This is a genomic window from Actinoplanes sp. NBC_00393 (assembly GCF_036053395.1).
Taxonomy (GTDB): domain Bacteria; phylum Actinomycetota; class Actinomycetes; order Mycobacteriales; family Micromonosporaceae; genus Actinoplanes.
The window spans coordinates 3,285,617-4,192,448 of the sequence record NZ_CP107942.1 but is presented as its reverse complement, the minus strand read 5'-3'; the positions used below and the strand labels follow the sequence as shown (position 1 = coordinate 4,192,448).

The following is a 906,832-nucleotide window of genomic DNA, read 5'->3' as shown; positions in this document are numbered from 1 at the left end:
GCACTGCCCAGGCCAGCGGGACGGCCAGCAGGAAGGCCCGGCGCATGCTCAGTACTCCCAGCTCGCGTACTCGGGGTGGCGGGTCTTCATGTCCTCGTACAGCAGCACCTGACGGTCGATGTACCAGGCCTTGGCGGTCTGCAGGATGATCAGGCCGGTGAGGGTGACGAGCAGGTCGTAGCGGACCAGCCCGTAGGTGAGTGCGGCCGCGCCGGCCAGCTGGATCGCATAGGTCACGGTGAAGACCTTGGCGTTGAATTGGGCGGGCACCGGGACCTTGAGACGCTCGGACCAGACACGCTCACCGAAGACGCCCTTGGACGCCCAGTTGCGGGTGGACCGCGGTTTCGGGAACAGCAGCGGGTTGACCATCATGAAGATCAGCGACGCGACGATCGGCACGAGGCTCCACCAGCCGATCCAGTCGCGGCTCCAGATGGAGATCGCGAGCAGGGGGAGTACGGCGAACCGGGTGATGACGCTGACCGGGCTGGCGTGCCGGGACCAGTTGTCGCCGGTGAGGCCGAAGACCTTGGCGACCCGTTGTTCGCCGGTGACCTGGGTGGGAGTGCTCATTGTGGACCTCCTGGCAAGCGATGCGATGTGATTGCCCTGAGGTTGCGCGCCCCCGCTTGACGCTCACTTGGCGCGAGCACCGGGCCGGCGTCAAGCCACCGCCAAGGCGCGACGAGCAGGATCACGCCGTGGTGATGGACATCGTGTTCCGCCGGCTCGGCGCCGCCGACGCCCGCGAGTTGTCGCTGGTCTACCGTTCGCCGCGGCTGTCCGGCGACGAACAGTGGTCCGGACTGTGGAACCTGACCGCCGCCAACGGCTCGGCGCTCACCGCGGCCGCCGCCACGGAACAGCTGTCGGCGCGGACGCTGGAGGTCCGCGCCCTGGCCGTCCGGCCGGGGCAGCCCGCTCCGGACCGATTGGTCCGCGAACTGGCCGATCTGTGCCGTGCCCGCGGCGTCGAACGGCTGGTGGCCGCCGTTGCCGACGGTGACGCCGTGCTGCGCCGGGCGGGTTTCGCACCCTCGGACGCCGCGTGGCTGGCCCGCGAGATCTAGGAAAGCGCGCGTAGGTCCGCGGTGGCCCGGCGGACGATCAGCTCGGCGCCCTGCCGCCCGGCGACCTCGAGTGCCAGGTGCAGGGCAGTGCGGGCGTCCGCGGTCCGGTCCGCTGCGAGCAGCGCCCGGCCGTGCAGCCGGTGCAGTTCCGCCTCGTGCAGCCGCTCACCGGTCTGCGTGACCAGCGACTGTGCCTCCGCCAACAGCCGCAGCGCCTCCTCGGCGTCCCCGGCCAGCGTCTCCGCCTCGGCGAGCATGCCGAGCACCCAGGCCACCAGGTGCCGGGCGCCGCGGGACCGGATCTCGTCGAGATTCTCCCGCAGCGCACGGGCGCCGCCGGCCGCATCATTCTCGACCGCCTGCGCCCACGACCGTACCGCCGCCGCATAGGCGAACCAGGCCGGCAGCGGGCCGGCAAGCTCGAGGGCCTGGCGCGCATGCGCGCCGGCCGCCGGCACATCCCGGCGCAGCGCGCTGATCAGCGCGGCACTGGTCAGCACACCCGCACGCACGAGCGGAGCCATGGTACGGGTACGCGCGACCGCCGTCTCCACATGATCAGCCGCCGCGCCCTCGTGCCCGAGCAGGTCCAGAACCGGCGCCAGCTGCAGCCGCGCCGTGATGTCGACGGGCAGGAACTCGTGCGGCCCGTCCGGCAGACCCGTGGCCAGCTCCAGGCTGCGTTCCAGGTGCTCGCGGGCCGGTCCCGGCTCTCCGAGGCACCACAGGGTGCGGCCCATCGCGAGGTGGGCCTGCGCGCTGTTCGTCCCGCGGCTGACCTCGAGCAGCCGTTCCGCCAGCTCCCGGGCCTGCGCGTGTTCGGCGCGGGCGACCGCCACCTCGTAGAGGCTGCGATAGGCGGCGATCGTGGCCGGCCGGTCGGCGAGCTGTTCGGCGAGTTCCCGGGCGCGGGTGACGGCGGCGCGACCGGACGCCGACTGGGCGCCGTGCAGCTGGGCGGACAGCGTGCCGAGGCGCATCTGCACATCGAGTTCGGCACGGGTGCGCTCGTCCGACAACGGTTCGGCGGCGAGCAGGTCCAGCGCGTTCGCCAGATGCTGTTCGGCCTGCTCGTGGGCCAGAGTGGCGAGCGCCTGGTCGGCGGCGGTCAGCAGGTGCGGCAGTGCGGCCCGGGCGCCGACGACCGGCGCGGCCAGCCACCAGTGCACGCCGGCCCGGTCGCCGGCGCCGGGCCGGCCGTCGAGCGCTTCGGCCACCCGGGCGTGCAGCCGGGCCCGGCGTACCCGGCTCACCTCGTGGTAGATCGTCTCCCGCATCAGGTCGTGCGCGAACCGGAACCGGCCCACCGTCTCGTCCTCGACCACCAGCCCGGACAGCAGCGCCGCCTCGATCGCGTCGAGGACGGTGTCGTCCTCCAGGCCGGAGACGTCGCGCAGCACGTCGAGGTCGAACTCGCGGCCGGTGACGGCGGCGACGAGCAGGACCGCCTGGGTCTGTTCCGGCAGGCCGGCTAGGCGGTGGCGCAGCACGTCGCGTACGCCCGCCGGCACTTGACCTGCTCTTCTACTGCTGAGCAGGCGGGCCAGCTCGAGGACGAAGAACGGGTTGCCGGCGCTGCGGTCGTGCACCTCGGTGACCAGGTGCCCGGCGGGTACGGCGCCGAGCCGCCCGGCCATCAGCTGCCGCACCTCGCCCTCGGTGAGGCCGTGCAGAGCGATCCGGTCGACCGTGGACAGCCGGGCCAGCGCGGCCAGGGTGCCGTCCAGCTGGGCTTCGCCGGGGTCGCGGTAGGTGGCGACGACCAGGATCCGGGCGGCGCCGAGCTGCTGGGCCAGCACCGGCAGCAGCCGCAGCGATCCGGTGTCCGCCCAGTGCAGGTCGTCGATCACAACCAGCAGCGGCCGGTCGGCAGCGAGCCGGAGCAACTGCGCGACCACGGCCTGGCACACCCGGAACCGGACCGCTTCGACATCCACGACCGGCGGTCCGGCCGGCTGTGGGCCGGTCAGCTCCGGCAGGTTCGGGGCGAGCTCGCGGAGCACCTGCGCCCACGGCCAGAACGGCGGCGCGCCCGGCTCCTCGTTGCAGCGGCCCCAGGCAACCGCGACGTCCTGTGCGCTCGCGCCGAGCTCCTCCGCGAGTCTGGTCTTGCCGACGCCTGGCTCCCCGCCCAGCAGCACCAGCCGGCCGTGCCCGTCGACAGCGGCGGCGAGCGCCCGCCGCAGGTCGCCCAGCTGCTCGGTGCGGCCGACGAGCGTGTGATCCGGCGCGGGCGGCTCGGGTCGCCCGGCCGGTGCCGGCCCGGACCGGATCGGCGCGGCCAGGTCGAGTTGCGGCGCGTGTTCCAGGATCTGCCGGTGCAGCAGCTCCAGTTGCGGTCCCGGTTCGACGCCGAGATCGTCGTCGAGCATCCGCCGGATCTGCCGGTAGGCGTCCAGTGCCTCGGCCTGCCGCCCGGCGCGGTAGAGCGCGAGCATCCGCAGACCGTGCAGCCCTTCCCGGTACGGGTGGGCCTTGACCAGCTGATCCAGCTCGGTGACGACGTTCGCGTGCCGGCCCAGCGTCAGGTTCGCCGCGATCCGGTCCTCGACGGCGCCCAACCGCACCTCGTCGAGGCGGGTTCGTTCGGTACGCGCGAACCCCGCGTCCGGGAAGTCGGCCAGCACCGGCCCGCGCCACAGCCCGAGCGCCCGCTCCAGGACGTCGCTGCCCTGGTCGGGCCGGCCGGCGTCGAGCAGCCGCCTTCCCTCGATCGTGAGCGTCTCGAAGCGGGCCGCGTCCAGATCGTCGGTGCTGACCTGCATCCGGTAGCCGGGCGCCTGGCTGACCAGCACCCGGGCCGGGTCGCGCGCCTCCCGGTCCGGTTCGAGCAGCCTGCGCAGATGCGACACGTACGCCTGCAGCGACGCGATGGCCTGCGCGGGTGGTTCCTCACCCCACAGCTCGTCGACCAGGTGCTCCAGCGAGACCGTCCGATTCGCGTGCACCAGCAGGATCGCCAGGACCGCGCGCTGCTTGGGGCGGCCCAGCTCCAGCAGCCGCCCATCCGCCGCGACCTCGAGAGGTCCGAGGATCCTGAACTCCACCTGTCCGTTCCCGTCGCCGGCGGGGGCCGCACGGCCACCCTACAAAGCGCAGCGCCGATGGAGAAGCCCGCCCGGACCGGGCCCGGCCCACCGCCACCGCATACGTTGGCGGCCGGCCGAAACGGAGGGTGGCACGGTGAGCGAGGCGTTGGAGGAGATCCGCAGCGTAGTCGCGGACGAGATCCGCCTCGGCCTGCCCGGCGATCGCGTCCAGCAGGGCCGGCAGCAGCGAGAAACCGCGCCAGCTGGCGTTGCCGTTGCGCTTGTCGACCGACAGGCGCGGGGCGGCGAGCAGGGCGCGGACGTCCGGGTAGCGGGTGACGAGCCAGACCGGCGATCCGTCCGGCAGGTCCACGCGGCAGGCCGGGGCCGTGTCACGCAGCTGCCGGTAGGCCGGGTACGGGTCGCTGGAGAACGCGGCGGCCTCCTCGCTGATGCCCGCACAAACAGAGGGCCGGGCATCCACGGGGGAGGATGCCCGGCTCTCTGACCAGATCGAATCACATTTATGGGTGGATGCGCTAGCCGAACGGCGGAGGTTGCTCAGAATTCGGTCAGGCGACGAGCTGCCACCAGGCGTCGACCGTGGGTGGAGCGTCCACATCGACGCGTTCGCCGGGCCGGGGGATGGCCAGCGCGACGTCGTGGTCCTTCGCGGCCCGCCAGGTGCGGTCGGCGGGCTCGGCCCAGTCGTGCAGGGCCAGGTCGAAGGTGGCCCAGTGCACCGGCACGAGTAGACCGCCGCGTACGTCGAGGTGGGCGCGCACGCCGTCCTCGGGCAGCATGTGGATGTCCGGCCAGGCCTCGTCGTACGCCCCGACCTGCACCAGCGTGACGTCGAACGGCCCGTGCCGCTCGCCGATCTCGGCGAACCCGGGGAAGTAGCCGGTGTCGCCGGAGTAGAACGCGCTGCGCGACGGCCCCTTGATCACCCAACTGGCCCACAGGGTCTCGTCGCGGTGCAGCCCGCGGCCGGAGAAGTGACGCGCCGGGGTGGCGATCAGCTCCAGCCCCCCGACCCGGGTGCCCTCGTGCCAGTCCAGCTCGACGATCCGGGCGGCCGGCACACCCCAGTGCTGCAGGTGGGCGCCGATACCGAGCGGGACCACGAAGAGTACGGGCTGACGCGCGCTCAGCTCCTGAACGGTGGCCATGTCCAGATGGTCGTAGTGGTCGTGGGAGATCACCACGGCGTCCAGCGCCGGCAGGTCCCGCAGCGCCACGGGCGGTTCGTGCAGCCGCTTCGGCCCGGCCAGCCGCGACGGGGAGCACCGCTGGCTCCACACCGGGTCGAGCAGCACCCGGTGTCCCTCGATCTCGATCAGCGTGGAGGAGTGGCCGTACCAGGTGACGTGCAGTCCGGCGGCGTCACCGGCCTCGGCCAGCATCGGCACCGGCTGGTGCGGGCGGCGGGCGTCGCGCCCGGTCATCGTCGCCAGGGCCATCCGCGGCGCCGAGGTCAGCGGCAGGCTCGAGGTCGGCAGCGTGTTGCGGAACCGGCCGTCCGCGAACTGGGGCGACGCCTCCATCCGGGTCCGGCGGCCGCCCGTCGCCCGCGCGCCGAGCTGGGCCGACAACTCGGCGAGGGGCCACACGTTCTTGTCACTCACGTTCGGTGTCCGTTCTGCAGGCGCTGGCCGGATGACGACGGGACGTCCCATCGGCACCGCGGCCGCCCACCTGAGCGGCCCACCACGACCGCCGGCCGTCAGGCCGAGCAGGTGCCCGGCGGCAGGGCCGGTCCGCTGAGCTGCGCCAACGACTGATTGACCTCGGTACGCGTGGCGAGCTGCTGATATTGGTCGCCGATGACGACGTCGATCACGTCGTCGGCCCGCGCCGCGCTGAACTGCGGCTCCGCCGCACCGAGGAAGTGCGCCCGGATCCACTGCGCGGCGCCGACCGCCTTCGGCCCGTAGTGGATGACGGCGACCCGGGTGAGCTTGTTCTTGCTCTTCGCGGGCGGCTGCACCTGGAAGCCGCGGTTCTTGAACTCCTCGGTGACCCGCTCGGCCGTGCCCTTGGCCTTGCTGCCGTTCAGCACGCGGATCTTCACCAGGGCCGGGTCGTTCGGCAGGGTCAGGTCCACCTTCGGTACGCCCGGCGGGCAGTCCCCAGTCGCCGCGTCGGCCTGGCTGTCCCGGACCATCGCCACCACGACGGCGACGATCGCCGTCACGACGAGAAGGCTGACGACGCTGAATGCTCGCATGCGTACAAAGCTCACCGAGCCTTGACGCACGCCGACCCGGATTTGTGTACTCCCAGTCGGCAGGTATGACGAAGACGGCCGGGAGGGATCGTGGCGAGCGGGGAGACGAGGACAGCCGTCGGCGCCGCCGTGATGCGGGCGATCGAGGGACGCGCCCGGCAGCCACTGTTCGACGACCCGCTCGCCGAGCGGCTCCTCACCGGCTGGACCGCCGTCATGGTGCGGAACCGGGCGCTGCGGTCGGCCTTCCTGCGCCTGCTGAACCGGGTCGGGCCCGGCTTCTACGGCGCGGTCGTGTGCCGTACCCGGGTGATCGACGACGCGTGCCGGGACGCGCTTGCCGCCGGCCTGCGGCAGGTGGTGATCCTCGGGGCGGGGATGGACACCCGGCCGTACCGGATGCCGGCGATGTCGCAGGCCCGGGTCTGGGAGCTGGACCTGCCGGCGGTACAGGCTGAGAAGAAGGCGGCGCTGGCACGCGTGCTGCCCGAGGCGGCGACGCACGTACGATATGCGCCGATCGATCTCACCGTGCAGACCGTCGGCGACGTGCTGGCGCAGGCCGGCGCGGACCTGTCCGTGCCCACGCTCCTGCTCTGCGAAGCGGTCACGATGTATGTGCCGGACAGCGCCGTCGACCGCCTGTTCAGCTTCACCGGAACGCTGGCGCGGGGCAGCCGGGTCGTGCTGACCTACCTGCCGGCCGCGGTCAGGGACGATCCGCACCATGCCGGCTGGGCGCAGCGGCTGAGCTGGCGGAGCGCCTTCGACCCGCCGGAAGTGGCCCGGCGACTGGCCGAACAGGGCCTGCGGGTCCGCGCTGACCTGGGCGCCGAGGAGTACCAGGTGCGCTTGCTGCGGCCGCTCGGCCGGACCCTGGACGTCTTCGCGGGGGAGCGCGTCGTGATCGCCGGCTGAGTCCAAACAGGGTGCCATTCGTGGTTTCGGCCGGCCGGGCGGTGGGAATACGCGGCCGGTGGCGAGGAGCGATGGTTGATGGCGCGACGTGACCTGATCGTGATCGGGGGCTCGGCCGGGGCCCATGCGGCGCTGCGGACGCTGCTGGCCCGGCTGCCGGCGGACCTGCCGGCCGCCGTTCTGGTGGTCACCCACATGGCGCCGGGGGCGCGCAGCGCGCTCGCGGAAATGCTGGCCAAGGAATCCGCGCTGCCCGTGATCACGGCGGCCGACGGGGAGAAGGTACGGCCGGGTCACGTTCATGTGGCGGTTCCGGATCGGCATCTGGTCATCGGCGCGGGGGACGTGCTGCGGCTCAGTGCCGGGCCGCGGGAGAACCGGGCACGCCCGGCCGTGGACGCGTTGTTCCGGGCGGCCGCACGTTGGTGCGGTTCCCGGGTTGCCGGTGTGGTGCTGTCCGGCAGCCTGGACGACGGGGCGGCGGGTCTGGCCGCGGTGGTTCAGCACGGGGGAATGGCGTTCGTGCAGGAGCCGCGGGAGGCACGGTTCCCCGGTATGCCGACGGCTGCGCTGGCCGCGGTGCCCTCGGCAACGGCGGCTCCGGCCGCGGAACTCGCGCGACTCATCGGAAAGGTCGCCGGGCAGCCGGTCGAGGACGTGGGAGCGGCGGACGAAGTACTGATCTGGGAGACGGACATGATCGCCGATGGCCGGACGGAGGCTGACCGTCCCGGGGACCCGGTGGCGCTGGGCTGCCCCGAATGCGGTGGTGGCATGTATCGGGTTCGCACCGGACGGGCCGTGCACTATGTGTGTCACGTCGGCCATTCCTGGTCGCCCGGGGCATTCGTCGCGGCCAGTGACGACGGCATCGAGACGGCGCTGTGGACCGCGGTCAGCGCCATGCAGGAGAAGGTCACGATCCTGCTGGAGCTGGCGATGCAGGCCGAGCGGTCCGGTGATCAGAAGGGCCGGCAGGTGTACCGGGCCGAGGCGGACCGGGTCGGCCGGGATGCGGAGCTGGTGCGCACCCGGGTGCTCGGCGACAAGCCGCAGAGCGGGCAGCCGCCCGTCGATGTCGCCGGGTAGGGCGTCAGCCGCCCGTGACGTCGGATTCCGAGGTGACCGCGAGTATCCCGAGGACACCGCTGAGCCGCAGCACCAGGTGCACCACTCCGGTCGCGTTGACCACCCGGAAGGCGCGGCCCGCCGAGTCGGCGGCATGGCGTCCCCGTAGGAGGGCACGGACGCCGGCGGCGGCCAGGAACGTGGTGTCCCGCAGGTCGACGACCACCTCTTGTACACCGTGCTGGTGTGCCGCTGCGATGAGCAGGTCGGCGACGTCGGCACACGTGTCGCTGTCGAGATCGCCGGTGATCGTAAGGCGCGACACGCCCGCGTTGTCGTGTCTGCTCATGGCGAAGGGCGTCATCGGGAGCCTCCCGGGCGAAACTGGCGGAAGTGGTTCAGTCAGGGGCCTCACGTCGTCGGAGCGTCGCCCAGACGACCTTGCCGCCGTACGCCGGCAGGGTGCCCCACCGATGGGCGATGGAGTTGATCAGTAGCAGGCCGCGCAGGTCGGCCGGGTCCGCCGAGGCAGCCGGCGGCAGGACCGGCGCGTCCTGGTTGCCGTCGCGGACGGCGACGACGAGATACCGGCGGCCCAGGGTGAGCCGGAAGTCGATCATCGTGCCGGCGTGCACGGCCGCGTTGGTGACCAGTTCGCCCGCGACGACGGCAGCCGCACCGGACATCGGGATCAGCCTCCATCGGGCGCACGCCTCGGCGACCAGTTCGCGCGCACGGCGCGCCGCACCGCCGACCGGCAGCAGAGTTTCCTGGACGATCGGGGTCCGTTGCCGCGGCTGGGCGGCGAAAGCGTCCTCCACCGAGGGATGCACCGACAGCCGGCCGTAGCCGTGGGTGAGCAGTTCAGCCAGTGCCGGATCGGGCGCGGCGAGGAGCAGCGGCGTGCCCGGCCACAGCGCGGCGTGGCGGGCGGCGGCCAGGAACACCGATGCCGCGGCCGGCTCGGCGACGACTGTCCCGCTGAGGTCGACCACCACCGCGTCGGGCTGCTCCACCAGGCATTTCAGCAGAGCTGTCCGCACCGTGGGTGCCGAGACCAGGGAGAGCTCACCGTGGACGCGGACCAACAGGCGGGTCCCCACGGGCTCGATGTCGCATCGCACAGTGGCCACCCCGCTATTGTGCGCGCGGTGACCGGGTATCACGCCGGCGGAGTTCACCCGATTTTCAGCTCTTGACCTCGCTGTGCAGGAAATCGACCAGCCCCTGCAGCTCCGGAGTCGCGGTGGCCTCCTGCAACGAGCGCTCCAGCGCCTGGTCGTGGGTGGGCCGGGCCTGCTCCAGCAGTTGCTGGCCGGCCTTCGTCAGTTCGGTGTAGATGCCGCGCCGGTCGTCGGCGCAGAGGATGCGGGTGAGCAGGCCGCGTTCCTCGAGGCGGGTGACCAGGCGGGTGGTGGCGCTGCTGGACAGGGCGGCGGCGCGGGCGAGCTGGCGCATGCGCATGTGCCAGCCGTCCTGCCGGCTGAGGGCGTCGAGAACCGTGTATTCCACCACGGAGAGCCGGTGCTCGGTCTGCAGGCAGCGCTCGAGCTCGGTCTCGATCAGGCCGTGCAGCGCGGCGAGCCGGCGCCAGCCCTGAGCCCGCACCTCGACCGCGTCGTCGGTGATTCCCACGTGGTCGACGATACACCTCCTTGCGCCGATATAGCGCGCGTGCAACTATCGGAGAACGTTGCGTCTGCAACTAGTGCAGGCGCTGCCTATCCTCGTACGCATGATTGGAAGGGCCGTTCCATGCCCCTCGCGCTCTACGCCCTCGCTCTCGGCGGGTTCGGCATCGGGCTGACCGAGTTCGTCATCGCGGGCCTGTTGCCGCAGGTCGCCGCGGACTTCGCGGTCACCGAGGCGGTCGCCGGATACCTCATCTCCGGGTACGCGCTGTCCGTCGCGGTCGGGGCCATAGCGATCACCGCCGCCCTCGGCCGGGTCGACCGGAAGAAAGCGCTGCTCGGCCTGATGATCCTGTTCATCGCGGGGAACCTGCTGTCCGCCGTCGCCGCGAGCTACGAGGTGATGCTGCTCGGCCGGATCCTCGCCGCGCTGTGCCACGGCGCGTTCTTCGGCATCGGCTCGGTCGTGGCCGCCGACCTCGTCCCGGCCAACCGCAAGGCCGCCGCCATCTCGATGATGTTCGCCGGCCTGACCATCGCGAACGTGCTCGGCGTCCCGCTCGGCACCTTCCTCGGCCAGGCAGCGGGCTGGCGGGCCACCTTCTGGGCGATCGCCGTGATCGGCGTGATCGCCTTCGCCGGCATCACGCTGCTGGTCAAGCCGACGCCGGCGGCGAGCACGACGACCAGTCTGCTCGGCGAGTTCCGGATCTTCCGCAACCGCCAGGTCTGGCTGTCGATGATCGTCACCGTGCTCGGCTTCGGCGGCATGTTCGGCGCGTTCTCGTTCATCGCGTACACGCTCACCGGCGTCAGCGGGTTCAGCGCGTCCGCCGTACCGTGGCTGCTTGTCCTCTTCGGGGTGGGCCTTTTCGCGGGCAACATCGCCGGCGGCCGCGCCGCCGATCACAATCTGGGGCGTACGCTCGCCGCGTTGCTCGCCGGACTGGCCATCGTCCTGGCCGTCTTCGCCATGGTCGCCACCAGCCAGATCGCCACCGTCGCGGCCTTGTTGCTGATGGGCGGATTCGGCTTCGCCACCGTCCCCGGCCTGCAGATGCGCATCCTCGCGCACGCCGCCGACGCGCCCACCCTGGCCTCCGGCGCGAACATCGCGGCCTTCAACGTCGGCAACGCCTTCGGCGCCTGGATCGGTGGGCTCACCCTCGCCGCCGGCCTCGGCTACACCGCCCCGCTCTGGGCCGGCGCCGCCGTCACCCTGGCCGGTCTGGTCGTCTTCCTCGTCGCCGCGTCCCTGCCGCACGGTGAGTTCCACCGCCCTCTCGCCCAACGGCTGAGCGGGACCGCCCGGTCCGTTACGGTGGGGCGTGGCCCACGATGACGGAGAGCGGCCGGCGCGGGTCGAGGATGTGCATGAGCTGGCGTCCGGCATGCCGCATGTGACGGTTGAGTACGGCAGCGACGACAACCCGGTCTACCAGGTGGGCCGCAAGTCGTTCGTCTTCTTCCGCACCCCGCGGCCGGACGCGGTCGACCCGGAGACCGGGGAGCGCTGGACCGATGTGATCGTCTTCTGGGTGGAGTCGGAGGCGGACAAACAGGCCCTGGTCCAGGACGGGACGACGCCGTTCTTCACGACGGCGCATTTCGACGGGCACCTGTCGGTGTTGCTGCGGGCGGGGCGGATCGGCGAGCTCACGCGTACCGAAGTGGCGGAGTTGATCCAGGATGCCTGGCTTGCGCGCGCATCTGCGCGCCGGGCCGCCGCATGGTTGAAGGACCGCGGGGGTACGGCGTGACGGCCGCACCCCCGCGTGCGATCAGCAGGACAGGTTGCCGCCCGGGCTGACGCCCAGGATCTGTGTGAACCGGTTGTACGCGTTGATCCGGCTCTGCACCTGGGCGGGGTTGCCGCCGTTGCACTCGAGCGAGCCGTTGATGCTGCGGATGGTCTCGCCGAAGCCGCGGCCGTTGACGATGGCGTCGTGCGGGGTCATCGTGCCCGGGCCGCGCTGGGTCATCCAGTACCAGACGGCGGTCTGGTAGGCGACCGACGTCTCGTTCTTGACCCGGTCCGGGTTGTTCAGCAGGTCGATGCCGAGCGCGTCACCGGCCGCCTTGTAGTTGAAGTTCCAGCTCAGCTGGATCGGGCCGCGACCGTGGTAGGCGCTCTGCCCGGCCGGGCATCCGTAGGACTGGCTGCGGTCGCAGTAGAGCGGCCAGTTCGCCTGGTTGATCTCCTCGACGTAGACCAGGCCGCCGGACTCGTGGTTGACGTTCGCCAGGAAGGCCGCGGCCTCCTGCTTGCGGACCGTGTCGCTGCCGGTGGTGGTGAACGCCGGGAACTTCTTGATCGCGTCGAGCAGGCCGGCGTACGAGTAGAAGGCGATCCGGTTCGGGAACATCTGGTTGAACTGGGCCTCACTGACCGGGAAGTTCCCCGATCCGGTGGGCGGCGGCGTGGTGGTGCCACCGCCGGTGCAGGTGTACGGCGACCAGTACCAGGTGCTGATGACCGGGTCGTAGCCCGGGTTCGCGTTCGTCGCCCGGTAGTACTGCCCGTTGGTGTAGCGCACGATCGAGCCGGCCGCGTAGTACTGACCCGCCACCCAGTTCGGGTGGTTGCAGTTGCCGGTGGCCGGCGGCGGGTTCGTGGTGCCGCCACCGCAGGCGCCGTTGTCGGCCCACACGCCGGACCCGCCGGTGCTGGGCGTCTCGCCCTGGGTCCACCACTTGGCGGTCCAGTTCCGGCCGTTGTGGGAGGCCCGCTGGCCGCCGGTGTAGACGGCCGAGTTGTTGTACGCGGCGACGCAGGCCTCCGCCGCGTTCGACGCGGTCATCGGCAGGATCGCGGCGGCAGCGCCCGCCACGGCGACGCTGACCGCGGCCAGGATCGACAGAAGCCGTTTTCTGGGCATGACTCACCTTCCGTACGTCGGGGGACGCACTGGTGCGAGGGGGATGAGGAGTACATCGACTCAACTAGATCCCGCACGGTGAAGTCAAGGAATCTGTAAAGAAACTTCAAGAATCAGCGTTACTGGTACGGGTTCCCGCCGATCAACCGGATCGTGAAGCCCCCGGCATGCCGGTACTGGGCGACGTGGTTGCACGACTGATGGGCGATCCACAGGCCGAGACCGCCGTTGGTGCCGTCACCGATCGGCAGGAGCCCGGCGAACGGGTCCTTGGGACCGGCGCCCGCGTCGGTGACGGTCACGACGATGCGATCGGGGCCTGCCCACAGCCGCACGCGGACCGGGCCGCGGCCGTGCCGGTACGCGTTGGTCACCGCCTCGCTGACGGCCACTAGCAGGTCGTCGACGTCGGGCGCCGAAAGGTGGCCCGGATCGGCGGTCCGGACCGCTTGGCGGGCCTCGGCCGCCGGGCAGTCGGTCAGGTCGACGGCCGGCTCGGTGTGCTGCAGCGGGTCCAGGACCGGCAGGCGCGGCTCGCTGAGGTAGGTGACCGGGTCGAGATAGGTGTCGTTGAGCTGGTGGCGGCCGTCCGGCAGGGCGGTGCGCGGATGCGTACGCAGCACGTCGACCATCACCGGCGCCGGGGTGCTCCGGGTGTCGTACGCGCACATGCTCCAGAGCGGGAATTCGTCGTACGCGTGGTTGATCGCCGATTCATAGCGGCCCCACCAGTCCCACGTCACGCCGAACGACTCCGGCGGCAGCTCGCCGATGATCCGGATCTGGGCCGCCCCGCCCGCGACGTGGTCGGCGAGCAACTTGCGGTACGACCGGATCGCGGCGGCGGGCCGGGCATACAGCGCGGCACCGGCCTGGAAGGTGATCGGCAGATCGGCCGGCAGCTCGGCGCGCAGCAGCTCGGTGTTGCGCCGGCCCATCGAGACCATGGTGGGCTCGCCGGCGGCGACGCCGCCCAGCAGGAACGGCACCGCCACGGCGAGGAAGTCGTCGTCCGACGAGTAGCAGACGGCCTCGTGGTAATAGCCGAGGTGCCCGGCGGCGGCTCCGGTCCTCATCCAGCGACCGGCGGGGCAGTGGTCATGCCCGCAACATTAGCGACCCCGTCAGGATTCGGCCGCTCAGGAGTCGAACGAGAAGCCGAGCAGGCCTGCCGCCCTCAGGATCAGCCCGTCCCGGCCGCCGTTGCGGTCCGAATCGGCGATCGCCCGCCGGATGACCTGCACCGCCGGATAGGCGAACGGTTCCGGCGGGATCGGCCGGGGCCGGCGGGTCGCCATCCGCAGCCGGGTCCGGGGGGTGTCCGCGCCGGCCAGCAGGTCGAGCATCACCGTCGCGGCGAACCGGGTGGCGGCCACGCCGAGGCCGGTGAACCCGCTGCTGTACGCCACCTTGCCGGACATCGCCACGCCCTGGAACGCGGCCAGCTGCGCCGACATGTCGATCATGCCGCCCCAGGCGTGGGTGAAACGGACGTCGCCGAGCTGCGGGAACGTACGCAGGAAGTGGTCGGCCAGCCGGGCGAAGGTTTCCGGGCGCTGGTCGTACTCGGCCCTGATGGCGCCGCCGCGGTGATAGACCGCGTCATAACCGCCCCAGAGAATCCGGTTATCGACGGTTTTGCGGTAGTAGTGGAACTGCCGTGAGGTGTCGGAGATGCCGAACGGCTCGTGCCAGCCGATCTCGTCGAGCTGGGCGGCGGTGAGCGGCTCGGTCATCAGCACGTAGTCGTAGATCGGGATGGTGAGCAGCCGGTTGCGGCGCAGCAATGACGGGAAGCCGTTCGTGGCGAGCACCACCTGTTTCGCCCGGATCGTCGCGGCGCTGGTGGCTGCCCGGACCGTGCTGCCCTCGTCGGTCAGCCGGGTGATCGGGGTGTGCTCGGCGATGCGTACGCCGAGCCGCAGGCAGGCGGCTTTCAGGCCCCAGGCGAGCTTGGCGGGATGGACGAGCGCCGCGCCCGACTTGGTGAACAACCCGGCCCGGTAGAGCGGGGAGCGGACCAGGGCGGTCAGCTCGTCACGCTCGTAGAAGGTCGCGTCGCCGCCGGCCTCGGCGCGCAGCCAGTCGATCTGGTGCGGCTCGGTGGCGACCGCCAGGGCGCCGCCGACGGTGAGTTCGGCGTCGATGCCGTGCCGGTCGAGGGATTGCTGGAAACCGGCGAAGTTCTCCTCGGCGAGCGCGTCGAGGACCGGCAGGTCACGGGCGAAGTGCCGGCGGCCGTTCTCCGGGCCGTGCGTCAGGCTGGCCTCGACGAAACCGCCGTTGCGGCCGCTGGCCGCCCAGCCGATCTCCTCGCTCTCGACGAGCAGCACCTCGCGGCCCGGATCGGCCTCTTTCGCGAGCAGGGCGGTCCAGAGCCCGCAGTACCCGCCGCCGATGATCAGCAGGTCCGTCTCGGCGCTGCCGGTGAGCGGCGCCTCCGGGGCGGGGCGGCCGGGGTCCTCGAGCCAGAACGGGGTGTGCGCCGCGTCGGCAAGCGCCGCGCGGATGCGCCGTTCGTCGGTCCGGATGTCGAGGTCGTAGGCCGGTGCTTCCGCCCGCATGCTGATCCTCCCTGGTCAGAACACCAGCAAACCGGGCCGCTAGGCTTACGTCAATGCGTTGACATAAGGAGGCAGGAGGATGGCGCGAGCCGGCTCCCCGCGTGTCCGGCGCCGCCCGACCCGTACCGGGGTGGTGCTGAACCCGGATCTGATCATCGAGGCCGCGCTGCGGCTGATCGAGGCGCCCGGCGGCAACGCGCTGACCGTGCGCCGCCTCGGCGTGGAACTCGGCGCCGACCCGACCGCGATCTACCGGTACTTCCGGGACCTGGACGCCCTGCTGATCGCCATCGCCGACCGGCTGATCGGCGAGACCACCGTCGGTTTCGTGCCGGGCCCGGACTGGGCGGCGTCCCTGCGGGAGCTGGGCGAGCGGGTGTACCGCTCGATGCTGAAGCACCCGCGGCTGGCGCAACTGCGGGCCGTACGGTTCACGGCCGGCCCCAACGAGCTGCGCACCGCCGACCTCGGTGTGGGGCTGCTGCTCGGTGCGGGGTTCAGTCCCGAGCAGGCGCTGCTGCACTACCGGGACTTCATCGACACCGTGCTGGCGCTGGCCGCGATCGACGCCGCCGAGCTCACCCCGAGTCAGCAGCAGGCCGAGGACCGGGCGCTGGCGCGGGTGTATGTTTCGCTTTCGGCCGACGAGTATCCGCATCTGGACGCGGTGCGCGAACACCTGCCGGCGGCCGTGCGCTCCGCGTTCCCCGGCGTGCTGGACAAGCTGATCTACGCGCTGTCAGCGGCAGGTGGCCAGCAGAGTGGCGCCCAGGCAGCAGGCGGCCACCAGGGTCAGTGACACGGCGGCCACGGCCCGGCCGGCGACGGCGGTCCGGGTGCGGCCCCACCAGGCCGCCGGGTGCGCCTGCTCGGCGACGACCAGGACCAGCCAGCCGAGCAGGACCAGCGGAAGGTAGAAGTCCCAGGCCGAGTTCGCGAACACGCTGGCATTCCCGGCGGCGCCGTAGTTGGGGCAGTCCTTCGGGTCGGTGACCGGCTGAAGGACCACGAGCAGCAGCGCCACGGCCGCGCCGCCCACCAGGAACCCCCAGAAGCCGCCGAGCCGAGACGGACGTTGCTGGTGCTCCGGTCGCGTCACGCCCGCCATTCTTGATCGACATCCGCATGGCGTCCACAGCCGGCGCCGGCCCGGTTGGCCGCTCGCGCCGTCAGCGATTGTCGCCGCAGCATTGATCTGCGCAGGTGGTGGCCGGTCCGGCGGTGGGAATCGGGGCGCAGCAGGCGTCGCCGTGCCAGGCGTCGCGGCCCTCCTTGATGGCGACGGCGGCGATGATCAGGGCGGCGACCGGATCGGCCCAGCTCCAGCCGAACAGGCTGTTGAGGGCCAGACCGACGAGAAGGACCGCGGAAAGGTACGTGCAGAGCAGCGTCTGCTTCGAGTCGGCGACCGCGGTGCGCGAGCCGAGTTCGCGTCCCGCCCTGCGCTGGGCGTAGGACAGGCCGGGCATGATTGCCAGCGACACCGCCGCCAGGACGAGCCCGACCGTGGAGTGCTCCGCGCCGGTGCTGTCGAGCAGCGTCCGCACGGACTCGACGGTGACATAGGCGGCCAGCGCGAAGAACGACACGGCGATGATCCGCAGTGCGGTCCTTTCCCGGCGTTGCGGATCGCGACCGGCGAACTGCCACGCGACCGCGGCGGCCGACGACACCTCGATGACCGAGTCGAGCCCGAACCCGATCAGCGCGGTGGACCCGGCCGCGTGCCCGGCGCTGACGGCGACCACCGCCTCGACCACGTTGTAACCGATCGTGACGGCGACCAGCAGCCGGATCCGCCGGGCCAGCACCGCGCTGCGCTGCGCCGGGCTGCGGGACATGACGGACGGCATCAGCAGCAGCCGTTCTCCGCGGAGTCGGGACAGGCTGCCGGATCGACGGCCAGCACCAGGCCGAGCAGGTCGTCGAGGGCGTGCCGGATCCGGTTGTCAGCCAGTTCGTACCGCGTGCGGCGGCCCTCGGGAACGGCGACGACCAGGCCGCAGCCGCGCAGGCAGGTCAGATGGTTGGACAGGTTCTGCCGGGTCACGTCGAGCTGGTCGGCGAGCTCGGACGGGTAGCCGGGGGAGTCGCGCAGGGCCAGCAGCAGCCGCGCGCGGGTCGCATCCGACAGGGCGTGACCGAATCGGGCGAGAGCTGCGCCGTGCACGACTGCTTCCACGCCCTGATAGTACAGCCGACGCTGTACTCACAGCAGCCGCCGCAGCCGGAGTTCCAGCCCGGCGGCGACGAGTGGATCGTGCTCACCGACCCGGAAGGCCACCCGTTCTGCCTGATGCTCTGAACGGCCAATGCCCCGACGATCGACGCTGACCTATTCTGCCTGGTATGGCTGCGGAACGCGGTGCCTACCAGGTGGGTGGGCGGTTGGCGGCCACGTCGCGGGCGGTGGGGTTCGCGGTCGTGGTGCTGGTCTATGTGGCGGCCGGGCTGGCCGCCTGGGCGGTGCTGGCTCTGCTCCGGGGGCAGCACCTGTTGGCGGTGACCTTCTACGCCGACCTGGTCGCCACCGTGGTGGTGTTCGGGGCGAGCGTGCTGGTCGCCAACGCGAGCGTCTACGACCCGTACTGGAGTGTGGCGCCGGCGGTGATCGTGGCCGGATGGGTGCTGTGGCAGGCCGGCGGTGACCTGGCCGCGGTCACCGGGCGGCAGGTGGCGGTGCTGCTGCTGGTGCTGGCCTGGTCGATCCGGTTGACGGCCAACTGGGCGTCCTCGTGGCGCGGGCTGAGTCACGAGGACTGGCGGTATGTGCAGCTGCGCGAGCAGCGGCCCGCCGGGGTGCCGTGGTGGCTGATCAATCTGACCGGCATTCAGCTGATGCCGACTCTCGTGGTCTTCGCCGGCCTGCTGGCGGTCTGGCCCGCGGTGACCGTGACCGGCCGGCCGTGGGGCCTGCTCGACATCGTGGCCGTGGTGGTGACCGCGGCCGCGGTGCTGATCGAGGCGACCGCGGACCGGCAGCTGCACCGGTTCGCCGGTGATCCCGCCAACCGGGGCCGGATCATCGATCGCGGACTGTGGCGGTACTCGCGGCATCCGAACTATCTGGGCGAGATCACGTTCTGGTGGGGGATGTGGCTGTTCGCGATGGCGGCGGCGCCCAGCTGGTGGTGGACGGTGATCGGGCCGGTCAGCATGGTGCTGCTGTTCGCGTTCGTCAGCGTGCCGATGATGGACCGCAGGTCTCTGGTCCGCCGTCCGGCATACGCCGAGCACATGCGCCAGGTTCCGGCGCTGCTGCCCAGACCGGCCATGCTGAGACCGCGCCGCGGCTGAAAGGCGCGTCAGCCGTACTTGGCGGCGGCCGCCTTCGCGGTCGGGCAGTGTCCCTCGTCGCGGCCACAGGCGGGCAGGTCGCACAGGCGGCAGATCCAGGCGCCGCCCTCCTTGTCCCGGACCACGCCCGCCATCACCTGCCCGAGCAGCTCGTGCAAAGTGGCTCGCTGCTCAGGCGCCAGGTCCCGCAACGCGCGTTCCAGCACGGCGGCGCGGGCTCCGGCCACCCGGGCCGCGGCCTGCCGGCCGGCCGGGGTCAGCGTCACCGACCGCGACCGGCCGTCCGCACCCGGGCCGCGCTCCACCAGACCGTCGGCGGCCAGGCGGTTCACCAATCGCACCGCGCCGGAATGGGTCAGGCCGAGAACGCGGCGCAACCGGTCGAGGGTGGCCCCGTCCAGGAACTCGTGGAGCGCGGAGAGCGCCGCGGCGGCCGCGCCGGACTCGCCGGCTCCGGTAGCCGCGCCGGCCGCCATCTGGTCGGTGAGCACCAGCGCGAGCGCGCCGAGCACGTTGCCCTCGGAGCTGAGCGGATCAGCCAAGATCGTACGTCAGCGTGAGAGGCATGTACGGATAGTCGGCGTGGGTGGAACTGCTGGTGGCCGTGCCGGTGATCCCCGAGAGCCCGCCGGTCGCCTCGATCACCCGGAACTCGCTGCGCGCCGTCGTCCCGTCGAAGGTGCCCTGGCCGGCCAGGATCACGGTGCCGTGCCGGCCGTCGAGCGTGCCGGTGAGCGACATCAGGCTGACGTAGGTGCTGGTCCCGTCACCGCGGTAATACATCAGCGCCTCGAAGGAACCCTCGGTCAGCTGGTCGCTCGTCCCGGCCAGCACGACCTCGGCCCGGGTCCACCTGGTGCCGTCCGGCATCTCCCGATACGGCTTCTCGTCCCATGACTTGATCTCGAGCTTGGTCTCCAGTGTCGTCGTCATCTCCCCACGATATATGACTGAGTCACATATTGCATGATCATCGGGTGCCGAGCGAGGGAGCGCAGATGACGCATCGGGCCGGCGGACAGCGTGCGCTGATCGCTGTCGTTCAGGTTCTCGGCATGGCGGTGTGGTTCTCCGCATCCGCCGTGGTGCCGGCGTTGCGCGAACAGTGGCACATCAGCGCCACGGCGGCGGTGTGGCTGACCGCCTCGGTGCAGCTCGGCTTCGTGGTCGGCGCGGTCACCTCGACCGCGCTGAACCTGGCCGACCGGGTGCGGGCTCATCTGCTGATGGCGCTCTGCGCGGCACTGGCGGCTGCGTGCACCGGAGTGTTCGCCGTCGCGGTGGACGGCCTCGCCGCCGCCGTCCCGTTGCGGTTCCTCACCGGTGTCTTCCTGGCCGGGGTCTACCCGGTCGGCATGAAACTGACCGCGTCCTGGGCGCCGCCGGCCCGGCGCGGTCTGGCGTTCGGCGTCATGATCGGCGCGCTCACCCTCGGCTCGGCCCTGCCGCACTTGATCGGCGGACTGGGCGACCTGCCGTGGCGGGCCGTGATGGCCGCCGCAGCCGGCTGCACGGCGGCCGGCGCGCTGGTGTCGGTCGCACTGGTCCGCGAGGGCCCGCAGTTCGCCCACGCGGCGCCGGCGGCGCCGCATCCGGGGTACGCCCTGACGATGTTCGGCCAGCGCGGTCCCCGGCTGGTCAACCTGGGCTACTTCGGGCACATGTGGGAGCTGTACGCGTTGTGGACGTGGCTGCCCAGCTTCCTGATCGCGGGAGCCGCGGCCCGCACCGGCCGCGAGGACGCCGACGTCAGCCTGGTCGCGTTCCTGGCGATCGGCGTCGCCGGGCTGGCCGGGTGCCTGGGTGGCGGCTGGGCGGCGGACCGGTTCGGGCGGTCCCGGGCCGGGGTCGCCGCCCTGGTGGTCAGCGGCGCCTGCTGCCTGCTGTCCCCGTTGTTCTTCACCGCCCCGCCGGCCGCCGTGGTGGCGCTCGGCGTGATCTGGGGCGCCGCGGCGGTCGCTGACTCCGGCGTCTTCTCCACGTCGCTGAGCGAGGTCGCCGACGAACGCTACGTCGGAACCGCCCTGACCGCGCAGACGGCCATCGGCTTCGCGCTGACCGTGATCACCATCCAGTTGGTTCCGGTGGTGGCCGGGGCGGTCGGCTGGCGCTGGGCGTTCTGGCTGCTCGTGCCGGGCCCGCTGGTCGGTGCGACGGCGATGCGGGCGTTCGGCCGCCGTCCGGTCCGCGCCTGATTGCTGCGCTGTCGGGTATGTGCGCCGGCGCAGAGCCGCGGCCACCGCCCTCCACCCGTAGCCACACCCTCGCCCCGCGCGAGCCCGGACGCCTCGCCCGGCGCCACGGTGGGCCGGCTGGTCGCGGCATGCTGCGGGACCGCCCCGCCGGCACCGAGCAGGTGATGACGAACTCGGCGCGATGGTGGCAGGCCCGGCTGGGGCGACCGTAGGTTCAGCCCGGCGGCCGCCGGACGGCCTCGAGCCGTGCGGCGGCCGCGGGACGCTCGGGGAAGAGCGCGTAGCCCGTATCGAAACGGGTCTAAATGAGGCGCCAGAGGTTGTCGGCGCTGCCGTTGTCTGCCTCCTGGACCACCTGCGTGCCTCGGGCGGTGCCGCCGCCCAGGACGGCCAGGAGTTTGCCGCTGTGCACGTTGCGGATCTTGAAGAGGCCGCCGCCCTGGTCGAGGAGGGTCCAGCGGTGGTCGGCAGTGCCGTTGTCGTCCCATTGCAGGACGCGGGCGTTGTCGGCGGTGGACATGTTCTCGACGCCGAGGACCTTGCCGCTGTTGAGGTTGCGGAAGCGCACGGCGGTGCCGTCGGTGATGCGCACCCAGCGGTGGTCGAGGGTGCCGGTGTCGTCCCAGGTCAGGGCCAGGCCACCGTTGACGAGCGACATGTCCTTGATGCCGAGGACCAGGCCGGTGGCGTTGTTGACCAGTTTCACGGTGGGGGTGGTCTGCCAGTAGACGGTGTAGTTGAAGCCGTGCGCGTCGTAGAACGGGACCAGGTTGACGGTCGCCCCGTTCGCGGTGGCGGTGGTCCGGGTGACCGAGGAGACGGTCAACGTGGGCGGGGCGCTGAGCGTGGTGTTGCCGTAGTTGCCGGCCAGGACCGCCGGGCCGTAGGTGATGGCCTGGATGTCGGGGTTGTCGTTGGCGGGCCGCATGACCACCCGCATCGGCAGGCGCACGGTGATGGTGTCGCCGGCGGCCCAGGTGCGAGTCACGGTGGCGTAGCTTCCCGGCGTGACCGCGACGCTCTGCACGGCGCCGTTGACGGCGATGGTGGCGCCGCTGGTCCAGGCCGGGATGCGGACGCGGATGCTCCAGGAGCCGCTCATCGTGCCGGACAGGGTCAGCGTGGTGGTGTCGCTCGCCGGGAAGGTGGTGGCCTGGGTGACCGTGATGCCGCGCTGCGACCAGGTGAGCACGGACGGGGTGAACAGGTTCACGGTCAGCGTGGTGCCGTTGTAGAAGTAGATCGACTCCATCAGCCGGGTGTTGACCTCGACGCCGGTGCCCTGGCAGCACCAGAAGGTGGTGTAGTCGGTGCTCCAGGTGCCGCCGCCCCAGGCCGGGCCGACGCCGCGCCGCCCGCCCGGCTTCAGCGGGGTGAAGTAGGTGACGTGCCCGTTCGCCGACGCCGGGTTCTGCGCGCCGATCACGTGGTTGAGCAGGGCCTGCTCGTAGAAGTCGAAGTAGGCGGCCCGGTTCGGGTCGGTCACCCACAGTTCCCGGGTCAGGCGCAGCATGTTGACCGTGTTGCAGTGTTCACAGGTGTCGTCGGTGAGGTAGCCGGCGATCGCGTTCGGGGCGCGGAAGTGCTCGGCCTGGCTGTTGCCGCCGATGGCATAGGTGTGCGCGCCGACCGTGATGTTCCAGGCGTTGCGGGCGATGTCGAGGTAGCGGCCGGTGCCGGTGGCCTTGTACTCGCGGGCCGCGCCGATCCACTTGGGCACCTGCGTGTTGGCGTGCAGGCCGTTCAGCTGATCCGTGTTCGCAGCCAGCGGGTTGAAGACCGCGGCGTGGTCGAAGCGCTGCGCGACGGTCAGCCAGCGGGCGTCGCCGGTCTGCTGGTAGATATCGGTGAGCACGGCGTTCATGCCGCCGAACTCGGTGCCCAGCATGGCCTGCATCTGGGCGCTGGTCAGCCGGGCCGTGCGGGTGTCGACCCAGCCGGCGAGCGCCAGCAGCACGGTACGGGCCTGGGTGTTGCCGATGTAGCGCCACACGTCCAGCAGGCCCACGAGGGTCTTGTGGATGCAGTAGTAGGGCACGTTGCCGTTGGTCAGCGTGCGGTTCTCGACCGCGGTGATGTCCGACTCGGGGAACCCGGACAGGTAACCGTTCGAAGCCTGGCATTTGGCCAGCTCAGCGACCATGTAGTTGGCCTTGTCCCGGCAGGTCGTGTCGCCCAGCACGGCCCACGCCTGCGCCCACGCGGTGAGGAAGTGCCCCTGCACGTGGCTGCGGAACGGGAAGGTCGGCGCGTCCCAGCCGCCGTTCGCGGCCGCACCGCCGGTGGACACGCCGTGGTTGGCGCGGAACACGTAGAGCAGCCGGTTCGCGTCGACGGACCGCAGATAGTTCAGGGTGCGGTTCTGGTTGTCCATCAGCCGCCCGGCGGTCAGGCGCACCTGGCCGAGCGGGAACGCAAACGCCGAGACGCCGAGGTCGGCACGGGCGGGTGGCAGCTCGGCGGCCGCGGCCGGGGCGCCGCGGAGGAGAGTGGAGCCGGCTGCCGAGGCGAGAGCGACGCCCAGCAGGCTGCGGCGGGTGGGGGACATGCGGTCTCCTTCGGGGAAAGGATCAGAGGGTGGGGACGACCGGTGCGATCGTGCCGTCGGCGTTGAACCGCAGGGGATCGACGGTGACCTCGCGGTTGGTGCCGTCACCGGCGGGGATGGCGAAGCGGTGGTAGGCGATGTGCCAGTCGCCGCCCGGCGCCTGGACGATGGAGTGGTGGCCGGGTCCCTTGACGCCGAGGGCGAGGTTCTTCGACAGGATCGTGCCGCGATGCGTCCACGGGCCGAGCGGTGAGGTGCTGGTGGCGTACTCGACGTGGTAGTTCTCCGAGCGGGTGTCGTCCACCGAGTAGGACAGGTAGTAGACGCCGTTGCGCTTGACGACGAACGGGGCCTCCCGGAAGTTCGGCAGGCCGAACGTGGAGACCCGGGCAGGATCGAACGAGGACATGTCGGCATTGAGGGGTACGGCGTACGCGGACCCGTTGCCCCAGTAGAGATAGGACTGCCCGTCGTCGTCGGTGAACACCGCCGGGTCGATCATCTGGCCGCTGCGGAATCCTGCGGCGACCAGCGGCTTGCCGAGCGGATCGGTGAACGGGCCGGTCGGGCTGGTGGACGTCACCACGCCGATGTTGGTGTCGGCGCAGAAGTAGAAGTAGTACCGCCCGTTGCGGTAGGCGATCGTCGGCGCCCAGGCCCGGCCGGACGCCCAGCTGATCTGCGGCCCGACGTCGAGGATCGTGCCGTGGTCGGTCCAGTTCACCAGGTCGGCCGAGGAGAACGCCTTGAACCGGGTGCCACTCCAGCTGGCGTAACCGTCGGTGGTCGGATACAGGTAGTACCGGCCGTTGAAGTAGGCGATGTTCGGGTCGGCGTACAGGCCCTTGAGGACCGGGCTGCGGCGGCCGGGCGTCCACGGGGCGGTGACACGGAACGAGCTGTCGGCGGCGAACGTGCCCGGGTTGGTGGTCGACGGGTCGAGCCACACCTGGTGGTCGCGGTGGCGCAGGAACCGGCCGGGGTAGTTGACCGACTCCAGGCGTACCGATCCGGCCACCGAGCCGTCGCGCACGCAGAACGTGGCGTCGGCGAGGAAGGTGGCGGTCCCGTTGTTGGCTTCGAGGCGCAGCCGGTAGTCGCGGTGGCGCAGCCACATGCCGTTCGCGGCCTGGAACGACACGCAGCCGGTCCCACCGGCGAGACCCGGGGTGACGGTGAAGGTGGCGTCGCTCTTGGCCTGCGCGGAACTGGCCGAGGTCACTGCGGCCACGCCGGCCAGGTAGTCGGCGTGGCGCAGGTACTGCCCGGTGAGGTTGACGGATTGCAGGGATCGGGCGCCGGAGGGGATCTCCGCGGCGTGCGCGGGCTGCCCGGCGACGACGGTCAGCAGGGCGGCGGTCAAAAGGACGGCGAGGGCGCGGCTCGGTGCGGGGTGGGGCATGGGGAACCTCCGCCTGCGGCGACGTTAAGCCATTGTTAACGGCCGATGTTATCGATAACAAAGTCAGAGTCAAGACTTGATACCGCAGGCGTTCGGTGCTGAATGTGATCGCTCCCGTTACGACATGGTGCAGGCCGTGCCGTTGAGCGTGAACGAGGTGGGACGCGGGTTGCTGCCCGAGGATGCGCCGTTGAATCCGAAGCTCAGCGACGCGCCGGCCGCCAGCGTGGCGTTCCACGGCTCGCCGACCGCGGTGACCGTGGCGCCGGACTGGGTGACCCGCGCCGACCAGGCCTGGGTCACGGTCTGCCCGGCGGTGAACGTCCACCGCAGCGTCCACGGGTTCAGCGCGGCCGCGCCGGTGTTGGCCACCGTGACCGTGCCGGTGAAGCCGGTGCTCCAGTCGTTGGTGGTCCAGGTGACCCGGCATCCGCCGTTTTCGCCCGGTCCGGCCGGGGTGGTCACGGTCAGCGGACCGGACGCGGCGGAGCGGTTGCCGGCCTTGTCCCGGGCGCGCACGGTGAAGACGTAGCTGGTGGCTGCGGTCAGCCCGGACACCGTGTAGCCGGCGCCGGCGGTGGAGGCGATCAGCGTCCCGTCGCGGTAGACGTCGTAACCGTCCAGCCCGCTGCCGCCGGTGTCGGTCGAGGCGGCCCAGCTCAGCGTGGCGCCGGTCGCGGTCACCGCGGACGCGACCGGGGTGCCGGGCACGCTGGGCGCGGCGGTGTCGGCCGGCTGGTCGGCATAGGACAGGCCATATCCGTACGCGAAAAGCCCGGTCTTCCCGTCGCCCTGGTTGATCGGCTCCTGGCCGGCCGACGCGGGCCAGGTCACCGGCAGCCGCCCGGTCGGCGCGTAGTCGCCGAACAGCACATCGGCGACGCCGGCCCCCTCGGAACCGGGCAGCCAGGCGGCGAGCAGCGCGTCCCAGTTCCCGATCTGCCCGGCGATGTCGAGCGGGCGGCCGGAGACCAGCACCACGATCACCGGCACCCCGGCCGCGCGCAGACGGGTCAGCACGGCCTGGTCGGCGCTGTCCAGCCCGAACCCGTTCGGCCGGTCGCCCTCGCCCTCGGCGTACGGGGTCTCGCCGATCACCGCGACCGCCGCCCGGTAGGTGCCGTCGATGCCGCTGCCGTCCCGGCTGTAGGTGACGGTGCTGCCGCTGCCGGCCGCGGCGCGGATGCCCTGCAGGATCGTCGTGCCGGGGACGGTGTTGCCGCTGGCGCCCTGCCAGCTCAGCGTCCAGCCGCCGCTCTGGTTGCCGATGTCGTCGGCGTTCTTACCGGCCACGAAGATCTTGCCGCCGGTCTTGGCAAGGGGCAGCACGTTGCCGCTGTTCTTGAGCAGGACCTGCGACTTGCGTACCGCCTCGCGGGCCAGGGCGCGGTGGGTGGTGCTGCCGACGGTGGTGGCGTACGAGCGATCGGCGTACGGGTTCTCGAAGAGCCCGTACTCGAACTTCTTGGTCAGGATGCGCCGGTTCGCGTCGTCGATGCGCGAGATCGGGATCTGGCCGGCGCTCGCCGCCGCGCGCAGGTGACCGAGGAAGGTCTGCCAGTCCTCGGGGACCATCAGCATGTCCAGGCCGGCGTTGACCGCGGTGACCACCTCGGCCTGGGTGAAGCCGGGCCGCCCGTCGATCTGGTCGACCGCGGCCCAGTCCGACACGGTGAACCCGGTGAAGCCCAGCTCGCCCTTGAGCACGTCGGTGATCAGGTACTGGTGGGCGTGCAGCTTGAGCCCGTTCCAGCTGCTGAACGAGATCATCACCGAGCCGACACCACGCTCGACCGCGGCCCGGAACGGCGGCAGGTGGATCGCCCGCAGCTCGGCCTCGCTGAGCTGGGTGTTGCCCTGGTCCACCCCGCCGGTGGTGCCGCCGTCGCCGAGGTAGTGCTTGGCGGTGGCGAGCACCGGGGCCGGACCGTCCTGCAGCCCGTCGATCACGCTGGTCATCGTGGTGACCAGCGCCGGGTCCTCGCCGAACGACTCGTAGGTGCGGCCCCAGCGGTCGTCGCGGGCGACGCAGACGCAGGGCGCGAAGGTCCAGTCCAGACCGGAGCCGGTGACCTCGTCGGCGGTGGCTCGGCCGATTCGTTCTGCGAGCCCGGCATCGCGGGTGGCGCCCAGGCCGATGTTGTGCGGAAAGATCGTCGAGCCGTACACGTTGTTGTTGCCGTGCACCGCGTCGATGCCGTAGATCATCGGGATCTGTAGCGGGGTGGCGAGGGCGGCGCGCTGGTACGCGTCGTACATGTCGGCCCAGCCGGCCGGGGTGTTCGGGGAGGGCGCCGAGCCGCCGCCGGAGAGCACCGAACCCAGCCGGGACTGGGTGAGCTGGGCGGGGGAGACCTTGGCCCGCTCCGCCTGGAGCATCTGGCCGAGCTTGTCGTCGAGCGTCATCCGGCCGAGCAGGTCGGTGACCCGGTCGGCGACCGGGAGCGACGGGTCCTGGTAGGGCAGGACGGCGGCGGCCGACGGCGCGGGGGCTGCGACGGCGCCGGCCGCGACGGCGACGATGAGGGCGGCGATCACGCGCATCTTTCGCATGTGGCCATCGTCACATGGGAGCGCTCCCATGGCAATGCAGGTATTCCGCCAGTGCCGGCACGGTGTCCACGATGGCGTCGTCGTCCGGCTCCACGACGACGCCGTAGCGGCGCTCGACCGCCTGGATCAGCCGCACGTAGCCCAGCGACGTGAGACCGAGCTGGCCCAGCGACTCCTGCTCGGCCAGGGCCTCCGATGGGCTGATCTGGCCGTCGCTGGCCTCGGCGACCAGGTCGGCGAGGTCCCGGTGAAGGTCGGTCATGCGGATTCCTCCTGCAGCAGCTCCTCGACCGAGCTGACCACCCCGTCGATGGTCGGCGTGTCGAAGAAGACGTCGAACGGCACCTCCACGCCGAGGGCGTTCCGGATCCGGGCGGTGATCTGCATGATCGTCAGCGAGTGCCCGCCCAGGTCGAAGAGCGTGTCGTGCGGGGCGATCCGGTCGACCCGCAGCACCTCGCGCCAGATGCCGGTGACGGTGTGCGTCAGGTCCGTGGTCACTGGCTCGATCGCGGGTTCCGGCGCCGCAGTGGGTTCCGGCAGGGCCGCCCGGTCGAGCTTGCCGTTGGGTGTGTGCGTGAGCCGGTCCAGCCGGACGTAGCCGCTGGGGAGCATGTAGCGCGGCAGGCCGGCCGCGAGGTGCGCCCGGATCGGCGCGATCTCACCGGCCCCGACCAGGTACGCCACCAGCTCCCCGCCCCGGACCGCCACCGCGGCCTGCGCCACCCCGGGCGCGCCCAGCAGCGCCTGCTCGATCTCGCCGAGTTCGATCCGGTGCCCGCGCAGCTTGATCTGGTCGTCGGCGCGGCCCAGGAACTCGATCTGCCCGTCCGCGCCGAGCCGCACCCGGTCACCGGTCCGGTAGAGCCGCTCGCCGCCCGGCCCGGTCACGAACCGTTCCGCGGTGAGCTCCGGCCGACCCCGATAGGCGCGGGCCAGCCCGGCGCCGCCGATGCACAGCTCGCCGGGCACGTCGACGGGTACCGCACGCAGCCGGCCGTCGAGCACGTGCAGCGTGGTGTTGGCGATCGGGCCGCCGATGGTGACCCGGCCGGGATCCTCCGGGATCTCGGCGGCGGTCGACCAGATGGTGGTCTCGGTCGGGCCGTAGACGTTGAACAGCCGGTCGACGAGCGGGCGCAACCGCTGGGCGAGCGGCAACGGGAGCGCTTCACCGCCGCACAGCGCGATGATCGGGGCGCCGGTCCAGCCGGCGTCGAGCAGCATCTGCCAGCTCGTCGGCGTGGCCTGCACGTGGGTGATCCCGGCGTCGCGGATGAGCCGGCCCAGCGCGCCGCCCTCACGGACTGCCGTGTCGCCGGCCACCACTACCCGGCCGCCGGTGGTGAGCGGCGCGAACAGTTCGAGTCCGCTGATGTCGAAGGACAGGGTGGTCAGGTTGAGCCAGCGGTCGGCCGGGTCGGCGCCGATCAGCTCGTGCATCGCGGTGACCAGGTTCAGCAGGGCGGCGTGGCCGATCTCCACACCCTTGGGGCGTCCGGTCGAGCCGGAGGTGTAGATGACGTACGCGAGTCCGTCCGGGTCGACGGCGACCGGTGGGGTGTCCGGTCCGTCTCTCTCGGAGAGCGAAGCGTCCAGGATCACCTTGGCTCCGGCGTCGGCGGTGATGAACTCCAGCCGGTCCGCCGGGTAGGTGGGGTCCAGCGGCAGGTAGGCGGCCCCGGAGGCGAGGATGCCGAGTACGCCGGTGACCAGACTGACGCCGCGGTGGGCGTGGAGCCCGACCAGGTCGCCGGAGGACACGCCGCGGCGGCGCAGCGCGTGGCCGATGCGGTGGGCGGCGGTGACCAGTTCGGCGTAGGTCAGGGTGCCGTCGTCGCCGGACACCGCGACCGCATCCGGGTTGACTTGCGTGGCTGCCCGGACCAGGTCCAGCACGGTGGTGGCGGGCCGGGACCGGGTCGTTGCGTTCATCCGCTCGATCAAGGCGAGCTCCGCGGGGGCCAGCAGATCCAGGTCGCCTACCGGCCGATGGGGGTCGGCCAGGGCAGCGGCGAGCAGCGTACGCAAGTGGCCGGCAACGCGTTCGGCGGAGGGCCGGCGGCGGGCCGGCACCTGCAGCCGGCCGATCAGGCCTTCCGGGGTGTCGACGAGCCGCAGGTGCAGCGCGCCGCGGATGGTCGCGGGCAACAGCAGCCAGTCCACGTCGGCCGACGTTCCGGTCAGCCGCCGGTAGCTGACCGACACCGGGGCCAGGGCCGGTCGCGGTGGGAGGCCCGGTAGGGCGCGGCCGAGCGGGACGTCGCGGTGCTGGTAGACGGCTCGGGCCTCGGTGCGCACCTGACGCACCAGCTCGGCGAAGGAGGCCTCCGGATCGACGTCGACGGTCACGGGCAGTTCGTTGACCCACATGCCGATCTCGCCGGCGGCTTCCGGTGGCCGGGTGGACAGGTCGACCGCGACCGAGGTGGTGGCGTTGCCGTAGCGGGCGAGCAGCGCGTGCACGGCGGCGAGCAGCACCTCGAAGCGGGTCGCCCCGAGCGACGCAGCCTGGGCCGTCAGCGCGGCGTCCAGGTCGGCGGTGCCGTTGACGGCCACCTCGGCGGCGGGTTCAACGCTCGTGGAGGCGTCCGCAGACCCGGGCAGGGTCACCTGGTCGGCCGGTGCCGTGCGGCCGGACCAGAAGGCCCTGGCTGCGGCGATGCGGTCCGCACGATCCGGTGCGGGCTCGCCTGGCACGGATTCGCCTGGCACGGATTCGCCTGGCACGGGCTCGTTCCGAACGGGCTCGCTCGATGCGGTGCGCGACCGGACGCCGAGCGGCTGGCCGGCGATCGCCTTGGCCAGGTCGGCGACCAGGACATCCTTGCTGCCGCCGTCGAAGACCAGGTGGTGGGCGACCACCAGCACGACGGTGCGGCCGTCGTCGGCGCGCAGCGCCACACACCGGGCGAGCGGCCCGGCGGTCAGGTCGAAGCCGACGGTGAGTTCAGCGGCCACAGCATCCTGCAGAGCCTCCGCCGCAACGGTCCGGTGAGCGACCGGCCGCGGTTCGGCCGGCACCAGCGCCGGCACACCGTCCGCCTCCCGCACCGCCACAGCGAGCAGCGGATGCCGCCCGGTGACCGCGGCCCACGCCGCATCCAGCACCGCCGGTGCCACCGGGTCCGGGACCGTCAACGTCACCGCCAGCAGGTACGCCGTCGAGGCGTCCCCGGCCCGCTCGGTGAACCAGACGCCCTGCTGGGCGAGGGACATCGGCCGGCTCATCGGTCTCCCCTTTCGTCGGGCTGGTCGAACAGCGCTCGCAGCCGGTGTTTGACGACCTTGCCGCCCGCGTTGCGGGGCAGCTCCTCGACGAGGACGATCCGGCTGGGCTGCCCGTGCCCGGCCACCCGGTCGGCGAGGAACCGGCGCACCTCGCCGAGGCGCAGTTCGCGGGTGGCCACGAGCGCGGCCGCCGGCGCCATGCCGAGCACCGGGTCGGGCAGGCCGAACACGGCGGCCTCGATGATGTCGGGATGTTCGTGCAGGGCTGCCTCGACCGCGACCGTGGACACCTTGTCCGCGCCGCTCTTGATCACGTCGCTCTCCCGGTCGACGAGGTAGAGGTAGCCGTCGGCGTCCAGGTAGCCGAGGTCGCCCATCCGGGTCCAGCCGTCGCGGAACACCTGCCCGGTCGCGTCCGGGTCACCGTGGTAGGACCGGGCGGCGCCGGCGCTGCGCAACCACACCTCCCCGGTCACCCCGGCGGGGCAGGCCCGGCCGTGTTCGTCGGTCACCCGCAGTGCGCCACCGGCGACCACCTTGCCGAGCGCGGCGGGGCGGCGCGGATCGAAGACCACGCTGGACTGGGCCGGCGCGGCCTCGGTCGAGGTGTAGTAGTTGACGATCGTGGCGCCGGGCAGCGCGGACGCCAGCCCGGCCGCCACCGCGGGCGGCAGGACCGCGGCGGTCGAACCGAGCAGCTGCACACTCGTGGTGTCGTGGCGCCGTAGCGCGTCGGAGCGCAGCAGTTCGATCGCCATCGCCGGCACCACGAAGACGCTGCCCACCGCGTGGGTCTCGATCAGCCGGGCGAACCGGTCGGGGACGAAGCGGGCGGTCACGAGCATGCCGGCGTGCGCGTACACCGCGTTGAACAGCATGGTCTGCGCAGCGTTGGTGCCGATCGGGAAGGCGTGCAGGAACTGCCGCGAGTGGGCCAGCGGCCGCAGCGGCGGGTGCAGCCGCATGCCGTGCGCCAGGTTGGCGTGCGCCGCGGCGACGCCCTTGGGCCGTCCGGTCGTGCCGGAGGTGTAGAGGATCTGCGCCGGATCGCCCGGCCGTGGTCCGGGCACCGGGTCGGCGTCGGGCAGGTCCGCGACGGCCGCCGGATCCCAGACCAATCGCATCGGTACGCCCGGCAGCGTCGCGGACGGCCCGTGCAGCACCGCCGTCGCGCCGCTGTGCTCGAGCATGTATCCCAACTCGGCCGCGGCGTTGCGGGTGGACAGCGGCACCGCGACGGCACCGGCGGCGAGCACCCCGGTGTACGCGACGACATAGGCGATCCAGTCCTGAGCGCCGTAGAGAAGCCCGACCCGGTCGCCGGGGCGTACCCCCGCGGCCCGCAACCCGGCGGCGATCGCCCTGGTCCGCGCCTGCCATGTGCCCAGATCCAGGCTCCCCATGCCCTGACTGACCGCGACGTGCCCCGGCTCGGCGGCAGCCCGCGCGGCGAGCACCTGCGGCACAGTGACGGCCGCGACCGGGCTCATCGCGGCGCCTCCACCGGCGTGCCGCGGCGGCGCAGGGTCTCCAGCCCGACCTGATCGTCCGGTGGCGCGTCGGGCACCTCGTCGTCGAAGCGGGCGATCCGCGGCCGCCGCATCGCCACCAGCACCACGGCCGCGATGGCGACCGCGAGCAGCAGGTAGAGCAGGCCGATCCCACGGCCCTGACCCACTCCGATGACCCGCCCGACCGTCCCGGCGAGCGGCCCGCCGTCGGCCATCAGCGGTTCGAGCAGGCGGGACCCGGCCGGGCCGATCAGCGTCCAGCCGAGCGGCAGCGTCGACCAGGCGATGACGGTGTTGATGGCGAACACCCGGCCGTGGAACCGCTGCGGCACCTTGACCTGCACGATCGTGGTGTAGACGCCGTTGAGCAGCACCAGCCACATGGAGATGCCGAACGCGCCGATCCCGATCAGCCACAGCTCCGGCCGCAACCCGATGACCAGGCAGAACCCGGCGAGGACCAGCGTGCAGCAGAGGACCGTGAACAGCCGCCGGTGCCGCGGCCCGCCCCAGATGCTCATCGCCAGGCCGCCGAGGAACGCCCCGGCGCCGCCGGCCACCGAGACCTGGGCGACCTGGTCGAGCCCGGCGAACGCCAGCACCAGCGCGGTCAGCATCAGGAACAGCGGCGACAGGAACACGTTGAGACTCATGAAGAACAGCAGCATCGACCGCAGGCCGCGGTGCCCCCAGGCGAACCGGAAGCCCTCGCGGATCTCGGCGGTCAGACTCTCCTTGCGGCGCCAGGCGAGGGTCGGCGGGAACTTCACCAGCAGCACGATGAGGATGGCGACGGCGTAGCTGAGCACGTCGATGACGAGGATGCCGCCGAGGTCGATGACGGCGAGCAGGGCGACCGACAGCAGCGGCATCATGATCGTGGCGACCCCGCCGATCATCTGGACGACACCGTTGGCGTGGCCCAGGTACTGCTTGGGCACCAGCTGCGGGACCGCCGAGCTGTAGGCGAGGCGCTGGAACGTCAGCGACACCGACAGCAGCATGATCAGTGGGTAGATGTGCCAGGTCTGCAGCGAGCCGGTCCACAGCAGGACGCCGAGCAACAGCTGGGTGCCGCCCGCGCCGACGTCGCCGCCGAGCATGACGGCACGTCTGCTGTGCCGGTCGACGATCGCACCGGCCACCGGCATCACCAGCAGGCCGGGGACCAGTCCGGCGACGGCGAGCAGCGCGAAGTTGAGCAGCGAGCCGGTCTCCTTGAGCACCCACAGCGGCAGTGCCACGTCGGTGAGCGTGGACCCGAGCACCGAGATCAGCTGGGCGATCGCGATGGCCAGGAAGCGGCCCATGCTGGGCCGGGGCCCGGTGGACGTGGCAGGGTCACCGGCGCGTGCGGTGTCGTGCAGCCACCAGGTCGCCCGTTTCAAGGATTCGGTCTGTTCAGAGACCACTGCCCGGTCGACCGTGGTGACGATCTCGGCGAGTTCGGCGGCCCGCCACTTGAGGTAGAAGTGGCCGGCCTCGTCGAGCACCACGACGGCCGTACGGTCGGTGAGGAAGTGCCATTCGGTGAAGCGCTCGGCGTAGAACTCGGTCGCCGGGTCACGCGTGCCCGCCACCGAGATGACCGGCGCCCGCAGACGTTCGGTGCCGGTGTGCATGAGCTGCGTGAAGTACGCCTCGGCACTGTCCGAGTCGTGGCGCATGTTGCGGATGATCTGCCGCGCCTGGCCGGGCTCGATGTCGCTCATGTCGACGCCCATCGAGGTGAGCCAGTTGGCGTACGTCTTGTCGGAGCGCAGCGACTCCATCCGGGTCAGCCGGGACAGCGCGCTCCACACCGCGCTGCGCGGCCGGGCGAACGGGAAGATCGCCCCGATGTAGACGGCGTCCAGCTCGCGTCCGTGCCGCTCCAGCCGCCGGGCGATCTCGACGGTGAGCGCGGAGCCGACGCCGCAGTGGCCGTAGAGCGCGATCGGCCCCTCGACCTTCTCCAGGATCTCGGCGGTGCAGCGGGCGGCCAGCTCGTCCAGGGGCAGCGCCGCCTCGTCCAGCCCGATGTCGTGGCCGGGGATGGCGACGGAGAACAGCCGGTGCCCGGCCGGCAGGGCGTCGGCGAGCGGCTGGTACACCACCGCGCTGCCACCGCCGTACGGCACGCACACCAGGCTGCGCACCCGCTGCCCGGCCGGTACGGGCCGGGTCAGCTCGTGCAGCAGCCCCCGCGGACCGCGCTCGGCGAGTGGCACGTCGATCAGCCCGGCCAGCTCCCGGACCGTGCGGTTCTGGAACAGGTCCATGACTGACACGCCCGCACCGGCCGCCTGGCGCAGTTTCGCGACCACTTGCAGGGCCAGCAGCGAGTGCCCGCCGAGGTCGAAGAAGTCGTCGTCGAGGCCGACCCGGGGCAGCTGCAGCACGTCCGCCCACACCCCGGCGACCATGACCTCGGTTTCGGTGCCGGGTGCCTCGTACGATGCCGCGGTGTCCCGGACCCGCTGCGGCGCCGGCAGCCGCCGCCTGTCGAGTTTGCCGCTCGGGCTCAGCGGCAGTTCGGTGATCTCGGTGAAGCTGGCCGGCACCATGTAGTCCGGCAGCCGCCGCTTGAGGGCGGCCCGCAGCCCGGCGGCGTCCGTCGCCCCGGCCCCGACCAGGTACGCCGCCAGCCGCTTGTCGCCCGGCGAGTCCTCGCGAACGACCACCGCGGCCTCGCGTATCCCGGGCTGTTCGCGCAGCACCACCTCGATCTCGCCCAGCTCGATCCGCAGGCCGCGCAGCTTCACCTGGCTGTCGATGCGGCCGAGGAAGTCGAGCGTGCCGTCGGGCCGCCAGCGGGCCAGGTCGCCGGTGCGGTAGAGGCGCTGCCCGTCACGGCCGGTGACGAACCTCTCGGCGGTCAGCTCGGGCCGGTTGAGGTAGCCGAGCGCCAGACCCACTCCGGCCAGGTGCAGCTCGCCGGGCACGCCAACCGGCAGCGGTTCGCCGTGCTCGTCCAGGACGTGCACCCGCATGTTGTCGATCGGGGCGCCGATCGGCACCCGGGCGGCGCCGGTCAGCCGGTCGGCGGTGCAGTGGTACGCGGTCACGTCGATGGCGGCCTCGGTCGGCCCGTACAGGTTGTGCAGTTCGGCGTGGGGGAACGCGGCGAGCGTACGCAATGCCAGGTCCACCGGCAGTTCCTCGCCGCTGCAGATGATCCGCCGCAGCGGCGACGGGCCTGGATCGGAGAGGAACATGCCCAGCATCGACGGGACGAAGTGCACGGTGGTGACACCCTCGGCCGCGATGAGGTCGCGCAGATAGGCGGCGTCGCGATGCCCGTCCGGGCGGGCGAGGACCAGCCGGGCGCCGGTGAGCAGCGGCCAGAAGAACTCCCAGACCGAGACGTCGAAGCCGGCCGGTGTCTTCTGCAGCACGGTGTCCGCGCTGGTCAGCCGGTAGCGGCGCTGCATCCAGTGCAGCCGGTTGACGATGCCGCGGTGCCCGTTGAGCACGCCCTTCGGCTGCCCGGTCGACCCGGACGTGTAGATCGCATAGGCCGGGTCGTCGGGCCCCGCGAGTGGCTCGGGCGCGGTCGTGGCGGCGCTCGCCCAGACGGCCGGGTCGTCCAGGGCCAGCACGGGACGACCGGTCGGCGGCGGTGTCGTCCCGGCGGTCAGCACGGCGACCGGGTCGGCGTCGGCCAGCATGAACTCGAGCCGCTCCGCCGGGTAGTCCGGGTCGAGCGGCACGTAAGCCGCACCGGAGAGCAGCACACCGAGCAGCGCGGGGACCAGCTCCGGGCCGCGGTGCGCGCGCACCGCGACGAGCCGCCCGGGCCCGGCGCCGTGCTCGCGCAGCCGGTGGGCGATCCGGTTCGCCCGGGCGGACAGTTCGGCGTAGCTGAGCGTCACCCCGTCGAAGGTAACCGCGGGCGCGCCCGGGGTGGCCGCGACCGTCGCCTGGATGAGTTCGTGCAGCGTCGCGTCGGCCGGGAAGTCGGCGTCGGTGTCGTTCCATGACGGGTCCGGGCCGGTGGTGCTGAGCAGGCGGCTGAGCGGGCGGTCCGGGTCGCGCACCGCCTCACGGACCAAGTCGGTGAAGGCGGCGGCGATCCGTTCCACGGTCTCGGCGGCGAACAGATCGCGGTTGTAGATGAATGCGCCGGATATCTCGTCGCCGGCCACTAGATCGAGTTCCAGGTCGAAGCGGGTCGCGACTGCCTCGACGACGAAGGGCTCCAGCGCAGGCCCGGTGTAGGTTCGCATCGACAGCGCCACCTGGAAGATCGCCGAGCGGCCCACGTCGCGGGGCAGGTCCAGCTCGGTGACCAGCTGCTCGAACGGCAATTCCTGGTGGGCGTACCCGTCGAGGACGGTTTCGCGGATCCGCCCGAGCAGTTCGGTGAAGGTGGGGTCGCCGGCGGTGTCAACGCGGGTGATCAGCATGTTGACGAACATGCCGATCATCGGTTCGAGCTCGGCGTGGGTGCGTCCGGCCTGCGGTGAGCCGACGGCGAAGTCGTCCTGCCGGGCGTAGCGGGCCAGCACCGCCGCGTACGCGGCCAGCACCACCATGTAGGCGGTCGCGCCGTGCTGGTTCGCCAGGCGGCGCAGCGCCGCGGTGGTCGCAGCGTCCAGGCGGACGCCGGCCGGTGCGCCGCGGAAGGTCAGCTGCGGCGGTCGCGGTCGGTCCGTGGGCAGATCAAGCGGGGGTACGCCGGACAGCCGCTGCCGCCAGAAGGCGATGTCCTGGTCCTGTGTCCCGTCGGCGAGCCGCTGTTGCCGGCGTTCCCGCTGCCAGAGCGCGTAGTCGCCGTATTGGCGCGGCAGCGGTCCCGCCGCACCGCCGAGCAGTTCGCCGACCAGCAGATCAGCCGACCAGCCGTCGCAGACGAGATGGTGGGCGGTGAGCGCGAGCACGTGGTCGTCGGGCGCGAGGGTGTACAGGGCGGCGCGCAGCAGCGGGCCGCCGGCCAGGTCGAACGGTTCGGCCAACCGGGTGCGGATCGCCGCGCGCACCGCGTCCTCGTCGGCCGCTTCGACGACGTCGAGGTGGATCTGGACCGTGTCGTCGACGTGCACCACGGGCCGGCCGTCGGCGGTGGCCTCGAAACGCATCCGCAGACTCTCGTGCCGCGCCACGACCGCATTCAGCGCGGCCTGCAGCGCGGCGACGTCGACCGCGCGGCGCAGCCGGAGCACGACCGGAACCGTGTACGCCGTCGTGCCCGGCGCGAACTGCTCCATGAACCACAGCCGCTCCTGGGCGAGCGACAGCGGAACCGGCGTGCCGGGCTGGCGGGCCGGGATGACCTCGGGCGGGGGAGTGGCCGCCCTGAGCCGAGCGGCAAGCAACAACCGCTTGGTGGCGGACAGCTCCGGGACGGCGGTCACGGCGCTCCTGTCCGGGCGGCGGCCAGTTGCGCCGCCGCCTCGTCCTCGGTGAGCCGGTCGATCTCCTCGATCAGCGCGGATTCCACCGCCTGCGCGAACCCGGCGACGGTCGGATGTTCGAACAGCAACCGGACCGGCAGGTCGAGGCTGACGGCCGCGCGCAGCCGGGCGATCACCCGGATGGCGAGCAGCGAGTGCCCGCCGATCAGGAAGAAGTCGTCGTTCGCACCCACCTGCTCGACCGGCAGCAGGTCGGCGAAGATCCCGGCGACCAGCTCCTCCGCGTCGGTGCGGGGCGCCTCGAAGGCTGCCGTGCCACCGGCCGAGGGCACCGGCAGCGCGGCCGTGTCGACCTTGCCGTGCCGGGTCAGCGGCAGCGCGGCCAGCGGCACGACAACGCTCGGCACCAGCAGCGGAGGAAGGCGATCCGCGGCGTAGGCACGGATTTCGTCGGCGGGTGCGCTGCCGGTCACGTACGCGATCAGGGTCTGCCCGTGCACGGTGACCGCGGCCTGGCCCACGCCGGGGTGCCCGGTCAGCACCGCCTCGATCTCACCCGGTTCGATCCGGACGCCGCGCACCTTGAGCTGCCGGTCGAGGCGGCCGAGGAACTCCAGCACCGGCTCGTCGCGGCGCCAGCGGGCCCGGTCCCCGGTGCGGTAGAGGCGGCCACCGCCGTACGGATCCGGTTGAAATCTCGTAGTAGTGAGCCCCGGATAGCCGTCGGCGAGGCCGGCGCCCGCGAGGCACAGCTCGCCCACCGCACCGCGCGGCACCAGCCGCCCGGCCTGGTCCAGCAGATAGGCCCGGACTCCGCCGATCGGACGTCCGATCGGCGGCCGGCGGCCGGCGTCAGCGGCCCCGAGGTCGATCGCGGTGGCGATGATCGTCGCCTCGGTCGGCCCGTACGTGTTGACCAGCCGAATCCGATCGCCGTGCCGCTCCCGCCAGCGGGCGACCGCGGCAGCGTCGACCTGCTCACCGCCCAGGATGACCAGCCGAAGCGCGGGCGGCCAGGCCGGCGCCAGGTCCAGCAGGGCCTGCCAGTACGCCGTCGGCAGGTCGAGCACGGTGATCGCCGGGTCGGCGGCGAGCACCTCGGGCAGCGACTGCGGCCCGTCCGGCAGCAGCACCAGCGTGCCCCCGCTCGCCAGCGCCGGCCAGATCTCCTCGGCGTGCGTGTCGAAGCTGGTCTCGGCGAACTGCACGACCCGATCCGCCCTGGTCAGCTGGTAGGCGCCGGCCATCCAGCTGACGCGTGCGCCCAGGGCGGCCCGCCCGACGAGCACCGGTTTCGGCGTACCGGTCGAGCCCGAGGTGAACAGGACATAGGCCGGCTCGGCCGCCGACGACGGCCCGCTGCTGCCGGGCTCGATGCCGCCGGTGGTGATGACGGCGGCGACGCCGGCCTGTGCGATGAGCGTGGCCCGGCGTTGCGCCGGCAGCTGCGGGTCGATCGGGACGTAGCCGGCGCCGGCCCGCCAGGCCGCCAGCAGCGCGACGACCAGATCCGGGCCGCGCGGAACGCTCACCCCGGCCAGCTGCCCCGGTACGACTCCGGCGGCGCGCAGGCCATCAGCGAGTCCACCGGCCCGAGCCCACAGTTCGCCGTAGCTGACCTGCTCATCACCGCTGACCAGCGCGATCGCCTCCGGCGCCGCGGTGACCGCCCGCTCGATGCGGTCGAGCAGCGGCGGCCCGTCGGCCAAATCCGGGCCCGTGCCGATCCGCAGCAGTTCGGCCCGGGCGACCTCGTCGACCAGCGGCAGCGCCCGCACCGGCTGTTCCACGTCGGCGAGCAGCGCGTGCAGCACACCGGCGAACCGGTCGGCGAGCTGTTCGGCGGTGGGCCGGTCGAACAGGTCGGCGCTGCAGGTGAGCAGGACGTCCATCCGGCCCGCCCCGGACTGTCTGATCGCGGTGGAGCTGACGAACACGTCCATCGCCACGTCGGTGATGGTGCGGCCGGTGCCCTCGCCGAACGGTTCGACCGTCACGCCGGGGAAGCCGTCGCTGCCGTCGAAACCGGTCGCCGACACGTCCATCGTCGAGTGCAGCGTGAAGGTGGCCTGGAACAGCGGGTTGCGGCTCGGGTCGCGCGGCCGGTCGAGGTCGGCGATGAGCTGCTCGAACGGGATCTCCGGGTGGGCGAAGGCGCCCAGGCAGGCGGCCCGGGTCCGCAGGACCAGGTCGCGCAGGGTGGGGTCCCCGGACAGGTCGGCACGCAGCAGCAGCATCCGGGTGAAGTAGCCGAACACCGACTCGGCGGCCACGTCGTCGCGGCCGGCGACCGGCGTGCCGACGCAGATGTCGTCCTGCCCGCCGGCCTGCGCCAGCGTCACCTGGAAGGCGGTCATCAGCAGCATGAACGGGGTGCATCGCAGCTGCCGCGCGGCACCCTGCACCGACGCCCACAGGTCACCGTCGAACTCCCGCAGCGCCGACACACCCACCGAGGTACGCGCCGCGGGCCGCGCCCGGTCCAGCGGCAGCTCGAGCACCGGCGGCTCGGCCAAGGTCTCCCGCCAGTACGCCAGCGCCGCCTCGTCGGTGCACTGAGCAGCCCGGGCGTGATCGAGGTAGCGCATCCCGGGAGCAGCCGGTTCCACACCCCGGTACGCCTCCGCGACCTGCCGGTACAGCAGGTTCATCGACCAGCCGTCGCCGACGATGTGGTGCACGACGGTGCACAGCACGTGCTCGCGCGGCCCCAGCCGCCACAGCCCGACCCGGATCAGGTGCCCGGCGGCCAGGTCGAACGGCCGCCCGATCAGCTCGTCGACGGCCTGCCGTGCCTCCCGTTCCCCCGGGAGGTCGGCGCGCTGCACCAGCGTCGGGCGCGCGGCCAGAACCTCCTGCACCGGTTCGCCACCGATCTCCACGAACCGGGTGCGCAGACTCTCCTGCCGGGCGATGACCGTGTCGAGGGCCCGGACGAGCCGTTCGGCGTCGAGGTCGCCGCTGAGCCGCACAACCGTCGAGATGTGGTACGCGGGATCGCCCGGTTGCAGCCGGTCGAGGAACCAGAGACGCCGTTGTGCCGGTGCGAGTGGGCCGTCATCCATGGTGGACGCCTCCTCCGAGAAGCAGCGTCGCCAGCCGTGGGTCGTGCCAGCTGTGGAAGACCGCTTCCGGCCCGGCTGCGCCGATCGCGGTCAGGAAGTCCGGGTCGGTCACGGTGGGCATCGCCACGACCGGGCTGCCGGCCGACCGGGCGGCGGTGATGCCGGTGATCGAGTCCTCGAAGACCAGCTGGCGCGCCGGCGGCACGCCGAGCCGTCGCGCGGTCTCCCGGTAGACGTGCGGCGCCGGTTTGAGCTGCGGCACGTCCTGGGCGGTCACGACCCGGCTCTCGCCGAAGAACCCGAGCAGGCCGGCGCGGCGCAGGATGCCCAGCGCGGTGGCGCCCTCGGTCACGGTGCCCACGGCCACCGGCACGCCCCGGCTGGTCAACCGGTCGAGTAACTCGACGGCCCCGGCCCGGGCGGCGATGTCATCGACGGACGCGATCAACGCTGCGAAGTAGCGCTGCTTGGCCGCCAGCACCCGGGCCGGCGGGACCCGGTCCGGCGACAGCGCCGCGACCTCCGCGGCCACCCGCGCGTCCGGCCCGCCGATGAAGTGGGGCAGCGTCTGGAACGCCTGCTCCCAGGTGAGCTCGACGCCGGCCTCCCGGGCGGCCCGCAGCAGCGCGCCGTGGTGGAACCGTTCGAGGTCGACCAGGGTGCCGTCGAGGTCGAAGGCGACAGCCTGCCTCAGCATGGGTTGCCGTACCGGGCGAGGCGGACCACCGCGAGTTCGTCGTCGGTGTAGGTGATCGTGGCGTCGTAGCGGGGCCCGACCATGGACAGGAAGTAGTCGAGGTCGTCGATCATGCCGATCCCGTCGCCCGGCTCGCGGCGCAGGTTCTTCGACAGCACCAGCAGCGCCACGTCGGCGATCCGCAGGCTGTCCATGAGCAGGGCGGAGAGGTCGATCGGGGTGAGCATCCGCCACAGGTCGAGGTGCACCACCTGGTCGAAGGCGCGGTCCGGGTAGGGCGTACGCACACCGAACAGGTGCGGGTTGCCCGGACCGAACGGCCGCGCATGGTCGATGGTCGTCGCCGCCGAGTCCACGTCGAACCCGATCCACAGGCTGCCGGCCGCGTCCGGCAGGCCGAGCGCCTTGCGCACCGTGTCGCCGCCGACCCGGCCCGGATGCTCCCGGATGAACTCGCGGCAGTCCTCGTAGAACGGCAGGGTGCGGGCGACCCGGCGGTGATCGCCCGACGGGTGCGTGAAGAACTCGATGTCGTAGTGCCGGTACTTGTCGACCAGGTAGGGCAGGACCGGCTTGGTGTTCTCCCACTCCGTCGCCCAGTCCCGGAAGTGCGGGGTGTGGTAGCAGACCGAGTCCGGGTCGTAGCGGAAGCGCCGGTTGTCGCGGCCGAAGTGGCGGTAGATCCGGTAGGTGAAGTCGGTGTCCTCGTACCCCCACTGGACGAACGCCTCGTCGAACCCGCCGACGTCCAGGTAGAGCTGCCGGGGCAGCGAGAGGTTGTGGGTGAAACCGAACATCCACGCGGTACGCCGGTAGACGTCGAAGTCGCCGCTGCCGCCGGGTCGGGGCAGGTCGCGGTGGTCGCCCTCCATCGGGAGCAGGTCCGCCTCGGTGGGCAGCGCCTGCTGCAGCGCGGTGAAGGTTCCCCAGCTGGGCTCGACCCGTCTGCCGTAGACGACCTCGGGACTCGTGTCGGTGTGCCGTTCGACCAGGTCCGGTGCGGCGTACGAGTCGGCGTCCATCAGCAGCAGCCGGTCGCCGCGGGCGTGCTGTGTCCCGAGGTTGCGGGCGGCCGACCGGCCCCGGTTGACGGTCTGCCGGACGTACTGCACCTGCAGCTGATCTTCGTAGCGGCGGACCACGGACCGCACGTCCTGCACGGAGGCGTCGTCGACCACGACGACCTCGAACCCGTCCCGGCCGATCGTCTGGCCGGCCAGCGACCGCAGGGTCAGCTCCAGGCACTTGACCTGGTTGTACGTGGGCATGATGACGGACAGCACGTCAAACCTCCGGGAGAGTGCGGCCGAGGACGTACCGGTGCGGAGCCATGGTCAGGTGCCCGTCGAGCCGGCTCAGCACGGCGGTGTGCAGCTGTTCGGGCGTCGTCGACGGCGCGGCCACGACGTACGCGACGAGCTCGGCCCGGCCACCCTCCGTGGTCTCGACGACCACCTGCGCGGCGCTGACCTGCGGCAGGCCGGCGAGCAGCTCGTTCACCGCGGGCACGTCGACCCAGCAGTTGTCGACGAGGACGGAGCCGGGCGGGCGGGGGAGCGGCGCGATCCCGACCATGCCGGCCACCCGGTCGACGTCGAGGTCGCCCGCCTCCAGCATCTCGATCAGGACGAGCTCCAGGCCGGTCAACAGCTTCCGTGCGTCGGCGGCGGCGAGCAGGCGGCTGTCACCGAACAATTCGAGTACGGCACGCGAGCGCAGCGCCTTCACGTGCACGTACAGCTTCAGCTTTTCCTCGTCGCGCCCGTCCAGGTCGGACACCTCGGTGGACGCGGTCATCGCCCGCAGTTCGGCGACGGTACGCACGACCGGCGGCAGTGCCGGCCCGCCGGGCTCGGGCACCACGTTCACGGTGCTGGACAGGTCGAAGGCGACGCCCCGCCGGGTCTGCACGGCGTCGATCAGCCGCGCGACGTCCCGCGGGTCGCTCTGCCCGCGCAGGTAGGCGCGCGTCGACGCCTGGTGCGCGTTGCGGATGGTGCCGGCCAGCGAGCCCGGATCCAGCCGGATCAGCGCCGGCGCGCCCTGGTAGAAGCTGCCCACCGAGACGTTGTCCTCCGGGCTGAACCGGTTCGCCGCGGCCAGGAACAGCGGCACGACCTGCGTGCCGGTGCGGATGCTGAGGACGGTCGCGAGGGCCGCCAGCAGGACGGCGGCCGGTCCGGTCCGGTGCCGCGCCGCGAGGGTCTGCGCCGCCGCAGCCAGCGCCACCGAGTGCAGGCCGACACCGGGGAACAGCGGGTTCTCCCCGGCTGTGCGGACGGTGGGGAACGCGGTCTGCGGCGCCGCCTCCAGCACCCGGCGCCAATAGGCCAGGGAGACGTCGTTGGCCCGGCGCCCCGGCTCGGAACTCTCGAACAGGGCACGGGCCCGTGGCTGCCAGCCCGCGACGACCGGCTCGGCGTGCTCGTCGCGCAGCAGGGCGAGGAACTCGCCGCGCAGCACCGAACAGGCCCAGGCGTCGACCGCCAGGTGCGAGAAGACGAACACGACCTGCCGGGGACGCCCACCGGCGACGATGACGCTCACCCGCATCGGCCACTCGTCGTCGTGCCGGAACGGCGTACGCCAGAGCCGCTCCTCGGTTTGTTCGGCGGCTCGGCGTACCCCTCCCGGGTCGGTCTTGCAGATCTCCACCTGGAGCCCGCCGCCCTCGTCGCAGTGCTGCCGGGGTTCGCCGTCCGGGCCGGTGGGAAACCGGGTCCGGAGTGCCTCGTGGCGGTTGACCAGGGTGTTCAGCGCGCCCAGCACCTGCTCGGTGGTGGCGTCGCCCGGGACGTGCACCCGGAACCGGATGTTGAGGTAGTGGTTGGCCGGCGCCAGCGACTCGAGGATGTTCCAGACGAACCGCTGACCCCAGGTGAGCTCGCCGCCGCCCGCCGCCATCACGGCGCCGCCCGCCTGAAAAGCATGAACCAGTCGCCGATGCCGGCCAGCTCCCGCACGTCCGGGTCGGCGATGGTCGGCTCGCGCGCGGCCTCGACATAGCCGTGCCGCTCCAGCACCGGCGTGTAGTCGAACCGCAGGTAGTCGTCCTCCAGGCTGAGCAGCTTGTCGCCCTCGTTGGGCACGATCATGAGCGCGGGCACGCCGGACCGGGCCAGCAGCGCGACCCAGGCCTCGATCGCCGCGATCGGCATCTCGGAGAAGCTGTGGATGTTCACCGCGAGGTCGGGTCGCTCGGCACCGAGCCGGTCGGTCACCTCGTCGAGCCGCAGCACAGCCGTCTTGTGGTCGACCTTGCGGTAGCGCAGGTAGTGCTCGCTGAGGAACGTCGACTCCGGGATGGCGTCGGCGCAGAGATACCGCTTCAGGCCGGGGACCGCCTCCACCATGCGGTGGGCGAGACGGCCGTACCCGGCGCCGATGTCGACGACCGTGAAGTCGACCCGGGAGAGCAGGTCCCAGTGCCGGTCCAGGAAGTAGATCTCGTTGATCGAGTCGAGCAGGTCCCGGCTCGACGTCGGCAGGTTGTGGAAGTCGAACGTCCAGCAGCCGAACGCGCCGTCCTCACCGGTCCGTTCCAGCAGCTTGTGCGTGTCGAGCGCGCTGATGTAGCGGGCGAACAGGAAGAACTTGAGCCGCGCCTGGTCGCCGAGCTGGCGCAGCTGCCAGACGTAGGCGTTGTCGCCGCGGAAGTACCCCAGGTCGAGGTCGCGCAGGCGCCGGCTGCGCCGCCAGAAGCTGCCCGGCTGGAACGGCGAATCGAGGCGGCGGTAGCGTTCGCGCAGCTCGACGAGGCCGGGATTGCGGTCGTCGAGCACCTCCGCCAGGCCGGCCGGCAGCGGCCGCGAGTCGTCGTAGCGGCCGTTGCCCAGGTGGATCCGGTAGCTGGTGAGCTCGGTCGAGGTCCGGGTCAGGGTGAGACCGAACAGGCCGATCAGGTAGCGGATCGACAGGAAGATCCGGGAGCTGTAGTGGTTCACCGGCGATCGCCCATCTGGTCGCGGCCGGCCGGATACCGGCAGGCGTCGCCGCCGCGCAGCACCCGTACGGCCATGTGCCCGAGCGCCACGTGCAGGTCCTCGGTGAGTCCGTAGTCGGCCTGCCCGAAGACGACCGGCCGGTCGGCGAGCAGCGCCAGCTCGCCGGGGTTGCCGAGGGCGGCCAGCACGGTCATCCCCAGCTCACGGCCGGTCCGGGCAGCCCGGACCAGGTTCGCGGAGTGGCCGCTGACACTCAACACCAGCAGCACGTCTCCCGGGCGGGCCCAGCCGCTCAGCTGGCGGGAGAAGATCTCGTCGTACGAGTGGTCGTTGGCGATCGCGGTGACCCGGGCGATGTTCTCGGTCAGGGCCACGACCTGGGGTGCGCTCCCGAGCGTGCCGGAGGCGGCCATCAGGTCGCTCGCGATGTGGATGGCCGCGGTGCTGCTGCCCCCGTTGCCGGCCACGAAGATCCGCCGGCCGTGGTGCAGCGCGTCGACCAGGCTGTCCAGCACGCCGGTCAGCGAACCGGTCTCGATCCGGGCGAGGGCCTCGATCAGGTCGTCGACGTACTGCTTCACCACGGTCTCGGTGCCGGTCGCGGCCCGGCCTGGCTCGGCCTCCGGGCCACCCGGATTTCTGGACCGGTTCATGGGCATGGGATCGAGCGCAGGGGGATCAACACGGCACCTCCTGGACACGTGGCCGAGCACGAGGACATGCCGCTGCGCTGTATCAAACCAGTGAGCCGCCCCCGCGCACTTGACCGGTTAAGCTATGGGCATACATCGACGTTCGCAAGCCCCTTGCTGGGAATCGGCACGAAACACGTTCCACATGAGACGGTCTGTAGCACTTGACCGGTTTTTGCAGTGGGAGCGACGTACGGCGGGCGGGCTCGGCAGCGCGCCGAACCCGCCCGGAAGTGTTTCGTCAGCGCTGCAGGGTAAGCAGGCCCGGCCGGTACGGCAGCAGGCCGTAGTCGCCGCCGGAGCTGGGGGAGCGGCCCTGGTAGAGCAGCCGCAGGTTGCAGGGATCGATGGTCATCGTCTGGTCGGCGTTGCTGCGGATCAGCTCGCCGTGGCTGATGTCGTTGGTCCAGGTGGCGCCGCTGTTGGCCTTGCCGGCGAAGGGGTTGCTCTCGCTGGCGGCCTGCGGGGTCCACGAACTGTTCAGGCTGGTGGCGGTGAACGAGCGGAAGTAGCGGCCGTTCGCGCCGATCGCCTCGACGATCATGAGGTACTGGTTCTGGCCCTGCACCTTGTAGACCTGAACCGCCTCGAACAGGTTGTTCGTGGTGTCACTCATGATCGTGGTGTACGACGAGCCGAAGTTGCCGGGGAAGTTACCGATCGGCATGCTGGCCCGGTAGATCTTGCCGTTGTCGCCGGCGAAGAACAGGTACATGTTCGTGGCGTCACCGATGATCGCCTGGTCGATCGGCCCGGTGCCGGATCCGGTGATGCTGCCGGTGAACAGAGTCTGCGCCGCGGACCAGCCGTTCGGGTTGGTCGGGTCGCTGGACGTGCGGTAGGAGAACGCCGGCCCGCCCCACTGGTAGGTGAGCACCCAGATGTTCTTCGGGGCGAAATAGAACAGCGACGGCGCGACCGCCGAGAAGTTCATCGCGTTCTGGCTCGCCGAACCCATCTCCGACCAGTTGGTGAACAGCCCGAAGTTCATCGAGCCCCAGGAGGTGCCGGTGTCGTGGGTCGTCGCGTAGACCAGTTGCCGCCCGTTGTACGGCGCGTGGGTGAAGTCCTTCAGCGACACCCATCCCGACCGCGGGTTCGCCAGCACACCGGTCGAACTCCACCGGTACGACGACGGCAGAGAACAGGTTCCGCCGCTGGTCGGTGAACTCGTGGGCGTGCCGCCGCCCACCCGGACCAGCTGCCACTGCTGGTTGGCGCCGTTCCAGTCGCTGTACTGCACGATGTTGGCGCCGTCGTTCGTCGCGGCGCCCTGCACCTCGAGGGCCTTGCCGCTGTTGCGATTGATCAGCTGGACGTAGCCGTCGATGTCCTGAATGCTGAACTGCTGGTTGGTCGCATTACGGTCGGTCCACTGCACGACCGACCCGCCGTCCGCGGTCGACCAGTTGTAGACGTCGAGAACCTTGCCGGAATGCCGCGACTTGAGCCGGTAGTAGCCGCCACCGGAGTCGACGAACTGCCACTGTTGCTGCGCCTGGTCGTTGCGCGTCCACTGGGTGATCCGGGCGCCGTCGCTGGTGGCCAGGTTGTAGACGTCCAGGGCTTTGCCGCTGTTGCGGTTGACCAGCACATAAGAGGCGCTGGTGTCGATGGTGGCCGCGGAGGCAGCCGTGGCGGTCGCCGCGACGACTCCGCCGCCGGCCAGCAGGATCAGCGCGGCCAGGCCGCTGCGCAATTTCATGTGGGGCTCCTCGGGGGATGCGCTGGGGCACGCAGAATGAGAACGCTCACATTCTTGGCGCGATATTGCCAGACGGTTATTGCTGTTCACAAGACGGAAATAGCGCGACTCGGGCAGGGTGGCGGGCATAACAATTCCTCGAAAATTCGCGCCCATTAAATGGGTCGAGGATTTCTGTTATACAGCGGCGCGCGGCGAAGTCAGCGGTGCGAGCTCAGCGCCAGGTGGGTCTGTTCGCCCTGCGGGCCGAACAGGCTGAGCAACTCCGCGGGCCGGTTGTCGGCGCTACCGATCCAGTGCGGCACGCGGGTGTCGAACTCGGCGGCCTCACCGGGGCCGAGCCGCAGATCCTGCTCGCCGAGCACGAACCTGATGGTGCCGTTCAGCACGTAGAACCATTCGTACCCCTCATGGGTCTGCATCTTTCTCGTGGTTGCCCGCCCGGCCGGCGGATAGATCACCTTGTAGGCCTGAATGCCGCCGGCTCGTCTGGTCAGCGGCACCACGGTCAACCCGAAACGGCGCAGGGGTTTCATATGAATGCGCGGATCGCCGGTGGGCGGTGCCGCCACAAGATCATCAAGCGGTACGCCGTGCGCCCGCGCCAGCGGCAGCAGCTGCTCCAGCGTCGGGCGCAGCTTGCCGTTCTCCAGGCGCGACAGGGTGCTCGCGGTGAGCCCGGTCTCGGCGGCCAGCTCCGCCAGCGTGGTGCCGCGGGCCCGGCGCAGTGCCCGCAGTCGCGGCCCGACCCCGGCAAGAACGTCTTCCTCGGTGCTGCTGCTCATCCGGCCATGATGCGGATCCGCAATTTTTCTTGCAAGCATGGCGCGGCCCGGACGATCCTGGGCCGCATGCGCACCTTCTGGGAGAACCACTACCGCACGCAGCGCGCTCCGGCCGGGCGGCCCAACCCGCTGCTGGTCGAGATTGCCGAGCCGCTGCCGGCGGGCACCGCGCTGGACCTGGGCTGCGGCCCCGGCGGCGACACCATCTGGCTCGCCCAGCACGGCTGGCAGGTCACCGCCGTGGACATCGCCACCACCGCAATCGAGCGGGTCCGGGCCCGCGCCCACGAACTGGGCATCGGGGAACGGGTGACCGCCGAGCAGCATGATCTGGCCCGTACGTTTCCGGCCGGATCGTTCGACCTGATCTCGGCGCAGTACTTCCACTCCCCGTTCCCGCTGGACCGCAGTCGTGCTCTGCGTGCCGCCGCGCACGCGCTGCGTCCCGGTGGCCTGCTTCTGATCGTCGACCACGGCTCCACCGCCCCCTGGTCCTGGAACCAGGATGCCGACGCGCACTTCGCGACGCCCGGCGAGGTCGCCGCCGAACTCGACCTCGATCCGCAGCGCTGGCCGATCCGGCGCGCCGACATGCCCCGCCGCCGGGCCACCGGCCCCGGCGGCCAGACCGCCACGGTCACCGACAACGTCCTGCTCTTCCAGCGGAGCGCGGCGTGAAGCGCCGCGGTGACGTCGGGCCCCCGCAGACCGGCGCCGACGAGAAGGCCACCCTGCTGGGGATGCTGGACTACCTGCGCCGATCGATCGCGGACAAGTCACCGGTGTGCCGGAGCCACAGGTCCGAGCGGCCGGCGTGCCGTCCGGCACCAACCTGCTGGGGCTGATCAAACATCTGACGTACGTCGAGCGGTTCTACTTCCTCGGCGAACCGATCACCAACCTGCGCCGCACCCTGCGCCCGGCCGCCGCTGAGACGGTCGACGGCCTGCTCGCCGCCTACCGGGAGACGGGCGAGCAGGTGAACCGGGTCGTCGAGGCCTGCACGGACCTGAGCCTGCCCGCCCCGCGCCCGCCCGGCCGCGGACTGGGACCGTCGATGCGGTGGGCGCTGGTGCACATGATCGAGGAGACCGGCCGGCACGCCGGGCACGCCGACATCCTGCGGGAACAGATCGACGGCGCGACCGGCCGCTGAGCCTCAGGCGACCTGCGGGCAGGTCACCATCTCGTACTGCTGGCGTTCCCAATCGTCGAACGGCACGTCGGCGATCGCACCGAAGAGGGTGGCCAGCCCGGATTGCATGGCCTCCGCCGACGACCAGACCGAGATGGCGATGAGCCGGCCACCCTCGGCGTCCTCGAAGCCGCCGAGCTCGTCCAGTCCGGCGACACCGGCGGAGGCGGCGCGCAGCCGACCCATCGCGGCGATCATGTCGTCGCGGTGCTCAGGCTTCGGGTAATGCACCACCTGCGCGAGAACACGCATGTCAAGCTCCTTCAACAGACTTGGCGAAGATGTCGAGAATGTGTTTCCAGCCGGCGGAGTATCCGCCCGGCACGGAGGTCGCGGCGGCGAGCTGCTCCTCGGTGAGGCGCTCCCAGCCGCGGTGTTCCAGGGCGACCCGGGTCAGGGCCGGGGCGAGCACGGTGAACTGCAGTTCGACCTCGGTGACCGCGGGCAGCACGGTCCAGGTCATGGCGAACCGCTCGTGCGGCTGCCAGGTGATGACCTCGCCCCAGTCGACCGTGCTGCCGTCGGCCCAGGTCTCGTAGACGCGCCCGCCGAGCCGGCGCTCGAAGGTCACGTCGACCACCTTGTCGTCGCCCTGGGAGAACGGCCGGGTCGGCCACCAGGCGCCGATGTCGCGGACGAACACTTCGAAGGTGTGCTCCCGGTCGCTGCGGACCAGGGTCGACTGCCGGATCGGGGGACGCTGCAACGGGCGTACGTTGTCGGACACGGGCACGATCATGGCAGGTGGACGGCCAGGCCGGCCGCCGCCGTCAGGCCACGTTCGGAGAATCCTGGGGTACGCCGTCCGCCCGCTCCGCCTCGACCAGGCGCCGCCCGGCGTCCAGCGCGTCACTCCACATCGAGTCGAGGAACTCGCGCAGCCCGGCGAGCCCTTCCGGCCGCGCCCGGTAGAAGCGCCGGGTGCCGGCGCGCCGTTCGCTGACCAGCCCGGCGTCCTTCAGGACGGTCAGATGCTGGCTGATCGCGGTGCGAGTCACGTCGAACGCGGCGGCGATCTCGCCGGCCGCCAGCTCGTCGGTGGCGACCAGGCGCAGGATCGCCCGGCGGCGTGGCTCCGCCAGCGCCCGGAAGGCGTCGTCGACCTCGGACTCGCCCTCGACCATCGCTCACCCCCAGAGGCCCACCGGGTTGCCGTCCGGATCGGCGAACACCGCGAACCGACCGTAGTCGCCGGGCAGGGGAGTCGGTGCGACCAGGGTGGTGCCGCCCAGTTCGCCGGCCCGCTGCAGCGACTGCTCCAGGTCCTCCACCTGCACGTAGATCTTCACACCCGCCTCGCCGGGCGCCTGCGCCGGGCCGATGCCGCCGCCGATCGCGGTCTCGCCGGCGCCGGTGTCGACCAGGGCGTAGCCGTCGTCGGGGTCGGCCGGGGCGGACCAGCCGAACAGGTCGCAGTAGAAGCTCCGCGCCCGATCGGCGTCGTTGCTGGTGATCTCGAAGAACGCTACCGGACGGCCCATGACCGTCTCCCTCCCTCTGAGGTCGTCCGGCCGGTCGACCGGACACCGCATACGTTAGCGTTGGCTAACGTTAGTGTCAACTGACAAAGGGAAACCTGGAAGACTGACGGACGTGCGCACGGTGTGACCGAACCGGGCGCCCACCCAGTCATTACCGGCAGAGGCCCGAAACGGCGTAGTGAGGAGAGCGTTCAGTGCAACGGGATCTGCGGGAACACTTCGAGTTGGCGGTCAGTGACGACCCGGGCGTACCTCCCGGCGAGATGGCGCGTGCAGCCATCAGCGACGGTGGCCGGATGCGCCGCCGTCGCCACCAGTTGGCCGCGGCCGGCATGGTCGCGGTGGTGGGTGCGGTGGCCGGTCTCGGCCTGGCGACCGCGGACCGCGCATCGGAACCGCCGGTGACGATCGCCGCGGCGATGGCGCCGGTGTCGGCTCCGTCCTGCACCGAGCGGCCGGTGGAGAGCGACGCCACCGACGTGATGATCTTCCTGGACAGCGGGCACCGCCAGGTGCTTCAGAACGCGCTCGAGGCTGATGCGCGGGTGGACGCTCTGAGTTTCGAGAGCCGCGAGCAGGCGTACGAGAAATTCCGCTCTCGTTGGGCGCACGAGCCCGACCTGATCGCCGCGGTCTCCGCTGACAGGTTCCCGGAAGCTTTCCGCCTGCGGCTGGTGTCGCCCGCGCAGTACACCGCGTTCCGCGCCGACTTCGCGACGGCGGACGGCGTCGAGCAGATCATCGGCCGCCGGTGCACACCGGACGCCCCGGTCGGAGGGGTTCTGTGACCGACGCCCACGTCAGGGCACCGGCCTTGGCCCGCTGGGGTGCGGCCCGCCGTCGCGCGAAAGCGGCCCGCGACGAGGAGTTCACCGCGTTCGTCGAGTCCGTCAGCACCGGGCTGCGCCGCAGCGCGTACCTGATGTGCCGTGACTGGCATCTCGCCCAGGACCTGACCCAGCAAACGCTCGCCAAGATGTACTCGGTCTGGGGCCGGATCCGCACCGGGACGAACCTCGAGGCGTACAGCAGGCGGGTCCTGATGAACGCCGTGTTCGACCACCATCGGCGCCGCAGCGGATCCGAGGTGGTGCTGGCCGAACTGCCGGACCGGCCGGACCGGGCCGCGGCCGGGGCGCCGGAGCTGCGGCTGGCCCTGACGGATGCGCTGGCCCAGCTGTCGGTGGAGGACCGGGCGGTCCTGGTGCTGCGGCACGCCGAGGATCAGAGCGTCGAGGCGGTGGCCAAGATCCTCGGGCTGTCCGTGTCCGCGGTCAAGATGCGCAACGCCCGCGCCCTGAGCCGGCTGAGGGAGTTGCTCGGCGAGGATTGGTAGTGCTGGGTCTACTACGGACACTCCATCGCGGGGGAATGTGCCCGGTCCATTGCCGCGGTTGGCTGGACGCATGACGACAACGTTCGATATCGCCATGCGGGCCGCTGCCGCTGTTGCTCTTTCCGTCGCATTCGTGGCGCCGGCGCCTGCGATGGCGTCGGCGCCCGCCGCGGTCACTGCCGTGGCCGGGTACGCGACTTCACCGCACTTCGCACTCCCGCAGTCCAGCGGACCGTTCGCCGTCGGCCGTGATGTCCTGCACCTGGTCGACCGGTCCCGCCGCGACCAGTGGGTGCCGGCTAACCACCGCGAGCTCATGGTCTCGATGTTCTACCCGGCGGTCGCCCGTCCCGGCCGGGCCGCGCCCTACCTCACCACCACCGAGGCCCGGCTGTTCCTCGAGGACCGTCAGCTCGCCGGGGTCATCGCGCCGGAAGCGCTCAGCGCCACGCGTACCGATGCGCTCCTGCATGCCCGGCCCCGTGCCGGCCGCTACCCGCTCGTGGTGCTCTCGCCCGGCTTCACCCTGCACCGGCACACCCTCACCCACCTGGCCGAGGAGCTGGCGAGCCGCGGGTACCTCGTCGCCGTCATCGACCACGCCTACGAATCGTCCGGCACGGCCTTTCCCGGCGGCCGGGTTCTAACCTGCACCGCCTGCGAGGCGGCCGAGGTGTACGCCGATGTCGCCACCGGCCGCGCCGACGACGTCACCTTCGTCCTCGACCGTCTGACCGGCGCCCGGCCGGCCTGGCGGCACGCCCGCCTGATCGACCGCACCCGGATCGGCATGGCCGGCCACTCCATCGGCGGCAACGCGGCCGCCGCCGCCATGGCCGCGGACTCCCGCGTCCGGGCCGGGATCAACATGGACGGCACCTTCTTCGCGCCCGTCCCCGAAGACGGCCTCGCGGGTCGCCCGTTCCTCATGCTCGGCGCCCCCTCGCACGTCCCCGGCGCGACCGACGAGAGCTGGGACCGCGACTGGCAGCGCCTGAACGGCTGGAAGCGCTGGCTGACCGTCACCGGCACCGGCCACCTCGACTTCAGCGACACCGCGGTCCTGGCCGACCAGGCCGGCCTGCCCGACGACGGCTCACCGCTACCCGGCGACCGCACCGCGCAGCTGGTCCGGGAGTACGTGAACGCGTTCTTCGACCTGCATCTGCGCGGCATCCCGCAGCCGCTGCTGCACGGCCCGGCCGCCGACAATCCCGAGGTCGTCTTCCACCAGCCCGGAAACGGCTCGCTCCCGGGGTAAGCGGATCGCGGGGCTCGTGCGTAATACCAGGGTGGGACATCAACCGGCGGAGTTCGCCGCCTTCTACGAGAGCGCCCGGGACGACTGCCTGCGGGCGGTCGCCGCCGCCATCGGCAACCGCCAGGCGGCCGAGGACGTCGTCGCCGAGGCATTCGCCCGGGCCTGGGCGTCCTGGCACACGGTTGCGCACCACCCGTCGCCGCGGGCATGGGTGGTGCGTACCGCTCTCAACGCCCACACCTCGTGGTGGCGGCGATGGCGGCGGGAGGTGCCGGCGCCCAGCCGGCACGACCACGAGCGGCCGGGCCACGACGACATGGACGCGACCCTGCCCGACCCGCGGATGATGGCGGCGCTGAAAGCCCTGCCCACCCGGCAGCGTCAGGTGGTCGCCCTGCGCATCTTCCTCGACCTCGACAGCGAGACCACCGCGCGCACGCTCGGCATCGCCGCCGGCACGGTCACCGCCCACCTCGCCCGGGCAACGCGGGCCCTGCGGGCCACCCTGACACCCGTCGCCGAACAGGAGCCGAAGCCGTGATCAAGGACGATGATCTGTACGCGCGGATGCGCTCGGAATTCGAGCCGATGCGATTGGGTGACTCCGTCGCGGACATCACCGCCCGAGGCAGGCGACTGCGCCGGCGGCGGCACACCGTCGGGGCTCTCGGCCTCGCCGCTGCCGCTGCCGCGACCACGCTCGGTCTGGCCCTGGGCTCTCCGGCCCCCGACCGGCCGGCCCCGGCACCGGTGGCGGCTTGGTCCGTCGACACGCAACCGGACGGCAGCGTCCGGCTCACCATCCGCCAGCTGACCGACGCTGATCAGCTGAGTGCGGCGCTGAACCGGGCCGGGGTACCCGCGAAGGTCGAGTTCAAGCAGCTGCGTCCCGGTCAGACGGCCGGCTGCGCCGAGGACGATCAGGCCGAATCGCCCCTGCTCCTGCGCGTCATGCCGATGCAGCCCAGCCCGCCGGACGGCGACGAACAGGTCTTCACCATTCGGCGTGACCGCATGCCGGCCGGAACCAGCCTGCACTTCGTCATCATGGAACAGCCCGGCGACAGCGGCGCACGAAGCCGGTCGGTCCATAGTCGTCTGGTCATCGGCACGCCCCGGCCCTGCAAACTCTACGAGAACTAGCGGGCTTCGAGGTCTCGCTGCCGGTCCGAAGTGGGCGGCCGTCGGTTGCTCGCCTTGATCGCGCCGGCCGATCCTTCGACCCAGCCGGTCCGGCACGGCTGGTGTCGGCGCCGTAGGGCCTGGCTCGCTAGCCGAGTTGGTCGCGGCGGCGGGTCAGGTAGGCGATCTCGGCGGTGTTGCCGGCCAGCTCGATGGCCCTGTCGTAGGCCGCTCGCGAATCCCCACTGCGGCCCAGCCGGCGCAGCAGGACGGCGCGGGTGGCGTGGTAGGCGTGGTAACCGTCCAGCTTGTCGGCGAGGCGGTCGATGGTGGCGAGAGCTACCGCGGGGCCGTCGAGTTCGGCGACGGCTACCGCGCGGTTGAGGGTGACGATCGGGGACGGGTCGAGGTGGGCCAGCTGGTTGTAGAGGGCTACCACCTGCGACCAGTCGGTGTCGCGGGCGTCGCGGGCCGAGGTGTGCACGGCGTTGATCGCGGCGAGGATCTGGTAGCGGCCGGGAGCGACGCCGGCGGCCAGGCGTTCGCGGACCAGCTGGTGGCCCTCGGCGATCAGGGCCGTGTCCCAGGAGCCGCGGTCCTGTTCGTCCATGGTGACCAGTTCACCGGTGGTGGAGACGCGGGCGGTGCGGCGGGCCTCGGTGAGCAGCATCAGCGCGAGCAGGCCGGCCACCTCGCCGTCGTCGGGGAGCAGGGCGCGGATCAGGCGGGTCAGCCGGATCGCCTCGGTGGTCAGGTCGTGGCGGACCGGGTCGGTGCCGGGGCCGGTGGCCAGGTAGCCCTCGTTGAAGACCAGGTAGAGGACGGCGAGCACACCGGAGACCCGGGCGGGGAGGTCTTCCGCGGACGGAACCCGGTACGGGATACGCGCCGCCTTGATCTTGGCTTTGGCGCGGGTGATCCGCTGGCCCATGGCGGTCTCCTGCACCAGGAAGGCGCGGGCGATCTCGGCCGCGGTCAGGCCGCCGACCATGCGCAGGGTGAGCGCCACGCGGGTCTCCATCGCGAGCGCCGGGTGACAGCAGATGAAGATCAGGCGGAGCCGCTCGTCGTCGATGGCGCCGAGAGGCTGCGGTGGGTCGTCGTCGTACAAGATCTGGGCCTCCCTCTGCTTGTCGTCGCGCTTGCTCTCCCGCCGGATGCGGTCGATGGCCTTGCGGTTGGCGGTCATGGTCAGCCAGGCGCCGGGATTGGGGGGTACGCCATCCGCCGGCCACCGCTCGACAGCAGCAGCGAACGCCTCGGCCGCCGCCTCCTCGGCAACGTCGAGGTCACCGAAACGCCTGGTCAGCGAGGCGACTACCCGAGCCCACTCCTCGTGGTGGGCCCGGGTGACCGCGTCGCGCACGTCGATCACGCTCACAGGAACGGCCGCACCTCGACCCTGCGGTTGCAGGCCTTCGACCCCTCCGCGGCGATCTTGAGCGCCACGTCGAGGTCGGGGGCCTCGAAGACCCAGAAGCCGGCCATGTACTCCTTCGTCTCGACGAACGGCCCGTCGGTGAACAGCGCCTGCCCGTCGCGGTTGTCGATGACGGTGGCCGTGCTGGGCGACGCGAGGCCACCGGCGAAGACCCAGTGGCCGTCGGCCTGGACGCGGGCGTTGAACGCGTCGATCGCCAGCATCTCCTCGGCGGTGCCGGAGTTGGACTTGTCGTCGATCACGGAAACCAGGTACTGCATCTCGGATCATCTCCCGTCTGCTCGTGGGAAGCCTTTCACCATTGCTACGAACAGCGCGGCCCCGATCCGACAGTGGCGTAGATCACATAGATGAGAGCTCATGGGCGAACCGTGGTGGGCCCATCGCGCCGTCCATCGGCTTGCTGCCGGGAGAACGCCCCCGCAAGTCCGCAAGACCGAGCATCTGCCCTGGTGGCGAACGCTGCGGCGGCGAGGCCGGTGCGCCGCAGCCATCGGCTGGTTGTGCGCCGGAGCGAAGTGCCGGTGAGATCAACTCATGACTGACACGCTGCAGGCTCGGGCGATCGCGACCGCGGTTCTCGGCCGCGACCCGGGTCCGATGACCGTCGCGGAGAGCATCTCGCATCAGGTCCACGTCGCCGCGGACATCGTCGTGAAGGTCATCGGAGCGGGGGACCACCCGCGCCTGAGCCGCGAGATCGCCCTGGCCCCGGACCTGCCGGCCGGTATCACCGCCGCCCTTCTCGACAGCGGGGTCCATGTCGTCGACGGGCGCCAGGTGCGGTACGCCTGCTACGCCCGGGTGCCCGGCGCGGCCCCCGGCATGGGCCTGCCGGGTGCCGACCGGAAGACCGCGTGCGCACTGGCGAAACAGTCGGTCCAGCGGCTCGGAGCGCTGCACGCCTGGTCGCCGTCCACCCGGGCCGCACAGATCCTGCGGGAGCCGCTGGACCACGGCGGATTCGTCACCCGGGAGGCGTTGCTCGCCGAGATCGACGGCCTGCAAGTGCCGGCCGCCCTGCTGAAGGGACTCCGGGTCATCGCGGTGAACGCACCGGAGCGGGCGAGGGTGAACGTCCCGGTCCACGCGGACTGCCACTGGGGCAACTGGCTCGCGTCGAACGGGACCCTGACCGCGCTCCTCGACTTCGAATGGGCCCGGTTCGGCGAGCCGATGGACGACTGGTTCTTCGTGATCGCGGACAGCGGCCCGCACGCCCCGGCCGTCCTGGACGTGATCACCGCCGAGACAGCGATCCCGCCGGACGTCCTGCGCGCCGAGTGCGAGGTCCGGGAGGCGAACTACCTCGCCTCCGACATCAGGCTCGCGCACGCGAATCCGCGTACCCATGCCCGGTTGCTGGCCCAGCGCATGACCAGATTGACCGAACTGATCACCGAGCGCCCATGGTGGCGCCCGGCGCCCTGCCGAGCGTGCGGATCGGCCGGGCGAGGAGCAGCGCGGCCGCGGTGAGCAGGGCGACCACGGCGCCCACGAGCAGCACGCGGTCGGTGCCGAACGCCGCGACGGCCGGGCCGGCGAGGGCGCTGCCGATCGGGTACATGCCGACCGAGCCGGCGACCTCGTACGCGTGGACGCGGTTGAGCACCTCGCCGGGCACCTGGGTCTGCACGCTGGTGGCCCACATGACGCCCCAGACGCCGATGCCGGCCCCGACCGCGACCTGGGCGACCGCGAGCGCCCAGACCGGCCAGCCCAGCACGATGCCGAGCGGATAGAGCGGGTAGGCCAGGATCGCCACGGCTCCGGCGGCGAGCGGCCGGGCGGGCTTGTAGCGGATCGCCAGCAGGCCGCCGGCCACCGTGCCCGCGCCGAGTGCCGCGTTGAGCAGGCCGAAGGCGGACGCGCCATGCTCGGGGACGATGACGCCGGCGGCCACCGTCAGCTGCGGTCCCCACGACAGCACCGCGAAGACCATCCAGATCACGATCACACCCCAGAGCCAGCTCCGTACGCGGAACTCGTGCCAGCCGACCGCCAGGTTGTGCCACAGGCTCTTGCCCGCCGGCGGGGCGGGGACCGCGCCGAGGCGGAGCGCGAACAGGCAGATCGCACTGGTCCCGTAGGCGACGGCGGCGATCACCATGACCCAGCCGGTGGCGCCTAGGCCGACCAGGACGCCGGCCAGGGCGGGGCCGCCCAGCCCGGTCAACGCCTCGGAGGTGCGCAGTACGCCGTTGGCGCCCTGCACGTCCCGGGACACCAGCGGGACGGTCGAGGAGGCGCCCGGCTGGAACATCGCGTTGGCGGTGCCGGCGATCACGAGCAACGCGTACAGCTGCCAGAGGTGGTCGATGCCGTGCAGGAACAGCAGGGCGAGCAGGACGTGGGCGACGAGGTTGGCCAGGTCGGCGGCGATCATCATGCGCCGGGCGGTGAACCGGTCGGCGAGCACCCCGCCGAACAGCACCAGCCCGGCGAACGGGCCGACCAGGAAGGCCATGGCATAGCCGGCGGTGTGCAGACCGTACCCACCGCTGAGCAGGCCGGCAGCGACCGCGACCGGCAGCATGGCCCAGCTGAGCAGGCCCGCGCTGCGGGCCGTGAAGTAGTAGCGGAAGTTCCGGGACCAGATGGCCGGATCTGCTGGCTGGTGTGGGGCGAGGGCATCGAGGGTCACGATGGCGAATCTATGTGCACATGCATCTAATGCACAAGCATTTAATGTACGCGCATCTAGTGCATCGGCATGTGATAGGTTGCGGAGTCATGGACAGCGCGCAGGCCCTCGTCGACCAGTGGCGTGAGCTGACCGCCCGCCGGGTCCGCATCGGCAACGCCCTGGAGCAGGCCCTCGAGCAGCAGCACGGCCTGAGCTGTCACGAGTTCGAGGTGCTGGACCAGCTGGCCGAGGTGTCCGCGCACGGCAAGCCCCGGGTCCAGGACATCGCGGACGTCGTCCCGATCACGCAGAGCGCCCTGTCCCGGCTGATCGGCCGGCTGGAGAAGCAGGGGCTGATCGAACGCCGGCTCTGCGAGGTCGATCGCCGCGGCATCAACGTCTTCCTGACCGACGCCGGCCGCGCCCGGCATGCCGAGGCGCGGCCGACGTACTGCGAAGTGCTGGCCCGGCAGTTCGCTGCCTGCGACGCGACCGAGGCCGCCGAGCTCAAGCTAGGTCTCGGCGACCTCGTCGAGGAGCGCGGGAAGACAGACCGCGGGCCCGTTATGTGAGTGGCGCCGTCAGCGCGCTGCTGAGCTCGCCGCGGACCATCATGCGGAAGTGGCTGATGTCGTACCCGAGGTCCCTGCGGAAGCAGTCGCCGCTGACGTTGTCCGGGTAGTCGATGTAGCCGCCCGAGCGCGGGTACACCCGCATGAAGACGGTGCTCTGGCTGTCGTTGTCGCAGACGGTGATCTTGCGGATCGATCGGCTGTCGCTCGTGGTGCCGTACATGATGCCGCGGGCGATCACGTTCACGCCGGTCCAGGCCCACATCTGCTGGGAGTACTCCGGGCCGGTGTAGTCCGGCTGCGGGTCCCAATCGAAGGAAGCGGCCTGTGCGGGCGCGGCGGCCAGGAGAACTCCGGCAATGCCGGAGGCGACGACCAGGGCCGGGGACAGAGTACGCATGTGCATCAACTCCTTTGAAAGTCGGCCGGCCCGGTCAGCAGCCGTAGGTCCAGCGGTGCGATCGGCCGCGGTCGCTGGAGGCCGGTTTGCGGGGGAATCCGGTGCCGGCGCGCAGGCAGATTGTCATGGCCCCGACGTGATCCTCCCGGTCGTGGACCTGCACGTAGGTCGGGATGCCGGGGGCGACGATGCCGTTGTTGAACCACGACGAGTCGTTCTCGAGCACGGGCGTCTGGTCCTGGAACTCGTCGTTGGTCCAGCTCCGATCGCGACCGGACGCGTAGTAGACGTAATTGGGGTTGTAGTTGATGTGCTTGTAGATGCAGAAGTAGCCGGGCCGGCAGCCCGCCGGCGCGGCCTGGGCGGGTGATGCGACGGCAACCCCCGCGCCGGCCATGACCGTGGCGATGCCCAGGGCCAGGATTCGATTCATGACACTCTCCTTCGAGGGGTTCATTCGCAGTTGTAGGCCCAGTAGTGCTTTTCGCCGCGATCACTCGAGGCCGGTTTGCGCGGGAATCCGGTGCCGGCGCGCAGGCAGATCGTCATCGACCCACCGCCGAAGACCTGCACGTAGGACGGGATGCCCGGCCCCTCGGCGCCGTTGTTGAACCACGACGAGTCGTTGCGCCGGACCCGCGACCCGTCCTGGAACGTGTTGTTCCCCCAGTTGGCGTCCTGGCCGTACGCGGTGTAGATGCCGCCGTAGTAGTCGTAGTTGATGTGCTTGTAGACGCAGAACGAACCGAACGGACAGCCGGTCGGGGCGGCCTGCGCGGGCGAAGCGACGGCGGCAGTTCCCGCGGTGGCCGCGACGATGGCCACGCCCAGCGCCGCAACGCGTTTCCGGATGCTGTTCCTTCGCGTGTTCATGAGTGCCTGGCTCCATTCGTGAGGTGACGAGGCGACGACCCGGTCAGCAGCCGTAGGTCCAGCGGTGCGACACACCGCGGTCGCTGGAGGCCGGTTTGCGCGGGAATCCGGTGCCGGCACGCAGGCAGATCGTCATCGATCCGAGGCCGAGGACCGCGTCGTAGACCTTGACGTAGGACGGGATGCCCGGGCCGGTGACGCCGTTGTTGAACCACGACGAGTCCTCCCGCGCCACCTTCGACCCGTCCTGCCAGGTGTTGTTGGTCCAGTCGTCGTCGCGGCCGGACGCGGTGTAGACGCCGCCGGGGTAGTCGTAGCCGATGTTCTTGTAGACGCAGAAGTAGCCGGATCGGCAACCGGCCGGGGCGGCCTGCGCCGGAGCCGCGGCGACGACGGCTCCCGTGGTGGCCGCGGCGGCGGCCACAGCCAGCATCAGGATTCGTTTCATGGGTGCTCCTTTCGAGGAGGGGCCGGGACGTGCGTCAGCAGCCGAAGGCCCAGAGGTGTGACCCACCGCGGTCGCTGGAGGCGGGCTTGCGGGGGAATCCGGTGCCGGCGCGCAGGCAAATCGTCATCGCGCCGACGTGCTCCTTGCCTTCGAAAACCTTGGTGTACGAAGGGATGCCGGGCCCGGTGATGCCATTGTTGAACCAGGACGAATCGTGCCGGGCGACGAGCTTCCCGTTCGGGAACCGGTTGTCGTACCAGTCGACGTCCGAGCCGGCCGTCCGGTAGAGCCCGCTGTTGTAGCTGTAGTTGATGTCGTTGTAGACGCAGAAGTAGCCGGATCCGCAGCCGACCGGGGCGGCCTGCGCCGGAGCCGCGGCGACGACGGCTCCCGTGGTGGCCGCGACGGCGGCCACAGCCAGCATCAGGATTCGTTTCATGGGTCTCCTTCGAATCGAGTTCCGGGGTTCCCGGCGTCAGGGTGCGGCGTCGGCGACCAGTTGCCGGGCGTGCGGGAGTGCGGCCTGCTCGCGGCGGCTCAGGTCGTCGAGCAGGGATCCGAGCTCGGCCCGGACCGCACGGACGGCTGTTTCGGTGAGCCGGCGGCCGGCCGCGGAGAGGCCGCCCTGCCGGTTGCACCGGGCGGCGAGCACGGCGGCCCTGCGTTCGAGCCGGCGGCGCTCGCCGGCCACCAGTTCGGCGCCGGCGTCGGCCACCCGGGCGGACAGCTCGGCCTGATCCCCGACCGTCCAGCCGTGACCGGAAATGCAGGCCCGCCATCGGCGTTCAGCGCTGATGAACGCCGGATCGGCGGTCACCCGGGCCCGCGCGATGGTGTTGACGTTGTCGGCGGTGATCCGGCCGCGCAGATAGCCTTCGAGATCGCCGTAGAGGTCCTGCAGCGCCTCTGCGTTGCAGCTCTCCCGGCTCTGCTGGACCTGCTGGCCGTCCGGCAACGTTACGGTGATCAGCGAACCGCCCCGCGGGTCCCCGTTCAGGGCGAGCGAGAACGCCTGCTGGCGTCCCGCGGAAAGCCCGCGGACGTAGGTCTCGAGAGCGGTGGACGGCCGGCTAGCGGGCTCAGCCGGAGCGAGCCCGGCCCGGGCCGCCTTCGCCTCGTCGTCCTCTGGCCAGGAAACGGCCGACGTGCCTGCCGTGGGTGTGGACAGGTCGGCCCGGGCCGCGTTCGCGTCCAGCGGGTAGGAGAAGCCCCGCCGGTTCATGCACTGTGCGATGAGGACGCTCTGGGCCAGCTCGAGCACGGCGCCCGCGTCAGCGGTGCTCGCCATGGCCCGCACGTCCGCGGGCAACAGCGGGCCGGCCGCGGAATGGTCCTGGCCACCGCACGAGGTCACCAGCAACGCGGCGCTCACCAGGCAGAGTCGGGCTTTCATCGTCAGGAGGTGTGCAGGGTGTTGTTCCACCACAGGTACGCCGAGCACCTGCCGGGCTCACCGGACTGGCAGATCCGCACCCGATGGATCGCCACCAGGCCACCCCAGATGCTCGGGTTGTTGGGGCGGGCGACATGGGCCTCGTAGTTGGTGCTGTTCGAGTGGTAGAAGACCTGCAGCGTGCAGCCGAATCTCGTGCTGGTGGTCTTGGTGGTGAACGTCTTGAAACCGCCCAGATTGAAGGTTCCCGGGCTGTCGATCGTCAGGGTGCATTTTCCGTTCGAGCCCTGGGCGGAGAGGGGCTGGTAGCGGTACGCCGCGTGGGCGGCGGATCCCGTCGTCAGTGGTCCGCCCAGACAGACCAGGGCGACGGTGAGCAGTTGAGCGATCCGGCGTCTGTTCATGACGTTCTCCTTCGATGAGAGGTGTGGATCGAGCGTCAGGTGGCGCCAAAGATCGAACAAGCTCTATGTGTCCCTGAGCTGGGAGCGGGGGACAGTTACCACCCGGCCGGGACAGATCAGGGTTTCCTGCGATGCGTGCGCGGCGGTGGGCGAGTAGTCCAGAGCTTGGAGGCCGGCGCCGGCCGGCGGCCCGGTGCAGGGCCGGATTTCGCCGGTGGGGGAGGCGGCGAGCGCCTCGACCCGGCCGGGCCGCAGCCGGTCGAGCAGCCAGCCGGCCTCCTCGCGGTTCAGCCGCCGATCCGGTCGGTCACGGCGGTGTTGCGTACGGCGAACACCACCGCCACCGCGTCGGCAGCGAGACGGCGGGCGGTGCACAGCAGCGCGGTGGTCGGCGGCCGGTGCGACATCAGCGGCAACGAGATCCTGCTCAGCGAGACCGTCGAGCAGGACGGACCGCTGAAGAACCGGACGCCCGGCGTGCTGGCCCAGGTCGGCTTCGGGGACGTTTCATCCCGATCTGCTGGTCTCCGGCAACTGCTGCACCGACCTCGCGCCGTTTTCACTCGGTCCGATAGTCGACCTTTTCGGTTCGGCGCCGACAGTCACCGGTAACCGTATGAGGTGCGGCCTGCTTCCGGCGTTGCAGATCCGGGCGCCGCGCGACACCAGCCCGGTCACCGCGGTGAGCAACGTCAGCAGCAACGGTGCCCTCATCTTCGGAGCGCCGATTCCGCAGCCCTACGACAACTTCAACATCAGGCAGTGATCTGAGGAGGACCCATGGCAGTCAGCGCGTACCAGCGCTTCGTGGATGCGCGCGACGAGCTGCGCAAGCAGCTCGACGTCGCGTTGCCCGAGCAACTCACCCAGGACCGCGAGCCCGCCGCGGCGTCCCGTTCGCGCCGCGCAGCCGTCCCGCCGCAGGTCCGGAATGCTCGCCGCCGGCTCGACACCGCAACAGCCCGCCTCGCCCCTGGGCGGACGCCATGATCGAGCCGGTGCAGGTCTTCTGGGCGCCGGCCGGCGCGAGCATGCCGACGCTCGGCGCACGCGACCTCGTCGACATCACCGACGGCGACACCCCCAACGTGCGGATGCCGATCCGCATGCTCTCGGTCGACACCCCGGAGGTGACCGCCCGGAGCGAGCAGCGGGCCGCCGCGATCGACAAGGAGTTCCTGCAGCTGGCGGAGTGGATCCGGCAGGGCCGGGCACCGATCGACGCCGGCTTGGCCGAGTTCGTGCTGCCGAGACTGGAGACCGGCCACGCCGGCAGCCTGCATTACGAGCAGGGCAAGAAGGCGTCCGCGTTCGGCAAGGACAACGTCGCCAAGCGGCTGAAACGGCCCAACGGCACAAGCCGGAAGATCTTCATCCGGGTGGCGGACAGCCCGTTCGACACGAACCACCGGCTGCTCGCGTACATCGCTCCCGACTACAGCGAGAGGGAACGCCAGGAGATCCCGAAGCGCGACCGTCCCACGTTCAACCTGGACCTGGTGACCGCCGGCTGGGCCACGCCGTTCGTGATCTACCCGTCCATCCCGAGCGCCGAGGACCTCGCCCTGCTGATCCAGGCCGCAGCGAACGCCCGCGCCGCCCAGCTCGGGATCTGGGCCGACCAGCACACCTTGCTCGCCTACGAGTACCGGGCCATGGAGAAGCTGTTCGACATCACTCACAAGAAGGTGAACAACTTGCCGCTGAAGGTCCACGAACGCTCCTGGCGCGAACGCTACTGCGTGGACCTGCGTACCCGCGTCCTGCACGGCCCGGAGGACTATTCCGGCATCAACCCGGAATACCGCCTGTGGCTCTGGCCCCAGGACCTGCGCGACGCGGTCGCCCGGCTCAACCTAACGCCCGCACCCCAGCTGGTAGCCGCCGAATAGCGCCGCCATGGATCCGCTGAGCGTATGTTTCCCGTCCGGCCGGTGTCGGGTATCGCCTGCTTGATCGTCAAACCAGGGGAGAGACATGCGGCAGCAGGAAGTCCGGCAGCGCTGGCTGCCGCCCTTCTTCTTCGGGCTGGCGGTGGCGATGGTCGCCGGTCTCTTCTGGACCGGCGCGACCGGCGGCGACGCCGTGACGCTGGTGATTCTGGCGGTGGCTTCGATCGGGATGGGCGGCTACGTCTGGCGGCGCCAGCGCCGGATCGCCAGATAGCCGCCCGCGGCGGCGTGGTCAGCTCAGTTCGGCGAGCGTACGCGTGAGCCAGTCCCGTTCCGCCTGCGCGGTGGCCCGGGCGATCTCGAACATGCCCTGGCGGAACGGGTCGTCCATGTCAGCGGCGCGGAGCCGTTTCCCGGCGGCCGAGAAGAATGTCGCCGGCGCCTGCAGGAAGTCCAGCCGCCGCTGGAGCACCGCGGCCTGTTCGGCGCGGTCCGGCAGGTGCCGCAGTAAGGCGAGCACGGTGAAGTACCGGTTCCGGTCGCTGATCTCGACGTCCGAGGGTGCGCGGAGCCGCCGGAGCAGTTCGGCCCCGCCGGCGTCGGTGAGGGAGAGGACCTGCCGGGGCGCCGCGGACGTGCCGGGTTCGGTCCGGCGTTCCAGCATTCCGGCAGCTCGGGCTGGCCCTGTGGGCGGCCGGGCTGCGGAAATCTTCTCCGGACCTCAGCACAGGCTCCGGGCGAGTGCCTCAGCCCAGCCCTGCTCCTCGATCGGCGGGATCGCGACGGTCGTCTGCGCCCCGTTGACCAGGATGGTCATCTCGCTGGGAGGCCGTGGACGTCTGCCCGCGCCGGCCCTTGGCACCGAAGCAGGGGTGACAGCGCGGTGTCGCTGTCAGCGGCCGCCAAACCACCTGGACACCGCAACTCCGCAGGAAAGGGGATCGCTGCACAGCCTCGCCCTGTTCCGGCCTTTCGGTCATCCGGCCGGCAGCTTCGTACCCTTCGAAGGACGTTTGGGGCAGCAGCGGCTCCCAGCCGGCCCTCGGGAACCGCCGGTGGGGACCACCCGGCTGGCAGTCGCGGCTGACCCCGTGATCCGTCTGGTTCCGAAAATGCGAGCACATCCGCAGTGGATGTGGGCACACCCATTGCGGATGTGGCCGTCTACCCGGGAGGTCTCGCCGGACGGCGCCAGCCGCCGCACGCAATCGCTTGCCGGCTGCGCGAGGCCGGCGGGATCGAAGTGGCGTCGAGGTGGGCAGCTGTCAATCGCCGGTTTTCGAGAGAGACGGACGACAGCGAGACCCCCGATGCCGGAAGCCCTTCAGCAGTGCCGGTGATCAGAGTCCGGCCGCGTCGTCGTAGCGGCGGCGCAGGTCGGCCATCTCCGAGTCTGACAAGGCCTCCTTCTGGGCCACCTGCGCGTACTTCGGCGGGAACATCTGCTGCAGCCGGTCGACGTACATGACGTCGGCGGTCGCCTCGACCACCTGGATGCCCGGCGGATCGGTGGCCATGTCCAGGATCACCGGGCCGGCCAGCTTGACCGCCACGTCCCACGGGCGCTGCGGTTCGGCGACCCCGCAGAGGTGGAAGCCGTACACCGTCTTCACCTCGGCGAGCGTGGTGACCTGGAAGGGTTCGTAGCCGTACACGCGTACCCCGCAGATGACTGCCGGCTCGCCGGCCGTCGGCTGAACCTGGTGGCCGGCATGGTTGTGCTGGCCCGGGTCAGATCGCTCGAGCGTGGTGCGCATGTGGGCCTGGAGCTGGCCCTGTAGGTCCGCTGGATCCGCCTCGGAGTCGGCCGGATTGTGCAGGACGACCACCGCGGCCGCGGCCAGCAGCAGGATCGCCGCCACCCACACGTAGCGGGCTCGACTCGTACTCATGATCGTTTCTCACCTCGGCGGACTGGAGGGGACGGGGTCTCCGGCCCGGGACGTTTGCCGACGTCCTGGGCCGGAGCGGCCGATCAGGTGAAGTTCACATCGCTGCACCACATGTAGGCCTGGTCGAGGTGCGAGGCCTGCCAGATGACGAACAGGATGTGATGCCCGGTGTATCCCGAGGTGGAGATGTCGAACGAGATGTTCTGCGCCGGCGCGTACCTACCGGTCTGCGTGATGAAGTCGAGGTTCCCCCAGCCGAGACTCTGCGTGGCCGGGTTGAACCCCTGCTTGCTGACGTAGACGCGGAAGTAGTCGGCGCCGTGACTGGCCTGGTCGTACAGCCGGACGGTGAAGCTGCGGCTGACGTTTGTCGTCTTCCAGGCTCCGGGCTGGTTCAGGCTGTTGTTCCTGGTCAGACCGTTGCTGCACAGCTGCCCGTCCGGGGTGCGGGCCTGGAACTGGGCGCCCAGGCCGTCGCGCAGCGCGCTCATCCAGTTCCACATGGTGTCCGGGTTGGCCTGGAAGGCGTTCCAGCACATCGGATCCTGCTGCTGCATGGCCGGGTTCATGTGCTGACTGCCCCAGGTCTGCCAGCACTGGTAGGCGCGGCTGGCCGGGCTGACGATGGTGCCGTGGGCCTGGGCTGCGCCGGTCCACGGCAGCAGGCTCACCATGGTGGCGAGCACGACGACGACCACCTGGAGAGGCCGGCGGAACCGGTGGGATTCGCGTGGGGGCACGGTTTCTCCTCCGTTCTTCGGCGTACGGGGATTGGGAGCGCTCCCAGGCGAATCATTGCACCATTGTTTCCAGATATCAACCGACATCTATCGAAGACTCAGTCGGCGGCCTTGATCGAGACGGCCCAGGAGGCGAGAAGTCGCAGCGCGTCCTCGGTCGGGGAGCCGGGCTCGGCTGCGTACACGGTCATGGTGAGACCGGGGTCGGCGCGCAGGTCCATGCTTTCGTAGGCGAGGGTCAGACCGCCGACGATGTGGTGGTGGAAATTCTTCGACCCGGTGCCGTGGGTGCGGACGTTGTGGGCGCCCCAGCGGTGACGGAATTCGTCGCTGCGGGTCGACAGTTCGCCGACGAGGTCGTGCAGCCCCTTGTCGTGCGGATCCTTGCCGGCCGCGGTGCGCAGATTGGCCACGCACATGTCGGCGGCGAGATCCCACTCGGGATAGAAGCGGTGGGCCGCGCTGTCGAGGAAGATGTACCTCGCGAAGTTCGGCGGGCCGGCCGGATCGGTGTAGTGGTCGGCGTACATGGCCCGGCCGAGCGCGTTGGCGGCCAGCAGATCCATCCGGTTGTTGCCGACGATCGCCGGTGCGGCGGTGATGGCGTCGAGCGACCACTGCAGGCTGGGCCGGACCTGCCACTGCTTCGGCCGGCGCCGCCGCAGGACGGCGTTGCTGCCGTCCGCTTCATGGGCGAGATGTACGAGGTGAGCCCGCTCGGCGTCGTCCAGTTGCAGGGCGCGGGCCAGCGAGTCGAGAACACCGGCCGAGACACCGGCGAGGGTGCCGCGTTCGAGCTTGGCGTAGTACTCCACGCTCATCCCCGCCAGCGCGGCCACCTCACTGCGCCGCAGCCCGGGGACGCGGCGCTGCCCTATGGCCGGCAGGCCGGCCCGCTCCGGCGAGATCTTGGCACGGCGCGAGGTGAGAAACTCGCGCACCGCGGCCCGGTTGTCCATGCCATCGACGGTACGGCGTACGCCCGCCCGCAGCGATGCACTACAAGTACACCCATCGCCAGTGACTTCCTGAGCGTGCCGCCGGGCGAGTTGGCTGAACGCCATGACCAGCCGGATGACTGCCCTTCTGACACCCGTACTCGCCGTGCTCCTCGCCGGATGCTCTGTCACCGCGGGCGGCGGGCATGATCCGGTGCCGAGTACCTTTGCGGGCAAGCCGGTGACGCTGCAGTTCGACGGCGGCGCGGCGACCGCGACGCTGGCGGATACGCCGGAGGCCCGGCAGCTCGCCGCCATGCTGCCGGCGACCCTGGACTTCAAGGACGTGTGGGGACAGGCGAAGTCCGGGCGCCTGCCGAACGCCCTCACCGTCGACGGCGCCGTCCCGGTGCATGATCCAGTCGTGGGCGATATCTACTTCTGGCCGCAGACCGAGGTGATCGCGGTCTACTACGACGACCTCGGCCAATCCGTTCCCGCTCCGGGTCTGATCCGCCTGGGCGCCATCGATGCCGGCTTGGACGATCTTGCCGCGGCGGGCAGGCGCGTCACGATCCGCTGGGATCTGGCGGATGCGGGCTAACGTCAGTCGTCGTGGGGGATTCGTATGACGTGCTGGCCGGTGTGTACGACTGGCTCGTACCCGATCAGCTGCTGACGCCGCAGGGATCGGTCGCCGCGTTCGCCGAGGTCGTCGACACGCTCGGCAGCGGAGCGCGGGTGCTGGACTGCGCGTGCGGGACCGGGCAGTTCGCGGTCGGCCTGGCGCTGTGCGGCTTCGAGGTGGTCGCGTGTGACGCCAGCGAGGCGATGGTGGAGCGGACCCGGCAACTTGCCGGGCAGCACGGCGTCGACCTGGTCGCGTTGCAGTGCGAGTGGGAGCAACTCACCGCGCGGGAGCCGTTCGATGCGGTCTTCTGCATCGGCAACTCGCTCACCCATGCCGCCGGAACCGAGCGCCGGCGCGCCGCGTTGCAGGCGATGGCCGGCGTGCTGCGCCCAGGTGGGCTGCTTGTGGTGACCTCCCGCAACTGGGAGCGCGTCCGGGCGGCCGGCTCCGGCCTGCAGGTCGCCGACCGTCTGGTCGAACGCGGCGGCGAACGCTCACTGGTGATCTACTCGTGGACGCTCGCCGAGGACTGGGACGATCCGCACTTCCTCGACGTCGCGGTGGCGCAGTGGGACAGCGCTGGCGGCGTGACGAGCCAGGGCGAACGCTTGACGTTCTGGCCGTTCCGGGCCGGCCAGCTGGACGAGGATCTGCGCGCCGCCGGCCTCCAGCCGGAATCCACGACGTACGCCGACGAGGCCGACCGCTATCGCGTCACCGCCCGCCGCCGTCCGGGCTAGCCTTCATCTCGATCTCGGCGCTGAGTCCCGGGAACTCAGCCTGGGCCCTGTCGTCCGGTTCGTAGCCGGATGACGATGCCGAGGGCTTCCCTCGTCGGCCCAGCCGCAGATCACCGAGCCGCCTTCCGGGTCGACGAACGTGCCGCACTCGGCGAGACCGCCCAGCGTGCCGGTGCCCGCCGGGGCCAGGCGCGTGAGCTGGGAGCCCGCGCTGAACGCGGCGAACGCAGCTGTCAACTCCTCGCGCGGGTTGAAGATCGTTGCCTCGGTGGACGAGGCGGCAATCATGTTGTCGTCAGTGAGGTCGCCGTACAGGGCGCCGAACGAGTTCTCCGCGCCCAGATGACTGGCCAGACTCTCCTCGATCTCGGTGATGACGGCGCCCACCTCCGCGTCGTCGTCCACCACCAGCTTGAGCCGGCCGCCGAGTGTCTCCGGCTCGACGATGGTCACCGTCGGCTTGGCGTCACCGAGGTACCGACCAATCACGAATTGCGCGACGGTGCCACCGATGCACAGCGTCAAGACAACCGCCACCACGGTCACACCGATCGCCACCGCGGTCGATTCCTTCCGCGGCGGGTAGCCCGGCGCCCATATGCGGGAACGCCATGCTGGGTGAAGCCGTACTGCGGAGGCGGTTGAGTCTGCGAACCGGCCTGAAGCTGTCCGTACGGCTGCGATGCGACGGATGTTCACCCGGGTGTCGCGGGTAGCCCATGCACGGTCCAGGACTTGGATTCCGGTGGATACTATCGATGCCGAGAATCCTGGTCGGCGGTGCACCCTCATGACTCGAGGCTTCGTCACAAGCTCCTGTTGCTACGCATGGTGGACAACGGTGAACTCAAGTTATGACTACGCCTGTCTTCTATGGCTGCCCCGATGCAGTAGGCAGCACGCTTGGCATCGCGCCCGCCCTTGCTAGCTGGGACAAGAGCGGTACACCGGGTCAGGTACGTTTCGCCGCCTTCGTCGCCCAGGTCCGCTTGGCCATCGCAGAGCCGGTGTGTCATACGCCTGACCCGCTCGCGTTGCGCCTTGACGTCGCGCTGCCCGATACCGTGCCGCTACTTGCGTTCAATGACCTTGATAACTACCTCTTTCCACTGGTCCCGCAGTTGGCGAAGGAAACTGGCCGACAGTTCACCTCTGTGTGGGCAACCAAGCGTCATGCGGCGGTATCGTCGGTGGCGATTTGCCAGGCTTCCAGAGTCAACGATCCGGGTGGAACGTACTCATTCGATGTTCGGACCACGGCGTCGGCCACCAGCACCGCCTACAAGCAACAGATTCGCGATCAAATCACGGACGGCTCCTCGCCGTATGGCGGCGTCGCCCTTCAGCTGGCGTTCGTGGTCGGGCCTCGGCGGGCTTGGGCGAATCTCTGGAAAGCCACCATCGACTCTCTCGGCTCGATACTCGGACGTGACCCGGGCGCCCGCGAGTGGAACGTTCGAGACGGTCGCATTACCGACCTCGGACTCCACTGCGTCGTCGACCCGGCTGTGGGGAACGATGTGGTCGTCGCGATCCGAGCCACTCCGCAGGCGGACCAGCGGAGCCGCGAAGGTTGAGCGAGATCGGTTCTGACCTGGCTGCACGGCCTCCGGTTCGCTCGAGTGAGCAGGAATGGGATCCGCTTCTAGAACCCGGTGGGAGTGATCCAGACCTGATTTCTCGGGTCTGTGTTGACCCAGCGGAGCATGTCGTCGGCCAGACGGCGCAGCCGGTGGGGGTCGAACTCGTCGGTGGGCGTGTCGAAGTCGGCGTGGACGATGGCGAGCACCCGCCACAGCAGGCCGGTTCCGGCGGTGCGGACCAGCGCCAGTTCGCCGTCCTCGCCGATGGCCCAGACCGTGCCCGGCGCCTGGGCGATCACCACCTCGCCGACGTACGCGGTGACATGCTCGACCGTGACCCGGTACCACGGATCCCGGGGCGCGGCAGCAGCATTGGTGCCGCCGGCCAGCACGCCGTAGTACGGCATCGCGAGCGTCGGCGCCGCATCGGTGAACTCGGCCTGGAGACGGTCCCGTGACACCCGCAGCCACGCCCAGAGCTCGTCGAGGGACTCGCGCGTCCCGTCCAGGCTCAGGCCGGTGAGGTCGCGCAGCCGGTCGGTGAGCGGCAACGTGCTCGTGTGCCACGCCGTCAGGGTCGCCTCCTGGACGACGCTCAGCCGGGGATCGGTCGCCGTGGTCAGCGCCGGCACGCCGAGCTCGGCGAGGTTCAGCAGCAGGTAGGGGCGGTGCCGCGGCGGGGTCCGGTCGAAGTCGATCTGGTATAGGTCGCGAGCTTCGGCGAGACGGCCACGCGCCACCAGGACGCGGGCGTGCAGCTGGATCTCTGGAAGCCGGTACGTGCCGCGCTCCTCGATCGATCCCTGGTTCTGCCACCGCTCCAGCAGGGCGTCCACCGACGTCAACGGATGCAGCGTGGGCAGCAGCCGGCCGGTGACCACCTCGCGGAGCGACGTGGTGTCGCCGAGGGGACCGTTGTGACGGAGGACGTCGTGGTGGCGGATGTCCGGCAGGTCGAGCCGGACGTACGCCGCGATCGTGACGGAATGATCGCCCGGTTCCCGGCCGGACCAGTGGTCGAGGGTGATGATGTGGCTCAATTCGCTGTCGACGGTCCGGGTCAGCTGCCAGCCGTCCCGCTGGAAGCCGGTGAGCTCCGCCACCATCCGGGCCGCGCGGTCCATCGCGGCCATCCACGGCGGCCGCTGCTTCTTCGCCTTCTCCCACCGGCGCCGCACCGCCGCCGACAGGCGCCCGGTCGGCATGGCCGCAGCCGCGATCACCACGGCCTCCCGGTCCACGTGCTCCACCGCGGTCACGCCCGGCACCGTCCGGAGGAACTCGGCCATCCCGGCCACCAGGTCCTCGCGCTCCCAGGCGACCTCCTCAGCGAAGATCAGCTCGTGCGACCAGTCCTCCCCGAACCCGGTCGCGCTGAGCCGCCACTCATCATCCACGGCGGTCAGTATGGAGGCCGGCGACAGCCATCAGATCACCGACGGGCATCTCCAGCGCTGCAGCCAGGCTGGCCAGACGATCCGGTTGCTCGGGCACCAGGTAGCCGGCCCGCATCTTCGCCACGGTCGACAGGGCGAGGCCGCAGCGGCGAGCCATTTCCTCGCGCGAGATGCCTCGCCGATCCATGAGGGCACTGAAGATCGACCCGAACGGGTGCGGATCGCTGTCCCTGACCGGCGGCCCGATCAGGACATCCCCCACCCGCACCTCGAACCGGTCGAGCCGCGACCCCGCGACGCGCGTGAAGACCGACAACGGCAGCGTCGCCCCCTCGTCGCGGCCGAGCATGCCGACAATGGTTACGGTATGTAGCCGCTCGGCGATCTGCCGGGGGTGAACCTCCTGGATTTCGATGATCCGCCAGGCGCCGTCCCACCACGGCCATTGGCTGATCCGCTCGTGCAGGAGCGCGATCAACACATTACGATCGCCGGTCTCCCGGTTCAGCAGCGCATCGAGCTGCGCCGGAGTCACCGCTTCTCGATGGCGGCGATGTTGCCGGCCTCGTCGGGGTCCGGCTCGGTGGTGTCCAGAAATGCCTGCAGCACTTCGACCGCCACGTCCGGGGCGAGCCGTTTCAGGCTCATGGCCAGCACGTTTGCGTCGTTCCAGAGGCGGGCGCCGCGGGCGATCCACGGGTCCCAGGCGAGGGCAGCCCGCACGCCGGGGACCTTGTTGGCGGCTATCGCTGTGCCGGTGCCGGTCCAGCACATCACCACGCCGTAGTCGGCTCGGCCGTCGACGACGGACTGGCCGACGAAGCGTCCGAGGTCGGGCCAGCTCTCCGGCGCATCCGGGCGGATGATCTCGTGGCCGGCCTCGGTCAGCGACGCGACCACCGCCCGAGTCGTGTCGTTCTCGTCGTCGCTGGCGAACGCTACGCGCATCCCCGTACCCTAAGCGGTTCTCTGCTCGGCGGTATATCTGCCCAGCTCAGGGTAGGCAGAGAGGATGACCGACCTGAGCCTGCCGCTGGCGCCTGCCGCGCCGGCGGCGCCGCACAGCGCCAGCGGCGAAGCGGTGCCGATCCGCGATCTTGATGGGGTGGCGCCGCCGGCACGGCCGTCGCGGCGGTGGGTGCCGAAGCGGGTGGTGGCAACCCCGGCGGCGTACGACCACGCGCACGGAAACCGGATCATGGCGCTGGTCGAGGCGCAGGGCATCGAGGTGGAGCGGCTGCGCGGCAATCGGCTCACCGGCCTGCGTGGGGAGTCGGAGCGGGAGACGTACGCCCGGGCGAAGTCCACCCTGGCGATCGTGGTGAGCCCGCCGTCGCGCCGCAGGCTGCAGCCGATCGCGCCGAGTGCGGATTGGCGGTTCGACCTGGCCGAGGGCTGCCCGGCGCACTGCCAGTACTGCTATCTGGCCGGCTCACTGTCCGGACCGCCGGTGACCAGGGTGTACGCCGATCTCGACGACATCCTTGCCGGGCTGGCCGACTATGTGGGCCGAGGCACGATCACCAGCCGGCGCCAGGCCCGGCGGGACGAGGGCACCACGTTCGAGGCGTCCTGCTACACCGATCCGCTGGCGCTCGAGCATCTGACCGGCAGCTGGCGTCGGGCGGTGGAGCACTTCGGCGCCTGGGACGCCCCGGTGCAGTTGCGCTGGACGACGAAGTTCGACGACGTCGGCGGGTTCGTCGGGCTGGCGCATCACGGGCGTACCCGGGTGCGGTTGAGCGTCAACTGCCACCCGGTGGCCGACCGGGTGGAGGGCGGCACCAGCCGCCTGCCGGACCGGATCGCGGCGCTGCGCCGCCTTGCCCGGGACGGCTATCCGGTGGGTCTGACGATCGCCCCGATCATCGCGGTCCCGGATTGGCGGACCCATTACGGCGAGTTGCTGGACAGTGTCGCGGAGGCGGTTCGTGACGTTCCCGGCCTCGATCTGACGGCCGAGCTGATCACCCACCGGTTCACTCCGGGCAGCAAGGAGGTGCTGCTCGGCTGGTACCCGCGCACGAAGCTGGAGATGGACGAGTCCACTCGCAGCCGCAAGCACGGGAAGTTCGGCGCGGTGAAGTACGTCTACCCGCCGGAGACCATGGCTGAGCTGCGCACCTGGTTCCACGACGAGATCGCCGACCGGCTGCCGGCCTGCCGGGTTCTGTATTGGACCTGACAAAACTGAGCACATGCGCAACATTGCATGGAGTAGTCAGGCGATCACTTTCGGGTCATGATCCTCTTGGTCCCGGCGGGCTCATCGATTACGTTGGGGGAGCCGGGTCGTGGTGGACACGGGAGTGTGATGGCGTCTTACCTGCAACCGCGCGTCGAGGGTGATCTGCGGTCCATCCTGGAGAATCGAGCGCTGCTGCACCAGGTCGCTGATGCGTTGGGCTCCCCGCTGAATGTGGTGCTCCCGGACCAGCTGGCCCGTAACGTCCAGGGTTTCCGCGACGTCTACCGGGCTCACCGTCTCAGCGGCGGCATCTTCTTCGCGCACAAGGCGAACAGATCCCGGGCCCTGGTCCGCGCTCTGGCCGCGACCGACGCGGGCATCGACGTGGCGTCGCTCGGCGAGTTGCAGCACGCCCTCGGGGCCGGGTTCACCCCCGGCCGGATCATGGCCACCGGGCCCAAGAGCCGTGCGTACCTGTGGCTGGCCGCCCGCACCGGGGTGACCGTCAACGCCGACTCCACATCGGAGTTGATCGAGCTCGCGGGCATCGTCTCGGCGTACGGCCTGCCCCGCGTGCCGGTGATGGCCCGGCTGTCCGGGTTCGCCTCGGCCGGCACCAACGTGATGACCCGGACCAGCCGGTTCGGCATCCCGGTGTCGCGTCTGGACACTCTCTGGGCGGTTCTGGACAAGCATCAGGACCAGCTGGACTTCCTCGGCGTCGCCTATCACCTCGACACCGTCGGGCTGCCGGAGAAGGCGACCGCGCTGGACGGCTGCCTGCACGCGATGGACGAGGCCCACCAGCACGGGCTGCGGCCGCGGGCGATCGACCTGGGCGGCGGCTTCGGCGTCAACTATCTGGCCGACGGCAGCCAGTGGGAGGCGTGGACGAGCGAGCTGACCGGGGCGGTGCTCGGCAAGCGGTCCGCGGTGACCTGGAACGGTCACGGGTACGGGCTGCGCAACGAGGGCGGCACGGTGCGCGGGACGCTCGGTGTCTATCCGGCGCACCGGACGACAGCCGGGCCGGCCTATCTGGACAGGCTGCTCAGCACCGAGTCGGTGACCCAGCGCCGCGGTCTCGGGAGCCTGCTGCTCGACAGCCTGTACGACCTGCACGTCGAACCCGGCCGGGCGCTGCTCGACCAGTGCGGCGCGGTGCTGCTGCGGGTCGAGGAGGTGCGCGACGACCTGGTGCGGGTGGCCGGCAACAGCGGGGACGTCGCTCTGGAGCAGCACGGCGTACTGATGGATCCGATCCTCGTCCCGCGCAGTGCGCGAGTGGCGGACGAGCCGGCGGAGGCGTACCTGATGGGCAATCTCTGCCTGGAGGCCGATCTGATCACCCGGCGCAAGGTGCTGCTGCCGGGCGTGCCGCGCCCGGGCGACCTGCTGGCCTTCGCCAACACCGGCGGCTACCTCATGGATTTCAGCGCCGGCCACGCGCTGATGCAGCCCACCGCCCGCACCGTCGCGGCCTACCGCGGCGGCGACGGCTGGCGGTGGTGTCTGGACGAGCAGTACTGGCCCGTGGCGGGCCGGGAGGAGACCGGGTGAGGTACGACAGCGTCACCGACGTCATCGGCGACACGCCCCTGGTGCGCATCGACGCGGCTGTGCACGGCCTTCGCAACATCGACCTGTACGCCAAGATGGAGCTGTTCAACCCGTTCGGATCGGTCAAGGACCGGGCCGCCTGGACCATGGTGCGCCACCGGCTGGCCGGTGCGGCCGAGCGCGGAGAGACCGTGGTGGAGCTGTCCAGCGGCAACACCGCCAAGGCCCTCGCGGTGATCGCCGGCATGCACGGCCTGCCGTTCCGCAGCGTCACCAACCGGATGAAGGTGCCCGAGATCAAGGATCTGTTGCTGCTGCTCGGCGCGCAGATCGACGAGTTGCCCGGGCGGTCGGAGTGCCTGGACCCGACCGACACCGACGACCCGCTGACCCGGATGTATCACACCGTGTCCGCGGACGGCGGCGGCTACCTGCACACCGACCAGTACTTCAACGACCTCAACGTGCAGGCGCACCGGCACGGCACCGGCCCGGAGATCATCGCTGATCTGGACGGCCGGGCGCCGGACTACTTCATCGCCTGCGTCGGCACCGCCGGCTCGTCGACCGGCGTGGCCCGGGTGCTGCGCGAGCATGATCCGGCGGTGACCGTGGTCGGTCTGGTGGCCGGCAAGTCCGACTTCATCCCCGGCATCCGCGACATCGACGAGGTGCACGAGGTCGGGCTGTTCGACCCGGGCGTCTACGACACGATCGAGGCGGTCAGCTCGGACGAGGCGATCGACGGCCTGCTGACCCTGGTGCGCCGCTGCGGCACTCTGGCCGGGCCGACCGGCGGCGGCGCCTATCAGGGGGCGGTGCGCTACCTGCGGCGGCTCGACGCCGGGCTGACCGAGCGGCGTACGGCGGTGTTCATCGTCTGCGACCGGGTCGAGAGTTACATGAGCTACCTGCGCGAACGCCGCCCCGAACTGTTCCAGCAGCCGGCCCGCGCCCACTCGTTGCGCACGCTCACCGGCGGCGACCTCGCCGCGGCGCGCACGCTCGACGTGGCCGACGCCCAGGAGTGGATCGCCAAGGAGAATCCGCTGGTGGTGGACCTGCGCAGCCCGTTCGCGTACCGGGCGCTGCACATCGACCGGTCGATCAACATCGTCGACGACCTGTTCGGCGAGATGCTGCACGGCGGCCTGCCGTTCGGCCGCAGCCAGCCGGTGCTGCTGGTCTGCCCGGTCGGGGAGAAGTCGGCCCGCTACGCCGCGCTGCTGACCCGGATGGGACACCCGGACGTGCGGTCGCTGGACGGCGGAGTGATCGCCTGGCGCGATGCCGGAGCCGACCTGGTGAGGGACTGAGATGTCCTGGCAGAGCCGGCTGCGTGCACAGTTCCCGATCATCACCGGCAACCCCGGCCAGGCGTACCTGGACAGCGCGGCCACCGCGCAGAAGCCGCAGGCCGTGCTGGACGCCGTCACCGAATACCTGACCACGGGCAACGCCAATGCGGGTCGCGGCACCTACCCGTGGGCGAACCGGACGACCGCCCGGATCGAGGCCGCCGAGCAGCGGGTGCGCGCCTTCCTCGGCGACCCGGAACCGGACCGCTCCGGCGTCCATTTCGTCAGCGGCACCACCGAAGGGCTGCGGCTGATCGCCCGGGACTGGCTGACCGATCACCTTCGTGACGGTGACGAGATCATCGTTCCGTACGCCGATCACACCGCGAACACCCTGCCCTGGCAGGAAGCCGTGGACGTGCTGGCCCGGCAGGGGGTCAAGGTGGGCGTGCGGGCGATGCCGTACGACCCGGCCCGCGACTACGACCACCGGGCGCTGCCGGACCTGGTCAGCGAGCGGACCCGGTTCATCGCCACCACCCACGTGCACCACGTCTACGGCGGCGACATGAACATCGACCGGATCCGCGCGGCGGCCGGGCCCGACGTGGTCATCTGCCTGGACGCGGCGCAGAGCGTCGGGCACATGCCGGTCTCGGTGGCCGCGCTGGACGTCGACTTCGTGGTCTTCTCCGGGCACAAGGCGATGGCCCTGCCGGGCATCGGGGCGGTCTGGGCGGCCAACCGGCGCGGCGCCCGGTTCACTCCCGGTGGCTGGAGCGGCACCCCGAACACCAGTGGCATCGTCAGCCTGGTCGCGGCGCTGGACTGGCTGGAGGAGGCCGGTCTGGACCGGATCGAGCGATGGACGGTGGGGCTGGGCGCACGTCTCACCGACGGTTTGCGGCGGCTTCCCGCGTACGAAATCCTGGGTTGTCAGCGCAGCCTGGCCGCGGACTCGCCGGTGCAGCAGCGGCACGGCATCGTGACCTTCCGCCACCGCGGCATCGGCTCCAACGATCTGGGTTTCATCCTGGCCGCGGAGGGCTTCATGGTCCGGGCCGATGGCCACTGCCAGGCCGCAGGCGGAGAAAACACCACATCGGTACGGGTGAGCACGCACGTCTACAACACGATGGACGAGATCGACCGGCTGATGGACCTGCTGGCCGGTCTCCCCGACTATTGAAAACGGTTCCCGTTAAACTGCGCTCGTGATCTCCCATCAGACTGTCGTCGACCGGTGGCGCCGTACCTGGGACGAGGTGATGTCCGGCTTCCTGCCCGGCGCCGACAGCTGCGAAGCGGCGATGCTGGCGGTGGCCGAGGCGGTCTGCGGCGGCGCGCCCACCCGCGTGCTGGATCTCGGCGGCGGCCCCGGCGTCCTCGCCGAACGGATGGCCACCCGCTGGCCCGGCGCCGACGTCGGCGTCGTCGACCTCGACCCGGTGCTGCTGGCGCTCGCCGCGGCCGGCGCCGGCCCCCGGCTCAGCCTGCACCGCGCCGACCTGGCGGGAGACTGGTCCGCGGCGATCGGCGCCGGCTCGTGCGACCTGGTCACCGCTGTCATGACCATCCACTACCTGGAGGCCGGCCAGGCCCGCGGTCTCTACCGGGCCGCCAGGGCCGTCCTGCGCCCTGGCGGCCTGCTGATCGTCGCCGACCTGATGCCCGAGACCGGCCTGGCCGGCGTCATGGGCCGGCTGCACCCGGACGCCGGCGAGGCGGTCGCCGGCCTGGCCTGGACCCGCTGGTGGGACGACGTGCAAGCCGACGCGTCGTGGCAGCCGATCCTGCGGGAACGGCAGGCGGCCTTCGACGGCCGCGTCCCCGCCGAGTTCAGCCCACCGGTGGACTGGCACCGCGAGGCGGCCCGGCAGGCCGGCTTCACCGAGGCCGGCACGATCTGGCGCTGGGGCGCCCATGCTGCCCTCGCCGCGGTGGCTTGACGAGCGCGTCAGGGGATGAACTCGACTTCCGGGAAGGCCCGGCTCGGGCCCTCCAGCAGCGGCTGACGGCGGTGGCGCAGGTGCAGGTCGAAGAAGGCCAACGGGTACGCCTGCTGAATGCGCACCGCTCGAGCCGGGCTGAGGGTGCCGATCCAGTCGGTCAGCTCCTCGTCGCTCATCCCGGTGATGCGTGCCAGCTGGGGGATCAGCCACTGATGATCGATGTAGGCCGTGTGGGCCGCGCCGGTGGCGTGCAGGTTCAGGTGCCAGCCGTGCAGGTGGTAGTGCCAATAGTCTTCGACGCTCGGCTCGGCGGCCCGGCTGAACTCCGCGGTCATCAGCAGGAACGGGCGGTCGAGGGGCTCGGGCGGCGGATTCGACTGCAGCGGGCCGTCCAGGCTCAGGCCGGCCCGGACGCGCCGGTCGAGGTTCATCACCAGGGCGGTCGCGGTGGCACCCTTCGACCAGCCGGCCATGCCCATGCGGCGGAAGTCGAGGGCTGAGCCCAGGCCCGCCGGCAGAGGGCGGCGCCGGGAGTCCTCCAGGCGGTCCAGGACGGACAGCACGTCGTGGGCGTGGTCCCACGGGGTGAAGCCCTCCACCTCCGACGGAACGGTCACCCGGCCGTCGTGGAACTGGCAGTACGTGTCGTACGTGGAGTCCACGGTGACCACGGCGTACCCGTGGCTGGCCAGCTCCTGGACCATGATGGTGGCCTCGGCCCGGTAACCGTCGTTGCCGTGCGAGTACAGGATCAGCGGCAGCCGGTCGCGGGTCCGCAGCACCGGCGCGCCCTGACGGCCGGCGGTCAGGGGTGAGGTCGCCGAGTCGGCGCCGAAACCGACCGAGTCGAGCAGCGCCCGCAGCGGTGCGGCGGGCATCATCGGGGCGAGCGGATGGCGTACGGCGTCGCGGCCGGCCGGGTACCAGACGCTGGCCATCAGCTCCCGGTGGCCGCCGGTGACCGGGTCCACGCGGGAACGGTCGACCACGTGCAGGTCGACGGTGCCGATCCGGTGCGGCCCGGTCGGGCGGGGCAACGTCAGACGCGGCGGGGCCGCCGCGGCGGGGCGGCCGGGGGTGGCGCCGGCCAGGGGCACGGCTGCCCCGGTGGCGAGGGCGGCGGCGAGCAGGCTGCGGCGGGAGAGTGCGGCGGTCATCGGTCCTCCGGTGTGTCGGTGGTTTCGACCCGTGCGATGAGCAGCTTCAACCGCCCGATCTCCGCGGCGAGCGCGGCGCTGCCGGCGGCGGTGAGCGTGATCCAGGTACGGCCGCGCTTGCCGGCGTACCCCTTCTCGACCTCGACCAGGCCGGCCGTCTCCAGCACGGTGACGTGCTGGGAGAGGTTGCCGGCGGTCAGCTGGAGCTGGCTGCGCAGATATCCGAACTCGACCCGGCGGGCCTCGTGCGCGATGGTCAGGATGCCGAGCCGGACCCGCTGGTGCACCACGTCGTCCAGGCCGGTGACCGGGTGCAGGACCGGGTCGGAGTCGTTGCCTGCCTCGGCGGTCATCGCCGCCGCCGGCGGGCCAGCGCGAAACCGATCGCGCCGAGCAGCAGCAGGGTGCCGTTGATGACCTGTTGCGGCAGGAAGGCCGTTTTGATTCCCCAGTGCGCGCCCCAGCCGAAGTCGATCGGGATCAGCACCACGGCCAGGTAGACGAGGGTGAACGCGAGCAGGGCGAGGTTGCGTTCCAGCCGGGCCAGGACCAGCAGCGCGACGCCGATCGTGCCGGCCGGGGTGATCAGGCGGTCGATCACCATCACCCACTCCGGGAAGGAGACCGGGTTGTCGATCAGGTAGACGCGTGCCAGCAGCCAGGCGACGGTGAACAGGCCGGTCAGGGCGGCGCCGGTGATCGCGTACGGCATCACGCGGGCGCCCAGCCCCCGCGTCCGGGCGACCCGCACGTAGATGTAGGTGATTGCCGCGTATGCCAGCAGCAGGGCGGGCGGCCAGTAGAACATCACGCCCTGCCGGATGAAGTAGCAGGTCTCGCCGTCCGGCGCGGGCTCGCAGCGCTGGACGAGGAAGAAGTAGTCGAAGGGGATGGCCACGAACGTTGCCACGGCCAGCACCAGCAGCGCGACCCAGGTCACCCGCTGGTCGACCCGCACCTGCTGGGCGAGGCCGCGCACGTCCGACAGCAGCCGCCGGGGATCCCCGTCGGCGGACACCGACTCAGTTGTCATGCCAATAGGTTTCCAGAACAAACCTATTGGCGCTAGTGCAGTCCGATACCTAGTTGGCCGATATATAGCGATGATCTATATTGCTGGTCATGACGATGCAGGAACCGACGTTCTTCATCCTGACCGCGTTGGTGCGCGCGCCTCTGCACGGCTACGGGATCATGCAGGCGGTCGCCGAGCTGTCCGGCGGGCGGGTCGAGCTCAAGGCCGGCACGCTCTACACGGCGCTGGACCGGCTCACCGCCGACGGCCTGATCGCCGTCGACCGGGAGGAAGCGGTCGGGGGCCGGTTGCGCCGCTACTACCTGCTGTCCGAGGACGGCCGCGCGGCCCTGGCGGCCGCAGCGGAACGCATGCAGGCCAACGCCACGGTCGCCACGGCCCGGCTGCGAGAAGGATTCGGTACGACGGGAGTGCGGCATGCCTGAGCTGGAGCGCATCTACCGGCGACTGCTGTGGGCGTACCCGCGGTTCTATCGCCGCTCGCGCGGACTGGAGATGCTCACCACCCTCATGGACGCCGCGGAACCCGGGCAGACCCGGCCGTCCCGCAGCGACGTGATCCATCTGCTGCTGATGGGGCTGCGCTACCGCCTCGTGCCGCCGGGGTGGATCGCCGGCGTCGCGGCCGCGATCGTGACGCTCTGGGCCGCGGTCGTGTTCAGCGGCGCCGGCGCCCTGGTCGCCTGGGCTGCCGCCGACCTCTCCGCGCCCGCCCTCGACGACAGTCTGGTCGGGCGGCCGGCCACCTTCACCTCGGAGCTCGGTGGGCGAGGGATCGTCGACGCGGACTACACCTATCAGGTGTCGGGCGAGTTCCAGACCTTCGGCGCGGAGAACTGGGGCAGCCCACGGCCGGCGCCGATCGGGCAGAGCCGGTTCTACGAGGCGGTTCCCGGGGCGGAGGCGGTGCTGGCCGACGCGCACCGGTCGTTGCGGAGCGCGGGATGGGACACCGGCGCGGTGTCGGCCGAGGGCGTGTTCTGGGCGGAGCGTGACGGCGTCCTCGTGCGGATGTCGCAGCAGGAGGGGCACCTGACCGTCAGCGCGTACCCGGTTGAGCCCGGCGGCGTGCTCCCCGCCGCGATCACCGGCTTCGTCGCCGGTCTGATCCTGACCTGGATGGCGACGACCTGGCTGGCGCACCGGACCGTCCGCGCGGACCGGCCGGTCCGTCGCTGGATCATGCTGCTCGGACTGCCGGCCGTGATCGCCGCTGCGGTGAACACCTTCGACAACGTGATGAGCGTGCTCCCCGACCCGGACTCCGCGAGTGTCATGCTCGCCACCGACTGGATCTATCCGTTCGTCAGCCAGATCGCCAATCCGCAGGCCGTCGCGGTCATCGGCGTTGCGCTGGCGGGGAGCCTGATGCTGCTCAGGCGATCGGACCGCGTGCCCGCGCCGGTCGTCGGGCCCGCCGAAGGGTGACGGACTGCTCAAGCCCGGCGGCCGCGCTGCGGCCCGGACGGTGCACTCGGGCCGCGCGGGAAAGCGGGGACCCTGTGTCACTCGTACTGAAAAAGGGTTTCTAAATGAGCGTCCAACTCGGTGATCATCTCGTCGGCGGTGAGATGGCCGGCCAGGACGTGCACGGAGAGGCCGTCGACCACCGCGTGCAGGCGGCGGGCCAGGCTGTGCTGCTGGGCCGCGGTGGCGTGCGGGGCCAGGTGCGGGACCAGGCCGGCGCAGAGCTCGGCCATGCTGGTCAGGTGCAGACGCTGCACGCGGGCCAGCGCCGGGTCACCGAGGCCGAGGGCCAGGAAGGAGAAGGCGATCGATGCCTCGGTACGCCGTTGCTCGTCGGCCGGCATGGTCTCCAGCAGCAGCCGGCGGACCGCCTCACGTGCGCTGCCCTCCGGGCGGATGCGGCTGATCCGGTCGGTGACCTGCTCGATCACCCGCTCACAGGCGAAGGCCAGCAGCTCGTCGCGGGTCGCGAAGTAGTGCCGTAGCGCGCCGGAGGACCACCCGGACTCGGCGGCGACGGTGCGGATCGAGACGTTCGCGACGCCGTCGCGGGCGATCACCCGCCAGACCGCGCCGGCCAGCTCCCTGCGGCGCTCGTCATGGTCGACAACTTTCGGCATGGCGCCATTCTCGCACAGTCGTGTTATAAAAGTTAGCAACACGACTGTGCGAAATAAGGGGGCGTCATGATCGCCGTGATCATCGCGTGCGAGATCGGATTCTGGGTGCTGCTGCTGGCGGGCCTGCTCACCCGCTACGTGCTGCGCCGGCCCGGGCTGGGCGCGGCGCTGCTGATCGCGGTGCCGCTGGTCGACGTGCTGCTGCTCGCGGTCTCCGCGATCGACCTGCGCGGCGGGGGAGAGGCGGGGTTCGCTCATGGCCTCGCCGCGGTCTACCTGGGCGTTTCCGTGGTGTTCGGCCACTCGATGATGCGGTGGGCCGACGAGCGCGTCGCCCACCGCTTCGCCGGCGGGCCGGCGCCCACACCCAAACCCCGCACGGGGCGCGCGCACGCTTCCCTCGAGCGCCGCGGCTGGGTCCGGCATTTTCTTGCGTACGCTCTCGCAGCCGCTTTCCTGGCGCTGTTCACCGTGATCGCGGGCGGGCTGGAACGGGCTCTGCCGATCTGGCACGTGATGGCGCCGTGGGGCATCGTCCTGGTGATCGACTTCGTGATCTCGTTCAGCTACACGGTCGCGCCTCGCCGTTCGGTGTCGCCTTCCCGCTCGGCCTAGCCCTTTCTGCTCGGTCTCGTCTTCCCGCTCGGTCTTCCCCTTCCGCTCGGTCTCGCCTTTCCGCTCGGTGATCGGCTGGGGCAGGATCGGGGCATGAACGAATTGGGGCGGTATGGGGTCTGGGCGCCCGAGCGGATCTGGCCGGACGACCCGAATGCGATCGCGTCGGCCGCTCGGGAGATCGAGGAACTCGGGTTCGGGGCGATGTGGATCGGCGGCAGCCCGGGTGACGATCTGGGGCTTGCCGAGGCGATCCTGGCGGCGACCAGCACACTCGTGGTGGGCACCAGCATTGTGGACATCTGGACCAGCGACGGCAAACGGCTGGCGGCCTCGGATGCGCGGATCCGGCACGATTTCCCGGGGCGGTTCTATCTCGGGGTCGGTTCGGGGCACGCGCCGACGGCCGAGTCCCGCGGTCAGGCCTACACCCGGCCGTTGAGCCGACTGCGGGAGTTCCTCACCGGGCCGCTGGCCGAGGTGCCGGTGCGGGAGCGGATGATCGCCGCCCTCGGGCCGAGGACCCTGCAGGCGGCCGGGGAGCTGACCGCCGGCGCGCTGCCGTATCTGATGCCGCCGGCGCACACCGCAGCGGCCCGCCGGATTCTGGGTGACGGGCCGCTGCTGGTTCCGGAGCAGAAGGTCTTCCTCGGCACTGACGCGGTGGCGGCGCGCCAGGCTGCCCGCCGCGCGTTGCGGCTGTATCTGGCGTTGCCGAACTACACCCGGCAGCTGGTTCAGTACGGTCTCGAGGAGGCGGACCTGGCCGGCGGCGGCAGCGACCGGTTCCTCGATTCAGCGGTGGTCTGGGGCGATGACGAGCGGGTTCGTGCCGGGGTCGACGCCCATCTGACGGCCGGTGCGGATCATGTGGCCGTGCAGGTGCTGACCGAGGGCGGCATGCCCCGGGAGCTGCCGCTCAGCCAGTGGCGGCAGCTGGCCGGTGTGCTCGGGATCTGACCGCGTTCAGCACTGGCCGTCGGCGAGGACGTAGTGGTTGGGGCCGGTCTGGCGCAGCGTGTGCACGGTGAACGTGTTCCACAGGCCCATCGCCTGGCCGGAGCCGTTCGCGTACGTGTATCCGCCGGACCGGGTCGCCCGGCCCGCGGTGGTGTGCGCGTAGTTGCTCGCGGTGAAGCACGGCTGCGCTGTGGAGGTCGGCGACGGGGACGGGGACGGGGAGGGCGGCGGCGTCGTGGTGCCGCCGGCCAGGCCCCAGGAGCGGGCGATGTGGTACGACGAGCAGATGGTGTTCAGGTAGTACGCGCCGGTCGTACCGCACTGGTTCTCGGCGCTGCCGGGCGCGACCGGCGTGCCGTGGCCCATGCCGCTCACCTGGTAGAGCTCGACCGCGCCGCTGTAGTAGGCCACCGTGGTCGAGCCGGGCAAAGTCGCGGTTGAGGACGGCGTCTGCGGGACGCCCCAGACGTTGGTCCACTGGTCGCGCAGCTCGGTGGCGTTGGCGGGCACCACGGTGGAGTCCGCGGTGCCGTGCCAGATGCTGACCCGCGGCCACGGGCCGGTGTACCCGGGATTGGCGGCGCGGACCAGGTCGCCCCACTGCTTCGGGGTCTTGGACTGAGCCTGGTACTGGCAGATGGTGCCGCAGTTGTAGGGCAGGCCGGCGATCACGGCCCCGGCGGCGAAGACGTCCGGGTAGGCGGCGAGCATGACGGCGGTCATCGCGCCGCCCGCGGAGAGCCCGGTGACGTAGACGCGTTGCGGGTTCGACCCGTACGCCCGGATGGCATGATCGACCATCTGCTTGATCGACAGCGCCTCGCCCTGGCCGCGGCCGATGTCGCCCGCGGTGAACCAGTTGAAGCAGGAGAGCGCGTTGTTCGCCGGCGTCTGCTCGGGGAAGACGACCGCGGCCTGGTACAGGTCGGCGTACTTGGGCCAGCCGGAGTGGCTGTAGTAGTCGGTGGCGCTCTGGGTGCAGCCGTGCAGGGCCACGATCAGCGGGCGGCCGGTGGGCATGCCGGCCGGGACGTAGGAGTACATGCGCAGCGCGCCGGGATTGCTGCCGAACGAGCCGACCTGGGTCAGGGTGGCGGCGGCGTTCGCGGGGGAGAGCGGGGACGTAGCGAGACCGGCGACAGCCAGCACCACAGCCAGCAGAGCCGGCCACAACCGTCGGGGATTCATGCCGCAGAACGTTACGGCGACGTTAACGGTGAACCTATGTGGACGACCGCCACAAAGCGGCAGTCATCTATTGCTGAGCAGGGCGCTCAGGACACGCTCGCAGCGGGCCGGGTCGATGGTGAGGCCGCGTTCCAGGCCCCACAGCCAGTAGTCGACGCAGCGGGTGATCACCCAGCCGTGCGCGAGCTCGGCGTCGAGCCGGCCCGCCTGGACGATCAGCTGGAGCAGGCGGTGCACGTCGGTCGCGCTTTGCAGGTCGTCGGCGCGGTTCCAGATCAGTTCGGGTACGGCGTACTCGGGCGCCCCGAGCAGCGGGCGTGGGTCGACGGCCAGCCAGGGTAGCCGGGTCCCGGCCAGCACGTTGCCGTAGTGCAGGTCAGCGTGGATCATCCGCTGCTCGCCGGCGCCGGCGAGTTCGCGGGCGTTCCGGGTCGCGGCGTCGACCCAGGCGGCGGGGACCGGGTCGCCGAGGGCGCGCTGCCGGCGGGTGAGCCCATCCCGGATCCCGTCGGCGACCTCGCGCAGCGTGGCCAGACCGGGCGGCGGGTCGACGGCCAGGGTGCGGATCAGCCTCCCGGCGATCTCCGCGGCCTCCCACAGCGGCAGCGTGTGCAGCGAGCGGGTGTGGTCGAGGCGTTCCAGCAGCAGGGCGCCGCTGCCGGGTTCGGCGTCGATCAGGGAGACCACGCCGCGGCCCTGCCAGGCCCGCAGCGCGAAGGCCTCCTGCGCGTTCGTCGACTCGGGCCAGGCCAGGCGCAGCACCAGCGGCTGGGTGCCGCGGTGCACCAGGACGACCAGGCTGAGGCCGCCGTGCAGCGGCGCCGCGTCGTCGACCGTGAGGTCCCAGCGGCGGGTGAGCTGCTGGACCTGCGCGGGCAGCGAGCGCACCCATAGCCGGCCGGCTTCGCCGTCGACCCGGCTGCGCCACTGCGCGAACGCCTCGGGCACGGTGATCACCGGGTCCACGATACGGGCGGCCGGCCGGCTGATCAGCGAGCTCGCTCGATCTCCGGCGCCGGAAACGCTGGTCCGCGCGTACGGCAATCCTTCTCTTGCCGATCCCGCCGAGCACAGCTATGTTAACGGGAAATCACACATCGATTACCGTCAAAACAGGTGCTCAAGGCGACGTATGACTGGTCAGAAGTGAGGTAAGCAAATGCAGAATCTCAGCAGGAGACGCGTCCTGACGCTCGGCGCCGCATTGGGTCTGGCGGGGGCTGCGGCGCCCTCCGCGGCGTGGGGATGGTCGTCGGCCGGTTCGATCGCCGGCACCGACACGGTCACCGATCCCTGGGGCGTCTGGGACGACGCGACCGACCCGCTGGTCGCCTCGATGCTGCAGAACGGTCAAATCCCGGCCGTCAACACCGCGTTCGCCAAGTGGATCAAGAACGGTGACCCGCTGCCCAGCGGCATCCCGGCCGGCCTCACCGCCTACCTGCAGGAGCACAACAGGCTGCCGGCCTGGGCCGACCAGGCCAAACTCGACCGAGCCGCCCAGTTCAACAAGCGGATGAGCATGTACCTGTTCCTGCTCTACGGCCTGGGCAGCGGGATCATGAGCACGGTGATCCCGCGCGAGGCCCGCAACGTCTACTGGTCGCAGGGCGGCGCCGACATGAAGGACCGGGCGGCCAAGACCTTCACGTACGGCTACGACCTCAGCGCCGTCGACGCCTTCAAGCCGTCCGGCATGTTCATCACCACCTCCAACAAGACGCGGCTGACCCACGCCGCGGTGCGGCACCTGCTCCCGCAGTCGGCGAAGTGGCGGGCCGTCACCGACGACCAGGACTTCATCCCGATCAGCAACGGCGACATCCTGATCACCTTCCACAGCCTCGGCACCTTCGTGCACGGCAAGCTGAAGTCCTGGGGCATCCGGATGTCGGCCGCGGAGGAGGACGCCTTCCTGCACCAGTGGCAGGTCGCGCTGCACCTGCTGGGCGTGCGCGACGACTTCATCCCGGCGAGCTGGGCGGCCGCGAAACAGCAGTCGAACTATGCGCTGACCCCGCTGCTCGGCTCCACGCCGGAGGGCGTCGACCTGGCCGCCATCCTGCTCAACCTCACCTCGCAGATCGACCTGGGCGTCACGAAGGGCTTCCAGCGGGAGTTTGCGCGCTATCTGCTCAGCGACCAGATCGGCAACTGGCTGAAGCTGCCGCGCGACTACGCGGCCCGGACGCTGATCGAGGTCGGCTGGCCGGCGTACGTCGCGTTCCGCGAGGGCCTGTCGCCGATCATGCCGACCGGGTTCTCGATGTTCGACCGGTTCGTCCGCGGCCTGGCGATGCTGTTCCTCAACAACGGCACCTCGGCGACCCACACGCCGATCACCATCCCGACCGGCAACCGGCCGGGCGCCTGAGCCCTAGAGAGTCAGGGCGCCGATGACCAGTGCGGTCACGGCGTCGCGATGACCGGGCGTGTCCTGCCAGCGCAGGGCACGCCCGGCTTCGACCACCACACCGAACCCGGCGTGCACCAGCAGCCGGGCCTGTCGTGCGTCCAGGTCCGGGCGGGCGCCGCGCAACTGCTGCTCCCAGACGGCGATGTGCTCGCGCTGCGCCAGGATCAACGGCCGCTGCAGGTCGGCCGGCAGCCCGCGGATCTCGGCTTCCGCGACGCTGTTGAGCGCGTTGTGCTCGAAGCTGTAGGCCACGTACGCGGCGGTCAGCGCGATCACGGCCCCGCGCGGGTCGGCCGCCCGGTGCAGGCTGCGGTCCACCGCCTGGGCCAGCAGTCCCGCCGCCTGCAGGCACGCGGCCACCAGGATGTCGAGCTTGCCGGGGTAGTGACGGTAGATCGCGGACGGGGCGAGCCCCACCGCCTGCGCGATCTGGGCGTTGGTCACGTTGGCGAAGCCGTCACGGGCGAACAGCGGGACCGCCGCCGCCAGGATCTCGGCCCGCCGGGTACGCGGAACCGGCTGGGCGGGCAGCTCCACCGAATTCGCGCTGCCCGCAGTCGCCGCCGGATCCGTGGCGGCCACTCCCATGGCGGAGGCCAGCAGCAGGTCCTCGACCCGGCGCTGCGCGATCGAGGTGTGATGCATCGTGATCGATCCGATCGCGCCGAGGGCTGCCACGGCCCGCAGGCGCTCATCGGGCATCGGGTACTCGCGCCGCACCATCTCGGTCAACCGGGCCACCACGTGCTCGAACTTCGTTCGCAGCTGCCGGCGGTCCGCCCGGTCGAGGTAGCGGGCCTCCCAGCGGTACAGCCCGCCTGACGCGCGGTGCGCGACCGTGACGCGGGTGATGGCGGCGAGCACGTCCGGCAGGGGCGCGTCGGGCGGCGCTTCACCGAGCGCGCCGACGAGCCGGTCCGCCATCACGTTGGCGCACTCGGCGAACAGCGCGTACTTGTTCGGGAAGTGCCGGTACAGCGCGGCGGCGCTGATGCCCACCCCGGCGGCGATCTCCTCCATCGAGGCCGCGTGGTATCCGCGCTCGCTGAACACCTGGCCGGCCGCCTCGACGATCAGCTGCTTGCGGTTGCGTGGCCGGGTCCCCGCAGCCGGCCCAGCCGTCACCGGACGACTCGGGCGCAGGTGGGCGGACACGTGACCATACGCGCTAGTCAATCACAGCGCGATCAATGCGATCGCTCGGTGCACCCGGGCGGCTGACGCCGCGGCCTGCCGCTCAGCCGTGCTTGCGGGCCTGCGCCAGCAGGATCGCGGCGCCGCTCGGCCAGCGGCGCATCATCCGGTCGAACGGGCGTAGCGATCGGGGCACGTCGTGGTAGCCGGCGCCGGTCAGCGTGACGTCGGTGAAGCCGCTGCCGGCGAGGAACTGGGCGAGGGCGCGGGCGGTGTAGAGGCGCAGGTGGCCGGCGACGTGGTTGCCGGGCCGGCCGTAGACGTTGCGGAGGCTGACTTCGGAGAAGACCGGCTGGACGCCGACGGCGAGTAGTGCCCGGTTGAACCAGGCGGCGAGGTTGGGGGTGGAGAGCAGCAGGTGGCCGCCGGGGCGCAGCACCCGCAGCGCCTCGGAAACCGCGAGGTCGGGGTCGACGAGGTGTTCGATGACTTCGCTCATCACGACGACGTCGACGGTGGCGTCGGCGATCGGCAGGCCCGGGGCTTCGAGGCCGCCGCGGATCAGGGTGAGTCCGTGCCGGCGGGCCTGCTGCATGGCCTGGTCGGACCAGTCCATCCCGATGACCTGGTGGCCGGGTGCGCGGGCCGCGGCCTGGCTGGTGGCTGCGCCGTCGCCGCACCCGACGTCGAGGATGCGCAGCTGCCGTGGGGCGGCCCGGACGATCCCGTCGAGCAGGAACAGCATCTGATCGGTGCGGTCCAGACCGCCGCCGGCTAGGGGCACCCGTGGATCGTCGTAGAAGTCCCGCAGCCCGGCCACCGGCAGGCCACCTGTGCCGCTGCCGACGACCGTTCTCGTCTTCTCGCTGGCTGTCATGACTCCTCCCAGCGCATCAGCATAGGTCGTAGTATTTACCGCTGCGAATCTCTTGTGGCTCGCCTACAACGATGAAGGCGCCCACCCGGGCCGGGCGGGCCCGATGGCCGAACCGCGTTGTCGGACCCGGCCAACGCCGCGTGCCGGGCTCGGCGCCCGGCCGGTGTTCGTAAGGTGAGTCCATGGGTATCGACTTCGCCCCATCGATCAGGTCGCGTCTAGGGATCGAGTGGGAGATCGCCTGTGTCGACCGGCGCAGCGGCGAACTCGCCCCCGCCGCCCCCGACCTGCTCGCCAAGCTCGGCACGGCGGACACGTTCCCGCACGTGACGAACGAGTTGCTCACCAACACCGTGGAGATCGTCAGCGCGCCGCACCACCGGGCCCGGGACGCCGTCGCGGACCTCACCCGCCTCGCCGAGCAGGTCAGCACGATCGCCGAGCCGATGGGCGTCGACCTCATCTCGGCCGGCACCCACCCGTTCAGCCAGTGGTTCCAGCAGGGGGTGACGCCGAACAAGCCGCGGTACGACACGCTGATCGACCGGACCCGCTGGTGGGGCCGGCAGATGATGATCTGGGGCGTCCACGTGCACGTGGCGGTCGAGGACCGGCGCAAGGTGCTGCCGATCATCGACGGCCTGCTCACCTATCTGCCGCACTTCCAGGCGCTCAGCGCGTCCAGCCCGTTCTGGGCGGGGGAGAACACCGGGTACGCCTCCAACCGGGCGCTGATGTTCCAGCAACTGCCGACCGCGGGGCTGCCGCCGCAGTTCACCGAGTGGTCGCAGTACGAGCGGATGGTGGCCGACCTGATGCACACCGGCGTCATCGAGGAGCTGAACGAGCTGCGCTGGGACATCCGGCCGTCGCCGAGATGGGGCACGATCGAGGCGCGTACGTTCGACGGCATCTCCACCGTGCAGGAGATCGGCGCGATCGCCGCCCTGACCCAGTGCCTGATCGAGCACTTCTCCCGCGAGCTGGACGCCGGCCGCGAGGTGCCCACCCTGCAGCCGTGGTTCGTCCGCGAGAACAAATGGCGGGCGGCGCGCTACGGCATGGAGGCGATCATCATTCAGAACGCGGCCGGCGACGAACGGCTCGTCACCGAGGACCTCGGGGAGTTGCTGCCGTTCCTGCTGCCGATCGCCGAGTCGCTCGGCTGTGCGGCGGAGCTGAGCGACCTGCACATGATCGTGACGGGTGGAGCGAGCTATCAGCGCCAGCTGCGGGTGGCGGCGGCGCACGGCGGGAGTCTCAAGGCCGTCGTGTCGTCGCTGGTGCGGGAACTGCGCGACGGCCGCCCGGGCTGAGACGTGGCCGTGATCACGGGAGGGTGAAGGAGTAGCCAGCGAGGCCGGGGCCCACCATGATCGACGGCATGGTGGACACCGGCCTTAGGGTCAGCGGGGTGCAGGACGTCGGAGCCGTACCCCGGATGCTCAACGATCTGGCCGGCAGCGACCCTGCTGCCCGGGCCACCGCCCTGCGGAATCTGTGCCGGATCGCCCCCGACGGGGAGGACGTCCGGCCGTGGGTGGTGGACGCCCTGCCGGTCCTGCTGGAGCTGGTGGCCGATCCCGAGACGGCCGACCGGGACCGCATCCTGCGGCTGGTCGGCGACCTGGCCGGCGCCGACCGGACCTGGTACATGGCCGGCGAGACGCTGCGCGCGAAGCGGATCCTGGCCGGGTATGCCGGCTTCGCCGAGTTCCTGACCGACGACGACCCGCTGGTGCGGGACGCGGCGGCGTACACGTTGCGGGCCGTCTCCCGGCTTTTGCCCGAACTGACCGGGGTGCTGTGGGAGCGCTACATCGACGAACCGGACCCGGCGGTGCGGGTCACCCTGCTCGGCAGCGGCGTGATCACCGGGGCGGTCGGCAGCAACTACGAGCCGATCAAGGCGTGGCTGGCGTGGGCCGCCGACAGCGACGGCGACCTGCTGGTACGCATCACCGCGCTGACCGAGCTGATGGCGCTCTACGACCCGCCGCCGTTCGACGCCGAGACCGCCCGCGACACGCTGCTGGCCGCGTACCGGGAGGGCCTGAACCGGGAGCCGGCGCCGCTGGACGACGCGGTCGCGCCGCTGCTGGCCGGCCAGCGGATGGCGGCGCGGCGGTGGACGCCCGGCTATCCGCAGGTGCTGAGCGCGGTACGGGCGGCGTTCCGCACCGACGTCGGCCCGCAGCTCGACCTGCTCGAGCAGATGCTCGACCTGCCGGCCTCGGACGCCCGGCAGGACGCCCTGCACGAGGCGCAGTCGATGATGCAGCGGTTGCGCGCGCCCTACCTGCCGCTGGTGCAGCGCGCCGCCGAACTGCTGGCCGACGGCGACCTGCAGGTGCGGACGGCGGCGCTGCGGCTGTTGCACGGCATCGGTGAGATCGGCCGCCCGGCCGCCGACGCGGTGTGGGCCGTGCTGGCGAAGGCGGACCAGCGGATCCGGCCCGGGCAGTCCGCCTGGATCAGCAACGGTACGCACGGACCCGTGCTCAGCCCGGCCGTGCAGATTCTCGCCGGCTTCGGCGACGACCGGGTGCTGCCGATGCTGGAGCGCCTGCTCGACGAGGCGCCGGACGTGGGCGAACTGCACCGGTGCATCGCCGGCTACGGGTTGCGGGCGCGCGGGCTGAGCCGCACGCTGCGACGGCGACTGCGCGGCCTGCGACCATCCGAGCAGGCGCAGCGGCTGGGGCTGCTGCAGGCGCTGACGGCCGTCGCCCCCAACGAGACCGGTGACCACCTGGCGCACGAGCCGATCGACGTGGTCACGCTGGGCCTGCTGGCGCGCGCCGGGCGTACCGCCGCCGCCCGGATCCCGGACATCCGCAAGGCGCTGACCAGCGCCAAGCCGGCGGTCCAGCTGGCCGCGGCGTACGCGATCTGGCATGTCGCCGGGGACGCGACCGCGGCCGCCGCGGTCTACGACCGTTTCCTCGACAACCGCAGCGCCGCCACCGGGCACGTGGTCACCGCCATCGACGGGCTCGGCGAACTGGGGATCCGCGTCGCCGACCGCCGCCGGCGGCTGGCCGCGCGGATGGACGCCCGTTCCGACGGCGTGATCGTGGTCGCCGCCGCGGACGCGCTGTGGCGGGTGGCGGGGGACCGCGACGCCGTGCGCCGGCTGGGCCGGGTCTGGGAGGCGGCGCCGGGGACACGGCCGAGGATCGCCCGGTTGTGGGTGGAGACCGGGGACGCCCGGTACGGCGCCCGGTACGCGCGGGCCGAGGCAGACACGGCGATCCGGCACAACGCGAGCAACCGCGGGCTGTCGGCGGAGGAGATCAGCGATGACGAACGGCTGCTCGGGCTCTGCGTGAGGTTGCTCGCGTAGGACCTTTCCGTCACGCGGAAAGGCCGTGTCGGTCCGGCAGTGACCGCCGTCACGCTGAAACGCATGACGTCGATCGTTCGGAACCAGTGGTATGTGGCGGCGTACGGCCGGGAGATCGGCCGCGAGCTGTTCAGCCGGACCGTGTGCGGGGAGTCGATCCTGTTCTGGCGCACCGAGGCGGGACAGGTCACGGCGATGAGCGACCGGTGCGTGCACCGCCGGTTCCCGCTGTCCGAGCCGCCGAGCCGGTTGGCCGGGGACACCGTGGTCTGCGGGTATCACGGGTTCACGTACGGCGCTGACGGGGTGTGCGTGGCGGTGCCGGGGCAGACGCGGATTCCGCGTACCGCCCGGCTCAAGCAGTACCCGGTCGTCGAGCAGGACTCCTTCGTCTGGGTGTTCATCGGGGAGGCGGAGCGGGCTCCGGGCGTACCGATCCCGCGGGCGCCCTGGCTGGACCTGCCCGGCTGGACCACCGTGTCCGGGATGGAGCCGCTGGCCGCGCGGGCCAGCCTGCTGGTCGACAACCTGATGGACCTGTCGCACGAGACCTACCTGCACGGCGGCTACATCGGCACCCCGGAGGTGGCCGAGACCCCGATCACCACGAAGGTGGACGAGAAGGCCGGCATCGTCTACGTGTTCCGGCGGATGGCCGACGCCGCCTGCCCGCCGTTCTACGCGAAGAGCACCGGGATCACCGGGCGGATCACCCGCTGGCAGGACATCGAGTTCACCCCGCCCTGCCTGTACAAGCTGCACAGCCGGATCGCGCCGGCCGGGGTGCTGCCGAACGCCGACGGCAGCGACCCGGACGCCTTCCACGTCGAGGTGGTGTACGCGATCACCCCGGAGACCGAGTCGTCGACGCACGACTTCTGGGCCGTCGCCCGGGACTTCGCCCTCGACGACGAGTCGGTGTCGGACTTCCTGCGGGAGAGCAACCGGACCGTGGTGCTGCAGGACGTGGCGGCGCTGGACGTGCTGGAACGGGTGCTCACCGGCGAACCCGACGGCTACCAGGAGCTGTCCATCAACATCGACACCGGCGGGCTGGCCGCCCGCCGGATGATCGCCGCCCTCGCCGACGAGTCCCGGTGAACCGGCTGACCCGGGTCGGCTGGCTGCCCGGCTCGGACCGGCTCAGCGGCCGGTGCCACTGCGGCGCGCAGGCCGAGGCGGACGACCCGGTGCTGCTGTGGGAGTGGCTGTCCGCCCATCCGGAACACCCGGCCGGCGGTCCGGTCCCGCCGGAACCACCGCCGGTGCTGCCACCCGCCCCGCCGCACCTGGTCACCGACCCCGCCCTGATCCGCCGCCGGACCACCTCGCCCGCCTGAACCGGAGGACTCCTGTGCAGCTTCGCATCATCCGCCGGGCGCCCGCTGCCGAGGGCGTCGTGGTGCTGGACCTGGCCGACGCGTCCGGGCGCGACCTGCCGCACTGGTCGCCGGGCGCCCACGTCGACCTGCGCCTGGGCGGCGGTCTGGTCCGGCAGTACTCGCTGTGCGGGGACCCGGCGGACCGCTCGACCTGGCGCATCGGCGTGCTGCGCGAGCCGGCCGGCCGGGGCGGATCCGCGCGCGTGCACGAGACGCTGCACGAGGGCGCCGAGGTCGAGGCGGGGGAGCCGCGCAACCACTTCGCCCTGGAACCCGCGCCGCGGTACCTGTTCATCGCCGGCGGGATCGGCATCACCCCGATCCTGCCGATGGTCCGGGCCGCCGAGGCGGCCGGCGCCGACTGGGAGCTGCACTACGGCGGCCGCAGCCGGCGCTCGATGGCGTTCCTGGAGGCGCTCGGCGGCCCGCGCACCACGCTGTACCCGCAGGACGAGGTCGGCCTGCTCGCCCTCGACCGCATCCTCGGGCAGCCCCGGCCGGACACCGCGGTGTACTGCTGCGGACCGGAACCGCTGCTCGCGGCGGTCGAGGCGCACTGCGCCACCTGGCCGGCCGGTGCGCTGCACGTCGAGCGCTTCACACCCCGGGCAGGCGGCTCGTCCTCCGCCGAAGAGTTCGAGGTCGAACTGGCCGTGAGCGGGTTGACCCTGACCGTGCCCGCCGACAAGTCTGTGCTGCAAGTCGTCGAGGAGGCCGGGATCGGTGTGCTCTCGTCATGCCGGGAGGGGACGTGCGGAACCTGCGAGACACCGGTGCTGGCGGGCCGGATCGAACACCGGGACTCACTGCTGACCCCGCAGGAGCGGGCCGCGAACGACACGATGTTCGTCTGCGTGTCCCGGGCGGCGGATCCGAGACTGGTGCTGGAGCTCTGAGGCGTACGCCGAGCGCCGGCGGCAAACTGCTCGCGGTGCTGGGCTGCTTCAGCCGGGAGCGGCCCGCGCTCACGCTGTCCCAGATCGCCCGGGCGGTCGGCCTGCCGGTGTCGACGGCGCACCGGCTGGTCGCCGAACTGGTCGCCTGGGGTGGGCTGGAACGCGATCCGGACGGCAGCTACCGGATCGGGCTGCGCGTCTTCGAGCTGGGCGCGCTCGCTCCGCGCGGGCTCGCGCTGCGCGAGGCCGCACTGCCGTTCATGGAAGATCTGTACGAGGTGACCCACGAGAACGTCCAGCTGGCCGTCCGCGACCAGGACGAACTGGTGTTCGTCGAGCGGTTCGCCGCGCGCGACGCGGTGACCGTGCTGACCCGGGTGGGCGGCCGGTTCGCGATGCCACCGACCGGCGTCGGCCTGGTGCTGCTCGCGCACGCGCCGCTCGACATCCAGGAGCGCGTGCTGGCCGGCCCGCTGACGCGCTACACCGCGCACACCATCACCGAGCCGCGCCGGTTGCGGCAGGCGCTGGCCGAGGTACGGCGTACCGGTTTCGCCGTCAGCGACCGCCAGGTCACCGGCGACGCGGTGTCGGTCGCCGCCCCGATCCTGGCCGGCGACACGGTCGTCGCCGCGCTGTCCGTGGTGGTCCGCGGCAGCAGCGCCGCAGCCGTCCACCACCTGACGCCGATGGTGCGCGCCGCCGCCCGCGGCATCTCCCGGCAGCTGTCGCGGGCCTGACCCGAACTTCAACCCTCGCCCGGCACCACCAGGCCGGACTCGTACGCCACGACGACCGCCTGGGTGCGATCGCGCAGACCGAGCTTGGCCAGCACCCGGCTCACGTGCGACTTCACCGTCTCCTCGCCGACCACCAGCCGGGCGGCGATCTCCGGGTTCGACAGGCCCTCGGCGAGCAGCCGCAGCACCTGCGTCTCCCGGCCGGTGAGCGTGCGCAGCGCTGCGTCCGGCTCGCGGCGCCGGGTGCGCAGCCGGGCGAACTCGGCGACCAGCCGCCGGGTCACGCCGGGGTCGAGCAGCGCATCCCCGGCGGCGACGATCCGGACGGCGTCGAAGAGGCGCTCGGCGGTGGCGTCCTTCAGCAGGAAGCCGCTCGCGCCCGCGTCGAGAGCGTCGTACACGTGCTCGTCCAGGTCGAACGTGGTCAGGATCAGCACGCGGGGCGGCTCGGGGCCGGTCAGGATGCGGCGGGTCGCGGTGATCCCGTCGGTGCCGGGCATCCGGATGTCCATCAGGACGACGTCGGGCTGCAGGTGGCGGCAGACCCGGACGGCCTGGTCACCGTCGGCGGCCGAGCCGACGACGGTGAAGTCCGGCTGGGTGGCCAGCAGCACCTCGAAGGCGGTACGCACCACGTCCTGGTCGTCGACCACGACGATGCGGGTGGCCCTCACGGGACCTCTCCCTTGATCGGCAGAACGGCTTCGACGAGGAACCCGGCGCCCGGCGCGACCCCGGCGGTGACCGAGCCGCCGACCATGGCCGCCCGCTCGCGCATGCCGACCAGCCCGTGCCCGCCGTCCGCGCCGCCGGCCGGGCCGGGACCGTTGTCGTAGACGCGGACCACCAGGTCGTCACCGCCGTACCGCAACTCGACGTCCACGGCGGCGCCGGGCGCGTGCCGGCGCGCGTTGGTCAGGGCCTCCTGCACGATCCGGTACGCGGTCAGCTCCACCCCCGGGTCGAGCGGTTCGACCGGGCCGCTGACGATCAGGCGTACCCCACTGCCGGCGGCGGTGTCGCGCACGTCGTCGAGCAGCGTGTTGAGCTGGTCGAGCGCGGGCTGCGGGTCGCGGCGCGCCTCGTCGCCGGTGTCCTCGCGCAGGACGCCGAGCAGCCGCCGCATCTCGGTCAGCGCGATCCGGGCGGTGTCGCCGATCGCGGTCAGCCGGCGCGCCCCCTCCGGCGGCAGGCCGGGCGTCGCCAGCCGGGCCGCGTCGGCCTGCAGCGCGATCGTCGTGATGTGGTGGGCCACCACGTCGTGCAGTTCCCGGGCGATGCGGGCGCGTTCGCCGCGGGCGGCGTACTCCATCAGAGACGCCGCAGCCGACTCCTCGCCGGCCCGTCGGCGGCGGTGCCGGTCCCGCAGCCGCAGGGTGAGCCCGGAGGCGCTCGCCAGGGTCACCACGACGGCGAGCGGCCAGGCAACCATCGCGGTGTACAGACCGAACGGCAGGACCAGCAGCGCGCTGATCCAGATCGGACGCCGGTATCCGGCGATGCCGTAGAGCGCGCCGACGGCGACGACCGCGGCGACGGTCACCGGGTAGGCGATCAGCGACGTGGAGAGGACCGCCGCGGCGGACAGGGCCGCCGCGGTCGCGGGCCAGAGCCGGGACAGGGCGACCGGGGCGACTGCCAGGAGCGCCAGCAGGGCCGCGATGCCGGAGAACGATTGATCGTACGCACGAGCCAGCGCCTCGGTCACCGCGATGGCGCCGAGCGTGGCCGTCGCCGCGACCAGCCCCCTCACGTCAGTCATTGTGACCGGCGTGGACACCGCAGTCCTCCCCCACGGGAGGGAGGACGGCACCGGCCCAAGACCCCTCTGCGCCGGGACGCGCCGCGGGGCCCGCACTGCATAGCGTGCCCTCATGGAACCCACCATCGAGGTACGCGAGCTGAGCAAGCGCTACCGCACGACTGTGGCCGTGGACGAGCTCTCGTTCACGGTCCGGGCCGGTGAGGTGACCGGCTTCGTCGGGCCCAACGGCGCCGGCAAATCGACGACGATGCGGCTGATCCTCGGGCTGGACGCCCCGGACGCCGGACAGGCCCTGGTCAGCGGCCGGCCCTACTGGACGTTGCGGACGCCGCTGACCCAGGTCGGTGCGGCGCTCGACGCGTCCGCCGTACATCCGGCCCGTCGCGCCCGCGACCATCTGCTGTGGATGGCGCACAGCAACGGCCTCGGCAAACGCCGGGTGGCCGAGGTCCTCGACCTGGTCGGCCTGGCCTCAGCCGGCCGCCGCCGGGCCGGGGCGTTCTCGCTGGGCATGCAGCAGCGGCTGGGGATCGCCGCCGCGCTGCTCGGCGATCCGCCGGTGCTGATGTTCGACGAGCCGGTCAACGGGCTCGACCCGGACGGCATCGTCTGGATCCGCGGCCTGATGCGGTCGCTGGCCGCCGAGGGCCGCGCGATCCTGATCTCCAGCCACCTGATGAGCGAGCTGGAGGGCACCGCCGATCATCTGATCGTGGTCGGCCGGGGGCGGCTGATCGCCGACACCGGGGTGGCCGAACTGCTGGCGGCCGCGTCGAGGGACCACGTCGAGCTCACCACCGGGCACCGGACGGAGGCGACGACCGTGCTCGCCAACGCGGGCGCGACGGTCACCGTGACCGGCCCGGACACCGTCGTCGTCGAAGGTCTGGCCGGCGAGCGGGTGTCGGCGCTGCTCACCGGGGCGGACATCCCGTTCACCGAGATGCGCCGGCACCGGGCCTCCCTCGAGGAGGCGTACATGGACCTGACCCGCGGTGCGCTGGAGTTCGTGCCCGGCGCCGGCGGGAGCGACCGATGAACGCCCGCGCGTCGTTCCGGGGGCTGCTGCTGGCCGAATGGACGAAGCTGCGGTCGGTGAACCGCTGGGTGGTGACACTCGTCGGCGCGGTCGCGCTCACCATCGGCCTTAGCTACCTGGCCGCGTCCGGCAACCAGACGGACATGAACGAGGTTCCCCGGTACGTGACCGGGCCGCTCGACGAGCCGGTGGTGGACGGGTTCGTCTTCGTGCACCAGCCGGTCACCGGCGACACGACGCTCACCGTGCGGGTGGCGTCGCTGACCCCGCCACGGCAGGGCGACAGCCCGGACGACTTCACCAGGCTGGCGGATCCGAGCCCGTTCGCCCAGCCTGCGGCCGGTCTCATGATCAAGGACGGGACGCGGGCCGGGTCGTCGTACGCCTCCGTGATGGTGACCACGACGCAGGGCGTACGCATGCAGTGGGACTTCGATGGTGATCGGGAGGGAAGCGCCGCAGGCGCGGGCCGTTGGCTGCGGCTGGTTCGTTCCGGCGCCACCATCACCGGGTACGAGTCTGCGGACGGAACCGTGTGGCAACAGATCGGGACGGCCCGGCCGAAGAGCCTGCCGGCCACGGCGGAGATCGGCTTCTACGTCTCGTCGCCGGAGGCGGTGTTCATGACCCGCGGCGGTGGCAGCTCCTCGGTGGGCGTCACGCCGACGGTCACCCGGGCCACCTTCGACAACATCGGCCTCGACGGCGGCGGCGCCTGGCGTGCCGAGCCGGTCGGCGCCGCGGCCCAGGTCGGCGAGAAGGGCGAAATGCTCGACGGTGTCCAGGTCACCGAGACGGACGGCGGCTACACCGTGGCCGGCACCGGCAAGGTGGGCCCGGAAGCGCCGGACGACGACATGGTGGGACTGGCGCTGGTCGGCGTGATCGCCGGGCTGATGGCGCTGATCGCGGTCGGCGTCCTCTACGCCACCTCGGAGTACCGGCGCGGCATGATCCGCACGACGTTCGCCGCCACCCCGCATCGCGGCCGGGTGCTGGCCGCCAAGACCGTCGTGCTCGGCGGCGCCGCGTTCCTCGTCGCCGCGGCCGGGGTGCTCGGCTCGTTCCTGCTGGCCGTCCCGGTCCTGCGCCGCCAGGGTTTCACGCCGCCGAGCTTCCCGGAACCGTCGCTCGGCGACGGCCCGGTGGTGCGCGCCCTCGTGCTGAGCGCCGCGTTCATGGCCGGGGTGGCCGTCGTCGGGCTCGCGATCGGCATGCTCGTGCGGCACAGCGCGGCCGCCATCACGATCACCGTCGTGCTGGTCCTGCTGCCGCTGATCGTGGGCATGATCCTGCCGGGCACCGCGCCGCGATGGCTGATGTACACCACCCTGGCCGGCGGGCTGGCCACCCAGCGGGCGAAACCGCCGACGGTCACGCTGGCCGAACCGTGGGCCATGATCGGGCCGTGGGCGGGGATCGGTGTGGTGGCCGCCTGGGCGCTCCTCACCCTCGGCCTCGCCTGGTGGCAGCTGCGCAAGCGGGACGCATGATGCCGCCGCGCGCTGTCCGGGCCGAGTGGACGAAACTGCGGACCCTGCCGAGCACGGCCTGCCTGGTCCTGCTCGCCGTCCTCGGCACGGCCGGCGTCGCCCTGGCGGTGACCGGATCGCTCGACAGCCGCCACTGCGAACCGGCCTGCGCCCTCGACGTCACCGAGATCTCGCTGGCCGGGGTACGCCTCGGCCAGGTCGGCATCGTCATCCTCGCGGTCCTGGCGGTGACGGCGGAGTACAGCACCCGCACGATCCACCCGACGCTGACCGCAGTGCCGAGCCGGGTTCGGGTGGTGCTCGCCAAACTGACCGTCGTCACCGCGCTCACGACGGTTGCCGGCGCCCTCGCGGTGACCGGATCGCTGGCGGCCGGCCGGGCCCTGCTGCCCGGCAACGGTTTCCCCGCCCTGTCGCTGGCCGACCACCTCACCCGCCGCGCCGCCGCCGGCACGGTCCTCTACCTGGGACTCGTGGGCCTGCTCGCCGCCGGGCTGGGCCTGCTGCTGCGCGACACCGCCGCCGCGGTCACGGCGGCGCTGGCCCTGTTGTACGGGGCGCCGGTCGTCGCCATGTTCCTGCACGACCCGGTCTGGCAGGTCCGCGTGCACCGGCTCTCGCCCATGGACGCGGGCCTGGCCATCCAAGCGACCCGTGATTTCGCGGCCGCACCGATCGGAGCGTGGGCCGGCCTCGGCGTCCTGTCCCTGTACGCGGCCGCCGCCGTGGCCGCCGGGCTGATCGTGTTCCAGCGCCGCGACGCCGGCTGACCGACAATGGGTCCATGGCCAACAGCGATGTCGTCCGTACGGCGTTCGACGCCTACCTGCGCGGGGACGAGGCCACGGCCCGCCCGCTGTACGCCGACGAGTTCACCTTCACCAGCCCGCAGGACGACCACATCGACCGCGAGGCGTTCTTCGACCGGTGCTTCCCGACCGCTTCAAGGGTGAAGCGGCAGGAGATCCGATATCTGCTCGACCTCGACGAGGACAACGTCTTCGTCCTCTACGAGTACGAGCTGGCGGCGGGCGGCCGCTTCCACAACACCGAGGTGATCACGGTGCGGCACGGCCGGATCACCGAGACGCAGGTGTTCTTCGGCGGTCCACCGAGCTCGTGATTACGGCGGTGGATGCGGGGTATCCCGGACGCATCGACGGACAGTGATCCAGGTCACATCGTCCCGACGCCGGCGAGGACCTCGGCGTGTTCAACATGGCGGCCCTGGTCGGCGCGCTGGTGGTCCTTCCGATCAAGAAGGTGAGGTGACCGCGGTGACCGACCCGGTCGAGGAGCTGCTCGCCGAGATGTCGCCGGCCGAGAAGGCGGCACAGCTCACCCAGTACTTCTACTTCCGGCTGCCGGCCACCGCGCATCCGGAGCCGGCGCTGAACCTGGACGTCGACGAGCAACCGCGTACGGTCGAGGCCGCGCTGAACCGCGGTGCGGTCGGATCGCTGCTGTTCGTGACCGATCCCGCGGAGATCAACCGGCTGCAGCGGCTCACCGTCGAGGGCAACCGCCTCGCCATCCCGGCGCTGTTCGGTTACGACGTCATCCACGGGTTGCGCACCATCTTCCCGGTGCCGATCGCGATGGCGGCGTCCTGGGACGTCGAGACCATCGAGCGGGGACAGGCGGTCGCCGGGCGCGAGGCCCGCGCGGTCGGCATCCGGTGGACGTTCGCGCCGATGGTGGACATCGCCCGCGACCCGCGCTGGGGCCGCATCGTCGAGGGCGCGGGGGAGGACCCGTACCTCGGCGCCGCGGTGGCCGCCGCGCAGGTGCGCGGCTTCCAGGGCGCCGGGATCATCGCCGGGCCGAAGCACTTCGCCGGCTACGGCGCCGCCCTCGGCGGGCGCGACTACGACGAGGTGAACCTGTCCGAGTACGAGCTGTGGAACGTCTACCTCCCGCCGTTCCAGGCGGCGGTCGAGGCCGGCGCCGGCAACGTCATGACCGCGTACATGGACCTCAACGGGGTGCCTGCGTCGGCGAGCCGATGGCTGTTCACCGAGGTGCTACGTGAGGCGTGGGGATTCGACGGTTTCGTGGTGAGCGACGCCAACGCGGTACGCAACCTGCTCACCCACGGGTTCGCCGCCGACCTGACCGATGCGGGTGCGCGGGCGGTCGCCGCGGGTGTCGACATGGAGATGGCGATCTCGGACCCCGCGTACGAGCGGCTGCCGGAGGCGCTCGAGGCGCAGGCCGTGAGCGAGGACGTGATCGACACGGCCGTGCGACGCATCCTTCAGGCGAAACTGCGACTGGGGCTGTTCGATGACCCGTACGTCGACGAGGACCGCGCCCGGGAAGTGCTCGCCGACCCGCAGCATCGCGCGCTGGCACGGGTGGCCGCGCAGCGGTCCGCCGTGCTGTTGCGCAACGAGGGTGATCTGCTTCCGCTCGCCGCCGCCGAGCTGGGGACGGTGGCCGTGATCGGCCCGCTCGCCGACTCGAAGCGCGACACCATCGGCCCCTGGGTCTTCGACTACGACCTCGCGGAGACCGTCACCGTGCTCGACGGCCTCCGCGAACGGGTGCGCGTGGAGTACGCGCCGGGCATCCCGGTCGTGCAGCGCGTCTTCCCGTCGATGTTCGACATGTTCGGCGGCAACACCCCGGCCGACCCGGAAGGCTTCGACGAGCAGGCCGAGTTCGAGCGGGCGGTGCAGGTCGCCGGCGCGGCCGACGTCGCCGTGGTGGTGCTCGGCGAGTGGCAGAACATGATCGGCGAGGCGGCGTCCCGGTCCTCACTCGAACTGCCCGGACGCCAGCTGGAGCTGCTGCAGGCAGTGGTGGCGACGGGCACGCCGACGGTGCTGCTGGTGATGAACGGGCGCCCGCTCGACCTGCGCTGGGCCGCCGGGAACGTGCCGGCGATCCTGGACATCTGGTACCCCGGCACGCAGGGCGGGGCCGCGGTCGCCGACCTGCTGTTCGGCGACGTCCCGCCGGGCGGGAAGCTGCCGTTCACCTGGCCGCGCACGGTCGGTCAGATCCCGATGATCTACGCGCACACGCGCTCGCACGAGCCGGAGAACCAGGTCCGCCGGTACTGGGACGAGGAGAGCACGCCGCTGTTCCCGTTCGGCCATGGGCTGAGCTACGGCCGTTTCACCTACTCGGATCTGTCCGTGGATCGCCCGTCTGTCCCGCGCGACGGTGAGGTCACCGTGTCGGTCCAGGTCACCAATGATGCGGACCGCGAGGCGGTGGAGGTCGTGCAGCTCTACCTGCACCAGCGTCACGGCAGCGCGTCGCGCCCGGTGCGGGAACTGAAGGGCTTCCAGCGGGTGACCGTGCCCGGCAACACGACGCGCGAGGTCACCTTCACGGTCGGCCCCCAGCAGCGGCGTTACTGGAGCACCACCACCCGCGACTGGACCCTCGACGCCACCACCTTCGACGTCTACGTCGGCGGCGACTCGACCGCCTCGCTGACCACGACGTTCCGCGTCAGCGATCAGTGACCGGTGGCGAACCACCCGGTCCGGACCGGGCGGTCCGCCACGGGCTTAGTCCAGAGCCTCGAGGGAGGTTCGGGTCGACAGGTCGGCCTCGGTGATCGGGCGCAGGACCCGGCAGGGTGTGCCCACGGCGACCACCATCGGTGGAATGTCGCGGCTGACCACACTGCCCGCGCCGATCACCGAGCCGTAACCGATGCGTACGCCGGGCAGGACGACGGCGTTGCTGCCGAAGCCGGCGTGGAACGGCGGGAGCAGCACCGGGCGTTCGCCGATCGAACCGAGGATCGCGGTGAGCAGCGCCGCCCGTCGTTCGGCCTCGCGCGGCGGGGTGTGGTTGTGCTCGAAGATCAGATCGGTACGCCGCTGCGGCGACTGGAACGCCGCCTCGGACTCGGTGTAGATCAGACCCGTACGGATCCTGGCCAAGACCTCGTCGCGATGTGGCATACCGGTTCCCCCCACCTGTCCGGGCCGCGCCGCGCGGCCCGGACAGCGTATGCGGTCATTGTGGTCATAGCTGCTGTGTACGCGAGAACGTTGTCAGCAAGGTCAAGTGATGTCCGTGTCAGAATCCTGTAGTGGATCATGACCTGACCCCCGCCGCGTACGCCATGGTGCAGCACCTGCGCCGGCTCTTCCCGGGACGCGGCGTCTCCGTCCTGCCGCCGGCTCCCGGCCCGGTGCACAATCTGGTACCCGACCTGCACATCCTGAGCGTCGACCCGCCGGAGGGCGGCCGGCTGTACGCCACCGCCGGCCTGTGGGACGCGACCCGGGAAAACGGCCACGGGCTGGAGTTCGTCCTGCACGCCCGGACTCCCGACACCGTCCTGCACGTCGAGACCCTGACCATGGTCGCCTACTACCACGCTTCCGGCGGCGACTACACCCTCGGCCATGGGCACACCGTCGACATCGGACGTCCCTGGACGCCCGGTTCGAGCTGCGACCATCTCCTGATCAGCCTGCCGTACCCGTGGGGGCCACAGCTGGAGATGTGCGACCTTCCCGGCGGCCACGCCCGCGTCCTGTGGCTGCTGCCGATCACCCGGGCCGAGAAGACGTTCCGGCACACCCACGACCTCGAGGCGCTGGAGCAGCGCTTCGAGGATGCGGAGATCGACCCCACCGACCCGTACCGTCTTTCGGTGGTCGACTGACTTCCGGGCATCATGGCGAGGTGACGGGTTTCGCTCTGCCGCGCAACCTGGTGGACAGCGTGCGGGCCGACCGCTCGCCGGATCGCGATGCGTGGCTGGCCCGCCTGCCGGGCCTCGTCCAGGCCTTCGCCGAGCAGTGGGCACTGCAGATCGGTCCGCCCTATCAGCCGGGCGGCCGGTGCGCCTGGGCGGCGCCGGCCCGCGACCGCGCCGGCCGCGAGGTAGTGCTCAAGGTCGCCTGGCAGCACGACGAGGCACTTCACGAAACCCAGGGACTGTACGCGTGGGACGGCGCCGGAATGGTGGGGCTGCACCGGCACGCGACCGCGGAGCAGAGCTCGATCCTGCTGCTGGAACGCTGCCGCCCCGGCACCGCGCTGGGGCAGGTGCTGCCGGAACCGGAGCAGGACCTGGTCGTCGCCGGCCTGCTGACCCGGCTGTGGCAGGCCCCGCTGTCCCCGGCCGGCGCCGCGGTGTTCCGGCCGCTGCAGGTCATGTGCGACGCGTGGGCGGCCGAGTTCGAGCAGCGACTGGCCGGCACGCGCGAGCCGCACGATCCCGGCCTGACCCGGGCCTGCCTCGAACTGCTGCGCCTGCTGCCGTCCACAGCGGATCGGCAGGTGCTGCTCTGCACGGACCTGCACGCCGGCAACATCCTGGCCGCGGAACGGGAGCCGTGGCTGGCGATCGACCCCAAGCCGTACGTCGGTGATCCCACCTACGACGCGGTGCAGCACCTGCTCAACTGCGAGCAGCGCCTGCACGCGGATCCGGCCGGTCTCGCCCACCGGATGGCCGGCCTGCTCGATCTGGACGCCGGCCGGCTCGTCCGGTGGCTGTTCGCCCGGTGCGTCCAGGAGTCACTGGACGCACCGGAACTCGGGAGGCTCGCCATCCGGCTGGCCGCGGCGATATGACGATCGGCCGTCAGCGGACCGGCTGCAGGGAATGGTTCACTGTCCAGTTGCCGACCTTGTTGCCGTGGGCGATGCCCTCCTTGACGGCTTTCCGGAAATGGAACCCGACGAGAATGCGCGACCGACCGTTCTCCGCGGCCGCCTGGCTGAACGAGTGGAACCGGCGCAGAACCGGTGACGCATCGGTGCACGTCTGCCCGGCCGGAAGTGTGTAGCTGCACATTTCGAATCGGGCCCGGTCGCGGCCGAAGAATCGCGTCAGCACCTGTGCCGCGGTGCCACCCTCGACGCTGTGGCCGGAGTCGTAATCGGGAATGGGCGGTGTCGGCACCAAAGGTGTCCAGGTCGGGTCGGCAGCGGTTCCCGGGTTTCCGTCGCCGGCCGCGTTGCGGATCGCGGTGACCGGGCGCCAGTAGTTGTATCCCCGGTATTTGGTATCGAAGGTCGCCACGTAACCGTCCGCGAGCGCCATGTTCAGCAGGCCGAAGAGGCGGGCGTTCTCCCACAGGTCCAGCCGGTCGGCGGTGGCGACGGAGCGGGCGATGCGGTTCCACATGAGCGGGGAGCTCTCCACCCAGAACCGGGCCATCTCGGTCTGGTCGGCGGTGCGGGCGCTGGGCGTGGTGGTCCCGTCGCCGCCCAGGCGCTTGACCTCGTTCAAGTCCTCGGCATAGCGCTTCGACGTCAGCGCGTACGGCGGACCCGGCCGGAACTGCGTGGCCGTGCGCAGAACGAACGGGGTGACGCGGGCCCAGCCGGGTGCGAACGCGAAGTCGAAGCCGGGCGTGAACCGGTATTCGCCCGGCCGGGTGCCCTGCGGATAGGCCGTGTCGAACAGCGGCGTGTCGGAACCGTCGCCGGCCCGCGCGGCAAGGATGGCCGCCGCGGCCGTCTGCCCGACGGCGATCCCGCGGGTCTTGGCCCGGCCGCCGGGAATGGTGGCGAGCGCGGCCGCATAGCGCGCCTCCACCCCATCGACGACCTTCGCCCCGGTGACGCAGTCCGCGAACGGCGCCGGCAGTTGCCGCAGCACCGGCACGAGCACGTCGCGGGCCGCGGCGGCCGCTGCCGCTTCCGGCGAGGCGCCGCGCGCTTCACCGCGGAAGGCGTAGGGGCGGGAACGCCGGTCGATGGCATTCAGGGCGTCATGAATGGCGATGTGCGTCATCGCGTACATGCGTGATTCGTGCAGCGGATTGTCGGTGGGGGCGAGGCAGGCGCCGAGGGCTGCCGTCGCGGCATGGAGATTCCACGCGAGGACCGCATTTCCGTTCGCCGATCCCGGCTTCTGCCCGGCCTGGGCGGCGCCGCCGAGAGCGATCAGGAAAAGCGGCACGGACGCGACAGCCGTCCATCGCCGGAAAGTGGAATTCATGATTGCTCCTTTCTGGAGCCGCCGAGCCGAAAGATCGTATTCACGGTGAGTGCGCTCGTCGCAAAGCCCTTTGATACGCCCGAGCCGGTTCGGGGTCAAGGGACGCGCTTTGATCTGTCTTTCCGCAACCCGTTCGGGTGGCCGCCGGGACGGCATTAGAAATATGCCGAAAAGGCGGCGTAAACGCGGCCGGGCCGGTCCGCCGGTTTTTCGCTTGACAACCTGTCCGATCAAAGCGAGCCTGACTTCACCGCACAGGTTGTACTGCGAAAATGAGGTTGACGAGTTGAGAACCCTGGTACGACCGCTCACCCTGCCGGAGGCCCGTCTGCTCCGGGACGACGGCCCCGGCTTCGCCTCGGCCACCGGACTCGCCGTGGCCGAGCGCTACCTGGACTTCCCGGGAGCACTCGACCGGATGGTGGCCGCCCTCGAGTCCGGGTCCCCGCCGCACTGGGGGAGTCACCTGGTCATCGACCCGGACATCGCGACGCTGGTCGGCATCGGCGGCTTCAAAGGCGAGCCGTCCGGCGGCGGCGTCGAGATCGGCTACAGCGTGGCGCCGGACCACCGCGGCCGCGGCCACGCCACCCGGGCGACCACCCACTGGCTGCGCGCCGCGGCCGGCGCCGGTGCCGACCATGCCGTCGCCCACACCAGGGCGGAGCCGAGCGCCTCCACGCGCGTTCTCGAGCGCAGCGGCTTCCGCCGGACCGCGACGCTTCCGGACGCCGCGCTGGGCCAGATCTGGCGGTGGCATCGGCCGCTGCTTCACCGACGAGGAGTACACCGTTGACATCATCGATCGTGCGACAGCGTGTCGCCCCGCCGAGCGCTGCGCGCCTGCCCGTTGTGGACGGGCTGCGCGGGCTCGCCCTGCTGGGAATCCTGCTGGTCAACATGACTCTGTACAAGACCGCGCCGTCCATCGAGCACCTCGCTCCCACCACGATCGACCGGCCGTGGGACGCGGCCTTCGCCGTGCTGATCAAGGTGCTCGCCGAGGGCAAGTTCATCGGGCTGTTCTCGCTGCTGTTCGGGTTCGGCGTCGCGGTCCAGTTCACCCGTCCGAGGCGTACGACGTACCTCCGGCGCCTTGCCGCTCTTGGTCTTATCGGCGCGGCCCATCTGGTGTTCGTGTGGTTCGGTGACATCCTCACCACGTACGCGATGGTCGGTCTGGTCCTGCTCGCTTTTGCCAACCGTTCCCCGCGCATCCTGCTGGCGTGGGCACTCGGCATCCTGGCCACGGTGGCGACTGCCGGCGCGCTGCTCCTCGGTGCGGCCAGGTCCTCCGCCCTGGCTGAGGTGGAACGGGCGGCCGCCTCCGCCGACGCCGCCGAGGCCGCCCGGCTCACCGCGCTCTACCGCTCCGGCGGCTACCTCGACCTGGTCCAGGAGCGTGCCGCCACGCCCGGCGGGCTGCTCTTCGGGCTCGCGTTCTCGCTGGTGGTCCTGGCGATGATGCTGCTGGGGATGTACGCCGCCCGGGTCAGCCTGTTCGCCGACGTGGCCGCACACCGGACCCGGCTGACGTGGCTCGCCAAGGTCGGCCTCGGGGTGGGACTGCCACTCAACATCCTGGTCGTGGTGGTGCAGAGCTCCGGCGGCTTCTTCGTGATCCTCGCCGGGCAGGTGCTGCTCATGTCGCTCGCGGCTCCGGTGCTCACCGTCGGTATCGCGGCCGGCGGCGTTCTCCTGTACGAGCGCGGCCCCTGGCCGTGGCTGGAGTCCGCCGGGCGTCTGGCCCTGAGCAACTACCTGCTTCAGTCGATGGTCTTCAGTACCGTCTTCTACGCGTACGGCGGTGGACTGTTCGGCCGGGTCGGAGCCGCGACCGGTGTCTGCCTGTCGGTGGCGCTGTTCGTGTTGCAGCTGATCGTGAGCCGTTGGTGGCTGGGCCGGTTCGGAACCGGGCCGGTCGAGCGCGGTTTGCGCTGGATGACGTACGGAGGCAGGTCATGACGCGTCCGGCTGTGCGGGTCGTGGAGCCGGGCGGGGGTCGCCTGGCCGACCTCGGCGCCATCACCGTGGACTTCAAGCTGTGGGGCGCCGACACCGGCGGCGCCCTGGCGATCGTCGAGCACGAGTTCCCGCCCGGGGCCCTCGTGCCGCCCCACATCCACACCCTGGAGGACGAGTACTCGATCGTGACCAGCGGCCGGATCGGCTTCCGTTCCGGTGACAAGGAGGCTGTCCTCGGAGCGGGCGGCTACATCACCAAGCCGCGCGGGGAGGCCCACGCCATGTGGAACGCCGGCGCCGAGCCGGCCCGCATGATCGAGGTGATCAGCCCCGCCGGGTTCGAACTGTTCTTCCGTGCCGTCGCCGACATGCTGGAGGCCGATGACCCGGACCCGGAGCGCGGTGCGGCCCTCGCGGCCGAGCACGGGCTCCAGTTCGTCGACACACCCTGGCTCGCCGACGTCGTACGCCGCTTCGGACTGAAAGTGTCCTGAGGGTTCAGGCCGGGCGGCAGATGCTGCGCTCGGCCGTCGTCGTCAGCGTCCCGATCGCCTCGTCGACCGTGAGACCCCGGCCGGTGACCAGCAGGTCGAGGCTCTCGAAGCTGGTCAGCACCCACAGCGCGTCGGCGGCCTGCTCGACGGTGAGGTCCTCGCGCAGCACACCCTGCTCTCCCAGGTGTGCGGCGAGGTCCTCCACACCCGCCCGCCGGTCCTTCTCCATGTGCTGCACTGCGCCGCCGGCCGACTCGGGATCGAGACGGTCCATGGCGTGCAGCACCCGGTAGATCGCGAGGTCCTGCGCCTTCATCCGGCTCGCGGCGGCGATACTCTCCCGCAGGCGCTGCCGGGCGTCGTCCGACGCGACGGCCCGGCTGAGCTCACCGAGGCCGGTGCGCTCCCAGAGGTCGACCACGAAGGCGTCGAACAGACCGGCCCGCGAGCCGAAATCCGCGTAGATGGTCGAGCGGGACACCTTCGCCAGCCGGGCCACCTGGTCGAGGCTCGGCTGCTCGGTCGGCACTTCGCGCAGGCGCTGCCCGACCGCCTCGAGAATGCGCCGCCGCGTCTCCTGGGCGGCTTCCGCGCGAACCACCTGGTCGTATTTGCGGGTCGCCACAGCACGCATCGTATGCCGGACTCAGCCCAGGTGGGCGCGCACCTGGCCGACCGCATCGCCCACCCTCGATGCGTTCGAGGTCGGTGACGTGAAGCCAACAGTTCTCCGGCGTCCGAATTCGTCCGAACTCCGCCGTCGCCGCGGATCGGCGTCCAACACTCGACGGCAACGTTCGCCGTTCGGGGAGCGGCGACGATCACCAAAACGGGGGAAACATGAAACATCGATCTTCGGTACGCGCGGGCGCCGTCCTCGCGGCCGCCTCGCTGGCCTGCGCGGGCATCGCCGCGCCGGCGCAGGCGGGGCCGGGAGGGCGGGTCAGCGCGACCGTCGTCGACAGCGCCACCGGTCAGCCGGTCGCCGGGGCGTGCATCGCGCTGGTGGTCCCGGGGCGGGGCGGCCTGCCGGACCACTGCGGGGACGACTCCGACGAGCAGGGCCGGGTCACCATCAGCGCGGTTCCGGCCGGCACCTACCAGATCTTCGTCTTCACGCCGGAGGGCTACGGCTACCAGTGGGCCGGTCCTCGCGGCGGCACCGGCGACCAGCAGGAAGCGGCCAAAATCCGGGTTCGGGCCGGCCGGACGGTCCAGGCGCCGACCGTACGGCTCAACCCGCCCGGCTCGATCAGCGGCGTGGTGCGCGACCCTGACGGCGCGCCGACGCGCTGGGCGAACGTCGCAATCACCGCCTGGGACTTCGGGGTGGGCCCGTCACGGGGCTCGGTGGACGCCGATGTACAGGGCCGGTACACACTCGACCACCTCGGGCCGTACGCGTGGCCGCTCTCCTTCACCACCGGCGACCTGGCGCGGCAGTGGTCGGGTGGCGTGGGCAACCGGTTCCGGGCCGAGAAGATCCAGGTCGAGGCGGGCCAGGACACCCGGTACGACAACACGCTGACACGGGGCAGCGTGCTGCGTGGCGCGGTGACTTTGCGCGACGGCGCGGAGGCCGATTTCTGGCGGATCACCGCGGTGAACGCGACGACCGGCGACCCGATCGGCGTGGCGGACTCCACCGAGGCCGGAGATCCGGCGTACGAGATGCGGCTCGCCGGCCCGCAGCAGGTCCGGATCAGTTGGTATGTGCGGGTCGGCGAGGAGAGCCGGTCCGGCTCGTGGCAGAACGGGGCGCGGGTACGGGTGCCGGCCTCCGGTGTCCGCACGCTCGACCTGACGATCTGACGGATCGAGCCTGCACCCGCCGCCGCCGGCCGCTTCGGGTCCGGCGGCGGCGCGGCGGCCGTCTAGTTGCCGGTGCGGGGCAGGCACTGCTCGGGCACGGTCGCCGGGCCGGCCTGCACCAGGGCCTGGTTGACCTCGGTGCTCGCCGCCAGCCGGCGGAATCCGGGACCGACGATCACGTCGACGGCGCTGTCCTCGCGAGCCGGGTCGAACTGTTCGGCGACCGGCCCGGGGAAGTACGCCGCCAGGAGCCCGGCCGGACCGACCGCGCGGGGCCCGTACCGAAGAACGGCGATCTCGGGGCCGGGCACGGCGGCAGCGGTGCCCGCGCTGCGAGCTTGAGCGAAGGAGCGCTCGCGCAGGCTCTGCGTCACCTGTTCGTCCACGCCGGCCTGGGTGGTGCCGTTGAAGATGCGGAGCGCGACGGTCTCCGGTCCGTCCGGCATCTCCAGGTTCACCGGCACGGTGCCGCAGTGCGGGTCACCTCCGGTCGCGGCGTCCGTAGTGGCCGAGGGCACGCTGCCGGGCGTTGCGATGGTCAGCGCGAAGCCGGCCACGCCCGCCACGAGGGCCAGCGACGTGCCGGCGAACGCGTACCGGCGACGGCGGCGCTGCTGTCCGCGGCGCCGGACGGCCTCGGCCGGTGCCAGGCGCACCTGCTCGACGTCGGCCTGCAGATCGAGGATCGCCTCACGAACGGACTGCGACATCGGGCACCTCCGGAGAGTCGTCGAGCAGGGTGGCGAGGGCGGTGCGCGCCCGCGAGAGCCGGGCCTTGACCGTCCCGGCGGGGGTGCCGGTACTGGCGGCGATCTCGTCCACCGACATGTCCAGCAGGTAGTGCGCCACCACGGTGCGCCGCTGCGCGTCCGGCAGCTCCTGCAGGGCGGCGAGGACGGCGACCCGGTCCGGTGACGGGCTGGCCACGACGTCCGGACGGCCGAGACGGGACCGCGCCGACATCCAGCGGCGAAAGCCACGCCACCGGTTGGCGGCCAGCCGCCACGCCACGGTACGCACCCACTGCTCCGGGTCGTCGTAGGCGGAGACCTTCGACCACCGTTGCCAGGCGCGCGCGTACGCCTCCTGGGTGATGTCCTGGGCATCGCCCAGATCACCGCAGACGGCGTACACGTGCAGCAACACCCGCCGTGCCGTGGCCGAGTAGAACGAATCGAAGTCCTCGGTCATACCTCTACACACACCGCAGGACGGTGCCCGGTTGCATGGTCGGCGTCAGGATTTCGCGAAGCAGGCGTCGATCAGGCCGGCGGGCACGTCGGCGAGGGTGGCCGGGTTCCAGCGGGGGCGGCGGTCCTTGTCGATGATCTGGGCCCGGATGCCTTCGGCCAGGTCGGGCAGCCGCAGCATCGCCGCCGACAGGCGGTACTCCTGTTCGAGGGCGGCGTTCAGGTCGGGCAGGGCGGCCGCGGTGCGTACCGATCGCAGGGTGATGGTCAACGCGGTGGGCGAGCGGGTGGCGATCTCCTTGGCGGCGGCCTGCGCGCCGGGCTCGGCGTGCCGGGCCAGGCGGTCGATGATGGCGCTGACCGAGTCGCCGGTGTAGCACTCGTCGATCCAGGCCCGCGCCGTGGCGAACTCGCCCGGCGGCGCGGTCTCGGCGACAGCGGCGACCGCCTCCTCGGCCGGGAGGGTGGCCAGGCGGTCGGTCAGCGCCGGCAGAAGCGCAGCCGGCACGTAGTGGTCGGCCAGCCCGGCGGCGATGCCGTCCGCGGCGCCGACCGGCGACCCGGTCAGCGCCAGGTGGGTGCCCAGCTCGCCGGGGGCGTGCGAGAGCAGCCAGGATCCGCCGACGTCCGGATGCATGCCGATGCCGACCTCGGGCATGGCCAGCCGGGACCGTTCGGTCACCACCCGCACCGGCGCGTGCGCGGAGATGCCGATGCCGCCGCCCATCACCAGGCCGTCCATCAGGGCGACGACCGGTTTGGGGTACGCCGCGATGCTCGCGTTCAACCGGTACTCATCAGCCCAGAAGTCCAGTGTCCCGGTGCCGCCGGAGACCGCGTCCGCGTGAATGGCCCGGATGTCGCCGCCCGCGCACAGGCCGCGCTCACCGGCCCCGCTGATCAGCACGGTCCGTACCTGAGGGGAGGTCGCCCACTCGGCCAGCGCCTGCCGCATGATCGCGACCATCTCCGGGGTGAGCGCGTTGATGGCGGCCGGCCGGTTCAGCACCAGGTGCCCGAGATGCCCGGTGACCTGGGTGATGACGACGCTCATGCGGCGGTCCCTTCGACGATCCGGCGGTCACCTCTGATCATCCGGGTCGGTGAGGGCGGCCAGGCCCCGGGGGTCGAGGATGACGATCCGGCGGTAGGCGGTGCTGATCAGCTTGCGAGCGCGCAGCTCGTGCAGGGCCTTCTGCACCGTGGCCCGCGCGATCGCGATCATGGCGGCCAGCTCCGGCTGACTCAGCGGGACGGCGATCTCGATGCTGTCGTCGGCGCGGGGCCGGCCGCAGACCTGGGCGATCTCCACCAGCAGGCGGGCCAGGCGGACGTGCGCGGGGAAGGCGGCGAAGTCGCTGCGCCGGCGGTTGGCCCAGCTCAACTGGCCGGCGATGGTGGCCATCACCAGCGTGGAGGCCCCGGGGTGGCAGCTCAGGAAGTCCTCGAACCCGGCCCGGGCGAGGACACCCACGTGCACGGTGCCGCAGGCGGTCACGGTCGCGCTGCGCGGGCTGCCGGTCAGGGCGCCGATCTCGCCGAGCAGTTCGCCGGGCAGCCGGATGCCGAGCAGGGTCTCCTGACCCTCGACCGCGGTGGTCACCTTGACGAAGCCGCTCTCCAGCACCACGACGTGCGATCCTTGGGCGCCCTCGCGGAGGATGGCCTGCCCGGTCGGGTAGCGGCGCCGGGCGCACCGGCTGAGCAGATCAGCGGCGGCGGACGGGGTGAGGCCACCCAGGAAGGTGCCGGGCGCCCAATCGGATGACGGCCACGGGATTCTCGACCCCATGGCTACCATCATGCCCGGGAAGCATCTTCGACCGAGGAGTCCATTGGCGACGCGCAAACCGCCGCCTCCGGCGACCGATGACGCCTGGCGAGCCCTGCAACTCCAGTTCGATCTGGTCAAGCACGCGGAGACGAAGGCGGCCGCGACCCTGGCGTCGTGCGGCGTGCTCGGCGGTCTGCTCTACAGCCTGGTCTCGCAGAACAAGACCGGTGGCGTGCTGTTCGCGGTCCTGGCGTCGGTCACCGCGGTCGCGATCGTGACCGCCGCGACCGCCGCCGGTCTCGCCCTGCGGCCCCGGTTGTTCCGGCGGGAGACCGGCCAGAACCTGCTGTTCTACAGCGCCATCGCACACCGGTTCGGTCACGACGCCGAGGCGTTCGGCCGGGAGTTCTCGGTGCTTCTGGCTGACCGGCCCGCGATGCTCGCCGCGCTCTCCGGCCAGGTCCTGTCGAACGCCAATGTGGCCACCCGCAAGTACCGGGCCACCAACGTCGCGATCATCACCCTGCTGGTGGCGCTCGGCCTCATGGCGGCCACCGCGACGATCGGCCTGACCGGCTGGTGAGGGCCGCTGTTCGGGCGTACCCGGAACGGTTAGGCCGATCATCGCTGGTCCGGAACGATCATTTCGGTCCGATGTGCACCTCGGACCGATACGCTCCGTGAGCTCCCGTTCCGAGAATTGGTCCGTGCCGGAGATCAAGCTCCGGGCGGACGGGAGCACAGCGTGTCCCAAGATCCTCTGTTCCACACCATTCTCGCCACCGACGTGGCGAAGTCGAGCAGCCGCAACGACGATCTGCTGCTGCGCATGCGCGCCGACCTGCGGAAGATCCTCATCGGTACGCTGTCCGCCCAGCAGATCGACGCCGGCGCGCTGACCGTCCTCGATGACGGGGACGGCTTCCGCTTCCTGCTGCCGGCGACCGTGGCGGCGCCGCACGCCCTCATCGATCCGTTCCTCAGCCGGCTCGGTATCGAGCTGCGCCGGCACCGGCTGGCGAGCAGCACGGCGAACCGGTTGCGGCTGCGCGTGGCGCTGCACATGGGCCTGCTGTTCGGCGAGGACGGCGGTTCGTACACGGGCGTGCCGCTGAAGGACTGCGCCCGGCTGCTCGACGCGCCGGCCGGCCGTGAGCTGCTCGACGACCATCCGGACGCGGACATGGTGGTGCTGCTCACCGACTCCTTCCACCGGGACGTCATCACCGGCGGCACCTCGCTGGATCCGGCCTGGTTCCGGCGCATCCCGATCCGCGTCAAGGAGACCGATTCCTGCGGCTGGGCGTACCTGCCGGCGGCGATTCCGGTGCCGAAGAACGAGCCGGCCAAGAGGCCCCGGCCCACCGGCGAGACGTCGAGATCCAGCACGGTCAACATCCAGAGCCAGGGCAACACCAGCATCGGTACGGTGATCGGCGGCGACGATGTCCGATACTGAGGACCGCCCGCCCGCCGAGGAGACGACTCCGAAGCCGTCCACCCGGTCGCACTTCGACGAGCAGACCGGCGGGGACAACCACGACGACGCCGCGGCCGGCGGGGAACGCAGCCGCGCCCTCGACGACGCCCTGTCGATGTACGGCAGCCGCACCTCCGGGGTGAGCGTGGTCGGCGCCACCGTGCAGATCGGCACCGTGATCGGCGGGGACAGCCTCGCCGTGATCGACGACGTGGACCGCCCGATCCTCAAGGTGATCACCGAGCGTACGGTCACCGAGCTGCACCGGGTCTACGTGGAGCCGGCCGGTTTCGCCGCGCTGGGGGAGCCGGTGAGCCGCAACGGTTTCGTGCTGCTCGGCACCCGGCCGCGCTGGGGCAACACCGCCACCGCGACCCGGCTGCTGGACGGCGCCAAGACCATCTACGAGCTGCGGTTCGCCGGCGCGCTGGCCGACCTGCCGGTGGACAAGCTGCCGCCCGGCTCCGGTTTCGTGCTGGAGGCGAGCGAACCCGGGGTGCTGGTCGCGCTGAATCCGCAGAACCTGGCCGACCTGGAGGAACGCCTGCAGGCCGCCGGGTCGCGGCTGGTGGTGGTCACCGACGCGCAGCACGCCGCCGAGCACGGCGCCCGGCCGGTGTGGCGGGCGCTGGGCGAGCCGCCGGACGCGTACGAGCTGACCCTGCGCCATCTCGACGACCGCCTCACCTCCCGCGAACAGGGCGTCGAGTTGCTGGACCAGGCCGGTATCGCGGACGAGCTGAGGGCGATGACCGCCGGCACGTTCGACGTGCACCGCCTGGTCGAGCTGGCCGCCGACCTGGCCGAGACCACGCGCGGCCGGGTGACACTCGCGGACGCCGTCGAGAGGTTCCAGGCACGGGCGGCGCAGGCCGTCGAGCAGTGGTTCGACAGCGACGAGCTGGCCGCGCCGGACCGCAGGGCGCTGGTGCTCGCGCTGGCGGTGCTCAACGGCATGTCGTTCGACGCGGTGTCGCGCGCCGCCCGGCTGCTCGAACAGCGCTGGCGGGCGCAGGAGCCGGCCCCGGCGCCGGGAACCACGCGGCGCCGCGAGCCGCGCCGCGAGCGGATGAAGGCGGCGCGCGCCCGCCTCACCCACGAGGTCCGGGGTACGCGTTTCGGTGCCGCCACCCTCGAGATCGCCTCGTTCTGGGATCCCCGTTACCCGGAACGCCTGCTGCGGCACTACTGGCACGAGCACGACTACGACCGGGATCTGCTGCTGGACTGGCTGCGCGAGGTCGCCGACGACGTGGAGATCCCGGTCGGCATCCGGGCGGCCGGCGCGGTCGGTTTCCTGGCCACCTTCGCCTTCGACACCGTCCGGCGCGACGTGATCGTGCCGTGGGTGGGCAGCGGCCGGGGCGATCAGCGGGAACTGGCGGTGGCCGCCCTAGCGATGCCGGCCCGCACGGCCGGGACAGCGGCGCGGACTATGCGGCTGGTCGCCGACTGGGCGAAACGGGAGGCGCCGGCGCAGCGTACGGCGGCGGTGCGGGCCCTCGGCGACAGCGTCGGCGCGGTGCTCGACCCGGGCCCGGACGCGCTGCTGGCCCAGCTGGCCGTCGGGGCGGACGGCCGGCTGGCCACCGCGATCGGCGCCAGCATCGGCGAGCTGCTCGCCGCCGCCGAGCCGGAGAGGCAGCTGGCCCTGCTGACTCTGCTGCACGAGTGGGCGGGTGAACTGCGGCGCGGCCGGCAGGCGGCCGGGGTGCTCGCCTTCCTGCAAGCCTCCTGGTCGCAGTGGGTCCGGGAGGGCGACGGCCCGGCGTGGCCGCTGACTTTGTGGCTCGCGGATCGGGACACCGCGATGGCGGCGCTGGTCGCGCAGCTGTGGGGTGCGGCGCTGATCGCCCGCGGCGCCGACAACGGCGTACGCGTGGTGATGCGTGCCTGGGCACTGGCCGCCGAGCGCGACGAGGGGATCCGGCGCGCCTTCGTCGAGCTGTTCGCCGCGGTGCCGACGACTCAGCGGCAGGCGGATCTGCTGATGAACCACGCCGAGAACCTGCGCACCGCCAAACCGTCCTCTCCGGACACGGCACGAAACCTCCTGGACGCTCTCACGAAGGGGCTCTGATCATGGTCGGTCCGATTCTCACCACGATGGAGCTCAAGCGGATGCCGTTCGCGCGGCGGCCGATCGCGATGCCGGGCACGATCCTGGTCTTCCAGATGCCGGACAACCAGCTGGTCGCGCCACAGCCGCCGTACACCACCGGGGAGACCTGGTGGAAGGGCCCGAAGCTGGCGTACGTGGTGGACAACCGCCCGCACGGCGGCGTGTTCGACTGCAAGCTGCCGGCCCAGGGCGACTCGCTGTTCTTCGAGGCGACCGTGCGGTTCATCTGGCGGGTCACCGATCCGGTCCAGGTGGTCCACGAGCAGGTCGAGGATCCGGAGGCGGAGTGCCGCACCTATCTGGAGCAGAACCTGCCGATGATCACCCGCCGGCACCGGTACAACCGGCCCGACGAGGCGGAGGCGGACGTGGTGAACCGGATCGGCCGGCGCCTGCTGCCGTTGCAGGGCCGGGGCATCGGCATCGAGGCGGCGCACGCGCAGCTGCTGATGCCCGAGGCGAAGCGGGCCACCTTCGAGGAGCTGCACTCGGCCGAGGACGACCACGAGCTGGCGATGCTGAAGGCCCGGCACGCGGACGAGCTGGAGGCCCTCAAGCGCAAGCGGATGCACGAGGTCGTCCAGGGCGGCCCGGAGGCGTTGTACGCCTTCGTCCTGAAGGAGGACCCGGGCCGGGGCATGGAGATCGTCACGCAGATGCAGGCCATGGCCGACCGGGACAAGCAGCGCGCGATCGAGGCGATCAAGGTGCTGATCGACGGCGAGGAGATCCGGCTCGGCGAGCTTGACGGCGCGGTGGCGGCCGCGGTCGAGGGCTTCCGCAACATCCTCGGCTCCGGTACGGCCAAGCCGGCCCTGTCCGCCGGCGACGATGACGACGGGGCCGGGCCGGCATGATCCTGGACAAGCTCGCCGGCTGGGTCTACCAGTTGCTCGGCATGGTTTCCGAGAACGCCGCGAAGTACCTGTTCGTGCCGGTGTTCCTGGCCACCGTGATCGTCGGCTTCGTGCTGCTGGTGCACCGGGCTGCCGCGCCGCTGACCAGGTTCGCCACCGCCGTGCTGACCGGGGTGATCGCCGGGGCGGGCGCGTTCCTGCTGCTCGGCGAGATGGTGGTGGCCGACGGCTACCGCCGGCGCGGCAACCAGCCACCGGCGGCCGTCTACAACCTCGGTGACATGGTCGCGTCCACCGCGGTGGGGCTGTCGGCGGGTATCCGCAAGGCGATGACCGCGGTCGCCGGAGTCCTGTCCAAGGCGAAGGTCTGGCTACTGGTCCTGCTCTGTGGAGTGTGGATCGTGATCTGGAACCACCAGCACTGCCCGGACGGCGCGACCGGGTGCAGCCGCCCGCTCTCCGGGTGGGGAACGCAGCAGGTCAGCGGCGGGCAGCCGTAGGCGTTCACCCGGACGAGGGCATCCATTCGTCCGCCGCCGGCCGCGTAACAGCAGCCAGGCCGATCCGTTGACGCGATTCTGCCCGGCTTCGAATCATGCGAAGTTCATGACGTTTCGTAGTTGTTTGAAGGGAGGCGTCCGATGCGTACCACGAGACTGCTCGCGACTGTGGCACTGGTGGTCCTGGGCGGCCCACTGGCCGTCGCCGCGGGGCCCGGACCGGCCGCGGCCCGCGAGGATCCGCCGACCCTGCCCCCGATGCAGGTCGTGGTGCTGGTCGACGAGTCCGGAAGCCTCAGCGACGACGACGTGAAACGCGAGCGGGAGGCCGCGCGCACCATCGCGTTCAGCGTGCTCGCCCCGCGTTCCGAGGTCTCGGTCGTCGGGTTCGGCAGCTCCAACGGCCCCGGCCAGAGCGCCGTCAACGTGGTCTGCAAGCCGACCGTCCTGGACGGCGAGCAGGCCCGCAACTTGCTCGCCGGCTGCGTGTCCAAGCTGCACCGGCGTACCAGCGACGAGGGCGACGACACCGACCACGCCGCCGCGCTGCAGCAGGCGCTGTCCGTCGTCGAGGCCGGCGACGCCGGCCACAAGAAGATCGTCTTCCTGCTCACCGACGGCCGGCTCGACGTCTCGAACAGTTCCTCGTACGGCGACACCGCGGAACGCCGCAACGACGCTGCCCGGGCCGACGCGACCCGGACCCTCGACGAGCTGGCCCAGAAGAAGGCGCAGGTGTGGCCGCTCGGCTTCGGCTCGGTCGACGTGGCCGCCCTGCAGGGTTTCGCCCGCGGCCGCAGCTGCACCCCGGCGGCCGGGGATCCGCGCGAGCGGGTGGTCTCCGACTCGTCGAAACTGACCGCGGCGGTCGCCGAGGCGTTCAGCTCGGCGGCGTGCGTGAAGTACGAACCGATCCCGCCCGTGAAACTGCCCCGCAACGGCAGCGCGGAACTGCGCGGGACGATCCCGGCGATCGCCAGCGAAGCCTCGATCCTGGTCTACAAGCGGGACGAGCGGGTCCAGGTCGAGTACTGGGCGCCCGGCGCGACCAAACCGGCGCCGGAGGCCGGCGGGACGAACTTCGAGTTCGCCGGACAGTCCACCGACCTGGAGACCGTCAAGATCTCCGACCCGGTGCCCGGCGAGTGGACGATCCGGCTCTCCTCGGCCGACGTGCCCGCCGACGAGGTGATGGCCACCGTGGTCTACCAGGCGGCGGTGCGCACCTACCTGACCGTCAACCCGCCGCAGCCCGAGCCGGGCCAGCAGGTCGACGTCGAGATGCAGGTCTGGGCCCGCAAGCGGGCGATCACCGACCGGGCGGCGCTGAGCGGCCTGAACTTCAGCGCGTCGATGGCCGGCGCCGGCTTCGAACCCGGCCGGATCGCGCTGGCCGACGGCGACGGCGACGGCACGTTCACCGGGAAGGTGACGGTGCCCGCCGCCGCGACCGGCGATCTCGCCTTCACCGGGCAGGTCACCGGCATCGGCATCGGCGGTGACACCCGGGTGCTGAACACGACGGTCCAGGCCGGCGGCAACGCGGTGCAGGGCTCGATCCGGTTCGACGTCAACCGGGCGGCCGGCCACCCGGGCTCGGAGATCACCGGGCAGGTCGCTGTGAGCAACGACTCCGGTGCGCCGGTCCGGCTGCGGCTCATCGTCGCCGACCCGTCGCCGGGCACGGTGCTCACCGTGGACCCGCCGCTGCTGGAGGCCGCCGCCGGTGACAGCCAGATGCCGTTCACCCTGCGGGTCGGCGCGGACACGGCGGAGGACACCATTTCGGCCACGCTGCGGCTGGTGCGGGACGACGACCCCTCGGTCGTGATCGCCGAGCGGCTGTTCGCCGCCGAGATCACGCCGGTGCCGTCGTGGCCGTACCGCAACCGCTGGTGGCTGCTGGGCGCGGCCGTGCTGCTGGTGATCGGCCTGGCGGTGCTCGCGGTCCGGTGGCGGGCGCGCAACGAGGCCCTGAAGGTGCAGGGCCTGACGGTGCGGCTGTTCGCCGCCGGCACGCTGCGCGACGAACTGCCGGCGCCCGACGGCAACCGCCGGGCGCTGCGGTTCACGGTGCACGAGGACTTCAGCGGGCCGAGTCTGCAGCCGGCCGAGGCACGGGACGCGGAGGCGTACGAGGTGCGGCGGGCGGGCTCCGGCATCGTGTTCGCCGCGCCCGGCAAGCCACGCGGTCCGCTCGGCCTGGGCGTGTCCAAGCCGGTCCGCGACCAGCTCAGCGTCGTGGTCACCGACGGCGGCGACACCGACGAGTCGGTGCCGCAGGCCTTCGATTCCCCGTTCGTCGGCTCCCCGGCGTCCGTCCCGATTCCGGGCCCGCGCAGCGAGAGCGAGCCCGAGTCGTACCCGCCGCCGCAGGACCCGTACGCCTCCGATCCGTTCGGTGCGCCCACCACGCCGTTCGGGAACGGATCCGCGCCGGCTGACGCCTCGCCCGCCGGCGGCAGCGGCTTCGAGGACCTCAACAACCCCTTCCGCTGACCCGTCGACCGGAGGACCACCCATGAAGAAGATCCACCAGCCGATGTTGTTCCTCGGTCTCGGCGGCACCGGCTGCAAGGTCGGCGCCGAACTGGAGAAGCGCCTGCGTGAGGGACTGTGCGGCCCGGACGGGACCGCGCTGCAGACCCTGATGCGGGACCGGAACCTGCTGCCGTACCAGCTGCCGTCCTGCACCCAGTTCGTCTACGCCGACCTGAGCGCGGCCGAGCTGCAGCGGGTGCGCCGCGAGGTGGTGCCCGGCCGCGAGCACGAGCAGGCCGCCCAGAAGACGATGCGGCTGATCACCGACCTGGTGCCGGCCGGTTTGGCGAACTCCGCCGAGGTGGCGCAGAGCCTGCGTATCAACCTGGACGACGACACGATCGGCTGGCTGCCGGCGCGGGAGACCGATCCGCGGGTCGGTCCGCTGACGCACGGCGCCGGTCAGCTGCCGACGGTCGGGCGGGCGGTGCTGTTCGAGACGTTGCGCCGCAACCGGGACACCGCGATGGCCGGACTGCGCGAGGCCCTGGCCGACATCAACCAGTCCGCCGGTGACCTGTCCGTGCTCAGCGGCAGCGCCCAGCAGCTCGACACCATCCTGGTGTTCGTCGTCTTCTCGGTGGCCGGCGGCACCGGCAGCGGCATCTTCTACGACTACCTGCACCTGATCGGCGAGATGATGGTGCGCGGCGGCCGGCAGGCGGAGATCTACCCGCTGGTGCTGATGCCGTCGGCGTTCGACGAGGTGCAGGGCGGCGGGCGGCCGGCCGAGCTGAACGCCGGTTCCGCGCTGATCGAACTCTTCCGGCTGATCGACGACCAGAACGCGCAGGGCTCCGCGGACACCTTCAAGGTCGGCAGCGCACACCGTACGGTCTCGGTGCGCTACCCGGGTGCGGAGGACGTGCAACTGCCGCCCGGCATGATCCAGACGGCGTTCCTGTTCGGCCGCCCGGTCGGCGGGGTGCACCGCGACGACCTGCACCGCTCGATGGTGTCGCTGATGGACTCGCTGATCAGCGCCGAGCCGCCGAACGCGCAGAGCACGCCCGGCATGAACTCCAGCCATCCGACCTTCGCGGACGTCTTCATCAACTCCGCGAGCCAGCGCAACCAGATGTCGGACACCGGTGTCGGCCGGCGTAGCGTGACCACCAGCGCGGTGGCCGCCCTGACCACACCGTTGCTGGAGATCACCGACATCGTCGCCGGTCATCTGCTGGCCAACGCCGTCGACGAGCTGCTCAAACCGCCGGGCGCCGCGGAGAGCAACAAGGCGTACATCCGCAACTTCATCGCGGCCGCCGGGCTGGACACCATCCTGGAGGCCAAGCCGACCCGGATCCCACCGCACCAGAATCCGGTCGGCTACCAGGCGGTGCTGGCCACGCTCACCGACCGGGCCAACGCGATGGCAGCCAACATCGAACGCGGCCAGGACAGCTTGGCCGGGCCGATCGCCGAGATGGCCCAGAAGATCCAGCCGGTCACCGCCACGAAGGTGCTGCTGCGCGAGATGGATCTGTTCCGGGCCCGGCGGGTGCTGTTCGGGCATCCGGAGATGACCGATTCGCTGGAGCGCGGCGGGTTCCGATCGATGCTGGAGACCTGGGCGTCGCCGCCGGTGGGGCCGAGCGGGCTCAGTGCGGCCTCCCCGCCGTTGCCGGAGAACCTGCGCCGCAAGGTCACCCAGCGGCTGCGGATCGCCGATCCGGCCGTGCAGCAGGTCATCCGCAAGCAGGACACCTGGTACAACTGGCAGACCCGGCGGCTCTACAACGCCGCCTGGAACAACAGCCGCCGCCAGTGGGAGCGTCCCTGGCAGGGTTTCGTCGACGAGCTGAACGCGGTGCACGAACAGTTCCTCGCGCACGCCGTGGAGGACCGGCAGCAGTTCGACGCGCGCAGCAAGGACCTGTACAAGGCCTGCGTCGGTGTCGCGTACCTGCTGCCCGCGGAGAACCGCGGCCTGGAGGGCTTCTACCGCACGGTGTTCGAGCGGATGAAGCAGGAGTACGCCCAGCTGCTGGCACCCAACGCCACCGAGGGTCACCTGCTCAACGCGATCCTCGGCCCGGACGGCTGGCTCGAGGCGTACGAACAGGGCCGCAGCGATCCGCTGGCCGCGGTCGGCTACGTGCGCCAGCGCATCAAGCAGGTGGTGACCGAGCAGCTGCGGCCGCCGGGCGGGGACCGTCCGGCGCTGATCCCGAAGATGGAGGATCTGCTCGCCAGCGCCGCCGGGAGCCGGGTCCGGTCGGTGACCGACGACGATCTGAGCCGGTTCCGGCAGAAGCTCGCCGAGCTGGTGCCCGGCGGGTTCGCCCCGGACGGGCGGGCGCCGGTCAAGACGCTGTTCATCTACCCGGCCGCGCAGGCCAGCACCGACATCGAGCGCTACCTGCGGCAGAACGTGCGGCTGCCGGCCGACATGCAGGCCGAGCCGGAGTTCCGGGCGATCCGCGGCGACTCCATGATGGTCGTGTTGCTGCGCGGCTCGATGGGCGTCACCGAGGTGCCCGAGGTGCGCCGGGTCGTCAAACAGTTCACCGAGGCGCAGCGCATGCCCCGCCCGCACGACTACCTGACCTGGCGGCGCCGGCTGCGGCCGGACAGCGGCTACCGCCTGATGGCCCGGGAGGACCGCGGTTACGTGCTGCACCACCTGCTCTGCCTGGCCTGGGACGGGCGGATCGACGTCAGGGCCGGCGAGATGGGCAGCCCCGAGCGGATCGAGATCCACGTCGGCGCCCGGCAGGCCGCGACGATGACCCTGGACCTGTCCGCGCTCGGCGCCCTCTCCTCGTGGCCGAGCATGCTGCAGGCGTACGAGCAGTGGATCCTCAACGACGACGACAGTGGACGGCGCGACCTCGCGGCCAAGCTGACGTCCTACAGCCCGTTCGACGCCGGCACCGCGCCGCAGCGTCCGCATCAGCTGTTCGCCACCCTCGTCGACCTCATCGACACCGAGACCAAGAAGCTCAAGGAGGCCGAGCAGACCCGGGTGCTCAGCCGTGACCCGCAGCTCGGCGTGATCCGCGAGTTCTGGCTGGAGACGATGCCGGCGGCGCTGAGCATGCCGGTCGGCACCTCCACCCGCAACCTGCTGGATCTGCGCGAGCAGGTCGAGGCCGCGTACGGGCTGGGGCAGTGAGATGACGGTGACCCTGGTCGTCCTGCGGGACCGGTTCACCGAGCCACCGGAGCGGCCGGACGGCCGGATCGTGGTCCTGGACCGGGCCGAGACGCTGCTCAAACACAACGACGTCTACCAGGATCTGATGGGTCATCCGACGGTCACCGGGCTGATCTGTGTGGCGGTCGGTGACGCCGGGCCGGAGGCCCAGGTCGACGGTGTGGTGCTGGCGGCGCCGACGTCGCTGCGCCCGGACGGTGAGCGGCGCAGCGCGATCCTGTGGGCCGGTGACCCGGTCGGCCTGGACTGGGCGCCGCACTCGGCGCCGAGCTTTCCGCAGCCGGGCGGGACCCCGTTCGACGATCTGCTCGCCGCCCTGCAGATTCCGGAGATCTTCGACCGGGTGCTGGCCGCCGTGGCCGACCTGCCGCAGGCGGTGGGCAGTCCGGCCGCGCGGCTGGCCTTCGGCCCGCCGGGCGACGCGGCGCTGAGCGACGCGGCCACGGCCGCCGTCCGGTCCCTGGTCGACCCGGGCGACCTGGCCTCGCGGGGCCTGGCGCAGGCGGCCCGTCGGCTGGACGACGACTATGACCCGGCCGGCGCGGTGCTGGAACCGCCGATCAGCGACCGGGCCCGCGACGCGCGGCGGAAACTGGCTCGCGTCGTCGCGGCGGCCGACACTGTCGGGGCCTGCTGGCGGCTGTTCGGCGCGGACCGCCCGACGGCCACCGCGGGCGCCGCGATGCTGGCGGCGACGCGGGCCGCCGAGGCGTACCGGGCCGATGTGGACCGGCTGCTCGGCGACATGGACCGGCACCTGGAGGAGCAGCGGCCACCGCTGGCCGAGGTGGTCGACCTCGGTGTCGCCGAGCCCCGGCCGCCGCGGATCCCGCGGATCGTGGCTGGCTTGCGCGAGCTGGTCGGCGAGCGGCTGGCCGACGGGGTGACCCTGCCGGACCTGGTCCACGAACTGCAGGCGGCGTCGGCGTTCAGCGCGCCGCAGGGCGTCGGTGGGCTGCACGAGCGGATGGGCCGCGTGCCGATCCCGGACGGTACGCTGCCGGCTTTCCCGCGTTGGCCGCTGAGTCTGTGGAGCCTCCCGCTGATCCTGCTGAGCTGCCTGGCCTGCGTGCTGGTGGCCGGGCCCGGTCCGGACGGGCCGGTGATGGGTCTGCTGCTGGCGCTGACCTGGGCCGGCACCGGCTGGCTGCTGCTGGCCCGGCGTCCCGGCTCGTCCGGCGAGCAGGGTTTCGGGCCGTCGCTGCCGGCGGCGCTGCTCACCTACGGCGTGGCCGGAGCGCTCGGCGTCGCCGGGGGCTACCTGCTGCGGCAACTGCTCACCGAAGCGCCTGTTCTCCCGTACGCGATGGTGGTCTTCGGTGTCTTGATCCTGGTCGCGGTCGCGACCGGATGGCGCGGCTGGCAGACCGCGGCCCGTCGGTGGCGGCGTGAGATGCCGCTGGCGGAGCTGAGCGCGACGGTGGCCACGCTGGACGAGGGCACCGCGCAGGCCTGCGTCACCGAATGGCAGCCGATGCGCCGGCGTCGTGCCGTGTCCGCGGTTGCTGACGCGGCTGCCGGTGGCGTCGAGGCGATCCGCCGGAGCCTGGACGAGGCCGGCGAGACCGTGCTGCCCGCGCCGCGGCACCGGGCGGCGGACGGCGCGGAACGGATCCCGGAGGTGGCGCTGCCCGAGTTGTTCCAGGTGATCCGGGGCGATCTGGCGGACCTGTGCCGTACCGCGCTCGGCCCGGTGTGGGCGGCGGCGGGGGCGCCGCACGGTTCCGCGGACGCCGAGGTGGTCCGCGAGTTCCACGGTCTGCTCTCGCGGTACCGCGAGCATGTCGGGCGCAACGGGCTGATGAGCCCGTTCGGCCCGATCTCCGGCACCGGCACCCGTAACGCGCTGATGGTCCGGGCCTGGGACGCCACGCCCGCGGCCCGGCAGGCGCTGGCCGGCCGGACCGGCGACCGCATGACGCAGCTCTGCGCCACCGACCAGCTCGGGTTCCTGAGCACCCGGAACGAGCCGACCCTGATCCGGTTCGCGCCGCGGCGGCTCGCCGAGGTGCTCCAGCGCGACCCGGGTGATCAGCGGATCGCCGAGGACCCGCAGATCCTGTGGACCGAGGGCGGCGAGTTCGTCGGCGCGATCCGGCTGGTGCCGTTGCGGCCCGAGTCGGTGCGGTACGGCTGGGCGGACGGTGGCGCGCAGTGATCGACGACGAGGAGGTGGTCTGCCGGGACCTGCACGGAAACCTGCACCGGGTCCGGCTCGCCACCCGCGACGGATTCGCCACGCCCGCCTCGATGCTGGTGCAGCAGATCGTCACCGGGCCGAACGACGTCCCGTTCCTGCGCAAGTACGTGCCCGCCGAGGCCGGCCGCCGCGATCCGCGCCTCTACGACCTGTTGGACAACGAGATCCGGATGATCGCCCAGCTGACCCGGGTGCTCGGCGGCCGGGCCGGTGAGGTGCCGGTCCTGGCGGGCTACAACGTGGACGTCGAGGAGCCGTTCGTGCTGCTGCGCCCGTACGCCGGCCAGCCCGCCGCGGACGGCCTGCGGCTGCTCGACCAGGACGGCAAACGCCGGTTCCAGGTCGGCGTGCTGCGCGCCCTGCACCTGATCGGGGCGGCCGGCGTGGTGCACGGCGCGCTGAGCCTGGACGTGCTGCGCTGGAACGGCTCGATCGTGCAGCTGGTCGACTTCGAGTGGGCGCAGGGCGCCGGCGAACCGCGGCGTGCGGGCACCGGACCCCGGCAGTCGCCGGAGCGGCTGCAGGGCACCGGTGTGGCCGACCCGCGCGACGACGTGTGGTCGGCCGGGGTGCTGATCCGGGAGCTGGTCCTGGGCCGGCAGGCGCTGGCCGCGCCCGCGGACCAGAGCGCCGATCCGGTACGCCTGCGCGAACGCCTGGACGGGGTCTTCCGGCCCGTCGAGCAGCGGCCGACGGCGGCGGACCTGCTGCGCCGGATGCACGTGACCGCGCCCGACGTGCGGCCGGTGGACGTCCTCGCCGGCTTCGGCGACGGCTACCGGATGTTCGAGACGATGTGCCGCCGCAAGGGCGGAGCCCCGCCCGGAGCGCCGGCCCCGAAAGCCGAGCCGGTGCCCGGCCGCCGCGGCTGGCGGCGCCTGTTCGCCGGCGGCCGAGGTGGCCGCGACGGTGGGCGCACCGCGCGGGCGGAGGCGTGATGACCACGGAACCGCGCCGGGTGCGCTGCCCGGTCTGCGCCGACGAGTTCGGCTGGCCGCAGGACGGCCGGGTGCTCGTGTTCAACCAGGGCACCCGCAAGCACGACATCATCGACGTGAACGGGCTGTCGCCGGCCAAACGGGCCGGTGTCCGGCGCGACGGCTACATCCAGTGCCCGAACCCGGCCGGTGACATGGGCGCGCCGCACTACCTGCCGGCCACCTACGCCGACTATCCGGACCCGCTGACCGTCGGCCTCGTCGGTGCGCCGATGGCGGGCAAGACGCACCTGCTCACCGCCATGATCCGCGAGGCGTACCGGGGTGGGTTGTCGCCCTACGGGGTGACCACGTCGGCGCTGGACTTCCGCCGCCACGACCACTTCCACGAGCAGTTCGTCCAGCCGTTCGAGCGGGGCGCCGCGCTGGGCGGCACCGACAGCGGTGTCACCGAGGCGGCCGACATCCTGCTGGTCCGCGGCCCGGCCGGGCCCCGGCCGGTGACGTTCTTCGACGTGGCCGGTGAGGACCTGGAGAGCACCGAGGCGATGAACCGGTCCACGCGCTTCATGCTGGGCGCCGACGCGGTCATCTTCGTGCACGCGCTGGAGGACGAGGACCCGGGCAGCACCGGTTCGGTGAACCCGAGCTGGTCGTTCGAGCTGGCCGTCGAGCGACTGCTGGGGGTGCCGGAGAACGCCACCCGGGTCCCGGTGGCGATCGCGGTCACCAAGGCCGACCGGATGCGGTACGTGCCGCCGGTGCAGCGGTGGCTGCGGGCGCCGGCGGCCGGCCTCGACGCGGCGCGGATCCGGGCGGAGAGCCGTGACGTGTACGCCTTCCTGCACCGCCGCGGCGCGGTCGGCTCACTGCGCCCGTTCGACGCGTTCCAGCGCTGCACCCTGCACTTCGTGTCGGCGAGCGGCGGCGACGCCAGCCCGGCCGACGCGGGGCAGCAGCATCGTTTCGCCCGTGGCGTCCGGCCCGCGAACGTCCTGGCGCCGCTGGTCGCGCTCCTGGCGATGACCGGCGTGATCGGCGGGCCGGAGGCTCAGAAGGTGGGAATGCCGTGACCGAGGGCCGTTTCGACCAGCTGTTCTTCGGCTGGAACCAGCAGACCGGCAAACATTCGGTGCTGGCCGACTCGTTCGGCGACGGGGAGGACGCGCGGCGCTGCTTCTACCACCTCAAGTCGCATCTGCGGTTGCAGCGGATGAGGGAGGAGGACGTTCCGGAGGCCGCGCTGTCGTACCTGGTGCTGCCCGACGGGGTGGCTGCGGTGCTGCGGCGGGTGAGCGCCGGGGTGAACGCCGGGCGCAACAACTCGCACGCCCTGGTCGGGCCCACCGGGCTGCTCACCCCGCGGGTCGCGCTCGGCCTGTCGGCGTCGCCGGGCTGGCTCATCGAACCGCCGTCGGGGTCGCTCAAGTCCTACGGACCGGAGCTGGCCGCTGATGCGGCCCGCCGTGCGGACGAGCAGTTCCGTCCGGCGGTCTCCGCGGGCGCCGCCACGCTGGTGCCGATCGTGGCCGGAGTGCTGGGCGATCCACGGGCCCCGATCAGCGTGATCGGCTGCCCGGAGCACTTGAAGACGACGATGCTGTGGGCGCTGCTGGAGATCGCCGAGAAGACCCGGACCGGGCTGCCCGAGTTCAGCTTCTCGACGTACGAGATCCAGCACGACGGGAGTGTCCCGCACATCGTGTTCCTGCCGGCCCGGCCGTACGAGCGGGTGGAGGTCGCCCGCACCGTCGTGGACCTCTCGCACCCCGATGCGGGCGGCTCGCAGACGGATGCGGCGCAGGTGTTGTGCCAGCAGCTCGTGGCCGGAAAGCTGCCCGCTGCCGTCGGGACGCGATCGCGCCCGATCCCGGTGACGGCCCCATCGGCCCCGCCGGTCCCACCCGCGTCGCCCGTCTCCCTGGAGGGGCAGATGGTGGCCGCCCTGCGCCAGGCCGAGGACCTGCCCCACTTCGACCGGGTGCTGTCCGACCTGGAGGCCCGGCCCCGCCATCTGGTGCGCGCGGCGCTGGACGCCGCAGCGCTCGACGACGTCGCGCTACGGGTCGAGGTCGACTTCCGCGAGGAGTTGCTGCACCGGCTGCTGACCGCGGTGTACGGGCCGGACCTCGAGGATCTCGCCGACTCCCGGGTGCAGGCGCACGCCATCGCGGCGGTGCGCGACGGCCGCTCCGAGCAGCTGGCGCTGATGATCGGCAAGGCCGGCGGATCGGTCGGCAAGGCGGCGTACAAGCGGTGGGCCGCCGACGCCCGCGGCCGGCGATCCGACCCGGGCGCCCGCATCGTGCGGCGGCTGCGCGCCCAGCAGCGCGCCCGGTACCTGCCGGTGGCCGCGCTGGTCGCGGTGGCCGCGGTGCTCGGGGTGGCGTTCCTGAGCGGACTGCTGCTGGGCCGTTCCGAACAGGGTCCCGCCGCGGCCGCCGGCGCGCCGCAGGCCCCACCGGCCGCGCGGATCGCCGGTGGTTTCGCCAGCATCGGTGAGGTGAACCCGAATCAGGCCACGGTGGTCGCGTTCGCCAAGGTCGCCGGCGGCCGGCTGGTCCCGCAGGGGCCGTGCGTGTTCGCCACCGAAGGCTTCTGGTTCTGCCCGAGCCGCGCCGACCTGCCCCCGGACCAGTACGCCGACCTTGTGGCCTACGTCGTGCCGAAGGGACAGGCCGCCACCGTGCTCGAAGCCGCCGGGCCGCAGGTGCGCGCGGCGGACTGGGGGCTGGAGCATCCGGTCAGGTGAGTGCGCCGCGCAGTACCTCGGTGAGGCGGCTCTCCGCGCGGGTCGCGGCGAGCCGTCCCCGGTGCAGCACGGTCAGGTCCTCCACCGCGCAGGCCGGCGGCCGGTACGCGTTCGCGGCCGCCAGCGCCGGATAGCGTGTGGCCCAGGCGAGCAGGGCGTCGCGCAGGTCGGCGGGGACCGCGTCGAGGCCCGGCTCGGCCGCGTGCTCGGCGAACTGTTGGCGGTATGGCCAGAATGCCCAGATCTTTGTTTCGTCGATCAGCTGCCCGACCGGGCTGGTCCGCCGGTACCGCAGGGCGATCTCGAAGGAGACGACGCTGCCGTCGGCGATCAGCTCGCCGATCATGCCGTGCCGGGCGCGCTGGCCGGCCATCTCGTAGAAGGTGCTGCGGCAGCCCCGCGGCCGGGCCGCACCGACGATCGTCTTCCAGGTCAGCGGGCGATCCGGGCGGGCGGCGAGGAGCTCGCTGACGGCCTGGTAGTACATGATCTTCGTCTGCCAGTGGTTGCGCTGTGTGCCGGTGTGGTCGGCGAGCCGGAGATACCAGCCCGCGATCGTCGTCCGCGCCAGATCTTCGGTGATCTTCGTTGACATCGTCCCTCTGTCCATTCCCGAGCGGCTGGGAGATGTCGAGCGTGGCCGTAATCACGGAACGGGCGCTATCACGTGTTTTCGTATAACCGGTGACGAACGCCGATGACCTTGTCCAGGACCTCGTCGCAGTCCGCCGGCGGCTCGTCCGCCGACCAGGCGACCTGCTGGTCCGGGCGGATCAGCACGAGCCGGCCGGGCCAGGCGGCCGGCACCGGCGAGCCGGCGACCGACAAGTGCCGGATCGGTACGCCACGCGCGCGCGCAGCCGTGACGAGCTGCCATCCGTACTGGCCAGGGGTGTCGTCGGCGAGCGTGAACTGCGGTCCCAGCCGGTCGAGCAGTTCCTCGCCGCCGGTGAGCCGGAACGACGGGACGCGATGCCCGGCGGTGCCGGCCGGGTCGTACCGGTCGGCGTCCGTGCGGGTGTCCGACTCGTGGTCGAGCACGGCCTGCCGCCGGCGTTCGGTGGCGTAGCCGTCCAGCAGCCGGTCGTCGCCCCACCCGTGGATCGCCGCGGCCAGCCGCCAGCCCAGGGCGATCGCGTCCCCGACGCTGGTGTCCACGTCGTCGCGGGGCGCCTCCGGCTGGTGCGCGGCGCGACCGGCCAGGAAGACCCGGTCCCGGCGGTAGGACCGGGCGATCGACGGCGCGCCGGCCCGCTGCACCACGGCGACGATCTGCGGCGGGTCGGCGGACAGGCCCAGCCGTGAGCTCAGCAGGCCCGCCGGATCGCCGATGCCGGCCTGATCGTCAGCGGACAACGGCAGGTGGGCGACGCACATGTCGGTGTCGTGGCCGGTGATCACGGTCGCGTCCTCGGTGATCAGCACGGTGGGGTTGGCCCGCCCACCGGCCAGGGCCGCGCTGCGGAAGTAGACGGTGAAATGCGCCTCGGGCGGGCCGAACGGTTCCAGGCCGAGGCCGGCGCAGCGGCGCACCGTGCTGTCCGTCCCGTCGCAGCCGGCCAGGTACGCGCTCTCGACGAGATGCCGTCGCCCGGTGTCGGCGTCGATCACGGTGGCGGCCACACCGTCCGGTTCGCTGCGCATGTCGGTCAGCGTCCAGCGCAGGCGCAGATCGATCAGCGGATGCGCGTGCAGGGCCTGCCGCAGCCGGGCGATCAGATCCGGTCCTTTGATCAACAGGTAGGGCTCCAGCGGCGCGGTGCCGTCGGCGCTCTGCGCGTACGACATCTCCAGCTCGGTGGCGGGCGGCAGCAACCGCACCGTCGTCTTCTCCCGGCCCAGCACGACGTCGACCGGGCGGTGCGGGTCCACCTCGTCCGATCGCAGCCGGCGGGCCAGGTTCAGCCGGCGCAGCAGCTCCATGCTGCGGCCGTTGACCAGCTGCAGGTCGGGGAACCGGGAGGGGCCGCCGGAGCGTTCCACCACGGTGCTCGGCACGCCGTGGTGCGCGAGCTCCAGCGCGGTGAGCGCGCCGGTCACGCCGGCCCCGGCCACGAGCACGGGCGTACGCACGGCGGCGGTCGATCGTATATGCGTGGTCACCCTGCCATGCTCGATCCCGGCGCGTCACCCGTACATCCCGTGTTCACGTGGTTGGCGGGCACTCCCGGGCGACGATGGCCGCGAGTTCGGCCCGCCGGCGCACGCCGAGTTTGGTGAAGATGTTGCGCAGGTGGGCGTCCACAGTGTGCTTGGAGATGAACAGGGCGTCCGCGATCTCGATGTTGGTGCGGCCCTGCCCGACCTGCAGCGCCACCTTGCGTTCGGCCGGGGACAACTGCGGCAGGCAGATCGCGGCGGTGGCGGCCCGGTCGGCTGCGGCTGCGGCCCGGTCGGGTGCGGCGGAGCCCCAGCCGGCCCGCAGGCTCTGCAGCCGGGCGCAGGCGCCGGTGGCACCGGCCGCGGACAGGATGGACAGCGCCTCGTCGCTCCAGGCCAGCGCCTCGCCGCCGGTGGCGCGGCCGAGTTCCGCGGCGTCCTGCAGCGCGGTGGCCACGGCGAGCGGCCGGCCGGCCCGGCGGAACTCGGCGACGGCGCGCTGCACCTGGGTCAGGTCGCCGCGGTGCAGGCCGTCGGCGTGGGCGGCGGCGCCGGCGGCGGAGTGCGAGCCGGGGTTGCGCCCGGCGAACTCGCGGGCGGCGCGGACCACCAATGCCGCCGCGTCCGGGTGGCCGGTGCCGTGAGCGAGGCGGGTCAGGCCGGCGGCGGCGACGGGGTCGGTGGCGAGCAGGGCGGGGCGGGCGGGCAGTCCGGCGTACAGGTCGCGGAGCAGGATGAACGCGTCCTGCTGGGCGTCGGTGGCGTCGAGCAGGACGGCTTCGGGCCAGAGCACGTCCTCGGGCACCGGGGTCACGCCGTCGGCGGCCAGTCGGCGTACGTGATCGAGGCGTTCCTGCGCGGCGATGAGGTCGCCGCGCAGCACGGCGACGCGCATCAGCATGCCCAGCAGCGGCATGGCCAGCGCGTGCGCGCCGTGCTGCTCGGCGACGGCCAGACCGGATTCGGCCTCCACCGCGGCCTCGTCGAGGCGGCCGGTGGCGTGCAGCAGGGTGCTCTGGAAGTGGTGCCAGAGCGGTTCGGTCCAGGCCGCGCCGGTCCGGTCGGACGCCCGCCGGCCGTCCCGGATGACCTGCTGGGCGCCGTCGAAGTCGTCCAGGGCGATCAGCGCGGCGGCGAGCCAGATCCGGGGATGGCGGTGCACCGCCTCGCCGCCGGCCTCGTCGGCCAGATCGGTCGCGGTGCGGGCGTGGGTCAGCGAGTCGTACAGCCGGCCCTGGGTGAAGGCGACCAGGCTGCGCGCGGACAGGCCGAAGACGGCCGCGCCCGGTTCCTCGCCGGAGCGGCCGAGTGTGTCGGCGCGGGCTCCGGACTCGTCGGCGGCGGTCAGGTCGCCCAGGTAGCACAGGGCGTGGGCGCGGACCGCGTGCAGCCGGGCCCGGACGGCGGGCGGGATCTCGGTGTGCCGCAGCGCCTGGTCGGCGTACCCGGCGCTCTTCTCGTTGAGCCCGCCGTGCTTGCACGCCTCGGCGAGCCCGAGCAGCAGTAGCGCCTCGGTCTGCGGGTCCAGGCCGGCGCCGAGCGCCTCGCCGCCGAGCTCGCGGGCCTCGCCGAGGCGGGCGGCCGCGGCGAGCAGGCCGACCGTGTCGGCGATCAGCGCGGGGCGTTCCGGGTCGTCGGCGGCGGTGCTGTCCAGGCCGCGCAGCATCACGTCGGCGGCGGCGCTGGGCGCGTACCGGGCGATCTCGCGGGCCATCGACCGGACCATCCGGACCGCGTCGGCCGCCCCGGCGGGACCGCTGTGCAACTGGTGCTCGGCGATCTCGAGGGCCGGGCGGCCGGTGTCGCGGGCGATCGCCGCCGTCGCGCGGTGCAGCTGTTCGCGCATGCTGTGCGGCAACGTGCTGTAGACCGCCTGCCGGACCAGGTCGTGCGCGAACGTGAGCCCGCCGAGGGTGTCCTCCACCAGGAAGTCGGTCATCGCCTCGGCGACCTGCGGATAGACGTCCAGCGCGGGCCGGCCGGTGAGCCGGGCGATCTCCTCGATGTCGAACGGGCGCCGGAACACCGAGGCGGCCCGCAGCAGGCGGCCGGCCGCCGGGGTCAGCGTGTCGAGCAGCTCGCGGACCGAGTCGACGAAGCTGGACGGCAGATCGTCCCCGACGACCGAGCCGATCCCGTTGTTGAGTTTCAGCTGGCCGGTGGCGACCAGCGCCTTGAGCAGCTGCTCGGTGCGCAGCGGGTTGCCGCCGCAGGACAGCGCGAGCGCCACCACGGTGTTGTCCACCTCGGCGCCGACGACCTCGGTGCAGAGCTGGACGATGGCCGGCTCGTCCAGCGGGCCGACCTTGATGGCCCGGTCGCCGTCCCGGTTCAGCCACCGCAGCACCTGGTGACCCGGCGTCTCCCGGTCACCGGTGGTCGGCGGGCGGTGGGCGAGCAGCCAGCGCACCGGGGAGGAGGCGAGCGCCGGGACCAGATCGCGGATGGCGAGGGCGCTCAGCTCGTCCATCCACTGGGCGTCGTCGATCACGATCAGCAGCGGGCGTTCCCGGGCGGCCCGCTCCAGCGACGTCCGCAGCCGTTGCAGGGTGCCGAACGGGTCGGAGCGCTCCGGCTCGTGCCGGGCGAGCCAGTCGAGCGCCGCGGATTCCGGTGCGCAGTCGCGCAGCGCGCCGGCCAGGGTGACCAGCGGCGCGGCCTGGTCGAGCTGGAAGGCTTCGCGGGCCGCGACGGCGATCTTCCGGTCGGCGGCGTGCTGGAGCGTCACCTGGACGAGCCGCGACTTGCCGATGCCGGCGGCGCCGACCAGGGTGTGCCAGCCGCCCGCGCCGGCGGCGGTGTCGTCCACGATCCGGGTGAGCGCATCGATCTCGGCCGTGCGGCCGAAAGGCTGCCAGACCATGCCGACCTCCCGTCGATAGTGGCGGACGCCGTCGATGCATACCTATCACAGCGCGCAGCTTCCGCAACTACTCGTTCGGTGAGGACAATCCGCCCCGCTTCTCCGATGGCGGGTCTGACCTGCGGATATGTCGGAGCCTTCGGAGTGGGCCACTCGTCTGAGCAGTGGGACGGCCGCAGAGCCGTCGCTAGCGTCCATCACTGTCAGTGATGACCACCCGGAAAGGACAGTGCCATGTACGCGAACGAATCCTTCGGGCGGCGGCTGCGCCTGGGGCACCTGAGCCGGCACGGTGGCTCGGGTCTGCTCCTCGTACCGCTCGACCACGCGGTGGGCGCCGGCCCGCTGCGCTCCGACGGCGACCTGGACGTCCTGGTCGCCCAGCTCGCCGAGCACGGCGCGGACGGCGTGGTGCTGCACAAGGGGGCCGCGCGCCGGGTCCGCCCGGCCCGGTTCCGCGACCTGTCGCTGATCGTGCAGCTCAACGCGAGCACGCGGATGTCGGCCGACCCGGACGCCAAGTACCCGGTCGCGACCGTCGAGGAGGCGCTGCGGCTGGGCGCGCACGCGGTCAGCGTCCACGTCAACGCGGGCTCGCGGACCGAGGCCGCGCAGATCGCCCACCTGGCCGAGGTGGCCCGGGCCTGCGACCGCTGGTCGGTGCCGCTGCTGGCGATGATGTACGTGCGCGGCCCCGCGGTCCGCGACGACCGTTCGCCCGGCCTGGTGGCGCACGCCGTCGCGGTGGCCGCGGAGATGGGCGCCGACCTGGTCAAGACGGCGCTGCCGGAGGACCCGGCGGCGACCGCCCGGATCATCGCGGGCGCGGCCGTCCCGGTGCTGGCCGCCGGCGGCTCCCCGCAGGCCGGCGCGGAAGCGGTGCTCGCGCGGATGGCGGCGGCGATGCGGGCCGGCGCCGCCGGGGTGGCGGCCGGGCGGGTCGTGTTCACCGACGACGATCCGGCGGCGGTGCTGCGCCGGCTGTCCGCGGTGGTGCACGACCGGACGCCGGCGGGTGTGCGATGAGGCGCCGGGAGTGCTGGCTCGACCTGCGGGCCGCGGATCAGTGGCGGCGCGAGGTCGCCGAGGAGGCCGTCCACCAGGGGTTCGAGGCGATCGTGGCGGACGATCCGGCCGACCTGGCCGGCCTGCCGCTCAGCGTGACACGGGTGCTGGTCGTGCGCGACGAGATGCCCGCCGAGCTGGGCGACTGCGGAGTCGTGCTCGTCGACCCGGTCCGGCACGGCGAACCGGCCCGTTTCGCCGGACAGTACCTGGGGGTGCGGTTCGGCAGCCGGGTGGACGTGGTCGACGCCGCGAGCCTGGATCTGGCCTGCGAACGCGTCCGTCGCGACGAGCTGACCGTGCTGCGGTTCCACGACCCGACCCACATCCCGCTGGAGATCGTGCTGGCCGCCGCGGACGGCGCGACCGGGCGCATCATCACCGAGGTGGACAGCATCGAGGAGGCGTCGGTCCACCTGAACGTGCTGGAGCGTGGTCCGGACGGGGTGCTGCTGCGGCCGGGCGGGCCGGGCGACGCCACCAAGCTGATCGAGGTGGTCCGGCGCCGCTCGCCCGACCTGGAGCTGGTCACGCTGACCGTCACCGGGGTGCGGCACAGCGGCTCGGGGGAGCGGGCCTGCGTGGACACCTGCTCCTATCTCGGGCAGGACGAGGGGATCCTGGTCGGGTCGCGGTCACGGGGACTGCTGCTCTGCGTGAGCGAGACCCACCCGTTGCCGTACATGCCGATGCGGCCGTTCCGGGTCAACGCCGGGGCGATCATGTCGTACACGCTGACCGACACCGAGCGGACCCGCTATCTGTGCGAGCTGCAGGCGGGCGCCACGGTCCTCGCGGTCCGCGCCGACGGGCGGACCCGGCCGGTCACGGTCGGCCGGGTCAAGATCGAGACCCGGCCGCTGCTGGCGATCGACGCGGTCGCGCCCACCGGCGAGCAGCTCAACCTGATCGTGCAGGACGACTGGCACGTCCGGGTGCTCGGCCCCGGCGGCGTGGTGCACAACTCGACCGAGCTCAGACCCGGCGACGAGGTGCTCGGATACCTGCCCGGACGGGAACGCCACGTCGGCTACCCGATCGACGAACTGTGTCACGAGCTGTGAACGCGCGGCTGCCCCGGATCGGGGACTGGGCGGACTTCGCCGGCCTGGCGAAACTGCAGGAGTCGGTGCTGCCGCAGACGCTGGCGGCGGCGTCCGCGTCGCCGTTCTACCGCGGGCGGCTCGGTGAGACGCTCGCCGAGTGCCCGCTGACGAGCAAGGCGGATCTGCGGGACGCGTATCCGTTCGGGATGCTGGCGGTGGACCGGTCGCGGCTCGCGACCTATCACGAGTCCAGCGGCACTACCGGGACGCCGACGGCGTCGTACTACACCGAGGGTGACTGGGTGGATCTGGTCGACCGGTACGCGCGGATGCACGTCGGGATCGGGCCGGGCGACACGTTTCTGGTGCGGACACCGTACGCGCTGATGCTTACCGGTCACGTGGCCCATGCGGCGGCGCGGGCGTGCGGGGCGACGGTGGTGCCGGCGGACAATCGGTCGCTGGCCACCCCGTACGCCAAAGTGGTCCGTCTCCTGCACGACCTGGACGTCACGCTGACCTGGTCGCTGCCGACGGACGCCCTGGTGTGGGCGGCTGCGGCGCGGCACGCCGGGCTGCAGCCGGGCCGTGACTTCCCGGCGTTGCGCGCGCTGCTGGTGGCCGGTGAGCCGCTGAGCCCGGCCCGCCGGGACCGGATCGCGCACCTGTGGCAGGTCCCGGTGGTGCAGGAATACGGCGCCAGCGAGACCGGCGGGCTGGCCGGCGAGTGTCCGCACGGCAGCCTGCACCTGTGGGCCGACCGGGCGATCTTCGAGGTGTACGACCCGCAGACCGGGCGGATCAGCGCCGAGGGATCGGGGGAGCTGGTCGTGACGCCGCTGTTCCGGGAGGCGATGCCGCTGGTGCGCTACCACATCGGCGACCGGGTCGAGGTGACCAACGAGGACTGCCGGTGTGGATGGGCATTACCGGTCGTGCGGGTGCTGGGCCGGTTCGCCGCCGGTGCGGGTCTGACCCAGCTCGGCCTCGAGGAGATCGTTTTCGGACTGCCCGCCGAGTACGGCGTGCTGTTCTGGCGGGCCCGGCACAGTGCCGGCGGGCTGCACGTCCAGATCGAGGTGGACGCCGGGCACGCCGAGCAGGCGGTGCGCGATCTGGACGCGGCGATCGGTACGGCGTACCCGATCGAAGTCCGTGCCGAGGCCCTGCCGCCGGGCGCGCTGGTGCCGGAGCACGTGCTGACCGCGGCGCCGGAGGTGATGAAGCCTCGCGGCCTGTTCACCGACGGCGAGGACTGGAACCGGGCCCTGCGCTACTACTGAGAGGAAGCCGATGATCGCCATCGTCGGCGCGGGGATCGCCGGCCTGACCGCGGCGCTCGCGCTCGCCCGCCGCAACGTCGGCTGCGTGGTCTTCGAACGCGGCGACCGGATCCCGGACGAGGGGGCCGGGATCCAGCTCTCCCCGAACGCGGCGGCCGAACTGCTGGACCTCGGGGTGCGGCTGGACGACGCGATCCAAGTCGGTCAGCGCGAGTTGCGGCGCTGGCAGGACGACACGGTGCTCACCCGCACCGGCCTCGACCGCTATCCGGTTCCCTATTTCACGATGCGGCGCGGCGCGCTGGTCGCCGCGCTGCGACAGGCGCCGGTACGGCTCGATCACCGCTGCACGGCCGTCCACGAGGACGGCACCATCGAGCTCGCGGGCGGCGCAACCGAGCGGTTCGACGCGGTGATCGGCGCGGACGGCCTGCACTCGGCGACACGCGCCCTGTTCCGGGCGCAGCCGCCGCGGGACAGTGGTTTCGTCGCCCACCGGGCGGTGCTGCCCCTCGCGCAGGCGAGCGCGTTCACCGCACCGGATCGGGTCGTGGTGTGGCTCGGGCCCGGGCGCAACTGCGTGGCGTACCCGATCGGTGCGGACCGGCTCAACCTGGTCGTGGTCACGCCCGGTGACGACCCGCGGTCCTCGTTCACCGGATGGAACCCCGCGGTGCGCGGCCTGATCAGCCTGGCCGCCGGTTTCGACCGCCGGACACTGTACGACCGTGCGCCGTTGCCGGCCTGGCATCAGGGCCGGGTCGTGCTGGCCGGCGACGCCGCGCACCCGATGCTGCCGTTCATCGCCCAGGGCGCCGCCCAGGCCATCGAGGACGCGGTCACCCTGGCCGGATGCCTCGGCGGGCCGGACGCGTTCGCCCGGTACCACGCGGCGCGCCGGGACCGGGTGCAGCGCGTTTTCGAGCTGTCGCGGGCCGGGTCGCGCGTACACCTGCTGCCGGACGGCCCCGAGCAGCGCGACCGGGACCGGGCCCTGGCCGCGGCCTCGCCGGGCTCCCACGACTGGCTCTACGGTCACCGCGCTTGACCACCTCTAACGGGAGTCGTCGCGTTGCTGGGCGACCCATGCCGCGATCTGGGCGCGCGACGTGAAGTCCAGCTTGGTCAGGATGTGTTCGACGTGGGTGTTCGCGGTGCGCCGGCCGATCACCAGCCGGTCGGCGATCTGCTGGTTGGTCATGCCGTCGGCGACCAGCACCGCGACTTCGCGCTCACGCCGGGTCAGCGGCGCCCAGCCGGCTCGCTGCGCCGGGTCACCGGCCGCGTTCGGTGACGACTCGCCGAGCGCGTAGTCGACGGCCGCGGTCAGGTCCAGGGCGAGCCCGTCGGCGTGGGCGGTTTCGAAGCCTTTGTCGCCGGTCTTCTGCCGGGCCTGTTGTTCGACCTGTGCGCCCGCCGCGACCAGGTCGGGGGAGCCGAGCCGCGAGCGGCCGACGGATTGCCACAGGCGGTCGGCGATGCCCAGCAGCCGGGCGGCTCGTTCCCCCTCACCGAGAGCCGCGGTGGCGCCGGCGAGCACATCCATGGCCATCGCACAGCCGGTGCTGTCGCCCAGTTGCCGTTTGAAGCGCAGGGCGGCGCGGCTGTAGCCGACCGCCGCCGGCGGATCGCCGCGACCCAGTTCAGCCAGGGCGCGCATGTAGTCGGCGTACGAGCGCAACCAGAGCTCGTGGTACTCGTCGCACAGCGCCCAGGTCTGCTCGGTGACGGCGATGTCGCGGTCGAACTGCCCGGCGAAAGCAAACGCGATGCACTGCATCGTGAGCGCGATGATCAGGCCGGTCGCCGGGTCGCCGCCGTTGCGGTGCAGGGTGGCCGACTCCTCCGCGTACGCCAGCGCGGCGCCCGGATCTCCCCGGAGAAGGGCGCACAGACCGTCGATGTACGCGATCCAGCCGGCGGCCACGATGTCGCCCTGCGCCGCAGCGTGCGGCCGGCACTGCGCGAGCCGCGCCTGGGCGGCGTCCAGGTCGCCCTGCATCGCGGTCACCATGCCGGCGACCCACAGCGCCCTGGTCAGCGCTTCACTCGGCGGATGCTCCGGCGCGAGCAGCCGATCGAGGTAGTGCCGGCCCTCGCGCGGGTGCCCGCAGGCCATCCAGAAGTACAGCAGCGCCGCAGCCAGCTCGAGACCGGCCCGGTGCTCGGCCGGGTCGGCGAGGCAGTGGTCCAGCGCGGCCATCAGGTTCGCCTGTTCCCGGCTGAGCCGCTCGTACCAGGTGACCTGGCCGGGCCCGCACCACTCGGCGTCGAACCGCTCGGCCAGCCGCAGGTAGTAGTCCCGGTGCCGGCGCCGGAGCCACTGCTCCTCGCCGCCGGCCCGGTACAGATCGCGGCCGTACTCGCGCAGGGTGTCGAGCAGGCGGTAGCGCGTGCCGGAAGGGTGCTCCTCGCCGAGCAGGATCGACTTGTCGACCAGGCCGGCCACCAGGTGCAGCATGTCGGCGCCGGGCAGCAGATCGTCGGCGCACACCTCCTGCGCGGCGGCCAGGTCGAAGTCGCCGGCGAACACCGACACCCGGGACCAGAGCAGACCCTCGGCCCGCGTGCACAGCTCGTGACTCCAGTCGATCGCGGTGCGCAGCGACTCGTGCCGGCCGGCCACCGAGCTGCCGCTGAGCAGGGTGAACCGGTCGGCGAAACGGCCCTCGAGCAAACCCGCGATCTGCTGTACGGAGAACGCCCGGCTGCGTACCGCGGCCAGCTCGATCGCGAGCGGAATGCCGTCCAGCTCCCGGCACAGCCGGACCACCGCGACCTGGTTGTCCCCGGTCAGCGTGAACGTCGGCGAGGCCGCCCGCGCCCGCTCCGCGAACAGCACCACGGCTGCGTCCGGCTCGCGGGCCGCGGCGCCACCGGCGTACCGCTCGGGGTCGGGCACGGTCAACGGGGACAGCGGGAAGACGTGCTCGCCCTGTACCGCGAGGGGCTGCCGGCTGGTCACCAGGATCTGCAGGGTCGGGGCCGCGCGCAGCAGCTCCTCGACCAACTGCGCGCACGCGTCGGCGAGGTGCTCGCAGTTGTCCAGCACCAGCAGCAGCCGCCGGGGGGCCAGGTACTCCGCCAGCGACTCGGCCTGCGGGCGGGTCGACTGATCACGCAGCCCCAGCGCGTGGGCCACGGTCTCGGCCAACAGATCGGCCTGGGCGAGCGAGGACAGGTCGACCAGCCACACGCCGTCCGGGAACGCCCGCTGCACTTCCGCCGCGACTCGCAGCACCGTACGCGTCTTGCCCACCCCGCCGACTCCGGTCACCGTGACCAGCCGCGAGGCTGTCAGTAGCCGTTTGACAGCCGCCCGCTCGTCGACCCGGTCCACAAAGCTCGACAACTCGGCCGGCAGATTGCCCCGCCGCCGCTGCCCTCGCGCTGTCTCGCCCACGCAGCCCTCCCCGCGACACTCGCAGCATAGATGCGGACCGTCCGGCAGGCCTGTGCCATCAGCCGGGCAGGGGATACTCCCCGAGGTGCGGCCGGCGCCGCAGCAGCGCGACCAGTTCCACCCGGGAGACCACCCCGAGTTTGCGGAAGATCTGCCGCAGGTGGTAGTTGACCGTGTGCGGCGACCGGCCGACCCGCGCGGCGATCTGCTGGTTGGTCAGCGCCTGCGCCACCAGTTCGGCGATCTCCCGCTCGCGTCCGCTGAGCACGCCCAGGTCGACGTCGTGGTCGAGGAACGGACGCGGAGCACGGTGAGCCGACGGGGGCCGCGTCCGGGCGGTGCGTTCGCGGTGCAGCGCGGTGAGCACCGGGCGGGGCATCGACGCCTCGACGATCGGGCGGACGAGTTCGTGGCTGAAGGCGAGGGTGTCTCCGGCGGCGACGATCAGGCCGGAGTCCAGCGCCTCCTCGATCGCCGGCAACAGGGTGACGACGGTGCCGCCGAGCAGGCCGGTGAGGCGGGCGGGGACGAACGGCGAGGGCAGCGCGGTCGCAGCCTGCAACAGGTGGCGGCCGGCCGGGGAGAGCCCGGCCAGGCGGTCGGCCAGCCGGGCGCGGGTGCTCTCCGGAAGCCGGGCCGGCACCGGTACGACAATGCCGTCACTGATCCGCAACAGCCCTTCGGCACGCAGCGCGGCGATCAGCCGGACCACCGCGCCGGGCCGGCCCGCCGCCACCCGGGCCAGGTCGAGCAGCCGGTCGCCGGGGCGCATCCGGGGCAGCATGGCGGTGATCAGACGCCGGACGTCATCGGCGGCCAGCGGTGCCAGCCGCAGCCGGTGGACCTCGGCCGTCTCAGTCACCGGCCCTAACACGATCCGGTCCGGCCCGGTGGTGAAGGTCAGATTCCGCCGGCGGGCCTGTGCGGCGAACTCGTGCAGCAGCCGGGCCCGCCCGCTGTCCGCCGGGCCGTCGACCAGCACCACGGCGGGCCGGTCCGGGCCGAGCCGGTCGAGCAGCGCGGCGAAGCACCGCATCTCCCGATCCCGCCCGATCAGGGGAAGTGACTGTGCCATCGGTCCTCCTCGTGGGGTCGGACTCCGATGGTGCGGGTGATTGCGCGGCCGGATGCGCTACAAGTAGCGCATTCGCCGAAGTTCACAGTCGTACACCCGGCAGTATCACCACCAGCCCAGCAGGGTGATCGCGCTGACCAGGAGCAGGGCGGCGGCGAGGGCGAAGCCGGCCCACTGGATCGGGGAGAGGGCAGCGTGGGCCTGAACGCGGCGCACCGGCGCGCCGTTCAGGGTGTGCAGGACCTCGACAGCGCGGACCGAACCGCGACGGCCCTTGTCGAGCCGGACCAGATCGCCGGTCCGGAGCGCGTCGCGGGGTGCGTCGGTGCGCAGCGAGACCGGGACGGTGGCGCCGTCAGCGGTGCGGATCCCGAAGCTCCAGACGGCGTCGTGGCCGCCGGTGGACCGGGTGTAGCGGTGTCCGGCGGCGACCGCGGCGACGCAGAGGAGCGGCAGCAGCAGTCCTACCAGGAAGGCGACGGCGCTCATGCCGCCGATCAGCGCGCGGCCGGCCAGGGCGGCGATGCTGATCAGGGCGGCCGCGGAGACGGCGAGCAGGCCGGGGACCGACTTCCGGGAGTACGTCGGCCGGTTGATCTTGATCGGTCCGGTGATGACACCGGCGTGCGGGTCGGCGGCAGCCGGTTCCGCAGCGCGGTCAGCGGAAGCCGGTGCGGGCGGGGGCGGGGGCCGCCGGCCCGGCGGTGGACCAGGCCGGCCGGGCGTCGCGCCGGTCAGTGGGCTCCGGCGGCCCGCCGACGGGCCGGGGCTGCCGGGCGGTGGATTCGGCCTGTCGGAGGCGCGGGGCCGCGCCCACGGTGGCTGGTCGTTGCTCATGGCCGTAGCCGACCGACGACGCACTGGTTCCCCCGTTCCGCCGTGGACAGATCAGCGAACTGCTCGGCACACCAGTCCAGCACGGCCTGCCGGTCCGCGAAGTCACCCACAGCGAAGGTCACCCAGAGGAAGTTGCCGTTGATCGACTGCCGTTTTCCGTAGTCGGTGCTCTTGAGCAGGATCACCGGATGCTCGAGGCTGTCGTGCTGCTCGCGCAGCCGCTGGTGCTCGGCGAGGATGTCGGCGGCCTCGAAGACGTGCGATCCGTCCTCGGTGGTCTGCAGCGGATCCTCGATGCCCGGATACTTCGAGGCGATCTGCGCGGCCGGCTGACCGTCGAACGAGACCTTGCCCTGGTCTCGCAGGTAGAGCTCCTCCAGCGTGGCCAGCGCCGCGTCGTTCGGGTCGGGCTCCTCGGTGAAGTTCTCGGTGGCCGGCTCGGTGTAGGGCTGCGCGGTTTCCGGCTCCGGGTCGTAGGTGGTCTGCGTCCCGGCGTCGTTCGCCTGACCGCTGGTGCCGTTCGGCGCCGCGGGGTCCGCACTCGGCCGTAGAGCGACGAACAGCACGACCGCCACCGCAAGCACGACTGCCACCGCCACCCCGGCCATGATCGGCAGCCGGCCGAGGCCGCCGGAAGACGGTGCGACCGGGGCCGATTCCGGTGGCGCGCTGTGCGGCGGCGGGGGTGGCGGCATGCTCGGCGGCGGAGGCATGCCTTGTGGTGGCATTCCTTGTGGCGGCCGCGGCGGGGGCATGCCTTGCGGTGGCCGGGGTGGCGGCGGGCCGGCCGGTGGTTGCGGTTCGGGCCTGTGGGGTACGCCGCTCGGCTCCTCGTCAGGCCGCAGGAAGGCGGTCGGGTCCCAGAGTCCGCGCGGCTCATCACGGTCGGACATGGTGATCAGTCCCCGAAGACCACGACGCGCCGGCGGCTGGGGCTGGTGTCCGAGGTAGCGGGTGTCGGCGCCTTGCCGGCCGGGACGGCCCGCTCCCGGCCCCACGCCCGGATCTCCTCGATCTGCTCCGGATTGGTCCGGCTCAGCGGGAACGTGTTCGCGAACGTGTCGATCACGAACTCGCTGCGCAGCGACTCCGGCCCGTTCAGATAGATCTGCTCACCGACCTCGTGCAGCGCCGCCTCCAGATCGGAGCCGGCGAAGCCCTCGGAGAGCCCGACCAGCTTGTCCAGCAGCTCGCCGGGCAGGTCCTGCTTCACGTACCGCCGGTAGTACATGCCGATGATCTCCTGCCGGTCCGGCGCCTCCGGCAGGTCGACGAAGAACAGCTCGTCGAAGCGGCCCTTGCGCAGCAGCTCCGGCGGCAGCGAGCGGACGTCGTTGCTGGTGGCGACCACGAACACCCGGTGCCGCGACTCCTGCAACCAGAACAGGAACTGCCCGACGAGGCGGCGGTTCACGCCGGTGCTGTCGTTCTGCCCGGCCAGGCCCTTCTCGATCTCGTCGATCCACAGGATGCAGGGAGCGAGCCGGTCCGCGGTGTCCAGCGCCTCCCGCAGGCGGGCCTCGGACTGGCCCACGTACTGGCCGAGGATCGCGCCGAGGTCGAGGCGGTAGAGCGGGAGCTGCCACTCGGCGGAGATCGCCTTGGCCGACAGTGACTTGCCGCAGCCGGGCACCCCGACCAGCAGCACGCCACGCGGTGGCCGCAGCTCGGTGCCGCGCAGGTCGGACACCATGATCTTCTGTTTGCGGCGCAGCCAGGCGCGCAGGCTGGTGAGCCCGCCGACCTCGGTGTCCGACTGCTTGAGCCGCACCCGTTCCAGGCCGGCCAGGGCGCCGAAGTGCTTGTCCTTGAACTCGGCGAGGTGCTGCACGTCGCTCTTCTCGACCGTGCCGCGGGCCACCAGGGTGGCCATCACGTTTATGGCGGTGCCCTCCGGGACGCCGACCAGGAACTCGGCGGCCCGCCGGGCGTCCTCTTCGGTCCAGGCGATCGGGACGACGCCGTGGTGGTCGCGGAGGAAATCGACGATCACCTCGTACATCTCATTGGCGTCGGGCAGATCCAGGGTGACGCTCATGCCGAGCCGTTCCAGGCCGCCCCACAGCGGGGTGTCGGTGAGGATGATCAGGCTGCCCGAGTTGGCGTCAGCCAACCGGGCCAGTTCGGCGACGTGCCGGCTGGCGGTGTTGTCGTCGCTGAGGTCCTCGGGGTCCACGAAGATCACGGTGGCCTGCCCGCGGCTGGCGAACTGCTGGGCCGCGAAGTCCATCGCGCCGGTGAGCGAGCGGTCCTCCTGCGCCGGGCTGTTGGTCCGCAGATCCCGCAGCCCGGTAGCCCGGGTGTAGATCCAGAACGGCAGACCGGCCCGGCGCGGGCTGGACGCCACCTGTTTGATCAGGCGCAACGCCCGGGTCTGCTCCATGCTGCGGACCCCGATGATCGGTACCCGGGCGGAGATGTAGCTGTCGAGATCCTTGAGGGCCTCGTCGTAGTTCGACATACCTACCTCTGGGTCAGTCGATGATCACCCGGCGCCGGGGCGCCGTGGTCGGGTCGGCGGCCCAGCCGCCCCCGGTGACGTGCGGTCCGCTGGTCACCGCGGTCAGCGGGTTGTCCCGGATGGTGCGCAGCCGCGCCTCGACGGCCCGGTTCGGCACCCCGGCGCGGCGCAGCCGCTGCACGTGCTCGTCGAGTTGCTGCTGGATGGAGGCGACCTGGCTGTCGACGATCCCGGTCAGCCGGGTACGCGCCTCCTCCGGCAGAGCGGGCGCGGCGGCGAGCTCCCGGATCGGCGGCAGCCCCCAGCGGGCGTGGTTGAGCGCCCGCGCCGCGGCGAACTCGTCGGGTGCCGCGGACAGCTCCCGCGACAGGGTCTCCGACCAGGTGACGAGGCGTTTGTTGAGGGCCTCGGTGATCCGGTTCATCAGCCGTGCCCACCCGTCCCCGGCGAAGTCGCCGGGGGCGAGCACGGGCAGCGTGGAGACGTCACCCGGCTCGCCGGCCGCCCACCGCTCCAGGAACGACGCCCAGATCTGGAACGCTCCTCCGGTCACCCACATCGTCAGTCCCGCCGGTGCCGGTGGACGAGGATCTCGCCGGGCGGCAGCGGGTCCCAGTCCGGCAGGCTGCGTACCATCCGGCGGTTGCGGGCGGTCGCCCGTTCCTGGTGGCTGCCCTGCCGGGCCCAGGGGACGCTGTCGTCGGCGGCCGCCCGGGCCGGGAAGGCCACCGGCGCCTTGGCCTGTGCCGGGATGTGCCCGTTGGTCGGGTAGGTCATCGGAGGCTCCCCTGTTCGGTGACGCGCCGCTCGTACGGGGTGGCCCCGGCGCCGGCGGTGGCCAGATCGGCGATCATCGTGCGGACCTCGGTCTCGCGCCGGTCGGCCTGCTGGAACGCGGTGGTCCAGTCGACGAGCTCGGCGCCGGCCCCGCGCAGTTGCTGCAGCGAGTCCTGTTTGGCCCGCTCCACCTGCTCGTAGGCCTGCCGCTGGCGTTCCTCGGCCTTCTGCGCCTGGGTCCACAGGACCAGGCCCCACACCCCGCCCACGAGCAGGGCGATGAGGACCGCGGCCGGATTGATGTTGCCGAGGCAGATCGCCAGGACCACGGTGACCGCGATCGGCGCGATCGCGTTGCGGCGCCAGTTGTAGGCGAAACTCTCGATGAACGGCTGCGCCGCCCGGTCCCAGTGCTCGGTCAGCGAGCGTTCCAGCTCCTCCATCGGCTGGGTGAACGACCCGACCCAGCGGGGCAGCCCGAAGACCGCGCCCAGCACCTGGTGCGACTGCTCGAAGACCGCCTCGACGTTGGACGGCAGCTCCGTCCGGTAATCCCGGCTGTAGGCGGCGTGTGCCCGGGCGAACCACTCGTGGCAGGAGGAGATCGCCATCCGCTGGGTGGCCCGGCTGACACCGAGCTTCGCCGGGTTGAGCGCCGATTCGCTCTGGATGGTGAGGAAGTCGAGCTTGGTCTCCAGGGCGAGCAGGTCGGTGTCCAGGTCGTGCCGGGCCGCCGCCAGGTCGCCGTGGTGCCGGACCACGGCGACGTTCTCGGCGTGCTCGCGGCGCAGCGGCAGTTCCTCGTCGTCGAAGCCGGTGACGAGCAGGTCGAGCAGGTCGTCGACCTGGTCCTCGATGCGGTCCGGTGAGGTGATCTCCTCGGCCGCCATCGCCGAGTAGGTGGTGATCAGCGCCGCGTGCACGGCCGCGCGGGACAGCACCCGGTCCATCTGCGGCCACTGCGGGGAGACCGCGGCCAGCCGGGGGAACCGGGCCTGCGCCGACGGTGCGGCGTAGCGTTCCACCTCGGCGCGCCACCGGGCCACCTGCGCCTGCTGCTTGCTCTCGTCGCTGAGCAGTGTGGCCCGCCACTCGTCCAGGCGTTCCTGCACGAGCGCGACCCCGGCCGGGCCGAACGCGCCCTGCGAGACGCTCTCCAGGATCATCGCGAACTCGCGGCCCAGCTGGTTCGGGTCGAGCGCGGCGAGGAAGTGCCGCAGCCAGCGCAGCGAACTCTCCGGGCGGCCCTGGCGGCGCAGCACGAGGGCCATGAACAGCGAGGTCTTGCTGGGGGAGCGGCGGAACGCCTCCTGAACGGCGCGTTCGCAGTCCTCGGGCTCGTCGGCCAGCCAGTGCCGCATGGCCAGCAGCACGGGCGCCAGCCAGTAGCGGGGTGTCTCCATCATCAGCTGCTCGCCGACGTCGCGCATCGTGTCGTCGGAGACCAGGCCGAGGTCGAAGCCCTGGAGCATGCCGGTGGCGACGCGGCGGACCACCTTGTAGTGGCCGTACTGGTGCTCGATCTGGGACTCGACCACGCCGATGCGGGTCTCGGCGCGTTGCAGGTGGGCGGCGCGTTCGGCCTGCGCCACGTACGCCTCGAACGCCTGCGTCAGTTGCACGAGGCGGCCGTCGACCTGCTCGGTGCGCTGCTCGACGCCGGCGACCTGGGTGCTGACCAGGCCGACTCCCTGCTCCAGCCGCAGCACGAGTCCTTCGACCCGGTCCACCTTGTTGTGCAGGGCGCTGTCTCTGTCACTCACGTCTTCTCGACCCTTCAGGTGACGACGGAGCCGTCTTTGAGGACTGGTCTGAGCTCGCCGCTGGCGTAGACCTCGACGAACTCGTAGGCGCCCGAACGGACCAGCATCCGGGCCTGGGAGAACGGGTGTGGCACGGCGTCGGCGGGGGCGTAGTGCTCGACGATCGACTGCCAGAGGTCGAGCCGATGGTCGATGTACGGCGGGCCGAGGTGGCACAGGGCGAACATGCCGAGCGGGACGTCGCCGAACTCGCTCTCGTACTCCGCCTTGATCCAGTCGGCGAGCTGGCTGCGGGTCGCCGGGTCCAGGCCGGCGTCGAGGCGGTGGACGGCCTCGAAAATGCCGGCGTGGCGTGCCTTACGGATCTTCCGTTGATCCGGGCGGAACAATTGTTGATCTTTCGCGGTGCTCTTCGGGCCGGTATCGACGCGCGATTCAACCCTCCGCCGATGTGCGAATTCCATTTCACTCCAGGGGGCGGGATGCTAATCCGGCGGTGAGCGTAACAGCGCATTTATGGCGAGCACCAGAGCACTTTGGAGGATGGGATCCGGCGACGCTCGAGATCATCCGGAAGGGGATATCCGTCAGCGTGCTCCAGGTCGCCGATCGGCCGCCCGGGTCGGCCGAAAGTACCAGTCCACGGTGGTCGTCCGGTACGGGTAAGCGTGTTGATCAAAATCATCGGCACCGATCCCGAATTGTTTCTTGTTCGGGTTCGAAGCGCGTGCGAGGATGCTGCCGATCCCGGCGTCCAGATATGAAGAGGGAATTGATGCTCGCCGACGTTGCCCCGCAGCTGGACGAATTAATACGAACGGATGAGGTGCTCTCCGACGCACGACTGATCGATTCCGGCAGCCGGGGTGACGACGAGTTGTCGCTGGCGTTGCGGTGCGGCCGTCCGCTGCTCTATCCGCTGCCCGCCGCCGACCTGCCGCCGGTGCTGCGGGGCCGGGCCGCGGCGACCGGCGCCCGCTACGCCGGCGCGCTGTTCGCCTTCGACCTCGACGTGCCGCCCGCCGGTCACCGGTACGCGGCCGCCCGGTTCACCGTCGACCTGGCCGGCTCCGGTGTGGTGGCGGTGCAGGTGCACTCCTGCGGCGACGCGTTCGGTCTGCTGCCCGACGGCGCGGCCACCGCCGTCGCCGACCGCGCGGCCGGCAGCGTCCGGGCCGCCCTGTTGCGCCGCCTCGGTGTGCGCACCGACCGTCCGGCCGCCCGGACCAGCGGGACGCTCAGTTCCCGGTTCGGCTGGCACTACACCGATCGCCGGGCCACCCCGCTGCTGCCGCGCACCTACGGCGGCTCCGCGCTGATCGAGTTGCCGCCCGGTGCCGCCGAACTGCACGGCAGCATCGAGGCCGAGGTGGAGTTGACCGGCCCGGCGCGGCGGCGTGCCACGAGCGCCGAGCGGATCCCGTTCACCGTCGCGGCCCCGGGTGCCCCGGCCGGCCGGTCCGCCGCCGTGCGGCTCTGCATGGCCGCCGACATCTCCGGCTACAGCAGGCTCGGGCCCGACGCCGCGGTGCAGGCCCAGCAGGACCTGGTCCGGATCCTCGCCACCGCCCGGACCGCGGCGGGCGTGGACCCGTCGGCGGTAGCCCCGCAGCCGCAGGGCGACGGGCAGTTCACCGTGCTGCCGGTGGGCCTGGACGAGGCGGCGGCGCTGCCCCGGCTGATGCGCTCGGTCGCGGAGCAACTGGCCGCCCACAACGCCACCCGCTCCGGTGACCGGCTGCGGCTGCGGGTGGCGCTGCACCGTGGGCTGGTCCGGGAGGCGGACAACGGCTGGGTGGGCCGGGCCGCGATCGCCGTGCACCGGATCCTGGACTGCGCGCCGGTCCGGACCGCGCTCAGTGAGCATCGGTACGCCGATTACGTGCTCGGCGTACCCGATGTGCTCTACAGCGACGTGCTGACCACCGGCGAGTTCCCACCGCCCGCGGCCTTCCGCCCGGTCCTGGTCGATCTTCCGGCGAAGGGTTTCCGCGAGCAGGCCTGGGTCTACGTGGCCGGGAGCGGCGCATGACGGCCGTGTACGCGCTGGTCGTCGGCATCGACACCTACCGTGCCGTGTCCGGGCTGCGCGGCTGCCGCGGTGACGCCGCCGCGGCGCTGGCCTACCTGCGCTCGCGCACCGCCGAGGACGACCTGCACGCCGTCGAGCTGCACGACGACAAGGCCACCCGCGAGGCCGTCATCGACAGCATCCGGCACCACCTGGGCCGGGCCGGCGCCGGCGACACCGCGGTGTTCTTCTACGCCGGGCACGGTTCGCAGGCGCCGGTGCCGCCGCAGCTGTGGCACACCGAGTCGACGGGCATGATGCAGACCCTGGTCTGCACCGACTCCCGCGACGGCGACACCCCTGATCTGTACGACAAGGAGCTCGCCGTCCTGCTGGGCGCGGTGGCCGCCCGGGGCTGCCACGTGGTCGCGATCCTGGACAGCTGTCATTCCGCCGGCGGCGTCCGCGAGGTGCCCGAACCGGCCGCCCGGGCCCGCCGGATCCCCCCGGCGACCAGGGCCCCGCTACCCGAGGCGCTCATCCCGGAGCTGCGGCACGGCTGGCAGGCGCTGCCCGAGCACAGCCACCTGGTCGAACTCGCCGCCTGCCACAGCGACCAGCTGGCCCACGAGATGCCGGTCGACTCGGGTGAGCCGCGCGGCGTGTTCACCTGGGCCCTGTTGCGCGCGCTCGACCAGCTCGGGCCGTCCGCCACCTACCGGGAGGTGCTGGCCGCGGCCCGCTGCGCGGTCGAGGACCGGGTGCAGATGCAGGCGCCGCAGCTGTCCGGCGACGAACCGGCCGACCAGCCGTTCCTCGGCGGCGCGCTGAGGCCGCCGGCTTCCGGGATCACGCTGCGCCACCTCGCCGGGCGTTGGGAGATCGACGCGGGCAGCTGCCACGGCCTGCCGCCGGTGGCCGCCGGGCCGATGCGGGTCACGGTCGCGGGCGATGGCCCGGTACGCGCCGCGGACGTGGTGTCGGTGCTGGCCGACCGGTCGATCGTGGCACCGGACGGGTGGACGCCGGACCCGGACCGGCAGTACCCGGTGATCTTCACCCGTCTCGCCCAGCCACCGCTGACCGTCGCGGCCGGCCCCGACGTCGCCGACCTGATCAGCGGCTCCCCGTACCTGCTGGCGGCCGGCGAGCAGTCCGTGCCGGACCTGCGCATCGACGTGACAAGGTCGGGCCGGATCCTGCTTGCCGGCACCGACGGGCAACCCTTGGCGCCGGAAGTGGACGGTCCTGCCCAGGCGGTCCGCGCGGCCGAGCACATCGCCCGGTGGCGGCACGCTCGGGCGCTGGGCAACCCGGTGTCGCCGCTGGCCGGCGCGGTACGCCTGGAGATCGTTCCCGCGTATCCCGGTGAACGGGCCGCGCCGCTGCACCGGCCGCCCCGCACCGTGGACGCCGACGGCCGGATCCGGTTGGAGTACCGCCCGCAGGCCGGCGGGTGGGCCGCGCCGACCGTGTTCGTGCGGCTGCACAACACCAGCGACCGCAACCTGTGGTGTGTGCTGCTGGATCTGACCAGCGGCTACCGGATCCACACCGCCCTGTTCCCCGGCGCGTTCGTCAGCGCCGGGCTCAGCGGCACCGCCCTGAACGGCCGTCCGGTGCAGTTCAGCCTGCCCCGCGGGCAGGAGCCGCGGCCCGGCCGGCACACCACCGACTGGCTCAAGCTGATCGTCGCGGAGTGCGAGTTCAGCGGGCGCCCGTTCGAGCAGCCGCCGCTGGACGAGGCCGGGCGGCGGGGCGTGCTGGAACGGATCCGGATGACCCGGGACGCCGGTTCCGCGGACCTGGACGACGCGTACGACTGGGCGGCCACGACGGTTGCGGTGCACACCGTGGTGCCGGGATGATCGCGGCCGATGGGGAACAGGGCGAGTTCTGGCTGAACCGCTACGACGAGGACCCGGACCTGGCCCACCTGGGCCGGGCCATCGATCACTTCCGGGCGGCGCTCGACACGGCGCCCGGGCATGCGGACAGCCTCTGGTGGCTGCGGTGCCTGGCGCTGGCGTACCAGGAACGGGCCCGTCGCGGCGGTGACCCGGACGACTGGACCGGCGCGATCGTGCACGCCCGGTGGGCGGCCGGCGAACTGGCTCCCGGTGAGGCCCGCGACGAGATCCTGCTGATCCTGGCCGAGGCGTACCGGGATCAGGCGATCGTGGCGACCGCGACCGAGGAGGACGCCCGTGCGGCGGCCGCCGAGATCGACCGGATCGCCGCGGAGATCACCGGCCGGGAGGCGTCCGGGATCGTCCGGTTGCTGCACGGGCTGGCCCTGACCTGGGTGTTCGCGGTGAACGCGGACGACGACTGCCTGCGGGCCGCGATCGGGGTGCTGGAGCCGGCCCTGGACAGCCTGGGACCGGAGTCGCCGTATCACGACGAGGCGTGCGTGGATCTGTGCCGGGCCCACGTGGAGCTGGCGGAGGGCGACGACGACCTGGACCGGGCGATCCGGGCCGGTCTGCGGGCGACCGACCAGCAGCATCCCGAGGTGCGGTCGGCGCTCGCTTGCGCGTACCAGGAAAGGTGGGACTCGCGGGACGAACCGGACGACCTGGATGCGGCGATCGGGCATTGGCAGGCGGCCCTGGCCGCCGTGACCGACCCGGCCGGCCAGGCCGCCTGCGGCCGGTTGCTCGCCGAACGCGCCGAGCTTCAGCAGGACCGGGACGGCGCCGGCGCCGCGATCGAGCTGCTCGAACAGGCGGTGGCCGGCGGCGAGCCGGTCTGGTGGGAGCTGGGCCTGGCCTACCAGCTGCGCCGGGAACTCGGCGGCGACGAGGACGACCTGCGCCGTGCCGGCAAGTGGATGGACCGGGCGATCGCGGAGACGGCGTCACCGGAGTGGCTGATCTACGCCTATGCGCAGCGGCTCGGCGTGACCCGCGAGCTCATCGAGATCGAGGCCGAACGGGACCAGCAGAACGCGCCGCCGAGCGCGAGCGACATGGTGGACCAAGTCGCCGCGGCCCGGGCGGTCTGGGAGAGCGGGGTGGGTGCGGAGGAGGCGCGCGTCCGGCTGGCCGTCATCATGGGGCTGAGTGCCACGTTCGGCTGGTGGTCGCATCCCGAGACGATAGACACCGGCTGGCTGGTGCGGATGGTTGCCGTCGGGCGCAGCATGCCGAACAAACCGCCCGGCTGGGACGAGCACCTGGACGGGCTCGACGCGGTCGCCCAGCACGCGGACGCGACCCAGCGCGGCGTAGCGGTGCCGGAAGAGTCAATGACGAAGCTGCTGCGCGGCCTGCAGCTGTACGAGCCGAAATCCGAGGCCCACCAGTCGGTGCGTAACGTCGCGCCGATGTTCCTGCTGTCCACTGCGGTGCGCAGCGGCGACCGGCGGATGCTGCGGGCCGCCGTCGACCAGTTGCGGGCCCGCGACGATCCGGACGGTCGCGAGATCGGCGACACGATGGAGCTGATCGACCGGGCCCGGCACGGCGATCTGAGCGCGGTCGAGCAACTGCGCCCGAGACTCCAGCGGCTGCGGGACACCAACCCGTCGTACCTGACGCGGCACACGGTGATGCCGCTGCTCGCGGCCCTGGAGTCGGTGATCGACGGCCGCGACGGGGCGTACCGGCCGGTTGATCACTCACCGGTCGCGGAGGGCGGCCGGGCGGTGCTGGATCGCGCATTCCTGGCCCTGTTCGGCCCGGTGCACGCGGCCGTCGTGCGGCACGACGTCGACACGATGCGCGAGTGCATCGGCCGGATCAACGAGCTGCTCGACGTCCTGCCGGCCGAGCATGCGATCCGTCCGGTGCTGCTCGAGCTGGGCGGGCTGACCGGGGCGGCGCTGCTGCGTGACGAACCGGGCGACCAGCACGCCGCCGATCAGCTTCTGGCGTGGGCCGACGCGGGCCTGGCCCTGGTCGGCGGTCCGCAGCACCCGCAGTGGGCGTCGTTCGCCCTGAACCGGGCCGAGGCGCTGCGCCAACTGGCCGGTGGGGACCGGGCCGACTCCCGCCGGTGGGGTCTGTCCGCGCTGCAGAGTTTCGCCTGGCAGGTGCTGCTGCAGTCGGGCACCGACGACGCGGTCCTGGCCGCCGCCGACGCCGGTGACAAGGCCCGGCGGGTGGCCGGCTGGTGCCTGCAGGACGCCGCGACCGAGGACCTGGTCGCCGCCCTCGACGCCGGGCGCGCGCTGGTTCTGCAGGCCGCGACCGCTTCCCGCACGATCGCCGACCAGCTGACCGCGGCCGGTCATCCGGAGCTCGCCGAGCAGTGGCGGGAATCCGCCGGTTACGGCCGCGACCTGGTCACCGGTAACCCGCTGCGGTCGGCGGGCACCGCCTTCGAGGTTCCGGATCATCTGCGTACGCGTGTGCTGCGCGCCCTCGACCTGCACGCCCCGCAGCCCGCCTCGACCGCCGACATCCGTGCCGCACTCGCCACGACCGGCCACGATGCGCTGGTCTACCTGATGCCGGCGACCGCCGAGTCACCCGGCGCGGTGGTGATCGTGCCGGCCGACGGGGAGGCGGCCACCCTGATCCTGCCCGGCCTGATCGTCGGCCCCCGGTCGATGCTGGCCCGGCACACCGCGGTCCGGGCCGCCCGCGACGCTGGCGAGGTCACCGGCGAGCAGCCGCCCGCCGCCGAGGACCCGGACGGCCTGTTCAGCTGGGCGTGGTCGGCGGCGATGGCGGCCCTGCTGCGGCACACCGGCACCGGCACCCCGGAGCGCCCGATCCGGCTCGTGCTCGTGCCCACCGGCGCGCTGTCCGCGGTCCCGTGGCACGCCGCCTACCGGCAGCAGGACGGCCGGCGCCGCTATGTCGTCGAGGATGCCGTCGTGTCGTACGCGATCTCCGCCCGTGCCTTCATCGACAGCGCCCGGGAACCGGCGCGGGCCGTCAAGTCCGTGCTGATCGTCGGCGACCCGACCGGCGACCTGCCGTACGCCGGTGTCGAGGCCCGGGCCATCGGCCGGGCCTTCTACCCCGACGGGCTGTTCCTCGGCCGCTCCGCCGGCTCCGGCACCCCGAAGCAGGTGCTGGACTGGATCGCCGAGGCCGCCCCCGGACCGTCGCTGCTGCACCTGGCCTGTCACGGCCACGCCGACCCGGACCATCCGACCGCGGCCCGGCTGCGGCTGGCCGGCGGCGACCTGACCGCGCAGGAGCTGATCGAGGCGTCCCGCACCGCCGAACTGGAGATCGAGCAGGTGTTCCTGGCCGGCTGCTCCACCGGCGCCGCCGGCCGCCAGCACGACGAGGCGTTCAGCCTGGCCACCGCGTTCCTGGCGGCCGGGGCCCGGACCGCGTTCGGCACGCTGTGGAAGGTGCCGGACGCGGAGACCTCGGTGCTGATGTTCCTCGTCCACCATCACCTCAACACGGGTGGTTGCACCCCGGCGGAGGCGTTGCGACGCGCGCAGCTCTGGATGCTCGACACCCGGCGGGAGCCGCCCGGCGCGATGCCCGCCGAACTGCGCGGCCACGTCATCGGCCCGGCGCTGGCCGCGCCCGCGTCCTGGGCGGCCTTCACCCATCAGGGCCGCTAATGCCCGTGGTGCGTGAACCCGGCCCACGCGGCCACGTCGTCGCCGTCGAGCCGCCCGACCTGCGCACTGAGCGCTGCGGGCATGGTCGCCGGGATCGCGCGGTCCGGGTCGAGCATCCACCGCTGGGCGTGGTTGAGCGCGTCCATCGGCCGTTTGCCCGCGGACCGCAGGTAGTGGTGGGTCATGAACATCAGCAGTGAGGTGGCGTCGTCGGGCACCGGCCACAGTGAGCCGACGACGCTGCGGGCGCCGGTCGCCAGGAACGCGGTGGCCAGGCTGAACGCTTCGTCGTAGGCGCCGCTGGGCACGCCGGTCGTGCAGGCCGCGAGGGTGACCAGGCCGATCGTGGTCGAGCGGCGGGCGGTCAGGATGTCGCGGGCGGTGAGCCGCTGCCCGCCGGCCAGCCGCAGGTGTGAGCCGTCCACGCCGGCGCCGGTCGCGCCGTGGCAGGCCAGGTGCAGCACCGCGCCGCCGCCGGCGAGCATCCAGCCGCGGACCGCTTCCGGGGTGGCGGCGCCGGCGTCGAGCAGGGCGGCGTCCGGGTAGAAGGCGGACCGTACCGCCGCCGCCTCGGCGAGCGCGGCCGGCAGGTCGCCGGTCGGGTCGCCGACGATCAGCGCGGGCGCCCGGTCCGCGGTGGGCGCCCGTTCGGCGACCTGGCACAGCAGGCGGGCCGAGGCGGCGTACGTGAACGTGGCGATCTGCACCACCCGTGTGCCGTCGCGGTCCCGTGCCGCATGCCAGGGCACCGCCGCGAGATCGCCCATCGGGATCAGCGCGATCCGCGGCGCCCGGCCGATCGCCCAGCGGTCCAGGGTGTCCAGCAGCGGGCCGATCGCGGACCGCCAGGCCCAGTCGCAGAGCCGGTTCAGCTCGTCGCGCCAGCCGGGTTCGACCGGCTCGTCGACCGCGCCCGCGTCGCGGATCGCCAGCCCGTCGAGGTGCCGGCCGACCAGCCCGGTCGCGGTCAGCGAGGGCAGCGGCAGGTAGGCCGGCCGGCGCCCGGTCACGCTGCCGGCCGGAACCAGCACCGCGCAGCCCGCGCCCTGGTCGTCGGCGGGCAGCAGGTAGACCAGCACGTCGGCGTGCAGGGCGGTGAGCGCGGCGCCGATCTCGTCCACGGCCGGCGGGTCCAGCACGTCGGGCACCGCGGTCTCGGTGACCGGTCCGCCGGTGAGCGCGGCGAGCACCTCGCCGCGCACGTCGGCGTCGGTCGCGTCGCCCTGCCACCGGGCGAGCAGGTCGGTGCGGCCGAGTTTGCGCAGCCGGGCCGGGATGTCCATGGTGACCGTCGCGGCGTAGAGCATCAGGCAGCGCCCGGAGTCCAGCGCGGCGGCCGCCCCGGCCGGGTCGCCGTCGGTCAGGCACCAGCGGGCCACCTGCTTCGCGTCGTCGGCGGCGTCGCGGGCCGCGGCGGCCGCGTTGGCGGTCCCGGCCTGCAGCAGCACCGACCAGGCGTGCCCGCGCAGCGCCCGGTGCCCCTCCGCTCGGCTGTTCGCCAGCCGGCCGGCCAGGCGGTGCGCCATGCCCAAGGCGAGCGCGGTCGGCGCCCACACCGGGTGCCCGGGATGCCCGGCGAGCTGCTGCGCGCCGGTCAGCCGCCGCACCGCCTCGTCCAGGGCGGCCGGGGCGCCGGTGAGCTGGTACTGCATGCACAGCAGTTGGCCGAGCATGCCGAGGATCATCGGCCGGTGCACGTAGCCCGGCGGCGCCACCTCGTCGGCCTCGCGCAGCATGCGCACCCCCCGGGCGATGCCCTGCGGGTCCTTGCGTTGCACGGCCGGCTGCAGGATGCCGGAGGCGGCGGTCAGCAGCCGCCAGGCCCGTTCGGCGCCGGCCACACCCGGCTGGTCGGCGTCCTCCGGCGACGCGGTACCGGTGGCGCCGGTCATCAGCCGGCGCATCGCCCTGGTCGCCGGGTCGTCGGGCGGCAGCTCGTCGACCATGTCGGTCATGGCGGTCAGCGCGCTGGTGGCCTTGTCCATCTCGCCGTGCTGGACGGCGGTCAGCGCCTCCGCGCCGACCAGCATCGTCTCGGCGAGCTTGCGCTGCCGCGGGTCCAGGTCGTCGCGCTCGAGCATCGCGCGGGCATGCTCGGCGGCCGCCTGCGCGTCGGCGAGGTTGCCGGCCTCGGCGCCGCGTTTCACCGACAGCGCGGTGCGGAAGGTGGGCAGCATCCGCGCGTACACGGTCTCCGGCGGCACGGTGCGTTCCAGCTCGTCGAGCCGGCGCAGCGCCGCCGCCCGGTCGAAGCCGGGGTCGTCGGCGTACCCGGTGAACACGTCGACCATGCTGTGCAGCACGGCCGTGGTGCCGGGCACCGCCGGGTCGTCGCCGGCGTCGTCGATCAGCTGCCGCACCTGCGCCGCGTCGACCGGGCTGCCGAGCAGCCCGCCCTGCAGCAGCAGGATCACGAGCTGCCGGCCCACCAGACCGCGGGCCTGCCCCCGATAGGAGCAGGCCCGGTACGCCTGGAGCGCGGCCGCCAGAGTCGCCGGATCGTGGTCGCGGCTGAACCGGGCACCGAGTGACTGCGCCCGGGCCAGCTGGTGCGCCGGAGTGGGCCGCAGCGCCGGATCGGCCAGCTCCACGATCATCCGGTCGAGGTCCTCGGTGGCCGCGAACGGAATCTCCGGCAGGGCGGCGATCGGATCAGTGATGCGCACCCATCGACCGTAGGCGGGGGTCCGCCGGGAGAAAAGGCCTCGTTCAGGCCGGGACGGTCACCCGATCCGGTGTCGGCCGCCGGGTGGTGGTGCCGTCACCCAGCTGCCCGCTGCCGTTGTAGCCCCAGCACCACACGCTGTCGTCGGTACGCAGCCCGCAGCCGTGGTAGCCGATCGCGACGTCCGTGGAGTAGGCGCCGTCACCGACGCGGGCCGGGGTGCTGCGGCTGGTCGTGGTGCCGTCGCCGAGCTGGCCCTCCATGTTGTTGCCCCAGCACCACAGGCCGCCGTCGGTGCGGACCGCGCAGGCGGAGATGTCGCCGGCCGTGACGCTGCTCCAGGTGCTCGCAGTGCCGACCCGGACCGGGGAGGTCTGGTACGGGCCACTCATGCCGAGCTGGCCGTAGCCGTTGTCGCCCCAGCACCACAGCGTCCCGTCGGTACGCGTCGCGCAGCTGAACAGATACCCGGAGGTCACGCCGGCCCAGGTGGTCTCGGTGCCGACCTGCGCCGGCGTGGTCCGGTAGCTGAGGATGCCCAGGCCGAGCTGGCCGGTGCGGCTGTCGCCCCAGCACCACAGGGTGCCGTCGGTGCGGGTGGCGCAGGTGTGCGCGAAGCCGGTCGCCGCGCTCGCCCAGTTGGTCGCGGTGCCGACCCGCACCGGGCGGGTCTCGTAGTACTCGATGGGGTCGGTGCCGAGCTGCCCGAAGCGGTTGAAGCCCCAGCACCACAGGGTGCCGTCGGTGCGTACCGCGCAGGTGTGGCTGTCGCCGGCGCTGACCGTGGCCCAGCTGGTCTCGGTGCCGACCTGCACCGGGGTGGTGCGGTTGGTGGTGCTGCCGTCGCCGAGCTGGCCGTTGCGGTTGCTGCCCCAGCACCACAGGGTGCCGTCGGTGCGCACCCCACAGGTGTACGTGGTGCCGGCGTCGACGCTCGCCCAGGTGGCGTCGCCGACCTGCACCGGCGTGGTCCGGTTGGTGGTGCTGCCGTCACCGAGCGCGCCGCTGAAGTTGCCGCCCCAGCACCACAGGGTGCCGTCGGCCGGGATGGTGCAGGTGTGTTCGTACCCGGTGGTGAGGGCACCGCCGGCCGGCGCCGCCTGGGCCGCGGCCGGGACGGCGGTGACGCCCAGGGCCAGCACCACCAGGGCGGCTATCCGTACCGCACGTGACCATTGGACCCGCAGCCATCCACCCATGCGTCGACTCTCCCTACCGCGCTCCTGGGAGCGCTCCCACAGTCTGTTGCAAGAGTTGTAACAGTTCTGAGCGGGATTGACTAGAGCCGATGGCTGCGGCGCGGCGCCGGCGCCCACGACGGCAGCCAGACCGAGTCCAGCAGCGGGGAGACCCCGGCAAAGTATTCGATGATCGCCCGGAGACCCGGGTGCGGACTGGCCCTGGGCAGCAGCAGGTGCAGGGGATAGGCGATCACCGGGTTCACGATCGGGATGCGCCGCAGATCGTGGCCCGCCGGCCAGAGGTAGCGGTCGCGCACGCCGACGAGGGTGGCCACGTCAGCGGAGTCCGCCAGGGCGTCGAGCAGCACCTCGTTGCCGAAGTTCGGTCCGGTCGCGTCGATGCGCAGGTCGAAGGCGCCGGCGAGCTCGTCGTAGAACTCGCCCCACTCGCTGCGGGGCACGATGCCCGGCACCCAGATCCGCAGTCTGCGCAGCTGGGACGGGGTCAGGGTGCGTGCGGCGGCGAGCGGGTGCCGGGGCCCGACGAGCAGCTCCGCGGGGGAGTCGAAGGCGTGGATCATCTGTACGTCCGGCGGCAGCGTGCCCGGATCGGTGACGGTGCGGAACGAGGCGTCGACGTCGCCGGCCTGGACGGCGGCGGCCGCCACGTGCGGATCGTCGACGCGCAGGGTCACCACGTCCAGGTCGGTTCCGGGATGCGAGCGCCAGTACTCGTGCAGGACGACGGCCTGTGCGCTGCGCAGGCCCAGGACGTCGATCCGCAGAGCCCGCGAGCCCGGCTTGACCGCGGTCACGGCGCGGTCGGCGCCGGCGACGATGCTGCGGGCGTGGGGCAGGAACGCCTGCCCGTCGAGCGTCAACTCGACCCCGCGGGCGGTACGGGTGAACAGGCGGACCTCCAGTTCCCGCTCCAGGGCGGCGATGCGCTTGGAGACCGCCTGCTGGGTCACGCCGAGCTCGTCGGCCGCCTGTTGCAGTTGTCCGAGCTCGGCTGCCCGTACGAAAGAACGCACTGCCTCGGTATCCACCCGCCCACCGTAAGCCCGCACAACCGACAGTTGTGGCTCGCCGGCCCGCGGTTGTTTGATCCTGCGCCCGTCCGGGCGGTCTGATGCAGCGGGTCAAACATCGGTTGTCGCTGGGGGTTCAGGTGCGCGGTTTCACGTGGCTGTGGACGGCCTACGCGGTCAGCGCGTACGGAACCTGGGTCGCCTTCGGGGCGATCCCGCTGCTCGCCATCGAGGTGCTGCACGCGTCGGCACTCGCGGTGTCGGTGCTGGAGGCCGCCGCGCTCGCCGTGGCGGCGGTCGTGGTGCTGCCGCTCGGGCCGTGGATCGACCACCGGGCCAAGCGTCCGGTGATGATCGGGATGGACCTGGTCCGGTTCCTCGCGACGGCCAGTGTGCCGCTCGCGTACCTCCTCGGTCTGCTCTCCTATGGCCAGCTGCTGGTGGTCTCGGTCGTCTCGGCGAGCGCGGGCATCGCCTTCACCGCCGCCTCCGGCGCCTTCCTGCAACACCTGGTCCGCGGTGACCGGCTGCTGGCCGCCAACGGCAGATTCGAGAGCACGAGCTGGGTGGCGACCGCGGTCGGGCCGCCACTCGGCGGCGCGCTGATCGGGCTGCTCGGCCCGGTCACCACCATCCTGGCCAACGCGCTCAGCTACCTGCTGTCCGCGCTCGCCATCCGGCGGATCCGCGGCAGCGACGTCGCCGCCCGTCGCGACCCGGCCACCCGGCTGCGCGCCGCCGATCTGCTCACCGGCTGGCGGATCATCCGGCACGAGCGCGTGCTGCGCCGCCTGTTCCTCAACGCGCTCTCGGTCAACGGCCTGATCATGGCCTGCGCTCCGTTGATGGCCGTCCTGCTGCTCGGCGAGTACCACTTCCCGGCCTGGCAGTACGGCCTCGCCTTCGGCGTCCCCGCACTCGGCGGCTTCCTCGGCGCCCGGCTGTGCCCGCACCTCGTGCGGCGCTACGGCCGGCACCGCGTCATGATCGTCTCCGGCTGGCTGCGCTCGCTGTTCCCGCTCGGGCTCGCCTTCGTCCACCCCGGCGTGACCGGCCTGCTCACCGTGATCGTGGTCGAGGCCCTGCTGATCACCAGCATGGGCGTCTTCAACCCGATCTCCGCCACCGAGCGTCTGCAGCGCACGCCCGCCGACCACGCCGCCCGGGTCCTCACCGCGTGGACGGTCAGCAACCGGCTCGTCCAGGCCGCCCTCATGGTGATCTGGGGTCTGCTGGCCACCCTCACCAGCCCGCTCGCCGCCATCACCTTTTCCGGCATCTGCCTGCTCGCCACCCCGTTGCTGCTGCCCTCCTTTGCCGATCAGAAGGTGTAGCCGGTGATGGTGTAGCAGGACTCGTCGTCGATCGCGTTGGCCTGCGGGTCGATGTTGATCTCGGTCGGGTGGCCGTCGGCCGGGTCCGTGGTGACCTCGGCGACGTCGGCGCCCTGCTCCCGGGCCCGGTTCGCCTGGTCGAGGAGCTGGCCCAGCGTCGGCGCCGGTTCGCTGCGGGCGTCCTCCACGAACCACCGGCCGGATTCGTCGAGGCCCTCGGCCGCGGTGACCTTGCCCTGCTCGACGGTGATCCGGAAATGCCCGATCAGGGCACGCTCCCCGCAGGAGGATTTGAGCTCGTAGGTGTACCTGGCGGGCTCCTGCCACTCTGCGGCGGCCGCCGGCTCGGGGGACCCGCCGCATCCGGAAAGCGCGGCCGCAGCCGCTGCCAGAACCACCCAGCGGCGTTTCTCAGTCGTCATTCCGCTTCGACGGGATCGATCCGCGCCGGGTTCCCCGCGGGCATGTTCAGCCGATGATCTTGCCGGGGTTGAACAGATTCAGCGGGTCCAGCGTCTGCTTCACCGCGACCTGCATCGCCAGCACGCCCGGCGACAGCTCCTGCCGCATCCCGGCCCGCTTGAGCAGGCCCACCCCGTGCTCGCCGGTCACCGTGCCGCCCACCGCGACGGCCGCGCTCAGCATCTGCTCGAACGCGGCCTGCGCCGCCCGTTTCGCGGTCTCGTCGCCGGCGGGCGCCAGGATCATCGGGTGCAGGTTGCCGTCACCGGCATGCGCGATCGTCGCGATGGTCACCCCCTGCCGCGCCGCGATCTCCTCGATCTGCAGAAGCATTTCCGGTACGCGTGAGCGCGGCACACAGACGTCCTCGGTGAGCACCGGCCCCAGCCGCTCCAGAGCCGGGTAGGCGAGCCGTCGCGCCGCGAACAGGGCCTCGGCCTCGAGCTCGTCGGTGGACTGCTCGGCCCACAGCGCGCCCGCCGACCGGAACACCTCGGCGACCGCGCCGGCCTCCTCGTCGCCGGCCAGGCCCGGCGTGTCCAGCTGGGCGAGCAGCAGCGCCGCCGCGTCCGCCTCCAGGCCCAGGTGCTTCCACTCCTCGACGGCCCGCAGACAGGTCCGGTCGAGCAGTTCGAGGGCGGCCGGCAGCAGCCCGGCTCGGGTGATCGCGGCGACCGCCTCACCCGCGGCGACGACGCTGCCGAACGCGCCGACCACGGTCCGCGGCGCCTCCCGGCGGGCCGGGCGCAGCCGCAGCGTCACCTCGGTGATCACCCCGAAGGTGCCTTCCGAGCCGGTGAACAGGCCGGCCAGATCGTACCCGCTCACGCCCTTGGTGGTGCGCCGGCCGAGCCGGACCACGGTGCCGTACTCGCCGGCCGGCCCGCCGACGACGGCTTCCATCCCGAGCACGTAGTCGCGGGTCACGCCGTACTTCAGGCAGCACAGCCCGCCGGCGTTGGTGGCCACGTTGCCGCCGATCGTCGACCAGGGCGCGCTGGCCGGGTCGGGCGGGTACCACAGGCCGTGCTCGGCGACCGCCTTCTTCAGCACGTCGTTAATCACGCCGGGCTGCACGGTCGCGGTCATGTTGTCCGCGTCGATCTCGACGATCCGGGTCATCTTCGACAGGTCGAGGATGACCGCGCCGTCGACCGCGTTGGCCCCGCCGGACAGCCCGGTCCCGGCGCCGCGCGTCACGATCGGGATCCGCCGTTGCGCGCAGACCCGGACCACCTGCTGCACGTCCCCGGTGGTGCGCGGCCGCACCGCCGCCAGAGCCCGGCCGTAGGGCGCCCACTCGGCGTCGTCGTGGCTGAGCCCTTCGAGAACGTCCGGGTCGTCGATGACGTCCAGGCCGCCGAGGATATCCATGCCGCGACCCTACGTGGGGACGCAGCGATGCCCCAGCCGCAGAGGGATCGGCTGGGGCATCGCTGTTTCCTGCGGGGTCCGGGTCGGTCAGAAACCGAAGTTCTGGGTGTAGTACGGGGTGCCGTTCGCGGCGTACACGGCGCCGACGCCGACGGTCTTGGACTTGCAGTTGAGGATGTTGGTGCGGTGACCCGGGCTCTTCATCCAGCCGCTCACCACCTGCTCGGCGGACCGGTAACCCCACGCGATGTTCTCGGCGGACGGCCGGGCGTACCCGGCGGCCTTCGAGCGGACCGCGAAGTTCGAGCCGCCGCGGCCGGCGTGCGAGAACTTGCCGGTCTGCGCCATCCAGGCGCTGTGGCCGCGGGCAGCCGTGGTCAGCTTGGCGTCGACCTTCAGCGCCGCGCAGCCGTGCGAGGTGCGCTGCACGTTGATCAGGCGGTTGATCTCGGTCTGCAGGACGGTCTCGCTGACCTTCGCCGGGGCTGCTTCGGCGGGGCTGGCGATCATCGTGGCGGCGCCGACGGCGGCCGGAGCGAGGAGAACGGCCAGGGCGAAGCGGCGAAGAGCGTTGCGCAAGAAAGTCCCTTTCGTAGGTCTGCCGTGCTTGCACCCTTCAGTTCGGCCCGCCGCCGGGCGCGCGGATTATCGACTCGGTGCGTGATCGTCGCGGGACGGTTGCGGGGTCGAGGCGTGGCTCGCGGCGGGTCTGCCGGTCACTGCCGGGCCGGCGGACGTGCGTGACTGAACCGCAGCTCGCGGCGGGTGCTCACACCGAGCTTGCTGAAGATCCGCCGCAGGTGCCATTCGACGGTGCGCGGGCTGATGTACAGCGCGGCGCCGATCTCGGGATTGGTCAGGCCCTCGGCGGCCAGGCGGGCGATGTGGGCTTCCTGAGCGGTGAGTTCCCAGGGGGTCTCGGCGCTCCGCTTGCGTACGGTCTGTCCGGTGGCGAGCAGTTCGTGCCGGGCACGCTCGGCGAACCCGTCGAGGCCCATCAGGACCAGTGATTCGTACGCGGCGCGCAGCTGCTCCCGGGCGTCGAGTCGGCGGCCCGCCCGGCGCAGCCATTCGCCGTAGAGCAGCTGCGCCCGCGCGAGATCCACCCGGATGCGGGTGCTGCCGAGCCGCTCGATCGCCTCCCGGTACAGCTCCTCGGCCGCGCTGTCGTCGCGCAGCAGCGCCCGCCGGCTCGCTTCCACGCCGAGGGCCCACTCGGTGCCGCTCGCCCGGGTCTGCACCGCGAGCTGCTCGAAGGTTGCTGCCGCCCCCTTGGTGTCGCCGCTGCGGACCTGCGCCTCGACGAGTTCGGCGAGCGCCCACTTCGGCGGGCCCAGTTCGAGCGGGTCGGTGCTCGCCTCCCGGGCTGCGTCCACGGCCTCCGGATAGCGGCCGGCGCCGTTGAACAGCACCGCGCGGGCCCACTGCATCATGTTCACCCCGACGCCCTCCCCGCGGGCGGCGAGGGCGTCGAGGGTCTGCCGGATCATCGGCTCGGCCCGGTCCACCTGCCCCCGGACGGCAGCCAGGCTCACTTCGCCGTACGGTGCGAGGCCGGCCATCCCGTGGGTGATCTCGGCGATCGCCTGGATCTCGTCGACCAGGGACGCGGCTGCGGCCAGATCACCGGTGAACAGGTGCACGAAGACGCGGCTGGTCAGCGCCAGGGGCAGCGCCCCGAGCGCCCCGCCGGCCCGGGCCACCTCGAGGTGCCGGCGGGTGAGGGTGTCCCAGCCGTCGTCGTCCCACAGCGACACCGCGGCCGACGCGGCCAGCCAGGAGAACCGCAGCCCCTCGTCGATGCTGAGCTCCTCGCCGGCGAACGACTGCACGGCGCGATGTGACAGTGGCGCGGCGGCCGGGTACCCCTCGGTGAACAGGACGGCGAGCCCGTCCAGCAGCACATCGCCCTTGCGGGCCGCCGCCGGCGCGGGCGGCCCGGCCTGAACCGCCTCGGCCACCTGCCGGGCGCCGGGCCCCTGTGCCAGGCGCCCGGCGAACAGGGCGGCGGACAACGCGTCCAGGTAGGTGTCGCGGGCCAGGCCCGGGTCGAGCGGCTCGAGCCGGCGCGCAGCGGCCAGCAGCAGCGGCAGGGCCTCGTTGCCGCGGTTGGTGGCGAAGGAGATCTGCGCCCGGATGAGGTCGACGCGGGCCTGCTCGGCCTCGTGCAGCGGCGCGACGTGGGCGGCCGCCAGCAGGGCCAGGGCGTCGTCGAACGCGCCGGCGTGCACCTTGGCCTGCGCGGCGTCGAGGCATCGCCGGATCCGCTGCGCCGGGTCGGGCGTCAGCGTGGCCGCCTGCGCGTGGAAGGCGGCCGCTGCGGCCAGGCCACCGCGCGCGAGGGCGCGGCCGGCCGAGCGTTCGAGTTCGGCAGCCACGGACTCGTCGGGGTTCACCGCGGCCCGGGCACGATGCCAGGCCTGCCGGTCGGGGTCGGTACGGGCGTCGGTGACGTCGGCGATCGCCCGGTGGGCCTCCCGGCGCTGGGCGGGCGCCGCCGAGCGGTAGACGGCCGAGCGGATCAGCGGATGCCGGAACCGGAAGCGGTCGTGGCCCGGGAACTCGATCAGGCCGGCCGCCTCGGCCGCGCCGGCCGCGTCCGGATCGACCCCGAGCTGCTCGGCGGCACGCCACAGCAGCGCGACGTCCCCGACCGGTTCGGCGGCCGCGACCAGCAGCAGGCGCCGGGACGGCTCGGGCAGCGGCGCGGCCTGGCGCAGGAAGCCGTCCTCCAGGCGGTGGGCGAGCCGGCCCGGCACCTCGGCGGCGCCGCCGAAGGCCAGCTCGGCTGCCGACAGCACGCGCGGGAACTCCAGCAGCGCGAGCGGGTTGCCGTGGCTGTCGGCCAGGATGCGGTCGCGCACGCGCGGGTCGAGCGGCCCGGTGACCGCGGTGTCCAGCAGCCGTACGGCGTCGGCGTCGTCCAGTCCCCGCAGCCGGATTCCAGGCAGGCCGGCCAGGGCGCGGTCGTCGCGGGTCGCGAACACCATGGCCACCGGCTCGGCGCCGAGCCGGCCCGCGACGAACTCCAGGGTCTGCGCCGACGCCTGGTCCAGCCACTGGGCGTCGTCCACCACGCAGACCAGGGGCTGCTCGTCGGCGACCTCGCTGAGCAGGGTGAGCACGGCCAGACCCAGCAGGAAGCGGTCCGGCGGGTGGCCCGGCTGCAGGCCGAACGCCGTGCAGAGCGCGGTGCGCTGCGCCTCCGGCAGCCGGTCGAGGCGGTCCAGGAAGGGCGCGCAGAGCTGGTGCAGGCCCGCATGGGCGAGCTCGATCAGCGACTCGACGCCCGCGGCGCGCCGGACCCGGCAGCCCGCGGCACGGTCGACGAGGAACTCGATCAGCGCGGTCTTGCCGATCCCGGCTTCGCCGCGCAGGATCAGCACCTGGCTGCGGCCGGCCCGGGTGGCCGTGATCATGCTGCTCAACGTCTCGCACTCGGCCCGGCGCCCGAGCAGGCGCGGCGCCGATCCGGAAGGGGCCATCAGCCGAACGTGCCCCCGCCGCCGCGCCAGGTCAATGCGGCTGTCAGGTGTTTTGCGCGAACACCTCCTTGAAGCCCAATCGCCACGACGGATACGCGAGGGTGAGCGCCAGCTGCGCCTTGGCCCTGGCGTTGCCGGCCGCGCGCAACTGGTTGCCGTAGTACACGGCCTGGACGCCGAACCGCTCCTCGATCTGCTCCTCCGGCAGGCGCCGGGGCGCGGGCGCGCCGAGAAGCTCCGCGAGGTACGGCAGCCAGTCGGCTTGGGCTGCGGGTTCGTCGTCCACGACGTTGTAGATGCCGGCCGCACCCCGGCTGACGGCCTGCACAGTCGCCGACACCGCGTCGTCGACGTGCAGGAACGGATACCGGCCGGCGCCGTCGCCGGCGATCGGCATCTCACCGGCCTGCACGGCGGTCGCGATGTCGCCGCCCGGCCCGATGGCGGTGCCGGCGCCGTAGAGGAAGCCGTAGCGAAGCACGACGCCCTCGATGCCCGGCATGCCGGTCACCTGTTCCTCGGCGGCGTGGTTGGCGCGGGCGTGGCTGCGCAGCGGCTCGGGACCGTCCAGGTAGAGCGGCGACGACTCGTCGGTGGGCCCGGCGCCGACCGGCTCGGTCATGAAACTGGCGCTCTGCGCGATCACCCGCCGGGCGCCGGCGTCGCGGGCCGCGCTCATCAGGATGGCGGTGCCCTCGCGGCGCAGCCGGTTGGTCAGCGCGATCCAGGACCGGTAGTCGTGCGCCGGCGCGGCCAGCGACGTGACCTGGTTGATGATCACTTCGGGGGCGCTGTCCAGGACGGCCCTGCGGACGGCGTCGTCGTCGAGCCCGTTCATCACGACGGGCTGCGCGCCGAGGTCCGCGACGACCGGCATGCTGTCGGCCCGGTGGGTGCTGGCGGTGACCTGGTGGCCGTGGCTGACCAGCGCTCGCACGAGCGGGCGGCCCACGACCCCGGTGCCGCCGGCGACGAAGATTCGCATGGCTGCTCCTCAGACGGGGTGATCGACGGATGACTTGAGGTGGACGAGCAGGTCGTGGTCGAGCCGGGCGATGCGTACGGCGATCGACTCGACCTCGTCGTCGAGGCGGTCGTCGGCGAACAGCCGGTTGACGTAGCCGTACTGCTCGGCGCGAGCGGCGTCCAGGTCCTCGGCGAGCAGCGCGATCTCCAGCGCCCGCGCGCGGCCGACCAGCCGGGCGAGCCGGGCCGTCACCGGGCCGCACGGCAGCAGGCCGAGCACGGTGTTCTCCCGGGCGGCGAACCGCAGATCGCAGGCGAGCACGAACTCGCCGGCGGCGCCGACCGCGCGTCCGCGGATCGACGCGATGCTGACGGCCGGGGCGCGCGACACCCGGACCAGCACGTCGGACCAGCCGGCCGGTACGTCCGGATGGCTCAGGTAGAAGCCCGGGGCGGCGCTGTCGAAGACGACCACGTTCAGGTCCGGGTCGGCCTCGATCAGCCCGGCCAGCTCGGTGAGCTCGCCGACGGTCGTCGCGGTGATCGTGTTGACCGGCGGGTGGTGGAACGTGACCCGGCAGTAGCCCGGGCTGGTGCGGTCGACGCGCAGGTGGGTCCACGCCGACGGCGGATGCCGCCCGTTCGGCGACGGGGCGGGCCAGGCATCGCTGGTCATGATGGGCTCCCACCGCGCCGGCTCAGTCGCCCCAATGGCGTTGCTCCTGCCACGGGTCGCCGTAGTTGTGGTAGCCGAGCTGCTCCCAGAACCCCGGTTCGTCGTGGTCCTGCAGGCGCAGGGCGCGCAGCCACTTGGCGCTCTTCCAGAAGTAGAGGTGCGGCACCAGCAGGCGGGCCGGGCCGCCGTGCTCGGCGGGCAGCGGCCGGCCGTCGTACTCGAAGGCGACCCAGGCCTTGCCGTCGAGCACGTCGGCGATCGGAAGGTTGGTGGTGTAGCCGCCGTAGCAGCTCGCGACCAGGAAGTCGCCGGTCACGCCGGCGCCGGTCAGCAGCGCCTCCACCGGCACGCCTTTCCAGCTGGTGCCGAGCTTGCTCCACCGGGTCACGCAGTGGATGTCGACGGTGATCTGCTCGGCGTCGAGGGCCCGGAACTCGTCCCAGCTCCAGCCGCGTACGGCGCCGTCCGTCCCGCTGATCTCCAGGCGCCACCTGTCGAGCGGCACCCGCGGGGTCGCCCCGGCGGAGAGCACCGGGAAGCCGTCGGTGGCGTACTGGCCCGGTGGCAGGGAAACGCGAGGTCGCTGTCGGCCGGTGAAACCCGGCGAGAAGGTGGCCATGCCTGCAGCATCACGGCTGCGCCGCCCGGCTCGCGCCCGTGGAACTCCCTGGTGTGCTGCCCTGGTCCCGCAGACCCCTGCGGGAGGCCCGCAGCTCGCGGCGGGAGCTGATGCCCAGCTTGGCGAAGACTTTGCGCAGATGCCATTCCACCGTGCGCGGGCTCAGGAACAGCTGCGCGCCGATCTGCGGATTGGACAGACCGTCGCGGGCCAGCCGGGCGATCTGCTCCTCCTGCGGCGTGAGCTGGTCCCCGGCCTCCTCAGTGTGCCGGCGCACGTTCTCCCCGGTGGCGATCAACTCGCGGCGGGCACGTTCGGCGAACGCCTGCATCCCGATGGCGGTCAGCATGTCGTGCGCCGCGCGCAGCTGCGCACGCGCGTCGCGGCGGCGCCGCTCGCTGCGCAACCATTCCCCATACAGCAGGTGGGCCCGGGCAAGTTCAGGAACCATTCCGGTACGCCCCAAGCGCTCGATCCCCTCCCGGTAGAGATCGTCGGCGGCACCACCGGCACTCACCAGCGCCCGCGACCGCGCCTCGACACCCAGCGCCCACTCGGTGCCGCAGGGCCGGGTCGTCTCCGCGAGCCGGTTCACCGCCGCGCGGGCCAGCTCGCCCTGATCGCTGCGCGCGGCCGCCTCGACCAGCTCGGGCAGCGCCCACATCGAGACGAACGGCTCGAAGGTGTTCGCGGTGGCCTGCCCGGCCGCGATGCCGGCCTCCGCGAACCGGCCGAAGCCGTTGTGCAGGACCGCTTCCGCCCAGTACGCGTTGATCGCCGCCAGCTGCTGCCCCTCGGCGGCGGCGTACTCGATCGTGCCCGTGATCAGCGCCCACGCTTCCGTCTCGCTGCCCTGCAGGGCGAGCAGCCGCAGCGCCGCGTACGGTGCGATGCGGCTGCCGGTTGCGGCCGCCACGCTGTCCGCCTCGGCGACGAGCGCGGCCGCGCCGGCGAGGTCACCGTTGGAGGCGCTGGCGGTGCCCAGCGCGGCCAGCGCCACCGGCAGCTGGGCCAGCGCGCCGGCGTCGCGGACGATCTGGACCGTGCGCCGCGCGATCGTGTCGGTGCTCTCGTTGTCCCAGACGGCGTTACTCGCCGCGGTGGCCAGCCAGGCCCAGCGCAGGGTGTCCTCGACCGCCATGGCGCCGTCGGCGATCGCCCGGCCGGCTCGCAGCAGCACCGGGGCCGCGGCAGCGCGTCCCTCGGTCTGCAACAGCACCAGCCCGTCCAGGAGCAGGTCGACCGGCCGGGCCGCACCCGACGGCGGCGCGAGGGCCCGGACCGCGCGGCAGACCGCCAGCAGATCCTCGGCGGTGTCCGGGCGCCCGGCGAAGACGGCCGCGGCCCAGGCGGTCAGATAGGTCTCGCGCGCGGCGCCCGCGTCGAGGGGTTCGAGGGCCTTGGCGGCCCGCAGCAGCAGCGGGGACGCGTCGCCGCCCCGGCCGGAGGTGAACGCGATCTGGCCGCGCAGCAGGTCGACGCGGATGCGCTGCAGGTCGTCGGGCGGCCCGGTCTCGGCCTCGGCCAGCAGTCCGAGGGCGGCGTCGAACGCGCCGGCGTGCAGGCTGGCCTGCGCCCCGGCCAGCGCCCGTTCGGCGCGGCGTGCCGGTTCGGGGGTCAGCGCGACCGAGCGCTGCAGGAACGCGGCCGCCGCGGCGAGGCCGCCGCGCGCCTGCGCCCGGCCCGCCGACGCCTCGAGATCGGCGGCGAGGTGCTCGTCGAGGCCGGGGGCCGCGCGGGCCCGATGCCAGACCCGGCGATCCGGGTCGGTGCCGGGGTCGGTCGCCTGCGCCAGCGCATGATGGACGCGGCGGCGGTCCTCGGCGGCCGCGGCCTGGTAGACGGCGGAACGCACCAGCGGATGGGCGAACTCCACCCGCCCGCGCAACTGCAGCAGGCCCGCGTCGACCGCCGGGTCGGCCGCGGCCATGTCGATGTGCAGCAGCTCGGCGGCGCGATGCAGCAGCAACGGGTTGCCGAGCGGCTCCGCGGCGGCCGCGAGCACGAGCAGCCGCGTGTCCGGTGGAAGTGCGAGGACGCGCGTACGGTAGCTCTGCTCGATCTTTCCGGTGATGTGCTCCCCGCCGGGGAAGCCGAAGCCGCCGGCCAGTGCCGTGACGCTCCACGTGCGCGGCAGTTCCACCAGCGCGAGCGGGTTGCCGTGGCTCTCGGCGACGATCTGGTCGTAGACCGCGGCGTCCACCGGGCCGTGCACACCGGCCATCAGCAGCTCGCGGGCGTGCCCGTCGTCGAGCCCCTCGATCGGCAACGCGGCCAGCCCGGCGAGAACGTCGTCCCCGGCGCCGGTGCGCGCCGCGCAGACGAGGGCGACGCGCTCGGCGAGCAGGCGGCGGGCGGTGAACTCGATGACCTGCGCCGATGCCTGGTCGAGCCACTGCGCGTCGTCGACGACGCAGATCAGCGGGTGCTGCTCGGCGACGTCGGCGAACAGGCTCAGGACGGCCAGCCCGACCAGGAACCGCTCCGGGGCGGGACCGGATCGCAGGCCGAAGACGGTCTGCAGCGCGTCGCGCTGCGGCGCCGGCAGCCGGTCCAGATGATCCAGCAGGGGCGCGCAGATCTGGTGCAGGCCGCTGTAGGCCAGCTCCATCTCCGACTCGACCCCGACCGCCCGCGTGACCCGCCAGCCGGTCACCCGCTCCGCCAGGTAGCCGAGCAGCACGGTCTTGCCGACCCCGGCGGGCCCGCGCAGCACGAGACACCGGCTCTGCCCGGCGACCACCTCGGCGATGAGCCGGTCGAGCGCGGCGCACTCGGCGCGGCGGTCGACCAGCGTCCCGGCGCCGGCCGGGGCGTCAGCGGGCAAACCGGGCCCCGCAGCGTCGGCAGTGCCAGCTCATGCGCGCAGGATCCGCCACTCCACCCGGGCGCACATCATCCCGGGGGAGTGAAAGACCTGCGGATCGTGCTCGTCAGCGCAGCGGGCTGAAGGCGGCCCGGACCTCGGCGGAGAACAGCTCCGGCTCCTCCCAGGCCGGGAAGTGGCCGCCGCGGTCGACCTCGCTGTAGGAGGCGAGGTTCGGGTAGGCGGTCTCCACCCAGCTGCGCGGTGCCGGGAAGATCTCGCCGGCGAACGCGGTGAAGGCGACCCGCGACGGGATCGGCGGGGGCGGTCCGGCCGCGGCGTTCGCGGCCTGCGCCCGCCCGGTCTCCCAGTACCACCGGGCCGCGGAGGTGGCCGTGCCGGTCAGCCAGTACAGGGTGATGTTGTCGACGACGTTCTGCACGGTCAGGTTGCCGGACGGCTTGCCGTCGGCGAACGCGCCGGCGATCTTGTAGTAGCTGTCCGTGTCGTGGTCGAGCATCCACGCGGCCAGGCCCACCGGGGAGTCCAGCAGGGAGTATCCGACCGTCTGCGGCCGGGTGGACTGCTCCAGGAAGTAGCCGAACCCGTCGTGCTGGAACAGCGCGAGCGCCGCATGGGCCGCCTTCTCCTCCTCGGTGTTCGCCGGCAGGTGATCGACGATGAACGGCGCCGCGCCCAGCAGGTTGACGTGGATCCCGGCCAGCTCCTCCGGCGCCTGGCGGCCCATCGTGTCGGTGACCAGCGCGCCCACGTCGCCGCCCTGCGCCACGTACCGGGTGTAGCCGAGACTGGTCATCAGCTGAGCCCACGCCCGGGCGATGCGCCCGGAGTCCCAGCCCAGCTCGGTCGGCTCACCGGAGAAGCCGTATCCCGGCAGCGACGGCAGCACCAGGTGGAACGCGTCCTCGGGGCGGCCGCCGTGCCGGGTCGGGTCGGTCAGCGGGCCGACGGTGTCGAGCAGTTCGATGACCGAGCCGGGCCAGCCGTGCGTCATGATCAGCGGCAGGGCGTTCTCGTGCGGTGACCGGACGTGGACGAAGTGGATGTCGATGCCGTCGATCTGCGTGGTGAACTGCGGAAGCGCGTTGAGGCGCTCCTCGCACCTGCGCCAGTCGTACTCGGTCGTCCAGTAGCGCGCCAGCTCCTGCATGGTCGCCAGCTGCACCCCCTGCGAACGGTCGGTGACCAGCTCCCTGCTGGGCCAGCGGGTCGCCGACACCCGCCGCCGCAGGTCCTCGATCTGCTCGTCGGGCACGCTGATCCGAAATGGCCGGATGTCGCTCATGACTCCTCCAGGACGCTCGTGGTGACGCCCCGAAGCCTGATCGCCCGGCCCACCCGTCGCACCCGTCGAAGACCCTGGTGTGCTGCCCTGGCCCGACCGGGTGAGTTTCGCCCGGGCCAGCCTGGGAACTCCAGCGCGTAACCAAGGAGGTGGATGTAGTGACGGCAAGCACATCGGCCGGTGGCGGGTCCACCGGCGCGTCGACGGCCGAGCTGGTGAACCAGGCCGCCGCGCAGATCTCGACGCTGGTACGTGACGAACTGACGCTGGCGAAACTCGAACTGACCGAAAAGGGCAAGCGCGCCGGAGTCGGCGGCGGCCTGTTCGGTGCGGCCGGCGTCCTGGCCCTGTACGGCGTGGGCCTGCTGCTGACCCTGGTGGTGGTGGCCCTCGACCTGGTCTGGCCGTTGTGGGTCGCGGTGCTCGTCGTGATGGTCGTGGTCTTCGCCGCGGCCGGGATCGCCGCGCTGCTGGGCCGCAACAAGCTGAAGGCCGCGGCGCCGCCGCTGCCCAGTGACGCGATCGCCGGCGTGGAAGCCGATGTCATGACCGTCAAGAACGCCGCTCGGGAAGGACGCCGCTGATGAGCACTTCGGACACCCCGGTCGACCCGGAGCAGCTGCGCGCCGAGATCGAGCAGACCCGGGCCGACCTGGGTGACACGGTCGAGGCCCTGGCCGCGAAGACCGACGTCAAGGCACGCGCGAAGCAAGCCGCTGCGGAGGCGAAGACCCGTACCAAAGAGGCCGCTTCGGAGGCGAAGACCCGTACCAAAGAGGCTGCTTCGGAGGCGAAGACCCGTACCAGAGTGGCTGCGGTAGAAGCGAAGGACCGCGCGACCGAGGCTGCGGCCGAGGCGAAGCAGCGCGCGGCGGTGGCCGCGGCCGACGTCAAGGACCGCACCCAGCAGACGGTGGCCGAGGTGCGGGAGGACCCGCGCCGCGCGGCGCCGCCCGCCCTGATCGCCGCCGCTGTGGTGGCCCTCGTCGTCGCCGTGATCGTGGTGCGCCGCCGGCGAGCCTGACGTCGTACCCTCCGGGCCGGGCCTGCGGTGACACCACCGCCGGGACCCGGCCCGTCGCCGTATCCGGATCGCGCGCAGAATTCGGTGCATCCACGGCGCCCGCGCGGAGCGAACACCCGGGAGAACCTGTGCGCGGAAAGGAGGTCGATGAGCACCGACGACGAGCTCGCCGAGCGGTTACGCGACGGCGACGAGAAAGCTCTGCGTACGGCCTACGACCGGCACGGCGCCGCCGTGCTGTATCTGGCCCAGCGGCTGCTGGGCAACCGGGCGGACGCCGAGGACGTCACCCAGGTGACGTTCGTGGCGGCGTGGACCGGCCGGGACTCGTTCGACCCGCAGCGCGGCACGATGCTGGGCTGGCTGCTCGGCATCGCGCGGCGCAAGGCCGTCGACCGCCTGCGGTCGGCAGCGCGAGACGATCGGGCAACCGATTCGGTACGCGCCCAGCTGGGCCCACCCGACGACCGGGAGACCCCGGAACGGATCGTCGACCGTCTGGTCGTCGCCGACGAGCTGGGCCGGCTCCCCGAGGAGCAGCGGCGCACGCTCGAACTGGCCTTCTTCGACGATCTCACCCATCCCCAGATAGCCGCCGTCACCGGGCTGCCGCTCGGTACGGTCAAGAGCCATATCCGGCGTGGAATGGCCAACCTGCGACGTCGTTGGGAGGTGGACGGTGCAGCATTTGGAACCCGATCGGCTGGTCCTTCTCGCGCTCTCTGAGGAGCAGCAGGAGCTGACCGAAACCGACCACCTGGCGCAGTGTGCCGGCTGCCGGCACGACCTGGAGAGCCTGCGGGAGGTCGCCGACCTGGGCGCTGACGCGCAGGAACTGCGGGACCTGCCGCCACCCCCGGAGCGGATCTGGCAGGCGATCTCGGCGGAGGTCGCGCGTACCCCGGAGGTCGTCGCACCCCCGGTGCCGCTGCGGCGCCGCGCCGAACGTCGCCGCCCCCGCTGGCTGATGCCCGTGCTGGCCGCCGCGGCGGCAGCGGTGGTCGCGGTGGCCGGCACGGTAGCCGTGGACCGGTTCACCGCACGGCCCACGGTCGAGCCGGTGACCGCCCGGGCGACGCTGACCCCGCTGGACACGGTGCCGCAGACCGCCGGCGGCGATGTCCGGGTGCTGTCCGGCGGGCAGATGCAGATCGACGTACGCAATCTGCCGTTGACCACCGGTTTCCACGAGGTGTGGCTGATCGACCCGGACGACCTCACGAAGATGGTGGCCCTGGGCAGCCTGTCCGACCAGGCCGACGCGGTGCTGCCGGTGCCACCCGGCACCGACCTGAACCGCTACCGCCTGGTCGACGTCAGCGACGAACCGCACGACGGCGACGCCTCCCACTCGGGCCGCAGCCTGCTACGCGGAACCCTGACGTCGTAGGCGCGAGCGAGTACAGGGTGGTGGCTCGGCTGCCACCACCCTGTAGCCGCGAACAACTGACCTGAATCGCCAAGACCGACCCCGCGCTGCACCGGGCCTGGGCGCTGGAAGAGGGCCTGCGCACCGTGTTCGCCATCGCCGACCGCGACACAACCGACGCGATCGAGGCCCTCGACCGGGTGATTGACTGGGCCCTCCGCTGCTCAGCCCAAGCCGTCATCGCCCTGGCCATGCACAGCCTCGGCGGCCATCAACCCGAACTGAGAGCCGGATTGTCGTACAGCAGCGGCATACTCGCCCCATGCCCAGACGGAAGCGGCGATCACGGCGTGTGCAGGTGGCCTGCAGCGTGTGCGGGGAGATCCGCGACGTGCGGCCGGAGCTCGTGGAAGGTTTCGATGTCCTCGCCTGTGCCCGGCACCCATCGGGCGATGTCGTTCTGGAGGTGCCGCCCGGCCACCATTCGACGGTGACCCTCAACGTCGCCGGCTACCTCAACGGCTACACGGTGCAGAAGTCCACGTCGGCGGACCTGCGCGCCGCCCACCGTGCCGCGTCGAACCTGGCCGCGGCACAGGGACGGCCCGCGCCCGAGCCGCCGTTCGATCCGGCGGATCACCGCGGCATCGACCGGCGGCTCGTCGAAGCGTTCACCAAGGCTCTCGGCCCGACCGGCTGGGAGATCGCCGACTGGGATCGTGAGGGCCGCGCATACGTAGTGAAGGTCTACACCGACTTCGGCTGGGCCGGGTTCCTCGAGGGCCGGCTCGACGAGATCACCGATGAGCTGCGCGCCCTGCGTTCCCGGGCGGCCGCTGTCGCGGAGACACTGCGCTGCCCCACGTGCGATGCGCGGCTCGATCCGTTCGGGGAGGGTTCGCCGTGTGGTTGCGGGACCGTCGTGTGGAGGCCGGCGTTCTGGACGACCGCCTGGGACTCGATGAGCAGCGCGTTGGCGTACCTTGATGGCGCCCCGGACCCGGAAACCGCGGCGGCGCTCGCCCGGATCACCTCCGCGATGGCCGGCCCCGGGCAGGCGTGGGACCTGTCCGAGGACGACTTCAACAGCGCGGTGGAGGCGTTCCAGCAGTTGGCGCCGGCCGCCCGATGGGAATTGATCAACGACCGGCCGGTCGCGGTGATCCCGGTGGGAGCCACCTTCGAGCCCGGCCCGGCGGGGGAGCTGCTCGCCGCGGCCGACGCGCTCGGCTATCACCTGGCCTTGACCACCGACCGGCGGATCTGCTTTCAACGTACCGGCCCGGCCGCTGACCTACCGACCTGGTTCCTCTGCACCAGCACAGGTGACGACGGCTATCAGGTCACCGCCGCGCAGCCCGGGTGGACCGTCGTGGACGACGACTCCAGCGAGCACTGGCGCGCCCAGGAGGAGACCGACGACTGGTGGATCACCCGATCCGGCGACCTGCGGCAGGAGGACTGGGAGGTGGATCACCCCAATCTGGACTTCGACGGCGGTTCCCCGGCGCTGGCCGCTGTCGGCAGGATCGCCGGGCTCTCGCCCGCCACCCTGCGCGTGGCTCTCACCGATGCCGACCGTGCGATTCAGCAGGCCCGGGCCCTGCTGGACGCGCACTACGCCCGGCTCAGGGCGTCTGGCTGACCGCCGCGCCCAGGTGGGTTGCGACGGCGTCGCGGACCTCGGCGTCGGACGGGGTACGGATGCCGCGCTCGGTGGCCAGCTCGTCGAGTGAGGTCATCGCGACGTCGTCCAGGCTGCAGGCCACGAAGCGGTCGAAGACCGTCAGGTCGGTGTCGACGTTCAGGGCGAAGCCGTGCGTGGTGACGCCGCCGCGGATGCGCATGCCGATCGAGGCCAGCTTGCGGCCGTCGGGTGTCCACACGCCGACCAGGCTGGGGGAGCCGGGCGGGGTGTCGCGGCGCAGCGTGGGGAAGCCCAGCGCGGCCATGGCGTCGATCAGGCCGGTTTCCAGCCAGCGCACCACGTCGACCGGGCCCCATCGGCGCAGGTCCATCACCAGGTATCCGACCAGCTGGCCGGGGCCGTGGTAGGTGGCGTTGCCGCCGCGGTCGACCGCCACCGTGGGGATCGCCGACAGATCGTCCGGCAGGTCCGCCGGGGGAGTCCGTGCGCCGTAGGTGATCACCGGCGGATGGCTGAGCAGGAACAGCCGGTCGGGGGCGAGGCCGGCGCGGCGCTGATCGGCCCAGCCGGTCATCCGTTGAACGGCTGTGTCGTAGTCGACCTCGCTCAGGTCGACGCGTACCAGCTCCGGGGCCTCAAGCCGCATCGAGATCGCCACTCCTCGATACTGGTACGCCACCCGGCCGATCGCCATGTGACCGGCCCCACGGGCGGGTCAGACGGCCGAGGGCAGGGCGGCCCGCATCCCGGCCTCGAAGACGTCCGCGGTCATCGGGCGCCCGAAATGGTAGCCCTGGGCGAGCCGGTAGCCGGCCTGGTGCAGGCGTGCGGCCTGGTCGGCGGTCTCGACGCCCTCGGCGACGGCCTCGATGCCGAAGTCGGTGGTGAAACCGATGATGTTCTTGACGATGATGGCGCCGGCCCGGTCCGCGGTGTCGCCGCTGACGAACGACTTGTCGACCTTGAGGACGTCGACCGGGCAGGTCAGCAGCAGGCTCAGCGACGAGTGGCCGGTGCCGAAGTCGTCCAGCGCGATGCGCAACCCGAGCGCCTTGAGCCGGTGCAGCTGCTCGACGGCGGTCTCCGCGTTGAGCACCGCGGTCTCGGTGACCTCGATCAGCAGGCGGCTGGTGTCGGCGCCGGTGGCCTGCACGGTCGCGGCGACGGCGTCGACGAAGCCGGGATCGGCCAGCTGGCGCGCGGAGACGTTGACGCTGATCCGCATCGGTGCGGCGTCGCCGTGGCGGCGGGACCAGTCGGCGCTCTGCCGGCAAGCCTGTTCGAAGACCCACGCCCCGATGTCGTTGATCACGCCGATGCGTTCGGCGACCGGGATGAACACGTCCGGCGGCACCAGGCCGCGTTCCGGGTGCTGCCAGCGCAGCAGCACCTCGGCGCCGGCCGGCGCGCCGTCGGGAAGCCGGACGATCGGCTGGTAGACCAGGAAGAGCTGGTCGCTGCCGACGGCGCGGCGCAGGTCGGCGGCGAGCCGTGCGGTGTCGTCGGCGGCCCGGTCCAGGTCGGCGTCGAACCACTGCCAGCGGCTGCCGCCGGCGGCCTTCGCCGCGTACATGGCGATGTCCGCGCGGCGCAGCAGCTCGGCCGGGTCGTCGCCGGTCTGGGCGCTGGTGACGCCCAGGCTGGCCCCGGTGACCACGATGTTGCCGTCCAGGTCGGCGGGCTGCCCGACCGCCTCGATCAGCCGCTCCACCAGCGTCACCAGATCGTCGGTGGGCTGCAGGATGATCGCGAACTCGTCGCCGCCGAGGCGGGTGAGCAGGCCGTTGTCGCCGACCACCGCGGCCAGGCGCCGGCTGGTCTCCTGGATGAGCAGGTCACCGACGCGGTGGCCGAGCCGGTCGTTGACCACCTTGAAGTCGTCGAGGTCGAGCAGGGCGACGTGGAACGCGCCGCGGTCCGCGAGAAGTCGGCGGGTGCGCTGCTCGTACAGGGCACGGTTTCCGGCGCCGGTCAGGCTGTCGTGGGTGGCCTGGTGGGTGAGCCGGTCCTGGTATTCGCGCAGTTGGCTGAGGTGCCCGTCGACGGTGGTGAGCAGCCGCTGGTTGTCGCGCAGCACGATGATCTGCCGGATCACGACGAGCGCGGTCAGCGCCACGGCGATGATCTCCATGGTGCGGGTCTGGGTGGCGTCGCCGGGATTGGTGGTCAGCAGCAGGGCGTCGGTGACGGCAACAGCCAGGTAGGGCACGACGCTGATCCGCCGCCGCCGGGCCCGCGGGCGGGGCTCGCGGCTGCCGGCCCGCTGCTGGCTGACGGCGGCGAGGTGGATGCTGAACGCCGCCAGCGGAACGGCGAGCAGACTGCTGGACAGATAGGGGCGGTCGATCAGATAGGGCGACAGGCTGCCGACACTGGCGCTGAGCGCGCTGCCGACCGCCAGCACGTAGGTGGCCCGGCGGTCGAGGCGCCCGGCGCCGGCGAAGGCGACCTTGACGAAGGTGGCCATCGACAGACCCGCCACCACCGTGATCACCAGCATGACGCCGGCGCCGCCGGTCTGCGCGATCCACTGCTGGTGGTTGCGCAGCGAGAAATGCCAGACCAGGGCGCCGACGGTCAGCAGGACGATGCCGGCGTCCAGGCCGAAACGCAGCCAGTCAGCGCCGCTGCGCTGCCAGGACGGCAGGCGCAGCAGCGCCCAGAGCACCACACCGAGGACCGAGAGGTACGCGAAAAGCGTGAAAACACCGATCCGCTGAGACGGTTCCGGGCCGCCGACCGCGTCGTACATGTTGCCGAGGATGCCGGCGGTGAACAGCGCGCAGGCCACGGCGAGGTGCCGCCAGAAGCGGCGGGTGCCCGCGTCCAGGTCGGTGAGCCGGCTCGCCGACCAGCAGGCCTGCCCGGCCAGCACCGCGGTGACCGGCAGCGGCAGCCAGCCCAGCAGCGGCATCGCCCAGACGTGCACCATGCCGAAGCCCAGCCAGACGCCGCAGAACAGCACGAGGACCGCCGCGGTCAGCAGCAGCCCACGGTCGCGGAACGTCTCTCCCCTCGTCACGAGGCAATATGTCGGCTGTTTTACGCCGTTGCTGAGGGTCCGCCGGGGCCATCCGGGGTATGTCACACCCATGGCGAAGTACGCGGTCAACGATGCGGCGGTGCAGCGGGCCCGGGAACTGATCAAGGCCCGCCAATACGTGCTGGACAGCGACTGGGGCAGCGTCCAGCCGCGCGCCGACGCCGAGAACACCTACCTCGACAGGCATTCCTGGGACGAGTACGCCGCGTGGCACCTCGCCCTCACCGACGGCGCCACCGACGAGACCAAGGCCCGGTACGCCTTCGTCTACGGCGATTTCCGCCGCGTGCACCGCTCGGCCCTGATCGCCTGCGTGTACCGGGCCGCGGAGTGGAAGCACAAGGACGTCGAACTGGCCGCCCACAACCTGCTCCAGGAGCTGGACGCGACCGCCCTCTGATGTGGAGATCCGGCGCGATATCGTGCACGCTGTGGATCACACGAGCGCAGCCCTCCGCGGGATCGACCCGAATCAGGCGCACCCGGCCCGGCGCTACAACTACTGGCTGGGCGGCAAGGACAACTTCGCCGCCGACCGGGCGTCCGGCGACGAGCTGGAGCGGCTGTTCCCGAAGGTCCGGCTGGGCGCGCTGGCGAACCGGGCGCTGCTGCAGCGGGCCACCCGTTTCCTGGCCGCGGAGGCCGGGATCCGGCAGTTCCTCGACATCGGCACCGGGCTGCCGACTGCCGACAACACGCACGAGGTGGCCCAGCGGCACGCCCCGGAAAGCCGGATCGTGTACGTCGACAACGACCCGCTCGTCATGGTCCACGCCCGCGCCCTGCTCAACAGCAGCGACGCCGGGCGTACCGCGTACATCGAAGCCGATCTCAACGACCCGGCGGCGATCCTGGCCAACCCGGTGCTGCACGAGACCCTCGACCTGAAGCAGCCGGTCGGCCTGATGCTGATCGCCGTCCTGCACTTCATCCACGGCCACGGGGCCGCGAAGCCGATCGTGCGCCGGCTGCTCGACGCGCTGCCGGCCGGCAGCTACCTGGTCGCCACCCACGCCACCTCCGATTTCGGTACGCCCGAACAGCAGGCGCTCTACCAGCAGTTGATCGAGCAGGGCAAATCAGACGTGTGGACCCGCACCCGCGAGGAATTCACCGACCTGTTCGACGGCCTCGACCTGGTCGACCCCGGCGTCGTCCCGGCCAGCGAGTGGCGCCCCGACCCGGGCGCCGACATCCCACTGCGCTCCGACATCAACGTCTGGACGGCCGTGGGTCGCAAACCCTGACACCTCAGCGTGCGGCCGGCGCGGGCCGGCGGGCCTCGGCCTGCGCTGCCGTGGCGCTCCGGGGGCGGTGCCGCAGGTTCACCAGCAGGGACCTGAGCAGCACCGCGGGGGTGGCCAGGGTGCTCGGGTGGGCGCGCATGTAGGCGACGTCGCCGAACTTCGTGCCGATCGGCAGGTCGACGGTCGAAGCCCGGATGACCTGGGTGATCAGTGCGCGCTTCAGGCGTACCGAAAATGCGGGTCTGGTGGTCTCCAAGCGCTGGGCGTCGCCGGACGTGGAGAGCTCCCATGCGGCATCCACCACGACCTTCTGCAACTGGAAGAAGGCGGTAGCCGGCCGGGCGAGATCGGGCGCCTCGGCGAGGTATTCGGCGAGGCAGGAGGCGTGCAGCGCGGCGGATGACATGCCCTGGCCGTAGACCGGGTTGAACGAGGCCACCGCGTCGCCGACGCTGACCAGGCGGCCGGGCAGCCGGCCCAGCCGGTCGAAGTGGCGGCGGCGGGCGTCCGCCTGCCGGTACGTGCGGACCTCGCTGACCGGCTCCTCCCCAGCGATCTCCCGGAAGACCGGGGGCAGGTCGGCGCACCGGGCGAGGAAGTCGTCCAGCTCCGGCAACGGGCGGTCATCACCGTACGTGGTCAGCATCAGCATCCACTGCATGTCTTCAATGGCGGTGGCCGCTGCCTGGGTCTTCTTCCGGTACCGCGGGGAGAAGCGCGAGATCGCGGCGCCGATGGGCGGGTCCTCCTGGGCCCGCCGAAAATACGCCGTCGCATAGTTGACGTCGATGCGCATCCGTTCGAGCTCCGGGCGTTCCCAGCCGTCGTCGGCCAGCCAGTCCGACAGCTTGCTGGCCCGGCCCATGGCGTCGACCACGAAATCGGTGGCCAGTTCCCGGCCGTCGACCCGGACGGAGGTTACTTGACCGTCGCGGTACCCCAGCCCGGTTGCGGCGCCGCGGAGCGTCCGGACGTTGCCCAGCGCCAGGGTGCGGTGGCGCAGCAGGGTCTCGAGGAAGGTCCGGCTCTCGCTCAGCAGGACAGCGTTCGGGGTCTGCACCGAGGGCACGTCGTCCGCCCAGGCCTGGACCTGATGCCCCTGCGACAGCACCGCCCCGAGCTCGACCGCCTCCCGGGTGAACCCGGGGAACAAGCGCTCGATCTGCGCGCGCCCGCCGGGCAACAGCGTGTGCACCTGGAACTGCTGCGGCACTCCGCGCCGCCCGCCCGCACTGTCTCTCCCGACGTCGTCGCGTTCCACCACGACGACCTCATCGGCGTGGTCGGCCAGTACGCGTGCCGCGAGCAACCCGGCGACACTGCCGCCGAGCACGATCGCGCGCCGCAGCGGCCTGGTCGTGACCACCGGCTGGCGGGTACTGCTCAGCCTCGCGAACACCTCGGCTGGACGTTGCCTCACTTCGTCTCCTTCCCTGATCGCAGTGTCTTGGGAAGGAGCCATGCAGCAACCGCCAAACACCTGGATCTGAGAGTTGTTTCGGATTTTGTCGCCCGGCGCCGAATGCCGGCCCCGGCCCGGACAGCGCTGAGCGCTCGAACGACGGACCGGCTGCACGCGCTGGCCCGGCGGGCGGGGTAGCTCCATGGTGGCCGCTCGTCGGGGAGCCGCGGCCGGACTGTCCGAAGTCCGATTGGGGTGATGCGCCACAAAGATCCGGATGATCACGGTGCCGGACGGGCGGGGCGCTGTGCGATCGTCTGGCGGAAGATCCGTGACGCCGGCCGCCGGCGTGCGGCGCGACGAAAGGTGACACCGTGCAGCTCGACGTGATCATGTGGCCGGATCTGCCGTGGCCCGGGATGCGGCAGGAGTGGCTGCACGCCGAGCGACTGGGCATCGGCCGGGGCTGGCTCTACGACCACCTGAATCTGAACGGGCGGCCGGTGTGGCACGAGGCGTACACCGCTCTGGCCGCGGCTGCTGCCGCCACCACGCGCATCGGCCTGGGGACCATGGTGACCGCGCCGAACTTCCGGCATCCGGTCACCGCGGCGAAGGCTGCCCTGAGCCTGGATGCCCTGGCCGAGGGCCGCTTCGTGATGGGGATCGGCGCCGGCGGGCCGGGTGGTGACTCGGACGCCTTCGGCGGCGAGCCGTTGAGCCGGGCCGAGCGCACTGCACGGTTCGCCGAGTTCACCGAGCTCACCGACCTGCTGCTCAGCCGGGAACGCGCCGACTACACCGGCCGGTACTTCAGTGCCCGGGACGTGGCGATCGGTGGCGGGGAGCCGCGCCGGCCGGGGCTGGCGGTGGCGGCCACGGCCGCGCGGGGCATGGAGCTGGCGGCGCGGTTCGCCGATCTGTGGATCACCCAGGACGTGAGCCAGAACCCGGCGGTCTATGCGGGGTCACCGTACGCCGAGGTCCGGCGGCAGATCGCCGAGCTGGATGAGGTCTGCGCCAAGCAGGACCGGGATCCGGCGGGCCTGGCCCGGCTGGCGGTTCTGGGGTACGGCGGTGAGCGTCCCCTGGCGTCGATCGAAGCTTTCCGTGACTGCGCCGGCCGGTACGCCGCTCTCGACATCACCACCCTGGCCGTGCTGTGGCCGCGCGGCGATCAGGCTCGTGCCCAGCTCGCCGTCCTGGAGGAAGCGGCCGGCAGCCTCGGGCGGGCCGGTTAGTCCTGGCCGAAGGCGGCGCCGAGCCCGGTGAGGTCGATCGGCTGGCGCACGTGCTCCGGGACGTGGTCGATCAGCGGGCGCATCGCCTCCAGGGCGGTGAGGATCTGCCGGGCCACCCGGTCCACCGGCCGGACGGCGTCCACCGACACCAGGATGCCGCGCGACGCGTACCAGTCCACGATCGGATGGGTGACCTCGTGGTAGATGGCGAGCCGGCGGCGGATGACCTCCTCGGTGTCGTCGGACCGGCCCTCCAGGGTGGCCCGGGCGAGCAGCCGCCGGGTCAGCTCCTCGTCGTCGGCCTTGAGGTGCAGGGCGACGTTGGCGGTCATCTCCAGCGTGAGGGCGATCTCGTACAGCGCCCGCGCCTGCGTGATGTTGCGCGGCATGCCGTCCAGGACGTACCCGCCGCCCTCGGCCTTCGCGGCGATGAACTCGGTCCGCACCATCTCCAGCACGATCTCGTCCGGCACGAGCTCGCCGCGGCTGAGGTGATCCTGCACCGCGCGGCCGAGCGGAGTACGCCGGGCCACGTGATCGCGCAGCAGGTCCCCGGTCGCGATGTGGGGGATGCCGAAGTGGTTGGCGATCAGCGCGCCCTGGGTACCTTTGCCGGCACCCGGAGGGGCGACCAACAGGATCCGCATGACGCGTCCTCTCACCGCTGGGACAGGGAACGGTCACGATCGTAAGGGGTTTCCCTCCGTCAACCGTGGTACCAGTTCTCCCTCGGAGATCGTGCCGCCGTGTTCCTCGATCCGGGTGACCAACGCGCGAGCCCAGGCCACCAGCTCGGACACGGCGATGTGATGTGGGGCGGCCGCGGCGTACGGTTCGATCCGGTCGGCGGCCCGCGTCAGCAGCCGCACTGCGCCGACGTCGTTGCCGCGCCTACGGTGGGTGATGCCGACTGCCAGCTGTGCCAGGCCCTTCCACAGTTCCCGGGTCTCGGCGTCGCTGGTCTTCCACGCGCCTTCGAGCACTTCGTGGGCGTGGAACGGGCGGCCGGCCGTCAGGAGACGCTGCGCCTCCTCGAGCGTTTCCGCGGGGGAGAGCACGAGATCCTCGGGGGTGGTCGGCTCCCCGGACATGCCGCGCGGCAGTGGGCGCCCGAGGCCGTCACGCGGGCGGGCGTTGCGGGCGCGCCCGGCGTCGTCACGATCGCGAGAGACAGAGTCCATGATCCCATCGTGCCGCGCGGGCCGGAGGCGGCACCAGCCGGACTGTCGGGCCGGTGACGGGTGCTGGTCCATTTCGGCTGAGGGGTCGAGACTGAGGTGGTGGTGACCACCGTCCTGCGGGACGTCATCGAGCGGGCGCGGCGGCGCAACTTCGTCGGCCGCCGCGAGGAGCTGCGGGCGTTCGGCGAAGCGCTGGCCGGGCGGTCGCCGCGGCGGGTGCTGTTCGTGCACGGCCCCGGTGGCATCGGCAAGACCACGCTGCTGCTGGAGATGTCCGCCCGGGCCCGGGCCGCCGGCCGGGATCCGGTGCTGCTGGACGGCCGGGAGATCGACCCGTCGGCGGAGGGCTTCCTGCAGGCCGTCGGGCAGAGCGGGACGCTGCTGGTCGACTCGTACGAGCATCTGGGCGCCATCGACGGCTGGCTGCGCCGCGAATTCCTCCCGGGACTGCCGGAGAACGGCCTGGTGGTCCTCGCCGGCCGGGAACCCCCGTCGGCGGCCTGGCGGGTCGACCCGGGCTGGCGGCAACTGGTCGCCATCCATCGCGTCGACCACCTCGACGAGGCCGACAGCGCGGATCTGCTGTCCCGGGCCGGTGTCACCGAGCCGGTGCAGCAGCGGCTGCTCGGGCTGGGCCGCGGCCACCCGCTGACCCTCGCGCTGCTGGCCGACGTGGCCGGCGACGGCGCCGTTCCGGAGAGCCTCGCCGAGGTGCCCGATCTGATCTCGGTGCTGCTCGAGTCGCTGCTGCGCGACGCGCCTTCGGAGGCGCACATGACCGGCCTGGCGACGTGCGCGCGGGCCTGGCTGACGACCGAGGACCTGCTCCGCAAGACGGTCGGCGCGGACGCGCCCGAGGTGTGGGGCTGGCTGCAGCGCCGCCCGTTCGTGCAATGCCGGCCCGGTGGGCTGACCCCGCATGATCTGACCCGCGAGGTCCTGGAGGCGGAGTTCGAGCGCCGTTCCCCGGACCGGTACCGGTCGCTGCACCGGATCATCCACGACCACGTGGTCGCGGGCATCCGGGCCACGACCGGGCTGGACCGGCAACTGCTCGCCCAGCAGTTGGCGTACCTGCACCGGCGCAGCCCGCTCACCGACGCCTACTTCAGCCTGCGCAGCCAGGGTACGGCCGCGGTCGTGCCGGCCCGGCCCGAGGAGTACGCGCCGGTCCTGGCGCTGATCGAGAGGAACGAGGGCCGGGACAGCGCGGCCCTGGCCGAAGGGTGGTTCGCCGACGAGCCGGACCAGCTGAACGTCGTGCGCACCGGGAAGGGCGTGGTCGGTTTCGCGTACGGAATGTTCTGCCCTTGTGGTTCTCCGATGGAGGACCGTGATCCCGTCGTCAAGGCGATCCTCGAGCACGTCGCCCGGACCGCGCCGACGCGTCCCGGCGAGCGCGTCGAGATCAGCCGGTTCTGTGCCGGGGTCCGTGACGCGCATCGGGACAAGTACGCCTTGCTGGCCGGATCGGTCACCTCGATCATGAACTGGTGCACCGAGCCGCTCGCGTGGTCGTTCGTGGTGTCGTTCGACCCGGAGTACTGGGGGCCGTTCTTCGAGTATCTCGGCTTCCGGCCGCTCGTCGAGGTCACCGTCGCGGGCCACTTGCACGTCGCGTACGGGATGGACTGGCGCCGTTTACCGGTTGAGGACTGGCTCGATCTGATGAACGAACGCGAACATCAGGGCGGTACGGGGCCACCTCCGGCATCGGCGCTGCGCCCACCGCCGTTGTCCCGTGCGGCGTTCGGCGACGCCGTACGGTCCGCGCTGCAGAACCTGAATCGCCCGGACCGGCTCGCCGGTTGCGCGCTCGTCGGCAGCCGGCTCGGCGCCGACGCCGGCGAGGTGCGCGCGAGCGTCGTGACCGCGATCGGCCGGCTCGCCGGCACGCCGAAGGGTGACCAGCTCCGGGCCGTGCTGAACCGGACGTTCGTCCGGGCCGCCCCGAACCAGGAGGCCGCCGCCGAGGTCCTCGGCCTGCCGTTCAGCACCTACCGCCGGCACCTGGGGCGTGCGGTGGAACAGGTGACCGAGCTGCTGTGGGCGATGGAGATCGGCACGCAGGAGATCGGTGAGCAGGAACTGAGCACGGACTGACCTGGAGAACAGGCAGGCCCCGGCGACACCATGCCGCCATCGGTTCATCGATGGAGGTGTGACATGGCACGGATCCTGGTTCTCGGCGCGGGCCTCGCCGGTCTGGGCACGGCGATGCTGCTCGCTCGCGACCAGCACGAGGTGATCGTCGTCGAGCGCGACCCCGCCGGGCCGCCGCCGGACGCCGGCACGGCGTGGAGCGACTGGCAGCGGCGCGGGGTCAATCAGTTCCGGCTGCCGCACTTCATGCTGCCGCGCTGGTGGCAGCAGGTGCGGGAGCAGCTCCCGGAGCTCGGTGACGCGCTGCGGGCGGCCGGGGCCCGCGAGCTGAACCTGATCGACATGCTGCCGGTGGAGCGGCGCGGCCCGATCCGACCCGGCGACGAGCGGTTCGACACCGTCACCGCCCGCCGGCCGGTGCTCGAGGCGGCTCTGTCGGCCGCCGCCGGGGCCGCCGGAGTGACGATCCGGCGGGGCGTCACGGTCACCGGCCTCGCCACGGACGGGCACACGCGGGTGCCCCGGGTAACCGGTGTGCTGACCGCCGACGGCACGGCGATCCTCGCCGACCTCGTGGTGGACTGCGGCGGCCGGCGCTCGCCGCTGGGCTCCTGGCTGCAGGCGGCCGGTTCGCGGGCGCCGGTCGAGGAGCGGGCGGACTCCGGCTTCGTCTACTACTCCCGGCACTTCCGGTCCCGTACCGGTGAACAGCCGGCGGCGCTGGCCAACCTGTTGCAGAGTTACGACTCGCTGTCGACCATCACGTTGCCGGGGGACAACGGTACGTGGAGCGTGGTGCTGACCACCGCGAGCCGGGACACGGCGCTGCGGGGCCTGCGGGAACCGGCCCGCTGGCACGCGGCCGCCGCGCGCTATCCGATGATCGCCCAGTGGGCGGACGGCGAGCCGATCTCCGGTGTCGACGTCATGGCCGGCATCGAGGACCGGTACCGGCGTCTGGTCGCCGACGGCGAGCCGGTCGCCACCGGCGTGGTCGCGGTCGGCGACGCCTGGGCGTGCACCAGCCCGTCGGTCGGCCGGGGCGCCTCGATGGCGATGATCCAGGCCGGGCTGCTGCGGGATCTGCTGCGCGAGACCGAGCCGGGCGACCACGACAAGTTCGCCCGGCGGTTCGACGAGGTGTGTACGCAGGTCGTCGAGCCGCTGTACCGGGCGACGGTGTGGCTCGACCGGCACCGGCTCGCGGAGATGGCCGCGGATGCCGCCGGTACGCCGTACCGCTCCGACGATCCGCGGTGGCCGATGAGCAAGGCGTTGTTCGCAGCCGGTCTGGCCGATCCGGATCTGGCCCGCGGCTACGCGTCGATCGCGGCCTTCATCGCCACGCCCGACGAGGTGTTCGCCGGCGCCGGGGTCGTCGACCGGGTCGTTGCGCTCGGCATGGGCGCCCCGCAGTATCCGCTACCCGGTGCGACCCGTGCCGAGCTGCTCGCCGCGATCGCCTGACCGCGGGTTACGGCACGAGGACGATGCGGTCGCCGGTCCCGCCGGTCCAGGCCCGGGTGACGTCGGTCAGCGGCACCGCCTCGGCCCGCACGTCGAGCGATCCGTCGGTGACCGCGGCGGCAAGCTCCGGCAGTTCCGCGAGGAAGTCGCGGGCGGGGACGGATCCGATGCCGCTGCCGACGATCTGCAGCCGCGCCGAGCGCAGCGCGATCGACGGGACCGGCGCGGTCGCGCCGCCCATGGACCCGATCTGGATCCAGGTCAGCGGTGCGGCGCGGTCGGCGCGGGCGGTGAGCATCGGGATCATCGCGGCGGCGGCGGGCTCACCCCACACGTAGTCGAGGACGACGTCGACGTCAGCCGCGCGCTCGATCTCGTCGAAGGTGCACGTCTCGTCAGCACCCAGGGCGGGCAGCGCGGCCAGACGTGCCGCGTCCCGTCCGGCGGCGATCACGTGCGCGGCGCCGAACAGCTTCGCGACCTGCACCGCCATCCGCCCGGCGTTGCCGGTGGCGCCGATGACCAGCACCCGCTGCCCGGTGGTGAACTCGGCGCGGCGTCGCAGCGCGACCCAGGAGGACATCCCGGGGTTCATCGCGGCGGCGATCCGGACCGGGTCGGTGCCCTCCGGCAGCACGACACTGCGACGTACGTCGATCACCGTGCGCTCGGCGAACGTACCGAACGTCGTGTCGTCGAGGACCGCGTAGCGCAACCGGCCGGCCGGGTCGCGCACGACGCCGTCGGCGCCCGGCACCAGCGGGAACGCGCCGGTGCTGCTGTAGTGCGAGCCGTTGGCCTTCGCCCGGGTCAGATGGTGCAGGCCGGCGGCGAGTACCTGCACGACCATCTCGTTGTCGCCGGTCGCGGCCGGCTCGGGGTGGTCGGTGTAGACGGGCGGGGTGTCGGACGCGGACAGGACTGCGGCGCGCATGGCGAACCTCCTGGAGAGATGGTTTGTATTACCAACGACCTCCAGAATGGTTCGTAATCCCAACCATGTCAACTAGGATGGGGGCATGACCTCCGAGGACTCCGTGGACGCGCTGGTCGACGCTCTCGTGCGCTGCACGTTCCAGGTGACGGGCGTGCTCACCAGCATCGGCGCCGCCAACGACCTGTCCCTCACCCAGCTGCGGGTGTTCGGCATCCTGCGCGACCGGCGTCCCCGCGTCACCGAGTTGGCCGCCTACCTGGGCCTCGACAAGTCGTCGATGTCCGGTCTGATCGACCGCGCCGAGCGTCGCGGCCTGCTCGGCCGGGCCAAGGACCCGGCCGACGGCCGCGCCGTCGTGGTGTTCCTGACCCCGGCCGGCCACGAGCTCACCCGGACGCTGTACGTCCAGGTTCGCGACGCGCTCGCGCCGGCACTGGGCCGCCTGCGGCCTGAGCAGCGCGAACAGCTTCTCCAGTCGCTGGGGCCGCTGCTCGGTGACTGACCGCCGGAGACAGCAAAGCCGGGGCCGAGCGGTTTGCTCGACCCCGGCGATGATGCTCGGCTCTACTGCGAGCGGCGCGGCAGCTTCCAGTTCGGGCGGGGGAAGTGGCAGGTGTAGCCGTTCGGGATGCGCTCCAGGTAGTCCTGGTGCTCCGGCTCGGCCTCCCAGAACGGGCCGGCCGCGGTCACCTCGGTGACGACCTTGCCGGGCCACAGGCCGGACGCGTCGACGTCGGCGATGGTGTCCTCGGCGACCTGCTTCTGCTCGTCGCTCTCGTAGAAGATCGCCGAGCGGTAGCTCGTACCGATGTCGTTGCCCTGGCGGTTGACCGTGCTCGGGTCGTGGATCTGGAAGAAGAACTCGAGCAGATCCCGGTACGAGGTGACCGCCGGGTCGTAGACGATCTCGATGGCCTCGGCGTGGCCCGCGTGGTTGCGGTACGTCGCGTTCTCCACCTGGCCGCCGGTGTAGCCGACCCGGGTGGAGACCACGCCGGGGCGCTTGCGGATCAGGTCCTGCATGCCCCAGAAACAGCCACCGGCCAGGATGGCCTTCTGCGTGCTCATAGTGCCGCACCTTCTTTCGTTGTCGACAGGCACAACGTTTTCACGCCCCCGCGCATGCCCGGTCAGTGCCGGCGCCACTGCAGCATCGCGGCGGTCGCGTCGTCGCGCAGTTCACCCTGTTCGTAGGAGACGATCGTCTGGATGAGCCGGCGCATCGTCTCCGGCGCCGGAATGCCGGCGCCCAGGGTGCGCAGCATGAATTCGCTGAGCTGTTCCACGCCGAACAGCGTGCCGGAGGCGTCCCGGGCCTCGGTGATGCCGTCGGTGTAGAGGACCAGCGCGTCCCCCGGTTCCAGTTGCACCTCGATCACCTGCGGGACGCGGCGCAGCATGTGGCCGAGGCCGAGCGGCAGCGCGTTGGGCGTGGGCAGCATGGGCAGGGCCCGGCCGTCACGCAGGAACAGCTCGGCCGGGTGACCGGCGCTGATCCGCCGGTACGCGCCGGTCGCGATGTCGAGTTCGGCCACCAGTGCGGTGACGAAGGCGCCCGGATACTGGGCGCGGATCCACTTGTCGATCGACCGGCAGGTGTCGAGCAGGGAGAGCCCGGACCGGCGGGCGTTACGGTATGTGTTCAACGTCAGGGTGGTCAGCGCGCTCGCGCTGATCCCGTGCCCGACCGTGTCGAAGAGCGCCACGTGCAGGACGTCACCGTTGGCCGCGTAGTCGAAGGCGTCGCCGCCGACCTCGTAGCAGGGTTCGAGCACGGCGGTGACCATGGTGCCGTCGACCGCGAAGGTGAGCGGCGGCAGCTGATTCCAGATGATCTCCGCGGCCAGCTGCATCGGCATCCGCCGCCGGGTGTGCTCGACCGCGTCGCCGTAGAATCGCCGGCTGGCGATCAGCTCGGCGACCAGGGCGGCGATCACCTCGAGGTCGTGCTGCACGGGAAGCGGGGGAGGAGCCTTGACCCGGAACTCCAGCACGCCGAGCCGTTCGGCGCCGTGCAGCAGCGGCAGCCACAGCATCCCGTCGTCGTTCCACTGGTGCCGCGCGGTGGTGAAGGCCCGCCCGGCGAGGGTGTCCTCCACCGCCAGCGTGGTGGCGGTGTCGAGCACGGTCCCGCGCAACGGGTGCAGCGCCTCCTGCCCGTAGTCGACGAGCAGGACGGTGACGGCTTCCGCGTCGAGCAGCGGCGCGGCCTCGGCCAGCACCTGCGGCAGATCCTCGGCCCGCCCGCGGTGCCGCAGATCCATGAGCCGTCGCACGGCCTCCATCGACGCGGACATCGCCCTCATCTTCCCCAATGGAGGGCCGGCTCATGCGCCCGGCGGGGAACCGGCTGCTCGGGTAAGGTGCCCTACGTGCTACCGGTCCTGACGCGATACCTGTCGGCCGCGATCGGTGCCCGCCTCGCCGACGAGGGCGCCCGGGTGTCGATCGTGCTGCTCGCCATCGAGCAGACCGGCCATGCCGGGGTCGGCGGGCTGCTGGTCGCGGCGTTGATGGTCCCGCACGTGGCCGCCGCCCCGCTGGCCGGCGCCGCCGCCGACCGGGCCCGCCGCCGCAAACCGCTCTATCTGGCCGCCTTCGTCGCCTACGCGCTGGCACTGACCGGCTCCGCGCTGCTGATCGGCCCCGCGACCTGGGCGGCCGCCATCCTGCTGTTCGCCGGCGGATGCCTCGCGCCGCTGCTGTTCGGCGGCCTGAGCAGCCTGTTGCGCGAGCTGGTCCCCGGCAACCTGGGACGCGCGTTCGGCTTCGACGCCACCACCTACTCGGTGGCGGGCATCGCCGGCCCGGCGCTCGCCGCGCTGGTCGCCGGCTTCGCCGGAGCGGCCTGGTCACTGGTCACCCTGGGCGGGTTCGCCCTGCTGGGTGCCGCGGCGTTTCTCACCCTGCCCTTGGGGGCACGCCCCTCCGAGGTACGCGCGACGCGCCCGAAACGGCCACTGGCCGCCTTCGCGGTGATGGTCAGCAGGCCACGGCTGGGCGCGGCGACCGCGGCCACCGGGCTCAGCCAGTTCGGTTTCGGGGCGCTGCCCCTGGCCGCCGCCGCGATCGCCACCGCCCGCCACGACCCGCCCCTGACCGGCCTGATCATGGCAGTGGGCGCCGCCGGCAGCCTGGTCGGTTCGCTGCTGACCACCCGGATCACGGTCGTGCACCGCCGTCCGGTCCGCACCCTGCTGATCTGCATCGCGGCGATGGCCGTACCGTTCCTGCTCGTCGCGTTCCTGCCCGGCCTGTGGCCGCTGATCGCCGTGGCCGGGCTGCTGATGGGACCGACCACGGTGGCCCTGTTCTCGATCCGCGACCGCGAGTCCCCACCCGAGATCCGCACCCAGGTCTTCACCCTCGGCGCCGGCATCAAGGTCACCTCAGCCGCCGCCGGCGCCGCCGTGGGCGGCCTGCTCTCCACCGCCGGCCCGGCCCTGCTGCTGGGCGTGATCGCCGCCGGCCAGCTGCTGGCCGCCCTGACCGGCGCCCTCCTCCTGCGCCGCGCCGGCCGCCCGGCCGGGCCGCAGACCGAGGAAGCCGATGCGCCCGCCCTGCGCCCGGAGAACTGAGCAGGAGCAGCGTTCCGCTCGAAGCGTGGCCCGGCCCGGAGCCGTGATCATCCTGTCGTTGCGCGCCTCACGCCTTCGAAAGTCTTCGTGCCAGGGCGCGGCAGGCGTCGCGCAGTTCAGCCGGTTCGATGACGTCGATGTCGGCGTCGAAGGTGGCGAGGATGCCCGCGATGCCGGCCCACGACCAGGCGCCCAGCGTGATCCGCGCCTGAGCGGGACCGACGTACTCGACCACTGATCCGCCGGGAGCCCAGCGGGCCACGATCTCCGGCGGCAGGTCCATCCGCGCGGTGCCGACGCACTGCCAGTCGGGCCGGGTGTCGCCGCGGTCGTAGCTGTTCATGACGTGGTTGGCGACACTGCCGCCGGGCAGGTCCCGGCGGGTGAAGGGCCGGCCGGTCGGCGTGTGGGCGTGGATGCGGTCGACGCGGTAGATCGGCCAGGAGCCGCTGGCCGGCTCGTAGGCGACCAGATACCACCGGCCCGCCCACAACACCAGGTGGTGCGGTTCGACCCGGAGCGGCGGCACGAAATCAGCGTCGCGCGGTTCGGGTCGCGTGCCGTCGGGCCGCAGGTAGTCGAAGAGCAGCAGATGACCTTTGCGTACGGCGTTGCCGACCGCCTTGAGGGCGCCCGCGTCGATCGGCGGGGCGGCGAACTCCCACCAGTTGCGCAGCCGGGTGATGCGCAGCGCGTCGATCTCGGCCCGCAGCCGGGCGGGCATGACCTGCTGGATGGTCTCCAGCGCCCGGGCCGCGGCGTCGCTGAGGCCGAACACGGTGGCCGGCGCCGTCTGCAACGCCAGCGCGACGGCGACCGCCTGGTCGTCGTCGAACATCAACGGCGGCAGCGTGGTGCCGGCGCCGAGCCGGTACCCGCCGTCCGGACCCTTGGTCGTCAGCACCGGGTAGCCGAGTTCGCGCAGCGCCTCGATGTCGCGCCGGATGGTGCGCGTGCTCACCCCGGCGCGGGCGGCGAGTTCGTCGCCGCTCCACTCGCGGCGCGACGCCAGCAGGGACAGCAGCTTCAGGATGCGCTCCGATGTCGTGGCCACGGCACCATGCTGCCGTCGGTACCGGACATCCGGTGTCCGGTACCGGTGTCAGCGTGCCCGGTATGACGACATCACCAGCACCGCTGCAACGGGCGGGACGCTCCGCCGGCATCGCCTTGGCGGTGGTCCTGTTCGCCGACTTCATGGATCTGCTCGACGCGACGATCGTGGTCGTCGCCGCACCCGCGCTGGCCGCCGACCTCGGCGCGAGCGAGGCGCAGCTGCAGTGGACGCTGGCCGCTTACACCCTCGCGCTGGGCTCGGCCCTGATCACCGGCGGCCGCATCGGCGACAGCTACGGCCGGCGCCGCATCTTCCTGGCCGGCCTGGCCGGTTTCGTGGCCGCGTCGGCGCTGTGCGCGCTGGCGACCGGTCCGGCCATGCTGATCGCCACCCGGGCGCTGCAGGGCCTGGCGGCCGGGGTGATGGTTCCGCAGGTGTTCGGCATCATCCGCTCGTCGTTCGACGCCGCCGGCCGGGCCCGGGCGTTCGGCGCGTACGGCGCGGTGCTGAGCCTGGCCTCGGTGGCCGGCCCGCTGCTCGGTGGATTCCTGGTGGACGCGGACCTGTTCGGCCTGGGCTGGCGGACCATCTTTTGGATCAACGTGCCGATCGGGCTGATCGCGCTCGCCCTGGGCGCCCGGGTGCTGCCCGAGTCGACCGGCGGCGAGCGGACCAGACTGGACCTGCGGGGCGCGGTCACCGTGACCGGGGCGGTCCTGCTGATCCTTCTCCCGCTCGTCCAGGGCCGGGTCTGGGGCTGGCCGTGGTGGGGGTTCGCGCTGATCGCGGCCGGTGTCGTGGTGCTGCTCGCCTTCCTGGCTGCCGAGGCCCGCCTCGCCGCCCGCGGCGGGCAGCCGCTGCTGGACCCCGCGCTGCTTCAAATCCGCAGCTTCGCCGCCGGCCTCGCCGCCGCGTTGTTCTTCTTCGGCGCCATCGCGGCGTTCTTCCTCACCCTGTCGATCTACCTGCAGGCCGGCACCGGCCGCAGCGCCTGGCAGACCGGTCTGGTGATCCTGCCGTACGCCATCGGCTCCGTCCTCACCTCCGGCCTCGGTGTCGCGCTGGCTGCCCGGGCCGGGCGGGCCCTCGCGGTGACCGGCTCGCTCCTGCTCGCCGCTTCCCAGGCGATGCTGTCGTGGCTGGTCCGCGACGGACAGGACCCCGGGTACGCCATGCTGGCGCTCGCCCTGTTCGCCGGCGGGCTCGGGCTGGGGCTGACCGCGCCGATCCTGGTCAATGTCATCCTCGCCGGTGTGCCGGGCCGTGACGCGGGCGCCGCCGGCGGGGTGCTCTCCACCGTCACGCAGATCGGCGGCGCCGCCGGCGTCGCCGTCCTGGGCACCGTGTTCTTCCTCGCGGTCGACAGCGCGCCGGACCGCCTTCAGGTGTTCAGCGACGCGTTCGGCAGCGTGCTGAGCTGGCAGGTCGTGCTCTACGTCGTGGCGGCCGGCCTGATGCTGTTGCTGCCCCGGGCGGCCGCGCCGGACTCCGGCCACTGACGACCGGCCCTACCGGGACGGCTGCTGGTCCGGGGCGTCGTGGTCGTCGCGCAGGTACATGTACCAGTACGAGGTGGCGACGAACACGACCGCCCCGACCAGGTTGCCGGCGAAGGCCAGCGCCGGCCCCTTGGTGGCCATCGCGGGACTCCTGTCTGCGGACGGCATCGTTGCCCGCGGATACCCGCCGCCCGCCCGGCTATGCCCTGGACCGGCCCGTGTCGCAGACTGTGGCGCTCAATGCTGGGCGGCCTCGGCCGGCGCGCTGCGGGCGGGGCCGCTCACCGCGTACGCGATCAGTCCGCTCACCGCGAGCAGTCCCGCGGTGATCGCGGCAGCGGTGCTGGCCGGCTCCTGTGCCTGCCAGGTCAGGATCCGGCCCAGCAGAGGTTCGCCCCGGGGGAACAGGACCGCCGCCAGTGTCCAGCCCAGCGGCAGGAACCAGGCCTTGGCGGTGCCGAACATCGCGGCGCCCAGCGCGGTCAGCCCGAGCAGCCCGGCCGCGTCGCGCACCACCAGCCCGGCCGGCCCGAACCGTGCGCCGGTGACCAGCGTGGCCAGCAGCAGCGCCACCACGACCAGCAGGGCCACCAGCAGGTGCGCGGCCCGGCGCCGCGGCCAGGCGATCGCCGCGGTGCGCTCCAGGGCGTCGTCGGGCCCGCCCAGGGTCGCGGTCAGCGCCGCGACCAGCAGCAGGACTGTCAGCACGACCATCGGCATGCCGGCGTCGCGGCTGTCGGAGAACACCGACCACAGCGTCCACATCAGGACCGTGCCGCCGCCGGCTGCGGCCAGCGCGACCGGGATGCGCCGGGAGCGCAGGTACAGCGTCAGCCACCTCACCGGGCGCTCCCGGCGAACAGGCTTGCTCCGTCCGCGCAGCTCACCGCGGCCTCGCGCAGCGCGGCAACCCGGGCCTGCGCTTCGGCTGCGGGCATCGCCTGCAGGGTGTGCCACTGCTCCACGGCCGAGGCCTGCTCGTCCGATTCGTAGAAGGTGCCTGCCGCCGGTTCCTGGCCGATCAACCAGTAGGCGGCGGCGTACTGGTCGGCCGGGCGGGGGAAGTTCTGGCATTCGGGTGACCCGGTGAAGGCTCCGGCCACCACCTTCGCCTGGACGCGGTCCGGCTCTTCCAGGTGACCGTCCTGGCCGGTGGCGACGCGGAGCAGGACCAGGTCGGGGCGCCACGGCGCGTAGCGGTCCGGGACGTAGGTGCTGGTGTCCTCGTGCACCCGGGTCGGCGCGCCGGGCAGCTTGGCGAGCGCGGTGAGGCCGTCGCGGGCGGAGGCGGTCAGCTCGGGCAGCAGGCCGGAGTGCACCCGGCTCAGGCAGACCCGCGGCTCGTCGTCGGCGCACACCAGTTCCTGGGCGACCGGGTCGACGGAGCCGACGACGTACCGGTTCTGGTGCGGCATGACGGTGATCGCCAGCGCGGCGCCCAGGGCGACCGGCAGCAGCGCCGCGACACGGGTTCGCCACCCGCCGGAGGCGAACAGCAGCACCGCTGCGCCGGCCAGCGCGGCGAGCCAGAGAGCCTGGGCAGCGCTGGCCCGGCCGGGCACGGTGGTGAAGGCGTCCGGCATGTTCATCTCGTAGATCGGGGAGAACACCAGGGCCAGCCAGCCGTGCGGCCGGGTGGCGCCGGGGATGGCCAGCAGCAGCCCCAGGCCGGCGATGCCCAGTACCGGCGCGGTCGCCCGCCACGGCAGCAGCCGGCCGATCGCCAGTCCCAGCCAGACCGCCGCGATCAGCGCCAGCACGCCGACGGCGGTGACGACGAGGGCCTGCACGGGCAGGTACGCCGCGGTGTCGAAGATCCACAGGCCGCCGGCGAGGCCCATCGCCAGGTAGGCGGCGGTGACCGCGGCGGCCATCGCGAGCAGGATCGGCAGGATGCGGGACGCGCGCGGGCGCGGGGTGCTGGCGAACAGTTCGGTCACCTTCGACCGGTTCTCCCGGCTGGCCTGCCAGGCGCCGGCGGCCAGCGCCAGCGGCCACAGCAGGGCCAGGTAGAGCCGCTGCGACATGGCCAGCTGCATCCAGCCGGTCGCGAACCCGATCCCTTCGGCGAAGTACAGCGCGAGCACGCCGACCACCAGCAGGATCAGCGCGGATCCGGCCGCCGCGGAGCGGCGCAGTTCGATGCCGAGTACGCGTCTCACCGGCCCGCCTCCGTCCGGTGCCGGCGCAGCAGCGCCGAGTAGCCGCGTTCGGCCGGGCTGTCGCCGGGATCGCTGTCGCTGCCCTGTGCGACCAGTCCGTCCGGGGTGCCCTGGAACAGCAGCCGGCCCTCGTTGATCATGACGACGTCGCTGCAGGCGGCGACCACGTCCTCGACGAGGTGGGTGGAGACCAGCACACAGCAGTCGACGCCGATGTCGCGGAGCAGCTCGCGGAACTCCAGCCGCTGCTCCGGGTCGAGGCCGACGGTCGGCTCGTCGAGCAGCAGGATCGCCGGGTCGTTGACGATCGCCTGGGCGATGCCGGCACGGCGCAGCATGCCGCCGGACAGCGTCTTCATCCGGGCGCCGGCCTTGTCCGCGAGCCCGACCCGTTCGATCGCCCGCTGCGTCGCGCCGGGGATCGCGGTCTTCGGCATCTCCTTGAGCCACGCCATGTACTCGACGAATTCGCGCACCGTGAACCTCGGGTAGAACCCGAACTGCTGGGGCAGGTAGCCCAGCCCGCGGCGCACCCGGCGCAGGTCGGCGCGGCTGTCCACCGACTCGCCGAGCAGGGTGAGCCGGCCGCCGGCCGGTTTCAGCACCGTCGCCAGCGCCCGCATCAGGGTGGTCTTGCCGGCGCCGTTGGGCCCGAGCAGGCCGTGCACCCCGGTGTTCAGGCTCAGGTCGAGCCCGTCCACGGCCAGGTGGCGGCCGGCCCGGACCTGCAGGCCTTCGGCGTGCACCGCCCAGGGATAGGTGGTGGGGGCTGTTTCAGCCGCGCTCACCGTACGCATCTTCGGTCCCTTTCAGTTGTGGCTTTTCAGTTGTGGCTGGAGAGCCGGCGGAAGTTGTCGGACCGGGCGGCGACGAAGCCGGCCAGCACCAAAGTCAGCAGTGCCCAGATCAGTGAGCTGCCCGGTTGCAGCACCAGCGGCAGTTGCGCCGAGGCCAGGGCGGGCACCACCACGGCCAGCGACCAGGCGGTGCCGAGGCCGAGCGCGGCCCGCCGCACGCCGACGAAGCCACCCAGGGCGATGGTCGCGGCGGTGAAGGCCAGGCACGGCAGCAGCGTCAGGGCCAGAGACACGCCGGTACGGCTACTCGCCAGCGCCAGTGCGGGCACCACCACGGCCAGAACCGCAGCGGTACGCCGGAGCAGCATGGCCAGTCCGGCCGCCGGTGTGCCCGCGATCAGCTCCCACGCCGGGTCGTGCCGGCGGCTCCACGCGATCGCCACGCCGGGCAGCGGCGCGATCGGGGCCAGCAGGGCCACCATCGACGGCAGGCTGGGCTGGATGGAATGCAGTGCGACGGCACAGGCGAGCACCGCCACCGTCATGGTCAGCCACGGCACGAGGTGCCAGACGAGCAACCGGTTGCGCACCGCTGACCAGCGCCGCCGGGCGGCCGGAGCCGGTCCGGCAGCGATGGCGTCGCCCATGCCGGCGGCGACGCGGGCGAGCAGGGCCCGCGAGTCGTCGTTGGTGCGGTCGGCCAGCAGGGCCCGGCAGTCCGGGCAGTCCTCCAGATGCACCTCGACCGACCAGACCGTGACCTCGTCGAGGGTCGCCGCCGGGTCGGCGTAGCGGGCGATCACCGTGGGATTCGGATGTGCGGTCACGACAGTGCCTCCCGAAGGGCGATCCGGGCCCGGCGGGCCCGCGACTTCACGGTGTTCTCGGGCAGGCCGAGCAGCAGGGACGTCTCCCGGACGGACAGGCCGTCGAGCACCATGGCCCGCAGCACCTGCCGCGCCTCCGGGGGCAGTTCCAGCAGGGCCTGTTCCAGTTCCTGGCCGACCCGGACGGCCATCACCTCGTCCTCGGCGGCCGGGGCGACCGTCTCGGCCATCGGCACCGCGGGCACCTGGTTCTGCCGGGCCCGGCGGCGGAACGCGTCGACCAGGCGGTGCGCGGCGATGGTCCACAGCCAGCCGACCGCGCTGCCTGACGTGGTGGCGCCGGCGAAGCTGCCCGCGGCCCGCCAGACGGCCAGGTAGGTCTCCTGCATCACGTCGGCGACCACGTCGTCGTCGGAGCAGCGGCGGCGCAGCCGGCTGAGCAGCCACGGCGACGTGCGCCGGTACAGCTCGTCGAACGCGCGCCGGTCCCCGGCGGCGGTGCGGCGGACGAGTTCTGCCTCGTCAGCCACGTTCAGGCTTCGTTTCACACCCAGCAAGACGAAGCGATGATCGCATACGGTGCGTCGGTGACTGTGACCTGGACCACAAATCAATCCCGGCCGTCGTCATCGCGACAGACAGTGACGAGGCGTCGGTGTTCATCAGGCTGATACTGCGCCTGGTGTACCGGGCCGGCCGGCTGAACGGCGGCGAAGCAGCGTAATCGACGGCGTCCAGCCGGCCATTGATCAGGGTTGACCCCGTGGCGGACGGTGTCTGGGCATGGGGGAAATCACTCGAGCCGAAGTGCTCAAACGCGCTCAGTACTGGGTCGACCGCAAGTTCATCTACTCGCAGGTGCAGCACAGGCCCGATCCGCAGGGCCGCACCTACCGGACGGACTGCTCCGGACTGATCAGCATGGCGTGGCGCCTGTCCATCCAGCCGGACACGACGGCGCTCTTCCGGTGGAGCGGCAAGATGAACGTGCGGTTGGAGGACCTCCGGCCGGGCGACGCCTTCGTCCGGCCCAAGAGCAGCCCGCACGGAGGCCACGCCGAACTGTTCGCCCGCTGGGTCGACCCGAAGGATCCGAAGAAGGGGTGCTACGTCTACTCGTTCAACAACGATCGGGAGACGGTCAACAATCCGAGCACCGAGAGCAACCTCGGAAACCGGGGTAAGCGATCCTGGAACGACATGAACAAGGGCTTCCAGGGCATCCGCTACCTGAAGATCACCGAGGACGCGCCGAAGCCGCCGCCGCCCAAGCCGCAGCCGCAGGCCCAGAAGCACATCCTGCGGGAGCCCGACTTCCGGATCTCCATCGTCGTCGGCGGCGCGCCGTTCCTGCTCACGCTCGACGAGTACAAGGCCATGGGCAGCCCGATGTACACCAGCGTCCCGGCCGGCACCTTCGCCTCGATGCCCGGCGTGATCGCGGACGGCACCGTGATCCGCACCTACACCGACGGCGTGATCTCGATCGTGGCCGGCGGCGCCCGCTACCGCTTCACCCCGGCCGAGTACGCCGCGATGAAGAACCCGGCGTTCGTCAACCTGCCGCCCCGGCTGCTGTCCGTCCTGGACACTTCGCCCAATGACGGCACGATGCTGCGCGACCACACCAACGGCGACATCTACCAGATCACCGGCAACGCGAAGTACTACCTGAAGGACGGTGGCTGGGACGACCTGGGCCGGCCCGGCTTCACCAACGTGCCGCCCGGCTTCATCGCCTCGATCACCGCGACCGTCCCGGTGGAGCCCACCTTCCTGCGCCACGTCAAGACCGGCGCGATCCACCAGGTCGTCGGTGGTTACGGCTACCACCTGACCCCGGAGGAGTACGAGCTGCTGCACCGGCCCGCGTTCACCGACGTGCCGGTCGGACGGCTCAACTCGCTGTCGGTCCGCCCGGCGGAGGGCACCCTGCTGCGCGACGTCTCCGACGGCGTGATCTGGCGGGTGGACGGTGTGGGCCGCAGCCAGGTCGACCCGTCCGCGTTCGCCGCCGCCCGCGAGGGTCCCGCAGCCGTCGACGTGCCGCCGGGCCTGCTGGCCAAGCTGGACTGACGCCGCACCACCACGATGCCGGGGCGTGGAGATCGTCGAGGCGGCACGGCTGCTGATGTCCCCGGCAGGGCGCTCAGATCCGTACGCGGTGTATACCGCGCTGCGCCGGCACGGCCCGCTGGTCGAGGTGCGTGCCGGCGTGGACGCCGCGGCTATGGCGAGCTCGCCGAGGCGCTCGAGACCGGCGATCCGGCGCGGCTGTGCGGAGCAGGTGACGGCGATGCGCCGGCAGCAGGCAGGTACTACCCAGGAGCAACAGTCTGACATCTGAGTCACAACCGGGCGCTCCGACTCTGGACCCGTATGACACACGGGGGAGAGGGAACGTTCTTGATGAAGGCTCAGATCCGTAAGTACGCCGTCGGCGCTGTCGCTGTCGGTGCGTTCGCCGCTGTCGGCGCTTTCGCTCTGCCGACCGGCACGGTGGGCTGGGAGCCTGTCACCTACGGTTTGACCGCCAGCCCGGCGGAGTTGGTGCCGGCGACGGTGTCGGTGGAGAAGCCGGCGCGGATCGTGACGACCACGGTCGGCAAGGACGGCCGTCCGGTGATCACGGTGCGTGAGGCCACCGACCGGGATACCGCGGCCGAGATGGTCGCGGAGGGGCAGGGCGCCGAGGACGCGGTCAGTGTCGAGGTGGACGCCCCGATGTACACGATGGGTGTCCCGACCGGTTCGGACCCGAGCCGTAGCAAGCAGTGGGATTTCGCGAAGCTGAAGATCGCGGAGGCGTGGAAGAAGTCGACCGGTGCGGGTGTCACCGTCGCGGTGATCGACACCGGCGTGGACGTCAAGCACCCGGATCTGGCCGGCAACGTGCTGCCCGGCTACGACGCGATCGCGAACAAGGCCGGCGCCAGCAGTGACGGCAACGGGCACGGCACCCACGTGGCCGGCACCATCGCCGCGGTCACCGGCAACAACGTCGGGATCTCCGCGGTCGCGCCGGACACCAAGATCCTGCCGGTCAAGGCGCTCGGCGCGAACGGCAGCGGCAACATGTCGGACGCCGCCGAAGGCATCATCTGGGCCGCCGACCACGGCGCGCAGGTGATCAACATGTCGCTCGGGTCCACCACGAAGGTCACCGCGGTGACCAACGCGATCAACTACGCCCGCAGCAAGGGTGTCACCGTGGTCGCCGCGGCCGGCAACAGCCGCAGCTCCGGCAGCCCGACCTCGTACCCGGCCGCGGACGCCGGGGTGATCGCGGTCGCCGCGACCGACAGCAACGACAAGTACGGCTCCTACTCCAACGCCGGCAGCTACGTCGACGTCGCCGCGCCGGGTAGCAGCATCATGAGCACCTATCCGACCGCGCTGGGCTCGTACAAGTCCATGAACGGCACCTCGATGGCGTCGCCGCACATCGCGGCGGTCGCCGCGCTGCTCAAGGCCGCCAACCCGGCGCTGACGCCGGACCAGATCGAGGCCGCGATGGAGCAGACCGCGGTCGACCTGGGCACCAAGGGCTTCGACAAGGACTACGGCAACGGTCGCGTCGACCCGGTCGCCGCCCTGGCCAAGGTCGCCCCGGCCCCGACCACCGCCCCGACCACGGCACCCACCACCGCACCGACCACGGCACCGACCACCGCCCCGACCACCGCTCCGGTGACCAAGGCGCCGACGACCGCGCCGACCACGAGCGCCCCGACCACCGCGCCGACCACCAAGGCACCGACCACCAAGGCACCGACCACCGCGCCGACCACCAGCGCTCCGGTGACCAAGGCGCCGACCACCGCGCCCACCACGAGCGCGCCCAGCAACACCGTGACCAGCTACGAGGCGCAGGTCATCACCCTGACCAACGCGCAGCGCACCGCCAAGGGCTGCGCCGCGCTGCGCACCGACGACCGGCTGACCACGGCGGCCCGCGCGCACAGCGCCGACATGGCGGCGCAGGGCTTCTTCAGCCACACCGGCTCCGACGGCAGCAACTTCGTCACCCGGGTGTCCCGGACCGGCTACACGGGTGCGTCCGCCGAGAACATCGCTTACGGCTACCGCACCCCGCAGGACGTCGTGACCGGCTGGATGAACAGTTCCGGGCACCGCACCAACATCCTCAACTGCAACAGCGTCGCCATCGGTGTCGGCCTGGTGATCAAGGCGGACGGCACGACGTACTGGACCCAGGACTTCGGCCGCTCCTGATCGCAACGGTGACCCGCGGGACGACAGTCCTGCGGGTCACCGCCGTACGACCCTTGTCCAGCGCCGCCCGGCGGCGCTGGACTACCGGCATGTCCATCACCGTCGAGACACTCGCCGCGCAGCCGTTCCTCGCCGGACTGACCGAGCATCAGCTGAGTCTGCTGGCGCCCCTCACCGGCCGGTCGATGTTCCACGCCGGGAACCGGATCTTCCGGGAGGGCACTCCCGCCGAGCAGTTCTGGCTGCTCACCGACGGCCGGGTGTTCCTCGACAGCGAGGTCCGCGGCCACGACAACTTCGTGCTGGAGACCCTGCGGTCGCCGGCGGTGCTGGGCTGCTCGTGGCTGTTCCCGCCGTACCGGTGGCAGTTCGGCGCGGTCGCGGTGAGCACCGCGCAGGCGCTGACGTTCCACGGCCCGCTGGTCCGGGCCCTGTTCCAGAGCGACCCGGCGCTCGGTCACGAGCTCACCACCCGCTTCCTGCAGGTCATGGCCGGGCGCCTGAACGCGGCCCGGCGCCGGCTGGGGGACTGCCAGCGGGCCAGCGGCCATCGCTTCGACGAGTGAGCGTCACCGTCCCAGCACGGTCCGCGCGATGCGGGCGCAGTCGAGGTCGCTCGGCGGGCTTTCGTGGGTCGGCTCCCACATGACGACACCGTGGAAGGCCAGATAGGCGATCATCCGTACGTCGGTGGCCGCACTCATCTCGCCCCTGGCCACCGCCCGCTCGAGCGCCCGGTGGAACGGCGCCATGGCCCGGTCGATGGTGGTCCGCATCAGGTCGTGTAGTTCGCCGCCGCTGGCGACCACGGCCTCGGTGAGCGCGAGACCCTCGGGCAGGGCGGTGTTGTCCCTGATCATCAGCAGCAGGGCGAGCAGGTCCTGCTGGACCGACCCGGTGTCCGGATCGGTGTCGTAGCGCTCGAGAACCGGCTCCACCATCGCGGCGAGCAGCGCCGCCTTCGACGGCCAGCGTCGGTAGATGGTCGTGCGGTTGACGCCGGCCGCCTTGGCGACCCCGTCGATGGTGAGGCCGGCGAAACCGGCGCGGGCCAGCTCCGCCAGGGTGGCCGCCCGGACCTTCTCGACCACCTGAGCGCCGCGCGGTCCGTGTCGCAGACCGCGGGTACGCCGCGTCGAGTCCGTCATCGACCCCGACCCTAGCCCATCTACTAAGGCGACAAGCCGTTGCCTTTTGCGGGGTGCCGTCCTACTGTCGATCATCCGGTCGTCACCCGTCGAAGGTGGTTGTGACATGGGCGAGCAAAGCTTTGACTTCGTGGTCGTCGGCTCGGGAACGGGGATGCTCGCGGCGCTGACCGCAGCCGAAGCCGGCCTGTCCGTCCTGATCGTCGAGAAGTCCCGCTACTTCGGCGGCTCCACCGCGCTGTCCGGTGGCGGCTTCTGGATCCCGAACAACGCCCTGCTGCAGCAGGCGGGCGTGACCGACAGCCCGGAGCGCGTCCGCGAATATCTGCGCAACGTCACCGCCGGCGAGTCACCGGAGTCCCGCTGGGAGACCCACGTCCTGCACGGCCCGGCCGCCGTCGAGGTGATGCGCCGCCGGACGCCGTTGAAGTACCAGTGGATGACCGGCTACGCCGACTACTTCCCGGAGCTGCCCGGCGGGTCAGCAGTGGGCCGCGCGATCGAACCGAAGCCGTTCGACGTACGCCGCCTCGGTGCCGACCGTGCCCGGCTGCGGCCGCCGGCGCTCTCGGCGCCGTTCCCCATGCCGGTCTCCGGCCGCACCTACAAGTGGCTCAACCTGGTCGCGCGGCATCCGCGCGGCATCGTGACCGGCGCCAAGCTGCTCGGACTCGGGGTCGGCGGCCTGGCGATCCGCCGCGAATATCAGGCCGGCGGCGCCGCCCTGGCGGCCGGGCTCTTCGCCGGGGTGCGCAAGTCGGGCATCCCGGTCTGGTTCGAGACGCCGCTGACCGACCTGCTGATCGAGGACGGCAAGGTCACCGGAGTCGTGGTCCAGAAAGACGGAAAGAGCGTCACGGTACGCGCGGAGCGTGGCGTCCTGCTCTCGGCCGGCGGCTTCGATCGCAACCGGGCGCTGCGCCACGAGCACCAGTCCGACCAGCTCGACACCGACTGGTGCCTGGGCAACCCGGAGAACACCGGCGACGCCATCGAGATCGCCAAGGCGGCCGGCGCCGACCTGGCGTTCATGAACGAGGCGTGGTGGTTCCCGGCGCTCCCGATTCCCGGCCCGATGCCCGGCCCGCTGCTGGCCGAACGCTCGCTGCCCGGCCAGATCATCGTCGACCAGCAGGGCCGGCGGTTCATGAACGAGGCCGTCAACTACATGACCGCCGGGCAGATCCTGATCAAGGAGCAGCTGCCGGTGTGGATGGTCTTCGACCAGCGCTACCGCAACCGTTACGTGTTCGGCGGCGGCGTCTTCCCGCGCCAGCAGCTGCCGAAGGCCTGGTACGAGGCCGGCGTTGCGGTCAAGGCCGGCACGGTGGCCGAACTGGCCGGCAAGACCGGCCTGGCCGAGCTGCCCGCGACCCTCGAACGGTTCAATCTGCTCGCCGCCTCCGGCCGCGACGACGACTTCCACCGTGGTGACAGCGCCTACGACCGCTACTACGGCGACCCGAGCATCACCCCGAACCCGTGCCTCGGACCGATCGACGAAGGCCCGTTCTACGCCATCAAGGTCGTTCCCGGCGACCTCGGCACCTGCGGCGGCGTCCGCGCGGACGCGCTCGGCCGGGCGCTGCGCCCCGACGGCACCGTGATCGAGGGCCTCTATGCCACCGGCAACGCCGCGGGCAACGCCTTCGGCCGCGTCTACCCCGGCCCGGGCGCCACCATCGGCCAAGGTCTGAGCTTCGGCTACGCGGCGGCCCAGCACGCGGCGGGCAAGCTGGCGCCGGCCTGAGGTTGGCGCCGTGACGCGCCGGGTAAACCGGTGCGGTGCACGCCGTTACGGATGTCGTGAAGAGCGGGCGGACCCTGGCCGCCCTGGTGATTCTCCTGCTCGCCGGCCTGCTCGCGGCGCCGGGCGCCGCGTACGCCGACGCGCCGGGCCGTCTCGCCGCCCAGGTGACCGACCCGGCCGGGGTGCTCAGCGACCGGGCCGGCATGGACGCGGCGCTGCGGCAACTGCAGCAGGAGACCGGCATCCAGCTGTTCGTGGTGTTCGTCGGCTCCTTCGACGGGCTGCCGGCGCAGCAGTGGACCGACGAGACCGCCCGGCTCAGCGACCTCGGCGACCGCGACGCGCTGCTGGCGGTCGCCACCACCGACCGGGCGTACGCCTACTCGTTCCCCGACGACTCCCGGCTCAGCGACAGCGACCTCGCCGACGTGGCCGCCGACGACATCGAACCGGCGCTGGCCCGGCAGGACTGGTCCGGCGCCGTGATCGCCGCGGCGGGCGGTTACGAGGATGCCGTCGGAGGCGGCGGGGGCGCGGGGCTCACCGGAGCGCTGTTGGTGATTGCCGCTGTGCTGATCGGGGCCCTGGTCTGGGTCTGGCTGCGCCGGCGCCGGGCCGGGGCGAAGGTGGCACAGCCGGCCGCCGTCGCCGGCCCGAGCCTGGAGGAATTGACGAACCAGGCGAACGCCCTGCTCATCGAACTGGACGACGATCTGCGGGCCAGCGAACGCGAGGGCGAGCTGGCGACCGCCCAGTACGGTGCGGCAGCGACCGAACGCTTCCAGGCCGCGCTCACGGCCGCACGCGGCAACGTCGCCGAGGCGTTCCGGCTCAGAATGACCCTCGAGGAGGTGCCGGCGCCCGACGAGCCCACCCGCCGCAGCACCCTCACCCGGATCATCGAACTGTGCTGCGACGCCGACGCCCGGCTGGACGCGGAGTCGGAGGCGTTCGACCGGCTGCGCGACCTGGAGGGCCGGGCCGCCGAGGTGGCCGCCGACCTGGACCGGCAGCGGGCCGCCGTCGAGGCGGCGCTGCCCGCCGCGGCCGCCCGCATCGAGGACATGCGCGCCACCTACAGCGGTTCGACGGTGACCGCGATCGCCGGCAACGTCGACCAGGCGCGCGAGCGTCTCGCCTTCGCGGCCACCGCCCTGGACCGGGCCCGAGCCGCGTTGTCCGGCGCCGCACAGGGCAGCGTCGACACGGCAGCGCCCCTCGCCCCGGACACCGACTCCGCGACGGCCGCCCGTGCCCAGGGCCCAGCGACCGGCGCCGAGGCCGGGCCGGGTGCAGGCGCCGGGCTGGGCGCTGAGGTCGGGCCGGGTGCAGGCGCCGGGCTGGGCGCAGGCGCCGGGCTGGGCGCAGGCGCCGGGCTGGGTGCAGGCGCCGGGCTGGGCGCTGAGGTCGGCCCGAGTGCTGGAGCCGTGCCGCCTCCTGAGGCCGCGCCGGGTGGCGGGGCCGTGCCGGATGCTGGGGGCGTGGTGACCGGCCGTGCCGAGGCGGCGCTCGCGGTGCGGGCGGCGGAGCAGGCGATCGACCAGGCCGGTCAGCTGGTGACGGCGGTCGACAAGGCCGCCAGTGAGCTGCCGGCCGCCCGGGCCGCCGCGGACGCGCTGATGTCCGAGATCGCCGCTGAGCTGTCGGCCGGCCACGCCGCCCTGGCAGGCAACACCCCGGCGCCGGCCGGGCTGGCCGCCGCGGTGGCGACCGCTGAGCAGACCCTGACCGGGGCGCGCGCCGCGCTCGGCACCTCCCGGCCGGACCCGGTGGAGATCGTCGCGCGATTGCAGGCCGCCGACGCCGCCCTGGACAGCGCCCTCGCCGCAGTGCAGGAACAGACCGAACGGGACACCCACGCCCGTACCCTGCTGGCGCAGACCCTGCCGGTGGCCCGCGCCGAGGTGGCCGCGACCGACGATTTCATCGCGACCCGCCGCGGTGCGATCGGCCAGGAGGCCCGGGTCCGCCTCTCCGAAGCGCATCGCCATCTGGCCCTGGCGGAGCAGGCGGCCACCAGCGACCCGGCCACCGCCCTGCGCGAGGCCGAACAGGCACGGCAGTTGGCCGCTGCCGCAGGGCACGCCGCGCAGGCAGATGTGCACGCTTGGACCACGACTGATCCGTACGGGCGTCGCACCGGCGGCATCGACGCGGGCTCTTTCGCCGGCGCGGTCCTCGGCGGCATCCTGGCCGGCGGCATGCGCTCCGGCGGCGGGCACGGCGGCTGGGGCGGCGGTGGCGGCAGCTGGGGTGGCGGCGGCTTCGGCGGCAGTGGCTCACGGGCCCGCCGCACCGGCGGAGGCGGAGGCGGCCGCCGAGGTGGTGGCGGCCGGTTCTGACCCCGGCGTGACGGGGAGCCGCGGTGGCGGTCGGTCCGGAACACCGCCGCGGCGAGGTGCGCACCGCCGAGACGTGACGGGAATGATCGGCGCTCGCCCGGGTAGTGCGGGAGTGTGCTGGACAAGCGGAAGACCTTTCCTGACGCCGTCGTGCTGGTCACCGGCGCGTCGAGCGGCATCGGCCGTGCCACCGCGCTGGCGTTCGCTGCCGAGGGAGCCAGACTGGTGCTGGCCGCCCGCAGCCCCGGAGCGCTCGCCGAGGTGGAGCGGGACTGCCGGGCACGCGGTGCACAGGTCCTCGTGGTGCCGACCGACATCGGCGATCCGGCAGCGGTCGAGCGGCTGGCCCACTCGGCGGTGCAGCGGTACGGGCGGATCGACGTCTGGGTCGAAGCCGCGGCCGTCGGTATCGCCGGGCCGCTCGGCTCGGAATCGGTCGACGAGATCCGCCGGCTCGTCGACACCAACGTGTTCGGCAGTGTGCTGTGCTCCCGGGCCGCGCTGACGACTTTCCGCCGGCAGGGCGACGGCACCCTCGTGCTGGTCGGATCGTTGTTGTCGGTGTTCCCGAACCCGACGATCCCGCTCTATTCGATGAGCAAGTTCGCCATCCGCGGGCTGGCCCTGAGCCTGCAGCAGGCGGTCGCCCGTCATCCCCGGATCCGGGTGAGCCTGGTGCTGCCCGGGCCGGTCGACACCCCCTTCTTCCGGCGGGCCGCCAACCACTCGGGTCGTCAACTGCGGGCCATCCCGCCCGCGTACGCCCCGGAGCGGATCGCCGCCAAAATCGTCAGCTGCGCCCGCCGGCCCCGCCGGCAGGCCACTGCGGGAGTGGTCTCGCACCTGGCGCTGGTCGCACACCGGCTGGCGCCGCGGGTCACCGAGACGGTGGTGGGCCAGTGGGGCGGGGCCCTCGTGACCAGGGCGGCCGGCGCGGCGCCCGGCCCGGGAGCGCTGTTCGACCCGCCGCCGACCGGCACGGTGCACGGCGGCTACCGGCGCGGCCGGCTGCGCCGCCGGCTCGGCGAATGGCTCGGCGCCGCCCAGGTGCGCGGGCATCGGGCGTCTCCGGGCTGAGCAGGGCCGCGGTGGCGTCGATCGGCTTCGTGATCCATGCTGGTCCCAGCGGCTGCGGCCGGTCGTGCCACCGGGGAAGGGACCTGGCGTTGGATGCTTCGCAGAGGCAGGCCGACAACATGCTGCTCGCCCGGGCGGCCCGCAACCTGTCCCGGCAGGCCGACATTCCGCTGATCTTCGGGGGTGTCGGCACGACTGACGTACCGGTGACGGTCTGTCTGGGTGCGCAGACCTCCGCGCTGAAATCCCTGGTGATCCGGCCCGACCGGGGCCTGGGCGGCAAGGCGCTGGTGCAGAAGCGGTTGCTGGCGCTGCCGCGCTACGACCGGGCGCCGGAGATCACCCACGACTACGACGAGCCGGTGCTGGGCGAGGGTGTGGTCGGCCTGGCCGTGGTGCCGTTGATGAGCGGCAGCCAGGTGCGCGGGCTGCTCTACGCCGGCACCCGGCAGCACGCGGCGCTGACCTCGGAGATCGTGTCGGCGCTGGCCGCCGAGGGGCACTCGATGTCGCTGGAGCTGTCGGTGCGCGACGAGGTCGAACGCCGGATGCGGGCCACCGAGGCGCAGCGGACGAAGGCGGTCGGCCGGCTGCGTGAGATCGCCCGGAGCACCCGGGACCCGCAGACGCGCAGTGCCCTGCACGAGGTCCTGGAGGGGTTCCGGCCGGTGCCCGACGGCGCCGAGGCCCTGACGCCGCGCCAGCGTGAGGTGCTGGAACTGGCCGAGCTGGGCCTGCGCAACGCGGAGATCGGCGCGCGGCTCGGGCTCAGTGAGCAGACCGTGAAGACCTACATGCGCGCGCTGATGACGCGGCTCGGTGCGCGCTCCCGCCTGGAGGCCGTGCACCGGTACCGCGCCATCCGACAGTCCTGAGCTCAGCAGCTGGCGGCCGGCAGCGTGGCCAGCGCCTCGTCGATGCGCCGGGCCACCGCGTGCAACTCGCCGGCGCCGTCCAGGTCGCGCAGCAGCCCGCGGTCCCGGTACGCCGCCAGCACCGGTTCGCTCTCCACCGCGTACAGGGCGAGCCGTTCCCGGACCACCTCCGCCGCGTCGTCGCTGCGGCCGCCGACCGTGGCGCGGTGTTCCAGCCGGCGCAGCAGCTCGGCCGGCTCGACGACCAGGTTGAGGACCACGACATCGGTCAGCAGCGTGTCGAGGAAGTCGACCTGCGCACGCGTACGCGGAAAGCCGTCCAGGATGATCCGGCCGTCCGGGGCGGTCCGCTCGATGTGGTCGCGGACCATCGCGTTCGTCACCTCGTCCGGCACGTAGTGGCCCGCGTCGATGTGCCGCTGGGCGGCGCGCCCGAGTTCGGTGCCGCGCGCGATGTGACTGCGGAACAGATCGCCGGTGGACAGGTGCGGCAGGCTGCGGCGCCGGGCGAGGATCGAGGCCTGGGTGCCTTTGCCGGAGCCGGGCGCGCCGGTCAGGATGATGCTCGCGGCGAGCGGGCCGGTGGTCAGGTTCGGCGAATTTCCCAACGGAGACTCCAACGCATCCGGCGACGGGAATCTGGAGTCTAGAAATGCGCCGGAAACACGAATAGCCACCAAAGTGGGTAACCGTCGCCCGGTACGGTCGACCGAGCAATGATCCTCAGCCTGGTCGTGATCGCGGCGGTGACCGGTGTGTGGGCGCTCGTCGCCGGGCGGCTGCGGCGCTGGCACGTTCAGCTTCCGCTGGTGATGGTGCTGGCCGGGATCGTGGTCGGGCTGCACCCGGGCAACACGGTCGTCGAGACGCTGAACTCGGAGGTCGCCCAGCACGCGGCCGAGGTGATCCTCGCGGTGCTGCTGTTCGTCGACGCCACGAAGATCGGCGGGGGACGGCTGCTCGGGGACGAGCCGGGTCTGGCCGTACGGATGCTGGTCCTCGCCCTGCCGTTGAGCATCGCGGTGGCGTTCCTGCTCGGCGCGGTGCTGCTGCCCGCCACGTTCGGCTGGCCGGCCCTGCTACTGATCGCCTGCATGCTCGTACCCATCGATCTGAATCCGGCCGAGTCCCTGCTGGCCGGCGGTTTCGTGCCGGCCCGGGTGCGTGGGGTGCTGAGCGTGGAGAGTGGCTACAACGACGGTTTCGTCTCCCCGGTGTTCGCGTTCGCGCTGATCCTGGCCGGGACCTCGTCGCAGGCCGACACCCCGATGGAGGCCCTGGGCACGGCGGTGCCCAGCGCGGTGACGGCGATCGTGTCGGGTCTGCTGTTCGGCGCGGCGATCGCCTCGCTGATGAACGTGACGCAGCGGGCCGGCTGGATGACCGGGCAGTCGCGGCGCATCGCCGTGGTGGTCGCGCCGCTGTTGAGCTACACGGCCACCGTCGCGGTCGGCGGGAACGGGTTCGTGGCGTCGTTCGTCTGCGGCATCACCTTCCGCTACCTGCGCGAGGTCGTTCCCCGGCGGCGGATCAAGGAAGTGCACACCACGGACGATCTGCAGCTGCTGGAGGACGTGACCGCGCTGCTCACCATCGGCATGTGGCTCTACCTGGGCAATGCCACGGTGCTGGCGGTGCGCGACGGGGTGAGCTGGCGGATCGTGTTGTTCTGCGTGGCCGTGCTGACCGTGGTCCGGTTCGTGCCGGTGCAGCTGGCGGCGATCGGCTCGGCGCTGAGCAGACGCGAGCGGCTGGCGCTGGCCGCGATCGGGCCGCGCGGCACGTCGTCGGTGGTGTTCGGGTTGCTGGCGTTCAACGATCTGCCGGCCGGTGAGCTGGCGGACACCGCGCTGACGGCCATGACGATCACGGTGGTCGGTGGTGTGCTGCTGTTCGGCGGCCTTCCGGTTGGGCTGGTTGACAGGGCTGTTTCGCGGGTCCGGAAGCAGCCCTGTTGACCAGCCGTGCTCAGCGCAGCATCGCGCAGGTGGAGAGGGCCGGCAGGCCGGCGAGCCGGAGCGTCAGCCAGTCGACGGCGGTGCCCTGGTCGGTGAGCAGCGGGCCGAAGTGGTTGATCAGCGGGCTGCCGGTGCGGGGCAGGCTGACCGGGGCGTACACGACGTCGCCGCCACGGCGGCACCAGTCGGCGGCCATCGTGCGGGCTTGGGCGTGTGGCACCAGGTTGTCGTTGACGCCGGTGGCCACCCGCACCACCCCGGCGGGCTTGCGGGTGCCGAGGAGCTGCCGATCGATGTACGCCCGCAGCCGCGGTTCCGCCTCGATGATCTGACTGACCGTCTGCCCGTTCTTTGTCCACCCCGAACTGCGCTTGCCGGCGTACCCGAAGATCGCGTCCCCGACGCACATGGTGGACAGGTCCTTGAGCGCGGCCCGGCCGGCGTCGCTGACGTACTCGTCGAGCAGCGGCTGCAGGCCGGGCTCGGATTGGGCGAACCCGTTGACCGACCAGCCGAGCGCGCCGAGCAGTTCGCTGCCGTCGATCGCCGCCGTGACCTCGTGCAGGTCAGCCGGTGGGGCGCCCGCGTAGGTGGCCTTCAGCCGCACGTCGGGGGCGTACGACGACTGCAGTTCCGCCGCCGAGGCGACCGCGCCGCCGCCCTGCGAGTAGCCGTACAGGCCGACGGCCGACCTGGCGGTGAGCGACGTGCCGGGCAGCGCCTTGGCGGCGCGGGCGGCGTCGAGCACCGCATGCCCGGAATCGACCCGGTTGACGTAGGTGTGCAGCCGGTCGGTGGCGCCGAGCCCGGGGTAGTCGGTCTGCACGACCGCGACGCCCCTGGCGAGCAGCCGGTACATGGCCAGGACCTCGTAGCCGATCGACACCGTGGTCTGGCCCTGGTCCACGCCGAGGACGAGTCCGCGTTGCAGGGCCAGCGAGGTGCTGCACTGGTCGCCCTGGCCCATCGTGCCGGGGGCGAGCACGACCAGCGGACGCGGTCCGGCGCCCCGCCAGGCGGCGGCCGGCTCCAGGTAGGCGCCGGTCACGGCGACCGGGTTGCCGGTCGAGTCGGTGGACTTGTACATGATCCGGGTCGCGCGGCCGGGCAGCGTGCCGGTGATCCCGGGCAGCGACAGCGCGAGCGGAAGCGGTTCGGTGCGGATCAGGGCGCCGTCGGCGCCGGGCAGGGTCGCGGGCGGGGTGTAGAAGGCGGGGATCGTGACGCCGCGGGACGTGACGGCGGCCTGTGCGGGCGGCGGGGCGACGGCGGCGCCGACGATGGTTGCGGTGAGCGTTGCGGCGAGGATGCGGGTGCGTACGGACATGTCCGGCCTCCGGTGACTCGGCGTCGAACGTGGTTACCGGACGGTAACTAGGCGTAATGAGACATTCCAGAGCCGCGAATTCTCAGAACCGGCCGCTGTGCAGCTGAAAGACTGCGGGGATGGACGGCTTTCGCACGGATCGCCCGCTGGTGCTGGCCGGCACCACCGGAGTGCTGGCGATCGTGGTGTGGGCCGTGCTGGCGCCCGACGCGGTCGCCCGGGCCGGTGACGCCGGGCTCAGCTGGACGATCAGCACCTTCGGCTGGTTCTTCGTGCTGGCCGCCGACGCGTTCCTGGTGCTCGCGGTGGTGCTCGCCGCCGGCCGGTTCGGGCGGATCCGGCTCGGCGCCGACGAGGACGAGCCGGAGTTCACCGCGCTGGCCTGGGTGGCGATGATGTTCAGCGCCGGAATGGGGATCGGCCTGCTGTTCTACGCCGTCGCCGAGCCGATTCAACATTTCGCGTCGCCGCCGCCGGCGTCCGGGGCGGTGCCGCAGACCGGTCACGCGGCGTCGGTCGCGATGCAGTACACCCTGTTCCACTGGACCCTGCACCCGTGGGCGATCTACGCGATCGCCGGGCTGGCGCTGGCCTACTCGACGTTTCGCAAAGGGCGCGGCACTCAGCTCTCGGCGGCGTTCCGGCCGCTGCTCGGCGCGCGTGCCGACGGCCTGCCGGGCCGGGTGGTCGACCTGCTGGCGATCTTCGCAACCGTGTTCGGGAGCGCCACGAGTCTGGGCCTGGGCGCCCTGCAGGTGGCGGCCGGCCTCGGCATCGTCGCCGGGGTCCCGGACACCCGGACCGTCGAGCTGATCATCATCGGCGGGCTGACCGCGGCGTTCTGCGCGTCGGCCTTCTCCGGTCTGCAGCGCGGCGTCAAATGGCTGTCGACGATCAACGTGTGTCTGGCCGTACTGCTGATGGTCTTCGTGTTCGTGATCGGGCCGACGGTCTACACCCTGGAGGTGCTGCCGGCGGCGGTCGGGGACTATTTGAACAATCTGCTGGTCATGTCGACGCGCACCGGAGCGTTCTCCGACCCGGACTGGATGGGCGCGTGGACGCTGTTCTACTGGGCGTGGTGGATCTCGTGGGCGCCGTTCGTGGGCACGTTCATCGCCCGGATCTCGCGGGGCCGCACCGTGCGGCAGTTCGTCGTCGGTGTGCTGCTGGTGCCCAGCGGCGCGAGCGCGGTCTGGTTCTCGATCATGGGCGGCAGCGCGTTGCGTACCCAGGCTTCCGGCTCCGCCGACCTGGTCGCGGACCTGCGTGACGGCGCCGAGTACGCGCTGTTCGGCCTCTTCGAGGCGCTGCCGCTGGCCGCGGTGACCACCACCTTGGCCATGGTGCTGGTCGGTGCCTTCTTCATCACCAGCGCCGATTCGGCGTCGCTGGTGCTCGCCTCACTGTCCTCGCGCGGCGCGCTGCGCCCGCACCGGCTGCTGGTGGTGATGTGGGGTGTGCTGATGGGCGCGGTCGCCGCGGGTCTGCTGCTCGCCGGCGGTCTGCAGGCGCTGCAGCAGGCCACCATCGTCATCGCCCTGCCGTTCGTCGTGGTGCTGCTCGCTCTCGCGGCGTCGTTGGTGAAGGAGATGGCCGGTGATCCGGCGGCCGGTGCCCGGCCGCGTCGGGCACGCCCGCACGGACTCGGTGACGCGGTCCGCACGGTACGCCCGGAGCGTGCCACCGACTAGTCGGGCTCGGTGAGCAGGTGGCCGGCCCCGACCTGCTGAAGCAACCACCGGATGTGCGGCCGCGCGTCACGCATCCCGAAGCTGGCCCTGCGGTCGGTGGCCTCCGCGGCGAGACGGCTGAGGGCCCGCACGGCGGCGGCGTCGCTGAAGGTGACCTCGGTCAGGTCCACATCGACGTGGCGTACCGTGCCGGAGGCGACGATCTTGTGTGCCTGCTCCAGCAGGGTGGGCGCGGTGAAGGCGTCGATGTCGCCGGTGAGTTGCAGGGTCAGGGTGTCGCCGTGCACGGTCGCGACGGCGTCCGGCATCACCGGATCGTTGCCGGCCGGGCCCTCGGCGTGTGTTCTCATCGCCGCACCTCGGGACGGATGGCGGCCCACACCGCCTTGCCCTCGAGCGTCGGCATCGCGCCCCAGACGGTCGCGGCCGCATGCACCGCGGCCAGGCCCAGCCCGCGTGGCGGCAGGTCCGGGCCGGGCCACGTGGCCGGCAGTTCGGGTCGTCGGGGCAGGACCGCCACGCCGTCACGCACGATCACCTGCAGAGCATCGCCGCGATGAGCGACGACCAGGGCGAGCGGAGTGCCGGCGTGGGTGATCGCGTTCGTCACGAGCTCGGAGGCCACCAGCCGGGCCCGGTCGTGCAGATTCGGCAGCTGCCAGGAGGCGCAGGCATCGGTGACGGCGGCGCGGGCCCGCGCCGCCGAGCCGGGCACCGCGTCGAGCGGCAGGTAGATGCGGTCGGGCAACGGTGTGTCGACGACGGCGGCGCGGGCCTGAGCGAGGTCGGGGAAGATCCGCAGGAACCGGTTGGCGCCGGTACGGAACAGCCGGGCGGTGAGTGCGGTGTCGGCAGCTGTGCAGAGGGTCACCAGAACTCCCGGGTTCAGCCCCGCGCACCTCCGGCGGGCCGCGAGCCAGGTGCCGACGCTGGCCGCGTGCGGATCCTGCAGGTCCTGCAGGTCGATGAAGAGGTGATGGGGGTGCTCGCTCAGGCTCTTGCGCAGCGCGGTGTGCACGTCGCGGCGCAAATCGTTGCCCCAGCGGCCGTGGACGGCCAGCGTGACCGTCGACGACTCCACGTCCAGGGTGACGCCGACGCCCTCACCGCGTTCCTGATCGAAGGGGTCGAGCAGGTGCGGCGCAGCGACGGAGGGCCGAACTGATCTCACCCATCGGAACAACCGGCTATCAGCATCAGGGTCCACAACGGCCATGCCCGCACTCGAAAGGGGTGCCGCGGAACGCGCGGCACGGTTACCTCAGCCTCGCCCTCGGGCTCCATGGTCGCAACCGTGTCACCGTGAGGGTGTCCCTGCTGTCACGATCCGTAACAGGTCGGCCGTGGTGAACGGCTTCTTCAGCAGCGGGACCGCCGAGTCGGTCGGCGCGGTGTCGAGCAGCGGTTCGGCGTAGCCGGACATGAAGATCACCCGGACACCGGGGATCAGATCGGCGACGCGGCGGGCCAGCTCACCGCCGTGCATCTTCGGCATCACGAGGTCGGTGAGCAGCACGTCGATCTGATCGCGGTGCTGCTGCGCGAGGCGCAGGGCGTCCAGGCCGTCGTGGGCGGTCAGCACCTGGTAGCCGTGGTGGGTCAGCAGCCGTGCGGTCGACTCGCGGACGCCCTCCTCGTCGTCGACCAGCAACACGACGCGCGGTGGCGGCTCCGCCGGTCCGGTGCCGGTCCGTGCCGGGCTGGACGGCGTCCGGTCGGTGGCCGGGAGCAGGACCGTCATGGTGGTTCCGGCGCCCGGCCGGGACTCGATGGCCAGACAGCCGCCGGCCTGCCCGACGATGCCGTGCACGGCGGCCAGCCCGAGTCCCGCTCCGGAGTTCTTCGCCTTGGTGGTGAAGAACGGTTCGAAGGCGCGGGCGGCGACCTCGGAGGTCATGCCGGTTCCGTCGTCGATCACCCGCAGCCGCAGGTAGCGCTGCTCCGGCTCCGGCGGCGGTTGGTAGGCCGGGTCGCCCGGTGCGGCCCGGAAGTTGTCGACGGCGATGCGGATCGGGCCGCCGTCCGGCAGCGCGTCACGGGCGTTGGCGGTCAGCGTGACCAGGATCTGTTCGAGTTGGCCGGGGTCGAGCAGGATCGGCCACAACTCGGCGGCGGTGTCCGTGGTAATCGCGTGGAGCTCCCCGGCGGCGGTCCGGAGCGCGGGCAGCAACCGTTCCAGCGCTGCGGCGGGCGCCAGCACCTGGGGCCGATTGAGGTCGCGACCGCTGAAGGTCAGCAGCTGCTGGGTCAGTGCGGCGCCGCGCTGGGCCGCCTGCTGGATCCGGGCCAGATCTTCGCCGAAGGGTCTCCAGCGCTGCGGGTCGGCGCCGGCCAGCTCGGTGACCTCCTCGTGAAGCAGGTCGGCGTAGTTGGCGATGACCGCGAGCAGGTTGTTGAAGTCGTGGGCCACGCCGCCGGCGAGCCGGCCGAGCGTCTCCAGCCGCTGGGCCCGCAGGATGGCCTGCTCGGCGCGCTGCCGCTGCACCTGCTCGATCAGGCGGACCCGCTCCCGTTCCGCCGCGACCCGGTCGGTGATGTCGCGCCCGAGAATGAGCAGGATGGACTCGCCGCCGGTGTCGAAGCGGGTGAGGATGTTCTCGGTGGACACCAGGCTGCCGTCGGCGCGGATCACGTCGGCGTACGCCACCGTCCGTTGCTCCCGCGCCGCGAACGCAGCGGCGACGGCCTGAGCGGCGCGCTCCCGCTCGCTGTCGGGAAGAAGCGGGGTGTACGGCCGGCCGAGCAACTGGCTGCGCGGATAGCCGAGCAACTGTTCGGCGCATTGGTTCACCATCACGATCCGGCCGTCCGCGTCGATGCCGGTGATGGCATCCGGCACCGCCTCCAGCAGGGCCCGCAGGCGCGACTCCGCCCGGTGCAGCTCCGACAGGTCCCGCATCGCGGCGATCATCAGTGGCTCGCCCGGCTCGTCGTGCCAGCTGAGCGTGGTCTCGCTGGGCAGCACCATGCCGTCCTTGCGCAGGATCCGGGTCGGCACGGTGTGGGTCTGCGCGCGCAGCTCCGCGTCCGCGAACAGGCGCTCCCGCAGATCGATCATGGCGGCGCGGACGTCCTCGGGGAACAGCATCCGGGCCTGCCGGCCGATCAGCTCGTCCGGGCGGTAGCCGAGCAGCTTCTCGCAGGACCGGTTCGCGAACGCGATCCGCCCGTCGCGGTGCAGGCCGACGATCGCGTCGGGTGTCGCCTGCAGCAGCGCCGCCATCCGCGCCTCGGACTTGATCTCGTCGGTCAGCTCGTGCCCGACGCTGACGACGCCGCGCACCGACCCGTCCACGCCCTCCAGTGGAGCGAACGACATCCGGACCGGGATGCGGGTCCCGTCCTTGTGCAGCCGGTCCGTGCGCAGCTGGCTGGTGGTGACACCGCGCAGCGCCGCCTGGAACATCTGCCAGTCCCGGTCGGCGACGTCGGCGGGGAACATCATCGTCACCGGCCGGCGGCGCACCTCGGCACAGCGGTAGCCGTAGATCCGCTCGGCCGCCCGGTTCCAGGCGGTGATCCGGCCCTCGGTGTCGCAGCCGACGATGGCGTCGGTGGCCGATCTCTTGTGGCTGTTCTGTTGCGCGACCACGACGATCACCATCCCCGTACCGCATGTCGCAGGTTCCATTCTCTGCCTGCCGGCGCCGCTGTCGGCCGGGTTCGACGGGAATAGACCCTTCAGGGCAAATGCCGCCGTACGGCACCGCGCGCGACCCCCTAGGATCGGATCATGCTTCTTCCCGTGGCCGTCACCGGCGTCACCGGGCAGCTCGGTGGACGTGTCGCACGGCGGCTGGCAGCCGTCGGCGTGCCGCAGCGGCTGCTCGTCCGCGACCAGGCCCGCGCCCCGCGCCTGCCGGACAGCACCAGCGTGCTCGCGCCGTACCACGACGGCGCCGCGGTGCGCGACGCCCTCGACGGCATCGAGACCGTGCTGATGGTGTCGGCCGCCGAGACACCCGACCGGGTGCAGCAGCACCTCACCTTCGTCGACGCCGCCGTGGCCGCCGGTGTCCGGCACCTGGTCTACATCTCGTTCTACGGCGCCGCGCCGGACGCGACCTTCACCCTGGCGCGCGACCACTGGGCCACCGAGCAGCACATCCGCGAGTCCGGTCTGGCCGCGACGTTCCTGCGCGACAACCTGTACGCCGACTTCCTGCCCGCCCTGGCCGGCGCCGACGGCGTGATCCGCGGCCCGGCCGCAGACGGCCGGGTCGCCGCGGTCGCCCAGGACGACATCGCCGACGCGGCGAGCATCGTGCTGCGCGATCCTGCGCCGCACGCCGGGCAGACCTACTCGCTGACCGGCCCGCAGGCGCTCACCCTCGCCGAGGTCGCGGCGTTGCTGAGCGAGGCGACCGGCCGCGAGATCAGCTATCACGCGGAGACGGTGCCGGAGGCGTACGCGTCCCGCGAGGCGTACGGCGCACCGCGCTGGCAGGTCGACGCCTGGGTCTCCACGTACACCGCCATCGCCGCCGGCGAACTGGCCGGCGTGACCACCCACGTCACCGACCTCACCGGCTGTCCCGCCACCAGCCTGGAACGCCTGCTGAGCGCGGCGGTGCGGGCCGGCTGACCCGGCCCGCCACGGCAGGACATTTGTCACCGCGCACGGCGTATCCACGGCTCTGCCGGCCGCCGCGGCACGTTCCTAACGTGATCGGCATGGGTGACATCGCTGTACGACTCACTGGCATCGCCCGCCGGTTCGGATCCGTTCGGGCCGCCGCCGGCCTCGACCTGACGATCGAGCAGGGCACCGTCGTCGCCCTGCTCGGGCCCAACGGCGCGGGCAAGACGACCGCGATCTCGATCATGCTGGGTCTGACCCCGCCGGACACCGGCGCTGTGGCGGTGTTCGGCCGGCCACCCGCCGAGGCGGTCCGGGCCGGTCGGGTCGGCGCGATGCTGCAGGATGCCGGACTGGCGCCTGCCGCCACCGTCCGGGAACTCATCGAACTGGCCCGGGCGCTGTACCCGCGTCCGCTCGCCACCGACCGGCTACTGGAAACGTCCGGGCTGACCGAACTGGCCGGCCGGCGGCTGGAGCGGCTCTCCGCCGGCGAGGCGCAACGGGCCCGGTTCGCGTTCGCGCTGGCCGGCGACCCGGACCTGCTGGTTCTCGACGAGCCGACCGCGGCCATGGACGTCGCCGCCCGCCAGGCGTTCTGGAGCGCGGTGCGCCGGTACGCGGAGACCGGGCACACCGTCCTGTTCAGCACCCACCACCTGCATGAGGCTGACGAGTTCGCCGACCGGGTCGTGGTGCTCGCCGCCGGCCGGGTGGTGGCCGACGGCTCACCGGCGCAGATCCGGGCTCTCGCCGGCGGCCGGACTGTCGCCGTCGACCTGGCCGGCACCCCCGTCGACGGGTTGGAGTCGTTGCCCGGCGTCCGGTCGGTGCGGATCCGCGGGGACCGGGTGGTGCTCACCACCGAAGACGCCGACGCCACCGTCACCGCGCTGGCCGGCCGCGGCTTCCGCGGGCTGGAGGTCACCGCCGGACTGGACACCGCCTTCCTCACCCTGACCGCCGGAACGGAGCACTGAGATGCGTGCCTACCTGCGATTCGAGTTGCGCCGCCTGGTCCGGGACCCCCGCCTCACGCTGTTCGCCGTGCTCGGCCCGGTCGCCACCTACCTGATCTTCTCGAGTTGGGCGGGCGGCGACCAGCTCGAGGGCCTGGACGCCCCGGCCGCGATCATGGTGGGGCTGGCCGGGTACGGCGCCGTGGCCGGGGTGCTGATGGTGGGGGCGTCGGTCTCCCAGGAACGTGCGGTCGGCTGGCTGCGGCAGCTGCGCGTCACCCCGCTGCCCTCCTCGCGGGTGGTCGCCGTCAAGGCGCTGCTGAGCTCGCTGTGCGCGGTCCCGCCGGTGGTGGCCGTGGGGATCGCCGGGCGCCTTCAGCACCACGTCGAGTTGAGCGCCGGCCGGTGGGTCGCCCTGGTGCTGCTGATGTGGGCCGGCACGGTCCCGTTCGCCCTGCTCGGCCTGGCCATCGGGTACGGGCTCACCCCGCAGGTCGCCCAGCCGGCGAACTTCCTGGTCTTCCTCGCCCTGGCGGTCCTCGGTGGACTGCTGGTTCCCGCGACGTACTTCCCGGAGGCGCTGCAGCACCTGGCGCACGCACTGCCCACCTACCGCTACGCCGAGCTCGGCTGGCACGCGGCCGCCGGCGAGCCGCCCGCGGCGCCCGGCCTGGGTGTGCTCGCCGTCTGGACGGTGGTCTTCGCCGCCGCGGCGGCCCGGGCCTACCGCCATTCGACCGTACGCCGCTGAGCGCCACTACCGTGTCGACCATGCCCGGTGCACCCGCCGTCCCGACCGCCGCCGACCGTGGTGCGCGCCGCGGGCTGACCCTGCTGGCGGCGCACACCCTGTGGCTGTGGTTCCTCGTGCCGCCGGCCGCGGCGATCGCGCGGGGACAGGTCGCCCGGGCGCCGGTGGCAGCGGTGGGACTGGTCGTCTTCGCCCTGCTCAACCTCGCGCTGGTAGCCGTACCCGTGATGGATCTGACGGTTCGGCCCGCCGTGCACCGCGTCGGGCTCGCCCTGCTCGCGGTGCTGGGGGTCGGGCTGGCCGGCGCGTACGCCGGCGGCCCGCAGGACTGGCTGATCCTGCTGATGTTCGTCTGCTCGGCCGGCGCCGTGGGGCTGGCCCGCGCCGGCTGGGCGTTCGCCTGGGTCGGCGGCAGCGTGGTCGCGGTGCTGGTGATCGGCGCCGCGCACCGGCTGCCCGGCGACGACACGATGACGACGGCATTGATCACGCTGCTGGCCGGCGCGGTGACGGTGGCCTTCGCGCGGGTGGCTCGGCTGGTCGAGGAGCTGCGCCGCACGCAGCAGGAACTGGCCCACAGCATGGTCGAGCGGGAACGGCTGCGCTTCGCCCAGGACCTGCACGACCTGCTCGGCCACACGTTGTCGCTGGTGGTGGTGAAGGCCGAGGTGGTGCGCCGGCTCGTCCCGGCCGATCCCGGCCGGGCCGCGGTGGAGGCGGCCGACATCGAACGGATCGGTCGCACGGCGCTGGCCGAGGTTCGGGAGGCGGTCAACGGCTACCGTGAGCAGGATTTCGGCCGGGAACTGGCCCATGCCCGAGCCATCCTGGCCGACGTCGGCATCGCGGTGACGGTGCGGGAGAGCGGACAGCCGCTCGGCGCCGAGGCCGGCGACGCGTTCCGGTGGGTGCTGCGGGAAGGGGTGACCAATGTGCTGCGGCACAGCGGGGCCGCACGGTGTGACATCGCGGTCGAGGTCGACGCCGCGGGAGCGACGTTGACCGTCCGCGACGACGGCGCCGGTGGCCGGCCGGAGCCGGGGAACGGTCTGCGCGGCCTTGCCGAACGGATGGAGCGGGTGGGCGGCACGCTGCGGTTCGCCTCGGCCCGCGACGGCGGCCTGCTGCTCACCGCCCACGTCCCCGGGCGGGTGACCGGATGATCCGGCTGCTGCTCGCCGAGGACCAGGGCATGATGCGTGGCGCCCTGGCCCTGCTGCTGGGCCTGGAACCCGACATCGAGGTGGTGGCCCAGGCCGCAACCACCGCGGAAGCCGTGGAGCAAGCCCTGACCACGCGGCCGGACGTCGCCCTGCTGGACATCGAGATGCCCGACGGAAGCGGCCTGGACGCAGCGGCGGTGCTGCGTGACCGGCTACCCGGCTGCCGGGTTCTGATCCTGACCACGTTCGGCCGGCCCGGCTACCTGCGGCGGGCGATGGAGGCCGGCGCGGCCGGCTTCCTGGTCAAGGACGGCCCGGTCGAGGACCTCGCGGCCGCTGTCCGGCGGGTGCTGGCCGGGGACCGGGTGATCGACCCCGCCCTCGCCGCCGCGGCCCTCTCGACCGGCCCGAACCCGCTCACCGACCGGGAGCGCGACGTTCTGGCCGCCGCGGTGGACGGCGCGACCGTCGCCGACATCGCCGGCCGCCTGCACCTGTCCGAGAGCACCGTCCGCAACTACCTGTCCGCCGCGATCGGTAAGACCGGCACCCGCAACCGTATCGAGGCCGCCATCAGCGCCCGTGCCAACGGCTGGATCTGAGCGCCGTATCGTCACGTCGTGATCAGAAGGCTGGCATGGGTGACCACGCAGGAGGCTCGCGGCCGGGACGAGGACGAGGAACTCGCCGTGACCGCGTTGCGGGCTGCCGGGGTCACCGTCGATGTCGTCGACTGGGATGACCCGGCGGTGCGGTGGGCCGGCTACGAGCGGGTGGTGCTGCGCTCGACCTGGGACTATCCGCAGCGTCTGGGGGCGTTCCTGGCCTGGCTGGAGGCCGTCGGCCAGGTCACGGACCTGCGCAATCCGTTGGCGATGGTGCGCTGGAACCTGGACAAGCATTATCTCGCGGATCTGGAGCGGTCCGGCGTACCGATCACTCCGACGTTGTTCCTGGAACCGGGCGACTCCCCGGCCTTTCCTGCGGGCGAGTTCGTGGTGAAGCCGGCGATCGGCGCGGGCAGCCGGGACGCCGCCTCCTACGGCCCGGACCAGCACGATTCGGCGGCCGGCCACGTGCGGCGCCTGCATGCCGCCGGGGCGAGCGTGCTCGTGCAGCCGCTGCTGGCGTCGGTGGCGGTGGACGGCGAGTGGCCGCTGGTGTTCTTCGGCGGCCGCTACAGCCATGCCGCCAGCAAGCGGGTGGCGCTGCCGCGCGCCGGGGTGATCGACGACCTGTTCGCCGAGGAGACCAACGCTCCGCATGTCGCCGAGGCCGAACAGATCGCGGTGGCCCAGCATGCCGTGGACGTCGTGGCGCAGCGTTTCGGCGTCCCGCTCTACGCCCGCGTCGATCTGGTCCGCGACGACCGGGGCGAACCGTGCGTCCTGGAGGTGGAGCTGGTCGAGCCGTCGCTGTTCCTGCCGCAGGCGCCCGGGGCCGTGGCGGCGCTGGTCGCCGCCCTGCAGGGGACGCAGGGCGGCGACCAGGCTTGAGGTCAGGCCCGGGTGCAGGCCGTGCCGTTGAGGGTGAAGGTGGACGGTGCGGCGAAGCTGCCGCTGTAGGTGCCCTGGAATCCGAAGGTGGCGCTGCTGCCCGCGGCGATGCTGCCGTTGTAGCCGACGTTGCGGGCCGAGATCGCGCCGGAGCTGCCGGTCAGCGTGGCGCCCCACGAGTTGGTGACCGACTGGCCGGACGGCAGCGTGAACCCGAGGGTCCACCCGTTGATCGCTGCGCTGCCGGTGTTGGCGACGGTGACGTTGGCGGTGAAGCCGGAGTTCCACACGTTCGTCGCGTAGGTGACCCGGCAGGAGCTGTTGCCGGGCGGGTTGGACGGCGGCGGGCTGGACGGCGGCGGGCTGGTGGTGCCACCGCCGTTGACGGATGCGCTGAAGCTGTTCACCGCGAGCCCGGCGCCACCGATCCACGGTTCGAAGCCGGCCTGGATGCTGGTCAGGTACCAGGAATCGGTGATCGCGCCGCGGCTCTTCACGTCGTTGATGAAGTCCAGGACGCTGAAGCTCCAGCTGGTGATCGGGGACGGCGCGACGTAGGAGATCACCGCGTTCGAGCCGTTGCTGCCGCGCCAGACCTGCCAGGTCCGGCCGCCGATGGTGGCGGTGCCGACCTGCGAGCCGATCGGCTGGATCGAACCCTGCCGGTTGAACCAGATCATGATCTCCTGCGCGTTGACGCCGTCGGTGCGCGGCGTCGGGTCGAGCCAGATGTCGAAGGAGGCGTTGTAGGTGGCGCCGGAGACGTACGTGTAGCTGACGTTGCTGGTCGCGCTGGAGATGGACCCGACGCGTATCGGCAGGTTGGTGCCGGGGGAGCAGCGGGTGTAGTGGCAGCCGAAGTAGACCGCCGGGTAGGACACCGGAGCGCCGCTGGTGTTGCCGACGCTCTGCTGGCTGGTGATGGTGAAACCGGTGTTGGTGACGTTGATGCACTGCTCGGCGGTGCCACCCCAGCGGTTGTTCATCACCACGTAGCGGCCGCCGATCGTGGTGGCGCCGTACTGCTCGCAGATCAGGGTGTCGGCTTGCGCCGGTGGGGCCACCACGAACGCGGTCACGGCAGCGACGGCGAACACGGTGGCGGCGATGAGGGAACGGAAGGCTTTTCTCATGGACAGCTCCTGGGGACGTGGGAGCGCTCCCAGGCGACGTTACAACACATCGACAGTCATGAAAAGAAGGGTTGCGTACGGTAGACGCCGTGACCCTGCATCTGCTGCACCTCAGCGACATCCACTTCGCCGCGGGCGGGATCGCAGTCAACGGCCGCGACCCGGCCGCCCGGCTCACCACCGTGCTGAACGCGGTCTCTGACAGGGCCGTCGACGCCCTGGTGCTCACCGGTGACCTGACCGACGACGGCACCCACGCCGCCGCCGCCGACCTGGTCGCGATGCTCGCCCCGCTCGGCCTGCCGACACTGGCGGTGCCCGGCAACCACGACGACCCGCAGGTGATCCGCGATCTCTTCGGCCCCGACGTCCTCGAACTCGGACCGTGGCGGATCATCGGCATGGACTCGTCGCGGCCCGGCCAGATCCACGGCAGTGTCGACGTCGGTACCGAAATGGCCCGGATCGACCGCTACGACGAGCGCCCCACCCTGCTGACCCTGCACCATCCGCCGGTGTCCCCGTCGACCCACGAGTGGTTCCAGCTGGACGGCGCCGCCGAGCTGACCGCAGCCGTCGCGCGGCGGCCCCACCTGCGCGCACTGCTGACCGGCCACCTGCACGACCCGTTCGAGGCCGGCGCGGTGATCGGCGCCCCGTCGACGCTGATCGCCTTCCAGCACGACGGCGACCGGATCGTCATCGGCGGCACCGGCCGCACCGGCGCCCGCCTCTGCGCTCTGCACGAGGACGGCACGGTGGCCTCCCGCTTCGTCCAGGCGTAACCAGGCGCTCCCCGTCCCCTTCACTTTTCTGCCGGAAGGGCGACGCTCGAACCGGCGACTGCGGAAGGGGCGATCTCCTCGGTTGGGTGTAATGGCCTTCCGGCATAAGCCCTCGGACGGGTGACCGGGATTTCCCCGGTCTTCGCCGATGAAGTCCGCGAAGGTTTGATGACCAGCAGGGACAAGGCGAAATGGTCGGCCGGAACAGTCGGCGGGCGCGCCCACATGGGCGCAGTGCAGCATTTCCGACTTATGCGCCTGGTTCGCACTCTTCGTAGACTTCATACTGATGTGTAGTTCTGAGGGTGTTTCGCGAAACGTCGGAGGAGCCGGAGGGCTTGGCGATGCTGGAGAAGCTCGCGGGTCGCAGCGTCAGGCCACGGCCCGATGACCGATGGGCATGCCGGCAAGCGCCGGCGGTCCGCCCTGCGCCGATTCGTGATCCTCATCGGTCCGTCGTTCGCGGCCGTCGGCGGGCTGGCCGCCACGGTCATCCAGATCGCCACCCTGGACCGGTTCACGCCGGCGGGCATGGTGGCTCTTGGTTTCGTGGTGGCGGTGAGTCTGCTTCCGGTCGGCTACCAGCTCGCTCTGAACGGGAGCGACGGTGGGCCCGCCGTGGTCGCCGCTGAGCTGGACCGCACCAAGAACGCTCTGGACAGCACCTTCGCCGGATACCGGCCTTACCACGACGACCGCACGATTGTGTTCAATATCGGCGAACGTCCGGACGACGACACCATCGAGGAATATCACGTCACGCGGGCCGCTCCCGGTTCGATCGTGCACTGGTTCCACCTCGAAGCGCTCAACCGCGAGGCGAGCCATAAGCTGACCTGGGCGGACATCAAATTGGTGCTGAACCGGCAGCCGGAGCCGCCGGGTGAACCGCAGGCAGCCGTCGAGATCAGGCTGCCGGGCAACCCGCCCCGGGCGCTGGTCCTTTTCGCGCCCCCACGGGACCGGGTCCAATGGTCGGCCAGCTACCGCTCACCCGGTTACTGGGACCTGTTGCGGCGAGGGGGACTCCAGGAGTTCGAATGGATACCGCCGGCGATCGGTCTCGAGGAGGAGTCCAAGCGGCGCAGCCCCGTGCGGTCACTCACCTTCGTCTTCCGGGTGCCGGCGTCGCTGGGCTGGCTGTCCGACCCGCAGACTCAGATGCTGCCGTCCGGCGTCACCTTCGAACGTGACGACGCCGGTCAGCACCGGTACACCGTCCAGGATGTCGCCGGCCTGCCGGGTGTGGCGGGCCGGGCCGCGGTCAATCCGATCAGCTGGTCGTTGAAGCTCATCAAGCGGGAGGGTGCGACGTGATGGCGAACCCTGGTGTGCCGAGGGATGCGGGTCGCCGGCTGTCGAGGGTGGGGATGATCGCGTCGTGGGTGGTGCCCATCGTGGTCACCATGCTCAACGTCCTGCTGGTGGTCGGAGTCAGTGCCGGTCCCCGGGCAGCCCTGCTCGTCCTGTGCCTGATGCTGGTGGGTGCCGGGGTCTTCCTCGCGCGGCGGCTCCGGGCTCATCCGTCGCGTCCCGTCGCCGAACCCGCCAACCAGGACGGGCCTTTCACCGAGGACCTGGACCTGACGCTCTGGGTCGGTGGAACGGCCGAGGGTGACCGCGTCCTCGAGCGCCGTTCGACCCGATCCGCCCGCGTCGTCGAGCAGCGGGCGCTGACGCTGATCTCCCCGTTCGCCGGTTCCGACGCGGAGAAGATCTCGATCACCCCGCGGGTGCAGGCGCTGAACGCCGGCGCCGAAGCGAGCTGGATGCCCCTCGACGACACCGGGCGCGGCGTCGTTCATTTCATGCCCGTGGCCGAACACGACGAGCTGCAGTGGGAGATCTCCTATACCGTCAACGGACTCTGGGACCCTTTGAGAACCATCGGCCTCGATACGTTTCGCTACGATGTCCGGGCCTTTTCGATAGGGGAATTCACCATTCGGTTCATATTCGATGCCAAGGCGGCGGCAGTTTCCCTCCAGGAGCGTAATCGTCGCGGCACGGTCGGTGAAGCCGAAATGGATTCGGATGGTAACTGGCTGATCCTGTGGCGTGCCGACAAGCCGGCGACCGCGGCCCGGTACGAGTTCGGATTGCGAGTGGATTGGGGAGGTGACGCCCATTCGGCTGGTTCCGCCTCATCGAGTCGTCCGAACCGGAATGAGTGTTAGTCCCGCAATCCCTCCATTGCTGCGCTAGGCTTCCCGGTGGCAAAGGGCCGGTGGCGGTCCATAATTCGGGCGATCGACGCGAAAGGCCTCACGGGGCGATTGCGGGCCGAGGTCACCCTCTGCGGTGTGGGGGCAAAGATGACGACTACGTCGAAGCACTATGGGGAGCGCGGCGGCGAAGGCTCCGCCGGCTGATCGTGCACCTGCTCGGCGAGTGTCGGAAGACTTGATCGGCGGCGAGGTCATCCTCGCCGCCGATGTGCTGTCAGGGGTCAGCGTCCCGCGCGAGTCAGACGCGGTGGGTGGACGCACCGGTCGCGTCAGGGTGCTCGGCGTGCAGGTCGAGGCGTGAGGTCTCCGGGGCGAACCAGAGGGCGACCAGCGTGATCAGCAGGGCCACCAGGACGTACGCGGAGACCGCGAACGCCGTGCCGGTGGCCCGGACCAGCTGGATCGAGATGATCGGGGCCAGGGCGCCGCCGAGGATGCCGGCGATCTGGTAGCCCATCGACGCGCCGGAGTAGCGCAGGCGGGTGCTGAACAGTTCGACGATGAAGGCGGCCTGCGGCCCGTACATCGCGGCGTGGGTGGCCAGGGCGATCACCGTGGCCAGCACGATCACCGCCCGGTTGCCGGTGTCCAGCAGCGGGAAGAACGCGAACGCCCAGATCGCGGCACTGGCCGCGCCGATGGCGTACACCGGCCGGCGCCCGACCCGGTCGGACAGCGCGCCGAATGCCGGTATCAGGGCGAGCTGGAACGCCGAGCCGATCAGGACGGCGGCCAGGCCGACGCTGCGCGGCAGGCCCAGGGTCCCGGTGATGTAGGTCAGGATGTACAGCGAGAAGGTGTAGAACGCGACGTCGGTGCCGATCCGGGCGGCCATCGCGACCAGCAGTCCCCGCGGGTGCCGGCGCAGCACCTCCACGAGCGGCAGTTTCGCCTTCGCCCCGGACTGCTCGACCTCGGCGAACAGCGGTGACTCGGTGATCGTCAGCCGGATCCACAGGCCGACCACGACGAGGACGCCGGAGAGCAGGAACGGGATCCGCCAGCCCCACGACAGGAACGCCGACTCCGACAGCATCGCGTTCAGGATCCACAGCACGCCGGCGGCGAGCAGGTTCCCGGCGGGCACGCCGACCTGCGGCCAGCTGGCGTTGAGGCCGCGCCGGTGGCTGTCGCCGTGCTCGACCGACATGATCACCGCGCCGCCCCACTCACCGCCCAGCCCCAGGCCCTGCAGGAACCGCAGGAGCACCAGCAGGATCGGCGCGGCCACCCCGATCGCGGCATAGGTCGGCACCAGCCCGATCGCGAATGTCGCGGCGCCCATCAGCAGCAGCGTGACGACCAGGACGTTGCGCCGGCCCACCCGGTCACCGAAGTGCCCGAAGATCACTCCGCCCAGAGGGCGGGCCACGAACCCGACGGCGTACGTGGTGAAGGCCAGCAACGTCCCGGTGAGCGACTCGAACTGCGGGAAGAACAGCTTGCCGAAGACCAGCGCCGCGGCCGACCCGTAGAGGAAGAAGTCGTACCACTCCAGGGACGTGCCGATCAGGCTGGCGACGATGACCCGGCGTGCCGAGGACGGGGTGGACATGGTGACCGGATACCCGCGGGACCGCGCCGATACGCCCATCGGCTGATGTCGATCAAAGCAGGTAGCGGCTCACCATGGCCGTGAGGGTCCGCCGGAAGTCATCCTCGCTGTCCGCGGGGGTGGCGAAGGCGGGGCCGTAGGCGTTGCGCAGCACCAGCGAGGAGAAGACGGCGTTGAACGCGGCCCGGACCGCGGCCCGCGGATCGGGCTCACCGGCGCCCGCCCCCACGCTGAGCAGTCGCGCGGTGAACCGGTCGCCGAGCTCCTGGGTGTAGCGCACGCCGCGGCGGTAGACCTCGGGGTGCGCTCCGGAGATCAGCACGATGGCGCGCAGGAAGGCGGTGTGCCGGGCGAACATGCCGGCCACCTCGGCGACGGCGACGGCGACGACCCGGTCGGCGGTCAGCCCCTGCCATCGCTCGCCGTCGTCGAACACCGCGTGCTCGGCCAGCACCCGGGCCATGCCGTGCTCGTAGACGGCCAGGAACAGGGCGTCCTTGTTGTCGACCCGGGCGTAGAGCGCACGCGGCGGCACCTGGGCGCGCTCGCACACGGCGGCGATGGTGAACGCCTCGTAGCCGCCCTCCTCGACCAGGGCGACCCCGGCATCGAGGACCCGCTGCCACGCCTCGCGGCTGCGTTGCTGCAGCGGAGGCCGGACCTCCAGCGAGCCGGGATCGGGGGAAGCGGTCATGGTCGTCATCCTCGCGGATTCGGGGGTTGTGGCAAAAGCGTAGTGAACGCTACGTTCTGCTGCACGAGAAGCACGTCGAGGGAGACTTCCATGAGCAGCACTGCACGCCCCGGCCGCGTCGCGGTCATCGGAGCGGGACCGGCCGGCATGGCCACCGCGCTCTCCGTCCACCAGGCCGGACACGAGGCCCTGCTCCTGGAGCGCTACCCGCAGGCCCGCCCGGCCGGCAACATCCTCAACCTGTGGCCGCCGCCCATCAAGGCACTCGGCCTGCTCGGCGTCGACATCGAGGACCTGGGCGCGCCCTGCTACTCGGAGTTCCGGACCGCCGCGGGACGGACCCGGGTCCGGGTCAACCTGCCCGACGAGGTCGTGACCGATTACGGCGGCGGGTTCATCGGGCTGCTACGCCCCGATCTGTACGCGCGACTGCTCGCCGCCCTCCCGCCGGGCGTCCTGCAGGTCAACCGGGCGGTGGACAGCTTCGAGCAGGACGAGAGCGGCGTACGGCTGCATCTGTCCGACGGCGACACGATCGAGGTGGACGTGCTGGTCGGCGCCGACGGCATCGACTCTCTGGTGCGCCGGACCCTGTGGGGCGAGGCGCCGAAACGCGAGCACAACCTGCACATCTTCGGCGGCTACACCTTCGACGAGAGCGTGAGCGCCGACCGCGGCCTGTGCATCGTCTCGCACAGCCGCACCGTGCAGGGCAGCTGGACCTCGATCCGCGCCAAGGGCCGCGACGGTTTCCAGTGGTGGGTGCTGGGCGCCCACGACGCCGGCCGCGAGTTCACCGGCGACCTGCACGCCACCGCCACCACGATGGGCGCCGGGTTCGCCGCCCCGCTGCCGCAGCTGATCGCCGCCACCGACCCGGCCCACGTCCAGCGGTGGGTGCTGCGCGACCGCAAACCGCTCGCCCAGTGGTCGAAGGGCCGGGTCACGCTGGTCGGCGACGCCGCGCACCCCACCTCGCCGTACGCCGCGTACGGCGCCGGCATGGCCACCGAGGACGGCTACTTCCTCGGCCGCCGGCTCGCCGGTGTGGATCTGTCCGACCAGGCCGCTGTGCGCGCCGCCCTGGGCGCGTTCGAGGCGCCGCGCAAGCCGCACACCGCCCGTCAGGTCCAGCAGGCGTACCTGCTCGGCCAGGTCTTCCACCACGCCCCGGCGCCGCTGCGCCCGGTCCGCGACCTGATCCTGGACCACACGCCGTTCCTGCAGAAGGTGGTCGGTGACTCGTCGCCCGGCGAGATCGTCGCCCAGCTCGCCGCCATCGACGAGGCCGAGGCCCGCTTCCGGCGGCGGTGACCGGAACTCAGTTGATCCGGCCGTGCAGCGCGTCGGTCAGCCGGGCCACCGCGTCACCGGGCAGTTCGCCGCCGTTGTTCAGCGCCTGCGTCACGATCTCCTGGAAAGTGCTGCTGAACAGCGCGTAGTGCGTCGTCTCCGGGCGTGGCCGGGCGTTCTCCAGGGCCTGTTTCAGCGTCGGGGCGAACGGGCGCTTCGCCAGCACCTGCGGATCGTCGTAGACGGCGGTCCGGGTGGCCGCCAGACCGCCGTCACGGAACAGGCGCTGTTCGCTCTCCTCGCTGGTCAGGAACTCGATCAGCTCCTGGGCGGCCTGCGGATCGCGGGTGCTGCTTGCCACGGCCAGGTTCTGCCCGCCGAGCACGCTCGGCCCGGGCAGCGGCCCGACGTCGAAATCGGACATCGGCTTGTCGCCCGCGCGCAGTTGCCCGTACGCCACCGGCCAATTGCGCATCAGCGCGGCCTTGCCGCTCTGGAAGGCCGCGCGGCTGGTGTCCTCGCGGAAGTTGACCGACTCCGGGTGGACGGCCGGCGGGATGTCGCCGACCGGCTGCAATGCCGCCGCCAGTTTGCGCAGCCCAGCCCGCGCCTCGTCGCTGTCGATCACGACCAGGTCCTTCTCGGCGTCGTACACGTCGCCGCCCTCGGCCCAGATGGCCTCCAGCGCGCTCACGGTCAGACCCTCGTAGCGGGCGAGCGGCGTGACGAGCCCGGCCTCGACGCCCGGCACCGCATCGGCCAGCACCTGCACGTCGTTGCGGTCCGGCAGCAACGTCTCCGGCAGGGCCTCCGGCTGCACACCCTTGCGGTAGTAGAGCAGCCCGGCGTCGGTGTTGAACGGCAGCGCCCACAACTTGTCGTCGAACCGGCAGGTGGCGAGCGGGGCGGCGAGAAAACCGCCGGTGTCGGTCTTCTCGTTGAGCGGCAGGATGAAGCCGGCCGAGGCGAACTGGGCGGTCCACGTGACGTCCAGGTTGTAGACGTCGACGTTCGGCACGTCGGACTGGGCCCGCGCCCGCATCTCGCTGAGCTGCGCGTCAGCGCTGCGCGACAGGCTCACCAGGGTGACCGGGGTGTCCTCGTGCTCCTCGTTCCACTGCTCGATCAGCTTCTGCCGCTGCCCGCCGGTGCTCTCGTCCTCGCCGGACAGCAGGACCAGCCCGGCCGGCGCCGGCTCCGGCTCCGGTTCATTCACCAGATCGAGCACGGCCATGCCGGCGGCCATCAGCAGAACGCCCAAAACGAACCACGCCAGCGATCCCGTTTTCATCAACGCCCGCTCCACAGGGTCTCGAAAAGCCTGGCCATGGTCTCCGGCACCTGTCCCTGCCCGGCCACGACGCACTCGCCGCGACCGGCGGCGGCCAGCAGATACAGTCCCGGTCCGGCCGTGCCGGTGCGGTCCTCGCACCGGGCCTCACCGGTGGCGATCACGTACAGCCGCACGTCGGACCCGGCGGCCCGGCGACCGACCTCGCCGAGCACCGTCTGCCGCACGCGCGCGCTGCTGCCGGTGTCCTCGCCGTCGGTCAGCACGACCAGCGCCCGGATCCGCTCGTCGTCGGCATCCGCGGACAGCTCCCGCATGCCCGCCAGAATCGTCGCGTACAGCGGCGTCCCACCGGCCGGCTTGACGGCCCGCAGCCTGTCGACCACCGCCTTGCGGTGCTGCGGCGAACCCGTCGCGACCCCGACCAGCTCGTACGAGCGGCGGCCGCGGGGCACCGGGAACGACCACAGGCCGAACTCGTCGCGGGCGCCGAGCTGCCCGAGCGCCGCGCCGACGCCCTGGGCGGCGACGGTGAACCGGGCGCCCTCGGCCATCGACCCCGAGCTGTCCACCGCCAGCAGCACCCGGCCAGGCCGCTTGGCGTTCTCGTAGCGGTCCAGCGTCGCCCCCAGATCGGCCGGCAGGCACGCGTTGACGTCCAGTTCGGAGCAGGCCTCCAGCGGATCGTCCAGGCCTGCCGCCGCGCGGTGCGGCTCGGCGTTCTCGCTGCGCAGCCAGTCGCGGAAGTGTTCGGCCGCCTCCCGGTGCCGGGCGCTGGTCCAGCTGAACTGCACGAACGGGTGATCGAGCGCCGGACCGGACTTGAACACCGCCGGCTCCGGCAGGTTCGGCGCGGCCGGGCCCGGGGCCGGGCAACCGGCGCCGAGCGCCCGGCCCTCCACGAAACGCTGCCAGGTCCGCAGACTGACCAGTACGGCAGCCGGCGCCTTGCGCTCACGCCGGTAGGAACACAGCAGGCTGACCTCATCGGTGCCGGCGGTCGTGGAATCGAACACGATCCGGGCGCGCCGGCGGGCCACCTCCGGCTGCACCATCACGCCCTGCGCGTCGTGCAGGTAGACGGCGGCGGCGAGCAGCCCGGCCGCCGAAGCCTCGGGATCGGCGGCCGACAGCGACAGCCCGGGCGCGGGCCGCTCCAGCAGCGACGACACCAGCTCCGGCAGCGACGTGGCGTCGACGTCGGACACGGCGCTGCCGGCCAGCACGATCGGCGACGAACCGATCGACGTCACCGGCAGCAGCAGGGACTGCAGCGAACCCTTCGCGACGATGTCGCGGACCCGGCGTACGTCCAGCATCGAATCGGGCAGCCAGAGGTCCGGCAGCGGGCCCAGCTGATCGAGCGGGCGTTCCGTGCCCGCGGCGGTCCAGCCGCGGGCCAGGGCGCCGCTCACCGCCGAGGTTGCGGCGGCATAGACGTACGGATACACCGCCGGGCATCCGTCGTTGTCGCGGGCGGTGGCCCTCGCGTACTCCTGGGCCAGCTCACGCGTGGCCTGCAGACCCTCCGGCGAGGTGAGGATGCGCAGCCCGAACGCCTGCGGGCAGTCGTCGTCACCGGACCAGGCGACCGCCGCCACCGTCGCGGCGACGAGCACCACGAGCGCCAGCGCACCGGCCGCACCCGCCTTGGCCCACCCGGGCATCGAGGTGATCTTCTCGAACAGCCAGGCGAGGGAATCGGGGAACTTCAGCGTCCCGAGCGTCACCGCGGCGATCACCATCGCGCCGCCCAGCACCGACCAGGGATTCTGCGCCCACTCCACGACGAACTGGGCGGCGCCCACGATCAGCACGGCGATCAGACCGACCACGATGTTGTGCCGCCGGCTGCTGCCCCCGGGCCGGCCCGTGTCGTCTGGCACTCGGAATCCGCCTTTCACCGCGCCGCCCAGTCTAGGCGGAACAGGCAAGGTGATCTATTCGTACTGCCACAAAACCGGGCCGGGTCACCCCTGGCGGATGGTGTCTGTCCGATTGCGTACGCGCAGAGTGGAGCGGACCCCGCAACCAGACAAGGGAGCTTGCGATGGGTGAGGCGTACGCGTACCCGCCGGCCGGGATTGCCGTCCGCGACCACAGCCGTACCCTGTTCGCGCAGACGATGGGCTACGTCGCGGTGACCACCGGACTGTTCGCCATGGGCGCGTACCTCGGCCGCAACCTGCCCGTCGGCGTGGCCTTCCTGGCCTACCTCGCCTCGTTCGCCGCCCTGATCGCCATGCAGTTCACCGTGCGCCGCTCGCGGCAGACAACCGTCGCGCTGCTGCTCGGCTTCGGGCTGCTGATGGGCGTGGCGGTCGCGCCGACGCTGGTCTACTACGCCAGCACCGACCCGCAGGCACTCTGGCAGGCAGGGGGAGCGACGGCTCTGTTCGTGGCCGCCTTCGGCGCCGCGGGGTACGCCACCCGCCGCGACCTGTCAGCCCTGGCCCGGATCTGTTTCTGGGCGCTGGTCGCCCTGCTCGTCTTCGGCATCGTGCTGATCTTCGTCAACATCCCGTACGGCTCGCTGATCTACTCCGTACTCGGCTTGGTGATCTTCGCAGGCTTCATCATGTTCGATTTCCAGCGGCTGCGGCGCTCCAAGGACATCGACGCCGCCCCGCTGCTAGCGGCGTCGATCTTCCTCGACATCCTCAACGTCTTCCTGTTCTTCCTGCGCATCTTCCGCGGCGGCAGCCGCTGACGTCGACCGGTCCGGCCGCTGCGGTGCCGCGCCGTCAGCGTGGGTGACGACCTCGATACGGTGCCAGCTCCACCACAGGGCGAGGGCGGTCGCGCCGGACCCGGCCGCTGCGAGCGACTGAAGCGCCAGATACACGTTGTACTCGATCACCGGGTCGGCGCCGAGCACGTCGTCCGACGCGACCAGCAGGAGCACGCCGAGCGCAGCCGAGACGACGGTCCCGATCGCGAGTGGCGCCGCTACGAGCACGATCCGCGCGCGGTGGCCCCCGGTGGTGACCGTGCGTACCAGCCCGCGCCGGTGCAGCCACAGTGACGCGAGCGACGCCACGATGAGAGTCACCGCCGCTGAGCCGAGCGTGTCGCTGAGCCGGTGCCACTTGGACTGCAGCGTGTAACCGGCGATCGCGACTGCCGAGCTCGCCACGAAGAACAGCGCGACTCCGCGTACGCGCCACGTCGCGAGCATGAGCGTGGCGGCGAGCACCGTGAGCGCGATCGCCGTGTGCCCGCTCGGGAAGCTGTTGCCGGTGTACGCCTCGGACGCCTCCACCAGAGCCGGCCGCGGAAGGATGAACGTCTTGAGGCCCTGCGTCACGACCTGACCGGCGACGACCGTTCCCACCGCGGCCACGGCGAGCGGCACGGATCGCCGCAGCAGACCCACCACCGCGATCACCGTGCATGCCACCGCGAGGGAGGCGACCGTGATGTGCGCCAGCGCTTCGTCCGACTCGGCGAGATTCCAGTCGGCGACCTGGTCGGCGCCTCGTAGCGCGGCGTTCTCCAGCGCCTGTCCGGTCGCCGTGAGAACAAATCCGGCATACGCCCCTACCAGCCCGGTCACGCCGACCGCGACAAGGATCCACCACCGGCGCCGCGGGTCCCGTCCCGGCACTGTGCCTGTCATCGGAAGGTGGACCGGGCGGTCGGGGTCAGTCGCAACCGCTCGGTCTTCACGACGCCGAAGTGGTCGGGTGGTGTCACCTCGCCGGGGGAACGGGTGAACCAGGCGAACGCGTGCTCGCCCTCGCGCACCGGCAGGGCCGGGAAGTTGTTCTCGGCGTACTCGCTCGACAGCACGGCGACGGCGCCGGTGTCCTGGCCGGTGAACCACTGCGCGAACGCGTCGTCGAAGGGCCGGTCGCGATACCAGATCGTGGCCCGGATGATCGACTCCGCAGGCCGGCCGTCGCGCGGATGCGCCGGCGGCGGCACGATCGCCTGTAGCAGCAGCACGTCGTCGGAGTCGATCATCGTGGCGTTCGCCGCGTCGCGGTGCTGCTTCCACACCGGGCCGCCGTAGAACTCGCGCAGCCCGCGGCCGCGGGCGGCCATGTCGGGGAAGCCGCGCAGCCAGACGAACACGTCGGGCCGGTCCAGGTCGCGGAACTGGCCGAGCACGGCCATGCCGAGGGCCTCCTGGGACTCGACGAACTGCGCGTCGAACAGCTCGATCAGCTCGTCGCGGCGGCCGGGGTGCAGTGTGTACTGCCGAAGCTCGACGATCACGTCGGGATCCTCTCGAGGATGTCGGCGATCGTGCGGTGGGCCAGGGCCTGGCCGAACGCGGTGGTCGCCTCGTCGTACATCTCGCTGAGCACGGGCCGGATGCCGCGGCCCACCGGGCACTGCTGGTTGGGTTCGGAGTGGTGCAGGGCGAGCAGTGGCTCGGCCTCGACGGCTGCCCACACGTCGTAGAGGGTGATCTCCTCGGCGGGGCGGGCCAGCGCGAATCCGGCCCCGGTGCCGCGCCGCGCGGTGACCAGGCCGGCGCGCCGCAGGTCGCCGAGGCTGCGCCGCAGGATCACCGGGTTCGTGTTGACGCTCGCGGCCACCTCGTCGGAGGTGAGCCAGGGGCGGCCGCGCCGGCGGGCGAGCTCCAGCCACGCGAGCGCGTGCGCCGCGATCGTCACTCTGCTGTTCGAAGCCATCGTAACAATTTCTATTACAACCAGCGGTCCGGGCGCAACCAACGGTCCGGCGCAACCTGCTTAGGGCAGCTCGCGGCGGGTACAGCGGGGGGCGTGCGCGCGAACTCGGTAGTCGTGATCACCGGTGCCTCCAGCGGCGTCGGGCGGGCCGCTGCGCTCGCCTTCGCCCGCGACGGCGCCCGCCTGGTGCTGGCCGCCCGCTCCCGGCCCGGGCTGGAGATGGTCGCCGCGCTGTGCCGGGCGGCCGGCGCCGAGGTGCGGGTGGTCGTCGCCGACATCACCCGGCCGGAGACGGTCGAGCAGGTGGCGGTGACTGCCACCAGCGCGTTCGGCCGCCTCGACGTGTGGGTGCACACGGCGGCCGTGATGGCGTACGGCCGGTTCGAGGACGTGCCCGCCGAGGTTTTCGAGCAGGTGGTGACCACCGATCTGCTGGGCGCCGCCACCGTGGCCCGGGTCGCGCTGACACGGTTCCGGGAACAGGACAGCGGCGTGCTGATCTTCTGCGGTTCGCTGCTCGGCACCGTGGTCACCCCGTACACGAGTTCTTACGTCACCAGCAAGTGGGGGCTGCGCGCCCTGGTCCGGTCGCTGCGACAGGAGACCCGCGACGCCGCCGACATCCACGTCTGCCTGGTCTCACCGGGCGCGGTGAACACCCCGATCTACCGCAACGCGGCGAACTACGCGGGCCGTTACGGGCAGCCTCCGCCGCCGGTCGACTCGCCGGCCAAGGTGGCGCGCGCCATCGTGCGCTGCGCCCGGCGGCCGCGGGCCACCGTGCCGGTCGGCGCCGCGAACCGGCTGATCAGCTTCGGTTTCGTGGCAACCCCGGCCCTGTACGACGCGCTGGTCGGCCCGTTGATGCGGGCCGGCGGCCTGTCCCGGGAGGCGGTCGCGCCGCACCCCGGCAACGTCTTCACACCGGCGCCGCAGGCGGCACTGCACGGCGAGTACCGCCGGTCCTGGCTGCGGCCGCTCGCGACGGGCGCGGTGCTGACCGGTGCGCTGCTGATCGGGGTCAGGGCCGGCTACGAACGTCTCGCCCGTGAACGGCCAGCGCGTAGATGATGATGACGTTCATGGTGATCAGGATGGTGCACCAGAACGGCGCCGCGGCCAGGAAGGAGAAGTGCACCAGGGCAGCGCCGGCGGTGATGATGATGCCGACGACCCGTGCCCACGTCTGCCCGAGCAGGACGCCGACGCCGGTGCCGACGGTGAGCAGGCCGAGGATCAGATGCGTCCAGCCCCAGGCCGTGTAGTTCACCTCGATCATCAGGCGGTCCAGCGCGATCGGGTGCGCCTGCTGGCGGTAGAGGGCGACCACACCCTCCATCACCTGGAACGAGCCCAGCGCCAGCATCATGATCCCGGCGAAGACCACGACTCCGATCCAGGTCGTGGCGGCCGGCGCTGTTCCGGCGCCGGTGGGACGCTCACTCGCGTAACTGCTCTGCATCCTCGATCCCTTCCCGGCTAGGTCGCCTCGGCCGCCTTGACGTCCTGCGCGATCGCGGTGGCGTCGGCCTTGATCTCGCGGGCGGCCACGTTCTGCGCGCTCTGCCGCATCACGCGTTCCACCTGCGGGCCCATCTCGGCGGCCGCGACCACCACCAGGCCCGCCTCGCCGGAGTCCAGCAGCTCGCCGAGCTCCTGAAGATCGTCGCGGCTCATCCCGGCGGCGGCGTGTCCCGCCACCGCGCCGATCACCGCGCCACCGGCCGTCGTGGCGGCCAGCAGCCCGCCGCCGAGCGCTGCGAACGGGAAGATCACCGCGGACAGCCCGACGGCCAGCCCGATCCCGCCGCCCAGCAACCCGCCGGCGCGCGTGGGCGTCTCGTGCTTCCTGATCACCTTCGTCTTGCCGTCCGCGTGTCGCTCCAGCACGGCGGCGTCGTACGCGTCGATCAGCCCGGCGTCGCGGTGCAGCGATTTCACCAGTTCGTAGTCCTGCTGGGCCGCGGCCACGCTGGGGTACGCGCCGACGTAGGCCATGAATGTGTCGACTGCCATCTCCGGCCCCTCCCTGTCCTCCTACGACGGTGCCGTGCCGGCCGGCCCACCGCATCCTCCGCGGCGGGTGAGCCTGGTGTCCTCGACGAAGTTGCGGATCAACGCGGCGGTGCGGTCCGGCTGGTCGATCATCAGCCAGGTGCGGGAGTCCGCGACGAGTTCGACCTGTGCGGCGTTCAGGAGCCGGCCGAGCCGCCCGGCGTGGGCGGGCGGGAACAGTTTGTCGTCGGCCGCCCACACGATCAGCGACGGATGCGGGAAGTCGGCCAGCTTGTCGGCGAGGCGGGTCAACAGGCGCCGGTCGCCGAGTGAGGCGACGAAGCGGCGGGTGTCGCGGCGGACGTCCGGCGAACGGTAGTAGGCCGCGATCCAGTCGTCGATCAGATCATGGGGGAGCGGGTTGCGGGTCAGCCAGCCGTACCCCGTCGGCAGCGCCCGCAGCGGGCGCACGCGCAGGGCCGACAGCAGCGCCGGAAGCAGCCCGAGCCGGGCGGCCACCGGCAGGGTCCGGAATACCGCAGGCGGCACGTTGTCGAACGCCTCGCAGCTGGTCAGCACCAGCCGGCCCAGGCGGTCGGGCCGGTGGGCGGCGAGGACCTGGGCGATCACACCGCCGGTGTCGTTGCCGACGATGGTCACGTCCCGTAGGTCGAGGTGGTCGAGCAGATCGGCCACAGTGCCGGCGACACCGGAGGCGCTCAGGTCGGCGCCGGGGCGCATCGCGACCCGGTGCGCGCCGAGCGGCAGATCGGGTGTGATGCAGCGCAGGTGGCCGGCGAGCCGGTCGGCGACCGGGTTCCACAGCCGCCCGTCCTGCAGGAGTCCGTGCAGCAGGACCACTGGACGGCCGTGTCCGGTGTCGCGGTAGTGGATGGTGCCCGCGGGCAGTGCGGCGTGCGGCATACGATGCCCTCCTCACATGCGTACAGCCTGTACGCACAATTGCATACAGCCTGTATGCATTCAAGGGTGGGATGTCGATGGAGCCCAGGACGACCAAGCACGCCCAGCGGTCCGCCGCGACCCGGGAGCGGTTGATCACCGCCGCCCGGACGTTGTTCGAGCAGCGCGGATACGCCGATGTCGGCACCGAGGAGATCGTCCACACGGCGGGTGTCACCCGGGGCGCCCTCTACCATCAGTTCCGTGACAAGGCCGAGTTGTTCGGCGCGGTCGTGGAACTCGTCGAGACGGAGATCGTCGCCCAGGTGACCTCGGCCCTGGCCGAACCCGCGGCCGACCCGGTCGCCGGACTGCTGCGGGGCGCCCGGGTCTTCCTCACCGCGTACGCCGACCCGCGCATCGACCAGGTCGTGCTCCGCGACGCCCCGGCGGTCCTCGGCGCCGCCGGCTGGCAGCAGCTCAACGAACAGTACGGCCTGGGACTCGTGCAGAGCGCCGTGCAGAACCTGATCGACGCCGGCGTGCTGACTCCGCAACCGGCCGCACCCCTGGCCCAGCTGCTGCTCGGCGCCCTCAACGAGGCGGCCCGCTACGTGGCCGCCTCCGGCGACGCGGGCGCGGCCACCGACGAATGCGTCCACGTGCTCGGCCAGTTGCTCGACGGGATCAGGGCACGCGCCTAGTGGCGGGCCGGCGCCGGCCGGTAGCGCACGTTGACCTCCTCGAGCGGGTCCCCGGCGCCGACCCGGTGCAGGGCGACCGGCTTGCCGCCCGGGTTGTCGAACAGGCGGATGCCGTCGCCGAGCAGCACCGGTGAGATGTGGATGTCGATCTCGTCGATCAGGCCCAGGGCGAGCAGTTGCCGGCCGATCGTCGGCGAGAACACCTCCAGGTTCTTGCCACCTGCCGCGTCCAGCCCGATCCGGACGGCCTCGGCCACGTCGCAGCTGAGGAACGTGATGCCCGGCGTCGGCGGCGCGTCCTGCGGGTGGTGGGTGAGGATGAAGATCGGTCCCTGCCAGTCGTCGCCGTACGGGCGGGCGCCCGGCATCGCGTCGAACCCGTTGCGCCCGGCCAGCACCGCGCCGGTGGTGGTGGTGTACTCGGCGATCAGGCCGGGCCGCGTCGGCGTGCCGACCAGCCAGTCCATCGCGTGGTGCGGCCCGGCGACGAATCCGTCCAGCGACATGCTGAAGTGCCAGAGAACCTTGCCGTCGGCGGTCTGCGGTTGCGTGTCATGTGCGCTCATGCATATTGAGACGGCGCTGGGCGGCAGGACTCATCACGGGCGGATGACCACGGCGGTCGCCGTGAGGTAGGTGCGATCGTCGTAGCCGCCGGTGATGAGGACCCGGCCGTCCGGGAGCGCGGCCGCCGCGGGGAACTGGCGCTCCGGCCCCGGAACGGTTCCCAGCGCGCGCAGCGCGCCGTCGGCGTAGGTCTCGGCGCCGTACCCGCCCGCGATGACGACCCGGCCGTCGGCCAGGGTGACCACCGCGTCGGAGATCTTGTATCGCGGCTCCGACATGGTCGGGCCCGGCCGGAACGTACCCGAGCGGGGATCGAAGAGTTCGGTGCGGGACAGCCGGGCCTGCCGGTCGTCGGCGGTCTGGCCGCCCACGACCAGGGCGCCGCCGTCCGGCAGTGCGGCGACGGCCAGTTTGTACTTCGGCGCGTCGAGCCGGCCGGCCGCGCGCCAGGAGCCGGCTGCCGGGTCGTACACCGCTGCGGTGTCGACCAGCCGGTCGCGCGCGGACCGGCCGCCCGCGACGAGCACCTGACCGTTCGCGAGCAGCGTCGCGCCGTGCATCGACCGTCGGCCGGGCAGCTCCGCGGCGGCGCTGAACCGGCCGGTCGCCGGGTCGTAGATCTCGGCGCCGGCGAGAGTGTCCATGCCGTTCGTGCCGCCGGCGATGAGCACCCTCCCGTCCTGCAGGCGGGTGGCGGTGTGCTCCGCGCGGCGCTGCGACATCGCGCCGGCCGGCTCGAACCGGCCGGCCGCCGGGTCGTACACCTCGGCGCCGGCGAGTGGTGGCTGCCGCTCGCCGGAGAACCCGCCGGCCACGAGGACACGGCCGTCGGCCAGGGCGGTCGCGGTGTGCCCGGCCCGCGGCACCGACAGCGGGGCGCCGGGAGTGAACCGGCCCGTCACCGGGTCGAACAGCTCGCTGTCGGCGCCGGCAGCGCCGTCGCAGTGGTCCACCACGCAACCACCGACGATCAGTACGCGACCGCCGGGCAACGGCGTCGCGGTGTGTGATGCCCGCGGCACCGCCATCGTCAGCCCGGAGGCCGGTGGTGGCGGCGGATCACCGGCCGCGCAGCCGGCGGCGAGCGTCACGGCGGCCAGGATCAGCCACACCGCTGACGAGCGGTGTGCATCCCGCAGCCGACCGGACAACGGACTTCCTCCCCGTCACCCACATTAGACCCGGACGGCTTTCCCCCGGTGGGGCTAGCCCGATCGGATGGGCCTGCACGATCCCGGCTGCGGAGTCGATCAGGAATCGTCGATCGAACATGGGGCGCGAGCTGCACCTTTCCACCCTCATCGTCCGAATGGCGGTGAACCAGATGGTCCCGATGGAGGCGAATATGGCGATCCGTCCGGATGTGGCCGATCCGTCAAGCGCCGATACTTCCGGTAGCCATCACGGTTCGCTCGGTGACTCCACCGGCTGGCGGAAAGGAAGTCCGGAAATGGCCGGTGAAGAGCCGCTCGGATGCGGTTACCTGTTGCACGAGGAGATCGGCCGGGGCGCGTGGGCGGTGATGCGGCGCGCCACCAACCGGTGGGGCGGGCCACCGCTCGCGGCCAAACTGCTGCATGCCCGGTACGCCGGTGACCGCCGTGTCCGCGACGTGATCCTGCAGGAGGAGGCCGTCCTGCGCGGGCTGCGCCACGAGTCCGTCGTGGCCCTGCACGACCTGGTGGTCGAGGGCGGGCAGATCGCGTTCCTGACGGAGTATGTGGACGGGGTGAACCTGCGGCAGCACCTGGCGGCCCGCGGTGGCCGGCTCAGCACCGGCGAGGCCGGGGCGATCGGGCTTCAGGTGGCGTCCGCGCTGGCGGCCGCGCACGCGCAGGGCATCCTCCACCTGGACCTCAAGCCGGAGAACGTGCTGGTGACCGGCGCGCTTGCCGTCAAGGTCAGTGACTTCGGCGTGTCGGCGCTGTGTTCGGTCGCCGGGGCGCCGGGCTACGTCGCCCCTGAAGTGCTCGGCGGCGGTACGGCGACGGCCGCCGCCGACGTGTACGCCCTCGGCGTGCTGCTCGCCGAGATGATCACGGGTTTGCCTCCGGCTGAGGCTGTGCGGGCCGACCTGCCGTTGCTGGCCCGCAACTGTCTGGCAGCGGAGCCACGCGACCGCCCGGCGGCGCGGAATGTCGCCGCTCACCTGCGTGCGGCGACCGCCGGCACGGACACCGGCGGCACCCGGACGTCGCCGACCAGGCCGCTGCAGACCGCGCCCATCCCGGCCACCCGGTTCGACGATGCGGAACCCACCTGGCGGGCAACCGTGCCGGTGCCGCCCGTCGCCCGCCCGCGAGACGCCGCGCCGGAACCCGCCGCGGCGCCGCCCCACCGGATCCGGGTCAGCCTCAAGGTCACGGTCGGCTTCACCGTCGGGGTCTCGGTCGCCCTCGGTCTGGCGGTGAACCAGGCGACGGACGGCTCCGCGGACGGCTCGATGCCCGCGGTCAGCGCACCGGCGTCGGCAGCCGCCCCGATGGCTTCGATCAGGGTGGCCACGGTGGCGGCGACCGCAGCCGAGAGGACCCGGGCGACGTACGCCGCACGACTGCCCGGCGGCGCCGGAACCCTCTTCCTGGCCCTGCGTGACGGCGTGGCCATCGCCTACCTGTGTGACGGGAACCGGGTCGAGGCCTGGTTCCGCGGCACCGTGGCCGGTGGCGCGTACCACCTGACCGGCAAACAGGGGACCCTCGACGGCGTCTTCACCTCCGCGAAGGCGACCGGCCGGATCACCCTCGGTGACCGCGACATCGTTTTCGCCGTCCCCGCCGTTCGCAAACCGTCCGCACTCTTCCGGGCCGCGGCGGACGTACGCGGCGCCCGGGTGAAGGGCGGTTGGATCGTCCTGCCCGACGGCACCCAGGTCGGCGTTCTCACCGTCGGTGACGAACCACGGCCCGCGCCATCACTGGACACCGTGGGCCGCACCGCGACCCTCGACGGAGCGGCCGTCGCGGCCACCGCGATCGACACCGAGGACGGCTCCGGCTTCTGACCGCGGTTCAGCGCAGGTCGCGGAAGAAGTCGCGGACGTCGGCGACGAGCAGGTCCGGCTCCTCCAGCGCTGCGAAGTGCCCGCCGTGGTCGACGTCCGTCCAGCGGACGATGGTGTTCTGGGTCTCGGCGTACCGGCGGATCCCGATGTCCTGGGCGAAGACGATGACCCCGGTGGGCACGCCGGAGTTCTCGTCGACCGCGCCCCAGTTCGACTGGCCGTATCCCACGTACGCCGCGCTGCCCGCCGTGGCGGTGAACCAGTAGATGCTGGCGTTGGTGAGCAGCCAGTCCCGGCTGATGATCTCCTCGGGCAGCGTCGGCCGCGGATGCGTCCACTCCCGGAACTTGTCCATGATCCAGGCCAGCTGCCCGGCCGGCGAGTCGGTCAGCCCGTATGCGAGGGTCTGCGGCCGGGTCGACTGGATGGCGATGTAGCCGAACTGCTCCTGCATGAACTCCTGGATCCGGGCGATCCGGTCGCGCTCCACCTCGCTGAGCGACGCCAGCTCTTCATCAGAGAGCTCCATCGGCGGCATCGGGCCGGGATCGCCGTTGACGTGTACGCCGACCACGTTCTTCGGCGCAGTCCGGGCCACCCGCGGGCTGACCGCCGCGCCGATGTCGCCACCCTGCACGCCGTACCTCTCGTAGCCGAGCCGGCGCATCAGTTCCGCCCAGGCGCGGGCGATCCGGTCGGTGTCCCAGCCGCCGTCGGCGGTCGGCCCGGAGAAGCCGAAGCCGGGCAGTGACGGGATGACCAGGTGAAAGGCGTCGGCCGGGTCGTCCGGCTCGGTCAGCGGCCCGATCAGGTCGAGGAACTCGGCGACCGAGCCCGGCCAGCCGTGGGTCAGCACGAGCGGCAGCGCGTCCGGGTGCGGGGAGCGCACGTGCAGGAAGTGGATGCGCTGCCCGTCGATGGCGGTGGTGAACTGCGGGAACGAGTTGAGCCGCCGCTCCGCCGCCCGCCAGTCGAATTCGGTGCGCCAGTACTCGGCGAGCTTGCGCAGCCAACCGGTCGGCACCCCGGTCGTCCAGTCGTCGCCGGGCAGCGGCTCCGGCCAGCGGGTGGCTTGCAGGCGGCGGCGCAGGTCGTCCAGGCGCTCGTCGGCGATGTCGATCCGGAAGGGTGTGATCTGTTCGCTCATACCGACAACGCTACGGACCGCCTAGGACAGCTTCGGTCCTAGCTCTGTGCGAATATCGGCGGCATGGCAGAAACCTCGGCGCGGCTGCTGCGACTGCTCGCCCTGTTGCAGACCCCGCGCGAGTGGAGCGGCACCGAACTCGCCCGCAACCTCGACGTCGACGTGCGTACCGTGCGGCGCGACATCCAGAAACTGCGTGACCTGGGTTATCCGGTGCACGCCACAGCGGGCGCTGCCGGATACCGGCTCGGCGCCGGCACGCGGCTGCCGCCGCTGCTGCTCGACGACGAGGAGGCGGTGGCCGTCGCGGTGGGCCTGCGGACCGCCGCGAGCGGCTCGATCACCGGCATCGAGGAGATCTCGCTGCGGGCGCTGGCCAAGCTGGAGCAGGTGCTGCCGTCGCGGGTACGCCAACGCGTCGACCTGCTGCGCTCGGTGACCGTCGCCGTCCCCGGCGGCATCACTGTGGATCCGGACGTGCTCACCGCCGTCGCCGCCGCCTGTCGCGACCAGCACCGCCTGCGGTTCGACTACACCCGGCAGGATGCGGTGTCCACGCTGCGGGTCGCGGAGCCGTACCGGCTGGTGCACACCGGGCGCCGCTGGTATCTGGTCGGCTGGGACGTCGACCGGCAGGACTGGCGCACCTACCGGGTGGACCGGATGCGCCCGCGGGTGCCGACCGGCCCCCGGTTCAGCCCGCGCCCGCTGCCCGACGAGGACCTCGCGGCCTATGTGACCCGGGGTGTCTCCACCGCCCCCTACCGGTGCCGGGCGCGGATCACCCTGCACGTGCCGCCCGCCGAGGCCGCCGAGCGCATCCCACCGACGATCGGCGCTCTGGAAGCCGTCGATGAGACGAGCTGCGTCCTGCACACCGGCTCGAACTCGCTGGACGAACTGGCTCTGTACGTCGGGCGGTTCGGATTCCGCTTCCGCGTCCACGAGCCGCCGGAACTGATCGCCCACCTGCGCGAGCTGGCCGGCCGCCTGGCCGCGGCGGCCGAGTGAACGGGCTCAGCTCAGGCGGCGGCGTATCCCGCTGAAGTGCTCGTTGAGGGCGGCGACCGACTCGTCGATGTCGCCGGCGCAGACCGCGTCGTAGACCCGGCGGTGGCGGGCGGCGATCTCGACCGGGGTCTCGTCGGCCTCGTCGAGTTCGGTGTGCAGGGCGTGGTAGACGTCCCAGAACGCCGCCAGCAGCTGCGTGACGAGCGGGTTGCCGAGTGGCTCGTACAGAAGCTCGTGGAACCGCTTGTCGGTCTCCGGGGTCACGCTGCCGGCGCGGGCCTCGGCCTCCATCTGCTCCATCACCTCGGCCAGCTCGGCGGCGGCCGGAGTGCCGGCCTCCCGGCCACGGATGACCTGCTGGATCAGCCCGGACTCGAGGACCTCGCGGATCTGCACCAGGTGGCGCAGGTCGTTGCGGCCGGCCTGCAGCGACATCCGGCCGTGGAAGGTGAGCTCGTCGACGAGCGAGACCAGCGACATCGTGCCGACGTACATCCCGAAGCCGTGGCGGATCTCCACGATGCCGACGGCCTGCAGCGCCTTGAGCGCCTCACGCAGCGAGTTGCGGCTGACGTTGATCTCGTCGAGCAACTCGAGCTCGGTGGGCATCGGGTCCCCGGCGGTCAGGCCACGTTCGAGGATGAGCTGCTTGATCTGCTGTTGCACCTCATCGGTACGGCTGGGCCGGCGCGTGGCGCCGGCGGCCGGCGCGACTCGCCGCCTCATCGGGGTTCCCGCATCTGAAAAGTCCCTCGTGGGTGCCGGATGTGCCTGTTGTGCCTCCGGCCGCGAGCCGGGTTGCTGATCCTGACTTCTTGACCTGGTGGAGGCGCGCTCCTAAGGTACCGCATACGCAGTACGTCGGACGTAGGACGTCCTACATAACGAAGACTTGGGGATGACGATGGATGACAAGGGCCTGTCGCGCCGGAACCTGCTCCGATATGCGGGCCTCCTGGGCGCCGCCACCACGATCACCGCCGGCCTGGGCGCCTGCGGGGACGGCGGCGACTCCGCCGGCCCCGGCGGCAAGACCATCGAGGCGACCCTCGCGTTCACCCTGTCCAGCGGCTTCGACCCGATGAACGCCTCCAGCGCGGTCGCGACCACCGTCAACCAGCACGTCTTCGAAGCCCTGGTCGACCTCGACCCGATCACGCGTGAGCCGTACCCCGCACTGGCTTCTGCTTTGCCCGCAGCCGGCGCGGACGAGCTGACCTGGACCGTCACTCTGCGCGAAGGCGCGAAGTTCTCCGACGGCACACCGGTCACCGCGGACGATGTGGTGTGGTCGTTCCAGCGTGCGCTGGACCCGGCCAACAAGGCGCTGATGGCCGGCTTCATCACCTTCGTCGACACGGTGACCGCCAAGGACCCGAAGACCGTCGAGTTCAGGCTCAAGACGCCGTTCAGCCTGTTCCCGCAGCGCATCGCCGTCATCAAGATCGTCCCTAAGGCGAAGACCGGCGACGCCGCGGCCGCCAAGGCGTTCGACACCGCGCCGATCGGCTCCGGCCCGTTCACCGTGGTCAGCGCCAACGCCACCGCCGGCGTGGTGATGGGCGTCAACAGCCACTACAACGGACCCCGGCCGGCGAAGGCGAAGAAGGTCACGCTGCGGACCACCCCGGACAACACCGCCCGCCTCAACGATCTGCAGGGCGGGTCGTCGCAGGCGATCGAGGCGGTGCCCTACCTGGACGTGACCGCGGTGTCCGGCGGCAAGACGGTGGACGAGAAGCAGGCCTTCAACCAGCTGTTCCTGATGTTCAACTGCACCGCCGCGCCGTTCGACGACAAGCGGGTGCGCCAGGCGCTGCACTACGCGATCGACACGGACAAGCTGATCACCACGGCGCTACAGGGCCACGCCACCGCCGCCACCAGCTACCTCGACGAGGGCAACAGCGGCTACCAGAAGGCCGCGACCGTGTACGGCTACGACCCGGACAAGGCCAAGGCGCTGCTGGCCGAGGCCGGGGTCACCAACCTGTCGTTCGAGCTGGTCACCACGGACACCGCGTTCGTGAAGGACAGCGCCCCGGTGATCATCGACGCCTGGAAGGCGATCGGCGTCACCGCCACTCTCAACACCAACCCGTCGTCGGCGGTCTACGGCACCATCGTGCCCGGCGACGGCTTCCGGGTGCTGGCGGCCAGCGGCGACCCCACCGTCTTCGGTCCCGACACCGACCTGCTGCTGCGCTGGTTCTACACCAACGAGACCTGGACCAGGAGCCGGCACCGCTGGGCGGGCACGCCGCAGGCGAGCAAGTGCGCGCAGATCATCGACGACGCCGCGAAGAGCTCCGGCTCGGCGCAGAGCGCGCTGTGGAAGCAGGCGCTCGACCTGATCGCCGACGAGGCGCCGCTCTACCCGGTCTTCCACGCCAAGATGATCACGGCGTTCGATCCGGCCAAGCTCAAGGACTTCGCCGGCGCCGCCACCACCGGCCTCTACTTCCTCGGCGCCTCCCGCGGGTGACGTTCCGTGCGGCCGCTTCCCGGGCGGCCGCACCCGACAAGGAAAGGAGCGGCCGTGGACGCGTTCCTCGGCATCATCCTTCGCCGGCTGTCGGCGCTGATCCCGCTCATGCTCGGCATCATCCTGTTCATCTTCCTGGTCATGGCGCTCTCGCCGAACGACGCCGCGCTCTCGGTCCTCGGCGATCAGGCCACCGCCGAGCAGATCGCGGCGTTCAACCAGGCCAACGGCCTGGACCAGCCGCTGCTGGTCCGCTACCTGGACTACCTGTGGGCGCTGCTGCACGGCGACCTGGGCCAGACGTTCTCGCTGAGCGCCCCGATCAGCGGCATCATCGGCGACGCGCTGCCGGTCACCCTGCAGCTCACCGCCCTCGGTGTCGGGCTGGCCGTGGTGCTGGCCCTGGTCCTGGGCATCACCGGCGCGCTCTACCGCGACCGGTGGCCGGACCAGGTGACCCGGCTGGTGTCCATGGCCGGCATCTCGATCCCGTCGTTCTGGCTGGCCATCCTGCTGATCCAGCAGTTGTCCACGATCGGCGGCGGCTCGCTGCCCAGCGGTCACTACGTCGCGCCGTCGGAGTCGGTGAGCGGCTGGTTCCAGCACCTGATCCTGCCGGCGGTCGCGCTCGCCGTACCGACCGGCTGTGCCCTGGCCCGCGTCGTGCGTACCTCGATGGTGGAGGAACTGGACCGCGACTACGTGCGGACCGCGGTCGGCGCCGGGCTGCCCCCGGTGGTCGTGGTCGGGCGCAACGTGCTGCGCAACGCCCTGCTGACCCCGCTGACCGTGCTCGGCCTGCAGGTCGGCTACCTGATCGGCGGCGCGGTGATCATCGAAACGATCTTCACGCTGCCCGGCATGGGCACCCAGATCATGAGCGCGGTCCAGCAGAACGACATCGGCCTGGCCCGCGGACTCGTCATCACCATCGCGCTCGGCTTCGTCGTGGTGAACCTCGTCGTCGACCTGCTGTACCTGGCGGCCAACCCCCGCATGCGAGGAGCACACTGATGATCGCCGCATTCCGGCGGCTGCCGTTGACCGCCCGATTCTGTCTCGGTTTCCTCCTTCTCGTCGTCGCGGTCGGCATCGCCGCGCCGTGGCTGATCCGCCACGATCCTACCCAGGTCGCGCTCGCCGCGCCGTCGACCGGCCCGAGCGGCGAGTTCTGGTTCGGTGTGGACCGGCTCGGCCGTGACGTCTACTCCCGGCTGATCGCCGGAACCCCACGCTCGCTGATCGTCGGGTTCGGCTCCGCCGGCCTGGCGCTGCTGGTCGGCGCCCTGCTCGGGGCGGTCGCGGCGACCAGCCGCCGGGCCGTCGACGAGACGGTCATGCGGCTGCTGGACGTCGTGATGGCGTTCCCGACGATCGTGCTCGCCGCGATCCTGGTCGTCGCGTACGGCAGCGACAGCGTGCCGGTGCTGGTCGGCGCGATCGGGTTCGTCATGATCCCGCAGATCGCCCGGCTGGTCCGGGCCAACGTCGCCGCGCAGTATCAAGAGGACTACGTCGCCGCGGAACGGGTGATCGGCGCCGGGCGCCGGCACATCCTGATCCGGCACGTGACCCGCAACTGCGCCGCGCCGATCCTGGTCTACGCCACGATCATGGTGGCGAACGCGATCGTCTTCGAGGCCTCGCTGTCGTTCATCGGCGGCGGCCTGCAGCCCGAGGCCGGCGCGTCGTCGTGGGGCAGCGTCATCGCGTACGGCCAGCAGATGCTCGCCAGCCGCGGCTGGTGGGCGACGTTCTTCCCGGGCCTGCTGATCCTGATCACCGTGCTCTGCCTGAACATTCTGGCCGAAGGCATCTCGGACGCCTGGGCGGCGCCGGCCGCCCGGCGGCGCGCCGGCAGCGGACCGGTGGAACACGAGATCGTCGCCGCCGAGCGGGAGTCCGGTGTCGAGCTTCCCGGCCTGGCGCAGGCCGCCGCGCGACTGGCGGCCACCGCGCGCCCGCCGGTCACCGCGCCGCCGATCCTGTCCGTGCGCGACCTGCGGATCGGTTTCGCCGGCAGCCACCGCGGCGTCGACATCGTCGAGGACGTCAGCTTCGACGTGCGGCCCGGCGAGGTGCTCGGCCTGATCGGCGAATCCGGCTGCGGCAAGTCGCTGACCGCGCTGACCGTGATGGGCCTGCACCCGCGCGGCGCCCGCACCGGCGGGCGCATCGAGTTCGCCGGCACCGACCTGCTCACCCTCAGCGGCGCGCAGCGGCGTCAGATCATGGGCCGGCGGATCGCGATGATCTATCAGGACGCGCTGTCCGCGCTGAACCCCTCGATGACCGTACGGGCACAGCTCAAGCAGGTCATCCGGCGCGGCGGCACGCGTACGGCCGGCGAGCTGATGGATCTGGTCGGCCTCGACCCCCGCCGGACCCTGTCGTCGTACCCGCACGAGCTGTCCGGTGGGCAGCGTCAGCGGGTGGTGATCGCGATGGCCCTGGCCCGGGACCCGCAACTCGTGGTCGCCGACGAGCCCACCACGGCGCTCGACGTCACCGTGCAGGCCCAGGTCATCCAACTGCTGCTGCGGCTGCGCGCCGAGCTCGGCTTCGCCCTGATCCTGGTTTCGCACGACCTGGCCCTGGTCAGCGACGTCTGCGACCGGATCGCGGTGATGTACGGCGGCCGCATCGTCGAGGAGGGCCGTACCCCCGAGGTGCTGGCCGCGCCGACCCACCACTACACCCGCGGGCTGCTCGGCTCGGTGCTCTCGCTGGAGGCGCAGGCGCCCCGGCTGGTCCAGATCCGCGGAACCGTGCCGTCCCCGGCGGACTTCCCGGCCGGCTGCCGGTTCGCCGACCGCTGCCCGCACGCCACCGCGGTCTGCGCCACCGAGCGCCCGCCGCTCGCCGAGGTCAACGACCACCTGGCGGCCTGTCATCACCCCGCGCAGATCGAGGCCGGAAAGGTGGCCGTCCATGACTGAACAACGCCGCGAGCCGCTGGCCGAACTCAGCGGCGTCAGCGTCGAGCACCGCGCGCCCGGCGGCTCGGTGTTCAACCGGGCCCGCGTGCACGCCCTCACGAAAGCCGACATGAGCGTCGCGCCCGGGGAGACGCTCGGGGTGGTCGGCGAGTCCGGCTGCGGCAAGTCGACCCTGGTCAAGGTCCTCGTCGGATTACAACGGCCGACCCATGGCACGGTACGCGTCGCTGGCGCGGACATCTGGTCGCTGAGCACGTCCCGGCGCCGGCAGCACATCGGCAGCCGGATCGGCATGGTGTTCCAGGACCCGGCCACCTCACTGAACCGGCGGCTCAGTGTGGAACGCATCATCGCGGACCCGCTCGACGTACAGCGCTGGCGCAGCCCGCGTGACCGGCAGCTGCGGGTGACCGAACTGATGGACCTGGTCGGCCTGCCGGCCTCGGCCCGCGACGCCCTGCCCAGTCAGATGTCCGGCGGCCAGCGGCAACGCGTCGCGATCGCCCGGGCGCTGGCCCTGGAACCGGCGCTGGTCGTCGCCGACGAGCCCACCTCGGCGCTGGACGTGTCGGTGCGCGCGCAGATCCTCAACCTGCTGCTCGACCTGCGCACCCGGCTCGGCCTGGCCATGGTGTTCGTCTCGCACGACCTGCAGACCGTGCGGCGCGTCGCCGACCGGATCCTGACCATGTACCTGGGCCGGGTCGTCGAGGAACTGCCGGCCGGGCGCATCGAGCACGGGCGTCACCCGTACACCCAAGCCCTGTTCTCGGCCGCGCCCGGCCTGCTGCATCCCATGCGGCCGGTCCCGCTGACCGGCCCGGTCCCCTCCGCCGTGCATCCGCCGTCGGGCTGCCCGTTCCGCACCCGGTGCTGGCGCTCGACCGAGGTCTGCGCGACCGAGATGCCGCCGTACGCCACCGACGCCGACGGCCGTTTCCGCTGCTACCACCCGATCACCGACCCCTCGGATCTGCCCCGCCTTCAGGAGCTCTCATGACTGCCACCGCCACCGCCCACCCCTCGCCCGCCGGCGCCGTCGCGCCGCCGCTGACCGGTGTGGTCCCTCCGGTGTGCACCCCGCTGACCCCGGACTTCGAGGTCGACGTCGACTCGCTGCTGCGGCTCGTCGACTTCCAGCTCGCCGGTGGCGTCGACGGACTGTTCATCCTCGGCTCCTCCAGCGAGGTGGCCTTCCTGCCGGACGGTCACCGCGCGGTCGTGGTCGACGCGGTCCTGCGCCACGTCGCCGGGCAGGTGCCGGTGCTGATCGGCGCGATCGACATGACCACGATGCGGGTGCTGGATCACGCCCGGCGGGCGGCCCGCGCCGGCTGCGCCGGCATCGTGGTCACCGCGCCGTTCTACACCCGCACGCACCCGGCCGAGGTGGAGCGGCATCTGCGGCTGATCGCCGAGAAGTGCGAAGCTCCCGTGTACGCCTACGACCTGCCGGTCTCGGTGCACACCAAGCTGGAGCAGGACATGCTGCTGCGGCTGGCCGCCGATGGGGTGCTGGCCGGGCTGAAGGACTCCACCGGCGACGACGCCGGAATGCGCGACCTGCTGGCCGCCCGCAACGACGCCGGGCTCACCGGGTTCAGCGTGCTGACCGGTTCGGAGCTGACCGTCGACAGCGCCCTGCGCGCCGGCGCCGACGGGGTGGTGCCCGGCCTCGGCAACGTCGACCCGCACGGCTACGCGGCCCTCTACCGGCACGCCCGCGCCGGCGACTGGGACCAGGCCGCCCGCGAGCAGGACCGGCTGCTGCGCCTGATGCGCATCGTCCGGGCGGCGGCGCCGGCCCGGATGGGCCGGGGATCCTCCGCGCTGGGCGCCTTCAAGACGGCGCTGCAGCTGCGCGGCGTGATCAGGCACGCGGTCACCGCCCCGCCGCAGATCCCGCTCGACGAGGCGGAGACCGACTACGTGCGGCGGCTGCTGGTCGCGGCCGGGTTGCTGTGAGCACGTCTTCGCTGGTCGCGGCCGTCGACATCGGCGGCACGAAGATCGCTGCGGCGCTGGTCGACGAGGCCGGCGTGATCCGGGACCGGGTGCAGGTGAGCACGCCGTCCGGTGCCTCCGCGATCCTGTGCGTGATCGCCGAACTCGTCGACGGCCTGCGTGCGCACGCCGCGCCGCTGGCGCTCGGAGTGGGGGCGCCCGGCGTAATCGACAGCTCGGCGGGAGAGGTGCGGTCCGCGACCGAGATCGTGCCCGGCTGGGCCGGCACGCCGATCCGCGCCGAACTCGCCGGCCGGCTGGGCCTGCCGGTCGCGGTCGTCAACGACGTGCGGGCCGCCGCACTGGGTGCGGTCCGTGACCCGGCGCTGCGTGACTGCCCGGACGTGCTGCACGTCTCGGTCGGCACCGGCGTCGGGGGAGCGCTGATCCGAAACGGTCGTCTGGTGGCGGGCCCGCACGGCTCGGCCGGGGAGATCGCGCACCTGCTCGTGCCGCAGCGGGGCGCCCTCGCCTGCGGATGCGGCCGCGACGACCACCTCGAGGCGGTCGCCGCGGGACCGGCCATCGCCGCCTTTCATTCTCGGGCCACCGGTTCCGCGGCGCTGCCGCTCACCGAGGTGGCCGCCCGGATGCGGGCCGGTGACGAGGACGCCGGCGTGGCCATCCGGTCCGCGGGTCGCACGCTGGGCCGGGCGCTGGCCGGGCTGGTCGCCGCCGTCGACGTGGACGCGGTGACGCTGGGCGGCGGCGTGGTCCACGGCATTCCCGAGTTCGCCGTGACCGTCGGTGAGGCATACCGCGCCGAGGCGCTTCCGCCCCTGCGATCCGTGCCGGTCCTGGTATCCCAGGCTGGGCCCGACGCACCCTTGCTCGGCGCCGCACAGTTGGCCCGCACCCTCGTGCCGGAGGCGGCCTCATGAAGCACGCCCGGGCCCCTCGGTTCGGGGGCCGGCCGCATGAAGCACGCCCGCGTTCCCTCGGTTCGGAGGTGGCCGTATGAACCGCGCACACGCCCGTATGAATCCCGGACCGGAGGCCACCGCATGAACGCCATGAACCGCGCCCGGTTCGCCGAGACAATCCGTGGCAGCCTGATCGTTTCCTGCCAGGCCGGCCCCGACCATCCGTTGCGGGACTCGCCGACCATCGCCCGCCTCGCCCGGGCCGCGGTGCTCGGCGGGGCCACCGCCGTGCGGTGCGGGGGAGTGGGCGGCATCGCCGACGTCCAAGCCGTCGCCGACGCGGTGCCGGTGCCCGTCATCGGTCTCACCAAGCGCGGCACCTCCGGCGTGTTCATCACCCCGACGGCAGAGGACGCGCTGACAGTGCTCGCGGCGGGCGCCACGGTCGTCGCCACCGACGGCACCGGCCGCCCGCGGCCGGACGGCGCGCCACTACAGGTCACGATCGACGCCGTACACGCCGCCGGCGGCCTGGTGATGGCCGACGTCTCCACCACCGCCGAGGGGATCGCCGCAGCGGCGGCCGGCGCCGACCTGATCGCCACCACGCTGTCCGGCTACACCCCGTACACCCCGGCCCCCGAAGGCCCCGACCTCGCCCTGGTCAAGGCGCTCACCGCGGCGCTGCCGGAGGCGCTGGTCGTGGCCGAGGGCCGCTACCACCGGCCGGGACACGTCCGGGCCGCGCTGGACGCCGGGGCGGCGGCCGTGGTGGTGGGTACCGCCATCACCGACCCGGCGTGGATCACCGGCACGTTCGCCGCGGCGACCGATCGTTGAAACCCGGGACGAGCCGGCCGGCCAGTGGCTCCTGCTGCGTCCAGCCGGTGCTGGGCAACGGATGCGCGATCCGCTGAGCTGATGGTCAGGCCCAGCGGCCATCACCTGGATTCCGGCGAGCCCGGCGGTGACGCACGGTAGCGTCAAGTCCGGGGGAATCTGTGATCGGTGGGGGGCGGTGGCCGTGGACCCCGAAAGCAGCGCGGGACGCTCAGAAGAGGGTTCGGTACGCCGGGGTCTGTGGGTCTACGCGATCACGGTGCTAGCGGTCACCCTGGCCCTGGCGCCGATGGCTGACACCCGTCTCACCGTGCACCCGAACCTGATCAACGCGTTCTTCGTCCTCATGGCGTCGGCCGATCTTCTGACCGCGCACCTGCTGATGCAGCAGTTCCTGGCCGGCGCCCGGCTGGCGACGCTGGGCCTGTCCTCGGCGTATCTCTACTCAACGCTGCTGATGGTGCCGTACGGCATCGTCTTCGCCCAGATACAGCGATCGGGGAGCGGTTCACGGTGGGCCGAGGTCAGCGGGCCGTGGCTCTTCCTGCTGCTCATCGGCGGTTTTCCGGTTCTCGTCGCGGCGCAACAGTACGTCGTCGCAAAGCTGCCGCCCCGATTGAGCGGGCTTGCCCTGACCCGGCGGCGGGCCGCCGCCGCGGTCGCGTTCGCCACGGCGCTCGCTCTGGTGGCCGCCGTGACCGGAATGGTCGTCGGCGCGGACTGGCTGCCCCGGATCTATCAGAGCGGTACCCCGACCGTGGCCGGTCGATGGGCGGTGGGTGCGGCGCTGTCGGCCGCGGCGATCAGCCTGCTGGCCGTGGTCAGAAGTCTGCGCCATCGACCACCGGTGGAACAGTGGGTGGTGGTGGCGATCAGCGCGTCCATGGCGACCGGAATCCTGTTCCTGGCCGCCCCGTACCGTTACACGGTGGGCTACTACGTGGCCCGGATCACCCTGCTGATCTCCTCCGGGGTGGTGCTGTGGGCGCTGCTCGCCGAGACCGCGGGTCTCCATCGCCGGCTTTCCGCGGCCCACCAGGACCTTGACCGGGCGCACCGCGAGCTGAGCCGCCGGGCCGAGCATCTGGCCGCCGTCAACCGGGAACTGGAGGCGGCGGGCGCCTGGAAGAGCGACATCATCGCCACACTCACCCACGAGATCAACCAGCCTTTGACCGTGATCTCGGCCTACTCCGAGGAACTGACCCAGGAATGGGCCACTCTCAGCGACGACGAACGCCGCGCTGCCGTGCAGGCGCTGGGCAGCCGGGTCGACCAGTTGCTCGACATGGCCGCGCACCTGCTGGCACTTTGCCGCGCCGAGCCGGGCGCGATCCATACCCAGCCCGTCGCACTGCCGGTGGAGCGGGTGCTGGCCCGCGTCGCCGACAACCTGACCAAGCAGGCCCGTGCCCGGGTCAGCGTCGACTACGGCCCGCCCGGCACAGCCGTGTTCGCCGACCCGGTGCACACCCACGAGGTGCTGACCAACTTCATCACGAACGCGGTCAAGTACAGCCCCGGCGACATCCACGTGTCGGCGGGCCTCGACGGGGTGGGCAACGACGTCCTGTTCACCGTCACCGACGAGGGCAACGGGGTGCCACCGGACTTCGTCGAGCACCTGTTCGATCGCTTCACCCAGGCCGACCAGTCCGGAGCGCGAACCGGCGCCGGGTTCGGGCTGTACCTGTCGAGGTTGCTCGCCGAGGCGAATCACGGCCGGGTCTGGTACGAAGACGTCGTCCCCCACGGCAGCCGGTTCGTGCTGTGCCTGCCCTGCGTGCCCCGGAAGCCGGAGACAGCGCCTTCGCTGAACCTGGTGGACCGCGAGCTGCCCTCGCTCTGATGCCGGCGCGGCTTGGTAGGGCTGGCCCTACCAGAATCACGGGGTTCTGCCGCAATGCCCCGGAGGCATCGCCGTTGATGTACTCGGACTCATGCCATCTTCCATTGTCGCCACGGCAGGCGCGGCGCTTCCCGCCGATGTCAACGAGAACATGCACCTGCTCGGCGCATTGTTCGTCTTCGCGTGCGGTAACGCGGGATTGGTGGTCCTGGGATGCGCCCGCAAAAGCACGCTGCCGGCTCGGTTACGGCCGGCGACGCTGACTCTCGGATTGCTCGGAGTGGCCGGCAGCATCCTTTTCCTCGCGTAACAGGGGGCAGGCCTGGGCATCGGCGGAATGGAACGCGTCGCTGTCTTCCCCCTGCCGGTATGGGCTTGCTACGCCGGGTGCCTCCGCTACCTGACAGCGCGCCGGATCGCCGGAGACGCGAGCAGCAGAAGATAGCGCCGGGCGCCTACGATCTTGCGGACTGGCGGTGCGGACAGGAGGAGCCTTCGTGAGAGACCCGGCGACGTTCCTCCTCGACCGCCTGCATCGGGCCGGGATGGGCGATGCTGTCACGGTCGAGCCGGTGACGGGAGGGCTGGCGGCGGTCGCGGGCATCGCGACCCGCCGGGACGCGCCGCCGGTGTTCGTCAAGGCCTTCGCCGAGACGCCGGACAGTGACGTCTTCGCCGCGGAGGCCGACGGGCTGACGGCTCTGCGGGAGCTCGGCGGCCTGGCGACGCCCGAGGTGATCCGGGCGGACCGGGAGCTGCTCGTGTTGTCGGTGCTGCGGCCGCGGCCGCGCAGTGAGAGCTTCTGGGAGCAGTTCGCGCATGCGCTGGCCGGCCTGCATCTGAGTACGGTCCACCCGCGCTTCGGATGGCACCGCGACAACTGGCTGGGCCGCCGGCGGCAGATCAACACCTGGAGCGAGGACGGTTTCGCGTTCTTCGCCGAGCATCGGCTGCTGCGCTGGCTCGGGCAACCTCGCGTCGAGGCAGCCCTTGACGCCGGCTTCCGGGCGGCGCTGGAGCGGCTGTGCAGGCGTCTGCCCGAGCTGCTGCCGGACCGCCCGGCCTGCCTGACGCACGGCGACCTGTGGACCCAGAACCTCCTGGCCACCCCGGGCGGCCGGCCGGCGCTGATCGACCCGGCGGTGTCCTACATGTGGGCGGAGGTCGACCTCGCCCACGTGTGGTCCACCTCGCCGCCGCCCGAGGCGCAACGATTCTTCGCCTGCTACGCCGAGCTGACCTCGCTCGACGCCGGCTGGCAGGCCCGGATGCCGATCATTCAGCTGCGCCAGCACCTGGCCGTGCTGGCCCAGTTCGACGACGACTGGGGCGCGGCCGATCTGATCCGTGCGACGCTCGCCCCGTTCCGGACGCTGAGCTGACCGACGGCGAAGCCGAGCAGCGAGCGGTGCCGCTTCTGCATGCCATCGGAAGAAGTTGGCTAGTATGCGGCAATGGGTCGAATGGTGCCGCCGGGCAAGTCCGCCGAGCGATTGGACGGTCTGGCGGCCGTCGTGGACGCGATCCGCTCCGGTGACGGGGTGACGCAACCGCAGCTGGTGCAGCAGATCGGGCTCGGCCGCAGCGTCGTCTCGCAGCGGGTGGCGGAGCTGGAGGCGGCCGGTCTGGTCGCCGCCGCGGGTCTCGGGCCCTCCACGGGAGGCCGGGCGCCGCGCCGGTTGCGGCTGCGGGCGGAGGCCGGTCTGGTCGCCGGGGTGGCCTGCGGGGCCACCGGCATGGTCGTCGGCATCGCCGACCTGACCGGCCGGATCCTGGCCCGTGCCGAGGAGCGCATCGACATCGCCGACGGCCCGGAAGTCGTGCTGGCGCGCAGCGAGGAGCTGATCGACCAGCTGCTGGAGAAGCAGACCGACCCGCCGCCGCTGTGGGGGATCGGTGTCGGGGTGCCCGGCCCGGTGGAGTTCGCGACCGGGTTCCCGGTGTCCCCACCGATCATGCCGGGCTGGGACGGCTACCCGATCCGGGAACGGCTGTCGCGGCGCTTCGCGGCCCCGGTCTGGGTGGACAACGACGTGAACCTGCTGGCACTGGGCGAGCTGCGCTCGGATCCGGTGTACGCGGCGATCGACGACATGCTGTTCGTGAAGATCGGTACGGGCATCGGCGCCGGCCTGGTCTCCGGGCGCCGGCTGCACCGCGGCACCAACGGCTGCGCCGGCGACATCGGGCACATCGCGGTGGCACAGGCCGCCGAGATCGTCTGCCGGTGCGGCAACGTCGGCTGCCTGGAGGCGGTGGCCAGCGGCGCCGCCATGGCACGCGACGCCCGCCGGCTGGCCGAGACCGGGGAGAGCGCCCTGCTGGCCGGGATCCTGGCGGCGCAGGGCGACATCACCGCCGCGGATGTCACGGCGGCGGCAGACCGCGGCGACCCGGCGTCGCGGGCGCTGCTGGCGCGCACCGGACGGCTGGTCGGCGACACCCTGGCCACGCTGGTCAGCTTCTACAACCCGGGCCTGGTGGTGCTCGGCGGTGGCGTCGCGCAGGCGGGGGACTTCGTGCTCGCCGCGATCCGCGAGTCGGTCTATCGCCGGAGTCTGCCGCTCGCCACCCGTACGCTGCGGATCGAACTGTCGAATCTGGGCGAGGCGACCGGCCTCGCCGGCGCCGTGCATCTGGTGCTGGACGAGCTCTTCACGCCGGAACGCATGTCCGAATGGCTGCCGTTCTCGTCACCGGCCGGACGGCCGGAATTGGCCGGCGGCTGATCCACCGCGTCACCCCACCGCCGGCCGGCTCTCCCGCTGTCCGGCTCTTTCTGCTGCGCTGAGCAGGCACAACCCGGTCGGCAATCGCGCCAAGTGGCTCTCGTGAGGTCCCGATCATCGGTCAGAATTATGCCTGGCATCAGCGGTCTTTAGTCTTCATTTCGTTGACTTCTTCCGCTTGTCTGCAGAAGCTGGTGACAGCCGTCACGGCGGTGTCACAGCTCTGAAACAGAGCGTGGCTTCAGCGGCGAATCCCCTCGCGCCGCTCACGGAAGTCCGTCACGAAAGGCTCCGATATGACAAAGCAGAACTCCGGGATACGCCGCCGCCTCAGCGCCCTCGTGGCGGTACCCCTCGCCGGCGCTCTGTCGCTTTCCGCCTGCAGCACCAGCGGCGACGCCGGCGGCGACTCCGGCAGCGGGGACAAGCAGGGCTTCAGCTTCCTGTTCCCCACCTCGACGACCACCGAGAGCCCGTACGAGGCGCTCGCCAAGAAGTACACCGCGGAGACCGGCGTCGCGATCGACGCCCGCAAGCTCCCCAACGACAGCTACGGCACCTCGCTGCGCACCCAGTTGCAGGGCGGCAACGCCGCGGACCTGATGGTCGTCGCGCCCGGCCGGGGCCAGGACTACGCGGTTCTCCCGCTCGCCGAGGCCGGCCTGCTCGAGCCGTTGAGCGCCGGCTCCACCGCCGTCGTGCCGGATGCCTACAAGGCTCTGCTCGAGCAGGACGGCAAGACCTACGCGCAGCCGACCGACATCGTCCCGGTCGGCATCGTGTGGAACAGCGGCGCGGCCACCGAGGCCGGCGCCCAGTTCCCGGCCGACGCGACCGCGATGCTGAGCCTCTGCCAGGACCTGACGGGCAAGGGCAAGTCGCTGGTCGCCCTGGCCGGTTCGGCCCCGCCGAACGTCGGCCTGATGGCGATGTCGCTGTCGGCCAGCCGGGTGTACGCCCAGACGCCGGACTGGAACCAGCAGCGTGCCGACGGCAAGGTCAGCTTCGCGCAGGACGCGGGCTGGAAGGACGTCGTCGCCACCATCGAGCAGATGAACAAGGGCGGCTGCTTCCAGAAGGGCGCCGCCGGCGGTGGCTTCGACGCCATCACCCAGGGTCTGGCCCGCGGCACGTCGCTCAGCGCCTTCGCGCCGGGCGGCTCGGCCACCGAGATCATGAACAACGCCGAGGGTGTCACCCTGGAGATCCGGGCCTTCCCGCCGGCCGCCGGTGGTAAGCAGTACCTGCTGGCCAGCCCGAACTACGCCATGTCGATCAACGCCAAGGCGGACGCCGAGCAGAAGAAGGCCGCGCAGACCTTCCTGGAGTGGCTCGCCAAGCCGGAGAACGCGGCCGAGTTCACCAAGATCGAGGGCCAGGTGCCGATCAGCGGGGTCGAGGGCGCCGAACTCGCCCCGCAGTACGCCACGGTGAAGGACCTGCTGGCCGGCGGCGACTACGCCCCGCTGCCGAACCTGTCGTGGCCGAACCCGTCGGTCTACGACCAGCTGTCGAAGGGCCTGCAGGGCTTGATCGCGGGCCGCGGCGACGCCGCGTCCGTCCTCGCGGCCGTGGACAAGGCATGGGACAGCAAGTAGTCATGCCGGCGAGCACCGAGACTGAGACCGTGCGCGAAGTCTCTCCCGAACAGGGAGCCGGGGGCGGCGACATCCGCCCCCGGCGGGTCCGGCCCCTGATCTCGTACGGCCACTGGTGGTGGGCCCTTCCCGCGGTCCTCATGGTCGTCCTGGTCCACTACGTGGCCACGGCCGGCGGCGCGTTCTACGCCTTCACCAACTGGACCGGGGTCGGCGCGTTCGACTTCATCGGCCTGGAGAACTTCCGGAAGATCATCGACGATCCGACGCTGCTCGGCTCGCTGAAGAACACGCTGTTCCTGGCGTTCGGCTTCCTCGTCCTGACCAACGTGTTCGGACTGATGCTGGCGCTGGCGCTCAACCGGACCCTGAAGTCGCGGTACCTGCTCCGGGTGCTGATCTTCATGCCGGTGGTGCTCAGCCCGCTCGCGGTCTCGTACATCTGGAAGTTCATCTTCGACTTCAACGGCCCGATCAACCAGTTCCTCGGCTGGCTCGGCCGCGAGGACTGGCAGCGGCCCTGGCTGGCCGAGCCCGGCCTGGCGCTCTGGGCGGTCCTGATCGTGATGGTCTGGCAGACCACCGGCCTCGTCATGGTCATCTACCTGGCCGGCCTGGCCACCGTGCCGCCGGAGATCGAGGAGGCGGGCGCGCTCGACGGCGCCGGCACCTGGGGGCGGTTCTGGCACATCACGCTTCCCTCGATCCGCGCTTCCACGGCGATCGCCGGGACGCTCATGCTGGTCCAGGGTCTGCGGGTCTTCGACCAGGTGATGGCGCTGACCGGCGGCGGGCCCGGCGGAGCGACCGAGACGCTGGCGACCCAGGTCTACAAGGAGACCTTCGCGCTGAGCAACTTCGGATTCGGTGCGGCGCTCGCGCTGATGCTGACCGCCATCATCCTCGTCTTCTCGGCGCTGCAGCAGGCCGCCACCCGAGACCGCACGTAGGGAGGGGTTCACTTGTTCCGCTACACCAAGGCCACGTTCCTGCGTGAGGTGCTCGTCTGGATCGCCGCGCTGATCGGCCTGATGCCCTTCTACTTCCTGCTCGCCACCGCCCTCAAGCCCGACGAGGAGCTGCTGACCACGACGTCCTCGGCGCTGCCGAGCCGGCCGACGGTCGCCAACTTCACCGACGTGCTGACCACCAGCGGTGACAACAACATCCTGTTCAGCCTGGTCAACAGCGTGATGATCACGGTCGGGAGCATTCTCGGCCTGGTCGCGTTCGGCTCGTTGGCCGCGTACGTCCTGGCCCGCAGCACCCGCCGCTGGAGCTCGATCGCGTTCTACCTGTTCCTCATCGCGATCATCCTGCCCGCCCAGTTGGGCATCATCCCGCTCTACATCGGCGCCCGCACGATGGGCCTGGTCGGCACCCCCTGGGGCATGATCGTCCTGTACGCCGGCACGCTGATGCCGCTCGCGGTGTTCCTCTACGCCGGGTTCTTCCGGGCGCTGCCGCGTGACTACGAGGAGGCGGCCGCCATCGACGGCGCCGGCCCCGGCCGGGTCTTCCTGCGCATCGTGCTGCCGCTGATGGCCCCGGCCACCGGCACCGTGGCGATCCTGACCGGCCTGATCGTCTGGAACGACTTCTTCACCGCCCTGATCTTCCTGGGCGGCTCCGACTACCAGACCCTGACCGTGTCGATGTACTACTACGTCGGCTCCCTGGTCTCGGCCTGGAACAAGATCTTCGCCATCGTGATCATCTCGATGATCCCGATCCTCGGCTTCTACCTGTTCGCCCAGAAGAAGTTCATCCAGGGGTTCGCCGGCGGCGTGAAGTAGCTCTTCCCCCTCATTCCGGCCCACCTGCGACGTGGGCCTGGTCGAATGCACCCTGAAGGAGGCCGCAAGTGGCCGATCGCGTCCGTGCCGGCATCGTCGGCACCGGGTTCATGGGCGCTGTGCACGCACGCGCCATTCGCCGGGCAGGCGGCACCGTCGCCCGGGTCCTGGGATCGTCGCCCGAGTCCTCGCGGGCCGGAGCCGAGCGCCTGGACGCCGAGGCGTCGGTGGCCACGGTCGACGAGCTGATGAACGCCGACGACATCGACGTCGTCCACATCTGCACCCCGAACGCCACCCACGCCCCGCTGGTGCGGGCCGCCATCGACGCCGGCAAGTCGGTCGTCTGCGAGAAGCCCCTCGCGGTCGACCCGGCCGAGGCCGAGGACCTGGTCGAACGGGCCCGGGCCGCCGGGGTGACCGCGACCGTGCCGTTCGTCTACCGCTTCTACCCGACCGTGCGCACCGCACGCGCCAGGGTGGCCGGCGGGCAGACCGGCCCGGTACGCCTACTGCACGGCTCCTACCTGCAGGACTGGCTCGCCGAGGAGAACGACGACAACTGGCGCGTCGACGCGGCCGCCGGCGGCCCGTCGCGGGCGTTCGCCGACATCGGCGTGCACTGGTGCGACCTGGTCGAGTTCGTCACCGGCCACCGCATCGCCCGGCTCGCGGCCCGCACCGTGGTCGCCGTCCCGGAACGCAACGGCCGGGCCGTGACCACCGAGGACGCCGCCGTCGTGCTCTTCGAGACCGACCGCGGCGCCACCGGCACGCTGACCGTCAGCCAGGTCAGCCCCGGCCGCAAGAACCGGCTGTGGTTCTCCGTCGACGCGGCGGCCGAGTCGCTCAGCTTCGACCAGGAGAACCCGGAGTCGCTGTGGATCGGCGGCCGCGACGTCAACCAGGTGCACCTGCGCGGCGCGACCACCGAGTTCCCCGGCGTGCTGCCGGCCGGGCACCCGCAGGGCTACCAGGACTGCTTCGACGCGTTCGTCGCCGACACCTACGCGGCGCTGGCCGGCGGTCAGCCGGACGGGCTGCCCACCTTCGCCGACGGGCTGCGCGCGGCCCGGATCACCGCGGCCGTCCTGGAGTCGTCGCGGACCGCGCAGTGGGTGGAGGTCGTCTCGTGATCTTCGGGACGACGCTGTTCTCGCTGACGCCGCTGTGGCGCTTCGGCGCCACCCCGGTCGAGCTGCTGGAACAGGTCGCCAAGTGCGGTCCGGCGATCGAGGTGATCGGGCACCAGAGTTGGCGGGGCTTCCCGCAGCTGGACCCGGCGGACGAACGGGACTGGCGTGACGCGGTGGACCGGCTCGGGCTGCGGCCGGCGGCGCTGGGCGTCTATACCGATCTGTACCGGCACGCCGGCCGGGTGCTGAGCGAGGACGAGGCGTTCGACGAGCTCCTGCCGCAGATCGAGGCGGCCGCCCGGCTCGGCTTCCCGGTGGTCCGCGCAACCCTGGGCATGGCGCCCGGGCTGCTGCGGCGGGCTCTGGTAGCGGCCGAGGCCAACGGTGTCGTGCTCACGTTCGAGATCCAGGGCACCACCGCGCCCGACGCGCCGGCGGTCCTGGAGGTCCTCGCCCTGCGGGCGGAGACCGGCAGCCCGTACCTGGGATTCACGCTGGACTTCAGCCTGACCACGCCGGAGCTGCCGGGCGGGCTGCGCACCGCGCTGCTGCGGCTGGGCCTGCCGGGCGAGGCGGTCGACGCGGTGTACCGGGCCCGCGGGAGGATGGGCGAGGCGCTCGGCATCGTCGCGGGCAACCCGATGCAGACGATGCTGGTGGCCGGCGTCCTCGGCCGGTGCGGCACCACGCAGCCGGCCGACTGGGCGCATGTGCTGCCCGCTGTGGTCCACGCGCACGCCAAGTTCTGGGACACCGACCTCGAGACGGTCCGCGAACCGCACGGCGCCTGGATCGCCGCGCTCGCCGGGGCGGGATACGACGGCGCGGTGGTCAGCGAGTGGGGCGGCCACGAACTGCTCGAACTAGCCGACGCCGACCCGATCGCACTGACCCGCGCGCACCTCGACCTGCTGGAGGCTGTCGCATGACCATGCACGAAGGCATGCTGCGCCCCGGATGCGCCACCGTCCGCGACGGTCGTCTGGTCGTCGCCGTCCACCTGCCGTGGTACCGGTCGCTGCCGCTGTCCTGTGTCGAGTCCGTCGAGGTCAACGGCGTGCCCGGCGTGATCCCCGACGGCGGGACGTGGGACCTGCGCGATCCGATCGAGGTCAGCGCGCCGGCCGCCGGCGGCGAGATCGAGGTCAGCGTCGCGGTCCGCATCCCCTACATCCAGCAGGCCCCCGGCGTGCCGCTCGTGCAGCGCGCCACCGCCCGAACGGAGGTGACCGTCCGATGAGGCTCACTGTCGGTGACAAGGCGCCCGCTTTCACCCTTCCGGACACCGATGGCACGCTGGTCAGCCTCGCGCCCGCCGAGCAGGCGGCCACGGTGGTGGTCTTCACCGCCAACGGCTGCCCGTACGCCCGCGCCTGGCACGACCGGATCCAGGACGTGGCCCGCGACTACGCGGACCGGGGCGTCGTCGTCCTGCAGATCATCAGCAACGACGAGACCGGCGCGCCGCAGGACACCGCCGCCGTGATGGCCGCCCGGGTGGCCGGCGGCGAACTGGCCGGCCCGTTCCTGCGGGACGCCGCCCAGTCCACGGCCCGTGCCTACGGCGCCACCGCGACGCCCGAGGTGTTCGTGATCGACCGGGCCGGGTCCGTCCGCTACCACGGCGCCCCGGACGCGGACTACGACGACCCGGCGCAGAACGCGTCGTACGTACGCCAAGCGTTGGAAAGCGTGCTGACCGGAAGCGACGTGACCAGGCCGATCACCTCACCGGCCGGTTGCTCGATCAAGTGGCGGGTGGAGCTGCTCTGGTGGGCCGGCTGCCCCAGCCACGAGCAGGCCGCCGAGTTGCTGCGTGCGGTGCTCGCCGAGGCCGGGCGCACCGAGGTGCACGTCGCCGAACGCGAGGTGCACACCCCTGAGCCGGGTTTCCCGGGCTCGCCGACCTTCCACGTCGGCGGCGCCGACCTGTACGCCGACGACAGCCCGCCCGCCCTGGGCTGCCGCGTCTACACCCGGCCCGACGGCCGTTTCTCGCCCCTGCCCGACCGCGACGACCTGGCCGCCCGCCTGCGCGAGGCGCTCGCCCGCCCCTGGGACCTGCCGCACTGGGTCGACCACCGTAAAGAAAGGAAGACAGCGTGAGCATCAAGCGTGGCGTGAGCCTCTACTCGTTCCAGGAGGAGTACTTCCTGCGGACGCTGTCGCTGGAGGACTGCATCCGGGTGGCCGGGGAGATCGGCGCCAAGGGCATCGAGATCATCCCCGAGCAGTCGATCCCCGGCTACCCGAAGCTGACCGACGAGTTCGTGACCGACTGGTTCGGCTGGATGGACAAGTACGGCACGCACCCGGTGGCGACCGACCTGTTCCTGGACACCAAGCGCTACCCGAACCGCTGGCTGACCCTCGAGGAGCAGGTCGCCTCGGTGCACCAGGACATCGACATCGCGGTGAAGCTCGGCGCCACCATCATCCGGGCGATCATCAACACCCCGCCGGAGGTGATGGCGGCGGCCGCGCCGTACGCCGAGGAGAAGGGCGTACGCCTGCTGCTCGAGGTGCACGCGCCGTTCCACTACGAGCACCCGTGGATCCTGCAGCACCTGGAGGTCATGCACCGCACCGGCTCGCCGGCGCTGGGCCTGATGCCGGACATGGGCACCTACGTGAAGCGGTTCCCGCGGGTGGTCAGCGAGCGGGCCCTGCGCGACGGCGCGAAGCCGGAACTGGTCGACCTGATCGTCAAGACCTACGACGACCACGGCGACTCGCACGCGCTGATGGACATCGTGAACTACCGCGGCGGCGGCCCGGTCGACTTCGGTCTGGCCCGGCAGGCCACCCACTACATCTGGTCGGACCCGAAGGCGATGCTGCCGCACATGGGCCTGATCGGGCACATCCAGGCCAAGTTCTACGAGATGACCGAGGACCTCACCGAGTACTCGATCCCGTACGACGAGATCGTGCCGGTGCTCGCCGCGGGCGGCTTCGACGGCTACCTGTCCAGCGAGTACGAGGGCAACCGCCACATCCAGGACGTCTACCCGGTGGACAGCGTCGAGCAGGTCCGCCGCCAGCACGCCATGTTCGCCCGCCTTCTGGGAGAGGAAGCCTGATGTTCGACAAGTACATCGTCTGCGAGGAGGGCTTCACCGCCCGCGAGGACGGCGGGGTGGTCGAGGTGCGGATGCCGTACTACCGCGGCCTGACCCTGTCCATGGTCGAGGCTGTCGACCTGGTGCTCGACGGCAAGCCGGTGCCGTCCTCGCGCACCACGTTCACCGTGCACGGCAACACGTACACCTTCGACCAGCTGCCGCAGGTCACCGACGACCGCTGGGAGATGGGCGAACGCGCCCAGCTCGGCTTCACCACCGACGAACCGCTCGCCGCCGGCGAGCACGACGTCACCGTAGTCGTCCGGCTGCGGATCTCCTACATGCCCGTGCCGGGCGGTGGCCGCGACAGCAAGCGGCTCACCCTGGCGGGCTGATCCTCTCAAGGAGCGACATGAGCGCGTACGACGTGGTGGTTGTCGGATCGGGTCCGGTCGGCACCGCCGCCGCCCGGGAACTGGCCGACCGGGCCCCCGACCTGCGCATCCTCGTGCTGGAGGCCGGGCAGGTGCTCGGCGACGTGCCCGGCGGGCACGTGAAGAACATCGCCGATCCGGGCGCGGCGCTGGCCGGGCTGCCGGCGGGTGCGGCGCCGCCGCCGGGTGCCACCCCGGCCCGGCCGGGAACCGCGCTGATCGGCACACCGGACATGCCCAACGCCGCGATCTCCACGAACGTCGGTGGGATGGGCGCGCACTGGACCGCGGCCTGCCCGCGGCCCGGCGACGACGAGGTGCCCGGCTTCCTCGACCCGGCCGTCCTGGACGAGGCGCTGGACCGGGCCGAGGAACTGCTGGCCGTGACGACGCACGCGTTCGACGGCGCGCCGCTGCGGGACGCGGTGCAGCAGGTGCTGGGGGAGGTGTTCGACCAGCCCGAGCGGCGGCCGGTCGGGCCGATGCCGGTCGCGGTCGCCGCCTCCGGTGACGGCAGCCTGCACTGGACCGGCCCGGCGGTGATCGCCGGTGACCTGTGGGAGCGCGGCAACGTCACCCTTCGGGCGGGCACGCGGGCCACGCGGATCGTCACCGAGGGCGACCGGGCCACCGGTGTCGAGGTCGTCGACGTGGCCACCGGTGAGCGTGAAGTCGTCGAGAGCCGCGCTGTCGTGGTGGCGGCGGACGCGTTCCGTACCCCGCAGCTGTTGTGGGTCTCCGGGATCCGGTCGGCCGCGCTCGGCCGGTATCTGAACGACCAGCCGCAGATCATGACGGCGTCGTTGCTGGACGACCGGTACGTCACCGACGAGGCCCCGGCGAAGGTGAGCGTGTCGGCGGCCAGCACACCGGGTGGCGGCGCGATCATTCCGCTCTCCGGCGTGTCCTGGGTGCCGTACGCCGCCGGCCGCCCCTTCCACGGCCAGGTCATGCAGATGGACGCTTCCCCGGTCAAGCTCGACCCCGGCATCACCGTGCGCCCCGGCCAGGTCGTCGGGCTCGGCTGGTTCTGCCGCAAGGAGGTGTCCGCCGCCGACCGGGTCTGGTTCGACGAGGACACCCCCGACGAGCACGGCATGCCGGCGATCCGGGTCGACTACACGCTGACCGACGCCGACCAGGCCGCGATCGCCGCGGCCGTCGAGGAGCTGCGCACCGCCGCGAAAGCCCTCGGCCGCCCGCTCGGCGAGCCGTTCGTGCTGCCCGCCGGCAGTTCCCTGCACTACCAGGGCACCACCCGGATGGGCCCGGCCGACGACGGCACCAGCGTCTGCGACCCGGCCGGCCGGGTCTGGGGCACCGCGAACGTCTTCGTCGGCGGCAACAACGTCATCCCGACCGCGACCGCCTGCAACCCGACGCTGACCGCGGTGGCCCTCGCCGTGATCACCGCCCGCGCTCTCGCCGACCTTCTGGAGGTGTCCCCGTGACCTCGACCGTTCTGATCGTCGGCAGCGGCCCGACCGGCGCCACGTACGCCCGCAAGCTCCTGGAATCCGTCCCCGGCGTCACCGTCCTGATGGTGGAGGGTGGGCCGGTCGTCTCCGACCCGCCCGGCATGAACGTCAAGAACATCGCCGACCCGGCCGAACAGGCCGCCGCCCGGCTCGCCTCGCAGGGCCGGGCCACCGACAGCGGCGTCTCCGGCATCCCCGGAGGTGTCGTCGTCGAAGGCACCGTCACCGCACGTCAGGGCACCTTCCTGATCGGCAGCGCCGCCGAGGGCTCGCCGGGGATGCCGGCCGCCGCCGCGGCGTCCTGCGTCGGCGGGCAGGGCGTGCACTGGACGTGCGCCACCCCGCGCCCGGTCGGCAGCGAGCGGATCGACTTCCTCGACCCGCGGGAGTGGGACGAGCACATCACCGAGGCGGAGAAGCTGCTGCACACCACGCGGGCGGCGTTCGGTGACTCGCCGCAGGCGTCGGCGATCCTGGAACTGCTCGGCAAGGAGTTCGCGCCGGACGGCATCACCGTGCGGCCGCTGCCGGTCGCCGCCGACCCGCGCGAGGACGGCACGCTGCGCTGGAGCGGCACCGACGTGGTGCTGGCCCCGGTGCTCAGCGACCCCCGGTTCACGCTGCGGTCCGAGACGCTGTGCGTGCGGCTGCTGCGCGACGGCGACCGGGTGACCGGGGCGGTGCTGCGCGACCAGCGCACCGGGGCCGAGGAGGAGGTGCGAGCGGATGCGGTCGTGGTCGCGGCGGACGCCATCCGTACGCCGCAGCTGCTCTGGGCCTCCGGGATCCGCCCCGACGCGCTCGGCCGATACCTGACCGAGCACCCGTTGCTGTTCGGTGTCGTCGCCCTGCGCGACGGGGCGGTGCCGCCGCGCGCCGACAGTGTCGCGCCGGTCGACCCGATCCGCGCGGTCGTCGGGATCGGCTTCGACGAGGAGAAACACCCGTACCACGCGCAGATCATGTTCAGCCCGATCTGCCCGGTGCCGCTGCCCGCGGACAGCCCGTACCGCGACAACCCGGCCGGGTACGCCGGGATGGGCTGGGGCGTGCGCAAGTGGCCGCGGCCGCAGGACCGGCTGACCTTCGCCGACGACCAGCCCGACGAGAACGGGCTGCCCGGCATCCGGATCGCGTACGAGCTGACCGAGCGGGAGCAGGCCGAACTCGACCGGGCCCGGGGACACCAGGCCCGCGCCGCGGCCGCCCTCGGCTCCTTCGTCGAGGGCATGCCCAAGGTGATGCCGGCCGGCAGCTCACTGCACTACATGGGCACAGTCCGGATGGGCCCGGCCGACGACGGCACCAGCGTCTGCGACCCGTTCTCGCGGGTGTGGGGCGTACCCGGTCTGGTCCTGGCCGGCAACGGCCTGATCCCCACCGCCAACTCCTGCAACCCCACCCTGACCAGCGTCGCGATCGCCGTGCGCGGCGCCGGCGCCCTGGCCGCGGAGCTGGCGGGGTGACTGTCGCCCCGGCAACGACCGTCAGCAGCCGCCCCCGGCTGCTGCTCGCGATCGCCTGCGCCGCCCAGTTCGTCTGCGTGCTGGACGCCTCGATCGTCAACGTGGCGCTGCCGCCGATCCAGAGCAGCCTGGCGCTCGACGCGACCGGCCTGCAGTGGGTGGTCAGCAGCTACACGCTCACGTTCGCCGGGTTCCTGCTGCTCGGCGGGCGCGTCGGTGACCTGTGGGGGCACAAGCGGGCCTTCCTGGCCGGCCTGCTGCTGTTCTCGCTCGCCAGCCTGGCCTGCGGTTTCGCCCAGGCCGGCTGGCAGCTGATCGCCGCCCGGTTCGTCCAGGGCGCCGGCGCCGCGGTGCTGGTGCCGACCACGCTCACCCTGGTCACCGCCGGGGTCGCCGACCAGAAGGCCCGGGCGAAGGCGCTCAGCGTGCTGACCGCCGCGGCCGCCGCCGGGGGAGCGTTCGGCGGCATCCTCGGCGGCGTCCTGACCGGGCTGCTGAGCTGGCGCTGGGTGTTCTTCGTCAACGTGCCGCTGGGCGCGATCCTGATCGCGGCCGCGGCCTGGGTGATGACCGGACAGGGCCGCCGCGACACCCGCGGCCGGCTCGACCTGCCCGGCTCGATCGCGGTCACCACCGGCACCGCGGCGCTGGTGTCCGCGGTGATCCTGGCCGAGGAGCACGGCTGGGCGGCGCCGCAGACGCTCGGCGTCGGGCTGCTGGCGGTGGCGGCGTTCGCCGTGTTCGTGCTGGTGGAGCGGCGCGCGGCGTACCCGATCGTGCCCCTCGGTGTCTTCCGGATCCGCTCGGTGACCGCCGCCAACGTGCTCGCCGCCCTGGTCAGCGGCGTGCTGCCGGCGACCATGTTCTTCCTGAGCCTCTACCTGCAGCAGGTTCTCCGGATGGACCCGCTGCAGGCCGGGCTCGCGCTGACACCCGGCGCGATCGGCATCGCGCTCGGTGCCCGGGCCGCCTCGCTCACGATCGGCCGGCTCGGCCCGCGCCGGCTGTTCGTGGCCGGCTCGCTGCTGGCCGCCGCCGGGCTGGCCTGGCTGTCGCTGATCGGCCCGGACGACCGGTACGTGTGGGCCGTGCTTCCCCCGCTCGTGCTGGTGATGGCCGGTCTCGGCGCCTCCGGGCTGCCGCTGACCGTGACTGCCACCTCGGGTCTGCCGGCCGAGCAGGCGGGCCTGGCGTCCGGGCTGCTCAACGCCTCCAAGCAGGTCGGCAGCGCGGTCGGCCTGGCCGTCCTGGTCGCCGTCGCCAGCGCCGCCTCGTCCACCGGCGCGGGCCTGCTCACCGGCGCCGTGCTGCTCGCCGCCTCGTGCTTGATCGCCTTCCCCCTCGCCGCTGAAAGGAGGCCCGCATGAAATGGTCCTACATGGATCACTGGGTCACCGAGACCCCGCAGGGTCCGCAGCCCCCGTCGTTCAACCGCGCCTACATGGACCGCTACGTCAAGCAGCTGTCGGCGCTGGGTTTCCAAGGTTTCGACACGTTCTTCTTCTACCTGCCGATGCTGGCCGGCATGTACGGCTCGGTCGCCGGCTTCGAGCGCTTCCTGCAGGACAACGGCTTCGACAAGATCACCGGCATTTTCTCGGCCTATCCGTACGCCACGAAGTACACGGCCCCGCACGTCCGCGAGACCCACGACCGGATCTTCGCCGACTGCGAGAACACCGTGCGCGCCGTCGAGGGCCTGTCGGTGGAGAACTTCATCGTCATGCCGACCACCACGTACTTCCAGGTCGAGCCGGTCACGCCGGACAAGATCAAGATCATGGCGGATCTGTGGAACCGGGTCGGCGCGATGACCTTGCAGCACGGCATGAAGACCACCTGCCACTTCGAATTCTGGGGCGCCATCCGTACGCGTGAACAGCTCGACCTGTTCTTCGCCGAGACCGACCCCGCGCTGGTCCACTTCTTCTGCGACACCGCCCAGCACACCATCGCCGGGGTCGACCCGATCCAGATGTTCCGCGACTACAAGGACCGCTGCACCGGCTTCCACTTCAAGGACACCCACACCGTCGACACCGCCGAGGCGTACCGGACTCCGCCGGACCCGGAGCTGATGGCGCCCGGCGTGGACCGCTGGTTCTACGAGATGGGCACCGAGGGCGGCCTGGTCGACTTCCCGGCTTTGATCCGCGAGATCGTCGCCTCCGGATACGACGGCTGGCTCACCGTCGAGCACGACAAGGCCGAACTCGGCGGCGGCAGTTACGCCGAGGCGACCTGCGTCGCCAAGTGGTACATCGACAACGTCCTCGCGGAGGTGACCGCATGAGGTGGGCGTACGCACTCAACCAATGGAACATCCGGATGGACGTGTTCGTCCGGCACGAGGACCAGAAGCGTGCCCTCAAGACCGTGTCGGCGTGCGGCTTCGACCACATCGAGCTGGCCGCCGGCACCGGCCGCTGGGACAACCTCGGCCGCCCCGAGGTGATCCTGCTCAACCACGGCAGCCACGCCGGCTTCCTGGAGTTCCTGCGCGGCTGCTCGATCCGGGGTGTGTCCAGCATGTTCTGGGACCCGGGCCAGCCGGTCGAGGAGGAGGGCTGGGCGTTCCGGTCCACCGCGAACCCGGCCGACCACGACGCGATCGTCGAGTCCGCCCGGCCGTTCATCGACTTCCTGGCCGGAATCGGCGCCGACACCCTCGTCGTGCGGCCGACCGGCTCGGCCTGGCTGAGCCCGCCGCTGGACGCCGACGCGATCAAGCACATCGGCCAGGTGTGGAACCGGGTCGGCGAACTGGCCGCCGCCTCCGGGGTTCGCGTCGCCCTGCACTACGACTGCCTGAGCGCGGTGCACACCGAAGCCGACCTGGAGAACCTCCTGGCCGCCACCGACGCCGGGCTGGCCCTGGACACCGCCGAACTGACCATCGGCGGCATCGACCCGGTCGCCTTCTACCGCCGGCACCACGACCGGGTCACCCACGTGCACCTCAAGGACACCCGGTACGCGGACACCGGCACCGAATACCTCATGCCGGGCGCGGAGACGACCATGCTGCGCGGCGGCGCCGGGCGGCGCATCGAACGCTGGTTCTACGAACTCGGCACCGAGGGCGGCCTGGTCGACGTCGAGGCCTTCGTCGCGGCGCTGCGCGAACACGACTACCCGGGCTGGGTCGTCGTCGAGAGCGACCACGGCGGCAACCCGGCCGAACTCGCGATGCTCAACAGCTGGTACCTGCAGCACGAACTCGGATTGGAGCGCACACATGGCTACCGGTGACACCGTCCTCAGCGACGACAGCCTGGCCACCCACCCGGACGGTCTGGCGATCAGGCTGACCGTGCCCTGGTACCGCAGCCTCTGGCTGTCCAGCGTCACCGACATCGCTGTCGCGGTCGGTGGGCAGCCCGTCCCCGCCTCGCGGCTGCGCGCCGAACTGGACGGGCGCAGCTACCGGATCGACGAGCTGGGCGAGCAGTGGGACGTGCTCTGGTTCATCCAGGACCGCCTCACCGTCATCGTCACCCTCGATGCGCCTGCCCCGGCCGGGTCGGACCTCGACGTCGAGGTGACCGTCGACCTGCGACTGCCGTACATGCAGATCGCGCCGCAGAAGTACGTGACCAACCACGCCAGCAACCGCCGGACCCTGGGGGTCGGAGCATGACCATCAAACTCGGACTCACCCTCTACTCCCTGACCAGCGAGTGGGCCGCCGGCCGCTACGACCTGGCCGGGCTGCTCGACACGGTCGCCAAGACCGGCATCGGGCCGGGTGTGGAGATCGTCGCCTCGCAGACGTTGCGCACCTATCCGTACGTCACTGATGAATTCGTGCGGGAGTGGCGCGACGCCTTCGACCGGCACGGTCTGGTGCCCAGCTCGTTCGGCTGCAACCTGGACATGGGCCGGCGCCGCGACCGGGACATGACCGAGGACGAGGAGTACGAGTTCACCGTCGCCCAGTTCCGCAGCGCCCGCGCCCTGGGCTTCCCGCTCGTGCGTATCCAGAGCGCCAAACCCTCGCTGATCCGCCGGCTGATGCCGGTGGCCGAGGAACTCGACCTCACCCTCGGCTGGGAGATCCACGCCCCGCTCGGCCCGAACTCGCCGAAGGTCCTCGAGATCCGCGAGCTCTACGGCGAAATCGACTCGCCGCGACTCGGATTCGTCGCCGACTTCAGCTCGACCATGCGCCGGATGTCGCCGACCCTGCTGCGCAAGCTGGCAAAGCTCGGCCTGGAACCGGTCGACCTCGACAAACTGCAGGTGATCTGGGCCGGCGACGGGGACATCAACGCCCGGCACGGCGAGTTCGTCGAATACCTGCACTCGCGCGGGATCGCCCCGGAGAGCCTCGGCTCGTTCGCCCGGCTGGCGTTCAACATGCACGGCCACGTCGACCCGCGCGAATGGGCCGACATCATGCCGCAGATCGTCCACGTGCACGCCAAGTTCTACGACATCGACGACAACGGCGACGAGCCGGCCATCGACTACCCGGCGATCGTGCGCGAGTTCGTCCGCGGCGGCTACGACGGGTTCTTCTCCAGCGAGTGGGAGGGGCACGCGTTCGCCGACCTGGACGAGGCCGACCCGGTCGACCTGGTCCGCCGCCAGCACGACCTGATCCGCCGCTCGATCGCCGCGTTGGGGGAGTGACCGTGTATCAGCTCTCCCCGAACGTCGAACTTCTCTTCACCGAAGCCGGCCCGGACATCGCCGACCGGATCCGGGCCGCCGCCGCGGCCGGGTTCGACGCCGTCGAGATGTGGGGCACCCTCGACCGGGACGTCACCGCGATCGGCAGGGCCCTCGGCGACACCGGGGTCGCGCTGACCTCGATGATCGCGGAGCCGCGCACCAACTTCACGCTGCCCGGCACCGACCTGAAGCCGTTCTTCGACGGCCTGGACCGCGGCATCGAGAACGCCCGGACGCTCGGCTCGCCGCGCATCGTGCTGGGCTCCGGCATCGGCTTCCCCGGCGCCAAGCGGCCGCAGAACCTGGAACGCCTGGTCGAGGTGTTCCGCGAGGCGGTGACCCGGACCGAGGGTTCCGGCGTGAAGCTCGTGCTGGAACCGGTCAACACCCGCGTCGACCACCCGGGCGCGCTGCTCGACCGCACCGCGGAGGCCGTCGCGGTCGCCCGCGCCGTCGACTCTGAGCGCTTCGGCATCCTCTACGACCTGTACCACTCGGTCACCGAGTCCGAGGACCCCGCGACGGTACTGGCCGACGCCGGTGACCTGGTCGACTACGTGCAGATCGCCGACGCGCCCGGCCGTGGCGAACCCGGCAGCGGCTCGCTGGACTGGGCGGCCCAACTGCGGGTTCTGCGCGAAGCTGGATACCGCGGGCCGATCGGGCTCGAGTACATGCCGACCGTCGACACCGTCACGTCCCTGCGCCACATCCGTTCGTTCGAGAGGCTCGCATGACTGCCCGTCAGCCCGTCACGCTGTTCACCGGCCAGTGGGCCGACCTGCCGTTCACCGAGGTCGCCAGGCTGGCCTCGGAGTGGGGTTACGACGGTCTGGAGATCGCCGCCTCCGGTGACCACCTCGACCTGGAACGCGCCGAGGCCGACCCGGCCTACCTGCAGTCGCGCCTGGACATCCTGGACAAGTACGGCCTGCGCTGCTGGGCGATCTCCAACCACCTGACCGGCCAGGCCGTCTGCGACGACCCCATCGACTTCCGGCACCAGGCCATCCTGCGGCCCGGCACGTGGGGCGACGGCGACCCCGAGGGCGTACGCCAACGCGCCGCCGAAGACATGAAGCGGGCCGCCCGGGTGGCCCGCCGTCTCGGCGCCGACGTGGTGGTCGGCTTCACCGGCTCGAAGATCTGGAAGTACGTCGCGATGTTCCCGCCGGTGCCGCAGTCGGTGATCGACGACGGCTACGAGGACTTCGCCCGCCGCTGGAACCCGATCCTCGACGTCTTCGACGCCGAAGGCGTGAAATACGCGCACGAGGTCCACCCGTCGGAGATCGCGTACGACTACTGGACGTCGGTGCGCACCCTGGAAGCGATCGACCGGCGCCCCGCGTTCGGCTTCAACTGGGACCCGTCGCACATGCTGTGGCAGGGCGTCGACACGGTCGGTTTCATCACCGACTTCGCCGACCGCATCTACCACGTCGACTGCAAGGACACCCGCGTCCGCCCGGCCACCGGCCGCTCCGGCATCCTCGGCTCCCACCTGCCCTGGGGCGACCCGCGCCGCGGCTGGGACTTCGTCTCCACCGGCCACGGCGACGTCCCCTGGGAGGACGCGTTCCGCGCCCTGGCCTCGATCGGCTACACCGGCCCGATCTCCATCGAGTGGGAGGACGCCGGCATGGACCGCCTGCACGGCGCCGCCGAAGCGGTCGGCCGGGTCCGCTCGATGCTGTGGCCGCTGCCGACGGCATCGTTCGACGCCGCCTTCAGCAACCAGTAAGGGCGAGAATGCACGCCATGGCGTGCATTCTCATCACCGGCTCCGCGGACGGCCTGGGGCGGGCCGCTGCCGACACCCTGCTCGGCGACGGGCACAAGGTCGTCGTGCATGTCCGCTCCCGGCAGCGGCTGACCGCCGTGCAGGACCTCGTCGACCGCGGCGCCGTGACCGTCGCCGGTGACCTGGCCGACCAGGGCGAGACGCGGGAGGTCGCCGAGCAGGTCAACCGGCTCGGCGCGATCGACGCGGTGATCCACAACGCCGGCGTCTACCGCGGCGCGCAGATCATGCCGGTCAACGTGGTCGCGCCCTATCTGCTCACCGCCCTGATCGACGGCCCGCAGCGTCTGGTGTATCTCAGCAGCGGCATGCACCAGGGCGGCCGGGCGGATCCAGCCGGCCTGGCGACCGGCACCTACTCGGACAGCAAACTCTTCGTCACCACGCTGGCCGTCGCGGTGGCCCGGCTGCGGCCCGGCGTGCTGAGCAACGCCGTCGATCCTGGCTGGGTGCCGACCAGGATGGGTGGCCCGGGCGCCCCGGACGACCTGCGGCTCGGGCATCTCACCCAGGAGTGGCTCGCCACCAGCACCGAGCCGGCGGCGCTCACCAGCGGCGGGTACTGGCACCACCAGCAGCTGCGCAGCCCGCACCCGGCGGTCCACGACGTGCGCTTCCAGGACCGGTTGCTGGCGGCACTGGCCGACTTCACCGGCACGCCGCTGACCTGACTCGTCGCCGCCGACCCCGGGATGCTGCGCGCGGACGCCGGCCCGGGACGCAGTGGGCGGACGCCGGCCCGGGACGCTGCGCGCGGACGCCGGCCCGGGATACTGCGCGCAGACGCCGGCCCGGGACGCTGCGCGCAGACGCCGGCCCGGGACGCAGTGGGCAGCCGTCGCTGGCCCGGGATGCACGAGCGCGCAGGCCGGGAGCCAGCCGAGCAGAAGCTTCCCAGGGTCGCGAACTAGCCTCCTAGGACGGCTGACCGGGTGTGCGGGCGGTCCCAACAGGGTGTGCGGGCGGTCGCGGTCGCCACCGGTGGAATCGGCACCAAGACAGGAACGGCCGACAACCTCGATCGGGCGGCGAACCGCGCCTTCGGCCAGGCCAGGGATTCCATGGCCAGCGCGACGGTCGGCAGGCGACCAGCCAACGCACGCCGAGGCGGAGCTGTGCGGGCCCAGCCGGCGCACGCGGCCGCGGCGTTGTGTGCGCGACCACCCGGTGCACGCCGCCGCGTCGCTGCGTGCGCGACCCGGCCGGTGGATGAGATCGGCAACGGCCGAGCGGCACCCATGAGCGCACATATCCGACAGCTTCACCAGGCAGGTTCCGGACTACGGTGAATCGATGGAGCCAGTGGTGGGCCGCGGCGGGCCGGCCCGGGTGATCGTGTGGGTCGCGCACCTCGCGGCGCCGCTGGCCGGGCTGTGGGTGCTGCTCGCCTGGCCGCAGCTGGATCACCGCTGGCAGCACGGTCCGTCGCATTTCTGGCTGGTGCTCGCGGTGTCCGCGGTCAGCCTCTGGCTCGCCATCGTGATCAACGAGGCGGCGCGGCGGCGGTCCGACGCGCGGCTGCTGCTGGTCGCGTTCTCGTTCCTGATCGCGGCCGCTTTTCTCGGGTTGCATGCGGTGGCCACGCCCGAGGTGCTGTTGCAGGGGCGCAACGCCGGTTTCACGTACGCCTCCCCGGTTGGTCTCACCTTGGCTGCCGTGTTCGCCGCCGCCTCGGCCGCCGATCTGCCCGCCCGCCGGTCCGCCGCGCTGCTGCGCTGGTCGGGGCCGTTGCGTGCGGCGCTGCTGTTGTTCGTCGCGGCGTGGGCGGTGGCCTCGCTGACCGGCATGCCGCCGCTGTCGCGGGTGCCCGCCGCCGACGAGGCCGTGCCGACGTTCGTGCTTTCGGTCGTCGGCGTGCTGCTGTTCGGGCTGGCCGCGGCCCGCTATTTCGTGCTGTACCGGCGGCGCCGCACGGTCATGCTGCTGTCGGTGGTGACGGCGTACACGCTGCTCGCCGAGGCGTCCGCGGCGATGGCGGTCGGCCGCAGCTGGCATGCCGCCTGGTGGGAGTGGCATCTGTTGATGGCGGCCGGGTTCGGCTATGTCGCCTACAGCGCCTGGGTGCAGTATCGCAACGAGGGCGCGGCCGCCGGGCTGTTCACCTCGGTCGGCACCGAGGACACCGTGCGCCGGCTGCGCGCCGAGTACGGCGCGGCGCTGGAGGCCCTGGTCGACGCCCTGCACCAGCGCGAGCGTGGGCAGCTCACCGAGCAGCAGATGGCCGCCACCACCGACCGGCTGGCGCAGCGTTTCGAGCTGACCGAGGGCCAGACCGCGGTGCTGGGCCGCGCCGCGGGCGCGCTGGCCGCCGAACGCGACCAGATTCGCAAGCTGGGCGCGCTGGTCGCGGTCGGGCACGATGCCCGGGTGATGCTCACCGACGGGGAGCTGCTGCGCGGCGCGGTCACGCACATTTCACGAGCGTTTGATCGGTACGCGGTGAGCGTCGGCCTCGTCGAGGAGGGTCATCTGGTCTTCCCGCCGGAGTTGACGACCGGCTCGTTCGACGATCGGGAGCACCCCGCGCAGACAGCGCTGGCCGTCGGCGAGCCGGTGACCGACACCGCCGGCACCCTGTTCGTGCCGTTCACCGTGAAGGGCCATCCGGCCGGGGTGCTGGCCGCGGGCCGCGCCGGGGAGCCGGTCCCGGACCGTGATGCGGCCCTGCTCGCCTCGCTGGCCAGCCAGCTCGCGATCGCGCTGGAGAACGCCCGGCTGTACCGCCGTCTCGACGTGCTGTTCCGGCAGTACATGTCGCCGGATGTGGCGACCGCGCTGGTCGCCGACCCGAGTCAGGCGGCGCTGGGCGGTGCGGTGGTCGAGGTGACCTCGCTCTTCGCCGACCTGCGCGGGTTCACCACGTTCTCGGAGCGGTCCACGCCGGTGCAGATCGTGGAGATGCTCAACCGCTACTTCGACGTGGCGACCAGGGCGGTGCTCAGCGAGAACGGCACGGTCGTCCAGTTCGTCGGCGACGCGCTGATGGCGTTGTTCAACGCTCCGGCCCGGCAGCCGGATCACGCGTTGCGGGCTGCCCGGGCGGCGTTGCGGATGCAGGCCGAGGTGGACCGGATCGCCGCGGACTGCCCGGGCTGGCCGCGGTTCCGGGTCGGGATCAACACCGGGGAGGCGCTGGTCGGCAACATCGGCGGGGAGGCGCTGCGCAACTTCAACGCGATGGGGGACGCGGTCAACGTCGCCGCCCGGCTGGAGACGTCGGCCGAGCCGGGGCAGGTGGTGATCGGCGCGTCGACCCGGGATCGGCTCGGCGCCGGCGCGCTGGTCGACCCGTTGGGCGATCTGCATGTGAAGGGGCGGAGCCAGCCGGTTTCCGCGTACGTGCTGCGGAGCCTGCGAGGTGAGGACGCATGGCGCGGGAGTTCCTTGATCAGCTGAGCGCGGCGGACCGGGAGGATCTGCTCGGCCGGGGCCGGCGGCGGCGCTGGCGTTCCGGCGCGACGCTGTTCGGCGAGGGTGATCAGTCGACGACGGTGGTGCTGGTGCTCAGTGGCCGGGCGAAGGTGTTCTCGCTGACCGAGCAGGGCGGTGAGGTGCTGTTGGCGATCCGCGGGCCGGGGGCTCTGCTGGGGGAGATGTCGGCTCTGGACGGGGCGCCCCGCTCGGCGTCGGTGGCGGCTCTGGAACCGTTGGAGACGGTTGTCGTACCGGTGCGGGCTTTTCTTGATTTTCTGTCCGCCCGCCCGGAGGCGGCGCTGTGCATCGTGCGGTTGATCGTGGGCCGGTTGCGGGACGCCGATCGTAAGCGCATCGAGTTCGGCACCTATGACGCTCTCGGCCGGGTCGCGTTGCGCCTGGTCGAGTTGGCCGAGCGGTTCGGGCAGTCCGGCGAGCGGGGGGTGCGGATCACGCTGCCGCTGACCCAGGAGGAGCTGGCGGCGTGGACCGGCTCGTCGCGGGAGTCGGTGACCAAGGCGTTGCGGACGCTGCGCCGGCACGGGGTGATCGAGACGAGCCGCCGGTCGGTGGCGGTGCTGGACGTGGACGAGCTGCGCGCCCGGGCCAGATGAGACCCGGGCGCGCAGTTTCTCGGGGTGAGGATCAAAGTTCGCAGCTGACCCGCACGTCGATGGCGTCGGTGTTGCAGTCGTCGGTGTTGGCGCCACCGTTGGCGATGTCCCGCACGCCGTCGACGGCCTGGATCAGGTCGTTGCCGGCCTGGCCGAACATCTGGTCGTTGCCGGCCCCGCCGATCAGGGTGTCCCGGGCGGCGCCGCCGGACAGGATGTCGTTGGCCGCGTTGCCGCGCAGGACGTTGGCGACGCCGTTGCCGGTGAGCCGGTCGCCGGCCCGTCCGCCGGTGGCGTTCTCCACGTTGGCCAGGTTGTTGTCGAACTCGGGTGCGGAGCCGTCGTTGGCCACGCCGTTGAGGGTGACGTTGACGGCGATGGTGCGGGCCGAGTAGTCCGTGGTGTCGGTGCCCGCGCCGCCGTTGAAGATGTCCCGGCCGTCGCGCAGCGCCAGCGCCACCGCGGTGTCGTTGCCGTTGCCGCCGACCAGGGTGTCGTTGCCGAAGCCGCTGATCAGCCGGTCGTTGCCGTTCAGGCCGGACAGCGTGTCGGCGCCGGCCTGGCCGTCGAGGACGTTGCTGACCGCGTTGCCGGTGAGCAGGTCGCCGACGCGCCCGCCGGTGGCGTTCTCCACGTTGGCCAGGTTGTTGTCGAACTCGGGTGCGGAGCCGTCGTTGGCCACGCCGTTGAGGCTGACGTTCACCGCGATGGTCCGCAGCCGGTAGTCGGCGGTGTCCCGTCCCGCGCCACCGTTGAACGTGTCCCGGCCGTCGCGCCCGGTCTCGTAGATCGCCGTGTCGTTGCCGGCGTTGCCGAACATGGTGTCGTTGCCGAGCCCGCCGCGCAGCCTGTCGTTGCGCGAACCGCCGAGCAGCGTGTCGTTTCCGGCCCCCCCGTTGAACACGCCCGCGATAGCGGTCAGGTTTTTGACCCGGTCGTTGAGGTTGCCGGTGTTGACGGCGACCCGCAGCACGCCGGCGGACGGGCACCGCACCGCGTTGGCAGCCAGCTGGAAGCAGCCGGCCCCGGCGGTCATGGTGTCGCCGAGATCGCGCAGGATGACGTTGTTCCCGAGCGTGCTGATCGTGATGTTGTTGGCCCGGTTGTTCGCGGCGTTCGCCGTGATCTGGGCCCCGGCCCGGGTTACCCCCGTGGCGGCGTGGGCCGGGGCGGCCAGCACCAGCACCGGCGCGACCCCGAGCGCGGCGAGGACCGCGATGCGGCCCGCGTTACGCATTCTCATGACGTACTTCCCCCCTCGATGCGTGCCGGCGACCCGTCGTTGAGCCGCCCGGGCACCGCAACACCGTCGCAGCTCAGAGGCGTGCGGCCGGAGGAAGAAATACGAGCTGGAGCGGGTAAGGATGCCCGCTGGTGGTGTCGCCCAGCCGCTTGTGCGCGGGCGTTCAGCCGCCGGCGCCGTGGTAGAAGAGCCGGCCCAGCCCGACCGTGAAGATCGTGATGCCGTAGAGCGCATGCTCCACCGACACCACCACCAACGAGCGGGACTGCTGATAGCGGCGCGCGAACAGCCAGCCACCACCGACGGTCAGCAGCACCGCGAGGACGTTGCCGAAGATCAGGTGGGCGAACCCGAACGCGGCTGCGCTCGCCGCCGCCGCGCCACGTCCGTCCCCGAAGATCGGCGCGTAGCGGTGCAGCAGGAACGCCCGGAACAGCAGCTCTTGCGGATACACCGACAACAGCGGGTAGAGGATCAGGATCGCCGCCCACAGCCACGGCTGCTCCCGTGGCAGGTCGAACAGGTGCTCGCGGTCGAACATCGCGACCCCGGCCATGGCCAGCACCGAGAACACCGCCCACCGGCCTACCATGCCGGGCAGCGCCGCACGCAACGCGCCGGCCCGCCACAGCTCGCTGCGGGCAACGCTTCTGAGGTACGGGTAGACGGCCGCCGCCGCGACCAGAAGCACCGGAATCGGCCCGCCCGGCACGTCGAGCACCACGAGCAGGCAGGTCAGCCCGTAGAACAGCAGCACATGTTCGACCCGACGCATGATCACCCCGGCCGACCGTATCGGCGCGGAGCGACTCCGGAATGGACTCCAGGTGGACGCCGGAGAGTTCGGCCGCCGTTCAGCCGACGTTGGGGTGCCCGCAGCACGGCGTCAGCCGTGGCGGCGACGACAAAGGGATCCTGCCCGATCCTCGCCCCCGGAGCCCGCAATGATCATTCTGGTGATTGCCGGTTCGGTCCTGCTCGGCGGAACGACCTGGCTCGCCCTGCAACAGCCGACCGCCACCCATCCTGACCGCAACTACCGGCTGACCGCCGCCGGCCTGGTGTTGTGCCTGATATTCGCAGCTGCCGCGCTTGCCGTCGTCGTGACTCGACTGTGATGAAGTGAAATCTTGCTGCGGGCTCTCGACGGCATACGCCCAACGCCTTAGCGTTGACCACCCGGAGAAACATCGGGTAACGGAAGGTTTCGCGATGACCGTGACCACGGTCGACATCAACACCGACGCCGACGGCACCCTCGTCATCCGCCCCCACGGCAGCCTCGACGCCTCCGACGCCGTCGACCTGCGGCGCACCCTGGTCGAGGCCATCCGCCACACCCGCCCGCTGCGCCTGATCGTCGACCTCGGCGCCGTCCGCGACGCCGACCCGATCAACATCGGCACCCTCGCCGCCGCCTGCCACCTCGGCGACGACCACAAGGTCGCCGTCTTCCTCGACCACAGCTGGTCGGCGATCGCCGCCCAGCTCACCGCCGCCGGCGTCCCCAGCCACCGGCTGCGCCACATCACCCGCGAGACCGGCCGGCCCTAGACCGGTTCCGGGCTCGAGGTCCGCCCGCCGGACAGCGCCGGTCCGGGCTCGAAGCTCGCCAGCGGGACAGCGCCGGTCTCGGCACAACGCGGCCCGCAGCCCGGGCAGGCCCGATCCGGCTGGCGCTCAGGGTCGTTTCCCGCCTCCGTAAGCAGCCCTGACAGCCCGCCGGGTCGTCCGGCTGGCGCTCAGGGTCGTTTCCCGCCTCCGTAAGCAGCCCTGACAGCCCGCCGGGTCGTCCGGCTGGCGCTCAGGGTCGTTTCCCGCTCCCGCAAGCAGCCCTGACAGCCAGCCGGGTTGTTCGGCTGTTGTGTATGCGCGTCGCCGTAGGCGCGGTCTGCATTCGGGTGCCGCGTGACACCGGATCGGCGGGCCAGCCGCGGGGCGGTGACCATCTTGTGTGGATCACGCTGAGAGCCGTAATTCCCAGCTGAGGGGTCCGCGAGGCTGTTTTTCCGGGGTCGGCTGGGAGCTGCTGCTGCCTCGACCGGCCGAAAGGGTGCGCAACTCCCAGCCGGGTGATCAACAAGGCCGGATACACCGGCTCGGCTGTGCTTTATGGCGGGCGCCTGCCCTGGACCGCAGGCACCGAACCGGGTGACGTCGCTGCCGGGCGGCTCGGGCCTCGATTCGGGCTTAGTTGATCACTCGGCCGTGCAGTGGTGCTGTCCCACGGCACCGCAGACAGCTCTGCCGGGCGGCTGAGCGATCAAACAGGCCGAAATAGCGGCCTCAGCCGCCCACTGGCGCTGTCACCCGCTGATCCACCATGCGCCGCAGCCCGTACGCCAGGCGCCGCAGCCCGCCGCGTCGATGCCGGGCTGGATGAACGCGATCGACGAGTTCGGCGCCGGCAAGTCGCTGGGCGTGGCGGTGCTGCTGTCGGCGGTGAACCCGAAGAATCTGCTGCTGGCGGTGGCCGGGGCGGCGGCGATCGCGCAGACCGGCATCGCGGGCGGGCAGCAGGCGGTCGCGTACGCGGTCTTCGCGCTGATCGCGAGCCTGGGTGTCGCCGCGCCGGTGGGGCTTTACCTGGCGTTGGGCAAACGGTCGCAGGAGCTGCTGGCGGGCCTGAAGGACTGGCTGAGCGCGCACAACGCCGTGATCATGTCGGTGCTCTGGTGAGAGTCATCCGTTCCGAGTGATTCCCGCCGGGCGCGCGACGGCCAGGCTTCGGGCATGCCTTCCGGAATCAGTCCCGAGGTCCGTGCCGCCGTCGCCGTCCCGGATCAGCTGGAGTCCCCGCTCGGCAAGCTGAGTTTCTTCGACGGTGTGCCGAGCCTGGATTCGATCGACACGATCTATGACCTGCTGGATCTGAACCGGGCGATCGAGGTGTACCTGAACACGATCCCGGGTGCGTCGCTGGTGGCGATGCGCAACGGTTTCCGCAGTGTCGGCCTGGACGGTATCGGCGCGGTGGGTTACACGGCGCCGCGCGCGAACTCCGGCAGTCTGTTTCTCACCCCGAACACCGAGACGACGTACGGCTCCGCGTTCCTCGATCTGGCGGCGAGCGGCCCGATCGTCGTCGAGAACCCGCCGAACTCGCTCTGCGTGATCGACGACTTCTGGTTCCGGTACGTCGGCGACCTCGGCCTGGCCGGACCGGATCAGGGTGCGGGTGGCCGTCACCTGCTGTTGCCGCCGGGTTTCGAAGGCTCGGTGCCGGACGGCTACCACGTGCTGCGCACCCCGACGTACACGAACTGGCTGGTGGTGCGGGCCCTGGGCGGGGTGCCCGACATCCTGCGGACGAGGGTCTACCGGCTCGAGGATGCCGCGGATCCGCCGGCGAACGAGTTCGTGAACCTTGCGGACAAGTCGTTCAACACCGTGCATGCCAACGACCACACCTTCTACGACGAGATCGACACGCTGATCCAGGAGGAGCCGGCCGGCGCGCTCGATGCGGAACGGGCCGGGCAGTGCGCGGCGATCGGGCTGGTCAAGGGGCGGCCGTTCGCCCCGGACGAGCGGATGCGCCGGATCCTGGCGCAGGCGGCGCCGTTGGCGGCTGCGATCGCCCGGGCGTTGGTGTACAAGCCGCGTGACCCGCGGGCGTACGTGTATCCCGGCGGGACCTGGCTGAACGCGTTCATCGGTGGCAGCTACGAGTTCCTGGACGATCACGCCCGGCTGCTGGATGCGCGGGCGCAGTTCCACTACTTCGCCACGGTGATCACGCCGGCCATGGCGGCGGCCCGGGTGGGCACCGGTTCGGCGTACGCGTACACCGCGATGGACAGCCGCCACGAATGGCTGGACGGGGGCCGGTCGTACCGGCTGACGCTGCCGCCGGAGATCCCGGCGAAGAACTTCTGGTCGGTGGATCTGTACGACACGCAGACCCGTTCGCTGCTGGAGACCGACAACCCGTATCCGTCGGTGATGGGCCGCACCACCGGCGGCGTCGACCTGTTCTTCGGGCCGAACCCGCCGGCCGGGCGCGAGGCGAACTGGGTGCGCACGGTGCCGGGCAAGTCGTGGTTCGCGATGCTGCGCCTGTACGGCCCGCTCGAACCGTGGTTCGCCAAGACCTGGCGCCCGGGGGATATCGAACCGCTGGACTGAACCCCGCGGATGTGGCGCAGCGGACACCTTCCCGCCTTGCCGGATACCCCCAGGGGGTATACGTTCGGGCATCGGAGGTGGTCGAAGTGCACGAACACAGCCACGCGCATGGGCATCCGGGCCACGACAAGCACGCCGGGCACGACCCCGAGGCGTTCCGCCGCAGGTTCTGGCTGAGCCTCGCGCTGACCGTCCCGATCATCGCGACCAGTGACATGATCATGGAGTGGTTCGGCTACACCCTGGACTTCCCGGGGATGGCCTGGGCCGGGCCGGTGCTGGGCACGGTGGTGTTCGTCTACGGCGGCCGGCCGTTCCTGGCCGGCGCGGTCAGCGAGGTTCGCGACCGGGCGCCGGGGATGATGCTGCTGATCTCGATGGCGATCACCGTGGCGTACACGGCGTCGCTCGCCACCAGCCTGGGCCTGTTCGACCTGGACTTCTGGTGGGAGCTGGCCGCGCTGGTGACCATCATGCTGCTCGGCCACTGGCAGGAGATGAAGGCCATCGGCCAGGCCCGGGGCGCGCTGAGCGCGCTGGCTGCGCTGCTGCCCGACGATGCCGAGCGCATCACCGGCGGCGGGGCGGTCGCGCGGGTCCCGGTCGCCGACCTGATGGTCGGCGACACCGTGCTGGTGCGTTCCGGTGGGCGCGTCCCGGCCGACGGAAGAATTATCGAGGGTACGGCCGAACTGGACGAATCCATGATCACCGGTGAGTCCCGGCCGGTGCCGCGTGGCGACGGTGACCGGGTGGTGGCCGGGACCGTGGCGACCGACTCGGCGATCCGGGTCCGCGTCGACGCGGTCGGGGAGAACACCGCCCTCGCCGGCATCGGCCGGCTCGTCGCGCAGGCGCAGGCGGCCGGCGGGCGGGCCCAGGTGCTCGCCGACCGGTTCGCGGCGATGCTGTTCTACATCGCCACCGGGGCGGCACTGCTGACCTTCCTCACCTGGTGGGCGCTGGGTGATCTGGATCAGTCGGTCGTGCGTACCGTGACGGTGTTGGTGATCGCGTGCCCGCACGCGCTGGGCCTGGCCATCCCGCTGGTGATCGCGTTGTCCACGGCCCTGTCGGCCAAGGCCGGCATCCTGGTCAAGGACCGCCTCGCCCTGGAGCGGATGCGCACCGTCGACGCGGTGCTGTTCGACAAGACCGGCACGCTGACCAAGGGCGCGCACACGGTGACCGGGGTGGCCGCCGCCGACGGACACGGCGACGACGACGTGCTCCGGATCGCCGGGGCCGTCGAGGCCGACAGCGAACACCCGCTCGCGCGGGCGCTGACCGCGGTCGCCCACGAGCGCGGGCTGCACGCGAGCGCCACCGGCTTCCGGTCCCTGACCGGCCGCGGCGTGCAGGCCACCGTCGGCGGGCACCCCTACGCCGTCGGCGGGCCGGCCCTGCTGCGGGAACTGGGCGTCACGGTGCCGGCCGAGCTCGAGAAGACCGCCGGGCAGTGGTCGCGCCGGGGCGCGGCGGTACTGCATCTGGTACGCCTGAGCGACACCACGGTCATCGCGGTGTTCGCGCTGGAGGACGAGGTGCGCCCGGAGGCCCGGCAGGCCATCGAGCAGTTACGGCGTACCGGGATCCGCAAGATCGTGATGATCACCGGGGATGCCCGGCCGGTCGCCGAGGCGGTCGCCGCCGGCCTCGGTTTCCGGCCCGGCGTGGACGAGGTGTTCGCCGAGGTGCTGCCCGCCGACAAGGACCGGGCGGTCGCCGGACTGCAGGCCCGCGGCCTGCGGGTGGCGATGGTCGGCGACGGTGTCAACGACGCGCCGGCGCTGGCCCGCGCCGACGTGGGCCTGGCGATCGGCGCCGGAACGGACGTTGCCATCGAATCGGCCGGGGTGGTGCTCGCCTCCTCGGACCCGCGCGCGGTGACCGGTGTGATCCGGCTGTCGAAGGCGTCCTACCGCAAGATGGTCCAGAACCTGGCGTGGGCGGCCGGCTACAACATCGTCGCGATCCCGCTCGCCGCCGGCGTGCTGGCCTGGGCCGGTCTCACCCTGAGCCCGGCGATCGGCGCGGTCCTGATGAGCGCCTCGACGATCGTGGTGGCGCTCAACGCCCAGCTGCTGCGCCGGGTCCGGCTGACGCCGCAGGATTCGCCGGCGGAAACTCTCAGGTCCGGTGGTCGCCGGCCGATGCCCTCCGACGCGTCACGGTGAGAAGGAGGCGCACATGGTGGGAACCGGTCCGTTGGCCGGCTTGATGGCCGCGTTGCTCGTGGTGGGCCCGCTCGGCGCCGGTCCGGCGCGGGCGGAGGCTCCGGTCGAGTTGGCCGGCGCGAAGTGGCTCGACGACGGCGGCAAGAACGCCGCCGTGCAGGCGGTGAAGAAGGCCGCCGGTGGCAAGGTCAAGAACGGCAAGGTCGACACGGCGTCGCTGACCGGCGCCGGCATCGGGGTCGCGCTGATCGACTCGGGGGTGGCGCCGGTCGCCGGGCTCGACCAGCCCGGGAAGGTGATCAACGGCCCGGACCTGTCGTTCGAGTCGCAGACGCCGGGCCTGGCGCACCTGGACACGTACGGGCACGGCACGCACATGGCCGGGATCATCGCCGGCTCGGACCCGGCCGCCGGTTTCGAAGGGGTCGCCCCGGGCGCCCACCTGATCAGCCTCAAGACGGCGGCGGCCGACGGCGCGGTCGACGTGTCGCAGGTGATCGCGGCCATCGACTGGGTGGTGGCGCACCGCAACGACCCGGGCCTGAACATCCGGGTGCTGAACCTGTCGTTCGGCACCGACTCGATCCAGCCCGCCCTGGTCGACCCGCTGTCATACGCCGTGGAGGCGGCCTGGAAGAAGGGCATCGTGGTGGTGTCCAGCGTCGGCAACGACGGCGCCGGCGCGACCCGGGTGACGATGCCGGCGGCGAACCCGTACGTGCTGGCCGTCGGCGCGGCCGACCCGAACGGCACGGATGACCGCGGCGACGACACGGTGGCCACGTTCAGCAACCGGGGCAGCGTGACGCGGCACGCCGATCTGCTCGCCGCTGGCCGGTCGCTGGTGTCGTTGCGGGTGCCGGGGTCGTACATCGACAGCGAGTACCCGGCGGCGCGGGTGGGCGAGCGGTTCTTCCGCGGCAGCGGCACGTCGCAGGCCGCCGCGGTGGTGTCCGGCTCGGTGGCCCTGCTGCTGCAGCAACGGCCGGGGCTGACCCCGGACCAGGTCAAGCAGCTGCTGATGCAGACCGCCGACCCGCTGACCGGGGCGGATCCGGTCGCGGCCGGCGCGGGGCAGCTGGACATCGCCGAGGCGGCGGCCCTGAAGCTGCCCGGCAACGCGGCGCAGACCTGGCCGGCGGCCACCGGGCTCGGCTCGCTGGAGCTGTCGCGCGGCAGCGCCCACCTGGTCGACGACGCCACCGGCACGGTGCTGGTAGGGGAGCGGGACATCTTCGGCAAGGCCTGGGTGCCGGCGACGTGGACGGCGGTGGCCCGCAACGGCAAGGCGTGGACCGGCGGGACGTGGAACGGCAGCGGGTGGACCGGTCAGGGCTTCACCGGCACGTCTTGGACGGTGGTGACGTGGACCGGCAGGTCCTGGGCCGGGCGCAGCTGGACCGGCTCGGCCTGGTCCGGGCGCAGCTGGACCGCCGGCGCCTGGACCGGCCGCTCGTGGACGTCCGGCACGTGGGCCGGCCGGTCCTGGACGGGCCGCAGCTGGACGTGATCACTCAACCCGCTGGGCCGCCACGCCGATAGGAACGGTGACCGCCGGGAGGTGACGTATGGCAAGCACAGGGCATCGTTCGCCCACCGTGCGTGTCCTCGCCCTCGCGGCGGCACTGGCCGTGGTCGCCGTGCTCGGGCAGGTGGCGTGGCTGGTCCTCGGCCCGCCGGTGACCGGCGCCGACCTGTGGCTGCTGGCCACCCTGGCGCTGCTGTTCGCGCTGGCGGAGCGGTTCACCGTCACGTTCCCGGTGCGGCGCGGCGCGCACACGATGAGCCTGAGCGAGATCCCGCTCATCCTGGCCCTGATCATGATCCATCCGGTGCTGCTGGTGCCGGTCCGGCTGGCCGGCTCGCTTGCCGGGCTGCTCGTGTTCCGCGGCCAGCGTGGCAGCAAGCTGGTCTTCAACACGGCGCTGTACCTGGCCGTGACCACCGTCGCCGGTGCGGTGTTCCACCTGGTCCGCGGCGGCGGTGACCCGTACGGGCCGCTGGGCTGGGCGGGCGCGTACGCGGCCACGTTCGCCGCCGACCTGGTGGCGATCGTGGCGATCACCGCGGTGATCGCCGTGCACGACGACAGCCAGGAGTGGCGCCGGCTGCTCACCGCGGACGTCAAGCAGCTGTTCCAGCTGCCCCTGGTCGCGGTCACCACGACGCTCGCGCTGGTCACCGCCCTTCTGGTCCGCGAACACTGGTACGCCGCGCTGCTGCTGGGCGTGCTCGCCTTCGCCGCACACCGGGCGTTCCGTCAGTACGCCCAGCAGACCCGCACCCATCAGCAGGTGGAGGACCTCTACCGGTTCACCCGCTCGCTGGACGGGCTGGCCGACGCCGGCGAGGTGACCCGTACCGTGCTGGACCAGGTCCGGGACCTGGTGCGGGCGGAGCAGGCCGCGCTGGTGGTGCCCGGCGACGACGGCGCGCCGGTGCGGATGCGCCTGCACGGCCGCGACCGGTTCGAGCTGGAACCGGCCGAGACCGGCGAGCAGTGGTGGCAGCCCGCCTGCTCGGGCACTCCGGTGCTGCTGCCGGACTCGCTCGCCGTGCCGCTGCGCCTCGGCGACGCCACCGGCGTGCTGCTGGCCGCCGGCTGCATGCCGGACACGCCGTACTTCACCGGTGAACACCTGCACCTGCTGCAGACGATGTCCTCGCACGCCGGGGTGGCCCTGTCCGAGGTGCGGCTGCTAGAACGCCTGCAGCACACCGCCTCGCACGACCCGCTGACCGGGCTGCCGAACCGGCAGCTGCTGCTCGCCGACCTGCAGCAGGCCATCGACACCGCCGCCGGTGGGGTGACCGGGGTGCTGCTGCTGAACCTGGACCGCTTCAAGGACGTCAACGACGGCCTGGGCCATGACATCGGCGACGACCTGCTGCGCCGCATCGGCTCCCGGCTGCAGGACCACTTCGGCGGGCACGGAACGGTGTCGCGCATCGGCGGGGACGAGTTCGCCCTGCTGGTCCGCGACGGCGGCGGGGAGCAGGAGATCCTGGCTCGGGCCGAGGACGTACGCCGTACCGTCGAAGTGCCGATCCGCGTCGGTGACCTCGACCTGGCCGCGCAGGTCAGCATCGGGGTGTGTATCGCGCCGCAGCACGGCGCCGACGCCAACCGGCTGCTGCGCCGTGCCGACCTGGCCATGAACGCCGCCAAGCAGACGCGCTGCGGGATCCGCCTCTACCGGGCCGAGGACGACCGGGACACCGCACGCCGGCTCACCCTGATGACCGGGCTGCGCGCGGCGGTCGAGGCCGGCGCGCTCACCGTCGTCTACCAGCCCAAGGTCGACCCGCGGACCGGCGCGGTGCTCGGTGCGGAGGCGCTGACCCGCTGGCAGCACGACGGGCAGCCGGTGCCGCCGGACGAGTTCATCCCGCTCGCCGAACGCGGCGGGCTGATCCGGCCGCTGACCCACCAGGTGCTGGACACCGCGCTCGCCGACTGCGCCGGCTGGCGGGCCGCCGGCTACGACCTGTCGGTGGCGGTCAACCTGTCGCCGAACACCCTGTCCGAGCCGGACCTGGCCGAGACGGTCGAGCAGGCGCTGCGCCGGCACGGGGTGCCCGGGCCCGCCCTGACCCTGGAGATCACCGAGAACGGTTTCATGGCCGACCCGGCCAACGCCCAGCGCACCCTCGACGCGCTGCACGTGCTCGGCGTGAAACTGTCGATCGACGACTTCGGCACCGGGCACTCGTCGCTGGGGCGCCTGGCGTACCTGCCGATCCACGAAGTGAAGATCGACAAGAGTTTCGTGCGGCACATCGTGACCGACCGCAACCGGCGCGCGGTCACCGACGCCGCCCTGCAACTCGCCCGCGCGCTGGACCTGACCGTGGTCGCCGAAGGCGTCGAGGAACAGCCGGAACTGGACTACCTGCGCCGGCACGGCTGCCACGCCGTGCAGGGCTATCTCATCTCGCGGCCGCTGCCGCCCGCGGCGTTCACCGCATGGCTGACCGCCCATGCCACCCCGCGGGTGCTGACCGGTCAGGCGATCCGGTAGCCGACGCCGGGCAGGGTGACGATCGCCGGCGGGTCGCCGAGTTTGCGGCGCAGCCGGCCCACCGTCACGGTGACCGTGTTGGTGAACGGGTCGGCGTTCTCGTCCCACACCTGCTCGAGCAGGGCCTCGCTGCTCAGGTAGCCGGGCGCGGCCCGCATCAGTGCCTCCAGCACGGCGAACTCCTTGACCGACAGGCTCAGCGGAGTGCCGGAGCGGGCAGCGGTGCGCCGGATCGGATCCAGCTCCAGGGCGCCGCAGGTGAGCGTGCGGGGCTGGGCACCCGGCCGCCGGCGGGCCAGCGAGCGCACCCGCAGGATCAGCTCCGGGAAATGGAACGGTTTGGCCAGGTAGTCGTCGGCGCCGAGGGTGAGGCCGCGGACCCGGTCGTCGGCGGAGCCGGCCGCGGTCAGCATCAGCACCATGGGCCGTTGCGCCCGGCCGGTGATCATCTCGCAGAGGGCGTCGCCGCTCAGACCGGGCAGGTCCCGGTCGAGCACGACCACGTCGTAGCTGTTCACGTCGAGTTTCCCCGCCGCGGCCAGCCCGTCGAGGGCGACGTCCACGGCCATGCCCTGATCGCGCAGGCCCTCGGCGACCACGTCGGCGAGCGCGGCCGCGTCCTCCACCACGAGCACTCTCACGGCAGCCGGATCTCCACCCGCAGCCCGCCCTCGGGACGGGCCTGCAAGCTCAGCGACCCGCCGTGCGCCGACGCCACCGCGGAGGCGATCGCCAGGCCCAGCCCGGTGCCCGAGCCGGTGCGGTCGGCGCCGAGCCGGCGGAACGGACGCCCGAGGGTGGCGACCTGCCCGGGATCCAGGACCGGGCCGTCGTTCTCGACGACGATCGTGCCGGGCTCCAGGGTGACCCGCATCCAGCCGCCCGGCTCGTTGTGCCGGACCGCGTTGTCGACGACGTTGGACACCATCCGCCCGAGCAGCACCGGGTTGCCGACGGTGACGAAATCGCCGCCCTCGACCGGCACACCGGCCGGGATCAGCGAGCGCACCGCCACCGGGGTCCGGTCGTCGAGGGCGCCGTGCTGCGCGCGGGCCAGTACGAGCAGGCCCTCGAGGAGGCGTTCGAGCTGGTCGAGTTCGGTGCGCAGGCGGCCGGCGAGCCTGCCGACCTCGGCCGGCGGGGCGGGTTTGGCCTCGGCCACGTCGACGGCGGCGCGCATCGTCGCCAGCGGGGTCCGCAGCTCGTGCGAGGCGTCCGCGACGAAGCGCCGCTGCGCCTGGAACGCCTCGTCGAGGCGGCCGAGCAGGTCGTCGATGGTGTCGGCGAGCGCCTTCACCTCGTCGGCGGGCCCGGCGACGGCCAGCCGCGAGTGCAGGTTGTCGGCGGTGATACGCCGGGTGGCGGCGGTGATCGTGCGCAGCGGCCGCAGCACCCGGCCGGCCGCGGCCCGGCCCAGCACCAGCGACACCACCAGCATCACGGCCATCGCCACCAGCGCCCCGGCGAGCAGCTGCCGGGCCTGTACGGCGGCCGCGTCGTCGAGTTGCTGCTGCAGCCGGGCGATCTGCTCGGTCGCCGACGTGGCCGTCCCGACCGGAACGGACTGGGTCTTGCTGAAACTGAACACGCCCATGATCAGGAGCAGGCCGGCGCCGGAGATCAGGAACAGCACGCCGTACAGGAGGGTGAAACGCAGCCGGACGCCCATCCGCCCAGCATGCCTGCTCGCGGCTAACAGCGGCATGACAGTGTCTGTCGCGCCCGGGTTAGGCCCGGATCCGTAGAACTTGCCGGCATGACAACCATCGAAGTCAACGGACTGCGCAAACGGTTCGGCCCGGCGCTCGCCCTGGACGGCATGACCTTTGTCGTGCGGCCGGGCCACGTCACCGGTTTCGTCGGGCCCAACGGCGCCGGCAAGTCCACCACGCTGCGGATGATCGTCGGCCTGGACCGGCCGGACGCCGGGACCGCCACCATCGGCGGGCGCCGCTACGCCGAACTGGTGCGGCCGATGCGGCAGGCCGGGGCGCTGCTCGACCCGCACGCCCTGCACCCGGCCCGGACCGGCCGCAACCACCTGAGCTGGCTGGCCGCCTCGCAGGACCTGCCGGCCCGCCGGGTGGACGAGGTGCTGGCGCTAACCGGGCTGGCCGACGCCGGGCGGCGTGCGGCCGGCGGCTACTCGCTGGGGATGCGCCAGCGGCTCGGCATGGCCGCCGCGCTGCTCGGCGACCCGCCGGTGCTGCTGCTCGACGAGCCGTTCAACGGGCTCGACCCGGCCGGGATCGTGTGGATGCGCGACCTGCTGCGCGAGCTGGCCGCCGAGGGCCGCTCCGTGCTGGTGTCCAGCCATCTGATGAGCGAACTGCAGGACATCGCCGGGCACGTGGTGGTGGCGGGGCACGGCCGGGTGCTGGCCGCCGCCGATGTGGACGAACTGGTCGGCGAGTACGCGTCGCTGGAGTCGGCGTATCTGCAGCTGACCGCCGGGGTGGGAGGCATCCGATGATCTGGCGCGCGGAATGGATCAAGTTCCGGACGGTGCGCGGCTGGCCCGCCGGTCTGGCCGCGTCGGCGCTGATCGTGGTGGCGCTGGGCGTGCTGTTCGCGACCGGCTCGCGGATGTCCTGCATGAACGGCGATCAGGAGATCACCTGCCCGACCCCGCCGGCCAACGCCGACGGGGTGGCCGTGCAGGACAGGTTCGCCTTCACCCACCGGTCCCTGAGCGGTGACGGCGAGATCACCGCGAAGGTCGGCGGCATCGACAGCACGATCACCTACCCGCCGCCGAACCACGACCGGATCGTCTCCGGGACCCTGGCCTGGTCGAAGGCCGGGCTGATGATCAAGGACGGGACGGAGCAGGGCGCCGACTACGCGGCGGTGCTGCTCACCGGCGCGCGGGGCGTGCGCATGCAGTCCGGGTTCACCGAGGACCAGGCGGCGCCGGGCTTCGCCACGGCCAAGGAGGCCTGGCTGCGGCTGACCCGCGCCGGCGAGCAGATCACCGCCTGGGCCTCCGCCGACGGCGCCGCCTGGCAGAAGATCGACACGGTACGCCTGAAAGGCCTGCCCGACACCGTGCAGATCGGCCTGTTCGTCACCTCGCCGGGCGGGCTCACCGTCGACGAGAAGCCCGAGGGCGGTCACGTCGTCGCCGTCCGGTTCACCCAGACCACCGCCGAGTTCTCGCAGGTCAGCCCGGGCGGCGGGTGGACCGACACGCTGGTCGGCTACACCGGCTACCGCACCGACTGGGAGAAGGGCCACCCGCCCGGGCACACCGAGACCGGCGGCGTGATCACCGTGGCCGGCTCCGGCGACATCGCCCCGCAGAACCAGAGCGAAGGCCTGGCCGTGGAACGCGTCCTGACCGGGGTGTTCGCCGGGCTGCTGCCGCTGATCGTGGTGGCCGCGCTGTGGGGCGCCGCCGAGTTCCGGCACCGGATGATCGCGTCCACGCTGGTCGCCATGCCGCACCCGGTGCGGGTGTCGGTCGCCAAAGCCGGGGTGGTCGCGGCGGCGTCGCTGGTCGCAGGGCTGGTGGCGGTCGCGGTGGCGATGCCGGTGACGCTGCGGCTGATGGCGGCCAACGGGGTGGTGATGCTGCCGACGCCGGTGCTGACCACGGTCCGGGTCGCGGTCGGCACGGCGCTGCTGCTGGCGTTGGCGGGCGTCCTCGCGTACGGCATGGGCTCTCTGCTCAGGCGGGCCGTGCCCGCGGTGGTGGCGGTGACCGCCCTGCTGATCGCGCCGCCGATCCTGGCGGTGACCTCGGTGCTGCCGACCGAGGCCGGCGCGTGGCTGCTGCGGCTGACCCCGGGCGCCGCCTTCGCGATCCAGCAGAGCATCCCCGCCTACCCGCAGCTGTCCACGCCGCAGACCGTGTTCGACGGCTACTTCCCGCTCGCACCGTGGGCCGGGCTGGCCGTGCTGGCGCTGTACGCGCTGACCGCCGTGGCCGCGGCGACCTGGCGGCTGCGCAGGAGCGTCGCGTGAGGGCCGCGCTGCGCGCCGAGTGGGCGAAGCTGCGCACCGGCCCGGCCGGCCTGCTGGTGCCGCTGGCACTGGCCGGGCTGCTCACCGCCGCCGGCGCGGCGCTCGGCGACCGGGCGGTCGACGCCGTGCAGGTGCGGCTGCTCGGCGTCCGCCTCGGTCAGGCCGCCGCGGCCGCTGCGGGCGTGTACCTGCTTGCCGGCGAGTACCGCACCGGCCTGATCCGCACCACGCTGCTGGCCGTGCCCCGCCGGCTGCACGTGCTCGCCGCCAAGGCCACCCTGGTCGTCGCCGGGGTGGCGCCGGTGGCGCTGCTCGGCGTCGGCGCCGCAGTGCTCACCCTGCCACCGGACGGTCCGCTGCTGCGCGCCGCCGGCAGCGCGGTGCTCTACCTGATCCTGATCGGTCTGCTCGGCCTGGGCGTGGCCGCGGTGGTACGCGACGCCGCGGTGGCGGTCGGGATCGTCCTCGGGCTGCTGTACCTGATGCCGATCCTGCTGCAGATGCTGCCCGACCCGGACTGGCAGCGGGTGCTGTACCGGCTGACCCCGGCAACCGCGGTGCAGGCCCTGACCGCCACGACCGGCGACGCCCTGCCACTCGGACCGTGGGCGGCACTGGGCGTGGTGGCGGCGTGGGCCGCCGGCACGCTAGGCCTCGGCGCGATGGTCCTGCATCGCCGCGACGGCTGACGGTCGGTAAGGTCGCGGCATGGCAGGGACCGGGCGCGCGACGCTGAAGGACGTGGCGGCGGCCAGCGGCGTGTCCCGGGCCACCGTCAGCTTCGTGCTCAACGAGACCCCTAACCAGACGATCTCCGAGGCCACCCGGCAGCGGGTGCTGCAGGTGGTGCGCGAGCTGGGCTACAAGCCGCACGGCATCGCCAAGGCGCTGCGTGAGGGCACGTCGCGCATCGTGGTGCTGCAGATCGGCAGCGGCCTGGAGGGCAACTACTCGCGCAGCTTCCTGCACGGCCTGGACCAGGAGCTCGCCGCGCACAACCACGTGCTGGTGGTGCGCCACGGGCCCACCGACGCCGCGGCGACCGCGCAGGTCCTGGACGCGATCAACCCACGGGCCGTGCTGCGGTTCGGCGAGCCGTACCTGACCGGGCACGAGCTGGAGGACCGCGGCGGCGGCTGGCGCGACGGGCTGGCCGCGCACGCCGCCCTGCAGATCGGGTTCCTCGCCGAGCGCGGCCACACCCGGATCGCGCTGGCGCTGCCCGACGAGGCGCCGCTGGGCGAGGTCCGGCTGGGCTTCGCTCAGCAGGCCGCGGCGGCGCTGGGTCTGCCGCCGCTGGTCACCGTGGTGGTGCCGCGTCCGCGCGAGGCGGGCACGGCGGCGCAGCGCCGACATCCTGGTGGTCGCCACCGGTGTACGCGGGCTGATCGGCGCCGAGCACGTGAAACCCGGCGCCACCGTGATCGACGTGGGCATCCACCGCACCCCGGACGGGCTCGCCGGTGACGTGCGCACCGCCGAACTCGACGGGATCGCCGCCCGCGTCACCCCGGTGCCCGGCGGGGTCGGCCCGATGACCATCGCGATGCTGATGGTGAACACGTTGCGGGCCGCGCGGTGAACGGGGCGCGGTTCGACGACTTCACCGCCGGGCGGGCCCTGGTGTTCGGGTCGCCGCGGCACGTCCTGACCGCGGAACGCGCTGCGGACGTGCCCGGGGTGCTGCGCGAGGTCGAGGCGGCGACGGCGGCCGGCGGCTGGGCGTTCGGGTACGTCGGCTACGAGGCGGCGCCGGGATTCGACCCGGCTCTGGTGACTGCGCTGCCCACCGGGGCAGAGCCGCCGGTGGCCTGCTTCGGGATCGGTGACGCGCCGTCGCCGGCCGCGCCGATCGCGGCGGCCGGCGCTGGGTGGCGGGCGGCGTGGACGCCGGGCTGGTCGGCCGCCGAGCATGCGGCCGCGGTCGGCCGGGCGCGCGAGCACATCGCGGCCGGCGACGTGTACCAGGTCAATGTCACCGACCGGCTGCGCGCGAACGACGTCGGTGACCCGCTGGAGCTGTACGCGGCGCTGGCCGGTGCGCAGCAGGGCGCCCACCACGCGTATCTGGATGTCGGGCGGTTCGCCGTGGCCAGCGCGAGCCCCGAGCTGTTCTTCGAGTGGGTGGGCGAGGACATCCGCACCCGGCCGATGAAGGGCACGATCGGGCGCGGCCGCAACCACGACGAGGACATCGGGTACGGGCAGCGCCTGCAAACCAGCGTCAAGGACCAGGCCGAGAACCTGATGATCGTCGACCTGCTCCGCAACGACCTGGGCCGGATCGCGGCCTGCGGCAGCGTACGGGTGACCGAACTGTTCCGCCTGGAGCGCTACCCGACGCTGTGGCAGCTCACCTCGGAGATCAGCGCGCGGTTGCGTACCGGATGCGGTCTTGCCGAGATCTTCGCGGCCCTGTTCCCGTGCGGATCGATCACCGGAGCGCCGAAGGCGCGCAGCATGCAGATCATCCGCGAACTGGAGAGCGGGCCGCGCGGCGTGTACTGCGGCGCGATCGGCGTCGTCGCCCCGCCCTCGGCCGGCTTCCGGGCCCGGTTCAGCGTCGCCATCCGCACCGTGGTCGTCGACCGGGCCACGGCGACCGCCGTCTACGGGGCCGGCGGCGGCATCACCTGGGACTCCGAAGCCGGCGCCGAGCATGCCGAACTGCTCAGCAAGGCCGCGGTGCTCAGCGCCGCCCAGCAGACAGGACCGAGATGACCGCCACCGTTCCCGGCATCGACAGCGGTATCGACCTCGGCGCGGCCGAGCAGGCGGCGCAGCAGTTTCTGCACGCCCTCGGCGTCGGCACCCACGACGAGAGCATGCGCAACACGCCGCTGCGGATGGCCAAGGCGTACGCCGAGTTCTTCACGCCCCGGCCGTTCGACCTGACCACGTTCCCCAACGACGGCGACTACGACGAACTGGTGATCGCCCGCGACATCCCGTTCCGGTCGGTGTGCGAACACCACCTGCTGCCGTTCTTCGGCCGCGCCGCCGTCGGGTATCTACCCGGCGAACGGATCCTCGGGCTGTCCAAGCTGGCCCGCGTCGTCGAACACTTCGCGCTGCGCCCGCAGGTGCAGGAACGCCTCACCAAACAGGTCGCCGGCTGGCTCGACGAACAGCTGCACCCGCAGGGCGTCGGCGTGCTCCTCGAGGCCGAGCACACCTGCATGAGCCTGCGCGGCGTGCAGGCCATCGGCTCCAGCACGGTCACCTCCACCATGCTCGGCACGCTGCGCCGCGACGTGCGCTCCCGGCAGGAGTTCCTGGCCATCGTCCGCGGGTGTGGCTGAGACCACCGGGACATCTGCCCAGGTCCGGGCCGCGCCTGCCGACGTCTGCAGGCATGGCAACCCGCAACATCTGGCTGTTGCTCGGCGTCGCGGCGGCGGCGGTCGCCGGGCTGGTCGTGACGTACGACTCGACGCTCGGCAACGTCCTCTACCTGCTCACCTACACGGCGCTGTGCGTCGTGGCCTGGCTGGCCGTGCGCCGCACGCCGCCGGGAGCCGAGCGCCGGCCGTGGGTGCTGGTCGCCGCCGCCCAGACGCTGTGGCTGGCCGGCGACACCATCGAGCTCGTCTACTACTACCTGTCCAGCGTGCCGCCGGTCGGCGTCGCCGACGCCTGCTGGCTGGCCGGATACCCGCTGCTGGCGGTGGCGCTGACCATGATGGCCCGCCGCCGCGCGCCCGGCCGGCTGCGCAGCGCCGTGCTCGACGGGCTCACCCTGACCGTGGCCGCCGGGCTGGCGAGCTGGCAGTACCTGATCCTGCCGAACCTCGGCGCGGGATACACGCTGGCCGAGACGGTCATCCCGGCGCTGTACCCGATCGCCGACGTGGTGCTGCTGGCCGCGGTGCTGTTCATCGCCCTGTCGCCCGGCGACCGGGGCACGCCGACTCGGCTGCTGCTCGCGGCCGTGACGCTGTACCTGGCCATCGACATCGCCTACAACGTCCTGCCGTACGTGCTGGACTACGCCCTGGTGGCCCGGATCGGACCGCTGATCATGCTCGGCAACGCGCTGATCATCGCGGCCTGCCTGCACCCGCGGCGCGCCGAGCTGACCAGCCCCGGGCAGCAGGTGAACGTGCTGCACCCGTCGCGGGTGGTGTTCCTCGGCGTCGCCTTCCTGGCCGCGCCCACCCTCACCCTGCTGCAGTCCGGCGTCGAACGCGGCGCGGTCGTCGCCCTGCTCGCCACCGCGCTGAGCACCGGTTTCGTGCTGACCCGCTTCACCATCGCGGTCCGCGAGCAGGAGAAGGCCCAGGCGCAGCTGGCGTACCAGGTCCGGCACGATCCGCTGACCGGCCTGGCCAACCGGGCCGTGCTCACCAGCGAACTGGAACGCCTGATGCCGCGGCGCACCGGCCCGGTCGCCGTGCTCTACCTCGACCTGGACGGCTTCAAGCAGGTCAACGACACGTACGGCCACCAGGCCGGCGACGCCGTGCTGGCCGCCGTCGCGCAGCGGCTGTCCGGCGCGGTGCGCGCCACCGACCTGGTCGTCCGCCTCGGCGGCGACGAGTTCGTGCTGTGCTGCCCGGACCTGCCGCAGGCCGACGCGATCCGGCTCGCCGAGCGCGTGCTCGCCGACGTGGCCCAGCCGATCCCGTTCCGCGGGGAGCTGCTGGACATCGGGGTCAGCGTGGGCATCGCGGCGTACGGCCCGGACGCGCCGGCACACGACACCGACGTGCTGCGCACCGCCGACATGGCGATGTACGAGGCGAAGAAGCAGGGCCGCGGCCGCTGGGTGCTGGCCGGCACCGCGCGGTGAACCGGCTGCATCCATCGACAGCCGCCGGGACGAAGGAACGGGCGTACCGAATTTCATGACGCCCGTTCAGGAGTCTCGATGCGCAATCTGCCCGTCCGGCGTGCCGCTGCGGTCGGCACGCTCACCCTGCTGGCTCTCGGCACCGCGGTCTCGTTCAGTTCACCGGCGTACGCCAAGGCGAACTCGCAGGTCACAGTCGTGCACGGCATCCCCGGCCAGCCGGTCGACGTCTACGTCAACGGCGAGAAGACGATCCCCGACTTCCAGCCCGGTAAGGTCGCCGGCCCGCTGAGCCTGCCCGCCGGCCAGTACGACATCGCGCTCACCAAACCCGGCGACGCGATCGGCAACGCCCTGCTCACCGTCGACGACGCCGAGGTGCCCGGCGACGCCAACCTCAGCCTCGTCGCCCACCTCAACGAGGGCGGCGAGCCGGCGCTGACGCCGTTCGCCAACGACACCGCCAAGCTCGGCGCCGGCAAGGCCCGGCTGATCGTCCGGCACACCGCCGCGGCCCCGGCCGTCGACGTGCGCGCCGGCGGCGACCCGGTCTTCGAGGACCTGACCAACCCGAACGAGGCCAAGGCCGACCTCGACGCCGGCACGGTCACCGCCGACGTCGTGCTGGCCGGCACCTCGAACCGGGTGCTCGGCCCGGCCGACCTCGACCTGGGCGAAGGCACCGCGACCATCGTGTACGCGGTCGGCTCGGCCGAGGACGAGACGCTCGACATCGTGTCGCAGACCATCGAAGGCCTGCACTCGGCGCCCGGCGGGGTGCCCAGCGGCGACGGCGGCCGCGCCGACCGTACCGCCGGGCTGCCCTGGTACGGCGCCGGGGCGGTCGGCATCGTGCTGGCCCTGTTCGGGCTGTTCCGGCTGGCCACCGGCCGTCGATGAGCATCGGCGCCCGCACGGGCACGTCCCGGCGTTCGCCGGGGCGTGCCCTGCTCCTGCTGGCGTCCGGCCTGGTGCTGACCACCGGCGCCACCCTCGTCGCCTGCCGGTCGCAGCCCGCGGAAGACTTCGGCGCCCCCGCGGTCACGGCGCTGGCGTCCACCGCCCCGCCGTCGGTGCGCGTCCAGGACGGCACGCTGCCGGCGGCTGCCGCCGTGGACGCGCCCACCCGGCTGCGGATCCCCGCCCTGGACCTGGACGCCACCGTCGACCCCGTCGGCATCGACGCCGCGACCGGTGACTTCGCTGTCCCGCCGAGCGTCGACCGGGTCGGCTGGTACCGGTACGGGCCGGGGTTCTCCGCGTCCGCCGGTTCCGTCGTCATCGCCGGGCACGTGGACAGCGCCGAGCAGGGCGACGGGGCGTTCTTCCGGCTCGGCACGCTGGACGCCGGTGACCCGGTGACGCTCGTCGGCCCCGGCCGGCAGAGCCGCGAGTTCAAGGTCGTCGCCCGCGAGCGGTACCGCAAGACAGCCATCCCGCTGGACAGGTACTTCGCCCGCGACGGCGCCACCCGGCTCACCCTGATCACCTGCGGCGGCCCGTTCGACGCGGAGACCCGCCACTACCGCGACAACGTGGTGATCACGGCTGAGCCCGCGTGAGGTAGGTGCGGCGGAACGGGTCCGGCAACGCGCGCCAGTGCTGCTCGCCGCGGGACAGCTCGTCGTCGGTGAGCAGGCACCGGTCCAGCGTGCGGTGGATCCGGACCGGGTCCAGGTCGATGCCGACGAACGCCAGCTGATGGTGCCGGTCGCCGTAGTACGGATCCCAGTCCAGCGTCGCGGCCAGCCGGCGTTCCGGATCGACCTCCGCCCAGTGCTCGTCGGGCAGCTCGGCCAGCCAGCCGCTGTGCGGGCCGAGCGTGAGACCGCCGGCCGACTCCCACGTCATCACCAGGTCGGGGCGACTCGCCAGCCAGAAGTGGCCGCGTGAGCGCAGCACCCCGTCGGTGACCTCGTCCAGGGCGTCGTGCAGGCGGCCGGGATGCAGTGGGCGGCGGGCGCGGAACACGCAGGCGGCGACGCCGTGCTCGGGCACCGGTTCGTGGGCGCCGACGGCGTACCCGCGCAGTCCTCTGGTCACCGCCGCGACCGGCTCGCCGGGCCGCCGGCGGTCCGTCCACGGGGCGAGGCGGCGCAGCAGCACCCGCAGCTGCTCGGCCTCCCACGCGTCGTCGAGGTCGGCGTCGCCGGTCAGCAGGACGGTGTCGGCCTGTTCGATCTGCCGCGCCACCAGGTCACCGATGCTGCGGGTGTCGGCGGCGTCCTGCTGCAGGCCGACGTCGCGCAGGGTGGTCTCGTCGGTCAGGCCGTCCAGCAGCAGGTCGGCGGGGACGACGGTGGTGATGCTCGGTGGCGGGCCGGCCGGGTGGGCCTGCCAGGCGGCGCGGATCTGGTCGGGCTCCCGGTTCTGGGCGGCGACGTGCGGATCGCCGGGAAGGGTGCGGGCGGCCTGCTCGGTCGCGTGCGGCCAGAAGCCGCAGAGCACGTCATTGCGGGTGACCATGAGCGTCCTCCCACTGCCAGGCCGGGAACGGATCTGGCAGCGTACGCCACCCGTCCTCACCGGCTACCGGTTCCCGCCAGTCACCGGAGACGCCGGCCGGGTCGCAGTGGCCGTGCGGACCGGCCTGCGACCAGAGCCCGATCACGGCGGGCCGGGTGGCCAGCCAGAGGAGACTGCCGGCGCGGCGGTGGCGGGTGTTGGCGCGCGAGGTGCGCCGCTTCGGGACAGCCATGGTTTCCTCGTCTGTCGGAACTCGTTGCCCCTATCTTGTTGGAAATGGTTTTCATTGTAAAGCGGGTCGGGGAAGTCCTGTCAGCCAGCCGACGGGAGCTCGACGGTGGTGGTGACGCGGACCAGGGCAGGGAAGCGCGGCGTCGAGCCGAAACCGAAGCGGACCGGCGGGTCGATGGCGGTGAGCGGCCCCAGGCCGGCGCCGTCGAGCACGGCGGTGGCGGTGGTGATCCGGTGCAGGTCCTGCACGGCGTACCACTCGCGGCGCCCGTTGCCGGCGCTGCCGTACGTGCGCACACCGGGCAGCAGCCGGGCGGGCACGTCGATCAGGCGCACCCACGGCAGCTGCCGGGCCAGCGGCGGCGGCACCGCGCGCAGCAGCCGGCCCAGCGCGCCACGGCCGCCGGTCGCGAACTGCAGCGCGAGCGGACCGGCCGTGACCGTCCACGCCGGCCCGGTTTGCCGCACCTCGACCGGCACGACCTCTACCTGGTCGAACGCGTAGGTGTCGGCGACGAACCGGCCGAGCTCCCCGGTCGGGGCCAGCAGCAGACGGCTGCCGTCGCCATGCTCGACCATGACGTCGGTGACCGGCCCGAACGGCGAGTCCGGCCAGTGACCCACCACCAGCCGGGTTCCGCTCGCGGTGCCGAGACCGGCGATCCAGCCGTCGAAGCGCATCCGAACACGATCCACCCCACCGGCATACCCGCCGCCGGCGATCGCTATCGGTCGTCAGCCGGTGCGCCGAGGGCGGCGGCCGCGTCCTGACGGTAGGTGCGCTGCCCGCGGAAGACGATCAGACTGCCCACCACCAGGGGCAACAACACCACGGTGTACGCCCAGCGCAGCGACCCGGTCGCGTCGGAGGCGAGACCGATCAGCCACGGCCCGAGCGCGCCGCCCAGGGTGACCAGCATCTGCAGCACCGCGAAGCCCAGGCCACGGCGATGAGCGGCGACCACGTCGGCGTTGGCCGCGGTCAGGTTGGCGATGGCCGCGGCGAAGCCGACATTGGCCACGGTGAAACAGACCGCCTGCGGCGCCAGCATCGGTACGCTCACCGCGCCGGCCAGGAACACGGTGCCGAACAGCAGTGACCAGCCGCCGATCGCGACCCGCTGCTGGTGGTGGCGGTCGCCGAGCCAGCTGCCGATCAGGATTCCGGCGACGATGCCGACCAGCCCGGCCCCGCCGCCGACCGCCGCCGCCGACGCCTCGGGCAGGTCGAACTCGCGGGCGTAGAACGACGGCATCCAGAAGAACAGGCCGCCCAGGCCGAAGAACAGGATGCTCAGGCCGATGATGACCGAGCGCAGCGTACGGATCTGCAGCAGGCTGACCAGCTGCGCCCGCATCGGGGCGGTCTGCCCGGGCGCCTGCTGTTCCGCGGCGGTGGAGTCGTTGTACCAGCGGGAGAGCTGGTCGCCGACGCCGCGCACCGGTTCGCGGACGGTCAGCACCAGCAGCGCGATGATGATGCCGGGCACGGCGACCAGGAAGAAGCCGGTGCGCCAGCCGACGGTCTGGGCCAGCGCACCGCCGGCGATGACACCGATCGGGAGCCCGGCGAAGTAGGCCATCCGCTCGTAGCCGTACGCGCGGGCCCGTCCCGGACCGGGGTAGAGGTCGCCGAGCAGGCTGGACGACGGCGGGTTGTAGAGCTGGCCGGCGGCGCCGAGCAGTACCCGTACCGCGAAAAGGGTCGCGTAGGTGCCGGCCAGGCCGGTGCCCACGGTGAGCAGCGCCCAGATCGCGACGATCGCCGAGATGGTCCACGTGCGTTTGCCGGTGTCGGCGAGCTTGCCGGCCGGCAGCAGCAGAACGATCGCGGCGAGTGCCCCGGCGGTGGCGATCGCGCCGCCCGCGCTGTCGCTGAAGCCGAACTCCTCCTGGATCGTCGGCAGCGCGCCGGCCAGCAGGTTGTACTCGATACGGTCGATGGCGGCGACCAGCGCCACACAGATCGCCGGCCACCAGCCGAACGGCGCCCCGGCGCCGCGGCGGACCGCGACCGGCGGCCGTCCCGGATAGGCCGTCACCTGTCGGATCTGCTCGGATTCATCGGTGACGGCCATGGTCGGTCGCTCCTCCGCGAGGCTGCCGGGCCGCCCGGGCAACGACCGTGCCGCGACCCTACCTTCGGGAAACGATGTTTCGCTAGGGGACACGGCGTCGGTGTGGGGCATCCCGATCCGCCATCCATTTGAGATCATGCCCGGATGCCCGCGTTCAAGGTCGTGCGGACGACCACGAAACCCGTTCAGGTCAAAGAGGCGGCATCCGTCGAGCTTCGGCAGGATGCCGCCGCGATGTGGGCGTTCATGTGGGAGCCGGCCTCCACCGTCGCGCTCGACGAGGCCTGACCATCGAGCCGCTCGGGCCCGGTGCCTGCCGGCTCACCCAGGCGCACTGGATGGACCTGCCCGCCGGCGTCCCGGTCGCCGTGGTCAAGCAGTGCCGTGACGGCAGCAAGCGCGAGCTGCGCAAGCTGATGTCCCGGCTGACGGCCATGTCGCCGCGCTGAGGCTCATGCGGCGGAGCGGCGGAAGACGTCCAGCAGGTCGGTCTCCTTCGCCTCCCACCGCTGGAACAGGGCCTCGGTGCCGTGCTGTTCGGCGAAGAGCAACTCGCCGGTCGTGGCCGGCAGCAGGGTGATCAGCTGCAACTCGGCGGCGTCGCCGGGGGAGTGCAGCGTGTCGAAGTCGTCGTCGGCGTACGGGTGGATGGCCGCGATGACGCCGCCGATGTCGCTGTGCGGGATGAGCGGGTGCGGGGACGGGATCACCTGCTCCAGCACCAGCCCGCGGCGAGACTTCATCACCAGCTCCGCGGTCAGAGCGGTGATCAAATGGGCCGCCTTACGCTGCGCGGCGTGCACCGTGCAGACCAACTCCTGCGGCAGGACCGCGGTGATCGGCTGGAAGCGCAGGCCGTTGGTGACGACCGAGGCCAGGTCGTCGTCCGGCGTCCGGCAGAACAACAGCGCGTAGCCGTCGGTCGGGGGCTCGGTCTCGCGTACCGGGCCCAGGTAGGCCTGGATGTGCTCGAGAAAGCCGGAGTACTTGTCGGTGGTGCTCACGCCGGGCGGCTCCTTCTGTCGGTTCTCCCCGTTCGGTAACGAGCCCGGGCATCGGCGGTTCCGGAACTTTCGTTGATGTCGATGAAAGTATGGACGAGGGCATCGAAAGTCATTAACGTCTGGGGCATTCGGCGGAGCCCTCCCTCGGTCCCGCCTCCCCCGTCAGGTTCGGAGAGTCGGCGCAGGTCCCCGACCCTGGCATCCACCGGAGAAATGTGGACCTGCCATGCCCCTGAAACGCGGCTTCGCCGTACTCGGATCCTTGCTTCTCGTTCCTTCGCTGATCCTGGCCGCGCCCCGGCCGGCCCTCGCCCACCCCGTTGATCCGGCCGACTTCCAGCAGGTCACCCTGGCCAAGGGGGTCGCCGAAGTGGGCGAGCCGATGGCCATCGCGGTCCTGCCGGACCGCTCGGTGCTGCACACCGCCCGCAACGGCACGCTGCGGCGCACCGACGCCGCCGGCGCCACCACCGTGATCGGTACGCTGCCCGTCTACACCCACGACGAAGAGGGCCTGCAGGGCGTCGGCGTCGACCCGGGCTTCGCCACCAACCGGCAGATCTACCTGTACTACGCGCCGCCGCTGTCCACCCCCGCCGGCGACGCCCCCGCCACCGGGACCGACTTCTCCGCCTGGAACGGCGTCAACCGACTGGCCCGCTACACCCTCAACGCCGACTACACGCTGAACACCGCCAGCGCGGTCACCGTGCTCGACGTGCCGGCCACCCGCGGCATCTGCTGCCACGTCGGCGGCGACATCGACTTCGACGCGGCCGGCAACCTGTACCTGTCCACCGGCGACGACAGCAATCCGTTCGACTCGGCCGGCTATTCGCCGCTGGACGAGCGGGCCAACCGCAACCCCGCCTACGACGCGCAGCGCACCTCCGCCAACACCAACGACCTGCGCGGCAAACTGCTGCGGATCAAGGTGAACGCGAACGGCAGCTACGCGATCCCGAGCGGCAACCTGTTCGCGCCGGGCACCGCGAACACCCGCCCGGAGATCTACGCGATGGGTTTCCGCAACCCGTTCCGGATGAGTGTCGACAAGGCCACCGGTGTCGTCTACCTCGGCGACTACGGCCCGGACGCCGGCTCGACCGATGCCGGCCGCGGTCCCAGCGGGCAGGTCGAGTTCAACCGGATCACCAGCCCGGGCAACTACGGCTGGCCGTACTGCACCGGCACGAACACCACCACCGAGACCTACAACGAGTGGAACTTCAGCACCGGCGCCACCGGCCCGAAGTACAACTGCTCCGGCGGGGCGACCAACAACTCGTTCCGCAACACCGGGCAGGCGACGCTGCCGCCGGCCCGGCCGGCCTGGATCCGGTACGCCGGGGACGCCGGCAGCCCGCCCGAGTTCGGCGGCGGCTCGGAGTCGCCGATGGCCGGCCCGGTCTACCGGTACAACGCTGCCAATCCGTCGACCACGAAGTTCCCGCAGTCGCTGGACGGGCACTTCTTCGCCGGGGAACTCGGCCGCGGCTGGGTCAAGCCGATCCACGTCGGCGCCGACGGCTCGGTCGGGGCGATCTCCGACTTCGCCTGGGGCGGCAAGCAGGTGATGGACATGGCGTTCGGCCCGGACGGCTCGCTGTACGTCCTGGACTACGGCACCGGCTACTTCAACGGCGACGAGAACTCCGCGCTCTACCGCTACGACTACGTGGGCGGCGGCAACCGGGCGCCGACCGCGGTCGCCGCCGGCTCGCCGACGACCGGCCAGGCTCCGCTGACCGTCACGTTCTCCTCGGCGGGATCCTCCGATCCCGAGGGCGGGGCATTGACCTACTCCTGGAACTTCGGTGACGGCACCACGTCAACTGCCACCAACCCCACCAAGACGTACGCGTCGAACGGCACCTACAACGTGACGCTCACCGTCACCGACCCGCAGGGCGCGACCGGCACGGCCAGCGTGCAGATCGGCGTCGGCAACACCGCCCCGTCGATCAGCATCGCGACGCCCGGCGACGGCCAGTTGTTCTCCTACGGCGACACCGTCCCGTTCTCGTTCACCCCGAGCGACCCGGAGGACGGCACGATCAACTGCGCCCGGGCCAAGATGACCTACGTGCTCGGCCACGACAGCCACGGCCACCAGATCACCTCGGTGAACGGCTGCACCGGCGTCATCACCGTCCCGGTCGACGGCGAGCACGACGAGGCGGCCAACATCTTCGCGGTCTTCGACGCCGAGTACACCGACGCGGCCGGGCTTACCACCCACAAGCAGCACATCCTGCAGCCCCGGCACCGGCAGGCCGAGCACTTCAAGACCTCGTCCGGGATCAACACGTTCACGAAGACGGCGGCCGAGGGTGGCCGGACTGTCGGGGACATCCACAACGGGGACTGGATCGCGTTCCACCCGTACCAGCTGGGCAACGTCACGTCGTTCACCGCGCGGGCCTCGTCCGCCGGGGTCGGCGGAACCCTGCAGATCCGCGCCGGGTCGCCGACCGGGACCGTGCTCGGCTCGGCCACCATCCCGGTGACCGGCAGCTGGGACACGTTCACCACGGTCAGCGGCACGGTGACCGGCGCGCCGGCCGGCACCACCACCCTGTACCTGACCTTCGCCGGCGCCGCCGGGGCGCTGTACGACCTGGACGCCTTCACCCTCAACGGCGCGACCGCCGGCCCGGTCAAGGGCCTGGCCGGCAAGTGCCTGGACGTCGCCGGTGCGGCCACCGCCGACGGTACGAAGATCCAGCTCTACACCTGCAACGGCACCGCCGCGCAGCACTGGAGCCGGCAGGGTCAGACCTTCCGCGCTCTGGGCAAGTGTCTGGACGTGGCCGGCGGGGCCACCGCCAACGGAACGAAGGCCCAGCTATGGACGTGCAACGGCACCGGCGCGCAGAACTGGGCGCCGCAGTCGGACGGCACGATCCGCAACCCGGCGTCCGGGCGGTGCCTGGACGTCAGCCAGAACAGCTCCGCGGACGGTCAGCAGATCCACATCTGGGACTGCACCGCGGCAGCCAACCAGAAGTGGGTGCTCCCCTGATGAAAGCCCTGCTGATTCTCACCGTGGTCGCGGCGACGCTCGGCGTGCCCGCCGCGCCGATGGCCGACACACCGCATGACGTCCTGGTCTTCTCCCGCACCGCCGGGTTCCGGCACGACTCGATCGCCGCCGGCACCCAGGCGGTCCGGGAGCTGGGCGCCGCAAACGGTTTCACCGTGACCGCCACCGAGGACCCGGCCGTGTTCACCGCGGGCGGCCTGGCCCCGTACGAGTCCGTGGTCTTCCTGAACACCACCGGTGACGTGCTCAACGCCGCGCAGCAGAGCGCGTTCGAGACCTGGTTCCGCTCCGGCCGCGGGTTCGTCGGGGTGCACGCGGCCGCCGACACCGAGTACGACTGGCCGTTCTACGGCGAGCTGGTCGGCGCCTATTTCGCCTCGCACCCGGCGATCCAACCTGCGAACGTGAAGGTCGAGGACCGGGCGCACGCGGCCACCGCGCACCTGCCGCAGACCTGGAACCGCACCGACGAGTGGTACGACTACCGCACCAACGCCCGCTCCAGCGCGCACATCCTGGCGACGCTGGACGAGTCGTCGTACTCCGGCGGCACGATGGGCGCCGACCACCCGCACGCCTGGTGCAAACCGTTCCAGGGTGGCCGCTCGTTCTACACCGGCGGCGGGCACACCGCGGCCGCGTACACCGATGCCGCCTTCCGCGCCCACCTGCTCGGCGGCATCCGGTACGCGGCCGGCCAGGCCAAGGCGGACTGCCGGCCCGAGGTCGGCTACACACCGCTCTACAACGGCTCGACCACCGGCTGGTCGCAGGCCGGGCCGGGCGCGTTCACCAACACCGACGCCACGCTCACCTCGACCGGCGGAATGGGCCTGTTCTGGTACAGCGCGAAGCAGTTCACCAGCTACTCGCTCAAGCTGGACTGGCGGCTCGCCGGTGACGACAACACCGGGGTGTTCATCGGCTTCCCGCCGTCGAACGACCCGTGGTCGGCGGTGAACAACGGCTACGAGGTGCAGATCGACGCCACCGACGCCGCCGACCGCACCACCGGCGCGGTCTACACGTTCAAGTCCGCGGACCTCGCGGCCCGCGACGCCGCGCTGAACCCGCCGGGCGCCTGGAACACCTACGAGTTGCTGGTCGAGGGCGAACGGCTGCGGGTGTACCTGAACGGCGTACAGATCAATGATTTCGTCAATGCCGACCCGGTGCGGTCGCTGGCCGGCCATATCGGCATCCAGAATCACGGTACGGGCGACGAGGCCTCGTTCCGCAACATCCGGATCAAGGAGCTGGGCGGTCCGCCTCCGGTGACCTCCGGCCCGGTCAGGGGCCTGGCCGGTAAGTGCCTGGACGTCTCCGGAGCGGCCACCGCCGACGGCACGAAGATCCAGTTGTGGACGTGCAACGGCACCGCCGCGCAGAACTGGACCCGCTCCGGGCAGACCTTCCGCGCGCTGGGCAAGTGCCTCGACGTGGCCGGCGGCGGCACCGCCAACGGCACCAAGGCGCAGCTGTGGACGTGCAACGGCTCCGGCGCGCAGAACTGGACGCCGCAGGCCGACGGCACGATCCGGAACCCGCAGTCCGGGCGCTGCCTGGACGTCAGCCAGAACAGCTCCGCCGACGGCCAGCAGATCCACATCTGGGACTGCCACACCGGCGCCAACCAGAAGTGGGCGCTGCCGGCCTAGCGTTTGACCAATATGGACGGTCCCCCGAGGTTCGTGCGATGATCGGCGGCCTCGGGGGAGCCGGCGAAGGGAATGTCGAGAGATGGCCGAGAACCAGGTGGACCTGCACACCGACCGCCCGCACCCGGCCCGGGTCTACGACTACCTGCTCGGCGGCAAGGACAACTTCGCGGCCGACCGCGAGGCCGCCCACCGGGGCCTGCAGGCTAACCCGGACAGCCGGATCCCGCCCCGGGAGAACCGGCTGTTCCTGCGCCGGGCGGTCCGGTTCCTGACCGAACAGGGCATAGATCAATTCCTGGACATCGGTACGGGCATCCCGAGCGCGCCGAACGTGCACCACGTCGCCCAGGGGATCAACCCGCGCGCCCGGGTCGTCTACGTGGACAACGACCCGATCGTGCTGACCCACGCCCGCGCGCTGCTGACCAGCCACCCCGACGGCCGCACCGACTACATCGACGCGGACCTGCGCGACGTCGACTCGATCCTCGGCTCGTCGGTGCTGCGCGACACCCTCGACCTGAACCGCCCGGTCGGTCTGCTGCTGATCGCGATCCTGCATTTCGTCGGCGACGACCACGATCCGTGGGCGATCGTCGAGCGGCTCCTGGCCGCGTTGCCGTCCGGCAGCTATCTGGCGTTGTCGCACCTGACCGGCGACTTCCGGCCGGAGGCGTGGGAGCAGATCGCCGAGGTGTACCGTCGGCAGGGCGTCACCATGCAGGTGCGCCCGAAGGCGGAGATCGGGCGGTTCTTCACCGGCCTGGACCTGGTCGAGCCGGGCCTGCAGGTCGTGCCCGCCTGGCGCCCCGACCTGGGCGAGCCCACCGACCCCGCGCCGTCGGACGCACAGGTCTCCGTGTACGGCGCGGTGGCCCGCAAATAGATCGGCGCCGGGTGGTGCGTCACGCCCAGTCGTGGCGGGCCGCGTACCAGCCGAGCTGCATCCGGCTCTGGACGCCGGCCAGATCCATCAGGTGCCGCAGGCGGCGTTGCAGCGTACGGAGCGAGAGGTTGAGCTGGGCGGTGATCGCCTGGTCGGTGAGTCCGGCCAGCATCAGCGCCAGGATCTTGCGGTCCAGCGCGGTGGGGGCGTCCGCGTCCGTGCCCGCGAAGTCCTCCGCGGCCGGGTTGCCGAGCGCCAGCTCGTCGAGCGGATGGGCGTGGCGCCAGACGACCTCGAACAGCGCGTCCATCGCGGTGAGCAGCCCGGCGCGGTGCAGCAGGACCGCACACGGTTCGTCTGCGGGTGTGCCCGTCAGCGGCACCAGGGCGAGTTCGCTGTCGGCCAGGATCAGCTTGATCGGCAGCGACGCGACCACCCGTACCTCGACGCCCTGGCGCAGGGATTCGCTGGTTTCGGCGATGACACCGGGTTCGGTCAGCGCCGGCTGGTCGATGACGACCCGGTACCGCACGCCCTGCGCCACCATCTGCACTCCGCCGGGTTGGCGCCCGGCGGCACCGCGATGAAGGGCGTGGTGACGAAGCTGCGGACCTGCGTACGGGCGGCGTGCTGCACCTGGGCGAACCGGTGCCGGATCGCCTCGACACCGGTGACCACTTCGATGAGTTCGCTGATGCTGCGGCCCGCCATCGCCTGGCGATGCTCCTCGGCGAGGGTGACCAGGGCCAGTTCGGCGCTGCGCAGCTCCGCCCGCCGCTCACTGATCATGGCGCCGAGCGCGACCGCGGGCGGGGCGGCCGCGAAGGCGCCGTCCGGGGCGGATTTCACCAGGCCGCAGGCGACCAGGTGGTCCAGCGCGGCCGCGATCCCGGCGGCGGGCAGGTGCAGGAGCTCGCTCAGCTCGGCCAGGTCGGCCTGGGCACGACCGGCGAGCACACTGTAGACCGCTTCGTGTTCGGGGCTCAGGCCCAGCGCACCCAGCATCGGTGGCCGTCTCCTCTCCGCCCGTGGCTGCGGAGAGGATATGCGAATCGGCGCGGGCACGGGCCCCGGGACGTCACCGTCCCGGGGCCCCGCAAAGGGGATCACTTGAGCCCGTACGCCCGGATGATCTCCTGTTCGATGCCGAAGCCGGCGTCGGTGGCGCCGGAGGCGCGCACCGAGAGGAAGCCACCCGGCTGCCTCGGCAGCCGCAGCGTGCCGGCCCACCAGCCGTCGTCCCGGCGCAGCGTCACCTGCTGCCAGGTGGCGCCGTCGTCGGAGGACACCGCCAGCGTCACCGTGGTGACCTTGCCGGTGCCCGGGCCGCCGCCGGCCTGCGGGATCGGCTTCACGCGGATCTTCTGGGTCGTGCCTGCCGCGACGTCGCCGTGCAGGTCGGTGTCGAGCCGGTATTCCATCTGCAGCAACGCCATCGGTTCGAAGTCGTCCGCGGTGTTGGAGTCGGAGACGAAGTCCCATTCGGTGTGGGTGCGGGTCGACAGCCGCCACTGGCCGGCGGGGCGGGAGGCGTCCAGCACCAGGCGGTACGGCAGCTTGCCGGCCGGCACTTCCGCCCATTGCAGGTCCGACGCCAGCTCGTTCTCGTGCAGCAGCTTGTCGCCCTGGTACAGCTTCAGGTTGGTCGGCACCTCACCCCACTCCAGGTTGCCGCCGTGTTCGAGGACGTCGCCGGACGGGCTCCACGCCTGCACGTTGATCGTCATGTAGTCGCGGTAGCGGCTGTTCTGCACGGCGAACGCACGGTTGAACGCGGGCCGCACGGCCGGGGCGAACCAGTCCAGCCGGGCGGTGGAGTTCTTGGCGTACGTGTTGAGGTTGGCCGTGTCCGTCCAGGTGCCCTGGGCGTGCGACTCGGTCCACACCTGGCCCGGGGTGACCCATTCGGTGCGGGTCGACGGGTGCCACTCGCGTTCCGGGAACCCGAGGCCGGGGATGAATGTCAGGTCGTACCGGAATCCGCTGCCCTCCGCCGCCTGCGCCGGGTTGAAGTAGCGCGCGTCGATCCGGGCGAGCTCGTGGTGACGCGGACGGTAGGTGAGCGGCCGGTCCGGCACCTTCCCCGGGTAGGTGCGGGTCAGGTCGTAGAGGTAGGTGGCGTTCGGGACCCGGTGGGTGAGCAGGTGACGCTTGCCCGTCCTGGCGAGGGCGATCAGTCGTGCCCCGGCGTCGCGGTGCACGCCGGCGACCGGGATCGGCGACTCGCCCACCACCTCGTTGAGCACACCGGGCCCGTCGTTGACGACCAGCAGCAGTTTCGCCCCGGCAGCCACCGCGGCAGCCGCCCGGTCGGCGGCGCTGATGGTGTCGCCGCGGGTCACGACCACGGCCTTGCCCTTCACGTCGCGTCCGGCGTACTCGCCCGGCGTGCCGGCTCCGGCATGGACCAGGGGCAGGACATCACGGCCGGCGGTGACGGTGCTGCCCGGCTGGACGGTGGCGTCGATGCCCGGCAGGCCGGCCGCGGTCACGGTGAGCATCGGCTCGCCCTGGCGCCACCGGTTGACCATCGTGAACGACCCCTCGGTGACCGCCTCGGTCGGCGAGACGTAGACGTCGTCGTACTTGATCGGGATCAGGAACGCGTCGCGGAAGCTGTCCCCGTTGGCGTATTCGACGGTGTAGTCGACTCGGCGCTGCCGGTTCTCGCTGCGCTGCGGCGCGACCGTGTCGAGCAGCCTCGCCCTGCGCGCGTCCAGCACCACGTCGGCGGGCGCGTCCTTGAGCACCGTCTCCGGATCCACCAGCACGGCGTAGCCCAGCGCATCGGCCCGCTCGCCCGGAACCTCCAGGTAGGTCTCGGCGGTGTAGGTGCCCGGCGGCATCCGCAGCGTCTGCTGCCCGGACACGGTCACCACGTACGGATAGAACTCGCCGGCCTTCTTGATCACGACGGTCGAGGTGGCCGGTTTGCCGTCGCGGCCCAGCAGCTTGAGGTTCAGGTCATAGCGCTCGGCCTCTTTGAGAAGACCGAGCGAGGTACGCGTGAGCACCGCCCCGGTGGCGGCGTCGGTGCCGACCAGCGTGGCGGCGAAGGTGCCGGTGCCCGGCTCGGTGGGGTCACCGGTGACCGGCACGGTCGCCGTGCCACCGGCGGGAACCGTCACCGCGGTGTCGCCCAGTTCGAAGGGCCCGTCACCGGTGATGGCGACGTTCAGGTTCACCGCGGTGCTGCCGGTGTTGGTGAAGGTCACCTGCCTGGTCACCGGTGCGTCCGACGACTCGTGCGGCCAGGTGAAGTTGCCGAAGAACACCGGCCCGCTCGCCCGGACCGCGGCGCGCACCGCAGCGGCGACGTCGAGCCGGCCGGTGCCGACCTCGTACGCAGTGACGTCGGCCAGGCCCTTGGCGCTGCTCATCAGAGCCTCTTTGAGCTGCGTCCCGGAGAAGTCGGGGTGGCGCTGGGCCAGGATCGCCGCCGCACCCGCGACGTGCGGCGTCGCCATCGAGGTGCCGCTGATCGTCTGGTACGCGCCGTCGCCGCTGGGCATCTGCTGCGAGCGGGCGGCGGTGATGTCGACTCCGGGCGCGGTGATGTCCGGCTTGAGTGCGCCGCTGCGCGTCAGCGGTCCGGTGCTGGAGAAGTGCGCCAGCTGGTCCTGCTTGTCGACTGCGCCGACGGTGAGCGCGCTGGCCGCCGAAGCGGGCGTGCCGATGCTCTGCGGCCCGTTGTTGCCGGAGGCGATGACGAACAGCGTGCCGTACTGGGCGGACAGCGTGTCCACCGCGACCGCCATCGGATCGGTGCCGTCGGACAGCACCGGGTCGCCCAGGCTCATGTTGACCACGTCCGCACCGGACTCGGCGGCCCACTGCATGCCGGCGATGATCCAGGAGTCCTGACCGGACCCGTTGTTGCCGAGAACCTTGCCGACGATCAGGTCCGCGCCCGGCGCGACCCCCCGGTACGCCCCGCCGGAGGCCGCCCCGGTGCCTACGATCGTCGACGCCACATGGGTGCCGTGGCCGTCGACGTCGGAGGTGTCCTCACCGGGCACGAAACTGACCTTGTCGTCGATCTGGCCGGCGAGGTCGGGGTGGCCGGCATCCACCCCGGTGTCGAGCACCGCCACCTTGACGCCGCGGCCGTCGTATCCGGCGGCCCACGCCTCGGGAGCACCGACCTGCGGCACGCTGTCCTGAAGGTTGGCGGTGACCCGCCCGTCCAGCCAGAGCTTGGCGGGGGCCTGAGCCGCACCCGGCTTGATGGTGCTCCAGAACGGGCGGGTCTGCTTCTTGTCGACCGCCAGCGCGGCGGCGCCCACCTTGCGCAGGTCGCGGACCAGTTTCGCGCCGCGCGGTGCGATCGGTGCGGCCGTGCGGGCCGCGGCCGGCGGCACGGTGCTGATCACCGGTACGACGCCGGTCTTCGCGTCGTCGTAGCCCATCTCCAGCAGATCGGTCACGTTGAACAGGCGGCGGTCCAGTCTGTCGCTGCTGAGCAACGGCAGCGCCTCGTCCGGCAGGACGAACAGGTCGCCACCGGTGCGCTGCAGGCGGACACCGCCGGTGGCCTCGTCGGGCCGGTCGACGTCGACCGTTTCCGCGCCGCCGGCGGAGCTCGTCACCGTCACCACGTCACCGGTGATCAGAGTGATCTTGCGGGTGGACGTGGCGACGGTCTTCTGCGGCTTGTCCGGGGCGGCCGCGGTGGCGGGCGCCTGGGCCACGGCGACAACGCTGGTGATCAAGCCGGCCGCCGCGGTGGCGGCCAGCAGGCGGCGCTGTACCGCGCCACGTGCCGGGAAATGCGAGGGGGGAGGCATGTCAAAGTTCTAGTCACCGCTTCGAAGCCGGTGAATACCTTCGTGGTGGCGGAGTCGCGCCAGGGCGCAACTCCGCCACCCGTGTGCGAGAACCGCCTGATCGGTCTTTCGAACCGAGACTCCGAAAGTTTCGGAATGCAATGGGATGCATGGCGGACGATTCCGCCGAGTGGCGATGGAATGCAACGCTCTCCGTGACATCCCACCAGCACTTCTGTCTCAATCTGCCCTCGAAGATCAACTTCGGTATTTCCGTTGGATTTCCGGAAGTTGTTGACAAGGGTGCGGTCGGCGGGCCACGATCTCGCAATGACGGGCCTCGATGGCCGTCATTCCCGCCACGAGGAACGACACCGATGCCCGGTGGTGCCCGCCAGCGCCACCGGGACATTTCCCCGGTGTGGTCGTCGTTCCCGTGCGGCTGTTTCCCCGCCAGCCGTCCCTGAGGAGGAAGCGCTCACATGACCGCAGATCTCGCCCCACCCACAAGCCGCCGTCGCGGCCGCATCCGGCTGCTCACCGCCGCCGCATGCGCCGCGGCGATGGCGATCACCGGAGTCACGGTGGCCGGCACCGCCCACGCCGAGGCCGACCGCACGGTCAGCTCGAACACCACCGGAACCCACAACGGCTACTACTTCTCGTTCTGGAAGGACAGCGGCAACGCCAGCATGACGCTGCGTGCCGACGGCCGGTACACCAGCAGCTGGGACCGCAGCACCAACAACTGGGTCGGCGGCAAGGGCTGGGCCACCGGCAGCCGCCGCACGGTGACCTACTCGGGCACCTACAACCCGGGCAACAACAACACCTACCTGGCTCTGTACGGATGGACGCGTAACCCGCTGATCGAGTACTACGTCGTCGAGAACTTCGGCAGCTACAACCCGAGCAGCGGCGCCACCCGGATGGGCACGGTCACCACCGACGGCGGCACCTACGACATCCTGCGCAGCCAGCGGGTCAACCAGCCGTCGATCGACGGGACCGCGACGTTCTACCAGTTCTGGAGCGTGCGGCAGCAGAAGCGCAGCAGCGGCACCATCACGGTCGCCAACCACTTCGACGCCTGGGCCCGTGCCGGCCTGAACCTCGGCACCAACCACAGCTACCAGGTGATGGCGACCGAGGGCTACCAGAGCCAGGGCAGCTCCGACATCACCGTCCGCGAGGGCAGCGGGCCGAACCCGACCACGCCGACCACCGGCCCGACCCAGAACCCCGGCGGCAGCAACTGCACCGCGGTCCTCTCGGCCGGCCAGCAGTTCGGTGACCGGTTCAACCTCAACGTGTCGGTCCAGAACACCAGCAACTGGACCGTCACTCTCAACCTGAACGGCGGTCAGAGCATCCAGAACAGCTGGAACGCCGCGGTCTCCGGCACGAGCGGGGCCGTCACCGCCCGGCCGAACGGCAGCGGCAACAACTTCGGCGTAACGATCATGGCCAACGGCAACTGGACCTGGCCGACGGTCACCTGCCGAACCAGCTGATCCCGATCTCACCTGTGGCGCGGCGGCTCAGCCGCCGCGCCACCATCACTGCGGGCGGAACCTTCATGACGATTGCCAAGGCCGCTGTCTCGACCACCGGTGACGACCGGCCCGGCCACCGGATGATCCGCAACCCGGTGCTGCCGGGCTTTCATCCGGACCCGTCGATCCTGCGGGTCGGTGCCGACTACTACATCGCCACCTCGACGTTCGAGTGGTACCCGGGTGTGCGGGTGCACCACTCCACCGACCTGGTCGACTGGCGGCCGCTCGGCGGTGTGCTGACCGAGCGGCGACTGCTCGATCTCACCGGGACCGCCGACTCGTGCGGCATCTGGGCGCCCAACCTGACCTACGCCCACGGGCTGTTCCATCTGGTCTACACCGACGTGGCGACGTTCGCGGGCGGCTACTGGGACCCGCAGAACTACCTGGTCACCGCGCCGAGCATGACCGGCCCCTGGTCGGACCCGGTGGTCCTGCACGGCCGCGGCTTCGACGCGTCGCTGTTCCACGACGAGGACGGCACCAGTTGGATGCTGTCGATGTGCGCGGACTGGCGGCCCGGCCACAACCGGTTCGCCGGCATCTCGATCCAGCAGTACGACCATCGCGATCGCCGCCTGACCGGCCCGGAACACCTGATCTTCGAAGGCACCGGCGCCGGCCTCACCGAGGCGCCCAACATCTACCGCAAGGACGGCTGGTACTACCTGGTCACCGCCGAGGGCGGCACCAGCTGGACACACCAGGTCAGCGTCGCCCGGTCCCGGCGGCTGCTCGGCCCGTACGAGGTGGATCCCGGCGGACCGCTGCTGACCTCCTCCGGGCGCCCGGACCTGACCCTGCAGAAGGCGGGCCACGGCAGTCTCGTGCAGACCCCGGCGGGGGAGTGGTACCTGGCGCACCTGGCCGCCCGCCCGTACCCGCCGTCCGGCCGCTGTGTCCTCGGGCGCGAAACCGCCCTGCAGCGGGTGGACTGGCCGGCCGACGGGTGGCCGCGTATCCACGACGGCGTGCCGGCCGAACTGGTCCCGGCCCCTGCGGGCGCTGACGTCAGCCCCGTGCCGGCCGGCGAACAGGTCGAGGACGACCACTTCGACGCGCCGGCGCTCGGCGTGAACTGGTCGACGCTGCGCCGCCCGGCCACGCCCGACTGGATCGACCTGTCCGCGCGACCCTCGCACCTGCGGATCCATGGCGGGCAGTCGCCGATGGCCCGGCACCGGCCCAGCCTGGTCGCCCGGCGGGTGACCGCGCGGCACTGCACCTTCGAGGCGACGTGCGAGTTCGAGCCCCGCAACTACCGGCAGCTGGCCGGGATCACCGCCTACTACAACTCCCGCAACTGGTACTACCTGCACGTGACGGCCGACGACGACGGGGCGCCGGTGCTCGACGTGCTGTGCTGCGACAGTGGGAAGGTCACGGCGGCGACCGGGCTGCGTACGCCGCTCGGCTCCCTGCGCCGGGTGGGGTTGCGGGCCCGGCTGGACGGTCCGGCGCTGCGGTTCGCGTACACCACCGACCCGGACGCCGGGGCGGCCTGGCACGATCTCGGCCGGACCTTCGACGCCACGACGCTGTCCGACGAGTACGCCGTGACGGTGGTTCCCGGCGAGCCCGAGGCGTGGGGTTTCACCGGCGCCTTCGTCGGGCTGTGGGTCCAGGACCTGGGCGCGGAGGGCGGCTACGCCGACTTCGACCGGGCCGTCTACGCGACCGTGGACGCAGATGGTGAAAATCGCCGCTGACTGACACCCCGCCATCGCGAGCGACACTGGCCAGAGAGGCCTGTCGCAGGGAGGGCAATGTGTGGAGCGCAGAGGCACGGCCACCGAACTTCGTACCGGTGTTGTCGCGGGGCAAGCACCGCAATCCCCGTAAGGGCGCCTGCTTCATGGAGTTCGCGTCGTATCTGGCGGGGGAGCGGTGGAGTGACCATCCCGCCTGCACCCATCCGCTGCTGGCCTACCTGGCCCGCCTGGTCAACGACCACATCTCCGATGCGGGCCGCCGCCGGCTGGTCGGTCTCGTCCCCTCAGTCGTGGGGCTGACCAGCGACGACGCACGCGTCGACCTGCGGATCGCGCTGCGGGCCGCACTGACCGCGCTGCCGGTGGTCGCCGAGGAACGGCAGCGGAGCATGGCGGTGACCGTCCTGACCGCCAACCGCCTGCTGGCCGAGTTGGACGGCCGCGCCCCGGATCACCTGGACGAGCCGAGCGCCCGGGTCCTGGCGCAGGTGCCGCTCGCGGCCCGCTGGGCGCGCGAGTACATCAGGGCGTTGCCGGTGTCGTTGCGCTCCTTCCGGGAACGTGGCACGCGAGCCGCCGTGCTGTACGCGGTCGACGGCATCGCGAAAGCCTGCACCAGCGACCCCGACCGGCTGCTGCACGACCTGCTGGCAGCGGCGATCGACGACTGTGCCGCCCACGCACGCCGGCCGGCCCCGGTCGCCGACCTCGACCGCGTCGGCGGTTCGTGACCGTCGAGGCGCTGCCCGCCAACCAGCCGGCGACGTTCTACCGGGGCGCCGGGCGGATCGCCGGGTTCCGTACCGTGCCGGCGCTGGACGACCGGCCCGAGGACTGGGTGGGCTCGGTGACCACCCGGTTCGGGCTCGCGCCGTCCGGGTTGTCCACGCTGGCGGACGGGCGGGTGCTCGCCGAGGCGATCGCCGCCGATCCGCGCTGGTGGCTGGGCCCGGAACGCACCGACCCCGGTGTGCTGGTCAAGCTGCTCGACGCCGGTCAGCGGCTGCCGTTGCACGTCCATCCGGACCGGCGATTCGCGAACGCTCACCTGGCGTCGCCGTACGGGAAGACCGAAGCCTGGGTGATCGTCTCGGCGCGGCCGGGCGCGTACGTCCATCTGGGTTTCGCCCGTGATGTGACGGCCGGTGAGCTGGCCGGCTGGGTGAGCGGGCAGCAGACCGGGGCGATGCTGGCGGCCACCAACAAGGTCCCGGTGGCGGCCGGCGACGCGATCCTGTGCCCGGCCGGCCTGCCGCACGCGATCGGCGACGGCATCCTGCTGGTCGAGGTGCAGGAGCCGACCGACTTCTCGGTGCTGCTCGAGTACGAGGGTTTCGGCCTGGCCGACGGGCACCTGGGACTCGGCTACGACCTGGCCCTGCAGTGCGTCGACCGGGGCGCGTGGACACCGGAGCGTCTCGCCGGGCTGCGCGGCACGCGGCGGCTGCTGCCCGAAGCCGCGGACGAGTTCTTCACCGCTCGCCGCGTGCAGGGCGGCGAGCGGCTGGAGCAGGGGTTCAGCGTGCTGGTCGTGGTTTCCGGGCAGGGCCGGCTGACCGGCGAGAAGGACGATCTTGCGCTGCGGAGGGGCGACACACTGCTTGTTCCGTACGCCGCCGGGTCCCTTCTCCTCGACGGTGAGATCGAGGTGATCCGCCTGGCGGCCGGTCACTCGGCCCGGACGTAGTCGATGTCGACCGTGCCCGGGTTGACGTAGATCCACAGCACCCGCACATCGGCCAGCGCGGCGGTGTCGCAGGACATCGCGGACAGCAGGTCGATCTCCGCCGTGGTTGTCGTCTCCTGGTTGACCCAGGTGAAGTTCGACTGGCACCAGGCGAGCCCGGCCCCGGTCTGCACCGCGATCGCCGCGTTGCTGCCGGCGGCGGGGCCGGTCCGGAGGTCATACTTCAGCGACGTACGGGTGGACAGGTCGATCGGCTCGGTGAAGGTGACGCCGAACCAGCCGCCGTCGGCCGCGTCGACCCGCAGGCCGTACGACCCGGCGGTGGCGAACTCGCTGGTCTGCTCGACCGTGCCGCCGTTGGCCTGCCAGGAGGCGGACGCCCAGCCCTCGGTGCCGGTCTCGAACGAGGCGAGCACCGCCACCGCGGCCGGATCGGGTTTCACGGTGACCGTCACGGTCGCCACGTTCGACAGCCGCCCGGCCTGGTCGCGGACCGTGTAGGAGGCGGCGGCGCGGCCGGCGAAACCGGTGGCCGGGGCGAAGGTCAGTTCGCCGGAGGCCGCCGCGGTGAAGGTGCCGCCGTCGACCGTCAGCGTGCGCTGCCGCTGCGGGGTGACCGGATCGAGGTCGAGGGTGGCCGGCTGGATCCTGGTGCGATAGGCGATGTCGTTCGCGGTGGGCTGCAGCGTGACCGCGGTGTCGAACTCGGTCACCGCGGTGTCGTGGTCGGCCACCGGCGGCAGGGACCGCTGCCCCGACTCGATCTCATGGGTGGCGTTGGTGATGGTCGTGCAGACCGGGCTCGGGCAGTAGACGGTGAAGCCGTCGTAGTCCGGGTACAGGGTGCCGTCGTCCTGCGAGCCGGACAGGATCCAGTAGAGGAAACCGGTGCCGCCGGTCCGGGTGAAGTCGCTGAGCCACTGCTGGTAGACCGGGTTGCGGGTGCTCTTGTTCTTCCACCCGAACTCGCCGAGCATGACGGCCTTGCCGAGCTTCCTGGCCTCCCGGTTGTGCCGGGCGATGTACTCCGAGCCCCACTGCGGGGTGCGGTTGCCCCAGCCGTCCGGGTACAGGTGATACGACATCACGTCGATGGCGGGCAGCTTGGTCAGCGCGATGCTGTCCACGCCCTCACCGCAGTTGTCGATCCAGTCGGGGGCGTCCGGCCCGTCGCAGAAGAAACCCTCGTCGCCGACGCTGACCAGGTGTTTCGCGTCGACGGACTTGATGTGCCGGGACATCTCGTCGGCCCACGCGGTGAGGGTCGCCGTCGTGCACTCGGAACTCTGCGGGTAGATGCCGGAGCCCTTGCAGCGCGGCTCGTTGCCGAGCTCCCACGTCATGATCGTCGGGTCGTCCTTGTACTTGACCCCGGTGATCGTGTTGGTGCGGTTGAGCACGTGGTCGAGGTAGTCCCGGTACCAGCCTTTGATCACCGGGTCGGTGTAGAAGTCGTCGTGGTGATCGGCGCCGCGCCACCGCACGTACTGATCGATGCCGCCGAAGTCGGACCAGTTGTTGGTCAGCGGCAGCACCAGCTTGATGCCGTGCCGGCGGGCCGCGTCGATCACGTAGTCGAGCCGCTCCAGACCGTTCGGACCGTCGTTGACGGCGGGTTTCTCGCCGTCCCAGTACTGGAAGTAGACACCCTCGGGAGCCGGGGCCACCGAGTTGCTGCCGTCGGCGTTGCCGATCAGGCCGAACGCCCAGGTGCGCAGCACGGTGAAGTCGGCGGCCTTGGCGTCGGCGAACACGTCGTCGACCATCGCCCGGCTCTTGTAGAACAGGTAGTAGTTGTTGGTGCCGCCGAAGCGGAACGTCTTCCCGTCCAGCTTGAGCTGGTGGCCGTCGCGCACGACGAAGCCGTCCCGCGGGGCGGCGGTGGCGGCGGACGCTGTCGCGCCCAGCAGAGCGACCACAGCCGCGAGAACGGCGACGAAACGACTCCTCATGCGGACCCCCGTGGCATCGACTGTGGCCGATGCCACGGTAGGCCCGCACGTTTCCTCGGGTCAACGCCCTGAGCTCAGAAAGTTGAGGCGTTTAAGTTAGGGTCTTTTCCGGTGGTGCTCTCGCGGGCGCGCCGCTCGTCGCCGGTGAGGGTGGACAGCGGCTTCTCCCGGATGAACAGCACCGCGAGGACGGCGAGGAACGCGATCGGCGCAGCCACCAGGAACAGATCCGCGGTGGCGACACCGTAGATCTCCTGGACCACCGCCAGGACCTCCGGCGGCAGCGTGCTCAGGTCCGGCACCTTGCCGCCGCCGGCCGCGGCCGCGCCGAACCGGTCGGCGGACAGCGAGGTGACCCGCTCGGCGAGCACCGCTCCCAGGGCGCTCACCCCGATCGCGCCGCCCATGCTGCGGAAGAAGGTGAGGGTGGAGGTGGCGGCGCCCAGATCGGCGGCGGGCACGTCGTTCTGCGCGGCGAGGATCAGGTTCTGCATCAGCATGCCGACACCGGCGCCGAGTAACGCCATGCAGGCGGCCAGCCGCAGCATGCCGGTGTCCGCGTCGATGGTGCTGAGCAGCAGCATGCTGCCGGTCATCACGATCGAACCCACCACCAGGTACGCCTTCCAGCGCCCGAACCTGGTGATCAGCTGCCCGCTGACGGTCGAGGAGACCAGCACCCCGAAGACCATCGGCAGACTCATCAGCCCGGCGACCGTCGGGGACTTGCCCAGCGAGATCTGGAAGTACTGGGACAGGAACACGGTGCCGCCGAACATCGCCACCCCGACCAGCGTGCTCGCCACCACGGCCAGGGTGAGCGTGCGGTTGCGGAAGATCCGCAGCGGCACGATCGGGTCCGCCGCCCGCGACTCGATCCACACCGCGACGGCGAGCAGCAGCACGCCGCCGCAGACGAACACGGCGCTCTGCCAGGACGCCCACGCGAACTGGTGACCGGCCAGGCTGGACCAGACGAGCAGAGTGCAGACCCCGGCCATGATCAACAGGGCGCCGAGCCAGTCGATGGTCACCTCGCGGCGAACCACCGGCAGGTGCAACGTCCTCTGCAGCAGGGCGATGGCGGTCAGGGTGAACGGCACCCCGATCAGGAAGCACCAGCGCCAGCCCAGCCAGGAGGTGTCGACGAGCACACCCCCGATCAGCGGCCCCGCGATGGTGGCGACCCCGAAGACCGCGCCGAACAGACCGGAGTAGCGGCCCAGTTCGCGCGGCGGGATCATCGCGGCCATGACGATCATGGCGAGGGCGCCCATGCCGCCGGCGCCGATGCCCTGAACGATGCGGCTGGCGAGCAGCACACCGACGTCCGGGGCCAGCCCGGCGATCAGCGAGCCCGTGCCGAACAGACCCAGGGCGAGTTGGATCAGCAGCTTCTTGTGGTAGAGATCGGCCAGTTTGCCCCACAGCGGGACGGTCGCGGTCATCGCCAGTAACTCGGTGGTGATGACCCAGGTGTAGACCGACTGGGAACCGCCCAGGTCGGCGATGATGCGCGGCAGCGCGTTGGACACGATCGTCGATGCCAGGATGGTGACGAAGACGCCGAGCATCAGGCCCGACAGTGCTTGAATCACCTCGGCATGCGACATCCGGGTCGTGTTCTCGGGCGCGGTTGATCGGGAGTGGATAGTCACTACTCTCCTCCGAGAGGCCATGAGCGGAATCGTGTTCTCGGCCTCGGCCAGCGATTTTGCGCCTCCACCGGGGTCTTGCCGCAAGCCCCGGGGTGCGATATACGTTAGAAAGGGAAAGGAGCCGGCAGCTCTTTTCCCTTTGTCATTTACCGGTCATGAGCCCCTTTGTCATTTACCGGTCATGAGCCGTCGATCGCCGCCGGGCTGTTGGGTACGTTGGGTACTCGGGCGCCAGACCGGGACGGGCGGGATGCGGCAGATCCCCTTTGTGGCGGACGGGCTGCTGCGGGGGACCACGACATCCGGGGCGGCCGGCCCGGCCGTGGGCTCGCCGGCCTGGTTCACCTGGCTGGCCGGCGACGCCGCCCGGTCGTTCTCGTTCCGCTCATCCGCCGGGGCGTACACCGCACGCAAAGAGCGCCGGCAGCGCGGCAGCGCCTACTGGGTCGCCTACCGGACGGTCGCCGGGCGCCAGCACAAGGTCTACCTGGGCAAGACGGAGGAGCTCACGCCCGAGTGCCTGGCCGAGGCGGCCGCGACGCTTGCCGTACGCATCACGCGATCTTCTCCCGGCAGCGTGCTGCTGCTGTCCACCAAGCTGTTCGTGCCGCGGCCCCGCCGCGATCTGGTGCCCCGGCCCCGGCTGATCGGTCACCTCAATGAAGGCCTCGACGCGGCTCGATGCTCGCTGCTGTCGGCCCCGGCCGGCACCGGCAAGACCAGCCTGCTGGCCGCCTGGCTCGCCCAGCTGGACCGTCCGGTCGCCTGGCTCACCCTCGACGACCGCGACCAGACGGCCGACCAGGTGCTGCGCTATCTCGTTGCGGCCTGCCAGACGATCGCGCCCGGCTGTGGGCGGCGAGCGTTGGCCCGGCTCGAAGCCCCACGGACACCGCCGGCTGACGTCCTGGTCGGCGAGTTGGTCAACGACCTGGCCGCACTGCCCGCTCCCAGCGTCCTCGTGCTCGACGACTACCACGTGGTGCGCGACCCGGCCGTGCACGAAGCGGTCGTGTTCCTGCTCGAACACCTGCCGCCGGCGCTGTATCTGGTGATCGCCACCCGCGAGGACCCGCCGCTGCCCCTGCCGCGCCTGCGCGCCCGCCGTCAGCTGGTCGAGGTGCGAGCGGCCGATCTGGGCTTCAGCGTCGAGGAGGCGACCGAGTTCCTGGACGCGGGCATCGGGTTGCGGCTGCCCGAGGCGCAGGTGGCGGTGCTGGTCGAGCGTACCGAGGGTTGGGCCGCCGGGTTGCAGCTGGCCGGGCTCGCCCTGCGGGACCGGCCCGACCCGGCGGCGTTCGTGGCCGCCTTCACCGGCGGGCACCGGCTGGTGGCCGACTACCTGCTCGCCGAGGTGCTGGAATGTCAGCCGCCGTCGACCCGGCGCTTTCTGCTGGCCACCAGCGTGCTCGACCGGATGTGCGCCCCGCTGTGCGACACCCTGCTGGCCGCCGACACCGGGGACAGCCAGAAGGTGTTGGAAGAGCTGGAGCGGGCCAATCTGTTCCTGGTCCCGCTGGACGACGAGCGGGTGTGGTACCGCTACCACCATCTGTTCGCCGACGCGCTGCGGACCCGCCTGGCCCGGGAGGCCGGCCCGGAAGCGGCGGCCGGCCTCCACCGGCGGGTCAGCGTCTGGTTCGGCCGGGAAGGGCTGCTGCCGGAAGCGATCGGTCATGCGCTGGCCGGCGGTGCCACGGAGGATGCGGCGACCTGGATCGAGGCGCTGACGCCCCGGCTGTTCGCGACCATGAGCATCCACCGGACGCTTGCCGACTGGCTGGCGGCGCTACCGGAGCCCGTGGTGCGCGGTCGCCCGCTGCTCTGCCTGGCGCAGGCCTGGCTCCGGCTTCACCGGGTCGAACTGGAGTCGGCGGCCGTGTGGGTCGAGGCGGCGGCACTCGCGCTTCCGGCGGCTCCTGACGCGGGCGGCGCGGTCGCTGCCACGCGTGCGTACCTGGCCACTGTCGTGCCGGATACGGCGCCTGATCAGGCCGTGGCTTGGGCGGACGAGGCGCTCGCCGGCCTTGCGCCGGACGACGTGGCCTTCCGCGGCATCGCCGGGATCAGCCTGGGGCAGGCCGCGCTCGCCCTGGGCCGGCTCGACCGTGCCGAACGGGCCTTCGCGGAGGTCGCCGCGGCGGACCGGGCGGCCGGCCTGGTGCAGGGCAGCTTGACGGCCTCCACCCAGCAGGCCAACGTCCAGCGGCTGCGCGGCGCGCGGCGGCAGGCGCTGAGCACCGGGCTGGCGGCCCTGACCTGGGCCAGCGAGCACGTCGTGCCCGCGATTGTGGGCCGGTTACGGACGGTGCTGGCTGATCTCTTGATCGACGAGAACGACCTGACGGCGGCGTGGCCGTTGGCGAACGACGGGCTGACCGCGCTGAGCGAGTTCGGGAACGCGCCGCCGCTGATGCTTCTCGGCAGCATTCCGCTGCTACGGCTGCACCTGGTCCGGGGCGACGTGGCCGCGGCGGAAGCCATGCTGGCCGAGCTGCGGCCGCTGCTGCAGGATGTGCCGTACGCGATGGTGGCGCAGCTGCTGGCGGCGGCAGAAGCGCGGGTGCGCCTGGCCCGCGGTGACGCAGCCGAAGCCGTTGCCTGGGCCGCTGCCGCGGCGTGGACCGCTCCGCTGGAACCGGCGACGCTGGCAGACCTGCTCCGGTTCGGTGCCTCCGCCGTCGAGGCCGCGGCTGTCATCCCGGCCCGGGTCCTGGTCGTTCAGGGCCGGGCCACCGGCGACGGCGCTCTGCTGCAGCAGGCACGACGGCACCTCGAGGTCGCCGGGCAACTGGCCGACGAGCGAGGGCTGGGCTGGCTGCAGCTGCGGGTGTCCATCCTCCAGTCGCTGCTCACCGACGCCCGGGGCGACCGTCAGATGGCGCTCGAATCGCTCGCGGCGGCGGTCGCCCGGGCCGAGTCCGAGCATGTCATCCGGCCCTTCCTCGACGAAGGCGAACCCATGGTCGCGCTCCTCGCAGCCCTGCGCGCTGGCGGCAGCATGTCGCCGGCCTTCCTCGGAACCCTGCTCGGCGGCGGTTCACCCGGTCCGCGCGGCACCGGGCTCGCCGAGCCGTTGACCGAGCGGGAGCTGGACGTGCTGCGGCTGCTCGTGGCAGGACACTCCAATGCCGACATGGCCGCGGAGCTGTTCGTGGAACAGAGCACGGTCAAGACCCACCTGATCCACCTGTATCGCAAGCTCGGCGTCCGCAGCCGCACCCAGGCGGCGGCCCGCGCCCGCTCCCTCCGGTTGCTGGACTGAGGTTTCCACCCCGGGCTCCACATTCCGGTGGACGCCCTGCACGACTCGCGCGGCCAGGCTGATGAGCAGCGATCGAGAGGAGTTGAACCATGACCACCACCCTGCCGGCCTTCACGCCGCTCGAGGACAGCCTGTGGCTGACCCTGTGCGGCCGGGCTCTCGACAACCGCTCGCCGCGCCCCGTCCTCGGCGACGCCACGTCCGACCAGATCGTGCGTACCCTCGACTACGACTACAAGAAGCTCAACATCGACACCAACTTCCGGCTCAGCGTCGCCCTGCGGGCCAAGAAGCTGGACCGGGTGGTCGCCGACTTCCTGGTACGCCACCCGGACGCGGTGGTGCTCGACCTCGGCGTCGGGCTCGACACGCGACACGCACGGCTGACCGTGCCGGCGACGGCCGACTGGTACGACGTCGACTTCCCCGCAGTCGTCGCCGTCCGGGAACGCTTGATCCCGGCGCAGCCGAACCGTCACGTGATCAGCGCGGACGTGCGTGACCCGGGCTGGCTGGACGCCGTACCCACCGGCCGGCCGGCCGTGATCGTGGCCGACGGCCTGATGGGCTTCCTCAGCGAGGACGAGATGGTGTCGCTGTGGAACCGGCTCATCAGCCGTTTCCCCAGCGGCGAGTTCGTCTTCAACGCCTACACCCGGTTCGCCGTCTGGGTGGCCCGGCACGCGCGCGGCACGAAGTCGGTCGCCGAGCTGATGAGATTTCCCGGCATGGACGACCCCCGGGTGCCGGAAGGCTGGAACCCCAAGCTGCGTCTGGTCCGGGAGATCGTACTCAGCAAGGAACCTGAGGTCGCCGAGTTTCCGGCGGGCTGGCGCCTGTTCCAGCGGATCATCTCGCACAGCACCACGCTGTCCCGGATGGCGAGCTTTGTTCTGCACTACCGGTTCTGAAGAACCTTCCCGGCCGGCGGCCACGCCATGACAGCGCCGACTCAACCGCCTGCGCGGTACCGCATCCGCATCCGCGGCCACGTCGACCCGGTTTGGTCGACGTGGTTCGACCGCCTCACCGTCACCCCAGCCGAGGACGGCACCAGCGAACTGACCGGACCCTTGGCTGATCAGGCAGCGCTCTTCGGGCTGCTGGCCCGCCTGCGTGATCTGGGCGCGACCCTCCTGCTGGTTGAACAGCTGACCGCGGAACCGCGGCATCCAGAGGGCCGGGATGATTGAGGTGTGGATGAGTTCCGTCGGCACCGGGCATGGTGTCCGCTAGGTCAGCCGGCCGGCCGCCGCCGGCTCGACCTGGCCACCGACCATGGCGCCTTCCCCGTCTGGGAATGGGTGCGCCTGCCCGGCCGCCCCGGTAGGCCCGCGAGACAGGCGCATGCCAGCGTCGGGCCTCGCTGTCTCGGGCTGTCCGTGGAGCTTGCCACCGCTTTGCAGGCCTGGGCCGACTGGCACGACCAGCAACCTCCCGCCGATGACGACGATCGGCGACGATGGAGGCAGTCCGGCGCACGGCTGGCCGACCGATTGGCTGACGAGACTGGGGCTGCAGTCGTGTATCACCACGCCTGGGCGACCGATTGCCCGCACGGCACAGCGGCAGCGTCACACGAATGACTACGGCGGTGAGTGGTGCGAAGGCGTACCTTTATGCGTCCGGCTGTGGTGCCAACGTGCGGAGCACACAGAATTCGTTGCCCTCGGGGTCCGCGAGAACGACCCAGCTCACGTCGCCCTGGCCGACGTCGACGCGGCGGGCGCCGAGTGCGATCAGCCGTTCCACCTCGTCGTCCCGGCTGACGTCGATCGGGCTCACGTCGAGGTGCAGCCGATTCTTGACGATCTTGTCTTCCGGCACCTTGGCGAAGATCATGGTCGGCGGTTGGGGCGCCGCTCGTACCGCCTCGGCCGTCGGCTCCCAAGCGGCGATCTCGACCAGATCGGGTCGTTCGTCGATGATCCGGTAGCCCAGCACGGCGGACCAGAACTGCGCCAGCCCGCGCGGATCGTGGCAGTCGATGGACAACTCGGTGAACCTGCTCGCCATTCTCGCTCCTTCGCCAACCGTCACTGGTCCATCGCCAAAGTACGGCCGAGGATCTTGCGATCTCTCGTAGGGTGCCAGCCGTGTCTGTTCCGGATCTCGTTGTCCAGTTGCGCGCCAGGATTGGGCACGCTCCGCTTGCCTTGGCCGGTGTGATCGCCGTGGTGCTGGATGAGCGGCAACGAGTGCTGTTGGTGCGCCGGTCGGGCACCGGGGACTTGGGTATTGACGACGGGGTGCCTGGAGCCGGGCGAGCAGCCGGCTGCCGGCGGTGACGCCCGCGTCAACGACGATGAGTCGGTGGAGGTGGGTCGGTTCGATCCGACCGCGGTGCCACCGTTACCGTCGCATCAGGCCCGCTGTCTCTCGCTCGCGTTGTCCGACCACCTCAGGCCGTGGATCGCTGGGCTCTCGAACGCCTCCGCGGACGAGAGCCAGCGTCTTCAGCACCAGCAGCCGGTCAGGCCCGGGGGCCGCGGCGGACCAGCCTCTGGAGCGCCTCGATCCAGTCGCCGTCGGGGCTGATGCCCTCGACGAGCCAGGTCGCGCCGGCGGCGGCGTACTCGTCGGCGGGGATGCCGTCGCCGTGCAAAGCGACCACGTCCCACGCCGGGGGCCGCTCGACAGCGCTGAGGTAGTCGGCGAGCTTGTCGGGCGTCAGCGTCTCGGTGCCGGAGAGAGGAACGAAACCGTCCCAGCGGGCGGCGCGTTGCAGTGGGCGACGGTGCGGGCTCTCGCCGGCGACCCAGATCGGTGGACGCGGCTGCTGAACCGGGCGCGGAAACATCTCGGTGTGCACCGTGAAGTGTTTGCCGTCGTGGTCGACCCGGCCGCGCAGGAGGCCGTCGAGAACGGTCAAGCCCTCATCGAGTACGGCCGCGCGGTGGCGTGCGTCCCCCGGCTCGCCGAACGCTTCGAACTCGGCGTCCGCCGGCGCGCCGAGTCCCACGCCGAGCACGGCACGACCGCCGCTGAGATGGTCCAGCGTGGTGATCTCCTTCGCCACCTTCCACGGTCGCCGCCGCACGAGCGGGGTGACCATCGTGCCCAGCAGCACGCGCTGGGTGTGGGTGGCGGCAGCACCGAGCAGCACCCACGGGTCGTGCACGTTGAGCCGTAGTTCGGGCAGCCAGGTCATGTGGTCCCAGAAGAAGACCCCGTCCCAGCCGGCCTTCTCCGCGTCGACGGCAAGTTCGATCAGCGTCGCCGGTGGCGCGAACGGGGGCAGGTTGACAGCAAATCGCATGTTCGCCGGTTTTCCTTTCGCCGGACGTGCGCCCTTTGCTCGGCGCGTCACGTGTCTGCTCGCAGCGCCGAAAATGCCCCAGTAGACCGCCGGTGTAAACGGGATTATGGCGTCGGCTCGATGCTGACCGCGCCGACCTGGGTGTGCACCTCGACGCGGTGTTTCGAGGCCGGGTCCTGGTCGACCGAGATCTGCGACCTGCCCACTTCGGTGGCGACCGTGACCGCGTACGCGACCTGCGGCGGCAGGTCCAGGCTCACGGCGCCCAGTTCGGTGCGGACCTCGAGGGCGGTGGGCGGCTCGGCGAAAACCAGCTCGGTGGCGCCGGCCTGACTGGTCACCGTCACCTCAGGGCCGGCCAGGCCGGATCCGCGCACCGCACCGGCCTCGGTGGTCACCTGCACCGCGCCGGCCAGCCCGGTCAGCGTCACCGACCCCGCCTTGGCGGTGATTTCGGTACGAGTGACGGCCGGAACCCGGATGCGGTACTTCACCTCGCATCGCACGTTGTCGTCGCCGCAGCCGGATTCGGTCAAGGTCAGGGTGGAGTTCGCGACATTGTGCGCGGTGGTCGGCCGCTGCTTGCCGTACCGGAAACTCTCGGTGACCGTGACCGGCCCATCGCCGGCTTCGACCGTGATGGCGGCGGCGCGAGCGTCGACGGCCAGGACGTCGACCTTCTGATCGATCTGATAGGACTGCTCGTCGGTGCTGGTCGCGGCGCTGTCCCCACACGCCGGCAGGGCAGCGAGCGCGATCAGCAGAACAGCAGTCCCGGCACGTACGGTGAACGCTGCCATTCCCTCACGCTGGCTGATCCGGGACCGGCAAGGCAATGCCCGCGCGCCCGGCTTCGCAAGGGCCGCCTTCTGGCGTACGGCCGACAGCCCGGCGGTCTGACCCGGCGTAACCTCTGTCGACGCTCAGGTGGACGACGGCAGCCCGACCTCCGCCTTGAACAAGTCGATCACCGCTTGCTTGTAGCTCCCGCTGATCGACCGCAGTGATTCGGCGAACGCAGCGCGTTTGGCGCTTCTCAGCTTCTACAGCATCTCGATGTGACCGCTTTCCAGCTGGTAGATCGCGCCGACGATGTCGAGTCGGCGGGCCGTCAGCGCCTCTCTGAGGTAGGCGGCCTGCCTGAGCGTCGCCACCGTTCGGCGGATGTGGCTGCGCGTGGCGTGGTCGAGGCTGTAATCCGCCGATCCGGTGGCCGGTATCGCGGGAGCGATCTGGTCGATCAGGAACTGGCGGGCGCCGGCAGGTCGGCGGCCGGTGCGGACCGCCTGGGCCGCGGCCGCAACGGCACGGCAGTCCTCGTGGCCGAGCACGACCACCAGCGGCACCGCCATGTCGGTCACCGCGAGCTCGATCGAACCCATCACGGCGCGGTCCAGGACGTGGCCGGCGGAACGGGCGACATAGATCGCGCCGGGGCCCTGCCCGAACACCGCTTCCACCGGCACCCGGGCATCCATGCAGCCGACGACGATGGCGAAGGGCTGCAGATAGAGGCCCTCGTCGGGAGCGGGTTGCGAGGTGCCTGAGGTGAATCGGTCGTTGCCCGCCCGCAGACGGGCGAGCGCCTCGACGGGGTCCGGCCGACCGAGGTGTCGCCCCAGCTGATGCGCCGGGATCGGCGCCGCTGTCGGATCGGAGAACAATCGTCCCGGTTCCACTGAAGGAGGATGACACGCCAGCCGGTGACTGGGAATCAGCCGGGACTGCGACGGCGCCGAGACGGTGAATGGCACCATGGCGCGATGCTCTGGCCGGTCCTCCTCGATTCCAGTCCCCGCGACACCGTCTGGTCGCTGGGAGAACGAGTGTCGACCCGCCTGAGGTGGCTGGACGAACCGGATCTGTCGGACGACCTGGTGCTGCACCGGACGCCTGTGCGGACCAGCGCCTTGCGCGACTGCCACGGCGAGCCCTGGGCGCAACTCGTCGAGTCCGGTGACCTGCGGGCGGTCCGAGAAGGCGATCAGTCGGCTTGCGAGATCACACTCAGCGGCTGCCTGGGTTTCGACGCGTTCCTGGGGATCATCGGCGAGTTGCCCGTCACCGTCGGTATCGTCCGGCGGGTGCGGCTCGTGCAGGACCTGCATGAACGTGGCGCCGACCAGTGGATGCGGCGCCCCGGCGGTGTGCGCCTGATCGACGTCCCGGATGCCGGCCCGCAACGTCTGATCGACGATCCGTCGTTGTTCGAGCCGATGCCCCCGGACTGGGAACCCGAACCCGGAACGGTGCAGTTCATGAGCCCTGAGCAGCACTTCCGGATGGTCCGCGACAAAGAGCAGTGGCAGGCCCGCGGCTTCCTCGTCGACCTGGAGGTCGGCGCCTCAGGCGGCTAACGCGCGGATCTCGCGGACCACGGTGGGCCAGATCTCCCGGGGCAGGTCGTGGCCGGTGCCGGGCAGTTCGACGTAGCGGGCGCCGGGCACGGACGCGGCGATGCGGCGGCCGGCGGCGGGGCGGCCCAGCGGGTCCTGCTCGCCGTGCAGCACCAGAGTCGGCACGCGCAGCTCGCGCAGGCGCGGGCCGTGCCAGGTGGCGCCGACCTGACGGGCCTGGGCACGGCCGTCGCGGACGCCGCTGGGCAGCCCGGCGTCGAGTTCGCGCTCCACCCGGAGGCGGGCGTCCTTCTCGTCGAACGGATAGCCGGGGGAGGCGACCGCCCGCAACAGGTCCAGGCCGGCCGCTACGTCGCCGTCGCGGCCGGCGGGGTGGCGCATGCGCGCCAGGCGCGCCAGGAACGGCAGGCGCACGTAGCGCAGGACGGCGGCGCCACGCACGTCGCTGGGGATCGCGGCGAACGAGGTGATGGTGTGCACCCGTTCCGGGTGGCGCAGCGCGGTGCGCTGAGCGACCAGGCCGCCCTGAGAGATGCCGAAGAGGTGGGCGCGCTGCCAGCCGAGCACGTCCAGGACGGCGACGGTGTCGTCGGCCATGTCCTCGGCGGTGTAGGCGGGCGGGCGACGGCGGAACAGCGCGGTCAGCTGGTTGCCGACCGGGACGTCGTCGAAGTGGGTGGAGCCGCCGGCGTCGCGGCCGTCGAACGAGGCGACGTGGAAGCCGGCGTCGATCAGAGCGTCGACCAGGCCGTCGGGCCAGTAGAAGCGGGAGACGCCGAGCCCCATGATCAGCAGTAGGGGGTCACCGCCGGCGCCGCCGAGGTCGTCGACGGCGAGGTGCACGTCGCCGTTGCGTGCGGTGTAGGAAGTTCGGGTCATCGCCGCCTCGCTCGTTCGGGAACATCGTTCGCGAACACCGTATCCGAGGCGTAGGGTGAGCGCAATCGAGAGGAGTGGCATGGAGACGGTGCCGGTGTGGTTGCGGGAGCGGCGTACGGGTGTGGGCCGCCCTGCTGAGCGATCCCGGGCCGAGGTGACCACTGCGGCGATCGCGCTGGCCGACCGCGAAGGGCTGGCTGCGGTGTCGATGCGCCGGGTGGCCGCGGAGTTGGGTACCGGGGCGGCTTCGCTGTATCGCTATGTCGACAGCCGGGACGACCTGCTGGATCTGATGGTCGACGAGGTGGCGGCCGGCTACGACTTGCCGGCGCCGGATGGTCCGTGGCTGGCGGGTCTGCTGGAGGTGTGCCGGCAGGGCCGCGAGTTGATGCTGCGGCACGGCTGGCTGCCGGAGTTGGTGCTGACCCGCTCGGCGCTCGGGCCGCACGGCGCCGACCTGCTGGAGCACGTCCTGGCGGTCCTCGCCGGGCATCCGGCCGACGTAGGCCGCAAGCTGGAGGCGTACGCGGTGATGAACACGCTCACGGCCGCCCTGGCGTTGAACGAGCTGAACGGCAATGCCGGCGCCCGGCAGCGGCAGGGCGCGTATCTGGCGCACGTGATCGCGGAGGGCCGGCACACCCATCTGACGGCGGCGCTGACCAGCGGTCCGCTGGTGCCCGCGCCGCGTTTCGAGGACACGGTGTCGCGGGTCCTGGTCGGCCTGCTGGGGGAGTGAATCAGGACAGCCGGGCCGCGACGTCCTCCGCCCACAGCCGGTAGCCGAGCGCGGACGGGTGGAAGCGGTCGCTGCCGAAGAACTCCGGTGGCGGCTGCCCCGCGGGTGAGCTGATGAAGGTGGTCCGGTCCGGGTTCTGTGCGCAGATGCGCTGGGAGACCTCGTCCAGGGCGCCGGCGCGTTCGCCCAGGTAGCGGGCGAGGGCGGCGGGCAGGGCCGGGAACTTGCTGAACGGCGGGATCCCGGCGACCACGACGTGGCCGGCGCGGGCGGTCAGGTCGGTGAGGATGGCGGTGAGCTCGTCGTTCCACTGGGCAGGGGTACGGCCGGCCATCACATCGTTGGCGCCGGCCAGCAGGACGATCAGGTCGAGGTCGTCGTCGAGGAGGGGAACGAGCCGGTGCCGTACGCGGCGGGCCGTGGCGCCGAACCGGCCCACCGTCTCCCAGGCGACCGGACGGCCGGTGTCGGCGGCGAGCCGCTGGGCGAGTGCGGCGGCGAAACCGTCGGTGTGGTGGGTGGCGCCGCAACCGGCGGCGGTGGAGTCGCCGACCACCGCGAGGCGCAGCGGCGTTCCGGAGCCGCCGGGTGCGGTGCCGCTGGTGGCGCCGCCGGCTTCGGGCGCGGGTTTGAGGGTGGCGCGCAGCCAGAGCCCTTGGGCGGCGACGAGCGGGAGCAGGATCGGGTTCATGCCGCCCTGCCCAGGGTGAGAGTGGTGAGCAGGTCGAGGGTGACGGTGCCGCCGAAGTCGTCGACCAACCGGCCGAGGGCGTCGAGGCCCTGACGTTGCAGCTCCGGCGGGCGGGTCAGGAACGGGCCGAACGTGCTCACCAGCGCGAGGTATTCGTCGCGGGTCAGCGGCAGGCTGCGCCGGAACCGTTGGACGCGGACGTCGGTGAATTCGCCGGCGGCCATGACGTCGTGGTACATCCAGTCGGCGGGGCGTTCCTTCGCGGTGGAGTCGAGGTTGTCGAGCGTGGCGCGGATCGCGGCGGCCTGGGCCGGGTCGGCGTACCCATAACGGTGTCCGAACAATGCCAGGGTGCCGCCGGCGGTGAGTGCGGCGCGGGCCCTGGTGTTGCGGGTGGCCGGATCCAGCCAATGCCAGGCCATCGCGCAGGCCAGCAGGGCGACGCCGCCCGGCGGCGGCCGCCACTGCTCGAAGGTGCCGATCAGCACGTGGGCCTGGGGGAACTTGCGGGTGAGCCGGGTGGCCATTCGAGGGTCGGGCTCGATGCAGGTGAGCGGGGCGGCCAGCGCGGCGAGGATTTCGGTGCCCTTGCCCTTGCCGGTGCCGGCGCCGATCTCCACCACGCTGGTCGGAGCGCTGCCGTGGTAGCCGGCGATGGCGTCGGTGAGCTCGGGTGGATAGCCGGGGCGTGCGGTGTCGTAGCGCTCGGCGACTGATCCGAAGACATCCATGACGACTCCCTCGTATACGCTGCCGTATAAGAGCGACGGTAGTGCTCCATATACGCTGGCGTATACGGTGAGGTGAGTCACACATCAAATTCGAGACACGTACGCCGCGGGAACGCTGGATCGCAGCCGGGCTGGACGCCCTGGCGGCCGGTGGGCCGGACGCTGTCCGGGTGGAGGCGCTGGCGAAGAGCCTCGGGGTGACCAAAGGCGGGTTCTACGGCTTCTTCGCCGACCGGGAGGCCCTGCTGACCGCGATGCTGGACAGCTGGGAGCAGCAGAGTACGGACGCCGCGCTCGAACGCGTCGAACGCGAGGGCGGCGACGCGAAAAAGAAGATCACCCGGGCCGGTCTGCTGACCTTCAGCGAGCAGCTGCTGCCGATCGACCTGGCGGTGCGCGACTGGGCCCGGCGTGATGAGGCCGTCGCCGAGCGACTGCGGCGCGTCGACAACCGGCGGATGGACCTGCTGCGCCAGATGATCGGCACCTTCTGCGCCGACCCCGACGAGGTGGAGGCGCGCAGCGTGCTCGCCTTCTGCCTGCTGATCGGCGAGCACTTCCTGGCCGCCGACCACGGCGGCCGCACCCGGGCCCAGGTGCTACGCCGAGCCGGCGACCTGATCCTCGACCGCGACACCGGCACGGCGCCGCACTGAACCTCACCGCCGCTGCAGGCCGGTGAGGTCGAGTTCGGCGAGCCGGGCCGGGTCGGACAGGATGTCGATCTCGGCGATCCGGCCGGCGGCGACCGTGAAGCTCATCACCGAGATCAGCCGGCCGTCGATGGTGTTGACCAGACCGGCCAGTCCGTTGATGAGGGCCGGGCGGGTGTGCGAGGCGGTGGCCATGCGCTGGAAGGTGGCCATCTGCCCGGCCACGAGCGCGGCGCCACGCAGGATCCGCATGCCGCCGGTGAGTGCGCCGCCGTCGGCGCGGAGCACCACGTCCGGGTCGAGGATGCTCAGCAGCGCGTCGAAGTCGCCGCCGCGTGCGGCGCTCAGGAAGGCGTCCACCACGCGACGTTGACCGGTCAGGTCGGGATCAGGGCTGGGGGTTGCGCCGCGGACCCGCCGGCGTGCGCGGCTGGCGAGCTTCTTGGCTGCCGAGGGCGTGCGGTCGACGATCGGGGCGATCTGTTCGAACGGCAGGCCGAACATGTCGTGCAGCACGAACGCGAGCCGCTCGGCGGGGGTCAGCGACTCCAGCACCACCAGCAGGGCGAGCCCCACCGAGTCGGCCAGCAGCGCCTGCTGCTCCGGGTCGGCGCCGGTCTCGCGGCCGACCACGGGATCCGGCAGCCGGTCCTCCAGCGGCTCCTCCCGGCGTGCTTTGCGGGCGCGGAGCATGTCCAGGCACACGCGGCCGACCACGGTGGTCAGCCAGCCGGCGAGGTTGTCGATGTCGCCGGCGCCGGTGCGGGCCAGCCGCAGCCAGGCCTCCTGCACCGCGTCCTCGGCGTCGGTCAGCGAGCCGAGCATGCGGTAGGCGACCGCCTTGAGATGCGGGCGATGGCCCTGGAACTGCACGGCCAGGTAGTTGTCGGCGTTCACGGTGGCGGTCCCTTTCCTCGACTGCGTCGTATCGCTGACGCGGCAGCCCTCGAAAAGGTGACCGGTCACCTTCGCCGACCGGGGTTCGTCATGACGGCGATCATCCCTACGAAAGGTTGCCGATCATGAGTCATCCGGAAGTGTACGGACATGTCGCGGACGGATTCGAGCAGGTCCGTGAGGAGTACGCGGCGGTGGTCGCCGAGCAGGACGGCCAGGTGGGGTCGCAGCTCGCCGCGTACGCGGACGGCCGCCTGGCAGTCGACCTGTGGGCCGGACCGCAGGTCAGCAATGAGACGCTGACCGGGGTCTATTCGTCCACGAAGGGCGCGGCGACGGTCGTGGTGGCGTTGCTGGCCCAGGAGGGGCTCGTCGAGATCGACGAGCCGGTGGCCCGGTACTGGCCGGAGTTCGCCGCCGCGGGCAAAGACACGATCACCGTACGCGAGGTGCTCACCCACCGTTCCGGTGTGATCGGCGTCGACGGCGGGCTGACCGCGGCGGAACTCGCCGACGACGCGACGATCGCCCGCCGGCTGGCCGGGCAGCGGCCGTACTGGAAGCCGGGTTCGGCGTACGGCTACGGCGGGTTCGTCACGTTCGCGGTGATCGCCGAGGTGGTCCGGCGGGCGACGGGACGGACACTGCAGCAGGTGTACGAGCAGCGCGTGCGTGTCCCGTACACCTTGGATCTGTATCTGGGTCTGCCGGAGGCGCTGGAGGAACGGTTCGTGCCGATCCAGTGGTGGTCGGCCACGCCGGCGCAGGAGGCGGCGTTCTGGGATAACGTGCCCGGTCCGCACAGCATCACCGGCATCGGCTACGGGCTGAACAGCACGCCGCCGCTGGACCAGGTGGCCTTCGTCAACACGCGTGCGGTGCGCGGCAACGGCCCGGCCTCCGCCGGTGGCGTGGGCAGCGCACGGGGTCTGGCGGGCCTGTACGCCGCAGCCGTCTGGGGCGGCAACGGGCTGCCTGCGCTGCTCAAGCCCGGCACGGTCGGGGAATTCGCGATGCTGCACTCCACCGGCGGCGACCTGGTTCGCGGCGAGCAGGGCAACTATGCGCTCGGGTTTCAGGCCAAGGGTTTGCGCTATCCGTTCCTCAGCGCGAACGCGTTCGGGCACGACGGCTCGGCGGGTTCCGAGTCGTTCGCGGATCCGCAGAGTGGCATCGCTTTCGGCTACACCCGGTGCCGTTTCGGGTTCGGCTGGTCCTATCCCGAACACGATCGGCTCGCCGCCGCCGTTCACCGCGCCGTCACGAGCCACCCGTGAACTCGTACCCCGAAGATCGTGAACGAAGCGGCCCGGCCCTGCTGGTGATCGCCGCCGCGCAGCTGCTGATGGTGATGGACGGCACCATCGTGACCGTCGGGCTGCCGGTGATCGGCGACGGGCTGGCGATCGCCGAGGCCGACCTGGATTGGGTGCTCACCGCGTACGCCCTGGCGTTCGGAGGCCTGCTGCTGGCCGGCGGCCGCGCCGGCGACCTTTTCGGTCGCCGCCGGATGTTCCGCATCGGCCTGCTGGTCTTCCTGGCCGCCTCACTTCTGGGTGGCCTGGCCGGCAACGGCGACGTCCTGATCGCCGCCCGGGTGCTGCAGGGCGTCGGCGCCGCGATCGTCGCCCCGGCAGCCTTGTCGCTGCTGGCCGACACGTTTCCTGCCGGGCCGCGACGCAACCGGGCGCTGGGCGTGTACGGGGCGATGGGCGGCCTCGGCTCGGTGGTCGGGCTGCTGCTGGGCGGCGCCCTCACCGAGTACCTGGGCTGGCGGTGGATCATGTTCATCAACATTCCGATCGCCCTGCTGGTTCTGGCCGGCACCGCCGCCGTGGCGCCCGGCACCCGCGAGCGCGGCGGAATCGACCTGCCTGGCGCGGCCACCGCCACCCTCGCCCTCGGATCGCTGGTCTACGCCATCAACCGCGCTGGATCCCACGGCGCCGGCGACGGGCTCACCGTGGCCTTCGCCGCGACCGCCTTCGCGCTGCTCGTCGCCTTCGTGCTGATCCAGCGCGGCGCGCGCAGCCCGATGCTGCCGCGCCGGGTCCTCGCCGACCGGGGCCGGCTCGGCGTCAACGTGGTGATGCTGCTGATGGGCGCCGGGCAGCTGGCCACCTTCTACTTCCTCACCCTGTACATGCAGACGATCAAGCAGTACTCGCCGATGATCACCGGGTTGGCGTACCTGCCGTTCGCCGTGGGCATCGGCATCGGCTCCGGCCTCATCGGCCCGAAACTGCAGGCCCGCACCAGCACCCGCAACCTGCTCGCGATCGGCATGGCGGTGGCCGCCGCGGCGATGGGCTGGTTCAGCCTGCTCACCCCGGACCAGAACGCCCTGCTCGTCCTGCTGCCCGCACAACTGCTCGGCGGCATCGGCCTGGGCATCGGTTTCGTCGCCGCCACCATCGGCGGGGTACGCGGTGTCGCACCCCAGGACTCCGGCATCGCCTCCGGACTGGTCAACACCAGCCAGCAGATCGGCGGCGCCGTCGGACTGGCCGTGCTGGCCGGCCTCGCCGTCGCCAACCAGCCGTCCGGCGTGCCCGTGCCCGAGGCACTCACCGGCGGCTACACCGCCGGCATGCTCGGCGCGGGCGCGTTCTACCTGGCCGCTGTCCTCGCCACCGTCCTGCTGCCCCAGCGCGACCCGGAAGCGGTCACCTTTGCCGCACCGGATCCGTCGAAGCGATGACACCCCAACCGGAATCCGAGAGGAACGCCACCATGCAGGAACTCCAGTCCCGTCTGCCCAACCCCATGCTCCTGGTCCCCGAGCTGGGTGAGATCGGCGGCGCGCTGTTCAAGGCCACCGGCAACGGTTCCGTTGCGCCGACCACCATCAGCATGCTCCAGCTCCGGGCCGGGCAGATCGCCGGCAACACCTACCTGACCACCCTGCACACCGGGAACCTCCGCAAGGCCGGCGAGACCGAGGAGCGCATCACCGCCGTCGCGTCCTGGCGTGACGCTGCCTGCTTCACCGACGCTGAGCGCGTCGCGCTGGCGCTGGTCGAGGCCGTCCTCACCGCCAACCCGTCAGGGGAACGCGTCAGCGATGATCTGTACGCCCGCGCGAGCACCCAATACGACGACAAGGCCCTCACCACGCTGATCATGGCCATCGGCCAGGTCTGCTTCTTCATCCCGCTGGCCGTCATCGGCAAGCCGCTGCCCGGCGTGTCGCCGGCGCAGCAGTGGAGGCAGTAGCACTCGATCGGTCTCAGGGTGAGGACACGGCAGCGTGCCTCACCCTGAGTTCCCGAGAGCCGTGCGGGCACTAGCGTGACTGGGATGGATCTTGTCGTGATCGGTGGCAGCGGGCTCCTCGGCCAGGAGACCACGAGGCAGGCGCGGCGCGCGGGCGCTCGTGTCCTGGCGACGTATCACCGCCGTGTCCCCGCCATCGCCGGCGTGCAGTGGCGGCCGCTCGACATCAGGAACCGTGACGAGGTCATGGATCTGATTCAGCAGGTCCGGCCGGCTGCGATCATCAACGCGGCGTTTCGGCAGGCTGACTGGGTGACCACCGCAGACGGCGCGATGCACGTTGCGGCGGCCGCGGCCTGCGCCGCAGCGCGCCTGGTGCACGTGTCCAGCGATGCGATCTTCTCGGGGCGGGCCAGCAGCTATGACGAGACCTGCTCGCCCGATCCCACAACGCCGTACGGCGCGGCCAAAGCCGCGGCGGAGACCGCGGTCAAGGGTCTCGCTCCCGATGCCGTCATCGCCCGCACCTCGCTGATCATTGGAGGTGGGGATTCTCAGCATGAGAGGTACGTGCATGCGCTCGCGGCGGGCACGACGAGGGGAGTTCTTTTCACCAACGATGTCCGGTGCCCCGTACACGTCACTGATCTTGCGTCTGGGCTGTTGGAGCTCGCTCGGTCCCGGTACTCGGGTATCCACCACCTCGCTGGGGCTGACGCCCTGAGCCGTCATGAACTCGGGGTGCTCATCGCTCGCCGTGACGGCCTCGACGGCGCCGAACTGCCGGGCGGTCTCCGGACGGAGGGGCCGCTGGACGTACGCCTGGACTGCGGCATGACGCAGGCCAGGCTGAAGACCAGGCTACGGGGCGCACGCGAGTTCCTCGCCACCGAGCTTGATCACTGACCAGATACTCTTCGGGGCCCACACCGACCGAGACTGTTGGAGCTCCCGTGCTTGCCCATCCTGAGGCGCCGCCCAAAGGCCGTAGCGCGGCGCTGGCAGTGGGAGTGACCGGGGTGGTGTTCACCGCGATCGCCGGCTACCTCGGGCTTCGCGGGCCGTCGCCCGGCCTCGTGGTGGCCACGCTCGGCACCGCCATCGTGCTGGCCGGCGGTGTAGCGCTCGCCGCACTGATCCGGTGGGCCACCTCCACCCCGGCGTCGCTCGGACAGTGGATCCGCCGATCCGCGGTCGGCGCCCTGCTGTTGACGCCGGCTGCGCGGCTGGCCACGCAGCCGTTCCTGGCCGAGGGCTGGTCGTTCGACACCTGCGGGACGCTGGCCGGCCGGAATCGTCCGGCCGGTTCCACCCTGGCGGAATTCCGGCTGTTGTGCGATGCGGCCGCCGGCGATCGCCTCCTGCAGACAGTGGCCCTGGCCGCCGCGGCCTGCCTCGCGATGGCGGCGTACGCGCTGTGGCTTCGTCACCGCACGCGCCTTTAGTCCCCCGGCGGTTGACGGTTTCCGGTACGGTCCGCAGGCATGGGCGCGATCCGGCCGTGGCATCTGTTCATCTGTCTCATCGTCGTGCTGGTGATCTTCGGAGTGGCGGTGGCCGTCAGCAGGGCAGGTCGGCGGAAGTAGCTAGGGTTTGCGGCCGACGGCGCCGTACTGGTCGATGTCCTGAAGATCGGTGTCCGGGTGCCACCGGGTCACCGAGACCAGCCCGGGATCGACCAGCTCGAGCCCTTCGAAGAATCGGGCCAGGCGCGCCGGGCTGCGCAGGTGGTAGGGCAGTGCGGCCGACTCGTTCCAGATGCGGGCGGCTTCGACGACCTCGGGGGTGTTGTCGGTGCTGTCGCAGATGGCCAGGTAGCTGCCGGACGGCACCGCGTCCAGCGCCGCGCGGACCAGGCCTTGCGCTTCGCCGTCGTCCTCGACGTGGCCGAGGACGCCCATGAACAGCACCGCCACCGGCTGATCGAAGTCGAGCGTGCGGGCCGCTTCGCGCAGGACGTGCGCCATGTCGTACAGGCTGCCGTCGACGTAGGCCGTGGCGCCGTCCGGGTGGCTGGTCAGCAGCGCGCGGCCCTGGGTGAGGACCAGCGGATCGTTGTCGACGTAGACGATGCGGCTGTCCGGTGCCACGGACTGGGCGACCTCGTGCGTGTTGTCGGCGGTCGGCAGCCCGGCGCCGATGTCGAGGAACTGCCGTACGCCCGCCTGGCCGGCCAGGTAGCGCACCACCCGGGTGAGGTAGGCGCGGCTGAGCCGGGCGTTCTCGGCCAGGACGGGCTGGCCGAGCAGGACCTGTTCGGCAACCGCCCGGTCCACGGCGAAGTTGTCCGTGCCGCCGAGCAGGTAGTTCCAGATCCGTGCGGTGTGCGGGACTGAGGGCTCGTCGCTGGCCACGGCCCCAGCCTAGGCCGCCAAGTCCGATGAGGACAGCCGTCACAGCAGCCCGGCGAGCTTGTAGAGCACCAGCGATCCGGCGACGGCGACGTTGAGACTCGAGCCGGTGCCGACCATGGGGATCTCCACCGCCCCGTCGAGCAGGTCGAGCGCCTCCGGCGGGATGCCGGTTGCCTCGTGCCCGAGAACCATGACCGTCCGCCGGCGGGCGGCGGACAGATCGGCGAGCCGGACGGCTTCGTCGGCGAGTTCCACGCCGAGGATGGTCGCTCCCGCCCGGCGCTCATCGGCGAGCCACCGCAGCGGACTGCCGACGCGGTGCACGCAGGCGGGCTGTCGCAGCGTGTTCCCGCGGGCGAGGGCCTCGTCCACCCAGCCGAACGGCGGCACCGCCAGGCATGCCCCGACGGCGTCGCAGGTGCGCAGCAGCGTACCGAGGTTGGCGCCGTGCATCGGCCACAGGGATGCCGCGACGAGATGCCCCCAGCAGCGGTGCCGCCGTGGGCGCCGGGCCGACCGGATCTCTCGAGGGGTCCGGACCCGGATCGCGGGCTTCACCGCGCGGGAGCGCAGACGCTCCAACTCTTGAAGATCATGTTTGACGTGCTTCGCGGCGCACGTGAGCCATCGACAGACGCGTGATTCTGATCGACAGGGTACAACGCGGTCAGCCGCAGCTGTCGGGCTCCGGGGTGGGTGCGCCGCCGCGCAGCTGCTCGAGACGGACGACGGTGACGCGCTGCAGCGCGTCGAGGAAACGTTCGGCGTCGAGGTCGGTCAGCAGTTCGGCCTCGAGCGTACGGATCTCGGTGCTGGCCGCGGTGAGTGCGGCCTGTCCGGCCGGCGTGGTCTCCACGAGCCGGGCCCGCCGGTCCTGGGGATCCGGCCGGCGGCGGACCAGTCCTGCGGATTCCAGCTCGTCCGGGATCGCGACGAGTTTCGTCTTGTCCACCGGCACGGCGCCGGCCAGCGCGAGTTGACTGCGGGGGCGCGACACCCATGGATACCGGTCTGCAGCAACGTGTCGTCCTGGTCACCGGCGGGTCCGCCGGGATCGGCGCCGCCACCGCGGTCGCCTTCGCCCGGGAGGGCGCCAAGGTGGCGATCACCTACCGCAAGGACGAGCGCAGCGCCGCGGCGGTGGTCGCCGCGATCACCGAGGCCGGGGGAGAGGGCCGGGACCCTACGGCACCGCCAAGTCCGGCCTGCACGGCCTGGCCCGCAGCCTGGCCTGGCAGGGCGGCCGCGACGGCATCCTGGTCAACGTCGTCGCACCCGGCTTCACCCTCACCGAGCGGCGCCCGGACATCCCGCAGCCGATCATCGACCGGCTCGCCGCGGGCACACCGACGCGCCGCCTGTCGACGCCGGACGACGTCGCCAAGCTGGTCGTGTTCCTCGGTTCCGGCGCCAACGGCAACCTGACCGGCGAGATCCTGCGGGACGGCTCCTCCGCGGCCCGCGCGCCCCACGCCGGTCCCGGACCCACTGTCACGCGAGCGTGAGGACGACGTGGTCGTCGCGCAGTTCGCCGACCATCGCGAAATCGGCCCGGTCGACGTCGCAGCAGAGGCGGACGTCGTCCGACAGGTCGACGCGTTCGGCCGGCGGCAGCCGTGCATAGTCGCGGGCATGCTCGGCAGCGCCGGCCATGATGCCCGCAATCAGGTCGGCGCGCCGCGGGGCGGTTCCGTCGAGCAGGCCGGTCAGATGCCGCGCGCAGGCCCGGTCCTCGGCGGTCGAGCCGGTGCAGATGATCGTGCGCGGAGTCCTACCGTCGTGGCGTTCGATCCATCGCGCGGTGGCGGTGACGTTCACCGCGGACACCGCGAGCACCGCCGCGGGATCCGGGCATCGGACGAGTCCACGCGTACCGTTCGAGGTCGCCTGGATCAGACGCCGGCCGTCGAGGCTCGCCGTCGACAGATCGAACGGCGAGTTCCCGAAATCGAAGTCGGCCGGCCTCAGCCCGCCGCTCTCGCCGACCAGAAGACGGTCCGGGTGCCGCCGCCGCAGACTGCGGGCGACCTCGAGTGACGGCGCACAGGCGATCTCTGCGGCACCACGCTCGAAGGCGACAGCGGCGGTGGTGAAGGCCCGGATCACGTCGATGACGACGACGACCCGGCCGGCCGGGACTTGCGCATCCATTCCGACGATCGACACGGCGCCCGATGTTATTCGGTCGCGATCACACCTTCCCAGGCGATAGAACGCGGGCATGGTGGAACAACAGCTACCCGGCGGGCGTACGTTCGGCGCCGTGCGCGTCGGCGACGAGGTTCGCCGCCCGCCGCAGCCGTGGACGCCGACCGTGCACGCGGTGCTGCGGCACTTGGAGGATCACGGGTTCGCCGGCGCGCCCCGAGCCCGCGGCTTCGACGATGAGGGCCGGGAGCGACTGACGTTCCTGCCGGGCCGCACCCTGGCCGAGACCAGCCCGTGGCCGCAGTGGGTGCGCTCCGACGACGCGCTGCGGCAGGTCGGTGGGTGGCTGCGGCGGCTGCACGACGCGACCACCACCTTCCGGCCGCCCGCCGACGCGGTCTGGTTCACCGGCCGGCCCTGGCAGCCGGACCTGCTGATCGGCCACCTCGACGCCGCGCCGTGGAACGTCGTGTGGGCCGACGACACCCTGGTCGGCTTCGTCGACTGGGACACCGCGAGCCCGGCGCGGCCCGAGGACGACCTGGCGTTCACCGCGCTGACCTGGGTGCCGCTGCTGACGGCGCGGATCGCCGAGCCCGCCGGGTTCCCGGATCCGGCCGACCGGTCCCGGCGCTTGCATCTGCTGCTCGACGCGTACGGCTACACCGGCGACCGGACCGCGATCCGCGAGGCGATGCTCGGCCGTGTCGAGCGCAACGTCGCGGTGATCCGGCAGCTCGCCGACGGCGGTGAGCCGACCTACCGGCGGATGCTGCCGTGGGCCGCGGACCTGGAACGTTCCGGTAGCGAGGTGGCCGCCCTGCCGGACGTGTTCTGGCAGCGGCGGTAGCTATCGTCGGTGCATGGCGGTAAGCGGCGCGCGATCTCGCCGGGCTCGATCCGTTGCTGCGCGCGTGCTGCTCCTGCTGGCTCTCCTCACCGTTTGTGTCCGCGACACGGTCCGGGAGGAGCCGAATGCGATGGACGCGCTCGCCGGCCCACCCGCGGCCGCCGATCTGGAGGTGATGACCTTCAACCTCCGGTACGCCGCCGACGTCGAACCCCACTCCTGGGCGCAACGGCGTCCAGCGATGCGGGCTCTGCTCCTGGCCGAGCAGCCGGATCTGATCGGCACCCAGGAAGGCCTCCCCGCCCAGCTGCTCGACATCGAGAACGACCTCGGCGCCGGCTACGACTTCATCGGGCAGGGCCGCGAGGGCGGCGACCTCGGTGAACACATGGCGATCTTCTTCGACAAGACCCGCCTGGCCCCGCGCGAGTCCGGCAACTTCTGGCTCTCCGAGACACCCGGGGTGCCCGGGTCGATCAGCTGGGGCGCCTTCCGGATCCGCATGGTGACCTGGGCGATCTTCACCGACCTGCGGACCGGCCGCGACTTCTACGCCGTGAACACCCACCTGGACAACGTCAGCGAGGTCGCCCGCCGCAACGCCACCCGGCTGATCACTGAGCGGCTCGCCACGTTCGGCCCGCTGCCGGTCGTGCTGACCGGCGACTTCAACAGCCCGGCGCCGAGCGGCTCGGTCCACCACCTGCTGGTCGAGCAGGCCGGTCTGCGCGACACGTGGATCGCCGCCCCCCGTCGCGGCCCGGCGTACGCGACGATCCACAACTACCAGCCGCTGGTCCCCGACGGTAAGCGTGTCGACTGGATCCTCACCACGCCGGACGTGACCGTCCTGGCCGCACTGATGAACACCTACCGGCACGGGACCCAGTTCCCGAGCGATCACCTGCCGGTTCAGGCCCGCCTGCGGCTGCCCTAGCCTGCGAGGCGCGGATGGGCCTCGAAGAAGTCCCACAGGATGTCGGTGGCCACGATCGGCGCGTCCTTCAGAGCCATCTGCCCGTTCTGCGCGCCGGGCCAGGAATGACCCATGTCGGTGACCACGTATACGTCCAGGTCGGAGCCGTCGGCGCAGGTCGCGCTGGACCGCTCGACTCCCTTCTTGCCGACCGGTGGGGTCTTGACCGGTTCGCACTTGAGCCGGTCTCGCCACGTGGTCAGGCCGGCCTGGAACACGTCGTAGTACTGGTCCAGCTTGCCGATGATGGTCACCACCGATACCGGCTTCTGCGGCGCGAAGCCGGCGTCCTGGATCTTGGGGCCGCCGAGTCCGCCGCTGACCGCGCCGATCGCGGCGAACACGCCGGTCGCCTCGACCGCGGCCCGGAAGCTCATGTCGGCGCCGTTGGAGATGCCGGTGGCGTACACCCGGTCGGGGTCCACCCGCCAGTCGGCGATCAGCCGGTCGGTGAGCGCCTTGAGGAAGGCGACGTCGTCCTCGGCGCCGCAGCAGATCAGCGCGTTGAACCCGCCGGCGACGCCGTCCGGGTAGGCGACCAGGAAGCCGTTCTCGTCGGCCTTGGCGTCCATCTCGATCATGTCGCGCAGGGCCGCACCGGAACCCGGGAAGAAATGCAGGCCGACGACCAGCGGCACCGGCTTGTCGCCGGTGTAGCCCGGCGGGGCGTGCAACAGGAAGCTGCGCTGCTTGCCGCCGACGTCGACGGTGAGCTGATGGTCGCCCGCCGCCGGTTGCACCGCCGGCGCCTGCGACGCCGGCGTCGCCGCGGGTTCGTCCTTGCCGCATCCGGCGAGCAGCAGGCCGCACACCAAACCAATGATCATGATCGTACGCCGCACCGGCCATCCCTCGTCTCTGTCGACCGCCGACCTCTGCAGACTCAGGTCCCGGCAACTGACCGGTCAACGGTTTCGGCCACCACCGAAAGGCTGGCAAGCTGACCGGATGTTGCGCCTGTGGCTGAAGCCGGCGGACCTGACACGGATCCGGTTCGCCGACCGGTTGCATCCGGCGGGCACCGTGCTGCTCGCGAGCCAGGCTATGCGGCAGCCGTCCGTGGCCGCCGGCCTGCCGACGCTGGCCCGCCGGGTGGCCGCCTGCGCGCCGGCGCTGCGGCCACTGCACCACCTGACGCCGGCGCAGGGCTTCGTCCCGGACTTCATGACGCCGCTCGATGGACTGGAGTCCATCGAGGGCGGGCTGGACGCGATCCGTTCGACCCCGGCGACCCGGGTCCGGGCGGAGGTGTCCTCGGCGTACGCCGACGTTCCGGTCAGCGCCGCCCGCCGCCGGTTCGCCGCGGCCGACCCGCACGTGCTGGACACGCTGGTCACCGCGATGCGGGCCTACTTCCACCAGGTGCTGGCGCCGGACTGGGCGGCGCTGAACCGTACCCATCGCCAGGTCGTCGCCGAGGCCGCCGGCCGGTATGCGCTGGCCGGCGCCGACGGTCTGCTGGCCGACCTGCATCCGGCGATCCGGTGGCGGGAGCCGGTGCTGGAGGTCGATGCCTGGCAGGACGGCGAGGTGCGCCTCGCCGGGCACGGGCTGATCGTGGTGCCGTCACCGTTCGCCGGGCCGCGGCCGCGGGTGCTGGTCGCCCCGGACGGGCCGGCGCTGCTGGTCTATCCGGTGGAGCCGGCCGTGGTGCCGCCGGACGGGCGTGGCGCCGGGGATCCGCTGGTCGGCCTGTTCGGCCGCACCCGGACCGCGGTGCTGATGCAGGCCGCCCGGCCCGGCCGGCACACCACGTCGTCGATCGCCCGGCAGGTCGGGATCAGCGTGTCGTCGTCCTCGGAGCACCTGTCGGCGCTGCGGGCGGCGGGTCTGGTGGCCAGCCGCCGTGACGGGGGAGCGATCGTGCACCGTGCCACGGCACTCTCCCGCGACCTGGTGCAGCGGTAGCGGTCAGACCCGGAACTGACCGACCAGTACGCGCAGTTCGTTGCTCAGCTGCGACAGCTCCTGGGTCGCCTGTTTGATGTCGATGACCCCGCTGGTCGTGGTCTGCGCGCTCGACGAGATGGTCGTGACGTTCGCCGCGATCTCCGCCGAGCTCGTCGTCGACTCGCTGATGGTTCGGCTCATCTCGTCGGTGGTGGCGGTCTGCGCGAGGATGGCCGAGGCGATGGTGGACTGGAAGTCGCCGAGCCGGCCGGCTATCTCGACGATCTCCCCGGTCGCCTCGGTCGCCATCCGGGTGTCCTGCTGGATGCTCTGCACCTTCGCCGTGATGTCGTCGGTGGCGCTCTCGGTCTCCTGCGCCAGGTCCTTCACCTCGCCGGCGACGACGGCGAAGCCTTTGCCGGACTCGCCGGCCCGGGCCGCTTCGATGGTCGCGTTGAGGGCCAGCAGGTTGGTCTGCTGGGCGATCGCGGCGATGGTCTTGACGGTGTCGCCGATCTCCTGGCTGGAGACGGCGAGCCGGCTGATCACGTCCCGGGTGGCCTGGGCGGCCTGCATGCTGCGCTCGCAGACCTGGGTGGCCTCGCCGGCGGTGCCGGCGATCTTCTGCAGCGATCCGCTCATCGAGGTGGTGCCGGCCGCGACGGTACGCACATTGGCGGCCACCTCCTCGGCAGCGAGCGCGGCCTCACCGGACTGCCGTGACGTCGCCTTGGCGTCCACCATGATCTGGATGGCGGTGGTGGTGAGCGTCTCGCTGGCGTGCGCGACCGTCGAGGCCGACTCGCCGATCTCGCGCACGGTGGCCGCGATCTTGTCGACGAACAGGTTGAACGACCGGCTGACGTCGGTGAACTGGTCGTGCCCGGCGGTGTCCAGCCGCAGGGTCAGGTCGCCCTCGCCCTCGGCGATGTCCGCGAGGCGTTCCCGCAGAGCGCTCAGCGGCCGGATGATCGACAGGGCCAGCAGGACCGCGAGCACGGTCGAGATGACCAGCGCGCAGGCAGCCACCAGGGTGGCGACGTCGCTGGTCCGGTCGGCGGTGTCGTCGGCCCGCTGGTGTGCGATCGCCTCCTGCTCCCGGGCACTGGTGAGCAGCCGGTCGACGCCGCCGGCGATCACCGCGTACAGATCGAGGCCGGGACCGGCCACCAGCTCGTTGGCCTTGTCGACCTGGGCCGGGGTGCCGGCCCGGTAGGCCGCGATGACCTCGTCGTCCAGATCCTTGAACTGCTGAAACGCTGTCCGGATCGTCGCGACGTCGGCCTTCTCGGCGGCGGTCAGCGGCAGCGCCGCCATCTCGTCGAGCTCGACGACGAAGCTGTCCTCGGCGGCGAGGAACGCGGCCCGCTCGGGCGCCGAGTCGGCGGTGGCGTTCGGCGCCCCGCGCACGATGTTGAACGCGTAGCCGGCCTGCCAGCCGCTCACGTCGGTGACCCGGTACTTGAGTTGCTGGGCCGCGTCGAGCTGGGCCTGCGAGCGGGCCAGCGCCTGAGCCGTGTCCCGGGTGCTGTCGGCCGACCATTCGGCGGCGATCCAGATGGCCACCACGCACAGCGCCATGAGGAGGAAACCGCCCACCAGGCGCGTCGTCACCCGCATCTGCCGAAGCAATCTCACGTCGACCCTCCGCGATCATGCTAGTCGGCGACCCGGTCCGGAAAGGGGCAAAGCCGAGTACGGACCCGCAGGTCAGGCCCCGTCAGGCCAGGTGCCCTCCTGCTCGCTGCCGGCGGTGATGGCGGCGTCGGCCGAGCGGGGGATCAGCGCGGCGAGCGCGACCATCACCGCCGCCACGATGGTGATGCCGATGAAGATGCGGTGTACGGCCGTGGTGAGCGTGGCGGGTGTGGCCTGCCCGCCGCCGACCGCCGCGTTGACCAGGGCGCCGAACACCGCCACGCCGAGGGCGCTGCCCAGTGAGCGCAGGAAGATGTTGTTGGCGCTGACCACGCCGCGTTCGGCCCAGCCGACGCTGGACTGCGCGGCGATCAGGGTGGGCGCCGCGGTCAGGCCCATGCCCAGGCCGACGATCAGGCAGTACACCCCGACCTCGAGCACGCTGGAGTCGCGGCCCAGCCGCAGCAGCATCAGCACCGCGCCGAGCAGCACCAGCACCGTGCCGAGCAGGGCGCAGGCGCGGAAGCCGAAACGCAGGTACACCCGGCCGGCCTGGCTGGCGGACAGCGGCCAGCCGAGGGTGAGCGCGCCCAGGGCGAAGCCTGCCACCAGCGGTCCGGTGCCGAGCACCTCCTGGACGTAGGCCGGGACGTAGGAGCTGAGAGCGAGCAGGATGGCGCCGACACCGATGGCGAGCTGGCCGCTGACCAGCAGCAGCCGTCGCTGGAAGATCCACAGCGGCAGTACCGGCTCGGTGGCCGTACGCTGACTGATCCCGAAGGCCACCAGCAGGGCGGCACCCACGGCGAGCACCACGATGCTGGCCGGTGAGTTCCAGGCCCAGGCCTGGCCGCCCTCCAGGATGCCGAGCATCGTCAGGGTCAGCCCGGTCGCGAGCAGCGTGGCGCCGCGGTAGTCGATCACCGGGCGGCCGCGCCGGACCCGCTCGTGGAACCGGCTTCCGATCATCGCGGCGGCGGCCAGGCAGAGCGGGATGTTGACCAGGAAGATCCAGCGCCAGGAGACGTACTCGCTGAAGATGCCGCCCAGGGCCGGGCCGACGACCGAGGAGATGCCCCAGACGCTGGCCACGTAGCCCTGCACCTTGGCGCGTTCGCGCACCGAGTAGAGGTCGCCGACGATGGTGACCGTGGAGGGCATGATGGCGCCGGCGCCGAGGCCCTGCACGGCCCGGAACGCGATCAGCACGCCCATGCTCCAGGCCGCGCCGCACATGATCGACCCGACCAGGAACAGCCCGATGCCCCAGAGGATGACCGGTTTGCGGCCGAACAGGTCGCTGAGCTTGCCGTAGATCGGCACCGACACGGCCTGGGCGAGCAGGTAGACCGAGAACACCCAGGGCAGCTCGGCGAAGCCGCCGAGGTCACGAACCACCGACGGTACGGCCGTCGCGATGATCGTGGCGTCGATGGCGACCAGCGCGGTCGACATCATCACCGCGGCGAGCACGGGTCCGCGTTCGGACCGCAGCCCGATATTCGTCTCAGCCATCGGCTTCACCGTACCCAGCCGCTGAATTCGTATGCTCTCCCGCGAATCGGCGGGTGTTAGGCTGCCCGCGATGCCGACTTCCGCGCGCGGCGCGCGAGCAGAGCCACCAGACCGGCCCGGGTCCGCTGCCGGGCGTCCGATCGTCACGATGCGGGACATCGCCGTGGCGTCCGGGGTTTCGCAGAGCACGGTGTCGCGGGTGCTCAACAACGCGCCGTCGCGGGTGCCGATCGCGCCGGACACCCGGGAGCGGGTGATCCAGGCGGCCCGCCACCTGGGTTATCGGCCCAATCCTCTCGCGCGTGGCCTGCGTGGTGCGTCGACGAATCTGATCGGCGCGGTGGTCCGTGACTTCAGCGACGTGTTCTACGCCGGTGTCATCGAGGCGCTCGTGGTCGAGTCGATGGCCCACGGGTACAACGTGGTGCTCGGTCACGTCCACGGCCGGCTCGACGAGGCGACCCCGCTGACCACGGTGCTGGAGACCCGGCACACCGACGCGATCATCCTGCTCGGTGACATGCAGGGCTATCCGGAGCTGCTGGCCGACCTGCGCGGCTCGCCGGCGCCGGTGGTGGGGTTGTGGCAGGGCTCCAGCCCGCTGGAGTTTCCGACCGCCAACCCGGACGAGCGGGCCGGGATCCGGGCCGGGCTGGAGCACCTGGCGTCGCTGGGGCACCGGCGGATCGGGTTCCTGAGCGCGGAGCTGCCCAACAACTACCGGATCCGCGAGGAGGCGTACGCCGACTTCATGCGGGAGCGGTTCGGCGGGGTGCCCGACGGATACCTGCAGCGCTGCGCCGGCACCCTGGACGGCGGCGCGTCGGCGCTGGCCGCGCTGATGGCCGTGCCCGAGCCGCCGACCGCGGTGGCCGCGTCGACCGACCTGGTCGGGATCGGCGCGCTGCACGCCGCGCACGGCCACGGCATCGCGGTGCCGGGCCGGCTGTCGGTGGTCGGCTTCGACGACATCCTGATCTCCGCGCACACCGTGCCCGCGCTCACCACGCTGCGGATGCCGATCCACGAGATCGTCGGCTTCGGCATCGCCCAGGCGGTGGCGCTGGCCCGCGACCCGTCCGCCGGCCGCGAGGCGAGCGAGACGGTGTTCCCGCTGCCGCTGGTCGTGCGCGACTCCACCGCGCCGCCGCCCTGATCAGGCCGGGATCCAGACCCGCATGCCGCCCGGGCCGCGGTTGGCCCACGCGAAATAGGGGATGGCGCCGGCGGTCCGGCCGCCGGTCATCGGCACGTCGATCCCGACCATCGCCTCGGCGATGTCCGGCCGCGGCACCGGCGTCAGCTCCCGGCGCGGGTCGCAGGTCAGTTCCTCGATCTCGGTACGCGGTGGCGCGTCGGCCGCCTCGATGCAGTAGACGAGCGGGCCGCGCTGCACCGCCACACATCCGCGGACCGCGTCGATCCGCGGATCGGGTTCGGTGATCCGGGCCGGCTGGTCGAGGCTGAGCTCGACCACGTCGCCGGGCTGCCACCGGCGGTGCCGTTTGACCACGCCGGCGTCGACGGTGTGGGTGCCGTCCGGCCCGGTCAGGGTCGCCGAGCGGCTCCACCGGGGCACCCGCAGCGACAGTGTCCAGGACTGCGCCGGTGTTTCGGCGACATGGACGGTGATCCGGCCGTCCCATGGGTAGCCGGTGCGCATCCGCAGCAGCGTCGCCGGGGTCCGGAGGTCGGCGGAGGCGTACTGGTGCAGCTGGATGCCGCTGTCGTCGTACGTCGCCAGGTGTTGCTCCCAGGTGCTGAGCATGCGCATCAGGTTGGGTGGGCAGCAGGCGCAGCGGTACCACGGCTGCCGCTGCCCGGTGCCGCCGGGCGCGCGGTGGGTGCGGCGCTGCAGCGGGTTGGTGTAGAAGAACTCGGTGCCGTTCAGCGCGATGCCGGGGAGCACACCGTTGAACATGGTCCGTTCGATCGCGTCGGCGTAACCGGCTTCGCCGGTCGCCAGTGACAGCCGCCGGGCGAGCATCACGTTGGCGATGGCGGCGCAGGTCTCGGCGTACGCCCGGTCCGGCGGCAGCTCGTACGGGTCGCCGAACGCCTCGTCGCGGTGCCGGCTGCCCAGCCCACCGGTGAGGTACGCCCGGGTGCGCATCATGTCGTCCCAGCGGCGCCGCACCGCCGCGAGCAGCCGGTCGTCGCCGAGTTCCACCGCCACGTCCACCGCGCCGCAGTCCAGGTAGAGCTGCCGGACCGCATGGCCGGCGACCGAGCTCGCCTCGCGTACCGGCTCATGGTCCTGCCAGTAGGCCGCGCCGAACCGGGCTGCCGGCAGCGTGCCGTGCCCGCGCAGCTCGAGCATGCGGGCGGCCATCGTCAGATGGCGGCGCTCGCCGGTGATCCGGCCGAGGTCCACGAGCGCCATCTCGATGTTGGGATGGCCGTCGATGATGTCGTCCGGCACATGCGCGACGGCCCGCAGCGCGATCGTCAGCAGCCGGTCGTCGCCCAGCGCCCGGTGCCATGCCACCGCGGCCTGGATCAGGTGCCCGAGGCAGTACAGCTCGTGCCCCCAGGACAGATCCCGGTACGGCACGCCGCCGCCGACCACCTGCACGTAGCTGTTCAGATAGCCGTCGGGCCGTTGCGCCGCGGCGACCAGCGCGATCACCTCGTCGGCCGCCGAGGCCAGGCCCGGCTCCGGCGCCCGGCCGAGCTCCCAGCCGACCGCCTCCAGCCACTTGTAGACGTCGGAGTCCAGGAACGGCAGCGCGTCGGGGGAGCGGTACTCGCCCTCGGCGCCGGCCGCGAGCCGCAGGTTGTGCAGGTTCCCGGCCTTGCCGAGCTGCTCGAACCCGTGCGGGATGGTGTGCTCCCGGTTGATCCGGACCCGGTCGGCCCAGAACCCGCCGGTGAGTTCGACCCGGTGGACCACTGCCACGCTCATTTGACGGCTCCGCTCATCAGGCCGGCCATGTAGTACCGCTGAAGCAACAGGTAGACGAGGACACAGGGGATGATCGAGATGGTGACGCCGGCCTGGAGCATGCCCCAGTCGGTGCCGCCGAGGCTGGTCTCGGTACGGGCGGTCGCCAGGATCACCGGCAGGGTGAACTTGGCGCTCGAGCTCATCATCACCAGCGCGCCGAGGAACTCGTTCCACGACGTGATGAAGGCGAACAGGGTGACCGTGACGACCGCCGGCACGGTCGGCGGCAGGAACACCCGCCGCAGGATCTGCAGGGAACCCGCGCCGTCCATGACGGCGGCCTCCTCGATCTCGCGGGGCACCGCGGCGAACGTGTTGCGCAGGATGTAGAGGCTGAACGGCAACTGGATCGTGGTGTGCAGCACGGCCAGGCCGAGCAGCGAGTTGGTCAGGCCGATCTTCGCGAACATCAGGAACATCGGGGTGAGCAGCGCCTGGTACGGCACGATCAGCGCGAGCAGCAGGACGACGAAGATCGGTTCGCGGGCGGGGATCGGGAAGCGGGCCAGACCGTACGCGGCGGGCACCGTCAGCAGCAGGGTGAGGACGATGGTCAGCACCGCCGTGCCGAAGCTGTTGCCCAGGTAGGTGAGCAGACCCTCCTGGTAGTCCCAGAGCCGCCGGTAGCTGTCCAGGCTCACCCCGTGCGGCAGGTACGTCGGTGGGGTGGCGGCCGCCTCGGCGGTCGGTTTGATCGAGGCCAGCATCGAGTAGGCCAGCGGCAGCAGCATGACCGTGGCGATTGTCAGGCAGGCGGCCGCGATCAGATAGCCGGTCCGTGCCGGGGCGGTGGTCATGACTCGCTCCGGCGGGTCAGTACGAGCTGCACGATGGTGAACGCCAGGATGGTCACCGCGAGGATCAGCGACAGCGCGGCGCCGTAGCCGAGCTTCAGGTACGGGAACGAGTTGAGGTAGACGAAGAAGACCGAGGTCGCGGTCTCGTTCTGCGGCTGCCCGGCGGTCATGATGTAGAACTGGTCGAATGCCAGCAGCGAGCCGATCACGCTGACCAGGGTGACCAGCAGGACCGTGCGCATGGTCAGCGGCAGCACCACCCGTCCGATCCGCTGCCAGTACCCGGCGCCGTCGACCAGGCTGGCCTCGGTGATCTCGGCCGGGACGGCCTGGATTGCGCCGACGAACAGGATCATCCCGAAGCCGATGACCTTCCACACCACCGAGGTGCTGATCGCGAAGTTCGACGTGCCGGCGTCCACCCCGAGCCAGAGCACCGGCTGATCGATGAGGCCGAGGTCCAGCAGGATCCGGTTGATCACCCCGAAGTCGGTGCTGAACAGCCAGTACCAGAGCAGGCTGGAAACCCCGAGACCGATCACCACCGGGACGAAGATCACGGTACGGGTGAACGCGCGCACCCGGGAGACCGGTGCCGTCAACAGGGCCAGCAGGTAGCCGCCGATGATCAGCACCGGGGTGATCAGGGCCGTGTACTTCAGCGTGAACAGGAACGACGTCCAGAACTGCCGGTCGCTGAACGCCTGCCGGAAGTTGTCCAGCCCGATGAACCGTGGTTCGGCGATCAGCGACCAGTTGTGCAGCGACATCCACACCATCCGGCCCAGCGGGTAGACCGTGAACACCAGCACGAACACCAGCGCCGGAGCCACGTACGCCAGGCCGGTCAGGCGGTTGCTCCGCGTACGCTGCATGGCCTCCGCCTCTCAGGATTTCGCGGCGATGTCGCTCATTTCCTTCTTCGCGTCGGCGATGACCGTGTCGAGGTTGTCGTCGGTGTAGTAGGCGCGCTGCAGCATCTTGAGCCACGGGCCCTGCGGTGAGTTGATCTGCTCGAAGAAGGTGAGCGTGTACGGCGTACGCCCGACGGTGAGCGCCTTCGCCACGTCCTGGACCAGCGGTTCCTCCTTGAAGTACTTGTTGTCGACCATGTCGGCGCGCGTCGTCAGGTTGAGCGCTTTCGCGTACACCTCGACCTGGACGTCGTCGGAGAGCAGGAACTTCATGAAGTTGACCGCGTCGTTGACCCGCTTGCTGCCCTTGGGCACCACGACCAGGTCGCCGCCGATGAACGAGGCGCTCGAGTTCGGCGTCATGCCGGGCAGCAGGGTGATCCCGAACTGCATCGACGGGTTCTGCTGGCGGGCCAGGGTGATGTTGAAGTTGCCGGTGCCCATCATGCCGACCTTGCCGGAGCCGAACTGCAGGTGGAATGTCTCGCCGTTCTCGGTGCGGTCGCCGTCGTGCACGTTGCCGGCCTTGACCATGTCCCGTTCGAACTGCAGCACCTGTTTGACGCCGTCACCGACGAGCGGCTCGTCGCCCGGCCCGGCCGCCTCGATCTTGGCGCCGGAGGCCCACATCAGCGGGCCGACCGTGAAGATGTTGCAGCCCGCGCAGTTGCCCGGCAGGTAGTAGCCCTTGACGTCCCCGCCCAGCGCGGTGATCTTGTCGGCGTAGGCGCGCAGCTCGGGCAGGCTGGTCGGCGGCTTGGCCGGGTCCAGGCCCGCCTTCGTGAACAGGTCCTTGTTGTAGAACAGCGCGGACACGTCGGCGTACAGCGGGACGCCGTAGAGCCGGTCCTCGAAGGTCGCGACCGTCATGTGCCCCTTGCTGGCGGTGGTCAGCTCCGGCCAGCCGGTGAGCCGGTCGGTGAGATCGACGAGCTGGCCGGCCTTCTCGAACTGCGGGGCGTAGATCAGGTCCATCCCCATCAGGTCGGGGACCTGGCCGGAGGCGATGCCCTGGGCGATCTTGCCGACCATCTCGGTGTGCGGGATGTAGGTCAGCGCGACCTTGCAGTCCGGATTCTTGGCGTTCCAGGCCGCGACGAGCATGTCCACCATGTCCTTGTTGCCGCCCGAGCGCTCCCACATGGTGAGTTCGCCGCTGCTGGCGCAACCGGTGGTGGCCGCGACGGCCGTGGACTCCGGCGCCTCCGCCTCCTGCGAACAGCCGGCGGCCCCGAGCAGGACCGCGACCGTCAGGAGGGCCACCCGCTGGCGGATTCTCATCGCACGTGCCTCCCGTCCTCAGTTCTTCCGGTAAATCGGGACCGTACTCGTACCGCATACGTTTGCGTACATACGTTTGCGGACTCGCCACGACCCGGGAGTCCCGACATAACCGAGAAACCGGGATACCCTCCGCGGGTGCGATCGAGCAACGCGGATGTCGAGCTGCGCCTGGCCCGGGCGGCCGCGATCGCGCTCAGCCTCGGTTTCGGGTTCGGCGGCTTCGTCGGCATCCTGGACAGCGACGATCCGCTCGGGCATCAGATCGTCGCGGCGGCGCTGCTCACCGCGCTGCTCGTCCTGCACCTGCGCAACTGCGTGCGCCGTAGCGACGGAACCCGCCCGAAGGGCTGGCAAGCGACGCTGGCCGCCCAGACCGTGCTCACCGCTGCCGGCATGCTCTGGTTCGCCGACACCTGGTACGGCAACTCCGGCTTCCTCGCCGCGGCGGTGCTGCTGCTGATCCGCCCCGCGGGCCTGGCCTGGGCCGGGTTCGCGCTGATCGTGGCCGCGCAGTTCGTCGCGGCCCTGCCGGTGCGGCCGACCGTCGGCGAGGCCCTGTACCTCGCAGTCGGCCACGCGGCGTTCGTCGGCATCGCCCTGTATGCGATCGCCCGCCTCGCCGACCTCGTCACCGACCTGCGCGACACCCGGCTGGAACTGGCTGCCGCCGAGGTCGCCCGGCAACGGCTGGAATTCGGCCGGCAACTCAACGACCGGGTCGGCGCCAGCCTGCGCCGGGTGGTCGACGACGGCGAGACGATGCTGGCGCTGCCCGATCCGTCGGCCGCCGGCGACCGGCTGCGCCAGGCGCTCACGACCGCCCGCTCGGCGCTGAACGAGGCGCGCTCGGTGGCGCACGGCCACCGCGCCGAGGACACCGGCCCACCCGTACGCCGGGTGGCCGCCGACCTGACCGTCAGGACCGTCGCCGCCCTGGGCGTCGCCACGATCCTGCTCATGATCGTCCCCACCGGGGTCCGCTATGTGATCCGGGCTGATCTGGCGCTCGCCGAGCTGCTGCTGTTCAGCCTCTGCCTGATCACCGTCGTCGCCTGCTATCTGCGCTGCTGCACGCCCCGGCGCGACGGTTCCCGGCCACGCGGATGGCCGGTCCTGCTGCTCGCGCTCGCCGCGCTGACGGTCGTGCCGCTGCTGGTGTTCGACTTCTGGCTGTGGCACATGGCGTACTTCCTTCCCGGCGCCACCCTCGTGCTGCTGCGCGGACCGCTGCGCTGGCTGGTCACCGTCCCCCTGGTGCTGCTGGACTCGGTGCTGCTGGTGTGGGGCGCCCACCTGGGCGCGCCGACCCCGATCGGCCAGCTCTACGAGGCGGTCTGGGTGGCCGAGCGCGCGCTGCTGGTCTACGCGCTGTCCCGGATGGCCGGCCTGGCGATCCGCCTCTCGGACGCCCGCGCCGAACTGTCCCGGGCCGCCGTCGTGCACGACCGGCTGCGCTTCGCCCGCGATCTGCACGACCTGTTCGGCTACAGCCTGTCGGTGCTGGTGCTCAAGAGCGAGCTCGCCCAGCGACTGCTCGACCGCGATGCCGCGCGGGCCCGGGCCGAGCTCGCCGAGGGCGTGCAGGTGGCCCGCCAGGCGCTCGCCGACCTGGACGAGGTGACCGTCGGCTACCGCCCGATGTCGGTCACCGCCGAGGCGCAGACCGCCCGGGCGGTGCTGACCGCCGCCGGTGTGCAGGTCTCCGGCGACGCGGTGGCGGGGGAGTGGAGCACCGAGGTGGACACGGTGCTCGCGACCGTGCTGCGCGAGGGCGTCACCAACGTGCTGCGGCACAGCACCGCCGGGCGTTGCGAGCTGAGCGTGACAGCGGACGCGACGGCGGTGCGGTTGTGCTTGACCAACGACGGCGTCACCGGCTCCGGACCGCACCGGGCCGGGATGGGCCTGGAGAACCTCGGCCGCCGGCTGGAGACGCTGGGCGGGCGGCTCGACGCCGGGCCCCGCGACGGCGGCTTCGAGCTGGTCGCGACCGTGCCGCTACAGCCAGCCCTGGTCGGTGGCGATCCGGATGGCGTCCACCCGGTTGCGGGCGTCGAGCCGGGTGATGGCCGACGACAGGTAGTTACGCACGGTTCCCACGCTGAGGAATAGCGCCGCGGCGATCTCGGCCGGCTCCGCCCCGGTCGCGGCCAGCCGCAGCACGTCCACCTCCCGCGCGGGCAGCGGATTGTCCGGGGTCTCCAGCGCGGCCAGCGCCACCTGCGGATCCACCACGCGCTCGCCCGCGGCGACCCTACGGATCCCGTCGATCAGCGCCTGCGGCGGCGAATGCTTGAGCAGGAACCCGCTGGCGCCGGCCGCGAGCGCCCGGCGCAGGTGACCGGGCCGGGTCAGCCCGGTGAGGATGACCGTGCGGCAGCCCGGCACCCGCTCGGCCAGCAGTCGCGCCCCGGTCAGGCCGTCCACGCCGGGCAGGTCGATGTCGAGCAGGGCGACGTCCGGGGCACAGCGTTGCGCGGCGGGCACGATCTCGTCGCCGCGCTCGACGGCGGCCACCACCTGCAGGTCGTCCTCCAGGTCCAGGACCGCGGTGAGCGTCTCGCGCAGCAGCCGAACGTCCTCGGCGACCAACACCCGGATCATTGTGAATTCCTCACATGCAACTGCTGAGTGTCGCACTACCGGCCGGTCCGCCGGAGTTGGAAATCTAAACCATGTCACCGACACCGAAGGAGCCAGACATGCGCCGCATCATCGCTTCCACGTTGACCACCCTGGACGGTTACATCGACAACCCGCACCTGTGGTCGATGTCGTACAACAGCCCGGACGCCCTGAAGTACGCGCTCGACCTGACCCTCGGCTGCGACGCCCTGCTACTGGGCCGGGTCACCTACGAGGGCATGGCGCAGGCGTGGCCCACGATGGGCGGCAACCCGTACGCCGACCACGTCAACAGCATCACCAAGTACGCCGTCACGTCCACCCTCGACAAGCCGGCCGACTGGGACAACTCCCGCCTCATCCGCGGCGACGAGCTGATCCCCGCGGTGACCGCCCTCAAGTCCGAGCCGGGCGCCGACATCCTCACCTGGGGCTGCGGCCGGCTCACCGACGACCTCGCCGCCAACGGCCTGCTCGACGAGTACCGCATCTGGGTCCACCCGGTGATCAAGGGCGAGGGTGAGCCGCTGTTCCGCCCGCAGAGCGTCACCGCGCTCGAGCACGCCGAAACGACCACCTTCGATTCGGGTGTCGTCCTGCTGACCTACCGCCCGGTGGCCGCAGCCGTTTAGATGTGATCGTGCGTCTCCTTCTGGCCCAGCTGCTGCTCGCCGCCCTGCTGCTGCCGGGCGTGCCCGCAACGCCCGCCCACGCCGCCGCCGACCCCGGGTGGACAGCGCCACTGTCCACCCGCGGCCGCTACATCGTCGACGCGGACGGCCGGCGCTTCAAACTGCGCTCGGGCAACTGGCACGGCGCGAGCGGCACCTGGTCCGGATCGGGCGACACCCACCACGCCGGGGAGGACTCCGGCCGGATCCCGCTCGGCCTCGACCGGGCGCCGCTGGCCGCGATCGTCGCCGACTTCCGCGCGCTGGGCCTCAACAGCGTGCGCCTGCCGTTCTCCAACGAGATGCTGCGCGACACCGTCGCGGTCACCGACACCGCGGTGGCCGCCAACCCGCAGCTGCGCGGCCTCACCCCGCTGCAGGTGTACGACCGGGTCGTCGCCGCGCTCACCGGCGCCGGACTCGCGGTCATCCTCAACAACCACACCAACACCACCCGCTGGTGCTGCGCGGTCGACGGCAACGAACGGTGGAACACCTCGCAGACCGCCCAGCAGTGGGAGGACGACTGGGTGTTCATGGCCCGCCGTTACCGCCACGACCCGCGGGTGGTCGGCGCCGACCTGTACAACGAGGTCCGCCGTACCGTCCTGGACGACCCGAACTGGGGCTGGGGCAACGCCCACGACTGGTTCGCCGCCTCCCAGCGGGCCGGCGACCGGATCCTGGCCGAGGCCAACCCGAACCTGCTGATCATCGTCGAGGGCATCAACTGGACCGGCATCCCGGTCGACGGCTTCGCCCATGAACGGCCCACCCTGCGACCGGCCCGCACGCTGTCACACACCCTGGTCCGCTCCGGGAAACTGGTCTACTCGGCGCACTTCTACGACTACACCGGCCCCAACCACAGCGGCGCCACCGGCGTCGGGGAGACCACCGACCCCCGCTACCGGGACCTGAGCGCGACCGAGCTGGCCACTGTCGTCACCCGCGACGCCCTCTTCGTCGCCGCCGACGCCGGGCAGCACTTCACCGCGCCGGTGTGGATCAGCGAGTTCGGTGTGGACGGCGACGCCGCGCCCGGCAGCAAGCAGCGCGCCTGGTTCGAGAACTTCACCGACGTGCTGATCCGCGCCGACACCGACTTCGCCTACTGGCCGGTGGTCGGCTGGGCGGAGAGCGGCAACGAATGGGGCCTGCTCTTCTACGACTCCGCCGGCCGGCGCTCGGGGTTGCTCGACAACGGCGACTGGCGCTCCGCCGCCTGGCAGCGCCTGATCACTGCGCAGACCAGGACGGGGTACGTGGAACCGGCGCCGACCCGCTCGATGCTGAGCCCCGACCACGCGGACTTCGTCGCCTCGCTGCGGCTGCGCGCCGAACCCGACTGGGACCGCGGCGCCCGCAAGGCAGCCTGCCCCGACGGCCAGCGCCTGATCGGGTTGAGTCGCACCGGAAAGCGCGGGCTCTGCACCGACACGGCGTTGTCCGCCACCTGGACCGCGTACCAGGTGGTCACCGACGAGCGGCACGTCTCGCGTGACTGGGCGTCCGGCTACACCAAACTGCAGTGCCCTTCGACATCACTGCTGATCGGGTACGCCCTGCGCGGCGCCGCCACCTCCAGCGCCCTGTGCGCCACCGCCCTGCCCACGCCCGGCGACCCGGGCCGCACCGTCTGGTTCGACCGCGGCGACAACCGTCCCGCCGGCAACCCGGGCGGCGACTTCGCCAGCGGCCACTACAAAGGCCAATGCGCGGACGACGAGTACGCGGCCGGCATCGCCTACACGGGCCGGTTCGGCTCCTCGCGTACCCCGGATGCTCTGCTCTGCCGTCGCCTGCCGTGAGAGTTACCGTGGAACGATGAGCGCTGACAAGCTGTTCAAACGACTTCGCAAGGTGACCTTGATGGATCAGGCGACCGGCGCGGCCGCGGTCAAGGCGCTGCGGCGGCAGATGGCCGAGCACGAGACCCCGGCCGCGGTCTGGCCCGACGAGCACCGGGCAGCGACCCGCCGCCGGCGTCTGCGGTGAATCACCGGAGCTGAGCGCAACCGCTGCTCCGGCTCTCGATCCACGGCGTGCCGGCGAGGGTTACCGGTGAGACGGTCCGGAGCTGCTCGTCCGCCGTCTCCACGCTGACGGAGGCGACGAGAGCCGAGGGCTGGGCCACCGTGCACTTCCACTCGACCACCACGTCGACCGGGACGGCCGTGCCCGGCGCGACCTGGCGTTCCTTCTCGGGGCTGAGCACCGTGACGCCCGGCTGGTCGACCCGGACGGCAAGGACGTTGACCTGTGCCGGCCCGGCGTTGACGACCGTCACCTGGGCGTCGATGCGGACCCGCCGCTGTCCCTTGTCCACCGTCAGCACGCCGGACTCCGCGAAGAGCAGCACCGAGGCCGCGGATCTCTCGGCCTGATCAGCCTGGTCCGCCGACGCTGCGAGCGGCTTGTACCACCAGAGGTAGGTCGCGACGCCGCCCAGCACCGCACCGGCCAGCAACGATCCCACGACGAGCAGGACCAGCGCCCGCGCGGTGGCGAGCCGGCGCCATCCGCGGCCTGAAGTCCCGTCCGGTGGTGTCCGGTACTGAGGTGGCTGGTCCAGATCGATCACTGCCTGCCCTCCCTGGCGACGTCATGAGCCGGCGCCCGCAGCGTACTCATCGCAGTCACTGTGTAGATCTGTTCCGGACCCGCGACGGCCTGAGCGTGGAGAAGCTCGCGTACGTGACGGGTCAGGCGCTAACGTCGGTGACCATGAAGATCGGGGTGCTCGGTGCAGGGGTCGTCGGACTGTCGGCGACCGTGGAGCTGATCCGGCGCGGCATCGACGTCACCTGCTACGAGGCCGGCACCCCGATGGCGGAACGCTCGGCGGGCGACAGCCGCATCTTCCGGCTCGCCCACGCCTACCCCGACATGGTCGAGTTGGCCGCCAAGGCACGCCGGCTCTACACCGGGTGGGCCGAGCGCGCCGGCGAAGCGCTCATCGACGAGGTCGGCACCGTCATCAGCGGCGACCACACCAGCGCGTGGGCAGCCGCGATGGCCGCGGCCGGCGCCGGCCATGAGGTGGTCGAGCCCGGTTCGCCGCTGCTGCGGGTCCCGGCCCGGCTGAGCGGTCCGGCGCTGCTGGACCCGGCCGGCGGCATGATCCGGGTGGACCGGGTGCGCACCTTCCTGGTCACGGCGGCCGCGTCCCACCTGCGGCAGGCCCGAGCCGACAAGATCGAGTCAACCCCGGGCGGCGTACGGGTATGGTCCGGCCCCACCGCCGAAGAGTTCGACGCCGTCCTGATCTGCGCGGGTGCCGGCACCCCCGCACTGGCCGCGGACGCCGGCATCGACGCGCCGTCCGCCCTGGAACACCACGTGCGGTTCAGCTTCCCGCTGCGCCCGGACGCACCGCAGCCTCCGCAGTGCCTGATCACGCAGCACACGTACCAGCACTCGTCCGCACCCGGCACCTGGGCCGTCGGCGCCGACATGGACCCCGCCGCGGTCTCCTGGGAGGGCGGCCGCGAGGCCGCCGAGCTGGCATCGCTGGCCGCGGTGACCGCGTACGTCACCGAGGAGCTGCCCGGCGTGGAGCCCCGTGTGATCGACCGCCTGTACTGCACCCACAACCCCGGCCTCAGCGACGGCCTGCAGTTCCTGCGCCAGGGCCCGGTGCTGGCCGTGCACGGCGAGAACCTGTTCAAGTTCGCCCCGCTGCTCGGCGAACTGCTCGCCCAGTCCTGCATCGACGGCTCCACTCCCACCGACGCCGGCCCCAACGCCGCGTAGGGCCGTACCCTGCCGATGTGATCACACGGTTCTTCGCGTTCATAGGTAGCCGCCGCCGCGTCATCCTGGCCGTCGCCCTGGTTCTGGCCGCGTGCTATCTCCTGGTGCAGGCCTGGGTGCCGTCCCTCGGCCGGCGCGCGTTTCCCGCGCTGGTGGCCTTCACCATGATCTCGCTGCTGCTCGCCGTCCTCGCGCTTGCGGTGGAGCGGCCGAAGAACCTCGTCGTCCAGCCCGGGATTCCGGCGTTCAGCGCTCCACCGCATCCGGGTCTTGTCCTCATCGCCCTGGGATATTTCCCTATCGGCACTGCCATGGCGGGCAGCGCCATCCGCGACTGGAGATCCGAGCCGTTCTCGTCGGATCTGGTTCCGGCGCTGGGCTACGCGGCCGTCCTTGCTCTGTGGATCGTCATCGCATGGGGGGACACGAGTACGCAGCTGCGGCCCGACGGTCTGTGGCAGCACGGCATCATGGGCCGGCTGTTCGTCCCCTGGGACGCCGCACCTGTCATCCCGGCTCCGCCGCCGGCCTCGAGGGACCGCACCATACTGCTGACGTACGGCCGACCGGAACTGGTCCGTCGATACGGCCTTCAGCTGCACCCGAACCGGCTGCGCACGGACCACATCGATCCGGGATTCCTCGGCGCCGCCATCCGCTACTACCTCGCCCACCCCGAACGGCGCCCCGACATCGGGACCCGGGACGAGTACGAGCGCGTCCTGCCTCGCCTTCTGAACCCGCTGGACCGGTCGACGCCACCCTGCGCGCCGCGGCCGTGATCGGATAGCGAAGAATGATCAACGAGCGGGCCGCTCGGCCGGGTCTATACCCCCGGGCGGTCCGCCGCCCTCGCGTTCAGCCCGCCTTTCCGATGAACTGGGCGTGCGTGGTAAGCAGCGCCCGCAGGTGGGACGGGTCCGTGTCGACGACGCCGCGCTTGGGCAGCACGATCACCATCGCGCCGAGGCCGCGGGAGGCCAGCAGGACGAAGGAGCGGTCGGTCTCGATGGCCAGTGGGTAGCTCGCCCAGCCGTACGTCGCCTCGTCGGTTGCTGAGCGCAGGTGGATTCCGGTGGCGGTGACCGTGCCCTGCGCGGGCTGTGACAGCGACGGGTTCCCGCGGATGAGCAGGTGGGCCTGCCAGCGGTACACGCCCGCCAGGATCAGATTGAGGACCAGCACCGCGATGGTGCCGAGGACCGACGCCACGGCTGCGGCGAGCACGATCGCTATCAGCGCGGCGCCGGGCGGCATCTCCCACACCCGGGCGGCGGCGAGGCCGGTGAGCGTGGCGGCCGCCACCACGACGATCATCATCGGTACGCGCCGCCGCAGCCAACCGCGGCGCTGCTGGGCTGCGACCGCGTCCCGCAGGTCCTCCGGCGTGAGGGTGTAGTCGAGGCGGATCGGCGCCGTCGTGGCGGGTTCGGAAGACACGAGGCAGCACCTTACTTCAATATCCACTCCGGTTCGGGGGCCGAAATCCGGACAGAACCGTCGCTGAATCGTGTGAAAGATGATCCTTCGGGTACCTCCAAGCTCTGCCACCATGACCGACTACCGGAGGAGCAGGGGTGACGACACCGGCATCGACCCAGACTCCGTCCAGCGCGCAGCCGTTGGCCGAGGCGCTCGTCGCGCTTGCTGAGACGCCGGACGACATGCCCGGCCTCGACGCCCGGCTGGAGCGGCTGGCTGCGCTGGCGGCCGAGCGGATCATCGCCGTGGACTATGCAGCGACCGCGCCGCGCCTGGACGGCGAGTCGTACACGGTGGCGACCAGCGGCGAGCTGGTCGAGGACGTCTCCTCCGCCGCCCCGACCACGGTGGCCGGTGCGGCGACGACGACGATGACCTGGCCCGGCTTCCGGGAGACGGCCGCCGGGATGGGGCTCGGCGTGGTGTCGGTGCCGCTGTTCACCGGAAGTGGCGCAACGATCGCCAACCTCGATCTGTACAGCCGTGACGCGGACGCGCTGGCGCCGCTGACCGTCGGGATCTGCGCCGCCTACGATCCCGAGGTGCCGTGGCCGGCCGACCCGGGCGACCTGCAGCCCCTGGACGCCGGCGGCGAGGAGCTGATCAACGGGTTCGCGGAGGCGCTGTCCGTGCGCGCCACCATCCAGCTCGCTCTCGAATTGATGAACCAGGATGCCGGTTCCGCTGCCCTGAACGCCTACGCGAAGCTGCGGCTCGACGCCGTCACCCGGGGCATCTCCCTGTCGGCCGCCGCGACCGCGGTCATCGCCCGGCGGCTCGGCTGAGGGCCGCCGGTGCAGTGACCCGGCAACGTCCCTTGTGCACTATCTGTACTTCCGGCCGCTGCGTTCATTCTTTCAGCGGGACACAGGTCGCCGTTCGGCTTACCTCGGGACGGTGAACACCGATGCTGCTCTACGTTGCCGTGCGTAAGCGTGACAGCAGAGGGAGAAGCAGTGGCGAGTGTCGTGGTGGTCGAGGACGAGGAAGACGTGCGCCGGGTGATCGTGCGCCTGTTGCGGCGTGCCGGCCATGAGGTCGAGCAGGCCTGCAACGGCAAGGAGGGTCTCGATCTGGTCCTCGGCAATCCGGTCGATCTCGTCGTGAGCGACATCGACATGCCGGTGATGGACGGGATCGAGATGTGCCGGAACATCCGGGGCGACGCCCGTACCCGTGATCTTCCCATTCTGATGGTCAGCGGAAGCCTTCTGCCGGGTGATGACCGCCCGCTGCAGGCCGGAGCGACCCTCGTGCTGACCAAGCCGTTTGCAGGCCCTGAGCTCCTGCAATGTGTCGCGGAAGCGCTGGACCGAGGCTAGGGATCAGTGCCGGGAAACGCCTGGTTTGCGGTATCACATGATGGGAATACCACCGCGACGCGACGAACAGGAAGGCGGCTGTGCTGCACCGCAACCAGGCAGTCCTGAGTGACCCGGCCCGGCTGGCTGCCGCCGAGCGGGCTACTCGGTTACTGGCCACCACGGGGCTGTCCTTGGACAGCGTCGCCCACATGGCCGCCTCGCTGCTCGACACGCCCCTGGCCGCGGTCTCGATCGTGGGGCGTACGGGGGAGCAGCGGGTGGGCGGTCACGGTCCGCTGCCGGCGGCCGGGTCGGTCGGGGAGTACGTGATCTGCGGGGACGGATCCACCGTCGTGGCCGACATGTCCCGCTCGATGCCCGGCCATCCGCTCGCGAAGGCCGGGGTGACCGCCTTCGCCGGAGTGCCGATCCATGACCTCTCCGGCCGGCCGTTCGGGGCGTTGATCGTCCTCGACATGCGGCCCCGCGAGTGGGCGGAGGACCAGATTCTTGCCCTGACCGAAGTGTCGTGCCTGCTCAGAGCCTCGATCCACTGGGATGATCAAGTCCCGGCCGACCGGGACGAGACCGGGATGGGGATCCTCGACAGCGCGGCGCTGCTGGACAGCGTGCAGGAGGCGTTCCTCGCCGTCGACGACGACGGGGTGGTGCGCGGTTTCAACCGGTCAGCCGAGGAAATGCTCGGCTTCGCCTCCGCCGAGATCTGCGGGCGCCGCCTGGATGACACGCTGCGGCCCGACTACGGCAGTGAGCCCATCGGTACGGCCCTCGGCCGGCTGTTCGCCGCGGGCCCGGTACGCCCGGTCGTGCGGGAGCTGAGCATGCGGCACCGCGCTGGGCACCGGGTCGCAATGCGTGCCGCGCTGTCCGTGGTCCGCGGGACTGCCGGCCCGCTGGCCTGCGTGTTCCTGACCGATCTGTCCGCGCAGGCGGCGGCCGAGGAAGCCGCCGAGCGGCACGCCAGCTTCTTGGCGGCGCTGCTCGACAGCCTGTCGGTCGGAGTGATCGCCTGCGACGACTCGGGCCGGGTGAGCGTGGTCAACCGGGCCATGCGCCAGATCCAGAATCGGCCGGAGACCGGGCCCGTCCCCGACGACGTGCCGGACGTCGTGGGGCAGTACCTGTTCGACGACGAGATGCGCCCGCTGTCCTGGGAGCAGACGCCGGTGATGCGGGCCCTGAACGGCGAGTACATCAGCGACCTCGACGTGAAGGCCCGCTGCGCCGACCAGCGGGTGCGGACATTCGCCGCGACGGCGCAACCGATCACGAGTCGCGACGGCCGGCGGCTCGGCGCGGTCGCGGTGGCCCACGAGGTCACCGCCCTGCGCCGCGCGGAACGCTTCGGCAGCTGCCGCCGGGAGGTGGAGTACGCCCTGCGTTCGGTCGAGACGATCGCGGAGGCAGCCCCGGCGGTGCTGAAGGCGGTGACGGCGACCCTCGGCTGGCCCTGCGCGGAACTGTTCCTCATCGACGAGGCGACCGGGGAACTGCGCGCCGTGGGGCACCACAGTGACGCCGGCGAGGCGCCTGATCAGCTGTTCGGGCACGTGCCGGTGCGCGGGCTCGGCGTCACCGGCCGGGTCTGGCAGACCGGTGAGCCGTTGTGGGTGCCGGACATCTCCGAGTTCTTCAACCTCACCACCGCCTACGAGCAGGGGCGGGTCGAGCTGTGCGCTCGGTACGGCATCCGCACCATCCTGGCCGTGCCGGTCCGCGACGGCGGCACCCTGCTCGGGGTGCTGACCTGCTACGCGGGCTCCCCGGAGGTGCACGAGGAGCTGCTGACCGTGCTGCTCGACGGCGTCGCCGCGCAGATCGGCGTCTATGTGGCGCTGCGCCGCGCCGAGGAGCTGGCCCGGCAGCTGCGCCGGGCGCAGGACGACTTCCTTGCCCTGGCCGGGCATGAGCTGCGGACCCCGCTCACCTCGATCACCGCCAACGTCACCATGCTCGTCGAGGAGGCCGAGGCGCTCGACGACGAGCAGCGGCAGATGCTCGACACCGTCGCCCGCAACACCGCGACGCTGCGGCACATCTCCGACAGCCTGCTGGACCTGGCCGGCCTCGAGTCCGGCCACCATCTCCTGAACCTCGATCGCATCGACCTCGTCGCGCTGGTGGCCGAGGCGGTCACGGTCTTCCGGCTCTCCGCAGCCGACGCGGGAGTGCAGCTGCGGGCCGACCTGCCCGCGCACCTGGCGGTGACCGGCGACGCCCGCCGGCTGCGGCAGGTCGTCGACGACCTGCTGTCCAACGCCGTGAAGTACAGCCTCGCCGGCGGCGAGGTCGAGGTCGCCCTGCGGACCGGCGACCGCGACGTCGAGCTGTCGGTGACCGACACCGGGATCGGCGCGCCCGCCGAGGAGTACCCCCGCTTCTTCGACCGGTTCTACCGCGCGAGCAACGTGCGCCACCACGGCATACCGGGCAGCGGGCTCGGGCTCAGCCTGGCCCGCGCCATCGTGCGCCTGCATTCCGGCACGATCACCCTGCGCCCGCACCAGCCGGCCGGCACGACTGTGCGGGTCAGCCTCCCGCTGCACGCCCCGGCGGCCTGAGACCGCCGGGGCGGGCGGATGTGTCAGCTCGCGACGGGACGGCGCCGACCGCGACCGCGGTGTCCAGCATGTGCAGGGATTCCTTCCCTCGAAGTGCCGGCGGCGCGCGGGAAGGAGGATCTGGGCACCGCCGGTCATCCGCTGGGTCTTCAACTGCGAATCCCACACAGTGGCAGGTCCTGACTGGGGGAGGGTGTTCATGGATGTGGTGGCGATGCACATCGCCAACGGGATCATCGACGGTCCCGTTTCGTTGATCTTCACTGGGATCGCGGCGGCGGGTCTCGCGGTCTGCGTCTGGCGGGCCAAGGCGGACCTCGACGACCGGCTGGCCCCGATGGCCGGGCTGGTGGCGGCGTTCATCTTCGCCGTGCAGATGCTCAACTTCCAGGTGCTGCCCGGGGTCTCCGGCCATCTGCTCGGCGGCACCCTCGCGGTGATTCTGGTCGGTCCCTGGGTCGGCGCGCTGTGCGTGGCGACCGTACTGATCGTGCAGTGCCTGCTGTTCGCCGACGGCGGCCTCAGCGCGATCGGCCTCAACGTCACCAACATGGCCCTGATCGGCGCCGCGGCGGCGTACGTGCTGGTCGCCGGTCTGCTGCGGGTGCTGCCGAGGACGCCGGGCGGGCTCGGCGTCACCGCCTTCATCGCCTCGGTGATCGGTGTCGTGCTCGCTGCGATGGGCTTCGTCCTTCAGTACGCGCTGGGCGGCACGACCGAGCTGTCGCTCGCCGGGGTCGCCGCCACCCTGGGCGGTGTGCACGTGCTGATCGGCATCGGTGAGGGCCTGATCGCCGCCACCACGGTGGTTACGGTGGCGAAGGTCCGCCCGGATCTGGTGTACGCGAACCGCCACTTCCGCAAGTCCGCCGTTCCCACCGCCGGAGCCGCCGTATGAACCGGAAACTGGGATGGTTCCTGGCCGGCGGCCTGCTCGTCGCCCTGCTGCTGGCCGGTGTGGTGTCCAGCTTCGCCTCCGGCAGCCCGGACGGTCTGGACTTCGCCGCCCGCGAGGGCTGCACGTTCAGCGCCGACGACGAGATCACCGGCGGCACCTGCATGCTTCAGCAGGAGGGGGCGCACCAGCTGGCCGACAGCCCGTTGGCCGACTACGCGATCCGCGGCGTCGGCAACGAGTTCCTGGCGACCGCCCTGTCCGGGGTCGCCGGAGTGCTGGTCACCTTTGCCGTCGGGGGCGGGCTGTTCTGGTTGGTGCGTACCCGTGCTCGAAAGGTCTGACGGCCAGGCTTATTGCAAAAGGCTGGCAGTTGCCGGAAGATGGCTATAGGAACCGAAGTTACGTGGCCGTGACCTGTCGTTCCGTTGCAAGGGCGTTCCGGCCGGCGATGATCCAGCGGCCGGAGCGCCCTTGTTGTCACGGGATCAGAATCGCGGCGCCGGATCGTATCCGAGGGTGTGCAGAATGGTCGTCACCACGATCGCGAGAGTGATCCCGGCGGCGGTCAACATGGCGAACGCGACGATTGCCAGCACGAGACTGTGCCCGGTTCCCCACAGCTCGGTAAGCATGATCCTGCGATAGTCGGTTCGCGCCCACTCGATCGGCGGCAGCTTCCTGCCGGCCGGCGGAACCGTTGCGGACGCTGTCCGTACCGGGGCATCGTGACTTGCCCCGACCCGGAAGCCATCCCGCCCTGAACCTTGGTTCGGCTTTGTTGCCTGCACCATGATGTCGCCTCCCTTGGCCACAACCAGCGCGATAGATGCCTTCCCCATCGGCAGTCCACGCCTCTCGAGGAGGGGCCGTTCGGCCTGTTCTGCGGGCCCATTGCCATGATCCGCCCGGTCAGCCGATCGAGATCACGAAGGTGGAGTGCTCACCGGACTCCAACCGCAACCGCAGGGTGAGCGCTGCCTCGGCGGCGTCGGTGACGGCGATCAGGGCGAGGCTTCGGCCGACGGCCTGGACCGGAATGCTCCGCGAGAGAGCGCCGAGCCGGTGCGACGCCGCCCAGGCGCGGACCGGGCCGAGGTCGGGGTCGGCGCACAGATGGACCAGGGTGGTGCTGTGCGTCTCCTCGGCGCGGATCCGCAGCGTGCCGTGGCCGTCGGTCAGGGCGCGCGAGACGCGTGCGGGGCAGGGCCCGCCGGGCGGTGCGGCCGTCAGGTCCGGCACGGCGAGCAGCGCGCCCACGCCGGCGACCAGGACGAGGAAGGCCAGCACCAGCAGACGCGCGCCCGGCGTCCGAAGCGATGCGGGCGGCTGCCGGCGCGCCACCAGGACGACCTGCCCGTGCAGGTGACGCACGCGCAGATGCGGGCGGGTGGCGCGCCGGTGCCGTGATCCGCAGTAGGGACGGCCGGGCGACGGCAGCGCGGTCATGAGCGACGAGCCTGATCAGCCCTTGACGGGTGCCGGAGACACCGGAACCACGTTGCGGTTCCGGCGGTTGCGCACGGCGCCCGTGACGACGTCGATCAGGAGGAATGCGATCAGCGGGATGCCGAACAGCGGCAGGGCCCAGGCCACGGCGAAGACGACCGGTACGCCGACGGCGATGCCCCAGGTCGGCAGCTGCTGCCAGGCGCCGCGGGCGGGTGGGGCGCCGACGGGTGCGCGGCGGTCGGCGCGGGTGGGGCGGCGCTGCCACCACATCCGGTAGCCCCAGACGATCACGGTGATCAGACCGATCGCCAGGGCGGCGAGGATCAGCTGGTTGGCCAGGCCGAACAGCAGGCCCATGTGCGCGTTGATGCCCCAGGAGGTCAGTTTCGCCAGGAACGGCCAGTCGGCGAAGTCGACCCGGTCGGTGACCGCGCCGGTGGTGTCGACGGCGACGCTGTCCAGGCGTACCGGCCAGAGGCTGTCGTTCTGGGTGACCGTCCAGGCGCTGGCGGCGTCGGCGGGCGGGGTGATCTGCACCGGGCCGTCGAGGCCGGCTTCGCGGGCCCCGCCCAGGACGGTGTCGATGGCGGCCGGGTCGGCGGCGGCGTCCGTGCCGGGCGAGGCGGCGCCGTGGTGCCCGCCGGACTCGGCACTGGCGCCCGGGGTCAGCTCGGTGGCGACGTACGGCCGGTTGCCGTTCATCGAGTCCAGCGCGGCGCTGAAGTTGGCGCCGGCGTAGTTGGACCAGGTCAGCCCGGTCGCCGAGATGATCAGCAGGCCGAGCAGCAGCCAGAGGCCGAGGGCTCCGTGCCAACTGCGAGTACGCCGTACGCCCTTCTTGGCGGCCAGGTCGGGAGCGAGCAGCCGGCGCGCGGTGCGGTTGCCGCGCTGCCGGCGCCACCACAGGATGACACCGCCCAGGGCGATGATCCACAGCCAGCTGGCCGCCAACTCCGAGTAGAGCGAGCCGGTCGTGCCGAGGTGCAGGTCGCGGTGGAACTGGTCCAGCCAGGTGTTCAGCGGGGTGGCCGTCCACCAGGTGGTCAGCCGGCCGGTCACCTCGGCGGTGTACGGATCGACGTACACGGTGTGGACCAGCTCGGACTCCACGCTGAGGTCGGGGGAGGTGAAATCAACCTGCGTGGTGCGGTCGGCCTCGCCTACCCGTACCCCGACAAGGTCGCCCTCCGGATGACTGGCTCGCGCCGCCGCGACCTGCTGGGCCACCGGCAGGGCCGCGTCACCGGGCTCCGCAACGATCAGCTCGCTGCTGTAGACGACCTTGTCGAGCGTCGGGGCGAGCGTGAACAGCAGCCCGGTCGTCGCCGCGACCAGCAGGAACGGGGCGACCAGGAGGCCGGCGTAGAAGTGCAGGCGCAGCAGCAACGGACCGAAGCTGCGGACGGGGGCGGTGCGGCGCTGCGCCTGGTGACCGCTGGTGGCGGGCTCGGCGACCTGGGGAGTTACGGCCATCGGCTGTCCTCATCGAGGTGTCGGCGGCGCTCTGGGGGTGCGCCGGCATCCGGGGACTTCGTCAAAGACCTCCGCCACATCGCGAAGGTCATGTCACTAGTCGCCGGCCGCCGCCCGGAAGTTCCCAGCTATTTTTCAGATCGCCGGCCGGTGATCAGAAACTGCATCTGGACCTCGTGGTTCTCGGCGACGCCGTACTGCTGATCAAGGCGGTAGATCGTGGTCAGCGGGGTCGCGGTGACGTCGCGCAGCCCCGCGTTCGCCATCAGCAGCACGGTTTCGTCGATCGACTTGGCGGCGGCCAACGGCAGCACCGCTTGCACCGAGTCGTCGTAGAAGCCGGCGAAGTTCTCCGAGGCGTTGTCCAGGCCGTCCGGGAACCAGGTGCTGTCGACCATGGCGACGATGCCGCCGGGACGCAGCAGGCGGATCCAGTTGGCGACCGCGGTCTGCGGCTCGCGCAGCGTCCACATCACGTAGCGGCCGACGACCGCGTCGAAGGTGGCGTCCGGGAAGCCGGGGTCGACCGCGTCGCCGAGCCGGAAGTCCGGGCCGCCCTCGATCGTGGCGGCGTGCGCGCGGGCGCGTTCCAGCATGCCTTCGGCCAGGTCGACGCCGGTGACCCGATGGCCCAGCCGGGCGAGGGTCATGGCCACCTGGCCACTCCCGGTTCCCACATCGAGAACATCAAGAACATCGCGGGGTACGCCGGACAGCGCGCTCTGCCAGATCTCGGACCAGGCCTGATCGTCCGCGGCGAGCCGGTCCGGCCGCTGCTGGTATTCGTCGTACGCGGGCGCCCGGCCGGTCCAGTAGGCGTTGATACGGTCCTGAGCGCTCACGCGGGGATCTCCTCGTCGATCGGGTGGAACAGCAGGTGCAGCTCGTCCTCGAGGTCCAGGCGCCGGATGCCGATGCCGTAGACGGGTTCGAGGATCTTCGGGTCCAGCACGTCGGTGACCGGGCCGGCGGCGACGACACCACCGGCGCCGAGCAGGACCAGGTCGTCGCAGTAGCGGGCGGCCAGGTTGAGGTCGTGCAGGACGACGATCGAGCAGGTGTCCAGGCCGCGGACCAGCCGCAGGATCTCGTGCTGGAAGCGGATGTCCAGATGGTTGGTGGGTTCGTCGAGCAGCAGGTGGGTGGCTTCCTGAGCGAGGGCGCGGGCGATCAGCACGCGCTGGCGTTCGCCGCCGGACAGCCCGGCGAACGAGCGGGCCGCCAGGTGCGAGGCGCCGACCCGGTCCAGGCAGCGCGCGGCGATCTCGTGGTCGCTCGCGCCGGTGCGCTGGAAGGTGCCCAGGTGCGGGCCGCGGCCGAGCAGCACCATCTCGGCCACGGTCAGCGCGGTCTCGCCGCCGGACTCCTGCACGACGACGGCCATCCGCCGGGCCGCGTCGCGCGGGGCCAGGGCGCGCAGTTCGTCGCCGTCGACGGTCACCGTGCCGGTAGGGCTGCGCAGGGCGCCGTAGAGCAGCCGCAGCAGGGTGGTCTTGCCGCTGCCGTTCGGGCCGATCAGGCCGAGCACGCGGCCCGGCTGAGCGGCGACGTCGACGCTGTCGATGACGGGGGTGGCGCCGTAGCGCCAGGACACCCCGCTCGCCTCGATCACGCCGGCGCCTGGAAACGCTCGACGATCCTCTCCAGGCCGTCGATGGACAGCGGTGACGGCGGCTCGGTGAAGTTGAACAGCTGCGGCATCACGTTGCCGCCGCTGACGGCCTTGAGTTTCACCGCGCCGGGCAGGCTGGTCACCGCGGCCTCGACCGCCTTCGGGTCGCCGTCGCTGTAGAGCAGGATCAGCACGTCGGGGTTGCGGCCGAGCAGCTCCTCCAGGGTCACCTCGAAGACCCGCTCCTTGCTGTCGGCGAACACGTTGGTGAACCCGGCCGCCTCCAGCTGCGGGTGCGCCATGCTGGTCGAGCCGTAGGCGTAGGTCACGCCGCCGCCGACGGTGGGGTAGAGCACGGCAGCCGTACGCTGCTCGGTGGGTTTCTTGATGCCGGCCATCCTGGCCTTGAGCGCGCTGACCGCGGTGGTGGCTTCGGCCTGGCGGTCGAAGACCTTGCCGTAGGCCTCCATCTGCCGGTAGATGTCGTCGAAGCTCGGCACGGCGGTGGCGTCCGGGCAGAGCGCCGGTTCCTCGAGCAGCGGGATGTCGACGCCGGAGAGCGTGTCGCGCGACAGGTTGTCGACCTCGCCGAGCACCAGGTCGGGCTGCTGGCTGATCACCACCTCCTTGGAGATCTGCAGGTGGCCGCTGGTGTCGGTCTTGTCGGTGAGCAGCGGGATCCGGTCGATCTCGGCCTGGGTGGCGGCGTCGTAGTACTCCTTCGGGTACTGCCCGGCGCGCGCGGTCACCCGGTCCATCACGCCGAGCGAGTGCAGGTAGGGCACGGCGGCGCTCTTGAGCAGCACGACCCGCTCCGGCGCCTTGTCGAAGCTCACCTCGGCGCCGCAGTTGGTCAGCGTGACCGGATAGCCGGAGGCGGCCTCGCCGGTGCCCGAGGCGGCGTCGTTCGCGCCGCACCCGGCGGCGAGCACGACGGTGGCGGAGACGGCGAGCAGGCGGCGAGCCCTCATCAGATTCCTTTCGAGGCGTGCAGGCGACGGATCAGGATCAGCAGGAACGGGGTGCCGATCAGGGCGGTGATGATGCCGATCGGAATCTCCTGCGGGGCGAGCAGCACGCGGGCGACCACGTCGGCCCAGACCAGCAGGATCGCGCCGAGCAGCGCGGCGACCGGGACCACGCGCACGTGCGGGGCGCCGACGATGCGGCGGGCCAGGTGCGGCACGACCAGGCCGACGAAGCCGATGCTGCCGGAGGCCGAGACCAGTACGCCCACACAGAGCGAGACGATCACCAGCAGGCGCAGCCGCAGCCGGTCGGGGGAGATGCCCAGCGTGTGCGCGGTCTCGTCGCCGACGGCCAGAGCGTCCAGGCTGCGGCCGGTCACCGTGAGGTAGGCGATCGTGCCGCCGATGACCAGCGCGGCGACCCCGAGCAGCGCGTCCCAGCGGGCCAGGCCGAGCGAGCCGAGCAGCCAGAACATCACCGAGCGGGCGCCCTCGGCGGAGCCGGACGCGAAGATCAGGAAGCTGGTGGTGGCGTACAGGGCGTAACCGACGGCGACGCCGGCGAGCAGCAGCCGGATCGAGGTGACCCGGCCGCCGCTGCGGGCGATCAGGAAGACCAGCAGCGAGGCCGCCATCGCGCCGAGGAAGGCGCTGGTGGACAGCGCGTACTGCCCGAAGCCGGCGCCGGCGCCGAACAGGATCGCGGCAGCGGCGCCGCTGGAGGCGCCGGAATTGATGCCCAACAGGTACGGGTCGGCGAGCACGTTGCGCACCATCGCCTGCAGGGCCACGCCGCAGACCGCGAGTCCCGCGCCGACCAGGACGCCGAGAATGACGCGGGGCAGCCGAACCTGCCAGACGATGGCTTCCTCAGGCGGCGTCCAGGTGACGTCGCCGACGCCGAACAGTTGATAGCCGATGATCCGGGCGACGGTGGCCGGGCTGATCCCGATCGCCCCCGTGCCGACCGCGACCAGCCCGGTGGCGATGAGCCCGGCAGTCAGCGCAAGCAGCCACAACGTGGTCCGGCGGCGCTGCGCGCCGAGGCCGAGAAGATCCCGGCCCGGACCGGCCGACAGGGTGGTGGTCAAGCCGGCACCCCCCAATAACCGCAGCCTAGTAGTTGCAAAAGATATGCAGCAAGGTAGCAGCATGATCATTGTGAGGTGAAGGGCGTTTCGCCCACTGTGTCGCTCGTCCGCCTGCGCAGGGCTGGCGAAAGCCGCGCCGTCCCGACCGCTATCGTGCGGGCGCCGTGGCGCCCGGGAAGCCGGTTCGATATGGGCGTACCGGTGCGAACGCGGGTCGGGGCTTGCTGCGGCCACGAACCTCTGCCGGCGGCCCATGACGCCGGCTACCTCGAGCCGGATCAGCGCGGCTTCAGCGCCGGCGCGAGGTCCTTGAGCATCGCGTCATAGACGGGAGCGTCGGCGAAGGGCTGCAACTCGCCGATCTTGCGCCAGCCCCATGTCTCGTACGCCGTTCGCGCCGCCACATTCGAAGGATTGACCAGTAGCGCCGCACGCCGCTCAGGGCGTGCCTCCAGCAGTTGGTCGTGCAGCACCTTGGCGTAACCGCGCCGCCGATATTTCTGTCGGACCATCATGTAGGTGACTGCGAAAGTGCGCGTCCCGTCCTCGGCGATCAGAGACGGATCCACTGGCGTGGTGAGGCCTTTCCACCAGGTCGCATTCTCGGGCAGCCGGTAGCCGAGGGCGTATCCGACCAGGTAGCCCGTAATTCGTCCCTCCACAAGGGCATAGCCCTTGGCCGAGGCGTACCCTTCGATTCGCTCCCAGTGCCGCTGATCGGACAGGAACGGGTCGGACAGTTTGTCCTCGTACGCGTCGCGATAAACATCGATCAGGTCTGCCTTGTCGCGAGCCGTCGCGGATCTGCCGCCCACTTCGATCTCCAGCGGTGGATGCAAGCCTGTCACCCCTTCGGATCCTTTGCGGCGTCATAGCGCGACACGAACAGTTCGACTTCGGCCATCTTCCGGTAGGGAGCAAGTGCGTCGGCGACGCCGTCCAATTCGGTCGACACGATCGAACTCGCCACGTCGTTGCTGAGTTCGCCCAGGGCCGTTGTTGCGGAGCGGGCCGCATCGGTGATGGAGTTCAGTTCTAGTTGGCTGCTGGCGAGCCTGACCCGATAGAGCGCCCTGTTACGCACGAACTTCGGCCCGTGCCGAGCTATCGCCGACTCAAGAGTCCGCACGGCGCGGTGGGCTATGCGCCGGTCGTTCCTGCCTCGGGCAAGATGGAGCAGGCGCGTCCCTTCGATCCCGTCGATCTCGGCTGACGTGACGAACTCGCACCATGGCAGAGCCGGCTTTTCTGCTTCGCGGTCGAGGCGACGGCGCGCTTCCGTAACAGCGTTCTTACTCGAAGTGTCATCGCCCATCAGGGCAAAAGCCGTTGCCTTTCTGAGGTTCAACACGACGCCGACTTTCGGCGCAGCGTCCTTCGACGCTCTCTCGGCCGCTTCGGCGAATCGCAGCGCTTGGCGGGGCATGCCCAGGAAGTTGCTCTGCAGCGCGAGGTTGCAAAGGGCATGTACTTCCAGAGCAGCGTCACCTACCTGTCGTGCCAGAGACAGGGCCTCATTGAAGCTGGTTCGAGCGACATCATGCTGTCCGCTGTCCATGGCGAGCCATCCGGCACACATTTCTGCCCGGCCGATGGCCTGTTGAAGAAGGGTCCCGACGGCGTGGCTGTATTGCCCCTTCTCCAGTTTCTGGTGTCCTTCCTGGGCGACGCTCAATGCCGCTCGCCACAAGCTGTTCCCACCGTGCAGGGCGCACAGATTGCGTAGACGGGAGGATTCCCGGTCGAGTCGCTCCACGTCTGCCACGCCGATTCGCCAGCCACTTGTCGGGCCTGCCTTCAGTGCGCCGCCCAAGCTGGACGCCAACATCACGCCGATGCCGATTGCGCTTCTGCGTTGCATCTTTTCGTGACCTTCTTCCGCAGGCGTAGACAACGTCGTGTTGCCGGCATCTGGCGGGCGGCTGTGGTCCGGGAGGTCGGCCAACAGTTGAGCAACGCTGCACTCGTAGAGTTCCGCGAGCCGGGTGAGCGATTGCAGGGAAGGCGCGTGTCCACCGTTTGGCCATACTTCCCAGGTCGAGATTACTTTTCCGGACTTCGCGTCGTCCGGCCACCTGGTACACCACTCTTCGGCAACGCGCGCTTGGCTCCAGCCGCGAGCGTAGCGGAACGCAATCCGTGCGTTCACGCGATAGCGAGCGCGGAACACGTCGGCGATCTCTCCGGTGGTCCGGCCCTGTGACATCAGCGCACGCGCGATATGAGCGCGTTCCTGCCTGCGGCTCTGGAACCGTGCGGCCGGCCCGGTCGTGTCGATCTGTGGCCACTCGGTGGCGGCGCCTTCCCCCACAGCGCCCCCTTCGGACTCCGGTGATGCATTGCTGTCCCGGCGATGGGACGAATTTACTCCGGCCATGGCCGCCTTTGAAGTGCACGTGATGGATGAGCGCGCCAGAACATCCCGGTTCAACCGGGAGCTTCCTTGGAAGCTCCTGATCGCACAGGGTGTTCATTCTGAGCCGCCTTCACCACCATGTTTGACATGTAGCGCGGTGGTCCCTTTGTCGATCTCGGCAATCACTTGATTGCTCTGGACTGCAGCTGACGGGAGACCGAGATCAGGGCCGTTGCATAGTCTGATGGCACGGCTCTGACCTCGGGGTTCGCGGGTTGAGTGGCCTCTGTGGAGGCGAAGAGGACGGGTGAGATCACGTCAGTGATCATGAAGTTCTCTACGCCCCATAACGCCCCGAGGACCTCACCCGCCAATGGCATCATCTCTCATTGCTGCACTGACTGTCACGACACCTTCCGCCGATGCCCTACCCGCCCCGATCACTGAAAGTGAGCGGGGCGGTCTGCTGGCTGTCCTGGCGAAGGTTCCCGATCCACGGGATCCGCGGGGGATCCGGTACCCGCTGACCGCGGTTCTGGCCGTAGCGGTCTGCGCCGTCATGGCCGGCGCGTCGTCGTTCGCCGCGATCAGCGATTGGTTGCAAGACCTCGACGGACACGGCCGGGTCCGGCTCGGGTTCACCGATGCCGTCCCGGCCGGCACGACCGTATGGCGGTTGCTGATCCGGCTGGACGCGCAGCTGCTGGCCGGTGTTCTCGCCGGCTGGCTGCGCACCCGAGCCTGCCCGCCGGATCCTGCCGCCGTCACGCGCAGATACCGGCGGGTGATCGCGGTCGACGGCAAGACCCTGCGCGGCGCCCGGCATGACGACGGCCGTCAGATCCACCTGCTGTCCGCCCTGGACACCGGCACCGGAATCGTGCTGGCCCAGGTCACCGTCGATGCCAAGAGCAACGAGATTCCGGCGTTCGCGCCGCTGCTCGACGCCGTCGAGCAGGTCCTGGGCAGCCTGACCGGGGCACTGTTCATCGCCGACGCCCTGCACACCCAGACCGGTCACGCCGACGAGGTCGCCCGGCGCGGCGCTCACCTGCTGGTCCAGGTGAAGGCGAACCAGCCGACCTTGTTCAAGCAGCTCAAGCGCCTTCCTTGGGCGCAGATCCCGGTCGGGGACCGCACTCGCGACCGCGGCCACGGCCGCCGCGAGACCCGCACCGTCAAAGCCGTCACCGTCCACCTGCCCGGCGGCATCGCGTTTCCGCATGCCGCACAAGCCATCCGGATCACCCGCACCCGTGTCGTCGCAGGCCGGACCAGCCGCGAGACCGCCTACCTGACCATCTCGCTGCCCGCCGGCCACGCCACCGCCCGCGATCTGCAGACCTGGATCCGCCGTCATTGGCATATCGAGAACCGGCTCCATCACGTCCGCGACACCACGTTCCGTGAGGACCAGCACCAAGCCCGCACCGGGAACGGACCCGCCGTCATCGCGACGCTGCGTAACACCGCGATCGGCTGGCACCGAGCCACCGGTGCTGCCAACATCGCCCGCGCTACCCGCTATGCCAATCGGCGCTCACACGACCTGATCACCGCCGTGACCAGCTGCTACCCGACAACGCAATGACCCTGAGACCGAGATGGACAGCAATACTTATTACGCAACGTCGGCCGACTCTCAGTTGAGCCGTGCGCAGGCCACGCTTGATGAGCACGTGACATGCAGCGCGACCGGTCTCTGCCTCGCCTGCGGTACGCCGGGACCATGCTGGCGGCGAGAGGGCGCGGTGGCGATCTTCTCGCGCAGCCTGCGGCTGCCGCAGCGCCGGCCCGGAGCGAGCCGGCCGGCGTTGCTCGGCGCGGTGCGGGCCGGCGCGCAGTGGTTCCCTGCGACGAGGCCGCGGCAGGAGCCGATCTGACTTCCGTCACCGAACCGAGTGGCGGGGAGGCTGGCGGGCGTGACAGGTGCTTCCTTCGGACGCTGGTCACGCCCGTCCGGCCTGATCGTGTGATGACGCTTGAAGGGCAGCGCTTGGCTGGTCATCGCTGGTTGCGGTCGCGGCGGGTGCCGCGCCACGTGACGAACAGGGTGCTGGCTACGCCGGTGACGGCGGCGAGGGCGGCGGGGCCGGCGGTTGCGTAAACCGCGGCGCAGACGGCGAGCAGGAGGAGCAGGCCGCACAGCTCCATCAGTTTCAGGTTCATACGAGCACTACAGCGGCCGGGCGGCGCGGCCACCCCATGGGACGGACGAACCCGAACGAACCCGTTTGCGAGCGTACGGGCGGCGAAGGAAGCCGTAGCATCGGAGGTCCTCACCGAAGGACACCGAAGGGCGCCGATGGCACAGGACGAACGCGCTGAGGAGTCGGGTGACTACGCCCGGGAACTCGCCCGGTTCGCCGCTGACCTCACCACGCTGCGTATTGAGCAAGGCAATCCGTCGTTGACGGATATCAGCCGGCGGGCGCCCGGCTCGCGGTCGCTGTCGCCGTCCGCGATCAGTGAGGCGCTCGGTGGGCGGCGGCTGCCGGGCATCGACTTTTTGATGGCGCTGGTGAAGACGCTGCTGCTTCTCGGTGAGCACCGGCCGCCGGCCGAGGACGATCCGCGGCTCGACCGGTGGCGGCAGCGGTGGCGGGAGCTGCAGCGCCTGAAGACCGACGAGCGCAGATCCCGGCTGGCGGCTCCGCCGGCGGCGACTCCCGCCTCGGAGCAGGATCCGCTGCGGTGTTTCGTCGCGATGCCGGGCGAAAGCATGGGAGCGGCGGCGTGGGACGACATTCCGGCGATTCGGAAGCAGCTGTTGGAGCCGGTTGCGCGCGCTATCGGCGTACTGATCGGCCGTGACGTGAAGTTGATCCTGGAGAAGGAGAAGACCCGGCCGGGAGTGATCCACAGCTCGATGTTCGGGGAGGCGCGGGATGCTGAGCTCTACATCGCCGATCTGACCGGCGCGAACCCGAACGTCTACCTGGAGCTCGGGGTGCGCTGGGCGACCCGTGACAACGTGACGATCGTGATCTGCCAGGACCTTGATGAGGTCAAGTTCAATCCCCGCGTGGTTCGGGTGATCCCGTACAGCAGGGACGCCGTGGAGGAGTCGATCCAGCGGATCGCGGAGGCGGCTGCTGACGGCCTGGAGAACGCGGAGCATGTGGACAGTCCGGTCCGTCACGCCGCTCCGGCGGTGACGCTGTCGCGCGCCGAGCTGGACTCCATGCGCCAGGAGCGCGCGGACATGACCGCCGAGCTGGCCCGGTTGCGCGAGCAGTTGGCCGAGGATCTGCTGGAGGCGGCGCACAGCACCACCAGTTCCCGCCGTAAGGTGCTGCTTCTCGAACTCGCCGTGGACCGCAATCCGGCCAGCTGGCAGGCGCACTACGAGCTGGGGTCGATCTTTCGCCGGGAGGGCCGGCACCACGAGGCCGTCCAGGCGCTGCGGTTCGCGACCGAGCTGCGGCCCGGTCACGCGCCGGCCTGGCGGGAGCTCGGCACCGCGCTGGGCAAGATTCCCGGGTCGGCGCAGGAGGCGACCGTGGCGTTCGAGCGGGCGCTGGAACTCGACGACCGTGACGCCGAGACCTGGGCCACCCAGGGTGGTCTGTTGCGCCGGATGGCCCGGTCGAGGACGTCCGGAACCCTGGATCAGGAGCTGCTCGATCGGGCGCTCACCTGTTACCGGCGGGCGGCGGAGCTGTCGCCGAACAACCTCTATCCGCTGATGAACGAGGCGCGGATCATGCTGCTGCTCGCCGGGCTGCGGCGCACCGGCACCGCGGCGATCCGGGACCGGCTCGGGCAGCTGGAGCACCTGGCGCGGTTCGCTGCGTACAACGACAGCGCGGACCCGTGGGTCGCGTTCGACCTGGCGGACACGCTGATCCTGACCGGACGGTCCGAGGAGGGGCTGGCCGAATTGCGGCGGGCGGCGGCGCTGTGCCCGGCTGAGGAACGGACCGCCACGCTCAAGACCGTGGCCGAGCCGATGAACGACCTGCTGGCGGTCGCGGAGGTGCTCGATCCCGAGGTGGCCGCCGCGGTCCGCGCCGCCGTCGAGACCTGCAAGAACCTGGCCTTCCTGGACTAGCCGGTCGAGGCTTCGCGGGCGTCGAGGAGTTCCTCCCAGTGCTCCCGGCTCCAGGCGCAGACGGCGTCCATCGGCTCGAGCAGGCTGCGACCGAGGAGGGTCAGGTCGTACTCGACGCGGCGTACCCCATCGGGGTAAGTGGTGCGCTGGACCAGGCCGTCGCGTTCGAGCGCGCGCAACGACTTGGTGAGCGCTTTCGCGGTGATACCGCGCAGCGGGATCCGCAGCTCGGAGAAGCGGCGGGGCCCGTGCTCCAGACAGCGGATGATCATGCCAGCCCATTTGTCGCCGATGCGGATCGGCGAGAGGCCGGACGGGCAGACCGGATCGAACATGTCGGGGTCCAGTGGCGCGGTCACGGCCCCACGGTAACTGGTATCCGATCGGTAACCATGCCGCCGGATACGGTCCTCCGCGGTGGCCGGCGAAGCGCGCCGGCCGAGGCGAGCGGGGGATCGGATGGGCAGCATTGTGGTGTTCGGTGCGGGCGGCCGGGCCGGGCGGGCAGCCGTTGCTGAGGCACGCCGGCGTGGTCACCAGGTCACTGCTGTGGTGCGGGAACCGGACAAGTACGCCGCCCTCCCGGGCGAGGGCGTGCGGCTGGTGGCCGGTGACGTGACCGACAGGGACAGCGTCGCCCGGGTCGCCGCTGGGCATGATGCGGCGATCAGCGCGGTGTACGACGCCGGCGCTGAACCCGCCGCCTTCTTCACCAGCGCCTCCCAAGCCCTGCTCAGCGGGCTGCCGCAGGGGGGTGTGGGGCGGCTGCTGGTGGTCGGCCTGGCGTCGGTGCTGCCGGACGCCTCCGGGGTGGCGTTGATGGACACGCCGGGATATCCGCAGGAGTACCGCTCGTTCTATCTCGCGCACGCCGCCGGGGCGCAGGTGCTGGGCACGGCGGGCAGCGACCTCGACTGGCTGATCGTCAGCCCGGCCGGCGACTTCGACCACGACGGGGAACACAGCGGGAGATACCGTACGGCTGCAGCTGACGCGGCGAGTCGCATCTCGTACCCCGATTTTGCGGTGGTGTTGGTCGACGAAGTCGACGCCCCCAAGCATCACCGGATGCATCTCGGCGTCGAGGGGTGCTGATGGTTTCCGACAGCCCGAACGCCTGGGTGGCCGAGCACATCCGCCGTTTCGTGGCGACCGGCGGCAATGCCCGGCCCGGCATGAACGACCTGCTGCTGACCACCCGGGGCCGTAGGTCGGGCAAGTCGCGCCGCACCGCGCTGGTCTACGTGCGAGACGGCGACCGCTACGTGGTGGCCGCCTCCAACGCCGGAGCGGACCGGCATCCCTTCTGGTATCTCAACCTGCTGGCCGATCCCCGGGTTGCTGTGCAGATCGGCGCCGAGACCTTCGCCGCGACGGCGCGGACCGCCACCGGGCAGGAGCGATCGCGGCTGTGGGAACTGATGGTTGCGGCGATGCCGTCCTATGAGGAGTACCGGAAGGCGACCAGCCGGGAGATTCCGGTGGTGATACTCACCGCGGCCGGCTCAGGGCACCACGACGAGCCGGCTGCCCCGTAGATCGGTGCGCTGCCAGGCGGTCTCGATGTCGCTGAGCGGGACCTTCACCACGTCGAAGGTCAGCTCGCCGGACTGCGCCCACGTGACGACCTGCTGGTAGACCTCCTGCATGGTCTCTGGGCCGAGTCCTCTGGCCGCGCCGTAGATCTCGACCCCGGAGGTGCGCAGGCTCTCCGCGGCGAGCGTGAGCGCGCCGCCGGCGGATTCGCCGACCTGAACCAGCCGGGTCGGTTTCGGGAACGCGAAGGTCTGCGGGACCAGCGCCCGCAGCAGGATCTCGGTGGGCCGGCCCCAGAGGAAGTCCAGCACGATGTCGTAGCCATCTCCTTGGGAGTCCATGTACGCCTGGGTCAGCGCTTCGTCCGGCACGGCGGTGTTGATCACCGCGTCGGCGCCGAGGGCCTGCACCTCCCGCAGTTGGTCGTCGTCGCGGCCGGTCGCGACGATCCGGCCGGCGCCGAGCAGCCGGGCCACCTTCACCGCGAGTCGTCCCGCGACCCCGGTGGCGCCCTGCACGAGCACGGTCTCGCCGGGCACGAAACCGGCGGCAGTCCTGATCGACATGCCGGTGATCGCCGTGCCGAGGACTGTCGCGATCGCCGGATCGATTCCCTCCGGGACCGGCACGTACGCGCCCCGGGGCACCACGGTCCTCTCGGCGAGCGCGCCGTAGGGCCGGCGTGGGTTGCCGAACCCGACCAGGGTGCCGTCCGGCAGCGCGCCGATGCCGTCGAAGGCGGGAATCGCCGGCAGTTGGGCGGTGTACTGCCGGCTCGCGTAGTGCGTGCCGGCCGCGATGCGCTTGTCGACGGTCTCGACCGCGACCGCCTTCACGTCGATGATCACTTCGTCGTCGCCGGCCACGGGATCCGGGAAGTCCTCGTAGCAAGGGATGCCGCCGATCTCGTGCAGCACTGCCGCCTTCATCACAGCTCCCGGCCGAAGAGCGCCGCGATCCGTCGCTGCCAGGCCGGCAGGAACCGGGGACGGCGGTCGGCCGAGTGGTTCCACCGGCGGTTCGGCGAGCCGTGTGCCGCGCCGCGGCGGTGGACTGCCGTGCCCTGGTGGCCGGCCGGGCGTTCGGCGTGCGCGGGGACGCCGGGAATGCGATGGGTCGCCCAATGCAACATCATCATCTCCATCTCTCTATCACCGATAGAGAGAATCTAGCACTGATAGAGTGCCGGCGGGAGGTGCCGCATTGGCGCTGGACAGAAACCGGATCGTCGCTGAGGCCGTCGCGCTGCTGGACGCCGAGGGCCTCGACGGCGTGACGACACGCAAACTCGCTGCACGGCTCGGCGTGCAGTCGCCGACCCTCTACTGGCACCTGCCGAACAAGGCGGCGCTGGTCACCGCGATCGCCGACGCGATCCTCGACCAGGAGTTCGGCGAGATGTCACCGCCCACGCCGGACCAACCCTGGCAGGACTGGTTGCGAGACCTGGCCGAACGGCTGCGCCGCGCGCTGCTCGCCCACCCGGACGGCGCCCGGGTCATCTCCACCGCTCAGCTGTCCGTCACCATGGCAGCGATGTCCGAACTCGCCATGAGCACGCTGGTGGCACGCGGCATCCCGCTGCGGCAGGCCCGCGTGATCGTCCTGACCGTCGAGCGTTTCACGGTCGGCCACGTCCTCGAGGAACAGACGCCCCGCCCGGACGCGCAGGCGCTGAAGACCTTCGACATGGCCGCGTTCACCGAGCAGCACCCGACCGTGGTCAACGCCATCGCCGAGTACTTCCGGCCCGGCCGCACCGTGGACGACCTGTTCCGCGACTGCCTGGAGGTCGTCTTCAAGGGCGCTGCGGTCACCGCCGGAGAGTGATGTTCCGCGTCAGCCCGCCAGGAGGCTGCGGATCCCGTCCGGCACGTCCGCAACCTCGGTTGCGGCGGGCTTGTCGACCTTGACGGCTTGGCCGAAGCCGGCGAACTCGGCGGTGCTCGCATAGGTCGGCAGCGTGACGGTGAGCGAGGTCAGATAGCCCTCGGCATCGACTGACGCCTCGTACGGCACGGACTGTGCCGTGCCGCCGTTGCCCTCCAGCTGCTCGGTCGTCGCCGGCAGTAGGCCCCGCGACACCCCGGCCGGCGCCTCGGCGAGGTCCAGTTTGCCGGTGAAGGCGCCCTCGCCGGTGCTCGTCGCGGACGTCATCGCCGCCGACAGGCCCTTGAGCCCGGCCGGGTCGAACGGGTCGCCCAGATGCACCAGCGACGCAGTCGCGAACTCCGACGTCGGGAACGGGATGAACTTCGTCGGGTCGAGGTTCGGCAGGTACGTCTTGCCGAGCGTCATCCACGCGTCGGCGCCGACCACCCGGATCTTGGACTCGGTGGTCTCGCCGTCGGCTTTCGTCGTGGCCGTCAGGGCCAGCACCTTCGCGGCCGGGTCGGTGTCGCCGTCGACCTCGACGTTGGGGGCGCTCAACGTCACATGCGCCGGTACCCCGGCGGTCTTGGCAGCGGCGGCACGGACCTGGGTGAGCGGGTCACCGGCGGGCGCCTCCGAGGAGGCGCCACCGCCGGAGTCGCAGCCCGCCGCGAGGGCCAGCACCGCGACGAGCATCCATCGACGAATCATGATCCGGAATGTTACGGCAGGCCGGGTCAGGGCTTGCGGGCCACCGCCCCGTACGCGTCCAGCCACTCGGCCTCGCCGTCCGGACGCCATTGCGGGATCTGCACCAGGCCCGGCTCGACCAGCTCCAGGCCGTCGAACAGGCTGCCGATCTCGTCGGGGCTGCGCAGGATGTACGGCACGCCGCCGCTCTGCGCCAGCCGCTCGGCGCCCTCCACCACCGACGGCGTGGTGTTCGTGCCGTCCCACAACACCAGGTAGCTGCCCGGGGACGTCGCTTCCAGCACCCGGTTGACCAGGGACGAGACGACCTTCAGGTCCGGCTCGTAGCCCATGACGCCCATGAACATGACGCCGACCGGCTGGGAGAAGTCGAGCAGCTTGCGCGCCTCGGTGAGGATCCGCTCCGGATCGTGGTAGTCGGCCTGCACATGCATGGTCCGGCCGGTGTCGGTGGTCTGCGCCATCAGCGCGCGGGCGTGCACCATCACGAGCGGGTCGTTGTCCACATAGACGATCCGGGAGTCCGGCGCCACGGACTGGGCCACCTCGTGGGTGTTCTGCATGGTCGGCAGGCCGGTGCCGATGTCGAGGAACTGCCGGATGCCGGCCTCGGCCGCCAGGTAGCGCACGACGCGGATGAGGAACTCGCGGGACTGCTTCGCCATGAGGACGATCTCGGGGTAGACCTGGGCGACCGCGTCCCCGGCGGCCCGGTCGGCGGCGAAGTTGTCCTTGCCACCCATCCAGTAATTCCAAATGCGTGCTGCATGTGGAATGTCGGGCTGAAGCTGGGCTGCGGTCTCGTCATCCGTGGGCACCATGCGCACGTTCTACGGGAAGCGGGATCGAAGCGCAAGCACTGAGCACTGTGGACGATTTCAGCCGAGCAGTTGCCATTCGGCGAGTTGGGTCATCGGGGCGCCGTGGTTGGCGGTGATCTGCAGGCGGTGTTGCTGGTAGGCGCCGGGGTTGCCCGGGATGACGAAGGCTCGGGTCTGCCGCCGGTGGGCGAAGTCGATGTTGCTGCGGGTGTCCAAGGTGGTCCACGTGGTGCCGTCAGGCGAGCCCTGCAGGGTCCAGGCCCGCGAGTCGCGTTCGGGGGCGTCGTTGCCCGACGTGAGGGTGTACTGCTTGATGGCGGCCGCGCCGGTGAGGCGGTTGGTCAGGGTGGCGGTGCCGGCCATGGTGAGCCACTTGGTGGCCGAGGTGTCGTCGGTCAGCGCGGCCTTGGTCTCGGTGGGCGGGTTCTCGCCGGTGACGGTCAGGGTGCCGCCGGTGGCGCGGTCGGTGAGCTGCGCGGGGCGGGCGGTGCCGGTGGTCAGTGAAGGCGGCAGGTCGGCGGTGGCGCTGCCCCACGAGGACGGGTTGGGGCCCATCACGAAGTCGAGGGTGCCGCCGGCGAGCAGGTCGGCGTGGGTGAGGTAGTTCTTCGTGTAGGCGACGCCGTTGAGGCGGACGCTCTGCACGTAGCGGTTGGTGTCGCTGACGCCGGGCGCGGCGACGGTGAAGGTGCGGCCGTTCTCCAGGGTCACGGTGGCCCGCGGGTGCAGCGGGGCGCCGATCGTGTAGTCGGTGCTGCCCATTCGCGCCGGGTAGAAGCCGAGGGCGCCGAAGACGTACCAGGCTGACATCTGGCCGTTGTCCTCGTCGCCGAGGTAGCCGGGGCCGGGGCCGTACTGGGTGGTCAGCACGTGGCGTACCCGGTCCTGGGTCTTGGACGGGGTGCCGGCGTAGTTGTACATCCAGAGCATGTGGTGGATCGGCTCGTTGGAGTGCGCGTACTGGCCCATGTCGGCGTCGTAGGCTTCGCGCATCTCGTGGATGACGCCGCCGTAGCAGCCGGGCAGGTAGTCACGGGACGCCGCGAACACCGAGTCGATCTTCGCGGCGAGTTGGGCGCGGCCGCCGTACAGATTGGCCATGCCCTGCGGGTCGTGCGGCGCGGGGGTGGCGTAGTGCCAGGGCGCGCCCTCGGTGAATTCGCAGCCCCACAGGTGCGGTTTGAAGTCGGCGTCGCTGGTGCGCCAGTTGCCGTTGCTCTGTCTGCCGCGGAAGAACCCGACGGTGGGGGAGTAGAGGTTGGCGTAGTCCAGGGACCGATTGCGGAAGTAGGCGGCGTCCTCGCTGTTGCCGAGGGCGGCGGCCAGCTGCGCGATACCGAAGTCGTTGGTGGCGTCCTCGAGGGTCCAGGCCGCCGATTCGCCCGCGACGCCGGTGGGCACGTAACCCTTGAACAGCGAGACTTGGTTACCGATGCGACCGTCGCGGGTGGCGGGCGCCCAGACGGTCGCGTTCTTCACCATGGAGGCGTACGCCGCCTGGTAGTCGAAGTTGCGGACGCCTTTGAGGTACGCGTCGGCGAACGCCAGGTCCTGGTTGCTGCCGACCATCAGGCCGACGCTGTGCGGCCCGGACCAGCGCGGTGTCCAGCCGCTCTGCTGGTACGCGTTGACGAACCCGTCCAGCATCTCGCCGGTCTTCGTCGGGGTGAGCAGCGTGTACAGCGGCCAGGCGGCCCGGGAGGTGTCCCAGAAGCCGTTGTTGACATACATCTGCCCGTCGTGGACCTGGTTGTCGTAGGGGCTGTGGTGCCGGCGCACCCCGCCGGCCATCTCCGAGCGGTTGTTGGGATACATGAACGCGCGGTACAGGTTGGAGTAGAAAGTGATCAGCCGGTTGGTGTTGGCGCCCTCGATCCGGACGCTGCCGAGGCGGCTGTCCCAGAGGGCGGCGGCTTCCTCGCGTACCGTGTCCAGGTTCTTGTCGCCGACCTCCTGCGCGAGATTCGCGCGGGCCTGGGCCACGCTGATGAAGCTGGTGGCGATGCGCAGCGTGACCTGCTCATTGGCGCCGGTGGCGAACCGGATCCAGCTGGTGGCGCCCTGCCCGGTGATGGTGCCGGAGGCGGCGATCGCCTTGTCCACGGTGGCGTGCACGAACATCCGCTGACCACGGTGGGTGATCTCGCCGGAGATGGTGCGGGCCGCGGTGTCGACGGCGAGGGTTCCGCCGGCGCTGTCGACGGTGTCGAAAAGGATCACCGCTTCGCTGGTGGCGGGGAACGCGAAGCGCATCACTCCGGCATGGTCGGTGGGCGCGATTTCAGCGGTGATGGCGTACGTGTCGAGCCGTGTCTTGTAGTAGTGGGCCTTGGCGACCTCGTTGGCGTGACTGAACGTGGATTGCCGCGCGTCGGGGGTGGATTTGACGGCGCCGGTCATCGGCATGATCTGCAATTGGGCGTAGTCGGCGATCCACGGGCTGGGCTCGTGGCTGATCCCGAAGCCCTGCACGGTGGTGTCGTCCCACTCGTACAGCCAGTTGTCGCTGTTGCCGTTCGTGATCGGCGTCCAGAAGTTGAAGCCGTGCGGCACGGTCGCGCCGGGGAAGGTGTTGCCGAGCGAGTACCCGCTGTTGGAGTCGGAGCCGCGCCGGGTCTCGACGTAGTCGCTGAGCCGCAGCGCGGGGGCGTCCTGGCGGATCTCGAGGTCGTCGAGGTAGCCGCGGAACACCCCGGTGTTGGCCGGCTGGTCGTAACCGATCAGGATCCGGTCGATCGTCTTTCCGGCGGTGTAGGCGCCGATCGCCGAGGTGATGTGGTTCCAGGTGTTGAAGGTGAGCACGGATCCGTTGCCCTGGAAGGTGGGGTGCAGCCGGATGCCGTGCTGGTCGACGGCGCCGGAGTCACGCAGGTAGGTGCCGTCGGTGAAGGCCAGGTCGACGGCGACGTCGAGGTGCCCGCCGGACTGCGGGTACAGCCAGTAGGACAGTGAGCTGGTCGCGGTCACCGGCAGGTCGACGTCGAGGATGCGCTGGTAGGAGTACGACTGGGTGGTGCTCTGATCGGTGCCGGAGTACATCAGGGCGGCCGTGCCGGACCGGGCGGTCTCGGTGCGTACGCCGCTTTCCATGCCGGTCAGCGCGCAGCAGTAGCCGCCGACTCCGGCGCTCGTCTCGGCGGTGTTCGTCCAGGTCGGCTGGGGTTGCCCGGCCTCGAATCCGGTGCTGAAGTCGCCGGGTGCGGCGGCTGCCGGGGTGGCCGGCAGGACGGCCAGCAGGCCGCTGAGCAGGGTGGTTACGCCGATCAGGGCCCGGATTCTCATGTGCCGCTCCAGCGCATTCGAGATCATCGATGCACGTACGCTCGCAGGCCCGTCTCCCGGCCGTCAACGGTTTGCGGTTCCGGAACCTCAGGCGCGCGAAGCTGACCGAAAGAGATCAATGCCGATCGGATAATGCTGCAAATCAGAATAGGGGTATCTGTCGCCCGCTAAGAGCGGAAATTGTGCCCCGGATGTTCGAGTCGCAATAGGGACAGCGAGAAACGGGACGCCCCTGCTATCGTTCCTCGCCATTGCTGGGCTCTCGCGATAAGCCATCCGAATTAGACCTAAGGACGCCTATGTCCACCCATGCAACGGAAATGCTTTCCGCCGCCGTGCCCGGGCTGGCGACCCGTCCGGCACTTGTCGCCTCGGTCGGCAGTGCCTTTCCCCGGCGCTCCTACACGCAGGACGAGATAGGCACTCTGCTCGGCCTCACCAACCGGGTCGTGCGCAAGCTGCTGAGTGCGCCGCACATCCGTACCCGGCGCCTCTTTCTGCCGGCCGAGGAGCCGGGACCGGGCGGGCGTATCCCGGTGGAGACGCCGGTGGATCTGCACCGCCGGTTCCGCGACGGCGCCCTCGAGATCGGTGCTCAGGCGATCGGGCAGGCGCTGAGCGCGGCGTCGCTCGAGGCCGGCGACGTCGACTATCTGATGTGCATCACGACCACCGGCTTCATGGTTCCGGGGCTGAGTTCGCTGCTCTCCCGCGAGCTCGGGTTCCGTCGCGACCTGCACCGCGCCGACCTGGTCGGAATGGGCTGCAACGCCGGGCTGAACGGCATGAATGCGGTCGCGCAATGGGCCGGGAACCATCCGGACAAGATCGCGCTGCTGGTCTGCTGCGAGATCAATTCGGCGATCTATGTCGCCGACGACACCCCGGGAACCGGCATCGTGAACAGCATTTTCGGCGACGGCGCGGCGGCCGCGGTGGTGACCGCCGGATCGGCTGCCGGGGCGGGTCGCGGGGTGCGCCCGCAGATTCTGGATTTCGAGAGTTTCTGCATCCCGGAACAGTGGCCGGCGATGCGGTTCGACTGGAATGCCGAACACCATAAATGGAGCTTCTTCCTCGACCGCGACATCCCGTACGTCATCGGGTTCAACGTCTATCAGCCGGTGGACCGGCTGCTCGCCCGGCACGGGCTGGAGCGGTCCGCGATCCGGCACTGGGTGATGCACACCGGCGGCGGCGCGGTGATCGACTCGATCAAGGTGAGTCTGGGGCTCGACGAGCACGACGTGCGGCACACCCGGTCGGTGCTGCGCGACTACGGCAACATCTCCAGCGGCAGCTTCCTGGTCAGCTTGGAGCGTCTGCTGGCCGAGGGCACGGCGGTCGCCGGCGACCTCGGCGTGATGATCACCATGGGGCCGGGCGCCCAGATCGAGACCGCGCTGCTGCGCTTCGTCGGCGACGAAGCCGGCCACGAAGTCAACGCCGGAGGTGATCACCGATGAGCAAGCTGCCACCGCGCCGGCCCGGCCCGCCGCACCGGCCTCCACCCCAGGGAGCGCATCCGCTCGGGCCCGACCTCGCCCTCGCCGAACGTGACCGCACCGGCCTGCCCCGCCCGTTCTGGATCGTCGACGGCGAGGCCTACGACTTCAGCGAGTGGATGGACAAGCATCCCGGCGGCGGCGCCTGGTTCGCCGAGTCGATCGGCCGGGACATCAGCGCCCTGTTCCACACCTACCACCGCGATCCGCAGCGGCTGCGCACGATCCTCGCGAAGTACCGGATCGACGACGTCGGCGCCGGGCACGTCATCCCGAACCTGGGCCTGCCCCCGTTCCTGCTGCCGGACGGCTTCGACGCGGCCACCGACCTGCCGCGCTTCGAGTTCGCCAAGCCGGGCGACCTGCGTACCGAGATCGTCCGCGAGGTCGAGAGACGGGCGCCCCGCGAACGGCTGCTGCGCTACGACCGGGTCTTCGACGCGATCAGCGTGACCGTGCTCGCCGGGCACCTCGCCGTGCTGGCCGCCCTGCTGCTCGGCGCGCTGCCCGCCTGGGCGTGCGTGCTGCTGATGGTCCTCACCCGCACGGCGCTGGCCGGCTCCGGCCACTTCTACCTGCACCGCCGCAAGCCGCGGCGCCCGGCGCGGGTGCTGAGCCCGGGGATGCTGCCCAGCACGCTGTTCGACTTCAACTACGTGGGCACGTACCTGGTCGGGGTGGACGGGCACGTCATCCTGCACCACCCGTATCTGGGCAGCGGCGCCGACATCAAGGGCGCGTTCCTCGGTGCACTGCGGAGGGTGCACCCGGCGCTGCGGATCCCCGCCTACACCGTGCTCAAGCTGGGGATGGCGCTGGGCGGCATCGCCCGGCTGGGCTTCCCGATCATCTTCGGCAGCACCCACCACGCCGGCATCCGTGCCGAGTTCTGGCTGGTCCGCGGATTCCTGGCCGCCGAGTTCGTCGCCTGCGCGGTGACCGGGCACTGGCTCGCCTGGCTGGCCCAGTTCGTGCTGACGCTGTGGTTCAACACCGTGCTGATCACCGCCAGCCACGACTTCGAGCCGGACGAGCGGGACGCCCCGGTCGACGGGCTGCCCGATCGGCTGCGCGACGACTGGGCGGCCCGGCAGATCCACCTCAGCTACGACCTGACGATCATCGGCAACAAGTGGGCCGACGTGTTCCTGTCGGCCGGGCTCAACACCCACCGGGTGCATCACACGCTGCCGTTCCAGCGTTCCGGGTTCGCCAACCTGGCGTCCGAGCCGGCGGTCCGTGCCGCCTGCGAGACGGCCGGGATGGTCTGGGAACGCCCGCGCAACCTGTTCACCGAGCGGTTCCCGGTGTTCGTGCGCACCTATCTGACCGCACCGGCCGTGAAGAAGATCGGCGCCGGACGTTACCTCGTCAACGGCTGGCGCACCGGAGAGGACTGAGATGGTCGACACCACACCGAGCAGCCCGTTCACCGGGACGGTGCTGCCGCAGGGGCCGCCGTTCTGGATCGTCGACGGGCTTGCGTACGACTTCTCCGAGTGGGCGGACACCCATCCCGGCGGCAACATCTGGTTCGAGACCACCCAGGGCCGCGACATCAGCGCGCTGTTCCACACCTATCACCGGGATCCGGCCCGGCTGCGCCGGATCCTCGCGAAGTACCGCATCGACGGGCCCACCGCGGCGGACGTGCTGCCGAAGATGGGGGTGCCGCCGTTCCTGATGGCGCCCGAGTTCGACGCGTCGAAGGATCTGCCCCGGCTGGAGTACGCCGAGCGGGGCTCACTGCTGGCCGCGATCCGTGCGAAACTCGACACGTATCTGTCCCGGCCGGCCGTACGCCGCCACGACCGGGCCTTCGATGTCGTCACCGCGCTCATCGGCGCCGCGCACGTCGGCGCGTTCGCCCTGCTGCTGGTCGGGATCATGCCGGCCTGGCTGTTCGTGGTCACGGTGGTGCTCACCCGCACCGCGCTCGCCGGCGCCGGTCATTACCACATCCACCGCAGGTCCAAGCCGGGCCGCCGCCGGTTCGCGGTGCCGTTCGGCAAGGCGCTGTTCGACGTCAACTACGTCGGCACCTGCCTGATCGGTACGGACGGACACGTGCTGCTGCACCACCCGTACCTGGGTTCCGGCGCGGACGTGAAACGCACGTTCTTCGACGGGATGCTGCGGCTGCATCCGCTGTTGCGGGTGCCCGGTTACACGCTGCACAAGTTCGGCATCCTGGTGTCCGGGCTCGGTGTGCGCGGCTACGAGGTCATCGCCAGGGAGCGCGAGCGTCACTCGTACCGTCTCGAATTCTGGCTGGTCCGGGCGTTGCTGCTGGCCGAGCTGATCGCCTGCCTGGCCACCGGTCACGTACTCGCGTGGATCGCCCAGTTCGTCATCACGCTGTGGATCAACACGTTCCTGGTGGTCGCGAGCCACGACTTCGAGGACGCCGAGGACGACGATCTCGCCGCGATCCCGGGGCACCTGCGCAACGACTGGGCGGCGCAGCAGGTGTGCCTGAGCTACGACCTCAGCGTGGTCGGCAACCGGTGGATCGACCTGTTCCTGACCGCCGGCCTGAGCCCGCACCGGGTGCACCACGTGCTGCCTTACCAGCGTTCCGGTTTCGCCAACCTGGCCTCCGAGCGTGCGGTCCGGGAGGCGTGCGAGGAGGCCGGCATCGTCTGGGAGCGCCCGCGCAACCTGCTCACCGAACGCTTCCCGGCGACCATCCGGCACTATCTGCTGGCGCCGCCCAAGCGCACCGGCGTGCCGCCCAGCCGGCCACCGGCGGACCGCACGCCGCCACCGGAGCCGCCGCAGCCCACGGTCGCCGAGGAGCGGACCGGGCCGGTGCGCGAGCTCGCCGAGTTCGGCCGTTACTGCTTCGACGGCTGGCGCGGCGTCGGCGTGTAACCGTCGCATCGACGGTATTCCATCAATACTTACTCTCGGGTAACGTGCGGGTCGCCACCCCATCCGTCAGAGAAACCACCCTCTGTGGAGGCACCCGTGCACCACCTACGCCGCACCATCATGCTCGCCACCACGGCCCTGCTCGGGGCCGCCGCCACCCTCGCGGTCGGCGCCCCGGCGCAGGCCGCGCCGATCCCGATCAACTTCAACAACGTCACCGGTACGACGCACCTGGCCAAACCGAACGTCGACGTCCCCGTCCCGACGTCGTCGGTGCAGACCCAGATCGACCTGGAGACCAACACGGTCACCGGCAGCGCCAACCTGGCCGACCTCACCGCCAAGCTGAAACTGGCCAACCTGCTCGGCGTCACCTCGACCGTGAAGATCGTCCCGGTCGGCGGGCTGACCGGCACGATCGACCTCGGCGCCTCGAAGCTGTCGACCACGACGACGTTCACGCTGCAGGTCGTCAACGTGCACGCCGACGCCGCACCGAAGATCAACCTGGTGAAGAAGGGCTGCCGCACGGCCAAGCCGTCGACGCTGACGCTGAACAACACCACCCCGGTGGACCTGTTCAAGCCGATCACCATGCAGGGCACCTACACCATCCCGCGGTTCACCGGCTGCGGCGCGCTGACGCCGCTGCTCACCCTGCTGCTGTCCGGTCCGAACAACACGATGACGCTCAACCTGCAATAGGCACCGCAACGGTGACCGCGGTCGCCCCCGCGGTCACCGTTGCGGCAGGGCGTCGCCCGGCCGGACCAGACCACACTGGTACGCGATGACCACCAGCTGGGCGCGATCCCGGACCCCCAGCTTGGTCATCGCCCGGTTCACGTGGGTCTTCGCGGTCAACGGCGAGAGGTGCAGCCGGCCGGCGATGTCGCCGTTGGACAGCCCGTGAGCGACCAGCACCAGCACCTCGCGTTCGCGTTCGGTGAGCTCGTCGAGCGCCGGTGGCGGCGGGGTCACCGGCCGCAGATGATCCAGGAACCGGCCGACCAGGGCCTGGGTGGCCCGCGGCGACAGCAGCGCCTCACCGCCGGCCACCACCCGGATCGCGTGCAGCAGATCCTCCGGCGCGACACCCTTGCCGAGGAACCCGCTCGCGCCGGCCTGCAGCGCCAGGAACACGTTGTCGTCGTTCTCGAACGTGGTCAGCACGAGCACCCGGACCCCGGCCAGGTCGTCGTCGGCGCCGATGCGCCGGGTCGCCTCCAGGCCGTCCATGTGCGGCATCCGGATGTCCATCAGGACCACGTCCGCGCGGGCCGTGCGGGCCAGGCCGAGCGCCTCGCGCCCGTCGGTGGCCTCGGCGACCACCTCGAATCCCGGCTCCGAGTCGATGATCATGCGGAAGCCGGCCCGGATCAGCGCCTGGTCGTCGGCGAGCAGCACCCGGATGGTCACGTCGGTCGCACCCGGCTGTGCAGCCCGCCACCGCAACCGAAGGCCGGCGCCGACGCGGGCGTGCCGGCCGGCAGCACCGCGTGCACCCGGAAGTCGCCGGCCACCTTCCCCGTGGTGAGCGTGCCGCCCGCGGACGCGGCGCGTTCCTGCATGCCGAGCAGCCCGTACCCGGAACCCGGCGCGGACGCGGCCGCGGGCAGCGCGTTGACCACCTCGATCTCAACCGTGCCCGGGGTATGCCGCACGGTGAGCCGGGCGGCGCCGGCGCCGTGCTTGTACGCATTCGTCAGCGCCTCCTGCACGATCCGGTACGCCGCCAGGTCGGCCACCGCCGGCAGCTGCCCCGGATCGCCGAGCTGCCGCGCCTGCACCGGGAAACCGGCGGCCTCCAGACCGGCCAGCAGGTCGGGCAGCCGCTCCAGGCCGGGCGCCGGTTCGGTGTCGGCCGGATCGTCGGCACCGCGCAGCACCCCCACCACGGACTGGATCTCGGCGAGCACGTTGTTCGACGCCTCCCGGATGTGGTGCAGCGCCGGCTCCACCTGCTCGGGCCGGCGGTGCAGCAGGTGCGCGGCCGCGCCGGCCTGCACGTTGATCACCGCGATGTGGTGCGCCACCACGTCGTGCAGCTCGCGGGCGATGCGCATCCGCTCCTCGGTGACCCGGCGGCGGGCCTCCTGCTCGCGACTCTGCTCGGCGCGGCGGGCCCGCTGCTCCACCTCGCGCACGTAGGCGCGGTGTGAGCGGGCCGCGTCACCGACCGCGGCGGCCAGGAACACCCACGCGAACACCCCGAGCACGTCGGCGCGCAACCAGACGTCGCGGTTGAGCAGCACCACCGTCAGGTACACGCTCGACGACGCGGCGACCGCGCAGGTCCAGCCGCGGCGCCGGTCGGTGTGCGCGGCGATCGAGTACGTGATGACGCCCAGCGCCACGATCAGACCCGGGTTGCGCACGTCCTGCACCACCGCGACGGCGGTGGCCGTGGTGGCGATGGCGAGCGCGAGCATCGGCCGACGGCGACGGCCCATCACCGCCACGAACGCCACCACCGCGATCAGCACGTCCCAGCCGGTCGGCCGGTGCGCGGACCCGGTCAGCGCCGCCTTGAACACCGCGGCGGCCAGCACCAGGGCGAGCACGAAATCCACCAGGAGCGGACGCTCGGCGATCACCCGCCAGCGCCCGATCAGGTGCCCGTCGGTCGTGTCCATCCCTGCCGACCCTACGCGCGGGCGTCACCCGGCGGCGTCGTCTCGTCGTGGTACCGGCCGCCCGTCGCTGTACCGCAAGCGTGGTAGCCGACTGTCCACAGCTGGACGACGACTTCCGGCGCGCGTTTGGCGAGTGTGGAGCAGTCAACGAGGGGGGAACCGATGGCAACGTACCTGTACCGGCTCGGCCGGCTCAGCTTCCACCGGCGCAAGCTGGTCCTGGCGATCTGGCTGGCCATGCTGGGGCTGCTCGGCGTCGGCGCCGCCACCCTGTCCGGGCCGACCTCCGACGACTTCACGATTCCCGGTACCGAGGCGCAGCAGGCTCAGGACCTGTTGGGCGAGCGCTTCGGCGAGTCACCGGCGGGCGGGGCGGGGGCCCGGGTGGTGTTCGCCGCCCCGGCGGGCGAGAAACTCACCGACCCGGACAACCGGGCGGCGGTCGGCCGCACGGTTGCGGCGCTGCGGACCGGGCCGCAGGTGGCCGAGGTCAGCGATCCGCTGCGGGGCACGATCAACAGCGCGGGCACGATCGCGTACGCCCAGGTCGCGTTCCGGGTGCCCGCGCCCGAAGTCGACGACGCCGACCGGGAGGCGCTGCTCGCGGCCGCGCAGACCGGCCGCGACGCCGGGCTGAGCGTGGAAGCCGGCGGTGACGCTCTGCAGACCGAGCCGGAACAGGGGCTGAGCGAGGTGATCGGCTTCGGCGTCGCCGCGGTCGTGCTCACCATCACCTTCGGCTCGCTCGTCGCGGCCGGGTTGCCGCTGCTCACCGCCTTCCTCGGGGTGGCCACCACGATGGCCGGCATCCAGCTGGCCTCCGGAATGTTCGACCTGAGCAGCAGCACGTCGACGCTGGCGCTGATGCTCGGCATCGCGGTCAGCATCGACTACGCGCTGTTCATCGTGTCCCGGTACCGCCACGAGCTGGCCCTGGGCCGCAGCGGGCCGGAGGCGGCCGGGCGCGCGGTCGGCACCGCCGGGTCCGCGGTCACCTTCGCCGGGCTCACCGTGCTCGTCGCGCTGACTGCGCTGGCCGTGGTGAACATCCCGGTGCTGACCGAGATGGGCCTGGCCGCGGCCGGCGCGGTCGCGGTGGCGGTGCTGATCGCGCTCACCCTGCTGCCGGCGCTGGTCGGATTCGCCGGGCGGCGCATCACCGGGCGTGGTGGGCAGACCCGCGACATCGAAGCGGACGGCGAACGCCCGACGCTGAGCCTGCGCTGGGCGCGGGCGATCACCCGCAGACCGGTGCTGACCACGGTCACCGCGGTCGCCGGGCTGCTGCTCATCGCCGTACCCGCGCTGGATCTGCGGTTGGGTCTTCCCGGTGACAACATGGCCGGGCCGGACACCACCCAGCGCAAGGCCTACGACCTGGTGACCGAAGGTTTCGGCGCCGGCTACAACGGGCCGCTGCTGGTCGTCGTGGACGCCGCCGGCAGCCCGGATGCGAAGGCGGCGGCGAACGCGGCGGCCGCCACGATCACCGCGCTGCCCGGGGTGGTGTCGGTCAGCCCGCCGACGTTCAACCCGGCCGGCGACACCGCGATGCTGCAGGTGATCCCGGCCAGCGCGCCGGACAGCACGCAGACCACCGACCTGGTGCACGCCATCCGCGACGCCGACGGGGGGTTGCGGGAGCGCACCGGCGCGGACCTGGCGGTGACCGGCACGACGGCGGTCACGATCGACATCGCCGCGAAGATGGGGGACGCGCTTCTGCCGTACCTTGCGGTGATCGTTGTTTTGGCCTTTCTGCTGTTGACCGTGCTGTTCCGTTCGGTGCTGGTGCCGCTGAAGGCGATCGCCGGGTTCCTGCTGTCGGTGGTGGCCACCTTCGGCGCGGTGGTGGCGGTCTTCCAGTGGGGCTGGCTGGCCGAGCTGATCGGGGTGGACCAGACCGGGCCGATCGTCAGCCTGCTGCCGGTGATCCTGATCGGCATCGTGTTCGGCCTGGCGATGGACTACGAGGTGTTCCTGGTCAGCCGGATGCGCGAGGAGCACGTGCACGGCGCGCCACCGACCCGGGCGGTGACCGTCGGCTACGCGCACGGCGCCCGGGTGGTCACCGCCGCCGCGATCATCATGATCAGCGTGTTCGCCGGGTTCGTCCTGGCGCCCGACCCGCTGATCAAGTCGATCGGGTTCGCGCTGGCCGCGGCCATCCTGCTCGACGCGTTCGTGGTCCGGATGACGATCGTGCCCGCGGTGATGGCACTGCTCGGCCGGCGCGCGTGGGCGCTGCCCGGCTGGCTGGACCGGCTGCTGCCGAACGTCGACGTGGAGGGCGAACGGCTGCGCGACGCGGTGCCGGACGAGCCGCCGGCCCTGCCCGAACCGGTCGGCGCGAGCCGGTAGCGCTTCTCCGAGCGGCTCTGCCCGGCGCCGCAGCGCGCCGGGCGAGCACGGCCTCGCGGAACGCGGCGGAGTGCGCCGCGATCGCCTGGCTCCGGGCGAACCACCGCACGATGTCCAGGTAGCGGTACCGCTGGTATCCGGCCGGCCAGGTCAGTGGGGACCTTGCGGCCCGGTCCCGGTCGGTTCGCCGGGGCTCTCGGGCTCGGAGGCGCCAAGCAGTTGGTAAGCGTGCTTGCGACGCCGAGGGGCCGCCACCCGGCATGCCAGTTCGCGCGCTTCGTCGAGCAGGTCGTCGGCCGCGGTGGTGTCGCCCGGTGACGCGTCGAGCTCCTCGATAGACCAGAACCTCAGAGTCTCTATTTTCATGACCAGCCCGTCGTCGGTGTCGGTAAGTGCGTCGACCGCCGTGCGCATCATCGTCCGGCCCTCCGTGGTACGCCCCGCGTTGAACAGGAAGTAGGCGTAGCCGCGTCGGGCGAACAGCGCGAGCGGCATGCTCTCCTTGACGGCCATGTCGACGGCATTCATCCAGATACGGTTCGCTTCATCCGGATACCCGGCCCGACTCAGGGCGTACGCCAGAACCCGCAGCTCGGAACTGATGATCTCTTTGCGGAACTGCGGGAGCAGGTTCAGGACCTGCGCGCACAACAGCCCGCGACGGCTGTTGATGGTGTCGACAAAGTCGCGCAGTGCCACGCCGTCCGGTGGGCTCAGCTGTTCGAAGTGAAGTCCATCAAGCTCGGCGATGAGCGCGGCGAGCCGAAGGCGTTCCGCCCGCCTGGCTGCGTTTCGCCGCTCAAGGACGCCGTAGACCGAGATGGCGAGCGCGAGGGCGCTGATGAACAGGGCCGCGTAATTGCCGCTGGTCATGGATCAACATTAATGGAGCTGCGCCAGCCGCTCGGCCGGCTGTGCTCTCGCGGCCGCCGTCCTGCCCTATGACCCGCGCAACCCGTTCCGGATCAACTAAAACATCCCGCCGGCGAACTGACCGGCTCAGGCCGCCGGCATCCCGCGGCCCGCAGGATGCCGGCGAGCAGTCACCCGGATCCGCGCCGGGCGCGTTCCTCGTAGGCCGCGCGGGCGGCCGGGTCGGCCCGGCTCAGCACCTTCCCGGCGTCGGAGAGCCGGTCGAGTACGGCCGTGACCCGGCGGGGCAGGGCCTGGGTGAACTTGGTGGGGCCCTGGATCCAGCGCGGCACCCACAGTTCGGCCTGCGGCTTGCGCAGCGCGAAGGCGATCACCCTGGCCACCTCGTCGGGGGTGACCGACTTGACCCCCTTGGCTGCGGGGACGCCGGCGGACAGCTCGGTCTGCACCACGGTCGGCAGGATCAGCGTGACGTCGACGCCGGAAGGTTCGAGTTCGGCGCGCATGGCCTCGCTGAACCCGACCACGGCGAATTTGGAGGCCGAGTAGGTGGCGCCGTTCGCGACCGCGAGCCGGCCGACCGCCGAGGCCACGTTGACGATGTGGCCGTGACCGCGGTCGACCATGCCGGGCGCGACCGCCTTCGTCCCGTTGATCACCCCGAACACGTTGACGTCGAAGATGGTCCGGGTGATCTGGTCGGGTTCCTTGAGCAGCGAGCCGAGCGGCATGATGCCCGCGTTGTTGATCAGCGCGTCCCACGGGCCGAGGTGGGCGACCTCGGTCAGGAACTCGCTCCAGGAGTCCGGATCGGTGACGTCCAGCCGGGCGGCGGTGACCCGGTCACCGAACGGGGCGGCGACCGAGGCCGCCAGGTCGGCGTCGAGGTCGCCGATCGCGACCGATGCGCCGAGCCGGGCCAGGTGCTGCGCGGTGGCGCGGCCGATGCCGCGCGCGCCGCCGGTGACGATCACGGCCATCCCGGCGATCCGGCGGCTCATCGGGGCTGCACCAGGGCGCGGACGGCCTTGCGGTCGAGTTTGCCGACGCTGGTCAACGGCACCGTGTCGAGCACGACGACCTCGCGCGGATACTTGTACTTCGCCATCCGGTCCTTGGCGTACTCGACGAGTTCCGCGCCGCTGACCTGCTCACCCGGCACGAGCTGCACGACGGCGACCACCTCCTCGCCGTTCTCGGTGTCCGGCCTGCCGACGCAGGCTGCGATCTGTACCGCCGGGTGCTCCAGCAGCACGTCCTCGACGTCGCGGGGGAAGACGTTGAAACCGCCCCGGATGATCAGGTCCTTCATCCGGTCGACGACGAAGAGGAAACCGTCCTCGTCGAGATGTCCGACGTCGCCGGTGTGCAGCCACCCGTCCCGGACGGTCTGCGCGGTCAGCTCCGGATCGTTCCAGTAGCCGAGCATCACGCCGGGACCGCGGACACAGATCTCGCCGTCCGTGCCGGCCTTCATCGGGTTGCCGGCGGGGTCGAGGATGGCCACCTCGGCGTGGGGGAGTGGCTTGCCGACGCTGCCGGGCCGGTGGTCGGAGAGTGACTCCGCGGAGATCACCGCGCTGGACTCGGTGCAGCCGTAGCCCTGCAGGACGGTCACGCCGAAGGTCTTCTCGGCCGCGGCGCGGATCGCGGGTGGCAGGGTGGCGCCGCCCGAGCCGAACGTCTGCAGTGAGGAGAGGTCGTAGTCGGCGTGCTGCTGGGCGAGCAGCATCTGCAGCATGGTGGGCACGACGGGACTGGATTCCAGGCGGTGTTCGGCGACCAGTTCCAGCCAGCCGACCGGGTCGAACCAGCGCTGCAACACCGAGACCAGCGGGCGCTCGGAGTGCAGGCCGGCGATGGTGACGATCAGACCGTAGGCGTGCGACAGCGGCAGCGGCAGCAGCGACCTGGTCGCGGTCGACGCCCGTGCGGTCAGCTCGAGGCCGCGCCCGGACTCCCACAGGCCGCGGTGGCTGAGCATGACGCCTTTCGCCCGTCCGGTCGTGCCGCCGGTGTAGAGCAGCGCCGCGAGGTCGTCGTCGGCGCGCGGTTCAATCCCGGCCGGTTCGCCGGTCTCGAGTTCCGCGTAGTTCTCGCCGATGACGAACGTGGTGATGTCCAGCCCGTCGGCGGCACCGCGGAACAGGGGGATCAGCTCCGGGCTGATGATCGCCGCGGTGGCGCCGGAGTCGGTGAGGATGTGCCGCAGCTCCGGCCCGCTCTGCAGGAAGATCACCGGGGTCACCACCGCGCCGGCCCGCCAGATCGCCCGGTAGGAGATGAACACCTCGGGGGTGTTCATGGTCATCACGACCACCCGGTCGCCGGGCTGCACGCCGTGCGCGCGCAGCCCTCCGGCGGCCCGGGCCGACCTGTCATGGATCTCGCCGGAGGTCAGCCATCTGCCCTCGAAGAACAGCGACTCGTAGTCGCCGTGGCGTTCGTACGCCTTCTCGGCAAGGACCGCGAGGTGGTGACTCATCGCGTTGCCTCCCTCATCGCCAGCCGGGCGACCTCGTCGAAGGCCGCCACGTCGTCGCCGAGCAGGAACCGGTCCACCTTGGCGCGCCGCCAGTACAGGTGCGCGTCGTGTTCCCAGGTGAACCCGATGCCGCCGTGCACCTGGATCACTGTCTCGGCCGCCTGTTCGAGGGTGGTGGCTGCGGCGGCTTTGGCGGCGGCTGCGGCCAGGGGCAGTTCGCCGGGCGCGCGGTCGGCGGCCCAGGCGGCCCACCAGACCAGCGAGCGCAGCTGTTCGACGGCGACGTACACGTCGACGAGCAGGTGTTTGACGGCCTGGTACGAGCCGATCGCCCGGCCGAACGCGTGGCGCTGTTTCGCGTACGCCACACCCATCTCCAGCAGGTAGGCGGCAGCCCCCAAGCCTTCGGCGGCGAGGACCGTACGGCCGACGCGCTCGGCCCGCTGCCACCGTTCGCCGGCGTCGCGCGCCAGCACCACGGTCTGGCCCAGTTCGACGTCGCCGAGACCGCGGGTCGCGTCGATCGGCTCCCGCGCGGTGACCGTGCCCGGCCCGCAGACCAGGGCGCCGTCGCGCAGCGCCAGGAAGGTGTCGGCGCCGATTGCGTCCAGCACCGGCCCGCTGTCGTCGACGACCGCGACGGCGAGACTCCCGTCGGCCAGGCCGGCCAGCCGGTCCGCGTCGCCGTCCAGCAGCACGGCGGCCCGCGCGAAGCTCACCAGTGACGGACCGGTGAGCACCCGCCCGGCCTGCTCGGCCACCACGGCGAGCTGCAGCACGCTGCCGCCGCCCCCACCGGCGCTCTCCGGCACGGTGATCGTCGCGTAGCCGCTCTTGACCAGCTCCGCGCGGCCCGGCCGGGCCGCGGCGCCGTCGTCCAGCGCCGCCCGGGCCGCGGCCGGCGACGCCGAGCCCGCCAGGAACTCACCGGCTGCGGCGGCCAGATCCAGATGCTCCTGGTCCAGGTCGAAGTTCATGCCAGGGTCTCCTTGAACGTGACGCCCTTGTCCGCACGGGGTTCGGCGGGCAGCCCGAGGACCCGCTCGCCGATGATGTTGCGCAGCACCTGGTCGCTGCCGCCCGCGATGGCCATGCCCGGCATCACCGCCTGCGCGGTCTGCCAGGGGCCGCCGCCGATGGGCGCGTCGTCGCCGAGCACGCGCACCGCGAGGTCGGTCAGGTCCCGCGCCGACTGGGTGCCGCTCAGCTTGCCCGCCGACGCCTCCGGGCCGGGGAACTCGCCGCGGCTGAGTTTCGACAGTTGCCGGTAGCCGGTGTAGCGGGCCCCGAGCGCGGCGACGAAACCGCGGCCCAGCTGCTGGCGGGCCAGCACCTGCCGGTCGGCGGTGAGCGCGCCGATGTGCTCGGCGACGTGCCGGGCCACCACCTCCGGTTTGGGTCCGACCGCCGTGCCACCGCCACCGAGCGAGAGCCGCTCGCTCATCAGCGTCGTCAGCGCCACCGTCCAGCCCTCGCCCGGCTCGCCGAGGCGTTCCGCGTCGGGGATCCGCACGTCGTCGAAGAACACCTCGTTGAAATGCGCGTCGCCGTTCATCTGCCGCAACGGCCGGACCGTGACCCCGGGCGCCTTCATGTCGACCACGAACATGGTCAGGCCGCGGTGTTTCGGAACATCCGGATCGGTACGGGTGAGCAGGATCCCGAAGTCGGCGAGGTGCGCGAGCGTCGTCCACACCTTCTGCCCGGTGATCCGCCAGCCGCCGTCGGCGTCGCGCACTGCCCGGGTGCGCAGCCCGGCCAGGTCGCTGCCGGCCTCGGGTTCACTGAACAGCTGGCACCACAGGTCGTCGGCGCGCAGCAGCCGCGTGAGGTAGCGCTGCTTCTGATCGTCGCTGCCGTGCATGATCACGGTCGGGCCGCACATGCCGATGCCGATCAGGTTGATCAGCGCGGGCAGCCCGAGCCGGGCCATCTCCTGGTCGACGATCGCCTGCTGCATCGGGGTGCCGCCGCGGCCGCCGGCCTGCTGCGGCCAGGCGACTCCGACGAAGCCGGCCTCGTACAGGGTGGCCTGCCAGGCGCGGGCCGCGTCCGGGTCGTCGCGGGGCCGTTCCCCGGACGGGTGGTGTTTCTCCAGGAAGGAGCGCACCTCGGCACGCCAGGCCGCCTCGTCGGGGGTGTCGTCGAAATCCACGCTGATTCCCTTCGCTCACCGGATACCGAGCCGCCGCAGCAGCCTGAGTTGCTTGTTGCCGAGCGCCACGAACGATTCGGTCGGCCGGCCCGGCGGTGGGCCGAGCGGGCCGAGCCGGGAGACGGCCACGGTCTGCGCGTCGGTGAACCTGCGGATCCCCTCCGCGCCGTGCCGGCGGCCCAGGCCGCTGTCCCCGCGCCCGCCCATGGGCGCCTCCACCGTGCCGATGGCCAGGCCGGCCCCGTCGTTGATGTTGACCGCGCCGGCGCGGATCCGGCGGGCCATCACCTCGGCCTCGGCGGTGTCGCTGCTGAAGATGCTGGCGGACAGGCCGTGCCGGCCGCGGTTGGCCGTGGCGATCGCGGCGGTGTCGTCGGCGGCGCGGTGCAGCGCGATGACCGGGCCGAAGGTTTCGCCGAGGCAGACGTCCATGTCGTCGGTGACGTCGGCGAGGACCGTGGGCGCGTACGCGTACGGGGCGATGTCGGGGCGGGGGCGGCCGCCGGCCAGCACGGTGGCGCCCTTGGCGACCGCGTCACGCACGTGCGCGTCGACCCGGTCGAGTTGGGCCTGGCCGGCGAGCGGGCCGATGTCATAGCCGTAGCCCAGCCCCTGGCCCAGCCGCTGCCCGCTGGTGGCGGCCAGCAGCGCCGCGGTGAACGCCTCGTACACCTCGGCGTGCACGATCACCCGTTCGATGTGGATGCACATCTGGCCGCTGTTGGCGAACGCGGCCTCGGCGGTGCCCCGCGCGGCGAGCTCCAGGTCGGCGTCGGCGCGGACGATCAGCGGGTTCTTGCCGCCGAGCTCGAGCGAGGCGCCGATGAGCCGGCGGGCGGCGCGTTCGGCCACCAGCCGGCCGGTGGCCGTGGAGCCGGTGAAGCACAGGTAGTCGACGGCGTCGACGACGGCCGTGCCGATGCTCGGCCCGTCGCCGGTGACGACCTGCCAGACCTGTTCCGGCAGGCCTGCCTCGGCCAGCAGCGCCCGCGCCCAGAGCAGGGTCAGCGGGGTCTGCTGGTCGGCCTTGCTGACGGCGGTGTTGCCGGCCAGCAGTGCGGGGATCAGGTCGCCGACGCCGAGGTAGAGCGGGTAGTTCCAGGGCGAGATGATCCCGACGACGCCTTTGGGCAGGCGCAGCTCCTTGGCGCGGGTGAGCACCGGGACGGCGGGGCGGACGGCGCGGTCCTCCAGATAGGTCTGCCCGTGCCGGGCGTAGTGGCGGGCCACGGTGCCCAGCAGCAGGACCTCCTGCCAGGCGTGCAGGCGGGCCTTGCCCATCTCCCACTGGATGAGGTCCAGCACCTCGTCCTGCCGTTCGACGAGAAGGTCATGGAAGCGGAGTACGACCTGCGCGCGGGCGCCGTACGACAGGTCGGCCCACTGCTGCTGCGCCGACCGGGCCCGCGCGGCGGCGGCGTCGACGTCCTCGGTGGTGCACGCGGGCACCTCGACGGTCGGCTGGGCGTCGAAGGGGGCGAGCGCGGTGGTCGTACCCCCGCTGCCGCCGGAGGCGGAAACCGCGACCCAGCGGCGCAGCGAGGCCAACCGGGCGTCGGTCAACCAGGCCGGCCGGTGTGCGCTGACCGCGGTCATGACAGGCGGTGGAGCACGATCGGCTGGCCGTCCTTGGGGAACGGCAGCGCGTGCTGGTCCAGCGGGGCGACGTAGCCGGGGTCGACGCTCCAGTGGTAGCCGCGCAGCAGCCGGTGCATGATCGCTTTGATCTCCAGGCCGGCGAAGTACAGGCCGATGCACTTGTGCACGCCACCGCCGAACGGCTCCCAGGCGAAGCGGTGCGAGCGGTCCTCCCGGCGGTGCGGCGCGAAGCGCTCCGGGTCGAAGACCATCGGATTGGTCCAGTACTGCTCCATCAGCTGGGTGAACTGGACGCCGACCGTGCACATGGTGTCGGCCGGGATGCGCACGCCCTGCACCACGGTGTCCTTGACGGTGTAGCGCAGCAGCACCGGCACCGGGGCCCGCAGGCGCAGCGCCTCGCGCATGACCAGGTCGATCGAGACCAGCGACTCCAGCTCGGCCATCGTCGGCGCCGGGCCGAGCGCCAGCGCCTCGGTGCGGCAGCGCTGCTGCCAGGTGGGGTGCTGGCCGAGGTACTGCAGGATCGCGGAGGTGGTGATGGTGGACGTGTCGTGCGCCGCCATCATCAGGAAGATCATGTGGTTGATGACGTCGTCGTCGGAGAACCGGGCGCCGTCGTCGGTCTCGATGTGGCAGAGCACCGAGAAGATGTCGTCGCTGAGCGTGGCCCGCTTCGCCGGCAGGTAGCCGCGCAGGAAGTTCTCCAGGACCCGCCGGCCGCGGTAGGCCCGCCCCCAGCGGGTGAACGGCACGTCGGCGCGGACCACGCCGGCGGCGGCCTGCACACAGGCGATGAACGCCTTGTTGATCCGCTGCATCTCGGCCCGGCTGGTGTCGTGCGCGCCGCCCATGAACAGGTCCGCGGCGATGTCGAGGGTGAGCTGCTTGAGCCGCCAGAACGCGGGGAACTCCTGGCCGGGCGCCCAGCCCGCCATGCCCTGCTCGATGGCCGGGTGCAGCCGGCGGGTGTAGCCCTCCAGCCGGGGCCGGGTGAACGCCTCCTGCATGATCCGCCGGTGGTCGTGATGGTCGTCGAAGTCGATGAGCATCAGACCGCGGTGGAAGAACGGGCCGACCAGCTGTGACCAGCCGGGCTCGTTGGCGAACGCCTTGTCCCGGTTCTGCAGGACCTCGCCGCAGGCGTCCGGGCCGATCAGCATCACCGAGCGCCGGCCGAGGTTGTAGGACGGGGCGACCGGTCCGTAACGCTCCCAGTGGCGCCGGTAGAACGCGACCGGGTCCCGCTGATAGTTGAAGAGGTTGCCGATCCACGGCAGACCGCGGTCGTCGCGGTGCAGATCGGCGATCTGGCGCATTTCCCGAGTTTCGGCCGTCATTGGCTCACACCTCGCGGATGGCTCGTCCGTATCGACCAGCGTGATTCGGGAAGGGCGTCCTGTCAATGTTGCGGGCGTGTTGTGGCATGGTTGCGTCATGGCGGTCCAGCAAGGTGTCTACCGGGGCGTCAGCGCCGCCGACCGGGTGGCGCAGCGCCGCACCCGGCTGCTCGCCGCCGCCCTCACGGTCTGGGCCGACCCGCGGATCCGCACCACGATGACCGCCGTCTGCGCCGAGGCGGGTCTGAGCGAGCGCTACTTCTACGAGAGTTTCACCGGGCTCGACGCGCTGCTCGAAGCGGTCATGGACACCATCGCGGCCGAGATCGAGGAGACCAGTCGCACGGCGGCCGAGGCCGCAGGCGACGATCCGGGAGCACGGGTACGCGCATCGGTGCGCGCCTTCCTGGAACTGTTGCTCGACGATCCCCGCAAGGGACGGGTGGCCATCGTGGAGTCGCTCGCCGTGCCGAAGCTGCGCCGTCGCCGCACCGCACTGCTGCGCCACCTCGCCCACCAGTCGGCGATCGAGTCGCGCAGGCTGCTCGGCTCACCCGGCCACAGCGTCACCGAGGACGAGATCGGCGGCATGTTGTTCATCGGCGGCATGGCCGAACTCATCACCGCGTGGTTGGACGGCACCCTGCGAGCCAGCACCGACGAGATCGTCGAGGCCGCGTCCCGGGCGTTGCTGGGCATCTACGGCTGACGCCCGGGCGGCGGCTCCGGCGGCGCTGCGGTGGTGCCGCGGACCACGACGTGGGTCGGCAGCGTGACGTGCAGGGAGTCGACCTGCGCCTCCTGCAGGATCCGGCGCGCGAGCTCGCCGGCGGCGAACCCCTGCTGCGTCACCGGCTGGTGCACGGTGCTCAGGTCGAACATGTCGGCGAGGTGGTGGTCGTCGATGCCGACCACCGACATCGCGTAGGGGACCGGCACACCGGCGCGGCGCAGCGTGCGCAGGGCGCCGAACGCCACCTCGTCGGAGAAGGCCACGACCGCGGTCGGCGGCTGCGGCAGGCTCAGCAGCGCGCTCATCCCCTCGACTCCGCCGTGGCTGCCCCAGCGGCGATGCACGACGTACTCGGGGCGCACGGCGAGACCGGCCTCCTCCAGGGCGCTGGTGAAGCCGCGCAGCCGGGCGCCGGGCGCGGCGTACTCGAGGCTCCACGTGCCGGTCGAGTTGATCATTGCGATCCGTTCGTGGCCGGCCCGGACGAGTTGCGCGGTGGCCTGCCGGCCGGCCGCGACGTCGTCGATGCGCACGTGCGGGTGCTCGCGCAGCGTTCCGCCGGCCATCACGACGGTGACGCCCATCAGGTCCAGCCGCCGCCGTTCGTCGTCGCTGATCGGCAGCGCAATCAGGATGAGCGCGTCCACCTGCCGGCGGGCGGGCAGTTCCTCGAAGAAGCGCCGCCGTTCCCGCTCCTCCTTGACCTCGTAGAGCATCACGTCGAGGTCGGTGCCGCGCAGGCTGGTCACGATGCCGTCGAGCATGGCCGCGTAGAACCAGTGCGCGACGTCCGGCGTCACCACCGCGACGCGGCCGCGGGCGCCGCGGGCGAGCCGGGCGGCGTCCGGCGAGACGGTGTACGACAGGTCCTCGGCGAGGCTCTTGATCCGGCGCCGGGTCTCCTCCGACACGCCGGGCGCGCCGCTCAGGGCCCGGGACACCGTCGCGATGGAGACGCCGGCGCGCTCGGCGAGGTCGGCCATGTTCAACACCACGCGAGTACGGTAGTTCACGTAAGCGTTTGCGTCGATGTTGGGACACTCGCTTCGAGCGTTTGAGCAGTTGGTAGCCGTGACAGCGGACTCAGGTATTTCGATGGTTGACAGAGGTGGTGATGCAGCCCACTCTTGGCGCGTAAACGTTTACGCGAATCGAGAGGATCGCGATGAAGCCGATACAGAGACGCTGCGCCCTGGTCGCCGCGGTCACCCTGCTGGCTGTCGCCGCCTGCTCCGACGGGCAGCCCGCTTCGCCGGCACCGACCGGCGCCGCCCCCGCGGCCAGCGGCGCGCCGGCCCGGCAGAACGCCGACCTGGTGATCTGGACCTCGGAGGTGGCGAGCCGCGCCGTGCAGCCGATCGCCGAGGACTTCGGCCGGCAGAACGGGATCACCGTGGCGGTGCAGGTGATCTCCGCCGACCTGGCCGCCAACGCGATCACCGCCAACACGGCCGGCAACGGCCCGGACGTCCTGATGCTGCCCAACGACTTCCTGGGCGGGGCGCTGCAGAACGGCGCGATCGCACCGCTGCCGCTGCGCGCCGAGGACCTCACCGCGTACGAGTCCGGCGCGCTGGCGTCGGTGACCCGCAACGGCCAGGTCTGGGCGCTGCCGTACGGCATGGAGAACCTCGTCCTCTACCGCAACACCAAGGCGGCCCCGAAAGCGCCGGCGACCGTCGAGGAACTGGTCTCTACCGGGCAGGCCGCCGTCAAGAAGGGGACGGTCGAGCGGGCGCTGTCGCTGCCGGTCGGGCAGGACGGCGACGCCTACCACATGGAGCCGTTCTTCACCTCGGCCGGCGGCTCGCTGTTCGCCATCGACGCCGACGGCCAGTACGACCCGCAGCAGGTCGGCGTCGGCACCGCGGAGTCGATCGCCGCCGCGAGCAAGATCGCCGCGCTGGGGGAGGGTGGCTCGAAGGTGCTGACCCGTTCGGTCGACGGGACGAACGCGATCGCCCAGTTCACCGACGGCAAAGCCGCCTACCTGGTCTCCGGGCCGTGGGCGCTGGCCGACATCCGCAAGTCCGGGGTGCCCTACGACATCACGCCGGTTCCGCCGTTCGCCGGCGGCGAACCGGCCTCACCGTTCCTGGCCGCCCAGGCGTTCTGGCTCATGTCGAAGGCGCGCAACCCCGCCTTCGCGCAGGAGTTCATCACCAAGACCATGAACACGCCGGAGGCGATGACGGCGATGTACACCCAGGACCCGCGCCCGCCGGTGCGCACCGACGTGCTGGCCTCGGTGTCGGCCAAGGACCCGGACATGGCGAAACTCGCCGCCGGCGCGAAGAACTCGACCCCGCTGCCGGACTTCCCGTTCATGTCGGGGGTGTGGCCGCCGCTCGGTCAGGCGTACGCCGCGATCGTCGGCGGCGCCGACCCGGCCTCGACGATGCAGAAGACCGCCAGCACCATCGAGAGTGTGGTCCCGGCTAAGTGATCGCCGTCCTGATCCGGGTGCTCTGCCTGGGGACGGCGGTCGGCACCGCCGCGGCGCTCACCCCGAGCCTGGTGTCCGGCCGGCACTACGCCGTGCTCGCCGTGGCCTGGGTGATCGTCGCGGTGCTGGTCGGCACCTACGCCACCCGCCGCCCGCTGGTCGCCAAGTACCTGGTCCCCGGCACGATCCTGCTCGTGCTGTTCACGGTCACACCGGTCCTGGCCACCCTGCAGTTGTCCACGACCAACTACGGCGACGGCACCCGCACGACCAAGCAGGAGACCATCACCCAGGTGCTGGCCACCTCCGTGGTCGAGACGCCGGATTCGCCGACGTTCCATCTCGCCGTCGCCACCACCGGGAACCCGGTCGCCGGTCCCTTCACGTTCTTCCTGGTCGACCCGGCGACCGCCGAGGCGTTCTCCGGCACCGAGGAGGGCCTGGTGCGCCTGGAGCCGGATCAGGTGACGGTCGCCGGCGGATTCGTCACCGCCGCGCCCGGCTACACGTTCCTGACCCCGAAGCAGGTCAACGACGCCGCGCCGCATCTGCGCGAGTTCGCGGTGCCGACCGAGGGCGGGGCCATCCGGTCGCGGGGGCTGCGCGAGGCGTTCGAAGGCCGTGCCGTGCTGCGCTACGACGAAGCCACCGACACCATCGTCAACACCGACACCGGCGTGCGGTACACCGTGCAGCGGCAGGGCGACCGGGAGTACTTCGTCGACGGCGGCGGCACCCGGCTGACCGACCAGTCCTGGCGGGCCGGCGTCGGGCTGGACAACTACCGCAAGGTGTTCACCGATCCGCGGATCCTCGGCAGCTTCTTAGGGATCTTCGCCTGGACGGTGGTCTTCGCGGCCGGGTCGGTGGCGCTGACCCTCGCCCTCGGGCTGGTGCTGGCGGTCACCCTCAACGACCCGCGCGTGCGCGGGCAGAAGCTCTACCGCTCGGTCCTGCTGCTGCCCTACGCCATCCCCGGGTTCATCAGCATCCTGGTGTGGTCCGGGTTCTTCAACCAGGACTTCGGGCTGATCAACGGTCTGACCGGGCTGCACGTGAACTGGCTCGGCGATCCGTTCGCGGCCAAGGCGGCGCTGCTGCTGCTGAACCTGTGGCTGGGCTTCCCGTACATGTTCCTGGTCACCACCGGCGCGCTGCAGGCGATCCCGGCGGACGTGCGCGAAGCCGCGACCATCGACGGCGCCGGCCGGCTGACCGCCTTCCGCCGGATCACGTTCCCGCTGGTGCTGGTGGCGATCGCACCGATTCTGGTGGCCGGGTTCGCGTTCAACTTCAACAACTACAACGTCGTCGAGCTGCTCACCCACGGCGGGCCGTTCACGCCCGACAACCCGAACGCCGGCGCGACCGACATCCTGATCAGCTACACCGTGCGGCTGGCCTTCGGCGCTGGCGGTGCCCAGTTCGGTTTCGCGTCCGCCATCGCCACCCTGCTGTTCGTCATCACCGGGGTGCTGGCCGCGGCCCAGTTCCGGGCCACCCGCAGTCTCGAGGAGGTGCACTGACGTGACCGTGCGCTGGTGGCGGGAGGTCGGCTGGCGCCACGTCGCCGCTCTGCTGGCCGTGGCCTTCGCCGTCGTCCCCGTGCTCTACGTCGTCTCGGCGGCGTTCAACCCGCTGGGCACCGTCGTCTCGACCAGTGTCGTTCCGACCGAGTTCAGCCTGGTGCACTTCCGGGCGCTGTTCGACGACCCGTCGCGGCCGTTCCTGCGGTGGTCGCTCAACACCGTGCTGGTGTGTGTGGCGGTCACCGGCGTACAGATCTTCTGTAGTGCGCTCTCGGCGTACGCCTTCTCCCGCTTCCGTTTCCGTGGCCGCCGTGGCGGCCAGCTCAGCCTGCTGCTGATCCAGATGTTCCCGCAGTTCCTCGCCGCGGTCGCCCTGTTCACCATGTTCACCGCGATGGGGGAGGCGATCCCGGCGCTGGGGCTCAACACGATCGCGGGATACAGCCTGGTGCTGATGGGTGGGGCGCTGGCCCAGGTCTGGCTGCTCAAGGGCTACTTCGACACCGTGCCGCGGGAGCTGGACGAGGCAGCGATCATGGACGGCGCCGGCCACGGCACCGTCTTCGTGCGCATCATCCTGCCGCTGGCCCGGCCGATCCTGGCCGTCACCGGGCTGCTCGCCTTCGTCGGCACGCTCGGCGAGTTCCTGCTCGCCTCGATCTTTCTCACCGATACCCAGCGAAAGACCCTCGCGGTCGGCCTGTACGGCATCATCGAGTCGGACCGGTCGAACAACCTCGGTGTCTTCGCGGCCGGCGCCCTGATGACCGCCCTGCCGGTGGTCCTGCTGTTCCTGTTTCTGCAGCGCTACATCGTTGGCGGGCTCACCGCCGGATCGGTCAAGAGCTGATGGGTTCCGCACAGTTTCCGTACCCGGTGCCGTCGCAGCCGGTCGCTGACGCGGCGGCCGTGGTCAGCGGCGACCGCTACCGCATCACCGTGCTCACCGACGGTCTGCTGCGCCTGGAGTACGCCGAGGACGGCGTCTTCGAGGACCGCGCGTCGACCTTCGCCGTCAACCGGCGCCTGCCGGTCCCGGACTTCCGGGTCACGGAGAGCGGTGGCCACCTGGAGATCGTCACGGCACGCATGCATCTGACGTACGACCGTGGCCCGTTCACCACCAGCGGGCTGAGCGTGGCCGTGCGCGGCGGCGTCACCGCCTACCACTCGGTGTGGCGGTACGGGCAGCCCGCGCCGACCCTCGGCGGCACCGCGCGAACCTTGGACGACGCCGACGGCGCGATTCCGCTGGAGCCGGGCGTCGTCTCGCGCAGCGGATACGCCGTGCTCGACGACTCGCAGTCGCTGCTGTTCGGCGCCGACGGCTGGGTCGCCGCGGACAACATCGGCCGCACCGACCTGTACGTGTTCGCCTACGGCCACGACTACACCGCCGCGCTGCAGGCCTTCTACGCCGTGTCCGGGCCGGTGCCGGTGCTGCCCCGCTACGCGCTGGGCAACTGGTGGAGCCGGCACCACCGGTACACCGCGGAGTCGTACCTGGCGCTGATGGCCCGGTTCCGCGACGCCGGGATCCCGTTCTCGGTCGCCGTCCTGGACATGGACTGGCACCTGGTCGACGTCGACCCGGCGCACGGCAGCGGCTGGACCGGCTACACCTGGAACCGGGAGCTGTTCCCGCAGCCGGCGAAATTCCTGGGCCGGCTGCACGACGCCGGCCTGCGCGTCACGCTGAACGTGCATCCGGCCGACGGGATCCGCGCGCACGAGCAGGCGTACCCGGCGATGGCCGCCGCCCTCGACCGCGACCCCTCGCGGGGGGAGCCGATCGCGTTCGACGTCACCGACCGGCGGTTCCTGGCCGCCTACTTCGACGTGCTGCACCGCGGCCTGGAGGCTGACGGCGTCGACTTCTGGTGGCTGGACTGGCAGTCCGGGCCGCACTCGCGGGTCGCCGGCATCGATCCGCTCTGGATGCTCAACCACTTCCACTACCTGGACAACGGGCGTGACGGGCGGCGCGCGCTCACCTTCTCCCGGTACGCCGGGCCGGGCAGCCACCGCTACCCGGTGGGCTTCTCCGGCGACACCGTCGTCTCCTGGGCCTCGCTGGCCTTCCAGCCGCACTTCACCGCCACCGCGGCCAACATCGGGTACGGCTGGTGGAGTCACGACATCGGCGGGCACTTCTTCGGGGTACGCGACGACGAGCTGGCCACCCGTTGGGTGCAGTTCGGAACGTTCTCGCCGATCATGCGGCTGCACTCGGCGAAGAACCCGTTCCTGACCAAGGAGCCGTGGGCGTTCCCGTCACACGTCGCCGAGGTGATGACGGCGTTCCTGCGGCTGCGGCACCGGCTCGTGCCGTACCTGCACACCATGAACCACCGGGCTGCCGCGGACGGCCTTCCGCTGGTGCTGCCCATGTACTACCGCGCACCCGGCGCCGACGAGGCCTACCAGGTTCCCCACCAGTACCAGTTCGGCACCGAGCTGCTGGTCGCGCCGATCACCGAACCGGCCGACCGGCGGACCGGCCTGGGCCGGGTCAGGGCCTGGCTGCCCGACGGCGTCTGGGTCGACGTGTTCACCGACCTGGTGTACGACGGTGGCCGCACGATCTACCTGCACCGCGACCTCGCCACCATTCCCGTCCTGGCCGCTGCCGGGGCGATCGTCGCGCTCGACGGTGACGCCGTGCCGGCCAACGACCTCGGCAACCCGGAGCGCGTCGAGGTGCTCGTGGTGGTCGGCGCTGACGGCGAGTTCGAGCTGATCGAGGACGGCGACGCGGTCGCCCGTACGCTCCTCCGCTACGAGCAGGAGCCCGGAACGCTGGTGGCCGGGCCGGCGCGCGGCGCGGTGGACGCCGTACCGGCCGTGCGCACCTGGACGCTGACCCTGCCGGCGTTCGCGGGCACCGATGAGCCGGTGGCCACCGTCGACGACGTGCCCGTGCCGGCGGACGTCCGTCGCGAGGGAACCCGGACCCGCATCACTGTCGAGCGGGTGCCCACCACGGCCGCCTTGACGATCGCTCTCGGCGCTCGTCCGAGGCTGCGCCGCAACGACGTCGCGGAACGGCTGTTCACCCTGTTGAACCGGGCGCAGATCGAGTACCTGACCAAGACCCGCGTGTACGAGGCCGCCACGTCCGGGCACTCGCTGCCGGTGCGCCTGTCCGTCCTGCAGGCCCTCGACCTCGACGAGGCGCTGGCCACCGCGGTCGGCGAGATCCTGACGGCCCGTCCCTGAGCACTGTCACTGCCGGCGATTGGACGGCAGCGACGTCAGGCACCGCGCCCTGATCATGACGCGGCGGCGGCCCACCTGGTGGCCGAGGGAACTGACCTCCATGCCGTCGACCTCGTACCAGAGGTCCCCGCGATACTCCACCGGGCTGTCCCAGTGGACACGTTCGACGCGTAACCGCAGCGGCCCGCTGCCGAAGCAGTAGTCGTCCTCGTCGAACTGACTCGCCGGCCGCTCAGGACCGCGGTTTCTGTCCATGGCCGTATCCCATCGTCCAGTTTGTTCGTCGCGTCCAAGGTTGTGCTCCTGCACTCGCAGAATCAAGTGCTCCTGCACGTGCATATGCACAGCGAACGGAGATATGGAAGATCGGATGGCCGGCTCCGCCGATCAGACGAGCCGGTACGGCTAAGCCGCGGCGCGGTGCGGGCCCAGCATGCCCGCGATGACCGAGGCGGCGCGGTTCGGCGGCGCGGCGCCGGCGCAGGCCCGGTCGATGGCCAGGGTGTAGTGCTCCACGTCGAGTGGCCGGTCGACATAGGTCGCGCCGGTCGGCTGCTCCAGATAGACCATGTCCGGCAGCTCCGGCTCGGCGAAACGCAGAATGGTGAACGGCAGAGCGGCCGTGGCCAGCGCGTCCGCCCGGAACGAGCCGATGTGCAACCGGATGTTGGGGACCCGGCTGGCCTCGGCCAGCACCTCCAGCTGCCGGCGCATGACCTCCGGGCCGCCGAGCTGGCGGCGCAGGGCCGCCTCGTCCACCGCCGCCCACAGCACCGCCGGGCTGGCGCCGCGCAGCACCCGCTGCCGCGCCTGGCGCAGCGAGACCCGCCGGTCGAGCTCCTCCTCGGAGCAGGCGCACGACAGCTCCAGCAACGCCCGGGTGTAGTCCGGCGTCTGCAGCAGGGCCGGGACGAAGTGCAGGTCGTAGGTGCGGATCATCGAGGCGGCCTGCTCCAGCCCGAGATACGACGTGAACCAGGGCGGCACGACATCGGACAACGGCTGCCACCAGGCGGGCGTGTTCGCCTCCCGGACCAGCGTCAGCAAGCTCTGCCGCTCGTCGCCGTCCACGCCGTAGAAGGCGAGCAGGTCGGTGACATCACGCTCCTTGAAGGGGACCCGGCCCAGCTCCATCCGGCTGATCTTGGATTCGGAGGCGCGGATGTGCCAGCCGGCGTCCTCGCGGGAGACCTGCCGGGCCAGACGGTACCGGCGCAGGCGTGCCCCCACACGCATGCGTAAGGCGGTCGGGCCGCCGCGATTGTCGGAGAATGCCTGTGTCATGAATCCCCCTCGAGCCATGATGACTCGCCATCGCCGTACCCGTCTGCACGTGCATCAAATCGTGCATCCTCACAACCGTCACCGTTCTGGCACACGAACGGGCCGACTTCACCCGATCGGCGTGCCGGTCAGAGGTTTCATCCCAGCGGGACCCGCACCGGCGATCGCGGCTCCGGCCGGGTTTTGCTCCCGCGGACCCGCACCAGTGATCGCGGCTCTGCCGGGTTTACTCCAGCCGGACCCGCACCAGTGATCGCGGCTCCCGGCCGGCCAGCAGCCAGCCGAGCGCCGCGGCGACCAGCGGAACCCCGGCGGCGATCACGAGCAGCTCCACGACCGGCACGCGCGCCAGCTCGCCGAGCTGGCTGCGGGAGGAGCCGGCCAGGATCACGGTGTACGCGGCGGCGATGCCCAGGATCGCGCCGAGCAGCGCGAGCCCGCCGGCCGTCGCCGAGGTGAGCGTGCGCCGGATGCCGCCGGTCGCGCCCGTCGCGGCCAGCGTGCGCAGGTCGGGTGCCGCTTCGGCCCGGATCAGCCCGACGGTCGTGGCGAGGATCACGAGCGCGAGGACTGCCCCACCCGTCGTTGCGATCGTGCGCAATGCCAGTAGCCCGTCGCGGCCGTCCCCGGCGGCGGCCTGCTCCAGGACGCTCGCCGCGATCACGATCGCGGCCGGGACGGCGAGCGCCACACTGATGGCGGCCAGCGCGGCACTCGATCGTGCCTGGTGGCGGGCCAGATCGCGCAACGCCAGCCGGGGAGCCACCGGTAGCCGAACCGCGGCGGTGGCCAGCAGCCGGATCGCCAGTGGGGCGGCGAACAGCAGGGCGACCCCGACCGCCAGCGTGCCACCGACGATCAACACCACGTCGGCGAGCTCCAGCACGTCGCGATCCGCCGCGAGGTTGCGCTGCGCGAGCCGCAACGCCACGATCCCGAACACCACGAGCACGGCGGCGGCCGCAGCCGACCGGCGCACCCGCTTGGGTCGCGGCGGGCGCAGCGAAAGAGCAAGCGTGATCGGTACGCGTGACGCGGCGCGAGCCGGCCGCCAGGCTGCCGCGGTCGCGGCCAGGACGGTCAGCAGCACGACGGCGGCGAGCTGCCACCACGGCAGGTCCAGCCGTTCGACGCGGTGCCCGGCCGCGGTCTCGAAGCGTGCAGTCACGGCGAACCAGATCAGGACACCCGCGAGGGTGCCGATCGCCGACGCCGCGGCACCGACCGCGGCGCCGTGCGCGAGCAGCACGAGACGAAGGTGCCGTGGCGTCGCCCCGACCGCGGCGAGCAGGCCGAGCTGGCGCTGCCGGCGGTGCGCGACGACGGCGAACCCGGCCGCCGCGATCAGGCAGACGAGCAGCATGCTCACCGCGAAGACGCTGAACACACCGGCGGCCGCCTCGACCCACTGGTGCGCCGGGCGCAGCGCGGACACCGGCGGGTCGTGCTTCGCGCGATACCGGGCGAAGGAGGCCGGGTCGGCTTCGGTGAGCACGGTGACCGACTCCGGCGCTTCGGACTGCGCCGGCACCAGGACGAACTCGGCGCTGAGGTCGCCGGGGTTCTCGATCAGGCCGACGACGGTCCACGTGCGCCCGTCGAGATTGAGCGCGCTGCCGGCGCGTACCCGCAGGGCTGTTGCCGCCTGGTCGGTGACCGCCGCCTCGCCGGGCCCGCTCGGGTAACGGCCGCTGAGCAGCCGCAGCATCGGCGCGCCGTACAGTCCGTGCGGATCCTGCGCCCGCAGCTCGACCACAGCCGCCGAACCCGGGACCGGCAGCCGCGAGTGGCCGATCACGTCGATCGTGCCGAACCACTCGCGCGCCTGCGCCAGGCGGGACTCCAGCGGCTGCTCACCGTCGGCGTACCAGGTGAACGACTGACCGGCGGCGCCGAAGGCGGCGGTGGCGGGGGGCGCCGCGTGGTAGCCGGCCGACACGCCCACGACAGCCGCGGTGACGGCGACTGTCAGCAGTGTCAGCACGGCGGCCTGTTGACGCCACTCGCGGCGGAACAGCCGCCACGCCCAGCGGATCACCGCGCGCCGGGCCGGCAGCCCGCCGGTGCGGCTCATGGGGTTGATCCGGGCGCCAGGATGGACTCCGGGCCGGGACCCGGCGCCGTCTGGTCGACCAGCCGGCCGTCGCGCAGGAACACGACGCGGTCCGCCCAGGACGCCATCTGGGCGTCGTGGGTCACGATGACGCAGGCCACGCCGTCCTGGCCGGCCCGGCGCAGCAGGCGCATCACCGTCTCGCCGGCCAGCGAGTCCAGCGCGCCGGTGGGTTCGTCGGCCAGCAGCAGCTGCCGGTGCCCGACGACGGCCCGTGCGATCGCCACCCGCTGGCGTTCGCCGCCGGACAGCTCGTCCGGGTCGTGGTCGGCCCGGTCGGCGAGGTCCAGCTTGGCGAGCACGTCCATCGCGGCGGCTCGCGCGGTTTTGACCTTCACGCCGTCCAGCTCCAGGGGCAGCGCCACGTTCTCAACGGCGGTCAGCCCGGCCAGCAGGTTGAAGTCCTGAAAGACGTACCCGATCGAGCGGCGCCGCAGCCGTGCGCGGTCGTTGCGGGACAGTCGTGCCACCTCCTGGCCGGCGATGACGACGTCGCCGCTCGTCGGCTCCTCCAGCGTGCCGGCGATGGTGAGCAGTGTGCTCTTGCCCGAGCCGCTGGGGCCCATCACCGCCACCAGCTCGCCGCTGCGCACGGACAGGTCGACCTCGCGCAGCGCGCGCACCTCGGTGGGGCCCGATCCGTAGGTCTTGGACACCTGGCGCAATTTCAGGGCGGCGGTCATCGCCGTACCCCCGCGATCTTGCGGGCGATGCGCGGCGCTGACGGCGCGCTGCGAACCGGAAGGCGCTGGAGGCGGGCGTCCGCGGCGTCGAGCCAGCGGACCATCGCCTCGATCCGGAACAGCTCCGCGTCCACGACGAGCGCCAGCTCCACCTCGCCCTCGGCGACCTCGCTCTTGAGCCGGGTGTATTCCTGCATCGCCTGGACGAGGTGGCGCCGGTGCACCTGGAGCAGCCCGGGCAGGTCGACACCGGGGACCCGCATCGCCACGAGCACCTTCATCACCAGCTCGTCGCGTGGTGGTGGCACCACCTCCGCAGGGGTGCGCAGCCATGCCGTCAGCTCGTCGGCGCCGGCCGGTGTGATCGTGAAGGCGTTCTGTGCCTTCGCGCCGCCGCCGGTGTCCTGCGACGCGACGAGACCGTCGCGCTCGAGGCGCTGCAGGGTGGTGTAGACCTGGCCGACGTTGAGCGGCCACACCTCTCCGGTCCTGGCCTCGAACTCCTGCCGCAGCTGCAGACCATACTTCGGGCCCTCGCTGAGCAGGGCCAACAGTGCATGCCGGATGCTCATACTCAGTAATATACTCAGTATATAGACGAGGCGGTCAAGACTCGCCTGTAAGAAATCGGCTTCTGCGCGCACTCCCTGGTGACAGCACCCCTTCACAAAGGACGGCCCATCAGTGGCAGACCCTGAGATCGCGCAGGAGTTCACCGCGCTGTACGCCGACAACCACCGGCGCGTGTACGCCTACGCCGTCGCCCGCGCCGGCCGGTCACTCGCCGACGAGGTGGTGGCCGAGACGTTCCTCGTCGCGTGGCGGCGCTTCGCGCAGATGCCCGCCGCAGTCGCACTGCCGTGGCTGCTCGGTGTCGCCCGCAACGTGATCCGCGAGCGCTACCGCGACGAGGAACGCCAGCGTGCCATCGCCGCCGAGATGCTGACGTGGGCAGCCGACACACCCGACGTCGCCGACGGCGTCGCCGAACGGGCGGCGGTCCTGACCGCCCTGGCCGGGCTGTCCGAGAACGACCGGGAAGTCCTGACCCTGACCGCCTGGGACGGGCTCGCGCCCCGTGCGGCGGCGCAGGTCGTGAACTGTTCCACCCCGGCGTTTCTCGTACGCCTGCATCGCGCGCGCAACCGCCTCGCCCGCGCCGTCGAGGCCGCCGGCGAACCCACCACGATCGTCACCAAGGAGCCCAGCCGATGAAGAATCCCCCCGACGTCCTGAAGGCCCTCGCGGACGCGCGACCGGCGCAGCTGGACGCGCCGTCGACGCCGCCCCTGCCCTTCGCCCTGACCGGCCGGCCCGCTCCCGTACGCCGTTCCCGGCGCCTGCGGGCCGCCACGCTGATCCCCGCCGGAGCACTCGCGGCCGCAGCGGTCGCCGGAGTCGCTGTGCTCACTCTTGTCGCGATCAAGCCGGGCGACCCGGCGCCGGTGCCAGACGCCGCCGAGGTGGCGAGGCCGCTGACCGCTTCGCAGATCCTGCTGGCGGCCGCCGAGCGCAGCAGCCGGGAGACTTCCGGCACCGGGAAGTACCTCGTCGTCCGGACCGAGAGCGCATCGGTGATCACCGTCGGATCCGGTGCCTCGGCCTACGAGATGACGCAGAAGTCGTCGTACGAGAGCTGGTTGTCCCGTTCCGGGAAGCAACGCAACTGGCTGGTCTTCCAGGATCTCGGCATGACGCCGACCACGCCCGCCGATGCCGCTGCCTGGCGTGCCGCGGGATCACCGAAGCAGGTGATGGTCGGCAAGCCGCTGCCGAACGGCGAACTCGGCCCCGGCTCTCCGGTCAGCATCGCCGCCGGGCCGCGGCGCAGCGGGCCGTCAGAGCCCGCGGACCTCTACGCGATCGGGGTCAGGAACGTCTCGGTACGCGACCTCGAGAAGCTGCCGGTGGATCCGGCCGCGCTTCGCGCCGAACTGCTGCAGCAGTTCGACGGCGGCGGCGGTGACCTGCCCGTCGACCGCGACGAGTGGCTGCTGACCGTCGCGTCCGGCCTGATCACCGAGATCCCGGTCAGCGGTGCGGTGCGGTCGGCCGCCTTCCGCCTGATCGCCACGCTGCCCGGCGTGCGCTCGCTGGGCGACGTGACCGACCAGCGGGGCCGCCCGGGCCAAGGTTTCGCGTATCCCACGCAGGGCGGCACGATCGAACGCCGTTTCATGATCGACGTCGCGAGCGGGCGCGCGCTCGGTGAGGAGACCCGGGTGCTTCGCTCGGAAGGCAGGACCGCCAGGCGCGAGCCGGGAAGCCTGCTCGGTTGGAGCGTCGTCCTGGAGCAGAAGATCACCGACGAGACGCCGCCGAAGTAGGAGTCGGCAGCAGAGCGATTCCTGCATCCTGGCTTGCTGCGGGTCAGCCCGGGCTCTGCTGGGCGAAGCGGTCCAGGGCCGCGGCCCACATCCGGGAGATCAGCCGGCCCATCGGGGGCAGATGCAGCAGGAACAGCATCGGCCGCTGCGAGGGGCGAGCCCCGGTGCTGGTCCACTCGACGTGAAGCCGGCTGCCACCGTCGTCTCGCGGCATGATCCGTACGAATCCGTCGCCGCCTCCGCCGTAGCTGCTCTCCACGATCGTCCAGCGGATCACGGCGGGCTCGGACCAGTCGTAGCGGGCGACCACCCAGAAGGGTGACCCGGGAGTGCTCTCCCGGGCGACCGCCCAGGTGTCGCCCTGCTCGCGCAACTCGTACTTCTTCGCGTCGAGGGTGCGGTTCCAGATCTGCGGCCTGCGCTCGCTGAAGTCCGTGAGGGCGCGGCGCACCTGCTCGGGCGAGGCCTTCGTGTCGAGGTCGAAGCGCATCCGCCAATCCGAGCACACGCCCCGCGGCGCGTCCACGGGTGTGTAGGCGTCCAGACACGGTTGAGCAGCGAGAACGGCGTCAGCCCACCCGCCTCCGGGGCGAGGCCGTCGTCACTGGAGGGTGGCCAGCACCGGGATTCGGCCGGTGCCGGTGCTCAGGTCGGCCAGGGCCTTCCCGACGATCGCGCCGAAGGCGCGGGTGCTGTCGGCCGCGCGCATGGCGTGGCCCGGGCGCGTGCCCGTGGTGAGCAGGTCGCCGACGCGAATCGGGTCGTCGGCGGCGTCGGCCCAGCACCAGACGGTGCCGTTCAGGGCGATCGGGACGCGCCGGATGCCGGTCGGTGCGGGGCGACGGCCGAGGACGATGCCCGGGCGGTCGTGGGCACCGGAGACGATGCCGGCCACCCGGCGGTCGTAGGGCTCGGTGCACGCGTGCAGCCGTCGTTGGGCGCCGATGACCAGGACGGTTCCGGGCTCGGCGCAGGTCTCCGGTGCCAGGTCGAACTCCTCCGCACAGTCGGCACCGGCCAGCACCACGTCGTCGGCGACCCGGATGCTGCCGTTGACGTCCAGGGTGGCCTGCGGGGTGGTGGTGCCGATGCCCACCTTCCCACTCGTGTTGATGATCAGATTCTTGTTGGCGATCGGCTGACCTTCCGCGGCGCCGCCGATGCTGGCCAGTTCCAGCGCGGTGCCCGGGCCGGTGCCGAGCTGACGGAGCACCCAGCGTCGTTCGGTGCCGAGGGTCAGCAGGACCGCGCCGTCGCCGCGGCGGCTGATGACGACATCGCCGGCCACCTCGATCGTGGCGGTGGCCAGGGACAGCGCGCTGACGCCGCCCTCGGTGTCGCCGACGCGCTGGGCGGTGCCGTCGACGCTGCGTTCGACCTGAAGGCTGACCATGCTGCGGCTCCTTTCACCGTGCTCCGACCGACGCAGTGAAGGCGTGACATCGTTGTGTCGCCCCGTGGCACAGCCTCGGGTCACGTAGATGACAGTCGAACGGTCGCGGGGCTGGCAGACTCTCAGGATGCCGGGGGATTCGGCGCTTCTCGGCCACTTCGTGGGCCGGGGACGCGAGCTGGATCTGGTCCAGGACACGGTGGCCGCCGCGCGTCACGGCGAGGGCGGCCTGGTCCTGGTCAGCGGCGAGTCCGGCGTCGGCAAGACGAGCTTCTGCCGGCAGGTCGTGTTCCGGGCCCGCCGGGGTGGGCTGGCGGTGGCGTGGGGATCGTGCTGGTCCGACGGCGGCGCGCCGCCGCTCTGGCCGTGGCAGTCGATCCTCACCGAGCTCGGCGACCGGGAGGCTGGACCGCTGTTCGACGGTGACGCCGGCGGTGCGATCGTGGAACCGGAACGGTTCGCCCGGTTCGCTGCGGTCACCGAGCATCTGGCGGCCGTGTGTGCCCGGTCGCCGGCGGTGGTCGTCATCGACGATGTGCACGCCGCGGACCCCGGCGCCGTCCTGCTCACCCGATTCGTGGCCCGCGCGCTGGCCCAGCTCCCGCTGCTGCTCGTGCTCGCCTGCCGTACCGAGGTCGACGGGCCGCTGAACGCGCTCTGGGAAGTCGACCGGGAGGCGACGGTCGTGCCGCTGGACCGGTTCGACCTGGCCGAGACGGAGGCCTTCCTGCGGGCGCACGGCGAACCGGTGACCGACCATGACCTGTTGCGCGCGCTGTTCCGGGTGACCGACGGGCACCCGCTGCACCTGCATCGCCTGCTCGCCGCGGGCCGGACCGGTCCACGCGGGACGCTGCGCCCGGGTGGGCTGCGCGTGGTCATCGCTGTCTCACTGGAGCGGCTCACCCCGGCCACCCGCGACGTGCTCGAGGTGATCGCCCTGCTGGGTACGCCGGCCGGCATCCGCGATGTGGCCGAGGTGTGCCACCGGCCGGCCGATCAGGTTCAGGCGGCGGTCGCCGAGGCGGTGTCCGCGGGCCTGGCCACGGTCGACGGCGACGAGCAAGTCACGGTCGGCCATGACCTGGTCCGGGAAGTGCTGGTCGGCGGGATCGGGCTGGCTCGGCGTACCGAGTTGCATGCCCGCGCGGCGGACCTGTTCGTTGCGGCCGGTGCGGTGAGCGCGCAGCGGCTGGCGCGCCGGGCGTACCACGCGGTCCGGTCGGCCTCGCTCTCGGCGCAGCGGGCCGGTACGGCGGTCGAAGCGTGCCGTATCGCCGCCCGTTCGATGGTGCGCGGATTCGGCTACGAGCAGGCGGCGGCGATGCTCGGTGATGCGGTGACCGTGCACGAGCGGGCCGCCCTGCCGGATCCGCCCGGCACTCTGCTGGTCGAGTGGGCCGAGGCGATTCTGCGGTGCGGCCGGCTCACCGAGGCCCGGCAGGTGTTCGAGCGGGCCGCCGGCCAGGCCGAGGCGGAGGACGACCCGAGCGCGCTGGCCCGGGCGGCGCTCGGTCTGGGCGGGGTGTGGGTCAACGAGCACCGGACCCGGACGGACTGGGAACGCGTCGCCGGTCTGCAGCGACGGGCCCTGCAACGGCTGCCGGCCGACCACGGGGTGCTGCGTGGGCGGCTGGCTGCCCGGCTGGCCGCCGAGCGGGTGTACCGGGGCGGGCCGCTCGGCCCGGTGCTCACCGCCGTCGAGCAGGCCCGCGGGCTGGGCGACGGGCCGGCCTTGGCCGAGGCCCTGTCGCTCTACCATCACGCGTTGCTGACCCCCGAGCACACGCACGCCCGGCTGCCGGTGGCCGATGAGCTGATCACCGTGGCGGCGTCGTCCGGCGAGGGAATGCTGACCTTGGTAGGTCTGTGCTGGCGCACCGTGGACCTGTTCCACCTGGGCGATGCGGAGGCGGTCCGGTCGCTGGCCGAGCTGCGGGCGCGCACCGAGGTGCTGGGATGTCGCAGTGTGCGCTACGTCGCCGAGGCGATGGAGGTGATGCTGCTGATCCGGGCCGGGCGGCTGGACGAGGCCGAGGCAGCGGCGCTTGCCTGCTTTCAGCTCGGTACCGAGGTCGGCGACGCGGACGCGCTCGGCTACCTCGGCGCGCACCTGCTGACGATCCGCTGGCTGCAGGGCCGTGACGCCGAGCTGCTGGAGACGATCGCGCAGATCGCCGATTCGCCGACGTTGAACCCGGCCGAGTTCGGCTTCCAGGCCACCATGGCGGGCATCGCCGCGCGCCACGGCTCACCGGATCGGGCCCGGGCCATCCTGCGCCGGGTGACCCGGCCGGGGCTCGCCGCGCTGCCGCAGTCGAGCACCTGGCTGGCCGGCATGCTGGCGATCGTGCAGACCGCGCACGAGCTGGGAGAGGCGGACCTGGCCCGCCAGGCGTACGACCTGCTCCTGCCGTACGCCGATCTGCCGATCATGCCGTCCCTGGCCACCACCTGTTTCGGCTCCACCGAACGGGCGCTCGGCTTGGCCGCGGCGGCCGCGGGCGACACCGGCCACGCCGTCGCCCACCTGGAGCGGGCGGTCGAGGCCAACGTCCTGCTGGGCAACCGCCCGATGCTGGCGGTGACCCTCGCCGACCTTGCCGGGGCGCTGTTGTGCCGGGGCCTGGCAGGCGATGCCGAACGGGCCGGCCAGCTGCTCGCCGACGCCGCGCAGCGCGCCGACGACATGGGCCTGACCGCCCGGTCGGCCGACTGGCGCAAACGGCTGCGCGCCATCGCCCACCCGCAGGCGAGTATCGTGCGGCGGCACCGCCAGTGGCTGCTGACCATGGGGGACCATCAGGCGGCCGTACCGGATCGGCTCGGCGCCCGCTATCTGGCGCAGCTGTTGACCAATCCCGGCCGGCCCATCTCGGCGTTGCAGCTGGCCGGTGGCCCGGCGGCCGGCGCGCTGGCCACGCCCGGCGGGCAGCCGATCCTCGACGAGCGGGCGCGGGCCGCCTACCGGCGGCGGGTGACCGAGCTGACCGGCCGCATCGAAGCGGCCGAGGACGCCGCCGACCCGGCCGCGGTACGCCGGTTCCGCACCGAGCTCGACGCCCTACTGGACGAATTGCGCCAGGTCACCGGCCGAAGCGGGCGCGACCGGCGGTTCCCGGACCCAGGGGAGCGCGCCCGCACGGCGGTACAGAAGGCGATCAAACGTGCCATCGGTGAGATCAGCGCCGTCGAACCGGTCCTCGGCGGCTACCTGGCGGCCACCGTGTCGACCGGCGCCACCTGTGTCTACCAGCCCGATCCGAGGCAACCGGTGCACTGGACGCTGCACTGAGCCGCGCTGTGCCACCGCGTGGCACAACTTGCGCCGTCGGATGTCACGCCCTCCCGGAGTGAACGGCATCGCCGGCGGAAGGGAGGCGCGATGGCCGGGCGGGAACTGCGGGTCGCGGTCCTCGGCGACTCCGCCATGTGGGGGCAGGGACTCGCCACGGAGGACAAGTTCGCGCTGCTCGCCGCCCGCCGGCTGGCTGACGAACTCGATGCCGGCCCGCTGGTGACCCGGATGCTCGCGCGATCCGGGGCGAAGCTGCGGGCCACCGCGGATTCCCGGTCGCGGCTGACAGTGCGGCTGCCATCCGGCACGACCCGGCGGGTTGCGGCCGGGGACCGGCACGTCTTCTACGACACCTATCCCGCGCTGTTCGGGACCGACCGGCAGGCGCTGGACTTCTTCGCCGGGCGTGACGAGGACGTGGCCCGCCGGATCTTCGCCGAGGTGCCGAGCACCTTCCCGACCATCGGCCGGCAGATCGCCGATCTGCCCGCTGCCGTCGGTGCGGCCACCGACCTGGTGATCATCGACGGCAGTGTGAACGACGTCGGCCTGCAGGCGGTCCTGGATCCACTGGACGGCCCGTCACTGGACGAGATCGACGCGGCCATCGAGGCCGCCGCCTTCACCGAGCTCAAGGCGGTGCTGGCCGAGGCCCGGAACAAGTTCCCGGCCGCGGTCATCGCGGTGACCGGCTACTACCCGCCGTTCTCGGCGAAGTCCGACCGGAGCCGGATGGCGGACATGTTCCGGTTCATGAGCGAGCGGCCCGGCTGGCAGCTGTGGCTCAACGACATCCTCACCTCCGGTTTCTCCCGGCTGTTCTTCCCGCTCGTGCTGCTCGGTGAGCTGTTCGGCACCGAGGACATCGACGCTCTCGTGACGGAGGCGATCCGGCGGGCCGCGTTCGCACACACTCGCGGGCTGTACTGGCTGCGCCGGGCGGTGGCGGAACGCGTCGAAGCCGGCGACCGCCGGCCCGGCGTCTACTTCGTCCATCCGGGCTTTCGCCCGGAGAACGCGCTGTTCGCGACCGGCACCGCTTTCCTGCACGAGGGCTACCGGCCGCCCGGCGAGGGCGACAGCGACGGGGTACGCGACGCGGCGCTGGCCGACCGGCAAGCCAGAATCCCGCGCCGCGCGCACCTGAGCGCCCTGCGCGACGCTCGGGGACTGCTCACCATCCTGGCGCTGGTGCCCCCGCGGCCACCGATCGGCGACCTCTCTGAGCTGTTACGTGGCCTGTCCGAGCTCCGTGAGCGGCTGGACGGGCCGGCGTCGCTGCGGGACCGGCTGGCCGAGGTCGTCGCCTCCGGTGGCGACCGAGCCGCCGCGGCCACCGCGCGCACCGGGGTCTCCGCCGAGATCGCCCGGATCGAGGTCGCGGTCATCGCCTCGTTCCTGCACCCCAACGAGCGAGGCGCCCGCCGGTACGCCGACCGGATCGTGGCCCGGCATGCCCGGCACCGTACGCAGAGCGTGCGTGACCTGATCGGAGGGACCGCGCCGTCGGCCCCGCTGAGCACCCGCGACTTCCTGCGCAGCTACGGCCTCGACCCGGCTGCCGGGCTGGCCGCGGCCATACAGCACGCCGTCGTGGACGTCCTCACCGTCGAGCTCGACCTGACGCCGCTGATCGCCCTGCCCGGCCTGGACCCAGACATCGCTTTCCCGGTCTTCCTGCGGATCAGCCCGGAGCGGCGGTTCCGGCTGGACCACCCGTTCGGCCGGCTCAGCGTCGTCGACACCTTCGGCGACCTGCGGCTGCACGACATCACGGCGCTCGCTCTGGAACTGGGCGACGGCGACGGGCCGGACGTGGCCCGAATGAGCAGCCTGCGGCTGCGCATCAACGGCCGGCAGGTGTACGCCACCTCGCGCACCGCGGGCCTCGGCACCGTCAAATTCGACTACCCGGGCTGACGAAGGAGGACAAGTGTACGACCCACCACCCCAGCGGTACATCGGACAGCAGGACGCGGAGCAGATCATCAACTGGGAGTACAACCAGTACGTCCAGGCCCGCGATAACTTCCTGCGGGACATCGCGAGTGCCCGCACCAAAGCCCGGCACCTGGTCGTCGTCGGCTTCCTGATGGTCGCCGGCGGCTGCATCATCGCCATGCTCCAGTTGCTGAGCTTCATGAACGAGATCGGCCCCGTCGACCCGAGCGAGATGGTGAACGGGCAGGGCCCGTTCTTCGACGCGATGCCGCTGTTCGCCGTCGGCTTCGCCATCGGGTTCGTCGGGCAGTTCGTGCTTCTCGCCGGGATCGTCATGCACATCGTCGCCGCGTCGCGGCGGCGGGGGCTGCGCGACTTGCAGGCCCGCAGTCCGTGGGCGTGGCAGCCCCCGATGGGCCGCTAGAGGAGGCCACCATGGAGATCGGCAAGCAGAACGCCAACACGATCTACAACAACGAACGCGGCTACCAGGTCAACAACAGCCCCGGCGCCACCGTCAACATCGACGCTCGCATGCGGATCGCCGAGCTGCGCGACGTCCTGGACGAGCTGCGCCTGCCGCCAACCATGGACGCCGCCGCCCAGCAGGAGCTGGACCGTGCCGACGCGGCGCTGGACCAACGGTATCCGGACACCGCGACGGCGGCCGGCGCTCTCGACCGGTTCACCCGGCTGCTGAGCGCGGCCGGCGCGTTCGCCGCGGCCGGGCAGTCACTGAGCGGCCCGCTGCGCGCGCTCGGCGACTGGCTGGCCGCGCACAGCGGCTGACGGCGCTCCGCCATGCACGGGCACATGCATCGGATGCAACAGCAACATCACCAGCAGTTGCTCATCTACGCCGGCCTGCGCCGCGATGCGGCACAGCTGGTCGAGCAGGGCCGGTACGCCGAGGCAGCGCCGAAACTGCTCTTCCTGGCCAGGGCGAACCCGGGTGACCAGGAGGTGCAGAGCCTGTTGCGGGTCGTGCACCAGCAACACGGGCTGCCGTACGAGGAGGCGGACACCTCGGGCGGGACCGGAACCCTGCTGTGGATCGTGGCGGCCGTGCTGGTCCTGATCGGGTCGCTGGTCGTCGGCTTCGGCTACCTCAACGGCGGCACCACGGAGACCGGCGTCACCGGCACGGTACGGCCGGGGACGTGGAACCTGCGGTCCGGCCCCGGCACCAGCTGGCAGGTCGTCGGCCGGCTCGACGCCGGCGACCGGGTCGTCGTGGCATGCGCGACCGGCCGCTGGATGCGTCTGACGCAGCCGCGCCCGGGCGCCTACGTCCACGCATCGGGGCTGAGCATCCGGGGCGTACCGCAGCCCTGCTGAACGACATATCGGTGCCGAGACACGAGGGGGCGTGACGGTGGCACGGGGGACTACGGTTTCGATCGCCATCCTGGCCGAGATCCGGCTGTACCGCGAAGGGCTCCGCGACGTGCTGCACGGCCGGGCGGGGATCACGGTGACCGACGTCGCCGCGGACGCGCCGGCCGACGTGCAGCGGATCATCCGGGCCGGCCCGGACGTCGCTGTGGTGGACATGACGATGGCCCTGGCGGAATCGATCGCCCGCGCCTTCGCCGACCGCGCGCCCCGGGTACGGGTGATCGGGCTCGGCGTGCCGGACACCGAGGCCCGGGTGGTGGCCTGCGCCGAGGCCGGGCTCGCCGGGTACGTGCCGCGTGACGGCAGCCTGGACGACCTGGTGGCAGCGATCCACCGGGCGGCCCGCGGCGAGGCGTTCTACTCCCCGCACATCGTCGGGCTGCTGCTCCAGTCGCTCGGCCGGCGACGGCGACGCCGTGCGGAGCACCCGGGCGAGGAGCTGACCGCCCGTGAGCACGAGGTGGTCGCGCTGATCGACCGCGGGCTGACCAATCAGGAGATCGCCGGCCGCCTGCACATCGAGGTCGCGACCGTGAAGAACCACGTGCATCACATTCTGGAGAAGCTGCGCCTGCGCCGGCGTACCGAGGTCCCGGGCTGGTTGCGGGCTCACCGTGACGCTGCTGTGAACCGTTCGGTTCATGCCGCAGATGGCCCCGCCGATGCATGGTGACCACCCGCCGGCGCCGGAAAGACTCGCTGGGACGGCACCGGGCACCGGTGCGGAAGGCGGGTTCGGCGTGCGAGAGATCCGGATTCTGGTGATCGGCTCGCCGGGGATCCTGCGCGACGTGATCGTCCAGTTGATCGGAAGGTGTGCGGACATGCGGATCGTGGACGTCGCGGCCGATCCGGCAGCGGCTGCGATCTGGCCCGCTGCCGCCGACGTGGTCCTCTGCGACCTCGACGACGCGGAGCGGATCCTGCGGCCCTGCCACCTGAAGGTCATCGCGCTCGGCGACGACGGGCGGCGTGCCGCCCTGTGGGAGCTGCGTGCGCACCGGACCGAGGTGGGCGGGATGTCGCCGTCACAGCTCGTCGAGATGATCCGGGGGAGACTCGAGTGACAACGTCCGAGTACCTGTCCGCCTCACCGTTCGCCGCGGGCGTGTTCACCGCCGGCGCCGAACCACCGGTGACGGTGGGCACCGCGTTGGTTGCCCCGTTCGCGGAGGCGATGACTGCGGAGTGGGAGGACCTGGACCGGCAGGCGGTCGACGCGCTCGCCGCCGAGCTGGACGACGACGAGTTCGAGGAGGCGGTCCGCGCGCTCGGCGAGGAGGCCGCCGGCCGGCACCTGCGCGGCGCGGCCACCTGGTCGGCGGAGTCCGACGCGCCGGCGATGGCCGCCGAGGAGACCCGGCAGTGGCTGGAGTCGGTGGCGGCGGAGGCCGGCCGGATGCTCGGGCGCCTGGAGGAGCACTTCGCCGACCGTACCCTCGACTCGCTGCGGGAAGGTGAGCTGGAGTCGGTTGCCGGGCTGGACCCGGCGGGGCCGCTGGCCGCGCAGGAACAGTTCTTCAAGTCCGTGCTGAACAAGGCGCGCAAACTCGCCTCCGGCGTGCGTAACCTGGCCGCCAAAGGCCTCAAGGCGGTGGCGAAGATCATGCCGCTGGGCAAGCTCTTCGGCATCCTCCGGCAGTTGATCAAGCCATTGCTGCGCCGCGTGCTGGACAAGGCGATCGGCAAACTGCCCGCGGCGGTACGCCCGATCGCGACCCGGCTGGCGGCCAGGTTCACGGGCGAGGCGGAGTCCGCCCCGGATCTCGCCGCGGAGTTCGACCGGCAGTTGGCCGACGCCGTGCTGGCGCCCAACGACGCGGCACTGGAACACCTGCTGGCCGAGGCAGCCGACACCGGCGAGACCGGCGGTGACCCGCTGCGCGACCTGGACGCGGCCCGCGCCCGGCTGGCCCGCGAGCTCACCGACGCCGAGCCGAACCAGCCGCCGGCCGCCCAGATGGAGCAGTTCCTCCCCGCGGTGATGGCCGCACGCCCGGCGATCAGGCTGGCGATGGGCGTGGTCGGCCGCGAGAAGATCGTGAACATCCTCGGCAACGGGATCGCCCAGCTGATCAAAGGCATGGTGGGTCCGGAAGCGGCGCGGCTGCTCTCCCGGCACATCGCCAGTGCCGGGCTGGGCCTGCTCGGGCTCGAGGCGGAGACCGGCGCGGATCCGGGCCTGGGCGCCGAAGCCCTGGTGGCCACGGTGGAGGACACCGTGCACGAGGTGCTGGCACTGCCACCGGAGCAGCTCGGCGACGAATTGCTGGTGGCGGCCGAGACGCAGGCCGCGTTCGCCGAGGCCGCCGCGCGCCACCTGCCGGCGGCGGTGCTGCGCCCCGAGGTCGTGGAGAGCGAGTCCGAGGGCGAGCACGGGTTCTGGGTGATGATGCCGCGGGCGACCCGGCCCTGCTACCGGTTCAAGAAGTACAGCCAGGTGTTGCCGGTGCGCATCAGCCGTCCGATCGCCCGTTCGGTGGCCATGGCCGGCGGGGACACCCTGGAGAGCCGGCTGCTGGACGCGGGCGTGCAGTCCTGGCCGGTCACCGCCGAGTTGGAGGTGTACGAGCTGCTGGACGGGGCGAACCCCGGGCACCTGGCGGCGTACGAGGTCGGCGACCTGGCGGACATCGCGGCGGCGGCCGGTGAATTCGAGGAACTGAGCGCGGCGACCGCGACCGCGCTGGCCCGCAACCCCCGGCTGGCCGGGTCCGGGCGCAGACGGCGGTTCTACCGGCTACGGGTGGGCCGGCGCGCGCTGCGGCGGCACCGCCTGTTCGCGCTGCGGCTGGACCTCACGGCGGCGCAGCCGGTGCTCGGCGTACACCTGCGGGTCGGCGAGCGTGACGCGCACACCCTGGCCGGGCACCTGGACAAGGGGGAGATGGTGCAGGTCGTCGCGCTGGTACGCCGCCTGGTCGGTCCGGCCGCGCAACAGCGGCTCGCCGAGCGGCTGACGAAACTGCTGACCCGGCACGGCGTGCGGCTGGACTCGGGCGCTGCCGGGCTGGCGGGCCGGCTCGCCGACGGCATCGTCGCCGGGGTGTCCGCCCAGCTGCCCGCGGCGGCCACCACCCTGACCCAGGCGGCCAAGGATCCGGCGGCGGGGGTGACCCTCACCTACCGGTTCACCTTCCCGGACCGGGACGGGATCGGAACCGCCGCGCCGCCGGCTCCGACACTCACCGTGCGCCCCGGGCTGCACCATGACTGACCGGCTCGAACGGGAGCAGACCGGCGCCGAGGTCGCGCACTGGCGGCTGGCCGTGGAAGCTCTCGCCGACCTCGACACGGTGGCCGCCCCGGAGGCCTGGCGAGCCCTGGAGGAGTATCTGCAACGCGAGGTCCGGGCCCGCCTGGCGGCGCTGGTGGCGGGCCTGGCCGCCGAGGCCCGGGCGTTGCAGCAGGCTTTCGGCTCCGGCCGGGATCTCGGCGAGGTGCGGGCGGGCCTGCTGCGCCTGCGCACCCGCTACCTGCGGGCCGAGACGATCCTCGACTTCTACGGCGACGCGGTGAACAGCCGGACCAACCCGCGGCTGCGGGCGCTGCTGCGCGGCTTCGACACCCTCGCCGGCGACAGCCTCGCCGCGGTGCTGACCCGGGTCGGCGGGGAGGTCCCGCTGGCGCTGGTCTATCTGGACACCGGTCTCGGCGCGGCGATCCTGCGCGCGGGCGTGCGACTGTGGGACCGGGAGCACCCGTCCCCGGCCGCCGCGATCAAGCTGACCCGGCACAACCTGTCCTGCCCGACCTCCCTGCTGCACGAGACCGGGCACCAGGTCGGCCACCTGACCGGATGGAACACCGAGTTGGGTGCGGCCCTGGCGGAACGGCTCAACCGGCGGTCAGCGCCACTCGCCGCCGCCTGGCAGGGCTGGGCCGGCGAGGTGGCCGCCGACGTGCACGCCTTCGCCCAGGCCGGCTGGGCGCCGGTCGCCGCACTGGCCAACGTCGTCGACGGGCCCACCGCCACGGTGTACCGGATGCGGCCCGGCGACCCACACCCGTACCCGATGATCCGGGTCCTGTTCAACGTGGCGCTGTGCCGCGGCTGGTTCGGTGCCGGGCCGTGGGACGGCGTGGCCGCCGCCTGGCTGCGACGCCACCCGCCCGACGCCGGCGACACCCTCACCCGGGACAGCATCGCCGCGCTCGACGACATCGTCGACGTGTGCACCCGTACGCCGATGGCGGCACTGCGCGGGGCGGCGCTGGGCGACGTGCTGGACCCGCGCCGGGTCTCCCCGGAGGCACTCGGCGCACTGGCCCGGCAGGCCGGCCCGTCCCTGCTCACCTCGGACTACCTGCGCCGGCGCGAGCCGCTGCGGATCCTCGCCCATCTGGTGAGCCGGGCGGTGGCCGAGCCGCGCCGTGCCCGCGAGCACCACGACCGCCTGCTGACCTGGATCGCCGCCCTCGGCGCCAACCCGGCCGTCCTCGAGCCCGCCGCCTGACCACGACCGTCACCGGAGGAATGACCATGACCAACTCGAAGCAATCGGCGGCCGACACCGGGACCGCCGCGATCGCGCCCGAAGAACTGATGCGCCAGCTCGTCCGGCTGACCGACTCGGTGCAGCAACTGGCCCGGCAGGGCGCGTCCACGCCGCAGCCCGCCCCGCCTCCGGCCGGCGCGCAGCCCGACCCGGCGGCCGACGAACGCCGCAAGGTGCTGTTCGCGTACGACTACCTCGGCCAGGTCCTCGACCGCCGCAACTTCCAGTTGAAGCGGGTGACGGTGACCCGCACCGCGGACGGCCTGACCTTCACCGATCTCAACGGCGGTGTGTCGGCGCGGCTGCGTTCGGCCGGCAACCGCACCGAGACGCTGACCGGCCTGTCCGAGGGCGTCCAGGTGGATCTCAAGGAGATACCGGACGACGACCGGATCGACGCTTTCCTCGTCCTGGACGGGCAGGGGGTGCCGGTTGCGCTCGGCAACTGCCTGGACCGGGTCGACAACGGCGACGGCGGCATCGACTAGAGGGGGAGTCCCGATGTTCTTCAGCCTTGCCACTCTCTATCCCGTGTTCCCGGTGGGCGGCCCGCGGTCGCTGTTCCGGGTGCACCCCACCCAACTGAGCTACTGGCTCGACGAGGTGTGGGCGACGGCCCGCCGGACCCCGCCGATTCCGGGACGCGACCCGAACTCGGTTTTCTCGTTCCTCGACGACACCGTGCTCGACGCCCTCGACCTGCCGACCCAACCATCGTCGCTGTTCCTGCAGCCGTCCGGCTTGAGTACGGACGACCCGCTGGAGTGGACCGGCGAACCCGGCCCGGACCCGCTGAACTGTCCGCCCCGGCTGTGGCACCACCTCGCCTACGCGTACCTGATCGAGAGCACCGGTATCGTGGAGATCTTCACTGAGGTGGTGCGCCGGCTGGTGACCGGCGAGACGCTGGGCACGCTCAAACCGGAAAGCATTGCCTGGGTACGCGCGACCGAACAACTCTTCTTCCGGGAGCCACCGCCGTTCGCCATCCACGGCGTGCTCAGCACGGTGCGCCCGTCGGACCGGACCAACCGGCGCAACGCCTACTGGCGGATGTTCGGCATGGACCTGGCCCACCCGGTGCCCCCGACGTGGGCGCAGCCCGGACCGTTCGCCGACTGGAAGGCGCACACCGGCCCGGTCAACGAGGATTTCCGCCCCAAGTGGACGGAGTTCCTGCGGCAGGTCTGGCTCGGCGTCGAGAACGAGCGGAACAACAGCGGGCCGAACACGGCCGACCCCAGCTTCATCGCGCTGCTCGCGGTCGCGCTGCGCGACATGCTGCGCAACCGGCGCCGGGGTGGCGCGCTGGCCCGGGAGGAATTCGCGTACGTGGCGATGGCGAGCTGGTTCCACCTCACCGTCAGTGACGACACCCAGCTCGTGCAGGACCTGCAAGCGCAGGCGAGCAGCCCGGGGGACCGGCTGGCCTCGATCGCCCAGCGGGTCGGGATGTCACCGGCGCTGCGGGCCCGGGAGCTGTTCGACCTCGCCGAGCCGATGTCGACGGTGCTGCGCGGCATCGAGGCCGGGCTGTTCGACACCCCGGCGTCGGCCGAGACACTGTTCCGCACCGGCACCAAGCTCGCCACCGACATGGTCAACCTGATCAACAACTGGCAGTCGGCGACCGGCGAGCGGGTGAAGGAGCGGCCGACCGGGACCGTTGCGGTGGCCGGTGCGCAGCCGCTGCGCGTACCCGTGCCCGGAAACACCACGCCGTCCGCGGTGCGGACGGCCGAAGCGGTGCCGGCCACCGTGAACGGCAACCGGGGTTGATCGCGATGGCGGCCACCGACCATCTGGTCAGCCCGTTCGCCGTCGAACTGGGGATGGAGCCGGAGACCGGCGTCGACAGCCAGTTCGGCGATGAGTCCGGCGATGAGGAGGCTCCCGCGGGCAGCCACCCGCTGGCGGCGGTGTTCGCCCTCCCGCGGCGGGCGTTCGACGCGCTGGCCAAGGGCGGCTGGGCGGCGGCTGTCGCCGTCGCCGCCGGAGCCGGCGTGCGGGACGTCAACCAGCTGACCAACCTGGTGTTCTGGTACCGGCATCCGGAGCTCATCGGGCAGAAGCTCAGAGCCGACCAGCGCGACCTCGCCCAGGAGTGGCTGCGCGTTCGCGACGAGATCGTCCGGCCCGCGCTCGCCGGCCTGCCGCCACCGGCATCGCCACCCGCTCCCGGCCCGGGGCGGCCGGGCCGGACCTCGATCCCCGCGGAGGGGCTGCGCTGGTTCGGGCCGCCGCAGCAGCAGACTCCGGAGCTCATGGCGTTCATGCGCAAGGTCTACGCCCTGCATGTGCGGCGCTCCCGGGGCGACTTCGTGGACACCCTGCCGGCATCGGCGCTCGCCGACGTCGTGCCGGGTAAGAAGGCGCGTAAGGACGCGGCAGCGAAGGCACGCGACATGCTCGCCGCCGCGTCGAACGCGCTCGCGGCCGCCGGCTTGACCGGCACGGTCCGGATCGGCGTGCTCAGCGCCTACCGGTCGGCCGCCCGGCAGTTCGACATCTGGCAGGGCAAGACGACCAAGGGCGCCGGCGGCTTCCCGCACTACTACGCCGCGACCAGGGCGGCCCGCAACGATCCCCGCTTCGGTGGCGAACACAGTGACAAGGCCGCCGCATACCTTGCCCAACACATGGCCGGCCTCGTCGCCGCGCCGGGCTACAGCAACCACCAGGACGGGCTCTCACTCGACCTGGGCACCCGCGAAGGCAGGGGAGACCTGGTCAAGGTCTATGAAGGGTCGTGGTTCCACGGCTGGCTGCGGGCCAACGCGCACCTCTATGACTTCGAACCGCTCGCGACCGAGGCATGGCATTGGACGTATCGCCCGCCTGCGGGAACAGCCTCGGAGTTCGAGCCGGCACCTGAGGTGTGGCGGGAGGACGAGGCGCCCCCGGTAGTGGAACCCGAGGAAGGGCTCGAGGAAGGGGGCGAGCAGGAGGCCGAGGACTTCGAGGCGGTGGCGGAGAACGCGTTCGACGGACCGGAACGGGAGGGCAGCGAGCCACTCGATCTCGACCCGGAGGCCAGCGTGCTGGTGTGGACGCGGCTGCTGCGATTCGCTCCGGCCCGTGTCCGCCGGATGATGGAGGACCGGTTGTCCGAGGCCCGCGAACGCTGGCTCACCGCCAATCGCCCGTTGCGGCGACGCTTCCCGAACGAGCCGGCCACGAACCTGGACGGGCACCCGATCCCGCCCTGGGTCAGCGCGCCGGCGGTGCTCGACCACCTGCGGCGCCACTACGACCAGCAACATGGCGCGCTGACGGCGGCCGATCAGGCGCGGCGCTACTCCCGCGCTCCGGGCATGGTGCTGGGCGCCAACCCGGCCGGTCCGGTCACCGCGAACTACTTCGTGCTGCACGACACCGCGGACACCGGCGAACGCACCAGCGTGTCGAGAACCGGTGGCGTCCACCTGTGGGTGGGGACGGTGTCGCTGGCTCGCGGCGCGGACTGGGACCAGGCCGGCGACGCGACCAAGCTGGAGATCCCGCAGCGGACCTGCTTCGTCCATGTGGAACTGACGCGCGCCACCAGCTGCGCCATCACGGCCGCGGCGGCCGACACTTACCCGAACACCGGCATCAGTACGGCCCGCAGCGCCGGCACGCGCTACACCGACCAGCAGTACGACGACGTGGCCAACGCCTACATCGTCGCGTCGCTGCGCCGGGGCAGATTCCTCACCGTGACCGCGCACAAGGAGCTGGATCGCTCGGCTGTCCAGCGGGGGCATCCGAACCGGCTCGGGCACGGCGACCCCGGGGACTTCGACGTCGACCGGCTCTACCGGCTGATCAGCCGCAAACTCGTCCTGCCGGTGACCTCGACGTTCGGGATCACCCAGCAACGCGTGGCGTCGCGCAACCTGGACGGGCACGTCAACGCGTTCATCGGGTACGCCCGGGGCAACGCCGCGGCCGCCGATCAGTACGCCTGGCCGATCCCCTGGCAGCACCAGAACCCCGGCCTGCCGCAGGGCGATTCGACCGTGCCGCCCTACCCCTCGGCTCACCTGTATGTGATGCCGTTGCACAACGCGGCCGGGCAGCCGGTCCTGCACTGCGGCAACGGGAACTGGCACCACGGAGCGCCGCCCTGACCCGAAGCCGGCCGGGGAGTGCGGCGCTGTGCAATCGTGGCCACGGTCCCTCTGCGGGATGAATTTTCGCCGTGCTGCGGGCAGGGCCGCGGCACCGACGGCGAGTAACGCGGCGGCCCGGTAGCCCGGCCATGGATTCCGAATAGCTTGGAATGCCAGATCGGCGGTCGCAATTCGGCTCGCAATACAGTCTTTTAGCGTCATCGTACCGAATTATCCAGGGCTTTATCATGTGCCTAAATCGCTGGTCCCGCTTCTGTCGGCAACCCGCCTGTCCGGCAGGTATACCCAACCGAGACTACCCATTCAAGATCGTAATTGTCACCCGCCCGCTGTCGCCAATGTGATTCTTGACACCCAGATCAGTTGCTCCCTAGCGTTGTCCGTGAACGTATTTCGTCACTTTCCTGGTTCCGTTCGCGAGAGTTCGCGGGGAGGGGAAGGTATGTCACTCGACGCCATTTCCCGCAACGGGACTTCGCCCGCCGTCGCGGACTGGCGGCTCGCCTTCCGCCGGCTGGACGCGTTGCTCGCCGGCGCGGTCGCCGGGGCCCGGCAGCGCTACGGCGCGGATGCCGGGCACGACTCGTTCCGGGGGCTCTACCTCAGCGAGGCGGACGCGCTCGGCGCGCTGCACGACACCGCCGCCGAACCGCTGCGCGGCGCCCGCGACGTCGATCCGGCGTGGGCGCAGATCGTGGCGTATCACCGCGGGTGGGCGTGGGTCCGTGACACCGCCGGGCTCAGCGACGCCGAACTCGACGTTGTCCTTGTCGCGCTGGGTCCCGAGGCGGACGTGCGCTACGAGCGGCTGTACGGCTACCTGCAGGACGACGTCAGCCGGCGGCGGCCCACGGTCGCCCTGATCCTGGACCTGATCAGCGAGTCGGCGCGCGACCGGATCGGCCGTCGCGCCCTGTTCGGCCCGGACCGGCCGCTGCTGCGGCACCGGCTGCTGCAGCTGGTGGCCGACGACCGGGTGCCGGCGCCGCCGCTGCTGTCGCACGTGGTCGTTCTGGACGAGCAGATCGCCGAGCTGATGCTGGCGCCCGGCGGGTTCGACCGGCGGGTGGCCTCCTACGCGACACTGCGCCGGCCGGCGCCCGGCAGGTGGGCGAGCACGACGTTGCCGCCGAACGTCCGCGCGACGGTGCTGACGGCGGCACGGGCCGCACAAGACGGCGAGCCGCTGCGGGTGCACTTGCACGGCCCGGCCGGGTCGGGGCGCCACACGGCCGCCGAGGCGCTCGCCGGTGAACTCGGCGTTCCGCTGCTGCACATGCGTACCGATCATCTGCCCGAACCCGACGACCAGGGCGCCCGGGCCGTGTTGCGGGCGTTCCGGGAAGCGGCTCTGCACGGCGCGGTGGCGTACGTCGACGGGTTGGCAGGGTTGCCGCCGGGATCGCGCCGCCGCGCCGCGCTGGGGGAGTGCCTGGCCGCGCACGCCGGGATCACCCTGATGTCGGACACCGAGCCCTGGGCCGGATCGGGCGGCGCGTTCCCCGTCCTCGAGGTGTCCTTCGGGCAGGCCGACGCGCAGACCCGCCGGGCCGCCTGGGCCGGGAACCTGCGACGGGCCCGGACCGGCTCGGCGGACCGGCTGGCGGCGACGCTGGCCGACCGGTTCTCGTTCGGGCCGGCGCGGATCGCGGAGGCGGTGACCCGGGCGCGGGTGAGCGCCGGGCCGGGGCGGGCGCCGAGCGCGGCACAGGTGTTCGCCGCCGCACGGCGCCAGACCGGGCACCGGCTGGCCGCGCTGGCCCGCCGCATCGAGCCGGTCTGCACCTGGGACGACCTCGTGCTGCCGGCTGAGACGACCGCGCAGCTGACCGACCTGTGCGCCCGGGTGCGGCTGCGTTCCACCGTGCTGTCGGCGTGGGGCTTCGACCGCAAGCTGCAGCGCGGGCGGGGCACCAGCGCGCTGTTCACCGGCCCGCCGGGCACCGGCAAGACCAGCGCCGCGGAGGTGATCGCCGGCGAGCTGGGCCTGGATCTGTACTCGATCGACCTGGCGTCGGTGGTGAGCAAGTACATCGGGGAGACCGAGAAGAACCTCGAACGGATCTTCTCCGCGGCGGCCGAGGCCGACGCCATCCTGATGTTCGACGAGGCCGACGCGCTGTTCGGCAAGCGGTCCGAGGTGCACGACGCCCACGACCGGTACGCGAACATCGAGACCTCCTACCTGCTGCAGCGCATGGAGCAGTACGACGGCATCGCGATCCTGGCCACCAACCTGCGGCAGAACCTCGACGAGGCGCTGACCCGGCGCCTGCAGTTCGTGGTGGACTTCCCGTTTCCCGACGACACGCACCGGGCGGGCATCTGGCGGATCTGTTTCCCGGCGGGCGCCCCGCTCGCCACCGGCCTGGACTTCGACGCGCTGGCCCGCGACTTCCGGCTCACCGGCGCGGAGATCAAGAACGCGGCGCTGCACGCGGCGTTCCTGGCCGCTGACCGGGGCGAGCCGATCGGCGCCGCGGCGCTGCACCGGGCGATCCGCCGCGAGTTCCAGAAGATGGGCCGGGTGCCGCCCGAGCCGGTCCCGGACGACGGGCGGTGAGCGCGGATGTTCGACGACCTCGACGCCACCGTGAAGGCCCTGCTCGACGACGCGGCCGCCCCGCAGACCGTGCGGGACGCGGACGTCAGCTTCGACACCCCGGACCGCGACTACAAACCGGCCCAGGCCACCCTCAACCTGTTCCTGCACGAGGTGGCCGAGAACCGCTCCCTGCGGGAGGAAGGGCCGGTGACGATGCGGACCGACACCGGGTTCACCACCCGGATGCCGTATCTGCGGGTCGACTGCACGTACCTGGTCACCGCCTGGTCGAACCAGACCGGCGGGCTCAAAGCGGCGGCTGAGCACCGGCTGCTCGGTTCCACGCTGCAGTGGCTCGGCCGGTTCCCGGTCATCGGCGAGGCCTTTCACCGGGGTGCGCTGCGCAACCCGCCGCAGCCGTACCCGCTGTCGACCACGGTGGCGCAGACCCGGGAGGGCCGCTCCTCGGCCGAGTTCTGGAGCGCCCTGGGCGTGGTGCCACGGCCGGCGTTCCCGCTGACCGTGACCCTGACCGCCCAGCCGTACGACGAGGTCGTGAACGAGGTGGCGCCGAAGGCCGTCCGGGTCACCGGGACACCGCCCGAGCACCCGCAGCTGGCCGGCCGGGTGCTCGACCACAACCTGGCGCCGGCGCCCGGAGCCACCGTCCTGGTGGTGCAGACCGGCGACCAGGCCGTCGCCGGCGCGGACGGCGAGTTCGCCGTGCCGGATCTCGAGTTCGGTAGGTACACCCTGCGGGTGCAGCGCTCCGGCGGGCCCGCCCAGGAGGTCGCGATGGAGTACGCGGCCACGCATCAGCGAATCACGGTCGTGTTGCAGCAACCGTGACCACCCGCTAGACGGAAGGCGGAACACGCGATGGTCGACTACGCGACCGCGGCACCCGGGGTCCATCTGGAAGAGTTCACACCGGCCGGTCCGATCAGCGGGGCCGGCACCAGCGTCGCCGCCCTGATCGGCGTCGTCACCACGCCGCCGCCCGCGGCCGATCTCGGCAAGGCGATCGGGTTCTCGAGCTGGAACGCGTACCGGGACCGGCTGGGCGGTTTCAAGGCCGGCCTCAACCTGCCGGTCGCGGTCCGCGGCTTCTTCGACAACGGCGGCACCTTCCTGCAGGTCGTGCCGATCAAGGACATGGGCGGGCTGGACGCCGCGCTCGCGGAGCTGACCCGCCATCCCGAGGTGGGCCTGGTCTGCGTGCCCGGCCTGGTCGACGCGGCCGGCCAGACCAAGGTGATCAAACACTGCGAGGATCTGCACGACCGGTTCGCGATCCTCGACGGCATCCAGGACAAGGACCCGCTGAAGACCGACGGCCCGTTGCAGACCCAGCGCGGTGGCCTGCTGTCGCAGAACGGGTTCGCCGCCCTGTACTGGCCGTGGATCGTGATCCCCGACCCGCTGGGCGCCGACGGCGCCACCCTCGCCGTGCCGCCGTCCGGGCACATCGCCGGCGTGATGTCGCGCTGCGACAGCACGGTGGGCGTGCACAAGGCGCCGGCCAACGAGCAGGTCCGCGGCGCGGTAGGCCTGGACCTGGCGCTCAACGACACCGAACAGGGCCTGCTGAACAGCAAGAACATCAACGCGCTGCGACAGTTCCCGGGCAGCCCGCCGCTGATCTGGGGCGCGCGCACGCTCAGCCCGGTCGTGCCGTGGCGTTTCGTCAACGTCCGGCGGCTGGTGTCGTACGTGGAGGACTCGCTGGTCGAAGGGCTGCGCTGGGCGGTGTTCCAGCCCAACAACACCCGGCTGTGGAAGGGCCTGGAACGCTCGATCACCGAGTTCCTCACCCGGGTGTGGGAGTCCGGTGGGCTGTTCGGGCGCACCGCCAAGGAAGCGTTCTACGTGACCATCGACGAGTCCATCAACCCGCAGGCGGTCCGTGACCGCGGCGAGGTCTACATCGAGATCGGCCTGGCGGTCACCCGCCCGGCCGAGCACATCGTCCTGCGGCTCGGCCTGTGGGACGGCGGAGCAAGGGTCACCGAGGGCTGAGCCGCCGGCCGGCCGCACACCACGACGCAGGGAGGCGCCATGCCCCAGACCGGGGAACGGGTGGATCCGTTCCGCAGTTTCAACTTCCTGATCGAGATCGAGGGGATCGCGCAGGGCAGCTTCACCGAGTGCAGCGGCCTGGGCTCGACGACCGAGTCGATCGAGCACCGCCAGGGCGGTGAGGGCAACGTCCGCAAACTGCCCGGCCGTACGACCTACAGCGACATCACCCTCAAGTGGGGATCCACCGCGTCCACCGAGCTGTGGGACTGGCGCCAGCGCATCGTCGACGGCAACGTCGACCGGCAGAACGTCTCGGTGGTGGTCCACGACATGGACCGCAGCACCGAGGTGGCCCGCTGGAACGTCACCGGCGCCTGGCCGTCGAAGTGGGAGCTGTCCGGCCTCAACGCCAAGGGCAACGAGATCCTCATCGAGACGCTGGTGCTCTCGCACGAGGGGGTCGTCCGGGCATGACCGCGGACGTGCTGGTCACCGAGGTGCCCTTCGAACTGCCGAAGGGGTACGTCGACGCCGGCGGCACGCTGCACCGCAGCGGCTCGATGCGGCTGGCGACGGCGGCGGACGAGATCTATCCGTTGCGCGATCCGCGCGTACAGAACTGGCCGGCGTACCTGATCGTGCTGCTGCTGGCCCGGGTGATCACCCGGCTCGGCTCGCTGCCGGAGGTCAACGCCGGCGTGGTGGAGGGCCTGTTCTCCGAGGACCTGGCGCACCTGCAGGACCTCTACAACCGGATCAACGGGCTCACCCCGCAGGTGCTCGCCGTGGTGTGCCCGCACTGCCACGAGCCGCACGAGGTGGAGGTCCCCCTGCTGGGGGGATAGCCGGCTACCCCCTGGACCGGGTTCACCGGGAGGCAGCCTTCCTCGGCCGGCACGCGCACTGGACCCTCACCGAGGTGCTCGCCCTCGACCACGCCCAGCGCGTGCGGTGGGTGCGGGAGATCTCGGCGCAACTCGAGACGCACTGAAGCGACGCCGGAAAGGGGGAACGGCATGCGGGATCCCGATGACGTGCCGCGCCCGGCCACGCTCGGCGAACGCCTCAGCGCCGTCGGCGAGGAACTGGCGGCCCGGCACCTGACCACGTATCCGTGGGCTGCGGGGCTGGGCCCGGCGCTGCGGCGGGCCGCTGAGCTGAACGCGTCCTGGGCGGAGCGGTTCGAGCGGCACGAGGTTGATGGGCGGCCGCCGCCTGGTGTCCGGCGCCGGTTCGCCGCGTCTGCGGCCTCGCCGGGCGAAACCTCTCCCTCACCGGACGAAGCCGTGGCTGTGCCGGCCGCAGCGGAGACCGAGCGGGTGCTTCCGGTGGACGTGCGCGCCCGGCTGGGTGCGGTCGCCGGGCCGGGCGCGGCGGTCATGCGCGTGCTCACCGGCGCTGCCGCGGACACCCGGGCTCGTGGGCAGCGCGCCGACGCGGTCACGAGCGGCACCGACGTACGGATGCGGTCCGGCAAGTTGCAGCCGGACACTGCCGAGGGATTCGCTCTGCTCGCGCACGAGGCCAGCCATGTCACCGCGGCGCTGCGCCGTGGCGGATCCGCCGCCGCCCACCACACCTCGCCCGGTGGCGCCGAGATCGAGGAACGCGAGGCGTTGCAGGTCGAGCGGGCGACGCGGCAGCAGGCGTCCAGCGCGCGGGGGAGCGCCGCACTGTTCGTCTCCGGCACACCCGGCGCTGCGGCAGGCAACGGCAGCGCGGCGTCCACCCCGAACGGCACCGCGCCCGCAGCCGGCCCGGTGATGCGCGCCGACGTCGACCGGACCGAGGCCACCGCCGCGGCCGCGCCCGCCCCGCAGCTGGACCTGGAGGCGCTGCGCCGCGACCTGATCGAGGAGCTGATGCACCGGGTGCGCACCGACTTCGAGCGGGGAGGCTGACATGACGGCACCGATCCCGCGGCGGCGTTTGGCCACACTGCGCCAGTTGCAGCGTCTGGCGCCGCAGCTGGCGCGCGCCGAACTGGCCAAGGCGGTCCTGATCGACACCGCGTCCGGGGTGGGCCACCCGGTCATGTACAACCCGGAGGAGCTCAAATTCGAACAGGGCAACCAGTTCGCCGAGGTCGGCATCCCGGGCCGCAACGCCTCGCCGGTGCAGTACGTGCGCGGCAAGAACCGGGTGCTCACCATGGAGCTGTTCTTCGACACGTACGAGACCGGCGAGGACGTGCGCACCCACACCGCGCCGATCGTCGCGCTGCTCGACGTGCAGCCGCGCACGATGGCCCCGCCGGTGCTGCTGTTCTCCCTCGGCCAGGTGCAGTTCCGGTGTGTGCTCACCGAGGCCGGGCAGCGGTTCACCATGTTCGACCGCGACGGCACGCCGGTGCGCTCCACCATGTCGGTACGCCTGCAGGAGTACGCCGACGTGCAACTCGAGATCCGGCGCGGCCTGTTCCTCGGCTCACCCACCGCCTCCGCCGTCGTCAACCAGGTGGTCAGCGCCGTGGCGGACCCGTCCGCGGCCGTGCACGTCGTGCTCGACGGCGACACCCTCAGCGGCATCGCCGGGGTCTACCTCGGCGACCCGGGCCGCTGGCGGGAGATCGCCCGGGCCAACAACATCGTCGACCCGCTGGCCATCGCGGTCGGCGCCACCCTGGTCATCCCGGGGCGGGTCCGATGACGACACCGCCGTACGCCCCGCGTTTCGAGGTCCGGCTCTCCGGCGTGACGATGGCCGCCGACCTGGCCGGGCAGGTGCTGAGCCTGACCGTGGAGACCGACCTGGACCTGGCCGGCTCGTTCCGGTTGACGCTGCGCAACCCGGACAACCGGCTGCTCGACTCCGCGCTGCTGGATCTGGGCAAGACCGTGGAGATCCACTTGGGGTACGGGCATGAGCTGGTGCCCGCGTTCCTCGGTGAGGTGGCGTCGATCGAGCCGTCGTTCCCGGCCGACGAGGCGCCGACCGTGGTGGTCTCCGGCTACGACAAGTCGTACCGGATGCGGCACTCGCAAACCGGCCCCGCGCAATGGCCGCTGATCAATGACAGCATCATCGCCGCGGAGATCGCCGCCGAGTACGGGCTGATCCCGATCGTCGACCCGGCGCCGTACATCGGCAAGCGCACCAAGGCCGAGAACGACATGGCGTTCCTCAAGTCCTGCGCCGACCGGTACTTCTTCGACGTGTACGTCGAATGGGACCGGCTGCACTTCCACTTCCCCCGGCCGCAGCTCGCCGCGCACGTGCTCGAGTGGGGCAAGAACCTGTCCAGCTTCAGCCCGCGGATCTCGGCTGCCGGTCTGGCCGGGGTCCAGGAGATCCAGGTCTACAACCAGGAGCTCGCGCAGGCGATCACCGTCACCATGCTCGCCGACCTGGACCCGGAGACCATCACCGAACGGCTCGGCCAGTCCGCGATGCAGCTACTGATGTCGTTCGTACGCAAGGGTGTCAGCAAGGAGCCGATCGAGAACCCGGTGCAGGCCGCCCAGCTCGGCCTGTCCATTCTGCGCAACCTGCTGGAAGGCATGTACGAGGGATCCGGCTCCTGCATCGGCATCCCGGACCTGACGGCCGGCCGCTACGTCGAGATCGCCGGCATCGGCAAGCGGTTCAGCGGCACGTACCGGCTGCGCAAGGTCACCCACCGCATCGACGGCAACGGTTACCGCACCGACTTCTCCATCACCAGCCGCGGGCACACCAACCTGCTCGGCATGCTGCGTAAGAAGCTGAACGAGGAACCGTCACCGAACCAGGCCGAACGCTTCTACGGCGTGGTGCTCGGCGAGGTGGAGGCGAACAACGAGCTGCTGGCCGAGGTGCCGGCGCCGCCGACCGGCCGGGTCAAGGTGAAGTACCCCGGGATGTCGGGCAACGCGCTCAGCGACTGGGCGCCGATGGTGCGCCCGATGGCCGGCGACGGCACCGGCTTCTGGGCGCTGCCGGCCGTGGGCGACCAGGTGCTCGTCGCGTTCCTCGGCGGGGACGTGAGCAAACCGTACGTGCTCGGCGCGCTGTGGACGGCGAAACGGCCGCCGCCGACGACCAACGCGGACGGCCTGAACAGCACGCGGATGCTCACCACCCCGTCCGGGCACGAGATCACCTTCGACGACAGCCTCGGCCTGGGCTCGCTCACCATCAGCGCCGCCGGCGACCTGTCCATCAAGGCCACCGGGAACATCAAGCTCGAAGCCGGACTGACCAAGATCGAGATGACACCGACGGGGGTGGACGTAACGTGACAGCGGTACTCGTCGCGCCGAGCGCGGTGGCCTGCCCGCATCCGCCGGGACTGGTGACGGCCGGCACGAGCTCGCGGCTCACCGTCGGCAAGCAGCCGGTGCTGCTCGCCGGCCTGACCGGCAAGGACATCGCCGGCTGCACGACCCCGGCCAACCCGCCGTCCACCAAGCCGTGTCTGAAAGTGCTCACGGTGACCGCCGGCGAGCGGTCGAAGCTCACCGTGGGCGGGGTTCCGGTGCTGCTCGCCGACGTGGCCGGGACGACCGACGGCGTCCCGGCCGGCAGCGCCGTCACGGCGACCGCGAATCAGACCCGGCTCACGGCAGCGGCGGCGGTGGCGTGATGGCCGACGAACATCTCGGCCAGGGTCTGGCGTTCCCGCTGCGGCTCGGGGTGCGCGGGCTCGGCGAGTCCACCGGCGTCGCCCGGGTGGAGGAGTCGATCCGGCTGATCCTCGGCACCCAGCACGGCGAGCGGCTGATGCGCCCCGCGTTCGGCGGCAACCTCAAGAGCCTGGTCTTCGCGGCCAACAACGCCACCACGGCCAGCCTGGCCGCCTACTACGTCAAGGACGCGCTGGACCGCTGGGAGCCGCGGATCGAGGTCCTGGACGTCGTGGTGAGCAACGACCTGCGGGCCGATCAGCTGGTCATCGAAGTCCGGTACCGGCTGCGCGCCACCGCCGCCGAGCACCTGTTCGTGTTCCCCTTCGCCCTGGAGCGTGCGTGATGACGCTGGAGTCGCGCCGAGGCCGCATCCTTCCGCCCGATCTCGACGACCGGACGTGGCAGGACCTCGTCGACGAGATGCGCGCCCTGATCCCGAAGTACGCGCCGCAGTGGACCGACCACAACCCCAGCGACCTCGGGATCACCCTCATCGAGTTGTTCGCCTGGCTGGGCGAGAACATCATCTTCCGGCTGAACCAGACGCCGGAGAAGAACTATCTGGCGTTCCTCAACCTGCTCGGCATCACCCGTGACCCGCAGAACCCGGCCCGCACGTACCTGACCTTCACCTCCGCCGTGCCCACCAGAACCACGGTGCCGGCCGGGACACAGGCGCAGACCGTCGACGCCGCCGGCGGCCAGCCGGTGGTGTTCGAGACCGACTCCGACCTGGTGGTCCTGCCGACCGAGCTGACAGCCGCCCTGCAGTTGCCGGCCCGCAAGAGCAACGCGGCGATCGCCGGGAACTACCGCAACAGGACGGCCGAGCTGATCGGGCCACCCACGGCACACCACCTGATCCAGGTGCCCGCCGGGCAGAGCGTGGACGTGCTGCTCGGCTTCACCAAGGCGGTCACCGACCCGCTGGTGCTCGACATCCGGCTGTTCCAGGCCGCCCTGCCGGACAAGCCGGTCACCGTGGCCGCGCGGTTCTCCAAGGGCACCGACCAGCCGACGGCCTGGCCGGCGCTCACCGTCACCGATGCCACCGACGGCCTGCGGCACGACGGCACCCTGCGCGTGACGGTCCCCGCCGACTGGGCCACCCAGCGCGCCGCCGGCCCGCCGGCCACCAAACCGTGGACCGCGGTCCTGCCGGCCGGTGCGGCGGACGCGGTCACCGACCCGCTGTTCTGGGTCGGGCTGCAGTTCACCGCGCCCGCGGTGTCCGTGCCGGCCGGCGCCGACCCGCCCCCGCCGCTGACCTTCGGCATCGACCGGCTGCTGTTCAACGCCGTGTCCGCGCGGACCGCGCTGACCATCCGCCGGCCGGAGGTGCTGGGCGCCAGCACCGGGCAGCCCTTCCAGGTGTTCGCGCTGCGCGAGCGGCCGCTGTTCCGCCGGCCGGGCATCGCCGCGCCGTACGCGGACCTGCACGTCCAGGTGGAATCCGGGACGCCGCCGGTCTGGCAGGACTGGACGCTGGTCGAGGAGTTCCAGACCGGGCCCGGGCAGGTGTACCGGATCGACCCGGTCGCCGGTGAGGTGCGCTTCGGCAACTTCGACCCGCAGTCGAACCAGGGCAGCGGCTCGGTGCCGGCCGCCGGCAGCCGGGTCCGGGCCGCCCGGTACCGCCACGTGGACCGGGGCGCGGCCGGCAACGTCGCGCCCGGCCAGGTGGTGGTGCTGACCACCGCGCCGGACACGAACCTGCCGCCGGGGATCGCCGCGGTCACCAACCTCGGCCCGGCCCGTGACGGCGCGGACGAGGAGCCGATCGAGGAGACCATGCGCCGCGCGCCGGAGGAGCTGCGGATCCGCTATCGCGCGGTCACCGTCGACGACTACGAGTTCCTGGCCCGGGAGGCCGCCAACGACCTGGTGATCCGCCGGTGCCTGCCGCCGCGGCTGCACAACCCGCCGGCCGGTGCGGTGACCCCGTTCCAGAAGGGCCAGCCGTGGGAGTTCGGCGGGCTGGTGCGGGCGCCGGGAACGGTGAACCTGGTGATCGTGCCGGACCGCGGCTTCGAGATCCCGCGGCCGGAGCCGACCCAGGATCAGATCCGGCTCGTCTCGGCGTACCTCGATGCCCGCCGTGACCTCACCGCCCGGCTGGAGGTGGTGGCGCCGCGGTACCTGCCGGTCATCGTCAGCGTCACCATCCAGGTCTGGCAGGAGGCGCTGGCCGCCGGGGCCGACACCGGCACCATCGAGAGCGACACCCGCGCCCGGATCCAGCGGTTCCTGCACCCGACGCGCGGCGGTCCGGAGGGCGGCGGCTGGCAGGTCGGCGAACCGGTGTTCACCTCGGACCTGTTCCGCGCGCTGATGCCGGCGGAGGACATCGGTTTCATCAGCACCCTGCAGATGAAACCGGACGTGCCCGCCTACCACTTCCCGCCGATGGGCCCGGGCGGCGCGTTCAACGCCGACCTGGAACGGCCGTTCCCGCTGTCCGACTTCGGGGCGTCGGTGCGCGTCGCCGACTACGAGCTGGTCTGTGCCGCCGCCGATACCGCCCAGGTGGTCAAGGTGCAGCAGGTCCAGCGATGAGCGACGTGAGCAGCTACCTGCGCTACCTGCCGCCGATTCTGTGGCGCGACGATCCGCCTCCGGAGTCCGGCGGGCTCGGGCTCGGCGCGCTGCTGCGCATCTTCGAGAAGATCGCCACCGGCCTGCCGGACGGCGACCGCGAGCATCCGGCGTTCACCGACCGGATCGCCGAGCTGCACCGGCTGTTCGACCCGTGGACCACGCCGGCGGAGTTCCTGCCGTGGCTGGCCTCCTGGGTGGCGCTGGACTTCCCGACGCTGCAGGGCGAGCTGCTGTGGGACGAATACCAGCGCCGCAAGGTGACCGCGGAGATCGCCCGGATCTACCGGTTGCGCGGGCGCCGGGCGGGCCTCAATCAAAACCTTGATCTGTACGCGGTGGGCAGCACCCAGCCACGGGTCTGTGTCGACGACGGCGCCCGGCTGGTGTCGGTCGTGCCGCGCCCCGGCGAACGCGCCGAGGTGACCGCGCTGGTCTCGCAGGGCCCGGTGGTGATCGGCACCCAGGTGCGTGCCGAGGGCCTGACCCGGCCGTGGCACGTAACGACCGGCGCCGACGGCAGCCTGTTCGTCGCCGACATCGGGCTGCCCGACGACGCCGGGGTGGCCCTGCCCGGCCGGGTCTGGCATCTCGACGGCTCCGGCCGCTACCGCACCGCCGGAACCCCGCCGCGCCCGGCGCCGCTGGCGGGCGCCACCAACCTCAAGGACGTGGTGGCCGTCGCGGTCCGGCCGCCGCGCGACGGGGCGCCGGAGACCGCGTACGCGCTCACCCGCACCGGCCGGCTGTTCTCGATCCCGGCGCCGTTCGACGGGGTCGCGGCCACCCTCGTCACCACCCTGACCAACCCCGGCAAACCGGTGTGGATGGTGGCCCTGACCGTCGACCCGGCCTCCGGCGAGCTGCTGGCGCTCGACCGCGGGGGACAGAAACCGCAGGACGCGGTGCCGTCGATCGTGACGGTCCGGCCGAACCCGGTCACCGCGACCCGTACGAAACTGACCTCGGTGATCGAACCGTTGTCGCTGGTCGTCGAGGCCGGCGGCACGCTGCTGCTCGGTGACGGCGGCCCGCAGGAGCCGGCCGGGCCGCCGGAGATGTCCGGGAACCTGCGGCGCGTCGACCGGCGCACCAACCCGTGGACCGAGACCCGGCTGCTGCCGGTGACCAATGCGCTGGTCGCGCCGACCGCCCTGGCGCAGACCCGCGACGGCACCCGGTACGTGCTGGACGCCGGCCTGAAGCCGTTCGAGATCTCGGCCACCAACCCGTTCATCTGCCCGGTCGCCGAGCACGCCGCCGTGTTCACCGTGGACCTGGCGGCGAACCCGCCGGAGCTGACGCGGATCACCGGGCCGGGCGAGCTGGTCTATCCGACCGGCATGGTCGCCACCGCGGACCGGCTGGTGATCAGCGACCCCGGCCAGCCGCCGTTGCGGGGGCTGGAGACGTTCTGGAACCGGGCGCGCCCGTTCCACTTCGACGTCTCGGTGCATTTCACCGAGTCGCGGCTGCCGCCGGACGGCGATCCCGCCCGTAAACGGGAGCTGGACAAGGCGGTCGGCAACATCACCACGATCGTGACCGAGCAGAAGCCGGCGCACACCGTGTGGACCCTGAACACCTCGATCCTGTAGCAGCACGCGCCGGAAGGAGTCCGGGAGTGGCCGAGCCGATCATCCGTACGCAGTACTGGAACCTGGCGACCGACACGGTCCGCACCGGGGCCACCAACCATGTCGAGAGCCACGTCGACATGGAGAGCCATCTGCTCCCGCTGGACCGGGCCCGCGGCGCGGCGCTGCATCACTGGGGTGTGGCCCGCGGGCTGGAGGTGACCGCGGTGGCCGGCGCGCCCGGCGTCACCGTGGCGCCGGGCACCGCCCTGGACACGGCCGGCCGCACGATCGTGCTGGCCGCGGGCAGCGCCGCGGTCACCGACCCCGAGGTGGCTCCGGACACCGTGCAGGACGTGCCCACCGTGGTGGTCGGCGAGACCGGGGTCACCGTCGGCACCGGCCCGGCCGGCGCCGGGCGTACCGTGCTGCTCACCCTCGTCTTCCGCGAGGTCGAGGCCGCCACCGGCGGCGTCCTGGTGCTGCGGCACGCGCCCTGGCTGCGGCTGCTGCTGGCGGCCGGGTTCACCGATCGCGGTGACCAGGTCGTGCTGGCCGAGGTGACGCTCGACGCCGCCGGCGCGGTGCTCGACCTCAAGCCCGGGCTGCGGCGGCTGGCCGGGCTGCCGGCCGGCCGGCTGGAGCTGCGGGCCCCGACCGGCGCACCGAGCAGCGCCAGTCAGACAGCGGTGGCGGCACTGGCTGCCGAGCCGGCCGGCGACGTGGTGCTCAGCATGCTGGGCGGCGCCGCGCCGGTGCCCGCGCTGCGGGTCACCGCCGGCGGCGACACCCAGGTCCGGCACCTGCACACCACCGGCCCGGCGGGTGGGCTGTCGTTCGACGACCAGAGCGTCGCCGACCTGCCGCGGTGGGAGTGGTACTCCGCCGACGGGTTCGCGCGCCTGCGGGCCGGCGACGACGTGCTGCGGGTCCGGATGCCGCAGACCATCCCCGGCAGCCCGGACGGCGCCGGTTTCGACGTGCTGCGCCGGATGCGGGTCCGCTCACACGACGTGTTCTCCGCCGGCATCTGGTTCCACCAGGACCGTGACCGTGCGTTCGTGGGCATGGGCATCGACAACAAGGTGGGGTTCTTCGGCGCCGACGGCAGCGGCTGGGGTCTCGCCATGGACACCGAGTCCGGCAACGTCGGCATGGGGCTGGGGCTCGGCGACCCGGAGGCCCGGCTGCACGTGGACGGCTTCGTCGCCGTACGGGCCGCCGGGCGCACCGGCCGGCTGACCTCCGGCGGGTCGTTCCCGTTCCCGTTCCTGCGCGGCATCGGCGTCGACGCCAGCGGTGACATCGGGATCCGCGCCACCGGACGGCTGGCCGGTCAGTTCGTCGGCAACGTGCAGGTCACCGGCACCCTGTCCAAGGGCGGCGGCGGGTTCACCATCGACCATCCGCTGGACCCCGAGCACAAGGTGCTGTCCCACTCGTTCGTCGAGTCGCCGGAGATGACGAACCTGTACACCGGGCGGGTCACGACCGGCGCGGACGGGCTCGCCCACGTGGAGCTGCCGGACTACTTCGAGGCGCTGAACCGGGATGTGACCTACCAGCTCACCACGGTCGGCGGCACGGCCTCGGTGTCGATCGCCGAGGAGGTGTCCGGCAACCGGTTCGCGATCCGCTCCGATCCGCCCGGGGTGACCGTCTGCTGGCTGGTGACCGGTGTGCGGCAGGACCCGTGGGCGGACGCGAACCGGATCGTTGCCGAGGCGGACAAGCCGGAGCACGCCACCGAGAGATATCTGCACCCGCAGGCGTACGGCGTCACCGAGGACCGGGGCATCTACGCCGCCACCCCTGACCAGCAACCGACGGAGGACTCACGATGACCGACGACCGACTGCAGGCCCGGCTGGCCGAACTGCGCCGCGAGTACGCCACCGGCGAGGCCCGGCTGCGCGACCTGACCCGCCAGGAAGTCGTGCTGCGCGAGACCCTGCTGCGCATCAGCGGTGCGATCCAGGTGCTCGAGGAGCTCGGCGCCGCCGACGTGGCGGCACCCGTCTCGCCGGCGCCGGCCGGTGCGGACGACGGTGCGGATCCGCGGATCCTCGCCGTGGGATGAGCAGGAGCCGACGATGAGCAACCCCGGACTGGTCCGCACCCAGTACTGGAACATGAGCGGGCCGAACCCGACGCCGCGGACCGGTCTGACCTCGCGGGCCGAGTCACGCACCGACATCGAGGGCTACGTCCTGCCCGCGGACGCCGCCCGCAGCACCGCGCTGTACGACTGGGGCGTCAGCGGCGGCCTGACGGTCACCGCGACAGCGGGCGCAGCGGGGATCACCGTGGCGCTGGGCACCGCCCTGGACGCCGACGGCCGGGTGATCGTGCTCGGCGACGGCGGTCTCGCCATCACCGACCCGCAGGTCCCGCCGACCGGGGTGCAGAACATCCCGACCGTGCCGGTCGGGCCGAACGGGGTCGTCATCGACACCGCGACCGTCGCCGCGGGCCGCTATCTGCTCACCGTCAGCTGGCGTGAGGTCGAGGTGGCCGACGCCGGTCTGTTGCTGCTGCGCCAGGCGCCGTGGCTGCGGCTCACCGATCCCGGGCCGTTCACCGACGACGGCGTCCAGCTCGCGCTGGCCACGGTCGACCTCAACGCCGGTGGCGCCGTCGACGGCCTGGAACCGGGCCTGCGCCGGCTCGCCCGGCCGGTCACGGGAGCGCTGGTCGTGTCCCGCATCGACGCCGGCCAAGGCGCCACGCTGTCCGCCGGGCAGACCCGGTCGGCCCTGCTCGCGCCCCGCGCCGACGGCGGCGTCGAACTGCACCTGCTCGCCGCGGCCGGCCCGGCCCGCCGGGCGCTCGCGGTGACCGGCGCCGCCGCCGATCTCGAACTGGACGGCGGCCTGCGCGTCGCCCGCGCGGTCGCGCTGGCCTCCGCGCTGTCGGTGGGCGGCGGCGCCGAGGTGACCGGCGACCTCAGCGTGACCGGCAACCTGAGCACCGGCGGTGACCTGGCCGTTGCCGGCGACCTGACGATCGACGACGACCTGCAGGTCACCGGCGACCTGCGGGCGGCGACCAGCACCCTGGCGGCGCTGACCGTGAGCGGCAGCGCGACGCTGACCGGCGCCGTGCAGGCCGCCGGCGCCCTGACGGTCACCGGGACGGCCACGCTGCAGACCCTCGCCGTGCGCAGCACCACGACGATCGGGGCCGGCGGTGACGCGTTTCTGGTCACCCGGCACATCGTGGGCAAGCAGTCGGGCGCCGACGGGCCGGACGGGCTGTGGCTCAACTGGAACACCGGGCAGACCGTGCACGTCGGCGGCGCCAGCCCGGCCGACCTGGAGGTGTCGCACAACGTTCTGGCCGGTAACCGGCTCGGCGTCAAGAACCCGAACCCGCGGTTCGAGGTGGACGTGGCCGGCACGGTCTGCGCGATCACGTTCTGCAACCCGTCGGACGTACGCCTCAAAACCGGTGTCACCGGCCTGACCGGTGTCCTGGACCGGCTGGCCGAGGTGCAGGCGGTGACGTTCGTCCCGGCCGACGGCGAAGCCGCCACGATCAGCGGCCGACGTGCCGGGGTCGTCGCTCAGCAGGTGCAGCAGGTCTTCCCCGAGCTGGTGGTGCCGATGGGTGACAGCGATCTGCTGGCCGTCGACTACGCCGGCCTGGCCGGGGTGCTGGTGGGCGCGGTCAACGAGCTGCGGGCGGCGGTCACCGCCCTGGAAGATCGGCTCGGCGATGAGCGTCGATAGACGCACCGGCAACGACGAGTTCGATCTCGACCTCGTCTGGGGTGAGCTGAGCCCGCACGCAGCCCTCGAGCTGTATCTGCCGACCACCAACGAGCAGCCCGGGGAGACGTGCGACAGCCACGCGCCCACCTGCCCGAGCACCTGCCGTGCCACCTGCCCGGACACGTGCCGCGGGACGTGCCCGGCCACCTGCCGCAACACCTGCGAGGAGACGTGCCGCCGGACCTGCCCGGAGACCTGCCGGCCGTGCCAGACGCAGGCGCAGACCCACTGCCCGACCGAACAACCCGGCTGCCGGCGACCGTGACCGCCGAGAAGGTAGCCGAACTGCTCGCGGACCGGATCACCGACCCGGCCCGGCTCACCGGCGCGGTCGCGGCCCTGGCCCGGCAGTCCCGCTACGCCGACCTGCTCCCGTGGCGGCCGGCGAGCCTGTCGACGGGCAACGCCGGGCTGGCCGTGCTGTGCGCCGCGCTGGACCGCCACCGGCCCGGTGACGGCTGGGACCGGGCGGGTCACCGGCAACTGGCGACGGCGGTTGCCGCGGCTTCGCCGTACGATGTCTCGCTCTTCTCCGGCCTCGCCGGGATCGGCTTCGCGGCCACCCTGCTGGCCGCCGGCCGGCCCCGCTACGAACGTCTGCTGTCCGCGGTGGACGCGACCGTCGGGCCGGCGGCCACCGCCGCGGCCCGGCGCCTGCAGGCGGCGCACGGCTGCGCGGCGAGCGACCACGACCTGATCTCCGGGTTGACCGGCACCGGCGCCTACCTGCTGGCCCGGCCCCCGGCGGCCGCGCTCACCGACATCCTGGCGGCGCTGTCCGGGCTGCTCGCCGACCGCGGCCATCCACGCCGCTGGCACACCCCGGCCGACCTGACCGCCGGCACGTTGCGTGACTACTTCCCGCGCGGGCACCACAACTGCGGGCTGGCGCACGGCGTGCCGGGCCCGCTGGCGCTGCTGGCGCTCGCGGTGGCCGAGGGTGTCGAGGTGCCCGGCGCCCGCGACGCGATCGAGGTGACCGTCACCTGGCTCACCGAGCATCAGGTGGGCACCGCGGACGCGCCTGACTGGCCGGACGCCGTCGCCCTGGACGACCCCGGTCCGCCGGAACGCGTGGGGGAGCCCGGCCGGGCCGCCTGGTGTTACGGGGCGATCGGTGTGGCGCGCAGCATCTGGCTGGCCGGTGTCGCGCTCGGCCGCGCCGAGTGGACGGACGTCGCGGCCCGCACGATCCGCGCGGTGGCGGCCCGGCGGCCGGACCGGTGGTGGCTGTCCACCGCCGGCCTGTGCCACGGGCGCGCCGGGCTGTTGCAGGTGCTGAGCCGCTTCGCAGCAGACCTGCACGACCCGGCGATCGCGGCGAGCGCCGAGACACTGGCGTGCGGTCTGGCCGCCGAATACGACCCGGACACCCTGCTCGGGATGCGCATCGCCGAACCCGGAGGCGTTCTGGTCGACCATCCGGGACTGCTGGACGGCGTACCGGGCGTGGCCCTGGCCCTGCTCGGCCCCTCACCGGAGTCCTGCTGGGATCGGATGCTGCTGCTGTCATGAGATCCCGGCCTGCGTACCGCGTGTTGTCCGGACCGGTGGTCCGGGCCCCGTTGCTGCCCGCCGCGGCCTTCGCCGACCCCGCCGAGGATTGGTGGGCTGACGAGACCGTGCGGTTCGCCGTGGCGGTGGCCTCGCCGGACCTGCACGCCGCGCTGCAGTCCGGCAAAGCCGGCGCGCGTGCCGCTTTGCAGCGCTACCTGATCCGCGCGGCGACCCGGCCGACCCCGTTCGGCGGGTTCGCCGCCGTGGCGGTGGCCCGCTGGGCCGAGCGGACCGATCTGGTCATCGCGCCGGGCTGCAGGCCGACCCGGACGCGGCCCGACATGGCCTGGCTGACCGCTGTCACCGAGCAGCTCAGCCGCGAGGACGGCGGCCGCTGGTACGCCAACACCTGCGTCCTCGCCCACGACGGCCGGCTCTATCTCGCGGACCCGGCGACCGGCGGCCGGCACGGCGGGCCGGACGTCTCGCTGCGCGCGACCGGCCCGGTCCGGCGCGCCCTGGCACTGGCCCGTCCCGGCATCGACGCCGCCGACCTGCACCGGCAGCTGCTCGCCGCCACGCCGGGCGCCACCGCCGAGAAGGTCGACCGGCTGCTGCAGCAGCTGCGCGACCAGCAGTTCCTGCTGCCCGAACTGCCTCCGGCGCTGCTCGGCGACCCCCTCGGCCACGTGCTGAAACGCCTGGACCAGATGCCGTCGGCGGCCGCGGCGCAGTGGTCGGCGACGCTGACCGCAGTCGGCGCCGCCTGCCGTGCCGTTGACGACGCCCCTGACCGGACGGCCGCGCTGGCCCCCGCCCGCGCGCTGCTGGCCACCGCCCGCGCGCTGCTGGCCGAGACTGCGGTCGACGCCGCCCGCGCCGACGTGCAGGTCGATTCCGCGCTGCCGCTGGCCGCGACCGGGGTGACCCGCCTGATCGCGGACGACGCCGCCGCAGCGGTGGACCTGCTGTTCCGCCTGCAACCCGGCCGGTCCTGGGATCCGCTGGCCGGCTACCGGCAGGCCTTCCACCGCCGCTACGGCGACCAGCGCCGGGTGCCGCTGCTGGAGCTGCTCGACCCTCGGTTCGGGCTCGGCCACCCGTCCGATTTCGAGGGCGCCGCGGGTGCGCAGCAGCGCGATCCGCGGGTGGTACGGGACCTGGTCGCCGCCGCGATCCGGGACGGCCGCCGCGAGGTGCTGCTCGACGACGACCTGATCGGCCGGCTCACCGACGGTATCGCCCCACCGGATCACGGTGACCTGCCGCCGTCGCTCGAGCTGAGCGTCTTCGTGGCCGCGCACGACCGGGCCGCCCTCGACCGCGGCGACTACCGACTGATCATCGGCCCCAATCTGGGCGGGCAGTCGGCCGGGCGCGGGCTGGGCCGGTTCGCCGACCTGCTGGGGGCGCCGGCGTACGACCTGCTCACCGAGGCCGCCGCAGCCGAGCCGGCGGAACCCGGCGCCGTGGTCGCCGAGCTGGTGTACCGGCCGCTGCGGGCCCGCTCGGCGAACGTCGCGGTCCGCCCGCTGGTCCGCGGCTACGAACTGCCGGTGGGCGTGGCGCCCACCCTCGCACCGGACCGGGTCGTGCCCGTCGACGAACTCTCGGTCGGTCTGGCCGACGGCCGGTTCCGGGTGTGGTGGGACACCGCCGGCCGTCCGCTGGTGCTCACCTGCGGGCACATGCTCAACCCGGCCGCGGCGCCGGCGCTGTGCCGCACCCTGCTGGAACTCACCGCCGACGGCCAGGTCGACCTGAGCGCCTTCGACTGGGGGCCGATGACGGACATGCCGTTCCGGCCGCGTCTGCGCCGCGACCGGATCGTGCTCAGTCCCGCCCAGTGGCGGCTCGCCGACGCCGATGTCGACACGTGGCGGGACCGGTGGCGCGTCCCGCGGCTGGTCTATCTGGCCAGCGCCGACAATCGGCTGCTGCTGGACTTGGACGAGGACAGCCACCGCCGCCAGCTCGCCGCGGCCGTCCGCGACGGCGGTGATGTGACTGTGCACGAGGCGTTGCCCGGCCCCGAACACGCCTGGTTGCCCGGGCCGGGCGGGCGCCACCTGGTCGAGATGGTCGTGCCGCTGGTCCGGGCGACACCGGCCCGGACCCGCAGAGCGGCACCGGCCCGAGCGTGGACGGACGCCGAACGCCGCCGCCCGCCCGGCTCCGACTGGCTGTACGTGACCCTCGACGGCCCGACACGCACCGAAGACGAGCTGATCGCCGGGCCGCTCGGCGAACTGGCCGACCGCATCGTCGCCCGCGGCGACGCGGACGGCTGGATGCTGGTCCGCTACTCCGATCCGGCCCGTCATTTGCGGCTGCGCTTCCACGGCGCACCGGCCACGCTGCTCGGGCGGGTGCTTCCCGAGGTGACCGGCTGGGCGGCGCAGGCCATCCGCGCGGGGCTGCGGACCAGGATGAGCATCGAGACGTACGAGCGTGAGCTGGAACGCTACGGCGGACCCGACAGCACCGCGCTCTGCGAGCAACTGGCCTGCGTGGACTCGACCGCCGTACGCGAACTGCTAGCCGTCCTTCGCCGTGCCGGCCTGGACCGCATCGAACTGGCCCTGGTCAGCATCGCCGCCCTGCCGGCCGGGAAGGACCGGCCCCAGTGGGCGGGCCCGGCCGGCGGACGACGATTCCGCGACGACAAGGCACGCCTGCGCACCCTCGTCGACGCGTGCGGCACCGGATACTGGACCGGGCTCGGCCCGGGATGGGAGCACGTCGGCGCCGTGCTCGCCCACCGGCGGCAGCGGATGAACCCGCTCGTCGAGCAACTGCCGGCCTGGCCCGACCTGGCGCCCAGCATCGTGCACCTGCACGCCAACCGGCTCGGCCTCGACCGCGCCGCCGAACAGCTGGCGCTCGGACTGCTCGACCGCACGCTGCGATCCCTGCAAGCTCACCGGCCGGCGGAGGTGCGGACATGAGCGCGACCCCGGTACGCACCCACCGGCCGGACGGGCCCGCCGGTGTCTCGCGCGAGCCGGCCTCCCGGCGGCCCCGGACCCCAGATCTGCCGAGCCTGGTCGGCAACCAGATCTTCACCTCGATGATCCAGCGCGCCCCCGCCGACGACGACGCGCACGAGCGGGAAGCCACCGAGGTCGCGGCGGAACTGACCGGCAGCGCCACCCCGGAACAGGGCGGACCCGCCGCCGCGGAGCTGGACCGGGCCGCGGCGCCGGACGACGGCCCGGATCTCAGCGGCGACGTGAACGCGGCCCGCGGCGGCGGGCGGCCGCTACCCGCCGAGGTCCGGGCGGTGTTCGAGCCGGCGTTCGGCCTGTCGCTCGGAGCGGTCCGGGTGCACGACGGCGAGCAGGCGCACCGGCTCAACCAGCGGGCCGGCGCCGAGGCGTTCACCTCCGGCACCGACATCTTCTTCCGGCAGGGCCGCTTCCGCCCGGGCACGGCGGCGGGCTCCCACCTGCTCGCCCACGAGCTCGTCCACGTGCTGCAGCAGCGCGGCGCCGCCCCGGCCCTGCAGCGCAAACCGCGCCGCGGTGGGGCCAGCGATATCGAGACGCTGGACTACAGCGTGGACGTCCCGGCGAGCGTGCAGTCCATGGAGGAGGTCTTCCGGCTCTACGAGCGGGTGGCGTTCGGCCGGGAGACCCACTCCGAGTGGACCTGCGGCGGCGGCAACTGCGACGTGGCCAAACGTCGCGGGCGCCGGGTCAGGTTCCAGGTCCAGCGGCTCCGCGTCGAGGCGTCTGACCGGCCCGACAACACCGCGGACAAACGCAAGAAGGCGAAGGAGAAGCTCGGCGCGATGTCGGGCGCCGCCCGCGCCGAGATCAACAACGAGGCCGACCGCCGCTACGCCGAGCTGACCGGCGCCAAGAAGACCGACAAGATCCGCAAGACCGAGTCCGGCAACGTGCGCACCTGGGAGAACCAGCTCGCCGAGGTCATCGGCGAGGCCGAGCAGCTGGAGAAACTGCCCCCGGCGATCAAGGAGCTGCTCACCGGCGGGTCCACGCCGCTGCCGCCCAAGGACTACCCGCAGTTCCTGCGGATCGCCGGCAAGCTGGCCACCCTGTCCCCGGAGGACCTCGCCGCCTTCAAACTGCTCGCGATCCGCGGCACGACCGACATCAACCTGTTCGAGAAGGCCGTCGACATGTTCATCGCCCGCAAGGCGGAACTGGTCAAGGCCCTCGAGAAGCAGCAGCAGGAGCAGAAACAGAAGCAGGGCGACACCCTGCAGGGCGCGCTCGATGAGCGGCTCAAGACGATCGACGATCGTGCCGTCGCCACGATGTCCGAGGATGATCGGTACGAGCTGGCCCGCAAGATGACCTCGGAGCTGACCGACGCGCAGCTCAAGTACATGAAGGACCATCCGGGCGAGACGCTGAAGGACTTCGGCAAGTCGGCGCTGATGCTCAACACCCCGGACCAGTTCCGGGCGATCGGCCAGGACCTCGCCGAGGCCGCCAACGGCGACGCCAACGCGTGGGCGCGCTGGGCTGCGGGCACCGGCGCGGGCGCGAAGATCTCCGGCTGGCTGCTGGCGCTGGCCGGCGTCCTCTACGTCGCCTCGTGGCTGACTGGCATCGGCGAGCTGGTGACGATCGCGGCGGCCGCGGCCGTGCTGCTCGGCACCACGATCACCCTGTCCGCGGTCGAGTCCGAGCTGCGCATCAAGGCAGCGTCGCAGGCCAAGGACCCGGCGGAGTTCAAACGGCACGTGCAGGCCGCCGCCGCGGCACGGGCCAACGTCATCGTCTCGGTCGGCCTGATCATCATCGCGGTTGTCCTGCACGTCACCGCGAAAGCCGCGTTCCCCAAGACCGTGCAGAAGATCTCCCGGTCGATGGCGGTCCTGCGCGAGAAGATCAGGATCAAGGGCTCGGTGTACGACCTGAAGCCCACGATCGTCTCCGAGATGAAGTCCTACCGTGGGGAGCTGGTGGCCGCTTGCGACGCCGCCAAGGCCGACGCGGTCGCGCTGTCCAAGGAGCTGTCCGCCCTCAGCACGGACGAGTTCGTGAAGCGGCTCGAGTCGGGCAAGGGTGACTTCCTCGACCAGTCCAAGGCGCCCAAGGAGCAGCGGGTCGACTTCCGTGAGCTGGCCAAGTCGCCGGAGGGGCGGGCGGCGATCGAGGAGTACCGGCAGCGGCTGGTCGACGCTCTCGCCAAGGACGTCCCGGCCGAGCTGGACGGGCTCCGCAACGAGTACACGTCGAAGATCGACAAGTTCGTTGAAGAGGTGGAGGCCGCGAAGACACATGAGGACCTGGGGGCGGCGGCGGACAAGTTCGAGCCGACGTTGACTGAGGACGGCATCAAGGCGTACCTCAAGGGTCGTCAGGATGCCGTCACCGCTGCGAAGATCGCCGCTGAGCAGGATGCGCTGGCGAAGCAGGCGGCCGCGCAGCGGGCGAAGCAGGCGGAGACCGCCCCGGCGTCAGAAAAGCCGGTGCAGCCGGCGACCGAGAAGCCGGCCACTGAGAAGCCGGCGACCGAGAAGCCGGCGACAACCGAGGCCCCGGCGGTCACCGAGGCGCCTGCGGCAACCGAGGCCCCGGCGGTGGAAAGCTCGGTGACCGAACAGCCGGCCGCCACGAAAGCGCCCGCCGCGAAGAAGCCCGCGCCGAAGAAGAAGCCCGCGCCGAAGAAGATGGCGGCACCGAAGAAGAAGCCGGCGGGCAAGGAGCCCGCCCGGCCGGCGGCGGAGCTTCCGCCCGGAGTCAAGTCCGGCAAGCTGCGGCAGAAGGCGCTCGAAATGATCGCGGCGCTGCCCGAAGCGGAACGGCTGAAGATCGAGGAGGCCCTGCGCAAGCTGCCGCCCGAAGAGGCCGGGAAGATCCTCACCGAACTCGGGAAGGCCGGCGACGTCGAGGCCTTCAAGGACGCCGTGGAGCGGCGCGGCGAGCCGCCCGCCGAGACGCCCGAGGGCCCGGAGCAGCCGAAGTCTGCGCTGGATCCGGACGCCAAGCCGCAGCTCGGCGAGGGCGAGGGGATGTCCGAGTTCGAGAAGCGGCCGCCCACCCGGGTCAGCGAGACGCAACCGGGCGTCAGCCGGGCCGCGCTCAAGGGCAGGATGGAGCCTCCACCATGGGCGCGGGGCCGCTCCGAGCTGTGGAATCCGCACCACCTGATCCCGATGTGGCTGGAGAACCACCCGGTCCTCGAGGTGCTGCGCGCGCACGGCGGCTGGGACCACAACGCGGCCCGCAACGGCTTCGCGCTGCCCACCCGCCCCGGCATTAAGGGCGCCGAGAACCTGCCGGTCCACCAGGTGACCGGCGAGGTGCTGCGCGAGGCGGGCCGCCCGCCCTCGCCGGAGCTGGTCCGCGAGCTGCAGGGCCATCCGGTCTGGAACGAGAAGGTCCGGGCCCGGCTGGAACAGCTGCGCCCGTTCATGGACGACCCGGTCACCCTGCGGGCGAAGGTCGAGGCGCTGATCGACGAGCTGCGCGCCGAGCTCGAGAACGCGGCCAACAGCGGCCGCAAGGTCCTGTTCTGACGAGACTTGAGGAGATCGGATGAGCCTCACCGGCCTGATCCGTACGCAGTACTGGAACGTCAGCGGCCCCAACCCCACGCCACGCAGTGGGAACACGTCGCGGGCCGAGTCACGCACCGACTTCGAGGGCTACCTGCTGGCCGCCGACGAGGCCCGGGACCAGGCGCTGCTCGGCACGGGCGTCGCCGCGGGCCTGCGGGTCTCCGCGGTGGCCGGTTCCTCCGGGATCACCCTGGGTCTCGGTACGGCGATCGACGCCGAAGGCCGCATCGTGGTGCTCGGCGACGACGGTGTCGCGGTCGTCGACCCGCAGGTCGGCCCGGGCGGCGTGCAGAACATCCCGACCGTGCCGGTGACCGCGTCCGGGCTCATCTTCGACACCGCCGGCGTCAGCGGCGACCTGCTGTTCACCGTCACCTGGCGTGAGGTCGAGGAGGTGCAGGACGGGCTGATCGTGCTGCGCCAGGCGCCCTGGCTGCGGTTGGTCGACCCGGCCACGTACCTCGATGACGGTTTGCAGTTGGTTCTCGCCCGGGTGGCCCTCGACGCTGCCGGGCTGGTGCAGGCGCTCACCCCCGGAACGCGCCGGCTGGTGGCGGTCACCGCGGGCCGGTTCGAGCTGCGGCTGCCGGGCGGCGCGGCGGGCACCCCGTTCGCCGCCGACCAGCGGCCCGCCGCGCAGGTGGGCCTGACCGGCGACGGCGGGCTGAGCATCGACATGCTGCCCGCCGGGGGAGCGGCCACCCGGGTGCTCGGCGCCGACCCGACCGGCAGCCATCTGACGCTGATGGCGTCCGGCGGTGACGTGGGCATCGGGTTGCGCGGTGGCCCGGCCCGGCGCACCCTGCACGTCGAGGGCGGCGAGATCCACAGCGGCGGGACGGGTGGCGGGTTCTCGTTCGCCGACCGCTCCACCGGCGGCGGGTTCGTCGACGTGCCAGGCAATGGGCAGCGCTGGGTCTGGTACGCGCTGGGCGGCGCCGCCCGGCTCTGGTCCGGCGCCGACTGGCTCACGCTGCGCCCGCAAGGCGGTGGCGTGCGGCTGGAGACCGCCACCAACCTCGAGCTGGGCAACTCGCTGACCGTCGCCTCGACCGTCGGGATCCGGCAGAACCGGCTCTCCCTCACCGGGGATGCGGGCTGGAGCAGCCTGTCGTACAACGCGGTGCACGACGCCGGGAATCGCAACTGGGTGTTCCCCGATCCGAGCCGCCCGGCCGTGACCGTGGAGATGGACGACGCCGGCGGCAACGCGCGGTTCGCGGTGTTCACGACCACGCCGGCCGACACCCGTGCGTGGCAGTTCCGGATGGGCATCGACGGAACCAGTGGAAAGCTGTCCGTGCCGGGCGGCGCCAGCTTCGACGGGGTGGTGTCGGTGAACACCGCGACGCCGAACCCGCAGCTGGTCGGCTCGGTGAACGTCACCGCGGCCAGCGGCACCGCGATCTGCGCGACCGCGCAGGACGGCACAGCGGTCACGGCGGTGGCGAACAAGGCCAACCGGGTCGGGCTGGCCGCCATCGGCTCACCGACCGCCGCGCAGTTCACCGGCAACGTGTCGGTCAGCGGAACCCTGTTCGCCGCGGCGAAGCAGTTCGTCATCGACCATCCGCTCGACCCGGACAACCGGGTGCTCGAACACGCCAGCGTCGAGTCGTCCGAGCGGGCCGTCGTCTACAGCGGCACGGTCAGCTGCGACGCGGACGGCACCGCCACGGTCCGGCTGCCGGACTGGCTGCAGGCGCTGGCCACCGACTTCCGCTACCAGCTGACCTGCGTCGGCAGCCACGCCCCGGTGTACGTGTCGCGGCCGGTCGAGGACAACGCGTTCACGATCAGCGGCGGCACTGCCGAACTCACCGTCTCGTGGCAGCTCACCGGGGTCCGGCACGACCCGTGGGCGCAGCATCACGACCTGGTCGTCGAGCAGGACAAGGACGAGCGGGAACGTGGCTTCTACCAGAACCCGGAGGCGTACGGGCGGGACCTGACCGCGAGCGTGAACTGGGTGCGCAACGACGAGGTCCTCACCGCCCACCCGATCCTGGCCCGGCAGATCGTGCGGCAGCAGGCTGAGTACGAGCAGCTGCGCACGCACGAGCAGAACCTGCGCCGCTCGCAGTAGGACGCCATGAGCGAATCATTCGCGCACGACCATGCTGTGACGCCGCAGCCCGGCCCGGTCCTGCCGTCGCCTCGCCGCGATGTGGCGCCGCACTACCTGGCGGAGCTGCACGGCAGCATCGGCAACCAGGCCGTCGGCGACCTGCTGTCCTCCGCCCAGCCGCTCGAATCCAGCTTCCGGGCGTTCATCGAGTCCCGGCTGGCACACAACTTCGCCGGGGTGCGGGTCCACACCGGTCAGTCCGCCGCCCGCGCCGCCCGGCAGGTCGATGCCCAGGCGTTCACCGTCGGCGACGACATCGTCCTGGACGCCGACTCACCATCACCACACACCCGGGAGGGCCGGCGGCTGCTCGCTCATGAGCTCGCGCACGTGGTGCAACAGCGCGCAGGGACCGCAGGATCGCAAGCCGGGGGAGCCGCGGAGCGCGAGGCCGATGCCGCGGCCACGGCGGTGACACGGGGCCAGGCGTACGCCGTGACCGCCCGCACCGGCGTCACCCTCGCCCGGCAGCCGAAACGCCGGACGGCGAAAACCCTGGACGAGGAGCTGGACGAGGAACTGCAGAAGAACACCCACGACCCCAAAACCCTCGACCCCAACCATCCCCAGTACGCCAACACGCTGCAGGACTACGGCTTCAAACTGACCCACGAGAAGTTCGACCTGCGCACCGAACCCAAGAACGCCAAGGCCAAAGCTGCATGGAAGCGGCGATTCCGCAAGAGCGAGCTGCTGGCCGGCCGGATCCTGTCGCAGAGCGGCCCGCGGGTGGAACAGAAGGAGAGCCGCGGCCAGATGCTGGCGACCGATCTCGCCACCGCCGGCTTCGTCGACGAGGCGATGGCTCTCGCCCGCCAGCTCACCACCCGCGACAACCGGACTGCGGTGTACGACGCCGCCCTGACCCGGCCCGACAAGCTGAAACCCGCCCAGGTCGCCGAGATCACCAAGTTCCATGTGAGCCGGCAGGTCGCGCTGACCGCCCATCCGGTGCTGGAGAAACTGCAGAGCGCCGACGGCTCCGGCATGACCCCGGATCAGATCAACGCGGGCCTGGCCGAACTCGTGAAAGGTTACGAGAAGAACGCCGACCTGCCGAAGGAACTGGCCCGGGTCCTGTTCTTCAATCCGGGAGGCCGGCCGGGATTCACCACACGGATGATCAGCGAGGGAAAGGGCGCACTGCTCAGGAAGGTGTCGGAGCAGAACTTCTTCGTCGAAGGAGCACAGATCACCACACCGAAGAACGTGGTCAAACCATCGGAGGCGACACTCGCCTGGGCCGTCGCCAACAAACAGAAGGTGGCGGTGGCCGACATCCTGGCCCTCACCAGCGCGGCACAGACACCCGTCAAAGCACCCAAGGCGTTCGACGCCAAGAGCCTGAAGGCCTGGCTCGAGTCGAACACCGAAATCATCGGCCAGGCCGTCAAGAAGCAGCACCCCAACGACCCGAAAGCCGCGCAGGCGCTGCTGCGTCAGATCACCGGCGCCTTCATGTACCACGTCGAGGCGAATGTGGACCCCGACCTGAAAGGCAAGATAGGCCACCTGACCGCGGCCGGACCGCAGAATTCACAACTCAAGGTCGACTGCGACGTGCTGGCCACCTATTCCGTACGGCTGCTCGTGCAGAGCGGCTTCACCCCGGTCGGTTACATGGCCATCGACCCCACCGACAAGTCCCGGGCGGGTCACGCCATAGCGCTGCTGCAGCACGGCAAGGAATGGCACGCGATATCGAACATGAGCTCCCGGACCTTCCCGGCGACGACCACCAGGGAACAGGCTTTGAAAATGCTCCGGGACTTCGGCATCAAGGAGGCGTACGACGCCAGCCGCCCGCTCACCGGCTACCAGATCTTCTACAAGGACAGCGACGCGCAGGGAACGCTGCCCACCGAAGTACGCGACAGCGACCCCACCGCCCTGATGTCCGACCTGAGCAAATGACCGCAGACGTGGTCCCACGAACGGACGGTTGCGCGCGCGGCCACAGAAACTACTTTGGAGCGTGAGCCGCGGTTGATTCCAGCGACGAGCACGGGGGCCGAGTGAAGCTGTCCGACGTTCTGCAGATCATCTCCGTTCTCGCCGTCGCGGTGGCGCTCATGTTCAACTACCGGCAGGCCCGGGAGACCGGCCGGCAGGCGAGCGAGGCCGCCCGTCAGGTCCAGGTCTCGACGTCGATCCTCAAACGCGATGTGGACCGGCAGCTCGAGCACTATTCCACCGAGATGCTCGCGTCGTTCCTCACGCCGGACCCGAAACTGCTGGAGTGGTTCCTCGCGACCCGGGGGATCAGCGCGGGCACGCACGAGGAGAACGTACGCCGGCTGTTCCTGTTCGTCCGCACCGACGTGCACGCTTTCGCGTACGGCAGCCATCGTTCGGACCAGCTCGCCGAGGAATCGTGGACGGCCTGGCTGAAGGTGATCCAGCTGGATTTCGCCACGCCCGAGTTCCAGGCACTCTGGCCGGCGATCCGCGACCAGTACACAGCCGATTTCGCCGCCTTCGTCGACGCGGTCCTCGCCCGCCCGGCAGCGGCCGTGCAGACGGTTCGCCAGCGATGAGAATGCGGCCGCGGCCGTCACCGCCGATCAGGCGGTGACGGCCGGACCCTGCAGGGTCAGGAGGTTCGGGCAGCGAGGCGCAGCAGACCCTCCGCCGAGCCGAGAACCTGTCCGTTCACCCGGATCGTGGCGGGGACCCCGACCGGGCTGTGCAGCGGCCGGCGTGGCCGCGGCGCCCGGGTGCCGGCCGGTGCCTCGGGCACACCGATCAGCTCACGGAGTTGTTGGGGCGTGGCGTTCACCGCGTCCGCCAACTCGATCAGAACGGCCAGGCATCCGCCACACCGGCACAGGGTTCCAGGAGCGGCGGGGTGCGTCTGGCGGCGAAGGACGCGGTGGACGTAGCGGACCTGCTCCGGCTTCAGCGGGGCAGGCGGGGTGGAATCGGCAACACGACGACGCACGGGATGGATCTCCTCTTCGAGCCTCGCCCAGGTGGGGCGAGAAGCACTGACAACCCGGTTTCGGGCATGGCGGATTACGCGATGTGTCAGTGGTCGAAGAGGTGGCGCGCGAGCACCGTAGCGATCCGTCCTCTCTGCCGGCCTCGCCGGCTCGTCGTTGCCTCGGGGGAACGCCGGACTTTATCGCGAGTCTCCCCGTCGCGGCGAACCAAAAAGCGCAGGCGGTGGTGTGGCACGCTTTCTGGCGTGCTCGCCCTGGTGACCGTGGCCCCGCTGCTCGACTATCCCGGCGCCGTGCCGACCGAACCCATCGGACGTGCCCTGGTTACTGAACTGCTGCAACGCAACATCCCCACCCGGGTCCTCGCCGAGCCGAGCACGGGCGACTGGCCGCCCGAGGTGGAGCTCGTCGCCGGTTGCATCACGCGGTGGGAGGAGACGCCGGACGTCTTCGACGGGGTCAGCACGGTGTTTCTGGCCGGTGCGGACCCGGCGACCGTCCACGGCGCCCTCGACCTCGCCCGGTCCCGTGGCGTCGCCAAGGTCGTGAACCTGTCGTCACACGGCCCCGACGTCGAGATCGCGCTGCCGCCCGAGTACTGGCACTGGCTGGCGGTGGAGGTAGTGGTGGAACGCTCCGGCATGGCGTGGGCGCACGTCGTCCCATCCGCGGTGATGGCCGCGACGCTGACCGGGGCGTACCCGCTGGCAAGCGGCAACTGGGCCGGCCAGATCGCGCAGCGGCGGCCCCTGCGCGTGCCGTACGCCGACGCCAAGGTGCCGCTGATCCACGAGAGCGACCTCGCCGAGGCCGTCACCCACGTCCTGCTCGACGAGAGGGTCGACGGCCGTCGCATCCACGTGGCCGGCCGGCCCGTCAGCGCCGCCGAGCGCGTGCAGGCGCTGCGCGACGCCACCGGGCTGCCGATCACGCTCGATGCGGTCAGCGCTGAGGAGGCGCCGGTGGTGCTCCGCGCGACGGGCATGCGTCATGACCGGTCGGGGAGCGCGCCGCCGGAGCGCAGCTGGGCCAGCACCAGCGGGTCGATCGCGCCCGGCACGATCCGCTCCTCCAGGTTCTCGATGCCGGCCCAGCTCGCCAGCGCCTCGTCCAGATCCGCGCCGGCGTGACCGGCCTCCGCCAGCCTCGACCACACCTCGGCCGCGATCGCGCCGGTGAGCGGGATCAGCGTGTCCGGGTCGGGGCGCTCGAAGTAGAGCGTGTGCAGCTCCAGCAGCCGGGCCAGCTCGGTGACCGGGTCCGGGTGGTCGTCGACCCGCAGATCGGCGAGGACGTCACTGGTTCCGCCGTACCCCATGCCCTTCGCCACCACCAGCAGCGCGGCGCTCTGCCGCCCGCGCCGGTCACCGCCGGCCCGGTCGCCGGCGCGCAGCGCGTCGACCAGCCGGTACTGCAACCTCGACTGATCCGCGCCGGCCAGCCACGCGGCCTGCATGTCGGCGACCACCTGCGGGCCGGCCAGCATGTTGCCCTGGATCGCGTACCCGTCCCCGGCTGCGCCGCCCGCCCACGGGTGACACTGCTCGCCGGTGAAGGTGGCGCCGTCGCCGTGCGTGCCGACCACCCCGACCTGCCGGTGCCCGACCGGACCGTCGTCGCCGGCAATCAGGGCTTGGACCGTGCGGGTCGCGGTCACGCCGGTGCCGAGCAACGCCAGCGCCTGCGGGCGATAGGCAAGATTTGCGTACGACTGCGTGGCGACTGCGCCGACATCAGCGAGCGCGGCCGGGACAGCCGCTCCGGCGCCGAGGAATTTACTGGCCACAGCAACACCGAGTGCGGTGCCGTCGGTAGAGCGGGCGACGATCGAGAAGGTCATGGCGAGACGTTAGCCGTCGCGGGTTGCCGCGCCGGATCGCGCCCGGCTCGACGGAGTGCAGCCGGGCGCGATCAGGTCGGCTATGCCACGAAGCGGGACCGGCGCCGGCGTCCGATCAGGTAGCCGACACCGCCGAGGAGCAGAAGCGCACCGCCGACGCCGACCACAGTCCCGGTGTCGGAACCCGTCACGGGCAGCCCACCGCCCTCGCCGTCCTCGCCGTCGGGGGCGGCCGGGGTGGCGGAGGGGGTGATGGTTGTCGTGGCGCTGGGCGTCGCGCTCGTCGTGGCGCTGGGCGTCGCGCTCGGTGTCGCGCTGGGTGATGCTGAGGGCGGAGACGCGCAGTCAAGCTCACGTGCGGCGTACAGACCCTCGTTCAGGTAGGCCAGGGACGCCTCGATGCTTCCGTCGTCGAGCACCTTGTTCGAGGCCGCCACCACGGTGGGTCCGGCGTCGGTCATGGTTCGGCCAACCGAGATTCGCAGGGCCGCGGTCCAGGCGGTCAGCATGCGCTTCTTGAGGAAGGCCCGCAGGTCGTCGGCGGGGCCGTCCAGCCGTTCCTGCAGTTCGGCAGGCAGGACGGGCAATGCCTCGGCTTTCGTCGCAGCAAGGATCTGGTTGGCGACAACCCGGATCTCCACCTCGGGGGCGGTGTCCAGGTCGATGGTGACCAACTGGCGGATGTCCTTGTAGAGCTTGCGCTCGACCGTCTGGCAGGACGCGTCGAGCCCAGGCGCTGCGGATCCTGCCGCCGCAGGCGCCGCGGGGATCAGCAGGGCCAGCGCCATCAGGACACCGGCCGAAGTCTTTCGTAGCATGTCGGTCTTACTCCCCGTTGAAGATCAAAGCCTGGCGATACTACCGGCGGTAGGCGGGTGGGCAAGACGGGGGTATTCGTCGATGAGCGACGAAACTACAGCCGCCCGGTTCGATCGGCGTGGTCAAGGGAGGATTGTCCGCCGTCGGCGTTCTGACCGACTCCTCGACGAGGATGCCCCTTGATGTCAGGTGGTAGCTTGCGGAGGAAGACGGTTGCGCATGCGCCGTGGTGGGCCGCCGGATTGTCCGCCTTCACCCGCGTCCTTGGAGATGCGATGACGAACAACAGCACGCCCGGGGGCGCCGGAGATCTCGGGATCTGGGCGAATCTCGGGGTCTGGGTCGCCTTCGGCGCTGCCTTCGGCCTTCTCTTCGGCGTCATCGTCGGTGGTTTCTTCGACAACGTCGCTCTCAGCCTCGGGCTAGGTTTGTCCCTGGGCGCGGGCCTGGGCGTCAGCGTCGGCTCCGTCGTCATCGCGCGAAGGAACGCCCGCGGCAGATCCTGAGCGTCGCGCCCGAGTGGGCGCCACCGATTCGGCGGGGAATCGGCCGACCCGCGCCTCGTCGCGGAAGGAAAGCCCGGCCGCGTCCATCGCCGCTCGCAGGTGGCGAAGCGCGTAAGGCCCGACTCCGTGGAGCGCCAGCACGTCGCTCTCGGTGAGTGCGGCCACCTGTTCGAGCCGGACAACGCCGTGCGCGGTGAGCGCACGTGTCGCGGCGGCGCCGATGTGTGGCAGCGGGGTGCCCGGCTCCGCTACCGGCCGCCTCTGGGCCGCTCGGGGATGTCCCTCGTGGTCCAGGACAGCGGCGCCACGCGCCGAGAGCCGGTAGCCGATGTCGAGTGATTCGGTCAGGCCGCGCTCCTTGAGCTTGCGCACGTTCTGTTTGAACGACGGGGTGTCTCGGCCCATCCGTTGGGCGAGGTCAGGTGCCCGGGTGGCCGGCAGTTCGTCGATCAGCAGAAGCGTCGCCCGGGTCCACGGCCCCGTCGGCGAGGCGCGGTCGAGCCGGTCGAGCCACGCGACGATCACGTCGATCTCCGCAGCGTCGGGTACCGCCTCGCGCAGCGCGTGCCGCGGGTCGACGCCCGCGTACCGCAGCCCGATCCGGTACACCGGCCGGTCGGAGTGCAGGCGGTCCAGCCCTTCGCGGAGCGCGGCCAGCGACGCCGCGCCCGCCCGGCGGGCGTCCGCGGCAGTCAGCGACCGCACTGGCACGCGGTCGACGGAGGTGACTTCGACCAGCCCGACCGCGGTACGCATCCGGGTACCCGCCTTGACCCGAGGCCGATCCCACCGGCGGAACGCCACGTCGATGTCGCCGGCCCGGATCGCCGCCAGTTCTGCGGGACGTATCTGCACGCCAACCAGTTCAACACACACCACGACCCATCCGTAGGGGCGGCAGGCGAAATCCGTACGCGTCAGGCCCGCGCAACCGCGGCGGCCAGCAACCCGGCATGCGGCTCGGCCGCAGGCATCGACGATTACGTGTGAACCGGTGCACTTCTTGTTGCTCCCGCCGTGGCCCGCCGGGTTGGGTCAGCGCATGGCTCTGATCGCGTACGACAGTGCGCAGGTTGCGGCGTTCGAGGCGACGCGGCATCTTCGCGACGAAGACCTCGACACCTGGCGCGTGGCGATCCAGCGATATTTCGATCCACGGCCGGGAACGCGCCTTCTGGACCTCGGATGCGGCACCGGCAGCTGGTCCCGTGCGTTCCGCACCTGGTGGCCGACCGTTGACGTGGTAGCGGTGGAGCCCTCCGCAGCCATGCGCGAGCGGGCCCTGCTCCAGCCGGTCCTGGCGGGAGCCGCCGACGACATACCGTTGGCGGACGCAAGCGTGGACGGGGTCTGGCTGTCCACCGTGATTCACCACATTCCCGACCTCGTCGCGGCCGCGACCGAGATCCGGCGGGTACTCAAGCCCGGCGCTCCGGTGCTGATCCGGTCCGCGTTCGCCGGCCGGCACGAGGCGATCAGCCTGTTCCGCTGGTTTCCGGAAGCCGTCGCCGTGCTCGACCGCTACCCGAGCATCTCCAGCGTCGAGGCGGCTTTCGCGGTCGCCGGGTTCACCACCGCCGGGTGCGAGCCAGTCCCGCAGGTGACCGCGAAGTCGATTGCCGAGGCCGCTGCCGGCCTCCGGCGGGAAGCACACACCCCGCTGCAGCTGATCAGCGACGATGCGTACGCGGCAGGCGTAGCCAGGCTGCAGGAAGCGGCCCGCACGCCGTCCGGACCGGTCGTCGACGCCCTCGATCTGCTGGTGCTGCGGTGAGCCGCGCCCGGTTGGCAGTCGTCACCGGTGCCGGGCGAGGGCTCGGAGCGGCCCTGATCGAGAACCTTGCCGAGCAGGGTTGGGACGTCGTGGCCTGTGTACGGACCGAGCCCGCGGCTGCGGCGATCAAGAATGATCATGTCGTGCCGGTGATACAGGACGTCCGAGAACCGGTCGGCGCGGCTCTGTTGGGGGCGATCGGTGGTCGACCGGTCGACGTCCTGGTCAACAACGCCGGCATCGGAGCACCAGCCCAGCCGCTGGACAGTTGTGACCCGCAGACGATCCTGGACGCCGTCGACGTCAACGTGGCAGGCCCGTTGCGCCTGGCACAGGCGCTACTGCCCATGCTGCTGGCCGCGCCCGCCCCACTGATCGTCAACGTGTCGTCCCGGCTCGGCTCGCTGGCCGCCCAGGCCGCAGGCGACTTCGCCGGCCGCCGGACCAGCTACGCCTATCGCATCTCCAAGGCCGCCCAGAACATGCTGACCATCGCACTCGCCCAAGAGCTGTCCGGACGCGTCCGCTGCTGGGCGGTGCACCCGGGCAGCCTCACGACGGCGATGGGCGCGGCCGACGCAGACACCCCGGCCCAGGAGGCCGCCGCCCGGCTCGGACGGCTGCTCGACAGCCCCGACGCAACCTCGCCGCGTTACCTCTCCCTGGACGGTCCTACCCTTCGCTGGTGAGCATGACCCACGCCAGGTCAGGATGTCTGCGGCATGTCACGGTCCCGAGTCCTATTGGCACAGGTACAACTGAGATGATCGTCGCCATCTGGTTGGAGTCGCGGTGACAGCTACAACGGATCGTGAAGCGGCGCCGGTAAATGGTTCGTTGGCCGTCTATCCCGGTACGTTCGATCCGTTCACCGCCGGGCACCACGACCTGGTGGCCCGTGCCCGGGTGATGTTCGACCGGATCATTGTGTTGCTGGCGGTGAACGCTGCCAAGCGACCAACCGTCGAGGCCACGGCCAGAGCCGTACAAGTGCGCGACGCCCTGCCGGCAGCCTGGCACAATGTCGAAGTGGATGCCTGGACCGGCCTGACTGCCGCCTACTGCATGCGCCGCGGCGCCACGGTCATCCTCCGATGCGTCCGTACGGCCGCGGATCTTCACTACGAGTACCAGCTCGCCGCGATGAACGAGCAACTCAACATTCCGACCGTCTGGTTGCCATCCCGCCCGCACCTGGCCGCCACCTCGTCCACGGTCGCACGCGCATACCGCTCAGCACAGCTGACCCGTCCAGCGCATAGCGCTGAAGAGTAACGCCCAGCTGTACAGGAGGGGGGCAACGCCTCATAACTGGAAGCACACGACGTGACAGTGCGTAAGCACCGGGCACGCGCGTCGCGGCAGATCCGATGTCAGAGGACATGGCGCCGACTGCAGCGACCTGAAGTTTCTCCGGCGGTCATCGAGCCGGGTCCAGCGGTCATCGGCGGTGATCGCGGGCTTCACGCACTTCCGTACGGCTGTTCGCTCGGCGGATCACCAACAGTGCGACGATCTGGATCATCAAGCCAGCAGTCATTGCCCCGAAGGCCCACACCAAGACCCACTCGCGGTCGTTCACGTTGTCGACGAGGGCCCATCCTGTCGTCACGAGCACCCCGCCCAGCAGCCACGGAACCCACGGTCGAAGCATGAGCGGCGTCTTGGCGTTCGGCTGCTCGATGTTACGCATCGATGTGAGTTACCCGTGAGGTCAGACCGATAAGCCGCCGTAGGTTCGCTCATCCGCTACGGAGCATCCAGCCGACGCAACGTTCGTGACGCTCCGCGGCGGGCAACTCGCTGCCAGAAGTGCGTACTCAAATGAGTCTTTTCCAACCTGACCGCAGCCCCTACTCATTTCGTCGGCATCTGGGCGATCGGGTGGCGGCGGCGATCAAGCTGACCGTCGGTCTTTGGCCTCCTCGATCAGGCGCAGTGAGGGTGAGTCCGTCATCAGCACGCGGGAACACCGGGGACCTCATTGTCACTGGTGAAGGTGATCGGCCGCTCCAGCGGAAGATCACGGGTAGTGGCGATGCCCAGCCAGCTAATCTTGAACCGGAGGAAATCAATGGTCATGAAGCTGTTATCCGCCATGGCCGGCTGGCACGTGAAGGTCAGCGACCACTGGACGGTCGCCTCCTCTTCGGGGGCCAACGTTATCTGCTTGAGTGCGGTCGCCGACTTGTTGAAGCCGGGGACGCCCGGCACGAAGGTGACCTGTTGATGTGAGAGCCATCCGACCTTGTCGACGTCAAGGCCGTGCATGGTGAAGGGCAGGTGACCGTCGTTGCGAACGCTGAAGGTGGCGGTCACGGTCGCGGCGTGCGGGCCACGCACCACCATCCGGGTCTCGGTCACGCCGTCGTGGGCCCACGACATGCCCTCCCCAGGACCGATCACGCTGCCTTCACCCATCCGAGGGTTGCCCCACCACACGAAGGTGGCGCCAGCTATCGCGACGAGCACGACAGCAGCGATCACCAACCGGCGGCGCTTCGACCGCGGGGGTGGATCACTCACGGAGGTCGTGCCGTCTTCCGTCGTATCCATTCCGATTTCCTGTACCGCTGGGCTCCGCCGTGGAAATCGTGTCACACGGTGCCGAGCCGGGTCGGCGATCGCCGATTTCCTGTCCCGGCTCGCGAAGGACCCCGCCGAATACTTCGGCATCGGGCTCGAAGGACATTGGAAAAACAGGCCCGGCGGTTGCGCCTACAGCGAGGATAATGAGCGATCCACGGGTACATGGCGTTGCAGAGGATCGCGAGCGGGTCATTCGCGGTGACGATCATGGCGGAGTGGAAATTGCGCGGATATGCGCTCTCAACGAGCTGTTGCACGGCACCAACCTGCGGCCTGAGCGGCCTCGTAGCAACCGCGCCGGAATGTGCGGACCGGGACCCTGGGGAGTTCCGGCTCCTTGGCGGAGCGGAAACCAGTCACTCCTCGTTCCAGCCGAAACATCGCACCATCCTCCCCGAGTCCGGTGACACGATACGACGGCACCAGGGAAGAGCGACTCGGCGCGCTTTCATCGACACGACGAGTCGACGAGCCAGCACGGCGACCACGGTCGTCGCGGGGCGGGGCACTGGCCCGAGCGCGGATCGCGGCAGATCCGCGCACGGGATCATGGAGAGGCTCCGGTGTTGATCGAGGTCTGAGGGCTGGCGGCGACCGATGGGCTACTGCTCAGGCGACTTCGTAGCAGCGGCGTACGCGGTCCAGACGGCCGATGCATAGGTCAGCCTCTGGAATCCAGAAGGAGACGTTGACGACCTCACCCCACGCCGTACCCGGTTCCGCCTCTACCTGCAGAAGGGGCCGGTGCCCTGACGGATGGGCCGTATCGCTGTCGCAGTAGCCGAGAAGTCGATGCCGCGGTGCAGGCAACAACGACCCAAGCTCCTCCAGCAAATTGATCAGCTCGACAATGTGGATGCCTAGCGCCCTGTCCGCGTCATCACGCAGGCTGGGTAGAGACGGCGCCATGGTGGCGCTCAGTGTCAGGGCGGGGATGGTGGCGACTGTTTCTGCTCCGGCGCCGCCGGTCAGGTGCAGGACCCGGCAACCGTCGTCGCCGTGCTCAAAGTCGTAGGTCGCGCGGAACTCGTCGTCGTGGAAGAACAGCAGGTATCCCTCGGCCGGCAAAGGCCACTCCGCGCCGAAGATCGGCGCGACCTCCGCGCAGTCGATCTGTGCCAGCAACAGCATCGGAGTTCCTTGATAGACCGGCCATGTGAACGGTCCGGTCCGTGGAGCGCCGCCGACCATGCTGCCGCTGACCGACGCTTCGGTCCGTCCGGTCAATCCGACCGACGGTCGCACTAGCGCAAGGAAGTTGTCCGCAGTCTTCGGCGCCAGCCGGCGCCTGATGACGGTCTGGACATCAGAGGAAAGATCCATCGCGGCCGAGTCTCCCATGAATGACCTGAGCCTCATGGTGCCACCGCACTATTCTCAGCACGAGAGCGTGCTGAGACCCTGCTTGGCGGCTACGGTGCGTCACGGTCCCCGGTCGGTCGGCGCGCTCGCACGGCGGCCAGATTCGGATATGGCTCTGGTCGTCAGTAGCGGGCTCTGGCGCAAACTGCGTGATTGATCTTGGTTTCGTTTTGCCTGATCGGTCGAGGGCGCCTTACCGGATGCGATCATGTCGACGTGGTGCAGGTATCGATTTCACCTGACGGCGATGACCTTGGTGTCATGCAGGTGTTGCTGGAAGAGGGCACGTGGGTCCTTCAGGTCCTGGCGTCACCCGAAGAGTTGGTCACTCTGCGGTCTATCCGCGAAGCGGACTGGGCCGCGCGGCGCGCCCTGCGCGTGGGCACCGTATTCGGCGTTCCCGTCTTCTGGGCCTTCAAGGACGACATCGTCACTGCTTTGGTTGGGCAGGACGATGAGACCTGGCAGATAGCCATGACCATGCCGGTGGAAGCGGTCGACCGGCTTGCGGCGATGGCTGTGGACCATTTGCCCAGGCCGGAGCAGCCGGAACCCGATCCACTGCCGCCCTATCCGGGCCAGCTAGAAATCTTCTGACGGTCCGTCCTCCAGCGGCGTTACTCGCGCAGCAAGACGCGTTTGCGGAGCAGTTCGAAGCCGGCCCGGCCGTACATCTGTAGCTTGATCATCTTGATGCGATGATCGGCGCGTACAGAACGCCCGCTCATTGGTCAGTTGACGACGCAGGGCCAGGCACGCTCGCCGATCACCGGCTGTAACCGCTTGTGATTGCAGAAAGGCTTTAACAGCGGCATGAGCGGATGTTATGTACGCCGTCTCTTATAACGCCTCGACGACCGGTTCCCAGTCGAGTGACGGGTTGGCGGCGGCGTCGGTGGCTAGTTCCGCGTCGTCGAGCAAGGCGGTGATCTTGTCGGTGGGTAGGCGTGGACAGCGTGCCATTGCCTTGCGGACGCACTGGTGCGGGTCGGTGGTGAGGTGCGCGATTACCGTTGGATCGGCGTCGGGGTCGCGGGCTGTCAGAAGTCGCACGTGCGGATCGGCGTGATCGGCGAAACGCGACAGCCCGGATCGCGGGAACTGCGGCAGGGCGAGCAGGCTGGTCCGATTTCGGTTCTCGAGGTAGCAGCTCAGCAGCAGTTCACCGGGAGCATCGGGGTGGTTCGAGGCCAGGTTCGCCCGTACGCCGGCATCGGGGTCGGCGGCGAGAGCGGCGACCGTCTCGGCAGGTAGGTCCGGGCGCTGCGCTGCCCGGCGGCGCAGCCGTGGGTTATCCGAACTGGCCCAGAGCAAGGCCTGGTCAGGGTCCAGGTCCGCAATTCCGGCGAGGACTGCCCGTTCTTCTTCGGAGACGTACGCGTGAGTCGCGACGGCGAGGCGAACAGCGTCGTCGGGGTCGGCTGTGAGGGCGGCGACCTGCTGGTGGGTAAGCCCGGTGCGGATGGCGATGACCGCACGGACGGCCGGGCTCGGGTCGGTGAGCAGGGCCGCGACCTGCGCGGAGGTCAGGTCTTCACGGCCGGCGATGCCTGCTCGGACCTCGGCGTCGCGATGGCGCGACAGCATGTCGACGATCGTGGGCGTGACAGTCGGGTTGGTGGCGATCGTCCGGATGGCCTCGACGTCGTCGCCGGCGGCTACCTGTTCGGCGAGCGCCCGGGACAACGGCCGATGCAGCACCCGCCAGAATGCGTGGCAGTGCTGGCCCGGTAGGTCGGCTGGTTGCATGAGACGCGTGTGCTCGGCGATCGAAGCGGCTGCGGCCGCTGCCACCTGCGGGTCCGGGTCGGACTGCAGGAATTGCAGGTCGTCGCGCCAGGCGTAGGTCGTCGCAAATCGACGTACCCGCGGGTCAGGGTGCCGGGCAGCGATGGAGACCCGGTTCCAGTCCGCGCTGAACACCTCATCGAACAGTTCGTAATCCGTGAACGGCAGGTCTTCTGGCGGGTCGAGGAGGTCCGTCATCAGCCGGACCAGGGCCTCGTCGGACAGCGGCGGCTGTTGCTTTCTTCTGGTGAGGACCCGTAGCCGCACCCGCCAGTCGGGATCGTCGAGCAACCGGTCCCGGATCGCCGGAGTCAATCGCGGGTATCCGGCGACGGCGAGCCGGACTCGGCGCATCGCGTGGCTGGCCATCTGCGCCTGCAACGCAAGCGGCAGTACGTTGCGGGCGCCAAGCCCTGTGGCAACCGGCTCCGGCCAGTCGCGTAGCAGGCGCATCAGTACATCGGCCGGGACTACCGGATTCTCCGCCAGTCCGCGTAGGACGAGATCGCGTTGCACCCGAACGAGCGTAGGCGACCAGCCAAGCGCTCCGGGCACTCCTACGGCGGCTGACTTGATCGAGTGCACTCAACTCGGCATGAGCGCGCACCGGCGTCCGCGCCGGTCGCACAGAGCGTGACGGCTGTATGGGAGCGTCGCGCACTGCCGGGCGGCATGAGCGTGCGCCGGTCGCGGGAGAAAGCTGCTCTACCCTCGTCTCGTGCTGGTGGAGCATCGAGGAGTGCCGTGACGAACGAGCCGGCCTGGCCGCTGGAGAAACTGTCTGCGCTCCGGCTCGGCAGGCGGCTGGTAGTCGAGGTGCCCGCTACGAATCCGGGACGGCGTGCCTTCGTCGACATCAGGCCGGACAAGGTCGGGGCCGATATTCGCGCACGCGACGAGGGGTGGACTCACCGAAGCACCGCCCGGTCGTTCACGGTCGAGCACTGGGAATACGACGCCGCTCTGATTGACGGGTTCGACTACGACATCGGAGCTGAATTGCTGCGAAGCGCCGTCGCGGGCGACGAGGCTGAGCTCTTGACGGTTCTGCGAGAGTGGCGGCTCAACCCGTCACAGTTCCGCTACGCCTGGGACACCGCCGATCCTCGGTAGCTTGATAGAGCGATCCCGTCACCCAGCGCGGATTGCGGCTGCGACGTAGCGTTCTTCCTCCAGTCATCTAGGTCGATTTCGCAGGGAGACGTACATGGTCGCTGTTCTGGAAGTGGCGGCAACGCCATGGGCGCCGGCCCTTGCTCTGCGGGCGTGGCACCACGACGACGTGGCGATGCTGACCCGGATGGGTCCCGACGACGCACTACGCCGGTGGGCCGGCTTTCCCGCTGGCAACACCGAGGAGATCCGGCAATGGGTCACCGCGCAACATGATGGCCGCGAGAGCGGAGACCGGATCAGCTACGCCGTACGAGAGGTCGATCCGCGGGGGTCCGGGGCCGGCGAGCCGGCTGCTCATGTCGTACTCAAGCTTCGCCGTGATGGCGGGGAGCCCGTGGGCGAGGTCGGTTATTGGACGGCGCCGTACGCCCGCGGCCGGAACATCGCCGCCCGGGCGCTCGATGTGCTGTGCCGCTGGGCATTCGACGAGTACGCATCGGCTGGGCTGGCCCGCCTGGAGCTGATCCACCAGGTCGACAACCATGCGTCCTGCCGCGTGGCAGCGAAGGCTCAGTTCTCCCTGCTCCAGGTTCTGCCGCCCCGGCCACCGTGGCCGCTGGAAGGGCATCTGCACGTTCGCGACGAGGTAGTGGCGACGCCTGCCTAAGGACCCAGGCACTGATCTCGGTGCGAGCGTGCGCCGCCCCGCCGGGACCACACGTAGCGTGACGCCACGCTGAGCGCCGCGCGGTCGGCGGCAAAGCCCCGGTTCATCGAGGCTGACCGCAGCCAGGTGCCGCTCGCTGACACTGGCCATGAACTGTTGCGCATCCTTGGGACAACCAGGTATTGCTGGTCAGGACGTTGGTGACGGCGCATAGTGGCGGGCAAGGTCGGCAGCGAGGGCGCGGAGGTGAGCCCTGGCTTCGGTGGGGCCGTGCACCGTGATGGCGTTCCCGAAGGGCAGCAATGCTCGCACGTCCTCCAGATGCTGGAAGCGAATTGTCACCTGGTGGCCGGTGGCGGATTCTTCATGGTCGTCGCGGACGAGTCGCAGGCCGAAAATCCGTTGCGCTCGCTTGATCTGGGTCTGGTCGATGGTGGCGTTGACCTCGATCGCGTGGTTGTGCGCCCACTGGTCAATGAGCGCTGCAGCGACGGTGGCCAGGGTCTGGTTCTCGCGGAGCCGTCGTGGCTGGTCGACTTCTTTCCACATCGTGATCCGTTCGAGTCGGTACATCCGTGGCACTCGGGCACAGTCGGCGACGAGGTACCAGATGCCGGCCTTGGCGAACAGCCCGTAGGGATCCACGACCAGCTCGCGTGGGCATGGCTCGCGTGGACTGCCGTACTCGATCCGTAGCCGGCGTCCTCGCCGCACTGAGCCGATCAGCGAAGCCGGAGTCGTACCGGACGCTGATGTATGGAGCCAGGGGCGGCTGTCCACGTGCACTACGTCGGGGAGCGGCAGGAGATCATGAACCCGACGTGACTGGGTAGCGGCGATCTTGTCGAGCACACGCCGCCTATCGACCGATGCGTCGAGCTCCGCACGTTGCTTTTCATCCAGCCCGACGAGCGAGAGATGATCACGCTCGTCAGGCGTGAGTCGCGTGAGGTCGAGCCCGGACCCGGGCAGCATGGTCACCCCGCCGAGGCGGCCCCGGTGTGCGGTCACCGGCAGACCGGCGTCGCGGAGCCAATTCAGGTCCCGGTTGATGGTTCGAAGGGAAACCCCGAGCGCCGAGGCAAGCTCCTGTGTGGTTGCGCCGTCCCTCGACTCGAGAAGCAGCATCAGGGCGAAGAACCGGTCCGGGGTCACATACCGAGTTTCTCAAGAAATTGCGACACGATGCGGCGCATATTGTGGCCAGGCTGGTGGATGCGTACCTACAACCAGCGAGAAGGAACAACCATGACCACATCCGTCGTGTCCATCGTCTACGTGAACGACGCTCCCGCCGCAGCTCGTTTTTACGGCGACCTCCTCGGCATGAGCCCTTCGCTCGAGACTTCGGGATACATCACCTTCGACCTCGGGCCGGGCGCTGACCTCGCTCTGTGGTCCGGTCAGATCGAGGACCTGTCGCCCGACGTACCGCGTACCAGTGAGGTTTGCCTGGCCATCGAGGGTGGACGACCTGACGAGATCACCGCGATCTTCAAGCAGTGGCAGTCGAAGGGCGTCACGATCCTGCAAGAGCCGCACGATGCGGGGTTCGGCCTGACCTTCCTCGCAGCCGACCCTGACGGGAACCGTATCCGGGTCGCACCGAAAGACTAAGAGTGCACAATGCTCACAGAGGGGCAGGAGCGTGCGCCGTGAACGCGGGCGGCGGCGGATCCGGATGGTGTGGTGGCAAATCGGTTGCTGCTTTGTCGTTGTGTGGCACCGTGTGGATCTCCGCCCTCTACCGCGAGGCCAAGGTGACGATCTACTTCTACGGCGCCGACGAGGTTCCGCACGGCTGCTTTTCCAACTTCTCCTCGCACGGCTTCGACCTCGACGGGCGCTGGTGGCCGACGTCTGAGCACTACTTCCAGGCCCAGAAGTTCGTCGGCACCCGCCACGCTGACCTGATCCGCCGGGCGGCCAGCCCGTTGCGCGCTGCCGAACTGGGCCGCGACCGGTCCCGGCCGCTGCGCCGCGACTGGGAGCGGGTCAAGGACGACGTGATGCGTCGGGCCGTCGCGGCGAAGTTCGCTGCCCACGCCGACATCCGTGCCGTCCTGCTGGACATCGGCGACGCCGAGATCGTCGAGGATACCGGAACCGACCACTACTGGGGCCGAGGCCGGACCGGCACCGGTAAGAACATGCTCGGCCGGATCCTGATGCGCACCCGCACCCAGCTGCGCGCCGACCTTGCTCACAACGACCACATCCGGGACGGCCGGCAGCATCGATAGTTCTCGAGCGCGACGATCGGCAACCGCCCTCGGTGGCTGATGTGCGCACGTCTGGTCGCGCCGCAAGCCGTACCTTCCATGAATACGGCCGGCGGCGGAGTCAACTTCGCGACGGCCGGACGAACCCGGTCAGGACAGCTGGAACGTTGTCCGGACCGGGGCGCCCGCGACCGAGTCGATCTTGAGCTGGTAGGCCGGCACCTGCTGCCCGGCTTTGGGGAAGACCCATCCGTAGGGGCGGGCCTTGTCGCCGCGCCAGACGTCGGACAATCGGCCGGTGGTACTGACCGTCAGGCGCCGGCCGGACGGGTGCCGGAAGTCCTGGGTTCCCGGAACGCGCTTCCAAGCCGGGTCGAGATGCCAGTGCTGGGACCATCCCGCCACACTGAAGGCGTCGGTGACGGTCAGGTGCGCCTCCGCCGGAGAGACAGTGATGTCGCGTCGGTGTTGCGTACCGTAGACGTTGTCATTCACCTGGATCCTGTGCTGGCTGCGGCCGAAGTTGGTGACGGCTGTGCTCGTGGATGCCGCGGCGACCTTGGCCCCGGCCGGTGCGGCAACGTTCTGGCTTTCCGGCGTGAGCCGGTAGCGGGCCTTCTCATCGCGCGTGTTGTAGCTGTAGCGGCCGGTGCCGACGATGACTCTGACGCCCAGCGCCGTCCAGGTCACCCCGCCGGCGCGGTTCTCGTGCCCGTGGGCGCGGCGTTGCGGGCCGTACCGGACGGTGTAGTAGGTGGCGTCCGGGTCGGTCCAGCTGCTGCGGCCGATGATCCAGCCCGCCTCGTCGTCGTGCAGAATCGGCCTGTCGGTCTTGTCGCCCGGTGCGCCGGCTCTCGTTTCCGAATCGCCGATCAGCACGATGCCGCCGTCCGGTTCAGTCATATGACGGAAGGCGCGATGGGCTTTCAGCGCCGTGGCCCGGACCTGCTTGACCGCTTCGCCATATCCGGGCAGGGTCTCCAGCCTCTTCGCCGCGTTCTCCCACATGTGCGCGTTGACGCGCTGATAGTAGGACGACTGTTCATGGGTCACGCCCTGCGCGGAGAACGACAGGGGTGCTTCGGCCAGGATCCGGTCGACGGCCAACCTGGCCCAGTCCGGCCGGTCCGCCAGTTTCCCCGCGGAGAACATGGCGAGATTCGCCATGAGGCCGTGGTTGTGCACCGGCCGGAACGGGGGACCGTAGTACCGGTCACCGGTGAGCACCTCGACGTCGGCGACCATGCCGGCAAGCAGCGCCGGCGAGCGGGTGAGCGCGTAGAGGCAGTTCTCCACCTGCAGCCGGCGCACCGCGGTCCCCTCATCCCACCCGTCGGCTTGCCGTTTCGGATCCGGGTTGTGTTGATGAAACTGCACGACCTGATCGACGAGGTTGGTGAGGGAAGCGAGCTGGCCGTCGCGGGCCGCCCGTATTGCCAGCGGGGGCACCCACATCAAACTCTGGTACTGCAGTCGCCAGGTCGGATCGGCCACCGGGGGTTGGCGCCAGGACCCGTGATTCATGTCCCCGACGGTGAACGGCACTGCCGGTGGCAGGGTGACGACGATCGGCTGGCCGTCGGAGACCGGACCGGGTGCCGCGCCCGGGCACAGCGCCTTCACGTCAGGGTCGGTGGCCGTATCCGCGGGCAGGGTTTTGATCACGGGCAGCGGCCTGTCGTCGAGCAGCCGTGCGGGTATCGCCACCTGTGTGTAACCGAGGATGACCAGGACGCTGAGTACGAATCCCTGGGCAATTCCCCGCACTTCAGTCTTCCCCCGTGTTGATCACCGTGCTCGCCATCCTACTGAGACTGTCTACAAGTACACCGTGATCGGGGGGTCACCGCCGCCCCGCCGGGACGGGCAGGTCACCCCCTACCGCAGCAGGCTGACAGCCACGGCGGCCGAGGAGGCGTTATGTGCGGATGCCGATCCAGCCTTCCGGGACCGAAGATGAGCACGGCCCGGCTGATGGCGGTGTGGGTCGTGTGGCGGCAGAACGACAACGGCAACCGATTCGAGGTCGCGCGGAGCTGCTGCGCTGCACAGTAAACTCCCGCGGGTGCGTAATTACCGGGAAATGGACATGGGGTGGGGCCGGCTCGCGTACCGGAAATTCGACCCCGACCCGGACCTGACCGCCGAGGCTGTGCCGATGATGCTCCTGCACGGTGGCGGCGGTGACGGCACCACATGGGATGACCTGGTGGCGACCTTCGCCGAGCGGCGCACCGTGTACGTTCCGGATCTGCGCGGCATGGGCCGTAGCGACCGGGCCGGGCCGTACTCGATGACGGTTATGCGGGACGTGGTTCTGCTGCTGCTCGACCGGCTTGCGCTGGACCGGGTGATCCTGGTGGGTCATTCGCTGGGCGGCTTCGCGGCGATGCTGGCCGCCCAGGCGGCGCCGCACCGGGTGACCGCCCTGGTCCTCGAGGAGTGCCCACCGCCGGTCCCGCTCGGCATTGCGGTCCCGGCAGATCTGGACGACTCCGCGCCGTACTATGACCGCGAGATCCGCCCGTCGATCCTGCGCGACCTCAACGCACCCGATCCCGCCTGGTGGCGAAGCCTCGACACGATCACCGCACCGACGCTGGTTCTCGCGGGCGGGCGAGCCAGTTTCCTGCCACAGGACACGATTGCCGCAGTGGCGGCCCGCATCCCGGCAGGCCGGCTCGTCACCATCGAAGCCGGCCACCAGATCCACCGGGACGCGCCGGACGAATTCGTCGCCGCCGTCAATTCGTTCCTCGGCGCCGCCGCGGACGGGGCGCAGGAACGGTGCTGCGAATGAGACTGCGTCACGTGACCGTCGATTGTGCGCGCCCCTACGAGTTGGCTGCGTTCTGGAGCCGGCTGACCGGCTGGCCGATCTCCGACATTGATCAACCGGGTGATGACGAGGTGCTCGTCGAGGGGCCTGACCGGTTGCCAGGTCTGCTGTTCGTCCGGGTTCCCGAGCCGCGCGCGGTGAAGAACCGGGTCCACCTCGACTGGCAGCCCGACGGGCGATCCCGCGACGAGGAGGTCGAACGGGCCGTCGGCCTCGGTGCCACGATCTACGAGGACCACCGTGGTGCAGAGGACCGCGGCTGGGTGACGCTGCGCGATCCCGAGGGCAACGAGTTCTGCATCGAACAGCAGTGACGTCGACAGCGGCACCTCGAGATCGCCTGCGCGCTCATCTCAACGGCGAAGCGCCGGATTGCCGACCGGGTCAGCCCTCCTGCGGCGCGTCGGCTTTCTGCGCACGCAGGTAGGCCGTCGCCATCGTGCGGCGACAGCGGGCCCCGGTGGTCGCCATGTACGACTCCAGGCGTTCTCGCTCGTCGCGGGTCAGGGCAGCCGCGATCGCCTCGCCGTAGGTGGGAGCCAGCGGGTTCGGAGCCGTCTGTTTCACCGCCTGCCAGTCGGTGAACGGCTCAGCCGGAACGTCGAGTTGAGCGCGGTAGTCGAGTTCGACCGCCTCGAAGCCGGCCGCGGCGGCCCAGGTCAGCAGGTCGCGTTCGTCAAAATCGACCAGCGTTTCCGCGGCACCCATCTGGCGGGCGACCTTCGCCAGCAGGTCGTCGACCGGGGTGCGGCCCAGGCCGAACAGGTCGCCGGGGCGGTGCAGCACAGCGAACCGGTTGATCGGCTCAAAGATCGACAAGCGGCCACCGGGGCGCAGCACCCGATGGAACTCAACGAAGGCGGCCTGTTTGCGGGCGCAGTAGATGAGAACCGACCGGGTGGTGACCACGTCGACCGACGCGTCCGGGACGGTTGCCAGGTCATCGGCCGCGGCCCGTACGAAGCTGCACCGCTCGTCATGAGCGGCGGTCCGCCGGCATTCGTCAAGCAGATCCGCCGAGATGTCGCTGAAGATGACGTGCCCGCCCGGGCCGAGGCGGTCCAGCGCGCCGAAGCCGACAAGGCCGGTGCCGCAGCCGACGTCGAGCAGCACGTCGTCCGCCCGCAGATCAGCGCGATCGAGGACTCCGTCCCGGAATGCTTCCACGCTCGAGGCGTGCCGGGCGCGGATGGACGCGCCGTCGCTGTCTCGCCGCGTCAGCAACCATTTCGCCCAGACGTCGCCCACCCGGCCACCGTAGCGGCTGCGTCGCAGGCGCGCGTCCGCCGTGCTGCGGCGCCCGGAACTCGACCAGCTTCCGGGCACCGCGGACGATGACTTCGGTGTCGACAGTGAGGGCCCGGGGCGACGAGTCGGGGAGCTCATTCGGTTCGGGCTTTTCCCTGACGCTTCGCGCGGTAGCGTTCGAACAGCCATTGTGGAACCTCGACCGGTTCCTTCCACCAACTGCCCTTGCCGCTGTGGATTTCCAGCAGGCTGAATGTCTGCGCCCAACCGCCGTCGCGCTGCGGTGTCTCCTCCTTCCAGGGCGTGCCGTTCGCGAGGCAGTGCATTCGCGCCATGTGGCCGGCAGAGTCGATGCTGTCGCCGTCGTCCAGGAAGGCGAAGTAGCGGTATTCCGGCCGGTCAGCCAGTACCCGCCGCAGATACCGTTCGGCCGCGTCGGCGTCCACCTCGCGGGCGTGGTAGGCGACTTTGCCCTCAGCGATCTGTTTGAGCCACAGGGACGGCGACCAGACCGGCCAGCCGACCGCAGCTTCCTCGCGGCCGCCGTACGCACCGTAGTGACGTACCAGGGCCATCGGCCGGTCGCTGCCAGGCGGAAGAATCTCGTAGTACCTGTAGCGCCATGGCGCTTTCAGTTTCTCCGCGGTCTCCGCGGAGATCTGCACCGACTCGGGGTCGCTGTCGCGCGTTTCCCGGCCGTGGTAATCCGACGGAACCCACTGCGGGCCGCCGCTGAGTTTGTCCTCATGCACATCGCCGTCGACCCGCCATTGCCGCACGACTGTCTGCGCCTGGTGTACCGACTCGACACCGCCGTGCAGAAAGGCGTAGTAGGTGTACTCCGGAACCGGCCGTGTCCCGCCCGTCGATCGCCGATGCCGGAAGGCTGCGACCGCCGCTTCGTCGATCTCGAGCAACGTTTCGTCGCGCAGACCCCGTACGCCATCGATGATGTCGTAGGGCATCCAGTCGGGTCCGAGTCGTTCGCGTACCCCGTTTTCCTGCGCGGCGTGGATCCTCAACACCTCGGCCGGATCGGCCAGACCGAACGTAGCTCCGTTGCGCTTGACCACCGCGAAGTAGCGGTGCTCAGGCTTCGGCAGGTCACGCAGATAGTCCTCGACCGTTGCGGCCTCGACCGTCTCGACGTCGTAGTCGTCCACGCCCGCCTCGATGCGATGGAGCCGCCGAGTCGACTCCCAGACTCCGCTGGCGCAGGTCGACTCTTCGAACCAGACCGTCGCATTGCTCGGCGAAATCACCACCCGGGCGTACGCCACGGTGCGCCCCGACGCTCGATCGACGATACGCCGATAGCTGTACGACCACCGAGCGGCCAACCGACTCGCCGTACCCTCGTCCACTTGAACGGCGCTATGCCCCGCGGCACGGCCGGCTCGCTCGACCCCGCCCGTCGATGGCCTCCATTCCATGCCGGGTCCGATCTGCTCCTCTTCGGCGGCTGCACCATCACCGCGGACGCGGAAGACACCCAGCGGCTTTTCCAGCCCCCACTCATCCTTCACGTGAACGTAGTAGCGGACTAGCTGGGCCTGGGCCGATGCAGGCCTCTGCCTGTCAGCCTCACCCGGGTGCGAACGTTTGGTCATCCTGGCCTCCCCGCGTCAAAGCAACGCTAATGATTCCGCTGCCTCGGGCAAGTGCACCTCGTTCTGGCACAGCGAATGACGATGGTGGTTCCTCGCACCCGCCGGAACCGCGTACGAGCGAATGCAGTGATCACATCACCTACAGTGACTCCATGCTGTTGGCGGTGGGAGCTCCACGGATTGTCGGAAACGCCACGGAACCGCGGCTGCGTTTCGTCGAGCAAACGAAGCCGGAAGGCGCGTGGGCCGGCCGACGGTTGCTGACCGTCGACGAGGCGCCGGCGTTCGAGTTGAGCTTCTGGTGTGGCACGTGCCAGTTCCTTTTCGAGCGCCTCGAAGGCGCGACGACGACGTTCTCACCCGACGGCGCGGATAGCTTGGCCGCCGGGCCGGACGGTCTCGACGAGGAGGTGATTTCCCAGTTCGCGGCTCTGCTGCCGGAAGGCCGGTATCAGCCACTTCTGCTACAGGTGGAGCCGCGCCTGATCAATCCGTCGAAGGCCGGTGACTACTTCGCCGAGGAACAGGTCGCGACGTGGGGACTCGAATCCTTCTGGGGGCTGCCGGCATATCCGCGTACCCCGTACTACCGCACCTACGAGACGGCAATTGACGCGGACGCGCACCTGTACGAGTTCGTGGTCCCGATGGTTCCGCCCTCATGGAACGAACGCGACCGGGTCACCGCCTACGCCGCCCACCTGGCCGGCGGCGCGATACCAACGGCGGTCGCTGTCTCGATCCTCGACGTCTGCGCACCCGCCGACGAGCAGGGACCCGACTACTACACACATTGGGCGCTCGCCCATTTTTTGCTCGACGGACATCACAAGATGCAGGCCGCAGCGGAAACCGGCCGTCCGCTACGCCTGCTTTCCCTGCTGGCCATCGATGCAGGCCTCGCCGAAGCCGTACAGGTCGCCGACCTGCCCACCCTTCGTGCAGCCACACCGCAGACTCGTTCCCGCGCCCACGCGTAGGCCACATAGTCGTTCGTGTTGTGCCGCCGCGCTGTTGCGAGGGCCGGGCCGGAGGACGTCTTGCCACCCCTGACTCGCGGGAACGCGGGGCTGTAAATCGTCCTCCGGCATCTGATCCGGGTTCAACGGCCCATGTGTAGGCTCTTCCAACTCTGGGCCAGAGTCAATATTCTGGGCCAGAGTTGCGTATGGTGCTCAGGCGGAGAATTCGTACTCCAGCACGTACACGGCCGCGTCCAGCACCATGCGGTTCACCTCCACGCATCGCCCATCGGCGGTGAACGCGAGCCGGGTCACCTCGAATATGCGGCTGCCATCGGCGGGCAGCGCCAGCGTGGATCGCTCCGCCGAGTCCGGCAGCCGGTCCTCGACGCGTTCCCGGAACCGGACCGGCTCGTGACCCAGTTCTGCCAGGCGTGCATAGCTGCCGCCCGGGCCGGTGTCGGTGTAGGCGATCGCGGTTCCCCGTACGAGATCGGCGGGGAAGTAGGAGGTGGCCAGCTGAACGGGTCGTTCGTCGACCAGGAACCGGCGGCTACGTGCCACGACCGGCTCGCCTTCCGAAAGGTCCAGGGCGACCGCGACAGCAGCGGGTGCGGGGATCTCGTTCACGGTGATGTCGACGGTCCGCCACCGTGGCCCGGTGTCGGCATCCTGGATTGCTTCGCCGCCGACCCACCGTTCGCGGGCGAGGCGATCCGGTGCCCGTCGCGTGATCTGCGCGAAGGCGCGGACGAACGCGCCGGCTCCCTGCCGGGTCTCGACCAAGCCCTCAGCGCGAAGAACGGCGAGGGCCTGACGTGCGACGTCCGGGCTGACATCGAACTCCTGGCCAAGCTTCGGCAGCGACGCCAGCCGGCTGCCGGGTGCCAGCTCACCGTTGCGGATGCCCTCTCGCAGGGCGTCCGCCACCCGGCGGTACGCCGGCCCGCCAGCGGCTGTCACATCACACCTCACACTCTGGCCCAGACTTCCGGTCGATAGTACGCCTCCGGATCACTTCGGGCCCGCGTCATCACCGGGCCACCATCTCTCCGGCCGCGGCAGCAACTTCCGCTGCTGATCGGCTGGAACATTGGGCTGGCCTGGGACAGGATGCGAGCAGGCGCGCGCGGCTACCGCCGGCGCGCCTGTTCCTGCTTCCACCCGACAGCAGCCGCACCCACCGGAGACACCCATGAGTGACAACCAGCCCGACGCCGAGGTCCTGCGCGAGATCGCCCGCCGTGTGCTGTGGCTGTCGGCGTCGATCGTCGACGCTGCGAACGCCGGCCGGCCCAACGACTCCGGCGTCAAGGTCGGCGGCCATCAGGCGTCCAGCGCCTCGATGGTCGACATCATGGTGGCCCTGTGGTTCGCCGAGCTGACCAGCCAGGACCGGGTGTCGGTGAAACCGCACGCCTCGCCGGTGCTGCACGCCATCAACTATCTGCTCGGCGACCTCGACGAGGCGTACCTGCCGATGCTGCGCGCCAAGGGCGGCCTGCAGTCGTACCCGTCGCGGCGCAAGGATCCCGGTACGGTCGACTTCTCCACCGGCTCGGTCGGCATCGGGGCGACGGCCGCGCTGTGGGCGGCGATGGCGCACCGCTACCTGGCCTCTCGTGTTCCGGGCGCGCCCGCCGCCGGGCGGTTCGTCAGCCTGCTCGGTGATGCGGAGCTCGACGAGGGCGCCATCTGGGAGGCGGTCATGGACCCGGCGGTCGCCAAGCTAGGCGAGCTGCTGTGGGTGGTGGACCTCAACCGGCAGTCGCTGGACCGGGTCGTGCCGGACATCCAGATCGCCAAGCTGCAGGGCATGTTCGCCGCCGCCGGCTGGCAGGTCGTGGTCCTCAAGTGGGGGCGGATCATCTCCCGGCTCTTCGATCGTCCGGGCGGGCAGGCGCTGCGGGCCCGGCTCGAGGCGATGCCGAACGAGGAGTACCAGCGGATGCTGCGGGTCGACTCCGCGGACGTCGCCGAGCGCATCCTGGCCTTCGACGACAGCCAGGAGTTGAAGGTGCTGCTCGACGAGATCCCGCCGGCCGAGCTGGCCGCCGCCGTCCGCGACCTGGGTGGCCATGATCTGGGGCTGCTCGTCGACACCTTCCGCGACGTCGACGCGAACCGGCCGACGGTGGTGTTCGCCTACACGGTCAAGGGCCGCGGCCTGCCGACCGAGGGGCACCCGAACAACCACTCGGCGCTGCTGTCCGGCGTGCAGATGGATGCGCTCGCGGCGGCGTCGGGCATGGACCGGCAGTCGCCATGGCAGCGGTTCGGGCCCGGCACCGCCGCAGGCCTGTTGTGCGCGCAGCGTGGGCGTACGCTGCGCCGCGAACCCACCGCTCCCACCGCACCGGTCCGGGTGCCTGCGCAGCTCGGCCACGGCTATCGCAAACCCACCAGTACGCAGGCCGCGCTCGGCCGGCTGCTGGCCGACCTGCCCCGCGACGCCCCGGAGGCGGCCGCCCGGGTCGTCACCTGCTCGCCGGACGTCGCGTCGTCCACCAACCTGGGCGGCTGGATCAACAAGACCGGGGTGTGGTCGGTGGAGAACCGGCGCGACTGGTTCGCCGACGACGCCGAACGGGTGCTGCGCTGGCAGGAGAACAGCAACGGCCAGCACATCGAGCTCGGCATCGCCGAGGTCAACCTGGTCTCGCTGCTCGGCGAGCTCGGCGCGACCTGGTCGCGCTGGGGTGAGCGGCTGATCCCGATCGCCACCCTGTACGACCCGTTCGTGGCGCGGGCCCTGGAACCCTGGTCCTACGGCATCTACGCCGGCGGCCAGTCGATCCTGGTCGGCACCCCGTCCGGGGTGACGCTGGCGCCGGAGGGCGGGGCGCACCAGTCGATCACCACCCCGTCGATCGCGCTGGAACAGCCCGAATGTGTCGCCTGGGAGCCGGCGTTCGGCCAGGACCTGGAGTGGTGTTTCCTGCATGCGATGAGCCAGGTCGGGGTCGAAGGTGGCACCTCCGCCTACTTCCGGTTGTCCACCCGGCCGGTCGACCCGCAGCTCGCGCGGGTGCCCGAGGAGCCGGCGCTGCGGGAACGCCGGCGGCGTCAGGCGGTGGCCGGCGGTTACCGGCTGCCCGCCGGTCATGCGCTGCGCGACGAGGACGTCACGCTGGTCGGGGTCGGCGCGATCATGCCGGAGGTGGTCGCGGCGGCCGAGGCGCTGGCCGCGGAACAGATCAGGGCCGGGGTGGTCTGTCTGACCAGCCCTGACCTGGTGTTCCGTTCGTTCCAGCAGCGCGGCAGCCGGGATGCGGGGGTGGGCGGCAGCATCCTGGACGAGCTGTTCCCCGCCGGGTGCCCGGCGCCGCTGGTCACGGTCCACGACGGGCACCCGCATACGCTGGCGTTCCTCGGTGCGGCACGCGGGGACCGGATCCGCTGCCTCGGGGTGACCTCGTTCGGTCAGTCGTCGAGTCTTGCCGACGCCTACCGGCTGCACGGCATCGACGCCGGGTCGATCATCGATGCGGCGTTGACGCTGACCCGCGGCTGAGCGGAGTCAACGCGGTCGGTCTTGGCGGCGACGGTGAGCAGGACCACGATGAGAATCATCAGCCCGGCGACCGCGCCGAAATGGTTCTGCAGGGTCAGCACCCACGGCTGCTCCGGCGGCGGGAACTCCGGTGTCACCGCGAAGGAGAACGCCGCCTTCCACGAGCCCCACGCGAACAGGAATCCGGACGCCAGCCACGCCACGAACAGGGGCGCCCGGCTGGTGCGCCGGGTCAGCGTCCACACGCTCCACGCCGCCAACAGCGCCCACACTGCGCTGTTGGCGGTGAGCAGGTGCCATGGCGCGTCGCGGTGTTCCAGCGTCGCCTGGTTCAGGCCGATCGTCGCCCCGAGCGCCCAGGCCAGCTGCGGCAGGCCGAGGGCCAGGCACAGGGCCGCCGCCAGCCGCGCCACGGTGACCAGCACGCCCGTTCGGGCCGGGAGGTCGGTGCCGTGGAACGCCGCCGGCCAGCGCCGGGCGGCATAGAACGGCGCCGCGAGCACCACCCCGACCGCGAAACCGGCGAATGACACCGACAGCAGGCCGATCTCCCAGGCGGACATCGGCGCCGCCGCGCCGCTGTCCCCGGTGTCCGTGTTCACCAGCGCGAGGAACGGGATGAGCGGGATCATCGGCACCAGGAACCCCATGCCGATCCAGGCCGGGACCACTATCGGCCACGCCGGCGCCCGCAGGCCCCACGGCTGCGCCAGCGCCAGGCCGAGCAGCATGGCGAGCCCCGACATGACCACGGTCAGCCCGTTGATGACCGCCCAGGTCAGGTGGCTCCAGGCGCCCTCGTGCAGGCCGCCGCCGTGCAGGCCGTCGAGCGTCCAGAAGATTTTGAGTACGAAGTACGGCGCCATCGCGAACGCCGCGCCGTACGCGGCGACGCGCCCGATCGTTGCTGCTCTCATACGGCTGACGGTAGGAGCGGGGCGGGCCTGGTCACCTCCCTCCGGCGAGGGAGCAGGCTCCCGCTCGGCGGTGAACCTGATACCGCCTCACCCGGCGTCGGCGCGGAGCAGGGCCGCGGTGCCGTCGACGTCCCACGGGCAGTGGGTGCCGGTGAAGATGCTGGCCGCGCACAGGTTGCAGTGGGTGCACAGCGAGCGGGCGGTGGGGTCGCGGCGCAGCCGGTTGATCAGGTCGGGTTCGCGGAGCAGGGCGCGGGCCATGGCCACGTAGTCGAAGCCGTCGCGCATGGCGGTCCGCATGCCGTCGAGGTCGGTGACGCCGCCGAGCAGGATCAGCGGCATGGACAGTTCGCGGCGGAACTGCAGGGCGTGCTCGCGGAAGTAGAGCGGCTGGTACGGGTAGTGGCGGAAGAACCGGCGGCCGAAGATCCGCAGGCCCGGGCGTACCCACGGCGGCAGCGCGGCGGTCATCGCGGACAGCGGCACGTCGCCGCGGAACAGGTACATCGGGTTGAGCAGTGAGGAGCCGCCGGTCAGCTCCAGGGCGTCCAGGTGCCCGTCGGCCTGCAGGGTCCGGGCGAAGGGGATCGACTCGTCGAGCCGCAGTCCTGCGCGTACGCCGTCGGTCATGTTGATTTTGGCGGTGATGGCGACGTCGTCGCCGACGGCCTGCTTGACGGCGGCCAGGATGCGGCGCGGGAATTCGGCGCGGCGCGCCGACGTGCCGCCGAACCCGTCGGTGCGCCGGTTGAGTTTCGGGCAGAGGAACGACCCGGCCAGGTAGGTGTGGCCGAGGTGGATCTCGACAGCGTCGAAGCCGACATCGCGGGCAAGGGCGGCGGCGTACGCGTGCGCGTCGACGATGCGCTGCAGGTCGGCGCGGGTCGCGGCCCGGTCGAAGCTCAGGGACAGCGGGTTGAACCGTCGCGACGGGGCCAGCGACCGCGAGCCGGTGGAGCGGGAGTTCGCCAGCGGCCCGGCGTGCCCGATCTGCGCGCTGATCCGGGCGCCGGTGGCGTGCACGGCCTCGACGAGCCGGCGCAGCCCGGGCAACGCCTCGGGGCGCCAATGGATCTGGCCGCGCTGGATGCGGCCCTCCGGGGCGACCGCGAGGAAGGCGACCGTGGTCATGCCGACCCCGCCGCGGCCCACCGCGGTGTGGTACGCGATCAGCCGGTCGGTCACCAGGCCGTCCGGAGTTGCGCCCTCGAACGTGGCTGATTTGATCACCCGGTTGCGCAGGCGGACCGGCCCGAGGGTGGCGGGCGCCAGCGGGTCAGTGGCGGGGGTCACACCTCATTGTGGCCGCTTCGGGCCCGATCAGCCCGGGACCGGCAGCGGTTCCTGCGGCCAGTTGAGCATCTTCGCGCCGATCACGGCCGCCTGCAGGGTGAACCGGTGCGCCGGATCGGCCGGGTCGTAGCCGGTCAAGGCTTTGACCCGGTCCAATCGGTACGTGACGGTGCGCACCGAGACGTGCAGGCGTTTGGCCGACGCGGTGGCCACGGTGCCGGTGGCGAAGTAGGCGTCCAGTGTGTCCAGCAGCGGCGCGGCGCCGCCACGCGCCTGGGCCAGCGGGGTGAGCACCGCCTGGACGAGGTCGGCCATGGCCGGCTGGTCGCGCAGCAGCACCCGGTAGACGAGCAGGTCGTGGGCGTTGGTGACCGGGCTGTCGCTGTTGAGCCGCCCGGCCATGGTGAGCGCCTCGCGGGCCTCCTCGTAGGAGCGCGCGATGCCGTACAGGCCCGGGTGGGCTCGGCCGACGGCGACGCGCCAGGGCCGTCCGCGGGGCAGCCGGCTCAGTTCGCTGTGCATGAGACCACCGAGTTCGTTGCCCGCCTCCATCGCGGACGGCGCCGGACCCGCCGGGGGCTCGGCCGGCGCGATGACCACCAGCAGCCCGTCCTTGGTCGCCACCAGCACGTCGCGGTCGCCGAGCCGGTCGAACACGACCGCCTCCAAGGCGGTGATGGCCGTGTCGGCGTCCGGCAGCCGCCGGCTCGGCGCGGCCAGCGCCACCTGGTGGCTCTGGGCCAGGTCCAGGCCGAACGGTTCCGCGCGCTCCACCAGCGTGCCCAGATCGGAGTCGCCGCGCAGCAGATCGTCGATCAGCTCGCGGCGCAGCGTCTCCTCCCGCCGGACCAGGTCGCGGCGCGCGTCCGCGTAGCCCTCGGCGAGGGTGGCGACGGCCTTGTCCACGACCTGCAGCACCGCGGACGCGGCCGCGCGCACCGCTTCGCGGTCGCGGGACCGTACGACCATCGGCAGGTCCTGCCACAGCCGCCGGGCCGCGGACAGATACAGCTGTACGACGCGCCCGGCGGAGATGCCCTGCTCGGCCGCCTGCCTGCCGAGCCGGCCGACCGCGTCCAGTTCGCGCTTCTTGACCTGGCGCCCGTCGATCGCCGCGTCGGCGAGCAGCAGCAGATAGTCGCCGAGCAACTGCACCGGAACGCCGCCGGCGTCGCGGCTGGCGCCGTCGGCCACCTCGACGAGCCACGCATCGTCCGGGCCGGGCGCCGAGGGGCGGCGCCGACGGGGCCGTCCAGCGCGGTCGGTCATCAGGCACCCCGCAGACGTGCTGGTCCGTGTTGCTCGTTGCTTGCCGACAGTCGGCAGTTTAGCCCCTGGATAGCTGGGCTCTGTGCCCTGCCGTTGCCGGAGCCATCCGGCAAGCCTGGGAGCGAACCGGAAATGAGAGGAGCGACCATGCGGCAGTGGCAAGTACGTGACGTCATGACCACCGACGTGATCACCGCCTCCGGGGACGCCTCGGTGGCGGAGATCGTCACCCTGCTGACGGAGCGCCGGATCAGCGCGGTCCCGATCACCGACAGCTTCGACGTCGTCCTCGGCGTGGTGTCCTGGACGGACCTGCACGAGAAGATCGAGCTCGGCGGGGAAGGCGGGTCACGTACCGGGTGGCGGCGCCGGTGGACGGCCCCGCTGCTGCAGTGGCCGCACGGCACGGCTGCGGAGGTGATGAGCGCACCGCCGCTGACCATCGAAGCCGGCGCGCCGCTCGCGGCCGCCGCCAGGATGATGCGCCGAGGTGACGTCGGCCGCCTGCTGGTGGTCGACGACGAGAGCCGGCTGCTCGGCATCGTCACCAGGTCGGACCTTCTGAAAATGCATGATCGTCTCGACGCCGTCATCCGCGACGAAGTGGTGCATCGCGTCCTCGGCGACACCCTGCGCATCCCGGCCGACACGATCCAGGTCGCCGTGGACGACGGCGTCGTCACCCTCACCCGGCGCGCCGGGTGGCGGGGCAGCGCCGGCACCGCCATCGCGTTGTCGGCGGCGGTCCCGGGCGTCACCGGCGTCGTCGACCGGCTCACCACGTCCGGCAAGCGGCTGCGGCGCCCGGCCGTTCCGGCTGCCCGGTGATTGCCGATGCCCGGCAAGCAAAGCCCGGCTTGTTGTCCATCACTGAACGCAGTTGCCGGGACAACCCGCCGTGATGCTTGGCGTAGGTGATTCAACCAGCAGATCTGGAGGTGCTTCATGCAGAGGCAGGCCGAGGAGGTCCAGCGGGTGTTGCGCAGCCGGCTGTGGATCCACCCGGAGCAGGTGCGGGCGCGCGTCGACGCCGGGACCGCGACTCTCACCGGCGCGGTGGGCCGCCGCTCCACCGCCGACATCGCCGCCCGGCTGGCGGCGACGGTTCCGGGGATCAGCGCGGTGGTCAACCGCATCGGCTACGACGTCGACGACGCCGACCTGGTCCGTTCCCGGGTCAACCGGACACATCCGTTCAGCGCGGAACCGTTCCACCCCGAGCGAGCCCGGCGATAGAGGGGATCGGCTCATGACGGCCACCACGCACGGACCGGCCGAAGCCGGCGCCTCGCGACTGCTGCGCGACATCCTGGAGGAGCAGTACGCCACCCGCACCGAGCGGTTGACCGCACTGGTGCTGTGCGAGGCCATGCCCCGGCACGGCGGTTTCGACCCGCGCACCCTGGCGGCGCTGACGCGAGCGGCCCGCCAGGACGTCGCCGACACCGCCCATGCCCTGCGGCGCATGTCCCAGGACACGTACGGAACCTGTGAGGGATGCCGGCGAACCATTCCGCTCGGCCGCCTGCGGGCATACCCGGACGCCCGGTTCTGCGTGCCGTGCCATCAGAGCCGCCGGCATTGACCAAGGGCCGTGCCATCGAGCCCGCCGACATCGACCAAGGAACGAAGGTTCGCCATGAACGCCCCGGTAGTCGTCGGTTTCGACGGTTCGGCAACCGCGCGGAGCGCGACCCTCTACGCAGCGCGTGAGGCGCAGCGGCGCGGCACTGCTCTGCAGATCATCCACGCGCTGGGCTGGCCGGTGATCCTGCCACCGTTCCACGCCGCCTACGACCTGCATGATCAGGGTCCGCGTGCGGCGATGCTCGACCTGCTGGCGAAGGCGGCACACGAGGTCCAGCAGGAGCATCCGACCCTCCAGGTGACGACCCAGCTGCTGGACGGGCCGGCCGGTGCGACGTTGCTCGACGCCTCCCGTAACGCTCAACTGCTCGTCGCCGGGCATCGCGGTTCGGGCGGGTTCGCCGGGCTGCTCACCGGGTCGGTGGCGACCCAGCTCGCCGGCCACGCCCACTGCCCGACCGTGATCGTGCGCGGTGACGACCTGTCCGACGACGGGCCGGTCGTGCTCGGCACCGATGGTTCCTCCGGGGCCCGGCTCGCGGCGGAGGCCGCCTTCGCGCAGGCCCGGCTCCGCAACGCCGAACTGGTCCTGGCGTATCAGTCGGCGCGAACGAGTTCAGCCGGCGCCATCGTCACCAGCAACCTGCCGTTCTGGGCAACCGTCGGCGACGCCGCAGCGGGTGCGCACGGCGTCAGCGCCCGGTACCCGAGCGTCGACTACCGCACCGAAGTCGTGTCCGCTGATTCAGCGGCCGCAGGGTTGATCGCCGTGAGCCGGCGGATCTCGGCCGGCCTGCTCGTCGTCGGCTCCCGCGGTCTGGGCGGGTTCGGCGGGCTGATCCTGGGATCGACGAGCCGCAGCCTGATCGACCACGCGCCGTGCCCGGTGATGGTGGTCGGGCCGCATCGTTCTCGAGGCAGGTGAGAGGACATGGCCCGCATCGCTGACGTCCACCCGGGCGGCAATGGGCGCTCCAGGCGCTTCGCCGCAGGCCGCGCGGCGTTGATCGGCGCCGGTCTCGGCGCCTGGCTCGGACTGCTCGCCGGGATCGTGCTGATCGTGGTCGTTCCGGCGCCCGTCCGCCTGGACGTCGTGCTGGGAGCTCCGCTGATCGCAGCGGCGGCCGGCGGCATCCTCGGGCTGATCACCTATGGGGGCACCGACGGGCGCGGTGCCTCCCGGGACACTGCGGTCCGCCGCTGCCCGTACGCGGTGGAGGCCGACAGCGCCTCCATCGCCGACGCTGCCCGAGCATGCAGGAACGAGGTGAGGAGGTTTGATGCAACTCGAGAGGACCGCTCTGCCGGGCGTGGGCGTGTCGTACACCTTCGGCACGGCCGACGGGCAGCGCATCGGTGTGGTCACGCGGCTCGGGGGCCGTCGGGAGCTGATCGCCTACGACGCCGAGGATCACGAGACGGTCCGGCACACTGCCGTCCTCACCGATACCGAGGCGCGCACCATGGCCCAGCTTCTCGGCCAGCCCGTGTTCGTGGACGAGGTGACGCACCTGACGCGTGGTCTGGACGGCGTGGCGGCAGTGCGCATCCCGCTGGTGGCAGGCTCGCCGTACTGCGGGGGACGGCTCGCTGACCTGCGTTCGCGTACCCGTACCGGTGCTTCTGTGGTCGCGGTGATCCGTGACGGCCGGGCGATCGCCTCGCCGGAACCGGGCTTCGTTCTCCGGGCCGGTGACGCGGTCGTCGCCGTCGGCGACGACGCGGCTGTCGCGGCGCTACGTGAATTGCTGATCGGCGGCTGAATCCGACCCGAGCAGTGCCCGGGCGACGGCGCGGCCGGACAGCCAGGCGGTCTGGACGCGCGGGCGGCCGAAAGCGTCACCGCAGAGCCAGACGCGGCCGTCGACGGCGTACGCAGCATCGACCGGCTCCGGCTGGGCGAAGCTCCACCGGTGTACGTGCACCTCGGGCTCGGCGGCGACGCCGAGCACCTCGCGGACAGCGCCGGCCAGGATCGGCGCGGCAGCCTCGGGGTGATCCAGGTGCTCGGCGGCCAGCGTGGCGCTCGAGTGCGCGACCAGGACCGGAGCGCCGTCGCCGCGACGGTCGCCGTCGTCGCAGATCGTGGCCAGGGCGGGGTGGTCGTTGACGAAGGCGCCGTGCAGGTCGCCCCACTCGCGCGACGGATAGGTCAGCACGGCGGCGATCACCGGCTGCCAGCGCTGCGCCTGCGCCGCCTCAGCGATGCCGGCCGGTGGAGCAAGCCGTAGCGCCTGGGGACCCGGCATGGCGAGCACGACCGCGTCCGCATCCTGCGGGACCGCGTCCAGCGTGGTCGACAGCCGCACATCGAGCCCGGCGGCGAGATCGGCAGCCAGGGACCGCAACCCGCCAGGAGCCGCCCACCGTACGGGTCCGGTCGTCCGCGTTCCGCCGGGATACACGAGCAGGGTGTCCGTCCACGGCCGGGCCAGGCCACGCGACTGCCATGAGGCGGCCTGCGCGGCGAAGCCGGGATCGTCGGCGACGAAGTAGGCGGCGCCGATGTCCGCGTACCGGCCGTTGTAGCGTTTGCTGGCCAGCCGGCCGCCCACCACCCGGCCGCGCTCGACGACCCGGACCCGGGCACCGGCCTCGGTGAGGGCACGGGCGCAGGAGAGCCCGGCGATCCCGGCGCCCACCACGACAACGTCCATGATCCGACCTTACGCACCCAGCAGCCGCCGCATTAGGGTCCGGGGTGTGGTCGCTGACTGGGACTCCGAGCGGGATCTGTTCGACCTGCCCGACGACGTCGCGTACTTCAACACCGCCAGCCTGTCGCCGACGTTGCGGTCGGTTCACGCGGCCGGTGAGTCGGCGCTGAGCCGGCGGGCCCGGCCGTGGGAGATCGGTGAAGCCGACTGGTTCGACGACGTGGAGCGGCTGCGGGCGCTGGCCGGGCGGCTGGTCGGCGGCGACGCGGAGGGGATCGCGCTGGTGCCGGCGACCAGTTACGGGTTCGCGGTCGCCGCGGCCAACCTCGCGGTCGAAGCGGGGCAGCAGATCCTGGTCCTGGCGGGGGAGTACCCGTCCGGCGTCTACACCTGGCGGCGGGTGGCCGAGCGTTCCGGCGTGGACATCCGGACGGTGACCCGCGAGGACGGCCAGTCCTGGACGCAGGCGGTGCTGGCCGCGATCGACGAGCGGACCGGGATCGTGTCGGTGCCCAACGTGCACTGGACCGACGGCGGGCTGGTCGACCTCGAGCAGGTCGCCGCGCGAACCCGTGCGGCCGGCGCCCGGCTCGTCGTGGACGCCAGCCAGTCACTCGGGGTGATGCCGCTCGACGTCGCCACGCTGCGCCCCGACTTCGTCGTCTCGGTCGGCTACAAATGGCTGCTGGGCCCGTTCGGGCGCGGCTACCTGTGGGTCGGCGAAGAACACCGGACGGGCCGGCCCCTGGAGGAGAACTGGATCGTGCGGGCCGGCTCGGACAACTTCGCCGCGCTGGTGGACTACCGCGAGGAGTATCTGCCCGGCGCCCGCCGCTACGACCAGGGCGCGCGAACACTGTTCGAACTGACCCCGATGGCGGTCGCGGCCCTCGAACAGGTCCTGGCCTGGGGCCCGTCGAACATCGCCGCCACCCTCGCCACGATCACAGCGCAGATCTCCACCCGGATCGCGGCGGCCGGCATCGGCGTCACCGTCACCGAGCCGCGCGGCCCGCACCTGCTGGGCTTGCGCGTGCCCGCCGGCGCGGCCGACCGGGTCGCCGCCGCACTCAAGGACGCGAACTGTTTCGTGGCCCGCCGCGGCGACGCGATCCGGGTGTCGCCACACCTGCACGTGACGCAGGCTGATGTCGACCGCCTGGTGACGACCGTGATCGCCGGCGTTTGACGCTCATCGAGGCGGTAGCCGGGATGCGGTCAACGTGGTCGGCGAGCTGCAGCAGGAGGGCCAGAGCCGAACCGAAGGCGCCTCCGGCGGAGAGGATCGCGGCGGCAACGCCTGAGCCGGCGGCAAGCACGAGGAGGGCTGCGGCCACTCCCGTGATCGTCGATACGAGTAGCAGGAATCGGAGCCGCACGCTCCGGCGCGGTGCTGCGTTCGAGGTGCCAGACAACGTAGGCCGGACCATCTCGGCGTCCTCCCTCGGGTGCGAGCCGGACTTTCATCACCGCTCACCCGGCCGTCCTCTGCCAACACGGTTTGCAGGCCCTGCACGGCACGTGCCAAGGCCCGCAAACGAGGATAGATCAGATGATTTGATCTGAAGGGTCCGATACTGTCCGCAGCATGGAGGTCCCGAGCGGTCCGATCGACGGCTCCCATCCGGTGTGGAGCACCGACCGGATGCGCAGCGCGGTGCACGACGACGAGGCCGGCACTGTCATCCGCCTCGCCCGCCAAGCCGCCGGCTGGACCCTCGGTGAACTCGGTGCCCGCTGCGGTTACAGCGCCTCCACGATGTCCCGCCTCGAGCGCGGACAGAATCCGCTGCACCTGGTCGAGGTGCGGCGGCGCCTGGCCGATGTGCTCGGCATCCCGCCGCAACATCTCGGCTTGTCACCGACGCGGGTACGACACACCACCACCGGAGCAATGGCGTTCCCGGGTGCCGTTGCTCCCGATAAGCTGCCCGAACCTCAGACGAGCGGAGACGGCGACTCGATGCGCAGGCGAACCCTCCTCACCGGCATGGCGGTCACCGCAGCCGTCAGCGTGAGCACTCCGGTTCCCGCCGTCGCCTCGAACGGATTGGAGGGTCTGCTGTTCGCCAGTGCGCTGCCGACCGCACCGTTGAAGCCTCCTGCGGCCGCGCCCAGGCTGGCCGACGCACATCGTGCCTACGCGGCGAGCCGGTACGCCGAGCTCGGCCGTACCTTGCCGGGTCTGCTCGCCCAGTTGCACGCCACCCACGATGCCGCGGCAGGCGGGGCCCGCGACACCGCAGCCGGGATGCTCGCCCGCGCCTACGTCCTGGCGTCGTCGCTGTGCGCCAAGGACGGCGAGGACGCGCTCGGATGGGTGCTCGCCGACCGGTCCTTGACGATGGCCCGCCATACGGGTGACGGGCTTCTGGTGGCGTCCGCCGCGCACACCATGGCCATCGCGATGCGCCGCGAGGGCCACCACGCCGGAGCAGTCGGTCTGCTCAGGACCACAGCCGAGCGGCTCGACGCCGATGGGCGTGACGCCACCGACGCGCTGATCGCCGCGTACGGGAACCTGCTGTGCACCGCCGCCTACGCCAGCGCTCAGGCGGGTCGCGCCGGCGATGCCGGCACCTTCCTCGACGAGGCCGCCTCGTCGGCCGGACGTCTGCGTCGGCCGGCTGACGGCAGGGTCATCCCGTTCAGCGCAGCCACCGTCAACATCTACGCGATCGGGGTGTACACGGCGCTCGGGGACACACCGGCTGCGCTCGACGCCGCCCGCCAGGTCGAGGCGGCGCAGCTGCCCGGGCCGGAACGGTACGGCCGGTACTGCGTCGACACCGCCCGCGCCTGGGCGGCCCACGGCCGACCGGAGCGGGCTGTGCAGGCGTTGCTCGCTGCCGAACGGCACGCCCCGGAAGAGGTACACCGGCCTTCGGTACGCGATCTCGTCTCCCGGCTGCGGTATGCGCCGACCAGCACACCGGAGGGACTGCGCGGGCTGGCCGCCCGTCTCGGCGTCAGGTGACCACCTGAGGTGCGGCGACCGGACGAGCGGTGGGCGACAATAGCCGGGTGGGATTCCTGCGCAGAAGATCCCTGGCCCGTCTGCTCGACGGCCTCGCCGAGGCCGAACGGCGCAGCGCTGACGATCCGGCTGCTCTGGACCGCAGCATCGAGCTGTGGGACCGGATCCTCGAGGATGCGGACATGCGCGCGCATCCGATGGCGCTGAACGGCGCCGGCTGGGCGCTGCTGACGCGCTTCCGCAGGGACGGTGCGGAGATCGACTGTCGCGCCGCGACACGGCGTTTCGAGCAGGCGTACGCGGCGGCCGCGCCGGGCGGCGAGCATCGGCGCGACGCGGCGCAGAACCGGTGCACGAGCCTGGTGCTGGCGTACGAGTGGCTCGGCGATGTGGCCGCCCTGGACCAGGCGATCACCCTGACCGAAGCCGAGGTCGCCGATGCCGGATCGGAGGTGCCGGCCCGGCTGGCCGGCGCGCTGGCGGAGGCCCGGTTCGCTCGCTTCCGCCGCGACGGCCGCGACGACGACCTGCGCCGCGCGATCGCCCTGGCCGAGCAGGCCGTTGCCGCCGCGCCCGACGCCGAGGCGGCAGCAGGCTACGGCCGGAATCTGCGCACCATGATGGACACCGCCCGAGGCGAAACCGCGGGCATGCGTACGAATGTGGCCGGTGTGAGCGCCGCCCGTGCCGCCGTGACCGCAGCGCCGCAGCGCTCTCCGGACCGTGGCGGGCGCCTGCTGAACCTCGGCGCGACCCTGTACGACCGGTTCGTGCGCGAGGGCGACCTGGCTGATCTCGCCGAGGCTGTCACCGCCCTGCGCGAGGCCCGCACCGTCATGCCGCCGGTGGCCGCGCCGTACGCGCAGACCTGCGCCGCCCTGGCCGTGGCCCTGCTGGAACAGGCCGCGCGCCGGGACCGTCCCGAGCTGATCGCGGAGGCGGTGACCCTGCTCGGCGAGGCCACCGACCGGACGAACCCGCACGCGCCGGACTACGCCGTCTGGCTGAGCATGCTCGGCAACGCCCGCAGCCAGCGCTACGTCCACACCGGGGATCCGGGCGAACTGGACGCGGCGATCGCGGCCTACCGGGAGGCCCTCGACCGGCTGCCGGCCGGCCACACCGACCGGCCCGGCCTGCTCAACAATCTGGGCAGCGGACATTGGGATCGGTACGGGCGAACCGGCCGATCCGACGACCTCAGCGCCGCCGCCGACGCGTACCGTGACTCGCTCGCGGAGCTGCCCGGCGACACCGCGTCCCGCGCCACCGTGCTCGGCAACCTCGCCAACGTCCTCGCCGAACTCGGCGACCCGCAGGCCGGCCCGACCTACCGGCAGGCCACCCGCTCCGCCCTGGAGACCACGACCGGCACCGCCGTCGCCGTCGCGGACACCTGGGGCCGGTGGGCGACCCAACACGGTGACTGGGCGCAGGCCGACGACGCGTACGCCCTCGCGCTGACCGCGATGCGCCGCCTGCGGGAACGGCAGCTGATCGCCGGCGACCGGGAGACCTGGCTGCTGGCGACGCAGCATCTGCCCGTCGCCGGCGCGTACGCGGCGGCACAGGCCGGACACGCCGAACAGGCCGCGCTGCGGTTGGAGACCGGCCGCGCGATGTCGCTGTCCGAGGCTTTGCAACGCGACCAGCGACGTCTGGCCGGGCTGGACGCGGACGCGGCGTTGCGCCCGCTGGCGCAGCGTTTCCGGGCAGCCGCACGAGTCCTCGCGAGTGGAGCACGATGAATCAGGCGCAGCGACGGGGAAATTCCCGCGGAGCTGTCCAGCTTTGTCGGGCGTACCGATGAGCGTTCGGCGCTGAAGCGGTTGCTCGCCGCCGCCCGGCTGGTGACCGTCACCGGCGTCGGCCGGGGTAGGCAAGACCCGCACCGCATTGCGTGTCGCGACCGAGGTGCAGCGTGCGTTCGTCGACCTGTCCGAACTGGCCCGGCCCGACCTGCTGGTGGAGGCCGTCGGCCAGTCCCTGGGGCTGGGCGACCACACGCACGTCGAGCACATTCACCTCGCGGGCCCAGATCGCCGCCTGGGCCGCCGCACGGCACGGATAGGTGCGCTGCTCAGCTGCCGGGCTCGGCGCGTGGCCGTCGCCGGGCGGGGGAGGGGAACAGCGCGTCGAGTCCCAGCGCGGACAGGATCCACCGGGTGGGCCGCGACGCGTTCCGGATGATCAGCGTGCAGTCCCGGGTCGCCGCGGCGGTGTGCAGCTCGTACAGGGTGTGGACGCCGGCCACGTCGATGAACTCCAGCTGTGCCAGGTTGAGCAGCATCGTGTCCGGCTGCTGCCGGACCAAGGTCGCGCGGACCTGCTCGGCGAGGACGCCGGCGGTGTCGGAGACCAGCTCGCCGGAGACGGCGACGCAGACCAGGACCGGACCGCTGCGTGTCACCTGTACGCCCAGGCGAGAGCCGGGTATCTGCTCGACGAACATCCTCGTGCTCCTCACACCTGCCACCGATGACGTCTCGTCCCATCGTCGTGGCGCAGCAGCCGCGACGAATCGGTTAGATGACCGATACCGACATGTCACGTGGCAGGAATCGCTGGCAAGCTGGGCCGATGGAGTCGGTCTGGGACTACCCGCGGCCGCCGCGGCTGGAGCGCGCGGCGGCGCGGGTGACGATCGTGCACGCCGGGCAGGTGATCGTCGACAGCGACCGCTGCTGGCGGGTCCTGGAGACCTCGCACCCGCCGGTCTACTACGTGCCCCGCGCCGACATCGCCGACGGGGTGCTGGAGCCGGGCGCCGGCCGGTCGTACTGCGAGTTCAAGGGTGTCGCCAGCTACTGGGATGTGGTCGCGGGGGACACCCGGGTGCCGCGGGCCGGCTGGTCCTACGAGAATCCCTCTCCGGCGTACGCGGACATCGCCGGTGCCGTCGCCTTCTACCCGAGCCGTGTCGACGAGTGCCGGGTGGCCGGCGAACTGGTCCGGCCGCAGGAGGGCGACTTCTACGGCGGGTGGATCACCGCGGACATCACCGGCCCGTTCAAGGGCGGCCCGGGTACTAGGGGATGGTGAGGACGACCTTTCCGCGTACGTGTCCCTTCTCCAGCAGACGCTGCGCCTCCGCGGCCTCGGCCAGGGGGAACTCCCGGGCCACCTCGACGCGCAACCGGCCGCCGTCCGCCAGCTCGCCGAGCGCCTCCAGTTGCTCACCGTCGGGGCGCACGAAGACGTAACGGCCGCCCTGCTCCTTGACCTGGGGATCGACGACGGAGGCGTGCCGGGCCGCCGAACGCACCATCCGCGGCGACTGGCTCAGCGCGTCGCCGCCGACGAAGTCCAGCACCGCGTCGACCCGGCCGTCACCGCCGGCCAGCGTTGCCAGACGGTCCGGCAGGTCGTCGCCGTACCGGATCGGTTCGCAGCCGAGCCCGCGCAGGAAGTCGTGGTTGGCGTCGGAGGCGGTGCCGATGACCCGTGCCGCGCCGAGCGCCCGGGCCAGCTGCACCGCCAGGTGCCCGACCCCGCCGGCGGCGGCGTGCACCAGGACGACGTCGCCGGGCGCCACGCCGACCGCGGTCAGCGCCTGCAACGCGGTCAAGCCGGCCAGGGGCAGGCCGCCGGCCTGCACGAAGTCCAGCGCGGCGGGTTTGGCGGCCACCGCGGTCTCGGTCACACCGACCAGTTCGGCGTACGTGCCGTGCTGCACCGAGTCCTTCCGGGCGTACGCCATGACCTCGTCGCCGACCGCGAACCTGGTGACCGCCGGGCCCACCGCGTCGACCACGCCGGCGACGTCCCAGCCCGGGATCAGCGGCGTGTGATGCGGAAAGGCGCCCTGCAGATGACCCTGCCGGATCTTGTAGTCGACCGGGTTGACGCCGGCCGCGCGTACCCGGATCCGCACGACGTCCGGCCCGACTGCCGGGTCCGGCAGCTCACGAAGTGCCAGCACGTCAGCGTCGCCGTAGTCGTCCAGTGCGATAGCTCTCATGCCAGGCCCAATGCCCACCGACAGCCCGGCTAACCAGCGGCGCGACCATGGGCGGATGGTGGCCGGCCTTGATGAGCGCAGCAACCCGAAACACCGCTGCCGCCGGCCACCGGTCAGCCGCAACCCGACCCGGGCCTCAGGACATCCGTCTGCGGACAGCTGTGACGGCCCACAGTTGGCCGCTGAGTTGGCCATGGATCCATAAACCAGGCAGCCCTCACTCGGGGAAAATGTGGTGATGTCTGAAGAGATCAAGAGATATCTCACCGCGATTTCCGAGACTGCGCGGGCGGTGCTCGCCAGGAACTTCGTCGGGGCGTACGCAGCCGGTTCGCTGGCCCTGGACGCCTTCCAGGCGGGCCGCAGCGACGTTGACATCGCCCTGTTATGCCGTGATCCGTTGAGCGAAGCCGTCAAGCGGGAGTTGATCGCTCGCCTCCGGCACAACGTGCTGCCCTGCCCGGCACGAGGGCTGGAACTGGTCGTCTACACCGAGGCCGTGGCCCGATCCGGCACCAAGGAACCCGGGTTCGAGCTCGAACTCAACGACGGCCCCGCCATGGACTTCCGGCAGACCCTGCAACCATCAGATCGTCCAGCAGACGACGGAACGTTCTGGTACGGACTCGACCGCAGCATCCTGCATCAAAGCGGTCGCGCCCTGTCGGGCCCACCGGCAGCAGAAACCTTCGCCGATCTCTCAGCAGACGATCTGCGCTGCCTGCTCATCGATTCCCTGCACTGGTGGATGGCGCTGCCCACCCCGGCAAACGATGAGCCCGCAGCCGGTGCGGATGATGCGGTTCTCGGTGCGTGCCGAGCGCTGGTCCGCTATCGCGACGGGATCTGGCTCTCCAAGATCGAGGCTGGCCGCCACCTCCTTTCGACCGGCTACCAGCCGACCGAGGTGATCGAACAGTCGATCGCCGCACGGTCCGGCAAGCCATCTCCGTCAGGCCCGCAGTCGAGAATGTTTCAACGGGGCGTCCTGGAGGAGATCTCAGCCTCGACGTGAGATCCGTCGGTCATGGCCCAGGACGCCGTCTGCCTGCTCGACGTCCCTACCCACAAGACGGAACGGCCCGCGGTTGGCGTGGCCGCCCTGCACGCTGGCGGCGACCCGCAGCAGCTCGTCCCACCCGCCCGTGATCAGGGCCGGCCGCCGGGTGTGACCAGGCCGGTCTCGTAGCCGAAGACCACCGCCTGCACCCGGTCGCGCAGGTCCAGTTTCTGCAGGATTCGGCTCACGTGCGTCTTGGTGGTCTGTTCGGCGATGAACAGCGCCGCGGCGATCTCCGCGTTCGACTTGCCGAGCGCCATCAGGCGCAGCACCTCGCGTTCGCGGTCGGTGAGCCCGTTGAGCGCGGTGGCGACAGCCGGCCGCCGCGGTCGGGCCTCGACGAAGTTCTCGATGAGCCGGCGGGTGATGCTCGGCGCCAGCAGCGCCTCGCCGCTCGCCACCACCCGCACGGCCCGCTGCAGGTCCTCGGGTTCGCTGTCCTTGAGCAGGAAGCCGCTGGCGCCGGCCTGCAGCGCGGCATAGATGTAGTCGTCCAGGTCGAACGTCGTCAGCATCAGCACCCGCGGCGTGTGTCCCGCGACGCGGTCCGGCCCGAGGATGGCCCTGGTGGCGGCCAGCCCGTCGAGCACCGGCATCCGGACGTCCATCAGCACGACGTCGGGGCGCAGGCTGCGGCTCTTCTCGACGCCGAGCTGCCCGTTCTCGGCCTCGCCGAGGACCGTCATGTCGTCCTGCGACTCCAGGATCGCGCGGATGCCCACCCGGATCATGGGCTGGTCGTCCACGATCAGCGTGCGGATCACTCGTCACCTCCGATCGGCAGCCGCGCCACGACCCGGTACCCGCCCTCGTCGCGGCCGCCCGCTTCCAACGATCCACCGGCCAGCCGCGCCCGCTCGCGCATCCCGGACAGTCCGTGACCGGCCTGGCCGGGCGCCTCCACCGGCTGGGCCGGGCGCTGCGCCGCGTCGTTCACGACCGACAGCACCAGGTCAGAGTCAACAACATCAAGATCGATCAGCGTACGGGCGCCGGGCGCGTGCCGGATCACATTGCTCAGCGACTCCTGGATGATCCGGTAGGCGGCCACGGCGACCCGCTCCGGGAGCACGATCGCCCGTACCGATGCGGCCTCACGCACCTCGACCGGCACGCCTGCGCGCCCGGCCGACTCGACCAGCTCCGTCAGCCGGCCCAAATCCGGCACCGGCGTCAGCTCGGCGTCCGCGTTCTCGTCGCGCAGCACGGCCAGCAGCTGGCGCATCTCGCGCAGCGTCGACCGGGTGCCGGCCGCGATCTGCGCGAACTCGGCCCGCGCCTCCGGGTCCAGGTTCGTGAGCCGGTACGACGCGGAGGTCGCCTGCATGTGGATCACCGACATGTTGTGCGCGACGACGTCGTGCAGTTCCCGGGCGATCCGGGTGCGTTCCTCGGCGACCGCCCGCTGGCTCTGCTCGACGGCGACGTCGCGCTGTGCCTGGGCGAGTTCCCGGCGGACCTCACGCCACCGGCGGGTCATCAGCACCGCCCCGAGCACGAGCGTGGCGAGCACCGGGTACACGATCATGATCGGCAGCCAGTCGGTGGCCAGCCGGTCCCGCGGGTCGAGCAGGATCAGCGCGAGCAGCAGCACCATGCTCGCCCACAGGGTTCGCAGCGCCCGCTGCCGGCTGGTGCGGGCCGCGATCAGGCCGAGGTGCGCGATCAGGGTGAACCCGCCGATCGCCGTCAGCGGCCAGGTCGGTCCGGCGCCGGGCGGGATGGCTGTGACTGCTCCCCGTCCTGAAGGACGGGGCTTCGCCTAAACCTTGACGGGTTCGGGCTGAGACGCCAGCCCGCGTCTCAACACGTTGATCGCGCCGACGATGTCGGCGTGGTCGGTGTAGCCGCAGCCCTGGCAGGTGAACTCGGCTTGGGTGCGGCGGTTCTGCTTCGCGACGTGCCCGCAGCGCGGGCACGTTTGGGAGGTGTGGGCAGCGTCCACGGGAATCGTGGTCCGTCCGGCGCTTTCAGCCTTGGCGGTCAGGATTCGCAGGAACGCAGCCCAGCCCGCGTCCAGAATGCTCTTGTTCAGCCCGGACTTCTGGGCCACGTTGGTACCCGGCTGCGCCACTGTCCCGGACGCCGAGCGGGTCATGTTATCTACCCGCAGCTTCTCGTGGGCGATCACCTCGTGTTCCCGCACCAGCTGGAGCGCGGTCTTGTGGTGGAAGTCGGCGCGCTGCCGGCGGATCCTGGTGTGGATCGCCGCGACCTTTGCCCGGGCCTTCGCCCGGTTGTGGGAACCCCGCGTCTTGCGGGACAGGGCCTGCTGCGCGGTGGCCAGCTCGCCCGCCATCGTCTGGACGAACCGGGGGTTCGGCTCGTGCCGGCCGTCGCTGGTGGTCAGAAAACGATACGACACCCATGTCGATCCCGGCCTTGCTGCCGGTCTGCGGCAGCGTCAGGGCGGGCACGTCATCGCACGACAGGACCACGTACAGGCGCTTGCCCGCACGTTTGAGCGTGATCGTCTTGACCCGGCCCTCGACCTTGCGATGCGCGCGGACTTTGACGTGCCCGATGCCTTGCAGATAGACCCGTACGTGATCGCTGTCCGGGGTGGAGTTCCACCGGCACGCGTCACCGTCTTTCGGCCACTGCACCGAATCGAACCGGCCGCGACCCTTGAACCGCGGATACCCCGGCGCCTGCCCGGCTTTCACCCGGCGGAAGAAACCGTCGAACGCCTTGCTCAACCGCCGCAACGTCGCCTGCTGCGACGAGAACGACCAACGGCCCTGTCCCTGCAGGTCGGCGCGGCGGATCTCCTTCAACTGCCCGGACTGCTGCCCGTAGCGGATCGTCACCCCCGCCCTGCGATAAGCGGTCCGCCGTTCCTCCAGGGCCGCGTTATACAAGATCCGGTGGTCCTCGATGCAGGCGAGAGCCCGCTGCACCTGGCCCGAAGTGGGACGCAACAGGAACACGTACGCACGCCGCGCCACCTCGCCCACCCCCCTTGGGACGATCCTGGCCCTGAACCTAGCGGCCGGGTACGACAACAACGGCCCCTGGCATGCCCGGCGAGGATTCACCACCGCCCTGAAGGACGGCGTACCCTCCTCGCATGCCGATGGCGAACACCGCCACCGCCAGGAACTGCAGCAAGGTCGCCGCTGTCGGCCGGATGAGGATCAGCACCAGCGCGGCGCTCTGCCCGAGGCCCGCCAGCACCGCGACCACCGGCGTCACGTGGAACTCCGAGACGGCCACCCCGACGTTGACGAACAGCAGGCCGAGCGCGAGCAGTCCCGTGCCGAGCCACCACAGCAGCGCCGAGAGCCGCGACGGGCGGCCGCTGTCCGGCGCGGAGCCGGTCGTTGCGGTGGCGCGTTCCACGTCGTGGCGAAGCCGTGCCAGTCTGCGCGGGCCCGCTCTCATCCATCGGCGCAGACGCGCCGTGCCTGCCGTCACGCAGCGACACTAACAAGATCACCTAGCGTGGTGCGTGAACCTGGCCTGCGGTTCGGCCCGGGTGCCGCTGGCCCGGTTCAGTCCCGCCTCCGCGATCGCGGCTCTCGGCTGGGCCGCGTACACCGCAGGGTTGGGCTTCGTGGGTGGCGCGGCGTTCGCCGAGAACCCGGTGCCCGGCCTCGCGGCCGGGCTGGGCTTGTCGTTGCTGTTCGGCGGCGCCGTGGAACTGATTCGGCGCCGGGTCACCCGCCGCAGGGCCTCAGGCCTCGGTCAGCGCCGCCTCGCGCCGCATGATCCAGCCGGTCAGGTTGGCCGGCCGGTCGGCCTTGCCGTAGAGCCAGCCCTGCGCCAGGTCGCATCCCTGCGCGCGGAGCCAGTCGCGCTGGACCTCGGTCTCGACGCCCTCGGCGACGACCCGGTGGCCCATCGCCCGGGTCATCGCCAGCACCGCGCGGACGATCGGCTCGTTGGCGCCGTTGTCGCCGACGCCCGAGACGAACGACCGGTCGATCTTGACGATGCCGACCGGGAGCCGGTGGAGGTAGCTCAGCGAGGAGTAGCCGGTGCCGAAGTCGTCGATGCACAGGGTGACCCCCATGGCCCGCAGCGCGTTGAGGGTGAGCAGCGCCGTCTCCAGGTCCTCCATCACCCCCGACTCGGTGATCTCCAGCCACAGGGCGGACGACGGCAGATTGTTCTCCCGCAGCGCGTCGTCGACGAGCCGCACCAGGGAACCGTCGCGCAGCTGGCGCACCGCGACGTTCACCGAGACGTGCAGCGGGCGGGCGCCCGGGCCCCGCAGCGCGGTCCACTCACCGAGCTGGCGGACCGACTCGCACAGCAGCCACGCCCCCATCTCCTCGATCATCCCGGTCTCTTCCGCGATCGGGATGAAGTCCACCGGTGAGACGTGGCCCAGCTCCGGCGAGTGCCAGCGCATCAGCGCCTCGAAACCGTCGAGCTCGCCGGAGGCCAGGTCGATGATCGGCTGGAAGTGGGCGGCCAGTTCGCCGCGCTCCACCGCGCCGCGCAGCGCCTGCTCCAGCCGGACCCGGTCCTGCACCTGGGCGTGCATCGAGGCGTCGAACATCGCGTACATGTTGCGGCCGTTGCTCTTCGCTCGGTACATCGCGGTGTCGGCGTCGCGGATCAGCTCCAGGGCGCCGATGCTGTCGGCCGATTTCGCCACGCCGATCGACACCGAGGTCACCACGTCGCCGATGGACAGCGCGAACGGCCGGCTGAGCTCGGTGAGCAGCCGCTCGGCGAGCGACTCGGCGCGCCGTTCGTGGGCCGGCCCGGCCACCGCGATCAGGAACTCGTCGCCGCCGACCCGGCTCACCACGTCGTCCGGGCGCACCTGCTCGCTCAGCCGCGCGGCCACCGCCTGAAGCAACTCGTCCCCGACCGCGTGACCCCAGTTGTCGTTGATCATCTTGAATCGGTCGAGGTCGACGAAGAGCAGGCCGATCTCGGTCCGCCCGGCGCCGGAGCGTTCCATCCAGCCGGTCACGGTCTCGGTGAGCAGCTCGCGGTTGGGCAGGTCGGTGAGCGTGTCGTGGGTCAGGCGCCGCCGGCTGATCCGCTCGGCGCGGGCCCGGGAGTTGTTCGAGCGGATCACCCGGGTCAGCACCGTCAGCACCAGGCAGACGCACAGGACCGCGCGGACCACGTTGCCCGCCCAGGTGCCCGGGGGCATGAGCGACGTCAGCGCGACCGGGAAGATCACCATGATCCCGATCATCGCTGTCCGGGCCCGGCTCAGATTGCGGGCCACGAACTGCTGCGGCTCGGTCAGCGTACGCATCGACGGGTGCAGCGAGGCGCCGCTGAGCAGGGCGAACATCAGCAGCAGGAAGACGTTGACGAGCACTCCCGGCAGGTCCACCTCCAGCGCCCAGCGCAGGCAGTACAGCAGGTCGCCGGTGAACAGCGCCGCGCACGCGACGATCATCAGCCACAGCGCCGGCTGCCGGGTGCCGTGCGTCAACAGCAGGCGGGCGGCCAGCACCAGCACGACCACGTCGATGATCGGGAACAGCGCGTTGATCAGCTGCGAGGCGCTCAGATGCTCGTCCAGGTTCGGCGCGATCAGCAACGTCCAGGTCAGGAACGCGGTGCCGAGCCCCATCAGCACGGCGTCAACCCACGCCGTGTCGTCCTCCGCGGCCCGCCGCCGGCGCAGCATCACCGAGAAACACAGACCCACCAGCGCGTACGCCGGAACGGTCAGCAGATCCGGCAGCAGCACCAGTTGATCGGGCAGCCCACCCGCCTCCCGGACCAGCCGCAGCGCGCTGCTCGCGATGAAGATCCACGAGGCGAACCGGATGTAACGCCACGGTGTCGCGTCCGACGGCCGGTACCGGCGTGGCCCCCGGTGGATCGCCACCAGCCCCGACAACAGCGACAGGCCCATGGCCGGGTCGGCAGCCCAGTCCGGGCCGGCCAGCACCACCATGATCAATACGGCGTTGAGGCCGAGATGCACCCAGAACTCGGGCGGGGTCCGGTTCTCCCGCCCCTGATCGAGATTCTGGACGTGGGTCATGATTCTGCTATCGGCGGGAAGTCTTTCCGCCTTAACCGAATCGGCTGAGATCAGGCCGCCGGTGTCGGCACCGTCACAGCGACGATCCGGCCCTCGCGGGCGGCGCTGCGGGCGTGCTCGTCGAAGTCGGGCGCCGTACAGATGAACAGCGTCCGCCCGGACTCGCCGCCGAGCGCGCACGCGTACGCATTGGTGCCGGGCCGCACCTCATCGGTGATCTGCCCGCCTTCCGCGACCCGGATCACCCGCCCACCGATGGCGTCGGCCACCCACAGACCCACGTCGGCGTCCAGGCTCCCACCGTCCGGCGCCGCATCGAGCTGGCCCAGCGCCCCGGCGACCGCACGTTCGGTCGGCACCGGCCCGAACTGCGCCCACACCCGCTGGCCGGTGAGCCGGCCGTCCTCGGTGAGGTCGAACGCGGAGATCCGGTTGCCGAACGTCTCGTTGACCAGCACGACACCGTCGGCGGTGAGGTTGATGGCGTTCGGGAACCAGAGCCCGGCCGCCACCTCGGAAACCGTGCCGTCCGGGTCGACGCGGTGCACGGCCGCCGGTTCCAGCGGTGCGCCGTTCATCAGATCGAACCCGAAGTTGCCGACGTACGCGCGGCCCTCGGCGTCCACCGCCATGTCGTTGAGGTGGCCGGTCGCGTGCCGGCTCAGATCGGCGTGGGTGACCAGCGCGCCGTCCGGCTCACGCCGCAGGATCCGCCGATCCCGCATCGAGACGACCAGCAGCCGCCCGTCCGGCAGCCAGCCCAGCCCCGACGGCTGCTGCTGCACAACGGCCTCGACCCGGCTGTCACTCCCGTCCTCGCGGACCGACATCACCCGGCCGGTGTAGAAGTCGGAGAACCAGAGCCGGCCGTCATGCCAGCGCGGTGCCTCGGTGAACGTGAACCCCTCGACGACGGTGGTGACAGGATGCGCCATCACCCGATGATCGAACGGGTCCGGCGTTCTGGCAACGGACCGGATCAGCCCTTCGTCTCGATCTCCGCCCGCATGTCCGGGAAGTCGCCCTTCACGTCCACCGCGGTCTCGGCGAAGAACAGGAACATGCCGACGCTGCCCTCGTCGGCCCAGCCGCAGATCGCCACATCCTCCTTGCCGATGACGGTGCTGCCGCACTGCGCCACACCGCCGAGCGAGCCGGTGCTGGCGGGGGAGACCCCGGTGAGCTGGCTCTCCCCACTGAACGACTGGAACACCGTGTCGAGCATCCGCTGCGGGTCGTCGATATCCACCTCGGCCGCGAGGGCGGCGATCATCTTCTTGTCGGCCGGCGAGCCGTAGACCGCCCCGAACGCGTTCGCGGCGCCCGGGTAGCCCTCCAGTTCCTTCGCCAGGTCCGTGGTGAGCGAGGCCAGCTCCTTGGCTTCGATCTTGGGCTGGCCGTTCAGCGTGTCCGGCTCGCTGATGCTGATCTCGCTCGCGTCGGTCGGGTCCGGGGAGAACTTCTGGCCGAGCAGGTAGAAGACGATCCCGCCGCCCACGAGGATCACCAGCCCGATCGCGATCGAGAGCATGGTGATCGCGACGGTACGGGACTGGCCCGGCGGCGGAACCATCGGCGGGCCTGGCTGACCGTAGCCGGGCTGACCGTAGAACTGCTGCGGTGACTGATACGGGTCGGCGGGCGGCGGGAGCGGTGCCCCGGGTGACGGCGGGTAGGTCATCGACGCTCCATGAGGAGAATGGTCAGCGGATCTTATCGGCGGCCGGATCGGGGGGTGCGGGCGCACGTACAACTTTGGATGGACGTCCGGATCGGGCCCGCGGCGATAGATTCCCGGGACAGGTGTCCGGTCGACGGGGGAATCGATGAACGCCGTGTCAATGCCGGTGAACCCAGCGAACACGAGGCGCTGACGTGGCCGGCCGTGTCGTCACCGAGGCCCGGCGCCGCGAGGACCGGGTCCTGCTGGCCGCGACGCTCGCGAACGGGCCGGTCGAACTGCTCGACTTCCTGCTGCCGTTGTGGGCGGGTGTGGCCCTGGGTGCGAGCGCCGTGCAGGTGGGTGCGCTGATCGCCGCCGAACTCGCGGTGTCGGTGCTGGTCCGGCCGTGGGCCGGGATGCTCGCCGACGCGTACGAGCGCCGTTTCGTGGCGGCCGCCGGCGCGCTGCTCTACGCCCTGTCCTGCGCGGGGTACGCCCTGGCCGGCGGTCTGCCGTTCGCCTACGCGGCGGCGGTGCTGGGTGGTCTCGGCGGGGCGCTGTTGTGGGTCGCGGTCCGGGCGATGGCCGGCGAGCGTCTGACCGAGGACTCGGCCGTGTTTCCGCGCCTGACCGCGGCGGAGCAGACCGGCGCCTGGGTGGCGTTCGTTGCGGGCCTGTCGCTGCTCGGGGTCGCCGGTTACCGGGCGGTCTTTCTCGCCTGCGCGGCGGCCTGCCTGATCGCCGCGGTGGCGTTGCTGAGCGCGCCGGCCCGGGTGGTGCCGGCCGCCGCGGAACTGCCGGGCGAGGTGGCCGCCCGGCTGCGGCCGATGCTGCTGGCGGTGCTGGTGACCATGGCGGCGGAAGCCGCGATCGCCCTGCTCCTGCTGTTGCATCTGCAACGGCATTTCGACCTGGAGATCATGCAGATCGCGTACGTGTTCCTGCCGGGTGCGATCGCGATGGCGGTGCTTCCCCCATATCTGCACCGGTTCGTGCTCCGCTTCGGCCGGATCCGGGTGCTGGCGCTGGCCTCGGTGTCCAGCGCGGTGTTCGCGGCCGGTCTCGCCGGGGCCCCGAACCCGGCGGTCATCGCGGTGTTGTGGGTGTTCAGCGGTGCGGCGTGGGCGGCGGTGATCCCGGTCCAGCAGGCCGTCGTCGCGGAAGCGTCCGGGGCGCGGGTCGGCCGGGGGATGGGCCTGTACGAGGCCGCCGTCCTGCTCGGCTCGATGGCCGGCTCGCTGCTCGCAGGCGTGCTCTACGACGTCTCGCCGTGGCAGGTGGCCTGCCTCGCTCTGGCCGCCGTCATCCTGGCCGGCGCCGGGTTGGTGCCGTGGTCGGTGCGAGCCCTGCGGGTCGTGGACCGGCCGCAGGCGCCCACGGCATCGCAGACGGCCACACCGGCGGAGCCCGAGCCGCCGGTGGAAACGAAGTCGCCGGTGGATACCGGGCCGCCGGCGGTTCGCCCGCAACGGTCGCCGCTGCGCAAGCTCGGCGAGCACACCCTGCTCTTCCTCGTCGTACAGCTGATCCTCGCCGTTCTTGATCTCTCCTGGCTGCGGGATCTCGCCGCGGGCGCCGTCGATCTGCTCTCCGGGGCCCGCGACGTGCCGCTGACCGGGCCCGCCTGGGCGGCCTACCAGGTGGGCAAGATCTGGACGGTGGTCTTCGTGATCGACGTGATCGCGACGGCGGTGACAGTGGTGCAACGCCGAGCGGGCCGGCGGCGGGCGGGTTAATGTGCCGAAATGGACGCTGCGAGATTGCCCGAGCCGGCCGCCGACCAGCTGGAGCGCCGGGCGCCCACCGTCGCGCTTGATGCGCCGACCGCGCCGCTGAGGCCGATCGGGCGGATTCCGGTGCAGGACGTCACGCCGCTCGTCGACGGCGGCAACCGGCCGGTCAAGTCGGTGGTGGACGAGCCATTCGAGGTGACCGCGACCGTGTTCCGGGAGGGGCACGACGCGGTCAACGCGACCGTGGTGCTCACCGATCCGCACGGCGCCGAGCAGCACCTGCCCATGACGCGCATCAATGCCGGTCTGGACCTGTGGACGGCGACGGTGTGCGCGGGGCGTACCGGCCGGTGGAGTTACCGGGTGGAGGGCTGGTCGGATCCGTACGGCACCTGGCACCACGACGCGGTGATCAAGGTGGGCGCGGGCGTCGACGTCGAGCTGATGCTGGAGGAGGGGGCGCGGGTTCTCGACCGGGCGGTCGCGGAGGTCACGCGTACCGATGATGGGGTGAAGCTGTTGGGCGCGGCTGCTGCCGCGTTGCGTGACGCGGGGCTGACCGTGGAGGAGCGCCTGGCTGCCGGGGTTGCTGCGGGTGTGCGGGCCGAGCTGGCGGCGCGGCCGCTGCGGGATCTGGTCACGCCGAGCCCGGATCATCCGTGGTTGGTGGAGCGCGAGCGTGCGCTCTACGGCGCCTGGTACGAGATGTTCCCGCGGTCGGAGGGTGCGACGCAGGATCCGGAGACCGGCCGCTGGACCAGCGGCACGTTCGCGACCGCGGCGCGGCGGCTGCCGGGCATCGCGGCGATGGGGTTCGATGTGGTCTATCTGACGCCGATCCATCCGATCGGCGAGACCAACCGCAAGGGCCGGAACAACACCCTGCATGCGTACGAGGGAGATCCCGGCTCACCGTACGGGATCGGGTCGGCGGCCGGTGGTCATGACGCGGTGCACCCGGACCTCGGGGATTTCGACGCGTTCGACGGCTTCGTCGCGGCGGCCCGCGAGGCCGGCCTGGAGGTCGCCCTCGATCTCGCGCTGAACGCCTCGCCCGACCATCCGTGGGTGAAGTCGAACCCGGAGTTCTTCACCACCCGCGCGGACGGTTCGATCGCCACGGCCGAGAATCCGCCGAAGAAGTACGAGGACATCTACCCGCTGAACTTCGACAACGACCCGGCAGGCGTGTACGCCGAGATGCGCCGCATCGTGCAGGTGTGGATCGATCACGGCATCCGGATCTTCAGGGTCGACAATCCGCACACCAAGCCGGTCGAGTTCTGGGAGTGGCTGATCGGCGACGTCGGCCGCGAGCATCCCGAGGTCATCTGGCTGTCCGAGGCGTTCACCCGGCCGGCCATGATGCACATCCTCGCCAAGGTCGGCTTCCAGCAGTCGTACACGTACTACGCGTGGCGGCACACCCGGGCGGAGCTGACCGAGTACTGCACCGAGCTGGCCGGCCCGGCCGCGGCGTACATGCGGCCGAGCTTCTGGCCGACCACGCATGACATCCTCACCCCGTTCATGCAGCACGGCGGACCGACGGCGTGGAAGATGCGGGCCGCGCTCGCCGCCACGCTGGTGCCCACCTACGGCATCTACGCCGGGTACGAGCTCGTCGAGGACCGGCCCCGCCCGGGCGCGGAGGAGCAGCTCGACAACGAGAAGTACCAGTACAAGGACCGGCGCTGGGCCGATCACGAGCCGGGCGGGCCGGACGAGGGCCGGTCGATCGCCGGCTATCTGACGAGGATCAACGAGATCCGCCGCGCCCATCCGGCGCTGCACCGGCTGCGGAACCTGCGTTTCCACTCCGCTGAGGACGACAACATCCTGGTGTTCTCCAAGGCCCGCACGCTGCACGACCGGCACGACGTGATCCTGGTGGTGGCCAACCTGGACCCGCATCAGACCCGGGACACGTGGGTGCACCTGGACATGCCGGAGCTGGGGTTGCAGTGGCACGACGGGTTCGTCGCCCACGACCTGGTCACCGGGCAGCACTTCAACTGGGGACAGCACAATTTCGTACGCCTTGGACCGGGCGCCGAGCCGGTCCACATCATCAGCGTGCAGCGCTACTGACCCGGCAGTGTCAAAAAAGTTTGACAGCTCCGGCTAGTCTCGGGATATCTGAATCCCGCTGACGCTGGGGAGTTCGCCGTGTCATTCCCACAGAAAAGCGCACTGACCATGACCGCGATCCTGGTCGTGGTCTTCGGCTTCTACTTCGCTCTGGTGCTCGGGCCGGTCGCCGGCACGCCGGCCCCCGCCCGTGACTTCGCGTTCACGGCCCTGCTGATCCTGGCCGGCGCCGTGGTCGTGGTGCTGGCGGCGGCGACGCACATCGTCCTGGCGATCGTGTTCCGCCGTGAAGTCGACGCCCACGACGAACGGGACCGGCTCATTGATCTACGCAGCACCCGGGTGGCGGCCTACATCCTGGCCGCCGGCGTCTTCGGTGGCATCGGACTGGCCATGGTGCAGGCCGACGGGTTCTGGATCGCGCAGGCGCTGATCGCGGCGCTGGTCGTCGCCGAGATCGCGGACGGCCTCACCAAGCTGACGTTGTACCGGCGTGGGGTCTGACGGTGGTCAAACCGACCCGCATCACCAACCGCATCACCGAGCTGCGCAGAGTCGCGGGAATGAGCCAGGCCGAGTTGGGCGACCGCGTGGGTGTCACCCGGCAGACGGTGAACGCCATCGAGGCGGGGAAATACTCGCCGTCGCTCGAGGTCGCTTTCAAGATCGCTCAGGTGTTCGGGGAGCCGCTCGAAACGGTCTTCCAGTATCCGCAGTAGACGGGTGCCGCGTACTCTCTCCGCGACCGAAGATCCGGACCGGGAGTCGATGTATGCGAACCATCCACGCCGTCACCGCGCTGGCCGTCACGGCGGCCCTGCTCGGCGGATGCACCAGCGGGAGCTCCCCGTCGCCGGCCCCCGCCTCGGCGGCGCCGGCGTCCAACGGGGTCGCTGACCTGTCCGCGTCCGCGATCCTGGAACGCGCCCGGGGCGCGCTCGCGACCGCGACGTCGTTCCGGGTGCGCGGCGGCGTCTTCCACGACGCGATCTACGACGGGCAGGGCAGGGGCGAGGATCCGCAGCTCTGGTCGGTCGACGTGCGGATCGCCGGCACCGATGCGGCAGGCTGGACCGCGATCGGCGCGTCGAAGCAGGAGTCGATCATCGTGGGTGACAAGCGCTATCTGCGGGCCAGCGAGCAGATCCTGGCGCAGACTGTCGGCCCCGAGCGGGCCCGCGCTCTGACTAGGGAGCGGGGCGGCCGGTGGGTCACCCTGCCGCGCCGGCAGCGGGTCTTCGGCGACTTCGTCACCGCGGCCTACGTCGACGGGCTGATCAAGCCGAAGGCCACCGTCACGAAAGGCGCCGGCAAGGTCATCGACGGGATCCCGGCCATCGCTGTGATCGACAGTGGCCGCACCCCGACGACCGTCTACGTCGCCATCACCGGCGAGCCGTACCCGGTGCGCCTGGAACGTGCCGAGCTGGAGGGTCTGTCGTTCACGGAGTTCGGCGTGGCGTTCCCGCAGATCCAGGCGCCGCCCGCCGCCGATGTCGTCGGCCCCGGTAAGAAGCCGGCCTGAGGTCGGCGCCCACGGTCACTGATCAGCCGCTGCGCTGCCCGCCGCGGTGAGTAGCGCCGTCGCCTCCTGGTCTGCGGCGGCCGCCGATGCGGTGTCGCCGGCCCGGTCGTGGGCGGCGGCGAGGGCTCGCAGGGCGTGGCCCTCCAGCAGACGGAATCCGGCCTGGCGGGCCAGCGCGACCGCGCGCAGGGCGAACGACAGCGCCCGGTCGGGTTCCGGGTGGGCGGCGGCCAGGCCGGTCAGGGCGACGATCTCCGGGTAGCGGCTGCCGCTGTCGCGGGCCAGCGTCAGGGACTGCTCGTGCCGGGTCACCGCGTCGGCGGTACGCCCGAGCGCCGCCAGACAGGCCCCGGCAGTGTTCAGAGCGTCCGCCTCGTACCGCACATTGCCACTGTCGTGCGCGAGCCGCACTGCCTGCTCGGCCAGCTCCGTGGCATGCCGGCCCCGGCCCGCCGCGCGGTGCGCCTCGGCCAGCGTGCGCAGCGTCTCCGCCTCGCCGCTGCGGTCGCCGATCTCGCGGTGCAGCACCAGCGCCCGCTCCAGATCGGTGCGGGCCTCGTCGAGGCGGCCCTGTTCCAGCCGTACCCGGCCCAGGTTGCCGAGGTCGACCGCCTCGCCGAGCGGGGATTGCAGGGCCCGGTCCAGTTGCAGGGCCCGGTGGTGATGCTCGGCGGAGCGTTCCAGGTCGCCGAGGTCCCAATAGACGGCGCCGAGGTTGCCGAGGTTGACGGCCTGCCCGGCGACCCGGCCGGTGGCCTCCGCCAGGGCGAGTGCCTGCGCGTAGTGCTCGGCCGCTTCCGGCAGCCGGCCGGCCCACCAGTAGACGTTGCCCAGGTTGCCGAGGGCCGCGGACTCCCCGTCGGTCCAGCCGCACGCCCGGTTGAGCTGCACCGCCTGCCGGTAGTGCTCGATCGCCTCGTCGTAGCGGCCCTGCCGGCCGTGCACGTCGCCGAGACTCAGCCGTGCGGCGGCCTGCCCGGCCAGGTCCCCGGCCGTGGTGGCCGCGGCGAGCGCGGCCGTGGCCACGTCCAGCCAGTCCAGCGTGTACATCCGCAGCCAGAAGTAGCCGCGCAGCGCGTCGGCGATGATCCAGGCCGCTGCCGTGCCCTGCTGCGCGGCGTACCGGACGGCGGCGATCAGGTTCGGTCGTTCCGCGTCCAGCCAGGCGAGCGCAGCCTGATGGTCGCCGGGCGCGGTGACCTGCGTGGACGGCAGCCGCAGCATCTCCGGGTTGAGTGTGCGGGCGGCGGCCAATGTGTCGGTGACGTACCGGTCGAGCCAGCAGGCCACCGCTGTCTGCCGGGCCGCCGGCGCCTCCTCGGCGTGGGCACGCTCCGCGGCGTAGGTGCGCAGCAGATCGTGCCAGGTGTAGCGGTCGGTGGCCGGGCGGTCGAGCAGGTGCGCGGCGGCGAGCCGGTTGAGCAAGGCGGCGGCTCGCGGCTGCGGCAGTCCGGTCAGGGCTGCGGCGGCTGCGGCGGTGGTGTGCACCGCGGGGACCAGGCCGAGCAGCCGGAACAGGCGGCGTTCGACCGGGTCGAGGACGGTGTAGGAGGCGTCGAACGCGACCCGTACCGCGGTGTCCGGGTCGTCTTCGACGGCCAGCGCGCCCAGCGGGTCGCCGGCGCTGAGCCGGGCCACCTGGTCGGCGAGGTCGCCGGTCAGCTCGGCGGTGGCGATCCGCAGCGCCAGCGGCAGGTAGGCGCAGAGCCGGCAGAGCCGGGCCGCCGCGTCCGCCTCGGCCGCGACCCGTTCGGGGCCGATCAGCCGGTCCAGCAGGACGCCCGCCTCGTCCTCGGTGAGCACGTCGAGAGCGAACCGGCGGGCGCCGTCGCGGGCGACCAGCCCGCCCAGGCGGTGCCGGCTGGTGACCAGGACCAGGCAACCCGGTGTTCCGGGCAGCAGCGGCCGGACCTGGTCCACGCCGGTCGCGTCGTCCAGCACGACCAGCACCCGCCGCCCGGCGAGGGTGGAGCGGAACAGCGCGGCGGCGGAGTCCGGCTCGACCGGGATCTGTTCGGCGGGGACGCCGAGCGCCGTCAGGAACCCGGTCAGCGCCTCGACCGGCCGGACCGGCGGCGCGGCCGCGAAGCCGCGCAGGTCGACGTAGAGCTGACCGTCGGGGAACCGGTCGCGGGCCTGGTGCGCCCAGTGCACCGCCAGGGCGGTCTTGCCGACCCCGGCGGTGCCGGTGATCGCCGCGAGCGCCATCGCGCGGGTGTCGTCGGCCAGCTCGTCGAGGCGTTTGAGCAGGTCGATGCGGCCGGTGAAGGCGGAGACGGCGGCCGGCAGCTGGGCTGGAGGCGGCGGCCCGGCCGGCGCTTCGGCCGCTTCGGTAGGACTCGGCTGTTCCGTTGCCGGCGTGGACACCGTGCCCGGCGGCGTCTCGCCGGCCAGGATCGACCGGTGCAGCGCCTGGACTGCCGGACCTGGTTCCACGCCGAGCTGCTCGACGAGGACGGTGCGCAGTTCCGCGTACGCGGCGAGCGCGTCGGCCTGCCGGCCGGCCCGGTGCAGCGCGACGATGAGCTGCGCCCACAGCCGTTCGCGCAGCGGGTGCTCGGCGATCCGGCCGCGCAGTTCACCGACGAGACCGAGGTCGCGCCCGAGCTGCAGGTCGAGGTCGATGCGCTGCTCGACCACTTCCAGGCGGCGTTCCTCCAGCCGGGCCACCGCGGGGGCGAGCCCGTCGAGGGTGATGCCGTCGAGGGTCGGCCCACGCCACAGGGCCAGCGCCCGGTAGAGCAGGTCCGCGGCGTCCGCCGGGGAGGCGGCAGCGGACGCGGCCGCCGTCAGTTGTTCGAACCGGTGAGCGTCCAGGTCGCCCGGCTCGACCTCGAGCAGGTAGCCGGGAGGCCGGCTGATCAGGCACTGCTTGCCGGTGCGCCGCAGCGTACGCCGCAGCTCGGCCACGTTGCCCTGCAGCAGGGCACGGGCGGTCGGCGGCGGGCGCTCGCCCCACAGATGGTCGACGAGGCGGTCGGTGGAGACGACCCGTCCGGCGTCGACGAGCAGTGCCGCCAGCAGGGCGCGTTGCTGCGGGCCGCCGACCGGGACCGGGTCATCGCCCTGCCACAGCTCCAGCGGGCCCAGGATCCCGAACCGCATGGCTCCACTGTGGCCCCCCGGGGCCGCGCGCCCAACCGGGTTTCCGGGATGTGAAAGGGTGCGGCCCCACCCTGAACAGGGTGGGGCCGCAGGGGACGGCTAGCGGTTCGTGGCGTGGCTGAGCGTGAAGGCCGAGTCCACCGGCGCGCCCGCCGGGGTCTGGCAGTCCACGTCGATGGCGGAGCTGGAGCCGCTGGAGAACAGTTCGGTCACCGAGCAGATCGCGGTGGACGATCCGTGTGCGGTGGCGACCGGGCTGCCCTGGTCGAAGGCGGGGATCCGGTTGAGGCGTACCCGGTATGCGCCGGTGCCCTCGTGCGTCACGGTGTTGGTCTCGCCGCCCTGCATGTTGAAGCTGTGCCGGGCGTCGGGGGAGTACGGCTTGCCGAGCGCGGCGGCCGGCTGGTTGGCCCACACGTACCCGCCGAGGTCGGCGAAGCCGTTCGGCAGGTGCCGGTCGGTGTAGCGCAGCGACCAGGCGGTGTCGACGGGCTGCCCGCCCGCGGCGAAGCAGCGCACGTCGGCGGTGCGCACGTTCCACGAACGCACCTTGCAGAAGTTGGCGCTGTTTCCGTACGCGGTGACGTGCACGACCCCGCCGAGCTTGGTGAAGCCGCTGCCGAAGTCCACGCTCCACGACCCGGTTCCGGTCTTGGCGACGGTGTTCGGGGCGCCGCCGGAGTTGTAGGAGTAGCGCGCGTCCGGCGCGCCGCTGACCGGCGGGTGGGCCAGCAGGTAGGCGCTCTGCTGGTTCGGGTCGTTGCTGCCGCGCTGGAACTGGACGGTGAACGGGGTGTCGGCGGTGACGCCGGACGGGTTGTGGCAGGCCACGCCGATGGCCATCGCACCGTCGAGCGGCAGCCAGTACGTCGTCTTGCACCGGTTGCCGTGTTCGCCGTACGCGCTCACCTGCACGTTGCCGCCCTGCGTGGCGCCGAGGCCGGGCATCCGGACCTCGTAGTCGCCGGTGCGGTAGCGGGTCACCGTGTTGGTGCCGCCGGTCGAGTTGGCCGACATCCGCTCGTTCGCGACGTAGGAAGGGTTGCTGGGCTGATCGGCGAAGGCGAACCCGTACTGCGCCGCCGCTGCGGCTGCGGCGGGTGCGGCAGGCGGGGTGGCCGGGGCGGCCACCGCCTGGCCGGCGGAGAGCAGGGCGAAGCCGCCGAGGACGGCCGAGCCGAGGATCGCGCGGGTTGCGCGTCGCATGGTTCCTCCAGGATCTGATTCGGTACGCCGGACCGCGGTGGACCGGCGGGAGGAACTCTGCGGCGTGCCGCCGGGCGAGCGATGGGAATCGTCTGGGGACGCCGGGTCGTGGACCGGACTGACCGATCGGCGACAGCACGGTTCCTCAGGGATTCGCTCTCCGCTGGCCGCTCGCGGCGGTTCAGCAGCCCGGTCAGTTCGTCGTGCTGGGCCTGCGCGACCAGCAGGCGTTGCTGCGCGGCCCGGTCCCGCTCCGACTGATGGAGGCGGACCAGCACCACCCTCCTGCGGGTGGGCGTCTCGATCGGTGTCGCGGTGTCGTATCCCGGCGAGTCCAGCGACGTCCTGGTGGCCGCGCCGACGAGTTGATGTACGCCGCGAAGCGCGCCGGCAAGGCAGGTTCTCCCGAACACCGGCGGTTGCGCCCGGTCCTGTGACGCGAACGAGTGAATGGCCCCGTCGGGAAGCTGATAGAGCTGATTGCCGGACGAGCGAGATCCTGAGGGTGACGAGCGCACTTCGCAGAGGCAGGAGCGTGGCGATGACCATTCAGATGGACCAGCTCGTGGACACGTTCAAAGGTCTTGAACCCGCTGAGCAGAAGGAAGCGCTCAAGAAGACGATCTCGGCCGCCGAGGACGAGGTGACCAAGGATGCGCTGTCGTCGCCCGAGATTCAGGACAAGGTCGTGGCAGCGATCCCACCGCCGTCCGCCCAGGTCTCGAACTTCCTGTGGATCGTGATCTTCGGCATCCTCGGCGTCGTGATCATCGGCGGTGGCATCGTCGGTGTCATCGCCGACGGCTCGGACGAGACAGCGGTGTACGGCTTCGTCGGCATCGCCCTCGGCGCCGTCGTCGGCCTGGTGGCGCCCGGCCCCAAGATGATGACCAAGTAGGCCGGCCATGAGCGTCGACGGCGTGACGCAAGTGCTGGTCGTCCTGGAGGCTGACGACGAGATCGACGCGGAGACCCACGAGCGGCTCGCTCACCGGTTGCGCGCCGAGATCGCCGACCTCGATGTCGAAGCGGTCACCGCGGCGCCGGCTGCGGCCGCGCCGGCGAACGCGAAGGGCGACCCGGTCACCATCGGAGCACTCGTCGTGGCACTGAGCGCGTCCGGTGGTGTGTTCACCGCCCTCATCGAGACGGCGCGGGACTGGCTCGGCCGCCAGCACGGGCGGCACCGGATCAGCGTGACCGTCGACGGCGACACCATCGAACTGGAGCGGGCGTCGTCGGCGCAGCAGCGTGAGCTGATCGACGCGTTCCTGCAGCGGCACCGTACGGAGTGAGTCGTGGGCCGGCGGGTCGCGCTGCTGATCGCGACGTACGAGTACCGCGACGCCGGCCTGCGCCGTCTCACTGCGCCGGCACACGACGTCGAGGCGCTGACCGCCGTGCTCGGCGACCCGCGGATCGCCGGTTTCGAGGTGACCACCCTGGTCAACGAACCGCACCACCGTGTCGGTGAGGCGATCGGCGACTTCTACCGCGACCGGCGACGCGACGATCTCACCCTGCTGTATTTCACCGGGCACGGTCTGAAGGACGACCGGGGCCGGCTGCACCTGGCCATGGCCGACACCCGCCGGGACAGCCTGATGTTCACCGCGATCTCGGCCGAGCAGATCGACCAGGCGATGGAGGGCTGCGGCAGCCGGCGCAAGGTGCTGATCCTGGACTGCTGCTACAGCGGGGCGTACCCGCCTGGGCGACTGGCCAAGGCGGACGACCAGGTGCACACGTTGCAGCGGTTCCAGGGCCACGGGCGTACCGTGCTGACCGCCTCCGACGCCACCCAGTACTCGTTCGAAGGCGACCGGAGCAGCGGCGACGCGGCGCAGTCGGTGTTCACCCGGCATCTGACCGCGGGTCTGCGCGACGGCAGCGCCGATCTGGACGGTGACGGAGACATCACGATCGACGAGCTGTACAGCTACGTCTACGACCGGGTCGTCGAGGACACCCCGCAGCAGCGGCCGAAGAAGCAGGACGACGTGCAAGGGCGAACGGTCATCGCCCGCAACGTCAACTGGGACCTTCCGGGGTATCTGCGCAACGCGCTGAACAGCCCGATCGCCACCGACCGGCTGGGCGCGCTGGACGCGCTGGCCCGTCTGTATCGCATGGGCAACGAGACGGTACGGGTTCGCGCCCGCACCGAGATCGAGAAGCTGACCGGCGACGACAGCCGTACCGTGTCCGCCGCGGCCACCGACCGCTTGCAGACGCTCACCACCGCGGACCCGGTGATCGAACCGGCCGTGCCCCCACCGAAGCCCGCCCCGGAGAAGCCGCCGCCGGAGAAGGTGGCGCCGGAGAAGGCGCGGCCGGCGAAGAAGCGGCCGGAGAAGACGCCGCTCAAGATGCCGCGCATGCCGGCCCGGCGGGAGAGGCTCGCGGTGGCGGCCGGCGCCCTGGCGATCCTGGCGGGCCTCCTCATCGCCGCCGGGCCGATCACCCGCGAGTTCACCAGCGGCGTCCTGGTGTCCGGCCCGAGCGCCGACCACCCGTGGTACGCCGCCGGGATCGCCGTCGCCGCGGTCGCGGCCGGCCTGGGGCTGCTGCGCCGGGCGACCCGCCCGCTCGTCGGTCCGGGCCTGCTGCTCGGCGTGGCCGCCGCCTCCTGCTGGGGGCTGGCGTTCTTCACCGGCGAACTGATCCGCGACGCACTGCTCGGCGACCCGTGGCGTGAGCCGCGCCTGGAACTGCTCGGCCATCTGCTCCTGATCGCCGCCGCCGTTCTCGCCGGGCTGCACCTGCACCGCGACCGGACAGTGCGCCTGCGGCTGACGGTTCCGCGCGACCGTGCCGCCCGGGCCGTGCTGCTGGTGTGCGCGCTCGCGACGGTCGGCGGCGCACTGGCATTGGGCGTGCAGCTCTACGAACTCGTGCAACTGCGCGAGACGTACCCCGGCCTCGGTGACCTGGCCACGCACACCTGGCCGTACGCGATCGCGGTGGTGCTCGCCCTGCTGGTGCCGCTGATGGCGGCCTTGGCCGCCCCGGCCCGATTCGCTCTGGCGCTGCTCACCGGTTGGATCACGGGCGGCTGGGCGATCAGCCTGACCACCGGAACCTGGATACGCGGGCACCCGGATCCCGGCCGCACCTGGGCCATCCTGTTCGGCGCGGCCCTGCTGGTGCTGCTCGTCGCCGCCGAGGTCCTGGCCCGCCGCCCGGGCGGCGGCACCGTGCGGCTAACCCGGCGCCTGCTGGCCGCGACGCTGGGCGTGACGCTGATCGTCGGGTGCGGCGCGGTGCTGCTCGTCGACCGGTTGACACCGGCGTCCGGGCTTCTGGTGCGGTTGGTGAACCGGCTGGCAGTCAGCCCGCGTGGTGACCGGCTGTATGCGACGGCACTGCTGCGCCCACCTTTCGCCGGCCGGGACACCGGGGAGCGCGGCGAGCTGATCGTGATCGACTCGAAGACCGAGAGGCCGGTCGGTGAGCCGATCGCGCTGCGCCCCTCACCGGTCGGGGTGGCGGTCAAGGCTGACGACGGCGCCTACCTCTATGTCGCCGACCGGGATTCCGATGCCGTGACGGTGCTGAGCACCCGGGAGAACGCGACGATCGGCGACGTGATCGGCGTCGGCGACGAGCCCAGCGACGTGGCGATGACCCGCGACGGCGGCCGGGTGTATGTCACCAACAGCGGCTCGAGAACGATGACCATCATTCAGACTTCGAACAACGGCATCATCGGTACGCCGGTCGAGCTCGGCGACGACGCCGGCGCCTCCGCCGTCAGCCCCGACGGCAGATGGGTGTACACCACCAACGGCGCCGCCGAGCAGGGTCCGTACCGGCTCACCGTGATGGACGCCGACAACAACCTTCCCGTCGGCCAGGTGACCTTGCCCGGCCGGCCCAATTCGCTGGAGCCCAGCCCGGACGGCAAGCGGTTGTACATCGGCAGTGACCAGGCCGGTGAGGTGAACCGGCTGTGGATGATGGACACCGCATCGCGGCAGGTCAGCGAGGTGGCCGCCGCGGACGCCGGGTTCGCCGACATGGCCGTCCACCCCGACGGCAGCCGGCTCTACGCCATCGACCTGGTCGAGGGCGTGACCGTCGTCGACCTGACGGCGAAGCGGATCGTCGGCCGCCCGGTCGACGTCGGTCTGGCGGTCGACGTGGCCGTCAGCCCGGACGGGGAACGCGTCTACGTGGCGAACGCGTCGGCCGGCACCGTCTCGGTGTTGTCCACGACCGACCTGAACCGTGTCACCACCATCGACCTCGCCTCGTGAATGGGGTGGAGATGGCCGCCCGATCGCTGCTACTTTCGCCGCAATGCGTTGGTGATCGCCGGAGAAGGACAGGCCGTTGTACCTCAGCTGAGACATGCGCTGTGCCCTCGGGCACTGACGTCCCGCACAGGCCCAGCGAGCGGCATGCCGCTCGCTTCCAGGCCGTGCGCGGATCACTTCCGCGGAGCGCCGTCTCCGCACGTGGATGTCACTGCAGAACGGATTCCCTTGTTGATCAACTACGAAGGTGCCCGGCTCGTCACCGACCTGGGCTTCACCGTCCGCCGCCGCGCGATGGCCGACATCCGGCCCCTGCGCCCCTCGGGCCGCTGGGCCGGCCTGGGCCACCAACCGCGCCGCCGGCGGCGGCAGGGCGGCTGGCCGACCACGATGACGTGGCGGCACCACGCAACCGACGTCAACGGTCAGTTCCCGGTGAGGCGCCGCCGGCGCAAGTCATGACGCACGTCGGGCGGCGGCAGTGCCGCCGCCCGACGCCGTGGTGCTGATCGATCAGCCCATCCGCCACTGCTGCGCGGCCGTGCCGTTGCACGGGTAGAGGGACAGGCGTGCGCCGTTGGCGGCGTTCCACTCGTAGTTGTCGAGGCACATGTTGCCGGCGACGTTGCGCAGCGAGAACCAGCCGCTGCCGCGGTCCTGCACGATCCACTGCTGGGCGGTGGACCCGTTGCAGGTGTAGAGGCCGACGTCGGCGTTCGACGCGGTGTTGAAGTTCAGGTTGTCCAGGCAGGTGCCGGTGTTGCGGTTACGGATCTCGTAGTGCGTCGGCGCCTTGTAGTTCAGTTCGAACTGCTGGGCGGTGCCGCCGTTGCAGTCGTAGAGGCGGACCAGCGCGCCCAGCGTGGTGTCCCGGTTGTAGTTGTCGACGCACCGGTTGCTGTGCCGGCCCCGGATGCCCGGGTTGGTGACCGTGCTGGGGATCGGCTGGCCGAAGAACGGGTCGCCGTTCTCACGCCACAGCAGCTGCTGCATGCGGGTGTGCCGGTTCGGGTCGGTCAGCGCGTCCGGGTTCGGGGTGGCGTAGTCGCGGGCGTGGTAGACCAGCATGTCGGTGACGCCGTCCTCGGCGACGGTGAAGCTGCCGTGGCCGGGACCGTAGACGCCGTTGGCGGTCTGGAACACCGGGTTCGGGTGTTTGTACCAGGAGGCCGGGTTGAGCAGGTCGACGTTGTCCCAGGAGGACAGCAGGCCCAGCTTGTAGCGCGAGTCGGTCGCCGACGCCGAGTAGGCGATGTAGACCCGGCCGTTCTTCACCAGCGGTGACGGACCCTCCACGACGCCGGCGACGCCCTCCTTCTCCCAGGCGACGGTCGGCGCGGCGATCTCCACGGCGCTGCCGGTGATGGCAGTCGGGCCGTTCATCCGGGCGATGTACATGTGACTGTTGAAGTTCGTCGACGGGCTGTCCTGGGCCCAGGTGAAGTAGCGGACGCCGCGGTTGACGAACGTCGCCGCGTCCAGCTGGAACGACTCCCAGCCAGTGTTGAACCGCTGCGGCGCGCTCCAGGAGCCGGTCATCGGGTTGGCGCTGGTGTTGCGGATCCAGTAGAGCCGCTGATCGAAGCGGGCGGTGTTCGGTGACGCCGAAAAGTACATGTACCAGGCGCCGTCGATGTACGTGATGTCGGGCGCCCAGATCCAGCCGCTGAGCGCGCCGCTGGACGGGGCCACGAACGCGTTGCTCGTCGCGGCGGTGCCCAGCCCCTGCAGGGTGGTGGCGCGGCGCAGCTCGACGCGCTTGTAGTCGGGGACCGAGGCGGTCATGTAGTAGTAGCCGTCGGTGTGCTTGAAGATCGCGGTGTCGGCGCGCTGGTTGATGACGGGATTGCGCACGGTGATGAACTGGGCGGACGCCGGCGCGGCGAACCCGGTCAGGAGCACGACGACCAGGGCCAGTGCGACCGTGAGTCGGCGACGGAGTCGAGCGGGGAGACCCATCGATGACTTCCTTATCGGCGGGGACGGGGACGTGTGATCGTTAACATGCACGTCGATGCGCAGTCCCGTCAAGAAACATCGGCGAAATCTTAGCGACCCTTGTTAAGCCTATGAATGTCTCGTAACATGCCGGACAAATTTGTGAGCGCTAACGCCAGATGCCGGCGAAAGGACAGCCGCATGCGCCTGCGAACCACGATCACCGCCCTGCTGACCACCCTCGCCCTGATCGTGACGGTGGGCGCCGCCCCGTCCCCGGCCGTCGCCGCACCCGGCGCCTCGTTCCAGAACCCGGTCGTCGGCACGCCCAACAGCGCCGACCCGTGGATGGGCTTCCACAACGGCAGCTACTACTACGCGGCAACGACCTGGACCGGGCGCATCTACATCCGCAAGTCGGCCACCGTGGCGGGCCTGCGCACCGCGCCGGAGACCACCGTGTTCACGATGTCGCAGCCCAACGCGGTGTCGAACATGTGGGCGCCCAGCCTGCACCTGCTCAACGGGCCCAACGGCCAGCGCTGGTACCTGTACTACTCGGCCGGTCCGTCCGCCTGCTGCGGCGGGCAGCGTCAACACGTACTGGAAAGTGCCGGCACCGACCCGTTGGGGCCCTACACCTACAAGGGCGCGCTGGTGCTGATGCCCAACAACGGCTGGTCGATCGACGGCAGCGTGATGACCGTCGGCGGGGTCAACTACTTCGTGTACTCGGCTTTCAACAACAACGTCGGCTTCGAGAACGGCGGCCTGCAGAGCCTCTACATCACCCGGCTGACCAACCCGTGGACGCCCGCCGCCCTCGGCACGCTGATCTCCGAGCCCACCCTCGCCTGGGAGCGGGTCGGCAACCCGGTCAACGAAGGCCCGTACGTGCTGCAGCGCGGCGCCCGCACCTTCCTGACCTACTCGGCGAGCTACTGCGGCACCCCCGACTACAAGATCGGGGCGCTCGAGCTCACCGGCACGAACCCGCTCGCCCGCAGCTCGTGGACCAAACTCGCCAACCCGCTGTTCCAGCGCAGCGACGCCAACGGCGTGTTCGGTCCCGCCCACCACAGCTTCTTCAAGTCGCCCGACGGCACCGAGGACTGGATCGTCTACCACGCCAACGACTCGGCCTCGCAGGGCTGCGGCACCACCCGGACCAGCCGCGCCCAGCGCATCGCCTGGAACCCGGACGGCACGCCTCACCTGGGCGTCCCGGTCTCCAATGCGACCGTCCTGGCCGGCCCGTCCGGCGAGCTGGGCAATCCGGGCGCGGTCACGGTCCAGCGCCTGCAGTCCTACAACTTCCAGGACCGATATGTACGCCACCAGAACTACACCACCCGCATCGATGCGAACGTCAGCCCGGCCCTGGACGCCCAGTTCCGGGTCGTGCCCGGCCTGGCCGACAGCGGTGCCGTGTCGTTCGAGTCGGTGAACTTCCCCGGCCACTACCTGCGGCACAACAACTACGTGCTGCGGCTGGAGCCGAACACCGGGTCGGCGACGTTCCGCCAGGACGCGACGTTCCGCCAGGTCGCCGGCCTGGCCGACGCGACATGGTCGTCCTTCCAGTCCTACAACTTCCCCGACCGCTACATCCGGCACAGCAACTACGTCCTGCGCATCGACCCGATCACCACCGCCGCCGCCCGGGCCGACGCCACCTTCCGCCGCACCTCCTGACCTGCGGGTTCCGGCCGGCATCGCCCGGCCGGGCCAGGTCAGAGGTGTCAGGTGGGCGGGGACTCGTGCTGGGCGCGTAGCGCGCGGTGGAGCAGAGAGTTGAGGGTCGTCGCCTCGGCCGGGCTCAGGCCGAACACCGCAGGATCGTCCAGCGTGGCAGCGGCCCGCGACGCGCCGTCCAGCACGGTACGGCCCTGCGGTGTGAGTCTGATGCCGGCTCGTCGTCCCGGGCCACCGCTGCGGTCGCGTGCCACCAGCCCGGCGGTCTCCAGCGTGGCCACCAGTTCCCCGACGCTCTGCGCCGTGACCAGCACCCGGCGGGCCAGTTGACCGGAGCCGATGCCCGGCTCGGCCGCGATCGTGGCCAGCACGCCGAACTGTGCGGGCGTCAGGCCGTGTGGGCGCATCGCCGTTTCGAACCGGCGGCTCAGCACGTGGGCGAGGCGCACGATCGTCCAGCCGACGGGGGAGTCCAACTCTGCCAAGGTATAAGGCTCCCTTGTACTTTGGTATCAGGCATCCTTACAGTAGGGCATGGCTGGTCATCGGCAACGGCAATGGACACTGCTGGCAGTGCTGGGCATGGCGGCCTGGTTCTTCGGCAACCTTTACGAGGCCGTGGTGTTCTCTCCGAACTGGATCGAGGACAGTCCGGCACAGTTCAGCCGACTCGACGCGTTCTTCACCAACACCGGCCCGACCCTGTATTTCGTACCGCTCAGCCCACTCGCCCTCGTTCTGGTCTGGGCCCTGTGGTGGCGCAACCACGACGACGACCTGCGCTCGGACTACCGGCGTGCCGGCCTGGCCGCACTGCTGCTGGCCGCACTGACCGCAGGCATCGTCAGCGTCGTCATCCCGCGCATGTTCGGCGCGCAAGCACTCGCGGACCCGGCGCGGCTGCTGCCCGCGGCCTGGTGGTGGAACGCCCTCAACGTCGCCCGCATGATCCTGACCGCCGTCACCGGCTGGTACCTGTTCCAGGCCTTCCGCACCCTGGACCGACGACCGTAAGGCTCAGCCGGTCACGGTCTTGGCGAGCCGGCCGGCGGTGCGGGCGATGATTTCCGGGAAGTGGTGGGACAGGGTCTCGTTGTGCTGGCCTGGGTGCTCGATCAGCCGGTGACGGCGCAGGCCGTGCCGTCCAGGCGGAAGTCAGTCGGCCGGGCGTTGGTGCCGCTGTAGGTGGCCTGCAGGCCGAACGACGTCGTCGCGCCCGCTGCCAGGGTGCCGTTCCAGCTGGCGTTGCGGGCGGTCACCGCGGCGCCGCTCTGGCTGACGGTGGCGTTCCACGCCCCGGTGACCTGCTGGTTGCCGGGGAAGGTGAAGGTGACCGTCCACGAGCTGCGGGCGGCGCCGAGGTTGGTCACGCCGACGTTCGCGGTGAAGCCGGTGCCCCACTGGTCGGCCGTCCAGCGCACGGAGCAGGCCGCAGCCGACGGCGAGGTCGACGGGGAAGCCGGCGGCGAGACGGACGGGGAGCCCGGCGGCGAGGCGGACGGTGACACCGGGCCGAGCGGCGGGAACCGCAGGATCCGGTCGTCGTCCGCGGCCGGCGTGCCCCGGCCGTCGCGGTTGCTGGTGGTCACCCACAGCGCGCCGTCCGGTGCGCGTTCCACCGTGCGCAACCGTCCGTACTGCCCTTGCAGCCGCGCGACCGGGGTGCCCGCGCCGCCGGCGCCGTCGAGCGGCACTGTCCACAGGCGCTGGCCGCGCAGCGCGGCGACGTACAGGGTCTGGCCGTCGATGGTGGCGCCGCTGGGTGACGCCTCGGCGGTGGTCCACACGACGATCGGGTTGCGGAAGCGGGTGTCGGTGCTGCGTCCCTCCACGGTCGGCCAGCCGTAGTTGGCGCCGGCGACGATCTGGTTCACCTCGTCCCAGGTGTTCTGGCCGAACTCGGAGGCGTACAGCCGGCCCTGCGCGTCCCAGGCCAGGCCCTGCGGGTTGCGGTGGCCGAGGCTGTAGACCAGTGAGCCGGGGAACGGGTTGCCGGTGGCGGGCACGCCACCGTCGGGCCGCATCCGCAGGATCTTGCCGTTGAGGCTCTGCTGGTTCTGGGCGTTCGAGGTGACTGCGGCGTCGCCGACGGCGGCGTAGAGCATGCCGTCCGGGCCGAAGGCGATCCGCCCGCCGTCGTGGATGCTCGCCTTCGCCAGTCCGCTGAGGATCACCTGCTGGGTCTGCGGCGTGTCCAGCCGGAACCGGACGATCCGGTTGTCGCTGGCGGCGGTGAAGTAGACGTACACATAGTTGTCCTGGGCGAAGGTGGGGGACACGGCAAGGCCGAGCAGGCCTGCCTCGCCGGCCGGGGCGACGCCGGCGATGGTGGTGACGGTGGCCGGTGCGGCGCCGGGGCGCACTCGCAGTACGCGGGCGCTGTTGCGTTCGGCGACCAGCGCGCTGCCGTCGGGCAGGAAACCGAGGCCCCACGGGACGGTCAGCCCGCTCGCCACGACCTGCGGGTTGGCCAGGTCGGGTTCCAGCGCGGCCGCTGGTGGGCCGGCCGCGACCAGGGCGGCGGCGCTCAGGGTGAGCGCGGCGAGCGTGCTGCTGACGGCGATGGTGCGGCGCATGAGCACCTCCATAGCTAATCGACAGCCATGAATCTACCCGCGCGGTGGGAGCGATTCCAAACCGGGGTGCAGCCGCTCCAGTGTCGCCCGCGCGCCATGCTCGTGCAGCGAACTCAGTGTCCGGCGGTAGGCGGCGACGAACCGATCGTTGTCGACCAGATCGCCGAACACCTGCCGGTTCGCGATGAACGCGAGCGGCTCCTCGCGCTGGCGCTGGGCGTTCGCCATCAGGACCTCCCGCAGCGGGTCCACGACGTCGATCGGGGCGCCCTGCTCGTCGATGCCTTCGGCGTAGCGGGCCCAGCTGGCGACCACGGCGGTGGCGCGGTGGATCTCGCCGCCGGCGGCGAGGTTGTGGCGGATCACCGGGAGCAGCCACTTGGGGATCCGGTCGGAGCTCTCCGCGCACAGCCGGGCGACCGTGTCGCGCACGGCCGCGTTGGAGAACCGGGCGATCAGGTTGTGCTTGTACTCGGTCAGGTCGATGCCGGGCACCGGCTCCAGGGTCGGGGTGGCCTCGCGGTCCATGTAGTCGAGCAGGAACGTGGCGAACAGCCGGTCCTGGCACACCTCGTGCACCAGGCGGTACCCGGACAGGTAACCGAAGTAGCAGAGCGCCTGATGGCTGGCGTTGAGCAGGCGCAGCTTCATCAGCTCGTACGGCTCGACGTCGTCGACCAGTTGCACGCCGGCGTCCTCGAACGGCGGCCGGCCGAGGGGGAACTCGTCCTCGAGGACCCACTGGGTGAACGGTTCGCACACCACCGGCCAGCGGTCGTCGATGCCGAAGCGTTTGCCGAGCTCGTCGATGTCGTCCTGGGTGGTGACCGGGGTGATCCGGTCCACCATGCAGTTCGGGAAGCGCACCTCCCGCTCGATCCAGCCGCCCAGTTCGGTGTCGCGTAGCCGGGCGAACGCGACGAAGCTGCGCCGGGCCGCGTCGCCGTTGCCCTGGATGTTGTCGCACGACATGATCGTGAACGGCGGGGTGCCCCGCTCGCGGCGCCGGGCCAGCGCCTCGGTGATCAGCCCGAACGTCGTCGCCGGCGCCACGCCGGGCTGCAGGTCGTGCTGGACGGCCGGGTTGGCCGTGTCGAACTCGCCGGTGACCGCGGAGAAGTTGTAGCCACCTTCGGTCACGGTCAGCGACACGATGCGGGTCGCCTCGTCGGTGAGCCGGGCGATGACGGCCTCCGGGTCGTCCGGGGCGAACAGGTATTCGCGGATGGCGCCGATGACGCGGGCCTGCATGGTGCCGTCCGGCGCTTTGACGACGAGCGTGTACAGGCCGTCCTGGGCGTCGAGGGCCTCCTTCATCCGGCGGTCGGCGGGCATCACGCCGACCCCGCAGATCGCCCAGTCGAGAGCCTTGCCCTCGTTCATCAGGCGGTCCAGGTACATCGCCTCGTGCGCGCGGTGAAAACCGCCGACACCGAAGTGCACGATGCCCGTACGCAATCTGCTCCGGTCGTAGGTCGGTCCGGGCACGTTGCTGGGCAGGTCCGGCAGGGTGGCTGCGCTCAGCGCGATCATCGGGCTCTCCCTACTCGATGGAAACCAGAGACCTACTTGACGGAGCCCAGGGACAGGCCCTGCACGAGCTTGTCCTGGGCGGCGAAGCCGGCCACGAGCACCGGGAGCGAGACCACGAACGCGGCCGCGCACAGCTGGGCCAGGAACAGGCCCTGGCTGGTCACGAAGCTGGTGAGGAAGACCGGGGCGGTCTCGGCCACGGTGGCGGTCAGCACCCGGGCGAACAGCAGTTCGTTCCAGCTGAAGATGAAGCAGATCAGCGCGGTCGCGGCGATGCCCGGCATGACCACCGGGGCGACGACCGAGCGCAGGGTACGGGCCAGTCCGGCGCCGTCCACGCTGGCCGCCTCGAGCATCTCGACCGGCACCTCGATCAGGAAGGAGCGCATCATCCAGACGGCGATCGGCAGGTTCATCGCGGTGTAGAAGGCGATCAGCAGCCAGATGTTGTCCAGCAGGTTGGCGTTCTGCGCGAACAGGTAGATCGGCAGCAGGCCGGCGACGATCGGCAGCATCTTGGTGGACAGGAAGAAGAACAGCACGTCGCTCCATTTGCGCACCGGCCTGATGGACAGCGCGTAGGCGGCCGGGATGGCCAGCAGCAGCACGATGATCGTGGACGTGATGCTCGCGGTCAGCGAGTTCAGCAGCGGTGGCCACGGGCTGGCGCCGCCGGTGAAGAACTCGCGGTAGCCCTCCAGCGTCAGCGGCGCGAACACCGCCGGCGGATTGGTCGCCGCGTCCGCCTCGCTGTGGAACGAGGTGAGCACCATCCACACCACCGGCAGCACGAAGAGCAGCCCGATCACCCAGCCGGCAAGGCTGAGCAGCAGGCCGCCACGTTGTTTGCGGGGTTTGCGGGGTACGCCGGACTCGGTACGGGTGGCCGGAACGGGACCGGTCTCGGTGATCGACGTCATCGCCCCGACTCCTGCCGGAAGAGGGTGGACACGGTGCGCAGCGCGAAGGTGGCGATCAGGATGGTGCCGATCACCACGATCACCGCCGCGGCGGAGGCCCGGCCGTAGTCGTGGGCCTGATAGAAGATCTGGTAGATGGTGTACGGCAGGTTCGCCGTGCCCAGCCCACCGGACGTGATCACGAAGACCGCGTCGAAGGTCTGCACGACGTAGATCGAGCCGAGCAGGGCGGCGAGTTCGAGGTACTGGCGCAGGTGCGGCAGCGTCATGTGCACGAAGATCTGCCAGGTCGTCGCGCCGTCGATGCGGGCCGCCTCGATCACGTCCAGCGGGCGGCCCTGCAGACCGGCCAGCAGGATCAGCATCATGAACGGCGTCCACTGCCAGACCAGCGCGAAGATCACCGACCACAGCGGCATGTTGGTGATCCAGTCCGGCTGCGGTGGGCTGTCCGAGCCGAACAGTCCCCAGATCCAGGTCAGCGCGCCGTTGAACAGGCCGTACTCGGGGTTGTAGAGCGCGTGCTTCCACAGCAGCGCCGCCGCGACCGGCACCACCAGGAACGGCGCGATCATCATGGTCCGGACCGCGGCGCGGCCCTTGAACTTGCGGTCCAGCAGCAGCGCGATGCCCAGACCGAGCAGCAGGCTGATCAGGACGACGCCGGCGGTCAGCAGGATCGTGGTCCACACCGACTCGCGCATGTTGACGTCGGTGAACACCCGCCGGAAGTTGTCGAAGCCGGCGAAGCCGATCTCGTCCGGGTAGTAGGCGTTCCAGTTCATGAACGAGATCACCAGCGTCACCACGAACGGCAGCTGCGTCACCACGATCATGAAGATCAGCGCGGGCAGCAGCGGTGCCCGCCGTCCCCAGTCGGCTGCCCGCCGGGCGCCGGTCGTCGTGGGGGCCGGTCCGGCCCCTTGCTGGTCGGGCTTCTCCACCGCGACGGTCATGGCGCCTCTCCTTCCGTGCCGCTCAGCCCTGCCGGGCGCGATAGCGTTCCGCGACGTCGTCCGCCAGTTCCTGGCCGCGCTCCAGGGCCTCGTCGACGCTCATCCGCCCGGCGATGGCCGAGCTGACGTACTGCGAGACCTGGGTGCCGAGGTCGGTGAACTCGGGGATGTCGACGAACTGGATGCCGATCGCCGGACGGGGCTGCACGCCGGGGTTACGCGGGTCGGCGCTCTCGATGGCGGCGAGCTGCGGTTGGGCGAACGCGCCCGCTTCCTGCAGGTACTGCGGGTTCTCGTACGTCGAGGCGCGTTTGCCCGCCGGAACCCGTGACCAGCCGAGTTGCGCGCCGACGAGTTCCTCGTACTGGCGGCTGGACGCCCAGGAGATGAACTTCCAGGCGTTGTCCTTCTTCTCGCTGGCCTGCTGGATGCTCCACGCCCAGGCGTACAGCCAGCCCGAGCTGTCGGTCTTGACCACGGGCGCCGGGGCGTAGCCCATCTTGCCCTTGACCGGGGAATCGGCGGCCTCCAGCGAGCCGGCCGCGCTGGTCGCGTCGTACCACATCGCGGCGTTGCCCTGCACGAGGTTGTTCAGGCATTCCGTGAAACCGGCCTGCGGCGCTCCGGCCTCGCCGTGTGCCCGCACCAGGTCCACGTAGAACTGGGTGGCCTGCTTGAACTCCGGGGCGTCCACCTGGGCCTGCCAGTCCGCGGTGAACCAGGTGCCGCCGAACGTGTTCACCACGGTGGTCAGCGGCGCGAAGACCTGACCCCAGCCGGGCTGTCCGCGCAGGCAGATGCCGGCCATCCCGGGCACCTTCCCGTCGACGCGGGCGGCGATGTCCGCGACCTGCTGCCAGGTCGGTTTGGCCGGCATCTGGATGCCCTGCTGGTCCAGGACGTCCTTGCGGTACATCAGGAATGACGACTCACCGTAGAACGGCTCGCCGTAGATCTTGCCGTCCTCGGCGGTCAGCGACTCGGTCATCGGGCCGAGCACGTCAGCCTGGTTGAACTGCGTGTCGGCCGCGATGTACGCGTCGAGTGGGGCGATCCACTCGCTCTTGGCGTAGATCGGGATCTCGAAGTTGCTGAGCGACGCGACGTCGTACTGCCCGGCCTGGCTGGAGAACTCCTGACTGATCTTGTCGCGGACGTCGTTCTCCGGCAGCACCGTGAAGTTGACCCCGATGCCGGTCTCGGCGGTGAAATGCTCCGCGGTCAACTGCTGCAGGTCGATCATCTGCGGGTTGTTCACCATCAGCACGCTGATGCTGTTGGCGCCGCCACCGGTGTTCGTGCCGCCCCAGCCGGCGCACCCGCCGGCCAGGAGGATCAGTGCGGTCGTTGTCGCTGCTAGAACTGCTCGTAGCTGTGCGCGCACTTCGAGCCTCCTGGGACGACTCTGGCCCTGTGACGTGGGTAACAGGATCAGCCCAGTAGATGCCCGTCATCGATCAGTGTCAACTTGATGTAGCGGCACCGTCACCCTTGGTGCGGAGGCTGCGGGTCAGGGCCGGAATCATCACCGCGGCTGCGACGAGATGCAGCCCGAGCAGCGCGGTGACGGTGGCGGTGTCCGCGCCGGCGATGAAGGGCGGGATCAACGAAACTGCGGTCAGGGCCGCGGTCGTCCAGAGGAATCTCTCGGCGGGGCGCACGCTCCAGCGCAGGAATGCGGCGGCCATGACGACGCCGACGAGCGAGAAGAACCCGGTCACCACGGCGATCCCGGACAGCGGAATCGTCTCGCCGCCGTCAGGGACCTCGAAGTCGACGCCGGCGGCGCGAGCGAGCGCGGCCGCGAGGGTGGTGGCGATCATCGCGGCGACGGTGGCGAGCAGGCCGGTGCCGGCGAGCCCGCGGAAGCGGTGGGTGTGCCTGGCCGGGGCCGGTGTTGTGCTGATCATGTCGTGCTCCCTTGAGCGAGGTGTGTGGGGGGTGACGATGCGTACCTGCGCGGTGCGAAGGCCGGGGTTGCGCAAGGCGCGGACGCCGGTGCCGCGCAACCAGAACCCGGCGTCGCGTCCGAGGACCGGCCCGGGCTCGCCGTCGCGCAGCTCCAGCTGCACGCGCCCGCGGGTGACGACGGCGAACGCGTTGTGCCATTGCGCCGCGATGACGGCGACCCGCTCGCCGCCGCGCAGCGCGAGCGTGCGCACCGGGGCTACTCCGTGCTGTCCGCCGGTAGGTGTTCCGGTAGTCCGAATCGCGGGAACCGGTCGGCGTGGAAGGTGGTGATCTCGCTGATCGCCCCGCCGGTGATGCGCAGGACATCCATCGTGAGCGGCAGGTACGCGCCCTGCGGCTTGCGCCAGTGGTAGTAGGCGACAGCGGGCTGACGGTTGGCCCAGGTGTGGACGGCACGCAGGCCGGTCATGCCCTCGAAGCCGCTCTCGATCCAGTACTTCACCACCGTGTCGCGGCCGGCGTACAGCCCCGGCGTCGGCGGCATCGAGGTCCGGATGTCGTCGCGCACCATCGCGGCGAGCGCCGCAATGTTCGTGGCCACGCTGGCCTCGGTGTAGCGGCGGACGAGCTCGCGCGTGCCGGCGTCCTCGTCGCCGCCGGTCCAGTCCTGCCGTTCGGCGGGCAGGTGCTCGCGCATGCCGGCGCGGGCCCGCTGCAGCGCGCTGTTCACCGAGTTGACCGAGTCGCCGAGCAGCTCCGCGACGTCCTTCGCCGGCCAGCCCAGCACGTCGCGCAGGATCAGCACGGCCCGCGGGCGCGGTGCCAGATGCTGGACCGCGACCAGGTACGCCAACTCGATCGTCTCCCGTGCAACGGCGACGGTCTCCGGCTCGTCCGCGCCGCCCGCCGGCAGCTCGTCGAGCAGCCGGTCCGGGTAGGGCTGCAGCCACAGCACCTCGCCGCCGGTCGCCGGCTCCGGGCGGCACTTGGCGAGCAGGTCCAGGCAGGCGTTGGTGGCGATCCGGTACAGCCAGGCCCGGAACGTGGACCGCCCCTGGAAGGTCTCCCGGCGCCGCCAGGCCCGCAGGAACGTCTCCTGCACGGTGTCCTCGGCGTCCTCGAACGACCCGAGCATGCGGTAGCAGTGCACGTGCAGCTCCCGCCGGTGCCGCTGCGCCAGCCCCGAGAACGCCGGCTCGTCGACCTCGCCCAGACCGCTCACGCCCAGTTCCTCCCACCGCATGTCCGCACCCATGACGTCATCCTTCCGGTTCGTCGTGTCTCGTCGTAGGTGTGACGGGTGCGGGCGCCAGAACTCATCACTCGACCGAAAAATGTAACGCCGAGGGTTCTCAAGAGGTCGTCAATTGTTCTGCTTGTTGCGCTGGGAGCGCTCCCGTAGCGTGCGGCAGAAGTGACTGCTGACGCCAAATCGTCGTTCCCCGCGACCGGCCGCAGCGCTGATACCGACGAAAGGTTCCCCCGCATGTCCATCCCCAGGAAAGGCCGCTTCGCGCTGCTTTCTGCGGCCGCCGTGAGTGTCGTCGCCGCGGCGAGCATCGCCGTGATCGGCTCCGCGGAGGCCGCCAGCACCCTCGGCGCCTCCGCCGCGCAGACCGGCCGCTACTTCGGCGTCGCGACCTCGGCGTTCAAGTTCTCCGACACCCCGTACATGACCATCGTCAACCGCGAGTTCAACTCCCTGGTCGCCGAGAACGACATGAAATGGGACGCCACCGAACCGCAGCAGGGCCGGTTCACCTTCACCAACGGAGACCGGCTCGTCAGTCACGCCCAGGCCCACGGCATGACCGTGCGCGGGCACACCCTGCTGTGGCACGCCCAGCAGCCGAGCTGGGCCCAGGGGCTGTCCGGCGCCGCCCTGCGCAACGCGGCCATCAACCACGTCACCCAGGTCGCCACCCACTTCCGCGGCAAGATCCACTCGTGGGACGTGGTGAACGAGGCGTTCGCCGACGGCGGCAGCGGCGCACGCCGCGACTCCAACCTGCAGCGCACCGGCAACGACTGGATCGAGGCCGCCTTCCGCGCCGCCCGCGCCGCCGACCCCGGCGCCAAGCTCTGCTACAACGACTACAACACCGACGGCATCAACGCGAAGTCCACCGGCATCTACAACATGGTCCGTGACTTCAAAGCCCGCGGCGTCCCGATCGACTGCGTCGGCCTGCAATCACACCTCGGCACCACGCTGGACTCCACCTACCAGCAGAACATCCAGCGTTTCGCCGACCTCGGCGTGGACGTGCAGATCACCGAACTCGACGTCCAGCAGGGCAGCAACCAGGCCAACATCTTCGCCTCGGTGACCCGGGCCTGCCTGGCCGTCGCCCGCTGCACCGGCATCACCGTCTGGGGCGTCCGCGACTCCGACTCCTGGCGCACCGGCCAGAACCCGCTGCTGTTCGACGCCGGCGGCAACAAGAAGGCCGCGTACACCGCGGTCCTCAACGCCCTGAACGCGGGCGGCCCGACCACGCCGACCTCGCCCACCCCGTCCACCTCGAACCCGCCGGTCCCGGCCGGCTGCAGCGCCCGGGTGACACTCAACTCGTGGACCGGCGGCTACACCGCAACCGTCCGGGTGACCGCCGGATCCAGTCCCGTCAACGGCTGGAGCGTCGGCGTGACCGTGCCGTCCGGCGGCGCGGTGACCAACGCCTGGAACGCCACCAACACCAGCACCAGCGGCCCGGTCACCTTCCGCAACGTCAGCTACAACGGCAGCGTCGCGGCCGGCGGGTTCACCGAGTTCGGCTTCCAGGGCACCGGCACCGGGCCCACCGCGAACCCGACCTGTACGGCCGGCTGAGTTCATGCGGATGAGAAACGTCGCCCTGGTCTGCGCCGGCGCGGTGGTCCTGGCATCCGCGGTGCTGCTGCCGGCCGGCGCGGCGGCGGCGGGCTGCGCGGTGAGCTACACCGTGGCGTCGCAGTGGCAGGGCGGCTTCGGCGCCAACGTCACGATCACCAACCTCGGCGATCCGATCACCAACTGGACGCTCACCTGGTCGTACGGGGCGGCTCAGACGGTCACCCAGGCCTGGAACGCAACGGTGATCCAGGCCGGCGCCGCGGTGACCGCCAGGAACGTCAGCTACAACGGCGCCCTGGCGACCAACGGCACGGCTTCGTTCGGCTTCAACGGCTCGTGGACCGGGAGCAACCCCGCACCCACCAACTTCGCGGTGAACGGGATCGCCTGCACCGGCGGCGTGCAACCCAGCACGCCGCCCACGAGCCCGCCGGTCAGCCCGTCGACCGGTCCGTCCGCCACACCGGACATCACCGTCAACAGCGCCACGAAGTACCAGACCATCGACGGGTTCGGAGCCGCCGTCTCGATCTGGGGGAGCGCCTGGTCGACCGCCGAGACGCAGACACTCGTCGGCCTCGGGCCGAACCAGCTGGGCCTGTCGATCGTGCGGACCGGCATCTCGCCGATCTCGGGTGAGTGGCCGACCCAGGTGAACGCGCTGAAGACGGCGAAGTCCTACGGCTCGGGCGTGAAGATCCTCGCCTCACCGTGGACGGCACCGGCGGCGTGGAAGACCAACAACAGCCGGATCAACGGCGGCAAGCTGAAGACCGACTACTACGACGACTACGCCAACCACCTGAACAGCTACGTCCAGTACATGCGCAACCAGGGCGTGACAGTGGACGTCACCTCGGTGCAGAACGAGCCGGACTGGCACCCGGACTACGACTCGATGGACTGGAGCGGCACCGAACTGCGCAACTTCGTCCGTGACCAGGGCGCCAAGGTGCAGAACACGAAGCTGATGGTCGCCGAGGCGGTCAATCTGAACTACAGCTACACCGACCCGACCCTCAACGACACGACCGCCCGCAACAACATCGGCTACATCGGCGGCCATCTGTACGGCACCGAGGGATCCGGGCGGCTCAAGGCGTACCCTCTGGCCGACCAGAACAACAAGCCGGTGTGGATGACCGAATGGAACTTCCACGAGGCCGACGGCAACGGCTCCACCATCTGGGGCAACCCCGGCAACCAGGCGGTCTGGGACGAGACCCTCGATGACATCATGCGTACGGTGCACCGGTCGATGGAGTCCAACTGGAGCGCCTACGTCTGGTGGTACGGCAAGCGCTACTACTCGTTCATCGGCGACGGCGAGGCGGCTTTCGGCACCACGGCCGGCGCCCCGCTCAAGCGCGGTCACGCGTTCTCGCAGTACGCGAAGTACGTGCGCCCGGGCGACCAGCGGATCGCCCTGACCAAGGGTGCCAAGGCGTCGCCGCTGGAGGTGACCGCCTATCAGGGCGGCGGAAAGATCAAGCTGGTGCTTCTGAACCGCTCCACCAGCGCGGTCAACAACGCCGTGATCCAGGCCCCGCAGAACGTTGCGAAGGCCGAGCACTACCTCACCTCGCAGGCCGCCAACGCGGCTGCACAGCCGACCACCGTGAACGGGGGACAGGTGACCGTCAACGTCCCCGCCCGCAGCATCTCCACGCTGGTGTTCACGCTCTGAGCGGCACCTCCGGGCGCCCGGCCCACGCACCGGGCGCCCGGAGGCCGGCAACCATGCGGTAATTCATTGCCCGGGAATGTCTTTTCTCGAGCTGAGCTTTCGCAAAGGACAAGCGACCGTACGCCATTATCGGGATACCCGCCGCCGAGCCCGATAAAAAGGCAAAGCTACTGATCTGTTTCACCATTGTTGCCGGTAGCATCAGGGCTCGTTGAAAGCGATGGGCAGGGGTGCGTGCAGGTGTGGGTGCCGGCAGGGGGCGGCGGGGCGGCGAGCCACGCTCATCTGGGAGACGCCGGCCGGCCCGGGGCCGTAACACAAAACAGTGCCGCTCTGACCGACCTGGTGCTCGCGGCGCGCGGTGGTGACCGGCAGGCCGCCGAGGCGCTGATGGCCGCGCACCTGCCGATGCTGTACCGCATCGTGGGCCGGGCGCTCGGCGGGCATGCCGACGTCGACGACGTCGTTCAGGAGACGGTGCTGCGGGCGCACCGCGATCTGCCGGCCCTGCGCACGCCGGCGAGCTTCCGGTCCTGGCTGGTCGCTATCGCCATGCGGCAGATCAGCAGCCGGTTGCGGTCCTGGCAGCAGGAACGCGACCGGACGGCGTCGCTGGACGATGCCGCGGACATCCCGGACCGCGACGCCGAGTTCGCCGACGTCACGCTGCTGCGGCTGGGCCTGTCCGCCCAGCGTCGCCAGGTCGCCCAGGCCGCCCGCTGGCTCGAGCACGACGACCAGGACCTGGCGGCACTGTGGTGGCAGGAGCTGACCGGTGAGCTGAGCCGGTCCGAGGTGGTGGCGGCGCTCGACATCGGCCCGGCGCACGCCCGGGTCCGGCTGCAGCGCATGCGCAACCAGCTCGAGCAGTGCCGCCACCTGGTCGCGGCGCTGGACGCCGAGCCGCTCTGCCCCGACCTGGAGGCCCTCACCGCAGGCTGGAACGGCATGCCCGGCTCACGATGGCGTAAGCGTTTCATCAGACACGTGCGCGGCTGCGCCCGCTGCGGGGCGGCGCGCACCGGTCTCGTCTCGGTGGAACGTCTGGTGCTCGGCGGCGCGCTGGTCCTGCTGCCGGCGGGCGCGCTGGCCGCGACAGTGACGCCCAGCGGCGGCGCGGCGATGACTGCCGCGGCGGGCAAAGCGGTGAGCGCCGGCACCGCGGGATGGTTGACGCACCTCGCCGGCCTGAAAGCGGCGGCCGTCGTCGTGGTGGTGGGCGCCGCCGTCTCCGGCGGGGTGTATCTGGCGCTGCCCGACGGTCCGCCCGACGCCGCTTCGGCGAGCCGGCCGGCAGCACCGGCAGCAAGCGCGCCGGCGCCCTCCAGCGCACCCCTCGTGCCCGCGGGCCGGGTGGTGATCCGTCCGGCCGGGCAACCGGACACCGCCGTGTCCCTCGACCGCGACTTCCTCGTTGTCGCCGCCGGCAAGCCGGGAACCGTGCTGACCGTGGCTGCGGGAATCGCCGAGTCGGCCTGCATCACGCTGCGATCCGCCGACGGCCGCTTCGTCCGGCACGCCTCGTTCCGGCTCCTGCTGAGCGACGAGGAGGACGCGCAGCTGTTCCGGCAGGACGCCACCTTCTGCGTCCAGCCGGGTCCCGACCCGGGCACGGTACGGTTCACGTCCTCGAACTATCCGGACCGGTTCGTGCGGGTGCGCAACGGGCAGCTACGCCTCGACCCCCGCGAGTCCGGCGCCGAGTTCACCGGGAGCTCCACCTTCACGCTCACCCCAGCGTGACAGCGGAGCGCCGATCACCAGACCGGCCGCCGCCGCGGCCTGCCCGGCCCGGGCCAGCGCGTCGCGTTCGGCGATGCCGAGTGCCCGGGCCAGCGCCGCGACGTCCTCGAACTCCGGCATGACCTGCACGATCACCCCGCCGGAGTGGCCGAGCTTCACCGCGCAGGCGTGGCCGTCCACACTCACCCGCACGAAGGTGCGGTCCAGGGCGGTCTTGCGCCGCGACGACGCCCGGACCCCCAGGGTGCTGGTCGAGCGGAAGATCTGTGCCCGGACCGGGTCGGCGGCGGCGGGGGAGCAGAGGACGGTCAGGGTGTGCGCCGGGCGGCCCTTCTTCATCAGGATCGGCACCAGCCACGCGTCGTCGGCGCCGGCTTGCAGCAGGCCGGCGAGTACGCCCGGCCACAGCCGCGGGTCGAGGTCGTCCACGTTGGCCTCCAGGACCACCGCCTGCTGAGCCGGGGATTCGACCTGGCCGAGCAGCACCCGGACCACGTTGGGCCGCGACGGGGTGTCCCGGGTGCCGGCGCCCACGCCGACTGCTGAAACGGTGATCGACGGCAGGTCCTCGCAGGTAGCAGCCAGGGTGCGCAGCAGCGCCATGCCGGTGGGGGTGGCCAGTTCCCCGGTGCCGCCGGAGCGGATCCGCCAGCCGCGGGACAACTCGGCGACCGCCGGGGCGGGCACCGGCAGCACCCCGTGGGCGGCGCGGACCGTGCCGGAACCCACCGCCACCTCGCCCGCGGAGACGCTGGTGACGCCCAGGTCGTCGAGGGCGGCACACACCCCGACCACGTCGGCGATCGCGTCCAGCGCGCCCACCTCGTGGAAGTGCACCTGCTCGGGGGTGGTGCCGTGCACGGCGGCCTCGGCCTCGGCCAGCCGGGCGAACACCTCGGCGGCCCGCGGCGCGGATGCGAGCATGCCGCGGATGTCGCGCCAGGTGCGGCGCGGCTGGTCGGCGGCGACCGGGGTGACCTCGACCTTGCAGGCGCGCAGGCCGGCCCGGTTCACCTCGGCGGCGGTGATGCGTACGGCGCCGGGCAGCACCGCGTCGACCGCGGCCTGAATCCGTGGCAGCGAAACGCCGGCGTCGTGCAGGGCGCCGAGCAGCATGTCCCCGGCGATCCCCGCCGAGGCGTCGATCCACAGTCTCATCGGGTCGCCGTGATCTGGGCGGCCAGGTGCCCGGCGCCGTACCCGTTGTCGATGTTGACCACGGCGACCCCCGGCGCGCAGGCGTTGAGCATGGCCAGCAGCGGCGCCAGGCCGCCGAAGGCGGCGCCGTAACCGACCGAGGTGGGCACCGCGACCACCGGTGCGCTGATGAGTCCGGCGACCACGCTGGGCAGCGCGCCGTCCATGCCGGCGGCGACCACGACGGCGTGGGCGGCGCGCAGGGCGGGCAGGTGGCCGAGGATGCGGTGCAGACCGGCCACGCCGACGTCGACGATCAGGTCGGCGTCGCGGCCCAGGTAGCGGGCGGTGAGCAGGGCTTCCCGGGCGACCGGCAGGTCCGAGGTGCCGGCCGCGACCACCAGCACCGGGCCGCCGCTCGCGGGCGGCGGGGCAGCCGGCCAGGCCAGCAGCCCGGCGGCGGGGTCGTGGTGGGCGTCCGGGAGTTCGCGCAGCACGGCGTCGGCGTGCTCGGCGCTTGCGCGGGTGAACAGGGTGGTCACGTCGGGCCGGTCCCGGACGGTGGCCGCGATGGCGCCGACGTGCGCCGGGGTCTTGCCGGCACAGTAGACGGCTTCCGGGTAGCCGCGCCGCGCAGCGCGATCGAGATCCAGGTCGAAGGCCTGCTCAGTCACGGGCGGCCGTCCCGACGGCCGCCGGCGTCTGCGGCTGCGACGAGTGGGCGACGGGTCCGGCGTGGTGCCACTCGTCAGGCTTGGCACCGACCGTGACCAGCGGCAGGGTGAACGCGCCGGACTGGATGCCGGCCAGATCCACCGCGGCGAACCGGAAACCCGCGGCGACGACAGCCTCGTGCACGGCTGTTCGCAACGGCTCGCTGACAGCGCGGACCAGGTCGTCGGCGGGCAGTTCGATGCGGGCGACATCGCCGTGGTGGCGTACCCGTGAATCGGTGAAACCCAGCCGCCGCAGCGCCGCCTCGGCCTGCTCCACCTGGCGCAGCTTGGCCGGGGTGACCTCGGCGAAATGCGGGATCCGCGACGCCAGGCAGGGCGCGGCCGGCTTGTCGGCGCAGGCCAGGCCCAGCTCGCCGGCGAGCCGGCGGACGTCCGCCTTGGCCAGCCCGAGGTCGGCCAGCGGCCGCAGCACCCGGTGCTCGGCCGCGGCCCGGCTGCCCGGCCGGTCCGGACGGCGCGCGTCGTCGAGGTTCTCCCCGTACGCCACGGCGTCCAGCCGCTGCTCCCGCACCACCCGCGCGTCGATCGTGGCGAACAGCTCGTCCTTGCAGTGGTAGCAGCGGTCCGGCCCGTTCGCCCGGTACTGCGGCCGCTGCATCTCCGCGGTCGCCACCTCGACGACCCTGACGTCCAGGTCGCGGGCGACGGCGTGCGCGGCGGTCCGCTCGTCGGCGGCCAGGCTGGCGGAGACCCCGAGCAGGGCCACCACCTGCTCGCGGCCCAGCGCCCGGGCCGCGAGGGCGAGCAGCACCGACGAGTCCACGCCGCCGGAGAACGCGACGCCGAGGCGGCGCACCCCGCCCAGCGCGTCGCCCAGCCGCGCCACCACAGCGCTCAGCGAATCAGTCATCCGCCCATTGGATGCCCAGTTCAGCAGCACGGCAAGCGCGCCGCCGACCTGGGCTACCGGACCAGCCCTCTCGCGCGGGCGCTGCCGACCGGGCCGTACGAGCCGAGGCCATGATCCGCGGCGCGACCCCGCACGCGGCCGAGCCGGTCAGCCTGCCCTCGCGGCTGGTGGTGCGCGGCTCCACCGCTCACCGCAGGCGGAACAGGATCTCCCCGGCGTTGGGCACCACGAACGAGCCCGGGTCGGCCAGGTCGACCGTCGCCGGGTCCAGGTAGTCCAGGTTCGCGTCGCGGACCACCTGTTCCGGAATGCCGGTGGCCAGCGTGACGGTCACCCGCAGCCGCTCACCCTCGACCGGGTCCCAGGTGCCGGCGCCGCGCAGGTGCGTCGAGTGCGCGAGCACCCCCCAGTGCTGGTCGGCGAAGCGGTCCCACTGCTTGAGGAAGTAGTCGCGGCAGTGGTAGCCGATCTTTTCGATCTCCGGGTGCATCGCCGCGATCCGGGTGATGTGCGGCGCGTAGAGGATCACCTGGCCGCCGTCGGCGACCACCGGCTCCACCTTGTAGAAGCCCTTCGCGCCGGTCCACATGTCGTCGTACTTCGCCGGAATGATGGAGAGGATCTTGCGGACCGGGGCGTCCAGATACCGCACGTGCGTTTCGGCGGAGATGTCGGCGCAGGCCGCCCACGCGTCCTCCGGCGCTCCGAACGACACCGCGTGCAGCGCCCCGGAGCCCGACTGCACGACCAGGCACAGTGCCAGCCGGCGGCTCGGGATCAGCGCCGCCGCCTCGTTGATCAGCGCCCGGACCGGGGTGATGCCCCGGGTGCCGATGATGGCCGCGCTGGTGATCAGCGCGCCGAGCCAGTGCGAAAAGTCGATGATCTCCTGCCCGGCGACGCCGGGGAAGAAGTACTTGTTGCCGCCGGAGAAGCCGACCACCTCGTGCGGGAACACCGGGCCGATCACCAGGCACACGTCGTGCTCGACGACCGCCCGGTTCAGCACCACGTCGACGTCCTGGGCCATCCGGGCGTCGGACAGCTCGGCGACCCGGGCCGCCGGGATCTGCCCGATCGACACCAGCGCCGACGGCATCCACCACTCGTGGTTGAGCACCATGAACCCCGGATAGGGCCCGCCGAGGTGCGCCAGCAGCTGCTCGTCGGTCATCGGCGCGTGGGTGCCGAGCGCGATCAGCACGGTGACCGCGGCGGCCCGCCCGTGCAGCGTTTCGTGCAGGACGGACATCAGCATCGGCAGTGGGCAGCTGCGGGTGGCGTCCGGCACGATCACGCAGATCCGGCGGCCGTCGAGGTCCGCGCCGGCCAGCTGGTCGGCGACGAACGCGCGCACGGCCGGTTCGTCGAGGGTGCCCTGGGCGCTTCCGATGGTGCTCGTCATGCAGGCACCTTGCGCGCTGAGCGGCCGCCACGGCAAGTGCGCGGGGCAACAGGTGGCAATCGCGCCGCCGCTGGCGGTCCCTCACCTGAACGGGTGAATCCAGCGGCCAGATGATCAATGCCGTCGCCGGGCCGTGGTGCGGTCGGCGGTGTGCTGAGAAGGATCGTCGCCCTGGCCGGGGCTGTGGTGGTGCTCGCCGGAATGCTGGCGGCGGTGACTGGCGCGCCGAGCATGGCCCAGTCCCCGGACAACCTGGTGGCGCAGGTGAGCGTCGGCGCGGGGCACACCTGCGCGCGGGCGGTCAGCGGGCGGGCCTACTGCTGGGGCAGCCCGAACTCCGGTCAGTTGGGCGCCGGCACGTTCATGTTCCAGCCGATCCGGGCTCCGTTGCCGGTGAGCGCTCCGGACGGCGTTGCCTTCACCCAGCTCACAACCGGCATGCAGCACACGTGCGGGCTTGGCAGCGACACCCAGGCGTACTGCTGGGGGAACGGCATCCGCGGCCAGCTGGGGGAGGGCCGCAACGCGGAACGGCCGGGTCTGGTGCAGGTCAACCCTCCGTTCGGGGTCACCTTCACCCAGCTGACCGCCGGTGGCACCCACACGTGTGGGATCGGCAGCGACACCCTGGCGTACTGCTGGGGTGGCAACTGGAACGGTGAGCTGGGTGACGGCAGCACCGACGACCGGTCGATCCCGGTGGCGGTGAACGCCCCGCCCGGCGTCTCGTTCATCCAGCTCACCGGCGGCGCCTCCCACACCTGCGGGCTGAGCAGCGACAACCACGCGTACTGCTGGGGCAGCGGCGGCGGCTTCGAGAACCAGTTGCTTCCGGTGCCCGTAGTCGCTCCTGACGGGGTGACCTTCACCCAGCTCACCGCCGGTGCGGACGAGACCTGCGGGCTGGGCAACGACACCAGGACCTACTGCTGGAGCAGCGGTAACTGGAGCCCGATGGCGGTGGATGCGCCGGTCTTCACCCAGCTCACCGCCGGTTGGCAATTCAGGTGCGGGCTGGGCAGCGACGCCAATGCCTACTGCTGGGGTTACGGCGCCAACGGTCAGTTGGGCAATGGCGACACCGCAAACCAGGAGAGCCCGGTACGCGTGAACGCGCCGGCCGGGGTGACCTTCACCCAGCTCGACGCGGGCCCGAGCCACGTCTGCGGGGTGAGCAGCGACAGCAAGGCATACTGCTGGGGCTACGGCGTATCCGGTGAGCTGGGGAACGGCGGCAGCACCAGCCAGTCGGCGCCGGTCAGGGTGTGGCCGTTGGCGTCGCCGCCGGCCGGCCCGCAGCCGCCGACGGATGTCACCTTGAGCCCAGGCGAACAGCAGCTCGAGGTGTCCTGGACGGCTCCTTCGGATCTGGGTGACGGCACGCTGACCGGCTACACCGCTACGACGAGTCCAGGAGGAAGGACGTGCACTGCGTCCGCGGCGACGACGTGCACGATTGCGGGCCTGACCAATGGCGTTGCCTACACGGTCACCGTGGTCGCCACCACGACCGTCGGAACCTCGACTGCCAGCAACCTGTCGTCGGCGGCAACTCCTGGCCCTGCGCCGTCAGCCAGCCCTTCGCCTTCAGCCAGCCCTTCGCCGTCAGCAACCGCTAGCCCGTCGGAGTCTGCCAGTCCCAGCCCTAGCCCTACCTCATCTCCGACTCCCAGCCCGTCGGAGTCTGCGGAGCCGAGCCCCACCCCAGCGGCCAGCCCTTCTCCGTCGCAAACGCCCAGCCTCGCGCCGTCGCCGGCTGCCAGCCCATCTCCGTCAGCGACTCTCAGCCCTGTCCCGTCGCCGGCTGCCACCCCCTCTCCGTCGACTGCTCCCAGTCCTGTTTCGATGCCGACCGCGAGCCCTTCCCCAGCGGCAACGCCCAGTCCTACCTCGACACCGACTGCCGGCCCGTCGCTGACACCGACTGCCGGCCCGTCGGTGTCAGCGACGCCCAGCCCTAGCCCAACGCCATCCGCCGGCCCGCAGCCGCCGACCGGTGTGACCGTGACATCCGGAGACAAGGCGATCACGGTGTCCTGGACTCCCGCAGCCCTGGACGACGCCTCGGTCAAGTACACAGCGACCGCGTCTCCCGGCGGCAAGTCCTGCACAGCCAACAGCAACAGCAGCCACGGCACGTCGTGCACCATCCATGGCCTGACCAACGGCACGACGTACACGGTCACCGTGGCCGCGACTACCAAGACCGGAGCGTCGACCGCCAGCAACCCATCCGAACCGGTCACCCCCGGCACCGCGCCGCAGCCACCGACCGGCGTCACCGCAGGCCCCGGCGATCGGGCGATCACGGTGTCGTGGACTCCGGCGGCCCTGGACGGTGACACCTCGGTCATCTACACGGCGACCGCGTCTCCCGGCGGGAGGACCTGCACAACCAACAGCAACAGCAACCAAGGCACCCTGTGCACGATCAACGGCCTGACCAACGGCACCACGTACACGGTCACCATGACCGCCACGACCAAGACCGGAACGTCCACCGCCAGCGCCGCTTCCGGCCCGGTCACCCCGAACACCGGACCCCCACCGCCCGGCCTGCAGCCGCCCGCCATCACGAATGCGCAACCCAGGAACGAGGCCATCACCGTGGCGTGGCAGCCCGGGCGACAGGGCAGCGGAACCCTGCTCGGCTACACCATCACGGCGACGGCCACCAACACCCCGTGCCGGTCCACCACCAGCCCGTGCATCACCACAACGGCCATGCAGCAGTTGGGCACCGCCCAGATCGCGGCCGCGGATTCGGCATCCTGCACCACGACCGACGCCACCACCTGCACCATCACCGGCCTGACCAACGGCGTCAGCTACCTGATCAGCGCCGTCACCCACACCAGCGCAGGCGACTCGGCCCCGACTCCCACGGAACCAACGCCAACGGAGCCGTCGACACCAACCTCACCGGCACCCGCACCGTCCCCAGCGCCGAAACCCACCCTGCCCACCACCGGCACTCCAACGGCCGCCATCACGCTCACCGGCTGGCTGATGCTCACCACCGGGGCCGCCCTCGCCCTGTTCGGCTACCGCCGGCGAACCGCGTTGGACCAACCCGTGAGTAACCGGCTGCCTCGACCTTGATTCGTGTTGCTATCGAACTGGCCAGCCGACTACAGCCTGACGCCCCTCACCGTCACCGCGACGCGCGCTGCTGCCGCGACCCTGGCGCCCCGTCGAACCCGATCGAATCCACAGAAAGGGCACAGAGGGCTCACGATACAAAGCGGCACACCGCGGACTACCCTGCGACCCTCGCTGGTGTCGTGCGTGCAGGAGCACCTACGCGGATCCGGCCGCCACCCAATGTCACCACTCACAGCAACGGCGGTGTACGCATCTGCCGAGAAGCGGATACGCGGTCACGTCGTCGTGGCAGCACCGGCCCAGACACCCCCGATGCGGGTTGCCGACGTGCTCAAGCAACGTCGGTCATCACCGCTGCCGAATGGGTATGCCGGGAGTGTCAAGAAAACGGTGTAACTCGATTTGTTGAAGGTCAGTTACGGCCTGCGGTGAGGCGTCCTTCGAAGGCGAGGTCGAAGGCGTTGAGGGCGGGTTTCCAGCGCATAGTCCAGCGGCGCTGGCCGGTGCCGGTCGGGTCCAGGGCCATCACGGCGAGGTAGACGCATTTCAGGGCAGCCTGCTCGTTCGGGAAGTGCCCGCGGGCCCGCACGGCCCGGCGGATCCGGGCGTTCACGCTCTCGATCGCGTTGGTCGAGCAGACGACCTTGCGGATCTCGGCGTCGAAGGCCAGGAACGGCACGAACTCGGCCCAGGCGTTCTCCCAGAGCCGGACGATCGCCGGGTATCGCTCGCCCCAGACCTCGGCGAACTCCAGGAACCGCTGCTCGGCGGCTTGCTCGGTCGGTGCGGTGTAGACCGGCTTCAACGCCTTCGCGATGGCGTCCCAGTGCTGCCGGCCGGCGTATTTGAACGAGTTGCGCAGAAGGTGAACCACACACGTCTGGACCACCGTCTGCGGCCACACGGTGTTGATCGCGTCAGGCAGGCCGGTGAGGCCGTCGCAGACGGCCATCAGCACGTCCTCGACGCCGCGGTTCTTGAGCTCGGTGCACACGCTGAACCAGAACTTGGCGCCCTCGCCGCCGTCGCCGGCCCACAGCCCGAGGATGTCGCGGGTGCCCTCGGCGGTGACCGCCAAAGCGACGTAGATCGGCCGGTTGGCGACCTTCCCGTCGCGGATCTTGACGTTGATCGCGTCGAGGAACACGACCGGATAGACACGGTCCAGGGGCCGGTTCTGCCACTCAGCCATGCCGTCCATCACCTTGTCGGTGATCGTGGAGATCGTCTGCCGCGACACCTCGGCGCCATAGACTTCGGCCAGGTGAGCGCTGATCTCCCCGGTGGTCAGGCCCTTCGCCGACAGCGACAGGACCATGTCCTCGACCCCGGTCAGCCGGCGCTGCCGCTTCTTGACGATCTGCGGCTCGAACGAGCCGTCCCGGTCCCGCGGCACGACGATCTCGACCGGGCCGACATCAGTGAGCACCGTCTTCGCCCTCGACCCGTTGCGGGAGTTCCCGCCGTCCTTGCCGGCCGGATCGTGCTTCTCATAGCCGAGGTGGTCGGTGATCTCACCGTCCATCGCCGCCTCGATCACCCGCTTGGTCAGCTGCTGCAGCAGACCACCCTCACCGGTCAGCTGCAGGCCCGCGGCACGAGCCTGCTCCACGAGCCGGCCGACCAGTTCGGCATCGACACTCCCAGACAAGGCTGCCGGGTCCTTCTTCTTGGCCACCGCGGAAGTATCCACGGCCTCCGTCATCATGGTCATCAGGTGCGTCTCCTTGATCAGGAGTTACACCGTTCTTTTTACAGTCCCGGTATGCCAGCCGGGTTGCCGCCGAGCGGGCGATGATCGGTCGCCCATGGCCGATCACAGACATCGGAGTCTGTCGTGGTATCTCCGTCGCGTGCCTGCCCGCTGCTTGTCATCATGCGAGCGTGACCGATGATCCTCTGCTGGACCGCGCTCAACGGCTCTGGGTCGACCTGGCCAGGGCACCGGTCGTCTTCAAGGACCTGTCCGTTGACGTGGCTGTCTCGCCGCGGTCGTTGCTGTGCCCGGCAGGTTGGATCGGCATCGTTGGTCTGGGAAACGCTGTGATCGCTGCGGTCCCTGACGATGACACCGCCGAGATCGTGCAGCGTGCCCTGGGCGCTCTCCCCGCGACCGCTGTGACCGACCCGGCCGTGGTCAGTCGCAGGCTGCCGGCCACCGAGGTTTTGGGACCTGCGACCTTGGCTTACTGCGATGTGGCCGGTTTCCGCCCCGCCGGGTCCCGCGCCGTCCAGACGATCCCGGCAGGCGATATCGAGGTGGGAGCTCTGCTGGCGCGGGTGCCGGATGAAGACGTCGACGAGTCGGGCTTGGCGGAGATCACGTCACCGGTGTTTGTACTGCGTGCCGGACTGGAGGTCGTGGCGGCAGCAGGCTATCGAAGGTGGCCCAGCAGCATCGCCCATGTCAGCGTGCTGACTGTGCCGGCCGAGCGCGGCCGTGGTTGTGCACGCGTGGTCGCCACCGCAGCCGTCACCCACGCGCTGGAGGTCGGCCTGCTGCCTCAGTGGCGGGCTCGCCCGCAAGCGTCACGTCGAGTGGCCCGGGCGCTCGGTTTCCGCGAGCTGGGCTGGCAGCTGAGTATGCGTCTCCTGCCGGCCGGCGCGCCCGAAGGCGTAGATGACCTTTGAGTTGAGGACCTGGTCTTCGTTGGTGCTGAGGAGCTCTGCCAGGGCGCTGGTGTAACCGGCGCGGAACGTTTCTGCCTGCTCGGGGCCGAGCGCGGCGATGGCGTCGTGGTGCGGGCCCTGGGTGTGGGCCTGCCAGGCGTATTCGAGGTCTGTGCGGGAGAACCGGATGGTCTCGGTGACGGTGTCGGTGGGGATGAACCCGGCGTCGCGGAGTTCTTGCTCGCACCGGGTCGGCGTGCCGAGCCGGGTGGCGGGATCGGTGAGGGACAAACCGTAGTGGCCGGCATGCTCGCGGAAGAGCCGGGCCGCGGTCGGGAAACCCTCCTTCATGGTGGAGAACCCGACCAGGCCACCGGGCTTCAACAGCCGTCGCCACTCGCGCAGGGCGGTCTGGATAGGTAGGTAGAGCAGGCCGGCAGAGCAGAGAATCAAGTCGAATGAGCTGCCGGGCAGGTGAGGCAGGGCGGTGGCGTCGGCCTTGATGAGGTCGATGTTGGTCATAGGCAGCGATGCGATCGATTGTCGTGCTCGGGTGAGCATGCCCTCTGCGATATCCACGCCGAGCACGTGCGCGGTAGGGCCGGCGGCGCGTGCGGCGGCGATGGCGGCGAAGCCCGTTCCGGTCGCGGCGTCCATAATGCGCATGCCCGGTGCGGGGGCGGCGAGCTCGACGAGCCGTTCGGCGTACCGGATATGCCAGGAGTTGCTGTTGTAGGTCGTAGCCCGCTGATTGAAGGCTGCTTCGATCGTGTCGCGGGAGCTCGTCACGTGAGGTCACCCTTCGATGATTCGGCGGCGGATCTCTGCGGCGTTGATAGTCCCGTCGCCGGCGCTGGCGCGTTGCTGATGAGCGACCGCTTCGACGGTGTGCCCACACCCGGGCCGGAGCAACGAGGGGTCACTTGCCGGGTTGAGGAGCACGCACAACACGAATGTCGCCGAGCGCGCCCACGTGGCCCAGAGCTGAACTCACCCGCTCCCCGCCGGATCGCGAACCGCGCATCTCATCCACGCTGATCACGGTGGCACGAGGCCGGCTTTCATGGCAATCGGCGGCCGGTCACCATCCTCTTCTGCCGCTGGCCGCGCGCGGCGCTCCGGCACGGCCGTCACGCTCTGTGAGACCGGCGCGGACGCCGACACGCGCTCGTGCCGAGAGCCGGACGCCCAATCAAAATGACTCACGGACTCTATGGCGGCGCCGAAGCGCGGCTTGTGCGGGCTCGACTGCGGACAGAAGCGAGGGCGCATGGCCGACGCGCGTCGCTGTTTCGTCCGCTGGGCCGAGCTCTGAGTGATCGAACCTGTAGCAGGTGCCAAGAGCGCTGCCGCTCTATCCTCTGCGGGGATCACGACCCGGTGCGTCCGGCCGACTCGTCGAACACGAAGTTCCGCAGCATCCGGGCGAGGACCAGTCCCAAGGGGACGGCCAAAACGATCAACACGACATCTGCGTCCGCGCTGTGAATCGGTGTGTTGGCGGCGAGTGCGGTGAAAGGTCTGCCGATCTGCGTGAGGAGGGCAAGCAGCGCGAGTGGCCAGAACATGACCGGCAGCGCGACAACAACAATGGCCGCCACCAAGCCGTAGCTGTATCGGCGCTGCCGAGAAGCAGGACGGGTCCCGGCGAGCGCCACGACAACGATCACCAGCAGGACGGTGAACGCAAACGTTACGAGCAGCCGGGTTCCGCTCGGCTGCGGCCAGACGTAACGCACCAGCCACGGCGTTGCCGCAGCAACGATGCCGACCGCAACCGTCATGCCAATGCCTGGCCGATTGACCGGGCCGGCCACCTGCGCCGCAGCGGCGACAGCGACCAGCGCCAGCAGAGAACCGACGGCGGCGCTGCCCGTGTTGAGCGCCGGCTCAACGTCGGTCGGCGACTCGATAGCCGTCGCCATCCCGGCTGCAACGGCAGCCACCATCGCCACAGCGAGCGACGCGTTCGGACGAGACGCCGCCGGGAGAACCATCGCGACGGCACAACAGATCAGCGCTGCCGCGGCCGCACCGATCGCGAGCTCTGCGCTGTCGGGCATGTAGTCAATCCGGTCGAGGCCGACATCGACCGCCAGCCAAACGCAGCCACCAATCAGCACACCCCAACTGGCCCAGCGGCCTCCACGCGCCAGCAGGACCAACACGAGAACCAGGGCGATCAGCGCACCCCAGCGCAGCTCCCGAGCCCAGTAGGTATTTTCCTCGGCGAAGGCGTCCGGGCCCGTCGGCTCGCTCAACGGCTGAAGCACGGTCACGCCGAACACCCATGCCATCGCTGACGCGGCAGCCAACGCCACCAACGCGAGTCGATCTGCCACCAACCACCATCGGGCCGGACCGGCGATTGCACCGGCGCGAGTACGGCGGTTGGCAAGACTCATGACGGCAGACGCTACCCAACCTCGATCCACAGACCTCGAGCCGCCCAGAGCGCCAAGTCCGGCCAAGCATTGCGCTACACGGGGGAGCAAATCCCGATCAAGCGGCGAACGCGCACTTCTGCCGCGAGTCGCTCGCTACCAACCGTGAATGACCGCCCGTCGCCCCGGCGCACGGACGTGCTGAGTAGCGCGCATCAGCGGCGCTGCATCGTTGGCGGTCCGGTGTGCAGGTCTGCCGCCCGGTCGTGGCGCGCCGGGCCGGTCGCGTCAGGACGGGCCTGGGCCATGCGGCTTCATCCCGTCTCGCTCGTCTGCGTGGGTGACTCGTCGAGCCACGAGCGCAACAGCAAGCGATCGATTGAGTCGACGCGGCCCAGCCCGCCCCGAGCCTCCGCGTGCGCGGCCAACTCCGATCTGGTGAACCACCGTGCCTCCGAGATCTCGTCGCCGTCCACCACGGCTCGGTCGTCGTCGGCGACGGCCCGGAAGCCGAGCATGATCCCGGCAGGAAAGGGCCATGCCTGCGAGGCCACGTACTGTATCGAACGGACTTGTACCCCGACCTCTTCCGCCAGCTCGCGGCGTACGGCGTCCTCGAGGCTCTCGCCGATCTCCACGAACCCCGCAAGGGTGGAGTAGCCGTCGGGCGCGGCACCCCGGTGCCTGGCAAGCAGGCAGCGCGGCGGGTCGTCAGGCGCTTCCACCAGCATGATCACGGCCGGCTCGATCCGGGGAAACCACAATCGGCCACAGCCCGCGTTACCGCAGGCGCGTACGTGTCCGCCGGCCTGTGGCTCGGTCCGCGAGCCGCACGTTCCACAGAACCGCTGGTGCCGCGCCCAGTGCAGCAGCCCGCGGGCGTACGCCAGGGCTGCCGCCTCGGCCGGCATTAGGTCCTCGACGAACGCCCGCACGTTGCTGGCACGGTCCGCGTTCGCCAGCTCGATCGCCTTGGACTCGTCCATCGCGGAAAGGTCGACGGCGAACACCGGGGCGTCACCCTCCAGGCCGAGGAACACCACGACGTCCGCCGTCGCCAGAGTCTCCTCGACGGCGGCCCGAGGCAGGACGGCCGGCACCGGCGGTATCCCGGTGACCAGGCACCGGTCGCGCCACAGGGGCAGGAACCGAGCGCTCGCCGACTTCTGCATCGACGCGAGCCACGTCGGGTCCGCCCGACGGTCACCCGCCCGGTCCAACCATCCGCCTGAATACGCCAACACTGGGACACCCACCGCTTGCTCCACAGCCACCCCCCGACCACCTGTTGGCGGCCATTTACACCAGTAAACACGTCACCATGCACCGGCACCGTCCCGACGGAGATGACCGACGATTTCATCCGGCCGAGATGGCCGGCTTCGCGTAGCACCGGCGGGTGTTGGTGGGCCAAGTTCTAACGCAGTTTGATCGCAGGCTTCAGCAGACGGGTCAGAGCGCCGGCGGCCCGGTGCCCAGGCGCTTCTGTTCTGCCGCACGCGCATCGGCTGCGGCGTCGTCGCCACGGCCGAAATGCGCAACGTTGTCGCTGTCGTCAAACGCCCGGATCTGGCACCCCTCTATGTCAAGAGGCACAATGTGGTCGGCACCACCGAGCACATGACCGGCCGTCCGGCTCGTACCTTCGAGCAGCGGGTGGCCGAGCAGGCGGATCGCTTCCGCGCGGCCTGACGCATTCTCCTCTCCGCGACGCCGACCACGACGTCGGGTGGTCACGGGAGGGTGGTGGCTGAGCCGCCGCGGGCAAGCGTGGTTGGACCGCGCAAACTCAGCCGGAGGCCGGATTCTGCGTCACCGATCGCACTGAACTTCTTCGCGTACCCCGCCGAGTTTCGGTCAACGGCGCACCCGATAGCGCAGATGAAGCACCCGGTTGCCCTGAATCACCACGTCAGGATCCTCCAACAGGTGCTGCGCGTGGACCGACCCGAAGTAGCGCTTACCTGACCCGAGCACGACGGGTACGACGTCCATGCGTACCTCGTCGACCAGGCCCGCGGCAAGCGCCTGGCCACCGACGTCGCCGGCGGCGACCTCGACCAGGCGGTCGCCCGCGAGCTCCTGCGCCTTGGCCACGGCGGCTTCGACGCCGTCGACGAAGTGGAAGGGCGCCTCGGGGTCCCAGCCCTCGGGGGCCGGCCGGTGCGTCACGACGACCACGTGGTCGATGCCGGCCGGAGGCTTGCCGTCCCAGCCGTCGGTGATGTCGAAGACGTGGCGGCCGGCGATCGTCACCCCGATCTGGTCCCAGTACGCCCGGGTGTGGTTGTAGGACACCTGCGACACCTTCAGCGCACCGCTGTCGTCCAACGCGACGTCACCGCTGGTCAACCAGTCGAACAGCGGACCAGGCTGATCGTTCTCGTCCGCGATGAAGCCGTCCACCGACACCGAGCTGTACATGACCACCTTGCCCACCGGGCTCTCCTCTGCTCGAGATGCCCTCAAATTAGCGTGTCGTGGGCTGTCGTTCTTGTAAGAAATCAATCGGCCGGCAGCGGCCAGCTGTCCAGCGTGTGGCCGGGATGTTCGCGCAGGAACCGCCGCCGGACTTCGGCGTACCGGGTCGGCGTGAGCCCGGTGAACGCCCGGAACTCATGGCCGAAGTGGGCCTGGTCGAAGTAGCCGGCGCCGGCGGCGACGTCGCCCCAGTCGATCGGTTCGGCGAAGTCGATCGCGAGCAGGGTGGCGGCGAAGCGCTGGGTGCGGGCCAGCCGTTTCGGTGTGACGCCGACGAGCTGTTTGAACCGCTGTGCCAGATGGGTGCTGCTGACACCGGTTGCCACGCAAAGGTCGCCGATCGCCACCGCCCCGCTGGTCGCCGCGATGACGCTGCTCGTGTGGCAGACCAGCCCGAGGCCGGGGGTCTCGCGCAGCCGTCGCATGAGCTCCTGCTCGAGCAGCGTCAGCATCTCGTGCGGTCCGGGCGCCGTGGCCAGCCGGTCCCGCAGCTCGGCGACGGCTGGCCGGCCCCACACCTGCTCGAGCGTCACCGGCCGGTCACACAGCTCGGCGGCGGGCATCGGCAGGAACGGCACCGGCCCCCACGCCTTGAAATGCACGCCGACGGACCGGGTCCGGGGCGGGTAGCTGAATGCGAACGCGCGGGTGGGTACGGTGATCACGCAGCCGTCGGCGTACTCGGCTGTCTCGACGTCGGTGCCGGCGCGGATGCGGAACGGTGCCTCGAGGTTGACGATGAGCAACGCACCCGGTGTCGGCGGCAGCAGCAGCCGGGCGTACGGCGGCGCGCCCTCCAGGTAGTAGAGGTCGTCGATCAGCCCGTCCAGCGGCGGTCGCGGCACTCGGGAGACGTACTCCACGCCCACAGCATCGCCGATGTCCCGCCGGCATCGCGCGCCGGGATGGTCCGGCCGTGCTGCCGGCGCTACCCTCCGCGTGAAGACGGTGGGTGACTCGGAGTTGTCCGGGATCACCTTCGCGCGACCTACCCGTCGGCGGGTCAACGTCCCCGCCGATCAACGGATCGTACGCCTGGTCACGGGGCTGGACGTGGCGATACCTCGAGAGGTGGCGGCGCGCCGACCCCGATGTCGACTACCTCACGGACGACGCCATCCCTGACCGGCCCGGATCCGTGTCAGAAGCCCGGGAACACCGCACGCAGCTCGTCGAGCGTGACGTTTCCGGTCACCTCGATGTCGGCGGGAGTGTGTTCCGCGGTGAGCCGACCGTAGAGCAGCCGGAGCGCCGCCTCCAGCGAGCCGCTGAACGTCGCGGTGGCGGGCACGGCCTCGGTCGTCAATCGAACCGAATCGTCGATGACGATCCGGTACGGCGTACCGCTGATCTCGACCACGGCGAACTCGGCTACCTCCTTCGGTTTGGCGATGAAGCCGAGCAGGAACCCGAGGCCGCCGGCGAGATGCTCGGCAAGCACGTCAGCCGAGTCGCCGGCGACGGTCGCCGCCGGGTCGAGGCCGGCGCGTACGTCCCAGGTGTGCAGAGCGACCTCGCTGAGCCGCAGCGCCGCAAACGACGCGAACGAGACCGGCTCGGGCAGGAACGTCCGGATCTGGAGGTCGTCGTGGCGCTCCGCCGGTACGGATTCGAGGGCCGCGACGAGCGCGTCGTCCGACGCGACCGCGCCCGTGGCCTGATCTTGCGGGCTCGTGGCGTTCCACCGGTCCCACACACTCTGGTTGAAGTCCGGGCCGGGTGCCTCCGCTTCACCGACTGCCGCCCGAAAACCGGCGAGCGTGATCTCGGCACCGCTGCCCAGGTGCGAGAGAACGTCGGCGACCGTCCAGGCGGACGCGCCGGACGGGCCGGTCAGCTGGTCGCCGGACAGCGTGGGAGCGAGAGTCGCGAGGCTGTCGTGCTCGCTGCGCAGGGCCACGACGGTGCGGCCGGCAAGGGTGCTCATGGCAAAAGCCTATCGGCCGAGTGGGCGACAGGCGTGCTGGCGCAGCGCATCACGGTCCCGGTACGGCGGGTCACCGCTTGCACCTTCGGCGGCCCCGGGCTGGACGAGCTGTAAATCACGACCTCGCGCTACGGACGCGCCGACCCGGAGCCGCGGGCCGGGCGCTCTTCCGGGCCCACACCGATGTGCGCGGGCAGGTCACCACACCGTTCGCCGGGTGAGCGTTCACGGTCCGAAGATGTAGTAGCTGTAGTTGTAGGGGCGGCCTCGTTCGTAGACGGCACGCAGCCAGGGCTGGCTGACCTCGGGCAGTCGAGCCAGAACGTTGAGGAAGATCCGGCCGTCCGGTTCGAGCCGGCTGTGAGGGATGAGCGGCGGCGGGGCTTCCGGCGGGATCGGGGCTGAGCGCCCGACCGGCTTCGGGTCGCGGTGGAATGCAACGTGCCGCCAGGCGTCCCAGGCCAGCGGGACCGGCTTCAGGGACGGGTCAACCGGCCAGAGTTCACCGGTTTGCGGATGCTGCGGGACGAGGGCCAGGTCGCCGCCGGCGGCCGGAATGCCCGGCCCCGCCAGCACCAGAGTCCGCTCCGGGCCCGTGCTGACCGGGGCGGCAAGGCGGTCGAGTGTCGGCTGGAGGATCGTGGCTACCCGTTGATCCGGGATCCGGATCGGGTGGCCGCCCGAGGCGGCCAGCAGATGTGCCAACGCCGAGGCGGCGGCGGCCACCCACATCGGGTCCCAGGCACCGTCGGGTTCGGCCGGAGCGATGCCGGGCCGTTGGTCGATGAGGTCGGTCCAGTCGAGTATCGAATGCGGGCCGCGGCCGTCGTCGATGACGTGGCTGGTCAGCGGGTCCAGCCACACCGCGTTCCGCAGGCCGCAGTCGTCTATCCGGGTGGCCACCGGCGTGCCGCAGGTGGCGCAGCGCATGTTGGGTTGGCTGCCGTCGAGGCCGCAGCATCCGGTGTCGCCGGCCAACGCGGGGTCGATGACCGCGCTGCGGACGTCGCCCGGGGCGAGCAGCACCCGGCCGGCCGGTCCGTCCGGGATGCTGAACCTCGGTGCGTACCAGCCGAGTGCCTCGGCCTCACCGGGTTCGAGCTCTTCCCACCGGCGCCACGGCGGGCCGGAGGGCAGCGGGTCCACGGCGAAGGTACCGGGTTCGAGCACCGGGTCGAGGGAGCCCGGCCCGTTGCCGTACTTCTGATGCGCGTGAACGGGAAGCGCCACCTTGGACACGGGAACCGTCAGCGCGGTGACGCACGCCCGGCATCCGAAAACCGTCACCCAACCCCCATGTGTCGACTGAGGTCAATCTAGAGCACCCGGCGCTGTTGTTCCTGGTGTCAACGGGCGTGCCATTCGCCGAGATCGGCGGCCTGCCCGGTGCGCAGGAAGGTTCGCACCGCCTCCCACGCGGGGTGAACCTCCAGGACGACATCGCCGGTGAACCGGCTCAGCTCGTCCATGATCGGCACGTTGACGTACGCCTCGCGGGGCACGCTGCCGTCCCCGGCGAGCAGGAACGACTGCCGGACGGGAGCCCTGACGATCTTGTGGATGACCGCGTACTCCCCGCGGAAACCGATGGCCAGCAGCGGCGCCTCGCTGTCCGCGATCTCGACCTCGATGTAGCCACGGATACGGCGGCTGCGCAGCCGCCGGAAATGGCTCTCCAGCTCCGCAGGGCCGGTCCGCGCCGGGACGGGGGAGAAGCGGCGGGAGCCCGGCTGCGTCGCGGACCAGATCACACTCATCGCCGGGAGTGTAGAGGCCGCCACTCTCGACGACGGCCCCAGCGCGACGGCCGACTGGTACCGCCACCACCTTCGGGTTGGCCGACCAGTCCGAGAACTAGCCCCGGGACGGCTGCTACGACACCTGGCGGCGGGCGGTGGGCAGCGCGAGATCGGCGACGAGCCCGTAGTGATCGCTGATGGTGGTCTGCGGCTCGTCGAACGTCCGGACGCAGGTCGTGATGCGCAATGTCGGCCCGCCGTGCGCCCCGCATCGCACGAGGACGTAGTCGATCCGCCGGTACGGCCAGTCCCAGTCGGCGCAGTTCGGATTGTCGGGGCTGAACGTGTCCCCGTCCGGGTGGACGGCAGCTGCGTGCGTGGACCTCCAGGCGTCGCGGTAGCAGACGCTCGTGCCTTCTACCGCGTGGTGGCCCGTGAGGAAGCGGATGCTGTCGGCCTGCGGCTCGGCATCAAGGTCTCCAGCGAGCACCACGTGCCCGGGCCGTTCGGTGAGGGCGTCCTCGACGGCCCTGCCGACCACGAGCGCCTGGAGGGTGCGCTCATGTTCATGATCGACCTGGTAGTCGGGGAAGTGGTTGACCATCCAGACGCGGCCTATCGGCTCCGGCACGAGAACTTCGACCAGGAGCGCGGTGCAGGCGAAGTCGTGCGTGCGCGCCGTGACGTGCAGGTCCAGCTCGGCGACCTGGCCGACCGGCCACCGGCTCGCGATCGTGATGCCCTGACCGTCGGACTCACGGGTCGAGGAATGCACCAGACGATAGCCGGGTCCGAGAAACTCCCGGACCTGGTCGACGATCGCACCCGTATGCCGTTCCGGAGCGACGATCGTCTCCTGCAGCGAGATCAGGTCCGCGTCGAGGCGCGCGAACTCCGCTCGCAGGACGCTGCGCCGTTCCGGCCAGCGGCCCCGCGTACCCCACACGTTCAGGGTGGCGACCCGCAAGCGTCCGTCATCTATTCGCCGCTTCATTCTCCACCCACCTCTGTTGTCGAGGATTCCAGCACGCCGCGACGGTGGCTCGCCATCAGGCATCAACGGCCGGCGCCGGCCCTCTACTGTGCTTGTCGGATCGCAACAGCGAAGGCCAAGCCGGCTCCGCCTGGCGAGTTGCCGAGCAAACGATGACGCAGAGGGTGGCTGAGCGAATGAAGTTCGGGCTGTACGGGCTGCACCGCGACCGCAACGTCGAGCCCGGTGTCCTGGCCCGGCGAGCCAGGCTGGCCGAGGACGCCGGCTTCGAGTCGCTGTGGGTCGGTGACCACATCGCGCTTCCCACCGGGGAGGGCAACCCGCCGCGTCTGGAGGCCATGGTCGCGTTGACCTACCTCGCGGCCGTGACCAGCCGGGTCCGCCTCGGGGTCGGCCTGATCGTGCTCCCGCAGCGCCAGCCGGTGCTGCTGGCCAAACAGCTCACCTCGCTGGACGTGCTGTCCGGTGGCCGGCTGACCGTCGCCGTCGGGGCCGGCTATGTCGAGCCGGAGCTGAACGCGATGGGCGTCTCCCTCGCCGAGCGGGGCGCCCGGACCGACGAGTACCTGGCCGCGATGCGCGCGTTGTGGGAGGCGGCGCCGTCGTTCACCGGCCGGTTCGTGTCGTTCTCCGGCGTCGTGCAGCACCCGTCGCCGGTTCAGCGCCCGCATCCGCCGATCGTGGTCGGAGGTCACTCAGCCGCCGCGTACCGCCGGGCGGTCCGGCAGGGAAGCGGTTGGTACGGCTGGGGTCTTGATGTGGACGAGATCGGGCAGGCGCTGCACGCGTTGGCTGAGACTGCCCGCGGCGAGCAGCGCCCGGCCGGCCTCGGCGAGCTGGAGATCACCCTCACGCCGCCGGGACCGCCGGACCTCGACACCGCTCGCCGGTACGCCGACGTGGGTGTGGACCGGCTGATCATCGAGCTGGAAGGCATCGACGACGACGCGGTCGACGGCGTGATCGCCTCCGTCGGGGAGACGTTGGTCGGCCGAGTCTGACGGGCCCTGGCTGCGCCGCTTGGCGTTCCCTTCATCGCGTGGGATGGGCGCCGGGCGTGTGGCCGAAGGTGCGGCGGAACACGTCGATGAACGCGCTCGCCGACGACCAGCCGCACCGGTGGGCGACCGTGGTCACCGGTGTCTTGTCGGCGAGCAGGATCAGTGCGTGGTGCAGTCGCAGCTGCGTACGCCACTGCGGGTAGCTCATGCCCAGGTTGCGACGGAACAGCCGGGACAGGGTCCGGTCGCTGGCGCCGACCTCGCGCCCGAGTTCGACGAGCGTGCGAGTGTCGCCCGGGTCGGCCTGCAGGATCTCGCACACGGCGCGCAGCAGCGGGTCCGTCGGTGTCGGCACGTGCAGCGGCTGCTGCGGGGAGGCCCGCAACTGATCGAGCAGCACCGCGCGCAGCCGGTCCCGTTCCGCCCCTTGTCCATCGTGACCGCGGGTGTACTCCATGATCAGCTCCCGCAGCAGTGGGGTGACGAGCAGCACGGTCGGTGTCTCCAGGTCGAGCGGGTTGCTGCCGGCCGGCAGTCCGACGAGATGCAGTTCCAGTTCGCCGTACGCGCGATGTGCGTGAACAGTGCCCGCCGGCACCCAGATGGCGCGGTTGCCCGGCGTGACCCAGGAGCCCGCGCTGGTCGTGACTGTCAGAACTCCGCGCGCCGCATAGACGATCTGGTGATCGTCGTGCCGGTGGGCGTCGATCTCCGCCCCGGACGCCAGCCACTGGCTGCGCGTCGGAGCTACCGGGGCGTGGCGGATTTCCGTCATCGGTTGTCAGGTTATCGGAAGCCAGACATCGGTCTGGGCCGCAACCATCGGTACGTGCGAAGAAGAACGTCCATCACGCTGCTCGCCGTCGGCCACGCCTGCGTCGACGTCTACCAGGGCGCCGTCGCCGCTCTGGTGCCGCTGTTCGTCGCCGAGCGCGCCTACACGTACGCCGCTGTGTCCGGCATCGTGCTCGCCGCGTCGCTGCTGTCCTCGGTCGCGCAGCCGGTGTTCGGCGTCCTCACCGACCGCTGGGCCATGCCGTGGCTGCTGCCCGCCGGCACCCTGCTCGGTGGGGCCGGCATCGCGCTGAGCGGGCTGAACGGCAACTACCCGCTCACCCTGCTGTTCGTGGCGCTCTCCGGCATCGGCGTGGCCGCCTACCACCCCGAGTCCGCCCGGATCGCCCGCGAAGCCGGCGAAGGCAGCCACACCGCCATGGCGTGGTTCTCGACCGGCGGCAACATCGGTTTCGCCCTGGCGCCGCTGGCGGTCGCCGGCATCGCGGTCCTCGGCGGATTGAGGTGGACACCGCTGCTGCTCGTACCGGCGCTGGCCGGCTCCGCGATGGCACTGCCGGTGCTGCGCGCACTCGCCAGGCGCAGCAACAGCGCCACCGGGAAGGCCGCGCCGGCGGGACGCGACGACATCCCCTCGTTCCTGCGGCTGACCTTCGCGGTGGTGTTCCGGTCCATCGCCTTCGTCGGCCTCAGCACCTTCCTCTTTCTCTACGCTCAGCAGCGCATGAACGGCAGCCCGGCCGCAGGCACCACCGCACTGTTCCTGCTCTACCTCGGCGGCATCGCCGGTTCCCTGCTCGGCGGAGCCGCCGCGAACCGATGGGGCCGCGTCACAGTGTCCCGGTGGTCCTACGCGATCACTGTTCCGGCCATCGCCGGCGTGCTGTGGGTGCCCGGGCCCGCCTTGTACCTGTTCGTGGTGCTGACCTCCGCCGGCCTCTACGTGCCGTTCGCCCTGCAGATCACTCTCGGACAGGACTACCTGCCCAGCAGAGTCGGCACTGCCAGCGGCATCACCCTCGGTTTGACGGTCAGCGTCGGCGGGCTGGCCAGCCCTGCCATCGGGGCCGTGGCCGACGCGACCTCGCTGCGGACCGCGCTCACACCGCTGATCGTCATGCCGGCACTGAGCTGGCTGATGTTCCGCACGCTGCGCGAAACCCACCTCGCTACCCGGGATCAGCGCCAGCAGCGCCTGCCCACCGGTCCGGGTTTGCGTGGCGGTGTCGACGGCGTACCGACCGGTGGCCCAGAGCCCGAGCAGGGGGAGGAGCATGATCGCCATACCGATCGGGAACCGGCGAGGAACCGCTGGACCGGCCGCGGACCGCGCAAGCCGACAGTCCAGAACGAGCGGCGCTCGTAGAGATTGACCCACAGCAGCTGGAGCAACAGGGTGCTGACCTTGGTGATGACCTCGCCGACCTGACCGAGAAATGACGACGGTTGGTCACCGGACACCGCGTCAGCGACCGGCGTCAGCAGCACCTGCGCCGCGATCACACCGAACCCGAGCGCGACCACGCAGGTCAGGACCAGGTTGGTGCGCCGCCGGGCAGCAGCGACGTCCGCAACCAGCAGCGACGTACGCAAGTCCATCGAGTGCTTCCACGCAGCTCCGGCTGTCGGCGTCCCTGATCATGCGACCAGCGCCCGACGCCTGGTGGCAACCCGTGTCGGCGCCGTCACGCCGTCTTCAGCATCTGTCGGCCTCGACCCGGCCTGCTCGCATAGCGTGATCGGTCATGGGCCGAAGTGTTGCCGAGTCGTGGGAGTTGATCGACGAGTGGCTGCTGCGCTCCGTGCCGCACATCCGCGCGATGCTGGCGCCGCCGGCCACACCTGCCGAACTTCGCGAGGTCGAGCGCGTCTGCGGCGTCGAACTTCCCGCCGACCTGGCCGACTGGTGGCGTGGCGCCAACGGGATGGGCCCGGGAACCATGTCGTACGCGCTGATCGTGCCGCCGGGCCTGTATCTGCAGAGCACCCATCAGGCGATCACCCACCTGCACGAGACGCGGGAGATCGCCATCGACGCGGCCAAAGCCCGGCGATTCCACTACGAGACGGTTGATGAGCAGGCCGATGCGCAGGCGTACGACGCCGCTGTGGCACGAATGATGCGCGCACCCGCCGGCACCGTGGACCCAGACCTCGAGCAGGTCCTGGTGCATCTCCCCGCGTGGATCATGGTCGCCCGGGAGAGCCGGTGCTATTTCGTCGACTGCCGAGAAGGGCCGCTGCACGGGTGCGTGATGCAGCAGGGCGCCCATGGCGGCGAGTCAGGCCCCCTCTGGCCGAGCGTGGCGGCGATGTGGGCGGAGACCAGCGATGTCCTCACCGGCCTGGACCCCGCATCCGTGCCGGAGCGGGTGCGAACGACCGTCGGCGACTGGTGGTTCCCCGGCGACTGGTGGATCTAATCAGCCTCCCGGCGGGTGGAGTCCATGATCCAGTTGGTTTCCCAGGTGCTGCCGCGGTCGACGGAGAACGCCTGCTCCCAGTGGGCCGTGGTGGCGGAGATGTCCGACCACCGGAACCGCACGGTGATCGGAACGCCGTCGAACGTGTCGTCAGCGAAGAACTCGCCCACGCCGTCGACGAAGCGCCCGACGACCGGCGGATCCCGCAGCGCGAGCGGTGTGACGCTGCTGGTCCAGTACAGCGACCACAACTCGGTGGCCGGATCGAAGAGCCGCACGGTGGCGCCGGAGAAACCCATCGTCGGGAACGTGATCTCGTCGAAGTTGCCGGCGCCGGCGAAGAACGAGCGGGCCACCGAGACGGCGGGGAACTCCTCCCAATCGTCCGAGCCGGCCAGCCGCTTGGTGAGACGCCGGTTAGCCACGTCCCAGGTACCCACGTAGAAGTCGAAATCGCCAATCATCGGCCGACCGTAGCGGCTGGGTACGACATTCGGCGGCCGCCTGCCGCGTCGTGATCAGGGTCTGCCGCCACCGTCGGTGCGAGCCCGGCCGCGCCGGCGCCTGACGAGATCAATCACGATGAGGGTGACCCCGGTGAGCACGCCCGTATAGAACAGCAGCTGCAGCATCCCACCGCCGATGTTCGGGCCGCCCCACTGATCGGGGAATGCCTCCCGGGCCCACAGATTGGCTGCCGCCCCGATCAGACTGATGACGAGGACCGTCGCCCCGATCTTGCGTAGGGACATGTTGGGTGCTCCTTGCTTGAGGCGGACGGTGCCGGGTCATTGTTCACGGCTGTCCGATGCGGCCGCGCGCAGCCACCGACTCCGGTGGAAAATGCTGTCCTCGGCGAGCACCATGAAATGCCAGCTGCCGTCACGGCGGCCGGCCCGGCGGTCGGGTCCGTTGAACTGGCTGAACGCCACGGGACCGCCGAAACGATGGATGTCGGCGTTACCGGCGACCTGCTCACCGCACCACGTCAGTTCGTCGCCGGCGTCGTGCAACGCCGCAGCCGAGCCGGACAGCAGCAGAGTGTCGGCGTGCTCGGTCGCCCGCAGCCGGCGGCGTTCCCATTCCCAGTCCGGCAACGGCTGCCGCTCGTCCGGCGATCGTGGTGCCGGCGCCCGCATGGTGGTCAGCACACCGGCCTTCGGCCCGTGCCGAAGCCGGGCCCGCAGCGCCGGCCAGGCGGACGGCCGCAGTGACGCCTCGCTGCGCGCGATCACCAGGTCGGCCAGTCCCTGATGGGCGGCCCAATAGCTGACGGCTTCGCTCTGGGCGTTGCGCCGCAACGGCAGATATACGACGGAATGCGGGCTGGTCGCGGCCAGGCGGAACAAGGCGCCAAGGCGCAGCAGATCTGCCCGCGAGCCGATCAGCGCCCCGCTGTACTGCCACAGGACCTTGGTGATGTGCGTTCGCGACAGCGGGACGACCGGCTGCAGTACGCGCTGCAGGCAGGTTCGGCCCGGCACGTGATGGACCCGCATCCGCAGGCGCATCCGTCCTCCCGTTGACGCATCAGCCACCGGTGCACCGTAGGACGACATCCGCCGCTTATCAACGCGTTTCGTTGTGCGTTGAGAGGCGGAGCCGGGCGTTGTCCGCGGTGCCCCACAGCTCGGCGATGCGTCCATCCGCAATCCGGTACATGGCGAACTCGTCGGTCTCGACCGGGGACAGGTCGCCGGGGGCGCCGAGGAAGTCCTGGTGTCGCGTACCGGTGGCGTGCAGATGGACCGCGAGCCAGGGCGGCTGCTGCACCACATGGCGTAGCTGCCAGGCGTAGTCCGGAAACACCGCGATCGTCTTCCTGATGTCGTCAACGTACTGCTCGCGGGTTCGCGGGATGCCGTTCACGAGGACCGAGGGGTGCAGGAATTCCGCGATGGTGTCCCAAGCCCGCTCATTGCAGGCAGCGAGATAGGACCTGTACATCTCGAGCATTCCGTGTGCTCCTCCGATATCCGAGCGTGGTTCACTTGCGCGCGTGATGTGGCGACGTGGCAGCAGGATGGTACTGGCAGCCATCCTGGCCGGAGCGACTTTCCTGGGCTGCGGGTGGTGGCACAATCATCCGCCGTACGGTCCGGAGGTGTTGGCCGTCCAGTCCTCGCTGACGTTCGTCAGCCACGACGAGGCCCAGGCCGCGCTCGGCGACGACGTGAACGCTCCGGTGTCCAACGGCCGCGACCAGCTGGTGCTCGGCCGGGTCTCGTGGCAGGCCCCGCCCGAGCCGCTCGACGGCGGATACTTCGCGATCTTCCTCATCGACAAGCGCTCCGACGTCAAACCGGGATACTTCAGCGCTACCTCGCCACGGCAGGACGCTGTGAGCCCCGGCAGTGCCGGCGTGGAGAACAAGATCGTCGAGCGGTACCCCTGGCTGCAGGGTGCAGGCGACATCAAGGTCGAGAACGGCTGGCTGAGCGCCGGGTCCCGGCTGGCCGTGTTCGACGAGAAGGCCTCACCGCTCACGTTCGTCGCGCCGTTCCCGTTCCTGGAGAAGCCGCCACGGGGGGCGGTTCACGTGGCGACCGCGCCGGTGGCGATGACGGATCTGATGTTGGCGATGGTCTACATGGGAGCCGACGGGCAGGTGTACTGGGCGCAACGGCTTCAGGGTTAAAGGTCAATCGCCGACGAAGACGAGCCGCTGCTGCTCGCTACCGCATCGCTCTGCCATCGCCCGCAGGCGCAGCAACCCGCGACGCTCGGGCCCGGGCCGTGCGAGACCCAGCAGGCCGTCGATCTCCCCAAGGAGGTCTGCCATCTGGTGGTGGCCGAAGGATGTCTCGCCATGCGGATCAACCGCGCTGAGCAGCGGGCAATCGGGTTGCCGCTCCCGGAGCAACCGGTCGAAGTCCCCGGCGGCATCGAAACACCCGCCGGCCGGGTCCGGCAAACCCCGGATCGGTACGCCGCCCCAGCGCAGTTCGACCTGAATGCCCACGAGTTCGCGACCTGGATCAACGCCGGTCGTCGGCGGCCAGTTGTTCGTGGGCGAGAATGCTGGCGCGGCCCAGCACGTCGAGCTGCGCCGGGTTGTAGAGCTCGCGCACCGCGTCCACGAACGTCTGCTGCGTGACCTGCTTGCTCTTGGACAGGTGGGCCGCCGGATCGCTCAGCCACGGGTACTCGGTCAGGAACTGCGCGATGGTCGGGGCGAGTTTCTCGGCGAGGTTCTGCCGGGTCTCCTCGTCCGCGTCGGCCGGCAGGTTGTCGACGTCCGCGCTGACCGCGCCGGTGTCAGCTTCCACCATGCGCCGCAGATCTTCCATCGCGTCCTCGTCGTACAGCTGCCGGTAGATGTGGATCAGCGACTGGTCGGCCTCGGACAGCCGGGACACCACTGACTGGAAACCTGCGGGCGCGTCGGCGGGCGTACGGTCGCGCAGGATGGCCGCGATGTCGGAGCGTGCCCGCGTCAGCCGTTCGATGTCCGCCTCGAGCGCCGCGTCGACCTGCTGCAGGACGTCGGGTGCGCCGCCGTCCGTACCGAGTTCGCCGATCCGGGCGAGCGGCACGCCGAGTTCGGCGAGCCGCCGGATGCGCAGCAGGCGGACCAGGTCAGGCACCTCGTACTGCTTGTATCCGTTGTGCTTGCGCCCGGGCTCGCCGAGCAGGCCGAGCCGGTGGTAGTGCCGGATGGTGTTGACTGTCGTGCCGGCGAGCTCCGCGAGTTCGCGGGTGCTCCAGCCCACGTCGGCCCCCAGGCGGCTATTCGGTTCCGATCGGTACGGAAATCAAGTTAGCACATGGCGACAGGCGTCAGTTTCCGAGGGAGTCGAGCCAGCTGTACCGCAGTCGCAGAGCCCGCTCCGTGCTGGCGAGCGCCGCACCGACACCGAGGGCGATGTTGAGCCACAGCGGCAGGTTGATGGGTGACTCGTAGCGGCCGAAACGTTCGGCCACCGGCGGTACCTGCAGGATCGGCTCGAGGATCTGAGCGACTACGAGCACCACGCCGATGGCGAGCATCAGCACGGAGAACACCCCGAGCCAGCGGCTCAAGGCCGGGTGGTCGCGGTCGAGGCGGGCACGGCGCCCTTCGGCGGAGGCCGGGTCCGGGGCCAGCTGATACTCCGCCCCGTCGGCGGTGACGTAGTGGCAGCGCTTGAGGCCGAAAGCGCTCGCCGCGACCTCGATGGCGCCGCCCGGCACCGGGAACACGGCCGGAAGCCGCGACGAAGCGCGCTGCCTGCCGTCCAGGTAGAGCTGCGCCATGGTGTTGCCGTCATCGTCGCTCTTCCAGTGCCGGACGTCGACGGCGTACACCGCCTGCTCGCCGGGCAACCGCAGGTAGAGCACGGACCGGCTCAGCAGCTGCCACCAGCGAAAACGCCGCAGCGGCCGCCCATCGCCGGGTTTCACACGCTTCAGCGCGCGCCGTCGCCGCTGCTCCTCGAACACGTCCTGGCCTTTCCCTGCTGGGGAGGGTGGTCGCCGCAGCGCCGGCCCCAGTAGAAACCGTGTGCCAGGAACATGGTCAACCAGCGGCCCGGATGCTCTCCACGATCCGGGCGAATCCCTCGCTGCCGTGCCCGGCGTCGATCTGCCGCCGGATCAGCTGCTGCACCATGTCGACGACCGAGGTGTCGAGGCCCTGTTCGGCGCTGGCGGCCACGATGTCGCCCAGGTCGGAGAACTCCAGGCTCTGCTGGCCGGCGACGGTGTAGTCGCCGCCGTCGATCACGGTGGCGAACCCGTCCAGCTCGCCGGCCATCGCGGCCAGCCAGGGCGTGGCCATCGCGGCGAACTCGCGGGCCGGCACCCCGGCGGGCGCGACCATGGCGACGCCGTGCAGGAACCCGGCGAACATCACGTACATGCCGGCGAGCAGCGCCAGGTCGTACAGCGAGGCCAGCCCGGCTTCGGCGCCGAGGTAGCGGCTTTCGCCCCACTCATCGAGCAGCGGCCGGTGCTGGTCGAACGCCGCGGCGGCGCCGCTGTAGAGGATGCTCGACCCGGGCCGGCCGATCATGCCGGGCACGGCCATGATCCCGCCGTCCAGGTAGGTGACGTCCGCGCCGGCGGCCCAGGCCGCCAGCTCACGCGCCTGCGCCGGCGAGGTCGTGGTCAGATTGATCACCGTACGCCCGGCAAGTTCGCCGGCCGGCGGATCGAGGACCTCGTGCACCGACGCGTGGTCGAGCAGGCACACGATGATCACGTTGTTCGCGCGTACCGCGTCGTCCGGGGTGGCGGCGACCGTGACGCCCGGACCGGCCAGCCGGTCCGCCTTGCCGGGGGTGCGGTTCCAGACGGTGACCGAATGGCCGGCCTTGAGCAGCGCGGCTGCCAGGGCGCTGCCCATCGCGCCGAGGCCGAGCAGGGTGACGCTGGTGGCGTTCGTTGTCATGCGATCGATCCTCGGCGTCACCCGCCGCGCGTGCCAGTACCCACTAAAAAGTGGGGTACTCACTGAATGGTAAGTGTGCCGCGTGGTGTCCGGGGCCGGTGGGGAGGCGGCTGCCGTCCGGGAAGACGATCTCGGCGGTGGCGCCCTCGGGCACCGACGTCTCGATCAGCAGTTTGCCGTCCTCCTGGCGCCAGGCGACCTCGATCCGGCCGCGCGGGCTGTCGAAGCTGCCGGACGCCCACGGCACCTCGGCCGTCGGCAGCGGCGCGACGACGAACTTCTCCCAGGCCACCGAGCCGGGTGCCTGGCGCAGGCCCAGCACATGGGTGTGCAGGAACCGGATCACCGCGCCTTTGCTGTAGTGGTTGAGCGACGCGGTCGCGGTGCCGGCCTCGTCGACGCCGTCCCAGTCCTCCCAGATGGTGGTGGCGCCGCGGTCCAGCATGCCGAGCCAGGACGGGGTGGTGCGCTGGAGCAGCACCCGGTACGCGACGTCGGCGTGCCCGGTGTCGGCCAGCACGGGCAGCAGGTCGGCGGTGGACAGGAATCCGGTGCCGAGGTGCCAGCCGGCGTCGCGGATCAGCGCCACCAGGCGGTCGGCGATCTCGCCACGCCGGGAGGACGGCACGAGGTCGAAGGCCAGGGCGCGGACGCAGTTGGCCTGCGTGCGCAGTCCGGTCTCCAGGAACTCGGTCTGCCAGGCGTCGCGGATCCGTTCGGCCAGCTCGGCGTAACCGCTTTCGCGCTCCAAGACGTATGCGATCGCGGCCAGCGTGCGGACGGAGCGATACAGGTACGCCGTACCGACCTCGCCCTTGTCCTTCATGAACCAGGCCATCGGGTTGCCGGCCGGCCCCCGGTCGCCGGGTTCGAGCCATTCGCCCCAGTGGAACGTGCCGTCCCAGATGAACTGCTCGTGCGGCAGAGCTTCGGCGGAGCGTTCGACGCGCGACGGATGCCGTGCGGTACGGGCCTTGGACAGGGCCCACTCCACCCAGCGGGTCATGGCTTCCCAGTTCTCGGCCAGCACTTGCCGGTCGCCGTAGGTCTCGTACAGGACCCAGGGCACGTGGACGATCGCGTCACCCCAGCCGGCCGAGCCGGTGATGTGGTCGGCTTCCATGTTCGGAAGCTCGCGCAGCCGGTGGTAGTCGGGCGAGTAGTTGGCGATCCGGCCGTCGCCGAGCTGGTCGTCGCGCACCGAGCGCAGCCATTTGCGGCTGAACCCGTCGACGTCATAGAGGCGGGCCGCGGTCGGCACGAACACCTGGTAGTCGCCGGTCCAGCCGAGACGCTCCCGGGTCGGGCAGTCGGTCGGCACGTCGACGGCGTTGCCGCGGAAACTCCAGTCGGCGATCTCGTGCAGCCGGTTCAGGTCGTCGTTGCCGCAGGTGAAGACGGCGGTGCGGCGCAGATCGGTGTGCACGACCCGCATGGTGATGTCCTCGACCGGCCGGTTCAGCCGGGCGTAGCGGAAACCGTGGACGGTGTGCCGCGGCTCGAAGACCGAGCTGCCGTCGGAGACCACCTCGTCACGCTGCACGAACGAGGTCGGCTCCTGGCCGGGTTTGCCGCTGTCCAGGTGCGACAGGGTCAGGTCGCCGGTGACCGGGTCCAGGTGTTCGCCGTAGTCGATGACCGTGCGGGTGCCGGCCGGTCCGAGGTCGCCGAGACGGATCCAGCCGGCGGCGTTCTGACCGAAGTCGACGATGAACGAGCCGTCGAGATGCGTCGTCCGGACCGGCGCGAGCGCATCGACGCAGCGCACCGGCGGGGCGGGGGACCAGTCGATCGCAGGCGCGGTCACCGCGTCGACCAGCACGGGTACGGCCGCCGCAGCCGACGAGATGAAGTCGGTGCTCTGCCCGTTCATCAGGTCGGCGGCGACGATCGTGCTGACCTGCGCGGCCCAGCCCGGGCCGGAGCGGATCACCGAAGTGGTGCCGTCGGCGTAGGTCAGGTGCAGCTCGACGCGGGCGGCGGTGCGGGTGCCCCACGCGTCGCGGACCCGCCAGGTGCCGTTCGACCCGCGGTACCAGCCGTCGGACAGCAGGATCTCGACGCTGTTCGTGCCCCGGCGCACCGACGAGGTGACCGGGAACGCCTGCGCGTACAGGGTGGCGGCGTAGGAGGTCGAGCCGGGAGTCAGCTCCTGGTCGCCGGCCCGGACACCGTTGACGAACGCCTCGTAGACGCCGAGGGCAGAGCTGTAGAGCCGGGCCTGGACGACCTCCCTGTGGCATTCGAACTCGGTGCGCAACGCGTAGGCGGGTCGCGGGAAGTCCGTGGTGTCCGGCGGGGAGATCCAGGCGGCGGTCCAGTCCTCGTCGAGCAATGCCACCTCGAACGCCGCCCAGTCGGCGTCACCGACTCGCCATTCGACGCTCTGGCCGCTGGTCAGCGCGGGCCACGGCCAGGCGACGAACAGGTGCTCGCCGACGGTCACCGGCGGCAGGGCCACCCCGTCCACCCGGGCTTCGAGCTGCCAAAGCGCGCCGCCACCGGGTTTCCAGGACAGCAGCGGCCGCGCCACCGGGGCGTCGATCCGCAGATCGTACGGAGTCACGTCATTTCTCCTCGATGGGCACGGGCGTGCCGCGGGTGACGCCGTTCGCGTTGAACGCGTCGACGGCGACCCAGTAGGCGTGCCCGGCATTGAGCATTGGAAGGTGCAGGCTGGTGTCGTCGACCTGCCAGCAGTGGTAGAGCCTGTCGGGCGCGAGCCCGTAGCGGACGTTGTAGCCGTGCGCGCCGTCGACGGCGGGCCACGAGATGTCCGCGGTGCGCGGGTCGACGCGGCAGGCGGTCGGCTGGACCGTCGCGGGCGGTGCACCGGCGCCGATGCCGAAGACCCGCAGACCGGTGACGGCGAGTGCGGTCGTCACGCGTACGAATCTGAGGTTTTGTGGGTCTTGCAGCACGACGAAGTCGTGTGGTCGTCCGTCGGCGCGCCCGTCGCGAAGAATCGTCCAGGTTGTGCCGTCGGTGGAGCCTTCCAGCAGGAACGGCGCCGGCACGTCGGCGACGTCGATGCGGCGGTGGCCGAGCAGGTTCTTCTGCCCCGGATCCGGTGGCAGCGGCACGTCGTGCGGATGGTCCTCGATGGTGTTGACCTGCACGGCGTGGGTGACGCTGCCGGCCGGCAGTTCGACTGTCAGCGGGTCACTGCCGGCCCACCAGGTGCCGGGGTCGTCGGCCCGGCCGAAGCCCGTCGACAGCAGCATCCACCGGCCGGTCAGCGACCACGGGTCGGCGGGCCCGTCCGGCAGCGCGAGGGGATGGTCGGCGAACTCCTGGTTGCAGAACAGCACACCGTCGTCGTCGAAGCCGGCCGGGAACAGGCCGAGGCGCCGCTCGAAATCGTGGTGCACGGAGATCTTCATGGTGGCGGCGTGCCACCAGTTGCCGTGCTCGTCCTGGAAGGTGGAGCCGTGCCCGGCGCCGGTGATGAACCCGCCGGGCTTGGCCGAGAACGGAGACTGCGGCACATAGGTGAACGGCCCGAGCGGTGAGTCGCCGACGTAGCTGCCGTCCGCGTACCCGGCCTCCTGGGTGGCGGGCGCCGCGTACTGCAGGTGGTAGCGGCCGTCGTGCCTGGTCATCCACGCGCCCTCGATGAACGGGCGCTGCCCGAACAGCAGGCGCATCACGAGTGACCGCTTACCGCGTGGCACCTCCCAGCCGTGCTCCTGGGGGTTGCCGTGGATCAGCGGGACCGGTTCGCCGAGGCGGCGCAACGTCTGCCGGTTCAGCTCCACACCGCGGATCGGGGTGTTCGCCGAGCAGCCCTCGTAGAGGTAGACGCGGCCGTCGTCGTCCTGGAACAGGTTCGGGTCCCAGAAGGCGACCTCGCCGGGCACGACCTCCCAGTCACCGCCGAGCGGGTCGGCGCTGCGGTAGAAGTCGCAGGGTTTGCCGCGCCGCGACGCGCAGACGACCAGCCGGCCGTCGATCTCGCGCACGTCCGGGGCGTAGTCGTGGATCGGCAGCTGCGGGGTGCCGGTGAACTGCCAGGTGTGCAGGTCGGTGGAGTGCCAGAAGCCGCCGGACATCGAGGCGAACAGGTAGTAGCGGCCCTGGAAGCGGACCACCGACGGGTCGGCCGCTTCCCGGAAGATCCGGCGGCGGCGTCCGTTGCCGACGTGCTGCATCCGGTACGGCAGGTCCAGCGGATTGCTGAAGTGGGGTGGCATGCAGAAGCTTTCAGGTGGGGAGCCCGGCGCGCAGCCGGGTCAGGCTGTCGCGGATCAGGTCGGGCAGCTTCGCGTCGCCGCGTGCCCAGTGCGCCACCGCGATGCTGATCGCGGTCTCGGTCGCGCCGGCGAGCAGCCCGGGGTAGATGTCGCGGTCCACGTCCAGGCCGAGGCGGTCGGCGACGGCGACGGCGAGCAGTTGCCGGCCCTGCTCGAGCACGAGCAGGTTCTGCGCCAGCATCGCCGGGTTGTCGGCGATCACCTGCATGACCTTGGCGAACTCGGCGCGGTCGCCGAACGTCTCGGTGACCGCATCGGGCACCACGTGCAGCAGCGAGTCCCAGATCGGCTCGTCCGCCGGCCGGTCCCGGATCTTGTCGGCCAGGGCCAGGTGCTGCTGGGCGAGCCCGTCGAGAATCGCCTCCTCGCGGTTACGGAAGTGGTAGCGGAAGGTGCGCGGCGCCATGTCGGCGGCGGCCGCGACGGACTCCGGCGTCACCGCGTCCAGGCCGTGCTCCAGCAGCATCGACCACGCCGCGCTGCTCATCGCCGCCCGTGACGCGGCCTTCTTGCGTTCTCGCAACCCGGTCATGCGACCACCATTGCGCTTCGTTGCCAATTTTGCAAGATTGCATCCACGGCAACATCCGCGACAACAACTGGCAACCGATTGACCAGGTCACCGGCCCGGCGGTCCGATGAACGCCCCGCCGCTCGTACCTTCTCGAAAGGCCCTTTCATGACCACGTTCCCGGCCGGATTCCTCTGGGGCGCCGCCACCGCGCCGCACCAGATCGAGGGCAACAACGTCACCAGCGACTTCTGGGCGGCCGAGGCCGCCATGCCCGGCATGGAACGCAGCGGCGACGCCTGCGACAGCTACCACCGGTACGCCGAGGACATGCGCCTGCTCGCCGACGCCGGCCTGAACTCCTACCGGTTCGGCATCGAGTGGGCCCGCATCGAGCCCGAGCCGGGCCTGATCTCACGCGCCGAACTCGCCCACTACCGCCGCATGATCGACACCGCGCTGGAGCTGGGCCTGACCCCGGTCGTCACCCTGCACCACTTCACCAACCCACGCTGGTTCGCCGCCGAGGGCGGCTGGATGGGGGAGCGGGCGATCGACCGATTCCGGGCGTACACCGAGGCCGCCACCAGCATCCTTGACGGGGTGCCCTGGGTCTGCACCATGAACGAGCCCAACATGCTGGCGATCATGACGATGATGGCCCGGCTCGCCGCCTCGAAAGAATGGCAGAGCCCGACGGTCGACACCGGTCAGCGGCCCGTGCTGCCGTCACCCGACCCGGCGATAGGCCGGCGCCTGGTGGAGGCCCACCACGCCGTGCGCGACCTGGTCCGCGAGCGCACCGGCGCCAAGGTCGGCTGGACCATCGCGAACCAGGCCCTGGTGGCCCGGCCCGGCGGCGAGGAGAAGCTGCGCGAGGTCCGCTACGAACGCGAGGACCTCTACCTCGAAGGTGCGAAGGGCGACGACTTCGTCGGCGTGCAGTCCTACTCCAGCATGTGGGTGAACGCGGACGGCATCGAGGCGCACCCGGTGCACCCGGACAACACGCTGGTCGGCACCGCGTACCGGCCCGACGCGCTCGGCCTCGCGGTGCGCCACACCTGGGAGGTCACCGGCGGCACACCGATCCTGGTGACCGAGAACGGCATGGCCACCGACGACGACCAGCGCCGCATCGCCTACACCGGCGAGGCCCTCGCACACCTGAAAGCGACCATCGACAACGGCGTCGACGTACGCGGTTACCTGCACTGGAGCCTGCTGGACAACTACGAGTGGGGCCACTGGGCGCCCACCTTCGGCCTGGTCGCGGTGGACCGGGAGACCTTCGTGCGCACCCCCAAACCCAGCCTCGCCTGGCTGGGACAGATCGCCGGCAAGAACGGACTGTGACATGTTGAAGCCCCGCCCCACCGCCACCCGCGAGCAGGTCCGCCTCGACGGCCTCTGGCGGTTCAACACCGGCGACGCCGCCGACACGGCCACCACGCTGGAAGCAGCCGTCCCGGCCAGCTACAACGACCTGTTCGCCGATGCGAAGATCCGCGACCACGTCGGCTGGGCCTGGTACCAGCGCGCGGTGCGCGTTCCGCGTGGCTGGTCTGAGGACCGCATTTTCGTACGCGTGGACGCCGCGACCCACGCCGGCAAGGTGTACGTCGACGACACCCTCGTGGCCGAACACGTCGGCGGGTACACGCCGTTCGAAGCCGACATCACCGACCTGGTGAGCGCCGGCTCGGAATTCCGGCTGACCATCGGGGTGAACAACGAGCTCACCGAGACGACCATCCCGCCGGGCACGATCACGGTCGATGCCGGTGGCCGCAAACGCCAGCAGTACCAGCACGACTTCTACAACTACGCCGGACTGCACCGGTCGGTGTGGCTGCACAGCGTTCCGCAGGTGCGGGTCACCGACGTGACCGTGGAGACCGAGCTGGACGGAACGGTTCGCTATTCCATTGCCACCAGCTCTCCGGCGCCGGTGCAGGTGCGCATCCTCGACCACGCGGGTGAGCTTGTGGCGACCGGCGCCGACGGTGTTGCCCGCATCGACAACCCGACGCTGTGGAAGCCGGGCGCGGGCTACCTCTACACGCTGGAAGCTTCTATCGACGGGCACGATGTCTACGAGCAGCCGTTCGGGGTGCGCACAGTGTCGGTGTCGGCAACCCAGTTCCTGATCAACGGGGAGCCGTTCTACTTCACCGGGTTCGGCAAGCACGAAGACACCCCGGTGCGCGGCAAGGGCCACGACGACGCCTATCTGGTGCACGACTTCCAACTGCTGGACTGGGTCGGCGCGAATTCGTTTCGCACCTCGCATTACCCGTACGCCGAAGAGGTTCTGGATTTCGCCGACAGGCACGGCATCGTCGTCATCGACGAAACCGCCGCGGTAGGCCTCAACCTGGCCGTGGTCTCCGGCCTGACCGGCGCCCCGCCACGCCCCACCTTCTCGCCGGAGACCTTCGGTGACGACACCCGGGCCGCGCACGCGCAGGCCATCACCGAGCTGATCGCCCGGGATAAGAACCACCCCAGCGTCGTCATGTGGTCGCTGACCAACGAGCCCGCCTCCAACGAGGACGGCGCCCGCGAATACTTCGAACCCCTGGTCAAGCTGGCCCGCACGCTGGACGCCACCCGGCCGCTCACCTACTCGGTCGTCATGTTCGCCACCCCGGCCAACGACAAGATCGCCGACCTGTTCGACGTCATCTCGATCAACCGCTACTACGGCTGGTACGTCGCCACCGGCGACCTGGCCACCGCCGAGCAGTACCTGGAAGCCGACCTGCGCGGCTGGGTGCAGCGCTTCGGCAAGCCGATCATGATGTCCGAGTACGGCGCCGATACGCAGGCCGGGCTGCACTCGGTGTGGGACATCCCGTGGACCGAGGAGTACCAGGCCGACTTCCTCGCCATGCACCACCGGGTCTTCGACCGCGCCGAAGCCTTCATCGGCGAGCACGTGTGGAACTTCGCCGACTTCCAGACCTCGCACGGCATCCACCGCGTCGACGGCAACAAGAAGGGCGTCTTCACCCGCGACCGCCGCCCCAAAGCCGCCGCCCACGAACTGCGCCGCCGCTGGCGGTCGCGGTCATGACCGTAACAGTCGCGCCGGAGCTGCAGAAGGCCAGCTCGAAGTACGTCTTCTGGATGATGGCCGCCAACTTCGGCATCTCCATGGCGTTCATCGTCCCGCTCTCCTTCTCCCTGGCGGTGCGGATCGATGAGCTCGCCCCGGGCCGCGAAGAGGTGCTGGGGTACGTCACGGGCACGGCCCAGGCCGTCTACCTGGTGCTCAGCCCACTGCTCGGAGTGTGGAGCGACCGCACCCGCAGCATCCTCGGTCGGCGGCGGCCGTTCCTGCTCGCCGGCATGCTGCTGGGCCTGGCCGCGCTGGCCGGCATCGCGTTCGCACCCACCCTGCTGCTGGTCGGCGCGGGCTGGATCCTGGCGATGCTCGGCTGGGCCACCGCGTCCCAGGCGATCCTCAACGTGCAGGCCGACCGCATCCCCGAGGAGCAGCGCGGCCGGATCTCCGGACTCACGGCGATGACCGGGCAGATCGCGCCGATCGTCGGCATCGGCATCACCACCCTGGTCACCGGCAGCACCTTCCTGGTCTTCGTGCTGCCCGGCCTGATCGGCGCCGCCCTGCTGACCGTGTTCCTGTTCGTCGGCAGGGAGAACGACAGCCGGTCGCTGCCGGCGGCCGCCCCGGTGTCGGCGCGCACCCTGCTGTCCAGCTACGTGTTCAACCCGCGCAAGCATCGCGACTTCGGGTGGAACTGGCTGGGCCGCTTCACCTTCTTCACCGGCCTCTACCTCAACACCTCATTCGCCACCTTCTTCTACGCCCAACGCCTCGACCTGCCGGTCCGCGAGGTGGCCGGCACCGTGGCGATCATCGGCGTGGTCGGGGTGGCCGCGGCCGCCGTCGGCGCGATCGGCGGCGGCTACCTGTCCGACAAGCTCGGCCGGCGCAAACTGTTCGCCCTGGTCGGCGCCCTGTTCTTCGTCGCCGGCGCGGTCGTCGAGGCGTTCGCCTATTCGCTGCCGACCCTGCTGATCGGCTCGGTGCTGATGCAGCTCGCGATCGCCTTCTTCACCACCGTCGACCAGGCGATCGTGCTCGCCGTGCTACCCAGCCGCTCGGAAGCGGGCCGCTACATGGCGATCACCGCGTTCGCCCACAAACTGCCCAGCGCGATCGCCCCGCTGCTCGCCCCGTTCATCATCGCCATCGGCGCGAACGGCAGCGACAAGAACTACACCCTGCTCTATCTCGCCGGCGCGGTGCTCGCCCTGCTCGGTGGCCTCATCGTGTTCACCCGGATCAAGTGCGTCCGCTGAAAGGCATCCCCATGTCGACTGCCGATGTCTCCGACAAATCCCTGACCGACCTGATCTCGCTTTCCGGCCGCCGTGCCGTCGTCACCGGGGGCGCCCGGGGCCTCGGCAAGGCGATCGCCGCCCGCCTTGCCGAAGCCGGCGCCGAGGTTCTGATCGGCGACCTCGATCTTGGACTGGCTCAAGCCGCTGCCGCCGAACTGGGCGACCAAGTGACCGGTACGTTCCTCGACGTCACCGACAGCGCGTCGGTCGCCGCGGCCGCCGCCCACTTCGACCAGCTCGACATCTGGATCAACAACGCCGGCATCTTCCCCAGCGTGCCGCTGCTGGAGATGACCGACGAGACCTGGGACCAGGTATTCGCCGTCAACGCCCGCGGAACATTCGCCGGCGCCCGCGAGGCGGCCCGCCGGATGACCGGAGGCGGCGTCATCGTCAACATCATCTCCACGGCCGGGTTCCGGGCCAGCGCACCCGGCCTGGCCGCATACGTCGGCTCCAAACACGCCGCCCGCGGCCTGACCCGGGAGCTGGCCGTCGAGCTCGCGCCGCGCGGCATCCGGGTGCTCGGCGTCGCGCCGAGCTTCGTCCCCACCGAGGGCAACATGGCCGCCGCCGCGGCGATGATGGCAGCCCTCGGCGACGACGCGCCACCGCCGACGCCGCTCATGCTGAACAGCCCGGTCGGCCGCGTCGGCGTCCCCGACGACATCGCCCGGGTCGTGCTGTTCTGCGCCTCCGACCTGTCGAATTTCATGACCGGAAGCACGCTGCTCGCCGACGGCGGCGACACCGCCTGACAGCAGTCCACGGTGCCTCGCTCACCGGCAGCTGAGCGAGGCGCTGGCCGAAGGTCCCTCTGTCCACGGGTCATTCAGCCATGGGCCATCAAGGCCGTCGGCCGGACTATCGGGGTCTGGGGATATGCGGCTTTCCCACTTGTGCCGATGCTCGCATTCGCCCCGTGAGGCGCACAGCGCGTCAGCCGGAATGCTGTCCCAGAGGGTGTTGGCGCGCTCGCGCAGGACCGCGAATATCGGCCGGGTCAGGAGTGTGTCGCCGGCACACTGCGCGTCGACGATGATCTCGTCAGTGCCTGCTGCGCCCGCCGGGTAGTAGACGACGTAGTGATCGTGGGCTGCCGCATAGTCGTGCATCTCTACTTCCAGATCCGGCAGCGTCCGCCCGACCAGCCGGATGCCCTCCATGGTGACCTGAGGGCCGCAAAGCGCGTCGAGCGCAATGCATTGGAGCCCCATCGTGCCCGCGAAATAGACCCTCACCGGCACCTCAGTCTGCGGTCGATCAGGCAACCGGAACTCTCCGCGTCGCGTGACGCGAGGCTCGCGGCCCACGTGACGGAAGCTGGCTGTGAAGCCGACCATCGCGGTGGCAGTCTCGTCCGGGCTCATGCCGAACCGCAGCGGACCCACGCCGGTGGACCGGACTTCACCCCCAGTGCTGACAGTGCTCGTCCGACAGGACTTCCCAGACCTTTGTCACTGGTCACCTACGTGTGCATGAGTTCGCCGCTGCCGGGTACGCGGGCCGTGCGGCGACATGCCGCGGCCGGTGTCCTCTTGGTCACCGGCGATCGACCGTACCGGGAGGACGACATGACCACCGTGCCCGAACCCACCGAGCAGCCCGACATCGAACGCCCGATCGACCTGAACGACACGCCTGAACCGCCTCCGGAACGCCCCGACGAGGTTGAGCCGCCGGAGCCGCAGGAGCCGACGGACTAGCTCATGGGACGCTACGGCGACGAGGTGGCCGGCCTGGCCGCGCCGCTCACCGACCCCGGTGACCTCGATGTGCTGCTGGACCGGGTCGGTGACGCCCGCGTGGTGATGCTCGGCGAGGCCACCCACGGCACGCACGAGTTCTACACCTGGCGGGCGGCGATCAGCCGACGCCTGATCGCCGAGAAGGGGTTCTCCTTCGTGGCGGTCGAAGGCGACTGGCCGGACTGCGACCGGGTGGACCGCAGCGTGCGCTGCCTGCCCGGCGCGCCGGATGACCCGCGCGAGGCGCTGCTGGGCTTCGAGCGGTGGCCGACCTGGATGTGGGCGAACGAGGAGATCGTCGATTTCAGCCGCTGGCTGCGCGCCCACAACGCGGCCGTCGACGAGGAACAACGGGCCGGCTTCCACGGCCTGGACGTGTATTCGCTGTGGGAGTCGCTGCGCGAGATCCTCACGCATCTGCGCGAACACGATCCGGACCAGGTGCCGGCCGCGCTGGCGGCCTACCGATGCTTCGAACCGTACGGGGAGGACGCCCAGGAGTACGCGCTGGCCACCCGCATGGTCCCGGCCAGCTGCGAGTCCGAGGTCCTCGACCTGCTGGTCGCGCTGCGGCAGCGGGCGGCCGCGGACGGGACGAGCCGGTTCGGTGTGTGGCAGAACGCCGAGGTGGTGGCCGGCGCGGAGCGGTACTACCGGGCGATGGTCCGCGGCGGCCGCCAGTCGTGGAACGTGCGGGACCGGCACATGGACGACACGCTGGACCGCCTGTTGGACCATTACGGGCCGGGTGCGAAAGCGGTGGTGTGGGCGCACAACACCCATGTCGGTGACGCCCGGGCCACGGACATGGGTGACGCCGGCATGGTCAACATCGGTCAGCTGGCCCGGGAACGTTACGGCGCCGATCAGGTGGTGCTGGTGGGGTTCGGCACCCATCGGGGAGCGGTCGTCGCCGGAGAAGCGTGGGGCGCGCCGATGCAGGTGATGAGCGTGCCGCCGGCCCGCCGGCGCACGGTGGAGGACATCCTGCACACTGCGGCGCCGCAGCAGGCGCTGTTCGTGTTCCCCCGCGACGACCGGCCGGACGTGCTGACCGACGAGATCGACCATCGGGCGATCGGCGTGGTCTACCACCCGCAGCGGGAACGGCCGGGCAACTACGTGCCGACCGTGCTCGGCGATCGTTACGACGCGTTCTGCTGGTTCGATCAGTCCCACGCGGTGCTTCCCCTGCATCTGCGCACGTCGGACGCGCTGGAACCGGAGACCTATCCCTCCGGCGTCTGAACGGTTTATGCCCGCATTCATGGGGGATCCGGGGCCTATGGAGCGTGGTAGCAGCAAACACAGTCCCCGCGTCGATGAGCAGATGAGCCAAGAGGTGCGCGGCGCGGTGCAAGGCATCACCGAGGGCCGGGCCGAGGAGTGGAAGATGGCCGAGCCGGCGGGTGAGGATCAGCCCGCGCCGACCGGGATCAGCAACGGGTCGGAGAATCCGCTCACCCGGTTCGGGCGTTACATCGGCCTGTCTGCCCTGCCGGGCGACCGTGACGCCCTGCGGCGCAGCGCCGAGGTCCTCACCGCACCGGACGACGTCCTCGCCGACCTGGACCGGCTTCCGGACGGCGTGGTCTATCAGACAGTCACCGAGATCTGGGCCGCGCTCGGCCGCGACCCTGCCTGACCGGGGGATAGCCCTACCGGCGGCTCGGGGGCCAGCGGGATGGGAGTGCCATCACCCGCTGCCGACACTGGGTTCATGGTTGCCGGTGCCCTGACGGGATTGCGAGCAGCGCTTGTCGAACCCGACTGCGCGCCGAACCGGCGACGCGCCGACGCGGTGGTGTGGCCCCTGCTCGCGCTCGCGGTGGCGGGTTGCGTACTCGTCCACCTCGGTGCTGTCCGCATCGACGGCGCAACAGCACTGGTACGAGTTGCGCTCGCTGTCGTGGCGGCGGGCCCGGTGGCGCTGCTGTACGCCAGCCCGCTCATTGCGTGGCGGATCGCTGTCCTCGCCACCCTGGTGACCGTCCCGCTCGAGATCGCACCTGGTGGGCTTGCCTGGCCGTGGCACCCGGTGCAGCTGATGGTGCTGCCGTGCACGATCTTCGCGGTGGCCCTGCGGCACCGCACACCGGTGGTCGCCTGGACAGCGGTGCTGAGCTGCGCGGCGACCCTGGCGCGGGTGCCGGCGCAGGACGCGGTCACCGTCGTGGTGCTGGTCGGCGTCGTGGCCGCGATGGGCGTGCAGGTGCGGCGGCGCGTCGTGCAGCGGCAGTCAGTGGAGCGGCTGCACCGGGCGCTGGCGGAGCAGCGCACCCTGATCGCCCGCGAGCTGCACGACGTGGTGGGGCACCACATGTCGCTGATCGCGGTGCGTGCGGAGTCGGCGTCGTACCGGTTGCACGACCGTCCGCAGGACCAGCAGGCCGAGTTCACCGCGCTTGCGGGCGCCTCCCGCGAGGCTCTCAACGACATGCGCTGCCTGGTCGGCGCCATGGCCACCGGTTCGGGCCTATCCGGCATCGACGACGTGCGCACGCTGGTCGACCGGGCCCGGGCCTCCGGGCTGACCGTGGAAGCACGCTTCGACACGGCAGCCGACAATGCCGTCTCCGCTGAATCGGCGCTCGTCGTGCACCGCGTCGTGCAGGAGGCCCTGTCGAACGCGGCACGCCATGCGCCGGGCAGCACGATCTACCTCGACGTGCAGGCCACCGGCGAACTGGTGCAGGTGGGCGTACGCAACACCGCTGCGACCCGTACCGCGCATTCTGACCCGAACCGTGGCCGCGCCGCGGGCAATGGCCTGACCGGCATGCGCCGGCGCGTGACTGCCCTGAGCGGCACCTTCAGCGCCGGCCCGACCGCCGATGGTGGCTTCCGTGTCGACGTGGCGGTGCCGAGCGGCGGGGCGGGATATCGTGTCTGAACCACGGGACCGGAGGTGTCGATGCCCACACAGGACGACGTGCTCGGGTATTTCGACACGCTGTCGAACTGGGGACGCTGGGGCGACGACGACGAACTCGGGACGCTGAACCTCATCACCGACGAGGTCCGGCTGGCGGCGGCGCGGGCGGTGCGCCACGGCCGGAGCGTGTCGTGCGCCTGGGAGATCACCGTCCCGGACGAGATGGAACGCTCGACGACGGCGTGCCCGCGCGCCGCCGACATGCCGGGTGCGCAGAACATGCCGGCCGCCTTCCACGCCGACCGGCGCTGGGGCTTTTCCAACGAGCGGCTCGGCATCATGTTCCACGGCAACACGATCACCCACCTCGATTCGCCGTGCCACCTGTTCTGGGACGGCGCGATGTACAACGGGCGGTCACATTCGCTGGTCGACGCCGCAACGGGATCCGGGTGGGCGGCCGTCACGGCGGCGGCGAACGGGATCGTCACGCGCGGTGTGCTGCTGGACGTGGCGAGTGTCCGCGACGTGCCGTGGCTGGAACCCGGGCAGGGCGTGTTCTCCGACGACCTGGAGGAGGCCGAGCGCCGCCAGGGCGTACGGGTCGGCCCCGGCGACGCCGTGCTGCTGCGGACCGGCCATGGCCGGGCCCGACATGAAGGTCGTGCGGCCGGCGGCATCAAGCAGCCCGGCTGGCACGCGTCCTGCCTGCCGTGGCTGCATGACCGGCAGGTCGCGCTGATCGGCGCCGACACCCCGCAGGACGTTCAGCCGTCGGGCTACGACGACGTGCTGATGCCGGTCCACGCGATCAGCCTCGTCGCGATGGGTCTGTGGATGCTCGACAACTGCGACCTGGAGGCCTGCGTGGCGACGGCTGCCGAGCTCGGCCAGTGGGACTTCCAGCTCGCCGTCGCGCCGGTCCGCTTCGCCGGCACGTCGGGCAGTCCGGTCAACCCGATCGCCACCTTCTGACCGCGGTCACGAAACCGCCGGTCGGGGCCGCAGGCCTTGCGCGGCCAGGGCGAGAATCCCCAGCACGGCTACGCCGATGCCATATAGCAGGGTGGTCAGATGCAGGCCGATCTCGCCGGCCAGCACGCCGGCGATCACCGCGGGCACACTGAAGGCGGCGTACGAGATGACGAGCGCGATGGCCATCAGCTCACCCCGCTCGTGGGGCGCCGCGATGCGGGCCAGCGTGCCGAAGGAGGCGAGGGCGGCCGCGCCGAACCCGATGCCGGAGGCGACAGTGCCGGCCGCGGCGAGCAGCAGGTTCTCGCTGAGCATGGCGGCGATGCTGATCAGGCCGCCGACGGTGAGCCCGGTCCCGGCGATGGCGAGCACCCGTGCGGTGGGTGTGCCCCGCAGCAGGAACGAGGTGAGCGCGCCGCAGCCGCAGAGCAGGGTGATCACCAGAGCGCCGACGAGACGGTTGTGCAGGCCGAAGGTGTCCGCTGCGACGGACGGCCCGAGTGACAGGTAGAGCCCGCCGAGCGCCCAGCTGGCCACCATGATCGGCGTGAGGGCGAGCAGGTCGGGGCGCAGCCGGGCCGGTACGCCGAGGCGCGGCTTCAGCGACGCGACGGTGCCGGGCCGGCGGGCGGCGGTCTCCGGGATGAACGCCACGGCGACCGCGGCCAGCGCCATGCCGAGCAGCAGCACGACGAACACCAGGTGGGTGGGGGAGGGCGCGTACTCCACCAGGATCCCGCAGCCGAGCGCGCCGATGGCGAGTCCGGAGACCGGCGCGATGCCGCTGATCAGGCCGGCCCGGCCGGGCGCGTGGGCCGGATTGAGGTCGATGAGGGCGGCGCCGAGCGTGCTCAGGGCAGCGCCCGTCGCCACGCCCTGCACGATGCGGGCCAGGACCAGCGTGGTGACGTCACCGGCGACCAGGAACAGCACGAAGGCGATCGCCTCGAGGGCGATGGCGCCCACGAGGACGGGCCGGCGGCCGACGTGGTCGGACAGGGCGCCGAGGACGAGAAGCGCGCCGATCAGGGCGGCGACGTACACCGCGAAGATCACCGTCAGGGTGGCCGCGGAGAAGCCCCACAGCCGCTGGTAGACCGCGTAGAGCGGGGACGGCACGGCCGCCGCGGCCGCGAAGGTGAGCAGGATGGCGGCGACCGAGGCGAAGGCCGCCGGGCGGTTGAGGCGCGGACCGCGTACGGCGAGCGGCTCCTGGATCGTGGTGGCAGATGCCATGTCGTCGGCTCCCATGAACAGACAGGTCTGTCTAGTACGCACCGACACTAGACAGACCTGTCTGTTAGAGTCAAGGCGTGTCCGTTGCCTCACGCCGCCCCTCCGCCCGCGACCGGCTCCTGGCTGCCGCCGACGAGCTGTTCTACGCCGAGGGCGTGCACACCGTCGGCATCGACCGCGTCATCGAACGCGCTGGAGTCGCCAAGGCATCGCTCTACAGCACCTTCGGCAGCAAGGACGAACTGGTCCGCGCCTACCTGCGCGGCCGGCACGAGAGCCGCCGCACCCGGATCATGACCGGCCTCGAACGCTTCACCACACCGCAGGACCGCCTGCTCGGCGTCTTCGACCTGCTTGCGGAGACCGCCACGAAGCCGGGCTTCCGCGGCTGCGCCTTCTACAACGCCGGCGCCGAGAACGACCCGTCCGGCGCCGTCCGTGAGGAGGCCGCCCACAACCGCGCGTGGACCCGCAGCCTCTTCGTCGACCTGGCCCGCGCGGCGGGCGTACCCGATCCGGAAAGCTTCGCCGACCAGATGATCGTCCTCTACGACGGCGCGATGGTCGGCGCCCGCCTGGACCCCGGCCCGCGGGCGCCACTCGCGGCGCGCGGCATCGCCGCAGCGATGCTGGCCGCCGCCGGCATGTGATCGTGGACGGCACGGTCGACGCGGAGCCGGCGCAGCGGCCGGGTGTGAGTCAGCGTGGTCGGTCGGTGACGCGGAGTGAAAGGCGTTGCGCATCAGCCGCGGAAGAGACGGGATGGCGGTCGTGCAGCGTCGAGAGGTTGATCGGGTTTCAGCCGATGGTCGGCACCATCGACGAGGGCGATGTCGTCTACCGGGCGCGAGGCGCCGATTTCACCGGCTCGGCACCGGACGTCAACGAGGCAGAGTGCATCGGTTGGATCCCGCTCGACGACGTCCGGCGGCACATCGGTGACGGCATGATCGTGGGAGCCGGCTCGGTGTCCGGACTTCTGGCTGTCCTGTTGATGAGGGCTAACGGCGAGCTCTGAAGGGACTGGAACGCCCGGCCATGAGCGTTGGGTGAAGTCACGCACGATGGGGAGGCCGGCGCCGTCGCGTCCGGGCGGGACGCCGAGCTATTCGTAGCGCTGCCCCGGCAGCAGTGGTGCGGGCCTCGTTGACGCTGCTGGTACGCCGGTGTGAAATATGTTGCATGCCGATTCCGCAGCGTGTGGGTGTGATTTCGCGATCTCTGCTGCGTGAGAACGCGTACCGGTCGATTCGGGACGCGATCGTGGACGGCACGTTTCACCCGGGGGAGCGGCTCAACGACGGCGAACTGGCGCAGTGGTTGGGGGTGAGCCGGACTCCGGTTCGCGAGGCGCTGACGCGGCTCGAGGAAAGCGGCCTGGTGCAGACCAAGCCGGGGCGTTACACGATGGTGAGCCCGCTGGACGTGCAGGCGGCGCGGGCGGCGCAGACCGTCACCGCGGCGATGCACGAGCTGGCCGTGCGGGAGGCGGTGCCCACGCTGTCGGCCGACGAGATCAATGTGATGCGGGAGGCGAACGCGCGGTTCGCGGCGGCCCTGCAGGCGGACGACGTGGATGCGGCGATCGCCGCGGACGACGAGTTCCACGGTGTCACGGTCACCGCCGCCGCGAACCCGGCGCTGCGTGCGGTGCTGGAGCAGTTCACCCCGGTGCTGCGACGGCTGGAGCGGCTGCGGTTCTCCTCGGTCAGCGGGCGCGGCTCGGTGGCCCTGCACGACCAGATCATCGAGCTGTGCGAGGCCCGCGACGTCGAGGGCGCCGCGGCGGCTGCCCGGGCGAATTGGATGAGCCTCGATCCCCGAACTGATTTCGGGCTGCCGAGCGACCCGACCTGATGTTCGGCTTCTGATCCCAGGTCTCCGCCTCGGCCGGCGACGACTGCATCGTCAGGCCGGTCGTTCCGCGTGCCCGGCTGCGGGTTGACTCGGGCCGACGCGGCTGGAACGCGACGGCCGAGCAGGCGCATCCGCACCCATCGCTGCACATCGGCGGGGTTCTCTTCTACGTCGAATCCGTAGCTCGGACACCTGCAGCCGGGTCGGGTCTTCGTTGTTGACCCTCTCCCTGGGAGAGACAGCACAGTCAACGCACAGCTTCGGGCCTTGAGGGCGCGCTCCGCCATGCAATATATTGCATCTCGGAGCGGCACTCGCTGGCTCCATCAAGGGGGAGGAAAACCATGAGCACCACCGATCAAGAGATCAAGAACGTTGTGCTGGTGCACGGTGCGTTCGCTGACGGCTCCGGCTGGCGGGGCGTCTACGACAGGCTGACCGCCCATGGCTACCGGGTCACGATCGTGCAGAACCCGCTCACCTCGCTGGAGGACGACGTCGCGGCGACCACGAGGGTGCTCGACCAGCAGGACGGGCCAGCGATTCTGGTCGGCCACTCCTGGGGTGGCACGGTCATCACCGAGGCCGGCGTTCACCCGAAGGTCGCCGGGCTGGTCTACGTGTCGGCGCTGGCGCCCGACGCCGGCGAGACCACGGCCCAGCAGTACGAGGGGTTCGCCCCGACGCCCGACTTCGTCATCGACGTCGGCGCGGACGGCTACGGCTTCATCAACCCCGGCAAGTTCAAGGCCGGGTTCGCCGCGGACGCCAGCGACGCCGACGCCGCCTTCCTGCGTGACTCGCAGGTGCCGATCAACATGGCGGTGTTCGCCACCCCGGTGAAGAACGCCGCCTGGCGCGACAAGCCCAGCTGGGCCGTCATCGCCACCGAGGACAGGGCGTTCGACCAGGCGATGCTGCAGTACATGGCCAAGCGCATCGGCGCGGAGGTCACCAACGTCTCGGCCAGCCACGCGCTGTACGCGACACAGCCCGATGCCGTCGCCGACGTCATCGCCGCCGCCGCGAAGAACGCCGCCCGCTGACCCCATGTCCACCACGCCGTTCCAGGTAGCGCTCTGGATCGAGCTGCTCGCCGCCGGACTGGGTGGCCTCCAGGGCGCCCTGTTCGCGGCAGGCGAGCGGCATCGCCGCATCGACGTGCTCGGCGTCGTCGTGATCGGGCTGGCCGTCTCGCTCGGCGGCAGCCTGCTCCGCGACATAGTGCTCGATCAGCGGCCCGTGGTGATCTGGCAGAACTGGTACCTGGTGGTGGCCGCCGGCTCAGCAATCCTCGGCATGCTGCTGTACCCGTTGTTGGCGCGAGCGGACTGGCTGATCACCGTGCTGGACGCGCTCGTCATGGGGGTGTTCGGCGCGATCGGCGCCTCCAAGGCGTTGTCGCTCGGCGTCAGCGAGGCAGGGGCGCTGGTCGTCGGCGTCATCGCGGCCATCGGCGGCGGGATGTTGCGCGACGTCATCCTGAACCTGCCGATCTCCTTCCTGCAGGTCGGCACCCTCTATGCCGTCGCCGCCGGGGCGGGAGCCGGCATGCTCATCGTTCTCGACCGGTTCGGCGTACCGATCATGGTTGCGGGTCTGGTCTGTGTTGCCGTGACCGCCGCTGTGCGCCTGGCTGCCGTCTTCTTCGGCTGGTCCTTTCCGGAGCAGCGCCCGGTACGCCGCCGGCGCCCGAAGGACCCGTCGGACGCCAGCCTGTTGCCGTGACACTACGATGCGATCATGGGTTCGCTCCGGGGGGTCGGCCCGGCCCTGGCCGTGATCGTCGTCGTTGCCGCCGCGGCCGGTGTGGCTGACTGGGCGGACGCGCCCGCGACGCTGAGCGTCCACGGGGGATTCGTCGATCTTTCCGCTTACCGGCACGGCAGCGGGCTGGTGCTTGACGGTCTGCCGCTCTACAAATCGCGTGACCCGGAGACCAACCTGCGGTTCACCTATCCGCCGTTCGCCGCGCTATTGCTGGTGCCGCTGGCGCTGGTGCCGAGTTGGCTCGCCACGGCGTTGTGGACCGCGGTGTCGATGGCCGCGCTCGCGGGGGTCATCCTGGTCGCGGGCCGGGCGCTCGGCCGTACCGTTTCGGGTTGGCAGCTTGCGCTGTTGACCGGTGGGGCGCTCGCCCTGGAACCGGTGTGGCAGAACCTCACCTTCGGCCAGGTGAACCTGGTGCTGATGCTGGCGGTGCTCATTGATTTCACCCGGCCGGACTGGCGTTGGTCGGGCGTGCTCGTGGGTGTCGCCGCCGGTGTGAAACTCACCCCGCTGGTGTTCGTCGTGCTGCTGGTGCTGATCGGCCGGCGGATGGCAGCGGTACGGGCGCTGCTGGCCTTCGCCAGCACTGTCGTGATCGGGCTCGCGTTGATGCCCGGCTCCGCGAAGACGTACTGGACCCACAATCTCGTGAAGGCGAGCCGGATCGGTCCGCCGGAGAATTCGCACAACCAGTCGGTGTTCGGCACGCTCACCCGCTTCCTCGATCATGCGCCACCGAGGCTGCTGTGGCTCGCAGTCGCCGGGCCGCTCGCGCTGGCCATCGTGGTGATCGCCGCCGCGTGGTGGCGCCGCGGTGACCGGGTGCTCGGCATCAGCCTGGCAGCGATGGCCATGCTGCTCGCCTCGCCGGTCTCGTGGTCGCACCACTGGGTGTGGGCCGTGCCGGTCGGGCTGGCGCTGTGGGAACGCAGCCGGGGATGGGCTGTCGTGTGGATCGCGGTGTTCGTGGCCCGCCCGTTGGCGTGGCCACCGTGGGGTGAGAAGCAGGAATACGAGTGGGGCCCGCTGGAGCACATCCCCGGCAACGCCTACGTTCTTGCCGCCCTCGCGCTCTCCACCTGGGCGGCGCTGCAGCTCATCCGCCGGGCCGGCCCGTTCACCTGGCGTTCGAGCTTCGCGTCGCCGGGCTCGGAAGTGCCCAGCCTGTCGTAGAGCTCCCCCGGCCTGTGATCTTTGGCGGCGGCGAACGCACGGTTCGCGGCCGCCCTGCAGGCGAACGACGTGAGGTCATCCTCTTTTCACGGTGAGGCTGCCCCCGATTTGGGCCTCAGGGCCGACCAATGCAGCGACGCAAAGTGCGCTGAGCCACACACGCCCGGGCCGACGACCTTACTTCAGCCCAGCACACTTCGCCGGCACCGCGGCACGGTGCTACCGCGACCTGCAGCTGCACCGAAAGGCGTTGGCCCACGGGCCGGCCGCGTTGTGCCTGCCGGCCGACAGCACTCGCACCCGCGCCCTGCACACCGCGCTGCTGGCCACCGTCCACGCCGCGAACGGCGACTTGGACGAAGCCTGCCGCTACGGCGACCAGGCCATCCCGCACCTGCACACCGTGACATCCCAACGCGTCCGGCAACGGCTCACCGAACTCATCTACCGTCTACGCCCCCACCGCCTCGAACCGGTCGTCGCGGAATTCTTCGACCGGCACCGCGGCCTGCTCACCGGCTCCACGACCGGCGGGTCGGCTACCGTCATCCCGGTGAGCACCTGGATCGAACCCGACCAGTGGTATGCGCAACTCCCCAGCCTCTACGCGACCACCGCAGCCTTGATCACCGAGGCTGTCACCGGCCGGGTTCTACTGGTCAAACCGACCTATCGCGACCACTGGGCACTGCCCGGCGGCTACCTCGAGGCCGGCGAGTACCCCCAGGACGGGTGCGCGCGGGAACTCCACGAGGAGCTCGGTCTCCGAATCGATGTCGGCGCGCTCCTCGTGCTCGACTGGGCACCGCCCACCGGCCCACGACCTCGCGCCCTCATCAGCATGACCTTCGACGCTGGAATACTGCCCGCGTATGCCCCAGTGCGCCTACCCGCCGACGAATTGGCTGCCTACGACTTCCTCGAACCGGACGTCGCCGCCGCCCGGCTGCCAGCCGAGGTCGCACCTCGCATCGCCGCCGCCCTCGAAGCACGCCGCACCGGGAGAGCCGCGTACCTTGGTGGGCCGAAGTAGGCCCAAGGCTGTGATCCTTCGTCCCGCTGCAGGTCGGCAGCACAGCATCGCCCCAAGCTATGGCGCGAGGTCGTACGACAACGACACTGGACGATGCGACCGCGCGGAAGAAGAAAGCGCCGCCAACCGCCGGACCGTGGGGTCATCCTCATGACATGGGTCCGTTCTGCCGTGGTAGGCGAACGACGAAGATTCTCTGCCTCGGCAGTCGGCCGGCACCACACCATTCAGTCAGTGCTGAAACGTTCCGGCGCGGGCGCAGCGCCACGGTCCTGAAGATCCAGTCGCCGCGGAGGCTGACGGTGTGCGGACCTGGCCAGTCGGGAACGTCGACCGGCGGCCGCGAAAGCGGCTATCAGGCTGCCGTCTCGCTCGGCCGCTGGAGGACGTGGTGGAGCAGACCGCCGAAGGTCACCGCCCACGCGACTAAAGCCACTGCCAGAGCCACCTGAGGCACCCACCCGAGGCCCTCCTGCCGGATCGCGTCCAGCATCCGGAAGGTGGCCGCGCTGTACATGCCGATCGGGAAGACCAGCGCCCAGAAGGCCGGGGCGTAGCGCAGCGGAACCCGTCTGACGAGGTGCCGCCACACGCCGAGGGCCACCATCAGCGGCAGCCAGAACGTGGCTGTGGCCCACGCCAGGATGACGACGCCCGCCAGGAACGGCGCGAGCCGGGCGAGGATCGGCGAACCGGGCGCGGCGATCAGCAGGTTCGATCCGGCGAGGACGGTGATCGCCATGGCTCCGGCGGCGATCCAGGCCGGCGGGTCGATCTGGTCCGGGTCGAGGCGCCGGAAGGCCCAGCGCAGGAACTCGGCCGTCATCACCACGAGATACAGCACGAGGCCGAGCCCGAACGCGGCCAGCGCGGTGAAGGCGAGCAATGCGTTGTCGCCGCGGGTGAGCAGCAGGCCGGCGACGACGGCGATCGACTCGGTGGCCACGGTGAGCAGAAACCAGGTTCCGTTGATTCCCTGCTCCAGGCCGGGTTTGTCCTCGTCGATCACGACGGCGATCAGCGTGGTGTAGAGGAACACGGGGTACACGGCCAGGGCGAACCACCACAGGCCCCACGCCAGGCCCCACCAGCCGTGGATCAGCGCCGAGGCGGCGGCGAGCACGTTGGTGCCGGCGACGGTGGTGAGGAACGCGAAGCCGCTGACGTGGCTGGTCACGTCGGCGACGAACGCGGCCCGGTGCAGCAGGATCCGCAAGAGCAACATCAGGATCAGTACGGCGTACATGGTTGCGGCGACGACGTACAGCGCGCCGGCCAGCCAGTCGATGCCCTGCTGGCTCGACGCGACAGCGATGATCCCGGTCGCCATCACCATCGCGAAGATGCCGGGCGACAGCGTGGCGACCGGCGATGCCCGCAGGCCGTACCTCATGAAGCGACCGACGCCATCTGCCGTCGCGTGACCGCGAAGGACAGCGCGGTCAGGACGAGCGCTGCGATCGCGGCCCCGCCGTAGACGTCCGGCAGGCTGACGCCGTTGTCGACGAGCGGGTCGACGCCGAAGGCGGCGATCCCGTAACCCACCTGGTAGAACGCGATCACCCCGCCGGCGACGACCGTCGACATGGCGGTCAGCTCGTCCTGTCCGAGACTGATCGTCAGCGGCAGCAGGGCGGAGCAGCCCAGCCCGGCCAGCGCGAAGGTGGCGACGCCGAACCACGGCGCATCCTGCGGCAGCGCCGCGGTCAGCGCGAAGGTCGCCATCAGAATGATCGGCAGCAGACGGAAGACGGCGCGCGGCGGCAACGTGCGTACGATCGCCGCGAACAGGACCCGGCCGACCGTGACCATGGCCCAGAACGCGGTCAGTGCCAGCGCGGCCTGCGTGGTCGAGGCGCCCAGATCCGTGGTCATGTACGCCTGCGACCAGTTGCCGTTGACCGTCTCGCAGATCCCGTACAAGACGGCGAAGCCGGCGAACAGCAAGAACCGGGACGGGATGCCGGCGCGCCGCGCGGGGCCGGTAGCGGTGCCCGTCTCGGCCCGCAGCGGAAGCCGGGCGCAGGCGAGCAGCAGCAGAAGGAGCAACGCCGCCGACAGCACCGGCAGCCCCCACCAGAAACCCAGACCGACGAAGATCGCGACGAACACCGGCGCGAGGGCGGTGCCGAGACCGAGCAGGGCATTGAGTACGAGCACCGCCTTGTCCGCACGCGCCGGCTGGGACGCCGCCACGTAGGTGTTCAGCACCGGAACGGTCAACCCGAAGCCGGCACCGAGGAACGCGGTCGCGACCAGCAGTAGCGGATAGGCGATCGCCGCGTCGGCCTTCACGCCGGCGGACAGGACCAGCACCACCATGGCGGTCAGGTTGGCGGTCAGCCCCAGCAGCAGGACCCGCTTGGGAGTCAGCCGGCGGGCCAGGCCGGCGCCCAGCAGCGTGGTCGCGATGGCGGTCAGGACCTGGGGTAGGAACATCGCGCCGTACTGGGAACTGCTCAGGTCGTACTGATCGGGGTTGGTGAAGATCGAACTTGCCGCTGGGAAGGTGACCAGGGTGATGCCCTGGACCAGCCCGGCGAGGTTCACCGCTCTGATCTCGGAGGAGTGCTGTCTCGGCACACCGCGACCTCACCATGGGCCCGGCCGGGCGGCATCACCCGGAACGTATGGACTTCAGTGGTGACCTTTCACGTGCCCGAACCGCGGAGAGGCGCTCAACCTCTGGCGGTTCCGCGCCGAAGGGACATTTGTGAAGCCCGTGACGGTTCCGCGGTGGCGGCTGACCAGGACGCTCGCCGCGGTAGCCGGTGTGGCAGTGATCGCGGCGGCCTGGTTCTCGGTCGGCCTGGTCCGCTGGACGCCGCCGGTGGTCGGCTGGGTGCTGCCGCTGCTGGTCGCGGTCCCGGTCACGACGCACAGCCTGTGGCGGGCCGGCGACCAGGGCCGCACCTTCTGGCGCTACCTGTCGGCCGGCGTCGCCCTGCTGGGTGCGGGCGTGGCCATGACCGCGTACGACTACTTCAGCCGTGGGCAGCAGGGCCAGGGCATCAGTGGGCCCACCGCGGCGGTGTTCGTGGCCTCCCTGGCCGTGATGCTGCTGGGGCCGCTGCGTATCCCCGGTGCCCGCCGGGCCCGGATCGAGTGGGTCCGCTTCGGCCTGGACCTGGCCACCGTGATCTTCACCGTGCTGACCTTCACCTGGCATCTGGTCCTTCCGCGCTGGGAAGTCCTGGTGTCCGACAGCACCACCGGCAAGCTCTCGCTGCTCACCGTGGTCGCGGCCGGCGTCGTCTGCGTCTCCGCGTTCGTGAAGGTGGCCTTCACCGGCACCGGGCCGATCGACCGGCGGGCCATGTACCTGCTGGGGCTCACCGGCGCGGTGGGGGCCGGCGGCGGTTCGCTGGCGCCCCTGCTCGTCTCGCGTCCGCATCTGAGCCTGCCGCATGTGCTGCTGCCGACCCTGTGCCTGTGTCTGTGCGTGGCCGCGGACCGCCAGTTGCGTGCCACCCGGGCCGGCCTCCCGCTGCCGCGCCCGGCGCGGCGCCGCCGGCCGAGCATCCTGCCGTACGCCGCGGTGCTGGCCACCGGCGGTCTGCTGCTGTTCGGCGCTGCGGAGGCGAGCGACGACATCCTGGCGATCGCCGCCGGATCGGTGGTCGTGACCCTGCTGGTCACCGCCCGGCAGATCGTCGCGCTGCGGGACAACTCGCGGCTGCTCGACGTGCTCGACGCCCGCCGGCGTGAGCTGGCCCATCAGGCAGCTCACGACCCGCTCACCGGCCTGCCGAACCGTACCGTGCTGCACCGCGAGATCGTCGTCGCGCTGGCGGCGGACCCGGACACGGTGTGCGTCGCCATGATCGATCTCGACGACTTCAAGGACATCAACGACGATCTGGGCCACGCGGTCGGTGATGCTCTGCTGACCGCGGTGGGGCAGCGGATCTCCGCGCAGCTCCCGGAGGGCGCCGTGGTGGCCCGGCTGGGCGGCGACGAGTACGCGCTGCTGCTGCCCAGCGACTACGAGGCGACACTGGCCGTGATCGCCGAGCACCTGCGCCGCCCGGTTCACGCTGCCGGGCACGAGCTGGTCGTGGAGGCCAGCATCGGCCTGGCCGCGGCCCGCCCCGGCGACACCGCCGAGGAGCTGCTGCGCCGTGCCGACGTGGCGATGTACGAGGCGAAGGCGCAGGGCAAGGGACGCCAGGTGGCGTACACCGACCAGATGGATCAGCGCACCGCCGAGCAGTCCCGGCTCGCCGCCGACCTGCGCACGGCGCTGGACACCGACCAGTTGCACCTGATGTACCAGCCGATCGTGGCGATGCCCGGCGGCGAGTTGTACGGCGTCGAGTCGCTGATCCGCTGGACGCATCCGGAGCGCGGCCCGATCGGCCCGGCCACTTTCATTCCGGCCGCCGAGCGTACCGGGCTGATCGTGCCGCTCGGCGCGTGGATCCTGGAGCAGGCCTGCCGGCAGGCGGTGCGCTGGCGTGACGAACTGGGTGACGCGGCCCCGCATACGGTCACCGTGAACGTGTCGGCCCGTCAGCTGCGTGAGGCCGGTTTCGCCGCCGACCTGGACGCGATGCTGGGCCGCACCGGTCTGCCCCCGCACGTGCTGACCGTCGAGGTCACCGAGACGGCGGTCTTCGACGGCGGCACGGCGCTGACCGAGCTGCGGGCGATCGCCGGGCTGGGGGTCAACATCGCGCTCGACGACTTCGGCACCGGCCACTCGTCACTCGGGCTGCTGCGCACCTGCCCCGCCGATGTTCTCAAGGTCGACAAGTCGTTCGTCGACGACATCACCGAGGGCGGCCAGCAGGCGGTGATCGCGACGGCGCTGATCGGTATCGGCGACGGCCTGGGACTGCGTGTCGTCGCCGAGGGGGTGGAGACGGCCGAGCAGGCTGCTGAGCTGCACCGGCTCGGCTACCGATACGCCCAGGGCTACCACTTCGGCCGCCCGATGCCGGCCGAGGCGGTCGCCGCCTATCACCCGGTCGCAGCCGCGCAGCCGAGCTTCTCGTAGCGTATGACGGTGCCGACATACGCAGTCGTACGCCTCGCTGTCGCCGACGACCTCGGAGCCCTGCAACGGCTCGCCCGCCGCACGATCGACGCGAGTTACCGCTCGTTCCTCGGCGATGACAGCGTCGACTGGTTCATCAACTCCGGCGCCTCGGATGATCATATTGAAGGTCATTTCCGCCAGGGACACGTCTACTGCCTCGAAGCGGAGAAGGAAATCGTGGGCCTGACGATTCTCGACGGGCCAACCATCGACCTGATGATGATCGACATCGGTCACCAGCGTCGCGGCTGGGGCAGGGTGCTTCTCGCTCGGGCCGAGGAGGCGCTGTTCGCCCGGTACCGGGACATCCGTCTCGAAACCTTCGCCGGCAACACGGCGGCCATCGGCTTCTACGAGGCATGCGGCTGGCTGCGGGGCGGTCAGCTGGAAGCGATGCCCGAAACCCCCGCCAAGATCGAGTTCGTCAAACGCTGCTAACGCCGCCCCAGCCGCCGGATCAGGATCTCCTCGGTCAGCGCGACCAGCACCTCCTTGACGGACTCGCGCTGGCGGGCGTCGCATTCGACGATCGGCACGACGCCGTCGACGCCGAGCGCGTCGCGCACCTCGGCCAGGTCGAAGCGCTGCTGGCCGTTGAAGCGGTTCACGCCGATGATGAACGGGATCTCGTTCTCCTCGAAGTAGTCGATCGCCGGGAACGAGTCCTCCACCCGGCGGGTGTCGACCAGCACGATCGCGCCGAGCGCCCCGTCGACCAGGTCGTCCCAGAGGAACGCGAACCGGTCCTGGCCGGGGGTGCCGAACAGGTAGAGCAGCAGGGCGTCGTCGAGGGTGATGCGGCCGAAGTCGAGCGCCACCGTGGTGGTGGTCTTCTCGGACACCGCCGACGTGTCGTCCACGCCGATCGAGCGTTCGGTGAGCTCGGCTTCGGTGACCAGCGGTTCGATCTCGGAGATGGCGCCGACGAACGTCGTCTTGCCCACCCCGAAACCGCCGCTGATCACGATTTTCACGGCGATCGGTGGTGCCACCGTGTCAGAGCGCGCGGACACGATCCCGGATCCTTTCGATCAAGTCTATGGAGAGCACGTCCGGCTGTTCCTCGATGCGCAGGTAGCCCTCGGTGAGCAGGTCGCCGACGATGACGCGGACGACGCCGAGCGGGGCCGCGAGCGACGCGGCCAGGTCTGCCAGGGAATGCGGGCGCTGGCACAGTTCGACGATCCGGCGGGACTCGAAACGCAGCGGCGCGGACAACGCCGCCGGAGCGGCCGACAACTGGGTCTCGAGGCGCAGCCCGTCGTGCACCGGCCGGGTGCGCCCGCCGGTCAGCATGAACGGGCGCACCACCGGGCCGTCGTCGGCGACGCTCATCGGGGCAGGTGCTGCCGGGACTCGGCGATCAGCGCCGGGGTGAGCAGGGCGCCGAACCGCTCGGCCAGAGTGGAGATCTCGTAGCCGACCAGGCCGACGTCGCATTCGCTGCCGGCCACCACGCCCAGCACGCTGCCGCCGGAGATCTGCGACACCAGCAGGAACCCGCGCCGCATCTCGATCATGATGAGTTTCAGGCCGTCGAACTCGTACCGGCGTGACGCGCTGCGGGCCAAGCTGGCCAGGCTGGACACGATCGCGGCCAGTTGGTCGGCCTCGGCCCGGTTCAGCCCGTCGGAACCCGCGATCAGCAGACCGTCCGAGGAGACCGCCACGGCGTCGCGGACGCCGTCGGTCTGGTGGACGAAGTTGCCGAGCAGCCAGTTGAACTGATGCCGGTCGGCTGATGCGTCAACGCTCATGGTTCATCCCCGATTTTCCTGTCGTCCGGCCGGTTCATGGCCGTCTGATGTTTCCCGTTCCGCCCCGTTGCACACCCGCGCGGAACGCGTTGAGCCGGTTGCGTACCGCCTCTGGCGAGTCGGTGATGACCGCTGACTCGCGGCTGTTGTCCGCCGGCTCCGGCTTCGGGCCGGCGGTCCGTTTCCGGCGAGGGCTGCGCCGGCGCAGGCCGTTGGGGGTGCGCTCGGCGTCGTCCGTGGACGGCGCCGACTGCGGCGGCTCCGTCGTGTCGGCCACCACCACGTACTCGATGCTGTCGGAGCTCAGCGGACGGTCCTCGCGCCGCGGCGCGGCCGGCAGCGGATGCGAGACCGCGGGGGTGACCGGCTGGCGTTCGGCGATGACCGCGGCCGGCAGCGACAGCCGGGCGGTGAGTCCGGTGACCGGTGACGGGGCGAGTTGGACCTGTACGCCGGTCTCGGCGGCGAGCCGGCCGACCACGAAGTGGCCGAGGAAGCGGGCCGGCGCCGTGATGAAGTCGCCCTCACCGCGCAGCCGCTGGTTGGCGCGCTCCATCTCGGCCGGGCTCATGCCGATGCCGGAGTCGATGACCGCGATGAGGTAGCCGTCACCGATGACCCGGCCGTGGATCTCCACGTCCACGTCGGGCGGGGAGAAGGCGAGCCCGTTCTCGATCAGCTCGGCGAGGATGTGCGCGATACTGCCGACCACGGTGCCGTTGAGCAGGACGTCGTCGACGCGCCGCAGCGACACCCGGCGGTACTCCTCGACCTCGCTCACTGCGGCCCGGATGACGTCGGTGATCGGCAGCGGTTGCGTCCACTGTCGCGGGCTGGCCGCGCCGACCAGCACGAGCAGGCTCTCCGCGTTGCGCCGCATGCGGGTGGCCAGGTGATCGAGCTCGAACAGGTTGGCCAGGCCGGTGGGGCTGGACTCCTCGCTCTCCAGCTTGGTGATGAACCCGAGCTGGCGGCGCAGCAGGTTCTGGTTGCGCCGGCCGAGGTTGGCCAGCGACTCGGCGGTGGCGACGCGCAGCCGGGCCTGTTCGGTGGCCAGGGCGTACGCGGTGTTCTGCACCTGCTCGAGGGCGTTGGCGACCTGGCGTACCTCGACGCTGGCGTCGCGGGTCACCCGGACCGGCGGGGGACGGCTGTCCGTGCGGCCCGCGGTGGCGCGGTGCACCGCCTCGGGCAGCGACTCGGCGCCGATCCGGCTCGCCTCCTCGGCGAGGGCGGCGAGCGGCCGGGCCAGCCAGCGCGACGCCACCACGGCCAGGTAGACCGCGCCGATCAGGCACAGCACCACCACGACCAGCAGCACGGCGAGCCGGGTGGTCGCCCGATCCTTGATCTTGCCGGCGTTCTCCTGCGCGGTGGCGCCCATCGCCTGGCCCGCCTGCAGCAGGACATCGAGCACCGTGCCGGACGCCTCCCAGTAGACGTCGGGACTGACCGTCAGCGCGCGGCCGTCGGCGGCGGCCAGTGCGGCGTTCTCCATCTCGACCACCTGCTTGCCGGCCGGGGTGCCCAGCACCAGGTCCTGCGCTTGCAGGGCGGCCGGGTTGCCGTACTGGTTGAAGGCCAGGATCGCCGAGTCGCGCGCTGACTTCGCCGAGACGAATTGAACGAACTCGCCAGGGCCGAACCGGCCGCGCGAGAAGACGCCGTGCAGCAGCAGGCGTTCCTGCGCGGCGGACTCCTTGGCCACGCTGAACATGCTGAGCGTCGCGTAGTTGCGGCGCAGCTCGCCGTCGTCGACGGCGTCCAGTCCGAACTCGATGTTGATCAGGCGGCTGATCAGGCCGGTGTAGAAGCCGGCCGTATCGCCGAGGTCGCCGGTGCCGGTGTCGGTGGTGGCGCGCACCGCGACGAGCTGGTCGAGCGGGGCGACCGCTGCCGCGACCCGGTCCTCCACGTCGCCGCCCGGCTCGGTCAGTTCCTCCACGACGGCGCGTGTCCGGTCGACCTCCTGGCGGGCCGGGGCGAGCTGGGCGCGGAACTGCGCAGTGCCACTGAGCAGGCCGACCGCGAGTCCGCGTTCGGTCTGCAAGCGGTCGGCCAGATCGAGCACCGCGAGGTCCAGGGTGACGGCGCGGTCGGTCTGCACGGCGGTGTCGTAGTTGTCGATCTCGCCGGCTGCGATGACCCCGAACAGGACGAGGGAGGCGGCCACCGGCAGGGCCAGGGTGCGCGCGATACGGCTGCGGATCGTGCCGCCGGTGCGGCGTCGCGGGAACCGTCCGGCAACCATCGGCCGGGCCGCGAGGCGCGCGATGCGACTGCGGATCGTGTCGTCGGTGCGGCGCCGCGGTGACGGCCCGGCGGCCTGGTCATGGGCGGGCACGCGATCAGCTCCTCGGGACGCTGGTTGTGTGATCGTGCACATAACTGAGCTTGTGCCGCTCATGGGGTGGGGAGCCGGGCGGGATTTCAAGCGGTTGGGGAAGGATCACTCTCCGCTGACCGCCGAATTAGGATCTGTGCTGGCGCGGTCCATGGTCAAGAGTTCAGCAGCACAAATCTGTCGGCATTCGGACGCGCGGCCGGGCTCATTTCCCAGGCTGTCGCGGGTGAAGCGCCGCAATTCCGGCCTTTCGCAAGTTAACCGGGGTTCGCCCGGCCGGACCCGGCCAGTGAAGGCTCACCACACATTTATTCGGACCGGGGGATGCCGGGCAAAAGGGCCCTCGGCAGACTGAGGCGGTGGGCACCGGGAGAACGGACTCGATCATGAGACGGATCCAGATCGGTACGTTGGTCGCGCTGGCCGGCCTGCTGGGGTCGTGCACGTCGTCGCCGAAGTCCGAGAGCGACCCACCGAATCCGTCGGTGCACCTGGTGACCCCCGCTCCCGGGGTGGTGACCTTCTACCTCGCGCTGCCCGCCAAGTCCGCCGAACTCACCGGCGCCGCGACCAGGGCCGCCAGCCCCGGCGCCGGGTACCGCCGCTTCGTTGCGCTCGCCGAGGCCGGGCAGCGGTTCGGTGCCACCGATGAGGACATCAGCCGGGTCCAAACTGCGGTGACGGGTCTCGGGCTCGGCTTCGCCGTCGACCCGACCCGGCTGTTCGCCCGGCTGACCGGCACACCGGCGCAATGGCAGCAGGCGCTCGGCGCGCCGCTCGAACAGCAGCCGGGTTCGGCGAAGAACCCGTTCGACGCCTACGCGCTGCCCGACCGGGTCCCGGAGGCGTTGCAGCCGGCCGGGACGACCCTGCTGGTCGGCGAGGCCGACGTCTACGACCCGGGCAGCGACGGGTCGCGCCCGGCCTCGGCCAACACTCCGGACGCGGCGACGGCGGGCCAGCGGGCGTGGCCGCTGAACGTCGGCACCCCGATCACGGCCCAGTGCGACGACCCGCTGCTGACGCAGAAGCGGGTCTACACGCCCGCCCAGATCCACACCGCGTACGGTGTGGACAAGCTGCGGGCTCAGGTGAGCGGCGCCCCGGTGGTGACGGTGATCGACCTGGGCGGCGGCTGGTCCAGCCAGGACATGACCCTTGCCGCCGAATGCTGGGGATACTCCGCGCCGCAGGTGGTGCAGTCGCAGGGCGACGGCGTGCCGTCGCCGATCACCAACGTCGACCCGGAGACCTCACTGGACCTGCAGACGGTCGCGGCCGCCGTGCCGGGCGCGCAGCTGCGCCTGGTCCAGACGACGAACGCGGACGGGTCCTTCCTGGACGCCTTCAGCCGGGCGATCGCCGACCCGAACGGGCTGCCCGATGTGCTCACCGTCTCCTACGGCGGGTGCGCGATCGCCGAGGAACAGGCCGAACCGGACTACGTCAAGACGGTCGACGCGGTGCTGGCGATGGCCGCGCTGGCCGGGGTGTCGACGCTGGTCGCCGCCGGGGACTCCGGGTCCACCACCTGCGGGGCGGCGGTGAAGGCGCCGACCATGTCGTACCCGGCGGTGTCGCCGTTCGTCACCGCGGTCGGCGGCACCCGGCTGACGCTGGGCGACGGCAACGCGCGGACCGGGGAGGTGGTCTGGAACGACAGTGTGTACGGCGAGCAGGCCGCCGGCGGTGGCGGCAGCAGCAAGACCCAGGCCCGGCCGTGGTACCAGGCAAAGGCCGGCAGCACGTCGGCTCGTACCGTGCCCGATGTCGCTGCGCTGGCGGACATGAGCCCGGGTTGGCCGGTGGTGATCAGCGGCAGTCTGCAGACCGTGGGCGGCACCAGCGGAGCGACCCCGTTCACCGCGGCCGCGCTGGCCTTGGTCAGCGCGAGCGAACGTGCCGCCGGCCGCCCGGCTGTCGGGCTGGCCAACGGCTGGTTCTATGCGGTGCACGGCACGAGCGGCACGTTCTTCGACGTCACGCAGGGCAACAACGACCTGCGGTCGGTCGGCTGCTGCACGGCCGGCCCGGGCTACGACCTGGCCAGCGGGCTCGGCGTACCCCTGTGGGAGACCCTGCCGGCGACGCTGCCGGCGCCCGGCTGATCAGCCGGTGATCTCGGCGATCGCCGCCCCCGCCTGGACGGTGTCGCCCACGGCCACGGCGATGCCGGCGACGACGCCGTCACGGTGCGCGTGCAGCGGCTGTTCCATCTTCATGGCCTCCAGGACCGCGATCAGCTCGCCGCTCGCGACGCTCTGACCCTTCTCGACGGCGATCTTGACGATGGTGCCCTGCATCGGCGCGATCACCGCGTCGCCGGAGGGCGCCGCGCTGCGGCTTCGTCCGTTGGCGCGGCGCGGCGGCGCTTTCGGGGCGGTGTCTCGGCGGGACAGCATGCCGGCCGGCAGCACCACCTCATGACGTCGGCCGTCGATCTCCACCGTGAAGGCCTGGCATCCGGCGCTTTCGGGCGCCTCGCCGACAGCTGCCGCGTACGGTGCGATCTGGTTGTCCCATTCGGTTTCGATCCACCGGGTGTGCACGGCGAACGGCCGGTGCGGGTCCGCCGGGGCGAACGCCTCGTCGTCGACGACGGCGCGGTGGAACGGGACCACGGTGGGGATGCCGTCGACGACCAGTTCGGCCAGTGCCCGGCGGGCCCGTTGCAGGGCTTCGGCGCGGTCGCGGCCGGTGACGACCAGTTTGGCGAGCATCGAGTCGAAGTTGCCGCCAACCACGTCACCGGGCTCGACGCCGGAGTCCAGCCGCACACCGGGGCCCGACGGGGCACGCAAGGCGGTGACGACGCCCGGCGCCGGCAGGAAGCCGCGGCCGGGGTCCTCGCCGTTGATCCGGAACTCGATTGAGTGCCGCCGCGGGGCGGGGTCGTCGTAGCCGAGCGGCTCACCGGCGGCGATCCGGAACTGTTCGCGCACGAGGTCGATGTCGGTGACCTCCTCGGTCACCGGGTGCTCGACCTGCAGCCGGGTGTTGACCTCCAGGAACGAGATGGTGTCGTCCTGCCCGACGAGGAACTCGCAGGTCCCGGCGCCGTGGTAGCGCGCCTCGCGCAGGATCGCCTTGGACGCGCGGACCAGTTCGGCGTTCTGCTCGGCGCTCAAAAACGGCGCGGGCGCCTCCTCGACGAGTTTCTGGTGGCGGCGCTGCAGGGAGCAGTCGCGGGTGGAGACCACGACGACGTTGCCGTGCGTGTCGGCCAGGCACTGGGTTTCGACGTGGCGGGGCCGGTCCAGGTAGCGCTCGACGAAGCATTCGCCGCGGCCGAACGCGGCCACCGCCTCGCGGGTCGCGGACTCGAACAGCTCGGGGATCTCCTCCAGGGTGCGGGCCACCTTCAGGCCGCGCCCGCCGCCACCGAAGGCAGCCTTGATGGCGACCGGCAGGCCGTGCGAGCGGGCGAACGCGACCACCTCGTCGGCGTCGGCAACCGGGTCGGGCGTGCCGGGCACCAGCGGGGCGTCGGCGCGGGCGGCGATGTGCCGGGCCTTGACCTTGTCGCCGAGCGCGTCGATCGCCTCGGGCGACGGGCCGATCCAGGTCAGACCGGCGTCGATGACGGCCTGGGCGAAGGAGGCGTTCTCGGCGAGGAACCCGTACCCGGGGTGCACCGCGTCGGCGCCGCTGCGGCGGGCGATGTTCAGCAGTTTGTCCTGCGCCAGGTAGGAGTCGGCGGCGGTGGCGCCGCCGAGCGCGTACGCCTCGTCGGAACTCTTGACGTGCAGCGCGTCACGGTCGGGGTCGGCGTACACGGCCACCGAGGCGATGCCGGCGTCGCAGCAGGCGCGGGCGATGCGCACGGCGATCTCGCCGCGGTTGGCGATCAGCACTTTGGTCAGCAACGCTGGCTCCTTCACAGGGGGATGTTGCCGTGCTTCTTCGGCGGCAGGCTCTCGCGTTTGGTGCGCAGCATCCGCAGCCCGCGGATGATCTGGGCGCGGGTCTCCGAGGGCCGGATGACCGCGTCGACGTAGCCGCGTTCGGCGGCGATGTACGGGTTGGCGAAGGTGTCCTCGTACTCCTGCACGCGCTGCGCCCGCTGGTCCGCGGGTTCTGCGCGGTAGAGGATGTTGACCGCGCCCTGCGCGCCCATCACCGCGATCTGCGCGGTGGGCCAGGCGAAGTTGAGGTCCGCGCCGATGTGCTTGGACCCCATCACGTCATACGCCCCGCCGTAGGCCTTGCGGGTGATCACGGTGATCTTGGGGACGGTGGCCTCGGCGTAGGCGTAGATCAGCTTGGCGCCGCGCCGGATGATGCCGTCCCATTCCTGCGACGTGCCCGGCAGGAAGCCCGGCACATCCACGAAGGTCAAGATCGGGACATTGAAGGCGTCACAGGTACGCACGAAGCGCGCCGCCTTCTCACTGGCGGCGATGTCCAGGGTGCCGGCGAACTGCATCGGCTGGTTGGCCACCACCCCGACCGGCCGGCCCTCGACGCGTCCGAACCCGACCACGATGTTCTGCGCGTAGAGCGGCTGCACCTCGAGGAAGTCCTCGACGACGGTCTCCACGACGTCCTTGATGTCGTACGGCTGGTTCGCCGAGTCCGGGATCAGCGAGTCGAGCCGCCGGTCGGCGTCCGTGACGTCGGCCTCGGCCGGCATGTCGAACACGACCGGTTCCTCGGCGTTGTTGGACGGCAGGAACGACAGCAGCACCCGCACGTAGTCGATCGCGTCCTCCTCGTCTTCGGCGAGGTAGTGCGCGTTGCCGCTGCGGGTGTTGTGGGTGCGCGCCCCGCCCAGCTCCTCCATCCCGACCTCTTCGCCGGTGACGGTTTTGATCACGTCGGGGCCGGTGATGAACATGTGGGAGGTCTGGTCGACCATGACGGTGAAGTCGGTGATGGCGGGGGAGTAGACGGCGCCGCCGGCGCAGGGGCCCATGATCAGGGAGATCTGGGGGATGACGCCGCTGGCGCGCACGTTGCGGAAGAAGATGTCGGCGTACAGGCCGAGGGCGACGACGCCTTCCTGGATGCGGGCGCCGCCGGAGTCGTTGATCCCGATGATCGGGCAGCCGATCTTCATGGCCAGGTCGAGGACTTTGACGATCTTTTCGCCGAAGACTTCGCCGAGTGAGCCGCCGAAGACGGTGAAGTCCTGGGAGAAGACGCAGACCTGGCGGCCGTCGACGGTGCCGTAGCCGGTGACCACGCCGTCGCCGTAGGGCCGGTTGCGGCCCAGGCCGAAGGCGGTGGAGCGGTGCCGGGCGAGTTCGTCGAGTTCCACGAAGGAGCCCTTGTCGAGCAGCAGCTCGATGCGTTCACGGGCGGTCTTCTTGCCGCGGGCGTGCTGCTTCTCGACGGCCCGGGCGGAACCGGCGTGCACCGCTTCGTCGGTGCGGCGGGTCAGGTCGGCGAGCTTTCCGGCGGTGGTGTGGATGTCATCGGCGGAAGTGATCGTCATCGCTCGCACGCTAGCGGCACTCAGTGCCATCAGGCAAGCACCTCGTGCCATTCAAGTGGCACTGGATGCCACCTGTGTTATGGTCCGGCGATGGACGCACCCTCCACCGTCGAGCCGGTTCGCGAACGGCTGGCCACCGCCGCGTTCGCGCTGTTCGCGGAGAAGGGGTACGAGAACACCACGATCGACGAGATCGCGGCCGCCGCCGGCGTCGCCCGGCGCACCTTCTTCCGCCAGTTCCGGTCGAAGGAAGACGTGATCTTCCCGGACCACGAGCCGGTGATCGAGCGCGTCCGGTGGTACCTGGAGTCCTCCGGGTCCGCCGAGCCGGTCTTCGCCGTGGCCGAGGCCACCCGGCTGATCTTCGCAGCGTTCATGACCAGCCCGGAGCGCACGCTGGCCCGCTACCGGCTCACCCGCGTCGTCGGGCCGCTGCGCGATCGCGAGATCGCCAGCGTCGCCCGCTACGAGCGCACACTCAGCGACTACCTGCGCGGCCGGCTGCCGGACACCTCGGAAGCCGCGCTCGCCGCCCACGTCGCGGCCGCCTCGTTCGCGGCCGCCCACAACCAGGTCCTGCGCGAGTGGCTGCGGGCGGGCGGGACCAGGGACGCCCATCCCGCGCTCGACGCCGCGCTGGCCACAGTTTCGGCAGTCATGACGCCGCTGATCGCCGGCGTCGCCCACGACAGGAGGTCATAGCACGGTGAACATCGTCGTACTGGTGAAGCAGGTACCCGACTCCGGTGCCGAGCGCACCCTGGCCGCTGATTTCTCGGTGGATCGGGCGTCGTCGAGCAATGTCATCAACGAGATGGACGAGTACGCCATCGAGGAAGCGCTGAAGATCAAGGAAGCGCACGGTGGTGAGGTGACCGTGTTGACGGTGGGCCCGGCGGGTGCGACCGACTCGATCCGTAAGGCGCTGTCGATGGGGCCGGACAAGGCGGTCCACGTGCAGGACGACGCGCTGCACGGCTCGTGTGCGGTGGCTACCTCCAAGGTGCTCGCCGCCGCGCTCGGCACGCTCAGCGCCGACCTGATCCTGTGTGGCGCGGAGTCGACCGACGGCCGGGTGCAGGTGATTCCGCACATGCTGGCCGAGCTTCTGGGCGTGGCGGCGCTGACCGGGGCGCGCAAGCTGAGCGTGGACGGGTCGCAGCTGACCGTGGAACGGCAGACCGACGAGGGCTACGAGGTCGTCACGGCCGCCACGCCGGCGATCGTCAGCGTCTGGGACACCATCAACGAGCCGCGGTACCCGTCGTTCAAGGGGATCATGGCCGCGAAGAAGAAGCCGGTGCAGAGCCTCGCCCTCGGCGACCTGGGCGTGGCCGCCGACGAGGTCGGCTTCGCGGGTGCCACCAGCCAGGTGCTGGAGTTCTCGAAGCGGCCGCCGCGCTCCGGCGGCGCGAAGGTCACTGATGAGGGCAACGGCGGCGAGCAGCTCGTCGCGTACCTCGCCACCGAGAAGTTCGTCTGAGCCGGAAGGATTGAAAGGACATGGCTGAGGTTCTGGTCGTCGTCGAGGCCGGCGTCAAGAAGGTCACCCTGGAGATGCTCACGATCGCCCGTGGGCTCGGCTCGGTGTCCGCGGTGGTGTTCGGCGGCGCCGACACCGCCAAGCTCGCCGAGTTCGGCGCGGAGAAGATCTACGTGGCGTCCGGTGAGGACGTCGAGGGCTACCTGGTCGCGCCGAAGGCGACCGTGGTCGCCGAGCTCGTCAAGCGGGTGCAGCCGGCGGCGGTGCTGCTCGGCTCCACGCAGGAGGGCAAGGAGATCGCCGGTCGGCTGGCGGTCAAGTTGGACAACGGGCTGTTGACCGATGCGGTCGCGGTCGAGGCGGACGGCACCGCGACGCAGGTGGTGTTCGCGGGTTCGACGATCGTGAAGTCGAAGGTCACGCGGGGTCTGCCGATCGTGACGATCCGCCCGAACTCGGTGACCCCGGCGCCGGCCGCGGCGTCGCCGGCGGTCGAGGAGCTGACGGTGGCGGTGTCGGAGGCGGACAAGCTGACCAAGGTGGTCGAGCGGGTCGCCGAGCAGAAGGGTTCGCGCCCGGAGCTGACCGAGGCGTCGATCGTGGTCTCCGGTGGCCGCGGTGTCGGTAACGCCGACAACTTCAAGCTGGTCGAGGAGCTGGCCGACCTGCTCGGCGGCGCGGTCGGCGCGTCGCGCGCGGCGGTCGACTCGGGTTACTACCCGCACCAGTTCCAGGTCGGGCAGACCGGCAAGACGGTGTCCCCGCAGCTGTACGTGGCGCTGGGCATCTCCGGCGCGATCCAGCACCGGGCCGGCATGCAGACCTCGAAGACGATCGTCGCGGTCAACAAGGACGCCGAAGCGCCGATCTTCGAACTCGCCGACTTCGGCGTGGTCGGCGACCTGTTCAAGATCGTCCCGCAGGCGGCCGACGAGATCCGCAAACGCAAATAACGCCCAGGACAGGTCGCCCTCACCCTATTCCCCCGTTACCACCTGAATGGGGTGAGGGCGACCTGTCCCCTTGTCGTGACGTCAATGCTCGACTCCGGATCTTGTAGGAAGCATGCGAGACTCTTACCGATCCTTGTGGATTTCTTGAATCCCCTGGTCAGGTCGGGGCAAGCGGAGGACAGTTGACGGCGCGGTTCGGTGTGCTGGGCAGTGTGGAGGCCTGGATCGGCGGCGATCCCGTCGACCTGGGACACGCCCGGCAGCGGTGTGTGCTGGGCGTGCTGCTGGTGGAGGCGGGCCATCCGGTCACCGTGGACCAGCTGATCGACCGGGTCTGGGGCGAGCACGCGCCGCAGCGGGCCGCCGGCGCCCTCTACAGCTACCTGTCGCGGCTGCGGCGGGCGGTGGCCGGTGCGGCCGGGGCGGGGATCCGGCGCGAGCCGGGCGGCTATCTGCTCACCGTCGACCCGCAGACAGTCGACCTGCACCGGTTCCGCTGGCTGATGACACTGGCCCGGGCCGCCGAGTCGGACCGCGTGGCCGCCGACCTGATCGAGCAGGCGCTCGCCGAGTGGCGCGGTGAACCGTTCGCCGCTCTGGACACGCCGTGGCTGAACGCGACACGGCGCACCCTGCTCGGCGAGCGGTTCGCCGCCGAACTGGACGGCAACGACGTGCTGCTGCGCCTGGGCCGGCACGGCGAACTGCTGCCCGCACTGTCCGCCGCCGTCGCCGAGCAGACCCTGGACGAGCGGCTGGCCGGGCAGCTGATGCTGGCGCTGTACCGGTGCGGCCGGCAGGCCGACGCCGACGAGCAGTACCGGCGGATCCGGCACAGTCTCGCCGAGGAACTGGGCAGCGACCCGGGCGCGGACCTGCAGCGGCTGCACGAGCAGATCCTGGCCGCCGATCCCGCCCTGGCCGGACCGCCCGCCGACACCCGCCGGCCCGGTGTGGTGGCGCCCGCTCCCGCGGTGACGGCGCCGACCCAGTTGCCGGCCGACGTGCGAGCCTTCATCGGGCGTACCGATGAAATGTCCGCGCTGGACCGCCTGCTGGCCGCGCCGGGCGACGAGCCGCCGCTGACGGTCGCGTTGCTGTCCGGCACCGCCGGGGTCGGCAAATCCGCGCTGGCGGTGCGGTGGGCGCACCGCGTGCGCGACGCGTACCCCGACGGGCAGCTGTACGTGAACCTGCGCGGCTACGACGCCGAACAGCCGGTGGCGGTCGCGGACGCGCTGGCCGGGTTCCTCACCGCGCTCGGCGTCCACGGGCCCGAGATCCCGGCGGGCACCGACGAACGCGCCGGCCGGTACCGTTCCGAGCTCACCGGCCGGCGGATGCTGGTGCTGCTGGACAACGCGTCCTCAGTCGAGCAGGTCCGGCCGCTGCTGCCCGGCACCGGCTCGTGCCTCGTCCTGATCACCAGCCGTGACTCGCTGCCCGGTCTGGTGGCCGTGGACGGCGCCGAGCGGGTCAACCTCGACCTGCTTCCGCTGCCGGACGCGGTCGCGCTGCTGCGCCAGCTGATCGGCGAGCGGGTGGACCGCGAGCCCGCCGCGGCCGCCGAACTGGCCGCGGCGTGCGCCCGGCTGCCGCTGGCCTTGCGGATCGCCGCCGAGCTGGCCGCGGAACGCACCGGCGTGCCGCTGGCCGAGCTGGTCACCGAGTTGGGCGACCACCAGGACCGCCTCGATCTGCTGGACGCGGGCGGCGACCCGCACGCCGAGGTCCGGGCGGTGTTCTCCTGGTCGTACCAGAACCTGCCCGCTGCTGCCGCCCAGGTGTTCCGGCTGCTCGGGCTGCACCCGGGGGAGACCGCGCACGTCGACGCGGTGGCGGCGCTGACCGGCGCCCGGGTCGGTGAGGCGCGGCGGCTGCTCGGGGTGCTGGCCCGGGCCAGCCTGGTCCAGGCCGGTGCGGGCGGCCGGTACGGCATGCACGATCTGCTGCGCGCGTACGCCGCCGAACTCGCCACCGGCCACGACGCCGAGGCGGACCGGCGGGCCGCCCTGACCCGCCTGTTCGACCACTACCTGGCCCGCTCCGTCACGGCGATGCGCACGCTGTACCCGGACGGCGAACCGGCGGCCGGCGACCCGGATGTGGCCCGGGCCTGGATCGAGGCGGAACGGCCTAACCTGGCCGCGGTGTGCACGTACGGCGCCGCACACGGCTGGCACCGGCACACCATCGACCTCGCCGAGACCCTGTTCCGCTACCTCGACGCGGGCGGCCCGGTCACCGAGGCGGCGACCGTCACCGCGTCCGCGGTGTCCGCGGCCCGGGCCGTCGGCGACCGCGACGCGCAGGCGCGGGCCCTGTCCAACCTGGGACGGCTGCACCGCCGCCAGGGCCGGCTGCACGAGGCCGCCGACACCTACCGGCAGGCGCTGACCCTGTACGCGGGCCTCGAGCAGGGCGCGGCCGAAGCGCAGGTGCTGCGCAACCTGGGCAGCGTCGCCTGGCGCCTCGGCGACTACCGGCAGGCGGCCGAGCACTACCGGCGGGCCTGGACGGTGTACCAGCAGCTCGGTGACGACGCCGGGCAGGCCGACGCGCTGGTGCGCCTCGGGCTGGTCGACGCGCGGCTCGGCGAACAGAAGCAGGCGGCCCAGCAGTTCGAGGCCGCCCTGCAGCGGTACGCCGGGCTCGGTGACCGGTTCAGTGAGGCGTACGTGCTGTCCCTGCTCGCCCGGCTGCCGGACCGCCCGGCGCCGCTCGATCGGGCCGCCGCGCACCTGGAACAGAGTCTGGCCGCGGTGCGCCGGGCCGGCGATCGGACCGCGGAGGCGTACGTGCGGCACGATCTGGCCGCGGTCCACGCCCACCTGGGCCGCCTCGCCGAGGCTGCCGGCCACCTGCGCGGCGCCCTGGTGCTGCACCGGCGCATCGGGGACCGCGCCAGTGAGGCCGAGGTGCTCAACGACCTCGGGCAGGTGTTGCGCGACGCCGGGGACGCGGCCGAGGCCCGGGCCCAGCACGAGCAGGCGCTGACGCTGGCCGAGGAGATCGGCGACCGGTACGAGCAGGCCCGCGCCCACGGCGGCCTCGCCGCGGCCTGGCAGGACACCGGCGAGCTGGCGCGGGCCCGGCCGCACCGCGACCGCGCCCGCCGCCTGTACGCCGACCTGCAGGTGCCGGAAGCGCCGCAGGCCGGTGCCGCGGCGACCGGTCAGCAGGTGGGCTCGTGCGGGAGTTCGGGGACGTAGCGGTTCCATTCCTCGGCGGTCAGCCCACGCCCGGCGACGTCGCAGGCGTAGCGGGCCGGGTCGGCGGCGAGTTCGGTCGGCGCGGTGGGATCCCACAGCGTGACACTCTTGGTGGCGCCGATGGTGCCGCCGGCCGCGAGGGTCTTCCCGTCCGGGCTGAACGCGGCGTGCAGGCTCTGCGAGTCGGCGCTCTTGAACGTCGCGAACCGCAGCGGGCTGCCGGGTTCCACGACGTCCCACAGCATGACGGAGTTGTCCAGGCTGGCGGTGGCCAGGGTGCGCCCGTCCGGGCTGAAGGCGACCGAAAGCACCATGCTGGTGTGCCCGGCCAGGGCGGCGACCTTGCGGGGCAGCGACAGGTTGGAGACGTCCCACAGCACGGTCGTCGAGTCGTCGTCGGTGCCGGCTGCCAGGGTGCGCCCGTCCGGGCTGAACGCCAGCACCTGGGCGGTGTAGCTGACCCAGCTGCTCAGCGGGATCGAGGCCAGCTGCGCCGGCGCCGAGCGGTCGGTCACGTTCCACAACGACACGTTGTAGCCTTCGCCGGCGGCCAGGGTGCGCCCGTCAGGGGCGAACGTGAGCGCCGTCAGCGTCTTGCGCAGCGTGAGCTCGGCGAGCCGGGTGGGCTGTTGCCGGTCGGCCAGGTCCCACAGGGTCGTCTTGCCGTCGCGGCGGCCGACCGCGAGGGTGCGGCCGTCCGGGCTGAACGCCACCGCGTAGACGGCCTCGCCTGCCTCGGTGATCGTGGCCAGGGGTGTGGGCTCGGCGGGACGGGTCATGTCGAGCAGCGTCACCGTCTTGTCCGAGCCGGTGACCGCCAGGGTACGGCCGTCGCGGCTCAGCGTGATCCCGGCGACCTTGGCGTTGTGCAGCGGCAGCTTGGCGCCCTGCACGGGCGCGGCCGGGTCGGACAGATCCCACGGTACGGCCGTGCCGTCCTGGCCGGCCGCGATCAGCGAGCGGCTGTCCGGCCCGTACGCCAGCCCCACCATCCTCGCCGGATACGGTCCCGGCAGCGTGGCGATCGCGTCGTGCGCGAACCGGCCCCGGGTGTACCACAGCGCCGCTGTTCCCCGGCTGTCCACGGTCGCCAGCGTCCGCCCGTCCGCGGCGAACGCCAGCGACCGGACCGGCCCGTTGGGCTGCGAGACGGTGGCCAGCAGCGTCGACAGCCACGCCCACGTGTCGTTCTCGACGGTCCACATCGTCGTCGTCCCGTGCGAGTCGGCGAGCGCCAGGGTGCGCCCGTCCGGGCTGAACCCCATCGCGCTCAGATGCGCGTCTCCGCCGGCGGCGAGCTGCGACATGCCCTGCCGCGGCTGGGCCGGGTCGGCGAGGTTCCACAGCCACACGTAGTCGCCGGCGCCCTCGACGGCCACGATCGGCAGCTTCGGGTTGAACTCGATGGCCGCGTCGACGATCGTGCCGGAGCTGAAGGCGGGCTCGAGGGTGGCCCCCTTCACCGGCTGGGCCGGGTCGGTCAGCCCCCAGACGGTGACCGCGGCGCCGCTGGTCACCCCGGTCCGCCCGTCCGGGCTGAACTTCAACGGATAGGCCGCCGGCAGCGTCGCCAGCGGGGCCGGCGTGTCACCGGAGACGTCCCACAGCACGGTGTTCTTGGCACGGTTGCTCGTCGCGACGGTCTTTCCGTCGGGGCTGAACGTCACGGTGACGATGCCGGCAGTGTCGGTCAGCGTCGCCTTGCGGACCGGGCCGGCCGGATCGGTCACGTCCCACAGCACCGCCTCCGAACGGCCGTCGACCACCGCGAGCATCCGCCCGTCCGGCGCGGCATCCAAAGTCTTCGCCGTGCTGTCGCCGGCCGGCAGCTCGGCGAGCCGGACCGGCTCGGCCGGGCTCGCCGTGTCCCACAGCGACACCGTCCCGGCGGCCCCGGCGGTGGCGACGACGTGTCCGGCCAGCGCGACCACATCGGTCGCGTCGGTGAGGGAGCCGGCGTCGTGCGTCGACATGACCAGGCGGCTGAGCTGCTCGCGGGTCGGCGCGTCGGAATGCAGCCGCTGCGCGGCCACGCCCAGCATGAGCGCCTTCTTCGGGTCGTCCGCCATCAGCGCGCGGGCCCGTCCCATCAGCCGCTGGTTGATCGAGATGCGCTGCTGCAGGCGGGCCTGCTCCGCGTCCTCGCGCTGGCGGCGGGCCTCCTCCTGCGCCTCGCGGGCGAGCTGCTCCTGCCGGGTGCGTTCCTCCTCCGCCTTGCGGGCCAGCTCGCGGTGCTCCGCGGCGAGTTGTTCCTGTTCCTGCGCCCGCGCCGTCGCCTGGTTCGCCAGCTCCTGCTGCCGGCGGGCGTTCGCCATCTCCCGCTCGGCGTTGGCTTTCTGCAGCTCGGCCTCTGCGGCGGCGTCCTGCGCTATGGCCTGCTGCTTCTCGGCGTTGGCCTTCTGCTGCTCGGCGTCGGCGGCGGCGTCTTGCGCCAGCTTCTTCTGCTGCTCGGCGTCGGCGGCGGCGTCCTGCGCCGCCTTCTTCTGCTGCTCGGCGTCGGCAGCGGCGTCTTGCGCCAGCTTTTTCTGCCGCTCGGCCTGCGCAGCGGCGTCCTTTGCCAACGCCTGCTGGCGTCTCGCGTTGGCCTGCTGGCGTTCCGCGTTGGCTTTCTGCCGTTGCGCGTCGGCCCGGTAGCGCTTGGCGTTGGCCTGCTCCCGCTTCGCCTCCGCGGCGGCGTCCTTGGCCAGCGACTGCTGGTGATCGGCGAGCTGCTGCTGGCGGCGGGCCGAGGCGGCCGCCGCCTGCGCCCGGCCCTCCTGCACCCGGGCGTTCTCCTGCTGGCGTTGCGACTCCTGCGTCGCCCGCTCGGCGGTGCTGCGCTGCTGCGACGCCTCCTGCTGCTGCAGCCGGGCCTGGGCCGCCGCGGCCGTGGCCCGGTCCGCGTTGCGGACCGCGACGACGCCGGACAGCGACGCGACCAGCGTCAACGCCACCAGCATCGCCGCCGCCGCGGCCGACAGCCGCCGCGTCCGCCGGTGCTGGCGGACGTCCTCACCCTCCAACTCGTCCTTGCTCACCCCGTGCATCGGCGCGGCGAGCTGCGCGATGGCGTCGCGGAACCGGATGTGCTGCAGGCTCAGCTGCAGATCCTGGCGGGCCCACCGTAGGTCCAGGAACAGCGGCTCCTCGGTGAACACGCCCCGCAGCGCCTGCGGCACCGCCGTCGAGTCGGCGCTGAAATCGTGGGCGACCGGGTCCCAGCGCCACTCGCCGTCGGTCACCACCGGCAGGATGCTGCCCGGCGACTTGGTCGCCAGCCAGTGCTCGATCTCCCGGTTCACCCACGGCGAGCCGGCCGCCTCCGGGGAGGCGAGCAGCACGAAGTGTTTCGAGCCGTCCAGGGCCTGCTGAATCGACGTCCACAGGCTGGGGGTCACCGCCAGCCCGGTCTGATCCCGGAAGATCCACAGTGCGCGGCGCCGGTGCCACGGCTTCGCCAATCGGTGCAGACCACGCTGGACAGCCGGGGCGAGACGGCCGTCGGCGGCATGACTGTAGGAGATGAAGCCATCGAATCGCATGGTGTTCCCGTGGTCGGCATGATCGGCGGGGGCCGATTCTCCATGTCACCGGCCGGCGGGTAAAGCGAGGGGCCGTCACCGCCGGGGTGCGGTGCGACACGCCGGCGGGTCCCGCATGGTGCGGACCCGGCCTGATGTGCTTTGATCTATGTGGGCCGGGCATCTTCCCCCGTGGATGCCCGGCCCCCTACGTCGCCTCATTGGCCGGCGGCATTCATAATTCCCCCGCCATCCGCCCGGCGATATGGTCGGCGGTATTCGCGGAAAATGCCGTCGCAAATGGCGCTCAGTCGCCATCAAGCGCATTGACGTGCATCAAATAGCTGCCTAGCGTTCAGCGCGCACCCGGCGCGCGCCACACCCTGCCCGCGCCGGCTCCTCCGCGCGAAAGGGCGTCGACCATGCTCCGGGGAGTCCGTCGCACCACACTGGCCGCCACCGCACTGCTGCTGTTGCTCGCCGTCGCCGTCGCCGTCGCCGGCCCACCGGCCACCGCGCACGATCCGGACACCCCGGAGGGCAAGGCCGAGCAGGCGGAACTGCTGCGCATCTACGAGCCCACCTGGCGCAGCGGCGAACGACTCGCCGGCGCGCCGGTGACCTGCGTCAACGGCATGGCCGACCGGTATCCGTGCAAGAACGTCGAGCTGCTCAGCTTCCTGCCGCAGTCCGCGCTGGGCGGCGGCGGCTCGTCGAGCATGTGGTACTGGAGCGACACCCGCGACAGCAGCGAGTACATCCTGTACTGCCGCTCCAACGGTGTCTCCTTCGTCAACGTCACCGACCCGGCCAACCCGCGATACCTCGGCAACCTGCCGGCCGCGAATGGTCTCAGCTCGTCCTGGTGCGACATCCGGACGTACCGCAACTACGCGTACATCGGCAAGGATTCCGTCGCGCACGGCATTCAGGTATTCGACCTCAACAAATTGCGCGGCGTCACCACCACGCAGACCTTCACCGCCGATGCCCGTTTCACCGGACTGACGAACAGCCACACCCTGTGGATCAATCAGAACACCGGTTTCCTGTACGTCTCCGGCGCGAACACCTGCCGCAAGGGCCTGACCATCTACGACATCAAGACGCCGCTGTCGCTGCGGCAGGTGGCCTGCTACGACCGTGAGGTGTATTCGCACGAGTCGGTCGTGGTGAACTACGCCGGCCCGGACACCAGGTTCACCGGCCGGGAGATCGCCTTCAACTACACCGGCCAGGGCAAACGGTTCCAGATCCTCGACGTCACCGACAAGGCCAACATCAAGGTCCTGTCCAGCGTCACCCATCCCGGCGCCAGCTTCATCCACCAGGGATTCGCCACCAGCGACTACAAACACATGATCGTCAACGACGAGACGATCAGCACCCGCGGCGGCAGCCCGGACTTCGTCTACAACATCGAACGGCTCGACGCCGCCCGGTACGTGGGCAAGGACGTCGCGGCGCGCGGCGAATTCGTCAACCACAACGGCTACACGGTCGGCAACCGGCACTTCCAGGCGTCCTACCGCGGCGGCCTGCGCATCCTCGACACCACCGCCGCCGCGTCGGCCAGGCTGCCCGAGGTCGGCTACTTCGACGTCGACCCGGCCTCCAACGCCGCCGGCTACAGCGGCAGCTGGATGGTCCTGCCGTACCTGAAGAACGGGGTGGTCGCCGTGCAGAGCATCGGCGTCGGCCTGTTCCTGGTGCGGCCCACCGGAACGGCGGCCGTGAGCTGACCACCGACACCAGTACCCGTCACCGCCGCCTGATGGCGGCGGTGACGGTCGCCGGGTTCGTCGGGGCCGCCTACCTGTTCACCGACAGCCGCAGCCCCGCCGCGACACCAGCGCCATCGCCGGCCATCTTCCACAGCGACGGGCTCTCCGACACCTACGACGGCTTCCGCGCCGAGCCCCTCGCGCTGCCCACCGGCCGCGGTCCGGGCACGGTGTCGCTGCGCATCACCGGCCCGGACGGGCCGGCCACCGACTTCCAGCAGATCCACACCAAACCCGTGCACCTGTACGTGCTCCGCGACGACCTGTCCGGCTACCAGCACCTGCACCCGGAGGTCGTCGACGGCGCCTGGACCGCCCCGGTGACCATCGCCGACGGCGGCGCCTACCGGGTGTACGTCGAGTTCGTCCCGCACGGCCGCCCAGCCGGCGCCGACCCCACCGTGCTCGGCCTGCCGTTCGTCATCGCCGGCGACACCAGCATGATCCCGGTCCCCGCCCCGCAGGCCGAGGCACGCTCCGGCCCGTACACCGTGCGCCGCCTCGACGGCACCGCCGACCTGACCTCCGGCACACAGACCGCCCTGCAGTTCCAGGTGCTACGCGACGGTCGACCCGCGACGCTGGAACCCTACCTGGGCGCATACGCCCACCTGTCCAACTTCGAGGTCCGCACCCAGGGCCTCAAACACCTGCACCCGCTGCCGGCCAACCCCACCGGCGACCCACCGGCCGACGGCGTCCTCGCCTTCCACGCCGCCTTCGCCGAACGCGGCGACAAACGCCTGTTCCTGCAGTTCCAAGCCGGCGGCGCCGTACACCAGGTCGCCTTCACCGTCTTCACCACCTGAGCCTCATGGTGATCGTCCGACCAGCGACCTTGGCTGATTCCCAAGCGCTTGCTGTCGTGCAGACCCGCACCTCGCAACAGGTGTACCGCGGCGTGATGCCCGCGGCGTACCTGGACCGGCTCGATACGTCCCGGCGCCGGCAGGTCTGGCAGCAGCTGCTCGAATCCGAGCGGCACCCGGCGGGAACCCTCGTGCTGGACGACGCGGCTGACGGTGTCGTCGGGTTCGTCAACGTCGCACCGAGCAGCGATGCGGACACCGACCCCGGCGTTGTCGGTGAAGTCCGCGCCGTCTACGTCCTGCCGCAGCACTGGGGCCGCGGAGCCGGCCGGCTGCTGATGGACGCCGGCCTGCGCCGGCTCGCCGACGCCGGCTACCGGCAGGTGATCCTGTGGGTGCTGGAAGCCAACCACCGTGCCCGGCGCTTCTACGAGGCCGCCGGTTGGCGCACCGACGGGGCGTCGAAGACCGACGACGCCCGCGGCGTGCCCCTGACCGCGATCCGATACCGGCGCTCCCTCGATGGAGGGAGCGGGCTACCCGCGGCGGGGGAGGCCCGGTAAGCGATCACTGCGGATCATGAGGTGGTGAATGCTGATCTGCCCGTGGCGCCGCAGTGGTTTCGGCTCACCGAACTGGACGAGCGCACCACCCTCATCGAAGAACCGCATGTCCGTCCCCTGCTGCGCGCCAACGCCTGGCACCTGCGCGGACGCGACCGCGACCTGCTCGTCGACTGCGGCCTGGGCGTCACCGCCCTGGCGCCCCTGCTGCGCAAACGCTTCGGCCGCGAACCCCTGCTGGTCGTCACCCACGCACACCTCGACCACATGGGATCGGCGCACGAGTTCCGTCAGGTCGGCGCCCACCCACTGGAGCGCGTCGGCGACCCCGTCCCGGGTTCCCTGCTCGGCCCGGTGCTGGCCGCCCAGATGGGCCTGGACGCACCGCTGCCACCGGTCCTGCTGACCGCCGTTCCGCACCACGGCTACGATCCCGGCGCCTATCGGGTCCGGCCCGCGGACGGCACCCACCCGCTGACCGACGGCGACCACGTGGATCTCGGGGAGCACACCCTGACGGTCCTGCACCTGCCCGGCCACAGCCCCGGCAGCATCGTGCTGTTCGACGAGCACGACGGCACGCTGTTCAGCGGCGACGTCATCTACGACGACGTGCTGCTGGACTCCCTGCCCGGCGGTGACCCGCAGCAGTACGCGCACTCCCTGCGGCGGCTCCGCAGCCTGCCGGTCCGGCTCACCCGCCCCGGACACGGATCCAGCTTCGGCCGGAACCGCCTGCACCACCTCATCGACGGCTACCTCGCCTGCGTCACTGGGTGACGCCCGCTGCTACGGTGCCTACTGTCGAACGGCACGGAGGCGGGAGCGACATGGAGTTCCAGTACTGGCAGCTCGCCGTGGTCGTCGCTCTTGTCGTCTTGGTGGTGTGGGGTCTTCGAGCAGCGCGGCGAACGACGTTGGCTGTCCTGGCCGCCACCTTGCTGATCATCAGCGGCTTTCTGCTGTACACCCTGGTGCTGAACGAGCCGTACCTGGAGCAGGACGCCAACAGCCGTCTGGACGCCGTGGCCCTGATCGGCATCCCCGCTCTGCTCGGGGCGGGTGCAGCAACGCTCGCGCTCCGGCACGCCGGGAGCCGCCGAGACTGATCAGTCGCCGACGGCGCCCCGCAGAAAAAAGTCTTGCGGAATGCTCACAATCGCCGAGGCCCGGCCGATGGGCAGAGCAGAGACCCTGGTCCGCATCCGGAAGGTTTGTCGATGAGCGGGAGCCCGCGACCGCCGCGGACGCAGATCACGGCAAGTCGTAATCCGATCGTCGGAAGGCTCGCCGACTTCTCCGTCGCCACGAAGATCTTCGTCTCGGTGCTGGTCGTCGCGGTCGCGGCGCTGGCCATCGGCGCGCTCGGCATCGTCCGGGTGAACAGCCTCAGCGACGACATCGAGGAGATGAAGGCCGAGCACGTCGACGCTCTGGTTCAGCTCAGCATTCTGAGAGGTGCTTCGAGCGACGCCTGGCAGAACACCTTCGGCTGGCAGGCGGTGCCGGCAGCGCAGAAGCCCACCTCCCGCGACATGGTGAAGACCGCGGAAGACGAATTCGTGACGGCGCTCGACGCCTACCGGACGCTGGCGGCGGGCTCTCCCGAACGGACGGCCGCGGCCCAGGAGGTCGACGACGCGTTCACCTACTTCCAGAACCTGCGTGACGTGGTGCTGTTCCGGGAGGCACCGGCGGCAGGTTTCGAGGTGCCCGCCGCCGATCAGATCTCCAGCGCCTGGACCGGCACCCAGGTCAAGCTCAAGGAGGCGATCGCCAAGCTGCAGCAGACCGAGGGCAACGAGTCCGACGAGATGGCGGCCGCAGCCGTCGACTCAGCCCGCAGCGCCCGTACCCAGATGCTGATCTTCATGGGTATCGGCCTGGTGCTTGCTGTCGGCCTGGCCGCGTTCGTGTGCCGGGTCATCGTCCGACAGCTCGGCAGTGTCTCGGTCTCGCTGGCCGCGGTCGCCGACGGTGACCTGACCGTCCCTGCCGAGGTGCAGGCCCGCGACGAGCTCGGCGGGATGGCCGTGGCGGTCAACACCGCCCGCGACAGCCTGCGCGACATGGTCGGTCACCTCACCACCAGCGCGCAGATCCTCGGGCAGAGCACGCACCGGCTGACCGGCGCCACCGATCGGATCGGCCAATCGGCGCAGGAGGCGTCGGTCCAGGCAGAGGCTGTCGCGGCGGCGGCCGGCACGGTGTCGACGAACGTGCAATCGGTGGCCGCCGGCAGCGAGGAGATGGGCGTTTCCATCCGGGAGATCGCCGAGAGCGCCAACGAAGCGGCCCGGGTCGCCTCCGAGGCGGTCACCGTGGCCGAGACCACCAATGCGACCGTCTCCAAACTCGGTGACTCCAGTGCGGAGATCGGCAACGTCATCAAGACGATCACCGCGATCGCCGAGCAGACCAATCTGCTCGCCCTCAACGCCACCATCGAGGCCGCCCGGGCCGGCGAACTGGGCAAGGGTTTCGCCGTGGTCGCCAGTGAGGTCAAGGACCTGGCCCAGGAGACCGCCCGCGCGACCGACGACATCTCCCGTCGTGTCGAAGCCATCCAGACCGACACCACCAACGCCGTCGCCGCGATCGGCGAGATCTCGCAGATCATCGCCCGGATCAACGACTACCAGGTCACCATCGCCTCGGCGGTCGAGGAGCAGACCGCGACCACCGGTGAGATGAGCCGCAGCGTCGGCGACGCGGCGCAGGGCAGCACCGAGATCGCCGGTACGATCACCGGCGTCGCCAGCGCCGCGCAGATCACCACGGAGTCACTCGGCGAGGCCACCACCACCGTGCAGGAACTGGCCGGCATCAGCGCCGAACTGCAACAGGTGGTCGGCCGGTTCAGGATCTGACGGCGGCGCGTCGCACGATCCACCGCTCACCTATGTCCAGCACTCGGCGGCGACGCGGCGGAAGTTGCCGCCGAGGATGGCGGCCACGGCATCGTCGGGATAGCCGCGGGCGCGCAGCGCACCTGCGATGGCGAACAGCCCTTCCGGCGGGGTGAAGTTGATCGGTCCCCAGCGGGTGAACCAGTCCGGGAACAGTTCCGGGTTGTCGCGGATCGCCGCGTTGGCGTCCTCGGCGTCGAAGGAGTAGTCGGTGGACAGGCCGACGTGTTCGGGTCCGACGAGGTCGACGGCGTAGTCGATGTGGCGGACGTAGGCCTCCAGGGACGCGTCGTTGGGGCCGAGGAAGATCCCGATACCGGTGATGCCGACGACCCCGCCGGTGGCGGCGCACGCCTTGGCCTGGTCGTCGGTGATGTTGCGCGGGTGTTCCCACAGGGCCCGCATGCAGGAGTGGCTGTAGATCATCGGTTTGGTGCTGAGGTCGCTGATGTCGAGCGCGGTCCGGGCCCCGCAGTGCGAGCCGTCGGCCACCATGCCGACGTCGTTCATCTCGCGGATCAGCGCCCTGCCGTAGCGGGTGAGTCCTTCGTCGGTCTCGTCGAGGCAGCCGCCGCCGGCCGCGTTGCGGTTGTTGTAGGTCGGCAGCATCGTGCGTACGCCCAGGTCGTAGAACTCGCGCACCCGATCCAGCCGGCCGTCGAGCGGCCCGGAGTCCTCCAGGTCGAAAGCGACCGCGACGCGGCCGGTGTCGCGGGCGGTGTCGAGGTCGCCGATGTCGTGGGTCAGCACGAAGCGGTCGTCGGCGGCGATGCGGGGCCGCCAGTGCGCCAGCAGCGCGATCACCTCGTCATAGCCGTGCGGGGCGTAGCCGACGTTGACGGAGACGTAGCTGCCGGCCGGCTGTTGGTAGCGGGCGAGTTCGCCCAGGTCGGCCTGCCGCGACAGCGGCAGGCAACAATGCTGTTCCCACAGGAAGGACATGCGGACTCCGGGTGTCAGGCGATCTGCTGCCACCAGGATTCGATCTCCGGTGGGGCGTCCACGTCAACTCGCTCGCCGGGCCGGGGGATGGCCAGTTGGGCGCCGCGGGCCTTGGCCTCCAGCCAGGTGCGTTCGGCCGGCTCCGACCAGCGGTGCGGGGCCAGGTCGAAGGTGGCCCAGTGCACCGGGATCAGCAGCCCGCCGCGGACGTCGAGGTGGGTGGCCACGCCGTCTTCGGGGACCATGTGGATGTCCGCCCAGTCGTCGCCGTACGCCCCGACCTGCACCAGGGTGACGTCGAACGGGCCGTGCTGCGCGCCGATCTCGGCGAAGCCGGGGAAGTATCCGGTGTCGCCGGAGTAGAAGGCTTTCCGGGTCGGGCCCTTGATCACCCAGCTGGCCCACAGTGTCTCGTCGCGGGTGAGCCCGCGGCCGGAGAAGTGCCGGGCCGGGGTGGCGACCAGTTCCAGGCCGCCGACGTGGGTGCTCTCGTTCCAGTCGAGTTCGGCGATGCGGTCCTGCGGCACACCCCAGCGTTCCAGGTGCGCGCCGACGCCGAGCGGCACCACGAAGGTGGCGGCGTGCAGGCGGGCCAGGGTCTGGATGGTCGTCATGTCGAGGTGGTCGTAGTGGTCGTGAGAGATCACCACGGCGTCGATCGGCGGCAACTCGTGCAGCACGACCGGCGGCTCGTGCAGCCGGCGCGGGCCCGCCAGCTGGGAGGGGGAGCAGCGCGCGCTCCACACCGGGTCGAGCAGCACCCGGTGTCCCTCGATGTCGATCATCGCGGTCGAGTGGCCGTACCAGGTGACGTGCAGGCCCTGCGCGTCCGTGCTCGGCGTGCGCACGACGGGTATGGCCTGGTGCGGGCGGCGCGCCGCGCCGCCGGTGAGTGTGGCGACGGCGACCCGCGGGATTGCGGACAGGGAGAGGCCGGTGGCGGTGGGCACGGTGTTGCGGAACCGGCCGGCGGTGAACTGCGGTGAGGCCTCGACGCGGGCGAGGCGTGCCCCGCTCGCCTTGCCGCCGATCTGGGCTGCGATGCTCATGCCACCGATGTAAGCACCGATAACAATGTAGTCAACGCCCACAATGTGTTCGTCGACTACATCACGCTAGGGTGGGGTCATGAAGACCCGCCCTTACCATCACGGTGACCTGCGGTCCGTGCTGCTGACCCTGGCCGAGGTCACCCTGCGCGACCGCGGGGCCGGCGAGCTGTCGCTGCGCGAGCTGGCCCGCGAGGCCGGGGTCAGCCCGGCCGCGCCGAGCCGCCACTTCAAGAGCAAGCAGACGCTGCTCGACGCGCTCGCCATGGAGGGCTTCCACCGTCTCAGCGGCGCGATGACCGGGGCGCTGGAGCAGACCGGCGACTCGTTCGCTGACCGGCTCGCCGCGCTGGTGCGCACCTACCTGGGCTTCGCCGGCGCCAACGCGGCCCTGCTCGAGCTGATGTTCGCGCGCAAGCATGATCCCACTGCCTCCGCCGAGCTGATCGCTTCGATGCAGGGGCTGGCGTCGATGGTCACCAAGCTGATCGAAGACGGTCAGCGCCGAGGCGAGGTCCGGGCGGGCGAGGTGGAGCTGCTCGCCGTGCCGCTGATCGCCGTCCTGCAGGGTTTGACGACACTGGCGCTCAACGGCGGGGTCAAGGCCGAACTGGTCGAGCAGGGCATCGAGGAGACGATCGCCTTCCTCCTGCGCGGTTACGCCTGCTGAGCGCGGACCGCCTGGTCCCGGCCGGGGCCTCCACGGACCTATCGGTCCGGGCTCACCCGCCGGCTGCGACGCGTCCGGAGTCGGCGGCGACTCGCTTGACGTACCGGTGGCAGGGCACGTTGATGGTGCCGCCCGGACGCTGCGCCGCGTAGTCGAAGGCGCCGTCGTCGGTCCAGCCGCGGCGCTCGTAGAAGCGCCGCGCCCGGGTGTTGCCGGCGACCACGGCAAGCCACGCCGTCTGGTGGCCGGCGGCGGCGATCTGCTGTTCCGCCGCGGTGAGCAGGGCGTCGGCAATGCCGCTGCCGCGGCTCGCCGCGTCGACGAAGACCTGTTCGACCTCGTCGCCCGCGATGGTCACGAAGCCCGCAATCGCCCCGTCCGCCGAGGCCACCGTGGTGCGCGCGGTCATCGCGGCGGCCCGGCTGCGAAAATCCTGCGGCGTACGGATCGCGACGAGCTCGTCGGTCACATGGCCGAGATGGCCGTCGCGCCATGCCGACTCCCAGATCGTCGCGACCGTGGTGGCGTCCTCGTCGCGGGCGGGCCGCAGGGTCACCGGCATGCGGCCACCGTACCGGAGATCGCGTTCGGGGTCGTCGCTTCGGCTTCCTGTGGGCCACGGCGCCGGCGGGCACATCGAGAGTTGTCCTGACCCGGCGGCGCAGCCCGGCTCCGGCACCCGGCGGAGCAGTTGAGCGCCCAGCCGGTGAGCGGATTGTCTTGCAGGCGTCGCTGATAGGCGGCCCAGGTCGAGTCGAAGCCTAGCCGGCTCGGGTCCTCGTTGCCGAACGCGGCCCGGTTCATCGTGCGGTTCCCTCGCTCGGGCAGGTCCGCGGGCGGTGGGGCGGGCTCCGCGGGCGGCTCACCGAGCGGTGGTTTCGCGTACCAATGTGGTCTCGTCCGGGCGGGCTCGACAGGGTGACCGCGCGTCCGGAATGCGGGGCGACGTACGCAGCCGGGCCGGGGTAGGCCCGGGGCCCGTTCAGGGCCGGTGGGTGGCGTTCGGGGTGGGCCGGTTGCCGAGATCATGGTGGGATAGGTTCATGGGCATGACGGACGACACCCTGAGGTCCGTGACGGTGCAGCGCACCAGCCTCGGCCAGTACGAGGTACGCAACGCCCGCGGCGGCACGATGACCATCGGCGTCGGGGACGGCGCCGACTTCACCCCGGTGGAGTTGCTGCTCGCCGCGCTCGGTGGCTGCACGGGAGCAGACGTCGACCACATCGTCAGCAAACGCGCGGAGCCGGACAGTTTCTCCGTCCACGTCACCGCCGACAAGATCCGGGACGAGAGCGGCGGTAACCGGCTGGTCAACCTGGCCGTGCAGCTGCACGTCACGTTCCCGGAGGGTGCGGGCGGCGACGCGGCCCGTCAGATGCTGCCCCGCGCGGCACGGATGTCGCACGACCGGCTCTGCACCGTCTCGCGGACGGTGGAACTCGGCACCGCGGTCGACACCCGCACCGAGCCGCCGCCCGCCGGTTAGCGACCGGCCGGCAGTCGATCTCTGGCCGCGCGCCCGAGTTCCTGGCGGGCGATGGTGCGCCGGTGGACCGCATCCGGGCCGTCGACGATGCGCAGCACCCGCGCCCAGGCGTAGAAGTAGGCCAGCGGCGTGTCGTCGCTGACCCCGGCGCCGCCGAAGACCTCGATCGCGCGGTCGATGACGCGGGTGGCGACGGCCGGGGCGGCCACCTTGATCGCGGCGATCTCGGTGCGGGCGCCGCGGGCGCCGTGGGTGTCGATGAGCCAGGCGGTCTTCTGGACGAGCAGCCGCACCTGGTCGATCTCGATGCGCGAGTCGGCGATCAGCTGCTGGACGACGCCCTGCTCGGCGAGGGTGACCCCGAACGCGGTGCGGCTGCGGGCCCGTTCGACCAGCAGGGCCAGGGCCCGCTCGGCCATCCCGATCGCGCGCATCGCGTGGTGGATCCGGCCCGGTCCCAGGCGCGCCTGGCCGAGGGCGAAACCGGCGCCTTCCTCACCGAGCAGGTTCGCGGCGGGTACCCGTACATCGCTGAAATTGATCTCGCAGTGCCCGTGCTGATCCTGGTAACCGAAGATCGGCAGGTCGCGGACCATCTCCACGCCGGGGGTGTCGCGCGGCACGATGATCATGGACTGTTGCCGGTGCGCCGGCGCGGCCGGGTCGGTCTTGCCCATCACGATGAAGACCCGGCAGCGCTCGTCGGCGACCCCGGTGATCCACCACTTACGGCCGTTGATCACGTAGTCGGCGCCGTCACGCACGATCGACGTCTCGATGTTGGTGGCGTCCGAGGACGCGACCTGCGGTTCGGTCATCGCGTACGCCGAACGCAGCTCCCCGGCCAGCAACGGCTCCAGCCAGCGCTGCTTCTGCTCCGGTGTGCCGAACAGGTGCAGCAACTCCATGTTGCCGGTGTCCGGCGCCTGGCAGTTGATCGCCTCCGGCGCGATCACCGGGGACCAGCCGGTGACCTCGGCGACCGGCGCGTACTCCAGGTTGCTCAGCCCGGACACCGCCGGCAGGAACAGGTTCCACAGGCCACGATGGCGGGCCTCGCGTTTCAGATCCTCCAGGACCGGCGGGGTCGCGTGCTCGCCGAGTTCGGCGAGTTGCGCCTTCCACACCGGCTCGGCGGGCAGCACCCGTTCGTGCATGAACCGCCACATCGCGTCGACCATGTCGGTGGAGAGCCGGCTCGGGGCGAAGTCCACGTCAGTCCCTTCCGAGAAGATCGAGACCGGCCTCGGCGATCCGCGCCGCCTCGCCGGTGAGATCGCCGAAGTCCTGCCCGGCCATCGCGCCCGACCGGACCCGCACGTTGATGTCCTCGGTGATCACCGCGAATTTCAGGTGCGCGAACGCCAGATAGACCCGCAGGTGGGTGAGATCCGCGCCGGTCGCCTCGGCATACCAGGCGGTGATCTCCGAGCGCCGGGGAAAGCCGAGGGTACGGGTGATCGCCGGGGCGAGCCGCCACGGCTGCTCGCCGGGTTCGCGCCAGTAGAACAGCAGCAGCCCGAGGTCGGCGAGCGGGTCACCGAGGGTGGACATCTCCCAGTCGAGGACCGCGTTGATCGTGGCGGTGGCCGGGTCGAGCACGCAGTTGTCCAGCCGGAAGTCGCCGTGCACCAGCGCGGTCGCGGTGTGCTCCGGCACCGCGGCGGCGAGGGCGGACGCGAGTTCGTCGACGGCCAGCACGCCGTCCTGGCCGACCGCCTCCCATTGCCGGCACCAGCGCCGGATCTGCCGGGCGAGGAATCCTTCCGCACGACCGAAATCGGCCAGCCCGGCCTTCTCCACGTCGACGGTGTGGATCGCGGCGAGGGTGTCGACCAGGTTGCGGGCGAGCGCGCGCAGGTCGGCCGGGAAGCCGGGCGGCAGCGCGTCGCGCACCACCACGCCGGGCACCGCCGACATGACGTAGCTGGGCACGCCGAGCAGGTCGCCGCCGGCATCAGCGAGCAGAATGTCGGGCACGGGTACGGGCGATTCCGTCAGCGCTTTCTGTACGCGAATCTCGCGTCCCATGTCGTGCGCGGTGGGCCGCAGCTCCCCGTCGGGCGGGCGGCGCAGGATGACCTCACCGGCGGCGGACCGCAGCCGGTAGGTCAGATTCGACTTGCCGCCGGCGATGAGCGACGCCTCGACGTCGAGCCAGGCGTCATCGCCGAGGGCGGCCGCGAGCGCCGGACCGAGTGCGGCCTTCACCTCGACTCCAGCACGTCACGCGCGATGATCAGCTTCATGATCTCGGTGGTGCCGCCGTAGATGGTGGTGACCCGGGTGTCGGCGTAGGCGCGGGCGATCGGGTACTCCAGCATGTAGCCGTACCCGCCGTGCAGCTGCAGGCACCGGTCCACGACCCGTTTGTGCATCTCGGTGGCCCACCACTTGGCCTTGGCCGCGTCGACCGCGGACAGCTCGCCGGCGTTGAACCGCAGCACCGCGTCGTCCACGTACGCCTGCGTCACCTCCAGCTCGGTGACCATCTCGGCGACCGCGAACTGGGTGTTCTGGAACTCGGCGAGCTGCTTGCCGAACGCCTTGCGGTCCCGGACGTAGTCGATCGTCCAGGCCAGCGCGGCCCGGGTGCCGGCGCACGCGGTGACGGCGATGTTGAGCCGTTCCAGCGGCAGGTGCGACATCAGCGCGTGCAGCCCCCGGCCCTGCTCGCCGAGCAGCGCGCTGGTGTGCACCCGCACGTCGTCGAAGTTCAGCTCGGCGGTGTCCTGCGCCTTGAGGCCGAGTTTGCGCAGCTTACGACCGCGGGTGAAACCGGCGGTGCCGCTCTCGACGACGAACAGGCTGAACGCGCCGTCGCCGGTGCGCGCGACCACGACGACCAGGTCCGCGTGGATCCCGTTGGTGATGAACGTCTTCGACCCGTTGATCACCCAGTCGTCGCCGTCGCGGACCGCCGTGGTGCGGATGCCCTTCAGGTCCGAGCCGGTGCCGGGCTCGGTCATCGCGATCGCCCCGATGTGCTCGCCGGTGGCCAGCTTGGGCAGCCACTGTTTGCGCTGCTCACCGGCGGCCAGGTCGATGAAGTAGGGCAGTACCACGTCGGTCTGCGCGGCGAATCCGGCAGCGAGGGAGTTGGCGCCGACCTTCGCCGTCTCCTCGATCATCGCGACCCGGAAGCGGTAGTCGTCGACGCCGCCGCCACCGAACTCCTCGGGCACGGGCAGGCCCAGGTAGCCGAGTTCGCCGGCGGTCCGCCAGACGTCGCGGGGGATGCCGGCGGCCTCCTCCCAGTCGTCGACGTGCGCGGCGACCTCGCGGGCGACGAACTCCTTCACGCTGTCGCGGAAGGCCTCGTGCTCGTCGTCGAAGAGGGAGCGCCGGGCGTACAGGTCGGTCATTTCGGGGATCCCTCTCGTCTACTTAGCGAGCGCTAACTAGAATTCGGGTGTTCCGATCGGAAAGTCAAGAGGGGTGCGCATGGATGTGCTGAACAGCTTCCGGCTCGACGGCAAGATTGCGCTGGTCACCGGGGCCAGCTCGGGGCTCGGTGCGGGATTTGCGCGTACTCTCGCCGCCGCCGGCGCCGACCTGGCGCTCGTCGCGCGCCGCGCCGACCGGCTCGCGGACCTCGCTGACAAGCTGCGGGCCGCAGGCACGCGCGTGCTCACCCACAGCGCGGACGTCAGCGACCCGCAGCAGTGCCAGGCGGCCGTCGCCGCGACCGTGACCGAATTCGGCCGCCTCGACGTGCTGATCAACAACGCCGGGATCGGGCACGCCGTGCCGGCCTCGCGGGAGACTCCGACCGCTTTCGAGGCGGTGCTCAAGGTGAATCTGGCCGGGCCGTTCTGGATGGCGCAGGCCTGCGCCCCGCACATGCCGCCCAGCTCGTCGATCGTCAACGTGGCCAGCGTGCTCGCGCACATCGCGCCGCCGTTCCCGCAGGCGGCGTACGCGGCGAGCAAAGCCGGCGTGCTCGGCCTGACCCGCGATCTCGCCCAGGAGTGGTCGGCGCGCAAGGGCATCCGGGTCAACGCGCTGTGCCCCGGCTACTTCGCCAGCGAGATGACCGCGAATGCTGACGAGCAGCTGCGGGCGATGGTCGCGCGCAACAGCATGCTCGGCCGGTTCGGGGAGCAGGCGGAGCTGGACGGCGCGCTGCTGTTTTTGGCCTCGCCGGCCTCGTCGTACGTGACCGGCACGAGCCTGATCGTCGACGGAGGTATGGCCGCGCTGTGAGGGCCTGGACTCGTTATCCCGCTCTGGAGCTGCCGCCGATCCTCGCGGTGTCGCTGGACCAGATCGTGCAGCACGGGTACGACGCCACGAGCGTCCGCAAGATCGCCGGCGAGGTGGGGGTGACCGTTCCGGCGCTCTACTACCACTTCGAGAACAAGCAGGCGATCCTGATGGCGCTGCTCGACCATGCCATGCAGATCGTGTCGGACCACGTCGACGCGGCTCTGGAGGAGGCCGGTTCCGATCCGGTGGCCCGGCTCAGCGGCGCCGTGGAGGCGATCGTGCTCTACATGGCGCACCACCGTGACCTGGCGTTCCTCGACTCCGAGCGCCGGTCGCTGACCCCGTCGAACCTGGCCCGTTACGTGCAGCACCGGGACCGGATCGAGGGCCTGCTGCGCGACACGATCTCGGCCGGTTGCCGATCCGGTGTCTTCGGAACCGACAATCCGACGGCGTGTGGCCGGGCGATCCTGGCGATGTGTCAGGGGGTGGCCGGGTGGTTCCAGCCCAGCGGTCCCCAGACGGCCGAGGAGGCGGCGGCGGATTACGTGCGGATAGCTCTGGCGGCCGTGCAGTCAGCGTAGACCGTTATTGTCGACGGCATGACGGTAACCAGCTCGCGAGCCGACCGGACCCGCTCGTTGATCCTCGACGCCGCGGTCACCTGCCTGCTGCGCGACGGGTACGCCCGGACCAGCACCATCTCCATCCAGGCCGAGGCGGGCATGTCGCGCGGCCGGATGCTGCACCAGTTCCCGTCGAAAGAGGAGCTGCTGGTCGCGGCCGCGCACCACATCTTCGCCGCCCAGCTGGAGCAGCCGGTGCCCGGCCCGCTGCAGGACCGCATCACTGAGGCCAGCGGGCCGGGGGAGCGGATCGCCGTGGTGGTGGACGTGCTCTGGGCGACCTATCAGGAGCCGAGCTTCTGGGCGGCGACCGAACTGTGGGTCGCCGCACGCACCGAGCCGGCCCTGGCGGCGGCGATCCGCCCGGCCGAGAAGCGCCTGGGCCGGGCCATCTGGCAGCGCATGGATCATCTGTTCGGCCCCGACCTGGCGGGGCGGCCGCTGTACCTGCCGATCCGGCCGGTGCTGTTCACCAGCATGCGGGGCACGGCGCTCAGCTACGCCTTCGACGCCCGGGACCCGGCCTCCGAGCCGCTGCTGGAGCACTGGAAGGAGATCGCCCGGCACGCGCTGCTCGGACCCTGAAACAGACAGGGTTGACTGTTTCTGGTTCGCGGGGTGAGACTCGGGGCGTCCAGACTTCGAAGGGGAACTCTGTGAGACTGACCCAGCACGACGTCGCCTTCGTCACCGGCGGCGCCTCCGGCCTCGGCCTCGCCACCGTGCGGGCCCTCGCCGCCACCGGCGCCCAGGTCGTGATCGTCGACCTGCCCTCCTCCGATGGCAAAGCCCTCTCCGGCGGCGGCATCCACTTCAGCCCCGGCGACGTCACCAGCGAGGAGTCGGTGAGCGCCGCGGTCGAGCTGGCCGCCGGCCTCGGGCAGCTGCGGGTGGTGGTGAACTGCGCGGGCATCGGCACCCCGGCCAAGGTGCTGGGCAAGAACGGCCCGTTCCCCTACGACCTGTTCCGCCGCACCGTCGAGGTCAACCTGTTCGGCACCTTCAACGTGATCCGCCTGGCCGCCGGGCACATCGCGAAGGCTGCGGAGCAGGACGGCGAGCGTGGCGTCATCGTCAACACCGCCTCGGTCGCCGCGTTCGAGGGACAGATCGGCCAGGCTGCATACTCCGCGTCCAAGGGCGGCATCGTCGGCATGACCCTGCCGATCGCCCGCGAGCTCGCCTCCTCGCTGATCCGGGTCGTCACCATCGCGCCCGGCCTGTTCGAAACCCCGCTGCTGGCCGGCCTGCCCGAGGACGCCAAGGCTTCGCTCGGCGCGCAGGTCCCGCACCCGGCCCGGCTCGGACAGCCCGACGAGTTCGCCGACCTGGTGTCGAGCATCGTGCGCAACCCGATGCTCAACGGCGAGACGATCCGGCTCGACGGCGCGATCCGGATGGCACCGCGATGAGGACCCGATTCACCGAAGCCTTCGGCATCCGCCACCCCATCGTGCAGGGCGGCATGCAGTGGGTCGGCCGCGCCGAACTCGCCGCCGCCGTCTCCGAGGCCGGCGGCCTCGGCCTGATCACCGCGCTGACCCAGCCCACCCCGGCGGCCCTGGCGCAGGAGATCGAACGCGCCCGCCGGCTCACCGACCAGCCGTTCGGCGTGAACCTCACCATCCTGCCGACGATCACACCGCCGCCCTACGACGAGTACCGGCGCGTCATCGTGGACTCCGGCATCACCATCGTGGAGACCGCCGGGTCCAATCCCGAGCCGCACATGGAGATGTTCAAGGCCAACGGCATCAAGATCATTCACAAGTGTACGAGCGTCCGGCACGCCCTCAAAGCCGAAGCGGTCGGCGTCGACGCGGTCAGCATCGACGGCTTCGAGTGCGCCGGGCACCCCGGAGAGGATGACATCCCCGGGCTGGTACTCATCCCCGCCGCCACCGCCCGGCTGCGCATCCCGGTGCTCGCCTCCGGCGGTTTCGCCGACGCCCGCGGCCTGGTCGCCGCCCTGGCCCTCGGCGCGGACGGCATCAACATGGGCAGCCGGTTCATGTGCACCGTCGAGTCCCCGATCCACGACAAGGTCAAGCAGGCCATCGTCGACGGCGACGAACGCGGCACCCAGCTGATCTTCAGGCAGCTGCGCAACACCGCCCGGGTGGCGGGCAACGAGGTCAGCCGCGAGGTCGTGGACATCCTCGCCGGCGGCGGCACGTTCCCGGACATCGCATCCCTGGTCGCCGGCGCCCGCGGCCGCAAGGTCTTCGAGGAGGGCGACCTGGACGCCGGCATCTGGACCGTCGGCATGGTGCAGGGCCTGATCCACGACGTCCCGACCTGCGCCGAGCTGATCGACCGGATCGTCGCCGAGGCGACCGAGATCATCGCGCACCGGCTTGCGGCGGTGGCGGCATGACGCTTGTTCACCGCGACGGGCCGGTCCTGCGGATCACCTTCAACCGGCCGCAGGTGCTCAACGCGGTCACCTCGACCGTCCTCGACGACCTGACCGACCTGCTCACCGAGACCGGCGAGGACCCGGAGGTACGCGTCGTCGTGCTCGCCGGCGCCGGCCGTGCCTTCAGCTCCGGCGCCGACCTCACCACCCCGAGTGACCGGCCGCCCGCCGCGACCCTGCACGCCGCCAACCGGGTGATCCGCGCCCTGGGCGCGATCCCGCAGCCGGTCGTCGCCGCCGTGCACGGCCCGGCCGCCGGGGTGGGCTGCTCCATCGCCCTGGCCGCCGACCTGGTGCTGGCCTCGTCGAACGCGTTCTTCCAGCTCGCCTTCGTCAACGTCGGCCTGATGCCCGACGGCGGCGCGACCCTGCTGGTCCCGGCGAACATCGGCCGGGCCCGGGCGATGTCGCTGGCCATGCTCGGCGAACGCCTCCCGGCGACCACCGCCGCCGAATGGGGCCTGATCCACCGCGTGGTTGACGCCGACGCGTTGCCGGACGCCGTCGACGAACTCGCCACCCGGCTGTCGCGGGCCGCACCGCTGGCCGTCACCGCAGCCAAACGCGCCGTCAACGCTGCGACGCTCGGCGCGCTGGAGGACAGCCTGAAAAGGGAGACCGAAGGACAAACAGCGCTGCTCGGCAGCGAGGACTTCCAGACCGCGCTGACCGCCTTCCGGGACAAGCAGACGCCCTCCTTCAGCGGCCGCTGACCACCGACTTCGCCCGTCGAACCCGATGACCGATACTTCAGAGGTGACCTCTCCAAAACCGCAGGACGGCCCGGCCGAGACCCCTGCGCGCGCTCCGCGCAAGCTACTGAACAACAGCTGGGTGCTCACCGTGGCCGCCTGCTGCTTCGCCACCTACTACCTGGTCAGCGGCGCGCTGATCCTGCGGGACAAGCACGGCAACGGGTGGTTCGCCCTGATCATGACCGGGATCGTGGCGGTCGTCGGAGTGATCTCGGTGCTGCTGTTCAAGCAGTTCCAGGCAGAACGGGCGGCCCGCAAGTAACGCTTCGTCAGGTGGCGGCGAGCGTCGCGGCGCCGAACGAGACGGAGAAGCGGTCGCACCAGATGCTGACGCTTTGGAAATCGGCGGGATCCACGCCGGCCGGGATCGGATACACCTGGTCGCCGTGGTTGCCCTTGAGCCGGCCCAACTCCTCGTACGTGCCGTCGTCGAAGACCTTCCAGCCGGCGGTGCCGGTGCGCACCGCCTGGTCGGTCAGCCAGACCCGCAGGTCGGGGCCGTCGCTGGTGTCCAGGCCGACCAGTTCCAACTGGTGACTGCCGTCGGCGTTGCGCACGACCCGGGCGCTGCCGCTGGTGTCGTGCTCGTGGGTGACGAACGAGCCGTGCGCCAGCACGGCAGCAGCCGGCGCCGCCGGCGCGTCCGATGCCGCCGGGCTCGGCGGCGTGACGACGGTCAGCGAGTCGGCGACGGTCGTGTCGGTGAACAGGCGCCATGGCTGGAACCAGTAGAGCGCCCCGGCGCCGCCGAGGCCGAGCAGCGCCACGACGATCCAGGTGGCCGGTTTGGTGTGCAGTCTGCGGTTCACGGTTCCCAGTGAACCGGCAGCCGGGCAGGCGTGACAGGCAGCCGGTGCTTACGAACTCCTTACGCTCGCTGTCCCCGATCGTGCGACTGTGACCACACCACCTGCGCGTTCCCATATCGTGGAAAGGAGGCTCGCTGAACGGCCTGGGAGGACGGTCATGGCGGCAGGAACCGAGAGTGATCCCTGGCTGTTGCGGACGCCGCCAGGGTCGTCGGAGTACACGATGTTCCGCGACGAGACGGCTGATCCGCCCATTCTCGTCTGCCAGGTCGGCAAGACGAAGCTGACCTACCAGGCGCGGGCGGTCGAGGACCTGCACGGCTGGCTCCGCGAGCAGGGTGACTGGGTGCCGCTCGGCGCCGCCGACGAGAACAAGCCCGCCGCCGACGGCACGGTCGAGGCCTGGGGCCGCTCACCGGACAACCCGGTCGGCGGCTGGTACGGGCTGCGCAAGGGCTACCGGGGCCGGTTCGGGATGTACCTGCCGCCGCTGCTCGAGGAACTGGGCCTGGCCGAGCTGACCCACGAGGCCCGCAACAATCGCATGCGCGCCGTCTGAGGCTGCCTACGACTCGAGGATCTTCTTGAGGCGGGCCAGGTCCTTGTCGTTGGCGCGGCGCATCGCCGCCGCCATCACCGGCGCAGCGATCCGGCCGAACCCGGCCGGCTCGCCGCGGTTGCGCAGCGTCATGCGGGTCCGGCCGGGGTCGACCGGCTGCCAGGTGTAGGCGGTCTCCATCGGGAACGGGCCCTGGGCGGTACGCATGACCAGGCGCTCGCCAGGCACGAGCGCGACGACCTCGTACGTGTAGGCCAGCCGGCGACCCAGGAACCGGGCCACGAAGTCCATCGCCGAGCCGACCTGCACCGGCGGGTCGGTGCGCCACTCGACCGAGTCGATGTTGGCGTACCAAGCGGTCGCATTGGTGGGATCACCGGCGTAGGCGGCGACCACCGCGCACGGGCGGTCGATCACGATCGTGGTCTGGACGTCGACAGCCACGCCCGGAATGCTACGCCGGGGCGGCCGCCGCTTTCAGCGATCCGCGGCAAGGTCGCTCAGAGTTCGGCGAGCAGTTTCTCGACGCGGACGCGGATGTCGTCGCGGACGGCGCGGACCACGTCGATGCCCTGACCGGCCGGGTCGGTGAGCTGCCAATCCTCGTACCGTTTGCCGGGGAAGACCGGGCAGGTGTCGCCGCAGCCCATGGTGACGATGACGTCACTGGTCTGCGCGGTGGCGTACTCCAGCTTCTTGGGTTGCTCAGCCGTGATGTCGATGCCGACCTCGGCCATCGCCTGGACCGCGACCGGGTTGATCTTCTCGGCGGGTGCGGAGCCGGCGGAGCGGGCCTCGACGCGATCGCCGGCGAGGTGGCGCAGCCAGCCCGCGGCCATCTGGGAGCGGCCGGCGTTGTGGACGCACACGAACAGGACGCTGGGTGTGGTGCTCATGGTGGGTGCTCCGTTGGTCAGGTGATGGTGGGGCTGCGGCGTTCGATCAGGACGACGTCGCGCCAGGTGCCGTGGTGTCTGCCGACGCGTTCGCGGGTGCCGACGGTGCGGAAGCCGCAGGCGGTGTGCAGGGCCAGGCTGGCGGTGTTCTCCGGGAAGACGCCCGACTGGATGGTCCAGACACCGGCCTGCTCGGTGGAGTCGATCAGGGCGTGGAGCAGGGCTTTCCCGACGCCGCGACCTTGTGCGCCGGGATGGACGTAGACGGAGTGCTCGACCACGCCGGCGTAGACGCACCGGTCGGAGACGGCACTGCACGCGACCCAGCCGAGCACCCGGCCGTCGGTGTCGAGCGCGACGAACCGGTGATCGGCCAGCCGGGTGGCGGTGAACCGGTCCCAGGTGGGCGGCTCGGTTTCGAAGGTGGCGTGGCCGGTGGCGATGCCGAGCCGGTAGATGTCGAGGACCTGGGCGCCGTGCTCGTCGGTCATCGCCGTGATCATCGTGCTGCCGTCCTCTGCGACTCGTGCGGGACGACGAGTTCGGCGGGTGACCGGCCGGTCGGGTACCACCAGGCGACAGCCGCGACGGCGAGCAGGCCGCCGATGATCTGGGCCGCGACGAAGCCGGGCACCGAGCCCGGGGCGATGCCGGCGAACGTGTCGCTGAAGGCCCGGCCGATCGTGACGGCGGGGTTGGCGAAGCTGGTCGACGACGTCCACCAGTAGGCGGCGCCGATGTAGGCGCCGACCGCTGCCGGCGCAGTCGCGGCCCGGCCGGAGCGGGCCAGGGCCGCGATCAGCAGGACCAGGCCGGCGGTCGCGACGACCTCGGACAGCCAGAGACTCCCGCCCGGCCGGCTGGTCTGCGACCAGGTGACGGCAGGCAGGTCGAACATCGTATTGGCCAGGACCGCCCCGCAGATGGCGCCGAAGGTCTGGGCGAGCGCGTAGCCGGCGACATCGCGCCCGGCAAGCCCGGTCCCGGTGCGGCGGCCGAGCCACCAGTCGACCGCCGAGACGACCGGGTTGAAGTGCGCACCGGAGACCGGGCCGAACATCAGGATCAGCGCACCCAGCGCGAACGCCGTGACGATCGCGTTCTCCAGCAACTGCAGGCCGGCATCGTGCGGCGACAACCGCGACGCGGCGATGCCGGAGCCGATCACCGCCGCGACCAGCAGGCCGGCGCCGGCGAACTCGGCGCTCAACCGGCGTGCCAGGCTCACCCCTGGGCCCCGGCGGTCATCGCCGAGGTGTCCAGCAGCTGCGACAGCGCGGCCAGCGCCGACGGGACGACCCGGTAGTAGACCCAGGTGCCGCGCCGCTCGGAGGTGACCAGGCCGGCATCGCGCAGCACCTTCAGGTGATGCGAGATGGTCGGCGCCGACTGGGTGAACGCGTCGGTCAACTCGCAGACGCACACCTCGTCACCGGCGCGGGCCGCGATCATCGACAGCAGGCGCAGCCGGGCCGGATCACCCAGCGCCTTGAACCCCTTGGCCAGACCGGCAGCGTCCGTCTCGCTCAGCGGCTCGGCGACCATCGGCGCGCAGCAGCCCGGCTCGGTCAGCAACGGCAGTTCTTGATTCGGCACCCGTCTAGTTTGACAGTCGTCGAATTCGGGGGCAAGCTGAGGGCTGATTCGACGGACATCGAAATCATAGAGGAGCATCGTCATGACCGAGCCTGTGACCATCACCAGCACCCAGCCCTGCTGCGGCACCGCTGCGGCCGCCGAGCAGGCCGGCGCCTGCTGCGACCCGGTCGCCAAGACCGAGGCCGTCGCGGCCGGCGCGAGCTGCTGCGGTACCGCGACCGACACCGACGGCGCCGCCATCCGCGAGCAGGTCCGCGCCCGCTACGCCGACGCCGCCACCCGGGCGGCCGAGGGCAGCCAGTGCGGCAACGAGCAGCTGTACGCCGACGACCAGCGTGGCGAAGTCCCCGAGGCGGCCCTGCGGGCCAGTCTGGGTTGCGGCAACCCGTTGCGGGTGGCCGACCTCAACCCCGGCGAGACGGTCCTCGACCTCGGCTCGGGTGGCGGCATCGACGTGCTGCTGTCCGCCCGCCGGGTCGGCCCGACCGGGTTCGCGCACGGCCTGGACATGACCGACGAGATGCTGGAACTGGCCCGCCGCAACGCCGCCGAGGCCGGCGCCACCAACGTCGCCTTCCACAAGGGCCACATCGAGCAGATCCCGCTCCCGGACGCATCCGTCGACGTCGTCATCTCCAACTGCGTGATCAACCTGTCGGCCGACAAGCCGTCGGTGTTCGCCGAGATGCACCGGGTGCTGCGGCCCGGCGGCCGGATCGGCATCTCCGACGTCGTCGCCGAGGACCACCTCACGCCGCAGCAGCGCGGTGTGGTCGGCGACTGGTCCGCCTGCATCGCCGGCGCCCTGTCCCGCGCCGAGTACGTCGACGGCCTGACCGCTGCCGGCTTCACCGAGGTCAGCGTCGAGTTCACCGGCGCGTACGCCGAGGGCATGCACGCCGCGATCATCCGGGCCGGCCGCTCGTGACCGCCGTGGCCAGATCAGGTGGCAGGCCGGCCGAACCAGCGGGCGAGGTGGCCGTCCAGGTCCTGCTGGTCGTCGCCGATCCAGGCGACGTGGCCGTCGGGGCGTAGCAGGACGCCCGGAGCATCCAGGGCCGCGGTGGGGTCGGCGAGGTGGTCGACCCGGTCCGCCCAGCCACCGGTGGTCAGGCGTTCGGTGCGGTCCAGCAGCAGGCCGCGGCCGCGATGCAGCAGCCCGTAGAGGTTGCCGTGCTTCACCTCGACGTCGGGCAGGCGGCGGCCGAGCAGGTCGGGGCCGTCGCCGAAGGCGTAGCGGATGCCGGTCGCGGTGATCTTCTCCAGCAGGTAGCGGTTCACCTCGTCGAAGTCCATCAGTTCGGAGAGCAGCCGGCGTACGGCCTGCGCGCCCGGCTCGGTGGACAACAGCTGCGTCTGGGCGCGCGTGTTGTCCAGGACGTCCGCGGCGACCGGATGACGTTCGGCGTGGTAGGTGTCCAGCAGTCTTTCCGGCGCCCAGCCGCGGACCTGTGCGGCCAGTTTCCAGCCCAGATTGACGGCGTCCTGAACGCCCAGGTTGAGGCCCTGCCCGCCGATCGGCGGATGGATGTGGGCGGCGTCGCCGGCCAGCAGCACCCGCCCGACCCGATAGCGGTCGGCGAGGCGGGTGGCGTCGCCGAACCGGGACAGCCAGCGCGGGGAGTGCACGCCGAAGTCGGTTCCGGCGACGGCGCGCAGCTGTTGCTGGAAGTCCTCGAGGGTGGGTGGTTGCGCGCGATCGCTGACACCCGCGACCGGGACGATGACGCTGAAGACGCCGACGCCGACGGGCCGGAGACTGAATCGTCTTTCGGTTTCGGCGAGTGCGGCGACCGTCGCGGCGATCTGTTCCGGCGCAACGCCTACTTCCATCTCACCCATCAGCGTCTCGTTGCGCGACGGTTCGCCGGGAAATCCGACGCCGAGCAGTTTGCGCACCGCACTGCGTGCGCCGTCACAGCCGACGAGATAGCGCGAGCGCAGCTGCTCGCCGTCGGCCAGTTCGACGGTCACGCCGTCGGCGTCCTGTTCGAAGCCGGTCACCGTGCACCCGCGCCGGACCTGCGCGCCCAGGGCGATCGCATGCTCTTCGAGCAGCTGGACGATGACCGGCTGCGGGATGCCGAGCAGGTAGGCGTACCCGGAATCGAGGTTTTGGGGTGCGGGTTTGTTGATGGCGGCGAAGAAACCGGCGGCCGGACGCCGGCGTCCGTGTTTTTGCATGCGGTCCAGCAGGCCGCGCATGGCCAGCAGTTCGATGCTGCGGATATGCAGGCCGACAATGCGGGCGAACGATGCGGGCTCGGTTTCGGTCTCGAGGACGAGGACGCGCACCTCGTGCAGCCGCAGCTCGGCGGCCAGCATCGCACCGGTCGGCCCGCAACCGGCAATGATCACGTCAAACATGAATGGTGTGGCCTTTCGGGAGTGCCGTGGTTGGCGGGCGCTCCCGGCGACACCTACGTCAATCGCCCGGCCGTGACGGAACGGGGGAGCACCCACATCGATACAGCGTTCATGGGGGCTCACCTCCTCGGGCGGTGTCACGGGCACCTGCAAGCTACAAGCCGGGCGCTGTCGCGTCCAGCGTGTTTCGCGGCGGGACACTAACCTTGGCGCATGAATCGGGTGATCTACTCAGTTGCCTCGTCTCTCGACGGCTACCACACCGATGCCCAGGGCGACTACTCGTGGGCGGTGCCCGACGAAGAGGTCATCGCCGCGCTCAACGCCGACGCAGCCGGGGTGAGCACCTATCTTTACGGCAGGCGAATGTACGAGGCGATGGCCGTCTGGGAGACCGATCCGGAAGTCGCCGCGCAGTCGCCGGAGTCCGCTGAGTACGCCAAGACGTGGCAGGCGGCGCAGAAAGTGGTGTTCTCCTCGACCTTGCCGAAGGTGTGGACGCAGCAGACCCGCCTGGAGCGTGAGCTGACCACCGAGGCGGTCGCCTCGGCGCGCGCCGAGGCCACCGGCGATCTGACGGTCGAAGGCCCGGGACTCGCGCACAGCGCCCTGCGGCTCGGTGTCGTCGATGTCGTCGAGCTGTTGGTGTGCCCGGTTCTGGTCGGGGGAGGGACAAGGGTGCTGCCCGACGAGGTGCGCACGTCTCTGTCGCTCACCCGGGAACGCCGTTTCGGCAACGGCATGGTGCAGCTCACCTACGACGTCGCATAGGCGTCTTGTTGTGAAAGCGGTTTTGGTGGACACGTCCACTCTGATCGCGCTCAACCGGTGGCCCGAGTCGCTACGGCCCCGGCTCGCGGATTTCGACTGGACCGGGGTGATCGAGGCTCTGGTCCTGTTCGACCGCGTCATCCTGGACGGTCCATCAGTTCAGCGAAACCAGGACATGCTGGGCTGGCTGCCCGACATGGACGACGGCACCCGGATCGAGTCGCTGCGCAAGGACGAGGTCGGTGCGCTGTATCTGCGCGCGGCGACCTTGTTCCAGCAGCTCGACTGGAAGAAGATCCGGCTGCAGCCCGGCGGCTCCCAACTCGCGGCGCAGGAATTTACGCTCCCGATGGAGCTTCACTCGGTGACCTTATGGAGTGAAGTCGAGGCACACCTGTCCGAGGAACAATCCTGGGAGGTCGCGGACGCGTTCGGCAGACCGATGCGAAAGGCACTGCAGACGCGTTTCGACAGCGGGCCGACCATCGGCCTGATCCGGCACTTCTACTACCTGGCGCTGCAGGAACGCACCGGTGGGGCGCTGCTGCTGCATCCGGAGAAGACGTTCAGCGGACAGGCGCCGCGTTACGGGTACGCCGAGCAGATCCTCGGCGCGTTCGACCGGAAGGTGCGCAAAGCGTACGAGGACCGGCGCCGGGCCTGGCTCGGTGACACCCCGCGGCACCTCCCGCTGCCGCCCCTGACACGGTTCGTGCTCCAGGAGGCGCACCAGCGCTCCTGGAACCTGGGCCGCACCATCAGCTGGATGCGCGAGCAGCCCGAGGTGCGCTCCTTCCGGCGGGGCATGCGGATGCTCGACGACCTGGTCGCGGCCGGCGACGACCAGGGCGTCGACGCGGTGCTGCACGAACTGGAGGCGGCGGCGGGCACCTGGGCGGAGAAACTGGGCACGCGCGGCGGCCCGGCCAAGCGGCTGTCGCTGCAGGTGGCGTTGCCGTTCGTGCAACCCGCGGTCGACGTTTCGGTCCCGATGCCGGCGCGTAGCTCCGCCCAGCGGATGCTGGTGCTCATCGCGCGGATCCTCGCGTTCGATTGAACCCTGCGGAGGGATCGTGCCTTGACCGGCGTCTCGCAACGTAGCGCCCAGGCGCTTGCGAGGCCGGATCGTCCGAAGTCACCCTGCGGATTTGCCGGAGTGCGGGGAAGCCGGTCGGCGTCGCCGTGTCACCGGCTCGGTGCGTCCGATTGAATCCGCAGCCTCCATCCGGACTGCCCGCTCTCAGAAATCATGCCGGATGACCATGCGGTGAGCTGGCTCGCGACAAGGAAGTCGAGGCGGTCTTCGCGTGGGCCGGCCTGCCAACAAGATGCGGCGCGGCTCGATGTCTCAAGAATCGTGTCATCGGACGGTGCATTTTGCGTGGGCGCTACCGTCAGTAACTGCGCCGACCGTTTGTGGCTTGCAGTCTGAACGGGGGCACACCCGATCGCGGCAGATCCGGACGTCGACCAAGGGCGCCCGGCGCGTTCGGTGACTGGACGCCGTCTTGGTCGGCCGCACGGCCGGTCGCTGAGTGCCGTCCATGGGCTGAGTCCGCGGACCCTGCCTCCACGTGAGTAATCCCGAGAGATCGAGACGCGGGCATACTGTCGCGCATGACCGCCCCTGAACAGCCGGCCGCTTCACCCGAGCGTCTCGTCCTCTTCACTGATGCGGTGGCCGCAATTGCCATCACCCTACTCATCCTGCCGCTCCTGGAGGCCCTGGCCGACATCGAGGACCATGCGGACCTGGGCGGGCTGATCCACGAACACCTTCCCGGATTTGGCGCTTTCCTCCTGGGGTTCGCGGTAATTTTCCGGTTCTGGTGGGGTCACCATCGGGCATTCGGGCATCTGTCCCGTTTGAGCGGGCCCATCGTGATCCTGAGTGCGCTGTGGACTCTGGCCATCGTGATGCTGCCGATCCAAACCGCGATCATTACCGACTTTCCGCCCACGAGCGGCACCGTGGCGTTGTACTGCGGCACGCTGCTGTTGGCCACCGGCGCGCTGAGCGCCCTATCGATCTACGCCTACCGCCACCCCGAATTGAGCGTCGGTCGAACTCCGCTCCCGATCGAAGTGGTGACCGGCTCCTTGACGACCTTCGGCGCCCTGCTGCTCGCCGCGGTGGTCGGCGTGGCCTTCCCACAGATCAACTACTGGGCGCTGTTGCTGCTGTTCCTGACTGGACCGGTCGAAGGGCTGTTTCTGACCCGCCGGCGCCGCGCCCGGCCGATCGCCTGACAACTCTCGCGCCAGGTTGTCGGCGAGGCCGGGAAGCTCGGACGGCGCCTAGGCCGGTGGATGACCGGCAGGAGTCCGCCACTGCGTGGACCGACATGATCGATCAATGGCGGACGGCTGATCGGGGCAATGCGCCGAGGCTGACGATGAAGCTAATCAGCCTGACGGCGCTGTGGCGGGCGAAGCGAAGCGGTGAATCTCAGGGCGTGCGGCGGCGTACGGTTGGTAGCGTCACGATTGGGCCCTGAGCTGCGGGTATGCGGTTCTTATTCCGCCCAGTTCGGTCCGCAGGTAGCCCCTGACCAGGGCAAAATGTGAATCGATTGCTGGCAGTGCGCGAACCGCGTCGGTCAGATGTTCTGTGAGCCGGAAATATGTCGTGACCCCAAGAGATTACGAGCAGCCGCTCAGCGTTGAGGCCCCCTTCGCCCTGGTGGCCGGCGCGGGTCGCGATCGAGCCCAGGCCAACATGGACCGGTACGTGCGGAGCGCCCTGCGTCTGGTCTCCGGTGGCGGCTGATCGCCGTTCGGTGGCGACCGAGCGTGCGTCGGCCGAGATGATCGATTGTTGCGCTCGGCGGCGAGCGGATCGTGGCATGAGAGTTAGCCGACATGCCGGTGTGGGAAATGAATCGTGCCCTGCTCACGTCAAGCCGTAGATCTGGTTCAGGTCCAGGAAGGTGATGGTCGACAACCGAGCGATCAGGTACGGTCAACTCACCGTTGAGATGGTCAGGTTTGCGGTAGCCATGACGGAAGCCTTCCGTCATTCACCAGTGGGCAGGCGGGCGGGATCGACTCCGTCCGCGCCTGTCCAGAACCGCACGGGGTACGCCCATTCCTTTTTGTAGAACTGGCTGGGCATTCGCGAGTTCGCGTCGTCGTACGATACGAACTCTGTCGCATAGCTCGGGTGTCCGGCCGCGGGCAGGGCGCCGGCGTAGCCAAGAGCTTCGAGCAGAACTGTCCGCTCCAGCTTGTTCGACTTGAGTTTGCCGATCAGGGCTGCGTTCAACTCCGTCAACTGTGCGGACTCGGGAAGCGACCGGATCGCATCAACGATATCCTCCAGCACTGCTCGGCCCCGGTGGACATCGTGGTCATCGTCTGCTCCGTCGAACCGCTCCACCGCGGCGCTGGCCCACGGAAGGTTTATCGGCCGCAACCAGAAGGCATCGCCGGCGAGGTCCTCGGACGTGACAGCATCTTCGCTCTCGCGCATACCGCACATCCCACAATTCGTGGGGTGGAAATGCTGCGACAGCACGAAGCCATGCTGGGGCAAGTGCCGCAGGAACGTCAGCCGCGGCCAAACACTCCGCCGACTCTGGTCCCTCGTAACCAGGCTCGCAAGCCATGCCCGCTCGATCGCGCGCCGGTCAGCGGCAGCGGCCACCGCGACCGCTGTCCGGACAAGGTCATCATGATCCACGCTCGCCAATCTAGGCGACTCGGCTCAACGCGCACAGGGGCCCATAGTCGCTCTGATCGAGACGGCCTGGTTTCCTGAGTCGTTACACGTGCCGGTAGACCGTCCCGCGCGTGTTCCAGGCGTAGGACACCCGTCCCTGCGAGAAGTCAAGCTCGGTGAGCTCCTCTGGTGGAACCAGCTCGAAGTACTCCCAGAAGTCGAACGGCGGCTCTTCGTCCGAGCCGACACGTTCCTTCTCCGGCGCGGCGGTGGCTTTGAACTCGTCTTCCGTAAGCCTGCGCATCGCATCAGGATGCCAGCCCCCGTGCGGGCCATCGCGACTGTGACTGCCTGCCGCCCGCCCGGGAGGGATGCCCACTGGCGCACTTTCCCGGGCGCGAGCGGACGGCTGGCCATCAGGCGTCCGCCGTGACTCTTGGTTGCGAACTGATCGCGGCAGATCCGGACACTCGGCGCCATGATCATAGTGCGATGATCGACGTGTGCTTGAAGGTCCAACGGGTCGTGGCGGACTGGGCGTTGAGGAGTTCGACGGCACGCGACCACGCCTGGCCGCCGACACCGCCTTGACCTGTCACTCCAGCCTCGAGAAGGCGAGCGGATTGGGGCGCCGGCTGACAGGAGTCGCGGGGCCGACGCACTCGCTTCGACAGCTCAGCCTGAGTGAGTTCGCGGAGTTGCTCGCGTGGTTAGCCTCGGTCTTTCACTTGGCTCATCGTCCATAGCTGCTGATCGATTGATGTGACTTCGGATGCGGTTTGCCGGGTTGCTGGCATGCTGATGGCCCGGCGCAGGGCCGGGTTCCTCCGTGAAGCTGGTGGGACGTGGGTTGCTGGGTCAGCCTGCGGGTCGTGGGAGTGCCGCGAGGCGGCTGAAAGCGCTGGTCAGGGCCTCGGTCCAGGGCCAGTCGGCGGCGATGGCGAGGCGGGTCCGGCGGGCGGTGCGGGTGAGCCGGGCGGCGACGTGCAGCAGCCGGTAGCGCAGTCTCTTGGGCTCGGCGGTGGCGAGGTCGCCGTCGAGGAGCAGGGTTTGGGTCCAGGCGAGTAGGTCGATGCCGGTCAGGGCGAGTTGTAGCCAGGCCTGGTTGATCGCGAAGTGCCGGGACGGGAACCGGCCGAAGCCGGTGTCCTTGCCGGTGCGGATGCGGTCTTCGACGCGGGCGTGGGCCCGGTGCCGGGCCTCCAGGAACTGGATGCCGCCGTTGCCGGGTGGGGTGTCGGTGGCGACGACCTGATGCCGCCAGCCTTCGATGGTGTCGAACAGCGACAGCTGGGCGCCGGGGTGCGGGCGTTCGCGGCGGACCAGGAACCGGGTGCCCTGCGGCCAGCCGGTAGCGTCGAACAGGCCGGTGATCTCACAGACCTCGGCGTGTTCACGCAGGTCGCCGTCGGTGTCGATGGCGGGGATCCAGCCGGAGGCCGCGGTGATCGCTTGCCGGACGGGTTCGGTGATCGCGGTGCCGACGCTGAATCGGATGTCCAGGTGCTGCTCGCGCAGCGATCGGATGTGGGCGAGGAAGCCGTGGCTGGAGCCGGCCGAGTCGCTGCGCAGCAGGACCGGGGTGCCGTGCCGGTGGGCGTCGGGGATCTGGGTGAGTGCCTGGTCCAGGACGGTGATGTGGTCGGCGGTGGTGTTCGACCCGGCCCGGCCCTCGCGCAGGAGCCCGGACAGGGCTTCGCCGGTGTTGTCCAGGAAGCAGAACAACGGGTGATAGCCGAAGGTCTTCTTCCAGGTCCGGGTCGCTGCCTCCTTCTCCGAGTGGCAGATGACGATCGTCGCGTCGATGTCCAGGACCAGGCCCTGCATCTTGCGGCCGGCCACGGTGACCTGTGGCAGGTCGCCGCGGACCTCGGCGTGCTGAGCCCAGGCCACTTCCCGAGCCTGGGCTCGCGCGGCTCGCAGCTGGGCCAGCATCGCCTCGTCCACCTTCGACAGCAGCCGCCAGGCGGTCGGGTCGGAGGCGACCGGCCCGAACAGGCCGGCCTGGTCACGCAGGACGGCGAGATCGGCGATCGCTTCGCCGCCGTCGGCGAGCATCACCGCGAGATCGACCGCGATCCGGCCCGGGTCGTGCCCGCCACCGCGCTGCCGCAGACCCGTCAACCCAAGACTGAACGCGCTGGTCAACCCGGTCGCGTCGGCGAGATCGGCCAGCAGCCGGGCACCAGCGTGAGCGACCACGCCCCGCCCGCCACCAGTCACCGTGATCTTCGGACGTGTTGCGGTAGCCTTCACCCAGCAAGTGCCTTCCGTGACAGGAACATCGGACCCTCAGCAAGTCCTATTTTCCCTGATCAGAAGGCACTTCTTCTTTCTCCGCCCACTCCGTGGACAGCCCTTAACGAAGGGCCGAGGTTAGTCGAAAGTTATGGCAGACCCGATCACGACTTCGGGGAACAACGCAGGTTGGAGAGCCTGCTTCGCTCCGGCGATCCGGTCAGCGACGCTTTCGAGACAAAGGCAGCTGAGGTTCCATCTGACTTCGGGCTTTAAGGCTGCGGCTGGAAGCGATGATCGTATGCTCCGCTAGTGCTCGGCGCCGTTACCGTAGGACGGACCGCGCCCGGTTCGCGGCTACGGCGCAGCCAGCCGTCAGCGACATCGGATCTTGAGGGCCTACCCTTAACGGTGCCGGCTTCTGTTCGACCAGCTCAATAGCAACGGAGATGCTCTGGCCGACGGGGTACTCAGCTTCGGTGGTCAGAAGTGCTCGTCCTCATCGAACGGGACAGCGTCGATATATTCGGAAGGACGGGGCGCCGCTGTAGCCGGGCAATAGGCGATCGCCAGGCGTGCTAAAGGCTCGGTCGGCGGGTCGATGCTGCCGCATGCCAGACCGCCGAGGTCGACCTTGGTCCAGGAGGTGAACCCGCCGGTGACCGTGGCCGTGGTGCAGGAGACGGTGAACTCGGCCGACATGATCGTGGCGCCTTCGTAGAAGAGGGTCTGCGGGATGGCGGGGTTGTCCGTGACCTGCATGGGGAAGCCGTAACCGCCGTCCGGGAGTGCGGCTGGCCCGGTCTTGACCTTTGTGCCGGCGTGTTCGCTGAGTGACGCGGCGAGCATCCTGGTCCAATCGGCCGGCGCGTTCACGCCGGTGATCGACGGAGTGAACGGCTTGTCCAAGACGGGTCGTCCGGTCATGTCGCTGTCTTCCTGGTGCAGCATCACCTGGGTCAGGCGGGGCTGCGTGACCGGTGCTGACCACCGCACCCGTTCGGGTACACACCCGGACGGCACCACAACGGGAGACGGATTTGCAGCCGGGGTGACGCCGGGTGCGGCGCACCCGGCCGCCGATGCCATCGCCAGGACCGCAACACCGGCCCGATAGTTGATCATCGCAAGATGATGCAGGTTGGCGGCGACAGACCGGCGGCCGGGTCCTTCAATGTTCGCGAGCACCTCAGCGTCCGGAACGCGTCCATGAACACCAGCACGCCCAGAGCGCATATCCGTGCGAGGCGTTCATGAGTGACCACCCGATCATGAGGCCCCTACCCTGGAGCAGTGTCCGGGTGACGGTCTTATGTCGTGAGGTTCTCCCCGAGCGATGGCCGTCGCCCGGCACCCAGGAACCCTCGAACGGCGAGCACTCAGCGCCTATCAGCGGCAGAAGAGGGCATTGGATCACGTTCTGAATTCGTACGGAACCCTTGCCATCGGCGCGCCCCTCCGCCCCGAGAGACTCGACCGCAGGAGAGGCTTGCGCGCCGCATTCTATTTCGCCGAGCCGACACCTCAGACCACCTGCGTGTCGGCGTCGCATCTCCGCTCCACTGGCACCTCGATGCGCCGGTGCTCGGCACGCGACCGTTGTGGCAACCGGCGGTGAGCAGCGGTCCACCACCTCGTTCGTCTAAATGACCACCTGGACTACGGTGGGTCGGTGATCGACTTCTCCAGCCCATCCGTTTTCAAGCTCAACCCGTGCGATCCCGCCACCATCTATCCGCAGGTCGCGCCGCTGCTCATTCCCGGTGAACAGCTGGTCGTCGCCTTTCGGACGACTCGTGACTTCGTGGTCTTCACCAACAAGCGTCTGATCGCGGTCAATGTACAGGGCATGACCGGCAAGAAGGTGGACTTCACGTCGCTGCCGTACAACAAGATCCAAGCCTTCTCGGTCGAGACGGCAGGCAGCTTCGACCGGGATACCGAGCTGGAACTGTGGTTCAGCGGCCTCGGCAAGGTCCGCCTGGAGTTCAAGGCGAACGCTGACATCCGCCAGTTGGGTCAGATGATCGCCGGTTACGTCCTCTGACCGGTTGCCGGCGATGCCTGCGCCCGTCGCGTGACCACGCTGCTACCTTCCGGGCCGAACCGGCGCCTGCGCCGCCGTCAGCATCGAGGTCCCGGCAGGCAACGGCAGGCAGTGTCGGCCGACCCGCCGCGGCTCACCGACGGGGATCGCGGACAGCGGTGGCGTCGACGCGGCGCCGCGAGCGCCGATCCACGAGGGCGGACGCGCCCTTCCGTAGCGCGCGCCTCGCGGCAGTTTAGGATGCCGTGCCGAGAGACCTGGATGTGCGTACCTCGGCCATTGCGGTGCCGTGTGCCGGTTAGAAGTGCGATTCGCTTCTGGACGGCGAGCACGGCGGTGTACGTCACGATGACGTCCGCGTGAAGCCCCTTTTAAGTTGATCTTCTGGCCGAGATCTGCTTCTACCAGGGGCTTCACGCGGTTCGACGGCAGGGCTCGAACATCGGGGTCAGCGAAGTCAGATCCCTGAGCCACTAAACACGGTCACTGCCGGTTGTCTGGAATGGTTCACTGCCCAGGCGCCAACACGGGGCTGTTGTGATAGGCGGCGATCATCCATTGGCCGTCCCGCTTCTCGAAGACCCAGGTCGCGTTCACCTTACGCAGGTCGTCCGGAACCTCGGTCTCGCCGGCGAACAGGATGGCGGATTCGCTGACGACGATCGCGGCGTCCCTGCCGACGAAGCGGAGGCTGAGCTGCTTGTTGTAGGTCGAGCTGCCCTTGAGTGGCCCCTCGAAGGCCAGGGCCATGTTCTCGCGGATCACGTTACGGCTGTCGCGGAGCGAGCCGGTCATGATGGCGGTCGCGTTCGCGGTGTAGTTGGCGACCATGCCGTCGGCGTCGCCAGCCTCCCATGCCTTGTAAGAGTCAATCAGTACGGCCTGGATGGCGGCCTCGTCCTCCGCGCGACTATCTGACATCAGGTTCTCCCCTTGTGGTCGGTTTGCCCGGGGTATTCCGGCGAACTCGTCAGTACATACCGGCGGTGGGGTCGGAACTCATCGCGCCCGCGGCAAGGAAGTGTTGAGAGGCGCTCGACAGAGAGACGTTGCTGGTCGGAAACTCGGCGAACAACCGCGGGCCGCGACCGCCGACGAGGAGGGATGGGCGGCCGCTCTGTCAGGCTTCGAGTTCGGCGGGAAGCTTGAAGGAGGCGAACACCTTGGCGTCCCGGAAGACCGAGTTGCGGCTGATGCCGTTCTTCGTGACCGTGAAGACCTGCAGCGTGTGCAGCTCGAACGCGCCGCTCGGGCCGCGGTTGTAGGCGGCGAACGCCGGCTGCGAATTGGCACCGACCGGCAGGAAGCGCCACTGGCTGCCGTTCTTGGCGAAGACCAAGTCCATGAACACACCGTAGTTCTCGCGCCCGACGAACCAGTTGACCATCGGGGGCATCTCCATGAGCACGTCCTCGGTGAGCAGCCGTTTAAGCCCTTCGATGTCAGCCTTCTCAAAGGCCGTCATGTACTTGTCCACCCAGGCGCGCTGCTCTGCTTCGGACGGTTCGGCGACCTGTTCCTCCAGAATTCCCGCCTCTTTTAGCCTGGCCCTGGCCCGCTGCAGGGAACTGTTGACCGAGGCGGTCGTGGTGCTCAGGATGTCCGCCGCCTCGACTGCGGAGAAGTCGAGGACCTCACGCAGGATCAACGCCGCGCGCTGCCGCGCGGAAAGGTGCTGCATGGCGGCGACGAAGGCGAGCCGTAGACTGCCGCGGTCGATCGTGGGAGTCTCCGGCCCGCCCAGCCTCAGCAGAGAGTCGGGAAGCGGTTGAAGCCAGGTGATCTCTCCGCCGTGGACGAACGGTCGGCGCGGGTCGCTCTCGGCGACCACGCCGGAGGGCAGCGGACGGCGGCTGCGGCTCTCAAGCGCGGTGAGGCAGGCGTTGGTCGCGATGCGATACAGCCAGGTCCGCAGGGAGCTGCGGCTCTCGTCATACTGGCCCTTCGCGCGCCACGCTCTCAGATAGGTTTCCTGGACCAGGTCCTCCGCGTCGTGAACCGAGCCAAGCATCCGGTAGCAATGGGCCAGCAGCTCCGACCGGTACGGCTCGATCCTGCGATCGAACTCTTCCGCCGTCACCGTCGCCACGTTCATGCCCTTCTTGGTGTGCCAGGGGCGACCATATCGCACCAGATCAGCGGCGCAGCGCAGCCGTGTTCCAGGACAGCCAACCCTTGAATGACCTCGCCCAAGGCGGGTACGCAACTCGCCGCCTAAACGATCTTGATCAACCGTTCTCGACAACAGCTCCTGACTCCCGCTCATCGGCTATGAGAGTGCCGCCACCGTCGCGGACCACACGTAGCGTGACGGCCGCGCTGAGCGCCGCGAGCGATCGGCGGCAGATCCGGACGGCGGCATCGCGGTCAGTTCTCTCGCCACACACGAAAGGTCTGCTGTAGGCGCCACGCGCCGTCGGGCTGCTGAGCCTCGTTGCGCCAGGAGAAGGTGTCGGGCTCGATGTCCGAGAATGTCCACCGCAGGTCGCCGCCGTCGAGCATGATTTCGGCACCGTCCTGACGTGCCAGGAAGGTGTGGACCCTGCGCCGACCCGGCCCTACCCAGGTCGAGCGCCATACGCCGGGGCCCGCGCTCGGATCGGGAAATCGTACGCTGACGCCGTGCTCGACGCCAGGCAAGATCCAGACGTCGGTAGTGGCCCGGCCGCCCAACGCGAATCCGAAATGCCATTCGCCTCGTCGCACGGACGAGGATCCGCCATCGTCGTACTCCGTGCAGTCCAGCGCCCACGAGCCCGCGAACTGTCCGAAGAGGTCAAGATCGACTCCGGCGGCGGGTCGGTCAGCGAGGTAGGCCGCACCGAGCGCGCCCAAATGGATCGTCATGGTCGGACGATAGCCAAAATGCCAAGAATCGCTACCCACATTCACCGGCGCCACAGCACACGCTCTTCGGCAGATCCGGGAGCGCCTCCGCCGAAGCTTGCCGCAGGGGATCGCTACGTAGGTAACGACGTCCAGGGGGTGAGAGCCGCCCGCCTCCTGCACCGATGCTCCAAGTCGAGCCCGTCGGTCTTCACCGATCCGTTGAGACTCGCCAGATCGCCCGAGACGCGCTTAGTTGCATAGGCGCACATATCGGGCCGCTGTCGTCACGACGAACGGGAATCTGCCATGAAGTGCGCCAGCTGGCTGACTCTCCGCCGGCATCAACGAGACAGGACGCAGGCCTGCAAGGTAGACGCGGCTTCCGCAAGGTTGGAGTGAACCTGGCACCAGATGTCGCGTCCGTTTGAACCTTGCGGATGGACCGGGCCTCGACCAGCGACCCGCAAGGTAGCTCCGGACGCTTGCAAAGCTGGTTGTCCGGATTCGCCTTGCGGATTTCGGCCGAGGGCGGGGGCACGCGGGGGTGAGATGATCTCGTGGCTTCGGCGAGGCTCGGGATCGGATCGAGGAAGGCAGCGGGCATGGGAACGTTCGGGACGGGTGCGTTCTCTAGCGATGGAGCCGTGGACTTCCTCGAAGAATTGGCTGAACGGGAGCCTGAGCGGCGCGCCGCAGCGCTGGAGCACATGTTCAAGTTCGTCAAGGACAAGCCTGAGCTGCTCTGGCGGGACTTCTTCCCGGATCAGGTCGTTGCCGCTGCAGCGGTGGTCGCGGCAAGTCTGCCGGGCGGGGAAGAACTCAGCGAAGAGTTGGCTGACGAGGACCTCGCCTCGGATGTCCGGCTGCCGCGGCCTGCGTCGGAGTTGGCGGCGGCGGCGCTCGAAGCGCTGCTGTTCGTTGCTGGCCCTGGACGTCCTTGGCATCAGGGGTGGACGGATCCGGGTGACGCCGCTGAAGCAGTCGACACGATCAATACGCTGTCGCAGGTCCTCACTGAAGGTGGCCTGGCGTAGCCCTCGAACCGTCCGGTGCCGGATCGCGGAACTGCGTTTAGCGGCTGTCAGTGGCATCGGTGCCGTCCTCCTCCGCGACGAAGCCGACCTTAACGGCGTAGCCGCATCACCGGCCCGATACGTCCGAGTGAATCCGCAACCTGCCTCCGAACACCGCAAGATCGTCCGCAGGGTAACTCCGGACTCCGCAAGGTTCGAGCGGACCGGACAAGAAAGGCGCACGGGGATGACGTCAGTACAGTAGTCCGACGACTATAGTCATGCGTATGGCTGGGACGGGTTTGCGCCTGATGGGCGCGCATGAGATTCGGGTTCGGATAGGGCGTATCAGCCGGCAGCGGGTGTACCAGCTTGCCCGGCGGCCGGATTTCCCGGCCCCGGTGGCGGATCTGGCGCAGGGCAAGGTCTGGCTTGCCGACGAGGTGGAGGCTTGGATCGAGGCTCGACAGCGCAGAGCCTCCGGGTAGGGCGCCGGGCGGCTGGGTGAGCGGCCAACCGGCGGCGCGGCTGTCCGGGCGACGTTACGGTGGGTAAGTGCAAGATCGAAATATCCGGGATCGGATCGTGCGGTTCCGGGCCGATCCGAGTCTGTCGCGGGAGCAGGCGGCGGCGCGGATTTCGGCGTACGTGTACGGCAACATCATCGTCTTCGCCACTATGGTGCCGCTGAGCGCCGCCGACCTGTCGCACGGGCACGGCGCTCTGCTGGTGCTCGGCGTGTCCGCCTCGACGTATCTGGCGCACGTGTTCGCCGACGTCGTGGGTTTTCGGGTGCGGGTCGGCAAGGACCTGAGCCGGGCGCAGCTGTGGCACGAGATCCGGGACGCGCTGCCGGTGCTCACGTCCGGCCTGGTGCCGGTGATCCTGCTGCTGCTCGGTGGGTGGCACTGGCTGCCCGAACGGGCCGTGATCCTCGGGTCGGAGGTGTATCTGCTGCTGCGGATGGCTCTCATCGGGCTGCTGGTGGAGCGGTTGCAGGCGGAGCGCTCGTCCGGCCGTACGCTGGCTGCTGGTCTGATGCTGGCTGTGGCCGCAGCTTGCGTCGCGTTCGTGAAGGCTGCTCTCGGACACTGAGGTTCATGCGGCGCCGGCCGCGGCCCTTACGGGGGTCGCGGCCGGCGCTCGTTGGGCCTACATCACGATGTCGGCCTGCGGGCCGGAGGAGGCCTTGACCAGGTTGGGCACGTTGGCGGTCGCGTCGAGGGTGTACGCGTAGAAGCTGCCCGGCGTGAACGCTGAGCCCGACGTCTCCTTGCGGCCGGTGGAGTTGACCACCGTGCTGCCGCTCTGGCGCAGCTGGGCGCCGGTCGCGGTGTCCGGGTAGTACGGGTTGTTGACCTTGTCGAAGTAGCTGTTCTCGATCACCATCTTCGTGGCGCCGCGCGCGTAGTTGCCGTACGAAGAGATGTTGTTCAGGTAGTTGTTGTAGAGGTGGACGTACTGCAGGTTGTCCGCGCTGGGGTTGCGCTGGTTGGAGTTGTAGATCCAGTTGTGGTGGATCGTCATCCGGGCGGTGACGTTGGTGGTCCAGCCGATGCCGAACGTCTTGTTGTGGTCACCCATCCGGTTCCACGAGACGGTGATGTTGGTGCTGTCCTTGCGGCTGTCGATGTAGCCGTCGTTGGTGTTGGTGAACGTGTTGTGGTCGATCCAGACGTTGGACGCGGTGTCCATCTGGATGCCGTCGTAGTCGAAGTCCTTGTCGTCCGGGTCGTCGGAGGCCATCGCGGTGTCACCGATGGTCAAGTTCCGGATGATCACGTTCTTGACGCCGGTGCCGAGAAAGAAACCGCCGTTCTTGATCCGGCCGCTGGTGCCGAGCCCGACGATCGTCTTGTTGGACTTGACCGGGATCTCGTGGCCGTAGGGGGTGACGGTGATGGTCCCGGAGACGCGGATGATGTGCGCGGTGGACGCGGTCGCGTACTTCACCAGGTCGGCGAAGGTGGTGACGGTGACCGCGGTGCCGCCCGCGCCGCCGGTGGTGCCCTGCGCGAACCCGTCGGCGGTGTTGGACCATCGGCCGCCGGCCGGGGGAGGAGAGGTGGGGCCGCTGACGTAGTTGAACGACCACTGCATGCGCGAGATGTCGGAGCAGGTCTCCTGGACGATCGGGTTGTTGCCGGCGGTGGAGCCATCCTTGTTGCTCAGGCACAGGCCGGTGGCAGCGCTCTTGACCAGGTATTTCCCGGACGCGGCGCCTGATGCGCTGAAGGTCCACAGCTGGTTGGTCTTGGTGCCGTCGCCGCAGCCGTACTGCTGAAGCTGCAGACCCGAGTTGGTCGACGAGCTCGGCACGTCGATGCAGCGGGTGCTGTTGGCGTTGACCAGGTTGGCCGGGCCGGAGCCCTGCACCTTGCACTGGTGCCGGGCGCCGGTGGTGCACGCGGACTGCACCAGCAGCGCGGAGTTGTCCGCCGATGCGCCGGTCACGTCGACGCACTTGCCGCTGGCGGCGGAGGCCAGCTGGTAGACGCCGCCGTTGACCGGGGCGGTGGCGGCCTCGGACGGCAGCATCGTGACGGCGATGGCGGTGGGAATCGCGATGGCGACGACGGCCGTACCGATGAGTTTTCTGCTCCTCATGATCGTTGTCCCTCTCAGCCGACCGGGTTCCAGCCGTCGGCGCCGGCCAGATACTTCTGCGGGGTGTAGTTCGCCGCCTGGGCGTCAGTCAGTTGCCGGCGGTTGCTGTTGGTGGTCGCTCCGGCGCCGGTGTTCTTGTATTCGCTGAACCGGGCGTTCTGCCAGGTGTTGGTGGACATGTCGGTCCACGGCTGGGCGATCTTGATGGTGTTCGAAAGGTTCGATTCGCGGAACAGCACCTGCGCGCCCTGGCGCCACGGCCGGCCCAGGGTGGTGTTGTTCGTGCCGGTCCCGGTGACCGTGCACTTGTAGAACAGGAAGCCGTACGTCTTCTCGGCCGGCGTGCTGGCCGCGGTGAGCGGGCCGCCGGTGGAGCGCTTCTCGTGGATACGGCTGTTGTGGAACACCGCGATGCCCGCGCCGAAGATGAAGTCGACGGTGCCCTCGACGTAGGAGTTGGTGAAGTAGGTGCGGGCGTTGTTGTCGACCAGGAAGGTGTCCTGGTCGCCGAGCAGCCGCACGTTGTCGAACCGGGCCCGGTCAGCGTCGAGGTAGAGGGCGAGCGCCTGGTCACCGGTCTCGTACGTGTTCTCGTCGTAGTCGTTGGTGATCGTCAGGTTGGTGACGGTCAGGTCCTTGCCGTACGCCTGCACGGTGCCGCTGCCCTGCAGCCCGAAGTGCCCGGCGTCGCGGTTGTTGACGATGGTCGTCTGCGCGTTGGAGGTGCCGAGGCCCTGCAGGGTGATGAACGGCTTGTTGGCCGGGATCGTGACGATCTCCCGGTAGGTGCCCGGCTTGATGGTGATCACGCGCCGGGTGGTGTTGTTCGCCGGCACCGCGTTGACGGCCGCCTGCACGGTCCGGTACTGGCCGGTGCCGTCGGCCGCGACGGTCGCCGTCGTGGTGCCGCCGCCACCGCCGGAGATCAGGGTGAACGACCACTGCAGACGGGCGATGTCCGAGCACGCCTCCTGCACGATCGGGTTGTTGCCGGCGGTCGAGCCGTCCTTGTTGCTGATGCACAGCCCGGTCGCGGCGCTCTTGATCAGGTACTTGCCGGTGGCCGCGGTGGACGCGGTCAGCGACCAGGTCTGATTCGCGCTGGCGCCGCACGTCCACTGCCACAGCTGGGTGCCGGCGGTGGTGTCGGAGTACGGCACGTCCACGCATTTGCCGCTGGCGCTGTTGGTGAAGCCGAACGCGCCGTTCTGCGACACCGCGCCGAACTGCTGGCTCGTGGTGGTGGTGCTGCAGGCGACCTGCGTCAGCAGGCCGCCGTTGGCGGTGCCGGCGGCCTGGATGCACTTGCCGCTGGATCCGGACGCGAGGGTGTACACGCCGCCGCTGACCGGCGCGACGGCCGCCTCGGACGGCAGTGCGAACGCGAGCAGCAGCCCGGCTGGTAAGGCGACGAGTAGCGAGAGTACCCAGGACAGCCGCACGGTGCGGTGGCGCACCGGTGCGGCGGAGATCTGTCCCATGAGCGAGTCTCCTAATGGGGATGGTGGGGGATTGGTGAACCGGTTCATTGATACCGCGCCAATTCACCTTTGTAAATGTTCCGATAACTCATAAAGGTGGCTTGAACTGCATGCATGCGAGTTCCATGACCTATAGGTGCACGCGGGACGGTGAGAATTACAGAAATTTAGAAAGGAAATCTACGGCGTTCGCATCGTGGCGCCGGAACCGCTGCGGCTGACCAGGAATGAGGTCACCGGCAGGCTCCCGTCCGGGCGGCGTGGCCCCTCGGCCGACGCCGGATCGGTGGACCGGAAGACCGTGGCGGGCGCGATCGCGCCGCGGTGCCAGGTGTTGCCGGCGGCGTCGGCCCGCGACGTGAGAATGACCGGGGTACGGTTGCCCGCCGCGACATTGCCCCGCAGATGCGCCACCCCCGACGGCAGCGAGAACCCCGCGACCCGGTTACGCCAGGCGGTGTTGCCGATCAGGCGGATCGGCGCGGCGTTCTCGTCGTCGGAGAAGCCGTGGCCCGCGTTCGCCCAGGCGGCGTTGTTGCGCAGCACGTGCGCCGCCCGGGGCGCCGGGTCGCCGCCGCCGAGCGCGAAGCCGTTGATCGCGTTGTCGAACGACCAGTTCGTGTCGAGGGTGACCGGGCTGGCGAAGTCGCCGAAGTCGAACCCGTTGTCGCCGTTGCGGAACGCCCGGTTGCCGCGCACCAGGTTCCCGGCGCCGGAGCCGAACTTGATGCCCAGACCAGTTCCGCGGTTGTCGAAGAAATCGCAGTCGAGCACCTGGTTCGCCACGGTGCCCGGGTCGCGCAGGGTCAGCGCGCCCCGCACGTTGCCGTGCAGGGCGAGGCGCTGGAACACGGTGCCGGCACAGGAGACACAGACGTACGCGTGACTCAGCGACCCGGTGACCGCCAGATCCCGCACGGTCCAGAAGTCGGCCTCGTGGGTGACCGCCCACTTGTCGTCGGGCAGCGCGGACGCGTCCAGCACCGGGCGTTCCGCCTGGTATCCGGCCAGCGTGATCCGGTTGCGGGCGCTGCCGCTGGTGGTGATGACGATCGGGTCGGTGAGCCGGTAGGTTCCGCCCCGCAGCGCGATCGTCTGGCCGGGCCGGACCACCTCGACGGCGCGGGCCACGGTGTACGGGCGGTCCAGGGTGCCGTCGCCGGCACTCGTGCCGTCCGGCGCTGCGACGATCGTGGTGCTGGGAGGGCTGGGCCGGGTCTCGGGGTCGCGCGTTACGGCGTACGAGAAAGCGCCGCCGGCAGCCACCAGCGCGGCCACCGCCGCGGCGGTCAGCTTGCCCGGCACCAGGGCCGCGGCGGTCTTGGCCGGCGGCATGCCGAGGCCGTGGACCACACCGGCCAGCGCGATCGGCACCGGGGCCAGGCCGAACAGCAGGTGTTCGGGCGCGATCAGGCCCTGCCGGTGCGGTTCGCAGCGCGGGCAGCCGCGGGTGTGCCGGATCAGCCGCTTGCGCCACAGCGCGTCCGGTCTGCCGGGCCAGCTTGCGATCGTGCGGGCCAGCTCGGGGCAGGTGCCGGCCTGCAGCGCGCGAAGGACCACCCGGATCGCGTCGAGCTGGTCACGCATCCGTTTGACCCGGACCGCGGCGTGCCCGGTGCTGACGTGCAACGCGGCGGCCAGCTCGGCCCGGGTGATCTCGCCGGCCGTCTCCTGCCACCACAGCGCCAGCAGCATCCGGTCGTCGTCGTCGAGCCAGCGGGCCGCCTCGACCAGCTCGCGGCGCTGGCCGGTGAGCATGAACTCGGTGACCGTCCGCGCGGCGAAGTCGCTGCCGGGGTCAGGCAGGTCGGCGGCGCTGTCGCGCTGCCGCCCGGCCAGCCGGCGCCGCGCCCGCAGATGGACCCGGACCTGGCGGTGCGCGATCGCGAGCAGCCAGGCACGGAACCGCTGCGGGTCCCGCAGGCTGTGCAGGTCCCGCATGACCTGGATGAAGGTCTCCTGCACGACGTCGTCGACGTCTGCGTGACCGTTGAGCGCCCGGCCGACGACGTTGTACACCAGGGTGAGGTGTTCGGCGACCAGTTGTTCGACAGCGGCCCGGTCGCCGCGCTGGGCGGCCCGGACGAGTTCGGGGACGGACATGCCTACAGGTGTCGGCGGCGGCCCGAAGATAACCGAAATCTTCCCGCCGTTGCACGATGCCCGATTTTGGAGTTCGGTCGGCGACGTGGGCGTTGCTGTCGGTTGGCCGGCCCGCCGTGTTCGCGGCGTCGAACGTGGACAGGGTCAGAAGGTGGTGGCGACGGTCCGCAGTGCGATCCAGGTATCGTCGCGGCGTTCGAACGTGGTGGTGAGCTGCAGGTTCCAGATGCCGCAGCCACCCCAGATCGTGGCGTCGACGACGTCCCTGCCGACCAGGACGGCGGTGTCGCCGGTCACCTCGACCGCTGTGCTGCGCGGCTGTGCGGAGTGGTACCGCATCTCGCCCGAGTCGATCTGCTGCAGCCATTCCGTGCGCGACTGGCGGTAGCCGGTCATGTGCGTGAGCGTGTAACCGCTGTCGAGCAGGCCGTCGAGCAGTTCGGTGTCGCGTTCGAGCAGGCCTTGGTACATCGGTGGCTGATGCCTCAAGACAACCGGGAAACGCCGAGGTCAGGGAGTATCGGTTGTGCCCGGTACTGGCAGTACCCCCTCGCCGGCCGGCTCAGCGCAGCCCGATCTGCCGCAGCCAGGTCTCGACCTGTGGCCGGGCATCGGACACCTGCTCGCCTCGCACGGCCAGGCCGCTGCCGACGGTCGCATCGGGGCACAGCCGGGTGTAGGTGTCGATCGTGGTGCCCAGCCCGCTGACGGCGTACGTGACGAACGGGTGGATGGTCTTACCGGCCAGCCCGGCGCCCTCGGCGAATGTGCTCATGATCATGGGTGGGCGCACGTTCCAGATGCCGCTGCCCAGCAGCACCACGTCGTAGCCGGTGGTGTCGGGCAGGGCGGCCAGAATCGCCGGGCGCGCCTCGGCGTCCTGTTCGGCGACGTTACGGTCGACCGTCGCGCGGTAGTCGTGCGGATACGGGTCGGCGGCTTCGATGCGGTACACGTCCGTGCGCACCAGCGAGACGATCATTTCGGCGACGACCTGCGTGTTGCCGACGGCAAGGTCGCGGGTGCCGCCGTACCAATAGTTCTCCCCGGCACGGGAGAAGTAGGCCAGCAGCACCCGCGGCGGTTCTGTGGAAGCCGGTGCCCTGCGGGGCGCCGGGTCGCCGTCACCGCAGGCCGCGAGCAAGGCACCCCCGCCGAGTAGCAGAGACGCGCGCAGTACGGCGCGGCGCGGCGTACGCACCGTCCTTCCTCCTTCGTTCTCAGTTCTCCGGGATCGGCATGCCGAAGTTGGCCAGGGTGATGTCGGCGGGTTCCGGACCGCCGCGCTTGCCGGTGTCCAGGGCGTCGATCGCGGCCAGTTGGTCGCCGGTGAGCTCGAAGTCGAAGACGTCGAGGTTCTCCGCGATGCGCTGCGGGCGCACGGACTTCGGGATGGCCGAGCGACCCTGCTGCAGGTGCCAGCGCAGCATCACCTGCGCCGGGGACTTGCCGTGCGCGGTGGCGATCTCGCCGATCACCGGGTCCTGCAGGGTGCTGCGGTGACCGCTGTCGCGGTAGAACGTGATGCCGCCGATCGGCGCCCACGCCTGGGTGAGGATGCCGTGCTCGGCACCGAACGCCTGCACCTCGCGCTGCTGGAAGTACGGATGCACCTCGATCTGGTTGACCGCGGGCACCACCGTCGCCGCATCCAGCAGCGCCGTCAGGTGCTCGACCATGAAGTTGCTGACCCCGATCGCCCGGACCTTCCCGTCGGCGTACAACTTCTCCAGCGCCCGGTACGCCGCCAGGGTCTTGTCGAACTCCGACGGCAGAGCCTGGTGCAGGATCAGCAGATCGATGCGGTCCACGCCGAGTTTGCGGGCGCTCTTGTCGAAGCCGTGCAGGGTCTGCTCGTACCCGTAGTCGCTGATCCAGATCTTGGTCTCCAGGAAGATCCCGTTGATGCCGGAGTTCGCGACGGCCTCGCCGACCTGCCGTTCGTTGCCGTACGCGGCGGCGGTGTCGATGTGCCGGTAGCCGGCCTCGAGCGCGGCCGTGACCGCCGCGCGGGTCTCATCCGGCGGCGTCTGGAAGACCCCGAATCCGAGGGCGGGCATCTCGACGCCGTTGTTGAGGGTGAGGTTCATCGGTGGTCCTTTCACGCGGGTCGTAACCGACGGTGGCACGATCGGCGTGGGTCAGGGAGGTTCTGGCTTTACCTCCCAACCTCCGTTTGAGCCGTATTTCGACAACTCACCCTCAACGTGCTGCGAGCCCTGGGACGAGATCGCGCCTGCCACCCGAGGAGGTAACGACAGAACCTCCCAGCTTCGAGGAACCGGACGTAGCGTCGAAGGCATGGACCACCGCAGTGAGACCCGCGACTTCCTCACCACCCGCCGCGCCCGCATCACCCCCGAGCAGGCGGGACTGCCGGCCTACGGCACCAGCCGCCGCGTGCCCGGCCTGCGCCGCGAGGAAGCCGCGATGCTCGCCGGGGTCAGCGTCGACTACTACACCCGCCTCGAACGCGGCAACCTCACCGGCGTCTCGGAAAGCGTGCTGGAAGCCCTGGCCCGGGCGCTGCGGCTGGACGACGCCGAACGTGAACACCTCTACGACCTGGCCCGCCAGGCCAACACCGGCCCCCGTGCCGCGCGGACCGGCCGCCGCCGAACCACCGGCGCCGTCCGCCCGACGGTGCAGCATCTGCTGGACGCCGTGACCGGCGCCCCGGCCTACGTACGCAACGGCCGGCTCGACATCCTCGGCGTCAACCCCCTGGGCCGCGCCGTCTTCGCCCCCGTCTTCCAGGACGCCGCCGGGCGGCCGAATCTGGCCCGGTTCGTCTTCCTGGACGCCGCCTCCCAGGACTTCTACCGCGACTGGCAGCAGCTGGCCGAGGATGTCGTCGCGTTGCTGCGCGGCGAGGCCGGCCGCCATCCGTACGACAAGGACCTGACCGACCTGATCGGCGAGCTGTCCACCCGCAGCGAACCGTTCCGCACCTGGTGGGCCGCGCACAACGTGCGCCTGCACCGCTCCGGCGTCAAACGCCTGCACCACCCGCTGGTCGGCGACCTGACCCTGGCGTACGAATCGCTGGACCTGACTGCGGACCAGGGGCTGCGGCTCAACGCCTACAGCGCCGAACCGGGCTCACCCGATCAGGACGCGCTCAGCCTCATCGCCAGCTGGGCAGCCGCCGACCAGCGAGAGAAGAGCACGCAGGACTGACGTCCGTCACGCCCGGCCCTTGGCTTTCGCCTCCGGGAGTGGCGCCCGGTCAGCCGTTCCGGTGGCGGCGCCGTGAACGGCTGGTCGTCCGGAGATCCTCTTCTGCCCGGATGCGTGCCATCGCGCGTCCTACCCCGTGAGGAACCTGCGCAGAGGCCACGCGCCGAGCCTACGGTGCCCGTGGATCTGACCTTTCCGGCCTGGTGCGCCCGGCCGACATGGGATGTCCCGCAGACGCGCGCGGTGCGGCTGGGCGGGCGTTCGTGCACAGGTACGCGCGTATGTTGAGCAGCGTGTCGCGGCCGCGCCCGGCCGCCGCGATCTACCCGAGCGTTGACCTGTACGAGCGCGTCACCGCGCGATGACCATCGTCCTGATGAGTCGCGCGGATCATTCTCGATCTGGTCCAGCAGCGAGCTGGGTGATCAGCGAGAGCACCGCCCCGGGACCGTCCTCAGCGCGGATCCGGCGGGCGATCTCGGTGGCTCGGGCCTGGTAGGCCGGCCGCTCGAGGCAGGACCGCAGCGCGCCGGTGAGGGTGTCGGCTGACAACTCGTGGATCGGCAGCGGACTCGGTGCGACGCCGAGTCGGTGCAGCCGGTCCGCCCAGAACGGCTGATCGACCAGAACGGGCACCGGGACCGCTGGAACGCCCGCGCGTAGTCCGGCTGCTGTGGTGCCTGCTCCGGCGTGGTGAACTACAGCGGCTGTCTGCGGGAACAGCCAGTCGTGTGGCAGTTCACCGACGAGCAGGACGTCGTCCCCGGCGGGTGCGAGCTCGGCCCAGCCGGATTGGACCACGGCGCGTACGCCGGCGCGTTTGACGGCAGTCGCGACGACGTCCTGGAGCCGGTCGTGGGCCGCGGTCATGCTGCCGAAACCGACGAACACCGGAGGCGGACCGGCCTGCAGGAAGTCGAGCAACAAGTCCGGGGGCCGCCATTGCGGTGGTGCTGCCGGCCACCAGTATCCGGTCACGTGCACATTGGCGGGCCAGTCTGCCGGTCGGGGGACCACTGCGGGACTGTAGCCGTGGCAAATGTGCCAGTCGTCGCGAGGGCCCGGCGCCTCGGCGGCCGGTAGACCGAGCCGGGGGCGCAGCCGCCGCAGAACTCCGGCGTAGAGGGCTTCGGTCCGGGTGACTAGTTCGCGCCCCGCGTTCAGGTTGTCAGCGGCCGAGGAGTGTTCGGCGGGCCAGCCAGGTGGCGGGAACTCCCGGGTGGGAAACCCGGGCGCGAGGTAGACGCCGAGGCTCGGTATGCCCCATCCGTCGGCCACGAGCCGGCTCAGCGGTGCCGGGCCGAACGCGGTGAGCAGCATGTCCGTGCCCGCGGCCGCGGCGCTCACCACACCTTCGCCCAACTCGTCGAGGAACGCGGCGAAGACCGCTTGCGCGTCTTGCGGCGTGGGGGCAGCCGTGCGTGCGCGCACCAGTTCGACTGGATCACCGGGAAGGGCTCGGTATTCCAGGTGGCTGTCACGAACCAGGCCGGCGAACCGGTCGTGGGCGGCCAGCGCCACCTGATGACCGGCCTGCTGCAGCCGCTGGCCCAGGCCCGTGAACGGCGCGACATCACCTCGCGATCCCGCCGTCACGATCAGAAGCCGCACCGGGGTCTCCCGTCGTACCGACCGTCGCTCAACCGGTCACCCAGCCTATGTCACAGGTTGGAGCTCTCGGCTGAGCACGCCGATCGGATGAGAGGCCGGCCTGCCAGGTTTTGCCCGGACCGTTCGGGTTACCAGCCTCAATGTGTCCCCGATGCGAACGTGGCGATGAGTGCCGACCGCCCGGAATACCCGCCCGAGGTTGCCTGGTCGCAGAATTTCGACGGCGAGGACGTCTCGCAGCTGCGCCGGACACTGCGTGACCGGGCTGAGCGGGTCGGACTCGACCGGGACACGCTGGAGGACTTCCTCACGGCGGCCTACGAGCTGATCACCAATGCCGTGCGGCACGGCGGCGGCTCCGGCACCGTGTACGTATGTACGCAGGGCAGCGCGGTGGTCTGCGAGGTCCGCGACGAAGGTCCGGGATTCTCGATGCCGCCGCCGACGATCCTGCGTCCTCCGCCGGCGAACGTGCCCGGAGGGCGCGGTCTCTGGCTGGCACAGCAACTGGCCCACACTTTGACCCTGCACAGCAGTGAAGCCGGCGTGACGGCGTCCATCACAGTGCTGCGCCAGGCGACGGCACCGGCGGGTCGGCTGGGGGATTAGCGTTCTACTCGCCGTCCGGGGCGCCGAACAGCGCAGCCGTACTCAGCGGTGTTGTCGGCGTATGGCGAGTACAGCGATGTCGTCCAGTGGTTGCTCCGATCCGAGACGGGACATCACCGTGGCGCAGACGGCTTCCGGGTGGCCGGGCGTGACGACGTCGATCAGCGCTTTGATGCCGACGTCGATGATCTGGTGACGTCGCTCGACGAGGCCGTCGGTGTAGCACAGCAGGAGCGCACCGGCCGGCAGGTCGACCGTGGTCGTTCGGCGTCGGCTGGGGGAACGGCCGACGCCCAGCGGTGCGTCGACCGGCAGATCCAGCAGTGCCGGGGGTTGGCCGGGCACGGCGATCACGGGCCGTAGGTGTCCGGCGGAGGAGATCCGGACCGACCGGCGGTCGGGGGAGATCATCGCGTACAGGGCGGTGGTGAGAGCTCCCGCCTCGAAGTGCTGGATCTTACGGTCGAGCAGCGCCAATGCGTCGGCAGGGTCGTCGGTGGTGAGGGCGTAGGCGCGCAGGGCGCTGCGGATGCGGCCCATCACGACTGCCGAGGCCAGGCCGTGCCCCGACACGTCGCCGATCACCATGCCGATCCAGCCCGAGGGCAGGCGGAAGACGTCGTACCAGTCGCCGCCGACGCCGAGGGTGTGGCCGGGCACGTAGCGGGCGGCCATGTGCAGGCCGTTGATGTCGGCGAGCTGTGGTGGCAGCAGGCTGTGCTGCAGAGCGAGGGCGGCGCTCTGTTCCGGTTCGCGGAAGCGCAACTGTCCGGCAGCGCTGGCCCGGTCCGCAGCGTGCTGCAGCAGAACGATGTCGTCGGAGGTGAACGACCGTGGGCTCAGGGTGCCGATGTGCAGCACGCCGATGACCTCACCGGCGGCGAGGATCGGCACGCCGAGCAGTGACCGGATGCCCTTGCTCAGCAGCAACGGGTTGACGACGTCGGCGGGCGTGACGTTGGTGACGATCACCGGCTCGCGGGTGTGGGCGATCCGGCCGGCGAAGCCGCGACCCACCTCCAGCCGGAAGGCCTGCCGGACCTCTTCTTCCAGGCCCTTGGAGGCGGTAGCGACCAGCTGGCGGGTGTACGGGTCGAGCAGCAACACGGCGGCGGTGTCCGCAGCGAGGGCGATACGAACTCGTTCCAGCAGCTCAGCAAGCAGATCGGCGGCGTTGAGCCGGGACAACGCGGGGTCGGTGATGGTCTCCAGACGACGCCATCGATGCTCGTCGCGGATCGCACCCGGGCTACTCATGACGGCAGCCTAGGCCGCGTTTCATAACGCGCGGAGCCACTGGTTGATGATGGCGATGGTGACGGTGGCTTCGAAGCGGACGGCGAGTTTGTCGTAGCGGGTGGCCATGGCCCGGTGCTGTTTGAGCTGGCTGATGCCGCATTCCACCGCGTGGCGCAGCCGGTACACCTGCGGGTCGAAGGAGGGTGGCCGCCCGCCTTTGGACCCCTTCGCTTTGCGGTGCGCGTCCTGGTCGGCCTTGCTCGGGATGCACACCCGGATCCGGCGGCGGCGCGCGTACCCGCGGTTGCCCCGGCTGGTGTATGCCTTGTCGGCCAGCACCAGGTCGGGCCGGGTCCGTGGCCGGCCGCCGCCGAGCCGGTACACCTTGATCCGTTCCAGCACGGTGATGAACTGCGGGCTGTCCCCGCGTTGCCCGGCGGTGATCACCATGGCGAGGGTCTTACGGCCCTGCTCGCAGGCCAGATGCGTCTTGGTGGTGAACCCGCCCCGGGACCGGCCCAGCCCGTGATCGTCAGGCTCGGTCTGCACGCCACCCGGCGGCTCCTTCTGCGCCTGCCCGTCGCGGCGGGCACCGGCGGCGTGCTGATGGGCGCGGCTGATCGTGGAATCGACGCTCACCGTCCAGTCGATCTTCCCGGCCGCGTCGGCCACCGACTGCAGCCGGGCCAGCAGCTGTGTCCAGGTGCCGTCGCGTTGCCAGCGCCTGAACCAGCGGTACAAGGTCTGCCAGGGCGGATACACCGGCGGGACATCGCGCCACGGCGAGCCGGTCCGCACCCGCCAGCGGATCCCGTCGATGATGTCCCTGCTGGCCCATACGCGTGGTCGCCCGCGCCTTGTTTCGACAGGCAGCAGCGGCTGCAGCACCGCCCACTGCGAGTCGGTCAGGTCATGGCGCCTCACTGCCGCTACGCTCGGCACGAGGTCTCCGGTCGGTCTCTGGTTTTGCTTGGTCGCTAAACCACCTACCGGAGACCTCTTCAGTTATCGATCACCGCCACGCCGTGACATCGATGCCCTTACGAAACACGGGCTAGTCGCGGGCCTGCTTAACCGCCTTTCCCCCGATGTACTGGAACAGCCGTCACGTTGGCGACAGGGTGTAGCTGTCAGATCGGGATCTCGAAATGCTGGTAGTCCTTGAGCGACTTCCAGTCCCCACCCCATTGGAAGCCGTGCTTGGTGAAGGCGTGCCAGACGCGATCGCCGCGCCTGATCATGCCGGGGCGGACGTTCGCGCGGTTCGTGAACGCTTTGCCGGCCGGCGGCTGCACGGTCGCGCCCTTGACGTACGGATTCTCCACGGTGTTGATGTCGACGGCTTTGCCGTAGGAATGCACCGAGAAGCCCGTGGTCGCGCCGGTGATCGGCCGGCAGTTGAACGCGGACGTGTTGTCCGCGGCCATCGACGCGTTGTCGTCGGCGCCGAAGCGGTCCACCGGCACCATGGTTCGGATCGGGAAGCGCGCTGAATACAGCTCGCGGAAGATCTCCACCACGCTGCGCGCCACATCCTTGTGGACGATCAACTCGCCACGATGGCGGTCCTGGTCGAAGCCCCAGTGCGTCAGCTTCACCCGGCGCAGGTCCGAGATGGGCACCGGGCAGCCGCGATGCCAGGACACGCCGATCATCGCTTTCGCGGTAGCGGTGTCGATGGTCTGCACCGAGGCCCGGTAGCGGTCGGCGGCGCTGGCGGGTGCAACGCCGCTCGTGGCGAGAACCGCCCCGGCCACGGCCGAGGCGGTCAGGAGAAGACAGGAAAGACGCACACGATCATTCTGTCATCTTTAGTGCTCATATGAGGTTTTTCAGGACACTGCGACGTCGTCGAACCACACGGTGCCGGTGTTGTCGCCGGACTTCAAGTGCAGCTGCACACCTGCCGCCCCGGGCGGCGCGACGGTCTCCACGACCAGCTTCGTCCAACTGGAGTTCCCGGCCGGCAGGCGATTCGACGTGTTCTGGCTGATCCACTGGCCGTTGATGTTGAACCAGCTCAGCGCGATCTCGGTGACGCCGGTGGCAGCGGCGCCTCGGGCGTACGCCTCAGCTCGCCATTGATAGCCCACCTGGACCGGGGTGATCGGTGAGGTGACCAGCGAGGGCAGGTTGCTGCCGACCCGGGTGGTCCCGGAGAAGCGGGCGGACTGCGTGCCGGTGCGCGCGTACTCGGTGGTGATCACGGCGGCGCCGGCCTGCGGCAGGTACTGCCGCCAGGGCGAGTCGATCGCGGCGGCCTCGAAGCTCAGGTTGAGGATGCTGTTCGGCGTCGCCCCGGTCGTCCACGCCGCACCGGCCACGGAGGCGGCGAACTTCGGGGTCGCGTCGGTGCGGTACAGGCCGTACTTGTACTGCGCGGGCTGGGTGGACACCGCCGAGTTCGGCGGGATGGCGCCAGGCGAGAAGTCGTTGAGGATCCACGGCGCCACCGAGCCGACATTCGCCTCCCGGGCGGCACGGAAGACCCGGGCCAGGTACGCGGCCTGCTCGCCGTCGGTGGCCGCATGGGTGCTGAGCCCGGTCTCACCGATGACGATCGGATCCGGTGCCACCGCGCTCTGCGCCCGGCGGATCTCGGCGAGGGACCGGTCCGAAGCGCCGTAGAAATGGAAGTCGTAGTAGTCCAGCGGCGTGGTCGCCAACTGCGACTTGATGCTCGCCATGCCGGTCGCGCCGCTGCCGCCGTCGACCGACAGGGTGAGCGGCATGTCCGGGGCGGTGGCACGGATCGCGGGGATCACCTGGCGGACCCAGTTGACCGCGGCGGTGTCGCCCGGCTGGAACTCGTTCTTCACCTCGACGGCGATCACGCGCGTGTCGGTCGCGTACGGCGCCAGCAGGCTCTGAGCCCACGTGATGCTGCCGGCCACATCGGCGTAGTTGGCCCACCAGTCGAACAGGGTCAGTTTGACACTCAGGCCGTGAGCGTCGGCGATGCCGACGAATTGATTCAATTTGGCAGCGTACGCGGGAGCCGGCACCGGATAACCGAAGGTCTGCGGGAAGACGATGATCCGTACGTTGTCGGCGCCGAGCGCGGCTGCCCGGGCCAGGTCCGCGTCGATGCGCACCGGGTCGAAATTCGTCCACATCGCCGTCCAGCCGGCGTTGGACGGGTAGTAGTTGATCGTCTTCGCGGCCTGGACCGCGGCCAACCGGCTCGCCATCGTCGGCGCGGTGACCGCTGCATGGGCGAACGAGGCGGGCAGCGCCGTGCTCAACAGCAGGGAACCGATCAGGACAGCAGCGCGGAATCGGGTTTTGCGCATGGGGGACCGAACCTTCTACTCGGTTGTTCGGCGACGGCCGCTTCCCTTGGCGCCTTCGGGCGGGATTCATCCGGCGGCGCGTAGTGGCGGATCGGAGCGGCGGTCGGCTTTCGTCGCCGGCCGACACCTGGGCGGATCGGCGTTGATGGTGCCGTCTCGGTGCCGGCTACGCTGCCCGCGCCTATTGATGACGATAAGTTCCGAAAATGCGAGTCGGCAATGACTGCCGTGTGCCAGACCGCCGGCCGCTGATCGACCTGCCGCTCCGTCGCGATCGGTCGCCGCGCCCCGGCGATCGACCGCCGCTCACTCTGAGCCCCCACCATCGCGCTGAACAACTTGGCCGAGAACTGTCGTGCGGCATGACCGGTGTCCGGCCCCGCCCGAGGTAACCTCGCCGGCGGCGCAAGCGCCTCTCAGCGCCGACCGATTCGCCGCAGGTTTCGACGGGAGCGGATTCTGGTCGGCGTTGCCCCGGCGCTTCCCGTTCTACGGTGAGCTGGTGCGCGTACTCATCGTGTCGGCGCCGATGCTCGGGCATGTCTTCCCGCTCGTCCCGCTCGGCCGGGCACTTGCGGAGGCAGGCCACGAAGTGCTGGTGGCAACCGCTGCCGAGGCCCTGCGAGTACGAGAAAGCGGCCTCGCCGTGCACGACGCGTCGCCGGGCTACCGGTTCGGCCCGATAGCGGCGCGCATGCTGCTGCGCCACCCGGTGCTGTCCCGCGCGCAACTGGCCGGCACGACCGACACCCGCGGCGTCGGTGTCCTGTTCGGTGCGGTCAACGATCGGATCGCGGACGGCGTGGTGGCCGTCGCCCGCCGCTGGCGGCCGGACCTCGTCGTCCACGAACCACTCGCGGTAGCCGGCGCGCTGGCCGCCGCCGGCATCGGCGTGCCGGCGGTACTGCACGAAACCACGCTGTTCGGCGGCCCGGCCCTGGTGGCCTCGACCGCCGCCCGGCTCGGCGACGCTCTGCGCCGGCATTCGGTCGGCGAACTTCCGCCGCCGGCCGCAGTGCTCACGATCGCCCCGGCCAGCGTGGCCGGGCCGCGCGACGGCTGGCCGATGCGCGCCGTGCCGTACGGCGCCGACCAGCCGTTACCCGGCTGGCTCACCGAGCAGCCGCCCCGCGCCCGCGTCCTGGTCAGCCGCAGCACCGTGCCACAGCCGGGACCGGACCGGCTGATGAGCCGGGTGATCGACGCCGCCGGCCCGGTCGACGCGGACTTCGTACTGATCCGGCCTGATCGGCGAGCCGCAGCCCGGCAGCGCCCGCCGAACGTCCACGCCACCGACTGGCTGCCGTTGCCCGCAGCCCTTACGGTCAGCACCGCGATCGTGCATCACGGTGGAGCCGGTTCCACTCTCGCTGCCCTGCACGCCGGCGTCCCGCAGCTGGTCGTGCGCGGCGCCGGCGACCGCAGGCACAACGCCGATCTCGTCGCGGCGCGTGGTGCCGGACTGGCAGTCGGCGACCGGGAGATCAGCACGGCGGTGCTCGACCAGTTGCTCAATGATCCGGCGCTGGCACGAGCGGCGCAGCAGGTCAGCGCCGAGGTGGCCGCCATGCCGGCCCCGGCGGACCTCGTGCCGCGGCTGACCGACCTGGTCCCCGGCCGGCGCTGAACGTCAATCGGTCAGCGACCGGCCCAGCACCCAGCAGAGCAGCCCGGCCCCGGCGACCGCGCCGAAGACGACGAGGCTGTCGCCGGTCGTCGCGCCGCGCCAGCCCGCGTAGGAGAAGGCGACGGCCGGGCCGGCGGTGCCCGCGGCGGCAGCGGCGAACGCTGCCACCGGCCGCATTCCCACGGCGCCGGCGGTGTACGCGACGGTTTCGGCCACCAGCGGCAACGGCCGGCTGACCACGACCGCCAACACGCCCCAGCGCCGTACCAGCATGGCCGGGCGAGCGGTGCCGGCCGCGAGGGTGCCGGTCGCGAGCAGGCTCCGGGACCGCCGCCCGAGGACATAGCCGACAGCGAATCCACCGAGACCGCCCAGCAGCGCCAGCGCGGCACCGGCGGCCAGACCGAACGTTGCACCCAACGCGACCATCACGGCGCTCGACGGCACCGGCAGCACGGCGTCGGCGACCAGCAGCCCGACACCGATCGCCGCGGCGGCGACCGACACCGTGCCCAGCACCGGCTGCGGGTCGGTGAACAGCGGCACCCCGGCCCGCTCCACAATCAGGAAGACCGCCAGAAGTACGGCCGCCACGCCGGCGACCAGCATCCAGACCCGCAGACGACCCATGCCGGAGACCGTACGAGCGGCCCGCAGTGCTCGACAGTCAGTAACAGGACGGTTGCGAATCGGCGACACCCCGGTCGCACGAGAGGGTCAACGGCTCAGACGTCGATGCGATCCCATGGTCCCCAGATCGCGATGGACAGTCCCACGGTGGACTGGATGTTGACGAACAAGGTGCGTCCGTCCGGGCTGAACGTCGACCCGGCGAACTCGTCGTTGAGCTGGGCGGCGATCTTGTTCTGGGCGATGTCGAAAAGTTCGCCTCGGCGGGTCAGCCCCCGCAGGAAGTTGAAGTTCGCGCCGTCCTCGCAGACGACGAGGGTCCCGCGGGCGCTGGTGGTCACATTGTCCGGGAAGTCGAGCACGTCCTGGCTGGGTGACTCGAACAGCATGTGCAAGGTCTTGCTCGCGGGGTGATACCCCCAGATCTGACCCCAGCCGCGGCCGAAGCCCCCGACGGTGTCCGGCTGTGTCGGTCCTGGGGCCACACCGCCCTGCGTGGAGGTGAAGTAGATCCAGCCCCGGTCGTACACCGTGCCTTCGAGCCGGGAGAACTTGGCGGCGCCCCTGGCCAGTCCCTGGCCACTCACGAACTGCAGAGCCTCGTCGTTGGTCCGGCTGGGCGCCGAGCCCGGAGCCGGGCGGCCGAAGTCGAACGACGGCTCGTCGATCTCGACCCATTCCACGCGGAACCGCGTGCCGTCGGCAATGTGCACGGCGAGGTCCGCGTTGTCGACGCCGACGACCTTGAGCATGTAGAGCCGGCCGCCGTCGAGCAGCCGCCCGGCGCGCCTCGGATGCTTCGGCGGAACGTACTTGTAGAAGCCGGACGGGAACGCGAAATTGTCCTCGCTCAGATACAGCGCGCCACCTCTCGGATCCCAGGCGACGGACTCGTGCGGGAACCGGCCGGCGTGGGTGATCGGGGTGGCCGCGGCCCTGCCGCGCACCGGCACCTCGAAGATGAACCCGTGGTTCTTCTGCAGGCGGGCGTTCTGAACGTACGTGGTCGGCGGCGCCGCCGTGCCGCGGGTGAAGTCGTCGGCGACGTCGTAGCCGTTGACGGTCTCCTCGCAAGTGATCCACGAGCCCCACGGCATGCGGCCACCGGAGCAGTTCATCTGGGTGCCGCAGAGGCTGGCGTACGAGTACTCGACCTCACCACGGTGGGTGACGTGCACGGTCGAGGTGCCACCGAGTGCCGAGGTGTCGTACGTCGGTGTGCGGGCCGCGCCGAAGGAGCCGTCGAGCGCGGACCCGTTCTCCTCGTGGTTGCGCACCAGGGTCACCAGACGCCGCCCGGGACCGTCGAAGGCCGCCATGCCGTCGTGGCGGCCGGGTAGCGAGGAGCCGTCGTCGAGGACGACGTTCGGCGGTGTCGGCGGTCGCCGGCTCTGCTGGAACGAGCGGTACTGGAAGCCCTCCGGCAGCGCCAGCCGCACGACGCCGTCACGCAGATCGGGCACATCCCGCAGAAGGTTGCGCGGGCCCCGGCCGGCACCCGCCACGGCCGGGCCGGCGAGGAACCCGGCAAGCGGACCACCCGCGATGGCGGCGCCGGCAGTCACCGCCGCGCCGCCCTTCAACAACGAACGCCGGTCGAGACTGGTCAAGGTGCCCTCCTCGTTGAGTGCTGAACCTCGCTCCTCGCACCCTAACCGCGATAGCCAGGTGACATAACCCGGCAAGCGCCCTCGACCTTGTGGTGAAGCACGGTCAGGCGGATCCGCGCCGTACCAGTCGGGTGGGCAGGATGATGGACGCAGGCTGCTGTCCGGCGAGCACCGCGACGAGCATGCGGGCCGTCTCCTTCCCGAGGTCCTGGACCGACTGGTGGACGGTGGTCAGTGGGGGATCGGTGCGTTCGGCGATGCCGAGGTCGTCGAAACCCACCACGGCAACGTCGCCCGGTACCGACCGGCCGGCCTCGGCCAGGGCGCGCAGGGCCCCGGCTGCCAGATTGTCGCTGGCGGCGAATACGGCGTCGAGGTCCGGGTGAGAGTCGAGCAGGCCTCTCATCGCCTCGGCGCCGCTGTTCTCGGTGAAGTCGCCCTCCGCCGTACCGTGCGGGGTGAGACCGGCGATGATCATCGCCTCGCGGTAGCCGCGGTAGCGGGCCTTGCCGGCCTCGGTGGACAGTTGGCCGGTGATGGTGGCGATCCGGGTCCGGCCCAGGCGCACGAGGTGTTCGGTCGCGAGTCTGGCTCCGCCGAGGTTGTCGGAGTCGACGAACCATTGCGGCTCGAAGTGCAGCGGCCGGCCGACGTAGACCGTGGGCAGACCGGATCGGTTGATGATGTCGGTCAGTGGTTCGTCGCCGTGCAGAGCCATCAGCATGATGCCGTCGACGCCGCGGGTGCGCAGCAGATTCGTCAGCCGGGCCCGGCCCCGGCTGGAACTGGCGAGGCACAGCAGCAGGTGCAGCTCGGTCTCCTCGAGCGTCGCGGACACGCCGACGATGACCTGGGCGAAGAACGGATCGGCGAACAACCCGGGGTTGTCGTGCGGAACGACGAGCGTGACGATGCCGGTCTGCTGGGTGGCCAGCGCGCGGGCGGTGCGGTTGGGCTGGTAGCCCAACTCCTTGATCGCTTCTTCGACGGCGTTGCGGGTGGCGCGGCTGACGTGCGGCGCGTTGTTGATCACGCGGGACGCCGCGGAACGCGAGACACCGGCCCGCTCGGCCACCTCGTCGAGAGTGGGCTGGCGCCGAGGGGACACTGCCATCTTGATGCCGGATCCTTCCTGTCCGATGCGGGGCCGCCCCGCCCCGGCGGGGGACGTCTTGGCGGAGCCGCCGGTCGGTGCCGCTGACATCGCCGGTCGATCGTACCGATGACGGGGACCGCGAATGCCGTTGGCGTCTGTCGATGGACCAGCTCCGGGAGCGGTCCCAGGAATTCTCGGAGCGAAGGCGCGGATGGTGAGGGCGTCAGGCCGCGCTGACTCTTGACAATCGCTGTTCAAGTGCCGAGCATCGATCGACATACGCGCATATCTGATTCTGGAAGCGCTTCCAGTTTTCGTGGCGTGTGCACCTGGTGGCCGCCCCCGTCACCCCACCCCCGTCGTCGCTGCTCGCCGCTCCGGGCGCCACCGCCCGGACACGGCGCAGCACCGCGGCTGACGCTTCCCCCGCTAGGAGACACCTCGATGAAACGACCGATCCGCTCCCGGATCCTCGCCGCGCTGGCCTTGGTGGTCCCCGCCGTCCTGCTCGGGGCGCAACCCGCCCACGCCGATCCGGTGAGCCAGACCAGCGGCTTCTACGTCAATCCCCAGTCCAGTCCGGCGGCGTGGGTCGCCGCCAACCCTGGCGACGGGCGGGCCGCCGCCATCCGCTCCGCGATCGCGCAGAGGCCGATGGCCAGCTGGTTCGGCAGCTGGAGCGGCGACATCGCGGGCGCGGTCGGCAGGTATGTCGGGGCAGCGGACGCGGTCGACAAGCTTCCGCTGCTGGTGGCGTACAACATTCCCGGCCGCGACGCCTGCGGCGGCCACTCCGGCGGAGGCGCAGGCAGCGTCGCCGCCTACGACGCCTGGATCGCCTCGTTCGCCGCAGCGATCGGCAGCCGGCCCGCCGTGGTCGTCCTGGAACCGGACTCGCTGGGCGACTTCAACTGCATGAGCCAGTCGCAGATCAACGACCGGGTGGGGATGCTCTCGCGCGCGGTCAACCAGTTCCGCTCCCAGGCGCCCAACACCTGGGTCTACCTGGACGCGGGCAATCCCGGCTGGATCGACGCGACGACCATGGCGCAGCGCCTCAACATGGCCGGGGCGGCCCGCGCTCGCGGTTTCGCGCTCAACGTCTCGAACTACTTCCCGACCGCAGACAACTCCAAGTACGGCAACCGGGTCGCCGGTGAGCTGCGGCGGTACGGCTACAGCAAGCCCTTCGTGATCGACACCAGCCGTAACGGCAACGGTGCCAACGGCCAGTGGTGCAATCCCGCCGGTCGCCGGATCGGCACCCCGAGCCAGCTGGGTGGGGGCGCGGAGATGCTGCTGTGGCTCAAGACTCCCGGTGAGTCCGACGGAAACTGCGGTGTGGGCAGCGGGTCCAGCGCAGGTCAGTTCCTGCCGGAGGTCGCCTACAAGATGATCTACGGGTACTGAGGCTTCCGCGCGCCCGCGAGCCGGTGTATCTGCCGGCTTGCGGGCCTTCCGCCGCGTACTCCGGCCGACGACGTTCGGGCCGGACGAGGCGTCACAGCGGGCGCGGCCGGTACGCCTCGACGAGCCGGTCCATCACCGTGTCCAGCCGCTCGTCGACGCGCTGGCGCACCGGGTCCTCGAGATGCCAGGCGACGATCTCCCGTGCGCCCTGCTCGAACGGCACGGTGGCGACGTAGTCCGGAACCACGTCGCGCAGCTTCGCGTTGTTGAAGATCATCGAGTGTGCCTTGTCGCCCAGCAGGCCGGCGCCCCACTCCGGATCCGCCGCGGCGATCGCATCCGACGGCACGTGCACGATCCTCGGCTCGACGCCCAGCGGTTTCGCCAGGGCATGCGCGATCTGGTCCCAGGTCAGGACGTCGTCGGAGGTGATGTGGAACGCATCGCCGATCGTGCGCGGGTGAGCGAGCAGACCGATGAAGCCGCGTGCGAAGTCGGTGTGGTGGGTGAGCGTCCACAACGACGTGCCGTCACCGTGCACGACGATCTCCTTGCCGCGCCGCATCCGGTCGAGCACGGTCCAGCCGCCGTCGAACGGCACCAGCGTGCGGTCGTAGGTGTGCGAGGGCCGCACGATGGTGGCCGGAAAACCCTCCGCGCGGTACGCCTCGACCAGCAGCTGCTCACAGGCGATCTTGTCGCGCGAGTACTGCCAGAACGGGTTCGACAGCGGGGTGGACTCCACGACCGGCACGCGAGCCGGCGGGGTCTGGTACGCGGATGCCGAGCTGATGAACACGTACTGCCCGGTGCGCCCGCGGAACAGGTCGATGTCGGTGCGGACGTGCTCCGGACTGAAGGCCACCCAGTCCACCACCGCGTCGAAGTCCCGGCCGTTGATCGCCTCGGCGACCGACTGAGGATCGCGGATGTCACCGCGCAGCACGGTGGCGGCGGATGGCACCGGGCGGTCGGTGCTGCGACCGCGGTTGAGCAGATACAGGTCGATGCCCCGCTCGACGGCGAGGTCCGCGCAGGCGGAACTGATGATTCCGCTGCCACCGATGAACAGAACCCGCATGGCACCCATGCCTGAACGCTAGACGCTCAAGGGTGCCTCGGCGCGCTGACGGGCGGCAGCGTGTCAGGAGACGCCGGCGATACCGCGGCCGATCCAGGCCCTACCAAAGTAGGGGACCGGCCGGATCCTCCGGCTCGTGCGCAGTCGTTTGCTCATCGGCGATCGTCAACCGTGTCGACCACACGGGAGGTAGATGTGAACGAGACGATTGCCGGCACGCTGCGACGTGCGGCCGGGACCCGAGGCCGCCGGATCCTGCTGGCGGTGACGATCGGCATCGGCGTGCTTGCCGCGGCGCTCATGACCGGACTTCCATCCGCGGAGCGCACCTTTGCCGCCTTCGCCGAGCAGGTGCAGTTGTTGATCTCCGTGCCGCTGCCGTTCATCGGTGTCCTGCTCGCCAACGATCTGCGCAAGACACCCGGCGTACGGGTGCAGCCGACACTTGCCGGAGCGGTGCTGATCGCCGTGGCCGCCGGGGTTGCCGGCAACGTGTTGGTCGTCGCCGCCCTGGCCGCATCCGGGTCCACCGCGCCGGACCCGTGGGCGCACGCCGGTGTGATCGGCTTGACGGGTGTGCTGGTGCAGGTACTCGCCCAGCTCGTCGGCACCGGCCTCGGGCTGCTGATCAAGCGACCGGTGTGGGGCTGCCTCGGGACCATCGTGTTGCCGCTCGGCGCCTACGCGCTGCTTGCCCCGCTGGGCGCGGTCCGCGACTGGCTCACCCCGTACGCGGCCGCGCAGCACCTGCTCACCGGATCAGCAGGAGCTGCGGAGTGGGCGCGCTGGGCGACCGTGGCACTGCTGTGGGGCATCGCCCTCAACACGATCGGCGCCGTCGTTCTGCGGCGCCGCGCCGCCCGGGTCGCGCCGCAGAAGGCCAACCTGCAACGGTGAGGGCCCGCCCGGCGGGCCGATGGACCCGGCCGCCTCGGACCGCTGTCGATGAGCCGTGGTCACAGGAGGTCCCATTTGCCGTTGAACCAGCGGGTCAGGGACTTGGCGAGATAGCGGTGGCGGGCCGCCCACACGTCGTCGAACACGAACCACTGCTGGTAGCCGAAGGTGTCATCCAGGTGCAAGACGCCCTGCGCCAGGTGGTCGGCGACGGTGATGCGGCCATCCGCTGGGCGGCGCCGGCCCAGCGGACCGGGAATCCGGTCGTGGCCGGCGACCTGGGCCATCACCTCGACGACGACGCGGTGCGCCTGGTCGTGGTCGGCGTCCAAGCCCGCGACGTCCAGATACTGATCGTTCCACGCGCCCCACCGGTTGATCCGGTCCAGCGCCGGCTGCAGATCGGTGTCGTACGGGCCGACCGCGGCCCGCAGCAGGATCAGCTCCTGCGGCCAGGCGCGGCGCACGTCGGTGGCGCGCAGCCAGCCCGGCAGATCGGGCAGCCGGACGCCGGGCAGGCGCACCACGTGGCCCTGGGTGTCCCAGTCGGCGTCGCCGAGCGCCGACACGGCGAAGGTGGTGACCGGTTCGTCGTCGCTGTGCTCGGCGGCGTCGGCGGGCAGCGGCCACTGCTCGTGCAGCGCGTACGCCAATCGGGCCGGTTCGGCGGCGACCAGGCTCTGGTCGAGGAAGAAGTAGGCGAGCGGCACCTCGTCGTCGTCCGTGGACGCGCGCACACTGTGGTCGTCGACTTTGACCGCGCCTTCCACGTACAGATGCGCTTGGAGAAGCTTGCGCAGCTCGGGCATGGAGCCGGGCGACGGCAGTGACCGCTGCGCGGCTTCCTCGAAGATCGAATCGAGGCCGTAGACGTCGGCGCCCAACTCGGCCTGCACCCAGGCGCCGGGGTCGGCGCTCGCCTCGGTCCAGCCGCGGCGGAACCAGTCGAGGACGGTGGCGTCGGGCAGCCAGCGCACGTGTTTGCCGAGCAGTCCCTCACACGGGGAGCGGTAGACGAAGCAGATCACGCCGACATTCTGGCGTGCGGGTATGACAGGCGGCGGAGCGTCACGTGACGCGGTTCATCTGGTACGCCCACATGGCACGTTCGACCCGGTTGCTGGCCCTGAGCTTCTCATGCCCAGGGGCACTCCCTGTCGAGTATCTGCAGAATTGCCCGACCCGGTGAACCATCGCGTGTCGCCTGCCGTAGCCCCGTACGGGGAGCGCACTTCCGACAGCAAACGGAGCCGGCGCGGCCGTACGCGGGAGCCTCATCATCCGCGGCGGACGGTGTCCGGGACAGGAGCGGTGATGATCGGATCGGCGGCGGCGACCGCGTTGCGGCTATTCGCACCGATGGGGGTGGTGGCCGTCCCGCGCGGATACTGTTTCGTCGTCCAGCACCACAACGGCCACAGCCGCACAATGTCGCCCGGGGTCGGCTGGAGGGTGCCGTTGCTGGAATGGGTGTGTGCCCGGATCGACATGGGCGAACGGGTGCTGACCTACCCTCCCGTGCCGGTCATCACCGGGGACGACCGGGCGGTGAACGTCGCAGTGACGGTTCGCGTCAAGGTCACGGACCCGTTGCGACATGCAGCTTCTGGCATGGATGGCCCGACGGCCGTCCATGCCGTCGCGACCTACGTCGTGCGCATGATCGGGGCGGATCTGACGGCCCACGACATGCTCACCGGTCCGGGGTTTCTCGCCGCCCGCCTGCAAGCCGGCATGCAAGAGGAGACCCTGACCTGGGGGATCACCGTGCTCGAGGCCCGGAGCACCGTTGAGCCGGCGCCACACTTGCGGCCGTGAACTGACGTACCCGGCGATCCGCGGGGCCGGCCGCTCCACCGTCGGATCCCGCCGCGCCGACCGTACCGACGGGCGGCGGATCATACGAAACTCCGGATCATCGGCATGGCGGCACCTGGGCGACTTCCCGCAGGCTTTCACCCACCTGGCCCTGATCAGCGCGGTCATGCACGTCATCCGGGCCGAGCAGAGCCGTGAGCCCGGCGACTTCAATCCCGCCAACCCCGGATCATGAGACCTGCCCCGCGTATTCGTTCAAGCCGACGGATGTGGCTGATTGTCGGACGGTTCTGGCTGACTACCTGCTATGCCGCCCTTGCCCGGTGCCCGCGACAAGGCATCGCTGACCGCGGCGAGAAGTTGGCCGGCGGTGAAGGGCTTTTCGATCACCTTGGTCTCGGGTGTGCACAAACGGTTAGGACCGAGGATGCCGTCGATGTAACCGGAGATGTAGAGCACGGGCAGGCGGGGGTCGGTGCGGTGCAGTATCTCGGCCAGACGTGAGCCTGACATGTCGGGCATGACGACGTCGGCGACCAGCAGGTCACAGCCATCGCACGCGTACACGGCCAAGGCGTCGGGGCCGCTGACGGCGGACCGGACCTGATACCCGCCGGCGGTGAGGATGCGAGCGATGCTCGCGCCGAGGGCCGGCTCGTCTTCGACGACCAGGATGCTCTCGCCGTGGCCACGCGGCGGCGCCGAAGAGGTGCGACTTGCCGATTCGAGGTCGTACGGTACGTCGGCGACAGGGAAGTACAGCCTGAATGTCGTGCCGATGCCGAGCTTGGAGCAGACGTCGATGCTGCCGCCAGCAGTGGTGACGATGTCCAGGACGGTAGCGAGGCCAAGTCCTGTGCCGTGGCCCTTCGGCTTGGTGGTGAAGAACGGTTCAAAGATGCGGGCCACCGTTTCCGGAGGCATTCCGGTACCGGTATCAGTGACGAGGAGCTGAAGGTAACGTCCGGCCTTTACCGGCGGGTGAACGTTCGCCTGGTTCTCCTCAAGGTCGACGGCGCTGGCGGTGATCACTAATGTGCCGCCGTCGGGCATCGCGTCGCGGGCGTTGACGGCGAGGTTGACGAGAATCTGCTGGATCTGGCCGGCGTCCGCGCAGATTTTCAGAGGTTCGAGCGAGGGCATCACCACCAGCACGATGTGCTCGCCGAGAGTTCGCGCGAGCATGGCGTGCGCTTCGGCGATCGCGCTGTTGACGTCGAATATCTGCGGATGGACGGCCTCGTGCCGGATGAAACAGAGCAGTTGCGCGGTGAGTCCGGCCGCCCGTTTCGCCGCCTTGCGGATCTGGCCGAGATCGTTACGGGCTTCGGGGGGAGCATGTTCGGCGACGAAGTCGGTGTAGTTGAGGATGATGGCAAGGACATTGTTGAAGTCGTGTGCAATGCCACCGGCCAGGCGGCCCAGGCTCGCCATCCGCTGAGCCTCTCTGGCTCGTTGCGCAACCGCCCGTCGCCGCGCTTCGGCGAGGATCGCGCCGAGCAACGCCAGGGCGGCGGCGACGATGCTCAGGATGAGGATGTAGCGCCGGGTGGTGGCTCCCACCGCTTCGAGACGGGCGAGGCTGGTGTCCGCCGCCGAGGCCGACAGCGACGCGGTGGCATCACAACCGCTGGCGATCTGCACGTAAAGCTCGATCTCCCTGCCGAGGACGAGTTCGGAGGCGGCCTTGCGGTCCGCTGGCTCGCCGCTGCGGTACAGCTTCACTACCTGCCGGTCCGCGGTCATGAACTCTTCGAACGCACTCCTGACGGCGTCAACGGTCCGCGTGGCCGCAGACGACGCGGACAGCAGCTCCAAGGCGTCCAGTTCCCTGTCGAACCTCGCCGCTGCGTCGAGGAACTTCGCACGGCTGCCTGACGTATCAGCGGCGGCCCCGGGCACCGCACGGATGATGTCCAATGCGTATGCCGTCTGCCAGCCGTTGAAGTCCGCCGCCCGAAATTTGACCTGCTGCGCGGCCTGGGCCAACTGCTGTGCCTGCCGTGCCTCGTCTGCCATGGTCTCCTGACGGTGGGACACGGAGTAGCCCAATACGGCCACGGCGACCAGCAGCGCGACGGTGGCCGCGTTAACCAGTAGGCGCCTTCCGGGCCGACGCCTCGACAGCCAGCTCATCTGCTGCGAACCTGCCTTCTCGCATCGCCGCTCAACCGCTGCGGGTCCCGTTGTTGTCTCGCTGTCCGGTTATTCGGGACGCAGTCGGGTGAACCGGCGATACCGGCGCGGGAATCTACTCGCGATTCTCCTCGCAATGACCGAGCAGCGCTCCGTTTTCGCGGTCAGACAAACCCGGACGCCCCTCGATCCCTACTCCCATCTCTCACCCGATTCGCTCGTAGAGAGTGACGACGCAGGCACTGCCGGGATCCGCCGTGTGTTGCAGGGCGAACCTTATGCCGTCGACCTGGCGGTGGATGCCGTACTGCGGATCGACGGTGACCAGCAGGTGCACGTGGCCGGGCATGGTTTCCGGCTCCACGGTGGGGGCGTCCCGTTCGGTGCAGACCTCCCGGATGATCTGTTTCAACCGGTCGTCGACGGGGCCTCGGCTGACGTCGCGCCGGTACTTGGGGCACCAGACAACGTGGTAGGTGCAGCGGTACACCACGTTGTTGTTCGATCGGATTCCGAGTCCTTGCAGGCGACAAGTTGCCATGCGCACAGTGGCTGCAGCGGCTGAACACCACCGTGCCAGTGCCGACGACGTCAGACATCAGATCGCCTCTTCCAGGACGGTGGATCAGATGCAGTCCGAGCTGGAAATCCAGGGCCTGGCCCCGGAGGAATCCCCCGGATTCATCCATGGGGATCGTTAGGCTGAGGAATGCTGTCCTACACTTCCGGCGTCTCCGACGTCCCTCTGCTCGGTGAGACCATCGGCGCCAACCTGGAGCGTACGGTCGCCCGCTTTCCGGAGCGGGAAGCCCTGGTCGAGGTGGCCACCGGACGCCGCTGGACGTATGCGCAGTTCGACGCCGCGGTCGACGAGATCGCCCTGGGGTTGCTGGCCCGGGGCATCGAGAAGGGCGACCGGGTCGGCATCTGGGCGCCGAACTGCGCCGAGTGGGTGATCACCCAGTACGCGACCGCCAAGATCGGCGCGATCCTGGTCAACGTCAACCCGGCGTACCGTACGCATGAGCTCGCGTATGTCGTCGAGCAGTCCGGTATGCGGCTCGTCGTCAGCGCGGTGTCCCACAAGACCAGCGACTACCGGGCCATGCTGACCGAGATCGGCTTCCCGGACGTGGTCTACCTCGGCACCCCGGACTGGGACGACCTGGCGATCCGCGACGGCGACCGCAGCGCCCTGCGCGAGCGCGCCGCCACGCTCGCCTTCGACGACGCCATCAACATCCAGTACACGTCGGGGACCACCGGCTTCCCCAAAGGCGCGACCCTGTCGCACCACAACATCCTCAACAACGGCTACTTCGTCGGCGAGCTGATCAACTACACCGAGCACGACCGGGTCTGCCTGCCGGTCCCGCTGTACCACTGCTTCGGCATGGTGATGGGCAACCTGGCCTGCACCTCGCACGGCGCGTGCATCGTGTTGCCGGCGCCGGGCTTCGAGCCGGCCGCGACGCTCGCGGCGGTCCAGCAGGAGAAAGTCACCTCCCTGTACGGCGTACCGACCATGTTCATCGCCGAACTGGGCCTGCCCGACTTCGCCGGATACGACCTGTCCTCGCTGCGCACCGGGATCATGGCCGGCTCGCCGTGCCCGGTCGAGGTGATGAAACGCGTGGTCAGCGAGATGCACATGGCCGAGGTGGCGATCTGCTACGGGATGACCGAGACGTCACCGGTCTCGACCATGACGCGTCCCGACGACAACCTGGCCCGGCGCACCGAGACGGTCGGCCGGACCATGCCGCAGTTGGAGTCGAAGGTCGTCGACCCGGCGACCGGCCTGCCCGTCGAGCGCGGCCTGCCGGGGGAGCTGTGCACCCGCGGCTACTCGGTCATGCTCGGCTACTGGGATCAACCGGACGCCACCGCCGACGCGATCGACCAGGCCCGCTGGATGCACACCGGCGACCTGGCGACCATGGACGCCGACGGCTACGTCAACATCGTCGGCCGCATCAAGGACCTGGTCATCCGCGGCGGCGAGAACGTCTACCCGCGCGAGGTCGAGGAGTTCCTCTACACCCATCCGGACATCACCGACGTGCAGGTCATCGGCGTACCGGACGCTCGTTACGGCGAGGAGCTGATGGCCTGGGTGGTGCTGCGCCCCGGCGCAGCACCCTTGACCGCCGAAGCGATCAAGGATTTCTGTACGGGCAGACTGGCGCACTACAAGGTGCCGCGGTACGTGCACGTCGTCGACGGTTTCCCGATGACGGTGACCGGCAAGGTCCGCAAGGTCGAGATGCGCGAGAAGGCGGTGGAGATCCTCGGCTTGCAGGAGGCAGCCGCGACCCGCAATGCCTGACAGACGATGGCTGTGCCGCCCGCGGTTGGGGTCAAAGATTGAAGACCATTCACCGTACGGCCATGATCGGCACCTGATGTCGCTCCGCTTGGGACGAGTCCTTCGAAGGAGCGGGTACGCGTCAACGCGTACGCCGAACGGCCCGGTAGACATAGTCAGCTTTCGATGTAATCTGGGAGCGCTCCCGTAGCGCGTCCGCCACCCTGTTCAAGGAGCTGACATGTCGCGACGTCGTCGCCCGGCCGCCACGCTGGCCGGCCTGCTCGTTCTGGTCCTGTCGGCGCTGCTGCTGGCCTCGGTGCCGGCGGCCGGCACCTCCCGCAGCCGTGCGGTGCCGCTCAGCGAGCTGACCGTGGTGACCGAACAGGTGGCTTTCGGGCTGCAGCGTCCGATCGCGATCACCGGGCTGCCGGACGGCCGGATGCTGATCGCGGAGAAGAACGGCACGGTCCGCGCCTATCATCCCGACACCGGCCTGGCGGCCGAGCCGGTGCTCGACCTGAGCGCCCGCATCGACACGTCGGACAACGAGCGGGGCCTGCTCGGCATCACGCCCGCGCCGAACTTCGCCCGGACCGGGATGCTCTACGTGGCCTACACGAGTCTGCCGGCCGGCGCGCTGACTCTGGCGCGACTGCCCATCAGCGCCCCGCAACGGCTGCAGGTGCTGCTCACCCAGGAGCACGCCGAGTACGGCAACCACAACGGCGGGCAGGTGGCGTTCGGCCGCGACGGCTACCTGTACTGGTCCACCGGCGACGGCGGCCACGCGAACGACCCGTACAAGGCCGGTCAGGACCTCGGCACCCTGCTCGGCAAGATCGTGCGCATCGACGTGAACCGCGCCTGCGGGGCGAAGCCGTACTGCGTGCCGTCCACCAACCCGTTCGTGCGGACGCCGGGCGCGCGGCCGGAGATCTGGTTGTACGGGCTGCGCAACCCGTGGCGGTTCTCCGTCGACATCGACAACTCGCTGTGGATCGGTGACGTCGGCCAGGGCCTGGTCGAGGAGATCAACCACATCCGCCCGTGGCAGGGCGGGGCGAACCTCGGCTGGTCCTGCAAGGAGGGCACCCCGGTGTTCGACGTGGAGCAGTGCCGGCCGGGCGTGCGCTACGTGGACCCGGTCTTCGAGTACGAACACTTCCTCACCGAGAGCTGCTCGGTGATCGGCGGCGTGGTGTACCGGGGATCCCGGACCCCCGAGGCGTGGGGGACCTACATCGCCAGCGACTACTGCGCGCCCCGCGTGTACGCGGTGCGGCCCCAGCGTGACGGCAGCTACGAGACCGCGACGATCGGCAACTTCCCCACCCAGCCGACCGCGATCGGCGCCGACGTGCACGGCGAACTGTATGTGCTCAGCGACTACCCGGGCTGGCTGAGCCGGGTGCGGTTCGAGCGGGTCCCGCCGGTGCCGGGGGAGGGGGCGACGACCCGCTGACCGTCGTCCGGATGGACGGGACCCGGCTGCTGCGGGGCCATCGCAACAGCCGGTGGCGGGAGGTACGCGATGCCGGTGTTGCGGCCGTGGCTGGACGCCCGGGACCCGTGGCGGTTCGTCGACAACGATCCGGAGTCGGACCCGACGGTGTTCGTCGCGCTGTCTTTCAGTTGGCCAGCATGCCGGTCAACTCCGCCCGGTTGATCTCCGGAAACCCCGAAGCCGCGCCAGTTCCTCCGCCGAGAACACGTCCTGAGTCGCTACGAACCACCGCCTGAACATCGATCGTCACCAACGGGACGGGGCGCGAGGGCTCAGGACAGATCTTGATCAACTCTCAGTTCTTGCCGTTGTCTTTGGTCTAGATAACTACGGGCGGGCCTTTCAGCGCCGCCGACGAGCGCCGACCGCCACCGCAGCCCAGCGCGGTGGATGCGCCATGGCGTGAGTACGCCTGCGAGGAGGCCGGCAGCGAACAGCCCTAACGACAGGAGCAGGCTAGGCAGGTGCTCGATCGGCTGTCCGGTGAACTCCCACCAGCGGAGGCCCTCGCCGCTGCCGCTGTGTCCCCAATAGAGCACGCCGCACATCGTCGCCCACGGCAGGATCCAGCACCTGGACCACCCGAACACCCGGCCGCCGACCAGCGCGAGGCCCATCCAGGCGAGCAGGGCGCGAAGGAGCACGGGTACGACCGTGGCGCCGACCCCGATGACAGCGCCGGCGAGGACGCAGGCACAGGACAGAACGAAGGCTGCGGCGAGGACGATGGCACGCACCCGATGGAAGGCCGTACCGGCGGTCGTCTCGAGGGATTGCAGCGGACTGGTCAGCGCGAGCACGGGGACTGTTGCCGAGCCGACGGCGAACAACCTCCAGAAGGCGACGCTCGTGCCGCCGCCGTCCACCGCCGCCGGGGTGGGGGCCTCGAACTGCCCCCACCCCGCGACGACCGCGCCGATGAGCACCATCGCGGCCACCAGCCAATGCGCCCTGCGCAGCCTGAGGTAGGCAATCAGCAGCCGATGACGCTCCCGCCGCTCAGGCCGCATGGCAATGGGACGCGACTACTTCAGCGATGAGCATCGAGACCCAGGCCGCCTGCCGCTGCTGGGATGGATCAGCGGCCATCCGACGTCCTGCCGACCACGCGTCCTGGAACTCGTACGGTGCGTTGGTGCGGTAGTCGGGCTCCCCGCCGCCGGCCAGTCGCGACTCGAGCCAGGCGCGCAGCCGGTCCCACCGGTGCTCGGGATCGGGTCGCGCGTCGACGCTGCATCCGGCAAAGACCGTGTTGGCGATGGCGGTCGCGAGGCCGCGGGCCAGCGCCCACCGGCTTCCCTCGGAGATGTCGAACTCGGCGTCGTGCACGCCGGCCACCTCGATTTCCATGCCGTCCACCCACCGGGTGGATCCCGACATCGAGTAGTCGACGACCCGCCGCGGAAGTGCGAGTCGCACAGGCAGCGCAGCCAGCCGCTCGTCCGCGCTCCGCACCAGGGGTACGTACTTGGCGTGTTCGGGCCACAGGCAGTACTCGATCGTGCCCTGAACGCACAGGGGATTCGCCGCCGGGCGCCGCGGACCCAGCGCCGTGGTGGCCATGTGCGCGGCCACGACAGCACCGAGTGCGACGACCGACACAGCAACCCCGCGACCGAACCGCATCCATGACCCCGGCCGCCAGGGGATCGCACACACGGCCGCCGCGAACAGCAGGACCGCCGCCAGCCGTATCGCGAGCGGACCGGACTCCACCGTCAGCCACGGCGGCCCGGATACCACGGTGGCGTCGGCGACGTCGCCGAGCAGCGTCGCACCGATGAACCAGCTCAGCATCGCGCACACGGAGCCGACGAGCGGTGCGAGCAGGTGACCGACGAACCAACCCCACGCCGCGGCAAGCACGATGAGCAGAATGCCGAGCATGGTGTACCGCAGGAACGCGCCTGTTCCCGGTGCGGACACCGAGGCGGCGGTGCAGACTGCGGCTGTCACCGCCACGGCCAGATACGGCACCAGCAACCATATCAGCGTGGCGGCGAACCGGGTGAGCTCGATGATCGAGGGTCTGATGGCCGCCGTCGCCGCCTGCTCCTGCAGTCCGCGAACCGTCACGGTGGCAGCGATCCAGGCTGCCGTGCCGGCGGCGAAGAGCGCCACGAAGAAGGCACTCACCTGGGCCGCCGCTCCCGCTTCCGGCCAGATGCCGATCCAGTACCGGTTGCGGCCGAACAGCACCGCCATCCCGAGTACGGCCAGCGGCGCGACCGTCCACCGGGCCACGCTGAATCGCAGATGCAGCCACAGCGCGTTCATCGGCGACGCTCCTGCACTGGCAACAGGCTCATGTACGCACGCTCAAGCGGCGTGTGGCCGGGCATGGACGCGTCGTCCAGCGCCCGCAGCTCATCGGTCGTTCCGGTGAACCGGATCCCGCCGGTATGCATGACCACCACTCGTTCGCAGATCGCGTCGACGTCGTCGATGAGGTGGGTGCTCAGCAGCACCGTCGAGGCGGGCATGTTCGCGACGGTGTCCCGGAACCGCAGCCGTTGCTGCGTGTCGAGTCCGACGGTCGGCTCGTCGAGAAGTACCAGCCCTGGCCGGCCGACGATGGCCCAGGCGATCGCGGCCCGCTGACGCATCCCGCCGGACAGGCGACCCATCCTCACTCCGGACTCGTCGGTGAGCCCGACGTGTTGCAGGGCTGCGGCCGTGGCGTCCGCCCAGTCGCCGGGCGGCAGATCGCGCAGCCATGCGCCGTACCGTACGAAGTCCCGAACCCGCATGCCGGGCTCGAACCCGAACCGCTGCGGCAGGTAGGAAATGCGGCGGCGCAGTGCCCGGGCAATCGACTCCGACCGAACTTCCTGCCCTTCGATCAGCAGGCGTCCGCCGCGTGGGGGCTGGACCGTGGCCAGCGTCCGTAACAGGGTGGTCTTGCCGGATCCGTTCGGTCCGAGCAGCGCCGTGACGCCGCCGTTCAGTTCGATGTCGAGGTTATGGAACACCGTACGGCGTCCGTACCCCTGAGAGAGTTTGGTGGCAGACAGCACAAGACGCCTTTCGCTCCTGCGTGACCCGCGGCGCCGGGCCGCCTCCCCGGCATCCGGCGCCGCGGGTCAGCGACCGGTCAGCGGTACCAGGTGTTGACCGTGTGGATCTTGTAGTTGCAGTCCTTGCCGTCGTAGCTGGTTTGGTTGCCCTTGCTGCGGTACTTCTCCAACTTCTCGTCCGTGATCTGGGGCGCCGTGCAGTCTGCTGTCGATCGGAACGTGCCTGCCGCCGTGGCGCCACCACCGGCGCATTCCTGGTTCCAGTCACTGGTCCAGAAGATGCCGTAGCAGTTGTTCACGATGTTGCCGAGCGTGTAGCAGCAGCGCTGCGGAACGTTCGCGGCACTGACCTCGGCCGACGCGGGCTGTGCAAGCAGGGCGGTGGCGGCCGCGCCAAGCGCGAGCACCAACCCGGCCTGCGCGATGCCGGACGCCGACTTTCGTGTTCTGGACATGCGTGTCCCCTCGTTGCGGGAGCGGTCGCACGACCGTGCGACCGTGTCATCCGTCGCGACGGCGATGGATCAATCTCCTCCGAATCTCGACCCGATTCGCGGTTGCCGCGTCAGCCACTGAGTGTTGGGCGTCGATTGCCGGCGAGGGTGGAGTTTGGACGAATTCGGACGCCGGCCCTCGGCGCCATCACGGAGCGGATCCGTATGGGACAGCTTGCGCGATGTGTCTGATGGGCGATTGCTGGTCCTGAGGGCGGGCCGGGGTCCCGGCGGTCGGACCGGCAATCTGCGGGTCGCGGAGCTGCGCCGGCCGCCCGAGCACGTGGCAGCCAAGTACGCGCGGCTGGAGGAACTGGCCGGGGCCGCGCGCACGCCCGGGCCGCGGGCTGAGCCGGCGCCGCACCAGCAGGTGGAGGCATTACGCGCCGACCCCGACGTCGACTACATCAGCGACGACGCCGTCGTCGACCTGCGCTGATCGAGAAAAGCGCCGGGACCTGAGCCGTGAATCGGCTCAGGTCCCGGCTGCAGGTGAGGTGCTTACGCCGTACCGAAGGTCAGGAGTGCTTGCGGTGCGGCAGGTGCAGCTCGACCGGCTCGGGTGGCAGGTCGTCGACGCCGGCGGCGACCGACTGCTCGTGGCGGCGGCGGGCCGACGGCACGGCGAGGGCCGCGATGATCGCCAGGACGGCGATGCCGGAGCAGGTCCAGAACGCGATGGTGAACGCTTCGTCGGTGGGGACGCCCTGCGGGGGTGACCTTGGCGCTGATGATCGCGGCGATGACAGCGGTGCCGATGCTGCTGCCGATGGTCCGGGCGATGGCGTTGACGCTGGTGGCCTGGCCGGTCTGGGTGGCCGGGACGGCTTCGATGATGGCGTTGGACATGGCGGCGAACGACAGGCCGATGCCGGCGCCGGTCAGCGAGCCGGACAGCAGCAGGTGCCAGATCTGGTCGTGGGCGATGGCGGGGATCGCGAACGCGACCGTGACCAGGGTCGCGCCGAGGACCATGGGCAGCTTCGGGCCGAACTTGCGGACCAGGGCGCCGGCGACCACGCCGAACACGATCAGGCCGATGACGGTCGGCAGCAGGTAGAGCCCGATCTGGGAGACCGGCTTGCCGAACCCGCCGAGGGCGGGCGGCAGCTGCAGCAGCATCGGGATCACCAGGAACGCGCCGAACATCGCGAAGCCCATGATCAGGGCGACCAGGTCGGTGGCCCAGACGGCGCGGTTGCGCATCAGGCGCATGTCGACCAGCGCCTCCTTGACCCGCAGCTCGATCAGGACGAAGGCGAGCAGGCCGACGACGCCGAGCGCGAGCAGGCCGATGGTCTTCGCGTCGTCCCAGCCCCAGGCCTGGCCCTTGCTGATGCCCATCAGCAGCGCGACGAGGGTGACCGACAGGATGATGGCGCCGGACCAGTCGAGCTTGCCGGGGGTGCGGACCGGCGACTCCTTCATGCCGAAGACGGCGCCGAACAGGGCGATCACCACGAGCGCGAGCGGCAGCCAGAACAGCCAGTGCCAGGACAGGTGCTCGACGATCGGGCCGGCGGCGACGATGCCGATGCCGGCGCCGATGCCGCTGATCGCGGACAGGATGGCGACGGTGGTGGGTACGCGCTTGCGGGGCAGTTCGTCGCGGACCATGCCGAGCGACAGCGGCAGGATGGCGCCGGACGCGCCCTGCAGGACGCGGGCGACGATGAGCACGGTGAGGTTGGTGGCGAGCGCGGCGACCAGCGTGCCGACCGCCAGCGTGGCGAGCACGCCGACCAGAACCTTGCGCTTGCCGATCATGTCGCCGAGGCGGCCGAGGATCGGGGTGAGCACCGAGGCCGACAGCAGGTACGCGGTGACGACCCAACTGGTGTCGGCGGTGCTGGCGCCGAGCTCGTGGCCGATGGTGGACAGCGCCGGCGAGACCAGCGACTGCAGGCAGGCGAAGGCGAGACCGCCGAGCGCCAGGTAGAGCACGAGTAGTCCGCCGCCGGTGGGCCGCTCGCCCTCGACGGGTGCGGCGGCGGCAGAGCCGCGCTCCTGGATCGTTTGGGTCATGAGGTCCCCGCTGGCTAGATGTAAACGTTCGCTTACTAGTTAATCGGCAGCTCACGGCGGAAGTCAACGATTGCTTACGTCACATCAGCGGCAAGTAAATGGATGTTTACACGGCGTCATCGGCGCGCTAACCTTCGGCCTGTGACGGCATCTCCGGCGCGCGAACGGCCGCGCAACGCGACCCAGACCCGCCAGCTCCTGCTCGACGTGGCCCGGCACCGCTTCGCCCGGCACGGCTACGCGAGCACCACCGTGCGCGAGATCGCTGACGGGGCGGGCGTCAACGTCGCCCTGATCAACCGGTACTTCACGTCGAAGGAAGGGCTCTTCCAGGCCTGCCTGCAGACCGCCATCATCGACCTCAAACGCGACACCGACGGCATCGCGCTCGCCGACGTCGCCGCCTCCATCGCCTACCGGCTCACCTCCCCGGCCGACGACCCGGCGCTGCTCGACGCCCTTCTGCTGCTGGTGCGCAGCTCCGGTGACGAACGCGTCGACGCGATGCGCCGCACCGTGCTGCACAGCATGAGCGAACGGCTCGCGGTCGCGGCCGGTGCGCCACAGCCGCCGGATGCCGACGCCGTGCTGCGGGCCCAGATCGTGCTGGCTGCCTCGCTCGGCGTCGCGCTGATGCGCGCGTCGGTCGGCCTGCAGCCGCTGGCGTCGGCCACCGAGGCGCAGATGCGCGGGCCGATCAGCGATCTGGTCTCGGCGCTGACCTGAGCCGTCAGAGGCCTGGACGTCGCGCTGGGTGCCGCAGTCGCGGGAGGCCTGGCGTTCTACGCCGGCCAGGACGAGCATCGCGAGTGCTGCTGCTCGGCAGCCGGGCCGGAGACCTGTGCGGCCGCCGCCGCGCCTTCCTGCTCGGGATGGGCGTGTTCACTGCCGCCTCCCAGGTCGGCGGCTTCGCGACCAGCGGCACGATGCTGATCGCCGGCCGGTCCTGCACGGCGTCGGGACCGCTCTCGCTCTGGTCTCCACCACGTTCCCGGCCGGTCCGGCCCGGGCCAGGGCGCTCGCCGTCTTCTCGGCCGCCGCGGGTGCCGGCACAGCCGGCGGCCTGCTCACCCACTTCCTCTCCTGGCGCGGTGTCATGTTTGTCAACGTCCCGATCGGGGTTCTTGTCATGGCGCTCGCCGACGGCCGACGGCAGAGCCGGGTGCCGCGCCCGATCCTTCCGCTCGTGCTGTTCCGTGACCGCAACCGCACCTGCGCGTACGCCGTCGTCCTGCTGGTCGGCGGTTCGCTGTCACTGACCTACTTCCCGTCGCCGCACGTGCAGCACGTCCTGGGCTACAGCCCGATCCGCGCCAGGCTGGCTTCCCCCGTTCGCCTTCGGCATTTCCGGCGGCTCCTGGCTGGCGGCCCGGCTGGCGCTGCGCCCACTGGCGTGCGCGGTGACCAGCATCGGGCGTGGCTGCAGGTCGTTCACCGCTGTATCGACGGCACGCAACAGCAGTGAGCGCAAGGCCGCATCGAGGTGTCGGGTTCGCGTCGAGGTGACGCGCCCGGGCCGCCCGTCCGGCGAGGATGGCTGCATGCTGGAGATCCGGCTCTTCGGCACGTTCGAGCTGCGCGCCGACGGCGAGCCCGTCGTGCTCACCTCGGCGCGGGCCCAGTCGTTGCTGGCGTACCTGGCGCTGCGCCGCGGCGAGCCGCAGCGCCGGGACCGGGTGGCCGGCCTGCTGTGGCCCGAGTCGAGCGAGGCGCAGGCCCGGACGAACCTGCGGCACCTGCTGCACACGCTGCGCGCGGCGCTGCCGGACGCCGGCCGGCAGCTGGACGCGGACGCGCGGACGGTCGCCCTGCGCGACGTCTACGCGGACACTGCGGCCTTCGACGCGGCGTACGCGGCGGGCGACTGGCACACCGCCGCCGGCCTGGCCGCCGGCGACCTGCTGGAGGGCTGCGACGACGCGTGGCTGGACGCCGACCGCCTCGATTACCGGCGGCGGCTCGGCATCGCGCTGGAACGGGCCGTGGCGAGCGCCGACCGCTCCACGGCGATCGGCTACGCCGAACGTGCCCGCGCCCTGGACCCGCTCGCCGAACGGCCGTACCGGATGCTGATCCGGCTCTACGACGAGGCCGGTGACCGGGCCCGGGCGGTCCGGGTCTACCACGACTGCGTGACCGTCCTGGAGCAGGAGCTCGGCGTCGCGCCGTCGGCGCAGACCCGGGCCCGGTACGAAGCACTGCTGCCGGCCGGCGGGGCCGCACCGCGGGGCGCCGAGGACGCCGCCCTCGTCGGCCGCGGCCCGCAGCGCCGGCGGCTGATCGAGCTGTGGCGCGCGGCACCGCACCTGGTGGTGCTGACCGGCGAGCCGGGCATCGGCAAGACCCGGCTGGCCGAGGAGTTCCGGCAGTGGGCGGCCGGGCAGGGCGCGGCCACCGCGACCGCCCGCTCCTACCGGGCCGAGGGCACCCTGGCGTACGCGCCGGTGGTGCACTGGCTGCGGGCCGGGCTGCCCCGGTGGCGGCGCCGGCTCGCCCCGGCCGAGTTGGCCGTCCTCGCCGTGCTGCTGCCCGAGCTGGGCGTCGAACCGGCGCCGCCGGAGCCCGGCTCCCGGCTGCGGTTGTTCGAGGCGGCGGCGCACGCGTTGCGGGCGGACGGGCGGGCGCTGCTGCTCGTCGCCGACGACCTGCACGCCGCCGACGCGCCGACCTGTCAGTTCCTGCACTACCTGCTGCGCGACGACCACTACCTGCTGCGCGGCGACGCCGGCCGGCTGCTGGTGGTCGCCACCGTCCGGGCCGGCGAGGCCGAGCCCGGCCACCCCCTCCACCAGCTGCTGGCCGGGCTCGGCGCCCTCGGCCGGTGCACCGAGCTGCCCCTCGAGGGCCTGGACGGAGCCGAGACCGCGCAGCTCGCCGGCCACCTGGGTCACACCGTCGACGCCGAGCGGCTGCACCGGGAGACCGGCGGTAACCCGCTGTTCGTGGTGGAGGCGCTGCGCGCCGGGCTGCGCGTGCTCACCCCACGCGTGCAGGCGGTCCTGCTCGAGCGGCTGCGCCCGCTCAGCCCGGGCGCCCGGGAACTGCTCGAACTGGCGGCCACCGCGGGCGGCTCGGTGGCCGTGGACGTGCTCACCAGGGTGCATCCGCGGGCCGTCGCGGCCGACCTGGACGAGCTGTGGCGGCGCCGGCTGCTGGTCACCAGCGGCGGGGAGACGTACGACTTCAGCCACGACAAGCTGCGCGAGGTGGCGTACCGGCAGGTGCCGCCGGCCCGGCGCCGCCGCAACCACGCGCTGCTCGCCGCCGCGCTGATCGAGGTGTACGCCGATGCGCCGGACACCGTTGCCGGGCGGATCGCCGCGCACCTGCACGCCGCCGGCTCGCCGGGCGCGGCAATCGACTGGTACCAGCGGGCCGCCACCGCCGCCCAGCAGCGCTACGCCGATGCCGAGGCCGCCGAGCTGCTGCTGCGCGCGGCGGAGCTGACCCGCGGCGCAGATCGCGAACTCGAGGTGCTCACCGGCGTACCGGGGCCGTTGAGTTCGGCCGAGGGGTACGCGTCGCCGCGGCTGCGTGCGGTGCTGGACCGGGCCTTCGCCTTGGCCGGCGCCCGCGGCACGGAGCCGGCGGCGCCGCTGCTGCGCGCGCAGGCGATGGCGGTGCTCTCGCGCGGCGACTTCGCTGCCGCCGCGCAGTACGGCGCCCGGCTACGCGCCCTCGGCGACACCGACGACGTGCTCGCCGTGGAGGGCGACTTCGTGCGCGGGGTGGCGGCGGCCTGGCGCAACGAGACCGGCGCCGCCCGCGCGCACCTGAGTGCCGCGCTGCAGCGTTACCGGCCGCAGAACCGCGGCGCGCACCTGCTCGGCTACGGGCAGGACCCGCAGGTGCTCTGCCTGATCCGGCTCGCGCACGTGCACTTCTGCCGCGCCGAGCCGGCTGACGCCGAGCACCGGCAACGCCAGGCGCTGGACCTGGCCCGCCAGGGCGCGCACCCGTTCACGCTGGCCGGGGCGCTGCTGTTCGCCGCCCTGCTCGACCTGGACCGCGGCGACCTGCCCGGCCTGCGCGAGCGGGTCGCCGAGCTGAACCGGGTCCGCGAGCGGGTGGACGCCGCGCCGATCCGGCTCTGCGGCGAGGCGTTCACCGGGTATCTCGCGGTGCTGGACGGCTCGGCCGAGGCCGGGCTGCGGCGCATCGACCAGGCTCTGGACGACCCCGGCCGCGACACCGCGCCCGGGGTCCCCGCCATGCTGCTGCGTATCCGGCTCGCCGCGGCGCTCGCGGCCGGGCAGCAGAGCGAGGCGGCCGAGTCAGCGAAGCGGCTGCTGGCCGGCGACGTCCGGATCTGGGACACCCTGGCCGAAGACGCGCTGACCGGGTAGCCGGAACGCCGGTGGAACGGTGCGCGGCGCACGCTCGCCGGTATGACTATTCCCGACTTCCGCGGCGCACTGCTGCGGCCCGACGACGAAGGCTACGCCGAGACGCGCCGCGTCTGGAACGGCGCGGTGGATCGCCGGCCCGCGCTGATCGCCCGCTGCACCGGCGCCGCCGACGTCCAGCTCGCCGTCCGCTTCGCCCGCGAGCACGACCTGGCGGTCGCGGTCCGCGGCGGCGGCCACTCGGTGCAGGGGTACGGCGTCTGCGACGGCGGGCTGATGATCGACCTGTCCCTGCTCAAGGGCGCCGCCGTCGACCCTGCGGCGCGTACCGTCCGGGCCGCCGGTGGGCTGACCTGGGCCGAGTTCGACCTGGCCACCCAGCGGCACGGCCTGGCCGTCACCGGCGGCTCGGTCAGCTCCACCGGCGTCGGCGGGGTCACCCTGGGCGGCGGGTTCGGCCACCTGATGCGCCGCCACGGCCTCACCGTCGACAACCTGCGCGCCGCCGACCTGGTCACCGCCGACGGGACGCTGCGCCGGGTCGACGCGAACACCGACCCCGAACTGTTCTGGGGGCTGCGCGGCGGTGGCGGCAACTTCGGTGTCGTCACCGCGTTCGAGTTCGGGTTGCACCCGGTCGGCCCGATCGTGCTCGGCGGCCCGATCTTCTGGCCCCTCGAGCAGGCGCCGAAGGTGCTCAGCTTCCTGCGCGAATTCGCTCCGGCCGCCCCGGACGAACTGGGTATCGCGATCGTGGCGATGCTCGCCCCGCCCATGCCGTTCCTGCCGCCGGAGCGCTACGGCACCCCGGTCTTCGGCCTGCTGCCGGTCTGGTGCGGCGAGCCGGCCGAGGGCGCCCATGTCCTGGCCCCGCTGCGCGGCGTCGGCACCCCGGTCGGTGAACTGATCCGGCTGGTGCCGTACCGCGCGATCCAGTCGCTGCTGGACTTGAGCGCCTCGCCGGGCACCTGCTCGTACTGGCGCTCGCACCGGCTCACCGACCTGCCCGACCAGATCGTGCCACTGATCGAGTCGGTCACCTCACCGCTGTCGCTGCTCAACGGCTGGGTGATCGGCGGCGCGGCGAGCCGGGTGGCATCCGACGCCACCGCGGTCGGACCGCGCCGGCCCGGCTTCGAGCTGCGGCTGATCGCCAACTGGCGGCCCGGCGACCCGGACGCCGACCGGCACCGCGACTGGGTGCGGCGCGGCTGGGAGTCGTTGCGGCCGTACGCCGCCGGGCAGTTCGCGAGCTTCCTGTCCGACGAGGGGACGGCCGGGGTGCGTGTCGCGTACGGCGACCGGCTGACCCGGCTCACCGCACTCAAGGACCGGCTCGACCCGGACAACGTCTTCCGTCTCAACCCCAACATCGCACCCACCTCGACCGTTTCGACCCCTGAAGGAGCAGCACGATGACCATCCTGGTGACCGGCGCGACCGGCAATGTGGGCGGCCACCTGGTCCGCGCCCTGGCCGAGCGCCACGAGAACGTCCGCGTCTTCGACCGGCACGCCGCAGGCTCGCTGCAACAGGCCCTGGACGGCGCCGACCGGCTCTTCCTGGCCTGCGGCAACGTGCCCGAGCAGGTCGACTTCGAATGCGCGGCGATCGACGCGGCGGCCGCCGCCGGTGTGCGCCGGGTGGTGAAGCTGTCCGGCCCCGGCGCCTCCGCCGGCTCGCCGCTGATCTTCGAACGGTGGCACGCGACGATCGAGGCACATCTGGCGGCCTCCGGCCTGCCGCATGTCCTGCTGCGGCCGCGCACCTTCATGACGAACCTTCTTGCGTACGCGACGAGCGTGGCCCGCACCGGCCGGCTGTTCGCGCCCGCCGGTCAGGCCCGGATCTCCTTCATCCACCCCCGCGACGTCGCCCTGGTCGCGGCCGAGGCGCTGACCGGGCCGGGACACGACGGCCGCACGTACACACTGACCGGTCCCGAAGCGATCACCTTCGACCGGGTGGCCGCCGAGCTGTCCGCGGCGACCGGGCGGGACGTTTCCTATGTGCCGGTCGGCGACGAGGACGCCCGCCACGCGATGATCGCCGACGGGCTGCCGCCGATGCTGGCCGACGCCATCGTGGCGATCTTCTCGGCCCAGCGGACCGGGGTGATGGCCGACACCACCGACACGGTCCGCGAGGTGACCGGCGGCGAGCCACTCGGCATCGCCGACTTCGCCCGCGAGTACGCCGCCGCGTTCCGCCCGATCGCCGCCGGCTCGCCGGGCTGAGCGTGGATGTGTCCGTCGCGGCCGGCGCGACCGCCACTGTGCTCTTCGCCGTCAGCACCCTGCCGATGCTGGTCAAGGCCCGGCGGACACGTGACGTCAGCTCGTACAGTCTGGGCAACATCGCCCTGGGCAACGTGGGCAACGCGTTCTACACCGTCTATGTGCTGCACCTGCCGCTCGGGCCCATCTGGGCGCTGCACGCATTCCACACCGTCAGCACCTTCCTGATGCTGTTCTGGTACGTGCGGTACGCGCGGGCCCGGCGGCGTACCTCCGGGCTGGACACTGCGGCTGATCCGCTGGATGCAGTTCTCTCCGTCACCGGGCAGCCCCGATGACCGCACTGCTCGCCTCCGCTGCCAGGCGCGACTCGAATCCGCTGACCACGGCGAAGCGCGTCGCGCGCGGTAAGCGAATCTCACCGCCCCGAGGTCCGGATCCGATGAGCGGATGCGCGGGTGCTCAGCCGCAGACGCAGAGTCGCGTACCGCAACCGCCAGAACATCGGCGCCCTCGATCGTCCGGTACGCGGCGCCGAGGCGGCGAGGTGATCCCGGGTGCGCGCGATGGCGACCGCTTCGGATTGATGATCGCAGCACCGGGCACGAGAGTGCGTGATCCCAGCGACGCCAGCAGACGTCCGCTTCTGCAGCGCCTTGTGCGCGTCGACCCAGCCCAGCATCACGCTCCGTTGCCAATGCGTGCCGCTCCGCTCCTGGAACCAGCCGATGTGCGTGCACGCTCTATGGTCGATTCGTGCTGCCGGAGGACCTGTTTGCGAAGCTGGTCGCTGATCAAACGACATCGGACCATCCGTGGTCGGCGGCAGCTCGACGGTGGGAAATGCTGGCCGTCTTCAACCAGCTGTGGGAGACCTACATGCTGACGTCCTCCGGCGACGTGTTCATCGACCGGGACGAGGGCGTGCTGTCTCCAGCAAACCTGGAGCAGCGGAAAGTCGCGCACGTCCAGGCAGCTCGCCGCTATCTGCAGCTTCGATACCTGATGCCCGAGCGCCCGCCAGCGGCTCGGGCCTGCCCACTCTGCGATGGTTCTGGCGAAGTCATCAGTGACGGGCGGCGCACGCTCTGCGGCCCTCCCTGCAACAGCAAGGGATGGGTCACCAACGAATGAGAGCGCTGTCCGGTCACCACGTGCACTGACGGCCGAAGCTGCCCCCAAGCAGCGTTAGGCGCGGCGCAGCACCAAGGTCACGAAGCCGAGTACGCCCCGGTAGCCCTGCAGCCAGCCGTTGCGGTGATCCCGAGCGACCTCCAGTACCTGCGCCGCATCCGGATGGCCAGGATTGTCCAGCGCCCACGCGGTCAGCGAACCAGTCCACGACCATTCGTAGTCGTCCCACTCGGCGGCCTCGCTGACGTGCGCGTACACCGGCAGCCAGCCGGTCTTGGCCGCCACGTCGATCAGACCCGCCAGGTCGGTGTAGTCGGCCGGAGCGGCGTGGTGTCCTGCTCACAGTGGGGGCCGGGCGCACTCGACGAGACGAGCCCAAAGGTCGACGAGTTCGGCGGCGTGGCCGTACTGGGTGATTCCCGTTGACCATTGCCTCCGCAGGCCAGGAAGCAAGTCTGCAGCGCCCGCAGGACGGCGTCGAGGGTGGACCGCAGCTCCAGCTCGATGACGCTGACCTGCGGGTCTCATGACCTGCCTGCCGTCCGGGTGGTTGATGATCACAGCCTGTCGTCCGGGAGTACGAATCCACATGGTTTGCCCACCGCGGAACGAGCACCGACTGGCCGCACTCCGGGGCCGGGCCGGGGCGTGTAGGCCCCGGCCCGACGAGGTCAGCCGACGGTGTACGCGCGGACGATGGTGACCTGCGCGTACGCGTTCTTGGTGGTGGTGATTCGGGTGCGGAGCGCGACCGCGCCGGAGGCCGGGTTTTTGATCGTTGCGAGCCACTTGGTGCCGCTCTTGCGGACCGTGAGCGAGCGCCAGGTCTTCCCTCCGTCGAACGACACCTGGGTGGTGACGGTCTTCGCGGTGACCTTGCCGAGCTTCAGGTCCACTTCCTTGCGGCGGACATCCGGCCGGATCTCCAGCACGGTGCTGGAGCCGGGCCTGGCCCGGTTGTTCATGTCCAGCCCGGTGGGCACCATGCGGGGCAGGATGAGGTCGGCGCTGCGCGGCTTCGCCTTCGGGTCCACCTTCATCCGGAAGATCGCCTGAACGCGTGGTGACAGCATGTCGGCAGGGTGTTTGATGCCGGGGCGGTATCGCTGGGCGTCGACCTGCAGCGTGTACCAGCCCTTGGTCTTGATCTTCGCGCTGAAGTCGGAACCCCGGCCCTCCCAGTCGGTGCGCCACTGCGACTTGACCACCTTGCGAGCACTGTCGTAAAGCGTCACCTTGGAACGTTGGCTGGCCTCGGAGTACAGGTCGTAGGCCGGGTCGGTGAACATTCGGGACGTGTCGAACCGGAGCCTTGCGGGGTTGGAGTAGAGCCGGGGCAGGCTGCGGCCCGGTCCCCAGCCGGCGTTGAAGAAGGACCGGCCGTACGACCGGCCGGCGACCACTGTCAGGTTGCGGTTGTCGAAGCCCATCATGGCCGAATTGCCGGTGCTCTCGGTGCCCCACCAATTCGCCGACAGCTGCCACTTGCCCGGGCTGACGTGAAAGGTGGCAACCGCCGGGGTTCGGCCCGAGAACGCCTGGACGCCGTACCCGGCGTGGCACGAGGAGGTCTCCTCGAGGCGCAGGTCGGACTGGTCACTGCCGGCCGGTCCGCGCTTGGCCACTGCCCTGACCGTGGCCAGCGATGAGGTCCGCCAGGTGCGGGTCACCCCGGCCGGCACGGTCTTGGTGGCCGCCGAAACCAGCCACACGCTGTTCGTCGTGCTGTTCGACCAGGCGGAGTTGTAAGCAAACCGCAGGCTCTTCGACCCGTTCGGGATGACGAACATCTTGCCGGGTGTGTTCCAGGCCCCGATCTCGGTGGACGAGGACGACGAGTTGGCGCAGATCTGCGCTCGCAGCTCCTGGTAGGGCTGGCCGTCGGGGATCTTGTCCAGGGCCACCTTGATCGCCCGGCCGCGGCGCGCGTCGATCGTGGTGGCGGTCTTGCCGGACACCTTCAGCACCCGGGCGCCGAGCGTGTCGGTGCCGTCCTTGGCCGAATAGATGTCGGTCAGCACCGCGTACTTGCCCTTCGGCAGCTTCTTCGCCTTGAGGCTCGTTGCGGTGTACTGGGCACCACTGTCCAGGTTGATCAGGCGCAGCGGCGCCTTGAGCTTCGCTCCGGTGCGGTCATATGTGGTGACGGTCAGGGTGGCGGTGGCCGCCGACGCTGATCCGGTGGTGGTGAGCAGGGTGACCGGCAGCAGCGTGATGAGGGCTGTCGCCAGCACGGGAAGTCTTCGCAAAGCTGTCCCCGTTTCGGTGGATGGTGAGGCGGGATCCTAACAGCGATCAAGGCCGATGCCCGATGGGTGCCCGTGGCAGTTGATGAGTCGGCGGAGGCGTGCCGGCGCGGGGTTGGTCGCCCACCGCCAGCTGAACCCAGATCGAGGCCTCGTCCAGGCCCAGGTTCATAGCCCAACCCTGAGGGCGGTTCAAGATTGTTCGAGTTGATCTCTCGTGCCTTTGTGTCGCGATGAAAGCATGTGGGCCATGAACGGCAACATCACGGGTGGCGAGGTCAAATCCAAGAGCGCGGCCGTCCAGTGCGCCTTGGGCGCCACGGGCATGACGGCAGCCGGTGCCGTCCTGCTCTTCCTAGGTGTCTTGGCGGGCGGCGGGCTAGAGGTGGCCTACACCGGGGGCGCGGCCCTCGGGATCGGATCCCTGATCCTTTACGGCACAGCTCTGTGGCTACGCCTGACCGGTACACCACAGCGGGATGAGTAGCGGAAGAAGTTTCAGCGGACGTCTGATTCACATGATATGTACGTTATGCGGGCATCGACGGGACCGCCCGTAGCGCGGCACCGGCCATCAGGCCGGGTCCGGCGCCGACGTCGACCAGGTGGCCGATCCCGTTCATGTCGTAGGCGGCCATCACGGCGTCCGCCTCGTGCCGGGCCCGACCGGCTATGGAGCCTCGAACGCCTGGCGGAGTGCCGCGACGCGCTGCAGATGGGCGAAGAACGACTCACCGTACGCCTGCTCGAAGGCGTTCTCGCCGGTCCGAGCCGCGTCGAGCAGACCGCCGGCTGCGGCGTAGTAGATGGCACCGCGGGCCAGGATCGGCCCGCGCTGCGATCCCGGTACGCCGTCACGCAGATACTCGCCCAGCGGGCCGAGCGAGAACCGGCTGGAATCGGTCTCGGCGAACACCTTGGCCGCGCACAGCCCGCGCAGGATGCGGGTGACGGTGTCCGGGTGGGCGCCGACTGCCCGGGCAACGGCCGGCCCATCCGCGGGGCCAGCCGCGAGTACGTCGGCGAGCCGCAGCTCGGCCGCGGCGTAGAGCAGTTGAGTGACGAGAAAGCCGTCGGCCAGTTCCCCCAGCCGCCAGGATCCGGCGGTGAGATGGGGGTGGTCGTCGGCGGGGTCACCGTCGCATGGTGCCGCGGACGTGACGCTGCGAAGGTTCTTGCGTTGGAGATCCGACAGCGGCCGGGCCGCCCAGGCCTGCGCGGACTTCGCGCCGTTGCCTCCGGGGCTCCGGAGGCAACGGTCAGCGGGAATCACCCAACACGGCTATGCCGCCGAACTCGTCGACCTCCACGCTGGTCTCGTCGACTGCGCCCGGCCGCCACTGCGAGCAGGAGACCACGCCGGGCTCGAGTACCTTCCATCCGGCGAAGAAGCGGGCGATCTCGTTCGGTGACCGCAGCGTGATCTGGCGTACACCCTCATCGCTGGCCTCGTCGCTCGCGACCCCGTCGCGGGAATTCCCGCCGTCTTCATCAGCGGGATCGCTGGCAACGTCCACAACGGGTTTCGAGCCACCGCTGAGGTCCGGGCCCAGGAAAAGATCCGGACGGGCCTGGGTCCCGTCGCGGATCTCCTCCGTGCGGACGCGCTCACCGTTGCAGCGCGGGTTCCTCGTCGTCGGCGAGCGAGTGCCACCCCGTCGGCGGTGCCTCCGCCGCCGGCCGGGACAGCCGGCTCGGCCACCAGATTCGTCGGCCGATCTGCAGGGTGAGGGCGGGCACCAGGACCGACCGCACCAGCAGGGCGTCGAGCAGCACGCCGAAGGCGACCAGGAACCCGACCTCGACCAGCATCACCAGCGGAAGTGAGACGAGGACCGCGAACGTGGCCGCAAGGACCAGGCCTGCCGAAGTGATGACACCACCGGTGGCCGAGAGGGCTTTGAGCATGCCGTCCCTGGTGCCAAGACGTACGGTCTCCTCCCGGGCCCGGCTGGCCAGGAAGATGTTGTAGTCGACGCCGAGTGCCACCAGGAACAGGAATGCCAGCAGTGGCACCGAATAGTCGATGCCCTTGAACCCGAGGATGGTCTCGAAGACGAACACGCTGCCGCCGAAGGCCGCCGCGAACGAGACGATCACGGTCGCCATCAGTACCACTGGGGCGACGATCGCTCGGAGCAGCAGCCCGAGGACGACCAGGACGACGACGAGCACCAGCGGGATCACCAGCTTCTGGTCGCGGCTGGTGGTGACCTCGGTGTCGAGGTTCTCCGCGCTGGGCCCGCCGACGATTGCCTCCGCCCCGTTGACCGCGTGCACGGCGGTGCGCACCCGCGTGATGGTGTCATACTCGGCGGGGGTGTCCGGCGCGTCGGTCGGGTATACGGAGATGTCGGTCCAGCCTTGGACGGTCTGGCCCGGTTCGGCCTGCGCCACGCCGGGAGTGCGCTTGATGACGTCGAGAATCTGCTTCTGGTACGCCGGCCGCGTGTAGATGGTCATCGGCTGGCCGCCGAGCTCCGGGAAGTTCTGGCGCAGAACGGTGAAGCCGGTGACCGACTCCGGCGGGGACAGGAACTGGTCCTGCTCCCGCAGGGCCCCGGTGTTGCCCGTCAGCCCGATGCAGAGCGCGGCGAGGATGCCGAACGACCCGAGCGTCGCCACCCACCGGCGGCGGCTGATGGCGGTGCCGAGCCGTCCCCACAGCCCTGGCTTCTCCTGCAGGGCCGTGTTGAGCCGCGGGATGGCCGGCCAGAAGATCCGGCGGCCGAGCACCACGAGCACCGCCGGGAACAGGGTCAGCATGGCCACCAGCGCGCACAGGATGCCGGCCGCGCCGATCGGGCCGAGCCCACTGATGCTGTTCAGGTCCGCGGCGAGCAGGCAGAGCAGGCCCGCGACCACGGTGGCCGCGGACGCGATGATGGCCGGCGCGGCGCCGCGCAGCGCGTGGATCATCGCGACTCGGACGTTCTGGTGGTGTTGCAGTGTTTCCCGATATCGGGCGATGAGTAGCAGCGCGTAGTCTGTGCCGACGCCGAACACCAGGATCGTCAGCAGTGCCGAGTTCTGGTTGTCGACCACGATGCCGAAGCCCTTGACGAGCAGGTAGACGGTCGCCATCGAGGTCAGCGCGGCCACGCCTACGACCACGAGCGGGACGAACCACAACACCGGGCTGCGGTAGGTGAGGACGAGCAGGATCGTGACGACCACGACGGTGGTGAGGAAGACCTGCAGGTCGATGCCGTCGAAGACGGCGTCCAGGTCGCCGTCGATCGCGGCCGGGCCGGTCACTTCGAGTTCCAGGCCGGTGGGCCGGTCCTTGGTGGCGTCACGCAACGGGCCGACGAGCTCCTCCGGCGGGCCGTAGGTCGTGTTCAGGTCGAGGGTGAACATGATCGCCTTGCCGTTGGTGGACGGCCTGATCGGGGGACCGTCGTCATCCTCTTCGCCGGACGTCGCCGTCTTCGGCGGGTACCGCTTGGCCAGGGTGTCGTAGTGGCGTTCGACCGCGGCGCGGTCGGCGTGGGCCAAGCCGCCGGCGCGGTGGTACACGAAGACGAACGTGTTGTCTTCCGCGCCGGGAAGGCTCTCCTCCAGCACCGCCACCTTGGTGGACTCGGCACTGGCTGGCAGGGCGTCCACGGCTTTGTCGGTGGTAACCGAGCTCAGCTTTCCGCTCAACGGCACCATGACCGCGGCTAGGGCCACCCACAAGCCGATCACCAACCACGGCACCCACCGGCTGGCCAGCCGACCGGGCGGCGCTTCCTGGGGCGGCGCTACGTTGACTGCCATCGATCCTCCTGAGCAGGTGTTACATCGCTTGTCCGAGGCCGATTTCGTACCGAGTGAATCTGAGACGATCATTAATGTCGTGCTCAAGGCCGGTTGTCCGAGCCAGGTGCCCGGCGCACGAGCCGGCACAGAAACGTCGAGCCCACGCTCGATGGACGCGTCTCGGGCACCACAGCCGTTGGGCGGATGAGCAACGCGTCGACGTCGACGGGGTCGCGCAGTCACGACGTCCGGGCCGGACCGCGTCAGGGCGATCTGGTCCGAAGTGGTTTTCAGCAGGCGCGCCGCGACGGTGTGCCGTTGGCGTCCGGGCGCAGCCGGGCACTGACGTCCACGGCCAGGACCAGCCGCCCGTGCGGTGCGGTAGCGGCAGCCCGGCGAGGACGCCACGAAGCCGTTCGACCTCGGTCCAGGCCTTTGTTCAGCACGTCGTGCGACGCGTCCTGCCCGTGCCGGTGCTCAAGCGGCAATGACAACCCGACCAGGGTTCGTACCGGCCAGGCGTAGAAGTCCACCACGCTCACGCGTGCGCCGAGCACCTGGTTCGGACAACCGGCCTGAGCACCACATTAATGATCGTCTCAGATTCACTCGGTACGAAGTCGGCGTCAGATAAGCGTCGCCGCCTGCGAGTCGCGCCGCCCTCACAACGATGCGGTGCCTGCCACGGCCGGCCCGCACAGCACGCACGCGAGCGGTTCCTCGACCCCGGGCTGGGCGCGAGGACGCCGGGTCCCGCCCGGCAGTGCTTCGGCGGGACCCGGCGCCGAGGTAGCCACGGCTCGGGTGGAGGCCTGGGCGACGAAGGCTCGATCTGAGGCAACTCGCAAACGGATGCGGTGCGAATACCACACCACACGAACACCTGGAGAGAGACTGACATGAAACCCATGGGACGCCGCAGCTTCCTGGCCGCCGCCACGGCACTCGGCATCGGCGCCGGCGTGTCCTCGCATGCCATTGTCGCGGCAGCGAGCGACGACGAGAAGACTCCGGACCAGGCTCCGGACCAGAACGCGGACAAGACCGCGGAAATGTATCAGCGAGACCGGGACCTGCCCTTCATCGGAACGGAGGAGACGTTTACGACTCCCGCGTTGTTGAAGCTGAACTCCATTAACAAGGATCACATAGCGTTCCTTGAAGAAATCGGCCTTGCGGATCTTGGCCAACGCCGCATCGGCGATATGGACGCGGGGGGACTCAATGTTCAAATCCTCTCTGCTCATACACCGTCCGTACAAAATGTCCCGGGGCAAAGAGGAATCGACCTTGCCTATCGTCTCAACCGGCAACTTGTAGACGGGCCAATCGCCCAATATCCGGGCCGCTTCAGAGCTTTCGCCACCTTGCCCTTGCAGAGCCCGGAGGCGGCGGCGGACGAACTGGAACGCTCCGTTCGGGAAGATGGCTTCCTGGGCGCACTGACCAACGGGCACATCACGAAGAAGTATCTCGATCATCCTGATTTCGAGCCTGTGCTGGCACGTGCCGTTGCTCTCGATGTGCCGATTTACCTGCATCCCGGCTATCCAGCTGACGAGATCTTCAAGATCCTTTACAGCACCACGCGGTCTCACTACACGAAAGAGTTCCAGCCCTACATTTTCAGTGGGTCTGGATATGGCTGGCACCAGGAGGTGCTGACCCAATGCATTCGGATGATCACGTACGGTGTCTTCGACAGATTCCCCAAACTGAAAATCATCATCGGCCACATGGGTGAAGGTCTTCCCTTCTACTACGAGCGGATCGTCAATGACATGGGCGAGCCGACCGAAAACTCGCTCAAGAAGCCCTTCGGGCAATACTTCCAGGACAACTTCTGGGTCACCACCAGCGCATTCCCCCAGACCGAACTTCTCGATCTCCTGCTGAAGCACATAAGCGTGGATCGAGTGATGTTCGCAACCGATTACCCGTTCGCGGACATAAAGGCGCAGACCGACTGGTTCCGCGGAGTCGATCTGCCACGCGAGGACAAGGAGAAGATTGCGTTCCTAAATGCCGAGAAACTGTTCAGAATGAAATTACCAGTGAAGTGACGCGCCGGTGTCGGCAGCACTAAATGTTGCCCGTGGTCGGTGCGATACCTCCGCGTGAGGCTTCGGTCATGGACAACCTCACGGAACTACTGCGGAACAACGCCCGGTTCGCCGCCACCGACGTCAAGGACCGCAAGCCCGCCATCCCGTTCGTTCCGCACAAGCAACTCCGGCAGGGTTTCGCCGCGCGGGGCGGCTCCGACGAGCACGAGCTTGTCGGCCCGGCGGTGCCCGACCCGGTCACGACAGTGCGCAGCGACGGCGAACGGTCTCAGCTATCCGCACGTGTCGCCGCGCATCCGGGTGACTGGACTGACCTACGACGTCAACACCGTTGTGGCCGATGTCGTCGTGCATCCATGAGCACGGCAGAACGGCACCGTCTTAATACTGACCTCAGGTTGATCGGGGAGGATAAGCGTCAAAGGCATCGGTTGGAGGGGTGGGGCCGGAGTGCGAATCATGATCGCGGATGACGAGGCGGCCATCCGTGAGTCGCTGGAGCGGGTGCTCCAGGTCGAGGGGTATGACACCAGCACGGTTGCCAACGGTCTCGCTGTGCTCGACGGGGTCGAGGGCATGGGGCGTGACACGTTGGATCTGTTGATCCTGGACGTGATGATGCCCCGTCTCGGCGGGTTGGAGACCTGTCGGCGGTTGCGGGCCGCGGGCCGGGATCTTCCGGTGCTGATGCTGACCGCCCGGGATCAGGTCTCCGACCGGGTCGCGGGGCTGGACGCGGGCGCCGACGACTATCTGCCCAAGCCGTTCGCCACCGAGGAACTGCTGGCCCGGGTGCGGGCCCTGCTGCGTCGGCGCGCGCCGGCCGGCGAGGAGTCGCAGATCCTGTCGTTCGCCGACGTCCGGCTCGATCCCGACCGTTTCCAGGCGTGGCGTGGCGGGCGGCCGCTGCGCCTGACCCGGACCGAGTTCTCCCTCCTGGAGGTGCTCGTGCGCAACGCAACCCGGGTCTTGACCCGCGACGCGCTGTTCGAGGCGATCTGGGGCTTCGACATGAGCACCACCGCCAACAACCTCCAGGTGTACGTGAGCTACCTGCGCCGCAAGATGGAGGCCGAGGGTGAGCCGCGATTGATCTACACGCTGCGCGGACTGGGATACACGTTGCGAGAGACTCCTCCGTGAACAGGCCCGACGGCCGGGAACCGCACCGGCTGACCCGATGGTGGCGCCGGCGGTCCCTGCGGACCAGGATGACGGTGATCGCAGCGACCGCCATCGCGGTCAGCGTGTTCGTGTCCTTCCAGGTGGCCAGCGAGTTGATGGACCGCAAGCTGCTGGACATCGCCGAGGATCAGCTGCACGCCGACTCGCGCGTCCTGGCGACCAACGCGGAGCGCACCGGTCTGGCGCAGGTCCAGCTACCGCCGTACCCGGGATCCGGTCGGCTGGTGCGGGTCATCCTGCCCGACGGCTCGACCCGGACGCCGGCCGGCCAACCCGCGCTGCCCCCGGTCAGCGAGCACGCCGGGCGCGTCGCGCAGGGCGCGTCGACCGACCTGCTGGAGTCGACCGACTGGAACGACGGCTACCGCGTTTACACGCTGCGGGTGGTCGACGGCGCGGTCCAGGTGGCCGACCTGGCCGACGACAGCCCGATCAACCAGTTCGGGTTCGGCATGCTGCTGATCGGGCTGCTCTGCGTGGTCGGCGGCGCCCTGGTCGGGCGGACCGTGGCGCGGGCCGCGCTGGCACCGATCGACCGGCTGACCGCCGCCGCGGTGCATGTCGCGGACACCCGGGATCTCGACGCCGACATCCCGGACGAGGGCGGTGGGGAGATCCGGCAGCTGATCCAGTCGATCAACGACATGCTCGCCGCGCTGCGGGAATCCCGTCAGGCTCAGCGGCTGCTCGCCGAGGACGCCTCCCACGAACTCAAGACCCCGCTCACCAGCCTGCGCCTCAACGTCGAGCTGCTGATCCGGCTCGATCGGCGTGGCACCCTGGACAGCGCACTGCCGGCGGAGAGCCGGACCCGGCTGCTCAACGATCTCGGCGCCCAGGTGGCCGAGTTGAGCACCCTTGCCGCCGAACTGACCGAGGTGGCACGCGGTGACGTCAGCGACGAGAACACCGAGCTGATCGACTTCGCCGACGTGGTGGTGGCCGCCGCGACTCGGGCGCGTTCGCGCATGCCCGACATCGAGGTCGCGCTGGACGTGAGCTCCGTGTGGGTGAGCGGGCGTCCCGCCGCGCTGCAGCGGGCTGTGCTCAACCTCATCGACAACGCCGGCAAGTGGTCCCCTGCGAACCAACCGGTCCAGGTCCGGCTCCATTGCGTCGGCGCGTTGGCGGTGCTCGAGGTCGACGACGCCGGACCAGGCATCGCCGCCGCGGACGCGCCGCGGGTGTTCGACCGGTTCTACCGGGCCGACAGCGCCCGGGCGTTGCCGGGATCCGGTCTCGGGCTGTCTATCGTGCAGCGGGTCGTCGACGCCCACGGCGGCCGGGTCACGGTCGCCCGCTCCACCCGCGGTGGCGCGCTGCTTCAGGTCGGCCTTCCGGCCGCGTCCCCGCCCACCGCGAGCGAGTGGTTCACCGCAGGAAAGGACACCGCGGTGCGCTGATGCACCCCGGGGGAGCGGCGGGCGGGGTCGCCGACCTCGCCGTTCGACTATGAGGGTGAGGTCGGCGACAGCGTCAGGTGCTACTTCTTCTTGGCCGGGTAGGCCGCGTCGACCTCGACCTCGACCAGCCAGCCGGCGACCGGCAGGTTCTCGATCTCGAGCGCGAATCGCGATGGCCGGGCCGGGTTGGCCACCATCGGCGGGGCGGGTGCGGCCGAGCCGAGCGGCACGTTCACCGGCTTGCCGGTGGCAAGGCTGGTGTTGGCGAAGAACTGCCGGTACGCACGATTCCAGCCGGCGAAGTCCATCTTCTCCTGGCCGGCGGGATTCTGCAGGAAGACGCGACGCCGGGCGCAAGCCCGCCCAGGTGGCGCTGAATCGGCTGCCGCAGCGACCTGCGGTGACCGCCCCGATCAGCGGTGCGCGCACCCTGGAGCAGCTGCAGGCAAACCTCGGCGCTGCCGGCTGGGAGCTCGACCCGGCGCTGACCGACCGGCTCACCATGGTCACCGACTTCGACCCGCTGCCGTACCCGTACGACATGCTGGCCGGAGCCGGCCGGCAGCTGACTGTCGAGTCCCGTACACGCAGCCCATCTGCTCGCACCGCTTGCCCGGCTTCTCTAACCTGGCCCGAGTGATCAACAGAGCGCCGGGCCGTTCGTTCATGAGCGGCTTCTGGGTCCTGTCCATCGGCGGCGCGGCGATCGGGATGACGCTGCTGTTTCTGGACCCGGTCACGGATGTCACCGAGTGCCCGAACTACGGCGGGAACGGCAATGCGAGCGTGTTCGTCAACGAGGAATGGGACCTGCTGTTCCCGTCGCTGCTTCTGGCCTGGATGCTGCTGATCACCGTAGAGCAACTGCTGCCGCCGACGTGGCGGGGCCGCGCCAATGGCGCCGTTGTGGCCCGCGGTGTCACCGCGCTTCTGATAGCGGTGATCGCCTCTTGCTGCGGCGGCGGCCGGCTTCTGACTCTCTGCCACTGACGGATGAATCTGCACTGGCAATGCAGTAACGTCGGTGGCGACTGTGTGGCGGTCGAAAACAGGAGACGACAATGGCAGTGGACCCCGATCGGCGAGCGGTCATGATAGGGATCTACTCGGGTCAGAGCCGCGGACCGTCGCCCCGATCAGCAACGGCGATTCATGATCAGGATCACGTCAGACGGAATCCAGGACGCACATCGTCCCAAAGCAGGCAGCAGAATTGCCTGCTCGGCATCGCCAGTAGCCAGAAAAAGGGCGGGAAGCGCCAATCGGATGCTTCGCAAGTAGGTCATACCTGCGTGGCGGTTCATCGGATGCCGTCTGAGGCGTGACCGCGCCGCAGTCGATGCTTCACGACACGGCGACGTCGTCGAACCAGACGGTGCCGGTGTTGTCGCCGGACTTCAGGTGCAGCTGGACGCCGGCGGCGCCGGCCGGGGCGACCGTCTCGACGACGAGCTTGGTCCAGCTGCTGTTGCCTTTCGGCAGCCGGTTGGAGGTGTCCTGCCCGATCCACCTGCCGGTGGCGTCGAACCAGCTGAGCGCGATCTCGGTGGTGCCGGTGGCGTTGACGCCGCGGGCGTACGCCTCGGCGCGCCAGCGGTAGCCGGGCTGGACCGGCGTGATCGGGGCGACGCGCAGCGAGGGCAGCCCGCTGCTGGTGCGGGTCGTGCGGGCGAACCGGGCCGAGTACTTGCCGGTGCGGGCCGTGCCGGTGGTGATCACAGCGCGGCCGGCCTGCGGCAGGTTCTGCTGCCACGGTGAGTGCGCGGCAGCAGATTCGAAGCCGAGGTTCAGGATGCTGTTCGGTGTCGTCCCAGCGGTCCAGGCGCCGCGGACCACGCCGGCGGCGGGCTTGCCGGTGCCGTCTGCGCGGTGCAGGCCGAACGTGTACTGCGCGGGAATCGCCGAGACCGCTGATTGGGCGGGGATCGCGCCGGGCGCGAAGTCGTCGAGCGTCCACGGGGCCACCGACGCGACACCGGCCTCCTTCGCGGCGCGGAAGGTCCGCGCCAGGTAGGCAGCCTGCTCGCCTTCGCTCGCGGACGTGCTGCTCAACCCGGTCTCACCGATGACGAGCGGGGCCGGTGTGACCGCGGCCTGTGCTTTGCGGATCTCGGCGAGGGCCCGTTCGGAGTTGCCGTAGAAGTGGAAGTCGTAGTAGTCCAGCGGCGTACCGGTCAGCGATTTCTTGATCTTTGCCAGGCCGGCGGCGCCGGTCTGACCGTCGACCGACAGGGTCAGCGGCATCGTCGGCGCGACGGAACGTACCGCCGGGATCAGCTTGCGCACCCACGCGACGGCGGCGGCGTCGGCGGGCTGGAACTCGTTCTTCAACTCGACGGTGATCACCCGCGGGTCACGCGCGTAGGGTGCAAGCACTGCCCTGGCCCAGGCGATGCTGCGCGTGACGTCGGTGTAGCCGTCCCACCAGTCGAACAGGGTGAGCTTGACGGTCAGGCCGCGCGCGTCGGCGATGCTGACGAACTTCGCCAGCCGGTCGGTGTAGGTGCTCTTCGGCGTCGGATAGCCGAAGGTCTGCGGGAAGACGATGACCCGTACGTTGTCGGCGCCGAGTTGGCGTGCCCGGGCCAGGTCGGCGTCGATCTTGGCGGGGTTGAAGTTGGTCCACATCGCCGACCAGCCCGCGTTCGACGGGTAGTAGTTGATCGTCTTGGCGGTGCGTACCGCCGCCATCCGCGTGGCCATCGTCGGCGCCGCGGCGGCCGCGGACGATGCGGCAGCCGCCGGTGCGGCCGGGAGCGGAAGGCCGACCAACAGCGAGCAGGCGAGGGCGGCGGCGCCGAAGCGAGCGCTGAGCATGAGTAGATCGGGCTTTCTGTTCGGTTGCGTTCGGGGACCCTCCTCGATCGGCTGGTTTCGTCCGGGTTGCAGGATGCGGCTGAGGGCAACGGGGTTGCCGTTCAGGAGCGGCCCGGGACATCGGTACGCCACACGCGTCGTTGTCACCGAATCGACAAGGATTTGTGCCGGGACCGCAGACCGGACTGCCTACCGTGGCCAGCGGCCGGCCAGCGGCATCCGTGACCCATCCGGCGCCGACCCTGAGGTGGTGAGGAAGTGTCCGCCAGAGACACGCGTCGCGAGTTCGACGAGATCGTCGGGCATTTGACGGCTGAGGATCCGGCACTGGCCCGCCCGGTCCGGATGATCCCGCGGCGAGTCCTGCTTGCGGTGCTGGCGGTCGTGGCCGCGCTGGTATGGGCAGGATTGTCGGTTCTGATGGTGCTCTGGGGTGCCGTCGGCGTCCTCGTCACGTGTGTGGTGGTGACAGCAGCGATAGCCGTGGCCGTCCTCCGCTCCCGCTGAACCGCGCCGAGGCTGACCATTTCTGTCAAACAAATGACATGGAGCTGTGCGCTCACCACCACGTGGTGCAGCGAACCTCGTCCTTACCAAACGGAAGGACGACGAGCATGACGCAACCGCTGGCAGCCTCCCCGCAACCGCCGGCCTGGCCACAGTCCGCATCGGGGAGCACGACCGTGCTGCGGTTGTCGCGGTCCGCGGACAGATCGATGCCGGGTCCGCGCCGCTGCTGCGCGACGCGCTCGGCTGGGCCATCGCCGGCCACGAGCGGGTCGTCGTGGATCTGTCCGGAGCTGATCACATCGACCGGGCGGGGCTGAGCGTCATCATCGCGGAACAGGCCCGCGCCACCACCCGGGGTGTGCAGCTCTGCTTTACCGCGCCGTCCCCGCAGCTACTGACCGCCTTGTGCGCCCTGCGGACAGGGGAGGTCCTCTCCTCCGCCGACCTGTCGGCCCCGCGGGTCCGCTCCCGACCCGGCTGACCTGGCCGCTTTCTCGCTGCCGCGGACCTTCGCGGCGCTGCGGTTCGACGGTGCCAGCGACTGAGCCGGCTTCTGGCGCCGCCGGGGACGGTCCTTCGATCACGATGCACCGAATGGACGGGTTGTCACGAGATTGTCATCGCTTCGCGGGGCAGGCGCCACGTGCTGCGGGAAGTCTGGCTCTTCAACTTCGGTGCGACCATCCGCGAAGGAAGATCATGGACGATTACTCCGACGGCGAGGACGACTGGGAGGAGTTCGACGACTGCTCGCGCAGCCTGTCGACCGACGACATGATCGCCGAGGTCTTCGCGGCTTCGCTGCACGGCGACCCCCACATCGTGGGCGCCCGGATGAGGGTTCAGGTGCAGAACCGGGTGGTGATCCTGCTCGGCTCCGTCGCGTCGGTGCAGGCACACGGCGCGATGCGTCAGCGGGCGTGGGACATTCCCGGGGTCGTGGACGTTTGTAACCGGCTGTCCGTGACACCGCCGGGCGATTCCCAGACGTCCGGCCCGGCCCAGTAGGGACCGCCTGCCGGTTCCGCACCCACCACACCGCCAGCAGGCGCGACCATGTCCGCACCGCCGCAGCACCCCTCAGCAGCTCAATTTGCACCGGCGATGCAGCGCCGCGACCTCTACCCGCAGTACGCCCAGGAGCTCAGTGAGCGCGTGGCGCCGTGCTAATCAGCCATCTGCGTTCGCGCGCCCTCACCGAGGCGGTGCCGCAACCGACAGGCCCGTGGCGCCGACGATGAGGGCTGAGCCCGCGCGGCGGCCGCCTTCACCAGCGGTGGTTCGTCGCCCAGTCGGCCGCGGTGGCCAGCGCCAGAGCGGCGAGCCCGATCAGGGTGGCCGGTCGGCGCACCACACAGATGACCTGGCTGAGGGCGCCCGCCTGTTCCGCCATGGGACTCACCGCCTCGCAGTTTCTCGTAGTGGCCGTGATGGAGCAGCTGGTTGTGGGGTGCCTGCAGTCGGCACCCCCCACAACCAGCCAGGGAGTGTTCAGCTCGCCGCAATTCTTCTGGCTGATCCTCACGCTGCATGCGCGGAATCATGTCGATCGTGTGACGGTCGGCAGCGGTGCGCCCGGTGAGTCGAGCCCGGCCAGTCGCTGGTGGACAGGCCGGCGTCGTCCGGTTTCCGCAGACCGGGCAGGATCGACATCGGTCCGTCATGAGGCCGTCGAGACCTACGGCATGGATTGGGCACCGTCGAATGCATGGGAACGCGACCGCCCCGATCCTCGGCACCCGTTGCGGGCGCCTGCCGACGCGCAACTGCGGACCGCTGCCGCTGTGCTTGTCGTCGCTGTGTCGTTCACGCTCGCGACGCTGCTCGTGCGGGCCGTGCGGGACAGTGTTCCGGGCCTTTGCGTCCAGGATCGGCGGGATCACGCCGCACGGGTGGCGGGCTCCGTGGTCAGGTCGAGGACCGGTTCGGCGGAGGGACGCGCCAAATAGTAGCCCTGGGCGTGGCTGACCCGGTTCTCGGCGAGCGCCGCGAACTCGCCCGCGGTCTCCACGCCTTCGGCGACCACGGTCATCCCCAGTGACGTCCCGAAGCTGGCCATCGCGCCGATCAGCGCGAAACGTGCCGGGTCGACGTTGCTGTCGGCCACGATGCTGCGGTCGAGTTTGATGATGTCCGGGCGCAGCCGCAGGATGTGCTGCATCGAGGCGTACCCTGCTCCGGCGTCGTCGACGGCCAGGCGCGCGCCCAGCGCGCGGATCCGGTGCAGCACATCGGCCAGCGCGTCGTAGTCCTCGATCAGCGCGTGCTCCGTCACCTCCACCACGACCCGGTGTGTGTCCGCGCCGAGTCCGAGCAGTGTGTCGAGGAATCGATCGTCGAGCAGGGTCTGCGCCGACACGTTGACCGACAGGTAGGCGTGCGGCGGCAGCTCGGCCAGGCGGCTGTAGGCCAGCTCGACGGCCCGCAGCTCCAGATCCGGACCCAGGCCCACCTCCCAGGCTTCGGCGAACCACTCGTTCGGCGGCCGGTACGGCTCCTCGGTGAACCTGGCGAGCGCCTCCATCCCGGCGACCTGCTGGCCCTGCACCTCGGCGATCGGCTGCAACATCACCTGCAACGAGTCCGGATTCTGGATGGCCCGCTGGATACGGATGCGCGTCTGCTCGGCCGTGCGCCGGCGCTCGTCCTGCTCGAGCGAGCTGATCGTCTCGGCAGTGACGTCGCTGGTGAATCCCCGGTATCCGACGACCGTGCCGGTGTGGTCGCGCATCGGCGCAACGGTGCTGCTCAGGTACCGGGTCGAGCCGTCGTGATGGCGGGTGCGGGTGACCTGGTCGTGCCAGTCGGCCGGGTCCACGGCGGCCGCCGTCGGGTCGTCGCTCACCACCTCGAGCAGGTTGTGGCCGACCAGGTGCTCACCCTGATGGCCGAGCAGAGCGTGTACGGCATCGCTCGCGTACGTGATCCGCAGGCCGGTGTCGGCCTGCCAGACCCAGCCGTGCGCGGTGTGCACGGTGTCCTCGAACGCTGCGGCGGCTTCCTGAGCCCGGCGGGCGAGCACCTGCTGGAGCCGGACGAGGCGCACGATCGCCACCGCAGCCAGCGGCAGGCAGGCCGCGCCGGCCATCCCCAGCCATTCGTCGGGCTCGGGGATCCCGCCCTCGTCGATCGCGTCCCACCAGTCCCACCCGTAGGAGACCATGGCGACCGCCAGGCTGACGGCGAGCACCGCGACGGCGGAGGAGACCACACGCTGATCTCGGGCGAACTCGCTCGCGCTTGTTCGTCCCGCCGCAGCGGTGCGCACATCACCGGTCATACCAGTTCAATCGGCGAGCAGAGCGCCGGCGTGAGAAAGCGCCTGTTCGAACACCACCCGGCCCGCGTGATCGCCGGTCCTGCCAGCCGTCCTGACGCCCTCGTGCGGGCGGCTCCGGGGGAGCCGAGAAGGGCGTACAGCTCACCCTGCTCGACCCGGGACCTCAAATCCCTGGCGGCATGAAAATCACCGGACGAAATGTTCTCGCCGCGCCGTGGATTTCCGGACGAGTTGCTGGGCGGTGCCGGCGTGGTGCGGTTCCGGAACCGAACAGGGTGCGGTCGGGCAGGTTGGCCGGAGTCGCCGCCTTTTACCTCTGTCACCAGGCTCGATGCGCGGAATAACAGTTTTCCGGGAAAACTTTTGCCGATAACTGTTCCGGCCAGCGCCGATTGCTTGTTATCGACATATTGACGAGCTGCAACACCGCGGTAACAATCCCATCCAGAGAGCGCTCTCCCCTCGTTGTCACGCGATTACTCCCACCACACCGTCCGAACAGGCAGGTCCATGACATCCCCAACCCTGACCTCCCCGCCGCCGCACCAGCGCCGACGCCGCGGGCGGATCGTGCTGAGCGCTGCTCTCACCGCCGCCCTCGGTGCCGCCGTCGTCTCGGTCGCCACCACAGCCAGCGCCGCGGACGCCCTGATCTCGCAGAGCAAGCCGGCCACCGCCTCGTCCGTCGAGAGTGCCGCCTTCCCCGCGTCCGCCGCCGTCGACGGTAACGCCGGCACCCGTTGGTCCAGCACGTTCGCCGACCCGCAGTGGTTGCAGGTCGACCTGGGCAGTACCCAGTCGATCAGCCAGGTCGTGCTGAACTGGGAGGCGGCGTACGCCTCGGCGTTCACCATTCAGACCTCCCCGAACGGCACCACCTGGACGAACATCAGTCCGGTCACGGCAGGCAGGGCCGGTGTGCAGACCCTCAATGTCACCGGCAGCGGCCGCTACGTCCGGATGAACGGCACCACGCGCGCCACCCCGTACGGTTACTCGCTCTGGGAATTTCAGGTCTTCGGCAGTGGCACGACTCCGACGCTTCCCACCTCGGACACCCCGGACCTCGGCCCGAACGTGCGGATCTTCGAGCCCTCCACCCCGGCGTCGACCATCCAGTCGGCCGTTGACCAGGCGTTCAACGCGCAGCTGCGCAGCCCGACCGCGCAGTTCGGCAGCCAGCGCCATGTCTTCCTCTTCAAGCCCGGCACCTACGGGCGGGTCTGGGCCAACGTCGGCTTCTACACCACGATCGCCGGTCTCGGCGTCAATCCCGACGACGTGACGATCAACGGCGCGATCAACGTCGACTCGGGCTGGAACTACGGTGACGAGTCCAACGCGACCCAGAACTTCTGGCGCAGCATGGAGAACCTGTCGATCGTGCCCGAGGGCGGCACCAACCGGTGGGCCGTCTCCCAGGCCGCCCCGATGCGCCGGGTGCACATCAAAGGCAACCTGACCCTGGCGCCGTCGAACCAGGACAACGGGCAGGGCTACTCCAGTGGCGGCTACCTCGCCGATTCGATCGTCGACGGCGTCGTGTCGTCCGGTTCCCAGCAGCAGTGGTACACCCGCGACAGCCGGATCGGGCGCTGGGACGGCGGGGTGTGGAACATGGTCTACTCCGGCGTGCAGGGCGCCCCGGCCAACGCGTTCCCGAACCCGCCGCACACCACCCTGGCGACCACCCCGGTGACGCGGGAGAAGCCTTATCTGTACGTCGACAGCGCCGGCCTCTACCGCGTGTTCGTTCCCGCTCTGCGGCGCAACTCCGCCGGCGCCACCTGGCCGAACACGGCCGGCACCTCGATTCCGATGCGCGAGTTCTACGTCGCCAAGCCCGGGGACAGCGCCGCCAGGATCAACCAGGCACTGGCTCAGGGCCTGAACCTGTTCTTCACCCCGGGCACCTACTCACTCAGCGAGACGATCCGGGTCACCCGCGCCAACACCGTGGTCACCGGCATCGGCTTCCCGACCCTGATCCCGACCGGCGGGGTCGAGGCCCTCAACGTCGCCGACGTGGACGGTGTCAAGGTCAGCGGCTTGACCTTCGACGCCGGGACGACGAACAGCCCGACGCTGATGAGCGTCGGACGGGCCGGCGTGCACACCGACCACGCCGCGAACCCGATCAGCCTGCAGGACGTCTTCTTCCGCATCGGCAGCAGCGTCCAGGGCAAGGCCACCACCACCCTCGTCGTGCACAGCGACGACACGATCATCGACCACATCTGGGCCTGGCGGGCCGACCACGGCGGCGCACCCACCGGGTGGACGGTCAACCCCGGCGACACCGGCCTGATCGTGAACGGTGACGACGTCCTCGCCACCGGCCTGTTCGTGGAGCACTACCAGAAGTACGAGGTGATCTGGAACGGTAACCGCGGACGGACGATCTTCTTCCAGAACGAGAAGCCGTACGACGTACCCAATCAGGCTGCCTGGATCGGCCCTCGCGGCAACGGCTACGCCGCCTACAAGGTGGCTGACAACGTCACCGACCACGAGCTCTGGGGTGGCGGCTCCTACTGCTACTTCAACGTGAACCCGAGTGTCCGAGTGGACCGGGCGTTCGAGGTGCCCAACCGGCCCGGGGTCCGGCTCCGCAGCGTCCTGACCGTCTCGCTCGGCGACGTCGGCACCATCGCCAACGTCGTCAACGACACCGGTGGCGCCGTTCCCAACCCCGCCGGCAACACCACCCCCCGTCAGGTCGTGGCCTACCCCTGACCCGCACGGTCCGGTAGCAGCAATTCCGATAGCAGCAGTGATGTGAACCCGGCGGCCACCGGTGCGATCCGCACCGGTGGCCGTCCTCGGGGCGGGGTCAGTGCAGCAGCCCTCGGCGCCCCAGCTGTCGGCAGTACCCGGCGAACAGCACGGCGACGACGCCGATGCCGAGGTCGAACCACGACGTCGCAGCCCCCAGCGCCGCCCACCGGTCGCGGAATCCGAATGTCGCCACCAACAACACCACCTGGGCTGTCGCGCTGGTCACCGCCGCCACGACCGCCCAGCGGCTGCGTGCCAGCAGCAGGCATGCAGCCGCGAGCCCGCCGACGATATTGATCGTCCAGACGACGCGCAAGGCGAGGGGATAGCCGGTGAAGTAGGCGACGCCGTCGGGTCCGAACTGCCGGCTCATGTAGCCGGTGTCGCCGGCGAGGATAAGCAGATAGTCGCGGGCGCCGCCCGCGTACAGCGCCAGTATCACGATGGCGGCCACCCACAGGTGCCACGGCCGGGAGGTACGGGGTGTGCGAGTCGGTGCGGTCACACGCTGATCCTCTCGATGGACGCTTTCCCGAACGCGTCCATCATGGATGTCGAGCCGCCGCACTGCCCGGCCGGCGATGGCCGCGGCGTACCCGGTCGGCGGAATCCCGGACGGAGCTGCCTGCCGGCCCTGGTATACCTGCTGACGTGGCTATTCCAGTGGTGGAGCGGCTGAGCATGATCATTGTGCTGCTCAGTGACCTAGCGGTCATCGCGCTCCTGGTGCGCTGTCTGCGCGCCCGCGAACGGTACGACCGGGATCCGATGGTGCCGCCTGGCCCGGTTTCGGTCATCATTCCGGCCTACAACGAGAAGGAGGGCATCACGGCGGCTGTGCGTGCCGCAGCAACTGGTGACCATCCACACGGCATCGAGGTGGTGGTGGTCGACGACGGCTCGACCGACGGCACTGGCGACCTTGTCGAGGCGATGGGCCTGACGAACGTTCGGGTGGTGCGCCCGCCGCATCGCGGCTACGTGGACAGCATCAGCGTCGGCCTCGCCTGGAGTCGGCACGACCTCGTCGTGGTCGTCGACGGCGACGGCGTCGTGGAACCCGGCCTCGTTCGCCTGCTGACCGGACCGTTCGCTGACCCGCAGGTCGGCGCGGTCGCGGCGCACACGAAGGTGGGGAATCGCGGCTCGTGGACGAGCCGAGTGCTGCATGTCGAATACGAGACGCGGCTCAACCCGGCGCGTCACAGCCGATGGGGTCGCGCGTACGCAGGCTCCGGGAGTGCCGTGGCTTTCCGCCGCGGGGCGCTGCAGGAGACCGGCGGCTTCAGTGACGACACGCTGCGGCCGGACGTCGATGCGATCATCTCGCTGGAGCGCGACGGCTGGAAGGTGGTGTACGAGCCGGCCGCACATGCATGGACGGAGGTCCCGAGCTCGCTGTGGCAACTGCGCCGGCAGCGCGGGAGGTGGACGGCGGCCACCATTCTGCGGGTCGGCAAGTATCTGCGCGCGCCGGGACAGCAGCAGCGGCAACCGGACTCGTGGTCATGGCGGGCCGCCCTCGTCGGTCAGGTGGCGGTACCGGTTCTCGCACCGCTGGCGGAGGCACCCCTTGTGGTCGCGGTCGTCACCGGGAACGCGGATCTCGGCGTCGCGTGGGCGTCCGTGCTGGCCGGGCACATCTTGGTGGCGGCCGTCGCACTCAGGATGAGCCGTGAACGGCTGGCGCCGGCCCTCATCGCGCCGTTGCAGGTTCTTCTGTTGCGCTACCTCAACGCCGGGCTCATGATCCGGTATCTCCAGGCCGCCTTGCGGGCGTGTCTCGAGGGACGCCAGCTGGTGCGGACCGCACTCAGCGGGCGGTATCTACGGTGAACATCGTGATGCCGCGGCCGCCGCCGACGGCGACCCGCTGGCCGTCGGCAGACACCGCGCAGCAGGACAGCGGCCCGTCGGTGCGGCTCATGGTGAGGCAGCGGCCGGCGGCAGCGTCCCACAGTCGCACGGATCCGTCGTTGTCGGTGGCGGCGAACCAGCTCCCGTCCGCCGCGAAGGCAACGGCGGTGACCTGACGGGGCGCCGGGCTGGTGTGCCCGTCCGGCGGCGGAGCGTCGGGATGCCGGCTGGTGGACCACCGCTCCGTTCCGGTCGATGCGTCGAACGCGGCGAGCGTGCCGTCCACGAAGCCGGCCACGAGCAGGTCTCCCGAGGGTGCGATCCCGAGCGCGCTGACCCGTCTGGTAGGCGTGCTCCACAACCGGCGGCGAGACGCCATGTGCACCTGGTGCAACCCATCGGCCGAGCCGAGTACGACCCGGTCGCCGTCGGGGTGCGCGAGGATCGTCGTGATGCGCTCCACGTCCACGGGGCATTCGTTGATCTGTGCGCCGTACGGCACCCGGTACTGGCGAATGTGTTTTGCGTCGACGGCGGCGAACCAGGAGCCGTCCAGCGCCAGGTCGATTGATTCCCCGGGGGAGACGCCCACGGTGCAGGACTCCACGATCCTGCCGAGCCGATCGTAGATGACCACGCCGGTGCGCCCGACGACGGCGGCTGTCCCGTCGGGCCGGAACCGCAATGCCCGGGCGACATCGTCGGTGGCGGTGACGAGGTCGGGTGATGACACCGCCCACAGCCGGGTGCCGCCGTCGCGCCCGGCGGAGCCGACGATGCGGCCGTCCGGGGCGAACGCGACTGCGGTCGTCGGTTCGGCGTGTGGTGGCGCCACGGCGTTCACGCGTGCCGGGCGGGCGTCGACGATCTGGACGGTGTCGTCGGCGTAGCCGATCGCCAGCCGGTCGTCGTCGTTGAAGACGGCGACCGCGTTCACCCACGGACGCCGGTCCGTGGGAGGCTCGAGCCGTCGCCCGGACTTGTCCCACATCTGGAGGCGGCCGTCGCCGATCGTGACGATCCACTGCCCGTGCGACGGCATCGCCACACCGGTGACCGGGTTGTCGTGGCGTACGAGTTCGCTCTCGAGTCTTCCGGTTGCGCAGTCCCATCCCCGTACGGTCCGGTCTCCGGCACTGATCAGGCCGTTTCCGCCGGTCTCGGCGATCAACTGGTGGATCGCTCCGCTGTGCCCGTGAAGGACCACACGTTCGGTCAGCGACGTCGCGTCCCACACGCGGATCGTGGCATCGTTGCCGGCGGTGGCGAACCAGTCGCCGTCCGGGGCAACGGTCGCGGTGTGTACGGCACCGCGGTGCCCGGTCAGCATCGCGACGCACTGTCCGCCTTGCACGTTCCAGACGCCGACGGTGCCGTCACCGCCGGCCGTCACCAGGCGTTCCCCGTCCGGGGTGACGGCGACCGCCTTGACCCAGCTCGAATGCCCGCGTAACCAGGTGCGCAGTGCCCCTGTTGCGGCGTCCCAGATGCCCACGGCGCCGTCACCGCCGGCGGTGGCCAGCCAGGAGCTGTCCGGTGCGATCACCACCCCGCGCACTGCCCGGCGGTGACCGGTGAGGGTGGCGCGTACCTGCATCCGGGTGGTGTCCCACAGGCGCACCTGCTGGCCCGCGCTCACCCACCACTGCCCGTTGGGTGCCACCGCCATCACGTCGGTGGCACGGTTGCCGTCGAGCACCCGGTCGAATTGCACATGGGAATCGGGCAGGGGCCACGCCGGGTTCAGACGTGGCGGGTGGGACAGCGGCGAGGGTTGCGCCGCCTGTTCACCCCAGAGGGGACTGCCGTGCATGCGGGCGTGGAGCACGTCGACGAGCGCGTGCGCGGGCTCGGTCGGCGCCAGCAGATGCGCCGCCTGCTGCAGGGCGCGGCGAGCCGTGTCGGCACGCGGTGTGCCCACCGCAGCCAAGTCGGCCAGCGGGGCGTAAGGCCCCTCTCGCAGCAGCCGCGCACCGATCCATCGCAGGTCGGTGGCCAGCGTTTCCGCCTCGTCGGTGCGGCCGGCGTGGGTGAGGTGCCACAACAACTGGTCCCAGAGGTACCGCGCGTTCGCGGGCAGCGTCCACCAGGCCGGCACCCGTGCCGGGGACGTCGGTGCTGTCCCGGGCGGCGCGGCGGCGGCAGGCACCCGGAACGCGTCGAGCAGGGCGGTATGCAGGTGTGCTGCCTGATCCCGGCCGAGCTCGTGCATCAGGAAGTCGCGTACCACATCGTGGACGCTGAGGTGCCCACCGGCGTGCGCGGACAGCTGCAGCAGGGCGAGATCGGCCAGGCGCCGGCAGAGCCGGCGCCCGTCGACCGGGTCCAGTCCGCCGGTCGCCTGCCACAGAGCGAGCACCACTTCGACCGGAATCTGCTCGTCCTCGGCGAATATCGCGAGCTCCGCCAGCCGTTGCCTGTTCTCGTCGGTCAGCAGGGACCGGCTCGCGTCGATCGTGGCTTGGACGGCGAGTGCGCGCTGCTCGGGTTCGTCGAGGTCGACGTGCCCGGGCTCACTCGGATCCGCGGCCGCGGGTCCTAAACGGCGAAGCCGGGCCAGGACGTCGGCAGCGGCGCTGTCCGCGACAGCCCCGGCATGCACGAGATCGACCAGCATGCGATTGACCAGCCGCAGCAGCAACGGCCATCGGCCGGTCGCGCCGAGCAGGCCGCTGAGCAGGGAGCTGGAGATCGGCGGCAGCTCCCAGGTGAGCATTTGCCGGGCCTGAGCCCACGAAAGCTGGTCGACCAGGACGGTCGCCGCCTGCTCCGGCAGTGTCGACGGGCTCCGGGTGGTGATGAGTCGTGCGCACTTTGCGCCCCCGGACAGGAACGGCTCCAACTGCGCACGGTCCCACACGTCGTCGATGACCAGCAGAACCGGCTTGTGCGAGTCGAGGATCCGGCCGAGGTGCTCGCCGGCGAGCCGGACGTCCTCGAGCGCCGTACGTTTGCCGTTGATCATTTCGGCAAGGTCGCAGACCTTCGACGCGATCGCCGCGCGATCGCGCAGGTCACGCCCGAGAGTGACCCGGTAGATCCGGCCCTGGAAACGCTTTTGCACCCGCCGGTCCCGGCACACCATGGCGGCAAGCGTGGTCTTGCCGAACCCGCCGGCGCCGTGCAACGCGGTGGTGATGCCGACGGTCCGGCCGGTGGTCAACTGCTGAATCAGGGCGCGCAGCTCGGTGGGACGCTCGATCACCCAGCCCGGCACTGCCGCCGGGGCAGGTGGCAGCGGACCGTCGCTTGCGTTCGCCTCGCTGCGATGGCTCAGCGACAGCATGACGGCACCGATGATCAGCAACGCAGCGTTGATCACAGCGACGGACTCGAACGGGTGCCGCCGAAGTACCTCCAAGCCGTACGGCCAGGGCGGCGGAAGCGCTGTCGCGGCGTTGACGGCGATCGCGAGGGCTGCGGTGAGCAGAGTGGAGACAGCGCCGAGCGGCAGCACGACCGCCAGGAGACTGCGCCGGCGTCTGATTGTCATGCACCGCCTTCCGCCTGCGGGCGCCGGAGAGCAACAGCGTACGGCAGCGTCGCGGCGACCGGACATCACCGACTGGAATGCCATGTCAGAGGTGATCTGTCCACTACGACAACGAGGTGGCCTCCCGGGCTCTTGGCTTTCCGTCAGCGACACACGAGGTGACGGCGGCACGTCGTCGACGCATCCCGGACTGCGGCTACGGCGTGCGGCGTGAGGACCAGGCGCCGGTGACCATCGACGTCATCGACGTACGTGCGGTCCCTCGGCTCCGACCAGCTGTAGATCCCGTACGAGACGGTGGGCTGGCTCGCCCGACTGCGGCCGCGGCACTGACCGGTGGCGGGCGGTGCCGGTGGCGGTCGCCACGGCGCTGCCGGCCATCAGCGAGGAGTTCGGTTTGCGGCCTGTGCTGCTCGCCGGCCGGGCGCTGCAGGGCGTCGCCGCCGCGTTCGCCCTGCCCGCCGCTTTCTCCACCGCCGCCGACGCGGCCGGCCTGGTGCTGTCGCCGGTCCTGGTCGGCGGCGTGATCAGCTCCACCCTGGGCCCGCTGCTGATGCGCCGCTTCAGCTCGCGCACGATCGTGGTGACGGCGTTGGCGCTGTGCACCCTGGCGCTGACAAGATCGCCACCACCAACAGCCTGCCGCGGCTCGTGCCCTGGTTGCCGCCGCGGTTCGGTTCGGCGCTGATCAACCCGGCTGATTCCCAGGACCCGGTCATACCTCCGAGTAGGTCCCGGGAATCAGCCGTCGGTCGCGGCGCATCGTTCAGGTACGGCTCAGCGGCGGAACTGGAACCAGTTGACGTTGACGAAGTCGTTCGGCTGACCGCTGGTGAAAGTCAGGAAGACGGTGTGCCGCCCGGTCACGTTCGCCACGTTGCCGGGCACCGAACGCCAGGTCTGCCAGCCGCCGGTGCTGGCGATCGCGAAACTGCCGATCGGTGCGTTGGAGCGGCTGTCGATGCGTACCTCGACCAGGCCGCTGGCCGCGGTACCGGAGGCCACCCGGGCGACGAAGTCGCGCACGCCACCGCTGCCGAATTCCACGTTGTTGTACTGCGCCCAGTCACCGTTGGCGATCCAGCCGATGTTCTGCCCGCCCTCGCTGCACGCCTCCGTGGCGATGCCGCCCTGGGCGTTGAACGATTCCGCTTGGATCTGGGCGTACGCGTCGCGCACTCCACCCGGCGGGTTGGAGGTGGGCGGGGTGGTGGGGCCGCCGCCGCGGGTGTAGACGGCGACGTAGTCGACCAGCATCGAGCGGCCGGAGACGGTGGCCGCGGTCGGGGTGGTGAACCCGGCGACACCGTTCGGGAAGCCGCCGCCCATCGCCACGTTCAGCAGCAGGAAGTAGCCGTTGTGGCTGGTCATGTTCGACCAGTGCGGCTCGCCGATCTGAGCCTGGGTCACAGTGTGATATTGCTGGCCGTCGACGTACCAGCGCAGCTGGTTGGGCGAGACGCTGCGGTCCCATTCGAACGCGTACGTGTGGAAGGCCGACTGGCAGGTGGAGCCGGGGCAGGCGCGGCTGGCGCCCAGGCCGTTGGTCTCGTTGCACGGGCCGCCCGGGTTGACGCCGCAGTGCAGCACACCCCAGACCGAGTTGATCCCGTTGACGTTCTCCATCACGTCGAACTCACCGATGGCCGGCCAGTTCTGGTAGTTGCCCCGATAGGGCGCACCGAGCGCCCAGAACGCCGGCCAGTAGCCGAGGGCCGCGTCGCCGGTGACGTTCGGCATCTGGATGCGGCCTTCGATGCGCAGGACGCCGCCGGTCGGCGCCTTGAAGTCGGTGCGCTGGGTTTCGATGCGGGCCGACGTCCACTGGCCGTTGGCGTTGCGGATCGGGGTGATGCGCAGGTTGCCGGACCCGTCGTGGGCCAGGTTGGCGGTGCTGTTGGTGTAGTTCTGGATCTCGCCGGTGCCCCAGTTTGCCGGGCCGCCGGGGTAGTTGTGACCGGTGTCGATGATCCAGTTGGCGCCGCTGGGCAGGGTGTTGGCGGCGCCGGTGAAGTCGTCGGCCCAGACCTGGGTCCAGCCGGACGGGGGCGGCGGGAGCGCCGCGTCGGCGGAGGCGGCGATCGCTGTCAGGCCGGCGGCGGTGAGGAGAGTGGCGGCTGCGGCCGCCAGGCGAGTACGCAGTGTCACGGGGATGACCTTCTTCCGAGTTCGCGGAGAACGGCGGAGAGAGCGCTCTCAGAAGTTTCCGTCCGGTTACGTGACCGTGTCAACATATTCGACCGTCGATGCCTTGGCGCCGGGCGTCCACCAGTTCGCCCGGTGTGCGACGACCACGGATCCCACGATGCCGGCGACCAGGGCCGCCGCCGCTGTCGTCGGCTCATCAGCACGGCTGACGTCGATCGGCGGGACGACGGTGGTGCCCGTACACGCCGGAGCTGGGCCGGGTGGCCTGACCGAGTCACATGCAGGCACATGCCGGTTCACTCGGGTGAGCCCGCACCGTGGATGATCTCCGGCATGGTGGATCCCGAGGTGACCTGGCGTTCCCGGAAGGTGGCCGGCCGGCATGGCCCGGTGCGCACCCGTGAGTACCTTCCGGCGGTGCAGCGGCCCGATGCCGAGGTGGTCGTCTGGGTTCACGGTGGCGCCTATGTCGGTGGCAGCCTGCGGATGGCCGAGTCGCATGCGGTGGCGATGGATCTGGCGCGTACTGGGCGGCCGGTCGTCGCGGTCGACTACCGCAAGGTGTCGTTTCTGCCGCTGCTGCTGACGAGACGTCCCGTTCGGCCGCACCGCAACAACTTCCCGGTGCCGGTTCACGATGTACTTGACGCCTACCTGGACACGGTCGGCCGCTATCCGGCGCGCCGGGTGGTGCTGGGTGGGGCGAGTGCCGGCGCGAACCTGTCGGCCTCCGCCACCCTTCGCGCGGAAGGCCACCGGCCGGCGGGCCTGATCCTCGCCTACGGCGCCTTTCACGTGGAGTTGCCGTCGATCCCGGCCGCGTTGCAGGCCAGTATCGATGCCTCGGCGGTGAGACGTCAGTTCACCGCGGAGGCGTACCGCCGGATCACCCTGAACTTCGTCGGCGACGTGACGGTGCTCGACGACCCGGCGGCGTCTCCGGCGACGGCGGCGGTCGGCGGCATTCCGCCGACGCTGTTCGTCGACGCGGACGCGGACACGCTGCGGGCCTCCAGCGAGCTGTACGCCGAGCGCCTCAGCGATGAGGGCGTCCCGGTGGTCGCGACCGTGGTGAAGGGCAGTTCCCACGGGTTCCTCAACAAGCCGACATCGGTCCACTACCGGGAAGGTCTGGCAGTCATGCGGAGGTGGCTCGACGAATTGGACCGGCTTTCACCTCACGAATGAGTGCCGATTAGCCAAGGCTGCCCGGGCAGAACGGCCATCCTCGTTGGTCCGGCTGCATCCTCGGCACGCGTCTGTCGGAGGCTGCTCCAGCTCTGCTCGTGCGGCGCGATTCGGTGCCCGGCGAGTCGGCCGAGGCTTTCAGCGAGGGCACAGGCGGGGCACAAGCCGATCCTCGGATGACCGGCTTTCCTTGCGTTGGTCAGCCGTACCCGTGACGAAGGGTGACCTTGATGCCTCCTTACACCCTGTCCCGCCGATCGTTCGGCGCTGCGCTCGCCGGCGTCGTCGGCTTGGCCGTGCTGGGCGCCTGCGCGGAGACCAGTTCTTCGGGAGGCGGTGACACCGCGGGCAGCGGGCTGTTCGACGACAGCACCGTGCACGACATCGGGTTCACGTTCGAGCAGGCCGACTACGACGCGATGATCGACGCCTACGTCGCGGACAGCTCCAAGAAGTGGATCGAGGCCACCGTCTCCATCGACGGCACCACCTTCGAGAAAGCTGGGCTGCGCCTCAAGGGCAACTCGACGCTGCGCGGGCTCACCAAAGCCGGCAGCACCGACACCGGGAGCGGCCAGCAGGGTCGTGGTGGTCCGGGTGGCGAACTTTCCTCCGACAAGCCGCAGGATCTGCCGTGGCTGGTCCGCCTCGACAAGAACGTGGACGGGCAGGCGTTCGGTGACTACACCGAGTTCGTGGTCCGGTCGAACAACTCGGCGACCGCCCTCAACGAGGCGGTCGCTCTCGAACTGCTCGGCCTCGCCGGGCTGGCCACCCAGAAGTCGGTCTCCACCCGGCTCAGCGTCAACGGCGGCACCGAGGTGCTGCGGCTGATCGTGGAGAATCCCGGCGACCAGTGGGACGCCGCCAACTTCTCCTCCGCCGGCATCCTCTACAAGGCTGAGGCCGACGGCGACTACAGCTACCGCGGTGACGACGCCGCCGACTACGAGGACGTCTTCGACCAGGAGAGCGACACCGACAACGAGAACTACGCCCCGCTCGCCGCCTTCCTCAAGTTCATCAACCAGTCCGACGACGCCACCTTCGCCGCTGAGTTGGATAAGCACCTCGATGTGTCGGCGTTCACGACCTACCTGGCCTTCCAGGAGTTGATCAAGAACTCGGACGACATCGACGGTCCCGGCAACAACTCGTATCTCCGCTACACCACCGACACCGACCAGTTCACCGTCGTCGCGTGGGACCACAACCTGGCCTTCGGCGGCATGGGCGGTGGCGGCGGCAACCGGGGCGGCGGCCCGGGTCGCAACGGCGCGGTGATGCCGAGCGGCGCCCCCGACGGCGGCGGCCAGATGCAGGCCCCCGCAGGCGGCGGCCGGATGGGCGGGCGCAGCAACATTCTGGTCACCAGGTTCAACGCCGACGCGACCTTCAAGGCCTCGTACGACAAGGCGCTCACCGACCTGAGGGCCGGCCTCTACACCAGTGGGAAGGCCGCCGAGATCCTCCAGCAACGCGCCGCCGTCCTCACCGCCAAGGCCACCGACCTGGTCAACGCCGACACCATCACCAGCGAGGCCGACGCCATCAAGGCCAACTTCACCTGACCGCCGGACATGCCGGCGAAAGGGTGCAGGCCTGCGAGGCGCCCGGCAGGACGGCCGACCAGCCGCCGTCGACGACGAGGTTCGCGCCGGTGACGTAGGAGGCCAGGAACAGTGCGCAGCGGACCACCTCTTCGGGTGTGCCGATGCGGCCGAGCGGGATGGCCCGGGCGATGGTGCGCATCGGATGGTCGGCGGCGAGCAGATCGTTCTCGGTGGCGGGTGTGCGGATCATGCCGGGGCTGATTGCAGTTGGCGCGGATGCCGTGGGTGGCGCCTCGGCGGCCAGTTGCCTGGTCATGGCGACCACACCACCCTTGGTGGCGGTGTGCGCGATTCTGGTGTTGGTGAGCGAGCCGGTGATACCCGGTCGATCAGTTCCTGATCGCGGTGAAAGGCGAGGGGGCCGTCCAGGCTGACGGCGGTGACTGGGAGCCGGCCACCGCAGGTCAGGTGGCGCACTGGCGTGCCGGTGAAGAACATACGACCCGGGCGGTCACCGACCTCATGGCAGTGGCCGTGGAGGTCGCCGGCCCGCAGTGATGCCGCTCAGGAACCGTGTGCGGTCTGCCAGGCCACGATGATTTCCGGGCGTAGCCGGCCGCGGTCGGAGACCGGTAGGCCTTGGTCGCGGGCCCAGGCGCGGATCTCCGCGCTGGACGGGCCGGGCGCCGCCGGTGCCTGGGCGAGGTCGCCGATCGCCGGTCCGATCCGGGCTGCCGCCGCGTCTTCGGTGTCGGCCCAGGCGTGCGCGGCGGCGAGGTATCGGTAGGTCCATTCGGCGGCGAGCGGACGCGTTTCGGCGTACACGATCGGCACGCCCGGCCAGCGCACCTGCACCTCGGCCAGACCGTCGGCGACGACCGCCGGGCGTACCCGATCGAGTTTGAAGATTTGTGAGTAGCGGTCCTCGACGACCAGCGCGGCGCGCGGCAGTGCCGCGAGGTCGGCGAGTAGATAGCGCAATTTGCCGCCGGTCAGGCTGCCCACCAAATCGGCCAGAGACTTGCGTTCGACCGCTGCCACCAGCCGCCCGGCGCTGGTCACGCCGTAGTCACCGACCGGCAGCGCCCGCCGCACGACGGTCACCTGCTGGCCGGTGAACCGGTACGGGTACTGCTCGCGGGTGTCCACCACGATCTCCAGCTCGGCGATCCCGGCGGCCCGGGCGGTGGGCAGCCGCACGCTCGGGCGGGCCTGTTTGCGGGTGCGCGCGGACTGCCAGAACACCGCGTCGCGGCCGCGGGCGGTGGTGAACACCAGCTGGGAGCGGTTCTCGCGGCCGCGGTCGAGGACCAAGTCGATGGCGGCGCCGCGCCGGGTGCAGGAACGCAGCGGGGTACGTTCGACGAGCTCAGGGTGCGCCGGCCACTCGTCGGTGCTGACCGGGTAGCAGTAGAGGGCGTTCTCCCGCGGCCAGGTGCCCGAGGTGCGGAACACCAGGCCGCCGGAGAGCGGGATCCGCAGCAGGTACGGCAGCCGCGAGTCGGGGTCCGGGTTGCGGGCGATCAACAGGTCCACACCGATCAGTGTGCCGTTCGGTGCGGGCTGTGTGCTCGCGGTGCGGCGGTGAGTCCGCCGGTGGTGCTCATCCGGCGGCCGGGGCCAGCGGCACCCAGTCCAGCTCACCGGCGCGGATGGCTGCGGCGAGGCGATGTTCGGCTTTGCGGCGCCAGGCGTTGGCAGGGAGCGAAGCCCTCTGGCGAATCGAAGCCAGCGAGGCCCCGAATCCGGCAGGATTCGAGGCCACAATTTCTGCTGGTTGGCGATTGCCCTTACTGGGCTGACCAGGGCGCAAGATACCACCACTGGTCAGGCAAATCGTCTGAGCATGTCCATTGGATGGCCTGTACGGGCTGCAAGGTCCCATTGGGAATGCCTACGCACTTACCGCTGTTCAGGTTTTCGATCCGGTAATAGGGGACCCCGGAGCTGTTCTTGCCGGCCGGTCGAAGCCACCACATCTGATCCCTTAGTACAAGATAATTCCACTGGATTATCTTGCCACCATTTTTCGTACTTGATGCGCTGACGCCCATTGCCATCCATTTCGAGGTGCCACCATTGCGGATGGACTGGAACGTGTTGGTGGTGTGCAGCGGCTCACTGAACGTCCACGCCTGGTCTTGATTGCCCTCGCGTTTCCACTGGATGATCGGTGCTCCGTTGTTTGCGCTCGAATTGCTGACGCCGAGCACGGAACCGGTGAGGTAGTTGATGATATAAACCCATTCGGCGCCCGCCGCGTTCACTTGTCGCGCCGGCGTGGGAGCGGCCTGCGTTGCGGACCCGAAGCTCAGGACGGTAATCAGCGACGCGGCGAGGATGGTGCCCAACCGTCGTCGACCGACGCCCGTGACCTGGAGGCTGATGCCCAGCAAAACGTTTTCCCGTCAGTAGGAGTGGACCGTCGCCCATGGACGTCGGCAGCCATCGATGCGATCGTATACGATTCTGGGTGGAGTGCAAGATCAGTGATGCGCCGCGGGACACTCGTAAACTCGATGACGACGGACGCGTCGGCCTGTGCGCCGGATCGAGATAGTGATCATGGCCTTGAACTGGGTTGATGGAAATCAAAGCGCGCCTCAGACCGTCGTCAAGCCGTCCGGACCATCCAGGCCGTGTTCAAACAAGTCGTCGAAGACTCGGCGAGCGCGGCGGTCACTGGAGGGCAGCAGATGGGTGTAGACCCGCAAGGTGAAGGCGGGGTCTGAGTAACCGAGATGCCCGGCAGCATCACGGATGCTCATGCCGGCGGCCAGCAACATCGATCGATCCTGTCCAGAGAGGATTTGACTGATCGAGGCCCGGTGAAAGAAAAGCGCACCTGACCTGCAAGGATTTGGGTGTCGAAGCTGTGTCCCCCAGCAGAATCGGGTGCATAGCCTGGCCCGGAAACAGTGATCGCCGAGGCCGTAACCCCGGCGAATCGTGTCTCTGAGCGGTGTCCGATGATCGACACAGGCCAATTCCCGATATACCGTAAGGCTATCTACCGCTATTCCATTGAAATAATGTGCGAGGGGCCCGTCCGGGTGAACTCTTCCCGGACGGGCCCCTCGTTTATTGCGCCTGCAGCTGGACCCGCTGCCCATCACCAGCGCCAGCGGCGAACCGCTGATGGCGCCCTGGCGTGATGGACGTCCGATGCCTGCGCGGCTCACCGGCGCGGGGGTGTCACCGATCATCGTCGGCTCAGGGTTGCGTGCGGCCATTCGGCGCTTCGGCTGGTCCCCGCGCGCGCAGCTCGGGTCGGTTCGAAGCGAGCAACCAGGCGGCCAGGGTCGCGAAGAGCAGGGGAGTGAGCAGCTGCATGTCGGGTACGACGGCGAGAGCGAGGAAGAGGCTGAGCCAGCCGTTGCGGGTGGCGGCGACGACGATGCCGGTGATGGCGGCGGCGACGGTGAGCGTCACCGGTAGCTGCGGCCAGAATGCGTGTGCGCAGTAGCCCAGCGCGGCGCCGACGAACACCATGGGGAAGATGCGACCGCCCCGGAAGCCTGCGGCGCTGGCCACGAGCATGGCGACCAGCTTGACGGCGGCCAGCCCGAGGAAGCCGAGGGCCGTCGTGGTGGCGGCGTAGCTCGACAGGTCCTTCATCTCGTCGAGCCCTTTGAACAGGGTGATCGGCCCACCGAGCGCGCCGAGGAGCCCGAGGACCAGCCCGGCGGCGGTCAGCAAGGCGACGGGGTTGGTGATCCGGTGCAGGATGCGGTGCAGCGGGTCGAGCACGTACGCCGCGGCCACGCCGGCGGCACCGGCGACGAGGGCGATGAGGACCGCGATCGCGACGTGCGTGGGTCCGCCGATGTCCTCTGCGGGCAGGCTGATAGCCATGTCGAGGTCGGTGAACTGCAGGATGACGTAGGACCCCGTGCCGGCCGCGACCAGAGGTGCGAAGAGGCGGTCCCACAGCGGGATCCGGGGGTCGCCGGCGTTGATCTCGGACAGCATCAACGCCGCCGCGACCGGTGTCCCGAACATCGCACCGATGGTGCCCGCCGTGGTCATCCCGATCCACTGCGGCACGGGTACGCGCGTGAGTAGGCGCCCGCCGATCGCGACCGCCAGCGCCGCGTTGACCGCGAGGATCGGGTTCTCCGGTCCGAGGCTGACTCCGCCGGCCAGCATCAGCACCAGCGCAAGCGCCAGCCCGGGGACCGCTGCGGCCGGAAGGGGCTCGGACACCAGCTCGACGGTGGCGGAGTCGGGCCCGGCGTGACCGGGCACGAACCGGATGACCAGACCGACGGCCAGCCCGGTGATCGTGAGGACGGTGACGATCCACACCGCGGAGTCGGCCGCGATCCCGAGAGCCGCGGAGGCGTCGTCCCAGACCAGCCGTTGCAACACGCCCGCGAGTGCCGAGAGCCCCCAGAGCAGGAGCGCGCAACCCGTACCCACCGCCATCGCGACCGGTGTCATCGCCAGCAGCCTGAGCACGGGGACGCGGCCGCCCGCCGGGGGCGATCCTGGCATGCCGCGGCGCTATCGCCGGGTGACGATCGGCGGGACCCAGGTGCCCTCGGTGATCCCGGCCTGGCCGCCGTACGCGCGCAGGTAGAGCGAGAAGGCGCCCGCCGGCGCGGGAAGCCAGTTCGCCTTCCGCTCACCACCCGGGGAACCGTGACCGACGACAATCGTGAGCGAGCCGTCGTCGCCGTAGACGAGAGACTTGTTCTTCGTGCCGAGCGAGAACCGACGCAGGTCGTTCGGGTAGAAGAAGTGGTCCGGGTCGTACATCGTCAGTGACCAGAACCCGTCGACCGGCGGGAGGCCGCCGGCGGCGAAGGTGACCTCGTAACGCTGCTCGCCGACGAGCCGGCGGCCACCGCTGTCGAGGTCGGTGTAGAAGTACTGCGTCTCGTTCGGCCGGTTCTCGAACATGTTCGAGCGCGCTGTCGCCGCTCGGTTGTAGTAGTCGAGCCCCCACTGGGAGTTGTTGACCGACCGGTTCCAGCCGTTGCCGGCGTCCTTGCCGTTGAACTTCCAGAGCATCGCGTTCGCCACGAAGGTGTCGTCGGCGGCCTGGAACGCCGTCACCATCTGCGCCTTGATCTGCGGGTCGCGCGCCCCGGCTTCGAGCAGCGCCGAGAACTGGGCGCAGAGCGCCTCCTCGCCAGGCTGCGGGGAAATGCTGTCCAGGACCTCGCCGAGCTTGTCGAAGAAGGTCTCCGGCAGGACCCACTTCGTCTCGCCGCTTCCGGTACTGGGGCCGGCGTCGAAGCTGGGGACGTCGGCCCAGTCCTTGGTGCGCATCTCGCCGGTGAACTCGGTGAGCGGGTAGACCATAACCTGGTTGACCACGGACTGGATCGCGGCCCGGTCTTCGTCGGTGTCGTCCATGAAGATCCGGGGGATGGCGTTGGCGAGGGTGGTGGGACTGCGGAACACGTCGGTGAGGCCCTCCGGAACCTTGCCGTCCCAGCTCGGTCCGACGAGCAGGTAGTGTCCGGCCCGGCTGCCGTACGGTGATCCGAGGTGGCCGAACTGGTCGGTGCGGGCGTCGTAGAAGGCGTAGACGTAGAACCGGTCGCCGAAGTCGGGGACCTGCACGACGACCGGCTGTTCGTCGAGGGAGAAGAAGCCGAGGCCGTAGACGACGTCCTGGTTGGGGCAGGCGATGAACCGCTCGTCGGGCTCAATGTAGTCGTTGAGCATCGCGATCTGCCCGGTCGGGGAGGCCGGGAGCACGCCGCCCAGGCGGCCGGGCTCAGGCGCGGCGCTGAGCCGGGCACGACGGTTGATCATGTTCACCATCGGATAGCCCCACACGTACGCGAGCTGCGACAGCGCCGCGACGTACGACGGGTCGAGTGCGGAGCTGCCACTCGGCAGCGCCAGAGTGTGGTCCTGATCTGCGATGCTCATCGAAATGCCTCCGTGGAAATTCCCGGCCTTAGCCGTGGGGAGGAATCGGATTGCCTGCGGAGCAGGTCAAGGAAAGCCGGTCCGCCGTCAAGGCGGATAGGTGTCTGGTCAGGCGTTGCGCTGGTTCCCGACATACCTGTTCACGTTCTGCAGGGTGGCGCCGCCGACGGTGGCGGCGAAGGACGAGTTGGTCCAGAGGGTCCGCATCCGGGATTTGAGGTGCGGGAACTCGGTGCGCAGCAGGCGGGAGGACCGGCCCTTGATCTGCTTGACGAGGCGGTGGATGCCTTACTGCGGATCGACGGTGACCAGCAGGTGCACGTGGCGAGCGGGCGGGCCGCCAGGTAGTGCCGGTACCGCCCGCCTACACCACGATGACCTGCTCCGGGTGCGGCGAGAGAGCCAATCTCCGCCTCGGACTGGGTATCCGCGCTTTCGAGTGCACGGCCTGCGGCTACACCGCCTGCCGTGACCTCAACGCCGCGAGGACGATCCTGGCCACGGCTGAACGCGACCGTGCCAGTGCCGACGACGTCAGACATCAGATCGCCTCCTTCCGGGAGGATTGGTCGGATGCAGTCCGAGCTGGGAATCCAGGGCCTGACAGCCCCGGAGGGAAATCCCCCGACTTCATTCGTGGGGATCGTTAAGTGCTGGAGTTCCTCTCGTCGGTTTCCTCGGCCTGCGTGGCGTTGTAAATCGCTGACCCGGATCTCGAAGCGTCGACCGTGAGGCGCGCCGTCAGCCCCGGTGGAAGTCCGAGGGCTTCCACGTTCCGTCGAACGCCGGGCCGCCAGGTCCGTAGACCCGGAAGTAGGCGAACCACTGGGCGCCCGGCCTGGTCTGCAGCCATGGCGCGTCGGCGTCGGCCGGCCGCTCGGGGCCGAAGTGGAGCACGATGTTGCCGTCCTGGTCCGGGGGCATGTCGTCGCGCAGCGAGGTGAGCACCGGCTTGAACTGCTCGGTGTTGATCTCCGAGCGGGTGTCCAGGTCGTACAGGGTCACCGACCAGAACTGCTTGGCCGGCACCGGCGACGGCACGGTGAGCGTGTAGCTCTTCCCGCCGTCGAGTGCGGCGCCGTGGGCGTCGGTGTTGGCCAGCCAGTAGATCGACCCGGCGCCCTCCTGGTGCATGAACATCTTCGGGGTTTCCAGGGTGGCCTGGTAGAACCAGCGTTCGCGCACCGACAGGCGCAGGAACCCGTCCTCGTAGTAGCCGTTGCTGCCCTCGGAGAACACCACCCACTCCCAGTGCCGGTCGGGCCAGACCAGCCGCTCGGGTACGTCGCTGGCGAAGGCAGCGACGACCAGCTGCTCGTCGGCGATCCGGGCGGCCTCGGTGAGGATCTCTCGCAGCTGCGGTGACGGTTCGAACGGCCGGTCCTTTCGTAGGCCGAGGTCGGCGAGCATGCCGTAGGCGTTGTAGTACGCCGGGGACGGCACATCGAGGTCGAGGGCGCGCTTGAGCGCCTCCCACACGCCGAAGGTGCCGTCGACCTCGCACGGGTTGGCGATCAGCTGCCGGTCGGAGACGTCGGTGAAGTCGTTGGGCGGCGGGTCGCCGGCGTCGGCGAGCGGGTACAGCTTGATCGTGCGCAGGTAGTCGAGACCCTGCTTCGGGTCCGGGAACGGCGCCCGGGCACAGATCAGGAAGTGGTTGGTGAGCAGCTGGCGCACCTGGTAGCCGTCCGGCACGGTTCCGTCATGGCCGGGCGGCAGGAACAGGTACTTCGCTCCGGCGCCTGCTTCTTTACCGACCAGCCCCATGTTCGTCACGAACTGGAAGTTGGTGTCGTCGACGACGCCCATCAGCGGTCCCGCCGGAATCTCCACGACGACTGGGCCGGCCGAGGCGTCACCCCAGGCCAGCCCGTACGGGGTGTCAGAGTTCTGGGTCAGTGTGACGATGTCCGGCGTGGTCAGCTGAATGAGGAAACCACGGTTCGGCGCGGCGCCGTACTTCTCCAGGGCCTCGAAGTTCAGCACCATCGACAGCGTCGGGTAGAAGAACTTGTACGCCTCCACGGCCCTGTTCAGCAGGGCCGCGCCCCGGATACGGACAACCTCAACGGAACTCGGTAGCTGCTTCACCCCTGGAGTACAGCGACCCCGGCCAGCAATCGGCCTCACCCAGGGCGGGTGAGTTCACCCGATTCGCATGTTGCAGGGCGAACCCCACGCCGTCGACCTGGCAGGCGAGGCCCGGTTCGCGAAGACCGCGACCGAGGCTGGCATCGAGGCTCAGCCGTACAGGCTTCATCTCGCCGGGGTGATGAGTGCCGGGCCTTCACCGGTCAGGGTGCGGGTATGGGTGAAGCGATCGGACAGTCCCTGCCCACGGCCGTCGGTGTGGCGCTCAGCCCGATTCCGATCATCGCGGTGATCCTGATGCTGACCACGCCGCGGGCCCGCACCAACGGGCCTGCGTTCGTGCTCGGCTGGCTGCTCGGTCTCGGCGTGGTCGGCGCGCTCGTGCTGACACTGGCCGGCCCGTCCGCCAGCACCGGCGACGACGGCGCGGCGACCTGGGTCGGCTGGCTGAAGCTGGTGCTGGGCGTGCTGGTGCTGGCCATCGCGGCACGCCAGTTCCGTGGTCGCCCGCGCTCCGGTGAGGAGGCGTCCATGCCGGGATGGATGAACGCGATCGACCAGTTCGGTGCCGGAAAGTCGCTGGGCATGGCGGTGCTGCTCTCGGCCGCGAATCCGAAGAATCTGCTGCTGGCGGTGGCCGGGGCGGCGGCGATCGCACAGACGGGTATCCCGGGCGGGCAGCAGGCGGCGGCGTACGCGGTCTTCACGGCCATCGCGAGTCTGGGTGTTGCCGCGCCGGTGGTGCTCTACCTGGCGATGGGCAAGCGGTCGGAGGATCTGCTGGCCCGGCTCAAGGACTGGATGAGCGCGCACAACGCCGTGATCATGTCGGTGCTGTGCCTGGTCATCGGCGCGAAGTTGGTCGGTGACGCGCTGACCGTCCTCTGGTGAGATTCATGCGATCCGGGCTGCGGCTGAAGTTCGGGCGTCCTACGCGCCAGGACGCGGTGTCCGGGTTCGTCACCGGCCTGTTCAGCATTCCCGAGGGGATGGCGTACGCCAGCATCGGCGGATTCAACCCGCTGCTCGGGTTGTACTCGGGGATGGTGCCGACCGCTGTCGGATCGTTGTTCTCCCGCACGGTGCTGATGACCACCACGCTGACCAGCGCGATCGCGTTGACCTCGCAGAGTGTGCTGGCCGAGGCGGGGCTCGAGCCGGACGATCTGAACAACGTGGCGACGCTGACCGTTCTGGTCGGCGTGATCATGGTCTTGTTCGGGCTGCTGCGGCTCGGCTCGGTGATGAGTTTCGTGTCCAACGCGGTGATGACCGGGTTCACCACCGGCATCGCGGTGCAGATCATCGCCGGGGTCCTGGGCGACGCGACCGGCTACGAGACCGACGCCCACAACACCCTTGCCAAGATCGCCGACTCGGTCGCGCACGTTGGCAGCTGGGACCTCACCTCGGTCCTGGTCGCGGCCGGCACCGTCGCCGTCTGGGCCGTCGTACACGCCGTGCCCCGGCTCAAGCCCTTCGCGGTGCTCGGCGCGCTCGTGGTGATGACCGCCGTCGCGGTGATCTTCAGCCTGGACGTGCGGACCGTCGGTGACATCGGCGCCATCCCGAACGCGCTGCCGCACCCGATCCTGCCCGACCTGTCGGTGCTGCCGGACCTGCTGTTCGGCGCGGTCGCGGTGGCCCTGGTCGCGCTGGCCCAGGCGGCCGGCATCGGTGCCGCGGTGCCCAACCCGGACGGCACCCGCCCCGACGTGTCGAAGGACTTCACCGCTCAGGGGCTGGCGAACCTGGCCGGCGGCTTCTTCCGGGCGCTGCCGACCGGCGGCTCGCTGTCGCGGACCGGGGTGGCCACCAGCGCGGGCGCCCGGACCCGCTGGGCGGGCATCTTCGCCGGGATCTTCCTGGCCCTGGTCGTGCTGGTCGCCGGCGGGGTGGCCGAGCTGATCCCGATGCCGGTCATCGGCGGCCTGATCCTGGTCATCGGCGGCGAGCTGATCGCCGGCCGGATCCCGGACCTCCGCCTGGTCTGGCGCACCGGATGGCTGCCGACCGTGGCGATGCTGGTCACCTTCGTGGCCACCACGCAACTGCCGCTGCAACAGGCGATCCTGCTGGGCGCCGGGCTGTCGCTGCTGCTGTACGCGGTCAACGCCGAACGCTCCGCCCGGCTCCAAGCCCTGGCCCGCGAGCCCGACGGCCGGTGGCGGCTCACCGAGATCCCCGACGAGCTGCCCAGCGACACGGTCACCGTCCTGCACTACCAGGGCGCCGGGCTCTTCGCCGAGGTGGCGAAACTCGACGAGGCCTGGCCGCGCCTGAACGGCGTACGCAATGCGGTGGTGATCCTGCACGCGCGGACCGTGCCCGACGTGCCTTCCTCGACCATCATCAAGGCGCTGAAGCGCCACGCCCAAGATCTTTCCCGGTACGGCTGCCAGCTCATGATCGTCGGCCTGGACCCGGCTGTGGCCCGGGTGCTCACCCGCACCGGCACCGCCGACGTTCTCGGCGCCGGCAACCTGATCGAGCAGACCCCGATCTTCTTCGAAGCACTCGACGCCGCCTACGACGAGGCCACCACCTGGATCGAATCTCACCGCCAGCAAGACGGCACCGGGCCGCCGGCTTGACCCATCCGCCGTGGCGGTGGCCGTACACGGTCCGAGGGATCGTGACCGGTCTCCAGAGCACGCTTCGTCACGACCGCCGGCTGTTGCTCAGTTGCTTGCGCTGGACTGACCAGCCTGTCGCGGCAACGGCCAGCCAGACGCCCGCGGTCAGTGCTGCCTCCGCCTGCCCGGCCGGGTCGCGAAGGAAGCCGAGCTGGTCGGGGAACGCCCGGGCCAGGCCGCTGAGGACGAGCGCAGCGCCGCCCAGAGCACAGACGACGGCCAGCGCCGCCCAGCGGAATCGCTGTGTCACCAGGCCGCCGATGAAGCCGCAGGCCGCGACGAACAGGATCAGCAGGATCAGGCTGCCGCCGTCAGGTTGCAGCAGGCCGAAGACCTTCGCGCCGATCACCGCGCCGGCAAGACCTCCGACGAAGAACAGCCCGGCCCGGAAGACTATGCGTGCCAGGACCAGCGCGACCACACCGGCGGCTACCGCCACGATCAACGCCGTCAGCAGCGAGGCGCCGAACGGCTCGGTGACCAGCCATCCCACTGCCAGGCCCGACCCGAACACAGCCAGGTTCAGTGAGCGGACTCCTGCGAAGCACAGCAGCACTCCGATGAGCAATACCCCAAGACCTGACGTATCCACGCGACACCCCTTGACCAAGCCTCCTGCCCGCACGGAGCCGCCGCATCCACCGCTGCGGATGAAGAGCGGCGACTTCGCCATGCTCGGATTGGGCATCTTCGAGACCCGCGGTGCACGAGTGAGCGGCGTCGCCGCGCTGAACCTGCGATCTCATCCCCGTCGGGTGAGTTGGGCGCCAGGTTCGGATGGCAGCGTCGGAGCAGAGACGTTCGGCTAACCGAGGGAGTTGCGACCGTGTCTCCGAACCTGGATGACCGTACGGATTTCGACAACGCGAATCGTGGGTTGGTGGCACGCCTCGAGCCGGGCGTCATCAAAGCGTCGGACGGTCGGGTGGTCTACGACGCCGACGCCTATACCGCGGCGACCGCGGGAGACTGCCCGCCGACGGTGAACCCGAGCCTGTGGCGCCAGAGCCAGTTGACCGCGATCCAGGGCCTGTTCGAGGTGACCGAAGGCATCTACCAGCTGCGCGGCATCGAACTGTCGAACATGACCCTCGTCGAGGGCGACACCGGCGTGATCGTGATCGACCCTGCGGTATCGGCAGAGGTGTCGGCGGCCGGGTTGGCGCTCTACCGGGCGCATCGCGGTGACCGGCCGGTCCGCGCGGTGATCTACACCCACTCACACATCGACCATTTCGGCGGTGTCCTCGGCGTCGTCGACGCGGACACCGACGTGCCGATCATCGCTCCGGCCGGGTTCCTGGACCATGCGGTGTCGGAGAACGTGTACGCCGGGACGGCGATGCTGCGCCGCGGCATGTACCACACCGGCATGGCCCTGCCGGTGAGCGCGACGGGAACGCTCGGCGTCGGGCTCGGCTCGGGTACATCGATGGGTACGGCCGGCCTGCTCGCACCCACCCTGGACATTACCCACACCGGTCAGGAGGAGACGCTCGACGGCGTCCGGATCATCTTCCAGATGACGCCCGGCACCGAGGCGCCTTCCGAGATGAACTTCCATTTCCCGCGACAGCGCGCATTGTGCCTTTCCGAGAACGTCACCCACAACTTGCACAACCTGCTCACCTTGCGCGGCGCCGAGGTCCGCGATGCGCGCGGCTGGTCGCGTTACATCAACGAGGCGATCGAGTTGTTCAGCGAGGACAGCGACGTGGCGTTCGCCTCGCACCACTGGCCGACCTGGGGCCCGGACAACATCGTCACCTTGATGAGGGAACAGCGTGACCTGTACGCGTTCCTGCACGACCAGACACTGCGGTTGATGAACCAGGGCTACATCGGCACCGAGATCGCCGAGATGATCGAGATGCCGCCCGGGCTGGACGCCGCCTGGCACACGCACGGCTACTACGGCTCGGTCAGCCACAACGTCAAGGCGATCTACCAGCGATACCTCGGCTGGTACGACGGCAACCCGGCCCACCTGTGGCAGCATCCGCCGGAAGCCGCCGCGGCCCGCTACGTCCAGGTCATCGGCGGTGTCGACGCCACCGTGACCCGGGCCCGGGAGTTCGCCGACGCAGGAGACCTGAGGTTCGCCGCCGAACTCGCTGGCCACGCTGTGTTCGCGGATGCGAACCATGCTGACGCCAGGGCGCTGCTCAGCGAGGTGTTCACCCGCCTCGGCCATGGATCGGAGTGCGCGACCTGGCGTAACAACTTCCTCACCGGGGCCCAGGAGTTGCACGGTCCAGTGGCGCCGATGGGGGTCAGTTCAGCGGGCATGGCGGGCGCTCTCACGGTGACGCAGCTGTTCGACAGCCTCGCCATCCGCCTCGACGGTAAACGCGCCTGGGACACCACGGCCTCGATCCGGTGGCATTTCAGCGACACCGGCGACATCTACCGCATGGAGCTGTCCAACGGCGTGCTCAGCCATCATCCGACCAGCCGGCTCAGCGACGCCGACCTCGTGATCACGCTGACAAAGCCGCAGCTGCTGGGCATGCTCGGCGGCGCCGGCAGCAGCGGCGTCCGGTTCGACGGTGACCCGAAGGTGTTCACCATGATCGCAGGCCTCACCGACGAGCCCGATCCGCGGTTCGCCATCGTCACCCCTTGACATCCTCTCCGCCGTGGAGCACGGGCATCTGGGCTACCGGCTGACCGCACAGGAACGCGCCGAGGCCGAGGCGCAACGGAAGCGCGCCGCCGAGTCGACATGAGCCTTCCGGGCCGGCCGGATCATCACGGGGCCGTGATCGGTGTGACGGCCGCGGCCAGCGTGGCTACGGCGAGCGGCGCGGCGGGCCCGGCTCGATGCGGTAGTCGGCCAAGGTCATGACGTCGACGACGCGGCTCGGGCCGCTGCGGTCGCGGCCTTCTCGTCGAGGCCGGGCCAGGAGCAGACGATGTGCAGGCCGGCGGATATGCCGTGGGTGGTGGCGGCCGGCAGGTGCCGGGCCAGGGCCGCGGTGAGCAGGTCGCGGCGGGCCCGGTAGCGCTGGCGGGTGCGGTGCAGGTGGCGGTCGTAGTGGCCGGACGCGATGAAGGCGGCGAAGGCTGTCTGGTCGATCGCCGGTGGGCCGGGAGCGGTGCCGGCTCGGCGAACGAGCGGGCCCATGGATGGCCATGGTCAGGTGCGCACTTCTGCCGAGATGAGTGCGTCACCGCTATTGAAGGAATGGTTCCCATTCTCGAATCTGAACGACATCGACACCGGCGGTGGCGAAATAGGGGTCGGCGGCGATGAGTGAGTCAACGGCCTTCCGGTCGGGCGCCTCCACGACAATCACGGCTCCGGCATCACCCGCCAGAGGACCCGCCATGCGGACGACGTTCTCATGGTGCAGGGCAGTCAGATGGCTGCGGTGCGCCGGCCGCGCAGCCAATCGCTCAGGAGTAGGGAGGAAACGAAGCTCGATGATCCACATGCTTGCAGGCTAGGTTGCTTCCGACGCGTGGCGCTGTATCAGTTGATACATGACCTCTTTGGCTTCTATCCCGGCCCTGCATACGCTCACGCCTACCGCGTTGGAGAAGCTGGCAGGTCGGACACGGACGGCACACTTTGCCGCGGGTGCCGTGCTGCGGCCAGCCGGTGAGGCGCCGAGTTCGGTGATGTTCCTTATGTCGGGGACGGTCGTGGCAACACACAGCCGGCCCGCCGGTGTCGAGGTGTGGCCCGAGCAGTGGACTGGTCCGGTGATCGTGGACAAGGCCGCGGCACTCGGCGGGCATCCACCCGCAACCGGCTTGATGGCGCTGACCAATATTTTCGTACGCCTACTACCTCCCGCTGCTTTCCTGGACCTGCTGGAGGAGGAACGATCGGTGCGCAAGCACGTGCTCGCCCAGTTGGCGCGGGACGCCATGGCCGCTAGGCGGCGACTCGCCCAGTTCGCTACTTTGCCTGCCGTAGCACAGATTGCTGGCTGGTTGAGCGAGCAGAACCGCGATCAACCGGTCGCCTGGCGCGGATCGCAGGAGCAGTTGGCTCGCGTTCTCGGCCTCAGTCGTGTCACTGTGAATCGGGCATTGGCGCGATTAACTCACGCTGGTGCTGTCAAGCAGGCTACGCACGGAATCATCATTGTCGACCGTGCCCGTCTCGATACATTCGTCGAAAATTGACGGCAGGTAGACCCTAAGCCGACGCACTCTCCTGCCGCTGGCCGGGCGCGGCGCTCCGTGCATCGGTCACGTCGTTCTGCGCGACGCCACCGGAGGCTGGTACGCACTCCCGCGGCCCCAGGGTATGACGATCAACTGCCGTGCGAGTGGGCGGCGCGCTGATTTAGGCTGCCCGGGTGAGCTCGCCGGACGTTCTGAGCATCGACAGGTTATCGAAGGGGCTTCTCGTCGAGTACCTCGGCGAGACGACCACCGACGATCTGGTCGTAGGCGTCGGCTATCCGGCACCTGTGTGCGACCGTCTCTGGTACGGACATCCCGGAGTCATCTGGGAGCCGGCGCCGCAGCATGTGCAAGTGACGTGGGTTGGGCTGGAGGACACGGTCCAAAGCTTCGGAAGCGGCCACAGCTGCAACGACCGCGGCCTGTACGGGTTGGGCGTCATCACAGCATCCGACTACGAGAAGCGACGCCGGCGCGTACTTGCAGGGCAAGCACCTCAGGAGTGAACGACTACAGCGCCCGAGCCTAGATCCGCAGGCAGCAGGCGTCCGCTTCTGCCGCGAAGCGCTTCTCCGGCGCCTGCGCACCGTCACACTGCGTGTAGCTGCTCGACACCGTCATGCCGGAAGCAGTGCGCGTTCGAGAGCCGTCGGCCACCACCCGCCTGCGTAGCTCGACTTGCTGCCATCCCGCGGCCCGCGGACGCCTACTTGCCCACCGGCAGCGATGACGTCGGCGCAATGATCGCGTAGCCCCAGGGCACGTCGGACTGGTCGCCTTCCATGAAGACAACGCTCTGCTCGGCGGGCAGGGTGCCCAAGTCGTTCACCGTCACTATTCCGTCGCAGGGGATCTCCGCGGTGACATGCGCCTCGTCAGAAGCGCCGGACCTGCCGCTGCGCACCCCGACTGACAGTGTCTTACCTGAGGTCGCCGATATGCAGGCGGCGTGCATCCAGTACTGCTGTCCGGCACGTGCGTCGCGACGCAGGGTGGTCTCGGCAACCGGGTGACCGTCCTTCTGGGTGACCACTCGTCGAGAAAGCTCACCGGCCACGGCGGGCGGCACCTCCAAGCGCGCCAGCGGCGTGCCGCTGCTGGTAGTAGCTGACGGCGCCTCGGACGGTTGCTCTTCATTGTGAGGCGACAAAGACGGTTTCGGTCCGGCGGCCGGGTCGTTCGTGCATCCCGCGATAGTGGCAGCTGCTACAACGACGAGTAGGGCCGTCGTCCGCGATCTTGACATGTGCTCATCATCCCCAAGCCGACAGCGAAGCGCCGACGAGCACACTGATCTGCCGCTGATCGCGCGTTCCGCTTGCAGGATCCGTCACGCTGAGTGGTCGGCGCGGCCCTCCCGTATGGGCGTGATGTGGTTCGAGTGGTGTGGTTAGCGTAGAAGCGCCCACGCCTGGGCGAAGTCCTGCTTGGTGAGGTCGCTGTCGCGGATCCAGTACTCGATGTGCCCCATGTCGCCGACCCATCCGTCGAGAGGGCCGACGCCGGGGATGTCAGCGAGAAGTACATAGTTGTCGTCGCGGTCGGCCAGTGACAGGACATCGGCGAGGCGCTGATAGGCGATCAGTCGTTCCTCCGCGCCGTGAGCGAAGAGCAAGGGAACATCGTCAGGAGGCTCTTCCAGGTCGTAGGTTCCCCACGCCGATGTCACCGTCTCCAGCACGCGCTCATGGGCGGCCTCCAACAACTCGAACGCCCGGTCGTCGAGGTCAAGGTCGAGCGGAGAGGGAAACGTCCACGTCACCTCTTCGCGCGCCGGGCATCGGTCACGAAACTCGTCGTCAGTCAGATCGTCCGGCCGGGGCAGAAGCGTCGCGGTGTCGCCGTGCAGCGTGTGGTGGACCAGCCAACCACCGTTCACGCCGTCGGCCGGCTCGTCGCCGATGGCTTCCAGGTCGTGGAAGAACTGCAGGATGCCCTCGGTCGGCATCGCCGGATGCCGCCTCGACAGTGGGCCCCGATCGCCCAACCGGACCTGCAGCAGGTGAACCAGTGGGATGCCGTCAGCGCGGCGCGGCCATTCGGGGAGACCGGCAACTGGCTCACCGCAGAACCAGGTCAGTCCCTCGGCGTCGGGATCGGGCACCACCGCCAGCCCCGGCTGAGGATTCAGGTCGAGGCCGGCCAGCCCGACGAGGGGGTTGTTCAGCCAGCGTTCCAGGTCAGCTTCCGAGTCCGGCCGCGGGACGAACGGGCGAGCCACCTGGCGGGCGCGCTCCCGGACTGAACGATCCTGATCGTGCTCCACGATCTGCTGCAACGTCCGTACCTGCGCCGGATCGTGGACGGCCGCTTCCGCCAGCCGATTGAGCTGGTCGACCAGCCGGGGTTCCACTGCCGGAAGCCGGGATGCCCCTGTTGCTCCCACCGCGACAACGTCCGCCAACCGTCAACCAGCTCGGACACCTGATCAACTGGCTCCTGCGACATGCGAACCATCCTGCCGTGGCATACCGCACGAGTGACGGCATTCCATAAGTTTCAGGCGACGGTCCATCCCAGATGACGCGCACACTTTTGCCGCCGATCGTTCGCGCCCCGCTGGGACAACACGCTCCGTGAGCTTCGCGCTGGCCACGCATACTCCCGCAGAGATGCGGACGTCTGAGCAGGCCCCTCACGGCGGCGCATGGGACGATCCACCAGTGCAGCGGATTGAGGTAACCAATAGCGGCATAACTGTGACGACGGTGACCGAGCCGTTGGTGTCGGTGTTCGGCAAGGAGATGCGTCCGGGCACCACCAGTATTTTTCAGCTGTCTTGGAGTGAGATCTCCAGTACCTCCCTGTCGGCGACCGAGTTCGCGCCGGACAACCTACGGTGGGTCAGCCTCACGGTGGACACCACTTGGGGCGAGTTCTCTGAGCTGCCCCAAGAGGCTGAGGGCTTCGCGGATGCCGTACGAGAACTGACGCGACGGTCAAGGCTTGCGGCGCCCGAGGTGAGCACCCCGGGCACGTTTGACGAACTGATCTGGGAAGCGCCTGCACTCTCGAGGTGAGGTGCGCGCTTCTGCCGCTGGCCGCGCGCGGCGCTCCCGTACAGCCGTCACGCTCGGTGCGACCAGCGCGGACGCCGGTACGCGCTCGTGCCGATGTGCGGATGTCGTCCCAGGGTCAGCAGGCGTCAGCCCAGTTCCCCGCGGCCAGCTGGAGTTGCCCGTTGGCGAAGCTGACGCGCGCGTCAGCTATCCATTGCCTAATGTCGACCGCTGTTCGCGCGTTCATCCACGAGTTCGTCCGCTCGACCACCCAGCGCTTTCCGATCTGGATCGGGGCGGGCACGCCCTTGCGGGCGATCTCGGCATCGAAGCCGATCTCGTCGAGTAGCTCGCGGGTGCGTTTACTGTCGTAGCCGCGGTCGAGGTGCGCGGTGACCTGCTCGGGCCAGTGATGGCGTAGCTGGGTGCTGCACTGATCGAAGGTGTCGCGCAGCAGCGGCGAGTCGTGCCGGTTGGCCGGAGCGCCGACGAGGCCGAGCGGGATGCCGTAGCCGTCGACGCCGGTCGAGCGTTTCATGCCGCCTTTGCCGCGGTCGACCGGGGACCGGCCGGCCCGGTCGCCGCCGCACGGCGCCTTGGTGATCGCGCCGTCGGCGCTGACGTCCGCCAGGTCCAGGCCGATCATCCGGTCATAGGCGTCCAGGGCCAGTTCGTGGAGTTGCTCGCCCAGCCCGGCCTGCGCCCACCGGTGCAGGCGCCGGCGGATCGTGCGATCCGAGCACTGCGTGGTGGCCACCCGTTCGTAACCCGATCCGTGAACGAGGGCGGCAATGACCAGTTCGAACACGACCCGGTTCGGGATTGCCCGGCGGTGACATCCGAGGGGATGCGCCGGGTCGAAGCCGGGTCGCTCGGGACACAGCGCGGCGAACTGGACGAAGATCGGTTCGAGCAACGATGATGGCAGCGCAGGCACGGGACTCCGTCGATCGCTGAGCGTAGAGAACTCTGATGATCAACATCCCGTGCCTGTTTGCTATCTCGGGGTGCCCAGTTGTCCGGATCGTGGATGCCTACTGCCGGTCGCCCTAAGCCGAGTGGAGTGCGTCCGATCGCGTCGAGGGCTAAACGCTCATTTACTACCTGCGCCGGCAAGCGGGATCTTTAGCTTAAGCGGCCAGCCGCAGCCAGGTCAGCACGGCCAGGACGCGCTTGTTGGTGGTGGCCCGGCCCTCGCCGGGCAGGCTGATGCCGAGCTTGTCGAAGATGCGGCCCGCGTGGTCCTCGATGGTGCGTTCGGTGAGCGAGAGCCGGCCCGCGATGCCGACGTTCGAATAGCCCTCGGCCATGAGTTTCAGCACCTCGGTCTCCTGGCGGGTCAGCGAGTCCAGTGCGCTGTCGCGCCGAGCCGGGCGCAGCAGGCGGCTCGCGACCGAGCGGCCCAGCACGGGCTCGCCGTCGACCAGCCGGGACAGTTGCGGGCCCAGCGAAAAGATGTCGACCTCGTCCTTGCGCAGGTAGCCGATGCCGGTCTCGAAGTCGCGGAGCAACTGGATCGCCTGCGTGGTCGCGGTCTGCGCGGACAGCATGAGGATCGCCGTGCCCGGGCAGTCCTTCTTCACCGTACGGGCGACCTCGATTCCCTCGTCCGCGGAGTCTTCGGAGAGCCGCACGTCGATGATTGCCACGTCGACCCGGTGGCCGCGAACACCGATGACCAGTTCGCTGCCCGTCGCCGCTTCGACGAGCACGTCGTGACCGCTGTCGCGCAGGCACTGGGCGACAGCCGTACGGAAGATGGCGTGGTCGTCAGCGATGGCGATTTTCATGACGCTGCTCCGATCAACGGGATCGTGACGGTGAGCCGGGTGCCCTCTCCGGTGCGGCTGGTCAGCTCGAGGCGGCCGCGCAACGCCCTCACCCGATCCTCGACCCCGTGCAGGCCGCCGCCGAGCGTCACCGTAGCCCCGCCCCGGCCGTCGTCCTCGACCTCGCCAACGATCGCGTCGTCCGAGGCGGCGACCCGGACCTGCACCGACTCGGCCCCGGCATGCTTCATGACGTTCGTGAGCGCCTCGCTCAAGATGTAGTACATCGCCAGCTCGATACGCGGGGGAAAGCGGCGGGCGGGCACGTCGAGCTTGATCCGTCGGCCGAAGCCCTCGGCGGCCTCCTCAAGCGCCCCGGCCAGCCCATCGTGGGCCAGCGAGGTGGGATGCAGTCCGCGGCTGATCGAACGGACCTGCTCGATCACGGCGACGACACGGTCGTTGCACTCGGCCAGCCGGTCAAGGGCGGCACCCGGCGGCACCCAGCCCGAGCAGCCCGATCAATTGGAGGCGCAGGGCGGCGAGCTCCTGCTGCACCCCGTCGTGCAGGTCGCGCGCTAGCTCCTTCCGGCCGTCGTCCTCGGCGGCCATCAGCCGGTCCTGAATGTCGCGCATCTCCTCGGCATGCACGAGCTGCATCTGCACAGCCTGCAACGCCGACGACGAGGCCTGCAGAGCGGTCCGTACAGCCGGGTCGTGCTCGGCCTCGGCGGCGTTCAGCACGCAGACCGCCAACGGATCCCCGGCCGGCGTCAAGATCTTCACACCGGACGCCGACCGCCGCAGGCGCCCCGCCGTGTCGACGTAGGCGGCCGCGCCGGGGATCCAGTACTGGACCTCGAGCGCCGGGTCGCGCAGCACCACCCGCAGCGCCGACTGCACCGAGTCGGAGGTCGCGTGACCGATCAGTGTGACGAGCCGGGCGGCGACCCGGTTCTCCTGCCAGGCCGCGCGCAAAGCGCCGGCGAACAGGGTCAGCGGCAGGATGATCGCGGTCGTGCCCTGGGCGCCGCGGGCCGACATGATCGCGTCGACCGAGCTATCCGTACCCATGATCGGGTATTGGACGACGGCGGCGGTCACCGCGAAGACGCCGCTGACCACGATCATGGCGGTGCTGTTGCGCGGGCCTGGCTTTCTCTGCTGCAGGACGAGCACCAGCACGAAGGTGAGGGCGAGGACCACGTACAGGATGGCGCCCGCCTCGGTGACCGCCGAGCCGACCGGCTCCGGCACGTCGAGGTTGAACCACAGCACGTCCGGCGCGTAACCCAGGCGCTCCGGCGGGACGGTCAGGCAAATCGCGGTCTGCGAGAAGAGCAGAATGACGAAGGCCTCGATCACCCAGGCCCGCTCGTACCAGCGGTCGAAGCGCGGCCGGCCGTGCAACAGGATGCCGGTGCCGAGCGCCAAGAAGAAGAACGACTGCGTGTACTCCCCGATGAGGGGGTAGGCGCCGGTGTTCCGGGCGAGTACCCAGCCGACTGCGAAGAGCACCGCGGCGGCCAGGAGCAGCAATCCGGTGCGCGGACTGCCGCCGCGCTGGGCCAGCAGCAGACCGGCGCCGGCGAGTAGGCCGGAGAGGACCACCGCGAGGACGGCCGGGATCGGATGGCTCACCCAGTAGGGCCAGGCGGCCGGCAACGGGATCAGGCCGACGGCGACGGCGATCAACACCGGCAACGCGGCCGGCGGCACCGTCCGGGGAGAGCGCTCGTGAAGGTACACCGGATGCACCTCCGCATCGTGCTCGACGTCGTTCGGCAGAAGGAACCGGGCGTCCCCGGGTCGGAACCGTGGAAAACCACGTCCGTCCACCGTGCCCACCCGCCGTGCCGGTGGAAACCCCCGATCGGGCGACCCGCGGATCCACCATAGACATTCCTTGTTACCCACATGGCCCATGTCCGGCCCTCGAATCACCATGGAATGCAAGTCCGAATGGAGAGGATCGACATGAAGAACAGGACCCGATCAACCATTCTCCTGGCGGCATTCGTGGCCGTTATCATGCTCGGCGGCGCCGCTTTCGCCGCTTATTCCTGGACGCGCCGGACGGCGGTCGAAGTGCGGACGGCGCCGGTGGCCGAGCCGAGCGTGAAGATCAACGGTGAGGTGCGCGGGCTGCTGCCCGGCGAGAGTGGCACGGTCGTCGCCGTCATCGGCAACGTCAACGACTTCCCAGTACAGGTCACAAGCATCAAGGGCGGCAACACGGCGACCGGTGGCGGATGCCCGGAGTGGGCCGTCCGGGTCGTCGAACCCGACACAAAACTCGTCGTGCCGGGCCGGTCGACCAAGAAGGTCCCGGTGCGGATCCGGATGGAGGACTGGGCCGATGAAAAATGCGCCGGCCAGCAATTCTCCCTAGAGATCGTCACCACCATCTCACCGGCATAGAAGGGGACACTCATGGAAATCGCCGCCTGCGTCGCCGGGCTTCTCGCCGCCGCCCTGGTGAGCTGGCTCATCAACCAGCTGACGAGTTTCAGAGATCGGTCCGCGTCTTTTCGAATGCTGGTCGTGCTGGGAGTCGTTGTCCTCTGCGTCGCGTCCGCTCTGATCATCCGGTGGCAGGCCGCGCTCGGCGAGATCGACAAGCCGGTCGCGGTAATCACGTCGCCGGTGGACGGAGCACACATCGACCGTCCGCAGGTGGTCACCATCGAAGTCCGCCGAGGGCTGCCGAAGGGACACACGCTGTGGCTGGCCTATCAGAACGAGCTGGGCGGCCCGGTCGTCGTCCAGGCGGCCAAATGCCAGATCATCGGGACCAGCGCCGACTGCGGCCCGCTCTACGTCGGCCACGACAAGCGTGACCGCGCCGCCTTCAAACTGTTCCTGGTCGTGGCCGACGCCAAAGCAACCGCGGAGCTGAAAGGCGACGGAAGCGCAGCCCAGAGAGGAGAAGGAAGCAACGTGCTGCGGCCCGGCCTGCCCGACGGTGCGGAGCGAGTCAGCATCACCCGGCACGTGAGGTTGAAGGACTGAGCAGGTCGACAGGGTGGCCAGGACCGGGTCCTGGCCACCCTCACCGCGCATGGGATCAGCCTTCAACATCGCTGACAACCTGGCCGGCGTCTCGCAGCATTAACCTGGAGCCTTCCGGATCTGCCGCCGATCGTGCGTGCCAGCCATGGCGAGCCGTCACGCTGGGTGGTCGATTTGCCGGTCCGGCCAGCATCTTGAACTGCCGATGTGCGCGCGTGGAGGCCGCGATGCGACGACCGCGTGTGCAGGCCGTCGAACTGCCGCCGCAGCGGTGGGAGGCTATCGAGTTCGTCCTCTCTCATTCGCGTATTCCACAAGCTCGGCAACCATCGGCTCCAGGAAAGGGGACGCAAGGCGGAAACCTTCAATCTTCTGATGTCCCAGATTACCAACGGTCTGCCCTGGATCCCATTCCCATGGTTCGCCTTGCTGGTCTGTGACACCAGATACGACACAACGCTGAAAGTACGGAGATTCTGGCTGCTTAGCGAAAGTCCAGCGATATGCAGGCGCCAAATGTATTAATGTCTCGCCCACATATAGGCCGATGTCATGAGAAATCGCATACCAGAGTGCAGACAAGCGACCTGGCCGCACTGAGTCAGCTGCCAGTGAACTGAGAAACCAAGCCTCCAGTGGCCACAGCGACTCTGCCGTTAGATTCAGAGTGATTCCCTCAGGGCCGACTACCCTGGCCAACTCTGCAATGCGTTCATCAACGCTGCTGACAATGCGATCGAACTCGTGTCTCGCATCCTCGGGTGAGGCGAGACGGGATACCACTTTCAAGCTGGACCTGTATGGCCGATATGCCCGCACTGCCATGCACCTACTGTAGCCAAGCCTGTAGTGATCTGGTTTCCATTATCGAATCAGGCCGAGGGCCGCGGCGCGACCCGCATCTCGGCCGCCAGATTTCCGGATCTGCCGCCGGCCGCGCGCGGCGCTCCGCGCAGCCGTCACGTTCTATGCGACCAGCGCGGACGCCGGTACGCACTCGTGTCGAAGAGAGCGGATGTCGCCGTGGAGCGCGGAGTAAAAGGCACGGTCGATGGATACCGGCACCCCGCGGCCTCTGTATCCGAACACGGCGTGCCTGAACCGCCGCCGGTATACCGCCGACTCTGAGCGACACCGACCACGGCTGTCGGCCAGTGGGAGATCATGAGATCGGGTACCAATGGTGCGCGGAGGGTGCCGGGTTTGGTGGTGGCCGTGTTCCCGTCGATGGTCCCGATCGGCTTGCCTCGCAAGTCGACGACAAGATCCTTGGCCTTCTCGACGCCTTAAATGATGTCGTACCGTGGTCGAGTGTCCAGCACAAGCGCTTCAGCAGATCGTAGGTGGGTAGCCGAAGCATTTCCGTCCGCGGAGTACGACGATGCGGTCGCCCTAGGGCCGTTGTTGCCGCATGAAAGGTTCAAACCGTCATATCGGTTCGTGGTGAGCATCGGGGGCGAGGAGGTAGCAATCCCGTACCGCATCTACGGCGCCGAGTTGGATGATGGTGACCTGGCCGCGCTGTCGACGAGTCAGCGGATCATCATGCACTGTCTCTACACGCGCCACCATGACGGTCGAGTTCGCCAGCGCCATTTGAGGCTGATAGTTGGCGAGTTACGCCCGTGGATAGCTCCGTTTGTTGTCCAGTTGGTCGGCGAGTATGTCGCCGATATCCTGCTCGACATCCGAGACGGTCTCGTGGAGGTCGACGTCTCCGGGACGGACATGCACGCCATGTACGGAAGGTTCGGCGCTGCCAATCCGGAGTTCATCGCTCTCACCCGGCAGCGCGTCGCCAGCTATTGGAATTGCTACTACCGCAATTCGTGGGCCGACCGCTCCTACTATCCCGGAACGACTGTGATTGAGTCGTTGAGGGCAGCCTCCCGTCAGTTCGATGCGACGAAGTGAGTTCACCCGCTTCATTCCGGCGCGCGGTGTTCGGCGTCCGCTGGCCCAGAGAATCTAGACGAATCCAAGATGTATAATCGATTCCGACATGATTTCACGCATGATAAACACTGACCGTGCGCGACGAATGCAGCGCAGTATCAACCCTTGATCGAAGATCGCCGCTCCTGTGCCCGCATCTGCCGCGACGCGCTTGTCCGGCGCCTGCACGCCGTCACGCTGCGTGTAGCTGCTCGGCGCATCATCATGCCGCTGGCCGTGCGCGGCGCTTCGCGTAGCCGTCACGCTCTGTGCGGCCAGCGCAGAGCCGCCAACGTGCTCGTGCCGAGGAGAGTGGGTTGTCATGGCTTGGAAAGCGGGGATCTTGCTTCAGGACGGATAGGGCAGGTCAGGAAGCCCGTCGCTTACTGGAGCGCCCGCGTTACCTTGAGTAGATCTTCTGGGGGCAGTCCACCCAATCTTCGAGCCGCGTATTCGTTGTCGCAAACCAGTACGTCACCCTGCATGGACCACGTGCCCCCGCGGTCTTCGAGCAATTGTTGAGCGGCTTCCACAGCAAGCTCGCGGGGACACGCCGCATTACCGACGGCCAGAAGCGCGTCAGCCACCCGATTCACCAGGTCGGTTGGCGAATCCACGTCACCCAGCGCGCGCACCAGCAGAAGCAGCCGCTGTGCAGATGACCCTAGGCTGCCCCGTTCGATCAACCTCCGTGCTTCCGGCCAGGACAACCCAGGCCCATAGGAGTGGGCTGCGACAGCTGCCACGGCAATACAACGGCCGTCTCCGGGCAAGACCACGAAGTCGTGGCCCTCCTTTTCATCGATCACGTACCAGATGGCCAACGCGAAGTCTCCGGCTTGGGTTCCGAGCCTCAGTACCCCCTCCCTGTCACGCTGATGTGAGACAGCCCGTCTACCAGGGGATACTCTTCCTGGACGGCCCTGAGGAGAGCACATCAGCATGACGTCGAAGCCCCACGAGAGCCTGGATCCGGACGCCCGGCCCCAGCGGCGGACATTCACCGCAGAGTTCAAGGCGAGGATCCTGGACGAGTACGAGTCGGCGCCGGACGCGGCGGCTCGCGGGGCGATCCTGCGCCGGGAACGGCTGTACGGGTCACACATTCTCGACTGGCGCAAGGCCCGCGATGCCGGAGCCGAGGCCGGCCTGACGGACCGGCGGCAATCGGCCGCGCGGGCGGCGAAGAAAGCCGAGAACGCCGAACTTGCCCGCCTTCAGCGCGAGAACGCCCGGCTGCAGGCCAAGCTGGCCAAGACCGAGACCGCGCTTTCGATCATGGGAAAAGCGCACGCGCTCTTGGAACTGCTCTCCGAGAGCGCGGACACCGCGCCGACGCCGAACCCGTCCTCGCCGAGGCGCAGCAGGCGCTGACCGAGCTCTGGGGTATCGCGCCCGCGTGCCGGCTGACCGGCCTGTCACGCGCCACCCTGTACCGGCGCCGCAACCCACCCGCCGAGCCGAAGCCGCGCACGCCGCGCAAGCCACCACCGTCCGCGTTGTCCGAGGCCGAGCGTGAGCAGGTGCTGCAGCTGCTGAACCGGCCCGAATACCAAGATCTGGCACCGGCGCAGGTGTGGGCCCGGGAGCTCGACGAGGGCCGCTGGTGGTGCTCGGAGTCCACGATGTACCGGATCCTGCGGGCCGCCGGGCAGACCGGTGAACGCCGGGCCCAGGCCACGCACCCGGCCCGGACCAAGCCCGAACTCGTGGCCGACGCACCCAATCAGGTCTGGTCCTGGGATATCACGAGGCTGCGCGGCCCGGTCAAAGGCGTGTGGTTCCACCTCTACACGGTGATCGACATCTGGTCCCGCTACGTCGTCGGTCATCTGGTCGCCGCCTACGAGGACGGCCAGCTCGCCGAAGCACTGATCGCTGACGCGGCCGCCCGGGAACGCGTGAACCAGGACCAGTTGATCGTGCACGCCGACCGGGGTGCGGCGATGACCAGCAAGACCGTCACCCAGCTACTGACCGATCTGAAAATCGGCCGTAGTCACAGCCGGCCCAAGACCTCCAACGACAACCCGTTCATCGAGGCCAGCTTCAAGACACTCAAGTACGACCCAAGCTTCCCGAACCGGTTCGGCTCCATCCAGCACGCCCGGCAGCACTGCGAGGCGTTCTACACCTACTACAACCACGAGCACCGGCACTCCGGGATCGGCCTGCACACCCCGGCATCGGTGCATCACGGCACCGCCGGGCAGATCCGCGAGCAGCGGCAACGCACCCTCGACGCCGCCTGGGCCGCCCATCCGCAACGGTTCGGGCGCCGCCGGCCGCAACCGCCTCGCCTCCCGGACCAGGCATGGATCAACAAACCCGACGACAACGCCCTCGAACAGGCCGCCGCCGCACCAACGACCAGCCTTCCGGCAGCACAAAGCTAAACAAAATCAAGAAACTGTCTCAGTTGACTTGACAGGTTCCGGTTCCTGCGAATCCTGACCGCCAAGGCTGAAAGCGCCGGACGGACCACGATTCCCGTGGACGCCGCTCACACCTCCCAGACCTGCCCCGAGTGCGGGCACGTCGCGAAGCAGAACCGCCGCACCCAAGCCGAGTTCACCTGCCAGGGCTGCGGCTACACCGACCACGCCGACATCGTCGGCGCGATCAACGTGTTGAGACGCGGGCTGGCGTCTCAGCCCGAACCCGTCAAGGTTTAGGCGAAGCCCCGTCCTTCAGGACGGGGAGCAGTCACCGTGACACTACGACGTCTGGCATGAACGCTGCCGGCACCACGGAAACCGCGGAACCCGCTTCGCGCGCCGACCCTCCCACCTCTGGAACGAAAGTCCCGACCTACACCACTCTGATCGACGAACGCCACCTCGTAAACCATCGCGTCCTCGACCGCGGCCGTCGAACGGCTCGAGTCGATCAGCCAGGTCACCGCCAAGCCTCACAGATGATCCGGTCGGCGTTTCGGACCGAGTTATCGCAGGTGGCACGGTCCCGGAACCGCCGTCATCATGTGCGCCCCTGTCGCTCTTCCTAACTGCCCGATGCTGCAGTCGCCCCAGCAGCCCGGACCCCGGCGAAGTCGTCAGATGATGCCGAGTAGGGCGAGTGAACCGGGTGCTGTCGCGGGCGTGATGGCGGTTGGCGGCGGCGGTGTTGGTGATCCCGGCGGTGCGGAGCGCTGTGGCTGCGAGACCAGGCGGCCAGCTGTGTGTCTGTCCAATACGCAAAGTCGCCTGCCGTAACCCCGCCTGATTTCACACTACCGAAACAAGGAGAAGGGCAAGCCATCCGGCTCCCACCGCCAGCGGCAGGAATTGAGTGATCCAAGACGGGGAGCGCACTTTGCCGATCACTCTTCTACGTTGCTCGACACGGTAATAGACTTGAAAGCGATCAACTTCGCGGTCAATCGCGCAAAGCTCGTCACGCCAGATTTGGAGCCACCGGGTGCTCCCGTACGCGACAGCGAACCAGAATACGCTTACGAGCAGACCGAATGCCGGTAGAGCCAATCCGTATCCCTCTTTGTTCCCCAGCGAGGCGAACACCGAGACCAGGATGCCGGTGATCAGAAGATACATGTTGTTCCGGACCCAATACTCCCGCAGGTCTTGTCTGAAATGCTCGGCGACCACCTTGAACACTTCGATGTCGAGGCTGTCCGGCTGAATGGAGTCTCGGGGTTCGCCCTCGGGAACACGCACCAGACTTTCGGGCGCGCCGTTCGCATCGACAGTCGAGCCATCCATGATCGCCACCTCCGGGTCCGCCCACCTCCCATTGAGCCAGGTGAGTGCAACACGTCAGCGTCGTCGGCTTCAAGGTCCCTGCGCAGACCTGCCGCCGGTTCAGGCGACGATCCGTTCCGGCGCCGGCCGCCGTTGAGACAAGCCTGATCGTTCGACCCCTGGACCGCACGAGGCCCCCTTCCGCCGGCTCGCCGATCGCGGCGTCAACCGCCGTCTGTCGACACCCATCCGGCGATGTCCACGTCACGCGGGTGCACGGGTTCGGAGAGTACGACGCCGGTGGTGGTGTCGCCCAGTTCCGTGAGGCGCTCGATGACCTCTTCCAGGTGCTCCGCGTCCCGCACAGCGATGCTCAGCTCATAGCAGTTGTGCCCGGTGACATGCACGCACGAGAGCACGTGCCCGATGGCGAGCAACTGCTCACGCAGCGCCTTGGCGCCGCGGATGGAACGGTGCCGGGGACGCAGGGACACCTGGGCGCGCAGGCCCAGCCCGAGCCGGGCGAGGTCGAGGTGGACCCCGTAGCCGCGGATGACACCGGAGTCCTCCAGGCGCCGTATCCGCTCGGCGACCGCCGGGCGGCTCAGCGACACACGGCGGCCCAGCTCGGCGACGCTGATCCGCCCGTCCCGGGACAGTTCCCGGATGATCGCGAGATCGGCGGAGTCCCAGGTCGACGTTCTGTCGGCTGTCATGGGCGATCGTTTCCTTATCGACGGCGAATGACCCTATATCCCGTCGAAATGCCATGGGCGACGGATCTGCTGCAGCTTACTGTGATCCACCATGAAGGCGACGGTGCTGCAGGGACCCGGCCGGGTGGACGTCATCGACGTTCCCGACCCGGTGATCGAGCACGACGATGACGCCGTGGTGAGGGTGTTTCTGGCCGCTGTGTGCGGCTCCGATCTGTGGCCCTACCGGGGCCAGGAGTCGTTCACACCCGGTGATCGCATGGGACACGAGTGGATCGGAGTCGTCGAGCAGGTCGGCGCGGCCGTCGCCCGGGTCCGGCCGGGTGACCTCGTCATGGCCCCGTTCGCCTTCGCGGACGGAACCTGCCCCGCATGCCGCGACGGCTGGTTCACCTCCTGCCCGGCCGGCGGCTTCTGGGGTGGCGGCAACGGCGGAGGCCAGGCCGAGGCGGTCCGCGTGCCGTTCGCCGACGCGACGCTCGTCCCGGTGTGCGCGGACGCCGATGCGGAGCTGTTGCGCCGGCTGGCGACCGGCACCCACGCCATCGCCCTGGCCGGAGTCCGGCCCGGTGCGACCGCCGTCGTCGTGGGCGACGGCGCCGTCGGGCTCTGCGCGGTGCTCGCCGCACGCCGGGCCGGAGCGGCACGGATCATCCTCGTCGGCCGTCACACCGGCCGCAGCGCTCTCGCCACACGCATAGGGGCGACTGACGTCTTTCTCCGCGGACGACCTCACGACCGTCGGCCTCATCAGGGAGGCGACCGGGGGTGGCGTGCCGGGCGTCGCCGAATGTGCAGGAACCCAGTCCGCCCTCGACCTCGCGATCGACCTTGTCCGGCCCGGCGGCACGATCGGCTCCGTCGGCGTTCCCAACAGTGTGGACCACGTCGACCTCTACCGGCTGTTCCGCCACAACATCACCCTGCGGGCCGGGGTCGCCCCGGCCCGCCGCTACCTGCAGCCCCTGCTCGCCGACGTCCTCGCCGGGCAACTGGACCCGTCACCCGTCTTCTCTGCCGAGATTCCCCTCGACGCCGTCGCCACCGCCTACCGAGCCATGGACACCCGCCAGGCAGTCAAGATCGCGATCCGGCCCTGACCGCCGTACGACCAGAGGAGTCACATGATCCACGAAGCGTTCCGGCCCGGATACCCGATCCTGACGCCCCGGCTGGCGCTGCGGCCGCACCGCGCCGACGACCTCGACGACCTGCTCGAATTCCACGGCGATGCCGAGGTCGTGCGGTTCCTTCCCTGGCCCCTGCGCGACCGGGAGTCGACGAACGCTGCGCTCACCCTGAAGCTGGACCAGGGCCCTCTCACCGAACCGGGTCAGTGGCTGGTCCTCGCCGTGGAGTCGCGCGAGACGACGACCGTGATCGGCGAGGTCCTGCTGAAGTGGGCCAGCGCCGAGCACCAGCAGGGCGAGCTCGGCTTCGTGCTCGGACGCGCCCATCAGGGCAGGGGATACGCCGCCGAAGCCGCCGCCGAGATGCTGCGCCTGGGCTTCGAGGATCTGGGCCTGCACCGCATCACCGCGGTGTGCGTCGAGGACAACGAGTCCTCGGCCCGGCTCCTGCAACGCCTCGGCTTCACCCAGGAAGGGCGGCTGGCCGACAACGTCTGGTTCAAGGGCGGCTGGGCCACCCAGCTCCTCTTCGCGCTGACCGAGGAGAACTGGCGCACGCCGGCACCGACCCGCAGCGACCAGGAGGAGATCCACCACCTCATCCGCTGCTACTTCGACGCCTTCACCTCCGGCTCCAGAGTCGACGAGCAGATGGCGGCACTTCGCGACGCGATGCTGCCCGGAGCCGTCATCGTCCGGACGTGCGGCACGAAACCCGAGGTGTACGACGTCGACGCGTTCATCGAGCCGCGGCGAGCCATCCTCACCGACGGCACGCTCACCGACTTCCACGAACAGGCCCGGCTGGGCCGGCTGGACGTGTTCGGCGACATCGCGCAGTGGTTCGGCAGGTACGTCAAGCAGGGCCGCAGCAACGGCGTCCCGTACGCAGGCGGCGGAATGAAGTCGATGCAGTTCGTGCGGACCGACGCCGGCTGGCGCATCAGCGCGGCAGCATGGGACGACGACCGCCCATGAGCCGATCCTCACGACCGACCAGCCGGCCCCGGATGCGTTCACGTGACGATCCGCGCCAGGATGCATCAGGAACTGCTGCCGAGAATGCGCGTTTCAGCCATCGGCATGCGAGGAGGGTACGCCGTCCTTCAGGGCGGTGGTGATCCTCGCCGGGCATGCCAGGGGCCGTTGTTGTGTCGTACCCGGCCGCTAGGTTCAGGGCCGGGATCGTCTTCAGGGAGGGGTGGGCGAGGTGGCGCGGCGTGCGTACGTGTTCCTGTTGCGTCCCACTTCGGGGCAGGTGCAGCGGGCGTTTGCCTGCATCGAGGACCACCGGATCTTGTATAACGCGGCCCTGGAGGAACGGCGGACCGCTTATCGCAAGGCGGGGGTGACGATCCGGTACGGGCAGCAGTCCGGGCAGCTCAAGGAGATCCGCCGCGCCGACCTGCAGGGACAGGGCCGTTGGTCGTTCTCGTCGCAGCAGGCGACGTTGCGGCGGTTGAGCAAGGCGTTCGACGGTTTCTTCCGCCGGGTGAAAGCCGGGCAGGCGCCGGGCTATCCGCGGTTCAAGGGTCGCGGCCGGTTCGATTCGGTGCAGTGGCCGAAGGACGGGGATGGCTGCCGGTGGAACTGCACCCCGGACAGCGATCACGTACGGGTCTATCTGCAAGGCATCGGGCACGTCAAAGTCCGCGCGCATCGCAAGGTCGAGGGCCGGGTCAAGACGATCACGCTCAAGCGTGCGGGCAAGCGCCTGTACGTGGTGCTGTCGTGCGACGACGTGCCCGCCCTGACGCTGCCGCAGACCGGCAGCAAGGCCGGGATCGACATGGGTGTCGTATCGTTTCTGACCACCAGCGACGGCCGGCACGAGCCGAACCCCCGGTTCGTCCAGACGATGGCCGGTGAGCTGGCCGCCGCGCAGCAGGCCCTGTCCCGCAAGACGCGGGGTTCCCACAACCGGGCGAAAGCCCGCGCGAAGGTCGCGGCGATCCACACCAAGATCCGCCGGCAGCGCGCCGACTTCCACCACAAGAGCGCCCTCACACTGGTCCGCGCCCACGATGTGATCGCCCACGAGAAGCTGCGCATCGACAACATGACCCGCTCGGCGTCCGGGACAGTGACGGAGCCGGGTACCAACGTGGCCCAGAAGTCCGGGCTGAACAAGAGCATCCTGGACGCGGGCTGGGCTGCGTTCCTGCGAATCCTGACCGCCAAGGCTGAAAGCGCCGGACGGACCACGATTGCCGTGGACGCTGCCCACACCTCCCAGACCTGCCCCGAGTGCGGGCACGCCGCGAAACAGAACCGCCGCACCCAAGCCGAATTCGCCTGCCAGGGCTGCGGCTACACCGACCACGCCGACATCGTCGGCGCGATCAACGTATTGAGACGCGGGCTGGCGTCTCAGCCCGAACCCGTCAAGGTTTAGGCGAAGCCCCGTCCTTCAGGACGGGGAGCAGTCACGCTGCGACGCCTCCGTGCGGTGGTGTACGCGAGGGGACGGATCGCGTGTCCCGGCCGGCGCATGCCTGTCCTCGGCAGCCGTAATGATAGAGCGATGACGACGTATTCCAGAACGAAGGAGTTCGAGGGCGCGACCTTCGTCAAGGCCAGTTTCAAGGGCGCCACCCTGCGGTTCTCCGATGTCAGCGGTGTGACGATGCGCGGCGTAGACGTGGACGGACTCGACATCGACAGTCACGACCTGTTCTTCGGCAGCCTCTTCGTCAACGGGGTCGACGTGGTGCCGCTTGTGGATGCCGAGCTCAACCGGCAGTTCCCGGGACGCGAACTGCAGAAGGCGCAGACACCCGAGGGACTGCGCGAGGGATGGGTCGCCGTGCAGTCCGCGTGGCAGACGACGGTGGCGGGCACGCCGCCGGACCTGGTGGACGCCCACGTCGAAGACGAATGGTCCTTGGCCCAGACCCTGCGGCACCTGATCCTGGCGACCGACGCCTGGCTGCGCGGCGCGATCCTGCGGGTGCCACAGCCGTTCCACGAGATCGGCCAGATCTTCAGCGGTGCCGGCGAGATGGGCTTCGACATGTCGATCTTCCGTGTGGACCCGCCGGCCTACACGGAGATCCTCGAGGTGCGTGCCGAGCGACAGCGGCTGGTGGCCGATTTCCTGGCGACGGCCACCCCGGAGCTACTCGCTGAGCAACGCGAGAACCCGTGGGGCGGCGGTGACTGGCGTCCCAGCGTCGGTGACTGCATTCGCGTGATCCTGGAGGAGGAATGGGCGCACCTGCGCTACATCCGACGGGATCTTGCTCGTCTGCGTTGATCCCGAAGGATCCCACCAGGATGAGCGACCGCTCAGGGCCGCTGTCCGCGCGCGCTCGGACCTGCGCCGGGTAGCCGCTGTAGCTCCTCATCCGTCCGACAGCTCGTGGGCGACCATCGATGACCGTCTTTGCTACCGTGGCCGCATGCCCTGTCGTTTGCACGTCGCCTACCTGCTGACTCTGCTGGCGGTTACGGTCTCGGGCTTCACCTGGGAAGCTCCCACGGCTGTCAAGGCGCTGGTCGGCGCCGCTGCCATGATCCCCGTCTCGGTGGCAATCCTCGTGGTCGAGCGCCGAAAGTGCACAGGTCCGCCCGCCGGCAGCAATGGGTAGGAGTTGGCCTTTCAGCCCGCGGATCGGCCGTGCTGCCGCGGGCCCCGGCGCCGCAGGTCGGCGTTTGCGGGACTTCATGTTGCGCGATCAACGACAGAAGGGCCTCCGGGACGCCTCCGGGCTGCTACGACGGAGGCTCGAGATACGGGGGTATCTATATGTACCGCAAGATCACAACGATCCTGGCCCTGGCCGTCCTGGCGCTGGCGGGCAGTCTCGTCACAGCGTCGAAGGCACTTGCGGCCGGCGCCCAACACATCCAGAACGTCCAGACCGGTTACTGCGTCGACCAGCATTTCAACGCCGCCGGCGCCACCATAACCGTGTACACCTGGACTCCGTGTCACAACGAAGGCAATCAGAACTGGGGCTGGGAGGCCGTCGGCAACGGCTGGTACCGGGTGGTCAACAACCGCTGGGATCCCGCCACCGGCCTGCGCTGGTGCCTGTCCGCTCCCGAGGGGGCAGCCGAAACCAACCGGGTGTACGCCGAATACTGCCGGGCCGATCTGCCGGCCAAACAGAGGTGGTCGCGGTTGAGGGTTTCACCGGCGGGAGCCGCGGAACGCTACATCATCGAGAACGCGCGCCCCGGATTTCTCTGCATGGGTCAGAGCAGCAGCGACGTGACCAAGGCGTATGTGGCTTCGTGCTCGAGCTACGCCAATTCCGCGCGGTTCCGTTGGACCTTCTGGTAGCGGCCTGACCCACTCTTTCCCTCTCGTTCGCGGCGTCTGCGGGTAAACGGGCGGGCCCGGCCACACCAACTGGTCGGCCTGGCCGTCGAGTGCGGAGTTGTCGGTCAGCCGGCGTCGGCCAGCAGGAGCGTCCGGTTCTGCTGGTAGCGGCAGCCTGCGGCCTCGAACACGGCGGCCGTGGCGAGGATGCCGTCCTTGTCGTCGTTCAGCAGTGCGGCGGCGCGGTCGAGCAGTGCGACGGCAATGGGGTTGCCGGTGACGAGCGAGCGGGTCTCGGTCAGCAGGTCGGCGGCCTTGGGATGGCCGGCCAGCACGGCACGCGGCCACACTCGCGGCCAGCCGCAGGGCAGCGGGATCGTCGGCGAGGGTGGCCGCCTGCTCGTAGCGCTGCTGGGACTCGCCGATCAGGTTGCGGTCGAAGGCCAGGCCGGCGAGCAGCAGAGCCAGCCGGTGCGCGTCGGCACGCTGGTCGGGTCGGTCGGCGGCCCAGCTCAGGGCCGCCCGCAGGTCGTCGGCGACCGCGTCGAACCTGGCCCGCCAGCCTTCCTTCCCTGAGGCGGCGAGGTCCTCGGCGGTCTCCAGGCACCAGCGCAGATGCCGGGCGAGCGTGGCGTCCTGCTCGCCGGCCGCAAGAAGCTGCTCGGTTCCGTACTGCCGGATGGTCTCCAAGGCCCGATAGCGGGTGCCGCCGGCCGGCGCGGTCACGCCGAGCAGGCTCTGATCGGCGAGCCGTGCCAGGCCTTCGACGACGTGGCCCGGAGACAGCGGGTCGAAGCCGGCGACGGTCGCGGCGGCCATGGCGGTGAAGGGGGAGACGAACACCGCGACCCGGCGCAGCAGGGCCAGGTCGTCGCCGGTGAGCAGCGCCTGACTCCAGTCGAGATGGCCCGCACCGAGCGGTGCCGGTCGTCGGCCCGGTATCCGCCGACGATCAGCCGCAGGTGGTCGGAGAGACCCAGGACCAGGCCGTCGAGCCCGAGGGTGGGCAGGCGGGCGGCGGCCAGTTCGATCGCCAGCGCCACGCCGTCGAGCTTGCGGCACAGGTCGGCGACCTGGCCGGCCTGCGCGTCCGAGACCGTCCAGCCCACCGCGGCGGCCCGGTCGCGGAACAAGGCGACCGCATCCGATTCGCCGTCGAGCGACAGCGGCGGCACCTGGTAGACCCACTCGAACGGCACCATGAGCCGGGCCCGGCTGGTGGCCAGCACGCTCACCTGCGGGCAGCGCACCAGCAGCCGTTCGACGAACGGCGCGACCCCGTCGGCCACGTGTTCACAGTTGTCCAGCACCAGCAGGGCGCGCCGGTCGGTGAGGGCGGCCGGTACCGCGTCGTGGATGCTGCGGCCCTGCTGTTCGCCGAGGCCGAGCGCGGCCGCGACCGCTGCCGCCACCATGGCCGGGTCGGTGACCGGCACCAGGTCGACGAACCACACGCCGTCGGGGAAGACGCCGGTCAGGTCAGCGGCCACCGCCAGGACGAGGCGGGTCTTGCCCACGCCGCCGGGGCCGACGGCGCTGACCTGGCGGTGCGCGGTGACGGCGCGCTGCAGCGCGTCGCGTTCCCGGGCGCGGCCGATGAACGGGCTCAGCGGTGTCGGCAGGGCGACCGGCGTGTGCGAGGGCCGGGTGAGCTGGGCGGCGATGTCGGCGAGAGCGCGGCGGTCCGCCGCGTCCAGCTTGCGCAGCAGCGACGACACGTGGGTCTCCACCGTGCGCACCGAGATGAACAGCTGGGCGCCGATCTCGGCGTTGCTGCGGTGCTCGCCGACCAGGGAGAGGATCTCGGCTTCGCGTGGCGAGATCCCCGCCGTGGCTTGCTGTTTCGACACGGGAGCCATTCTCGCGTACCCCCGCGGTGTCTTTCTCCGTGGTGCTCTCCGTGCTCGGCACGGATGCCGGCCGTACCCGGCCGGCGGCAGGCTGTTGGCATGCCCATCAAGACGATCATCGTTCCGGTACGGGACCTGGCCGCGGCCAAGGCGCTGTACGGCACCGTGCTGGGCGTGGAGCCGTACGCGGACGAGCCTTACTACGTCGGCTTCCGGGTCGGGGACCAGGAGATCGGCCTGGATCCCAACGGCCACAACCACGGGATGACCGGTCCCGTCGGCTACTGCCACGTCGATGACGTCACCGCGAGCCTGCGCGCGGCCGTCGCCGCCGGCTGGCGTACGCGTCAGGACGTCAAGGACGTCGGCGCCGGACAGCTGGCCGCCATCGTCGAGGACCCCAGCGGCAACGTCCTCGGCCTCCTCCAGAGCTTCGAAAGGAACCCGTCATGACCAGCGTCGAGCACATCACCCTCGAGGTCGCCGACGCGACCGCTGCCAAAATCTTCTACACCGACGTCCTCGGCCTGGGCGCCTGGGTTCGGGTCCGGGCCTCGCAGGAGCCGACGACCGGCTTCCGCGGGTTCACCCTGTCGCTGATCGTCGCCCAGCCGGCGAACGTCAATGCGCTCGTCGACGCGGCGCTCGCCGCCGGCGCCACCGCGGTGAAGCCGGCCGAGAAGTCGCTGTTCGGCTACGGCGGTGTCGTGCGGGCCCCGGACGGGACGATCGTGACGGTCGCGTCGTCGTCGAAGAAGGACACCGGCCCGGCCACCCGGCAGATCGACGACGTCGTGATCCAGTTGGGGGTGGCCGACGTGGCCGCCGCCAAGCGGTTCTATGTCGAGAGCGGGCTGACGGTCGGGCGCAGCTTCGGGAGCAAGTACGTCGAGTTCGCAGCTCCCGCGCGTACGGTGAGATTGTCGCTGTTGAAAAGAAAGGCCCTGGCCAAGGCCGCCGGGGTCGCCGTGGACGGCACCGGATCCCATCGCATCGTGCTCGGCGGCGGCACCGCGCCGAAGACCGACCCGGACGGGTTCGCCTGGGAGCCGGCACGTCCCTGATCAGGCGGCCCGGCGGGCGCGGCGGCGGGCGCGGACGAAATGATCGGCGCCGCGGGTGTCGCTCCACCAGCCCCACGGCACGCCGGTCACGTACTTGCCGATCGCGGCGAACACCGGCGCGGCCTCAGCGTGGCGGCCGGTGCGGGCCAGCCCGTACGCCAGGAAGTTCGCATCGTCCAGCCAGTCGGCGCCCTGCCGGCTGGTGGGCTGGTGGAACCAGCGGGACAGCGCGGTGTCGAGTTCCGACTGCATGACCGGGTCCTGGCGCCACAGCTCGCCGATCTCCTCGGCGCTGCGTTGCGGGTCGACCCGTTTCTGCTCCCACAGCGCCCACTCGGCGGCGGCACGGACCGGCAGGAGGTGCAGCGGTGAGCCGTCCCGCGCCGTGGCGGCGGCCGAGCGGGCGAAGCCGAACATCTGCTCGTGCGAGCCCCTCCACTTGCGGCAGTGGTAGGTCATCTTGAGCACGTGTCCTTCCCGGTGCCGCGGGGCGCGCCGGGTCAGTTCCTCCCAGGTATCGTCGACCTCGTCCGGCTCGGCGCCCAGATCGATGTGCATGCGCAGCCGGGTCGCCCACGGGGTGGGGTCCTGCGGTGCGAGCTGCATCGCCACGTCGTTGACCTCGTCGGCCAGGTGCAGCAGCCGGTGGAACTCGGCCCACTGCTGCTCGCTGACCGTGCTGGCCCAGCCGTCGCCGCGGACCTCCCAGGCCCGGGCCTGCAGGGATCGGGCGCGCACGAGGTGGGCGTCCGGGTCGGTGGGGAAGCCGGCCGCCCACTTGTCGGTCCAGGCGGCCGTGGTGTCGACCTGGCCGGTGCCGCGGTCGATGCGTGATCCCAGCCCGCCGGCGGTCGATTCGGCCAGCACACGCAGGTAGCGGGCCCGCAGGTTGTGGCTGCCCCGGGTCCGGGCCAGCGCCTCCCGGGCGAGGCTGGTGTCGGTGCCGTAGCGCGCCTGCACGCAGGCCTCGCGCAGCGCGGCGTCGTCCTGGGCCGGATTCGTGTCGATCTGGCGGGTGAGCAGCAGCCACAGGGTCGAGATCATGATCGACGATCGTAAACCACCCGCAGCTCTGCCAGCGCGTCGTGGATCGCGGCCCAGCGGGCGTCGTTCCAGCCGGCGACCGTGGTCGCGGCCGACACCACCTCGGCGTAGTCGCGGCCCGCCCGATCGAACTGCGCCGCCCAGCCGATCAACGCCTGCAGCAGCGCCTCGGTTCCGTAGTCGGCGGCTACGCCGACGGCCTCATCGACGCGGCCGTCGCCGGCCAGTGCTGCCGCGACGGCCAGGGCCGTCTCCTGCCGGCTGTCCGGGTCGGCCAGCTCCCGCACCGCGCCCAGCGCCCGGTCCAGTTCGCCGGCCGTCAGCAGCGCCGAGGTGGTCGCCAGCAGGGTCCGGTCCGGGTCGTTGACCTCGGCATGCGCGACGGCCAAAGCCTCCTCGTAGCATCCGGCCTCGGTGAGCGTCATGGCGAGCTGAGCCATCGACACCTCCTCCGGCGTGTCCAGGTAGCGGACCGCCCTGGCATCGCCGAGTTCCGCCAGCTGCACCGCGGTCTGCATCAGCATCAGCGAACGGGCCGGATGCCCGATCTCCGCCTGCACCTCCGTCAGAATCTCGTCGAGGAGGCGGTCCGCCTGCTCGGCGTCGGTGGGTAGCAGGGCCCAGGACAGCCAGGGGAGGGCGGCAGCGCGCGCGTTCGGTTCCAGGGCTGCGACCGCCTGCTGCGCGCCCTGCAGCATCGATGCGGCCGCTGCGGCACCGGCGCGTACCAGTTCGCCGGCGGCGAGACAGTACGCGACGGCGGCCATCTCGGGATCCGCGATCCGGTCCAGCCAGGCCTGCGCCTGCCCGGCGTCACCGGCGGCGGCCGCGGCCCGCGCCGCGAGCAGTGCCGCCTGCGCCAGCTGTTCTGCGGGTAGAGCCTTGGCGAGCCAGTCGAGTTCGACGTGGCGGCCGGCGCGCGCCACACTGAGCGCCACATCGCCCAGCACCTGCTCGCGTTCCTGCGGGTCGAGCGTGAGCAGCGCGTCCGCCACCGGCGCGAACGGTTGCGCCGCGGCGACCAGCTGGGCCCAGTAGCGGGCGGCGATCTCGTCGTGCCACGGCAGGTCGAGCAGGAGCCGCACCGCCGTGCGGTACTGTCCGGTCTCCAGCAGCGCGGTGGTCGCGCCGGTGACCGCGGACGATTGGATGTACGGGCTGGTCAGTGTCGCGAGGGCGGCGATTCCGGCCGAGGTCCGTCCACCGCGCAGCCGGGCCACGCCGACAGTCCACCGCGCGTCCTCGGGCAGAGTCTGCAGGCCGTGCCGTTCGACGTGCTCCTCCACCTCGTCGTCGCGCCCGTCCTGCACCAACCCGACCAGCAGGTGCCGATACGCCGACGCCAGCGCCTGTTCGTCGCGGATCCGCAGCACGATCCGGCCGATGGCGGTGAACCGGCCGGCCGCGCTCAGGTGACGGCAGAGCTCGGCCAGTTCCGTGTCGTGGCCGGGGGAGGCGGGCAGGGCCAGGCCGCGTTGTTCGGCGGCGTCGAGCACCGCGGCCGCCCGCGGATCGGTGATCTGGGCGAGCCCGGCACCGACGGCGGCGAGAACGGCAACAGACGCCTCCGCTGGTGACAGCGCGGGCGGGCCGGCTGCGGGCCACAGGTCCGCGGCTCGCGGGTCGCCGCGGCCGGCCAGGTCGATCGCGATCGTCCGGCGCAGCTGCGACGCCTCGTGCGGATCAGCGATCAGCGGCACCAGTGCCTCGGCCTCGGCCACCCGCCTGCCGTCGACGAGGTGCGTGCCGGCGGCGCGCAGCATCCCGACCGCGGTGTCGACAGCGTCGGGGCGAGGTGGCAGACCGAACGGATCGGCGTCGACCCGCAGGTCGTAAATCTCCTCCAACAGGGCCTGCGTCTCGGCGGTGCTGCCCCATTCGTCGTCGTCGGAGGCCGGTTCGGGCTCGGTGGCGACGTGCTGCGGGAGGAGTTCCGCAGCGATCCGGGCGGCCTCGTGCGGCTGTCCGGCGGCGGCGAAGGCCAGGACCATCAGCCACCCGGTGTCGCGATCGCCGTGCGGCGGCTGTGTGTCAAGGGGAGTCGTTCCGGCCAGGACCGCGGCGGCTGCGGCGTAGGCGGCCCGGGTATCCGGTGTGGTCAAGGCCGCGTCGACGGCGGCCTGTGGGGCGCCGGAGCGTGCCAGGCCGAGGGCGAAGGTCACCGTGGCCGGACCACGAACGTCGGAGCGTCCGATCCGTGCCAGCTCTGCGCTCGCCCGGTCGACGTCACCGGCCGCCGCGTACGCGCCGGTCAACAGCCGGCCGGCGTGGTCGCGGTGCAGGTCGAAGTCGATCCCCGCCGCGGCCCGGCTAGCGCCCGCCAGGTCGTCCGCCCGCACCCTGGCCCGTACGACGTCCACCATCGCCCGGCCGCGGGTCACCCGGTCGTCGATGTGGGCGGCCAACGCCTCGGCCTGCTCCGGCAGGCCGGCATCCGCGAGGGCTCCCGCGAGATCACGCCGCAGCCAGTCGCCGTGGCGCGGGCTGACCTGCACCGAAGGGCGGCCCCAGGCGTGCGGGTCGGGGCGCACCGCAACGGCCAGCGTGGTCGCCTCGGTGATCGTCTCGTCGGCTCGGGTGTCACCGGCCTCGCGCATCATCAGGCCGATGTGCAGCAGCAGCCGGGCCCGGGTGGGCCGCGCCGTCACCTCCCGTGCGGTGCTCAGCGCGGCCGTGAAGCTCTCCTCGGCGACCGGGTCGCCCGCCTCGGTGCGCAACGCGGCGGCAGTCGTCAGGACCTGCGCCCGCAGGGCGATGTCGGCGATCTCGCCCGCGATGCCTTCGAGGTGGTCGACCGCGGCGGGCAGCAGCGTTCCACGGGCGGACTCCGCGAGCAGCACACCCGACAGCGCCGCCGCGATCTTCTCGGGTTGGCGGCGGGCGAACGCGTACGACCAGGCCTGGACGCCGTGGCCGAGTAGCACCAGGAGGGTCAGGTCGTCGTCGGTGAACCGATCGGCGCGCTCGCGGATCACGGTGCCGACCACGGCGAGACGCACCCGCTCCACCGGTGAGCCGCCCGTTGCCGCGCGTTCGGCGGCGACCGCCACATCGAACAGGAACTCGGCGTCGCTGCCGGTCCGGCGGTTCAGCTCCGCCAGCCACGCGGTATCGATCAGAAGCCGGAGCCGGTCGTCGTCCTCGGCGGCGGCCAGATGCTCGGCCAGATACCCGACGCCGTAGTCGTCGCGAGGCGCGCCGTCCTGCTCCTTTTCCCGCCACAGCCGGCCCGCGACCCGGGCGTGCCAGCGACGCGGCTCGACGTGCAGCGCCGCGGTCTCGGTGCGTTCACCGGTGGCCGGATCGGTCAGGAACTCCTGCAGCGAACCGTGGTACAGGGCGAACGCCTCACCGGTGGTCGCCAGGAACGGCGCCAGCCACTCGACGGAGTCGGCCACGTCCGCCAGCTCGACCGGCAGGCCGGCGAGGGCAGCCAGCCGGTCGAGTGGCAGCGGTTCGAACGCCACGGCCAGGGTGGCCAGCAGCGGGCGTACCACCGCGGACCACCGGTCGGCCAGATGGTCCTCGCCGCCCGGATCCGCCACCCGGATCCGGTCGCGGATCAGGTGGGAGCGGACCTGCAGCAGCAGGAAGCCGTACAGTCCCGCCAGTTCTTCGGGCAACGAGTCGAGGGTGAGCAGCGCCGCGACGTCGGCCCGTCCGTGCTCCAGCGTCCGCGCCAACGCGTCGAGATAGCCCAGGTTGCCGTGGGCGCGGGCCGTCGACCGGGAGACGAACGCGGCCCGCTGCCCGGCGGGCCGCTGCGCCAGGACCGGGGACGCGGCCAGTCCACGGGCATAGCTGACCGCGTCCTGCCGCACCCGAGGGTCGTCGTCGTCGATCGTCAGCCGGCACAGCTGGTCAGACCGCTTGCTGAGCAGCATCCGCAGGTCGGCGTCCGGCGGCCGGGAGGTGAGCACGAACCGGACGTTGGCCGGCACGTCGATCCCGGTCAGCCAGCTCACCAACGGCTCGTCCGTGCTGCGGTACCGGAACTCGTCCAGCCCGTCGATGAGGATCACCAGGTGCTCGGCGGACCGGCCGGCCAGCGCGGCGGCCGGCTCGCGCAGGGCCATCTGCTCGAGCTGATCCATGGTGAGCAGCGCCGGGTCGGTGACCAGCTCGTCGACCCGCACCCCGGCCAACTCCCCGTCAGCCGTCTCGACGTCCTGGCTCACCCGGATCGCGTACCGGTGAAACGGCGACGCCAGGATGCGGCCGACCTCGGCCCCCACGGCCGAAGCCCCGGCGGACAGCGTGCCGAGCCGCTGCTCGACACTGATCCGCACCCACTCCCGGGAGAACAAGTGCGGCCATGCCGCGGCCAGCTGCCAGCCGATCTGCAACAGCACACCCCGGGCGCCGGAGGCACCCGACGGAGACCGCTGATCGGCACGGCTGAAGCAGCTCGGCCACCGCGGATGCTCGCGGGCCAACTGCGCCAGGAACGTGCTCTTGCCGGCCCCCGGCGCCCCAGTGACCACCACGAACCGCACCTGCGGCCGGTCGAGCGCCGCCTGCACCTCGTCGGCCAGCCACCCACGGCGGTGGAATCGCGGCTGGTCGACGTAACGGGCCACGGTGGCCGTCACCGTCTGCTCCGGCACCGGACCTGGCATCTCGCCTCCCTCCGGGGCGGCCGCAACGCACCATCCATCCAACCTCACGAGGCCGGGCCAGGCGAGAACCCGCAAGGCTTCGTACGCCGTCCATCTGCGGGTTTGATCTTCGGCTCCTATCATGTGGCGATGCTTGATGCGGATCTGCTGGCGGCCGCCGCCGAAGCGACCGGGTTCATGCCCGCCGACGAAGGGGCCGCCCTCGCGCAGGCCGCGCTCGCCGCGCCGGACGGCCCGATCCTCGAGGTCGGCAGCTACCTCGGGAAGTCGACGCTGTATCTGGCCGCGGCTGCTCGTGTCCGCGGCGGCAAGGTGGTGACCGTGGATCATCACCGTGGGTCCGAGGAGCATCAGCCGGGCTGGGAGTATCACGATCCGCACCTGGTCGACCCGGCCGTCGGTTTGATCGACACCCTGCCGGGCTTTCGCCGCACGATCGCGGCGGCCGGCGCCGAGGATGTGGTCGTCGCCGTCGTGGCGCGCGCGGAGGATGTCGCCCGGCTGTGGGCGACGCCGCTGGCGTTGCTGTTCCTCGACGGCAGCCACACCGACGAGTCCGCGCAGCGCGACCTCGCCGGCTGGGCGCCGCACCTGACGGTGGGCGGTGTCCTGGCCATTCACGACGTGTTCGCCGACCCGGCCGACGGTGGGCAGGCGCCGTACCGCATCTACCGGCAGGCTCTCGACTCGGGCACCTACACCGAGCTGACCGGGCAGGGATCACTGCGGCTGCTGCGCCGGGACCGCTGAGTTCGGTTCGGCGGCGTCGCGGAAGATCGCTGAGCGCGGATGCTGCCCGTGCAGGGCGTCGACCGCCAACACGACCGCTGCCGCTGTCCAGGTGGTGCGTTCCACCGGCCAGCGGACGCCGTCGGTCAGCACCAGCCCGGTCCAGTAGGAGCCGTCGTCCTCCCGCAGGTGCTGCATCGCCGCGACGAGTTCCCGGGCCGCGGACCGTTCGCCGATCGCGTCCAGGGCCAGCGCCAGTTCGCAGGTCTCGGCGCCGGTCACCCACGGCTGGTCGGCGACACAGTAGGCGCCGCGGCCGGGTACGACGAACTCGTCCCACCGCTGCTCGATGCGTTGCCGCGCCACCGGTCCACGCACCGCGCCGCCCAGGATCGGGTAGTACCAGTCCATCGAGAAGCGGCTCTTGTCGGCGAAGACCTCCGGCCGGTCGCGGATCGCGGCTGCCAGCAGGTCGGCCGCGAACTCCCAGTCGGGCTGCGGCTCACCGGCCAGCTCGGCGATCGCCGTGCCGCGACGCAGCGCCTGATGAATGCTCGAACAGCCGGTCAGCAGCGCCACCTGATCGCCGGCCGCCCACCAGATCTGCCCGGCGTCGGCCTGGCAGCCGACCACGAAGTCCAGGGCCCGGCGCACGGTCGGCCACATCCGCTCCAGAAATCCGTGGTCGCCGGTGCACAGCCAGTGATGCCAGCACCCGACGGCGACGTAGGCGGCGTGGTTCGTTTCGGCGGTCGCGTCGGCGACCACACCGCCCGGGTCGTACCGCGACGCCCACGACCCGTCCGTGCGCTGGGTGCGGCGCAGCCAGTCGTAGGCCGCCTGTGCCCGATCGTGTTCGCCGCCGACGTCGAGGGCCATGGCGGCTTCGACGTGGTCCCACGGGTCGGCCTGGCCGCCCGCGTACCAGGGGATCAGGCCGTCGGCCTGCTGCTCGGCGGCGATGCCGGCCACGGTGGCGAGGATCTGGCCGGTGCTGAGCACATCGGGCAGGTCAGGCGCCGACATCGGCCATCACCTCGTATTTCTCGAGGTAGATGACGACGCTCTTGCCGATCAGCGGGTTCAGGGCCTGTTCCAGCAGCCGGGTCACGGCGGGCCGGTCGACGATGTCCCACACCAGCATCCGGTGGTAGGCCTTGGTGGGGGCGGCGTCACCGATCGCGCATTTGAGCCACCAGTACGGGCTGTGCAGCGCGTGGGCGTACCCGTTGCCGGTCACGGTCAGCCCGGCCTGCCGCAACCGGTCGGCCAGCTCGTCCTCCTTGTAGATGCGCACGTGCCCGCCCTCGTTGGCGTGGTACTCGTCGGACAGCGCCCAGCAGACCCGTTCCGGCAGCCAGCGCGGCACGGTCACCGCCGCCCGGCCGCCCGGCCGCAGCACCCGGGTCAGCTCGGCGATCGCCGTTGCGTCGTCCGGGATGTGCTCGAGCACCTCCGAGGCGATGATGCGGTCGAAGCTCGCGTCCGGGAACGGCAGCGACAGCAGGTCACCCTGGATCGTCGTGAAGCTCGCCGTCGCCGGCGCCTCCCCGGCCAGCTCCATCGCCGTGCACCAGGACGCGGTCGTCGCCAGGTCCTTCGCGTTCAGATCCAGGGCGACGACGTCGGCGCCGCGCCGGTACGCCTCGAAGGTGTGCCGGCCCTCGCCGCACCCCAGGTCGAGGACCCGCATCCCCGGCCGCACGTCCAGCCGGTCGTAGTCGACGGTCAGCAACGGTGTTCTACCTGCCTTTCGCGGCGATTGCTTCGGCGTACCAGTCGGCGGTGCGGATCGCGGTCCGCCGCCACGTGAAATGCTCGACCGCCCGGCGGCGGCCGTTCTCGCCCAGCCGCCGGCGCAGCGGCTCGTCGTCGAGCAGCCGGCCGAGCGCGGCGGCGAGGGCCTCCACGTCGCCCGGCGGCACGTGCAGCGACGCCAGCCCGTCCGCGCCGGTCACCTCGGGCAGGGCACCGGCCGTCGTGACTACCAGGGGCACCCCGCAGGCCATCGCTTCGACGGCGGGCAGCGAGAAACCCTCGTACCGCGACGGCACGGCGGCCACCGTGGCTGACCGGAAAAGGTTGGCGAGCTCCTGATCCGAGATCCCGGAGACGAACCGCACCACGTCGTCCAGGCCCAGCCGCGTGATCGCCCGCGCGGCCGCGCCCTGCGGGCGGGCCGACCCGACGACGACCAGTTCGACATCGCGGCCGGTCCGCAGTTTGGCGACGGCTTCTATCAACTCGGCGAGACCCTTGAGGGGTACGTCGGCGCTGGCCACCGCCAGGATCCGGGCGCTACGCGGCGTGGTGGTCCCGGCCGGTTCTCCGTCGGCCAGGCTTCCTTCAGCCGGGCTGAACGTGTCGACGTCCACGCCGACGCCGATCACGCGCAGCCGCTCGGCCGGCACCCGGAACGCCTCGACGATCTCGTCGCGGGCGGCGTGCGACACGGTGGTCAGCCACGGCAGGTTGCGCGCCACCCGGGCCTGCATGCGGGTGAACGCGTACCAGCGCCGCAGCGACAGCCGCCGTTTCCAGTCCGGTGCCGCCGCCAGTTCCAGGTCCCGGTCGACGGTGATCGGATGGTGGATGGTCGCGACCAGCGGTGTGCCCGAACGGCCGAGCGGCAGCAGCCCGTACCCGAGGCACTGGTTGTCGTGCACGATGTCGAAGTCGCCCAGCCGGTGCCGCAGATGCCGCCACGCCCGCAGCGAGAACGTCAGCGGCTCCGGGAACGCGCCGGTGCACATCGACGCCCACTCCAGCACGTCGATCGGCGTGCGGAACTCGTTGAACCGCGGCGTCCGGAACGGATCGGGTTCGCGGTAGAGGTCCAGGCTCGGCAGGACAGTCAGGCCGACCCCGTCGTCCAGATCGGGAAGCGGGGGACCGGAGAACACCTGCACCTGATGGCCGAGCCGCACCAACTCCCGGGAGAGGTGCCGGACATAGATCCCCTGACCGCCGCTGTGCGGTTTGCTCCGATACGACAGCAGGGCGATGCGAACAGGCGCGGCGATCACCACCTGACCCTAAGCGGCCGGACGCAAACGATCACTACTGGCAGGTAACGAACGTTCGCACGGCACCCCGACGCACTCGCCGACGCGCAATCGGGCATCATCTCTACCGGCCGGACGGAGGGCGCCGTGTCGGAAGAGCCGCTGTTTCAAGTGCAACGCCACGAACATGTGCTTGACGAGCTGCGGCGCAGGGGCGTGGTGCGGGTCCGCGACCTCGCCAGAGCCCTCGCCGTCAGCGAACAGACCGTCCGCCGTGACATCACCATGCTGGCCGCGCGCAACCTGGTGACCCGGGTGCACGGCGGCGCGACGCTGCCGCCGCAGGCACGCCCCGTCAACCGGCCGCAGCCGATCGGGCGTACGTTCACCATCGGCATGGTGGTGCCGTCGCTGGACTTCTACTGGCCGCCGATCATCGCCGGCGCCAAGGCGGCGGCCGCCGCACTCGGGGTGACCGTCCAGTTGCGTGGCTCCAGTTACGACCCGCAGGAGGACCGCCGGCAGATCAGCCGGCTCGTCGACGCCCAGCAGGTGCAGGGCCTGCTGCTCGCCCCGAGCCTGGACACCGACGACGGCGGGCACATGATGCACTGGATCGGCCGGCTGCCCGTGCCGGCGATCCTGGTGGAACGCAAACCGCGGCACTGGGCCTCCACGCCGGGCCGGGTCGAGTACGTGCGCAGCGATCACGCCCTGGGCCTGCAGATCGCCGTGCACCACCTGTACGAGCAGGAACATCGGCGGATCGCGCTGATGCTCGCCCACGGCAGCCCGACCTCCGAGCACCTGATGCACGGGTGGGCCACCGCCTGCGCGGAGCTGGGCATCCCGGACGCGACGGTGATCCGCGAATCGGTCGCCCTCGACGATCCCGGCCACCACCAGCTGCTGCACGACAACCTGCTCCGCTGCCTGCGCGCCGGCGTCACGGCGCTGATCGTGCACAGCGACCCGCACGCCATCGCGGTGACGCGCATCTGCGCCGAACTCGGCATCGGCATACCTGACGACCTGGCCATCGTGTCCTACGACGACGAGATCGCCCACCTCGCCGATCCCGCGCTCACCGCGATCCGGCCGTCGAAGAACCACGTCGGCCGGGTCGCGGTCGAGTTGATGGTCTCGCGGCTGCTCGACGGTGACCGCCGCCCGGCGCAGGGCATCGTCGTGGTCCCGGAGTTGGTGGTCCGCCAGTCGTCACTGGGCCGGGTGCGGCCCGGCCCAGTGACGCGGCGGTTCGCCGGATCAGCGGGGGATGGCGGTGCCGTGCCGGCAGCCGGAGCAGCCGACCGCGCTCAACCCGGTCCAGGAGTTGAGGTCTGAGCTCGTCGCGGTCCAGATGCCGCCGTTGGTGTACTTGTCGACGTAGATGCGGTAGCGGCCGTCGTCCAGGCGGACCAGGGACGGGCCTTCGTACCCGGAGCTCCACAGCGTGCCCCGGTTGATCCAGCCGCTGGTGAGGCTGGAGGTGGTCGTCCAGTGCTCGATGAACTTGGTGGTCTCGTTCTTGACATAGGCGTGCCAGGTGCTGCCGGACTTCACCACGTAGGTGTCGATGTGGTTGAAGCCGAGGCCGGACATCGGCACCGGCCCGCTCCAGGAGGTCAGTGCGCTGTTCTGGGCGGTGTAGACGTACGGGCGGAAGCAGTTGGAGCAGGTGGTCTGAGCGACGCTGGTGATGATCCGAACGGTGCTGCCGTCGATGTGGAACTCGGGCGCCCAGGTGAAGCGGGTGTTGCTGATCCCGGACGCGACGGTGGCGATGTTCGTCCAACTCCGCAGGTCCGTGCTGCGCGCGACGGCGAAGTAGGTCGAGTTGGTCGTCCAGGACTGCCAGGTGTAGGCGATGTAGTAGGTGCCGTCTCGCTTGATGATGCTCGGATCGCGCAGCACTCCGGTCGGGCCGCGGAAGTTGGTGTCGTACAGCACGTTGTAGCTCGTGCCGCCGTTGGTGGACTGGTAGACCCAGAGTTCCTGATCGGCGGCCCCGTCACCCTTGAAGGTGGTGTAGATCAGCGTGGTGGCCGCCGAAGCAGGCTGGGGCAGCGCCAAGCCGCCGAGGACGAACGCGATCACACCGATCATCGCGGACAGAACACGGTGTCTCATGTCAGAGGCCCCAGCCGTAGCGAATACGGTCACGGCCGGAAGCGTTGCGCACCGTCAGGTTGAGGCCGGTGCCGCTGCCGCTGAGAGCGAACATCGAATAGTGGTCGTAGCCGAGGCTGCCGGTCGGCTTACCGCCGACCGCGGGCCAGTAGACACCACCCATCTGGTTGTCGCGCATGACCTGGGTGACGGCGCGGATGTGCCGTACGAAGTTGTCGGTGCTGCCGGCGTTGGCGTAGTTGAGGCCGGTGGACATCGGGGCGCCGTACTCGGTCACCACCGCCCGGGAGGCGCAGTTCCCGAGGCGGGTCTGAATGTGGCTGCGGAATGCGTCGTAGGTCATCGCGCTGTAGAAGAAGGCGTAGTGGTGGAACGACAGCAGGGTGCCGCTGAACCGGCTGTCGTTGCAGACGTCCCGCAGGTCCTGGCTGTAGCCGGTGCCGCCGATGAGGGTCCGCGCCGGCACGGCCGAGTAGTGGTAGCTGAGCCAGTTGGCGGCGACGTTGCGCCACTCTGTCGAGCTGTAGCCGTGCGGCTCGTTCATCGGCTCGAAGTAGACGTTGGTGTTCGAGCCGTACGTGTAGGTGACCCGGGACCACATCGTGTTCCACGCGGCGAGGTTGGTGATTCTGCCGCCGGAGGCGGCCCCGTCCTCCCAGTACGCCAGGATGACCTTGAATCCGCGCGCCGTGGCCGCGTCGATGGCGCCCCGGTACGCGTTCCACCAGGTCGTCCCCACGGTGTGCGTGTTGATCGGCAGCCGGACGGTGTTCACGCCCATCGCCGCCATGTCGTCGTAGAGCGCGTTGGCCTTCTGCCGGACCGTGGCGTTGCTGTCCGACTGGCTCAACCCTTGGACGACGAGCGGGCCGGTGCTGAAGTTGTCACCCAGCACGGCCCAGTTCATACCCTTGAACTGGTTGGTGACCGCGCCGGCCGGTGACGCGCCGGCGACCACCGCGACCGGGATCAGCGCTATCGCGGTCACGGTGCTGAGCAGGACCCGACCCGGTGATCGCCGGCGGGACGTCACCGCCTTTTCGTGTCGGGTGTTGTTCGACGTTCTGGCCGCCCATCTGGCGCCGTGTCGGATCGTCAACGTCTGTCCTTCCTCGCGGGGGATCCTGCCTGGGCAGGTACGGCGGTTCTGTGCCGTTTCTCCAGCTCACAGCCGCCCGCTGGACAGGCGCCGGGTACGCCGGCTCGGGCGGGGACCCGGGGGCCGCCGGCGCGACATCCCAGGAACGCATTGTTAATCCGGTGTGAACGGGCGCGCGATTTTCCGAACCGCCTCGACCAGAAACACCCACAAACGAAAGCAGGGCCGTGCAGACCGCGGCACCAGCGCCGATCATGAACCTCATGGAGAACCAGCAGGCGCCGTGGTCGGCCGAGGGTGAGGCGAAGGTCATCACGCTCTGCGGCTCGACCAGGTTCGAGGCTGAGTTCGCGGAGGTCAACCAGCGGCTCACGATGCAGGGTTGCGTCGTGATCAGCCTCGGGATGTTCAGTCTCCCCGATCTGCCGGACTACGACTGGACAGTCGACAGCTCGGACCTGAAGGGTCGGCTCGGCGCCGTTCACTTCCGCAAGATCCGCATGGCTGACGAGGTGTTCATCGTGGATCCGGGCGGCTACCTGGGCGAGTCGACGCGACGGGAGATCGCCTACGCGGAGTCGCTCGGCAAGCCGGTTCGGTACCTGAGTCGCGAGCGCTTGCCGCAGGTCGGCGCGGCCGAGAACGCGGATCACCTCTGAGATGAAGAGGTGATCCGCGTTGGTGTTCAGGGTCGGGTTCCAGGCGGGGCCCGCGGTCTGCTCGGCGAGGTACGACCGTCTAGGTGCTCGTGGACGCGTCGGATTGTCGGCCGGCTGGCCGGCCGGGGTCGGTCTGTTCGGACTCGTGGCGCAAGTGGAGAGCCGCCGGCCTGCCGGCGCGGGCGTGCCGGGCGGTTGCCGGAATCGCGGGGTGCCGGGATGTCAGCCCGGCCCGGCCGAGGCTGCCGGCGACCGCGATGCCGGCCGCGATGAGCACCAGGTTCTTGACGATGAACTGACCCTCGAGGGAGAGCACGAGCGGCGCTTTCCAGGTCTGCTCCGGAAACAGTGCCAGCGGGGTCAGCGTGCCGGCCATCTGGAACATCAGCCCGGCCAGCGTGAGCCGCAGGAACAGGCCGGTCACCAGGCCGATGCCGATGGCGAGTTCGAGCAGGGCCAGCAGGAACGTGGCCGGATGGCCGGTGAGCAGGTGTGCGGTGAGGGCGGCGATCGTGTCCTGGGCGAGGGTGTCGACCGCGCTGAGCCCGGGTTTGAACTTGGGGACGGCGAACCATACGAAGACGATGCCGAGGCTGACGCGCAGCATTCGCAGACCGTGCCGGGCTGCGAATGCGATGGTCTCGTCCTCCAGCTTCTCGATGGTGCGTCGGACGAAGCGAAGGTGTCGGTGCATGCGTTTCCCCCGTGGAGTCGGTGGTGTGTCCGGGTGTCCGGCCCGCGGCCGCCGGGGCGACCGCGGGCCGGGTCGGCTCACGACTCGGTGAGCAGCGTGTCGTAGATGTGGTCGGCCAGCCGCGACGCGACCGGGCGGGCTTCGTCGGCGTCCCACCGGAAGTGCACGCCGAGGTAGATCCGGCTCAGGCCGTTCTCCTCGCCGGCCTCGGAGAACCGGGAGTAGCTGCGCTTGACGCCCGCGGCGAACGGGTCGTCGGTGCCGAGCTGGAAGTTCTTCTCGTCGGTGCCGAAGTAGTTCGCCATCATCCGGGCGTGCGCGGCGCTGAAGGTGGCGTGGCCGGAGATGTAGGCCGGGAACGGCGGGGAGAACCGCGCGCCGCCGTAGTCGACGGAGAGCGGCTGCCACAGCGGGTCCGGCACCACTGCCGGGTTGTTCACCAGGCCGGCGAGGCGGATCGCGGTGTCCGGTCGCCACAGGTCGAGCTCGGTCGCGTACTTCGCGTCCCAGGCCACCACTGCGGCGTCGGCCATCACGATGGCGACCAGGGCGAACAGGCGAGCGGTCGCCGCCAGGTCCAGGCCTTCGTCGGTGGCCAGGACCCGGCTCATGGTGAACAGGTGTCCCGGCGGCTTGTAGGTGCCGTCGAGGTCGTTGGCCCAGAAGTGCGCGATCTCGGTCTCCTCCGTCGTGCGGGAGGTCGAGTTGAAGCGGCCCTTGTCCTTGACCTCGTTGACCTGTGTGGCGTACTCGGGCGAGGCGAGCAGCGAGGCGACGTCGGGCGCCCCTGCGGGCAGCGGCGGGCGGAAGGTGGCCAGCCAGTTCTCCTGAGCCTGGCCGCCCAGCGAGAACGGCCGGACCCGGCCCCAGTTCGGGGTGGCCGGCTCGATCGACGGGTTCGCCGGCCGCCAGGCGCCCGGCGCCGTGCCCGGCCGGTACGGTGTCGCGTCGTCGTGGCCGTCGCCGCGGCGGTCGGCCAGGATCGCCAGTGCCGAGCTGGTGCCGATGCGCCGGCCGGCCAGCACCGACTGGCGCTGCTGTCCCGGTGCCGGCAGTGCGCCTTCGCGTTGCGTCAGCTGCGCGTCGAACACCGCGCTCTGCTCGGGATACAGGGTGCTGAGCACGGTGTGGGCGGCCCGGTGCACCGCCGCTTCCGGATTCTCGGTGCCGGCCCCGTTCAGCCCCTCCAGGTACGGCGCATGTGTCGGGGCGATGGCCACGATCGCGTCGTGCATGGCGATGTGCAGGATGGCGCCCACCCGGGCGATCGGTCCGGGTGCGCCGCCGCGAACCCGGATCGCTTGCAGGAACGTCTCGTTCCAGTCCAGCACTGCGTTCATTTCTTCCCCCGTCGGAATCGGTCGGATCGGCTTTCGGTGACTGCCGGAACTCATCGTCGACAAATTCACCGGCGCCGTCGTCCGCAGCTGCGGGCAATGGGAAAGTACGTCCGATGACGTATTGCTGCGGCCGCCGGCGTAAAAAGGACAGCCGCACCTGACAGATCGTGGACGCGACGTATCAGATGCGGCTTTGCGCGCTGTCAGGCGGCCTGCTGTTCGGCCCCCACCCGGACCAGGCCCGACAGATAGGCGATGGCCACGGCTCGCGTCCGGTTCGGGCAGTGGAGTTTCATCAGGATCCGCCCGACGTGTGTCCGGGCCGTCGCCTCACTGAGGTAGAGCCGACGGGCGATCTCGGCGTTGTTGAGCCCGTGCGCGAGCAGGATGAGCACCTCGCGTTCGCGCGGCGTCAACCGCCGCACGATGCTGGAGGTGCTCTGCCCCACGGCCGGTGGGGCGGACAGCTCCCGCAGCATGTTGCGCACGACGTCGCTGTCCAGCCAGATACCGGCGACGGCCACCGCCCGTACGGCGCCGGCCAGTACCTCCGGCGGGCGGCTCTTGAGTAGCAGTCCGGCGCCGCCGGCCCGCAACGCCGCGTACGCCTGGCCGCAGCGGTGCTCGGAGGTCATCGCCAGTACGCGTACCGGGCGTTCCGGTGTGTGCCGGAGGCTGTCGGCGACGATGCGGCCGAGCATGTCCAGGCCGTCGCCGTCCGCGGTGTCCAGATCGAGCAGCACGACGTCGGGTGCGTGCGCAGCGGCGGCCTCGACGGCTTGGTCGCCGCAGACCTGGCCGACGACGTCGATGTCGGGTTGTCCGGCGAGCAACGCAACGATGCCCGCCCGCACGAGTGGGTGGTCGTCGACGATGAGTAGCCGGGTGCTCATGTGGCCTCCCGGCGGCAGTCGGTCAGGGGCCGATGGCGCGCCGGTTCTCCTCCGCCGAGAAGACCGTCGCCGATCGGGGAGCGCATGCTGGAACTCCTCTGGTCAGTCGGTCGGTGCAGCCGACCGATTCGGGTGCGCGAATCTGTGCGGTTGCTCGCGGGATGGCGGTCCCGCCGAATGGTGCGGCCGCGATTTCGGTCGCCGGACCGATAGATCCCCGGCTACGGAAAGTGTCAGGCCTTCTCGCCCGGTCATGATTCATGCTGTCCACCGGCAAGATCTATTCGCACGACCGGCAAATTGCTTGTGGCGTGCGACGGGGGCTGTAACCGTGTCGACAGCGCAAATCGGGCAGCACAACTCCCACCATCGCTTGATCTGTTCCGGAGAACATCCCCGAGTTCAGGTATCTCCGAGCGTTCCGCCTGATCTGTGTCAGTGGGCAGACGGCCCACTCGTACGGCCGCCGAGGAGGGTGCTCATGGAGCCAGGCACCATGTCGATCACGTCCGGACGGGCACATGGCCGCGGTCTGCACGCTTGAGACGAGGTTGGTGGGCCGGCAGCGTCAGCTGGATCGCCTGACGAAGGATCTCGAACGGGCGGCCCGCGGGGCGCTCGACGCGGTGGTCCTGCAGGGCGAGCCGGGTGTCGGCAAGACGCGTCTGGTCCGTGAGGCGCTGGCGTACGCCGGCTCCCGCGGTTTCGTGGCGCTGCACGCCGCCGCCGAGGAGCTGGAACAGCACCAGCCGTTCGGCCTGTTCGCCGAGCTCGTCCGGACCGCTCCGCGGACACCCGCCGGTGACCACCTCCGCAACGTCCTCGGCTGCGTCCCCGAGCGTGACCGGCCCGGCTCCGACCAGGGTTTCCGCATCACCGAGCTGCTCGTCGACTGGGTGGAGAAGACGGCCCTGAACGGCCCGGTGATCCTGGCCGTGGACGACCTGCACTGGGCCGACGCCTCCAGCCTCACCGCGCTGGGTTCCGTCGTCCGCCGGCTGCGTGCCCTGCCCATCGCACTGCTGTGCACGATGCGGGCCCTGCCCCGGACCCGCTTGCTCGACCGGCTCCTGGAACAGGTGTCGGCGCTGGGCGGATCGATCCGGCAGATCGCTTCGCTGGACGCCGCCGCCACCGTCACGCTGGCCGCCGACATCCTGGGGGCACCGCCCGGCGCCTCGCTGCGCGGGCACCTTGCCGGGGCGGCCGGAAATCCGCTCTTCCTGGTGGAACTGCTGTCAGCGCTGCAGGAGCAGGACGCCATCCGGATAGCCGCAGGCCGCGCCGAGGCCACCGCCGATCTGATGACACCCGACCTGCGTACGACCCTGTTGCGCCGGTACAGCTTCCTCGCCGACGAGACGCTGGAATTGCTGCGCGAAGCGTGCATCCTGGGAACGTCGTTCACCCTCGCCGACCTGTCCGTGATCAGCGGCCGGCCCGCCCTGCGCCTGCTGCCCACGCTGCAGCAGGCGATCAGCGCCGGCCTGCTCGCCGAGGACGGCGACAAGCTCGCCTTCCGGCACGGCCTCATCTGGCAGGCGCTCTATGAGGACATGCCCGCGTCGATGCGCCGTGACCTGCACCGCGCCGCCGGGAAGGCGCTCGCCGCCGCCGACGTCACCATCACCCGGGTCGCCGAGCAGTTCTGGCTCGGCGTTCACGACGACGACGCGGAGGCGCTGGTGTGGCTGCGCAAAGCAGCCCGCGCCGCCTCCACGCGATCCACACAGGTCGCCGTGCAGTGGTACGAGCGCGCACTGTCGCTGATCGGCCCCGACCACCCGGACCGCATCGGCCTGACCGCCGAGCTCGCTCCGCTGCTGGTGCTGGTCGGCAGGCTGGCCGAGGCGGAACGGATCGTGGCTGGCGTGGTCGCCGCCGTGCAGGACCCGGCGATGGCGGTGCGGCTGCAGATCGCCGTCGCCCACGCGCTCACCCGCCGGCGTCGCTGGCAGGAGGCCCGTGAGATGGTCGAGTCAGCCGCCGCCGGCCTGGACCCGCAGGCCCGCGCGATCGCCATGGCCCCGGGCACCTACCTGTACATGATCCTCGGGGACGTCTCCCGGGCGGTCCGGCTGGCCCGCGCCTGCCTGCCGGTCGCTGAGCAGGCCGGACGTGACGTCGCCGTGGCCACGACCCTCATGACGCTGAGCCTGGGCGCCGCCGCGACCGGATCCCTCGACGAGGCCGTCGCCCTGGGTACGCGGTGTGTGCAGGTCGCCTCCCGGCCGGCCACCTCGTTCGTCGGTCTGCTCATGCCGTACGTCTGTCTCGGCCGCGCGCTGACCGACGCCGACCGGCTGGACGAGGCCGGACACAGCTACCGGGCCGGCATCGCCCAGGCGAACCGGCTCGGCGGCACCAACCTGCTGCCGTACTACCACGCCGAGTCGGCAGTGCTCCGGATGCATGCGGGGGAGTGGGACAACGCCTGGTCCGAGGCGGAGGCCGGCCTCGCCCTGGCCGAGGACACCGCCACACCGTGGCGGCTGCAGGCCCTCGCGCTGCTGGCCCGGATCTCGCTCGCGCGCGGGGCGCTGCCGGCCACCGCGGACCATCTGCGCGCCGCCGACGAGGAGATCGACGCCTCCGGGCTCATCATGGGCTGCAACTGGGTGTGGTGGGTACGGGCCCTGCTGCTCGACGCGCAGGGACACCGCGCCGAGGCGGCCGCCGCTGCCCGCCGGGCCTGGGACTGCCTGCCCGAGCTGCGTTTCCTGCACAGCAACTGGCAGCTTCCCCCGGACCTGGTGCGGCTGGCCATGGCCGAACGCGACCTCGATCTCGCGGTCCGGGTGACCGAACAGACCCAGCGGGTGGCCCGGCGCTTCGGCACCGCCTCGGCCGCCGGGGCGGCGCTGCGCTGCCAGGCATTGCTCGGCGGCGACCACGACAGCGCCCGGCGCGCGGTGGAGGCGTACCGTGCGGCGCCGCGCCCGGCCGAGCTCGCGTTCGCCTGCGAGCAGGCCGCGACCATGCTCGCCGCGGCCGGATGCGGTGAGCGCGCCGCGCCGCTGTTCACCGAGGCGATCGCCGGCTACGAGCGGATCGGCGCGGTCCAGCACATCAGTCAGGCCATCGCGGCCATGCGGCGCCTCGGCATCCGGCGGGTGCCCAGGCGGCCACGGCAGCGCGCCACCCGTGGCTGGACGGCGCTGACGCCCACCGAGCTGACCGTGGCCGGCCTGGTCGCCGAGGGCCTGCCCAACCCGGAGATCGCCCGGCGCCTGCACATCTCGCGATACACCGTCGAGACCCACCTCAAGCACATCTTCGCGAAGCTGGATCTCAGCTCGCGGGCGGCGCTGGCGGTGGAGGTGGAGCGGCGCAAGCCGCCCGCCGAGGCGGTGAACCCGGACAGCACATCCACTCAGTCGAATCCGGAAAGGACGACGTCGTGACCGAGTCTCGTGACACCTGTGGCCGGGCGCACGCCCTCACGGTGATCAGCCCGGTGCGGGCACCGTGGGCGCTGTTCCTCGAGCCCGTCTTCGCGCTCGCGCAGGCGGTGCCCGCGTTGAGCCGCACGGCGCGGAACCTGTCCTTCATCCACTTCGCGCAGTGGTCGTTGATCCGCCGGATCCCGGTCAACGGCCCGCCCCAGCATCCCGAGGACCTGCGCTACACGCACCTGCTGTTCGCGAGCAACTTCAACGGGAGCTGGAATCAGTACATCGACGCGTTCTCCCGCATCCTGACCCTCGGCATGAAGGTCTTCTGGGGCAGCTCGTACGGATTTCCCGGCCCCATCCCGACCGAGCCGTTCAAGAAGTACATCCGGCGCAACGAGTTCGTCCCCGACCACTACTACTCCGCCTATCCCGCCGCCACCGTCACCATGATCGACTCGGCGCTGTCGGTGGAGAAGGAATTCCGGACCCTGCGGGAGATCGCCGCTGATCCGGACACCACACCGGAGGCGTTCGCCGCCTCCTACCGTCGCTTCCTCACCGCCGTACAACGAGACCTGTGAGGCCCACTGCCATGGCGAACACCACCGGGTCGGCGTACAACCTGACCGTGATCACGCCGGTCGTGCCCGGCCACGAACAGCAGCTCGAGGACGACCTCAACGCGATCCCGCGCGGCCCCGACGGCATCGACAGCCCGTTTCGTAACCTGCCCACGACGCATTTCGCCCGGCTGGTGCGCATCCCGCAGCTGGTCGACGAGGGGCCACCGCAGCGACCGGTGGTGCTGCGCAGCCAGTACCTGCTGTACTGCAGTGTCTTCACCGGCGCACTGACCGATCATCTGGAACACCTGCGGATACTGCTGCAACCCACCACCGACCGGATCTGGGGCCACTGCGTCGGATACCCGACCGCCGCGGATCCGGGCAGGTTCGCCGCCTGGTTCAAGCACAACCAGATCCGTACGTCGTACTTCTTCGCCGCCTGTCCCGACGCCGACGTGGCCCGGGTGCGGGCTGCCCTCGCCCTGCGCGAAAGGGTGATCGCGTTCGCCGTACGCGGCCAGCAGCTGCCGGACGCCGAGCTCCTCACCGAGTTCCACAAGGAATTCCTCGCCGCAGGGCTGCGGGTATGAACCGGGTGATCGAACGCGACGACATCCAGGGCGGTGTGCTGCGAGGGTACGGGCACAACGTCGCCGCCTACTGGTTCGTCTCCGTGGACGACCCGCGGGCCGGCCGGCGCCTGCTCGGCGTGCTCGCCGACCAGGTGCAGAGCGCCCGCGAGTGGACGCAGAAGCCGTCCTCGATGCTCAACATCGCGGTGTCCGCGGCCGGCCTGTCCGCCCTCGGAGTGCCCGAGAAGGTGCGCACCACCTTCGCCCCCGAGTTCCTCGGCGGCATGCGGGCCCGCGCCGAGCGGCTCGGCGACGTCGGCCCGGCGGATCCGGCCCGCTGGGAGCCCGGACTGGGCGACGGGCGGGGACACGTCCTGCTCATGGTGCACGCCGCCGACCGGGCGGCCCTGAGCAACCGCGTCGGTCAGCTCCACGACGTGATCGACGACTTCGGTGACGCGGTGTCCGTGGTGCACGAACAGCCGGCCACCTCGCTGCACACCCAGCGGGAACACTTCGGCTTCGGCGACGGCTTCGCCCAGCCGGCGCTGGACTGTGAACCGGAGAAGGCGCCGTACCGGGGGCTCGGCGTGCCCACCGCACGAGGCGGCTGGCGCCGGCTCAAGACCGGGGAGATCCTGCTCGGCCACGAGGACGAGGACGGTGAGCTGCCGGCCGCGCCCGCACCACCGTTCGGCTACAACAGCACCTACCTGGTGTACCGCAAGCTCCACCAGAACGTCGCAACGTTCCGTGAGGCGCTGCGCACCGCCGCGGACGGATACCCCGGTGGGCTGCAGAAGCTGGCCGCCAAGATCGTCGGCCGGTGGCCGGACGGCACCCCGCTGATGCTCTCCCCGGACGCGCCGGACGAACGCCTGCACAAGGCTAACGACTTCCGGTACGCCGACGACCGTGACGGACGCCGGTGCCCGCTCGGCGCCCACATCCGGCGCGCCAACCCCCGCGACGCGCTGGGCCACGACGGGCAACTCACGATGCGGCACCGCATCATGCGCCGCGGCATGCCGTACGGTCCCGAGCTGCCCGACGGCGCCCCGGACGACCGGGCGGACCGCGGACTGATCTTCATCTGCTTCGCCGCGGACATCGCCCGGCAGTTCGAGACCATCCAGGTGCAGTGGCTCAACGACGGCAACGCCTTCCAACTCGGCAACGACACCGACTACCTGCTCGGCGACCACCGCTCAGCGGGAAAGATGACGGTACAGGGCGACCCGCCGTACTTCCTCGCCCCGCTGGAACCGTTCGTCACCTGCCGCGGCGGGGAGTACCTGTACCTGCCCAGCATGACCGGCCTGCGAGCCCTCGGCCGCGGCGAACCGGCACACTGACCCGGCCCGCGCCGCCACCTCGGGGCTGAACGGGAACGGCTCGCCGAAGGCAAGCGACGGACCGGGGCGCACGACGGTGTCCTGCGGCTGCGGATCGGACGCACGGCCAACCACTAGACGGTCAGCTGACGATGGAGACGGCTACCGGGGACCGACCAGGCCGTGCTCGTAGGCGTAGATGACGGCGTGCACCCGGTCGCGCAACCCGAGTTTCATCAGCACCCGGGCGACATGGGTCTTCGCGGTGGCCTCGCTGACCACCAGCTCGGCGGCGACCTCCGCGTTGGACAGGCCGCGCGCCAGCATGTGCAGCACCTCGTCCTCGCGGGGTGTGAGCCGGTCCAGGCCCGGCGGCGGACCGGCGGCCGGCGGGATCCCGGCGAACGCGGCGATGACGGCCCGGGTCACCAGCGGGTCCAGCAGCGCCTCACCCCGGTACGCGGCCCGGATGGCCTCGACCAGGCGTTCCGGCGGGGCGACCTTCAACAGGAATCCGCTGGCACCGGCCCGCAGCGCCTCCTGCACGTAGGCCTCCTCGTTGAACGTGGTGAGCACGACGATGCGGACCTGCGGGTCGGCCGCGACGATGCGTCGGGTGGCTACCAGGCCGTCGGTGCCCGGCATCCGGATGTCCATCAGCACCACGTCCGGCCGCAGCGCCCGGGTCGCGCTCACCGCCCGCTCACCGTCCGCCGCCTCGCCGACCACCTCGATGTCGTCCTCGGCCTCCAGCACCATGCGCAGACCCGCCCGGATCATGATCTCGTCGTCGGCCAGCAGGACCCGGATCGTCATCCGCCCAGCTCCCGTGGCAGCGGCAACACGACCCGTACGCCGTACCCTTGCCCGTCTGCGGGCCGGGCCTCGACCGTCCCGCCGTAGAGGGCCACCCGCTCACGCATCCCGACCAGGCCGTGCCCGCCGTCACCGGCCGCGCCGCCGCGGCCGTCGTCGGTGACGTGCACCGTCAACCCGTTCACGGCGTAGTCGAGCGTCACTCGGGCCCGCGCCGGGCCGGCGTGCTTCATCGTGTTGGCGAGCGCCTCCTGCACCACCCGGTACGCGGTCAGGTCCAGCCCCGGTGGCAGTGGCCGGGGGGTGCCGGTGACCAGTACCTCGACCGGCAGGCCGGCGGTCCGGAACTGCGCCACCAGCCGGTCCAGATCGTCCAGCCGGGGGAGCGGGGCCAGCAGCGACTGCTCCGCGGGCGCGGCACCGCGCAGCAGCCCGATCGCCCGGTGCAGTTCGCCGACCGCCTCCCGGCCGAGCCGCTCGACGTCCAGCAGCGCGTCCCGCTGACGCGCCGCGGCGGGATCCCGGTCCAGATGCCGCCGTACGCCCGCCGCCTGCACCGTCATCACGCTGACCGTGTGCGCGACCGCGTCGTGCAGCTCCCGGGCGATCCGCGCCCGCTCCGCCTCGACCGCCTCCCGGGCCCGGGCTTCCCGCTCGGTGACCAGCTCGCGTGCGAGCATGGCCAGCTCCGCCGCCCGGTACGCCTCCCGGCGCATCAACCGGCCCGCCGTCCACGCCGTGCCGCACGAGAGGAGCCAGACCACCGCGTCCCACATCCGGCCGCCGAGCTGGGAGGAGAGCACCACCGGACCGGCCGTCGCCGCCAGTGCGACCGTCGCCGTTGCCGAACCGCAGTGCCGTCCCACGGTGCCGAGCGCGAACAGGCAGCCGATCACCATCGCGCCGGTCAACTCAACGCCCGGAACCGGCAGCTGCGCGACCACCACCAGCGCGACGAACACTCCGAGGCAGACCAGCGGAAGCCGGGACCGGACCAGCATCGCCGCCGCGCCGACCGCGACCATCACCGGGGCGCTCGCCGGGTACGTCCCCGAGTCGCCCACCGCGAACTCCAGCGCGCCGATCACCAGCAGAGCGACGGCGAACGCGGCATCCACCGCACGGGGTGTCTGCATGCCGACGACGCTACCGACCCCGGCGCGGCTGCGGCGTCGGCACATCGGATGACCCGGCCGGGTCCCGGTGTCCTCCCCGATGCCGACGACGGCACGCCGGCCGGCGGCCGAAGCTGTCGGCATCGGACATTCGAGGAGGTCATCATGACATCGACCTACATGCGGGTCTGCGGCTTGCTGGTGGCGGCCGGCGGCATCATCTGGGGCGCCGCCTGGATCCTGCGGCCCTCCGACCCCGAGCACAACGACCCGGTCGAGATCTGGGCCAGTGTGCCCTTCTCGATCGGACTGCTCGCCCTGCTCACTGCCATGTGGGTGACCGCGGCCACCGGCACCGGGCGGTGGGGCCGCGGGGTGCTCGCCGCCGAGTTCGTCGCCGTGGTCCTGGCGCTGGGCTGGACGCTGCCCTATCTGGTCGAGGCCAACCGCCCGAACACCGGCATCCTGGTGGTGCTCGACCTGTTCTGGCCGCTCAGCATGCTCGGCCTGGTGGTGGTCGCAATCTTCGTGGTGCGCGCCCGGCGCTGGCCCACACCCCTGCGGTACCTGCCCCTCGCGGCGAGTCTGCTGCTGGTCGTGGACCTCGCGTTCGCCTGGACCCCGGACCGGATCGGCAGCGCGATCACCGGCACCTATCTCGCGATCACGTACGGCGTGCTGGGCGTCGCCATGGTCCGGACCCGAGTGCCGGGTCCGGAGGCCTCGTCCATCGGCCGGGACATGGCACGCGGCTGAAGACTCCTGCCTGCCGCGTTTCCCGGGTGGGAGCCGAGCCGGGCGCCGACAGGTGCCGCGGCCCTACGCCTATCGCAGGGTCACCTCGTGGAAGCGCGGCTTGTAAAGATCGGCGTCGGCTTCGTTGTCGGCCGGGGTGCGGCCGTTCCAGGCGATGCTGACCAGCAGCTTGCCCGAGGACAGCGGCTGCGCGGGATGAAGCTGCGGCGCGTACGTGACGTACTGTCGCCCGCCGGGCGTGGTGCCGGCCGGTGAGTGGATCGTGGTGGTCGCTTCCGGCTTGCCGAACAGGTTGGACCGGCGCTCGAGGTAGACGGTGTCACCGCCGCCGTGCCCCGGCTTGTACGCCAGCACCCAGTTGCCGCCGATCCGGCGGACGCTGCTGACCTGCCAGTCGACGATCGGGGTGGCGGCGGCCATGTCGGGCTTCCACACGCCGCCGCTGAAGAACTGCCAGGCCGACGGGTTCTCGACCGAGGCCACCGGCGCGAACGCGGCGTAGGTGGGCTGCCGGTAGCGGGCGGCGTCGTTGGCGTAGCCGAACAGGTACACGTACGGGCCGACCACCACGGCGTCGGCGGCGTACTGCGCGGTCGCCGGCGACGTGGCGCCGATCTTGCCGCTCGACGGGGTGCGCACCAGGCCGCGAGCGGTGAGTGTGCCGTCGGCGTTGAACCCGAACTTCGCCAGCTCCACCCCACGCAGTTCGAAGTTGTCGCCGCCCAGCGGGCGCCACCGCTGCGCCATGACGTACAGCGAACCGTTGGCCTCGAACATGCCCTGCGCCCAGTAGGAGTCGCCGTCGCCGGGCAGCGGGATCGCTGGGGTCGCGACCGCAGCCGCGAGGACTCCGTTGCGCTGCACCAGGATCGAGTTGGGCGCCCAACCCGGACCCGGCGGCTGGTATCCGCCGGTCACCGGGTCCTGCGCGCCCAGCAGAGTGTCGCCGAACGACCAGTAGGTGTGGCCGTTGGCGGCGCGCAGGCTGGCGACGTAGTCCCCACCGCTCCACGTCCAGTCGTTGCGGTCCTGGAACAGTTGGAAGAACTGCGCCGCCGACCGGGGTGGTGCGGCGGCCGCAGCGAACGCCAGGCAGCATGCGGCGATGAACGCGACGAGTCTTCTCATGGCCGTGAGTGCACCACCCGCGGCGGCCGGTCCGCGTTCCGCAGCGGATTGAATTCCGCCTGGGCGGCGTACCGCGGACGGCTTCCACCAGTGGTGGTACGGCACCTACCGTGCAGGGCGGACGACACCGGGCGGCCGGCCGGTTATGGTGCGCCGATGGGCCCCGCAGCGTGGTCACGGATCGTTCGTGCTGTGGCGGCACGCCCGCTGCTCGTCGATGTGGTGCTGGCCGGCGGGCTGACCGTGGTGAGTGTGATCCAGGGCGTCGAGGACGACAGCGCCGACTGGAAGCCGTATGACCGGACCGGGGTGCTGCTCACCGTGCTGGCCACCCTGCCGGTCGCGGCGCGGCGCCGGGCCCCGGTCGCGGTGCTGCTGTTCTGCTGCGGCGGGTGGGCCTTGCAGATCGCCGCCGGATACAACCCGATCATCACCACCTACGGGGTGCTGCTGGCCCTGTACACGGTCGCCGCGACGCAGCCGGGGCGGCGCATCGTCGCGTGTTTCGTCGTCGCCTTCACCATGTGGGCCTGGGCGAGTCTGGTCGCGCAGGCGACGTCGGCGCTCAGCGTGGCGCTGCAGGGCCTGGTCATCCCGGCGGTGATCTGGAAGCTGGGGGACAGCGCGAAACGGCTCGACGAGAGCAACCGCCGGCTGGTCGAGGCGAACACCCAGCTGCGCCGCGACCGGGAGGAACAGGCCCGGCGCGCGGTCACCGACGAGCGGGTCCGGATCGCCCGGGAGCTGCACGACGTGGTCGCCCACCACGTGTCGGTGATCGCCGTGCAGACCGGCCTGGCCCGCTACGTGCTGCGCTCCGACCCGGCGACCGCGCACGCCGCCCTCGGCACCGTGCTGGACACCAGCGCCGAGGCGATGGAGGAGATGCGCCGGCTGCTGAAGCTGCTGCGCGTCGGCGCCGAACCGGCGAACGGGGGACCGGAGAGCGACGCGCCCGCCCCGGGCCTGGCCACCCTGCCGGAGCTGTTCAACCGGATGCGGGCGGCCGGAGTGCCGGTCGAGGTGCACGTGCGCGGGACACCGCAGGCACTGTCGCCGGGACTGGAGCTGTGCGCGTACCGGGTCATCCAAGAAGCCCTGACCAACGTGCTCAAGCATGCCGCACCGGCGGCTGCCACGGTGGTGCTGGAGTATCACCGGCGCCGGCTGGTGGCGGTCGTCCGCGACGACGGGACCCGCACGGCGCAGCCGGGCGGCACCGGGCAGGGATTGATAGGCATGCGGGAACGCGCGATGCTCTACGGCGGGACCCTGCAGGCCGCGGCGCGGCCGGGTGGCGGCTTCGAGGTACGGCTGGAGCTGCCGGTCACCGCCGCGGCGCAACGCGACGACGAGGACCGGACGTGACGATCGGTGTGCTGGTGGTGGACGACCAGATCCTCACCCGAGCCGGGCTGGCCGCGCTGATCCGCGCCGCCCCCGGCCTCGACGTCGTCGGCGAGGCCGCCGACGGGCAACAGGCGATCACCCTCGCCGCGGAGCTGCGCCCCGAGGTGATCCTCATGGACATCCGGATGCCCGGCATCAGCGGTGCGGCCGCGACCGCGCGGATCCTCGCCGACGCGCCGTCACCCCCGCCGCGGGTGCTGGTCCTCACCACCTTCGACATCGACGAGTACGTGTACGCGGCGCTGCGGGCCGGCGCCAGCGGCTTCCTGCTCAAGGAGACCCCGCCGGAACGGCTCCTGGCCGCCATCCGCACCGTGGCGGACGGCGACACACTGCTCGCCCCCAGCGTGACCCGCCGGCTGGTCGAGGCGTACGCCCCGAGCGGTCCCGAACATCCACCGTCCGACCTCGCGGTGCTCACCGCCCGCGAGATCGAGATCCTGCGCCTGGTCGCGACGGGCCGGTCCAACGCGCACATCGCCGAGGCGCTGTTCGTCAGCGAGGCCACGGTGAAGACCCACCTCAACCGGCTGATGACCAAGCTGAACCTGTCCAGCCGCGCCCAGGCAGTCGTCGCCGCCTACGAGAGCGGCCTGGTCGTGCCGGGTGGCGGGCACCGGCAACAGGGATAGCGAATGGAATGCCGGTCCGCGGGAATGCAGGTAAGTGTGAACAGCGCAGAGCAGACGACGGTCAGCGGCTCCTACGACTTCACCGGTCCCGCCGAGGTGGTCTTCGACGTGCTGACCGACCCGGACCGCGTACCCCGGTGGTTGCCCCGCAGCGTGCAGGCCGAGTCGGTCACCACCGAGTCGGTGAAGGTCCGCACCGGCGACAGCGCCGACGAGTACCAGGTGCAGATCGTCACCGACCGTCTCGAGGTCAGCTGGCACTCGCCGGGCGACGGCGGCGCACACGGCACGGCCCGGGTCGAGGACGGCCCGGCCGGCGGCAGCATCGTGCACGCCGAGGTCACCGTCGCGGCCGGAGCCGGTGACGAGGAGACGGTCACGCGGCTGCTCGGCGAGGCGATGCGCAACCTGCAGCGCGACGCCGACGACAACTTCAACGCAGGATAGGAGCCGGCGATGGCACGGCCGCTGTGGACCGGGTCGATCACGTTCGGCCTGGTGTCGGTGCCGGTGCGGATGTACTCGGCCACCCACGAGCACGAGGTCTCGTTCCACCAGTTCGAGAAGGGCACCGCCGACCGGATCCGGTACCGCCGGGTCAACGAGCGGACCGGCAAAGAGGTCGACTTCGACAACATCGTCAAGGGCGCCGACGTCGGCGGCGGCGACTACGTGCTGCTCGACCAGGACGAGCTGGACTCGGTGGCGCCCGGCCGGTCCCGCAGCCTGGAGATCGACCGCTTCGTCGAGCTCGACGACATCGACCCGATCTACTACCAGAAGACCTACTACCTCGGGCCGGGCAACGCCGAGACCACCAAGGTGTACGGGCTGCTGCGCGACGCCATGGCCGACGCCGGCCGGGCCGCGATCGGGCTGCTGGTGATGCGCGGCAAGGAGTATCTGACCGCGATCCGCGCCGACGGCGACCTGCTGGTCCTGCAGACGATGTACTTCGCCGACGAGGTCCGCGACCCCAAGGACCAGATCGACGATCTCCCGCGCCGCAACGCGGCCAAGTCCGCCGAGCTGCACATGGCGCAGCAGCTCATCGACTCGATGACGGGGCGCTGGCGGCCGGCGGACTTCCGCGACACCTACACCGACCGGGTCAATGCCCTGATCGAGGAGAAGAAGGCCGGCAAGGAGATCACCACGGCCGACGAGGCGCCGGAGCCGACCCAGGTCACCGACTTGTTCGAGGCGCTGCGCCGCAGCGTGGAGGCGGCCTCCCAGCGGCGCAAGGCCGGTGGGGGCGGCAAGGGCGGGAAAGCCAAGGCCACAACAGCAAAAACCAGGAAGAGCACCGCTTCGGGTACGAAGAAAGGTGGCAGACCTGCGGAGATGACGAAGAGCGAGCTGCTGGCGCGGGCCGCCGACCTGAAGATCCGCGGGCGGTCCACGATGACCCGCCCGCAGCTCGAGAAGGCGATCCGCAAGGCGTCCTGACCGTCCGTTGCCGTCGGCGGGCCGGTGGTCAGGGGGTTCCGGTGGCCGGTCTGGTGCGGAACTCGTGGACGGGACGCCACCGGTCGTGCAGGGTGGTGATCAGCGAGATCATGGTGAGGAAGAACAGGGTGTCGTAGCCGTCCATCTGCCGGCCGAGCAGCCAGTCGCCGACGCTGGCCAGGATGATGTTGAGCAGCAGCCGGGCGGCGAACGCGAGGGCGGTGGAGCGGATGGTCCAGCTGCGCCGGGCCACCGCCAGGGAGATTGCCGCATTGAGTACGACGGTGACGGCCACGCCGATGAACAGTTCGGTGGTGCTGCCGGTGAAGTCGGGCAGCATCTGGGCGAAGATGCAGCAGATCAGGCCGAGCAGCAGCGCCTTCTCGAGGGTGTTCCAGGACCAGACGGCGTCGTGGCGGCTGCGCCAGGCGCTCTGCTCGTGCGGTTCGTCGATCTCGTGGGGCAGTGGTTCGGGGCGGATCCGCCAGTCCCAGTCGGTGGGGCGCAGCCGGGGCCGCACCAGCCGCTGGAAGGTCACCGCCAGCCCGGCCAGCAGGGCGACGATGAGCCCGAGGATCCACCGGTGTTCGGCGATCTGGTCGGTGAGGTCGAGCTGGGCGACGTGCAGCCACCACTCCTGCGGCAGTTTCACCACCACCCAGATCACGCCGGCGATGCTGAGCCACCAGGTGGTCAGCAGGGTGACCGGGGACCAGCGGGAGCGGATCGTCTCGTACGCGATGAAGAAGTATTCGAAGACGTTCGGGAACACCAGCAGCAGCCAGCGCGCCTGGGTGAGCTCGAACAGCAGCGCGCCGGCGAGCCGGTAGAAGAACAGGAACCGCGAGATCGTGAAGGCGGTTTCGCTGGTCCAGTTGCGCAGCGTCGACAGGTAGGCGATGGCCAGGTAGTAGACGTCCATCGCCTTGTCGTACGACTGGTAGCCGGGCGGGTCGTAGCCGAAGGACTGGAAGATCGTCTGGTCGACGCCGTCGAGCACCAGGCAGGCGATCACCGCGGGTAGCGGGACGTACGGAATGGCGAGCGGTAGCAGGAACCGGGCCGCGACGACGGCGAGGAAGACCAGGGTGGCGCCGGCGCTCATGATCCACATCGTCGCACATGGCTGACTGCGCAACCCGGTAGCACCTCGTTCGTACCGTTGCTGCACCTGCGGTTTGGTGCCCTTGACGGTGTGACGGAACGGGGCGGGCGAGCTGTGCAGCGGGCCGTGGGCCCGGAGTTCGCGTACCGGTGGTATCTCGGTCTCGGCGCTCTGGTCCTGGCCGGCGTGCTGGCCGTCCCGCCGCTGGTGCAGCGCGGCCTGATCATGGTGCTTGCCCTGTCCGTCATCGCTGCCGTGATCGTGGGCGTGCGCCGGTACCGGCCGGTCTGGTCGCGGCCGTGGTGGCTGGTGGTCGCCACGGTCGGGGTCTCGATCGGCGCCAACCTGGGGTGGGCGCTCGCGGCGGCGCCGGACGGCGTGCCGCGTTTCCCGTCGATGGGCGACGTGTGCTTCACCCTGTCGATGGTGCTGCTGACGGCCAGCGTCTACTGGTGGATCCGGCCGGGCGGGCAGCGCGGCGGCGTGATCGACGCGGCCATCGCATTGACCGGCGGGGGAGCGGTCGTCTGGGTGTTCGTGCTGACCCCGCTGCTGTTCGACGGCCGGTTCAGCGGGCTGCGGCTGGGCAGCTACCTGCTGCAGGTCGGTGTCGATCTGCTGATCCTGGCGTTCACGGTCCGGGTCGCGGTGATCTCGCGGGTGCGTACCGTGGCGTACCGGTTGATGGTCGCCGCCACCAGCCTGTGGGTGGTGACCGACACGGTGTACTACGCCGGGCTGTTCAGCGGCACGCCGGTGTCCGGCAACGCGACGATGGTGGGCTGGCTGACGGCGTACGTGCTGGTCGGTGCGGCCGCGTTGCATCCGTCCATGGCCCGCAGCACCGGCAGCATGCCGCGTAACCCGGCCCCGATGTCACGGGCCCGGCTGGCCGCCTATGTCACGCTCACCATGCTGATCGCCGGGCTGAGTGTGTACGGATTCCAGAACGCCCGCCCGGCTCACCAGACGGTGCAGCTGGTCGTGATGGTGGCCCTCGGCTGTACCGCGTCGGTGCTGCTGATCGTCCGGCTGGCGCACCTCGGCGCGGCCCTCAACCGGCGTGCGTACGTGGACCCGCTGACCGGGCTCGGCAACCGCGCCGCGCTGCAGGCCTACCTGCGCCGCCGTGCCGCCTGCGAGCGGGTGCTGCTCGTGGTGGACCTCGACGGCTTCCGGGAGATCAACGCGGCCTTCGGTCACCAGGTCGGCGACGCCGTGCTGGTGGAGACCGGGCACCGGCTGCGTGCGGTGGCACCCAGCGACGCCGTGGTGGTGCGGCTCGACGCCGACGCCTTCGCGGTACTCACCCGCGGTGACTTCCACCGCCTCGCCGGGCAGTTGTTGCAGGCGATCGCGGAGCCCTATCCGACCGCCGGGCTGACCAGCCGCCGGGTCCAGGCGGTCATCGGCGGCGTCGTGGTCGACGCCGACGCCGACGGCTCCACCGCCCTGCGCGACGCTGATCTGGCTCTCGACGACGCCCGCAGCGAGGGCAGCCGGTCGACGCTGTTCGATCCCGGCGCCTACGCCCAGTGGAAGGCCAACCGGGACATGGTCGCCGGCCTGCAGCAGGCAGCCGCAGCCGGTGAGTTCGCCATGCACTACCAGCCCATCGTCGATCTCGAGACGGGCGACGTCGTAGCCGCCGAGGCCCTGCTGCGCTGGACCCGCGGCGACGGCACACCGGTGTCGCCCGGTCAGTTCATCCCGCTCGCCGAGCAGAGCGGCGAGATCACCGCCATCGGCGAATGGGTGATCGCGCAGGTCTGCGCCGATCTGGTCGAGCTGTGGAACGCCTACCAGCTGCCGGTCACGGTGAACGTGTCGGCGCACCAGCTGCGGGACCAGTCGTTCGCCGGACGCCTGCTCGAGCGGATGCAGCGTACCGGTCTGCCCGGTGCCGCCCTGATCGTCGAGATCACCGAGACCGTGCTGATGACCAGCGTGACCGACGCGGCCAGCACAATTGCGCAGTTGCAGCAGCTGCGGGAACACGGCGTCCGGATCGCCATCGACGACTTCGGCACCGGCTACTCGTCGCTAGCCTACCTGCGGGAACTTCCGGTGGACATCTTGAAGATGGACGGCTCGTTCACCTCCCAGCAGATCGAGAACGGTGGTCCGCGGGAGATCGCGTTCGTCCGTACGATCGTGGATCTCGGGCGCAGCCTTTCGCTGGTCACGCTGGCCGAGGCGGTGGAGACCACGGCGCAGGCCGAGCGGTTGCGCCAGCTCGGCTGCCACCTCGCGCAGGGATACCACTTCGCCCGGCCGGCCCCGGTCACGGTGCTGCACGACCTGTTGGCGGCCCAGCGGTCGCGGATGGTTGCCTGACGCCCACGAGCCCCGTGCCCGGAAATCGGGTACGGGGCCACGCTGCCAATGGCTACCGCGGGTTACCGCTGGACTTCCAAGGACACGCTACAAAACTCGTATCTACTTGTCTACCTATGTATCGCCTCGTAGCTGCCGATAGCTGTACGTGGCGCGCTTCGTAGGTTGGCGGTCGTGAACCAGCGACCGGTACGCACCGACGGTCCCGTGCCGGTCTATGTTCAGATCGCCGACTACATCGAGGGCGACATCCGGGCCGGCCGCCTTCACGCGGATGACCGCATCCCTACCGAGAACGAGATGCACGCCGAGTGGGGTGTGGCCAGGACAACGGCACGACGGGCGGTCAACCTGCTACGCGAACGAGGCCTCATTTACACCGTTGCGCAGCGCGGCTCCTTCGTGAACCCGATCTGATCCGGGCCGGCGCGACGATTCTCATCGCTGGACCCGACGCTGGCAGCCGGTCCGACGCACCGGCCGCCGGCCCGGCACCGAGCTGTGTCATGATCAGGAAGTGCCGGGTCCGCCGTCCGATGACTCCACCGTTGCCTCGGGTTCGGGGCGTGCGGCAGCGGCTCCGGCGATCCGCATGTCCTTGCTGCTGCTGGCCTACTGCGCCTTCATCAGCCTCGGCCTCCCCGACGGTCTGCTCGGCGTCGGCTGGCCGTCGATGGCAGACGACCTGGGCCTTTCCACCGACACCGTCGGGGTGCTGCTGTTCGCCAGCACGGTCGGCTACCTGATCTCCAGCGTCGCAGCCGGGTTCAGCCTGGCCCGGCTCGGCGTCGGCCGGCTCCTCGCCGGGAGCACGGCGATGGCCAGCCTCGCCCTGGCCGGGTACGCGGTGTCGCCCGCACTGGGCCTGCTGGTGCCGTGTGCGCTGCTGGCCGGGTTCGGTGGCGGGGCGATCGATGCGGGCCTCAACGCGTACGCGGCCGGCGCGTTCGGCCCCAAGCACATGAACTGGCTGCACGCCTTCTTCGGCCTCGGCGTCGCCATCGGGCCGCTGATCATGACCGGCGTGCTCAGCGGTGGGCTGTCGTGGCGGTGGGGATACGGGCTCGTCGCCGGTGCCCAGGCGCTGCTGGCCATCGCGTTCGCTGTCACGGCGCGGGCGTGGGTGCGTGCCGGCGCTGCCGAAGGGCCGCCGGACGCGCAACAACAGACAACGGCTTCGCCGCGGTTCGGTACGACGCTGCGCATGCCCGCGGTGTGGCTCAGCGTTGCCGCGTTCGCCGTGTACGTCGGTGTGGAGATGGCGACCGGGCTCTGGGCCTTCCTGCTGCTCACCGAGGATCGCGGGTTGAGCGCCGCGGTCGCCGGTTTCTGCGTCTCGGCGTACTGGGCGAGTCTTTTCGTCGGCCGGGTCGTGCAAGGCTTCACCGTTGAACGGCTGGGCACCACCCGTACCCTCGCCGCCGGCCTGGTCGGCATGCTGGCCGGATCCGTGCTGGTGGCGCTGCCGGGCCCGGACTGGCTTGCGGTCGCCGGCCTGATGGTGATCGGCTATGCCGCAGCGCCGGTCTTCCCCCTGCTGACGCTGACCACCGCGGACCGGGTCGGGGCAGCGCACGCCGACCGCGTCATCGGGATGCAGATGGCGGCTACCGGGCTCGGCGGCGCCCTGATCCCCGCCGGGGTCGGCGTGCTCATCGAGCGGGTCGGCGTTCACACCCTCGGCCCGTCGCTGATCGTGCTGTCGCTGGTCCTGGTGATGCTGTACGCGGTGATGACCCGGCGCAGGTAGCGACGGTCATCGTGTTGCACGCGGCCCCAGCGGATTGCAAGGATCTCGAACCCGCTTCAGGCCGGGCGCGTACACGTGGTCATGGTTGAGGTTGATTCGGCGTCCGTGCCCACACACCACCGTGCGCTGTCGCTGGCCGCGCCTCTTCTGCTGGTCGCATACCTGTTGACGGTCGCCCTGGTCGGCCTTGCCGTCGTTTCCGGGCGGATCCAGGTGCAGCTGATGATGTGGGCCTACTCGCCGCTGCCGGCGATCGCGTTTGCGGTTCCCACGTGGACCGCCTACAAGTGGCGGCGCGCCACCGCCGTGACGCGCCGGCGGGAGCTCCTGCGACAGATCGCCGTCGAGATCGTGATCAGTGTGGTCGTGGTCAGTACGTGCATCTACCAGGTGATGACGGTGCCCGACATCTACTTCACCGTGTTGTAGGGAAGTGGAACCGACTGCCAGCCGTAACAGCTCGGTAAGAACCGCTCATGCCGATCCGGGTCAGGATCACTACAGGTCGGTTCATCGGCGCATTCCGAAGAGGTGGAAATGTCGGCTTACCGTTCGTGTCTTTCTCTGCTGGCGGCAGCCCTGCTCCTGACATCATGCGGTAGTCAGCCGCTGGAGTCGGCGGCGCCCGCCTCACCCGCGCCGGTGCCCTCCGCCGCTTCGGGCGAGGCCCCGGCTCGGCAGGTTCCGCAGGTGCTGACCTTCCGGGCGACCACGCTGGAGGGTACGGCCTTCGACGGAACATCTCTGGCCGGCCGTCCAGTGCTGTTCTGGTTCTGGGCGCCGTGGTGCCCGAAGTGCCAGGCCGAAGGTCCTGCGGTGGCTAAGACCGCAGAACGGTACGCGGACCGCGTCACCGTCGTCGGCGTCGCCGGTCTGGACAAGGACCGGGGCCAGATGGCCGCGTTCGTGGACCGTACGGGCACCAGCGCCCTGGACCACCTCGACGATCGCGGTGGCGAGATCTACCGGCACTTCCAGGTCGCCAGTCAGTCGTCGTTCGTGGTGGTGGACGCCGATGGCGAGACCACGACGGCGACCGGCCCGCTCGACGAGGGCGAACTGTCCGCGCTCATCGATGGGCACCTGCGGTAGATGGACGACATCCCTCTCGCGCTGGCCGCCGGTCTGCTGGCCGCGTTCAACCCGTGCGGGTTCGCGATGCTGCCGTCCTTCCTGGCCGTGCTAGTCTCCCGGCGCGGCGGCATCGGCCGGGCGTTGCGGCTGACCGCGGCCATGACCGCAGGTTTCGTCACCGTCTTCGGCGCCGCCGGCTTGGTGATCAGCGTCGCCACCAGCCCCATCCAACGGCATCTGCCGTGGGCGACCGTGGTCATCGGCGGTGTCCTCGTGGTGCTCGGGGCCTGGCTGTTGTCCGGCCGTGACCTGGACGTTCCGCTGCCCCGGCTCACCGTGGGCAGCCCGGCCGGTTCCTTTCTCGCCCTCTACGGCTACGGCGCCTCGTATGCGATCGCCTCGTTGTCCTGCACCATCGCGCCGTTCCTGGCCGTCACCGGCCTCGTCTCCCGAAGCGGCAGCATCGTCGACGGCCTGGCGGCCTTCGTCGCCTACGGCCTCGGCATGGGGCTGGTCGTGGGCACGCTGGCCATGCTCGCCGCCGTGGCCCGCGACAGCGTGGTGCGCCGCAGCCGCAGCGTGCTGCCGTACATCTCCCGGGCCAGCGGCGCGCTGCTGCTGCTCGCCGGCTCATACGTCGTCTACTACGGCTGGTACGAGATCCGGCTGCTGGACGGTGGGTCCGCCGACGACCCGATAGTCGGCGCCCTCACGGACCTGCAGGGCACTGTCACCAACTGGCTCACCGCGGCCGGGATCTGGTGGATCGCAGGCGCGTTCGCGATGACCATCGCGGTCGCCGTCGTGCTGCGGTCGAGCCGCCGCTCGGCGGCCCGGACCGTGAAGGACTGAGCCACCGAAGCCTCAACGGACTTTGCTGCGTACCCGGATCGAGGCCGGCCAGGCGCGGCTGCGTCGGCATGCCCAGGCCCGCTCGCGTTACAGCGTGCCGCAACGGGGTACGCGATCTCGGTCCGCTCCATCGATCAATCAGGAGGACGAGTACGCATGGACAGCACCAAGCCGGGACGTGTGGTCAAGGAAGTGGTGGAAGCGGCCACGGCGAAGGTCGGGCAACTCGCTGAGGCATTGACCGACCGTGTTCCCGGTGCGCCGGGAAGTGGCACGCCGACCGTCGAGGAGCCGACCTCGCCGCGGGAGCCGTTGCCGCCCAAACACGAGCAGGGTACGCCGGACACGCGTACGCCCACGGGCGCCGACACCGGCTTGCCCGCACCGACACACGCCCAGCAGGGCGCGTATCTCACGACCGCGCAGGGCGCGCGGCTGCGCGACACCGATCACTCGCTGAAGGCCGGACCGCGCGGGCCCGTTCTGATTCAGGATCACCACCTGCGCGAGAAGATCATGCACTTCGATCACGAGCGCATCCCGGAACGGGTGGTGCACGCGCGGGGCGCCGGCGCGCACGGCACGTTCACCGGGTACGGGACCGCCGACGGCGTGACCCGGGCCGGCTTCCTCGCCAAGGGCAAGGAGACGCAGGTCTTCGTCCGGTTCTCCACCGTGATCGGGTCGCGGGGATCGGCCGACACGGTGCGAGACACGCGTGGCTTCGCCACGAAGTTCTACACCGACGAGGGTACGTTCGACCTGGTCGCGAACAACATGCCGGTGTTCTTCATCCAGGACGCCATCAAGTTCCCGGACGTCATCCACGCGGCGAAGTGGCATCCGGACCGGGAGATCCCGCAGGCGCAGACCGCACACGACACGTTCTGGGACTTCGTGTCGCTGCACACCGAGGCGCAGCACCACACGATCTGGGGCATGTCCGACCGGGGCATCCCGCGCTCGTACCGGACCATGGAGGGTTTCGGCGTTCACACCTTCCGGATGATCAACGCTGCCGGGGAGACCACCCTGGTGAAGTTCCACTGGAAGCCGAAACTGGGCGTGCACTCCCTGACCTGGGAAGAGGCGCAGATGCTCGGCGGCATCGACCCGGACTTCCACCGCCGCGACCTGTACGACGCGATCGAGGCCGGTGCGTACCCGGAGTGGGAACTCGGCATCCAGGTCTTCCCGGACACCCCGGAGGAGACCTTCGCCGGGATCGACCTGCTCGACCCCACCAAGATCGTGCCGGAGGAGCTGGCGCCGGTGCAGCCGATCGGCAAGCTGGTACTGAACCGGACGCCGACGAACTTCTTCGCCGAGTCCGAGCAGGTCGCCTTCCACGTCGGGCATCTGCCGCCCGGCATCGACGTGACCAACGACCCGCTGCTGCAGGGGCGGCTCTTCTCCTACCTCGACACGCAGCTCACCCGGCTGGCCGGGCCGAACTTCGGCCAGATCCCGATCAACCGGCCCCACGCGCCGGTCAACGACATGCTGCGCGACGGTTTCCACCAGCAGGCCGTGCACGCCGGGGTGGCGCCGTACCGGCCCAACTCGCTCGACGGGGGCAACCCGTTCCCCGCCGGTGACGCCGAGAACGCGTTCCTCGACGCCTCGGTCCGGGTCGCCGAGGCGCCGAAGATCCGGGCCAACCCGGCGTCCTTCGACGATCATTTCAGCCAGGTGCGCCTGTTCTGGCTGAGCATGAGCCCGGTGGAGAAGGAACACATCATCCGGGCGTACACCTTCGAGCTGGGCAAATGCTACGAGAAGGCGATCAAGGAGCGCCAGCTGCAGTGCCTGGCCAACATCGACCCGGTGCTGTGCCAGCAGGTCGCCACCGGGCTCGGCCTGCCGGCGCCGGAACCGACCGTGCCGCTCGCCGAGGTTGCCCCCAGCCCGGCGCTGTCGCAGGTCGGCCGGGAGTGGCCGGCCGACGGCCGCATGATCGGCATCGTGGTGGACGCCGAGCGCCTGGACACCGGTCTGGAGCAGGTTCAGGCGGCGATCTTCTCGGCCGGCATGGTGCCGCTGCTGATCGCTGCCCACGGTGACACGGTCGGCGATCTGCCGGTGCAGCGTACGTTCGCCACGGCCCGCTCGGTCGAGTTCGACGCGCTGCTGCTGGCGGGTGCGCCGGCCCCGGCGCCGGACGCGCTGCCGCAACGCGACGCCAAGGCCGGCGCTCCGGGCAGCGCTGCGATCGACCCGCGGGTGCAGCTGCTGGTGGACGAGTGCTGGCGGCACGGCAAGGCAATCGGCGCCTGGGGTGACGGCACCGCGGTGCTCGAGGCGACCGGCACGGCCGGAACGCCGGGTGTGATCGCTGCAGACAATGGCGGCACCGCGCTGGAAGGCGTGCAGCGTCTGCTCGCCGCGCACCGGGTCTGGGAGCGATTCCCCGCCTCGGTCGCCTGAGCTGAGGTCAACGGTGGCGTACGCGGCCCGCGTACGCCACCGCCGGCACCGGGTCTTGATCGGCGCGGCTGACGCAGCGAGTGCCAGCGATCCGCGGGAGCGGTCGCCTCACCAGGGGCGGGTCGGCTGAAGCACGGCTTCGGTGAGTGCCTGCCGGCGCAGGTGGGTGATCTGCTGATAGTCGGGATCGGTGATCATGTCGCGGAAGGCGTGCCGGGACGGGTAGCGCACGAGCAGGACGGCGTCCCACTGCTGCCCGGTTTCCGCGACCAGCGGGCTGCCGCCGTCGCCGGCGTAGATCACCTCGACGCCGTAGCGTGGGCCGATCGTCGTGCCGAACGCCTTCGCGTATTGCTGGTACAGCGGGCGGCCGTTGTCAGCGAAGCGCAGCAGGTTGAGCATGACGACCGGGCTGTCCGGGTCCTCGGCGAGGAAGCCGGTGAGGAAGTCGCCGTCGGGATCCACTGCCATGCTCCGGCCTCCGCTCTGCATCAGGGGTGCAAGTATCGCCCACGTGGCGGCAGAACGGTCAGTGGGATTTTGCACTCTTAGTGCACTTGTCTGGCGTGGCCAGGGAATCTACCGTCACGCCATGGCCGATTCATGGACGTTCGCCGTTGCCCGCGATGACCTCGGGAAGACTGCCGTCGTCGCCGGAGCGACACCGCAGATCCGAGACGGTGAGGCGCTGCTGCGGGTGGAACGGGTCGGGTTGACCGCGAACAACGTCACCTACGCGGTCCTCGGTGAATCCATGCGGTACTGGCAGTTCTTCCCGGCCGCGTCGCGGGGGCTGGGCGCGCAGTGGGGTCTTCCGCCGCTCTGGGGTTTCGCCGAGGTGATCGAATCGGCGGCTGCCGGTGTCGAGGTGGGGACGCGGGTCTACGGCTACCTCCCGCCGGCCGGTCATCTGGTGGTGCAGCCGGAGCGGGCCGACCCATCCGGGTTCCGGGACGGCAGCGCCCACCGCCTCGACTTGCCGTCGCCCTACAACGCCTACCGGTCGACCGCGAACGACGCCGCGTACCGCGCCGATCAGGAGGACCTGCTGGTCCTCTACCGGCCGCTGTTCTTCACCTCCTTCATGCTCGCCGACCAGGTCGTCGACAACGACTTCCACGGGGCGCGGCAGTTGCTCCTCTCGTCGGCCTCCAGCAAGACCGCGTACGCCGCCGCTTTCGAACTGCACGGTCGCGGACCGCGACTGGTCGGTCTCACCTCGCCCGGCAACGTGGCCTTCACCCGGTCTCTCGGCTGCTACGACGAAGTCCTGTCGTACGACGAGATCGCCGGCCTGGAAGCGGTGCCGACGGTCTATCTCGACCTGTCCGGAGCACCCGCGACGCGCGTGGCGCTACGCGAGCTCCTCGGTGATCTGCTGGTGCGTGACATCGCCGTCGGGCTGACCAACCAGATCCCGAACGCGGACGCCGCGGGCGAGGTGTTCTTCGCCCCTGTCCAGATGCGCAAACGGCGCCAGGACTGGGGTCGTGACGGCCTGGACGAGCGCTTCGCCGACGCGTGGCGACGCTTCGCCGGCGCGGTAGGGGCGTGGCTCGAGGTACGCGCCGGTGCGGGCCCGGACGACCTCCGCAGCTTCTGGCTGGACGTCTACCACGGCCGCACCGAACCACGCGTCGGCCATATCCTCCGGTTCTAGGTCGACAGTGACCTCGCCGCGGCGTGCGCCGAGACAGCGGCTACGACACCGGCCCGGCTGCGTGCAGCAGCCGTCGGCGGCTCTGCGCCGGCCGCAGATATCGCGGAAGACGGACGCTCATCGCTGATTGGTCGTTGCTGGGCGTCGCAGGGCGAGAGTCGCGTGGACTTGGGCGAGTTGCGTGGTGGCCGTAAGCATCGCGAGGTCGGCGCCCGGTACGTACGGCTCGTCGGAGTGGTCGTCTTCGTTGATGTTGGTGTGATAGTCGACCAGGCAGATTTGGTAAAGGCGCTCGGCTTCGGCGGTGAGTTCGGCGGCGCGGGCAGCGTGCTCGTCGGCAGTCATGCTGATCATGCTGTCATCCCGGCCGGGCAGTGCCTGCCGCGGCCGGTGGGGCTGCTGGTGCAGCAGGAGGTGCCGATTGGCGTCCACGGGGACCTGCTGGGCGCTGCGGGACCTGGCCGCGCCGCTGGGCTGATGCGCCGTCTCAGCGGGGGCATTTCGACCGAAAGCAGGCGATGTGCCTTTAGCAAGGTGTGCCGGTCGGGCCCGATCGTCCCCGCCGACGGACGGCCTGCGCTGACCCGACAGCATGGACTGCCGAGGCGAGTGCGTATGTCACAGGTATTTCCCGCGGAGAGCGCGTGGTGCGGTCAGCAAGCCGACCGCACCATGCGCTCGCGGCTGCGAGCTGGCTCTTCGTGTATCGACTCAGGCGACCTCGTCGAGTTGGCGGCGCTGATCGCTGCTGAGCGTCACCTGGTCGGCCTGTAGCGCCTCATCGAGCTGCTCCGGGGTGCTGACTCCCACGATCGGAGTGACCGCCGGATCGCCCGTCGCCATCCAAGCCAGGACTACCTGGTTGCGCGTCACGCCGAGCTCGTCGGCGACCCGCGTCAGCACGGCCAGGCGACGCTCCGTTCCCGGGTGGTCGTAGACCTCGGGAAGCGGCCGGTCGGAGCGGGTGTAGGCGCCATTGATCAGCGGCGTGTACGCCCAGACGGCAAGGCCGGGCTCGACTCGGGCATAGTCCAGCGCTTCCGGTGACAGGAGCTGGTGACCCTGATCGGGAAGCTCAGCGCCGGGGCGGGGCTGCACGTATGACCACCGCAGCTGCAGCGCGGTGTATCCCTCGATGCCCTGTTGTCTTGCCAGTTGCCGGGCTCGCTCGACACTCCACGTCATGTGGTTGGAAGCGCCGAGCCGTGCCACCACGCCGTCGCGCACCAGCTCACCGAACGCGGCCACCGTCTCGTCCAGGGCCACCGTCCGGTCTTCACCGTGAGCCCAGTACAGATCGATCCGATCGGTGTTCAACCGCTTCAGACTCTCCTGTACCGCGTTACGGATCACCGGCCCGGACAGGCCTTCCGAAGACTCCGGCCACCGGCCTGGCACGGTCGGTTGGTACCGCACCTTCGTACTGATACGCACCCGCTCGCGCACGCCCGGCCGGGAGGCCAGCCACCGCCCGATGAGGGCTTCGCTCTGCCCGCCGATGCCGCTGGGGTCGGCCCAGAAGGCGTAGTTGTTGGCCGTGTCGATCCAGGTGCCGCCCTGGTCGACGAAGCGGTCCAACAACGCCATGGACGAGGCTTCGTCCAGCCGCGTACCGAAGTACATCGCACCGAGGATCATCCTGCGTTCCGTCATCGCCGTTCTCCTTTCCGTCGGTCGACGGCAACCACGTTTCCATCTGGAGCGCGCTCCAGGTCAAGGGCGCCGGGGCGGCCAGGTGGCAGCCACTGATCGCCAGCGGCGAGGGCGGCACAAGAGGCCAGCGCAGCGCCCAGATGGACACCTGAGCCGTCAGGACTGCGGTTACGATCACCCGTCACCGATCGAGGGCATCGGTATGCCGAACACGGTCCGTCGGCCGTCGTATTCGGTGAGGGTCCACATCCGGTCACCCTGCGGCTGGTAGGTCAAGTCCTCCGGGCCACCCGGGGGGACGCCCGTGTACCGCTGCGACGTGCCGAGGGTGGCACGGTGGACCCATCCGGGCTCGCGGTTGAATTCGCTGCTGGTCAGCACGAATTCCGGCTTGTCCCCGTACGTGACGGCGCCGTTGACGTTGGCCCGGGAGGTCACGTATGCCGCACTGGATCGCACCTGCTCTCCGGAACCGGCCAGTTTGCCGTTGTCGTCGAGGTCCCATCGGACGATCCGGGCGTTGGCCGGCCTCGGCGACTGGACCCCGTCGCGGTCCTCCTTGTACTCGGCGGTGATCAGCGAGTTCGGTGAACTGCTCCGGTCGAGAGCGATCGACGAGATTCGCAGAGGCAGGTGGGGCGGGTTCGGCCGGGGCCGGTAGTAGCCGACCTGCGGAATCGCGTACCGGTAGTCCGCCGCGTACGCCTTACCGTCGTGCATGCCGATCTTCTTGTGTGAGCTGTCGGCTCCGGTGCGCCAGATGTCGTGCAGGTCGAACACGCGGATCGCGTCGGTGTCGGCGACGTACAGCCGGTAGCCGACCCAGGCGATGCCGCCGACGTGTGAGACCGCCGCGTGGAAGCTGCCGTCGCGGTCCGGCACGACGAGCAGGACGTGCCGATATTCCGGCTTGCCTGGGTCGTCGTAGTTGACGAACGTGATGCGGCTGCCCCGGTTGGTGCCGTCCAGGCCTTTGTCGTCGTACCAGGTGGCGGCGATGACACGGTGTTCGCCGAACCTGCCGTCGGCGTCGGCATCCCAGGAGCCGGTGAGCCCCTGCGGGATCCAGGTGGTGCCTTCGTTGTCCTCGTCGTTCCAGCAGAATTGGACCGAGTCGGGTGTCGGCGGTGCGCCGCACGGTTCCTTGGCGCTGTGATTCACATCGCGAAGGACGTCCGCCAAGTGAACGTTCGGAATCTTCCCGCTGAGGGCGGCAACCGCCTTCGCGAATGTCTCCGAGTGGTCCTCCAAGACTTGGCTCAGAGTGGATTCGGCTATTTTTGTCGGCTGGAATTCAAGCTTTCCGGCGCTGTCGGGGTGGCTCATGAGGCCTCCTGACGACGGCCGCTTCAACCACACCTCGCGGTGGCCGGCGTTTGCCACAATCGCCGGTCTTGCATGTTTTGCGGCACGGCGAAGCGGCCATCAGCTATGAATGCTTTTCACGCCTGCTCAACTGCCTGCAGGCGTCGTCACCGCTTCTTGCTGCGACGTTCGATACGAACGACGATCGCTACGACGACGAGGATGGCAATGATGGAGATAATCCATCCAGCGGGATCCATGACTGCCTCCTTCCGCTATCAGAGCTCGGACTGCGGTCGGGCTTCCCGGCTGCGCAAAGCGGGAACCGCGAAGCGCGCTCTCGGCCCGGACGCTACCCCGCATCCAGGAGGATTCCCACTTGCCCGCACCCCCTATGCACGCGATGACCAATCAGAAATCCACCACCACCAGCGGAAATCCAGGTGAAAAATCCATCGGCTGCAATCTGGCGGCCCGCCGGTTCACCCGACTGCTGCAGATCGTGGAAAGTCCTGCCGGCGGGTGTGGGTAGCAACGCGTCCGGCCGGCGACGCAGCGGCGGGGTGCACACCCCGGTCTGGGCAGTTCCCGGCGGATCGCGGCCGGGCCGTAGGGTGTTCGGTGGGTGCCTCGGCCCAGGTCAGGCCGCCGCCGGGGTGGGGCCGGAACGATGTCGCGGTATCGGGGTGAGCCGGCCACGGTGGTGTGCGGCCATTCAGGGCCAGGATGGGGCAGTCCTGCCGCAACAGAAGCTCGTCGGCGGTGTCCGGAAAAACGGGCCTGGAGCAATCCAGGCACCGCGGCCCGGGCCCCTCCAAGTCTTGCACGAAGCCGACGTTCCGAGTCGGCGATCTCCTGATCGTCAGCACCACCGGGAGACGGCTCCTCCGGAGGCCGTTGGGCGATCCGGAGCGGCGGATCGCGCTGATGCCGTGCCCATCGACCAGGCGCAGCCGGTTTCTGGAAAGCGGCAAGCGTGGTGGATCCTACGGTGAGCGTATGCTCACCGCAGGTGAGCCGGGAAGCCTGGTCGGCGCGGTGATGACGTGTCGGCGGCTGCGGGAGGCTCGCGGTGAAGGTTCTGATTCTGACGCTGGGGACCCGCGGTGACGTGCAACCGTTCATCGCGTTGGCCCAGCAGCTGCAGAAGCGTGGCCATGAGGCGGTGCTCGGGGCGCCGCAACGCTTCGCCGATCTGGCCGCCGGGCACGGCGTCGCGTTTGCGGCAGTGGACGACGGTCCGCTGCGGGTGCTGGACAGCGGAGCCGCGGTGGGTGAGGTGGCCGCCGGCGGGGTGCAGGCGAGGCTGGCGTTGATGCGCCGGATGCCGGCGATGTTCACGCGGGTGCTGCAGGACAGCTGGCAGATCGCGTCGACCGGGCCGGGTGCCGGCGCTGACGTGATCGTGCACAACGGCCAGCTCATGAGCGGTCAGCACGTCGCGGAGAAGCTCGGTGTGCCGGCGGTCCTGGCGTTGCCGATGCCGTTGTATGTCCCGACGGGCGAGTTCGCGTGGCCCGGACAGCAGTTCTCGTCCCGGCTGCCGGCCGTGGCGAACCGGGCGAGCTTCGCGGGGATGAAGGCGCCGGCGATGGTGTTCGGCCGTACGGTCGACCGGTGGCGTGCCGGACTGGGCCTGCCCCGGCGGCGAGGCCGGCATGATCCGCTGCGTACTCCCGCCGGCGGGCGGGCTCTGGTCTTACATGCGGTGAGCCCGGCGGTGCTGCGCCGTCCGGCCGACTGGCCGCCGTCCGCGTACGTCACCGGTTACTGGTTCGCCGACCGCCGGACCAGCGTCACAGATCCGCTGCCCGGGCCACCGGCCTCAACGGGCGACGGTGAGCCGCTGGTCTTCGTCGGGTTCGGCAGCATGGCCGGGCCGGACCCGGCAGCCGCGACCCGGGAGATTGTGGCGGCGTTGCGGTTGGCCGGGGTGCGCGGTGTGCTCGCTGCCGGCTGGGGCGGGCTGTGCGAGACACCGTCGCAGCAAGATGTGTTCGTGACCGGGGAGGTCCCGCACGAGACGGTGTTCGCGCGGGTGGCGGCGGTGGTGCATCACGGCGGGGCGGGTACGACGGCGGCGGCGGTCCGTGCGGGTGTCCCGCAGGTGGTGTGCCCGTTCGTCGCGGATCAGCCGTTCTGGGGGCAACGGATGCACCGCCTCGGCGTCGCTGCGGAACCGATCGCTCAGCGGCGCCTGACCGTGCCCGCTCTGGCCGCCGCGATCCGCCGCGCGGTCGATGACCCGGCGATGATCGACGCGGCGCGCCGGCTGGGGGAGCGGGTCCGTGCCGAGAACGGTGTGGCCGTTGCTGTCGACCTTCTGGAACGGGCGGTGATCAACCGCCGGTAAACCCCTGGCCGGAGTGAGTTCAATCGCTGCCGCGACCGTGGTCGCACGGTAGGTTCGGTTCAGGTGTGCCGGGAAGCCTGGTCGGCGACGTTTTTGCTGTGCCCGTTTCTCGGAGGAGTCCTGTGACCGCCCCATCACCTCACCAGCACCGTCACCTGTTCGGCCGGGGCAGTTGGCCCGAGGTCAGCCGCATCGGCGACATCCTGCGCACCGAGACCGTCGGTGGTGCGCTGCTGCTCGGCGCCGCGGTCCTGGCGCTGGTCTGGGCGAATTCGCCGTGGTCGGCGGGATACCAGGACCTGATCGCGGTCAAGGTCGGCCCGCACGCGCTGCACCTCGACCTGACGCTGGCGCAGTGGGCCGCGGACGGGCTGCTCGCGATCTTCTTCTTCGTCGCCGGCCTCGAGCTGAAACGCGAATTCGTCGCCGGTGACCTACGTGACCCGCGCCGCGCGGTGCTCCCGGTCGCCGCCGCGGTCGGCGGCATGGCCGTACCCGCGCTGATCTACGTGGCGGTCAACGCCGGCATGGCTGATGGGGCGTTGCGCGGGTGGGCGGTGCCGACCGCCACCGACATCGCGTTCGCCCTGGCCGTGCTCGCCGTGATCTCCACGCATCTGCCGGCCGCGCTGCGCACCTTCCTGCTCACCCTCGCAGTGGTCGACGACCTGCTCGCGATTCTGATCATCGCGGTGTTCTACACCAGTTCGCTGAGCCTGCTGCCGCTGGCCGCCGCCCTGATACCGCTGGGACTGTTCGCCTTCCTGGTGCAACGCCGGGTCCGCTCCTGGTGGCTGCTGCTACCGCTCGCCGCGGCGACGTGGACGCTGGTGCACGCCTCCGGCGTGCACGCCACGGTCGCGGGGGTGCTGCTCGGGTTCATGGTCCCGGTGATCCGCCGCATTCCCGGGGACGGGCACGGTTTGGCGGAGCACTTCGAGCACCGGTGGCGGCCGGTGTCCGCCGGGTTCGCGGTGCCGGTCTTCGCGTTCTTCGCGGCTGGGGTGTCGGTGGCCGGCGCCGGTGGCCTTGGCGAGACGCTGCGCGACCCGGTCACGATCGGCATCGTCCTCGGTCTCGTGGTCGGCAAATGCGTCGGGGTGCTCGGGTCGACGTGGCTGGTGCAACGGTTCACCCGCGCCACTCTCGGCGACGGGGTGAGCTGGTGGGACGTCTTCGGCCTGGCGCTGCTGGCGGGGATCGGGTTCACCGTGTCGCTGCTGATCGGCGAGCTCGCGTTCGGCGTCGGCAGCGAGAAGGACGGGCACGCCCGCATCGGCATCCTGGCCGGGTCCTTGATCTCGGCGCTGCTGGCCATGGTGGTGCTGCGCGCCCGTAACCGTCACTACCGGCAGTTGTGCGCGGCCGAGGCACGCGACACCGACGCCGACGGCATCCCCGACGTCTGGGACGACGACCCCATCCGGCGCTGACCGACGGCGGGGCCTCCTGCGTAGCGCGCGACAGGGGTGCCCGGAAAGTCTGGGTAGGCGGTCATAGGGCTACCATCCGCCTGCTACTCGGCCTGGCCCGGCCCGCCCTCGGGCGGCCGAGGTGTTGGGCGCCGACGTGGCCCGCGCTCACCGGCACCTGGCCTACGTGCCGTCGAGCCTTGAATCGGACGCTCAGGGAGCTTCGGGCACCGTGGGCGCTGGCCGTGGTGTCACGAACTCGTCGGTAGCGGTGATGTATCTCTGGCAGGTCAGGGCCAGGGGAGCCCTCCTCGGTCAGCGCCATCCGCGGTGGCTCGGGGCGCCCGTTGAAGGCGGGCGCCCAGCGCGCTCCCGCGAGGAAACAGCGCCTGCCCGAACTGTCGGCTCCCCGCGCGGAGGGGTGGACAACGTGGGCGCCTGTGGATCCACGAAAGCCGGACGAAAATTCTTCTCAGCGTACATTCGTTGACATCGTAAAAGTTTTTGCCCTTTCATTGACGGGGGTCGACGGCGTGGCAGTGCGTGAATGCTGCCGCGCCCCGACGGCTCAGCTCATCCCCCGTCAAGGAGCCATCTCGTGACCAGATCTCCCGTTCGCCGCATCCTGGTGACGGCCGCGGCAGTGGCCGTGACCGCAGCACTGACAGCCGTCGGATTCACCACCGCCCACTCGGCGAGCGCCGCGGTGGCCTGCGGCGTCGTCTTCGACGACTTCAACTACGCCTCCAGCTCCGACCCGGCGCTCGGCCAGCGCGGCTGGCACGTGCGTACCAATCAGGGTGGTCCTGGCGTGCCGGGAGCGAGCTGGTCCGCCGCCAACGTCTCGTTCCCCACCGTGGACGGTCAGAAGGTGGCCCGTCTGCAGGCCGCCACCAACGGCACCGCGGCCGGCACCAGCCACGCCGAGTTCTCACTGTCCGACCGGCGGTTCTTCGAGGGCACCTACCTGGCCCGGATCGAATTCTCCGACACCCCCGCCGCAGGCCCCGACGGCGACATCGTGAACCAGACCTTCTACACGATCAGCCCGCTGCGGTACGCGTTCGACCCGATCTACAGCGAGCTCGACTTCTCCGAGTACCTGCCGAACGGCGGGTGGGGCGAGAGCGGCCCGACGAACTTCCAGACCACCTGGTACACCTACCAGGCCGACCCGTGGGTGCAGGACCGCCAGTACAGCAAGCAGAACGCCAGCATCGCCGGGTGGCGCGACGTCATGGCGACGGTGGCGAACGGCGAGATCAAGTACTACATCGACGGCCGGCTCGTCGGCACCCACGGCGGCAAGTACTACCCCCGGCAGAACATGTCGATCGACTTCAACCAGTGGTTCATCGACCTGACCGGCCACTCCGGCGGCACCAGTGTCTGGCACGAGCACATCGACTACGTGTACCACGCCAAGAAGCAGGTGCTCACGCCGGCTCAGGCGACCGCGCAGGCGAACGCTCTGCGGGCGAGCGGCACCACGCACACCGACAACGTCACCAGCGACAACAGTTGCACGCCCGGTTCGACGGGCAACCCGCAGCCGACCGGCTCTCGGATCGCCAGCAACTGGAACAACAAGTGCATCGACGTGTCCAACGGCAACTTCAGCCCGGGCCAGCGACTGCAGGTCTGGGACTGCGCCGACACGGTCAACCAGAGGTTCGAGTTCACCGGTGGCACGCTGCGTGCGCAGAACAACACCTGCATGGACGTCGCCGGGGCCGCCACCGCCGACGGCACACCCATTCAGCTGGCCACCTGCAACGGCAACGCGGCTCAGCAGTTCGTCCTCAACGCGGCCGGTGACCTGGTAAACCCGATGTCCAACAAGTGCGTGGACATCGCGGCCTGGAACGCGAACAACGCCGCACCCCTGCACCTGTGGACCTGCGTGGGTGGCGCCAACCAGAAATGGCGCCGCATCTGACGCCTCCGTACTGATCAGCCCGGCCTCCATCCGTGGGCCGGGCTGGTCCCGGTCGATCACCGCCGGACGTCATGATCCGGGCGCCGAGTACGCCGAGGTCGCCGACGACGGCTTGCAGCGCCAGCACGGTGCCGATCGCCAGCATCCACAACACGTGGGAGAAGGCGACCAGCCTGCCCTTCGCGCCGTGCGGGGCCTCCTCGTTGATCATCGCGAGTGAGACCCGAAGGTCCGCGCCGATGCTGAAGCCGACGATCACCGTCGCGACGTAGAGCATGGCCACGTTCTGCGCCCCGGCCAGCAGACCGATGCCGACCGCGAGCCCGACCATGGTGACGGTGAAGACCTTGCGGCGCCCGAACCGGTCGCCCAGCCGGCCGCCGACCAGCGCCCCGACGGCGAACAGCAGGGTCAGCAGCGCCGACAGCGCCCCGATCGTGCCGGCGCCGAAGCCGAAGAAACTCATCCCGCGCAGGAGCACCGGAGTCTGACGCACGTCTCGCGGCCGAGGGCACGCACGTCGACTACGTCGCGTCGGGCCACGAGTGGTGCCGGGCGTTCGGCAAGTGATCTATCGGACGAGCTGAGCGCGGCGTGCCCGGCCGAGCAGGATCGCGGCGTAGCCGTGGGAATCGTTCTGGGCCGTCGGGATGACCTCGATGCCCTCGTGCGGCAGTTCGAAGTCGGGCTGCAGGGCCGCACGGAGGTCGCGTTCGTCGATGTCGGCACCGGGAAAGGTCTTGCCGCCGACCGTGTAGCCGCGGCACCGGCGCAGCGCGGCGGTGAGAAAGAGCCCGCCGGGCTGGACCAGGCCGGTGATGTGACGCATGAACAGCTCCCACGTGGTGCGGTCGCTGGTCGCCGAGTCCGCGCAGTAGGCGCTGATCACCGTCGCGTAGCGCCGGTTCACCGGGTGGGGATGGCGGGCGTCCACCCGTACCAATGTGGTGATTTTTGCTCTGGTGAGGTCTTCGCGTGCGGTCACCTCGTCGTCGGTCGGACGGGGATTGCCCTCGCACTGCAGGGTGTAGCGGACGAACGGCCGCCAGTCGTGGGCGCCCGGTGCACGGTCGATCCAGCGTTGGATCTCGGCCAGGTTCTCGGGCAGATAGTCGCCCAGATGGATCTCGGACGCGGTTTCGGCGCAGGCGAACACGTGGTGGAGGGTGGGGCCGGTCCCGAAGTACAGGATCGGCCGGTCGCGTTCGGCGTGCTGCATCGCGTCGACGAGGAACGCGATCGTGGCGAGCTCGTCCGGCTCGACGGTGCGGTAGTAATCGGTGAGGTACTCCGCCGGCACCCAGTCGGTGTCGAACGACGCATGTCCGCGGCGCCGGTCCAGGAAGGTGCGGGTGAGGCGGGCGAGCGCGGCTTCGTAGAACGCGGCGCCGAGGTTGGCGCCGGCGAGGAAGACGAGTGCCTCATCGGTGGTGATCGCGTCGGTCACGACGGCAGCGCCGAACGCGGCCGTGTAGTACGGCACCTCCTTGGCGACCTCGGTGCCGGTGTACGCCACGGCGGCGGCCAGGCGAGCGGCGCGTCCATCGCCCCACCGGCGCCGGGTGATGTCGTACGCCAGCTTGGACAGCACGTTGGTGCTGGTCCCTGTGGCTGCGAGCAGAGATCCGTTCGCCTTCAGGTTGGCGCGCAGCCCGAACACCCAGACCGTGTAGCTCGCGATGAGGAATGCCACCACCCATCGATGGCCGAGGTCGGCGAGCAACCCGGAAGCGACCAGGCCGGCTCCGGCGGCTGCCGCCCAGACGTCCAGCGCGTAGGTGGATGCCGCGGTGGCCGCCAGGCTGGTGGTCCAGGCGGCGAACGGCGACATCGGCGAACGCGTGGCGGTGCTTACCGGCGGAACAAGTGATCGGATCATGGGCTGCCTCCGGGACGGTGATGCTGTGCGGAGCCCAGAGTCGGCCGTACGGATACTCACCTGACAGGTCAGATCGTGGTCAATCGCTGTTCAAACGATGGATCGCGTACGAGCCGGCGGCGGTGCGGTGGCCAGGGCCGGAGAGCTCTGGCGGGCGGGATCAAGCGGTGGCCGCCTGCGGGGGTGGGCTCCTCGGGTATTGCTGGGCAGATCGACGCTGCCGAGCCGCCTCCTCGTCCGACGAACAGCCGGCTGCGCCGCGTACAGCTGGGCGACGCGCAGCAGAAACAGCGCCAGCACGGTCCGGGTGCAGCCCTCGGGGTGTGGGCGGCCCGGTCGGCGAACAGCGGTTGCCAGGATTGTCACATACGTCGGGTCGGCGATCAGGTCCCGCATCCGCCAGCTGGGGGCGGCTGAATACCGCTGAGGTTTACGCCGAACTTCAAACTGACGCAGTACGCCTCGATCCGCGCCCGTCGATACGGTCACGCGCATGACGACGAATAACCTGATCAGGCGGCTGGCGGGCACGGCCGTCGCCGCGACACTCGGCTTGACCGGCGCGGCACTGCCGATAGCGGCCGAACCGGCATCGGCGGTGCCGATAACGTCGCCGCTGTTGCAATGCGAGGGGTACTGGGGTGCCAACTGGAACATGACGGTGGACTACGAGATTCGCGGCAACCGGATCTCGGTCAACCGCATCGACGTGTACCGGGTCGCCTCGAACGAGGTCCTCGTCACGGCCACCATTCACCGAAAGGCGACCAGCGACGGATGGTCGGACGGGTACGTCACACCGCAGGACTACTCTCTCACCCACATGGTGTTTCACTGGCCGTCCAGCTACCACGTCGCCACCAAGGCCAAGCCGTACGTCGTCTCTGTGATGGTCGAGATGTACAACCGCTCCTACGGCACGTACCGATTCTCCCCCGAATGCCGCAAGTCGTTCTGGGTCTGAAAGCGACCGGCAATAGGTGTCCCAGCGGTAGAGCGTTCGCGCTCTTCGGATGAGTTGACGGATCGTGACGATCGCGGCGGCCAAGTACGGGTAGAAGTGATGACCTCGGCGTACGAAACCCAGAATGACCTGCCTCGGGGCGCGCTCGCACTGCGGCCAAGACATCGAGGCCTTGACGGGCGCACCAGCACAGGAAGACCCGCGTACCCGACTCGGCATACAGCCGGGTCTGGCCCCCGAGTAACGGCCCAGGTAGGCAGCGACCGCCGCCCACAACACCACCTGAGCAGAGACGCTGGTTCCCGACTCCGAGCGCGAAGAAGTAGCCATGCCCCACGCTGCGTCAACACCATTGATGAACGCCAGCGCGCCCGGAGCGGCAGATCCGGATGCCGTACGAGAGATGACCCGGTCGGGCCGGGAGAAGTTGTGAAGCGTCCGGGAGGGTGAGCCGGGGGTTGGCTGGTCCGTGTTGACTGTGCTGGTGGATCGTCTACGGCTCAGCAGCATTGCGCATACCCATCACCCGATCGCGGCACCGGTCTCCGGCGTGAACGTCAACCGCCTGCTGCGCCGGGCCGGGCGCGAACCCGCCGCTCGGATCCTTGACCTCGGGTGTGGGGAAGCGGCGTGGGCGCTACAGGCATTGGCGTACTACCCGGACGGAGTCGCCGACGGCCTCGATCTCAGCCCGTACGCTCTGGAGCGTGCGGCGGCGGCCGCCGCTGAACGCGGGCTCGCTGACCGGCTGACGCTGCACGAGCGCGATGCCCGCCATTATGCGGCGGACGGCGACTACGACCTGGTCCTCTGTATCGGCTCGACGCATGCGTTCGGTGGCGTCGAGGGCACCCTGCACGCGGCCGGGCGGCACGTGAACGCCGACGGTGTGCTGATGATCGGCGAAGGATTCTGGGCGGCGCCGCCGACCCCGGCGGCCCTGGCCGCGCTGGACGCGGCTCCGGCCGACTACACCGACCTGGCGGGTCTGATCGACGTGGCTGCCAAGACCGGCTGGCTGCCGGTGTACGCGCACGTCAGCGAGGCCGCCGAGTGGGACGACTACGAATGGTCGTGGACTGGTTCGCTGACCGCGTGGGCGCTGGACAATCCGGGCCATCCGGATGCGGCGCAGGTGCTGGAGGTCGCTCGGGATCACCGCAACGGGTGGCTGCAGGGCTACCGGGGCGTGCTCGGCTTCGTGACCTTGGTGCTGCGCCGCGCCTAACGCTGCTTGGGGGCAGCTTCGGCCCCCGCTCGCGCGGAGTCTGCGGCTACCCGGCATCGGCGCCGCGCACTGACACCGGCATTGCAGAGGCTCGACGACGTGCAGATCGATAACCACAGGCGAGCAATGCCGGACGGAATCACAGCCTTCCAGGGCCGGCGCCCATGCATTGCTCGACGAACCGCATGATCCGGTGTGGGCTCGTCGGCATGATGGTGTGATACGTGCGTCGGACCTGGGTAATCGGCCCGCCCAGCTTCCTCGATTCATCAGACGAGATTGGCCCGCGCTGGGCTGGATTCGGGCTGCGGCTTTCACAGCGCTGCCGCCATGGGTTGATGAGATCGATCCTCAGGTGGACCGTGTGCACCTGGAGGAGGTCAAGGAACTGGTTGGCGAGGTCTGTCGACTCTCGGATGAGTTCGGCGCCTCGTTCCAATTCGAGTACACCGGCGAGTTCGTCGGCACGGTCGAATCCGGACGGATGGACTCCGGGCTCGAGGGACACGCTAATCGGCGAGCGGGAACGTGCCATCAACCGCGCGAGACCTCGTGAAAAAGTACGGTGCCAAGGTTCGGTAGGCACATCCCGTACAAAGTCAACCGACACTCAAAGGCGTAGGCCAGGTCCGTGACCTTCTTCCGTGCGTGACGACTTGCCCGGCAGCCCGCACACCGTCAGCGGCAGGTGAGCGCGTCTGATCTTGGTTATTTCTGCGAATTATCCGGAAAAGTGGCGCCTCATTGAAGAGTGGCGTGGCTGGTCTTATTGTGGCAATCATGGGTGATAAGCGCGATCTTGTCGGCGACCTTCACCTCGCCACCATCGTCGTGAACGTGCAAGACATGGAGCGAGCGGTGCGCTTCTGGACTGCCGCTCTGGGATACCAGCGGCGTGAGACGGACTGGGACACGCAGTTTCAGATGCTGGTCGACCCGGACGGCCGGTACCTGCCGGTGTCCTTGCAACTGACCGACTCCGCCCCGCGAGAACCGGTCCGCTTGCATCTCGATCTTTACACCGATGCGCAAGCCGAGCAGGTCGAGCGGCTCGTCGAGCTGGGCGCCACGCGGATCGACGACTGGCCCTATCCCGACAATGCCGACTTTGTGGTGCTGCGAGATCCTGATGGAAACGAGTTCTGCGTCATCGGGCACGCACAGCTCTGAAGCACCTCGGATCGTCAAATCACTGCGCATAACACGAGCGTGGCGGAGTCGGAAATCACGCTTTGTCACCGGCAATCAGCTTACGGGTGACGCGTCTACGTCATTCCTTCCAGCACTGAACCGTAGCCTCATTCAGCGCCCGTCCACCGAACAAGTGCCACGCGCTCTCATCGGCTAGGAGTGCGCACAGGCGGGCACGAAACTCACGGAGCGTGCTGAGCCTGCTGGTGCCGGTACGCGACCGGCGGCAGGAGAGGATATTGCTACATGTAGCCGCACGTCCGTGTTCTGGCGTGACGACTTGCTCAGCCGCATGCTCGGCGTTCGGCGCACGCCTGCCGGGAATGACTCCGCCGACGGTGGAGGGACCGCTCTGTATCAGTCGCCGTTCAAGTCCCTGCCGACCGCGAAGACCGCACCGGCGATCGCCGCCACGGTCCAGCCCAGCAGGAGTAGCAGCTTGCCCATGTCCCCCGAGGCGGCGTCCACGTATGCCGAGAACGGGAGGGGTTCCTGGAGCTTGCCGTACATTGCCTCGACGAAGACGACCCAGGCCGTGCAGCCGACGAACAGGAAGGTGGCCCGGCGCGCGATGGCCGCCGCAGCGGCGCCGAACACCGCCATGAGCGGGGCCACCACCAGCGTGACCGCGTACCACTCCCAATTCCACAGGATCGGGACAGCGAGGCCGCTCGCGGCGGTGAATCCCAGGCTCACGATCAGTGCGGTGACGAGCTGCCCGGCAAGCACCGACACCCGCCGAGGTCGGGCGAGGTGGAGCAGTACCACCGTATGGTGCAGATAGTGCTGAGAGACGCCGGCCGCCCCGAACCCGAAGGCGCCCACCCCGGCCAGCAGGGCCCAGAAGTCCGCACCGAAGACGCTGAGGACGGCACCCGAGAGGCTGAAGGCCGACAGCGACAGCGCGCTGGACCGGGTCGTCGCCAGGCGGTACAGCTCACTGCGGATCACCGTGATCACGCGGCGTTCCCCTCGTCCCTGGCGGCAGCGGCACTGCTGGCCGGGCCGTGCACCATGCTGAGGAAGATCTGTTCGAGGTTCAACGACTCGGTGGTCAGCTCGTAGATCGGCACCTGGACGGCGAAGGCGATGTCGCCTGCCTCCTGGGGCGTCAGGCCGGCCACCGCGAGGGTGCCCCCGCACTCCTCGACCCGGCCTCCCGCCTCCTCGAATGCGCGTTCCAGGCATTGCGGATCGCGGCCGCGGATCCGCAGCCGCGTCGATGCTGACCCGTACAACTGTTCCAGCGGCGCCGCGTACCGCACGGTCCCCTCCGCGATGACGACCACGTCGTCGATGAGCTGGGCCAGTTCGGCCAGCAGGTGGCTGGAGATCAGCACCGTTCCGCCGTTGTCGGCGTGCGCCCGCAGCAGCTCTCGCAGCCAGGCGATGCCTTCCGGATCCAGTCCGTTCGCCGGCTCGTCGAGCACCAGCACTGACGGGTCGCCCAGCAGTGCGGTTGCCACCGCGAGCCGCTGCCGCATGCCGAGCGAGTAGTCGCCGCTGCGCTGCTGCCCGGCGTCGCCGAGCCCTACCTGTTCCAGCAGCAGGTCCACCCGGGCCCGGTCGGCGCCAATGAGTAGTGCCTGTGTCATCAAGTGTGCCCGGGCCGCTTGCCCTGGATGACTGATGCCCTGCTCCAGCACGGCACCGACCTGCCGGGCCGGATCGGTCAGCTCCCGGAACTGCACCTTGTTAATCAAGGCGGTCCCAGACGTCGGCCGGGTCAGGCCGAGCAGCATCCGCAGCGTCGTGGTCTTGCCGGAGCCGTTGAGCCCGAGCAGCCCGGTCACCCGCCCCGGTGGTGCGGCGAACGTCACGTCGTCGACGGCATGGACCCGTCCGTACCTTTTGGTCAGACCATTAATCTCGATCATCGCAGGACATAATCGCAGCCCTGGTCAACCGCAGCGCTGGCCCGTGTCCGCGCGGCCGGCCTAGGGTCGGCGACTCTGCCGGCACCCGGGGCCGGCGCACGTAGTCTGCTGGGCGAGTGCGGCAGGATCTGGTCAATGACGCAGAACCGGTAGAAGACCACCACGTGACGCTCGGCGGCGAGCAGCTCGCGGCATGAGCGGATGCTGCCGGAGATGGGGCCGCTGTTGGTATGCCGCAAAATCGAGCTCAGAATTTCGGTCGCGTTGTGGATAAGGCATTCAGCAAACTCTGGGAGTGCTGCTGACGATCGCGGGTTCAAGTTGCTCAGGGAAGACGACCGCGGCTCACGCCGCAACGAAGATCGAAGGACTCGTCGTCCACGACTTCGACGAGATCGGTGTCCCCGCGGGCGCGGACACGACATGGCGCCAGCGCAGCATGGAAGAGTGGATCCAGCGTGTGCTGCGCTATCAGGCCGATGGACTCGACGTCCTGTTGACCGGGCAGTCTCCGCTGGGTGAAGTACTGGCGAGCCCGTCGGCCGTCAAACTCAACGGGATCGCGGCCTGCCTGCTGGACGTGGACGACCAGGTGCGCCAGCGTCGGCTCGACGATCGCGACCCTGGCAAATGGGACGCTGACGCCAAGCGGGCTTTCATTGGCTGGGGGCGGTGGCACCGGGAGCACGCCGTTGATCCCCAGCATCGCCCTGAGGTGATCTCCGCCGCTGGTTGGGAGCCGATGCGATGGTGCCGGTGGAACTCCTGGCCCGCCACTGATCGTCGCTAGGCCGTGCGCATCATCGACACGACGGAGCGATCCGTGACGCGAACAGCGATCGATATTAGTCAATGGATGGCCGACGCGCGCGTCAGCTTCGCCAACGGGCAACTCCAGCTGGCCGCGGGCAACTGGGCTGACGCCTGCTGACCCTGGGACGACATCCGCACATCGGCAAACTCGCGCGTCGGGCTTACGTTCCGGAGGCCATGTAGGCGGCCAGGATGTAGTTGGGGTGCCGGTCGAGGTTCCGCCGGGCGCGGTCGTAGCGCATGGTGGTGCGCGGGTCGGCGTGGCGGGCGGCGATCTGAACATCGCGCAGGCTCACGCCGGCGTCGAGCATGGTGGTGACGAAGGTGTGCCGCAGCATGTGCGGGTGCATCCTCGGGATCCGGATGCCGGCACCGGCAGCCAGTTGTTTGAGGCGGCGGGTCGCGGCGTGCCGGTCCAGGCGCCGGCCAAGGGTGTTGCGCAGGATCGGCCCGCTCTCGCGCTCGTCGACCGCCTGATCGACGGCGCGGGCAACTGCGGGCGGCAGCGGGACGAGCACGACCTTGCCGCCCTTGCCGCGCACCCGAAGGACGCGGTGGCCGTGTTCCTCGCCGAGGTCGCTGGTATTCAGGCCGCAGGCCTCGAAGATGCGTAGCCCGAGCAGCCCGAGCAGGGCCACCAGCGCGAAGTCGTTGATGTTGTTCGACAGTCGGGCGGTGGTGATCAGCGCTTCGAACTGCAGATGCCCCAGGCCCAGGGTTGGCGACTCTGCCGGCACCCGGGGCCGGCGGACGTAGTCTGCTGGTGAGTGCGGCAGGATCCGGTCGATGACGCAGACCCGGCAGAACACTACGACGACTGACAGTCGGCGCGAGACCGTCGAGGGCTGGTAGCAGCCGTCGTCCTGTAGCCACCGCACGCAGCGTTCGATGTCCGCCCGCTCGGCGGCCAAGGCATCGAGGTCTTGACGGGCGCACCAGCGCAGGAAGACCCGCAGATCCGACTCGGCATGCAGCCGGGTCTGGCCCCGGTAGCGGCCCAGATAGGCGGCGACCGCCGCCCGCAACACCACATGATCAGGGAGTTTGGTTCCCGACGTCGAGCGCGAAGAAGTAGCCATGCCCCACGCTGCGTCACCACCATCGATGAACGCCAGCGCGCCCGGAGCGGCAGATCCGCGCGCTGTGCCGGAGCGGTGCGGGACGCGCAGCTGGCGCCCACCGTTCGGGAAGGCGGAGCCGACTTTAAGGTGGCGTCATGAACAGCCGGTCCGTCCGTGATGCCTACTCATCCATGTCGGAGCAGTACATCGCCTTGTTCGGTGGTGACTGGCAGGCCCCAGCGAACGAGGCCGCCCTCGTCCGAGACCACCTCGTCGGCCTGAACGGCATGGTGCTCGATCTCGGTTGCGGCCCCGGGCATTGGAGTGGCTACCTGCATTCGCTCGGCACCGAGGTGACCGGCGTCGACATGGTCCCAGAGTTCCTCGACTACGCCCGGACGCACTTTCCCGGTCCGCAGTTCCGGCTCGGGTCGATGACCAACCTGGGTCTTGCCAACCATGCGGCCGCTGGCATCCTCTCCTGGTACTCGACGATCCACCTGCCGCCACCTGAGCTGGACAGGGCACTCATCGAGTTCCGACGGATGCTGGCGCCTTCCGGGAGGCTGGTGATCGGCTTCTTCGACAGCGACGATGAGGTGGCCGCGTTCGACCACAAGGTCTATCCGGCATACAGCTGGCCGGTAGACGAGTTTTCTACCCGCCTGACCAGAGCCGGTTTCACCGAGCTTCAGCGCATGAGGCAACAGTTCCCGGACCGGCCAGATCGCAAGTACGCGGCGATTGCTGCCTCGGCCGCGGCGACGTAGTGGCCGATGACCTACGCCTCAACCCGAAAGGAAACGTGTCGTTCTCCACTGGACGACCGACGCGCCGAACGTGACACTGCGTAGCGAGCGACTCGCGGCATGAGAGTTAAATCCGTAACGGCAGGACCGGACGTCGGTGTCGAGCGCTTGCCTTCCCAGCAGCGCTTCATCGTTTCCTCCCGCGTGGTTCGTGCCTGTAGGATCACGGTGTGCCCCGCCGTCGCGCTTCGCGGGTCCTGATCGTCGGAGAGCACACGTTCCTGTGGTCCATCGGCCACTTTCACGAGCAAGTTGACAACCCGCAGAGTCCGCCGGTCTACCTAGATTGCCGCGAGATCCTCAAGATCCGTCGCCATAAAGCACAGGGACTGCTCGAAGTTGTCTTCCGCGCGGGCAAGGATCGCCTCGTGCCGGACGGATTTTTGGAAAGCGGCGCGGTCATGCGAAATGACGGCCGAGCGTTGAACTTGCACGAGCCGGGTGCTGCACGGGCATTGCTGGATGAGGCGCTGAATGGCGGATGGCAGCCGGATCAGCCCGGGGCGGTCGAGGTCGATGGATGGGAGCTATTCGACGCCGTTTTCGCTCGTCGCGGCATGTCCAAGGCGTAGAGGTATGGCTGGAGCATCCAACGCACTCTCACCGGCGAATCCGGATGCGGGTCGCCTTGAATGAAACTCACTGTGCTCCTCCGGCATCCGCGGTGCCGGGGTTCTTTCTAGAATCCGTACCGCGACCGGTCGGTACAGCGTTGTCTTGAGCATGACGGGAAACGATCTCATCGCGACACGCAGGCCGGTGCCCTTCGCTGGGCTCGGCATGACGATGTGCGCGCTGGCCGCTGCCGGTGCTGCGGTGGCAGCAGGTCTCCTAGTCGGCAGCAACACCAGCTGGCTCGGCTGGGCCACCATTCCTGCGATCTGGCTGTTGCTCGCCGCGCTCCTGCTGAGCGGGCTGGCGCTCGTGGCGCGTCCTCGCCATGGAGACGTTGCCGCCGTCGTTGCCTTCGTCTGCTCTGTGCAACTGATCGGTGGGGGCCTCGCAGCTTCGCGGGATTGGTTCAATGTCAGCGGCGCCACGGGAATCCCATTCCGCCGGCTTCCCATACTTATGCCCCTCACGGCCGTCGTCCTCGTTACCTCAACCGTCGCATGTTGCCTCGCACTGGCACTCGTGAAGCAGCATGCTGAGGCCGTCCGGCGTGAATGGTGGCGGCCGCCGTGCCCCGAGTTCACCATTCTAGGCAGTGCGACGGCGGTGGCACTGCCGCTGTTATTGGCTGGCCTCTCCAGCGCCTGGCAGCTGACAACTTTAGGGCAGGTAGCGTTGGCCTGGTCGCTGCCGTGGGGGTGTGGCCTGGCGCTGGCTGCCTGGCTGGACCGGCGCCTACGGCGAGCGGCACTGACCGCGGTAAGCGCTAGCGCGCTAGGAACTGTGGTCTGAGGTTCCACCTTCGAGCCGGACACCTTGAAACCAGACAGTGGTCTGGGGGAAGGATGTCCGGGTGCCCCGCCCTTCGAAGTATTCCGAGGATTTCCGTCGGGACGCGGTCGAGCTGGTCCGTTCTGCGGGCCGCACGATCCGTGACGTCGGCCGTGAGCTCGGTGTCAACCATGAGACCCTGCGCGGCTGGGTCAACGCCGCGAAACGTGCCGAGGAGCAGCGTGCCGGCCACCGCGGTACGGACGACGGCGAGCTGAGCGGCGCCGAGCGAGACGAGTTGCGCCGGCTGCGGCGCAAGGTCGCCGAGCTGGAGACGGAGAAGGAGATCCTGCGGAAAGCGGCCGCCTATTTTGCGAAGGAGATGGGTCGTTGATCCACCGCTACCGGTTCATCTCTGAGCACCACGCTGTCTACGGCGTGGCACGGCTGTGCCGTGTGCTGGCGGTCAAGCGCAGGCAGGGCTACTACGAGTGGCTGGCCGCCGAACCGGCGAGGCAGGTGCGTCAGGCCGACGACGAGCACCTCGCCACCCTGATCCGGCAGATCCAGGCCGAGCATCGCGGCTACGGGTCCCCGCGGGTCAGCGCCGAGCTGCGCCGCCGCGGGCTGCGCATCAACCGCAAGCGCGTCGAACGTGTCATGCGTGAACGCGGTCTCGCCGGGATCACCCGACGCCGGCGGCGGTCGCTGACCCGGCCCGACGCCAAGGCCGCGCCGGCACCGGACCTGATCCGCCGTGACTTCACCGCCGCAGCGCCGGGCCGGCGGCTGGTCGGTGACATCACCTACCTGCCCACCGTCGAAGGCTGGCTGTATCTGGCGACCACGATCGACCTGTTCAACCGGGAGGTCATCGGGCACGCCATGGCCACGCACATGCGCGCCGAACTGGTCTGCGACGCCGTCGAGCTGGCCCACCGCCGCGGCCTGGTCCACCGGCGGGCGGTCTTTCATTCTGACCGCGGCAGCCAGTACACCTCCAGCACGTTCCGGGCGACGCTGACCAGGCTGAACATGCGGCCATCGATGGGCCGGACCGGGTCGTGTTTCGACAACGCCGTCGCCGAGTCCTTCTTCGCCAGCCTCAAAGCCGAGATCGGCACCCGGGTCTTCGCGACCCGCGCCGAGGCCCGCCGGGCGGTGTTCGCCTACATCAACTACTACAACAACAAAAGACTGCATTCCACCGTGAACCGGAACCTGTCAAGTCAACTGAGACAGTTTCTTGATTTTGTTTAGCTTTGTGCTGCCGGAAGGCTGGTCGTTGGTGCGGCGGCGGCCTGTTCGAGGGCGTTGTCGTCGGGTTTGTTGATCCATGCCTGGTCCGGGAGGCGAGGCGGTTGCGGCCGGCGGCGCCCGAACCGTTGCGGATGGGCGGCCCAGGCGGCGTCGAGGGTGCGTTGCCGCTGCTCGCGGATCTGCCCGGCGGTGCCGTGATGCACCGATGCCGGGGTGTGCAGGCCGATCCCGGAGTGCCGGTGCTCGTGGTTGTAGTAGGTGTAGAACGCCTCGCAGTGCTGCCGGGCGTGCTGGATGGAGCCGAACCGGTTCGGGAAGCTTGGGTCGTACTTGAGTGTCTTGAAGCTGGCCTCGATGAACGGGTTGTCGTTGGAGGTCTTGGGCCGGCTGTGACTACGGCCGATTTTCAGATCGGTCAGTAGCTGGGTGACGGTCTTGCTGGTCATCGCCGCACCCCGGTCGGCGTGCACGATCAACTGGTCCTGGTTCACGCGTTCCCGGGCGGCCGCGTCAGCGATCAGTGCTTCGGCGAGCTGGCCGTCCTCGTAGGCGGCGACCAGATGACCGACGACGTAGCGGGACCAGATGTCGATCACCGTGTAGAGGTGGAACCACACGCCTTTGACCGGGCCGCGCAGCCTCGTGATATCCCAGGACCAGACCTGATTGGGTGCGTCGGCCACGAGTTCGGGCTTGGTCCGGGCCGGGTGCGTGGCCTGGGCCCGGCGTTCACCGGTCTGCCCGGCGGCCCGCAGGATCCGGTACATCGTGGACTCCGAGCACCACCAGCGGCCCTCGTCGAGCTCCCGGGCCCACACCTGCGCCGGTGCCAGATCTTGGTATTCGGGCCGGTTCAGCAGCTGCAGCACCTGCTCACGCTCGGCCTCGGACAACGCGGACGGTGGTGGCTTGCGCGGCGTGCGCGGCTTCGGCTCGGCGGGTGGGTTGCGGCGCCGGTACAGGGTGGCGCGTGACAGGCCGGTCAGCCGGCACGCGGGCGCGATACCCCAGAGCTCGGTCAGCGCCTGCTGCGCCTCGGCGAGGACGGGTTCGGCGTCGGCGCGGTGTCCGCGCTCTCGGAGAGCAGTTCCAAGAGCGCGTGCGCTTTTCCCATGATCGAAAGCGCGGTCTCGGTCTTGGCCAGCTTGGCCTGCAGCCGGGCGTTCTCGCGCTGAAGGCGGGCAAGTTCGGCGTTCTCGGCTTTCTTCGCCGCCCGCGCGGCCGATTGCCGCCGGTCCGTCAGGCCGGCCTCGGCTCCGGCATCGCGGGCCTTGCGCCAGTCGAGAATGTGTGACCCGTACAGCCGTTCCCGGCGCAGGATCGCCCCGCGAGCCGCCGCGTCCGGCGCCGACTCGTACTCGTCCAGGATCCTCGCCTTGAACTCTGCGGTGAATGTCCGCCGCTGGGGCCGGGCGTCCGGATCCAGGCTCTCGTGGGGCTTCGACGTCATGCTGATGTGCTCTCCTCAGGGCCGTCCAGGAAGAGTATCCCCTGGTAGACGGGCTGTCTCACATCAGCGTGACAGGGAGGGAACCACCAGACACCACGCGAAGCACGTGTCTGCTACCGTCCACCCATCGCCCTCGCGGCATGAAACTCCGGTGTCCGGTCCCGGGGTGGAACTTCAGTCATGCTTGCCGGCTTCCTGCTGCTATGACTGCAGCCTGACAGGGCTCTGCGTGACCCGCCAAGTCATCTGCTACGGCGACTTCACAACTCGTGTCGCTTGGTGGGCTGTCAGTGATCAGCCTGCGGTGAATGTGGCCGGGATGGTGGGAGCTGGCAGCGGGTCATAGCCGGTGATGGTCATAGTCCAGGGACCACTGGCCATTTGCATGGTCAGCCCGGTGAGGCGGCCCTGGGCATCGAGGGTGGCGGTGAACGGGAGCCGGTTCCCGTCGGCCAGGGCGGTTGTCACTGTCATTAGCTCACCGAGGGCGGTCGTTATCGCGCTGGTGTCGATCTGGCCGGTAAGGGTCGTGCCGGTCAGGGTGACGTCGCGGGCGGCGGCGAGCAGGGCGGTCGCACCGGTGCGGTCGGGGTTGTCGAAGGTGAGCCCCATCCTCGCGCTCATCTCGGCGTACGGCTCGGACGTCAGGTCGAGGTGCTGCCAGGAGCCGTCGCCTGTCTTGGTGTACTGGTCAGTGCCGACGAGGACGAGTTCATAGACAGTGCCGTCAATGGTGGAGCGCTTGGACCACGCTGGTTGGTCGTGGTCGTAGACACCTTCGATCTTCTGGCCTGGAAGGGTGATGATGTAGCGGTAATCGCCGGAGGTCAGGCCGGTCGCGGCGAGGGCCAGGTCGGGTTTGGCCGGGGTGTCAGTCGTGGGCTTGGCGTCGTTACAGCCGGCCAATGTGAAGAGGAGGCAGAGCGCGGCCGCCGACCGCCAGATGTTCATGCGCGCCGATGCTAGAGCATGATGATCCGGCAATCGCATCGCCGGTCATTGCCATGACGCTGCCAGCTGCTTCGTCCACGACAGCCGCTCTTCGGCTACGAGCACGTACGGGGCCAGCACGTATCGCATCGAGCACGACGGCTACATCTGGCCACGCACCATCCCTGCTGAGCAGCCGTCATCTCAACCGAATCATGACGTGCCTACCTGGAGCGGCGTCGGGTGACGGTCTCAAGTCGTAAGGTTCTCCCCGAGCGATGACCGCCGCCCGGTGCCCCGTCGCTGTCAAATGACGAGCATCCAATGCGCTTCATCAGCGGCAGATGAGTACGCGAGCAGCCAGCCAACCGCGCCCTGATTCGTTCGTGCCGACTACGAGTGCCCTCGTATTTCACACAGCAGGTCCCAGCCCTCGACAGCCGGATTCACCCACCGATCCGGCCGGGCACCCGTCTCGCGTTCAGCCGCCAGTACCGCTTCGGCGGTACCTCGGACGGTGAAGGCGGAAGGCATGGTGACAGTTGGATCCAGCTCCGGCACGCCGAGGCGTTTGAGCGTCCGAAGCGAACCCACGAGATCGCCCTCATAGGTCGATACGAGAATCTCAGCGCCGGGAGACGGTTCAATACGAACCCACCGGATTCGCCTTACTCCATCGCGCCAGACCCATCCGAGGCACTGCTCCGAGGCGGTCATCCATTCCAGCGCCCGTGCCGGGGAACCAGGCCCCAGATATTTCGACCTCATGCCTCATCTTGTCCGGCGTGCTGGTCACCGCTCAACCGGTCTGCACGACGAACCGCCGAACGCAACGGAACCCGCGAGCGGTCATGTCTTTCGGCAATTCGCCGCCTGAGACCCGTCGATGGTCGCCGCCCTCACATCGGCAAATCCGTGCACGTGACCATGCTGCCGACTCTCTGTTCGGCTGCTTTGCGTGACGGGTGTCGGGGGCGAAGCGTCGTCCGCCGCCGGTGGTGGTACAGGCGCCCAGGCCGCGTCATTGTCGAAGGAGAGCCTGTAGGAGCCGGTCGCGGTATTGGCGGTCATGATGGATTAGCCTCGGTCTTTCACTTGGCTCATCGTCCATAGCTGCTGATCGATTGATGTGACTTCGGATGCGGTTTGCCGGGTTGCTGGCATGCTGATGGCCCGGCGCAGGGCCGGGTTCCTCCGTGAAGCTGGTGGGACGTGGGTTGCTGGGTCAGCCTGCGGGTCGTGGGAGTGCCGCGAGGCGGCTGAAAGCGCTGGTCAGGGCCTCGGTCCAGGGCCAGTCGGCGGCGATGGCGAGGCGGGTCCGGCGGGCGGTGCGGGTGAGCCGGGCGGCGACGTGCAGCAGCCGGTAGCGCAGTCTCTTGGGCTCGGCGGTGGCGAGGTCGCCGTCGAGGAGCAGGGTTTGGGTCCAGGCGAGTAGGTCGATGCCGGTCAGGGCGAGTTGTAGCCAGGCCTGGTTGATCGCGAAGTGCCGGGACGGGAACCGGCCGAAGCCGGTGTCCTTGCCGGTGCGGATGCGGTCTTCGACGCGGGCGTGGGCCCGGTGCCGGGCCTCCAGGAACTGGATGCCGCCGTTGCCGGGTGGGGTGTCGGTGGCGACGACCTGATGCCGCCAGCCTTCGATGGTGTCGAACAGCGACAGCTGGGCGCCGGGGTGCGGGCGTTCGCGGCGGACCAGGAACCGGGTGCCCTGCGGCCAGCCGGTAGCGTCGAACAGGCCGGTGATCTCACAGACCTCGGCGTGTTCACGCAGGTCGCCGTCGGTGTCGATGGCGGGGATCCAGCCGGAGGCCGCGGTGATCGCTTGCCGGACGGGTTCGGTGATCGCGGTGCCGACGCTGAATCGGATGTCCAGGTGCTGCTCGCGCAGCGATCGGATGTGGGCGAGGAAGCCGTGGCTGGAGCCGGCCGAGTCGCTGCGCAGCAGGACCGGGGTGCCGTGCCGGTGGGCGTCGGGGATCTGGGTGAGTGCCTGGTCCAGGACGGTGATGTGGTCGGCGGTGGTGTTCGACCCGGCCCGGCCCTCGCGCAGGAGCCCGGACAGGGCTTCGCCGGTGTTGTCCAGGAAGCAGAACAACGGGTGATAGCCGAAGGTCTTCTTCCAGGTCCGGGTCGCTGCCTCCTTCTCCGAGTGGCAGATGACGATCGTCGCGTCGATGTCCAGGACCAGGCCCTGCATCTTGCGGCCGGCCACGGTGACCTGTGGCAGGTCGCCGCGGACCTCGGCGTGCTGAGCCCAGGCCACTTCCCGAGCCTGGGCTCGCGCGGCTCGCAGCTGGGCCAGCATCGCCTCGTCCACCTTCGACAGCAGCCGCCAGGCGGTCGGGTCGGAGGCGACCGGCCCGAACAGGCCGGCCTGGTCACGCAGGACGGCGAGATCGGCGATCGCTTCGCCGCCGTCGGCGAGCATCACCGCGAGATCGACCGCGATCCGGCCCGGGTCGTGCCCGCCACCGCGCTGCCGCAGACCCGTCAACCCAAGACTGAACGCGCTGGTCAACCCGGTCGCGTCGGCGAGATCGGCCAGCAGCCGGGCACCAGCGTGAGCGACCACGCCCCGCCCGCCACCAGTCACCGTGATCTTCGGACGTGTTGCGGTAGCCTTCACCCAGCAAGTGCCTTCCGTGACAGGAACATCGGACCCTCAGCAAGTCCTATTTTCCCTGATCAGAAGGCACTTCTTCTTTCTCCGCCCACTCCGTGGACAGCCCTTAACGAAGGGCCGAGGTTAGTGGCGGTCCGGTGGTCGGGGCCGCCGCGCCGGTGCCGACGGCGGATCGGATCGGCACGACGGCGCTACGGGGACCGTATTGGTCAGCGGGTACCCTGGCGGACCGCGCCGGTAGGGTCACGATTGGGCCGTGAGCTGCGGGTATGCGGTTCTTATTCTGCCAAGTATGGTCCACGAGTATTGGCAGGTCAGCGTGTGATCGCTGACCTTGCTCATAGGCTCCCACCACTTGGTGGGAGCCTTTCTGCTCCCTCCGTAACCGCGGAAGCGCTTCTTGGTCGTTACGGCTGGCGTTTCGAAGGCCCGTAGAACTGGCCTGTTCGGGCTTTTTATGCCCGTAGTCGGTTCCAGCCGGGGTCACGAGAAGCCGCCGTTGTCGACACAACATCCGCTAACTACGCGGCATTGCGGTTAGCCGGCGAGTAGGCGGGCCTTCGCCTGCTGGAACTCGGTTGGCGTCAGCAGGCCCTGCTGCATGAGGGCAGCCAGCTTCGCCAGTTCGTCGGCTGCTGACGGCGCCGGGGCAGCAGCCGGAGCCTGACCAAGTCCGGTGTGGCGGTTGGCGATGGCCTGCTCGATGGCGGAACGCAACTGCTCAAAAGCCGGTGCCTGCTTCTTCGTCATGATCACCGAATTCTCGTCGCGACCGGCTTGGACGGTTTGATGACCGAACCGGGCGCGGGTACCGCCTCCACCAGAGGTCTCGAACTGGATGTAGCCGTTGACTAGCGCACCGGGTGCCTTCCACTGGACAGCGTTCACCTGAACCAATGGGATGCGCTTCTCTCCCTTACCGACCGTGGCGCGAGCGAGGAAGCCGCTCCGGATGATCGTGATAAAGACTCCGTCGAACTGGACCTGCCCGTTGTGCCCTTGCGCTTCGATCATCCCGCCAGCCTTCCACCATGATCACTTCCTGGGCTCGGCCGGATATCCGAATTACACTGACCCGACGGGCCCACTAACTCATATTTGGCAAATCGGACCTGCATGGATCGGCGCCGAAGAAGGTCCGCTAGACCGGGCCTTTAGTGCGTCTCTGACCGGTCAGCAGGCTGACGGCTGGTCACCCTGGCCTGAGTGGCGACCGCAGCGGCGGCTGTCGCGATGATCAGAACCCAGAAGGCGCCGACGGCCGGATGCCAGGCCGTGATGTGGTCCTTGACCAGGCTCCACGCGTCCGGATCGCCGCTCCAGTTGTAGGTCACCGGACTGAACCGGTATTCGAACCACGCGAGGCCGGTTATAAGAATCGCCGCGACCACCGCGCGGACGAGCGTGCCCGCTTTGCCCTCGCGCAGTTGCCGACGTGTCGGCAGGAAGACCACGATCAGCAGCAGGTTGAGGGCGGCGAAGACGCCGACCATGGTGAGTGCGCTGCTGTGATAGTTGGAAAGGAAGTATCGCAGGGTGTCATCGCCGGGCGGGGAAGCAACGCGGGCGGCTGACACGGTGGTATTCACGCCGGCCCACCACAACAGCGGACCGACCACCACCATGAGCACCAGCAGTATCCATCGACTGATGGCCATCGCCGGAGTCTACGGTCTCTCGTCTCTGCTCACCGCCCAGCCTACGGACGGCGGCTACCGCCGACGTCAAACGGCATGCGAAGGGCTCGGGGAGGGGAGGGAGGGAGGGAGGGAGGTTGCTGTGGTGCCACGGCCCTATCCTCGGGAGCCGTGCGTTCACGCTCGGAAAACTCGATGTTCGTGATGATGGTGATCCTGCTGGGGTCACCCGCTGTGTGGTATTTCGTCGGCCGGCTGGAGGGCGCGACGATCATCGACACCGACCAGTGGCACAACGGGTTGATGGCCGGCGGCATCGGTGGCGGCCTGGCCGCCGTCTGCTGGCTCTGGCGCACCGTCCGGCACCGCAACGACGGTCTCGTGCCGTGGCAGTGGATTACCGCGGGCCTGCTGCTCGTCTCTGCGATACTTCCGCACTCGGTCACCTGGCCCAACGCCCGGCGCGGACTGCCGACCCCGCCGGTGGACAGCGCCGAGGACGTCGCGATGACCATCTACGCGATCATCGCCCTGGTCTGCAGCCTGCTGGTCGGTCTGATCCGCGTCATCACCGCGCCGGACAACTCGACGGACCCGTCCGTGCTCAAACGAACCCGGATCCGCCCGCGTCCCGCCCCCTCCAAACACAAGAAGAAGAAGCAGCAGCGCCGCTGACCAAGGGCCGTACCCGAGATCGGGCGTCTTCCGCGAGATAGCCAGCGCCCTTGGTAGCGCAGTCCGCCACGGCTCGCCGCGCGTCGGCTACCGGCAACGGCAACGGCAACGGCAGACCGTGGCGCGCGTTCCGCGGCAAAGTCGTGCACCCGGTTATCCCAGATCGGCACGGACACTGACCGCCTTCTCAGCGCACGCGCGATACCAGCGGTAGATGAGTGTGGGGCTATGTCGAGGACCTCGGTGGCCGCGACGCGGTATCCCTGCGACGCCTCGACCTCGCAGTGGGTCCCAATCGGGCGCCCGATCCGCAACGTGCGAACCTATGTCCTCGACGAGGAGCTGAACCCCGTCCCGGTCGGCGACACCGGCCAGATGTACCTGGCCGGCGCCGGTCTTGCCAGAGGCTATCTCGGCCATCCCGGCCGCACGGCGGCCTCGTTCCTTCCGGACCCGTTCGCCGAGAGGCCCGGCAAGCGCATGTGCGCCACCGGGGACAACGGTCGGCTTCAGCCGGCCGGGATCTACGAGTACGTCGGCCGCATCGACGACCAGATCAAAGATCAGTGGGTACCGGGTCGAAATCGGCGAGGTGGAGCACAACCTGCGCGCATGCCGAGGCGTGGTCGACGCGGCGGCACTGTTGCGCGAGGACACCCCGGGCGGCGCGGCCATCGTCGCCTATCTGGTCGGCGAACGGCGACCCGACGAGTTGCTCACAAGCCAACTGGGTAGTTGGCGACCCGCGCCGATGATTGCACGCGTCTACGTCTGGCTGGACGAGATGGCTCTCAACCGCGCGGGCAAGATCGATCGTCGAGCGCACGCCCAGATGCTCGATCCCGCACTCCCTTGCGGGGGGCGGGACGGATACGGGAAGCTGTCCCATGCCTGCTGAGTACACCCAAGATGACCAATTCCGTGGTGCCCGCATCCATCTGTGCGACCTCTCTGGCCTCGAGATTCGCGATTGCGACGTCACCGGTCTGAAGATCGTGGACTGCTATGGGGGTACCGTCTCCCTTGGTGGCGGCTTCGAGCGTGTCGTTGTCAATGACATCGACGTGACCGCCTACGTCGAGGCCGAACTCGATCGGCTGCATCCCAACCGGGTGCTGGCCCGTGAGGCCACGTCCGCCGCCGAATACCGGGCCGCTTGGGATGCCATCGAGAAGCAATGGGGCGAGACGCTTGACCGTGCCAGGCGCCTACCGGAGGCGAAGCTGCATGAGCAGGTCGACGGCGAGTGGTCGTTCCTCGAGACGCAGCGGCATCTGCTGATGGCCAGCGATGCCTGGATCGGCAACGCCGTGCTCGAGGAGGATGCGCCGTACCACTCGTTGGGCCTTCCTGGCGGCGGGAAGCCGGCCGAAGCATCGGCGAAGCTCCTCGGACTCACCCTCGATGCCATCCCGACGCTCGACGAGGTACTCGCGCCGCGGCTCGCCCGCATGGCCACGATGCGCCGGGTCGTCGACGAGCTCACCGAGGCCGAGCTCGACCGGGTATGTGGTCGCAAGCCGGCCGACCACTACCCGGACAAGGACTACGTCGTACGCCGCTGCCTCAGCGTCGTGCTCAAGGAAGAGGCCGAGCATCACCGGTACGCGGTGCGCGACCTCACCGTACTCGAGGCCCATTCCCGAACCGAGTGAAGGCGCGTCCGGGCAATGGACGGCGATCTCGCGATCCTGCGCTTGACCAGCCCATCTTGCTGTCGGAGCCCCTCACCGCACCCGCACTGCCCAGCCAGGGCGCGGTGCCGACCGGCGAGGTAAGCGGCAATGTGGGGAGGTAGCCGGCGGTTCATCGACCTGCCTTCAGCCGGAACGCGAGGCGGCGGGGCGCCTGCACGCGATAGCTGTCCGTCACCAGCTCGGCAACCTCGACCCAGTCCGTCTCGTCGTCCAGCACCATTCCCACGACATTCACACCCCAGTCGGCCCGGAAGAACGGAGGGCCGGCATGCGCCAGCGCGGCCAACTCCCCGGGCGGCGCCCGGAAGGTCATCAGGATGGCCGGATCGTCCAGATCGATGTACGCCGACCGCCTCTCGTCGGTGGTGTAGACGTGCAGGAACGTCCGCCGGCGAATCCGCCACCGCAGGCCGATCCACGCCGGCTCCTCGTACGCCTCGGGCAGTTCCCGGCAGATTACCCGGAGCCGGCCCACAACGGCGGGTGGAACGTCCGCGATGTCGCTCATCTGTACCTCCCGCGCCCATCCTGCCCGCCGGGTAGGACATCAGCACATCAGAGTCTCCGGGGTTGGCGGGGCCGCGCCGACGTCATAGGACTATCGGAACCGGCTCGGAGGACCTGTGTGCCTACAGGTCACGTACCTCGATTGCCCGCGTGGTGGGCGCGGCATCGCCGATCCCGTCCCGGTAGCCGAGTCGACATCGATGGGCCACCGTGTCCTCGGTCGCGTACGCGGCTGTGCACTGCACGTCGTACGCCGGCACCCACCACCCAGGTCACTCAGCGAACGCACCCCGACCGGCCTCCCACGCCGACCACAGCCCGGCGTAGACGCCGCCGGCGGCGATCAGTTCGGAGTGCGTCCCGCTCTCGGTGATGCGACCGTGCGCCATCACCACGATCCGGTCGCACGCGGCGGCTTGGGTGAGCCGGTGGGCGATCACCAGCCCGGTACGGCCGGCGAGAGCTGCGTCGGCGGCACGGTCGAGCAGCCCCGACTGGGTGGAGCCGGCTTCGGCGGTCGCCTCGTCGAGGATCGCGAGGTCGGGGTCGGTGAGCAGCAGGCGGGTGAGGGCGAGCTGTTGTGCTCGGGCGTCGGTGAGGGGATGTCCGCCGGCGCCGACCATCGTGTCGAGGCCGTCCGGCAGCAGGTCGAGCATTCCGGCTGCGCCGGTGGTGTCGAGCGCGGCGCGCAGCTGGTCGTCGGTCGCGTCGGGGGCGGCGAGGGTGAGGTTGTCGCGCAGGGTCCCGGCGAACAGGTGGGTCTCCTGGGTGATCACCGCGATGCTGCGGGGACGGGTCACGGTTCCGGTATCGGGTGGGTGGATGCCGGCTATCACCGACGCCAGGGTGGTTTTCCCTGCACCGGACGCGCCGACGACGGCGATGCGCTGCCCGGTGGGGATGTCGAGGGTGATGTCCTGCAGTACACGAGGGCCGGTTCCGTAGCCGAACGCGACGCTTTGGAGCCGGACAGCATGGGCGGTGCCCCGCGGTGTGGGCGGCTCGTCTGCGGGTTCTGCGACAGGGATGGTGGTGACGCCGACCATGCGGTTCAGCGATGCGAGCGCGGACTGCAGGGTGTCGATCACGAACATCAGCTGGTTGACCGGGCCGAGCAGGCGCAGCACGAGCAGCATGGCGGTGGTCGCACCACCGACGGTCGAGGTCCCGTGGTCGATCAGGACGAAGCCGACCACGAGGACGGCGGCCAGGCTCAGGCATTCGCCGAGGTTGAGGCGGGCGTTGAGCATGCTCTGTACGGTGCGCGCCCGCAGCGCCTGTACCGCGACAGCCCAGGAGGTGGTCATCACGGTGTGGTGGCGTTGTTCGCCGAGTCCGAAGCCGAGCACGGTCGCATAGCCGCGCTGGGATTCGACGATCTGCTGGGCGCGGGCGCTCATCGCCGCCCGTTCGGCCCGGTACACCGGTGGCCCGGTGCGCAGATACCACCGCATCGCGACCGCGTAGACGGGCAGCACGACGGCGAGCGCGACCGCGTAGGGCCAGTCCAGCGCGGCCAGTCCGCCCAGGGAGACGACGATGGCGAATGCGGCGACGGTGACCACGGGGATCACCGCGGGGGCGGCATCGGTCACGGCGGTCACGTCGTCACTGGACCGCGAGATCAGATCGCCGGTGCCGGCCCGCTCCACGGTGTGCTGCGGCAGCGTCAGGGCGCGGGCTACGAGTTCTTCGCGCAGCGCGGCGAGGATGGCGTGATAGGCGCGGGTGGCGAGCACGATCGTCACCGCGGTGCCCGCCGCCCCGAGGACTGCCGAGAGTGCCATGACCGCCGTGACGGTCAGGACGGTGCCGAGGTCGGCGGTGCTGGTCTGCGCCCGGTCGATGAGGAACCCGATGGCCACCGGCGGGATCAAATCGACGGTGGTGCTGACGATCCCGAGCACCGCGACGACGGCGAGGCGGAGCCGGTGCCCGCGGCTGAGCCGCCAGAGCTCCCTGGCCGTTTCCCGGCCGTCCGCGACCGGCAGCGCCTCGTCGGCCGCTGCGAGTGTCCCGGTCATGGCGCCACCGGCTCGTCGAGTACGGCGAGGAGGTCCACGACGTGGTCGCAGCAGCCGAGCAGCGCCGGGGACGAGGCGATCAGCAGCGTCGAACGATTCGCGCGGACTCCCCGTACGCGTTCGGCGATCTTCTGTTCGGTCACCGGGTCGACCGCGGTGGTCGGGTCGTGCAGCACCAGCAACGGCGCGTCGCTCGCCAGGGCTCTGGCGAGCGCGACGCGTTGACGCTGGCCTCCGGAGAGGCGGTTGCCGCCCTCGCCGACCGGGCCGTCCAGATCGGCGGCGAAGTCCTCACAGGCCGCCGCCCGCACCGCCGCCTCCAGCAGCTCCGGAGCACGGGCAGGCAGGGCGAGGTTGTCGCGGACGGTTCCGTTGAACAACGTCACCCGGTGGGGTGCGACGGTGACAAGGCAGCGGTACTGCGCTGAGGTCAGCTCGTGCACCGGCTGTCCGTTGAGGCGTACCTCGATGTCGGTGTCGGCCTGCGGGTTCAGCAGTGCGTCGGCGATACGGGTGGCGGTCCGGTCATCGGCGCGTACCCCCACCAGCTCACCGGGCTGCACCCGGATCGACGCGCCGGACACGTCCAGTACCAGCGTCGGTGTGACCTCGGGACGTGTCCCGCAACCGGGCGCAGGCGTGGCTATGTCGGCGCCTGCGTTCCGCAGTGCGGCGAGGATGCGTGCGGCCGATGCGCGGGCGTTGGCGAGGTTGGGGATGGACGCACTCGCGATCGCCTGCATCTGCGGCAGCAGCGCCTGGGTGAGGCCGACGGCGGTGATCAGCCCGCCGATGCTCAGCTGCCCGTCAACCGTGAACCAGCCCGCCAGCCCGGTCACCGCGGCGACGAACACACCGTTCACCATGCCGGAGCCCACCAGATACCTGCCGAGCAGACCGGCGTTGCGCGTGGCGCCCACGAGCGTCTCCCGGCTGGCCCGCCGGTATCGCCGGGTCGCCTCGGCCTCGGCGCGCACCCCCTTGATCACCCGGTAACCGGTGACCAGATCGGCGGCCCGTCCCACGGTTCCGGCGAGCAGATCCTGGTATTCGCGGGTGTCTCGGGAAAGCCGTTCGCTGAGCAAGCCCATCAACCAGACCGCCACGGGCGCACCCAGCAGCGCCGCGACGCCGAGCGGCCAGTGCGTGACCAGTAACGACACGGCGATGAACCCGATGGCGGCGATCCTCGCGATCGGCAGGACGACGAGCAGGCCGGCGTTGGCCAGGCGGGCGACGTCGTTGGTCATGACCGAGACCACCTCGCCGTCCGGTGCCCGCACCAGGGCGCCGCCGGAATGCAGCACACGGGTCGAGAGGGTGGCCCGCAGCCGGTGCTGCAACAACTGAATCGCATAGGCGTTGAGCCGGTTCGTGCCCCGGGCCGTCCCGGTCAGCGCGACATACAGCGCCACCAGCACACCGATCCACATCACCAGTTGCCCGGCGTCCCCGGGCGCCAGCGCCCGGTCGATCGCGGCTCCCATCACCACTGTGACCGCCGACTCGCCGACCTGCCACACGATCGCCAGCAGCATCGCGGGGATCGTGACCCGTGGCAGTGAGAAGATGACACGCGCCACGAACCGGCCCGCGCTGTCACCCGCCCGGACCTCGAACGGCCGGACGTCAGGCGGCTCCGGCGGCGCTTGCCACAGCACCGGCAGCCACCTCGTCAGCGGTCCGCGCCCCAGCCCGCTCGGATCGTCTCTCCTCAATGTCCCGAGGCTCCAGGTTCCACCGTGAGCGGGAAGCACCAGCGCAGCGCGTCGGCGAAGAGTCCTCGCCACCAGGCGTAGTCGTGTCCGCCGGCGAACTCCCGGTAGACGGTGTCGTAGCCCTTCGCGGTGAGCACCTGGTCCAGCCAGCGGCTGTGGGTGTTCGAGCTCTCCAGCTCGCCGGCATCGTGGAAGATACGGATCGGGGCCGGTTCCGCGGCCAGGTAGTCGGCGATCAGCGTCGGCACGGGCGTTCGGCGCAGCAGTTCACCCGCCCCGGTGCCCCCTTTGAGGTCGGGATGGTACCCGCATGAAGGGGACTGGATGATGGCGTTGCCGAACGTCTGCGGGTGATGCAGCGCTGTCCACCCGGCGCACAGGCCGCCGAAGCTCTCGCCGGCCAGCGCCACGTCGCCGGGGTCCCGGGACAGCGGATACCGGTCGTGGAGCCAGGGCAGCAGCTCCTCGACCAGCATTCGAGAGAACGCCGGATCGCAGAGCAGCTCTTGGTAGCGCTGCAGTCCGAGCTGATCGACGAGGACCACCGCACAGGGCCGGATCAGTCCCGCCCGGACCAGGGCATCACGCACGCTCGGCGCGCTGTGGTCCGGCGTACCGTCCAAGTGGATCACGAATGGCAGTGCGCTGTCGTCCGGGAGCTCGCCCGGGGGCATCGAGACCCAGATGCGGCGTTCGTTGCCGAGGAGCTCACTCGCCAGCACGGCAGACTCCATCGCCGGGGCCGGCTGCGCTTCGGCGTGATCCAGCCAGGGCAACGGCACCGCATCGGGCAGCACTGCCACGGAAGCCCCGGAGAACCTCTCGACCGAGCACTCGGAGAACCGCGGCGGCGGATTGAACCGGTCCGGAACCCGTTCCGCATCTCCCGTCGGCCCACATCGTGTGAACACGTACGAGAAGCGCAGGTCGGAACGCATCCGCAGAGTGAGAGTACGAAACGGCGTCCCGGGCACCGACGTGAACTGCGTGTCGATCCTGTTGAAGCCGATGGTGGGGCCGATGACGACCGAGAGGGTCACCGTCGTGTCGTCCCCGGGCTCGTCGACGAACGTCACCTCCACCTCACCCGCACCGATCTGCTCGACGAGCGGAGCACCGGTCTCCTTGAGGTGCCGTCTGAATCTTTCGGGACTCCACTCGCCAGTGGACAGCTTCTCGACGAACGGATTGGCCGCACGGTCGGTGATGATGCCGGCGCGGGTGCTCACAGGCGTCTCCTGGCTTCGGTGAACAGCAGCCAGCCTAGATAGCCGCCGCCGAGGATGACGGTGATGATCCCCACCGGCAGGGGAGTGGGGGCGATGTGCTGGGCGATGTAGTCCGCCGCCAGGCACAGCAGGGCGCCGACGAAGGCGGCTGGTGCGAGGGTGATGCCCGCGGTGCGGGTGAGCCGGCGGGCGATCTGCGGGGCGACCAGTGAGATGAACGCGATCGGCCCCGACGCAGCCGTCACGGTCGCGGTCAGCGCGACCCCCACCACGATCAGGCCGAGGCGGGTCGGGGAGACCCGTACCCCTTGCGAGGCGGCCGCATCGTCACCCAGTTCCAGCTGTCGCATCGGCCGGCTCAGCATGCCCGCTATGAGCAACAGCACGCTGATGCAGGCGCCGCCGAGAACCACCTGGTCCCACGCCACCCCGTTGAGGGAGCCGGCATCCCACGCGGCGGCGGCCATCGCCACCTCGAGATCGGCCTGAAGGATCAGCCACGTGTTCAGCGAGCGCAGCATCGCCGACAAGCCGATGCCGACGACGATCAACCGGAATCCCTGCACACCGCGCCGATAGGCGAGCGCGTACACCGCGAGGGCGGTGGCCAGCCCGCCCAGCAGCGCCCCACCGACCAGCTGCAGGTAGGTGCCGTTGATGACCAGGATCACGATCAGCGCGCCGGTGTAGGAGCCCTGGGAGAACCCGATGACACCGGGGTCGGCGAGCGGGTTGCGCAACATCGACTGGAACACCGCCCCGCTGACACCCAGCGCGGCACCGAACACCACGGCCGCCGCCACCCGGGGCAGCCGCCACTCGACCACGATGTCGTGGACGAGCCCGGTCTCGCCGCCCGTCAGCGCGGAGACCACCTGCCCGGGACTGAGCTGGTACGAGCCGGTCATCAGCGCGAGCACCGCCGTGGCCGCGACCGCCAGCGCGAGCGCGGCGCAGACGGCGACCGAGCGCCACTCGAGCCGTACCGCGATCCTGCGGCGACGCAGCACCAGCACCCGCCGCCCGAAGTCCACCTGAGTCACAGTCCGCTCGCCTTTTTACGCCGCACGAGCGCGATGAGAACGGGAGCACCGACGAAGGCGGTGATGACGCCGACGGGGATCTCGCTCGGGTGCATGACGAAGCGCCCGAGGATGTCGGAGGCCAGCAGCAGGATCGGGGCCAGCACGACGCTGTAGGCGAAGATCCAGCGCTGGTGCGGGCCGACGATCCAGCGAGCCACGTGCGGCACCATGAGTCCGACGAAGATGATGGGTCCGGCGATCGCGGTCGCTCCGCCGGCGAGCACGGTGAGCGCGATGATCGCGAGGACGCGGGTGCGGGCCAGCCGGACGCCCTGGGCGACCGCCAGATCGTCGCCCAGGGCCATGGCGTTGAGTGGACCTGACACCGCGAAGGCCAGGATGAGTGCCACCGCGAAGAACGGCAGGACCGGCCACACCAGATCCAGTGGCCGGCCGACGATCGAACCGGCATTCCAGGACCGCATCGCGTCGAACGCGTCCGGGTTGGTCAGCTCGAGTGCCGACGCGGCGCCGCTGAGCACCGCGCCGACACAGACCCCGGCGAGCACCATGACCACCGGTGACTGCCCCTGGCGGGTCGACCCGAGGGCGAGCACCATGAGAGTGACGATCAGCGCCCCGGCGAAGGCGAACCACATGTAGCCACCGATGTCGCGGATCCCGATCAGCCCCACGGCGACCGTCACCGCGAAGGAAGCGCCCGCGTGCACGCCGAGGATGCCCGGATCGGCCAGCGGGTTGCGGGTCAACGCCTGGATCAGCGCTCCCGCCACGCCGAGCGCCGCGCCCACCACGAGGCCGACGATGGTGCGCGGCAGCCGGTAGTCACGGATGGCGAACTGGTCGATGTCGGCGGAAGGATGGAACAGGGCGTCCCACACCACCGATGGCGCGATCGCCGTCGACCCGATCATCACGCTCAGCAGCAGCAGGACAAGCAGTGCCACGAGCGCAACGACCAACCCGATCAAGCGCCGACGCGGTCCGGGCACCGGCACGGTGCCCGGACCGTCGTGGCGCAGGGCGAGAGTTGTCACTTGTTGGCGGGCAGGGTGGCCAGAGCGGTGTCGAGCGAGTCCAGGTACCGCAGGACCGGCCCGTAGGAGTTGTTGCCGGGGCAGAAGACTCCCAGCGCGCGGCCGGAGTTCACGGCAGGCAGCGCCTTCCAGGTGTTGGTCTCGACCACCGGCGCGAAGGGCGCTTTCGGCTGGCCCGCGGCGTCGACGGGGTAGGTGATCACGTCGTACTTGGACAGCTCCGCGAGCTGCTCGTACGGCAGGGACGTCCAGCCCAGGGGGTCTTCGCCTTCGGCCGCTTTGGGGAAGTTCATGCCGAGGTCACCCTGGGCGATCTCGACGCAACCGAAGTCCGCGACGGAGAACGTTCCGGGATCGGAGCTCTCCCAGCGGTCGAGGTTGACGAACTTGGTGCCGGCGATGATCTCGCCGTACGTCTGCTTGATCTTGGTGATCTTCTCCTCGAACTGCGCCTTCTGCCCGCTGAGCCCGTCCGTGACGTTGCCGGCCTGCGAGACGCCGTCGGCGAGGGCCTTCCACTCGACGTCGAGCCCCCAGAAGACCGTCGGGGCGATCGATTCCAGCTGCTTCTTGATCTCCTCGAACTCGCCGTCGGGCAGCTGGGCCAGGATGAGGTCCGGCTTCAGGCCGGCGAGCTTCTCCATGTCGACCTGATCGCCGCTGGCGCCGACATTCGTGGCTGCCTCGAACGTGGCTTTCTGTTCGGCGGGAATGAGGCCGAGTTCGGAGGCACCCACCGTGGTGACGGCCACCGGCTTGCCGCCCATGTCGATGAACGGAAGGGTCGTGTTGCCGATCGTGGCTACCCGCTGCGGGTCGGCGGGCACCTCGATCGTGCCGTTGCCGCCCGTGACGCTGCGTGTCTGGGGAGCTGCGTCGGCGGTGTCCTCGCCGTCGCTGCCGCAGGCGGTGAGGACGAGCGTGGTGCTCAACAGTGCGGCGAGGAGGGCCGCGCCGCGTCGTGTCAGGGTGGTCATGGTTCTTCTCTTCTTTCTACTTCTGTTGTGCGGAGGGACCAGCGGGTACGAGTTCGTGGACGGTGGCGCCCCAGCCGACGGTGTGCGTCGCACGGTGGGCGAGTCCGGCTCGGGTGAAGACCGCGTCGAGCTCGGCGGCGGTGCGCAGACCGGAGCCGTGCACGGTGAGGCCGAGCAGATCCGCTTCGCCGTCGTGCTCGTCCAGGTCGTCGAGGCCGAAGGTCTCCTCGACCACCAGCACGCGGCCGCCGGGAAGCAAGCCCTCGGCCGCGCGGCGCAGGGCATGGGCGGCGTCGGCGTCGGGCAGGGACTTGAAGGCGCGGATGACGAAGACGGCATCCGCCGCCGGGCCGGGTTCGAAGACGGACTGCTCGGCCACGCTGACCTGCGCGCGCTGCTGGTCGTCGGGGATCGTGTCGGGCAGGTCGCGGCGCAGCCAGTCGGCCTGGGCGGGCAGCGCGCAGATCGTGATCCGCAGGCCGGGGTGGGCGGCGAGGAACTCCCGGGCCTGGGCGCCGGCGCCGCCGGAGTGCAGCACCAGGTGCTCGACTCCGTTGAGGATGCCGGACCTGGCGATCGGCTCGGCCAGCGCGGCCTGGAACCTCGCCAGGCGCTCCAGGTAGCGATCCTCGTAGTCCTGGTCGGCGCGTACCTCGGCGAAGGTCTGGCCGGTGACCGAGGCGTACGACGGCCGGCCGGTGCGAATCGACTCGGTGAGCCCGTGCAAGCCGAGCATCTCGCGACCCACCACCCCGGCCGGGTGCAGCCGGTCGGCGATGAACTCGAGTGTCAGGACCTCACCCACCGGTGTCAGCCGGTAGTGGCCGGGTTCGGTCTCGGTCAGGACGTCCAGGGTGTGCAGGTAGCGCAGCAGCTTGCCCAGCGCCCGTTCGTCGCAGTCGGTCTTGGCGGCCAGGTCTGTCACGCGGGTGACACCGCGGGAGATCAGCTCCGGTACGTCCAACTCGACGGCAGTGCGGATCGCCAACGGCGCGACCAGCTCGGTCAGCTCATGCAGCCGCTCGAACGGCGTGGCCGACTTCTGCGGGTCGGGCATCGCCGCGTCGGTCTCCAGGGCGACGACCTCGCCGCGACGCCAATACCCGGCGAAGCCGATGTCCTCCTTCGGCACCCCGCGGTCCTCGACCAGATGGCGGCGCAGATCCCGCACGGACGTGTGCTCCCCGGCGAGCCACGCGAACGGTCGCCCCTCCCACCAGCCGCTGTCCTTGACCGCATCCAGCAGCAGGGTGGTCGTACCCGCCTCGGCGCCGTCGCGCACCAGCCAGGTCACCTCGACGTGCGGCAGCGTGCGCAGTTCCAGCCGGTGTGAGTCCTCGGCGACCTCGACGAACACCCGCGCCCGGGTGTCCTCGGGCAGTTCGTCCAGCAGCCGGGCGATGGCCGGAAGGGCGGTGTCGTCCCCGGCGGCCAACAGCCAGTCCGCGTCGTCAGGGAGCGCGCGCGACGCGCTCGGGCCGTAGAAGTGGATGCGGTCGCCCGGTTGCGCGCGGTAGGCCCAGGTGGTGCCCACGCCGATGCCGTGCTTGACGAAGTCCACGTCCAACTCGCCGGCTTCAGCATTCCAGCGGCGGACGGTGTAGACCTTCGACAGGGGGCGGGGATTCCTCGGCAGCTCCACGCCCCGCTCCTGCTGCACCGGCAGCACCGGCTCGCTGTGGCCGGGGTAGCGGAACACCAGCCGGATGTCGTCGTCGAAACCGAGCGAGTCGAAGGCGGGCTGTGCGAAGCCGTTGGCCGAGGTGAACGCGCGCAGCTGCGCTCCGCCCAGCGTGATCCGCCGCATCCCCGGCGTCAGGTCCGCCACCCGAAGGACCTCGACCTCGCGCAGGGTTACTGGGTGCACGGTGAGCCGGCGTGCGGTCTTCGGCATGCTGAAGGCAGCCCTTTCCGGTCGTTCGACTGAGAGTGAGGCCACGCGCCGGATCGGCGGAGCGGCGCTCGGCGATTAGGTTAGGCTACCCTCACCATATTTGCTGTGCGCAGACTGCCGTTTTGTTTAGGGGCGTACCGATCTCCTCCCTGTTTCCCGCCGACGCGACCGAAGCCCCGCCGATTCCGGCGGCGCGATCGGACTCGACGGGGCATCCCCGCCGCCCGCTGCTGATCTGGGTCCGCACCGGCACCGCGCACGTGCGCATCGACGGCGACGCGGTGTTCCACCTCACCGCCGGGCAGGGCACCTGGATTCCCGCGGCCGGGTGGGACCACCGCGCGATCATCACCGAGCCAGGCACCGTCGCCTTCCCCCTGTGGTTCCACCCGGGTGCCGACGGGCCGCCGGAAACGACCCGCTTCGAAGTCCCCGACGGTTGGCAGGACTGGCTGATCCAGCACTTCAACCTGCAGGTCACCCCGCTGAGCGGTCACGGCTACTTCCAGGACGCGATCACCGATCTGCTACGCCGTCCCCGAGTAGGCCCGCCTGCGCCTGCGCCCACCTTCACTGTGCCGGAGATGCCGAGAGCCGCCGGCGCCCGAGCGGTGGCCGAGCAGCTGCTCCGCGACCCCGCGATCGACCTCACCGTCGAGCAGTGGGCGAGCAAGGCGCTCTCCAGCCCGCGAACCCTGCGCCGCGCCTTCCTCACCGGCACCGGACTCACCTTCGAGCAGTGGCGGCTGCGCCACCGGCTGATCGCGGCCGTCGAGTTCCTGGCCGCGGGATACGACGCCGACCAGGTGGCCGCCCGGGTAGGGTTCGCCAGCCGCAACGGCTTCACTCGCGCCTTCAAGCAGCAGTACGGGCTGACACCGCACGACTTCAGCAGGAAGCTCGCCGCCAGTTCCGCCCGTGTCGACCTGACACCGCGCGCCACCCTGGCACGTCAGACCGAGCAGCTCATGCGCCTGGTACGAGGCGACGGGTCATTCGCTACCGGATCCGATCCGCTGCCCGCCGCCCGCACCTCCCCGCATGCCAACCACGTGCACGTCCTGACCTGGATGTACCGCGGCAGCGGATACCTCGACATCGGCGAACGCCGTCACGAACGACACCGCGGCGTTGCGACCTGGATCCCCGCGGGCCTCAAACACATCACCGGTCTGCGCGAGAACTCCATCTCACTGCCCCTCGGCAACGCCGGCACCGCCGACCTCCAGCTCACCGAGCCGCTCCAGGTGCAGTTCTCACCCGCCTGGGACGACTACCTGATGCACTGCTCGATCAGCGCCCGATCGGGACTGCACCCCGACGACTACGATCCCCGGCACATCCTCGACCTGTTCGCCGAACAGGTCGTCACGCAACGAGCGCTGTCGGTGCCGATGCCCACCGATCCGCGTGCGCGCGCGGCGGCGATGGACTACCTGCGCCACATCGACGTCACCCACGAACCGGCCGCGTTCGACGTCCCCGCCCAGGTTCACCGGGCCTTCCGCGACCAGACCGGCATGACCTTCGCCCGCTGGCGCTACGCCGCCCGCATGCGCATCGCCCGTGACCTGCTGCTCGGCGGCGCCAGGCCCAGCGCCGTGTCCCGCCGCGTCGGCTACGCCCACCTGCCGACGTTCAGCACCGCCTTCACCCGCTTCCACGGCCTCTCGCCACGCGAATACCAGGAACGCGAGGCTGAGACATCCTGATCGTCAGCGGCTGAAGCGGTGACCGGGTGCCCCGCCGGGCCCCGGCCGGTTCTAGACTGGACGGGCAGCTGGTTCGCCCGTCCCGCAAGGCCGGGCGTCGCAAGAGGGAACCCGGTGTGAATCCGGGACTGCCCCGCAGCGGTGAGTGGGAACGACCGCCGTCAACGCACTGGGCGCAACGCCCGGGAAGCGACGGCCAGTAGGAACGAGCAGGGCGCCCACGAGTCCGAAGACCTGCCACTGCCCACGCCGGATGAGGCGCGGTGTGATCGGTGACCTCGAGGGCGGGTCGGCGGTGGGAGAAGAGGACTACGCGGTGCCGCACGTGCAGGAGCGGCTGAGTGCCGGGACACTGGCCCGGCGCCTCGGCGTCGCCACGACGACGTTGCGGACCTGGCATCAGCGCTACGGGCTCGGCCCCACCGGTCACGAATCCGGCCGGCACCGTCGCTACACGGCACATGACGTCGCCGCCCTGACCGTTATGGCGCAGCTGACCACACGAGGCGTGCCCGCTGCCGAGGCGGCCCGGCTCGCCCGCCGCGAAACCACCACCAGCCTCGCCGCGCATCCACATCGCAATCCCGGCACCGACGCCGAGGCCCGCGGCCTGGCCCGCGCCGCCCGCCGCCTGGATGTGCTGACCCTGCGCGAAACGCTGAGCGGCGCGGTCGCCGCGCACGGTGTCGTGCACACCTACCACACGCTCGCCGGTCCCGCCTTCACCCACCTCAGCCAGGGCCGGTACGCCGAGACACGCAAAACCCTCGCCCGGCGCCTACTCGCCCGCACGCTGAGCGAGGTCTTCGCCGCCGTTGCACGCCCGCCCTCCGGGACTCCGGTCCGGGTGCTCCTGGTCGCTGCCGACGGCCGTCGCGACGTGACCGCCATCGACGCCCTGGCGGCCGCGCTGGCCGAGACCGGCACGGGTTCGGTGCACCTCGGCGCCGGCCTGCCTCCCGATGTGCTCGCCGACGCGGTGGCCCGCCACCGGCCCGCCGCCGTCGCGGTGTGGAGCCATGTCTGGCGGCCGGTGATACCCGTCTTGCTGACGGCGTTGAACGGTGTTCCGGACTGGCGGCCCAGCATCGTGGCCGCGGGACAAGGCTGGCCGCCGAGCAGCGAGCGACTGCGCTGTCCGACTCTGGCTGACGCCGTCGCCGCGGTGACCGGCCTCGTCGAGGGCGAAGGGCCGTCACCGCCTAACGGGTGAGGCGGCGCCCGAGGACTGTTGCGCACGTCGCCGTGATCACCACTGCCGCGGCCGGCGCCAGGACCAGGTGCGGGCTGGTGAACAGGTGGTTGCGTCCCTCGGCGACCATCGCGCCCCACTCCGGGGTGGGCGGCTGCACGCCGAGGCCGAGGAAGGACAGCCCGGAGACGGTGAGCAGGGTTCCCGCGAACCGCAGCAACAGGTGGGCGAGCAGCGGTTCGGCGATGTTGGGCGCGATGTGCCGGGCCAGGATTCGCGCCGTTCCCGCGCCCAGCGACCGGGCCGCCACCACATACTCCTGTTTCGCTTCGCGCAGAGTCAGGTGGTACGCCTGCCGGGCGAACGGCGTCCAGCCGACCGCGCACACCGCGGCCAGGATCGATGGTAGTCCGGGCCCGGAGATAGCGGCCGCGAGCAGCCCGACCAGGATCGTGGGGAGGGCGGCGACCAGGTCGGCGGCCCGGACCACCGACCGGGCGCCGAGGACTGCCGCGGCCGCTCCCACCACGGTCCCGGCCACGCCGGTGACCAGCAGCGTCGCCACGGTCAGGCCGAGCGTGACCCGGGCGCCGGAGAACAGCCGCGCGGCGACGTCGCGGCCGAGCTGGTCGGTGCCGAGGGGGTGGGCGAGCGATGGTGACTCGAGTACGGAGGAGTAGTCGGCGGCAAGAGGATCGGGCAGCGCGAGAGCCGCCGTGACCACAAGAATGGCAGCACCGGCAGCCGCAAGCCGGAACTTCACCGGGCCACCGGGTCCAGGGCCAGCTGCGCGGCTTCGGAGAGAACTCCGGCGATCAGGGCGATGGCGATGACCGTCAGGGTTCCGGCCTGGATCACCGGCAGGTCCTGGGCCAGAACCGCGTCATAGAGCAACCGCCCCAGCCCGGGAATCCCGAAGATCACTTCGACGACGACGGAGCCGCCGATCAGCGCGGCCACGAACATGCCGGACAGCGACAGCACCGACGTGGTGGCAAGCCGGGCGCCGTGGCGCCACAGCACCCAGCCCGGCGGCAGGCCTTTGGCCCGGGCGGTGCGCACATGCGGGCGGCGCAGCACGGCCACGGTCTCGGCCCGGATCAGCTGGGTGGCAAGAGCGGCCGGGTAGACGGCGAGGGTCACGACCGGAAGCACGAGATGCGCCGGGGTGCCCCAGCCGATCGCGGGCACCGCTGCGGCCTGCACGGCGAACACCAGCACCAGTACCGGGGCGATGACGAACTCCGGGACGGACACCCCGACGATGCCGGCGCCGGTCACGACCCGGTCGAGCAGGCCACCGGGCCGGCGGCCGGCGTACACCCCGGCGGGGATGCCGAACAGCAGCGCGAGAAGCAGGGCGAGGACGGCGAGCAGCATGGAGACCAGCAACGCCTCGCCGACCTGTGCGGCGACCGGGGTCCGGGTAACGAAGGACAGGCCCAGATCGCCGCGGACGGCGGCGGCGAGCCAGCGCAGGTACTGCTCAGCTGCCGAGCCGTCCAAGCCGAACTCGGCGGCGACGCGCGACTGCATGGCCGGGTCCGGCACGGCGTCGGCAGTCCTCGTTCGTAGCACGGTGCGGACCGTGTCGGCCCCGGTGAGCCGCGGCAACGCGAACACCAGGACCGACGCGGCCAGCAGGGCCGGCGGCAGCACCAGCAGCCGCCGCACCAGCACGGTCACCCGGCGGGCTCGAGGTGCGGCAGCACTGGCCGGACACCGAGCGGGTCCGGGACGAAGCCGGTGACACCGCGGGACCCGGCGGTGTTGTTCGGATGCACGATCATCACGCCGACCGCTTGCTCGGTGAGCATCGCGGCGGCGTCGGCGAAGATCTTCTGACGGGCACCGACGTCACTGGTGGTGGACAGCCCGGCGACGAGCCGGTCGAACTCGGCGGAGCAGAAGTGGTCGATGTTGTAGCTGCCCTTGCAGGTGTAGTCCGAGGTGAGCACGCTGGCGGCGTCGGCGAAATCGGACAGGTAGCTGCGCGAGTTGAGGAACATGTCGAAGTCACCGGCGAGCACCTTCGGCTCTTGCGCCGAGTAGTCGCCGACGGTCACCTCGACCTTGATGCCGGCTTCGCCGAGCATCGACTGGACGGCGGTGGCCAGGACCGGCATCTCCGGCCGGTTCGGAAACGTCCACAGCCGTACCGTCAAGGAGGAGTGACCCGCTTCGGCCAGCAACCGCTTCGCCGTGGCCGGGTCCGCGGCCGGCGGCGGGGTCTTCACGCCCCACGGCACCGCCGGGCCGAACAGGTCGGCAGCCGAGGCTGCCGCACCGCCGAGGACCTGCGTGGCCAGCACGTTGCGGTCGATCGCGGCGGTCACCGCCTGCCGGACCTTCAGGTCGGAGAACGGCTTCGCCGATTGATTCAAGAGCAGTTCGACGGTACGCGCGGCGGGGTACGAAACGACCTCCGCGCCGGCTGCCTTCACCTGCTCGACGCTGGCGTGCGGCAGTCCTTCGGCGAACTGGACGTCGCCGGACTGCAGTGCCAGGGCCCGGCTCTGCGGGTCGGTGACGTAACGGACGGTAACTTTTCCGGTGGCCGGTTTGGTGCCCCAGTAGGTCTCGTTGCGCTCCAGCACCGCCGAGTCGGCGCCGCTGATCGAGGTCAGGACGTACGGTCCGGTGGCGGTGCGCAGCACGGTGGGTTGTTTGCCGGCAACATAGGCGGACGGCGCGAGGATGCCCAGGTTGCCGCTGCTCATCCGCAGCGGCAGCGTCGGGTCGGGTTGTGCGGTGCTGATCGTGACGGCGTCGGCGCCGTCGGCCTTGACGGTCAGTCCGGTGTCGCGCACCGAGCGGGGCGGCGCGGTCACGCCGGTGATGTAGGTCAGGGCGGTGACCACGGCGTCCGGGGTCAGGGGTGTGCCGTCGTGGAAGGTGACGCCCTGACGCAGCGTGAACCGCCAGGTCTTCGGGTCGCTGGTCTTCTCCCAGGCGGTGGCCAGACCCGCTGTGGGCTGCGCGTTGGCGTCGACGGTGGTCAGCGTCTCGGCGACGCCGAGGGTCATCAGCAGCGCACCGTCGTCGGCGTCGAAGGCGTACGCGGAGCGGGGCGGGAACTGCATGGCGACGGTGATCTCACCGTTGGCGCTGGAGGCCGTGGGGGAGGCGCCGCCGGAACAGGCGCTGAGCACGAGCAGCAGTGCGGCTGCGGCCGTAAGCCGCAGCCGGGCAGGTGAGAACACGGGTACCTCTCCGGGAGCGTCGCGTCCCTGGGTCAGGTGTACGAGACGGCGCCGGGTCTGACTTCTCCCGCGGAGCAGGAGTCACAGTGGCGCGACCGTGCCGGGCTTGCACCGGCTTCCGACTGCCGTCATTTGCGTTGTGAAGTTTAGGCCATCGACCAGTAATGATCTTGTTCGCGTCGATCTGTCCTGGTGGGGCGGGGCGGAGCCCGGCAAAGCTCCGCCCCGCTTCGAGGGGTGGATCAGTTGGCGCGCAGCGAGGTCGCCGCGGCGACCAGGTGGCGCAGCGAGGCTTCCACCTCCGGGTAGCCGCGGGTCTTCAGGCCACAGTCCGGGTTGACCCACAGCCGCGACACGGGCACCGCGGCGATAGCCCGGCGCAGCGCCTCGGTGACCTCGTCCTGCGACGGCACCCGCGGAGAGTGGATGTCCCACACGCCCGGTCCGACGCCCCGGCCGTAGCCGATGGCGGCCAGATCTCCGAGGACCTCCATCTTGGAACGCGACGCCTCGATGCTGGTGACGTCCGCGTCGAGCGCGTCGATCGCGGTGATCACCTCACCGAACTCGGAGTAGCACAGGTGGGTGTGCACCTGCGTGTCGTCGGCGACCCCGCTAGTGGCCAGCCGGAACGACCCGACCGCCCACTCCAGGTACGCCTTCTGGTCCTGGCTGCGCAGCGGGAGTGTCTCGCGCAGCGCGGGCTCGTCCACCTGGATCACCTTGATGCCGGCGGCCTGCAGGTCGGCGCACTCGTCGCGCAGCGCCAGGGCCACCTGGTCGGCGGTATCGGCCAGGGGCTGGTCGGTGCGCACGAACGACCAGGCCAGGATGGTGACCGGTCCGGTGAGCATGCCCTTGACCGGCCTGCTGGTCAGCGACTGCGCGTACGTCGACCACTCGACGGTCATCGGCTGTTTACGGGCGACATCGCCGTACAGCAGCGGCGGGCGTACGCAGCGCGAGCCGTAGGACTGCACCCACCCGTGGTCGGTGGCGGCGAACCCGTCGAGCTGCTCGCCGAAGTACTGCACCATGTCGTTGCGCTCGGGCTCGCCGTGCACGAGCACGTCCAGGCCGAGTTGCTCCTGCAGCCGGATCACGTGCTCCACCTCGGCACGCATCCGCTGCTGGTAGCCGTCGGCATCGAGGGTGCCGGCGCGCAGCCGTGCGCGTGCCGTGCGCAGCTCAGCGGTCTGCGGGAAGGAGCCGATCGTGGTGGTCGGCAGGTCCGGCAGGTTCAGCCGCGCCTGCTGGGCGGCGGCCCGCTCGGCGTAGGCGCCTCGTTGCCGGTCGGCGGGCGAGAGCGCGGCCAGGCGGGCACGCACGTCACTGTTGTGCCATCCGGCCGGGGCAGAGGGCAGGGGTACGGGTACGTGCGCCGTGCCGTCGCGCAGCGCTGTGCCGAGCAGCACCACCTCGTCGACCTTCTGCCGGGCGAACGCCAGCCGCTCGAACAGCTCCGGCGCCAGCCGGGTCTCCACCGACAGGTCCACCGGCACGTGCAGCAGCGAACAGGAACTGGAGATCGCGACGTGGTCGGCCAGGGCCGTGACCGTGGCACCCGTGGTGATCGCGGCTCGCAGGTCGGTACGCCAGACGTTGTGGCCGTCCACCAGCCCGGCCACGATCGTCCGGCCGCCCAGCGGGCCGGCCGCGGCGAGCCGCTGCAGGTTGCCGGGCCCGGCGACCAGGTCGATGCCGAGGGCTTCGACCGGGGTTTCGAGCAGGGCCGGCAGCGCGTTGCCGAGCTCACCGAAGTAGGTGGCGACGAAGATCCGCGGCCGGTGCTCCAGTTCCCCGAGGCGCGTGTAGGCGGCTCTGAGGGCGTCGATCTCGGCCGGCGTGCGGTCCATCACGTAGGCCGGCTCGTCGAGCTGAACCCAGGCGACGCCGGCCTCGGCGAGGGCGGTGAGAATCCGGGCGTAGGTGTCGAGCAGGTCGTCGAGGCGGGCGAACGGGTCGTCGCCCTTGGCGAGGAGCAGGAACGTGGCCGGGCCGACCAGCACCGGCCGCGTGGTGATACCGAGAGCCTTCGCTTCCCCGTACTCGGCGAGGGGTTTTGTGGGGTTGGGGGTGAAATCGGTGTCCGGGGTGATCTCCGGGACCAGGTAGTGGTAGTTCGTGCCGAACCACTTGGTCAGTTCCAGGGCCGGCTCGGTGTCGGCACCCCGCGCCATCGCGAAGTAGGTGTCCAGGTCGGACAGGCCGAGCCGGGCGAACCGGGCCGGGATCGCGCCGACGGCGACGGCCGTGTCCAGGACGTGGTCGTAGTAGGAGAACGTGTTCGACGGGATGCTGTCGAGGCGGGCGTTGCGCAGCTGCTGCCACACCTCGGCCCGCAGCCCGGCGGCAGTCGTCTCCAGTTCGCCGGCGTCGATCCGGCCGGCCCAGTAGGCCTCGACGGCCTTCTTCAGTTCACGGTTGGCGCCGATGCGCGGGTAGCCGAGCACGGTGCTCTGACCGAATGAGGTGCTCACCAGGGGATCCTTCCCTCGAAGTGCCCAGCGGACGCACGCGAGGCAGGGGAAGGCGCGGCAGGGCCGGCTTCCGCCCTGGCCCTCCCGAGAGACCGCCGGCGGCGCACACCGGCGGTGTGCGCAGCGCTGGCAGGTCTTCGGACTTGCGGGCATGACCGTTTCCGGTCGCCTACTGGCCGTCGCTTCCCAGACCCGTGCGGGTCCAGTGCTTGATGACGGCGGTCGTTCCCACTCACCGCTGCGGGGCAGTCCCGGTCTCACACCGGGTTCCCTCTTACGACGCCGCACCTGGCAGGCACAGCGAACCAGCACCGCGAGCCATCCTAATGGCTGTGGCCCAGGCGTTGGTCATCGCGCAGGCCCGGCTCGCCCAGATCGAGGCGGTCCTCGCCGCCTCGGAGACCGACTGCCACGCGTGCGAGCGGATCGCCGAGATCCTCAACACCCCGGTCGAACGGCGTCGCTCCTGACCGAGAGCGCTCGCCGTACGGGCCCGTCAGGCCAGGACCTCTTCGCCGGCGCTGTCAGCGAGCGCCTGGCGCAGGGCGAGGCGGTGGCGGCGGTGGATCTCCGCCTGCCGGAACGCGTGCCGGTCGGCGGCGCTCTCCGTTTGCAGCGGCGGGACCGGCCGTGGCTTGCCGTCGTCGTCGACGGCCACCATGACCAGGTGCGAGGTGACCACATTGGTGGCCGGAACGGCCCGGTCCCACCGGTCGGCGGTGACCTTGACGGCGACCTCCATCGAGCTGCGCCCGGCCCAGGTGACGCGTGCGGTGACGTGCACCACGTCCCCTACCCGCACTGCCTGCAGCAACGCGGTCTCGTCCATGGCAGCGGTCACGGCCGGGCCGTCGGAGTGCCGGGGCGAACGGCACCACGGCGATCGGCCGGGTGCGGCACGCGTACGGCTCACCCGCGAGGCCGACGGCAAGCGCGCACGCCCATCGCGTGCGCGGCGCAGGCAGGTCTTCGGACTTGCGGGCCCCGGTGGGGGCATGCCGGCGCTGTCCGGCAGCATAGCCGCGACAGAAACGAGGACTTGGGTGACTCAGGACATGCGTGCCGGCTGCACGGTGGCGGTCTGCCGTGACTGCTGCTGTGGCAGTACCCGTAAACACCCGCTGGTGGATCATGCCGGGTAGGTGGACCGGTTGCGGGCCGCCGACGGCGCCGAAGTGCGGGTAAGGACCAGCTTGTGTCTGGACGTGTGCGCGCAAGCGAACGTGGGTGCGTTTTTCTCTGAGTGACTTCCTCGATCCCGGTCAGGCGGCGAGGTCGTATTGGTGCTGGTAGCGGTTGGTGTGGGTGCGTTGGTGTTCTTGCTGGAGGTGGAACTTCCAGTAGGCGTCGAAGTCGCCGTTGGTGATCACGGCTCGGAGTAGGAGGACGGCTTCGGCGCCGGGCAGGCTCCAGCGGGCGCCGGTGATCGCGAGGCGGTCCTTCACCAGATAACGGCAGGCACCTTCGATCACGCCGGTCGCGATGGGCCAGCCCATGGTCAGTGCGATCTGGTAGATGAGGTAGGGCTGTTTCGCGGTGAGGTAGTCGATGCAGCGTTCAGTCCGGGCGCCGCGGTGCAGGTCGCGGTGAGAGCGTTGTAGTGGCTGTTCAGGTCGGCGATGACCCGGGCTGGGTGGTGTTCGAGCAGGTCACGGGCGGCACGGGCGACGAAAAGCGGCTCGGCTGGGCTGGGTGGGGTGCAGGTCCTCGGCGGCTTTCCAGACGTATTCCAGGACGTGGACGAAGTCGAGGATCAGGGTTGATCCGGACGCCGTGGGCGTGGGCCTCGGCACGGATGCGGTCGATCTGGTGGTTGTTGCCGTCGACCAGCACAATCCAGCGGCGCAGGTGTTGCGGGTCGCGTTGCTCGGCCCGGTCGAACAATCTGGTGGTCATCGGGGCGGTGGAATCAACGACCGATGCGTCGACCTGGCGGTTGACGGCTCTCGGCCCGGGCCGGCGATCAGCGCGTTCGGTCGCGCCGGCGGGCATGACGTCGGCCGGGCCGCGGACGGCGGGGGCGGCGTCATAGACGGCGGTGACCACGGCCATCCGGGTCCGGCCGGTGCGTTCGCGGCAGGACAGCTGGGCCGATGGCGGTCGCGGCCCGTCGTGGTCCGGTGGGCTCTCGCGCAGCCCGGAATCGATCATGTTGACGCCGGTGGCGTCGATGCTGAGCACGTCCAGGTCCCGCGGCCCAACCCGCCGGGCCGGACGGCCGGGGCGGGAACCGGGTGCTGGGCATAGAAGTCGCGCACGTCCCGAGCGGCGTCGCTGGTGATCTGCATCAGCTGCCGGGTGCCGACCCGCGCCCCGAGGATCCGGTCCAGCTTCCGCGGGTCTATGAGACCGCCGCCGATGCCGCACTGGCGTGGACGCTGAGCACGTCCCCGCGGGGAAGCCCGTCGCTGGTGGCCCGGATGCTGCAGGACCTCCTCGACCGGACCAGCCGCCGCAATCCGTGACCGGCGGCCCCACATCGTTGTCTATCGGCCACTCGCGACAAAAGTCGACGCCTTACGGTGCCGGCGCGACATCGCGCGCAATTCCAACGGGCGACCGCCTGGTGATGCGGCGATGGTCAGGAGAGCTGGAAGGTGGTCCTGACCGGGCCGCCGGTGACCGCGTCGATCTTGAGCTGGTAGGCGGCCACCTGATGCCCGGCCCGGGGAAAGATCCAGCCGTATGGGCTGTTCCGGTCGCCGTGCCGGACCTCGGAGACCCGACCGGTGGTGCGGACCGTCAGGTGCCGGCCGGACGGGTGCCGGAAATTCAGGGTTCCGGAGATGCGTATCCAGCCCGGGTCGAGGTGCCAGTGCTGGGACCAGGCCGGCGCGCCGGTGAACGAGTCGGCGACCGTCATGCGCGCCTGGCGCGGTGAGACCGTGATGGCGCGCTGGTGCGGCATGCCGTACACCGTGTCGTTGACCCGGATCCGGTGGCGAGGGCCCTCGAAGTCGCTGGTGACCGTGCTCGTGGACCCGGCGGCGACGGTGGCGCCGGCCGGTGCGGCAACGTTCTGGCTTTCCGGCGTGAGCCGGTAGCGGGCCTTCTCATCGCGCGTGTTGTAGCTGTAGCGGCCGGTGCCGACGATGACTCTGACGCCCAGCGCCGTCCAGGTCACCCCGCCGGCGCGGTTCTCCTGTCCGTGCGCGCGGCGTCGCGGGCCGTACCGGACGGTGTAGTACGTGGCGTCCGGGTCGGTCCAGCTGCTGCGGCCGATGATCCAGCCGGTCTCGTCGTCGCGCAGCACGGGATCGTCCGTCGCCCGGCCCGGCGTGCCGGCCCGCAGTTCGGAGTCGCCGACCAGGACGATGTCGCCGTCCGGTTCGGTCATGTGACGGAAGACCCGGTGCGCCTTGCGTACCATGGCGCGGATCTGGATGGCCTCCTCGGCGTACCTGTCGAGTGACTCCAGCGCCTGTGCCGCGCTCTCCCACATGTGCGCGTTGATGCGCTGGTAGTAGGACGACTGCTCGTGCGCGACGCCCTGTGCGGAGAAGGCGAGCGGCGCCTCCGCCAGGATCCGGTCGACCGCGGTCCGGGTCCAGTCGGGCCGGCCGACGAGCTCGCCTGCGGAGATCATCGCGAGGTTCGCCATCAGGCCGTGGTTGTGTACCGGCCGGTGCGGCGGACCGTAGTACCGATTGTCGGTCAGTACCCGGACGTCGGCGGTCATGCCGGCCAGTAGCGAGGGGGATCGGGTGAGCGCGTAGAGGCAATTCTCCACCTGCAGGCGGCGTACCGCGGTTCCCTCGTCCCAGCCGTTCTTGCGCCGCATCGGGTCCGGATTGTGCAGGTGGAACTGCACCGCCTGCTGAACCAGGGTGGTGAGCGAGCCCAGCTGGCCGTCGCGGGCCGCCCGCAGAGCCAGCGGCGGCATCCACATCAGGCTCTGGTATCTCATCTGCCAGGTCGGGTCGGCCGCCGGCGGTCGGCGCCAGGACCGCTTCTTGATCTTCCCGACCGCGAACGGCGGGCCCGGCGGCATGTCGACGACGATCGGTTGACCGTCCGGGACCGGATCCGGCGCCGGACCGCGGCAGAGCCGTTTCACGTCGGGATCATCGACCGGGTCTGTGGGAAGCGACCTGATCACAGGTAACGGCCCCTGTTTCAGCGACCGCCGGGACGAGGCGACCTCGGTGACAGCCAACATGATCAGTAGGCCGAGGACGAGTCCCTGTGCAACACCGCGCATTCCGTTCTTCCCCCATGGTGAGACTGAGCACCGCATTGGTACTAAGGCCGTCCACAAGCGAGACGCGAACGGGCGGTCACCCGTGAGTTCACCGCTTGCCGACGGCCAGCCCGCCGCTCATGCCGTAGAGCCAGGCGGGCGAGGCGGCATACACGTCACGTAGATTCGGTTCCGGGTCCACAAACGCAGCTCCTGCCCGTCAGCTGTTACCGGTACGACTCACGAGCCGGTCGTCAAGTGACATCCGAAAGCAAGAAAGATCTTCAGGGCCGGCGGACCAGGGCGCACACCTCGGTGCGCGACGAGACGCCCACTCAGGGCAAGGCCAGCTCACGCAGAGTTCGTCCATCCGGTATCCAGAAGACGCTCAGTGCTACATCGGCCCGCTCGCTGGTCGGGCCGATGGCGTGGATGTTGACCCCCGGCTTGAAAGCGATCTGAAGTGCACGATCCCCTGATCTGAGCCCAGAGAGCACGGGGAGGAACCGGCGACGCGGACGACCTATGGGGCAGGCTGCGTGTCGCGGCGGTAACGGCGGCGTTCGCGGGTCCCGGGCCCGGACCGCCGCGCAGTGACGGTGCTGGTCCGTGCCGTCGACGACTCCCTCGACCGAGCCGTGGTTGCCGCCCGCGGCCTGCTGGTGGCCTGCCGTTCCGGTGACGACCAACGGCGGGTGCCACGTTCACCGTCGTGCGGGCGGCGCTACCCCGCCTTCACCCAGTCGCGGACCGGGACTGGATCTCTCGCACCCGCGCCCATCCGGCAGCCCTGCGCCGGGCGCACCCGTCAGCCGGTGCCGCTACCGGCAGCGCCGCCGCTGACCGGACCGCAACGCCGGTGCGATCGACTGCTTTCCGTCCCCTCAGGGGCGCACGGCAGTCCACTACCACTCGATCAGCGCGTTCGGTCGCGCCGGCGGGCATGACGTCGGGAACGAGTACCGGCCCTCGGGCAGGGCGAGCCGGGCGTCGGCCGGGTGCAGATTGGACACTCCCGGATGGCGGTAGGCGATCCGGGTGACCTCCACCCGGCCGAGCGTGGTCGACAGCAGCCGGGTATGCCCCGGCTCGGCCCGCCGCCGTGGCACCTGGTCGGCGCCGGTCACCTCCGGCAGCCGCCGTTCCGCGGCGGCGCGGGCGTCGAGGTGATCCTGCAACGCCTGGCGCAGCACGTCACGGCCGCAGCCGGCGATGAACTCCTCCACGGCGTGTTCCGGCCGGTCGGTCATCCGTGGGTCACTCAGCCGGGTGATCAATGCGTCGAATAAGGCACGGACGCGGCATAAGCGGCGTCGCCGGGCTCGGGACAGGGATATGGTGCCATCGGGTCTTCCTCGGGTCAGCCGGTTCTTCGACAAACCCAGGCCATCCAGGAAGACCACCACCTCGTCGGCGCCACTCCGGCCGGGTCACCCCGGGCGAGGAGCCGGAATCCTCCGACCGGGCGAACAGTCCCGGCTCTACTTCGCGCACGAGGCCCGCTGCCGCCAGCTTCTTCAACCGGTGCCGGACCCGCTCACCATGCCGGGCCACCGACGGATCCTCACCCAGCACGGCCACCACCTCCCGGCACCGCATCGGCCGCGCCGCGTCGGCCAGCACCACCAGCAACTGCTCCCCGAAGTCCCCGACCGGATCCCGGCCCGGCACTGCCGGCACCGGCTCCTCCGGCACGGTGACCAGCCCGGACAACACCTCCCGCGTGATCGCGAGGCGTTCGATCTCCCGCCGGCATTCCTCGATCAACCCCGTGATCTGCGCGGCCTCCTGCTCCAGCCGCAGCCACTCGGCCCGAGCCGCCGCCTCCCGCTCGGCCAGCAACCGCACGATCTGATCACCATCCACCCGCCCACCTCCACCGGGAACCGGTCAACCAACCCATACCAACCGGTCAGCGAAGGCCACAACGGGCGGACATCGATGCGCGTCGCGCAGCTCACTCAGGAAGAAACGCACCCATCGAACGTCGTGGTCGTGCATCCGACGCCGGCAGCCCGCCGCCAGGGTGCCCGGCCGGTGTGGTTCGGGCTGGTCCTGGACGATGTGATCGTCACCGACATCGCTGCCTGGGTGCGTGCCGGCGGTCCCGGGATCGCCGAGATGCCCGCGCCGCTGGCGCTGTCGGTCATCCGGGCACCCGCCGGACAATCCGATTGATCTCGGCGGGATGACACGCTCGACACACCATGTGGGGTAGGACTTTCGGCGGCCGCCCATATATGGTGTGCCCGCAGCTGGTTCGGCCGAGCCTTTCAAGGGCCCGGCCGAGGCAACAGGGAACCCGGTGTGATACCGGGACTGCCCCGCAGCGGTGAGTGGGAACGACCGCCGTCATGAAGCACTGGGCTCCGGCCTGGGAAGCGACGGCCAGTAGGAGCGAGTAGGCCGCCCACGAGTCCGAAGACCTGCCAGCGCGCCGTGTGCCGAGGGGGCGCACGGCGGTCGAAGGTCGCGTGGGACGGCCGACGCCATCGAACCGGGCGCCTGCCGTGGTCCCGGTGGCGTCCTCCTGCGTGCCCGACGACCTGTCGAGAGGGCATGAAGGAGGGGGCATATGACGACCACGGCGGAAACCAGTGCAGTGGTGCCGGAGCAGCGCCGGCACGTGATGCAGGTCCGCAAACGCAACGGTGACCTGGAACCGGTCGACGTCAACAAGATCGTCAAGGCGGTCGAGTTGTGGGTCGCGGACCTCGACGAGGTGGATCCGCTGCGGGTCGCGACCAAGACGATCAGTGGGCTCTACGACGGAGCGACCACCGCTGAGCTGGACAAATTGTCGATCCAGACGGCCGCCGAGCTGATCGGTGAGGAGCCGCAGTACTCCAAGCTCGCCGCCCGGCTGCTGGCCGCGTACGTCGACAAGGAGGTTCGCGGCCAGCAGGTGGCGAGCTTCAGCCAGTCGATCCGCTACGCCCATGGTCTCGGTCTGATCGGCGACGAGACCGCGGCGTTCGTGGCCCGCAACGCCCGCAAGCTCGACGACGCCATCGACGCGGCCGGTGACCTGCGGTTCGAGTACTTCGGCCTGCGGACCGTCGCCGACCGCTACCTGCTGCGCCACCCGCAGGAGCGCGTCGTCGTGGAGACCCCGCAGTACTGGCTGCTGCGGGTGGCCTGCGGCCTGTCGAAGGACGCCCGCGAAGCGATCGGCTTCTACCGGCTGATGTCCTCGCTGGCGTACCTGCCCAGCTCGCCGACGCTGTTCAACTCCGGGACCCGGCACACCCAGATGTCGTCGTGTTTCCTGGTCGACTCGCCGCGCGACGAACTGGACTCGATCTACGAGCGGTACCACCAGGTTGCGAAACTGTCGAAGTTCTCCGGCGGTATCGGCATCTCCTGGACCCGGGTCCGGGGCCGGGGCGCGCTCATCCGCGGCACGAACGGCAAGTCCAACGGCATCGTCCCGTTCCTCAAGACCCTCGACGCCGGTGTCGCCGCGGTCAACCAGGGTGGCCGGCGCAAGGGCGCGGCCTGCGTCTACCTGGAGCCGTGGCACCCGGACGTCGAGGAGTTCCTGGAGCTGCGCGACAACACCGGCGAGGAGTCGCGGCGCACCCACAACCTGAACCTGGCGAACTGGATCCCGGACGAGTTCATGCGCCGCGTCGAGGCGGACGCCGACTGGTCGCTGATCGACCCGTCCGACGCCCCGGAGCTTCCCGACCTGTTCGGTGAGGAATTCACCGAGGCATACCGGGCGGCCGAGAAGAAGGCCGTCAAGACCGTCAAAGCCCGGGATCTGTACGGGCGGATGATGCGCACGCTGGCGCAGACCGGCAACGGCTGGATGACCTTCAAGGACCGCTCCAACGCCCTGTCGAACCAGACCGGTTCTCCCGGTAACACGATCCACCTGTCGAACCTGTGCACCGAGATCCTCGAGGTCAACTCGGACGCCGAGACCGCGGTCTGCAACCTCGGCTCGATCAACCTGGGCGCGCACACCACCGCCGAAGGCGTGAACTGGGAGAAGCTGCGCGAGACCGTCCGGACCGCGGTGGTCTACCTGGACCGGGTCATCGACATCAACTACTACCCGTCACAGCAGGCTGCCGCGTCGAACCCGCGGTGGCGGCCGGTCGGGCTGGGCCTGATGGGTCTGCAGGACGCGTTCTTCACGCTGGGCCTGCCGTTCGACTCGGACGCCGCCCGCGAACTGTCGACCCGGGTGCAGGAGGAGATCTTCCTGACCGCCCTGGAGTCGTCGGTCGCTCTCGCCCAGCAGTTCGGGCCGCACCCGGCCTACCCGGAGACCCGGGCCGCCCGGGGTGACCTGCACCCGGACCTGTGGGGCGCCACGGTCTCGCAGACCGAGCGCTGGGCCACAGTGAAGGAGAAGATCGCCGCGCACGGGCTGCGGAACTCGCTGCTGATCGCGATCGCGCCCACGGCGACGATCGCGTCGATCGCCGGCTGCTACGAATGCATCGAGCCGCAGGTCAGCAACCTGTTCAAGCGCGAGACCATGTCGGGTGAGTTCCTTCAGATCAACACCTATCTGGTACGCGAGCTGAAGGCTCGCGGCCTGTGGACCGCCCCGATCCGTGAGGCGATCAAGCGGGCCGAGGGCTCGGTGCAGGGCATCACCGAAATCCCCGCCGACGTGCGCGAGCTGTTCCGGACCGCGTGGGAACTGCCGCAGAAGGCGCTCATCGAACTCGCGGCGGCGCGTGCCCCGTACATCGATCAGTCGCAGTCGCTGAACCTGTTCCTGGCCGCGCCGACGATCAACAAGCTGTCCTCGATGTACCTCTACGCGTGGAAGGCCGGTCTCAAGACCAGCTATTACCTGCGGTCGCGCCCCGCGACGCGCATTCAGCAGGCCACCGTCGCGGTCACCGCCCCGGTGGCAGCTCCGGTGCAGGTCGCACCGGTGTCGCTGATCCCGGCGCTGACCGAGGCCGAACTCTGCTCCCTGGAAAACCCCGAATCGTGTGAGGCGTGCCAGTAATGCTGTTGGACCCCGGAATGGACCTGACCCTGCGGCCGATGAAGTACCCGCACTTCTTCGACCGGTTCAAGGACGCCATCAAGAACACCTGGACCGTCGAGGAGGTCGACCTGCACGGCGACCTCGCCGACCTGGCCCGCCTCTCGGACGCCGAGAAACACCTGGTGTCGCGGTTGGTCGCGTTCTTCGCCACCGGTGACACCATCGTGGCGAACAACCTGGTCCTCAACCTGTACCAGCACGTCAACTCCCCGGAGGGCCGGCTCTACCTGTCGCGGCAGCTGTTCGAGGAGGCCGTGCACGTCCAGTTCTATCTGAACCTGCTCGACACCTACGTGCCGGACGAGCAGGAGCGGTTCGAGGCGTTCGCGGCGGTGGAGAACATCCCGTCGATCGCCCGCAAGGCCGAGTTCTGCTTCAAGTGGATCGACTCGGTCTTCGAGCTGCGCGAGTTGAAGACGAAGGAGGACCGGCGGGCATTCCTGCTCAACGTGATCTGCTTCGCCGCCTGCATCGAGGGCCTGTTCTTCTACGGCGCTTTCGCCTACGTCTACTTCCTGCGCTCCCGCGGCGTGCTGCAAGGCCTGGCGTCCGGCACCAACTGGGTGTTCCGCGACGAGAGCATGCACATGGCCTTCGCTTTCGACGTGGTCGACCAGGTCCGCGCCGAAGAGCCGGACCTGTTCGACGCCGACATGGAGCAGCAGGTCCGCGACATGCTCGCCGAGGCCGTCGAGTGCGAGGTGCAGTTCGCCGCCGATCTGCTCGAACAGGGCGTCTCCGGGATGTCGCTCGGTGACATGCGGGAATACCTGCAGCACGTCGCCGACCGGCGGCTCGCCGCGCTCGGCATCGAGCCGGTCTACGGCAGCAAGAACCCGTTCGCGTTCATGGAGCTGCAGGACGTCCAGGAGCTGTCCAACTTCTTCGAGCGGCGCGTCTCGGCGTACCAGGTCGGGGTCTCCGGAACCGTGAGCTTCGACGACGACTTCTAGAAAAGCCAAGCGCCCCGGAAGCATGCTTCCGGGGCGCTTGGCCGTTCTTACGCTGCGGCGGTCTCCTCGACCTGGGCCGCCGGCTGGGCCGGGGTGGCGCGCGGTGCGACCAGCGCGGCGAACGCGATGCCCAGCACCGTCCACAGCACCGTCTGCACGCCCAGCGAAGTCACCCGGAAGTCCCACAGCAACGTCGCCGGGAACGTCTCCGGAACCTCCTCGATGGTCGGCAGCAGCAGGTACGCCACCGCGACCACCACCAGGAAGCCGACCACGGCGCCGACCGCTCGCCGCCATTCCACGCGCTGGGTGCGGGCGGCCAGCACCGCGGCCCAGACCGCGATCAGGCCGAGCACCAGCGCCGCCAGATAACTCCAGGTGCGCTGGTTGATGGTGGCCGGATCACCGACCGCCGGCGGATTCGGCGGATACTTCAGGAACGGCACCACCACGGCACCGAGCAGCGCCGCGCCGGCCAGCTGCAGCGCGGCCCGGCTGTCGCTGCCGGTGTGCAACCGGCGGCGCAGCAACGCGTACCCGGTGGCGAAGATCCCGCCCATGGCCAGACCGAACAGCGTGGTGGCCAGCACCAGACCGGCTTTCTGCCCGTCCCGGCTGACGACCGGCTCCTCGTGATGACCGGCGTCGCCGGAGGCGTCGGCGGCGGCCTCCTCGATGGCGATGGCGGCGTCGATGTGCGGCTCACCGAAGACGAAGGCGAAGCCGCCGGCCAGCAGGCCGGCGATCAGCCCGGCGAGCAGGCCACGGATCAGCAGGGCACCGAAACCGCGGCTGGGGGAGTCGGTCAGTGGCACGGCACACCCAGCAGGTGACGGCCGTCGTGCATGAGCTCGTGCAGGTACTCGCCGCTCTGCGAGATGGCGCCCTGGTCGAAGGCGACCAGATAGGCCAGCAGCAACATCACCACGACGACCGCGACCGCCGTGCCGAGCAACCGGCCGGAGATCGCGGGGGCGCCGGTGGGGTGAACCGGCTGAACGTCGGACATGCGAGATCAAACCTCCTACGGGATGACGCGTCCCGCTCGTGGGGCTGCGGCGGGCGAGCTTCCTGACTCCCGGCCCGTTCACACGGGCCGGTCACAGTGGCGCGACCGCACCGGTCTCTCACCGGTTTCCCTCGCGTCGCCGCAGTTGGCTCCCTCAACTTAGTGTTGCCTGAGAGCCGGCACAACAGACGCTGGGCGCGGGGAGAGCTCAGGCTGCTTGCGCCGGGCCCGGCATGTCGGTGATCCGGTCGGCCCAGCGGGTCAGCAGTGCCGGGTCGTGGCTGACCACCAGCACTCCCGTGTCGTTGTCCTGCTGCTCCTGTCTGATGACGGCGGCCACGTGTGCCTGGGTGGAGGCGTCCAGCATGGTGGTCGCCTCGTCGCACAGCAGGTACCGGGGCCGGTGTATCAGCGCCCTGGCCAGGCAGGCGCGTTGCAGCTGGCCGTCGCTGACCGCGTGGGGGCGCCGGGTGAGCAGGTCGGGGGTGAGCCCGACGCGTTCGGCGAGTTCGGCGACCCGCGACTGGACCTGGTCGCGGGGTGCCCGGGTGGCGCGCATCGGTTCGGCGATCAGGTCGGCCAGGCTCAGCCGGGGGTCGCTGGCCGCGCGGGGGCTTTGGAACAGCAGCCCGATGCGGGTACGGGTCTGCGCGGGAACCCGATGCCGGGCGCCGTCGACGCGTTGCCCGTCGAGGTCGATGTGTCCGCCGGTGGGGGCGTGCAGCAGCGCGAGGACCCGTACCAGTGTGGATTTTCCGCAGCCGGAGGGGCCGCGAAGACCGACGGTCTCGCCGGGCGCGACGGACAGGGAGACGTCGTCGAGCACGCGGCGGCCGCGGTAGCCGGCCGAGACGCCGCAGGCGGCGAGGGTCATGCCGGCACCTCCGAGGGCAGCAGCGGGTGGTGGCAGGCGACCGGTCCGACCGGTTGGGTCGCGCACGCGTCGCTGGCGCGCGGGCAGCGCGCGGCGAACGCGCATCCCTGCGGGAGCGCGGTCAGCATCGGTGGGTGGCCGGGGATGGGCAGGAACTCCCGCTGGGGGAGGGCTTGCAACAGCGCGGAGGTGTACGGGTGAGCCGGTGCCGTGAACACCTCGGAAGCCGCCCGGTGCTCGACGACGCGGCTGGCGTACATGACGGCGACGGTGTCGGCGACGCGTTCGGCCGCGGCCAGGTCGTGGGTGATCAGCAGGACCGCGCCGCCGTCGTCGCAGCGGCGGCGCAGCAGGTCGAGGGTGTGGTCGACCAACGGCCGGTCCAGCCCGGTCGTCGGCTCGTCGGCGATCAGCAGGGCCGGATCAGGGGCGAGGGCGAGGGCGGTCACCAGGCGCTGCGACATGCCGCCGGACAGCTGGAACGGGTAGCGGTCGAGGTCAGCCGCCTGCAGACCAGCGTCAGCGGCGACCTGGTCGGCGAGGTGCGGGTCGCGGCCGTGGGTGCGCAGCGTCTCGGTGAGCAGTTTGCGGCCGGTGCGCACGGCGGTGAGCGCGGTGGCGGGGCTCTGCGGGATCAGGCCGAGGCGCCGGCCGCGGATGCTGCGGGCGAGTTGCTTCTCGCCGCAATGCAGCAGGTCGGTGCCGTCGAAGGTGGCGTGGCCCGTGACCACGGCGTTGGCGGGCAGCAGGCCGAGCAGCGCGTGGGCGAGCACCGACTTGCCGCAGCCGGATTCGCCGACCACGGCGAGCAGCTCGCCCCGGCGTACGGTCAGATCGAGCGCTGTCACCGCCTGAACCACCGCATCGCGCAAGCGGAAACGCACGCTGAGCCCTTCGGTGCGCAGCAGGGTTTCGGTCATAGGTTGAGCTCCGCTCGGACTCGGGGATCGAGGCGGTCGCGCCAGCGGCCGGCAAGCGCCGCGATGGCCAGGGTGACCACGATGATCAGCAGGCCGGGAACGATGCTGGCCCACCAGGCGCCGGTCAGCAGGGACCGCTGCCCGTCGTTGATCATGTTGCCGAGGGAGGCGAGGTGCGGCGGCAGGCCGAGTCCGAGGAACGACAGCGACGTCTCGTGCCAGACCGCGTGCGGGATCATCAACGTGGTGGCCAGCGCGATCTTCGGCACCACGTGCGGCAGCAGATGCCGGGTGAGCACGCGGCGGCGGCTTGCACCGCCGGAGATCGCGGCGTCGATGAACGGGCGGGTCCGCAGCGTCAGCAGTTCCGAGCGGACGATGCGGGCGGTGGACAGCCAGTGGGTGAGCCCGATGGACAGGATCACCGCGCCGAGGCTGGGGCGCAGCATCGCCACGATGAAAATGCCGAGCAGCAGGTGCGGCAGCGCGGCGAGGGTGTCGACGACGCGCATGAGCACCCGGTCGGTCCAGCCGCCGAGCAGGCCGGCGAGGCCGCCGACGATGCCGCCGAGCACGGAGGCGGCCAGGGCGGCGACGATGCCGACCAGCAGCGAGACGCGCAGGCCGTAGATGCTGCGGTGCAGCACGTCGCGGCCCAGGTCGTCGGTGCCGCCGGGATGGGCGGGCGACGGCGGCTGCGCGATGTTGTCGAGCGCCACGGCGCTCTGATCCAAAGGCCACAGCAGGGGCACGAGCACGGTGGCGCCCAGCGCGACGACGAGGACGACCGCCGACAGTTGCGGGACCGGCAGTCGGCGGGGGCGGGGCAGGGCGAGGTCAGCCATCGATACGCACCCGGGGATCGGCGGCCGTGTAGGCCAGGTCGGTGGCCAGGTTCGCCAGCAGCACCACCGCGGTGGTGATCAACGTGATCGCGGCCAGCAGCGGGAAGTCGCTGCCGAGCGCGGCCTGCACGGTGACCCCACCCAGTCCGGGCAGCGAGAAGACGGTCTCCACCAGCACCGACCCGCCGACGATCTCCGGCAGGTGGGTGCCGATCAGGGTGAGGAACGGCAGCAGCGCGGTGCGCAGGGCGTGGCCGAACAGGACGGTACGGCCGCGCAGGCCCCGGGCCCAGGCGGCGAGCACGTGGTCGTCACGCAGGCTCTCGGCGACCGAGTCACGCACGAACAGCAGGAACCACGGCGCCTGCGAGATCGCCAGGACGGTCACCGGGAGCACGAGGTGGTGCGCCACGTCGGTGAACGAGGTGGACGTGGCGGTGACATCAGTCAGCCCACCGGCCGGGAACCAGCCCAGCGCCAGGGCGAACACGGCGATCGCCGCGAGGGCCAGCCAGAAGACCGGCATCGACTCGACCGCGTACGCCGCCGCCCGCAACGCCCGGTCGAACAGGCCGCCGCGCCGGTAGGCGGCGATGGTGCCCAGCACGAGGCTGCCGATCAGGACCACCGCGAGGGTGATCCCGATCAGCAGCAGCGTCCAGCCGGCCCGGGCGCCGATCACCGCGGCGACCGGCTCGTGCCGGGAGGTGGACCAGCCCAGATCTCCCTGCACGAGGTTGGACAGCCAACGGAAGTACTGCACCGGCAGCGGGTCGTCGACACCCCAGTTGGCGCGGATCTGCGCCAGGTTCTCCGGGGTGGCGGTGAACGCGGCGGCTCCGGCGTACTGCATGGCCGGGTCCATCGGGGATGCCGCACCGAGCAGGAACATGCCGATCGTGGTGGCGAACAGCACCGGTACGGCGACGGCGAGCCGCCGCCGGATCACGGTGATCAATTCTTGGACCAGGTGTGCAGGTTCCACCAGATGCCGCCGGCCACGCCGTGCTCGTGCGCCTCGACGCGCGGGCTGACCCCGGTGATGTTGTCGCGGATCACGTAGGTGTGCTGCAGATAGGTGAGGAACACCCAGGGCGCGTCGGCGGCGAGTTGCTTCTGGAAGGTGGCGTACGCGGCCTTGCGCTGGGCCGGGTCGGTCTGGCTGCGGCCGTCCTGCAGTGCCTTGTCGACGACCGGCGAGGAGTAGGAGCCCGGGTTGAAGAAGCCCTGCTCGGCGAACTGGGAGCCGAACAGCTTGTAGGAGACGAAGTCCGGGTCGAACGGCGTGCCCCAGCCCATGATCAGCGCGTCGGACTTCATCCGCGGCGTGATCGCGTCCCAGGTCAGGCCCTCCGGCTTGATCTCGATCCCGGCCTTCTTGGCATCCGAGGTGACCGCGAGGGCGAGTTCCTTGCGCAGGCTGTCGGCGGCCGGGTACATCAGCGTCAACTCCGCGCGCTGAGCGCCCTTGGCCCGGATCCCGTCGGCGCCGGCCGTCCAGCCGGCCTCGTCGAGCAGCTTCGCCGCCGCGGCGGTGTCAGCCGTGCCGGACCCGGCGATCGACGCCTCGGCGAACTCGGAGGTCGGCGGGACCGGCCCGAACGCGGGCTCGCCGGCCCCACCGAGCACGCCGGCGACCATGGCCGTGCGGTCGACGGCCACGTTCAGCGCCCGCCGGATCGCCGGGTCACCGGTGACCGGGTCCTTCATCGGCAGCATCACGCCGCGGTAGTCGGCGGTCGGCACCTTGTGCACGGTGAACCCGGCGACGCCGGTGAAGCCCCCGGTCAGCTTCGGTGCGAGCTCGACCGCGTCGAACTCGCCGGCCCGGGCCCGCTGAGCGCGCACGTTGTCGTCCGGGACGAAGGCGACCACGACCGAGTCGTTGGCCGGTTTGCCGCCCCAGTAGGTGTCGTTCGCGGTCAGCACCATCCGGTCACCCGGCGTCCAGGACGCCACCTTGTACGGCCCGGTGCCGATCGGCTTGCGGTTGAAGCCGGCCTTGTTGACGTCCTGACCCTGCAACGCCTTCGCCGGGACGATGCCGAGGTTCAGCCGTTGCAGGAACGGCGCGTAGGCGTACTTGAGGGTGAACTTGACCGTGGACGGGTCGCTCGCCTCGACCTTGTCGAGCATGTCCAGGTCGGAGCGGATCGTGGAGTCCACCTTGGGGTCGAGCACGGAGCGGTAGGTGAAGACGACGTCCTCGGCGGTGAGCGGGCTGCCGTCGTGGAAGGTGACGCCGCTGCGCAGTTTGGCGGTGACGGTGGTGCCGTCCACCGTCGGCAGTTGCTCGGCCAGGGCCGGAACCAGCCTGTTCTGCGCGTCGCGGGCGACGAGGCCGTCGAACATCAGCGCGGAGCCGTCGGCGCCGTAGCCGAGCACCGGGTTCAGCGTGTCCGGTTCGCCGGAGGTGGCGACCACGAGGGTGTTCTGGGCGGCACCGGTGCCGCTGCTGCTGTCCGGATCGGAGCAGGCCGTCAGCGTGGCAGCGATCAGGGTGGCGGCGGCAAGTAGGGCGGCAGGACGTTTTCTGGGCAGCATGGATGGCTCACCTTGGGGGCGTCGGGCATTGATGCCAGCCTTTACTAACTGCCAACTCCTGGCAATAAGCGTGATCATCCGCACGCTGATGATCTCGTTCGCGTGGTGCCTCGCTTGTGCAGACATCGACGTCCTCTCCGAAACAGCTGCCGTGCTTCGGGTTCGGCCGAGGCGCTGCGGTGGATGGTCGAGGCCGGCTGAAAGTCCGCTGGAGATGCCGGGCCGCCGACGCGGATGCCAGGCGTGAAGGGCGCTCCGGCGGCGTGGATCATCGCGGGCCGGAACGCCCTTCATCGTCGACGACGGCGCACGCGCCGCCCGGGGCGGATGGTCACGGCCAAGCAACACCCCCACCCTTATAGCCAGCATTTCGTAGTTGCCAGATACTTGCAATAGTCCATACTGGGCGAGGCAGAAGTCAATTGATCACCGGAAGGTCCCGATGGCCGTTTACACGCTTCCCGACATGCCCTACGACTACGGCGCGCTCGAGCCCGCGATGTCGGGGCAGATCCTGGAGCTGCACCACAGCAAGCACCACGCGGCATACGTCAAGGGCAGCAACGACACCCTCGACCAGCTGGCCGAGGCGCGCGACAAGGGCGACTACAGCACGCTGGTCGGGCTGGAGAAGACCCTGGCGTTCAACCTGTCCGGGCACGTGCTGCACTCGATCTTCTGGAACAACCTGCGCCCGGGCAGCAGCGCCGACCGTCCCGACGGCGAACTCGAAGCGGCGATCACCGAGCATTTCGGCTCGTTCGAGGCGTTCGCCGGGCAGCTGTCCACGGCGACCAAGGGCGTGCAGGGCTCCGGCTGGGGCGTGCTGGCCTGGGAGCCGCTGTCGCAGCGGCTGATCGTGGAGCAGGTCTACGACCACCACGGCAACGTCGGGCAGGGCTCCACGCCGATCCTGGTCTTCGACGCCTGGGAGCACGCGTACTACCTGCAGTACAAGAACGTGCGCCCGGACTACGTCGACCGGCTGTGGAACCTGGTCAACTGGGCCGACGTGACCAAGCGGTTCGACGCGGCCCGCGCCGCCGGCAACCCGATCATCATCGCCCCGTGACCGACGCCGGCCCCGGGCCGGCATTCCTCGCGGCGCAACAGGCGGCGGGAGTCATCGCGGCCAAACACCGCGGTGACTTCGCCGGCGCCGAGGAACTGCTCGCCTCCATCGGCGACGAAGCCATGCGTACCCGAGGCTTCTGCCTGCTCGCCGAACTGGCGCTCAGCCTCGTCCGGTCCCAGACCGGGCAGAGTATGGACGAGCTGGTCCAGGAACTCACCCTGCTCATTGCCGAGGCCGGCTGATGTACGCCATCACGGCGGTCACGGCCGGGCGCCTGCGCAGCCTGCAGGACCAGCTTCTCCCGGTCTACCAGCAGTGCTTCTCCGGCCCGCCCTGGAACGAGACACCCGAGCAGATCGCCGGCTATCCGCAACGGCTGGCCGGGCAGACCACGAACCCGGCAGCGTACGGCGTCGTGGCCTACCGCGAGGGCGAACTCGCCGGAGCCGTCTACGGCTGGCCGGCCCCGGCCCTGCTGCCCGCGGACAACGAGTTCGACCGCGCCCTGCGCGACGCCGTCACCCCGCAGGTCGCCGCGCTCCTGGTCGCTCCCGCTGTCGTCGTCGCCGAACTGATGGTCGCGCCCGCCCACCGCGGACAGGGGCTCGGCCGCAAGCTGCTCACCCGCTATGTCGCCGGCCACCCCCGGGCCTGGCTCGTCGCCCACCCCGACGCGGCCGCGGTCAGGCTCTATGAGTCGACCGGCTGGACACGGCAGGCCGCCTACACCGTCGCGGGCGAGCCGTGCGTGCTTTACGCCCGTTGAGGCGCCGGCACCGCGCGACCCGAGGACGGCGGGTGAACGGTCAACAGCTGTTCGCCGGGTACCAGTCCGACGCATAGCCGTTCCACACGGCCCGGAACTTCCGGACCGGGTAGTAGATGAGGTACGGGTCCGGATCCACCAGGATGTCCCAGTCGTATTGGATCACCCCGCCCTCGACGGCATCGACACGAGCGCTGACATCCGCACCGTCATACAGGTTGAAGTCGCGGATGTAGAGGCTGTGCGGCGCCGAAGCGAACCAGCTCCACTGCACCTCTCCCAGAGGTTTGCCGTTGTCGGCGATGTAGGTGATCGTCCGGGCGTAGACGCCGTTGCAGGTGACCTGTCGCCTGAAGGCAAGTGCCGCCTCGGCGGAAGCGACAAGCCCGGTCGCAACGACAACGATCACAGTGATGGCCTGGGCCAGGAACCTGCGGACCATAGACGTACCCCCACTCCCGACGGGTGTCTACATAGGATGCCATGGGAGCTGAGCGGTCACCTCAAAAGCGCAGATACCGGAGGACGGCGAGGACCCGGCGGTGGTCGGAGTCGGTAGGCGGAAGATCCAGTTTGGTGAAGATGTTGCCGATGTACTTCTCCACCGCGCTGTGACTGATCTTCAGCTCGCCGGCGATGCCGTTGTTGGAACGGCCCTCGGCCATCAGTCGCAGCACGTCCGACTCCCGTGGGGTGAGCCGTTCCAGCGGGTTGGCCCGATGCCGCACGAGCAGTTGGGCGACCACCTCCGGGTCGAGCGCGGTGCCGCCGGCGGCGACCCGGCGCACAGCGGCCAGGAAGTCGGGCACGTGCGCCACCCGATCCTTCAGCAGGTAGCCGACGCCACTGGTCCGGACGGACAGCAGGTCGGTGGCGTACCGCTCCTCGACGAACTGGGACAGGACGACGACGGCGACGGCCGGGAACTCGTGATGGATGACGAGGGCGGCCCGGATGCCCTCGTCGGTGTGCGACGGTGGCATCCGCACGTCGACGAGCGCCACATCGGGCCGGTGCACACCCACCGCACGGAGCAGCTCGCCGGCGTCGGCGACAGCCTCGACGACGTCGAAACCGCCGTCGGTGAGCAGTTTGGTCAGGCCGGCCCGCAGCAGCACCGAATCCTCGGCGATCACGATCCGCACGGCAGCTCCACGGTGATCGTCGTCGGCCCGCCGGCCGGGCTGTGCAGCGCGAACGTCCCGTCGACGGCGGCGGCACGCCGGGCCAGCCCGAGCAGCCCGGTGCCGTCGCCGCCGGTGGTCGCACCACCCCGGCCGTCGTCGGTGACGACGACCCGCAGCCGGCCGGCGGCGCGTTCGACGATCACCTCGGCGTGGGTGGCGCCGGCATGCTTGCTGACGTTGGTGAGCGCCTCGGAGACGACGAAGTAGGCGATCGCCTCCACCACCGGCGAGCACCGCGCCGGCACGTCGACGCGCAGCCGGACCGGCAGCGGTGCGCGGGCGGCGACACCGGACAGGGCCGCGTCCAGCCCGCGGTCGTCGAGCACGGCGGGATGCAGCCCCCGGACGAACTCGCGCATCTCGGCGAGAGCCTGAACGGCCTCCTCGTGGGCGTCCTCGATCGCCCGCATCGCCGGTCCGGAGGTCCCGGCGAGGTTGGCGCGGGCCATGCCCAGGTTCATCGCGAGCGACACCAGCCGCTGCTGCGCGCCGTCGTGCAGGTCGCGTTCGATCCGGCGGCGTTCGGCGTCGGTCGCAGCCACGACGTCGGCCCGGCTCCGGGCCAGCGACTCCACCCGCATCGACAGCTCCGCACGGCGGCCGGGGCCGAGCAGGGCGCGCGCCAGAGCCGTGTCGGCACGGGCCACCCGGGCGGCCGTCCAGGGCGCCACCACCACCAGCACGGCGAACGCCACGCCGGTGAACAACGCCAGCAGGTGATAGGCGATCTGCCGCCCGCGGGCCGGCCGGGCCGGCGGTGGGATGTCGGCGCCGAGCAGCACCCGGAACCGCCGCCGCTGCACCATGGTCAGGCTCCGCGCGGCCACCAGCGCCAGCCACGGCGCGACCACGGCGAGCAGCACGAACCCGACAGTGGTCGGCCAGTCGCCGGGGTTGGCGTACAGCAGGCTCCAGCCCGCGCAGTAAACGGCGCCGATCGGCAGGACGCCGGTCAGCGCGAAACCGAGCACTCCGAGTGGCAGGCCCACGAGCGTGTGGACGGCGACCCGCCAGGTGCGGGCCGCGCCGGCCGGCACCGTCCAGGAGTTCATCGCTTCCGCCGCTGTCATGTGATCAAGGTAAACACCGTCCGCTGCCGCGGCGACAGGGCTACCCGCCCGTCGCCGGGTGCGGAAAACCCCACCCCGGACCGGCTGCCCGCCCCACCGACAACTCGTTCCGCTTCCGGCAGCGTGATGGGCATGCTGAAACCGGCCACGATCACGAACATGACTGCTGCCGTACGGCCACTGCGCCGCCGTACGCTGCTCACCGCCGCCCTGGCCTCCGGTATCGGCCTGACCGCCGCCGCGCCCGCCGCCCTGGCCTCCGGTCCCGGACCCGCTGCCCGTTCCCGGCCCGCCGGGGGATACCTCCTACCCGCGCCGACCGGCCCCGCCGCGCTCGGCACCGTCGCCCTTCACCTGCGTGATACGACCCGCACCGATCCGTGGGTGCCGGGCCGCCCGGCCCGGGAGATCATGATCCAGATCTGGTACCCGGCCCGGGACCTTCGCGGCCACCTGCCGCAGCCGTGGCTGTCACCCGGCGCGGTGCCTCACTTCTCCGAGACCTTCGGCCTGCCCGCCGACCGGATCCTGAACACCCGTACGCACGGCCGGACCGGGGCGCCGGTCCTGCGCAGGACCGGCGGTCACCCGGTCCTGCTGTACTCGCCGGGCCTCGGCGGCGACCGCGGCACCGGCACCGTCCTCGTCGAGGATCTGGCCGCCCACGGATACATCGTCGTGACCATCGATCACACCCATGACGCCTCCGAGGTCGAGTTCCCCGGCGGGCGGGTCGAGGTCGCCGCTCTTCCGCCGGACCTCACCGACGAGGTCGTCGTCCAGGCCGCCGCCGTCCGTGCCGCCGACACCCGGTTCGTCCTCGACCAGCTGGCCGCCCTCGACGCCGGCCGCAATCCGGACGCCGGACGCCGCCGGCTGCCGGACGGTCTGCGCGGCGCGCTCGACTTGCACCGCATCGGCATGTTCGGCCATTCCCTCGGCGGCAGCACCGCCGCCGCCGTGATGCACGACGACCCCCGCCTCAAGGCCGGCGTCAACCTGGACGGCACCTTCGTCGGCCCCGCCGCGGTCGGCGGTTCGGCCCGGCCGTTCTTGCTGGTCAGCAGCGACCACGGCCCCGGCGCCGAAGATCCCACCTGGAACACGTTCTGGGCCGCCCACCGCGGCTGGAAACGCCAGCTGAGACTGCGCGACTCGGTCCACGGGTCGTTCAACGACGGCGTCGCCCTCTACCCTCAGGCCGCCACCGAGATCGGGCTCACCCCGCAACAGCTGGCGGAGCTGGTCGGCACCCTCGACCCACAACGATCCATCGGGATCCAGCGCACCTACCTGCGCGCCTTCTTCGACCAGCACCTGCGATGCCGGGGCGGTCGCCTGCTCGCCGTCTCGGACCCGCGTTACCCGGAGATCGACTTCATCCGTTGACGAGGTCTTTCCCGCAGCGGGGGGCGGCCGGTTCTACTGCTCCGTGGTCTTCTGACCTTGTTCCGTCACGTCCCGAGACGCCCCCCGCTGAGCATCGCCAGCTGTGAGCGCAGGCCTTCGGCGAGGGCGGCGGCGCAGAGTTCGTCGAGGGTCGAACGGCTTCCGGCGACAGCGAGGTCGCCCGCGACAAACTGCGGCGCGGGGATCGATACTCGAGGGGTGGTGATACGGCAGAACTTTCGGGAGTACCTCGAGCAGCTGCTGCGCGACGGCTACAGAGTGCGGCACGACCCGCACCTGTCGGATCCCGATCTGATCGATCCCGGCGGCAATCCGGTCGAGACCTGGCGCGAGGACTACCCGTACGACGCGCGGCTCGACCGCGACGTCTACGAGCACGAGAAGTATCAGCTGCAGATCGAGCTGCTGAAGTTCCAGAACTGCGTCCAGGAGACCGGGACAAAGCACGTCATCCTGTTCGAGGGCCGCGACGCCGCAGGTAAGGGCGGCACCATCAAACGGTTCATGGAGCACCTCAACCCGCGGGCCGCCCGGGTGGTCGCCCTGACCAAGCCGACGGAGACCGAGCTCGGGCAGTGGTACTTCCACCGCTACGTCGCGCAGCTCCCCACGGCCGGTGAGATCGTGCTGTTCGACCGGTCGTGGTACAACCGGGCCGGCGTGGAGCGGGTGATGGGCTTCGTCTCCGATCCCGACTACGAGATCTTCCTCAACCAGGCGCCGATGTTCGAGAAGATGCTGGTGGACAGCGGCTTCTCGCTGACCAAGCTGTGGTTCTCGGTCGCCCAGTCCGAGCAGCGCACCCGGTTCGCGATCCGGCAGATCGACCCGGTGCGCCGCTGGAAACTCTCGCCCATGGACATCGAGTCGCTGGACCGCTGGGACGACTACACCACCGCGAAGGAGGCGATGATCGAGCACACCGACACCGATTACGCCCCGTGGACGTCGATCAAGAGCAACGACAAGAAGCGGGCCCGGCTCAACGCGATGCGGTTCTTCCTGAATCAGTTCGACTACGACGACAAGGACACCTCGGTGGTCTATCCGGCGGATTCCCTGCTCGTCCAGCGCGGCCGCGACTCGATCAAGGATTGACGCGCGCCGACCAGGCCGCCCACAGCTGGGCGTAGCGGCCGCCCGCCACGACCAGCTCGGCGTGCGGGCCACTTTCGGCGATCTTGCCGTCTTCCATGACGATGATCCGGTCGGCGGCCTTCGCCTGGGTGAGCCGGTGGGCCACCACCAGCGCCGTACGCCCGGCCAGCGCCGCCGCGGCTGCCTGCTCCAGATCGCGGGCGCCCGCGCTGCCGGCTTCGGCGGTCGCTTCGTCCAGCACCACGACCGGCGGGTCCATCAGAACCACCCGGGCCAGCGCCAGCTGCTGCGCCCGCGCCGCGGTCAGCGGGTAGCCGCCGTCGCCGATCACCGTGTCCAGGCCGTCGGGGAGATCCTGTGCCCAGCCCAGGGCTCCCACCCGGGCCAGCGCCGTGCACAGCTCGTCGTGCGACGCTCCCGGGCGGGCCAGGCGCAGGTCCTCGCTGAGCGGACCGGCGAACACATGCGTCTCCTGGCTGACGATCGCGATCGTGTGCGCGGGCAGATCAGCGACGGGCACACCGCCCAGCGTCGCCTCGCCCCTGCCGGGCCGCAGGAGGCCGGCCGCCAGCGACGCCGCGGTGGTCTTGCCGGCGCCGGTCGAGCCGACCAGCGCGACCAGCTCCCCGGCCTCGATGCGCAGCGAGACGTCGTGCAGCACCGGCGTGACCCCGTCATAGCTGAAGGCGACGCCGTCGAGGACCAGGTCCCGGCCCGGCGGCGAGGCGCCGCCAACGCGGCGTTCGACGTCCATGCCGAGTACGCCGACCAGGCGGGCCAGACTCGCGCCGGCGTCCTGGGCTTTGTCGAAGGTGACCATCAGCAGGATGATCGGGCCGAACAGGCGGTGCACCAGCAGCGCGGTCGCCGACACCTCACCGATGCTGACGGCGCCCTGGCGGACCAGCAGGAACCCGAGCACCAGCACCGCGCCGAGCCCGGCCAGCTCGGCCCGGTTGATGCGCCCCACGAACCGGGTGTAGAGGGCGAACACGTTCACCGAGATGTCGCGGGCGCGGGTGGACGCCGCGGTGATGCCGTCGAGGTGCCGGTCCTCCAGGTGGTACGTGTGCACCGTACGGATGCCCTGCATGCTCTCGACGAACTGCTGGGACCGTTCGGCGATGGCGACGCGCTCGGCCGCGTAGGACGGGGCGGCGCGCGGCAGGTACCAGCGCAGGCCGAGCACGTACAGCGGGACGGCGACCGCGCCGGCCAGGCCGAGCCGCCAGTCGATGCCGACGATCGCGGCGAGGCTGATGACGGCCAGCAGCAGCGCCGAGATCATGCTGGGCAGTACGTCGGAGACGGCCTTGTCGATGGCGGTGATGTCCGCGCTGACCCGCGACAGCAGGTCGCCGCGGCCGACCCGGTCGAGCACCTGCGCGGGCAGCCGCAGCGCCGTGTCCACGGTGCGTTCGCGCAGGTCGGCCAGGATGCGCGAGCCCAGCCCACGGGTCAGGTGCCCGGCCAGGCCGGTCGCGGGGCCACCGGCCAGCGCGGCCACCACGATGATCACCGCGACCGGGATGATCGCGGCGGTGTCACCGCCGGAACGGACCCGGTCGACGAGCAGCCCGAGCGCGTACGCCGGAACGATCGCGGTGCCGGCGGCGAGCAGCCCCGCAGCCAGGGCGAGCGCGGTGGCGGCCTTGCGGGCGCGCAGTTCGGCGCCCAGCCAGACCCGGCTCTCCCGGGTGCCGGCCACCGGCAGGGTCTGACCCGTCATCGCAGCACCGTCCGGCGGTAGGTGTCGTCGTCGGCGGCGAGCTGGGCGTGGGTGCCCTCGGCGGTGACCGTGCCGTCGCCGATGACCACGACCCGGTCGGCGGCGGCGAGCAGCGCCGGGCTGCTGGTGATCACGACGGTGCCGAATCCGGTGTCCGGGCCGTGGCGCAGCGCGCGGATGCCGTCGGCGATGGCGTTCTCGGTGACCGCGTCCACGGCGGTCGTCGGGTCGTGCAGGACGAGCAGCGGTGGCCGGGCCAGCAGCGCGCGGGCCAGCGCGACGCGCTGGCGCTGGCCGCCGGACAGGTTGGTGCCGCGTTCGGTGACCGGCGCGTCGAGGCCTTCCGGGTGCAGGCGCGCCACCTCGTCGGCGGCCGCGGCGCGCAGGGCTGCGGCCAGCTGGTCGCCGGCCTCGCCGTGGATGCCGATGTTGGAGGCCAGGGTGCCGGTGAACAGGTCCGTCTGGTGCGGTTCGACGTGCAGCAGGCGGCGGGCCCGGCTGCGGTCGACGGCGTCCAGGCGTTCACCGCCGAGCAGGATGTCGCCGTCGTAGCCGTCGGGCACCGCCAGCAACCGGACCAGCGCCTCGGCGTCCACCGGCCGGTGCGCCACGACGCCGACGAACTCGCCCGGGCGTACCCGCAAATCCAGACCGGAAAGGGGGCCGTGCGTGACATCGGTGAGGTGCAGCTCGCAGCGGGTGCCGGACGGCGCCGCGGCGCCGTCCGGCAGGATCAGCCCGGCCTGGGTGACGGAGGCGACCCGGTCGGCTGCGGCCCGCGCCGCGGCAGTCCAGCTGGGTACGACCGCGAGCACGCCGAACGGCTCGATGAGGAACTGGGCGGAGCCGATCACCGTGATGAACTGGCCGACCGTGATCCGCCCGGTCAGCGCCGACCAGCCCGCCGCGATCGCGATGCCGCCGGCCAGCAGCGTGCTCAGCGTCGTGGACGCGCTCAGGTACGCGTTCTGGGTGCGCGAGGCCCGCAGCGTGGCGTCCAGGGACTGCCGGCTGACCACCCGGTAGCGTTCGGCCGCGGCGTCCTGGGCGCCGATGCCGCGCAGCGGGCGCAGACCGGTGACCAGGTCGGTGGCCAGCGAGGTCGCCCGGCCCGCCTGGTCCTGCTGGTCACGGACCCGCCGGGCGATCACCGGCGCGGTGAGGTTCAGCACGGCCAGCACGAGCGGGGTCGCGATCAGCACGGCCAGCCCGAGCGGCGCCGAGATCACCAGCAGCGTGACCGCGCTGACCGTGACCGCCACCAGGGCGCTGGTGATCCGCGGGATGTGGTCGAGCAGGTAGGACGTCAGGTCGGCATCCGACGTCGACACGGTGAGCAGGTCACCGGCGGCCCGGTCGGTGCGCAGCCCCCGCGGATGCAGGATCTTCGCGGCGAGCTCCACCCGCAGCAGATGGCCCTCCTCGGCGATGGCCCGCTGCAGCTGCCGCGCGCCGAACCGGTAGGTCACCACCAGCACCAGATAGACCAGCGCGAGCACCGTGATCCAAATCAGCAGCGCGAGCACGTCGCCGGTGCCGACGGCCCGGTCGACGATCACGCCGATCAGGATCGGGACCAGCGCCGCGCAACCCTGGTACACGCCGGCCAGCGCGGTCCCGGTCCACAGCCGCTTGCCGTTGCGGGCGACCGCCCTGCGCAGGATCGCGGTGCCGGGACTCGCCTTGCGGGACAACGGAGGCCTCCAGGGAAAGATCAAGTTAGGCGAGCCTAACGCTTGGCCCTCCCAGGCCACGCAACCCCTGCACGGTACGCATGAGGCACGCGAAAACCCCCGGCGTTCGGCAGGCCGAAACCGGGGGAGTTCGTCTGATCTTCGAGTTCGGTGACGGGGACACCACCAGCCGCAGTGCCCCCGTCAAACCTCAGCCGACCACGGACACGACCGTCTGGCCGATCCGGGCGGTGCCGTCGCCGTAGCCGACCACACCCAGGTAGCGGCTGCCCGCGGTCAGGCCGGTCCACGCCGCCGTCACCGTGACCGGCTCGCCGCGGGTGACCGCCTGCGAGGCCGGGGTGGCCGTCAGGTTGCCCTGCGCGGTGTCACCGACGATCCACGAGTGGTGGCTGACGTCCAGCTCGCTGACCCCGGGCGGGGTGGCGAACTGGACCACATAAACGTCGAACGAGCCGGCCGGCAACGTGACCCGCTCCTCGGCCGTCGACCCCGCACTCGACGCCACCAGGGTGTTGGTGCCGGCCCGGTAGGCGAACAGGTCGAGGTCGGTGCCCGCCGGGTGGTCGGCGTCGAACGTCGCCGCCCGGGCCAGCCGGGTGCCGGCCGGCACGGTCACCGTGACCTTGCCGACGGCCGGGCCGGCGGCCGGAGCACCGGTGTCGAAGTCGGGCTCCGAACCGACCAGATGCAGCCGGTCCACGGTGGACGGGACCAGCCCGGCCGGGGTGGCGGTCAGCGTGCCGGTGTAACCCGGGGTGACGCTCAGCGGCGCCGAGCCGCTGACACCGGTCCCGGCCACCTCGACCGGAGCAGCGATGGCCACCGGCCGGATCGCGATCGGGCTGCGCACGTCCGACGAGACGAGCTTCTTCGGGTCGGCCCGGTTGACCCAGGTGAGCGCACCGAAGGTCCACTGGCCGATCGCCGCGTCGGTGCGGGTGACCGTCACCTTGAACGACGCCGACTTGCCGGGCAGGATCACGAACCGCTTCGGCGAGACCGTCACCGTCGTACCGGCCGGCGCCTGGATCTTCGCCTCGTAGATGCCGGGCAGCTTGCTGACGTTCTTCACCGTGCGGGTGGTGGTCTGCTTACCAGCCAGGTCACCGACCGCGATCGACGGGTAGTTCAGGTCCGTCGGGTCGATCTTGCCGTACTGGTCGCAGGCCGTCCCGGTGGCGCCGCTGCCGCACGCGAACCGGATCCAGTCGGGGTAGGCCGAGTCGTAGACCAGGCCCGGCCGGTAGGCGGGACCGGGGCGCACATGCCCCGAGCCGTAGTCCAGCGGCGTCGCCGCCGTGCCGTTGCGCTGGATCAGCCCGCCGGTGTTGTCGGTCTGACCGGCGGTGGTCATCATCGCCGACTTGATCCAGATCGGCGACCAGTTCGGGTTCTCGCTGACCATCAGCGCGGCCAGGCCGGCGATGTGCGGGCTCGACATCGAGGTGCCCGAGTACGCGTCCCAGAGCCGGCCGTTGTTGCCGGGCGGCGCGACCGGCGCCACCACGTCGACACCCGGCGCGGTGATGTCGGGCTTGAGCAGGTCACCGTTGCCGGCGATCGCCGACCCGCGCGACGAGAAGGCGGCCATCTCCGGCGCCCGCAGCTTGACCTCGGTGCTCGCCGACAGGGCAGCGGTGGCGCCCGCGGTGGCCGCGTACGCCTTGATCGCCAGACCCGCAGCGCTGTTGACGTGCACGGTCGGCACGAAGTGGTAGTCGGCGTTGACCGAGTTGTCGGGGTTGTTGTAGAGGACCATCCCGACGCCCCCGGCCTGCTTGACCGCCAGGCTCTTGTCCGTCCGCGAGTTGCCGCCCCGCAGGCACAGCACGATCTTGCCGGTCACCTTGGCCGGGTCGAGTCGCCCGTTCGAGTAGCACAGTTGCACCTCGGCAGCCGGCGCCCCGGCGACACCGGCCTGCACCGAGTCGATCAGCGGCGACGACGGAACAGCGGCACCCTGACCGAAGCCCTCGTACGAGGTGCCGTTGCCCAGCGTCACCGACTTCTCGTAGCCGCGGTCATGGGTGCTGGCCGCCACCGTGGTGACCCACGGCGAGTTGTGCGCGACCGTGCCCGCGGCCGGCCCGCTGTTACCGGCGGACGCGGCGACGAACACACCCGCGTTGGCGGCGTTCAGGAAGGCCAGCTCGACCGGGTCGACGAACGACGACGTGGAACCGGAGATCGAGTAGTTGATCACGTCGACGCCGTCGGCCACCGCCGCGTTGATCGCCGCGACCAGGTCGACGGTCGTGCCGCTGCCGCCACCGCCCTGATCCCACAGCGCCTTGTAGACGGCGAGCCGGGCGGCCGGCGCCATGCCCGACGCGTCACCGGCCACACGGCCGTCGATGACCGCGTCGACGTCATGGTTACCGACAGCCGTACCCGCGGTGTGCGAGCCGTGGCCGTTGAAGTCACGCGGCGACCGGAACTCGTTGGGGTTCGTCTCGTCGAGCGAACCCTCGGTGAAGTAGCGGGCGCCGATCAGCTTGTTGTTGCACGTGATGTTGCGGGCCGGGTCGCTCTCCTCGCCGGTCTGGCAGGTGCCGCGCCACTTCGCGTCGATGATCCGCTGATCCGGGCGCGGGCCCGGCAGGGCGGCGAACGCCGGGTTCTCCGGCCAGATGCCGGTGTCGATCACGCCGACGATCACACCCAGACCGGCCTTCGAGGCGCCACCGAACTGGCGCTGCCACACCCCGCTGCGCCCGGTCAGCCCGAGCATCTCCGGGGTGGAGATCGTGTCGGCCTTGTGGACGGTGTTCTTCGACACCGCCAGCACGCCGGGGCTGCGCCGCAGCACGTCGGCCTCGGTGGCGGACATGCGGGCCGCATACCCGCTGAACGCGACGTCGTACTCGTAGAGGGTCTCGCCCGCCGACACCCCGGCGAGCCGCTGCGTCCGCTGACGCTCGGACTTCAGATGAGCCCGGTACGCCTTCGCGGCGCTGCTGGCCAGGTCGATCTTCTCGCCGGCATCCGGCCTGGTCGCGGGAATGCCCGAGACCCCACCGGTATAGCCGGCGACGGGTGGCGCCGCCAGTTGCACGATGTAAAGACTCGAATCCGAGGTCGGCGCCCCTCGCGCTACGCCGGCGCCCGTGGCCGCCAGAGCGGCCGACATCGCGACGGCCAAGGCGATCCGGGCGGATCGTTTCGATGACACAGGCGTCCTCCGGGTACGAACAGATGTCACATTGACCCGGATCATATTGAGATACATCGACCCGGCGGAAGATATCGCGCCGGTCCTAACGGAGGGATGATGGATTCATGACGGCAGATCTGCGCACTCTGACCGGAATTGTCACGGCCGGCGTGGAACATCGATGCCTACTGCTCGAGGGATACCTGCTCGTCGGCGGTGACCGGGAGGTGATCCGCGCCGGCGCGCACCTCACCGTGACCGGCCGGATCGTTCCGGATCTGGTCACGACTTGTCAACAGGGAACGCCGTTCGTGGTGGCATCGGCACGCCCGGAAACTGTCGGCGAACAGAAATAGCGCCCACGCGGATCAGACCGCGAACAACTGCTCGAGGTCGCGGAACGCCTTGAACTCCAGCGCGTTGCCCGACGGGTCGAGGAAGAACATCGTCCACTGCTCGCCGGGCTGGCCCTCGAAGCGCACGTACGGCTCGATCACGAAGTCGGTGCCGGCGTCGGTGAGCCGCTGCGCGAGCTGCTGGAACCGCTCGACGCTGAGCACCAGACCGAAATGAGGGACCGGCACGTCGTGCCCGTCCACCGGATTGGTGCCGGCCACCGCATTGACGTGGTTGTCGACCTGATGCGTGACCACCTGATGCCCGTCGACGTTCCAGTCGGTCCAGCGTTCGGCCGAACGGCCCTGGCCGAAACCCAGGACCTCGCCGTAGAAGCGGCGGGCCGCGCCGATGTCATGCACCGGGATGGCCAGGTGGAAGGGTGGACGCGCGGTGTCAGTCATAGAGGAACGTTACTGCGCCTGCGGCGTTCAAGCAGGATCGGTACGGCGACGCGCGGCGACCCGGACGGGTCGCGGAACTGACCGGACCGTTCAGCTGGGGGCGGCGGGCTGGTCCACGGGCGGTGATGCCGGGTGTCTGGCACGGCGGCCCAGGGCAGCGGCGACGGCGCTCACCGCAACGACGAACACGGCGAGCGCGCCGAGTGCCTGCGGCAGACTGGTGCCACCACCGGTGCTCGGTGCCGTGCCCGCGGCGGCCTGCGGGGAGGCTGCCGCCGACGCCAGGACGGCCCGGGTGGCGATCAGACTCGGCGCCGGATGCTCGGCGTCGGACTCGGTGTCGATCCACCGATAGGCTTCGCCGTTGGCGCAGTGCTGCAGGGTCGGGAAACGCAGGGTCTGGCCGACGCTGCCGGTCAGGCGGGTCGTCAGCGTGAACGCCGCCTCGGCGCCGGCGTTCAGGGCGGGTCCGGTCCAGGTCACCCGGTCAGGGGCGACGACGGCCCGCCACCCGTCCGGCTGACGGGTTGCGCTGGGCTCGGCCGCGCCGGGCGGCAGCGTGACGATCAGTTCGGTGGTGGGTGACTCGCCGCAGCCGTGATCGAAGGTGAAGGTCAGCGCGGTGCTGCCGTCACCGTTGGGCTGGGCCTCGGCGAGCAGGACGTGCGCGGCGGCGGGGGAGCCGGTGAGCAACAGCAGCGCCGCGGACATCGCCACCGCGAGCAGGCCAAGGGCCGGGCGCCTCATCGGATCTCCACCGGGATCTGCGCGATCGGGTTCTCGTACTTCGACGTCCGCACGTTCACCTCGATGATCCATCGGCCGGGCAGGGGAAATTCGGCGACGGCCTCGTAACGGCCGGGTCCGGTGCGCGAGGCGGGCCGTTCCAATGGGCCGATGCCGCGGTCGGGCAGGGTGAACCGCAGTTGCGGCGGGTCCAGCGGATCGACCGGTTGCCGGTCGCCGTCGACGATGCTCAGTTCCAGCGAGTTGATGCCGACCGCGCCGGGGGTGAGGACGACGGCTGCCTGGTGGGTGCCGAGCGGCGCGGCGAGTTCGACGCTCGCCGGTCGGTCGGCGGGTACCGACGGCGTGCTGTCCTCGACCGGACTCTGCGTGACCAGGACGCCGGTGGTGGCCAGGACGGCGACGAGCAGCCCCGCCTCGGCGCGGACGGTGTGCCGCAGGGCGGGCCACGCCGGGCCGGCGCCGTCTGTCGCGGCGAGGCGGGGCAGCAGGCGGTAACGGTTCCACCCGGCGATGCCGACGATCACCGCGACGATGCCGACTTTGACCAGCAGCGCGACGCCGTAGGCCGTACCGAACAGGGCTGACCAGGAGCCGATGATGCGCCAGCCGAGCAGCACACCGGTCAGGCCGAGCGCGGCGACCAGCCAGGCGGCGAGACGGGAGAACGCGGTCACCGTACGCCCGGCGCCCTCGGTGGTGGCCTGCGAGGACGGGAGCAGCAGCACCGTCAGGCCGGCCAGCCCACCCAGCCACAGCGCGGCGTTGGCCACGTGCAGCAGGTCGGCGGAGAGCACCAGCCAGGACGGGCCGAACGTACGGGTGTGCCCGGTCAGCGCCAACGAGCCCACCGCGAGCGCGGTGCCCGCAAGACCCACGACCGGGACGAAGCCGGGTGGACTGTCTGACCTCGTGGCACGGGCGGCGACCAACGCCACGATCAGCCCGGCGGCGGCGAGCAGCGCGGCGAGCGCGGTGTCGGTCGTCAGGGCGGTCCGCCAGGTCGCCGCATCGATCAGCGCACCCAGGTCGGCGCCGTCCTGCCAGGCGACGACGACGGGCAACGACAACACCAGTACGGCGATCGTCGACGGCACCGTCCAGCGCAGCACCCGGTAGATGCGGCGCCGCGCCCGGCCGGTCCCGCCGGCCAGCAGCAGCGACGCGAAGGCGGCCAGACCCGCTGCGCCGAGCACACCGAGGTAGCCGAGGGCCTCACCGGCTTGACGGGCCAGACGTAACCCGGCGCTCGGTTCGGTGACCGCGGTGGCCCCGACGGTGCCGGTGCCGGTGCTCGCAGCGCCGATCGCGAAGGTGAGCCCGCCGGCGATCGGATGGCTGTCGGCCGAGATCACCCGCCAGGCCACCACATAACTGCCGTCACCCAGCCCCGGTGGCAGGGTGAGGACCACCCGGGTGTCAACCGTCCGCGCCTCGGCCGGCTGCTCGACACCGTCGGCGTCGAGCAGCCGTACCCCGTTCGGCCGCAGCTGGACCGGTTCGTTGAAGGTCAGCGTGACCTCGGCCGGGGCATCGGGCAGCACCGCCCCGTCGGCCGGGTCGGTGCCGACCAGCGCCGCGTGTGCCCGGGCCGGGGTGGCCGGCCCGAGCGCGAGCACGATGCCGCAGAGCAGGGCGCCGGCCAGGCCCGCCAGCCGGGTGGGCCGGACCGGGAGCAACAGAGCCGTCACCGGCATCTCAGGCGGCGGGACGGCGGGAACGCAGCAGCGCCAAGCCGCCGAGCACCAGACCGAGGATGCCCGCCGCCAGCGCGATCCAGCTCACCACGCTGGTGCCGCCGTCGCCTTCGTTGCCGGTGTCGCTGGTGGCGGCCACCTGCTGCACGGCCGGGGCGGCCTCGGCGCCCTCCTTCTCCGCCTCGGTGACCTTGAAACCGGGCGCCGGGTGCTCGAGCTCGTCGGCGTTCTGCCCGGCGGCGGGCACCTGCACCCAGGCGGTCTCGCCCTTCTCACACGTCTGCACGGCCGGGAAGACCAGCGTCTTGCCCGGGGTGTCCGGCAGCTTCAGCGACAGCTCGAACTTGTCGCGCATGCCGTCGGGCAGCGGCGCCTTCGCGGTGTAGACCACCTCGGACACCCGCTGGGTGACCTCGTTGCCGTGGCTGTCCTTGACCGGCGGGTTCAGATCCGCCATGACCTTCTCGACCGTCCAGTTGGTGTTCACCGTCGGCGTCACCGCGACGATCTCCTCCGGCACCTTGATGGCCACCTTGGTGGTGCCCG

850 protein-coding genes, 15 pseudogenes and 4 riboswitches (2 of these 869 cut by a window edge) are annotated in these 906,832 nt (G+C 70.8%); of the genes and pseudogenes, 442 read left to right on the top strand and 423 right to left on the bottom strand.

What is annotated here, in order from left to right; translation table 11 throughout:
• Both OHA21_RS19795 and OHA21_RS19790 read right to left on the bottom strand, forming a co-directional pair.
• On the bottom strand, positions 1-46 hold the beginning of the coding sequence (locus OHA21_RS19795) for a hypothetical protein (protein ID WP_328475619.1). The gene continues 608 nt to the left of window position 1, outside the view; only the first 46 of its 654 coding nucleotides appear in the window; it begins with the start codon at positions 44-46; the stop codon falls past the left edge of the window.
• A 2-nt stretch (positions 47-48) separates the two neighbouring features.
• On the bottom strand, positions 49-576 hold the full coding sequence (locus OHA21_RS19790; RefSeq protein WP_328475617.1) for a DUF6653 family protein: 528 nt from the start codon (positions 574-576) through the stop codon (positions 49-51).
• Between the two features lie 128 nt (positions 577-704).
• Here OHA21_RS19790 and OHA21_RS19785 point away from each other — a divergent pair, with 128 nt between their 5' ends.
• Positions 705-1,073: a hypothetical protein gene (locus OHA21_RS19785; RefSeq protein ID WP_328475615.1), complete on the top strand. Its 369-nt coding sequence runs from the start codon at positions 705-707 to the stop codon at positions 1,071-1,073.
• Here OHA21_RS19785 and OHA21_RS19780 read toward each other — a convergent pair.
• The 3 genes from OHA21_RS19780 to OHA21_RS19765 form a co-directional block, all read right to left on the bottom strand.
• Entirely contained in the window at positions 1,070-4,120 is a 3,051-nt protein-coding gene (locus tag OHA21_RS19780; protein WP_328475613.1) for a BTAD domain-containing putative transcriptional regulator, read from the bottom strand. The two genes, OHA21_RS19785 and OHA21_RS19780, sit on opposite strands and share 4 nt — an antisense overlap.
• 554 nt (positions 4,121-4,674) lie before the next feature.
• Positions 4,675-5,730, bottom strand: a complete 1,056-nt coding sequence (locus OHA21_RS19770; protein ID WP_442875110.1) for an MBL fold metallo-hydrolase — start codon at positions 5,728-5,730, stop codon at positions 4,675-4,677.
• A gap of 98 nt (positions 5,731-5,828) precedes the next feature.
• Positions 5,829-6,332 carry a LytR C-terminal domain-containing protein gene (locus OHA21_RS19765; RefSeq protein ID WP_328475611.1) on the bottom strand — a complete coding sequence of 168 codons (504 nt, stop codon included), beginning with the start codon at positions 6,330-6,332 and terminating at the stop codon, positions 5,829-5,831.
• 90 nt (positions 6,333-6,422) lie between these two features.
• On the opposite strand from OHA21_RS19765, the gene OHA21_RS19760 reads away from it, so the two are divergent.
• The gene (locus OHA21_RS19760) at positions 6,423-7,250 is read left to right on the top strand and encodes an SAM-dependent methyltransferase (protein ID WP_328475609.1); all 828 of its coding nucleotides are present in this window, start codon (positions 6,423-6,425) and stop codon (positions 7,248-7,250) included.
• Between the two features lie 78 nt (positions 7,251-7,328).
• A complete protein-coding gene (locus OHA21_RS19755) occupies positions 7,329-8,339 on the top strand; it encodes a chemotaxis protein CheB (RefSeq protein ID WP_328475607.1) in 1,011 nt (336 codons plus the stop codon).
• 4 nt (positions 8,340-8,343) lie between these two features.
• Here the strand turns inward: OHA21_RS19755 and OHA21_RS19750 are convergent, their stop codons facing one another.
• Genes OHA21_RS19750 through OHA21_RS19740 form a run of 3 tightly spaced genes read right to left on the bottom strand, consistent with a single transcriptional unit; the run spans position 8,344 to position 9,953 of the window.
• Complete coding sequence (locus tag OHA21_RS19750) at positions 8,344-8,682, bottom strand: STAS domain-containing protein (protein WP_328475605.1); 339 nt, start codon at positions 8,680-8,682, stop codon at positions 8,344-8,346.
• Between the two features lie 34 nt (positions 8,683-8,716).
• Complete coding sequence (locus OHA21_RS19745; protein ID WP_328475603.1) at positions 8,717-9,451, bottom strand: STAS domain-containing protein; 735 nt, start codon at positions 9,449-9,451, stop codon at positions 8,717-8,719.
• A gap of 55 nt (positions 9,452-9,506) precedes the next feature.
• On the bottom strand, positions 9,507-9,953 hold the full coding sequence (locus OHA21_RS19740; RefSeq protein ID WP_328475601.1) for a MarR family winged helix-turn-helix transcriptional regulator: 447 nt from the start codon (positions 9,951-9,953) through the stop codon (positions 9,507-9,509).
• Between the two features lie 120 nt (positions 9,954-10,073).
• Between OHA21_RS19740 and OHA21_RS19735 the strand changes: the two genes are divergently transcribed.
• Together OHA21_RS19735 and OHA21_RS19730 are read left to right on the top strand one after the other, a co-directional pair.
• Positions 10,074-11,291, top strand: a complete 1,218-nt coding sequence (locus tag OHA21_RS19735; protein WP_328475599.1) for an MFS transporter — start codon at positions 10,074-10,076, stop codon at positions 11,289-11,291.
• Positions 11,278-11,709 (top strand): MmcQ/YjbR family DNA-binding protein, encoded by a 432-nt coding sequence (locus OHA21_RS19730; protein WP_328475597.1) that lies wholly within the window; start codon positions 11,278-11,280, stop codon positions 11,707-11,709. The genes OHA21_RS19735 and OHA21_RS19730 overlap by 14 nt, the downstream gene beginning before the upstream one ends.
• Positions 11,710-11,730: 21 nt before the next feature.
• Here OHA21_RS19730 and OHA21_RS19725 read toward each other — a convergent pair whose 3' ends face one another.
• The 3 genes from OHA21_RS19725 to OHA21_RS19715 form a co-directional block, all read right to left on the bottom strand.
• Positions 11,731-12,828 carry a glycoside hydrolase family 19 protein gene (locus OHA21_RS19725; protein ID WP_328475596.1) on the bottom strand — a complete coding sequence of 366 codons (1,098 nt, stop codon included), beginning with the start codon at positions 12,826-12,828 and terminating at the stop codon, positions 11,731-11,733.
• Between the two features lie 119 nt (positions 12,829-12,947).
• Positions 12,948-13,904, bottom strand: coding sequence for a sensor histidine kinase (locus tag OHA21_RS19720; RefSeq protein ID WP_328475595.1), 957 nt, complete (start codon positions 13,902-13,904; stop codon positions 12,948-12,950).
• A gap of 63 nt (positions 13,905-13,967) precedes the next feature.
• Positions 13,968-15,392, bottom strand: a complete 1,425-nt coding sequence (locus tag OHA21_RS19715) for an NAD(P)/FAD-dependent oxidoreductase (protein ID WP_328475593.1) — start codon at positions 15,390-15,392, stop codon at positions 13,968-13,970.
• A 79-nt stretch (positions 15,393-15,471) separates the two neighbouring features.
• Between OHA21_RS19715 and OHA21_RS19710 the strand changes: the two genes are divergently transcribed.
• The gene (locus OHA21_RS19710) at positions 15,472-16,191 is read left to right on the top strand and encodes a TetR/AcrR family transcriptional regulator (protein ID WP_328475591.1); all 720 of its coding nucleotides are present in this window, start codon (positions 15,472-15,474) and stop codon (positions 16,189-16,191) included.
• On the opposite strand, the gene OHA21_RS19705 is transcribed toward OHA21_RS19710, so the two are convergent.
• The 3 genes from OHA21_RS19705 to OHA21_RS19695 form a co-directional block, all read right to left on the bottom strand.
• Positions 16,132-16,491: a hypothetical protein gene (locus tag OHA21_RS19705; RefSeq protein WP_328475589.1), complete on the bottom strand. Its 360-nt coding sequence runs from the start codon at positions 16,489-16,491 to the stop codon at positions 16,132-16,134. The genes OHA21_RS19710 and OHA21_RS19705 overlap by 60 nt on opposite strands.
• Positions 16,492-16,561: 70 nt before the next feature.
• Positions 16,562-17,245 carry a cation transporter gene (locus OHA21_RS19700; protein ID WP_328475587.1) on the bottom strand — a complete coding sequence of 228 codons (684 nt, stop codon included), beginning with the start codon at positions 17,243-17,245 and terminating at the stop codon, positions 16,562-16,564.
• Positions 17,245-17,574, bottom strand: coding sequence for an ArsR/SmtB family transcription factor (locus OHA21_RS19695; RefSeq protein ID WP_328475585.1), 330 nt, complete (start codon positions 17,572-17,574; stop codon positions 17,245-17,247). The genes OHA21_RS19700 and OHA21_RS19695 overlap by 1 nt, the downstream gene beginning before the upstream one ends.
• Before the next feature lie 167 nt (positions 17,575-17,741).
• Here OHA21_RS19695 and OHA21_RS19690 point away from each other — a divergent pair, with 167 nt between their 5' ends.
• Positions 17,742-18,689: a DUF1295 domain-containing protein gene (locus OHA21_RS19690; protein WP_328475583.1), complete on the top strand. Its 948-nt coding sequence runs from the start codon at positions 17,742-17,744 to the stop codon at positions 18,687-18,689.
• Between the two features lie 8 nt (positions 18,690-18,697).
• Here the strand turns inward: OHA21_RS19690 and OHA21_RS19685 are convergent, their stop codons facing one another.
• The gene (locus OHA21_RS19685; protein ID WP_328475581.1) at positions 18,698-19,231 is read right to left on the bottom strand and encodes a MarR family winged helix-turn-helix transcriptional regulator; all 534 of its coding nucleotides are present in this window, start codon (positions 19,229-19,231) and stop codon (positions 18,698-18,700) included.
• Positions 19,224-19,622: a DUF3224 domain-containing protein gene (locus tag OHA21_RS19680; RefSeq protein ID WP_328475579.1), complete on the bottom strand. Its 399-nt coding sequence runs from the start codon at positions 19,620-19,622 to the stop codon at positions 19,224-19,226. The genes OHA21_RS19685 and OHA21_RS19680 overlap by 8 nt, the downstream gene beginning before the upstream one ends.
• Positions 19,623-19,687: 65 nt before the next feature.
• Here OHA21_RS19680 and OHA21_RS19675 point away from each other — a divergent pair, with 65 nt between their 5' ends.
• A complete protein-coding gene (locus OHA21_RS19675; protein WP_328475577.1) occupies positions 19,688-20,884 on the top strand; it encodes an MFS transporter in 1,197 nt (398 codons plus the stop codon).
• Positions 20,885-21,185: 301 nt separating this feature from the next.
• Here the strand turns inward: OHA21_RS19675 and OHA21_RS19670 are convergent, their stop codons facing one another.
• The 15 genes from OHA21_RS19670 to OHA21_RS19600 all read right to left on the bottom strand — a co-directional run bounded on the left by OHA21_RS19670 (position 21,186) and on the right by OHA21_RS19600 (position 48,353).
• Positions 21,186-23,432 (bottom strand): beta-L-arabinofuranosidase domain-containing protein, encoded by a 2,247-nt coding sequence (locus OHA21_RS19670; RefSeq protein WP_328475575.1) that lies wholly within the window; start codon positions 23,430-23,432, stop codon positions 21,186-21,188.
• Between the two features lie 22 nt (positions 23,433-23,454).
• On the bottom strand, positions 23,455-24,834 hold the full coding sequence (locus OHA21_RS19665; protein ID WP_328475573.1) for a family 43 glycosylhydrolase: 1,380 nt from the start codon (positions 24,832-24,834) through the stop codon (positions 23,455-23,457).
• Positions 24,835-24,951: 117 nt separating this feature from the next.
• Entirely contained in the window at positions 24,952-27,387 is a 2,436-nt protein-coding gene (locus OHA21_RS19660; RefSeq protein ID WP_328475571.1) for a glycoside hydrolase family 3 N-terminal domain-containing protein, read from the bottom strand.
• A 10-nt stretch (positions 27,388-27,397) separates the two neighbouring features.
• On the bottom strand, positions 27,398-27,649 hold the full coding sequence (locus OHA21_RS19655; protein WP_328475569.1) for an acyl carrier protein: 252 nt from the start codon (positions 27,647-27,649) through the stop codon (positions 27,398-27,400).
• Positions 27,646-30,618: a non-ribosomal peptide synthetase gene (locus tag OHA21_RS19650; RefSeq protein ID WP_328475567.1), complete on the bottom strand. Its 2,973-nt coding sequence runs from the start codon at positions 30,616-30,618 to the stop codon at positions 27,646-27,648. The genes OHA21_RS19655 and OHA21_RS19650 overlap by 4 nt, the downstream gene beginning before the upstream one ends.
• Positions 30,615-32,108: a class I adenylate-forming enzyme family protein gene (locus OHA21_RS19645; protein WP_328475565.1), complete on the bottom strand. Its 1,494-nt coding sequence runs from the start codon at positions 32,106-32,108 to the stop codon at positions 30,615-30,617. Before OHA21_RS19645 ends, OHA21_RS19650 begins: the two co-directional genes overlap by 4 nt.
• On the bottom strand, positions 32,105-37,465 hold the full coding sequence (locus OHA21_RS19640) for a non-ribosomal peptide synthetase/MFS transporter (RefSeq protein WP_328475563.1): 5,361 nt from the start codon (positions 37,463-37,465) through the stop codon (positions 32,105-32,107). The genes OHA21_RS19645 and OHA21_RS19640 overlap by 4 nt, the downstream gene beginning before the upstream one ends.
• Entirely contained in the window at positions 37,462-40,530 is a 3,069-nt protein-coding gene (locus OHA21_RS19635; protein ID WP_328475561.1) for a condensation domain-containing protein, read from the bottom strand. The genes OHA21_RS19640 and OHA21_RS19635 overlap by 4 nt, the downstream gene beginning before the upstream one ends.
• Positions 40,523-41,227, bottom strand: coding sequence for an HAD family hydrolase (locus OHA21_RS19630; protein ID WP_328475559.1), 705 nt, complete (start codon positions 41,225-41,227; stop codon positions 40,523-40,525). Before OHA21_RS19630 ends, OHA21_RS19635 begins: the two co-directional genes overlap by 8 nt.
• Complete coding sequence (locus tag OHA21_RS19625; RefSeq protein ID WP_328475557.1) at positions 41,221-42,510, bottom strand: glycosyltransferase family 2 protein; 1,290 nt, start codon at positions 42,508-42,510, stop codon at positions 41,221-41,223. Before OHA21_RS19625 ends, OHA21_RS19630 begins: the two co-directional genes overlap by 7 nt.
• Position 42,511: 1 nt before the next feature.
• Positions 42,512-44,131 carry a condensation domain-containing protein gene (locus tag OHA21_RS19620; protein WP_328475555.1) on the bottom strand — a complete coding sequence of 540 codons (1,620 nt, stop codon included), beginning with the start codon at positions 44,129-44,131 and terminating at the stop codon, positions 42,512-42,514.
• On the bottom strand, positions 44,131-45,171 hold the full coding sequence (locus OHA21_RS19615) for a putative sugar O-methyltransferase (RefSeq protein WP_328475553.1): 1,041 nt from the start codon (positions 45,169-45,171) through the stop codon (positions 44,131-44,133). The genes OHA21_RS19620 and OHA21_RS19615 overlap by 1 nt, the downstream gene beginning before the upstream one ends.
• Positions 45,168-45,824 carry a D-sedoheptulose-7-phosphate isomerase gene (locus OHA21_RS19610; protein ID WP_328475551.1) on the bottom strand — a complete coding sequence of 219 codons (657 nt, stop codon included), beginning with the start codon at positions 45,822-45,824 and terminating at the stop codon, positions 45,168-45,170. The genes OHA21_RS19615 and OHA21_RS19610 overlap by 4 nt, the downstream gene beginning before the upstream one ends.
• A 280-nt stretch (positions 45,825-46,104) precedes the next feature.
• Positions 46,105-47,568 (bottom strand): non-reducing end alpha-L-arabinofuranosidase family hydrolase, encoded by a 1,464-nt coding sequence (locus OHA21_RS19605; RefSeq protein WP_328475549.1) that lies wholly within the window; start codon positions 47,566-47,568, stop codon positions 46,105-46,107.
• A gap of 200 nt (positions 47,569-47,768) precedes the next feature.
• On the bottom strand, positions 47,769-48,353 hold the full coding sequence (locus tag OHA21_RS19600; protein ID WP_328475547.1) for a helix-turn-helix domain-containing protein: 585 nt from the start codon (positions 48,351-48,353) through the stop codon (positions 47,769-47,771).
• Between the two features lie 66 nt (positions 48,354-48,419).
• Here OHA21_RS19600 and OHA21_RS19595 point away from each other — a divergent pair, with 66 nt between their 5' ends.
• Both OHA21_RS19595 and OHA21_RS19590 read left to right on the top strand, forming a co-directional pair.
• Positions 48,420-49,031 carry an SAM-dependent methyltransferase gene (locus tag OHA21_RS19595; protein WP_328475545.1) on the top strand — a complete coding sequence of 204 codons (612 nt, stop codon included), beginning with the start codon at positions 48,420-48,422 and terminating at the stop codon, positions 49,029-49,031.
• 106 nt (positions 49,032-49,137) lie between these two features.
• Entirely contained in the window at positions 49,138-49,509 is a 372-nt protein-coding gene (locus OHA21_RS19590) for a DinB family protein (protein ID WP_328475543.1), read from the top strand.
• A gap of 3 nt (positions 49,510-49,512) precedes the next feature.
• On the opposite strand, the gene OHA21_RS19585 is transcribed toward OHA21_RS19590, so the two are convergent.
• Genes OHA21_RS19585 through OHA21_RS19570 form a run of 4 tightly spaced genes read right to left on the bottom strand, consistent with a single transcriptional unit; the run spans position 49,513 to position 51,029 of the window.
• Entirely contained in the window at positions 49,513-49,800 is a 288-nt protein-coding gene (locus OHA21_RS19585; protein ID WP_328475540.1) for a hypothetical protein, read from the bottom strand.
• 1 nt (position 49,801) lies between these two features.
• Entirely contained in the window at positions 49,802-50,275 is a 474-nt protein-coding gene (locus OHA21_RS19580) for an SRPBCC domain-containing protein (RefSeq protein ID WP_328475538.1), read from the bottom strand.
• Positions 50,276-50,318: 43 nt separating this feature from the next.
• Positions 50,319-50,672, bottom strand: a complete 354-nt coding sequence (locus tag OHA21_RS19575; protein ID WP_328475536.1) for an ArsR/SmtB family transcription factor — start codon at positions 50,670-50,672, stop codon at positions 50,319-50,321.
• Between the two features lie 3 nt (positions 50,673-50,675).
• Complete coding sequence (locus tag OHA21_RS19570) at positions 50,676-51,029, bottom strand: VOC family protein (protein WP_328475534.1); 354 nt, start codon at positions 51,027-51,029, stop codon at positions 50,676-50,678.
• Between the two features lie 194 nt (positions 51,030-51,223).
• Between OHA21_RS19570 and OHA21_RS19565 the strand changes: the two genes are divergently transcribed.
• The 5 genes from OHA21_RS19565 (at position 51,224) to OHA21_RS19545 (ending at position 54,769) form a co-directional block, all read left to right on the top strand.
• Positions 51,224-51,817 (top strand): permease-like cell division protein FtsX, encoded by a 594-nt coding sequence (locus OHA21_RS19565; RefSeq protein ID WP_328475532.1) that lies wholly within the window; start codon positions 51,224-51,226, stop codon positions 51,815-51,817.
• Entirely contained in the window at positions 51,814-52,365 is a 552-nt protein-coding gene (locus tag OHA21_RS19560) for a SigE family RNA polymerase sigma factor (RefSeq protein WP_328475530.1), read from the top strand. Before OHA21_RS19565 ends, OHA21_RS19560 begins: the two co-directional genes overlap by 4 nt.
• 70 nt (positions 52,366-52,435) lie before the next feature.
• On the top strand, positions 52,436-53,626 hold the full coding sequence (locus tag OHA21_RS19555) for an alpha/beta hydrolase family protein (RefSeq protein ID WP_328475528.1): 1,191 nt from the start codon (positions 52,436-52,438) through the stop codon (positions 53,624-53,626).
• Positions 53,627-53,657: 31 nt separating this feature from the next.
• Entirely contained in the window at positions 53,658-54,167 is a 510-nt protein-coding gene (locus OHA21_RS19550; RefSeq protein WP_328475526.1) for a sigma-70 family RNA polymerase sigma factor, read from the top strand.
• On the top strand, positions 54,164-54,769 hold the full coding sequence (locus tag OHA21_RS19545; RefSeq protein ID WP_328475524.1) for a hypothetical protein: 606 nt from the start codon (positions 54,164-54,166) through the stop codon (positions 54,767-54,769). Before OHA21_RS19550 ends, OHA21_RS19545 begins: the two co-directional genes overlap by 4 nt.
• A gap of 127 nt (positions 54,770-54,896) precedes the next feature.
• On the opposite strand, the gene OHA21_RS19540 is transcribed toward OHA21_RS19545, so the two are convergent.
• Together OHA21_RS19540 and OHA21_RS19535 are read right to left on the bottom strand one after the other, a co-directional pair.
• On the bottom strand, positions 54,897-56,123 hold the full coding sequence (locus tag OHA21_RS19540; RefSeq protein ID WP_328478463.1) for an RNA polymerase sigma factor: 1,227 nt from the start codon (positions 56,121-56,123) through the stop codon (positions 54,897-54,899).
• Positions 56,124-56,125: 2 nt separating this feature from the next.
• Positions 56,126-56,449, bottom strand: a complete 324-nt coding sequence (locus tag OHA21_RS19535) for a YciI family protein (RefSeq protein ID WP_328475522.1) — start codon at positions 56,447-56,449, stop codon at positions 56,126-56,128.
• Between the two features lie 277 nt (positions 56,450-56,726).
• On the opposite strand from OHA21_RS19535, the gene OHA21_RS19530 reads away from it, so the two are divergent.
• A complete protein-coding gene (locus OHA21_RS19530) occupies positions 56,727-57,665 on the top strand; it encodes a phosphotransferase (RefSeq protein WP_328475520.1) in 939 nt (312 codons plus the stop codon).
• On the opposite strand, the gene OHA21_RS19525 is transcribed toward OHA21_RS19530, so the two are convergent.
• Positions 57,586-58,833 carry an MFS transporter gene (locus OHA21_RS19525; RefSeq protein WP_328475518.1) on the bottom strand — a complete coding sequence of 416 codons (1,248 nt, stop codon included), beginning with the start codon at positions 58,831-58,833 and terminating at the stop codon, positions 57,586-57,588. The two genes, OHA21_RS19530 and OHA21_RS19525, sit on opposite strands and share 80 nt — an antisense overlap.
• Positions 58,834-58,922: 89 nt before the next feature.
• On the opposite strand from OHA21_RS19525, the gene OHA21_RS19520 reads away from it, so the two are divergent.
• The gene (locus tag OHA21_RS19520; protein WP_328475516.1) at positions 58,923-59,387 is read left to right on the top strand and encodes a MarR family winged helix-turn-helix transcriptional regulator; all 465 of its coding nucleotides are present in this window, start codon (positions 58,923-58,925) and stop codon (positions 59,385-59,387) included.
• Here the strand turns inward: OHA21_RS19520 and OHA21_RS19515 are convergent.
• Genes OHA21_RS19515 through OHA21_RS19485 form a run of 7 tightly spaced genes read right to left on the bottom strand, consistent with a single transcriptional unit; the run spans position 59,380 to position 62,905 of the window.
• Positions 59,380-59,787, bottom strand: a complete 408-nt coding sequence (locus OHA21_RS19515; protein ID WP_328475514.1) for a hypothetical protein — start codon at positions 59,785-59,787, stop codon at positions 59,380-59,382. The two genes, OHA21_RS19520 and OHA21_RS19515, sit on opposite strands and share 8 nt — an antisense overlap.
• A gap of 34 nt (positions 59,788-59,821) precedes the next feature.
• A complete protein-coding gene (locus OHA21_RS19510; RefSeq protein ID WP_328475510.1) occupies positions 59,822-60,220 on the bottom strand; it encodes a peptidase inhibitor family I36 protein in 399 nt (132 codons plus the stop codon).
• A gap of 20 nt (positions 60,221-60,240) precedes the next feature.
• Positions 60,241-60,660, bottom strand: a complete 420-nt coding sequence (locus tag OHA21_RS19505) for a peptidase inhibitor family I36 protein (protein WP_328475508.1) — start codon at positions 60,658-60,660, stop codon at positions 60,241-60,243.
• A gap of 43 nt (positions 60,661-60,703) precedes the next feature.
• Positions 60,704-61,108 (bottom strand): peptidase inhibitor family I36 protein, encoded by a 405-nt coding sequence (locus tag OHA21_RS19500; RefSeq protein ID WP_328475506.1) that lies wholly within the window; start codon positions 61,106-61,108, stop codon positions 60,704-60,706.
• Positions 61,109-61,142: 34 nt separating this feature from the next.
• A complete protein-coding gene (locus OHA21_RS19495; protein ID WP_328475504.1) occupies positions 61,143-61,547 on the bottom strand; it encodes a peptidase inhibitor family I36 protein in 405 nt (134 codons plus the stop codon).
• 36 nt (positions 61,548-61,583) lie between these two features.
• Positions 61,584-62,501 carry a hypothetical protein gene (locus tag OHA21_RS19490; protein ID WP_328475502.1) on the bottom strand — a complete coding sequence of 306 codons (918 nt, stop codon included), beginning with the start codon at positions 62,499-62,501 and terminating at the stop codon, positions 61,584-61,586.
• A gap of 2 nt (positions 62,502-62,503) precedes the next feature.
• Positions 62,504-62,905: a hypothetical protein gene (locus OHA21_RS19485; protein ID WP_328475500.1), complete on the bottom strand. Its 402-nt coding sequence runs from the start codon at positions 62,903-62,905 to the stop codon at positions 62,504-62,506.
• A gap of 616 nt (positions 62,906-63,521) precedes the next feature.
• On the opposite strand from OHA21_RS19485, the gene OHA21_RS19480 reads away from it, so the two are divergent.
• The 4 genes from OHA21_RS19480 to OHA21_RS19465 all read left to right on the top strand — a co-directional run bounded on the left by OHA21_RS19480 (position 63,522) and on the right by OHA21_RS19465 (position 65,071).
• Positions 63,522-63,671 carry a hypothetical protein gene (locus OHA21_RS19480; RefSeq protein WP_328475498.1) on the top strand — a complete coding sequence of 50 codons (150 nt, stop codon included), beginning with the start codon at positions 63,522-63,524 and terminating at the stop codon, positions 63,669-63,671.
• Positions 63,672-63,685: 14 nt separating this feature from the next.
• Positions 63,686-63,895 carry a hypothetical protein gene (locus OHA21_RS19475; protein ID WP_328475496.1) on the top strand — a complete coding sequence of 70 codons (210 nt, stop codon included), beginning with the start codon at positions 63,686-63,688 and terminating at the stop codon, positions 63,893-63,895.
• Complete coding sequence (locus OHA21_RS19470) at positions 63,892-64,797, top strand: thermonuclease family protein (protein ID WP_328475494.1); 906 nt, start codon at positions 63,892-63,894, stop codon at positions 64,795-64,797. The genes OHA21_RS19475 and OHA21_RS19470 overlap by 4 nt, the downstream gene beginning before the upstream one ends.
• Before the next feature lie 85 nt (positions 64,798-64,882).
• Entirely contained in the window at positions 64,883-65,071 is a 189-nt protein-coding gene (locus tag OHA21_RS19465) for a hypothetical protein (RefSeq protein WP_328475492.1), read from the top strand.
• Positions 65,072-65,089: 18 nt separating this feature from the next.
• Here the strand turns inward: OHA21_RS19465 and OHA21_RS19460 are convergent, their stop codons facing one another.
• From OHA21_RS19460 to OHA21_RS19445, 4 genes are all read right to left on the bottom strand, one after another.
• A complete protein-coding gene (locus tag OHA21_RS19460) occupies positions 65,090-65,461 on the bottom strand; it encodes a PadR family transcriptional regulator (RefSeq protein ID WP_328475490.1) in 372 nt (123 codons plus the stop codon).
• A gap of 676 nt (positions 65,462-66,137) precedes the next feature.
• A complete protein-coding gene (locus OHA21_RS19455; RefSeq protein WP_328475489.1) occupies positions 66,138-66,689 on the bottom strand; it encodes a hypothetical protein in 552 nt (183 codons plus the stop codon).
• An 83-nt stretch (positions 66,690-66,772) separates the two neighbouring features.
• Entirely contained in the window at positions 66,773-67,429 is a 657-nt protein-coding gene (locus OHA21_RS19450) for a lytic polysaccharide monooxygenase auxiliary activity family 9 protein (RefSeq protein ID WP_328475488.1), read from the bottom strand.
• A 98-nt stretch (positions 67,430-67,527) separates the two neighbouring features.
• Positions 67,528-68,388, bottom strand: coding sequence for a helix-turn-helix transcriptional regulator (locus OHA21_RS19445; protein WP_328475487.1), 861 nt, complete (start codon positions 68,386-68,388; stop codon positions 67,528-67,530).
• Positions 68,389-68,491: 103 nt separating this feature from the next.
• Between OHA21_RS19445 and OHA21_RS19440 the strand changes: the two genes are divergently transcribed.
• Positions 68,492-68,971 (top strand): cyclophilin-like fold protein, encoded by a 480-nt coding sequence (locus OHA21_RS19440; protein WP_328475486.1) that lies wholly within the window; start codon positions 68,492-68,494, stop codon positions 68,969-68,971.
• Between the two features lie 11 nt (positions 68,972-68,982).
• A complete protein-coding gene (locus tag OHA21_RS19435; RefSeq protein ID WP_328475485.1) occupies positions 68,983-69,738 on the top strand; it encodes a class I SAM-dependent methyltransferase in 756 nt (251 codons plus the stop codon).
• A 3-nt stretch (positions 69,739-69,741) separates the two neighbouring features.
• On the opposite strand, the gene OHA21_RS19430 is transcribed toward OHA21_RS19435, so the two are convergent.
• Positions 69,742-70,296, bottom strand: coding sequence for a hypothetical protein (locus tag OHA21_RS19430; RefSeq protein ID WP_328475484.1), 555 nt, complete (start codon positions 70,294-70,296; stop codon positions 69,742-69,744).
• Positions 70,297-70,592: 296 nt separating this feature from the next.
• Here OHA21_RS19430 and OHA21_RS19425 point away from each other — a divergent pair, with 296 nt between their 5' ends.
• Positions 70,593-71,315 carry a hypothetical protein gene (locus tag OHA21_RS19425; protein ID WP_328475483.1) on the top strand — a complete coding sequence of 241 codons (723 nt, stop codon included), beginning with the start codon at positions 70,593-70,595 and terminating at the stop codon, positions 71,313-71,315.
• Positions 71,316-71,383: 68 nt separating this feature from the next.
• Here the strand turns inward: OHA21_RS19425 and OHA21_RS19420 are convergent, their stop codons facing one another.
• Genes OHA21_RS19420 through OHA21_RS19410 form a run of 3 tightly spaced genes read right to left on the bottom strand, consistent with a single transcriptional unit; the run spans position 71,384 to position 73,666 of the window.
• On the bottom strand, positions 71,384-72,718 hold the full coding sequence (locus OHA21_RS19420) for a hypothetical protein (RefSeq protein WP_328475482.1): 1,335 nt from the start codon (positions 72,716-72,718) through the stop codon (positions 71,384-71,386).
• Complete coding sequence (locus OHA21_RS19415; protein WP_328475481.1) at positions 72,711-73,253, bottom strand: helix-turn-helix domain-containing protein; 543 nt, start codon at positions 73,251-73,253, stop codon at positions 72,711-72,713. Before OHA21_RS19415 ends, OHA21_RS19420 begins: the two co-directional genes overlap by 8 nt.
• Positions 73,250-73,666 carry an RpiB/LacA/LacB family sugar-phosphate isomerase gene (locus OHA21_RS19410; RefSeq protein WP_328475480.1) on the bottom strand — a complete coding sequence of 139 codons (417 nt, stop codon included), beginning with the start codon at positions 73,664-73,666 and terminating at the stop codon, positions 73,250-73,252. The genes OHA21_RS19415 and OHA21_RS19410 overlap by 4 nt, the downstream gene beginning before the upstream one ends.
• Positions 73,667-73,730: 64 nt before the next feature.
• Between OHA21_RS19410 and OHA21_RS19405 the strand changes: the two genes are divergently transcribed.
• From OHA21_RS19405 to OHA21_RS19385, 5 genes are all read left to right on the top strand, one after another.
• Complete coding sequence (locus OHA21_RS19405) at positions 73,731-74,903, top strand: spore photoproduct lyase family protein (protein ID WP_328475479.1); 1,173 nt, start codon at positions 73,731-73,733, stop codon at positions 74,901-74,903.
• 129 nt (positions 74,904-75,032) lie between these two features.
• The gene (locus OHA21_RS19400) at positions 75,033-76,466 is read left to right on the top strand and encodes a Y4yA family PLP-dependent enzyme (RefSeq protein WP_328475478.1); all 1,434 of its coding nucleotides are present in this window, start codon (positions 75,033-75,035) and stop codon (positions 76,464-76,466) included.
• Entirely contained in the window at positions 76,463-77,782 is a 1,320-nt protein-coding gene (locus OHA21_RS19395; RefSeq protein WP_328475477.1) for a pyridoxal-phosphate dependent enzyme, read from the top strand. Before OHA21_RS19400 ends, OHA21_RS19395 begins: the two co-directional genes overlap by 4 nt.
• A 1-nt stretch (position 77,783) precedes the next feature.
• A complete protein-coding gene (locus OHA21_RS19390) occupies positions 77,784-78,953 on the top strand; it encodes an aminotransferase class V-fold PLP-dependent enzyme (protein WP_328475476.1) in 1,170 nt (389 codons plus the stop codon).
• 25 nt (positions 78,954-78,978) lie between these two features.
• Positions 78,979-79,713 (top strand): class I SAM-dependent methyltransferase, encoded by a 735-nt coding sequence (locus OHA21_RS19385; RefSeq protein ID WP_328475475.1) that lies wholly within the window; start codon positions 78,979-78,981, stop codon positions 79,711-79,713.
• Positions 79,714-79,721: 8 nt separating this feature from the next.
• Here the strand turns inward: OHA21_RS19385 and OHA21_RS19380 are convergent, their stop codons facing one another.
• The 3 genes from OHA21_RS19380 to OHA21_RS19370 are packed head-to-tail and all read right to left on the bottom strand — an operon-like array spanning position 79,722 to position 81,906.
• On the bottom strand, positions 79,722-80,873 hold the full coding sequence (locus tag OHA21_RS19380; RefSeq protein WP_328475474.1) for an alpha/beta hydrolase family protein: 1,152 nt from the start codon (positions 80,871-80,873) through the stop codon (positions 79,722-79,724).
• Positions 80,870-81,226, bottom strand: a complete 357-nt coding sequence (locus OHA21_RS19375) for a transcriptional regulator (protein ID WP_328475473.1) — start codon at positions 81,224-81,226, stop codon at positions 80,870-80,872. Before OHA21_RS19375 ends, OHA21_RS19380 begins: the two co-directional genes overlap by 4 nt.
• Positions 81,223-81,906: a hypothetical protein gene (locus tag OHA21_RS19370; RefSeq protein WP_328475472.1), complete on the bottom strand. Its 684-nt coding sequence runs from the start codon at positions 81,904-81,906 to the stop codon at positions 81,223-81,225. Before OHA21_RS19370 ends, OHA21_RS19375 begins: the two co-directional genes overlap by 4 nt.
• A gap of 95 nt (positions 81,907-82,001) precedes the next feature.
• On the opposite strand from OHA21_RS19370, the gene OHA21_RS19365 reads away from it, so the two are divergent.
• Together OHA21_RS19365 and OHA21_RS19360 are read left to right on the top strand one after the other, a co-directional pair.
• The gene (locus OHA21_RS19365) at positions 82,002-82,334 is read left to right on the top strand and encodes a PadR family transcriptional regulator (RefSeq protein WP_442875167.1); all 333 of its coding nucleotides are present in this window, start codon (positions 82,002-82,004) and stop codon (positions 82,332-82,334) included.
• Positions 82,327-83,337 carry a hypothetical protein gene (locus OHA21_RS19360; protein ID WP_328475471.1) on the top strand — a complete coding sequence of 337 codons (1,011 nt, stop codon included), beginning with the start codon at positions 82,327-82,329 and terminating at the stop codon, positions 83,335-83,337. The genes OHA21_RS19365 and OHA21_RS19360 overlap by 8 nt, the downstream gene beginning before the upstream one ends.
• 77 nt (positions 83,338-83,414) lie before the next feature.
• Here the strand turns inward: OHA21_RS19360 and OHA21_RS19355 are convergent, their stop codons facing one another.
• Positions 83,415-83,996 carry a TetR/AcrR family transcriptional regulator gene (locus OHA21_RS19355; RefSeq protein WP_328475470.1) on the bottom strand — a complete coding sequence of 194 codons (582 nt, stop codon included), beginning with the start codon at positions 83,994-83,996 and terminating at the stop codon, positions 83,415-83,417.
• A 66-nt stretch (positions 83,997-84,062) separates the two neighbouring features.
• On the opposite strand from OHA21_RS19355, the gene OHA21_RS19350 reads away from it, so the two are divergent.
• Complete coding sequence (locus OHA21_RS19350) at positions 84,063-84,611, top strand: hypothetical protein (protein WP_328475469.1); 549 nt, start codon at positions 84,063-84,065, stop codon at positions 84,609-84,611.
• A gap of 93 nt (positions 84,612-84,704) precedes the next feature.
• A complete protein-coding gene (locus OHA21_RS19345) occupies positions 84,705-85,571 on the top strand; it encodes a TIGR03620 family F420-dependent LLM class oxidoreductase (protein WP_328475468.1) in 867 nt (288 codons plus the stop codon).
• A gap of 6 nt (positions 85,572-85,577) precedes the next feature.
• Here the strand turns inward: OHA21_RS19345 and OHA21_RS19340 are convergent, their stop codons facing one another.
• Complete coding sequence (locus OHA21_RS19340) at positions 85,578-86,759, bottom strand: extracellular catalytic domain type 1 short-chain-length polyhydroxyalkanoate depolymerase (protein WP_328475467.1); 1,182 nt, start codon at positions 86,757-86,759, stop codon at positions 85,578-85,580.
• A gap of 63 nt (positions 86,760-86,822) precedes the next feature.
• Positions 86,823-87,716, bottom strand: coding sequence for an aminoglycoside phosphotransferase family protein (locus tag OHA21_RS19335; protein ID WP_328475466.1), 894 nt, complete (start codon positions 87,714-87,716; stop codon positions 86,823-86,825).
• 202 nt (positions 87,717-87,918) lie between these two features.
• Between OHA21_RS19335 and OHA21_RS19330 the strand changes: the two genes are divergently transcribed.
• Positions 87,919-89,133 carry an oxygenase MpaB family protein gene (locus OHA21_RS19330; RefSeq protein WP_328475465.1) on the top strand — a complete coding sequence of 405 codons (1,215 nt, stop codon included), beginning with the start codon at positions 87,919-87,921 and terminating at the stop codon, positions 89,131-89,133.
• A gap of 3 nt (positions 89,134-89,136) precedes the next feature.
• Here OHA21_RS19330 and OHA21_RS19325 read toward each other — a convergent pair whose 3' ends face one another.
• On the bottom strand, positions 89,137-90,300 hold the full coding sequence (locus OHA21_RS19325) for a TetR/AcrR family transcriptional regulator (protein WP_328475464.1): 1,164 nt from the start codon (positions 90,298-90,300) through the stop codon (positions 89,137-89,139).
• A gap of 112 nt (positions 90,301-90,412) precedes the next feature.
• A complete protein-coding gene (locus OHA21_RS19320) occupies positions 90,413-91,186 on the bottom strand; it encodes a class I SAM-dependent methyltransferase (protein ID WP_328475463.1) in 774 nt (257 codons plus the stop codon).
• Between the two features lie 182 nt (positions 91,187-91,368).
• On the opposite strand from OHA21_RS19320, the gene OHA21_RS19315 reads away from it, so the two are divergent.
• The 6 genes from OHA21_RS19315 to OHA21_RS19290 all read left to right on the top strand — a co-directional run bounded on the left by OHA21_RS19315 (position 91,369) and on the right by OHA21_RS19290 (position 97,550).
• Entirely contained in the window at positions 91,369-92,502 is a 1,134-nt protein-coding gene (locus OHA21_RS19315; protein ID WP_328475462.1) for a glutamate--cysteine ligase, read from the top strand.
• Between the two features lie 56 nt (positions 92,503-92,558).
• Entirely contained in the window at positions 92,559-94,532 is a 1,974-nt protein-coding gene (locus tag OHA21_RS19310; protein WP_328475461.1) for a hypothetical protein, read from the top strand.
• A 63-nt stretch (positions 94,533-94,595) separates the two neighbouring features.
• Positions 94,596-95,633, top strand: a complete 1,038-nt coding sequence (locus OHA21_RS19305; protein WP_328475460.1) for an aromatic ring-hydroxylating dioxygenase subunit alpha — start codon at positions 94,596-94,598, stop codon at positions 95,631-95,633.
• Positions 95,630-95,872 (top strand): hypothetical protein, encoded by a 243-nt coding sequence (locus tag OHA21_RS19300; RefSeq protein WP_328475459.1) that lies wholly within the window; start codon positions 95,630-95,632, stop codon positions 95,870-95,872. The genes OHA21_RS19305 and OHA21_RS19300 overlap by 4 nt, the downstream gene beginning before the upstream one ends.
• A gap of 14 nt (positions 95,873-95,886) precedes the next feature.
• Complete coding sequence (locus OHA21_RS19295; RefSeq protein WP_328475458.1) at positions 95,887-96,810, top strand: PDR/VanB family oxidoreductase; 924 nt, start codon at positions 95,887-95,889, stop codon at positions 96,808-96,810.
• Between the two features lie 35 nt (positions 96,811-96,845).
• Positions 96,846-97,550 carry an IclR family transcriptional regulator gene (locus tag OHA21_RS19290; protein ID WP_328475457.1) on the top strand — a complete coding sequence of 235 codons (705 nt, stop codon included), beginning with the start codon at positions 96,846-96,848 and terminating at the stop codon, positions 97,548-97,550.
• A gap of 8 nt (positions 97,551-97,558) precedes the next feature.
• Here OHA21_RS19290 and OHA21_RS19285 read toward each other — a convergent pair whose 3' ends face one another.
• Positions 97,559-98,224 carry a response regulator transcription factor gene (locus OHA21_RS19285; protein WP_328475456.1) on the bottom strand — a complete coding sequence of 222 codons (666 nt, stop codon included), beginning with the start codon at positions 98,222-98,224 and terminating at the stop codon, positions 97,559-97,561.
• Positions 98,221-99,303 (bottom strand): sensor histidine kinase, encoded by a 1,083-nt coding sequence (locus OHA21_RS19280; protein ID WP_328475455.1) that lies wholly within the window; start codon positions 99,301-99,303, stop codon positions 98,221-98,223. The genes OHA21_RS19285 and OHA21_RS19280 overlap by 4 nt, the downstream gene beginning before the upstream one ends.
• A gap of 121 nt (positions 99,304-99,424) precedes the next feature.
• On the opposite strand from OHA21_RS19280, the gene OHA21_RS19275 reads away from it, so the two are divergent.
• The 5 genes from OHA21_RS19275 (at position 99,425) to OHA21_RS19255 (ending at position 105,326) form a co-directional block, all read left to right on the top strand.
• Positions 99,425-100,354, top strand: coding sequence for an ABC transporter ATP-binding protein (locus OHA21_RS19275; protein ID WP_328475454.1), 930 nt, complete (start codon positions 99,425-99,427; stop codon positions 100,352-100,354).
• Positions 100,351-101,847 carry a hypothetical protein gene (locus OHA21_RS19270; protein ID WP_328475453.1) on the top strand — a complete coding sequence of 499 codons (1,497 nt, stop codon included), beginning with the start codon at positions 100,351-100,353 and terminating at the stop codon, positions 101,845-101,847. Before OHA21_RS19275 ends, OHA21_RS19270 begins: the two co-directional genes overlap by 4 nt.
• Positions 101,844-102,617, top strand: coding sequence for an ABC transporter permease (locus tag OHA21_RS19265; protein ID WP_328475452.1), 774 nt, complete (start codon positions 101,844-101,846; stop codon positions 102,615-102,617). Before OHA21_RS19270 ends, OHA21_RS19265 begins: the two co-directional genes overlap by 4 nt.
• Positions 102,618-102,631: 14 nt before the next feature.
• Positions 102,632-102,970 carry a nuclear transport factor 2 family protein gene (locus OHA21_RS19260; RefSeq protein ID WP_328475451.1) on the top strand — a complete coding sequence of 113 codons (339 nt, stop codon included), beginning with the start codon at positions 102,632-102,634 and terminating at the stop codon, positions 102,968-102,970.
• A 145-nt stretch (positions 102,971-103,115) separates the two neighbouring features.
• The gene (locus OHA21_RS19255; RefSeq protein ID WP_328475450.1) at positions 103,116-105,326 is read left to right on the top strand and encodes a glycoside hydrolase family 3 N-terminal domain-containing protein; all 2,211 of its coding nucleotides are present in this window, start codon (positions 103,116-103,118) and stop codon (positions 105,324-105,326) included.
• Between the two features lie 45 nt (positions 105,327-105,371).
• On the opposite strand, the gene OHA21_RS19250 is transcribed toward OHA21_RS19255, so the two are convergent.
• Positions 105,372-105,773, bottom strand: coding sequence for a maltose acetyltransferase domain-containing protein (locus OHA21_RS19250; protein WP_328475449.1), 402 nt, complete (start codon positions 105,771-105,773; stop codon positions 105,372-105,374).
• A gap of 131 nt (positions 105,774-105,904) precedes the next feature.
• Between OHA21_RS19250 and OHA21_RS19245 the strand changes: the two genes are divergently transcribed.
• On the top strand, positions 105,905-106,486 hold the full coding sequence (locus OHA21_RS19245; RefSeq protein ID WP_328475448.1) for a suppressor of fused domain protein: 582 nt from the start codon (positions 105,905-105,907) through the stop codon (positions 106,484-106,486).
• 20 nt (positions 106,487-106,506) lie between these two features.
• Positions 106,507-107,403 carry an aminoglycoside phosphotransferase family protein gene (locus tag OHA21_RS19240; protein WP_328475447.1) on the top strand — a complete coding sequence of 299 codons (897 nt, stop codon included), beginning with the start codon at positions 106,507-106,509 and terminating at the stop codon, positions 107,401-107,403.
• Between the two features lie 10 nt (positions 107,404-107,413).
• Here OHA21_RS19240 and OHA21_RS19235 read toward each other — a convergent pair whose 3' ends face one another.
• Positions 107,414-109,090 carry a vanadium-dependent haloperoxidase gene (locus OHA21_RS19235; RefSeq protein ID WP_328475446.1) on the bottom strand — a complete coding sequence of 559 codons (1,677 nt, stop codon included), beginning with the start codon at positions 109,088-109,090 and terminating at the stop codon, positions 107,414-107,416.
• On the opposite strand from OHA21_RS19235, the gene OHA21_RS19230 reads away from it, so the two are divergent.
• Genes OHA21_RS19230 through OHA21_RS19220 form a run of 3 tightly spaced genes read left to right on the top strand, consistent with a single transcriptional unit; the run spans position 109,065 to position 111,237 of the window.
• Entirely contained in the window at positions 109,065-109,574 is a 510-nt protein-coding gene (locus tag OHA21_RS19230; protein WP_328475445.1) for a GNAT family N-acetyltransferase, read from the top strand. The two genes, OHA21_RS19235 and OHA21_RS19230, sit on opposite strands and share 26 nt — an antisense overlap.
• A complete protein-coding gene (locus tag OHA21_RS19225) occupies positions 109,571-110,743 on the top strand; it encodes a DUF418 domain-containing protein (RefSeq protein ID WP_328475444.1) in 1,173 nt (390 codons plus the stop codon). Before OHA21_RS19230 ends, OHA21_RS19225 begins: the two co-directional genes overlap by 4 nt.
• Positions 110,740-111,237, top strand: coding sequence for a cupin domain-containing protein (locus OHA21_RS19220; RefSeq protein WP_328475443.1), 498 nt, complete (start codon positions 110,740-110,742; stop codon positions 111,235-111,237). The genes OHA21_RS19225 and OHA21_RS19220 overlap by 4 nt, the downstream gene beginning before the upstream one ends.
• Before the next feature lie 4 nt (positions 111,238-111,241).
• Here OHA21_RS19220 and OHA21_RS19215 read toward each other — a convergent pair whose 3' ends face one another.
• On the bottom strand, positions 111,242-111,862 hold the full coding sequence (locus OHA21_RS19215; protein ID WP_328475442.1) for a TetR/AcrR family transcriptional regulator: 621 nt from the start codon (positions 111,860-111,862) through the stop codon (positions 111,242-111,244).
• A 215-nt stretch (positions 111,863-112,077) separates the two neighbouring features.
• Here OHA21_RS19215 and OHA21_RS19210 point away from each other — a divergent pair, with 215 nt between their 5' ends.
• On the top strand, positions 112,078-113,049 hold the full coding sequence (locus OHA21_RS19210; protein WP_328475441.1) for an MSCRAMM family protein: 972 nt from the start codon (positions 112,078-112,080) through the stop codon (positions 113,047-113,049).
• Positions 113,050-113,111: 62 nt separating this feature from the next.
• Here the strand turns inward: OHA21_RS19210 and OHA21_RS19205 are convergent, their stop codons facing one another.
• From OHA21_RS19205 to OHA21_RS19190, 4 genes are read right to left on the bottom strand one after another with little or no spacing between them, the layout of a single operon-like run.
• Positions 113,112-113,759: a LytR C-terminal domain-containing protein gene (locus OHA21_RS19205; RefSeq protein WP_328475440.1), complete on the bottom strand. Its 648-nt coding sequence runs from the start codon at positions 113,757-113,759 to the stop codon at positions 113,112-113,114.
• Positions 113,740-114,240, bottom strand: coding sequence for a SigE family RNA polymerase sigma factor (locus OHA21_RS19200; protein WP_328475439.1), 501 nt, complete (start codon positions 114,238-114,240; stop codon positions 113,740-113,742). Before OHA21_RS19200 ends, OHA21_RS19205 begins: the two co-directional genes overlap by 20 nt.
• A 45-nt stretch (positions 114,241-114,285) precedes the next feature.
• Complete coding sequence (locus OHA21_RS19195) at positions 114,286-115,293, bottom strand: enoyl-CoA hydratase/isomerase family protein (RefSeq protein ID WP_328475438.1); 1,008 nt, start codon at positions 115,291-115,293, stop codon at positions 114,286-114,288.
• 27 nt (positions 115,294-115,320) lie between these two features.
• Positions 115,321-116,031, bottom strand: coding sequence for a Crp/Fnr family transcriptional regulator (locus OHA21_RS19190; protein ID WP_328475437.1), 711 nt, complete (start codon positions 116,029-116,031; stop codon positions 115,321-115,323).
• Positions 116,032-116,074: 43 nt separating this feature from the next.
• On the opposite strand from OHA21_RS19190, the gene OHA21_RS19185 reads away from it, so the two are divergent.
• From OHA21_RS19185 to OHA21_RS19135, 11 genes are all read left to right on the top strand, one after another.
• On the top strand, positions 116,075-116,596 hold the full coding sequence (locus OHA21_RS19185; protein WP_328475436.1) for a Pycsar system effector family protein: 522 nt from the start codon (positions 116,075-116,077) through the stop codon (positions 116,594-116,596).
• 162 nt (positions 116,597-116,758) lie between these two features.
• Positions 116,759-117,472 (top strand): hypothetical protein, encoded by a 714-nt coding sequence (locus tag OHA21_RS19180; protein ID WP_328475435.1) that lies wholly within the window; start codon positions 116,759-116,761, stop codon positions 117,470-117,472.
• A complete protein-coding gene (locus tag OHA21_RS19175; RefSeq protein WP_328475434.1) occupies positions 117,459-119,573 on the top strand; it encodes a hypothetical protein in 2,115 nt (704 codons plus the stop codon). Before OHA21_RS19180 ends, OHA21_RS19175 begins: the two co-directional genes overlap by 14 nt.
• Positions 119,574-119,575: 2 nt before the next feature.
• Entirely contained in the window at positions 119,576-120,472 is an 897-nt protein-coding gene (locus OHA21_RS19170) for a hypothetical protein (protein WP_328475433.1), read from the top strand.
• Complete coding sequence (locus OHA21_RS19165) at positions 120,469-120,972, top strand: hypothetical protein (protein WP_328475432.1); 504 nt, start codon at positions 120,469-120,471, stop codon at positions 120,970-120,972. Before OHA21_RS19170 ends, OHA21_RS19165 begins: the two co-directional genes overlap by 4 nt.
• 141 nt (positions 120,973-121,113) lie before the next feature.
• Entirely contained in the window at positions 121,114-123,471 is a 2,358-nt protein-coding gene (locus OHA21_RS19160) for a VWA domain-containing protein (protein ID WP_328475431.1), read from the top strand.
• Positions 123,472-123,493: 22 nt separating this feature from the next.
• On the top strand, positions 123,494-126,631 hold the full coding sequence (locus tag OHA21_RS19155) for a tubulin-like doman-containing protein (RefSeq protein WP_328475430.1): 3,138 nt from the start codon (positions 123,494-123,496) through the stop codon (positions 126,629-126,631).
• A gap of 7 nt (positions 126,632-126,638) precedes the next feature.
• A complete protein-coding gene (locus OHA21_RS19150) occupies positions 126,639-128,831 on the top strand; it encodes a hypothetical protein (protein WP_328475429.1) in 2,193 nt (730 codons plus the stop codon).
• Entirely contained in the window at positions 128,828-129,811 is a 984-nt protein-coding gene (locus tag OHA21_RS19145; protein WP_328475428.1) for a hypothetical protein, read from the top strand. The genes OHA21_RS19150 and OHA21_RS19145 overlap by 4 nt, the downstream gene beginning before the upstream one ends.
• A complete protein-coding gene (locus OHA21_RS19140; protein ID WP_328475427.1) occupies positions 129,811-130,884 on the top strand; it encodes a hypothetical protein in 1,074 nt (357 codons plus the stop codon). The genes OHA21_RS19145 and OHA21_RS19140 overlap by 1 nt, the downstream gene beginning before the upstream one ends.
• Positions 130,881-132,563 carry a hypothetical protein gene (locus tag OHA21_RS19135; protein WP_328475426.1) on the top strand — a complete coding sequence of 561 codons (1,683 nt, stop codon included), beginning with the start codon at positions 130,881-130,883 and terminating at the stop codon, positions 132,561-132,563. The genes OHA21_RS19140 and OHA21_RS19135 overlap by 4 nt, the downstream gene beginning before the upstream one ends.
• Here the strand turns inward: OHA21_RS19135 and OHA21_RS19130 are convergent.
• The 3 genes from OHA21_RS19130 to OHA21_RS19120 all read right to left on the bottom strand — a co-directional run bounded on the left by OHA21_RS19130 (position 132,556) and on the right by OHA21_RS19120 (position 137,526).
• On the bottom strand, positions 132,556-133,158 hold the full coding sequence (locus tag OHA21_RS19130; protein WP_328475425.1) for a hypothetical protein: 603 nt from the start codon (positions 133,156-133,158) through the stop codon (positions 132,556-132,558). The genes OHA21_RS19135 and OHA21_RS19130 overlap by 8 nt on opposite strands.
• 68 nt (positions 133,159-133,226) lie before the next feature.
• Positions 133,227-134,666 carry an FAD-dependent monooxygenase gene (locus OHA21_RS19125; RefSeq protein ID WP_328475424.1) on the bottom strand — a complete coding sequence of 480 codons (1,440 nt, stop codon included), beginning with the start codon at positions 134,664-134,666 and terminating at the stop codon, positions 133,227-133,229.
• Between the two features lie 43 nt (positions 134,667-134,709).
• Complete coding sequence (locus tag OHA21_RS19120; protein WP_328475423.1) at positions 134,710-137,526, bottom strand: helix-turn-helix transcriptional regulator; 2,817 nt, start codon at positions 137,524-137,526, stop codon at positions 134,710-134,712.
• Positions 137,527-137,760: 234 nt separating this feature from the next.
• On the opposite strand from OHA21_RS19120, the gene OHA21_RS19115 reads away from it, so the two are divergent.
• From OHA21_RS19115 to OHA21_RS19100, 4 genes are read left to right on the top strand one after another with little or no spacing between them, the layout of a single operon-like run.
• Positions 137,761-138,552, top strand: coding sequence for a 2-amino-3,7-dideoxy-D-threo-hept-6-ulosonate synthase (locus tag OHA21_RS19115; RefSeq protein ID WP_328475422.1), 792 nt, complete (start codon positions 137,761-137,763; stop codon positions 138,550-138,552).
• A complete protein-coding gene (locus OHA21_RS19110) occupies positions 138,549-139,655 on the top strand; it encodes a 3-dehydroquinate synthase II family protein (protein WP_328475421.1) in 1,107 nt (368 codons plus the stop codon). Before OHA21_RS19115 ends, OHA21_RS19110 begins: the two co-directional genes overlap by 4 nt.
• Complete coding sequence (locus OHA21_RS19105; RefSeq protein WP_328475420.1) at positions 139,640-140,920, top strand: phenylacetate--CoA ligase family protein; 1,281 nt, start codon at positions 139,640-139,642, stop codon at positions 140,918-140,920. The genes OHA21_RS19110 and OHA21_RS19105 overlap by 16 nt, the downstream gene beginning before the upstream one ends.
• A 10-nt stretch (positions 140,921-140,930) precedes the next feature.
• A complete protein-coding gene (locus OHA21_RS19100; protein ID WP_328475419.1) occupies positions 140,931-141,968 on the top strand; it encodes an FAD-dependent oxidoreductase in 1,038 nt (345 codons plus the stop codon).
• 6 nt (positions 141,969-141,974) lie between these two features.
• On the opposite strand, the gene OHA21_RS19095 is transcribed toward OHA21_RS19100, so the two are convergent.
• From OHA21_RS19095 to OHA21_RS19055, 9 genes are all read right to left on the bottom strand, one after another.
• Complete coding sequence (locus OHA21_RS19095; RefSeq protein WP_328475418.1) at positions 141,975-144,323, bottom strand: ATP-binding protein; 2,349 nt, start codon at positions 144,321-144,323, stop codon at positions 141,975-141,977.
• A 58-nt stretch (positions 144,324-144,381) separates the two neighbouring features.
• Entirely contained in the window at positions 144,382-145,398 is a 1,017-nt protein-coding gene (locus OHA21_RS19090) for a helix-turn-helix domain-containing protein (RefSeq protein WP_328475417.1), read from the bottom strand.
• Positions 145,399-145,503: 105 nt separating this feature from the next.
• Positions 145,504-146,235: a hypothetical protein gene (locus OHA21_RS19085; protein ID WP_328475416.1), complete on the bottom strand. Its 732-nt coding sequence runs from the start codon at positions 146,233-146,235 to the stop codon at positions 145,504-145,506.
• A complete protein-coding gene (locus OHA21_RS19080) occupies positions 146,232-146,834 on the bottom strand; it encodes a hypothetical protein (protein WP_328475415.1) in 603 nt (200 codons plus the stop codon). The genes OHA21_RS19085 and OHA21_RS19080 overlap by 4 nt, the downstream gene beginning before the upstream one ends.
• 299 nt (positions 146,835-147,133) lie before the next feature.
• The gene (locus tag OHA21_RS19075; protein WP_328475414.1) at positions 147,134-148,696 is read right to left on the bottom strand and encodes an AAA family ATPase; all 1,563 of its coding nucleotides are present in this window, start codon (positions 148,694-148,696) and stop codon (positions 147,134-147,136) included.
• Between the two features lie 13 nt (positions 148,697-148,709).
• Positions 148,710-149,255, bottom strand: a complete 546-nt coding sequence (locus OHA21_RS19070; protein ID WP_328475413.1) for a hypothetical protein — start codon at positions 149,253-149,255, stop codon at positions 148,710-148,712.
• A 2-nt stretch (positions 149,256-149,257) separates the two neighbouring features.
• Positions 149,258-149,473 (bottom strand): hypothetical protein, encoded by a 216-nt coding sequence (locus OHA21_RS19065; protein WP_328475412.1) that lies wholly within the window; start codon positions 149,471-149,473, stop codon positions 149,258-149,260.
• The gene (locus OHA21_RS19060; protein WP_328475411.1) at positions 149,470-151,236 is read right to left on the bottom strand and encodes a hypothetical protein; all 1,767 of its coding nucleotides are present in this window, start codon (positions 151,234-151,236) and stop codon (positions 149,470-149,472) included. Before OHA21_RS19060 ends, OHA21_RS19065 begins: the two co-directional genes overlap by 4 nt.
• Before the next feature lie 14 nt (positions 151,237-151,250).
• Positions 151,251-151,625: a hypothetical protein gene (locus OHA21_RS19055; protein ID WP_328475410.1), complete on the bottom strand. Its 375-nt coding sequence runs from the start codon at positions 151,623-151,625 to the stop codon at positions 151,251-151,253.
• Between the two features lie 437 nt (positions 151,626-152,062).
• On the opposite strand from OHA21_RS19055, the gene OHA21_RS19050 reads away from it, so the two are divergent.
• From OHA21_RS19050 to OHA21_RS19040, 3 genes are read left to right on the top strand one after another with little or no spacing between them, the layout of a single operon-like run.
• On the top strand, positions 152,063-153,268 hold the full coding sequence (locus OHA21_RS19050; protein WP_328475409.1) for a hypothetical protein: 1,206 nt from the start codon (positions 152,063-152,065) through the stop codon (positions 153,266-153,268).
• A complete protein-coding gene (locus OHA21_RS19045; protein WP_328475408.1) occupies positions 153,265-155,115 on the top strand; it encodes a caspase family protein in 1,851 nt (616 codons plus the stop codon). The genes OHA21_RS19050 and OHA21_RS19045 overlap by 4 nt, the downstream gene beginning before the upstream one ends.
• Positions 155,112-158,783: a CHAT domain-containing protein gene (locus OHA21_RS19040; RefSeq protein ID WP_328475407.1), complete on the top strand. Its 3,672-nt coding sequence runs from the start codon at positions 155,112-155,114 to the stop codon at positions 158,781-158,783. Before OHA21_RS19045 ends, OHA21_RS19040 begins: the two co-directional genes overlap by 4 nt.
• Here the strand turns inward: OHA21_RS19040 and OHA21_RS19035 are convergent.
• The 3 genes from OHA21_RS19035 to OHA21_RS19025 all read right to left on the bottom strand — a co-directional run bounded on the left by OHA21_RS19035 (position 158,780) and on the right by OHA21_RS19025 (position 163,678).
• The gene (locus OHA21_RS19035; RefSeq protein WP_328475406.1) at positions 158,780-161,449 is read right to left on the bottom strand and encodes a CHAT domain-containing protein; all 2,670 of its coding nucleotides are present in this window, start codon (positions 161,447-161,449) and stop codon (positions 158,780-158,782) included. The genes OHA21_RS19040 and OHA21_RS19035 overlap by 4 nt on opposite strands.
• Positions 161,450-161,492: 43 nt before the next feature.
• Positions 161,493-162,647 carry an RCC1 domain-containing protein gene (locus tag OHA21_RS19030; protein WP_328475405.1) on the bottom strand — a complete coding sequence of 385 codons (1,155 nt, stop codon included), beginning with the start codon at positions 162,645-162,647 and terminating at the stop codon, positions 161,493-161,495.
• 80 nt (positions 162,648-162,727) lie between these two features.
• The gene (locus OHA21_RS19025; RefSeq protein ID WP_328475404.1) at positions 162,728-163,678 is read right to left on the bottom strand and encodes a LysR family transcriptional regulator; all 951 of its coding nucleotides are present in this window, start codon (positions 163,676-163,678) and stop codon (positions 162,728-162,730) included.
• Between the two features lie 122 nt (positions 163,679-163,800).
• Between OHA21_RS19025 and OHA21_RS19020 the strand changes: the two genes are divergently transcribed.
• A complete protein-coding gene (locus tag OHA21_RS19020; protein ID WP_328475403.1) occupies positions 163,801-164,994 on the top strand; it encodes an MFS transporter in 1,194 nt (397 codons plus the stop codon).
• On the opposite strand, the gene OHA21_RS19015 is transcribed toward OHA21_RS19020, so the two are convergent.
• From OHA21_RS19015 to OHA21_RS18975, 9 genes are all read right to left on the bottom strand, one after another.
• Positions 164,982-165,416: a DUF6174 domain-containing protein gene (locus OHA21_RS19015; protein ID WP_328475402.1), complete on the bottom strand. Its 435-nt coding sequence runs from the start codon at positions 165,414-165,416 to the stop codon at positions 164,982-164,984. The two genes, OHA21_RS19020 and OHA21_RS19015, sit on opposite strands and share 13 nt — an antisense overlap.
• Positions 165,417-165,462: 46 nt before the next feature.
• Entirely contained in the window at positions 165,463-166,830 is a 1,368-nt protein-coding gene (locus OHA21_RS19010; protein ID WP_328475401.1) for an FAD-binding oxidoreductase, read from the bottom strand.
• Positions 166,831-166,917: 87 nt separating this feature from the next.
• Positions 166,918-167,409, bottom strand: coding sequence for a CAP domain-containing protein (locus OHA21_RS19005; protein ID WP_328475400.1), 492 nt, complete (start codon positions 167,407-167,409; stop codon positions 166,918-166,920).
• A 137-nt stretch (positions 167,410-167,546) separates the two neighbouring features.
• Entirely contained in the window at positions 167,547-170,315 is a 2,769-nt protein-coding gene (locus tag OHA21_RS19000; protein WP_328475399.1) for an AAA family ATPase, read from the bottom strand.
• 43 nt (positions 170,316-170,358) lie between these two features.
• Positions 170,359-171,300, bottom strand: a complete 942-nt coding sequence (locus tag OHA21_RS18995) for an NAD-dependent epimerase/dehydratase family protein (protein ID WP_328475398.1) — start codon at positions 171,298-171,300, stop codon at positions 170,359-170,361.
• A gap of 9 nt (positions 171,301-171,309) precedes the next feature.
• Complete coding sequence (locus tag OHA21_RS18990; protein WP_328475397.1) at positions 171,310-171,957, bottom strand: enoyl-CoA hydratase/isomerase family protein; 648 nt, start codon at positions 171,955-171,957, stop codon at positions 171,310-171,312.
• Between the two features lie 22 nt (positions 171,958-171,979).
• Entirely contained in the window at positions 171,980-172,576 is a 597-nt protein-coding gene (locus OHA21_RS18985) for a molybdopterin-dependent oxidoreductase (RefSeq protein ID WP_328475396.1), read from the bottom strand.
• 10 nt (positions 172,577-172,586) lie between these two features.
• Positions 172,587-175,403 carry a helix-turn-helix transcriptional regulator gene (locus OHA21_RS18980; protein ID WP_328475395.1) on the bottom strand — a complete coding sequence of 939 codons (2,817 nt, stop codon included), beginning with the start codon at positions 175,401-175,403 and terminating at the stop codon, positions 172,587-172,589.
• A 106-nt stretch (positions 175,404-175,509) separates the two neighbouring features.
• On the bottom strand, positions 175,510-176,688 hold the full coding sequence (locus OHA21_RS18975) for an epoxide hydrolase family protein (RefSeq protein ID WP_328475394.1): 1,179 nt from the start codon (positions 176,686-176,688) through the stop codon (positions 175,510-175,512).
• Positions 176,689-176,837: 149 nt separating this feature from the next.
• Between OHA21_RS18975 and OHA21_RS18970 the strand changes: the two genes are divergently transcribed.
• The 5 genes from OHA21_RS18970 (at position 176,838) to OHA21_RS18950 (ending at position 180,726) form a co-directional block, all read left to right on the top strand.
• Complete coding sequence (locus OHA21_RS18970) at positions 176,838-177,272, top strand: phage holin family protein (RefSeq protein ID WP_328475393.1); 435 nt, start codon at positions 176,838-176,840, stop codon at positions 177,270-177,272.
• Complete coding sequence (locus OHA21_RS18965; protein ID WP_328475392.1) at positions 177,272-177,712, top strand: DUF3618 domain-containing protein; 441 nt, start codon at positions 177,272-177,274, stop codon at positions 177,710-177,712. The genes OHA21_RS18970 and OHA21_RS18965 overlap by 1 nt, the downstream gene beginning before the upstream one ends.
• Before the next feature lie 147 nt (positions 177,713-177,859).
• Positions 177,860-178,438 carry an RNA polymerase sigma factor gene (locus tag OHA21_RS18960; RefSeq protein ID WP_328475391.1) on the top strand — a complete coding sequence of 193 codons (579 nt, stop codon included), beginning with the start codon at positions 177,860-177,862 and terminating at the stop codon, positions 178,436-178,438.
• Entirely contained in the window at positions 178,392-179,102 is a 711-nt protein-coding gene (locus OHA21_RS18955; protein ID WP_328475390.1) for an anti-sigma factor, read from the top strand. Before OHA21_RS18960 ends, OHA21_RS18955 begins: the two co-directional genes overlap by 47 nt.
• A 301-nt stretch (positions 179,103-179,403) precedes the next feature.
• A complete protein-coding gene (locus tag OHA21_RS18950) occupies positions 179,404-180,726 on the top strand; it encodes a hypothetical protein (RefSeq protein ID WP_328475389.1) in 1,323 nt (440 codons plus the stop codon).
• Here OHA21_RS18950 and lipB read toward each other — a convergent pair.
• Both lipB and OHA21_RS18940 read right to left on the bottom strand, forming a co-directional pair.
• Positions 180,710-181,375 (bottom strand): lipoyl(octanoyl) transferase LipB, encoded by a 666-nt coding sequence (gene lipB, locus OHA21_RS18945; protein ID WP_328475388.1) that lies wholly within the window; start codon positions 181,373-181,375, stop codon positions 180,710-180,712. The two genes, OHA21_RS18950 and lipB, sit on opposite strands and share 17 nt — an antisense overlap.
• A gap of 69 nt (positions 181,376-181,444) precedes the next feature.
• On the bottom strand, positions 181,445-183,751 hold the full coding sequence (locus OHA21_RS18940; RefSeq protein WP_328475387.1) for a putative bifunctional diguanylate cyclase/phosphodiesterase: 2,307 nt from the start codon (positions 183,749-183,751) through the stop codon (positions 181,445-181,447).
• A 70-nt stretch (positions 183,752-183,821) separates the two neighbouring features.
• Between OHA21_RS18940 and OHA21_RS18935 the strand changes: the two genes are divergently transcribed.
• Positions 183,822-184,172, top strand: coding sequence for a hypothetical protein (locus OHA21_RS18935; protein ID WP_328475386.1), 351 nt, complete (start codon positions 183,822-183,824; stop codon positions 184,170-184,172).
• A 31-nt stretch (positions 184,173-184,203) separates the two neighbouring features.
• A complete protein-coding gene (locus OHA21_RS18930) occupies positions 184,204-185,019 on the top strand; it encodes an SAM-dependent methyltransferase (RefSeq protein ID WP_328475385.1) in 816 nt (271 codons plus the stop codon).
• A 4-nt stretch (positions 185,020-185,023) separates the two neighbouring features.
• On the opposite strand, the gene OHA21_RS18925 is transcribed toward OHA21_RS18930, so the two are convergent.
• Positions 185,024-186,439: an FAD-dependent oxidoreductase gene (locus tag OHA21_RS18925; RefSeq protein WP_328475384.1), complete on the bottom strand. Its 1,416-nt coding sequence runs from the start codon at positions 186,437-186,439 to the stop codon at positions 185,024-185,026.
• Positions 186,440-186,795: 356 nt separating this feature from the next.
• Between OHA21_RS18925 and OHA21_RS18920 the strand changes: the two genes are divergently transcribed.
• A complete protein-coding gene (locus tag OHA21_RS18920; RefSeq protein ID WP_328475383.1) occupies positions 186,796-187,662 on the top strand; it encodes an LLM class flavin-dependent oxidoreductase in 867 nt (288 codons plus the stop codon).
• Here the strand turns inward: OHA21_RS18920 and OHA21_RS18915 are convergent.
• Positions 187,659-188,309 carry an adenylate kinase gene (locus OHA21_RS18915; RefSeq protein WP_328475382.1) on the bottom strand — a complete coding sequence of 217 codons (651 nt, stop codon included), beginning with the start codon at positions 188,307-188,309 and terminating at the stop codon, positions 187,659-187,661. The two genes, OHA21_RS18920 and OHA21_RS18915, sit on opposite strands and share 4 nt — an antisense overlap.
• Positions 188,310-188,342: 33 nt before the next feature.
• Positions 188,343-188,843 carry a DUF309 domain-containing protein gene (locus OHA21_RS18910; RefSeq protein ID WP_328475381.1) on the bottom strand — a complete coding sequence of 167 codons (501 nt, stop codon included), beginning with the start codon at positions 188,841-188,843 and terminating at the stop codon, positions 188,343-188,345.
• A gap of 99 nt (positions 188,844-188,942) precedes the next feature.
• On the opposite strand from OHA21_RS18910, the gene OHA21_RS18905 reads away from it, so the two are divergent.
• Positions 188,943-190,946, top strand: coding sequence for an ATP-binding protein (locus OHA21_RS18905; protein WP_328475380.1), 2,004 nt, complete (start codon positions 188,943-188,945; stop codon positions 190,944-190,946).
• 63 nt (positions 190,947-191,009) lie between these two features.
• Positions 191,010-192,413, top strand: coding sequence for an FAD-dependent oxidoreductase (locus OHA21_RS18900; protein ID WP_328475379.1), 1,404 nt, complete (start codon positions 191,010-191,012; stop codon positions 192,411-192,413).
• 7 nt (positions 192,414-192,420) lie between these two features.
• Here OHA21_RS18900 and OHA21_RS18895 read toward each other — a convergent pair whose 3' ends face one another.
• The gene (locus tag OHA21_RS18895) at positions 192,421-193,347 is read right to left on the bottom strand and encodes a zinc-binding alcohol dehydrogenase family protein (protein ID WP_328475378.1); all 927 of its coding nucleotides are present in this window, start codon (positions 193,345-193,347) and stop codon (positions 192,421-192,423) included.
• An 85-nt stretch (positions 193,348-193,432) separates the two neighbouring features.
• Here OHA21_RS18895 and OHA21_RS18890 point away from each other — a divergent pair, with 85 nt between their 5' ends.
• Positions 193,433-193,852 (top strand): MarR family winged helix-turn-helix transcriptional regulator, encoded by a 420-nt coding sequence (locus OHA21_RS18890; RefSeq protein ID WP_328475377.1) that lies wholly within the window; start codon positions 193,433-193,435, stop codon positions 193,850-193,852.
• A gap of 62 nt (positions 193,853-193,914) precedes the next feature.
• Here OHA21_RS18890 and msrA read toward each other — a convergent pair whose 3' ends face one another.
• Positions 193,915-194,418 (bottom strand): peptide-methionine (S)-S-oxide reductase MsrA, encoded by a 504-nt coding sequence (gene msrA / locus OHA21_RS18885; protein WP_328475376.1) that lies wholly within the window; start codon positions 194,416-194,418, stop codon positions 193,915-193,917.
• A 62-nt stretch (positions 194,419-194,480) separates the two neighbouring features.
• Positions 194,481-195,647: a PP2C family protein-serine/threonine phosphatase gene (locus tag OHA21_RS18880; protein WP_328475375.1), complete on the bottom strand. Its 1,167-nt coding sequence runs from the start codon at positions 195,645-195,647 to the stop codon at positions 194,481-194,483.
• Between the two features lie 75 nt (positions 195,648-195,722).
• Between OHA21_RS18880 and OHA21_RS18875 the strand changes: the two genes are divergently transcribed.
• On the top strand, positions 195,723-196,928 hold the full coding sequence (locus OHA21_RS18875; RefSeq protein WP_328475374.1) for an MFS transporter: 1,206 nt from the start codon (positions 195,723-195,725) through the stop codon (positions 196,926-196,928).
• A gap of 67 nt (positions 196,929-196,995) precedes the next feature.
• Here OHA21_RS18875 and OHA21_RS18870 read toward each other — a convergent pair whose 3' ends face one another.
• Complete coding sequence (locus OHA21_RS18870) at positions 196,996-197,982, bottom strand: helix-turn-helix transcriptional regulator (protein ID WP_328475373.1); 987 nt, start codon at positions 197,980-197,982, stop codon at positions 196,996-196,998.
• Between the two features lie 62 nt (positions 197,983-198,044).
• Here OHA21_RS18870 and OHA21_RS18865 point away from each other — a divergent pair, with 62 nt between their 5' ends.
• A complete protein-coding gene (locus tag OHA21_RS18865; RefSeq protein WP_328475372.1) occupies positions 198,045-199,484 on the top strand; it encodes an MFS transporter in 1,440 nt (479 codons plus the stop codon).
• A 9-nt stretch (positions 199,485-199,493) separates the two neighbouring features.
• Here OHA21_RS18865 and OHA21_RS18860 read toward each other — a convergent pair whose 3' ends face one another.
• The 6 genes from OHA21_RS18860 to OHA21_RS18835 form a co-directional block, all read right to left on the bottom strand.
• Entirely contained in the window at positions 199,494-199,625 is a 132-nt protein-coding gene (locus OHA21_RS18860; protein WP_328475371.1) for a hypothetical protein, read from the bottom strand.
• Between the two features lie 96 nt (positions 199,626-199,721).
• Positions 199,722-200,327 carry a hypothetical protein gene (locus OHA21_RS18855; protein ID WP_328475370.1) on the bottom strand — a complete coding sequence of 202 codons (606 nt, stop codon included), beginning with the start codon at positions 200,325-200,327 and terminating at the stop codon, positions 199,722-199,724.
• Entirely contained in the window at positions 200,324-201,646 is a 1,323-nt protein-coding gene (locus tag OHA21_RS18850) for a hypothetical protein (protein ID WP_328475369.1), read from the bottom strand. Before OHA21_RS18850 ends, OHA21_RS18855 begins: the two co-directional genes overlap by 4 nt.
• Positions 201,643-202,443 carry an ABC transporter ATP-binding protein gene (locus OHA21_RS18845; protein WP_328475368.1) on the bottom strand — a complete coding sequence of 267 codons (801 nt, stop codon included), beginning with the start codon at positions 202,441-202,443 and terminating at the stop codon, positions 201,643-201,645. The genes OHA21_RS18850 and OHA21_RS18845 overlap by 4 nt, the downstream gene beginning before the upstream one ends.
• Before the next feature lie 26 nt (positions 202,444-202,469).
• Positions 202,470-203,270: a hypothetical protein gene (locus OHA21_RS18840; RefSeq protein ID WP_328475367.1), complete on the bottom strand. Its 801-nt coding sequence runs from the start codon at positions 203,268-203,270 to the stop codon at positions 202,470-202,472.
• Positions 203,267-203,800, bottom strand: coding sequence for an RNA polymerase sigma factor (locus tag OHA21_RS18835; protein WP_328475366.1), 534 nt, complete (start codon positions 203,798-203,800; stop codon positions 203,267-203,269). Before OHA21_RS18835 ends, OHA21_RS18840 begins: the two co-directional genes overlap by 4 nt.
• 253 nt (positions 203,801-204,053) lie before the next feature.
• Here OHA21_RS18835 and OHA21_RS18830 point away from each other — a divergent pair, with 253 nt between their 5' ends.
• The 4 genes from OHA21_RS18830 to OHA21_RS18815 all read left to right on the top strand — a co-directional run bounded on the left by OHA21_RS18830 (position 204,054) and on the right by OHA21_RS18815 (position 208,072).
• A complete protein-coding gene (locus OHA21_RS18830; RefSeq protein WP_328475365.1) occupies positions 204,054-205,346 on the top strand; it encodes a hypothetical protein in 1,293 nt (430 codons plus the stop codon).
• A gap of 25 nt (positions 205,347-205,371) precedes the next feature.
• The gene (locus tag OHA21_RS18825) at positions 205,372-205,617 is read left to right on the top strand and encodes a hypothetical protein (protein ID WP_328475364.1); all 246 of its coding nucleotides are present in this window, start codon (positions 205,372-205,374) and stop codon (positions 205,615-205,617) included.
• A gap of 62 nt (positions 205,618-205,679) precedes the next feature.
• Positions 205,680-207,506 carry a S8 family serine peptidase gene (locus OHA21_RS18820; RefSeq protein WP_328475363.1) on the top strand — a complete coding sequence of 609 codons (1,827 nt, stop codon included), beginning with the start codon at positions 205,680-205,682 and terminating at the stop codon, positions 207,504-207,506.
• Between the two features lie 89 nt (positions 207,507-207,595).
• Positions 207,596-208,072: a Crp/Fnr family transcriptional regulator gene (locus tag OHA21_RS18815; RefSeq protein ID WP_328475362.1), complete on the top strand. Its 477-nt coding sequence runs from the start codon at positions 207,596-207,598 to the stop codon at positions 208,070-208,072.
• Positions 208,073-208,075: 3 nt separating this feature from the next.
• Here OHA21_RS18815 and OHA21_RS18810 read toward each other — a convergent pair whose 3' ends face one another.
• The gene (locus OHA21_RS18810) at positions 208,076-208,654 is read right to left on the bottom strand and encodes a TetR/AcrR family transcriptional regulator (protein ID WP_328475361.1); all 579 of its coding nucleotides are present in this window, start codon (positions 208,652-208,654) and stop codon (positions 208,076-208,078) included.
• A gap of 106 nt (positions 208,655-208,760) precedes the next feature.
• Here OHA21_RS18810 and OHA21_RS18805 point away from each other — a divergent pair, with 106 nt between their 5' ends.
• The 4 genes from OHA21_RS18805 (at position 208,761) to OHA21_RS18790 (ending at position 214,698) form a co-directional block, all read left to right on the top strand.
• Positions 208,761-210,404, top strand: a complete 1,644-nt coding sequence (locus OHA21_RS18805; RefSeq protein WP_328475360.1) for an FAD-dependent oxidoreductase — start codon at positions 208,761-208,763, stop codon at positions 210,402-210,404.
• A gap of 35 nt (positions 210,405-210,439) precedes the next feature.
• A complete protein-coding gene (locus tag OHA21_RS18800; protein ID WP_328475359.1) occupies positions 210,440-212,746 on the top strand; it encodes a TPM domain-containing protein in 2,307 nt (768 codons plus the stop codon).
• Positions 212,747-212,860: 114 nt separating this feature from the next.
• Positions 212,861-213,823: an SDR family NAD(P)-dependent oxidoreductase gene (locus tag OHA21_RS18795; protein ID WP_328475358.1), complete on the top strand. Its 963-nt coding sequence runs from the start codon at positions 212,861-212,863 to the stop codon at positions 213,821-213,823.
• 89 nt (positions 213,824-213,912) lie between these two features.
• Positions 213,913-214,698, top strand: coding sequence for a helix-turn-helix transcriptional regulator (locus OHA21_RS18790; protein WP_328475357.1), 786 nt, complete (start codon positions 213,913-213,915; stop codon positions 214,696-214,698).
• 2 nt (positions 214,699-214,700) lie between these two features.
• Here OHA21_RS18790 and OHA21_RS18785 read toward each other — a convergent pair whose 3' ends face one another.
• Positions 214,701-215,306: an adenylate kinase gene (locus OHA21_RS18785; protein ID WP_328475356.1), complete on the bottom strand. Its 606-nt coding sequence runs from the start codon at positions 215,304-215,306 to the stop codon at positions 214,701-214,703.
• A gap of 108 nt (positions 215,307-215,414) precedes the next feature.
• On the opposite strand from OHA21_RS18785, the gene OHA21_RS18780 reads away from it, so the two are divergent.
• The gene (locus OHA21_RS18780; RefSeq protein ID WP_328475355.1) at positions 215,415-216,656 is read left to right on the top strand and encodes a cation:proton antiporter domain-containing protein; all 1,242 of its coding nucleotides are present in this window, start codon (positions 215,415-215,417) and stop codon (positions 216,654-216,656) included.
• Between the two features lie 10 nt (positions 216,657-216,666).
• On the opposite strand, the gene OHA21_RS18775 is transcribed toward OHA21_RS18780, so the two are convergent.
• Positions 216,667-217,983: a lipase family protein gene (locus OHA21_RS18775; RefSeq protein ID WP_328475354.1), complete on the bottom strand. Its 1,317-nt coding sequence runs from the start codon at positions 217,981-217,983 to the stop codon at positions 216,667-216,669.
• Between the two features lie 119 nt (positions 217,984-218,102).
• Between OHA21_RS18775 and OHA21_RS18770 the strand changes: the two genes are divergently transcribed.
• Complete coding sequence (locus tag OHA21_RS18770; RefSeq protein ID WP_328475353.1) at positions 218,103-219,677, top strand: BCCT family transporter; 1,575 nt, start codon at positions 218,103-218,105, stop codon at positions 219,675-219,677.
• On the opposite strand, the gene OHA21_RS18765 is transcribed toward OHA21_RS18770, so the two are convergent.
• The 3 genes from OHA21_RS18765 to OHA21_RS18755 form a co-directional block, all read right to left on the bottom strand.
• Positions 219,674-220,027 (bottom strand): STAS domain-containing protein, encoded by a 354-nt coding sequence (locus OHA21_RS18765; RefSeq protein WP_328475352.1) that lies wholly within the window; start codon positions 220,025-220,027, stop codon positions 219,674-219,676. The genes OHA21_RS18770 and OHA21_RS18765 overlap by 4 nt on opposite strands.
• Positions 220,024-220,848 (bottom strand): ATP-binding protein, encoded by an 825-nt coding sequence (locus OHA21_RS18760; protein WP_328475351.1) that lies wholly within the window; start codon positions 220,846-220,848, stop codon positions 220,024-220,026. The genes OHA21_RS18765 and OHA21_RS18760 overlap by 4 nt, the downstream gene beginning before the upstream one ends.
• Before the next feature lie 126 nt (positions 220,849-220,974).
• Positions 220,975-223,281, bottom strand: a complete 2,307-nt coding sequence (locus tag OHA21_RS18755) for a PAS domain-containing hybrid sensor histidine kinase/response regulator (RefSeq protein WP_328475350.1) — start codon at positions 223,279-223,281, stop codon at positions 220,975-220,977.
• A 129-nt stretch (positions 223,282-223,410) separates the two neighbouring features.
• Between OHA21_RS18755 and OHA21_RS18750 the strand changes: the two genes are divergently transcribed.
• The 6 genes from OHA21_RS18750 to OHA21_RS18725 all read left to right on the top strand — a co-directional run bounded on the left by OHA21_RS18750 (position 223,411) and on the right by OHA21_RS18725 (position 228,625).
• Positions 223,411-224,262, top strand: coding sequence for an SDR family oxidoreductase (locus OHA21_RS18750; RefSeq protein ID WP_328475349.1), 852 nt, complete (start codon positions 223,411-223,413; stop codon positions 224,260-224,262).
• Positions 224,263-224,351: 89 nt separating this feature from the next.
• Entirely contained in the window at positions 224,352-225,236 is an 885-nt protein-coding gene (locus OHA21_RS18745; RefSeq protein WP_328475348.1) for an ABC transporter ATP-binding protein, read from the top strand.
• A gap of 1 nt (position 225,237) precedes the next feature.
• Complete coding sequence (locus OHA21_RS18740; protein WP_328475347.1) at positions 225,238-225,966, top strand: ABC transporter permease; 729 nt, start codon at positions 225,238-225,240, stop codon at positions 225,964-225,966.
• A 20-nt stretch (positions 225,967-225,986) separates the two neighbouring features.
• Positions 225,987-227,129 (top strand): sensor histidine kinase, encoded by a 1,143-nt coding sequence (locus OHA21_RS18735; protein ID WP_328475346.1) that lies wholly within the window; start codon positions 225,987-225,989, stop codon positions 227,127-227,129.
• Positions 227,126-227,731, top strand: coding sequence for a response regulator transcription factor (locus tag OHA21_RS18730; protein WP_328475345.1), 606 nt, complete (start codon positions 227,126-227,128; stop codon positions 227,729-227,731). Before OHA21_RS18735 ends, OHA21_RS18730 begins: the two co-directional genes overlap by 4 nt.
• An 18-nt stretch (positions 227,732-227,749) precedes the next feature.
• Complete coding sequence (locus OHA21_RS18725; RefSeq protein WP_328475344.1) at positions 227,750-228,625, top strand: ATP-grasp domain-containing protein; 876 nt, start codon at positions 227,750-227,752, stop codon at positions 228,623-228,625.
• Between the two features lie 2 nt (positions 228,626-228,627).
• On the opposite strand, the gene OHA21_RS18720 is transcribed toward OHA21_RS18725, so the two are convergent.
• Positions 228,628-229,758, bottom strand: coding sequence for a GH12 family glycosyl hydrolase domain-containing protein (locus OHA21_RS18720; protein WP_328475343.1), 1,131 nt, complete (start codon positions 229,756-229,758; stop codon positions 228,628-228,630).
• Positions 229,759-229,847: 89 nt separating this feature from the next.
• On the opposite strand from OHA21_RS18720, the gene OHA21_RS18715 reads away from it, so the two are divergent.
• From OHA21_RS18715 to OHA21_RS18705, 3 genes are all read left to right on the top strand, one after another.
• Positions 229,848-230,543: a metallophosphoesterase gene (locus tag OHA21_RS18715; protein ID WP_328475342.1), complete on the top strand. Its 696-nt coding sequence runs from the start codon at positions 229,848-229,850 to the stop codon at positions 230,541-230,543.
• Between the two features lie 387 nt (positions 230,544-230,930).
• Positions 230,931-231,860 carry a hypothetical protein gene (locus OHA21_RS18710; protein ID WP_328475341.1) on the top strand — a complete coding sequence of 310 codons (930 nt, stop codon included), beginning with the start codon at positions 230,931-230,933 and terminating at the stop codon, positions 231,858-231,860.
• Positions 231,861-231,913: 53 nt separating this feature from the next.
• Complete coding sequence (locus OHA21_RS18705) at positions 231,914-232,720, top strand: hypothetical protein (protein ID WP_328475340.1); 807 nt, start codon at positions 231,914-231,916, stop codon at positions 232,718-232,720.
• Between the two features lie 289 nt (positions 232,721-233,009).
• Here OHA21_RS18705 and OHA21_RS18700 read toward each other — a convergent pair whose 3' ends face one another.
• Together OHA21_RS18700 and OHA21_RS18695 are read right to left on the bottom strand one after the other, a co-directional pair.
• The gene (locus tag OHA21_RS18700) at positions 233,010-234,365 is read right to left on the bottom strand and encodes an MFS transporter (RefSeq protein ID WP_328475339.1); all 1,356 of its coding nucleotides are present in this window, start codon (positions 234,363-234,365) and stop codon (positions 233,010-233,012) included.
• A gap of 13 nt (positions 234,366-234,378) precedes the next feature.
• Complete coding sequence (locus OHA21_RS18695) at positions 234,379-235,020, bottom strand: TetR/AcrR family transcriptional regulator (protein WP_328475338.1); 642 nt, start codon at positions 235,018-235,020, stop codon at positions 234,379-234,381.
• Between the two features lie 90 nt (positions 235,021-235,110).
• On the opposite strand from OHA21_RS18695, the gene OHA21_RS18690 reads away from it, so the two are divergent.
• Positions 235,111-236,334: an FAD-dependent oxidoreductase gene (locus tag OHA21_RS18690; protein WP_328475337.1), complete on the top strand. Its 1,224-nt coding sequence runs from the start codon at positions 235,111-235,113 to the stop codon at positions 236,332-236,334.
• 7 nt (positions 236,335-236,341) lie between these two features.
• Here the strand turns inward: OHA21_RS18690 and OHA21_RS18685 are convergent, their stop codons facing one another.
• Positions 236,342-237,604, bottom strand: coding sequence for an extracellular solute-binding protein (locus OHA21_RS18685; protein WP_328475336.1), 1,263 nt, complete (start codon positions 237,602-237,604; stop codon positions 236,342-236,344).
• The gene (locus OHA21_RS18680) at positions 237,604-239,490 is read right to left on the bottom strand and encodes a vWA domain-containing protein (RefSeq protein WP_328475335.1); all 1,887 of its coding nucleotides are present in this window, start codon (positions 239,488-239,490) and stop codon (positions 237,604-237,606) included. Before OHA21_RS18680 ends, OHA21_RS18685 begins: the two co-directional genes overlap by 1 nt.
• A gap of 164 nt (positions 239,491-239,654) precedes the next feature.
• Here OHA21_RS18680 and OHA21_RS18675 point away from each other — a divergent pair, with 164 nt between their 5' ends.
• Complete coding sequence (locus OHA21_RS18675; protein ID WP_328475334.1) at positions 239,655-240,314, top strand: Bax inhibitor-1/YccA family protein; 660 nt, start codon at positions 239,655-239,657, stop codon at positions 240,312-240,314.
• Here OHA21_RS18675 and OHA21_RS18670 read toward each other — a convergent pair.
• From OHA21_RS18670 to OHA21_RS18660, 3 genes are read right to left on the bottom strand one after another with little or no spacing between them, the layout of a single operon-like run.
• Positions 240,237-241,223, bottom strand: coding sequence for a phosphatase PAP2 family protein (locus tag OHA21_RS18670; protein ID WP_328475333.1), 987 nt, complete (start codon positions 241,221-241,223; stop codon positions 240,237-240,239). The two genes, OHA21_RS18675 and OHA21_RS18670, sit on opposite strands and share 78 nt — an antisense overlap.
• The gene (locus OHA21_RS18665) at positions 241,220-241,825 is read right to left on the bottom strand and encodes an NIPSNAP family protein (protein WP_328475332.1); all 606 of its coding nucleotides are present in this window, start codon (positions 241,823-241,825) and stop codon (positions 241,220-241,222) included. Before OHA21_RS18665 ends, OHA21_RS18670 begins: the two co-directional genes overlap by 4 nt.
• Positions 241,822-242,247: an Rrf2 family transcriptional regulator gene (locus OHA21_RS18660; protein WP_328475331.1), complete on the bottom strand. Its 426-nt coding sequence runs from the start codon at positions 242,245-242,247 to the stop codon at positions 241,822-241,824. Before OHA21_RS18660 ends, OHA21_RS18665 begins: the two co-directional genes overlap by 4 nt.
• Positions 242,248-242,340: 93 nt before the next feature.
• On the opposite strand from OHA21_RS18660, the gene OHA21_RS18655 reads away from it, so the two are divergent.
• Positions 242,341-243,318: an SDR family NAD(P)-dependent oxidoreductase gene (locus OHA21_RS18655; protein WP_328475330.1), complete on the top strand. Its 978-nt coding sequence runs from the start codon at positions 242,341-242,343 to the stop codon at positions 243,316-243,318.
• On the opposite strand, the gene OHA21_RS18650 is transcribed toward OHA21_RS18655, so the two are convergent.
• Genes OHA21_RS18650 through OHA21_RS18640 form a run of 3 tightly spaced genes read right to left on the bottom strand, consistent with a single transcriptional unit; the run spans position 243,269 to position 245,166 of the window.
• Positions 243,269-243,709, bottom strand: coding sequence for a DUF7144 family membrane protein (locus OHA21_RS18650; protein WP_328475329.1), 441 nt, complete (start codon positions 243,707-243,709; stop codon positions 243,269-243,271). The genes OHA21_RS18655 and OHA21_RS18650 overlap by 50 nt on opposite strands.
• A 17-nt stretch (positions 243,710-243,726) precedes the next feature.
• Positions 243,727-244,263: a hypothetical protein gene (locus tag OHA21_RS18645; protein ID WP_328475328.1), complete on the bottom strand. Its 537-nt coding sequence runs from the start codon at positions 244,261-244,263 to the stop codon at positions 243,727-243,729.
• A gap of 21 nt (positions 244,264-244,284) precedes the next feature.
• Positions 244,285-245,166, bottom strand: coding sequence for an alpha/beta fold hydrolase (locus tag OHA21_RS18640; protein WP_328475327.1), 882 nt, complete (start codon positions 245,164-245,166; stop codon positions 244,285-244,287).
• A gap of 77 nt (positions 245,167-245,243) precedes the next feature.
• Between OHA21_RS18640 and OHA21_RS18635 the strand changes: the two genes are divergently transcribed.
• Positions 245,244-245,849, top strand: a complete 606-nt coding sequence (locus OHA21_RS18635) for a TetR/AcrR family transcriptional regulator (RefSeq protein WP_328475326.1) — start codon at positions 245,244-245,246, stop codon at positions 245,847-245,849.
• Here the strand turns inward: OHA21_RS18635 and OHA21_RS18630 are convergent.
• Together OHA21_RS18630 and OHA21_RS18625 are read right to left on the bottom strand one after the other, a co-directional pair.
• Positions 245,846-246,415, bottom strand: coding sequence for a dihydrofolate reductase family protein (locus OHA21_RS18630; protein WP_328475325.1), 570 nt, complete (start codon positions 246,413-246,415; stop codon positions 245,846-245,848). The genes OHA21_RS18635 and OHA21_RS18630 overlap by 4 nt on opposite strands.
• Positions 246,416-246,448: 33 nt before the next feature.
• Positions 246,449-247,567 (bottom strand): Kelch repeat-containing protein, encoded by a 1,119-nt coding sequence (locus OHA21_RS18625; protein ID WP_328475324.1) that lies wholly within the window; start codon positions 247,565-247,567, stop codon positions 246,449-246,451.
• A 299-nt stretch (positions 247,568-247,866) separates the two neighbouring features.
• Between OHA21_RS18625 and OHA21_RS18620 the strand changes: the two genes are divergently transcribed.
• Positions 247,867-249,420, top strand: a complete 1,554-nt coding sequence (locus OHA21_RS18620; RefSeq protein ID WP_328475323.1) for a serine/threonine-protein kinase — start codon at positions 247,867-247,869, stop codon at positions 249,418-249,420.
• Positions 249,421-249,427: 7 nt separating this feature from the next.
• On the opposite strand, the gene OHA21_RS18615 is transcribed toward OHA21_RS18620, so the two are convergent.
• Positions 249,428-250,567 (bottom strand): epoxide hydrolase family protein, encoded by a 1,140-nt coding sequence (locus OHA21_RS18615; RefSeq protein ID WP_328475322.1) that lies wholly within the window; start codon positions 250,565-250,567, stop codon positions 249,428-249,430.
• A 63-nt stretch (positions 250,568-250,630) separates the two neighbouring features.
• On the opposite strand from OHA21_RS18615, the gene OHA21_RS18610 reads away from it, so the two are divergent.
• Positions 250,631-251,578 carry a helix-turn-helix transcriptional regulator gene (locus OHA21_RS18610; RefSeq protein WP_328475321.1) on the top strand — a complete coding sequence of 316 codons (948 nt, stop codon included), beginning with the start codon at positions 250,631-250,633 and terminating at the stop codon, positions 251,576-251,578.
• Positions 251,579-251,584: 6 nt separating this feature from the next.
• Here the strand turns inward: OHA21_RS18610 and OHA21_RS18605 are convergent, their stop codons facing one another.
• Entirely contained in the window at positions 251,585-252,304 is a 720-nt protein-coding gene (locus OHA21_RS18605; RefSeq protein ID WP_328475320.1) for a FadR/GntR family transcriptional regulator, read from the bottom strand.
• 172 nt (positions 252,305-252,476) lie between these two features.
• Between OHA21_RS18605 and OHA21_RS18600 the strand changes: the two genes are divergently transcribed.
• From OHA21_RS18600 to OHA21_RS18445, 32 genes are all read left to right on the top strand, one after another.
• Positions 252,477-254,063, top strand: coding sequence for an ABC transporter substrate-binding protein (locus OHA21_RS18600; RefSeq protein WP_328475319.1), 1,587 nt, complete (start codon positions 252,477-252,479; stop codon positions 254,061-254,063).
• 54 nt (positions 254,064-254,117) lie between these two features.
• Complete coding sequence (locus tag OHA21_RS18595; RefSeq protein ID WP_328475318.1) at positions 254,118-255,077, top strand: ABC transporter permease; 960 nt, start codon at positions 254,118-254,120, stop codon at positions 255,075-255,077.
• Positions 255,077-257,002 (top strand): dipeptide/oligopeptide/nickel ABC transporter permease/ATP-binding protein, encoded by a 1,926-nt coding sequence (locus OHA21_RS18590; protein WP_328475317.1) that lies wholly within the window; start codon positions 255,077-255,079, stop codon positions 257,000-257,002. Before OHA21_RS18595 ends, OHA21_RS18590 begins: the two co-directional genes overlap by 1 nt.
• Positions 256,995-258,002, top strand: coding sequence for an ABC transporter ATP-binding protein (locus tag OHA21_RS18585; RefSeq protein ID WP_328475316.1), 1,008 nt, complete (start codon positions 256,995-256,997; stop codon positions 258,000-258,002). The genes OHA21_RS18590 and OHA21_RS18585 overlap by 8 nt, the downstream gene beginning before the upstream one ends.
• Positions 257,999-258,967 (top strand): dihydrodipicolinate synthase family protein, encoded by a 969-nt coding sequence (locus OHA21_RS18580; protein ID WP_328475315.1) that lies wholly within the window; start codon positions 257,999-258,001, stop codon positions 258,965-258,967. Before OHA21_RS18585 ends, OHA21_RS18580 begins: the two co-directional genes overlap by 4 nt.
• Positions 258,964-259,887 carry an ROK family protein gene (locus OHA21_RS18575; RefSeq protein WP_328475314.1) on the top strand — a complete coding sequence of 308 codons (924 nt, stop codon included), beginning with the start codon at positions 258,964-258,966 and terminating at the stop codon, positions 259,885-259,887. Before OHA21_RS18580 ends, OHA21_RS18575 begins: the two co-directional genes overlap by 4 nt.
• 123 nt (positions 259,888-260,010) lie before the next feature.
• On the top strand, positions 260,011-260,709 hold the full coding sequence (locus OHA21_RS18570) for a putative N-acetylmannosamine-6-phosphate 2-epimerase (RefSeq protein WP_328475313.1): 699 nt from the start codon (positions 260,011-260,013) through the stop codon (positions 260,707-260,709).
• Positions 260,710-260,887: 178 nt separating this feature from the next.
• Positions 260,888-262,558 carry a sensor histidine kinase gene (locus tag OHA21_RS18565; RefSeq protein ID WP_328475312.1) on the top strand — a complete coding sequence of 557 codons (1,671 nt, stop codon included), beginning with the start codon at positions 260,888-260,890 and terminating at the stop codon, positions 262,556-262,558.
• 91 nt (positions 262,559-262,649) lie between these two features.
• Positions 262,650-262,868, top strand: a complete 219-nt coding sequence (locus tag OHA21_RS18560; RefSeq protein ID WP_328475311.1) for a hypothetical protein — start codon at positions 262,650-262,652, stop codon at positions 262,866-262,868.
• A 187-nt stretch (positions 262,869-263,055) separates the two neighbouring features.
• Positions 263,056-263,940 carry a fructosamine kinase family protein gene (locus tag OHA21_RS18555; protein ID WP_328475310.1) on the top strand — a complete coding sequence of 295 codons (885 nt, stop codon included), beginning with the start codon at positions 263,056-263,058 and terminating at the stop codon, positions 263,938-263,940.
• 72 nt (positions 263,941-264,012) lie between these two features.
• On the top strand, positions 264,013-265,287 hold the full coding sequence (locus tag OHA21_RS18550; RefSeq protein ID WP_328475309.1) for an ROK family protein: 1,275 nt from the start codon (positions 264,013-264,015) through the stop codon (positions 265,285-265,287).
• A gap of 296 nt (positions 265,288-265,583) precedes the next feature.
• Positions 265,584-266,885 carry an ABC transporter substrate-binding protein gene (locus OHA21_RS18545; RefSeq protein WP_328475308.1) on the top strand — a complete coding sequence of 434 codons (1,302 nt, stop codon included), beginning with the start codon at positions 265,584-265,586 and terminating at the stop codon, positions 266,883-266,885.
• A 29-nt stretch (positions 266,886-266,914) separates the two neighbouring features.
• Positions 266,915-267,835: a carbohydrate ABC transporter permease gene (locus OHA21_RS18540; RefSeq protein ID WP_328475307.1), complete on the top strand. Its 921-nt coding sequence runs from the start codon at positions 266,915-266,917 to the stop codon at positions 267,833-267,835.
• A gap of 12 nt (positions 267,836-267,847) precedes the next feature.
• Positions 267,848-268,681, top strand: coding sequence for a carbohydrate ABC transporter permease (locus tag OHA21_RS18535; protein ID WP_328475306.1), 834 nt, complete (start codon positions 267,848-267,850; stop codon positions 268,679-268,681).
• A gap of 68 nt (positions 268,682-268,749) precedes the next feature.
• On the top strand, positions 268,750-269,817 hold the full coding sequence (locus tag OHA21_RS18530) for a Gfo/Idh/MocA family protein (RefSeq protein ID WP_328475305.1): 1,068 nt from the start codon (positions 268,750-268,752) through the stop codon (positions 269,815-269,817).
• On the top strand, positions 269,814-270,746 hold the full coding sequence (locus OHA21_RS18525) for a sugar phosphate isomerase/epimerase family protein (RefSeq protein ID WP_328475304.1): 933 nt from the start codon (positions 269,814-269,816) through the stop codon (positions 270,744-270,746). The genes OHA21_RS18530 and OHA21_RS18525 overlap by 4 nt, the downstream gene beginning before the upstream one ends.
• Positions 270,743-271,057: a hypothetical protein gene (locus tag OHA21_RS18520; RefSeq protein WP_328475303.1), complete on the top strand. Its 315-nt coding sequence runs from the start codon at positions 270,743-270,745 to the stop codon at positions 271,055-271,057. Before OHA21_RS18525 ends, OHA21_RS18520 begins: the two co-directional genes overlap by 4 nt.
• Positions 271,054-271,923, top strand: a complete 870-nt coding sequence (locus OHA21_RS18515) for a thioredoxin family protein (protein ID WP_328475302.1) — start codon at positions 271,054-271,056, stop codon at positions 271,921-271,923. Before OHA21_RS18520 ends, OHA21_RS18515 begins: the two co-directional genes overlap by 4 nt.
• Positions 271,920-272,900, top strand: coding sequence for a sugar phosphate isomerase/epimerase family protein (locus OHA21_RS18510; RefSeq protein ID WP_328475301.1), 981 nt, complete (start codon positions 271,920-271,922; stop codon positions 272,898-272,900). Before OHA21_RS18515 ends, OHA21_RS18510 begins: the two co-directional genes overlap by 4 nt.
• Positions 272,900-273,277 carry a C-glycoside deglycosidase beta subunit domain-containing protein gene (locus OHA21_RS18505; RefSeq protein WP_328475300.1) on the top strand — a complete coding sequence of 126 codons (378 nt, stop codon included), beginning with the start codon at positions 272,900-272,902 and terminating at the stop codon, positions 273,275-273,277. The genes OHA21_RS18510 and OHA21_RS18505 overlap by 1 nt, the downstream gene beginning before the upstream one ends.
• Before the next feature lie 17 nt (positions 273,278-273,294).
• The gene (locus OHA21_RS18500) at positions 273,295-274,767 is read left to right on the top strand and encodes a GMC oxidoreductase (RefSeq protein WP_328475299.1); all 1,473 of its coding nucleotides are present in this window, start codon (positions 273,295-273,297) and stop codon (positions 274,765-274,767) included.
• Positions 274,764-276,260, top strand: coding sequence for a GMC oxidoreductase (locus tag OHA21_RS18495; protein ID WP_328475298.1), 1,497 nt, complete (start codon positions 274,764-274,766; stop codon positions 276,258-276,260). Before OHA21_RS18500 ends, OHA21_RS18495 begins: the two co-directional genes overlap by 4 nt.
• Complete coding sequence (locus tag OHA21_RS18490) at positions 276,257-277,627, top strand: MFS transporter (protein WP_328475297.1); 1,371 nt, start codon at positions 276,257-276,259, stop codon at positions 277,625-277,627. Before OHA21_RS18495 ends, OHA21_RS18490 begins: the two co-directional genes overlap by 4 nt.
• The gene (locus tag OHA21_RS18485) at positions 277,624-278,553 is read left to right on the top strand and encodes a sugar phosphate isomerase/epimerase family protein (protein ID WP_328475296.1); all 930 of its coding nucleotides are present in this window, start codon (positions 277,624-277,626) and stop codon (positions 278,551-278,553) included. The genes OHA21_RS18490 and OHA21_RS18485 overlap by 4 nt, the downstream gene beginning before the upstream one ends.
• The gene (locus tag OHA21_RS18480) at positions 278,550-279,512 is read left to right on the top strand and encodes a sugar phosphate isomerase/epimerase family protein (RefSeq protein ID WP_328475295.1); all 963 of its coding nucleotides are present in this window, start codon (positions 278,550-278,552) and stop codon (positions 279,510-279,512) included. Before OHA21_RS18485 ends, OHA21_RS18480 begins: the two co-directional genes overlap by 4 nt.
• Positions 279,499-279,900, top strand: a complete 402-nt coding sequence (locus OHA21_RS18475) for a C-glycoside deglycosidase beta subunit domain-containing protein (protein ID WP_328475294.1) — start codon at positions 279,499-279,501, stop codon at positions 279,898-279,900. The genes OHA21_RS18480 and OHA21_RS18475 overlap by 14 nt, the downstream gene beginning before the upstream one ends.
• Positions 279,897-280,895 carry a sugar phosphate isomerase/epimerase family protein gene (locus OHA21_RS18470; protein ID WP_328475293.1) on the top strand — a complete coding sequence of 333 codons (999 nt, stop codon included), beginning with the start codon at positions 279,897-279,899 and terminating at the stop codon, positions 280,893-280,895. Before OHA21_RS18475 ends, OHA21_RS18470 begins: the two co-directional genes overlap by 4 nt.
• Before the next feature lie 2 nt (positions 280,896-280,897).
• The gene (locus tag OHA21_RS18465) at positions 280,898-281,674 is read left to right on the top strand and encodes a TIM barrel protein (protein ID WP_328475292.1); all 777 of its coding nucleotides are present in this window, start codon (positions 280,898-280,900) and stop codon (positions 281,672-281,674) included.
• Positions 281,671-282,681: a sugar phosphate isomerase/epimerase family protein gene (locus tag OHA21_RS18460; RefSeq protein WP_328475291.1), complete on the top strand. Its 1,011-nt coding sequence runs from the start codon at positions 281,671-281,673 to the stop codon at positions 282,679-282,681. Before OHA21_RS18465 ends, OHA21_RS18460 begins: the two co-directional genes overlap by 4 nt.
• A 17-nt stretch (positions 282,682-282,698) precedes the next feature.
• Positions 282,699-283,412 (top strand): SDR family NAD(P)-dependent oxidoreductase, encoded by a 714-nt coding sequence (locus OHA21_RS18455; protein ID WP_328475290.1) that lies wholly within the window; start codon positions 282,699-282,701, stop codon positions 283,410-283,412.
• Positions 283,413-284,034: 622 nt separating this feature from the next.
• Positions 284,035-286,137, top strand: a complete 2,103-nt coding sequence (locus tag OHA21_RS18450; RefSeq protein ID WP_328475289.1) for an adenylate/guanylate cyclase domain-containing protein — start codon at positions 284,035-284,037, stop codon at positions 286,135-286,137.
• On the top strand, positions 286,110-286,769 hold the full coding sequence (locus tag OHA21_RS18445; protein ID WP_328475288.1) for a Crp/Fnr family transcriptional regulator: 660 nt from the start codon (positions 286,110-286,112) through the stop codon (positions 286,767-286,769). The genes OHA21_RS18450 and OHA21_RS18445 overlap by 28 nt, the downstream gene beginning before the upstream one ends.
• Before the next feature lie 31 nt (positions 286,770-286,800).
• Here OHA21_RS18445 and OHA21_RS18440 read toward each other — a convergent pair whose 3' ends face one another.
• Together OHA21_RS18440 and OHA21_RS18435 are read right to left on the bottom strand one after the other, a co-directional pair.
• Entirely contained in the window at positions 286,801-288,012 is a 1,212-nt protein-coding gene (locus OHA21_RS18440) for a calcium-binding protein (RefSeq protein WP_328475287.1), read from the bottom strand.
• 163 nt (positions 288,013-288,175) lie between these two features.
• On the bottom strand, positions 288,176-288,787 hold the full coding sequence (locus OHA21_RS18435) for a CPBP family glutamic-type intramembrane protease (protein WP_328478459.1): 612 nt from the start codon (positions 288,785-288,787) through the stop codon (positions 288,176-288,178).
• A 169-nt stretch (positions 288,788-288,956) separates the two neighbouring features.
• Between OHA21_RS18435 and OHA21_RS18430 the strand changes: the two genes are divergently transcribed.
• The 7 genes from OHA21_RS18430 (at position 288,957) to OHA21_RS18400 (ending at position 298,339) form a co-directional block, all read left to right on the top strand.
• Entirely contained in the window at positions 288,957-289,130 is a 174-nt protein-coding gene (locus OHA21_RS18430; protein ID WP_328475286.1) for a hypothetical protein, read from the top strand.
• A gap of 94 nt (positions 289,131-289,224) precedes the next feature.
• Complete coding sequence (locus OHA21_RS18425) at positions 289,225-289,566, top strand: STAS domain-containing protein (RefSeq protein ID WP_328475285.1); 342 nt, start codon at positions 289,225-289,227, stop codon at positions 289,564-289,566.
• Between the two features lie 708 nt (positions 289,567-290,274).
• Positions 290,275-290,691, top strand: a complete 417-nt coding sequence (locus tag OHA21_RS18420) for a GAP family protein (protein ID WP_328478457.1) — start codon at positions 290,275-290,277, stop codon at positions 290,689-290,691.
• Positions 290,692-290,745: 54 nt separating this feature from the next.
• Positions 290,746-292,140, top strand: coding sequence for a DUF1254 domain-containing protein (locus OHA21_RS18415; RefSeq protein ID WP_328475284.1), 1,395 nt, complete (start codon positions 290,746-290,748; stop codon positions 292,138-292,140).
• Positions 292,141-292,217: 77 nt separating this feature from the next.
• On the top strand, positions 292,218-294,317 hold the full coding sequence (locus OHA21_RS18410) for a heavy metal translocating P-type ATPase (protein WP_328475283.1): 2,100 nt from the start codon (positions 292,218-292,220) through the stop codon (positions 294,315-294,317).
• Between the two features lie 13 nt (positions 294,318-294,330).
• Positions 294,331-295,827 carry a S8 family serine peptidase gene (locus tag OHA21_RS18405; RefSeq protein ID WP_328475282.1) on the top strand — a complete coding sequence of 499 codons (1,497 nt, stop codon included), beginning with the start codon at positions 294,331-294,333 and terminating at the stop codon, positions 295,825-295,827.
• Positions 295,828-295,915: 88 nt separating this feature from the next.
• Positions 295,916-298,339: a putative bifunctional diguanylate cyclase/phosphodiesterase gene (locus tag OHA21_RS18400; protein ID WP_328475281.1), complete on the top strand. Its 2,424-nt coding sequence runs from the start codon at positions 295,916-295,918 to the stop codon at positions 298,337-298,339.
• Here OHA21_RS18400 and OHA21_RS18395 read toward each other — a convergent pair.
• A complete protein-coding gene (locus OHA21_RS18395) occupies positions 298,324-298,980 on the bottom strand; it encodes a response regulator transcription factor (protein ID WP_328475280.1) in 657 nt (218 codons plus the stop codon). The genes OHA21_RS18400 and OHA21_RS18395 overlap by 16 nt on opposite strands.
• Positions 298,977-300,008 carry a sensor histidine kinase gene (locus tag OHA21_RS18390; protein WP_328475279.1) on the bottom strand — a complete coding sequence of 344 codons (1,032 nt, stop codon included), beginning with the start codon at positions 300,006-300,008 and terminating at the stop codon, positions 298,977-298,979. The genes OHA21_RS18395 and OHA21_RS18390 overlap by 4 nt, the downstream gene beginning before the upstream one ends.
• An 87-nt stretch (positions 300,009-300,095) precedes the next feature.
• On the opposite strand from OHA21_RS18390, the gene OHA21_RS18385 reads away from it, so the two are divergent.
• From OHA21_RS18385 to OHA21_RS18340, 10 genes are all read left to right on the top strand, one after another.
• Positions 300,096-300,812, top strand: a complete 717-nt coding sequence (locus OHA21_RS18385) for an ABC transporter ATP-binding protein (protein ID WP_328475278.1) — start codon at positions 300,096-300,098, stop codon at positions 300,810-300,812.
• Positions 300,809-302,305, top strand: coding sequence for a hypothetical protein (locus OHA21_RS18380; protein WP_328475277.1), 1,497 nt, complete (start codon positions 300,809-300,811; stop codon positions 302,303-302,305). Before OHA21_RS18385 ends, OHA21_RS18380 begins: the two co-directional genes overlap by 4 nt.
• Positions 302,302-302,994: an ABC transporter permease gene (locus OHA21_RS18375; protein ID WP_328475276.1), complete on the top strand. Its 693-nt coding sequence runs from the start codon at positions 302,302-302,304 to the stop codon at positions 302,992-302,994. Before OHA21_RS18380 ends, OHA21_RS18375 begins: the two co-directional genes overlap by 4 nt.
• 19 nt (positions 302,995-303,013) lie before the next feature.
• On the top strand, positions 303,014-303,772 hold the full coding sequence (locus tag OHA21_RS18370) for a LacI family DNA-binding transcriptional regulator (protein ID WP_328475275.1): 759 nt from the start codon (positions 303,014-303,016) through the stop codon (positions 303,770-303,772).
• The gene (locus OHA21_RS18365) at positions 303,666-303,887 is read left to right on the top strand and encodes a hypothetical protein (RefSeq protein ID WP_328475274.1); all 222 of its coding nucleotides are present in this window, start codon (positions 303,666-303,668) and stop codon (positions 303,885-303,887) included. The genes OHA21_RS18370 and OHA21_RS18365 overlap by 107 nt, the downstream gene beginning before the upstream one ends.
• Complete coding sequence (pabB, locus tag OHA21_RS18360) at positions 303,884-305,026, top strand: aminodeoxychorismate synthase component I (protein WP_328475273.1); 1,143 nt, start codon at positions 303,884-303,886, stop codon at positions 305,024-305,026. Before OHA21_RS18365 ends, pabB begins: the two co-directional genes overlap by 4 nt.
• Positions 305,023-305,607 (top strand): GTP cyclohydrolase I FolE, encoded by a 585-nt coding sequence (folE, locus tag OHA21_RS18355; protein WP_328475272.1) that lies wholly within the window; start codon positions 305,023-305,025, stop codon positions 305,605-305,607. Before pabB ends, folE begins: the two co-directional genes overlap by 4 nt.
• 53 nt (positions 305,608-305,660) lie before the next feature.
• On the top strand, positions 305,661-307,097 hold the full coding sequence (locus OHA21_RS18350) for a GGDEF domain-containing protein (protein WP_328475271.1): 1,437 nt from the start codon (positions 305,661-305,663) through the stop codon (positions 307,095-307,097).
• Between the two features lie 78 nt (positions 307,098-307,175).
• Positions 307,176-307,997 carry a DUF4397 domain-containing protein gene (locus OHA21_RS18345; RefSeq protein WP_328475270.1) on the top strand — a complete coding sequence of 274 codons (822 nt, stop codon included), beginning with the start codon at positions 307,176-307,178 and terminating at the stop codon, positions 307,995-307,997.
• A complete protein-coding gene (locus tag OHA21_RS18340) occupies positions 307,994-308,659 on the top strand; it encodes a class F sortase (protein ID WP_328475269.1) in 666 nt (221 codons plus the stop codon). The genes OHA21_RS18345 and OHA21_RS18340 overlap by 4 nt, the downstream gene beginning before the upstream one ends.
• Here the strand turns inward: OHA21_RS18340 and OHA21_RS18335 are convergent.
• The 4 genes from OHA21_RS18335 to OHA21_RS18315 all read right to left on the bottom strand — a co-directional run bounded on the left by OHA21_RS18335 (position 308,640) and on the right by OHA21_RS18315 (position 311,872).
• Entirely contained in the window at positions 308,640-309,563 is a 924-nt protein-coding gene (locus tag OHA21_RS18335; protein WP_328475268.1) for a GTP-binding protein, read from the bottom strand. The genes OHA21_RS18340 and OHA21_RS18335 overlap by 20 nt on opposite strands.
• Positions 309,547-309,795 carry a 50S ribosomal protein L32 gene (gene rpmF / locus OHA21_RS18330; RefSeq protein ID WP_442875108.1) on the bottom strand — a complete coding sequence of 83 codons (249 nt, stop codon included), beginning with the start codon at positions 309,793-309,795 and terminating at the stop codon, positions 309,547-309,549. The genes OHA21_RS18335 and rpmF overlap by 17 nt, the downstream gene beginning before the upstream one ends.
• Positions 309,796-309,875: 80 nt before the next feature.
• Complete coding sequence (locus OHA21_RS18320; protein ID WP_328475267.1) at positions 309,876-310,475, bottom strand: hypothetical protein; 600 nt, start codon at positions 310,473-310,475, stop codon at positions 309,876-309,878.
• Between the two features lie 44 nt (positions 310,476-310,519).
• Positions 310,520-311,872, bottom strand: a complete 1,353-nt coding sequence (locus OHA21_RS18315) for an MFS transporter (protein ID WP_328475266.1) — start codon at positions 311,870-311,872, stop codon at positions 310,520-310,522.
• Positions 311,873-312,016: 144 nt separating this feature from the next.
• Between OHA21_RS18315 and OHA21_RS18310 the strand changes: the two genes are divergently transcribed.
• Entirely contained in the window at positions 312,017-312,160 is a 144-nt protein-coding gene (locus OHA21_RS18310; RefSeq protein WP_328475265.1) for a hypothetical protein, read from the top strand.
• Between the two features lie 164 nt (positions 312,161-312,324).
• On the opposite strand, the gene OHA21_RS18305 is transcribed toward OHA21_RS18310, so the two are convergent.
• The gene (locus OHA21_RS18305; RefSeq protein WP_328475264.1) at positions 312,325-312,876 is read right to left on the bottom strand and encodes a suppressor of fused domain protein; all 552 of its coding nucleotides are present in this window, start codon (positions 312,874-312,876) and stop codon (positions 312,325-312,327) included.
• 226 nt (positions 312,877-313,102) lie between these two features.
• On the opposite strand from OHA21_RS18305, the gene OHA21_RS18300 reads away from it, so the two are divergent.
• The 3 genes from OHA21_RS18300 (at position 313,103) to OHA21_RS18290 (ending at position 318,469) form a co-directional block, all read left to right on the top strand.
• Positions 313,103-315,901, top strand: a complete 2,799-nt coding sequence (locus OHA21_RS18300; protein ID WP_328475263.1) for a PQQ-dependent sugar dehydrogenase — start codon at positions 313,103-313,105, stop codon at positions 315,899-315,901.
• Positions 315,901-317,580, top strand: coding sequence for a ThuA domain-containing protein (locus tag OHA21_RS18295; RefSeq protein WP_328475262.1), 1,680 nt, complete (start codon positions 315,901-315,903; stop codon positions 317,578-317,580). Before OHA21_RS18300 ends, OHA21_RS18295 begins: the two co-directional genes overlap by 1 nt.
• A gap of 82 nt (positions 317,581-317,662) precedes the next feature.
• Positions 317,663-318,469 carry an SAM-dependent methyltransferase gene (locus OHA21_RS18290; protein ID WP_328475261.1) on the top strand — a complete coding sequence of 269 codons (807 nt, stop codon included), beginning with the start codon at positions 317,663-317,665 and terminating at the stop codon, positions 318,467-318,469.
• A gap of 19 nt (positions 318,470-318,488) precedes the next feature.
• On the opposite strand, the gene OHA21_RS18285 is transcribed toward OHA21_RS18290, so the two are convergent.
• The 3 genes from OHA21_RS18285 to OHA21_RS18275 form a co-directional block, all read right to left on the bottom strand.
• Entirely contained in the window at positions 318,489-319,016 is a 528-nt protein-coding gene (locus OHA21_RS18285; protein WP_328475260.1) for a hypothetical protein, read from the bottom strand.
• Positions 318,965-319,474, bottom strand: a complete 510-nt coding sequence (locus OHA21_RS18280) for a helix-turn-helix domain-containing protein (protein WP_328475259.1) — start codon at positions 319,472-319,474, stop codon at positions 318,965-318,967. Before OHA21_RS18280 ends, OHA21_RS18285 begins: the two co-directional genes overlap by 52 nt.
• 101 nt (positions 319,475-319,575) lie before the next feature.
• Positions 319,576-323,256 carry a S8 family serine peptidase gene (locus OHA21_RS18275; protein ID WP_328475258.1) on the bottom strand — a complete coding sequence of 1,227 codons (3,681 nt, stop codon included), beginning with the start codon at positions 323,254-323,256 and terminating at the stop codon, positions 319,576-319,578.
• 461 nt (positions 323,257-323,717) lie between these two features.
• Between OHA21_RS18275 and OHA21_RS18270 the strand changes: the two genes are divergently transcribed.
• From OHA21_RS18270 to OHA21_RS18255, 4 genes are all read left to right on the top strand, one after another.
• On the top strand, positions 323,718-324,749 hold the full coding sequence (locus tag OHA21_RS18270; protein WP_328475257.1) for a glycoside hydrolase family 11 protein: 1,032 nt from the start codon (positions 323,718-323,720) through the stop codon (positions 324,747-324,749).
• Positions 324,750-324,814: 65 nt separating this feature from the next.
• The gene (locus OHA21_RS18265) at positions 324,815-326,503 is read left to right on the top strand and encodes a glycoside hydrolase family 43 protein (RefSeq protein WP_328475256.1); all 1,689 of its coding nucleotides are present in this window, start codon (positions 324,815-324,817) and stop codon (positions 326,501-326,503) included.
• 59 nt (positions 326,504-326,562) lie between these two features.
• Complete coding sequence (locus OHA21_RS18260; protein WP_328475255.1) at positions 326,563-327,237, top strand: hypothetical protein; 675 nt, start codon at positions 326,563-326,565, stop codon at positions 327,235-327,237.
• A complete protein-coding gene (locus OHA21_RS18255) occupies positions 327,234-328,193 on the top strand; it encodes a class I mannose-6-phosphate isomerase (protein WP_328475254.1) in 960 nt (319 codons plus the stop codon). The genes OHA21_RS18260 and OHA21_RS18255 overlap by 4 nt, the downstream gene beginning before the upstream one ends.
• Here OHA21_RS18255 and OHA21_RS18250 read toward each other — a convergent pair.
• Both OHA21_RS18250 and OHA21_RS18245 read right to left on the bottom strand, forming a co-directional pair.
• Entirely contained in the window at positions 328,175-330,145 is a 1,971-nt protein-coding gene (locus OHA21_RS18250) for a cellulase family glycosylhydrolase (RefSeq protein WP_328475253.1), read from the bottom strand. The genes OHA21_RS18255 and OHA21_RS18250 overlap by 19 nt on opposite strands.
• Positions 330,146-330,219: 74 nt before the next feature.
• Positions 330,220-331,758, bottom strand: a complete 1,539-nt coding sequence (locus OHA21_RS18245) for an MDR family MFS transporter (RefSeq protein ID WP_328478455.1) — start codon at positions 331,756-331,758, stop codon at positions 330,220-330,222.
• A 295-nt stretch (positions 331,759-332,053) separates the two neighbouring features.
• On the opposite strand from OHA21_RS18245, the gene OHA21_RS18240 reads away from it, so the two are divergent.
• From OHA21_RS18240 to OHA21_RS18230, 3 genes are all read left to right on the top strand, one after another.
• Positions 332,054-335,068 carry a LuxR C-terminal-related transcriptional regulator gene (locus OHA21_RS18240; protein ID WP_328475252.1) on the top strand — a complete coding sequence of 1,005 codons (3,015 nt, stop codon included), beginning with the start codon at positions 332,054-332,056 and terminating at the stop codon, positions 335,066-335,068.
• A gap of 89 nt (positions 335,069-335,157) precedes the next feature.
• The gene (locus OHA21_RS18235) at positions 335,158-335,979 is read left to right on the top strand and encodes a class I SAM-dependent methyltransferase (protein ID WP_328475251.1); all 822 of its coding nucleotides are present in this window, start codon (positions 335,158-335,160) and stop codon (positions 335,977-335,979) included.
• 27 nt (positions 335,980-336,006) lie between these two features.
• Complete coding sequence (locus OHA21_RS18230) at positions 336,007-336,261, top strand: hypothetical protein (RefSeq protein ID WP_328475250.1); 255 nt, start codon at positions 336,007-336,009, stop codon at positions 336,259-336,261.
• Positions 336,262-336,685: 424 nt separating this feature from the next.
• On the opposite strand, the gene OHA21_RS18225 is transcribed toward OHA21_RS18230, so the two are convergent.
• The 4 genes from OHA21_RS18225 to OHA21_RS18210 all read right to left on the bottom strand — a co-directional run bounded on the left by OHA21_RS18225 (position 336,686) and on the right by OHA21_RS18210 (position 340,084).
• Positions 336,686-337,084 (bottom strand): VOC family protein, encoded by a 399-nt coding sequence (locus tag OHA21_RS18225; RefSeq protein WP_328475249.1) that lies wholly within the window; start codon positions 337,082-337,084, stop codon positions 336,686-336,688.
• Between the two features lie 457 nt (positions 337,085-337,541).
• Entirely contained in the window at positions 337,542-338,327 is a 786-nt protein-coding gene (locus tag OHA21_RS18220) for an LLM class flavin-dependent oxidoreductase (protein WP_328475248.1), read from the bottom strand.
• A gap of 104 nt (positions 338,328-338,431) precedes the next feature.
• Positions 338,432-339,127, bottom strand: a complete 696-nt coding sequence (locus OHA21_RS18215) for a hypothetical protein (protein WP_328475247.1) — start codon at positions 339,125-339,127, stop codon at positions 338,432-338,434.
• A gap of 243 nt (positions 339,128-339,370) precedes the next feature.
• Positions 339,371-340,084 (bottom strand): carbonic anhydrase, encoded by a 714-nt coding sequence (locus tag OHA21_RS18210; RefSeq protein ID WP_328475246.1) that lies wholly within the window; start codon positions 340,082-340,084, stop codon positions 339,371-339,373.
• A 6-nt stretch (positions 340,085-340,090) separates the two neighbouring features.
• Between OHA21_RS18210 and OHA21_RS18205 the strand changes: the two genes are divergently transcribed.
• Complete coding sequence (locus OHA21_RS18205) at positions 340,091-340,684, top strand: hypothetical protein (protein WP_328475245.1); 594 nt, start codon at positions 340,091-340,093, stop codon at positions 340,682-340,684.
• On the opposite strand, the gene OHA21_RS18200 is transcribed toward OHA21_RS18205, so the two are convergent.
• Positions 340,673-341,563 (bottom strand): alpha/beta fold hydrolase, encoded by an 891-nt coding sequence (locus OHA21_RS18200; protein WP_328475244.1) that lies wholly within the window; start codon positions 341,561-341,563, stop codon positions 340,673-340,675. The two genes, OHA21_RS18205 and OHA21_RS18200, sit on opposite strands and share 12 nt — an antisense overlap.
• Before the next feature lie 79 nt (positions 341,564-341,642).
• Here OHA21_RS18200 and OHA21_RS18195 point away from each other — a divergent pair, with 79 nt between their 5' ends.
• The gene (locus OHA21_RS18195) at positions 341,643-342,302 is read left to right on the top strand and encodes a TetR/AcrR family transcriptional regulator (protein ID WP_328475243.1); all 660 of its coding nucleotides are present in this window, start codon (positions 341,643-341,645) and stop codon (positions 342,300-342,302) included.
• A gap of 1 nt (position 342,303) precedes the next feature.
• Here OHA21_RS18195 and OHA21_RS18190 read toward each other — a convergent pair whose 3' ends face one another.
• Complete coding sequence (locus OHA21_RS18190) at positions 342,304-342,993, bottom strand: SGNH/GDSL hydrolase family protein (protein WP_328475242.1); 690 nt, start codon at positions 342,991-342,993, stop codon at positions 342,304-342,306.
• Positions 342,990-343,724, bottom strand: a complete 735-nt coding sequence (locus OHA21_RS18185) for a class I SAM-dependent methyltransferase (RefSeq protein WP_328475241.1) — start codon at positions 343,722-343,724, stop codon at positions 342,990-342,992. The genes OHA21_RS18190 and OHA21_RS18185 overlap by 4 nt, the downstream gene beginning before the upstream one ends.
• 83 nt (positions 343,725-343,807) lie before the next feature.
• On the opposite strand from OHA21_RS18185, the gene OHA21_RS18180 reads away from it, so the two are divergent.
• Positions 343,808-344,380 (top strand): TetR/AcrR family transcriptional regulator, encoded by a 573-nt coding sequence (locus OHA21_RS18180; RefSeq protein WP_328478453.1) that lies wholly within the window; start codon positions 343,808-343,810, stop codon positions 344,378-344,380.
• Positions 344,381-344,383: 3 nt separating this feature from the next.
• On the opposite strand, the gene OHA21_RS18175 is transcribed toward OHA21_RS18180, so the two are convergent.
• A complete protein-coding gene (locus tag OHA21_RS18175) occupies positions 344,384-345,274 on the bottom strand; it encodes a sigma-70 family RNA polymerase sigma factor (RefSeq protein ID WP_328475240.1) in 891 nt (296 codons plus the stop codon).
• Positions 345,275-345,399: 125 nt separating this feature from the next.
• Between OHA21_RS18175 and OHA21_RS18170 the strand changes: the two genes are divergently transcribed.
• The 5 genes from OHA21_RS18170 to OHA21_RS18150 all read left to right on the top strand — a co-directional run bounded on the left by OHA21_RS18170 (position 345,400) and on the right by OHA21_RS18150 (position 349,935).
• On the top strand, positions 345,400-346,551 hold the full coding sequence (locus OHA21_RS18170; protein WP_328475239.1) for a serine hydrolase domain-containing protein: 1,152 nt from the start codon (positions 345,400-345,402) through the stop codon (positions 346,549-346,551).
• Positions 346,548-347,975, top strand: coding sequence for an MFS transporter (locus tag OHA21_RS18165; protein WP_328475238.1), 1,428 nt, complete (start codon positions 346,548-346,550; stop codon positions 347,973-347,975). Before OHA21_RS18170 ends, OHA21_RS18165 begins: the two co-directional genes overlap by 4 nt.
• 32 nt (positions 347,976-348,007) lie before the next feature.
• On the top strand, positions 348,008-348,490 hold the full coding sequence (locus tag OHA21_RS18160; RefSeq protein WP_328475237.1) for a carboxymuconolactone decarboxylase family protein: 483 nt from the start codon (positions 348,008-348,010) through the stop codon (positions 348,488-348,490).
• A gap of 84 nt (positions 348,491-348,574) precedes the next feature.
• Positions 348,575-349,396, top strand: a complete 822-nt coding sequence (locus OHA21_RS18155; RefSeq protein WP_328475236.1) for an SDR family oxidoreductase — start codon at positions 348,575-348,577, stop codon at positions 349,394-349,396.
• Positions 349,397-349,443: 47 nt separating this feature from the next.
• On the top strand, positions 349,444-349,935 hold the full coding sequence (locus OHA21_RS18150) for a hypothetical protein (protein ID WP_328475235.1): 492 nt from the start codon (positions 349,444-349,446) through the stop codon (positions 349,933-349,935).
• A gap of 141 nt (positions 349,936-350,076) precedes the next feature.
• Here the strand turns inward: OHA21_RS18150 and OHA21_RS18145 are convergent, their stop codons facing one another.
• The 3 genes from OHA21_RS18145 to OHA21_RS18135 all read right to left on the bottom strand — a co-directional run bounded on the left by OHA21_RS18145 (position 350,077) and on the right by OHA21_RS18135 (position 351,841).
• On the bottom strand, positions 350,077-350,844 hold the full coding sequence (locus OHA21_RS18145) for an SAM-dependent methyltransferase (RefSeq protein WP_328475234.1): 768 nt from the start codon (positions 350,842-350,844) through the stop codon (positions 350,077-350,079).
• A gap of 39 nt (positions 350,845-350,883) precedes the next feature.
• Complete coding sequence (locus tag OHA21_RS18140) at positions 350,884-351,426, bottom strand: TrmH family RNA methyltransferase (protein ID WP_328475233.1); 543 nt, start codon at positions 351,424-351,426, stop codon at positions 350,884-350,886.
• Positions 351,427-351,511: 85 nt separating this feature from the next.
• Positions 351,512-351,841 (bottom strand): MarR family winged helix-turn-helix transcriptional regulator, encoded by a 330-nt coding sequence (locus tag OHA21_RS18135; protein ID WP_328475232.1) that lies wholly within the window; start codon positions 351,839-351,841, stop codon positions 351,512-351,514.
• A gap of 2 nt (positions 351,842-351,843) precedes the next feature.
• On the opposite strand from OHA21_RS18135, the pseudogene OHA21_RS52765 reads away from it, so the two are divergent.
• Together OHA21_RS52765 and OHA21_RS52760 are read left to right on the top strand one after the other, a co-directional pair.
• Positions 351,844-351,999, top strand: a pseudogene (locus tag OHA21_RS52765) (SDR family NAD(P)-dependent oxidoreductase); the annotation flags it as partial.
• 35 nt (positions 352,000-352,034) lie between these two features.
• A pseudogene (locus OHA21_RS52760) lies at positions 352,035-352,349 on the top strand (SDR family oxidoreductase); the annotation flags it as partial.
• Here the strand turns inward: OHA21_RS52760 and OHA21_RS18125 are convergent.
• Positions 352,336-353,067, bottom strand: a complete 732-nt coding sequence (locus OHA21_RS18125) for a 2-phosphosulfolactate phosphatase (RefSeq protein WP_328475230.1) — start codon at positions 353,065-353,067, stop codon at positions 352,336-352,338. The pseudogene OHA21_RS52760 and the gene OHA21_RS18125 overlap by 14 nt on opposite strands.
• On the opposite strand from OHA21_RS18125, the gene OHA21_RS18120 reads away from it, so the two are divergent.
• Together OHA21_RS18120 and OHA21_RS18115 are read left to right on the top strand one after the other, a co-directional pair.
• Positions 353,066-353,842, top strand: a complete 777-nt coding sequence (locus OHA21_RS18120) for an aminoglycoside phosphotransferase family protein (RefSeq protein ID WP_328475229.1) — start codon at positions 353,066-353,068, stop codon at positions 353,840-353,842. The two genes, OHA21_RS18125 and OHA21_RS18120, sit on opposite strands and share 2 nt — an antisense overlap.
• A gap of 64 nt (positions 353,843-353,906) precedes the next feature.
• A complete protein-coding gene (locus OHA21_RS18115) occupies positions 353,907-354,779 on the top strand; it encodes an endonuclease/exonuclease/phosphatase family protein (RefSeq protein ID WP_328475228.1) in 873 nt (290 codons plus the stop codon).
• Here OHA21_RS18115 and OHA21_RS18110 read toward each other — a convergent pair.
• The gene (locus tag OHA21_RS18110; protein WP_328475227.1) at positions 354,776-355,660 is read right to left on the bottom strand and encodes an alpha/beta hydrolase family esterase; all 885 of its coding nucleotides are present in this window, start codon (positions 355,658-355,660) and stop codon (positions 354,776-354,778) included. The genes OHA21_RS18115 and OHA21_RS18110 overlap by 4 nt on opposite strands.
• Positions 355,661-355,766: 106 nt before the next feature.
• Between OHA21_RS18110 and OHA21_RS18105 the strand changes: the two genes are divergently transcribed.
• On the top strand, positions 355,767-356,726 hold the full coding sequence (locus tag OHA21_RS18105; RefSeq protein WP_328475226.1) for a winged helix-turn-helix domain-containing protein: 960 nt from the start codon (positions 355,767-355,769) through the stop codon (positions 356,724-356,726).
• Positions 356,727-356,729: 3 nt separating this feature from the next.
• On the opposite strand, the gene OHA21_RS18100 is transcribed toward OHA21_RS18105, so the two are convergent.
• Positions 356,730-358,346 (bottom strand): methyl-accepting chemotaxis protein, encoded by a 1,617-nt coding sequence (locus OHA21_RS18100; protein WP_328475225.1) that lies wholly within the window; start codon positions 358,344-358,346, stop codon positions 356,730-356,732.
• Between the two features lie 72 nt (positions 358,347-358,418).
• Entirely contained in the window at positions 358,419-359,861 is a 1,443-nt protein-coding gene (locus tag OHA21_RS18095) for an MFS transporter (RefSeq protein WP_328475224.1), read from the bottom strand.
• A gap of 148 nt (positions 359,862-360,009) precedes the next feature.
• Here OHA21_RS18095 and OHA21_RS18090 point away from each other — a divergent pair, with 148 nt between their 5' ends.
• A complete protein-coding gene (locus OHA21_RS18090) occupies positions 360,010-361,017 on the top strand; it encodes a LacI family DNA-binding transcriptional regulator (RefSeq protein ID WP_328475223.1) in 1,008 nt (335 codons plus the stop codon).
• On the opposite strand, the gene OHA21_RS18085 is transcribed toward OHA21_RS18090, so the two are convergent.
• From OHA21_RS18085 to OHA21_RS18070, 4 genes are read right to left on the bottom strand one after another with little or no spacing between them, the layout of a single operon-like run.
• Positions 361,018-362,766 carry a glycoside hydrolase family 127 protein gene (locus OHA21_RS18085; RefSeq protein ID WP_328475222.1) on the bottom strand — a complete coding sequence of 583 codons (1,749 nt, stop codon included), beginning with the start codon at positions 362,764-362,766 and terminating at the stop codon, positions 361,018-361,020.
• The gene (locus tag OHA21_RS18080; protein ID WP_328475221.1) at positions 362,763-363,605 is read right to left on the bottom strand and encodes a carbohydrate ABC transporter permease; all 843 of its coding nucleotides are present in this window, start codon (positions 363,603-363,605) and stop codon (positions 362,763-362,765) included. The genes OHA21_RS18085 and OHA21_RS18080 overlap by 4 nt, the downstream gene beginning before the upstream one ends.
• Positions 363,602-364,480 carry a carbohydrate ABC transporter permease gene (locus OHA21_RS18075; RefSeq protein ID WP_328475220.1) on the bottom strand — a complete coding sequence of 293 codons (879 nt, stop codon included), beginning with the start codon at positions 364,478-364,480 and terminating at the stop codon, positions 363,602-363,604. Before OHA21_RS18075 ends, OHA21_RS18080 begins: the two co-directional genes overlap by 4 nt.
• Before the next feature lie 12 nt (positions 364,481-364,492).
• Complete coding sequence (locus OHA21_RS18070; RefSeq protein WP_328475219.1) at positions 364,493-365,800, bottom strand: ABC transporter substrate-binding protein; 1,308 nt, start codon at positions 365,798-365,800, stop codon at positions 364,493-364,495.
• 138 nt (positions 365,801-365,938) lie between these two features.
• Between OHA21_RS18070 and OHA21_RS18065 the strand changes: the two genes are divergently transcribed.
• A complete protein-coding gene (locus OHA21_RS18065) occupies positions 365,939-367,915 on the top strand; it encodes a sensor histidine kinase (protein ID WP_328475218.1) in 1,977 nt (658 codons plus the stop codon).
• Here the strand turns inward: OHA21_RS18065 and OHA21_RS18060 are convergent.
• Complete coding sequence (locus OHA21_RS18060; protein ID WP_328475217.1) at positions 367,802-368,407, bottom strand: response regulator transcription factor; 606 nt, start codon at positions 368,405-368,407, stop codon at positions 367,802-367,804. The genes OHA21_RS18065 and OHA21_RS18060 overlap by 114 nt on opposite strands.
• 98 nt (positions 368,408-368,505) lie before the next feature.
• Here OHA21_RS18060 and OHA21_RS18055 point away from each other — a divergent pair, with 98 nt between their 5' ends.
• From OHA21_RS18055 to OHA21_RS18045, 3 genes are read left to right on the top strand one after another with little or no spacing between them, the layout of a single operon-like run.
• A complete protein-coding gene (locus tag OHA21_RS18055; protein WP_328475216.1) occupies positions 368,506-369,060 on the top strand; it encodes a dihydrofolate reductase family protein in 555 nt (184 codons plus the stop codon).
• 8 nt (positions 369,061-369,068) lie between these two features.
• Positions 369,069-370,910 carry a glycoside hydrolase family 5 protein gene (locus OHA21_RS18050; protein WP_328475215.1) on the top strand — a complete coding sequence of 614 codons (1,842 nt, stop codon included), beginning with the start codon at positions 369,069-369,071 and terminating at the stop codon, positions 370,908-370,910.
• Between the two features lie 16 nt (positions 370,911-370,926).
• Positions 370,927-371,097 (top strand): hypothetical protein, encoded by a 171-nt coding sequence (locus OHA21_RS18045; RefSeq protein WP_328475214.1) that lies wholly within the window; start codon positions 370,927-370,929, stop codon positions 371,095-371,097.
• Between the two features lies 1 nt (position 371,098).
• Here the strand turns inward: OHA21_RS18045 and OHA21_RS18040 are convergent, their stop codons facing one another.
• Positions 371,099-371,683: a hypothetical protein gene (locus tag OHA21_RS18040; protein ID WP_328475213.1), complete on the bottom strand. Its 585-nt coding sequence runs from the start codon at positions 371,681-371,683 to the stop codon at positions 371,099-371,101.
• 143 nt (positions 371,684-371,826) lie between these two features.
• Here OHA21_RS18040 and OHA21_RS18035 point away from each other — a divergent pair, with 143 nt between their 5' ends.
• Positions 371,827-372,855: an NAD(P)/FAD-dependent oxidoreductase gene (locus OHA21_RS18035; RefSeq protein WP_328475212.1), complete on the top strand. Its 1,029-nt coding sequence runs from the start codon at positions 371,827-371,829 to the stop codon at positions 372,853-372,855.
• Positions 372,856-372,872: 17 nt separating this feature from the next.
• On the top strand, positions 372,873-373,637 hold the full coding sequence (locus OHA21_RS18030) for a hypothetical protein (protein WP_328475211.1): 765 nt from the start codon (positions 372,873-372,875) through the stop codon (positions 373,635-373,637).
• A 76-nt stretch (positions 373,638-373,713) separates the two neighbouring features.
• On the opposite strand, the gene OHA21_RS18025 is transcribed toward OHA21_RS18030, so the two are convergent.
• Entirely contained in the window at positions 373,714-374,295 is a 582-nt protein-coding gene (locus OHA21_RS18025) for a YcxB family protein (RefSeq protein ID WP_328475210.1), read from the bottom strand.
• A gap of 137 nt (positions 374,296-374,432) precedes the next feature.
• Between OHA21_RS18025 and OHA21_RS18020 the strand changes: the two genes are divergently transcribed.
• From OHA21_RS18020 to OHA21_RS18000, 5 genes are all read left to right on the top strand, one after another.
• Positions 374,433-375,122, top strand: coding sequence for a hypothetical protein (locus OHA21_RS18020; RefSeq protein ID WP_328475209.1), 690 nt, complete (start codon positions 374,433-374,435; stop codon positions 375,120-375,122).
• A 171-nt stretch (positions 375,123-375,293) separates the two neighbouring features.
• The gene (locus OHA21_RS18015) at positions 375,294-375,659 is read left to right on the top strand and encodes a response regulator (protein WP_328475208.1); all 366 of its coding nucleotides are present in this window, start codon (positions 375,294-375,296) and stop codon (positions 375,657-375,659) included.
• An 80-nt stretch (positions 375,660-375,739) separates the two neighbouring features.
• Entirely contained in the window at positions 375,740-378,223 is a 2,484-nt protein-coding gene (locus tag OHA21_RS18010; RefSeq protein ID WP_328475207.1) for a PAS domain-containing sensor histidine kinase, read from the top strand.
• Between the two features lie 199 nt (positions 378,224-378,422).
• Positions 378,423-379,121: an energy-coupling factor ABC transporter permease gene (locus tag OHA21_RS18005; protein WP_328475206.1), complete on the top strand. Its 699-nt coding sequence runs from the start codon at positions 378,423-378,425 to the stop codon at positions 379,119-379,121.
• A complete protein-coding gene (locus OHA21_RS18000; protein ID WP_328475205.1) occupies positions 379,118-379,462 on the top strand; it encodes a PDGLE domain-containing protein in 345 nt (114 codons plus the stop codon). The genes OHA21_RS18005 and OHA21_RS18000 overlap by 4 nt, the downstream gene beginning before the upstream one ends.
• A 144-nt stretch (positions 379,463-379,606) precedes the next feature.
• Here the strand turns inward: OHA21_RS18000 and OHA21_RS17995 are convergent, their stop codons facing one another.
• The 9 genes from OHA21_RS17995 to OHA21_RS17955 form a co-directional block, all read right to left on the bottom strand.
• Positions 379,607-379,960, bottom strand: a complete 354-nt coding sequence (locus tag OHA21_RS17995) for a hypothetical protein (protein WP_328475204.1) — start codon at positions 379,958-379,960, stop codon at positions 379,607-379,609.
• Between the two features lie 70 nt (positions 379,961-380,030).
• Positions 380,031-380,567 (bottom strand): hypothetical protein, encoded by a 537-nt coding sequence (locus OHA21_RS17990; RefSeq protein WP_328475203.1) that lies wholly within the window; start codon positions 380,565-380,567, stop codon positions 380,031-380,033.
• 15 nt (positions 380,568-380,582) lie between these two features.
• Positions 380,583-382,043 carry a PepSY-associated TM helix domain-containing protein gene (locus OHA21_RS17985; protein WP_328475202.1) on the bottom strand — a complete coding sequence of 487 codons (1,461 nt, stop codon included), beginning with the start codon at positions 382,041-382,043 and terminating at the stop codon, positions 380,583-380,585.
• A 128-nt stretch (positions 382,044-382,171) separates the two neighbouring features.
• A complete protein-coding gene (locus tag OHA21_RS17980; RefSeq protein WP_328475201.1) occupies positions 382,172-382,885 on the bottom strand; it encodes a class I SAM-dependent methyltransferase in 714 nt (237 codons plus the stop codon).
• Positions 382,882-383,655 (bottom strand): ABC transporter ATP-binding protein, encoded by a 774-nt coding sequence (locus tag OHA21_RS17975; RefSeq protein WP_328475200.1) that lies wholly within the window; start codon positions 383,653-383,655, stop codon positions 382,882-382,884. The genes OHA21_RS17980 and OHA21_RS17975 overlap by 4 nt, the downstream gene beginning before the upstream one ends.
• On the bottom strand, positions 383,652-384,626 hold the full coding sequence (locus tag OHA21_RS17970) for an ABC transporter substrate-binding protein (protein ID WP_328475199.1): 975 nt from the start codon (positions 384,624-384,626) through the stop codon (positions 383,652-383,654). Before OHA21_RS17970 ends, OHA21_RS17975 begins: the two co-directional genes overlap by 4 nt.
• Positions 384,626-385,714, bottom strand: a complete 1,089-nt coding sequence (locus OHA21_RS17965) for a FecCD family ABC transporter permease (protein WP_328475198.1) — start codon at positions 385,712-385,714, stop codon at positions 384,626-384,628. The genes OHA21_RS17970 and OHA21_RS17965 overlap by 1 nt, the downstream gene beginning before the upstream one ends.
• A gap of 278 nt (positions 385,715-385,992) precedes the next feature.
• Positions 385,993-386,562: a GNAT family N-acetyltransferase gene (locus tag OHA21_RS17960; protein WP_328475197.1), complete on the bottom strand. Its 570-nt coding sequence runs from the start codon at positions 386,560-386,562 to the stop codon at positions 385,993-385,995.
• Positions 386,559-388,025 carry a hypothetical protein gene (locus tag OHA21_RS17955; RefSeq protein WP_328475196.1) on the bottom strand — a complete coding sequence of 489 codons (1,467 nt, stop codon included), beginning with the start codon at positions 388,023-388,025 and terminating at the stop codon, positions 386,559-386,561. The genes OHA21_RS17960 and OHA21_RS17955 overlap by 4 nt, the downstream gene beginning before the upstream one ends.
• Before the next feature lie 418 nt (positions 388,026-388,443).
• On the opposite strand from OHA21_RS17955, the gene OHA21_RS17950 reads away from it, so the two are divergent.
• Together OHA21_RS17950 and OHA21_RS17945 are read left to right on the top strand one after the other, a co-directional pair.
• Complete coding sequence (locus OHA21_RS17950; RefSeq protein WP_328466306.1) at positions 388,444-389,661, top strand: ISAs1 family transposase; 1,218 nt, start codon at positions 388,444-388,446, stop codon at positions 389,659-389,661.
• 160 nt (positions 389,662-389,821) lie between these two features.
• Positions 389,822-389,953 carry a hypothetical protein gene (locus OHA21_RS17945; protein ID WP_328475195.1) on the top strand — a complete coding sequence of 44 codons (132 nt, stop codon included), beginning with the start codon at positions 389,822-389,824 and terminating at the stop codon, positions 389,951-389,953.
• Positions 389,954-390,074: 121 nt separating this feature from the next.
• On the opposite strand, the gene OHA21_RS17940 is transcribed toward OHA21_RS17945, so the two are convergent.
• A complete protein-coding gene (locus tag OHA21_RS17940) occupies positions 390,075-390,239 on the bottom strand; it encodes a hypothetical protein (RefSeq protein ID WP_328475194.1) in 165 nt (54 codons plus the stop codon).
• Positions 390,240-390,375: 136 nt separating this feature from the next.
• On the opposite strand from OHA21_RS17940, the gene OHA21_RS17935 reads away from it, so the two are divergent.
• The gene (locus tag OHA21_RS17935) at positions 390,376-392,124 is read left to right on the top strand and encodes a tetratricopeptide repeat protein (protein ID WP_328475193.1); all 1,749 of its coding nucleotides are present in this window, start codon (positions 390,376-390,378) and stop codon (positions 392,122-392,124) included.
• Here OHA21_RS17935 and OHA21_RS17930 read toward each other — a convergent pair.
• Complete coding sequence (locus OHA21_RS17930; protein WP_328475192.1) at positions 392,121-392,483, bottom strand: winged helix-turn-helix transcriptional regulator; 363 nt, start codon at positions 392,481-392,483, stop codon at positions 392,121-392,123. The two genes, OHA21_RS17935 and OHA21_RS17930, sit on opposite strands and share 4 nt — an antisense overlap.
• A gap of 100 nt (positions 392,484-392,583) precedes the next feature.
• Here OHA21_RS17930 and OHA21_RS17925 point away from each other — a divergent pair, with 100 nt between their 5' ends.
• Positions 392,584-393,219: an NAD(P)-dependent oxidoreductase gene (locus OHA21_RS17925; protein ID WP_328475191.1), complete on the top strand. Its 636-nt coding sequence runs from the start codon at positions 392,584-392,586 to the stop codon at positions 393,217-393,219.
• On the top strand, positions 393,219-393,662 hold the full coding sequence (locus OHA21_RS17920; RefSeq protein ID WP_328475190.1) for a nitroreductase/quinone reductase family protein: 444 nt from the start codon (positions 393,219-393,221) through the stop codon (positions 393,660-393,662). Before OHA21_RS17925 ends, OHA21_RS17920 begins: the two co-directional genes overlap by 1 nt.
• Here the strand turns inward: OHA21_RS17920 and OHA21_RS17915 are convergent.
• The gene (locus OHA21_RS17915) at positions 393,630-394,589 is read right to left on the bottom strand and encodes a quinone oxidoreductase family protein (RefSeq protein ID WP_328475189.1); all 960 of its coding nucleotides are present in this window, start codon (positions 394,587-394,589) and stop codon (positions 393,630-393,632) included. The genes OHA21_RS17920 and OHA21_RS17915 overlap by 33 nt on opposite strands.
• The gene (locus OHA21_RS17910) at positions 394,589-394,798 is read right to left on the bottom strand and encodes a hypothetical protein (protein WP_328475188.1); all 210 of its coding nucleotides are present in this window, start codon (positions 394,796-394,798) and stop codon (positions 394,589-394,591) included. Before OHA21_RS17910 ends, OHA21_RS17915 begins: the two co-directional genes overlap by 1 nt.
• A gap of 65 nt (positions 394,799-394,863) precedes the next feature.
• On the opposite strand from OHA21_RS17910, the gene OHA21_RS17905 reads away from it, so the two are divergent.
• A complete protein-coding gene (locus OHA21_RS17905) occupies positions 394,864-395,490 on the top strand; it encodes a TetR/AcrR family transcriptional regulator C-terminal domain-containing protein (RefSeq protein ID WP_328475187.1) in 627 nt (208 codons plus the stop codon).
• 9 nt (positions 395,491-395,499) lie between these two features.
• Here OHA21_RS17905 and OHA21_RS17900 read toward each other — a convergent pair whose 3' ends face one another.
• The 3 genes from OHA21_RS17900 to OHA21_RS17890 are packed head-to-tail and all read right to left on the bottom strand — an operon-like array spanning position 395,500 to position 400,346.
• On the bottom strand, positions 395,500-396,243 hold the full coding sequence (locus OHA21_RS17900) for a hypothetical protein (protein WP_328475186.1): 744 nt from the start codon (positions 396,241-396,243) through the stop codon (positions 395,500-395,502).
• A gap of 26 nt (positions 396,244-396,269) precedes the next feature.
• Positions 396,270-397,064: an SAM-dependent methyltransferase gene (locus OHA21_RS17895; protein WP_328475185.1), complete on the bottom strand. Its 795-nt coding sequence runs from the start codon at positions 397,062-397,064 to the stop codon at positions 396,270-396,272.
• A 57-nt stretch (positions 397,065-397,121) separates the two neighbouring features.
• The gene (locus OHA21_RS17890) at positions 397,122-400,346 is read right to left on the bottom strand and encodes a GH92 family glycosyl hydrolase (protein WP_328475184.1); all 3,225 of its coding nucleotides are present in this window, start codon (positions 400,344-400,346) and stop codon (positions 397,122-397,124) included.
• Between the two features lie 320 nt (positions 400,347-400,666).
• Between OHA21_RS17890 and dpgA the strand changes: the two genes are divergently transcribed.
• The 4 genes from dpgA to OHA21_RS17870 all read left to right on the top strand — a co-directional run bounded on the left by dpgA (position 400,667) and on the right by OHA21_RS17870 (position 405,430).
• The gene (gene dpgA, locus OHA21_RS17885; RefSeq protein ID WP_328475183.1) at positions 400,667-401,812 is read left to right on the top strand and encodes a 3,5-dihydroxyphenylacetyl-CoA synthase DpgA; all 1,146 of its coding nucleotides are present in this window, start codon (positions 400,667-400,669) and stop codon (positions 401,810-401,812) included.
• Positions 401,809-403,251, top strand: coding sequence for a cytochrome b5 domain-containing protein (locus tag OHA21_RS17880; protein ID WP_328475182.1), 1,443 nt, complete (start codon positions 401,809-401,811; stop codon positions 403,249-403,251). The genes dpgA and OHA21_RS17880 overlap by 4 nt, the downstream gene beginning before the upstream one ends.
• Before the next feature lies 1 nt (position 403,252).
• Positions 403,253-404,725 (top strand): fatty acid desaturase, encoded by a 1,473-nt coding sequence (locus OHA21_RS17875; protein ID WP_328475181.1) that lies wholly within the window; start codon positions 403,253-403,255, stop codon positions 404,723-404,725.
• A gap of 96 nt (positions 404,726-404,821) precedes the next feature.
• Positions 404,822-405,430 (top strand): hypothetical protein, encoded by a 609-nt coding sequence (locus tag OHA21_RS17870; RefSeq protein ID WP_328475180.1) that lies wholly within the window; start codon positions 404,822-404,824, stop codon positions 405,428-405,430.
• 33 nt (positions 405,431-405,463) lie between these two features.
• Here the strand turns inward: OHA21_RS17870 and OHA21_RS17865 are convergent, their stop codons facing one another.
• Together OHA21_RS17865 and OHA21_RS17860 are read right to left on the bottom strand one after the other, a co-directional pair.
• A complete protein-coding gene (locus tag OHA21_RS17865; RefSeq protein ID WP_328475179.1) occupies positions 405,464-406,144 on the bottom strand; it encodes a response regulator transcription factor in 681 nt (226 codons plus the stop codon).
• Entirely contained in the window at positions 406,141-407,361 is a 1,221-nt protein-coding gene (locus OHA21_RS17860; protein WP_328475178.1) for a sensor histidine kinase, read from the bottom strand. The genes OHA21_RS17865 and OHA21_RS17860 overlap by 4 nt, the downstream gene beginning before the upstream one ends.
• A 162-nt stretch (positions 407,362-407,523) precedes the next feature.
• Between OHA21_RS17860 and OHA21_RS17855 the strand changes: the two genes are divergently transcribed.
• A complete protein-coding gene (locus OHA21_RS17855; protein ID WP_328475177.1) occupies positions 407,524-409,722 on the top strand; it encodes an MMPL family transporter in 2,199 nt (732 codons plus the stop codon).
• A gap of 150 nt (positions 409,723-409,872) precedes the next feature.
• Here the strand turns inward: OHA21_RS17855 and OHA21_RS17850 are convergent, their stop codons facing one another.
• From OHA21_RS17850 to OHA21_RS17820, 7 genes are all read right to left on the bottom strand, one after another.
• Positions 409,873-410,595: a hypothetical protein gene (locus OHA21_RS17850; protein ID WP_328475176.1), complete on the bottom strand. Its 723-nt coding sequence runs from the start codon at positions 410,593-410,595 to the stop codon at positions 409,873-409,875.
• 170 nt (positions 410,596-410,765) lie between these two features.
• Positions 410,766-411,596, bottom strand: coding sequence for an SDR family oxidoreductase (locus OHA21_RS17845; protein ID WP_328475175.1), 831 nt, complete (start codon positions 411,594-411,596; stop codon positions 410,766-410,768).
• A complete protein-coding gene (locus OHA21_RS17840) occupies positions 411,593-413,080 on the bottom strand; it encodes a class I adenylate-forming enzyme family protein (RefSeq protein WP_328475174.1) in 1,488 nt (495 codons plus the stop codon). The genes OHA21_RS17845 and OHA21_RS17840 overlap by 4 nt, the downstream gene beginning before the upstream one ends.
• A complete protein-coding gene (locus tag OHA21_RS17835; protein WP_328475173.1) occupies positions 413,077-414,057 on the bottom strand; it encodes an acyl-CoA dehydrogenase family protein in 981 nt (326 codons plus the stop codon). Before OHA21_RS17835 ends, OHA21_RS17840 begins: the two co-directional genes overlap by 4 nt.
• Positions 414,054-415,235 carry an acyl-CoA dehydrogenase family protein gene (locus tag OHA21_RS17830; protein ID WP_328475172.1) on the bottom strand — a complete coding sequence of 394 codons (1,182 nt, stop codon included), beginning with the start codon at positions 415,233-415,235 and terminating at the stop codon, positions 414,054-414,056. Before OHA21_RS17830 ends, OHA21_RS17835 begins: the two co-directional genes overlap by 4 nt.
• A 15-nt stretch (positions 415,236-415,250) precedes the next feature.
• The gene (locus OHA21_RS17825; protein ID WP_328475171.1) at positions 415,251-416,831 is read right to left on the bottom strand and encodes a succinic semialdehyde dehydrogenase; all 1,581 of its coding nucleotides are present in this window, start codon (positions 416,829-416,831) and stop codon (positions 415,251-415,253) included.
• The gene (locus tag OHA21_RS17820) at positions 416,828-418,174 is read right to left on the bottom strand and encodes a cytochrome P450 (RefSeq protein ID WP_328475170.1); all 1,347 of its coding nucleotides are present in this window, start codon (positions 418,172-418,174) and stop codon (positions 416,828-416,830) included. The genes OHA21_RS17825 and OHA21_RS17820 overlap by 4 nt, the downstream gene beginning before the upstream one ends.
• A 97-nt stretch (positions 418,175-418,271) precedes the next feature.
• Here OHA21_RS17820 and OHA21_RS17815 point away from each other — a divergent pair, with 97 nt between their 5' ends.
• Entirely contained in the window at positions 418,272-418,883 is a 612-nt protein-coding gene (locus tag OHA21_RS17815) for a TetR/AcrR family transcriptional regulator (protein ID WP_328475169.1), read from the top strand.
• Here OHA21_RS17815 and OHA21_RS17810 read toward each other — a convergent pair.
• Positions 418,874-419,902: a LacI family DNA-binding transcriptional regulator gene (locus OHA21_RS17810; protein ID WP_328475168.1), complete on the bottom strand. Its 1,029-nt coding sequence runs from the start codon at positions 419,900-419,902 to the stop codon at positions 418,874-418,876. The two genes, OHA21_RS17815 and OHA21_RS17810, sit on opposite strands and share 10 nt — an antisense overlap.
• 170 nt (positions 419,903-420,072) lie before the next feature.
• Here OHA21_RS17810 and OHA21_RS17805 point away from each other — a divergent pair, with 170 nt between their 5' ends.
• The 4 genes from OHA21_RS17805 to OHA21_RS17790 are packed head-to-tail and all read left to right on the top strand — an operon-like array spanning position 420,073 to position 426,101.
• A complete protein-coding gene (locus tag OHA21_RS17805) occupies positions 420,073-421,353 on the top strand; it encodes a sugar ABC transporter substrate-binding protein (protein WP_328475167.1) in 1,281 nt (426 codons plus the stop codon).
• Positions 421,350-422,879: an ABC transporter permease subunit gene (locus OHA21_RS17800; RefSeq protein ID WP_328475166.1), complete on the top strand. Its 1,530-nt coding sequence runs from the start codon at positions 421,350-421,352 to the stop codon at positions 422,877-422,879. The genes OHA21_RS17805 and OHA21_RS17800 overlap by 4 nt, the downstream gene beginning before the upstream one ends.
• A 1-nt stretch (position 422,880) precedes the next feature.
• Entirely contained in the window at positions 422,881-423,732 is an 852-nt protein-coding gene (locus OHA21_RS17795; protein WP_328475165.1) for a sugar ABC transporter permease, read from the top strand.
• A complete protein-coding gene (locus OHA21_RS17790) occupies positions 423,732-426,101 on the top strand; it encodes a glycoside hydrolase family 31 protein (RefSeq protein WP_328475164.1) in 2,370 nt (789 codons plus the stop codon). The genes OHA21_RS17795 and OHA21_RS17790 overlap by 1 nt, the downstream gene beginning before the upstream one ends.
• A 6-nt stretch (positions 426,102-426,107) precedes the next feature.
• Here OHA21_RS17790 and OHA21_RS17785 read toward each other — a convergent pair whose 3' ends face one another.
• From OHA21_RS17785 to OHA21_RS17765, 5 genes are all read right to left on the bottom strand, one after another.
• Entirely contained in the window at positions 426,108-426,356 is a 249-nt protein-coding gene (locus OHA21_RS17785) for a hypothetical protein (protein WP_328475163.1), read from the bottom strand.
• A gap of 150 nt (positions 426,357-426,506) precedes the next feature.
• On the bottom strand, positions 426,507-427,385 hold the full coding sequence (locus OHA21_RS17780) for a helix-turn-helix domain-containing protein (protein WP_328475162.1): 879 nt from the start codon (positions 427,383-427,385) through the stop codon (positions 426,507-426,509).
• Between the two features lie 226 nt (positions 427,386-427,611).
• Complete coding sequence (locus OHA21_RS17775) at positions 427,612-429,459, bottom strand: FtsX-like permease family protein (protein ID WP_328475161.1); 1,848 nt, start codon at positions 429,457-429,459, stop codon at positions 427,612-427,614.
• Positions 429,456-430,181: an ABC transporter ATP-binding protein gene (locus OHA21_RS17770; protein ID WP_328475160.1), complete on the bottom strand. Its 726-nt coding sequence runs from the start codon at positions 430,179-430,181 to the stop codon at positions 429,456-429,458. Before OHA21_RS17770 ends, OHA21_RS17775 begins: the two co-directional genes overlap by 4 nt.
• Entirely contained in the window at positions 430,178-430,753 is a 576-nt protein-coding gene (locus OHA21_RS17765) for a PadR family transcriptional regulator (protein WP_328475159.1), read from the bottom strand. The genes OHA21_RS17770 and OHA21_RS17765 overlap by 4 nt, the downstream gene beginning before the upstream one ends.
• 112 nt (positions 430,754-430,865) lie before the next feature.
• Between OHA21_RS17765 and OHA21_RS17760 the strand changes: the two genes are divergently transcribed.
• Both OHA21_RS17760 and OHA21_RS17755 read left to right on the top strand, forming a co-directional pair.
• A complete protein-coding gene (locus OHA21_RS17760; protein WP_328475158.1) occupies positions 430,866-431,396 on the top strand; it encodes an RNA polymerase sigma factor in 531 nt (176 codons plus the stop codon).
• Positions 431,393-432,508, top strand: a complete 1,116-nt coding sequence (locus OHA21_RS17755; protein WP_328475157.1) for a CU044_5270 family protein — start codon at positions 431,393-431,395, stop codon at positions 432,506-432,508. The genes OHA21_RS17760 and OHA21_RS17755 overlap by 4 nt, the downstream gene beginning before the upstream one ends.
• A gap of 43 nt (positions 432,509-432,551) precedes the next feature.
• Here OHA21_RS17755 and OHA21_RS17750 read toward each other — a convergent pair whose 3' ends face one another.
• Positions 432,552-432,998 (bottom strand): SRPBCC family protein, encoded by a 447-nt coding sequence (locus OHA21_RS17750; RefSeq protein ID WP_328475156.1) that lies wholly within the window; start codon positions 432,996-432,998, stop codon positions 432,552-432,554.
• Positions 432,999-433,109: 111 nt separating this feature from the next.
• Entirely contained in the window at positions 433,110-433,901 is a 792-nt protein-coding gene (locus tag OHA21_RS17745; protein WP_328475155.1) for a hypothetical protein, read from the bottom strand.
• A 127-nt stretch (positions 433,902-434,028) separates the two neighbouring features.
• Between OHA21_RS17745 and OHA21_RS17740 the strand changes: the two genes are divergently transcribed.
• The 34 genes from OHA21_RS17740 to OHA21_RS17575 all read left to right on the top strand — a co-directional run bounded on the left by OHA21_RS17740 (position 434,029) and on the right by OHA21_RS17575 (position 478,971).
• Positions 434,029-437,196 (top strand): ATP-binding protein, encoded by a 3,168-nt coding sequence (locus OHA21_RS17740; protein ID WP_328475154.1) that lies wholly within the window; start codon positions 434,029-434,031, stop codon positions 437,194-437,196.
• Between the two features lie 90 nt (positions 437,197-437,286).
• Positions 437,287-439,119: a hypothetical protein gene (locus tag OHA21_RS17735; RefSeq protein WP_328475153.1), complete on the top strand. Its 1,833-nt coding sequence runs from the start codon at positions 437,287-437,289 to the stop codon at positions 439,117-439,119.
• A gap of 13 nt (positions 439,120-439,132) precedes the next feature.
• Positions 439,133-439,564 carry a hypothetical protein gene (locus tag OHA21_RS17730; RefSeq protein ID WP_328475152.1) on the top strand — a complete coding sequence of 144 codons (432 nt, stop codon included), beginning with the start codon at positions 439,133-439,135 and terminating at the stop codon, positions 439,562-439,564.
• A gap of 11 nt (positions 439,565-439,575) precedes the next feature.
• A complete protein-coding gene (locus tag OHA21_RS17725; protein WP_328475151.1) occupies positions 439,576-439,929 on the top strand; it encodes a hypothetical protein in 354 nt (117 codons plus the stop codon).
• A 33-nt stretch (positions 439,930-439,962) separates the two neighbouring features.
• Complete coding sequence (locus OHA21_RS17720; protein ID WP_328475150.1) at positions 439,963-440,478, top strand: SH3 domain-containing protein; 516 nt, start codon at positions 439,963-439,965, stop codon at positions 440,476-440,478.
• 31 nt (positions 440,479-440,509) lie between these two features.
• A complete protein-coding gene (locus OHA21_RS17715; protein WP_328475149.1) occupies positions 440,510-441,211 on the top strand; it encodes a response regulator transcription factor in 702 nt (233 codons plus the stop codon).
• A 67-nt stretch (positions 441,212-441,278) separates the two neighbouring features.
• Positions 441,279-441,605: a hypothetical protein gene (locus tag OHA21_RS17710; RefSeq protein ID WP_328475148.1), complete on the top strand. Its 327-nt coding sequence runs from the start codon at positions 441,279-441,281 to the stop codon at positions 441,603-441,605.
• Positions 441,602-443,755, top strand: a complete 2,154-nt coding sequence (locus OHA21_RS17705) for a hypothetical protein (RefSeq protein WP_328475147.1) — start codon at positions 441,602-441,604, stop codon at positions 443,753-443,755. The genes OHA21_RS17710 and OHA21_RS17705 overlap by 4 nt, the downstream gene beginning before the upstream one ends.
• Positions 443,748-444,995, top strand: a complete 1,248-nt coding sequence (locus OHA21_RS17700; protein ID WP_328475146.1) for a hypothetical protein — start codon at positions 443,748-443,750, stop codon at positions 444,993-444,995. Before OHA21_RS17705 ends, OHA21_RS17700 begins: the two co-directional genes overlap by 8 nt.
• 26 nt (positions 444,996-445,021) lie before the next feature.
• Positions 445,022-445,525, top strand: a complete 504-nt coding sequence (locus tag OHA21_RS17695; protein ID WP_328475145.1) for a hypothetical protein — start codon at positions 445,022-445,024, stop codon at positions 445,523-445,525.
• 13 nt (positions 445,526-445,538) lie between these two features.
• Complete coding sequence (locus tag OHA21_RS17690) at positions 445,539-446,816, top strand: hypothetical protein (protein ID WP_328475144.1); 1,278 nt, start codon at positions 445,539-445,541, stop codon at positions 446,814-446,816.
• A gap of 5 nt (positions 446,817-446,821) precedes the next feature.
• Positions 446,822-449,149: a D-alanyl-D-alanine carboxypeptidase family protein gene (locus OHA21_RS17685; protein WP_328475143.1), complete on the top strand. Its 2,328-nt coding sequence runs from the start codon at positions 446,822-446,824 to the stop codon at positions 449,147-449,149.
• Between the two features lie 445 nt (positions 449,150-449,594).
• A complete protein-coding gene (locus OHA21_RS17680; RefSeq protein WP_328475142.1) occupies positions 449,595-451,715 on the top strand; it encodes an AAA family ATPase in 2,121 nt (706 codons plus the stop codon).
• A gap of 6 nt (positions 451,716-451,721) precedes the next feature.
• The gene (locus OHA21_RS17675; RefSeq protein WP_328475141.1) at positions 451,722-452,546 is read left to right on the top strand and encodes a Pvc16 family protein; all 825 of its coding nucleotides are present in this window, start codon (positions 451,722-451,724) and stop codon (positions 452,544-452,546) included.
• A 30-nt stretch (positions 452,547-452,576) separates the two neighbouring features.
• Positions 452,577-453,716: a phage tail sheath family protein gene (locus tag OHA21_RS17670; protein ID WP_328475140.1), complete on the top strand. Its 1,140-nt coding sequence runs from the start codon at positions 452,577-452,579 to the stop codon at positions 453,714-453,716.
• Between the two features lie 39 nt (positions 453,717-453,755).
• On the top strand, positions 453,756-454,193 hold the full coding sequence (locus OHA21_RS17665) for a phage tail protein (protein ID WP_328475139.1): 438 nt from the start codon (positions 453,756-453,758) through the stop codon (positions 454,191-454,193).
• A complete protein-coding gene (locus OHA21_RS17660) occupies positions 454,190-454,564 on the top strand; it encodes a hypothetical protein (RefSeq protein ID WP_328475138.1) in 375 nt (124 codons plus the stop codon). Before OHA21_RS17665 ends, OHA21_RS17660 begins: the two co-directional genes overlap by 4 nt.
• Before the next feature lie 171 nt (positions 454,565-454,735).
• Positions 454,736-455,620, top strand: coding sequence for an eCIS core domain-containing protein (locus tag OHA21_RS17655; RefSeq protein WP_328475137.1), 885 nt, complete (start codon positions 454,736-454,738; stop codon positions 455,618-455,620).
• A 1-nt stretch (position 455,621) separates the two neighbouring features.
• The gene (locus OHA21_RS17650) at positions 455,622-456,368 is read left to right on the top strand and encodes a CIS tube protein (protein ID WP_328475136.1); all 747 of its coding nucleotides are present in this window, start codon (positions 455,622-455,624) and stop codon (positions 456,366-456,368) included.
• Positions 456,365-457,939, top strand: coding sequence for a phage baseplate assembly protein V (locus OHA21_RS17645; RefSeq protein WP_328475135.1), 1,575 nt, complete (start codon positions 456,365-456,367; stop codon positions 457,937-457,939). The genes OHA21_RS17650 and OHA21_RS17645 overlap by 4 nt, the downstream gene beginning before the upstream one ends.
• The gene (locus OHA21_RS17640) at positions 457,936-458,283 is read left to right on the top strand and encodes a hypothetical protein (protein WP_328475134.1); all 348 of its coding nucleotides are present in this window, start codon (positions 457,936-457,938) and stop codon (positions 458,281-458,283) included. The genes OHA21_RS17645 and OHA21_RS17640 overlap by 4 nt, the downstream gene beginning before the upstream one ends.
• Entirely contained in the window at positions 458,283-458,669 is a 387-nt protein-coding gene (locus tag OHA21_RS17635) for a GPW/gp25 family protein (protein ID WP_328475133.1), read from the top strand. Before OHA21_RS17640 ends, OHA21_RS17635 begins: the two co-directional genes overlap by 1 nt.
• Complete coding sequence (locus OHA21_RS17630) at positions 458,669-460,882, top strand: putative baseplate assembly protein (protein ID WP_328475132.1); 2,214 nt, start codon at positions 458,669-458,671, stop codon at positions 460,880-460,882. Before OHA21_RS17635 ends, OHA21_RS17630 begins: the two co-directional genes overlap by 1 nt.
• A complete protein-coding gene (locus tag OHA21_RS17625) occupies positions 460,879-462,519 on the top strand; it encodes a phage tail protein (RefSeq protein WP_328475131.1) in 1,641 nt (546 codons plus the stop codon). The genes OHA21_RS17630 and OHA21_RS17625 overlap by 4 nt, the downstream gene beginning before the upstream one ends.
• A 26-nt stretch (positions 462,520-462,545) precedes the next feature.
• Complete coding sequence (locus tag OHA21_RS17620) at positions 462,546-464,342, top strand: hypothetical protein (protein ID WP_328475130.1); 1,797 nt, start codon at positions 462,546-462,548, stop codon at positions 464,340-464,342.
• Positions 464,339-464,578 carry a hypothetical protein gene (locus OHA21_RS17615; protein ID WP_328475129.1) on the top strand — a complete coding sequence of 80 codons (240 nt, stop codon included), beginning with the start codon at positions 464,339-464,341 and terminating at the stop codon, positions 464,576-464,578. The genes OHA21_RS17620 and OHA21_RS17615 overlap by 4 nt, the downstream gene beginning before the upstream one ends.
• 13 nt (positions 464,579-464,591) lie before the next feature.
• A complete protein-coding gene (locus tag OHA21_RS17610) occupies positions 464,592-466,229 on the top strand; it encodes a polymer-forming cytoskeletal protein (protein ID WP_328475128.1) in 1,638 nt (545 codons plus the stop codon).
• Positions 466,216-466,536, top strand: coding sequence for a hypothetical protein (locus tag OHA21_RS17605; RefSeq protein ID WP_328475127.1), 321 nt, complete (start codon positions 466,216-466,218; stop codon positions 466,534-466,536). Before OHA21_RS17610 ends, OHA21_RS17605 begins: the two co-directional genes overlap by 14 nt.
• Positions 466,533-467,786, top strand: coding sequence for a lanthionine synthetase C family protein (locus OHA21_RS17600; RefSeq protein WP_328475126.1), 1,254 nt, complete (start codon positions 466,533-466,535; stop codon positions 467,784-467,786). The genes OHA21_RS17605 and OHA21_RS17600 overlap by 4 nt, the downstream gene beginning before the upstream one ends.
• Positions 467,783-470,716 carry a lantibiotic dehydratase gene (locus OHA21_RS17595; RefSeq protein ID WP_328475125.1) on the top strand — a complete coding sequence of 978 codons (2,934 nt, stop codon included), beginning with the start codon at positions 467,783-467,785 and terminating at the stop codon, positions 470,714-470,716. Before OHA21_RS17600 ends, OHA21_RS17595 begins: the two co-directional genes overlap by 4 nt.
• Entirely contained in the window at positions 470,713-474,264 is a 3,552-nt protein-coding gene (locus OHA21_RS17590; protein ID WP_328475124.1) for an eCIS core domain-containing protein, read from the top strand. Before OHA21_RS17595 ends, OHA21_RS17590 begins: the two co-directional genes overlap by 4 nt.
• Before the next feature lie 19 nt (positions 474,265-474,283).
• Positions 474,284-476,392: a hypothetical protein gene (locus OHA21_RS17585; protein ID WP_328475123.1), complete on the top strand. Its 2,109-nt coding sequence runs from the start codon at positions 474,284-474,286 to the stop codon at positions 476,390-476,392.
• Between the two features lie 6 nt (positions 476,393-476,398).
• Complete coding sequence (locus tag OHA21_RS17580; protein ID WP_328475122.1) at positions 476,399-478,348, top strand: eCIS core domain-containing protein; 1,950 nt, start codon at positions 476,399-476,401, stop codon at positions 478,346-478,348.
• A gap of 101 nt (positions 478,349-478,449) precedes the next feature.
• Entirely contained in the window at positions 478,450-478,971 is a 522-nt protein-coding gene (locus tag OHA21_RS17575) for a hypothetical protein (RefSeq protein ID WP_328475121.1), read from the top strand.
• A 56-nt stretch (positions 478,972-479,027) separates the two neighbouring features.
• Here OHA21_RS17575 and OHA21_RS17570 read toward each other — a convergent pair whose 3' ends face one another.
• The 4 genes from OHA21_RS17570 to OHA21_RS17555 form a co-directional block, all read right to left on the bottom strand.
• Positions 479,028-479,375, bottom strand: coding sequence for a hypothetical protein (locus OHA21_RS17570; RefSeq protein ID WP_328475120.1), 348 nt, complete (start codon positions 479,373-479,375; stop codon positions 479,028-479,030).
• A 989-nt stretch (positions 479,376-480,364) separates the two neighbouring features.
• Positions 480,365-481,216: a DUF1028 domain-containing protein gene (locus tag OHA21_RS17565; protein ID WP_328475119.1), complete on the bottom strand. Its 852-nt coding sequence runs from the start codon at positions 481,214-481,216 to the stop codon at positions 480,365-480,367.
• Positions 481,217-481,296: 80 nt separating this feature from the next.
• A complete protein-coding gene (locus tag OHA21_RS17560; RefSeq protein WP_328475118.1) occupies positions 481,297-482,034 on the bottom strand; it encodes an LPXTG cell wall anchor domain-containing protein in 738 nt (245 codons plus the stop codon).
• Positions 482,035-482,457: 423 nt separating this feature from the next.
• On the bottom strand, positions 482,458-483,396 hold the full coding sequence (locus OHA21_RS17555; protein ID WP_328475117.1) for a hypothetical protein: 939 nt from the start codon (positions 483,394-483,396) through the stop codon (positions 482,458-482,460).
• Positions 483,397-483,583: 187 nt separating this feature from the next.
• Here OHA21_RS17555 and OHA21_RS17550 point away from each other — a divergent pair, with 187 nt between their 5' ends.
• The 3 genes from OHA21_RS17550 to coaD all read left to right on the top strand — a co-directional run bounded on the left by OHA21_RS17550 (position 483,584) and on the right by coaD (position 485,590).
• Positions 483,584-484,315 (top strand): class I SAM-dependent methyltransferase, encoded by a 732-nt coding sequence (locus OHA21_RS17550; RefSeq protein ID WP_328475116.1) that lies wholly within the window; start codon positions 483,584-483,586, stop codon positions 484,313-484,315.
• The gene (locus tag OHA21_RS17545; protein WP_328475115.1) at positions 484,312-485,004 is read left to right on the top strand and encodes an SDR family NAD(P)-dependent oxidoreductase; all 693 of its coding nucleotides are present in this window, start codon (positions 484,312-484,314) and stop codon (positions 485,002-485,004) included. Before OHA21_RS17550 ends, OHA21_RS17545 begins: the two co-directional genes overlap by 4 nt.
• Positions 485,005-485,107: 103 nt before the next feature.
• Positions 485,108-485,590: a pantetheine-phosphate adenylyltransferase gene (coaD, locus tag OHA21_RS17540; RefSeq protein ID WP_328475114.1), complete on the top strand. Its 483-nt coding sequence runs from the start codon at positions 485,108-485,110 to the stop codon at positions 485,588-485,590.
• A 166-nt stretch (positions 485,591-485,756) separates the two neighbouring features.
• On the opposite strand, the gene OHA21_RS17535 is transcribed toward coaD, so the two are convergent.
• The 3 genes from OHA21_RS17535 to OHA21_RS17525 all read right to left on the bottom strand — a co-directional run bounded on the left by OHA21_RS17535 (position 485,757) and on the right by OHA21_RS17525 (position 488,227).
• Entirely contained in the window at positions 485,757-486,008 is a 252-nt protein-coding gene (locus OHA21_RS17535; protein ID WP_328475113.1) for a hypothetical protein, read from the bottom strand.
• Positions 486,009-486,271: 263 nt separating this feature from the next.
• On the bottom strand, positions 486,272-486,871 hold the full coding sequence (locus OHA21_RS17530) for a hypothetical protein (RefSeq protein WP_328475112.1): 600 nt from the start codon (positions 486,869-486,871) through the stop codon (positions 486,272-486,274).
• Positions 486,872-487,513: 642 nt separating this feature from the next.
• A complete protein-coding gene (locus OHA21_RS17525) occupies positions 487,514-488,227 on the bottom strand; it encodes a DUF1963 domain-containing protein (RefSeq protein ID WP_328475111.1) in 714 nt (237 codons plus the stop codon).
• A gap of 192 nt (positions 488,228-488,419) precedes the next feature.
• On the opposite strand from OHA21_RS17525, the gene OHA21_RS17520 reads away from it, so the two are divergent.
• Positions 488,420-488,863 (top strand): hypothetical protein, encoded by a 444-nt coding sequence (locus tag OHA21_RS17520; RefSeq protein ID WP_328475110.1) that lies wholly within the window; start codon positions 488,420-488,422, stop codon positions 488,861-488,863.
• A 243-nt stretch (positions 488,864-489,106) separates the two neighbouring features.
• Here the strand turns inward: OHA21_RS17520 and OHA21_RS17515 are convergent, their stop codons facing one another.
• The gene (locus OHA21_RS17515) at positions 489,107-490,570 is read right to left on the bottom strand and encodes a hypothetical protein (RefSeq protein WP_328475109.1); all 1,464 of its coding nucleotides are present in this window, start codon (positions 490,568-490,570) and stop codon (positions 489,107-489,109) included.
• 228 nt (positions 490,571-490,798) lie between these two features.
• Between OHA21_RS17515 and OHA21_RS17510 the strand changes: the two genes are divergently transcribed.
• Both OHA21_RS17510 and OHA21_RS17505 read left to right on the top strand, forming a co-directional pair.
• The gene (locus OHA21_RS17510; RefSeq protein WP_328475108.1) at positions 490,799-491,167 is read left to right on the top strand and encodes a hypothetical protein; all 369 of its coding nucleotides are present in this window, start codon (positions 490,799-490,801) and stop codon (positions 491,165-491,167) included.
• A 94-nt stretch (positions 491,168-491,261) separates the two neighbouring features.
• Positions 491,262-491,837: a GNAT family N-acetyltransferase gene (locus OHA21_RS17505; RefSeq protein WP_328475107.1), complete on the top strand. Its 576-nt coding sequence runs from the start codon at positions 491,262-491,264 to the stop codon at positions 491,835-491,837.
• Between the two features lie 189 nt (positions 491,838-492,026).
• Here OHA21_RS17505 and OHA21_RS17500 read toward each other — a convergent pair whose 3' ends face one another.
• Positions 492,027-492,992 (bottom strand): helix-turn-helix transcriptional regulator, encoded by a 966-nt coding sequence (locus OHA21_RS17500; RefSeq protein WP_328475106.1) that lies wholly within the window; start codon positions 492,990-492,992, stop codon positions 492,027-492,029.
• 93 nt (positions 492,993-493,085) lie between these two features.
• On the opposite strand from OHA21_RS17500, the gene OHA21_RS17495 reads away from it, so the two are divergent.
• Together OHA21_RS17495 and OHA21_RS17490 are read left to right on the top strand one after the other, a co-directional pair.
• Complete coding sequence (locus tag OHA21_RS17495) at positions 493,086-493,454, top strand: VOC family protein (protein ID WP_328475105.1); 369 nt, start codon at positions 493,086-493,088, stop codon at positions 493,452-493,454.
• Between the two features lie 110 nt (positions 493,455-493,564).
• Positions 493,565-494,080: an NADAR family protein gene (locus OHA21_RS17490; RefSeq protein ID WP_328475104.1), complete on the top strand. Its 516-nt coding sequence runs from the start codon at positions 493,565-493,567 to the stop codon at positions 494,078-494,080.
• Positions 494,081-494,209: 129 nt separating this feature from the next.
• Here the strand turns inward: OHA21_RS17490 and OHA21_RS17485 are convergent, their stop codons facing one another.
• Positions 494,210-495,826 carry a hypothetical protein gene (locus OHA21_RS17485; protein ID WP_328475103.1) on the bottom strand — a complete coding sequence of 539 codons (1,617 nt, stop codon included), beginning with the start codon at positions 495,824-495,826 and terminating at the stop codon, positions 494,210-494,212.
• A 298-nt stretch (positions 495,827-496,124) separates the two neighbouring features.
• Between OHA21_RS17485 and OHA21_RS17480 the strand changes: the two genes are divergently transcribed.
• Positions 496,125-496,859 (top strand): alpha/beta fold hydrolase, encoded by a 735-nt coding sequence (locus tag OHA21_RS17480; protein ID WP_328475102.1) that lies wholly within the window; start codon positions 496,125-496,127, stop codon positions 496,857-496,859.
• Entirely contained in the window at positions 496,856-497,212 is a 357-nt protein-coding gene (locus tag OHA21_RS17475) for a VOC family protein (protein ID WP_328475101.1), read from the top strand. The genes OHA21_RS17480 and OHA21_RS17475 overlap by 4 nt, the downstream gene beginning before the upstream one ends.
• A 70-nt stretch (positions 497,213-497,282) precedes the next feature.
• Here OHA21_RS17475 and OHA21_RS17470 read toward each other — a convergent pair whose 3' ends face one another.
• Together OHA21_RS17470 and OHA21_RS17465 are read right to left on the bottom strand one after the other, a co-directional pair.
• On the bottom strand, positions 497,283-498,146 hold the full coding sequence (locus OHA21_RS17470; protein WP_328475100.1) for a class I SAM-dependent methyltransferase: 864 nt from the start codon (positions 498,144-498,146) through the stop codon (positions 497,283-497,285).
• Positions 498,147-498,280: 134 nt separating this feature from the next.
• Positions 498,281-499,672 (bottom strand): hypothetical protein, encoded by a 1,392-nt coding sequence (locus OHA21_RS17465; RefSeq protein ID WP_328475099.1) that lies wholly within the window; start codon positions 499,670-499,672, stop codon positions 498,281-498,283.
• 236 nt (positions 499,673-499,908) lie between these two features.
• On the opposite strand from OHA21_RS17465, the gene OHA21_RS17460 reads away from it, so the two are divergent.
• On the top strand, positions 499,909-500,736 hold the full coding sequence (locus OHA21_RS17460; RefSeq protein ID WP_328475098.1) for a hypothetical protein: 828 nt from the start codon (positions 499,909-499,911) through the stop codon (positions 500,734-500,736).
• A gap of 195 nt (positions 500,737-500,931) precedes the next feature.
• Here the strand turns inward: OHA21_RS17460 and OHA21_RS17455 are convergent, their stop codons facing one another.
• Positions 500,932-501,681, bottom strand: coding sequence for a GntR family transcriptional regulator (locus OHA21_RS17455; RefSeq protein WP_328475097.1), 750 nt, complete (start codon positions 501,679-501,681; stop codon positions 500,932-500,934).
• 232 nt (positions 501,682-501,913) lie between these two features.
• On the opposite strand from OHA21_RS17455, the gene OHA21_RS17450 reads away from it, so the two are divergent.
• A complete protein-coding gene (locus OHA21_RS17450; RefSeq protein ID WP_328475096.1) occupies positions 501,914-504,232 on the top strand; it encodes a transketolase-like TK C-terminal-containing protein in 2,319 nt (772 codons plus the stop codon).
• On the opposite strand, the gene OHA21_RS17445 is transcribed toward OHA21_RS17450, so the two are convergent.
• The 3 genes from OHA21_RS17445 to OHA21_RS17435 form a co-directional block, all read right to left on the bottom strand.
• Complete coding sequence (locus OHA21_RS17445; protein ID WP_328475095.1) at positions 504,166-505,149, bottom strand: hypothetical protein; 984 nt, start codon at positions 505,147-505,149, stop codon at positions 504,166-504,168. The genes OHA21_RS17450 and OHA21_RS17445 overlap by 67 nt on opposite strands.
• A gap of 87 nt (positions 505,150-505,236) precedes the next feature.
• Positions 505,237-506,442 carry an NADH:flavin oxidoreductase gene (locus tag OHA21_RS17440; protein WP_328475094.1) on the bottom strand — a complete coding sequence of 402 codons (1,206 nt, stop codon included), beginning with the start codon at positions 506,440-506,442 and terminating at the stop codon, positions 505,237-505,239.
• Between the two features lie 27 nt (positions 506,443-506,469).
• Positions 506,470-507,711 (bottom strand): PucR family transcriptional regulator, encoded by a 1,242-nt coding sequence (locus tag OHA21_RS17435; protein WP_328475093.1) that lies wholly within the window; start codon positions 507,709-507,711, stop codon positions 506,470-506,472.
• A 147-nt stretch (positions 507,712-507,858) separates the two neighbouring features.
• Here OHA21_RS17435 and OHA21_RS17430 point away from each other — a divergent pair, with 147 nt between their 5' ends.
• The 5 genes from OHA21_RS17430 to OHA21_RS17410 all read left to right on the top strand — a co-directional run bounded on the left by OHA21_RS17430 (position 507,859) and on the right by OHA21_RS17410 (position 511,061).
• On the top strand, positions 507,859-508,539 hold the full coding sequence (locus OHA21_RS17430; RefSeq protein WP_328475092.1) for a CBS domain-containing protein: 681 nt from the start codon (positions 507,859-507,861) through the stop codon (positions 508,537-508,539).
• A 117-nt stretch (positions 508,540-508,656) separates the two neighbouring features.
• Positions 508,657-508,947 (top strand): BON domain-containing protein, encoded by a 291-nt coding sequence (locus OHA21_RS17425; RefSeq protein WP_328475091.1) that lies wholly within the window; start codon positions 508,657-508,659, stop codon positions 508,945-508,947.
• Positions 508,948-508,960: 13 nt separating this feature from the next.
• Positions 508,961-509,296, top strand: coding sequence for a TraR/DksA family transcriptional regulator (locus tag OHA21_RS17420; protein ID WP_328475090.1), 336 nt, complete (start codon positions 508,961-508,963; stop codon positions 509,294-509,296).
• A gap of 54 nt (positions 509,297-509,350) precedes the next feature.
• Complete coding sequence (locus OHA21_RS17415; protein WP_328475089.1) at positions 509,351-510,223, top strand: universal stress protein; 873 nt, start codon at positions 509,351-509,353, stop codon at positions 510,221-510,223.
• A 355-nt stretch (positions 510,224-510,578) separates the two neighbouring features.
• Positions 510,579-511,061: a cation:proton antiporter regulatory subunit gene (locus tag OHA21_RS17410; protein WP_328475088.1), complete on the top strand. Its 483-nt coding sequence runs from the start codon at positions 510,579-510,581 to the stop codon at positions 511,059-511,061.
• Here the strand turns inward: OHA21_RS17410 and OHA21_RS17405 are convergent.
• Positions 511,035-511,955, bottom strand: a complete 921-nt coding sequence (locus OHA21_RS17405) for an NAD(P)/FAD-dependent oxidoreductase (protein WP_328475087.1) — start codon at positions 511,953-511,955, stop codon at positions 511,035-511,037. The genes OHA21_RS17410 and OHA21_RS17405 overlap by 27 nt on opposite strands.
• A 46-nt stretch (positions 511,956-512,001) precedes the next feature.
• Between OHA21_RS17405 and OHA21_RS17400 the strand changes: the two genes are divergently transcribed.
• The 3 genes from OHA21_RS17400 (at position 512,002) to OHA21_RS17390 (ending at position 516,680) form a co-directional block, all read left to right on the top strand.
• Positions 512,002-513,144, top strand: a complete 1,143-nt coding sequence (locus OHA21_RS17400) for an aminotransferase class V-fold PLP-dependent enzyme (protein WP_328475086.1) — start codon at positions 512,002-512,004, stop codon at positions 513,142-513,144.
• Between the two features lie 399 nt (positions 513,145-513,543).
• Positions 513,544-514,932, top strand: a complete 1,389-nt coding sequence (locus OHA21_RS17395; protein ID WP_328475085.1) for a helix-turn-helix domain-containing protein — start codon at positions 513,544-513,546, stop codon at positions 514,930-514,932.
• Positions 514,933-514,979: 47 nt separating this feature from the next.
• Positions 514,980-516,680 carry a hypothetical protein gene (locus tag OHA21_RS17390; protein WP_328475084.1) on the top strand — a complete coding sequence of 567 codons (1,701 nt, stop codon included), beginning with the start codon at positions 514,980-514,982 and terminating at the stop codon, positions 516,678-516,680.
• Positions 516,681-516,789: 109 nt separating this feature from the next.
• Here OHA21_RS17390 and OHA21_RS17385 read toward each other — a convergent pair whose 3' ends face one another.
• Positions 516,790-516,951, bottom strand: coding sequence for a hypothetical protein (locus OHA21_RS17385; protein ID WP_328475083.1), 162 nt, complete (start codon positions 516,949-516,951; stop codon positions 516,790-516,792).
• Between the two features lie 61 nt (positions 516,952-517,012).
• Positions 517,013-517,384: an STAS domain-containing protein gene (locus OHA21_RS17380; RefSeq protein WP_328475082.1), complete on the bottom strand. Its 372-nt coding sequence runs from the start codon at positions 517,382-517,384 to the stop codon at positions 517,013-517,015.
• Between the two features lie 128 nt (positions 517,385-517,512).
• On the opposite strand from OHA21_RS17380, the gene OHA21_RS17375 reads away from it, so the two are divergent.
• Entirely contained in the window at positions 517,513-517,974 is a 462-nt protein-coding gene (locus OHA21_RS17375) for a DUF427 domain-containing protein (protein WP_328475081.1), read from the top strand.
• Here OHA21_RS17375 and OHA21_RS17370 read toward each other — a convergent pair.
• Positions 517,961-518,893, bottom strand: coding sequence for an NADP-dependent oxidoreductase (locus OHA21_RS17370; protein WP_328475080.1), 933 nt, complete (start codon positions 518,891-518,893; stop codon positions 517,961-517,963). The genes OHA21_RS17375 and OHA21_RS17370 overlap by 14 nt on opposite strands.
• Before the next feature lie 238 nt (positions 518,894-519,131).
• On the opposite strand from OHA21_RS17370, the gene OHA21_RS17365 reads away from it, so the two are divergent.
• Positions 519,132-519,908 carry a nucleotidyltransferase domain-containing protein gene (locus OHA21_RS17365; RefSeq protein ID WP_328475079.1) on the top strand — a complete coding sequence of 259 codons (777 nt, stop codon included), beginning with the start codon at positions 519,132-519,134 and terminating at the stop codon, positions 519,906-519,908.
• 134 nt (positions 519,909-520,042) lie between these two features.
• On the opposite strand, the gene OHA21_RS17360 is transcribed toward OHA21_RS17365, so the two are convergent.
• The 8 genes and pseudogenes from OHA21_RS17360 to OHA21_RS17330 form a co-directional block, all read right to left on the bottom strand.
• On the bottom strand, positions 520,043-520,717 hold the full coding sequence (locus tag OHA21_RS17360) for a response regulator transcription factor (protein WP_328475078.1): 675 nt from the start codon (positions 520,715-520,717) through the stop codon (positions 520,043-520,045).
• Positions 520,714-521,550 (bottom strand): sensor histidine kinase, encoded by an 837-nt coding sequence (locus OHA21_RS17355; RefSeq protein ID WP_328475077.1) that lies wholly within the window; start codon positions 521,548-521,550, stop codon positions 520,714-520,716. Before OHA21_RS17355 ends, OHA21_RS17360 begins: the two co-directional genes overlap by 4 nt.
• A 165-nt stretch (positions 521,551-521,715) precedes the next feature.
• A complete protein-coding gene (locus tag OHA21_RS17350) occupies positions 521,716-522,318 on the bottom strand; it encodes an RNA-guided endonuclease InsQ/TnpB family protein (RefSeq protein WP_328475076.1) in 603 nt (200 codons plus the stop codon).
• A gap of 463 nt (positions 522,319-522,781) precedes the next feature.
• A pseudogene (locus OHA21_RS52755) lies at positions 522,782-522,883 on the bottom strand (hypothetical protein); the annotation flags it as partial.
• A gap of 55 nt (positions 522,884-522,938) precedes the next feature.
• A complete protein-coding gene (locus OHA21_RS17345; protein ID WP_328475075.1) occupies positions 522,939-523,370 on the bottom strand; it encodes a hypothetical protein in 432 nt (143 codons plus the stop codon).
• 259 nt (positions 523,371-523,629) lie between these two features.
• Positions 523,630-525,921, bottom strand: coding sequence for a putative bifunctional diguanylate cyclase/phosphodiesterase (locus tag OHA21_RS17340; protein ID WP_328475074.1), 2,292 nt, complete (start codon positions 525,919-525,921; stop codon positions 523,630-523,632).
• A 50-nt stretch (positions 525,922-525,971) separates the two neighbouring features.
• A complete protein-coding gene (locus tag OHA21_RS17335) occupies positions 525,972-526,856 on the bottom strand; it encodes an SMP-30/gluconolactonase/LRE family protein (RefSeq protein ID WP_328475073.1) in 885 nt (294 codons plus the stop codon).
• A gap of 44 nt (positions 526,857-526,900) precedes the next feature.
• Entirely contained in the window at positions 526,901-527,602 is a 702-nt protein-coding gene (locus OHA21_RS17330) for a hypothetical protein (RefSeq protein WP_328475072.1), read from the bottom strand.
• A 194-nt stretch (positions 527,603-527,796) separates the two neighbouring features.
• On the opposite strand from OHA21_RS17330, the gene OHA21_RS17325 reads away from it, so the two are divergent.
• The 5 genes from OHA21_RS17325 (at position 527,797) to OHA21_RS17305 (ending at position 532,933) form a co-directional block, all read left to right on the top strand.
• Complete coding sequence (locus tag OHA21_RS17325; protein ID WP_328475071.1) at positions 527,797-529,320, top strand: MFS transporter; 1,524 nt, start codon at positions 527,797-527,799, stop codon at positions 529,318-529,320.
• Between the two features lie 9 nt (positions 529,321-529,329).
• Positions 529,330-531,408 (top strand): alpha-1,4-glucan--maltose-1-phosphate maltosyltransferase, encoded by a 2,079-nt coding sequence (locus tag OHA21_RS17320; protein WP_328475070.1) that lies wholly within the window; start codon positions 529,330-529,332, stop codon positions 531,406-531,408.
• 78 nt (positions 531,409-531,486) lie between these two features.
• Positions 531,487-531,912 (top strand): hypothetical protein, encoded by a 426-nt coding sequence (locus OHA21_RS17315; RefSeq protein WP_328475069.1) that lies wholly within the window; start codon positions 531,487-531,489, stop codon positions 531,910-531,912.
• Positions 531,913-531,914: 2 nt separating this feature from the next.
• Positions 531,915-532,127, top strand: coding sequence for a helix-turn-helix transcriptional regulator (locus OHA21_RS17310; RefSeq protein WP_328475068.1), 213 nt, complete (start codon positions 531,915-531,917; stop codon positions 532,125-532,127).
• Positions 532,128-532,180: 53 nt separating this feature from the next.
• Positions 532,181-532,933 (top strand): hypothetical protein, encoded by a 753-nt coding sequence (locus OHA21_RS17305; protein ID WP_328475067.1) that lies wholly within the window; start codon positions 532,181-532,183, stop codon positions 532,931-532,933.
• 15 nt (positions 532,934-532,948) lie between these two features.
• Here the strand turns inward: OHA21_RS17305 and OHA21_RS17300 are convergent, their stop codons facing one another.
• Both OHA21_RS17300 and OHA21_RS17295 read right to left on the bottom strand, forming a co-directional pair.
• The gene (locus tag OHA21_RS17300; RefSeq protein ID WP_328475066.1) at positions 532,949-536,038 is read right to left on the bottom strand and encodes an AfsR/SARP family transcriptional regulator; all 3,090 of its coding nucleotides are present in this window, start codon (positions 536,036-536,038) and stop codon (positions 532,949-532,951) included.
• Positions 536,039-536,137: 99 nt separating this feature from the next.
• A complete protein-coding gene (locus tag OHA21_RS17295) occupies positions 536,138-537,244 on the bottom strand; it encodes a hypothetical protein (protein WP_328475065.1) in 1,107 nt (368 codons plus the stop codon).
• 541 nt (positions 537,245-537,785) lie between these two features.
• Here OHA21_RS17295 and OHA21_RS17290 point away from each other — a divergent pair.
• The 4 genes from OHA21_RS17290 (at position 537,786) to OHA21_RS17275 (ending at position 541,965) form a co-directional block, all read left to right on the top strand.
• Positions 537,786-538,142: a hypothetical protein gene (locus tag OHA21_RS17290; RefSeq protein WP_328475064.1), complete on the top strand. Its 357-nt coding sequence runs from the start codon at positions 537,786-537,788 to the stop codon at positions 538,140-538,142.
• A 7-nt stretch (positions 538,143-538,149) separates the two neighbouring features.
• The gene (locus OHA21_RS17285) at positions 538,150-538,539 is read left to right on the top strand and encodes an effector-associated constant component EACC1 (RefSeq protein WP_328475063.1); all 390 of its coding nucleotides are present in this window, start codon (positions 538,150-538,152) and stop codon (positions 538,537-538,539) included.
• A 3-nt stretch (positions 538,540-538,542) separates the two neighbouring features.
• Entirely contained in the window at positions 538,543-541,503 is a 2,961-nt protein-coding gene (locus tag OHA21_RS17280) for a caspase, EACC1-associated type (RefSeq protein ID WP_328475062.1), read from the top strand.
• Positions 541,504-541,734: 231 nt separating this feature from the next.
• Positions 541,735-541,965 carry a hypothetical protein gene (locus tag OHA21_RS17275; RefSeq protein ID WP_328475061.1) on the top strand — a complete coding sequence of 77 codons (231 nt, stop codon included), beginning with the start codon at positions 541,735-541,737 and terminating at the stop codon, positions 541,963-541,965.
• Between the two features lie 51 nt (positions 541,966-542,016).
• Here OHA21_RS17275 and OHA21_RS17270 read toward each other — a convergent pair whose 3' ends face one another.
• Positions 542,017-543,462, bottom strand: coding sequence for a family 43 glycosylhydrolase (locus OHA21_RS17270; RefSeq protein WP_328475060.1), 1,446 nt, complete (start codon positions 543,460-543,462; stop codon positions 542,017-542,019).
• Between the two features lie 180 nt (positions 543,463-543,642).
• Between OHA21_RS17270 and OHA21_RS17265 the strand changes: the two genes are divergently transcribed.
• Positions 543,643-545,136 carry a family 43 glycosylhydrolase gene (locus OHA21_RS17265; protein WP_328475059.1) on the top strand — a complete coding sequence of 498 codons (1,494 nt, stop codon included), beginning with the start codon at positions 543,643-543,645 and terminating at the stop codon, positions 545,134-545,136.
• 47 nt (positions 545,137-545,183) lie between these two features.
• On the opposite strand, the gene OHA21_RS17260 is transcribed toward OHA21_RS17265, so the two are convergent.
• Positions 545,184-545,612, bottom strand: a complete 429-nt coding sequence (locus OHA21_RS17260; RefSeq protein WP_328475058.1) for a MarR family winged helix-turn-helix transcriptional regulator — start codon at positions 545,610-545,612, stop codon at positions 545,184-545,186.
• A gap of 58 nt (positions 545,613-545,670) precedes the next feature.
• Between OHA21_RS17260 and OHA21_RS17255 the strand changes: the two genes are divergently transcribed.
• A complete protein-coding gene (locus tag OHA21_RS17255; protein ID WP_328475057.1) occupies positions 545,671-546,150 on the top strand; it encodes a hypothetical protein in 480 nt (159 codons plus the stop codon).
• Between the two features lie 101 nt (positions 546,151-546,251).
• On the opposite strand, the gene OHA21_RS52750 is transcribed toward OHA21_RS17255, so the two are convergent.
• The 8 genes and pseudogenes from OHA21_RS52750 to OHA21_RS17220 all read right to left on the bottom strand — a co-directional run bounded on the left by OHA21_RS52750 (position 546,252) and on the right by OHA21_RS17220 (position 554,287).
• On the bottom strand, positions 546,252-546,557 hold the full coding sequence (locus OHA21_RS52750; RefSeq protein ID WP_442875166.1) for a cellulose binding domain-containing protein: 306 nt from the start codon (positions 546,555-546,557) through the stop codon (positions 546,252-546,254).
• A 99-nt stretch (positions 546,558-546,656) separates the two neighbouring features.
• A pseudogene (locus OHA21_RS17250) lies at positions 546,657-547,724 on the bottom strand (PQQ-dependent sugar dehydrogenase); the annotation flags it as partial.
• 21 nt (positions 547,725-547,745) lie between these two features.
• Positions 547,746-549,245: a mannitol dehydrogenase family protein gene (locus OHA21_RS17245; protein WP_328475055.1), complete on the bottom strand. Its 1,500-nt coding sequence runs from the start codon at positions 549,243-549,245 to the stop codon at positions 547,746-547,748.
• 32 nt (positions 549,246-549,277) lie between these two features.
• Positions 549,278-550,165 carry a carbohydrate ABC transporter permease gene (locus OHA21_RS17240; protein ID WP_328475054.1) on the bottom strand — a complete coding sequence of 296 codons (888 nt, stop codon included), beginning with the start codon at positions 550,163-550,165 and terminating at the stop codon, positions 549,278-549,280.
• Positions 550,162-551,121 (bottom strand): carbohydrate ABC transporter permease, encoded by a 960-nt coding sequence (locus OHA21_RS17235; RefSeq protein WP_328475053.1) that lies wholly within the window; start codon positions 551,119-551,121, stop codon positions 550,162-550,164. Before OHA21_RS17235 ends, OHA21_RS17240 begins: the two co-directional genes overlap by 4 nt.
• Positions 551,122-551,143: 22 nt before the next feature.
• Positions 551,144-552,505, bottom strand: a complete 1,362-nt coding sequence (locus OHA21_RS17230; protein WP_328475052.1) for an ABC transporter substrate-binding protein — start codon at positions 552,503-552,505, stop codon at positions 551,144-551,146.
• A gap of 79 nt (positions 552,506-552,584) precedes the next feature.
• Positions 552,585-553,283, bottom strand: coding sequence for a DUF6069 family protein (locus tag OHA21_RS17225; RefSeq protein ID WP_328475051.1), 699 nt, complete (start codon positions 553,281-553,283; stop codon positions 552,585-552,587).
• Positions 553,284-553,288: 5 nt separating this feature from the next.
• Positions 553,289-554,287, bottom strand: coding sequence for an RNA polymerase subunit sigma-70 (locus OHA21_RS17220; RefSeq protein ID WP_328475050.1), 999 nt, complete (start codon positions 554,285-554,287; stop codon positions 553,289-553,291).
• Between the two features lie 231 nt (positions 554,288-554,518).
• Between OHA21_RS17220 and OHA21_RS17215 the strand changes: the two genes are divergently transcribed.
• From OHA21_RS17215 to OHA21_RS17205, 3 genes are all read left to right on the top strand, one after another.
• Positions 554,519-555,865 carry an endo-1,4-beta-xylanase gene (locus tag OHA21_RS17215; RefSeq protein ID WP_328475049.1) on the top strand — a complete coding sequence of 449 codons (1,347 nt, stop codon included), beginning with the start codon at positions 554,519-554,521 and terminating at the stop codon, positions 555,863-555,865.
• A gap of 10 nt (positions 555,866-555,875) precedes the next feature.
• Complete coding sequence (locus OHA21_RS17210; RefSeq protein ID WP_442875106.1) at positions 555,876-557,555, top strand: cellulose binding domain-containing protein; 1,680 nt, start codon at positions 555,876-555,878, stop codon at positions 557,553-557,555.
• 345 nt (positions 557,556-557,900) lie between these two features.
• Complete coding sequence (locus OHA21_RS17205; RefSeq protein ID WP_328475047.1) at positions 557,901-559,298, top strand: sigma-70 family RNA polymerase sigma factor; 1,398 nt, start codon at positions 557,901-557,903, stop codon at positions 559,296-559,298.
• Here OHA21_RS17205 and larC read toward each other — a convergent pair.
• The 4 genes from larC to OHA21_RS17185 form a co-directional block, all read right to left on the bottom strand.
• Positions 559,227-560,456: a nickel pincer cofactor biosynthesis protein LarC gene (gene larC / locus OHA21_RS17200; RefSeq protein WP_328475046.1), complete on the bottom strand. Its 1,230-nt coding sequence runs from the start codon at positions 560,454-560,456 to the stop codon at positions 559,227-559,229. The two genes, OHA21_RS17205 and larC, sit on opposite strands and share 72 nt — an antisense overlap.
• Complete coding sequence (gene larB / locus OHA21_RS17195) at positions 560,453-561,109, bottom strand: nickel pincer cofactor biosynthesis protein LarB (protein WP_328475045.1); 657 nt, start codon at positions 561,107-561,109, stop codon at positions 560,453-560,455. The genes larC and larB overlap by 4 nt, the downstream gene beginning before the upstream one ends.
• Complete coding sequence (gene larE / locus OHA21_RS17190; RefSeq protein ID WP_328475044.1) at positions 561,102-562,022, bottom strand: ATP-dependent sacrificial sulfur transferase LarE; 921 nt, start codon at positions 562,020-562,022, stop codon at positions 561,102-561,104. Before larE ends, larB begins: the two co-directional genes overlap by 8 nt.
• A gap of 187 nt (positions 562,023-562,209) precedes the next feature.
• Positions 562,210-563,427: a lactate racemase domain-containing protein gene (locus OHA21_RS17185; RefSeq protein ID WP_328475043.1), complete on the bottom strand. Its 1,218-nt coding sequence runs from the start codon at positions 563,425-563,427 to the stop codon at positions 562,210-562,212.
• A gap of 117 nt (positions 563,428-563,544) precedes the next feature.
• On the opposite strand from OHA21_RS17185, the pseudogene OHA21_RS52745 reads away from it, so the two are divergent.
• Both OHA21_RS52745 and OHA21_RS52740 read left to right on the top strand, forming a co-directional pair.
• A pseudogene (locus OHA21_RS52745) lies at positions 563,545-564,606 on the top strand (RCC1 domain-containing protein); the annotation flags it as partial.
• An 84-nt stretch (positions 564,607-564,690) separates the two neighbouring features.
• Positions 564,691-564,903 (top strand): annotated as a pseudogene (locus tag OHA21_RS52740) (fibronectin type III domain-containing protein); the annotation flags it as partial.
• Positions 564,904-564,908: 5 nt separating this feature from the next.
• Here the strand turns inward: OHA21_RS52740 and OHA21_RS17175 are convergent.
• The gene (locus OHA21_RS17175; protein WP_328475041.1) at positions 564,909-565,457 is read right to left on the bottom strand and encodes a hypothetical protein; all 549 of its coding nucleotides are present in this window, start codon (positions 565,455-565,457) and stop codon (positions 564,909-564,911) included.
• On the opposite strand from OHA21_RS17175, the gene OHA21_RS17170 reads away from it, so the two are divergent.
• The gene (locus tag OHA21_RS17170; RefSeq protein ID WP_328475040.1) at positions 565,432-566,529 is read left to right on the top strand and encodes a fibronectin type III domain-containing protein; all 1,098 of its coding nucleotides are present in this window, start codon (positions 565,432-565,434) and stop codon (positions 566,527-566,529) included. The genes OHA21_RS17175 and OHA21_RS17170 overlap by 26 nt on opposite strands.
• Before the next feature lie 415 nt (positions 566,530-566,944).
• On the opposite strand, the gene OHA21_RS17165 is transcribed toward OHA21_RS17170, so the two are convergent.
• Complete coding sequence (locus OHA21_RS17165) at positions 566,945-568,246, bottom strand: IS256 family transposase (RefSeq protein ID WP_328467659.1); 1,302 nt, start codon at positions 568,244-568,246, stop codon at positions 566,945-566,947.
• Between the two features lie 170 nt (positions 568,247-568,416).
• Here OHA21_RS17165 and OHA21_RS17160 point away from each other — a divergent pair, with 170 nt between their 5' ends.
• A complete protein-coding gene (locus OHA21_RS17160) occupies positions 568,417-569,163 on the top strand; it encodes a GNAT family N-acetyltransferase (RefSeq protein ID WP_328475039.1) in 747 nt (248 codons plus the stop codon).
• Here the strand turns inward: OHA21_RS17160 and OHA21_RS17155 are convergent.
• The 10 genes from OHA21_RS17155 to OHA21_RS17110 all read right to left on the bottom strand — a co-directional run bounded on the left by OHA21_RS17155 (position 569,062) and on the right by OHA21_RS17110 (position 578,667).
• Complete coding sequence (locus tag OHA21_RS17155; RefSeq protein ID WP_328475038.1) at positions 569,062-569,931, bottom strand: class I SAM-dependent methyltransferase; 870 nt, start codon at positions 569,929-569,931, stop codon at positions 569,062-569,064. The two genes, OHA21_RS17160 and OHA21_RS17155, sit on opposite strands and share 102 nt — an antisense overlap.
• A gap of 581 nt (positions 569,932-570,512) precedes the next feature.
• Positions 570,513-571,547: a hypothetical protein gene (locus tag OHA21_RS17150; protein ID WP_328475037.1), complete on the bottom strand. Its 1,035-nt coding sequence runs from the start codon at positions 571,545-571,547 to the stop codon at positions 570,513-570,515.
• 293 nt (positions 571,548-571,840) lie between these two features.
• Positions 571,841-572,698: an NAD(+) diphosphatase gene (gene nudC / locus OHA21_RS17145; RefSeq protein WP_328475036.1), complete on the bottom strand. Its 858-nt coding sequence runs from the start codon at positions 572,696-572,698 to the stop codon at positions 571,841-571,843.
• 280 nt (positions 572,699-572,978) lie between these two features.
• Positions 572,979-573,263 (bottom strand): hypothetical protein, encoded by a 285-nt coding sequence (locus OHA21_RS17140; RefSeq protein ID WP_328475035.1) that lies wholly within the window; start codon positions 573,261-573,263, stop codon positions 572,979-572,981.
• A 120-nt stretch (positions 573,264-573,383) separates the two neighbouring features.
• Complete coding sequence (locus OHA21_RS17135) at positions 573,384-573,965, bottom strand: dihydrofolate reductase family protein (protein ID WP_328475034.1); 582 nt, start codon at positions 573,963-573,965, stop codon at positions 573,384-573,386.
• A gap of 65 nt (positions 573,966-574,030) precedes the next feature.
• The gene (locus OHA21_RS17130; RefSeq protein ID WP_328475033.1) at positions 574,031-574,870 is read right to left on the bottom strand and encodes a helix-turn-helix domain-containing protein; all 840 of its coding nucleotides are present in this window, start codon (positions 574,868-574,870) and stop codon (positions 574,031-574,033) included.
• A 278-nt stretch (positions 574,871-575,148) separates the two neighbouring features.
• Positions 575,149-575,934, bottom strand: a complete 786-nt coding sequence (locus OHA21_RS17125) for a maleylpyruvate isomerase family mycothiol-dependent enzyme (protein ID WP_328475032.1) — start codon at positions 575,932-575,934, stop codon at positions 575,149-575,151.
• 225 nt (positions 575,935-576,159) lie between these two features.
• A complete protein-coding gene (locus OHA21_RS17120; RefSeq protein ID WP_328475031.1) occupies positions 576,160-577,221 on the bottom strand; it encodes a hypothetical protein in 1,062 nt (353 codons plus the stop codon).
• 59 nt (positions 577,222-577,280) lie between these two features.
• Positions 577,281-577,691, bottom strand: a complete 411-nt coding sequence (locus OHA21_RS17115; protein WP_328475030.1) for a hypothetical protein — start codon at positions 577,689-577,691, stop codon at positions 577,281-577,283.
• Positions 577,692-577,806: 115 nt separating this feature from the next.
• Positions 577,807-578,667 carry an endonuclease/exonuclease/phosphatase family protein gene (locus OHA21_RS17110; protein WP_328475029.1) on the bottom strand — a complete coding sequence of 287 codons (861 nt, stop codon included), beginning with the start codon at positions 578,665-578,667 and terminating at the stop codon, positions 577,807-577,809.
• Positions 578,668-578,843: 176 nt separating this feature from the next.
• Between OHA21_RS17110 and OHA21_RS17105 the strand changes: the two genes are divergently transcribed.
• The gene (locus OHA21_RS17105) at positions 578,844-579,668 is read left to right on the top strand and encodes a TIGR03619 family F420-dependent LLM class oxidoreductase (protein ID WP_328475028.1); all 825 of its coding nucleotides are present in this window, start codon (positions 578,844-578,846) and stop codon (positions 579,666-579,668) included.
• Positions 579,669-579,699: 31 nt separating this feature from the next.
• Here OHA21_RS17105 and OHA21_RS17100 read toward each other — a convergent pair whose 3' ends face one another.
• Complete coding sequence (locus OHA21_RS17100; protein ID WP_328475027.1) at positions 579,700-580,443, bottom strand: AraC family transcriptional regulator; 744 nt, start codon at positions 580,441-580,443, stop codon at positions 579,700-579,702.
• A 54-nt stretch (positions 580,444-580,497) separates the two neighbouring features.
• Between OHA21_RS17100 and OHA21_RS17095 the strand changes: the two genes are divergently transcribed.
• Positions 580,498-581,829 (top strand): MFS transporter, encoded by a 1,332-nt coding sequence (locus OHA21_RS17095; protein WP_328475026.1) that lies wholly within the window; start codon positions 580,498-580,500, stop codon positions 581,827-581,829.
• 379 nt (positions 581,830-582,208) lie between these two features.
• The gene (locus OHA21_RS17090; protein WP_328475025.1) at positions 582,209-582,886 is read left to right on the top strand and encodes a hypothetical protein; all 678 of its coding nucleotides are present in this window, start codon (positions 582,209-582,211) and stop codon (positions 582,884-582,886) included.
• On the opposite strand, the gene OHA21_RS17085 is transcribed toward OHA21_RS17090, so the two are convergent.
• From OHA21_RS17085 to OHA21_RS17070, 4 genes are read right to left on the bottom strand one after another with little or no spacing between them, the layout of a single operon-like run.
• Positions 582,883-583,350: a hypothetical protein gene (locus tag OHA21_RS17085; RefSeq protein ID WP_328475024.1), complete on the bottom strand. Its 468-nt coding sequence runs from the start codon at positions 583,348-583,350 to the stop codon at positions 582,883-582,885. The genes OHA21_RS17090 and OHA21_RS17085 overlap by 4 nt on opposite strands.
• Positions 583,351-583,404: 54 nt before the next feature.
• The gene (locus OHA21_RS17080) at positions 583,405-583,638 is read right to left on the bottom strand and encodes a hypothetical protein (protein WP_328475023.1); all 234 of its coding nucleotides are present in this window, start codon (positions 583,636-583,638) and stop codon (positions 583,405-583,407) included.
• A gap of 36 nt (positions 583,639-583,674) precedes the next feature.
• Positions 583,675-584,397 carry a hypothetical protein gene (locus OHA21_RS17075; RefSeq protein ID WP_328475022.1) on the bottom strand — a complete coding sequence of 241 codons (723 nt, stop codon included), beginning with the start codon at positions 584,395-584,397 and terminating at the stop codon, positions 583,675-583,677.
• A gap of 58 nt (positions 584,398-584,455) precedes the next feature.
• Positions 584,456-584,842 carry an ester cyclase gene (locus OHA21_RS17070; RefSeq protein ID WP_328475021.1) on the bottom strand — a complete coding sequence of 129 codons (387 nt, stop codon included), beginning with the start codon at positions 584,840-584,842 and terminating at the stop codon, positions 584,456-584,458.
• Between the two features lie 148 nt (positions 584,843-584,990).
• On the opposite strand from OHA21_RS17070, the gene OHA21_RS17065 reads away from it, so the two are divergent.
• A complete protein-coding gene (locus OHA21_RS17065; RefSeq protein ID WP_328475020.1) occupies positions 584,991-585,524 on the top strand; it encodes a hypothetical protein in 534 nt (177 codons plus the stop codon).
• A 3-nt stretch (positions 585,525-585,527) separates the two neighbouring features.
• On the opposite strand, the gene OHA21_RS17060 is transcribed toward OHA21_RS17065, so the two are convergent.
• The 7 genes from OHA21_RS17060 to OHA21_RS17030 form a co-directional block, all read right to left on the bottom strand.
• Positions 585,528-585,848: a hypothetical protein gene (locus OHA21_RS17060; protein WP_328475019.1), complete on the bottom strand. Its 321-nt coding sequence runs from the start codon at positions 585,846-585,848 to the stop codon at positions 585,528-585,530.
• A gap of 16 nt (positions 585,849-585,864) precedes the next feature.
• Positions 585,865-586,599, bottom strand: a complete 735-nt coding sequence (locus OHA21_RS17055) for a MerR family transcriptional regulator (RefSeq protein WP_328475018.1) — start codon at positions 586,597-586,599, stop codon at positions 585,865-585,867.
• 67 nt (positions 586,600-586,666) lie between these two features.
• Complete coding sequence (locus OHA21_RS17050; RefSeq protein WP_328475017.1) at positions 586,667-587,269, bottom strand: hypothetical protein; 603 nt, start codon at positions 587,267-587,269, stop codon at positions 586,667-586,669.
• Positions 587,270-587,384: 115 nt separating this feature from the next.
• Positions 587,385-588,257, bottom strand: a complete 873-nt coding sequence (locus OHA21_RS17045) for an NAD(P)-dependent oxidoreductase (protein WP_328475016.1) — start codon at positions 588,255-588,257, stop codon at positions 587,385-587,387.
• A gap of 43 nt (positions 588,258-588,300) precedes the next feature.
• On the bottom strand, positions 588,301-590,823 hold the full coding sequence (locus tag OHA21_RS17040) for a family 78 glycoside hydrolase catalytic domain (protein ID WP_328475015.1): 2,523 nt from the start codon (positions 590,821-590,823) through the stop codon (positions 588,301-588,303).
• Between the two features lies 1 nt (position 590,824).
• Positions 590,825-592,450 (bottom strand): family 43 glycosylhydrolase, encoded by a 1,626-nt coding sequence (locus tag OHA21_RS17035; protein WP_328475014.1) that lies wholly within the window; start codon positions 592,448-592,450, stop codon positions 590,825-590,827.
• A gap of 10 nt (positions 592,451-592,460) precedes the next feature.
• Positions 592,461-593,042: an acyl-CoA-like ligand-binding transcription factor gene (locus OHA21_RS17030; RefSeq protein WP_328475013.1), complete on the bottom strand. Its 582-nt coding sequence runs from the start codon at positions 593,040-593,042 to the stop codon at positions 592,461-592,463.
• 147 nt (positions 593,043-593,189) lie between these two features.
• On the opposite strand from OHA21_RS17030, the gene OHA21_RS17025 reads away from it, so the two are divergent.
• The 4 genes from OHA21_RS17025 to OHA21_RS17010 are packed head-to-tail and all read left to right on the top strand — an operon-like array spanning position 593,190 to position 598,153.
• Positions 593,190-594,377, top strand: a complete 1,188-nt coding sequence (locus OHA21_RS17025) for a glycoside hydrolase family 1 protein (protein WP_328475012.1) — start codon at positions 593,190-593,192, stop codon at positions 594,375-594,377.
• 1 nt (position 594,378) lies between these two features.
• Complete coding sequence (gene uidA / locus OHA21_RS17020; protein WP_328475011.1) at positions 594,379-596,100, top strand: beta-glucuronidase; 1,722 nt, start codon at positions 594,379-594,381, stop codon at positions 596,098-596,100.
• Positions 596,097-597,353: an MFS transporter gene (locus OHA21_RS17015; RefSeq protein WP_328475010.1), complete on the top strand. Its 1,257-nt coding sequence runs from the start codon at positions 596,097-596,099 to the stop codon at positions 597,351-597,353. The genes uidA and OHA21_RS17015 overlap by 4 nt, the downstream gene beginning before the upstream one ends.
• Positions 597,354-597,364: 11 nt before the next feature.
• The gene (locus tag OHA21_RS17010) at positions 597,365-598,153 is read left to right on the top strand and encodes an SDR family NAD(P)-dependent oxidoreductase (protein WP_328475009.1); all 789 of its coding nucleotides are present in this window, start codon (positions 597,365-597,367) and stop codon (positions 598,151-598,153) included.
• A gap of 21 nt (positions 598,154-598,174) precedes the next feature.
• Here the strand turns inward: OHA21_RS17010 and OHA21_RS17005 are convergent, their stop codons facing one another.
• On the bottom strand, positions 598,175-598,765 hold the full coding sequence (locus OHA21_RS17005) for a hypothetical protein (RefSeq protein WP_328475008.1): 591 nt from the start codon (positions 598,763-598,765) through the stop codon (positions 598,175-598,177).
• Positions 598,766-598,873: 108 nt separating this feature from the next.
• Between OHA21_RS17005 and OHA21_RS17000 the strand changes: the two genes are divergently transcribed.
• From OHA21_RS17000 to OHA21_RS16980, 5 genes are all read left to right on the top strand, one after another.
• Positions 598,874-599,101 (top strand): hypothetical protein, encoded by a 228-nt coding sequence (locus tag OHA21_RS17000; protein ID WP_328475007.1) that lies wholly within the window; start codon positions 598,874-598,876, stop codon positions 599,099-599,101.
• A gap of 3 nt (positions 599,102-599,104) precedes the next feature.
• On the top strand, positions 599,105-600,391 hold the full coding sequence (locus OHA21_RS16995; RefSeq protein WP_328475006.1) for an erythromycin esterase family protein: 1,287 nt from the start codon (positions 599,105-599,107) through the stop codon (positions 600,389-600,391).
• 37 nt (positions 600,392-600,428) lie between these two features.
• A complete protein-coding gene (locus tag OHA21_RS16990) occupies positions 600,429-600,788 on the top strand; it encodes a DUF2795 domain-containing protein (RefSeq protein ID WP_328475005.1) in 360 nt (119 codons plus the stop codon).
• A gap of 75 nt (positions 600,789-600,863) precedes the next feature.
• Positions 600,864-602,036, top strand: a complete 1,173-nt coding sequence (locus OHA21_RS16985; protein WP_328475004.1) for a sensor histidine kinase — start codon at positions 600,864-600,866, stop codon at positions 602,034-602,036.
• 21 nt (positions 602,037-602,057) lie between these two features.
• Positions 602,058-602,993, top strand: coding sequence for a cyclase family protein (locus tag OHA21_RS16980; RefSeq protein WP_328475003.1), 936 nt, complete (start codon positions 602,058-602,060; stop codon positions 602,991-602,993).
• A 6-nt stretch (positions 602,994-602,999) separates the two neighbouring features.
• On the opposite strand, the gene OHA21_RS16975 is transcribed toward OHA21_RS16980, so the two are convergent.
• Positions 603,000-604,229, bottom strand: coding sequence for an MFS transporter (locus OHA21_RS16975; protein WP_328475002.1), 1,230 nt, complete (start codon positions 604,227-604,229; stop codon positions 603,000-603,002).
• 77 nt (positions 604,230-604,306) lie between these two features.
• On the opposite strand from OHA21_RS16975, the gene OHA21_RS16970 reads away from it, so the two are divergent.
• The 7 genes from OHA21_RS16970 (at position 604,307) to OHA21_RS16940 (ending at position 610,062) form a co-directional block, all read left to right on the top strand.
• Complete coding sequence (locus tag OHA21_RS16970) at positions 604,307-604,879, top strand: TetR/AcrR family transcriptional regulator (RefSeq protein ID WP_328475001.1); 573 nt, start codon at positions 604,307-604,309, stop codon at positions 604,877-604,879.
• 155 nt (positions 604,880-605,034) lie between these two features.
• Entirely contained in the window at positions 605,035-605,247 is a 213-nt protein-coding gene (locus OHA21_RS16965) for a hypothetical protein (RefSeq protein ID WP_328475000.1), read from the top strand.
• 188 nt (positions 605,248-605,435) lie between these two features.
• A complete protein-coding gene (locus OHA21_RS16960) occupies positions 605,436-606,086 on the top strand; it encodes a GntR family transcriptional regulator (protein ID WP_328474999.1) in 651 nt (216 codons plus the stop codon).
• Between the two features lie 344 nt (positions 606,087-606,430).
• Positions 606,431-607,132, top strand: a complete 702-nt coding sequence (locus OHA21_RS16955) for an alpha/beta fold hydrolase (protein WP_328474998.1) — start codon at positions 606,431-606,433, stop codon at positions 607,130-607,132.
• 4 nt (positions 607,133-607,136) lie between these two features.
• A complete protein-coding gene (locus OHA21_RS16950) occupies positions 607,137-607,814 on the top strand; it encodes a trimeric intracellular cation channel family protein (RefSeq protein ID WP_328474997.1) in 678 nt (225 codons plus the stop codon).
• A 15-nt stretch (positions 607,815-607,829) separates the two neighbouring features.
• The gene (locus tag OHA21_RS16945) at positions 607,830-609,029 is read left to right on the top strand and encodes a glycosyltransferase 87 family protein (protein WP_328474996.1); all 1,200 of its coding nucleotides are present in this window, start codon (positions 607,830-607,832) and stop codon (positions 609,027-609,029) included.
• A gap of 250 nt (positions 609,030-609,279) precedes the next feature.
• A complete protein-coding gene (locus tag OHA21_RS16940) occupies positions 609,280-610,062 on the top strand; it encodes an NUDIX hydrolase (protein WP_328474995.1) in 783 nt (260 codons plus the stop codon).
• 355 nt (positions 610,063-610,417) lie between these two features.
• Here OHA21_RS16940 and OHA21_RS16935 read toward each other — a convergent pair whose 3' ends face one another.
• Together OHA21_RS16935 and OHA21_RS16930 are read right to left on the bottom strand one after the other, a co-directional pair.
• Positions 610,418-611,455, bottom strand: a complete 1,038-nt coding sequence (locus OHA21_RS16935) for a tellurite resistance/C4-dicarboxylate transporter family protein (protein ID WP_328474994.1) — start codon at positions 611,453-611,455, stop codon at positions 610,418-610,420.
• Complete coding sequence (locus OHA21_RS16930; protein WP_328474993.1) at positions 611,452-612,645, bottom strand: MFS transporter; 1,194 nt, start codon at positions 612,643-612,645, stop codon at positions 611,452-611,454. Before OHA21_RS16930 ends, OHA21_RS16935 begins: the two co-directional genes overlap by 4 nt.
• A gap of 139 nt (positions 612,646-612,784) precedes the next feature.
• Between OHA21_RS16930 and OHA21_RS16925 the strand changes: the two genes are divergently transcribed.
• Together OHA21_RS16925 and OHA21_RS16920 are read left to right on the top strand one after the other, a co-directional pair.
• Positions 612,785-615,061, top strand: a complete 2,277-nt coding sequence (locus OHA21_RS16925) for a putative bifunctional diguanylate cyclase/phosphodiesterase (protein ID WP_328474992.1) — start codon at positions 612,785-612,787, stop codon at positions 615,059-615,061.
• A 9-nt stretch (positions 615,062-615,070) separates the two neighbouring features.
• Positions 615,071-615,541, top strand: a complete 471-nt coding sequence (locus tag OHA21_RS16920) for a GNAT family N-acetyltransferase (protein WP_328474991.1) — start codon at positions 615,071-615,073, stop codon at positions 615,539-615,541.
• Here OHA21_RS16920 and OHA21_RS16915 read toward each other — a convergent pair.
• Genes OHA21_RS16915 through OHA21_RS16900 form a run of 4 tightly spaced genes read right to left on the bottom strand, consistent with a single transcriptional unit; the run spans position 615,538 to position 619,204 of the window.
• The gene (locus OHA21_RS16915) at positions 615,538-616,116 is read right to left on the bottom strand and encodes a GTP-binding protein (RefSeq protein WP_328474990.1); all 579 of its coding nucleotides are present in this window, start codon (positions 616,114-616,116) and stop codon (positions 615,538-615,540) included. The two genes, OHA21_RS16920 and OHA21_RS16915, sit on opposite strands and share 4 nt — an antisense overlap.
• A complete protein-coding gene (locus OHA21_RS16910; protein WP_328474989.1) occupies positions 616,100-616,438 on the bottom strand; it encodes a DUF742 domain-containing protein in 339 nt (112 codons plus the stop codon). Before OHA21_RS16910 ends, OHA21_RS16915 begins: the two co-directional genes overlap by 17 nt.
• Entirely contained in the window at positions 616,435-616,860 is a 426-nt protein-coding gene (locus OHA21_RS16905) for a roadblock/LC7 domain-containing protein (protein WP_328474988.1), read from the bottom strand. Before OHA21_RS16905 ends, OHA21_RS16910 begins: the two co-directional genes overlap by 4 nt.
• A 34-nt stretch (positions 616,861-616,894) precedes the next feature.
• Complete coding sequence (locus OHA21_RS16900) at positions 616,895-619,204, bottom strand: sensor histidine kinase (protein WP_328474987.1); 2,310 nt, start codon at positions 619,202-619,204, stop codon at positions 616,895-616,897.
• A gap of 386 nt (positions 619,205-619,590) precedes the next feature.
• Between OHA21_RS16900 and OHA21_RS16895 the strand changes: the two genes are divergently transcribed.
• The gene (locus tag OHA21_RS16895; RefSeq protein WP_328474986.1) at positions 619,591-621,312 is read left to right on the top strand and encodes a S53 family peptidase; all 1,722 of its coding nucleotides are present in this window, start codon (positions 619,591-619,593) and stop codon (positions 621,310-621,312) included.
• On the opposite strand, the gene OHA21_RS16890 is transcribed toward OHA21_RS16895, so the two are convergent.
• On the bottom strand, positions 621,313-623,067 hold the full coding sequence (locus tag OHA21_RS16890; protein WP_328478451.1) for an acetyl/propionyl/methylcrotonyl-CoA carboxylase subunit alpha: 1,755 nt from the start codon (positions 623,065-623,067) through the stop codon (positions 621,313-621,315). It abuts the gene before it with no gap.
• Between the two features lie 14 nt (positions 623,068-623,081).
• Positions 623,082-624,641, bottom strand: a complete 1,560-nt coding sequence (locus OHA21_RS16885; protein ID WP_328474985.1) for an acyl-CoA carboxylase subunit beta — start codon at positions 624,639-624,641, stop codon at positions 623,082-623,084.
• A gap of 90 nt (positions 624,642-624,731) precedes the next feature.
• Here OHA21_RS16885 and OHA21_RS16880 point away from each other — a divergent pair, with 90 nt between their 5' ends.
• From OHA21_RS16880 to OHA21_RS16865, 4 genes are all read left to right on the top strand, one after another.
• Complete coding sequence (locus OHA21_RS16880; protein ID WP_328474984.1) at positions 624,732-625,343, top strand: TetR family transcriptional regulator; 612 nt, start codon at positions 624,732-624,734, stop codon at positions 625,341-625,343.
• Between the two features lie 4 nt (positions 625,344-625,347).
• Positions 625,348-626,124: an electron transfer flavoprotein subunit beta/FixA family protein gene (locus tag OHA21_RS16875; protein ID WP_328474983.1), complete on the top strand. Its 777-nt coding sequence runs from the start codon at positions 625,348-625,350 to the stop codon at positions 626,122-626,124.
• 20 nt (positions 626,125-626,144) lie between these two features.
• Complete coding sequence (locus OHA21_RS16870) at positions 626,145-627,077, top strand: electron transfer flavoprotein subunit alpha/FixB family protein (RefSeq protein ID WP_328474982.1); 933 nt, start codon at positions 626,145-626,147, stop codon at positions 627,075-627,077.
• A 182-nt stretch (positions 627,078-627,259) separates the two neighbouring features.
• Positions 627,260-630,289 (top strand): AfsR/SARP family transcriptional regulator, encoded by a 3,030-nt coding sequence (locus OHA21_RS16865; protein ID WP_328474981.1) that lies wholly within the window; start codon positions 627,260-627,262, stop codon positions 630,287-630,289.
• Here OHA21_RS16865 and OHA21_RS16860 read toward each other — a convergent pair.
• The gene (locus tag OHA21_RS16860) at positions 630,253-633,810 is read right to left on the bottom strand and encodes a TIR domain-containing protein (RefSeq protein WP_328474980.1); all 3,558 of its coding nucleotides are present in this window, start codon (positions 633,808-633,810) and stop codon (positions 630,253-630,255) included. The two genes, OHA21_RS16865 and OHA21_RS16860, sit on opposite strands and share 37 nt — an antisense overlap.
• 401 nt (positions 633,811-634,211) lie before the next feature.
• Here OHA21_RS16860 and OHA21_RS16855 point away from each other — a divergent pair, with 401 nt between their 5' ends.
• From OHA21_RS16855 to OHA21_RS16830, 6 genes are all read left to right on the top strand, one after another.
• Positions 634,212-635,531, top strand: a complete 1,320-nt coding sequence (locus OHA21_RS16855; RefSeq protein ID WP_328474979.1) for a choice-of-anchor B family protein — start codon at positions 634,212-634,214, stop codon at positions 635,529-635,531.
• 32 nt (positions 635,532-635,563) lie between these two features.
• Positions 635,564-636,382: a hypothetical protein gene (locus OHA21_RS16850; RefSeq protein ID WP_328474978.1), complete on the top strand. Its 819-nt coding sequence runs from the start codon at positions 635,564-635,566 to the stop codon at positions 636,380-636,382.
• Positions 636,383-636,387: 5 nt separating this feature from the next.
• Positions 636,388-636,945, top strand: a complete 558-nt coding sequence (locus OHA21_RS16845; protein ID WP_328474977.1) for a GNAT family N-acetyltransferase — start codon at positions 636,388-636,390, stop codon at positions 636,943-636,945.
• A gap of 24 nt (positions 636,946-636,969) precedes the next feature.
• Positions 636,970-637,725, top strand: a complete 756-nt coding sequence (locus OHA21_RS16840; protein ID WP_328474976.1) for an MBL fold metallo-hydrolase — start codon at positions 636,970-636,972, stop codon at positions 637,723-637,725.
• Between the two features lie 50 nt (positions 637,726-637,775).
• The gene (locus OHA21_RS16835; protein WP_328474975.1) at positions 637,776-638,054 is read left to right on the top strand and encodes a hypothetical protein; all 279 of its coding nucleotides are present in this window, start codon (positions 637,776-637,778) and stop codon (positions 638,052-638,054) included.
• A 111-nt stretch (positions 638,055-638,165) separates the two neighbouring features.
• A complete protein-coding gene (locus OHA21_RS16830; RefSeq protein WP_328474974.1) occupies positions 638,166-639,815 on the top strand; it encodes a methyl-accepting chemotaxis protein in 1,650 nt (549 codons plus the stop codon).
• 30 nt (positions 639,816-639,845) lie between these two features.
• On the opposite strand, the gene OHA21_RS16825 is transcribed toward OHA21_RS16830, so the two are convergent.
• Positions 639,846-640,796 (bottom strand): dipeptidase, encoded by a 951-nt coding sequence (locus OHA21_RS16825; protein WP_328474973.1) that lies wholly within the window; start codon positions 640,794-640,796, stop codon positions 639,846-639,848.
• Positions 640,797-640,810: 14 nt separating this feature from the next.
• On the bottom strand, positions 640,811-641,845 hold the full coding sequence (locus OHA21_RS16820) for an MBL fold metallo-hydrolase (protein ID WP_328474972.1): 1,035 nt from the start codon (positions 641,843-641,845) through the stop codon (positions 640,811-640,813).
• A gap of 79 nt (positions 641,846-641,924) precedes the next feature.
• Here OHA21_RS16820 and OHA21_RS16815 point away from each other — a divergent pair, with 79 nt between their 5' ends.
• Entirely contained in the window at positions 641,925-642,515 is a 591-nt protein-coding gene (locus OHA21_RS16815; protein WP_328474971.1) for a TetR/AcrR family transcriptional regulator, read from the top strand.
• Between the two features lie 52 nt (positions 642,516-642,567).
• Here OHA21_RS16815 and OHA21_RS16810 read toward each other — a convergent pair whose 3' ends face one another.
• Positions 642,568-643,077, bottom strand: coding sequence for a GNAT family N-acetyltransferase (locus tag OHA21_RS16810; RefSeq protein ID WP_328474970.1), 510 nt, complete (start codon positions 643,075-643,077; stop codon positions 642,568-642,570).
• Positions 643,078-643,564: 487 nt separating this feature from the next.
• Here OHA21_RS16810 and OHA21_RS16805 point away from each other — a divergent pair, with 487 nt between their 5' ends.
• Complete coding sequence (locus OHA21_RS16805; RefSeq protein ID WP_328474969.1) at positions 643,565-644,005, top strand: OsmC family protein; 441 nt, start codon at positions 643,565-643,567, stop codon at positions 644,003-644,005.
• On the opposite strand, the gene OHA21_RS16800 is transcribed toward OHA21_RS16805, so the two are convergent.
• The 3 genes from OHA21_RS16800 to OHA21_RS16790 are packed head-to-tail and all read right to left on the bottom strand — an operon-like array spanning position 644,002 to position 647,370.
• Positions 644,002-645,219 carry an acyl-CoA dehydrogenase family protein gene (locus tag OHA21_RS16800; RefSeq protein ID WP_442875105.1) on the bottom strand — a complete coding sequence of 406 codons (1,218 nt, stop codon included), beginning with the start codon at positions 645,217-645,219 and terminating at the stop codon, positions 644,002-644,004. The two genes, OHA21_RS16805 and OHA21_RS16800, sit on opposite strands and share 4 nt — an antisense overlap.
• A gap of 1 nt (position 645,220) precedes the next feature.
• Entirely contained in the window at positions 645,221-646,216 is a 996-nt protein-coding gene (locus tag OHA21_RS16795) for a phosphotransferase family protein (RefSeq protein ID WP_328474968.1), read from the bottom strand.
• Positions 646,213-647,370 carry an acyl-CoA dehydrogenase family protein gene (locus OHA21_RS16790; protein ID WP_328474967.1) on the bottom strand — a complete coding sequence of 386 codons (1,158 nt, stop codon included), beginning with the start codon at positions 647,368-647,370 and terminating at the stop codon, positions 646,213-646,215. The genes OHA21_RS16795 and OHA21_RS16790 overlap by 4 nt, the downstream gene beginning before the upstream one ends.
• Positions 647,371-647,449: 79 nt before the next feature.
• Between OHA21_RS16790 and OHA21_RS16785 the strand changes: the two genes are divergently transcribed.
• The 7 genes from OHA21_RS16785 (at position 647,450) to OHA21_RS16755 (ending at position 652,276) form a co-directional block, all read left to right on the top strand.
• Complete coding sequence (locus OHA21_RS16785; protein WP_328474966.1) at positions 647,450-648,211, top strand: SDR family NAD(P)-dependent oxidoreductase; 762 nt, start codon at positions 647,450-647,452, stop codon at positions 648,209-648,211.
• Positions 648,208-648,798 carry a TetR/AcrR family transcriptional regulator gene (locus tag OHA21_RS16780; protein ID WP_328474965.1) on the top strand — a complete coding sequence of 197 codons (591 nt, stop codon included), beginning with the start codon at positions 648,208-648,210 and terminating at the stop codon, positions 648,796-648,798. Before OHA21_RS16785 ends, OHA21_RS16780 begins: the two co-directional genes overlap by 4 nt.
• Before the next feature lie 18 nt (positions 648,799-648,816).
• On the top strand, positions 648,817-649,425 hold the full coding sequence (locus OHA21_RS16775) for a TetR/AcrR family transcriptional regulator (protein ID WP_328474964.1): 609 nt from the start codon (positions 648,817-648,819) through the stop codon (positions 649,423-649,425).
• 71 nt (positions 649,426-649,496) lie between these two features.
• Positions 649,497-650,252 carry a 3-hydroxyacyl-CoA dehydrogenase gene (locus tag OHA21_RS16770; RefSeq protein ID WP_328474963.1) on the top strand — a complete coding sequence of 252 codons (756 nt, stop codon included), beginning with the start codon at positions 649,497-649,499 and terminating at the stop codon, positions 650,250-650,252.
• A complete protein-coding gene (locus OHA21_RS16765; protein WP_328474962.1) occupies positions 650,249-651,217 on the top strand; it encodes an NAD(P)H-dependent flavin oxidoreductase in 969 nt (322 codons plus the stop codon). The genes OHA21_RS16770 and OHA21_RS16765 overlap by 4 nt, the downstream gene beginning before the upstream one ends.
• On the top strand, positions 651,214-651,972 hold the full coding sequence (locus OHA21_RS16760; protein ID WP_328474961.1) for an enoyl-CoA hydratase: 759 nt from the start codon (positions 651,214-651,216) through the stop codon (positions 651,970-651,972). The genes OHA21_RS16765 and OHA21_RS16760 overlap by 4 nt, the downstream gene beginning before the upstream one ends.
• 43 nt (positions 651,973-652,015) lie before the next feature.
• On the top strand, positions 652,016-652,276 hold the full coding sequence (locus OHA21_RS16755; protein ID WP_328474960.1) for a hypothetical protein: 261 nt from the start codon (positions 652,016-652,018) through the stop codon (positions 652,274-652,276).
• Positions 652,277-652,283: 7 nt separating this feature from the next.
• On the opposite strand, the gene OHA21_RS16750 is transcribed toward OHA21_RS16755, so the two are convergent.
• Positions 652,284-652,823 (bottom strand): DM13 domain-containing protein, encoded by a 540-nt coding sequence (locus tag OHA21_RS16750; protein WP_442875104.1) that lies wholly within the window; start codon positions 652,821-652,823, stop codon positions 652,284-652,286.
• Positions 652,824-652,980: 157 nt separating this feature from the next.
• On the opposite strand from OHA21_RS16750, the gene OHA21_RS16745 reads away from it, so the two are divergent.
• On the top strand, positions 652,981-653,382 hold the full coding sequence (locus tag OHA21_RS16745; protein ID WP_328474959.1) for a DUF6855 family protein: 402 nt from the start codon (positions 652,981-652,983) through the stop codon (positions 653,380-653,382).
• A 6-nt stretch (positions 653,383-653,388) separates the two neighbouring features.
• On the opposite strand, the gene OHA21_RS16740 is transcribed toward OHA21_RS16745, so the two are convergent.
• The 5 genes and pseudogenes from OHA21_RS16740 to OHA21_RS16720 all read right to left on the bottom strand — a co-directional run bounded on the left by OHA21_RS16740 (position 653,389) and on the right by OHA21_RS16720 (position 655,874).
• Positions 653,389-653,826 (bottom strand): SRPBCC family protein, encoded by a 438-nt coding sequence (locus tag OHA21_RS16740; protein WP_328474958.1) that lies wholly within the window; start codon positions 653,824-653,826, stop codon positions 653,389-653,391.
• A 56-nt stretch (positions 653,827-653,882) separates the two neighbouring features.
• Complete coding sequence (locus OHA21_RS16735; RefSeq protein WP_328474957.1) at positions 653,883-654,278, bottom strand: arsenate reductase ArsC; 396 nt, start codon at positions 654,276-654,278, stop codon at positions 653,883-653,885.
• Positions 654,279-654,295: 17 nt separating this feature from the next.
• Positions 654,296-654,769: a GNAT family N-acetyltransferase gene (locus tag OHA21_RS16730; RefSeq protein WP_328474956.1), complete on the bottom strand. Its 474-nt coding sequence runs from the start codon at positions 654,767-654,769 to the stop codon at positions 654,296-654,298.
• Between the two features lie 20 nt (positions 654,770-654,789).
• Positions 654,790-655,506: pseudogene (locus tag OHA21_RS16725) on the bottom strand (aquaporin); the annotation flags it as partial.
• Positions 655,503-655,874, bottom strand: a complete 372-nt coding sequence (locus tag OHA21_RS16720) for an ArsR/SmtB family transcription factor (RefSeq protein ID WP_442875103.1) — start codon at positions 655,872-655,874, stop codon at positions 655,503-655,505. The gene OHA21_RS16720 and the pseudogene OHA21_RS16725, both read right to left, overlap by 4 nt.
• Before the next feature lie 82 nt (positions 655,875-655,956).
• On the opposite strand from OHA21_RS16720, the gene arsM reads away from it, so the two are divergent.
• Entirely contained in the window at positions 655,957-656,805 is an 849-nt protein-coding gene (arsM, locus tag OHA21_RS16715; protein ID WP_328474955.1) for an arsenite methyltransferase, read from the top strand.
• Between the two features lie 14 nt (positions 656,806-656,819).
• On the opposite strand, the gene rox is transcribed toward arsM, so the two are convergent.
• Positions 656,820-658,244 (bottom strand): rifampin monooxygenase, encoded by a 1,425-nt coding sequence (rox, locus tag OHA21_RS16710; protein WP_328474954.1) that lies wholly within the window; start codon positions 658,242-658,244, stop codon positions 656,820-656,822.
• Positions 658,245-658,457: 213 nt separating this feature from the next.
• On the opposite strand from rox, the gene OHA21_RS16705 reads away from it, so the two are divergent.
• The 4 genes from OHA21_RS16705 to OHA21_RS16690 all read left to right on the top strand — a co-directional run bounded on the left by OHA21_RS16705 (position 658,458) and on the right by OHA21_RS16690 (position 661,785).
• Complete coding sequence (locus tag OHA21_RS16705; RefSeq protein WP_328474953.1) at positions 658,458-659,015, top strand: dihydrofolate reductase family protein; 558 nt, start codon at positions 658,458-658,460, stop codon at positions 659,013-659,015.
• 25 nt (positions 659,016-659,040) lie between these two features.
• Entirely contained in the window at positions 659,041-660,072 is a 1,032-nt protein-coding gene (locus OHA21_RS16700; protein ID WP_328474952.1) for a hypothetical protein, read from the top strand.
• Positions 660,073-660,632: 560 nt separating this feature from the next.
• A complete protein-coding gene (locus OHA21_RS16695) occupies positions 660,633-661,265 on the top strand; it encodes a TMEM175 family protein (protein ID WP_328474951.1) in 633 nt (210 codons plus the stop codon).
• A 379-nt stretch (positions 661,266-661,644) separates the two neighbouring features.
• A complete protein-coding gene (locus tag OHA21_RS16690; protein WP_328474950.1) occupies positions 661,645-661,785 on the top strand; it encodes a hypothetical protein in 141 nt (46 codons plus the stop codon).
• Between the two features lie 246 nt (positions 661,786-662,031).
• Here OHA21_RS16690 and OHA21_RS16685 read toward each other — a convergent pair whose 3' ends face one another.
• The 4 genes from OHA21_RS16685 to OHA21_RS16670 form a co-directional block, all read right to left on the bottom strand.
• Positions 662,032-662,697, bottom strand: coding sequence for a hypothetical protein (locus OHA21_RS16685; RefSeq protein ID WP_328474949.1), 666 nt, complete (start codon positions 662,695-662,697; stop codon positions 662,032-662,034).
• An 82-nt stretch (positions 662,698-662,779) separates the two neighbouring features.
• Entirely contained in the window at positions 662,780-662,980 is a 201-nt protein-coding gene (locus OHA21_RS16680; protein ID WP_328474948.1) for a hypothetical protein, read from the bottom strand.
• Positions 662,981-663,534: 554 nt separating this feature from the next.
• Entirely contained in the window at positions 663,535-664,932 is a 1,398-nt protein-coding gene (locus OHA21_RS16675; RefSeq protein WP_328468718.1) for an IS1380 family transposase, read from the bottom strand.
• Between the two features lie 465 nt (positions 664,933-665,397).
• Complete coding sequence (locus OHA21_RS16670; RefSeq protein WP_328474947.1) at positions 665,398-666,039, bottom strand: hypothetical protein; 642 nt, start codon at positions 666,037-666,039, stop codon at positions 665,398-665,400.
• A gap of 547 nt (positions 666,040-666,586) precedes the next feature.
• Between OHA21_RS16670 and OHA21_RS16665 the strand changes: the two genes are divergently transcribed.
• Positions 666,587-666,961: a PH domain-containing protein gene (locus tag OHA21_RS16665; protein ID WP_328474946.1), complete on the top strand. Its 375-nt coding sequence runs from the start codon at positions 666,587-666,589 to the stop codon at positions 666,959-666,961.
• A gap of 507 nt (positions 666,962-667,468) precedes the next feature.
• On the opposite strand, the gene OHA21_RS16660 is transcribed toward OHA21_RS16665, so the two are convergent.
• The 3 genes from OHA21_RS16660 to OHA21_RS16650 form a co-directional block, all read right to left on the bottom strand.
• A complete protein-coding gene (locus OHA21_RS16660) occupies positions 667,469-667,882 on the bottom strand; it encodes an SgcJ/EcaC family oxidoreductase (protein WP_328474945.1) in 414 nt (137 codons plus the stop codon).
• A 199-nt stretch (positions 667,883-668,081) separates the two neighbouring features.
• Positions 668,082-669,056 (bottom strand): sigma-70 family RNA polymerase sigma factor, encoded by a 975-nt coding sequence (locus OHA21_RS16655; protein ID WP_328474944.1) that lies wholly within the window; start codon positions 669,054-669,056, stop codon positions 668,082-668,084.
• Between the two features lie 272 nt (positions 669,057-669,328).
• Positions 669,329-669,808: a hypothetical protein gene (locus OHA21_RS16650; protein ID WP_328474943.1), complete on the bottom strand. Its 480-nt coding sequence runs from the start codon at positions 669,806-669,808 to the stop codon at positions 669,329-669,331.
• A 584-nt stretch (positions 669,809-670,392) separates the two neighbouring features.
• On the opposite strand from OHA21_RS16650, the gene OHA21_RS16645 reads away from it, so the two are divergent.
• From OHA21_RS16645 to OHA21_RS16635, 3 genes are all read left to right on the top strand, one after another.
• Positions 670,393-670,824 (top strand): DUF4259 domain-containing protein, encoded by a 432-nt coding sequence (locus tag OHA21_RS16645; protein WP_328474942.1) that lies wholly within the window; start codon positions 670,393-670,395, stop codon positions 670,822-670,824.
• 290 nt (positions 670,825-671,114) lie between these two features.
• Entirely contained in the window at positions 671,115-671,291 is a 177-nt protein-coding gene (locus OHA21_RS16640) for a helix-turn-helix transcriptional regulator (protein WP_328478443.1), read from the top strand.
• A gap of 67 nt (positions 671,292-671,358) precedes the next feature.
• Entirely contained in the window at positions 671,359-671,898 is a 540-nt protein-coding gene (locus OHA21_RS16635) for a hypothetical protein (RefSeq protein WP_328474941.1), read from the top strand.
• Between the two features lie 57 nt (positions 671,899-671,955).
• Here OHA21_RS16635 and OHA21_RS16630 read toward each other — a convergent pair whose 3' ends face one another.
• From OHA21_RS16630 to OHA21_RS16605, 6 genes are all read right to left on the bottom strand, one after another.
• Positions 671,956-673,410: an RICIN domain-containing protein gene (locus tag OHA21_RS16630; RefSeq protein WP_328474940.1), complete on the bottom strand. Its 1,455-nt coding sequence runs from the start codon at positions 673,408-673,410 to the stop codon at positions 671,956-671,958.
• 14 nt (positions 673,411-673,424) lie between these two features.
• Positions 673,425-674,891: a pectinesterase family protein gene (locus tag OHA21_RS16625; protein WP_328474939.1), complete on the bottom strand. Its 1,467-nt coding sequence runs from the start codon at positions 674,889-674,891 to the stop codon at positions 673,425-673,427.
• A 180-nt stretch (positions 674,892-675,071) separates the two neighbouring features.
• Entirely contained in the window at positions 675,072-676,994 is a 1,923-nt protein-coding gene (locus OHA21_RS16620) for a sigma-70 family RNA polymerase sigma factor (protein ID WP_328474938.1), read from the bottom strand.
• A 144-nt stretch (positions 676,995-677,138) separates the two neighbouring features.
• Entirely contained in the window at positions 677,139-677,465 is a 327-nt protein-coding gene (locus OHA21_RS16615; RefSeq protein WP_328474937.1) for a nuclear transport factor 2 family protein, read from the bottom strand.
• 91 nt (positions 677,466-677,556) lie between these two features.
• Positions 677,557-678,195, bottom strand: a complete 639-nt coding sequence (locus OHA21_RS16610) for a flavodoxin (RefSeq protein ID WP_328474936.1) — start codon at positions 678,193-678,195, stop codon at positions 677,557-677,559.
• 19 nt (positions 678,196-678,214) lie between these two features.
• Positions 678,215-679,084 (bottom strand): aldo/keto reductase, encoded by an 870-nt coding sequence (locus OHA21_RS16605; protein WP_328474935.1) that lies wholly within the window; start codon positions 679,082-679,084, stop codon positions 678,215-678,217.
• A gap of 211 nt (positions 679,085-679,295) precedes the next feature.
• Between OHA21_RS16605 and OHA21_RS16600 the strand changes: the two genes are divergently transcribed.
• Positions 679,296-680,174: a helix-turn-helix transcriptional regulator gene (locus tag OHA21_RS16600; RefSeq protein ID WP_328474934.1), complete on the top strand. Its 879-nt coding sequence runs from the start codon at positions 679,296-679,298 to the stop codon at positions 680,172-680,174.
• 390 nt (positions 680,175-680,564) lie between these two features.
• On the opposite strand, the gene OHA21_RS16595 is transcribed toward OHA21_RS16600, so the two are convergent.
• On the bottom strand, positions 680,565-681,785 hold the full coding sequence (locus OHA21_RS16595) for a glycosyltransferase (RefSeq protein WP_328474933.1): 1,221 nt from the start codon (positions 681,783-681,785) through the stop codon (positions 680,565-680,567).
• Positions 681,786-681,950: 165 nt separating this feature from the next.
• Here OHA21_RS16595 and OHA21_RS16590 point away from each other — a divergent pair, with 165 nt between their 5' ends.
• Positions 681,951-682,394 (top strand): ATP-binding protein, encoded by a 444-nt coding sequence (locus tag OHA21_RS16590; RefSeq protein ID WP_328478441.1) that lies wholly within the window; start codon positions 681,951-681,953, stop codon positions 682,392-682,394.
• A gap of 42 nt (positions 682,395-682,436) precedes the next feature.
• On the opposite strand, the gene OHA21_RS16585 is transcribed toward OHA21_RS16590, so the two are convergent.
• The 4 genes from OHA21_RS16585 to OHA21_RS16570 all read right to left on the bottom strand — a co-directional run bounded on the left by OHA21_RS16585 (position 682,437) and on the right by OHA21_RS16570 (position 686,926).
• A complete protein-coding gene (locus OHA21_RS16585) occupies positions 682,437-683,651 on the bottom strand; it encodes a PP2C family protein-serine/threonine phosphatase (RefSeq protein WP_328474932.1) in 1,215 nt (404 codons plus the stop codon).
• Positions 683,652-683,672: 21 nt separating this feature from the next.
• The gene (locus OHA21_RS16580; RefSeq protein WP_328468905.1) at positions 683,673-684,557 is read right to left on the bottom strand and encodes an IS5 family transposase; all 885 of its coding nucleotides are present in this window, start codon (positions 684,555-684,557) and stop codon (positions 683,673-683,675) included.
• 206 nt (positions 684,558-684,763) lie between these two features.
• The gene (locus OHA21_RS16575) at positions 684,764-685,426 is read right to left on the bottom strand and encodes a M15 family metallopeptidase (RefSeq protein ID WP_328474931.1); all 663 of its coding nucleotides are present in this window, start codon (positions 685,424-685,426) and stop codon (positions 684,764-684,766) included.
• Positions 685,427-685,465: 39 nt separating this feature from the next.
• Positions 685,466-686,926, bottom strand: coding sequence for a cellulase family glycosylhydrolase (locus OHA21_RS16570; RefSeq protein ID WP_328474930.1), 1,461 nt, complete (start codon positions 686,924-686,926; stop codon positions 685,466-685,468).
• Between the two features lie 502 nt (positions 686,927-687,428).
• Between OHA21_RS16570 and OHA21_RS16565 the strand changes: the two genes are divergently transcribed.
• Positions 687,429-688,553 carry a nucleotide disphospho-sugar-binding domain-containing protein gene (locus tag OHA21_RS16565; protein ID WP_328474929.1) on the top strand — a complete coding sequence of 375 codons (1,125 nt, stop codon included), beginning with the start codon at positions 687,429-687,431 and terminating at the stop codon, positions 688,551-688,553.
• A gap of 3 nt (positions 688,554-688,556) precedes the next feature.
• Here OHA21_RS16565 and OHA21_RS16560 read toward each other — a convergent pair whose 3' ends face one another.
• From OHA21_RS16560 to OHA21_RS16550, 3 genes are all read right to left on the bottom strand, one after another.
• Positions 688,557-689,183: a VTT domain-containing protein gene (locus tag OHA21_RS16560; RefSeq protein ID WP_328474928.1), complete on the bottom strand. Its 627-nt coding sequence runs from the start codon at positions 689,181-689,183 to the stop codon at positions 688,557-688,559.
• 95 nt (positions 689,184-689,278) lie between these two features.
• Entirely contained in the window at positions 689,279-690,793 is a 1,515-nt protein-coding gene (locus tag OHA21_RS16555; RefSeq protein ID WP_328474927.1) for an alkaline phosphatase PhoX, read from the bottom strand.
• Between the two features lie 103 nt (positions 690,794-690,896).
• On the bottom strand, positions 690,897-691,907 hold the full coding sequence (locus OHA21_RS16550) for a LacI family DNA-binding transcriptional regulator (protein ID WP_328474926.1): 1,011 nt from the start codon (positions 691,905-691,907) through the stop codon (positions 690,897-690,899).
• Between the two features lie 426 nt (positions 691,908-692,333).
• Here OHA21_RS16550 and OHA21_RS16545 point away from each other — a divergent pair, with 426 nt between their 5' ends.
• The gene (locus tag OHA21_RS16545) at positions 692,334-693,299 is read left to right on the top strand and encodes a glycoside hydrolase family 6 protein (protein WP_328474925.1); all 966 of its coding nucleotides are present in this window, start codon (positions 692,334-692,336) and stop codon (positions 693,297-693,299) included.
• A 91-nt stretch (positions 693,300-693,390) separates the two neighbouring features.
• Here OHA21_RS16545 and OHA21_RS16540 read toward each other — a convergent pair whose 3' ends face one another.
• Positions 693,391-694,389 (bottom strand): SDR family oxidoreductase, encoded by a 999-nt coding sequence (locus tag OHA21_RS16540; protein ID WP_328474924.1) that lies wholly within the window; start codon positions 694,387-694,389, stop codon positions 693,391-693,393.
• 186 nt (positions 694,390-694,575) lie between these two features.
• Here OHA21_RS16540 and OHA21_RS16535 point away from each other — a divergent pair, with 186 nt between their 5' ends.
• Positions 694,576-695,277 carry a hypothetical protein gene (locus OHA21_RS16535; protein WP_328474923.1) on the top strand — a complete coding sequence of 234 codons (702 nt, stop codon included), beginning with the start codon at positions 694,576-694,578 and terminating at the stop codon, positions 695,275-695,277.
• Between the two features lie 59 nt (positions 695,278-695,336).
• On the opposite strand, the gene OHA21_RS16530 is transcribed toward OHA21_RS16535, so the two are convergent.
• Positions 695,337-696,305 carry a hypothetical protein gene (locus OHA21_RS16530; RefSeq protein ID WP_328474922.1) on the bottom strand — a complete coding sequence of 323 codons (969 nt, stop codon included), beginning with the start codon at positions 696,303-696,305 and terminating at the stop codon, positions 695,337-695,339.
• Positions 696,306-696,591: 286 nt separating this feature from the next.
• Between OHA21_RS16530 and OHA21_RS16525 the strand changes: the two genes are divergently transcribed.
• Together OHA21_RS16525 and OHA21_RS16520 are read left to right on the top strand one after the other, a co-directional pair.
• Positions 696,592-697,095, top strand: a complete 504-nt coding sequence (locus tag OHA21_RS16525; protein ID WP_328474921.1) for an SPFH domain-containing protein — start codon at positions 696,592-696,594, stop codon at positions 697,093-697,095.
• Positions 697,067-697,330, top strand: coding sequence for a hypothetical protein (locus OHA21_RS16520; RefSeq protein ID WP_328479091.1), 264 nt, complete (start codon positions 697,067-697,069; stop codon positions 697,328-697,330). Before OHA21_RS16525 ends, OHA21_RS16520 begins: the two co-directional genes overlap by 29 nt.
• A 20-nt stretch (positions 697,331-697,350) precedes the next feature.
• On the opposite strand, the gene OHA21_RS16515 is transcribed toward OHA21_RS16520, so the two are convergent.
• Positions 697,351-699,231: an ATP-binding protein gene (locus OHA21_RS16515; RefSeq protein ID WP_328474920.1), complete on the bottom strand. Its 1,881-nt coding sequence runs from the start codon at positions 699,229-699,231 to the stop codon at positions 697,351-697,353.
• 274 nt (positions 699,232-699,505) lie between these two features.
• A pseudogene (gene tnpA, locus OHA21_RS16510) lies at positions 699,506-699,772 on the bottom strand (IS200/IS605 family transposase); the annotation flags it as partial.
• A gap of 168 nt (positions 699,773-699,940) precedes the next feature.
• Here tnpA (OHA21_RS16510) and OHA21_RS16505 point away from each other — a divergent pair.
• Both OHA21_RS16505 and OHA21_RS16500 read left to right on the top strand, forming a co-directional pair.
• Positions 699,941-701,560 (top strand): AMP-binding protein, encoded by a 1,620-nt coding sequence (locus tag OHA21_RS16505; RefSeq protein WP_328474919.1) that lies wholly within the window; start codon positions 699,941-699,943, stop codon positions 701,558-701,560.
• Between the two features lie 220 nt (positions 701,561-701,780).
• Positions 701,781-703,004, top strand: coding sequence for a PQQ-dependent sugar dehydrogenase (locus OHA21_RS16500; RefSeq protein ID WP_328474918.1), 1,224 nt, complete (start codon positions 701,781-701,783; stop codon positions 703,002-703,004).
• A 314-nt stretch (positions 703,005-703,318) separates the two neighbouring features.
• Here OHA21_RS16500 and OHA21_RS16495 read toward each other — a convergent pair whose 3' ends face one another.
• The 4 genes from OHA21_RS16495 to OHA21_RS16480 all read right to left on the bottom strand — a co-directional run bounded on the left by OHA21_RS16495 (position 703,319) and on the right by OHA21_RS16480 (position 706,518).
• Complete coding sequence (locus OHA21_RS16495) at positions 703,319-704,056, bottom strand: hypothetical protein (protein ID WP_328474917.1); 738 nt, start codon at positions 704,054-704,056, stop codon at positions 703,319-703,321.
• On the bottom strand, positions 704,046-705,323 hold the full coding sequence (locus OHA21_RS16490) for a hypothetical protein (protein WP_328474915.1): 1,278 nt from the start codon (positions 705,321-705,323) through the stop codon (positions 704,046-704,048). Before OHA21_RS16490 ends, OHA21_RS16495 begins: the two co-directional genes overlap by 11 nt.
• Positions 705,320-706,018, bottom strand: coding sequence for an ATP-binding cassette domain-containing protein (locus OHA21_RS16485; protein ID WP_328474913.1), 699 nt, complete (start codon positions 706,016-706,018; stop codon positions 705,320-705,322). The genes OHA21_RS16490 and OHA21_RS16485 overlap by 4 nt, the downstream gene beginning before the upstream one ends.
• Positions 706,019-706,140: 122 nt before the next feature.
• On the bottom strand, positions 706,141-706,518 hold the full coding sequence (locus OHA21_RS16480) for a hypothetical protein (RefSeq protein WP_328474911.1): 378 nt from the start codon (positions 706,516-706,518) through the stop codon (positions 706,141-706,143).
• A 238-nt stretch (positions 706,519-706,756) separates the two neighbouring features.
• On the opposite strand from OHA21_RS16480, the gene OHA21_RS16475 reads away from it, so the two are divergent.
• On the top strand, positions 706,757-706,996 hold the full coding sequence (locus OHA21_RS16475) for a hypothetical protein (RefSeq protein ID WP_328474909.1): 240 nt from the start codon (positions 706,757-706,759) through the stop codon (positions 706,994-706,996).
• A gap of 62 nt (positions 706,997-707,058) precedes the next feature.
• Here the strand turns inward: OHA21_RS16475 and OHA21_RS16470 are convergent, their stop codons facing one another.
• The gene (locus OHA21_RS16470; protein ID WP_328474907.1) at positions 707,059-708,582 is read right to left on the bottom strand and encodes an MFS transporter; all 1,524 of its coding nucleotides are present in this window, start codon (positions 708,580-708,582) and stop codon (positions 707,059-707,061) included.
• 141 nt (positions 708,583-708,723) lie between these two features.
• On the opposite strand from OHA21_RS16470, the gene OHA21_RS16465 reads away from it, so the two are divergent.
• The 7 genes from OHA21_RS16465 (at position 708,724) to OHA21_RS16435 (ending at position 716,299) form a co-directional block, all read left to right on the top strand.
• Complete coding sequence (locus OHA21_RS16465; protein WP_328474905.1) at positions 708,724-709,308, top strand: TetR/AcrR family transcriptional regulator; 585 nt, start codon at positions 708,724-708,726, stop codon at positions 709,306-709,308.
• 28 nt (positions 709,309-709,336) lie between these two features.
• Positions 709,337-710,047 (top strand): MFS transporter, encoded by a 711-nt coding sequence (locus OHA21_RS16460; protein WP_328474903.1) that lies wholly within the window; start codon positions 709,337-709,339, stop codon positions 710,045-710,047.
• A 76-nt stretch (positions 710,048-710,123) separates the two neighbouring features.
• Positions 710,124-712,928, top strand: coding sequence for an ATP-binding protein (locus OHA21_RS16455; protein WP_328474901.1), 2,805 nt, complete (start codon positions 710,124-710,126; stop codon positions 712,926-712,928).
• 42 nt (positions 712,929-712,970) lie between these two features.
• The gene (locus OHA21_RS16450; RefSeq protein WP_328474899.1) at positions 712,971-714,347 is read left to right on the top strand and encodes an FAD-binding oxidoreductase; all 1,377 of its coding nucleotides are present in this window, start codon (positions 712,971-712,973) and stop codon (positions 714,345-714,347) included.
• Positions 714,344-715,165 (top strand): SDR family oxidoreductase, encoded by an 822-nt coding sequence (locus OHA21_RS16445; RefSeq protein ID WP_328474897.1) that lies wholly within the window; start codon positions 714,344-714,346, stop codon positions 715,163-715,165. Before OHA21_RS16450 ends, OHA21_RS16445 begins: the two co-directional genes overlap by 4 nt.
• A gap of 2 nt (positions 715,166-715,167) precedes the next feature.
• Entirely contained in the window at positions 715,168-715,503 is a 336-nt protein-coding gene (locus OHA21_RS16440; RefSeq protein WP_328474895.1) for a hypothetical protein, read from the top strand.
• A gap of 418 nt (positions 715,504-715,921) precedes the next feature.
• Positions 715,922-716,299, top strand: a complete 378-nt coding sequence (locus tag OHA21_RS16435; protein ID WP_328474893.1) for a hypothetical protein — start codon at positions 715,922-715,924, stop codon at positions 716,297-716,299.
• Positions 716,300-716,353: 54 nt separating this feature from the next.
• Here the strand turns inward: OHA21_RS16435 and OHA21_RS16430 are convergent, their stop codons facing one another.
• Together OHA21_RS16430 and OHA21_RS16425 are read right to left on the bottom strand one after the other, a co-directional pair.
• A complete protein-coding gene (locus OHA21_RS16430) occupies positions 716,354-716,584 on the bottom strand; it encodes a hypothetical protein (RefSeq protein ID WP_328474891.1) in 231 nt (76 codons plus the stop codon).
• A gap of 386 nt (positions 716,585-716,970) precedes the next feature.
• Positions 716,971-718,548 (bottom strand): hypothetical protein, encoded by a 1,578-nt coding sequence (locus tag OHA21_RS16425; RefSeq protein WP_328474889.1) that lies wholly within the window; start codon positions 718,546-718,548, stop codon positions 716,971-716,973.
• 247 nt (positions 718,549-718,795) lie between these two features.
• Here OHA21_RS16425 and OHA21_RS16420 point away from each other — a divergent pair, with 247 nt between their 5' ends.
• Positions 718,796-719,032, top strand: coding sequence for a hypothetical protein (locus OHA21_RS16420; RefSeq protein WP_328474887.1), 237 nt, complete (start codon positions 718,796-718,798; stop codon positions 719,030-719,032).
• Between the two features lie 183 nt (positions 719,033-719,215).
• Here OHA21_RS16420 and OHA21_RS16415 read toward each other — a convergent pair whose 3' ends face one another.
• The 4 genes from OHA21_RS16415 to OHA21_RS16400 form a co-directional block, all read right to left on the bottom strand.
• Positions 719,216-719,818 (bottom strand): methyltransferase family protein, encoded by a 603-nt coding sequence (locus OHA21_RS16415; protein WP_328474885.1) that lies wholly within the window; start codon positions 719,816-719,818, stop codon positions 719,216-719,218.
• The gene (locus OHA21_RS16410) at positions 719,805-720,062 is read right to left on the bottom strand and encodes an SAM-dependent methyltransferase (protein ID WP_328474883.1); all 258 of its coding nucleotides are present in this window, start codon (positions 720,060-720,062) and stop codon (positions 719,805-719,807) included. The genes OHA21_RS16415 and OHA21_RS16410 overlap by 14 nt, the downstream gene beginning before the upstream one ends.
• A 91-nt stretch (positions 720,063-720,153) precedes the next feature.
• Complete coding sequence (locus tag OHA21_RS16405; protein WP_328474881.1) at positions 720,154-722,307, bottom strand: MMPL family transporter; 2,154 nt, start codon at positions 722,305-722,307, stop codon at positions 720,154-720,156.
• Positions 722,308-722,579: 272 nt separating this feature from the next.
• A complete protein-coding gene (locus tag OHA21_RS16400; protein ID WP_328474879.1) occupies positions 722,580-722,831 on the bottom strand; it encodes a hypothetical protein in 252 nt (83 codons plus the stop codon).
• 357 nt (positions 722,832-723,188) lie between these two features.
• Between OHA21_RS16400 and OHA21_RS16395 the strand changes: the two genes are divergently transcribed.
• The 3 genes from OHA21_RS16395 (at position 723,189) to OHA21_RS16385 (ending at position 726,943) form a co-directional block, all read left to right on the top strand.
• Positions 723,189-724,352, top strand: coding sequence for an amidohydrolase family protein (locus tag OHA21_RS16395; protein WP_328474877.1), 1,164 nt, complete (start codon positions 723,189-723,191; stop codon positions 724,350-724,352).
• A gap of 462 nt (positions 724,353-724,814) precedes the next feature.
• Complete coding sequence (locus OHA21_RS16390) at positions 724,815-725,498, top strand: response regulator transcription factor (RefSeq protein WP_328474875.1); 684 nt, start codon at positions 724,815-724,817, stop codon at positions 725,496-725,498.
• The gene (locus OHA21_RS16385; RefSeq protein WP_328474873.1) at positions 725,495-726,943 is read left to right on the top strand and encodes a HAMP domain-containing sensor histidine kinase; all 1,449 of its coding nucleotides are present in this window, start codon (positions 725,495-725,497) and stop codon (positions 726,941-726,943) included. Before OHA21_RS16390 ends, OHA21_RS16385 begins: the two co-directional genes overlap by 4 nt.
• 80 nt (positions 726,944-727,023) lie before the next feature.
• On the opposite strand, the gene OHA21_RS16380 is transcribed toward OHA21_RS16385, so the two are convergent.
• Positions 727,024-727,251 (bottom strand): hypothetical protein, encoded by a 228-nt coding sequence (locus OHA21_RS16380; RefSeq protein ID WP_328474871.1) that lies wholly within the window; start codon positions 727,249-727,251, stop codon positions 727,024-727,026.
• Positions 727,252-727,343: 92 nt separating this feature from the next.
• Between OHA21_RS16380 and OHA21_RS16375 the strand changes: the two genes are divergently transcribed.
• Both OHA21_RS16375 and OHA21_RS16370 read left to right on the top strand, forming a co-directional pair.
• Positions 727,344-727,583 (top strand): hypothetical protein, encoded by a 240-nt coding sequence (locus OHA21_RS16375; RefSeq protein ID WP_328474869.1) that lies wholly within the window; start codon positions 727,344-727,346, stop codon positions 727,581-727,583.
• Positions 727,580-727,933 carry a hypothetical protein gene (locus tag OHA21_RS16370; RefSeq protein WP_328474867.1) on the top strand — a complete coding sequence of 118 codons (354 nt, stop codon included), beginning with the start codon at positions 727,580-727,582 and terminating at the stop codon, positions 727,931-727,933. Before OHA21_RS16375 ends, OHA21_RS16370 begins: the two co-directional genes overlap by 4 nt.
• 354 nt (positions 727,934-728,287) lie before the next feature.
• Here OHA21_RS16370 and OHA21_RS16365 read toward each other — a convergent pair whose 3' ends face one another.
• Positions 728,288-729,760, bottom strand: a complete 1,473-nt coding sequence (locus OHA21_RS16365; RefSeq protein WP_328474865.1) for a cellulase family glycosylhydrolase — start codon at positions 729,758-729,760, stop codon at positions 728,288-728,290.
• Between the two features lie 258 nt (positions 729,761-730,018).
• On the opposite strand from OHA21_RS16365, the gene OHA21_RS16360 reads away from it, so the two are divergent.
• The 3 genes from OHA21_RS16360 (at position 730,019) to OHA21_RS16350 (ending at position 731,278) form a co-directional block, all read left to right on the top strand.
• Positions 730,019-730,267 carry a DUF3040 domain-containing protein gene (locus OHA21_RS16360; RefSeq protein WP_328474863.1) on the top strand — a complete coding sequence of 83 codons (249 nt, stop codon included), beginning with the start codon at positions 730,019-730,021 and terminating at the stop codon, positions 730,265-730,267.
• A 46-nt stretch (positions 730,268-730,313) separates the two neighbouring features.
• Positions 730,314-730,751: an STAS domain-containing protein gene (locus OHA21_RS16355; protein WP_328474861.1), complete on the top strand. Its 438-nt coding sequence runs from the start codon at positions 730,314-730,316 to the stop codon at positions 730,749-730,751.
• A 218-nt stretch (positions 730,752-730,969) separates the two neighbouring features.
• Positions 730,970-731,278 (top strand): BON domain-containing protein, encoded by a 309-nt coding sequence (locus OHA21_RS16350; RefSeq protein ID WP_328474859.1) that lies wholly within the window; start codon positions 730,970-730,972, stop codon positions 731,276-731,278.
• A gap of 259 nt (positions 731,279-731,537) precedes the next feature.
• Here OHA21_RS16350 and OHA21_RS16345 read toward each other — a convergent pair whose 3' ends face one another.
• Together OHA21_RS16345 and OHA21_RS16340 are read right to left on the bottom strand one after the other, a co-directional pair.
• Positions 731,538-731,663, bottom strand: coding sequence for a hypothetical protein (locus tag OHA21_RS16345; RefSeq protein WP_328474857.1), 126 nt, complete (start codon positions 731,661-731,663; stop codon positions 731,538-731,540).
• A 486-nt stretch (positions 731,664-732,149) separates the two neighbouring features.
• Positions 732,150-733,481: a sensor domain-containing phosphodiesterase gene (locus OHA21_RS16340; RefSeq protein WP_328474855.1), complete on the bottom strand. Its 1,332-nt coding sequence runs from the start codon at positions 733,479-733,481 to the stop codon at positions 732,150-732,152.
• Between the two features lie 579 nt (positions 733,482-734,060).
• On the opposite strand from OHA21_RS16340, the gene OHA21_RS16335 reads away from it, so the two are divergent.
• On the top strand, positions 734,061-736,286 hold the full coding sequence (locus OHA21_RS16335) for a discoidin domain-containing protein (RefSeq protein WP_328474853.1): 2,226 nt from the start codon (positions 734,061-734,063) through the stop codon (positions 736,284-736,286).
• A gap of 97 nt (positions 736,287-736,383) precedes the next feature.
• Here OHA21_RS16335 and OHA21_RS16330 read toward each other — a convergent pair whose 3' ends face one another.
• A complete protein-coding gene (locus OHA21_RS16330; RefSeq protein ID WP_328474851.1) occupies positions 736,384-736,782 on the bottom strand; it encodes a hypothetical protein in 399 nt (132 codons plus the stop codon).
• 197 nt (positions 736,783-736,979) lie between these two features.
• On the opposite strand from OHA21_RS16330, the gene OHA21_RS16325 reads away from it, so the two are divergent.
• On the top strand, positions 736,980-738,164 hold the full coding sequence (locus tag OHA21_RS16325) for a glycosyltransferase (RefSeq protein WP_328474849.1): 1,185 nt from the start codon (positions 736,980-736,982) through the stop codon (positions 738,162-738,164).
• Here OHA21_RS16325 and OHA21_RS16320 read toward each other — a convergent pair.
• A complete protein-coding gene (locus OHA21_RS16320; protein WP_328474847.1) occupies positions 738,142-741,678 on the bottom strand; it encodes an NB-ARC domain-containing protein in 3,537 nt (1,178 codons plus the stop codon). The two genes, OHA21_RS16325 and OHA21_RS16320, sit on opposite strands and share 23 nt — an antisense overlap.
• Positions 741,679-742,024: 346 nt before the next feature.
• Here OHA21_RS16320 and OHA21_RS16315 point away from each other — a divergent pair, with 346 nt between their 5' ends.
• Positions 742,025-742,366, top strand: coding sequence for a hypothetical protein (locus tag OHA21_RS16315; protein WP_328474845.1), 342 nt, complete (start codon positions 742,025-742,027; stop codon positions 742,364-742,366).
• 89 nt (positions 742,367-742,455) lie between these two features.
• Here the strand turns inward: OHA21_RS16315 and OHA21_RS16310 are convergent, their stop codons facing one another.
• Entirely contained in the window at positions 742,456-743,826 is a 1,371-nt protein-coding gene (locus tag OHA21_RS16310) for a carbohydrate-binding protein (RefSeq protein ID WP_442875101.1), read from the bottom strand.
• A 288-nt stretch (positions 743,827-744,114) separates the two neighbouring features.
• Between OHA21_RS16310 and OHA21_RS16305 the strand changes: the two genes are divergently transcribed.
• Positions 744,115-745,014 carry an alpha/beta hydrolase gene (locus tag OHA21_RS16305; RefSeq protein ID WP_328474843.1) on the top strand — a complete coding sequence of 300 codons (900 nt, stop codon included), beginning with the start codon at positions 744,115-744,117 and terminating at the stop codon, positions 745,012-745,014.
• 230 nt (positions 745,015-745,244) lie between these two features.
• Positions 745,245-746,585 carry a CotH kinase family protein gene (locus OHA21_RS16300; RefSeq protein ID WP_328474841.1) on the top strand — a complete coding sequence of 447 codons (1,341 nt, stop codon included), beginning with the start codon at positions 745,245-745,247 and terminating at the stop codon, positions 746,583-746,585.
• Here the strand turns inward: OHA21_RS16300 and OHA21_RS16295 are convergent.
• The gene (locus tag OHA21_RS16295) at positions 746,578-746,919 is read right to left on the bottom strand and encodes an SDR family NAD(P)-dependent oxidoreductase (protein ID WP_328478438.1); all 342 of its coding nucleotides are present in this window, start codon (positions 746,917-746,919) and stop codon (positions 746,578-746,580) included. The genes OHA21_RS16300 and OHA21_RS16295 overlap by 8 nt on opposite strands.
• A gap of 44 nt (positions 746,920-746,963) precedes the next feature.
• Here OHA21_RS16295 and OHA21_RS16290 point away from each other — a divergent pair, with 44 nt between their 5' ends.
• Positions 746,964-747,125, top strand: coding sequence for a hypothetical protein (locus OHA21_RS16290; protein ID WP_328478436.1), 162 nt, complete (start codon positions 746,964-746,966; stop codon positions 747,123-747,125).
• A gap of 6 nt (positions 747,126-747,131) precedes the next feature.
• Here OHA21_RS16290 and OHA21_RS16285 read toward each other — a convergent pair whose 3' ends face one another.
• From OHA21_RS16285 to tnpA (OHA21_RS16260), 6 genes and pseudogenes are all read right to left on the bottom strand, one after another.
• Positions 747,132-748,103 (bottom strand): ERCC4 domain-containing protein, encoded by a 972-nt coding sequence (locus tag OHA21_RS16285; protein WP_328474839.1) that lies wholly within the window; start codon positions 748,101-748,103, stop codon positions 747,132-747,134.
• Between the two features lie 254 nt (positions 748,104-748,357).
• Positions 748,358-748,963, bottom strand: a complete 606-nt coding sequence (locus OHA21_RS16280) for an RICIN domain-containing protein (RefSeq protein ID WP_328474837.1) — start codon at positions 748,961-748,963, stop codon at positions 748,358-748,360.
• A 207-nt stretch (positions 748,964-749,170) separates the two neighbouring features.
• Complete coding sequence (locus OHA21_RS16275) at positions 749,171-749,353, bottom strand: hypothetical protein (protein ID WP_328474835.1); 183 nt, start codon at positions 749,351-749,353, stop codon at positions 749,171-749,173.
• Between the two features lie 427 nt (positions 749,354-749,780).
• Positions 749,781-751,010, bottom strand: coding sequence for an ion channel protein (locus tag OHA21_RS16270; protein WP_328474833.1), 1,230 nt, complete (start codon positions 751,008-751,010; stop codon positions 749,781-749,783).
• Positions 751,011-751,073: 63 nt separating this feature from the next.
• Positions 751,074-752,456 (bottom strand): DUF1254 domain-containing protein, encoded by a 1,383-nt coding sequence (locus OHA21_RS16265; protein ID WP_328474831.1) that lies wholly within the window; start codon positions 752,454-752,456, stop codon positions 751,074-751,076.
• 108 nt (positions 752,457-752,564) lie between these two features.
• A pseudogene (gene tnpA / locus OHA21_RS16260) lies at positions 752,565-752,780 on the bottom strand (IS200/IS605 family transposase); the annotation flags it as partial.
• Positions 752,781-752,794: 14 nt separating this feature from the next.
• Here tnpA (OHA21_RS16260) and OHA21_RS52735 point away from each other — a divergent pair.
• Positions 752,795-753,106 (top strand): annotated as a pseudogene (locus OHA21_RS52735) (zinc ribbon domain-containing protein); the annotation flags it as partial.
• Between the two features lie 91 nt (positions 753,107-753,197).
• Here OHA21_RS52735 and OHA21_RS16255 read toward each other — a convergent pair.
• Positions 753,198-754,547: a DUF1254 domain-containing protein gene (locus OHA21_RS16255; RefSeq protein ID WP_328474829.1), complete on the bottom strand. Its 1,350-nt coding sequence runs from the start codon at positions 754,545-754,547 to the stop codon at positions 753,198-753,200.
• Between the two features lie 216 nt (positions 754,548-754,763).
• Here OHA21_RS16255 and OHA21_RS16250 point away from each other — a divergent pair, with 216 nt between their 5' ends.
• Together OHA21_RS16250 and OHA21_RS16245 are read left to right on the top strand one after the other, a co-directional pair.
• Positions 754,764-755,438 carry a GAP family protein gene (locus tag OHA21_RS16250; RefSeq protein ID WP_328474827.1) on the top strand — a complete coding sequence of 225 codons (675 nt, stop codon included), beginning with the start codon at positions 754,764-754,766 and terminating at the stop codon, positions 755,436-755,438.
• 5 nt (positions 755,439-755,443) lie between these two features.
• Positions 755,444-757,141 (top strand): SulP family inorganic anion transporter, encoded by a 1,698-nt coding sequence (locus OHA21_RS16245; protein WP_328478433.1) that lies wholly within the window; start codon positions 755,444-755,446, stop codon positions 757,139-757,141.
• Positions 757,142-757,208: 67 nt separating this feature from the next.
• Here OHA21_RS16245 and OHA21_RS16240 read toward each other — a convergent pair whose 3' ends face one another.
• Positions 757,209-757,856: a hypothetical protein gene (locus OHA21_RS16240; RefSeq protein WP_328474825.1), complete on the bottom strand. Its 648-nt coding sequence runs from the start codon at positions 757,854-757,856 to the stop codon at positions 757,209-757,211.
• 207 nt (positions 757,857-758,063) lie between these two features.
• On the opposite strand from OHA21_RS16240, the gene OHA21_RS16235 reads away from it, so the two are divergent.
• The gene (locus OHA21_RS16235) at positions 758,064-759,809 is read left to right on the top strand and encodes an alkyl/aryl-sulfatase (protein ID WP_328474823.1); all 1,746 of its coding nucleotides are present in this window, start codon (positions 758,064-758,066) and stop codon (positions 759,807-759,809) included.
• Between the two features lie 216 nt (positions 759,810-760,025).
• Here OHA21_RS16235 and OHA21_RS16230 read toward each other — a convergent pair whose 3' ends face one another.
• Both OHA21_RS16230 and OHA21_RS16225 read right to left on the bottom strand, forming a co-directional pair.
• Positions 760,026-760,310 carry a hypothetical protein gene (locus OHA21_RS16230; RefSeq protein ID WP_328474821.1) on the bottom strand — a complete coding sequence of 95 codons (285 nt, stop codon included), beginning with the start codon at positions 760,308-760,310 and terminating at the stop codon, positions 760,026-760,028.
• Between the two features lie 49 nt (positions 760,311-760,359).
• The gene (locus OHA21_RS16225; RefSeq protein WP_328474819.1) at positions 760,360-760,620 is read right to left on the bottom strand and encodes a YciI family protein; all 261 of its coding nucleotides are present in this window, start codon (positions 760,618-760,620) and stop codon (positions 760,360-760,362) included.
• A gap of 49 nt (positions 760,621-760,669) precedes the next feature.
• On the opposite strand from OHA21_RS16225, the gene OHA21_RS16220 reads away from it, so the two are divergent.
• Entirely contained in the window at positions 760,670-761,320 is a 651-nt protein-coding gene (locus tag OHA21_RS16220; RefSeq protein WP_328474817.1) for a Crp/Fnr family transcriptional regulator, read from the top strand.
• 176 nt (positions 761,321-761,496) lie between these two features.
• Positions 761,497-761,829 (top strand): hypothetical protein, encoded by a 333-nt coding sequence (locus OHA21_RS16215; protein WP_328474815.1) that lies wholly within the window; start codon positions 761,497-761,499, stop codon positions 761,827-761,829.
• Between the two features lie 200 nt (positions 761,830-762,029).
• On the opposite strand, the gene OHA21_RS16210 is transcribed toward OHA21_RS16215, so the two are convergent.
• Positions 762,030-762,380: a hypothetical protein gene (locus tag OHA21_RS16210; RefSeq protein ID WP_328474813.1), complete on the bottom strand. Its 351-nt coding sequence runs from the start codon at positions 762,378-762,380 to the stop codon at positions 762,030-762,032.
• 333 nt (positions 762,381-762,713) lie between these two features.
• Positions 762,714-763,676 (bottom strand): DUF1963 domain-containing protein, encoded by a 963-nt coding sequence (locus OHA21_RS16205; protein ID WP_328474811.1) that lies wholly within the window; start codon positions 763,674-763,676, stop codon positions 762,714-762,716.
• Positions 763,677-763,899: 223 nt separating this feature from the next.
• Here OHA21_RS16205 and OHA21_RS16200 point away from each other — a divergent pair, with 223 nt between their 5' ends.
• Positions 763,900-764,343, top strand: coding sequence for a hypothetical protein (locus OHA21_RS16200; RefSeq protein ID WP_328474809.1), 444 nt, complete (start codon positions 763,900-763,902; stop codon positions 764,341-764,343).
• 139 nt (positions 764,344-764,482) lie between these two features.
• Here the strand turns inward: OHA21_RS16200 and OHA21_RS16195 are convergent.
• The 4 genes and pseudogenes from OHA21_RS16195 to OHA21_RS16180 form a co-directional block, all read right to left on the bottom strand.
• Positions 764,483-765,259, bottom strand: a pseudogene (locus OHA21_RS16195) (IS5 family transposase); the annotation flags it as partial.
• A gap of 193 nt (positions 765,260-765,452) precedes the next feature.
• On the bottom strand, positions 765,453-766,112 hold the full coding sequence (locus tag OHA21_RS16190) for a response regulator transcription factor (protein ID WP_328474805.1): 660 nt from the start codon (positions 766,110-766,112) through the stop codon (positions 765,453-765,455).
• On the bottom strand, positions 766,109-766,537 hold the full coding sequence (locus OHA21_RS16185; RefSeq protein ID WP_328474803.1) for a sensor histidine kinase: 429 nt from the start codon (positions 766,535-766,537) through the stop codon (positions 766,109-766,111). The genes OHA21_RS16190 and OHA21_RS16185 overlap by 4 nt, the downstream gene beginning before the upstream one ends.
• A gap of 34 nt (positions 766,538-766,571) precedes the next feature.
• Positions 766,572-767,840 carry a histidine kinase gene (locus tag OHA21_RS16180; protein WP_328474801.1) on the bottom strand — a complete coding sequence of 423 codons (1,269 nt, stop codon included), beginning with the start codon at positions 767,838-767,840 and terminating at the stop codon, positions 766,572-766,574.
• Between the two features lie 213 nt (positions 767,841-768,053).
• Here OHA21_RS16180 and OHA21_RS16175 point away from each other — a divergent pair, with 213 nt between their 5' ends.
• The 3 genes from OHA21_RS16175 (at position 768,054) to OHA21_RS16165 (ending at position 771,017) form a co-directional block, all read left to right on the top strand.
• Complete coding sequence (locus OHA21_RS16175) at positions 768,054-768,512, top strand: hypothetical protein (protein WP_328474799.1); 459 nt, start codon at positions 768,054-768,056, stop codon at positions 768,510-768,512.
• Positions 768,513-768,524: 12 nt separating this feature from the next.
• Positions 768,525-769,103 (top strand): hypothetical protein, encoded by a 579-nt coding sequence (locus OHA21_RS16170; protein WP_328474797.1) that lies wholly within the window; start codon positions 768,525-768,527, stop codon positions 769,101-769,103.
• A 1,311-nt stretch (positions 769,104-770,414) separates the two neighbouring features.
• The gene (locus OHA21_RS16165) at positions 770,415-771,017 is read left to right on the top strand and encodes a hypothetical protein (protein ID WP_328474795.1); all 603 of its coding nucleotides are present in this window, start codon (positions 770,415-770,417) and stop codon (positions 771,015-771,017) included.
• A 54-nt stretch (positions 771,018-771,071) separates the two neighbouring features.
• Here OHA21_RS16165 and OHA21_RS16160 read toward each other — a convergent pair whose 3' ends face one another.
• Positions 771,072-771,362 carry a hypothetical protein gene (locus OHA21_RS16160; protein ID WP_328474793.1) on the bottom strand — a complete coding sequence of 97 codons (291 nt, stop codon included), beginning with the start codon at positions 771,360-771,362 and terminating at the stop codon, positions 771,072-771,074.
• 59 nt (positions 771,363-771,421) lie between these two features.
• Complete coding sequence (locus OHA21_RS16155) at positions 771,422-771,862, bottom strand: hypothetical protein (RefSeq protein ID WP_328474791.1); 441 nt, start codon at positions 771,860-771,862, stop codon at positions 771,422-771,424.
• A gap of 118 nt (positions 771,863-771,980) precedes the next feature.
• On the opposite strand from OHA21_RS16155, the gene OHA21_RS16150 reads away from it, so the two are divergent.
• From OHA21_RS16150 to OHA21_RS16140, 3 genes are read left to right on the top strand one after another with little or no spacing between them, the layout of a single operon-like run.
• Positions 771,981-772,412, top strand: a complete 432-nt coding sequence (locus OHA21_RS16150; RefSeq protein ID WP_328468874.1) for a hypothetical protein — start codon at positions 771,981-771,983, stop codon at positions 772,410-772,412.
• Positions 772,409-773,434, top strand: coding sequence for an IS3 family transposase (locus OHA21_RS16145; protein WP_328478429.1), 1,026 nt, complete (start codon positions 772,409-772,411; stop codon positions 773,432-773,434). The genes OHA21_RS16150 and OHA21_RS16145 overlap by 4 nt, the downstream gene beginning before the upstream one ends.
• 45 nt (positions 773,435-773,479) lie before the next feature.
• Positions 773,480-773,713 (top strand): transposase, encoded by a 234-nt coding sequence (locus tag OHA21_RS16140; protein ID WP_328478431.1) that lies wholly within the window; start codon positions 773,480-773,482, stop codon positions 773,711-773,713.
• 552 nt (positions 773,714-774,265) lie between these two features.
• On the opposite strand, the gene OHA21_RS16135 is transcribed toward OHA21_RS16140, so the two are convergent.
• Together OHA21_RS16135 and OHA21_RS16130 are read right to left on the bottom strand one after the other, a co-directional pair.
• The gene (locus tag OHA21_RS16135) at positions 774,266-774,760 is read right to left on the bottom strand and encodes a RipA family octameric membrane protein (RefSeq protein WP_328474789.1); all 495 of its coding nucleotides are present in this window, start codon (positions 774,758-774,760) and stop codon (positions 774,266-774,268) included.
• Positions 774,761-774,963: 203 nt separating this feature from the next.
• Positions 774,964-775,455 carry an Lrp/AsnC family transcriptional regulator gene (locus OHA21_RS16130; RefSeq protein ID WP_328474787.1) on the bottom strand — a complete coding sequence of 164 codons (492 nt, stop codon included), beginning with the start codon at positions 775,453-775,455 and terminating at the stop codon, positions 774,964-774,966.
• 91 nt (positions 775,456-775,546) lie between these two features.
• Between OHA21_RS16130 and OHA21_RS52730 the strand changes: the two are divergent.
• From OHA21_RS52730 to OHA21_RS16100, 6 genes and pseudogenes are all read left to right on the top strand, one after another.
• Positions 775,547-775,882, top strand: a pseudogene (locus OHA21_RS52730) (alcohol dehydrogenase catalytic domain-containing protein); the annotation flags it as partial.
• Between the two features lie 346 nt (positions 775,883-776,228).
• Positions 776,229-776,555: a hypothetical protein gene (locus OHA21_RS16120; protein WP_328474783.1), complete on the top strand. Its 327-nt coding sequence runs from the start codon at positions 776,229-776,231 to the stop codon at positions 776,553-776,555.
• Positions 776,556-776,579: 24 nt separating this feature from the next.
• Positions 776,580-777,563, top strand: coding sequence for a GNAT family N-acetyltransferase (locus tag OHA21_RS16115; RefSeq protein ID WP_328474781.1), 984 nt, complete (start codon positions 776,580-776,582; stop codon positions 777,561-777,563).
• Positions 777,564-777,795: 232 nt separating this feature from the next.
• Positions 777,796-778,980 carry an RNA-guided endonuclease InsQ/TnpB family protein gene (locus tag OHA21_RS16110; protein WP_328474779.1) on the top strand — a complete coding sequence of 395 codons (1,185 nt, stop codon included), beginning with the start codon at positions 777,796-777,798 and terminating at the stop codon, positions 778,978-778,980.
• Positions 778,981-779,109: 129 nt separating this feature from the next.
• On the top strand, positions 779,110-779,841 hold the full coding sequence (locus OHA21_RS16105; RefSeq protein ID WP_328474777.1) for a DinB family protein: 732 nt from the start codon (positions 779,110-779,112) through the stop codon (positions 779,839-779,841).
• Between the two features lie 492 nt (positions 779,842-780,333).
• Complete coding sequence (locus tag OHA21_RS16100) at positions 780,334-780,873, top strand: RICIN domain-containing protein (protein WP_328474775.1); 540 nt, start codon at positions 780,334-780,336, stop codon at positions 780,871-780,873.
• Positions 780,874-780,977: 104 nt separating this feature from the next.
• Here OHA21_RS16100 and OHA21_RS16095 read toward each other — a convergent pair whose 3' ends face one another.
• Positions 780,978-781,187, bottom strand: a complete 210-nt coding sequence (locus OHA21_RS16095) for a hypothetical protein (protein WP_328474773.1) — start codon at positions 781,185-781,187, stop codon at positions 780,978-780,980.
• On the opposite strand from OHA21_RS16095, the gene OHA21_RS16090 reads away from it, so the two are divergent.
• Positions 781,168-781,428 carry a hypothetical protein gene (locus tag OHA21_RS16090; protein WP_328474772.1) on the top strand — a complete coding sequence of 87 codons (261 nt, stop codon included), beginning with the start codon at positions 781,168-781,170 and terminating at the stop codon, positions 781,426-781,428. The genes OHA21_RS16095 and OHA21_RS16090 overlap by 20 nt on opposite strands.
• Before the next feature lie 146 nt (positions 781,429-781,574).
• Here OHA21_RS16090 and OHA21_RS16085 read toward each other — a convergent pair whose 3' ends face one another.
• The gene (locus OHA21_RS16085; protein ID WP_328474770.1) at positions 781,575-782,702 is read right to left on the bottom strand and encodes an ATP-binding protein; all 1,128 of its coding nucleotides are present in this window, start codon (positions 782,700-782,702) and stop codon (positions 781,575-781,577) included.
• A 99-nt stretch (positions 782,703-782,801) separates the two neighbouring features.
• On the opposite strand from OHA21_RS16085, the gene OHA21_RS16080 reads away from it, so the two are divergent.
• Positions 782,802-783,155 carry a VOC family protein gene (locus tag OHA21_RS16080; RefSeq protein WP_328474768.1) on the top strand — a complete coding sequence of 118 codons (354 nt, stop codon included), beginning with the start codon at positions 782,802-782,804 and terminating at the stop codon, positions 783,153-783,155.
• The gene (locus OHA21_RS16075; RefSeq protein WP_328474766.1) at positions 783,152-783,766 is read left to right on the top strand and encodes a glyoxalase; all 615 of its coding nucleotides are present in this window, start codon (positions 783,152-783,154) and stop codon (positions 783,764-783,766) included. The genes OHA21_RS16080 and OHA21_RS16075 overlap by 4 nt, the downstream gene beginning before the upstream one ends.
• Here OHA21_RS16075 and OHA21_RS16070 read toward each other — a convergent pair whose 3' ends face one another.
• Positions 783,767-784,810, bottom strand: a complete 1,044-nt coding sequence (locus OHA21_RS16070; RefSeq protein WP_328474764.1) for a DUF4034 domain-containing protein — start codon at positions 784,808-784,810, stop codon at positions 783,767-783,769.
• Entirely contained in the window at positions 784,807-789,429 is a 4,623-nt protein-coding gene (locus tag OHA21_RS16065) for a hypothetical protein (RefSeq protein ID WP_328474762.1), read from the bottom strand. Before OHA21_RS16065 ends, OHA21_RS16070 begins: the two co-directional genes overlap by 4 nt.
• A gap of 129 nt (positions 789,430-789,558) precedes the next feature.
• On the opposite strand from OHA21_RS16065, the gene OHA21_RS16060 reads away from it, so the two are divergent.
• Positions 789,559-790,179: a class I SAM-dependent methyltransferase gene (locus tag OHA21_RS16060; RefSeq protein WP_328474760.1), complete on the top strand. Its 621-nt coding sequence runs from the start codon at positions 789,559-789,561 to the stop codon at positions 790,177-790,179.
• Here the strand turns inward: OHA21_RS16060 and OHA21_RS16055 are convergent.
• The 3 genes from OHA21_RS16055 to OHA21_RS16045 are packed head-to-tail and all read right to left on the bottom strand — an operon-like array spanning position 790,150 to position 793,184.
• Positions 790,150-791,184: a prenyltransferase gene (locus tag OHA21_RS16055; RefSeq protein WP_328474758.1), complete on the bottom strand. Its 1,035-nt coding sequence runs from the start codon at positions 791,182-791,184 to the stop codon at positions 790,150-790,152. The two genes, OHA21_RS16060 and OHA21_RS16055, sit on opposite strands and share 30 nt — an antisense overlap.
• On the bottom strand, positions 791,171-791,893 hold the full coding sequence (locus OHA21_RS16050; RefSeq protein ID WP_328474756.1) for a class I SAM-dependent methyltransferase: 723 nt from the start codon (positions 791,891-791,893) through the stop codon (positions 791,171-791,173). The genes OHA21_RS16055 and OHA21_RS16050 overlap by 14 nt, the downstream gene beginning before the upstream one ends.
• Before the next feature lie 7 nt (positions 791,894-791,900).
• Positions 791,901-793,184: a glycosyltransferase family 4 protein gene (locus OHA21_RS16045; RefSeq protein ID WP_328474754.1), complete on the bottom strand. Its 1,284-nt coding sequence runs from the start codon at positions 793,182-793,184 to the stop codon at positions 791,901-791,903.
• A gap of 126 nt (positions 793,185-793,310) precedes the next feature.
• On the opposite strand from OHA21_RS16045, the gene OHA21_RS16040 reads away from it, so the two are divergent.
• The gene (locus OHA21_RS16040) at positions 793,311-794,507 is read left to right on the top strand and encodes a substrate-binding domain-containing protein (protein ID WP_328474752.1); all 1,197 of its coding nucleotides are present in this window, start codon (positions 793,311-793,313) and stop codon (positions 794,505-794,507) included.
• Here OHA21_RS16040 and OHA21_RS16035 read toward each other — a convergent pair.
• Entirely contained in the window at positions 794,430-795,293 is an 864-nt protein-coding gene (locus OHA21_RS16035; RefSeq protein WP_328474750.1) for a family 43 glycosylhydrolase, read from the bottom strand. The genes OHA21_RS16040 and OHA21_RS16035 overlap by 78 nt on opposite strands.
• A gap of 1 nt (position 795,294) precedes the next feature.
• Complete coding sequence (locus OHA21_RS16030) at positions 795,295-796,281, bottom strand: glycoside hydrolase family 5 protein (RefSeq protein WP_328474748.1); 987 nt, start codon at positions 796,279-796,281, stop codon at positions 795,295-795,297.
• 374 nt (positions 796,282-796,655) lie between these two features.
• Here OHA21_RS16030 and OHA21_RS16025 point away from each other — a divergent pair, with 374 nt between their 5' ends.
• Positions 796,656-797,051, top strand: coding sequence for a hypothetical protein (locus OHA21_RS16025; RefSeq protein WP_328474746.1), 396 nt, complete (start codon positions 796,656-796,658; stop codon positions 797,049-797,051).
• A gap of 79 nt (positions 797,052-797,130) precedes the next feature.
• Here the strand turns inward: OHA21_RS16025 and OHA21_RS16020 are convergent, their stop codons facing one another.
• The 3 genes from OHA21_RS16020 to OHA21_RS16010 form a co-directional block, all read right to left on the bottom strand.
• Positions 797,131-797,745: a DoxX family protein gene (locus OHA21_RS16020; protein WP_328474744.1), complete on the bottom strand. Its 615-nt coding sequence runs from the start codon at positions 797,743-797,745 to the stop codon at positions 797,131-797,133.
• 77 nt (positions 797,746-797,822) lie between these two features.
• The gene (locus OHA21_RS16015; protein ID WP_328474742.1) at positions 797,823-799,085 is read right to left on the bottom strand and encodes a vanadium-dependent haloperoxidase; all 1,263 of its coding nucleotides are present in this window, start codon (positions 799,083-799,085) and stop codon (positions 797,823-797,825) included.
• Between the two features lie 203 nt (positions 799,086-799,288).
• A complete protein-coding gene (locus tag OHA21_RS16010) occupies positions 799,289-799,978 on the bottom strand; it encodes a response regulator transcription factor (RefSeq protein WP_328474740.1) in 690 nt (229 codons plus the stop codon).
• Between the two features lie 554 nt (positions 799,979-800,532).
• Between OHA21_RS16010 and OHA21_RS16005 the strand changes: the two genes are divergently transcribed.
• From OHA21_RS16005 to OHA21_RS15990, 4 genes are read left to right on the top strand one after another with little or no spacing between them, the layout of a single operon-like run.
• Entirely contained in the window at positions 800,533-803,382 is a 2,850-nt protein-coding gene (locus OHA21_RS16005; RefSeq protein WP_328474738.1) for an ATP-binding protein, read from the top strand.
• Positions 803,379-803,954, top strand: a complete 576-nt coding sequence (locus OHA21_RS16000) for a hypothetical protein (protein ID WP_328474736.1) — start codon at positions 803,379-803,381, stop codon at positions 803,952-803,954. The genes OHA21_RS16005 and OHA21_RS16000 overlap by 4 nt, the downstream gene beginning before the upstream one ends.
• Entirely contained in the window at positions 803,951-804,529 is a 579-nt protein-coding gene (locus tag OHA21_RS15995; RefSeq protein WP_328474734.1) for a hypothetical protein, read from the top strand. The genes OHA21_RS16000 and OHA21_RS15995 overlap by 4 nt, the downstream gene beginning before the upstream one ends.
• Entirely contained in the window at positions 804,526-805,866 is a 1,341-nt protein-coding gene (locus OHA21_RS15990) for a Dyp-type peroxidase (protein ID WP_328474732.1), read from the top strand. Before OHA21_RS15995 ends, OHA21_RS15990 begins: the two co-directional genes overlap by 4 nt.
• 141 nt (positions 805,867-806,007) lie before the next feature.
• Here the strand turns inward: OHA21_RS15990 and OHA21_RS15985 are convergent, their stop codons facing one another.
• Together OHA21_RS15985 and OHA21_RS15980 are read right to left on the bottom strand one after the other, a co-directional pair.
• A complete protein-coding gene (locus tag OHA21_RS15985; protein WP_328474730.1) occupies positions 806,008-806,661 on the bottom strand; it encodes a response regulator transcription factor in 654 nt (217 codons plus the stop codon).
• Positions 806,658-807,797 carry a sensor histidine kinase gene (locus OHA21_RS15980; RefSeq protein ID WP_328474728.1) on the bottom strand — a complete coding sequence of 380 codons (1,140 nt, stop codon included), beginning with the start codon at positions 807,795-807,797 and terminating at the stop codon, positions 806,658-806,660. Before OHA21_RS15980 ends, OHA21_RS15985 begins: the two co-directional genes overlap by 4 nt.
• A gap of 144 nt (positions 807,798-807,941) precedes the next feature.
• Between OHA21_RS15980 and OHA21_RS15975 the strand changes: the two genes are divergently transcribed.
• Positions 807,942-808,532: a hypothetical protein gene (locus OHA21_RS15975; RefSeq protein WP_328474726.1), complete on the top strand. Its 591-nt coding sequence runs from the start codon at positions 807,942-807,944 to the stop codon at positions 808,530-808,532.
• A 69-nt stretch (positions 808,533-808,601) separates the two neighbouring features.
• Here OHA21_RS15975 and OHA21_RS15970 read toward each other — a convergent pair whose 3' ends face one another.
• Complete coding sequence (locus OHA21_RS15970) at positions 808,602-809,660, bottom strand: DUF4185 domain-containing protein (RefSeq protein ID WP_328474724.1); 1,059 nt, start codon at positions 809,658-809,660, stop codon at positions 808,602-808,604.
• Between the two features lie 192 nt (positions 809,661-809,852).
• On the opposite strand from OHA21_RS15970, the gene OHA21_RS15965 reads away from it, so the two are divergent.
• The 4 genes from OHA21_RS15965 to ku are packed head-to-tail and all read left to right on the top strand — an operon-like array spanning position 809,853 to position 813,151.
• Complete coding sequence (locus OHA21_RS15965) at positions 809,853-811,028, top strand: sensor histidine kinase (protein ID WP_328474722.1); 1,176 nt, start codon at positions 809,853-809,855, stop codon at positions 811,026-811,028.
• Positions 811,025-811,702 (top strand): response regulator transcription factor, encoded by a 678-nt coding sequence (locus OHA21_RS15960; RefSeq protein ID WP_328474720.1) that lies wholly within the window; start codon positions 811,025-811,027, stop codon positions 811,700-811,702. Before OHA21_RS15965 ends, OHA21_RS15960 begins: the two co-directional genes overlap by 4 nt.
• 36 nt (positions 811,703-811,738) lie before the next feature.
• Positions 811,739-812,149, top strand: coding sequence for an SRPBCC family protein (locus OHA21_RS15955; RefSeq protein WP_328474718.1), 411 nt, complete (start codon positions 811,739-811,741; stop codon positions 812,147-812,149).
• Positions 812,150-812,158: 9 nt separating this feature from the next.
• Positions 812,159-813,151, top strand: coding sequence for a non-homologous end joining protein Ku (gene ku, locus OHA21_RS15950; RefSeq protein WP_328474716.1), 993 nt, complete (start codon positions 812,159-812,161; stop codon positions 813,149-813,151).
• Positions 813,152-813,179: 28 nt separating this feature from the next.
• Here ku and OHA21_RS15945 read toward each other — a convergent pair whose 3' ends face one another.
• Positions 813,180-814,256, bottom strand: coding sequence for a hypothetical protein (locus OHA21_RS15945; RefSeq protein ID WP_328474714.1), 1,077 nt, complete (start codon positions 814,254-814,256; stop codon positions 813,180-813,182).
• 90 nt (positions 814,257-814,346) lie between these two features.
• Between OHA21_RS15945 and OHA21_RS15940 the strand changes: the two genes are divergently transcribed.
• The 7 genes from OHA21_RS15940 (at position 814,347) to OHA21_RS15910 (ending at position 822,696) form a co-directional block, all read left to right on the top strand.
• A complete protein-coding gene (locus tag OHA21_RS15940) occupies positions 814,347-816,593 on the top strand; it encodes a putative bifunctional diguanylate cyclase/phosphodiesterase (protein ID WP_328474712.1) in 2,247 nt (748 codons plus the stop codon).
• A 174-nt stretch (positions 816,594-816,767) separates the two neighbouring features.
• Positions 816,768-817,010, top strand: a complete 243-nt coding sequence (locus tag OHA21_RS15935) for a winged helix-turn-helix domain-containing protein (RefSeq protein WP_328474710.1) — start codon at positions 816,768-816,770, stop codon at positions 817,008-817,010.
• 175 nt (positions 817,011-817,185) lie between these two features.
• Entirely contained in the window at positions 817,186-818,343 is a 1,158-nt protein-coding gene (locus tag OHA21_RS15930; RefSeq protein ID WP_328474708.1) for an MFS transporter, read from the top strand.
• 105 nt (positions 818,344-818,448) lie between these two features.
• A complete protein-coding gene (locus OHA21_RS15925) occupies positions 818,449-818,772 on the top strand; it encodes a hypothetical protein (RefSeq protein WP_328474706.1) in 324 nt (107 codons plus the stop codon).
• 108 nt (positions 818,773-818,880) lie between these two features.
• Positions 818,881-819,435: a redoxin domain-containing protein gene (locus tag OHA21_RS15920; protein WP_328474704.1), complete on the top strand. Its 555-nt coding sequence runs from the start codon at positions 818,881-818,883 to the stop codon at positions 819,433-819,435.
• A complete protein-coding gene (locus OHA21_RS15915) occupies positions 819,436-820,269 on the top strand; it encodes a cytochrome c biogenesis CcdA family protein (protein ID WP_328474702.1) in 834 nt (277 codons plus the stop codon).
• Between the two features lie 156 nt (positions 820,270-820,425).
• The gene (locus tag OHA21_RS15910; RefSeq protein WP_328474700.1) at positions 820,426-822,696 is read left to right on the top strand and encodes a catalase; all 2,271 of its coding nucleotides are present in this window, start codon (positions 820,426-820,428) and stop codon (positions 822,694-822,696) included.
• Positions 822,697-822,804: 108 nt separating this feature from the next.
• On the opposite strand, the gene OHA21_RS15905 is transcribed toward OHA21_RS15910, so the two are convergent.
• Positions 822,805-823,167: a DUF1330 domain-containing protein gene (locus OHA21_RS15905; protein WP_328474698.1), complete on the bottom strand. Its 363-nt coding sequence runs from the start codon at positions 823,165-823,167 to the stop codon at positions 822,805-822,807.
• 121 nt (positions 823,168-823,288) lie between these two features.
• Here OHA21_RS15905 and OHA21_RS15900 point away from each other — a divergent pair, with 121 nt between their 5' ends.
• The gene (locus OHA21_RS15900) at positions 823,289-824,356 is read left to right on the top strand and encodes a DUF2855 family protein (RefSeq protein WP_328474696.1); all 1,068 of its coding nucleotides are present in this window, start codon (positions 823,289-823,291) and stop codon (positions 824,354-824,356) included.
• A gap of 117 nt (positions 824,357-824,473) precedes the next feature.
• On the opposite strand, the gene OHA21_RS15895 is transcribed toward OHA21_RS15900, so the two are convergent.
• The 3 genes from OHA21_RS15895 to OHA21_RS15885 all read right to left on the bottom strand — a co-directional run bounded on the left by OHA21_RS15895 (position 824,474) and on the right by OHA21_RS15885 (position 827,170).
• Complete coding sequence (locus OHA21_RS15895; RefSeq protein WP_328474695.1) at positions 824,474-824,788, bottom strand: hypothetical protein; 315 nt, start codon at positions 824,786-824,788, stop codon at positions 824,474-824,476.
• Positions 824,789-825,067: 279 nt separating this feature from the next.
• Positions 825,068-826,009: an aldo/keto reductase gene (locus tag OHA21_RS15890; RefSeq protein ID WP_328474693.1), complete on the bottom strand. Its 942-nt coding sequence runs from the start codon at positions 826,007-826,009 to the stop codon at positions 825,068-825,070.
• Positions 826,010-826,183: 174 nt separating this feature from the next.
• Entirely contained in the window at positions 826,184-827,170 is a 987-nt protein-coding gene (locus tag OHA21_RS15885) for a hypothetical protein (RefSeq protein WP_328474691.1), read from the bottom strand.
• Between the two features lie 1,216 nt (positions 827,171-828,386).
• Here OHA21_RS15885 and OHA21_RS15880 point away from each other — a divergent pair.
• The 3 genes from OHA21_RS15880 (at position 828,387) to OHA21_RS15870 (ending at position 833,018) form a co-directional block, all read left to right on the top strand.
• Entirely contained in the window at positions 828,387-829,667 is a 1,281-nt protein-coding gene (locus OHA21_RS15880) for a glycosyltransferase (RefSeq protein ID WP_328474689.1), read from the top strand.
• Positions 829,668-829,789: 122 nt separating this feature from the next.
• Complete coding sequence (gene nhaA / locus OHA21_RS15875; protein WP_328474687.1) at positions 829,790-831,100, top strand: Na+/H+ antiporter NhaA; 1,311 nt, start codon at positions 829,790-829,792, stop codon at positions 831,098-831,100.
• Positions 831,101-831,677: 577 nt separating this feature from the next.
• Positions 831,678-833,018, top strand: coding sequence for a ricin-type beta-trefoil lectin domain protein (locus OHA21_RS15870; protein WP_328474685.1), 1,341 nt, complete (start codon positions 831,678-831,680; stop codon positions 833,016-833,018).
• 112 nt (positions 833,019-833,130) lie between these two features.
• On the opposite strand, the pseudogene OHA21_RS15865 reads toward OHA21_RS15870, so the two are convergent.
• Both OHA21_RS15865 and gntF read right to left on the bottom strand, forming a co-directional pair.
• A pseudogene (locus tag OHA21_RS15865) lies at positions 833,131-833,484 on the bottom strand (MFS transporter); the annotation flags it as partial.
• A gap of 105 nt (positions 833,485-833,589) precedes the next feature.
• Positions 833,590-834,897, bottom strand: a complete 1,308-nt coding sequence (gntF, locus tag OHA21_RS15860) for a guanitoxin biosynthesis pre-guanitoxin forming N-methyltransferase GntF (protein WP_328474683.1) — start codon at positions 834,895-834,897, stop codon at positions 833,590-833,592.
• A 493-nt stretch (positions 834,898-835,390) separates the two neighbouring features.
• On the opposite strand from gntF, the gene OHA21_RS15855 reads away from it, so the two are divergent.
• From OHA21_RS15855 to OHA21_RS15840, 4 genes are all read left to right on the top strand, one after another.
• On the top strand, positions 835,391-835,861 hold the full coding sequence (locus OHA21_RS15855) for a hypothetical protein (protein WP_328474681.1): 471 nt from the start codon (positions 835,391-835,393) through the stop codon (positions 835,859-835,861).
• 484 nt (positions 835,862-836,345) lie between these two features.
• Positions 836,346-837,089 carry an SAM-dependent methyltransferase gene (locus OHA21_RS15850; protein ID WP_328474679.1) on the top strand — a complete coding sequence of 248 codons (744 nt, stop codon included), beginning with the start codon at positions 836,346-836,348 and terminating at the stop codon, positions 837,087-837,089.
• A 364-nt stretch (positions 837,090-837,453) separates the two neighbouring features.
• Complete coding sequence (locus OHA21_RS15845; RefSeq protein ID WP_328474677.1) at positions 837,454-837,645, top strand: hypothetical protein; 192 nt, start codon at positions 837,454-837,456, stop codon at positions 837,643-837,645.
• Positions 837,646-837,869: 224 nt separating this feature from the next.
• Positions 837,870-838,259 (top strand): VOC family protein, encoded by a 390-nt coding sequence (locus OHA21_RS15840; RefSeq protein ID WP_328474675.1) that lies wholly within the window; start codon positions 837,870-837,872, stop codon positions 838,257-838,259.
• 378 nt (positions 838,260-838,637) lie between these two features.
• On the opposite strand, the gene OHA21_RS15835 is transcribed toward OHA21_RS15840, so the two are convergent.
• Together OHA21_RS15835 and OHA21_RS15830 are read right to left on the bottom strand one after the other, a co-directional pair.
• Positions 838,638-839,240, bottom strand: coding sequence for a hypothetical protein (locus tag OHA21_RS15835; RefSeq protein WP_328474673.1), 603 nt, complete (start codon positions 839,238-839,240; stop codon positions 838,638-838,640).
• Entirely contained in the window at positions 839,237-840,157 is a 921-nt protein-coding gene (locus OHA21_RS15830; protein ID WP_328474671.1) for an ATP-binding cassette domain-containing protein, read from the bottom strand. The genes OHA21_RS15835 and OHA21_RS15830 overlap by 4 nt, the downstream gene beginning before the upstream one ends.
• A gap of 295 nt (positions 840,158-840,452) precedes the next feature.
• On the opposite strand from OHA21_RS15830, the gene OHA21_RS15825 reads away from it, so the two are divergent.
• Both OHA21_RS15825 and OHA21_RS15820 read left to right on the top strand, forming a co-directional pair.
• Positions 840,453-840,947, top strand: coding sequence for a hypothetical protein (locus tag OHA21_RS15825; protein WP_328474669.1), 495 nt, complete (start codon positions 840,453-840,455; stop codon positions 840,945-840,947).
• A gap of 3 nt (positions 840,948-840,950) precedes the next feature.
• On the top strand, positions 840,951-841,088 hold the full coding sequence (locus OHA21_RS15820) for a hypothetical protein (RefSeq protein WP_328474667.1): 138 nt from the start codon (positions 840,951-840,953) through the stop codon (positions 841,086-841,088).
• 43 nt (positions 841,089-841,131) lie between these two features.
• On the opposite strand, the gene OHA21_RS15815 is transcribed toward OHA21_RS15820, so the two are convergent.
• Entirely contained in the window at positions 841,132-842,049 is a 918-nt protein-coding gene (locus OHA21_RS15815) for a tyrosine-type recombinase/integrase (protein ID WP_328474665.1), read from the bottom strand.
• Positions 842,050-842,186: 137 nt separating this feature from the next.
• Between OHA21_RS15815 and OHA21_RS15810 the strand changes: the two genes are divergently transcribed.
• The 5 genes from OHA21_RS15810 to OHA21_RS15790 all read left to right on the top strand — a co-directional run bounded on the left by OHA21_RS15810 (position 842,187) and on the right by OHA21_RS15790 (position 845,483).
• Positions 842,187-842,801 carry a class I SAM-dependent methyltransferase gene (locus OHA21_RS15810; RefSeq protein ID WP_328474663.1) on the top strand — a complete coding sequence of 205 codons (615 nt, stop codon included), beginning with the start codon at positions 842,187-842,189 and terminating at the stop codon, positions 842,799-842,801.
• A 209-nt stretch (positions 842,802-843,010) separates the two neighbouring features.
• Positions 843,011-843,412 (top strand): hypothetical protein, encoded by a 402-nt coding sequence (locus tag OHA21_RS15805; protein WP_328474661.1) that lies wholly within the window; start codon positions 843,011-843,013, stop codon positions 843,410-843,412.
• A gap of 145 nt (positions 843,413-843,557) precedes the next feature.
• Positions 843,558-844,244, top strand: a complete 687-nt coding sequence (locus tag OHA21_RS15800; protein WP_328474659.1) for a hypothetical protein — start codon at positions 843,558-843,560, stop codon at positions 844,242-844,244.
• Between the two features lie 61 nt (positions 844,245-844,305).
• Positions 844,306-844,617, top strand: coding sequence for a transposase (locus tag OHA21_RS15795; RefSeq protein WP_328459742.1), 312 nt, complete (start codon positions 844,306-844,308; stop codon positions 844,615-844,617).
• Entirely contained in the window at positions 844,614-845,483 is an 870-nt protein-coding gene (locus OHA21_RS15790; protein ID WP_328474657.1) for an IS3 family transposase, read from the top strand. The genes OHA21_RS15795 and OHA21_RS15790 overlap by 4 nt, the downstream gene beginning before the upstream one ends.
• Here the strand turns inward: OHA21_RS15790 and OHA21_RS15785 are convergent.
• The 6 genes from OHA21_RS15785 to OHA21_RS15760 form a co-directional block, all read right to left on the bottom strand.
• The gene (locus OHA21_RS15785; RefSeq protein WP_328478429.1) at positions 845,480-846,505 is read right to left on the bottom strand and encodes an IS3 family transposase; all 1,026 of its coding nucleotides are present in this window, start codon (positions 846,503-846,505) and stop codon (positions 845,480-845,482) included. The genes OHA21_RS15790 and OHA21_RS15785 overlap by 4 nt on opposite strands.
• Positions 846,502-846,933 carry a hypothetical protein gene (locus OHA21_RS15780; protein WP_328468874.1) on the bottom strand — a complete coding sequence of 144 codons (432 nt, stop codon included), beginning with the start codon at positions 846,931-846,933 and terminating at the stop codon, positions 846,502-846,504. The genes OHA21_RS15785 and OHA21_RS15780 overlap by 4 nt, the downstream gene beginning before the upstream one ends.
• A 294-nt stretch (positions 846,934-847,227) precedes the next feature.
• The gene (locus OHA21_RS15775; RefSeq protein WP_328474655.1) at positions 847,228-847,923 is read right to left on the bottom strand and encodes a hypothetical protein; all 696 of its coding nucleotides are present in this window, start codon (positions 847,921-847,923) and stop codon (positions 847,228-847,230) included.
• Positions 847,924-849,088: 1,165 nt separating this feature from the next.
• Entirely contained in the window at positions 849,089-850,486 is a 1,398-nt protein-coding gene (locus tag OHA21_RS15770) for an IS1380 family transposase (protein WP_328468718.1), read from the bottom strand.
• A gap of 534 nt (positions 850,487-851,020) precedes the next feature.
• Positions 851,021-851,497: a DUF4429 domain-containing protein gene (locus OHA21_RS15765; protein WP_328474653.1), complete on the bottom strand. Its 477-nt coding sequence runs from the start codon at positions 851,495-851,497 to the stop codon at positions 851,021-851,023.
• Positions 851,498-851,637: 140 nt separating this feature from the next.
• On the bottom strand, positions 851,638-852,141 hold the full coding sequence (locus tag OHA21_RS15760) for a hypothetical protein (protein ID WP_328474651.1): 504 nt from the start codon (positions 852,139-852,141) through the stop codon (positions 851,638-851,640).
• A 150-nt stretch (positions 852,142-852,291) separates the two neighbouring features.
• Between OHA21_RS15760 and OHA21_RS15755 the strand changes: the two genes are divergently transcribed.
• The 4 genes and pseudogenes from OHA21_RS15755 (at position 852,292) to OHA21_RS15745 (ending at position 854,450) form a co-directional block, all read left to right on the top strand.
• Positions 852,292-852,795, top strand: a complete 504-nt coding sequence (locus OHA21_RS15755; RefSeq protein WP_328474649.1) for a hypothetical protein — start codon at positions 852,292-852,294, stop codon at positions 852,793-852,795.
• 162 nt (positions 852,796-852,957) lie between these two features.
• A pseudogene (locus OHA21_RS52725) lies at positions 852,958-853,197 on the top strand (AMP-binding protein); the annotation flags it as partial.
• A 190-nt stretch (positions 853,198-853,387) separates the two neighbouring features.
• Positions 853,388-853,693, top strand: coding sequence for a hypothetical protein (locus tag OHA21_RS15750; RefSeq protein WP_328474647.1), 306 nt, complete (start codon positions 853,388-853,390; stop codon positions 853,691-853,693).
• The gene (locus OHA21_RS15745; RefSeq protein WP_328474645.1) at positions 853,683-854,450 is read left to right on the top strand and encodes a DinB family protein; all 768 of its coding nucleotides are present in this window, start codon (positions 853,683-853,685) and stop codon (positions 854,448-854,450) included. Before OHA21_RS15750 ends, OHA21_RS15745 begins: the two co-directional genes overlap by 11 nt.
• Before the next feature lie 151 nt (positions 854,451-854,601).
• Here OHA21_RS15745 and OHA21_RS15740 read toward each other — a convergent pair whose 3' ends face one another.
• The 9 genes from OHA21_RS15740 to OHA21_RS15700 all read right to left on the bottom strand — a co-directional run bounded on the left by OHA21_RS15740 (position 854,602) and on the right by OHA21_RS15700 (position 864,924).
• Positions 854,602-855,000, bottom strand: a complete 399-nt coding sequence (locus OHA21_RS15740) for an MmcQ/YjbR family DNA-binding protein (protein WP_328474643.1) — start codon at positions 854,998-855,000, stop codon at positions 854,602-854,604.
• A 121-nt stretch (positions 855,001-855,121) separates the two neighbouring features.
• Positions 855,122-855,259 (bottom strand): hypothetical protein, encoded by a 138-nt coding sequence (locus OHA21_RS15735; protein ID WP_328474641.1) that lies wholly within the window; start codon positions 855,257-855,259, stop codon positions 855,122-855,124.
• A 12-nt stretch (positions 855,260-855,271) separates the two neighbouring features.
• The gene (locus tag OHA21_RS15730) at positions 855,272-857,023 is read right to left on the bottom strand and encodes an ABC transporter ATP-binding protein (protein WP_328474639.1); all 1,752 of its coding nucleotides are present in this window, start codon (positions 857,021-857,023) and stop codon (positions 855,272-855,274) included.
• A complete protein-coding gene (locus OHA21_RS15725; protein WP_328474637.1) occupies positions 857,020-858,684 on the bottom strand; it encodes an ABC transporter ATP-binding protein in 1,665 nt (554 codons plus the stop codon). Before OHA21_RS15725 ends, OHA21_RS15730 begins: the two co-directional genes overlap by 4 nt.
• A gap of 53 nt (positions 858,685-858,737) precedes the next feature.
• On the bottom strand, positions 858,738-859,970 hold the full coding sequence (locus tag OHA21_RS15720) for an alpha/beta hydrolase (RefSeq protein ID WP_328474635.1): 1,233 nt from the start codon (positions 859,968-859,970) through the stop codon (positions 858,738-858,740).
• Positions 859,967-861,013 (bottom strand): FecCD family ABC transporter permease, encoded by a 1,047-nt coding sequence (locus OHA21_RS15715; RefSeq protein ID WP_328474634.1) that lies wholly within the window; start codon positions 861,011-861,013, stop codon positions 859,967-859,969. The genes OHA21_RS15720 and OHA21_RS15715 overlap by 4 nt, the downstream gene beginning before the upstream one ends.
• Positions 861,010-861,963, bottom strand: coding sequence for a FecCD family ABC transporter permease (locus OHA21_RS15710; protein ID WP_328474632.1), 954 nt, complete (start codon positions 861,961-861,963; stop codon positions 861,010-861,012). The genes OHA21_RS15715 and OHA21_RS15710 overlap by 4 nt, the downstream gene beginning before the upstream one ends.
• A gap of 86 nt (positions 861,964-862,049) precedes the next feature.
• On the bottom strand, positions 862,050-863,030 hold the full coding sequence (locus OHA21_RS15705) for an ABC transporter substrate-binding protein (protein ID WP_328474631.1): 981 nt from the start codon (positions 863,028-863,030) through the stop codon (positions 862,050-862,052).
• A gap of 16 nt (positions 863,031-863,046) precedes the next feature.
• Positions 863,047-864,924, bottom strand: a complete 1,878-nt coding sequence (locus OHA21_RS15700; protein ID WP_328474629.1) for a siderophore-interacting protein — start codon at positions 864,922-864,924, stop codon at positions 863,047-863,049.
• Between the two features lie 122 nt (positions 864,925-865,046).
• On the opposite strand from OHA21_RS15700, the gene OHA21_RS15695 reads away from it, so the two are divergent.
• A complete protein-coding gene (locus tag OHA21_RS15695) occupies positions 865,047-866,636 on the top strand; it encodes a helix-turn-helix domain-containing protein (RefSeq protein ID WP_328474627.1) in 1,590 nt (529 codons plus the stop codon).
• A 52-nt stretch (positions 866,637-866,688) separates the two neighbouring features.
• Positions 866,689-866,891, top strand: a riboswitch (cobalamin riboswitch).
• Positions 866,890-867,849 (top strand): MerR family transcriptional regulator, encoded by a 960-nt coding sequence (locus tag OHA21_RS15690; protein ID WP_328474625.1) that lies wholly within the window; start codon positions 866,890-866,892, stop codon positions 867,847-867,849. Its footprint overlaps the riboswitch before it by 2 nt.
• On the opposite strand, the gene OHA21_RS15685 is transcribed toward OHA21_RS15690, so the two are convergent.
• The 4 genes from OHA21_RS15685 to metE form a co-directional block, all read right to left on the bottom strand.
• A complete protein-coding gene (locus OHA21_RS15685) occupies positions 867,839-868,591 on the bottom strand; it encodes an ABC transporter permease (protein ID WP_328474623.1) in 753 nt (250 codons plus the stop codon). The genes OHA21_RS15690 and OHA21_RS15685 overlap by 11 nt on opposite strands.
• Positions 868,588-869,514, bottom strand: a complete 927-nt coding sequence (locus OHA21_RS15680) for an ABC transporter permease (RefSeq protein WP_328474621.1) — start codon at positions 869,512-869,514, stop codon at positions 868,588-868,590. Before OHA21_RS15680 ends, OHA21_RS15685 begins: the two co-directional genes overlap by 4 nt.
• Positions 869,511-871,031: an ABC transporter substrate-binding protein gene (locus OHA21_RS15675; protein WP_328474619.1), complete on the bottom strand. Its 1,521-nt coding sequence runs from the start codon at positions 871,029-871,031 to the stop codon at positions 869,511-869,513. Before OHA21_RS15675 ends, OHA21_RS15680 begins: the two co-directional genes overlap by 4 nt.
• A 242-nt stretch (positions 871,032-871,273) precedes the next feature.
• Positions 871,274-873,511, bottom strand: coding sequence for a 5-methyltetrahydropteroyltriglutamate--homocysteine S-methyltransferase (metE, locus tag OHA21_RS15670; RefSeq protein WP_328474617.1), 2,238 nt, complete (start codon positions 873,509-873,511; stop codon positions 871,274-871,276).
• Positions 873,512-873,622: 111 nt separating this feature from the next.
• Positions 873,623-873,836, bottom strand: a riboswitch (cobalamin riboswitch).
• A 7-nt stretch (positions 873,837-873,843) separates the two neighbouring features.
• Between metE and OHA21_RS15665 the strand changes: the two genes are divergently transcribed.
• The gene (locus OHA21_RS15665; protein ID WP_328474615.1) at positions 873,844-873,981 is read left to right on the top strand and encodes a hypothetical protein; all 138 of its coding nucleotides are present in this window, start codon (positions 873,844-873,846) and stop codon (positions 873,979-873,981) included.
• A 26-nt stretch (positions 873,982-874,007) separates the two neighbouring features.
• Here OHA21_RS15665 and OHA21_RS15660 read toward each other — a convergent pair whose 3' ends face one another.
• The 3 genes from OHA21_RS15660 to OHA21_RS15650 all read right to left on the bottom strand — a co-directional run bounded on the left by OHA21_RS15660 (position 874,008) and on the right by OHA21_RS15650 (position 875,692).
• Positions 874,008-874,508 carry an acyl-CoA thioesterase gene (locus OHA21_RS15660; protein WP_328478427.1) on the bottom strand — a complete coding sequence of 167 codons (501 nt, stop codon included), beginning with the start codon at positions 874,506-874,508 and terminating at the stop codon, positions 874,008-874,010.
• Between the two features lie 265 nt (positions 874,509-874,773).
• Positions 874,774-875,007 (bottom strand): hypothetical protein, encoded by a 234-nt coding sequence (locus OHA21_RS15655; protein ID WP_328474613.1) that lies wholly within the window; start codon positions 875,005-875,007, stop codon positions 874,774-874,776.
• A 112-nt stretch (positions 875,008-875,119) separates the two neighbouring features.
• Positions 875,120-875,692: a hypothetical protein gene (locus OHA21_RS15650; RefSeq protein WP_328474611.1), complete on the bottom strand. Its 573-nt coding sequence runs from the start codon at positions 875,690-875,692 to the stop codon at positions 875,120-875,122.
• A gap of 53 nt (positions 875,693-875,745) precedes the next feature.
• On the opposite strand from OHA21_RS15650, the gene OHA21_RS15645 reads away from it, so the two are divergent.
• Positions 875,746-875,976: a hypothetical protein gene (locus OHA21_RS15645; RefSeq protein WP_328474609.1), complete on the top strand. Its 231-nt coding sequence runs from the start codon at positions 875,746-875,748 to the stop codon at positions 875,974-875,976.
• 116 nt (positions 875,977-876,092) lie between these two features.
• On the opposite strand, the gene OHA21_RS15640 is transcribed toward OHA21_RS15645, so the two are convergent.
• The 3 genes from OHA21_RS15640 to OHA21_RS15630 all read right to left on the bottom strand — a co-directional run bounded on the left by OHA21_RS15640 (position 876,093) and on the right by OHA21_RS15630 (position 879,539).
• The gene (locus tag OHA21_RS15640) at positions 876,093-877,568 is read right to left on the bottom strand and encodes a hypothetical protein (protein WP_328474606.1); all 1,476 of its coding nucleotides are present in this window, start codon (positions 877,566-877,568) and stop codon (positions 876,093-876,095) included.
• Between the two features lie 1,028 nt (positions 877,569-878,596).
• Positions 878,597-878,941, bottom strand: a complete 345-nt coding sequence (locus tag OHA21_RS15635; RefSeq protein ID WP_328474604.1) for a hypothetical protein — start codon at positions 878,939-878,941, stop codon at positions 878,597-878,599.
• 7 nt (positions 878,942-878,948) lie between these two features.
• Complete coding sequence (locus OHA21_RS15630) at positions 878,949-879,539, bottom strand: hypothetical protein (RefSeq protein ID WP_328474602.1); 591 nt, start codon at positions 879,537-879,539, stop codon at positions 878,949-878,951.
• 93 nt (positions 879,540-879,632) lie between these two features.
• Between OHA21_RS15630 and OHA21_RS15625 the strand changes: the two genes are divergently transcribed.
• The 3 genes from OHA21_RS15625 (at position 879,633) to OHA21_RS15615 (ending at position 883,664) form a co-directional block, all read left to right on the top strand.
• Positions 879,633-879,869 carry a hypothetical protein gene (locus tag OHA21_RS15625; protein WP_328474600.1) on the top strand — a complete coding sequence of 79 codons (237 nt, stop codon included), beginning with the start codon at positions 879,633-879,635 and terminating at the stop codon, positions 879,867-879,869.
• A gap of 61 nt (positions 879,870-879,930) precedes the next feature.
• Positions 879,931-880,139, top strand: a riboswitch (cobalamin riboswitch).
• Between the two features lie 127 nt (positions 880,140-880,266).
• A complete protein-coding gene (locus OHA21_RS15620) occupies positions 880,267-882,669 on the top strand; it encodes a ribonucleoside-diphosphate reductase subunit alpha (protein WP_328474598.1) in 2,403 nt (800 codons plus the stop codon).
• Positions 882,669-883,664 carry a ribonucleotide-diphosphate reductase subunit beta gene (locus OHA21_RS15615; protein ID WP_328478426.1) on the top strand — a complete coding sequence of 332 codons (996 nt, stop codon included), beginning with the start codon at positions 882,669-882,671 and terminating at the stop codon, positions 883,662-883,664. Before OHA21_RS15620 ends, OHA21_RS15615 begins: the two co-directional genes overlap by 1 nt.
• A gap of 47 nt (positions 883,665-883,711) precedes the next feature.
• Here the strand turns inward: OHA21_RS15615 and OHA21_RS15610 are convergent, their stop codons facing one another.
• From OHA21_RS15610 to OHA21_RS15580, 7 genes are all read right to left on the bottom strand, one after another.
• The gene (locus tag OHA21_RS15610; protein ID WP_328474596.1) at positions 883,712-884,479 is read right to left on the bottom strand and encodes a CbtA family protein; all 768 of its coding nucleotides are present in this window, start codon (positions 884,477-884,479) and stop codon (positions 883,712-883,714) included.
• A complete protein-coding gene (locus OHA21_RS15605) occupies positions 884,470-884,673 on the bottom strand; it encodes a CbtB domain-containing protein (RefSeq protein ID WP_328474594.1) in 204 nt (67 codons plus the stop codon). Before OHA21_RS15605 ends, OHA21_RS15610 begins: the two co-directional genes overlap by 10 nt.
• Before the next feature lie 57 nt (positions 884,674-884,730).
• Positions 884,731-884,803, bottom strand: a riboswitch (cobalamin riboswitch).
• 78 nt (positions 884,804-884,881) lie between these two features.
• A complete protein-coding gene (locus tag OHA21_RS15600; RefSeq protein WP_328474592.1) occupies positions 884,882-885,547 on the bottom strand; it encodes an ABC transporter ATP-binding protein in 666 nt (221 codons plus the stop codon).
• A complete protein-coding gene (locus OHA21_RS15595) occupies positions 885,544-886,467 on the bottom strand; it encodes an ABC transporter ATP-binding protein (protein ID WP_328474590.1) in 924 nt (307 codons plus the stop codon). Before OHA21_RS15595 ends, OHA21_RS15600 begins: the two co-directional genes overlap by 4 nt.
• Positions 886,464-887,312 carry an ABC transporter permease gene (locus tag OHA21_RS15590; RefSeq protein ID WP_328468700.1) on the bottom strand — a complete coding sequence of 283 codons (849 nt, stop codon included), beginning with the start codon at positions 887,310-887,312 and terminating at the stop codon, positions 886,464-886,466. Before OHA21_RS15590 ends, OHA21_RS15595 begins: the two co-directional genes overlap by 4 nt.
• Positions 887,305-888,297 (bottom strand): ABC transporter permease, encoded by a 993-nt coding sequence (locus tag OHA21_RS15585; protein WP_328474588.1) that lies wholly within the window; start codon positions 888,295-888,297, stop codon positions 887,305-887,307. The genes OHA21_RS15590 and OHA21_RS15585 overlap by 8 nt, the downstream gene beginning before the upstream one ends.
• Complete coding sequence (locus OHA21_RS15580; protein ID WP_328474586.1) at positions 888,267-889,856, bottom strand: ABC transporter substrate-binding protein; 1,590 nt, start codon at positions 889,854-889,856, stop codon at positions 888,267-888,269. The genes OHA21_RS15585 and OHA21_RS15580 overlap by 31 nt, the downstream gene beginning before the upstream one ends.
• A gap of 442 nt (positions 889,857-890,298) precedes the next feature.
• Between OHA21_RS15580 and OHA21_RS15575 the strand changes: the two genes are divergently transcribed.
• From OHA21_RS15575 to OHA21_RS15565, 3 genes are read left to right on the top strand one after another with little or no spacing between them, the layout of a single operon-like run.
• The gene (locus tag OHA21_RS15575; RefSeq protein WP_328474584.1) at positions 890,299-890,928 is read left to right on the top strand and encodes a superoxide dismutase; all 630 of its coding nucleotides are present in this window, start codon (positions 890,299-890,301) and stop codon (positions 890,926-890,928) included.
• Positions 890,925-891,173: a superoxide dismutase gene (locus OHA21_RS15570; RefSeq protein ID WP_328474582.1), complete on the top strand. Its 249-nt coding sequence runs from the start codon at positions 890,925-890,927 to the stop codon at positions 891,171-891,173. Before OHA21_RS15575 ends, OHA21_RS15570 begins: the two co-directional genes overlap by 4 nt.
• Positions 891,173-891,697 carry a GNAT family N-acetyltransferase gene (locus OHA21_RS15565; protein WP_328474580.1) on the top strand — a complete coding sequence of 175 codons (525 nt, stop codon included), beginning with the start codon at positions 891,173-891,175 and terminating at the stop codon, positions 891,695-891,697. The genes OHA21_RS15570 and OHA21_RS15565 overlap by 1 nt, the downstream gene beginning before the upstream one ends.
• A 40-nt stretch (positions 891,698-891,737) precedes the next feature.
• On the opposite strand, the gene OHA21_RS15560 is transcribed toward OHA21_RS15565, so the two are convergent.
• The 4 genes from OHA21_RS15560 to OHA21_RS15545 form a co-directional block, all read right to left on the bottom strand.
• The gene (locus tag OHA21_RS15560; RefSeq protein ID WP_328474578.1) at positions 891,738-892,139 is read right to left on the bottom strand and encodes a hypothetical protein; all 402 of its coding nucleotides are present in this window, start codon (positions 892,137-892,139) and stop codon (positions 891,738-891,740) included.
• Positions 892,140-892,200: 61 nt separating this feature from the next.
• Positions 892,201-892,842: a response regulator transcription factor gene (locus OHA21_RS15555; protein ID WP_328474575.1), complete on the bottom strand. Its 642-nt coding sequence runs from the start codon at positions 892,840-892,842 to the stop codon at positions 892,201-892,203.
• Positions 892,830-893,954 (bottom strand): sensor histidine kinase, encoded by a 1,125-nt coding sequence (locus OHA21_RS15550; RefSeq protein ID WP_328474573.1) that lies wholly within the window; start codon positions 893,952-893,954, stop codon positions 892,830-892,832. The genes OHA21_RS15555 and OHA21_RS15550 overlap by 13 nt, the downstream gene beginning before the upstream one ends.
• On the bottom strand, positions 893,951-894,115 hold the full coding sequence (locus tag OHA21_RS15545) for a hypothetical protein (protein ID WP_328474572.1): 165 nt from the start codon (positions 894,113-894,115) through the stop codon (positions 893,951-893,953). The genes OHA21_RS15550 and OHA21_RS15545 overlap by 4 nt, the downstream gene beginning before the upstream one ends.
• Between OHA21_RS15545 and OHA21_RS15540 the strand changes: the two genes are divergently transcribed.
• A complete protein-coding gene (locus OHA21_RS15540; protein ID WP_328474571.1) occupies positions 894,114-895,343 on the top strand; it encodes an alpha/beta hydrolase family protein in 1,230 nt (409 codons plus the stop codon). The two genes, OHA21_RS15545 and OHA21_RS15540, sit on opposite strands and share 2 nt — an antisense overlap.
• 219 nt (positions 895,344-895,562) lie before the next feature.
• Entirely contained in the window at positions 895,563-896,462 is a 900-nt protein-coding gene (gene ppk2, locus OHA21_RS15535) for a polyphosphate kinase 2 (protein ID WP_328474570.1), read from the top strand.
• Here the strand turns inward: ppk2 and OHA21_RS15530 are convergent.
• The 3 genes from OHA21_RS15530 to OHA21_RS15520 form a co-directional block, all read right to left on the bottom strand.
• On the bottom strand, positions 896,452-898,191 hold the full coding sequence (locus tag OHA21_RS15530; protein ID WP_328474568.1) for an ABC transporter ATP-binding protein: 1,740 nt from the start codon (positions 898,189-898,191) through the stop codon (positions 896,452-896,454). The genes ppk2 and OHA21_RS15530 overlap by 11 nt on opposite strands.
• A complete protein-coding gene (locus tag OHA21_RS15525; RefSeq protein WP_328474567.1) occupies positions 898,188-899,885 on the bottom strand; it encodes an ABC transporter ATP-binding protein in 1,698 nt (565 codons plus the stop codon). The genes OHA21_RS15530 and OHA21_RS15525 overlap by 4 nt, the downstream gene beginning before the upstream one ends.
• A 190-nt stretch (positions 899,886-900,075) precedes the next feature.
• Positions 900,076-903,060, bottom strand: a complete 2,985-nt coding sequence (locus tag OHA21_RS15520; protein ID WP_328474566.1) for a S8 family peptidase — start codon at positions 903,058-903,060, stop codon at positions 900,076-900,078.
• 125 nt (positions 903,061-903,185) lie between these two features.
• Here OHA21_RS15520 and OHA21_RS15515 point away from each other — a divergent pair.
• Positions 903,186-903,398, top strand: a pseudogene (locus OHA21_RS15515) (hypothetical protein); the annotation flags it as partial.
• A 12-nt stretch (positions 903,399-903,410) separates the two neighbouring features.
• Here OHA21_RS15515 and OHA21_RS15510 read toward each other — a convergent pair.
• From OHA21_RS15510 to OHA21_RS15495, 4 genes are all read right to left on the bottom strand, one after another.
• Positions 903,411-903,842 (bottom strand): VOC family protein, encoded by a 432-nt coding sequence (locus OHA21_RS15510; protein ID WP_328474565.1) that lies wholly within the window; start codon positions 903,840-903,842, stop codon positions 903,411-903,413.
• A 90-nt stretch (positions 903,843-903,932) separates the two neighbouring features.
• Complete coding sequence (locus OHA21_RS15505) at positions 903,933-904,589, bottom strand: DUF1775 domain-containing protein (RefSeq protein ID WP_328474563.1); 657 nt, start codon at positions 904,587-904,589, stop codon at positions 903,933-903,935.
• Positions 904,586-906,280 carry a copper resistance CopC/CopD family protein gene (locus tag OHA21_RS15500; protein ID WP_328474561.1) on the bottom strand — a complete coding sequence of 565 codons (1,695 nt, stop codon included), beginning with the start codon at positions 906,278-906,280 and terminating at the stop codon, positions 904,586-904,588. Before OHA21_RS15500 ends, OHA21_RS15505 begins: the two co-directional genes overlap by 4 nt.
• Before the next feature lie 7 nt (positions 906,281-906,287).
• Positions 906,288-906,832: the 3' portion of a YcnI family copper-binding membrane protein gene (locus OHA21_RS15495; RefSeq protein ID WP_328474559.1), read on the bottom strand. The gene runs 175 nt beyond the window's last position; 545 of the gene's 720 nt are visible here — the last part of the coding sequence; its start codon lies beyond the right edge, outside the window; the stop codon is at positions 906,288-906,290.

Excerpts from the sequence above, each read along its gene's own strand:
- OHA21_RS19790 (WP_328475617.1), bottom strand. The coding sequence starts at position 576 with ATGAGCACTCCCACCCAGGTCACCGGCGAACAACGGGTCGCCAAGGTC.
- OHA21_RS19765 (WP_328475611.1), bottom strand. The coding sequence starts at position 6,332 with ATGCGAGCATTCAGCGTCGTCAGCCTTCTCGTCGTGACGGCGATCGTC.
- OHA21_RS19755 (WP_328475607.1), top strand. The coding sequence starts at position 7,329 with ATGGCGCGACGTGACCTGATCGTGATCGGGGGCTCGGCCGGGGCCCAT.
- OHA21_RS19750 (WP_328475605.1), bottom strand. The coding sequence starts at position 8,682 with ATGACGCCCTTCGCCATGAGCAGACACGACAACGCGGGCGTGTCGCGC.
- OHA21_RS19735 (WP_328475599.1), top strand. The coding sequence starts at position 10,074 with ATGCCCCTCGCGCTCTACGCCCTCGCTCTCGGCGGGTTCGGCATCGGG.
- OHA21_RS19725 (WP_328475596.1), bottom strand. The coding sequence starts at position 12,828 with ATGCCCAGAAAACGGCTTCTGTCGATCCTGGCCGCGGTCAGCGTCGCC.
- OHA21_RS19720 (WP_328475595.1), bottom strand. The coding sequence starts at position 13,904 with ATGAGGACCGGAGCCGCCGCCGGGCACCTCGGCTATTACCACGAGGCC.
- OHA21_RS19715 (WP_328475593.1), bottom strand. The coding sequence starts at position 15,392 with ATGCGGGCGGAAGCACCGGCCTACGACCTCGACATCCGGACCGACGAA.
- OHA21_RS19710 (WP_328475591.1), top strand. The coding sequence starts at position 15,472 with ATGGCGCGAGCCGGCTCCCCGCGTGTCCGGCGCCGCCCGACCCGTACC.
- OHA21_RS19700 (WP_328475587.1), bottom strand. The coding sequence starts at position 17,245 with ATGCCGTCCGTCATGTCCCGCAGCCCGGCGCAGCGCAGCGCGGTGCTG.
- OHA21_RS19690 (WP_328475583.1), top strand. The coding sequence starts at position 17,742 with ATGGCTGCGGAACGCGGTGCCTACCAGGTGGGTGGGCGGTTGGCGGCC.
- OHA21_RS19680 (WP_328475579.1), bottom strand. The coding sequence starts at position 19,622 with ATGACGACGACACTGGAGACCAAGCTCGAGATCAAGTCATGGGACGAG.
- OHA21_RS19675 (WP_328475577.1), top strand. The coding sequence starts at position 19,688 with ATGACGCATCGGGCCGGCGGACAGCGTGCGCTGATCGCTGTCGTTCAG.
- OHA21_RS19670 (WP_328475575.1), bottom strand. The coding sequence starts at position 23,432 with ATGTCCCCCACCCGCCGCAGCCTGCTGGGCGTCGCTCTCGCCTCGGCA.
- OHA21_RS19665 (WP_328475573.1), bottom strand. The coding sequence starts at position 24,834 with ATGCCCCACCCCGCACCGAGCCGCGCCCTCGCCGTCCTTTTGACCGCC.
- OHA21_RS19660 (WP_328475571.1), bottom strand. The coding sequence starts at position 27,387 with ATGCGAAAGATGCGCGTGATCGCCGCCCTCATCGTCGCCGTCGCGGCC.
- OHA21_RS19655 (WP_328475569.1), bottom strand. The coding sequence starts at position 27,649 with ATGACCGACCTTCACCGGGACCTCGCCGACCTGGTCGCCGAGGCCAGC.
- OHA21_RS19650 (WP_328475567.1), bottom strand. The coding sequence starts at position 30,618 with ATGAGCCGGCCGATGTCCCTCGCCCAGCAGGGCGTCTGGTTCACCGAG.
- OHA21_RS19645 (WP_328475565.1), bottom strand. The coding sequence starts at position 32,108 with ATGAGCCCGGTCGCGGCCGTCACTGTGCCGCAGGTGCTCGCCGCGCGG.
- OHA21_RS19635 (WP_328475561.1), bottom strand. The coding sequence starts at position 40,530 with ATGGATGACGGCCCACTCGCACCGGCACAACGGCGTCTCTGGTTCCTC.
- OHA21_RS19630 (WP_328475559.1), bottom strand. The coding sequence starts at position 41,227 with ATGCTGAGGCAGGCTGTCGCCTTCGACCTCGACGGCACCCTGGTCGAC.
- OHA21_RS19620 (WP_328475555.1), bottom strand. The coding sequence starts at position 44,131 with ATGGCGGCGGGCGGCGGCGAGCTCACCTGGGGTCAGCGGTTCGTCTGG.
- OHA21_RS19610 (WP_328475551.1), bottom strand. The coding sequence starts at position 45,824 with ATGAACCGGTCCAGAAATCCGGGTGGCCCGGAGGCCGAGCCAGGCCGG.
- OHA21_RS19605 (WP_328475549.1), bottom strand. The coding sequence starts at position 47,568 with ATGAAATTGCGCAGCGGCCTGGCCGCGCTGATCCTGCTGGCCGGCGGC.
- OHA21_RS19600 (WP_328475547.1), bottom strand. The coding sequence starts at position 48,353 with ATGAGCAGCAGCACCGAGGAAGACGTTCTTGCCGGGGTCGGGCCGCGA.
- OHA21_RS19595 (WP_328475545.1), top strand. The coding sequence starts at position 48,420 with ATGCGCACCTTCTGGGAGAACCACTACCGCACGCAGCGCGCTCCGGCC.
- OHA21_RS19585 (WP_328475540.1), bottom strand. The coding sequence starts at position 49,800 with ATGCGTGTTCTCGCGCAGGTGGTGCATTACCCGAAGCCTGAGCACCGC.
- OHA21_RS19575 (WP_328475536.1), bottom strand. The coding sequence starts at position 50,672 with ATGGTCGAGGGCGAGTCCGAGGTCGACGACGCCTTCCGGGCGCTGGCG.
- OHA21_RS19570 (WP_328475534.1), bottom strand. The coding sequence starts at position 51,029 with ATGGGCCGTCCGGTAGCGTTCTTCGAGATCACCAGCAACGACGCCGAT.
- OHA21_RS19555 (WP_328475528.1), top strand. The coding sequence starts at position 52,436 with ATGACGACAACGTTCGATATCGCCATGCGGGCCGCTGCCGCTGTTGCT.
- OHA21_RS19535 (WP_328475522.1), bottom strand. The coding sequence starts at position 56,449 with ATGCAGTACCTGGTTTCCGTGATCGACGACAAGTCCAACTCCGGCACC.
- OHA21_RS19530 (WP_328475520.1), top strand. The coding sequence starts at position 56,727 with ATGACTGACACGCTGCAGGCTCGGGCGATCGCGACCGCGGTTCTCGGC.
- OHA21_RS19520 (WP_328475516.1), top strand. The coding sequence starts at position 58,923 with ATGGACAGCGCGCAGGCCCTCGTCGACCAGTGGCGTGAGCTGACCGCC.
- OHA21_RS19515 (WP_328475514.1), bottom strand. The coding sequence starts at position 59,787 with ATGCGTACTCTGTCCCCGGCCCTGGTCGTCGCCTCCGGCATTGCCGGA.
- OHA21_RS19510 (WP_328475510.1), bottom strand. The coding sequence starts at position 60,220 with ATGAATCGAATCCTGGCCCTGGGCATCGCCACGGTCATGGCCGGCGCG.
- OHA21_RS19505 (WP_328475508.1), bottom strand. The coding sequence starts at position 60,660 with ATGAACACGCGAAGGAACAGCATCCGGAAACGCGTTGCGGCGCTGGGC.
- OHA21_RS19500 (WP_328475506.1), bottom strand. The coding sequence starts at position 61,108 with ATGAAACGAATCCTGATGCTGGCTGTGGCCGCCGCCGCGGCCACCACG.
- OHA21_RS19495 (WP_328475504.1), bottom strand. The coding sequence starts at position 61,547 with ATGAAACGAATCCTGATGCTGGCTGTGGCCGCCGTCGCGGCCACCACG.
- OHA21_RS19490 (WP_328475502.1), bottom strand. The coding sequence starts at position 62,501 with ATGAAAGCCCGACTCTGCCTGGTGAGCGCCGCGTTGCTGGTGACCTCG.
- OHA21_RS19485 (WP_328475500.1), bottom strand. The coding sequence starts at position 62,905 with ATGAACAGACGCCGGATCGCTCAACTGCTCACCGTCGCCCTGGTCTGT.
- OHA21_RS19480 (WP_328475498.1), top strand. The coding sequence starts at position 63,522 with ATGAGGTGCGGCCTGCTTCCGGCGTTGCAGATCCGGGCGCCGCGCGAC.
- OHA21_RS19475 (WP_328475496.1), top strand. The coding sequence starts at position 63,686 with ATGGCAGTCAGCGCGTACCAGCGCTTCGTGGATGCGCGCGACGAGCTG.
- OHA21_RS19470 (WP_328475494.1), top strand. The coding sequence starts at position 63,892 with ATGATCGAGCCGGTGCAGGTCTTCTGGGCGCCGGCCGGCGCGAGCATG.
- OHA21_RS19465 (WP_328475492.1), top strand. The coding sequence starts at position 64,883 with ATGCGGCAGCAGGAAGTCCGGCAGCGCTGGCTGCCGCCCTTCTTCTTC.
- OHA21_RS19460 (WP_328475490.1), bottom strand. The coding sequence starts at position 65,461 with ATGCTGGAACGCCGGACCGAACCCGGCACGTCCGCGGCGCCCCGGCAG.
- OHA21_RS19455 (WP_328475489.1), bottom strand. The coding sequence starts at position 66,689 with ATGAGTACGAGTCGAGCCCGCTACGTGTGGGTGGCGGCGATCCTGCTG.
- OHA21_RS19445 (WP_328475487.1), bottom strand. The coding sequence starts at position 68,388 with ATGGACAACCGGGCCGCGGTGCGCGAGTTTCTCACCTCGCGCCGTGCC.
- OHA21_RS19440 (WP_328475486.1), top strand. The coding sequence starts at position 68,492 with ATGACCAGCCGGATGACTGCCCTTCTGACACCCGTACTCGCCGTGCTC.
- OHA21_RS19425 (WP_328475483.1), top strand. The coding sequence starts at position 70,593 with ATGACTACGCCTGTCTTCTATGGCTGCCCCGATGCAGTAGGCAGCACG.
- OHA21_RS19410 (WP_328475480.1), bottom strand. The coding sequence starts at position 73,666 with ATGCGCGTAGCGTTCGCCAGCGACGACGAGAACGACACGACTCGGGCG.
- OHA21_RS19405 (WP_328475479.1), top strand. The coding sequence starts at position 73,731 with ATGACCGACCTGAGCCTGCCGCTGGCGCCTGCCGCGCCGGCGGCGCCG.
- OHA21_RS19400 (WP_328475478.1), top strand. The coding sequence starts at position 75,033 with ATGGCGTCTTACCTGCAACCGCGCGTCGAGGGTGATCTGCGGTCCATC.
- OHA21_RS19390 (WP_328475476.1), top strand. The coding sequence starts at position 77,784 with ATGTCCTGGCAGAGCCGGCTGCGTGCACAGTTCCCGATCATCACCGGC.
- OHA21_RS19380 (WP_328475474.1), bottom strand. The coding sequence starts at position 80,873 with ATGACCGCCGCACTCTCCCGCCGCAGCCTGCTCGCCGCCGCCCTCGCC.
- OHA21_RS19375 (WP_328475473.1), bottom strand. The coding sequence starts at position 81,226 with ATGACCGCCGAGGCAGGCAACGACTCCGACCCGGTCCTGCACCCGGTC.
- OHA21_RS19370 (WP_328475472.1), bottom strand. The coding sequence starts at position 81,906 with ATGACAACTGAGTCGGTGTCCGCCGACGGGGATCCCCGGCGGCTGCTG.
- OHA21_RS19365 (WP_442875167.1), top strand. The coding sequence starts at position 82,002 with ATGCAGGAACCGACGTTCTTCATCCTGACCGCGTTGGTGCGCGCGCCT.
- OHA21_RS19360 (WP_328475471.1), top strand. The coding sequence starts at position 82,327 with ATGCCTGAGCTGGAGCGCATCTACCGGCGACTGCTGTGGGCGTACCCG.
- OHA21_RS19355 (WP_328475470.1), bottom strand. The coding sequence starts at position 83,996 with ATGCCGAAAGTTGTCGACCATGACGAGCGCCGCAGGGAGCTGGCCGGC.
- OHA21_RS19350 (WP_328475469.1), top strand. The coding sequence starts at position 84,063 with ATGATCGCCGTGATCATCGCGTGCGAGATCGGATTCTGGGTGCTGCTG.
- OHA21_RS19345 (WP_328475468.1), top strand. The coding sequence starts at position 84,705 with ATGAACGAATTGGGGCGGTATGGGGTCTGGGCGCCCGAGCGGATCTGG.
- OHA21_RS19340 (WP_328475467.1), bottom strand. The coding sequence starts at position 86,759 with ATGAATCCCCGACGGTTGTGGCCGGCTCTGCTGGCTGTGGTGCTGGCT.
- OHA21_RS19330 (WP_328475465.1), top strand. The coding sequence starts at position 87,919 with ATGCAGAATCTCAGCAGGAGACGCGTCCTGACGCTCGGCGCCGCATTG.
- OHA21_RS19320 (WP_328475463.1), bottom strand. The coding sequence starts at position 91,186 with ATGACAGCCAGCGAGAAGACGAGAACGGTCGTCGGCAGCGGCACAGGT.
- OHA21_RS19315 (WP_328475462.1), top strand. The coding sequence starts at position 91,369 with ATGGGTATCGACTTCGCCCCATCGATCAGGTCGCGTCTAGGGATCGAG.
- OHA21_RS19310 (WP_328475461.1), top strand. The coding sequence starts at position 92,559 with ATGATCGACGGCATGGTGGACACCGGCCTTAGGGTCAGCGGGGTGCAG.
- OHA21_RS19305 (WP_328475460.1), top strand. The coding sequence starts at position 94,596 with ATGACGTCGATCGTTCGGAACCAGTGGTATGTGGCGGCGTACGGCCGG.
- OHA21_RS19275 (WP_328475454.1), top strand. The coding sequence starts at position 99,425 with ATGGAACCCACCATCGAGGTACGCGAGCTGAGCAAGCGCTACCGCACG.
- OHA21_RS19270 (WP_328475453.1), top strand. The coding sequence starts at position 100,351 with ATGAACGCCCGCGCGTCGTTCCGGGGGCTGCTGCTGGCCGAATGGACG.
- OHA21_RS19265 (WP_328475452.1), top strand. The coding sequence starts at position 101,844 with ATGATGCCGCCGCGCGCTGTCCGGGCCGAGTGGACGAAACTGCGGACC.
- OHA21_RS19260 (WP_328475451.1), top strand. The coding sequence starts at position 102,632 with ATGGCCAACAGCGATGTCGTCCGTACGGCGTTCGACGCCTACCTGCGC.
- OHA21_RS19250 (WP_328475449.1), bottom strand. The coding sequence starts at position 105,773 with ATGCCACATCGCGACGAGGTCTTGGCCAGGATCCGTACGGGTCTGATC.
- OHA21_RS19220 (WP_328475443.1), top strand. The coding sequence starts at position 110,740 with ATGACGCGTCCGGCTGTGCGGGTCGTGGAGCCGGGCGGGGGTCGCCTG.
- OHA21_RS19210 (WP_328475441.1), top strand. The coding sequence starts at position 112,078 with ATGAAACATCGATCTTCGGTACGCGCGGGCGCCGTCCTCGCGGCCGCC.
- OHA21_RS19205 (WP_328475440.1), bottom strand. The coding sequence starts at position 113,759 with ATGTCGCAGTCCGTTCGTGAGGCGATCCTCGATCTGCAGGCCGACGTC.
- OHA21_RS19200 (WP_328475439.1), bottom strand. The coding sequence starts at position 114,240 with ATGACCGAGGACTTCGATTCGTTCTACTCGGCCACGGCACGGCGGGTG.
- OHA21_RS19195 (WP_328475438.1), bottom strand. The coding sequence starts at position 115,293 with ATGAGCGTCGTCATCACCCAGGTCACCGGGCATCTCGGGCACCTGGTG.
- OHA21_RS19190 (WP_328475437.1), bottom strand. The coding sequence starts at position 116,031 with ATGGGGTCGAGAATCCCGTGGCCGTCATCCGATTGGGCGCCCGGCACC.
- OHA21_RS19175 (WP_328475434.1), top strand. The coding sequence starts at position 117,459 with ATGTCCGATACTGAGGACCGCCCGCCCGCCGAGGAGACGACTCCGAAG.
- OHA21_RS19170 (WP_328475433.1), top strand. The coding sequence starts at position 119,576 with ATGGTCGGTCCGATTCTCACCACGATGGAGCTCAAGCGGATGCCGTTC.
- OHA21_RS19165 (WP_328475432.1), top strand. The coding sequence starts at position 120,469 with ATGATCCTGGACAAGCTCGCCGGCTGGGTCTACCAGTTGCTCGGCATG.
- OHA21_RS19160 (WP_328475431.1), top strand. The coding sequence starts at position 121,114 with ATGCGTACCACGAGACTGCTCGCGACTGTGGCACTGGTGGTCCTGGGC.
- OHA21_RS19155 (WP_328475430.1), top strand. The coding sequence starts at position 123,494 with ATGAAGAAGATCCACCAGCCGATGTTGTTCCTCGGTCTCGGCGGCACC.
- OHA21_RS19140 (WP_328475427.1), top strand. The coding sequence starts at position 129,811 with ATGACCACGGAACCGCGCCGGGTGCGCTGCCCGGTCTGCGCCGACGAG.
- OHA21_RS19130 (WP_328475425.1), bottom strand. The coding sequence starts at position 133,158 with ATGTCAACGAAGATCACCGAAGATCTGGCGCGGACGACGATCGCGGGC.
- OHA21_RS19120 (WP_328475423.1), bottom strand. The coding sequence starts at position 137,526 with ATGGTCTGGCAGCCTTTCGGCCGCACGGCCGAGATCGATGCGCTCACC.
- OHA21_RS19115 (WP_328475422.1), top strand. The coding sequence starts at position 137,761 with ATGTACGCGAACGAATCCTTCGGGCGGCGGCTGCGCCTGGGGCACCTG.
- OHA21_RS19110 (WP_328475421.1), top strand. The coding sequence starts at position 138,549 with ATGAGGCGCCGGGAGTGCTGGCTCGACCTGCGGGCCGCGGATCAGTGG.
- OHA21_RS19100 (WP_328475419.1), top strand. The coding sequence starts at position 140,931 with ATGATCGCCATCGTCGGCGCGGGGATCGCCGGCCTGACCGCGGCGCTC.
- OHA21_RS19090 (WP_328475417.1), bottom strand. The coding sequence starts at position 145,398 with ATGGCACAGTCACTTCCCCTGATCGGGCGGGATCGGGAGATGCGGTGC.
- OHA21_RS19085 (WP_328475416.1), bottom strand. The coding sequence starts at position 146,235 with ATGAGCAACGACCAGCCACCGTGGGCGCGGCCCCGCGCCTCCGACAGG.
- OHA21_RS19075 (WP_328475414.1), bottom strand. The coding sequence starts at position 148,696 with ATGTCGAACTACGACGAGGCCCTCAAGGATCTCGACAGCTACATCTCC.
- OHA21_RS19070 (WP_328475413.1), bottom strand. The coding sequence starts at position 149,255 with ATGTGGGTGACCGGAGGAGCGTTCCAGATCTGGGCGTCGTTCCTGGAG.
- OHA21_RS19065 (WP_328475412.1), bottom strand. The coding sequence starts at position 149,473 with ATGACCTACCCGACCAACGGGCACATCCCGGCACAGGCCAAGGCGCCG.
- OHA21_RS19045 (WP_328475408.1), top strand. The coding sequence starts at position 153,265 with ATGACGGCCGTGTACGCGCTGGTCGTCGGCATCGACACCTACCGTGCC.
- OHA21_RS19040 (WP_328475407.1), top strand. The coding sequence starts at position 155,112 with ATGATCGCGGCCGATGGGGAACAGGGCGAGTTCTGGCTGAACCGCTAC.
- OHA21_RS19030 (WP_328475405.1), bottom strand. The coding sequence starts at position 162,647 with ATGGGTGGATGGCTGCGGGTCCAATGGTCACGTGCGGTACGGATAGCC.
- OHA21_RS19015 (WP_328475402.1), bottom strand. The coding sequence starts at position 165,416 with ATGACGACTGAGAAACGCCGCTGGGTGGTTCTGGCAGCGGCTGCGGCC.
- OHA21_RS19010 (WP_328475401.1), bottom strand. The coding sequence starts at position 166,830 with ATGGATATCCTCGGCGGCCTGGACGTCATCGACGACCCGGACGTTCTC.
- OHA21_RS19000 (WP_328475399.1), bottom strand. The coding sequence starts at position 170,315 with ATGGCCCCTTCCGGATCGGCGCCGCGCCTGCTCGGGCGCCGGGCCGAG.
- OHA21_RS18995 (WP_328475398.1), bottom strand. The coding sequence starts at position 171,300 with ATGCGAATCTTCGTCGCCGGCGGCACCGGGGTCGTGGGCCGCCCGCTC.
- OHA21_RS18990 (WP_328475397.1), bottom strand. The coding sequence starts at position 171,957 with ATGACCAGCGATGCCTGGCCCGCCCCGTCGCCGAACGGGCGGCATCCG.
- OHA21_RS18985 (WP_328475396.1), bottom strand. The coding sequence starts at position 172,576 with ATGGCCACCTTCTCGCCGGGTTTCACCGGCCGACAGCGACCTCGCGTT.
- OHA21_RS18975 (WP_328475394.1), bottom strand. The coding sequence starts at position 176,688 with ATGAGCGACATCCGGCCATTTCGGATCAGCGTGCCCGACGAGCAGATC.
- OHA21_RS18965 (WP_328475392.1), top strand. The coding sequence starts at position 177,272 with ATGAGCACTTCGGACACCCCGGTCGACCCGGAGCAGCTGCGCGCCGAG.
- OHA21_RS18960 (WP_328475391.1), top strand. The coding sequence starts at position 177,860 with ATGAGCACCGACGACGAGCTCGCCGAGCGGTTACGCGACGGCGACGAG.
- OHA21_RS18950 (WP_328475389.1), top strand. The coding sequence starts at position 179,404 with ATGCCCAGACGGAAGCGGCGATCACGGCGTGTGCAGGTGGCCTGCAGC.
- lipB (WP_328475388.1), bottom strand. The coding sequence starts at position 181,375 with ATGCGGCTTGAGGCCCCGGAGCTGGTACGCGTCGACCTGAGCGAGGTC.
- OHA21_RS18935 (WP_328475386.1), top strand. The coding sequence starts at position 183,822 with ATGGCGAAGTACGCGGTCAACGATGCGGCGGTGCAGCGGGCCCGGGAA.
- OHA21_RS18915 (WP_328475382.1), bottom strand. The coding sequence starts at position 188,309 with ATGCGGATCCTGTTGGTCGCCCCTCCGGGTGCCGGCAAAGGTACCCAG.
- OHA21_RS18910 (WP_328475381.1), bottom strand. The coding sequence starts at position 188,843 with ATGGACTCTGTCTCTCGCGATCGTGACGACGCCGGGCGCGCCCGCAAC.
- OHA21_RS18900 (WP_328475379.1), top strand. The coding sequence starts at position 191,010 with ATGGCACGGATCCTGGTTCTCGGCGCGGGCCTCGCCGGTCTGGGCACG.
- OHA21_RS18895 (WP_328475378.1), bottom strand. The coding sequence starts at position 193,347 with ATGCGCGCCGCAGTCCTGTCCGCGTCCGACACCCCGCCCGTCTACACC.
- OHA21_RS18890 (WP_328475377.1), top strand. The coding sequence starts at position 193,433 with ATGACCTCCGAGGACTCCGTGGACGCGCTGGTCGACGCTCTCGTGCGC.
- msrA (WP_328475376.1), bottom strand. The coding sequence starts at position 194,418 with ATGAGCACGCAGAAGGCCATCCTGGCCGGTGGCTGTTTCTGGGGCATG.
- OHA21_RS18880 (WP_328475375.1), bottom strand. The coding sequence starts at position 195,647 with ATGTCCGCGTCGATGGAGGCCGTGCGACGGCTCATGGATCTGCGGCAC.
- OHA21_RS18865 (WP_328475372.1), top strand. The coding sequence starts at position 198,045 with ATGACGACATCACCAGCACCGCTGCAACGGGCGGGACGCTCCGCCGGC.
- OHA21_RS18860 (WP_328475371.1), bottom strand. The coding sequence starts at position 199,625 with ATGGCCACCAAGGGGCCGGCGCTGGCCTTCGCCGGCAACCTGGTCGGG.
- OHA21_RS18845 (WP_328475368.1), bottom strand. The coding sequence starts at position 202,443 with ATGCGTACGGTGAGCGCGGCTGAAACAGCCCCCACCACCTATCCCTGG.
- OHA21_RS18830 (WP_328475365.1), top strand. The coding sequence starts at position 204,054 with ATGGGGGAAATCACTCGAGCCGAAGTGCTCAAACGCGCTCAGTACTGG.
- OHA21_RS18820 (WP_328475363.1), top strand. The coding sequence starts at position 205,680 with ATGAAGGCTCAGATCCGTAAGTACGCCGTCGGCGCTGTCGCTGTCGGT.
- OHA21_RS18815 (WP_328475362.1), top strand. The coding sequence starts at position 207,596 with ATGTCCATCACCGTCGAGACACTCGCCGCGCAGCCGTTCCTCGCCGGA.
- OHA21_RS18810 (WP_328475361.1), bottom strand. The coding sequence starts at position 208,654 with ATGACGGACTCGACGCGGCGTACCCGCGGTCTGCGACACGGACCGCGC.
- OHA21_RS18805 (WP_328475360.1), top strand. The coding sequence starts at position 208,761 with ATGGGCGAGCAAAGCTTTGACTTCGTGGTCGTCGGCTCGGGAACGGGG.
- OHA21_RS18780 (WP_328475355.1), top strand. The coding sequence starts at position 215,415 with ATGATCCTCAGCCTGGTCGTGATCGCGGCGGTGACCGGTGTGTGGGCG.
- OHA21_RS18775 (WP_328475354.1), bottom strand. The coding sequence starts at position 217,983 with ATGTCCGTACGCACCCGCATCCTCGCCGCAACGCTCACCGCAACCATC.
- OHA21_RS18770 (WP_328475353.1), top strand. The coding sequence starts at position 218,103 with ATGGACGGCTTTCGCACGGATCGCCCGCTGGTGCTGGCCGGCACCACC.
- OHA21_RS18765 (WP_328475352.1), bottom strand. The coding sequence starts at position 220,027 with ATGAGAACACACGCCGAGGGCCCGGCCGGCAACGATCCGGTGATGCCG.
- OHA21_RS18755 (WP_328475350.1), bottom strand. The coding sequence starts at position 223,281 with ATGGTGATCGTCGTGGTCGCGCAACAGAACAGCCACAAGAGATCGGCC.
- OHA21_RS18750 (WP_328475349.1), top strand. The coding sequence starts at position 223,411 with ATGCTTCTTCCCGTGGCCGTCACCGGCGTCACCGGGCAGCTCGGTGGA.
- OHA21_RS18745 (WP_328475348.1), top strand. The coding sequence starts at position 224,352 with ATGGGTGACATCGCTGTACGACTCACTGGCATCGCCCGCCGGTTCGGA.
- OHA21_RS18740 (WP_328475347.1), top strand. The coding sequence starts at position 225,238 with ATGCGTGCCTACCTGCGATTCGAGTTGCGCCGCCTGGTCCGGGACCCC.
- OHA21_RS18735 (WP_328475346.1), top strand. The coding sequence starts at position 225,987 with ATGCCCGGTGCACCCGCCGTCCCGACCGCCGCCGACCGTGGTGCGCGC.
- OHA21_RS18730 (WP_328475345.1), top strand. The coding sequence starts at position 227,126 with ATGATCCGGCTGCTGCTCGCCGAGGACCAGGGCATGATGCGTGGCGCC.
- OHA21_RS18720 (WP_328475343.1), bottom strand. The coding sequence starts at position 229,758 with ATGAGAAAAGCCTTCCGTTCCCTCATCGCCGCCACCGTGTTCGCCGTC.
- OHA21_RS18710 (WP_328475341.1), top strand. The coding sequence starts at position 230,931 with ATGACCGATGGGCATGCCGGCAAGCGCCGGCGGTCCGCCCTGCGCCGA.
- OHA21_RS18705 (WP_328475340.1), top strand. The coding sequence starts at position 231,914 with ATGATCGCGTCGTGGGTGGTGCCCATCGTGGTCACCATGCTCAACGTC.
- OHA21_RS18700 (WP_328475339.1), bottom strand. The coding sequence starts at position 234,365 with ATGGGCGTATCGGCGCGGTCCCGCGGGTATCCGGTCACCATGTCCACC.
- OHA21_RS18695 (WP_328475338.1), bottom strand. The coding sequence starts at position 235,020 with ATGACCGCTTCCCCCGATCCCGGCTCGCTGGAGGTCCGGCCTCCGCTG.
- OHA21_RS18690 (WP_328475337.1), top strand. The coding sequence starts at position 235,111 with ATGAGCAGCACTGCACGCCCCGGCCGCGTCGCGGTCATCGGAGCGGGA.
- OHA21_RS18685 (WP_328475336.1), bottom strand. The coding sequence starts at position 237,604 with ATGAAAACGGGATCGCTGGCGTGGTTCGTTTTGGGCGTTCTGCTGATG.
- OHA21_RS18675 (WP_328475334.1), top strand. The coding sequence starts at position 239,655 with ATGGGTGAGGCGTACGCGTACCCGCCGGCCGGGATTGCCGTCCGCGAC.
- OHA21_RS18670 (WP_328475333.1), bottom strand. The coding sequence starts at position 241,223 with ATGACAGGCACAGTGCCGGGACGGGACCCGCGGCGCCGGTGGTGGATC.
- OHA21_RS18660 (WP_328475331.1), bottom strand. The coding sequence starts at position 242,247 with ATGGCTTCGAACAGCAGAGTGACGATCGCGGCGCACGCGCTCGCGTGG.
- OHA21_RS18650 (WP_328475329.1), bottom strand. The coding sequence starts at position 243,709 with ATGCAGAGCAGTTACGCGAGTGAGCGTCCCACCGGCGCCGGAACAGCG.
- OHA21_RS18645 (WP_328475328.1), bottom strand. The coding sequence starts at position 244,263 with ATGGCAGTCGACACATTCATGGCCTACGTCGGCGCGTACCCCAGCGTG.
- OHA21_RS18640 (WP_328475327.1), bottom strand. The coding sequence starts at position 245,166 with ATGCCGCACGCCGCACTGCCCGCGGGCACCATCCACTACCGCGACACC.
- OHA21_RS18635 (WP_328475326.1), top strand. The coding sequence starts at position 245,244 with ATGGAGCCCAGGACGACCAAGCACGCCCAGCGGTCCGCCGCGACCCGG.
- OHA21_RS18630 (WP_328475325.1), bottom strand. The coding sequence starts at position 246,415 with ATGAGCGCACATGACACGCAACCGCAGACCGCCGACGGCAAGGTTCTC.
- OHA21_RS18620 (WP_328475323.1), top strand. The coding sequence starts at position 247,867 with ATGGCCGGTGAAGAGCCGCTCGGATGCGGTTACCTGTTGCACGAGGAG.
- OHA21_RS18615 (WP_328475322.1), bottom strand. The coding sequence starts at position 250,567 with ATGAGCGAACAGATCACACCCTTCCGGATCGACATCGCCGACGAGCGC.
- OHA21_RS18610 (WP_328475321.1), top strand. The coding sequence starts at position 250,631 with ATGGCAGAAACCTCGGCGCGGCTGCTGCGACTGCTCGCCCTGTTGCAG.
- OHA21_RS18605 (WP_328475320.1), bottom strand. The coding sequence starts at position 252,304 with ATGAGGCGGCGAGTCGCGCCGGCCGCCGGCGCCACGCGCCGGCCCAGC.
- OHA21_RS18600 (WP_328475319.1), top strand. The coding sequence starts at position 252,477 with ATGACGATGGATGACAAGGGCCTGTCGCGCCGGAACCTGCTCCGATAT.
- OHA21_RS18590 (WP_328475317.1), top strand. The coding sequence starts at position 255,077 with ATGATCGCCGCATTCCGGCGGCTGCCGTTGACCGCCCGATTCTGTCTC.
- OHA21_RS18585 (WP_328475316.1), top strand. The coding sequence starts at position 256,995 with ATGACTGAACAACGCCGCGAGCCGCTGGCCGAACTCAGCGGCGTCAGC.
- OHA21_RS18580 (WP_328475315.1), top strand. The coding sequence starts at position 257,999 with ATGACTGCCACCGCCACCGCCCACCCCTCGCCCGCCGGCGCCGTCGCG.
- OHA21_RS18570 (WP_328475313.1), top strand. The coding sequence starts at position 260,011 with ATGAACGCCATGAACCGCGCCCGGTTCGCCGAGACAATCCGTGGCAGC.
- OHA21_RS18560 (WP_328475311.1), top strand. The coding sequence starts at position 262,650 with ATGCCATCTTCCATTGTCGCCACGGCAGGCGCGGCGCTTCCCGCCGAT.
- OHA21_RS18550 (WP_328475309.1), top strand. The coding sequence starts at position 264,013 with ATGGGTCGAATGGTGCCGCCGGGCAAGTCCGCCGAGCGATTGGACGGT.
- OHA21_RS18545 (WP_328475308.1), top strand. The coding sequence starts at position 265,584 with ATGACAAAGCAGAACTCCGGGATACGCCGCCGCCTCAGCGCCCTCGTG.
- OHA21_RS18520 (WP_328475303.1), top strand. The coding sequence starts at position 270,743 with ATGACCATGCACGAAGGCATGCTGCGCCCCGGATGCGCCACCGTCCGC.
- OHA21_RS18515 (WP_328475302.1), top strand. The coding sequence starts at position 271,054 with ATGAGGCTCACTGTCGGTGACAAGGCGCCCGCTTTCACCCTTCCGGAC.
- OHA21_RS18505 (WP_328475300.1), top strand. The coding sequence starts at position 272,900 with ATGTTCGACAAGTACATCGTCTGCGAGGAGGGCTTCACCGCCCGCGAG.
- OHA21_RS18500 (WP_328475299.1), top strand. The coding sequence starts at position 273,295 with ATGAGCGCGTACGACGTGGTGGTTGTCGGATCGGGTCCGGTCGGCACC.
- OHA21_RS18485 (WP_328475296.1), top strand. The coding sequence starts at position 277,624 with ATGAAATGGTCCTACATGGATCACTGGGTCACCGAGACCCCGCAGGGT.
- OHA21_RS18480 (WP_328475295.1), top strand. The coding sequence starts at position 278,550 with ATGAGGTGGGCGTACGCACTCAACCAATGGAACATCCGGATGGACGTG.
- OHA21_RS18475 (WP_328475294.1), top strand. The coding sequence starts at position 279,499 with ATGGCTACCGGTGACACCGTCCTCAGCGACGACAGCCTGGCCACCCAC.
- OHA21_RS18470 (WP_328475293.1), top strand. The coding sequence starts at position 279,897 with ATGACCATCAAACTCGGACTCACCCTCTACTCCCTGACCAGCGAGTGG.
- OHA21_RS18460 (WP_328475291.1), top strand. The coding sequence starts at position 281,671 with ATGACTGCCCGTCAGCCCGTCACGCTGTTCACCGGCCAGTGGGCCGAC.
- OHA21_RS18455 (WP_328475290.1), top strand. The coding sequence starts at position 282,699 with ATGGCGTGCATTCTCATCACCGGCTCCGCGGACGGCCTGGGGCGGGCC.
- OHA21_RS18450 (WP_328475289.1), top strand. The coding sequence starts at position 284,035 with ATGGAGCCAGTGGTGGGCCGCGGCGGGCCGGCCCGGGTGATCGTGTGG.
- OHA21_RS18445 (WP_328475288.1), top strand. The coding sequence starts at position 286,110 with ATGGCGCGGGAGTTCCTTGATCAGCTGAGCGCGGCGGACCGGGAGGAT.
- OHA21_RS18440 (WP_328475287.1), bottom strand. The coding sequence starts at position 288,012 with ATGAGAATGCGTAACGCGGGCCGCATCGCGGTCCTCGCCGCGCTCGGG.
- OHA21_RS18435 (WP_328478459.1), bottom strand. The coding sequence starts at position 288,787 with ATGCGTCGGGTCGAACATGTGCTGCTGTTCTACGGGCTGACCTGCCTG.
- OHA21_RS18430 (WP_328475286.1), top strand. The coding sequence starts at position 288,957 with ATGATCATTCTGGTGATTGCCGGTTCGGTCCTGCTCGGCGGAACGACC.
- OHA21_RS18425 (WP_328475285.1), top strand. The coding sequence starts at position 289,225 with ATGACCGTGACCACGGTCGACATCAACACCGACGCCGACGGCACCCTC.
- OHA21_RS18415 (WP_328475284.1), top strand. The coding sequence starts at position 290,746 with ATGCCTTCCGGAATCAGTCCCGAGGTCCGTGCCGCCGTCGCCGTCCCG.
- OHA21_RS18405 (WP_328475282.1), top strand. The coding sequence starts at position 294,331 with ATGGTGGGAACCGGTCCGTTGGCCGGCTTGATGGCCGCGTTGCTCGTG.
- OHA21_RS18390 (WP_328475279.1), bottom strand. The coding sequence starts at position 300,008 with ATGGGCGTCCGGCTGCGTTTCACCCTCCTGTACGGCGTGCTGTTCCTG.
- OHA21_RS18385 (WP_328475278.1), top strand. The coding sequence starts at position 300,096 with ATGACAACCATCGAAGTCAACGGACTGCGCAAACGGTTCGGCCCGGCG.
- OHA21_RS18380 (WP_328475277.1), top strand. The coding sequence starts at position 300,809 with ATGATCTGGCGCGCGGAATGGATCAAGTTCCGGACGGTGCGCGGCTGG.
- OHA21_RS18370 (WP_328475275.1), top strand. The coding sequence starts at position 303,014 with ATGGCAGGGACCGGGCGCGCGACGCTGAAGGACGTGGCGGCGGCCAGC.
- folE (WP_328475272.1), top strand. The coding sequence starts at position 305,023 with ATGACCGCCACCGTTCCCGGCATCGACAGCGGTATCGACCTCGGCGCG.
- OHA21_RS18350 (WP_328475271.1), top strand. The coding sequence starts at position 305,661 with ATGGCAACCCGCAACATCTGGCTGTTGCTCGGCGTCGCGGCGGCGGCG.
- OHA21_RS18345 (WP_328475270.1), top strand. The coding sequence starts at position 307,176 with ATGCGCAATCTGCCCGTCCGGCGTGCCGCTGCGGTCGGCACGCTCACC.
- OHA21_RS18340 (WP_328475269.1), top strand. The coding sequence starts at position 307,994 with ATGAGCATCGGCGCCCGCACGGGCACGTCCCGGCGTTCGCCGGGGCGT.
- OHA21_RS18335 (WP_328475268.1), bottom strand. The coding sequence starts at position 309,563 with ATGGTCACCCGCAATGACGTGCTCTGCGGCTTCTGGCCGCACGCGACC.
- rpmF (WP_442875108.1), bottom strand. The coding sequence starts at position 309,795 with ATGGCTGTCCCGAAGCGGCGCACCTCGCGCGCCAACACCCGCCACCGC.
- OHA21_RS18320 (WP_328475267.1), bottom strand. The coding sequence starts at position 310,475 with ATGCGCTTCGACGGCTGGATCGCCGGTCTCGGCACCGCGAGCGGAACC.
- OHA21_RS18315 (WP_328475266.1), bottom strand. The coding sequence starts at position 311,872 with ATGGCCGTCACCGATGAATCCGAGCAGATCCGACAGGTGACGGCCTAT.
- OHA21_RS18310 (WP_328475265.1), top strand. The coding sequence starts at position 312,017 with ATGCCCGCGTTCAAGGTCGTGCGGACGACCACGAAACCCGTTCAGGTC.
- OHA21_RS18300 (WP_328475263.1), top strand. The coding sequence starts at position 313,103 with ATGCCCCTGAAACGCGGCTTCGCCGTACTCGGATCCTTGCTTCTCGTT.
- OHA21_RS18295 (WP_328475262.1), top strand. The coding sequence starts at position 315,901 with ATGAAAGCCCTGCTGATTCTCACCGTGGTCGCGGCGACGCTCGGCGTG.
- OHA21_RS18290 (WP_328475261.1), top strand. The coding sequence starts at position 317,663 with ATGGCCGAGAACCAGGTGGACCTGCACACCGACCGCCCGCACCCGGCC.
- OHA21_RS18285 (WP_328475260.1), bottom strand. The coding sequence starts at position 319,016 with ATGGTGGCGCAGGGCGTGCGGTACCGGGTCGTCATCGACCAGCCGGCG.
- OHA21_RS18280 (WP_328475259.1), bottom strand. The coding sequence starts at position 319,474 with ATGCTGGGTGCGCTGGGCCTGAGCCCCGAACACGAAGCGGTCTACAGT.
- OHA21_RS18275 (WP_328475258.1), bottom strand. The coding sequence starts at position 323,256 with ATGCCTCCCCCCTCGCATTTCCCGGCACGTGGCGCGGTACAGCGCCGC.
- OHA21_RS18270 (WP_328475257.1), top strand. The coding sequence starts at position 323,718 with ATGACCGCAGATCTCGCCCCACCCACAAGCCGCCGTCGCGGCCGCATC.
- OHA21_RS18265 (WP_328475256.1), top strand. The coding sequence starts at position 324,815 with ATGACGATTGCCAAGGCCGCTGTCTCGACCACCGGTGACGACCGGCCC.
- OHA21_RS18250 (WP_328475253.1), bottom strand. The coding sequence starts at position 330,145 with ATGAGGAGTCGTTTCGTCGCCGTTCTCGCGGCTGTGGTCGCTCTGCTG.
- OHA21_RS18245 (WP_328478455.1), bottom strand. The coding sequence starts at position 331,758 with ATGTCGCATGCCGAGGTGATTCAAGCACTGTCGGGCCTGATGCTCGGC.
- OHA21_RS18240 (WP_328475252.1), top strand. The coding sequence starts at position 332,054 with ATGCGGCAGATCCCCTTTGTGGCGGACGGGCTGCTGCGGGGGACCACG.
- OHA21_RS18235 (WP_328475251.1), top strand. The coding sequence starts at position 335,158 with ATGACCACCACCCTGCCGGCCTTCACGCCGCTCGAGGACAGCCTGTGG.
- OHA21_RS18230 (WP_328475250.1), top strand. The coding sequence starts at position 336,007 with ATGACAGCGCCGACTCAACCGCCTGCGCGGTACCGCATCCGCATCCGC.
- OHA21_RS18225 (WP_328475249.1), bottom strand. The coding sequence starts at position 337,084 with ATGGCGAGCAGGTTCACCGAGTTGTCCATCGACTGCCACGATCCGCGC.
- OHA21_RS18220 (WP_328475248.1), bottom strand. The coding sequence starts at position 338,327 with ATGCGATTTGCTGTCAACCTGCCCCCGTTCGCGCCACCGGCGACGCTG.
- OHA21_RS18215 (WP_328475247.1), bottom strand. The coding sequence starts at position 339,127 with ATGGCAGCGTTCACCGTACGTGCCGGGACTGCTGTTCTGCTGATCGCG.
- OHA21_RS18210 (WP_328475246.1), bottom strand. The coding sequence starts at position 340,084 with ATGGTGCCATTCACCGTCTCGGCGCCGTCGCAGTCCCGGCTGATTCCC.
- OHA21_RS18205 (WP_328475245.1), top strand. The coding sequence starts at position 340,091 with ATGCTCTGGCCGGTCCTCCTCGATTCCAGTCCCCGCGACACCGTCTGG.
- OHA21_RS18200 (WP_328475244.1), bottom strand. The coding sequence starts at position 341,563 with ATGACCCGAACTTCCTACACCGCACGCAACGGCGACGTGCACCTCGCC.
- OHA21_RS18195 (WP_328475243.1), top strand. The coding sequence starts at position 341,643 with ATGGAGACGGTGCCGGTGTGGTTGCGGGAGCGGCGTACGGGTGTGGGC.
- OHA21_RS18190 (WP_328475242.1), bottom strand. The coding sequence starts at position 342,993 with ATGAACCCGATCCTGCTCCCGCTCGTCGCCGCCCAAGGGCTCTGGCTG.
- OHA21_RS18185 (WP_328475241.1), bottom strand. The coding sequence starts at position 343,724 with ATGGATGTCTTCGGATCAGTCGCCGAGCGCTACGACACCGCACGCCCC.
- OHA21_RS18170 (WP_328475239.1), top strand. The coding sequence starts at position 345,400 with ATGAGTCATCCGGAAGTGTACGGACATGTCGCGGACGGATTCGAGCAG.
- OHA21_RS18160 (WP_328475237.1), top strand. The coding sequence starts at position 348,008 with ATGCAGGAACTCCAGTCCCGTCTGCCCAACCCCATGCTCCTGGTCCCC.
- OHA21_RS18155 (WP_328475236.1), top strand. The coding sequence starts at position 348,575 with ATGGATCTTGTCGTGATCGGTGGCAGCGGGCTCCTCGGCCAGGAGACC.
- OHA21_RS18120 (WP_328475229.1), top strand. The coding sequence starts at position 353,066 with ATGGTGGAACAACAGCTACCCGGCGGGCGTACGTTCGGCGCCGTGCGC.
- OHA21_RS18125 (WP_328475230.1), bottom strand. The coding sequence starts at position 353,067 with ATGCCCGCGTTCTATCGCCTGGGAAGGTGTGATCGCGACCGAATAACA.
- OHA21_RS18105 (WP_328475226.1), top strand. The coding sequence starts at position 355,767 with ATGTTGCGCCTGTGGCTGAAGCCGGCGGACCTGACACGGATCCGGTTC.
- OHA21_RS18095 (WP_328475224.1), bottom strand. The coding sequence starts at position 359,861 with ATGGCTGAGACGAATATCGGGCTGCGGTCCGAACGCGGACCCGTGCTC.
- OHA21_RS18090 (WP_328475223.1), top strand. The coding sequence starts at position 360,010 with ATGCGGGACATCGCCGTGGCGTCCGGGGTTTCGCAGAGCACGGTGTCG.
- OHA21_RS18085 (WP_328475222.1), bottom strand. The coding sequence starts at position 362,766 with ATGAGCGTGGCAGTGGTCCACCGGGTCGAACTCACCGGCGGGTTCTGG.
- OHA21_RS18080 (WP_328475221.1), bottom strand. The coding sequence starts at position 363,605 with ATGACCACCGCCCCGGCACGGACCGGCTATCTGATCGCGGCCGCCTGC.
- OHA21_RS18075 (WP_328475220.1), bottom strand. The coding sequence starts at position 364,480 with ATGCAGCGTACGCGGAGCAACCGCCTGACCGGCCTGGCGTACGTGGCT.
- OHA21_RS18070 (WP_328475219.1), bottom strand. The coding sequence starts at position 365,800 with ATGAGAATCCGCCAGCGGGTGGCCCTCCTGACGGTCGCGGTCCTGCTC.
- OHA21_RS18060 (WP_328475217.1), bottom strand. The coding sequence starts at position 368,407 with ATGATCCGGGTGTTGGTCGCCGAGGACGTTCGGCTGCTGCGCGAGACG.
- OHA21_RS18055 (WP_328475216.1), top strand. The coding sequence starts at position 368,506 with ATGCGCCGCATCATCGCTTCCACGTTGACCACCCTGGACGGTTACATC.
- OHA21_RS18045 (WP_328475214.1), top strand. The coding sequence starts at position 370,927 with ATGAGCGCTGACAAGCTGTTCAAACGACTTCGCAAGGTGACCTTGATG.
- OHA21_RS18035 (WP_328475212.1), top strand. The coding sequence starts at position 371,827 with ATGAAGATCGGGGTGCTCGGTGCAGGGGTCGTCGGACTGTCGGCGACC.
- OHA21_RS18005 (WP_328475206.1), top strand. The coding sequence starts at position 378,423 with ATGGATGTGGTGGCGATGCACATCGCCAACGGGATCATCGACGGTCCC.
- OHA21_RS18000 (WP_328475205.1), top strand. The coding sequence starts at position 379,118 with ATGAACCGGAAACTGGGATGGTTCCTGGCCGGCGGCCTGCTCGTCGCC.
- OHA21_RS17995 (WP_328475204.1), bottom strand. The coding sequence starts at position 379,960 with ATGGGGAAGGCATCTATCGCGCTGGTTGTGGCCAAGGGAGGCGACATC.
- OHA21_RS17990 (WP_328475203.1), bottom strand. The coding sequence starts at position 380,567 with ATGACCGCGCTGCCGTCGCCCGGCCGTCCCTACTGCGGATCACGGCAC.
- OHA21_RS17985 (WP_328475202.1), bottom strand. The coding sequence starts at position 382,043 with ATGGCCGTAACTCCCCAGGTCGCCGAGCCCGCCACCAGCGGTCACCAG.
- OHA21_RS17970 (WP_328475199.1), bottom strand. The coding sequence starts at position 384,626 with ATGAGGGCTCGCCGCCTGCTCGCCGTCTCCGCCACCGTCGTGCTCGCC.
- OHA21_RS17950 (WP_328466306.1), top strand. The coding sequence starts at position 388,444 with ATGGCATCATCTCTCATTGCTGCACTGACTGTCACGACACCTTCCGCC.
- OHA21_RS17940 (WP_328475194.1), bottom strand. The coding sequence starts at position 390,239 with ATGAACCTGAAACTGATGGAGCTGTGCGGCCTGCTCCTCCTGCTCGCC.
- OHA21_RS17935 (WP_328475193.1), top strand. The coding sequence starts at position 390,376 with ATGGCACAGGACGAACGCGCTGAGGAGTCGGGTGACTACGCCCGGGAA.
- OHA21_RS17925 (WP_328475191.1), top strand. The coding sequence starts at position 392,584 with ATGGGCAGCATTGTGGTGTTCGGTGCGGGCGGCCGGGCCGGGCGGGCA.
- OHA21_RS17920 (WP_328475190.1), top strand. The coding sequence starts at position 393,219 with ATGGTTTCCGACAGCCCGAACGCCTGGGTGGCCGAGCACATCCGCCGT.
- OHA21_RS17915 (WP_328475189.1), bottom strand. The coding sequence starts at position 394,589 with ATGAAGGCGGCAGTGCTGCACGAGATCGGCGGCATCCCTTGCTACGAG.
- OHA21_RS17910 (WP_328475188.1), bottom strand. The coding sequence starts at position 394,798 with ATGATGATGTTGCATTGGGCGACCCATCGCATTCCCGGCGTCCCCGCG.
- OHA21_RS17900 (WP_328475186.1), bottom strand. The coding sequence starts at position 396,243 with ATGATTCGTCGATGGATGCTCGTCGCGGTGCTGGCCCTCGCGGCGGGC.
- OHA21_RS17895 (WP_328475185.1), bottom strand. The coding sequence starts at position 397,064 with ATGGTGCCCACGGATGACGAGACCGCAGCCCAGCTTCAGCCCGACATT.
- OHA21_RS17890 (WP_328475184.1), bottom strand. The coding sequence starts at position 400,346 with ATGAGAATCCGGGCCCTGATCGGCGTAACCACCCTGCTCAGCGGCCTG.
- dpgA (WP_328475183.1), top strand. The coding sequence starts at position 400,667 with ATGCTTTCCGCCGCCGTGCCCGGGCTGGCGACCCGTCCGGCACTTGTC.
- OHA21_RS17880 (WP_328475182.1), top strand. The coding sequence starts at position 401,809 with ATGAGCAAGCTGCCACCGCGCCGGCCCGGCCCGCCGCACCGGCCTCCA.
- OHA21_RS17875 (WP_328475181.1), top strand. The coding sequence starts at position 403,253 with ATGGTCGACACCACACCGAGCAGCCCGTTCACCGGGACGGTGCTGCCG.
- OHA21_RS17860 (WP_328475178.1), bottom strand. The coding sequence starts at position 407,361 with ATGGACACGACCGACGGGCACCTGATCGGGCGCTGGCGGGTGATCGCC.
- OHA21_RS17855 (WP_328475177.1), top strand. The coding sequence starts at position 407,524 with ATGGCAACGTACCTGTACCGGCTCGGCCGGCTCAGCTTCCACCGGCGC.
- OHA21_RS17850 (WP_328475176.1), bottom strand. The coding sequence starts at position 410,595 with ATGACCAGCGGCAATTACGCGGCCCTGTTCATCAGCGCCCTCGCGCTC.
- OHA21_RS17845 (WP_328475175.1), bottom strand. The coding sequence starts at position 411,596 with ATGAGCCGCCGGATCGCCGGGATGGCCGTGATCGTCACCGGCGGCGCG.
- OHA21_RS17840 (WP_328475174.1), bottom strand. The coding sequence starts at position 413,080 with ATGAGTCACCACCTCGCGGTCCTTGCCGAGAAGGCGTACGAACGCCAC.
- OHA21_RS17835 (WP_328475173.1), bottom strand. The coding sequence starts at position 414,057 with ATGAACTTCGACCTGGACCAGGAGCATCTGGATCTGGCCGCCGCAGCC.
- OHA21_RS17825 (WP_328475171.1), bottom strand. The coding sequence starts at position 416,831 with ATGACCGCGGTCAGCGCACACCGGCCGGCCTGGTTGACCGACGCCCGG.
- OHA21_RS17820 (WP_328475170.1), bottom strand. The coding sequence starts at position 418,174 with ATGACGGCCGAAACTCGGGAAATGCGCCAGATCGCCGATCTGCACCGC.
- OHA21_RS17815 (WP_328475169.1), top strand. The coding sequence starts at position 418,272 with ATGGCGGTCCAGCAAGGTGTCTACCGGGGCGTCAGCGCCGCCGACCGG.
- OHA21_RS17805 (WP_328475167.1), top strand. The coding sequence starts at position 420,073 with ATGAAGCCGATACAGAGACGCTGCGCCCTGGTCGCCGCGGTCACCCTG.
- OHA21_RS17790 (WP_328475164.1), top strand. The coding sequence starts at position 423,732 with ATGGGTTCCGCACAGTTTCCGTACCCGGTGCCGTCGCAGCCGGTCGCT.
- OHA21_RS17785 (WP_328475163.1), bottom strand. The coding sequence starts at position 426,356 with ATGGACAGAAACCGCGGTCCTGAGCGGCCGGCGAGTCAGTTCGACGAG.
- OHA21_RS17780 (WP_328475162.1), bottom strand. The coding sequence starts at position 427,385 with ATGACACAGGCATTCTCCGACAATCGCGGCGGCCCGACCGCCTTACGC.
- OHA21_RS17775 (WP_328475161.1), bottom strand. The coding sequence starts at position 429,459 with ATGAGCCGCACCGGCGGGCTGCCGGCCCGGCGCGCGGTGATCCGCTGG.
- OHA21_RS17770 (WP_328475160.1), bottom strand. The coding sequence starts at position 430,181 with ATGACCGCCGCCCTGAAATTGCGCCAGGTGTCCAAGACCTACGGATCG.
- OHA21_RS17765 (WP_328475159.1), bottom strand. The coding sequence starts at position 430,753 with ATGAGCATCCGGCATGCACTGTTGGCCCTGCTCAGCGAGGGCCCGAAG.
- OHA21_RS17755 (WP_328475157.1), top strand. The coding sequence starts at position 431,393 with ATGAAGAATCCCCCCGACGTCCTGAAGGCCCTCGCGGACGCGCGACCG.
- OHA21_RS17750 (WP_328475156.1), bottom strand. The coding sequence starts at position 432,998 with ATGCGCTTCGACCTCGACACGAAGGCCTCGCCCGAGCAGGTGCGCCGC.
- OHA21_RS17745 (WP_328475155.1), bottom strand. The coding sequence starts at position 433,901 with ATGGTCAGCCTTCAGGTCGAACGCAGCGTCGACGGCACCGCCCAGCGC.
- OHA21_RS17740 (WP_328475154.1), top strand. The coding sequence starts at position 434,029 with ATGCCGGGGGATTCGGCGCTTCTCGGCCACTTCGTGGGCCGGGGACGC.
- OHA21_RS17735 (WP_328475153.1), top strand. The coding sequence starts at position 437,287 with ATGGCCGGGCGGGAACTGCGGGTCGCGGTCCTCGGCGACTCCGCCATG.
- OHA21_RS17725 (WP_328475151.1), top strand. The coding sequence starts at position 439,576 with ATGGAGATCGGCAAGCAGAACGCCAACACGATCTACAACAACGAACGC.
- OHA21_RS17720 (WP_328475150.1), top strand. The coding sequence starts at position 439,963 with ATGCAACAGCAACATCACCAGCAGTTGCTCATCTACGCCGGCCTGCGC.
- OHA21_RS17700 (WP_328475146.1), top strand. The coding sequence starts at position 443,748 with ATGACTGACCGGCTCGAACGGGAGCAGACCGGCGCCGAGGTCGCGCAC.
- OHA21_RS17695 (WP_328475145.1), top strand. The coding sequence starts at position 445,022 with ATGACCAACTCGAAGCAATCGGCGGCCGACACCGGGACCGCCGCGATC.
- OHA21_RS17690 (WP_328475144.1), top strand. The coding sequence starts at position 445,539 with ATGTTCTTCAGCCTTGCCACTCTCTATCCCGTGTTCCCGGTGGGCGGC.
- OHA21_RS17685 (WP_328475143.1), top strand. The coding sequence starts at position 446,822 with ATGGCGGCCACCGACCATCTGGTCAGCCCGTTCGCCGTCGAACTGGGG.
- OHA21_RS17680 (WP_328475142.1), top strand. The coding sequence starts at position 449,595 with ATGTCACTCGACGCCATTTCCCGCAACGGGACTTCGCCCGCCGTCGCG.
- OHA21_RS17675 (WP_328475141.1), top strand. The coding sequence starts at position 451,722 with ATGTTCGACGACCTCGACGCCACCGTGAAGGCCCTGCTCGACGACGCG.
- OHA21_RS17670 (WP_328475140.1), top strand. The coding sequence starts at position 452,577 with ATGGTCGACTACGCGACCGCGGCACCCGGGGTCCATCTGGAAGAGTTC.
- OHA21_RS17665 (WP_328475139.1), top strand. The coding sequence starts at position 453,756 with ATGCCCCAGACCGGGGAACGGGTGGATCCGTTCCGCAGTTTCAACTTC.
- OHA21_RS17660 (WP_328475138.1), top strand. The coding sequence starts at position 454,190 with ATGACCGCGGACGTGCTGGTCACCGAGGTGCCCTTCGAACTGCCGAAG.
- OHA21_RS17655 (WP_328475137.1), top strand. The coding sequence starts at position 454,736 with ATGCGGGATCCCGATGACGTGCCGCGCCCGGCCACGCTCGGCGAACGC.
- OHA21_RS17650 (WP_328475136.1), top strand. The coding sequence starts at position 455,622 with ATGACGGCACCGATCCCGCGGCGGCGTTTGGCCACACTGCGCCAGTTG.
- OHA21_RS17645 (WP_328475135.1), top strand. The coding sequence starts at position 456,365 with ATGACGACACCGCCGTACGCCCCGCGTTTCGAGGTCCGGCTCTCCGGC.
- OHA21_RS17635 (WP_328475133.1), top strand. The coding sequence starts at position 458,283 with ATGGCCGACGAACATCTCGGCCAGGGTCTGGCGTTCCCGCTGCGGCTC.
- OHA21_RS17630 (WP_328475132.1), top strand. The coding sequence starts at position 458,669 with ATGACGCTGGAGTCGCGCCGAGGCCGCATCCTTCCGCCCGATCTCGAC.
- OHA21_RS17625 (WP_328475131.1), top strand. The coding sequence starts at position 460,879 with ATGAGCGACGTGAGCAGCTACCTGCGCTACCTGCCGCCGATTCTGTGG.
- OHA21_RS17615 (WP_328475129.1), top strand. The coding sequence starts at position 464,339 with ATGACCGACGACCGACTGCAGGCCCGGCTGGCCGAACTGCGCCGCGAG.
- OHA21_RS17610 (WP_328475128.1), top strand. The coding sequence starts at position 464,592 with ATGAGCAACCCCGGACTGGTCCGCACCCAGTACTGGAACATGAGCGGG.
- OHA21_RS17605 (WP_328475127.1), top strand. The coding sequence starts at position 466,216 with ATGAGCGTCGATAGACGCACCGGCAACGACGAGTTCGATCTCGACCTC.
- OHA21_RS17595 (WP_328475125.1), top strand. The coding sequence starts at position 467,783 with ATGAGATCCCGGCCTGCGTACCGCGTGTTGTCCGGACCGGTGGTCCGG.
- OHA21_RS17590 (WP_328475124.1), top strand. The coding sequence starts at position 470,713 with ATGAGCGCGACCCCGGTACGCACCCACCGGCCGGACGGGCCCGCCGGT.
- OHA21_RS17585 (WP_328475123.1), top strand. The coding sequence starts at position 474,284 with ATGAGCCTCACCGGCCTGATCCGTACGCAGTACTGGAACGTCAGCGGC.
- OHA21_RS17580 (WP_328475122.1), top strand. The coding sequence starts at position 476,399 with ATGAGCGAATCATTCGCGCACGACCATGCTGTGACGCCGCAGCCCGGC.
- OHA21_RS17565 (WP_328475119.1), bottom strand. The coding sequence starts at position 481,216 with ATGACCTTCTCGATCGTCGCCCGCTCTACCGACGGCACCGCACTCGGT.
- OHA21_RS17560 (WP_328475118.1), bottom strand. The coding sequence starts at position 482,034 with ATGCTACGAAAGACTTCGGCCGGTGTCCTGATGGCGCTGGCCCTGCTG.
- OHA21_RS17550 (WP_328475116.1), top strand. The coding sequence starts at position 483,584 with ATGGCTCTGATCGCGTACGACAGTGCGCAGGTTGCGGCGTTCGAGGCG.
- OHA21_RS17535 (WP_328475113.1), bottom strand. The coding sequence starts at position 486,008 with ATGCGTAACATCGAGCAGCCGAACGCCAAGACGCCGCTCATGCTTCGA.
- OHA21_RS17530 (WP_328475112.1), bottom strand. The coding sequence starts at position 486,871 with ATGGATACGACGGAAGACGGCACGACCTCCGTGAGTGATCCACCCCCG.
- OHA21_RS17525 (WP_328475111.1), bottom strand. The coding sequence starts at position 488,227 with ATGGATCTTTCCTCTGATGTCCAGACCGTCATCAGGCGCCGGCTGGCG.
- OHA21_RS17505 (WP_328475107.1), top strand. The coding sequence starts at position 491,262 with ATGGTCGCTGTTCTGGAAGTGGCGGCAACGCCATGGGCGCCGGCCCTT.
- OHA21_RS17495 (WP_328475105.1), top strand. The coding sequence starts at position 493,086 with ATGACCACATCCGTCGTGTCCATCGTCTACGTGAACGACGCTCCCGCC.
- OHA21_RS17475 (WP_328475101.1), top strand. The coding sequence starts at position 496,856 with ATGAGACTGCGTCACGTGACCGTCGATTGTGCGCGCCCCTACGAGTTG.
- OHA21_RS17460 (WP_328475098.1), top strand. The coding sequence starts at position 499,909 with ATGCTGTTGGCGGTGGGAGCTCCACGGATTGTCGGAAACGCCACGGAA.
- OHA21_RS17450 (WP_328475096.1), top strand. The coding sequence starts at position 501,914 with ATGAGTGACAACCAGCCCGACGCCGAGGTCCTGCGCGAGATCGCCCGC.
- OHA21_RS17445 (WP_328475095.1), bottom strand. The coding sequence starts at position 505,149 with ATGAGAGCAGCAACGATCGGGCGCGTCGCCGCGTACGGCGCGGCGTTC.
- OHA21_RS17435 (WP_328475093.1), bottom strand. The coding sequence starts at position 507,711 with ATGACCGACCGCGCTGGACGGCCCCGTCGGCGCCGCCCCTCGGCGCCC.
- OHA21_RS17430 (WP_328475092.1), top strand. The coding sequence starts at position 507,859 with ATGCGGCAGTGGCAAGTACGTGACGTCATGACCACCGACGTGATCACC.
- OHA21_RS17425 (WP_328475091.1), top strand. The coding sequence starts at position 508,657 with ATGCAGAGGCAGGCCGAGGAGGTCCAGCGGGTGTTGCGCAGCCGGCTG.
- OHA21_RS17420 (WP_328475090.1), top strand. The coding sequence starts at position 508,961 with ATGACGGCCACCACGCACGGACCGGCCGAAGCCGGCGCCTCGCGACTG.
- OHA21_RS17415 (WP_328475089.1), top strand. The coding sequence starts at position 509,351 with ATGAACGCCCCGGTAGTCGTCGGTTTCGACGGTTCGGCAACCGCGCGG.
- OHA21_RS17410 (WP_328475088.1), top strand. The coding sequence starts at position 510,579 with ATGCAACTCGAGAGGACCGCTCTGCCGGGCGTGGGCGTGTCGTACACC.
- OHA21_RS17405 (WP_328475087.1), bottom strand. The coding sequence starts at position 511,955 with ATGGACGTTGTCGTGGTGGGCGCCGGGATCGCCGGGCTCTCCTGCGCC.
- OHA21_RS17395 (WP_328475085.1), top strand. The coding sequence starts at position 513,544 with ATGGAGGTCCCGAGCGGTCCGATCGACGGCTCCCATCCGGTGTGGAGC.
- OHA21_RS17380 (WP_328475082.1), bottom strand. The coding sequence starts at position 517,384 with ATGTTCGTCGAGCAGATACCCGGCTCTCGCCTGGGCGTACAGGTGACA.
- OHA21_RS17375 (WP_328475081.1), top strand. The coding sequence starts at position 517,513 with ATGGAGTCGGTCTGGGACTACCCGCGGCCGCCGCGGCTGGAGCGCGCG.
- OHA21_RS17370 (WP_328475080.1), bottom strand. The coding sequence starts at position 518,893 with ATGAGAGCTATCGCACTGGACGACTACGGCGACGCTGACGTGCTGGCA.
- OHA21_RS17365 (WP_328475079.1), top strand. The coding sequence starts at position 519,132 with ATGTCTGAAGAGATCAAGAGATATCTCACCGCGATTTCCGAGACTGCG.
- OHA21_RS17355 (WP_328475077.1), bottom strand. The coding sequence starts at position 521,550 with ATGGTGCTGCTGCTCGCGCTGATCCTGCTCGACCCGCGGGACCGGCTG.
- OHA21_RS17340 (WP_328475074.1), bottom strand. The coding sequence starts at position 525,921 with ATGACCCACGTCCAGAATCTCGATCAGGGGCGGGAGAACCGGACCCCG.
- OHA21_RS17335 (WP_328475073.1), bottom strand. The coding sequence starts at position 526,856 with ATGGCGCATCCTGTCACCACCGTCGTCGAGGGGTTCACGTTCACCGAG.
- OHA21_RS17330 (WP_328475072.1), bottom strand. The coding sequence starts at position 527,602 with ATGACCTACCCGCCGTCACCCGGGGCACCGCTCCCGCCGCCCGCCGAC.
- OHA21_RS17320 (WP_328475070.1), top strand. The coding sequence starts at position 529,330 with ATGGACGCTGCGAGATTGCCCGAGCCGGCCGCCGACCAGCTGGAGCGC.
- OHA21_RS17305 (WP_328475067.1), top strand. The coding sequence starts at position 532,181 with ATGCGAACCATCCACGCCGTCACCGCGCTGGCCGTCACGGCGGCCCTG.
- OHA21_RS17300 (WP_328475066.1), bottom strand. The coding sequence starts at position 536,038 with ATGCGGTTCGGGATCCTGGGCCCGCTGGAGCTGTGGCAGGGCGATGAC.
- OHA21_RS17295 (WP_328475065.1), bottom strand. The coding sequence starts at position 537,244 with ATGCGACGCGCAACCCGCGCGATCCTCGGCTCGGCCGTCCTCGGCGGC.
- OHA21_RS17290 (WP_328475064.1), top strand. The coding sequence starts at position 537,786 with ATGACCATTCAGATGGACCAGCTCGTGGACACGTTCAAAGGTCTTGAA.
- OHA21_RS17285 (WP_328475063.1), top strand. The coding sequence starts at position 538,150 with ATGAGCGTCGACGGCGTGACGCAAGTGCTGGTCGTCCTGGAGGCTGAC.
- OHA21_RS17270 (WP_328475060.1), bottom strand. The coding sequence starts at position 543,462 with ATGGGTCTCCCCGCTCGACTCCGTCGCCGACTCACGGTCGCACTGGCC.
- OHA21_RS17265 (WP_328475059.1), top strand. The coding sequence starts at position 543,643 with ATGCGCCTGCGAACCACGATCACCGCCCTGCTGACCACCCTCGCCCTG.
- OHA21_RS17255 (WP_328475057.1), top strand. The coding sequence starts at position 545,671 with ATGGCTGGTCATCGGCAACGGCAATGGACACTGCTGGCAGTGCTGGGC.
- OHA21_RS17245 (WP_328475055.1), bottom strand. The coding sequence starts at position 549,245 with ATGATCGCGCTGAGCGCAGCCACCCTGCCGGACCTGCCCAGCAACGTG.
- OHA21_RS17240 (WP_328475054.1), bottom strand. The coding sequence starts at position 550,165 with ATGACGTCGATCACCGAGACCGGTCCCGTTCCGGCCACCCGTACCGAG.
- OHA21_RS17235 (WP_328475053.1), bottom strand. The coding sequence starts at position 551,121 with ATGACCGTCGCGGTGGAGAAGCCCGACCAGCAAGGGGCCGGACCGGCC.
- OHA21_RS17220 (WP_328475050.1), bottom strand. The coding sequence starts at position 554,287 with ATGGGTGCGGACATGCGGTGGGAGGAACTGGGCGTGAGCGGTCTGGGC.
- OHA21_RS17215 (WP_328475049.1), top strand. The coding sequence starts at position 554,519 with ATGTCCATCCCCAGGAAAGGCCGCTTCGCGCTGCTTTCTGCGGCCGCC.
- OHA21_RS17210 (WP_442875106.1), top strand. The coding sequence starts at position 555,876 with ATGAGAAACGTCGCCCTGGTCTGCGCCGGCGCGGTGGTCCTGGCATCC.
- larC (WP_328475046.1), bottom strand. The coding sequence starts at position 560,456 with ATGAGACTGTGGATCGACGCCTCGGCGGGGATCGCCGGGGACATGCTG.
- larE (WP_328475044.1), bottom strand. The coding sequence starts at position 562,022 with ATGACTGATTCGCTGAGCGCTGTGGTGGCGCGGCTGGGCGACGCGCTG.
- OHA21_RS17185 (WP_328475043.1), bottom strand. The coding sequence starts at position 563,427 with ATGACGAGCACCATCGGAAGCGCCCAGGGCACCCTCGACGAACCGGCC.
- OHA21_RS17165 (WP_328467659.1), bottom strand. The coding sequence starts at position 568,246 with ATGACCATGATGACGGAGGCCGTGGATACTTCCGCGGTGGCCAAGAAG.
- OHA21_RS17150 (WP_328475037.1), bottom strand. The coding sequence starts at position 571,547 with ATGAGTCTTGCCAACCGCCGTACTCGCGCCGGTGCAATCGCCGGTCCG.
- nudC (WP_328475036.1), bottom strand. The coding sequence starts at position 572,698 with ATGCAGAAGTCGGCGAGCGCTCGGTTCCTGCCCCTGTGGCGCGACCGG.
- OHA21_RS17125 (WP_328475032.1), bottom strand. The coding sequence starts at position 575,934 with ATGAGCACCCTTGCCGGCCGCACCGTCGTGGCCCTGCGCAGCGAGCAC.
- OHA21_RS17115 (WP_328475030.1), bottom strand. The coding sequence starts at position 577,691 with ATGAGTGTGATCTGGTCCGCGACGCAGCCGGGCTCCCGCCGCTTCTCC.
- OHA21_RS17110 (WP_328475029.1), bottom strand. The coding sequence starts at position 578,667 with ATGAAGCGGCGAATAGATGACGGACGCTTGCGGGTCGCCACCCTGAAC.
- OHA21_RS17105 (WP_328475028.1), top strand. The coding sequence starts at position 578,844 with ATGAAGTTCGGGCTGTACGGGCTGCACCGCGACCGCAACGTCGAGCCC.
- OHA21_RS17100 (WP_328475027.1), bottom strand. The coding sequence starts at position 580,443 with ATGACGGAAATCCGCCACGCCCCGGTAGCTCCGACGCGCAGCCAGTGG.
- OHA21_RS17090 (WP_328475025.1), top strand. The coding sequence starts at position 582,209 with ATGGGCCGAAGTGTTGCCGAGTCGTGGGAGTTGATCGACGAGTGGCTG.
- OHA21_RS17085 (WP_328475024.1), bottom strand. The coding sequence starts at position 583,350 with ATGATTGGCGATTTCGACTTCTACGTGGGTACCTGGGACGTGGCTAAC.
- OHA21_RS17080 (WP_328475023.1), bottom strand. The coding sequence starts at position 583,638 with ATGTCCCTACGCAAGATCGGGGCGACGGTCCTCGTCATCAGTCTGATC.
- OHA21_RS17075 (WP_328475022.1), bottom strand. The coding sequence starts at position 584,397 with ATGCGCCTGCGGATGCGGGTCCATCACGTGCCGGGCCGAACCTGCCTG.
- OHA21_RS17070 (WP_328475021.1), bottom strand. The coding sequence starts at position 584,842 with ATGCTCGAGATGTACAGGTCCTATCTCGCTGCCTGCAATGAGCGGGCT.
- OHA21_RS17045 (WP_328475016.1), bottom strand. The coding sequence starts at position 588,257 with ATGACAACGAACGCCACCAGCGTCACCCTGCTCGGCCTCGGCGCGATG.
- OHA21_RS17035 (WP_328475014.1), bottom strand. The coding sequence starts at position 592,450 with ATGCCACCCCACTTCAGCAATCCGCTGGACCTGCCGTACCGGATGCAG.
- OHA21_RS17030 (WP_328475013.1), bottom strand. The coding sequence starts at position 593,042 with ATGACCGGGTTGCGAGAACGCAAGAAGGCCGCGTCACGGGCGGCGATG.
- OHA21_RS17025 (WP_328475012.1), top strand. The coding sequence starts at position 593,190 with ATGACCACGTTCCCGGCCGGATTCCTCTGGGGCGCCGCCACCGCGCCG.
- uidA (WP_328475011.1), top strand. The coding sequence starts at position 594,379 with ATGTTGAAGCCCCGCCCCACCGCCACCCGCGAGCAGGTCCGCCTCGAC.
- OHA21_RS17015 (WP_328475010.1), top strand. The coding sequence starts at position 596,097 with ATGACCGTAACAGTCGCGCCGGAGCTGCAGAAGGCCAGCTCGAAGTAC.
- OHA21_RS17010 (WP_328475009.1), top strand. The coding sequence starts at position 597,365 with ATGTCGACTGCCGATGTCTCCGACAAATCCCTGACCGACCTGATCTCG.
- OHA21_RS17005 (WP_328475008.1), bottom strand. The coding sequence starts at position 598,765 with ATGAGCCCGGACGAGACTGCCACCGCGATGGTCGGCTTCACAGCCAGC.
- OHA21_RS17000 (WP_328475007.1), top strand. The coding sequence starts at position 598,874 with ATGAGTTCGCCGCTGCCGGGTACGCGGGCCGTGCGGCGACATGCCGCG.
- OHA21_RS16995 (WP_328475006.1), top strand. The coding sequence starts at position 599,105 with ATGGGACGCTACGGCGACGAGGTGGCCGGCCTGGCCGCGCCGCTCACC.
- OHA21_RS16990 (WP_328475005.1), top strand. The coding sequence starts at position 600,429 with ATGGAGCGTGGTAGCAGCAAACACAGTCCCCGCGTCGATGAGCAGATG.
- OHA21_RS16985 (WP_328475004.1), top strand. The coding sequence starts at position 600,864 with ATGGTTGCCGGTGCCCTGACGGGATTGCGAGCAGCGCTTGTCGAACCC.
- OHA21_RS16980 (WP_328475003.1), top strand. The coding sequence starts at position 602,058 with ATGCCCACACAGGACGACGTGCTCGGGTATTTCGACACGCTGTCGAAC.
- OHA21_RS16975 (WP_328475002.1), bottom strand. The coding sequence starts at position 604,229 with ATGGCATCTGCCACCACGATCCAGGAGCCGCTCGCCGTACGCGGTCCG.
- OHA21_RS16965 (WP_328475000.1), top strand. The coding sequence starts at position 605,035 with ATGGTCGGCACCATCGACGAGGGCGATGTCGTCTACCGGGCGCGAGGC.
- OHA21_RS16955 (WP_328474998.1), top strand. The coding sequence starts at position 606,431 with ATGAGCACCACCGATCAAGAGATCAAGAACGTTGTGCTGGTGCACGGT.
- OHA21_RS16950 (WP_328474997.1), top strand. The coding sequence starts at position 607,137 with ATGTCCACCACGCCGTTCCAGGTAGCGCTCTGGATCGAGCTGCTCGCC.
- OHA21_RS16945 (WP_328474996.1), top strand. The coding sequence starts at position 607,830 with ATGGGTTCGCTCCGGGGGGTCGGCCCGGCCCTGGCCGTGATCGTCGTC.
- OHA21_RS16935 (WP_328474994.1), bottom strand. The coding sequence starts at position 611,455 with ATGAGGTACGGCCTGCGGGCATCGCCGGTCGCCACGCTGTCGCCCGGC.
- OHA21_RS16910 (WP_328474989.1), bottom strand. The coding sequence starts at position 616,438 with ATGAGCGTCGCCGACGACGGCCCGGTGGTGCGCCCGTTCATGCTGACC.
- OHA21_RS16905 (WP_328474988.1), bottom strand. The coding sequence starts at position 616,860 with ATGAGCGTTGACGCATCAGCCGACCGGCATCAGTTCAACTGGCTGCTC.
- OHA21_RS16895 (WP_328474986.1), top strand. The coding sequence starts at position 619,591 with ATGAGACGGATCCAGATCGGTACGTTGGTCGCGCTGGCCGGCCTGCTG.
- OHA21_RS16885 (WP_328474985.1), bottom strand. The coding sequence starts at position 624,641 with ATGACGATCACTTCCGCCGATGACATCCACACCACCGCCGGAAAGCTC.
- OHA21_RS16880 (WP_328474984.1), top strand. The coding sequence starts at position 624,732 with ATGGACGCACCCTCCACCGTCGAGCCGGTTCGCGAACGGCTGGCCACC.
- OHA21_RS16870 (WP_328474982.1), top strand. The coding sequence starts at position 626,145 with ATGGCTGAGGTTCTGGTCGTCGTCGAGGCCGGCGTCAAGAAGGTCACC.
- OHA21_RS16860 (WP_328474980.1), bottom strand. The coding sequence starts at position 633,810 with ATGCGATTCGATGGCTTCATCTCCTACAGTCATGCCGCCGACGGCCGT.
- OHA21_RS16855 (WP_328474979.1), top strand. The coding sequence starts at position 634,212 with ATGCTCCGGGGAGTCCGTCGCACCACACTGGCCGCCACCGCACTGCTG.
- OHA21_RS16850 (WP_328474978.1), top strand. The coding sequence starts at position 635,564 with ATGGCGGCGGTGACGGTCGCCGGGTTCGTCGGGGCCGCCTACCTGTTC.
- OHA21_RS16845 (WP_328474977.1), top strand. The coding sequence starts at position 636,388 with ATGGTGATCGTCCGACCAGCGACCTTGGCTGATTCCCAAGCGCTTGCT.
- OHA21_RS16835 (WP_328474975.1), top strand. The coding sequence starts at position 637,776 with ATGGAGTTCCAGTACTGGCAGCTCGCCGTGGTCGTCGCTCTTGTCGTC.
- OHA21_RS16830 (WP_328474974.1), top strand. The coding sequence starts at position 638,166 with ATGAGCGGGAGCCCGCGACCGCCGCGGACGCAGATCACGGCAAGTCGT.
- OHA21_RS16825 (WP_328474973.1), bottom strand. The coding sequence starts at position 640,796 with ATGTCCTTCCTGTGGGAACAGCATTGTTGCCTGCCGCTGTCGCGGCAG.
- OHA21_RS16820 (WP_328474972.1), bottom strand. The coding sequence starts at position 641,845 with ATGAGCATCGCAGCCCAGATCGGCGGCAAGGCGAGCGGGGCACGCCTC.
- OHA21_RS16815 (WP_328474971.1), top strand. The coding sequence starts at position 641,925 with ATGAAGACCCGCCCTTACCATCACGGTGACCTGCGGTCCGTGCTGCTG.
- OHA21_RS16810 (WP_328474970.1), bottom strand. The coding sequence starts at position 643,077 with ATGCCGGTGACCCTGCGGCCCGCCCGCGACGAGGACGCCACCACGGTC.
- OHA21_RS16805 (WP_328474969.1), top strand. The coding sequence starts at position 643,565 with ATGACGGACGACACCCTGAGGTCCGTGACGGTGCAGCGCACCAGCCTC.
- OHA21_RS16790 (WP_328474967.1), bottom strand. The coding sequence starts at position 647,370 with ATGACCGACCTGTACGCCCGGCGCTCCCTCTTCGACGACGAGCACGAG.
- OHA21_RS16785 (WP_328474966.1), top strand. The coding sequence starts at position 647,450 with ATGGATGTGCTGAACAGCTTCCGGCTCGACGGCAAGATTGCGCTGGTC.
- OHA21_RS16775 (WP_328474964.1), top strand. The coding sequence starts at position 648,817 with ATGACGGTAACCAGCTCGCGAGCCGACCGGACCCGCTCGTTGATCCTC.
- OHA21_RS16765 (WP_328474962.1), top strand. The coding sequence starts at position 650,249 with ATGAGGACCCGATTCACCGAAGCCTTCGGCATCCGCCACCCCATCGTG.
- OHA21_RS16760 (WP_328474961.1), top strand. The coding sequence starts at position 651,214 with ATGACGCTTGTTCACCGCGACGGGCCGGTCCTGCGGATCACCTTCAAC.
- OHA21_RS16745 (WP_328474959.1), top strand. The coding sequence starts at position 652,981 with ATGGCGGCAGGAACCGAGAGTGATCCCTGGCTGTTGCGGACGCCGCCA.
- OHA21_RS16735 (WP_328474957.1), bottom strand. The coding sequence starts at position 654,278 with ATGAGCACCACACCCAGCGTCCTGTTCGTGTGCGTCCACAACGCCGGC.
- OHA21_RS16730 (WP_328474956.1), bottom strand. The coding sequence starts at position 654,769 with ATGACCGACGAGCACGGCGCCCAGGTCCTCGACATCTACCGGCTCGGC.
- arsM (WP_328474955.1), top strand. The coding sequence starts at position 655,957 with ATGACCGAGCCTGTGACCATCACCAGCACCCAGCCCTGCTGCGGCACC.
- rox (WP_328474954.1), bottom strand. The coding sequence starts at position 658,244 with ATGTTTGACGTGATCATTGCCGGTTGCGGGCCGACCGGTGCGATGCTG.
- OHA21_RS16705 (WP_328474953.1), top strand. The coding sequence starts at position 658,458 with ATGAATCGGGTGATCTACTCAGTTGCCTCGTCTCTCGACGGCTACCAC.
- OHA21_RS16695 (WP_328474951.1), top strand. The coding sequence starts at position 660,633 with ATGACCGCCCCTGAACAGCCGGCCGCTTCACCCGAGCGTCTCGTCCTC.
- OHA21_RS16680 (WP_328474948.1), bottom strand. The coding sequence starts at position 662,980 with ATGCGCAGGCTTACGGAAGACGAGTTCAAAGCCACCGCCGCGCCGGAG.
- OHA21_RS16670 (WP_328474947.1), bottom strand. The coding sequence starts at position 666,039 with ATGATCAACTATCGGGCCGGTGTTGCGGTCCTGGCGATGGCATCGGCG.
- OHA21_RS16660 (WP_328474945.1), bottom strand. The coding sequence starts at position 667,882 with ATGTCAGATAGTCGCGCGGAGGACGAGGCCGCCATCCAGGCCGTACTG.
- OHA21_RS16655 (WP_328474944.1), bottom strand. The coding sequence starts at position 669,056 with ATGAACGTGGCGACGGTGACGGCGGAAGAGTTCGATCGCAGGATCGAG.
- OHA21_RS16650 (WP_328474943.1), bottom strand. The coding sequence starts at position 669,808 with ATGACGATCCATTTGGGCGCGCTCGGTGCGGCCTACCTCGCTGACCGA.
- OHA21_RS16645 (WP_328474942.1), top strand. The coding sequence starts at position 670,393 with ATGGGAACGTTCGGGACGGGTGCGTTCTCTAGCGATGGAGCCGTGGAC.
- OHA21_RS16640 (WP_328478443.1), top strand. The coding sequence starts at position 671,115 with ATGGGCGCGCATGAGATTCGGGTTCGGATAGGGCGTATCAGCCGGCAG.
- OHA21_RS16630 (WP_328474940.1), bottom strand. The coding sequence starts at position 673,410 with ATGAGGAGCAGAAAACTCATCGGTACGGCCGTCGTCGCCATCGCGATT.
- OHA21_RS16625 (WP_328474939.1), bottom strand. The coding sequence starts at position 674,891 with ATGGGACAGATCTCCGCCGCACCGGTGCGCCACCGCACCGTGCGGCTG.
- OHA21_RS16620 (WP_328474938.1), bottom strand. The coding sequence starts at position 676,994 with ATGTCCGTCCCCGAACTCGTCCGGGCCGCCCAGCGCGGCGACCGGGCC.
- OHA21_RS16615 (WP_328474937.1), bottom strand. The coding sequence starts at position 677,465 with ATGTACCAAGGCCTGCTCGAACGCGACACCGAACTGCTCGACGGCCTG.
- OHA21_RS16605 (WP_328474935.1), bottom strand. The coding sequence starts at position 679,084 with ATGAACCTCACCCTCAACAACGGCGTCGAGATGCCCGCCCTCGGATTC.
- OHA21_RS16600 (WP_328474934.1), top strand. The coding sequence starts at position 679,296 with ATGGACCACCGCAGTGAGACCCGCGACTTCCTCACCACCCGCCGCGCC.
- OHA21_RS16590 (WP_328478441.1), top strand. The coding sequence starts at position 681,951 with ATGAGTGCCGACCGCCCGGAATACCCGCCCGAGGTTGCCTGGTCGCAG.
- OHA21_RS16585 (WP_328474932.1), bottom strand. The coding sequence starts at position 683,651 with ATGAGTAGCCCGGGTGCGATCCGCGACGAGCATCGATGGCGTCGTCTG.
- OHA21_RS16570 (WP_328474930.1), bottom strand. The coding sequence starts at position 686,926 with ATGCGCAAAACCCGATTCCGCGCTGCTGTCCTGATCGGTTCCCTGCTG.
- OHA21_RS16560 (WP_328474928.1), bottom strand. The coding sequence starts at position 689,183 with ATGGGTCGTCTGCGGGTCTGGATGCTGGTCGCCGGCGTGGCGGCCGTA.
- OHA21_RS16550 (WP_328474926.1), bottom strand. The coding sequence starts at position 691,907 with ATGGCAGTGTCCCCTCGGCGCCAGCCCACTCTCGACGAGGTGGCCGAG.
- OHA21_RS16545 (WP_328474925.1), top strand. The coding sequence starts at position 692,334 with ATGAAACGACCGATCCGCTCCCGGATCCTCGCCGCGCTGGCCTTGGTG.
- OHA21_RS16540 (WP_328474924.1), bottom strand. The coding sequence starts at position 694,389 with ATGGGTGCCATGCGGGTTCTGTTCATCGGTGGCAGCGGAATCATCAGT.
- OHA21_RS16525 (WP_328474921.1), top strand. The coding sequence starts at position 696,592 with ATGATCGGATCGGCGGCGGCGACCGCGTTGCGGCTATTCGCACCGATG.
- OHA21_RS16515 (WP_328474920.1), bottom strand. The coding sequence starts at position 699,231 with ATGAGCTGGCTGTCGAGGCGTCGGCCCGGAAGGCGCCTACTGGTTAAC.
- OHA21_RS16505 (WP_328474919.1), top strand. The coding sequence starts at position 699,941 with ATGCTGTCCTACACTTCCGGCGTCTCCGACGTCCCTCTGCTCGGTGAG.
- OHA21_RS16500 (WP_328474918.1), top strand. The coding sequence starts at position 701,781 with ATGTCGCGACGTCGTCGCCCGGCCGCCACGCTGGCCGGCCTGCTCGTT.
- OHA21_RS16495 (WP_328474917.1), bottom strand. The coding sequence starts at position 704,056 with ATGCGGCCTGAGCGGCGGGAGCGTCATCGGCTGCTGATTGCCTACCTC.
- OHA21_RS16490 (WP_328474915.1), bottom strand. The coding sequence starts at position 705,323 with ATGAACGCGCTGTGGCTGCATCTGCGATTCAGCGTGGCCCGGTGGACG.
- OHA21_RS16480 (WP_328474911.1), bottom strand. The coding sequence starts at position 706,518 with ATGTCCAGAACACGAAAGTCGGCGTCCGGCATCGCGCAGGCCGGGTTG.
- OHA21_RS16470 (WP_328474907.1), bottom strand. The coding sequence starts at position 708,582 with ATGACCCAAACGATCCAGGAGCGCGGCTCTGCCGCCGCCGCACCCGTC.
- OHA21_RS16455 (WP_328474901.1), top strand. The coding sequence starts at position 710,124 with ATGCTGGAGATCCGGCTCTTCGGCACGTTCGAGCTGCGCGCCGACGGC.
- OHA21_RS16450 (WP_328474899.1), top strand. The coding sequence starts at position 712,971 with ATGACTATTCCCGACTTCCGCGGCGCACTGCTGCGGCCCGACGACGAA.
- OHA21_RS16445 (WP_328474897.1), top strand. The coding sequence starts at position 714,344 with ATGACCATCCTGGTGACCGGCGCGACCGGCAATGTGGGCGGCCACCTG.
- OHA21_RS16420 (WP_328474887.1), top strand. The coding sequence starts at position 718,796 with ATGAACGGCAACATCACGGGTGGCGAGGTCAAATCCAAGAGCGCGGCC.
- OHA21_RS16405 (WP_328474881.1), bottom strand. The coding sequence starts at position 722,307 with ATGGCAGTCAACGTAGCGCCGCCCCAGGAAGCGCCGCCCGGTCGGCTG.
- OHA21_RS16395 (WP_328474877.1), top strand. The coding sequence starts at position 723,189 with ATGAAACCCATGGGACGCCGCAGCTTCCTGGCCGCCGCCACGGCACTC.
- OHA21_RS16390 (WP_328474875.1), top strand. The coding sequence starts at position 724,815 with ATGATCGCGGATGACGAGGCGGCCATCCGTGAGTCGCTGGAGCGGGTG.
- OHA21_RS16380 (WP_328474871.1), bottom strand. The coding sequence starts at position 727,251 with ATGGACTTCGCCGGCTGGAATCGTGCGTACCGGCAGTTCTTCGCCAAC.
- OHA21_RS16365 (WP_328474865.1), bottom strand. The coding sequence starts at position 729,760 with ATGCTCAGCGCTCGCTTCGGCGCCGCCGCCCTCGCCTGCTCGCTGTTG.
- OHA21_RS16350 (WP_328474859.1), top strand. The coding sequence starts at position 730,970 with ATGGACGATTACTCCGACGGCGAGGACGACTGGGAGGAGTTCGACGAC.
- OHA21_RS16345 (WP_328474857.1), bottom strand. The coding sequence starts at position 731,663 with ATGGCGGAACAGGCGGGCGCCCTCAGCCAGGTCATCTGTGTGGTGCGC.
- OHA21_RS16335 (WP_328474853.1), top strand. The coding sequence starts at position 734,061 with ATGACATCCCCAACCCTGACCTCCCCGCCGCCGCACCAGCGCCGACGC.
- OHA21_RS16320 (WP_328474847.1), bottom strand. The coding sequence starts at position 741,678 with ATGACAATCAGACGCCGGCGCAGTCTCCTGGCGGTCGTGCTGCCGCTC.
- OHA21_RS16305 (WP_328474843.1), top strand. The coding sequence starts at position 744,115 with ATGCCGGTTCACTCGGGTGAGCCCGCACCGTGGATGATCTCCGGCATG.
- OHA21_RS16300 (WP_328474841.1), top strand. The coding sequence starts at position 745,245 with ATGCCTCCTTACACCCTGTCCCGCCGATCGTTCGGCGCTGCGCTCGCC.
- OHA21_RS16275 (WP_328474835.1), bottom strand. The coding sequence starts at position 749,353 with ATGTTGCTGGCCGCCGGCATGAGCATCCGTGATGCTGCCGGGCATCTC.
- OHA21_RS16270 (WP_328474833.1), bottom strand. The coding sequence starts at position 751,010 with ATGACACCGGTCGCGATGGCGGTGGGTACGGGTTGCGCGCTCCTGCTC.
- OHA21_RS16265 (WP_328474831.1), bottom strand. The coding sequence starts at position 752,456 with ATGAGCATCGCAGATCAGGACCACACTCTGGCGCTGCCGAGTGGCAGC.
- OHA21_RS16250 (WP_328474827.1), top strand. The coding sequence starts at position 754,764 with ATGGGTGAAGCGATCGGACAGTCCCTGCCCACGGCCGTCGGTGTGGCG.
- OHA21_RS16245 (WP_328478433.1), top strand. The coding sequence starts at position 755,444 with ATGCGATCCGGGCTGCGGCTGAAGTTCGGGCGTCCTACGCGCCAGGAC.
- OHA21_RS16240 (WP_328474825.1), bottom strand. The coding sequence starts at position 757,856 with ATGGCGAAGTCGCCGCTCTTCATCCGCAGCGGTGGATGCGGCGGCTCC.
- OHA21_RS16230 (WP_328474821.1), bottom strand. The coding sequence starts at position 760,310 with ATGGGCCCGCTCGTTCGCCGAGCCGGCACCGCTCCCGGCCCACCGGCG.
- OHA21_RS16225 (WP_328474819.1), bottom strand. The coding sequence starts at position 760,620 with ATGTGGATCATCGAGCTTCGTTTCCTCCCTACTCCTGAGCGATTGGCT.
- OHA21_RS16220 (WP_328474817.1), top strand. The coding sequence starts at position 760,670 with ATGACCTCTTTGGCTTCTATCCCGGCCCTGCATACGCTCACGCCTACC.
- OHA21_RS16190 (WP_328474805.1), bottom strand. The coding sequence starts at position 766,112 with ATGAAAATCGCCATCGCTGACGACCACGCCATCTTCCGTACGGCTGTC.
- OHA21_RS16175 (WP_328474799.1), top strand. The coding sequence starts at position 768,054 with ATGGAGAGGATCGACATGAAGAACAGGACCCGATCAACCATTCTCCTG.
- OHA21_RS16170 (WP_328474797.1), top strand. The coding sequence starts at position 768,525 with ATGGAAATCGCCGCCTGCGTCGCCGGGCTTCTCGCCGCCGCCCTGGTG.
- OHA21_RS16160 (WP_328474793.1), bottom strand. The coding sequence starts at position 771,362 with ATGACAACCCACTCTCCTCGGCACGAGCACGTTGGCGGCTCTGCGCTG.
- OHA21_RS16150 (WP_328468874.1), top strand. The coding sequence starts at position 771,981 with ATGACGTCGAAGCCCCACGAGAGCCTGGATCCGGACGCCCGGCCCCAG.
- OHA21_RS16135 (WP_328474789.1), bottom strand. The coding sequence starts at position 774,760 with ATGGATGGCTCGACTGTCGATGCGAACGGCGCGCCCGAAAGTCTGGTG.
- OHA21_RS16130 (WP_328474787.1), bottom strand. The coding sequence starts at position 775,455 with ATGACAGCCGACAGAACGTCGACCTGGGACTCCGCCGATCTCGCGATC.
- OHA21_RS16115 (WP_328474781.1), top strand. The coding sequence starts at position 776,580 with ATGATCCACGAAGCGTTCCGGCCCGGATACCCGATCCTGACGCCCCGG.
- OHA21_RS16105 (WP_328474777.1), top strand. The coding sequence starts at position 779,110 with ATGACGACGTATTCCAGAACGAAGGAGTTCGAGGGCGCGACCTTCGTC.
- OHA21_RS16100 (WP_328474775.1), top strand. The coding sequence starts at position 780,334 with ATGTACCGCAAGATCACAACGATCCTGGCCCTGGCCGTCCTGGCGCTG.
- OHA21_RS16080 (WP_328474768.1), top strand. The coding sequence starts at position 782,802 with ATGCCCATCAAGACGATCATCGTTCCGGTACGGGACCTGGCCGCGGCC.
- OHA21_RS16075 (WP_328474766.1), top strand. The coding sequence starts at position 783,152 with ATGACCAGCGTCGAGCACATCACCCTCGAGGTCGCCGACGCGACCGCT.
- OHA21_RS16070 (WP_328474764.1), bottom strand. The coding sequence starts at position 784,810 with ATGATCTCGACCCTGTGGCTGCTGCTCACCCGCCAGATCGACACGAAT.
- OHA21_RS16065 (WP_328474762.1), bottom strand. The coding sequence starts at position 789,429 with ATGCCAGGTCCGGTGCCGGAGCAGACGGTGACGGCCACCGTGGCCCGT.
- OHA21_RS16060 (WP_328474760.1), top strand. The coding sequence starts at position 789,559 with ATGCTTGATGCGGATCTGCTGGCGGCCGCCGCCGAAGCGACCGGGTTC.
- OHA21_RS16055 (WP_328474758.1), bottom strand. The coding sequence starts at position 791,184 with ATGTCGGCGCCTGACCTGCCCGATGTGCTCAGCACCGGCCAGATCCTC.
- OHA21_RS16035 (WP_328474750.1), bottom strand. The coding sequence starts at position 795,293 with ATGAGACACCGTGTTCTGTCCGCGATGATCGGTGTGATCGCGTTCGTC.
- OHA21_RS16025 (WP_328474746.1), top strand. The coding sequence starts at position 796,656 with ATGGAGAACCAGCAGGCGCCGTGGTCGGCCGAGGGTGAGGCGAAGGTC.
- OHA21_RS16020 (WP_328474744.1), bottom strand. The coding sequence starts at position 797,745 with ATGCACCGACACCTTCGCTTCGTCCGACGCACCATCGAGAAGCTGGAG.
- OHA21_RS16015 (WP_328474742.1), bottom strand. The coding sequence starts at position 799,085 with ATGAACGCAGTGCTGGACTGGAACGAGACGTTCCTGCAAGCGATCCGG.
- OHA21_RS16010 (WP_328474740.1), bottom strand. The coding sequence starts at position 799,978 with ATGAGCACCCGGCTACTCATCGTCGACGACCACCCACTCGTGCGGGCG.
- OHA21_RS15990 (WP_328474732.1), top strand. The coding sequence starts at position 804,526 with ATGAACCGGGTGATCGAACGCGACGACATCCAGGGCGGTGTGCTGCGA.
- OHA21_RS15985 (WP_328474730.1), bottom strand. The coding sequence starts at position 806,661 with ATGACGATCCGGGTCCTGCTGGCCGACGACGAGATCATGATCCGGGCG.
- OHA21_RS15980 (WP_328474728.1), bottom strand. The coding sequence starts at position 807,797 with ATGCAGACACCCCGTGCGGTGGATGCCGCGTTCGCCGTCGCTCTGCTG.
- OHA21_RS15975 (WP_328474726.1), top strand. The coding sequence starts at position 807,942 with ATGACATCGACCTACATGCGGGTCTGCGGCTTGCTGGTGGCGGCCGGC.
- OHA21_RS15970 (WP_328474724.1), bottom strand. The coding sequence starts at position 809,660 with ATGAGAAGACTCGTCGCGTTCATCGCCGCATGCTGCCTGGCGTTCGCT.
- ku (WP_328474716.1), top strand. The coding sequence starts at position 812,159 with ATGGCACGGCCGCTGTGGACCGGGTCGATCACGTTCGGCCTGGTGTCG.
- OHA21_RS15945 (WP_328474714.1), bottom strand. The coding sequence starts at position 814,256 with ATGAGCGCCGGCGCCACCCTGGTCTTCCTCGCCGTCGTCGCGGCCCGG.
- OHA21_RS15930 (WP_328474708.1), top strand. The coding sequence starts at position 817,186 with ATGTCCTTGCTGCTGCTGGCCTACTGCGCCTTCATCAGCCTCGGCCTC.
- OHA21_RS15920 (WP_328474704.1), top strand. The coding sequence starts at position 818,881 with ATGTCGGCTTACCGTTCGTGTCTTTCTCTGCTGGCGGCAGCCCTGCTC.
- OHA21_RS15915 (WP_328474702.1), top strand. The coding sequence starts at position 819,436 with ATGGACGACATCCCTCTCGCGCTGGCCGCCGGTCTGCTGGCCGCGTTC.
- OHA21_RS15910 (WP_328474700.1), top strand. The coding sequence starts at position 820,426 with ATGGACAGCACCAAGCCGGGACGTGTGGTCAAGGAAGTGGTGGAAGCG.
- OHA21_RS15905 (WP_328474698.1), bottom strand. The coding sequence starts at position 823,167 with ATGGCAGTGGATCCCGACGGCGACTTCCTCACCGGCTTCCTCGCCGAG.
- OHA21_RS15900 (WP_328474696.1), top strand. The coding sequence starts at position 823,289 with ATGGCCGATTCATGGACGTTCGCCGTTGCCCGCGATGACCTCGGGAAG.
- OHA21_RS15890 (WP_328474693.1), bottom strand. The coding sequence starts at position 826,009 with ATGACGGAACGCAGGATGATCCTCGGTGCGATGTACTTCGGTACGCGG.
- gntF (WP_328474683.1), bottom strand. The coding sequence starts at position 834,897 with ATGATCCGATCACTTGTTCCGCCGGTAAGCACCGCCACGCGTTCGCCG.
- OHA21_RS15855 (WP_328474681.1), top strand. The coding sequence starts at position 835,391 with ATGACGACGAATAACCTGATCAGGCGGCTGGCGGGCACGGCCGTCGCC.
- OHA21_RS15840 (WP_328474675.1), top strand. The coding sequence starts at position 837,870 with ATGGGTGATAAGCGCGATCTTGTCGGCGACCTTCACCTCGCCACCATC.
- OHA21_RS15830 (WP_328474671.1), bottom strand. The coding sequence starts at position 840,157 with ATGATCGAGATTAATGGTCTGACCAAAAGGTACGGACGGGTCCATGCC.
- OHA21_RS15815 (WP_328474665.1), bottom strand. The coding sequence starts at position 842,049 with ATGGCTACTTCTTCGCGCTCGACGTCGGGAACCAAACTCCCTGATCAT.
- OHA21_RS15810 (WP_328474663.1), top strand. The coding sequence starts at position 842,187 with ATGAACAGCCGGTCCGTCCGTGATGCCTACTCATCCATGTCGGAGCAG.
- OHA21_RS15780 (WP_328468874.1), bottom strand. The coding sequence starts at position 846,933 with ATGACGTCGAAGCCCCACGAGAGCCTGGATCCGGACGCCCGGCCCCAG.
- OHA21_RS15775 (WP_328474655.1), bottom strand. The coding sequence starts at position 847,923 with ATGCGATTGCCGGATCATCATGCTCTAGCATCGGCGCGCATGAACATC.
- OHA21_RS15765 (WP_328474653.1), bottom strand. The coding sequence starts at position 851,497 with ATGATCGAAGCGCAAGGGCACAACGGGCAGGTCCAGTTCGACGGAGTC.
- OHA21_RS15760 (WP_328474651.1), bottom strand. The coding sequence starts at position 852,141 with ATGGCCATCAGTCGATGGATACTGCTGGTGCTCATGGTGGTGGTCGGT.
- OHA21_RS15745 (WP_328474645.1), top strand. The coding sequence starts at position 853,683 with ATGCCTGCTGAGTACACCCAAGATGACCAATTCCGTGGTGCCCGCATC.
- OHA21_RS15740 (WP_328474643.1), bottom strand. The coding sequence starts at position 855,000 with ATGAGCGACATCGCGGACGTTCCACCCGCCGTTGTGGGCCGGCTCCGG.
- OHA21_RS15730 (WP_328474639.1), bottom strand. The coding sequence starts at position 857,023 with ATGACCGGGACACTCGCAGCGGCCGACGAGGCGCTGCCGGTCGCGGAC.
- OHA21_RS15705 (WP_328474631.1), bottom strand. The coding sequence starts at position 863,030 with ATGACCACCCTGACACGACGCGGCGCGGCCCTCCTCGCCGCACTGTTG.
- OHA21_RS15700 (WP_328474629.1), bottom strand. The coding sequence starts at position 864,924 with ATGCCGAAGACCGCACGCCGGCTCACCGTGCACCCAGTAACCCTGCGC.
- OHA21_RS15690 (WP_328474625.1), top strand. The coding sequence starts at position 866,890 with ATGAGGCGCGGTGTGATCGGTGACCTCGAGGGCGGGTCGGCGGTGGGA.
- OHA21_RS15660 (WP_328478427.1), bottom strand. The coding sequence starts at position 874,508 with ATGCCCCCACCGGGGCCCGCAAGTCCGAAGACCTGCCTGCGCCGCGCA.
- OHA21_RS15655 (WP_328474613.1), bottom strand. The coding sequence starts at position 875,007 with ATGGGCTGGCCCATCGCGACCGGCGTGATCGAAGGTGCCTGCCGTTAT.
- OHA21_RS15635 (WP_328474604.1), bottom strand. The coding sequence starts at position 878,941 with ATGACCGACCGGCCGGAACACGCCGTGGAGGAGTTCATCGCCGGCTGC.
- OHA21_RS15625 (WP_328474600.1), top strand. The coding sequence starts at position 879,633 with ATGCGCGTCGCGCAGCTCACTCAGGAAGAAACGCACCCATCGAACGTC.
- OHA21_RS15620 (WP_328474598.1), top strand. The coding sequence starts at position 880,267 with ATGACGACCACGGCGGAAACCAGTGCAGTGGTGCCGGAGCAGCGCCGG.
- OHA21_RS15615 (WP_328478426.1), top strand. The coding sequence starts at position 882,669 with ATGCTGTTGGACCCCGGAATGGACCTGACCCTGCGGCCGATGAAGTAC.
- OHA21_RS15605 (WP_328474594.1), bottom strand. The coding sequence starts at position 884,673 with ATGTCCGACGTTCAGCCGGTTCACCCCACCGGCGCCCCCGCGATCTCC.
- OHA21_RS15600 (WP_328474592.1), bottom strand. The coding sequence starts at position 885,547 with ATGACCCTCGCCGCCTGCGGCGTCTCGGCCGGCTACCGCGGCCGCCGC.
- OHA21_RS15595 (WP_328474590.1), bottom strand. The coding sequence starts at position 886,467 with ATGACCGAAACCCTGCTGCGCACCGAAGGGCTCAGCGTGCGTTTCCGC.
- OHA21_RS15590 (WP_328468700.1), bottom strand. The coding sequence starts at position 887,312 with ATGGCTGACCTCGCCCTGCCCCGCCCCCGCCGACTGCCGGTCCCGCAA.
- OHA21_RS15580 (WP_328474586.1), bottom strand. The coding sequence starts at position 889,856 with ATGCTGCCCAGAAAACGTCCTGCCGCCCTACTTGCCGCCGCCACCCTG.
- OHA21_RS15575 (WP_328474584.1), top strand. The coding sequence starts at position 890,299 with ATGGCCGTTTACACGCTTCCCGACATGCCCTACGACTACGGCGCGCTC.
- OHA21_RS15565 (WP_328474580.1), top strand. The coding sequence starts at position 891,173 with ATGTACGCCATCACGGCGGTCACGGCCGGGCGCCTGCGCAGCCTGCAG.
- OHA21_RS15560 (WP_328474578.1), bottom strand. The coding sequence starts at position 892,139 with ATGGTCCGCAGGTTCCTGGCCCAGGCCATCACTGTGATCGTTGTCGTT.
- OHA21_RS15550 (WP_328474573.1), bottom strand. The coding sequence starts at position 893,954 with ATGACAGCGGCGGAAGCGATGAACTCCTGGACGGTGCCGGCCGGCGCG.
- OHA21_RS15540 (WP_328474571.1), top strand. The coding sequence starts at position 894,114 with ATGACTGCTGCCGTACGGCCACTGCGCCGCCGTACGCTGCTCACCGCC.
- OHA21_RS15545 (WP_328474572.1), bottom strand. The coding sequence starts at position 894,115 with ATGTTCGTGATCGTGGCCGGTTTCAGCATGCCCATCACGCTGCCGGAA.
- OHA21_RS15530 (WP_328474568.1), bottom strand. The coding sequence starts at position 898,191 with ATGACGGGTCAGACCCTGCCGGTGGCCGGCACCCGGGAGAGCCGGGTC.
- OHA21_RS15510 (WP_328474565.1), bottom strand. The coding sequence starts at position 903,842 with ATGACTGACACCGCGCGTCCACCCTTCCACCTGGCCATCCCGGTGCAT.
- OHA21_RS15505 (WP_328474563.1), bottom strand. The coding sequence starts at position 904,589 with ATGAGGCGCCCGGCCCTTGGCCTGCTCGCGGTGGCGATGTCCGCGGCG.